Below are 919,838 nucleotides of genomic sequence, written 5' to 3'. Positions count from 1 at the left end.
GTCGGCTGAAGAAAAAATGACGGTGGAAGCTGCGGCGGATAATAACAGGGTTGCCAATCCTGTCGCTGACGCTGGTCGACAGGTTTTTTTTCCGGGGCGCGGTCCATACTCAGGACATGCCTTGTGGGAAATTGCGCAACGATATTTTTCGATTGAGCAATATCGTCCCTGCAACCGTCTACAGTAGGACAGTAGGACAGTAGGATCAGCGCACTTCATGGCGCTGCGGCTGACTATAAGAAGAGGGGGTGTTCATATTGTGTATCGGCAAACCCTACGGCGATACCTCGCTTACGCGGGCCAGAGCCTCCAATCACTTGGCAGATGAAAATTTAGCCGCCGGTCTCGCGGCACTTTTTGGCCCTCGCGCTAGTCTTAGCGTGGATCGCGGTGACGGACGTCACTTCACCTGTCTACGCTATCCTTGTGCGAGACTCACGCAGGAATCCAGCGCAATATGAATGTCCTGATCGTTGATGACGAACCCCTAGCCCGCGAGCGCCTGAGCCGAATGGTTGGCGAACTCGAGGGATACAATGTCCTGGAGCCCAGCGCCACGAACGGCGAAGAGGCGTTAGCGCTGATCGACAGTCACAAGCCGGATATCGTGTTGCTCGATATCGGCATGCCAGGCCTTGATGGCCTGCAAGTGGCTGCCCGGTTGTGCGAACGCGAAACCCCGCCCGCCGTGGTGTTTTGCACCGGGCCCGATGAATTTGCCGTGGAAGCCCTGCAGGCCAGCGCCGTGGGCTATCTGGTGAAGCCTGTGCGAACTGAACATTTACATGATGCTTTGAAGAAAGCCGAGCGGCCGAATCGCGTCCAGCTCGCTGCCCTGACCCGTCCCGCCGCCGAAAGCGGCAGCGGCCCGCGCAGCCATATCAGTGCCCGAACACGTAAAGGCATTGAGCTGATTCCGTTGGGTCAGGTGGTCTACTTCATTGCTGACCACAAATACGTGACCTTGCGCCATGAGGGCGGCGAAGTGCTGCTGGATGAGCCGCTCAAGGCCCTGGAAGATGAATTCGGCGACCGTTTCGTGCGCATCCACCGCAACGCTCTTGTCGCTCGCGAACGCATCGAACGCTTGCAGCGCACGCCTTTGGGGCATTTTCAGCTGTTCCTCAAAGGCCTCAATGGCGATGCCTTGATCGTCAGCCGTCGCCACGTGGCCGGTGTGCGCAAAATGATGCAACAGCTTTAATTCGCTGATCACAGGCGAACTTCACTCCCGTTTTCTGGACGTCTGAGGCCAGGGAGGCCACGCAGTGTCTGATACAAGTCAAAGTGGATTTGGCTGAGCTGTTATTATCCGCCGTATCTATTCAGTACGGATTGATCCATGTCCTCTCGCGAAATCCGCATCGCCACCCGCAAAAGTGCTCTCGCCCTGTGGCAGGCCGAATACGTCAAGACCCGTCTGGAACAGGCCCATCCGGGTTTGCTCGTGACGCTGGTGCCCATGGTCAGTCGTGGTGACAAGCTGCTCGACTCGCCCCTGTCGAAAATCGGTGGCAAAGGCCTGTTCGTCAAGGAGCTCGAAACCGCGCTGCTGGAAAACGAAGCCGACATCGCCGTGCACTCAATGAAAGACGTGCCGATGGATTTTCCTGAAGGCCTCGGTCTGTACTGCATCTGCGAGCGCGAAGACCCGCGCGATGCCTTCGTTTCCAATACCTACGCCAGCCTGGATGCGTTGCCGCAAGGCAGCATCGTCGGCACGTCCAGCCTGCGCCGTCAGGCTCAGTTGCTGACCCGTCGTCCGGACCTCGAAATCCGCTTCCTGCGCGGCAACGTCAATACGCGTTTGTCCAAGCTCGATGCCGGTGAATACGATGCCATCATCCTCGCGGCCGCCGGCCTGATTCGCCTGGGCTTCGAAGAACGCATCACCTCGGCAATCAGCGTCGACGACAGCCTGCCGGCTGGTGGCCAAGGCGCAGTCGGCATCGAATGCCGCAGCGTTGACAGCGAAATTCACGCGTTGCTGGCGCCGTTACATCACCAGGACACCGCCACCCGCGTGACCGCCGAACGTTCGCTCAACAAGCACCTGAATGGCGGCTGCCAAGTGCCGATCGCCTGTTACGCCGTGCTTGAAGGCGAGCAGATCTGGTTGCGCGGTCTGGTGGGCGATCCGAGCGGCGGCCTGCTGCTCAGCGCCGAGGCTCGCGCGCCACGTGGCGATGCAGAAACCCTGGGCGTGCAAGTGGCCGAAGACCTTCTGAGCCAGGGCGCCGACGACATTCTGAAGGCGGTCTATGGCGAGGCAGGTCACGAGTGACGGGCTGGCGCCTGCTGCTGACGCGCCCTGCGGATGAGTCGGCGGCGCTGACCAGCGTTTTGTCGCAAGTGGGGATTTTCAGCAGCAGCTTGCCGCTTCTGGAGATCGAGCCGATTCCTGTCTCTGACACAATGCGCGAGGTGATTCAGGGGCTGGATCGTTACTGTGCGGTGATCGTGGTCAGTAAACCGGCCGCCAGAATCGGTGTCGACCTGCTCAATCAGTATTGGCCACAGCCACCGTCCCCTCGCTGGTTCAGCGTGGGTGCGGCGACTGCGCAGATCCTCTCGGATAACGGGCTGAAAGTGAATTTCCCCGCCGAGGGCGATGACAGTGAAGCCTTGCTTGAACTTCCCTCGTTGCGCGAGGCGGTTGCCCGACCCGATCCGCGGGTACTGATCCTGCGCGGGGAGGGCGGGCGCGAGTTGCTGGCTGAGCGTTTGCGTGAGCTTGGTGCTAGTGTCGAGTATCTGGAGTTGTACCGTCGCGGCCTGCCTCAATACCCGTCGACGGCGCTGCCTGAGCGGATCGAAGCGGAACGCTTGAACGGGCTGGTGGTCAGCAGTGGACAGGGTTTTGAGCACCTGCGCCAATTGGCGGGCGATGCCTGGCCTGCTCTTGCGCAGTTGCCGTTGTTTGTTCCAAGCCCCAGGGTCGCTGAGCTGGCACGTGCCGCCGGGGCCCAAACAGTTGTGGATTGTCGCGGCGCCAGTGCCGCGGCTTTGCTGACGGCGTTACGGGAGCATCCCGAACCCGTTCTCTAATGCAAAGGATGGATACGTGAGCGAAACAGCCTTGCCAAAAGAAGACGTGCTGCCGGCGCTTGAAGCGCCGGTCGAAACTCCACCTGCTGCTGAAGTGCAGCGCAGAGGTAACGGGCTGGCAATCGTCGCGCTGCTGCTGGGCGCCGCCGGTGTTGCCGTAGGCGGTTGGGGTGTCTGGCAGGTGCGTCACCTGCAAGCCAACAACCAGCAGCAGTTGAGCCAGGTCCAGGCGTTGAACGATCAGGCGCAAAGTCTGAAGCTTAACGAACAGCGCCTGAGCGCGCGCCTTGAACAGATGCCTGCCGCCGAAGAACTGGACGCTCGCAGCCGTCTGGTGACGCAGTTGCAAGGCGATCAACAACGCTTGAATCAGCGTCTGGAAACTGTCCTCGGCGCGAGCCGCAAAGACTGGCGCCTGGCTGAAGCCGAGCACTTGTTGCGTCTGGCCAGCCTGCGCCTTTCTGCATTGCAGGACATCAGCAGCGCCCAGGCCCTGGTGCAGGGCGCCGATGAGATTCTGCGTGAACAGAACGACCCGGGTTCCTTTGCCGCTCGCGAGCAAGTTGCCAAAACCCTGGTGGCGCTGCGCAGCACTGAACAGCCGGATCGCACCGGGTTGTTCCTGCGACTGGGCGCATTGCGCGATCAGGTCATCAACCTCACCGAACTGGCGCCCGAGTACAAAGACCGTGGCGAATCGCTGTTGGGCCTGACGGCCGACGGTGACGGTGCCAGTCGTTGGGCGCAGTGGTGGGACCAGATTTCGCGCTACATCCGCATCGACTTCAATGCAGACAAGAATGTGCGCCCATTGCTGGCCGGGCAGAGCCTGAGTCAGGTGCGTCTGGCGCTGAGCCTGGCACTGGAGCAAGCGCAATGGGCCGCGCTCAATGGTCAGGCGGCGGTTTATACCCAGGCGCTGGCGGAGGCGCGAGATGTACTGACGGGCAACTTCAACCCGGACAACCCTCAGAGCAAAGTCATGCTTGAGCAGGTGGGCGAGTTGAGCAAGCAGCCGGTGACGGTGGTCACGCCGGACCTGACTGGTACATTGAGTGCGGTTCAGGGGTATCTGGAACGGCGTAACGTCAACGCCGAAGACTCGATCAAACCGATGGCAAAACCGGCCGCGAACACTGCGCAGGAGGCCACGCCATGAAACGCCTCTATGTGATCGTTTTCCTGGTCATCGCCGCGGCCGCTGCACTGGGCCTGGCGATTGCCGAGCATTCCGGTTACGTGTTGATCGCCTACAAGACCTTCCGTTATGAAGCGAGTCTGTGGGCCACTTTGGCGCTGGTCGCGCTGCTCTGGCTGGTGTTCTGGGGCATCAAGGCGTTGGTGGAACTGGTGACGACCTCCAGTGGCGTGGTCAATCCATGGTCGCGACGCAATCGCAGTCGTCGGGTGCAAGTGGCGATCGAGCACGGTCAGCTGGATCTGGCGGAAGGTCGCTGGGCCAGTGCGCAGCGACATCTGCATCGCGCTGCCGAAGCCGAACGCCAGCCGCTGCTCTACTACCTCGGTGCTGCCCGCGCCGCCAATGAACAAGGTCACTACGAGGAATGCGACAACTTGCTGGAGCGCGCCCTCGAACGCCAGCCCCGGGCCGAGTTGGCGATTGCCTTGAGTCACGCCCAATTGCAGAACGACCGTGGCGACACGGAAGGTGCCTTGGTGACGCTGCAAGCCATGCACGAGCGTCATCCTCATAACGTCCAGACCTTGCGCCAGTTGCAGCGTCTGCATCAGCAGCGCGGCGACTGGTCGGCGGTGATTCGACTGTTGCCGGAGCTGCGCAAGGATAAAGTCTTGCCGCCCGCCGAACTGGCTGATCTGGAACGCCGGGCGTGGGGTGAAAACCTTTCGCTGGCGGCGCATCAGGAAGCGGATGGCACGGTCGGTTTGCAGTCGCTCAATCGCGCCTGGCAACAACTCACCTCGGCTCAGCGCCAGGAGCCTCAGCTGGTGCTGGCCTATGCCGAGCAGTTGCGGCAACTGGGTGCGCAGGTCGAAGCGGAAGAGGTTTTGCGCACGGCGCTCAAGCGCAAGTACGACAGTCATCTGGCGCGTCTGTACGGATTGGTCCGCGGTAGCGATCCGGCTCGTCAGCTGCAAACGGCCGAGGGTTGGCTCAAGGATCATCCGGCCGACCCGAGCCTTCTGCTGACACTGGGCCGTCTGTGCCTGCAAAGCAGCCTGTGGGGCAAGGCGCGGGACTATCTGGAAAGCAGCTTGCGAGTGCAGCGCAATCCGGAAGCCTGTGCAGAACTGGCGCGGTTGCTCGCGCAACTCGGTGACACAGAGCGCAGCAACCAGTTGTTCCAGGAAGGTCTGGGGCTGCTGGACGAGCGCCTGTTGGCGGCACCACTCCCAGCGCCCGTTTACGCCTGACGCGTCCCTCTGTAGCAGCTGGCGCAGCCTGCGTCCGGCTGCGTAGCAGTCGTAAAACGGGCGCCTCGGTTTCATCAGGCAAATTGCGTTTAAATTTATGACGACTGCTGCACAGCCGGACGCAGGCTACGCGGGCGGCTACAGGGGCGGGAGCCCTTCTTGGGCGCGATCCGGTCGGCCTAGATTCGATGAATGTTCAGCTTTGTAATTCCTGATCGGCTTTGTCCTACGGCGGACTACATCAAATCCTCTCGGCGCTGTCGGGAATTCCCTACGCTTTTGGTGAAGTGTCCGTGCCGGCCTGCCTTGAAAGGCTGGCGCGCTTTCCTCTACCGTAACCGCCTGTCTCTACTGTTACGGATAAGCCATGTTTTTGGCCTGCTCACGCTCCTTGTTTTTCATGGCTTTTATTGCAGGTGCCCTGGCCTTGGGCGTTTCCTATTACCTGGAATATGCAGTCGGCCTAAAGCCTTGCGGGTTATGCCTTTTGCAGCGAGTCTGCCTGGCGTTGTTTACCGGAGTCTGCCTGACGGCTTCGGTGCATGGCGCTGGCCGCTTCGGGACTTTTCTTTATTGGTTGCTCGGCCTGTCATGCAGTCTCGCGGGTCTGGTCACAGCGTGGCGGCAGGTCTTGCTGCAAAGCGATCCGGCGCATCAGCTATCGACCTGCTCAACCCCTGCGCAGGCTTTGTACGAAAACTTGCCCTGGTTGTGTCAGGTGACGCGGATGTTCAAAGGGGACGAAGACTGTGCCGAAATTTCCTGGACGCTGTTCGACTTGAGCATGCCGGAATGGAGTCTGCTGCTCTTCGTGGCGCTGACAACTCTGGGGGTTTATCAGCTGCTGCGCGTTGTCTGGCTGGCCTGCGAGCGACCGCTCAGCGGCGTGTCGTCGCACCGGGGGCTGGCGAGTGATTAAACACTTGTATGAACTTTATCTCCTGCGTACCTTGAAGCCATTGTCGCGCGGGCATAATCTGGCCCGCACGTGTCATTGGAATTATGTTGCTCGATGACGCTCTGCCTGGCCGATTCTTGATTTTCAAGTCTGCGACAGGTGTAGGGCAGCATGACCCACAAGGGAAGAGAGATCACCATGCTCGAAAGTTGTCAGAATGCTCAGGAACGTTGGGGTGGAGTGCATCTGCTGATCGATCGCTGGTTGCAGGAGCGTCACGAACTGGTTCGGGCCTATGATGATCTCGGCGCCAAGCCTGAGTCTCTGGGCGAGAACCGCAAGCCGTTGCAGGAATTCTGCGGCGTGCTGGTCGATTACGTGTCTGCGGGGCACTTCGAGATCTACGAACAGCTGACCGGTGAAGCCAAGGCGTTTGGCGATACTCGCGGGCTGGAGCTGGCCGAGACGATTTACCCACGCATCGACGTCATCACCGAGAAGCTGCTGGCGTTCAACGACCTGTGTGATGCAGGCAAGTGCGTCGCGGAGAAATTCAAGGAGCTGGGCGGGCTGTTACACGAACGCTTCGAACTGGAAGACTGCCTGATCGAAGTGCTGCACACGGCTCATAAGGAAGAGGATTCGGTTCAGGCCTGAACCTCTGTGGCAGTACTAAAAAACGGTGCGCTCTGCGCGCCGTTTTTCGTTTGCGGTTTTCAGCTCGTGGCGCCGCGCAATTCGACCTCGAACACCAGCGGTGTGAACGGTGCGATCAGGTCGCCGGCACCGTCCGCGCCATAGGCTTGAGAAGACGGAATCACCAGACGCCATTTCGCCCCGACCGGCATGTTTTGCAATGCGCTGCGCCATCCGCTGATCACGCTATCGAGACTGAACCACTGCGGCTTGCTGTTCTGATCGAACACGGTGCCGTCGGGAAGGCGTCCGACATATAAAACTTCGACCTTGCCATTAGGGCCAGCCTTGGCGCCCGTACCCGGAGCCAACTCGGTCAGCAAAATCCCATCCGCCAATTCACGTACACCGGGTTTGGCTTTTTCCTCGGTGAGAAAACGCTGCTCTTTTTCCAGCGCGACTTCACTTTGCGGGAGTGCGGGTTGCTCGGCGACCCGGGCTTCGTGCTCGGCCAGAATTTGTTCGATCTGCTCGTCTTTCAATGCCAGCGGCTTGCCTTGATAGGCTTGTTGCAGACCTTCTAGCAATGCCTGGAGTTGCAGATCCGGCACCTCCAGACGCAAGCGCTCACCCAGGCTCGCACCCAGGCTGTAAGCAAGATCGTGAGCCTCATTTGGGGTGGTTTTTTCGGCGGCCTGGACCACGGAAAAACACACACACAACGATAAAAAAAAGTAGCGCGACATGGGCACACTCCGATCTGAGATGCGGTGGATTATGCCAGTGTGAATGCGCTCAAAGGTGAACTGGTTTTGCACCAGCGCAGAAGAATTTCAATCTGTTGCAACGCAGCGCTTTCGATACTGTCAACATGCCCTAGCGGCGGTGTCATCAGAGGTCTAGTATGAGCCGCACCCACGTCAGCCAGGAGGTAAACCATGTCGGCCACCAAGAAGCCTGTAAATACCCCGTTGCACTTACTCCAACAACTCTCGGGCAGCCTGCTCGAGCATCTGGAAAACGCTTGTTCGCAAGCCTTGGCTGATGCTGAAAAACTGCTCGCCAAACTGGAAAAACAGCGCGGGAAAGCGCAGGAAAAATTGCACAAGTCCCGTACCAAATTGCAGGACGCTGCCGCAGCCGGAAAAGCCAAGGCGCAAACCAAAGCGAAGGGTGCAGTGAAAGAACTTGAGGACTTGCTCGATGCCCTCAAGGATCGTCAATCCGAAACGCGCAGCTACATTCTGCAACTCAAGCGCGACGCTCAAGAAAGCCTGAAACTGGCCCAGGGTGTCGGTCGTGTACAAGAGGCTGTCGGCAAGGCGTTGTCCCTGCGTTCGGCCAAGCCTGCTGCGGCTCCAGCCAAGAAAGCCGCCGCTAAACCGGCTGCTGCAAAAGCACCGGCCAAGCCTGCTGCCAAGGCGCCGGTGAAAGCCGCCGCCAAGCCTGTCGCAAAACCTGCGGCGAAAAAACCGGTTGCTGCCAGCGCTGCAAAACCGGCTGCTAAAACGACGGCTGCCAAACCTGCCGCCAAGCCAGTTGCTGCAAAAACAACTGCCGCTAAACCTGCTGCAAGAACTGCTGCTGCGAAACCGGCTGTGGCGAAAACCGCAGCGGCAAAACCAACTGCAAAATCGACAGCAAAACCGGCTGCAAAAACTGCCGCTGCCAAACCTGCTGCCAAGGCTGCCGCAAAACCTGTCGCGGCTAAAACCGCTGCAGCCAAGCCTGCCGCAAAACCAGCGGCAAAACCTGCAGCAAAAGCTGCGGCAAAACCGGCTGCGAAACCCGCTGTTAAAGCTGCAGCCAAACCCGCTGCCAAAACTGCTGCAGCGAAACCGGCAGCCAAACCTGCTGCGGCTAAACCTGCCGCTGCTGCCAAACCGGCCACCGCCAAACCCGCTGCCAAGCCAGCGGCGGCGAAGCCAGCTGCAAAACCAGCAGTGAAAAAACCTGTTGCCGCCAAGCCGGCCGCCGCGCCAGTTGCCAAGCCGACCCCCGCGCCAGTTGCCAAGCCAGCTAACCCGGCTCCGGCAGCGACGTCTGCTTTAGCAGCAGCCACCTCGACAGCTACGCCAGCGCCATCGCCGGCCGCCGCATCGATCGCAGCAACCACCCCAACCAGCGCTTCCTAAGTGCCGGTTGCCGCGACGCGCAGCTGATGCAGCGCGTCGCGGTCCAGGTGGGCGGCGCCCGCCGCCACACCTTTCAGCCAGGCCGTTAGATCGGTCGCCTCACACTGCGGCCAACTCTGCGCCGATCGCTCCAGACGCAATAACAGATGTCGCTCGGCTTCCAGTTCCAGTGTCTTCACTTGTTCGCGCAACGTATTCAGCTCGGCATCCTTAGTCGCGACGGTTTTCCATTGCGTGCGCAATGCTCGCAGCGGTCGCACGACATCGGCGTCCCAGGGCTCGGCTACGTCGCGAAGCAGCTGCAACCGTTGTTCATTGCAGGTGACGCCTCGGTCTCCCAGCCATATCCCACAGAGCAGCAAGCACACGTTCACACCCGCTGACTGCAACGTCAGGCACGCGTCTTCAACGCCGGGACGCGCGTAGGTGGTAAGGGAAAAGCTCCACAGGTCAGAGGACATAGTGCTACTCGCGCCAGTTGCGAGCGAAGCTGGTAGACTCCGCCGCCATTATGATTCGACTTCAGAACCTGACTTTACAGCGTGGCCCTCAACGTCTGCTAGAAGACGCTGAGCTGACCCTGCACGCCGGCCACAAAGCCGGCCTCATCGGTGCCAACGGCGCCGGCAAATCGAGCCTGTTCGCCTTGATCCGGGGCGAACTGCACCCGGACTCGGGTGACTGCTTCCTGCCGGCCGACTGGCGCATCGCCCACATGCGCCAGGAAATCGAGACGCTCGAACGCCTGGCGGTCGACTACGTGCTCGATGGTGACCTGCGCCTGCGTGAGGTGCAACGCGACCTCGCCGCGGCCGAAGCCTCCCATGACGGCGCGGCCCAGGCCCGCCTGCACTCGGAACTCGACAGCGCCGACGGTTACACCGCCGACGCCCGGGCCCGCAAGCTGCTGGCAGGCCTTGGTTTCACCAACGAGCAGATGGATCGTCCAGTAGGAGATTTCTCTGGTGGTTGGAGGATGCGTCTGAACCTGGCGCAGGCATTGATGTGCCCTTCGGACCTGTTGCTGCTCGACGAGCCGACCAACCACTTGGACCTCGACGCCATCATCTGGCTCGAAGAATGGCTCAAAAGCTATCCCGGCACCTTGCTGCTGATTTCCCACGACCGGGACTTCCTCGATGCTGTGGTCGATCACGTGGCCCACGTCGATCAGCGCAAGATCACCCTCTACCGCGGTGGTTACAGCGCCTTCGAACGCGCCCGTGCCGAACGCCTGGCCCAGCAACAGCAGGCCTACGAGAAGCAGCAGGCGCAACGTGCGCACATGGAAAGCTACATCGCTCGATTCAAGGCCCAGGCCACCAAGGCTCGTCAGGCCCAGAGCCGGATCAAGGCGCTGGAGCGAATGGAAGAGTTGTCCGCCGCCCACGTCGATTCGCCGTTCGACTTCGTCTTCCGCGAATCGCAGAAAATCTCCAGCCCGTTGATCGATCTGTCCGATGCTCGCCTGGGTTATGGCGACAAAGCCGTGCTGGAGAAGGTCAAGCTGCAACTGACCCCCGGCGCGCGGATCGGTTTGCTCGGCCCGAACGGCGCCGGTAAATCGACCCTGATCAAAAACCTCGCTGGCGAACTCTCGCCGCTGGCCGGTCGCCTGACCCGTGGCGAGAACACCGTCGTGGGCTACTTCGCCCAGCATCAGCTGGATTCCCTCGATGCCAAGGCCAGCCCGTTGCTGCATTTGCAACGCCTGGCGCCGACCGAGCGCGAGCAGACCCTGCGCGACTTCCTCGGGGGTTTCGACTTCCGTGGCGCGCGGATCGATGAGCCGGTGCTGAATTTCTCCGGCGGCGAAAAGGCCCGCCTGGCCCTGGCGTTGATCGCTTGGGACCGGCCGAACCTGTTGCTGCTCGACGAACCGACCAACCACCTGGACCTGGAAATGCGCCTGGCGCTGACCATGGCCCTGCAGGAATTCAGTGGCGCAGTGCTGGTGGTCTCTCACGATCGTCATCTGCTCAAAAGCACCACCGACAATTTCTATCTGGTGGCGGACGGCAAGGTCGAGGAGTTCGACGGCGACCTGGAAGACTACGCTCGTTGGCTGGTCGACTACCGTCAGCGCAATGCCCCGGTCAGCAACACCCCGGTCAATCCGGACAAGACCGACAAAAAGGCCCAGCGCCAGGCCGCTGCTGCGTTGCGTCAGCAACTGGCGCCGCACAAACGTGAGGCTGACAAGCTCGAAGCCGAGTTGGGCAAGCTGCACGAGAAACTGGCAAAGATCGATACCAGCCTCGGCGACAGCGATATTTACGAGCCGGCGCGCAAGAACGATTTACGTGATCTGCTGGCTGAACAGGCCAAGCTGAAGGTGCGTGAAGCCGAACTCGAAGAAGCCTGGATGGAAGCCCTGGAATTGCTTGAAAGCATGCAGGCGGAGCTGGAGGCGTTGTCCTGATGGAAGCCTTCAAGCTGCCGCTGCCGGCGGGGTGGGGCGAGCCGATCTGGTTCGCCGCGCAAATCCTGCTGATTCTGTTGGCCGGTTACTTCGCCCAACGTTTCGTCGCTAAATGCCTGACGCGCCTGGGCGAGCGCTACCCGTTTCCACCGCAGTTGCTGATGCCGCTGCGCGGCGGTTTGCGCTGGCTGATCATGGGCAGTGCGCTGATTTTCGTGCTGGAACGCCTCGGGGTCTCGGCCACCGTACTCTGGACCGCGTTATCCGGGTTTGTGGCGGTGGCGGCGGTGGCGTTCTTCGCCATGTGGAGCGTGCTCTCCAACCTGCTCTGCGCGATCTTGATCTTCACCGTCGGCCCATTCCGCATCGGTGACGTCGTCGAGCTGGTGGACACCACCGACAAGCCCGGCGTTAAAGGTCGGGTGGTGGCGATCAATCTGCTTTACACCACGCTGATCGAAGCGGAAGAACTCGGGACGGGTAGCGCGATGGTGCAAGTGCCCAACAGTCTGTTCTTCCAGCGCTCGGTTCGGCGCTGGCGTGGTACTGATATGTTCCCTTCGAGCGGGTTTGAAAAGTAAGTCTTCTCTAGCCTGACACACTGCCTTCGTCGGAACGCCGCCCGGAGCAAGCCCGCTCCCACACTCGACCGAGTTCTTACAGAAGAAACGCGGTTTAATGTGGGAGCGGGCTTGCTCGCGAAAGGGCCCTAAAGCCGTAAACGCTGATCGGCGGCGGCAACACCCCTCAAAAATCGGTAGTCATCCGCCCAAAGCCGCATTAGCTTAGACGTTTGTCACGAGTCTGAGTCGAGGTGTGCAATGGAGCTTCAAACATGGCTGGCGTTTTTTGCCGCCTGCTGGGTGATCAGCCTGTCTCCCGGTGCCGGCGCCATTGCGTCGATGTCCAGCGGTCTGCAATACGGTTTCTGGCGTGGTTACTGGAACGCCTTGGGCCTGCAATTGGGCCTGGCGGTGCAGATCGCGATTGTCGGCGCGGGTGTGGGTGCAATTCTCACGGCATCGGCCACGGCGTTCTACGCGATCAAATGGTTCGGCGTGGCGTACCTGGTTTACCTCGCGATCAAGCAATGGCGCGCGCTACCCAGCGACATGAGCGACGACGCGGCCGTGCGTCAGATCGGCAAGCCGCTGGCCCTGGTGTTCCGCGGGTTCCTGGTGAACATCAGCAACCCCAAGGCTTTGGTGTTCATGCTGGCGGTGTTGCCGCAGTTCATTGATCCACACGCGCCGCTGCTGGTCCAGTACCTGATCATCGGCGTGACCATGGTCTGCGTAGACCTGATCGTCATGGCCGGTTACACCGGGTTGGCATCGAAGGTGTTGCGCCTGTTGCGCACGCCCAAGCAGCAAAAACGCATGAACCGGACCTTTGCGGGGCTGTTCATCGGTGCTGCGGCGTTTATGGCGACGCTGCGCAAAGCTGCTGTGTAAAAACTGTCAGGCACAAAAAAGGCGACCTTTGCAGGTCGCCTTTTTCGTTCCAGGGGTCAGCGCAGAATGACCGGCGCAGTATCCGGCGGCAGGTCGTTGCGTGGCTCAGGTTGCCCTGATGGTATGTAACTGCCATCGCCGAGCTGTTCGCTCAACTGGTGCGCCACGTCCTCGCCCAACGACCTCGACACTTCCCGTACCACCCGTGGCCGGTTCAGCGAGACGTGGATATCCCGATCATTCACCAGTTTGGTGTCCTGGGCTTCGCCCATGGCCGTAAACGCCGAGGTGATCTCATAGGTCTTGGTGTTGATCAGGCTGAAATCCGCCACCAGCGTCATTGCCAGCACCGCCGAGTAGCTGTCGGTATTGGCCAGCTCATTCATGTCCTGGGTGAAGTCGATGTCCGACAGCGTGCCAAACAGCACATAGTCGGCGCCTTTGAAGTGGCCGGCTTTGATGCGTTTGATCACGTCGTACACATCGCTTTTTACACTGGCGGTGTAAGGCGTGCCCTGAATCAACTGGAACATCCCGGTCTTGAGCATCTGGCCTTTGATGTCACCACTGAAGCGACGGATTTCGGTCTGCTCCAGGTAGCTGTTCTGCGTGGTGTACTCGTCATAACTGGACGAGCCACTGGCGCCGTAATAATCCTGCTGATGATTGTCCCGAGCTGCGATCACATGGACGTATTGATCCACGCTGGCCTCGTAGGCGAGGTCGGTGACAGCGATTTTCGGGGCCGCCTGCACGCCAACGGCGCAGGCCAGGGCCATGATGCCAATCCATGCACGCATTGCTTAGCGCTCCGTGGTCTTGCGGATTTCTTTTTCGTCCATCCACTCGGCCAGCCCGCTTTCGACATCGACCAACTGCAGACTGAATTTGTAGAAGACGTCCTTGTAATCGTTGCTGCGCTTGACGATGGAGCTGATCGAACCTTCCAGGCGGTAACGGGCGGCGATCATGTTGCCGGTCTTGGCCACCGTGCTCTTCTTGTACAGACCGCTCTGGTTTTGCAGCTTGAGGTGGTCAACCTGGCTTTGCATATCCGTGTTGTCGCTGGCAAAGCGCGCGGTGCCGGAACGCATCAGCTGGGTCTTGATCGACGTGGTGATCTCCCGGGTGTCGATGTATTCGCTGGTCTTATTCATCACGTCGTACACCTGAACCACCGGCCGGCCTTTCAAAACGCCGGACTGGGCGAGGGAGCGGGTCATGCTTTCCGCGATCATCTGCAGGTCGGTCGAGCCGAACTCGTTGGTCACCAGTTCCACGGCTTTCGGGTCGCCATAACTGATGTTGCCACTGCCCAGCACCGGCGAGCGATTTTCGGCGCAGCCACCGATCAGCAGCGCGGCCAGGGTCAGGAACGTAACGCGTGCAAACATGGGCAAAGTCTCAAGGGGTCGGTTCACGGCGTATTGATCTCCAGGCGGAAATCCACGGCTTGGGGCACGGGCGCGATGGCCGGCAGAAAACGGGTCTGCTCGGCATACAGGGTCAGGCTTTTCCAGGTGTCCGCTTCGGCCACGGGAAAGCCTTCCGGTCCGAGCCAAAGATAGCGGTAATAGAGCGTTCGGTTGTGGGTGTCGGTGTTGCTCAACTGGGCGTTGACGGTCAGGAAGCCGTTTTCCCTGGCCATGCGCATCGGGCCGATGGCCACGTTTTCGATCGGTCCGGTGGCCATGACTTTGCTCGCGGCACTGCCCGGTTCAGGCGGCGGTGGCGGGGTGGCGCAACCGGCCAACAAGGCCAGCGCGACAACGGCGAAGCATTTCAATCCCATGAAAATCTCCGTTCAGGGTTGGGCAGGGCTGATTGCAGCCTGCGGTGCGGGAAGGGTGTCGAGCTGCAGGGCGACATCGGCGGCGAACCGACGGTCACCCACGGCGCGCAGGCTGAAGGCTTGATGTGTCTGATCCAGCTTGAACCTGACTGGTGCTGCGTCCGGCGCGTTGGGCAGCGTCAGTTGGTGCACGCCTTTCTTGAGCCGCAGGCGGGCGACCAGCGTCTTGTCCGGCAACGTACGCCAGCCGCGGGTGTCGGCATCCTCGCGTTGAAGCTGCTGCAGGAGCGTTTCCTCAAGCTTCTCGGGTCTGTGTTTTTTCAGATAGGCCAGGTATTCGACATTGGACCGGGCGCGATGCAGCGTGCGCTGGATGATGCCCGGCATGTCATCACGCAAGGTGCGCCGCGACATATCGCCAAAGCTGTTGAGCAACGTCAGTTTCTGTTTTTTGCCGTCGACCATGACGAAGTCCACCGGTGGCGTGGAGGTGTCGGGGACGAGGATCGGGAACGACATGTTGGTGATGTAGGTTTCACCTTCGACGTCCACCGAAATCGGCACGCGCACCGAACTGCGGGCCGGCGCCAGACCGGTTTGCACGATCAGCAGAACGTCGACTTCGCCGGCCTTCAGCGGAGATTTGGCCAGGTTGCGCAGTGCTTGTTCGAGCAGCGGCGTATTGGGGCGCAGCTCGATGGCCTGGCGATAGCCCGGCGCGGCGAGGTCTTTCTCGTTCAACGACTCATAAATGAAACCGGCGAGGTAATGGCTGAACGCACTCTGGTAGCTGTTCTTTAACGCGATCACTTCGGGGGCGTCGAGGGTCGCTACCGGGTAGCCCTGAAGGTCCTGGAATTTCATCGCGGCCCCTTCTTCCTTCGCCTGGTTTTCCAGTTCCAGGTATTGCTTGTCACGCTTGTCGGCAATGGTTGCTTCGCGCTCGTGGGTTTTCTTGATCATGACGCGCGCCAGTTCCGTTTCGGAGCCGGAGAGCAGCATCAGGGCCATTTGCGTGGTCAGGGCGACTCTCTCGAAATCATAGCCATCGTATAAGCGCACCTTGTCGTTGGCGCTGTAACTGTTGAACTCGGTGAATTTCTTGAAGGGGACGAACAGGGGCGAATTGTCCCACCCTTCGATCAACCGGTCGGCGTAGTCCCACTGTTGATAACTGTCGGGGAAATTGCCAGTGAGGCGCAGCAATTCGCCTTTTTCGAAGTGGTAAAGCAGGTCGCCCGGGGGAATGGGGTTGTTGCGGTCGAGTACGGCAACCGCACCATCGAGCTGCCCGGCCTTGAAATAATCGAGTGTTTCGCCCAGCTCAGCGTTGTAGTCACGCATCGTGGGACAGCCGCTCAGTAGCAGGCATGCACTGAGGACAAATATGAAGCGCAGGCGGGTGGCCATTTGCTGTGTGTCTTCCTTGAAAATAAGCCGCCATGAGGCGGCAATTTATAGACTTGGATGATGGCACTTTGTTCCTGTACTCCAGCGGCCGTCGCAGACAAAGCTTGAGTGAACGTCACTGGAAGTGAACAATGTGTTACTTCGTATTTCCAATTGAGATTCATTCATGACTGCCCCGTCCCGTTTCCTGGCCTGGCTGGTGTTGCCGCTATTTGTCTTGTGCAGTTTCAATCTGCTGGCTGACACCGTGGAAGGCGCGCCGCAGGCCCTGCATTTGCTCGATTACATCGGCGCGGATTACCCGCAGACGGTGCAAGCGGGTAAGGTCATCGACGAGTCCGAATACCGCGAGCAGCTGGAGTTCATCAAGGTCTTGCAAGGCTTGATCGCCGCGTTGCCGGCCAAACCTGAAAAACCCGGGCTGGAGCAGGGCGTCAGCACGCTGCGCAGCGCCATCGCTGCCCGTCAGGACGGCGCGGACGTGGCCCGTCAGGCCCGGCAACTTGGTGCGAAACTGGCCGTGACCTATGAAGTCAGCCAGGCGCCGATCATTACCCCGGACCCAACCCGTGGTGCGCCGCTGTACGCCCAGCATTGCTCGGTCTGCCACGGCGATAGGGGGGCTGGCGATGGCCCGGCGGGTGTCGGCCTTACGCCGCCGCCAGCCAACCTGCGTGACACGGTGCGCCTGGATCACCTGAGCCTCTACGCGATCTACAGCACCTTGGGCCTGGGCGTCGAGGGTACGGACATGCCGGCCTTCGCCGATCAGCTGGATGATCGCCAGCGTTGGGACTTGGCGACCTATATCGCCAGCTTCAGTGCCGACCCGGCCGCAGCCAAATCCGAAAAAACCTACAACATCGCCGATCTCGCGCGTCAGACGCCGGCCGAAGTACAAGCTGCCGACGGCCCGCAAGCCGCCGTGACGTTCCGTGCGCAGCGGGCGCAACCGCCGCAGGTCAAGCGTGGGCCGGCGCAGTTGCTCGACTACACCGCTGCCACCCTGGACAAAAGCATCGCGGCCTACCGTGCCGGCGATCACGATCAAGCCTACGACTTGTCGGTAGCGGCCTATCTGGAAGGCTTCGAACTGGTCGAGAGTTCGCTGGACAACGTCGACGCTAACGTGCGCAAGGACACAGAAAAATCCCTGATGGCATACCGTCAGTCGTTGCAGGACGGTTTACCGGTGGCCCAAGCCCAGGAACGTCTGGACGCAGCCAAAGCCAAGCTGAAGGAGTCCGCCGGGTTGCTGGGCAGCGATGGCTTGAGCTGGTCCCTGAGCTACATCTCAGGTTTGCTGATTTTGCTGCGTGAAGGCCTGGAAGCGATTCTGGTGCTGGCAGCGATCCTGGCGTTCCTGCGCAACACCGGCCAGCAGTCGGCAGTGCGCAGTGTCAACGTTGGTTGGGGCCTGGCGTTGCTGGCGGGGCTGGCAACCTGGGCGCTGGCGGCATACGTGATCGATGTCAGCGGTTCGCAGCGCGAGCTGCTGGAAGGTGCGACGGCGTTGTTCGCCGCCGTGATGGTGCTTTGGCTCGGTGTGTGGATGCACGACCGCCGGCATGCGGCGGCGTGGCAGGATTACATCAAGAGCAGCCTGGTGGGCGGCGGGGGACGCTTCGGCTTTGCGACCCTGGCGTTTTTCTCGGTGTATCGCGAGCTGTTTGAAGTGATCCTGTTCTACGAGACCCTGTGGCTGCAGGCGGGTCCTGCGGGGCATAACGCGGTGCTGGCCGGTGGTGCGACGGCGCTGGTGTTGCTGGTCGGGCTGGCTTGGGTGATCCTGCGCGGCTCGCAGAAACTGCCGCTGTCGTTGTTCTTCAGCATCAATGCCGGACTGCTGTGCGCGCTGTCTGTGGTGTTCGCGGGGCATGGCGTGAAGGCGTTGCAGGAAGCCGGGATCTTCGGCACGCGGCCGGTGCCGTTCTTTGATTTCGACTGGCTGGGGATTCACGCGGATGCGTATTCGTTGAGTGCTCAGGCGGTGGCGATCATTGCGATTATCGTGCTGTATGGCCGTAGCTGGATGGCTGAGAAGCGGCGGGTGCAGGTTACTTAAGCGCATTCGCTGCGCTCACATTCGCGGGCAAGCCACGCTCCCACATGGACGATGTGTATCCTGTGGGAGCGGCGGTGCGACGATTCGACTTGCCCGCGATGCTTTTAAAAGAGGAAAACACGATGCGTGTCTGGATCGATGCCGACGCCTGCCCACGGGCTGCCAAGGATCTGGTGGTGAAGTTCGCCCTCAAGCGTCAGTTCGAAGTGGTGCTGGTGGCCGGACAGCCGCAGATCAAACCGGGGCTGGCCCTGGTGAAGCTGATCGTGGTACCCAGCGGTCCGGATGCGGCCGACGATTACCTTGTGGAGCACGCCGTGCCAGGCGAACTGGTGATTTGCAGCGACGTACCGCTGGCCGATCGGCTGGTGAAAAAGGGCGTCGCCGCGCTGGACCCACGGGGCAAGGAGTTTGATGCGCAGAACATGGGCGATCGGCTGGCGGTGCGTAACCTGTTTACCGATCTGCGTGAACAGGGCCAGATGAGCGGCGGGCCGGCGCCGTTTGGTGAGCGCGAGAAGCAAGCGTTTGCCAATGCGCTGGACCGGATACTGACCCGGCTTTCCCGCAAAGCCTGAGCACTGCGACGGACCCTGTGGGAGCGGGCTTGCTCGCGAAGGCGGTGTATCAGTCGATATCAATGCTGAATGACACACCGCCTTCGCGAGCAAGCCCGCTCCCACATTTGAATCGGGTCAGGCGTCGTTTTCGTGGGTCAGTTCCAGTACTCGGTCGACCAGTTTGTTGATGCCTGACGCCGCTTCGCTGATCGATTGCGCCAGCATATAAGCCGGGGTGCACACCAGTTTGCGGGCTTTGTCTTCGACGATGTCGCTCACCCCGCAATCCTGGTGAGTGGCGCCCATCTTGTTCATGGCAGCAGCAGTATCGGCGTCGTTGCCGATGGTGCAGGTCACGCCCGGGCCATAGATTTTCGCCGCCAGTGCCGGCGAAATGCAGATCAACCCTACCGGTTTGCCCGCTTCGGCAAACGCTTCGGTCAACGCCAGGACGTCCGGTTGAACGGTGCAACCGGCGCCTTCGATGGCGAAGTTCGACAGGTTCTTGGCCGCGCCGAAACCGCCGGGCACAATCAGCGCGTCGAAGTCTTCGACGCTGGCCTCACGAATATCCTTGATGTTGCCCCGGGCGATCCGCGCCGATTCCACCAGTACATTGCGCGACTCGGGCATTTCGTCGCCGGTCAGGTGATTGATCACATGCAATTGCGAGATATTGGGGGCAAAGCACTGCACCTCGGCGCCACGCTGGTCCAGGCGCAGCAAGGTAATCACGCTTTCGTGGATCTCGGCACCGTCATACACGCCGCAGCCGGAAAGGATCACTGCAATTTTTTTGCTCATGGGTTTTTCTCCAGATTCATGGCGTTAAATGTCCACTAATTTGTCACTCGTTGCCATAGGGTTAATTCGCGGCTACACCTAGCATCTGTCCTCAAGATTCCGATCAGGGCGCGTCAATGGACTTCATTCTGTATGCGGTGCCGTTTTTCTTTGTACTGATTGCCGTCGAGCTGCTGGCGGACCGTTGGCGCGGGGTAAGCAATTATCGCGTGGCGGACGCGATTAACAGCATCAGCACCGGCGTGTTGTCGACCACAACCGGCCTGTTGACCAAAGGCGTCGGCCTGGTCACGTATGCGTTTGCCCTCAAGCATCTGGCGCTGTTCGAACTCTCGCCTGACAGCGTCTGGGTCTGGGTGTTTGCCTTCGTCCTCTACGACTTCTGCTACTACTGGCTGCATCGCATGGGCCACGAGCGCAATATCCTCTGGGCCGCGCACTCGGTGCATCACCAGAGTGAGGACTACAACCTGTCCACGGCCCTGCGCCAGACCAGTACCGGCTTCCTGCTGAGCTGGATTTTCTACCTGCCGATGGCGGTGCTCGGCGTGCCGCTGCTGGTGTTCATCAGCGTCGCCGCACTGAACCTGCTGTATCAATTCTGGGTGCATACCCGGCACATTCCCAAGCTCGGCTGGTTCGAGTGGTTTTTTGTCACACCGTCCAATCATCGGGCTCACCACGCACAGAACGCTCTCTACATGGATCGCAACTACGGCGGGGTGTTCATTATTTGGGACCGTCTATTCGGCTCGTTCCAGGAAGAGGACGACAACGAACCGGTGATTTTCGGCGTGACCACGCCGTTGGCGAGCTGGAATCCGTTGTGGGCGAACGTGCAGTTCTACGCGCAACTCTGGGATGACGCGCGGCGGGCGGAAAGCAAATGGGACAAGCTGCGGATCTGGTTCATGCGCACCGGTTGGCGGCCAGCGGATGTGGCGGCCAGGTACCCGATGAACAAGCCGGACCTGAGCCAGTTCCGCAAATTCGAGGTGCCGTTGGACGGGCGTCAGCAGCTGTATGTGGCGCTGCAGTTCTGCGTCTACATTGCGCTGGGCAGCTACTTGATGAACCTGGAATCGAGTTTGCCCACCGCAGCGTTGGTGTTGGGCTGGGGCGCGGTGGCATTGGGCTTGTTTACGCTGGGCATGGCCCTGGAGAATCGCCCGCAGGCAGTGAAGCTGGAGCTGATGCGGCTGGCATCGAATGTGCCGCTGGTGTGGCTGGCGCCGGTGGTCGGGCTGTGGCCGGCCGGCGCGGTGGGCTGGATCGGCCTGCTCAGCTACAGCCTGCTCAGCGGGATCGGTCTCTACTGTTGCAGGGACCGTTTCACTCGATTGGCGTCTTAGTCTCGGCGGCCTTGGCCAGCTCGGCTTGCTCGTCGGCGTAGATCTTCTTCGCCAGACGGGCATTCTTGAAGCGCCGGCGCAGCCACAAGCCCAGGCCCAGCACCAGCAGGGCGCCGAGCACCCATAGCTCGTACTTCTTGACGCTGCCCAGCATGCCCTCGAGCACCGCGCCGAAGTGATACGCCGCCGCAGCCAGTGCGGCCGCCCAGATCGCTGCACCAATCCCGTTCAGCAGCAGATAACGTCCCGGCGGATAACCCGACAGGCCGATCGCCACCGGCATGACCGTGCGCAATCCATAGACGAAGCGGAAGCTCAGCACCCAGATGTCCGGGTGCTTGCGGATGTGTTCCAGCGCCCGATCACCCATCATTTGCCAGCGTGGTTTGCGCGCGAGCAATTTGCGGCCGTGTTTGCGCCCGAGGAAGTACCACAGCTGATCGCCGGCATAACTGCCGCAAAACGCCACGATCGTGACGATCTTGATGTCCATGTATCCGCGGAACGCGAGGAAGCCTGCGAGCACCAGGATGGTTTCGCCTTCGAAGAACGTGCCGAGAAAGAGGGCGAAGTAGCCGAATTCCTGAAGAAATTGTTGGAGCATTGTCTGGATGCTGGCGAAATGAACGCGCAGCCTAACCCTTCGGGCACATTCATGAAAGTGTCCAAATGTGTCTCGACGTGAACATTTCCTACAAGGACAATGGAATGCGGCTAGAGGGGGCGTTCTCAATTAGTTTCCCCGCCGCGCCGGGTCTGCTGTTGTGCAGGGCAAGGCGCGAGAAGCGAGGTTTGGTCATTCCAAATAAGCTTCGAGTAACGCAGCCCTGCACAACAGCAGGCCCGGCCCTTCGGGTTGTGCCTTAAAGCGGGCCATGCTGCGTTGCAGGCCTTGGAAAGGGAACAACCATTCCCAGCGGCCTGCGCCTTGCCTGGCCCGCTTTAAGGCGACAACGCGGTGGGGAAACTAATTGAGAACGCCCCCTTGACGCAGGGATGCACATAACTGTCATACGTTGGTCATAATGGCCGCTTATAACTGTCACGCTCGCCCCCAGCGCGGGCTCAGGAGTCTGCCGTGAGCTTTACCCCCGCCAACCGTTTGTTTCCTGCAACCCGCCTGCGTCGCAACCGCCGTGATGATTTCTCGCGTCGGCTGGTCCGTGAAAACGTGCTGACCGTCGATGATCTGATCCTGCCGGTGTTCGTGCTGGACGGTGAAAACCGTCGCGAAGCGGTGGCGTCGATGCCGGGCGTCGAGCGGCTGACCATCGATCTGTTGCTCGAAGAAGCGGCCAAGTGGGTCGAGCTGGGCATTCCAGCACTGGCGCTGTTCCCGGTGACGCCGCCAGAGCTCAAGTCCCTGGACGCCGCCGAAGCCTGGAACCCGAACGGCATTGCCCAGCGCGCCACTCGCGCGCTGCGTGCGCAGTTCCCGGAGCTGGGGGTGATCACCGACGTCGCGCTCGACCCGTTTACCACCCACGGTCAGGATGGCATCCTCGACGAAGAAGGCTACGTGCAGAACGACATTACCGTCGACGCACTGGTCAAGCAGGCCCTGTCCCACGCCGAAGCCGGCGCTCAGGTGGTGGCCCCGTCGGACATGATGGACGGTCGCATCCAGGCGATCCGCGAAGCGCTGGAACTGGCCGATCACGTCAACGTACGGATCATGGCCTACTCGGCGAAGTACGCGAGCGCCTATTACGGCCCGTTCCGCGACGCGGTGGGTTCGGCGCTGAACCTGGGCAAGGCCAACAAGGCCTCCTATCAGATGGACCCGGCCAACAGCAACGAAGCCCTGCACGAAGTGGCGGCGGACTTGTCAGAAGGCGCGGACATGGTCATGGTCAAGCCAGGCATGCCGTATCTGGACATCCTTTACCGGGTCAAAGAAGAATTTAAAGTGCCGACCTTTGTTTATCAGGTCAGCGGTGAATACGCCATGCACATGGCGGCCATCCAGAATGGCTGGTTGAGTGAAGGGGTTATCCTTGAATCCCTGACCGCTTTTAAACGTGCAGGGGCCGATGGCATCCTGACTTACTTTGCCGTGCGTGCCGCTCAATTGTTACGAGAGCAGAAATAGCCCTCCCAGGAACATTCCATGAATACCGAAGGACTCACTGAAGTTGCCGTAAAAGAAGCTCAACCGGTGGTCGAGCAAATCGCCGAGACCCCGCCGGAGCTGGAGCCTGCTCCACCCGCGGCGGTGACCGAACCCGCAACAGCGGCGCCGGCGATTGCCATACCCGGCCTGGATGACAGCAGCCTGTACATCCATCGCGAGCTATCGCAACTGCAGTTCAACATCCGCGTGCTGGAGCAGGCGCTGGATGAGTCCTACCCGTTGCTGGAGCGGCTGAAGTTTCTGCTGATCTTCTCCAGCAACCTGGACGAGTTCTTCGAGATCCGCGTCGCCGGGCTGAAGAAGCAGATCACCTTCGCCCGTGAACAGGCCGGCGCTGATGGCCTGCAACCGCATCAGGCCCTGGCCCGCATCAGCGAGCTGGTGCACGGTCACGTTGACCGCCAGTACGCGATCCTCAATGACATTCTGTTGCCGGAACTGGAAAAACATCAGGTCCGCTTCATCCGCCGGCGTCACTGGACCACCAAGATCAAGACCTGGGTGCGCCGCTATTTCCGTGACGAGATCGCGCCGATCATCACCCCGATCGGCCTCGACCCGACGCACCCGTTCCCGTTGCTGGTGAACAAGAGCCTGAACTTTATCGTCGAGCTCGAAGGCATCGACGCCTTCGGACGCGATTCCGGTCTGGCAATCATCCCGGCGCCACGGCTGTTGCCGCGCGTCATCAAGTTGCCGGAAGAAGTCGGCGGCGCGGGCGACAACTATGTGTTCCTGTCGTCGATGATCCACGCGCACGCCGATGACCTGTTCCAGGGCATGAAGGTCAAGGGCTGCTACCAGTTCCGCCTGACCCGAAACGCCGACCTCGCGGTCGATACCGAAGACGTGGAAGACCTGGCCCGCGCCCTGCGCGGCGAGCTGTTCTCCCGTCGCTACGGTGACGCGGTGCGTCTGGAAGTGGCCGACACGTGCCCTAAACACCTGTCCGACTACCTGCTCAAGCAGTTCAACCTGCACGAGACCGAGTTGTATCAAGTCAACGGTCCGGTCAACCTGACTCGCCTGTTCAGCATCACCGGCCTGGACAGTCAGCGCGCCCTGCAATACATGCCGTTCACCCCGCAGATCCCGAAACTGCTGCAGAACAGCGAGAACATCTTCAGCGTGATCAGCAAGCAGGACATTCTGCTGCTGCACCCGTTCGAGTCGTTTACGCCGGTGGTCGACCTGCTGCGTCAGGCCGCGAAGGACCCGCATGTATTGGCGGTCCGCCAGACCCTGTACCGCTCCGGCGCGAACTCGGAAATCGTCGATGCGCTGGTGGATGCGGCGCGTAACGGCAAAGAGGTCACTGCGGTGATCGAGTTGCGTGCGCGGTTTGATGAAGAGTCCAACCTGCAACTGGCCAGCCGTCTGCAAGCGGCCGGTGCGGTGGTGATTTACGGTGTGGTCGGTTTCAAGACCCACGCCAAGATGATGCTGATTCTGCGTCGCGAGGCCGGCGAGATCGTGCGTTACGCGCATTTGGGTACCGGCAACTACCACGCGGCGAACGCCCGTCTGTACACCGACTACAGCTTGCTGACCTCCGATGACGCCTTGTGCGAAGACGTTGGCAAACTGTTCAGCCAGCTGATCGGCATGGGCAAGACCCTGCGCATGAAGAAGCTGCTGCACGCGCCGTTCACGTTGAAGAAGGGCATGCTCGATATGATTGCCCGCGAAACTCAATTCGCCCTCGACGGCAAACCGGCGCACATCATCGCCAAGTTCAACTCGCTGACCGATCCGAAGATCATCCGCGCGCTGTACAAGGCCAGTCAGTCCGGGGTGCGTATCGATCTGGTGGTACGCGGCATGTGCTGCCTGCGTCCAGGCATTGCCGGGGTTTCGCACAACATCCACGTGCGCTCTATCATTGGCCGTTTCCTGGAACACACCCGGGTCTTCTACTTCCTCAATGGCGGCGAAGAGCAGATGTTCCTGTCCAGCGCCGACTGGATGGAGCGCAACCTCGACAAGCGCGTCGAGACTTGCTTCCCGGTGGAGGGCAAGAAGCTGATCATGCGGGTCAAGAAAGAGCTGGAGCTTTATCTGACCGATAACACCCACAGCTGGAGCCTGCAGGCGGACGGTCGCTACATCCGCAACACCCCGACCGGCAACCAAAACCCGCGCAGTGCGCAAGCGACGTTGCTGGAGCGTTTGGGCAGCCCGATCCTGACCGTCCGATAACACCACAAAAACCCTGTGGGAGCGGGCTTGCTCGCGAAAGCGGTGTGCCATTCAACATCAATGTTGACTGACAGGGCCCCTTCGCGAGCAAGCCCGCTCCCACAGTAGGGGTGTATCGCCTGCTGAATTGCGGGCACAAAAAAGGCCTTCCGAAGAAGGCCTTTTTCAATTTCAGGTTTAGCGGACGTTCAGGGTAAAGCTAACCCGGGTCAGCCATTCCGCTTCCAGGGCGAAGTCGGCCTGGGTCAGCTGGTTTTCGTCCAGCCAGTTTTCCGGGAACAACACGTCGAGGCTGTCGCGCTTGGCGTGCAAGACGACCTGCGGCATTTCCTGGGTGCCACGGATGTGATGGAACAGGATCGCAAAGCGCAACAGCACGCACAGGCGAATCAGCTTGATGCCGTCATCGCCAAAATCGGCAAAGCGGTCCCGGGGAATATTGCGACGGTGACCACGCACCAGTAGCGCGAGCATCAGTTGGTCTTCGCGGGAGAACCCGGCCAGGTCCGAGTGCTCGATCAGGTAGGCGCCGTGCTTGTGATACTGATAGTGAGCGATGTCCAGGCCTACTTCATGGACCTTGGCCGCCCAGCCGAGCAGTTCGCGCCAGACGCCGTCATCCAGGTCCCAGTCCTTGGCCACTTGATCGAAGGCGTGCAGGGCTTTGCGTTCGACCCGCGCCGCTTGTTCCAGATCGACGTGATAGCGCTCCATCAGCGAGCTGAGGGTGCGCTCACGGACGTCCTCGTGATGATGACGCCCCAGCAGGTCATAGAGCACGCCTTCACGCAGGGCGCCTTCACAGTGGTCCATGCGTTGCAATTCGAGGGCGTCGAAGATCGCTTCGAGAATCGCCAGACCCGCAGGGAAGATCGCACGGCGGTCGGGCTTGATGCCTTCGAAGTCGATTTTCTCGACATCGCCCAGCTTGATCAGTTTGCGCTTGAGCCAGGCCAGGCCTTCGGCATTGACCTCGCCGGTGCCATGACCGCCGGCTTTCAGCGCCAGGCCGATAGCGCGGATGGTGCCCGAGGAGCCGATCGCTTCATCCCAGGTCAGGCGGTGCAGGGCGTGTTCGATGCTCATGATCTCCAGCCGTGCCGCCGTGTACGCCTGGGCGTAGCGGGCCGGGGTGATCTTGCCGTCCTTGAAATAACGCTGGGTGTAGCTGACGCAACCCATTTGCAGGCTTTCGCGCAGCAACGGTTCGAAGCGCTGGCCGATGATGAATTCGGTACTGCCGCCGCCGATGTCGGCCACCAGGCGTTTGCCCGGGGTGTCGGCGAGGGTGTGGGACACGCCGAGGTAGATCAGCCGCGCTTCTTCACGACCGGAGATGACTTCCACCGAGTGGCCGAGGATTTCTTCGGCGCGGCGGATGAATTCGCCGCGGTTGCGGGCTTCACGCAGGGCGTTGGTGCCGACGATCCGCACGGCGCCAGGGGGCATACCGTTGATCAGTTGGGCAAAACGCTTCAGGCAATCGAGCCCGCGCTGCATCGATTCTTCGTTGAGCTGGCGGTCTTCGTCGATGCCGGCGGCCAGTTGCACCTTCTCCCCGAGACGTTCGAGAATACGGATTTCGCCGTTCTGGGCCTTGGCCACGACCATGTGAAAGCTGTTGGAGCCCAGGTCGATTGCGGCGATCAAGGACAGATTCTTGGCTTGGGATTGCGGCATGGTCATGGGGTCTCGGTCGATAACCTCGACATCGTGCCACGATCAAACGCTGACGCCAACGCGCAGGAGTTGTGGAAGGCTGCGATCTTTTGGCGCGGGGACATTTGCAGTGCTGCTGATGGCCTCTTCGCGAGCAAGCCCGCTCCCACAGTTGATCGCGTTCTGGCTGAGGAACTCGGTTAATTGTGGGAGCGGGCTTGCTCGCGAAGGCGGCATCGCTGGTTCCAGAGATCTTTCAGACCGCCGCTTCCACCGTCCCGATGAAATTCGCCAGCTCCGCCGTCTGCGGATTCGCAAACAAAACCTTCGGATCCCCCACCTCATGCACCTTGCCCTGATGCATGAACACCAACTTATCCCCAACCTCACGGGCAAAGCGCATTTCATGAGTGACCATGATCAGCGTCATCCCTTCCTTGGCCAACTGCCGAACCACGCTCAGCACCTCATTGACCAATTCCGGATCCAGCGCCGAGGTGATCTCGTCGCACAGCAAGACTTTGGGCGACATCGCCAAAGCCCGGGCAATCGCCACTCGCTGTTGCTGCCCGCCCGACAATCGATCCGGGAAGGCATCAAACTTTTCCCCCAGCCCGACCCGTTCCAGCATCTCCCGAGCCAGCTCGACCGCTTTGGCCTTCGGGACTTTCTGCACCACTTGCGGCGCGAGCATCACGTTTTCGCCGACCGTCAGGTGCGGGAACAGGTTGAACTGCTGAAACACCATCCCTACTTTTTGCCGCAGGCTGCGCAAGTCGGCGCGGGCGGCATCGAGGTATTCGCCATCGACTTCGATCACGCCGTCGTTGATCGATTCCAGGCCATTGAGGGTGCGCAGCAAGGTGGATTTGCCCGAACCGCTGCGGCCGATGATCGCCACGACCTGGCCTTCCTCGACGCTCAGGTCGATGCCTTTGAGTACATGGTGGTCGCCGTAATATTTATGCAGGGCGGAAATTCTAAGCAGAGGCATGCAGTCTCCTTTCCAGGTAGCGCGCACTGAGGGACAAGGGGTAGCAGAGCAGGAAATAACCGAGGGCCACGAGGCCGTAGACCATGAAGGGTTCGAAGGTCGCGTTGGCGAGCATGCCGCCGGTCTTGGTCAGTTCGGTGAAGCCGATGATCGAGGTCACGGCGGTGCCTTTGACCACTTGCACCGAGAAACCCACGGTGGGCGCCACGGCGATCCGCAGCGCTTGCGGCAGGATCACGTAGCGCAATTGCTCCAGCGGATTGAGCGCCAGGCTCGACGAGGCTTCCCACTGACCATTGGGAATTGAATCGACACAGCCGCGCCAGATCTCCGCCAGATAGGCGCTGGTGAACAGCGTCAGGGCCAGTGCCGCCGCCATCCATGGCGAAATCTCCACGCCGGCCAGCGCCACGCCGAAGAACACCAGGAACAGCTGCATCAGCAGGGGCGTGCCCTGGAACAGCTCGATGTAGGTGCGGGCAACGTTGCGCGGCAGGGGCTTTTTCGAGATGCGCATGACCATGATCAGCAAACCGATCAGCCCGCCACCGATAAATGCCACCAGTGACAGCGCCAGCGTCCATTGCAGGCCGGTGAGCAGGTTGCGCACGACATCCCAGAAGGTGAAATCGCTCATTGGCTGCTCCTTGCAATGAATCGACGACCGATCCAGTTCAGCAACTGACGGATCAACAGTGCCATGCACAGGTACAGCAGCGTGGTCAGGGCATAGGTTTCAAAGGCGCGGAAGTTGCGCGACTGAATGAAGTTGGCGGCAAAGCTCAATTCCTCGGTGGCGATCTGCGAGCAGACTGCCGAGCCGAGCATGACGATGATGATCTGGCTGCTCAGTGCCGGCCAGACCTTGCCCAGCGCTGGCAGCAGGATCACGTGGCGGAACGCTTCGAACCGGCTCATCGCCAAAGCCGCCGCCGCTTCCAGCTGTCCTCGGGGAATCGCCTGGATGCCGGCGCGGATGATTTCGGTCGAGTAGGCGCCGAGGTTGATCACCATCGCCAGCACCGCTGCCTGCCATTCGGAAATCTGCACGCCCAGCGACGGCAACCCGAAGAAGATGAAAAACAGCTGCACCAGGAACGGCGTATTGCGGATCAACTCGACGTAGACCCCGAAGATCACTGAGAACGGGCGAATGTTCCATGCCCGCACCAGCGCCCCGACAATGCCCAGTCCCACCCCGAGCACCGCACCGATGGCGGTCAGCTCAAGGGTGAACAATGCGCCGCGCAGCAGCAGGTCGGTGTTTTGTACCACCGGCAGGAAGTCGAACTGATAGGCCATATCAAGTCTCTCGGGCGACGATCAGAGATCGGCCGGCAACGGCTCTTTCAGCCAGGTCTGGGAGTTCTTTTCCAGCGCGCCGTCGGTCTTGGCGGTGGCGAGGATCTGATTGACCTTGCCCAGCAGCGCCGGCTCGTTCTTGTTCACGCCGACGTAGACCGGCGAATCCTTGAGTTTCACTTTCAGCGCGGGCACGCGTTTCGGGTTTTTCTCGCTGATCGCCACCATCACCACGTTGCCGCTGGCGATCAGGTCGACTTGCCCGGCGAGGTACGCGGCGATGGTCGAGTTGTTGTCTTCGAAGCGTTTGATGGTCACGCCTTCGGGAGCGACTTTGGTCAGCTCGATGTCTTCGATGGCGCCCCGGGTGACGCTGACGGTTTTGCCCTTGAGGTCGTCCAGGCCTTTGATATCGGCGTCGGGCGGGCCGAACACAGCGAGGTAGAACGGCGCGTAGGCGCTGGAGAAATCGATGACTTTCTCGCGCTCGGGGTTCTTGCCCAGGCTGGAGATCACCAGATCGACCTTGCCGGTGGTCAGGAACGGGATGCGGTTGGTGCTGTTGACCGGCGTTAGCTCAAGCTTGACCTTGAGCTGGTCGGCCAGCAGCTTGGCGGTGTCGATATCGAGGCCGCGAGGTTTCATGTCCGGGCCGACCGAGCCGAACGGCGGGAAGTCCTGAGGCACCGCCACCTTGAGGACGCCGCGTTTGACCACATCCTCCAGGCCGTCGGCGTGAGCGGGCGCCTGGCTCAGCATCAGGCTGGCAAACAGGGCGGTGAGAAGGGCGCTGTAACGCAGGGTCATGGCAAATCTCCGGATCGGCGAGAAGTGATTTCTGCGGATCGACAGAGCATGGGCCATGCCAAGAAGTGGTTTTGGGTGTCCCAGGCCACGGTTTTGCTGGATTCGTTCGGTCTTACTGGTCTGAACAGTGCAAGGGCGTTTCGCACCCTCATAGCGCATCCGTGAAACGTGCCGAACTCCCATGGGGCACGACTTGCCGGGCGCTGCGAATAGCTTTACAACTAGCCGCTCATTGTCCTGGTTCGTCTGAAAAACCATGAATTCGATCTCTCGAGCCGTACCTGAAGTGGCGCTGCAAGCCATCCGTAAACTGATCGCCGAGCAGGGTTTCGCACCGGGCGATGCCTTGCCTTCGCAGCGGGATCTGGCGGTGCAATTGGGAGTCAGCCGCGCGTCGCTGCGTGAGGCGCTGTCGTCATTGAGTGCGTTGGGCGTGATCAGCATCCAGCCGGGCAAGGGCGTGTTTGTGCAGTCGCCGGTCGATTTGCCGCGTGGCGATGGGGCGCTGAGCTGGCCATTCGCGGCCCAGGCATCGCCGTTGGATATTTTCCAGTTGCGCTATGCCCTGGAAGGGTTTGCCGCCGGCTTGGCCGCGGTGACCCTGAGCACGCACGAGCTCGATACGCTGGAAGACAACGTGGCCGCCATGCGCAACGAATTGAAGGTCGGTGACTTCGAAGCGGCGGCGCGACTGGATTTCGATTTTCACCGACGCATCCTGCTGGCCAGCGGCAATCAGGCGATGCTGAGCATCCTCACCGCCAGCGCCGACATTTTTCTGGAGAGCCAGAAGCTACCGTTCATCCGGGCCGAACGCGCCATGGAAACCTGGCAGGAACACCGAAAAATCCTCCGCGCGCTGGCCCGGCGCTCGTCCGGCGCGGCGCAGAAGGCCATGCAGGAGCATGTGCGCAATGCAGCCCTGCGCACCGGAATTGCCTTCGTCGCTCCCGCCACCCCGTGACTTGAGCTATACCCAAAGTCATGCGGCACCATAGCGAGACTCAATCAACTGCACCTTCCTGAACGAGGGAAGGGCGGCTATGATGGGCCACGTTTTTTTGCTTACAACCTGGAGACTTCCATGAGCAGCGATCTTATCAAACACGTCACCGACGCTAGCTTCGAGGCCGACGTACTCAAGGCCGAAGGCGCTGTACTGGTCGACTACTGGGCTGAATGGTGCGGCCCTTGCAAAATGATCGCTCCTGTCCTGGACGAAATTGCTGAAACCTACAAAGGCAAACTGACCGTTGCCAAGCTGAACATCGACGAGAACCAGGAAACCCCGGCCAAGCATGGCGTGCGTGGTATCCCGACTCTGATGCTGTTCAAGAACGGCAACGTTGAGGCGACCAAGGTCGGCGCACTGTCGAAGTCGCAACTGGCTGCCTTCCTCGACGCCAACATCTAAGCGTTGTTATAAAGCGTCATGAAAAGGCCCCGCATATTGCGGGGCCTTTTCGTTATTGAGGGCTAGACGCTCCGAAACTCAGGTGGTACATTCGGCCCCGCACTGGTTTCTCCACTGCCCCCTGCTAGCCGTCGCCGACGCACTCCTTTTCGAATAAGTACGCGATCCTGTCGCCTTCTCTGCGGCGCGGCCTCATTAAGCCAAAAGCTTAATTTCCCCCCCTCCATAAATGATTACGTCATTCCTATATGAATCTGACTGAACTCAAGCAAAAGCCGATTACCGAACTGCTCGAATTGGCCGAACAGATGGGCATAGAAAATATGGCCCGTTCGCGCAAGCAGGACGTGATTTTCTCCCTGCTCAAAAAGCACGCTAAAAGCGGCGAGGAAATCTCCGGTGATGGCGTGCTGGAGATTCTCCAGGACGGCTTCGGCTTTCTCCGCTCTGCTGACGCTTCCTATCTCGCCGGCCCTGACGATATCTACGTCTCGCCGAGCCAGATCCGTCGCTTCAACTTGCGCACCGGTGACACTATCGTTGGCAAGATCCGCCCTCCCAAGGAAGGCGAGCGTTATTTCGCGCTGCTCAAGGTCGACACGATCAACTACGATCGTCCCGAGAACGCGAAAAACAAGATTCTCTTCGAGAACCTGACCCCGCTGTTCCCGACCGTGCGCATGAAGATGGAAGCCGGCAACGGTTCCACCGAAGACTTGACCGGTCGAGTCATCGACCTGTGCGCCCCGATCGGCAAAGGCCAGCGCGGTCTGATCGTTGCACCGCCGAAAGCCGGTAAAACGATCATGCTGCAGAACATCGCAGCCAACATCGCTCGTAACAACCCTGAAGTTCATCTGATCGTATTGCTGATCGACGAACGTCCGGAAGAAGTGACCGAAATGCAGCGCACCGTGCGCGGCGAAGTGGTTGCCTCGACGTTCGACGAGCCGCCAACCCGCCACGTGCAGGTTGCCGAAATGGTGATCGAGAAGGCCAAGCGCCTGGTCGAACACAAGAAGGACGTGGTGATCCTGCTCGACTCCATCACCCGTCTGGCTCGCGCCTACAACACCGTGATCCCGAGCTCCGGCAAAGTGCTCACCGGTGGTGTCGATGCCCACGCCCTGGAGAAACCGAAACGTTTCTTCGGCGCCGCACGGAACATCGAGGAAGGCGGTTCGCTGACCATCATCGCCACCGCGCTGGTTGAAACCGGCTCGAAGATGGACGAAGTGATCTACGAAGAATTCAAAGGCACCGGCAACATGGAACTGCCTCTGGACCGTCGTATCGCTGAAAAACGCGTCTTCCCGGCCATCAACATCAACCGTTCCGGCACCCGCCGCGAAGAGTTGCTGACGGCCGACGACGAGTTGCAGCGTATGTGGATCCTGCGCAAGCTGCTGCACCCGATGGACGAAATCGCTGCCATCGAGTTCCTGGTCGACAAACTGAAAACGACCAAGACCAACGACGAGTTCTTCTTGTCGATGAAGCGTAAGTAAGACGGTTTTCAAACCGCAAAAAATGGCGTCCTTCGGGACGCCATTTTTTTTGCAAGAAAAATGGAAGGTTTGTGATTAACTCCGGTCAGTTAGAAAACAAAAAACAATCAACTGACTGGCCTTACTGTTTATGAGCACGCTTGCTTATCGAAGGGACATCGACGGCTTACGCGCAATCGCCGTGATTGCCGTGGTGCTGTTCCATTTTGGTGTTCCAGGGTTTACCGGCGGATTCGTCGGCGTGGACATCTTCTTTGTGATTTCCGGTTTCCTGATCACCTCGATCATCTGGAACCAGCGTCAGGCCGGGCGCTTCAGCTTTGTCGATTTCTGGGCCCGTCGTGCCCGGCGAATTCTCCCCGCGCTATTTTCGATGTTCGTTGCTGTGCTGGCGGTGGGCTGGTTCCTGCTGGCGCCCAAGGACTATGAAGAACTGGGGCGCTCGGTGCGTTACCAGGTGATGTTCGTTTCCAACATCCTGTTCATGCGTCAGGACGGCTACTTCGACGTTGCTTCGGATCTCAAGCCGTTGCTGCATACGTGGTCGCTGGCGGTTGAAGAGCAGTTCTATATTGTCTTCCCGCTGTTGCTGACGCTGTTGTCGAGTCGTCTCAAGCATTGGCGTCTGGCGCTGTTCGCGGTGTTGCTGGTGTCCTTCGGGCTCAGTGTCTGGGCCGTTGCGCATCACCCTGAAAAAGCGTTTTTCCTGCTGCCGATGCGTGCCTGGGAGCTGTTGGCCGGCGCGATGCTGGCGGTTGCGCCCAGAGGCCAATGGCGCCTGACCACCGCTGGCGCTCAAGTGGTCAGCCTGACCGGGTTCGGGATGATTCTGCTGGCGATTGTGGGCTACGACAGAGGCACGGCATTCCCCGGTGCCGCAGCGTTGCTGCCGACCCTGGGCGTGGTTGCGCTGATCTGGGCCAACGGCCACCGGCAGACCCTGGTCGGCGGATTGCTGGCCAGTCGCGTTCTGGTCGGGCTCGGGCTGATTTCCTACTCCTGGTACCTGTGGCATTGGCCGGTGTTTGTCTTCGCCAGCTACGCCAGTGTCGAGGAGCCCGGTCCGTTTGATATTGCCGGCTTGATTCTGCTCACCCTGGTGCTGGGTTACTTGTCGTGGAAATTCGTCGAGACGCCGTTCCGTGAACGACGGCTGTTGGCGGGGCGTCGGCAGATTCTGTTGGCGGCGGGTGTCGGTGTGCTGGTGTTGGGTCTGGCCGGTCAAGCGCTGCGCTGGACCGATGGCTTGCCCTCGCGCCTGTCCGATCAAGCGTTGCAGTACGCCAAGGCGAAGGAGTGGCGACCGGAACTGATGCGCTGCCTGGCTGACGACAAGACCCCTGACGACAAACTTTTCTGTCGCTACGGGGCGCCAGCGAAAGCGTCTCGGGTGCTGGTCTGGGGCGATAGTCACGCCACCGCGCTGATCCCGGTGTTCGATGAGGGAGCGCAAAAACATGGCATCAGCGTGATTCTCACCAGCTCTGCGGGCTGCATCCCGGTGAAAGGGCTCGAGCACGATCAACGGTGCGTCCGCTTCAATCGCCGGGTCGAGCAGGCCTTGAAGCCGCAAGCGGTGGGCGACGTGGTGCTGGTCGCGCGCTGGAGCCTGTATCTCTATGGCGATGCGAAAGGCGATCTCGGGCATGCCCTGAAAAATTCCCAGGGTCGTTATGACCGGGCCAATGCCGAGCAGCAACTCGCCGAAAGATTACAGGCGACCGTCCGGCAGTTGCGAAGTGGCGGGCATCGTGTCTGGCTGATCAAGGAGGCGCCGCTGCAACCGTTCAGCCCGCCTTACCGCCTCAGCCGCCTGGCCATGTTGCATCGTCCGACCGAGGACGTCGGCCTGGCAGTGGCTGAGCACTTCAAGCGTCAGGCGTTCATCAGCCAACTGTTCGCGCAAATAGCGGCCGCCAACCCGGGCGTGAACGTGGTCGATCCGGCGCCGTTGCTGTGTGATCAAGCGGGCCTGTGCCGCGCCGAGCTCGACGGCCACTCGCTGTACACCGACGATAATCACCTGTCGGAGGTTGGTGCGCGCGTGATCGCGCCGGTGCTTGAGCCGCTGTTCAACCGCTTGCAAGCCCGGACGACACTGGGCAATGGCAACGCAAATGCGGCCAGGTAAGCAGCGATAAGCTGCCAGCGGACGGCATAGCAGGTAGGATGTACGCCTATTTTAGGGGTGCCATCGTCAATGAAATTCAAGGATCTTCGGGATTTCGTGCAGCAGCTTGAGCAGCGCGGAGAGTTGAAACGCATCCAGATCCCCGTCTCTCCAGTGCTGGAGATGACCGAAGTCTGTGATCGCACGCTGCGGGCAAAAGGCCCGGCGCTGTTGTTCGAAAACCCGACCGGCTACGACATTCCGGTGCTCGGCAACCTGTTCGGCACCCCCGAGCGGGTCGCCATGGGCATGGGCGCCGAGGCGGTCAGCGAACTGCGCGAGATCGGCAAGCTGCTGGCCTTCCTCAAAGAACCTGAGCCGCCGAAGGGCCTGAAGGACGCGTGGTCCAAGCTGCCGATCTTCCGCAAGATCATTGCGATGGCGCCGAAAGTCGTCAAGGACGCGGTGTGCCAGGAAGTGGTCATCGAAGGCGACGATGTCGACCTGGCGATGCTGCCGGTACAGACCTGCTGGCCGGGCGACGTCGGTCCGCTGATCACCTGGGGCCTGACCGTCACCAAAGGTCCGAACAAGGACCGCCAGAACCTCGGCATCTACCGCCAGCAAGTCATTGGCCGCAACAAAGTCATCATGCGCTGGCTGAGTCACCGTGGCGGCGCACTGGATTATCGTGAGTGGTGCGAGAAGCATCCCGGCCAGCCGTTCCCGGTCTCCGTGGCCTTGGGCGCTGACCCGGCGACCATTCTCGGCGCCGTCACGCCGGTGCCGGACAGCCTTTCTGAATACGCTTTCGCCGGTCTGCTGCGCGGCAACCGCACCGAATTGGTGAAATGCCGCGGCAACGACCTGCAAGTGCCGGCCACCGCCGAGATCATCCTTGAAGGCGTGATCCATCCGGGCGAAATGGCCGATGAGGGCCCGTACGGCGACCACACCGGTTACTACAACGAAGTCGACAGCTTCCCGGTGTTCACCGTCGAGCGCATCACCCACCGGATCAAACCGATCTACCACAGCACCTACACCGGCCGTCCGCCGGATGAGCCGGCGATTCTCGGCGTGGCGCTGAACGAAGTGTTCGTGCCGATCCTGCAAAAGCAGTTCCCGGAAATCACCGACTTCTACCTGCCGCCGGAAGGCTGCTCGTACCGCATGGCCATCGTGACCATGAAGAAGTCGTATCCGGGCCATGCCAAGCGGGTAATGCTCGGTGTCTGGTCGTTTTTGCGACAGTTCATGTACACCAAGTTCGTTATCGTCACTGACGACGATATCAATGCGCGGGACTGGAATGACGTGATCTGGGCCATCACCACGCGCATGGACCCCAAGCGCGACACGGTGATGATCGACAACACGCCGATCGACTACCTCGACTTCGCCTCGCCGGTCTCAGGCTTAGGCTCGAAGATGGGGCTCGATGCCACGCATAAATGGCCGGGCGAAACCACTCGCGAGTGGGGCCGGGTGATCGTCAAGGACGACGCCGTAACCCAGCGGATCGATGCCATCTGGAATCAGTTAGGAATAGATTGATGCGTGTAACTTTGCAGCCCTCCGGAGCGGTGCTACAGATTCTGCCCGGCGAGCGGATTCTCGATGGCGCGCGGCGCCTGGGCTATGAATGCCCGCAAAGCTGCCGCAATGGCAATTGCCACGTGTGCGCGGCGTTGCTGGTGGAAGGTCGGGTCGAACAGGCCGGGCATGTGCGCGACCATGGCGAGTTCTACACTTGCATAGCAGAGCCGCTGGAAGACTGCATCGTGCTGTGGGATGGCGTGCTCGCGCTGGGAGAACTGCCGGTGCGCAGCTTGTCGTGTCAGGTCATTGAATGCAGGGACGTGGGCGGCGATACCTTTCGCGTGCATCTGCGAGCGCCGGCCGGCAAGCCGCCGCGTTATCACGCCGGCCAGTATTTGATGATCGAGCGTGAGAACGGCGAGAAATCGGCCTTCTCCCTGGCCTCGGCACCCCATGCCGGGCGAGATCTGGAAATCCATGTGCTGGCGCGCGAAAGCAGTGCGCAGAACTTGATCAAACAACTGCAACGCAACCCGCTGGTGCGGGTCGAGATGCCGTTCGGCGATACCCATCTGGCCGAATTGCCGGACGGTCCGCTGGTGCTGATCGCCGCTGGCACCGGCATGGGCCAGATCCACAGTCTGATCGAACATTGCCGGGCTGCGGGCTTCAAACACCCGGTGCATCTGTATTGGGGCGTGCGTCGGCCAGAAGACTTTTATGAAATCGAGCATTGGGACGAATGGCTGAAACTGCCGAATCTGTTCCTGCATAAGGTCGTCAGCGATCAATGCGGCTGGCAAGGGCGTTGCGGGATGCTGCACGAGGCGGTGTGTGAGGATTTCCCTGCTCTGAAATCCTTGCATGTATATGCCAGCGGCTCTCCGGCCATGGTGTACGGCACGCTGGATGCGTTGGTTGAAGCGGGGATGGATGCGCATCAGATGCGTGCTGACGTGTTTGCGTACGCGCCGCGCTCTTGAGCCGCGATCTTGATCCACGATCTTGATCCAAGGTCTTAAGCGTTATAACTTCCCATATAGCCGATCGGTATTTATACATTTACATAAATACCGGTAGGTTATATCCAACAAGGCAATTATTTAAGAACTGTGCCATGGCACTTAAATTGCCTTAAAACATATGTGCCTTATTGTTACAGCGGTGCGTTCTATTAAGTAATTCTTCACTCGCGGGGAGCTGAACGCTATTCGCCATGAGCGCCATTGAATCTTCATTCTTGAATCTGGCTTACCCTCCGCGGCTCGATCTGGGGCCGCAGCTTACGCACGAACAATTGCTCAGCTCGATGCAGTCGACCATGGCGCGTCACAAGGGCGGGCCGGTCTGGTTGTTCGCCTATGGTTCGCTGATCTGGCGTCCTGAATGCGCGGCGGTGGAGCGAATGCGCGGTCGAGTGCATGGCTACCATCGCGGCTTGTACCTGTGGTCCCACGAACATCGCGGCACGCCGGAAGTCCCTGGTCTGGTCTTTGGCCTGGATCGCGGCGGTTCTTGCAGCGGCTTCGCCTATCGTTTGCCCGAAGAGCAACTGGAAGCCTCGCTTTATGCGCTTTGGCAGCGCGAAATGCCGTTCCCGTCCTATCGCCCGCACTGGCTCAACTGCCGTCTCGAAGACGGAAGCCAGGTTCAGGCATTGGGATTTGTATTGGAGCGGCACTTGCCCAGCTATGCGGGCAACTTGCCGGATCACGTGCTGAGCCACGTGTTCGAAAACGCTTGCGGGCGTTACGGCACCACTCGCGATTATGTCGAGCAGACCGCCAACGCCCTGCGTAGCCACGCCATGCCAGACCGGAATCTGGAGGCGCGGCTCAAGCGCTGCCAATCAAAAGCCGATCAGGCGATTGCTTCGCGGCTCTGACTGGCGACTTGCTTGTGCCACAGCGTCGGCGCAAGGAAGGCCATCGCCAGCAGGCACGCGCCGATCAGTAGTACAAAACCGCCATCCCAGCCAAAGTGGTCCACGGTGTAGCCCATCGCTGCGCTGGCCGCGACCGAACCACCCAGATACCCGAACAGACCCGTGAAACCCGCTGCCGTACCGGCGGCTTTTTTCGGCGCCAGTTCCAGCGCTTGCAGGCCGATCAGCATCACCGGACCGTAGATCAGGAACCCGATCGAGATCAGCGCGATCATGTCGACAGTCGGGTTGCCGGCCGGGTTGAGCCAATAGACCAGCGTCGCCACGGTCACCAACGCCATGAACACCATGCCGGTCAGGCCGCGGTTACCACGGAAGATCTTGTCCGACATCCAGCCGCACAACAGTGTCCCGGGAATACCTGCCCACTCGTAGAGGAAATACGCCCACGACGTTTTGTCCACGCTGAAGCCTTTGGCTTCCTTGAGGTAGGTCGGTGCCCAGTCCAGCACGCCGTAGCGCAGCAGGTAGACAAAGACGTTGGCCATGGCGATGTACCAGAGCATTTTGTTGCGCAGTACGTATTTGACGAAGATTTCCTTGGCGCTGAATTCTTCTTCGTGGCTGGCGTCGTAGCCTTCCGGGTAGTCGTTCTTGTACTTCTCGATCGGCGGCAGGCCAACCGATTGCGGTGTGTCACGCATGGTGACGAAGGCAAACACCGCCACCGCCATGGCAACGGCCGCCGGCACATAGAACGCTGCGTGCCAGTCATTGAACAAGCCCATGCCCAGCAGGAACAGCGGGCCGATCAGGCCGCCGCCGACGTTATGCGCGACGTTCCACAGGGACACTACGCCGCCGCGTTCCTTTTGCGACCACCAGTGGACCATGGTCCGTCCACTTGGCGGCCAACCCATGCCCTGGGCCCAGCCGTTGATAAACAGCAGGATGAACATGATGGTCACGCTGGACGTCGCCCAAGGCGCAAATCCGAAAATGAACATCACGCCGGCCGATACCAGCAGGCCGAATGGCAGGAAGAAGCGCGGGTTGGAGCGGTCGGAAACAATGCCCATCAGGAACTTGGACAAGCCGTAGGCGATGGCAATCGCCGACAAGGCCAGGCCCAGCTCGCCGCGGGTATAGCCCTCTTCGATCAGGTAGGGCATGGCCAGGGAGAAGTTTTTGCGCAGCAGGTAATAACCTGCGTAGCCAATGAAGATACCGGCGAAGATCTGCCAGCGAAGGCGTCGGTAGGTATTGTCGATTTTTTCTTCAGGCAATGGAGCCTGATGTGCGGCAGGACGAAAGAAAGCAAACATTCAAGAGCTCCAGATTTCTTGTTTTGACTGCGGATGCGAATGTTACAGTTTCGTTACCGAAAATAGCACCGGTTCGCATCGACCAAACAGCGGAAATGTGGGAGATCGCGTGTTCCTTTATGAACATGTCGCACAGGTATAAGTGAAGGACGTTGTGGGAAACGTCTCGGGCGGCCGTTGATGACGCATTTCGATCTGCAGTAGGGCGGGGGTTTCGGAAGATATCCGGAAGTTGCTCTAGCCTCCGACAATGAAAAAGCGGCCTGGATTATCCAGGCCGCTTTTTTTCAGGCTCAGCGAACCTGAACCACCACCTTCCCGACTGCCTTGCGCTGGCCAAGATCATTAATCGCCTGCGCCGCATTGCTCAGCGGATACACCTGCGACACCAGCGGCTTCAGCTTGCCCTCGGCAAACCAGCCAAACAATTGCTGGAAGTTTGCCGCGTTGTCCTGCGGCTGACGTTGGGCAAACGAACCCCAGAAAACACCAACCACTGCCGCCCCCTTGAGCAGCGCCAGGTTCACCGGCAATTCCGGAATCCGTCCGCTGGCGAAACCCACCACCAGCAGCCGACCATTCCAGGCGATGGCGCGGACGGCCTGATCGAACAGGTCACCGCCGACCGGGTCGTAGATCACGTCGGCGCCTTGGCCGTCGGTCAGGCGTTTGATTTCGTCCTTGAGGCTGGTTTCGCTGTAGTTGATCAACTCGTCGGCGCCGGCCGCCTTGGCCACCGCGAGTTTTTCAGCGCTGCTGGCGGCGGCGATCACGCGGGCGCCCATGGCTTTGCCGATTTCTACGGCGGCCAGGCCGACACCCCCGGAAGCGCCGAGCACCAGCAGGGTTTCACCCGGTTGCAGGTTGGCACGTTGCTTGAGTGCGTGCATCGATGTGCCGTAGGTCATGCTGAAAGCAGCGGCGGTATTGAAGTCCATCGATGGCGGGATCGGCAACACGTTGTAGCCCGGCACGGCGACTTGTTCGGCGAAGCTGCCCCAGCCGGTCAGGGCCATGACCCGGTCACCGACCTTGAGGTGGCTGACCTTTTCACCCACTGCGCTGACCACGCCAGCCGCTTCGCCGCCCGGGGAAAACGGGAAGGGCGGCTTGAACTGGTATTTGCCCTCGATGATCAGCGTGTCCGGGAAATTCACCCCGGCGGCATGCACATCCAGCAGGATTTCATTCTTCTTCGCGACAGGACTGGCGACGTCTTCCAGCACCAGCGATTCGGCAGGGCCGAAGGCTTTGCACAGCACGGCTTTCATCAGGGCTATTCCTTTGAGAGTGATGGCCGATAAGTGTAGGTGTGTGAGTCGATGGGTCAACGAGCATGCCCGACCCTGATAGCCAGCCATAAGCTTGTGCTTGAGCGGCGGGTCGTTATGCTAGGCCGCAAACCGGATAAGGAGCGAATTGTGAAAGCGTGGATCATGTTGTTGCTGGCCCTCTCTCTGCCCGTGGCAGCGATGGCCGAAGAAGCCAAAGAAGGTGAAGCTCCGAAGGTCAATTACATCACCCTGAGTCCGCCGTTCGTGGGCAACTACGGGCTGGACGGTACGCCGAAGCTCAAGGTCTACAAGGCCGATGTGGCCTTGCGGGTGACCGGTGAAGAGGCGACCAAAGCGGTGAAGGCCAACGAGCCGTTGATCCGCAATCAACTGGTGGCGTTGTTTGCGCAGCAGACGACCGAAGCCATGAGCAACGTTGAAGCCAAGGAAAAGCTGCGTCAGGAAGCCTTGAAGCAGACTCAGCAAGTGATGAACGATGAGACCGGCAAGCCGGTGGTTGAGGATTTGTTGTTCAACAACCTCATCATTCAATAAGTCATTCGCTGTCCGGGCTGACGTCTTCGCGAGCAAGCCCGCTCCCACATTAGATCTCCAGTGGTTGAAAATTTTGCATTCGGCACAGGACCAAATGTGGGAGCGGGCTTGCTCGCGAAGGCATTTCTGCAGTCGCTACAGGCTCAAACCCGTAACGCAATCACCGCCGCCCACTGCTCAGCGGTTACCGGCATCACCGACAGTCGTGAGCCCTTCTGCACCAACGGCATTTCCGCCAACGCCGTCTGCTGCTTCAAATAATCCAGCTTCAACACCTTCGCAAACGTCTCGACATGCGCAACATCAATCGCGCTCCAGGCGTTTTTCTCTGCCGTGGCCTTTGGATCGTAGTAATGACTTTCAGGCTCCAGCGCCGTCGGGTCCGGATAAGCCGCTTCAACAATCTTTCCGATCCCGGCAATCCCGGGCTCGGGGCAGCTGGAGTGATAGAAGAAAAACTCGTCGCCCACCGCCATCGCCCGCAAAAAGTTACGCGCCTGATAGTTGCGAACCCCGTCCCAGCGCGCTTTGCCAAGCTTCGCAAGGTCTTTGATCGAGAGTTCGTCGGGCTCGGATTTCATTAGCCAGTAGGCCATGGTTTTTGCTCCTTGCGAGGTGAGTGGGCAAGTTGTCGGGCAATTTTATGACAAACCGACAGTCGGTTGACGCCAGCGTTTGCGTGTCAGTTCACGTTGCCGCAAAATGCCGGCCTTCTAAGCTTGACGCTGCTGCACGGCCTACACCTACAACGGAAACCGCTGCTGTCATCGTGTTGATGTGCCTTTGGGGGGCAATCGATGAAACGCAAACCGGATTTACTATGGATTTTGGTTATTTTGTTCGGCCTCGGCGTCGTGACCACCGGCTATGCCCAAAGCCTGTGGAACAACAAGACCGACGCGCCGATCGAAATCGCGCAGCAACAACAGCCGTCGGCCTTCAAGCGCTGAGCCTGTCTTTCGGACGCCGCTGATTCGGGTGGCGTCTAACCTGCGAAATACCACGCCTTGTCGGTCACCGTTCCTTGCAACGGCACATCCCAGCTCGCCTGCGCCAATCGTTCTACCTTCTGACATTCATGGGCCAGCCCCAGCAGCGTCGGCTTGCGCCAGTTTTTTCTGCGCGCCAGGTAGGCGAGGCTTCGATCGTAGAAGCCACCGCCCATTCCCAGGCGGCCGCCAACGTCGTCAAACCCCACCAGTGGCAACAGCACCAGGTCCAGCGCCCAGACTTTGCGTTGGCGAGCGAGGTTGTGCCGGGGTTCGAGAATACGAAAGCGGTTGGGCTTGAGCTTTTCACCAGGACGAATCCGCTGGAACACCATTTTGGTTCGCGGCCAGGCACTGAGCACCGGTAGGTAAGTCGCCTTGCCCCGACGTTGCGCAGCGCGCAGCAGCACGCGCGGGTCGATTTCGCCGTCGGTGGGCAGATAAAGAGAGATGTGTTTTGCGCGACGAAACAGCGGGTGCTGGGCCAATTGTTTGTACAGCCCGCGAGCAGCCTGGCGCTGCTGACTCGGTGTCAGTGCGCGGCGGGCCTTGCGCAGCATGCGTCGAAGTTGCGGGCGGGGCAGCAGCGCAGGTTCGGTCATGGATTCAGGCTTCGACAGGACGGATACATAAAGCGTACCCGTAAAAAAGCCGATGCCGGTATTTAAACCGGCATCGGACTGGAATCAGGCTCCCCGGATGTACCGCTGTCGACTTAGCCCTTGAACCCGAAAGTTCAAGGTGGAAGATGCAGTAGGCTTTAAGGCTTTCCGTCTAGCGGACATGCACACCAGCCCAACGTGCAACCTCCAGGGTATAGCAAATCGGCTCAGGGACATCGCCAACTGGCAAGCACCCCAGGGAGTGTTGCGAGTATACCCCAAGCGATTTCACGTTTCAGCCCTTGGTGACGTCCGGATCGGTGGCGAGCACCAGATCGACGCGATCCAGCAGGTCGCGAACCTGCTCGCGAGTCGAGCCGCTGGCCTGCACATCCGGGCGTTCTTCCTTGTGCAGAAGATCGTGGGTGATGTTCAGCGCGGCCATCACGGCGATACGGTCGGCACCGATGACTTTGCCGCTGCTGCGAATTTCGCGCATCTTGCCGTCCAGGTAACGGGCGGCGCTCACCAGATTGCTGCGCTCTTCCTGGGGGCAAATGATCGAATACTCTTTATCGAGAATCTGCACGGTAACGCTATTGCTTGAACTCATGAGTCTTGCTCCAGGGCCTTGAGGCGCGAAATCATTGATTCGACCTTACGCCGGGCGATTTCGTTCTTTTCAATGAGGTGAGCGCGTTCCTCGCGCCAGGTTTTTTCCTGAGCTAATAGGAGTCCGTTTTGACTCTTAAGTTGCTCGACCCGATCAATTAGCAGTTCGAGTCTGGCCATCAGTGCTTGCAGGTCGGTGTCTTCCATTGTGTCCACTGAATAGTCTGATGGGTGGTAACGGGCGGACAGCCTTTAATAGTCTTGGCGAGTCTGTCGATGTAGGATACAAGGCCTTCATTCTAGACATAGCGCCGTCTGGCGCCTAGCTGCCCATGCCCATTCAGAATTCTCCGTACCAAGCCTTCGCCACACTGCTGACTTCCAGCGGTCATAACGTCTCGCCTGCCGAACTGCATGGCCTGCTGCTCGGCCGCAGTTGCGCCGGTGCCGGTTTCAATGCAGAAGAATGGCTGATCGATGCCGCCGAGCTGCTCGAAACCGAGCCACAGGACAATGTCCGCAATGCCCTGATCGGCCTGCAAGAGATGGTCAAAGGCGAACTCACCGGCGACGACGTGACCGTCGTTCTGCTGCTGCCAACCGATGACGAACCGCTGGCTGACCGTGCCGCTGCACTGGGCCAATGGTGCCAGGGCTTCCTCAGCGGTTTCGGCCTGAACTGCCGTGACAGCAGCATGCTGAGCACTGAAGCCACCGAAGTGTTGCAGGATCTGGCCGCCATTTCCCAGGTGCAAGACGCCCTGGAAGAGTCCGAAGACGGCGAAAGCGACTACATGGAAGTGATGGAATACCTGCGCGTTGCGCCGCTGCTGCTGTTCTCCGAAACCAAAAAAGCAGATGCACCGGCTGCAGCCAAGCCGTCGTTGCATTAATCGCGAGCCAGGGAAAGCCATCTGCCCATGATTCATATCCCGAAATCGGAATACGGCCGTCGCCGCAAGGCCCTGATGGCGCAGATGGAACCCAACAGCATCGCCATTCTGCCCGCCGCCGCGGTGGCCATTCGCAACCGTGACGTCGAGCACGTCTACCGTCAGGACAGCGACTTCCAGTACCTCAGCGGCTTCCCCGAGCCTCAGGCCGTCATCGTGCTGATGCCCGGCCGCGAACATGGCGAATACATTCTGTTCTGCCGTGAACGCAATGCCGAACGCGAGTTGTGGGACGGCCTGCGCGCCGGCCAGGAAGGCGCGATCCGCGACTTCGGCGCCGACGACGCGTTTCCCATCACCGACATCGACGACATTCTGCCGGGCCTTATCGAAGGGCGCGACCGGGTGTATTCGGCCATGGGCAGCAACCCGGAATTTGACCGGCACCTGATGGAGTGGATCAACGTGATCCGCTCTAAAGCGCACCTCGGCGCCCAGCCGCCGAACGAATACGTTGCCCTGGATCATCTGCTTCACGACATGCGCCTGTATAAATCGGCGGCAGAAGTGAAGGTGATGCGCGAAGCCGCACGGATTTCCGCCCAGGCGCATATCCGGGCGATGCAGGCCAGCCGGGCCGGGCTGCATGAGTTCAGCCTTGAAGCCGAACTTGATTACGAGTTCCGCAAGGGCGGGGCGAAGATGCCGGCCTACGGCTCGATCGTCGCCGCGGGGCGCAACAGCTGCATCCTGCATTACCAGCAGAATGACGCGGTGCTCAAGGATGGCGACCTGGTGCTGATCGACGCCGGTTGCGAGATCGACTGCTACGCCAGCGACATCACCCGCACCTGGCCGGTCAACGGCAAGTATTCAGCGGAGCAGAAAGCGATTTACGAGCTGGTGCTGGCGTCGCAAGAAGCCGCATTCGCCGAAATCGCCCCGAACAAACACTGGAATCAGGCGCACGAAGCCACGGTCCGGGTGATTACCACCGGGCTGGTGAAATTGGGCCTGTTGCAGGGCGACGTCGACGAGTTGATCGCGAGCGAAGCCTATAAGGCGTTTTACATGCACCGCGCCGGCCATTGGCTGGGCATGGATGTGCATGACGTCGGCGAGTACAAGGTCGGCGGCGAGTGGCGCGTGCTGGAAGTCGGCATGGCGCTGACCGTGGAGCCGGGTATTTATATTGCCCCGGACAACCAGAATGTAGCGAAGAAATGGCGCGGCATTGGCGTACGCATCGAGGACGACGTGGTGGTCACCAAAACCGGTTGTGAAATCCTGACCCAAGGCGTACCGAAAACGGTCGCCGAAATCGAGGCCTTGATGGCCGCCGCGCGGGCACAAGCCGCATGAGTCGAGTCAATCTGGCAATTATCGGTGGTGGTCTGGTCGGCGCCAGCCTGGCGTTGGCGTTGCAGGCCGGGGCCAAGGCCCGTGGCTGGAAGATCGTGCTGATCGAACCCTTTGCCCCCGGCCACACCTATCAACCGAGCTACGACGCCCGTTCTTCGGCGCTGTCTTACGGTGCCAAGCAGATTTATCAACGGTTGGGCGTGTGGCAGGAAATTTCCCGCCGCGCCGAGCCGATCAAACAGATTCATGTCTCCGACCGTGGGCGTTTCTCCACGGCACGATTGTCAGCGATGGAAGAGGGCGTTCCAGCGCTGGGTTATGTGGTGGAAAACGCCTGGCTCGGCCAATGCCTCTGGCAGGGACTGGACAAGGATGTTGTCACCTGGCGTTGCCCGGCGGAAGTCACGCGCATGGAGCCGTTGACCGATGGCTATCGCCTGACCCTCAACGATGAAACCCTTCTGGAATGTGACCTTGCGGTGCTTGCTGATGGCGGCCGTTCGGGCCTGCGCGAGCAACTGGGGATCGGCATCAAAAAGCGTCCGTACAACCAGAGCGCGCTGATCGCCAACATCACGCCGAGCGAAGCGCACAACGGCATGGCCTTTGAGCGCTTCACCGATGACGGCCCGATGGCGTTGTTGCCATTGCCGGAAAACCGTTGCGCACTGGTCTGGACCCGATTGGGCATGGACGCGCAACGGTTGGCGGCCCTCGATGAAAAGAGCTTCCTCAGCGAGTTGCAGGGCGTGTTCGGTTATCGCCTTGGCACTTTGAAACAGGTGGGCGCGCGGCATCTTTATCCGTTGACGCTGATCGAAGCCGAAGAGCAGGTGCGTCCGCATCTGGCGATCCTTGGCAACGCCGCCCACAGCCTGCACCCGATTGCCGGTCAGGGCTTCAACCTCTCGCTGCGTGATGCTCAGGCTCTGGCCGATGCGCTGCTGGCGAGCGAAACATCCCCCGGCGACTTCGCGACCTTGCAGGCCTATCGCGAGCGTCAGCGCATGGATCAGAACCTGACCGTGGGCTTCTCCGATCAGGTGACCCGTTTGTTCGGCAGCACCCAGCCTTTGGTTTCGTTTGGCCGCAATATAGGCCTGCTCGGCCTCGATCTGCTGCCACCGGCCAAACGCTGGTTTGCCCGACAGGCCATGGGACTGGGCACGCGTCCTGATGCTTAAGTGGCTGATTGGCACGTTCGGCAAAGCGCGGTTGATGCGTTGGTTTATGTCCTTCTATCCGCCATACCTGGGCGCCGGGGTTCGGGTGCGGCACATCAGCGATGACTTCCGGGACATTCAAGTGTCCATGGGCTTGAGCTGGTACAACCGCAATTATGTCGGCACGCAGTTTGGCGGCAGTCTGTATTCGATGGTCGATCCGTTTTTCATGTTGATGCTGATGGAAAACCTCGGGCGTCAATACATCGTCTGGGACAAGGCCGCTGACATCGATTTCATCGCGCCGGGCAAAGGCCCGGTGTTCGCCCGTTTCAGCATCGACGAGACCTTGCTTGACGAGATCCGCCGGCAGACGGCGGACGGCGAAAAATACCTGCCGCAGTTGCAGGTCGATATTCATGACGGCGCCGGCAACCTGGTGGCGCGGGTCGGAAAAACCCTTTACGTGCGGCTCAAGCCGCAAGCGAGACAGGCTTAAAGCATGGAAATGCGCGCAGATCTGCTGATTGTCGGGGCTGGAATGGTCGGTAGCGCCCTGGCGCTGGCGTTGCAGGACAGCGGGCTGGAAGTCCTGCTGCTGGACGGCAGCCCGATGAGCGTCAAGCCCTTCGACGAACAGTCGCCGTTCGAACCGCGAGTGAGCGCCTTGTCGACGGCCAGCCATCGGATTCTCGAACGCCTCGGTGTCTGGGACGGTATCGCCCGCCGGCGCAGCAGCCCGTATACCGACATGCACGTCTGGGACGGCAGCGGCACCGGGCAAATTCATTTTTCGGCAACCAGTGTGCACGCCGAAGTGCTCGGCCATATCGTCGAGAATCGCGTGGTTCAGGATGCCTTGCTGGATCGTCTGCACGATTGCGACCTAGGGATGCTGGCCAATGCGCGCCTGGAGCAGATGCGCCGCTCCGGCGATGACTGGCTGCTGACCCTGGCCGATGGCCGCACCTTGCGTGCGCCGTTGGTGATTGCGGCGGATGGCGCCAATTCGGCGGTTCGGCGCCTGACCGGTGTGGCAACGCGGGAGTGGGATTATCTGCACCACGCGATCGTCACCAGCGTGCGCAGTGCCAAACCTCATCAAATGACGGCTTGGCAGCGTTTTACCGATAACGGTCCGCTGGCGTTTCTGCCGTTGGAACGAGATGGTCAGCAGGATTGGTGTTCGATTGTCTGGTCGACCACCCCAAGTGAAGCCGAACGGCTGATGGCGCTGGACGACGCCGGTTTCTGTCTCGAACTGGAACGTGCCTTTGAAGGCCGGCTCGGCACGGTGCTCAGCGCCGACCCGCGTGTGTGCGTGCCACTGCGTCAACGGCATGCCAAGCGCTATGTGGCGGAAGGCCTGGCGCTGATCGGTGATGCGGCCCACACCATTCACCCGCTGGCCGGGCAGGGGGTGAACCTCGGGTTCCTCGATGCCGCCGTGCTGGCCGAAGTGCTGCTGCAAGCGGCGGAGCGCGGTGAGCGGTTGGCGGATGTGAAAGTGCTCAGTCGTTACGAGCGTCGGCGCATGCCGCACAACCTGGCGTTGATGGCGGCGATGGAAGGCTTCGAGCGTCTGTTCCAGGCTGATCCGTTGCCGGTTCGCTGGTTGCGTAATACCGGGTTGAAGATCGTCGACCAGATGCCCGAGGCCAAGGCGTTGTTCGTGCGGGAAGCGCTGGGGTTGATCGGGGATTTGCCGGCACTCGCCAAGGCCTGAGATTTTCTTCGCGGCTGAAGGCCTCTTCGCGGGCAAGCCCGCTCCCACAGGTATGGTGGTGTACATGCATATGTGTGAACACCGGAGATCCTTGTGGGAGCGGGCTTGCCCGCGAAGGGGCCGGAACATCCACCACATTTCTCAAGTGGTGCAACATCTGGTAACTCCTCCACCAACTGATCGATTGAGATGGTAAATGTGAGTCCTTATCATTTGCCCTCACTTTTCCCAATCGAGAGACCGCTCCCATGTTGGCACCGAAGCGTCTACTGACCGCACTCGCCCTGACCCTGATCGGCAGCACCGTTGCCCAGGCCGCCGACGAGGTGGTGGTTTACTCCTCGCGTATCGACGAGCTGATCAAACCGGTCTTCGATGCCTACACTGCGAAAACCGGTGTGCAGGTGAAGTTCATCACCGACAAGGAAGCACCGTTGATGCAGCGGATCAAGGCTGAGGGCGAGAACGCCACCGCCGACCTGCTGCTGACCGTCGATGCCGGCAACCTCTGGCAGGCCGAGCAGATGGGCATCCTGCAACCGTTCACCTCCAAGGTGATCGACGCCAACATCCCGCTGCAATACCGCTCCTCCGCACACGCCTGGACGGGCCTGAGCCTGCGGGCGCGGACCATCGCCTACTCCACCGCTCGGGTGAAGCCGGGCGAGCTGACCACTTACGAAGGGCTGGCCGATAAAAACTGGGAAGGTCGCCTGTGCCTGCGCACGGCGAAGAAGGTTTACAACCAGTCCCTGACGGCCACCATGATCGAAGTACACGGTGCCGACAAAACCGAGAAGATCCTCAAGGGCTGGGTGAATAACCTGTCCACCGATGTGTTCTCCGATGACATCGCGGTGCTGGAAGCGATCAACGCGGGCCAATGCGATGTGGGCATCGTCAACACTTACTACTACGGTCGCCTGCACAAGCAAAAACCTGACCTGGCGGTGAAGCTGTTCTGGCCGAACCAGGGTGATCGTGGCGTCCACGTCAACCTGTCGGGCATCGGCCTGACCAAGCATGCACCGCACCCGGAAGCGGCCAAGGCCTTGGTTGAATGGATGACCACCGCTGAAGCGCAGAAGATCTTCGCCGACGTGAACCAGGAGTTCCCGGCCAACCCTGCCGTTCAGCCGTCTGCGGAAGTGGCGAGTTGGGGCAAGTTTGTGGCGGATACGTTGCCGGTTGAGATTGCTGGCAAGCGCCAGGCTGAAGCGATCCGGATGATGGATCGGGCGGGCTGGAACTGACCTTCACTGTAGTTTCGGGGGCGGCTACCTGTGGCGAGGGAGCTTGCTCCCGCTGGGTTGCGAAGCAACCCAAATGTCTAACACCGCTTGTTCAAGATGATCTGATAACCTCCTGCGGCTGCTTCGCACCCGAGCGGGAGCAAGCTCCCTCGCCACAGATTGGAGCTGACTGCGGACCTGCGTAGGCTCCCCTATTTACTAGAGAACTTCCTTGGCCCACCCCGCCCAACGCCGCTGGTACCCCTTGGTCTTCGCCATCGCTGCGCTGGTCCTGCTGCCGCTGAGCGTGCTGTTTCTCTCCTGGCAAACCATCGATCACCAAATCTGGTCCCACCTCTGGGACACCCAGATGCCGCGCCTGCTGGGCAACACGCTGACGCTGGTACTCGGCGTCGGTTTCGGCGTCACGCTCCTTGGCGTCAGCCTTGCCTGGCTGACCAGCCTCTGCGAATTCCCCGGGCGACGCTGGCTGGACTGGGCGCTGATGCTGCCTTTTGCGATTCCGGCTTATGTGCTGGCCTTCGTCTTCGTCGGCCTGCTGGATTTCGCCGGCCCCGTGCAAACCCTGCTGCGCGAATGGTTCGGCAGCGGGCTGCGATTACCGCGAGTGCGCTCCACCGGCGGCGTGATCCTGGTTCTGGTGCTGGTGTTCTATCCCTACGTTTACCTGCTGGCGCGCACTGCGTTCCTGGCTCAGGGCAAAGGCTTGATGGAAGCGGCGCGTGTGCTGGGTCAATCGCCGTGGCAGGCATTCTGGCGCGTTGCCTTGCCCATGGCGCGGCCGGCCATTGGTGCCGGCGTGGCGTTGGCGCTGATGGAAACCCTGGCGGACTTCGGTGCGGTGTCGGTGTTCAACTTCGACACGTTCACCACGGCCATCTACAAAACCTGGTACGGATTCTTCAGCCTCTCCACCGCCGCACAACTGGCCAGCCTGTTGCTGCTGGTGGTGATGGTCGTGTTGTATGGCGAACGTCGTGCGCGCGGGGCCAACCGTACGAGCAATGAGCGACCCCGGGTCAAGGCGCTGTACAACCTTCGGGGTTTCAAGGCGTTGGCGGCCATGAGTTGGTGTGGCCTGGTGTTCGCCTGCGCCTTCGTCATTCCGATGCTGCAACTGGTGGTGTGGTTCTGGCAGCGAGGACGCTTCGACCTGGATGAACGTTACGCCGGGCTGATCGTCCACACCCTGTACCTGGGCGGTATGGCGGCGCTGATCACCGTCGGCGTTGCCCTGGTGCTGGCATTTGCCCGGCGACTGGCGCCGACCCGGGCGATCCGCTCCGGTGTCAGCCTGGCCAATCTCGGCTACGCCTTGCCGGGTTCGGTGCTGGCGGTGTCGATCATGCTGGCATTCAGTTATCTGGATCGCGAGCTGGTCATCCCGGTGTCGGGATGGCTCGGCGGCGCTGGCAAGCCATTGCTGCTGGGCAGTCTGTCGGCGTTATTGCTGGCCTATCTGGTGCGTTTCATCGCGGTGGCTTACGGGCCGCTGGAAAGCAGCCTGGCGCGAATACGGCCATCTTTGCCCGAAGCGGCACGTAGCCTTGGCGTCAGTGGGCCACGACTGTTTTTCAAAGTGTATCTGCCGTTATTGCTGCCCGGCACGTTGAGCGCTGCGTTGCTGGTGTTCGTCGATGTACTCAAGGAAATGCCCGCGACCCTGCTAATGCGCCCGTTTGGCTGGGACACGCTGGCGGTGCGGATCTTTGAAATGACCAGCGAAGGCGAGTGGGCGAGGGCCTCGTTGCCAGCCTTGACCCTGGTTTTGGTCGGACTATTACCGGTCATCGGATTGATTCGACGTTCGGCGCATCGAAACGCCTAGGTGTCAGTCCTACACCTTGAGGCTACAATGCGCGGCATTCGGTGCGGTCCGTCCTACGGACTCAGTAGCTGACATCGGCTGAAAGCCTTCTATTTCAAGGCTTTCGCCCGTAAAGCACTTGCCCGCACCTTCGCCACGCCCGGAAGGAGAAACCCATGGGACAGCGTACGCCTCTGTATGACCTTCATCTCGCCCTCGGCGCGAAGATGGTCGATTTTGGCGGTTGGGATATGCCTTTGCATTACGGCTCGCAGGTCGAGGAACACCATCAGGTGCGCCGCGATTGCGGGGTTTTCGATGTATCCCACATGACCGTGATCGATGTCAGCGGCCCTCAGGCGAAAGCCTGGCTCCAGCATTTGCTGGCCAATGACGTCGAGCGCCTGCACAGCCCCGGCCGTGCCTTGTACAGCACCATGCTCAACGAGCGCGGCGGCATCGTCGACGACATGATCGTCTACCGTCTCGAGGACGGTTATCGGCTGGTGGTCAACGCTTCCACCCGCAATCAGGATCTTGCCTGGATGCAGGCTCATATCGATGGTTTCGATGTAAAGCTCAACGAGCGCTCCGAACTGGCGATGCTGGCGATTCAAGGCCCCCATGCCCGGCACAAGATTTCCGAATTGGTCACCCAGTCCCGCGGCAACCTGATCCAGATGCTCAAGCCTTTTGAAGGCCAGCCTGACGGCGACTGGTTCATCGCGCGCACCGGTTATACCGGTGAAGACGGTCTGGAAATTGTTCTACCGGCCAATCAGGCCCCCGGGTTTTTCAACGACCTGGTGGGCGCGGGCATTTCCCCCATTGGTCTGGGCGCCCGAGATACCTTGCGTGTCGAAGCCGGCATGAACCTGTACGGTCAGGATATTCATCAAGACGTTTCACCACTGGCCTCGAACATGGCCTGGAGCATCGCCTGGGAACCGGCGACTCGCCAGTTCATCGGTCGCAGCGCCCTGGAAGCCGAGCGGGCGGGTGGCGTACAGCACAAACTGGTCGGTCTGGTCCTTGAGGAACGTGGGGTTTTGCGCGCTCATCAAGTAGTCCGTATCGCCAATGTTGGCGAAGGAGAGATCACCAGTGGTAGTTTCTCTCCTACGCTTAGCAAGTCGATAGCACTGGCGCGCGTGCCGATGGCAACTGCCGACCGCGCAGAAGTGGAAATCCGTGGCAAGTGGTACCCGGTCCGAGTGGTCAAACCGACCTTCGTACGCCATGGCAAAACCTTGATCTAACCTTTTTGGCGGGCAACGACCGCTGACAATTCTCTTGAGGACACAGAACATGAGCGATATTCCTGCCGACCTGCGTTTTGCCGAAAGTCACGAATGGGCCCGCCTGGAAGCCGATGGCACCGTCACCGTGGGCATCAGCGATCACGCTCAGGAAGCCTTGGGCGATGTGGTGTTCGTTGAGCTGACCGAAGTCGGAAAAGTCTTCGCTGCCGGTGATCAATCCGGTGTGGTTGAGTCGGTTAAAGCCGCATCCGACATCTACTCCCCGGTTTCCGGTGAAGTGATCGCGATCAACGAAGACCTGGGTGCTACGCCTGAGTCGCTCAACACCGACCCATATGGCGCGTGGATCTTCAAACTGAAGCCTAGCGACAAGGCTGAGCTGGACAAGCTGCTCGATGCAGCCGGCTACAAGGCCGCCATCGGCGAGTAAGCTTTAAGCGTCATCCCAAAGCCCCGACTTGTCGGGGCTTTTTCATTCTCAAGATCAAAAGGATCGCAGCCTCGTTTCACTCGACAGCTGCTACAGGGGATCGCATTCGGATGTAGCAGCTGTCGAGTGAAACGAGGCTGCGATCTTTTGATCGTCAGAGGCACAGCGACATCGGCTGCTATGCTGGTTTGACCGTGTTGCATCGACGTTGAGCGCCAGTCAAGAGAGAGCCCGTCATGTCCCAGTTGCCGTCCTTGAGCCAGTTACGCGACCCCAATGCCTTTCTTCGCCGCCACCTCGGGCCCGATGCCGCCGAGCAACAGGCGATGCTCGACAGCCTCGGCCTCGGCAGCCGGGTCGAGCTGATCGAACAAACGGTGCCACCGGGAATCCGCCTGAACCGGCCGCTCGATTTACCGCCCGCTCTAGACGAAGAAGCCGCGCTGGCCAAGTTGCGCGGGTACGCCGAGCAGAACCAGGTCTGGACCAGCCTGATCGGCATGGGCTACCACGGCACCCTCACACCCACCGTCATTCTGCGCAACGTGCTGGAAAATCCCGGTTGGTACACCGCCTACACGCCTTATCAACCGGAGATCGCCCAAGGCCGGCTCGAAGCGCTGCTGAATTTCCAGCAATTGACCATCGACCTCACGGGCCTGGAACTGGCGAACGCCTCGCTGCTCGATGAAGCCACGGCGGCGGCGGAAGCCATGGCGCTGGCCAAGCGGGTCGCCAAGTCCAGAAGCAATCTGTTCTTCGTCGATGAAAATTGCCATCCACAAACCATCTCCGTGGTGCAAACCCGAGCCGAAGGCTTCGGTTTCGAGCTGATCATCGACGCTGTGGATAACTTGAAACAGCACCAGGTGTTTGGCGCGCTGCTGCAATACCCCGACACCCACGGCGAGATCCGCGATCTTCGGCCATTGATCGATCATCTACATGCCCAGCAGGCGCTGGCCTGTGTCGCGACGGATCTGTTGAGCCTGTTGTTGCTGACCCCGCCGGGGGAATTGGGTGCCGACGTGGTGTTCGGCTCGTCCCAGCGGTTTGGCGTGCCCATGGGTTACGGCGGGCCGCACGCGGCATTTTTTGCCAGCCGCGATGAGTACAAACGGGCGATTCCCGGGCGGATCATCGGCGTCTCGAAAGATGCTCGCGGCAACACCGCGTTGCGCATGGCCTTGCAAACCCGCGAACAACATATCCGCCGGGAGAAGGCCAACTCGAACATCTGCACCGCCCAGGTGTTGCTGGCCAACATCGCCAGTTTCTATGCGGTCTACCACGGTCCGGAAGGGTTGAAGCAGATTGCCCTGCGTGTCCATCGGCTGACTTGCATCCTCGCCGCCGGCCTTGAGCGCCACGGCATCACCCGCCTCAACAAACACTTTTTCGACACGCTGACGCTGGAGGTCGGTGGCACACAGACGGCAATCATCGAAAGTGCCCAGGCTGCACGGATCAATTTGCGCATTCTCGGGCGCGGGCAGTTGGGACTGAGCCTCGACGAAACCTCTGACGAAACCACGGTGGCGAAACTGTTCGATGTGTTCCTCGGTTCCGATCACGGGCTGAACGTCGACGAGCTGGACGCGGAAGTGCTGTCTGCCGGGATTCCAGCAGGACTGCTGCGCACCTCGCCTTATCTGCGTCATCCGGTGTTCAGCGCCCACCACAGCGAAACCGAGATGCTGCGCTACCTCAAGCAACTGGAAAACAAAGATCTGGCGTTGAACCAGTCAATGATTCCTCTGGGTTCCTGCACCATGAAACTCAATGCCACCAGCGAGATGATCCCCATCACCTGGCCCCAGTTCGCCCACCTGCACCCGTTTGTGCCGAAAGAGCAGGCAGTGGGCTATTCGCTGATGATCGAGGAGTTGGAGCGCTGGCTCTGCGCGATCACCGGTTTCGACGCGATCTGCATGCAACCCAACTCCGGCGCGCAAGGTGAGTACGCCGGGCTACTGGCAATCCGCAAATACCATGAGAGCCGTCATGAAGGGGCGCGAGACATCTGCCTGATTCCTTCCTCGGCCCACGGCACCAACCCGGCCTCGGCGCAGATGGCCGGGATGCGCGTGGTGATCGTCGAGTGCGACGAGGCGGGCAACGTCGATCTGGATGACCTCAAAGACAAGGCTGCGGAGGCGGGCGACAAACTCGCCTGCCTGATGGCGACGTATCCGTCGACTCACGGCGTGTATGAGGAAGGCATCAGCGAAATCTGTGAAGTTATCCACAGCCACGGCGGCCAGGTGTACATGGATGGCGCCAACCTCAACGCGCAAGTCGGATTGGCGCGGCCGGCGGACATTGGCGCCGACGTGTCCCACATGAACCTGCACAAAACCTTCTGCATTCCTCATGGCGGCGGCGGGCCCGGCATGGGCCCGATTGGCGTGCGCGCGCACTTGGCGCCGTTCGTCGCCAATCACCCGGTGGTGCCGATTGAAGGACCGCTGCCGCAGAACGGCGCGGTCAGCGCGGCGCCTTGGGGCAGCGCGAGCATTTTGCCGATCAGCTGGATGTACATCGCCATGATGGGGCCGCAGTTGGCGGACGCCAGCGAGGTGGCGATCCTCGCTGCGAATTACCTGGCGCAGCATTTGTCCGGGGCGTTCCCGGTGCTCTACACCGGGCGCAACGAGCGGGTAGCGCACGAATGCATCCTGGATTTGCGGCCGCTGAAGGCGCTGACCGGGATCAGCGAAGAGGACGTGGCCAAGCGCCTGATGGATTACGGTTTCCATGCGCCGACCATGTCGTTCCCCGTGCCGGGGACACTGATGGTCGAACCGACCGAGAGTGAGTCAAAGGCTGAGCTGGACCGGTTTATCAGCGCGATGCTGAGCATTCGCGCGGAAATCACCGAGGTGCAGAACGGTAACTGGCCGGCCGAAGACAACCCGCTGAAGCGAGCGCCGCATACCCTGGCCGATATCACCGGGGTTTGGGAGCGGCCTTACAGCATCGAGCAAGCGGTAACGCCGGATGCGCACACCAAGGCGCACAAGTATTGGCCGGTGGTGAATCGGGTGGATAACGTGTACGGCGACCGCAACTTGTTTTGCGCCTGTGTCCCGGTCGACGATTACCGCTGATCTCCAAGGCAACACAACCCCCCTGTGGGAGCGGCGGTGCGACGATTCGACTTGCTCGCGAATGCGGTAGATCAGTCGACATTATCATTGACTGTTACACCGCATTCGCGAGCAAGCCCGCTCCCACATTAGATTTGTGTAGAGGCAAAAAAATGCCGCTCATGTGAGCGGCATTTTTATTCAGCTGGGAAGCTTATTCCGAAGCCACGGCATTCTTCGCCAGGATCGCGTTCGCCAGTTCCATGTCCGTCGCCTGCAGGCCCGGATTGTCGGCGCGGACTTTCTGCATTGCCGCTTCCAGATAAGGACCGCGGATGCCGCCGTCGCTGGCGACGAAGCTGCCGGCATCGTCCTGCGCGGCAACGATCAGCTTGTGATCCTTGAAGGTCAGGTAGGTCGAACCGGTGGTGGCACCGGACGAAATGACGTTACGCCAAAAGCTATCGGCCATCGCCGAACCGACTGGAAGGGACAACAGGGCGATGGTAGCGACAGCAAGTTTGAGACGCATGATGGGTGACTCCACTGATTAACTACGGGGTTGGATCGCCATTTCCCCGATCCAGTTCCGTGATGGCCGCGCCTACTTTTGTTCGCTCTGCGGCGTTACTCGCAATACCTCCTCGATCGTCGTCAAGCCCGCGGCCACTTTCTGCGCCCCCGATAATCGCAAACTGCGCATGCCTTCCTTGAACGCCTGACGCCGCACCGCCAGCAAATCGGTGTCGGGATTGATCAGTGCTTTGACACCGTCAGTCAGTTGCATGATTTCGTACACCCCGGCGCGGCCGCGGTAGCCGGTGTCGCGACACTCCAGGCAACCGATGGCGCGCTGGGCATTGCCGGGCAACGGCGCCTGCCAGGGTTTGGTCAGGGTTTGCCAGTCTTCTTCACTCAACGTCAGCGGTGCCTTGCAGTGCGGACACAAAGTGCGGACCAGGCGCTGGGCCATGACGCCGAGTACCGTGGCTTTTATCAGGTAATGCGGCACGCCGAGTTCCAGCAGGCGGCTGATGGCGCTCGGCGCATCGTTGGTGTGTAAGGTCGAGAGTACCAAGTGGCCAGTGAGGGCGGCCTGGATCGCCATTTCCGCAGTTTCGAGATCGCGGATCTCGCCGATCATGATGATGTCCGGGTCCTGCCGCATCAGCGCGCGCACGCCAGCGGCGAAAGTCAGGTCGATGTTGTGCTGCACCTGCATCTGGTTGAACGCCGGTTCGACCATCTCGATCGGGTCTTCGATGGTGCAGAGGTTGACCTCCGGCGTCGCCAGTTTCTTGAGCGTGGTGTACAGCGTGGTGGTTTTCCCCGAACCCGTGGGCCCGGTGACCAGAATGATGCCGTTGGGCTGGCTCGTCATGTCCTGCCAGCGGCGCAGGTCTTCGGCGGAGAAACCCAACTGATCGAAATCTTTGAGCAGCACTTCCGGGTCGAAAATTCGCATGACCATTTTTTCGCCGAACGCCGTCGGCAAGGTCGACAGCCGCAACTCGACTTCGCCGCCGTCCGGGGTCTTGGTTTTCACCCGACCGTCCTGGGGTTTGCGCTTTTCCGCGACGTTCATCCGGCCGAGGCTTTTCAAGCGGCTGACGATCGCCATGGTCACTTGCGGCGGGAATTGATAGACGTTGTGCAACACGCCGTCGATGCGGAAACGCACCGTGCCTTGCTCGCGCCGGGGTTCGATGTGGATATCACTGGCGCGCTGCTGGAACGCGTACTGGAACAGCCAGTCGACGATGTTGACGATGTGCGCGTCGTTGGCGTCCGGTTCCTGATCACTGGCGCCAAGGTTGAGCAGTTGTTCGAAATTACCCAGGGTGTTGGTTTGCTGATCGGCATTGGTCGCCCCGCTGACTGATTTGGCCAGGCGGAAAAACTCGACGCTGAAGCGCTGGATGTCCACCGGGTTGGCGACTACGCGTTTGATCGGCAGCTTCAACACGTGGGTCAGGTCAGCTTCCCAGCCGTTGACGTAAGGCTGGGCGCTGGCCACGGTCACCGCGTCGCGGTCGATGGACACCGCCAGGATTCTGTGGCGCTGGGCGAAGGCGTAGGACATCAGCGGCGTAATCGCCGCGACGTTGATCTTCAGCGGGTCGATGCGCAAGTACGGCTGGCCGGCCTGTTGTGACAGCCACAGGGTCAGGCTTTCCAGGTCGAGGTGTTTGCCCGGACGGCTGAGGTCGTCCAGGTGCTGGCTGGCGATGAACTCCAGGGGATGCATCTGGCCATTGGCGGCATGCCGGCGGCGGGCATTGAGCGCGTGTTCGGCCGAGTCCTGGCTGATAAAGCCCTGGGCGACCAGTTCACGCAGCAAATCATTGAGATCCAGCCAGCGGTCCTGAATGGCAAGTTGAACGGACATGCGGGCTCCTCATGAACAACAGTTCGCAAAGGATAGTCGCGGACCCGCCGACCGTTGGGCCACTACCCGACGAAGCCGTGTCGAGGTTTGTCAGCCTGCCGCCTGAGCCGGTGCATCCCGCATGGAATCAGCCGCTTGCAGCTCGACCGAACACACGCTGATCAGGTTACGTAATTTTTCCGCAATCACTTCGGCTCGATGCCAGCTCAGCCCGTCCATGACGATGTCGATCGACATCAGATCATCCGTCCGCTGCGCGATGACTTGTTGCGGCGTCAAAAACTGTAAAGCGAAAAAGTTGAGGGCCCGGCACAGCAGGTCCGGCTCGGCTTCGGCCTGCAGTTGGTAATGAACGCGGCAATGAGCGTTGCCGGCGTTCCAGACATCGGCGCGGGTAGGCGAGGTGGTCACGGCTTCCAGGTGCGGCATGGTCGGTCTCCAAATCAGTGGAGGAATTTTTACATTCGCTGCGGGGCATTTCTTATCTATGATTGGCCATATTTGTTATTTTTCGAATTGCTTGATTCGATTGTCTTTCAATAACGGGTTTGTTTATGCACAGCGAGCTGGATGGCTACGACCGCAAGATTCTTGCGTTGCTGCAGGAAGACGCTTCGCTCTCCAGCGCGCAGATCGCCGAGCAGGTGGGGCTTTCGCAGTCGCCGTGCTGGCGGCGGATTCAGCGGATGAAGGAGGAGGGGATCATTCGGGGGCAGGTGACGTTGCTTGACCGGAAGAAGATCGGCCTTAACACGCAGATCTTTGCCGAGATCAAACTCAATGCGCACGGGCGTTCGAACTTCACCGAGTTCACCGAGGCGATTCGCGGCTTTCCCGAAGTGCTGGAGTGTTATGTACTGATGGGGTCGGTGGATTTCTTGTTGCGGATCGTCACGGCGGACATTGAGGCGTATGAGCGGTTTTTCTTTGAAAAGCTGTCGATGGTGACGGGGATTCAGGAAGTTAACTCGATTGTGGCGTTGTCGGAGATCAAGTCCACCACCAGTTTGCCGGTCTGAAATTTTGTGGTGAATGTGCTGGCTTATTCGCGAGCAAGCCCGCTCCCACATTTGGTTTTCTGTCGTACACATATTTTGTGTTCGCTGAAGATCAAATGTGGGAGCTGGCTTGCTCGCGAAGGCGTCATTACATACGCAGCAGCATTTTCCAGGCACGATTCTGATAAACCGCAATCGCCTGCTGCTTGCGCGCGTCCAGCGATTCATCGGTGATCGGTTCGTTAGCCAGTTGCGCCAGTTGCTTCAGCTCACCGTAAAGGCGATCCATTTCCGGGATGTCCAGCACGCCACGGGCATGGTGCAGCCAGGCCTGGATGCGTTCGATGCGCGGCAGTTGCTCGGCCAGATCTTCCGGCTGTTGCTGGTAACGCTGCAATTGCAGGGACGTCGCTTCTTCACCCAGCAGGCGCGGCAACCAGCTGCCCAATTGCGCAGCGCCCTGGCGATTGCCACGGACGTTGCGATCAGCCGCCCAGGTGCGGGCCAGCAACCAGCGCGAAGTGTTCAGCGAGAACAGGCCCCAACGTGGGTCTTCCAGTTCTTCGAGGAACTGCTCCGGCGCAGCTTTGCGCACGTCTTCGTCGTCGATACCGGCTTGCACCAGTGGACGCCAGTCTTCGAGCAAGGCATCCAGTGCGACGCGCAGATCGTGCGTCGACTGACGCGGTGCGGCCTGGCCCAGGCTGCTGAGCAAGGCGCGCAATTCAGCGAGGTTCTCGACCCAGTCCTGCAACAGGCGCCAGTGGCCGTTGAAACGATACTGCTCGGCCAGACGCTGGCTGCTGCTCAGCAAATGCCAGCTCAGCGCGGCGAACGCATCATCCAGCGGTGTTTCGGCGGTGATTTGCGGGGCCGGCAGGCTCAACGAATAGCTGTTGGCGTCGTACAAGCGATAACCACGCTCGGCCTTGCTGATGTCACACGGCATCAGGGCCAAGGTCGCGGCCAGTTCAGCGGCCAACTCCAGCAGGGCAGCCGGCTCGCCTTCGCGCAGTTCCAGTTCCAGCTCGCAGATTTCTTCTTTCTGCTTGTCGACTACCACGTGGCCCAGGTCCAGCGCAGCTTCGATGACCACTTTGGTCTTGCCACGGCCCCAGGCGATTTCAGCGCGTTCGCGAACGAAATCGGTGGTGAAAATCGGTTTCAGGGTTTTCTTGTCCAGATCGGCCAATTCTTCTGGCCAGCATTCGCCGTCGAGTTTCTTCACGTCGAGCTTGGCTTTGGGCAGGTTCCAATCGTACTCGTTACGCTCGGACAGACCGGCGACACTCTGGCCACGGGTCTTGAGGGTTTGAATGACTTCTTCGCCATCCTTGCGCAGGCGCAGGGCAACCTTGGCGCGGGCCAGGTCGCGCTCTGGCGTGTCGAAGTATTGGTTCATCAACTCACGGCGTTCCCAGCCACTTTTGTTACGTTTTTTCAGGAGCGGGTGCTCGCGCAGGGCAGCGAGGGTTTCTCGGCTGACGCGGAGTTTGATTTCGGTTTCTTTCTGCATGGCCGGAAAATCCAGGATCGGGAGCGCAGCCGGGGGGAATGTGTGGCTGCCAAGGTCGTGCAGTGTACAGCACTGGTAAAACCTACGCGTCGCGGCGGTTTATTCCTGTCGCCAGATGGTTCTATGATGGTCTTCAATTCGCGAGTGGGAGTCAGCGATGCCTTTGCCGTCCATGAAAGATCAGTTCGCTGCGCTGATTGCCGCGCCGTCGGTCAGCTGTACTCAGCCCAGCCTTGATCAATCCAATCGTCCGGTCATCGACTTGCTGGCGACGTGGCTCGGTGACCTGGGTTTTGCCTGCGACATCCAGCAGGTCAGCCCCGGCAAATTCAACTTGCTCGCCAGTTTCGGTTCCGGCCCCGGCGGCCTGGTGCTGGCCGGGCATAGCGACACGGTGCCGTTCGATGGTGCGTTGTGGCAGACCGATCCGTTGAAGCTGACCGAAGTTGATGGCCGTTGGGTGGGCCTGGGCAGTTGCGACATGAAAGGCTTTTTCGCCCTGGCCATCGAAGCGGTGATTCCTTTGCTGAGTCAGCCGTTCAAGCAACCGCTGCTGATCCTCGCCACCTGCGATGAAGAAAGCTCGATGTCCGGAGCTCGCGCCCTGGCCGAAGCCGGCCGTCCGTTGGGGCGTGCGGCAGTGATTGGCGAGCCGACCGGCCTCAAGCCGATCCGCATGCACAAAGGCATCATGATGGAGCGCATCGACATCCTCGGGCAGAGCGGCCATTCCTCGGACCCGCGCCTGGGCCACAGCGCCCTCGAAGCCATGCACGATGCCATCGGCGAACTGCGTGGTCTGCGCCTGTTGTGGCAGCGTGAATTCCGTAATCCCCAGTTTGGTGTACCGACGCCGACGATGAATTTCGGCTGCATCCATGGCGGCGACAACCCCAACCGCATCTGCGGCCAATGTTCGCTGGAATTCGACCTGCGGCCATTGCCGGGCATGGACCCTGAAGCGCTGCGTTCGGCCATTCTGCAGAGGCTCAACCCGATTGCCGAACGCCATCAGGTGAAGATCAGCTACGCGCCGCTGTTTCCTGAAGTGCCGCCGTTCGAGCAAGACGAGGACGCCGAATTGGTCCGGGTGGCTGAAAAGCTGACCGGGCATCTTGCCGAAGCAGTAGCGTTCGGCACCGAAGCGCCTTATCTTCAGCGTCTTGGCTGCGAAACACTGGTGCTGGGCCCGGGCGATATCGCCTGCGCGCACCAACCGGGGGAATACCTCGAAATGTCACGTTTGCAGCCTACCGTGCATCTATTACGGCAATTGATTGAACATTACTGCCTGACACCGGCCAAAACGCCCATGTCAGAAAGTTGAGTACCATCCTGTGGGAGCGGGCTTGCTCGCGAATGCGGTGTGTCAGTCGAAGTTTGGGTGTCTGACACGACGCCTTCGCGAGCAAGCCCGCTCCCACAGGGGCTGTGTCATGGCTGACAAGACTTGTAAATTGTCAGTGTCCCAACCCGTATTCATGAGGAGAGCGCGCGTGTCGCCAAGCCTGTTCCGACGATAACCATCAGCCCGCTGTGCGTTTTCAGTTTCGCCCATTTTTTGGCTGCTATTTATTACAGGCCCAGGTTCATGCCCGAATACGTTAATTGGCTTCGTCACGCTTCGCCTTACATCAACGCCCACCGCGATTGCACCTTTGTCGTCATGCTGCCTGGCGACGGCGTTGAGCATCCGAACTTCGGCAACATCGTCCATGACCTGGTGCTGTTGCACAGCCTCGGTGTGCGCCTGGTGCTGGTTCACGGCTCCCGTCCGCAAATCGAAACCCGCCTCGCTGCGCGCGGCCTGACCCCGCATTACCATCACGGGATGCGCATCACTGATGCGGCAACCCTTGAATGTGTGATCGATGCGGTCGGCCAGCTGCGCATCGCCATCGAAGCGCGATTGTCCATGGACATGGCCTCATCGCCAATGCAGGGCTCGCGCCTGCGGGTGGCGGGCGGCAACCTGGTGACGGCGCGGCCGATCGGCGTGCTGGAAGGCGTCGACTATCACCACACCGGCGAAGTGCGTCGGGTTGACCGCAAGGGCATCAACCGTCTGCTGGACGAGCGCTCCATCGTGCTGCTGTCGCCGTTGGGCTACTCGCCAACCGGTGAGATCTTCAACCTCGCATGCGAAGACGTCGCCACGCGCGCGGCCATCGACCTGGGTGCGGACAAACTGCTGCTGTTCGGCGCGGACCTGGGCCTGATCGATGAAAACGGTCGGCTGGTTCGCGAGCTGCGTCCGCAACAAGTCCCGGCGCATTTGCAGCGACTGGGCAGCAACTATCAGGCGGAGCTACTGGATGCGGCGGCTGAAGCGTGCCGTGGTGGCGTGGCGCGCAGCCATATCGTCAGCTACGCCGAAGACGGCGCGCTGCTGACGGAACTGTTCACCCGTGACGGTGGCGGTACGCTGGTGGCCCAGGAGCAATTCGAGATTGTGCGCGAGGCGGCCATCGAAGATGTCGGCGGTTTGCTGGACCTGATCAGCCCGCTGGAAGAGCAGGGGATTCTGGTGCGTCGTTCCCGCGAGGTGCTGGAGCGCGAGATCGAGCAGTTCAGCGTGGTTGAACGCGAAGGCATGATTATCGCCTGTGCGGCGTTGTATCAGATCGCCGATTCGGACGCCGGGGAGCTGGCGTGTCTGGCGGTGAACCCGGAGTACCGCCATGGTGGTCGCGGTGATGAACTGCTGGAGCGCATTGAAACCCGCGCTCGGGCCCAGGGCCTGAAAACCTTGTTCGTGCTGACGACCCGGACCGCTCACTGGTTCCGTGAGCGTGGGTTCGTGCCGAGCAGCGTTGAACGGCTGCCGTCGGCGCGGGCATCGCTGTACAACTATCAGCGTAATTCGAAGATCTTCGAAAAAACCCTCTGACCTGATCATTCCCACGCTCCGCGTGGGAATGCCTCTACGGACGCTCCGCGTTCGGTCTTGATGGGACGCGGAGCGTCCCGGGCTGCATTCCCACGCAGAGCGTGGGAACGATCATTAAGGGTGGCGGTGTTACTCGGTGACGAACTTCGCGCTGACGTATGGCGAATAATCCGGCAGCACCGTCTCTACCTTCCCTTGCTCCTTCAAGAACTTCGCCGTCTCGCCAATCGCCTTGGCCGTGCCGCCGTCCAGCAGCGCGGTGGTCTGTTGGGCCTTGGCATCCGGGAACGCTGAGCCGGCCAGCAACTCCGGCACATCAGCCGCATTGGCACCGGTCAATTTAGCGATTTTCTGCACCGGCACCGAATCAGCGGTCCAGCTGTCTTTATGCGCCGCATAGTCGGCGAACGAGTCCAGGGTCACCTTGGCGAATTTGGCCACAACGTCCGGGTGCTTCTCGGCGTAATCCTTGCGCGCCACCCACACCTCGAACGTCGGCGCGCCCCACTGGCCCACTTGTGCAGCGTCGGTCAAGGTCTTGCCGGTCTTGCGTATTTCCCCCAGCGCCGGCGACCAGACAAACGCACCGTCAATGTCGCCACGCTTCCAGGCGGCAGCAATTTCTGCCGGTTGCAGGTTCACCACTTTGACTTTCGAGGCGTCCAGGCCCCAGTGCTTCAGCGCACCGAGCAGACTGTAATGGGAGGTCGAAACGAACGGAGTGGCGATGGTCTTGCCGATCAGATCTTCCGGTTTATCGATGCCGCTGCCGTTGCGCACCACCAGCGCCTCGGCGGCGTTGATCTGTGCGGAAACAATGAACGCCACAATCGGCAGATTGCGCGAAGCGGCCGCCGCCAGTGGGCTTGAGCCGAGGTTGCCGATCTGCACGTCGCCGGAAGCAATGGCGGTCACCACTTCCGGGCCGCTATTGAAACGACGCCAGTCAATTTTCTGGCCAATGGTTTTCTCGTACAGTCCATCTGCCTGGGGGACTTTGCTGGGGTCGATGCCGGTTTGATAACCGACCGTAAGGTTCGCCGCGTGAGCGCTGAAAGAAAATAATACCGATACACAAACTGTAACAAATGGTCTGGATAGTGCGCGTTTGGTCGTCATGGCGTCGCCTTTCGGTAGGGGATTGTTTCCGATTTGCGTCAACGCTAATCGATCTAAAAAAAGGCTAACAAATACCTTTTAGGAATTAGCTTATGAGGCGACCGCTCTGGCGCGGGACGATGAGCGTATTCCTCAAAGGTATGAAAAAAGAGCTGACCAAATCTTTTTGGGTTTATGACGAACTCATGACCCCGCAAGGACCAAAAAACCGGGGATTAGACCATGGTCGTAGACACACATAGTTACGATTGACTTGTGGGTCACGGTCTGGCGCTAATCGCGCATCTTAGGATCTGGGGCATTGACTCCGGGCCAGGAATACAAGAATTAGAATCGAGAGGAGTGAAGCAATGAACAAGTCGACCTTGGCCTTGGCCGTGGCTGTAGGGGTTTTGGCGCAGCAGGCAGGCGCCGCCGGTTTCATCGAAGACAGCAAGGCTTCCGTTAGTTCGCGTACCTATTATTTCGACGCCGACAACCGTGAAGGTGCCAAGACTCCTGCTAACCGGCAGCGAGAGACTGCTGAGGGGCTGAAGTTCGATTACCGGTCGGGCTTCACTCAAGGTGTCGTAGGTTTCGGTTTCGACGCCCAGGCAATGGTCGGTATCCATCTGGACGGTGGCAAGGGCCATCACCCGGACAATAACTCCTTCAACCCTAGCGATTCCGATGGTTCGGCAGAGAGTTCATGGAGCCGTGTGGCGGGCAACGTCAAGGCACGATTCTCGAAGACAGAGGCCCACTACGGTGGCGCTCTGCAACCCAACATGCCGATCCTGATTGCGAACGACAGCCGCGTTCTGCCACAAACCTTTGAAGGTGGCACCATCACCTCGAAGGAAATCGACAACTTCACCTTTAACGTAGGTCAGTTGGAGCACGCGACAGGTCGGGCATCCTCCAACAGCACTGGCCTGGCCGTGGCGGGTGGCACAGAGGACAGTAACCAGTTCCGCTACGCCGGTGCAGATTGGGCGGTCACCAAAGAGCTGACGCTGCAGTACTACTACGCGAACCTGGAAAACTACTACAAGCAGAACTTCCTCGGCCTGGTGCACGTCTACCCGATCGCTCCCAACCAGTCGTTCAAGACCGATCTTCGTTACTTCGACAGCAGCTCCGACGGCAAGAACGGCGACGCCGGCTACCAGTTCAACAACAACAGCGGCTACGCCAAGGAAAGGGGCGTGGTCGATAACAAGACCTGGAGCGCCACATTCACCTATACCCTGGGTGGCAGCGCGTTTCTGCTCGGGCATCAGCGTGTCAGCGATGACGGCGGTTTCGTTTTCCTGAACCAGGGCAACGTGGTTGACGGTAGAGGGCGAAACGAAGGTGCTGGCGGCGCCAGCTTCTACTCGTTCACCGACGCCACGGTCGGCAGCTTTATCCGTGCCGGTGAAAATACCTCGTATGGCCAGTATTCCTATGACTTCGCTTCGTTGGGTGTGCCAGGCTTGAAAGCTTCGGCTGCTTACCTATATGGCCAGGACATCAAGGCCACCAACGGTGTGGGCAAGGACCTGAACGAGCGGGAAACCGACCTGCGTGTGGATTATGTGATTCAAACGGGTCCGCTTAAAGGGTTTGGCACGACGCTGCGTCACGGTATGTATCGCGGCAACACCAGCACCCTTGATCAGGATCAGACCCGTCTGATCTTCAACTACACCTACAGCTTCATGTAACAAATGTCGTCAGAAAAAGCCTTGCCGGTCGGCAAGGCTTTTTTTTGTTTCTGTATATTCCAAAAACAACACTAATACGCATTTATTATTCTTTTTAGTTTTTTTTACGAGCGCCTAAAGTAGGCCCCGTCCGGTACTCATCACAAGATCCGGCGCTAAGCAAAATAATCACCGTTGGAAGAACAGGTTCAGGAATCGGATTTGTAGCCGATACCTCGGATCTGCGCTGCGCAGGCATATTCCGAAAGGCTATGAAAAAGAATGACAAAATTCTTTTTGGCTTTATGAAGATGTATCCTGCGCGGCCAAAACGACCGGGCTAGAGAGTTCGGCAAAAATTGCGCGTCTTAGGATCCAGGGCATTCGACCCAGGACCAGGAACACAAGTATTAGAAACGATAGGAGCGAAACAAATGAACAAGTCCACCTTGACCCTGGCTGTGGCCGTAGGGGTTTTGGCGCAGCAGGCAAGCGCCGCCGGTTTCATCGAAGACAGCAAGGCCACTCTGGGTCTGCGTAACTTCTACATCAACACCGATAACCGTGATGGTCCGGGCGCGAACAAGAACGAAGAATGGGGCCAAGGCTTCGATCTGCGCTTCATTTCCGGTTACACCCAAGGCACTGTTGGTTTCGGCGTTGATGCGATCGGCCTGCTGGGCGTGCGTCTGGATTCGGGCGGCGGCACCAACGGTGCAGCGAACGGCGCGGCTTATGGCGGCACTGTGTTCCCAAGCAAGTCGAACGGCGAAGCGGTTGATAACTTCTCCAGCCTGGGCCTGACTGCTAAAGCCAAGATCTCCCAGACTGAATTAAAGCTGGGTACTCTGCAGCCGAAAAACCCGGTGATCGTCACCAACGACGGTCGTCTGCTGCCGCAGACCTGGCAGGGTGGCCAGATCACTTCCGGCGAGATCAAGGACCTGACTCTGGTCGGTGGTCAGATCGAGCACGTGAAAGGTCGTAACTCCAGCAACAATGAGCAACTGTCGATCGGTGGTGCAAACCCGCGTATCGCCAACAGCAACAAGTTCATCTACGCCGGCGGTGACTACAAAATCACCAAGGACCTGACTGCCCAGTACTACTACGGCAACCTGGAAGACTTCTACAAGCAGCACTTCCTGGGTCTGGTTCACAACTGGGCTATCGGCCCGGGCGTTCTGAAATCTGACCTGCGTTATTTCAACAGCTCGGATGACGGTGCCAACTCCAACACCGCCGCTTACTTCAGCAACGGTAACTACAGCGGCGTGCCAAGCGGTAAAGGCCAGGTCGACAACAATCTGTACAGCGGCCTGTTCCTGTACACCGTTGCCGGTCACACCTTCGGTGGCGGTTATCAGGTCAGCAATGGCAGCAGCGACTTCCCTTGGCTGAACCAGGGCGACGGTTCGTCGAACTACACCATCACCGACATGCAAATCCAGAAGTTCGGCCGTGCCGGCGAGCGCACCTGGCAAGCACGCTACTCGTTCGACTTCGCCAAAGTCGGCGTTCCAGGCCTGACGGCGGGCATGGTTTACCTGCGTGGTGATGATATCGATACCGTTGGCGCCCGTGGTGCACGAGCAGCTAACAACGCTTCCGAGTGGGAGCGCGACCTGACTGTCGGTTACGTCGTACCGGAAGGCCCGTTGAAGAACGTTGGTTTCATGTGGAAGAACGCTACCTGGCGCACCAACATCCCGGGCGTTCGCTCCCAGGACGAAAACCGCCTGATCCTCAGCTACTCGATCCCGCTGTTGTAATAGCGCTCGCGTAACCGAAGAAAAAAAGCCCCGCCCGGCATCTCGCCGGGCGGGGCTTTTGCGTTTTCAAGGCGAGGTCACCCCCGTAATCCCGCCTCATAAACGCCCCTCTTTGCAGCAACTCAAGGCCTTCTCGAACCTTGTCGGTGATGTTCGTCGTGATGCGCACGCAGGTCCAGTGAACAGATATTTAATATTCATTTACGATCTAAACAAATCGATATTTATTCTTTTTAATCCAAAAGGAACGCAGGCACAGTTGAGCTCAACCAGCACTCACCAGGAGCAGCACCATGAGCCTCAGACTGGGCGATATCGCCCCCGACTTCGAACAGGATTCCAGCGCCGGCACCCTCCGTTTCCACGAATGGCTGGGCGATAGCTGGGGCGTGCTGTTTTCCCATCCGGCGGACTTCACCCCGGTGTGCACCACCGAACTGGGATTCACCGCAAAGCTCAAGGATGAATTCGCCAACCGCGGTGTGAAAGCCATCGCCCTGTCCGTGGACCCGGTGGACTCGCACCACAAGTGGATCGAGGACATCAACGAAACCCAGAACGCGGTCGTCAATTTCCCGATCCTGGCGGATGCCGATCGCAAAGTGTCGGACCTCTACGACCTGATCCACCCGAACGCCAACGACACCCTGACCGTGCGCTCGCTGTTCGTGATCGACCCGAACAAAAAGGTGCGGCTGACTATCACTTATCCGGCGAGTACCGGGCGCAATTTCCACGAGATCCTGCGGGTGATCGACTCGCTGCAACTCACCGACAACTACAAAGTGGCCACCCCGGCCAACTGGCAGGACGGTGATGAAGTGGTGATCGTGCCGTCGCTCAAGGACGAAGACGAAATCAAGAAACGCTTTCCCAAGGGCTATCGCGCGGTGAAGCCGTACCTGCGTCTGACGCCACAACCGAATCGTTGAATATCGATCGTTCCCATGCTCCGCGTGGGAACGCCGCTCGTGACGCTCCGCGTCACTTTGGACGCGGAGCGTCCATGGATGCATTCCCACGCAGAGCGTGGGAACGATCAGCAGGGGATTTCGGGCCGTTTATACGGCCCATTTTTTGGCCTGGACCAAGCTGTCTCGCATAGATCTATAACGCATAACGAAATGAATAAATATGATTTATGGATATAACAATCACCTGTTAAGGTCACTTCCATCAAAGCGAGATCGCAAACCGCGAATCGCGAACACCGCTCAAGGAATCGTCTGAATGCGGGTCGTCTCACTCGGTGGCAGTCCCAGCCAACGCTCCCGTTCCGGGGTGCTGCTGGAGCGCTCTCAACGCTGGTTGCAAGCGCAAGGTGTGGAAGTGGTGAGTTACCAGGTGCGGGACTTCCCGGCCGAAGACTTGCTGCATGCACGCTTCGACAGCCCGAAGGTAAAAGACCTGCTGCAACAGATTGAAAACGCCGACGGCCTGCTGATCGCCACCCCGGTTTACAAGGCGTCGTTCTCTGGCGCGCTGAAAACCGTGCTGGACCTGCTGCCCGAGCGTGCGCTGGACCACAAGGTGGTTTTGCCCATGGCCACCGGCGGCAGTATAGCGCACATGCTGGCAGTGGATTACGCGCTCAAGCCGGTGCTGTCGGCGCTGAAGGCCCAAGAGATGTTGCACGGGATTTTCGCGGTAGACAGCCAGATCGCTTACGGCGAAGGCAGCGTCCAGGCGCAGTTGGCGCCGGAGTTGGAGCAACGACTGAATGAATCGCTGGAATTGTTTTTCAGTGCCATGGCGCGACGGCCCAAGCCGCTCGATCCGAACCTGTTGAATGAACGTTTGTTGAGTGCTCGCTGGAGCATTTGAGCCCGCACTCAAGCCACCCCTGAATTTGCTTCACTCCACCTTACTCAGCCGCCAACGGCCAAGCAGGTGCAGCCAAAACCCAACTGCAAAAAGGAGAGCGCCATGCGCACTGTCATTTTGCGTCGTGGTCTGGTCGCTCTGTTTGCAGCGGCTGTCACCTTCGGCGCCATTACTCAAGCTCAAGCCGAGACCCTTCGTATCGGTTATCAGAAGTACGGCACTTTGGTGCTGCTCAAAGCCAAAGGCACGCTTGAAAAACGCCTCGCCGCCCAAGGCGTGGACGTGAAATGGACTGAATTCCCCGGAGGCCCGCAGCTGCTTGAAGGCTTGAACGTCGGCTCCATCGATTTCGGTGTCACCGGCGAAACGCCGCCGGTTTTCGCCCAGGCTGCCGGCGCCGACCTGCTTTACGTCGCCTACGAACCGCCAGCGCCCCAAGGCGAAGCGATCCTGGTGCCGAAGGACTCGCCGATCAAGTCGGTGCAGGACCTCAAGGGCAAGAAAGTCGTCCTGAACAAAGGCTCCAACGTCCACTATTTGCTGGTCCGCGCACTGGAAGACGCCGGCCTCAAATACGCCGACATCCAGACTGTTTTCCTGCCACCGGCCGATGCCCGCGCCGCATTCGAACGTGGCAGCGTCGACGCCTGGGTCATCTGGGACCCGTACCAGGCTGCCGCTGAACAGCAACTGCAAGCGCGCACCCTGCGCGATGGCCGGGGCATCGTCGACAACCATCAGTTCTACCTGGCAACCAAGCCCTACGCACAGAAAAACCCTGAGGTGATCAAGACCCTCGTGGAAGAAGTGCGCGCGGTCGGCGAATGGGCCAAAGCCAACCCTGAAGACGTGACTCAGCAGGTTTCGCCTCTGATCGGCTTGCCGGCGGACATCACCCTGACCTCGATGAAACGCCAAGGCTACGGTGCGCTGTTCCTGACCCCGGAAGTGGTCGCAGCCCAACAGAAAATCGCCGACAGCTTCTACCAGCTCAAGCTGATCCCGAAGCAGTTGAGCATCACAGACGTGATCTGGACGCCACCGGCAGCCGTTGCCAACGCGCAGTAATCCGATTCCCCAAGGAGACCACTCCATGAGCCTCAATATTTTCTGGTTCCTGCCTACCCACGGCGACGGCCATTACCTTGGCACCGCCGAAGGCGCTCGCGCCGTCGACCACGGTTACCTGCAACAAATCGCCCAAGCGGCGGATCGTCTGGGCTTCGGCGGAGTTTTGATTCCCACCGGCCGTTCGTGCGAAGACTCGTGGCTGGTGGCGGCGTCGCTGATCCCGGTGACTCAGCGGTTGAAATTCCTTGTTGCCCTGCGCCCCGGGATCATTTCCCCGACGGTGGCCGCGCGTCAGGCGGCTACCCTGGATCGTCTGTCCGGCGGTCGTGCGTTATTCAACCTGGTGACCGGCGGTGATCCGGAAGAATTGGCCGGCGACGGTTTGTTCCTGACCCACGAAGAACGCTATCAGGCTTCGGTGGAATTCACGCGCATCTGGCGCCGCGTGCTGGAAGGCGAAACCGTTGATTACGACGGTCAGCACATCAGCGTGAAGGGCGCCAAGTTGCTCTATCCGCCGATCCAGCAACCGCGTCCGCCGCTGTACTTCGGCGGCTCGTCGGAAGCGGCGCAAGACCTCGCGGCCGAGCAAGTGGAAATGGTCCTGACCTGGGGTGAACCACCGGCCGCCGTTGCCGAAAAGATTGAACAAGTGCGTGCCAAAGCCGCGAAGCTCGGCCGCACGGTGCGCTTCGGGATTCGCCTGCATGTGATCGTTCGTGAAACCAACGCCGAAGCGTGGCAAGCGGCGGATCGGCTGATCTCCCACCTCGACGACGAAACCATCGCCCGCGCCCAGGCTTCTCTGGCACGTTTCGATTCGGTCGGCCAGCAACGCATGGCCGCGCTGCATGGCGGCAGTCGCGACAACCTGGAAGTCAGCCCCAACCTGTGGGCCGGTGTCGGCCTGGTGCGTGGCGGTGCCGGTACGGCGCTGGTGGGCGATGGCCCAACCGTGGCTGCCCGCGTGAAGGAATACGCGGACCTGGGCATCGACACCTTCATCTTCTCCGGTTATCCACACCTGGAAGAGTCGTACCGGGTCGCCGAGTTGCTGTTCCCGCACCTCGACATCGAACGTCCGCAGCTGCCCCAAGGCGCCAACTACGTCAGCCCGTTCGGTGAGATGGTCGCCAACGACATTCTTCCCAAAGCCGCGTCCCAGAGCTGAGGCGAGCCATGAAGAGAGTTATCCACAACCTCGCGCCGTGGGCGTTGCCGGTGTTGCTGCTGGCGGTGTGGCAGTTGTCGGTGTCGGCGGGCTGGTTGTCGACCCGGATTCTGCCGGCGCCAATCGCCGTCATCGAGGCCGGCGTAAGCCTGGTGCGCAGCGGCGAAATCTGGACGCACCTGGCAATCAGCGGCTGGCGTGCCGCGCTGGGTTTCACCATCGGCGGCAGCATCGGTCTGGTTCTGGGCTTCATCACCGGCCTGTCGAAATGGGGCGAACGCCTGCTCGACAGTTCGGTGCAGATGATCCGCAACGTGCCGCATCTGGCGCTGATTCCGCTGGTGATCCTGTGGTTCGGCATCGATGAGTCGGCGAAGATTTTCCTGGTGGCGTTGGGCACGTTGTTCCCGATCTACCTGAACACCTATCACGGCATCCGTAACGTCGATCCGGCGTTGGTGGAGATGTCGCGCAGTTATGGCTTGTCCGGTTTCAGCCTGTTCCGTCAGGTAATTCTGCCGGGCGCGCTGCCATCGATTCTGGTCGGCGTGCGCTTCGCGCTGGGCTTTATGTGGTTGACGCTGATCGTCGCTGAAACCATTTCCGCGAGCTCCGGGATTGGCTACCTGGCCATGAATGCCCGGGAGTTTTTGCAGACTGACGTGGTGGTGCTGGCGATTCTTCTGTACGCCGTGCTCGGCAAACTCGCCGACCTCGCGGCCCGTGGACTTGAACGTGTGTGGCTGCGCTGGCATCCGGCGTATCAGGTTGCCAAAGGAGGTGCCGCATGACCGCTCAACAACCTCCACGCCTGCTGCGCGGAATTCCGCTGGTGGTGCGCAAACTGCAAAAGACCTTTGGTTCTCGGCAGGTGTTGCGTGAGATCGATCTGCACATTCCGGCGGGTCAGTTTGTCGCCGTGGTCGGTCGCAGTGGCTGTGGCAAGAGTACCTTGCTGCGGTTGCTCGCCGGCCTCGACAAACCCACCGGCGGTGAGTTGCTCGCTGGCTCCGCGCCGCTGAGCGATGCGCGGGAAGACACCCGATTGATGTTCCAGGAAGCGCGTTTGCTGCCGTGGAAAAAGGTCATCGACAACGTCGGTCTCGGGCTCAAGGGCAACTGGCGGCCGCAAGCGCTGGAAGCGTTGGAGTCGGTCGGTCTGGCGGATCGCGCCAATGAGTGGCCAGCGGCGCTGTCCGGTGGCCAGAAGCAACGGGTGGCCCTGGCCCGTGCGCTGATCCATCAACCACGCTTGCTCTTGCTCGACGAACCCTTGGGTGCGCTGGACGCCTTGACCCGAATTGAAATGCAGCAACTGATCGAACGGCTCTGGCAGAAGCACGGCTTCACCGTGTTGCTGGTGACCCACGACGTCAGTGAAGCGGTGGCGATTGCCGATCGGGTGATCCTGATCGAAGAGGGCGAAGTCGGCCTCGACCTGCACGTTGAGCTTCCACGCCCTCGGGCCCGTGGCTCCCATCGGCTGGCGGCGCTGGAAACCGAAGTACTCAATCGAGTACTCGCACTGCCCGGCCAACCGCCGGAACCGGAACCTGTTTCACCCTTGCCTACGCAGTTGCGTTGGGCTCAATAACTCAAGCCTTATCCAACGACAGGAATCAACATCATGACTATCAAGGCCATCAACGTTCGTAACCAGTTCAAAGGCTCGATCAAGGAAATCGTATTGGGCGACGTGCTGTCGGAAATCGACGTTCAGACCGCTTCCGGCATCGTTACTTCGGTGATTACCACCCGCTCGGTGAAAGAGCTGGAACTGGTGGTCGGCAGCGAAGTGATCGCGTTTGTGAAATCCACCGAGGTGTCGATCGCCAAGTTGTAAGGGCGTGCACTGCGCACAACCCCGGAGGGTGTGAACCCTGATCGTTCCCACGCGGAGCGTGGGAACGATCAGAGAGATCAGGCTGGAATAGCGCGCTTCGGTAGGTAAGGCGGCAAATACAGCCCCAGATACGCATCAAACACCCGCATCCCTTCTTCAGCCATGCGCGGCGTGATCTGCCCATGCTGCTGCACCGAACGCGCATACACCCGATCCCCCAGCTCCATCGCCAACGCAAACACATCGACATCGGTCGGCAACTTCGGCAGTTCGAAGTGATGATCGAACAGCTTGTGCATCAAGTCGCCCAACTCGATGTCGTGCTGGCGGTCGGCCTGGGTGACTTCGGTCAGGCCATGCTGGGCGAGGATCAGTTGCCGGGCGGCAGCATCTTCGCCGTAGATGTCGAGCATGCGCTGCTCCACGATTCGCGACAGGTCGCGCCAGTCGCTGAGGGCGTGGTGGTCGATGGGTGCTTGCAGACAGGCGCGGAACGCGGCGTGGACGTCGGCCGTCAGGGCTTCGAGCAGGGCCGGGACGCTGGCAAAGAAATGGTAGACGGAGGAGGGCGGGATCTCCGCGCGCTCGGCGACGCTGTAGATCGACAGACTGGCCACGCCTTCGGCAGCCAGCAGCGTGCGGGCGGCATCGAGTATCGAATCGATCCGGGCCTGGCTGCGGGCGCGGGGTTTGCGAATAGTGGCGGTGCGCGTCATTGGAGTCCTCCTGCGGGGCAGGGGGCATTGTACGAGCAGGCATCTGTGTTGTCTGCCAGGACGCCATCGCTAGCAGGCTAGCTCCCACAGGGATTTCCGGTGTACACAGAATTTATGTTCACTGGAGATCAACTGTGGGAGCTAGCCTGCTAGCGATCCGCCGCAGGCGGCCATAAAAAAACGCCGAAGGCCTTATCAGCCTGCGGCGTTTGTTTTTACTGCAACCACTTACACGGTATGCAGGTACCAGTTGTACTCAAGGTCGGAGATGGAGTGTTCAAACTCCTCCAGCTCGCTTTCCTTACAAGCCACGAAGATATCGATGTATTTCGGATCGATGTACTTGGCCATGACTTCGCTGTCGTCCAGCTCGCGCAGTGCATCGCGCAGGTTGTTCGGCAGGCTTTGCTCGTTCTGCTCGTAGGAGTTGCCTTCCACGGGCGCGCCCGGCTCGATCTTGTTGGTCAGGCCGTGATGCACGCCCGCCAGCACCGAAGCCATCAACAGATACGGGTTGGCGTCGGCGCCGGCCACGCGGTGTTCGATGCGCACGGCATCGGCGGCACCGGTTGGAACGCGGATCGCCACGGTACGGTTGTCCAGACCCCAGCACGGTGAATTCGGCACGTAGAACTGTGCGCCGAAACGACGGTAGGAGTTGACGTTCGGGCAGAGGAAAGCCATCTGCGCCGGTAGGGTCTCGAGCACACCGCCGATCGCGTGACGCAGTGCGGCGTTCTGCTCGGGATCCTCGCTGGCAAAAATGTTTTTGCCTTCTTTATCAAGAATCGAAATGTGCACGTGCAGACCGTTGCCCGCCTGGCCCGGGTAAGGCTTGGCCATGAAGGTGGTGTCCATCTCATGGTCGTAGGCGATGTTCTTGATCAGACGCTTGAGCAGGACCGCGTAGTCGCAGGCCTTGATCGGGTCGGCCACGTGGTGCAGGTTCACTTCGAACTGCGCCGGGGCACTTTCCTTGACGATTGCATCGGCAGGGATGCCTTGCTCCTTCGCACCTTCCAGAATGTCCTGGAGGCAGTCGACGTATTCGTCGAGGTCGTCGATCAGGTACACCTGAGTCGAATGCGGGCGTTTGCCGGACACCGGCGAGCGTGGCGGTTGCGGACGACCGTTCACGTTCTCCTGGTCGATCAGGTAGAACTCCAGTTCGAATGCAGCGCAGATGGTCAGGCCCATTTCATCGAACTTGCGCACGACATTGGCCAGCACTTCCCGCGGGTCGGCAAAGAACGGCTGACCTTCGAGTTCGTGCATGGTCATCAGCAGTTGCGCAGTAGGGCGCTTCTGCCAGGGTTCATTGCACAGGGTGTCTGGGATTGGATAGCAGATTCGGTCAGCATCGCCGATGTCCAGGCCCAGACCGGTGCTTTCGACCGTCGAGCCATTGATATCCAGAGCAAATAGAGAGGCCGGCAGGTTGATGCCTTTCTCGTAAACCTTGTGGAGACTGGTGCGTTCAATGCGCTTGCCGCGCACCACACCATTCATATCCGCAATCAGAAGGTCAACGTACAGAACCTCAGGATGTTCCTTAAGGAACGCGTTCGCTTCGTTAAGCTGAACGGCACGCGGGGGTACCGACATGATGCAACACCTTTGTTGTTAAAAATATCAATCATTGATCTCTTCGGGTTTCAGTCAACCCGAACGGCCTGCCGAAGTCAAGCGAGGCCTTTTTTGCCCTAAAAAAGCGCTCGTAGGGCTTTTTTGAGGCAGTTTGGGGCGTTTTTATGCCTTTGAGCGCTTTAGCGCCCGCAGGCTTGAGCGGGCCGTGTTGTATTTTTTACGGGGGTGTTGTGTAAAAAAATGAACAAGGCTAAGCTCGATTCAAACCCATAACAGCAATAATACCGGGGTGCTTCATGTCTCGCCTGCCGTTAATCGGCGTCGCCATCTGCTCAAGGCAGATCGGTCTGCATGCTTATCACATCAGTGGCGATCGTTGCGTTCACGCCAAGGCAAGCGTTGCCAAAGGCGTGGCGTCGACTCTTACTTTCCCGGCGAACCTGCTGTCCCCGTCCGATATTCTGGACGGTCTGCACGACATTCTCTTTACTGGCTTTCTTTCCAATATAGAACCGTTTCACCCTGGCAGCCCGATCAGCGCGTCGGCTTCTGCTCATGATTCTGCACGTTCCACTACGCTCTCGCTGACCCACGCCATTACCCGTGTGGGTACTTGCGCGCGGCCATTGCAGTGGCAATCTGTATCACGCGACGCCCATGCGTCAAACAACGCCTGACTTATAAGAGTCAGGAAACTCAGCCTAAGAGGCATTTATGAGTCACAACCTCGACCAGCTCACCGATTGGTTGAAAGACCACAAGATCACAGAAGTCGAATGCATGATCGCCGACTTGACCGGGATCACCCGGGGCAAGATTTCGCCGACCAACAAGTTCATCGCCGAAAAAGGCATGCGCCTGCCCGAGAGCGTTCTGTTGCAGACCGTGACCGGCGACTATGTCGAAGACGACATCTATTACGAACTGCTCGACCCGGCCGACATCGACATGATCTGCCGCCCCGACCAGAACGCGGTTTACGTAGTGCCGTGGTCCATCGAGCCGACCGCCCAGGTGATCCACGACACCTACGACAAGCAGGGCAACCCGATCGAGCTGTCGCCGCGTAACGTGCTCAAGAAGGTCCTGAAACTCTATGCCGACAAAGGCTGGCAGCCGATCGTGGCGCCGGAAATGGAGTTTTACCTGACCAAGCGCAGTGACGACCCGGACTACCCGCTGCAACCGCCGATCGGCCGTTCCGGGCGCCCGGAAACCGGTCGTCAGTCGTTCTCCATTGAAGCGGCGAACGAATTCGATCCGCTGTTCGAGGACGTTTATGACTGGTGTGAATTGCAGGAACTGGACCTCGACACGCTGATCCACGAGGACGGCACGGCGCAGATGGAAATCAACTTCCGTCACGGCGATGCCCTGTCTCTGGCCGACCAGATCCTGATCTTCAAACGCACCATGCGCGAAGCCGCGCTCAAGCACGACGTGGCCGCCACCTTCATGGCCAAGCCCATGACCGGTGAGCCGGGCAGCGCGATGCACTTGCACCAGAGCATCATTGACATCGAAACCGGCAAGAACGTCTTCTCCAATGAAGACGGGACCATGAGCCAACTGTTCCTGCACCACATCGGTGGCTTGCAGAAGCTGATCCCCGAGTTGTTGCCGCTGTTCGCGCCGAACGTCAACTCGTTCCGCCGCTTCCTGCCCGACACCTCGGCGCCGGTGAACGTGGAGTGGGGCGAAGAGAACCGCACCGTGGGCCTGCGGGTTCCGGATGCCGGGCCGCAAAACCGTCGGGTAGAGAACCGCCTGCCGGGCGCCGACGCCAACCCGTACCTGGCGATTGCCGCGAGCCTGCTCTGCGGTTACATCGGCATGGTCGAAGGCTTGAACCCGAGTGCGCCGGTGGTGGGTCGTGGCTACGAACGCCGCAACCTGCGCCTGCCGCTGACCATCGAAGACGCGCTGGAACGCATGGAAAACAGCGCGACCATCGAGAAATACCTGGGCAAGAAATTCATCACTGGCTACGTCGCGGTCAAGCGGGCCGAGCATGAAAACTTCAAGCGCGTGATCAGTTCGTGGGAGCGGGAATTCCTGCTCTTCGCCGTCTGACGCGCCGGGCGCGACGGCACTTGGTCGCGCCCTCACTGAAATCTTAGGAGAATTCGCATGACCAGAAACAACCCGCAAACCCGTGAATGGCAAACCCTGAGCAACGATCACCACCTGGCCCCGTTCAGCGACTTCAAGCAGCTGAAAGAGAAAGGCCCGCGGATCATCACCAACGCCAAGGGCGTTTACCTCTGGGACAGCGAAGGCAACAAGATCCTCGACGGCATGGCCGGCCTGTGGTGCGTCGCGATCGGCTACGGTCGCGATGAACTGGCCGATGCCGCCAGCAAACAGATGCGCGAACTGCCTTACTACAACCTGTTCTTCCAGACCGCTCACCCGCCGGTGCTGGAACTGGCCAAGGCCATCGCCGACATCGCGCCTGAAGGCATGAATCACGTGTTCTTCACCGGTTCCGGCTCCGAAGGCAACGACACCATGCTGCGTATGGTCCGCCACTATTGGGCGATCAAGGGCCAGCCGAAGAAGAAAGTCATCATCAGTCGCAAGAACGGCTATCACGGTTCCACCGTGGCCGGCGCGAGCCTGGGTGGCATGACCTACATGCACGAACAGGGCGACTTGCCGATCCCGGGCATCGTCCACATCGCCCAGCCGTACTGGTTTGCTGAAGGCGGCGACATGACACCGGAAGAGTTCGGTGTGTGGGCGGCCAATCAGCTGGAAGAAAAGATTCTGGAAATCGGCGTGGACAACGTCGGTGCCTTTATTGCCGAGCCGATCCAGGGCGCCGGCGGCGTGATCATTCCGCCAGAGACCTACTGGCCGCGCATCAAGGAAATCCTCGCCAAGTACGACATCCTGTTCGTGGCGGACGAAGTGATCTGTGGTTTCGGCCGCACCGGTGAGTGGTTCGGTACCGATTTCTACGACCTCAAGCCCGACATGATGACCATCGCCAAAGGCCTGACCTCTGGCTACATCCCGATGGGTGGGCTGATCGTGCGTGACGAAGTGGTTGCGGTGCTCAACGAAGGCGGCGACTTCAACCACGGTTTCACTTATTCAGGGCACCCGGTGGCCGCTGCGGTGGCGCTGGAAAACATCCGCATCCTGCGCGAAGAGAAAATTATCGAGCGCGTTCATGCGGAAACGGCACCGTATTTGCAGAAACGCTTGCGGGAACTGAGCGATCACCCGTTGGTGGGGGAAGTGCGCGGTGTAGGTCTGTTGGGGGCTATCGAACTGGTTCAGGACAAGGCCACTCGCAAGCGTTACGAGGGCAAGGGCGTTGGCATGATCTGCCGCACGTTCTGCTTCGACAACGGCCTGATCATGCGCGCCGTGGGGGACACCATGATCATTGCTCCGCCGCTGGTGATTACCAAGGCTGAAATCGATGAGCTGGTAACCAAGGCACGCAAGTGCCTGGACCTGACCCTGAGTGCGTTGCAGGGCTAAGTGCTAGGCTCTGGGCGGGAGTCATGAAACTTTCGCTCAGAGCAGTTCCAAGGGTGGCCTTTCCTTGAAAGACCGCCCCGGATCTTGCCAGACTAGCCGCGGTTCCAGTTGTCCAGGTTCGGCCACTGAACAAAGTGGTTCTAAAAAGAAAAATTTGGAGCATTACGCATGAAGGCATTAGGAAAAAAGCTTGCTGGCAAGACTCTCCTCGCCATGTCCCTGATGGGCATGATGGCGGGTGCGGTACAGGCGGACGACAAGGTGTTGCACGTCTATAACTGGTCCGACTACATCGCTCCGGACACCATCAAGAAGTTCGAAACCGAGTCCGGCATCAAAGTCGTCTACGACGTCTTCGACAGTAACGAAACCCTGGAAGCCAAGTTGCTGGCAGGCAAGTCCGGCTACGACATCGTCGTGCCGTCGAACAACTTCCTGGCCAAGCAGATCAAGGCCGGCGTTTACCAGAAGCTGGACAAGTCCAAGCTGCCTAACTGGAAAAACCTGAACACTGACCTGCTCAAGGCGGTGTCGGTGAGCGACCCGGGCAACGAACATGCTTTCCCGTACATGTGGGGTTCGATTGGCATCGGCTTCAACGCCGAGAAGGTCAAGGCTGCACTGGGTGCCGATGCACCAACCAATTCCTGGGACCTGCTGTTCAAACCTGAAAACGCCGCCAAGTTGAAGTCGTGCGGTATCAGTTTCCTCGATTCGCCAACCGAGATGATTCCGGTGGCGTTGCACTACCTGGGCTATCCAACCGACAGCCAGGACAAAAAACAACTGGCCGAAGCTGAAGCACTGTTCCTGAAGATTCGTCCTTCGGTGGGCTACTTCCACTCGTCCAAGTACATCTCCGACCTGGCCAACGGCAACATCTGCGTGGCCGTGGGTTACTCGGGTGACATCTACCAGGCCAAGTCCCGCGCGGCTGAAGCCGGTGACAAGGTGAAAGTCAGCTACAACATTCCGAAAGAAGGTGCCGGTAGCTTCTACGACATGGTCGCCATCCCTAAAGATGCCGAAAACGTCGAAGGCGCCTACAAGTTCATGACCTTCCTGCAGAAGCCGGAAATCATGGCTGAAATCACCAACGCCGTACGCTTCCCGAACGGTAACGCGGCTGCCACCGCATTGGTTGATAAAGACATCACCAGCGATCCAGGCATCTACCCGCCGGCTGACGTGCTGGCCAAGCTATACGCAATTGCCGACTTGCCGGCCGCGACCCAGCGGATCATGACCCGCAGCTGGACCAAGATCAAATCCGGTAAATAAGTAAAACCCTGTAGCAGCTGCCGAAGGCTGCGTTGAGGTCCGAAGGACCTCCGCTTTTTCAACAGCACAACTGCTGCGCAGTTGAACGCAGCCTGCGGCAGCTGCTACAGATCTTCATAAAGTTTGCTGGAACGGTTTTTCGAGGGTAAGTTGCGCGCCGGTTTTGTTGCTGGGCAGCCATGACTGTCATGTAACCCGGGGCAACTTGGGCCCAACTAATTTTAGAGGACCTCCACTTGCCTATTTTTTCTCTGTTGCGCAATGCCATGCTGGTCGGCGCCGGGCTGACACTCGCTGTCAGTGTCCAGGCGGCCGGCACTGTGCATATTTATAACTGGTCGGACTACATCGGTGCGACCACCCTGGCCGACTTCAAGAAAGAGACCGGCATCAAACCGATCTACGACGTCTTCGACTCCAACGAAACCCTGGAAGGCAAGTTGCTGGCCGGGCGTACCGGTTACGACGTGGTCGTGCCGTCGAACCACTTTCTCGGCAAGCAGATCAAGGCAGGCGCTTTCCAGAAGCTCGACAAGAAGCTGCTGACCAACTATTCCAACCTCGATCCGGTGCTGCTCAAGCGTCTTGAGCAAAACGATCCGGGTAACCAGTACGCCGTGCCGTACCTGTGGGGCACCAACGGCATCGGTTACAACGTCGACAAGATCAAGGCTGTGCTGGGCGTCGACAAGATCGATTCCTGGGCTGTGGTATTCGAACCGGAGAACATCAAGAAGCTGCACAGTTGCGGCGTGGCGTTCCTCGATTCCGCCGACGAAATGATGCCCACCGTCCTCAACTACATGGGCCTCAACGCCAACAGCACCAACCCCGAAGATTACAAAAAGGCCGAAGCCAAGTTGCTGGCGGTGCGCCCTTACGTGACGTACTTCCACTCCTCCAAATACATCGCCGACCTCGCCAACGGCGACATCTGCATCGCCATCGGTTTCTCCGGCGACATGTTCCAGGCCAAGGCCCGCGCGGAAGAAGCCGGCAAGGGCATGAACATCGCCTACTCGATTCCGAAAGAGGGCGGCGCGCTCTGGTTCGACATGCTGGCGATCCCCAAGGATGCGGCCAACGTCAAAGAGGCCCACGCCTTCATCAACTATTTGTTGAAACCCGAGGTGATCGCACAAGTCAGTGATTCCGTTGGCTATGCGAACCCCAACCCTGGCTCGGACAAGTTGATGGAACAGTCCATCCGCACCGACGAGTCGGTTTATCCACCGCAAGCCGTCCTCGACAAGACTTACGTGTCCATCGAGTTACCACCAAACATTCAACGTTTGATGACCCGCAGCTGGACCAAGGTCAAGTCGGGTAAATAGCGACAAGGCTCAAACTATCCAAGGTTCGCCCGCCTCGGGCGTTCTGCAAATTTTGTTGGGAGTTTCGTAAATGGCAGTTGCCTCCGGCGCCTATAAGAAAGCCCTCGAGGGCGACCAGACACCTAAACAGGTGTTGGTCAAAATCGACCGGGTCACGAAGAAGTTCGACGAGACGATTGCCGTGGACGACGTGTCCCTGGAAATCAAGAAAGGCGAGATTTTCGCCCTGCTCGGCGGTTCGGGATCGGGCAAATCCACGTTGCTGCGCATGCTCGCAGGCTTCGAACGGCCCACGGAGGGGCGCATTTTCCTCGATGGCGTAGACATCACTGACATGCCGCCGTACGAGCGGCCGATCAACATGATGTTCCAGTCCTACGCCTTGTTCCCGCACATGACCGTGGCGCAGAACATCGCCTTCGGCCTCAAGCAGGACAAAATCCCTGCCGCTGAAGTCGATGCCCGTGTGGCAGACATGCTCAAGCTGGTGCAGATGACGCAGTTCGCCAAGCGCAAGCCGCATCAGTTGTCCGGTGGCCAGCGTCAGCGTGTGGCCTTGGCGCGTTCCCTGGCCAAGCGGCCGAAGCTGTTGCTGCTCGACGAACCGATGGGTGCGCTGGACAAGAAACTGCGCTCGCAAATGCAGCTGGAGCTGGTCGAGATCATCGAGCGCGTCGGCGTAACCTGCGTCATGGTGACCCACGACCAGGAAGAAGCCATGACCATGGCCGAGCGCATCGCGATCATGCACCTGGGCTGGATCGCCCAGATCGGCAGCCCGATCGACATCTACGAAACCCCGACCAGCCGGCTGGTCTGCGAGTTCATCGGCAACGTCAACATCTTCGACGGTGAAGTGATCGACGACGCCGAAGGCCACGCGACCATTACCTGCAAGGACCTGGATCGCCAGATCTACGTCGGTCACGGCATTAGCACTTCGGTGCAGGACAAATCCGTGACCTACGCGATCCGTCCGGAAAAACTGCTGGTGACGCCGACCATGCCGACCTGCGAATACAACTGGTCCAGCGGCAAGGTGCACGACATCGCTTATCTGGGCGGGCACTCGGTGTTCTACGTCGAATTGCCGAGCGGCAAGATCGTGCAGTCGTTCGTGGCTAACGCCGAACGTCGTGGCCAGCGCCCAACCTGGGGTGACCAGGTTTACGTGTACTGGGAAGACGACAGCGGCGTGGTACTTCGCTCATGAACATGCGCAAATTCAAACGCCGCCTCAATCGAATAATTCCCGGTGGCCGCCAACTGGTCATCGGGGTTCCGTTCATCTGGCTGTTCCTGTTCTTCATGTTGCCGTTCTTCATCGTCCTGAAGATCAGTTTCGCCGAAGCCGATGTGGCCATTCCGCCCTACACCGAGATCTACAGCTTCATCGACCAGAAGCTCCAGGTGCTGTTGAACCTGGGCAACTACGCGATGCTGGCCGGCGACGAGTTGTACATCGCCGCCTACCTTGGCTCGCTGAAGATGGCGCTGATCAGCACCGTCCTCTGTCTGCTGATCGGCTACCCGATGGCCTACGCCATTGCCAGTGCCCGTAAAGAGATGCAAACGGTGCTGGTGCTGCTGATCATGATGCCGACCTGGACCGCGATCTTGATCCGCGTGTATGCGTGGATGGGCATCCTCAGCAACAACGGTCTGCTCAACGGTTTCTTGATGACCATGGGCTGGATCGACGAGCCGCTGCAGATCCTCAACACCAACCTCGCCGTGTATATCGGTGTGGTTTATTCGTACCTGCCGTTCATGATTCTGCCGCTCTACGCCAACCTGGTGAAGCACGACAACAGTCTACTGGAAGCCGCATCCGACCTGGGTTCGAGCACCTTCAACAGCTTCTGGAAGATCACTATCCCGCTGTCCAAGAACGGCATCGTCGCCGGTTGCATGCTGGTGTTCATTCCGGTGGTGGGCGAGTTCGTGATCCCGGAACTGCTCGGCGGTCCGGAAACCCTGATGATCGGTAAAGTGCTCTGGCAAGAATTCTTCAACAACCGCGACTGGCCGGTGGCGTCTGCCTTGGCAGTGGTGATGTTGCTGATCCTGATTGTGCCAATCATCCTGTTCAACCGCAGTCAGGCCAAGGAAATGGAGGGTAAAGAATGAAGCGCTTCCGTTTCTCGAGTTTCATGCTGATCGCGGGCTTGCTGTTTATCTACGCGCCGATGCTGATCCTGGTGATCTACTCGTTCAACGCTTCCAAGCTGGTGACGGTGTGGGGCGGCTGGTCGATCAAGTGGTACGTCGGCTTGATGGACAACACGCAACTGATGGGCTCGGTGGTGCGCTCGCTGGAAATCGCCTGCTACACGGCGGTGGCGGCGGTGGCACTGGGTACGTTGGCGGCGTTCGTGCTGACCCGTATCGCCCACTTCAAGGGTCGCACGCTGTTCGGTGGCCTGGTCACCGCGCCGCTGGTGATGCCCGAAGTGATCACCGGTCTGTCGCTGTTGCTGTTGTTCGTGGCCATGGCGCAGATGATCGGTTGGCCACAGGAACGCGGCATCGTCACCATCTGGATCGCCCACACAACGTTCTGTGCGGCGTATGTGGCGGTGGTGGTGTCGGCGCGGTTGCGTGAGCTGGACCTGTCCATCGAAGAGGCGGCCATGGACCTCGGTGCGCGGCCGTGGAAGGTGTTCTTCCTGATCACCATCCCGATGATCGCGCCATCGCTGGGGGCCGGCGGCATGATGTCCTTCGCCTTGTCCCTGGATGACCTGGTGTTGGCGAGCTTCGTGTCGGGCCCGGGTTCCACGACCCTGCCGATGGAAGTGTTCTCGGCGGTGCGTCTGGGGGTTAAACCCGAGATCAACGCCGTGGCCAGCCTGATTCTGCTGGCGGTATCGCTGATGACCTTCCTGGTCTGGTTCTTCAGCCGCCGGGCCGAAGAAGCGCGCAAGCGTGCGATCCAGCAGGCGATCGAGGAAAGTGCTGCCGACTCCTGGAAACAACCGGACGTGCGTCGCGCGCAGCAGGCGCCGGAAGCGGCTTAAACCTCGTCTGATCGTTCCCACGCTCTGCGTGGGAATGCCTCAACGGACGCTCCGCGTTCGGCTCTGGATGGGACGCGGAGCGTCCCGGGATGCATTCCCACGCGGAGCGTGGGAACGATCAGTTCAGGAAACCCAAGGGGATTTGCGGATGATCTCGACAAAGTTCATCGGCTTGAACCCCGGCTCGCTGTCCACCAGCACATCCGCGTTCACTGTGCCGAACGTGGTGTCCGGTTTGTGTTTGAAGCCATTGGCGAACGCACACAGGATGCATTCCTTGAAACCCTCGCCCCGTGGATGCGCATGCACTACCGCTTCGCGCTGCACAGTGGGGAATGCGGCGTAGTCGATGCCCAGCACATCCATTTCCACACCGGCCGTGACCAGCGCCACGTTAGGCCGCAAGTGTTGCGGCACGCCCGGCGTAGTGTGCAGGGCAATCGACAGCCACACCTGCTCGATATCGCCATCCGACAAACCATACGGCTTGAGGAACGCCTTGGCGGCGTTGGCGCTATCGACTTCGAAACGCTCGTCGTCGGTGCGATGACCTTCCACCAGGCCCAGGTCATGGAACATGGCACCGACGTAAAGCATTTCCGGATCGTAGGCCAACTGCTTGCGTTCACCGCTCAGGGCGCCGAACAGAAACACCCGGCGCGAGTGGTGGTAAAGCAGGTCGGACTCGGCGTCGCGAATGAATTCAGTGGTGGCCCTGGCCAACGCGCTGTCGGGGATTTTGATACCGGCAATGATGCTGCTCATGGTGCTTTCCTCGTGGGGAACGCCGTGGCGGCGCTGATGGAACAAGTCTGTTCCCGTCTCCCAGACCGGACAATCGATCCATGGCTGCGATCCCGGCCAATGAGCATGCATATCGCGCCAACCTCGCTTGTTGCGCCCGTATTGGCTAAGTTTGAATCCGGGTTGCACGCATGCCCTGTAGCAGCTGCCGAGCCCGCGAGGCTGCGTTCGGCTGCGAAGCAGTCGTGAAATCAGGCACCTCGGTCTTCCATATAAACCGCGTGCGCAGGGTTTACGACTGCTTCGCAGCCGAACGCAGCCTCGCAGGCTCGGCAGCTGCTACAAGTCGAGTTATGGCTAACCATTGAGAGCGTTCCTGCCATGAGTAAAACCGTTGCCATCGTGGTGTTCGCAGGCGTCCAGTCGCTGGACGTCACCGGTCCCATGGATGTGTTTTCCGAAGCCAATCGTTTCCTCGAGCCGCATGACCATTACCGGTTGGAGGTCATCGGTGTCGAGCGCGGGATGATGCCGTGTTCCAACGGTTTGTCGCTCAATGCCCATCGGCATTTCAGTGAAGCGCTGGACGCTTATGACTTGCTGCTGGTGGCCGGCGGGCCACAGTTGCCGTTCCTGGATTTCGGCGCGGTGTTCGATGCCTGGTTGCGCAATGCTTGCGCTCGGGCGCAGCGGTTTGGCTCGATCTGCAACGGCGCGTTCATGCTGGCCCGGGCCGGATTGCTTGAGGGGCGGACAGTCACTACCCACTGGGGTGATGCAGCGGCGCTGGCCACGTTGTGCCCGTCAACCCAGGTTGAAGCCGATCGCCTCTACGTTCAGGACGGCGAGCTCTTCACCTCGGCCGGGGTGACGGCGGGGATCGATCTGTCGCTGTACTTGCTGGCGCAGGACCACGGACCGGAAGTGGCGTTGAGCGTGGCCAAGCGCCTGGTGGTGTTCACCCAGCGCTCGGGCGGGCAATCGCAGTTCAGCCCGTTCCTCACGCCCCACGCCGAGCCGACGTCGGCGGTGGCGCTGGTGCAGCTCTACGTCCTGGCCAACCTTACCGGCGACTTGACCATCGCCGATCTGGCGAACGCGGCCAACATGAGTGCGCGCAACTTTTCCCGGGTGTTCGCCAAGGAAGCGAAAATCACCCCGGCGGAATTCGTCGAGCGGGCGCGGGTGGATGCGGCGCGGGTGCTGCTTGAAAGCACTCATTCGCCGCTCAAGACCGTGGCGTATCAGTGCGGGTTTCGCGATGCCCAGCACATGCGCACGGTGTTCAATCGCAGGCTGGGGGTGACGCCGCAGCAGTTCAGGCTGAATTTTGCGGCGATGGTTTGAGCCATGAATATGCGTTGTTCTTGCGGGCCTCATCGCTAGCAGGCTAGCTCCCACAATGGATCTGCATGCACAGGACCACTGTGGGAGCTAGCCTGCTAGCGATGAGGCCAGTCCAGCCAGTACAAATCTACTGAGCACTGCGCGCCGGCAACAGCTTCAGCGTACTGCGCGTATTGGCCGTGACTTCTTCGTCATTGAAATGCGCCTCGTAGTAAATCCCTTCGACATACGCCTCAGCCTGGTCGTCGTAGTGGTTGTTAAACGGCACGCCGCTCTGGCCGACCGGGTTGATGGTCAGGCTGTGGGCCGGGTCGGCAAAGTCCACCAGACGCCGGGTCGACGGGCCATACGTCACCGGCCACGGCGCCGGGCCGATCTTGGCCGAGAGGTTGTTCGGCACTTCATGGGTGCCGGGCGCCGCGAACGGGCCGACGTTGAAGATCCGGTCCAGCGGCTTCTGCATGCCCAATGGATGACCATGGGTCAGGGTATGCGCCTTGCCCCACTGCCATTGCTCGAAGTCAGCGCCAAGGGTGGTCTTGAGATGGGCGATGCTCGCTTGCCAGGCCACCTTGACCGTGTCGGCGCGGGTTTCCTTGCCGAGGGTGTTGCGGTTGTCCCACCACGGCGAGTCGGCGGTCGCAGTCAGCCGTGGTAGCGCAGCGTCGATCACGCGAGTCGAAAGCAGGGTTTCGAAAAAGTCATTGCCCAGCTCATCGTGCATCGTCGCGTCGGCCAGGTTGAACAGGAACTGGTTGAACAGCGTCGCGCTGGTGGAATCCAGCGGGTAATCGCCTTTCCATTGCGCCAATTGCTCGACCAGTTTCAGTTCGGCGGGATCGCTCACCACTTCACGCAACACTGGCAACAGCGGCGCCAACAGACGCGGGCCGTAGGCGGTGGTGGTGCCCAGTTGCAGCTTCTGGTTGGCCTCGTTGTCCCATTTCACGTTCTTGTCGCTGAGCTGGCGATTGAGTTGCTGGCCGCGATCGGCGAGGTTGTAGTAACCGGGAATCTCCATACCGGTCGGCGACACCGGCTGGAAGTTGGCCGAGACGATGTAGCCGCGGGCCGGGTTCTCTTCCTGCGGGTTGGCGCTGAACGGGTAGAAACCTTCCTTGTCCGCCTGATTGCTGCTGCCGTCGAGGATGAATCCGGGTTTCACCCCGGCCGCGCGTTTGGGCAGCAGCGCGGAGGCCCACCAGCCGATGTCACCCTTGGCGTTGGCGTACACGATATTCAAGCCCGGCGCCTGAACCTTGGCCGCTGCGGCGCGAGCCTTGGCCAAGGTATCAGCGCGGTTGAGCTGGTAGAAACCGTCGAGGATCGGGTTCGGCGTTTCAAGGAACGCCCACCACATGGCCACCGGCGTCTTGCCGGCGGCCGTGCCGAGTGCATCGTTGATGATCGGGCCGTGGGGCGACTGGCGCAGCGTCAGCGTGACCGGCGCCTGGCCTTTCACCGCGATCTGTTGCTCGGTGTTGACCATGTCCACCCATTTGCCGCGATACCAGACCTGGTTCGGGTTGTCCGGGTTGACCTTCTCGGCGATCAGGTCGAGGTCGTCGTTCTGGAACATCGTCAGGCTCCAGCCGAAATCCAGGTTGTGACCGAGAAAGGCAAACGGCACGAGCGCCTGATGGTGGCCGTAGAGCTCGAAGCCCGGTGCCGACAGTTGCGCCTCGTACCACACCGACGGCACCGAGAAGCGAATGTGCGGGTCACCGGCCAGCAGCGGCTTGGTGCTTTTGCTGCGGTTGCCGGCAATCACCCAGGCATTGCTGCCTTCGAATTGCGGCAGGCCGTTGTCGGCCAAGGCCTGTTCGCTCAGGCGGGCGAGGGCGTTCAGGTCTTTCCAGTCACCGGCGGCGAGGGCGGCGCCGGGCGTTGAGCGCGATTTGGCCAACACGCCTTTGGGCTGCCAGTCGAGTTCGAAAACGTTTAGATACTCGGGGCCCAACTGGTCGCGCACAAACGTCAGTAACGGTTCGGTGCGAAACGCGGCGGCAAAACTGTAGGCCATGTAACCGGCGACGCTGATGGTGTCTTCGGCGGTGAAAGGGCGCTTGTGGATCCCCAGCACGTCGAACTCCATGGGCGCCGCGTGAGTGTCCTGATATTGATTGATGCCATCCAGATAAGCTTCCAGCGCCTTCCACGCCGGAGACTGACGATCCAGCGCGGCCACGTAGCTCTCGGCGCGTTCACGGATGCGCAGGCTGCGGAACAGTTTGTCGGTGTCGATCAGTTTCGGGCCGAGGATCTCTGCCAGCTCACCCCGGGCGAGGCGGCGCATGGCTTCCATCTGGAACAAGCGGTCCTGGGCCTGCACATAGCCGAGGGTGCGGTAGAGGTCGGTTTCGTTCTCGGCGCGGATGTGCGGCACGCCGCGCTCGTCGTAACGCACGGTCACCGAGCCCTGAAGATGCTGCAACTCCACCTGGCCCTGGCGCGTCGGCTGCTTGATGTACACGTACCCGCCGACCCCGATGACGAGCGTGACGATCAGCAATACAAGTACGGTCAGGACGCGTTTCATGGTGACTCCTTGTTCTTCGGGATTGCCGCCCGTGCGGGCTGCAAACATGTAGCACAGACCTCCTGTGCCGGGCATCGCGGTCCTGGAAAAGTCAGGATTGCCTTACTTCACTTCCTCCGGCCAAGGGCAGTAGCAACCGACCGCCAGTGTATGGGTAGCGCTCACCGCGCGACCTTCGCTGAGTGCTTGCAGGATGGGCTCGATAAAGCTGTTGTTCGAATTGCAGGTCAGGCCTTCGCTGTACGGGCCGAAATACGCCAGTTTGCCGCTGCGGTCCCAGATCGCCACCGCCGGGCTGGCGGGGATCTGTTCGGAGCCCGGGAGCACGGTGATGGTTTTCAGGCTGCTCAAAGTGCTGGGCAACTGACCGTGGCTGCCGGGTTTTTGAACCGCGTAAAACTCCACGCCCTGCGGTACGTAGTGCTCGACCAGTTCGGTCAGGTGTTGTTGATTGCCGACATTGCACGGGCAGGCCGGGTCCCAGAAATGCACCAGGCGAATAGCGCCGGGGCCGGCGAGGTCGTCGGGCAGGCGCAGCGGGTCGCCGGAAAACAGCGCGGTGTGCGAGCTGAAGGCGCGCAGGTAGCGCCCCTGAAACCAGTCATAGGCCGCCCACAAGACGCCGGCACACACGAGGGCGAGCAGGCTGGCGAGCAGTGTGGTGCGGTAGGCCGGACGCATGGGTTTCAATCCTCGAAGGTCGGCTAGCTTGCCATGCTTGCCGCGACAGATGAATATCGCAGGCCCATAAAGTCTGTTTAGCGCTCTGGAATAGCTCATGTCTGCCACTTTCGACCCCGATCATTTGCGTGCCAGCCTGCGGCCACTGGCCGAGTGGCAGCCGCTTTCGTCAGAGGCGCTGGCTTATCAGCGGTTCTACGGTCTGGATTATTCGGGGCGAGCGCAGCGCAGCGGGTTGGGGCGATTCGAGGTAGATGGCTATCAAGTGGTCAGCCAGGTCTGGTGGCCCGAGCGGGCGAAGGCGACGCTGTTTCTGTTCCACGGCTTCTACGACCACACCGGTCTTTACCGGCATGTCATCGAGTGGGCGCTGGATCAGGGCTTTGCAGTGATTGCCTGCGACTTGCCGGGGCATGGTCTGTCCAGCGGCGAGCGAGCGAGCATCAAGGACTTTGTCGAGTATCAACACACACTGGAAGGGCTGCTTGCCGAAGCGCAGGCCCTTGATTTGCCGCAGCCGTGGCACCTGTGCGGGCAGAGCACAGGTGGGGCGATCGTGATCGATCATGTGCTCAACCAGGGCACGAACAGTCCGGCCCAAGGCGAGGTGATTCTGTTGTCACCGCTGGTTCGGCCGCGCGCCTGGGGTTGGTCGCAGCTCAGTTATTACCTGCTCAAGCCCTTCGTGAAAGGCATCGCCCGGCGCTTCAGCGAGAACTCCAACGACCCTGACTTCTTGCCGTTCCTGCAAGCCGATCCGCTGCAGCCACTGCGACTGCCAACGGCGTGGGTGGGTGCGTTGGCGCGGTGGATCAAGCGCATCGAGGCCGCGCCGAACAGCCCGCGAAGACCGCTGATTGTGCAGGGACAGGCGGACATGACGGTGGATTGGGCGCATAACCTTGAGGTGCTGAAGGCCAAGTTCGATCGGCCGCTGGTGCTGATGCTGCCGGAGGCGCGGCATCACTTGGCGAATGAGACGGTGGTGCTGCGAGATGAGTATTTCGGGTTTTTGACGAAACAGATTAAAGGCCGGAATCTTTAGCGACCGTTAGGGCCACTTCGTCGGACCGCCGCCCGGAGCAAGCCCGCTCCCACAGTTGAAATGCATTTCATTGTGGGAGCGGGCTTGCTCGCGAATGCGATGTTTGAGGCGCCGAAGATTACTGGCTGAGATTCGCCGGATTCTGCCCCACCGCCAACCCCGCCCGAATCGCCGCCAGCGCCGCCTGGTAATACGCCTTGCCCTCGGTGGACTCGGCAAAGGTCGCGAACTCTTCCAGTTCTTCATCCGACAAGTCGCGATAGACATACAACAGCGTGTTGTTCAGATCCGCCCCGATCTGATCCATCAACCGCTGGCGCTGACCGTTCAACATCCCCTGAGCCTGACCACCACCGAGCAACCCCGGGATCATCGAACTCAGGCTGTCAGCCGCGACGCCGGCAATCGCCAGACTGACTTCCGCGCCAGCCTCGCGAGCGGGCAGGGCCTGGGCCAGGTGACCGATGATCAACAGGCGGCTGTCGCTGGCTTGAATTTTCGGCAGCCCCTTGGCGTTTTTCGCCAGCTGATCGCGACGGGTCGCCAGCAATTCGGCGGCGACGATTTTCTTGCCCAGGGGCGATTGAAAGAAGGTCAGTGCGGGTTTCGGATCGCTGAGGCTTTTGCGCAACTGCGCTTCGGCGCGCTGGTCCACGGCCTGGGGGGCGAAACGTTGATTGCTGTTGTTCACCAAGGCTTGGAACACCGCCGGTGGCAGGCTGTTCTGGTAGCGCTGCTGGGCGGCGGAGAGGGCGTCGTTAAAATGCGCGCGCTGATCTGGCCAACCGGCGACCTTGTACAACTGGTCGTGGCCGTCTGCCCAAGCGGGCAACACACAGAGCATCAGCAATGAAAAAAGCAAACGGCGCATAGGGACTCCTGTCAGCAGGCGACTATTCTCCGTGCGGCTTCCGTACTTGTCGAGAATTCGTATCAGTAATCCGACAAATCCTCCGCCGCGCGGCTCTGTCGGATTTGCAGGCACAGGCATACTATGCGCGCCATGCAAATATCCTCTGATCACCCGCTGCTGTTACGTATCGTCGACGACCTGGCCGAGCGCGGCTGGTCGCAGCAGAATATTTTCCTGCCTCTGGGTCTGACCCGGGAACTGGCGGCTGAGTGCCATAAACGTGCAGCCGAGGGCGAACTGGCCCCGGCGGCCGTGGGGCGCGGGCCGACGTCGGAGATTCGCGAGGGGATTCGCGGCGACCACATCCAGTGGCTCGAGCCCGGCCAGGCAGTGGCGTGCGACAGTTATCTGGGCTTGATGGACAGCCTGCGCGAGGCAATGAATCGCGGGCTCTTCCTGGGCCTGGAAGATTTCGAAAGCCATTTCGCCCTTTACCCACCCGGTGCGTTTTACCTCAAGCATGTCGATCGTTTTCGCGATGACGACCGGCGCATGGTCTCGGCGGTGATCTACCTCAATGACGCCTGGCTGCCCGAGCACGGCGGTCAGTTGCGCATGTACCTGAAGGACGGCGTCGAACACGATGTGGTGCCCACCGGCGGATGCCTGGTGGTGTTCCTGTCGGGCGAAGTGCCCCACGAAGTCCTGCCCGCGACCCGGGATCGCCTGTCGTTGACGGGCTGGTTCCGGCGTCGCGGTAACGAGCCGTTCTGATCATGCAGAAAATTCTGGTCAGCCGCTGCCTGCTGGGTCACCGCGTGCGTTACGACGGCGGGGCGAGCGGGCCGTTCGATCAGCTGCAACAGTGGCTCGATGAAGGTCGGGTCGTGCCGTTGTGCCCGGAAGTGGCCGGTGGTTTGCCGACCCCCAGGGCCGCGGCGGAAATTCCGGGCGGGCAGGGTGGTGAAGTGCTGGATGGCCACGCCGCTGTCATCACCACCGAGGGCGAGGACGTCAGTGCGCAGTTTCTGTCGGGGGCTTATCAGGCGCTGGAGTTGGTGCGAGAGCATGGCATCCGGATTGCGGTGCTCAAGGCCAACAGCCCGTCGTGCGGGAATGTGCTGACGTATGACGGGAGCTTCAGCGGCGTGAAGGTCAGTGGCGAAGGGGTGACGGCAGCGTTGCTCAAGCGCAATGGGGTTAAGGTTTTTAGTGAACTGGAGTTGGCCGAAGCGGCGGCAGCCTTGGCAACCCTGACCTAACACCCTATACAAAACGAATGTGGGAGCGGGCTTGCTCGCGAATGCGGTGTGTCGGTTGATAGAGATGTCGACTGATACACCGCATTCGCGAGCAAGCCCGCTCCCACAGGGTTATTCGTCAACTTGGGATCAAGGCTTGGGCGCCACACTGGTGTCCGCCTTGAACCACTTCCGCTCCAGCGCCTCCAGTCGCCCGTCCTCCTTTATCCGCTTCAGCGCACTCTCCAGGCTGGCGTGAAATGCCGGATTACCCTTCTGAAACGGAATCGCCAGGTCCACAGCCGGGGCGGCTTTCGGCTTTTCTTCTGTCAGCGACTGCACCAGCAGGATTGAACGCGGCTCTTCTTCTTTCTGCGCGATCAATTGCGCATTGGTGTGAATGTAAGGTTCGGTGAAGTCGAAACGATCCTTCAGTTCCGGGGTCATTGCTATGTGGTTGATGGCGATGTCGTATTTGCCGGTTTCAACACCGGGCAACAGATCGGTGGAGTCTGTAACGACAAAGTCGGCGCGCACATCCAGTTCGTTGGCCAGCATTTGCCCCAACTCGACTTCGAAGCCAGTGAGTTTGCCGTCGTCCTTGAAATTGAAGGGCGGTGTATTAGCCTCGATAGCAATGCGCAGTTCGCCACGATCGAAGACATCGTCAATCAGTTCGGCATGAGCCAAAGGGCTCAAAAGGGGTAGCAGGCAGATCAGGCCAGGCAAAAAGCGCATGGTCACTCCTTTGAATTCATTATTGCGATGCGCTGGTTCAGGCTCGCTTTGCTATGGTTGTCGAGATCCTTCGACAACGAATGGCCGTGAAGTTGTCTCGGCCACGCGGATTTTACGGAAAAACTGGAGAAGAGAATGAAAACGTTTATGTCACGTGCTGCGTTGACTGGCCTGCTGATGGGCGTTTCAGTGCTGGCCAGTGCGGCTACACCGGCCCCCAAGGGCGCTGAAGTGTCCATCGTTTCTCCTGAAGATGGTGGGACTGTTCCGCAGACTTTCAAAATCAAATTCGCTGTGGAGAACGTTGCGTTGGCGCCAGCGGGCGATACCACCAAGAATACTGGCCACCACCATTTGCTGGTCGATGCCAAGGAGGTAGTTGCAGCAGGGGAAGTCATCCCGGCAGATGCCAATCACGTTCATTTTGGCAAGGCGCAGACAGAAACCGAGCTGACGCTGACACCAGGCAAGCACACCTTGCAGTTGGAGTTGGGCGACATGAACCATATGGCCTTCGATCCACCGATCGTCTCCGAGAAGATCACCGTCAACGTTAAGTAACCTGCTCGGAATAAAGAACCGCGCCCATGAAAAAGGAGACCCCAAGGTCTCCTTTTTTTGTCGCTCAAGTCACTGTCAGAACAACACGCGGCAACGAATGGTGCCGTTGATGTGCTGCAGCTTCTCCTGGGCAATTTCCGAGTAATCGGCGTCGACGTCGATCACGACGTAGCCGACTTTCTCGTTGGTCTGCAGGAACTGACCGGAAATGTTGATGCCGTTTTCGGCGAAGACCTTGTTGATCTCGCTCATCACACCCGGAATGTTCTCGTGGATGTGCAGCAGGCGGTGCTTGCCAGGGTGAGCCGGCAGGGCTACTTCCGGGAAGTTCACGGACGATACCGAGGTACCGTTGTCGCTGTACTTGACCAGTTTCTCTGCCACTTCCAGACCGATGTTGGCTTGCGCTTCAGCGGTGGAGCCGCCGATGTGCGGGGTCAGGATCACGTTGTCCAGGCCACGCAGCGGGCTTTCGAACTCTTCGTCGTTGGAGCGAGGCTCCACCGGGAACACGTCGATGGCCGCACCGATCAGGTGCTTGTCCTTGATCGCGTCCGCCAGGGCTTGCAGTTCAACGACCGTGCCGCGCGCTGCGTTGATCAGGATGCCGCCCTTCTTGATGGCGCGGATTTCCTTCTCGCCGATCATCCACTGGGTTGCCGCGGTTTCCGGAACGTGCAGGGTGACGATGTCGGACATTCCCAGCAGATCGTGCAGGTTGCCGACCTGGGTTGCGTTGCCCAGTGGCAGCTTGGTGACGGTGTCGTAGAAGTACACCTGCATCCCTAAGCCTTCAGCCAGGACCGACAGTTGAGTACCGATCGAGCCGTAGCCGACGATACCCAGCTTCTTGCCGCGGATCTCGAAAGAGTTGGCCGCGCTCTTGATCCAGCCGCCACGGTGGCAGGAAGCGTTCTTCTCGGGGATGCCACGCAGCAACAGGATCGCTTCGGCCAGCACCAGCTCGGCAACGGAGCGAGTGTTGGAGTACGGTGCGTTGAACACCGCAATGCCGCGTTCGCGAGCCGCGTTCAGGTCGACCTGGTTGGTGCCGATGCAGAAACAACCTACAGCAACAAGCTTCTTCGCGTGATCGAAGATCTCTTCGGTCAGTTGGGTGCGCGAACGAATGCCGATGAAGTGCGCATCAGCGATCTTTTCCTTCAGCTGGGCTTCCGGCAGAGAACCGGTGAGGTACTCGATGCTGGTGTAGCCCGCCGACTTGAGAACGTCGACAGCCGATTGGTGGACGCCTTCGAGAAGAAGGAACTTGATCTTGCTCTTATCGAGAGAAGTCTTGCTCATCTGCGTAAACCTGTATCCCGGAGAAAAATGGCAGGAAATGGTCAACAGACGCTGACCCCGACGGCAAGAAAGCCGTCGCCACAGAATAGCCGTTGGGCACTACCCTGCGGGGTCGGTATGCTAGCATACGCACCCCGCTAAACACTCATTCCTGCGACGTGAAGCGTTCTCAGGATGACCATGAATTGTTCGAGAGTTCTGTCGATGACCAATCCTGCCCTGATTGATGAGCTGAAGACCCTGGTTGAGCCTGGCAAGGTGCTGACCGACGCCGACTCCCTGAATGCTTACGGCAAGGATTGGACCAAGCATTTCGCCCCGGCCCCGACGGCCATCGTGTTCCCCAAGACCACCGAGCAGGTCCAGGCCATCGTCCGTTGGGCCAATGAGCACAAAATTGCGCTGGTGCCGTCCGGCGGTCGTACCGGGCTGTCCGCCGCTGCCGTGGCCGCCAATGGCGAAGTGGTTGTGTCGTTCGACTACATGAACCAGATTCTCGACGTGAACCTCACCGATCGCACGGCTGTGTGCCAGCCAGGCGTGGTCACCGAGCATTTGCAGAACGTCGCCGAAGAAAAAGGCCTGTACTACCCGGTGGACTTCGCTTCGGCAGGTTCCAGCCAGATTGGCGGCAATATCGGCACCAATGCCGGCGGAATCAAGGTGATTCGCTACGGCATGACCCGCAACTGGGTGGCGGGCATGAAAGTCGTCACCGGCAAGGGCGATTTGCTGGAGCTGAACCGCGACCTGATCAAGAACGCCACTGGCTATGACCTGCGCCAATTGTTCATCGGCGCCGAAGGCACCCTCGGATTTGTGGTCGAAGCGACCATGCGTCTGGACCGTGCCCCGAAAAACCTCACCGCGATGGTCCTCGGCACCGCCGATTTCGACTCGATCATGCCGGTGCTGCACGCGTTCCAGAGCAAACTCGACCTGACGGCCTTTGAATTCTTCTCCGACAAAGCCCTGGCCAAGGTCATGGCTCGCGGCGACGTGCCGGCGGCGTTTGAAACCGATTGCCCGTTCTACGCGTTGCTGGAATTCGAAGCGACCACTGAAGAAGTGGCCAACCACGCCCTGGAAACCTTCGAACACTGCGTCGAGCAGGGCTGGGTGCTGGACGGCGTGATGAGCCAGAGCGAATCCCAGTTGCAGAACCTGTGGAAGCTGCGCGAATACATCTCCGAAACCATTTCCCACTGGACACCGTACAAGAACGACATTTCGGTCACTGTGTCGAAAGTCCCGGCGTTCCTGAAGGAAATCGACGCGATCGTCGGCGAACACTACCCGGACTTCGAAATCGTCTGGTTCGGCCACATCGGCGACGGCAACCTGCACTTGAACATCCTCAAGCCGGAAAACCTGAGCAAGGACGAGTTCTTCGCCAAGTGCGCGACCGTCAACAAGTGGGTGTTCGAAACCGTCGAGAAGTACAACGGCTCGATTTCCGCCGAACACGGCGTGGGCATGACCAAGCGCGATTACTTGACCTACAGCAGATCAAAGGTTGAGATCGAGTACATGAAAGCGGTTAAAGCGGTGTTCGACCCGAACGGCATCATGAACCCGGGCAAGATCTTCGCTGTTTGAATCAACGGAACAGGAGTCGGTAATGAGCTATCAGCACCAGTATGTCGACGGTACGCGTATTCATTTCCCGCTGGGGAAAGTAGTGTGCATCGGCCGTAACTACGCCGAACACGCCAAGGAGCTGGACAACCCGGTGCCTACAGAACCGTTGCTGTTCATCAAGCCGGGCAGTTGCGTGGTGCCGCTGGAAGGCGGTTTCAGCATTCCGACCGAGCGCGGTTCGGTGCATTACGAAGCGGAAATTGCGGTGTTGATCGGCAAGCCTCTGTCGACCAAGCCAAGCCGTGAAGAAGTGCTGGATGCGATCTCCGGTTTCGCCCCGGCCCTGGACCTGACGCTGCGCGACAAGCAGGCCGAGCTGAAATCCAAGGGCTTGCCGTGGGAAATCGCCAAGTCCTTCGACGGTGCTGCGGTGATTGCTCCGTTCGTGTCCGGCAGCACCTTTGCCGACCTGACCGACATCGGCATTCGCCTGACCATCAATGGCGAAGTGCGCCAGGATGGCAACAGCAGCGCGATGCTCAACCCGATCGTGCCGATGATCCAGTACATGGCCGGCTGCTTCTCGCTGCAGGCCGGTGACGTGATCCTGACCGGCACGCCGGTGGGCGTTGGCCCGCTGAATGTCGGTGATGAACTGGTGATCGAACTGCCGGGCGCCAGCAGCTTCACCAGCAGCGTCCGCTAGTCCAAGCCAACTGATCGTTCCCACGCTCTGCGTGGGAATGCATCCCGTGACGCTCCGCGTCACATCCCGAAGCGGACGCGGAGCGTCCATTGCGGCATTCCCACGCAGAGCGTGGGAACGATCACTGTGTAGGGCAATCCCGCCATTTCCCGTTTTTTTCACATCTAGTCTGGATAATTCCGCGGATTCTGGCGTCTGAGCCGGTCCCAATTGTGCTATTACCCGTAGCCTGAATTTCTGGAACGCATCCTGAATGGCCACCCGACCGCTGCCCACAGTCAAAACTGCCCGCCGCTCGCGCTTCGTCATGCGTTGGTATTCCTGGCTTTTGCTAGTGGCGGCCGCCGCTTATGGCCTTGCCTTTGCGATGCATTGGGATGATCGCGGTGTGCTCTGGCTGCATGAACGTTTTGAAAGCCCGGCCGAGCGTCAGGAAAGTATCTGGCTGCCGGATTACCGCGCGGTGATCGACGCCAAGCTGCTGCCGGGCATGGAGAAGGATGAAGCGTCGGACCTGGCCTACGACCCGCAAACCAAAACCCTGTTTTCGGTCATGGGCAAGAACCCGTTTCTCGTTGAGCTGACTTTGCAGGGCGACGTCCTGCGCAAAATGCCGCTGGTGGGCTGGAGCAACCCGGAAGGACTGACCGTGATGGGCAACGGCCTGCTGGCCATCGTCGATGAGCGGGAGCACATGCTCTCCATCGTCAAGGTCGATGCCGACACTCGCGAACTGAACATCGCCAACTTCCCGAAATACGACCTCGGCCCTTCGAAAGACCAGAACAAGGCCTTCGAAGCGATTGTCTATGACCCGCGCAATCAGCAAATCCTCCTGGGTGAGGAGCGTCCGCCGGCGCTGTTCAGCTGGAAAAGCGACGGCAGCCAGAGCCTCAAGGGTGACAAACAGAAACTCGCCAATGACGAACTGGACATCCGCAACCTGTCGGGGCTGGCCATCGACCCGCGCACGGGTCACACGCTGGTGCTGTCCGCCGATTCCCACTTGTTGCTGGAACTGGACGAGAAGGGCGAGCAGGTCAGCTTCATGACCTTGCTGGGCGGCTTCAACGGCTTGAAGAAGACCATTCCCCGTGCCGAAGGCGTGACCATGGACGATGCGGGCACGCTGTACATGGTGAGTGAGCCGAACCTGTTCTACCGTTTCGAAAAGCAGAAATAGGCGCCCCGAATACAGCGGTTGTGGTCAAAGGCAACTGGCCATTAAGCTTGAATTCATACAGGCGTGATATTTCATCCGCCTGTTTCTGTTTCCGAGCTCGCCTTAATGCGCCGACTTGCCCGTCCCAAACCCCTTATTTTGATCCTGACAGTGATTGCCTTGGTCGTGCTGGTTGCGATCGGCCAATACATGCGTCTGTTCGAGCGCGCCTGGTTCAACCTGCATACTCTCTGGCAACCGCTGAGCAGCGAGTCCATCGGCCTGGATCAATACCGGGTAGAGATCGAGGCCCGAGTCATTGACGGGCTGAACGACGATGTGTCGGCGCTGACCTTCGATCCGGTGCGCAAAAGCCTGTTCACCGTCACCAACAAAAACGCCGAGCTGATCGAACTGTCGCTCGACGGACGGATCATTCGACGCATTTCGCTGGTCGGCTTCGGTGATCCTGAGGCGGTGGAGTTCATCAGCGCCGACACTTATGTGATCACCGATGAGCGCGAGCAACGGCTGATCAAGATTCATCTGGAAAAGGACACCAAATTCCTCGACGCGGCAGACGCCGAACAGATGACCCTCGGCGTGCACATGAGCGGCAACAAGGGGTTCGAAGGACTGGCGTACGATTCGGTGGGCAAGCGCCTGTTTGTCGCCAAGGAACGCGACCCGATGCTGATCTACGAAGTGCAGGGCTTCCCGCATTACAACCCGGAGAAATCCTACGCGGTGCACGTGGTCAACAACCCCAAGCGCGATGCAGGGATGTTTGTGCGAGACCTGTCGAGCCTGCAATACGACGAGCGCAGCGGCCATCTGCTGGCGCTGTCGGATGAGTCGCGGTTGATTCTGGAACTGGATGTGGACGGGCGACCGCTGAGCACCATGTCATTGAGCAAGGGGCGTCAGGGATTGCAGAAGACTGTCCCGCAAGCGGAAGGCATCGCCATGGATGACGATGGCACGATGTACCTCGTCAGCGAACCCAACTTGTTCTACGTCTTCAAGAAACCACCGCAGAACTAACCAACACCGCAAAACCAATGTGGGAGCGAGCCTGCTCGCGATGAGGCCATAACATCCAACATTTATGTTGACTGTTACACCGCCATCGCGAGCAGGCTCGCTCCCACAGGTTTTGTGTATGTCTTACTTGGTGCGCAGGGTTTTCACGCCTTCGCTGGTACCCAACAACAGCAAATCCGCCGGACGTGCCGCGAACAAGCCATTGGTGACCACGCCAACAATCGCGTTGATCTGCGTTTCCAGCTCCACCGGGTTGGTGATCTGCATGTTGAACACGTCGAGGATGATGTTGCCGTTGTCGGTCAGCACGCCTTCACGGTACACCGGGTCGCCGCCCAGCTTCACCAGCTCGCGAGCCACGTGGCTGCGGGCCATCGGGATCACTTCGACCGGCAGCGGGAAAGCGCCAAGTACCGGCACCAGTTTGCTGCCATCAGCGATGCAGATGAAGGTCTTGGCCACGGCCGCGACAATCTTCTCGCGGGTCAGGGCCGCGCCACCGCCCTTGATCAGATTCAGGTGCTCGTCACTTTCATCGGCGCCGTCGACGTAGAACTCCAGGTCGCTGACGGTGTTCAGCTCATACACCGGAATGCCGTGGCCCTTGAGGCGGGCGGCGGTGGCTTCGGAACTGGCGACTGCGCCATCGAACGCGCCTTTGTGCTTGGCCAGGGCGTCGATGAAGCAGTTGGCGGTGGAGCCGGTGCCGACACCAACGACGCTCTTGTCGTCGAGTTTCGGGAGGATGAAGTCGACGGCGGCCTGAGCCACTGCCTGTTTGAGTTGATCCTGGGTCATGCGGGCTCCGAAGCGGGCAAGGGGAAACGGAAAGGCCGGCATTATAGCTTCATGCGGGTCTAAAACCTCTGTATTCGTGTGGTCGTCCGCCCGAAAGCCGGGTTAGACTCCTTGGCCCTGCCCAACCCGCTCAGTGATGCTTTCCGATGCTCGAACAGTACGTCAAAAAGATCCTCACCTCGCGCGTTTATGACGTTGCCGTAGAAACCCCATTGCAGACGGCCCGCCAGCTCTCCGAGCGGCTGGGCAACTCCATTTGGCTCAAGCGTGAAGACTTGCAGCCGGTGTTCTCGTTCAAGATTCGCGGCGCCTACAACAAGCTGACCCAGTTGAGCGATGAAGAACGCGCTCGCGGCGTAGTCACCGCGTCGGCGGGCAACCACGCGCAGGGCCTGGCCCTGGCGGCGAAAGTGCTGGGCGTGAAAGCCACCATCGTGATGCCCAAGACCACCCCGGAAATCAAGGTCGAAGGCGTGCGTTCGCGCGGTGGCAAAGTGGTGCTGCACGGGGATTCGTTCCCGGAAGCCCTGGCCTACTCGCTGAAACTGGTCGACGAAAAAGGCTACGTCTACATTCACCCCTATGACGATCCGCACACCATTGCCGGGCAGGGCACGGTGGCGATGGAGATTCTGCGCCAGCACCCGGGGCGTCTGGATGCGATTTTCGTCCCGGTGGGCGGCGGCGGGCTGATCGCCGGGATCGCGGCGTACGTGAAATACCTGCGCCCGGAAATCAAGATCATCGGCGTCGAGCCGGACGATTCCAACTGTCTGCAAGCGGCCATGGCGGCCGGCGAGCGCGTGGTGCTGCCGACCGTGGGCCTGTTCGCCGATGGCGTCGCGGTGGCGCAAATCGGTCAGCACACCTTCGACATCTGCAAAGACTACGTCGATGAAGTGATTACCGTCAGCACCGACGAGATCTGCGCGGCGATCAAGGATATCTACGACGATACCCGCTCGATCACCGAACCTGCTGGCGCCTTGGGCGTGGCCGGGATCAAGAAATACGTCGAACAAAATGGCGTGACAGGGCACACCTTTGTGGCCATCGACTCTGGCGCCAACGTCAACTTCGACCGCTTGCGCCACGTTGCCGAGCGCGCCGAACTGGGCGAGGGTCGCGAGGCGATCATCGCCGTGACCATCCCCGAGAAACCGGGCAGCTTCAAGGCGTTCTGCGAAGCCATCGGCAAGCGCCAGATCACCGAATTCAACTACCGCTACAACACCGGCAGCGAAGCGCACATCTTCGTCGGCGTGCAGACGCATCCGGAAACCGACCCGCGCAGTGCGCTGATTGCCAGCCTGGGCGAACAAGGTTTCCCGGTGCTGGACCTGACTGATAACGAGCTGGCCAAGTTGCACATTCGCCACATGGTGGGCGGTCGTGCGGCCCACGTGGTCGACGAAGTGATTCTGCGCTTTGAATTCCCTGAGCGTCCGGGCGCGCTGTTCAACTTCCTCAACAAACTCGGTGGGCGCTGGAACATCTCGATGTTCCATTACCGCAACCACGGCGCGGCGGATGGTCGTGTGGTCGCGGGGCTGCAAGTGCCTCACGACGAGCGACATCTGGTTCCTGCGGCGCTTGAGGAAATCGGTTACCCGTACTGGGACGAAAGCGACAACCCGGCCTATCAGCTGTTTCTTGGCTGAGCGGCTACGATGATGGCCACGCCATAAGGAAATTGAACAATGGAAACGTTAACCGCCCTGAAGATGGCGCACACCGCGGCGACGGCAATATTGTTGGGCTGTGCACTGGGCCTGGGGATATGGGTTTGGCAAACGCGGCGTAATGGCGATGCGACTGCTGCGGCACGCACGCTACAGCGGCCACGGGTGTTTGTCTGGCTGTTGATGGGCCTGGCGCTGCTGAGCATGCCGTTTACTGGGTGGTGGATGGTGCATCTGGTGGGCTGGCCGCTGGGGCAGACCTGGTTGCTGGCGTCGAGTGTGCTTTACACCGTGGCGGCGTTGGGGTGGTTTTGGTTGCTGGTGCGGCTTAACAAGTTGCGCACTGCGCCAGGAGGCAGCGGCAAGTTCACCTTCGCTCTCGCATTGTTCAGCTTCGTTTGTTTTGTCGCGATTGCGGGATTGATGGGCGCCAAGCCGGTTTAGCGCAGAATCTGTAGCAGCTGCCGAGGTACGAGGCTGCGATGGGCTGCGAAGCGGCCCCCTGGGCGGTCCTGCGGACCGCAACGCAGCCTCGTACCTCGGCAGCTGCTACAGGCGATATCAGTCACGCAACGACATTACCGGCCAGCCACGCTTCTCGGCTTCGGCGCGTAAGTTAGGATCTGGATCGACCGCCACAGCGTGAGTCACCTGCTCCAGCAGCGGCAAATCGTTCATCGAGTCGCTATAGAAGTAACTGTCTTCCAGCGAATACCCGGTCTCTTCCAGCCAGCGATTCAACCGCGTGACCTTGCCCTCACGGAAGCAAGGAACATCGGTGCTGCGCCCGGTATAACGCCCATCGACCATCTCGCATTCAGTGGCGATCAGGGTTTCAACACCCAGACGCTGGGCAATCGGCCCGGTAACGAAGCGGTTGGTCGCTGTGATAATCACCAGTTTGTCGCCGGCTTCACGGTGCTTGGCCAGCAACTCAATAGCCTTGGGCAGCACGATCGGCTCAATGCAATCGCGCATGTAATCCAGGTGCCATTGATCCAGCGTGGCCATCTCGGTGCGGCCGAGGACTTCCAGGCAGAAGTTCAAGTAGGCATCGTTATCCAGCTTGCCGGCCAGGTAGTCCTGGTAAAACTCGTCGTTGCGTGCCTTGTAGGCGACGGCGTCGAGGAAGCCGCGTTCGCACAGGTAATCGCCCCAGGCGTGGTCGCTGTCACCGCCCAAGAGCGTGTTGTCCAAGTCGAATAAAGCCAGCCGCATTGCAGTTACTCGCTGAAAAGTCTGTAGAAAGGCGTCCAGAATACGGACTTTTCACAAGAGTGCACATAAGGTAGGTCGGCTCGTTGCTGCCTTCACAACCTTTGTGGAACAATGCGGCGACATGCGTTTGCGAGGTTGTTGCCGTGATCGACCCCGATGGTTTCCGCCCCAATGTCGGGATCATTCTCACGAATGATGCCGGACAGGTGCTATGGGCTCGCCGTATCAATCAAGATGCCTGGCAGTTTCCACAGGGAGGGATCAACCCCCAGGAGACGCCGGAAGACGCCTTGTATCGCGAGTTGAACGAAGAAGTGGGTCTTGAGCGCGAAGATGTTGAAATTCTCGCCTGCACCCGGGGCTGGTTGCGCTATCGTTTGCCGCAACGTCTGGTCAGGACGCACAGCCAACCGCTGTGCATCGGCCAGAAACAGAAATGGTTTCTCCTGCGCCTGATCTCCAACGAGCAGCGGGTGCGGATGGATTTGACCGGTAAACCGGAGTTCGATGGCTGGCGCTGGGTCAGTTATTGGTATCCGTTGGGCCAGGTGGTGACATTCAAGCGCGAGGTGTATCGACGCGCTCTCAAAGAGCTTGCCCCGCGCCTTTTAACGCGCGACTGACGACGGAGTTCGACCCCGAGCCATGCTCAATACGCTGCGCAAGATCGTCCAGGAAGTTAACTCCGCCAAGGATCTCAAGGCGGCGTTGGGGATTATTGTGTTGCGCGTCAAAGAGGCCATGGGCAGCCAGGTCTGCTCGGTCTACCTGCTTGACCCCGAGACCAACCGCTTCGTGCTGATGGCGACCGAGGGCTTGAACAAGCGCTCGATCGGCAAAGTCAGCATGGCACCCAACGAAGGTCTGGTCGGCCTGGTCGGCACGCGCGAAGAACCCCTGAACCTCGAAAACGCCGCGGATCACCCGCGCTATCGCTACTTCGCCGAGACCGGTGAAGAACGCTACGCCTCCTTCCTCGGGGCGCCGATCATTCACCACCGCCGCGTCGTCGGCGTGTTGGTCATTCAGCAAAAAGAACGCCGCCAGTTCGATGAAGGAGAAGAAGCCTTCCTCGTGACCATGAGCGCGCAGCTCGCCGGTGTTATCGCCCACGCCGAAGCCACCGGTTCGATCCGTGGCCTGGGCCGTCAGGGCAAAGGCATCCAGGAGGCCAAGTTCGTCGGCGTGCCGGGTTCGCCGGGTGCGGCGGTCGGGACCGCGGTGGTCATGCTGCCGCCGGCCGATCTGGACGTGGTACCCGACAAGACCATCACCGACATCGAAGCCGAGCTCGGGCTGTTCAAGACCGCCATTGAAGGCGTACGCGCCGACATGCGCGCGTTGTCCGCCAAACTGGCCTCGCAGCTGCGCCCCGAAGAGCGGGCCTTGTTCGACGTCTACTTGATGATGCTCGCCGACGAAGCGCTGGGCAGCGAAGTGACTACGGTGATCAAGACCGGCCAGTGGGCCCAGGGCGCGTTGCGCCAGGTGGTCACTGAGCACGTCAACCGTTTCGAATTGATGGACGACGCCTACTTGCGTGAGCGCGCCTCGGACGTCAAGGACCTTGGTCGCCGCTTGCTCGCCTACTTGCAGGAAGAGCGTCAGCAGAACCTGGTCTACCCGGAAAAAACCATTCTGGTCAGCGAAGAACTGACGCCGGCGATGCTCGGCGAGGTGCCGGAAGGCACGCTGGTCGGTCTGGTCTCGGTCCTCGGTTCAGGAAACTCCCACGTCGCGATCCTTGCCCGGGCGATGGGCATCCCGACGGTGATGGGCCTGGTCGACCTGCCTTATGCCAAGGTCGACGGCATCGAATTGATCGTCGACGGTAATCGCGGCGAGGTCTACACCAACCCCAGCGACGTGCTGCGCAAGCAGTTCGCCGAAGTGGTGGAAGAAGAGAAACAACTGGCGCTCGGTCTCGACTCCCTGCGCGACTTGCCGTGCGTAACCCTCGATGGCCATCGCATGCCGCTGTGGGTCAACACCGGCCTGTTAGCGGACGTAGCGCGGGCGCAGAAGCGCGGTGCCGAAGGCGTCGGCCTGTACCGCACCGAAGTGCCGTTCATGATCAACCAGAGGTTCCCGAGCGAAAAGGAGCAACTGGCGATCTACCGCGAGCAGCTCGCCGCGTTCCACCCGCAACCGGTGACCATGCGCAGTCTGGACATCGGTGGCGACAAGTCGCTGTCGTACTTCCCGATCAAGGAAGACAACCCGTTCCTCGGCTGGCGCGGCATTCGCGTCACTCTCGACCACCCGGAAATCTTCCTGGTGCAGACCCGCGCGATGCTCAAGGCCAGCGAAGGCCTGAACAACCTGCGGATTCTGCTGCCGATGATCTCCGGCACCCATGAACTCGAAGAAGCCCTGCACTTGATTCACCGGGCCTGGGGTGAAGTCCGCGACGAAGGCTGCGATGTGCCTATGCCGCCGATCGGCGTGATGATCGAGATTCCGGCAGCGGTTTATCAGACCAAGGAGCTGGCGCGGCAAGTGGACTTCCTGTCGGTCGGCTCCAACGACCTGACCCAGTACCTGTTGGCAGTGGATCGAAACAACCCGCGGGTAGCCGACCTCTACGACTACCTGCACCCGGCGGTGCTGCAAGCCCTGCAGAGTGTGGTGCGTGACGCTCACGCCGAAGGCAAGCCAGTCAGTATCTGCGGCGAGATGGCCGGTGACCCGGCGGCGGCGGTGCTGTTGATGGCGATGGGCTTCGACAGCCTGTCGATGAACGCCACCAACCTGCCGAAAGTGAAGTGGATGCTGCGTCAGGTCAACCTCAGCATGGCCAAGGAATTGCTGGCCGAACTGATGACCATCGACAACCCGCAAGTTATCCACAGCTCGCTGCAACTGGCGCTGAAGAACCTTGGGCTGGCGAAGATGGTCAATCCGGCTGTGGTCAAGGCTCTTTAAAAGGCTGATGGCCCCTTCGCGAGCAAGCCCGCTCCCACAGAAATTAGGTCGGTCACTGATTTTGTGAGCAACACCTGACCCTGTGGGAGCGGGCTTGCCCGCGATGGGGCCAGTGCATTCATCACAAAATCAAAGTCTGATCTCCACTTCCCCCAAATGCCCCCCATACGGCCCGAAACTCCGTTCGACCATATGCCGCGTGCCGTCCGCCTGAACAATCAACGCCGTACTCGCCCGCGTCCCGTACGTGGGGCTGGCAATAAACACGCTCGACAACAACGTCTCGGTCGCCAACCCCACCCCGGTATCCGGCAATTCAGCAAACGGTACGGTCTGCGGATCATTCAGCAACGCCAGTAATGCCTCTGGCTGGGGATCCTCCAGCGCTTCCTCCAACGCCGCCCGCGCCTTGAGCAGCTTCGGCCACGGCGTATCCAGCCCGGCATTCGACACCCCATAAACCCCGGGTGGCAGCATCACCGCCTCAGACTCCCGCGCATTGAAGTGCCACAGTTCGTTGGCATTACCGATCAGCAGATTAAACCCGGCATATTCCAGCGAACGTCCGACAACGTCGTTCAAGTAGTCATCAATCAGCCTATTGCCTAAAAGAAAACCCGCCACCAGCTCACCTCGGGATTTTCGCGATGGCGACTGGTTCGGATCACGAATATTGGTCAGCGCAGCGAAGCGCCCATTAGCCCCGATTCCGAGCCAGGTGCCGCCGGCTTCCAGGTCGCGACCGGCATAAACCTGAGGCGCTTCGGGCCATTGCGCCAAGGGCAGGCTGGGGCGGGCATAAAATTCGTCGCGGTTGGCCGCCACGATCAGCGGCTGGGCATGACCCGGGCGCCAGGCAAAGACAATCAGGCACATAAGGTGGTCCTTGTGTGTTTTTTGCCCACTCTACGCAGTCGTCGCCTGTCGTTCCATTGCCATCCGCAGTGGAGCCTGAGGCCACGCATCCGTTACCATGCCGCTCCGGTTTTGGCTAAGCATTGGGATCGTCCATGGAATTTCTGCTCTATCTGGCGCTGGGCGCCTGTGCAGGCGTGCTGGCCGGGCTGTTCGGGGTCGGCGGCGGGATCATCATCGTCCCGGTGCTGGTGTTCAGTTTCACCTTGCAGGGCTTCGACGCTTCGATCCTGACCCACCTGGCGGTCGGCACATCCCTGGCCACGATCATCTTTACGTCGGTCAATGCGGTCCGCGAACATCACCGTCGCGGCGCGGTGCGATGGCCGATATTTGTCTGGATGACCGTGGGCATTTTGATGGGCGCCGGTTTCGGTGCGCTGACGGCCGAAGCGATCTCCGGCCCGAACCTGCAGAAAATCATCGGTGTGTTTGCGCTGATCATCGCCGTGCAACTGGCGCTGGACGTCAAACCCAAGGCCAGCCGAACGGTGCCCGGCAAACTCGGTCTCACCGTGGCCGGCAGCGTGATTGGCTGGGCCTCGGCGATTTTTGGCATTGGCGGCGGCTCGTTGACCGTGCCGTTCCTGACCTGGCGCAGCGTGCCGATGCAGCAAGCCGTGGCTACTTCGTCGGCGTGCGGTCTGCCCATCGCCTTGGCCAGTGCATTAAGTTTCATGATTCTGGGCTGGCACGATCCGCTGCTGCCGGCCCATAGTCTCGGTTTTATTTATTTGCCGGCGCTGCTGGGGATTGCCCTGACCAGCATGTTTTTCGCCCGTCTCGGTGCGCGACTGGCCCACAGGCTGTCGCCGAAGTTGCTGAAAAGGCTGTTTGCCGCTTTGCTGTTCTGCGTAGGCCTGAGCTTCCTGCTCTAGCTCGCAATGCTGGCTTAATCCTGAGGTGACAGCGTCGCCCGGGAATTCTGGTTTCAATTTAACAAGGAGTCGCAATGCTGCCTTACCCGCAGATCGACCCGGTGGCCCTGGCCATCGGTCCGCTGAAAATCCACTGGTACGGTCTGATGTACCTGATCGGCATCGGCGGCGCCTGGCTGTTGGCATCGCGCCGGCTCAACCGCTTCGACCCGACCTGGACCAAGGAGAAACTTTCCGACATGGTCTTCTGGATGTCGATGGGCGTTATCGTCGGCGGGCGCCTGGGCTATGTGCTGTTCTACGATCTGCACGCTTACCTGGCCAACCCGACGCTGATTTTCGAAGTGTGGAAGGGCGGCATGTCGTTCCACGGCGGCTTCATCGGCGTGATGCTGGCAGCGTTGTGGTTCGGCAAGAAGAACAACAAGTCGTTCTTCCAGCTGATGGATTTTGTCGCGCCAATGGTGCCGATCGGCCTGGGTGCCGGGCGCATCGGCAACTTCATCAACGCCGAGTTGTGGGGCAAGGCGACCGACGTGCCGTGGGCCATGATCTTCCCGCCGTTCAGCGATCCGGCGCAGTTGCCGCGTCACCCGTCGCAGCTGTATCAGTTCGCCCTGGAAGGCGTGGCGCTGTTCGCCATTCTCTGGTTGTTCTCGCGCAAGCCGCGGCCGACCATGGCCGTGTCCGGGATGTTCGCGCTGTTCTACGGCATCTTCCGTTTCATTGTGGAATTCGTCCGCGTACCGGATGCGCAACTGGGCTATCTGGCCTGGAACTGGCTGACCATGGGCCAGGTACTGTGCGTACCGATGATCGTCGGCGGGTTGTTCCTGATCTGGCTGGCGTATCGCCGCGCCCCGGCGACACCAGCGGCCGCCGTATAAATTCGAATCCCGGGGTGACGACCCCGGGTTCAAGGACACAGGTAACTCATGAAGCAATATCTCGAACTGGTCTCCCACGTCATCAAGAACGGCACCAAACAGGCGAATCGCACCGGCGTGAACACCATCAGCTTTCCGGGCGCGATGCTGCGTTATGACCTGAAAGAAGGTTTCCCGGCGATCACCACGCGCAAGATGGCCTTCAAGTCAGCCATCGGCGAGATGTGTGGTTTTCTGCGCGGGGTGAACAACGCCGCCGAATTCCGTGCGCTGGGCTGCAAGGTCTGGGACCAGAACGCCAACGAAAACGCGCAGTGGCTGGCCAACCCGTTCCGCCAGGGCGAAGACGACCTCGGTGAGATCTACGGCGTGCAATGGCGCAAGTGGCCGGCGTACAAGCAGATCCCGGTCAGCAACAAAGCCGCCATCGAACAGACTCTGAGCCAGGGTTATCGTCAGATCGCTGAAGGCGAGGAAGACGGTCAGGCCTATGTGGTGCTGTACAAGGCAATCGACCAGATCCGCCAGTGCGTCGACACCATCATCAAAGACCCGGGCAGCCGCCGCATCCTGTTCCACGGCTGGAACGTGGCGCAGCTCGATGAAATGGCCTTGCCGCCGTGCCATCTGCTGTACCAGTTCCATCCGAATGTCGAGACCAAAGAGATTTCTCTGACCCTCTACATCCGCTCCAACGACCTGGGCCTGGGCACGCCGTTCAACCTCACCGAAGGCGCTGCGCTGCTGAGCCTGATCGGCCGACTCACCGGCTACACGCCGCGCTGGTTCACCTATTTCATCGGTGATGCCCACGTCTACGAAAACCACCTGGACATGCTGAATGAACAGCTCAAGCGCGAGCCGTTTCCGATGCCGAAACTGGTGATCAGCGACCGTGTGCCGGAGTTTGCCAAGACCGGTGAGTATCAGCCGGAATGGCTGGAGTTGATCGAGCCGAGCGATTTCTCGCTTGAGGGTTATCAGCACCACGCGCCGATGACCGCGCCGATGGCGGTCTGATGTAGCACGCAATATCCCTGTGGGAGCTAGCCTGCTAGCGATAGCGACGGCACATCCAACAATGATGTGACGGAAAAACCGCTATCGCTAGCAGGCTAGCTCCCACATTGGGTCTTGGGGTGTTCTTAATGGCCGTGACTGCGACCAACATGAGAAGGCTCGACCTCCGTCGCCACAACCCCGCCACTCACTTCCAACCGCTGCAAAATCCCGCACTGGTCAATCTCCGGCCCCTCGCCACAGCGTTGGCGCAGGTCGAGCAGTTGCGTCTGCAACGCCATCAGCCCGTCAATCCGCGCTTTCACGTGATGAATGTGCTCGTCGATCAGTGCATTCACACTTTCACACTGATCCTGAGGGCTGTCGCGCAGGGCCAGCAGGCTGCGGATTTCCTCCAGGGTCATGTCGAGTGTTCGGCAGTTGCGGATAAAGGTCAGGCGTTCGGCTTGGGCCTGGGTGTAGACGCGGTAGTTGCCGTCACTGCGGGCCGGCTCAGGCAGCAGGTTTTCGCGCTCGTAGTAGCGGATGGTTTCCACGGCGCAATCGGTAATTTTCGCCAGTTCTCCGATCTTCATGACCCAATCTCCAAATAGGTGCTTGACCCTATAGTGGCTACAGGGTCTTTACTTGGCAACAGGCACCTTCATGGACGCAACCCAATGAGCGATTCCCTTCACACCCACAAACCCGAGGCTGATCACGATCACGATCACGATCACGATCACAGCCACAAGCTGCAGCCTGTGCCCCAGCATGACAATGAAAGCCATGACCATGGCGGGCATGGCGATTCCTGCTGTTCATCCAAAGCGGCAGCGCCTTCGCTGATCAAGTTGAGCGACAAGCCGACCGACGGCGCACGGCTGAGCAGTTTCCGCATCGACGCCATGGATTGCCCGACCGAGCAGACGCTGATCCAGAACAAACTGGGCAAGCTGGCGGGTGTGCAGCAACTGGAATTCAACCTGATCAATCGGGTATTGGGCGTGACCCATGACCTGCCGAGCACTGCGCCGATCATCGAGGCGATCAAGTCCCTGGGCATGGTGGCCGAACCGATGGAGCAGGGCAGCGAAGCGCCAGCGCCGATCCCCGAGAAAAAGCACTGGTGGCCCCTGGCGCTGTCCGGCGTGGGTGCGCTGGCTGCAGAAGTGATCCACTTCACCAACGCCGCACCGACGTGGGTGGTGGCAATCATCGCGCTGGTTTCGATCCTCAGTGGCGGCCTCACCACGTACAAGAAAGGCTGGATCGCGCTCAAGAACCTCAACCTGAACATCAACGCCTTGATGAGCATCGCGGTAACCGGCGCGATCCTGATCGGCCAATGGCCGGAAGCGGCGATGGTGATGTTCCTGTTCACCGTGGCCGAGTTGATCGAAGCCAAGTCGCTGGACCGGGCGCGCAACGCTATTGGCGGCCTGATGCAGATGACACCGGAACAGGCGACGGTGCAGCAAGCCGACGGCAGTTGGGTCGAGCAAGACGTCAAAACCATTGACCTCGGCGCGCGAGTGCGTGTGCGTCCCGGAGAGCGGATTGGCCTGGACGGCGAAGTGGTGTCGGGCAGTTCGACCATCGATCAGGCGCCGATCACCGGCGAAAGCCTGCCGATCGAGAAGACTGTGGGCGATAAAGTCTTTGCCGGCACCATCAACCAGGCGGGCTCGCTGGAATACACCGTGACCGCCGCAGCCAATAACTCGACCCTGGCGCGGATCATCCACGCCGTGGAACAGGCCCAGGGCGCACGGGCACCGACCCAGCGCTTCGTCGATCAGTTTTCGAAAATCTATACCCCGGCGGTGTTCATCTTTGCCCTGGCGGTGGCAGTGATTCCACCTTTGTTCATGGGCGCGCTGTGGTTCGACTGGATTTACCGGGCGCTGGTGTTGCTGGTAGTCGCCTGCCCATGTGCGCTAGTGATTTCCACCCCGGTGACCATCGTCAGCGGCCTCGCGGCAGCGGCGCGCAAAGGCATCCTGGTGAAGGGCGGCGTTTATCTGGAGGGTGGTTACAAACTCGATTACCTGGCCCTGGACAAGACCGGCACGATCACCCACGGCAAACCGGTGCAGACTGATTATTTGTCGCTTGATCCAACCGCTGACGCAACCGCCCCGGCGATTGCGGCAGCGCTGGCCGGTCGCTCGGATCACCCGGTGTCGTTGGCCATCGCCAACGCGGCTGTGGATAAACAATTCGCGCCGCTCGTTGTGGATAGCTTCGAGGCGCTGGCCGGTCGCGGCGTACGCGGCGAAATCAACGGTCAGGTTTACCATTTGGGTAATCACCGTTTGGTGGAAGAACTGAACCTGTGCTCGCCAGCGCTGGAGGAGAAGCTGTTTGCCCTGGAGAAACAGGGCAAGTCTGTGGTGTTGTTGCTCGACAAGTCCGGCCCGTTGGCACTGTTCGCCGTGGCCGACACTGTGAAAGAGTCCAGTCGCGAAGCGATCCAGCAACTGCACGATCTGGGCATCAAAACCTTGATGCTGACCGGCGACAACGTCCACACCGCCCAGGCGATTGCCGCGCAAGTCGGCATCGACGAGGCCAAGGGCGACCTGCTGCCGACCGACAAGCTGCAAGCCATCGAGGCACTTTATGCACAGGGCCATCGCGTCGGCATGGTCGGCGACGGCATCAACGATGCGCCGGCGCTGGCCCGGGCCGAGATCGGTTTCGCCATGGCGGCCGCCGGCACCGATACCGCCATCGAGACCGCCGATGTCGCCCTGATGGACGACGATCTGCGCAAGATCCCCGCGTTCATCCGCCTGTCGCGGCGGACGTCGAGCATCCTCAAACAGAACATCGCCCTCGCTTTGGTCATCAAGGCGATCTTTCTTGGGGTAACCTTCGCCGGGATCGCCACCATGTGGATGGCAGTGTTCGCCGACATGGGCGTGAGCCTGTTGGTGGTGTTCAACGGTTTGCGCCTGCTGCGTAAATAAACGATGAGGGACGAGTGTGCTGAGTGCCGAGCTGAAGGCGTTTTACATGGTGGCCCGTTTAGGCAGCATTACCCTGGCGGCGAAAAAGCTCGGCCTGAGTCAGCCCACGGTGACCACGCAGATCCGCCATCTGGAAAGCCAGTACTCGGTTGAACTGTTCTACCGTGGCGGCCGCCGCCTCAGCGTCAGTGATGAAGGTGCGCGGTTGCTGCCGATGGTCAAGGCGCTGTTGCAGCAGGAAGCGGACATCGAGTTTTTCCTGCGCAACAGCGGCCAGGTCCAGGGCACGTTGCGCATCGCCGCCACCGCGCCGTATTACATCCTCGATCTGGTAAAGACCTTCCGCGAGCGCCTGCCGCAGGTGGAAGTGTCGGTGGAGATCGGCAACTCCCAGCAGGTGCTGGAGGCGCTGGAGGATTACCGGGTCGACGTCGCGGCGTCCTCGCAGTTGCTCGACGATGCGCGACTGATTCGCCGGGTACTCGGCAGCGATCCGCTGGTGCTGGCGGTGCATCGCAATCATCCGCTGGCGGTTCACGACCATGTGCCGCTCAGTGCGTTGGCCGGGCATACGTTGTTGATGCGTGAGTCGGGCTCGACCACTCGGAGATTGACCGAAGAGTTGCTGGCCAGCGCCGGGGTGAGTTTCGGGCCGCTGCTGGAGATTGGCAGCCGTGAATCAATTCGTGAGGCGGTGCTGCGCAACATCGGCATCAGCATCATTGCCCGGCAGGAAGTGCCGCATGACCCGCAACTGCGCGTGCTGACCATCGAGAATGCGCCGCAGATTCCCGAGTATCTGTACTGCCTCAAGGAACGCAAAGGCGCGCGGCTGCCGGCGGCGTTTCTGGGGTTGGCGCAGGAAATGGCTCCCGCGTAACGATCGTTCCCACGCTCCGCGTGGGAATGCCTCAACGGACGCTCCGCGTTCGGCTCTTGATGGGACGCGGAGCGTCCCGGGCTGCATTCCCACGCGGAGCGTGGGAACGATCGGCGGTGAACCCAAATCCCTGAATACCACTATCAGCCGTTTTTGCCTCACTGCCACATGACGTACGCATTACATCCCTAGGATGGCTCTCATCTGCTTGATGAGGCCCGTCCATGAACCACTCGAACGCAACTGCCCTGACCAACCCCGGCGCCCCGATGAAAGTGCGCGGCGTGCAGAAACGCTTTGGCGCCTTCACCGCGCTGGATAACGTTTCCCTCGACGTCGCCGCCGGTGAACTGGTGTGTCTGCTGGGCCCGTCGGGCTGTGGCAAAACCACCTTGCTGCGTTGCATCGCCGGCCTGGAGAAACAAGACAGCGGCAAGTTGTACCTCGGCGATCGCGACGTTTCCCACCTGGCACCCCAGGCGCGGGACTACGGCATTCTCTTCCAGTCCTACGCGCTGTTCCCCAATCTCACCGTCGAAGCGAACATTGCCTATGGCCTCGCCGGCAGCGGTCGCGATGAAGTGCGCAAACGCGTGGGTCAGATGCTGGAACTGGTCGGCCTGATCGGCAGCGAGAAAAAGTACCCCGGCCAATTGTCCGGCGGCCAACAGCAACGTGTCGCACTGGCCCGCGCATTGGCGCCGGCGCCGTCCTTGTTGCTGCTGGACGAACCGATGTCGGCCCTCGACGCCCGGGTTCGCGAGCATCTGTGCACCGAACTGCGTCAACTGCAACGCAACCTCGGTGTGACCACGCTGATGGTCACGCACAATCAGGACGAAGCCATGCTGATGGCGGACCGCATCGCCGTGATGAACAACGGCAAGGTCGAGCAGTACGCCACGCCGCAGGAAATCTACGACCGCCCGGCCACACCGTTTGTGGCGGAGTTTGTCGGCCAGGGCAACTGGCTGCCGTTCAACCGCAGCAGCGACAGCCACGCCCAGGTCGGCGGGATGAGCATGCGCCTGGCGGATGGCAGCGCAAAAACCACGTCGGGCCGTTTGTTCTGCCGCCCGGAAGCGATCAACGTCAACCCTCCGGTGCATGAAGAAAACCTGTTTCCGGCCAAGGTCCGCGAAATTACTTTCCTCGGCAACCGCTGCCGCATGAGCTTCGAACTCGATCAACTGCCCGGTCATGCGCTGCTGGCCGAACTGGCACCGGAGGCCATGCCGCGTCTTGGCGCGCAGCAAATCATGGTCGCCTTGCCACCGCGCAGCCTGCAGGTGTTTGCCTGATGAGCGCGAACATCGCGCTGCCGATACCGCACAAGCAGGTTCGGCAGACCTCCCGTGCCGAGATCGGCGACCGGGTGTTCGTGGTCGGCGGCAAAGTCCTTTTACTGGTACTGCTCGGCGTCGCGGTGTTGATGCCGTTGCTGGCGATCTTTTGGCGCGGCTTCAGTTCCGAGACCGGGCAGGGCGGTGGTCTGGTCGCGGCTCGCGAACTGGTCACCAGTGCGAATTTTCACTGGTTGCTCGGTAACAGCCTGAAAGTTTCCCTCAGCGTCGCGGCGATTGTCGTACCGCTGGCCTACCTGTTTGCCTACGCGCTGCAACGCACATTGATTCCGGGCAAAGGCATCTGGCGTGGGATGTCGCTGTTGCCGCTGATGGCGCCGTCGATGTTGCCGGGTATTGCGCTGGTTTATCTGTTCGGCAATCAGGGCATGTTGCGTGGATTGCTCTCGGACAATATCTACGGCTTCTGGGGCATCGTCCTGGGCGAGGTCATCTACACCTTCCCACACGCGTTGATGATTTTGCTGTCGGCGCTTTCCCTGGCAGATGCGCGACTCTTCGATGCTGCCTCCAGCATGGGCGCCAGTCCGGCAAAAGCTTTCCGCAGCATCACTTGGCCGGCGACCCGTCAGGCAGTGTTCGCGGCATTCTGTCTGGTCTTCACCCTGACCATCACCGACTTCGGCGTGCCTGTGGTGGTCGGTGGCGACTATCAAGTGCTGGCGCTGGAAGCCTACAAAGCGGTGGTCGGCCAGCAACAATTCGGCCGTGGCGCGTTGATCGGCATGGTCCTGCTGCTGCCGGCGCTGTTCAGCTTCGGTGTCGATGCCTGGTTGCGTCGGCGTCATGGCGATTCCATGAGCGGCCGGGCGCAGGTGTTTCAACCGGCGCCGTCGAAGTTGCGGGACGGCTGCTACCTGGCGATTGTGTTGCTGATCTGCGCGGTGTTGCTGCTGGTGTTCGGCATGGCGGTGTTCTCCTCACTGGTGAAATTCTGGCCATATAACCTGTCGCTGTCGCTCAACCACTACCAGTTCAACGACACGGCGGGCGGCGGCTGGCTGGCCTATGGCAACAGCGTGAAGATGGCCTTGTGCACGGCGTTGATCGGCAGCGTGCTGATCTTCACCGGCGCCTACCTGATGGAAAAAACCAAGGGCCAGCGCGGACTGAACCTGACGTTGCGCATGCTCAGTTTCGTACCGATGGCGGTGCCGGGTCTGGTGCTGGGCCTGGGTTATGTCTTTTTCTTCAACCTGACCGGCAACCCGCTGCATGTGCTCTACGGGACCATGACCCTGCTGGTGGTCTGCACCATTGCTCACTACTTGACCACCGCGCAAATGACCGCGACCACGGCGCTGCGCCAGCTCGACGCTGAGTTCGAAGCCGCCGCGTTGTCGCTCAAGGCGCCGCTGTATCGGCACTACCTGCGGGTCACCGTGCCCATCTGCCTGCCGGCGCTGCTGGACATCGTGCGCTACCTGTTCGTCTCGGCCATGACCACCGTCTCGGCGGCGATCTTCCTCTACAGCCCCGACACCATCCTTGCGGCGGTGGCGGTGTTGAACATGGATGACGCCGGCAACGTCGGCGGCGCGGCGGCGATGTCGACTTTGATTCTGTTCACCTCGGCGGGCGTGTCCCTGCTGCTGGCCTGGGCCTCGCGCGGTTTGCTGCGCCGCTCCCAGGCCTGGCGGCAGACCGCGCCTGGCCACTGATTCACACCCTCAACTCACAAGACAGGAAACCGATCATGTTCAAGCCTATGGCCCTGGCCGCTGCTGTGCTCGCTACTTTCAGCCTGAACGCCTTCGCGGCGCAAACCGAGTTGACGGTGTACACCGCCCTCGAAGCCGAGCAACTGAAGACCTATAAAGAAGCTTTCGAAAAAGCCAACCCGGACATCGAGATCAAGTGGGTGCGCGATTCCACCGGGATCATCACGGCGAAACTGCTGGCCGAAAAAGCCCGCCCGCAGGCTGACGCAGTCTGGGGCCTGGCGGCTTCGAGCCTGGCGATCCTCGATCAGCAAGGCATGCTGCAAAGCTACGCGCCGAAAGACCTGGGCAAGATCGGCGGCAACTACCGCGACGCCGCCAACCCGCCCGCCTGGGTCGGCATGGACGTCTGGGCTGCGACCATTTGCTTCAACACTGTCGAAGCCGAAAAGCAGGGTTTGACCAAACCGGTGAGCTGGCAAGACCTGACCAAGCCTGAGTACAAAGGCAAGATCGTGATGCCCAACCCGGCCTCGTCCGGCACCGGTTTCCTCGACGTCAGCGCCTGGCTGCAAACCTTCGGGGAGAAGCAGGGCTGGCAGTACATGGACGACCTGCACCAGAACATCGGCCAGTACGTTCACTCCGGTTCCAAGCCTTGCAAACTGGCAGCGGCGGGTGAGTTCCCGATCGGTATTTCCTTTGAATACCCGGCCGTTCAGTTGAAGCGCCAGGGCGCGCCGCTGGACATCATCCTGCCGAAGGAAGGCCTGGGCTGGGAGATCGAAGCGACGGCTGTGATCAAGGGCACACCGCACGAAGAGGCGGCGAAGAAACTGGCTGACTTCTCGGCCAGCCCGGCGGCGATGGAGCTTTATAAAGAGAACTTCGCGGTGCTCGCTCAACCGGGTATTGCCAAGCCGCAGACCGAATTGCCGGCGGATTATGAGCAGCGCTTGATCAAGAACGACTTTGCCTGGGCGTCGAAGAATCGCGACGAAATCCTGACCGAGTGGCGCAAGCGCTACGACGGCAAGTCCGAGAAAGTGGCTGCCAAGTAACTGATACCGATCGTTCCCACGCTCTGCGTGGGAATGAATCCCGTGACGCTCTGCGTCACAGTGGACGCGGAGCGTCCATGGCTGCATTCCCACGCGGAGCGTGGGAACGATCATTGGGGAAACTTCATGACACACCACAACGACGTGCTGATCGTCGGTGCCGGCATCCTCGGCCTGTCCCACGCCTACGCCGCCGCCAGACGCGGTCTCAAGGTAACGGTTTTCGAACGCAGCGAAACGCCCTTGGGCGCCTCGGTCCGCAACTTCGGTCAGGCCCTGGTCACCGGCCAACCACCGGGCCCGATGCTTGAACTGGCCAAAGCCAGCCGCGAGATCTGGGGCCAATGGGCGCAACTGGCCGGCCTGCAACTCAAGCGCAACGGCTCATACTTGTTCGCCCGCACCGAAGCCGAAGAACACCTGCTGGAAGCCTTCTGCGCCGGCCGCGCCGTGGAGCACGGTTACCGCGTCGACCTCCTGCGCGGCGCTGCATTACGCGATCTGTACGGCGGCCAGTTCCGCCATCACCGCGCTGCGTTGCACGGCATGGACGATCAGCAACTGTATTCCCGCGAGGCGATTCCGGCGTTGATCGACTACCTGCGCCGCGACCTCGGCGTCGAGTTTCACTTCTCCACCTTGGTGCGCGACATCGAACCGGGTCGCCTGCACAGCACCACCGGCACTTTCAGCGCCGAGCAGATCATCGTCTGTTCCGGCCACGACTATCAGACCTTGCTGGCCGAGTCGATTGCCGCACTCAACCCGCAAATCTGCCGGCTGCAAATGCTCCGCGCCCGACCGCAAATCAACCTCAACCTGCAACACGCATTGCTCACCGGTTTGAGTTGCGTGCACTACGGCGCCTTCGCCGATCTACCGGAAGCGGCGGCGGTGCAGGCGCAGATTCTGCGCGAGGAACCGCACCTGCATGAAAACGGCATCCACCTGCTGATCAGCCCGACGCCTTATGGCGAATTGATCATCGGCGACTCCCACCATTACGGCCGCGATCCGTCGCCGTTCAATGCCGAGCAAGTGGACAACTGGATGATCGAACTCGCTGAACAAACCCTGGGTTGCAAAGTGCAAGTGGTCGAGCGCTGGCAGGGTGTCTATGGTTCACGGGGGCCTGGGCCGTTCTCGTTCTTGCGGCCGATGCCGGGTGTGAGCGTGGCGCTGATGCACACCGGGGTTGGCATGAGTATCGGACCGGCGATGGCAGAACGTAATGTCACTCAAGTATTGGGGGAAGATTGATGGCGCGTCATGAGCAAGTGATTGCCGAGGTGTTCGGTTTGTATGAGCGCTTTGGCGACAGCGATTACATCGGCGAGCCGGTGTCGCAGATCGAACACATGTCCCAGGCAGCCGAGCTGGCCATGGCAGAGGGCTTCGATGATGAAGTGGTGCTGGCCGCATTCTTCCACGACATCGGGCATATCTGCGGCGAGAGCGCGCAGAACATGGGTGGCTTCGGCGTGATCAGCCACGAGCGATTGGGCGCCGATTACCTGCGTCGTGCAGGTTTCAGCGAGCGCATGGCGCGGCTGGTGGAATACCACGTTCCGGCCAAGCGTTACCTGACGCTCAAAGAGCCCGGGTACTACGAGCGCTTGAGCGAAGCCAGCCGCCGGACCCTGGAGTATCAGGGCGGGGTGATGACGCCTGTCGAGGCTGAAGCCTTCGAACAGGACCCGTTGTGCGAAGTCAGTTTGCGCATGCGGCAGTGGGATGAGTTGGCGAAGGAAATGTGGGTGCCGGTGATTGATCTTGGCGTTTTGAAGGAGAAGGCGTTGCGGCTGTTGGCTGCGTAACGCCTTGAAACCGAGGCGCTGCCATCGCGAGCAAGCTCGCTCCCACAGGTTCCGTAGTGACTACAGAACTTGTGTTCACCACAAATCCTGTGGGAGCGGGCTTGCCCGCGATGGGGCCGGCCCAAACACCCAGTTTTAAAGCTGCTGTGCCAACGCCTCTATCTGCTCTTGTCGCTCCGCCTGACTCAACTTGGGATGAGGATTCAACGACGACCACTGCGGATGCGCCCGAGCCTTGTTCAGGGCTTCGGGTAGTTTGCCTTCGCGCCAGGTCTTGTCCTGAGGTGTAGCCACCTGGATGCTGTCCATCGCCGCATGCCCTCGCACGTTCAACGCTTGCAGCAACTGCCGCTGACGTAGGGCCAACAACCGCAACACGCTGTCGTCGACCGTCAATTCTCGCTGACCTCTGATCTTGCCCATCAGCCGGTTGCCATAACTGCGCGCGGTTTGCAGGGCGCCGCCGGCAATCGCGCCGGCCAGTGCCGCCGCGCCGAGGGTCAGGCCGCCCACCAGCAAGTCGACCCCGGCACCGGCGGCTGCACCGGCCGCGATGCCACCGCCGACACGCACGCCCAATTGCTTGAGGGTTTCCGGGTTGAACAAATCATCGCCCCAACGGCCATCGAGCAGCGGCAGATCACTGGCCGCCGCGTCCTGTGGGCGAAAGGCGTAGAGCTTGAGCAAGCCTTCCACGCAGCGCTGTTCCCGTTGGCGAACGGCTTTGCGCAGTTCGCTGATGGCTTGTTGTTCCTGCTCAGCATCGCTGACCACGCTGCGCCGGCACGCGGCGCAATCGATCAGCAATTCGGCAATCAGCCGCGCCGCACTTTGCTGACGGGCCAGGCGCTGGGCCTGCTGATCGGCGATCAGGCGCTCCAGTTGTTCGCGGGAGTTCTCCAGCAGCAAGGCGAGGCTTTCATAAAGTCGGCGTTCGCCATCCTCGGGCGGCGCGACGCTGTCGAAACGCACCAGGGCATGCAAGCCCAGACGTGCCAGGGCTTCACGCCAATCCGGTTCGCGGTGGTTGGCGCTGCTGACGAAATTCAGCACCGGCAGCAGCGGTTTGCCGCAACTGGCCAACACTTCCAGTTCGTCGCGGTACTTGGCCAGCACCGGCTCACGGGCGTCGATCACATAGAGGCCGGCGTCCGAGGCGAGCAATTGCCGCAGCACTTTGGCTTCCTGTTCAAAGCGCTGCCGGGCTTCGCTGCCCTCCAGGAATCGTGCAAGCCGTGCCGGGCCGTCGAGGCGTTCGCCGGGGCGTTCCAGGCGTTCGAGGTAGTCGAGCAGGGCGATGGCGTCTTCAAGGCCCGGCGTGTCGTAGAGATCGAGCAAGGGCTCGCCGTCCACCGACAACCGCGCGCCTTCGACGTGGCGGGTGGTGCTGGGGCGATGGGACACTTCACCGAATCCGACATCCCGGGTGAGCGTGCGCAGCAACGACGTTTTGCCGACGTTGGTGTGGCCGACCACGGCCAGCTTCAAGGGCGCTTTCCAGGTGTTAGTCATGACCGGTCTCCAGCCAGTTCACGGGCACGCAGTCGGCGAACGGCAGGTCCAGCTGTTGCAGCGCCACATGCCAGTCACCCAAGCGTTCGGCGTCCAGTGCTTCGCCGGGCGGCGCTTGCAGCAACCAGACACGGGTGGCGGCGGCATTGCGCGCCAGTTCGGCGATGAGTGCCAGGCTGCCACGGTCGGGTGAGCGTCGTGGATCGCAGGCAATCGCCAAGCGGGCCGGGGGAAAACGACTCAGCTGTTCGAGCAGTTTGTTGCGCGACTCGCGGCTGTCGAGAATGCCGGCGTTGTTCACGGTTTTCGGCAGTAGTGGCGGCCACGGGCGTTGATTGTCCAGCTCGATGGCCACCAGCAGCGCGCCGTCGCTTTGCTGTTCACTGACACCACTTTCCACACGATGAAGTTGCGCAGGCGCGGCATCGCTGATGCCGAGGCGTTCGCTGGTGGGCATCAGGCGTTCGCGCAACTGGGCATAACCGGGCAGGTTCAGATCCAGGCGCAACGCGGCTTGGCCGGATGTCCAGCGCCACCGGCAGAACAGCACCAGCAATAGACGCGGCAACACGCCGTAGACCAGCAACACGCCGACCAGCCATGCCGCCCAGGCTTGGCGGGCGCTTTCGATGTTGAGCGCGGCATCGCCACTGGCGCGGATCATCTCCACGCTGGGCACACTGAACCCGAGCAAGGCCGGCAGGGCTCCGAGGGCCTGGGTCATGGCGACGAAGGTGTCGCCGCGCAGAATGGTGGTTTCCCAGACGAAGCCGTAGCGCCGGGTCGCCATCAACGTCAGCAAGATCGCCAGGGCGCTGAGCATCGCCAGCAACCACAAGCCATTGACCAGCACGCCGATCGCCCAGCGATTGAGTTTGCGTCGTTGCAATAACAGCAGCAGGGCCGGCGCCAGTTGCGCGGCTTTGGCATCGCGCGCGAGTTTTTCGCTGAGCCACAGCCACAAGCGTCCAAGGCTGGCGCCGTGTTCACCGGCAAACACCAGGCCCAACGCCCAGCTCAACAGCAGAATCAGATTGAGCCCAAGCAGACTGCCTAAGGCCCAGAACACATTCACCGGGGTCTGGCCGTCACCCAGCGCGGCAAACGCCAGGCCAGCACCGCTGACGATCGCCAGCACCGCCATCACGATCAGCGCCAGTCGCGCGCCTTGCAGCCAATGTTTGAGCGCTTCGGCCAAGCCGTCGCGTTCGGCCAGCCACACCGCCCGGCGCTGAATCCGCGTCGGCAGGTCGCCGCCGGCGCTGCGGGCCAGTCGGTTGGCTTCCAGATCCTCCAGGGGCCCGGCGTGTTCTTCACGCAGGCGCACCGTCTCGGTCAGCCAGAGGTTTTGCAGTGGAGTCAGTCCAGTCACACGCCATCCCGTCGCTCAATTGAGCTGTGAGCATAACCGCTGTGGCGCTTATCGGGGTACGGGAGGCTCTGGTATCCTCGCCTGCATGACTAAATCACTCCCCCTCAGCCTGATCGCAGCCCTCGGTGAAAACCGTGTGATCGGCGTCGACAACAGCATGCCCTGGCACTTGCCGGGGGACTTCAAATACTTCAAGGCCACCACGCTGGGCAAGCCGATCATCATGGGTCGCAAGACCTGGGATTCCCTCGGTCGTCCGCTGCCCGGCCGGTTGAACATCGTGGTCAGTCGCCAGGCGGATCTGGTGCTGGAAGGCGCGGAAGTTTATCCGTCGCTAGAGGTCGCCGTGATTCGCGCGCAGGAATGGGCGAACGAGCAGGGCGTCGATGAGGTGATGTTGATTGGCGGGGCGCAGTTGTATGCGCAAGGGATGGCGCAGGCGGATCGGTTGTATTTGACGCGCGTGGCGTTGAGTCCGGAGGGGGATGCGTGGTTTCCGGAGTTTGATTTGAAAGCGTGGAAGTTGGTGTCGAACATCGAGAATCCGGCGGTGGATGATAAGCCAGCGTACAACTTCGAGGTTTGGGAAAAAGCTTAAAAGCATCGCCAGCAGGCTGGCTCCCACAGTGGGTTTGAGGTGACACACCGGTTGTGTGTACACCCCAATTCCCTGTGGGAGCCAGCCTGCTGGCGATGCGGCCCGCTCAGTCGCTGAACGACTTAAGCGTGAACCAACTCCCATGCTCATCCGCACCCAGCAATTCTTTATCCGTCTGCTGCATCATCTGGCTGGTAATCGCCCCGGCCGTGATCGAACCACTGACGTTCAACGCCGTGCGGCCCATATCAATCAGCGGCTCGACCGAAATCAGCAACGCCACCAATGACACCGGCAAACCCATCGCCGGCAGCACGATCAGCGCAGCAAACGTCGCGCCACCGCCCACGCCCGCCACGCCGGCCGAACTCAAGGTCACAATCGCTACCAGCGTCGCGATCCACAGCGGGTCCAGCGGGTTGATGCCCACGGTGGGCGCGACCATCACCGCTAACATCGCCGGGTACAGACCGGCACAGCCGTTCTGGCCAATGGTCGCGCCGAACGAAGCGGCGAAACTGGCGATGGACTGCGGGATACCCAGACGGCTGGTCTGCGCTTCGATGCTCAGGGGAATCGTCGCCGCGCTCGAACGGCTGGTGAACGCAAACGTCAGTACCGGCCAGATCTTGCGGAAGAACCGAAGCGGGTTGATTCCGGCCGCCGACACCAGCAGGCCATGGACCACAAACATCAGGCCCAGGCCGATGTAGGAAACCACCACGAAACTGCCGAGCTTGATGATGTCTTGCAGGTTGGAGCCGGCGACCACCTTGGTCATCAGCGCCAATACGCCGTACGGGGTCAGCTTCATCACCAGACGCACCAGGCGCATCACCCAGGCTTGCAGGGTGTCGATGGCGTTGATCACTTTCTGACCTTTCGGGGCGTCATCCTTGAGCAGTTGCAGCGCCGCGACACCCAAGAATGCGGCGAAGATCACCACGCTGATGATCGAAGTCGGCTTGGCGCGAGCAAGGTCGGCGAACGGGTTTTGCGGAATGAACGACAGCAGTAATTGCGGCACATTCAGGTCAGCGACCTTGCCTGCATAGTCGTTCTGAATGGTTTGCAGGCGAGCCATTTCCTGCGTGCCGGCCACCAGCCCTTCGGCGGTCAGGCCGAACAGGTTGGTCAGGCCGATGCCGACCAGCGCCGCGATGGCGGTGGTGAACAGCAGCGTGCCGATGGTCAGGAAGCTGATCTTGCCCAGCGACGAAGCGTTGTGCAGACGGGCCACGGCGCTGAGGATCGAGGCGAACACCAGCGGGATGACGATCATTTGCAGCAACTGCACGTAACCGTTGCCCACCAGATCGAACCAGCCGATCGAGGCTTTCAGCACCGGGTTGCCGGCACCGTAAATCGTGTGCAGCGCCACACCGAACACCACGCCCATCACCAACGCGAGCAGGACTTTTTTAGCTAAGCTCCACGTCGTATGACGGGTTTGCGCCAGGCCGAAGAGCAGGGCGAGGAATACCAGCAGATTGAGGATCAGCGGCAGATTCATGTGAACTCCAAGAGAGACTTGTGCCAGCCACCTTCCGGGGCAGCTGCGAACCGGCAAGCCTAACAGCTTGAAAACTAATGAATTAATATCAAAAAAGTCTGTTAGCTGTCGTTTTTGGAATAAGAGGGTGTCGGTGTCGGGGATGCAGCTGACGCGGAAGGGACGCGGGCGGTCGCAGGCAGATGGGGGCTGTCACACTAATTTGATAGCGTCGATATCTTTGAATCAGGGAGAAATGAAGATGAAGTTCGCACCAAAATTTCTGGTTGCCGCACTCTGTCTTGGCCTCGCCGGCCAGGTACTCGCCACGGATTTGAAGCACTGGCCCGCCGATCAGGCCAAGGCACTGGACGCAATGATTGCGGCCAACGCCAACAAAGGTAACTACGCGGTGTTCGACATGGACAACACCAGTTACCGCTACGACCTCGAAGAGTCGTTGTTGCCGTACATGGAAAACAAGGGCCTGATCACCCGCGAGAAACTCGACCCCTCCCTGAAGCTGATTCCGTTCAAGGACACCGCCGACCATAAGGAAAGCCTGTTCAGCTACTACTATCGCCTCTGCGAACTCGACGACATGGTTTGCTATCCATGGGTCGCGCAAGTGTTCTCCGGTTTCACCCTCCAGGAACTCAAAGGCTACGTCGATGAGCTGATGGCTTCGGGCAAACCGGTGCCGGCCACTTATTACGAAGGCGACGTGGTGAAGAACCTCGACGTCAATCCGCCGAAAATCTTCACCGGACAGAAAGAGCTCTACAACAAGTTGATGGAGAACGGCATCGAGGTCTACGTGATGACCGCTGCCTCCGAAGAGCTGGTGCGCATGGTCGCTTCCGATCCGAAGTACGGCTACAACGTCAAACCGCAAAACGTCATTGGTGTGAGCCTGTTGCTCAAGGACCCGAAGTCGGGCGAGTTGACCACGGCACGCAAGCAAATCACCGCGGGCAAGTATGACGAGAAGGCCAACCTCGGCCTCGAACTGACTCCGTACCTTTGGACCCCGGCGACCTGGATGGCGGGTAAACAAGCGGCGATCCTGACCTACATCGATGAATGGAAAAAACCGGTGCTGGTAGGCGGCGATACCCCGACCAGCGACGGTTTCATGCTGTTCCACAGCGTCGACGTGGCCAAGGGTGGCATCCACTTGTGGGTCAACCGCAAGGACAAATACATGACCCAGATTAACGGCATGATGGCCAAGCACGCGGCGGCACAGGCCAAAGAAGGGTTGCCGGTGACGGCGGACAAGAACTGGGTGATCGTCAAGCCTGAAGAGATTCAGTAACCCATCCGAGATGTTCCAACAAAGGCTTGAGCTGAACCCCAGACTTTTGTGAACACCGAAGTTCCAATGTGGGAGCGGGCTTGCTCGCGAAAGCGGTGTGTCATTCAACATCAATGGTGAATGTGATTCCCTCTTCGCGAGCAAGCCCGCTCCCACATTTAATCGAGCTCAACCCCAAAAAAATACCCCGCACTTGGCGAGGTATTTTTTGTTCGACGGTTACGCCTTACAGCCCGTCGAGCATCGCCTTGTTACGCACTGCACCCTTGTCGGCGCTGGTGGCCAGCAGGGCGTAGGCCTTCAGTGCGGTGGTCACTTTACGTGGACGTTTCTCAACCGGTTTCCAGCCTTTCTGATCCTGCTCGGCACGGCGCCCGGCCATTTCTTCGTCGCTGATCAACAGGTTGATCGAGCGGTTCGGAATGTCGATCAGCACTTTGTCGCCGTCCTGCACCAGACCAATCGCGCCACCGGCTGCAGCTTCTGGCGAAGCGTGGCCGATGGACAGGCCCGAGGTACCGCCGGAGAAGCGACCATCGGTGAGCAGGGCGCAGGCTTTGCCCAGGCCTTTGGATTTCAGGTACGACGTCGGGTAGAGCATTTCCTGCATGCCCGGGCCGCCTTTCGGGCCTTCGTAACGGATGATCACGATGTCACCGGCCTTCACTTCGTCAGCGAGGATGCCGCGTACGGCACTGTCCTGGCTTTCGAAGATCTTCGCGTTGCCTTCAAACACGTGGATCGACTCGTCGACGCCCGCGGTTTTCACCACACAGCCATCCAACGCGATGTTGCCGTAGAGAACGGCCAGGCCGCCTTCTTTCGAATAAGCGTGCTCGACACTGCGGATGCAGCCGTTCTCACGGTCATCGTCCAGGGTTTCATAGCGGGTCGACTGGCTGAACGCGGTTTGCGTCGGGATGCCCGCAGGACCGGCCTTGAAGAAGTGATGCACGGCTTCGTCGTCGGTCTGGGTGATGTCCCACTTGGCGATGCCTTCGGCCAGGGTCTTGCTGTGCACGGTTGGCAGGTCGGTGTGCAGCAGACCGCCACGGGCCAGCGAACCGAGGATGCTGAAAATACCGCCGGCACGGTGCACGTCTTCCATGTGGTACTTCTGGATGTTCGGCGCGACTTTGCACAGTTGTGGCACGTGGCGGGAGAGGCGGTCGATGTCGCGCAGGTCGAAATCGATCTCGGCTTCCTGGGCGGCGGCCAGCAAGTGCAGGATGGTGTTGGTGGAACCGCCCATGGCGATGTCCAGGGTCATGGCGTTTTCGAAGGCCTTGAAGTTGGCAATGTTGCGCGGCAATACCGATTCGTCGTTCTCGCCGTAGTAACGCTTGCACAACTCGACGATGGTGCGGCCAGCCTGCAGGAACAGCTGTTCGCGATCGCTGTGAGTGGCCAGGGTCGAACCGTTGCCCGGCAAGGCCAAGCCCAACGCTTCGACAAGGCAGTTCATCGAGTTGGCGGTGAACATGCCGGAGCACGAGCCGCACGTCGGGCAGGCACTGCGCTCGTACTCAGCGACTTTCTCGTCAGAAGCGCTGGAGTCGGCGGCAATGACCATGGCGTCGACGAGGTCGAGACCGTGGCTGGCCAGTTTGGTCTTGCCGGCTTCCATCGGGCCGCCGGAGACGAAGATCACCGGGATGTTCAGGCGCAGGGACGCCATCAGCATGCCAGGGGTGATCTTGTCGCAGTTGGAAATGCAGACGATGGCGTCGGCGCAGTGGGCGTTGACCATGTACTCGACGGAGTCGGCGATGATCTCGCGGCTCGGCAGCGAATAGAGCATGCCGTCGTGACCCATGGCGATGCCGTCATCCACGGCAATGGTGTTGAATTCTTTCGCTACACCGCCGGCGCGTTCGATCTCGCGGGCGACCAGCTGGCCGAGGTCCTTGAGATGGACGTGGCCCGGTACGAATTGGGTGAAGGAGTTGGCAATGGCGATGATCGGCTTTTTGAAGTCGTCATCTTTCATCCCCGTGGCGCGCCACAGTGCGCGGGCGCCGGCCATGTTGCGGCCATGGGTGGATGTTTTCGAGCGGTAATCAGGCATGAAGCACTCCGGGCGGCTAATCAGGTATCAAAAGGGAAGTGAGCTTCTATTGACGTCTGGAACACCCAGAAATGGCCGTGTGTCCGGAAGTTGCCGATAACTTTGCGGGATCGCCGCGCGCTTCAGCTTGAGCTCATAAACCCGCCGGGGGATGACTGGCGATGAATGCCGCGATTCTACACGGCTGGCGTCAGGAGGGAATGCCGGGAAGCGTTGATCCAGCACTGACACAACGTGCGGGATGACGACTGGCAGGTTTCAGCCCGGGGTCAGCGCCAGATGCCGTCGTGTAATCAATACATTCAAGCCAAGACCCGTGGCACTCAAGGTCAGGAAACACAGGGCCAGCGCCGTGGTCAGGTCTTCGGAGGCGAGGTTGATCACCACGCTGATCACGCCGCCGCACATGAAAATCAACACGCCGCCGACCGAGGTCGAGGTTCCGGCATTCTGTGGGTAGAGACTCATGGCTTTGGAGTTGGCGATGGGTCTGGCGATGGTGGTGCCTGCCGTACAAATCAGCATGGGTATCAGCACCGCCGCCGCAGAGAGCCCAAACTGTTTCGCCAACCACAGCATGACCAGCCCTGACAAAGCGATCAGCCCCAGGCCAATGACTATCTGCGTGTTGGCCTGCAGGCGCCGATGCAGGGCGCTGGCGACAATCCCGCCAAACACATAGGCCACGCCATACAGCAGCAACGCCCAGGCAAATTCGTACGGTGAAAGCGCCAGCCGCTCCATGAAAATGATTGGTGAAGTGACAATGAACGAGAAATGGCAGGCGAAGGCCAAGGCTGAAATCAACCAATAACCCATGAAGCGAAGATCCGAGCATACCCGCCAGTAGGCACTGAAAAACCGCTCATGTGTCGGGGTATGCAGGCGCGGATTTTCCCTGAGCAGGAATAAGGCTTTAAGCCAGACAATGACAGCCAGGGTGATAAATACATAAAAGCTGCCCTGCCAGCCTAGCTGCAATTGCAACCATGTCCCCAGCAGCGGCGAAATCGAAATGAACACTCCGCCACCGGTCACCATCCAGATTCTGATCCGCTCCTGTTCCTTGCCGACGAACAGATCCTGAACCAGTGCCTGTGACAGGACGAAGGATCCGCAACCCACGGCCTGGATCACCCGAAAGAACAGAAACCAGCTGTATTCGCTCGACGCCACGCACCCCGTGGCACCGATCACCGAGATTGCGATACCGGCCAGCAGCAGCTTCTTGCGCCCCCACAAGTCTGACAGCGGTCCGACCAGCACCACGGACAACGCCAGGCCGATGGCGAACAGGCTGACGGACAGGGCGATGTCGGACGGCGAGGTCCGAAAGTAGTCGGAAAGATCGGGAAAGGACGGAAGCACCACATCCAGGGGAAAGACGCCAAGCAATGTCATGGTCATCAACAGAATGACCACGGCCCGATGTTTTTCGACACGCGGAACATGTTTTCCTTCATTCATCGAGAAGCCCTGCCCTGTAGAAAAGTTGTCGATTGGCAGGCAGGTCGAAGAAGCCCGCTTTTTTCATGGCGTTCAACGTGGCACCAGCACCCGACCGGGCGCGCAGGCGCTGCGCTTGCGGGCCGGTCAGATCACCAAGGATTTGCGCGACTGACGTTTCACCCAGGCCGGCGCTGCGCAGGCTTTCGCCAAGCCAGCGTTCATCGACTTCGAAGAAAATCAGCAGGATTTCCAGGAGCGACCTGGCGGTAAACGTGCGTTGGCCGCAGCTCAGTTGCAGCCACAGATAATGGAACACTTCGCAAAAGTAGCGACTGTGCCGTGCCTCGTCGGCAAGGTGATCCCTGAGCATTTCCTGAACGCTGCTCACCAATATGTCGCGGCAAACGTCGAGCAGTTCCTTGGCGATAATCGTTTCCGAGACGAAGCCGACGAGAAACCACGCCAGGGCTTTGTGCTTGTCCGGTGTGCGATCGAGCAGGGCATTCAGCCGGGCTATCCGTTGGGGCATGACCGGACGATCAGTCATGCCGTAAATCTCGGCAATCTGCTCGGAGAGGGTATTGGAGAACAGTGCGTGATAAGCCTCATCGGTGTAGAGCTGCAGCGCGGCCGTTTTCATCCGCGGGGGGATGGAAATGCCCAATTCGTTATGGACGATAGTCTCCACGGATCGGTTGACGATGCGGTGTTCGAGCAGGGTGGTGTAGTCAAGGAAATACACCAGATGATTGGCGCACAGGCGTTGAATGATCGAGCTGCCTGCCGCTTCGACCGCCGGGTGCTTCAGGTAAGGCAAGAAGGCCGGTGGAAACCAGTGGCGGGTTTCCAGTTGCCGTTTCAGGTCCGAGGGCAATTGATAACTATGTTCGCTGATGCGCACCGAGGCGCGGGTATTCCAGTCTCCAAGGGTAAAGCGATTGGCCCATGAGGCGGGGTAGGACGCAGGGTCGTTGAAGCGCTCGGTCATTGTTCCTGCTCCCGATCGCTCAGCAGCGCTTTCAACTCCTTGCACATCACTTGCCCGTCGCTCTGGCCGCAGCCGACAAAAAACAACGGTTGCTCTGCGCTGTCCTCCAGTCCCAACAGCGCTTCGGCCCGATCATCCGTCAAGGCACCGGTCAGCCAGGTGTTCAATCCCAGCGAAGTGGCCGCCAGTTGAAAGGTCTGAGAAATGTGGCCGGCTTCGACGTAGGCCATTCGGTAGGCCCGTGAGTGTTCATATTTCCACCACAGCTTGTCGAATCGACTGGTGATGAACAGGCCTGCGGGCAGGTTATTGATGAAATGTTGCCCGCACATCAGTTGCCCCAAAGGCTCACCCGGCAGCGGATTAACGAAGCTCAGCGCATGACCGGAGGGGTGGTAGGCGTAGACGCCGGGTTGCAGGTCGCTGATGTTTTGCGCCAGGAGAAAGCCTTCGCAGGCATTTAGTCCGCCACCGGACGGGCTGCTTCGTCGTGCGCCGAGGCCTTCGACGATGCTTTCGTCGATGTCGTTTCCGCGCTCATGCAGATAGCCGAGGGACAGGTACAGCAATGTACTCACGGCTTCGAGGGAAACCGCTTCACCTGTAAACGTGCGGCAGGTTTTGCGATTGACCAAGGCATTTGCCAGGGAGCCTTCCGGCAGGCAGGAAGGTTTTGGCAGAGCTATCAGCTTGCCTCCCAGGCGCTCCGAGCGCCTGGCTTTCGGCGAGGGTGTACTCAGCACGTCGGTGCAATGATCAAGGTATTGTTTTGACCATTCATTAATATTTTGCGGAATATGTTCGCAAGGGATGTTCTTGGTGCCGATATGAAATATCTTCGATAGTTCATCCCATCCCCATTCAATAGTATCCGCTGTTGCTGTTGTCAGTATTCCGGCGCCAAGCAGTTGCGTGTCAATTGTATTGCGGTTGTTGAACTTCTCGGGGTTGTCGATTAGTTCGGCCAGTCGTGTGGAATACTTCAGGTTCAATTCAAATTGCTTGTGGTTCTTGTAATCCCAGACTATTTGTCCGGGCGTACGAGGAAGTATGAATAAATGAGGGCTGATCTGCATGATGGGTGTTTCGCTCTGGGCAATGCCATAGAAAACGCTGGGTAGCCGGCACTCCCCAGCGTCTCATTTACTTAGCGGGCTTTAGGGGCAACCAGAAAAGCCAGGTTGGCGATGCTGTTAGCTTCCAGAGTAATTGCTTTCATTTGGAACTCCTTGTAATTGAAAGTGAGTGTCACTTCGTTGTGACACTTTCAATCATAGAGTGTAATCAGCGCTTATCAAGGCGATATTGGGTAGGAATCTTCTAGTAATTTTGTCGGAACGATCTTGAGTGCGAACAAGTTTTGTCAGTCGTATTCTTTAAAATGCAAAATACGGAGAAACGTCCTGCAAGTTCATGCGAACGCAAGTGTAGGAAATTAGAGGGGCTTCAATAACAGATAATAAAACGGGGAGCCGGCTGGCTCCCCGTCAAACCGGCATAATCAGCTGTTTGGCAGCAACCGGCAGGTGATGCTCTTGATGTAGCGGGTTTCGGCGATGGCCGGGTGAACCGGGTGATCCGGGCCCTGACCACCGCGCTCTAGCATCTGGATGTTGCGATCCAGGTGACGGGCGCTGGTCAGCAGGATGTTCTGCAGATCGTCTTCCGGCAGGTGCATCGAGCACGACGCGCTGACCAGGATGCCGTCCTTGCTGAGCAGGCGCATGGCTTGCTCGTTCAGGCGACGGTAGGCGCCTTCACCGTTCTTCATGTCTTTCTTGCGTTTGATGAAGGCGGGCGGATCGGCAACGATCACGTCGAAGCGTTCTTCGCTGGCTTTCAGCTCTTTGAGGGCTTCGAACACGTCGCCTTCGATGCAGGTCATTTTTTCGGCGACGCCGTTCAGGGCGGCGTTGCGCTCGACGCCGTCGAGGGCGAAGGCCGACGCGTCGACGCAGAATACTTCACTGGCGCCGAAGGCAGCGGCTTGCACGCCCCAGCCGCCGATGTAGCTGTACAGATCCAGCACGCGTTTGCCTTTGGCATAAGGGGCCAGGCGCGCGCGGTTCATGCGGTGGTCGTAGAACCAGCCGGTTTTCTGACCCTGGATGACCGGGGCTTCGAATTTCACGCCGTTCTCTTCCAGCGCGACCCATTCCGGCACCAGGCCGAACACCGTTTCGACGTAGCGGTTGAGGCCTTCTGCATCGCGGGCAGCGGAGTCATTCTTGAACAGAATGCCGCTTGGCTTGAGTACTTGGGTCAGTGCGGCAATCACGTCTTCTTTATGGGCTTCCATGGTCGCCGAAGCGATCTGCACCACCAGGATGTCGCCGAAACGGTCGACCACCAGGCCTGGCAGCAGGTCGGAGTCGCCGTAGACCAGGCGATAGAACGGCTTGTCGAACAGGCGATCACGCAGGGACAACGCAACGTTCAGGCGATGGACCAGCAGCGACTTGTCCAGCGGCAACTTGATGTCGCGCGACAGCAGGCGGGCGCAGATCAGGTTGTTCGGGCTCATGGCCACGATGCCCAGGGTCTTGCCGCCGGCGGCTTCGAGGATCGCCTGGTCGCCAGCTTGGAAACCGTGCAAAGGGGTCGCCGCTACATCGATTTCGTTGCTGTAGACCCACAAGTGGCCGTTTCGCAGGCGACGGTCGGCGTTGGCTTTGAGGCGCAGGCTAGGCAGGGACATGACGTCGCTCCGGAAAAAAGAGCGGGAGTATAGCGTGTTGAGTGTGGTGGCGGACCGGGAGGGCGATGAAACGCTGATGGCCCTTTCGCGAGCAAGCCCGCTCCCACAGGGGAATGCATTCCAAATGTGGGAGCGGGCTTGCTCGCGAAGGCGGTTTCGAATGCACCGCCGAATATGAAAGTTCCGGCGATATGCCCATCGGCCTGTCGGATCCAACTTTATAAAGGTTAGAATCGCCCCCTGGCCCAGAGTGTGTACTTATGTCCCAAGAGCTGACTTCCGAACAGATTCAACAGTCCCTGCAAGGCATCAGCGTGCCTGCCCAGCCGCAAATCATGGTGGATTTGCAGATGGAGCAGTACATGCCTGACCCGGACCTGGAAGTGATCGCGAAGTTGATCTCTCAAGACCCGGGGCTCTCTGGCGCCTTGCTGAAAATCGTCAATTCGCCGTATTACGGCTTGAGTAACAAGATTGCCTCGATCCAGCGTGCGGTAAACCTGCTGGGCAGTCGTTCGATCATCAACCTGATCAATGCGCAGTCGATCAAGGGCGAGATGAACGACGACACCATCGTCACCCTGAACCGTTTCTGGGATACGGCTCAGGACGTGGCGATGACTTGCCTGACGCTGGCCAAGCGCATCGGCGCACAAGCGGGTGATGAAGCCTACGCGCTGGGGCTGTTCCACGACTGCGGCGTGCCGCTGATGCTGCAGCGTTTCCCCAATTACATGACCGTCCTGGAAGAGGCCTACGCCAACGCCAGCGCCGAATGCCGGGTGGTCGACACCGAGAACCGGGTGTTCAACACCAACCACGCGGTGGTCGGTTATTACACGGCCAAGTCCTGGCGCCTGCCGGAGCATGTGACCGCCGCGATCGCCAATCACCACAATGCCCTGGCGATCTTCAGCGACGAGTCTTCGCGCAATGCCCAGCTCAAGAACCTGCTCGCGATCCTGAAAATGGCCGAGCATATTTGTGCGTCCTACCGGGTGCTGGGTAATCAGACCGAAGACCACGAATGGAACAGCATCGGGCATCTGGTGCTCGATTATGTCGGCCTCTCGGACTACGACTTCGAGATCCTCAAGCAAACGATCCGCGACCTCGGCGCTCACCGCTGAGAGCACCGGACAGTCTGATTCGAGTACGCCATGCCTGAACTGCCAGAAGTCGAAACCACCCGCCGCGGGATTGCGCCGCACCTGGAAGGCCAGCGCGTCAGCCGGGTGATCGTGCGTGACCGCCGCTTGCGCTGGCCGATTCCTGAAGACCTCGATGTACGACTGTCCGGCCAACGCATCGTGCTGGTGGAGCGGCGGGCCAAGTACCTGTTGATCAATGCTGAAGTGGGCACGCTGATCAGCCATTTGGGCATGTCGGGCAATCTGCGGCTGGTGGAAGTCGGTATGCCGGCGGCCAAGCACGAGCATGTGGACATCGAACTCGAATCCGGCCTGGCCTTGCGTTATACCGACCCCCGCCGGTTCGGCGCGATGCTCTGGAGCCTCGACCCGCTCAACCACGAACTTCTGATCCGCTTGGGGCCAGAGCCGTTGACCGACCTGTTTGATGGCGATCGCTTGTTCCAGCAGTCTCGCGGACGCTCCATGGCGGTCAAGCCGTTCATCATGGACAACGCGGTGGTGGTCGGCGTCGGCAATATCTATGCGACCGAAGCCCTGTTCGCCGCCGGTATCGACCCGCGTCGCGAGGCCAAGAGCATCTCCCGGGCGCGCTACTTGAAGCTGGCGATCGAGATCAAACGCATTTTGGCCGCCGCCATCGAGCGTGGCGGCACCACGCTGCGGGACTTTATCGGCGGCGACGGTCAGCCGGGTTATTTCCAGCAGGAATTGTTCGTCTACGGACGTGGCAGTCAACCGTGCAAGGTCTGTGGCACCGAGCTGCGGGACGTGAAACTGGGGCAGCGCGCCAGCGTCTTTTGCCCTCGCTGCCAGAGCTGATACGTCCTACGGTCTATAGTCAGTGTTCTCACTGCCTAGCCGAAGGACCGTGCCATGAATTCGTTTCGAACCCTTGTTGTTGCGCTGTTGCTGAGCGTCGGTGCGCCAGCGTTGGCGGCAAGCAGCGGCAGCGGCGACCCGCGCTACACCATCCAGAATCCCCCGGCCTACGCCATGCTCGGCGACTTGCTGATCGCCCGACCCTTGCTGGTTGTAGCGACGGTGATCGGTGCCGGGGCGTTTGTGGTGTCGTTGCCGTTTACCGCGCTGGGTGGCGGCATTGGCGATGCGGGTCAGGCGCTGGTGGTTGATCCGGCGAAAGCCGCGTTTGTGCGGTGTCTGGGGTGTATCGGGGAGGGGTTTGAGCAGCGGGAGTGATGAAAGTCTGACTTCTTTAGCGTGGCTGATGGCATGGTGAAGACAGTTGCTCCCACATTTGACCGTATTCCACTGAATGAACACGTTGAATGTGGGAGCGGCGGTGCGACGATTCGACTTGCTCGCGAAGAGGCCCGAGTAAGCGCTACAAAATGCCTGCCTCAAGCCTTCCCGGTAATAACCCGATACTTCGCCATCAACTGCTCTTCCGTCTCCGGATGCGCTTCATCCAGCGGAATGCAATCCACCGGGCACACTTGCTGGCACTGAGGTTCGTCGTAGTGGCCGACACACTGCGTGCACAGGTTCGGGTCGATCACGTAGATCTCTTCGCCCTGGGAAATGGCGGCGTTCGGGCACTCGGGTTCGCAGACGTCGCAGTTGATGCAATCGTCGGTGATGATCAGGGACATGCTAACTCCAGCCAGGGCGGAAGGCCCGGGCGCAATAAACCAATGCGCGCAATTGTGCCGCATTGGCGCCCGCAGTGCACGCGGGCGCCGCTTGAGCGGTCGTTACTTCTTGAAGCGCTCGGTAAGGGCGTCCGCCACCACAGGGTGGACGAACTTGGTGATATCGCCGCCCAACGCTGCGATTTCACGGACCAGCGTCGAAGAAATGAACGAATAACGCTCGGACGGTGTAAGAAACAGACTCTCCACATCCGGCGCCAGTTGACGGTTCATGTTGGCCAACTGGAATTCGTATTCGAAGTCCGACACCGCGCGCAAACCACGCAAGAACACGTTGGCGTTCTTCTCTTTGGCGAAGTGCGCGAGCAGCGTCGAGAAGCCGACGACTTCCACGTTCGGCAGATGTTTAGTGACCTCGCGGGCCAGCGCCACACGTTGTTCCAGGGGAAACAACGGGTTTTTCTTCGGGCTGGCAGCGACGGCGATGATCACATGATCGAACAGGCGCGCGGCGCGTTCGACCAAGTCGCCATGGCCCTTGGTAATAGGGTCGAAGGTACCTGGGTACAACACTCGGTTCATCGCGTCGTCCTGGCGGGAGTCCGTTGGGGAGTCGGATGGTATCGCAGCCTTCCCGGTCGGCCAAGTCGCCTTTTGGGTAAGAAAGCACTATAGACGATGGGAATATTCGCTCTTTTCACGGGTTTTTCAAACGTTCGACGAGGGAAGTCGCCAGTTGCGCGGTCAACCCGTACACCGACAATTGCGGGTTTGCGCCAATGCTGGTGGGGAACAGCGAGCCATCGTGGATCGACAGATTGCTGATCTGGTGATGCCGGCCGAGGCTGTCGGTCACGGCGTTTTTCGGGTCCTCGCCCATGGCACAACCGCCCATCACATGAGCGCTGCCCAGGCGAGTGCGAAACAACTCAAGGCTCAAGCCGTCGATCAACGTGCGCGCTTCGGCCAGGGTTTTCACATAGCGCGCGTCGGCGTGCAGCGGCATCACCGCGTTGGCGCCACCGGCGAACTGGATCTCGGCCATGCTGTGGAAGGCTCGGCGCAGGCCATCCCAGGCATAGGGTGAAACCTGATAGTCGAGCACCGGCGTGTTGTCACCGCGTAACTCGACACTGCCGCCCGTGCTATCCGGGTGGAAACCGTCGCGCAACAACGCAAGCATTGCGTGGGTGTGGGGCAGGTTTTCCATGTGCCCGGCGTTTTCCTGGCCAAAACCACCGAGCAAGGTGCTGGCCAGCGCCGGGTGCAGCGGCGGCACTTCGAGTTTGTAGGACATCTTGCCGGTGGTGCCGTCCTGCCATTGGAAATGGTCGGAATAGATCGACTGCGGTGCGCCGTAGAACGGGTTGATCACCTCGTCGAACAGCCCGGCGGACATGTTCACCAGGTGCAGGAACGTGCGCTTGCCCAGCCGGTTGTGCGGATCGGGCGCGTCCGAGCGCAGGAGCAGCGCCGGACTGTTGATCCCGCCGCCCGCCAGCACGTAATGCCGCGCCTTGACCGTAATCGTGCGCCCGGTTGGCGCGACGCAACGGTTGTCCATCGCCACGCATTGCAGGCCTGTAACCTTGTCGTCCTTGATCGAGAGCTTTTCGGCGCGGGCCAGATACAGCAGCTCGCCACCTTTTTCCAGGGTTGCGGGAATGGTCGTGACCATCATCGATTGCTTGGCATTGGTCGGACAGCCCATGCCGCAATAGCCAAGGTTCCAGCAACCGCGCACATTGCGCGGAATCACATGCCAGCTGTAGCCAAGTTTTTCGCAGCCTTTGCGGATCACGTCGTTGTTGGCGTTGGGCGGCACCCTCCAGGGCGCGACGCCCAGGCGTTGTTCCATTTTTTCGAACCACGGCGCCATGTCGGCCGGGCTGTGGCCTTTGACGTCGTGCTCCTTGGCCCAATGTTCGAGCGTCGGGTCGGGAGTACGAAAACTGGATGTCCAGTTGATCAGCGTGGTGCCGCCCACCGCGCGGCCCTGGAGGATGGTGATCGCGCCGTCCTTGCTCATGCGACCGATGCCTTCCTGATAAAGGCTGGTGTAGGCCTGGTCTTCGAGCATCTTGAAGTCGCTGCTGGTCTTGAGCGGACCTTCTTCGATCAGCAGCACCTTGTAGCCAGCGGCGCTGAGGATTTCGGCGGTGGTTCCGCCGCCTGCGCCGCTGCCGATGATCGCCACGTCCGCTTCGAGGGTCAGGTCCTGGGTCAGTTGCGAGCCGTTGTAGGTTTTCCAGCCACGGGCCATGCCTTCGCGGAACGGGTCGGGTACGGGCATCTTCGGGTTCTCTTCTTATTTTGAAGTTCATAAGTGAGGCGGCTGACGCTTTCGCGAGCAAGCCCGCTCCCACACTGGTTTTGGGTTGTTCACAAAAGGGTGGTCCACCTCAAATTCTGTGGGAGCGGGCTTGCTCGCGAAGGGGGCGACTCGGTTTCAGACCGTAGGCGGCCCGGGATACCCGCAATGCACCCACGATTCCGCCCGGCTGTACCAGGCCATCATCACCAGTTGCAGCAACGAGCTATGCCCCATGCGTAGCAGGCTCAACGAGCTGTTTTCCCAACGATAGAGAAAATGCCGGATCTCATCGGCGCTGGCGTTTTCCCAGCTGCCCCAGATCCCGGTCAGCGGCCCGCGGGTCACCGCCATCCCCAGCACGTCGAACAATTGCTGAGTCAGCTTGAGCATTTCCGGCGACAGGTGATTCAGGTCGTTATCCAAAGTTTTAAGCGTGCCTTCGACGGCTGCCGGCATTTTCTCGACGGCCACGGCATCTTCGAGCATCACCGGCACCAATGCCCGCAAAAACAGCAGATCCCCGCTGCGCAGAATTGCAAAACCGTTGGCCGGGATGCTCGATGAGCAACCGCTGAGGCTCGCGCCCAATCCGGCCGTGGCCAGGAAAGCACTCGCGCCGAGGCTGAATTTGAGCAGGCCGCGCCGTGACAGCGCGGGTGTAGCGGACAGGCTTGGGCTCATTATTGTTATTACCCGACGGTGTGATCGTTAGCGGATAAACAGCTTCTGGATCAGTTTCTGAATGGACTTTCCGTACGGCGGATAAATCAGTTTCGCCGCGTTGAAACGTTGCTTGATCAACACGCCTTTGGCCTTGCTGAAAGTCAGGAAGCCTTCATGGCCGTGGTAATGGCCCATGCCCGAAGCGCCGATGCCACCGAACGGCATATCGTCCTGCGCCACGTGCAGCAGGGTGTCGTTGAGGCAAACGCCGCCGGAATGGGTTTCGTGGAGGACGCGGTTCTGTTCGCGCTTGTCGTAGCCGAAGTAGTACAGCGCCAGCGGACGAGGTCGTTGATTGATGTAGGCAAACGCCTGATCAAGATCCTTGTACGGAACGATCGGCAGCAGCGGGCCGAAGATTTCGTCCTGCATTACGGTCATGTCGTCACTGACGTTGAGCAGCACGCTATGACCCATGCGCCGGCCCTGGCCCTGATCGAACAGCGGAATCAGCAGCGCGCCCTTGCTGGTGGCGTCGCTGACGTAGCCGTTGAGCCGTGCCAATTGCCGGTCATTGATGATGGCGGTGTAGTCCGGGTTGTCGGCCAGTGTCGGATAAAACCCTCGAACCGCTTGGCGATAGGCTTCGACGAACGCGCCGACGCGGTCTTCCGGCACCAGCACGTAGTCCGGGGCCACGCAGGTTTGTCCGGCATTGAGGGTCTTGCCGAAGGCGATACGTTCGGCGGCGTCCTTGAGCGGCACGTCGAGGGACACGATGGCGGGGGATTTGCCGCCCAGCTCAAGGGTCACCGGAGTCAGGTTCTCGGCCGCCGCACGCATCACGTGTTTGCCGATGCTGGTGGCGCCGGTGAACAGCAGGTGATCGAAACGCAGTCGGGAGAACGCGACACCGATATCGGCTTCACCGAGCACCACGCAGACCAGGTCTTGCGGGAAGATCCGGCCCAGCAACTCCTTGAGCAGCAAACCGGTGGCGGGGGTCGACTCACTGAGTTTAAGCATCACCCGATTGCCCGCCGACAACGCACCCACCAACGGCCCGATGGCCAGGTAAAGCGGGTAGTTCCAGGGCACGATCACGCCGACCACGCCCAACGGTTGGTAAACAACCTTGGCCGAAGCCGGCTGAAACGCGATGCCGACCTTGCGCCGCGAAGCTTTCATCCAGCCTTTGAGGTGCTGACTGGCGTAATGAATGCCGTGCAGGCTGGGCATCAGCTCGGCGAGCAAGGTTTCATCGGCGCTGCGGTGGCTGAAGTCCTGGCTGATTGCATCGATCAAGGCCTGGCGTTCATTGCTCAGCAGATCCCGCAGGGCCTTGAGCCATTGTTGACGCTGGGCGGCCGGCGGCATCGGGTTGGCTGCATACGCCGCACGCTGCGCATCAAACAGGGCCTGGAGCTCGTCCAGAGGCTGTTGCAGGTTCTGCAGGTACGCGATGTCGGCGGTCATGATCGGCTCCGGTTTTTGTTGTAATGAGGCACTTTTTAGAGTCTATGCTCTATAAAGTCAAATGACATCCTGGTGCAGCAGTGTTTTATCCACTCGCCGATAGGTCGTAAGATGCCCGCCAACGCACTCTGAATTAAAGCTCAAGCCATGGCCCCTCGGATCAAAACCAGCGAGCGCATCGTGCAGAACAGCCTGGAGCTGTTTAATCAACAGGGCGAGCGCAGCATCAGCACCAACCACATTGCTGCCCACATGGAGATTTCTCCGGGCAACCTGTACTACCACTTCCCCAACAAGCAGGCGATCATCGCCGTATTGTTCAGTGAGTACGAAAGCCTGGTAGACAGCTTCCTGCGCCCGCCCCAGGGCCGCGCGTCCACGGTGGAAGACAAGCGCTTCTACCTTCAGGAACTGCTGGCGGCCATGTGGCGCTACCGGTTTTTGCATCGTGATCTTGAGCATTTGCTCGACAGCGATCCCGAACTGGCCGCCCGTTACCGGCGTTTCTCCCAGCGCTGCCTGATCCATGGCACCCACATCTACGCCGCCTTCGTCGACGCCGGCATCCTGCAAATGGACAAGGTCCAGATTGAATCCCTGACGCTCAATGCGTGGATTATCCTGACGTCCTGGGTGCGTTTTCTGTGCACCACGCGGGAAAACTCCAATCACCTGAGTGAGCAGGCGATTAAACGTGGGGTGTATCAGGTGCTGGTGCTTGAGGCCGGTTTCGTCACGGACCAGTCTCGTGACGCGGTCAACGCACTGTACGAAGAGTTTTACGTGCCACTGGCCCAAGCGCTGGAAGAAGTGCAGTAGGATTCAAGACCGACTTAATCGCAGGAGCCCGTTATGCCCATTGCGCAACTGATCAGCCCGCAAGCGTTGGACCTGAAAAAGGAGCAGCCTGGGCTGGTGATTCTGGATTGTCGTTTTGCCCTCGAAGACCCTGACTACGGCCAGCGCAGCTATGCCGAAGGGCATATTGCCGGGGCGAGCTTTGCCGACCTTGAACGTGATTTGAGCGGGGCAGTGGTCAAGGGCGTGACCGGACGCCATCCGCTGCCTGAACCTGAAGATTTGATCGAGCGTCTGCAAGCCTGGGGCATCAACGCCGACAACGAAGTGGTTTTGTACGATGACGGTCCCGGTGCCTACGCGGCGCGGGCCTGGTGGTTGCTGGCCTGGCTGGGCAAGCGTGACGGCGTGTTCATTCTCGATGGCGGGCTCAAGGCCTGGCACGCGGCCGGACTGCCGCTGAGTCTGGACAGGTGCGACATCAAGCGCGGCACCTTCACCGGGACGCCGGACAATGCGCTGATCTTGAGCGCCGAACAGCTCCAACAACGTCTCGGCCAGCCCGCGCTGACCTTGCTCGACGCCCGCGCCTTGCCACGCTTCAAGGGTGAAGTCGAACCGATCGACCCGATTGCCGGGCACATTCCCGGTGCGCAATGTGCGGCCTTCACCGAGAACCTGGGCAGCGACGGGCGCTTCCTGCCGGCTGAGCAGCTCAAACAGCGCTTTGCCGAAAAACTCGGCGATCGTGCACCGACCGATTTGGTGGCGTATTGCGGATCTGGCGTCACGGCTTGCCATAACCTGTTCGCACTGTGCCTCGCGGGTTATCCGTTGGGCTCGTTGTATGCCGGGTCATGGAGCGAGTGGATCAACGATCCTGCGCACGGCATCGCCATCGGGGAGTAATCCCCAATCTAAATGTGGGAGCGGGCTTGCTCGCGAAAGCGGTGGGTCAGTCGACATCAATGTTCAATGACCCACCGCTTTCGCGAGCAAGCCCGCTCCCACAGGAGATCGCCGTTGTTATCAGGAATTATGTAACTGCCGGGCACTGCGATACGCCCCCGGCCCAACCCCGTAAACCTGCTTGAACTGCCGACTCAGATGACTCTGATCGGCAAATCCCAGCTGCATCGCAACCTCCAGCGGCAAACAACCGTTCTGTAACAGCGCCCGTGCCTGGGCGATGCGTTGTTGCATCAACCAAGTGTGCGGTGGCATGCCCGTGGCACGGCGAAAGACCCGGGCGAAGTGGAACGGCGACAGGTTGACCGCTGCCGCCAGTTCTTCCAGCGAGGGCGGCGCGGCCAATTGCGCTTGCAGCACGTCCTTGGCCAGCGTCACCGCCCGATGCTCCTTGCCGGGTTTGCCGGCGATCGGCACGGCCGCATGTCGTTGCAGCAGCAACAGCATCATCTCGCGCCAGACCGTCTGCTGTTGCAGGGCCGTGGACGGACTTTCCAGCAAGCGATGCAATTGGCAGAAACCCTTCACCAGGTCCGGATCGCGATACAGCGTTGCGCCAAAACCCGGCAGGTTATTGGTTGGCAGCTCCAGCTCGTCCAGCAGCGAGAGAATCTGCCCGCTGTCCGGGTAAAACGCCCGGTACAACCAACCGTCCTCCGTGCCTTTATGGCCGGTGTGCAGTTCATCGGGGTTGATCAACACCAGCGTGCCGCTACCGGCCAGGTGTTCGGCGCCGCGATAGCGATAACGCTGGGCGCCGGCCATGATCATGCCGATCACATAACCGTCATGCACGTGGGGTGCAAAGCGGTGTTCGATGTAGCGCGCAGACAATAACTCGACGCCGGCCAACGGCGCCGTTTGCCAGAAACGGATCGACTCGCCTTGGTCGGCGTCCATGGTTTACCCGCGACCCACGGCGCTCAGCCACTGCGGAATACGGCGTTCCAGGTAGTAACCCGGTTGCCGGAACGAGCCATCGACAAAACCGACATGCCCACCCTTGGCTTGCAGCTCGAATTGAGTGGTGGCGGACAATTCCGACGCTTGCGGCAGGCTATGGAGGAACACGAAGGGATCGTCGGCCGCCTGGATGATCAGGGTTGGCGTTCGGATCTCGCCAAGGAAATACCTGCTCGACGCGCGGCGATAGTAATCCTCGGCATCGACAAAACCATTGAGCGGCGCCGTGACCCGGCCATCGAAATCCCAGAACGTGCGCATGTTCTCCAGCGAGCCCAGCGCCGCCAATGCCGCTAGTCCATCCTCGCGCCCGTCATGCTGGAACTGGCGCTGCTTGTTCTTGATGTAGGCGACCATCTCGCGCATGAAATGCGCCTGATACACCTTCGAGAAACCCTGGCCGATGCGATCGGCGCAATGATCGAGACGAAAGGGCACCGACACCGCCACTGCGCCTGATACGCCGCTGTCACTGCCGGTTTCGCCCAAATGCTTGAGCAATATATTGCCGCCCAGGGAATAGCCGACCGCGTACAGCGGGGCGAGAGGGCGCTTGGACCGCAGGTGTTTGATGGCTTCGGCCAGGTCTTCACTGGCGCCGGAGTGGTAGCTGCGTGGCAACAGATTCGGCTCGCCCGAGCAGCCGCGCCAGTTCAACGCGACGCTGGCCCAACCTTGGGCAGCGAACGCCTTCTGCACCCCGGCCACGTAAGGCGAATTCGAAGAGCCGGTCAGCCCGTGCAACACCAGCACCAACGGCGCATCGGCGGTGTGCGGGCCGTGCCAGTCCATGTCGAGAAAGTCGCCATCCTCAAGCCACAAGCGTTCACGCTCGCGTTCGATGTGCGTGGTTTTGCGCCACAGCGGTCCCCACAAGGTTTGCAGGTGCGGGTTGCCGAGGCCGAAGGCGGGGGTGAAACGTTCTGACGGAAAGGACACGATTGCTCTCGATGCAGCGGTGCGCAACCGGTGCGCACCTTTTCAGGCCGGTCGGTTAACCGGCGATCTCTGCCATACGTTGCCACAACGCGTAATACACCCGCCCGGATTTCTGCTCCCGGTGCAGGCGCCAGTTGCCTGGCAAGCCAAGGCTCGACGGCGCGTTTTCGCTTTCAGTGTAGATCCAGGCCTCGTTGGCCAGCCACTGACGCTCTTCAAGCAGGGTGCAGACGGTCGGCAGCAGGTCCTGATTGAACGGCGGGTCGAGGAACACCAGGTCGTAGGCGGTCGCGGTCTGGGTTTCCAGGTAGCGCAGGGCATCGGCGGTCTGGATCTGGCCGGTGGTGCAACGCAGTGTGCCCAGATGCTCCTTGATGCTGGCGACCGCGATGTTGCTGGCGTCCAGCGCCTGACCCATCGCCGCGCCACGGGACAAGGCCTCGAGGAACAACGCGCCGCTACCGGCGAACGGATCAAATACCTTGGCCCCGGCAACGTACGGCGCGAGCCAGTTGAACAGGGTCTCACGCACCCGGTCCGGGGTCGGGCGCAGGCCCGGGGCGTCCGGGAAGCTCAGCTTCCGGCTGCCCCATTCGCCGCCGATGATGCGCAGTTGGTTCACGCCGTTGTGTACGTTGTGAACGGGTTTTTTAGGACGAGTGGCCATTAATGCTCCGGAACCCCGAGCGGCTGCTCGGCAGGTTTATCAGTTGGGGCCGGTAACGGCTTTTGCGGCACGGTCGGACCAGCGCTGACGATGACCATTTTGTCCGTGCTCAAGTGTTTGTTCAGTGCGGCTTTGACCTGCTCGACGGTCAGGCTCTGGGACTCACGCATGAAGTCGTTCAAATAGCTCAGCGGCAGGTTGTAGAAGCCCATGGCACCGAGCTGGCCGACGATATCGGCGTTGCTGGCCGTGGACAACGGGAAGCTGCCGGCCAGTTCACGCTTGGCGTCGTCGAGTTCTTTCTGGGTCGGGCCGGTTTTAAGGTAGTCGGCGAGGACGTCCTGCACCAGTTTCAGCGTGCCTTCGCTCATCTCTGCGCGGGTTTGCAGGTTGATCATGAACGGGCCGCGCGCCTGCATCGGGGTGAAGCCCGAATAGACGCCATACGCCAGGCCACGCTTCTCGCGCACTTCGCTCATCAAGCGGGTGCCGAAACCACCGCCGCCGAGGATCTGGTTGCCCAAGGACAGTGCCGCGTAGTCCGGATCGTCACGGTCGATGCCCAGTTGCGCGAGCATCAGGTTGGTTTGCTTGGACGGGAACTCGATGTGGCCGATGCTTGCTTTCGGCTCAACCGGTGGCTGTATTTTCGGCAAGGCCGGGCCTTTTGGCAGCGCGCTGGAGATTTGCGCGGCAATCGCCTCGGCTTCGGCGCGGGACAAGTCGCCCACCAGTGCAATCACCACGTTGCCGGCGGCGTAGGCTTTCTCGTGGAAGGCCTTGAGTTGCGCCACGGTAATCGCCGGAACGGTTTTCGCCGTGCCGTCACTGGAGTGCGCGTACGGGTGATCGCCGTACAGGCGGTTCATCAGCTCCAGGCTCGCCAGTTTGCCGGGGTTCTGCTTCTGGTATTCGAAACCGGCAAGCATCTGGTTCTTGATGCGCGCAAAGGAATCGGCCGGGAAGGTCGGTTTACCGACGACTTCAGAGAACAGCTTCAACGCGGGCTCACGCTTGTCTGCGGCGCTGAGGCTGCGCAGGGAAGTCAGTGCCATGTCCTTGAACGCGCCGTTGCCAAAGTCTGCGCCCAGGCCTTCGAAGCCCTGAGCGATGGCGCCGACATCTTTACCGGCCACACCTTCGTTGAGCATGGCGTTGGTCAACAGGGCGAGACCGGGCGCGTTGCCGTCCTGGCTGCTGCCGGCGGCGAAGATCAGGCGCAGGTCGAACATCGGCAGTTCGCGGGCTTCGACGAACATCACTTTGGCGCCTTCGGCGGTGTTCCAGGTCTGTACGTCGAGCGAACGGTGGCTCGGTGCCTTGCCGTCGAGTTCGGTCAGCGATTGCAGCTTCTGGCTGGCCTTGGCCTTGTCGAGGGCTTCGCTGGCCTTGGAATCATCGCTTTTCGACAGATAAAACGCAGCGGAGCCGATCAGTACGGCTGCGATCAGGCCGATCAGGGCCAGACGGGTTTTTTTACGCTCACTCATGAGTCGTCTCCAGTGGCAGTACATGGGCGACGCTGAGACGTTCGCGGGTGAAATACAGCTTGGCGGCTTTCTGGATATCTTCCGGTGTCACGCTTTCCAGGTCGGCGAGTTCGGTGTCCATGAGTTTCCAGGACAGACCGACGGTTTCCAGTTGGCCGATGGAGGTGGCCTGGCTGGTGATCGAATCACGCTCGTAGACCAGGCCGGCGATGACCTGGGCGCGGACGCGTTCCAATTCTTCGGCGGACGGCGCCGTGGTTTTCAGCTGTTCGAGCAGCTTCCACAGGCCGGCTTCAGTCTGGGCCATGGTTTTCTTTTTCTGGATGTTCGGCGTGGCCGACAAGGTGAACAGGCTGTCGCCCCGGGTGTAGGCGTCGTAACTCGACGAACCGCCGGACACCAGTTCTTCGCCGCGTTCCAGTTGCGTCGGGATGCGTCCGCTGTAGCCGCCGTCGAGCAGGGCCGAGATGAGGCGCAAGGCGTTCACCGAACGTTTGTCTTCGGCGGTGGCGATGCTCGGCACGTTGAAGCCCAGCATCAGGCTCGGCAATTGGGTCTGCACGTGCAGGGTGATCTGGCGCTCGCCGGGTTCGGCCAGTTCCAGCGGGATTTTCGCCGGCGGCACATCACGCTTGGCGATCGGGCCGAAATAACGCTGGGCCAGGGTCTTGACCTCGTCCGGGGTCACGTCGCCGACCACCACCAGCGTGGCGTTGTTCGGCACGTACCAGGATTGGTACCAGTGGCGCAGCTCTTCGACTTTCATGCGGTCCAGGTCAGCCATCCAGCCGATGGTCGGCGTGTGGTAACCGCTGGCCGGGTAGGCCATGGCCTTGAAGCGTTCGTAGGCCTTGGACATCGGCTTGTCGTCGGTGCGCAGGCGACGTTCTTCCTTGATGACTTCGATCTCGCGGGCGAACTCGTCGGCTGGCAGGCGCAGGCTGGCCATGCGGTCGGCTTCCAGTTCGAAGGCCACGCCGAGGCGATCGCGGGCCAGCACCTGGTAATACGCCGTGAAGTCATCGCTGGTGAAAGCGTTCTCTTCGGCACCGAGGTCGCGCAGGATCAGCGACGCTTCACCGGGGCCGACTTTCTCGCTGCCCTTGAACATCATGTGTTCAAGGGCGTGGGACAAACCGGTCTGGCCCGGCGTCTCGTAACTTGAGCCGACCTTGTACCAGACTTGGGAAACCACCACTGGCGCGCGATGGTCTTCGCGCACAACGACCTTCAGGCCGTTATCCAGAGTGAATTCGTGGGTGGGTTGTGGATCGGCAGCCAGGGCCGAGAGGGGCAGACAAACTGTGCTGAGCAGCAGGCCTGCAGCGCGGCGGGCTAAAGCATTCATTCGTTTTTAAACCTTTGGGACTGCCCGCTAGGTCTTAGCGTCGGCGGGCGAGAGGGTGCTAGGATACTGGTCCGTTTTACTGGCGGCCACGCCTATCAGGCCTTTGATCGGCCGGAAGGTTGCATGGGTTACCTGCGGAAGCTTTGAGTTTGTCAGCTAAACTCTGCGTTTTCGCCGACGATGCCGTTCCAGTCCTTCGTATTAGTCAACCTTTGAGGTGCAGTTTGCACCTCGACAAAATGTTGCGCGTGAACAAGCTGGGTCAATCGCAGTCTGTTCTGCATCGAATATTTATTTGCCGGGGCGCCCTTTGGCGCGTCGCTACCGTGAGATAGCCGTCCTCCATGTTTGGTTCCAACGACGACAAGAAGACCCCAGCTGCGGCTGGCGAGAAGAAAAGCCTGTTCGGATGGCTGCGCAAAAAGCCGCAGGAACCCGTCGTCGAACAGCCACAACCACTGCCTGAGCCACCACCTGCGCCAGTAATAGAAGAAGCGCCGGCGCCGGTTGTCCTGCCGATGGCCGAGCCGGTGCTGCAACCGGTCGCTGAGGCTGCCCCCGAAATCATTGCCGAGCAGCCGCTGGCCCCCGCGCCAGAGCCTTGGCTGACGCTGCCGGTAGCGGAAGAGCCGGTGGCCTTGGTCGAAGATGAGCTGGCGCCGCATGTGACGCCGCCGATTCCTGCGCCGACTGCCTTTGCACCTGAGCCTGTTCAGGCACCGGTTATCGAGCCTGTCGTTGCGCCGGTCGTCGTGGCCGAGCCTGAGCCGGTTGTTCCAGAGCCGGTGATTCCTGCGTTCGTCGCGCCTGTGGTTGAAGCGCCTGCGCCTGCTCCCGTGGTTATCCCGGTTGTCGCCGCGCCTGCAGTTCCCGTTGAAGTCCCGGCCGAGCCGGCGCGCACCGAAGAAACCAAAGCCGGTTTCTTCGCCCGCCTCAAGCAAGGCCTGTCCAAGACCAGCGCCAGCATCGGCGAAGGCATGGCTAGCCTGTTCCTCGGCAAGAAAATTATCGATGACGAGCTGCTCGAAGACATCGAAACCCGTCTGTTGACCGCCGACGTTGGCGTTGAAGCGACTTCGGTGATCATTCAGCGCCTGACCCAAAAGGTCGCGCGCAAAGAGCTGGCCGATGCCGACGCGCTGTACAAATCCCTGCAGGCTGAACTCGCCGCGATGCTCAAGCCTGTCGAGCAGCCGCTGAAAATCACCTCGCAGAACAAGCCCTTCGTGATTCTGGTGGTCGGCGTCAATGGCGCCGGCAAGACCACCACCATCGGCAAACTGGCGAAGAAACTGCAACTGGAAGGCAAGAAAGTCATGCTGGCGGCCGGCGATACCTTCCGCGCCGCCGCCGTCGAGCAATTGCAGGTCTGGGGTGAGCGCAACAAGATCCCGGTCATCGCCCAGCACACCGGCGCCGACTCGGCTTCGGTTATCTTCGACGCCGTGCAAGCCGCCAAGGCCCGTGGCATTGACGTGCTGATCGCCGACACCGCCGGTCGCCTGCACACCAAAGACAACTTGATGGAAGAGTTGAAGAAGGTTCGCCGGGTCATCAGCAAGCTCGACGCCGACGCGCCGCACGAAGTGTTGCTGGTGCTCGACGCCGGTACTGGCCAGAACGCTATCAACCAGGCCAAGCAATTCAACCAGACCGTCGAACTGACCGGCCTGGCGCTGACCAAGCTCGACGGCACCGCCAAGGGCGGGGTGATTTTCGCCCTGGCCAAGCAATTCGGTTTGCCGATTCGCTACATCGGCGTGGGTGAAGGCATCGATGACTTGCGTACTTTTGAAGCAGAACCCTTTGTCCAGGCACTGTTTGCCGAGCGGGAGCGTTCATGATTCGTTTCGAACAGGTCGGTAAACGCTACCCGAACGGTCACGTCGGCTTGCATGAGCTGAGCTTTCGAGTCCGTCGGGGCGAATTCTTGTTTGTGACCGGCCATTCCGGCGCCGGTAAAAGCACCTTGTTGCGGCTGCTGCTGGCGATGGAACGTCCGACCACCGGCAAATTGCTGTTGGCCGGCCAGGACCTCGCCACCATCAGCAATGCGCAGATTCCTTATCTGCGCCGGCAGATCGGTGTGGTGTTCCAGAATCACCAGTTGCTGTTCGATCGCACCGTGTTCAATAACGTGGCGCTGCCTCTGCAGATCCTCGGTCTGTCGAAGGCCGAGATCGTCAAACGTGTGGATTCGGCGCTTGAGCGTGTGGCGCTGTCGGATAAAACCGATCTGTACCCCGGCGACTTGTCCACCGGTCAGCAACAGCGCGTCGGCATCGCTCGCGCCATCGTCCACCGTCCAGCCTTGCTGCTGGCGGACGAACCGACTGGTAACCTCGATCCGCGTCTGGCGGCCGAGATCATGGGCGTGTTCGAGGACATCAACCGTCTGGGCACCAGCGTGCTGATCGCCAGTCACGACCTGGCGCTGATCGCCCGCATGCGTCATCGCATGCTGACGCTGCAACGCGGCCGATTGATCGGCGACGGGGAGGCGGGCGTATGAGTGCGACACGCAGCCCCAAGGTTTCCGAGCGTGTGGCCCCGAAAGCCGCCGATCCGCAACCGCAGAAGAAAAAACGCGACGATGACGACGGCCCGGATTTCGCCACGCTGTTCCGCGCCTGGGTTGAAAGCCATCGCGCCAGCTTGCTGGACAGCCTTCGTCGGTTAGGTAAGCAGCCGATTGGCAGCTTTTTCACCTGCATGGTGATGGCGGTTGCCCTGAGCTTGCCGATGGGCCTGTCACTTTTGCTAAGCAACGTCGAGCGTCTCGGCGGTTCCTGGCAGCGAGCGGCGCAGATTTCCCTGTACCTGCAACTCGAGGCCAGCCCTGCTGAAGGCGAGTCGTTGCGCGAGCAGATTAAAGGCATGCCCGGTGTGGCTGATGCGGAGTATGTCGGTCGTGATCAGGCGCTGGAGGAGTTCCAGCAACAGTCAGGTCTGGGCGAGGCGCTCAAGGAGCTGCCGGAAAACCCGCTGCCAGGCGTGGTGCTGGTGACCCCGAACGAGGTCGACAAGCCCGCGCTTGAAGCATTACGACAAAAACTTTCCGAGATGCCGAAGGTACAACAGGCGCAACTTGATCTAGTCTGGGTCGAGCGTCTGGCAGCGATCCTCAAGCTGGGTGACCGTTTTGTCTTCGGTCTGACTGTGCTTCTGGTTTCTGCATTACTTTTGGTGATAGGCAATACCATTCGTCTTCATATTGAAAACCGCCGCACAGAGATAGAAGTGATTAAACTCGTCGGCGGCACGGACAGCTATGTGCGCAGGCCCTTTCTGTATATGGGCGCGCTGTATGGCTTCGGTGCGGGGATACTTTCCTGGGGTGTTTTGGCGTTTGGCCTTGATTGGCTGAACGACGCGGTAGTCGGGCTGGCCGGTTTGTACGGCAGTGATTTCGCGCTGGCCGGAGTGCCAGTAGCCGACGGTCTGTCTCTCTTGCTTGGCGCGGTGCTGTTGGGGTATATCGGTGCATGGATTGCAGTCGCACGCCACCTGAGGGAGCTTGCGCCTAAGTAGTATCATTTTGCTCGTATTGACCTTTCAGCGTTTATGGGAACTTGTCTTTCGGTTTCCGGTCAATTTTCGCAGTGCTGAACTGCACGAGTTATGTAAGTCGGAGGTTTTTTCGTATGACCAATTCTTTGCAACCTGCATATGCTCTGGTCCCGGGTGCGAACCTGGAGGCCTATGTGCACACCGTGAACAGCATTCCATTGCTGACTCCGGAGCAGGAGCGCGAACTGGCCGAGAGTCTCTATTATGAGCAGGATTTGGGGGCGGCTCGGCAGATGGTGCTCGCCCACCTGCGTTTTGTTGTACATATCGCCCGTAGCTATTCCGGTTACGGCCTGGCTCAGGCTGACCTGATCCAGGAAGGCAACGTCGGCCTGATGAAGGCCGTGAAGCGCTTCAACCCGGAAATGGGTGTACGTCTGGTTTCGTTCGCGGTGCACTGGATCAAGGCGGAAATTCACGAGTTCATCCTGCGCAACTGGCGCATTGTGAAAGTCGCGACCACCAAGGCCCAGCGCAAGCTGTTCTTCAACCTGCGCAGCCAGAAGAAACGCCTGGCGTGGCTGAACAACGAGGAAGTCCACCGTGTGGCGGAAAGCCTCGGTGTAGAGCCTCGGGAAGTGCGTGAGATGGAAAGTCGCCTGACCGGCCATGACATGGCCTTCGACCCGGCCGCAGAAGCGGACGACGACAGTGCTTTCCAATCGCCGGCCAACTATCTGGAAGACCACCGGTACGACCCGGCCCGTCAACTGGAAGATGCCGACTGGAGCGACAACTCCAACCACAACCTGCACGAAGCGCTGGAAGTGCTGGACGACCGCAGCCGTGACATCCTTTACCAGCGCTGGCTGGCAGAAGAGAAAGCCACGCTGCACGACCTGGCGCAGAAGTACAACGTGTCGGCCGAGCGTATTCGTCAGCTCGAGAAGAGCGCGATGAACAAGCTCAAGTTGTCGATCGCGGCCTAACGCAGCGAACAGCCAATAAAAAACGCCCCGATCATTGATCGGGGCGTTTTTGTTTGTGCCCATTTATTCTGCTTCACCCTCACCCCCTGTGGGAGCGAGCTTGCTCGCGAATACGGTCTTTCATTCAACATTGATGTCGACTGACACGACGCCTTCGCGAGCAAGCCCGCTCCCACAAGGGATTTGCGGCGTTATTGAGCCCAAGGCGCCCGGCGTGAATCGTTGATGCCAACCAGATAGCTATCGCCGCCCAACTGACTCATCTGCTGCCGGATCCACCCCGCCCGGCGCGCAACATAGTTAGTCGGATGGCTGGCACTCCAAACCCGCGGGTTTGGCAATACGGCGGCCAGCAGACTCGATTGCTGGCGACTCAAACCTTTAGCACTCACACCGAAATGATGCCGGGCCGCCGCTTCAGCGCCAAACACCCCGTCATCCCACTCGACGCTGTTCAGATAAACCTCAAGAATCCGCTGCTTGGGCCAAAGCACCTCGATCAGCCCGGTAAACCAAGCCTCCAGGCCTTTACGCAGCCAGCTGCGCCCGGACCACAAAAACAGATTCTTCGAGACTTGCTGGCTCAAGGTGCTGGCACCGCGAATCGAACCGCCGAGTTCGTTATGGGCCAATGCCTTCTGGATCGCCCCAAAGTCAAAACCCCAATGCTCCGGGAATTTTTGATCCTCGCCCGCGATCACCGCGACTTTCAGGTCGTCAGAGAGTTCATCCCAGGGCTTCCAGGTGCGTTGCAGGTCAATCGGCTCGCCGTCGAACCAGGATTCGACCTTGCGCTCGACCATCAGCGCCGTTCCCGGTGGCGGCACCACGCGAAAAATCAGCACCAGCAATACGCTGCCGCCCGCGAACCAGAGCAGGGCTTTCGTGAATCGTCGCAAAAATATACGCAGCATAGAGATGGCTTGGCCGAACCCGTTGAGCGGGCCATTATACAGACCCTGTTGATCGAGTCTGACTGGAGTTCTTCATGCTGCGTGGCTTTCTGATGCTGGCCGCTTTCTTCGGCTTCACTGGCGTTGCCCTTGGCGCATTCGCCGCCCACGGCCTGAAAAACCGCCTGACCGCCGAGTACCTGGCGATTTTTCATACCGGTGTCACTTATCAACTGGTGCACACCCTGGCGCTGCTGGGCGTGGCGCTGCTGACCTCGCAAATTCCGGGGCGCCTGATCACATGGGCCGGTGCCTCGTTTGCCATCGGCATCCTGCTGTTTTCCGGCAGTCTGTACCTGCTGACCCTGACCGGCGTCAGCAAGCTCGGAATCGTCACACCCTTTGGCGGCCTGGCATTCCTGGTCGGCTGGTTCTGCCTGGGGCTCGCCGCCTGGCGGTTGAGCTGACCGGACGGTCCATTTCATGACGAATGGCTTGGGTCGCCAAGACTGATCGGGCTAGAATGCCAGCCCCTAAAAATGATGGCGGCATTCGGCATGCGCATTCAGTTGAACGGCGAATCCCTTGAACTGCCCGACGGTGAAACCGTTGCGGCCCTGCTGACCCGTCTGGAACTGACCGGACGCCGGGTGGCGGTCGAACTCAACCTGGATATCGTCCCGCGCAGCCAGCACGCAGATACCACGCTGAACGACGGCGACAATGTCGAAGTGGTACACGCCATCGGCGGTGGCTAGTCGCCCGGCCCGCAAGGGCACAGAATTCTGCAAGAACCTCACCCCTACAGAGGATTTCCCATGAGCATCGTTCGTAGCGACAAGCCCTTCGTCCTGGCCGGTCGTACTTACCAGTCGCGTTTGCTGGTAGGCACCGGCAAATACCGCGACATGGAAGAAACCCGCCTGGCCATCGAAGCCTCGGGTGCCGAGATCGTCACCTTCGCCGTGCGCCGCACCAACCTCGGGCAGAACCCGGGCGAACCGAACCTGCTCGAAGTCCTGTCGCCGGATCGCTACACCTTCCTGCCAAACACTGCCGGTTGCTTCGACGCGACCGAGGCTGTGCGCACCTGCCGTCTGGCCCGTGAGCTGCTCGGCGGCCACAACCTGGTGAAGCTGGAAGTGCTGGCGGACCAGAAAACCCTGTTCCCCAACGTGATCGAAACCCTCAAGGCCGCCGAAGTGCTGGTCAAGGAAGGCTTCGACGTGATGGTCTACACCAGCGACGACCCGATCATTGCCCGTCAACTGGCGGAAATCGGCGTTATCGCGGTGATGCCGCTGGCCGGTCTGATCGGTACGGGCCTGGGGATCTGCAACCCGTACAACCTGCAGATCATCCTCGAAGAAGCCAAGATTCCCGTGCTGGTGGATGCCGGTGTCGGTACCGCGTCCGACGCTACCATTGCCATGGAGCTGGGTTGCGAAGCGGTGCTGATGAACTCGGCCATCGCCCACGCCCAGCAGCCGATCATGATGGCTGAGGCCATGAAACACGCCATCGTCGCGGGCCGTCTGGCCTACCTCGCCGGCCGCATGCCGAAAAAACTCTATGCCAGCGCCTCTTCGCCGCTGGATGGTCTGATCAAGTAAGAGCCATTGATGACTGAATCAAACGACACGCCAATCCAGACGGAAGAAGGCGACGAGCGCCAACACCGCCGCATCAAGAGTTTCGTGATGCGCGCCGGGCGCATGACCGAAGGCCAGCAAAAAGGCCTGGAACAGGGCACGCCGCTGTTCGTGCTGCCATTGGCCGACGCGCCGGTGGACTTCGACCAAGTGTTCGGTCGCTCCGCGCCGCGCTCGCTGGAAATCGGTTTCGGCATGGGCCATTCGCTGCTGGAAATGGCCGCGGCCTCGCCGGAGCAGGATTTCATTGGCGTGGAAGTGCACCGTCCGGGTGTCGGCGCGCTGCTCAACGGCGTGCTGACACAGGGGCTGACCAACCTGCGGGTCTACGATTGCGACGCGATCGAAGTGCTCAACCGTTGCGTGGCCGACAACAGCCTCGATCGCCTGATGCTGTTTTTCCCGGACCCATGGCACAAGAGCCGTCACCACAAGCGCCGTATCGTTCAGGCGTCGTTCGCCGAGCTGGTGCGCAGCAAGTTGAAAGTCGGCGGCATCCTGCACATGGCCACCGACTGGGAACCGTACGCCGAGTACATGCTGGAAGTGATGAACGTCGCCCCGGGATATCGCAACCTGGCCGAAGACGGTAAATGCGTTCCGCGCCCGACCGAACGCCCGATCACCAAGTTCGAACTCCGTGGCGAACGTCTTGGGCATGGCGTGTGGGACCTGAAGTTCGAAAAACAGTCCTGACCCCTACGCAACACCCCATGTGGGAGCGGGCTTGCTCGCGAAGGCGGTGTATCAGTCGACATTAATATCGACTGATACACCGCCTTCGCGAGCAAGTCCGCTCCCACAGTTGTTTTGTGTGTTATTCGAGATCAGCGGCGGTCCGCGACCACGCCGATCAACACCAGCACCACCAACAGCACTGGCGCCAGGCTGTAGTTGTTGAACTGGCTCAGGCCTTTGATGATCCATGGCGTGGCGTAGATCAGTGCCACGCCGCTCCCGATCATGCACACCAGCGCGAGCAACGGCACGCGCAAGGCGCCGGCGATGCTGCCCAGGCGTTGGTCGACCCAGCCTTTGATGTCGGCGCCGAACAGCACCAGCAGGCAGCCCACCAGCGCCAGAGAGATTTCCGACAGGTTGCTGCGGCTCCAGCGGGATACGGTGGCGAGCAGGTCGAGTATCAAATCCATTCGTTTTCCCCTAAGGCTGAAATCAGCTCAGAAATGTTTGCAGCAAGTCATTGAGAAACAGCTGTCCGCGATCGGTTGCCGCCAGACGTGACGGTTCGACCTGCAACAGGCCGCTTTGTTCGGCTTCCCGGCGGCCTTCGGCGAGGCTTTCCAGGCTCAGCCCGGTGCGTTCCGGGTAAAGGTGCGACTCGACGCCCTCGGTCAGGCGCAAGGCATTCATCAGGAACTCGAACGGCAGTTCTTCGTTGGTCAGCGCTTTCTCGCCGGCCTTGAAGCTTTTCGCCGGGTTCAGGTAATCCTTCGGCAGGCGAGTCTTCCAGGTGCGCACGATGCGCCCGTCCGGATGGCTGAGCTTGCCGTGGGCGCCGGCGCCGATGCCGATGAAGTCGCCGAAGCTCCAGTAATTGAGGTTATGCCGCGCCGGGCGACCGGGCTGGGCATAGGCCGAGACTTCGTATTGCGCGTAACCGTGTTCGGCGAGCAGCGCCTGGCCGGCTTCCTGAATGTCCCACAACGTGTCGTCTTCCGGAAGCACAGGCGGCTGGTTCCAGAACACCGTGTTCGGCTCCAGCGTCAGCTGATACCAGGACAGATGGGTCGGCTTCAGGGCGATGGCCTGGCGCAGGTCGCTCAGCGCATCGTCCAGCGACTGATCCGGCAAGCCGTGCATCAAGTCCAGGTTGAAGTTATCGAACCCGGCCTGGCGCGCCATGCCGGCGGCTCGCACCGCTTCGTCGCCGTTGTGAATACGCCCCAGCGCCTTGAGTTTCGCTTCCTGAAAACTCTGAATGCCGATCGACAGGCGATTGATCCCCAGCGCTCGGTAGGCGACGAATTTTTCCTGCTCGAAGGTCCCCGGATTGGCTTCCAGGGTGATTTCGATGTCGCAGGCAAACGGAATGCGCTGCTCGACGCCTTTGAGCAAACGGCCCAAGGCTTCGGCGCTGAACAGGCTCGGCGTGCCGCCACCAAAGAAAATCGAGCTCAGCTCACGGCCGTAGACCGCATGCAGGTCCTGGTCGAGGTCGGCCAGCAACGCGTCGACGTACTCCTCTTCCGGCAGCACCGGGCTGGCGGTGTGGGAGTTGAAGTCGCAATAAGGGCATTTGCGCACACACCACGGGATGTGGATGTACAGCGCCAGGGGCGGCAGCACGGGGAGTGCGGCCCGAGGCGATTGTGCGGCACCGCCGAAGATCAGCGGTGACGCGGATGATTCAAGGGTCATATCAGGCCTAAACGCTGGCGCAGCAGATCCATTGCACGAGCGCGGTGGCTGATGAGGTTTTTCTCGCTCGGGCTTAGCTCGGCGCTGGAGCAATCGCGCGAGGGCACCCAAAACAGCGGGTCGTAGCCAAACCCGTGTTCACCGCTGGCGGCGTGGAGGATGCGTCCGTGCCACAAACCTTCGCAGAGAATCGGCAACGGATCGTCGGCGTGACGCACCAGTGCCAATACGCATACGAACTGCGCGCCGCGTTCGGCTTCCGGCACGCCTTTCATAGCGTCGAGCAGCTTGGCGTTGTTCGCCGCATCGCCCTGACCGTCGGCATAACGGGCCGAGTAGATGCCCGGCGCACCACCAAGGAAATCCACCGCCAGTCCGGAATCGTCGGCCAGCGCCGGCAGGCCGGAGATGCGCGCGGCATTGCGGGCCTTGAGGATGGCGTTCTCGACGAACGACAGGCCGGTTTCTTCAGGCTCGACGTTGCTGAACTCGCCGATCGAGCGCAGTTGCACCGACTCGCCGAGCATGGCCTGGAGTTCCTTGAGTTTGCCGGCGTTGTGGCTGGCCAGCACGAGTTGCGTGAAGTTGATCATTCGCCGGGGAAAAGCTCTTGGTTGAAATTGATGGTGTTGGTTTTATCGCCGTTCTGCACCTTGATCTCGAAGGTGCGGACTTCCTGCTGATCGACCGGGAAGTGGGCGATGTAGTAGATCGCGCCTTGCTCGGTGATCTGTTTGAATTTCAGCGGCACGCTTTGGCTGGTCAGGTCTTTGACCGTTCCACTGACTTGAGCCATCAGCGGTTTGCCTTCCTTGATCACCGAAACGTTGATCACGCCTTGGTTCTTGCTGCGGGTGAGCTCCGCGGCTTTAGCGATATCCGGTGTCAGGAAGGTGGAGTTGAAGGTGTTGTAGTGCACCGTCACATCGCCAAAGGTTTCCTTGCGCTCGCCTTTGATGACGTCGGCGGCCATGGCGGTGACGCTCAGGCAGGCAGTAAGTACAAACAGCGCTAGACGACCCATGTTCGTTCTCCTTGGAATGTCGTGGTCAGACCGCAATCTTGTGATCCTGCAGCCCTGGGCTGCTGACGCGGTAAATACCGATTTCACCTAATAGATTAGGCCATAGCTTACTGGCCCACCCGTGGCGGTGCTGTTGATCCACGGCTAGCCGATCAATGACCTTGGCTTCACGTTCGCGACACAACGCTTCAAAGTCTTCGAAGGTGCAAAAGTGGATGTTCGGCGTGTTGTACCAGGTGTACGGCAGAAAATCGGACACCGGCATCCGGCCCTTGCTCGCCAGGTACCAGCGGCAGCGCCAGTGACCGAAGTTGGGGAAGGTGATGATGCACTGGCGACCGACCCGCAGCATTTCGTCGAGGATTCTGTCCGGGTAGTGCACGGCTTGCAGCGCCTGGGTCATGACCACGACGTCGAAGCTGTTGCTGGCAAAGTTGCCCAGGCCCTTGTCCAGGTCCTGTTCAATCACGTTAATGCCCTTGGCCACGCATTCGGCGATGTTGTCCGGGTCGTTTTCCAGGCCATAGCCGGTCACTTGCTTGTTATCGCGCAGCCAGGTCAGCAGCTCGCCGTCACCGCAGCCGAGGTCGAGCACGCGGCTGCCGGCGGGGATCCATTCCTGGATGATTTCCAGATCAGCTCTCATGGCTTTCTCACAACGTAATGCGGTTCATGTAATTGCTGAAGGCCTGCAAGTAGCGCGGGATCGGAATCAGGAAGGCGTCGTGGCCTTGCGGAGCGTCGATCTCGAGGTAGCAGACGTCTTTCTTGGCCGCCATCAGCGCGTCCACCAGTTCCCGCGAGCGGGCAGGGGAGAAGCGCCAGTCGGTGGTGAACGACATCACGCAGAACTTTGCCTGGGCATTGGCGAAGGTCTTCGCCAGGTCATCGTCGAAGTTGGCTGCCGGATCGAAGTAGTCCAGCGCCTTGGTCATCAGCAAATAAGTGTTGGCATCGAAGCGCCCGGAGAACTCTTCGCCCTGATAACGCAAGTAGCTTTCGACCTGGAACTCGACGCTGTGGAAGTCGTAGTTGAGTTTTTCGCTCTTCAGCCCCCGGCCGAACTTCTCACCCATCGAGTCATCCGACAGGTACGTGATGTGCCCGACCATCCGCGCGAGCATCAAGCCGCGCTTGGGGATCACGCCCGCTTCCTGGAAGGATCCGCCGTGAAATTCCGGGTCAGTGAGGATTGCCTGGCGCGCCACTTCGTTGAAGGCGATGTTCTGCGCCGACAGCTTGGGGGCCGAGGCGATGGCCAGGCAGTGGCGAATGCGATCGGGGTAGGTGATGCTCCACTGCATCGCCTGCATGCCACCGAGGCTGCCACCGATCACGGCCGCCCATTGGCGGATGCCGAGCAGGTCGGCCAGGCGCGCCTGGCTGTGCACCCAGTCTTCCACGGTCAATACGGGGAAGTCGGCGCCGAAGGGCTTGCCGGTCTCCGGGTTGACGCTGCTCGGGCCGGTGGAGCCGTTGCAACCGCCGAGGTTGTTCAGACTGACCACGAAGAATCTGTTGGTGTCGATCGGTTTGCCGGGGCCGATGCAACTGTCCCACCAACCGGGCTTGCGGTCGTCGGGGCTGTGGAAGCCGGCAGCGTGATGGTGACCGGACAAGGCGTGGCAGATCAACACGGCGTTGCTCGCCGTGGCGTTCAGCGTGCCGTAGGTTTCGTAAATGAGGTCATAAGCTGGGAGCGAACGGCCGCAGGCCAGGGCCAGGGGTTCACTGAAGTGCGCCACTTGCGGCGTCACCAGACCAACAGAATCGGCGGGAAAGGCAGTTGGCATCGACCCTGCTCTCGTTGAAATGAGGCGTAAGTCTAAAGACCGCTGCCCCTAGCAGCAAGCGACTACCCATGATCGTTCCCACGTCGAGGCGTCGAACCGTCTGCGTGGGAATGCCTCAATGGACGCTCTGCGTCCGCTTTGGCGGGGACGCGGAGCGTCCCGGGCTGCATTCCCACGCAGAGCGTGGGAACGATCAACGCAATACCAACCCAGGCAAATCCGGCAGCTTTTTCGGCGAACAGATCCGCACTCGTTTTTGCCGATTCAACTCACCGCTGATCAAACTCACCTGACTCTTGGACACCCCAAACGCCTTGGCCAGGAACGCCATCAGATGCGCGTTGGCCTTGCCTTCAACCGGCGGCGCCGTCAGGCGGATCTTCAGCCGGTCGCCGTGCAGCCCGCAGAAATCATCGCTGCGGGCCGCCGGTTGCAGGTGACATTCCAGAATCAGGTCGTCACCGTCCCAGCGAAAGTAGCTCATCAGATCAGGCCGAGCAGACCCTGCGGCATCAGGGCGAAGTTCGCAAGGCGCGGGATCAGCCAGCTTTGCAGCAACTGGATCACGATAAACGCGAAGATCGGCGAGATGTCGAGGCCGCCCAGGTTCGGAATGATTCGACGGAACGGGGCGAGTACCGGTTCAGTGATCTGCGCGACCAGTTCGGCGCCCGGATTGTGGCTGCCCGGTGCGACCCAGGACAGAATCACGCTGATGATCATCGCCCAGAAAATAATATTCAAAAACAGCGAGAAGAGCGCGATCAGGGCCCACGGCACCAGGAACAGCCAGTCGACCATGAAGCCTTTGAGCAACAGGATCACTGCAATCAGCAGCATCTGAATGATCAGCGCCAATACCAGTGACGACATGTCCAGCCCGAACATGCTCGGGATGACCCGGCGCAGCGGCTTGAGCAACGGTTGAGTGGCTTTCACGATGAACTGGCAGAGCGGGTTATAAAAGTTCGCCCGAACCAGTTGCAGGATGAAGCGCATCAATACGATCAGCAGGTACAGGCTGCCCAGGGTTTTGATGATGAAAATGGCAGCGTCATTGAGTCCAAGCATCATTGATTCCTTTGTAAGAGCTGATTAGCGGCCAAGTTGCTCAGCCATCTCGGCCGAGCGGTGCGCAGCGGCGCCGAGTGCTTTTTCCACCAGCGCTTCGAAGCCGCCGGCCTGGAACGATTTGATTGCAGCTTCCGTGGTGCCCGCAGGCGAGGTCACGCGGCGACGCAATTCTGCGGCGTCGACATCGCTGGCCACGGCCATGTGCGCGGCGCCCAACGCGGTTTGCACCGTCAATTGGGCGGCGATGTCCGCAGGCAGGCCAAGCTTCACGCCAGCAGCGGTCATGGCTTCGATCAACAAGAAGAAGTACGCCGGGCCCGAGCCGGAAACGGCGGTGACCGCGTCCAGTTGCTGCTCTTCGTTCAGCCACAGGGCAATCCCGACCGCCGACAACAGCTCTTCAGCTTGCTGGCGTTGCTCAGCATTTACCTCGGTCGTGGCGAACAAACCGCTCACGCCCTGACGCAGCAGCGCCGGGGTGTTGGGCATGCAGCGTACGATCGGCTGAGCGCCGAGCCAGTTGTTCATGCTGGCGCAGGTGATGCCGGCCGCAATCGAGACCACCAGTTGATTCGGCTTCAGGCTTGGGCGAATCGCTTCGCACACGGCTTTCATCGCCTGGGGTTTGACCGCCAGCACGACAACGTCTGCCTCTTGAATGGCATCGGCGTTGTCGGCGAAAACTTCAATGCCGTGTTCGGCCTGCACCTTGGCACGGGTTTCGGCGCCCGGATCGCTGGCGCGGATCTGTGCGGCGTCCAGACCTTTGGCGCGCAGACCGCCGATCAGGCTGGCGGCCATGTTTCCGGCACCGATAAAGGCAATACGAGTCTTGCTCATGTCAGGTCCTTATAGAGAGGTGCGTCAGCCATGTTTCATGGCTGACTGTAGTCGCGGGCGCCAAACAGGGCTGTTCCGATACGGACCCAGGTGGCGCCCATGGCGATGGCCGACTCGAGGTCGTGGCTCATGCCCATGGAAAGTGTGTCGAGCGGCAGGTTCAGGCTGGCTTGCAGGCTTTGCACGGCAGCAAAAGCGACGTCCTGGGCGGCGCGATCTTCAGTCGGCTCAGGGATCGCCATCAACCCGCGCAGCTTGATGCGCGGCAATTCGCTGATGGCCTTGGCCAAGGCCGGCAGGTCGGCCGGGGTGCAGCCGGATTTGCTGGCTTCACCGCTGACGTTGACCTGGATGCAGATGTTCAAGGGAGGCAGATCGGCAGGGCGTTGTTCGGACAGGCGTTGTGCGATTTTCAAGCGATCCACGGAATGCACCCAGGCGAAGTGCTCGGCGATAGCGCGAGTCTTGTTCGATTGAATGGGGCCGATGAAGTGCCAGATCAAGGGCAGGTCGGCCAATTCGAGTTGTTTGCTCAGGGCTTCCTGCAGATAGTTTTCGCCAAAGTCACACAGGCCGGCGGCATAGGCTTCGCGCAACGCCTCGGCGGGCTTGGTCTTGCTCACGGCGAGCAGTTGAACACTGTGCTCGTCGCGGTGAGCAGCCTGGGTCGCTGCCTGGATACGCGAACTAACCTGGAGAATGTTGTCTGCTATCGTGGACATCAAGAGGCGCCGGCGGTTTGAAGGTTGGCGGCATTCTACTGGAATTGAGGAGCGCTATGGATATCACTGAGCTGCTGGCTTTCAGCGCTAAACAGGGCGCGTCCGACCTGCACCTGTCAGCCGGCCTGCCCCCGATGATTCGCGTTGACGGTGATGTGCGGCGCATCAACCTGCCGGCCCTGGACCACAAACAGGTGCATGAGCTGATCTACGACATCATGAACGACACCCAGCGGGTGGACTTCGAGAAACACCTGGAAACTGATTTTTCCTTTGAGGTGCCCGGAGTCGCGCGGTTCCGGGTCAATGCCTTCAACCAGAATCGGGGTGCAGGCGCGGTGTTCCGGACCATTCCGTCGAAGGTCCTGAGCATGGACGACCTCGGCATGGGCGAGGTGTTTCGCAAGATCACCGAGGCCCCGCGCGGCCTGGTGCTGGTGACGGGCCCTACCGGTTCCGGCAAGTCCACCACCCTGGCGGCGATGATCGATTACCTGAATAACCATCGCCATCACCACATCCTCACCATCGAAGACCCGATCGAGTTCGTCCACGAATCGCGCAAATGCCTGATTAACCAGCGCGAAGTCCATCGCGATACCCGCAGCTTCGCCACGGCCCTGCGCTCGGCGCTGCGGGAAGACCCGGACGTGATTCTGGTGGGGGAGATGCGCGATCTGGAGACCATCCGCCTGGCGCTGACCGCCGCCGAAACCGGTCACCTGGTGTTCGGCACGCTGCACACGACGTCAGCGGCGAAGACCATCGACCGGGTAGTGGATGTGTTTCCGGGGGACGAGAAATCGATGGTGCGTTCGATGCTGTCCGAGTCGTTGCTGGCGGTGGTGTCGCAGACATTGATCAAGAAGATCGGCGGCGGGCGCATTGCGGCACACGAAATCATGCTCGGCACGTCGGCGATCCGTAACCTGATCCGCGAAGACAAGGTGGCACAGATGTACTCGTCGATTCAGACCGGGGGCAACCTGGGGATGCAGACGCTGGATATGTGCTTGAAGGATTTGGTGACCAAGGGCTTGATCAGCCGGGAGCATGCGCGGGAGAAAGCGCGGTCACCGGATAATTTCTGAGACTGTGGAATGCGGGGCTTGTTGTTGATCGTTCCCACGCTCTGCGTGGGAATGCCTCAATGGACGCTCCGCGTCCGCTTCGGCAGGGACGCGGAGCGTCCCGGGCTGCATTCCCACGCAGAGCGTGGGAACGATCAAATCAATCAGCGCTGAACAACCTGAAGGGTGTTCTTCTCTTTCGGCAGAACCCGCTTGGCAACCACGTAGTGGCTTTCCCAGTACGGTTTCTTCAGGGTGTCGATGGTCACCGACTTGCCACGACGCGGTGCGTGGATAAAGCGGTCGTTGCCCAGGTAGATGGCGACGTGGTTGACCCGACGGCTCTTGATGTTGAAGAAAATCAGGTCGCCCGGCTTCAAATCCTTGCGATCGACTTTCTCGCCATGACCGCTGGCCATGGCATTGGACGTGCGTGGCAGGTCGAACGTGGCGTCGTTGAACGCGTATTTCACCAGGCCGCTGCAATCGAACCCTTTACTTGGGCTGCTGCCGCCCCAACGGTAAGGTGTACCGAGGACGTTGACGGCGCGACTCAGTACGTTGCTGCTTTCCTTGGTCGCCATCGGCGGAACAAGGCTGCTTTTACTGACCAGCTGTGGAGCACGTTTTTCGGATTTCTTGTTTTTGCTCGAAGGAGCAGAAACATGGGATTTTTGGGTGTAACCATTAACGTTTGGAAGACGTTGCTCACGATTGGTGGCGTGGGCGGCCAGTGGCATCAAAAGGCAAATGGTTAGCCATGTCTTGAAAAATGGACGCATTAGGCAAGGCTCATATAAGTTAGCGCGCAACTTTATAACAGAGTTTTTTGCCCTTCCGAGGCCGTTGGTCGATTCAACTTGGGGTCAACGGAACCAAATAAGCGGCAAATGGACGCAATTGTCGGACAGAAGTCAGGTGGTATAAGGCTTTGACGGAAACGACGTTAGCATGTGCCATACGTCGGCAACCTGTAAAAAAGTCACAAAGAATTCAAGAATATTTATCTATCGTGTGAATCGAGGTCCTTCATGAACACCTATCACCAGGCCGGATCGCAGCAAGATACGCACAGCAAAATGATCGGCTATCTGCTGTGGATTTTTGGTTTTACCGGGGCTCACCGCTTCTATTACGGCAAGCCGGTGACCGGGACGATCTGGTTTTTCACGTTTGGATTATTGGGTATCGGCTGGCTGATCGACGTGTTTCTGATCCCGGCCATGGACCGTGAAGCGGACCTGCGTTTTACCGCCGGGCCCATCGAGTACAACGTGGCGTGGATTCTGCTGACGTTTCTTGGGGTATTCGGCGTGCACCGGATGTATCAGGGGAAGTGGATCAGCGGATTACTGTACCTGGTGACGGGCGGGTTGTTCTTTCTGGGGGTGTTGTATGACTTCTGGACGCTGAATGATCAGGTTTCTGTGCGCAATGCCCAGAACAGAGGCACTTTCCAGTAAGTTGTGATGATCGTTCCCACGCTCTGCGTGGGAATGCCTCACCGGACGCTCCGCGTCCGCTCTTGGGACGCAAAGCGTCCCTGGCTGCGTTCCCACGCAGAGCGTGGGAACGATCAGATTGCGCTTAAGCCTGGTGGCTAATCCGGCCATCCACCAGGGTGTAACGCACGACACCCGGCAAGCTATGCCCAATAAACGGGCAGTTCTCACCCTTGGACAGCCAGGTCTCACCGGCCACGGTCGAAGCCGCCGGATCAAACAGCACGATGTCCGCCGGCCCACCTACCGCCAGCTTGCCCGCTGGCAAACGCAACGCCTCGGCAGGTCCGGTGCTGAGTCGCGCCAACAACGTCGGCAGATCCAGCAACCCATCCTCCACCAGCGTCATCGCCAACGGCAGCAACAGTTCAACACTGCTGATGCCCGGCTCGGTGGCGCCAAACGGCGCCAGTTTGGCGTCCCGCTCGTGCGGCTGGTGATGGCTGGAGATGGCCGAGACGACGCCCGACTTCACTGCGGCACGCAAGCCATCGCGGTCAGCGCGGGTGCGCAGCGGCGGCTGGACGTGATAGAGGCTGCTGAAGTCGATCAGCGCTTCGTCGGTCAGGATCAGCTGATACAGCGCGACATCGGCGGTCACCGGCAAGCCACGAGCCTGGGCCTGAGCGATCAGGGCCACACCGCGCGCGCTGGTGAGCTGGCTGAAGTGCGCACGCACACCGCTTTGCTCGACCAGCAGCAGGTCCCGGGCCAGGGCCACGGTTTCAGCGGTTTCCGGAATGCCCGGCAAGCCGAGGAAGCTCGCGGTCGGGCCTTCGTGGGCCAGGCCACCTTCGGCCAGGTCGTGGTCCTGAGAGTTGAAAATCACTGTCAGGTCGAAAGTCGCCGCGTATTCCAGCGCCCGGCACAGCGTGCGGGTGTTGCGGAAACTGTCCAGGCCGTTGCCGAAAGCCACGCAACCGGCATCGCGCAAGGCGACCAGTTCGGCCAGCTGTTCGCCTTCCAGGCCTTTGCTCAGGGCGCCGATCGGGAAGACTTTGGTGTTGCCGGCCTCGCGGGCACGGTCGAGGATCAGTTCGGCCACGGCCGAGGTGTCCAGCACCGGTCTGGTTTTCGGCGGGCAGCACAGGCTGGTCACGCCACCGGCGGCGGCGGCGCGGGTTTCACTGATGATCGAGCCTTTGCGGCTGTAACCCGGCTCACGCAGGGCGACGTTCAGGTCAACCAGGCCGGGGGCGGCCACCAGGCCTTTGGCGTCAAGGGTGTCGACGGGCACAAAACCAGCCGGCGCGGCGCCAAGGGCGACGATCTTGCAGGCTTCAATATGAATGTCGGTGACTTTATCCAGGCCAGTGGCTGGATCGATGACGCGGGCGCCGAGAATGCTGAGCTTCACTGGGCGTTCTCCTGCTCAAATTGACGTTGCGCAGTCTGCCCGCTCATGGCCATGGACAACACAGCCATACGAATCGCGATGCCGTAGGTGACCTGATTGAGGATCACCGAGTGCGGACCGTCGGCCACTGCCGACTCAATCTCCACCCCACGGTTGATCGGCCCCGGGTGCATGACGATGCAATCCGGCTTGGCCCCGGCCAGGCGCGCGGTGGTCAGGCCGAACAGGCGATAGAACTCGCCTTCGCTCGGCAGCAGGCCACCAGTCATGCGCTCGCGTTGCAGGCGCAACATGATCACCACGTCGACGTCTTTCAGGCCTTCGGTCATGTCGGTGTAAACCTTCACGCCGTATTGCTCGATGCCGATCGGCAGCAGGGTTTTCGGTGCAATGACGCGGATGTCCGGGCAGCCGAGGGTTTTCAGCGCGAGCATGTTCGAGCGCGCCACCCGCGAATGCAGGATGTCGCCGACGATGGCCACCGAGAGGTTCTCGAAGCCGCCCTTGTGCCGACGGATCGTCAGCATGTCGAGCATGCCTTGGGTCGGGTGGGCGTGACGGCCGTCGCCGCCGTTGATGATCGCCACTTGCGGGCAGACATGTTCGGCGATGAAGTGCGCCGCGCCGGAATCACCGTGACGCACGACGAACATGTCGGCAGCCATGGCTTCCAGGTTGCGCAGGGTGTCGAGCAGGGTTTCGCCCTTGCTCGCCGACGATGTCGACACGTTCAGCGTGATCACGTCGGCCGACAGGCGCTGGGCCGCCAGTTCGAACGTGGTGCGGGTGCGGGTGGAGTTTTCGAAGAACACATTGCACACGGTCTTGCCGCGCAGCAACGGGACTTTCTTCACCGCCCGGGCGCCGACTTCGAGGAACGAGTCGGCGGTGTCGAGGATTTCCGTCAGCAACTCGCGGCGCAAACCGTCGAGCGAGAGGAAGTGTCGCAGCTGGCCCTGATCATTGAGCTGCAGCGGGCGCTTGGTTTCTAGAGGCGTCATCGCGAGGGGGACTCTCAATAGGGCGAATTAAAGGGCGAGGTCTTGCAGTTCTAGCTTGAGCTCCGGGCCGGACAGCTTCACGCGCTCGTGGCCAGCCAGTTCCAGCGTCGCGCCGACCACGTTCGGGCGGATCGGCAGCTCACCGGCGTCCAGGTCCAGCAGGCACACCAGCGTCACGCTGGCCGGGCGGCCGTAGTCGAACAATTCATTCATGGCGGCGCGGATGGTCCGACCGCTCATCAGCACGTCATCGATCAGCACCAGGTGCTGGCCTTCGATTTCGAACGGCAGGGCGGACGGGCGCACTTGCGGGTGCAGGCCGTTCTGGCTGAAGTCGTCACGGTAGAAGGACACGTCCAGGGTGCCAAGGGGCGAATCGCTGCCCAGTTCTTCGAGCAACGCCTGGGCGACCCAGACACCGCCGGTACGAATGCCGATGTAACGCGGTTCGCTGATGCCGCGGTGTTCCAGGTGTGCCTTGAGACTGATCGCCATCTGGCTGATCAGTTCGGCGGGATTGGGCAGGCTCATGGTTGCTCCTTCTTGGGCCCGAGCCCTGCCTTTGAGTAAGGCTGCGGGGTTTGGCTCGGGTTGTAGCTAAGAGAGACGCCGTGACGGCTCTTCAGGATTCGAACAGTGCGGTGTTTTCGTCGAGCCAGCCTTGCAGCAGCAGGGCGGCGGCGATGGCATCGACCGGGTTGTCTCGGTAGCTGCCTTTTTGTCCGCCACGATCACGCCGTTCACCCTTGGCTTCGAAGGTGGTCAGGCGTTCATCGTGGGTATAGAAGGGCAGGTTGTAGCGGCCATTCAGGCGGCGGGCGAATTTCTCCGCGCGCAGGCACATGTCGCTCGGCGTGCCGTCCATGTTCAGCGGCAGGCCGACGACTACAGCGTCGGGCTTCCACTCTTTAATGAGGGCTTCGACCTGGTTCCAGTCGGGAACACCGTTTTGCGCTTTCAAGGTACACAGTTCGCGGGCCTGGCCGGTAATCACCTGGCCGACCGCAACGCCGATCTGTTTGGTGCCGTAGTCGAAACCCAGAATCAGTCGCAGGGCCATCAGGCGTGGCCCGCCTGGCTGGTCAGCAGGCTGAGATTAACCCCAAGGTGCTTGGCCGCCGCGTCCAGGCGCAGCTCGCTGCTGGTGTTGAATAGAATGTCGGCGTCGAACGGACAGGTCAGCCAGGCGTTCTGCGCCAGTTCGGCTTCGAGCTGCCCGGCTTCCCAGCCGGCGTATCCAAGGGCGATCACGCTTTTCGCCGGGCCGACGCCGTCAGCGATGGCGAACAGCACATCCTGGGAGGTGGACAACGAAAGGTCGCCTTCCAGATCAACGGTCGCCTGAAACGTCTTGCCTGAGGGGTGCAGGACAAAGCCGCGATCGGTCTGCACCGGGCCGCCGATAAAGATCGGTACATGCTGGCAGAGCACGGGCGGTTCGATGTCGGGGCGCAATTGCTCGAGGATATCGGCCAGATTCAGGTCTTGCGGCCGGTTGACCACCAGCCCCATGGCACCATTGGCCGTGTGCTCGACGATGTAGGTCAAGGTGTGCGCAAAGTTCGGGTCGGCCATGTGAGGCATGGCGATCAGGAAGTGATGCTTGAGGTAGCTGGGGCTGACGTTCTTCATGAGCGCTAGTGTGGCGTTGGAGGGGCGAACTGACAAGCTGGGGATGCGCAGGAAAATGCTGTCGCACGCCCCTGTAGCAGCTGGCGAAGCCTGCGTCCGACTGCGAAGCAGTCGTAAATCGCCATACGTCATTTATTCAGGATGACCGTGTTTTGCGGGTTTGCGAGGACTGCGTCCTCGAACGCAGGCTTCGCCAGCTGCTACAGAGAGCATGCCGTCCGTTAATTACTGGAGAGCTTGTCCCCGCGGGCAAACTTCCAGGTGCGGATGATTTCCAGTCGGTCAATGTCCGACAAATCCCCGGTAAACGGTGAAAACGGTGCCGCCAGCCGCACAATCCGCTGTGCCGCCTGATCCAGCAGCGGTTGCCCGGAGGATTCCAATACCAGCACTTCATACAGCGAGCCGTCGCGGTTGATCGAGACCATCAGGCGCAAATTGCCGTAGATCTGCTTGCGTCGCGCTTCGTCGGGGTAATTCAGGTTGCCGATGCGCTCGACCTTCTTGCGCCATTCGTCCTTATACCAGGCGCCCTTGTCTTTCATGGTCGAAGCAGCGCTCAGGCGGTGGATGCGCGGGCGCTTGGCGTACAGCTGTTGTTCGTTGGCCAGTTCCGCTTCCAGGCTGGCGATGTCGCTGGACAGCTGCTCGGTGTCAAACGTCGGCGCCGCCACGGCAGGTTTGGTGAGTGGCTTGACCTCTTCGTTCTTGGCCGGGGCTTTTTTCGGCTTCGGCGCAACGGTGGTCACGGCAGCCTTGGGCGCGGCTTCAGGCACTTGCGGCTTGGCGGCCGGCGGTGGCGTGACTTTCTGTACCTTGTTGTCCTGGAACGGCGCGACCTCGGTGGTCTTGGGAATTGCCTTTTTATCCAAGGTGCCGCTGCCTTCCTGATTTTCCTGGGCAAGGAAATCAGCTTTCGCAGGCTTCTTTTCGCTTTTGAAGGTGGCGAGGGTGATTTCCAGGGTTTTGCTGATCTGCTGGGGCTCGACCATCGTAAAACCGACGCCCAGCAGCAAGGCGAGGTGAATCAACGCCGCGAGAAACAGGGTAAATCCGAGGCGATCGGCCGGGCGCACGCCACGGTGGGCGAGTTCAGCGGGCAGATCGGACGGGAGCGTCATGACAAAAAAACCAACATCGCGTTTTTCACAGGCCGCGGATGATAACGCAATGTTGGTCGTCTCTTGGCTGTTCTATATCAACGAGCCTTGAGCTTCTGATCGATGGCATCCATCAGCATCCCGCCAATGTCGGTGCCGAACGCATTATCAATCTCGCGAATGCAGGTCGGGCTGGTGACGTTGATTTCCGTCAGGTGTTCGCCGATCACGTCCAGACCTACAAACAGCAGGCCTTTCTCACGCAGGGTCGGGCCGACCTGGGCGGCGATCCAGCGATCCTTGTCGCTCAGCGGACGGGCTTCGCCACGGCCACCGGCCGCGAGGTTGCCACGGGTTTCGCCGGCTGCCGGGATCCGCGCCAGGCAGTAATCCACCGGCTCGCCGTCGATCATCAGGATGCGTTTGTCGCCGTCCTTGATCGCCGGCAGGTAGGCCTGGCCCATGATCTGCTGGGTGCCCAGCGCGGTCAGGGTTTCCAGAATCACCGACAGGTTCGGATCGCCCGCGCGATGACGGAAGATCGAGGTGCCGCCCATGCCGTCCAGCGGCTTGAGGATCACGTCGCCGTGTTTGGCGGCGAATTCACGCAGCACGTCGGCGCGGCGGCTGACCACGGTCGGCGGCGTGCACTGCGGGAACAGCGTGGCGAACAGCTTTTCGTTGCAGTCACGCAGGCTTTGCGGCTTGTTGACCACCAGCACGCCCGCGCGCTCGGCTTGTTCCAGCAGGTACGTGGAGTAGACGAATTCCATGTCGAACGGCGGATCCTTGCGCATCAGGATCACGTCCAGATCGCTCAGCAGTGCGTCGGTCTCTGCTTCCAGTTCAAACCATTTTTCCGGGTTGGCGAAGACTTTCAGCGGACGCATCCGCGCACGGGCTTCGCCTTCGCCCTGATACAAATCGCGCTGTTCCATATAGAACAGTTCCCAGCCGCGCTTCTGTGCGGCCAGCAGCATGGCCAGCGAGCTATCCTTTTTATAGGAGATGCTGGCAATAGGATCCATGACAATCCCGACGCGAACGCTCATGGGTTTTTCCTCGAATTTGGGGGCCGGAGCGGCTTTGAAAAAGTGGCGTCAGAGTGGCGCTGAGTGTGTTCCCGGTCAAGGAAAAACCACTGCACCCGTCGCCCGATAGATTGGTTTTAGAGACTGTGCTAAAAAGGCTGCCATATCGTTCCGGCCCTTAAACATCAAGGGTTTCGAGCCTCCGGTTATCGGAAATGGACAATTTGATTCGCAAAGGCGACGGCAGAGCATTTATGGACCAGCATTCCAGCGCCTTGAAGGTCATGGTGATCGATGATTCGAAGACGATTCGTCGCACCGCCGAAACGCTGTTGAAGAACGTGGGTTGCGAAGTCATCACGGCCATTGACGGTTTCGATGCCCTGGCCAAGATTGCCGACAATCACCCCGGCATCATCTTTGTCGACATCATGATGCCGCGCCTGGATGGCTATCAGACCTGCGCGCTGATCAAGAACCACAGTGCGTTCAAGTCCACGCCAGTGATTATGCTGTCGTCCAAGGACGGGCTGTTCGACAAGGCCAAGGGGCGCATCGTCGGCTCCGACCAGTTTTTGACCAAGCCTTTCAGCAAGGAAGAACTGCTGAACGCGATCCAGGCCCATGTTCCGGGCTTCGCCGCCGTTTTGCCGCAGTAGGACACGCACAGTGACGCTCGGCCAGCGGGCCCGGCGTCGACAAGAATGGGGAAGACCATGGCACGTATTCTGATCGTCGATGACTCGCCGACCGAAATGTACAAACTGACCGGCATGCTGGAAAAGCACGGTCATGAAGTGTTGAAAGCCGAAAACGGCGCCGACGGCGTGGCCCTGGCCCGCCAGGAAAAACCTGACGCCGTGCTGATGGACATCGTCATGCCCGGCCTCAACGGTTTCCAGGCGACCCGCCAGTTGACCAAAGACCCGGAAACCGGGCACATCCCGGTGATCATCATCACCACCAAGGATCAGGAAACCGACAAGGTCTGGGGCACGCGCCAGGGCGCCAGGGATTACCTGACCAAACCGGTCGACGAAGACACCCTGATCAAAACCCTGAACAACGTGCTGGCCGGTTGATCGTGCGGCCATGACCGAGTCGCTGACGGCTTTCGAACTGCTGCTGCAGATCGACCAGCGCTGTCGCCTGCTGGCGGCGGATCTGCCGTCCCAGCCGACCCGCCAGGATCGCTGGAGCGGCATCGGTTTTCGCTTGGGCGAGCACTGGTACGTCGCGCCCATGGGCGAAGTCAGCGAGGTCTTGCACGAACCGCGTTTCACCCAGTTGCCAGGGGTCAAACCCTGGGTCAAGGGCGTGGCCAACCTGCGCGGGCGCTTGCTGCCTATCATGGATTTGTGCAGCTTCTTCGGTCATGAACAGTCGACCCTGCGCAAACAGCGGCGGGTGTTGGTGGTGGAACACGGTGAAGTGTTTGCCGGGTTGATGGTCGATGAAGTCTTCGGTTTGCAGCACTTTGCCCAGGACAGTCTGGAACCGGTGGTGATGGCCGATCTGCACGGGCCGATTGCAGCGTTCGTCCAGGGCCGGTTTCAGCGTGAGCAGAGCTGGCAAATATTCAGCCCGTTTACGTTGGCGCAGTCGCAAAGCTTTATGCATGTAGCGCTGTAAACGCGGACCCCTTGTGGGAGCGGGCTTGCTCGCGAATGCGGTGTGTCAGTCGACATCAATGCTCAATGATCCATCGCATTCGCGAGCAAGCCCGCTCCCACAGGGAAGCTTCGGCAAGGTACACAGGCGTGGTTAACAGGCGAGGACCGATGATAAAAACAAAAACAGGCAAGCCAGAAGGATCGCGCAGCCGCTCGCAGATCATCGTGCTGTTCATCGCGCTGATCATCTTCATCATGCTGCTGTTCGCCAACTTCGCTTACCTCAACACTCAAGCCACGTACGACAAACAGTACATCGGCCACGCCGGCGAGTTGCGCGTGCTGTCCCAGCGTATCGCCAAGAACGCCACCGAAGCCGCTGCCGGTAAAGCGGCGGCGTTCAAGCTGCTGAGCGACGCACGCAACGACTTCGCCCAGCGCTGGGGTTACCTGAAGAAGGGCGACCCGGCCACCGGCCTGCCGCCGGCGCCGTCTACCGTGCGCCCGGAAATGCGTGCCGTGCAGCTCGACTGGGAACGCCTGCTGAAAAACACCGACGCGATTCTCTCCAGTGAGCAGACCGTATTGTCGCTGCATCAGGTCGCCGCGACGCTGGCCGAAACCGTGCCGCAGTTGCAGGTCGAATACGAAAAAGTCGTCGAGATCCTCTTGCAGCGTGGTGCTCCTGCCGGTCAGGTCGCCATGGCCCAGCGTCAGTCGTTGCTGGCCGAGCGCATTTTGGGCGCGGTCAACACCGTGTTGTCCGGCGACGAAAACTCGCAACAGGCCGCCGATGCGTTCGGTCGTGACGCCGCGCGGTTTGGTCAGGTGCTCAATGGCATGCTCCAGGGCAATGCGTCGCTGCGAGTCAGCCAGGTCGAAGACCGCGATGCGCGCGCCCGGTTGATCGAGATTTCCGAGCTGTTCGAATTCGTCTCCGGCTCTGTGGATGAAATCCTCGAAACCTCGCCGGAGCTGTTCAAGGTTCGCGAATCGGCGAGCAACATTTTCACCCTGTCGCAAACCCTGCTCGACGAAGCCTCGCACCTGGCCACCGGTTTCGAAAACCTGGCCGGCGGGCGCGACACCGACACCATCGGCGGCTACGTGCTGGGCCTGCTGGCGCTGATGTCGATCATCCTTATCGGCCTGGTGATGGTGCGCGAAACCAATCGCCAGCTGCGCGAAACCGCCGAGAAGAACGAGCGCAACCAGAACGCGATCATGCGCCTGCTCGACGAGATCGAAGACCTCGCTGACGGCGACCTGACCGTGACCGCTTCGGTAACCGAAGACTTCACCGGGACCATCGCCGACTCGATCAACTATTCCGTCGACCAACTGCGCGACCTGGTGGCGACCATCAACCTCACCGCCGGCCAAGTCGCCGCCGCCGTGCAGGAAACCCAAGCCACCGCCATGCACCTGGCCCAGGCTTCGGAGCATCAGGCGCAACAGATCAGCGAAGCCTCCACCGCGATCAACGACATGGCCCAGTCTATCGACCAGGTGTCGGCCAACGCGGCCGAGTCCTCGGCGGTGGCCGAGCGTTCGGTGGAAATTGCCAACAAGGGCAACGAGGTGGTGCACAACACCATCCACGGCATGGACAACATTCGCGAGCAGATTCAGGACACCGCCAAGCGGATCAAACGACTGGGCGAGTCCTCTCAGGAAATCGGCGACATTGTCAGCTTGATCGATGACATTGCCGACCAGACAAACATCCTCGCGCTTAACGCGGCCATCCAGGCCTCGATGGCCGGTGACGCCGGGCGCGGTTTTGCGGTGGTGGCCGACGAGGTACAGCGACTGGCCGAGCGCTCGTCCGCCGCTACCCGGCAGATCGAAACGCTGGTGCGGGCGATCCAGACCGACACCAACGAAGCGGTGATTTCCATGGAGCAGACCACCACCGAAGTGGTGCGCGGCGCGCGTCTGGCGCAGGATGCCGGAGTGGCCCTGGAAGAAATCGAAGGCGTATCGAAGACCCTGGCAGCGCTGATCCAGAGCATTTCCAACGCCGCGCAGCAGCAGACGTCTTCGGCCGGTCAGATTTCCCTGACGATGAACGTGATCCAGCAGATCACCACGCAGACTTCGTCAGGCTCCACCGCCACCGCCGAGAGCATCGGCAACCTGGCGAAAATGGCCAGCCAGCTGCGGCGCTCGGTGTCCGGTTTCACCTTGCCGGCGGCCAAGGCGCAGGCTGCGGATAAAGTGTGAATCGCCGGCAGGCGTTCGGGTATTTTTGAGTAGAGCAGTGATTTGGAGTGGTTATGGGTGATCGGCACGACTATGTGGCCCTCGAATGGGTCAAAGGCGAGATTGCCGAAACGCTGAAAGTGGCTCATCAAGCAATCGAAACCCTGCTCGATGACCCTCAGGCGACGCACGCCCTGAGCGATTGCCTGGCGTGCATCCATCAGGTTCACGGCAGTTTGCAGATGGTCGAATTCTACGGCGCGGCCCTGCTCGCCGAAGAAATGGAACACCTGGTCGCTGCCTTGCAGCAGGATCGCGTCAGTCATCGCGACGAGGCGCTTCACCTGTTGCTGCAAGCCCTCGGGCAACTGCCGATCTACCTCGACCGGGTACAAGGCGCGCGCCGTGACCTACCCTTGGTGGTGCTGCCGTTGATCAACGACTTGCGCAGTGCCCGGGGCGACAGTCTGTTGTCGGAAACCAGCCTGTTCAGCCCGCCATTGCTCGACCTGCCGGCACTGGACCAAGAGTCGCTGGCCCTGCTTGAACCGGCGGATTTCCCCAATGTGCTGCGCAAGTTGCGGCAGATGCTGCAGATGGCTTTGGTCGGATTGCTGCGTGAGCAGGATGACGACACTAACCTGGGTTATCTGACCAAGGTTTTTTCACGTTTGGAAGGGCTGTGCGGAAACGCGCCCTTGAGCCCGTTGTGGCAAGTCGCCTCGGCGTTGGTCGAAGGCATGCGCGGGGACTCGATCGCCAATAGCCCGGCGCTGCGCAGCCTGTTCAAGGACGCCGACAAAGAACTCAAACGCCTGCTCGAACAGGGCATACGCGGCATCAATCAGCCGGCACCGCCGGAGTTGCTCAAGAGTTTGCTGTTCTATATTGCCAAGGCCGAACATCCCACCGGGCAGATGCTGACCATGAAAGATCGTTACTCACTGGACGACGCGCTGCCCGACAGCGCAATGGTCGACGAAGAACGTGCCCGCCTGGCCGGTCCGGACCGTGACGCGATGCGCTCGGTGCTCGCCGCGCTCTGCGAAGAGCTGGTGCGGGTCAAGGAACGCCTCGATCTGTTCGTGCGCAGCGACCGCCAGCACACCTCGGACCTTGAAACCTTGTTGGCGCCGTTGCGGCAAATCGCCGACACTCTGGCGGTGCTGGGTTTCGGCCAGCCGCGCAAAGTCATCATCGATCAACTGGCGGTGGTGCTGAGCCTCGCCCAGGGTCAGCGTGAACCCAACGACGCCATTCTCATGGACGTCGCCGGGGCTTTGCTCTACGTCGAAGCGACGCTGGCCGGCATGGTCGGCACCGTTGAGCCGGAGAGCCAGGAAGAAAGTCACCTGCCAACCACCGACCTGACGCAGATCCACCAGATCGTGATCAAGGAAGCGCGCATCTGCCTGCAACAGGCCAAGGACATGATCGTCGACTACATCGACGCCGACTGGGACCGCCAGCATTTGCAGGCATTGCCGGCGTTGCTGACCCAGGTGCGCGGCGCGCTGTCGATGATTCCGTTGAGCCGTGCGGCAAGCCTGATCGAAACCTGCAACCACTTCATTCGCGAGCATCTGCTGCTCGATCCGGGCCAGCCCGGCTGGCAGGAACTGGACAACCTGGCTGACGTCATCACCAGCATCGAGTATTACCTGGAGCGTCTCAGCGACGACCCCGAGGCACCGGGCGAACAATTGCTCGACGTGGCGGAAAAAAGCCTGGCCTCACTCGGGTTTTTCCCCAGCGAACAACAAGTGCCGATGCTTGAAGACGTACTCAGCCCGAGTGAAGCCCAGGTGATGCAGGACCTGCAAGAGCTCGATGATCCCGATACCGTCCAGTCGCTGGCCGATGTCTTGGCCAGCCCGGTGTCTTCGGTCAATCCGCCAGCCCTGACCACCCCGGGCAGCCTGTTGCCACCGCCCGCCGGCGAAGAACCGGTGGACGATGAGCTGCGGGAAGTCTTCCTCGAAGAAACCGATGAGGTCCTGGACATCCTCCGGGAATACTTGCCGCGCTGGACGGCCAATCCGGACGATAAAGCCGCGTTGAGTGAACTGCGCCGGGCGTTCCACACCTTGAAAGGCAGTGGCCGGATGGTCCGTGCGCTGGTGCTGGGCGAGCTGGCGTGGGCCGTGGAAAACCTGCTCAACCGCGTGCTGGAACACAGCGTTGCGCCTGGAGCGGCAGTGCAACAATTGCTCCGCGATGCAATGGACCTGCTGCCGGAGCTGGTGGCCGAATTTGCCGCCAATGCCCAGCGTCAATGCAACCAGGTCGATCAACTGGCCGCTCGCGCCCATGCCCTCGCCAAGGGCGATTTACCGGCCAGCGATGAAGACACCCAGGACGTCGCGGCCCTCGATCCGCTGTTGCTGGAGATCTTTCGCAAGGAAGCCGAGACCCATCTCGCCAGCCTCAACCGCTTCCTCGACCAAGCCGCCGAGCATGTGCCGCTGCAGGCTAGCGATGAGTTGCAGCGCGCATTGCACACCTTGAAGGGCAGCGCCTCGATGGCCGGCGTGTTGCCGATCGCCGAGCTGGCGACGCCGCTGGATCAACTCGCCCGCGAATACAAGGCACACCTGATCGCCCTCGACCTCGACGAAGTCGAATTGCTGCTGGAAGCCGAAGGTCTGTTCCGTCTCGGGCTGCGGCAACTCAAGGATGATCCGCTGGCCGAGATACCGGATGCTGATTCGCTGATCGAGCGCACCAAGGCGCTGCTCGCCGAGCGTCTGGACGCCTTGTTGAAAGCGCCGAACACCGCGCTGCGGATCAAGCGTGATCCGCAGCTGATCAACAACTTCCTGGCCCAGGGCATGGACATCCTGCTGGACGCCGAAAGCTTGTTGCAGCGCTGGCAGCAACACCCCGGCGAGCGTCAGGAACTCAGCGCCTTGCTGGATGAATTGACCACCTTGGGCGAAGGCGCGCACCTCGCCGATCTGCACCCGGTGGATGAACTCTGCGAAGCGTTGCTCGACCTGTACGGCGCGGTGGAAGAAAGCAGCCTGGCGGTCAGCGACCGTTTTTTCCATGAGGCGCAAGGTGCCCACGAAGCGCTGATCAACATGCTCGACGAATTGGCCGCCGGCCAGGAAGTCAGCCCGCAACCGGAACGCATCCGGGCCTTGCGCGGCTTGCTCGATGAAAGCCTGGATCCGTCGTCCATGGGCCTGATTCGCAGCGATGGCAGCCGCACCCTGAGCATCCGGGAACTGGGCAGCGCCACCGCGGAACTGGAACAGACTGCGACCCGGGTCGAGCTCGATGACGAGATCGTTTCGATCTTCCTCGAAGAAGCGGTGGATATCCTCGAGAGTGCCGGCCAGGCCTTGCAGCGCTGGCTGAGCGACCCGGAAAACGCCGCGCCGCTGTCGTCCTTGCAGCGGGATTTGCACACCCTCAAGGGTGGCGCGCGGATGGCCGAGGTCGAGCCGGTCGGTGACCTGGCCCATGAATTGGAAAGTCTTTATGAAGGTTTGGTGGACCGCCGTTACAGCCACAGTGAAACCCTGGCGCAGCTGCTGCAACAGAGCCATGACCGCCTCGCGGTGCTGCTTGAACAGCTGCAAAACCAGCACGCGCTGGGTGCCCCGAATGAGCTGATCGAGGCGATTCGCGAATTCCGTCAAGGCAACGCCAACACCGCCGAAGTGGCGGAACCCGCCCCGGCCAATGACTCGCCGGGGCATGACCCCGAGCTGCTGGACATCTTCCTTGAGGAAGGTTTCGACATCATCGAAAACTCCGGCGCGGCCCTTGTGCGCTGGCAAGCCGAGCCGTCGAACCGTCAGGAAGTGGAAACCCTGTTGCGCGACTTGCACACGCTCAAGGGCGGCGCGCGGATGGTGGAAATTTCACCCATTGGCGACCTCGCCCATGAGCTGGAATTTCTCTACGAAGGCTTGTCCGCAGGCGTGCTGCAACCGACGCCGGCGCTGTTCGCGCTGCTGCAAAGCAGTCACGACCGACTGGCACAAATGCTCGATGCCACCCGCGCCGGTCAACCCTTGCCGCCCGCCGATCGGTTGATCGACTCGATCAAGAACTTCAGTCATCCCGCCGTTATCGATACGCCAGTGGTGCTGCCTGCCGCACCGAAACCCGACACGCCCGCGCCGCAAGCCGAAGCGGGCGCCGACATGGTCAAGGTCTCGGCAGAACTGCTCGACGATCTGGTCAACCTGGCCGGTGAAACCTCAATCTTCCGTGGTCGTATCGAGCAACAGGTCAACGATGCACGGGTTGCCCTGAGCGAAATGGAAACCACCATCGAGCGCATGCGCGATCAGTTGCGCCGACTCGACACCGAAACCCAGGGCAGGATTCTCAGCCGCCAGCAAGTCGATGCAGAACGTCTTGGCTACGAAGAATTCGATCCGCTGGAAATGGACCGTCACTCGCAGTTGCAGCAATTGTCGCGGGCGCTGTTCGAATCCGCGTCCGACCTGCTCGACCTCAAGGAAACCCTCGACCGCCGCAATCAGGACGCGGAAAACCTGCTGCAACAGCAGGGCCGCATCAACACCGAATTGCAGGAAGGCCTGATGCGTACGCGCATGGTGCCTTTCGAGCGAATGCTGCCGCGGCTGAAACGCATCGTGCGGCAGGTCTCTGGTGAGCTGGGCAAAGACGTCGAGTTCATTGTCGGCAACGCCGAAGGCGAGATGGATCGCAACGTTCTTGAACGCATGGCGGCACCGCTGGAGCACATGCTGCGCAACGCCGTGGACCACGGTCTGGAAGCGGCCGAGGTGCGCATCGCGGCCGGCAAACCGGCTCAGGGCCGGATCACCCTCGACCTGTCTCGCGAGGGCGGCGACATCATTTTCGACATCCGCGACGACGGCGCGGGCGTGCCGCTGGACGCGGTACGGCGCAAGGCGATCAAGCGCGGCTTGCTGGCGCCGGACGCCGATATCAGCGACCGCGACGTGCTGCAATTCATCCTGCAACCAGGGTTCTCCACCGCCGAGAAAATCACCCAGATCTCCGGGCGTGGTGTGGGCATGGACGTGGTTCACGAAGAAGTGCGGCAGCTCGGCGGCACCATGGTCATCGACTCGACACCGGGGCAGGGCGTGCATTTCCGGATTCGCCTGCCGTTCACCGTGTCGGTCAACCGCGCGCTGATGGTGCAATGCCTGGAGGATCAATACGCGATCCCGCTGAACACCATCGACGGCATCGTTCGCGTGTTGCCCAACGAACTTGAAGGGCATTACCGGCTCGATCCGCCGACCTATGAATACGCCGGGCAGCGTTACGAACTGTGCTACCTCGGCGAGCTGCTGAAAACCAGCACCCGTCCGAAACTGCTGGGCCAGAGCCTGCCGCTGCCGGTATTGCTGGTGCAATGCAACGAGCGGCACATCGCCGTGCAGGTTGACTCCATGGCCGGTACGCGCGAGATCGTGGTCAAAAGCCTCGGCCCGCAGTTTGCGGCGGTGCAGGGGTTGTCCGGGGCGACGATTCTGGGCGATGGCCGAGTGGTGCTGATTCTTGATTTGCTCGCACCGATCCGCGCCATGCAGGCCCGTGTGCCGCAACAACCGGCGACACAAGACGTTGAGGTCGAGCCGCATAAACCGCTGCTGGTGTTGGTGGTCGACGATTCGGTGACCGTGCGCAAGGTCACCAGCCGTCTGCTGGAACGTCACGGCATGAACGTGCTGACCGCCAAGGACGGGGTCGACGCCATGCTGCTGCTTGAAGAACACATGCCCGACGTGATGCTGCTGGACATCGAAATGCCGCGCATGGACGGCTTCGAAGTAGCGACCCAAGTGCGCAGCGACGAACGTTTGCAGCACTTGCCGATCATCATGATCACTTCCCGCACCGGCCAGAAACACCGCGACCGTGCGATGGCCATCGGCGTCAACGACTACCTCGGCAAGCCGTATCAGGAATCGGTGCTGCTCGACAGCATCGCCCTGTGGAGCAAAACCCATGCTTGAGCACCGCACCAGCAATCTCACCGGGCTGCTGTTGCCGTTGGCTGACCGTAACCTGATTCTGCCCAACGTGGCGGTGGCGGAGTTGATCGACTATCAACCGGGGGCGTTCGATCTGGATACGCCACCGTGGTATCTGGGGTTGGTGAAGTGGCGGGACCGGCAGATTCCGTTACTGAGTTTCGAGTCGGCGTGCGGCCAGAAAATCGTCATCGGCGAGCGGGCGCGAATCGTGATTCTCAATGCCCTCGGTGGGCGCCCGGAGTTGAAGTTTATCGCGCTGTTGGTGCAGGGGATCCCACGGTCGTACAAGCTGGATAGTCAGTTGAGTTACGTCGATGTGCCGTTGTGTCCGCTGGAACAGGCGGCGGTGCAGGTGGGGGAGCAAGTGGCGAAGGTCCCGGATCTGTTGGCGCTGGAGGAGTTGCTTGTTACAGCAGGGTTAGCCCACTGATCGTTCCCACGCTCCGCGTGGGAATGCCTCTTCGGACGCTCCGCGTTCGGCTGTTGAAGGGACGCAGAGCGTCCCGTGCTGCATTCCCACGCAGAGCGTGGGAACGATCATGAATTCACCTCAAACCTGACGGCTAAACCTTGGCCTGAGCCCGCAGCTGCATCTGCAACGCCTCGTTATGATCCAGCGCCCGCTCCACCAACAACTGCACACCATCGGCCATTCGACTGAGCGCCAGGGCTACCGACCGGCGTGATCCTTCAACATCGTCCGCCAGATCGGCCGCAATGGCGCTGATGGACAGCAAATCTTCAGAGGCATTGGCCAAAAGGGCTTCGGTATCGATGTCGGGGGAGACGGTGAAGAGGGGGTGTTTGCGGCGCTTGCTTGGTTTTTCGTGGGCGGGTGGGAAGTAATGGGCGAAGGCGCGGTCAGCGGCTTCCTTGAGTTTTTCGGCTTCGATAGATTCTTGGGAATCGGTGCCAGTGTTTTCTGCTGGGTTGTTCGTTACCTTGGACATAAAGAGTTTCCGATTACAGGTTGGAGTTGGTGCATTCGTAATGAATGGCGCTTTTTCTCCGTCTTTTCGGGGGTTCCAGACCCGGTCGCTGAATTCGCAGCGACCCGTAAACGATAAAGATCAACGCAAAACACCACCAGTCAGCGGCTTCCGTCATTGCTGTAGGCCGCGACGCCGGACTGCGTAGCCTCTCACCGTTCCTGCGGACAAACTTTTAAACACAAACCCAACGCTAGGCTGGCGAAGGTTGAAGATTCCCAAAATGGGACTGATCGGTCCTTTTTTGGGACTGATGATCATTCCCACGCTCCGCGTGGGAATGCAGCCCGGGACGCTCCGCGTCCCATTCGGGAGCTGGAACGCGGAGCGTCCCTTGAGGCATTCCCACGCAGAGCGTGGGAACGATCGGGGCGGTGTTCGATCGTTACGGTGACCGTAACGATCCGTCTCTCTGCTTGATTGATGCCTCCACCCCAACACTCCTAAGGTGACTCCCACGACAGCGAACCCGTGGAGTGGTCATGACAACAACAATATCCCCCGACTCGCGATGGACGCGGCGGCGCAGCGAAAAGCAGCGGCGTCTCGAGCTTGTGCGAGGTCTGGCCGACGGTGTGGTGCTGCCCACCGACAACATCGTTGCTGCGCTGGAGGCCTTGATTCTGCCCGGCGACCGCGTGGTGCTGGAGGGCAATAACCAAAAGCAGGCGGATTTCCTCTCCCGCTCCCTGGCCAAGGCCGATCCTGCCAAGCTGCATGATCTGCACATGATCATGCCCAGCGTCGGACGCTCCGAGCACCTGGACCTGTTTGAACGCGGCATCGCCCGCAAACTCGACTTCTCCTTCGCCGGCACCCAAAGCCTTCGCATCAGCCAGCTGCTGGAAGACGGCCTGCTGGAAATCGGCGCGATCCACACCTACATCGAGCTCTATGCGCGACTGGTGGTCGACCTGATTCCCAACGTCGTGCTCTCGGCCGGTTTCATGGCCGACCGCGCCGGCAACATCTATACCGGCCCGAGCACCGAAGACACCCCCGCGTTGATCGAACCGGCCGCGTTCAGCGACGGCATCGTCATCGTCCAGGTCAATCAACTGGTGGACGATGTCAGCGACCTGCCGCGCGTGGACATCCCCGCGTCCTGGGTCGATTTCGTGGTGGTGGCCGACAAGCCGTTCTACATCGAACCCCTGTTCACTCGCGACCCACGGCACATCAAGCCAGTACACGTGCTGATGGCGATGATGGCGATCCGCGGGATCTACGAAAAACACAACGTCCAGTCCCTGAACCACGGCATCGGTTTCAACACCGCCGCCATCGAACTGATCCTGCCGACCTACGGCGAATCACTTGGCCTCAAAGGCAAGATCTGCCGCAACTGGACACTCAACCCGCACCCGACCTTGATCCCGGCCATCGAAAGCGGCTGGGTCGAAAGCGTGCATTGTTTCGGCACCGAACTGGGGATGGAAAACTACATCGCCGCTCGGCCGGACGTGTTCTTCACCGGGCGCGACGGCTCCCTGCGTTCCAACCGGATGTTCTGCCAACTGGCCGGGCAATACGCGGTGGACCTGTTTATCGGCGCGACTTTGCAAGTCGATGGCGACGGCCATTCTTCCACCGTAACGCGTGGGCGCCTGGCCGGTTTCGGCGGCGCGCCCAACATGGGCCACGACCCGCGCGGTCGTCGTCATAGTTCACCGGCCTGGCTCGACATGCGTCACGACGATGCGCCCGAAGCCTTGCTCGAACGCGGCAAAAAACTCGTGGTGCAAATGGTCGAGACCTTCCAGGAGGGCGGCAAACCGACCTTCGTCGAAACCCTCGATGCGATCGAAGTGGCGAAAAAAAGCGGCATGCCACTTGCGCCGATCATGGTCTACGGCGACGACGTCACCCACCTGCTGACCGAAGAAGGCATCGCCTATTTGTACAAGGCGCGTTCGCTGGAAGAACGCCAGGCGATGATCGCCGCCGTGGCCGGGGTGACCGCCATCGGCCTGCGCCACAACCCGAAAGACACCGCGCGCATGCGCCGCGAAGGCCTGATCGCCTTGCCCGAAGACCTCGGCATCCGCCGCACCGACGCCACCCGCGAATTGCTCGCCGCCAAAAGCGTGGCCGATCTGGTCGAGTGGTCCGGTGGCCTCTACAACCCACCCGCCAAGTTCAGGAGCTGGTAATGCACGCATTCAACCTGCAACCGAAAACGCTGTCTCTGGCTGAACGGCTGGCGGACCTGGCCGTGGACGCGCTGATCGACGAAGCGGACCTGTCGCCGAAACCGGCGCTGGTCGACCGTCGTGGCAATGGAGCTCACACCGATTTACACCTTGGGCTGATGCACGCCTCGGCACTGTCCCTGTGGCCGGCGTTCAAGGAAATGGCGGAAGCCGCCAGCGAGTACGGCGAAGTCTGCTTGCCGCTGCGCGAAGCCGTCGGGCGTATTGGGCGGGAAGGGGAGCAAGCGATGCTCGCCACCACCGGCGGCGTGAACACTCATCGCGGGGCGATCTGGGCCTTGGGGCTTTTGGTCACTGCCGCCGCGCTGGAACCTGAATCCAGCACCGCAAGCGCGGTCACTTTGCGCGCCGCACGCCTCGCTTTACTCGACGACCGCTACGCACCACGTCCATTCAGCCATGGCGCTCAAGTCGCCCAAAGATACGGCGTGCGCGGTGCCCGTGAAGAAGCCCAACTTGGCTTTCCTTCAGTGCTGCAACGCGCGTTGCCGCAACTCAAACGCAGCCGCGCCGTTGGCCATGGCGAGCAGAACGCCCGGCTCGATGCCTTGCTGGCGATCATGACCAATCTTGTCGACACCTGCGTGCTCTACCGCGCGGGCGAACACGGTCTTAACGCCATGCAACTCGGTGCCCAGGCCGTACTCGATGCGGGCGGCAGTGCCAGCCTCGCCGGTCGCCGCCGTTTGCACGAGCTGGACGAACACTTAATCGCATTGAATGCGTCGCCCGGTGGTGCAGCGGATTTACTCGCCGCCTGCCTGTTTATCGACCGCATCGAGTCCGGAGCTTGCTGATGGAAACCTTATCCTTTGAATTCCCCGCCGGGCAGCCGCCACGGGGGCGCACGCTGGTGGGCTGTGTCGGCTCGGGCGATCTGGAAGTGCTGATCGAACCGGGTCAGGCCGGCAAACTGACGATCAAGGTGCAGACCTCGGTCAATGGCGCGGAACAACGCTGGCAGCATCTGTTTGCCCGGATGTTCGACGGCCAGACACCGCCGGCGATGGCCATCGATATCCATGATTTCGGCGCGACACCCGGCGTGGTGCGCTTGCGTCTGGAACAGGGTTTTGAGGAGATCGGCCATGACTGATCTCCTGCACAAACATAGCTTCGTCGAGCTCGGCGCCCGGCAACGGGCGAAGGCCTTGCTCGACGCCGGCACCTTCCGTGAATTGCTCGACCCGTTTCAACGCGTCATGTCGCCGTGGCTGTCGCGCCAGGGTGTGGTGCCGCAAGCCGACGACGGCGTGGTGATCGCCAAGGGCAGCATCGGTGGTTTGCCGGTGGTCATTGCCGCCATCGAAGGCGCGTTTCAGGGCGGCAGCCTCGGAGAAGTCGGCGGGGCGAAAATGGCCGGTGCGCTGGAACTGGCCGCCGAAGATAACCGCAATGGCATTCCAACCCGCGCCGTGTTGCTGCTGGAAACCGGCGGCGTGCGATTGCAGGAAGCCAACCTTGGGCTGGCGGCGATTGCCGATATTCATGCGGCGATTGTCGATCTGCGCCAATACCAACCGGTCGTTGGTGTCGTCGCCGGCAGCGTGGGTTGCTTTGGCGGGATGTCAATTGCCGCCGGGTTGTGCAGCTATTTGCTGGTGACTCAGGAAGCGCGGCTTGGCCTCAATGGTCCGCAAGTGATCGAGCAGGAAGCGGGGCTTGAGGAATACGACTCCCGCGATCGTCCTTTCATCTGGAGCCTGACCGGTGGCGAGCAGCGTTTCGCCAGTGGTTTGGTGGACCGTTATGTCGCCGATGATGTGGCGCAGATTCAGCAGCAGGTCGGCGAATTGCTCAAGCAAGGTTTGCCGGACCAGCAGCGCAGCCGTCAGGCCGAATTGTTCCTGCAACGGCTGGCCTGTCTGGACGCCGAGCCGCAAATTGAACCGTCAGTGGTTCGCGATTTGTATCAAGGAGAGCGCTCATGAGTACCTATTCCCTGAGAGGCTTGAACTGGTTCAGCGCCTTGAGTGCAGGCGCGATACCGGTCGATGGTTTGCCCGATTCATTGAAGGTGGCCGACGGTGTGTTGGGTGATCAGCCTGTTCGCTTTATCGCCGTGGTAGCCGATCCCGACAACCGCTTCGTCCGGGCCCGCAATGGCGAGGTCGGTTTGCTGGAAGGCTGGTGTCTGGCCAAGGCTGTGGATGAAGTCATCGCAGCTGATTTGGATAAGTTGCACAAGCGCGCCTTGATCGCCATCGTTGATGTGCCGAGTCAGGCTTATGGTCGGCGCGAAGAAGCGCTCGGCATTCATCAGGCCCTCGCCGGCGCGGCGGACAGTTATGCCCGTGCCCGGTTGGCTGGTCATGCGGTGATCGGTTTGCTGGTGGGCAAGGCGATGTCCGGGGCGTTTCTGGCGCACGGGTATCAGGCCAATCGCTTGATTGCCCTGCGTGACCCCGGCGTCATGGTGCACGCGATGGGCAAGGCGTCGGCAGCGCGAGTGACCTTGCGCAGTGTCGAGGAACTTGAAGCACTGGCCGCCAGCGTGCCGCCGATGGCCTATGACATCGACAGCTACGGGAGCCTTGGATTGCTCTGGGAAACCTTGTCAGTGGAACAGATCGAGCAGCCGACGGCGGCGGATTTGGCACGGGTGACTGAATGCCTGAACCAGGCGATTGGCGATGTTGCCGCCAACGGTCGCGACCTGAGCAGCCGCTTGGGCGCGACCAACCGCGCGGCATCGAGCAAGGTTCGCCAACTGCTGAGAGCACAGTGGTGAATACCTTTCTGGCCCACGACTTGCTCTGGGGCATGACTCCGGAGCAACTGCCGGTGGACGCGCCTGCATGGGTGATCGATTCGATCAGCGCTGGTCAGCCGGTGGTGGTTCGGCGTGCATTGAGTGCGCCGGATTACGTCGCTGTCGGGGTGCGTGGGCGCTTGCGCGAGCAGCGTTATGCGGCCTCGATGGCGATCAATGCGATTTCGCGTCGGGTGCGGCCGGAAGCGCTTTGTCATGTGTCTATCGACCGGGATTTGCCGGCACTGCAGGCCCTCGACCAACTGCGGCCGCTGCTCGATGGTTGTGGTTGGGTGTGGGGTGTCAGCGGCAGCGCCGGGTTCGAGTTGGCCAGTGGTGTTCAGGCCTTGCACGAGGGCAGTGATCTCGACTTGATCCTGCGCACGCCGAAACCGCTGGGCCGTGCCCAGGCGCGGGAGCTGGTGAGTTTTTTTGATGCGGCTGTCTGTCAGGTGGACATGCAGTTGCAAACACCTTTCGGCGCCGTCGCCCTGCGCGAATGGGCCGGTCCTGCCCGCCGGGTTTTGCTGAAAAACGCCCGTGCAGCCTGCCTGGTCATTGATCCGTGGGAGCAAGCAGCGTGAGCAGTTTGCTGGTGTTCCCCGGCCAGGGCGCGCAGCAGCCGGGCATGCTCCATCGTTTGCCTCACGAAACGGTGATCGAGGCAAGTGAAGTGCTGAGCGAAGACACTTTGCTGCTGGATTCTGCCGAGGCGTTGAAGTCGACGAGGGCAGTTCAGCTTTGTCTGCTGATTGCCGGTGTCGCCGCTTCACGCCAGTTATCAATGACACCGGATTACGTCGCCGGTCTCTCCATCGGCGCCTACCCGGCAGCGGTGGTGGCTGGCGCCTTGAGCTTCAGCGATGCGCTGCATTTGGTCAGCCTGCGCGGCGATTTGATGCAGCGAGCTTATCCACAGGGCTACGGCATGACGGCGATCATCGGTCTCGATTTGTCCACAGTGGAAGGTTTGCTGGCGCAGGTTCATAGCGCCGATACGCCGGTTTATCTGGCCAATATCAATGCTGATAATCAGGTGGTCATCGCTGGCAGCGATGCAGCAATGAAAACCGTCGCAGAGCTGGCGCGAGTTCGCGGTGCAGGCTTGGCCAAACGTCTGGCCGTCAGCGTGCCGTCCCATTGCCCGTTGCTGGAAGCACCGGCGAAAACCCTGGCCGAAGCCTTCGCCAATGTGCAACTGAAAACCCCGACAGTGGGCTACCTGAGCGGCAGCCGCGCCCGGCCAGTCATCAGCATTGAAGCCTTGCGCGACGACCTGGCCTTCAACATGTGCCGCGTGGTGGATTGGCGCGGCACCGTGCAAAGCGCTTACGAGCGTGGCGTGCGTCTACAGATCGAACTGCCGCCCGGTGCGGTGCTGACCGGGCTGGCGCGCCGGGTGTTCGAGCAAGGCACCGTGATTGCTTTCGACGGCGCTCGACTCGACACCTTGCAGGCGCTGTTGCGTGAGGAGGGAAGCCGCCAACCCTAGACCACCGACTCAGGCCTTCGAACAACAAAAACAACATTCGACGATGCACTTTGAGGACAACAACAATGATTATTTACGGTGTGGCGCTGTTGGCGATTTGTACGCTGGCAGGGGTGATCCTGGGAGACATGCTCGGCGTTTTGCTGGGGGTGAAATCCAACGTGGGCGGGGTCGGGATCGCGATGATCCTGTTGATCTGCGCACGGTTGTGGATGCACAGGCACGGCGGCATGACCAAGGATTGCGAGATGGGCGTCGGCTTCTGGGGCGCGATGTACATTCCGGTGGTGGTCGCAATGGCTGCGCAACAGAACGTCGTCACCGCTCTGCATGGCGGCCCGGTGGCGGTGCTGGCGGCGATTGGTTCGGTGGTGATCTGCGGCTGCACGATTGCGCTGATCAGCCGCACTCACAAAGGCGAACCGTTGCCTGATGAACCGGTGGAATTAACTCCGGTCGGCACGCCAGCAGGAGGTCGCTGATATGTGGGATCTCATCGAGAAAGGCCTGGAACATAACGGCTTGGTCACAGCGTTCGCATTCGTTGGCGTGATCATGTGGGTGTCGGTGGTGCTGTCCAAACGCCTGACGTTCGGACGGATTCATGGCTCGGCGATTGCCATTGTCATCGGGCTTGTCCTGGCCTGGGTCGGCGGCACCATGACCGGCGGGCAAAAAGGTTTGGCGGACCTGACTCTGTTCTCGGGTATAGGGTTGATGGGCGGCGCGATGCTGCGGGACTTTGCGATTGTTGCCACGGCGTTCGAAGTGCAGGCCACCGAAGCGAAAAAGGCCGGGTTGATTGGCGTGATTGCGCTGCTGCTGGGCACGATCCTGCCGTTCATTGTCGGCGCGAGCATGGCCTGGGTATTCGGTTATCGCGATGCGATCAGCGTGACCACCATTGGCGCGGGCGCCGTGACGTACATCGTCGGGCCGGTGACCGGTGCGGCGATTGGCGCGAGTTCGGACGTGGTGGCGTTGTCGATTGCCACCGGGTTGATCAAGGCGATTTTCGTGATGGTCGGCACGCCGATGGCCGCGCGCTGGATGGGCCTGGATAACCCGCGCTCGGCGATGGTTTTTGGCGGATTGGCCGGCACTGTGAGCGGTGTAACGGCTGGGTTGGCGGCGACGGATCGGCGGTTGGTGCCTTATGGGGCGTTGACGGCGACGTTCCACACCGGGCTTGGGTGCTTGCTTGGGCCTTCGTTGTTGTACTTCATTGTTCGCGGAATTGTGGGCTGACTGATCGTTCCCACGCTCTGCGTGGGAATGCAGCCCGGGACGCTCCGCGTCCCAAAGCGGACGCAGAGCGTCCATTGATTCATTCCCACGCAGAGCGTGGGAACGATCATTGGGTGGCATTGCGGTTGGCATACATCCGACACTCCGCCAACAACGCCAACAAATTCGGATCGCGCTCCTTGGCCTTCAAAAACACCACGCCGATGTGCTGCTGCAACCGATACTTTTCCTGCAACGGGATCAGCTTCACTCGATTCTCATACACCGCCGCAATCCGCCCCGGCAGCAATGCATAACCCACCCCCGAGCTGACCATGCTCAGCAGGGTGAAGATGTCGTTGACCTGCATCGCCACCTTCGGCTCGAACCCCGCCTGCTTGAACACCCGGTTACCGTCCTGGTGCGTGGCAAACCCCTGGGTCAGGGTGATGAAGGTTTCGTCGCGCACTTCGGCCAGGTCAACTTCCGCCCGTTGGGCGAACTTCGAATCCGCCGGCGTGGCCAGGAAGATGTCGTCGGAAAAGAGTGGAATCTGCTCGCAGTCCGGGTCGTTGACGCTGTCGTCCAGGGACACCAGGATCGCGTCGACTTCCATGTTCTTGAGCTTGTACAACAAGTCGAAATTCGAGCCGAGGATCAGGTCGATGTTGAGCTCGCTGCGGCGGATCTTCAGGCCCATGATCAGCTGCGGCACGGTCTTCACCGTCAGCGAATACAACGAGCCGAGCTTGAAGCGTTCAGCCGAGAACCCGGCCGCTTCGCGGGTCAGGCGCACGGTTTCGACCACGTCCTGAATCAGTTTCTGTGCGCGTTCTTCCAGCACGTAAGCGCTTTCCAGCGGTGTCAGGTTGCGGCCTTCGTGTTTGAACAGCGGGCAGCGCAGGGCGCTTTCCAGGGAGTGAATCGCCCGGTGCACGCTGACGTTGCTGGTCTGCAACTCGGCGGCGGCCCGGGCCAGGTTGCCGGTGCGCATGAAGGCGAGGAACACCTCAAGTTTCTTCAGGGTCAACTCTTCGTCGATCAGCATGGCGTGGACTCTTATTCGAATGGCTCGATTGTGCACGTATGAGGGGAATTGTGATCTGAAACATTGCGCTTTTAATCTCAAGGCCTGAGCCTTGCGCGATGTTGTAACGAATTTTGAGGTGGGTAATACATGTATCACGGGGAAAGATTGAACGCCTGGACGCATCTGGTCGGGGCGGTGGCGGCGACGGTCGGGGTGGTGTGGATGCTGGTGATTGCCAGCATGGACGGCAGCCCGTGGAAGATTGTCAGCGTGGCGATCTACGGCTTCACCTTGATGGTGCTTTACAGCGCATCGACCGTTTACCACAGCGTGCGCGGGCGCAAGAAAGCGATCATGCAGAAGGTCGATCACTTTTCGATCTACCTGCTGATTGCCGGCAGTTACACGCCGTTTTGCCTGGTGACCCTGCGCGGGCCGTGGGGCTGGACTCTGTTCGGGATTGTCTGGGGGCTGGCGCTGATCGGCATCCTGCAAGAGATCAAGCCGCGCTCTGAAGCGCGGATTCTGTCGATCGTGATTTATGCAGTGATGGGCTGGATTGTGCTGGTAGCGGTCAAGCCATTGCTCGCGGCGCTGGGCAGTACGGGGTTTGCCTGGCTGGCGTCGGGCGGGGTGTTGTACACCGTGGGGATTGTCTTTTTTGCCCTGGATCATCGGTTGCGGCATGCGCACGGGATCTGGCATTTGTTCGTGATTGCGGGGAGTGTGCTGCACTTTGTCGCGATTTTGTTTTATGTCCTTTAAACCGCGTCGCGGCCAATCGCTAGCAGGCTAGCTCCCACAGGAGATCTCCAGTGAATATGAAACGGGTGAACACCCAAAATTCATTGTGGGAGCTAGCCTGCTAGCGATGGCGGCCTAGAAGTCACCCCAAAGCTGCTGGGCCACCGCCAGTGCAACCACCGGCGCGGTCTCTGTCCGCAACACCCGAGGCCCGAGGCGAGCAGCATGAAAACCGGCACTCTTGGCCTGATCAACCTCAGCATCCGACAACCCACCCTCAGGGCCGATCAAGAACGCCAACGTCCCAGGCTTGGCATGACTCACCAACGGCTCAGCCACCGGATGCAGCACCAATTTCAATTGCGCCTCGGTCTGCTTCAACCAGTCCGCCAACAACAGCGGTGGATGAATCACCGGCACCCGTGAACGCCCGCATTGCTCGCACGCGCTGATCGCCACCTGGCGCCAATGCATCAGGCGTTTGTCGGCGCGCTCGTCCTTCAGGCGGACTTCGCAGCGGTCGCTGAAAATCGGGGTGATTTCGGTGACGCCCAGTTCGGTGGCTTTCTGAATCGCCCAATCCATGCGCTCGCCACGGGACAAGCCCTGGCCGAGATGGATCGCCAGCGTCGATTCGATTTGCCCGGCGAAGCTTTCATCGATCTGCACGACGACGCGCTTCTTGCCGACCTCCACCAGTGTGGCGCGAAACTCATGGCCCGAGCCGTCGAACAGTTGCAGCGCGTCACCCTCGGCCATGCGCAGCACGCGGCTGATGTAATGGGCCTGGGCTTCGGGCAATTCGTGTTGGCCGATGCTCAGGGGGGCGTCGATGAAGAAGCGGGACAGTCTCATGCTGGGTCTCTACTGAATTTGATCGTTCCCACGCTCTGCGTGGGGATGCCTCATCGGACGCTCCGCGTCCGCTTTTTGGGACGCAGAGCGTCCCTGGCTGCATTCCCACTCGGACGGTTCGACGCCTCGACGTGGGAACGAGCGTTAATCAATCAGCCCGGATCGCGGAAGCCGGGGTGGAAGTCTTTCGGCACCGACACGCTGACGCCATCACGGGTCGCAATGTCGATGCCTTCACTGGCCACTTCAGCCAGGAAGTCGATCTGCTCCGGCGTAATCACGTACGGCGGCAGGAAATACACCACGCTGCCCAACGGTCGAAGTAAAGCACCACGCTCCAACGCATGCTGGAACACCTTCAAACCGCGACGCTCCTGCCACGGGTAAGCTTCTTTGGTCGCCTTGTCCTTGACCATCTCGATGGCCAGCACCATGCCGGTCTGGCGCACTTCCGAGACGTTCGGGTGATCGACGAGGTGCGCGGTGGCGGAGGCCATGCGCTGAGCCAGTGCCTTGTTGTTCTCGATGACGTTGTCTTCTTCGAAGATATCCAGCGTCGCCAAGGCCGCTGCGCACGCCAGCGGATTGCCGGTGTAGCTGTGCGAATGCAGGAAGGCGCGCAGGGTCGGGTAGTCGTCGTAGAACGCGCTGTAGACGTCTTCGGTCGTCACGCAGGCCGCCAGCGGCAGGTAGCCGCCGGTCAGGGCCTTGGACAGGCAGAGGAAGTCCGGGCGGATGCCGGCCTGTTCACAAGCGAACATCGTCCCGGTGCGGCCGAAGCCGACGGCAATTTCGTCGTGGATCAGGTGCACGCCATAACGGTCGCAGGCTTCGCGCAGCAATTTGAGGTACACCGGGTGATACATGCGCATGCCGCCCGCGCCCTGGATCAGCGGCTCGACGATCACTGCCGCGACGGTGTCGTGGTTCTCGGCCAGGGTCTGTTCCATGGCGGCGAACATGTTGCGCGAGTGCTCTTCCCAGCTCATGCCTTCGGGACGCAGGTAACAATCAGGGCTCGGCACCTTGATGGTGTCCAGCAGCAATGCCTTGTAGGTTTCGGTAAACAGCGGCACGTCACCCACCGACATCGCCGCCATGGTTTCGCCGTGGTAGCTATTGGTCAGGGTGACGAAGCGCTTCTTGTTCGGCTGGCCGCGGTTGAGCCAGTAGTGAAAGCTCATTTTCAACGCGACTTCGATGCAGGACGAACCGTTATCGGCGTAAAAGCAGCGGGTCAGGCCTTCCGGCGTCATCTTCACGAGGCGCTCGGACAACTCGATCACCGGCTGATGGCTGAAGCCGGCGAGGATCACGTGCTCCAGCTGATCGACCTGATCCTTGATGCGCTGGTTGATCCGCGGGTTGGCGTGGCCAAACACGTTGACCCACCAGGAGCTGACGGCGTCGAGGTAGCGTTTGCCTTCGAAGTCTTCCAGCCAAACGCCTTCACCGCGTTTGATCGGGATCAGCGGCAGCTGTTCGTGGTCTTTCATCTGGGTGCAGGGATGCCACAACACCGCGAGATCGCGTTGCATCCACTGGTTATTCAGGCCCATGTTCAGTCTCCTCGAGGCGGCTCGCTGGTTTCGCGGGCAAACAATCGCGCAAGCCTATGCAATGCATCGCACGGGGACAACCCATTGTGTCGATTGAGCTACTTTGTATAGGTGGATAGACGTCGCTGGCGGCCTTTTGATGGCTGACGTATTCTTCGCGGTTCTTTGAGTCGTCTGACTCGCAAAACCGCTATTTCCTCGTGTATTTCCGGAGTTCGCTGAATGTCTGCTGGTTGGCTGCGCGCCTGTGCGCTGGTGATGTTGGGGCTGTTCAGCGTGTCTGCGCTGGCCAAGGATAAAACGGCGATCGTGATCGGCGGCGGGCTCTCGGGCCTGACTGCCGCTTATGAACTGCAGAACAAAGGCTGGCAGGTGACCCTGCTGGAAGCCAAGCCGAACCTGGGCGGTCGCTCCGGCATGGCCACCAGCGAGTGGATCGGCAACGACAAGACCCAGCCGGTGCTGAACAAATACGTATCGACCTTCAAGCTGAGCACTACGCCAGCCCCTGAATTCGTGCGGACTCCGAGCTACTTGATCGATGGCGTGTATTACACCGCTGCCGACCTGGCTACCAAGGAACCGGCCACCGCCGAAGCGCTCAAGCGCTTCGAAAAAACGGTCGATGATCTGGCGCGTTCGATCGAAGATCCACAGAACCCTGCGGCCAACAGTACGCTGCATGCTCTGGATCAGATCAACGTCTCCAACTGGCTCGACCGTCTGAGCTTGCCTGCCACTGCACGTCAGTTGGTGAACCAGCAGATTCGTACCCGCTATGACGAACCTTCGCGCCTGTCGCTGCTGTATTTCGCACAGCAGAGCCGTGTCTACCGTGGCGTTTCCGACCGTGACTTGCGCGCTTCGCGCCTGCTCGGCGGTAGCCCGGTGCTGGCCCAGGCCTTCGTCAAACAGCTGAAAACCATCAAGACCAGTTCCCCGGTGTCGTCCATCACCCAGGACAAGGACGGCGTGACCGTCAAAGTCGGCAGCGTTGGCTATCAGGCTGACTACGTCGTGGTAGCGGTGCCGTTGCGTGCACTGAACAAAATCGTGATGACCCCGTCGCTGGATGCCCAGCACATGGGCGCCATCAAAGGCACCAACTACGGCTGGCGTGACCAGATCATGCTGAAGTTCAAGACGCCGGTGTGGGAAAGCAAGGCGCGCATGTCTGGCGAGATCTACAGCAACACCGGCCTGGGCATGTTGTGGGTCGAGCCGGCGCTGAAGGGCGGCGCCAACGTGGTGATCAACCTGTCCGGCGACAACGCGCGCGTGATGCAGGCGTTCGGCGACAAGCAGATGGCCGACCAGGTACTGATTCGTCTGCACGCGTTTTATCCACAGGCGCGCGGTTCGTTCACCGGTTATGAAATCCGCCGCTACAGCACCGACCCGTCGATGGGCGGCGCTTACCTGGCCTTCGGCCCGGGCCAGATCAGCAAGTACTGGCGCCTGTGGGAACGTCCGCTGCAACGTGTAGCGTTCGCTGGCGAACACACCGACACTTTGTACCCGGGCACGCTGGAAGGCGCATTGCGCACCGGTCAGCGCGCGGCCAGTCAGGTTGAAGACCTGGCGGCGGGCAAATCGTTTGAGCCTGTGAAGGTTGTTCCGGCAGCGACCGCTGTAGCAGCGGGTGCGGTGGCGGCGAAAAAAGGTAACTTCTTCACCAACCTGTTTGGTGGTTCGGATGACAAGCCGGAACCGGTCAAGGCGCCAGAGCCAGTGGCTCCGGTCGCTCCGACACCGGCCCCAACGCCGGCACCGACTCCAGCCCCTGCACCGGTTGAAGCGCCGAAGCCAGTGGTTCCGGCGAAAGCCGAGCCGGCCAAGAAAGCCCCGGTGAAAAAGCCTGCTGCCAAGACCGAAGCCAAAAAGGCTCCGGCCAAGGCACCGGCGAAGAAAGCTGAACCGGCGAAAAAAGCAGCGGCCAAACCCGCAACGACTCCGGCAACGGAAACCAAAGCGCAGTAAGCTTTTGGCAGTCAAAGAAGCGCGGCAGAAATGCCGCGTTTTTTTTTGCCTGAAGGAAACCCATCACAAGAATCGAATAAATCTGGTGGCGCAGGTGTTCCTTGGTTGCGCTTCATTTTTTCTTACATATTGGTCTTTAATCTTTCCTTAACTGATCTATTTCAGACTCTTGATCGTATTTCTCGATATTTCAAAGCGAAATTTTCCGCTTTAATTCGATAGATAACTCGATAGTCTTGGTCGCAGTTCTCACAGGATTTGGGCAATGCAGCTACGTAACTCTTCTTCCCGCTACGGTTGGGTCAGCATCTTCATGCACTGGGGCGTGGCGCTGGTGGTCGTTGGTTTGTTTGCGCTGGGCTTGTGGATGGTCGGTCTCGACTACTACAGCACCTGGCGCAAAGACGCGCCGGAATTGCACAAGAGCATTGGCCTGGTGTTGTTGGCCGTCATGGTCCTGCGGGTGTTGTGGCGTGTTGTCAGCCCGCCACCGCCGACACTGGAAACGTATAGCCGCATGACGCGTCTTGGCGCCAGGTTCGGTCATTCGTTCCTGTACCTCAGTCTGTTTGCTGTGATGATTGCCGGATACCTGATTTCCACCGCAGACGGTGTCGGGATTTCGGTGTTTGGCCTGTTTGAAGTTCCTGCACTGGTTTCCGGACTACCGGACCAGGCAGACACCGCCGGTGTGATTCATCTGTATCTGGCGTGGGCGCTGGTAATTTTTTCCGGTCTCCATGCGTTGGCAGCATTGAAGCACCACTTTATCGATCGTGATGCGACCCTCACTCGAATGCTGGGCCGCAAAGCCTGAAGTTCAACCTCGACTCCAAAGGAATAGAAAGCATGTTGAAAAAAACACTCGCTGCTCTGGCAATCGGTTCGGCTCTGCTGTCCGCCAACGTGATGGCGGCTGACTACGTCGTCGACAAGGAAGGCCAGCACGCCTTCGTTGACTTCAAGATCAGCCACCTGGGCTACAGCTACATCACCGGTACCTTCAAGGACATCGACGGCACGTTCAGCTTCGATGCTGCCAAGCCTGAAGACAGCAAGATCGAGTTCAACGTGAACACCGCCAGCGTGTTCACCAACCATGCCGAACGCGACAAGCACATCGCCAGCAAAGACTTCCTGAACGGGTCCAAAGCCAAGTTCGTCTCCACCAGCGTCAAATCCACCGGCAAAAACGCCGCTGGCAAAGACACTGCCGACGTGACCGGCGACCTGACCATCCTTGGCGTGACCAAGCCAGTGGTGGTCAAGGCCACTTTCCTGGGCGAAGGCAAGGATCCATGGGGCGGCTACCGTGCTGGCTTCGAAGGCACCACCAGCATCAAGCGTTCCGACTTCGGCAAGCAGAAAGACCTGGGCCCAGCGTCCGATGCGGTCGAGCTGTACGTTTCGTTTGAAGGTGTGAAAGCGAAGTAATTTTCGCGCCTGACACAAAAACGCCCCCGGCCTCACGGTCGGGGGCGTTTTTTGTTGCCGGACATAAACTTCAGTCACGCCACAAATCCCCTGTGGGAGCGGCGGTGCGACGACTCGACTTGCTCGCGAATGCGGTTGAACATTCAACATTGATGTCGACTGTCCTGCCGCCTTCGCGAGCAAGCCCGCTCCCACACTGGTTTTGCGTCAGGCATAAAAAAATGCCCCGGATCGTGAGATCAGGGGCATTTTTCATTGCAGCGTCAAATCAGCGATTGCGAGTCAGCAACGCTGGCTTCTCACCACGTGGACGGCCAGGCAGTTGATCCAGTTGCTCAGGCGTCGGGAACCGATCGGTTTTCGACTCTTTATGGATGATCTTCGGTGCCGGGCCGCGCGGGTTCTGTACGGCAGGTTCCGAACGCGGCTGGTCGTCGGTGCGGGCCGGGCGACGGTTGCGCGACTCTTCGCGACGGGCCTGACCGTCACGTGGAGCGCCATTGCGTGGACCGCTGCGCTTGGCCGGCGGCGTGCCGGTGGTCGCGCCATCACTGCTGCGCGGACCGCTTTGGCGACCCTGAGGCTTGCCGCCGGTGCGTGGAGCACCTGCGCCAGCGCCTGCTGCCGAACCTTGTGCCGGAGCACTAGGACGGCGGCCACGGCCTTGAGCCGGTTTGGCTTGAGGCACGTAGTCGACGCGGTTACCGAAGTTATCGATATCGTCGTCCAGGAACTCATCCGGAGCACGATCAGCCGCAGCCGCGCGTGGTGCCGGGCGCTGTTGCTCGCGAGCCGGGGTGCCTTCGCGTGGCTTGTGTTCACGGGCCGGGCGATCGCCACGGGCAGTGGCTGCAGGTTTTTCCTTGCCGCCCTTGTCCTTGCCTTTGTCTTTACGACCGCCGCCACCGCCGGTGCCGTTCGGGCCGTCGCCGCGCGGGCCACGTGGGTTGCGCGGGTTACGCACATCCGGACGCTCGCGGACTTCCGGTTTCTCGGCTTCTACAGCACTGGAGTCGAAGCCCATCAGGTTGCCGTCGGCAATCTTCTGCTTGGTCATGCGCTCGATGCTTTTCAGCAGCTTTTCTTCGTCCGGAGCGACCAGCGAGATCGCCTCACCCGAACGACCGGCACGGCCGGTACGGCCGATACGGTGAACGTAATCTTCGTCGACGTTCGGCAGCTCGAAGTTGACCACGTGTGGCAACTGGTCGATGTCGAGGCCGCGAGCGGCGATGTCGGTGGCGACGAGGATGCGCACTTCACCGGCCTTGAAGTCGGCCAGGGCTTTGGTGCGCGCGTTCTGGCTCTTGTTGCCGTGGATCGCGACGGCGCTGAGGCCGTGTTTGTCCAGGTACTCGGCCAGACGGTTGGCGCCGTGCTTGGTACGGGTGAACACCAGGACCTGTTCCCAGGCGCCAGCGGTGATCAAGTGCGCCAGCAACGAACGCTTGTGGTTGGCTGGCAGGCGGAAGACGCGTTGCTCGATGCGCTCGACCGTGGTGTTCGGCGGCGTGACTTCGATGCGTTCCGGGTTGTGCAGCAGCTTGCCGGCAAGGTCGGTGATGTCTTTGGAGAACGTCGCCGAGAACAGCAGGTTCTGGCGTTTGCTCGGCAGACGAGCCAGGACTTTCTTCACGTCATGGACGAAGCCCATGTCGAGCATGCGGTCGGCTTCGTCCAGCACGAGGATTTCCACGTGGGACAGATCGACGCTGCCTTGGCCGGCGAGGTCGAGCAGGCGGCCAGGGCAGGCCACCAGCACGTCAACACCACGGGACATGGCCTGAACCTGCGGGTTCATGCCGACGCCGCCGAAGATGCAGGCGCTGACGAACTTCAGGTCACGGGCATAGACCTTGAAGCTCTCGTGGACCTGGGCCGCGAGTTCGCGGGTAGGGGTCAGGACCAGTACGCGCGGTTGGCGCGGGCCGTGACGCTGGGATTTGTCCGGGTGACCGCCCGGAAACAACCGCTCCAGAATCGGAAGGGCGAAGCCGCCGGTTTTACCAGTACCTGTCTGAGCCGCAACCATCAGGTCGCGACCTTGCAACACGGCGGGAATAGCCCGCTGTTGCACCGGAGTAGGCTCGGTATAGCCCGCTGCCTCGATGGCGCGGACTAAAGCCTCGGAGAGACCGAGGGAAGCAAAGGACATGAGTAATCCTGTTTTAGTTAGGGCTTGGCCCAATGGGAGTCTTGCCTGGCGCGAATGGCGTTTAAGAGGAACGCAATCCCGTCCGGTCCTGCTGGGCCTTGAAAGCTCGTCTGGAGCGCTCGCGCGGGCTGAAAAGCTGCGCTGTAGCGGATCGAGATGCCTTGAACAAGTCCGAGCGTCCGGGCGTGAGCCTGGCGGGAACGCCGGAGTATAACAGAGCAATCACTGCGCGCCGCTTTCCTGCTGCTCAACGGTTTTTACCGTGGCCGTGGTGGCCGTGGTGGCTTGCCCTCCGGTGCCGGGACCCGCGCCATAACGGGCGCTCAGCTCAGCGTAGGCGGGCTCGCGCTTGAAACGCTTGAGCTCGGCACCGAAGCGCTGCACCAGCAAATCCATGCCGGCGTTGCGGCGTACCGCCAAAAACTGGCTCTGATGGCTGATGACAGTCGGGTTTTCAGTGATCTTGTCGCGGATGTCCAATTCGTCGAGCAAATGCTGGCCGACCCGGCGATCGGTGATCAGCAGGTCGATCCGCCCGCGAACCAGTTTGCCGAAGTTGGCTTCATGGGTCGGCGCCGGCTCCCGGGTGAACTGGGTCGATTCGCTGAAATCCTTGCTGTAGAGATAGCCCGGCGAGGTGCCGATGGTCAGGCCTTTGAGGTCGTCCAGGGTGCGGAAGGGATGGGGGCGCTCGTTGGCGTAGAACATCACGAACTCGACTTCCGACAGCGGTTCGCTGGGATAGAGCAAGGTGGCGTCGCGTTCATCGCTGTGAAAGATGTCCAGCGCGCCATCCGCCTGGCCCGTTTCGAGCATCGACAGGCAACGTTTCCACGGCAGGAACTGCCAGTCCACTTCTATCCCCAGGCGTTTGAAGACGATGTCCGTGGTTTCGTAATCCAGGCCCAAGGCTTTGCCGCTTTCCTCATAGACATAAGGTGCCCACGGCTCGGTGACAATGCGCAGCTTCTCGCCCCGGGCAGCGAAGCTCAGGCAAGAGAAAAGAAACACGGTGAGTAACTGTGCGATCAGAGGCATGACTTGAGATTACGACGAGAAGTCACAAAGAGCCAGAAACCGGATCCACAAGCTCTATCTCCGTGTGTTGCTGCACAATAAAAGTGCGCTGAATGCAAAAGATCGCAGCCTCGTTTCACTCGACAGCTGCTACAGGGAAATGAGCACTCTGTAGCAGCTGTCGAGTGAAGCGAGGCTGCGATCTCTTGATCTTGCTCTTAGCGCGGCAGCTTCAAATTGTTCCACACCGCCAGGCTCGCTTCGGCCTGATTCAGTGTGTAGAAATGCAGCCCCGGTGCGCCACCTTGCAGCAGGCGATCGCACATTTCGGTGATGACTTGTTCCCCAAAGCCTTGAATGCTCTGGGTATCGTCGCCGTAGGCTTCCAGTTGCTTGCGGATCCAGCGCGGGATTTCTGCACCGCAAGCGTCGGAGAAGCGCGCGAGCTTGCTGTAGTTGGTGATCGGCATGATCCCCGGCACGATCGGGATGTTCACGCCCATCGCCCGCACACGCTCGACGAAGTAGAAATAGCTGTCGGCGTTGAAAAAGTACTGGGTGATCGCACTGTTGGCGCCAGCGTTAGCCTTGCGCACGAAGTTGTTCAGATCGTCTTCGAAATTGCGCGCTTGAGGATGCATCTCCGGATAAGCGGCGACTTCGATGTGGAAATGATCACCGGTTTCTTCACGAATGAATTCAACCAGGTCGTTGGCGTGGCGCATTTCGCCGCTGGCCATGCCCATGCCCGAAGGCAGGTCACCGCGCAGGGCAACGATACGCTTGATGCCGGCAGCCTTGTATTGCGCCAGCAGGCCGCGCAAGTCGTCCTTGCTGTCGCCCACGCAGGACAGATGCGGTGCGGCCGGGACTTTGACTTCGCTTTCGAGCTGCAACACGGTATTGAGCGTGCGATCACGGGTCGAACCGCCAGCGCCGTAGGTGCAGGAGAAGAAATCGGGGTTGTACGTGGCCAGCTGACGGGCAGTGGCGATCAGCTTTTCATGCCCAGCGTCGGTCTTCGTAGGGAAGAACTCGAAGCTGTAGCGACGGTCTTGGGACATGGGAATACCCTTGAAAACGCGTAAGCCAGAGGCTTGCACATCCCATGAGAGGGCGGGCTTTTGTGGGAGCGGTGCTTGCCCGCGATGGCATCACCTCGGTGTAACTGAAACACCGAGGCGCCTGCATCGCAGGCAAGCCAGCTCCCACAAAAAGCCCGCTCCCACAAGGGAGAGCAGGCTGCAGGTCGATCAGTAGCGGTAAGCGTGCGGCTTGAACGGGCCTTCGACGGTCACGCCGATGTAGTCGGCCTGGGTCTTGGTCAGTTGAGTCACAACACCGCCGAAACCGCGGACCATTTCCAGGGCCACTTCTTCGTCGAGTTTCTTCGGCAGTACTTCAACCGTCAGGCGCTCGGCTTTCTGGGCTGGCGACAGGTCGGCGTACTTCTGGCCGAACAGGAAGATCTGCGCCAGAACCTGGTTGGCGAACGAACCGTCCATGATGCGGCTTGGGTGGCCAGTGGCGTTACCCAGGTTAACCAGACGGCCTTCGGCCAGCAGGATCAGGTAGTCGTCGTTCTGGGCATCGAATGCGCCAGCGCCGGTACGGTGAATTTTGTGAACCTGTGGCTTCACTTCTTCCCATGCCCAGTTCTTGCGCATGAAAGCGGTGTCGATTTCGTTGTCGAAGTGGCCGATGTTGCAGACAACAGCGCGCTTCTTCAGGGCTTTGAGCATGTTCGCGTCGCAAACATTGACGTTGCCGGTGGTGGTCACGATCAGGTCGATCTTGCCCAGCAGCGCTTTGTCGATGCTCGCTTCGGTGCCGTCGTTGATGCCGTCGATGAACGGCGAAACCAGCTCGTAGCCGTCCATGCAGGCTTGCATGGCGCAGATCGGGTCGACTTCGGAGACTTTAACGATCATGCCTTCCTGACGCAGGGACTGAGCGGAGCCCTTGCCCACATCACCGTAACCGATGACCAGCGCTTGCTTGCCGGACAGCAGGTGGTCGGTACCGCGCTTGATTGCATCGTTCAGGCTGTGACGGCAGCCGTACTTGTTGTCGTTCTTGCTCTTGGTCACCGAGTCGTTGACGTTGATGGCCGGGATTTTCAGCTCGCCCTTGGCCAGCATGTCCAGCAGGCGGTGAACGCCGGTGGTGGTTTCTTCGGTGACGCCGTGGACGCGGTCCAGGATCGCCGGGTATTTCTTGTGCAGCAGCTCGGTCAGGTCGCCGCCGTCATCGAGGATCATGTTGGCATCCCAAGGCGCGCCATCTTTGAGGATGGTTTGCTCAAGGCACCACTCGTACTCTTCTTCGGTCTCGCCTTTCCAGGCGTAAACCGCGATGCCGGCAGCAGCGATAGCAGCAGCGGCCTGGTCCTGAGTCGAGAAAATGTTGCAGGACGACCAACGCACTTCGGCACCCAGGGCAACCAGGGTTTCGATCAGCACGGCAGTCTGAATGGTCATGTGGATGCAGCCGAGGATCTTCGCGCCTTTGAGCGGCTGCTCACCGGCGTATTTGCGGCGCAGACCCATCAGGGCTGGCATTTCGGATTCGGCGATGATGGTTTCGCGACGACCCCAGGCAGCCAGGGACATGTCGGCCACTTTGTAATCGGTAAAATCTGCAGGCGTGATAACAGCGCTCATGATGAGCCTCCATTCGTAATGTATGCGAATGGGCGCCGTTGTGCGTTTAGTGTCCGACCGATCATGGCCAGTCAACGCCCCATCCGAGCCTGACAGGTCGAACCTGCTGCAGCGCCCCTCGGACAGGTGGCGGGAAAACGGTATCAATCGAAGATGACCGTTTTGAAACGGTGGCGATTATAGCGGGCTATTCTTATCTTCCAAAGCGTTTCTGTCAGTCAATGTCCGAACGGTAATCGAGACCATAGTCGATGCTCAATAGAGCTCTAGGCCGGGCTCTGCCATGATGCCCCCCATCATTCGGCAAGACGCTCAGGAGTGAATATGAATTTCCACACCCGCAAATGGGTAAAACCCGAAGACCTCAACCCCAACGGCACGCTGTTCGGCGGCAGCCTGTTGCGCTGGCTAGACGAAGAAGCGGCGATCTACGCCATCGTCCAGTTGGGCAATCAGCGTGTGGTCACCAAGTACATTTCCGAAATCAACTTTGTCAGCGCCTCGCGCCAGGGCGACATCATCGAACTGGGCATCACGGCCACCGAGTTCGGTCGCACCTCGATCACCCTGAAGTGCGAAGTGCGCAACAAGATCACCCGCAAAAGCATCCTGACGGTCGACAAGATTGTTTTCGTCAATCTGGGTGAAGACGGCTTGCCCGCGCCACATGGCCAGACCGAGATCAAGTACGTCAAAGACCAGTTCAAGGATGACGTCGCCAGCGAGTGAGATCGGCGGCGCGCCCTTCGCGAGCAAGCCCGCTCCCACATTAGATCTGCAGCGGACGCAGTTTCTGTGAACGACTTAGTTTAAGTGTGGGAGCGGGCTTGCTCGCGAAGACGGTCTACCGGTCAGCGATGATTTGGCGGACCACTGAACAGCTCCGAACCGCGCGTGTCGTACCTACATGACACACCACCGGTTCCGGAGCTTTATGGACGCCAAGAAAGAAGGCAAGACCCCAAACCTGTCGCCGGAAGAACGGCACGAGGTCGACAAGAACCAGCCACCGCGCGCCGCGGTGCTGCACGAAATCATCCGCACCCAGGGCGATATGGAGCTCGAGCGCAGCGTCGCTGCCTTGTGGTGGTCGGCCCTGGCCGCCGGCCTGACCATGGGCCTGTCGCTGATGGCCATGGGGCTGCTCAATTCCCGACTGCCGGACGGTGAAGGCTTCAAGGTGATCGCCAGTTTCGGCTACTGCGCAGGTTTTCTCGCGGTGATCCTCGCCCGTCAGCAGTTGTTCACCGAGAACACCCTGACGGCTGTGCTGCCGATCATGACCAAACCCACGCTGAACAATTTCGGGCGGTTGCTGCGCCTGTGGTCGGTGGTGCTGGTGGGCAACCTCTGCGGCACGTTGCTGGTGGCCTACGTGATGCTGCATCTGCCGATTTTCGACAGCAAGACCGATCTGGCTTTCCTCGATATCGGGCGCAAGATCATGGAGAACGACGCCAGCCAGATGTTCGCCAAAGGCATCGTCTCAGGCTGGATGATCGCCACCATGGTCTGGATGATCCCGTCCATGGAGAGCGCCAAGATGTGGATCATCATCCTCATCACCTACCTGATGGCGTTGGGGGATTTCACCCACATCGTGGTCGGTTCGGCGGAGGTCTCGTACCTGGTCTTTGCCGGCCAGTTGCCGTGGAAGGATTTCTGGCTGGTGTTCGCCGGGCCGACGCTGGCGGGGAACATCATCGGTGGCAGCTTCATCTTCGCGCTGATCAGCCATGCGCAGATCCGCAGCGAGAGCGGACCGCCGAAGAAGACGGCGGATCAGGGCCAGGCGCCCGATCCGCAGAAGAGCAAAAAATAATCAGTGATGCTCGGCCTGTGCCGCTGGCACAGGCTCATCCCGGGTCACGTGCTTGACCAGTCTGCCGATGCTCAAACCCTGCAACAGGATCGACGACAGCACCACGATGTAGGTGATGCTCAGCAGCAAGTCACGCTCCGGACCCAGCGGCAAGGCCAGGGCCAGTGCTACCGAAACACCGCCGCGCAAACCACCCCAGGTCAGAATCCGGATCGTCCCGCGCGGGACGGTGCGCCAGCGACGCAGCAACACAATGGCAGGCGCGACCGTCAGCAGGCGCGACAGCAAAATCGCCAAGGCCAGCAAGCTCGCGGCCAGCACGTGCAGCCAGTTGAATGGCAGCAGCAACAGCTCCATGCCAATCAGGGCGAACAACAGGGCGTTGAGCATGTCGTCGAGCAGTTCCCAGAAACCGTCCAGGTACTTGCGCGTCATGTCGTTCATCGCCAGGTTGCGGCCGAGGTTGCCGATGATCAGACCGGCAACCACCATCGCGATCGGTGCGGAAACGTGCAGCTCCGACGCCATGGCCGAGCCGCCGATCACCAGCGCAGGGTGAGCATGACTTCGATCTGGTGTTGCTCGATGCTCTTGATCATCAAGTACACCAAGTAACCGATCAGTCCTCCAAACAGCACGCCGCCAATCGCTTCGTGGGCGAACAGCATGGCCGTGGCGCCGACGGTCGGGGTTTCGCCGAGTTGCGCGATGCCCAGCAACACGGTGAACACCACTACGGCTGTGCCGTCGTTGAACAGCGACTCGCCGACGATGGTGGTTTTCAGAGGCTTGGACGCATTGGCGGTCCGCAGCACGCCGAGGACCGCGATCGGGTCGGTGGGGGAAATCAGTGCGCCGAACAGCAGGCAATAGAGGAAGCTCACGTGCCAGCCGAACAGGGCAAAAATGTAATAGGCGAGGCTGCCGATTACCGCGGTCGCGATCAATACGCCGAACGTCGCCAGTAAACCGATGGGCCAGCGATAGCTGCGCAAATCATTCAAGTTGACGTGCAGGGCGCCGGCGAACAGCAGGAAGGACAGCATCCAGTTCATCAGCAGATCACCGAAGTCGATCTGGCCGATCAGCTGTTGCACACGTTCTTCGAGACCGGGGTAGCCGATGAAACTCAAGCCTTGCAGCAGCAGGGAAAACATCAGCGCGGTGACCATGACGCCGATGGTCGGGGGCAGGCCGATGAAGCGGAAGTTCACGTAGGTGAGGAGTGTGGTGAGGCAGATAAAGGCAGCGACAAGTTCGAGCATCCGGGGTCCTTGGATGGAGAGGTAGGGGAACGGGAGTTCAGTGTTGGGCAGTTACACCGCGTCAACTTCTTCGCGAGCAAGCCCGCTCCCACAGGGATCTGTGAACGACGCAAATCCAATGTGGGAGCGGGCTTGCTCGCGAATGCGTTTTCATGGGCGACACAGCCATTCAGCCGGACACATTGACCGCAGCCACCCCGCGACGTTGCAGATAGATGTAGAACAGCGCAGTCAGCACTGTCAGGCCACTGACCAGCGCCCCGGTCCACGGCAGGTCCGCCAGATCGGCACCGCTGGCAACCACCAACCCGCCGATCCACGCCCCCGCCGCATTACCGAGGTTGAAGGCGCTCTGGTTCAGCGTCGAACCGAGGTTCGGGGCTTCATGAGCCTGATCGATGATCAGCAGTTGCAGGATCGGGCACAGGGCAAACGCGAAAATCCCCCACAGCACCAGGGTGATCGCCGCCGGAATCACCGAGTGACTGGTCTGGCTAAAGGCAGCCAACACCACCGCTACTGCCAGCGCCATGCCGACCAATGAAGGCAGCAATCGGCTGTCCGCCAGGCGACCGCCGAGCATGCTGCCCGCCGTCAATCCCACGCCAAACAACAGCAGCATGATCGTCACGCCATGCGGGCTGACACCGGTGATGTCCTGCAGGATCGGTGCGATGTAGGTGAACACGCTGAACAGGCTGGTCGACGCCAGCACGCTCATGCCCAACGCCAGCAACACATTGACCTTGCCCAGCACTTTGAACTCGCTGGCGAGGTTGGCCTTGTCCATTGCGATGTCCTTTGGCAGCCAGGCCCACTGCGCGATCGCTGCAATGACACCGATCACGGAGACCGCCCAGAATGTCGAACGCCAGCCGGCGTATTGCCCGAGCGCGGTGCCCAATGGCACGCCGAGCACATTGGCCAACGTCAGGCCGGTGAACATCATGGCGATGGCCTGTGCCCGTTTGTTCGGGGCAACCAAACCTGCCGCGACCACCGAGCCGATACCGAAGAACGCACCGTGGCACAGCGCGGTGACCACTCGCGCGGCCATCAATGTGGCGTAGTTCGGTGCCAATGCGCACAGCACGTTGCCGAGGATGAACATTAGCGTCATGCCCAGCAGCGTGGCTTTGCGCGGCATGTTGGCGGTGCCGATCGCGAGGATCGGCGCGCCGAACACCACGCCCAGGGCGTAGCCGGTGATCAGCAGGCCGGCGTGGGGAATGCTCACGGCGAGGTCGCGGGCGACGTCGGGCAGCAAGCCCATGATGACGAATTCAGTGGTGCCGATGCCGAACGCGGCAACAGCGAGGGCAAGCAAGGCGAGTGGCATGCGCAAGGTCTCTGTCGGTAGTCTTGACGCTGTGATCAGGCATACGCATGCCGATGACCGTTCTCGAAGAGAGCGGGCAGGGGCAGAAATTATTGGAATTGGTCTGTGCGCAACTGAGTGCGGCGTGGTCGCTTGCAGTATAAACAGCTGCTGACCTATGGCGAATCAATTATCCAGCTGAACTCCGTAGCAGCTGTCGAGTGAAACGAGGCTGCGATCTTTTGATCTTGATTTTCCAGGATCAAAAGATCGCAGCCTCGTTTCACTCGACAGCTCCTACAGAGGTCGGGACAAAATAAGGAGTATGCCGTGCTTGCAACGGCTCTGGTGTTGGTGGCGGCGCTGTTGCACGCGGCGTGGAATACCCTGATCAAGTTCAGCGCCGAACGGTTGCTGGTGGTGGCGTGCATGGACAGCGTTGCGATGCTGTTTGTCGCCCTGATGCTGCCGTTCGTGGCGCTGCCACCGATTGAAATCTGGCCTTGGATTCTGGCGTCGGCGGCGTTCGAATTGCTCTATCGCTATCTGCTGATCCAGGCCTATCGGGTCGGCGACCTCGGTTTGGTCTATCCGCTGATGCGTGGACTGTCGCCGCTGGTGGTGCTGGCACTGACGCTGATATTCGCCGGGGAAGTGCTGACGAATCAGCAAATCTTCGGAATCCTGTTGATCCCGTTTGGCATGCTGTGCCTGCTCTGGCAGGGCGGCGGCGGGGCGCGTCTGCCGTGGTCGATGTTGCCGGTGGTGGCGCTGATCGGCCTGTGCATCGGCTGCTACACCTTCATCGATGGTCAGGCGTTGCGGCGCTGGTCGCACCCTCTGGATTATCTGGTCTGGGTCACGCTGCTCAGCGCCTGGCCGTTCCCGTTGCTGGCGCTGGTGCGCAAGCGCCCGGCGTTCATGCTGTTCTGGCGTGAACAGTGGCGACTGGGGCTGGCAGTCGGGTTCTGCGTGTTGTTCAGCTACGCTCTGGTGCTGTGGGCCATGCAGCTGGGGTCGATTGCGGAAGCGGCGGCGTTGCGCGAGATCAGCGTGATCCTGGTGGTGCTGTTCGGCATGCGCTACCTGAAAGAACCTTTCGGCAGGCCAAGGCTCATAGCCTGTGGGCTGGTGCTGGTCGGTATTTTGGTGATGAAGTTCTGACGGGTACTCAACATTCTAAAACTAAAGAAAGGACTGCTTTATGACGGTTGCTCTGTGGTGCATTTTGATTGCGATCTGCCTGCCCTATGTATGTATTGGCATCGCCAAGGCCGTTGGCGGGTACAGGCTGGCTGACAACCATGACCCCCGGGACTTTCTCGAGTCGCTGAATGGTTTGGGTCGACGCGCACTTGCGGCGCAACTGAACAGTTTTGAAGTGACCCCGGCGTTTGCGGCGGCGGTGATCGTTGCGCATCTGGCGGGTAATGCCGAGCTGGTGACGATCAATGTGCTGTCGGTTCTGTTTATCACCAGCCGGTTGCTCTACATCATTTGCTACCTGGCGGACTGGCATATTTTGCGGTCGTTGGTGTGGTTTGTGGGGATGGGGTTGATTGTCAGTTTCTTTGTGGTTTCTGTCTGAAAGTTCTTCGGTGATTGTGCCGACCTCTTCGCGAGCAAGCCCGCTCCCACATTTGATCTTCAGTGCACATCTGATTTGTATGTGACCTGGATTAAATGTGGGAGCGGGCTTGCTCGCGAAGGCGATGCATCAGCCACCATAGAACTCAAGGATTTGTCTTCACCGCATCGGCAACTTGAGGCACTTGCGGCAACGCCGCGCCTTTAGGCCACAGCATCCAGATCTGCCCTTGCTGTTTCATGTCGCCGGCCAATTGCCCGGCGGCCTCGCCGGTGCCCCAGAACAGATCCGCACGCACTTCGCCAGCAATCGCACCGCCGGTGTCTTGCGCCGCCACGGGCCGTACCAGTGAGGTGCCGTCCGGTTTAGTGGTGGATAACCACAACAGACTGCCCAGCGGAATCACCTTGCGATCCACTGCCGCGCTGTAACCGGCCGTCAGCGGAACGTTCAGCGAGCCGCGAGGCCCTTCGTTGCTGTCCGGATTACGAGTGAAGAACACATAACTCGGGTTGCTGCCCAGCAGTTCCGGAATACGCGACGGATTGGCCTTGGCCCACGTGCTGATGGCACCCATGGTCACGTCTTCTTTCTTCAGCTCGCCTTGCTCCACCAGCCAGCGCCCGATCGGCCGGTACGGATGGCCATTCTGGTCGGCATACGCGATGCGCAGTTGGCGGCCGTCGTCGAGCTGGATGCGCCCTGAACCCTGGATTTGCAGGAATTGCAGGTTCATCGGATCGGTCAGCCAGGCAACCACTGGCGCCTTGACCCCTTTGGTCTCAATCGTTGCTGCATCGTCGTAAGGCTTGAGTACGCGACCTTCGAGGCGTCCGCGCAGACGTTTGCCTTTGAGTTCCGGGTAGATGCTGTCGAGGGAGACGATGATCATGTCCTCGGGCACGCCGTACACCGGAATGTTCGCCGCTTCGGTCTGGGTCAGGCTGCCGGGGTAGACCGGTTCGTAATAGCCGGTGATCAATCCGTTGGGATTGTCATTGGCGGCGCGCAGACCGTAGACATCGAGGTTCTGCTTGAGGAAGCTGCGAATGTCATTGGCAGTTTGCGGCACATTGGCCGAAGCCGCGCAGGTCGAACCCCAGACGGGGTCGGCCTTGAGTCGGGTGCAGGCGCTGCGCCACGAACCAAAACCGGCGACCAGATCGTTGTCGGACACGGCCGGCAGTGATTCCCAAGTGGCGCTGGAGTAGGTCGCCAGCGCGTGGGTTTTAGGGGTGTTTTTATCGCCGCCGGTGCAGCCAGCGAGCACGGCCACCATTGGAAGAGTCCACGCGAGGTGGTGACGCCATGCCTTGAAACGGCTGTTCATGGAGTAATTCCTTTGCCGGTTGCCTGAGTGCTCCATGCGCTCAAACAACCCGTATTGATAATAGGGCTATTGGTCTTTGCCGATGACGCGAGGATACTGGCCGCCGTTTCCCGTGACCTGAAGCCACCATGACTCTTAAAAGACTTTCTGTTGTATTGCTGGCCTGCCTGAGCTTGTCTGCCTGCGGTGGTGTCGATCCGAATTCGCCGTTGGGCCAACGCAAGGCGATCTTCAAACAGATGCTCAAGACCGGCGAAGACCTGGGCGGCATGTTGCGTGGTCGTATCCCGTTCGACGGTCCGAAATTCGAGGCGGGCGCCGTGAAACTCGACACCTTGTCCCGTGAGCCGTGGAAACACTTTCCGCAGGTGCGTGAAGAAGATCACACCAGCGCCAAGGACAATGTGTGGCAGCAGCAGACACGCTTCCAGGAAATGGCCCGCACCCTTGAAACCGCCACCGGTGAATTGGTGATTGCCAGCAAGGTTCAGCCTTACAAGGCCAGTAACCTTGGGCCGGCGGTGCAGAAAGTAGAAGATGCGTGCAGTGCCTGCCATAAAGAGTTTCGGGATCATTGATTCTCGGTGTTCTGGCTGGCGCTTTCGCGAGCAAGCCCGCTCCCACAGGGGAATGCATTCCAAATGTGGGAGCGGGCTTGCTCGCGAAGGCAGTCTGAAGATCGACGCAGCAATCTGAGCGTTACCTCTTTTTATTTATCCAGCTCATCGAGCGCGTCCTGCAATTCCTTGCGGGACTCGGCGAGTTTGTCTTTGCGTTTGTTGATCTTCTCCGGATCGCCTTTCTTCATGGCCTTGTCCAGGTCGGCCTGACGCTTGCTGACTTCATGCTTGGCGTCGAGCACCTTGTTTTCCCGTTCCTTCTTCAGCGAGGCATCGGTGCAATGGGCGGTGACTTCGCTCAGGGCGGTTTCGAGGCCGGCCTGCTGTTCGGCGTTACCGTGGGATTTGGCCAGTTCGATCTGATTGATGATGCCCTGTTTCTTCGCGGCGCAGCCGGTCAGCTCAGGGGCTTCTTCGGCGGCCATCAGGGGAGCGGCCATCACGCTGCAAAGGGTCAGCAAGGCGAGCGGTGAAAGAAATTTCATAAAAGCTCCATGTGCAAAGACAATCGAGTCGATGTGGCGATGGGCGTTTGAGCCCGTCGGCACCTTTGGGTTCCCGGGCTGCCGGATGTCTCGGCGTTTAAAAGCCGTCAATCCCGGCCATACGTAATGTTTGACTCAGTGCCAGGACGTGCGGGTCGCGGAAAAAGGCGTTTAATTGCGCCGCGCGTCCCGGGCCAATACCGGCTTCTGCCTGCCATTGTTCGGTGTTTCGATCCGCCAGTTCCTGCCATGAATCGGCAAGCAGTGCCTGGCCGGTGGGTGGCAACCCCAAGGCTTTGAGCCAGCGAGCGAACGGACGTTGCCGGGCGCTGTTGAAGCTGTTTAAAAGGCGAGCCGCGCTGCGTTCGCCGAAGCCATCAATGTTAGCAAGCTCTTGAGCATCGAGGGTCAACCAATCCAGCAGGCTGTTGAGGCGGCCTGTTTCGAAAAGTTTCTCCCAGGTGCCAGGGCCGAGATGAGGCAAAGCGAGTCCCTGCTTGCTGCTGAGCCAGGCCAGGCGTGCGAGGAATTGGCTCTCGCAGCCTGATGTCGGTTGCCAGCAACTCAATTGATGAAAGTCTGCTGCCGATGGCACGGTCAATTCAGTGCGTTCGGTGCTGCGCAGCACGACGCCATCGAGCCTTGGAATGGTCAGGCCCGCCAGGCTGATGGACACTTGATCCCCGGGGCGGATATCCAGTTCCTCCCAACGTCGCAGGGAGCTGACGCTCACACGCTTGATCTGTCGGTCATCGAGCTTCACTGGCGTGAGCTCCAGCACGGGTGTAATTCGGCCCGTCCGCCCGATCTTGAAGTGGACCTTGCGCACTTCGGCCAGTGCCTGGGCGAAGGGATACTTCCACGCGACGCTCCAGAACGGCGGTCGCGCCTGCCAGCGTTCGGCGGGTGGACGCTGACTTTGCCGCAGAACGACACCGTCACTGGCGAAGGGCAAGGGCGTGCGATACCAGTGATCGCGCCATCGTTGCGCATCGACGAATCCCTTGATCGGCTGACTGTAAGGCGCCGTGCTCGGAAAACCCATTTCATCGAGCGCCGCCACGCGGTCCGGCAAGCTTGCCGGACCTTGCGGCCAATCCCAGACAAACAACCCGATACCACCGGCCTGTTCGGCACTCAGCTCTTTGCGCGCCATCAGCCCGGCCACCGTGGAGCGGGCGTTGAGGCTGCCTGCCTTGGCTTGCACATGGTCGGTCAGGCGCCAATAGAGTTCGCCTTGCACCAGTAGATTCAAGGGTTGCGGCAGTTGTCGGGGGATGGCGGGGATCAGTCGCGCCGAAGCGGTCCAGTCCTGGCCATTCAAGCCGTCACCCCGACTGATCGCCTGATGCAGCAAGCCGTTGCGATAGATCAACGTCACGGCGGCGCCGTCGACCTTGGGTTGTATCCAGATGTCATTGCGCTCGCGTAGCCAATGCTCAACCGCCTGACCATCGCGCAGTTTTTCCAGGCCCGTGTGGGCGATGGGGTGGGTAATCTTGCCGCCCGCCGTGCGCAAGGGGTCGGGCGCCAGACTCAAATCAAAACATTCACGCCATTCGCTTAATCGTGTGCGGGACTGGTCATAGATTTCGTCGGCGATCAGTGAGCGTCCGTTGCGGTGGTAGTTGTCGTCCCAGAAATCGATCTGTTTTTGCAGGGCCGTGATTTCGTCCAGGGCACGGGCGGGGGACCAGTCGGGGCAATTGTCGGCATTTGAGTTCAGGCAAAACAGGGTCAGTAACAAAGCGGAAAACAGGCGCAGAAGCATCGTGAGCGTCCTTGCTCAGAGGTGATGCTTTCAAGGTTAGTCAGCTTTAGGGCGTCGGCAGCGAGGATGTTTTTCGGTGTGTTTCAAGACAAAAGAACGCAGCCTCGTTTCACTCGACAGCTGCTACAGGAATCTCTGTAGCTGCGTTCTATCGAATTGCGCGCAATAAAAAGCCCCGCACGGCGAACCGTGCGGGGCTTTTGGTACCGCCAGGAAAGTCTTACAGGCCGGCTGCAGTACGCAGGTCGTCGGCGCGGTCGGTCTTTTCCCAGGTGAAGGTGGTGAAAGTGTCTTCGCCCACAGTCTTGGTCGCCGGGGTGCGACCGAAGTGGCCGTACGCAGCGGTTTCCTGGTACATCGGGTGCAGCAGGTCGAGCATGGTGGTGATCGCGTATGGACGCAGGTCGAAAATTTCGCGAACCAGTTTGACGATCTTGTCGTCGCTGATTTTGCCGGTGCCGAAGGTGTTCAACGAGATCGAAGTCGGCTGGGCAACACCGATCGCGTAGGAAACCTGGATCTCGCAACGCTCGGCCAGGCCGGCAGCAACGATGTTCTTGGCCACGTAACGACCGGCGTAGGCCGCCGAACGGTCAACCTTCGATGGATCTTTACCGGAGAACGCGCCGCCGCCGTGACGGGCCATGCCGCCGTAGCTGTCGACGATGATCTTGCGACCGGTCAGGCCGCAGTCGCCAACCGGGCCGCCGATGATGAACTGGCCAGTCGGGTTGATGTGGAACTGGGTGTCTTTGGTCAGCAGTTCGGCAGGCAGCACGTGCTTGACGATCAGCTCCATCACGCCTTCGCGCAGGTCTTTGTACGATACTTCAGGGTTGTGCTGGGTCGACAGAACAACGGCGTCGATACCGACAACCTTGCCGCCTTCGTAACGGCAAGTCACTTGCGACTTGGCGTCCGGGCGCAGCCAAGGCAGCAGGCCGGATTTACGGGCTTCGGCCTGGCGCTGCACCAGCTGGTGCGAGAAGGTGATCGGTGCTGGCATCAGCACGTCGGTTTCGTTGCTGGCGTAGCCGAACATCAGGCCCTGGTCGCCGGCGCCCTGATCTTCAGGCTTGGCGCGGTCGACACCCTGGTTGATGTCAGGGGACTGCTTGCCGATGATGTTCATCACGCCGCAAGTGGCACCGTCAAAGCCGACATCGGAGCTGTTGTAGCCGATGTCCAGAATGACGTTACGCACGATTTCTTCCAGGTCGACCCAAGCCGACGTGGTGACTTCACCTGCAATGATTGCCACGCCGGTTTTGACCAGCGTCTCGCACGCCACACGGGCGAACTTGTCTTCAGCAATGATGGCGTCCAGCACCGCATCGGAAATCTGGTCGGCGATTTTGTCCGGATGCCCTTCGGACACGGACTCGGAGGTGAAGAGGGAGTATTCGCTCATCTCGATTTTTTCCTGAATTTACCGATGGTGAGTGTCGCCAGCCGGTCGCTGAAAATGGCGGACCTGGATCTGGAAACCATTACGTAAGCCTACATAGAGGCTTTCCCCGGGAACGAGTCCCGCAGCGGTGGCCCAACGGGCCAAATCGTCCTGTTCAAACCCCAACCACAGATCACCGCAGGCCTCCCTGGCCCAACTCTGGTTGTGGCTACATAACTCTGTCACGAGCAGGCTACCGCCCGGTTGCAGCAAGTCGGCCATGTGCTTGAGCGCTTCGGCCGGCGCGGCGAAATGGTGAAGCACCATATTCAGCACAACGCAATCGGCCTTGAGGCTGACGCCATTCAATGCATCGGCCAGTTGCAGGCTGACGTTAGCCAGCGTTTCACGTTCGCAGACCTGACGCGCCAGATCGAGCATCGCCGGGCTGTTGTCCAGCGCCGTGACCTGGGTGAAACGGCGCGCCAGTTCCGGCAGGAACTCACCGTCGCCGGGGCCGACTTCGATGGCCGTCGCGCCGTCACCGAAACTCAACTTGTCGAGCAACGCCACCACGCTTTCGCGGTATTGCGGCAGGCCGGCGATCAAGTCTTGCTGGGCGCGAAACTTCTCCGCGACCCGTGAGAAAAAGTCCTGGCTGGCCGCCGCTCGTTGCCCATGGACCTGAGCGATCCGCGACTGCACATCAGCCGGCAGGGTCAGGTTGTCCACTTCTTCCAGCAGCGCAGCGTGCAGCTTGCCGCCCAGCAGATCGGTGTGGGGCAGGGCGCGACGGTAGAAAATCGCGTTGCCTTCACGGCGAGTCGCCACCAGGTCGGCCTGGGCCAATACCTTGAGGTGGTGACTCATGCCGGACTGACCCATCCCGAAGATCTGCGCCAGTTCCAGTACACCAAACGAATCGTTGGCCAGCGCGCGCAATACATTCAGCCGCAGAGGATCGCCGCCGGCCTTGCACAAGGCCGCCAGCTCATCGCAATCGTCATGTCGAATGGAAGGCACGCGTAAATTCATAAGGCCAGCAGTCTAGTGACGGGCAGAAATCATCGCAAGGGCAATATCAAAAAGTTTTGATATTGGTCGATAGATGGCACTTCCAGACGTTAGGTTCAGTCAACAAACGAACTGCAGAAAGGTTTCATCAGTCGAAACCGCTGTTAACAATTGGAAAAACGCCTCCAGATGACTATCTGTCATTGCCCCGAGGCGGGTGGGTGAGGGAAAATGCTCGCCTTTTTTCCGTTTCGTTTTATTCAAACCCTAGGAGATCAGCGATGCCCAGCCGTCGTGAGCGTGCCAACGCCATTCGTGCCCTCAGCATGGATGCCGTGCAAAAAGCCAACAGCGGCCATCCCGGTGCCCCGATGGGTATGGCGGATATCGCCGAAGTACTTTGGCGTGACTACCTGAAGCACAACCCGAGCAATCCATCGTTCGCCGACCGTGACCGCTTCGTGCTGTCCAACGGTCACGGCTCGATGTTGATCTACTCGCTGCTGCACCTGACCGGCTATGACCTGTCGATCGATGACCTGAAAAGCTTCCGCCAACTGCACAGCCGTACCCCGGGTCACCCGGAATTCGGCTACACCCCAGGCGTTGAAACCACCACCGGTCCACTGGGCCAAGGCCTGGCCAACGCCGTAGGTTTCGCCCTGGCTGAAAAAGTCCTGGCGGCGCAGTTCAACCGTCCTGGCCACAACGTTGTCGATCACCATACCTATGTGTTTCTGGGTGATGGCTGCATGATGGAAGGCATTTCCCACGAAGTCGGCTCCCTGGCCGGTACTTTGGGCCTGGGCAAACTGATCGCCTTCTACGACGACAACGGCATCTCCATCGATGGCGAAGTCGAAGGCTGGTTCACCGACGACACGCCTAAGCGTTTCGAAGCCTACAACTGGCAGGTGATCCGCAACGTCGACGGTCACGATCCGGAAGAGATCAAGACCGCCATCGAGACCGCGCGCAAAAGCGATCAGCCAACCCTGATCTGCTGCAAGACCACCATCGGTTTCGGTTCGCCGAACAAGCAAGGTAAAGAAGACTGCCACGGCGCCCCGTTGGGTGACGCGGAAATCGCTCTGACCCGCGCTGCACTGAAATGGAACCACGGTCCGTTCGAAATCCCGGCTGACATCTACGCCGAGTGGGACGCCAAGGAAGCCGGCCGCGCGGCCGAAGCCGAGTGGGATCAGCGTTTCGCTGCCTACTCCGCTGCTTTCCCAGAGCTGGCCAACGAACTGGTCCGTCGTCTGGGCGGCGATCTGCCGGAAGACTTCGCCGAAAAAGCCTCGGCTTATATTGCTGAAGTCGCGGCCAAAGGCGAAACCATCGCCAGCCGTAAAGCCAGCCAGAACGCACTGAATGCCTACGGCCCGCTGTTGCCTGAACTGCTGGGCGGCTCCGCTGACCTGGCCGGTTCCAACCTGACCCTGTGGAAAGGTTGCAAAGGTGTTTCGGCTGAAGACGCCAGCGGCAACTACATGTACTACGGCGTTCGTGAATTCGGCATGAGCGCGATCATGAACGGCGTGGCTTTGCATGGCGGTCTGGTGCCTTACGGCGCGACTTTCCTGATGTTCATGGAATACGCCCGCAACGCGGTGCGCATGGCCTCGCTGATGAAGAAGCGCGTGGTGTTCGTCTACACCCACGACTCCATCGGCCTGGGCGAAGACGGCCCGACTCACCAGCCGATCGAGCAACTGACCAGCCTGCGCAGCACGCCGAACCTCGACACCTGGCGTCCAGCCGATGCCGTTGAATCGGCGGTTTGCTGGAAAGAAGCCATCGAACGAAAGGACGGCCCTTCGGCGCTGATCTTCTCGCGTCAGAACCTGCAGCATCAGGAACGCAGCGCACTGCAGATCGCCGACATTGCCCGTGGCGGTTACGTGTTGAAGGACTGCGAAGGCGAGCCTGAGCTGATCCTGATCTCCACCGGTTCGGAAGTTGGCCTGGCGGTTCAGGCTTACGACAAGCTGACCGAGCAAGGTCGTAAAGTGCGCGTTGTTTCGATGCCTTGCACCAGCGTGTTCGATGCTCAGGACGCCGGCTACAAGCAAGCAGTTTTGCCGTTGCAGGTCAGCGCCCGTATCGCTATCGAAGCCGCTCACGCGGACTTTTGGTACAAATACGTGGGCCTGGAAGGCCGCGTGATCGGCATGACCACCTTCGGCGAGTCGGCGCCTGCGCCAGCCTTGTTCGAAGAGTTCGGCTTCACCCTGGAAAACATCCTGGGTCAGGCTGAAGAGTTGCTGGAAGACTAAAGCACTACGCGGTGGTTTATGACCACCGCGCTCCCTTGTAGGAGCTGTCGAGTGAAACGAGGCTGCGATCTTTTGATCTTGCTTTCAAAAAGATCAAGATCAAAAGATCGCAGCCTCGTTTCACTCGACAGCTCCTACAGGGAAGTGTGTTGTTAAAGAGAATTCGTCTGCCTGCGTCTATCGAGAACCCCATGCCTCAACCGCGTCCTTACAAAGTTGCACTCAACGGCTACGGCCGGATTGGTCGTTGCGTCTTGCGTGCGTTGTTCGAGCGAGGCTCGACGGCTGGGTTTGAAATTGTCGCGATCAACGATCTGGCTGACATGGCCAGCATCGAATACCTGACACGCTTCGACTCCACTCACGGGCGTTTTCCCGGTGAAGTGAAGGTCGACGGCGATTGTCTGCATATTAATGGCGACTGCGTGAAGGTCCTGCGCAGTGCCACCCCCGAAGGCATCGATTGGGCGTCCCTGGGCGTCGATCTGGTGCTGGAGTGCTCCGGCGCTTATCACACGCGTGCCGATGGCCAGCGGTTCCTCGACGCCGGCGCGCCACGGGTGCTGTTTTCCCAGCCGATGGCCAGCGAGGCGGATGTCGACGCCACCATCGTCTACGGCGTGAACCAGGATTGCCTGACCGGCGACGAGTTGCTGGTGTCCAACGCGTCCTGTACCACCAACTGCGGCGTGCCGCTGTTGCGCCTGCTGGATCAGGCCATTGGTCTGGAATACGTGTCGATCACCACCATCCACTCGGCAATGAACGATCAACCGGTCATCGACGCCTATCATCACGAGGACCTGCGCCGCACGCGTTCGGCGTTCCAGTCGGTGATTCCGGTGTCCACTGGTCTGGCGCGTGGCATCGAACGCCTGCTGCCGGAACTTGCCGGGCGAATTCAGGCCAAAGCCGTGCGGGTGCCGACGGTTAACGTGTCTTGCCTCGACATTACGATGCAGACCGTCAGCGACACCGACGCCACCGAGGTCAACCGGATTCTGCGCGAGGCTGCCACCAGCGGCCCGCTCAAAGGTCTTCTGGCCTACACCGAATTACCCCATGCAAGCTGTGATTTCAATCATGACCCACATTCGGCCATCGTCGATGCCAGTCAGACCCGAGTTTCCGGCCCACGGCTGGTGAACATCTTGGCCTGGTTCGACAACGAATGGGGTTTTGCCAACCGAATGCTGGACGTTGCAGAGCATTATCTGCAAACAGCAGCCTCTCCAAAACAGTAGGAAATGCGACCCATGACCGTGTTGAAGATGACCGACCTCGATCTGCAAGGTAAGCGCGTACTGATCCGCGAAGACCTCAACGTCCCGGTCAAGGACGGTGTTGTCACCAGCGATGCGCGTATCCTGGCTTCGCTGCCGACCATCAAGCTGGCCCTGGAAAAAGGCGCGGCCGTGATGGTCTGCTCGCACCTTGGCCGTCCGACCGAAGGCGAGTTCTCGGCCGAGAACAGCCTCAAGCCTGTCGCTGACTACCTGAGCAAGGCCTTGGGCCGCGAAGTGCCGCTGGTCGCCGATTACCTGGGCGGCGTTGACGTCAAGGCCGGCGACATCGTGCTGTTCGAAAACGTGCGCTTCAACAAAGGCGAGAAAAAGAACGCTGACGAACTGGCCCAGCAATACGCCGCCCTGTGCGATGTATTTGTGATGGACGCCTTCGGCACCGCTCACCGTGCCGAGGGCTCGACCCACGGCGTGGCCAAGTTCGCCAAAGTCGCTGCCGCTGGCCCGCTGCTGGCCGCTGAACTGGATGCACTGGGCAAAGCCCTCGGCGCCCCGGCTCAGCCGATGGCTGCCATCGTTGCCGGCTCCAAGGTGTCGACCAAACTCGACGTACTGAACAGCCTGAGCCAGATCTGCAACCAGCTGATCGTCGGCGGCGGCATTGCCAACACCTTCCTGGCCGCTGCCGGTCACCCGGTCGGCAAGTCCCTGTACGAACCGGACCTGCTGGACACCGCTCGTGAAATCGCCGCCAAAGTCAGCGTGCCACTGCCGGTCGACGTCGTGGTTGCCAAGGAATTCGCTGAAAGCGCGACCGCTACCGTCAAGCTGATCGCTGATGTGGCCGCAGACGACATGATTCTGGACATCGGCCCACAGACCGCGGCGAATTTTGCCGAGTTGCTGAAATCGTCCAAGACCATCTTGTGGAACGGCCCGGTCGGCGTGTTCGAGTTCGACCAGTTCGGTAACGGCACCAAAGTCCTGGCCCAGGCCATCGCGGACAGCTCGGCATTCTCGATCGCGGGCGGCGGCGACACCCTGGCCGCCATCGATAAATATGGCGTTGCCGATCAGATCTCCTACATTTCTACCGGCGGCGGTGCATTCCTCGAATTCGTCGAAGGCAAGGTTCTGCCGGCCGTTGAAGTCCTGGAAAGCCGGGCCAAGGCCTGAGGTCGTTCATTTGACCGCGCAAAGGAGTGTTCTCATGGTCAAGCCGTTAGCGCTGTTGATCGCTGCGGGTATGCTGGTGGCTTGCGGGAGTAACCCGAAAGCCAAGCCGGAGCCTGCGCCGCAGTCGGTGGAAAAAGGCTGCTATCAGGCCGACTGGCAAGCGGAAACCAACCCGGTGATCAACAAGCGTTCCGGGCCTGATGGCCTGGAGAAATACGAGACCCAGACACCGGCCAAGGAACATGGTTGCCCTTGACGGGTCAGACACTTTACTCAAGGCTGGCCGCGTGCGCCGTCAGTCGAGGAACATGGATGAAAGGTTTTATCGCCGTTACGGCGTTGGCATTGCTGGCAGGTTGCTCGAATTTCAACCTGTTCACGCCTGCCGAATCCACGGACAACTGGACTACCTGGACCTGCGACAGCCAGGCCAAAGTACTCTGGCGCTACACCGACGACAGCCGCAAGGAAGTCGACGTGCGCCTCGGCGGGGCCGATCAGGTCTACCGTTTGAAGCTTGAACCGGGCGCCGAAGGTTCGCTGTACAGCAACGACATGCTGGCGTTTCACGTAAAAGGTGAGGAAGGCCTGGTTTACTGGGTCGCCACCAATGATTTGATTGGCCGCGGTTGTAAGGCGCAGTAATTGAAACACCACGGACCTAATGTGGGAGCAGATCCAAATGTGGGAGCGGGCTTGCTCGCGAAAGCGGTGGTTCAGTTTGCATAAATGTTGAATGTGAAACCGCATTCGCGAGCAAGTCGGATCGCCGCACCGCCGCTCCCACAGGGATCTGTGTAGGTTCTCAGGATTTTGTAATACCGAATTCGCAGCCCGGGCCAACCCCCGATCTGCAATAACTTGAATAGCCGCCGCCGCTACGGCAGGCTGGCACGATTAACGACCCAAACCGGGAGACACACACACAATGGCACTTATCAGCATGCGCCAGATGCTGGACCACGCAGCCGAGTTCGGCTACGGCGTTCCAGCCTTCAACGTCAACAACCTTGAGCAGATGCGCGCCATCATGGAAGCCGCTGACAAGACTGACTCCCCGGTGATCGTCCAGGCTTCGGCCGGTGCTCGCAAATACGCCGGCGCACCGTTCCTGCGTCACCTGATCCTGGCGGCAATCGAAGAATTCCCGCACATCCCGGTGTGCATGCACCAGGACCACGGCACCAGCCCTGACGTCTGCCAGCGCTCCATCCAACTGGGCTTCAGCTCGGTCATGATGGACGGCTCCCTGGGCGAAGACGGCAAGACCCCGACCGACTACGATTACAACATCCGCGTTACCCAACAAACCGTCGCCCTGGCTCACGCCTGCGGCGTCTCGGTAGAAGGCGAGCTGGGCTGCCTGGGTTCGCTGGAAACCGGCATGGCCGGTGAAGAAGACGGCATCGGCGCCGAAGGCGTTCTGGACCACAGCCAAATGCTGACCGACCCGGAAGAAGCCGCTGACTTCGTCAAACGCACTCAGGTTGATGCCCTGGCCATCGCCATCGGCACCAGCCACGGCGCGTACAAGTTCACCAAGCCGCCTACCGGCGACGTGCTGGCCATCGACCGCATCAAAGAAATCCACAAACGCATTCCGAACACCCACCTGGTGATGCACGGTTCGTCTTCGGTTCCGCAAGACTGGCTGGCGATCATCAACCAGTACGGCGGCGACATCAAAGAAACCTATGGCGTGCCGGTTGAAGAGATTGTGGAAGGCATCAAGCATGGTGTGCGTAAGGTCAATATTGATACTGACCTGCGTTTGGCTTCGACGGGTGCGATGCGTCGGTTGATGGCTACCAACCCTAGCGAGTTTGATCCGCGTAAGTTCTTTGGTGCGACTGTGACGGCGATGCGTGATGTTTGTATTGCTCGTTATGAAGCGTTTGGTACTGCGGGGAATGCTTCGAAGATCAAGCCGATCTCGTTGGAAGCGATGTATCAGCGTTACTTGAAGGGTGAGTTGAACGCTAAGGTTAACTAAGACTTCAGCGTTTGAGTTGCATAAAAAACCCGCCGAGAGGCGGGTTTTTTGGTGGGGTAAATAAATCTGTCGCCTTTAGTGCTATTTGCGGTTTCTACCTCCACCAGGCTCTCTTGTCCCATAGAACTGGGTCATGCCTGTTTTGGAAGAGCTTACAGGGTAGCTCGACTTTATAGTGCGATGGTTAACATTCTTAACGCTTCCATCAGAAATCTTGATAATAAGAATGCCTAGCTGTTCCTCAATGGATACTATCGCTCCCTGTAACGTTGTGCCATCCTCGAGTTCGAAGTTGACTAATTCCCCGGGGCTAAATTCAGATATTTCTTTAATGGTCATTTTAAGTATTCCATTACAAGTTAATAAGGCTGGTAGCGGAAAGAAGACGGAATTATTTCCACTGTTTCACTGTTTCCTATTGCGTGGAGAAGGATAGGTGGTGAGTCTTGTATAGGTACCTGTAATAGTCGACAGTTTTTAATACTTTTTTGCGATAGTGAAAGTAGCTAACTGGAAGAAGAGAAAGAAAGGGGGCGGATTTAATCGCCCCCCCTCTTCAAAGGATTACCCGTCAATAATTAAAAGGTAATTAAAAGGTAATTAAAAGGGGACACCCATTAGCCGGTCTCAAATCAAGGCTAATGGGTGTCCCCCTTTGTCACCCTTTGTCAAAGGCCTCTTTGAAAGGCCTCTTTGAATAACTCATCCTTGTTGGCCTTTGTCTGAGTAGGCTACGGTCAGATTTAATAATTGAAACCATTGTGAGAATGTCTGGCCGTTATCACCGCTCGTGCGTATGGCAAGGCTATGCAGATCACCCGGTAAGCCATTTATTGTAAAAGCAAAATCCCCATTTCTGGTAAAGACTCTTGCGTACTCCCCACCTCTACCCGTCTCATGTAGATATACAGTGGTTTGCCTTTCGGTGCTTCCTGTGACGGTATATTCGCCGTCAGCATAATTACCTGTACGGCTCATATCTATTGAGATTGTCATGCGCGTGCTCTCCCTGCGTTTTTTGGGGTGCCTTGATGAGGGTAGGTTGAAGGATGAGTGCGGTCACCTGTAAGAGTTGACAGTTGTTAATATTGTTTTGTTATAAGAAAACAAACTTTACTGGCGAGTGAAATTAACGGTACGAATAAAAAACCCGCATAAATGCGGGTTTCTATCGCCTGAAAATTGACTATTGGGCTTTATTCGTATCGAACCCACGCTGCTCAATCACCCCAAACACATCGGCAATGTCTTGCACCATGATCCGGGCAATGTTGGTAACGGTGTTGATGTCGTTCTCCGCATAGTCCGGTAGGTTGGTGCAGACCATCAGATTCAAATATTTGAGAACGGCATTGAGGCGTTCGCTGACGCAGTTGTGGAGTTCGCGTAGCGGGGCGTCGCTGTCGATGAGCACGACGGGGTAGTCGGTGGCGAGTTGGGACATGGGTATGAAGCGGCGGGGCGGATTGTTCATTGTCATAAGTAAATCTTCCTCGAATCTGAAAGGAGAGCTACTCGTGTCATTAGGGCTGCGAAACCCTGTCACCGACTGCTGTCAGCGACGGGGCGAACTATAAGCGGCGACTTTGATGGCTGCAACCGGGGTGTAGGACCGTAGCGCGGTCATTGTGGCGAGGGAGCTTGCTCCCGTTCGGCGGCGCAGCCGTCATGAATTGGGCGCTTGGGTGTGTCTGTAGGAATGAGGTGGCAGGGTTTGGGGATGCTTCGCATCCCAACGGGGGTAAACCCCCTCGCCACAATGGGAGGCGTCCTACGGATTTTGTGGGCGCGGTATTTCGTAGCAGCTGTCGAGCTTGCGAGGCTGCGTTCGGCTGCGCAGCAGTCGTAAATCAGGCAACGCATTTATTCAGGTAGACCGGCTTCATCGGGCTTGCGAGGACTTTGTCCTCGGACGCAGCCTCGCGTTGCTCGGCAGCTGCTACAGGATTTACGGTGTTCTTGGAGAGTGGGACGCGGAGCGTCCCGGGATGCGTTACCACGCGGACGGTTCGACGCCTCGACGTGGGAACGATCGGAGCGGGGGATTACTTATCGTGATCAATATCCAGCTTGCTGAACGTCACTTTCCCGCCTTCGCTGGTGTACCCGGTGTGGTCCTGCACATATACCCCGGCCTTGAAATACAGCGGCTTGTCGCGCCAGGTCGCGCTGATATCGGTGTCCCATTGGTAACCCGCCGCACTGATGCCCAGCGCGCCGCCCGGACTCAGGTGAATGAGGTAGGAAAACTCCCGGTCAAGTTTCACCCCGGTGGCGATGGTGATGACCCGACCTTCGCCGTCATCCGGGCGCATGCGCACCTTGGCGACGATGTTGCCCGACTGCGTACTGGTCTTGTACTGATACTCGAGTTTCACCATGGGTTTCTGGCTTTCATAGGCGTGGATCTGGCCGATGACGATTTTGCCTGAACTGGGTACCTGGTTGACCGCGAGGGTGGCGCGCAGGGAGTTATCGGCGTCCGGGTAGAGCCAGTTTTTCAGGGTGCCATTGCTGTAGGTTTCGCGAAGTTCGGTGCGGGGGTATTTTGCATTTTCAGTTTTGGAGCCGGTAACCGGTGACCAGAAAAACAGGGTGCCGGTGTCGGAGTGGAAGTATTGATCCTTGAAGCCTTTCACCAGTTTGGGGGTGTCAACGGTGTACGGCGGATTACCAACGGGAACACTCAGGTTCCAGGTTGCGAGATCGATCATAGTCAAAAGCTTCCACAAATTTTTTACTGCACGCGCGTGCCAGAAGCTCTGGCACGCGCCTTGGGGGCAATCCTTATAAGCGCAGAAGTTCAATTTGTTAATGCGTAAATGACAAACGGATGGCGTCAAAATCCTGTTAAAAGGCCATCTTTCCCGGTTTCAGGGGGCTGTAGAAGCGACCGTTAGTCGGCAAATGTACGTGATGGTTAAATGATGGCGCACTCGCAGCTTCTGCTTTTGTGGATCCCGGTCTAGAGTGAAGGCTCAGTATTTGTCCGGTTTTCACGAGAAACCGGCCTGACGCCCCGAATAAGAGAAGCAGCATGGAATGCGCGCAACCCACGCCAGCTGAAGGCAGCTCGATCCTTTTAATCGTCGATGATTACCCTGAAAACCTGATCAGCATGCGCGCGTTGCTCCAGCGCCAGGATTGGCAGGTGATTACCGCGGCTTCCGGCTTTGAAGCCCTCAGTCTTTTACTCGAGCACGACGTCGACCTGGTGCTGCTGGATGTGCAGATGCCGGGCATGGACGGTTTTGAAGTGGCGCGCCTGATGCGCGGCAGTCAGCGAACCGCGCTCACCCCGATTATTTTCCTCACCGCCAACGAGCAGTCCCAGGACGCCGTGATCAAGGGCTATGCCAGCGGTGCGGTGGATTACCTGTTCAAGCCGTTCGACCCGCAAATTCTCAAGCCAAAAGTGCAGGCTCTGCTCGAGCATCAGCGCAATCGCCGTGCGTTGCAGCGCCTGAGCCGCGATCTGGAGGTCGCTCGCGCGTTTAATGCCTCGGTGCTGGACAACGCCGCCGAAGGCATTCTGGTGGTGGGTGAGGACGGTCTGATCCGCTTTGCCAACCCGGCGATGTCGCGACTGCTCAATGCCACGGTGCAGGACCTGCAAGGCAGGGAGTTTCTGGACTTCCTGCAAAAGCCGCATATCCCGGTCTGGGCGGATTCTGACCTTTACACCGGTTACAAACGCGGCGAAACCCTGCGCCTGCACGACGCACTGCTGCGAACGGCGCCCGGCCAACAAGTGCCGGTGGCGCTGTCTTGCGCGCCATTGCCCAGCGAACAGCATGCGATGGTGGTGACGGTGCTGGACATGTCGGTGGTGCGCCATCTGCATCAGCAACTGGAATTTCAGGCGGTGACGGATCCGCTGACCGGGTTGCTCAACCGCCGTGGTTTCTACCAGACGGTTGAAAATCTGCTGCTGCGCGGCGAACGGTCCGACAGCGCCTGGGTGTTGTTGTATCTGGACCTCGATGGCTTCAAGCGCGTCAACGACTCCCTCGGTCACGATGCCGGCGACCGGGTGCTGCGCTGGGTGTCCGAGCAATTGAAAGCCTGCCTGCGGCCCTTCGACATTCTGGCGCGCATGGGCGGCGACGAGTTCACGGCGCTGCTGGATCTGGAATTCCCGGAACAAGCGGCGAAGATTGCCGAGAAGCTCATTGAGCGGGTGTCGATCTGTCAGCAGATTGATGGTCTGGATATCGCGTTGGGCGCCAGCATTGGCATCGCCACTTACCCGGATTGCGGTTCGAATCTCGATGGTTTACTGCGTGCATCGGACATTGCCATGTACGAAGCGAAACGTGCCGGCCGGCAGCAATACCGTTTTTACGATCACGACATGAATGGACGGGCACGCTCGCGGCTGATGCTCGAAGAAAGCGTGCGCGCCGCCATTGAGAACCGTGATTTCAACCTCGTGTATCAGCCGCAGGTGGCGATCAACAGCGGGCAGATTCGTGGCTTTGAGGCGCTGTTGCGCTGGCAGCACCCGAGTGTCGGCGACGTACCGCCGGGGCTGTTTTTGCCATTGCTGGAAGAGGCGCGGCTGATCAGTCGGCTGGGCAGCTGGATTTACCACCGTGGGGCCGGCCAGCGCAAAGCCTGGGAAACCTTGTTTGCCGAGGATCTGGTGCTGGGCGTCAGTTTGAGCAGCACTCAGTTCGGCATGCCTAATCTGGTCACTGAATTGCGCCAGGTGCTGGAACGTCACGGTTTGCAGCCGCGTCATCTGGAAGTCGAAGTGACGGAAGAAGCGTTGATGCAAAACCCCGAAGAAACCCGCAAGACACTGCGCCTGCTACGCAATCTCGGGGTGCGGGTCGCGCTGGATGACTTCGGCTCCGGGCCTTGCTCACTGGCGCATCTGCGTGACCTGGAGCTGGACACGCTCAAGCTCGATCGGCATCTGATCGCCCGATTGCCGGAGTCCGAACGGGATGCGGCGCTGGTGCGCAATGTGATCGACCTGTGCAGGCAATACGGGATGCTGGTGATTGCCGAAGGGGTTGAAACCGTTGCGCAATATGAATGGCTGCAAGCCAATGGTTGCCAGTATGTGCAAGGTTTTCTGGTGGGGCGGCCGATGATGGCCGAGGACGCCGGCGACTTTGTGGCGCCGTTTGACTGGAGCGCGTTGAGCCGCTGAATTCGCTACACTGGCCACCTTTCCCGTGATTGTGTTGCCGCCCCCGATGACCGCGTTGAAATACCTCCAGGCCTATCCCGCTGCGTTGCAAGACCAGGTCCGCCAGTTGATCGTCGAAGATCGGCTGGGCGACTACCTGAGCCAGCGCTACCCGGAAAAACACGCGCTGCAGAGCGACAAGGCGCTGTACACCTACGCGCTGGACCTCAAGCAGGAATACCTGCGCAATGCGCCGGCCATCGACAAGGTGCTGTTCGACAACCGCCTCGACCTGACCCATCGTGCCCTCGGTTTGCACACGACGATCTCGCGGGTGCAGGGCGGCAAGCTCAAGTCCAAGAAGGAAATCCGCGTGGCCTCGTTGTTCAAGGAAGCGCCTTCCGGGTTTCTGAAAATGATCGTGGTGCATGAGCTGGCGCACTTTAAGGAATCGGATCACAACAAGGCGTTCTACAAACTCTGCGAACACATGTTGCCGGGGTATCACCAAGTGGAGTTTGATCTGCGGGTGTACCTGACGTGGCGGGATATGCAATAAAAATAACAAGGAGTGCACAGGTGGATGTGAGCAAGACCAAGACCAGTTTCTACCGCCGTTTGTACGTGGCGTATCTCATCGACAGTGGGCTGGCCAGCAGCGTCCCGGCCCTGACCGAAATGACCGGCATGCCCCGGCGCACAGCGCAGGACACAATTGCGGCGCTGGCGGACCTGGACATTATTTGCGAGTTCGAACAGGAAGAGGGCGCACGTAACCATGCGGGGCGCTATCGGATTCGCGAGTGGGGGGCGATTGATCGGGGGTGGATCGAGCGCAATTTGCGGCAGATTAAAGCGGTTCTGGAATATCCCTAGTTCTCGCCTCTGATCGTTCCCACGCTCCGCGTGGGAATGCAGCCCGGGACGCTTCGCGTCCCAATAGCGGACGCAGAGCGTCCATTGAGGCATTCCCACGCAGAGCGTGGGAACGATCATTACGGGCGACGCATCCCGATATGCGGAATGTCATCCTCCAGAAACTCCTCGCCCGCCACCACAAACCCGTACCGCCCGTAATATCCCTGCAAATGCGATTGTGCCGAGAGATAAATCGGCATTTCCGGCCAATGCTTCTCCGCCTGCTTCAACGCCTGGGCCATCAATTCATGCCCAAGCCCGGTGCCACGGGCGCCAGTTGCAATGATCACCCGCCCGATCACCACGTCGCCGCCCTGCGTTTCCGGGTCGAGCAGGCGCAGATAGGCCACCAGCCGATCCCCGTCCCACGCCATCAAATGGCAGGTGTCACCTTCCAGATCCTGGCCATCGACATCCTGATAAGCGCATTTCTGTTCGACGACGAACACTTCCGCGCGCAACTGCAGAATGGCGTACAGCTGCTCTTTCCCCAGATCGCTGTGGTGTTTGCAGACCCAATCAATTGTCATCTTCACTTTCCTTGAGCAACGTCGTTCAGATACTAAGCGTCCTGGCGATATATGTCTTTATGGCGGAGAAATCTGTGACAAAGGCCAAAATGCCATCATTCATTTCGCGCGGCGTTGTCTTCTTTGTGTAATCTGCGATGAAGCGCTGTGCAGTGGCTCCAATGAGCTAATGTTGAGTACCTGGCTGGTCGGTACATGAGTCTTGGAGTTTTGACTGAAAAACACGCCGGGCAACGCGCCCGCTAAGGATTTCTGGCATGCCGCGATTGCATCGAGCTTGTGCTTTGATCGTGCTGCTGTTGCTGACACAGAGTTCGGCAGCAGAAAAGCTGCGTCTGGTTGCCGACGCCTGGCCGCCGTTTACAGACGCCACGTTGGTCAATGGCGGTCTGGCCACGGACATCGTCAGCACCGCACTGGCTCGGGCCGGGTACGCCAGTGATTTCGAACAGGTTCCGTGGGCGCGAGCGTTGCTCGGTGTCGGCGAAGGCCGTTATGACGTGCTGGTCAACGCCTGGTACACCGATGATCGCACCAAACTGGGCCAGTTCTCCGGGGAATACCTGATCAATCGCGTGCGCTTTCTCAAGCGCAAGGACGCGCCCATCGAGTTCAGCAATCTGCAGCAACTGCACACCTATCCGATTGCGGTGGTGCGCGGTTATGCCTATTCGTCGGAATTTGACGAAGACGTGTCGCTGCAGAAAGTCCCTGTGCATAACTTCGCCATGGCCGTGCGCATGGTCGCGGCGGACCGGGTCAAGTTGACGCTGGAAGACGAATACGTCGCCCGTTATTACCTGGCTCGGGAATCTTCCACGGTGCGCAATTCAGTGGAGTTCCTGCCCAAACCGCTGAGCGAGAACAGCCTGCACATCCTGGTCAGCCTGAAGAATCCACAGCATGAGCAAATCGTCGCCAGTTTCGATCGCGAGATTGCGGAGATGAAGGCTGATGGGAGTTATGAGCGGTTGATGAAGCAGCATGGGATGTAGAGTCGAAGATTTGTGGTGCGGCTGATGGCCCCATCGCGGGCAAGCCCGGCTCCCACAGGTGGGCGCAAATCCTGTGGGAGCCGGGCTTGCCCGCGATGACGTCAGACCAGTCACCACAGATTCTCAGGCCTCGCTGGTGTCCTTGATGAGATGCGCCGCCAGCGTCCGCAACGGCCCCAACTGCCGGCAAATCAACGCCAACTGCGTCTGCACCAGCCGCTGTCCCTCATCGATCTCGTCCGGCATCTGCTCCAACTGATTGGCCAGCGCCTCTTCCGCATCGCTTTGAATCGCAATCGGCTGTTTGCTCGCCAACCCTTGGGCGATCTCGTCGATGCTGGCGGCGAGGCTCACGCCCGCGCCGTCAATCAAATGCTCGCGCACATCCGCCGGTAACTGGGTTTCACGGTGCGCCCCCAATCCTGACAAGTAGCTGAGCAAGGTGTGCGACAACACCAGGAAGCGAAACCCGACATCCGCCTCCTTACGGAAATGCCCCGGCTCCATGAGCATGTTGGCCAGCGTCGTCGACAATGCCGCGTCAGCGTTGTGCGCGTTGCGTCGGGCCAGGCGATAGGCCAGGTCGTCGCTCTTGCCGGCGGCGTATTGCTGCATGATCTGGCGCAGGTAAATGCTGTTGCAGGTCAGGGTGTTGGCCAGCACCTTGTTCAGGCGTCTGCCTTGCCAGTCGGGCAGGAACAGGAACACCGCCAGCCCGGCGATCAGGCTGCCGAGCAAGGTATCGAACAGTCGCGGCAGGAATAGCCCATAACCATCCCCGACCTGATTGAAGCAGAACAGCACCATCAGGGTGATCGCGGCGGTGGCCAGGGTGTAGCGAGTGGTGCGGTTGATAAAGAACACCACCCCGGCGGCAATCGCGAAGCACGACTGGACCAGCGGATTGGGGAACAGATCGAACAGCGCCCACGCCACCGTCAGGCCAATCGCGGTGCCGATGATCCGTTGCCCGAGTTTGCGCCGGGTGGCGCCGTAGTTCGGCTGGCAGACGAAGAGCGTGGTGAGGATGATCCAGTAACCCTGGGACGGGTGAATCAAATGCACCATGCCGTAGCCGATGCTCAGCGCCAGGGGCAGGCGCAGTGCATGACGGAACAGCAGCGAGGTCGGCGTCAGCTGCGTGCGCAAGCGAATCCACACATCCTTGAGGTTGCGCGGCGAGCGGTCGAGCAGACTGCTGTCGGTGGCGTCGGCCAGGGCGTCGGGGTTGCTGGCGTCGCTGAGCAAGCGGTCGAGGGTGCCGAGGTTGGCTGCCAGCGCCCGCAAGGAACGCAGCAAGCCGCGCCAGGCTGGGTTGCTCTGTGTGCGCAGGTGTTCGATGGAGGCGTGCAGGTCGCTCAACGCTTCGGCGAAGCTGGCGTCATAGATGAACGGCTGACGCATCTGGATCGACTCGGCCAGCGCCCGGCAGGCTTTGCCTTGTTGACGCAGCAGGCGCTGACAGCGGAACAGCACGTCGCTGTGGAAGAACGCCTCGGCCAGCGCGTTGTAAGGGTAGTGCGAAGAGCTGGCGCGCTCGTGGATGTCCTGGGCGAGGAAGTACAGCTTGAGGTAACGGCTGACCTTCGAGCCCGGGCGACCGTTGCCGACCCGGTGCAGGATGATTTCCTTGGCGGCATTGAGAGCCGCCACCACGCGACCATTTTGCTGGGCCAGTTCCAGGCGGCGCGCTTCAACGTCCATCTGCCGGATCGGCTCGAACAGCGAGGCTTTGAGTTTCAGGTAATAACCCAATTCACGGAATAACCGCGCCAGGCTCTGCTGCACCGGCTGGTTGGAAAACATCGCCTGCCACAGCACCGAGAGCAAGCCATACCAGGCGGCGCCGGCCACCAGCAACACCGGTTCGTGCCAGAAATCAGTGACCGCGCCGCCGCGCTGGTCCACACCGATCATGGTGTAGACCGACAGAATCAACGTCGCCGAGGCAATCGCTCCATAGCGTTCGCCGAGGGCGCCGAGCATGGTCAGGCCGAAACTGGCCAACGCGAGGGCGATGATGAAAATGATGGGGTAGGGGAAGAGCAATTCGACGGAAAGCGCGGCGACGCTGAAGCACACCAGCGTCACGGCCAGCGCGTTGAGGCGGCCCTGCCAACTGTCATCGGTCTCGGCCAGGGCGCTGGCGATAATCCCCAGGAACAACGGGATCAGCAGCCCCATTTCATCCTGATACCAACAGACGGCCATGCTGCCGGTCAGGGCGATGAACACCCGCACGCTGTAGCTGAATTTATCCAGCGCCCAAAGACGGCGCAGAGACTGACGAAATGAGGTCGATGACATGAAGTGCGAAGGCCTTCCGAGGCAATGCCGCTAAATTGAGCCAGTAATGACGCCGACGCAATGGCGTCGATCACATCTGACAGCAAAATCTGTTCCTTTAACGACCACCACATCACCTATGTGGGAGCGGGCTTGCTCGCGAAGAGGCCATTACATTCAACATCTCAGTTGACTGTGACACCGCTTTCGCGAGCAAGCCCGCTCCCACAATGGACCTGCGTCGATCACTATTTTGTGGTCAACCAAAAAACCTGTAGGAGCGAGCCTGCTCGCGATGAGGCCGGAACATTCAACATTGATGTTGTCTGTCAGACCGCAATCGCGAGCAGGCTCACTCCTACATGGGTGGTGCAGGGTCAGACGTATTGCGCGGCGGCGTAACCCGAGGCCCAGGCCCATTGGAAGTTGAAGCCGCCCAGGTGGCCGGTGACGTCGAGCACTTCGCCGATGAAGTACAGGCCCGGGCTTTTCAGCGATTCCATGGTCTTGGACGACACCTCGTTGGTATCGACGCCGCCCAATGTCACTTCAGCGGTGCGATAGCCTTCAGTGCCCGCAGGCACCACTTTCCAGCTCGCCAGTTTTTCGCCGATGTCGGCAATTTCTGCGTGGGTGTACTGCTTCATCGGTTTGGAGACGAACCAGTTGTCCGCCAGCAGGTTGGCCATCTTCTTGGTGAAGATTTCCCCCAGCAGGGTTTTCAACTCGCTGTTCGGGCGTTCGGCTTGCTGCTGTTGCAGCCAGGTCGGCACGTCGTGGTCCGGCATCAGGTTGATCTCAACCGTGTCGCCGGATTCCCAGAACGAGGAAATCTGCAAAATCGCCGGACCGCTGAGACCGCGGTGGGTGAAGAGGATGTTCTCGCGAAAGCTCTGGTCGTTGCAGCTCACCAGGCAATCCACCGAGGTGCCGGACAGCTCGGTGCACAGTTCCTTGAGCTGATCGGTGATGGTGAACGGCACCAGGCCAGCGCGGGTCGGCAACAGTTCGTGGCCGAATTGCCTGGCAACCTGATAACCGAAACCGGTCGCACCCAGAGTCGGGATCGACAGGCCGCCGGTGGCGATCACCAAGGATTCACAGGTGATCTGGCCCAGCGTGGTGTCCAGCAAGTAACCGCTTTCCAGCTTTTCGATGGTCTGGATCGAGGTGTCCAGGTGCAAGCTCACGCCAACCTGATCGCACTCATTGAGCAGCATCTCGAGGATGTCGCTGGATTTGTTATCGCAGAACAACTGGCCGAGTTTCTTCTCGTGGTACGGCACGCCGTGCTTGGCGACCATGCCGATGAAATCCCACTGGGTGTAGCGCGCCAGTGCGGATTTGCAGAAATGTTCGTTCTGCGAGAGGAAATTGCCCGGTTCGGTGTACATGTTGGTGAAATTGCAGCGGCCACCGCCCGACATCAGGATTTTCTTGCCAGCCTTGTTCGCATGGTCGAGCAGCATCACTTTGCGCCCACGCCCGGCGGCGGTCAGCGCACACATCAACCCTGCGGCGCCAGCGCCAATGATCACGACTTCGGTAGAGCGCAAAACGGTGTCCTCACACAAGAGCTGATCTGGAATGCAATCAAATGTGGGAGCTGGCCTGCCGGCGATGGCATCGAATCGGTTTACCAGTCAGACCGAGTCGATGCCATCGCTGGCAGGCCAGCTCCCACAGGGGTCGCGGCGTTCTTAAAGGATACGAACGCGCAGCGAACGACCTTTGATCTTGCCGTCGTTCAGGCGCTGCAAGGCTTGCTTGGCGATCCCGCGTTCCACAGCCACATACGCCTGGAAGTCGAAAATGGCGATCTTGCCGACCTGAGCGCCCGGAATACCGGCATCGCCGGTCAGTGCGCCGAGAATGTCACCCGGGCGAACCTTGTCTTTACGGCCAGCGCCGATGACCAGCGTGCTCATCACCGGCAGCAGCGGTGCGCCGCCCTGGGACTTGAGGTTGTCCAGCTGATCCCAGCTCAACGGCGAATTCTGCAGTTGCTCGATGGCTTGGGCGCGGTGGGCTTCGGACGGTGCGACCAGGCTGATCGCGATGCCTTTCTCGCCAGCGCGACCGGTACGGCCGACACGGTGGATGTGGATTTCCGAGTCACGGGCCAGTTCGACGTTGATCACCATGTCCAGCGCATCGATGTCCAGACCGCGAGCGGCGACGTCGGTGGCAACGAGTACCGAAGTACTGCGGTTGGCGAACATGGCCAGTACCTGGTCACGGTCACGCTGTTCCAGATCGCCGTGCAGGCCGACAGCGGAGATGCCTTTGGAGGTCAGGTGATCGACGGTTTCCTGAACTTGCTGCTTGGTGAAGCAGAAGGCCACGCAGGAGGCCGGACGATGATGCGCGAGGACTTTGACCACGGCGTCCATGCGCTCTTCCGGGGAAATTTCGTAGAAACGCTGCTCGATCTGCGTGTCGTCATGGAACGCCTCGGCCTTCACGATCTGAGGGTTGCGCATGAACTTCGCGGCCAACTGCTTGATGCCCGTCGGGTACGTGGCGGAGAACAGCAGGGTCTGGCGACGCTCCGGGCACTGGGCGATGATTTCTTCGATGGAATCGTAGAAACCCATGTCGAGCATGCGGTCGGCTTCGTCGAGGATCAGCGTGTTCAGGCCGTGGAGCACCAGCGAACCTTTGCGCAAATGTTGCTGCAGGCGGCCCGGGGTGCCGACGATGATGTGCGCGCCGTGCTCCAGAGAGCCGATCTGTGGGCCGAAGGACACGCCGCCGCACAGGGTCAGGATCTTGATGTTGTCCTCGGCGCGGGCCAGACGACGGAGTTCCTTGGCGACCTGGTCGGCCAGCTCACGCGTCGGGCAGATGACCAGCGCCTGGCAACCGAAGAAGCGCGGATTGATCGGGTTCAGCAGGCCGATACCGAAGGCCGCGGTCTTGCCGCTGCCGGTCTTGGCCTGGGCGATCAGGTCCATCCCCTTGAGGATCACCGGCAAGCTTTGCGCCTGGATCGGCGTCATCTGGGCATAACCGAGGGAGTCGAGGTTAGCCAGCATGGCGGCGGACAGCGGCAAAGTATTAAAAGCGGTGGCGATGGTGGTCACGGGACTGGCCTGCAAAACAAAATGTCGCGCAGTGTATCAGTCCCGCGCGCTCCACCTGCAACTTCTGGACGAGTAGCCGTAGCAGCTGTCGAGGCACGAGGCTGCGTTGGGCTGCGAAGCGGCCCCCGAGGGCGGTCCTGCGGACACGCAACGCAGCCTCGTGCCTCGGCAGCTGCTACAAGTCAGTGCTCTATATCGTGCTCGCGGCTGACCGTCCGTCGACCATCCTTCGGTGAAAGCTGCGAGAAGATCGTCGCGGCCAGCATTGCCATGATTCCGACCGTCACAAATGTCAGCTGGAACGCGCCCAGCACCGTGTCCACACCATCATTTCCGATCTCTGCGGTAAAGCCGCCAAGCAGCGCGCCAGCGCAGGCAACGCCAAGGCTCAGGGACAATTGCGCAACCACCGACAGCAGGCTGTTGCCGCTGCTGGCGCTGGCGTCGTCGAGGTCGATCAGGGTCACGGTGTTCATTGCAGTGAACTGCAAGGAGTTGATCGCGCCGAGAATTGCCAGCATCCCCAGCAGCAGCCAGTACGGCGTCTGTTCGCTGACCAGGCCCATGCTCGCCAGCATCAGCCCCAGCGCCAGGGTGTTGCCGGTGAGGACGATGCGATAGCCCAGGCGTTCAATCAGCGGCCGTGCCACCGATTTGGCAACCATCGCCGCAGCCGCCAGCGGCAACATGCTCATCCCGGCCTGGGACGGTGAGTAACCCAACGCCACTTGAAGCAGCAATGGCACGAGGAACGGCAAGGCGCCGCTGCCCAGGCGGGCGAACAGGTTGCCGAGAATGCCCACGGCAAACGTCCGGGTCTTGAACAGCGACGGCGCGAACAGCGGATTATCGATGTGTCCGGCGCGTAACCAATACGCCGCCAGACACGCCATGCCACCGAACAGCAACAACATCACGCGCAAGTGCGGCAGGTGCAGTTCGCCGAGGCCTTCCATGGCGACGGTGATCAGCACCATCGCCGCACCAAACAGCAAAAAGCCGAGGCTGTCGAAACGCGTGCGTTCGCTGCCACGCAGGTCGGGGATGAACCTCCACACGGCGTAGCAACCGACAGCGCCCACCGGCAGGTTGATCAGGAATATCCAGTGCCAGGTCAGGTATTCGACCATCCAGCCGCCCATGGTCGGGCCGATCAATGGGCCAAGCAGACCGGGTATGGTAATGAAGCCCATGATCCGCACCAGCTCCGAGCGCGGGTAGGCGCGCAGCACCACCAATCGCCCGACCGGCAGCATCAGCGCGCCGCCCAGGCCCTGAATCACCCGGGCGCCGATCAGCATGCTCAGGGTGCTCGACAACGCACAGAGTAGCGAGCCGAGGCTGAAGAGAAGGATGGCGCCGAAGAAGATTTTCTTGGTGCCGAAACGGTCGGCGATCCAGCCCGAGGCGGGGATCAGCAGCGCGACGGTGAGCATGTAGGCAATGATCACGCCCTGCATGCGCAGCGGATCTTCGGCGAGATCTCGGGCCATGGCGGGCAGGGCGGTGTTGAGGATGGTCCCGTCGAGGGATTGCATGAAGAACGCGATGGCGACGACCCACGGCACCCAGCGGGCGGTGACAGCGTCGAGAGGCGGGCGGTTGGGCATGGGACCTCTTGTTAGTGTGAAATGACACGATCTGCAGAACGATGAAACCCTGTAGCAGCTGTCGAGGCACGAGGCTGCGTTGGGCTACGAAGTAGCCCCCGAGGGCGGTCCTGCGGACACGCAACGCAGCCTCGTGCCTCGGCAGCTGCTACGGGGTGTTTACAGCGTTAACGTGAGTCGGCTGACGAGCGCTCCCGGCAACAACGCCGAGGCAGTCGCCCGCTGACTGTAGGTGCTGGCCGACAACATCAGCTCGCGCTCCTCGGTCAACGCTTCGAGCTGCGAACCGAGCAAACTATAGGCACTGTCATCAAACCGCATCGTACTCACCGGCGCCTGAATCTCGCCGTTCTCGACCCAGAACGTCGCAAACCGCGTCATGCCGGTCAGGCGTGCCGCCGGTTGGTCCGAGTAGTTCAGGTACCAGAGGTTGCTGATGTACAAACCCGTGCCCAGTTGCTTGAGAATCTCTGCGTCAGGCAACGTACCGGCTGCCATGTTCACTGCGCTCGGCATTTCACCGCCGCCGGCGCCGTTGGCGGTCAGGCCATATTCGGCCGCACTGCGTGAACTGACCATCTGCGCGCCCGCCTTGCCATTGACGATCAAGCCAAGATCGCTGCGCGGATAACCTTCGCCGGAGAATGCCGGGCTCAACGAGCCGCTGACTTTTTCATCGACCGACACCAGCGGGCTGAACGAACTGTCGCCTGCATAAAGCTTCTGCAGCGGACTGTGTTTGCTGGCAATCGACTGCGCCGAGAAACCGCCCCAGCCCAGCATGTCCATGAATTCTCCCAAGGCAGCCGGCGCCAGGTAGGCGCGGTACTGACCCGGCGCCAGGGTGCGTTGCGGTCTGCCCAGGAACGCCAACTGCTCGCGGGCCTGCGCAAAGCGTTTGGCAAACCCTTCGCTGTTCCAGTCGTGCCCGGCGTAGCTGGCCTTCACCGCTTGGCCATTGTCGTGGAACAGACTGAAATCGAAATTGAAACTGTTGGCCTGATGCCAGCCGAACGCGCCCGAGGAACTGGCGAAACCGCGGCTGATCGGCCCGGCGGCGTAGAAGCCGACCAGGTCCAGCCCTTCGGCCGCCTGGGTGATTTCAGCGACCACTTGCTCGGTGTCCGGCAGCGGATGCGCCTGCACGTTCTTGCTCTGCCAGCCATTGTGGTTGAGCAGCAGGTAAGGATCTTGCGGCAGCAGCGGCAAGGTTTCGCGCAGTTGTTGCAGACCTTCGGCCAGACGCTGAACGTCGACTTCCGCATCACCGGAAAGGGTAATGTTCAGGTCGGCATGCCGGCCATCGTTGATCAGTTTGAAACCGACGCTCGCCTGCTGCACCTGACCGGCCTGACGCACCTTGGCGTGGTTGAAACGCACGAAGGCCGAGGACTCGGCAGCGTAGCTGAGGGTGAACTGCTCCGGCTCGCGAATCGCATCGCGCAGCCAGTTGACCAAAGCCTTGAACGACTCGGCCTGAGTGTTTGAAGTGTTCATCAGGCGTCTCCCCCAAATACATCCACGTTGCTGAACACGCAGGCCGGCGAGGCATGGCCGACGCGGATCACCTGATTCGGTTCGCCCTTGCCGCAGTTCGGCGTGCCGAGGACCTTGACGGTGTTCGCATCGCCGACGGCGCTGAGGCTCTTCCAGAAGTGCGCGGAAATCGCCCGGTAGTTCGGGTTTTTCACCACACCTTTGAGTTCGCCGTTTTCGATCAACTGCGCCCATTCGCAACCGAACTGGAACTTGTTGCGCGCATCGTCGATGGACCACGAGCGGTTGGTCGACATCATGATGCCGTGCTCGATGTTGCCGATCAGTTGTTCCAGGGGTTGATCGCCGGGCTCAATGTTCAGGTTGGCCATGCGGTCGATCGGCGGACGGTTCCAGCCACAGGCGCGGCTGTTGGCGACGCCGTCCATGCCGGCCCGGAATTGCGACAGCGCGCCGCCCAGTGGGCGCAGCAGCAGGCCTTCTTTAATCAGGAATTGCTTGCTCGCAGCGGTGCCGTCGTCGTCATGGCCGTAGCTGGCGAGCTGCTCGGGAATATCGGGATCGAAGGTTACGTTGAGCAGTTTCGAGCCGTATTGCAGGCTGCCAAAGTCTTCTGCCTTGACGAAACTGGTGCCGGCGTAATTGCGCTCATCGCCCAGGATGCGGTCCAGCTCCAGCGGGTGACCGATGGATTCGTGGATCTGCAGCATCATCTGGTCGGGCATCAGCAGCAGGTCGCGAGGACCTTGCGGGGTGTTCGGCGCCAACAGCAATTGCAGCGCCTGGTCGGCGACTTTCGGCCCGGCACCGACCAGGCCACAGCGACTGATCACATCAAAGCCACCCTGCTGGCCGAAGTTCTCGCGGCCGAGGGTGCGGGTCTGGCTGTCGCTGCCGTCGTAGGCGGTGACTTCCAGGCTCGGGTAGACGAACCGCTGGGCCTGACGCAGTTCGGCGCCAGCGCTGCTGAGGTAGATTTGCTCGACGTTGGTGATGCCGATGCTCACCTGCCAGTTCACCAGTCGCTCGTCCTTGGGCACGGACGCGGATTCGGCGCCGAGCAGTTGGTAGCAATCGCTCAGGGACGGGAAGGGCTGGTCGAGGTTCGGCGAAAAGTAGTCGGCACGGTCGCTGGAGACGGCTTGTTCGCGCAGGTCGAGCAAGGCGTGGGGCTTGAGTCGGCGGGCTTGTTGCTCGGCGCGCTCAAGGGCCGCTTGCAGGCCTTGTTGCGACAGGTCGTTGGTCGCGGCGTAGGCTTCGACGCCGTTGACGCGCACGGTCAGCATCGCGCCTTCGTCACGGCTCAGGCTTGGAGGTTCAGCGACATTCTTGCGCACCGACAGGTACTGGCCGGACTCGCGCACGTAACGCAGCGAAAAGAATTCAGCGCCCGTGCGCAAGGCAGCGAAGCGCTGCTTGAGCTGGGGGTGGAAATCGAACATTCGGGAACCTCCTTGGTCTGGAGTGGCGGTGTAGCGGTGTAGCGATGTTGCGAAGGGGGGGTGAAACGTTTGCGTGGCGCTAGATTAGGCCTGCGTGGGGGGTAGGATCAAGGGCGGAGCGGTGTAGGAAGGAATTACCCAGGTGTGCCAGGTTTAGATGAGTTGGCTGGTCGTGCCCCTTCGCGAGCAAGCCCGCTCCCACATTTGATCTTGGGTGTTCACAAAATCTGTGTTCACTGAAGATCTTCTGTGGGAGCGGGCTTGCTCGCGAAGGCAGCACCGCGGTGTTACGCCTTACTGAGCAGTCAGGCTCACATCCCGCAACGGCTTGCCCCGCACCGGCGCATCGCCGGCCACGAAGTAATCAGCCGTGCTACGCGGCAGCGGCTGGCGACCACGGATCTTGTCGGCGATTTTCTCGGCGATCATGATCGTTGGCGCGTTCAGGTTGCCGGTGGTGATGATCGGCATGATCGAGGCATCGACCACGCGCAGGGCTTGCATGCCGTGCACACGACCTTCGCCATCGACCACGGCCATGTCGTCGGTGCCCATCTTGCAAGAGCAGGACGGGTGGAACGCGGTTTCGGCGTGTTCGCGGATGAACTTGTCGAGCTGCTCATCGGTTTGCACGTCGATGCCCGGGCTGATTTCGCGGCCACGGAAAGCATCCAGTGCAGGCTGTTGCATGATTTCGCGGGTCAGGCGGATGCCATCGCGAAATTCTTGCCAGTCCTGCTCGGTGGCCATGTAGTTGAACAGGATGCTCGGGTACTCGCGCGGATCCTTGGACTTGGCCTGGATGCGACCACGGCTCGGCGAACGCATGGAACCCATGTGCGCCTGGAAGCCGTGCTCTTTCACGCCGTTGCTGCCGTTGTAGTTAATGGCAACTGGGAGGAAGTGGTACTGGATGTTCGGCCAATCGAATTCTTCGCGGGTACGGATGAAACCGCCGGCTTCGAACTGGTTGCTGGCGCCGATGCCGGTGCCGTTGAACAGCCACTCGGCACCGATGGCTGGCTGGTTGTACCAGAGCAGCGACGGGTACAGCGAGACCGGTTGGGTGCAAGCGTATTGCAGGTACAACTCAAGGTGGTCCTGCAGGTTTTCGCCGACGCCTGGCAGGTCATGGACCACCGGGATGTCGAGCTTGTTCAGCAGTTCGGCCGGGCCGACGCCGGAGCGTTGCAGAATCTGCGGCGAAGCGATGGCGCCGGAGCACAGCAGCACTTCTTTGCGGGCACGGGCTTCAACGCGCTCTTCAGCGGCGCCGATCAGGTAACGCACGCCAACGGCACGCTTGCCTTCGAACAGGATCTTGTCGGTCAGGGCGTGGGTGACGATGGTCAGGGTCGAGCGCTTCTTGGCCGTGTCCAGGTAACCGCGAGCGGTGCTGGCGCGACGGCCGTTCGGCGTCACGGTGCGGTCCATCGGGCCGAAGCCTTCTTGCTGGTAACCGTTCAAGTCTTCGGTACGCGGGTAACCGGCTTGCACGCCTGCTTCAACCATCGCGTGGAACAGCGGGTTGTTGCCGGCTTTCGGCGTGGTCACGCTGACCGGACCGTCGCCACCGTGGTAGTCGTTCGGGCCGATGTCGCGGGTTTCGGCCTTGCGGAAATACGGCAGGCAGTTCAGGTAATCCCAGTCTTCCAGACCTGGCAGCTTGGCCCAGTTGTCATAGTCCATCGCGTTGCCGCGGATGTAGCACATGCCGTTGATCAGCGAAGAACCACCCAGGCCTTTGCCGCGACCGCATTCCATCCGGCGACCGTCCATGTGTGGCTCTGGATCGGTTTCGTAGGCCCAGTTGTAGCGACGACCCTGCAGTGGGAACGCCAAAGCGGCCGGCATTTGCGTGCGGAAGTCCAGACGGTAGTCCGGGCCGCCTGCTTCGAGCAGCAGGACGGTGACGCCTTCGTCTTCAGTCAGACGGGTCGCCAGGGTGTTACCGGCCGAGCCGGCACCGATGATGATGTAATCGAATTCTTGGGACATTAAATGCACCCTCTTTGAAGTTGGTCAGGTCACCTGTAGCAGCTGCCGAGGCACGAGGCTGCGTTGGGTCGCGCAGCGACCCTCTGAGGGCGGTCCTGCGGACGCGCAACGCAGCCTCGTACCTCGGCAGCTGCTACAGGGTTTTCAGCCGGGGCTTAGAAAACCGAGGCGTAATCGCCCAGTTCGACCTGTACCGATTTGATGCGTGTGAAGTTGTTCAGCGAGCTGATGCCGTTCTCACGGCCCACGCCCGACTGCTTGTAGCCGCCGACCGGCATCTTTGCGTCGGACTCGCCCCAGGCGTTGATCCAGCAGATACCGGCTTCCAGTTGATGAATCACGCGGTGGGCGCGGTTCAGGTCCTTGGTGACGATACCGGCGGCCAGGCCGAAGTCGGTGTCGTTGGCGCGACGAATCACTTCTTCTTCGGTGTCGTACGTCAGGATCGCCATCACCGGGCCAAAGATTTCTTCGCGAACGATGGTCATCTCGTCGGTGCAGTCGGTGAACACGGTCGGTGCCACGAACGCGCCTTTGGCGAAGTCGCCTTCGGTCAGACGGCTGCCGCCGCACAGAACGCGAGCGCCTTCTTCCTTACCTTTGGCGATGTAACCCAGCACGCTTTCCATGTGGGCGAAGCTGACCAGCGGGCCGAAATTGGTGTTCTCGTCTTCCGGGTTGCCGATGCGGATGCGCGCAACGCGCTCAGCGATCTTGGCTTCGAAAGCCGCTTTCAGGTGAGTCGGTACGAACACGCGAGTACCGTTGGTGCAGACCTGACCAGAGCTGTAGAAGTTGGCCATCATCGCGGTGTCGGCGGCGCGATCGAGGTCGGCGTCGTCGAAGATGATCAGCGGGGATTTGCCGCCCAGTTCCATGGTCACGTCTTTCAGCGACGAAGCGGAAGCGCTGGCCATGACCTTCTTGCCGGTGTCGGTGCCGCCGGTGAAGGAGATTTTTTCGATGCGTGGGTGCTCGGTCAGCCAGGTGCCGACTTCACGGCCGCTGCCGGTCAGGACGTTGAACACGCCGGCTGGCAGGCCTGCTTCTGTGTAGATTTCGGCCAGTTTCAGCGTGGTCAGGGAAGTGACTTCGCTTGGCTTGAAGATCATCGCGTTACCGGCTGCCAGGGCAGGGGCGGATTTCCACAGGGCGATCTGGATCGGGTAGTTCCACGCGCCGATACCGGCCACGACGCCCAGCGGCTCGCGACGGGTGTAAACGAACGACGTGGTGCGCAGCGGGATCTGCTCGCCTTCGATGGCGGGCACCAGGCCTGCGTAGTATTCCAGCACGTCAGCACCGGTAACGATGTCGACATACTTGGTTTCGGAGAACGACTTGCCGGTGTCCAGGGTTTCCAAAGCGGCCAGTTCATCGTTGCGCTCGCGCAGGATGTCCACGGCACGACGCAGGATGCGCGAACGCTCCATGGCGGTCATCGCGGCCCAGATTTTCTGGCCCTTTTCGGCGCTGACGACAGCGCGCTCGACGTCTGACTGGGTCGCACGTTGTACTTTTGCGAGGACTTCACCGTTAGCCGGGTTGATGGCTTCGAAAGTGGCGTCGCTGCTGGCGTCGGAGTAACCGCCATCGATGTAGAGTTTTTGCAGTTCGAAACGGGCCATAAAGTCCTCGCAAGTGCATAAGTGGTTGGCGTAGGCCACTGCGGTGAAGCCATATAGGTGTGGCAACACCGATCAGTAGCAGTTCAGGGGTTGAGCGGTTATGTGTGCTCTAACTCACCTGCTTGGCCAATTGAAAATCCATGTATTCGTAAGCGATCTGGTGCGCTTGCTCAGTGTCGAAAGCATCTCCCGACAGCGCGCCGCGCAACCACAAACCGTCAATGAGGGCTGCCAGGCCCCGGGCTGCACTGCGCGCGTCATCGAGCGGCAATACGCGGCGGAACTGGCAGCACAGGTTGGAATACAGACGGTGATCGTTAATCCGCTGCAACCGGTGCAAAGACGGGTGGTGCATGCTGGTGGCCCAGAAGGCCAGCCAGGTTTTCATTGCCGGGCCATTGACCTGGCTGGCGTCAAAGTTGCCTTCGATGATCACCTGGAGGTGCGCCCGCGGGCTGCTGTCCTCCAGCGCCTGACGGCGCGCGGTGACGTTCTCGCTCAGGACGCTCATCAGGTACTGCGCCGTGGCAGCAATCAGGCCGTTCTTGTCCTGAAAATAGTGACTGATGATGCCATTCGAGACACCGGCCAAACGGGCGATCAGCGCAATGCTGGCGTCCCCCATTCCGACCTGATCGACGGCCTGCAATGTGGCTTCGATCAATTGCTGGCGGCGGATGGGTTGCATACCGACCTTGGGCATCTTGCACATCTCCTTAGGCCTTCCGGTGGACGTCAAACGTCTATCGGATTGAGGGCCAGTCTATTTTGTTTTGATTGAACGTTCAATCAACAAAGAATAAGATCTGCGACAAATCGTCGCTGCCTACAGGTTTTTCCTACGTGTAGTGGGCGGAAAAACGACATCCGAAATCGCTCGAAACCCACGCGCACTGGCGCTCCCGGGCTTCGGGCTTTTTTCGGGGTGTCTTTATATCACCCGTCGGTCGGCTGCCAACTAACCGATTAGTCGGGTACCGCGTTGCCTTGTGTTCTTCTCTCGCACTGCCTGGAGCATCTGTGCCATGAGTTCTGCCTCTCTAATAAAGACCCCACCCGAGAAGGTGACGGTCAACGGTTGGGTGTTCTACACCTCTACCGCGTTGATTCTGTTGTTGACCGCCATTCTGATCATCGCCCCGCAAGAGGCCGGCAGATTGCTCGGCATCGCCCAGGCCTGGTTGTCCCGCAGCTTCGGCTGGTACTACATGGTGGTGATTGCCGCCTATCTGGTATTCGTCGTTGGCCTGGCGTTTTCGTCCTACGGCAAACTCAAGCTGGGCAGCAAGGACGACACCCCGGACTTCAGCTACGGCGCCTGGGCGGGGATGCTGTTCTCGTCGGGCATCGGCATATCGCTGTTGTATTTCGGTGCTTCCGAACCGCTGGACCACTACTTCAATCCGCCGGAAGGCGTGGCCGGCAGCAACCTTGCCGCACGTCAGGCGGTACAACTGACGTTCCTGCACTGGGGCCTGCACGGCTGGGCGATCTACGCCTTGGTCGGTTTGGCCGTTGCTTACTTCGCCTACCGTCATAACCAACCGCTGGCGTTGCGTTCGGCGCTGTACCCGCTGGTTGGCGAGCGTTGGGTCAAGGGCGCAGCCGGTCACGCGGTGGACGGCTTCGGCATGTTCGTGACCCTGCTGGGTCTGGTGACGAACCTGGGGATCGGTTCGCTGCAAGTGTCGTCGGGCCTTGAAAACCTGTTCGGCATGGAGCACAACAACACCAACCTGCTGATCGTGATCATCGTGATGAGCACCGTGGCGACCATCGCGGCTGTGTCCGGCGTGGAAAACGGTATTCGCCGTCTGTCCAACCTGAACATCGTGCTGTTCAGCGGCTTGCTGATTTTCGTGCTGCTGTTCGGTCCGACCCTGCACTTGCTCAACGGCTTCGTGCAGAACATCGGTGACTACCTCAACGGTATCGTGCTGAAAACCTTCGACCTCTATGTGTACGAAGGCAGTGGCGAGAAGAGCGAGCGCTGGATGGGCCTGTGGACCTTGTTCTACTGGGCCTGGTGGATTTCCTGGGCCCCATTCGTCGGCATGTTTATCGCGCGTATTTCCCGTGGTCGCACGGTGCGTGAACTGGTGGCCGGCGTGCTGCTGATCCCGTTGGGCTTCACCTTGGCGTGGCTGTCGATCTTCGGTAACTCGGCCCTGGACCTGGTGATGAACCATGGGGCGGTGGAGCTCGGGAAGACGGCGCTTGAACAGCCGTCGATGGCGATTTACCAACTGCTTGAGCATTACCCGGCGTCGAAGATTGTGATCGGCGTGTCGATTTTCGTCGGTTTCGTGCTGTTCCTGACCCCGGCGGATTCCGGCGCGGTGATGATGGCCAACCTTTCGTGCAAGGGCGGCAATGTCGACGAAGATGCGCCGCACTGGCTGCGGATCTTCTGGTCGGCGGTGATCACGCTGGTGACCATCGGCCTGCTGTTCGCCGGTAACTTCGAAGCCATGCAAACCATGGTGGTGCTGGCCGGTCTGCCGTTCTCGGTGGTGCTGGTGTTCTTCATGTTCGGCTTGCACAAGGCCATGCGCCAGGACGTGCAGATCGAACAGGAGCAAGCGGAACTCGCGGCCCGCGGTCGTCGTGGTTTCAGCGAGCGTCTGACGCAGCTGGACCTGCAACCGAACCAGTCGATCGTTCAGCGTTTCATGGACAAGCAAGTCAGCCCGGCGCTGGAAGAGGCAGCGGTGCAATTGCGCGGTCAAGGCCTGGAAGTGCAAACGTTGCTGGGTAAATCCAAGCGTTGCATGGGCGTGCGAATCGAGATGGAAGAGGGCAACCCTTTTGTCTACGAAGTGAGCCTGGATGGCTACCTGGCGGCGGCGAGCGACACGGTCTCGGCTGAAAGCGCTGATGAACCGCGTGCACGCTACTACCGCGCCGAGGTGTACCTGCACAACGGCAGCCAGGATTACGACTTGATGGGCTTCACTCAGGATCAGATCACCCGTGACGTGCTCGATCAGTTTGAAAGCCATCGGCAGCTCCTTGGCCGGGTTTATAGCTGAGTAATCAAGGACGCGTTGTTTCGGTCTGAAGCACCGCGTCGGCTTCATCGCCAGCAGGCTGGCTCCCACAAGAGAATGCATTCCAATGTGGGAGCCAGCCTGCTGGCGATGGGGGCTTCAACTTCAACACTGCATCACCCGATATCCCATAAACAAAAACGCCGCGATCCTCTCGCGGCGTTTTTGTATCTGCTGCCTTACCCCAGGTTCTTGCCGAGCAGCGCGTGGTACAGCTCGCTGTCACCCAGAATCCCGACAACTTTGTTGTTGTCGTGCAGCACCAGTTTGTTGCCCGTCTGATATCGAATCTGCAGCGCATCGCGCATGCCGATATTCGAGTCCACCAGCGTCGGTCGACGACCCAAGCCTTCAACCGCTTGCCCTGGAATCCAGTTCTGCAGGTCCAGGCTCGCACCGTTCTGGCGGGCGCCTTTGATGGTATTGCCTTCGGCCAGGTCCAGCCACGAATCGCCACCCGGATCGAGGCACACCGAACCGTTGATGCGTTTGCAGTTGTCCAGCGTGCGCATCAGGCTGCGACCGCACAGAACGTTCAGCGGATTGGTGTGCGCGACGAAAGTCCGCACGTAATCGTCCGCCGGGTTCAACACGATCTCTTCAGGCTTGCTGTACTGGACGATCCGACCGTCTTTCATGATCGCGATACGGCTGCCCAGCTTCAGGGCTTCATCGAGGTCGTGGCTCACGAACACGATGGTTTTGTTCAGCTTGCTTTGCAGTTCCAGCAGTTCGTCTTGCAGGCCTTGGCGGATCAGCGGGTCGAGTGCCGAGAACGGTTCGTCCATCAACAGGATGTCGGCGTCCATCGCCAGCGCACGGGCCAGGCCCACACGTTGCTGCATACCGCCGGAGAGTTCGTCAGGCTTCTTGTTGCGCCACTGGGTCAGGCCCACCAGCTCAAGCTTGTCGTCCACCAGCTTGCGCCGTTCCTTTTCCGGGCGACCCTGCATTTCCAGACCGAAACTGATGTTCTCGCGCACTGTCAGCCAAGGCATCAGGGCGAATTTCTGGAACACCATCGCGATACGCTTGGTGCGCATCATTTTCAGTTCTGCCGGGGTGCAGGACGCGATATCGATCTGCTTGCCTTCGTGCTCGACGAACAGCTTGCCGCGGCTGACGGTGTTGAGGCCGTTGATGCAGCGCAGCAGGCTTGATTTACCGGAGCCGGACAGGCCCATCAATACGCAGATTTCACCTTTTTCGACGTCCAGGCTGGCTTTTTCAACGCCCACAATCTGCCCGGTCTTTTTCAGGATCTGGTCACGGGTCATGCCCTGGTCGAGAAGCTTGAGCGCTTCACGCGGGTCTTTGGAAAAGATTACGTCGACGTCTTCGAAGCGAATAATGCTCATGCGTCACCCCCTACTTTAGCGTCGGGTTGTTTGCAGATACGGTCGAGCATGATCGCCAGCAATACGATCGCCAGGCCGGCTTCGAAGCCTAGGGCGATATCAGCAGTGTTCAGTGCGTTGACCACGGGTTTGCCCAGACCGTCGGCGCCCACCAGTGCCGCGATCACCACCATCGACAGCGACAGCATGATGCACTGGGTGATACCGGCCGCGATGCTTGGCATGGCGTAGGGCAGTTCGATGCGTGCGAGCAGTTGACGGCGTGAGCAGCCGAAGGCTTTGCCGGCGTCCATCAATTCTGCGGGTACATCGCGGATACCCAGGTAGGTCAGGCGGATAGGCGCGGCAATCGCGAACACTACCGTGGAGATCAGGCCCGGGACCACACCCAGACCGAAGAGGGTCAGGGTAGGAATGAGGTACACGAAAGTCGGCACGGTCTGCATCAGATCGAGCACCGGCCGCATCAGTGTGTAGAACATCGGTTTGTGCGCGGCGACGATGCCCAACGGCACGCCGATGACCACGCAGACCAGGGTCGCGAAGAGCACCTGGGCGAGGGTTTCCATGGTTTCCTGCCAGTACCCCAGATTGAGGATCAGCAGGAAGGAGGCAATGACGAAAACAGTCAGCCCCCACTTTCGTTGAATGAAGTGTGCCAGTAGAGCGATGAGGCCGATCAATGCCAGCGGGTTGAACCAGGTCAGCGCGAAAGTCACGCCGTGGATCATCGTTTCCAGTGACACGGCGATGGCGTCGAAGGTGTTGGCGCCGTGTTGCGTCAACCATTCAACGAAGCCCGCGATGTACTGGCCTAGAGGTATTTTCTGATCAATCAGCATGGTAGTGAACGTCCGCATGCAAGGAAATAAACAGCCCGGGCGAGCGAACTCGCCCGGCGTAAGCGATTACTGCGCGAGCTTGGCTTTCACGGCCTCCAGGCCTGGTTTACCGTCAATGGTGGTCACGCCAGCGAGCCAGGTATCGAGGACCTGTGGATTCTTTTTCAGCCAGGCCTTGGCGGCCGCGTCAGGCTTCATTTTGTCGTCCAGGACGTTGCCCATCAGCGTGCTTTCCATGTCGAGGGTGAACACCAGGTTTTTCAGCAACTGACCCACGTTGCTGCATTCCTGCGCATAGCCCTTGCGGGTGTTGGTGAAGATGGTCGCCTGACCGAAGTTCGGGCCGAAAAAGTCGTCGCCGCCTGTCAGGTACTTCATCTTGAAACGAGTGTTCATTGGGTGCGGTTCCCAGCCCAGGAACACCACGGCGGTGTTGCGGCGCTGGGCGCGATCGACTTGCGAGAGCATGCCTGCCTCGCTGGACTCGACCACCTTGAAGCCGGCGTCTTTCAAGCCGAAGGCGTTCTTGTCGATCATGCTCTGGATCAGGCGGTTGCCGTCGTTGCCTGGTTCGATGCCGTAGATTTTGCCGTCGAGTTCTTTCTTGAACTTGGCGATGTCGGCGAAATCCTTCAGACCCTTGTTATACAACTCTTCGGGCACGGCGAGTGTGTATTTTGCGTTTTCCAGGTTGGCGCGCAGGGTCTCCACGGTGCCGGCATCGCGGTAGGCCTTGATGTCGTTTTCCATGGTCGGCATCCAGTTACCCAGGAACACATCCATGTTCTTGCCGTCGGCCAGGGACTTGTAGGTCACCGGAACGGAAATCATCGTGGTTTTGGTTTTGTAGCCCAGGGCATCGAGAACGACGCTGGTGGTGGCGGTGGTGACAGTAATGTCAGTCCAGCCGACATCGGAGAAGTTTACGGTGCTGCACTGAGCGGGTTCTGCAGCTTGAGCCAGTAACGGCAGACTCAGCATGGCGGCCAACAACAACGACGGGGAACCTTTCATGGATGGACTCCTTGGTGTTTTTTTTGGCAGTGTTCCGACTGGACCACCGCACTTATAGGTTGCGGTTGGATGGCGTTTTGGAGACAGCTCTACCACGGCGCCTTGCAATCGAGTCGATACGATCATGTACCAGTGAAAATCTGACGCCTACAGGGTGCGTCGTAACCAGTACAGGGATGGTCGCATCCAGTGTCGGTGACGTCGTTTACAGCTTTTTTCAGCCCCCTTTACCCCTCTGATCCGCAAAAAAACGGCGAAAACGCAGCGTAAAACGCCCGCGGCGTTGGTGAGCATGAGTGCGTCGGTGTGAGACGTCGAACGACACGGCAAAAGCCTGATGATGCGGCCATCTCGGCGGATTGCAGCTTGAGCGTAGCAGCTCCGTCACTGGGCGCTTTTGCGCCTGGAGTTGGCACATCCAGGAGTTCGGCAGTAATGGCTATCAGCGTTTTCGACCTGTTCAAAATCGGCATCGGTCCTTCCAGTTCGCACACCGTGGGACCCATGCGGGCCGCCGCGCTGTTCGTGCAAGGTTTGCGTGAACAGGGTCTTTTGGAACAAGTGCGGCGCGTCGAAGTTCAGCTTTATGGGTCGCTGTCGGCCACCGGCATCGGTCACGGCAGCGACAACGCGGTGATCATGGGGCTGATGGGCGAGTGGCCGGACGCAATCGATCCGTCGCAAATCGGCATTCGTATTGAAACCTTGCGCGAGACCCACACGCTGTTGCTCGACGGTCGCCTGTCGGTGCCGTTTATCTGGGCTCGCGACATGCGCCTGATCGACGAAAACCTGCCCTTCCACCCCAACGCCATGACCCTGGTTGCCGAAGGCGATAACGGCGAGCTGCATCGCGACACCTACTATTCCATCGGCGGCGGTTTTGTCGTGGACGAAGCGCAGGCTTCCAGCGGCGTGGTCGATCTGGATCGCACCGTGTTGCCATACGACTTCTCCAGCGCCGTCGAACTGCTCAGCCTCTGCAAGCAGCACAACTTGCGCGTCGCCGAACTGATGATGGCCAACGAGAAGGTCTGGCGCAGCGAAGAAGAAATCCGCAGTGGCCTGATGAAACTCTGGCGCGCCATGCAGGATTGCGTCGAACAGGGCCTCAAGCACGAAGGCATCCTGCCCGGCGGACTGAATGTGCGCCGCCGCGCGGCCAAGTTGCACCGCAGCTTGCAGGAATTGGGTAAGCCCAACGTCATCGGCTCGACCTTGAGCGCCATGGAGTGGGTCAACCTGTTCGCCCTGGCGGTCAACGAAGAGAACGCTGCCGGCGGGCGCATGGTAACGGCACCGACCAACGGCGCGGCGGGGATTATTCCGGCGGTGTTGCACTACTTTATGAAGTTCAGTGAAGTGGTGACGGACGCCAATGTCGTCGACTATTTCCTCAGCGCCGCAGCGGTGGGGATTCTGTGCAAGAAGAACGCTTCGATTTCCGGTGCGGAAGTGGGTTGTCAGGGGGAAGTCGGTTCGGCCTGCGCCATGGCGGCGGCGGGACTGGCGGAGATTCTTGGCGCGACTCCGGAGCAGTTGTGCAACGCGGCGGAAATCGGTCTGGAACACAACCTCGGCCTGACCTGCGACCCGGTGGGCGGACTGGTGCAAGTGCCGTGTATCGAGCGCAATGCGATTGCCGCGGTGAAAGCGATCAACGCGGCGCAGATGGCGTTGCGCGGGGATGGTCAGCACTTTATCTCGCTGGATCGCGTCATCCGCACGATGCGTGATACCGGCGCGGACATGCATGACAAATATAAAGAGACATCGCGGGGCGGGTTGGCGGTTAGCGCCGTCGAGTGCTGAGTCAGTAGCACCGAGTTGCCTGCTTCGCGAGCAAGCCCGCTCCCACATTAGATCTCCAGTGTGCATGGATTTGTGTTCGGCAGAGATTAAGTGTGGGAGCGGGCTTGCTCGCGAAGGCGTCAGACCAGTCAAAACTGCGCGCTAAGTGAACACAGAATCTCGAACCCGCCACCTTTTAGCGCGTCGCTTACAGATAAGCGGCTTCTCCCAAATCCGGGATCCAGGTTGGCCATTACCGCCTGTCACCTGTGCTTGCGGTGACACTCTCCATCAGGTCGCCGTAGCCCTGTTCCCACAAGTGCTACCGATTTGCTCAAGCCCTACAGGGCAGAGCACCTCCAGTCGATAATGGCACTTATAACCCCCACTCTCGACGTGGCTTATATAGACACGCCGCGACGTCGTTTTCAGGAGTTATTGAATGGCCATTCAACTTTAGGCATGGCAATTGCTCTGTCATTACAAAGCCCGTCTCCCACGCGAGAACGATGGCAATAACAAGAGCCTCCGCCTGAGGCCATCACCCGCTTTGTGTGAGGAGATACCGCGATGACGACGTTCAACTCCGGGGCCCAACCCCAGAACCGTGCGCCTCAATCCATCGGCTTTCTGCTGCTGGACAATTTCACGCTTATTTCTCTGGCCTCCGCAGTCGAACCCCTGCGCATGGCCAACCAATTGTCCGGTCGCGAGCTGTATCGCTGGACCACACTCACCGTCGATGGCGGTCAGGTCTGGGCCAGTGATGGCCTGCAGATCACCCCCGATTGCTCCATGCACAAAGCCCCGCCTCTGGACACCATCATTGTCTGCGGCGGCATCGGCATTCAGCGTACGGTCACCCGCGAACACGTGTCGTGGCTGCAAAGCCAGGCGCGCCAGTCCCGTCGTCTGGGCGCGGTCTGCACCGGCAGCTGGGCCCTGGCCTGCGCCGGCCTGCTGGACGGTTTTGATTGCAGCGTGCACTGGGAATGCCTGGCCTCGATGCAGGAAGCGTTTCCGCGTGTGGCCATGAGCACACGCCTGTTCACCCTCGACCGTAACCGTTTCACCAGTTCCGGCGGCACCGCGCCGCTGGACATGATGCTGCACCTGATCAGCCGCGATCACGGCCGTGAACTGTCCGCCGCGATCTCGGAGATGTTTGTCTACGAGCGCATCCGCAACGAGCAAGATCACCAGCGCGTGCCGCTCAAGCACATGCTCGGCACCAACCAGCCGAAGTTGCAGGAAATCGTTGCGCTGATGGAGGCCAACCTGGAAGAGCCGATCGACCTCGACGAACTGGCGGTGTATGTCGCTGTTTCCCGTCGTCAGCTGGAGCGGCTGTTCCAGAAATACCTGCATTGCTCGCCGTCGCGTTACTACCTCAAACTGCGCCTGATCCGTGCCCGGCAGTTGCTCAAGCAAACGCCGATGTCGATCATCGAAGTGGCATCGGTGTGCGGCTTCGTGTCCACGCCGCACTTCTCCAAGTGCTACCGCGAATACTTCGGCATTCCACCGCGTGACGAACGCGTAGGCTCCAACACCACACAACAGGTGGCGATGATGCCGCTGCCGCAAGCACTGGTGCTGTCGCCGCTGTCCGGGCCGTTGTCGGCGTTGAGTCAGGCGCGCAATGAGTCGACATTTGCCAGCGTAAGGCTCTAAACCGAGGCGCTCCCTTCGTCGGATCGCCGCCCGGAGCAAGCCCGCTCCCACATTCGACCGCGCTCCCCTGAGAGAACTCGGTTAAATGTGGGAGCGGGCTTGCTCCGGGCGGCGCTCCTACGAAGGCGTCTTGTCAGGCGCTACGGCTCTGCTGATACTCCGCCAACGCAGGCAGCAACTGCTTGTCGATGGCCTGGCGCACGGCCGGCAGGATGGTCGCGCTGCTGGTGTACATCTGCTTGACCATGGTCCGCAGTTCCATTGCCCTTTCGTTGTTCAAACCCCGTACCGCGCATTCGCAGGCCTGCTCGGCGGTTGCGCCAGGGGGCACTGCAAATCCCAATGCCTTGAGCTGGCCCAACAGGTCTTCCTGGTCAATCAAATCGGCGTACATCATGACGCAATCCTTCTTCAGGGAACGGTGTCGTGGCTCGATTCTCGTAGGGGCGGTTGGCGTCGGCAAGGACGATTTGTCGCAATGGCCGCGATACCTATGAACAGGTCGTTTTCGGCTAACTTGCCAGACGTGAGAGTGGGCACACTGGATTCAGCTGGCTTCACGAAGGTTTGGTCACCCTCGCGCAACGGCTCCTCAACAGTACCCTCCTCAGCTCCGATCTTGTCACGGCTTGATCGGGGTTTTTTTTGCCTCTGAATCAGGAAGTCGTGAGGTGCATGGACTGACGCTTCCGCGAGCAAGCCCGCTCCCACAGTTGACCGCGTTCTTCTGGTAGAACTCGGTCAACTGTAGGAGCGGGCTTGCTCGCGAAGAACGATGACGCGGTCTAGCGTTGCAAAACGAGAATCCGCGACAACAATTCATCCCGGTCGACATAACAACCCTGGAAATGCCGGGCACCGCTGGCAGGGTCGAAAGTGTTGCGGGCATGAAGGGTGCGGCGGTTGTCGAAGCACCACAACTCACCGGGATTGAGTCGCGTCATCACCCGAAACCGCGCTTCGCGGGTCATCGCAATAAACCGGCGATACGCGCGGTAGAGCTTGGGCATGTCCTCGATCGACGCATCAAACGGCCCGCGCAGAAAGTTCGCCATGCGAATTTCCGAGACCTGCCCTAATGCATCCAGGGCGATGATCGGCGCCAGACAGCGGTAGTCGCTGTGACGGTCCTTGTTGCGAAACTCCACGGGGATTTCACACAGGGCCTTGAACGACTCGGGATCTTCCTCGCGCAACGCTTGAGCGATGGCAAAGCCGTCGACGAAAATACTCTCGCCACCGGCCGCGTCATTGACCAGGCAATGCAGGAATTGCAGCCCCGGTTGCAACTCCCGGGTCGGCAAATCGCTGTGCAGCGGCAGGTTGAAAGCGGTATAGGCATTGCTGTCGGCATCGGCCTTGGATTGCACGTTGAACAGCACGCCGAAATTGCTCTCGCGGATGAAGGAAATCCGCTGGGCAATCAGCTTCAGCGAACCGGGCTCGGTGGGCACACCACGCACTTGCGTCAGGCCGGTATCGCGCACCGCCAGCAGCCATTGCAGCAAAGCATCGTTGTCGTTCATTAGCGCCTGGTATTCGAATACCGGCAGCTGCAAGTCGCTTTTCCACAGTTTGGATTTTGGCTTGCCGGCCCGGCGTTCGGCGCGGGATTCATCGTCATAGGCGTGAGCCCGCAGCCAGCCCGGATCGAAACGGCTGAGATGGCCGTCCTGCCATGCGACGCTGAGACAACCTTCGGCATCGAGGTTTGCCGCTGTCGGCGTCAGGTCCTCGGCGACATCGACGATTTCCAGCACTTGCTCACGGGTCACGGTGTAGACGCATTGCGGGCACGGGCAGTTGTCGCGAAGCCATTGATGGTGAAACGGGCTGACCCGGCCGTCAGCCCACGTCACTTGAATTCGATCCGCCAGGGTTTCCACGGCGGTCAACGCGCTGATCAACGGGTAGGTACGGAAGTCGGCAAAAGCGGCGGTGTTCAATGGCGATCTCCTTGTTATTTTTTAGGGGGTAATGCGATCACTCGGCCAATGTAGGCGGGGGTAGGCAGGTCGGTTTGCTCGGCGACGATGGCTTGCAGCTTGCTCAAGGTGTCTTCGCTGAACGGTGCGGATCGCGGCCCGGCGAGGTCCACGTGCAGGAGCATTTGCTCGTTGCCCGCCAGCTCCTTGTCGTCGCCGACCAGATGCAGGCTGTGATAGAGGTGCAGGCGTTTGCTGTCGTGGCCGATGACCTGGGTGCGCACCTCGACGTCGGCGTCGAGCTTCACTTCGTGCAGGTAATTGAGGTGCAGTTCGAGGGTGAACAGCGAATTGCCGCTGGCTTCGCGGTTGTTGCTGTCCATGCCCAGGCGGTCCATCAGCGCGTCGGTGGCGTAGCTGAAAATCAGCAGGTAAAAGGCATCGCGCAGGTGGCCGTTGTAATCGACCCAGTCGGGGATTATTCGGGTTTGGTAGGTGGTGAGGGTGGGCATGGTTGTGGTTCCGATGTTGGTGGTGACTGGGCTGCCGTCTTCGCGAGCAAGCCCGCTCCCACAGGTGACCGCGTTCCAATGTGGGAGCGGGCTTGCTCGCGAAGGGGCAGGCCCTGCTGACTCGTTACTCGCTGAACGCCATCCCATGCTTCTCTTTGGTGGTCTTCACCGCTTCGAGCACCGCCAGCAGGCAATCATCACGATAGCGCTCCAGTGCGGAAATGCTGTGTTTGCCCAGTTGATCACTGGTCCCGTCCACCACATCATCAATCAACTTGTCGGTCAGTTCCGGCGCAGGCAGGTACGTCCATGGCAACTGCAACGCCGGGCCGAACTGCGCCATGAAGTGCCGCATCCCCGCATCGCCACCCGCCAGGGTGTAGGTCAGGAACGTGCCCATGAACGACCAGCGCAACCCCGCGCCAAAACGGATCGCATCGTCGATCTCGCCGGTGGTCGCCACACCGTCGTTGACCAGGTGCAGCGCCTCACGCCACAGCGCTTCGAGCAAGCGGTCGGCGATAAAACCGGGCACTTCCTTGCGCACATGCAGCGGACGCATGCCCAAGGATTCGTAGACTTTCATTGCCGCTTGAACAGCTTCAGGCGCGGTGTTTTTGCCCCCGACCACTTCCACCAGCGGCAGCAGGTAAACCGGGTTGAACGGGTGCCCGACCACGCAGCGTTCCGGGTGCGTCGAGCTCTCGTAAAACTCGCTCGGCAACAGGCCCGAAGTGCTAGACCCGATCAAGGCATTGGGCTTGGCCGCCGCGCTGATTTTGCTGTGCAATTCCAGTTTCAGATCAAGGCGTTCCGGGGCGCTTTCCTGAATGAAATCCGCGTCGCGAACGCACTCTTCAATCGTCGCGACAAAACGCAACCGATCCTGCGAGGCGCCAGGCGCCAGGCCTTGTTTCTCCAACGCACCCCAGGCATTGGCGACGCGTTTGCGCAGCGCGGCTTCGGCGCCGGGCGCCGGGTCCCAGGCGACAACGTCGAGGCCATGGGCGAGGGCGCGAGACACCCAGCCGCTGCCGATGACACCGCTGCCCAGAGCGGCGAAGGTTTTGATTTCGGTGATAAAGCTCATGGCGACGTCCTAAAAGAATTCGGTGACCTAATGTGGGAGCGGGCTTGCTCGCGAAGAGGCCGGTACATCCGACAGATCTCTTGCGTCAGAACCCCCGCTTTCGTCGGAACGCCGCCCGGAGCAAGCCCGCTCCCACAGGTGAGGTGTGATCAGCAATTAACCGCGCTTGGTCAGGCCCATTTTTGCCCGGCCTTCCGCCGGGGTCAGAACACGGGCGCCGAGGCGGCTGAGGATTTCCGAGGCGCGTTCGACCAGTTGGCCGTTGGTCGCCAGTACGCCCTTGTCCAGCCAGATGTTGTCTTCCAGGCCGACCCGCACGTTGCCGCCGAGCAGCACCGCTTGCGCCGCCATCGGCATTTGCATGCGACCAATCCCGAACCCGGCCCAGACCGCATTGGCTGGCAAGTTATCGACCATGGCTTTCATGGTGGTGGTATCGGCCGGTGCGCCCCACGGGATGCCCAGGCACAGCTGGAATAGCGGGTCGTCGAGTAGGCCTTCCTTGATCAGCTGTTTGGCGAACCACAGGTGACCGGTGTCGAAGATTTCCAGCTCGGCCTTCACGCCCAGCTCTTGAATGCGTTTGGCGCCAGCGCGCAGCTGCGCCGGGGTGGACACGTAAATGGTGTCGCCGTCGCCGAAGTTCAGGGTGCCGCAATCGAGGGTGCAGATTTCCGGCAGCAGTTCTTCAACGTGAGCCAGGCGGGTCAGCGGGCCGACCAGATCGGTGTTCGGGCCGAACTCCATCGGGTTCTCGCCAGCGCCGATTTCCAGGTCCCCACCCATGCCAGCGGTGAGGTTGACGATGATGTCGACGTCGGCCTCGCGGATGCGCTCCATCACTTCGCGGTACAGCGCCACGTCACGGCTGAATTTGCCGGTTTCCGGGTTGCGAACATGGCAGTGAACAACCGTGGCGCCGGCCTTGGCGGCTTCCACGGCAGCGGCGGCGATTTGTTTCGGGGTGACCGGCACGTGTGGGCTCTTGCTGGTCGTGTCGCCAGCACCGGTAAGTGCGCAGGTGATGATGACGTCGTGGTTCATGAGGCGGGTTCCTTGCAGGCGTGATGATTCCGTTCGCAGCCCGGTCGGGCTGCGAGTCGGTGGTTCAATCGGGGTTTATTTGCTGGTCAGTTTCAAATTGTCAGCGGCCGGTTTGCCATCGAAGGTGGTCACACCTTCGAGCCAGCGTTGCTTGTCTTGCGGGTGATCTTTGAGCCATTGTTTGGCCGATTCGAAAGCGTCCTTGTGATCGAGCAGCGGCTGCATCATCCGGCTCTCGTCTTCGGCGGTGTAGGTCAGGTTGCTCAGCAATTTGCCGATGTTCGGGCATTGTTGCGCGTAGTTCGGCGAAGTAACGGTCCAGACCGTGGCCATGCCTTCATTCGGGCCCAAGGCATCTTCACTGCCGGTGAGGTAGGTCATCTGCACGTTGACGTTCATTGGGTGTGGCGCCCAGCCGAAGAACACCACGGCCTCTTTGCGGCGCACGGCGCGATCCACCGCCGCGAGCATGCCGGCCTCGCTGGATTCGACCAGCTGGAATTTGCCGAGACCGAATTGATTCTTGGCGATCATCGCCTTGATCTGGGTGTTGGCGCCCGAGCCTGGCTCGATGCCGTAGATCTTGCCGCCCAGTTCTTTTTCAAAGTTGGCGATGTCGGCGAAGGTTTTCAGGCCCTTGTCGGCGAGGTAAGTCGGTACGGCGAGGGTGGCGCGGGCGTCCTTGAGGCTAGGCGCTTCAAGCACCTTGACCTGATTGGCCGCGACAAACGGGGTGATAGTCTGGGTCATCAGCGGGTTCCAGTAGCCCAGGAACAAGTCCAGGCGCTGGTCGCGGATCCCGGCGAAGATGATTTGCTGGGAAGCGCTGGTTTGTTTGGTGTTGTAGCCGAGGCCATCGAGCAGGACCTGGGTCATGGCGCTGGTGGCGATCACGTCGGTCCAGTTCACTACACCCATGCGCACGTTCTGGCATGAGGCAGGTTCGGCGGCCATGACGCTGGCGCTCAGGAAAGCGGTACCGCTGAGTGCAAGAACACAGCTGCTGATCAGTCGTTTCATCTCAGGTTTCCTCGGCAGTTCGTTATTGTGGGTCCGGGCGTCTTCGTGCGCCGGTGATGCCAAGTTACGCAGCTTGAGGCCCGTCAAAGCGCACTGCGGCGACCAGCTCTTGCACTGCAGCGACCTGTGCTCTTGAATGCCGCTCGCAAGTGGCGTATCAACATCACACGCTAGCCGCCAACCGAGTGCGCTCCATGTCCCAGGATTTCTACTTCATGTTGATGCCGGGTTTCTCGGCCATCGGTTTTATCTCGGCGATCGAGCCGTTGCGGGTCGCCAATCGCTTTCGCGGCGAGTTGTATCGCTGGCACGTGCTGAGCGCTGACGGCGGGGCAGTGCTGGCCAGCAACGGCATGTCGGTCAACGCCGATGCGGCGCTGGAGCCGTTGAAAAAAGGTGCAACCCTGTTGGTGGTCGCCGGTTTCGAACCCCTGAAGTTCGCCACGCCCGCGCTTGAACACTGGCTGCGCCGCCTGGACAACGAGGGCGTGACCCTCGGCGCCATCGACACTGGCAGCTTCGTCCTCGCTGAAGCCGGTCTGCTCGACGGCCATCGCCTGACCCTGCACTGGGAAGCCATTGACGCCTTCAAAGAGTCCTATCCACAGCTCAGCGTCACCCAGGAGCTGTTCGAGATCGACCGTCGGCGCATCACCTCCGCCGGCGGCACCGCATCCATCGACCTGATGCTCGACCTCATCGCTCAGGCCCATGGCCCGGAACTGGCGATCCAGGTCAGCGAACAATTCGTACTCGGCCGCATCCGCCCGCGCAAAGACCACCAGCGCATGGAAGTGGCCACGCGGTATGGCATCAGCAACAAGAAGTTGGTGCATGTGATTGGGGAGATGGAACAGCACAGCGAGCCACCGCTGAGCACGCTGGAACTGGCGGAATCGATCAAGGTGACCAGGCGGCAGTTAGAGCGCCTGTTTCGGCTGCATTTGAACGACACGCCGAGCAATTTCTACCTGCGGTTAAGGCTGGAGAAGGCGCGGCAGTTGCTGCGACAGACGGACATGAGCGTGCTGGAAGTGAGCATTGCGTGCGGGTTTGAATCGCCGTCGTATTTCACGCGTAGTTATCGGGCGCGGTTTGAGCGGTGTCCTCGGGAAGATCGGCGTACCGCACAGGCATAAGCATCGAAAACCTGTGGGAGCGGGCTTGCTCGCGAATGCGGTGGATCAGACGACATCAATGTTGACTGATCCACCGCATTCGCGAGCAAGCCCGCTCCCACAGGGGAATTGCGTTTGGCTTACTTCTTCATCAGGGCAGAACACGCCGCCTTGTAAGCCTCATGCTGATACTTGTTCAGCGTCTCCGGCAGTGCAAAGTCAAACTTCTTGTTCTGCGCATTAATCGTCTGCGGTGACAGCAACGTCACCTCGCAACTCTCCAGCAACTGAAAAACGCCCTCGATCTTGAACGTGGTCGGCCCACCGGCAAATTCACCTTTCTTGCTGCGCTTCTTGATCGCGATCCGGTCGACGGAATTCTCACGCACAAACGACGCCACCTGAGCGGCAAACACTTTGACGTTCGCGGCTTCGTCGTCATCGTCGAGGGCGATTTTCTTGGTGGCCAGGGCGACGTGGCCAAGCGCCTGACCGTCGAGAGAAGCCACGGCGATGATCGCTTCACTGCCTTTGATTTCAATGCCGCAGATTTTCATTTCGATCCCTTTCACAAATGGTGGTGTGCAGCCTACAGCTCAAGTTGATTGGCCGTGATGCCAAACGCCGCGGCAATTTTCTCGCGGGTGGCCTTGCGAGGCTTCGCGACCGTCTCTTGCTGGGCAAAAGCAGGTTGAGAAATGCCCATGCGTTTGGCCACTTCGTCCTGTGTAAGGTTCAAGTGTTCGCGCCAGGCCTGAACAGGAAACGCTCCATCGACGATGCGGCTGACAACTTCGTGGGGGATCAAATCATTCTCCATATTTATGTTTTTACTCCTGCCCGATCGACTCCAAAAACTCCGACCGCTCATCACTCATCCGCGCCACGCAATCATTCTGCGCAATGGTGAACGCCTTGCTACCACTGGTCGCCGGAAACGCCTCAACCGCGCAATCCGCATCTCGTGTCTTCAACCACTGCTGTTGCGCGGCCTTGAGCTTGGCGGTGATGTCGGCCAGTTGCGCCTGATTCTTGCCGTAGGCCGTTTGCATGCGCTCGTTCAGGCTTTGATAGTTGTCTTTAAGTAAGTCTTCAGCGGTGGTTCGACTGTAGGCGGAGCATTCCAGGGTCTGGACGTCGTTTTCGACCTTGTCGCAGGGGTTGTCGTCAGCCTCTTCCGCCGCGTGTACGCCGGTCGCTATCAGTGCCAAAGCCAGGAAGATCGTTCTCATTGCGACGCAGCCCCTATTTTTCAGTGCCTATTCGGTTATGCAGCGAATTCTGGCCCAAGCAGCGGCCCTTGAACAGGTGGGCGATTGCGTCCATCAACGACCCTTTGTCGCGGATTGACGCTTTCGGCAAACCCCCTGTCGTTTTTGCACCCGGCTGCCCCCTCCCTCAGGCATATGCTGGCCCCAAAGCGCCGGCACACGATTCGGCGCATGAATCGCTAATAGGGGACAGCCTGATGAGCCCAGCCGAATTGCACGCCGACAGCATCGTTATCGACGGGCTGATTATTGCCAAGTGGAACCGTGAGCTGTTCGAAGACATGCGCAAAGGCGGTCTGACCGCAGCCAACTGCACCGTGTCGGTGTGGGAGGGCTTCCAGGCCACCGTCAACAACATCGCCGCCAGCCAGAAGCTGATCCGCGAGAACAGCGACCTGGTGATTCCGGTTCGCACCACCGCCGATATCCGCAAAGCCAAGGAGCAGGGCAAGACTGGCATCCTGTTCGGGTTCCAGAATGCTCACGCTTTTGAGGATCAGATCGGCTACGTCGAGGTCTTCAAGCAGCTGGGCGTTGGTATCGTGCAGATGTGCTACAACACCCAGAACCTGGTAGGCACCGGTTGCTATGAGCGTGATGGCGGCCTGTCGGGTTTCGGTCGTGAAATCGTCGCCGAGATGAACCGCGTCGGCGTCATGTGCGACCTGTCCCACGTCGGTTCGAAGACTTCCGAAGAAGTCATCCTCGAATCCAAGAAGCCGGTGTGCTACTCCCACTGCCTGCCGTCGGGTCTGAAAATCCACCCGCGCAACAAATCCGATGAAGAACTGAAGTTCATCGCCGATCACGGCGGTTTCGTCGGCGTGACCATGTTCGCGCCGTTCCTGGCCAAGGGCATCGATTCGACCATCGACGATTACGCCGAAGCCATCGAATACACCATGAACATCGTCGGCGAAGACGCCATCGGCATCGGCACCGACTTCACCCAGGGCCATGGCCAGGACTTCTTCGAATACCTGACCCATGACAAGGGCTACGCCCGCCGTCTGACCAGCTTCGGCAAGATCATCAACCCGCTGGGCATCCGCACCGTCGGCGAGTTCCCGAACCTGACCGAAACCCTGCTCAAGCGCGGCCACTCCGAGCGCGTGGTCCGCAAGATCATGGGCGAGAACTGGGTCAACGTTCTCAAGGACGTCTGGGGCGAATAAAACCCCTTTAAAGCAACGATTTCTGTAGCAGCTGCCGAGGCACGAGGCTGCGTTGCGGTCCGCAGGACCGCCCTCGGGGGCCGCTTCGCAGCCCAACGCAGCCTCGCAGGCTCGACAGCTGCTACGGCCACCTATCGCCTCAACATAATGAATTCCGGAGTTTTAACCATGGCCAAGATCGCCCCGCAATTGCCAATCGAAGTCGACAGCGAAACCGGTGTCTGGACCTCCGACGCCCTGCCGATGCTGTACGTACCGCGCCATTTCTTCGTCAACAACCACATGGGCATCGAGGAAGTGTTGGGCGCCGACGCCTACGCCGAGATTCTCTACAAGGCCGGCTACAAATCCGCCTGGCACTGGTGTGAAAAAGAAGCTGAATGCCACGGCCTGGAAGGTGTTGCGGTGTTTGAGCACTACATGAAGCGCCTGTCGCAACGCGGCTGGGGCCTGTTCAAGATCCAGGACATCGACCTCGACAAAGGCACCGCCAGCGTCAAGCTCGAACACTCGGCGTTCGTCTACGTGTACGGCAAGGTCGGGCGCAAGGTCGACTACATGTTCACGGGCTGGTTTGCCGGTGCCATGGACCAGATTCTGCAGGCCCGCGGCAGCAAGATCCGCACCGTTGCCGAACAAGTCTACGGTGGCTCCGAAGAAGGCCACGACGACGGTTTGTTCACCGTCAAGCCGTTGTAAGTCGAGGAACCCGCCATGGCTTTCGAAGCAATGTTCCAGCCGATCCAGATCGGCAAACTGACCATCCGCAACCGCGTGCTCAGCACCGCGCACGCCGAGGTCTACGCGACCGACGGCGGCATGACCACCGACCGGTACGTCAAGTATTACGAAGAGAAAGCCAAGGGCGGGATCGGCCTGGCGATTTGCGGCGGTTCCTCCAGCGTGGCCATCGACAGCCCGCAAGGCTGGTGGAAGTCGGTCAACCTGGCCGATGACCGGATCATTCCGCACTTCCAGAACCTGGCCGATGCCATGCACAAGCATGGTGCCAAGATCATGATCCAGATTACCCACATGGGCCGTCGTTCCCGCTGGGACGGCGAGCATTGGCCAACCCTGCTGTCGCCGTCGGGCATCCGTGAACCGGTGCACCGTGCGACCTGCAAAACCATCGAGCCGGAAGAAATCTGGCGGGTGATCGGCAACTACGCCAGCGCCGCAGCGCGGGCCAAGGCCGGTGGCCTGGACGGCGTCGAACTGTCCGCCGTGCACCAGCACATGATCGACCAGTTCTGGAGCCCGCGCGTCAACAAGCGTACCGACGAATGGGGCGGCAGCTTCGAAAACCGCATGCGTTTCGGCCTGGAAGTGATCAAGGCTGTGCGGGCCGAAGTGGGCCCGGATTTCTGCGTCGGCATTCGTCTGTGCGGCGACGAATTCCACCCGGACGGCTTGTCCCACGAGGACATGAAGCAGATCGCCAAGTATTACGACGACACCGGCATGATCGACTTCATTGGCGTGGTCGGTTCGGGCTGCGACACCCACAACACCCTGGCCAACGTGATTCCGAACATGAGTTATCCACCGGAGCCGTTCCTGCACCTGGCGGCCGGTATCAAGGAAGTGGTGAAGGCCCCGGTGCTGCACGCGCAGAACATCAAGGACCCGAACCAGGCGACCCGTATTCTGGAAGGCGGTTACGTGGACATGGTCGGCATGACCCGCGCCCACATCGCTGACCCGCACCTGATCGCCAAGATCAAGATGGGCCAGGTCGACCAGATCAAGCAATGCGTCGGCGCCAACTACTGCATCGACCGTCAGTATCAAGGTCTGGACGTGCTGTGCATCCAGAACGCCGCAACTTCCCGTGAATACATGGGCGTGCCGCACATCATCGAGAAATCGACCGGTGTGAAGCGCAAGGTTGTCGTCGTCGGTGCCGGTCCTGCCGGGATGGAAGCGGCTCGCGTATCGGCCGAACGTGGCCACGACGTGACCCTGTTCGAGAAAAAAGAATTCATCGGCGGGCAGATCACTACCGCTTCGAAAGCTCCACAGCGTGACCAGATCGCCGGTATCACGCGCTGGTTCCAGCTGGAACTGGCGCGTCTGAAAGTGGACCTGCGCCTGGGCGTGGCGGCGGACGCGGCAACCATTCTCGACCTGCGTCCGGACGTGGTGGTGCTCGCCGTCGGCGGTCATCCATTCCTGGAGCAGAACGAGCACTGGGGCGCGGCTGAAGGCCTGGTGGTCAGCAGCTGGGACATTCTCGATGGCAAGGTCGCACCGGGCAAGAACGTGCTGGTCTACGACACCATTTGTGAATTCACCGGGATGTCGACCGCCGACTTCCTCGCCGACAAGGGCAGCCAGGTCGAGATCGTCACCGACGACATCAAACCGGGCGTAGCCATCGGCGGTACGTCGTTCCCGACGTACTACCGCAGCATGTACCCGAAAGAAGTGATCATGACCGGCGACATGATGCTGGAGAAGGTCTACCGCGAAGGCGACAAGCTGGTGGCGGTGCTGGAAAACGAATACACCGGCGCCAAAGAGGAGCGGGTGGTGGACCAGGTCGTCGTCGAAAACGGCGTGCGTCCGGACGAAGAAATCTACTACGCCATGAAGGAAGGCTCGCGCAACAAAGGCCAGATGGACATCGAAGCCCTGTTCGCGATCAAGCCGCAACCTTCTTTGAGCCAGGCGGGCGACGGCTACTTGCTGTTCCGCATCGGCGACTGCGTGGCGCAGCGCAACACCCACGCGGCGATCTATGACGCGCTGCGGTTGTGCAAGGATTTCTAAGCCACGAACTGATCGTTCCCACGCTCCGCGTGGGAATGCCTCAATGGACGCTCTGCGTCCGCTGTTGGGACGCAGAGCGTCCCGGGCTGCATTCCCACGCGGAGCGTGGGAACGATCATTGACCCTGCGGTCTTTGGGAGCTCCACCATGTTGAACACCCTTCTTCCAATCCTGTTGTTCGCTGCCCTGGGCCTCGCTGTCCTCGGCGCGTTGCGGCGGGTGGCTATGTGGCGCCGAGGCCGGGCGTCGAAAGTCGACCTGATCGGCGGCCTGTTCGCCATGCCCAAGCGCTACATGGTCGATTTGCACCATGTCGTGGCGCGGGACAAATACATCGCCAATACCCACGTGGCCACGGCCGGTGGCGCGGTGGCGTCGGTCGTGCTGGCGATTCTGGTTCACGGTTTTGGCCTGCATAACCGCATTCTCGGTTACGCGCTGTTGTTGATGACGGTGGTGATGTTCGTCGGTGCGATCTTTGTGTACCTGCGTCGTCGCAACCCGCCGGCTCGCCTGTCCAAAGGGCCGTGGATGCGCCTGCCGAAAAGCCTGCTGGCGTTCTCCGCGAGTTTCTTCCTGTTGACCCTGCCGGTCGCCGGCATCCTTCCGGAAAACTTCGGCGGTTGGGTGGTGGCTGCGATCCTCGGCGTCGGCGTGCTGTGGGGCGTCTCGGAATTGTTCTTCGGCATGACCTGGGGCGGGCCAATGAAGCACGCCTTCGCCGGTGCTTTGCACCTGGCCTGGCACCGTCGCGCCGAGCGCTTTGGTGACGGCCGTTCCACCGGTTTGAAGCCGCTGGACCTGAACGACCCGACCGCGCCACTGGGCGTGGAAAAGCCCAAGGATTTCACCTGGAACCAGCTGCTCGGCTTCGACGCTTGCGTGCAGTGCGGTAAATGCGAAGCCGCGTGCCCGGCATTCGCCGCCGGCCAGCCGCTGAACCCGAAAAAACTGATTCAAGACATGGTAGTCGGCCTGGCCGGTGGCACCGACGCCAAGTTCGCTGGCAGCCCGTATCCGGGCAAAGCCATCGGCGAACACGCCGGCAATCCGCATCAACCAATCGTTAACGGGCTGGTCGACGCCGAAACCCTGTGGTCTTGCACCACCTGCCGTGCCTGCGTCGAGGAGTGCCCGATGATGATCGAGCACGTCGATGCCATCGTCGACATGCGCCGCCATCTGACTCTGGAAAAAGGCGCGACCCCGAACAAGGGCGCCGAAGTCCTGGAAAACCTGATCGCCACCGACAACCCGGGCGGTTTCGCCCCGGGCGGGCGGATGAACTGGGCGGCGGACTTGAACCTCAACCTGCTCAGCGAGAAGAAGTCTGTCGACGTGCTGTTCTGGGTCGGCGACGGTGCTTTCGACATGCGCAACCAGCGCACCCTGCGTGCCTTCGTCAAAGTGCTGAAAGCGGCCAAGGTCGACTTCGCGGTACTCGGCCTTGAAGAGCGTGACAGCGGTGACGTGGCCCGACGCCTGGGTGACGAAGCCACCTTCCAGCTGTTGGCTAAACGCAACATCCAGACCCTGGCCAAATACAGCTTCAACCGCATAGTCACCTGCGACCCGCACAGCTTCCATGTGCTGAAAAACGAGTACGGCGCCTTCGACGGCAACTACCTCGTGCAGCACCACAGTACCTATATGGCGGAAATCATCGGCGCTGGCGCCCTGAACCTCGGCCAGCACAAAGGCAGCAGCGTGACCTATCACGATCCGTGCTACCTCGGCCGCTACAACGGCGAATACGAGGCGCCGCGTGAAGTGCTGCGTGCCCTGGGAATCGAAGTGAAAGAGATGCAACGCTCCGGTTTCCGTTCGCGCTGCTGCGGCGGTGGCGGCGGTGCGCCGATCACCGACATTCCGGGCAAGCAACGGATTCCCGACATGCGCATGGAAGACATCCGCGAAACCGGCGCCGAACTGGTGGCCGTGGGTTGCCCACAGTGCACCGCGATGCTTGAAGGTGTGGTCGAACCGCGACCGCTGATCAAGGACATCGCCGAACTGGTGGCCGACGCATTGCTTGAAGACGCAGCGCCAAGCAAACCGTCAACACCGGCCCAACGTGAACCTGCGGAGGCCCACTGATGAGCGACATTATCCGCCGCGACCCCCGCGCCGAATGGATTGCCCGCAACCGCCTGCACCCGTTGCACGCGGCCATGCAACCGGCGCAACACAGCTGGATGGGCCCGAACGGCGTCATCCGCAAGAACCTGCATGGCATCGGTTTTATCGGCCCCAACGGCATCAAGCGCATCGACCGCAGCGGCGCTCAACAGGGCGGGGCGACCAAACGCTCGGCCACCGTTGAAGTCCAGTTGCCGCTGCATCAAGTGCCTGCACCGGCGTTCTACATCAGCGTGGTGCCGGACATGGTCGGCGGCCGCTTGAGCAGCCACGACCGCGACTTGCTGGGCCTGGCCCACCAGTTGGCCGGCAACGACGGCGCGGTATTGGCCGTGGTCTTCGGCGAACACAAGGAAAACGCCTTCGCCACCGCAGGCGTCGATCGCTTGCTGGTGCTGGATGGCGACGAATTCAGCGGTTATGCACCGGAACAACGGGTCCAGGGTCTGCGGGCTGTGGATAACCAGTTCAGCCCGCGTCACTGGCTGCTGCCAGACAGCCGCAGTGGCGGTGGTGAATTGGGTCGACGCTTTGCCGCCGCATTGGGCGAACGCCCGGCCACGCGGGTCTGGCAGGTCAAGGATCAGGAATGCATCGGCCGTGCCGGCGCTGGGTTGCAGGACCTTGCGCGCCCGGTTGCCCGCTTGATTCTGGCCGCCGTCGAATGCGCCGAGCCGGTCAGCGAAACCCGTCACGAAGCCTTGCCGGTGGAGTTATCCACAGCCGTGGCGCGCAGCTTGTCGCGTATTGAAGATTTGGGTGCTGTAGCGGTGGACCCGGCGGCGATTCCGATGGCCGAAGCCGAGTTCATCTTCTCCGGCGGCAACGGAGTCAAGGACTGGGGACTTTTCCACAGGACCGCCGAAGCGCTGGGCGCCACTGAAGGCGCGTCCCGGGTGGCGGTGGACGATGGCTTCATGGCCCGCGACCGCCAGGTCGGTGCGTCTGGTACGTGGGTCACCGCACGGGTTTACGTGGCGGTGGGGATTTCCGGGGCGATCCAGCACCTGCAAGGCATCGGTGCCTGCGACAAGGTGGTGGCGATCAACCTCGACCCTGGCTGCGACATGATCAAACGGGCCGACTTGTCGGTGATCGGCGAGAGTGCCGAGATTCTTCAAGCCTTGATCGCGGCGGTAGAGGCTTACCGCAACGAAGCCAAGCGCGATGCGGCTTAAGGAAAGGAAAGGGTTATGAGCACGAAAATCATCAGCCTGGTGTCCATCGGCGCCCATCCGACCTCCGGCCGGCCACGTCGTGCGGAACAGGATGCGCGGGCGGTGGAATTGGGTCTGCAACTGGCTGGGGATAACTTGCAAGTGCTGCATGCCGGTGATGTTGCGGAACCGGCGCTGCGCGCTTATCTGGGCATGGGCCTGGAACAACTGCATGTGCTCGAACAACCGGAAGGCGCCGATGCCTTGCCGGCATTGACCGCGTATCTGCGCGACGCCGGGGCGCAAGTGGTGCTGACCGGCAGCCAGGCGGAAACCGGTGAGGGCTCGGGCATGTTGCCGTTCCTGCTGGCGGAAAGCCTCGGCTGGCCGCTGGTGGTCGGGCTGGCTCAGGTGGAATCCATCGACGGCAGTTCGGCGCTGGTGCTGCAAGCGTTGCCCCGTGGTCAGCGTCGGCGGTTGAAGGTGCGGCTGCCATTTCTCGCCACGGTGGATAACGCCGCGCCGAAGCCTCGACAGAGCGCCTATGGCCCGGCGCGGCGTGGTGTATTGCAGGCCGATGAAGTCGAAGTGGTTGACGATGAATTGCTGGCAGTCGCCACCCTGCAACCGGCCAAGCCACGGCCTAAACGCTTGAAGGTGATCAAGGCCAAGAGCGGCGCGGACCGGATGAAAGCCGCGACGGCCAAGGCCAGTGGCGGGGGTGGTCAGGTACTCAAAGGCGTGACTGCGCAAGCAGGCGCCGAGGCGATCCTCAAATTACTGATCGAAGAAGGCGTTGTCCGCTAACTCAATTTCACCACTGTTCACTGTGGGAGCGGGCTTGCTCGCGAAGGCGTCGTGTCAGGCAATATTAATGTCGCTGACACACCCTCTTCGCGAGCAAGCCCGCTCCCACAGGTTGCTCGTGTCACCGATATTTATGGGGAAAAAATGGCCGTTGAATTCCGTTCGGCAGTGCGCGCCGATGCGCGGGAGATTGCGCGTCTGTTTCAAATCACCTCGGAGGGGGCTGCCGATTACATCTGGAGCCAACTGGCCCGGCCCGGTCAGGACCTGCTGGACGTCGGCGCCATTCGTTACGCCCGCGACGACGTGGATTTCTCCTGGCAGAACTGCCTGATTGCCGAGGCCGATGGCAACGTCATCGGCATGATGCACAGCTACGTGATGCGTCACGACCCACTGGCAGAGCCGACGACCGATCCGGTCCTGGCGCCCTACGCAAAGATGGAAATCCCCGACACCCTCTACATCTCCAGCCTGGCGCTGCACGAGGGCTGGCGTAACCTGGGCCTGGGCAAGCAATTCCTCGCCTACGCTTACGACCGTGCCAGCCAGCTTGGGCTCAATGGCCTGAGCCTGATCGATTACGCCGCCAACACCGGTGCTCGCCGCTTTTACGAGCGCCATGGCTTTCGTATCGTCGACACCTGCCAGATCACGCCCCATCCGATGATTCGGGTCACGGGAGAGGCCTACCTGATGTATCGGCCCTAGTGAGCTACATTTCTCTATGAGCGGCCCAGCGTGGCAGCAGCGCTAATTCATACAACGCGTTTTCAACAATGGGTTGAACATGAGCGCGGTCAGTCGGCGTGAGACATGTCTGATCTGTGCCGTGATGGTGCTGCTGGTGATGTCGAGGTTCTCATTGGCTGAGACCAGCAAAGAACCTGATTTTTACCAATGGCTGGCGTCGGAACCGGGACGAAAAGCCTCACTGGCGCAGATGAAGCAGCAGTGCGACAAGGTGTTGGCTGCTGATGAACACCTCAATTGTTCAGTGACCGTGCTTGCCCGAATCTTCGAGGTCAAAGCCGCCAACCAGCTTCCCGATTACTATCTGGCGACCAAGCGTCGTCATGCCCGGGCCATCGCCAACGACCCGGAACTCAACGTGTTGTTTTCCATGTTTGGGAACAAGTCGATCGCGACTCTGCGCACGGTCGGCGATTTTTCCGTGGAAAAAACCAGGCGCCGCGAGGTACTCGCGATTCACCCTTACCCCACTGACGATTACGTGGCTGACGAAGTGCTGCCTTATATCGATGTCGAAGCGGCCAACGGTTTCTCGTCACGCTTCATTCTGGACACCGGCGCCCCGCAAACCCGGGTCAACGCCGGCACCGCGAAGCTGATGGGGATCAAGTTGTTAACCGACTCTCACTATGGCTACAGCACGTTTTACGGTGAGCGCGACCTGTCGGCCAAACTCGGGATCCTCAAGTCGTTGAAGGTCGGCACAAGCGAGTTCAGCAATGTACTGGTGTTTGTCAGTGACCGGGACAACTTGCTGGGTCTGGACCTGATCGGCAAGCTGGGGCGCTTGAAACTCACGAAGAAAACCCTGGAGCTTAACGCCCGACCTCCCACCCGATGTGATTCACCGGTCACCTATACGCGCATGGACATCAATCAACGATTGACCATTGCCGCACGGCTGGATCGTCGGGCAACCCTGGGGATTATCGACACCGGCAACGTGGATTACCTGACGTCCGCCGCGCCGGGCAGCGCTCCTGTTCACGTCGCCGCCAGGCCCCACTACCAAACCTTCCAGGGCGAGTTGAATCTGTCAGGCCATACCGCGCCGGTCACTTATAAACACTACCCGAGCTTCACGATTCCGCCGTCGTTATTGGCGGGGCGCTACGTGCCTTCGATCTTGTTCGGGTGGCGCGCATTCGATGACTATGAGCTCCATCTGGACATCGACTCCGGTTTATCGTGTTTCAACAGGCGTTGAGCGGTTTTACCCACAATCCCTGTTAGCGCTTCTGTGGATAACATGTTCGCCCTTCGCTACACCCCATACAAAACAAGCCCTGCAACCCTTCGTACAAAAAACAACCAGTCTAACTAGCGGTTTTTCCACGCTTTTTCCTGAGGATAACTTTTTACGCCCGCCAATACTTGCCCCCAATCTCTGTTAGCGCATCTGTGGATAAGATGTTCGCTGTCCTCTACAGGCTATGTAAACCGGGCTTATCCGGTGGGTGATTAAAAAACGATCAAATCACTGTCTTAGTACGGAAAATTACCGGAAAACCTTGATTTACCGTGGTTTGCGCGGGTTTTCCACAGATTGATGAAAGTTGCCCCCAAAGTCTGTTGGCGCTTCTGTGGATAAGGTGTTCGCCATCTGCTGCAAGCCACGTGGAGCGTGCTCTGCAAGCTGTAGATCAAAAAACAACCAATCACTGTTCAAAACCCTGCTTCTGGATAAGTCACGGTTTTTATTCACTTTATGCGGAGAAATTTTCCAGCAGATCCACACTTGTCCCCATTAGCTGTGGGTGGAGGTGTGGATAACTTGTTCGCCAAACCCTGCAAGCCACGTCCCATATAGGCTGGAATGGAATAGATCAGATTTCATACAGTTCTAAGCCGCTGGCTTGACTTCGATCGGTCGCCTGTCTTCACTCACAGGGCATAAGGACAGCCGTCATTTATCCACATCTGGTTCAGGGAGAACGCGTGATGGCTGGCTAGCCACATCGCTCGCCCCCCGTTTTCCACGCAACCTGTGTGCCCTTCCCGGCGGCCTTGTTGCGCAAACGCATTCACCGGCACACCGCCAATCAGCGCGCTCGCCTATAGCGCCTGACCTTTTCCCGTACCGCCCGCACGCTGCTCTCGGCGCCACGCAAACAAGTGGCGCCGCCCACCCTCGGAATCACCGCCAACGAATTCCGTATGGCATTGCCAGCGAATTGGACGGGCACACTCGGGTGTCGTGGTCGGAAACCAAAAAATGCGCGAGATGAGGCATAGCCGGATCGGGTGTTGAATGGATATGTGAAGGTGCGGTTGGTGGGTGAGAACATTGAAGAGACGTTCATTGGGGAGGACGGCAGTGTGCGGTGGTCTTTCCGTTGAATGGAGGCGTGGGAAATGCTTTGGCGGTGCTGTGGATCAGTACTTCTGGCACAGAAGCGCAGCAACCGCTGAAGTTATCGCCAATTTCCCTGAAAGTAAAAAGATTAACTCCTTATGAGTCTATAAAGGCACATTGACAGCTCAGCACTCCGGGACTTTAATAACATTTGCAAAAAAAAGCACTGGAAGGATGCCCACTGCGTACTCGCAATTCTCAAGGAGACAGAGAATGAAAACTTACCGCATGACCTTCGTTTGCATACCGCGCTTTAACCGATATTCCCTGCCGCTGGCTTGAAACAATAAGTGCCGTCAAGCAGACGGTAAGTTTCAATTATTGTTATCGAAATAATATCGACTCCGTTCTTTAACTGCGCGCTGCCTGTGTGCGGTTTGTCAGCGAGGTCTGCCTGCCCGGCTGCGGTAGAAACGAGCGGCACCAACTTATTAACAATATGGAGCATTGTCATGAGTGTTATCGAAACCCACGTAGAGCGTCTGGCCTTCATTTCCAATCTTGATATTCCGGAATCGACCGGTGTCAGTGTCCGTGAGAAGTCTGCAGTTGTTCGCGCAAATGCTGATGAAAATGGCGCGGCGGTTGTGAAAGGAAGCGTTGTTTCTTTTGTCTCCGGACTCACTCCTCAAGCCAGGGATGACGTACAAAACAGCACGTTGTTGATGCAGCTGGCCGCCGACAAAAAGTTTGATCCTGATAAGCAAAAAGAAGATTGGTTCAAGTATTACACCGACGGCCTGGCGAATCTCGGCTGGGGGCGAGTGGCGACCGCTTACTCGGATTTTCAACCAACTAATACAAATGTCACGATGGATCAGGTCGTCCTGGAAATCCTTGCTCAGGTCGTTGCTCCGGAGTCGGCTCTTTATCTGGTGGTGTCGCAAACCTTCAATGCATTGAAGACAAACCCTAATAATCAAGGGGCGCTCAAACTTTTCGATAACAGCAGCACCAAAAGCGGCACGGGTACCTTCCAGATCCTGCCGGTTGCTCAGGACACTGGCGGCAACGTCATCATGGTGCTGACCTGCGTCAACGCGACCACTACCGTGCAATCCGGGAGCTTCCTGTTTTGGCACTGGAGCACATCATCTTCCCGGATGTATCGGGCTGCACAACAGATCGTTCTGAACGAGTCGGTATATAAGCAGGTTCGCCAGGCGGTTATCGATAAGCTCGGTGATAACGCCAAGAACTTTGTCAAAGACCTGGACATTTAATTGACCTGATAGCAGCCCGGCACTCAACGCCGGGCATGCTTACTTTGGTTTGTCATAATTCAAGGATGATTCGCCATGAATTCACCTGCCGCCGAAACTTATGTTGTTTCAGGTAATTTAATATCCGCCACGTCTTCGGTCACGGATCATACTGTCGTCGAAGATGTTGTCAATTCCAATCTGTTGTGCCAGTTGGCCGCGGATAAGAAGTTGACTTCGCGTTTTATTGATCCTGCAGAGTGGTTGGATTTTTATCGGAATTCGCTGGGGAAGGTGTTCTGGCAGATTACCAACTCCAATACCGTCAGTTATCCTGTGCCCGCACTTGTCCATTCACTGACAGTGATGAAAGTATTGGAGGCAACATTTTTCAAGACGCTGGATCGAGCGTTAATAAACAGTATTGAAGAAAGTATTGGTCTCTGGATTGATTTGCCTGAAGCCAGTGCGCCGTCGCTTTTGTTTAATGCCAAGACTCATATCGAATTGGATCCTGAACAAAAAGATCATCCGATACCGCAACCGGTATCCGTGGTCAATTTGCAGATCAGCATCATCCATGGCGGTAGCCGACTGTCGGTCTGCAGTGTTTATTTCAAGACTTCCGAGCTGGTTGCGTCGGATGTCTTTAATCAGAAGTTCGCAGTCAAGGCCTTGTTAGGGAATGTCAGTGTCAGTTCGTTCAAGGCCGAATTAATAGAATCAAACTATGCGGGTATTCGGCAGCAAATCATTGATAAGTTGGGCGATAAAAATATTCGGGAAAATATCATGCTGATTCCAGCCAATCTTGTTCCTCCTGAAGTTCAGACAAACACCAGCAGTCGCCAGGTTGTCGACAGCATGGATATCTGAATCGGTCGCAACGAAAAAAGGGCGCATGCGCCCTTTTTCACTGACTACTGATGAGGGGAGTCGAGGCGCTTTAGCCCTGTACCGGAACGCCTTTGAGGTAAGGCGCAGGTTCGGCCCCCAGGTTGTTCAGCAAACGCTCGCTGTACCAATCCACAAAGTTCACCACGCCAAACTCATAGGTCTTGGAATAAGGCCCTGGCTGGTAAGCCGTTGAGTTAATCCCGCGCTGGTTCTCTTCCGCCAGGCGACGGTCCTGGTCGTTGGTGGCGTCCCAGACCTGACGCATGCGCTCCACGTCGTAGTCCACGCCTTCGACCGCATCCTTGTGGACGATCCACTTGGTAGTGACCATGGTTTCCTGCGCGCTGATCGGCCACACCGTGAAGACGATGATGTGGTCGCCCATGCAGTGGTTCCACGAGTGCGGCAGGTGCAGGATGCGCATCGAGCCCAGGTCCGGGTTCTTGATGCGGCCCATGAGTTTGGCGCAGCCTTGCTTGCCGTCCAGAGTCATCGACACGGTGCCCTTGAGCAGCGGCATGCGCACGATGCGGTTACGCAGGCCGAAGCTGGCGTGAGCATAAGGAATCTTCTCGGCTTCCCAGGCAGCGGCGGAGGCGGCGACGTGGTCCTTGAAGGCCTGGTCGGCACGCGGGTCAGTGACGTCGTCCCATTCCAGCAGGGTTTTCAACAGTTCCGGGTGCGACGCGTTGCAGTGGTAGCACTCGCGGTTGTTTTCCAGCACCAGTTTCCAGTTGGCCTTTTCCATCAAGGTGGTGGTAATCGCCACCTTGGTGTTCTCCATGTCGTACGGTTCCATGTAATGGTTCAGCGTCGACAGGAAGTCATCAATGGCCGGCGGGTTCTCCGAGAGGCTGATGAAGATGTAGCCGCCAGCGGTCTTCACGTTCACCGGTTTGAGGCCGTATTCCTTCATGTCGAAGTCGGCGCCCATTTCGGTGCCGGCGAACAGCAGGCGACCGTCCAGCTCGTAGGTCCACTGGTGGTAGTGGCAGACCAGCTTGGCGACTTTGCCTTTTTCGCTGGTGCACAGCCGTGAACCACGGTGACGGCAAACGTTGTGGAACGCATGGATCACGCCTTCGGCACCGCGAATCACGATGATCGGATTCTTGCCGACTTGCAGGGTCAGGTAGTTGCCCTTGGTCGGGATTTCGCAAGCCATGCCGGCGATCAACCACTCTTTCTGGAAGATTTCCTGCATGTCGATATCAAACAGCCGCTCGTCAGAGTAAAACGGCTGCGGCAGCGAGAAAGTACGCTCGCGCTCTTGCAGCATCTGCGCGGTGGCCTTGCGTGCGGGTTCCAGCGGATCGCCCAGGCTGATTTTTGCGGTGACGTCCATCGATTTGATCCTCAAGGCCTTTCTGTGAGGCCGGCGAAAGTGGCTATGTGGCCGGTGTAGCGGGTTTGGGCGGGCAGGTCCGGCGCATGAAGTCCTGATCCTGCGTTGCCGCTCCTCCCCATAGCGAGCTATGAGTCGTCGCGGCGCCTTGGCTCAGAACTTCATGCATCCGAACCTGCTCCACCCAACCCCGCTACACCGGCCACCGGTTTGCTACGCAAGGTGTAAAGATTGTGTCTTGGTATGGAGCGAGTGTGGGGCCGGCGTTGGCCGGAACCTTATCCATGGGCGACATGGCCCAATCTGTTCCCGACGCGCAACCCCCGGTAGTTGGGGGCTGGTCGCGATAAGTATGTGAATGTCGCAGATAGGTAAATGGGTGGCTCGCGCTATACGCAGAATCGCCAACATAAGGCCGACCATCGGCGGTGGAGAACAGCATGTCCAACAGCTTCCTGAATCCGGTAACCACCCAGACCTGGGCCAACGGTCGACACATCGTCCGTTGCGTCAAAGTCATCCAGGAAACCTGGGATGTGCGCACCTTCTGCTTTATGGCCGACCAGCCGATTCTGTTCTTCTTCAAACCGGGGCAGTTCGTCACCCTGGAGCTGGAAATCGAAGGCGTGCCGATCATGCGCTCCTACACCATTTCCAGCTCGCCGTCGGTGCCGTACAGCTTTTCGGTAACGATCAAGCGCGTGCCGGGCGGCAAGGTGTCGAACTGGCTGCACGACACGTTGCATGAAGGTCAGGAGCTGGCGGTGCACGGGCCGGTCGGGCTGTTCAACGCCATGGACTTCACCGCGCCGAAGGTGTTGTACCTCAGCGGCGGCGTCGGCATTACGCCGGTCATGTCCATGGCCCGCTGGTTCTATGACACCAACGGCAACGTCGATATGGTGTTTATCCACAGCGCCCGCTCGCCCAAAGACATCATTTACCACCGCGAGCTGGAACACATGGCGTCGCGGATCGATAACTTCAGCCTGCACCTGATCTGCGAGAAGCATGGTCTGGGCGAGCCGTGGGCCGGTTATCGCGGTTACCTGAACCACAAGATGCTCGAACTGATGGCGCCGGACTTCCTCGAGCGCGAAGTGTTCTGCTGCGGCCCGACGCCGTACATGAATGCGGTCAAGCGCATGCTGGAAGCGGTCGGCTTCGACATGTCGCGTTATCACGAAGAATCGTTCGGTGCCACGCCGCCGGAAGCCCGTGCCGACGCGGTGGAACAGGCCGAAATTGCTGCGGACGCGCCGGAAGTCGATCTGGCGGACCTGCATCAAGTCGAATTTATCTCCTCCGGCAAGAGCATTCGCGTGGCCCCGGGTGAAACCGTGCATGCGGCGGCGGCCAAGCTCGGTCTGCTGATTCCCAAGGCCTGCGGCATGGGCATTTGCGGCACGTGCAAGGTACTGAAGCTGGGGGGCGAGGTCGAAATGGACCACAACGGCGGGATTACCGAGGAAGACGAAGCCGAGGGCTACATCCTGTCGTGCTGCAGCGTGCCGAAGGGCGACGTGCGGATCGAGTTCTAATACACGCCCAATAACCCTGTAGGAGCTGTCGAGTGAAACGAGGCTGCGATCTTTTGATCTTGCTTTTAAAAAGATCAAGATCAAAAGATCGCAGCCTCGTTTCACTCGGCAGCTCCTACAAGGTTGTGGATATCTCAATCGATAAACAGATCTGGCATCAGCTTGTCGTCGGTGCCGGGCTCAAAGCGGTAATGATCGAATTCGGTCACGCCGTGCTCCCGCAAAATTTCCTCATCAATCAGCAACCGCCCGGTGATGCTGCGACCGCTGCTGTCCAGAATCACATGTGCGGCATCCGCCATGATCGCGGGCGTGCGCGCATGTTTGAACGACTCTCGTGACCCCAGCTGAAACTCGATGGCAGCGGTGGCAATCATCGTCTGCGGCCACAGCGAGTTGACGCTGATACCGTAACTGGCAAATTCCTCGCTCATGCCTACTGTCAGCATGCTCATGCCGTATTTGGTCACGGTGTAAGGGCTGTACTGGGCGAACCATTTGCTCGCCAGATTCAGCGGCGGCGACAAGTTGAGGATGTGGCCGCTGCTCTTCTTCAAGTAGGGCAGGGCGGCCTGACTGCACAACAACACGGCGCGGGTGTTGATCTGGTGCATCAGGTCGAAGCGCTTGAGCTCGATGTGTTGCACCCCGGTCAACTTGATCGCCCCGGCATTGTTGATCAGCGCATCGATACCACCGAAATGTTCGTTGGCCTGGGCCAGTGCGTCACGCACCGCGACTTCATCGCGTACATCCACCTGTAACGCCAGCGCCTTACCGCCCGCGGCTTCAACTTCCTGCGCCACGCTGAAAATCGTTCCCGGCAATTTGGGGTGGGGCGCGGCGCTTTTCGCGGCAATCACAATATTGGCCCCGTCCCGCGCGGCCCGCAGTGCGATCTCGCGACCAATTCCGCGGCTGGCGCCGGTGATGAACAGGGTTTTGCCTTGTAATGACATGCGTACGCTCCTGATTATTGTTGTCTGAGCGGATAGAAGCGGCTCGCCAATCAATGTAGACCAACTTGTCTCCAGTGATCGTTCCCACGCTCCGCGTGGGAATGCAGCCCGTGACGCTCCGCGTCACAACGGTGCCCGGCATTGCATGTGCGATGAGGTAGGAACGCGGAGCGTCCCGAGAGGCATTCCCACGCGGAGCATGGGAACGATCAGGTGGCGGGAGCTTCTGGAGCCTTAATACCACCGCTGAATCTCGATCAGGCCGTCCATCCCTGCATAGTTCCTCGCACTGGAATATCGCCATTGCTCCGGCAAATCCAATACCCACGCTTCACCGGGTTGTAGTGGATGTAATCCAGCTTTTGGCGCATCACCGTTTCGCTGAACACCATCTCTGCGTGTGAACCTTCCTGCCACAGTTGATAAACCCGATCTTGCTTGTGCGCACGTTTGCTGAAACGTAGGCGCTGCAACGCGCGCTCGGCTCCTTTGCTTTGCAGGTCGTCGATGATTTGTCGGGCGGTGAAAGATTTGAATTGGCTAAGGCATTTGCTCAAGTCTGGAGCCTGGGCAACAAAGTGCAGATGGTTCTCCAGGACGACATAGCCGTACAGCTTCAGGTTTTGATGGGTTTGCTGATAGCGCCAGCAATTGAGCAGATGATCGACGATGTAGGGGCGGATAAACAGTGGAAGCCATTCCGTGACCGTGCAGGTCAGGAAGTGCGGTTTGTCGGGTTCAGTGATGGTGTAGCGGCTGCGGCCCATGGATGCATTCCTTTGCGCGGGAATGGCTAGGGTGAGCGCCTTGGTGTGATGGGTCTAGCAGACAGCGACGCGGAGCGAGTGGGAAATTGCGACACACCCGTAATGATCGTTCCCACGCTCTGCGTGGGAATGCAGCCCGTGACGCTCTGCGTCACAACGGTGTCCGGCTCTGCGCAGGTGGTGAGGCAGGAACGCGGAGCGTCCCAAGAGGCATTCCCACGCAGAGCGTGGGAACGATCATGTGCAAAATCAGTGGGACATGACTTCGCGGATATCCGCTGCCAGTTCCCGGACACGTTCTTCTTCGGTGTCCCACGAGCACATGAAGCGTGCGCCGCCGTTGCCGATGAAGGTGTAGAAACGCCAGCCCTTGGCGGTCAGTGCGGCGATGGCCGGTTCCGAGAGTTGCAGGAACACGCCGTTGGCCTGGACCGGGAACATCAGTTCCACGCCTGGAATGTCGCTCACCAGCTCAGCGAGCAGCTGCGCGCAATGGTTGGCGTGGCGGGCGTATTTGAGCCAGGCGTCGTTTTCCAGGATCCCGACCCAGGGGGCTGAGAGGAAGCGCATCTTGGACGCGAGCTGCCCGGCCTGTTTGCAGCGGTAATCGAAGTCTTCAGCCAGCTTATGGTTGAAGAACAGAATCGCCTCACCCACCGCCATGCCGTTTTTGGTGCCGCCGAAGCACAGCACGTCGACGCCAGCCTTCCAGGTAAGGTCGGCCGGGGAGCAGCCGAGGAATGCGCAGGCGTTGGAGAAACGCGCGCCGTCCATGTGCAGGTTCAGGCCCAGCTCTTTGCAGGTGGCGCTGATGGCGCGGATTTCTTCCGGGGTGTAGACGCTGCCGACTTCGGTAGCCTGGGTCAGGGTCACGACGCGGGGTTTCGGGTAGTGGATGTCCTGGCGCTTGAGGGCGACTTCGCGGATCGATTCCGGGGTTAGCTTGCCGTTTTCGGTGCGGGCAATCAGCAGCTTGGAACCGTTGGAGAAGAATTCCGGCGCGCCGCATTCGTCGGTTTCGACGTGGGCAGTTTCCGAGCAGATCACGCTGTGGTAACTCTGGCACAGCGACGACAGGGCCAGCGAGTTGGCGGCGGTGCCGTTGAAGGCGAAGAACACTTCGCAGTCGGTTTCGAACAGTTTGCGGAAATCATCGGACGCGCGAGCGGTCCATTCATCGTCGCCGTAAGCGCGCTGGTGGCCGTGGTTGGCCTGTTCCATGGCAGCCCAGGCTTCAGGGCAGATACCGGAATAGTTGTCGCTGGCGAATTGTTGGCTCTTATCGGTCATGGCCCTGCTTTCCGTGGTCGAGACGCTTATGGTGAAGCGACCCGTGGTCAATGATGGTGCGCACTTTACCGAAGATCATCCGGGGAGCACACGGGATGCGTCTGACAGAACAATACAAAGACGACGGGCAATTATGCACATGACGCAACGGGATGGGGCACTGGATCTGCTCAAGTGGCTGGCGCTATTGAGCATGGTGCTCGATCACCTGCGATATATCGGTTATTCCGTCGATCTGCTGTATGTGCCAGGGCGACTGGCGTTTCCGTGGTTCTGCCTGGCGATGGCGGCAAATGTTTTGCGGGCGCGGGAAATAACAAATCAATGGCGCTATTTGGGCTGGTTGCTGCTGTTCAGCGCCATCAGCGAAGTCCCGTATCGCCTGTTCATACCTGATCCCGACACGTTGAACGTAATGCCTACGCTGGCGCTGGGGTTGCTGGTGGCGCGTGGCTGGCAGGACAGGACGCAGCAATCGCGACTGCTCGCGGTCGGCGCGCTGGTGCTGGCGGCGCTGTTCCCGCAGTGGCTGATGTTCGGTTTTTTCGGCGTGCTGCTGCCGCTGGCGATGTTGCTGGTGATCAAACGGCCCTGGTATTACAGCCTGTTGCCGGGGTTGGTGTGCCTGGCGGCGAATCAATGGGAAGTTCTGTTTTACTCCGCGCGGTTCGGTAATGGAGCGGCCATTCTTGGCATTGCCGCTTGTCTGATTGCGCCATTGCTGGGGCTGGTCTTGTTGCGACATGCCAAGCATCTGAAGCCGCCGCCGATGCGGCGTTGGGCGTATGCCCTGTATCCGCTGCATTTTCTGCTGTTGCTCGCAGTGCGACAGATCATCACCTAACCCCTGTGGGAGCGGGCTTGCTCGCGAATGCGGTGTGTCATTCAGCATAGTTGTCGACTGGCGCACCGCATTCGCGAGCAAGCCCGCTCCCACAAGGGGTCTCTGTCGATTTAAGGAGTGTGTTCGGCATGCCATTTCCCGCCATGTCGTAAACGCACCTTTGCGTGGCGTCCGTAGGCATTTGGCCTGTCTGCGCCGGTCATACCATCGCATCAAAGGGCACTGTCGAAACACCGGTGCCTTACCGAGACGAATGGCGCATAGATGCCGCTGGGAGAGACGCGATGTTCAGCAAGCAAGACCAGATCCAGGGTTACGACGATGCACTGCTGGCGGCGATGAATGCCGAGGAGCAACGCCAGGAAGATCACATCGAGCTGATCGCGTCCGAGAACTACACCAGCAAACGCGTCATGGAAGCGCAAGGCAGCGGCCTGACCAACAAATACGCTGAAGGTTATCCGGGCAAGCGCTACTACGGTGGCTGCGAGCACGTCGACAAGGTTGAAGCCCTGGCCATCGAACGCGCCAAGCAACTGTTCGGCGCCGATTACGCCAACGTGCAGCCGCACTCCGGCTCCTCGGCCAACAGCGCCGTTTACCTGGCCCTGCTGCAAGCCGGCGACACCATTCTCGGCATGAGCCTGGCCCACGGTGGTCACTTGACCCACGGCGCCAAAGTGTCGTCCTCGGGCAAGCTGTACAACGCCGTGCAGTACGGCATCGACACCAAGACCGGGCTGATCGACTACGACGAAGTCGAGCGTCTGGCCGTCGAGTGCAAGCCGAAGATGATCGTTGCCGGCTTCTCGGCTTACTCCAAGACCCTAGACTTCCCACGCTTCCGTCAGATCGCCGACAAGGTCGGTGCGCTGCTGTTCGTCGACATGGCTCACGTCGCCGGTCTGGTCGCTGCCGGCCTGTACCCGAACCCGCTGCCGTATGCCGATGTGGTTACCACCACCACCCACAAGACCCTGCGCGGTCCGCGTGGCGGCCTGATCCTGTGCAAGGCCAACGAAGAAATCGAGAAGAAGCTCAACGCCGCCGTGTTCCCGGGTGCCCAGGGCGGCCCGCTGATGCACGTGATCGCGGGTAAAGCGGTGTGCTTCAAGGAAGCGCTGGAGCCGGGTTTCAAGGCCTACCAACAACAAGTGATCGACAACGCCCAGGCCATGGCCGGCGTGTTTATCAAACGCGGCTACGATGTAGTGTCCGGCGGCACCGATAACCACCTGTTCCTGGTCAGCCTGATCCGTCAGGGCCTCACCGGCAAAGAGGCGGATGCAGCACTCGGTCGCTCCCACATCACTGTGAACAAGAACGCTGTCCCGAACGATCCACAGTCGCCGTTCGTCACCTCCGGCCTGCGCATCGGCACCCCGGCGGTGACCACTCGCGGCTTTAAGGTCAGCCAGTGCGTCACGCTGGCCGGCTGGATCTGCGACATCCTCGACAACCTCGGCGATGCCGATGTCGAGGCGAATGTCGCGCAGCAAGTGTCGGCACTGTGCGCGGACTTCCCGGTTTATCGCTGAGCGCGGTTTTGGAGTAAATGACTATGCAACGCTACTCGGGCTTCGGCCTCTTCAAACACTCCCTCAGCCATCACGAAAACTGGCAGAAAATGTGGCGCACGCCGACCCCTAAGAAGGTCTATGACGTGGTCATCGTCGGCGGTGGCGGGCATGGTCTGGCGACCGCCTATTACCTGGCCAAGGAACACGGCATCACCAACGTGGCCGTGGTCGAAAAAGGCTGGCTGGGCGGCGGTAACACCGCGCGCAACACCACCATCGTTCGCTCCAACTACCTGTGGGACGAGTCGGCGCACCTGTACGAACACGCGATGAAATTGTGGGAAGGCCTGTCCCAGGACCTGAACTACAACGTGATGTTCTCCCAACGCGGCGTTTACAACCTGTGCCACACGCTTCAAGACATTCGTGATTCCGAGCGTCGGGTCAGCGCCAACCGCCTCAACGGTGTGGACGGTGAACTGCTCGATGCCAAGCAAGTGGCCGACGAGATTCCGTACCTCGACTGCTCGAAGAACACCCGCTATCCGGTGATGGGCGCTACCGTCCAGCGTCGCGGCGGCGTGGCCCGTCACGATGCCGTGGCCTGGGGCTTTGCCCGTGCCGCTGACGCCTTGGGCGTGGACCTGATTCAACAGACCGAAGTGATCGGCTTCCGCAAGGAAAACGGCGTGTGCATCGGTGTCGAAACCAACAAAGGCTTCATCGGCGCCAAACGCGTTGGTGTCGTGACCGCCGGTAACTCCGGGCATATGGCCAAGCTGGCCGGTTTCCGTCTGCCGATCGAATCCCACCCGCTGCAAGCGCTGGTGTCCGAGCCGATCAAGCCGATTATCGACAGCGTGATCATGTCCAACGCCGTACACGGTTACATCAGCCAGTCCGACAAGGGCGACCTGGTGATCGGCGCCGGTATCGACGGCTACAACGGCTACGGCCAGCGTGGTTCGTACCCGGTGATCGAGCACACCATCCAGGCCATCGTCGAGATGTTCCCGGTGTTGTCCCGCGTGCGCATGAACCGGCAGTGGGGCGGCATCGTCGACACCACGCCGGATGCGTGCCCGATCATTTCGAAAACACCGGTACCGAACATGTTCTTCAACTGCGGTTGGGGCACCGGTGGCTTCAAGGCCACACCTGGCTCGGGCAACGTGTTTGCTGCGAGCCTGGCCAAGGGTGAAATGCACCCATTGGCTGCACCTTTCTCAATTGACCGTTTCCACAACGGTGCGTTGATCGATGAACACGGCGCTGCTGCGGTTGCCCACTAACAGGAGAAATCCCCATGTTGCATATCTTCTGTCCTCACTGCGGCGAGCTGCGCTCTGAAGAGGAATTCCACGCATCCGGCCAGGCGCACATCCCGCGTCCACTGGATCCGAACAGCTGCACCGACGAGGAGTGGGGCGACTACATGTTCTTCCGCGATAACCCTCGCGGCCTGCACCACGAGCTGTGGGATCACGTCGCCGGTTGCCGTCAGTATTTCAACGCCACCCGTGACACCGTGACTTACGAGATTCTCGAAACCTACAAGATCGGCGCCAAGCCGCAGTTCACCGACAAGACCGATAGCCCGAAAGCGGCCACGACGGCTCTGGGAGAGAAGGTATGAGCCAGATCAATCGCCTGTCCAACGGTGGACGGATCGACCGTAACAAAGTGCTGAGCTTTACCTTCAACGGCCAGGTCTACAAAGGCTTTGAAGGTGATTCGCTGGCCGCTGCCCTGCTGGCCAACGGTGTCGACATCATCGGTCGCAGCTTCAAGTATTCCCGTCCACGCGGCATCTTTGCTGCGGGCGCCGAAGAGCCGAACGCCGTGCTGCAGATCGGCGCGACCGAAGCCACGCAGATCCCGAACGTACGCGCCACCCAACAAGCGTTGTACCAAGGCCTGGTCGCCACCAGCACCAACGGCTGGCCGAGCGTGAACAACGACATGATGGGGATTCTCGGCAAGGTCGGCGGCAAGCTGATGCCGCCGGGCTTCTACTACAAAACCTTCATGTACCCGCAATCGTTCTGGATGACTTACGAGAAGTACATTCGTAAGGCCGCAGGTCTTGGCCGTTCGCCGACCGAGAACGATCCGGACACCTACGACTACATGAACCAGCACTGCGACGTGCTGATCGTCGGCGGTGGCCCTGCTGGCCTGGCCGCTGCATTGGCAGCAGCGCGCAGCGGTGCTCGCGTGATCCTCGCCGATGAGCAGGAAGAGTTCGGCGGCAGCCTGCTCGACTCCCGCGAAAGCCTCGACGGCAAGCCAGCGGCCGAGTGGGTCGCCAGTGTTATCGCCGAATTGAAAGACACTCCGGACGTGCTGCTGTTGCCGCGCGCCACGGTCAACGGTTACCACGACCATAACTTCCTGACCATTCACGAGCGCCTGACCGATCACCTCGGCGACCGCGCACCGATTGGCCAGGTGCGTCAGCGTATCCACCGGGTTCGCGCCAAGCGTGTGGTCCTGGCGACCGGCGCTCACGAGCGTCCACTGGTCTACGGCAACAACGACGTGCCGGGCAACATGCTCGCCGGCGCTGTGTCGACTTATGTGCGTCGTTACGGCGTGGCACCGGGCAAAAAACTGGTGCTGTCGACCAACAACGATCACGCCTACCGCGTTGCACTGGATTGGCTCGACGCCAGCCTGCAAGTCGTCGCCATTGCCGACGCCCGCAGCAATCCGCGCGGTGCGCTGGTTGAAGAAGCACGCGCCAAAGGCATCCGTATCCTGACCGGCAGCGCCGTGATCGAGGCCCGTGGCAGCAAGCACGTGACCGCCGCTCGCGTCGCCGCGATCGACGTCAAAGCACACGCCGTGACCAGCCCTGGCGAGTGGCTCGATTGCGATTTGATCGCCAGCTCCGGCGGTTACAGCCCGGTGGTTCACTTGGCTTCGCACTTGGGCGGCAAGCCGACCTGGCGTGAAGACATCCTCGGTTTCGTACCGGGCGAAGCACCGCAGAAACGCGTGTGCGTCGGTGGCATCAACGGCGTCTATGGCCTCGGCGATTCGTTGGCCGAAGGTTTTGAAGGCGGTGCTCGCGCAGCCAGCGAAGCCGGTTTCAGTGTGGTTGAAGGCACGCTGCCGAAAGCCCTGAGCCGTCTCGAAGAGCCAACCCTGGCGCTGTTCCAGGTGCCGCACGAAAAAGGCACCGCGCGCGGGCCTAAGCAATTTGTCGACCTGCAAAACGACGTCACTTCCGCCGCCATCGAACTGGCGACCCGCGAAGGCTTCGAGTCGGTCGAACACGTCAAACGCTACACCGCACTGGGCTTCGGCACCGACCAGGGCAAGCTCGGCAACGTCAACGGCCTGGCCATTGCCGCCCGTTCGCTGAACGTGACCATCCCGCAGATGGGCACCACCATGTTCCGTCCGAACTACACGCCGGTGACTTTCGGCGCCGTGGCCGGCCGTCACTGTGGGCACATCTTCGAGCCTGTGCGTCACACCGCGCTGCATCACTGGCACGTAAAAAATGGCGCCGAGTTTGAAGACGTCGGTCAGTGGAAGCGTCCTTGGTACTTCCCGAAAAACGGCGAAGACATCCACACCGCCGTCAAACGCGAATGCAAAGCCGTGCGCGACAGCGTTGGCCTGCTGGACGCCTCGACGCTCGGCAAGATCGACATTCAAGGCCCGGATGCGCGTGAGTTCCTCAACCGCATCTACACCAACGCCTGGACCAAGCTCGATGTGGGCAAGGCCCGTTATGGCCTGATGTGCAAAGAAGACGGCATGGTGTTCGACGACGGCGTCACCGCCTGTCTCGCCGACAACCACTTCGTGATGACCACCACCACCGGCGGCGCGGCACGCGTGCTGCAATGGCTGGAAATCTACTCCCAGACCGAATGGCCAGAGCTGAAGGTGTACTTCACGTCCGTGACGGATCACTGGGCAACCATGACCCTGTCCGGGCCGAACAGCCGCAAGCTGCTCAGCGAAGTCACCGACATCGACCTGACCAACGAAGCGTTCCCGTTCATGACCTGGAAAGAAGGCCTGGTCGGCGGTGTGCCGGCGCGGGTGTTCCGGATTTCGTTTACTGGTGAACTGTCGTACGAAGTCAACGTGCAAGCCGACTACGCCATGGGCGTTCTCGAGAAGATCGTCGAGGCTGGCAAGCAGTACAACCTGACCCCGTACGGCACCGAAACCATGCACATTCTGCGGGCCGAGAAGGGCTTCATCATCGTCGGTCAGGACACCGATGGCTCGATGAACCCGGACGACCTGAATATGGGCTGGTGTGTCGGTCGCACCAAACCGTTCTCGTGGATCGGCCAGCGTGGCATGAACCGTGAAGACTGTTTGCGTGATCAGCGCAAACAACTGGTGGGCCTGAAGCCGATCGATCCGACCAAATGGCTGCCGGAAGGTGCGCAACTGGTGTTCAACACCAAGCAGACGATCCCGATGACGATGGTCGGTCACGTCACCTCCAGCTACCTGCACAACTCCCTCGGCTATTCGTTTGCGATGGGTGTGGTGAAGGGCGGCTTGAAGCGCATCGGTGAGCGCGTGTTCGCACCGCTGGCGGATGGCAGCGTGATCGAGGCGGAAATCGTTTCTTCGGTGTTCTTCGATCCGAAAGGTGATCGCCAGAACGTGTAAGTCGATCGTTCCCACGCTCTGCGTGGGAATGCATCCCGGGACGCTCCGCGTCCCAAGAGCGGACGCAGAGCGTCCATGGCGGCATTCCCACGCAGAGCGTGGGAACGATCAACAAAAGAAAGGTGCTTTATGACCGCAGCCAATGTTTACCAACAACGCCCAACCACTGGGGCCAAGGCCGAGTCGTCGCTGCATCACGCCGACCTGCCAAGTCTTGTGGGCAAGGGCCGCAAAAGCGCCGGCGTGATCGTGCGTGAGAAAAAACTCCTCGGCCACCTGACCATTCGTGGCGATGGCCATGATGCTGCGTTTGCTGCCGGCGTGCACAAAGCCCTCGGCATCGAATTGCCGGGCGCGCTGACTGTCGTCGTCAAAGGCGAAATCAGTCTGCAATGGATGGGGCCGGATGAATGGCTGCTGATCGTGCCGACCGGTGAAGAATTCGCCGCCGAGCAAAAACTGCGCGAAGCGCTGGGCGATCTGCACATCGCGATCACCAACGTCAGCGGCGGCCAGCAGCTCCTCGAATTGAGCGGCCCGAACGTGCGCCAGGTGCTGATGAAATCCACCAGCTACGACGTGCACCCCAACAGCTTCCCGGTGGGCAAGGCTGTGGGCACCGTGTTTGCCAAGTCGCAACTGGTGATTCGCCATACCGCCGAAGACACCTGGGAGCTGCTGATCCGTCGCAGTTTCTCGGATTACTGGTGGTTGTGGTTGCAGGATGCGGCTGCCGAATACGGGCTTAGCGTCCAGGCGTAACACGGATGATCGTTCCCACGCTCTGCGTGGGAATGCATCCCGGGACGCTCTGCGTCCCAAGAGCGGACGCCGAGCGTCCATGGCGGCATTCCCACGCAGAGCGTGGGAACGATCAACAGGAGTCACCGCACTATGAGCCGCGCCCCAGACACATGGATTCTGACCGCCGACTGCCCAAGCGTCCTCGGCACCGTGGACGCGGTGACCCGCTTTCTGTTCGAGCAGGGCTGCTACGTCACCGAGCACCATTCCTTCGATGATCGGCTCTCGGGCCGTTTCTTCATTCGCGTGGAATTCCGTCAGCCCGACGGCTTCGACGAACAAGCCTTCCGCGCAGGCTTGGAAGAGCGTGGCCAAGCCTTCGGCATGATCTTCGAACTGACCGAGCCGAACTACCGGCCAAAAGTGGTGATCATGGTTTCCAAGGCCGATCACTGCCTCAACGATTTGCTCTACCGCCAGCGCATCGGCCAATTGTCGATGGACGTGGCCGCCGTGGTCTCCAACCACCCCGACCTGAAACCGTTGGCCGACTGGCACCAGATTCCCTACTACCACTTCCCGCTCGACCCGAATGACAAGCCGTCGCAAGAGCGTCAGGTGTTGCAGGTGATCGAGGAGTCCGGCGCCGAACTGGTGATTCTTGCCCGTTACATGCAAGTGCTGTCGCCGGAGCTATGCCGCAAACTCGACGGCAAGGCGATCAACATCCATCACTCCCTGCTGCCGGGTTTCAAAGGCGCCAAGCCTTATCACCAGGCCTACAACAAGGGCGTGAAACTGGTTGGCGCGACGGCGCACTACATCAACAACGACCTGGACGAAGGCCCGATCATCGCTCAGGGCGTAGAGGTGGTGGATCACAGTCATTACCCGGAAGACCTGATCGCCAAGGGGCGGGATATTGAAGGGCTGACGTTGGCCCGGGCGGTGGGATACCACATTGAACGACGGGTTTTCCTCAACGCGAATAGAACAGTCGTTCTTTAGATCGCCATCGCTAGCAGGCTAGCTCCCACAGGGTTTTGGGGTGTTCACAAATCCTGTGCTCACCCGAATCACTGTGGGAGCTAGCCTGCTAGCGATGAGGCCATTACAAGCAAAACATAAACAGCATCTGTACCCGAGCAATCAACGCGCCGCCGATCCATGGCGACGCGACCGCTACATAAAAACAACAGCGAGGTGAAAGCATGTCTGGCAATCGTGGTGTGGTGTATCTCGGCAATGGCAAAGTCGAAATACAGAAAATCGACTATCCGAAAATGCAGGACCCGCGCGGCAGGAAGATTAACCATGCTGTCATCCTGCGCGTGGTTTCCACCAACATCTGTGGTTCCGACCAGCACATGGTGCGCGGTCGTACCACCGCCCAGACCGGCCTGGTATTGGGTCACGAAATCACCGGTGAAGTGATCGAGAAGGGCAGCGACGTCGAGAACCTGCAGATTGGCGATCTGGTTTCAGTTCCGTTCAACGTGGCTTGCGGGCGCTGCCGTTCCTGCAAGGAAATGCACACCGGCGTTTGCCTGAGTGTTAACCCGGCGCGTCCGGGCGGTGCTTACGGTTACGTCGACATGGGCGACTGGACCGGCGGCCAGGCCGAATACGCGATGGTGCCGTACGCCGACTTCAACCTGCTGAAACTGCCTGATCGCGACCGCGCGATGGAAAAAATCCGCGACCTGACCTGCCTCTCCGACATCCTGCCCACCGGCTACCATGGCGCAGTCACCGCCGGCGTTGGCCCAGGCAGCACCGTGTACATCGCAGGTGCCGGCCCGGTCGGCCTGGCCGCTGCTGCTTCCGCTCGACTGCTGGGCGCGGCGGTGGTGATCATCGGCGACGTCAACACCGTTCGCCTGGCACACGCCAAGGCTCAGGGTTTCGAAATCGCCGACCTGTCCCTGGACACCCCGTTGCACGAACAAATCGCTGCACTGCTAGGCGAGCCAGAAGTGGATTGCGCCGTCGACGCCGTAGGCTTCGAAGCGCGCGGCCACGGCCATGACGGCGTGAAACACGAGGCTCCGGCCACCGTGCTCAACTCGCTGATGGGCGTAGTGCGGGTTGCCGGCAAAATCGGTATTCCGGGCCTGTACGTGACCGAAGATCCAGGTGCCGTCGATGCCGCCGCAAAAATGGGCAGCCTGAGCATCCGCTTCGGTCTGGGCTGGGCCAAATCCCACAGCTTCCACACCGGCCAGACGCCAGTGATGAAGTACAACCGCCAGCTGATGCAGGCGATCATGTGGGACCGTATCCACATTGCCGACATCGTGGGTGTGGAAGTCATCAGCCTGGATGACGCGCCACGTGGTTATGGCGAGTTTGATGCGGGCGTGCCGAAGAAGTTTGTGATTGATCCGCACAAACTGTTCAGCGCGGCGTAAGCTTTCACGAAATGCAAAACGGCGACCCGAGGGTCGCCGTTTTTGTTTATGTTTTACATCAACCCTATGGCGAGGGAGCTTGCTCCCGTTGAGCTGCGAAGCGGCTCCAAACGTTGCGATTTCGATCTTCAAGACACAACGTGTCTGACAGTTTCGCGACAGCTTGGCCGCCAAACGGGAGCAAGCTCCCTCGCCACAGGTGCGTGAACGGGGTAAAAATGCGGCAGCAAGGAACAATGCCCAGCAAACCCCGGTCAAACCGGCAGTTTTCCCGTACGCTCACGGGCGGTTTTCATGGCGCAAGAGGATGTCTGGATGAAGATTTCACGCGGTTTTGCACTGGCTTCGCTGATGACCCTCGCGGCCAGCCCGGTCTTCGCCGGTTTCAGCCTGGAAGATGTGACCAAAGCGGCCTCGAGCATGCAGGGCGGGAATGCGGCCGCAGCGGCTGCGCCAACTTCAGAAACGGCGGATTTGCTGAGCGCGCTAAGCCAGTTGAGCGTAACGCCACAACAAGCCGTTGGCGGAACAGGAGCGATGCTGGGGCTGGCAAAAAATCAATTGAGCTCGACCGATTACTCGGAACTGGCCAAAAGTGTTCCGGGGATCGACAAGTTGTCCGGCGGCGGTGAGTTGGGTGCCCTCGCGGGCTTGCTCGGGTCTTCCGGCAAGGCGGCGGGTCTGGACAATGCCCTGGGCGCCGTAAAGAACACCAACGATCTGAACAATGCTTTCAGCGCGCTGGGCATGGACAGCGGCATGATTGGCCAGTTTGCCCCGGTGCTTTTGCAATACCTCGGTCAGCAGGGCGTTGGCGGTTCGCTGCTGGAAAGCCTGGGCGGGATCTGGGGCGCTGGCACCGGTAGTTGATTCAGCGGCGTTCGGCGCGCAAGGCGTCGATGCGTTGATCCTTCTCGATCCAGAGCTGGTTGACCCAAGTCTGGATCGTTTCGCGAAACACCGGATCGTTCTCGTAATCGCCCTGCCACAGCGCCGGGTCGAGTTCGCGGGTCTTGATGTCGATGATGACCCTCGGCACGTTGCCGCTGATCAAGTCCCAAAACCCCGGAATCTGCTGCTGCGGATACACCAACGTCACATCGAGAACGGCGTCCAGCTGTTCGCCCATCGCCGCCAGCACAAACGCCACACCGCCAGCCTTGGGCTTGAGCAGGTGAATGAACGGTGACTGCTGCTGAGTGCTTTTCGCCGTGGTGTAGCGGGTGCCTTCCAGGTAATTGACCACGGTCACCGGCTGACGCTTGTACAACTCGCACGCCGCTTTGGTGATTTCCAGATCCTTGCCGGCCAGCTCGGGGTGTTTCGCCAGGAATGCCTTGGTGGAGCGCTTCATGAACGGATAGTCCAAGGCCCACCATGCCAGGCCCAGGAACGGCACCCAGATCAGTTCTTTCTTGAGGAAGAACTTGAAGAACGGCGTGCGGCGGTTCAGCGTCTGGATCAACGCCGGGATATCGACCCAGGATTGATGGTTGCTGATCACCAGATACGACGTGTCGAGGCGCAGATCATCGCCGCCGCGGATGTCCCATTGGGTGGGGATGCACAGGCGGAAGATCAGCTTGTCGATTTCGGCCCAGGTTTCGGCGATCCACATGACTGCCGATGAGGCATCGTCGCGAAAACGGCCGGGCAGGATCAGTTTGAGCAGGGCAAACACCATCAGCGGCCCGAACAGGACCAGGGTGTTGAGCAACAGCAGCAGGGTAACGAAACAGCCGGTGAGCAGGCGGCGCATAAGTCACTCTTGAAAGCCTTTGGGCGCGCCATGATAAGCAGCTTCGGGCGACAGGCCAAATCGGTGGTGACGAATGTTTCACCTTTTCGGCGGTATGCTTGAGCGAATTTGAACCTGTCAGCATTTGTGTGACCGATCCGGCCTCTTCGCGGGCAAGCCCGCTCCCACAGTGATTAGGGTGTACACAAGGTTTGTGAGCGACACGAAATCCTGTGGGAGCGTGCGGTGCGGCGATCCGACTTGCCCGCGATGCGATTTCAAGAACGAACGAATTGCTCACTGACGGTCTAAAATTCCGCTGCCCACTCCTTATGGATGCCCATTACGTGAAATCCCTCCTTGCACTGCTTTCCCTCGTGGCCCTGCCGGTCCTGGCCGCTGAGCCGACGCTGTACGGGCGTTACGAATACATTGCGCTGCCGGAAATCGGCGGCGAAGTCCTTAAAGCCAAAATGGACACCGGCGCTCTGACGGCGTCGCTGTCGGCCAAGGACATCGAAACCTTCACCCGCGACGGCGACGAGTGGGTGCGTTTCCGCCTCGCCACCAAAGACGCGAGCAACAAGGTCTATGAACACAAGGTCGCGCGGATCAGCAAGATCAAAACCCGCTCCGAAGAAGATGATGATGACAAGGAAGCCATCGAGCCCACCAAGCGTCCGGTGGTCGATCTGGAACTGTGCCTGGGCAACGTCAAACGCACCGTCGAGGTCAACCTCACCGACCGCAGCAGCTTCAATTACCCGCTGCTGATCGGTGCCAAAGCCTTGCGTGAATTCGGCGCAGCGGTGAACCCGGCGCGGCGTTTCACCGCCGACAAACCCGACTGCTGATTGACGGAATGTGAGGCTTGGGGCACCGTTCGCCCACTTAACTGCCGGGCTCGGATGCCATGCCTCATATCCTGATAGTCGAAGACGAAGCGGCGATTGCCGACACCCTGATATTCGCGTTACAGGGCGAGGGGTTCACCACCACTTGGCTGAGCCTCGGCGCGGCTGCGCTGGAGCATCAGCGCCAGACCCCGGCCGACCTGATCATTCTCGACATTGGCCTGCCGGACATCAGCGGCTTCGAGACCTGCAAGCAACTGCGGCGTTTCAGCGAAGTGCCGGTGATCTTCCTCAGCGCCCGTGATGCGGAAATCGACCGCGTGGTGGGCCTGGAAATCGGCGCCGACGACTACGTGGTCAAGCCGTTCAGCCCCCGGGAAGTCGCGGCGCGGGTCCGGGCGATTCTCAAGCGCATGGCGCCACGACCGGTGACTGACGTCTCAACGCCGTTGTTTCGGATTGACAGCGAACGGGTGCAGATCAGCTATCGCAATCAGCCATTGAGCCTCACTCGCCACGAATTCCGCCTGCTGCAATGCCTGCTGGAACAACCTGAACGGGTCTTCAGTCGCGAGCAATTGCTCGATGCGCTGGGGGTCGCCGCCGATGCCGGTTACGAGCGCAGCATCGACAGCCACATCAAAAGCGTGCGCGCCAAACTGCGTCTGGTGAAGTCCGACGCCGAGCCAATCCAGACCCATCGCGGCCTCGGCTACAGCTACAGCCCGGGGCTCAGCTGATGCCGTTGGGGATCCGCATTTTTCTGGTCTACGTGCTGTTCATCGGCCTGACCGGTTACTTCGTGCTCAACACCGTGATGGAAGAAATCCGCCCCGGCGTGCGTCAGTCCACCGAAGAAACCCTGGTGGATACGGCAAACCTGATGGCCGAGATCCTGCGCGACGACTTCAAGGCCGGCACCCTCAACCAGAACCGCTGGCCCGAACTGCTCAAGGCCTATGGCGAACGGCAGCCGAAGGCGAGCATCTGGGGCTTGCCGAAGAACCAGGTCAACCACCGCATCTACGTCACCGACGCCAAAGGCACCGTGGTGCTGGACTCCAGTGGCGCAGCGGTGGGGCGGGATTACTCACGCTGGAACGACGTCTACCTGACGTTGCGCGGTGAATACGGCGCGCGTTCCACCCGCAGCGATCCAAACGATGCCAACTCCTCGGTGATGCACGTCGGCGCGCCGATTCGCGACAACGGCCGGATCATCGGCGTGGTCACCGTGGCCAAGCCCAACAGTTCGTTGCAGCCTTACGTGGATCGCACCGAACGTCGATTGCTCGCCTATGGCGCGGGGCTGATCGGCCTGGGCCTGCTGTTCGGCGCGCTGTTGTCGTGGTGGTTGAGCGCGGCGCTGCGACGGTTGACGGCTTATGCGCAGGCGGTGAGTGAAGGCCGGCGCGTCGAGGTGCCGCATTACCGTGGCGGAGAGCTGGAGCAGCTGGCGACGGCGGTGGAACAGATGCGAACTCAGCTGGAAGGCAAAGCCTACGTCGAACGTTATGTGCACACGTTGACCCATGAATTGAAGAGCCCGCTGGCGGCGATTCGGGGTGCGGCGGAACTGCTGCAAGGTGACATGCCGTTGGCTCAGCAGCAGCGTTTCGTCAGCAACATCGACAGCGAAAGTGTGCGCATGCAGCAGTTGATTGAGCGGCTGCTGAACCTGGCCCAGGTTGAACAGCGCCAAGGTCTGGAAGAGCGGGTGGCGGTGCCATTGGCAGGTTTGGTGGATGAGTTGCTCAACGCCCAGGCCGCGCGGATCGAAGGCAAGAAGTTGCGGGTGGAACAGCGGATTGCGCCGGACATGAACCTGCATGGCGAGCCGTTTCTGTTGCGTCAGGCGTTGGGGAATCTGCTGGAGAATGCGTTGGATTTCACACCTGCCAAAGGTGTGCTGCGGTTCAGTGCCGAGCGTGTCGGGGAGCAAATCGAGTTTAGGTTGTTCAATCAGGCTGAGTCGATTCCTGACTATGCGCTGCCGCGTTTGAGTGAGCGTTTCTACTCGTTGCCGCGTCCGGACAGTGGGCGCAAGAGCACCGGGTTGGGGCTTAACTTTGTGGAAGAGGTGGTCAAGTTGCATGGTGGGTCATTGAGCATTGGCAATGTCGAAGGCGGTGTGGAAGTCGTATTGCGCCTGGCTTAGGACCTAGTCGCAGCATTCGCGAGCAAGCCCGCTCCCACATTTGACCGCGATCCCCTGTGGGAGCGGCGGTGCGGCGATCCGACTTGCTTGCGAAGGGGCCGACCCAGTCTTCACAAATCTCCATATTCCCCTCATAAATCCCCCACACACCGACTCCAGACTCTCCCCATCCAAACAGGGAGAGTCCCATGAACCGCAGCCTGACCATAAAACTCGGGGCCATTGCCCTTCTGATTCTGTTATTGCTCATTCCGTTGCTGATGATCAACGGCGTCATCCAGGACCGCCAGCAACTGCGCGACGGTGTGCTCGAAGACATTGCCCGCAGTTCCAGCTACAGCCAGCAATTGAGCGGACCGCTGATGGTGGTGCCGTACCGCAAAGTGGTGCGCACCTGGAAGCTCAACGAGAAAACCAACGAGCGCTACCAGGAAGTCGGTGAAGAACGCGGGCGTCTGTATTTCCTCCCTGAACGCTTCGAACTCGACGGCCAGGTGCAGACCGAACTGCGCTCCCGTGGCATTTATGAGGCGCGGCTGTTTCACGCCGACAACCGCATCAGCGGGCATTTCTCGGTCCCGGCGCAACTGGGCATCAAGGAAAACTTCGCCGACTACCAGTTCGACCAGCCGTTTCTGGCCGTCGGTATCAGTGACATTCGCGGTATCGAAAACGCCCTGAAACTCGAACTCAATGACCAGCGCCTGGACTTTGTTCCGGGTACTCAGGTGGGCTGGTTAGGCGAAGGTGTTCATGTGACGTTGCCGGCGCTGGATGTGAAGCAAGCCACGGAATTGACCTTTGGTTTCGACCTGCGGCTGCAAGGCACCGGTCAGTTGCAGATCCTTCCGGTGGGCAAGACCAGCAAAGTGTCGCTGAGCGCCAACTGGCCGCACCCAAGCTTCATCGGCAACTACCTGCCGGCCCAGCGTGAAGTCACCGATCAGGGTTTTACCGCCAACTGGCAGACCTCGTTTTTCTCCACCAACCTGCAAGAAGCGCTGAGCAGTTGCGTGTCCGGTGGTGGTTGCGAGGCGTACAACGGCCGCAGCTTTGGCGTGAGCTTCATCGATCCGGTGGACCAGTACCTGAAGAGCGATCGGGCAATTAAATATGCGCTGCTGTTCATCGTGTTGACCTTCGCTGGGTTCTTCCTCTTTGAAGTGCTGAAAAGCCTCGCGGTGCACCCGGTGCAATACGCGTTGGTGGGCGTGGCGCTGGCGTTCTTCTACCTGTTGCTGCTGTCGCTGTCGGAACACATCGGTTTTGCCCTGGCCTATCTGTTGTCGGCGGGCGGCTGTGTGTTGTTGATCGGCTTCTATGTCTGCCATGTGCTGCGCAGCGTGCGTCACGGCTTGAGCTTTTCAGCGGGGTTGGCAGCGCTGTATGGCTTGCTCTACGGCTTGTTGAGTGCCGAGGATTACGCGCTGTTGATGGGCTCGCTGTTGCTGTTCGGCTTGCTCGGCGTGTTCATGGTGCTGACCCGCAAGCTGGATTGGTACGGGATCGGGCCGAAACCGGCCAAGCCGCTGGAATTTGATATCGGAGCGGTGGAATGAGCCGGTCGTTGGGGTTGCGTGAGGATCAGCGGGAAGGGCAAGTGTTGGCGACGCTGGTTCATGGGCTGTTTCCGATGGATCCGGTGTGGTGCCATCGCGAGCAGGCTCGCTCCCACAAGGGATCTCCAGTGAACACAAAATTGGTGCACACCAAAGCTCAACTGTGGGAGCGAGCCTGCTCGCGATGAGGCCGCAACCGTCAGCGAAGATTCAAACCTTCGGCATCGTCGCCACCATCGAAGGCCGCTGACTCACCTCGAAATACCAGGCCGCCAGCTGCGGATTCGCCTCGCGCCATCCCAGATCCTGATGGCGCAAGTCGACGTAACCCAGCGCACACGCCACGCTGATCGCCGCCACATCAAAATGGCTGGTCAGCTCGGCAATCGCATCCTTCTCCAACAGTGCCAGCGCACGACGAATCTTGTCGCGCTGGCCGTCGAGCCATTCGTCCCAATGCTTCTCGGGGGCGCGCAGGGCCACTTCATAACGAACCATCACCGAAGCGTCCATGATCCCGTCGGCCAGGGAGGCCAGGGTCAAACGGCGCCAGCGGGCCGAGCCTTCGCGGGGGATCAGCGGGTTGCCGACGTGTTGATGATCGAGGTAATCGAGGATCACCCGGCTGTCATGGATGACGTTGCCGTCGGCCAGGCGCAGGGCCGGGATCTTGCCCAGCGGGTTGTCGTCGTTGAGCGCCTGATCCGGGTTCACCGGCGTGAGCACGCAGTCTTGCAACGCCACGCGGTCGGTCTGACCGGTTTCGTGCAACAACACCATGACTTTGCGAACGAAGGGCGATAACGAATTGTGGAACAGGGTCATGCTGGGGGCGGACATGGCAGCATCTCGGTAGGGGGCAGTGCTGGGCAGCATAGCGCGTTGATCCGGGAGCTCAAGCGGATGGAGGTCAAACCCCAAGCGCCTGCCCTCATGTGACGCCAATGACTTGTAGCAGCTGCCGAGCAGCGCGAGGCTGCGTTCGGCTGCGTAGCGGCCGCAGCCCGACAGACGCGGAGTGCCTGACACATCAATACAGCAGGATTTGCGGCCGCTGCGCAGCCGAACGCAGCCTCGCGTTGCTCGGCAGCTGCTACAGGATCCTTCAGTGAGTTCAGATCAGCGGCGTTGCAGCAGGCCGCGCAGGGCAAGGACAGCGGGGACGCCCAAGCCCAGCCAGCTCAAGGCGTCCCACACGCCATCTCCCAGCAACGCAGCGAACAGCCCCGCTGCGCTGAGCAGGGCGATCACGGTAGGCGTGCCGAAGACCTTCCAGAAGTTCGACTGTCGCGGCCTCATGCCTGAGCCTCCGCTTGTTCGAGCAAAGGTTTCGCTGCCTTGCGCCGCACCACCCACAGATAAACACCGCTGCCCAGCACGACGATGGTCAGCACATCCAGAGTTGCCCAGAGGATTTTCATTGGCATGCCGCCGTAATCACCGAAGTGCAGGGGCTGCGACAGGCCCATGGCGTCCATGTACCACGGTCGTTCGGCCACAGCCGTGACGTGCAGAGTACTGGCGTCGATCAACACCGGGGTCAGCAAGTGCGAAGTCAGGTGGGTGCTGCCCTTCATGAACACCGCGTAATGGTGTTCGCTGGAAAACCGTGAGCCGGGGAAGGCGATGAAATCGGGTTGCATGCCCGGCGCGACGTCCTTGGCGATGTCGAGCAAACGGGTCGCCGGCGCCAACTGCGTCAGCGGTGGTGCGTCGCGATACGGCGCGATCATCGTGCTCAAGGCATCGTTACGCCACGCGGCAATCAGCAGGTCGGCGCAGGCACTGATCACGCCGGTGACACCGACCACCAGCGCCCAGGTCAGGGTGACCACGCCGATCAGGTTATGCAGGTCAAGCCAGCGCAGGCGAGTGGATTTGTCCTGGCGCACGGTGGCGAATTTCAAGCGGCGCATGAACGGCAGGTACAGCACCGTCCCGGAAACAATGGCCGCGACAAACATCAGCCCCATGAACGCCAGCAGCAACTTGCCCGGCAGTCCGGCGAACATGTCCACGTGCAGGCGCAGCATCACCATCATGAAACCGCCGTTGGCTGACGGCATTTCCAGCGCTTCGCCGGTACGGGCATCGAGCATGAAGGTGTGCGACGAGTTGGGTTCGGTACCGGCGGTGGCCGCCATGATGGCGATCGCCGCGTTGGGCTCTTCCTCGTCAAATCCAAAATACTGCATGACTTCGCCGGGGCGATGCTTTTCTGCCGCCTGCACCAACTGTTGCAAATTCAGTTGCGGGGTGTCCGCCGGCATTTGCTTCAACTCGGCGGCATCGCCCAGCAGATGGTCGATCTCGTGGTGAAAGATCAACGGCAGGCCGGTCAGCGCCAGCATCAGCAGGAACACCGTGCAGATCAGGCTGGTCCAGGTGTGGACGAACGACCAGCGGCGAATTGTTTTACTTTTCATTTCGTGGCCCTTAGAAATACCAAAGCCGTCCTCGAAGGACGGCTTGGGTCTTGGAGCGTTTCAGCTCAGGCAATTACCACTTGTACGTTGCACTGGCGACGACGCTGCGCTGGTCGCCGTAGTAGCAGTAGAAACTGTCACAGGTGGAAATGTAATCCTTGTCCAGCAGGTTAGTGGCGTTAAGCGCCAGTGACGCGCCTTTGAGGCTGTTGTCCAGACGGCCGAGGTCGTAATGGATCGCCGCGTCGAACACGGTATAGGCATCGGCCTTGCCCAGCCAGGTATTGCCCTGATCGCCGTAGGTGTTGCCGGTGTAGCGAGCGCCGGCGCCAATGCCAAAACCGTCCAGCACGCCGGCGTGCCAAGTGTAATCAGCCCACAGCGAAGCTTGTTGGTTAGGCATCAGTTGCAGGCGATTGCCCTTGAAGTCGCCTTTCTGCACTTCGGACTTGGCCAGGGTGTAGGCGGCGATGATTTTCAGGTTTTCGGTGACGTCGGACACCGCTTCCAGCTCCAGGCCCTTGACCTTCACTTCGCCGGTCTGGCTGGTGATTGGTGTCGCGCCGACAGTGGTGGTGACCGAGACATTTTTCTGGGTCAGGTCATACACCGCCGCACTGAGCAGGGTGTTGCTGCCCGGTGGCTGGTACTTGATGCCCAGTTCCCACTGCTTGCCTTCGGTCGGCTTGAACGATTCGGTGGTCGAGGCTGATGCGCCAGTGGTCGGCTGGAAGGATTCGGCGTACGACAGGTACGGCACAAAGCCCGAGTCGAACACATAGCTGATCGCCGCGTTGCCGCTGAAGGCCTTGTCGCGCTCGGTGTTGGTGGCGTCGCCCTTGTTGAAGAACTCGGTGCTGGTGTGGACCCAATCCTCACGTCCGCCGGCGGTCAGGCGCCATTGGTCGAGAGCCATTTGATCCTGCACGTACAGGCCGGTCTGGTAGGTCTTCTGGTTGTAGTCGTAGAACGCGGTGGAGCGCGGCGGACGAACGATCGGCTGGCCATAGATCGGGTTGTTGACGTTGGTGGTCAGCCCGTCGCCGAAAATCGAGGTGTAGTTGGTGTTGCTGCGCTGGTGATCGAGACCCAGCAGCAGGGTGTGACGGACATCGCCGGTGGCGAAGTCGGCCTGGAAGTTGTTATCCACGGCAAACTGGCTGATGTCTTCATCGACGATGGTGCTGGTGCGCCCGACATTGCCCTCGTTATCCACCTGGGTGAACGGATACGAGCCGACAGTGAGGCCCTGGAACGACAGATCGGATTTGGTGTAACGCAGGTTCTGCTTGAACTGCCAGACGTCGTTCAAGCGATGTTCGAATGCATAACCCAGCGCGTAGTAGGTGCGGTCGTAGTATTCCCAGTCCGGGTCGCCGAGGTTCTTGTGATGGGACACCTTGCCGAACGGCATGTCGATCTTGGTGCCTTGCACCGGCAGGAACTGGCTGGTGATGCCGGTATCGTCGCGGGTGAATTGCGTGAGCAAGGTGAACTTGGTGTCTTCGTTGATGTTCCAGGTCAGGCTCGGCGCAATGTTGTAGCGCTTGTTGTCGACGTGGTCGATCTGCGTGCCGCTGTCGCGCACCACGCCGCTCAGGCTGTAGAGGAACTGGCCTTCGTCATCGATCTTGCCGGTGCTGGCGAAGTTGATCTGGCGCTGATTGTCGCTGCCGTACTGCAGCTGGATCTCATGGCTGTCTTCGGCGGTTGGACGGCGGCTGACCATGTCCAGCAGGCCGCCCGGCGGGGTCTGGCCGTAGACCGACGACGCCGGGCCACGCAGCAGGGCGAGGCGATCGAGGTTCCAGGTTTCCTGTTTCGGGTTGGCGTACGTGCCTTTTGGCAGCGGCAGGCCATCGAGGAACTGGGTCGGTTCGAAACCGCGTACGCGCAGCCAGTCGGCGCGGGTGTCGCTGCCGTAGCTGCTGGCGACGATGCCGGGCATGTAGCGCACGGCGTCATCGAGGTTCTGCACATTGCGATCTTCCATTTGCTGGCGGGTCGCGACCGAAATCGAGCGCGGCGCTTCGACCAGCGCGGTGTCGGTCTTGGTGCCGGCGGCGGTGCGCGTGGCGACGTAGCCTTCCACCGGGCCCCAGGCGCTTTCAGTATTTTCGACACCGATGACGGCGGTTTCCGGCAGGGCCAGCGTGCCCTCGGGAATGGCGACCAGGCTGTAGGTGCCGGCGCTGCTCTCTTCCAGTTGCAGACCGGAGCCGCGCAAGGCTTCACGCAGGGCGCCAGTGGCGTCGAATTGCCCTTTGACCGGGGCCGAGGTTTTACCGGCAGCCAGGGACGGATTCAACGACAGCGCGAGGCCTGCCTGGCTGGCGATCTGGTTCAGGGTGCTGGCCAATGGCGCGGCAGGCAGGTTGTAGGCGCGAACGCTGGACGCCTGTTCGGCGGCAATCAGCTGAGTGCTGGCCAGCGGGGCGCAAAGGGCAATGGCAACTGCCAGCAAGCTGGGGCGCAACAAGGTGTCTAGCGAACGGGACATACAGAGGCTCCTGAATGGAAATATTTCTCAATTGCCTAGGTGCCGAACGAAAATCCAAAAGTGATAGGGCTGGATGAAAATAATTTCGATTCAGTAAGTGGTGGGGCTGATTCGAGAGGTGTGCTGAGATGATCGTTCCCACGCTCTGCGTGGGAATGCCTCATTGGACGCTCTGCGTCCGCTTCGGCATGTGACGCGGAGCGTCACGGGCTGCATTCCCACGCGGAGCGGGGGAACGATCATCTCAGGGTTTGGTTTCAGCCTTCGCCACCGTCACCCACCACGGCGTGTGCTGTTCGATCTGCACCGGCAGGGTCGGCAGCAGCGCACTCAGGGCCTTGTCGGTGTCGTGCAGCGGGAAGCTGCCGGTGATCCGCAGGTCAGCAACCTCCGGCGCAACGCCCAAATGCCCGCGTCGATAACGGCCGAGTTCGTGCACCAGGTCTTCCAGTCGTGCGTTGTCCACCACCAGCATGCCGCGGGTCCAGGCATCGGCGCCGAGGTTCAGCGCGACGATTGGGCCCAGCCCATTGCTGCGCATCAGCACTTGCTGGCCTTCACGCAGGATCTGTTCTTCAGGACTCGACTGCGGATGGGCGGCAACAGCGGATTGCAACACGCTCAGTCGCGTGCCGTCGTCCTCGCGTTTGACCAGGAACCGCGTGCCCAGCGCGCGCAGGCTGCCTTCACGGGTTTCGACAATAAACGGCCGGGTATCGCCGTGACCGGTTTCGACGAGAATCTCGCCTTCCTGAAGGATGATCAGCCGCTGCTTCTCATCGAAGCGTACGTCCACGGCGCTGTGGGTGTTGAGGTTAATCAGCGTGCCGTCGGTCAGGCGCAGGGTGCGCTGCTCGCCGGTGGCGGTGCGCTGGTCGGCCAGCCAATAGTCGATGGGCAGATAACGATCACCGGCGAACAGCGCCAGCCCGATCACCGCGACGATGCTGGCCAGGCCACTGCCAAGCTTGCGTACCCGCCGGCGAATGCTTTCGCGCGACTGCAGTAACGCCGTGCGCGCCGGGCCGCTGGCGACGCTGAAACGCTGGTCGAGCATGCCCAACTGGCGCCACGCCCGAGCGTGTTCCTCGTGGGCGGCGTGCCATTTGGCGAACTCTTCGCGCTCCACCGGGTTGCCGGAATCCAGGGACAATTGCCAGGCAATGGCGGCGTCCAGCACCTGGGCCGACACCGGTTTGGAGCTGACCGGGTTCATATCGGCTCACCGTATAGCGCGATGTAGCACTGGCGAATACCTTGGGCCAGGTACTGACGAACCCGAGGCACCGACACGCCCAGACGCTCCGCGATTTGCGCATGGCCGAGACCGTCGAGACGGTTATAGAGAAACGCTGCACGGGCCTTGCTTGAAAGCTTGCCGAGCAGGCGGTCGATGTTTTTCAGGTCTTCGAGGATCAGTTGTTGTTCTTCCACCGACGGTTGTTCGCCTTCGGGGATCAGCATCAACTCGGTGAGGTAGGCCTGTTCCAGTGCGGCGCGACGGAAATAGTCGAACAGCAGACCCTTGGCGATCGCCACCAGAAACGCCCGCGGTTCGCGCGGCTCTTTCAGCTCATCACGGCCCAGCAAACGCACGAAGGTGTCCTGGCTCAGGTCTTCGGCCCGTTGCGGACAGGCTACATTGCGTCGCAGCCAAGCCAATAGCCAACCGCGATGGTCGCGATACAACGCACCAACGAGCTCACTTTGGGGGCTTTGGACTGACGACACGCAGCATCACCGATTGGGAAGTGTTAACTAACGAGAATTGTTCGCGATTGTGGCAGAGGCGGGGGAGGTAAGCAATTGGCCACTGGTCAGGTGGGGATAGGATCTATGTAGGAGCTGTCGAGTGAAACGAGGCTGCGATCTTTTGACTTTGTTTCTTATAAAAGCAAGATCAAAAGATCGCAGCCTCGTTTCACTCGACAGCTCCTACAGGGGATTGCGAGGCTGTTAGAAGGACGGCGCCCGCTGTCTGCGTTTCCACTGGCTCACCCGCTGTTGCAGGTTCAACGGGCTATGAATCTGCTGCTGCCGCGCCCGGCTGAACAAAATCAACGCCAGTTCCGCCGTAGCCAACGCATCAGCGCTGGCGTTGTGCCGTTCGAAAACCTCGAGCTTGAACCAGTCGATCCACTCATCCAGCCCGGCATCGCGAATATGTGCCTGCGGACAGAGCAGCGGTGCGATGTCCGCCACATCCAGAAACGGATGCTGCAACTTGTAGCCCAAATGGTCCTTCAACGAGCGTCCGAGCATGTGTTGATCGAACGGCGCATGAAACGCCAGCACCGGACTGTCACCTACGAACTCCATGAAATCGAGCAGTGCCAGTCCCGGATCGCTGCCGGCGGCAATCGCACTCGGCCCCAGGCCATGGATCAACACGCTGGGGCCCACCTTCATATCGACGCATTGCAGCGTGCGTTCGAACTGCTGGCTGAAATCAATCGCGCCGTCCTCGATCACCACCGCGCCGATGGACAACACCCGGTCCTTGTTCAGGTTCAGGCCGGTGGTTTCCAGATCGAGCACCACCCAGCGCTGTTCACGCAGGCTGCATTCGCTCAGCTCGGCCGCCGAGGGCAAGCGTTGCAGGCGTTGCTGGAGTTCGCCGGTGAGGCTTGGACCTGCCGGGCGCAGCCATGAAAACAGGCTCATAGCTGATACCGCAGGGCCAGGCTGCTTTGCAGGCGTTGGGCCTGGCGCAGGGATTCACGCAGGATCCTGCGGTCCAGGTGATTGAGACTTTCCGGATCGACCCGGTTGGAGTAGGGCAAGTTCTCCCGGGTCTGTAGCTGATGTTGCTGCATGCGGGTTTGCTGGATGAAGTGATACGCCTCTTCATACGCAGCACCGTCCAGCCGTTCAATGACCTCTTTGGCCACCAGTTCACGAAAGCGCTCCAGGGTATTGTTGGACTCGATGCCATGGGCCAGGGCCAGCAATCGAGCGCCGTCGACGAAAGGCGTCAAGCCCTGGACCTTTAGATCAAGCGTGGCTTTCTCGCCATTTTTGCGCGCCAGCACAAACTCCCGGATACGTCCTACGGGCGGACGGTTGCGCAAGGCGTTCTCGGCCATCATCCGCTGGAACAGCCGGTTGTCGTTCACCTGATCGAGAATGCCCTGACGCAGCTGATCGCAGCCTTGCTCGTCGCCCCAGACCACGCGCAGGTCGAAATAAATGCTCGAACCCAGCAGGTTTTCCGGCGTCGCCTCGCGAATAAACGCCGCAAAACGCCGCGCCCATTCGGCCCGGGACAAACACAGTTCGGGGTTGCCGGCCATGATGTTGCCCTTGCACAGCGTGAAGCCGCAGAGCGCCAGGCTCTGGTTGATCTGCTGGGCAATCGGCAGCAATCGGCCGCGAATTTCGGCGGCATGGGCCGCGTCCCGGGCCTCGAACAGAATGCCGTTGTCCTGATCGGTGTGCAGCGTCTGTTCGCGGCGGCCTTCGCTACCGAAGCACAGCCAGCTGAAGGGAATACCGGGTTCACCTTTCTCGGCGAGGGTCAGTTCGATCACCCGGCAAACGGTGTGATCGTTGAGCAACGTGATGATGTGGGTGATCTGGGTCGAGGAGGCACCGTGCGCCAGCATGCGCTCGACCAATTGGCCGATTTCGCCGCGAATCGCCACCAGGTTTTCCAGTTTCTGCGCGCTGCGAATGGTCCGCGCCAGGTGCACCAGGTCGACCCGTTGCAGCGAAAACAGATCCCGTTCGGACACCACGCCGCACAGACGATGGTCTTTCACCAGGCAGACGTGAGCGATGTGGCGCTCGGTCATGGCGATCGCCGCATCGAAAGCGCTGTGGTCCGGCGACAGGAAAAACGGCGCCTGGGTCATGTGGCGTTTGATCGCTTCGTTGAAGTCGTCAGTGCCGTCGGCCACCACATGGCGCAGGTCGCGCAGGGTGAAAATGCCCAGTGGGGATTTTTGTTCGTCGACGATCACGATGCTGCCGACCTGCTGCTCATGCATCAGGGTCACAGCTTCACGCAATGGCGTGGCGGGGCTGCAGGTCACGGGATGGCGCATGGCCAACTCGCCCAGCCGTGTATTCAGCGAGTATTGGGTACCGAGGGTTTCCACGGCTTTTTGCTGGACTTGCTGATTGACCTGATCCAGCAAGCTGCTGACACCGCGTAGGGCAAAGTCGCGAAACGTGGTGGAAAGTGCGAACAACTTGATGAACGCCAGCTTGTTCAGCTGTAGGCAAAAGGTGTCTTCGGCCGCCAGATGTTCGGTACGGGTCGCGCGCTCACCCAACAGCGCGGCGAGGGGAAAACACTCGCCGGTGGTGATTTCGAAGGTGGTTTCGGTGCCGCCCTTGGCCGTATGCGGGCGTTCCCCCACGACCCGACCTTGCTTGACGATGTAGAAATGCTCAACCGGCCCATCGGCAGGTTTGATGATGCTTTCGCCTGGGGCATAGAAACGCATCTGGCATTGTTCAACCAGGTACGCCAGGTGCGCGTGTTCCATTTGATTGAAGGGCGGGAAGCGCTGAAGAAATTGCAAAGTGCCCTGGATGTTCTGCAACACCGCGGTTTTCCCTGCCTGGGTGAAGGCGTCCGCTTTACTCATAACCATGACCGCAGTCTTTTTTTGAATTGTTGTTGTCGGATGACTCAGCCATGGTCGGCCCCTACAGGCAGGGTGCCCATTGGACGTAAGTCTAGGTCGGGCGTTACAGGCGTCGGAAGTTAGGAAATGTCTGACGCAAATGCAGGAAAAACCTCCTACATTGGCTATAGGAAAAGTTTCCGACGAAGTGCACATTGAAGGTCTGCTTAGCGATGTCTGACGGAAGTGCTAGGGGATTGAATTGAAAACGTAGAGAAAGCCATGTCCGACCACGATATTTTGAGTGACGCCGAGCGCGAGGCGCTGAGTGCCGTCATGCTGGAACCTGACCTGCCACCGCAGCGGGTGCTGATCGTTGATGACGATAAAGACGCGCGGGAGCTGTTGTCAGAGATTCTTGCATTGGACGGTATTCGTTGTATGACCGCCGCCAGTGGCGAAACTGCACTCAAAATGGTGATCGAGAAACCAACGATTGGCCTGGTGATTACCGATTTGCGAATGGGGCACATCGATGGCCTGGACCTGATCCGCCAAGTGCGCGAGTCGGTAAGGGCGGCGATGCCGTTCATCATCGTTTCCGGCGATGCCGACGTGAAAGATGCAATCGCTGCGATGCATCTAAGCGTGGTCGACTTCCTGCTCAAACCTGTCGATACCGGCAAGCTGTTGGAGCTGGTAAAACATGAGTTGGGAATAATGGATGAGCAACCACCGATTTGAAACAAAAAGGCCCTGATCTTTCGATCAGGGCCTTTTTTTGTCCGGCGTCAGCGCTCAGTTACAGGCCATTGGCAGCCTTGAACTCGCGGCGACGACGGTGCAGGACCGGCTCGGTGTAGCCGTTCGGCTGCTTGGTGCCTTCAACCACCAGTTCGACCGCCGCCTGGAAGGCAATGTTGCTGTCGAAGTTCGGTGCCAGCGGACGGTACAACGAGTCGTTGGCGTTTTGACGGTCAACCACCGGCGCCATGCGCTTGAGGCTTTCCATCACTTGCTCTTCGGTGACGATGCCATGACGCAGCCAGTTGGCGATGTGCTGGCTGGAAATACGCAGCGTCGCACGGTCTTCCATCAGGCCGATGTCATTGATATCCAGCACCTTCGAGCAACCCACGCCCTGGTCGATCCAGCGCACCACGTAACCGAGAATGCCCTGGGCGTTGTTGTCCAGTTCGTTCTTGATCTGTTCCGCGGTCCAGCTCGGATTCACGGCCAGCGGGATGCTCAGGATGTCGTCCACTGAAGCGCGCGCACGTTTGGCCAGTTCGGCCTGACGGGCGAACACGTCGACCTTGTGGTAGTGCAGCGCGTGCAACGCGGCGGCAGTCGGCGATGGAACCCAGGCGGTGTTGGCACCGGCCAGCGGGTGGGCGACTTTCTGTTCGAGCATCGCTGCCATCAGGTCCGGCATCGCCCACATGCCTTTACCGATCTGGGCGCGACCTTGCAGGCCGGTACTCAGACCGATATCGACGTTCCAGTTCTCGTAGGCGCCGATCCACTTCTCGGCCTTCATGTCGGCCTTGCGCACCATCGGACCGGCTTCCATGGAGGTGTGAATTTCATCGCCGGTGCGGTCGAGGAAACCGGTGTTGATGAACACCACACGCTCGCTGGCCGCCTTGATGCAAGCCTTGAGGTTGACCGTGGTGCGGCGCTCCTCGTCCATGATCCCGACCTTCAGCGTGTTGCGCGGCAGACCGAGGACTTCTTCGATACGACCGAACAGCTCGTTGGTGAACGCGGCTTCTTCAGGACCGTGCATCTTCGGCTTAACGATGTAGACCGAACCGGTGCGGCTGTTCTTGCGCGAGCTGTTGCCGTTGAGGCTGTGGATCGCCGCCAGGCTGGTGATCAGGCCGTCGAGAATGCCTTCCGGCACTTCGTTGCCTTGACTGTCGAGAATCGCATCGATGGTCATCAGGTGACCGACGTTGCGCACGAACAACAACGAACGGCCGTGCAGGCTCAGTTCCTTGCCATCAACACCGTTGTAGGTGCGGTCGGCGTTCATGGTGCGGGTAAACGTCTGACCGCCCTTGGAGACTTCTTCCGACAGGTCGCCCTTCATCAGGCCGAGCCAGTTGCGGTAGATCACCACTTTGTCATCAGCATCAACGGCGGCGACGGAGTCTTCGCAGTCCATGATGGTGGTCAGCGCGGCTTCCATCAGGATGTCTTTGATGCCGGCAGCGTCGGTCTGGCCGACCGGGGTGCTGGCGTCGACCTGGACTTCGAAATGCAGGCCGTTGTTTTTCAGCAGGATCGCGGTCGGTGCAGCAGCATCGCCATGGACGCCGATCAGCTGTGCATCGTCACGCAGGCCAGTGTTGCTGCCGCCTTTAAGGGCGACCACCAGTTTGCCGTCAACGATCTTGTAGCCGGTGGAGTCGACGTGAGTGCCGGCCGCCAATGGCGCGGCTTCGTCGAGGAAGGCGCGGGCGAAGGCAATCACCTTGTCGCCGCGAATCTTGTTGTAGCCTTTGCCTTTTTCCGCGCCGTCAGCTTCGCTGATGGCGTCGGTGCCGTAGAGCGCGTCGTACAACGAACCCCAACGGGCGTTCGAGGCGTTGAGCGCGAAGCGGGCATTCATCACCGGCACCACGAGTTGTGGACCGGCCATGCGGGCGATTTCGTCATCGACGTTTTGCGTCGTTGCCTGGAAATCGGCCGCTTCTGGCAGCAGATAACCGATGTCTTGCAAGAAGGCCTTATAAGCCACGGCGTCGTGCGTCTGACCGGCACGGGATTGGTGCCAGCCATCGATACGAGCCTGGAAATCATCGCGTTTGGCGAGTAGGGCTTTGTTCTTCGGCGCCAGGTCATGAATGACCTTGTCGGCACCGGCCCAGAACTTGTCGGCGGTGAGACCGGTTCCGGGAATGGCTTCGTTGTTCACGAAGTCGAACAGGACTTTGGCGACCTGCAGGCCACCGACTTGAACGTGTTCAGTCATTGCTTGCCTCACTCTGCTCAGCTATTTCGCTTTTCAGCTCTTCAAATTAACAATCAAGCCTCTGGCTATTTAAACCACAAACCCCCTCCACCAGTACATGCCATTTCGGGCGGCTGGAATGGAACCGATCAACGGCGTTGAGGCCTTGCTGATAGGGCTTTCAGGGCTGTGGCTGTGCCGGTGGCAGACATCGATCCAACGTTATGTAGTGCGCGCTGCGGCATACTACATGATGAATTGCGCTTGTGAAAATTAGACTAATTACGTCGTTCTGCGACCCCATGACGCATTGCAGTCACGTCGGGGATGGGGATGTTCTCAAAAAAGTATGAGATTGTTCCAGCTAAATATAAGAAGTTGTACACGATTTGTTTTTTGGCAGGTTTATCGGCGGTGCTGCATTCGCGGGCAAGCCCACTCCCACAAGGTCGTGCGCAATCCCTGTGGGAGCGGGCTTGCCCGCGAAGGCGTCAGTCGATTCAACGCAGAAACATCCCTTGCCTATACTTCTTTTTCAATAACAAAAGAGGGCTGCGCCATGGACCACCTCGTACTCACTGTTTTCGCTCCGGACAAGCCAGGGCAGGTCGAGCGCATTGCCCAATGCATTGCCGAGCATGGCGGCAACTGGCTGGAAAGCCGCATGTCGCGCATGGCCGGGCAGTTCGCGGGGATTCTTCGGGTGGGCGTGCCGGCCGAGGCCTACGATGAGCTGGTCGATGCCCTGAAGGCGTTGTCCGCGCACGGTATTCGCGTGTTGATCGCCGAAAGCGGCATCGAGCAATCCTGCACCTGGAAACCGATTGCCATGGAATTGGTGGGCAATGACCGCCCGGGGATTGTCCGTGACATCACTCGCCTGCTGAGTGAACAAGGGGTGAACCTGGAGCGATTGGTGACCGAAGTGCGTCCGGCGCCGATGAGCAGCGAGCCGCTGTTTCACGCCGAAGCCATTCTGGCAGTGCCGCTTACCTTGTCTCTGGACGTGCTGCAGTCACGGCTGGAAACCCTGGCCGACGATCTGATGGTGGAATTGGTGCTGCGCAGCGAACCCTGACAGGGTTATCCAAGTTATACGTGCACCTGCCTGTGGATAACCTGTAGAGACAGCCCGCCAGCCCACGCCGGCTGGGCTTCTTCAGGATCTGATCAAAAAACCATCAGTTTCAACAAGTTGCACACAAACAGCGGGGATCACGCTGTGGATAACCTTGGGAAAGATCAATGCAGGCCACGAAATACGTGGCCTGCAGGGGTTTGTGCGTTTTTTGATCAGCTGCGGCGGCGCAGACTTATCCACGCGTCAACGCTGTAAACCGCGAGGCCCGCCCAGATAAAAATGAACGCGACCAGCGTGCTCGAAGACAAGTGCTCGCCAAACAGCAGCACGGCTTGCAACAGCACCAGTGTCGGCGCCAGGTACTGGAGAAATCCCAAGGTGGTGTAGGGCAAATGCCGTGCGGCGGCGTTGAAACACACCAGCGGCACCAGCGTCACCGGTCCGGCCGCTACAAGCCACCAGGCTTCGGAGGTGGTCCAGAACTCAGGCTGAGCACTCATGGCCGTCTGATTGAACAGCAGCCAGGCAATGGCAATCGGCACCAGCATCCATGTTTCCACTACAAGACCGGGCAGCGCCTTGACCGGTGCTTGCTTGCGGATCAGGCCGTAGAAACCGAACGTCAGCGCCAGCACCAGCGACACCCACGGCAGACTGCCGACCTGCCACACCTGTTGCGCCACGCCGACCGCCGCCAGCCCCACCGCGATCCACTGCATGCGTCGCAGCCGTTCGCCGAGAATCAACATCCCCAGCAGCACGTTGATCAATGGGTTGATGTAATAACCAAGGCTGGCCTCGAGCATGCGTCCATTGTTCACCGACCAGACGTAGGTCAGCCAGTTGGCCGCAATCAGCGTGCCGCTCAGGGCCAGAATCGCCAGCCGGCGCGGGTTCTCCCGCAGTTCGCGCCACCAGCCGGGATGCTTCCATACCATCAGCAGCAAGGCGCCGAATAACGCGGACCAGAGCACGCGGTGGATGATGATCTCCACGGCGGGCACGTTGGCGATGGCTTTGAAGTAGAGCGGGAAAAGTCCCCAGATGATGTAGGCACTCAGGCCCAGGATGTACCCGCGACGCGGGTTGGCAGCTTGCATGCAGAATCCTTGCTTAGGCAGCTAACAAAGGAAGGGATTGTAAGGAGATTTGTAGAAATGGTCGCGGACCAATGTGGGAGCGGGCTTGCTCGCGAAGACGGTGCAACATTCAACATTGATGTCGACTGCCAGGCCGCCTTCGCGAGCAAGCCCGCTCCCACATGGAATCTGTGTTGTCAGAAAAGCTTCAGGGGTTCTTCATTGAGCGCGGCCAGTTGCTCACGCAACGCCAACACCTGATCACCCCAATACCGTTCACTGCCAAACCACGGGAAACTGTGCGGGAACGCCGGGTCGTCCCAACGGCGGGCGAGCCAGGCGCTGTAGTGCATCAGGCGCAAGGCGCGCAGCGGTTCGATCAGCGCCAGTTCCCGCGGGTCGAAGTCGTGGAATTCGTTGTAGCCGTCCATCAATTCGGACAGCTGACCGAGGCATTCCTGGCGATCGCCCGCCAGCATCATCCAGATGTCCTGCACCGCCGGGCCCATGCGACAGTCGTCGAGGTCAACGATGTGGAACATCTCGTCGCGGCACATCATGTTGCCGGGGTGACAATCTCCGTGCATGCGGATGTTCTGGTGTGGCGTCGCCTTGTAGACCTCTTCTACGCGCTTGAGCAGGTCGCGGGCCACGGACTCGTAGGCCGGCAGCAAGCTTTTGGGCACGAAGTTGCCTTCAAGCAAAGTGGTCAGCGAATCGTGACCGAAATTTTTCACGCCCAGCGCTTCGCGATGTTCGAACGGTTTTGTAGCGCCGACCGCGTGCAGACGGCCGAGCAATTGGCCGAGGCGATACAACTGATCGAGATTGCCCGGCTCCGGCGCACGGCCGCCACGGCGAGGAAACAGAGTGAAACGAAAACCGGCGTGTTCGTGCAGGCTGGCGCCGTTGTGAATCATCGGCGCGACCACGGGGACGTCGCACTCGGCGAGCTCGAAGGTGAACTGGTGTTCTTCGAGAATTGCTTCGTTGGTCCAGCGCTGCGGACGGTAGAACTTGGCGATCAGTGGCTCGGAGTCTTCGATGCCGACCTGGTAGACGCGGTTCTCGTAGCTGTTGAGCGCCAGAATGCGCGCGTCGCTGAGAAAGCCGATGCTTTCGACGGCATCGAGCACGAGGTCTGGGGTGAGGGTTGCAAACGGGTGGGCCATGCTGACTCCTGCGCGCAGCAGGCTGCCGCGTCCGGCCAAGCATGGTAGCGCAGACGGGCTGTCTTTAGTGTTAAGGCTTGAGATGAGTGGTGTTGCCATCGCTAGCAGGCTAGCTCCCACACTGGATCTGCGACACACCGCAAATCCCCTGTGGGAGCTAGCCTGCTAGCGATGAGGCCCGATCAGGCGCCGACGATCCCGCCATCTTCCCGGGAAATCGCCATCACCGAAGACCGCGGTTTGCCATTCGGCAGATGCTCAGGGAACGTCGAGCCACCGTTCTCCCCCGGATGCTGAATCCCGACAAACAGCGTCTTCTGATCCGGCGAAAAGCTGATCCCCGTGACCTCGCAACCCACCGGCCCGACCATGAAGCGGCGAATCTCCCCGCTCACCGGATCGGCACACAGCATCTGGTTGTTGCCCATGCCCGCGAAGTCGCCCGCGTTGCTCGAATCGCCATCGGTGAGAATCCACAACCGCCCGGCCTTGTCGAAGCCCAAGCCATCCGGGCTGTTGAACATGTTCTGCGGCGTGATGTTCGACGAGCCACCCTTCGGCGTGCCGGCGTGGACGCCCGGGTTACCGGCGACCACAAACAGATCCCAGGCAAAGCTTTTCGAGCCGTGATCATCACGGTCGGTGCGCCAGCGCAGAATCTGCCCGTAGACGTTCTTCTCCCGCGGGTTCGGTCCGCCCACGGGTTGGCCGTCTTCGCCGCGTTTGGCGTTGTTGGTCAGCGTGCAATAAACCTGGCCATCCTTGGGGCTGACGACGATCCATTCCGGACGGTCCATGCGCGTGGCCTTGACCACGCTGGCCGCCAAGCGTGCGTGAATCAGCACTTCGGCCTGATCGGCAAAACCGCTGCTGGCGTCGATGCCGTTTTTACCGTGGCTCAGTTCGATCCATTCGCCTTGGCCTTTGGGGTGATCGGCGTTGCTGTCGCCTGCATCGAAGCGCGCCACGTACAAGGTGCCGTGGTCCAGCAGGTCGCGGTTGGCCTTGGGGTTTTTGTGATTGATCTTGTCGCGGCTGACGAATTTGTAGATGAATTCGCCGCGTTCATCGTCGCCCATGTACACCACGGCGTGACCGTCTTTGGTTTCGGCCAGGGCAGCGTTTTCATGTTTGAAACGGCCGAGGGCCGTGCGCTTGACCGGCGTCGATTGCGGATCGAACGGGTCGATTTCCACAACCCAGCCGTGACGGTTGAGCTCGTTCGGATTCTTCGCCAGGTCGAAGCGCTCATCGTGTTGATGCCAGTTGATCTCTTTGCTGGTCGCCACTGCGCCGTAGCGCTTTTGCGCAGCATCGAACTTCTGCTCGGCATTACTGCTGCCGAAGCAGTCGGTGAAGTTCTCTTCGCAGGTCAGATAAGTGCCCCACGGCGTTTTACCATTGGCGCAGTTTTGGAAGGTGCCGAGGACATGCTTGCCCTGCGGGTCCGCGCTGGTTTTCACCAAGGCGTGACCGGCGGCCGGGCCGCTGAGGCTGATCGGCGCGTTGCCGTGAATGCGGCGGTTGTAGCGAGAGCCCTGGACGAATTGCCACTGACCGTTCTTGCGCTGCACTTCGATCACTGACACGCCTTCGCAAGCCAGGGCCTTGTGTACGTCATCGGCCGATTGCGGCATGCCGCCGTGCGGGTAGAGGTAGCGATAGTTGGTGTATTCGTTGTTGATCGCCATCAGCGCCCGGTCTTTTTCACCGGGAAATTCGAACAGGCTCATGCCGTCGTTGTTGTCGCCGAACTGGACTTCCTGCTGCGCGGCGGTGCCGTTGCCAGTCGGGTCGAACGCCGGGCCGTTTTTCTGCAACGGCTGGCCCCAGCTGATCAGCACCGAGGATTTGTAGCCCGGCGGCAGCGTGATGGCGTCGCTGGTGGCGGCGGGGATGCTGTCAAAACCCAACAGTTTGCTGGAGCCTGCGCTGACACTTGCGGCCAGCACGCTGCGGCTCAGCAGGTTGCCACCGAGGAACATGGCCGCACCGCAGAGGGCGCCGGCGCTGATGAAGCCACGACGGCTGAGGCCGACCATTTTCTCGAGGTCGGTGGACTGGTTTTCTTCTAATAGGCTCACATCGGGCTCCCTGCTGGTTTTGCAGACACCTTAAAGAGCGTCGATGAAGCTTTTGTTTCAGAGCGGAGTGCCGAGCAAAACGTTGGAGGGCGCGAACTGCACCCGCACCGGTTTGTCAGCGGCAAGACCCAGGGTTCGCAAGTGCAGCGGCTCGGCCAATGCGCAGAGGGTCTGACCGTTGGGAAGGCCGATGCGCACTTCGCTGGGGCCGTCTTCGGCGTCGAGAATGGCTTCGATGATGCCCATGAGGCCGTTGTTGCCGGGTGTTGCTTGTTGGTCGATGCCCAGCAACTCCAGCCAACCGGCCTTGATCAGGGCCACGACTTCGGTGCCGGTTTCCAGTTCCAGGCGCAGGGTGCTGTCGTGAGTGATTTGCGCATCGAGGGTCAAGCCTTCGGCCAGCTCAAGACGGACTCGATCGTTGTGCCCCTGGCTGTCGATCGCCACGACCTTGCCGTGCAATTGATTGCGCGCGCTGGTTCTGAGCATCAACCGACCGAGCAGGTCCAGGTCGCTGGCATCTTCGGCGGCTTCCAGCACCTGGGCCTGCAAGGCTTGCAGTTTTTGATACAGGCGCAGGACGCGCTCACCTTCGCTGGACAGTTTGGCGCCACCGCCGCCCTTGCCGCCTACGCTGCGTTCCACCAGCGGTTTCTGCGCGAGGTTGTTCAGCTCGTCGATGGCGTCCCACGCTGCCTTGTAACTCAGGCCCGCGCTCTTCGCGGCGCGGGTGATCGAGCCCTGTTCGGCGATGTGTTGCAGCAAGGCGATGCGTTGCGGGCGACGGACAATGTGCTGGGACAACAAGGTGGGCAAGGACATGGCGAGAGGCTTTGGGCTGTGGCGATGGAGAGGACGTTGGCCGCTGGGAGCCTGGGAGTCAAGCCAGGCCACAATTCATGTGGGAGCGGGTTTGCTCGCGAAGGCGTCAGTTCAGTCGACATCGATGCTAAATGCCAAGCAGCCTTCGCGAGCAAGTCGGATCGCCGCACCGCCGCTCCCACAGGGTTTGTGTGTGGGATTAAGTCAGGCTGCGTCGCCGGGCTTGGGCGTGCGGGCCAGGCAGTAAACGTCGACCCGCCCGGCGCCAGCGTCCATCAAAAGGCGAGCCAGGGCCTGTGCGGTGGCGCCAGTGGTCAGCACATCGTCCACTATCGCGAGGTGCCGGCCCTTGATGGCTGCTCCGGGCACCAGGGCAAAGGCATTGCGCAGGTTCTTCCTGCGCGCGTCGGCATTCAGGTCCTGCTGCGCGCTGGTGTCTTGAATCCTCAGCAGCAGTTTTTCATCGCAAGGAATGTCGAGGCTGTCGCTGAGCCAGCGCGCAAGCATTGCGGCCTGGTTGAAACCGCGTTGGCGCAGGCGTTTGGCGGCCAGCGGAACCGGGACCAGAGCGTCGGGCCGATCAAGGTCCTCATCGAAGCGATGTTGCAGGAACTGCGCAAGAAGTTCGCCGAGCAGGCGGCCAAACGGCCACTTGGCGCTGTGCTTGAAGCGCGTGACTAACGTGTCCACGGGAAAACTGTAGGTCCAGGGCGCGGTGACCCGTTCGAAAGACGGCGGCAGCTTTAAACATGGGCCACACGTCAGGCCCGCCGCAGGCAAGGGCAGGGCGCAGCTCTGGCAGTGATCGCCCAGCCAGGGCAGGTCAGTTTCGCAGGCCATGCAGAGGGGGCTGGCTTCCTCGGTGGCTTCGCTACAGAGCAGGCAGTGTTGGTTATTGTTTAACCAGTTGTAAACCGGTCCTACGTATCGTGGTTGACAGCGCATCGCTCTTCCTTAAATATGCCGAACATCCGTGTCGCGTCTGTGGGTATTCCGTTCCCCAGCCGCTTGCCAAGCATAATCAAGGAAACGCCCATGAGCGCCAGCACCTCTGCAACCCTGCGTCATGACTGGTCTTTGGCCGAAGTCAAAGCACTCTTCGTTCAGCCATTCAACGACCTGTTGTTCCAGGCGCAAACGGTGCATCGCGCGCATTTCGACGCCAACCGCGTCCAGGTTTCCACCCTGCTCTCGATTAAAACCGGCGCGTGCCCGGAAGATTGCAAATATTGTCCGCAGTCCGGTCACTACAACACCGGCCTGGAAAAAGAAAAACTGATGGAAGTGCAGAAGGTCCTCGAAGAGGCCGCTCGCGCCAAGGCCATCGGTTCGACCCGTTTCTGCATGGGCGCGGCGTGGAAACACCCGTCGGCCAAAGACATGCCGTACGTACTGCAGATGGTCAAAGGCGTGAAAGCCATGGGCCTGGAAACCTGCATGACCCTGGGTCGCCTGGATCAGGATCAGACCGAAGCACTGGCCAACGCTGGCCTCGACTACTACAACCACAACCTCGATACCTCGCCGGAATTCTACGGCAGCATCATCACCACCCGTACTTACAGCGAGCGCCTGCAAACCCTGGCCTACGTGCGTGATTCGGGGATGAAGATCTGCTCCGGCGGCATCCTCGGCATGGGCGAGTCCCTCGATGACCGCGCCAATCTGCTGATCCAGCTGGCCAACCTGCCGGAGCATCCGGAATCGGTGCCGATCAACATGCTGGTGAAAGTCGCCGGTACGCCGCTGGAAAATGCCGAAGACATCGACCCGTTCGACTTCATCCGCATGCTCGCCGTCGCGCGCATCCTGATGCCGCAATCCCACGTGCGCCTGTCCGCCGGCCGCGAAGCGATGAACGAGCAAATGCAGGCCCTGGCGTTCTTCGCCGGCGCCAACTCGATTTTCTACGGCGACAAGCTGCTGACCACCGCCAACCCGCAGGCCGACAAGGACATGCAACTGTTCTCGCGCCTGGGCATCCTGCCGGAAGCGCGTGAAGAACACGCGGACGAGGTGCATCAGGCGGCGATCGAGCAGGCACTGGTTGAGCAGAAGAGCAGCGAGCAGTTTTATAACGCTGCTGTTTGACCCGACACAAATCCAATGTGGGAGCGGGCTTGCTCGCGAATGCGGAGTTTCAGTCACCATCCCTGTTGGATGTGACGGCCCCTTCGCGAGCAAGCCCGCTCTCACATTGGGATTGGGTGCATACCCATATTGATCTTCGAGGCCTGCATGTCTTTTGATCTCGCCGCACGCCTTGCTGCCCGTCGTGCCGAAAACCTCTACCGCCAGCGCCCGCTGCTCGAAAGCCCTCAAGGCCCGGACGTGGTGGTCGACGGTCAGCCGTTGCTGGCGTTCTGCAACAACGACTACCTGGGCCTGGCCAATCACCCGCAAGTGATCGAAGCCTGGCGCGCCGGTGCTGCCCGTTGGGGTGTCGGTGGCGGGGCGTCGCACCTGGTCATCGGTCACAGCACGCCACACCATGAGCTGGAGGAAGCGTTGGCCGACCTGACGGGTCGCCCGCGTGCGTTGTTGTTCACCACCGGTTACATGGCCAACCTCGGCGCGGTCACCGCGTTGATCGGGCAAGGCGATACGGTGCTGGAAGATCGCCTCAATCACGCGTCGTTGCTGGATGCCGGGTTGTTGTCTGGCGCGCGCTTCAATCGTTATCTGCACAACGACGCGGCCAGTCTGGCCAAGCGTCTGGAGAAGGCGACCGGTAATACACTGGTGGTCACCGACGGCGTGTTCAGCATGGACGGCGATATCGCCGACTTGCCGGCGCTGGCCCGCGAAGCCAAGGCCAAAGGCGCGTGGCTGATGGTCGATGACGCCCATGGCTTCGGTCCGCTGGGCGCCAATGGCGGCGGTATCGTCGAGCATTTCGGCCTGAGCCAGGAAGACGTGCCGGTACTGGTCGGCACCCTCGGCAAGGCGTTCGGTACGGCTGGTGCTTTTGTGGCCGGCAGCGAAGAGTTGATCGAAAGCCTGATTCAGTTTGCCCGCCCCTACATTTACACCACCAGCCAACCGCCGGCGTTGGCCTGCGCGACGCTGAAAAGCCTCGAGCTGCTGCGCACTGAACATTGGCGTCGCGAGCATCTGAACCTCTTGATCCGCCAGTTCCGCCACGGCGCTGAGCAAATCGGCCTGGAGTTGATGGACAGCTTCACGCCGATCCAGCCCATCATGATCGGCGATGCCGGGCGTGCGGTGCGACTGTCGCAGATGCTGCGCGAGCGAGGGCTGATGGTCACGGCGATTCGTCCACCGACCGTGCCCGCCGGCAGCGCCCGTCTGCGCGTGACCCTGACCGCCGCCCACAGCGAGGCGCAGGTGCAGCTATTGTTGAATGGACTGGCCGATTGTTTCCAACAACTTGGACCGGAGCCCAGCCATGCGTGATCGACTGATTCTGCTGCCCGGTTGGGGCCTCGGAATTTCACCGCTGGAACCTTTGGCAGCTGCGTTGCAGGGGCTGGATGAGCATCTGCGGGTCGAGATCGAGCCGTTGCCGGAACTGCAATCGAGCGATCTTGAAGAATGGCTCGATGAGCTGGATTCGACGATCCCGCAAGACGCCTGGCTCGGTGGCTGGTCCCTCGGCGGCATGTTGGCGTCTGAGCTGGCGGCGCGTCGGGGTGATCGTTGCTGCGGCTTGCTGACCCTGGCGAGCAATCCTTCTTTTGTCGCCCATGAGCAATGGCCGAGCGCGATGCCCGGCGAAACCTTCGATGCGTTTCTGGCCGGTTGCAAGGCTGACCCGCGGATGACGTTGAAGCGCTTTTCACTCCTTTGCGCCCAAGGCTCGGAAGATCCTCGCGGGCTGTCGCGGTTATTGCTCGGTGGGGCGCCGCATACTTCTGACGCAGTGCTGATGAGCGGACTGGAAGTGCTTGCCCAACTGGATACCCGTCTGGCGTTGCAGGCATTTCGTGGCCCACAACTGCATTTGTTCGCCGGCCTCGACGGCCTGGTCCCGGCCGAAGCGGCCGGAGACCTTCTGGCCTTGCTTCCGGATGTAGAAATCGGCCTGATCGAACAGGCCAGCCACGCGTTTCTTCTGGAAGACCCCCACGGTGTGGCGGGGGCGATCCAGGCCTTTTTGCACGAGTCTGGTGATGACTGATTTATCCCTTCCCAATTTGCCCGGCGGTTTGCCCGACAAGCGCCAGGTAGCGGCCTCCTTTTCCCGCGCGGCGGCGAGCTACGACAGCGTGGCTGAACTGCAGCGCGATGTCGGTAGACAGTTGTTGAGCCGTTTGCCGGATGATTTTGTGCCGTGTGTCTGGCTGGATCTGGGTTGCGGCACCGGGCATTTCAGCCGGGCATTGGGCGAGCGCTTTCCTGCAGGTCACGGACTGGCAATGGACATCGCCGAAGGTATGCTCAATCACGCCCGGCCATTGGGGGGCGCCACCCATTTCATCGCCGGGGATGCTGAGCGTTTGCCGCTGCAGGATTCGACCTGTGATCTGATCTTCTCCAGCCTGGCGGTGCAGTGGTGCGCGGATTTCGAATCGGTGCTCAGTGAAGCGTATCGGGCCCTGAAACCGGGTGGGATTTTCGCGTTTGCTAGTCTCTGTGTAGGGACGTTGTTTGAGTTGCGTGACAGCTGGCGTCAGGTGGATGGCATGGTGCACGTCAATCGCTTCCGCGAGTTGGGTGTTTATCAGCATTTGTGCGCGTCCAGTGGCTTGAAGGTGGTCAGCCTGCAAACCCGTGCGCATGTGTTGCATTACCCGGACGTACGCAGCCTGACGCATGAACTCAAAGCGCTGGGCGCGCACAATTTGAACCCCGGTCGGCCGGGTGGTTTGACCGGTCGCGCGCGGATCCTCGGCTTGATCGAGGCTTATGAGCAGTTTCGTCAGGCCGAAGGATTGCCAGCGACTTATCAGGTGGTCTACGCCGTGTTGGAGAAACCCGTATGAGCGCTGCCTATTTCATCACCGGCACGGACACAGATGTCGGCAAGACCACCATTGCTGCAGGCTTGTTGCATGCCGCGCGGTCGGCGGGCATGAGCACGGCGGCGGGCAAGCCAGTCGCTTCCGGCTGTGATGTGACACCCAAGGGTTTGCGCAATTCCGATGCGCTGGCGCTGCTCGCCGAATGCTCGGTGCCGTTGACTTATGCCCAGGTCAACCCGGTGGCGTTCGAACCGCCGATCGCACCGCACCTGGCGGCACGGGAGGCGGGCGTGGCGCTGACGGTGCAATCCCTGTTGACGCCGATGCTCGAGATTCTCGACATGCAGGCGGATTTCACCTTGATCGAAGGCGCCGGCGGCTGGCGCGTGCCGTTGGCGGATCAGGACAATCTGTCGGATCTGGCGATGGCGCTGGGCCTGCCGGTGATTCTAGTGGTCGGGGTGCGGTTGGGTTGCATCAATCATGCGCTGCTGACCGCCGAGGCGATTGCTCAGGATGGTTTGCAGCTGGCGGGTTGGGTGGCCAATATCATCGATCCGAAGACCTCGCGCCTGGAAGAGAACCTTGCGACCCTCGCCGAGCGGATTCCCGCGCCTTGTCTTGGAAGAGTGCCGAAACTCAAATCGGTGACTGCAGAAGCGGTGGCGGAACATCTGCAACTGGATCTGCTGGATTGAGATTTTGCCTATGACAAGGCACTGTGCCATTAGTGTTTTTGTCGGGCCTTTTGCCATCAGGTCTGTTTCAATGGCCGCCATTGATCCTTTGCAGGGCGAGTTCTCCCTATGGAAATCTCAGGAAACACCGCTTTTTATGCCGGTCTGAGCACTATTCAGACAGGGCAGAACCGTGTCGATCTGGCTTCCAGCCAGATCGCCAGCAGCACCATTGAGCGCTCGGTGACCAGCCAGTCTTCCGAGGTTCAGGTCGATCGCCTGCGTTCGGTAGACCGCAGTCAGCAATCGGACCTGGCCAGCAGCATGGTCGAGATGGCCCAAGGCAAGTTTCAGGTCGAGGCCGGTGCCAAAGTCGCCAAAGCTTCCGATGAAATGCTGGGAACGTTGATTGATACCTTCGCTTGATCCCTCGCTGAATCCGCATTACCAAAACGCCGCGATTATTCGCGGCGTTTTCGTATGTAAGTCCTTCTCCCTCAACTAATCTTTCCTGCATGGCCTGTTGCGTTGTCAACGTCGGCAGCGCGGCTGTGTGTCTGGCATTTGCGCGCGTGATGACGAACGGCAAAAGATCGGCGCTTGACAAGATTTGGTCGTAAACGTATGTTTCAAACAACTGTTTGACCGTCACAACAAATCAACACGGTCGTTCATTCCCGGTTACATCAGCAGAGGTTTATCGCTATGCCTGACTACAAGGCCCCCTTGCGTGATATTCGCTTCGTTCGTGACGAACTGCTCGGTTACGAAGCGCACTATCAGAGCCTTCCGGCTTGTGCAGACGCAACTCCAGACATGGTTGACGCCATTCTCGAAGAAGGCGCCAAGTTTTGTGAGCAGGTATTGGCTCCGCTGAACCGCGTGGGTGACACCGAAGGCTGCACCTGGAGCGAGTCCGGCGTTAAAACCCCGACTGGCTTCAAAGAAGCCTACAAGCAATTCGTTGAAGGCGGCTGGCCAAGCCTGGCCCACGACGTAGAGCACGGCGGCCAAGGCCTGCCGGAGTCCCTGGGTCTGGCGGTCAGCGAAATGGTTGGCGAAGCCAACTGGTCGTGGGGCATGTACCCAGGCCTGTCGCACGGCGCGATGAACACCATTTCCGAGCACGGCACGCCTGAGCAGCAAGAGGCTTACCTGACCAAACTGGTGTCCGGCGAATGGACCGGCACCATGTGCCTGACCGAACCGCACTGCGGCACCGACCTGGGCATGCTGCGCACCAAGGCCGAACCTCAGGCCGACGGTTCCTACAAAGTCTCCGGCACCAAGATCTTCATCTCGGCCGGTGAACACGACATGGCCGACAACATCGTCCACATCGTGCTGGCACGTCTGCCGGATGCACCGGCCGGCACCAAAGGTATTTCGCTGTTCATCGTTCCCAAGTTCATGCCGAACGCTGACGGTTCGATCGGCGCTCGCAACGCTGTGACCTGTGGTTCCCTGGAACACAAAATGGGCATCCACGGTAACGCCACCTGCGTGATGAACTTCGACGCGGCCACCGGTTTCCTGATCGGCCCGGCAAACAAAGGCTTGAACTGCATGTTCACCTTTATGAACACCGCACGTCTGGGTACTGCGCTGCAAGGTCTGGCCCACGCCGAGATCGGCTTCCAGGGCGGCCTGAAATACGCTCGCGATCGTCTGCAAATGCGTTCACTGACTGGCCCGAAAGCGCCGGAAAAAGCCGCTGACCCGATCATCGTTCACCCTGACGTACGTCGCATGCTGTTGACCATGAAAGCGTTCGCCGAAGGCAACCGCGCGATGGTTTACTTCACCGCCAAGCAAGTCGACGTCGTCAAATATGGCGTAGACGAAGAAGAGAAGAAGAAGGCCGACGCACTCCTGGCTTTCATGACCCCAATCGCCAAAGCCTTCATGACTGAAGTCGGCTTCGAATCCGCTAACCACGGCGTGCAAATCTACGGCGGCCACGGCTTCATCGCCGAGTGGGGCATGGAGCAGAACGTTCGCGACAGCCGCATTTCGATGCTGTACGAAGGCACCACCGGTATCCAGGCACTCGACCTGCTGGGCCGTAAAGTGCTGATGACCCAAGGCGAAGCTCTGAAAAGCTTCACCAAGATCGTGCACAAGTTCTGCCAGACCAACGAAGGCAACGAAGCGGTCAAAGAGTTCGTCGAGCCATTGGCTGCGCTGAACAAGGAATGGGGCGAGCTGACCATGAAGGTCGGTATGGCTGCCATGAAGGACCGCGAAGAAGTCGGCGCTGCGTCGGTGGACTACCTGATGTATTCCGGTTACGCCTGCCTGGCCTACTTCTGGGCTGACATGGCCCGCCTGGCTGCCGAAAAATTGGCTGCGGGCACTTCCGAAGAGGCGTTCTACACCGCCAAGCTGCAGACGGCGCGCTTCTACTTCCAGCGCATCCTGCCGCGTACCCGCACTCACGTTGCAACCATGCTGTCGGGTGCCAACAACTTGATGGACATGAAAGAAGAGAACTTCGCGCTGGGCTACTAAGCCTTAACGCCGTTCTTCACAAAGCCGCTATCCCTTTGGGGGTAGCGGCTTTTTTGTTCTTGGGAAAAGTGAAAGCAGTCGCCTGCGATCGTTGATGGGAGCCAGGCACTGCCCGTCCGGTCTGCGGCCACTGATGCACCCACTAAAAAAACCTGACAATTGACTCAGTAAGTCGACATTTCTGCCGTTACAGTAGGTGGGCACAATGCCATCTATTGTCATGACGGTCGGAGCTTTACCCTTGCCGCGTTCTTCCGCTGTACGTTTCAGCCATTTCCTACCGTCGTTACTGCTTTTACTTGCGGGGCTTGCGGCCGCCTACATCAAGGAACTTAACGTCTTCTTCACCTCGCTGTTCAACGTGCTGCCAACCCTGGTGCTGTTGCTCGGCGGTGCGTACTGCGCGGTTTACCGACGTCAGCGCGAGCTGTTTCTGATGGTGACGGTGTACATCGCCTACTTTCTGCTCGATACCCAGACCGACTATTACCGTGACAACGGCAAGGTCCGTGATGACGCGGCGGTGGTTTTCCATCTGTGTTGCCTGTTGCTGCCGCTGTTGTTCGGCGTGTTCGCTGCGTGGCAGGAACGCACGCACTTGTTTCAAGACATGGTGGCGCGTTTCGCGGTGTTGCTGGCCGTCGGCAGTGTTGCGCTGGGGCTGGAGCAAAGTTATCCCCAGGCCTTGCTGATGTGGCTGTCGGAAATCCGCTGGCCAGCGCTGCACGGCGCCTGGATGAGCCTGATCCAGCTGTCCTATCCCGTATTCATCGCCTCGTTCCTGCTGCTGAGCTGGCAATACTGGCGTAACCCGAGACCCTTGCACGCCGCACAACTGGTGGGTTTGCTCGGGTTGTTCTGGGCGCTGCCGAAAACCTTCATCCTGCCGTTTACCCTGAACATCATGTGCAGTCAGGTGATGTTGATGATTGCCGCAGCGGTTGCCCACGAAGCCTATCAAATGGCGTTCCGCGACGAACTCACCGGTCTGCCGGGGCGTCGCGCCTTGAACGAGCGGATGCAACGCCTGGGGCGTAATTACGTGCTGGCCATGAGCGACGTCGATCACTTCAAGAAATTCAACGACACCCACGGTCACGATGTGGGTGACCAGGTGCTGCGACTGGTCGCCAGCAAGCTGTCGAAAATCGGCGGAGGCGGTAGGGCGTATCGCTACGGCGGGGAGGAATTTGCCTTGGTGTTCGCGGGCAAGACCCTCGAAGAGTGCATGCCGCACCTGGAAGTCATTCGCGAGTCCATCGCGACGTACAACATTCAATTGCGCAATCAGGACGCCCGTCCGCAGGACGACCAGCAAGGTCGCCAGCGTCGCGCGGGGCCGGGCGCTTCAAGTGTGTCGGTCACCGTGAGCATCGGTGTCGCCGAACGCGTGGAACAACGAACCCCCGAAAAAGTGCTCAAATCCGCTGACGAAGCGCTCTACAGCGCCAAGGGCGCCGGGCGAAATTGTGTGGTGGCCTTCGGTCAGACTCGCCGTGGCGCGGTGCGCATGGACGCCGCTGCGGGTTGAGTGATGATGGCGCATTCAGCGTCTGGACTGTGATTGTGAGGCAGGGTGGGCGGCAGTAGGTTTGAGGGATCTGCTGACGGAGAAACGACCATGCCCGAGTACAAAGCCCCTCTGCGCGATATGCGCTTTCTGATCGACCACGTCTTCGACTTTCACACCAACTACGCCGCGCTGGGTGCCACCGACGCCAGCCCGGACATGGTCAATGCGATCCTCGAAGAAGGCGCGAAGTTTTGCGAGAACGTTCTGGCACCGTTGAATCGCAGCGGCGACGAAGAAGGCTGCCATTTCGACAATGGCGTGGTGACAACGCCTACAGGCTTCAAGCAAGCCTTCGCACAATATGTGGAAGGCGGCTGGCACGGTCTGGCGGCTGATCCGGCGTACGGTGGCCAGGGTTTGCCCAGTTCCCTGGGCCTGGTCATCAGTGAAATGGTCGGCTCCAGCAATACGTCCTGGGGCATGTACCCCGGCCTGACTCACGGCGCGATGTCGGCCATCCACGCCCACGGCACCGAAGCGCAGAAGAACACCTACCTGAGCAAACTGACGGCTGGCCAATGGACCGGCACCATGTGCCTGACCGAGGCTCATTGCGGCACGGACCTGGGCATCATCAAAACCCGCGCCGTGCCTTCAGCTGATGGCAGCTACGCGATTTCCGGCAGCAAGATCTTCATCTCGGCCGGCGAACACGACATGAGCGACAACATCATTCATCTGGTGTTGGCGAAACTGCCGGATGCCCCGGCAGGCACCCGCGGTATTTCCCTGTTCATCGTTCCCAAGTTCCTACCCGATACCCAGGGTGAAGCCGGCGAACGCAACGGCGTTTCCTGCGGCTCGATCGAACACAAAATGGGCATCAAGGCCTCGGCGACCTGCGTGCTGAACTTCGACGAGGCCAAGGGCTTTTTGATCGGCGAGCCGAACAAGGGCCTGAACTGCATGTTCACCATGATGAACCACGCGCGGCTCGGCACCGGCATGCAGGGTTTGTGTCTGGGTGAGGCAAGCTTCCAGGGGGCAATCAAGTACGCCAACGATCGCCTGCAAATGCGTTCGCTCACCGGCCCGAAAGCACCGGATAAAGCCGCCGACCCGATCATCGTTCATCCTGACGTGCGCCGGATGTTGCTGACCATGAAAGCCTTCAACGAAGGCAACCGCGCGCTGACCTATTTCACCGCGCAGCTGCTGGACACGGCGCATCTGAGCCCGGATGAAACGGCGCGCCAGGACGCCGAAGACCTGCTGGCGTTCCTGACGCCAATCTGCAAAGCCTTCATGACCGATACCGGTCTGGAAGTCACCAACCTCGGGATGCAGGTGTTTGGCGGTCATGGATTCATTCGCGAATGGGGCATGGAGCAGCTGGTTCGCGACTGCCGCATCGCGCCAATCTACGAAGGCACCAATGGCATTCAGGCGCTGGATTTGCTCGGGCGCAAAGTGCTGGGCAGCCAGGGCAAACTGCTGCGAGGCTTCACCAAAATCGTCCACAAGTTCTGCGCGGCGAACGCCGAACATCCACAACTGGCCAGCTATGTGACGCAACTCAATGGCCTGAATCAGCAGTGGGGCGAGTTGACTACAAAGGTTGGCATGGCCGCGATGAAGAATCCGGACGAGGTGGGTGCGGCGTCCGTGGATTACCTGATGTACAGCGGTTACATCATCCTCGGCTATCTGTGGTTGCGCATGGCGCTGGTGGCTCAGACGCAGCTCGACGCAGGCAGCGGCGATGCGGATTACTGCCAGGGCAAACTCGCAACCAGCGAGTTTTACTTCAAGCGATTGTTGCCGCGCACCGCCGCTCATCGCGCGGCTATAGAGGCCGGAAGTGATTGCCTGATGAAGCTGCCGGCGGAGTTGTTTGCGCTTTAGACTGATAAACCAGTGACAAAGGAGCCCGCGCATTTGCGGGCTTTTTTATGACTGAATAGTCGATGACTAAAAATTACAAACCAGTCATGGGCTGACCCTATGTGTCGCAAAAGTTGTTGGGTTACACTCGGACCCAACGAAAACACCATCCCTACGAATTACCTGTTTAGATCTGCGAGGTTTGCCATGGCTGACTACAAAGCGCCCCTGCGCGATATGCGCTTCGTCCTCAATGAAGTTTTCGAGGTCGCCAAACTCTGGGCCGAGCTGCCGGCGCTGGCCGAGACTGTCGATGCGGAAACGGTCGAAGCCATTCTCGAAGAAGCCGGCAAAGTCACCAGCAAAAGCATCGCGCCCCTGAGCCGTGCGGCGGACGAAGAAGGTTGCCATTGGGCGGACGGTGCCGTCACCACGCCGGCAGGTTTCCCACAGGCTTATCAGACTTATGCCGAAGGCGGTTGGGTCGGTGTCGGTGGCGATCCGACCTACGGCGGCATGGGCATGCCCAAGGCTGTTTCGGCGCAAGTCGAAGAAATGGTCAACTCCGCCAGCCTGTCATTCGGTCTGTACCCGATGTTGACCGCCGGCGCCTGCCTGTCGATCAACGCCCATGCCAGCGAAGAACTGAAAGCCGCGTACCTGCCGAACATGTACGCCGGGGTCTGGGCCGGTTCCATGTGCCTGACCGAGCCACATGCCGGCACCGACCTGGGGATCATCCGCACCAAGGCCGAGCCTCAGGCCGACGGTTCCTACAAGGTCAGCGGCACCAAGATCTTCATCACCGGCGGCGAACACGACCTGACCGAGAACATCATCCACCTGGTGCTGGCCAAACTGCCGGACGCACCGGCGGGGCCGAAAGGCATTTCGCTGTTCCTGGTGCCGAAGTTCATGGTCAATGCCGATGGCAGCCTGGGCGCACGCAACCCGGCCAATTGTGGTTCGATCGAACACAAAATGGGCATCCAGGCCTCCGCGACCTGCGTGATGAACTTCGACGAAGCCGTGGGTTACCTGGTCGGCGAGCCGAACAAAGGCCTGGCGGCGATGTTCACCATGATGAACTACGAGCGTCTGGGCGTGGGTATTCAGGGCCTGGCCACCGGCGAGCGTTCGTACCAGAACGCCGTCGAATACGCCCGCGACCGCCTGCAAAGCCGTTCGCCGACCGGCGCGCAGAACAAGGACAAGGTCGCTGACCCGATCATCGTCCACCCGGACGTGCGTCGCATGCTGCTGACCATGAAAGCCTCGAACGAAGGCGGCCGTGCGTTCTCCACTTACGTGGCCATGCAACTGGACACCGCCAAGTTCAGCGAAGACGCGACCACCCGCAAGCGTGCGGAAGATCTGGTGGCACTGCTGACGCCGGTGGCCAAGGCGTTCCTCACCGACCTCGGTCTGGAAACCACCGTTCACGGTCAGCAGATTTTCGGCGGCCACGGTTACATCCGTGAGTGGGGCCAGGAGCAACTGGTTCGCGACGTGCGCATCACCCAGATCTACGAAGGCACCAACGGCATTCAGGCGCTGGACCTGGTAGGACGCAAGATCGTCGGTACCGGCGGAGCGTTCTACAACCTGTTTGCCGACGAGATCCGTCACTTCACCGCGACCGCCAGCGCCGACCTGGCTGAGTTCACCAAGCCGCTGAACGATGCCGTCACCACCCTCGACGAACTGACCTCGTGGTTGCTGGACCGGGCGAAAAACAACCCGAACGAAATCGGCGCGGCCTCGGTCGAGTACCTGCAAGCATTCGGTTACGTGGCGTATGCGTACATGTGGGCGTTGATGGCCAAGGCGGCCTTCGGCAAAGAAGCGCAGGACGATTTCTACGCGAGCAAATTGGGCACGGCGCGCTTCTATTTCGCACGTCTGCTGCCGCGTATTCACTCGTTGAGTGCGTCGGTGAAGGCGGGCAGCGAGTCGCTGTTCCTGCTGGACGCTGCACAGTTCTGACGAAGTCGCGTCATGTAAGCATTCTCTTACATGACGTGCTGCTGTTTTCCCATAGGCGAGGATTGGATCCAGAGCTAATCTACTTCACATGGACGTCGCGCAGGAAGCGCAAAGCAACAACACGGACACGTAGGATTCTGCCAGGACGGCGGAGTGAAATGGATGTCAGGGAAACAGTCTGCAAAGCCCCGCTTCGGCGGGGTTTTCTTTTGCCTCGAGAAAAGCATTCAGCTCAGACGGTCGAGCTGTTCAAGCGGTCATCCGGCCTGTTCATCACTTCTTCCAACAGCGTGCGTAACAAGGCCAGCGAGGCTTGTTGCCGTTGTACATCCCGGCACACCAACCCGACTTTCAGCGGCACTCGCGGCTCGGTCAGCGGTTTCCAAAGCAGCTCGTTGTTGCCGAGCGCCTTTTGTGAGCGTCCGGGCAGGACGGTGGCCAGCCGGGTGTGGGGCAGACTGTCGAGAATCCCCGCCATGTTGTTCAGTTCCGCCTGCACCTGCGGACGCCGTCCCAGATTGGCCAGTTGTGTCTGCCAGATCTGCCGTACCTGGAATTCTTCACCCAGTAACAGCATGGGTAACTCGGCGGCCTGGCTGATCGAGACTTTCTTGAATTCGCGCAGCGGGTGATCCGCCGGGATGACCAAGGTCAGTTCATCTTCGTACAGCATGACGCCATGCAAACCCGGCTGACGGGGTGGCAGGTAGCTGATGCCGATGTCGAGGGAACCATTGAGCAGCCGTCGCTCGATTTCCAGCCCCGTCAGTTCATAGATCTGCACCACCAGATGCGGCTGCGCCTTGCGCACGCGTTCGAGCATCTGCGGCACCAGACTGGTGTGGACCGTCTGCAACACGCCAATCGCCAAGGTGCGTAAAGCCTGGCCCTTGAAGTTGCCCAACGCCTCGCGTGCCCGCTGCAGGCCATCGAGCAAGGGCAGGGCGTGGTTGTACAAAGTGTGGGCGGCCAGGGTGGGTAGCAGGCGCTTGCTGCTGCGTTCGAACAGGCTCACATCGAGGTTCCGTTCGAGCTGGCGGATCTGCTGCGACAGTGCCGGTTGGGAGATCGACAGTCGCTCGGCCGCCCGGCCCACGTGGCCTTCTTCGTAGACCGCGACGAAATAACGCAGTTGCTTGAAATCCATAAGATGCGCTTATCGAAAATGCTGGTAATTCGAAATGGCTCAACGCCGTGCCTGAGCCTAGTCTAACCGCATTCACAAGGCTTACAGGGCCAGAGCGCACGATGAATACCGTTTACGTCGAGGGTGTTTACATAGGCAAGGCAAAAAACCTCAAGCGAGGTTTGACCCGATGAATTTGTTCAGCTTGCGTCGCAAATCTCCAAGTCTCGATGACTTGGTCGCAGACACCCTTCAGTCGTCCAGAAGCGACAACCTTTCCAGCGAGTGCCTGATGCCCAGTGTCGAGCGGCCGAAACAGACTTTCGTCCGAGGCCAAGGCTCATGGTTGTGGGACAGCGATGACCGCGCTTACCTGGATTTCTCACAGGGTGGCGGCGCCAACAGCCTCGGCCACAGCCCTTCGGTGCTGGTCAACGCGATCTCGGAACAGGCTCGGTTACTGATCAATCCGGGTTTTGCTCTGCATAACCGCGCAATGCTCAACCTTGCCGAACGGCTCTGCACCCGCACCGGCAGTGATCAGGCTTACCTGCTCAACAGTGGCACCGAAGCCTGTGAGGCAGCGATTCAACTGGCACGTAAATGGGGCCGACGATATCGCGGCGGGGCCTCACGGATCATCGTTGCGAGTAACGGCTGCCATGGTCGTAGTCCCGGAACGATTCCAGCGTCGGACTTTCACCACGTCGCCTTCAATGATCTTGCGGCGATGCACGCGTCGGTCGATGCCCGGACCGTGGCAATCCTGCTCGAACCGATCCAGAACAAAGCCGGGGTGATTCCGGCCACCGAGTCTTACCTCAAAGGTGTCGAGCATATGTGTCGAGACCTGGGCATTCTGTTGGTTCTTGACGAAGTGCAAACCGGCATCGGTCGCTGCGGCACCTTGCTTGCCGAACAGTCCTTTGGCGTTCGAGCCGATATCGTTGTCCTCGGCAAAGGGCTTGGCGGCGGCGTGCCACTGGCCGCGGTATTGGCGCGAGGCAAGGCTTGCTGCTTCGAGGTGGGCGAACTGAGCGGAACTCATCATGGCAATGCCCTGATGACGGCCGCCGGTCTTGCCGTACTCAACACGATCCAGGACAAAGGTTTTCTCGATCACGTGGGCGAAACCGGTCAGCACCTGCACGAAGGCCTGAGCCGGTTGTCCCATCGCTACGGTCACGGCGAACTGCGCGGGCAAGGGCTGCTCTGGGGACTGACACTGTCCGACGATTCGGCTGATGCCGTAGTCAAATCAGCGCTGTACGAAGGCTTGTTGCTCGACGCCCCGCAACCCCATTGCCTGCGCTTTACCCCGGCCCTCACCGTCAGCAAAGCCAACATCGACGAAATGCTTCTGCGCTTGTCCCGCGCCTTTTCCCGTGTACGCACCGCGCAGTTGCAGTGCCGTAAAGGGATTGCGGTCTGATCAGACTTTTCCTGCACGAATTCAAGAACCGTCTCGCGGTAATAACGCATCGCCCCACGTTGGATCTTTTCGCGTGGGGCGTTTTTTTTGCCTGCGATTCATTGGGTTCCGGTATTCGGCCAGGTTCCTAATGAACCCTGACGAACGGCGCAGGTCGATTAGCTGTAGGGCTTTCACGAGTCCACTTCAAATCAGGAGCTGCCCCATGGATTTCATTCGCATCATCATTGCCATTCTGTTGCCACCACTGGGTGTGTTTCTGCAAGTCGGTTTCGCCGGCGCGTTCTGGCTGAATATCCTGCTGACGTTGTGCGGTTACATTCCGGGGATCGTGCATGCGGTGTACATCATCGCCAAGCGCTGAGTTCTGCGGCGTCAGAAAGATCGCTTTCGCGGGCAAGCCCGCTCCCACAGGTACGGTGTTATTCCTGTAGGAGCGAGCGGGCGGCGATCCGACTTGCCCGCGAAAGGCGCGACGCGGTTTCAGCTTGCGAGTTCGATCACCCGCCGATAAAACAACCACTCCTGCTCCAGCGCATGGGCCTGGTTGCCGGCCTTGCGAAAGCCATGGCGTTCGTCCGCGTAGTAATGCGCGTCAACCAGAATGCCGTTGTCCTGTAGCGCCTTGACCATGTCCCGGGTCTGTTGCGGCACCACCACGGCGTCCAGTTCACCCTGAAAGAAAATCACCGGGACACTGATGTTGCCTGCATGCAGCAACGGTGTGCGTGCGGCGTAGCGTTCGGCGTCTTGCAGCGGATCACCAATCAGCCAATCCAGATAATCGCCTTCGAATTTGTGTGTCGCCCGGCCCAGTGCAACGGGATCGCTGACACCGTAAAGGCTGGCGCCAGCGCGGAAGACGTTGTGAAAGGCCAGTGCACAAAGGGTGGTGTAGCCGCCGGCACTGCCACCGCGAATAAACGCCTTGTTGCCGTCGATCAATCCTCGTTCGGCAAGATGAGCGACTACGGCGCAGGCATCCTCGACATCCACCTCTCCCCAACTCAAATGCAATGCCTGGCGATATGTCCGGCCGTAGCCGCTGCTGCCTCGGTAGTTAAGGTCGGCCACGGCGAAACCGCGTTGTGCCCAGTACTGAATACGTGGATCCAGCATCGGATAGCAGGCTGATGTCGGGCCGCCGTGGATGAACACCACCAGCGGCGGTTTCGCCTCGCCGGTCATTGCCGGATAGTAGAAGCCGTGGGCCTCACCCGTACCGCTGGGATATCGCAGGGTTTGCGGAACGCTGATCTGCTCGGCGGGTAGCGGTGCAATCCCGCCAGCCAATACCTTGACCTGTCGTGTATCGCGGTCGATGGCAATGACCGCCGACGAACTGACCGGCGATGCCGCGATGCAGTAAATGAATTGCTCATCAAGTGCGAGGTGGCGAAAACGGCTGTAATCACTGGTGAAATCTTCCACGGTGTCACCGCAAATTCCCAGTTTGCCAAACCCGCCTTCGGTCCAGCTGGCCAGGTAGCGGCCTGCGCCCAGCGGTAACCAAGTGCTGCCACCCAATTGCCACGGCGCCGGCCCGTGATCTGCGGCGGCACTCGGCAACGGGCTCAGGCCCTCCGCGGACTCCACCCAAGGCTGCCAGTAGCCGGCGCGATCCGTCAGGCAAAACAGACGGCCGCCGCTGTCGAAACGTGGTTGCTGCAGTGACTCCCGCACACCTTCGCCTGCCACACAACGCGGTTGAGCAAAGCTTCCATTGTCCTGGCGTTCGGCAACCATCAGGCGAGTCGCGGTCCAGGGCTGATCCGGGCGGCTCCATTCGATCCACGCCAATCGTTGCGCGTCAGGGCTCAACGTCGGCGCGGCATAGAAATCGGCGCCTTCCGCCAACAGATGAAGCTTGCCGTCAGCCACATCGATGGCAACCAGACGATGTCGGTCGCGGTTCTCTTCAACCGCGAGCACTTGGCCATTGGCAAACTGCAGATCGCCGTAGCGGCATTCCCCTGAGGTCAGCACCTCAGGCGTCTCGCCCGCCAGAGATTGCCGATAGAGTTGTTGGTCCGCCTCGTTGACGAAAATAATCCCGTCATCGGTCAGACAAAACGCACCACCGCCATATTCGTACACCCGACTGCGCACGCTGAAGCCTGCCGGCGTCAGGCAATGGGCCTGGTCGTCGCGCCAATGCCAGATCCTGCAGGCGGCATCTTCAGGTCGATATTCGTTCCAGAACAGGCCATGTTTGCCGACCAGCAACTCGGCGAAGTCGATACCGGCCGCGACGGCCCGTGAGGCGCTGAAGGGTTCAGCTTTTGGCGATGAGGCGTGAATTTCGTTCATTGCGAAAGGCCAGTTGTTCAATGGTCTGGGTCGCGTGCTCGGCTTCTTCGCGGGCCTTGAGAATCACGCCATGATGTTCCGACTTGCTGCACACCGGGTCGGCATTGCTCGCGTCACCCGTGAGCATGAACGCCTGGCAGCGACAGCCGCCGAAGTCTTTTTCTTTCTCGTCGCAGGAGCGGCACGGCTCAGGCATCCAGTCGTAACCGCGAAAACGGTTGAAGCCGAACGAGTCGTACCAAATGTGCTGCATGCTGTGGTCGCGCACGTTGGGAAATTGCACCGGCATCTGTCGGGCACCGTGACAGGGCAGTGCGGTTCCGTCCGGCGTGACTGTCAGAAAAATACTGCCCCAGCCGTTCATGCAGGCTTTCGGGCGTTCTTCGTAGTAGTCCGGCGTGACGAAGATCAGCTTGCACGGATGTCCTTCGGCTGCAAGTTTTGCGCGGTATTCGTTGGTGATGCGTTCGGCGCGGACCAGTTGTTCCTGGGTCGGCAACAGGCCAACACGATTGAGCTGCGCCCAACCGTAAAACTGGCACGTCGCGAGTTCGACGAAGTCGGCCTCAAGGGCGATGCACAGCTCGATAATGCGGTCGATCTTGTCGATGTTGTGCCGGTGGGTCACGAAATTCAGCACCATCGGATAGCCGTGGGCTTTCACCGCGCGAGCCATTTCCAGCTTCTGCGCAAAGGCCTTTTTCGAACCGGCCAACAAGTTATTCACTTGCTCGTCGCTGGCCTGAAAACTGATCTGGATGTGGTCCAGACCGGCCTTCTTGAAATCGGTGATTTTCTGCTCGGTGAGGCCTATGCCGGAGGTGATCAGGTTGGTATAAAAACCCAACTTGCGCGCCTCGGTGATCAGCTCGGCGAGGTCCTGGCGCACCAGCGGTTCACCACCGGAAAAGCCCAATTGAGCAGCGCCCATCTCCCGCGCTTCGCGGAACACCTTGATCCACTGTTCGGTGCTCAGTTCTTTGCCTTGCTCGGCAAAGTCCAGCGGATTGGAGCAGTACGGGCATTGCAGCGGGCAGCGATACGTCAACTCGGCCAGCAGCCACAGCGGCAGGCCGATGTCGGGTTTGGGCGGTAACTCGCCTGACGCGGAATCAGGCAAGTTCGATCCAGTGCTGAGCACGGGCAACCTCCATGAACTGCTCGATGTCGTCAGCAAGCTCGGGAACGCCGGGGAACTGCGCGTCCAGTTCGGCGATGATCGTTGCGACATCGCGTTGGCCGTCGATCAAACCGCCGATCAGCGCGGCACTTTCATTGAGTTTGATCATGCCTTCCGGGTAGAGCAGCACATGGCCTTTCTGCGCTGGTTCGTACTGGTAGCGGTAGCCCTGACGCCAAGTGGGGGTTTTGCTGCGATCGAAACTCATAAGGTGATTCCTTTATGCCAGACCCGCTTGTCGGTCACGCTGTGATACGGCGGGCGGTTCAATTCGTAGGCCATGCTCATGGCATCGAGCATGCTCCAAAGGATGTCCAGTTTGAACTGGAGAATTTCCAGCATGCGCTCCTGGCCGACTCGCGTCGTGTAGTGCTGCAACGTGATGGCCAGACCGTGCTCGACATCCCGGCGTGCCTGGCCGAGGCGGGTGCGGAAATACTCATAACCGTTCGGATCGATCCACGGGTAATGCTGCGGCCAGCTGTCCAGGCGCGATTGGTGGATCTGCGGCGCGAACAACTCGGTCAGCGAGCTGCTGGCGGCTTCCTGCCAACTGGCCCGGCGGGCGAAGTTGACATAGGCGTCCACGGCGAAACGTACGCCGGGCAATACCAGTTCCTGCGAGCGCAGTTGATCCGGATCGAGGCCAACCGCTTGGCCCAGACGTAGCCAGGCTTCGATGCCGCCGTCTTCGCCGGGGGCGCCGTCGTGATCGAGCAGGCGCTGAATCCACTCGCGACGGATCTCGCGGTCCGGGCAGTTGGCGAGGATGGCGGCGTCCTTCAGGGGGATGTTCACCTGATAGTAGAAGCGATTGGCGACCCAACCCTGGATCTGCTCGCGGGTCGCCCGGCCCTCATACATCGCCACGTGATACGGGTGATAGATGTGGTAATAGGCGCCTTTGGCGCGCAGGGCGGCTTCGAATTCCGTGGGGGACATTGGGGTGTCAGTCATTGCGGTTCTCCGGGTACGACCGGTGGATTCTGTGGTGTCTGGACCGGCCTCATCGCCAGCAGGCTGGCTCCCACAGTTGATCGCATTCCCCTGTGGGAGCCAGCCTGCTGGCGATAGACCGCGCAGCGGTCTCAGCTTCTTACAACACAATACTCATGCCGTCATAAGCCACTTCAACCTTGCGCCGGGCCAAGTCAGCCCGCTCCGGCGAATCCTCATCAAGAATCGGGTTGGTGTTGTTGATGTGGATAAGCACCTTGCGCTGCTTGGGCAACTGTTCCAGCACTTCGAGCATACCGCCGGGGCCATTTTGCGCCAGATGGCCCATCTCTCGGCCGGTGCGCGTGCCGACGCCGCGGCGCTGCATTTCATCGTCATCCCACATCGTGCCGTCCACCAGCAGGCAATCGCTGCCGGCCATGATGTCCAGCAGCGGCGCATCGACTTTGCCCAGGCCCGGCGCATAGAACAGCTTGCCACCGGTGTTCAGGTCTTCGACGATCAGGCCGATGTTGTCGCCCGGGTGCGGGTCGAAGCGGTGTGGCGAGTAGGGCGGCGCGGCGCTGCGCAGGGGCAGCGGGGTGAAGCGCAGGCTCGGGCAGGCCGGGATGGTGAAGCTGCGGTCGAGTTCGATGCGATTCCAGGTCAACCCACCGTTCCAGTGGGTGAGCATTTTGAACAACGGAAAACCGGTGCTCAGGTCTTCGTGGACCATGTCGGTGCACCAGACCTGATGCGGGCAACCTTCGCGCAGGCTGAGCAGGCCGGTGGTGTGGTCGATCTGGCTGTCCATCAGGATGATCGCGCTGATCCCGGTATCGCGCAGGGCGCGGCCCGGTTGCATTGGGGTGTAACTCTGGAGTTGGGCACGAATGTCCGGCGAGGCGTTGCACAGGACCCAGTTCACGCCGTCATCGGAAATGGCGATGGACGACTGGGTGCGCGCCTTGGCGTTCAGGCTGCCGTTGCGAAAGCCTGCGCAGTTCACGCAGTTGCAGTTCCACTGAGGGAAACCGCCGCCGGCGGCGGAACCTAGAATCTGGACAAACATGGGCGCTCCATCATTTCAACGCTGAAAATAAAAACGCCCCGGTAAACCGAGGCGTTGCACATCATGACAACGGCAGACCTTAGCGGCTTGCGAAGTACATGGTGACTTCAAAGCCGATACGCAGGTCGGTGTAAGCAGGTTTGGACCAGGACATGGAAGCGCTCCTTCAGGTGATAAGACAGTTGAGGTCTATACATATAGTCCACCTCCAGCCGGAGATGTTCAGATAGTTAGGTGGCTATGTTACTCAAAATTACAGAGCGATTGGCCGCGAATCTTTGAGAAAGCTAATTGCAGCGTCGGTAATGATCATTTTGCCGCTTGCCAAGGCGCTTTGGCGCAAGCCCCGCTGGCCAGACAGCGCCAGCCACCTTCGGCTTGATTCAGTTGTCGGGCGGCGGCGTTCAACGCGACGCGATCGATCATCAGGATCGCTTCAGGCAAACGCTCCAGATAATCCGACAAGTGGCCGGCCAGTTTGCCCTGCCAGAGCAGTTCGGCTGCCTGAGCGTGGGGTAGTGCGGTGCTGTGGAATTGATCGGCCAGGGCCTGGCGCTGGGCGATGAAGGTTGCGTCATCGATGCCTTCGATCATTGCCGGCATTTCGCTCAAGAAGCGTTCCATGTGTTCGAGCAGATCCTGCGGGGCAACGCTCGGTGATTGAACGCCGAACAGCAGCCCGGTCTGCCCATGAATCTGATGAAGACCGCTGAACACGGCGTAACCCAATTGCAGCTCTACCCGCAGGCGCTGATAAAACGGCGTCTGGCCCAAGTGGGCAAGCAAGCGCCAGGCGGCTTCGTCTGCGATGTCCCCCGTGGCCGTCGGACAAAACAGCAACAGCGCGTGTTCGCTGGAGCCAGTATCGATAGCCCTCCAGAGATGCAGCGAGTTTATCGAGGTGGGCGGCGACGGCTGATCGTCCGCAACACCGGGCACGCGACTCAGTGCCAGGCCCATCGCCGCTTGCGTCTGTGCCGACAGGCCAGTTGCCAGACCAAGCCAGCGCGCATTCGCCCACAGCTGCTGCACGTCATCGGTGTCGGCGGTGCGCTCAAGGCAATGCTCGGGCAGCGCCTTCAGCAGTTGTCTGATCGGCATCAACGGCACGCTTATCGGCTCTTCCTGTGTGAGACCGGCGTCGGGTTTTGTCAGCTCTTTCAGCGCATGTTCGAGGACGGTCGGCATCGGCTCCTGCAGGCCTGTCATCTTCAGCAGCCATTCATTGCCCGATGCACTGAAGGAAAAGTCGACGCCCGCCTGACGGGCATCTTCGCGCAAGGCTTGCAGGCGATTTTCCAGGCTCGACTGAAGGTGGGGATGAGGTTTGGCCAGCAGTCGCCAGCGCAGATAAATCGCACCTTCATCCGTGTTGTCCGGCAACGCCTGGCTGAACTGCATCGGCGAGTTTTCGCGACGGCTGCGCGAGCGATCCTGGGCAAACGTCCGCAGGCCACGGTGTTTGCTGGTCTGGCCGCGAATCAGTCCGGCATTGGCCGCTGGCGCTTCAACCCGTAAGAACGGATTCGGTGTCGGCAATTGCCAATCGCCGGTGAAGTTATCCACAGCGCCGATTTTCTTCAGGATGTCTTTGAGCGCTACGACGCCTTGTTCCGATAAACCGTATTCAAGCTGTTCACTGTCCAGCCGCGCCAGTTGCAGCGCGCCGCTGACTTGTTGCTGACGGTCGAGCAGGGCGGCGTACTCTTTGCGCAATTCGGTCCAGTTTTGGTGAGAGGCGAAAAAGCCCAGCCAATCCACCAGTCGCTCGCGGATCGCGTTCCTCGGTTGAGACGTGGTGAATTCAATGTGCAGCAACGCTTGCCCGGCGAACTGATACAGCGGCGCGGCTTTCAGGCTGTCCGCCAGCCCTTGCTCGCGCAATGCAGCCAGCAGACCGCCAGGTTTCGCGGCGTTTAGCCAATGACACATGAACGCTAATGCTTCGCGGGATGAGTCGGGCAGCGCTTCAAATGCGAACAGTAGATCGAGCCGACGCTCGCCAGCCTGTTGATAACTGTTGTCGGAAGAATCCATCAGCGGTGCAGGCGTTTGTTGCGCGACCTTTTCCCCTACGGCGATCGAATCGCCAAAGCGCTGAGCCATTGCTCTCAACTCATCCAGACTTTGTGGACCGGCCAGGCTCAACGTTATCTGCCCGGTCTGATAAAACTGCTGATGGAAATCCTTCAACGCCTGCTGAAACTCCGGCTGCGGCACCGGCAGGCTGTACCGGTTGCCCGCATGAAATGCCCGAAGCGGGTGAGCGGCCGAAAGCCCATCGAACAACCTGAACTGCTGCTGGGCCGTGGCATCTCGGGACCAGGCGACAAATTCAGCGTGCAGCACTTCCCGTTCCCGCCGCTGATCGTCCGGATTCATACGCGGATGAGCGAGCATGTCTGACAGACGCTCCAGCCCACCGCCAAACGCCTGAGGCGGCAGTTCGAAAAAGAAGTCGGTCGTGCGTTCACTGGTGCGCGCATTAACCTGGCCGCCATGACCTTGCACGTAGGCCATCAGCCCTTGCCCTGTGGGGAAACGCTCCGTACCCAGAAACAGCAAATGCTCAAGAAAATGCGCGAGGCCGGGCCATGCCAGCGGCACGTCGTGACTGCCCGCGAAAACCCGCAACGCCGCAGCGCAGCGCTTCAAATCGGGAGCATGGCGCAGCGTCACCCGCAGGCCGTTGGCCAGGGTTTCAGTGTGGGGGCGAGGGTGATTCAGCGCAGGCATGAGCACTTCCAGAACAGAGAAGCGCTAATGCTAGCGGATAACGATGGATCAGCGCTTGTTAAGGTCGCCGTAAAGCTCTGGGCGGCGATCGATCAAGTAACGGTTGGCGGCGCGTGAGTCGACCATCAACTGACGATCCAGCTCGCCGACAATCAGCGCTTCATCCAGGCCAGCCTGGGCGATGCGGCTGCCATCCGGCGCGGCGATGCTGCTCTGGCCGCAGTAATTGATCTCGCCTTCATGCCCGCAGTAGTTGGCGTAAGCCACATAACACTGGTTTTCGAAGGCACGGGCGCGGACGGTGACGTCGGCGACGAAGTCGAAGGGAATCATGTTCGCCGTTGGCACCAGGATCAGCTCGGCGCCGGCCAGGGCCAGGCGTCGGGCGTTTTCCGGGAATTCCAGGTCGTAGCAGATCAAAAAGCCGAGTTTCCAGCCATTGAGTTCCACCAGCGGAAAGTCATTCTGCCCGGCGCTGAACATCGAGTGATCGAGGTCGCCGAACAGGTGAGTCTTGCGGTAGTTGCACAGGCGCTCGCCGTTGGCGTCGATCAGCTGCACGGCGTTGTAGATCTGCCCGTCCTCGGTGCGCTCGGGATAGCCATACAAAATGGCGATCCCGGCCGTCTTGGCGATGCGCGCGATCTGCTGCGCCGATTCACCGTTGTGTACCTCCGCCAGCACGCTGACGGCATCGATGCCGATGTTGTAGCCGGTCAGGAACATCTCCGGCAGCACCAGCAAGTCTGCGCCTTTGGCCTCCAGCGCCAATTGATGCAGGCGTTGCAGGTTGCCGGCGACATCCAGGGGCAGCGGCGGACATTGGTAAAGGGCTACGCGCATTTAGGACTCCTCTTACTCGGGCAGGGCGATCGGACCGATCTCGTTGAACACATCACCTGGACCCGGGTTCTCGGCGTGAGTTTCACCGCCGAAGTGTTTCATGATGCCCCACACCGCGTTGAGCGAGGTCTGCACCGCGCCTTCGACCCACGCCGGCGTCCACGAAACGTCGTCGCCGGCGATGAAAATCCCGCGTTGCTCGGCCGGCATGTCGTCCTGCATGAAGTGCGCGTACATGCGCTGGTTATAGCGGTAGTGGCCGGGCAGGGCGCCCTTGAACGCACCGAGGAAATGCGGGTCGGCTTCCCACGACACGGTGATCGGATCGCCGATGATCCGCGCGGCGATGTCGACTTTCGGGTAGATCTTTTTCAACGCGTTCAACGCCAGTTCTACGCGTTTTTCCACGGGGTGCGGCAGCATTTTCAGCGCGTCGCTCATCCACGAGTACGACAGGCAAATTACCCCCGGCTTGTCGTCGCCGTTGTCGAACAGATAAGTGCCGCGAGTCAGACGATCGGTGAGGGTCATGCTCATCAGGTCGCGGCCGGTTTCCGGATCCTTGTCCTTCCAGAATGGCCGGTCGACCATCACGAAGGTTTTCGACGATTGCATGTAGCGCGTACGGTCGAGGGCCATCCACATCTTTTGCGAGAACAGGGTTTCGTCGCATTCGATCTGAGTGGTCAGCAGCCAGCTTTGGCAGGTGGTCAGCACCGCCGCGTATTCGCGGGTGTCGCCGTTGTTATCGGTGACCGCAAAACGGCCGTCCGCGGCGTGAGCGATTTTCTTGACCCCGGAGCGCGGCGCGCCTCTGTGCAGCGACTTGAGGCTGGTGCCTTCGGGCCAGTGCACGCAACGTTCCGGCACATGGCGCCAGATGCCTTGGGGCACTTGTTCAACGCCGCCGACGACCAGATGTTGGTGATCGTCGCAGTTGGTCATCACGACGCGGAAGATTTCCAGCATCGAGTTCGGGAAGTCCGAGTCCCAGCCGCCCGTGCCGAAACCAACCTGGCCGAACACTTCGCGGTGATGGAACGAGAGCTTGGCGAAGGCTTCGGAGGTGGCGACAAAGTCATAGAAGGTGCGGTCGTCCCACAGCGGAACCAACGTGTTCCAGAGCTCTTTGAGACGCGGCACATCGCGGTCGCGGATCGCTTGCTGGATATCGGAGAACTGCGAGCCGGCCTCCAGCGCATCCGCCCACGCGTCAGCCACTTCCTGGAACAGTGCAGGAAGATCCGCCAGTTTCTGTGCGTAATGGGTTTTGCCTTCCAGGTCGATCACGGTGCTGCCAGAGGCCGGCGTCAGCGGATTGGGAAAAGGTTTGGTTTCGAGACCGAGCTTGTCGACGTAGTGGTAAAACGCTGTGGACGACACCGGGAAGCGCATGCCGCCCAGTTCGGCGACGATGCCATCGGTCCCGTTGAACGCCTGGGAGCGCAGGCGGCCACCCATTTTCGAGGCTTCGTAGACGACGGGTTTGAGGCCCAGTTTCATCAACTCGTAAGCCGCCACCAGACCGGCGATACCCGCGCCGACAATCGCCACTTCGGCGCCATGATTGTGCGCCGGAATGCTGCCCAGGCCGGCCGGGTGTTCGATCCAGTCGTCAAAGCCGAAAGGAAAGTCCGGGCCAAAAATGGTGACTGGTTTTTTACCGTCTGCAGGATGGCGATTGTTCTTGTTCATGACTGACCTTACTGGCGACCCGACGCGGAATGCGCATCTGAGTATAGGAAAAGATGGCAGCCATTCTAGAGAGCGTAGAACACGTTAATAAGACGCAATGTGTCGTCGTTTTGCTAGATTTTTGATCAGAGTGACGATGCGAGACTACACACTGTCCATGTGGGAGCGGGCTTGCCCGCGAAGAGGTCCACCCAGACACCGCGTTACTTGCGGACAACACTCAAACCGGCTGCCCCCGATCAATCTTGCTGCTCAAGATGATCGACGTCGTCGTTTTCTCCACCCCATCCACACTGCCAATCTGATCCAGCAACTGATCCAGCTGCTCCGGCGATTCCGTGCGCAGCCACGCCACATAATCAAATTCGCCACTCACCGCACACAACTGCTGCACCTGGGCCATGGCGCTCAGTCGGCGCAACACTTCCTTGCCCGACCGTGGTTGCACCGTAATCCCGACATACGCCTGCAATCCGCCGTCCACCACCCGTTGACCCAGACGCACGCCGTAACCGGTAATGACTTTGGCCTTCTCCAGCCGCGCCAGACGTGAAGTCACCGTGGTCCGTGCGATCCCCAATTGGCGAGCAAGCATGGCCACGCTCTCGCGGGCATTGAGCTGCAAGGCCGCGATCAGTTGGCGGTCGATTTCGTCAAGAACGGGCGGGCGGGTGTCAGGCAAGGGTCGTCTCCAGCAACACAAATCAGTGGGTTGGCATGTTACAGCACGGCTGGCACAGCGGAGGTCTGAGAACGTCAGATGGCGCGCGGAAGACAGGATGGACACCAGCCGTCAGTCATAGTCGAATGAGAAATCGAAGGATGCGAGGTGATAAAAATGACGAAGAACATGCCTCCCGCTGTCCGGGATCACGCAGTGCAGATTGCCCATCACGAAATGGGGCACTACGTCGTTGCCCGAGCCTTGGGGTTTGAAACGGGTGATGTGAGCCTGACAGTGACCATGGACTTGAGGCATCAAGCGGGCGCTTCCATTACCTTGGCGCGTTCAATTACGACGATTGAGGCGATGAAGGAGCATCTGCAAGCCCGGATCATGGTGCTCTTTGCGGGCGCCATGGCGCAGTCATTGGCTTCAAAGCGTTCGCCCGGCAAACGCGTCGATAAGCCGAAAGCGGCCGCCATCCTGAGGGGTGAGCTTGGGGCGGAACAGGACTACGCAAAAATAAGGGAATTACGGCACTTGCTGCGCAACATCACCTACCCCGATACGGATCCGGCTTCGCCTGAACGCGTAACGGCCGAGCTGAAAGAGATCACGGATTGCCTGTGGGGCCGGACTCAAACAATCGTGGAGGCATTGGCCGATACGATTACCGGATTGGGTGAGGCGTTGGTAGATGGCATGGGTATCGTGGAGCAATGGGGCAGGGCGGCGGATACGTATGAGGGGGTGTTGACGGGGGAGGTGCTTGAGCGGATGGGGTTGGTGCAGGGGATTCCGGCGTTGAGTGCCAGGGATCATTAAGCCCGACCTCTTTGCCGGGCTTAATAGCAGCATTCAGGCTGGAGCGCATGCTTTGGCTTGATTGTGCCATTCGCCTTCAAACTCCAGATGAAGTTTGTAGAGGTCGTGGTCCAATTTGTTGATGGTATTGATAGCCGCCATCAGATTCGCTTCGCCAGTTTTGGCTTCAAGATAAAGGCCACGTAAATACCGGTCGTTCACCATTGGGATTTTGTCCGTTTTTTCCCAGATCGCTACAGCCTGACTCGTCAAACCGATGATCTCGGCGAGATGTTCCTGAGACAGCCCAAGCTCTTTTCTCAGATATCTGAACTCAGCCCCTGTCAGCACTGAAGGCTTCTTAGCGATGGCCTTGCCGATTACGTCGCGTAGGCCCTTAACATCCGTGATGGCGACAGACTCACCATATGCGGTCTGTTTCACCACGAAGCCATTGCTAAGCCATACGTTCGGTAGGCCGCTTTCCACGCAGTGGTACATAAAATCCCCCTTTTCTTTTTGGCGCTCGACTTTAGGTCGCTGGCGAGTCGAGGTGAACTGGATTTGGGTAATTCAGATGCTTCTGACGGAAAAATCGCTTGGAAAACCTGAACGCCAGAAACGAAAAAGCCGCGCATTTGCGCGGCGCGGGATAAGCGGGAATCCGTCAAGGTAAGGGCGGTACAGATCTACAAAAAACCTCTAGCAGGTGCCCCTCAGCGATGGGTCCCCGTAAAACGGGGCGCCCATCAGGAATCACTCGTTGCTATTCCTCGGATTCCGTCGCAGTCCGAGCGGGTCGCGGTGTCAGCACCTTCACCACATCATCAATCACCGCCTTACCCATCGCTGTCAGATAGTGCGCAGCCCAGGCGTGTCGGTCGGTGTCTCTTGCGTAGGCTGCGTCCTCGGCAAATGATTTGGCAAGGAACAGCAGATCGGAGGCTTGTGACAAGGCTTCAACGATGGGGACGCCGGCACGGACGTTGAACAACGCTTGGTCCGGGCAGTAGATGAGTGGGGTGAAACCGATGGTTTTCAGGTCAGACGGTGCGGACGGATTTGCTTTGCTCATTGTTTCGCTCCTTAAAACGAGGAGCTGCCGCATTCGTTACCACACGAATGGGTGGCAGCTGTACGCAGGGTGGTAAACCGGGAAAGCAAAGAAACCGGCAGACCCGAAGGTCTCCCACGCACAGCCGCCATAACGCAGGATTACAGGCGTAAAAACGCATGAAATCGTGATGGGAGCACTGTTGCACTTTGCCTAGCCGGGTTACCACACCCGATCACTGCATTTGCAGCGACGTCCGGAGAGTATCCCGTCGAAGAGAACGCCAACAAGGCGGCAAAGTGCCCAAAGGCACCCATTACGCAATTCTCGGAGTTTGCCTACAACCTTGGCGGACGTCATCCGATAATCCGACAATCTCAGCCATTAAAGCCTGAGCGTCAGGTACGAACCACCAAACCGGGCAGCCGCCCAGATTGCTGGGCAAGATGGGGTTTATGCTGCTGTGCAGCAAGGTCTACATATGGCAACCGAGCTCTACCAAACGCTAGGGGCAGAAACGAAAAAAGACGCCATAGGCGTCTTCTTCGATTTGGTAAAGCAGATCCGGACACCACTTACGAACCGCCTTGCGCGGTTACGGCTTTCGCCGTTGGGAAGCGCTCAATCTCATCCGGTCAGTCGCTTCGACAACACTGTGCACGTCAATCATTGAATCTAAAGAAAGCCGCACATCAGCGCGGCTTTCTTGTTTGGTGGGCCCACACGGACTTGAACCGTGGACCAAAGGATTATGAGTCCTCTGCTCTAACCAACTGAGCTATAGGCCCTCAGTAGGCCGCGGATTATAACGATGGTTTCTCGGCTGTGCTATCCGAAAAATCCGATACGGCTATACGAAGAAACGTCGCGGCGAATTCGTCGGGGGGAAGGGGCAGGCTGACGATGTAGCCCTGGATCTGTTCACAGCCTTCTTCAGCCAGGAATTGTTGCTGCGCCAGGGTCTCGACGCCCTCGGCAATAATGGTGAACTGCATGCTGCGACCCAGCGCGATAATGGCACGGACAATCGCCGCATCGTGGGGATCGTCAGGCAGGCCGCGGACGAAGGACTGGTCGATCTTGAGGATGTCCAGCGGCAGGCGCTTGAGGTAGCTCAGGGACGAGTAGCCCGTACCGAAGTCATCGATCGCCAATTGCACGCCCAGGTGTTTGAGTTGGTGCAGCACCGCCAGCGCTTCTTCGGCCTGGCTCATAATGAAGTTTTCGGTAATTTCCAGTTGCAGAAAATCGGGTCTGAGGCCGTTGTCCTTGAGCAACTGTTCGATCCGCCCCAGCAGATTCGGCTGACGCAATTGGGCCCCTGCAAGGTTGACCGACAACGGCCCCAGGCTTTCGTAGAGTTGATTCCACTCAAACATCTGCCGGCAGGCGGTCTCCAGCACCCAGTCGCCGATTTGCAGAATCATGCCGTTTTCTTCTGCCAGGGGAATGAAGTGTTCCGGCGGCACCGCACCGAAGGTCGGGTGATGCCAGCGAATGAGCGCTTCGGCGCCGACCAGTCGGTGGTCGGCGAGACTGATTTTCGGTTGGTAGTAGAGAAACAACTCATTGCGCTCGATGGCGCGCCGCAGTTCATGTTCCAGCGCCACGCGTTCGCTGGCCTGGGCCGTGAGGTCGCGGGTGTAGCTTTCCACCCGGTTGCGGCCCTTGGCCTTGGAGCGATACATCGCAGCATCGGCGTTCTTGACCAGTGTGGCGACGTCGCAGCCGTCCTTGGGATACAGGCTGGTGCCGATGCTGGCGCTGATGAAAAACTCGTGCTCGCCGGCCTGGAAGGGGGCGGCGAAGCAATTGAGCAGCTTGGTGGCAATGTTGTCGGCATCGCTGGATTGTTGCAGGCCGGGCAGCAGGATGATGAATTCGTCACCGCCCAGGCGCGCAACGGTATCGATATCGCGCAGCTGCTCTTTGAGGCGTACGGCAATGCCTTTGAGCAGCAGGTCACCGACCGGGTGGCCAAGGCTGTCGTTGATGTGTTTGAAGCGGTCCAGGTCGAGGAACAGCACCGCGCCCTGACCACCGTTTTCCTGTTGGGTGTTGAGTGCGGTCAGCAGTCGACTTTCGAACAGTGTGCGGTTGGGCAGGCCGGTCAGCGGGTCGTGGTGCGCCTGGTAGTCGAGCTTGGCCTGCGCATGCTTGAGGCTGGAAATGTCGGCGAACACCGCCACGAAGTGGGTAACAAATTTTTCCCGGTTGCGCACGGCGCTGATGGTCAGCCAGCTCGGATAGAGCTCGCCATTCTTGCGTCGATTGGAAATCTCGCCTTGCCAATGACCTTCATCGGTCAGTTGATGCCACATCGCGGCATAGAACGCGCTGTCGTGGAGGCCCGAGGCGAGCAGGCGAGGGGTGTGGCCCAGTGCTTCGCTCTCGCTGTAACCGGTGATCTCGGTGAACGCTCGGTTGACCGCGCTGATGTGCTGTTGGGTGTCGGTGATCAACACGCCCTCGGCGGTGCTCTCGAACACCGTGGCGGCCTGTTGCAGTTTCTCCTGCATCAGGTGCCGCTCGGTAATGTCCCGGGCAATGGTCAGCATGCAGTCTTCGTCGCCGATGGGCAGCGGACGGCTGGACACCTCACAGAGGCGGATCTGCCCGTCACTGCGGCGGATATGGCAGCTGAAGTCACGAACGAAGCCATCCCGGTGCAGCAAATCGAGCATTTGCTTACGTTCGTTGAGGTTGACCCATATCCCCAGTTCCAGGGCTGAACGATCCACAGACATTGCGCTGTTGAAGCCGGTGATGCGGCTGAAACCCTCGTTGACCTCCAGCAGCAACCCGTCGCTCTGCCGAGACAGCAGCAAACCGTCCGGAGAGGCGTGGAAGGCCTTGGCGAATTTTTCTTCGGAGGTTTGCAGTTGTTGCTGGGTTTCCTTGAGCTGACTGATATCGCGCACCACGACGACCAAAGCAGGGGTCGTATCGAGATCGAAGGGCTCGGCGGAAATCAGGCCGGTAAACACCTGGCCATTGTTGCGGCGAAAGGGCATCTCCAGGTTGCGGATGCTGCCGGCCTGCAAGCGCTGCAGCAAACCCGGACCCACGCCGGGGATACCCCAGATGTTCAGGTCGGTGGCGGTCTGGCCAATGACGTCTTCGGCCTTGAGTCCAATTTGCTCTTCGAACGCCTTGTTGACTTCCATCAGGCAGCCGTCGGAAAGCCGCGCAATCACCAGGATGTCCGGGCATTGCTGAAACACGGAGGCAAATTTTTGCTCGGACAGGCTCAGCGCCTCTTCCGTGCGCTTGGCGTCGCTGATGTCGATCATCAAGCCGCGCATCACCGGCTCATGACCGTGCTCGATCAGGCTGACGATATCGCGTACCCACAGACAGCGGCCGTCGGCGGTGATGACCCGGTAATCGACGCTGTGATCGCGCCCGGCCAGCACTTCGTGATCGCAGAAAGTCTGGGCCCGGGTCAGGTCCGCAGGGTGAATGATGTTGCGCCAGAAGCCTGGAATCAGCCAGTGGGACAGGGGATAGCCAAGGAGTTCTTCGGCATGCGGTGACACATAGCTGTAGGTGAAATCGCTGATCCGCGCTTCCCAGGCAATCGCGGAAAGGCTCTCCACCAGCCCGCGGTAATGGTATTCGCTGCTGCGTAGCTCTTGTTCCAGATCGACCCGCCGGGCAATTTCCGAACTGAGTCGGCGGTTAATCCGGATGACCACTGCCAGCATGATCATCAGAAACAGCAGCCCGGGCAGACCGTAAACCAGCAAATCCGACCAAAAGGTTCGATGGTCCAGGACGTTACCGATCCAGTGTTCCTGAATGGCACTGATTTCACTTGAGGACATGTCCGCCAGGACTTTGTCGAGGATGCCGACCAGCACCTTGTTGTTGGGGGGCACGGCCATCGCCAGTTGATAGCGATAGGGCGTTTCACCGCTGACATACAAGCCGTCTAGCTTGAGCTGACGCAGGCTCCAGACGCTGGAAGCGAGATCGCCCACCACTGCGTCCACCTCATCGGTGGCCAGCGCCTGCAAGGCCGAACTGACATTGGGCATCGCCACCAGATTCAGGTCGGGATGGTGCGTGCGCAGCAGCTCGTGGGGCGCATAGTTTTCCACCACCGCGATCTTCAGCCCGTAGAGGTCGTCGAGCTTGCGCGGCTGGGGGCCGCCGACATGGGCGAGGATGACAATCGGAAAGTCCAGATAGGGGCGAGTGAACGACAGGTACGACTGGCGCTCCGGGGTCGACATGATGCCCGGCAGGACGTCCAGCTTGCCTTGCTTGGCCTGCTCCAGAACTTCGGTCCAGCTGATCGGTTCGATAGGCGTCAGTTTGACGGCCAGCCGTTGACGGATCACGTTGATGTAGTCCGCCGCCAGGCCCTGATAACGGCCCTGGTCGTCACGAAATTCGAACGGCGGCCAGGACGCGTCGACACCCAGGCGCAAGTCCGGGTGAGCCGCCAGCCAGCTACGTTCTTCGTCGGTCAGAGTCAGCGCGCCAGCCGTTGCGGTCCAGGTCATCAGCGACAGCAAAAAAAGCACGGTCGGCAGTCTGGGCATAACGGTCTCGTTATGGCTCGGGGGAATGTTTCGAGTGTAGACGGGCAATTCGGCGGGGGGGAAGTACGGGGGATTTTATCTGTAGAAAGCAAAACCCCCGGCCTGGGCCGGGGGTTCTGTGATCACTCGTCGAGGAAGGAGCGCAGATGCTCGCTTCTCGTCGGGTGGCGCAGCTTGCGCAGCGCCTTGGCTTCGATCTGACGAATCCGTTCACGGGTCACGTCGAACTGCTTACCAACCTCCTCGAGGGTGTGGTCGGTATTCATGTCGATACCGAAGCGCATGCGCAGAACCTTGGCTTCACGGGCAGTGAGGCCGGACAGAACTTCGCGAGTCGCTTCTTTAAGACTCTCAACGGTTGCTACATCGATTGGCGACTGCATGGTCGAATCTTCGATGAAGTCACCCAGATGGGAGTCTTCGTCATCACCGATCGGGGTTTCCATGGAGATCGGCTCTTTAGCGATCTTCAATACCTTGCGGATCTTGTCCTCAGGCATTTCCATGCGTTCGCCCAGCTCTTCCGGGGTCGGTTCGCGACCCATCTCCTGCAACATCTGCCGGGAAATACGGTTGAGCTTGTTGATCGTCTCGATCATGTGCACCGGAATACGGATGGTGCGGGCCTGGTCGGCGATCGAGCGAGTGATCGCCTGACGGATCCACCAGGTGGCATAAGTCGAGAATTTGTAGCCGCGGCGGTATTCGAACTTGTCTACCGCTTTCATCAAACCGATGTTGCCTTCCTGGATCAGATCGAGGAATTGCAAGCCACGGTTGGTGTACTTCTTGGCGATGGAGATCACCAGACGCAAGTTCGCTTCAACCATCTCTTTCTTCGCGCGGCGGGCCTTGGCCTCACCGATCGACATGCGACGGTTGATGTCCTTGATCTCGGCGATCGTCAAACCGGTTTCGGTTTCCAGCGCGGTCAGCTTTTGCTGGCAACGAACGATGTCCGGTTGCAGGCGACCAATGGCTTCAGCGTATTTGCTTTTGCCTTTGGCCAGTGCATCGGTCCAGCTTTCGTCAACTTCGTTGCCCGGGAACTGGCGCAGGAAGTCGGCACGCGGCATGCGGGCATCACGAACGCAAAGTTGCATGATCGCGCGCTCTTGCTGACGCAGACGATCCAGGGCACTGCGAACACGCTCGACCAGGCCTTCGAATTGCTTCGGAACCAGTTTGATCGGCATGAACAGCTCAGCCAGCAGCACCAGCTCGGCAATTGCCAGCTTGTTGCCACGACCGTGCTTTTTCAGCGCCTTGCGGGTGACTTCCATCTGATCGGAGACAGCGCCAAAACGCTGAGCTGCGATGACCGGATCCGGACCGCTTTCGGCTTCTTCTTCGTCATCAGCCGTCGCTTCGGCGTCATCGTCGTCGGTATCGTCTTCCGCTTTCACGGCTTTCGGATCGACAGGCGGCGGCACTTCTGCAGCAGGCGGCGCAATGCCGTCGTCCGGGTCGATATAACCGCTCAGGACGTCGGACAGGCGGCCACCTTCGGTGGTGACGCGAGTGTACTCGGACAGAATGTGGTCAACCGTGCCAGGGAAGTGCGCGATTGCGCCCATCACTTCACGGATACCCTCTTCAATACGCTTGGCGATTTCAATTTCGCCTTCACGTGTGAGGAGCTCTACCGTACCCATTTCACGCATGTACATGCGCACTGGGTCGGTGGTGCGACCAATGTCGGTCTCGACCGCTGCCAACGCTGCTGCTGCCTCTTCGGCCGCGGCTTCGTCGGTATCGGCGTCGGCCAGCATAAGGGAATCCTTATCTGGCGCAACCTCGAATACGTTGATCCCCATGTCATTGATCATGCGGATGATGTCTTCCACCTGTTCCGGATCTGAAATATCCTCCGGCAGGTGGTCGTTGACCTCCGCGTAAGTCAGGTAACCCTGCTCACGACCAAGTGTGATCAACTCTTTGATACGAGACTGCTGTTGCGCTTTTCCGGACATAACACCCTATCCACTGAAGGTCTTGGCGGGCAAAAAACAAGCCGAGGATTATACCTGAGCTATGACCTCACGCGCCAGTTGAGGTCGGGGTTGATACAGCCATATTGCGTTTTAATAGGTCGCGCATCTGATTTGCGATCTGATTTGCTTCCTCCGCGGTCAGTCCTGGCTGCCTTGCTTTTCTGATTAGTGCTTCCAGGCTATCGGTGTGTTGAGAGGCTGATAACCTAGTAATGGTGTCTAAAAACTGTTGTTCAAGGTTGTCACCCGCAATCAGCCACTCCTTTTCCGCCAACGCCTTGAGCAAGCGCCCCTGTTCGGTCCCGTGCCACCGGGCCATTAACTGAATTGAGTTTAGCTTAGGATTTTTTTGCACGGCCTCGATCAGAGCGACCAGCAGCTGAGCGTAGGTATTGCTCTCATTGGCGAAGTGGTTGGCGGTTTCTACCTTGCCAGCCAGATCCGGGTGATGGATGAGTGTGCGCAGTGCAATCAGGGTCGGGGCTTCCACGGCAATCGGTGTACGTGGGGCGCTCGGTTGATCGCGGTCGCCGCCACGCTTGCCATTCTTGTCCCAGGGTTTCTTGTCCCACTTTTTGCCGCCGGCGCCGGGTTTCTTCGGCGTCCACTCCTGCTGCGGCACGTACATCTCTTGTGCTTGCGGCTGATGGTAGTCGCTGTAGTCCGGCATGGCGTCGTAATCGACGCCCGGGTCGTACGCCGGTGGCGCATCCTGCGGAGCGCTCTGCACCAGCTGGCTCACGGCTTCACCACTAAGGCCTGTGATTTCGGTCAGGCGTTGACGCATCAGGATGCGCAGGTTCGCGCCCGGTACCTTGTCGATCAGCGGCGCGGCGAGGGTGGCCATGTGGGCCTTGCCTTCGAGCGAACGCGGGTCCGATTCCTCGGTCAGTTGCTGAAAGAAATAATCTGCCAGTGGTTGGGCGTGCTGGTTGATTCGCGCGCGGAAGGCATCAGTGCCTTCGGAGCGGACCAGGGTGTCCGGGTCTTCGCCTTCGGGCAGGAACAGAAAGCGTGCGCGTCGCCCGTCTTGCAGGCAGGGCAGGGTAGCTTCCAGCGCGCGCCACGCGGCGTTGCGGCCCGCCTGGTCGCCGTCGAAGCAGAACAGCACGTTGGGCACGACGCGAAACAGCCGCTTCATGTGCTCTTCGCTGGTGGCGGTGCCCAGGGTCGCGACGGCATTGCGCAAGCCTTGCTGGGCGAGGGCGATGACGTCCATGTAGCCTTCTACGACGATGATTTCGTCAAGGTTGCGGTTGTTCTTGCGGGCTTCATAAAGGCCGTAGAGTTCCTGGCCCTTATGGAACACCGGGGTTTCCGGTGAGTTCAGGTATTTCGGCTTGTCATCGCCCAATACCCGGCCACCGAAAGCGATGATGCGCCCGCGACTGTCGCGGATCGGGAACATCACGCGATCGCGGAAGCGGTCATAGCGTTTACCGGTTTCGGCGTTCTCGATCAGGAGGCCGGCATCGACCATGGCTTTCTGTTGCAGGGTGTCGCTGCTCAAGTGTTTGAACAGATTGTCCCAGCCGGGAGGGGCGAAGCCGAGGCCGAAGTCCCGGGCGATTTCGCCGGTCAGCCCGCGACCTTTCAAGTAATCCACAGCGGCTTTGCGCGATGGATGACTTTTCAGGGCTTGCCGGTAAAAATCGGCGGCCGCAGTCAGCAGCGGGTACAGCGGCGAATCGGTCGGTTGCCGCGGTTTGTGCGGCCGGCCGCTTTCTTCGCGGGGGATTTCCATGCCGGCGGCTTTGGCCAGTTCTTCGACAGCCTGGACGAAATCCAGGTTGTCGTGGTCCATCATGAAGCCGAGGGCGTTGCCGCCAGCGCCGCAGCCGAAGCAGTAATAGAACTGTTTGTCGGGGCTGACGCTGAAGGACGGGGTTTTCTCTTTATGAAAAGGGCAGCAGGCGGTGTAGTTCTTGCCGGCCTTTTTCATTTGCAGGCGCGAGCTGACCACATCGACGATGTCGGTGCGGTTCAGAAGGTCGTCAATGAAGCTCTGGGGAATTAGCCCGGCCATGGCGTTCTCGTCATCTGCGCTTGAATGGACCCAAAACAATGAGCGGCCGAACGCGGGTCGTTGTTTGAGGCGCGCAAAATGTGCGGCTCGACCGGTGTCGTCTGCGTAATCGCTGTCGGGAAGTGTATCTGCCGAAAATCCACTGACGTTAGTACCAATCAGTATTCGACTATTTGAAAGTGTTGCGCTGAAATCCGCTGCGGCCAGTCGAGGGCCCCGGATAGCTCATAAGCGGGCACGCAAGAAGGTGCCTTGGGCTGATCGTCGTGAGAGGAATCAGTGGGTGTGCTCGTCAGTAGCCTTGGAAGGCTCGTCAGAAAAGACGTGCACCGCTGGCAAAAGAGCCAGGTCTGACGCTGTGAAGCAGGTTTGTCTCGGTCGCGTCTGCGGCCTTTGACGGTGAAGCATCAAGCGTTTTCCGCAAATGCCATTAGCCCGGCTGAGGGCCGGGCTTGGCAGAAGCTTGCTACGAACGTCTGTGTATTAGTACAGACGAACGGCGCGGCGCTGTTCGCGCTGAACTTTCTTCGCGTGACGCTTAACAGCGGCTGCTGCTTTGCGCTTACGCTCGGAAGTAGGCTTCTCGTAGAATTCGCGGCTACGAACTTCAGCCAGTACACCGGCTTTTTCGCAGGAGCGCTTGAAACGACGCAGAGCTACGTCGAAGGGTTCGTTCTCTTTTACTTTGACGGCTGGCATCCAGAGCTACCTTCATTCATTACCGGGGTCAACATCCTCGCGGCAAAAGAGCACTTGAAGACGTCGGTTTTTAAGGGTTGCGGATGTTAACTCCTCATCGACCGGAATGCAAAGCCTCTGATCGAAAACCGCTAGTCGGGGCATCCCATGGCGACTATTATGCGCGCCTTCGAATTCAGCCTAAACAAGGCGCAAACCCATGCTAGTACTGGGATTAGAAACCTCCTGCGACGAAACCGGTGTCGCATTATACGACAGTGAACGCGGCCTGCTGGCCGACGCGCTGTTCAGCCAGATCGACCTGCACCGCGCCTATGGCGGTGTGGTGCCGGAGCTGGCCTCGCGCGACCACGTCAAACGCATGCTGCCCTTGATTCGTCAGGTGTTGGCCGAAGCTGACTGCGTGCCGACCGAGATCGATGCCATCGCTTATACCGCGGGTCCCGGCCTGGTCGGTGCCTTGCTGGTGGGCGCCTCCTGCGCTCAGGCGCTGGCCTTCGCCTGGGGTATTCCGGCGCTGGGTGTGCACCACATGGAGGGTCACTTGCTGGCGCCCATGTTGGAGGCGCAACCACCGGAATTCCCGTTCGTCGCTTTGTTGGTGTCGGGCGGTCATACGCAGCTGGTTCAGGTCGACGGAATCGGTCAATACACGCTCTTGGGCGAGACCCTTGACGATGCCGCCGGTGAAGCGTTCGACAAGACCGCGAAGATGATGGGCCTCAATTATCCGGGCGGTCCGGAAATCGCCAAGCTGGCAGAGCGGGGCGTTGCAGGACGTTTCACCTTTCCGCGTCCGATGTGCGACCGCCCGGGCCTGGCGTTCAGTTTCAGTGGCTTGAAAACCTTCGCCCTGAACACCTGGCAGCAGAGCGTCAGCGCCGGGGACGACAGCGAACAAGCCCGTTGCGACATCTCGCTGGCGTTCCAGCAGGCCGTGGTGGAGACTTTGACCATCAAGTGCAAGCGAGCATTGAAACAGGCGGGCATGAAGCGTCTGGTGATTGCAGGGGGCGTCAGCGCCAACAAGGCGCTGCGCACTTCCCTGGAAAAAATGCTCGGCGACATGAAAGGCGATGTGTTTTATGCCCGTCCGGAGTTCTGCACCGACAATGGCGCGATGATCGCGTTTGCCGGTTGCCAGCGTTTGCAGGCCGGTCAGCACGAAAGCCTGGCGATCAGCGTGCAGGCGCGCTGGCCGATGGAGCAGTTGTCGGCGCTGTGATGAGTGATGCTCACGTACGGTATTTAAAAATGCCGTTCGCGCCCGGCAAACAGGTCGCGTAGATTGCCGCGATGACGCCAGACGATCAACCCCGTGAGTGCGCTCATGGGTAGCAGTGCCGCCGGTTCTTGCCACGCCAGCAGTGGCAGGGTCAGCGGTGTGGCGATCAGCGCGGCGAGTGAGCTGGTGCGGGTCAGGTAGAACGTCAGCAGCCAGGCGCAGACCGCCAGCAGTGCGGCGGGCGGATACAGTCCCAGCAGCATGCCGGCCGCGGTGGCGACGCCCTTGCCGCCGCGAAAGCGGAAGTACAGCGGGAACAGGTGACCGATCACGGCACAAACGCCGATCCAGGCCTGTTCTTGCAGTGAAAGGCCTGCAACACCGGCGATCAGTACCGGCAGCAGGCCTTTGCAGAGGTCACCGATCAAGGTCAGGATGGCGAGTTTTTTGCCGGCCAGGCGCAACATGTTGGTAGCGCCGGCATTACCCGAGCCACTCATTCGCGGATCGGGGTTACCGGTCAGGCGGCTGAGCAAAATGGCGAAGGACAGAGAGCCGAGCAGGTAGGCGAGTGTCGCCAATAACCAAAACATGCTAACTATTCCGGGCGAGGACGCCCTGATTCTAACGGCGCATTGCGCCCTTGTCGTGCAGCGGAGAAAAGTGCTTGGACAGAGTGTTTATCGAGGGCCTGGAAGTCGACACCGTGATTGGTGCCTACGACTGGGAACGAGGCATCCGACAGTGCCTGCGACTTGATCTGAGCTTCGCCTGGGATAATCGCCCGGCCGCTGCCGGGGATGACCTGACCCTGGCGCTCGACTACGCGAGCGTTTCGTCGCGCATCCAGGCCTTTGCCGAGCAGGCGCAGTTCCAGCTGGTCGAGACCTTTGCCGAGCGTCTGGTCGAAGTGTTGATGAGCGAATTTAACATCACCTGGATGCGCCTCAAGCTGACCAAGCCAGGCGCCGTCCCGGCGGCCACCGGCGGTGTGGGCGTGGAGATCGAGCGCGGATGTCGCTGACTCAGGTGTATCTCGGGCTCGGTAGCAATATCGAGCGCGAAACCCATTTGCAGGCCGGGCTTGAAGCCTTGGCGGGTTTCCTGGTGGATATCCGTTGCTCGGCGGTGTTCGAAAGCCAGCCAGTTGGGATCAAGAGCGGGCCGTTCTTCAATTTCGTGGTCTCGGCCTACACCGATCTGCCACTGATGGAGCTGGACCGTCGATTGAAATTCATCGAAGCAGACAATGGCCGTTACGCGCCGGACCGCAAGGGTTTGCCGCTGGATATTGACGTGCTGCTGTTCGGCGATCTGGTGGGCAATTTCGATGGATTGATCTTGCCGCGGGCAGAGATTCTGAAAAACGCTTTTGTGCTGTGGCCGTTGTCGCTGATTGCGCCGGAGCGTGTGCATCCCGGCGTAGGCAAAAGCTTTGCGACGTTGTGGCGTGAGGCGCAGATTGATCAAGTGTTGGCGCCGGTGGCGTTCGAGTGGCGCGGTGAGCAGCTGACGCCTTCGAATTTGTTGTGAGGCGGATGTCGCCTTCGCGGGCAAGCCCGCTCCCATACTGGGATGTGTGAACACCAGACATCCGATGTGGGAGCCGTGCTTGCTCCGGGCGGCGATCCGACGAAGCTTTTCAGGCAGACGCCGCCTCTTTGTAAGCCTTCAGCGCCTTGAGCCGTTCACGCTTGATCGCGTCCCCCAACTCCGGCCCTTTAAATCCCTTCTCCAGCAACGGCTGGACCGCCACGCTCCGGGTCGCAGTCGCCGCCCCGCGCAAATAATCCGCCTGTGGGTAACTTCTCTGCTCGAGCCCTTTGCGGCCGCGCGCGTCCATCTCGCACGCCGCAATGAACTCTTCAAACCGCTGCGGTCGACGATAAACGTCAAAGCTCTGCAGCAACTCCAGTAAAGTCGAGGGTTTCAGTTCCAAAGCGCGGTGGCCATGGGTGTGATACTGGCCCACCAGCAATGCCAGTTCCTGGCAATCCTTCGGTGCCTTGAAGCGTTCATTGACCGCTTTTATCAGCTTCAGGCCCGTGTGTTCGTGGGCGATGTGGCGTGGCCACTCTTCCTCGGGCGTCAATCCTTTCCCTAGGTCATGCAGCAGGCACGCCCACCGCACGGTCAGCGGTTGTTTATGCAACGCCGCTTGCTCGAGCACGCTCAAGGTGTGCACGCCCGTGTCGATTTCCGGATGATGGGCTTCCGGCTGTGGCACGCCGAACAGGGCATCGATTTCCGGCATCAGGACCTTGAGCGCGGCACATTCGCGCAGCACTTCGATGAACACCTGTGGCTGATCTTCCATCAGTGCGCGGGAAATTTCCTTCCAGCTGCGTTCGGCAGTCAACGCCTCCAGTTCGCCTGAGTCGCTGAGTTGCCGCATGAGGTCCATTGTTTCAGTCGCGACAGTGAAACCCATTCCGGCATACCGGGCAGCGAAGCGGGCAACGCGCAGGACACGGAGCGGATCTTCGGCGAACGCGTGGGAAACGTGACGAAGTACTCGGGCTTCAAGGTCGCGCTGGCCGTGGTAAGGATCGGTCAGGTTCTGCTGATCGTCTTCGGCCATGGCGTTGATCGTCAGGTCGCGACGGATCAAGTCTTCTTCGAGGGTGACTTCAGGGCTGGCATGAAAGGTGAACCCGCCGTAACCGCGTCCGCTTTTGCGTTCGGTACGAGCGAGGGCGTATTCCTCACCGCTCTTGGGGTGAAGAAATACCGGGAAGTCAGCACCTACCGGGCGAAAGCCCTTGGCGAGCATTTCCTCGGTGGTAGCACCGACCACGACCCAGTCGATGTCGGTGACAGGCTTGCCCAGCAGGCGATCGCGTACCGCACCGCCGACTTTATAAATCCGCATAAAAAACCTCCGTTAGCTCGACAGAATAACCTTTGCGTCGAACTTCCGGAGGCACAAACTAGATCAAAGATGGATGACGGCCAAGTCGAGTCGGCCGTAATCCCCCTCGCTGTGTTCGCTTCTGGGCGGAACATGGTGAACTTTCATAACCTGGTCGCCTTGCAGCGTTTCCAGATGGATGTCGAAGCCCCACAGCCGATGCAGGTGCTTGAGCACTTCCTCGGTGGACTCGCCCAGCGGTTTGCGGTCGTGCTGCTGGTGACGCAAGGTCAGGGAGCGGTCGCCGCGCCGGTCGATGCTGTAGATCTGAATATTGGGCTCGCGATTGCCGAGGTTGTACTGCGCGGCCAAGGTTTCGCGAATGATGCGATAGCCACCTTCGTCGTGGATTGCCGGGACCAGCAGATCGTCCTTTTGGTCGTCATCGAGAATGCTGAACAGCTTGAGGTCGCGGATCACTTGGGGTGACAGGTACTGCAAGATAAAGCTCTCATCCTTGAAGCTGCTCATGGCGAACTTGATGCTCGACAGCCAGTCAGTGCCGGCAATCTCAGGGAACCAGCGGTAGTCCTCTTCGGTCGGTTTTTCACACATGCGACGGATGTCCCGGTACATGGCGAACCCCAAGGTGTAGGGGTTGATGCCGTTGTAGTAGGGGCTGTCGAAGCCGGGTTGGTAGACCACGCTGGTGTGGGACGTCAGAAATTCCATCATGAAGCCGTCGGTGACGAGGCCTTCGTCATACAGGTCGTTCATCAGTGTGTAGTGCCAGAACGTGGCCCAGCCTTCGTTCATCACCTGGGTCTGGCGTTGCGGGTAGAAATACTGGGCGATCTTGCGCACGATCCGCACGATTTCCCGTTGCCAGGGTTCCAGCAGCGGGGCGTGTTTTTCGATGAAGTACAGGATATTTTCCTGAGGTTCCGCGGGAAAGCGTGCGTTGTCCTTGTCGCTGTACTTGTCCGCGCCTTTTGGAATGGTCCGCCACAGATCGTTGATTTGCTTCTGCAAGTGTTCTTCCCGATCCTTCTGCCGACGGCGTTCTTCTTCAGCCGATATCGGGTAGGGGCGTTTGTAGCGATCGACCCCGTAATTCATCAGTGCGTGGCAGGAATCCAGCAGATCCTCGACCGCGTCGATGCCATGGCGTTCTTCGCATTGCATGATGTACTGCTTGGCGAAGACCAGGTAATCGATGATCGAACTGGCATCGGTCCAGGTGCGGAACAGGTAATTGCCCTTGAAGAAGCTGTTGTGTCCGTAACAGGCGTGCGCGACCACCAAGGCCTGCATGCAGATGGTGTTTTCTTCCATCAGGTAGGCGATGCACGGGTCCGAGTTGATCACGATCTCGTAGGCCAGCCCCATCTGCCCGCGGCTGTAGGACTTCTCGGTACTGAGGAAGTGTTTGCCGTAGGACCAATGGTGATAACCCAGCGGCATGCCGACGGAGGCGTAGGCGTCCATCATCTGCTCGGCTGTAATTACTTCGATCTGGTTGGGGTAGGTATCCAGGGCATAACGAGCCGCTAGGCGACTGATTTCCTTGTCGTAGGCCTGGATCAGCTCGAACGTCCATTCGGAGCCGGTGGAAATGGGTTGGCGCTTCTGCTCTTTGGCGGTCATGTCACTAACCTGCGCTGGAAGAGTTCACGGAAGACCGGATAGATATCTCCGGCCGAGACCAGTTGCTGTTGGGCAAAAGTGTCAGAGAAGGCTTCGGCAATGCGTTCGTATTCGAACCACAGAGCCTGGTGTTCGCGCGGGGTGATCTCAACGTAAGTGTAGTACTGCACGAACGGCATGATCTGGTTGATCAGAATGTCGCGGCAGATCGGCGAGTCGTCGTTCCAGTTGTCACCGTCGGAGGCCTGTGCCGCGTAGATGTTCCACTCATTGCTCGGATAACGCTCGGCCATGATCTCCTGCATGAGTTTCAAGGCACTGGAGACGATGGTGCCGCCGGTTTCCCGGGAGTAGAAGAACTCTTCCTCATCCACTTCGCGGGCGCTGGTGTGGTGGCGGATGAACACGACGTCGATCTTGTCGTAGTTACGCTTGAGAAACAGGTACAGCAGGATGAAGAAGCGCTTGGCGATGTCCTTTGTCGCCTGGGTCATGGAGCCGGACACGTCCATCAGGCAGAACATCACCGCTTTGGAGCTTGGGTTCGGCTGCTTGATGAGCAGGTTGTACTTAAGGTCAAAGGTGTCGAGAAAGGGAACTCGATGGATGCGCGCACTGAGTTTTTCGATTTCCGCCTCGATTTCCTGGATATCGCCGAAGTTATCCGGTTCATCCCGCTTGAGTCGCAGCAGTTCTTCTTTGGCTTCGCGCAATTTTGCCCGGCTGCTGCCAGACAGGGCGATTCGCCGGGCATGGGCCGAGCGCAGGGTGCGGATGATGTTGATTCGCGACGGGTTGCCTTCGTTACTGATGCCCGCGCGCACGGTCTTGAAGGTGTCGGTGCCGGTCAGGTTGCGCTTGACCAGGTTTGGCAGTTCGAGGTCCTCGAACATGAACTCGAGAAACTCCTCCTGGGTGATCTGGAAGACAAACTCGTCCATCCCTTCGCCCGAGTTACCTGCTTTGCCCGGGCCTCGGCCGCCGCCACCGCCGGGCGGACGGGCGATGTGTTCGCCACTGGTGAATTCCTTGTTGCCGGGGTGCACAACCGTCTGCTTGCCACCGCGTCCGTGGTGAAGCACCGGCTCGTCGATGTCGCGGCCGGGGATGCTGATCTGTTCGCCGTGTTCCATATCGGTAATGGAACGCCGACTGACCGCCTCTTCGACGGCCTTTTTGATGTGATCACGATAACGCCGCAGAAACCGCTGGCGGTTCACCGTGCTCTTGTTCTTGCCATTGAGACGTCGGTCGATCACATAGCTCATGACTGCTCCTTAGAAGCTGTCCTGAAAGGGGCGAGCGGTTATGCAGCATCGACTTGTGCCAAGGGATGTTCACGCTCCCCCAAGCGCTTTTGGACGCTGACTGAACCTCGCTACCGTCTTTCGAACACCTTCCAAAGGTCTGTGTAACAGAAAATGCGTACACAGGCCTCTGGCTGACGACAACCGGTCTGACCGGCAGCGGGTTACTGTGATTTTCTGACCCGCAGGTACCACTCGGACAGCAGTCGTACCTGTTTGTCGGTGTAGCCCCGCTCGACCATCCGTGTGACGAAGTCGTTGTGTTTCTGCTGATCCTCTTTGCTGGCCTTGGCATTGAAGCTGATGACCGGCAGGAGGTCCTCGGTGTTGGAGAACATTTTCTTCTCGATGACCACCCGCAGTTTCTCGTAGCTGAGCCAGGTCGGGTTCTTGCCATTGTTGTTGGCCCGGGCGCGCAGTACGAAGTTGACGATTTCGTTGCGGAAATCCTTCGGATTGCTGATGCCGGCCGGTTTTTCGATTTTTTCCAGTTCTTCGTTCAGCGCTACGCGATTGAGGATCTCGCCGGTTTCCGGATCGCGGTATTCCTGGTCCTGGATCCAGAAGTCCGCATAAAGCACATAGCGATCGAAGATGTTCTGGCCATACTCGCTGTAAGACTCGAGGTAGGCGGTCTGAATCTCCTTGCCGATGAATTCGATATAACGCGGTGCCAGATATTCCTTGAGGAAGCGCAGGTACCGCTCACGGGTCTCGGCCTGGAATTGTTCCTGTTCGATCTGTTGTTCCAGCACGTAGAGCAAGTGCACCGGATTGGCGGCGATTTCGTGCGGGTCAAAGTTGAAGACCTTGGACAGGATCTTGAACGCAAACCGGGTCGACAGGCCGTTCATGCCTTCGTCGACACCGGCGTTGTCGCGGTATTCCTGGATCGACTTGGCTTTCGGGTCGGTGTCCTTGAGGTTCTCGCCGTCATACACACGCATCTTGGAATAGATGTTGGAGTTTTCCGGCTCCTTGAGGCGTGAGAGCACGGTGAACTGGGCAAGCATTTTCAAGGTGTCGGGTGCGCAATGAGCCTTGGCCAGGGAGCTGTTGAACAGAAGCTTGTCGTAGATCTTCACTTCGTCGCTGACCCGCAGGCAGTACGGCACTTTGACGATATAGATCCGGTCGATGAAGGCTTCGTTGTTCTTGTTGTTGCGGAAGGTGTGCCATTCCGATTCGTTGGAGTGAGCCAGCAGGATCCCGGTAAACGGAATTGCCCCGAGGCCTTCGGTACTGTTGTAGTTGCCTTCCTGAGTGGCGGTCAGCAATGGGTGCAGCACCTTGATCGGTGCCTTGAACATTTCGACGAATTCCATCAGGCCCTGGTTGGCCCGGCACAGCGCGCCCGAATAGCTGTAGGCGTCGGCGTCGTTCTGTGGGTATTCCTCCAGTTTGCGGATATCGACCTTGCCCACCAGCGCCGAAATGTCCTGGTTGTTTTCATCGCCCGGTTCGGTCTTGGCCACCGCGATCTGATTGAGGATCGACGGATAGAGTTTCACTACACGGAACTGGCTGATGTCACCGCCGAACTCGGCCAGGCGCTTGGTGGCCCATGGCGACATGATGGTATTGAGGTAGCGCCGCGGAATGCCGAAGTCTTCTTCGAGGATCGCGCCATCTTCAGTGGCGTTGAACAGACCCAGCGGCGACTCGAATACCGGCGAGCCTTTGATCGCGTAGAAGGGCACTTTCTCGATCAGTTGTTTGAGCTTCTCGGCCAGGGACGATTTACCGCCACCGACAGGGCCGAGCAGATAAAGGATTTGTTTCTTCTCTTCCAGGCCCTGAGCGGCATGGCGGAAATACGACACGATCTGGTCAATGCATTCTTCCATCCCATGGAAGTCTTCAAAGGCCGGATAGCGGCGGATCACCTTGTTGGAGAAGATTCGCGACAGTCTCGAGTTGGTCGAGGTGTCGAGCAGCTCCGGTTCTCCGATGGCCAGCAATAGTCGCTCGGCGGCGGAGGCGTAGGCGCTGCGGTCCTGTTTGCACAGCTCAAGATACTCTTGCAGCGAGAGTTCTTCCTGGCGTGTGGACTCGAAGCGTTGTTGGAAGTGGCTAAAGATACTCATGACGTCACCTCGCTCGATACGTGGAGCCGACGCCGGATCATTCAGTCGATGCTGGCAGCAACCGGATATGCAGTCGCTGTTTACCCCCCAGAACTCTTTCGGAGCTGACTCCCCCGAAAGCTACTCCCGATGACCCGCGCGCCGGTGTACCGGCTCTCCCCTGTTTTGGATGGCCTGCGCTTAAGGATAGTTGGGAATTCGCGAGGTAAAGGGTCGATACGTAATTAGTTGTGGCAGACCGTTCGTCTGCCACCGCGCGAGCCCGCGGGGGCCGGGGCTTGCACGTTACAAAAAAATTATTCGGAGGTGCCTTGCGCCGTTTCCGCAGGATAAGTCGTGCGCCACAGCTCAAAACCGCCATCCATGCTGTACACGTCGGAAAAGCCCTGGCTGATCAGGTACGCGGCGGCGCCCTGGCTGGAGTTACCGTGGTAGCAGACCACCACGGTCGGTGCGTCCAGATCGGCCGCCTGAATAAAGGCATGCAGGGAATGATTGTCCAGATGCTTCGAGCCGCTGATGTGCAGCGCGGCATAGGTAGCTGGATCTCGGACATCAACCACCACTGCGCCTTTTTCGCGCAGGGCTTGTGCCTGTTCTGGGGGGATGCGTTTGAATTCGCTCATGGCGGGCTCCTGTGGCTCGGCTGAAAGCGCAGTCTAGCGCGGGGCGCTGGCTGACGTTTGTTCGGTAATAGGGGGGACGACTGGCGGTAAGGTGTGGCCATGTTCGTCGCATTTGCACAGCAGGCGTTCACCGGTGTCGACGTTCATCAGGGTCATGGAGCCGCCCCAGACACATCCTGTGTCGAGCGCAAAGACGCCTGGCTCGTCACACTGGCCTTCGAGCGCCGCCCAGTGGCCGAAGATGATCTTCAGACCCTTGGTCTTGCGATCCTTGTGCTTGAACCACGGCGCGTAACCCGGTGGCGCGGTGTCGATGCCTTCCTTGCCCTTGAGGTCCAGTTTGCCCTCGCCGGTACAGAAACGCATGCGGGTGAAGTAGTTGGTGATCACGCGCAGGCGGGTCACGCCTTTGAGGTCGTTATCCCATTTCACCGGTTCGTTGCCGTACATGCCGTCAAGGTAGGCCGGGAAGCGGTTGTCGTCGCGCAGGGCTTCTTCGACTTCTGCCGCGCATTTCAAGGCTTTGCGCAGCGACCACTGTGGCGGGATGCCGGCGTGGACCAGGGCGATGTTGCGCTGTTCGTCGTAGTGCATGAGCTTTTGCTGACGCATCCACTCCAGCAGTTCCGGGCAATCGGGTGCGTCAAGAATCTCGCGCAGGGTGTCGGCTTTCTTCAGGCGTTCGATGTTCTGCCCGGCCGCCAGCAAGTGCAGGTCATGGTTGCCGAGCACGCACACCAGCGATTCGCGAATGCTATAGAGGAAGCGCAAGGTTGCCAGCGACTGCGGGCCACGGTTGACCAGATCGCCTACCAGCCACAGACGATCCTTTGCAGGGTCGAAAGCGACTTGTTTGAGCAGGCATTGCAGCGGCTCAAGGCAGCCTTGAAGGTCGCCGACGGCGTACGTTGCCATCAGTGCAGGGCTCCGGGCACCGCCAGGCGGAAGGGAGCTATGACGGCGTCAAAATGTTTGCCATCGTTGGCGACCATCTCATAAGTGCCTTGCATCGTGCCGACCTTGGTGGTCATGACGGTGCCGCTGCTGTAAGTGTGGTTTTCACCGGCCAGGATCAATGGCTGCAAGCCCACGACACCTGCACCCTTGACCTCCTCGACATGCCCGTCACCATCGGTGATCACCCAGTGCCGCGACAGCAGTTTGGCCGGCAGCTCGCCATTGTTGTGCACGGTAATGGTGTAGGCGAAGGCAAAGCGGTTGTGCTCGGGTTGCGATTGTTCTGCCAGATAGCGGGTGACGACGCTGACGTCGACCTGATAACGAGGATCGGACATGCAAGAGGCCTTAAAAACGAAGCGGGGCGCGGGGCGTAGCTGATTGAACTCAGTCTAGGCCAAGTATCGGGTAGTAAACCAGACATGGGCGCTGGTGTCCTACCCGATCACGCTCGTCGCCTGTCAGTCGACGGCGGGGGATGGCAGGACTTGTTCGCTGAGCTTGTCGGCCAGGCGCACGAAGGCGGCAAGGTCGAGCTGCTCTGGACGCAGGCTGCCGTCGACACCGGCTGCGGTGATTTCGTCGTTGCTCAGCAGCAACTTAAGAGTGTTGCGCAAAGTCTTGCGGCGCTGGTTGAAGGCTTCGCGCACCACACGTTCCAGCAGCTTGTGATCCTTGGCCGGGTGCGGCAGCACCGCGTGTGGCACCAGGCGCACGATGGCCGAATCGACTTTCGGAGGCGGATTGAACGCGCCCGGGCCCACGTTGAACAGATGCTCAACCCGGCAGTGATACTGAACCATGATTGACAGGCGACCCCAGTCACCGCCGCCAGGACCTGCCGCCATGCGCTCGACGACTTCCTTTTGCAGCATGAAGTGCATGTCGCGTATCAGGCTGGCGTTATGCAGCAAGTGAAAGATCAGCGGCGTAGAGATGTTGTACGGCAGGTTGCCTACAACCCGAAGGCTGCCGGGTGCTGCGTTCAGGCTGTTGAAGTCGAACTTCAGTGCGTCACCCTGATGCAGGTTGAAGTTGCTCTTGCCGGCGAACTGCTGATTGAGGATCGGGATCAGGTCTTTGTCCAGCTCCACCACGTCCAGCTGAGCGCCACTGCCCAGTAGGCCTTGGGTCAAGGCACCCTGGCCCGGGCCGATTTCCAGCAGGCGGTCTTCGGGCTTGGCGTGGATGGAGCGCAGGATGCGGTCGATAACGCCAGCATCGTGCAGAAAGTTCTGGCCGAAGCGCTTGCGCGCCCGGTGTTGGTAATGCTCGGTCATAAACGGGTCTCGGCCATCTGGTAGGCGGTTTCCAGGGCGACTTGCAGGCTGCCGGTGTCGATGTTGCCGCCGCCGGCCAGATCCAGGGCAGTGCCATGGTCGACCGAGGTGCGGATGATCGGCAAGCCCAGGGTCACGTTGACTGCCGCGCCGAAGCCTTTGTATTTCAGCACGGGCAGGCCCTGGTCGTGGTACATCGCCAGCACCGCGTCGCAGTGCTCCAGATATTTGGGGGTAAACAGAGTGTCGGCGGGCAGGGGACCACGAAGGTCCATGCCCTCACCGCGCAGGCGCTCTAATGTAGGTTCGATGATGTCGATTTCTTCATGGCCCAGGTGTCCGCCTTCACCGGCATGCGGGTTGAGCCCGCAAACCAGGATGCGTGGCTGGGCGATGCCGAACTTTTGTTGCAGGTCTGCGTGCAGAATACGTGTGACCCGTTCCAGACGCTCCGGCGTGATCGCGTCGGCAATCTCCCGAAGGGGCAGGTGGGTGGTGACCAGTGCCACGCGCAAGCCGCGGGTGGCGAGCATCATCACCACTTGCGCGGTTTGAGTCAGGTCAGCGAGAAATTCGGTGTGTCCGGAGAAGGCAATCCCGGATTCATTGATCACGCCCTTGTGCACAGGGGCGGTGATCATGCCGGCGAAATGCCCGTCAAGGCAGCCTTGGCCCGCACGGGTCAGGGTTTCCAGGACGAAAGCGGCATTGGCCTTGTCCAGTTGCCCGGCAGTGACCGGTGCATTGAGCGGGGTATCCCAGACATACAGGCTGTTGGCAGGTGCCGGAACATCCGGCCAGCTGTCCGGCGTTACCGGCAGCAGATCGACCACCACGCCCAGCTGCGCGGCCCGCTCGAGGAGCAGGTCGCGGCTGGTAATGGCAATCAGGGGGTGTGGCTGGGCTTGCGAGGCGAGCAGCAGGCACAGGTCGGGACCTATGCCGGCCGGTTCGCCGGGTGTCAGCGCGAAACGCTTGGGTTTCACTGCGCTGCCTGGTCTGCACCAGGGAGTTTGATCTCTACGTACGCCTCGTCACGGATCTGACGCAGCCAGGTTTGCAGCTCTTCGTCGTATTTGCGGTTACGCAGGACGGTCATCGCTTGCTGCTCACGGGCCTGGGTAGTGCTGTCGGTGGCGCGACGGCCAAGGACTTCCAGAACGTGCCAGCCATATTGGGTCTGGAACGGCTTGGACAGCTGACCTTGTGGGGTCTTGGCCATCACTTCACGGAACTCAGGCACCAATGCATTCGGATCGATCCAGTTCAGGTCGCCACCGTTGAGGGCGGAACCCGGATCTTCCGAGAAGCTTTTCGCCAGTTCGCCGAAATCTTCGCCCGCTTCGATCCGGGTATAGAGCGACTCAGCCAAAGCCTTGGTTTTCGCTTCGTCACGGATCGGACTAGGCTTGACCAGGATATGGCGCACGTGCACTTCGTCACGCGTCTGGGTCTCGCCGCCACGCTTGTCGAGGATCTTCAGGATGATGAAGCCGCCCGGCGTGCGCATTGGCTGGGTAATATCGCCAACGGTCATGGTGCTCAGCATGCGATCGAACGGAGGTGGCAATTGAGCGGCTTTACGCCAGCCCATGTCGCCGCCTTCCAGTGCGGTTTCGCTGGCGGATTTGGCAATTGCCAATTGACCGAAGTCAGCGCCTTGCTTGAGTTGCTGGTAAACGGCATCAGCCTGTTTGGCAGCATTCTGAATCGCATCGGAGTTGGCGCTTTCCGGTGTAGGAATCAGGATGTTGGCCAGACGGAACTCTTCGGACAATTGCATCTTGCCAAGGTCGGAAGCCAGGAAGTTCTTCACTTCCTGCTCGGAAACCTGAATACGTTCGGCTACACGACGCTGACGCACACGGCTGATGATCATTTCGCGACGAATCTGCTCCCGGGCGTCCTCGTAAGAGAGGCCGTCGCGAGTCAGGGCTGCGCGGAATTGATCAATCGACATGTTATTGCGCTGGGCAATGGTGCCCACAGCCTGGTTCAGTTCTTCATCGGTAATGCGGATGCCGGAACGCTCGCCGATCTGCAGTTGCAGGTTCTCGACGATCAGGCGCTCAAGCACCTGCTGATCCAGCACGCCGGCCGGCGGCACCGCTGAGCCGCGCTTGGCGATGGTTTGCTGAACTTCATGAACGCGCTGGTCCAATTGGCTCTGCATGACCACGTCGTTGTCGACAATGGCCACCACTTTATCGATGGACTGTACCGCGGCGTTCGCTGCGGTACCCAGGAACAGCGCGCCCAGCACTAGCGGGCGCAGACAATCAGAAAGCTTGGTCTTCACGTTCACGATAACCTTGGATGCCTTTGTCGAGGAAGCTCTCTACTTTGGCGCCAGTGAGGCCGCCGAGTCCCTTCAGAACAATTTGTAGGAAGATGCCGTGGTCGCCTTTTTCGTTTTCAGGGGCGTTCTGACTGAATTCATCATACGAAACCCAGTAACGGTTGATCAGGCGCAGTTTCCAGCAGCAGTTGTCGTACTCGAAACCACCGAAGGCTTCCAGGGTACGGTTGCGGTTGTAGTCATACTGCCAGCGACTGATAGCGTTCCATTGCGGCACGATCGGCCAGATCACCGAGAAGTCGTGCTGTTGGATCTTGTAGTAGTCCTTCACATAGCCAGGTTGGCCAGGGGTGCCGTAGTCACCGCCGAATTGCCACTTACCGGTGTTCTGATTGTAGATAACCTGGTCGTTACGATAGCGATAGCCGGCGTTGATGACCTTGTTCGGGTTGTCTTCAGGCTGGTAGTGGAACATCGCGCTACCCGAGCGAGGGCTGCGGCTGTCCGGGTCCCAGTTGTAGTCAGCGGTGGTGCTCCAATCGTTGTTCCAGCGATACACGTATTCCAGTGCGTACGGCGAAACATTGGCTTGAGCGTCGGCGCGGTCTCTTGGATTGATACCCGGCAACTGAACTTCCCGGTCCTTGAAGTACATGGCCTGGCCTACGCTGATGCGTTGACGTTCGAAACCGCTGTCTTCGATCCAGCGGTTAGTGATGCCCAACGACAGTTTGTTCTCGTCACCGATACGGTCGGAGCCAGAGAATCGGTTGTCACGGAACAGCGATGCGTAGCTGAATGTGTATTCGCTGGTATCGAACGCCGGAATATCTTCCTGGTTCTCCTCCGGGACGTAGAGGTAGAACAGGCGTGGTTCAAGGGTCTGGCGGTAGTTCTTGCCGAACCATTGGGTGTCGCGATCGAAGTACAGGCCGCTGTCGATGCTGGCGATTGGAACGCCACGGTTCTGGCTGCTGCTGAAATTGCCATTGAAATTTCTTGTTCCGGCTGCAGCTGCAGCTTGATCCTGTGTCGCGATCTGGTTCTTGCCAATACTGTCCAGATCCAGCTGGTACTGGGTGTACTGATACTTGAGCTGCGGCTTCAGGAAGCCGTAGGTCCAATCCAGCGGAAGGCTGACAGCTGGCGCCAGGTTGAGGCGATCGCCAGTGGCTCGCGCAAGACCTTGAATGTTAGTGTCAAGGCGCGGACTTACTGTGCCGTCTTCATTGGTAAAGTTGCCGTTTTTCAGGTCGCGATCAAACCGCACGATTTCAGTGTTGTAACTGAAATCCAGTCCGCCCGGGTGATACGGCAACGCACCATCAAAGGTGATTTGCGGCAGACGATTATACGGTGTGAGGTTGGCAACAGTCGCCAGCTGATAAGCCTGGGCGTTGATGCGAGCAGTGTAGTTGTCGCCACGATAGCTGACAGAACCCTGCTGGTTAACGTAGTCAGCGCTTTTCACGCCGATCTGGTCAGTCTGCAGATCCTGGAAGTAATACGGATCGCTGATCTTGGTGTAGTCGACTTGCGTCAGTACCCGCGAATCCAGACCACCCTTGTGCTGCCAGTTATACATGTAGCGGTTTTTCTGGTAGTCGGTCTGCCCGCTGCGTTCGGTGTCCTCGTCGTTGAGGTACGCAGCACCGAGCTGACCTTCGCTGGACTTGGTCAGATAGCGGAATTCGCCTTCCATCAGCAAGCCATGCTTGCTCATGTAACGCGGATACAACGTGGCGTCGTAGTTCGGCGCCAGGTTGAAGTAGTACGGTGTGACCAGCATGAAGCCGGTATCGCTGCCGGTGCCAATAGTCGGCGGCAGGAAGCCGGACTGGCGACGGTCATCGATCGGGAAATAGATGTACGGCGTGTACAGGACAGGAATGTCCTTGACCCGCAGTGTCACGTTGGTTGCGGTACCGAAGCCGGTCGCCGGGTTCAAGGTGATGTTGTTGCCCTTGAGCTGCCAGGCGTTGCTGTTCGGTTCGCACGTGGTGTACGTACCATCCTTGAGGCGGATGATCGCGTTTTCGGCACGTTTGGCGTACAGCGCGTTACCGCGGATACGGGATTTGTGCATCACGTATTCGGCGTTATCGACCTTGGCTTCACCGGTATCGAGTTGCACGTCGGCGTGGTCGCCCACGATCAGCGCGCCGTTGTCGCGAATGCGCACGTTACCGCTCAGTTCACCACGGCTTTCGGCCTGGTAAAGATTCGCTTCGTCGGCTTCGACCTGCATGCTGCCCTGGCGCATGACGACGTCACCGGCCAGGGTCGCGACTTGCTCTTCCTGCTTATAGCGGGAGGCTTTGGCGCCGATAAAGGTCGGGGCGTCACTTTTATCCGTCTTGTCATTCATGCCAGGACGAATCGGTTCGATATAGGAACCAGAGCAGTAAGGACCGGTCTCGGCCAGTTGCGCCGCCGTGAGGTTCTCGCGCGGAACCCAGTCGAGGTGACTGTAGTCTGCACTACGCGACTTCAGGCCGCGGCCTTTGGACTCGGTAACCAGCACAGGCTTGGCGCCGGTGTCTTCGCTGGTGCCACTCTCGGTCGCAGGTTCGCCGGTGGCGGAAACTGCGCTGCCTTCATGGACAGGACGCGGTGGCAATGCCGCCGCTGGCGCTTTTGGCGCACAGTCCCAGGCACCCGAAGCAGAGACTGAGCAGTCATACTGTTCCGCGGCGACCACGAATGAGGTGGCTAGGGGTTGCAGGGCCAGCAGACTGCCGGTAACCAACAACGGAAATTTTTTACGAAACGCGGGGGATTTCAATGCCATCTTATTAGTCCGGGCTTCCTGCGTGCCATCTGCCCGCGGTGTGGGCCGCACGCCTCTCGATGGTCTGAAAAAGATGCTGGATAATAAAGCATGACCCGCTTGACGGCTAGCGCCGTCGGAGACCCTTGCAATGCCTGACCAAGATGTACGTTTGCAACACCTGAAAGTTTGGCTCGATGAGCAGTTGGCAACCCTCTTTGCAGAACAGGGATGGGGAGCCGTACCCCCGGCCACATTGACCGCGGCCAGTAGTGACGCGAGTTTTCGACGCTATTTCCGTTGGGAAGGCGAAGGCCGCAGTTTCGTCGTGATGGACGCGCCGCCGCCCCAGGAAAACTGCAAACCCTTTGTGGATATCGCTTTTTTGCTGGCGAAATCCGGAATAAATGTGCCGAAAATTTATGCCGAAGACCTCGAGCGCGGTTTTCTTTTGCTCAATGACCTGGGCAACAAGACTTATCTGGACGTAATCAATGGCGAAAACGCCGACGATTTGTTCAAGGATGCCTTGCAAGCGTTGCTGGCTTTTCAGCAATTGCCGATGGTCGCGCCGTTGCCAAGTTATGACGTGGCATTGCTGCGCCGTGAACTGGAACTGTTCCCCGAGTGGTACGTGAAACGCGAGTTGGGCATCGAGTTCGATTCGGCGCAGAAAATGCTCTGGGAGAACGTAACCGAGCTGCTGATCGACAGCGCCCTGGCCCAGCCCAAAGTGCTGGTGCATCGCGATTACATGCCACGCAACCTGATGCTCAGCGAGCCGAACCCTGGCGTGCTGGATTTCCAGGACGCAGTCTATGGCCCGGTAACCTATGACGTGACCTGCCTGTTCAAGGACGCGTTTCTCAGTTGGCCCGAGGAGCGTGTACGCGCCTGGCTGGAAGATTACTGGCAGCAAGCGGGTGCGCTCGGCATTCCCGTGCAGCCTGATTTTGAAGACTTCCTGCGAGCCAGCGACTTGATGGGCGTGCAGCGTCACCTGAAAGTGATCGGCATCTTCGCCCGCATCTGCCATCGCGATGGCAAACCGCGCTACCTGGCTGATGTGCCGCGCTTCTTTACTTATATAGACGCGGTGATCGCCCGCCGTCCTGAACTGGCCGAGCTGGATGTGTTGCTGCTGAGTCTGCGTGCTGGAGCCTCTGCATGAAGGCAATGATTCTGGCGGCAGGCAAAGGCGAGCGCATGCGCCCGTTGACCCTGACCACACCCAAACCGCTGGTTCGTGCCGGCGGCGTGCCCCTGATCGAGTACCACTTGAAAGCCCTGGCGGTCGCCGGGTTTACCGAGATCGTGATCAATCACGCCTGGCTCGGTCAGCAGATCGAAAGTTACCTGGGTGACGGCTCGCAATTCGGCTTGCGTATTCAGTATTCGCCGGAAGGTGAGCCTCTGGAAACCGGTGGCGGGATTTTCCGTGCGTTGCCGTTGCTCGGCGATGACGCGTTCCTGGTGGTCAACGGTGACATCTGGACCGACTACGACTTCAGCGTGCTGCATCAACCCATCGCCGGGTTGGCGCACCTGGTGCTGGCGGATAACCCGCCCCATCACCCGACCGGTGATTTTACGCTGGTCGACGGGCAGGTGCGCGACGGTCAGGCGGACACTGCGACCCTGACTTACAGCGGTATTGCCGTGCTGCATCCGCAACTGTTCGACGGTTGCTCGGCCGGCGCCTTCAAACTGGCACCGCTGCTGCGCAAAGCCATGGCTGATGGACAGGTCACCGGCGAACGCCTGAACGGGCACTGGGTGGATGTCGGTACGCATGAACGCCTGGCTGAAGTTGAAACCCTGATAGAAGCGAGACACTGAAATGCTGTGGCCAGGGACTCTGATTGGAGCCGGAGCAGGCTTTGCCATAGCCAGCATTCCGGGGGCCATGCTCGGCGCTTTGTTGGGACAGGCGCTGGATAGGCGTTTGCACCTGCAGAGCTGGGGGCATTTGCGGGAAAAACTCGGCGGTCGTCCGATGCTGCGCAACGATGAACTGTTGTTCGTGTTGCTGGGACGGTTGGCCAAGAGCGATGGGCGAGTGGTGGATGGCCACATCCAGCAGGCCCGCCAGGAAATGCGTTCGCTGGAAATGACCGAACCGGCGCAGCGTCGTGCCATTGCCGCGTTCAATCGCGGCAAGTCAGGCAATGACCGTTTGCGCGGGTATCTGCGGCGTTTGAGTACTCAGCCTCATGCGGCGGAAGGTGTATTGCGCGCCTGCTGGCGGATGGTCTGGGCCGATGGGCGTGCGGGGAACAATGAGCGCGAACTGCTGGCTCAGTGGGGCAAGTGGCTGGGCTGGACGCCGCAACAGGTACTGGCATTGGCGGCCGACTACGATCAGCACAAGCGTCCGCAGGTCAGCAGCACCCTGACGTATCAGGATGCCTTGCGGCTCTTGGGGGTGTCGGCGACCAGCGAACCGGCGCAGATCAAGCGTGCCTATCGACGCCTGCTCAGTCGCCATCACCCGGACAAGATTGCCGGCAGCGGTGCGACGGCGTTGCAGGTGCGTGAGGCGACTGACAAGACTCGCGAGTTGCATACGGCTTACACGTTGATTCGTGAAAGGCGGGATTTTCGGTAGGGTTTGTGTCACCAGTAAAAAAGCCTTCGCGAGCAAGCCCGCTCCCACATTAAATCTTCAGTAGGCACAGAATCTGTGTGCGACGAAGATCAAATGTGGGAGCGGGCTTGCTCGCGAATGGGGCGATGCGGTCTGTCAGTCCGCCGCACTCTGCGGATTCAACCACCCACGCACCCGGCGCACCAGTTGCTCTTGCTCGGCCTTGGCATTGCCGGGCAGCGCCTTGAGCGATACCTGGCTGAACGCCGAAGACTTCAAGCGCTTGCTGGCCTGCATCCGGGCCAGCGCTGCGTTGCGATCCAGCGACTTGTCCATATAGAAGATGTCCGCCGTCGGCAGCTTCAGTGTCGGCGTCAATTCGACCAGCTCGGGTTTCGCCGCAGCCGGTGTCTGTGCCGCGACCATCACAAACTTCTCCACTTGCGACGGCTGCTTTTCGCTCAGATAACGCGCGGCCCAGTAAGCGCCGGTGCCATGACCCAACACCACGATGCTGCGAGCACTTTGCTGTTCGGCATAGGCAATGGCCGCATCAATGCGAGCAAAGATGCGCTCGGCATTGGCCTTGGCTTGCTCCTCGGTGGTTTCGGCGATGGCTTTGTCGGCAACTTCCGCTTCACCACCGGCCGCTTGCTCGATGGGGGCTGCCGTGGTCGAGTCCTTGCTGCCGGTTTCCGGTGCCTTGAGCGTTGGTGGCATTTCCACGACGCGTGGCGCAATGGCATCGCTTTGCACGTCCGGCAAGGTGATACTCAGGCTGCTCCACTTCGCGTCAGGCAATTTGTTACGTAACGGGCCGATTGCTTGCGGCCAGTCAACGGTTTCGCCGGCGCCCGGGATGATAATCACCGCGCCTTTGGGCTCGGCGGTATTGGCCGGCTTCCACAAAGCCAGAAAGGTGTCGGTGCCGGCTTGCAGTTGTTGCTGTTCCTGCGCAGGGATTTGTCGCTCAAGTGCTGTCGCTTCTTCCTGACTACGCTCAAGCAGTGGCTGGCGTTCGACCGGTTTCTCTTCTGCGGGTTTTTCCGCGGCAGGTGCCGGGTCGGCCGCCTCAACGGAAAAGGCACAAGGCAGGATCAGCGACAGGCACAATGCTGGCAGTGCCAGGCGGTAGACAGGGGGCATCGGATATTCCAGGCCAGAAGTTATTCCGGCAGCCTAATGGGTTGGTCAGTATTTGTCAGTGTGTGAGACTTCGATGATGCGTTTTCGCTGCCTGTGGGTTATCGGCTGTTTGTGGTTTCCCTTGATGAGTTGGGCGGCTTCCGCGCCACCGGCGCACGTCGCGCCCTTGTCGCCCCAGCAACAACAATGGCTGGCCGCGCATGGCGAATTGCGCGTGGGGCTGGTGTTGCAGGCGCCTTACGCGCAATACGATCGCCGCTTGCAGCGCTTGTCCGGGGTCAACGTCGAGTTGATGAAATGGCTGGCCAAGGCCCTCAAGGTCGAACTGAGCTGGCGTAATTTCCCCGACCTCGCGCAACTGGAGGCCGCCGCGCGCGAGGGTGAAATCGACATCGCCCCCGGGCTGACCCAAACCCCCGCTGGCCTGCGGTTCTGGCAATTCTCCGACCCCTACATGCGGGTTCCACAACTGGTGGTCAGCGACCAGAAAAGCACCGGTGTCGTGGAACTTGAAAAACTCGACAGCCAAACCCGCGTCGCTGTGCGCATGCCCAGTGCGACGGCCGATTATCTACGCAGCAACTATCCCCATCTGAACCTGCAAGGCGTCCCGATCGAACGCCAGGCTTTGCAGCTGTTGCTGAGCCAGCAGGCCGGTTATGCCGTGGTCGATGAAGCGCAGCTGGGACGTTTGTCCGTGGAGCCTGAGTTCTCCGGGCTGGTCGTGGTGGGCGACATCGGCCTGCCGCAATTGCTGCGAGTCGCCACGCGGCGGGACCAGCCTGAATTGGCCGGCATCGTCGAGAGCGCACTGCGGTCGATCCCGGCCAAGGACCTGGAACAACTGCACAACCAATGGCTGCAACCCAAGTACCCGCGCCTGACCGAGTCCCCGGGCTTCTGGCAAAACCTCTGCCTGCTGATGGCGGTGTTGATGCTGAGCAGCATGGCGATCGTGTTCTGGCAGCGCCGTCAGCAGCACAGTCTGGAGCAACGTCTATTGGCAGCGCGCGAGGACATAGCCCTGCGCGAGGCCAGTGAAGAGGCGTTGCGCCTGACGCAGTTTTCCATCGATCAAAGCACCGTCGGCATCCTTTGGGTCAACTGGGACAGCCACGTGCGCTACGCCAACCGCGCGGCGGAAACCATGCTCGGTTATCCGCCCGGTGCAATCATTGATCGGCCGCTGATCGACTTCGAGCCGGGCCTGCACATGGACCGCTGGCTGAACCTGTGGAAGCGCGCCCGGGCCAGCGAAGAAGGGCCGCAAAGTTTCGAAACCAACTGCGTGCGAGCCGATGGCAGCACCCTGCCGACCGATGTCTCGTTGAGCTTCATGCGCTTTCGCGGAGGTGAATACCTGGTGGTCTACCTCAACGACGTCACCGAACGTCGTCGCGCCCTGGCGGCGTTGCAGGAAAGCGAGGCACGGTTGCAGGGGATTGCCGCCAACGTCCCGGGATTGGTCTTTCGCCTGGAACGGGCGCCGGTGACCGGGCAGATCGACTTTGCCTACATCAGTGAAGGCAGCGAAAGTCTGGTGGGCTACTCGCCGGCGACCCTGGCCCATCGCGACAAAGGCCTGCGCAGCCTGGTGCATCCGGACGACAAGGCCAGTTATCACCAGACCCAGGACCATGCGCTGGATACGGACAGTGACTGGTCATGGCAGGGGCGGATTCTCACACGTTCGGGCGAACAACGCTGGGCCGAGATCAAGGCCATTACCCGACGGCTTGAAGACGGCGCCTATGTCTGGGACGGGATTGTCTGGGACATCAGCGAGAGCAAGCGCATTGAACTGGAACTGGCCAGCTCCCGCGAGCAACTGCGTGAGTTGTCCGCTCACCTGGAGAGCGTGCGGGAAGAGGAAAAAGCGCGCATCGCCCGGGAAGTTCACGACGAGTTGGGCCAGATGTTGACCGTGCTCAAACTGGAAACCTCCATGTGCGAATTGGCCTACGCCCAGCTCGACCCGGGTCTGAATGAGCGCTTGAACAGCATGAAACGCCTGATCGCGCAGCTGTTCCAACTGGTGCGCGATGTGGCGACGGCGCTGCGACCGCCGATTCTCGATGCCGGGATCGCCTCGGCCATCGAGTGGCAGGCCCGGCGTTTCGAGGCGCGCACGCAAATTCCGTGTCTGGTGCAGGTGCCGGAAAATCTGCCGGTGCTCAGTGATGCCAAGGCGATTGGGCTGTTTCGGATCCTTCAGGAAGCGCTGACCAATGTCATGCGCCATGCCCAGGCGCATACTGTTGAACTGACACTGGCCCTGGAAGGCGACGAGTTGTGTCTGACCGTCAGCGATGATGGCGTAGGATTTGTTCCGGCCACGGGCAGGGCGACTTCCTTCGGGGTGGTCGGCATGCGCGAGCGGGTGCTGATCATGGGCGGGCAGTTGTCGCTTGAGAGTGAACCGGGTGAAGGCACGACCCTGAGCGTGCGAGTGCCGCTGGATGAGGAGAAGTAAGTGATCCGTGTACTGGTAGCCGAAGACCACACCATTGTCCGTGAAGGCATCAAGCAGTTGATCGGCTTGGCCAAGGACTTGCTGGTGGTAGGGGAGGCGAGTAATGGCGAGCAGTTGCTCGAAACCCTGCGGCATGTGCCCTGCGAAGTGGTGTTGCTGGACATTTCCATGCCGGGCGTCAACGGCCTGGAAGCGATTCCGCGGATTCGTGCGCTGAACAATCCGCCGGCCATCCTGGTGCTGTCGATGCATGACGAAGCGCAAATGGCCGCGCGGGCATTGAAGGTGGGCGCGGCGGGTTACGCGACCAAGGACAGCGATCCGGCACTGCTGCTGACGGCGATTCGCAAGGTCGCGGCGGGTGGGCGTTACATCGACCCGGACCTGGCCGACCGCATGGTCTTCGAAGTCGGCCTGACCGATTCGCGGCCGTTGCATTCATTGCTGTCTGAGCGCGAATTCTCGGTATTCGAACGCCTGGCCCAGGGCGCCAACGTCAACGACATCGCGCAGCAACTGGCCCTGAGCAGCAAAACCATCAGCACCCACAAGGCGCGGCTGATGCAGAAACTCAACATCACCTCCCTGGCGGAGCTGGTGAAGTACGCCATGGAGCACAAACTCCTCTAAGCCCCACCACCGTCCACTGTGGGAGCGGGCTTGCTCGCGAAAGCGGTGTTTCAGGCAATATTGATGTCGACTGACACGGCCACTTCGCGAGCAAGCCCGCTCCCACAGGGATCACGTCGTCATGTCCATTTGCGACATCCTGAAAAGCTGCTTTTACCAGTTCTTGCGGCTTGTAGCTTCAAGCTAGCCGCTTCCCCTATCCAATCCCGCCATCCGTGTAGGGCAATCCCTACCCCCAACCTTCCATCCCGCTGAGGCGATTCTCTCCTGCGCCCCGATTTGCGCGGTCACCAGCGTCCACTAGGCTTAGTCCACAGCAGTCATCAACAAAAAAGGTGTGGGTATGAGCCAGGTCGATTCAAACGCAGGGGCCAGTGACATTCTGGTCAGCTTTCGTGGAGTGCAAAAAAGCTACGACGGCGAGAACCTGATCGTCAAAGACCTCAACCTGGAGATTCGCAAAGGCGAGTTCCTCACCTTGCTCGGGCCGTCCGGCTCCGGCAAGACCACCAGCCTGATGATGCTCGCCGGTTTCGAAACACCGACCGCCGGCGAAATCCAGCTGGCCGGACGCTCCATCAACAACGTGCCTCCGCACAAACGCGACATCGGCATGGTGTTCCAGAACTACGCGTTGTTCCCGCACATGACCGTCGCCGAGAACCTGGCGTTCCCGCTGACCGTACGCGGCTTGAACAAGAGCGACGTCAGCGACAAGGTCAAAAAAGTCCTGAGCATGGTTCAGCTCGACGCCTTCGCCCAGCGCTATCCGGCGCAACTGTCCGGCGGTCAGCAACAGCGTGTGGCCCTGGCCCGCGCATTGGTGTTCGAACCGCAACTGGTGCTGATGGACGAACCCCTCGGCGCACTGGACAAACAACTGCGCGAACACATGCAGATGGAAATCAAACACCTGCACCAGCGCCTCGGCGTGACCGTGGTCTACGTGACTCACGACCAGGGCGAAGCCCTGACCATGTCCGACCGTGTGGCAGTGTTCCACCAAGGCGAGATCCAGCAGATCGCCGCGCCGCGCACTCTCTATGAAGAGCCGAAAAACACCTTCGTTGCCAATTTCATCGGCGAAAACAACCGCCTCAACGGCCGCTTGCACAGCCAGACCGGCGACCGCTGCATCGTGGAACTCGGTCGCGGTGAAAAGGTTGAAGCCCTGGCAGTCAATGTCGGCAAGACCGGCGAGCCGGTCACGCTGTCGATTCGTCCGGAGCGCGTGAGCCTCAATGGCTCCAGCGAGTCCTGTGTCAACCGCTTCTCAGGGCGGGTGGCGGAATTCATCTACCTGGGCGACCACGTCCGGGTTCGCCTGGAAGTCTGCGGCAAGACCGATTTTTTTGTGAAACAACCGATTGCCGAGCTCGATCCCGCGCTGGCCGTCGGCGACGTAGTACCGCTTGGCTGGCAGGTCGAACACGTTCGCGCGCTCGACCCACTTCTAGAGGCGCATTGATCGCCCCCTGCATCAACAACACCAACCCTGCACGTGGAGAGAACAATAAATGTTGAGATCCCTGAAATTCACCGCTTTGGTCATGGGCATGATCGGTGCGGCACACGCGATGGCGGCGGGCCCGGACCTGACCGTGGTGTCCTTTGGCGGGGCGAACAAGGCAGCGCAGGTCAAAGCCTTCTACGCACCGTGGGAAGCGGCAGGCAACGGCAAGATCGTGGCGGGCGAATACAACGGTGAGATGGCCAAGGTCAAAGCCATGGTCGACACCAAGAGCGTGTCCTGGGACCTGGTGGAAGTTGAATCGCCAGAACTGTCTCGCGGTTGCGACGAAGACATGTTCGAGCAACTCGATCCTGCGCTGTTCGGCAAATCCGAAGATTACGTCAAGGGCGCTATCCAGCCTTGCGGCGTAGGTTTCTTCGTGTGGTCGACCGTGTTGGCCTACAACGCCGACAAACTGGCCTCTGCACCGACCAGCTGGGTGGATTTCTGGGACACCAAGAAATTCCCGGGCAAGCGCGGCCTGCGCAAAGGCGCCAAGTACACCCTGGAATTCGCACTGATGGCCGACGGCGTTGCGCCGAAAGACGTCTACAAAGTGCTGGCCGGCAAGGACGGTCAGGACCGCGCGTTCAAAAAACTCGATGAGCTGAAACCAAGCATTCAGTGGTGGGAAGCCGGCGCACAACCGCCGCAATACCTCGCCTCCGGTGACGTGGTCATGAGCTCGGCCTACAACGGCCGGATCGCCGCCGTGCAGAAAGAAAGCAACCTGAAAGTCGTGTGGAACGGCGGCATCTACGACTTCGACGCCTGGGCTATTCCGAAAGGTCTGGACGCCAAGCGCGCCGAAGCGGCGAAGAAATTCATCGCGTTCTCGGTGGCTCCGCAGCAGCAGAAGACCTACTCGGAAAACATCGCTTACGGCCCGGCCAACATTCAGGCCGTTCCGTTGCTGGCCAAGGATGTCCTGAAAGACATGCCGACCACCCCGGAAAACATCGCCAACCAGGTGCAGATCGACGTCAGTTTCTGGGCTGACAACGGCGAGCAACTGGAACAGCGCTTCAATTCCTGGGCTGCGAAGTAACTAGAGGGTTCGCCCTGCTTGATCGTTCCCACGCTCCGCGTGGGAATGCCGCCGGGGACGCTACGCGTCCCTTGTGACGCAGAGCGTCACTGGATGCATTCCCACGCAGAGCGCAGGAACGATCAGTACAAAAAGTTCGAGGCGGTGTTTGCCGTCTCTGTAACGATCAAAGATTTCCGGAGTACGCCATGGCCACCGCCATTCCCCTGAACGCGGGCACTGACCCCACCTTGAAGCAGCGGCTCAAGCACGCCGAGCGGATCAACCGCTGGAAAGCACAAGCCTTGATCGCGCCCCTGGTGCTGTTTCTGTTGCTGGTGTTTCTGGTGCCGATCGTGGCGCTGCTCTACAAAAGCGTGGGTAACCCGGAAGTGGTCGGCGGCATGCCACGCACTGTGGCGGCCATCGCCAGTTGGGACGGTCGAGGCCTGCCCGCTGAACCCGTCTACAAAGCGGCCAGCGAAGACCTCGCTGAAGCCCGCAAGAATCAGACCCTGGGCGACCTGTCCAAGCGCTTGAACATGGAGCTGGCCGGCTACCGCAGCCTGCTGACCAAAACCGCCCGCGCCTTGCCGTTCGCCACCGAACCGGCCTCCTATAAAGAAGCACTGGAAGGCCTCGACGAACGCTGGGGCGACCCGGCCTACTGGCAAGCGGTGCGCCGCAACACCAGTAGCATCACGCCGTATTACTTGCTGGCGGCGGTCGATCACCGCATCGACGACCTCGGCGAAATCGCCCCGGCCACCCCCGACCAGGCGATCTACCTCGACATCTTTGCCCGTACCTTCTGGATGGGCCTGATCATCACCGTGATCTGCCTGGTGCTGGCTTATCCGCTGGCTTACTTGCTGGCGAACCTGCCGTCACGCCAAAGCAACCTGCTGATGATTCTGGTGCTGCTGCCGTTCTGGACCTCGATCCTGGTGCGAGTCGCCGCGTGGATCGTGTTGCTGCAATCGGGTGGGCTGATCAACAGCGGCCTGATGGCGATGGGCATCATTGATAAACCGCTGGAGTTGGTGTTCAACCGCACCGGGGTTTACATCTCCATGGTGCACATCCTGCTGCCGTTCATGATCCTGCCGATCTACAGCGTGATGAAAGGCATTTCGCCGACCTACATGCGCGCCGCGATTTCCCTCGGCTGCCACCCGTTCGCCAGTTTCTGGCGGGTGTACTTCCCGCAGACCTATGCCGGTGTCGGCGCCGGTTGCCTGTTGGTGTTCATCCTCGCTATCGGCTATTACATCACCCCGGCGTTGCTGGGCAGCCCGAACGATCAGATGGTCAGCTACTTCGTCGCCTTCTACACCAACACCAGCATCAACTGGGGCATGGCGACCGCACTCGGTGGGCTGCTGCTGTTGGCGACCGTGGTGCTTTATCTGATTTACAGCTGGCTGGTGGGCGCCAGTCGCCTGCGCCTGAGCTAAGGGGAGAATGAAATGCTGAGTCCTTATATGTCGCCCATCGAGCGGGTGTGGTTCTACAGCTTGCGGATTCTCTGCGGCTTGATTCTGTTGTTCCTGATTCTGCCGGTGCTGGTGATCATTCCGCTGTCGTTCAACTCGGGAAGTTTCCTGGTGTATCCGCTGCAAGGCTTCTCGCTGCACTGGTATCAGGACTTCTTCGCCTCGGCGGAATGGATGCGTGCGCTGAAGAACAGCATCATCGTTGCCCCGGCGGCGACGGTGCTGGCAATGATCTTCGGGACGCTGGCGGCGATCGGCCTGACGCGGGGCGACTTCCCGGGCAAGGCGCTGGTGATGGCGCTGGTGATTTCGCCGATGGTGGTGCCAGTGGTGATCATCGGTGTGGCGAGCTACCTGTTCTTTGCGCCACTGGGGCTGGGCAACAGCTTCTTCTCGCTGATCGTGGTGCATGCGGTGTTGGGCGTGCCGTTTGTGATCATTACCGTGTCGGCGACCTTGCAGGGGTTCAACCATAACCTGGTGCGTGCCGCTGCCAGTCTGGGGGCTTCGCCGCTGACGGCGTTCCGCCGGGTGACGTTGCCGCTGATTGCGCCGGGTGTGATCTCCGGTGCGCTGTTTGCCTTCGCGACGTCGTTCGATGAAGTGGTGGTGACGCTGTTCCTCGCCGGCCCCGAGCAAGCGACCTTGCCACGGCAGATGTTCAGCGGTATCCGCGAAAACCTCAGCCCGACCATTGCTGCCGCTGCGACGCTGCTGATCGCCTTCTCGGTGATCCTGTTGCTGACCCTGGAATGGTTGCGTGGCCGCAGCGAAAAACTGCGCACCGCCCAGGTCTGACCGCACGCGGTCAAACTGTGGGAGCGGGCTTGCTCGCGAAAGCGGTCTTTGACTCACATTGATGCTGGATGTGCTGACGCTTTCGCGAGCAAGCCCGCTCCCACAGTGGTTTTGTGCGATGTTCGAGATATCTGTTCATTCACAACCTGAATAGCAGACAAACCCTAATCCCCAGCTACTATTGTGCCCAGCTCCCCTACTTATAAGAGGCTGCGCACGATGAGTCTTTCCTCTTTCAAAATCGCTCACAAACTGATCACCGGCGCAGGTGCCATCGAGCAACTGGCCGCCGAACTCACCCGCCTGGATGTCGACAACCCGCTGATCGTCACCGACGCTGCACTGGTCAAGTCCGGTACGGTCGAGCTGGCGCTGGCGCAGTTGGGCGATCGGACCTACGAGATTTTCGACCGTGTGCTGCCAGACCCGGAAATCGCCATCGTCGAAGACTGCATGCGGGTTTACCGCGAGGGCGGGCACGACGGTCTGATTGGCCTCGGCGGCGGCAGTGCCATCGACATTGCCAAAAGCGTCGCGGCCTACGCCGGTTACCACGGCGCACTGGAGGATTTGTTCGGCGTCGATCAGGTGCCACGCAAAGGCCCGCCGCTGATTGCCATCCCGACCACGGCCGGCACCGGTTCGGAGGTGACCAACGTCGCCATCCTCTCCGACAAGGTCGCGCAACTGAAGAAGGGCATTGTCAGCGACTATCTATTGCCGGACGTGGCGCTGGTCAGTCCGCAGATGACCCTGACCTGCCCGCGCAGTGTCACCGCCGCCAGTGGCGTCGACGCGCTGGTGCATGCCATCGAATCCTATCTGTCGCTGAACGCCTCGCCGATCACCGATGCCCTAGCCATCGGCGCCATCAAGCTGATCGCCAACGCACTGCCCAAGGCCTACGCCAACCCGTCCAACCTGCAAGCCCGCGAAGACATGGCCACCGCCAGCCTGATGGCCGGCATGGCCTTCGGAAATGCCGGGGTCGGCGCGGTGCATGCGCTGGCGTATCCGCTGGGCGGGCGTTTCAACATTGCCCACGGCGTCAGCAATGCCTTGCTGCTGCCGTATGTCATGACCTGGAACAAGATGGCCTGCGTCGAGCGCATGCAGGATATTGCCGAAGCCATGGGGGTGAAGACCGCGCACCTGAGCGCCAATGAAGCGGCGGACAAAGCCGTGGAGGCAATGACCGCGTTGTGCGCGGCGGTAGAGATCCCGCCAGGTCTGCACAGTTTCGGTGTTCCGGAGGACGCCATCCCGGCCATGGCCGTGGAAGCCGCGGGGATCGAGCGCCTGATGCGCAACAATCCACGCAAATTGAGCGCCATCGATATCGAGAAGATCTACCGAGCGGCGTTCTAGAGCCTGCGGCCACTTATTGATCGAAGGCAGGCCCAATCATCGCGGTCACAGTGCGCGCGTCAAAGCATGAGGTATACAATGCGCGCCATCGTGATTCTGCTCAAAAAAGGTGCGTCATGCAGCCCTTCGTCATTGCTCCGTCGATTCTCTCCGCCGACTTCGCCCGCCTGGGTGAAGAAGTGGACAACGTCCTGGCCGCCGGCGCCGACTTCGTGCACTTCGATGTCATGGACAACCACTACGTGCCGAACCTGACCATCGGCCCGATGGTCTGCGCCGCACTGCGCAAGTACGGCGTGACCGCGCCGATTGACGCGCACCTGATGGTCAGCCCGGTGGACCGCATCGTCGGCGACTTCATCGAGGCCGGCGCGACTTACATCACGTTCCACCCGGAAGCCACACAGCACGTCGACCGTTCCTTGCAACTGATCCGCGAGGGCGGTTGCAAGTCGGGCCTGGTGTTCAACCCGGCGACACCGCTGGACGTGCTCAAGTACGTGATGGACAAGGTCGACATGATCTTGCTGATGAGCGTCAACCCGGGTTTCGGCGGGCAGAAGTTCATCCCCGGCACCCTCGACAAGCTGCGCGAAGCGCGTGCGCTGATCGATGCCTCCGGTCGTGACATCCGCCTGGAAATCGACGGCGGCGTCAACGTGAACAACATTCGTGAAATCGCTGCGGCTGGCGCCGACACCTTCGTCGCCGGCTCGGCGATCTTCAATGCACCGAACTACCAAGAGGTGATTGAAAAGATGCGTTCCGAACTGGCGTTGGCCCGTCCATGAGTGGCTTTGAGCAGCTGTTCCCGGGGCGTCTGCCACGGCTGGTGATGTTCGATCTGGATGGCACGCTGATCGATTCGGTCCCCGACCTCGCCCTGGCTGTGGATAACATGCTGCTCAAACTTGGGCGTCAACCGGCCGGCCTCGAGTCGGTGCGCGAGTGGGTCGGCAATGGCGCGCCGGTACTGGTTCGCCGTGCGCTGGCCGGTGGCATCGACCATTCGACGGTCGACGACGGTGAAGCCGAGGGCGCCCTGGAGATTTTCATGGAGGCTTACAGCGAGAGCCATGATCTGACCGTGGTCTATCCCGGCGTGCGTGACACCCTGAAATGGCTGCACAAGCAGGGTGTCGAGATGGCGCTGATCACCAACAAGCCGGAGCGCTTCGTCGCGCCGCTGCTGGATCAGATGAAAATCGGCCGTTACTTCAAGTGGATCATCGGCGGCGACACCCTGCCGCAGAAGAAGCCTGACCCGGCCGCGCTGTTTTTCGTGATGAAAATGGCCAACATCCCGGCCTCGCAATCGCTGTTTGTCGGCGATTCGCGCAGCGACGTGCTGGCGGCGAAAGCGGCGGGGGTCAAGTGCGTCGCCCTCAGCTACGGCTACAACCATGGCCGGCCGATTTCCGAAGAGTCGCCGGCGCTGGTGATCGACGATCTGCGCAAGCTAATTCCCGGTTGCCTGGATCCAGCCGCTGAGATAACGTTGCCCGACGTTGCTCAATCCCCTTCTGGAAACGCCATCGTGGTGGTCACTCGCAAACTCTGGATGAAAGTCATCAAGGCCCTGGCCCGCTGGCGTTGGCGCGCCTGACTCGATTCTGGCCGGCTTTCCGGCGCGTTTGCATACCTGACTGTTAGCACCTCAAGCCTCGAGGCTACCCCATGATCCGCGAAGAATTCCTGCGTTTGGCCGCTGCCGGCTATAACCGTATCCCGTTGGCCTGCGAAACCCTGGCCGACTTTGATACGCCGCTGTCGATCTACCTGAAACTGGCCGATGAGCCGAACTCCTACCTGCTGGAATCGGTGCAGGGCGGGGAGAAGTGGGGCCGTTATTCGATCATCGGCCTGCCGTGCCGCACCGTGCTGCGGGTTCACGATCACCATGTGAGCGTGACGCATGATGGCGTCGAGATCGAAAGCCTTGAAGCCGAAGATCCGCTGGCCTTCGTTGAAGAATTCAAAGCCCGTTACAACGTGCCGACCATCCCTGGCCTGCCACGCTTCAATGGCGGTTTGGTGGGTTACTTCGGTTACGACTGCGTACGCTATGTGGAGAAACGTCTGGGCAAGTGCCCGAACCCGGATCCGCTGGGCGTGCCGGACATTCTGCTGATGGTGTCCGATGCGGTGGTGGTGTTCGACAACCTCGCCGGCAAGATGCACGCCATCGTGCTGGCCGATCCATCGCAAGCAGATGCTTTCGAACAAGGTCAGGCACGCCTGGAAGAGCTGCTGGAAAAACTCCGTCAGCCGATCACCCCGCGCCGCGGCCTGGATTTCAGCAAGCAACAGTCGGCTGATCCGGTATTCCGTTCGAGCTTCACCCAGGACGACTACGAAAAAGCCGTCGACACCATCAAGGAATACATCCTGGCCGGTGACTGCATGCAGGTCGTGCCGTCCCAGCGCATGTCGATCGACTTCAAGGCTGCACCGATCGATCTGTACCGGGCGCTGCGTTGCTTTAATCCGACGCCTTATATGTACTTCTTCAACTTCGGCGACTTCCACGTCGTCGGCAGTTCGCCGGAAGTGCTGGTGCGGGTCGAAGACAACTTGATCACCGTGCGCCCGATTGCCGGCACCCGTCCGCGCGGGGCCAACGAAGAAGCCGATCTGGCGCTGGAAAAAGACTTGCTGTCGGACGACAAGGAAATCGCCGAGCACTTGATGCTGATCGACTTGGGCCGTAACGACACCGGTCGGGTGTCGGAGATCGGTTCGGTGAAACTTACCGAGAAGATGGTCATCGAGCGTTATTCCAACGTGATGCACATCGTGTCCAACGTCACGGGCCAATTGAAGGCCGGGCTGACGGCAATGGACGCACTGCGGGCGATCCTGCCGGCGGGTACCTTGTCCGGCGCGCCGAAGATTCGCGCGATGGAAATCATCGACGAACTGGAGCCGGTCAAGCGTGGTGTCTACGGCGGTGCGGTCGGTTACTTCGCCTGGAACGGCAACATGGACACCGCGATTGCGATCCGCACCGCAGTGATCAAGAACGGCGAACTGCACGTGCAGGCCGGTGGCGGCATCGTCGCCGACTCGGTGCCAGCGCTTGAATGGGAAGAAACCCTGAACAAGCGCCGCGCGATGTTCCGCGCCGTGGCCCTGGCCGAACAAACCCCGGACGCTTGAGTTCTATGGCGAGAACCTGCTCCCACTGACTTGCTCTATACCTGTGGGAGCGGCGGTGCGACGATTCGACTTGCTCGCGAAGAGGCCCTGTCAGTCGACATCAATGTTGAATGAGACACCGCCTTCGCGAGCAAGTCGAATCGTCGCACCGCCGCTCCCACAGGGACTGCATCAGCATAAAAAAACGCGGCGCCTGTGAGGGCGCCGCGTTTTTTGTTGCTACGATTTAGAAGTCCAACGCAACCCCAACGTTGATGCCCTGCTGGGTAAAGTCATCATCCTTGCGAATGTCGTAGCTTGCGCGCAATGCCAGATCCTTGGTGAGGTTGTGGCTCACGCCCAGATTCAAGCGGTTCAGGTGGGATTGTGGGGTGTAGCCGGCCAGGGAGTAACTGTTGTTCGGCAGGCTGTTGAGGTGCATGGTCACATCCTGGGTATCGTCGTTGTACTCGCGCTCGTGGGCCAGTTCGCCAAACACTTGAGTTTGTGAAGTGATCTGGTACTTGCCCTGGATGCCGAGGCCAAGACGCCGGGAGATGCGCGATTGGTCGTCGAATGTCAGCGCGGTGGAATCGGCGCCATTCTCCGAATAACCGTCGACCTCAATCTTGGCGAAGTCGGCGCTCACGAACGGCGACAGGTGCCACGGGCTGCTGGCCTCTGGCGCGATGTCGTACCCCACACGACCACTGAAAGCCACCAGGTAGCCGTCGGTGTCGCCTTTCTCCCCACGTTCGTTGACGCCCAACTGGAATTTACGCTTGAGGCTGTCGTAGTCCAGATGCCCAGCCGTCACTGCCGCGTCACCCCACCAGCGGTTTTGCTGATACTGGGCGAACGCCGTGCCCATGTAAGTGTTGAGCTTGTAATCCGAGTCGTGATCGCCTGCTTCGAGCTTCTGGTTGTAGAAACCCGCCGCCAGACCCACGCGCCATGCGTCATTGAGCCGGTAGCTGCCGCCGATGTTCAGGTTGGCGCCATTGCCGTCAGCACTGGCGCCACTGCGCTGGCTATCGAAATCCTGGTGCTGGCCGCCGCCGGCGACAATCGCGCGCCATTGGCCGACGCCTTGCCAGTTTTCCCAATCGGCCAGCCACTGGTTGCGTAACTCATCCTGATGAGAGCGCAAAGTACCCTGGGCCATTTGTGGCAACAGGGTGGCTTCCCACGGCGCGGCCAGCAGTGAGTAAGCGTAATCGGCAATCAGGCGTTGCCCTGCTTCGGTCGGGTGCACCGAGTCGTTATAGATAAGTTTGGTCGGGTCCGGCGTCGCACTGTTGATGCCGTAACGGGCGTTTTCGGTACAGCTGCTGCCGCTGAAGCAGGTGGCGCTCAGGTTCTGATCGGTGGCCAGGCCGAACTGCCCCGGGTTGGCAAACGTCTCCTTGAGCAGAACCGGAATGTTCAACGGGATCACGTTGGCATTGACGTTCTGCAACTGGCTCACCAGTTCAGTGTTGAACTGGGTGCTGAGTTGGGAGGTGAACGCTTGCAATGGTGTGCCGTTGAAGGCCGGCGTAAAGCCGATGTCCGGCAACAGCCAGACCATGATGTAGCGGGCACCGGCCTGTTGCAGGGTTTGCACGCTGCTGACCAGGCGATCGGCGGCGGCGCTGGCCTGTGGCAGGCTGGTTACGCGACCTTGCAGGAAGTCATTACCACCGCCCGACAGGTAATACAGCGCGTTCGGGTCAGCGCGGAAGTTGTTCGACGGCAGGTAACCCGCCCGGGTGCGATCGCCCGTGGCGGAGGTGCCGGTGATCGAATCGAGAATCTGGTCGGTGCGATAACCGCCGACGGCCCAGTTGTTGCCATCGGGCTGGCCATTGTTGGCGCGTACCGCAGAAGAGGACGAGGCTGTCTGATCCGCCGAGAAGCCCAGTTTTCCACCCAGGATCTGTGTGGAGTTGAGTGAGCGGACTTCGCCGCTGCCATCCAGGTAAACCGGCCCCGTCCGGTTGGTAAAACGCTGGGTCGAACCGGCTGGCCCGCCCGTGTCGGCAAAGGTCCCTGCATCGTTGAGACTGTCGCCGAAGACGACGAAGTTGGAGTAAGGATTAGGCGCGGCGATCGCCTGGGCGCAGACCATGGCGAGCAAGCATCCTGCGAGCGGTACAAACAACGTCTGTTTGATCATGAGCAAGTCCGTTTATTTATTGTTGTAGTGAACGAAACGACAGTACCAAAAACTTCCGGCCTTTTGCCATCGGTCGCGAACCCTTCAATTGTTTCGCGGCCAGTCGCGCCGGCCATATTGCACGCTCTGCCCAGCTAAGTTACTGTGCCAAGACGTATGAATGAGACCTTCCCCGTGTTGATCATCAGCAAACTTCTGGATCAAGTCATCAAGGCACACGCCCGCTGGCGTTGGCGCGCCTGAATTCTTCTGCCGGCCCCGCCGGACCTGTACCGCTTTGCCTTCTTCACCCGTATGACATACCGCTTTGCTGGCGCACCCGGCGACTGACAAAGCGCAGGACACTGCGGGTAATCATTCGAAGGCTGTCTTAAAAGTCAGTGAATTCAAGAGGTTCCAAACGCCATGTTGCTGATGATCGATAACTACGACTCTTTTACCTACAACGTTGTGCAGTACCTCGGTGAGCTCGGCTCCCAGGTCAAAGTCGTGCGCAACGATGAACTTACCGTTGCCGAAATCGAAGCGCTCAACCCTGAGCGCATCGTCGTGTCCCCCGGTCCTTGCACCCCGACCGAAGCCGGTGTGTCGATTGACGTGATCAAGCATTTCGCCGGCAAACTGCCGATTCTTGGCGTCTGCCTCGGCCACCAGTCCATCGGCCAGGCCTTTGGCGGTGATGTAGTCCGCGCCCGGCAAGTCATGCACGGTAAGACTAGCCCGGTATTCCACGAGGACAAGGGTGTATTCGCAGGCCTGAATCGTCCGTTGACGGTGACGCGCTATCACTCGTTGATCGTCAAGCGTGAAACCCTGCCGGATTGCCTGGAGCTGACCGCGTGGACCCAGCTCGAGGACGGTTCGGTCGACGAAATCATGGGCCTGCGCCACAAGACATTGAACATCGAGGGTGTGCAGTTCCACCCCGAGTCTATTCTTACCGAGCAGGGCCACGAGCTGTTCGCTAACTTCCTCAAACAAACCGGCGGCACGCGCTAAGGACTTTTCATGAATATCAAGACAGCCCTGAGCCGTATCGTCGACCACCTCGACCTCAGCACCGATGAGATGCGCGATGTGATGCGCGAAATCATGACCGGGCAATGCTCGGATGCGCAGATCGGCGCGTTCATGATGGCCATGCGCATGAAGAGCGAAAGCATCGACGAGATCGTCGGCGCGGTGTCGGTCATGCGCGAGCTGGCGGACAAGGTCGAACTCAAGACCCTCGACGGCGTGGTCGATGTGGTCGGCACCGGCGGTGATGGTGCGAATATTTTCAACGTCTCGACCGCGTCATCCTTCGTGGTGGCGGCAGCCGGTTGCACCGTGGCCAAGCACGGTAACCGTGCGGTGTCGGGCAAGAGCGGCAGCGCTGACTTGCTGGAAGCAGCCGGTATCTACCTGAACCTGACGCCGGTCCAGGTGGCGCGTTGCATCGACAACGTCGGCATCGGTTTCATGTTTGCCCAGACCCATCACCGTGCCATGAAGTACGCCGCTGGTCCGCGCAAGGACCTTGGCCTGCGCACCCTGTTCAACATGCTCGGCCCGCTTACGAATCCGGCCGGCGTGAAACATCAGGTGGTGGGCGTGTTCAGCCAGGCGTTGTGCCGGCCATTGGCCGAAGTCTTGCAGCGTCTGGGCAGCAAGCACGTGTTGGTGGTGCACTCGAAGGATGGCTTGGACGAGTTCAGCCTGGCGGCGCCAACCTTTGTCGCAGAACTGAAGAATGACCAGATCACCGAATATTGGGTCGAGCCAGAAGACCTGGGCATGAAGAGTCAGAGCCTGCACGGCCTGGCAGTGGAAAGTCCGGCTGCGTCCCTTGAGCTGATTCGAGATGCCTTGGGCAAGCGCAAGACCGAGAGTGGTCAGAAAGCCGCCGAGATGATCGTGCTCAATGCCGGTGCGGCGCTGTACGCCGCTGACCTGGCCACCAGTTTGAAAGAAGGCGTTGCCCTGGCGCACGATGCGCTGCACACAGGCCTCGCTCGGGAAAAACTTGAGGAGTTGGGTGCATTTACCGCGGTATTCAAAGTGGAGAATGAGGGATGAGTGTACCGACGGTTCTGGAAAACATTCTGGCCCGCAAAGTCCAGGAAGTTGCCGAGCGTAGCGCCCGTGTGACTCTGGCGGAGCTGGAAAGTCTGGCCAAGGCGGCCGATGCACCCCGTGGTTTCGCCAAGGCACTGATTGCTCAGGCCAAGCTGAAACAGCCGGCCGTCATTGCCGAAATCAAGAAAGCCTCGCCGAGCAAAGGCGTGATTCGCGAGCACTTCGTTCCTGCCGACATCGCCAAGAGCTACGAGAAGGGCGGCGCGACGTGCTTGTCGGTACTGACCGATATCGATTATTTCCAGGGCGCTGATGCGTATCTGCAGCAGGCGAGGGCGGCGTGCAGCCTGCCGGTGATCCGCAAGGACTTCATGATCGATCCGTACCAGATCATCGAAGCCCGTGCCTTGGGCGCTGACTGCGTGCTGTTGATCGTCTCCGCACTGGATGACGTGAAAATGGCCGAGCTGGCGGCCGTGGCCAAAAGCGTCGGCCTCGATGTGCTGGTGGAAGTCCACGATGGCGACGAGCTGGAGCGGGCCTTGAAAACCCTCGACACGCCGTTGGTTGGCGTGAACAACCGCAACCTGCACACCTTCGACGTCAGTCTCGAAACCACACTCGATCTGTTGCCACGCATCCCGCGTGATCGGCTGGTGATTACTGAAAGCGGTATTCTCAACCGGGCCGATGTGGAACTGATGGAGATCAGCGACGTGTACGCGTTCCTGGTGGGCGAGGCGTTCATGCGCGCCGAAAGCCCGGGCACTGAATTGCAGCGCCTGTTCTTTCCTGAACGCGGCGGCCCGGTCAGCGGTTCTACGCTCGACTGAGTCCGGTCAGACAAACCGGTGCGCCCCCTTCGCGAGCAAGCCCGCTCCCACATCTGGATTGCGTACATAGATCCAATTGTGGGAGCGGGCTTGCCCGCGAAGAGGCCCTAAAATCCCCAAAAGATCTCATGCCTTTCGGAGTAGTCCATGACCCAGCCGACCAGTCTGACCGTCGAAGCCGGCCTACAAGCCGAGCAAGATCTGTTGGCTCATGTCTGCACCGGCGATTCGGATTTCGGCCTGCTGTTCTGGCAGCCCAATGATCGGGCATTGGTCATGCCCCGACGCTTGAACCGTCTGCCCGGCTTCGAAGCTGCATGTGAAGTATCAGCCGCCGCCGGCTGGCCAGTGCTTTTACGTGAAACCGGCGGTGAGCCCGTGCCGCAATCGGCCTCCACCATCAACATCGCCCTTGTCTACGCACCCCCGCGCAGCGAAGGCGATCAAAACCGCATCGAAACCGCGTATCGCCGTCTCTGCGATCCGATCTGTCAGTTACTCGATGAGCTGGGCGGTGTTTCGTCTTTGGGCGAAGTCGACGGTGCATTTTGCGATGGCCGTTTCAACGTCAACCTCGACGGCCGCAAGATGGTCGGCACCGCTCAGCGCTGGCGTCAGAGCAAGGGGGGGCAACGTCCGGTGGGCTTGGTGCACGGAGCCTTGTTGCTGGATAACGAGCGTGAATCGATGGTCGCCGCGGTCAATCGCTTTAACGAAGCGTGCGGTCTTGAGCAGCGGGTGCGCGCTGAAAGCCACATTGCCTTGCATGAGAAGTTTGCCGCACCTGATGCATTTGGGCGGCTTGATGCGCTTTATCGCCAGTTGCTGGCAGATATGCTCGGGGCTTGAGCTCTCGAGCTCAGCGCGTACCGAAGACCACCATGGTCTTGCCCTTGACGTCCACCAGGTTGCGTTCTTCCAGATCCTTGAGCACGCGACCGACCATCTCCCGTGAACAACCGACAATTCGCCCGATTTCCTGACGGGTCACTTTGATTTGCATGCCGTCCGGGTGGGTCATGGCGTCCGGCTGCTTGCACAGTTCCAGCAGGCAGCGGGCGACGCGACCGGTGACGTCAAAGAAGGCCAGGTCACCGACCTTGCGTGTGGTGTTGCGCAAGCGCTGTGCGATTTGTCCGCTGAGCACGTAAAGAATGTCTGGATCCTGCTGGGACAACTCGCGGAATTTGGCGTAGCTGATTTCCGCCACTTCACACTCGATCTTCGCGCGCACCCAGGCGCTGCGTTCCTGCTCAAGCCCCGCTTGTTCAAACAGCCCCAACTCACCGAAAAAGTCCCCGGAGTTCAGGTAGGCGATGATCATTTCGCGCCCGTCGTCATCCTCGATCAGGATCGTGACTGAGCCCTTGATGATGAAGAACAGCGTGTCCGAGCGATCACCGGCGCAAATGATATTGCTCTTGGCCGCATAACGACGGCGCTGACAGTGCATCAACAGCTTGTCGAGGTTCTTGATTTTGGGGGTAGGGGCAATAGCAACCATGGTTGTATCCCGAAAAGACTTCACGGTGTGTTTGGTTTTTTATGAGTCGATGACGACGGATGCTGCAAAGCTGGCTAAGCGCCAGCGAATTGGCGCCAGCTTAACAGACACTTCTCGCAATATTCGAGAAATTACCTACAGTTCGGAAGGTTATGCCCTACAAATGCAGGGCGCTGCCAATCCGGGGCCCTGTGCTAAGCTGGCGACCCTTTTTTATGCAGTGGAGTCTGGCGATGAAGGCACGCATCCAATGGGCTGGTGAAGCCATGTTCCTCGGTGAATCCGGCAGCGGTCACGTCGTGGTCATGGACGGTCCGCCCGATGCAGGCGGTCGCAACCTGGGTGTCCGGCCAATGGAAATGCTCCTGCTGGGTGTCGGCGGTTGCAGCAACTTCGACGTGGTCAGCATCCTCAAGAAGTCCCGTCAGGCCGTCGAAAGCTGTGAAGCCTTCCTCGAAGCCGAACGGGCGACCGAAGATCCGAAAGTCTTCACCAAGATCCACATGCACTTCGTGGTCAAGGGCCGCGGGCTGAAAGAAGCGCAGGTCAAACGGGCTATCGAGCTGTCCGCCGAGAAGTATTGCTCGGCGTCGATCATGCTCGGCGCGGCTGGCGTAGTGATTACCCACGACTACGAGATCATCGAACTCGGTTGAATCGACATTCAACTATCATAAAAGCAGTGCAGACTCTGGCGATCCCAAGCTGACGTCTGCATAATGCGCCACTTTTTTCAGGGTAGTGGCCCGTCATCGACAGGCTGCGAACCCGAACAGATAACCAAAATCGCCATCGCGAAGAGGTGTTAACCGTCCTACGCAGCTGCGTTGTTCGCATCTGACGGGCATGCTTGATCACGCGGCCCGGGCCGCAATACATAGAGAGTTTTTAACGGTGAAAAGCAAACTCAAGCTCCACGGGTTCAATAACCTGACAAAGACCTTGAGCTTCAACATCTATGACATCTGCTACGCGGAAACCCCGCAAGACCAACAGGCTTACGTCGAGTACATCAATAAAGAGTACAACGCGAAGCGCCTGACGCAGATCCTCACGGAAGTTGTCGATATCATTGGTGCCAACATCCTGAACATTGCCAGTCAGGACTATGAACCCCAGGGCGCCAGCGTCACGATTCTGATCTCTGAAGAGCCGGTAACCCCGACCGACAGCCAGATCGAAGAGTCGCCGGGCCCGTTGCCCGAGATTATCCTGGCCCACCTCGACAAGAGCCACATCACGGTGCACACCTACCCGGAAATCCATCCGGACGATGGCATTGCGACCTTCCGTGTGGACATTGACGTGTCGACCTGTGGCGTCATTTCACCGCTTAAGGCGCTCAATTTCCTGATTCACCAGTTCGATTCGGACATCGTGACCGTGGATTATCGCGTGCGCGGTTTCACCCGTGACGTGGAAGGCAACAAGCACTTCATCGATCACGAGATAAACTCGATTCAGAACTACCTCTCCGACGACACCCGCGACGCGTACCAGATGACCGACGTGAACGTGTATCAGGAAAACCTGTTCCACACCAAGATGCTGCTGAAGAACTTCGAACTGGACAACTACCTGTTCGGCGACGCCACCAACAGCCTGTCTTCCGAGCAGCGAGCTCAGGTGTCCGACCGTGTAAAACACGAAATGCTGGAAATCTTCTACGCGCGCAACATGCCTAACTAAGATTTTCGAGCACAAAAAAAGGCGACTCCCTTACGGCAGTCGCCTTTTTTATTGCGGGCATAAAACCCTGTGGGAGCGGGCTTGCTCGCGAAAGCGGAGTATCAGTCGACATCAATATTGAATGACGGACCGCCTTCGCGAGCAAGCCCGCTCCCACAGGTCAGATCCGGTAAGTACTCTTGGTCATCACCTTGGCCATCAAACTCATCCCGAACTTCACCGGCGCCGGAAAGCGAAAACCACCCGCCTCCAGTGCACTTTCAGCGTGATGTTCTTCATCGATGCGCATCTGCTCAAGAATCGCCCGGGATTTCTCATCCTCGACCGGCAGTTGTTCCAGATGTTCATTCAAGTGCTTGCACACCTGATCCTCGGTCGCCGCAACGAACCCCAGGCTGACCTTGTCGCTGATCAATCCGGCCACTGCGCCAATCCCGAACGACATGCCGTAGAACAGCGGGTTGAGGATGCTGGTGTGGCTGCCCAGTTGTTTGATGCGTTGCTCGCACCAGACCAGGTGATCGATTTCTTCTTCGGCAGCATGTTCCATGGCGGCGCGTACATGCGGCAGCTTGGCAGTCAGGGCTTGACCCTGATACAGCGCCTGGGCGCAGACTTCACCGGTATGGTTGATGCGCATCAAACCGGCAACGTGGCGGGTGTCTTCGTCACTCAATTGCGCATCTGGCCGCACGATGGCGGGCGACGGACGGTATGGCTGGCCACTGAAAGGCAGCAACGTCCGCATCGCGGCATCGGCTTGCAGCAGAAGACGGTCAATCGGCGAGTAGTGACGCTGGGTAGTCATGCTGACCTCCGGGAAGAATCTCGGCGGCCAGTTTAACCCAATCGGCCGGGGGAAGGTTTGCGCTGGGTCATTGCGACGCAGGCAGAATTGCAGGAGCCGGCTTGCTGGCGATGGCGTCCGAGAGATCACTTTCGACATCGTGAATCGCCATCGCCAGCAAGCCGGCTCCTACGGAAGTTGGATCAGCCCGGCGGCCAGTGCATCTGGCGCTGACCGAGCACATGCATATGAATGTGATAGACCGTCTGCCCACCTTCTTCATTGCAGTTCATGACAACGCGGAAGCCTTTTTCGCAGCCCAACTCCAGGGCGAGGCGCTGGGCAGTGAACAAAATGTGCCCGGCCAATGCCTTGTCGTCCTCGGTGAGGTCGTTAAGGGTGCGCACCGCTTTTTTCGGAATGACCAGAAAATGCACCGGTGCCTGTGGGGCGATGTCGTGGAAGGCCAGTACCTGGTCGTCCTCGTAAATGATCTTTGCCGGAATTTCCCGGTTGATGATCTTGGTGAACAGAGTATCCACAGCTGTTTTCTCCGTTGTTTGGACTGGCCTGAGTGTACTCATGGGTTATCCCCGAGCCCAGCCTTTTACCTTGAGGCCTTTTCAGCGCGGGCAGTAGGCCTTGTTGACCATGCCAGCGATTGTCCGGTTCAGCCAGCGAGAGCCTAGCCGCGGCAGAAAGGCACGCCAGCGGTTCCCTCGACCCGGAATAATGATCGCGCGATTTTTCTCCAGCGCCCGCACGGTATACAGCGCGACTTCTTCAGGACTCATCAGCAGGTTGCTGTCAGTCAGCTTGGCGGAGTCCAGCTGCGCCGTGCGGAAGAACCCGGTGCGTGTCGGGCCGGGGCAGAGTACCGAGACCTTGACTGCGCACTTCTTCAGTTCGACGCGTAACCCTTCGGAAAAATGCAGGACATAGGCTTTGCTGGCGTAATACGTGCTCATCCACGGACCGGGATGGAATGCCGCCATTGAAGCGACGTTCAGAATTTGTCCGCCACCCTGCAAGGCCATGCTGTTGCCGATCGCATGACACAAGCGGGTGAGGGCCAGGATGTTCACTTCGATCAGGTCCTGCTCGGTCATCCAGTCCTGGGCCAGAAAAGGCCCGCAGGTGCCGATGCCGGCACAGTTGACCAGTAAATCGATTTGCCGGTCACCTTCTTCCAGTTCCAGCAGGAACCCGGACAGCCGTAACGGCTCGCCGAGGTCGCAGGCGCGGAACAAGACTTCCACGCCAAACCGTTGGGTCAGTTCGATTGCAATGCTTTCCAGCTGATCACGCTGTCGGGCCACCAGAATCAAGCTGCGGCCCCGGCGGGCCAGCGCTTCGGCCATCGCCAGGCCGATGCCGCTGGAAGCGCCGGTGATCAGAGCGTAACGGGTCATGCAGTTCTCCATCGCAACAGCTCCGCGCCGGCGACGCGGGTGTCACGGGCGGGGAGCGCTGTTCATTCTTTCGCAGAGTCTACAGGGGCCGGGGCTTATTCGGCTTCTTCGTCTGCGGAATCCGCTGCTTGCTCCGCCTCTTGCGCCGGCTCGACTTCAACTTCTTCGGTAATCACCGAGCTGCTGTCGTAGCTGGTTTCAGCCGCGGTTTCATATTCTTCCTGGATTGCGGTCAGGCCTCCGGCCAGTGCGCCAATAAAGACGATGGCAATCAACACGACCCACAGCGAAGACAGCACTTTGACCGCAGTAGTGTTAGGCGGAGGCGGCGCGCCGTATTGATTGGGAATGTTGGTGCCCGGAGCGATCATGATCACAAACGGGAAGAAGCTGCCCACGAACGGCACCAGGTTCAGCAGCCAGAGCCAGCCGGACCAGCCGATGTCATGCAGACGCTGAACGCTGATCTGAATGCTGACGACCGCCATGGCAATGAACAGGATGAACGCCACCAGGCCGCCAAGAATCAGGCCTGCGGTCGAATCGGCGCTGATGATGGCAAAGGCGAAAATGGCCAATACCGAACCGACGGCCAGCGTGACCAGCGTCAGGGACATCGTCCAGGCCAGATAACGCAAACGACCGATGCGGCCTTCGACGCTGAATGGCTTGAGTGGAGCGTACGCGGGCAAGCTTTCGCCGACGGTGGCCCGGGGCGGTGCGTAAGGGGATGCGGGGTCGGCAAATACCGGTTGGCTGCTGACAGGCCTGTGTTCGTGGGCGTCGGCCAGGTTCAGCTCTATGGCGGGTTCGTTTTCGATGCGAGCATCGATGCCGGTTTTCGTCAGCGCCTGAAGGTAGGTTTGCGCGTCGACCTGCGACAGGCCTTGTTTGAGCGTGACCGTCTTGCCCGTAAACAGTCGTTCGACGGCAGCGACTTCGCTTTTGTATAGCTCGGCCAGCTTCTGTTTGGCGCTGGTGACGTCAACGCCTGGCAGCAGAGCGCCGTCGAACACGATCTTGAAACGGTTGTCGCTCATTGCGAGGCATCCTTGTCGCGAGTTTTGAATGAGGAGATGTTACAGGCGTGGAGTGTAAAGCCAGCCGGGGCGGGCTGGCCAAACTTTCATCTCAGCGCGGCCAGCGTTTAGGCAGCTGTGCAGCCAGTTCCAGTGCCTTGCGGTATTCCGCGTCCAGCCGGGCGACCAATTGATCGACGCTCGGCAAATCATCGATTTCGCCGACACCCTGGCCCGCGGACCACACGGTTTTCCAGGCTTTGGCTTCATCGCTGATCGGCTTGAGTTTGGAGCCGAAGTCGACCTCGCCCTTGCCTTGTAACGCAGCCATGTCGAAGCCGGCAGCCTCCAGGCTTTGGCGCATGAAACTCGCCGGTACGCCTGATACCGCTGGCGTATGGATGATGTCTGCGGCTCTGGACGTCAGCAACATCTCTTTGTAGGCATCAGGCGCGTGACTTTCCGTGGTGCCGATAAATCGTGTACCGAAGTAAGCCAGATCCGCGCCGAGCAATTGCGCAGCAAGAATCTCGTGGCCATGGTTAAGGCAGCCTGCCAGTAGCAAAGTTTTGTCGAAGAACTGGCGAATCTCGGCAATCAGCGAGAACGGGCTCCAGGTACCGGCGTGTCCACCGGCGCCTGCTGCCACAGCGATCAAACCGTCCACGCCGGCCTCGGCGGCTTTCTCGGCATGGCGACGCGTCGTCACGTCATGAAACACAAGGCCGCCGTAACTGTGGACCGCATCGACCAGTTCTTTCACGGCGCCGAGGCTGGTGATTACGATCGGCACTTTATGCTCGACGCAGATCGCTAGGTCCGCTTGCAGTCGCGGGTTGCTGTTGTGGACGATCAGGTTCACCGCGTAAGGCGCCGGGTTCTCCAGTGTCGCCAAGCCTGCTTCGATCTCTTCCAGCCAGGCCTTGAAGCCGCTGCTCTCACGCTGATTCAGCGCGGGAAAGCTGCCGACCACGCCATTACGGCAGCAGGCGAGCACCAATTGCGGATTGGAAATCAGGAACATCGGCGCTGCCACCACGGGCAGGCGCAAACGTTGTTCGAGCAAAGCGGGCAGCGACATTGGAAGTACCCCGGTGAGTTGTGCTTATTAGAACGGCCGAACGACGACCAGAATTACGATAGCCAGCAATATCAGAACCGGCACCTCATTGAACCAGCGATAAAAGACATGGCTGCGGGTGTTTTCGCCACGGGCAAAACGTTTCACCTGTGCGCCGCACATGTGGTGGTAGCCGATCAGGAGTACCACCAGCGTCAGCTTGGCGTGAATCCAGCCACCCTGGCTGAAGATGCTTGGGTTAAGCCAGATCAGCGCGATACCGAAAATCAGCGTGGCGATCATCGCCGGTCCCATGATGCCGCGGTACAGCTTGCGCTCCATGAGGCTGAAGCGCTCCTTGCTGACGGTGTCCTCGCTTTGGGCGTGATAAACGAACAGCCGGGGCAGGTAAAACAGGCCGGCAAACCAGCAGACCATGCTGACGATGTGAAAAGCTTTGAGCCATAGATAAAGCATTTTTTAGTTATTCCCAGGTTCACGGTAGGCTGGATAGTAGAGGCTTGAGCCGCCGCACGTCACCTTGCCGGTTGTCGCAGGACGATACGGGCCCTATTATCGACGGCTTTCCAGTGGGTTCGTTGAGGGCAGGTTTATGGTCAAGGTCGGAATCGTCGGCGGCACGGGTTACACCGGTGTCGAACTGCTGCGTCTGTTGGCACAGCATCCGCAAGCTGAAGTGGTCGTGATCACTTCCCGATCCGAGGCCGGTCTGGCCGTGGCTGACATGTACCCGAACCTGCGAGGCCACTACGACGGCCTGGCTTTCAGCGTTCCGGACATCAAGACTCTGGGCGCCTGCGATGTAGTGTTCTTCGCCACGCCTCACGGTGTTGCCCATGCGTTGGCCGGCGAACTGCTGGCGGCCGGGACCAAGGTCATCGACCTGTCGGCAGACTTCCGTCTGCAAGACCCTGTCGAGTGGGCCAAGTGGTACGGCCAGCCGCACGGTGCGCCGGAACTGCTGGAGGAAGCGGTCTACGGTTTGCCGGAAGTCAATCGTGAGCAGATCAAGGACGCTAGCCTGATCGCCGTGCCGGGTTGCTATCCAACCGCTACGCAACTGGGTTTCCTGCCGTTGCTCGAAGCCGGGCTGGCCGACACCACGCGTTTGATCGCTGACTGCAAGTCCGGTGTCAGCGGTGCCGGCCGTGGGGCTTCAGTCGGCTCGCTGTACTCCGAGACGTCGGAAAGCATGAAAGCCTACTCCGTCAAAGGTCACCGTCACTTGCCGGAAATCCGCCAGGGTCTGCGTCGTGCAGCGGGCAAGGACGTCGGTCTGACCTTCGTTCCGCACCTCACGCCAATGATTCGCGGCATTCACTCGACGCTGTACGCGACCGTCGTGGATCGCTCGGTGGATCTGCAGGCGTTGTTTGAAAAGCGCTACGCCAACGAACCGTTCGTCGATGTGATGCCAGCGGGCAGCCACCCGGAAACCCGCAGCGTGCGCGGTGCCAACGTCTGCCGTATCGCCGTGCATCGTCCGCAGGACGGTGATCTGGTGGTGGTCCTGTCGGTGATCGATAACCTGGTCAAAGGCGCGTCGGGTCAGGCGGTGCAGAACCTGAACATTCTGTTCGGGCTGGATGAGCGTCTGGGCCTGTCCCACGCCGGCATGCTGCCGTAACGCTTTATCCCGCTCAGCAAAAAGGCCCGTCTGACGGGCCTTTTTGCATTTCGAACCGGCAATCGGGTTTATTGATATACCGTAACAATAGTTGACCGATTTTCTAGGAGAAGCGGATAATGCGCGTCATCACGCATTATGGCGGCGTAACGCCGGGAGATAGTCAGCATGAGCGTCGAATCCTTCACCCCCACCGCTTTGCAATTCACCCACGGTGCCGCGCACAAGGTGAAGAGCCTGGTCGATGAAGAGGGGAATGATCGCTTGAAGCTGCGCGTATTCGTTACGGGCGGCGGTTGTTCAGGTTTTCAGTACGGCTTCACCTTCGATGAAGAAGTGGCCGATGACGACACCATCGTCGAGCGCGAAGGTGTGAGTCTGGTCGTAGACCCGATGAGCTTCCAGTACCTGGCCGGTGCCGAGGTGGATTATCAGGAAGGTCTGGAAGGTTCGCGTTTCGTGATCAAGAATCCGAACGCCAGCACTACGTGTGGATGCGGCTCTTCGTTTTCGATCTGATCGCGCTTCACCGCATTATCAAGCGCCGCATGGCTTCAGGGCTTTGCGGCGTTTTGTTGTGTGGGATTTGATGGATAGTCAGGCCGGGTAGATGGCGCCGAGTACTCGCAAACCGCGGGCGCCGGTGACGCTCGGGCGATTCGCGGCAATGCCTTCCAGGCAGCAATGGGCCAGCCAGGCGAATGCCATGGCTTCGACCCAGTCCGGGTCGACACCGTACGCGGCAGTGCTGCTGACAGTCGCGTTCGGCAGGAGGTTGGCCAAGCGCTTCATCAGTGTGGCGTTGTGCGCGCCGCCACCGCAGACCAGCAATTCCTGAGTGTCCGATTGGGCTTGCAGCAGTGACTCGACGATGGTCAGTGCGGTGAGCTCAAGCAGGGTTGCTTGCACGTTTTCAGCGGCGAAGGTCGGCAGCTTCGAGAGGTGCTGTGTCAGCCATGGCAGGTTGAACACTTCGCGGCCGGTACTTTTTGGGCCCTTGGTCACGAAAAACGGATCACTCAGCAATTCATTCAGCAGAATCGGTTCAACCTTGCCGCTGGCCGCCCATTGGCCGTCGCGATCAAAGTTGTCGCCGCGTTGCTGGTGAATCCAGGCATCCAGCAGAACGTTGCCCGGGCCGCAGTCGAAGCCGGCGACAGGCTTGCCGGGTTCGATCAGGCTGAGGTTGCTGAATCCGCCAACATTCAATACCGCACGATGACCGGCACGTTCATCGAACAACGCTTCGTGAAAGGCTGGAACCAGCGGCGCACCTTGCCCGCCGGCGGCCACGTCACGGCTGCGGAAGTCGCTGACCACGGTGATGCCGGTCAGCTCGGTAAGCAGGGCTGGGTTGCCGATCTGCACCGTGAAGCCGCGCGCCGGTTCATGGCGAATGGTCTGGCCATGGCTGCCAATCGCGCGAATGTCTTCGGGTTTCAGGTTGTGTTGTTGGAGGAGGGTGTTAATGCCCTGAGCGGCCAGTATCACCCAGTTCTGCTGGGCGATGGCGGAGCGGGCAATCTCGTCCGGGCCGCTGGCGCACAAGCCAAGCAGCTCGGCGCGCAGGGAGTCAGGCATGGGGGTGTAGTGCGTGGCAATCAGGTTGATCGCCGGGTTCAACTCGATCAGTGCGATGTCCAGGCCATCGAGGCTGGTCCCGGACATCACACCTATATAGAACGTCATGAGTTAGCGCTTCGAAGCCAGCATCGTGGCTTTCTCTTGATCCATGCGGGCCATCAACGGCTGACTCTGCGCGAGGAACCGTGCGCGTTCCCCTTTGGAGATTGGGTCGGCCATCGCGACCTTCTGGCCCAGTGGGTCGACGTGCACGCCATTGACCTGGAACTCATAGTGCAAGTGCGGGCCGGTTGAGAGCCCGGTGGTGCCGATATAACCAATCACCTGGCCTTGCTTGACGCTGCCACCAGTCTTGATGCCTTTGGCAAAACCTTGCATGTGCCCGTACAGCGTGCGGTAGGTGTTGCCATGCTGAATGATCACGGTGTTGCCATAGCCGCCACGGCGACCGGCCAACAGCACTTTGCCGTCACCGGCCGCTTTGATCGGGGTGCCTCGTGGTGCTGCGTAATCGACGCCTTTGTGGGCGCGGATCTTGTTCAGGATCGGGTGTTTGCGGCCCATGGAGAATTTCGAGCTGATGCGGGCGAAGTCTACCGGCGTGCGGATAAACGCCTTGCGCATGCTGTTGCCGTCGGCGGTGTAGTAGCTGCTGTTGCCTTGTTTGTTGGTGTAACGCACGGCGGTGTAGGTCTTGCCGCGGTTGGTGAAGCGTGCGGAAAGGATCGGGCCGTTGCCAACCGCCTTGCCGTTGACGACTTTCTGCTCGTAGATCACATCGAACTCGTCGCCCTGACGAATATCCTGAGCGAAGTCGACGTCGTAGCCAAATACGCTGGCCATGTCCATGGTCAGACTGTGGGACAGGCCGGCGCGCGCGGCAGACTGGGACAGCGAGCTGTTGATCACGCCATGAACGTAGGCGGAGCGCACGGTTGGCTTGGCGGTAATGCGGTTGAACGTGTAACCCTTGTCATTCTTGGTCAGGGTGATGCTTTCGACGTCGCTGACCTTGCTGTGCAAGTTGCTCAGCTGGCCATCGGGGGTCAGTTCGAATTCGAGTTTCTGGCCGTGTTTGAGCTGGCTGAATTGCTTGGCCTGCTTGTCGCTGGCCAATACTTCGTGCACCGAAGTGGAGGGGAGACCGACTTTCTCAAACAGCGTGGATAGCGTATCGCCTTTGGAAACGATCACTTCCCTGTGGTTTGGCGCCTTCTTTTCTTCGGCGGCAGGTGTCGGCGCAGGTGCTGGTACGGCCTGGGCGGTTTCCTGAGGTTCTTCGGCGCTGTTTTCGATCTGCGCGAAAGGGGAGGCTGCGGGCTCATTTGTGGCTTGAACGGCTTCAGCAGCGTCTTGATCTTGTGTCAGTTGTTCAGCAGGGCTTTCCAGTTCAAGACTCAGCGTTGTCTTTTTGGCCTCTACATCACTGGAAGGGAATACCAGAAGCGCCAGGCTCAGAAGAGCGGCGATACCACTTGCTGCGAGCAGGTGGGTCTTCGGGTAAAGCGGTGGCGCTTTAGACGATTCTTTGGTCATAGGTAATTTTTGACTTTGAAAAAGATGAATTGGAAAAGATGAATGACATGATGAAGATGAAATAACTGTATAAAATATAACCAAATCATCTCTGAAGCAAGTCCGTGGTCACTCTGCCAGCGGATTGGCGTCATTGCGCCGGCCAAACTTTGTATTTGACGCGTGATCTTGTATGGTTGGTTCCCTTTGAATTCGAGCCTTGCGGGTCTGTTATGAAGTCGGTTGAAGAGCAGCTAGCGCTGATTAAACGTGGTGCGGAAGAATTGTTGGTCGAGTCCGAGCTGATTGAAAAGCTCAAGCGTGGCCAGCCGCTGCGTATTAAGGCAGGCTTCGATCCGACTGCGCCGGATTTGCACCTGGGTCATACCGTGCTTATTAATAAGCTGCGTCAGTTCCAGGAGCTGGGGCATCAGGTCATCTTCCTTATAGGTGACTTCACCGGGATGATCGGTGATCCGAGTGGAAAGAGCGCGACGCGTCCTCCGCTCACCCGTGAGCAGGTTCTCGAGAATGCCGAGACCTACAAGACTCAAGTCTTCAAGATTCTTGATCCGGCCAAGACGGAAGTAGCGTTCAACTCCACCTGGATGGATCAGATGGGGCCGGCGGACTTCATTCGTCTGACTTCGCAGTACACCGTGGCGCGCATGCTTGAGCGCGACGACTTCGATAAGCGCTACACCACCAACCAACCAATTGCTATTCACGAGTTCCTCTATCCGTTGGTTCAAGGGTATGACTCGGTTGCCTTGCGCGCTGATGTCGAGCTGGGTGGTACCGATCAGAAGTTCAACCTGCTGATGGGGCGTGAGCTGCAGCGTGGTTATGGTCAAGAGGCTCAATGCATTCTGACAATGCCGCTGCTCGAGGGTCTGGATGGCGTGAAGAAGATGTCCAAGTCTCTGGGCAACTACGTCGGTATCCAGGAAGCACCGGGTGTCATGTACGGCAAGCTGGTCTCTATTCCGGATGCGCTGATGTGGCGCTACTTCGAGTTGCTCAGCTTCCGCTCCATGGATGAGATCAACGCATTCCGTGCCGATGTCGAGGCGGGTGCGAATCCGCGTGATATCAAGATCAAGCTGGCCGAAGAAATCGTTGCGCGTTTCCATGGTGAGGAGGCTGCGGCCAATGCTCACCGTGCGGCGGGTAACCGTATGAAGGATGGCGAGTTGCCGGACGATTTGCCAGAGATCGAGCTGACTGCTACTGAAGACATGCCGATTGCTGCTGTCCTTAATAAGGCGGGGTTGGTGAAGAACTCGGCGGTGGCGCGTGATCTGCTGAATTCCGGCGGTGTACGTATAGATGGTGAGGTTGTCGACCGCACCTTTATATACGTACTGGGCGCGACCCATGTTTGTCAGGCTGGAAAGAAGGCATTTGCGCGTATTACGCTCAAATCCGAATAAAGCTAAAATTAGGGGTTGACGGCAGATTCTGGAAGTCTATAATTCGCCCCACTTCCGGCGCAGTCGAAACGGAAAACTCCTTGGTAAACAAAGAGTTACGCAGTTTTCGACAGCGAGTTGCTTCAGATCATCGAAGCCCAGAAGGAGTTGATCAAGCGAGGTTGTTTGGCTTGATTGACGGTTCGATCTTCTCGGTCGAAAGCGGAGAAAAAGAGGTGTTGACAGCAGCGAGTAACGCTGTAGAATTCGCCTCCCGCTAACGAGAGATCGAAAGCGCAAGTGGTTGAAGTTGCAAAGGAAACTTTGAAAACTTCTGAAAATAACCGCTTGACAGCAACAGAGGCTGCTGTAGAATGCGCGCCTCGGTTGAGACGAAAGATCTTAACCAACCGCTCTTTAACAACTGAATCAAGCAATTCGTGTGGGTGCTTGTGGAGTCAGACTGATAGTCAACAAGATTATCAGCATCACAAGTTACTCCGCGAGAAATCAAAGATGTAACCAACGATTGCTGAGCCAAGTTTAGGGTTTCTTAAAAACCCAAAGATGTTTGAACTGAAGAGTTTGATCATGGCTCAGATTGAACGCTGGCGGCAGGCCTAACACATGCAAGTCGAGCGGCAGCACGGGTACTTGTACCTGGTGGCGAGCGGCGGACGGGTGAGTAATGCCTAGGAATCTGCCTGGTAGTGGGGGATAACGCTCGGAAACGGACGCTAATACCGCATACGTCCTACGGGAGAAAGCAGGGGACCTTCGGGCCTTGCGCTATCAGATGAGCCTAGGTCGGATTAGCTAGTTGGTGAGGTAATGGCTCACCAAGGCGACGATCCGTAACTGGTCTGAGAGGATGATCAGTCACACTGGAACTGAGACACGGTCCAGACTCCTACGGGAGGCAGCAGTGGGGAATATTGGACAATGGGCGAAAGCCTGATCCAGCCATGCCGCGTGTGTGAAGAAGGTCTTCGGATTGTAAAGCACTTTAAGTTGGGAGGAAGGGCATTTACCTAATACGTAAGTGTTTTGACGTTACCGACAGAATAAGCACCGGCTAACTCTGTGCCAGCAGCCGCGGTAATACAGAGGGTGCAAGCGTTAATCGGAATTACTGGGCGTAAAGCGCGCGTAGGTGGTTTGTTAAGTTGGATGTGAAATCCCCGGGCTCAACCTGGGAACTGCATTCAAAACTGACAAGCTAGAGTATGGTAGAGGGTGGTGGAATTTCCTGTGTAGCGGTGAAATGCGTAGATATAGGAAGGAACACCAGTGGCGAAGGCGACCACCTGGACTGATACTGACACTGAGGTGCGAAAGCGTGGGGAGCAAACAGGATTAGATACCCTGGTAGTCCACGCCGTAAACGATGTCAACTAGCCGTTGGGAGCCTTGAGCTCTTAGTGGCGCAGCTAACGCATTAAGTTGACCGCCTGGGGAGTACGGCCGCAAGGTTAAAACTCAAATGAATTGACGGGGGCCCGCACAAGCGGTGGAGCATGTGGTTTAATTCGAAGCAACGCGAAGAACCTTACCAGGCCTTGACATCCAATGAACTTTCCAGAGATGGATTGGTGCCTTCGGGAACATTGAGACAGGTGCTGCATGGCTGTCGTCAGCTCGTGTCGTGAGATGTTGGGTTAAGTCCCGTAACGAGCGCAACCCTTGTCCTTAGTTACCAGCACGTAATGGTGGGCACTCTAAGGAGACTGCCGGTGACAAACCGGAGGAAGGTGGGGATGACGTCAAGTCATCATGGCCCTTACGGCCTGGGCTACACACGTGCTACAATGGTCGGTACAGAGGGTTGCCAAGCCGCGAGGTGGAGCTAATCCCAGAAAACCGATCGTAGTCCGGATCGCAGTCTGCAACTCGACTGCGTGAAGTCGGAATCGCTAGTAATCGCGAATCAGAATGTCGCGGTGAATACGTTCCCGGGCCTTGTACACACCGCCCGTCACACCATGGGAGTGGGTTGCACCAGAAGTAGCTAGTCTAACCTTCGGGAGGACGGTTACCACGGTGTGATTCATGACTGGGGTGAAGTCGTAACAAGGTAGCCGTAGGGGAACCTGCGGCTGGATCACCTCCTTAATCGACGACATCAGCTGCTCCATAAGTTCCCACACGAATTGCTTGATTCATTGAAGAAGACGATAAGAAGCAGCCCGAAATTGGGTCTGTAGCTCAGTTGGTTAGAGCGCACCCCTGATAAGGGTGAGGTCGGCAGTTCGAATCTGCCCAGACCCACCAATTTTGTGTGGGAACCTGTAGAAATACGGGGCCATAGCTCAGCTGGGAGAGCGCCTGCCTTGCACGCAGGAGGTCAACGGTTCGATCCCGTTTGGCTCCACCACTACTGCTTCTGTTTGTTGAAAGCTTAGAAATGAGCATTCCATTGTGATGATGGTGAATGTTGATTTCTAGTCTTTGGATTAGATCGTTCTTTAAAAATTTGGGTATGTGATAGAAAGATAGACTGAACGTTACTTTCACTGGTAACGGATCAGGCTAAGGTAAAATTTGTGAGTTGCTCTTAATTGAGCAGCATCGAATTTTCGGCGAATGTCGTCTTCACAGTATAACCAGATTGCTTGGGGTTATATGGTCAAGTGAAGAAGCGCATACGGTGGATGCCTTGGCAGTCAGAGGCGATGAAAGACGTGGTAGCCTGCGAAAAGCTTCGGGGAGTCGGCAAACAGACTTTGATCCGGAGATGTCTGAATGGGGGAACCCAGCCATCATAAGATGGTTATCTTAAGCTGAATACATAGGCTTAAGAGGCGAACCAGGGGAACTGAAACATCTAAGTACCCTGAGGAAAAGAAATCAACCGAGATTCCCTTAGTAGTGGCGAGCGAACGGGGACTAGCCCTTAAGTGGCTTTGAGATTAGCGGAACGCTCTGGAAAGTGCGGCCATAGTGGGTGATAGCCCTGTACGCGAAAATCTCTTAGTCATGAAATCGAGTAGGACGGAGCACGAGAAACTTTGTCTGAATATGGGGGGACCATCCTCCAAGGCTAAATACTACTGACTGACCGATAGTGAACTAGTACCGTGAGGGAAAGGCGAAAAGAACCCCGGAGAGGGGAGTGAAATAGATCCTGAAACCGTATGCGTACAAGCAGTGGGAGCCCACTTTGTTGGGTGACTGCGTACCTTTTGTATAATGGGTCAGCGACTTATTTTCAGTGGCGAGCTTAACCGAATAGGGGAGGCGTAGCGAAAGCGAGTCTTAATAGGGCGTCTAGTCGCTGGGAATAGACCCGAAACCGGGCGATCTATCCATGGGCAGGTTGAAGGTTGGGTAACACTAACTGGAGGACCGAACCGACTACCGTTGAAAAGTTAGCGGATGACCTGTGGATCGGAGTGAAAGGCTAATCAAGCTCGGAGATAGCTGGTTCTCCTCGAAAGCTATTTAGGTAGCGCCTCATGTATCACTGTAGGGGGTAGAGCACTGTTTCGGCTAGGGGGTCATCCCGACTTACCAAACCGATGCAAACTCCGAATACCTACAAGTGCCGAGCATGGGAGACACACGGCGGGTGCTAACGTCCGTCGTGAAAAGGGAAACAACCCAGACCGTCAGCTAAGGTCCCAAAGTTATGGTTAAGTGGGAAACGATGTGGGAAGGCTTAGACAGCTAGGAGGTTGGCTTAGAAGCAGCCACCCTTTAAAGAAAGCGTAATAGCTCACTAGTCGAGTCGGCCTGCGCGGAAGATGTAACGGGGCTCAAACCATACACCGAAGCTACGGGTATCACTTAGGTGATGCGGTAGAGGAGCGTTCTGTAAGCCTGTGAAGGTGAGTTGAGAAGCTTGCTGGAGGTATCAGAAGTGCGAATGCTGACATGAGTAACGACAATGGGTGTGAAAAACACCCACGCCGAAAGACCAAGGTTTCCTGCGCAACGTTAATCGACGCAGGGTTAGTCGGTCCCTAAGGCGAGGCTGAAAAGCGTAGTCGATGGAAAACAGGTTAATATTCCTGTACTTCTGGTTATTGCGATGGAGGGACGGAGAAGGCTAGGCCAGCTTGGCGTTGGTTGTCCAAGTTTAAGGTGGTAGGCTGGAATCTTAGGTAAATCCGGGATTCTAAGGCCGAGAGCTGATGACGAGTGTTCTTTTAGAACACGAAGTGGTTGATGCCATGCTTCCAAGAAAAGCTTCTAAGCTTCAGGTAACCAGGAACCGTACCCCAAACCGACACAGGTGGTTGGGTAGAGAATACCAAGGCGCTTGAGAGAACTCGGGTGAAGGAACTAGGCAAAATGGCACCGTAACTTCGGGAGAAGGTGCGCCGGTGAGGGTGAAGCATTTACTGCGTAAGCCCATGCCGGTCGAAGATACCAGGCCGCTGCGACTGTTTATTAAAAACACAGCACTCTGCAAACACGAAAGTGGACGTATAGGGTGTGACGCCTGCCCGGTGCCGGAAGGTTAATTGATGGGGTTAGCTAACGCGAAGCTCTTGATCGAAGCCCCGGTAAACGGCGGCCGTAACTATAACGGTCCTAAGGTAGCGAAATTCCTTGTCGGGTAAGTTCCGACCTGCACGAATGGCGTAACGATGGCGGCGCTGTCTCCACCCGAGACTCAGTGAAATTGAAATCGCTGTGAAGATGCAGTGTATCCGCGGCTAGACGGAAAGACCCCGTGAACCTTTACTATAGCTTTGCACTGGACTTTGAATTTGCTTGTGTAGGATAGGTGGGAGGCTTTGAAGCGTGGACGCCAGTTCGCGTGGAGCCAACCTTGAAATACCACCCTGGCAACTTTGAGGTTCTAACTCAGGTCCGTTATCCGGATCGAGGACAGTGTATGGTGGGTAGTTTGACTGGGGCGGTCTCCTCCTAAAGAGTAACGGAGGAGTACGAAGGTGCGCTCAGACCGGTCGGAAATCGGTCGTAGAGTATAAAGGCAAAAGCGCGCTTGACTGCGAGACAGACACGTCGAGCAGGTACGAAAGTAGGTCTTAGTGATCCGGTGGTTCTGTATGGAAGGGCCATCGCTCAACGGATAAAAGGTACTCCGGGGATAACAGGCTGATACCGCCCAAGAGTTCATATCGACGGCGGTGTTTGGCACCTCGATGTCGGCTCATCACATCCTGGGGCTGAAGCCGGTCCCAAGGGTATGGCTGTTCGCCATTTAAAGTGGTACGCGAGCTGGGTTTAGAACGTCGTGAGACAGTTCGGTCCCTATCTGCCGTGGACGTTTGAGATTTGAGAGGGGCTGCTCCTAGTACGAGAGGACCGGAGTGGACGAACCTCTGGTGTTCCGGTTGTCACGCCAGTGGCATTGCCGGGTAGCTATGTTCGGAATAGATAACCGCTGAAAGCATCTAAGCGGGAAACTAGCCTCAAGATGAGATCTCACTGGGACCTTGAGTCCCCTGAAGGGCCGTCGAAGACTACGACGTTGATAGGTTGGGTGTGTAAGCGCTGTGAGGCGTTGAGCTAACCAATACTAATTGCCCGTGAGGCTTGACCATATAACACCCAAGCAATTTGCTGACCTGAAAAGGCACCAGATTGCGGTGTGTGAAGACGAAACGAACCGAAAGTTCGAGACACTCACAAAACACCTGACTATCACATACCCATTCGCTGGAGCGTGATCTCGCAAGAGAACACGACCTGGCTACCGAATTTCTTGACGACCATAGAGCATTGGAACCACCTGATCCCATCCCGAACTCAGCAGTGAAACGATGCATCGCCGATGGTAGTGTGGGGTTTCCCCATGTGAGAGTAGGTCATCGTCAAGATTAAATTCCGAAACCCCAATTGCGAAAGCAGTTGGGGTTTTGTTTTACCTGCAGGAAAGTCTAGCTCTCCGGGTTTCTATGCAATGGCTCGGGGCATGGCTATCATGCGGGCCTCATTGTGAGGCGAGACTTGCATGCTGACGTTGTTAAAGCTTCTTAAGGATGGCAAGTTCCATTCGGGTCAGGCCCTGGGCATCGCCTTGGGTATCAGTCGTAGTGCGGTATGGAAGCAGCTACAGCATTTAGAAGCTGAGCTCGGCTTGTCTATCCATAAGGTGCGCGGTCGTGGCTATCAATTGGCTGCGCCTTTGACGCTGCTTGATCCTGGCGACATAAAAGAACAGGCGCCCCCGTGTGACTGGCCTATTCTGCTCTTCCACTCGATTGACTCCACTAATGCTGAAGCCTTGCGTGCAATTGAGCGTGGCCAGGCTGCGCCATTCCTGGTGCTCTCCGAGCGGCAGACTGCGGGGCGTGGCCGACGTGGACGAAATTGGGCCAGTCCTTTCGCGGAAAATATCTATTACAGCCTCGTATTGCGCATCGAAGGTGGAATGCGTCAGCTCGAAGGGCTGAGTCTTGTGGTCGGGCTTGCTGTCATGCAGGCTTTGAGAGATCTGGGCATACCGACCGCGGGCTTGAAGTGGCCCAATGACGTTTTGGTTGGCCAGAAAAAGATTGCGGGGATATTGCTCGAGCTGGTGGGTGATCCTGCTGATGTGTGTCACGTGGTGCTAGGTGTTGGAATTAATGTGAACATGCAGGTGACGGAAGAGATTGATCAGCAATGGACATCCATGCGGCTGGAGTCGGGCAGGGTGTTTGATCGCAATCAACTCGTCGCGCAATTAGGGTTGATGCTTCAGAAGTACCTGGCTCGCCATCAGACCGATGGATTTTCCGCTATCCAGCAGGAATGGGAGCAGAACCATCTTTGGCAAGGGCGCGCAGTCTCGTTGATTGCTGGAGTCAGCCGGATAGATGGTGAGGTGTTGGGTATCGACAGTCAGGGTGCCTTGCGCTTGAAGGTAGATGGTGTGGAAAAAGTCTTTAGTGGTGGTGAGCTCAGCCTGAGGTTGCGTGATGATTCTTGAGCTCGACTGCGGAAACAGCTTCATAAAGTGGCGCGTACTCCAGGCGGATGCCAAGCGGGTGTTTGGTGAGGGCGTGGTGGATTCGGATCTCGCATTGGTGGAAAGCCTCAGTGGGCTTGAAGGGATGGTCCTTAAGCAGTGCCGGTTGGTCAGTGTCAGAACGACTGAAGAGACGGGTGCGTTGACTTCTCTGCTGATGCAAGCGTTCTCAGTGTCCGCGATCTGCGCTGCGCCGGCGCGCGAAATGGCTGGTGTTCGAAATGGGTACGAGGAGTTCGAGCGGTTAGGACTTGATCGCTGGCTCGCTATGCTCGGTGGCTTTCACTTGGCCGCAGGGGCGTGCCTGGTGCTTGATTTCGGAACTGCAGTGACTGCTGATTTCATTGCGAGAGATGGAGATCATCTTGGCGGGTTTATCTGTCCAGGGATGCCTTTGATGCGCAACCAGTTACGAACCCATACCCGCAAGATTCGCTACGGCGATATTGCTGCTGAGCGCGCCCTGGAAAGCTTTGCACCTGGCCGCACAACGGTCGAGGCGGTTGAGCGAGGATGTTCGCTTATGTTGAGGGGCTTCGTCCTGACTCAGCTGGAAATGGCGCGTAGCTATTGGGGGGAAGATTTTGCTGTATTCCTAACTGGAGGTGATGCAGCGCTCGTCTCTGAAATCGTGCCCGATGCCAGGCTGGTTCCAGACCTGGTGTTTGTAGGTCTGGCGATGGCATGTCCTTTGTCTTGAGGTTTTTATGCGTTGGTTGTTCCTTTTGCTGCTTGTGCTCAATGTCTTCTATTACATCTGGCATCAACAAGAGGCGCCGCTGCGTGCGAAAGATGTAACACCCTTGAGTTTGTATCGAGGATCGCAGCAGGACATCCGCTTGTTGAGCGAGGCGCCTGATACGACTCGCGAGAAAGAAAAGTCCGCAGTGACGGGCAGTGGGTGTCTCTATTTGGGTGGTTTCGCTCGTCAAGAGACCGCCCAGGCCGTTGAGCGGAGATTGGGTGGGATGGATATCAAGTTTCAATCCCTGCCAAGAGACTCTTCTGATTCTGCAGGCTACTGGGTCCGTGTAGCGCCCGAAAGCCGGCGTTTAGTGGATGATCTTCAACTGCTAAACCTTTCCAAAGATTTCAATGAGTTAAAACATAAAATAATGCCGTGCGAGGGGGTTGCGCCTGCGGAATAGTTTGCATAGAATGGCGCCCGCTTCGCAGTGAAGACCTTTAACGGTTAACAGTGCAAAGCGGTGTCAATGCAGCTAACCTCAGGTTTTTAATGAGAAAATGCTTGACAGAAGGTCGGCATGATATAGAATGCCGGCTCGCTTAGGAGGGGTTCCCGAGCGGCCAAAGGGATCAGACTGTAAATCTGACGTCTACGACTTCGAAGGTTCGAATCCTTCCCCCTCCACCATTTTTAGCGAGAGCTGCAAGCTCCGCGGGTATAGTTTAGTGGTAGAACCTCAGCCTTCCAAGCTGATGATGCGGGTTCGATTCCCGCTACCCGCTCCAAGTTTGCAGATCCTGCAAAGTGTTACGCTCTTGTAGCTCAGTTGGTAGAGCACACCCTTGGTAAGGGTGAGGTCAGCGGTTCAAATCCGCTCAAGAGCTCCATATAACAAGGCAGATATGAAAATATCTGCCTTTGTTTTAATGGTTGCGGTCGCGTCTTGTCGTTTTTTGCGGAGTGATCGTGCGGTTGGCTTTGGTGTGCAGTCAAGGCTGTCGAGTAAATTGTTGTAATGTCTTTTTCGGGTCGGCATAATGGTCGGCCTGATTTTGTTTTAGGTCAGTAGCTCAATTGGCAGAGCGACGGTCTCCAAAACCGTAGGTTGGGGGTTCGATTCCCTCCTGACCTGCCAGATTCACTTGGTGTGTCTGGCTTTCTTTTCACAGGATCTTCATAGATGACTCCTAAAGCTGAAGTTCAAGGCTCTCGCTTCGATCTGCTCAAGTGGCTTGTAGTAGTCGCCTTGGTGGTTGTTGGCGTTGTTGGCAATCAGTATTACTCAGCATCGCCGATCCTGTATCGCGTACTTGCATTGCTCGCCATTGCTGCTGTAGCTGCCTTTGTAGGCCTGCAGACAGTCAAGGGCAAGTCTTTCTTCGTACTGGTTAAGGAAGCTCGCACCGAAATTCGTAAAGTCGTATGGCCAACTCGCCAAGAAACCACGCAGACCACGCTGATTGTTGTGGCTGTTGTCCTGGTTATGGCGTTGCTGTTGTGGGGGCTAGATTCCCTGCTCGGCTGGCTTGTTTCCTTGATTGTCGGCTAAGGGTGTCCCGTGGCTAAGCGTTGGTACGTTGTGCATGCTTACTCCGGTTACGAGAAGCATGTCATGCGCTCGTTAGTAGAGCGCGTAAAGCTGGCTGGCATGGAAGATGGCTTTGGCGAAATTCTGGTTCCCACTGAAGAAGTGGTTGAAATGCGTAATGGCCAGAAACGCAAAAGCGAGCGCAAGTTCTTCCCAGGTTATGTGCTGGTTCAGATGGACATGAACGAGGGTACTTGGCACTTGGTCAAGGATACTCCTCGGGTGATGGGTTTCATCGGCGGTACCGCTGATAAGCCTGCGCCGATCACAGATAAAGAGGCAGAAGCGATTCTGCGTCGTGTTGCTGATGGTAGCGACAAGCCGAAGCCGAAGACGTTGTTCGAGCCGGGTGAGTCGGTACGTGTCAATGACGGTCCGTTTGCCGATTTTACTGGCACGGTCGAAGAAGTTAACTACGAAAAGAGCCGGATCCAAGTGGCAGTGCTCATTTTCGGTCGCTCTACTCCGGTAGAGTTAGAGTTCAGTCAGGTCGAAAAGGTCTAGCTGAGCAAGCATCCCAACCCCGCAGCCCTAGGCTGTGGGGTTTTGTCGTCACTGGGATAAACGCGCAAGTAACCGGGGAGCCTTTCGAGGCGTTCGAACCCGTAATTGGAGTGCCTCATGGCCAAGAAGATTACCGCTTACATCAAGCTGCAAGTGAAGGCCGCTCAGGCTAACCCAAGCCCACCTGTTGGTCCTGCTTTGGGTCAGCACGGCGTGAACATCATGGAATTCTGCAAGGCTTTCAACGCCCGTACTCAGGGTATTGAGCCAGGTCTGCCGACTCCAGTGATCATCACTGTCTACAGCGACCGTAGCTTCACTTTCGAAACCAAATCCACCCCTGCTTCGGTTCTGCTGAAGAAGGCTGCTGGTCTGACTAGCGGTTCCGCTCGTCCGAACACCGTTAAGGTTGGCACCGTGACCCGTGCTCAGCTGGAAGAAATCGCGAAAACCAAAAACGCGGATCTGACTGCAGCTGATATGGACGCAGCCGTGCGTACTATCGCCGGTTCTGCTCGTAGCATGGGCCTTAACGTGGAGGGTGTGTAATGGCTAAGTTGACCAAGCGTCAAAAGGCTATCGCCGGCAAAATCGAAGCGGGCAAGTCCTACAACTTTGTAGACGCTGCTGCTCTGCTGGCTGAGCTGTCGACTGTCAAGTTCAGCGAGTCGTTCGACGTTGCTGTTAACCTGGGTGTTGACCCGCGTAAATCTGACCAGGTTGTTCGTAGCGCTACTGTGCTGCCACACGGCACTGGCAAGACCGTTCGCGTAGCTGTGTTCACCCAGGGTCCAGCTGCTGAGGCCGCTTTGGCTGCCGGCGCTGACCGTGTAGGTATGGACGATCTGGCTGCCGAAATGAAAGGCGGCGACCTGAACTATGACGTAGTTATCGCATCCCCGGATGCCATGCGCGTTGTTGGTCAGTTGGGTCAGATTCTGGGCCCGCGCGGCCTGATGCCTAACCCTAAAGTCGGCACTGTAACTCCAGACGTAGCTACCGCGGTTAAAAACGCCAAGGCTGGTCAGGTTCGTTATCGCACCGACAAAAACGGCATCATTCACACCTCCGTTGGCAAAGTCGGCTTTGATGCCGTCAAGCTGAAGGAAAACGTTGAAGCCCTGATCGCTGATCTGAAGCGTATCAAGCCAGCTTCCTCGAAAGGTATTTACGTCAAGCGCGTTACCCTGAGCACCACCATGGGTCCAGGTCTGGTCATCGACCAAGGCTCGCTCGACGCGTAAGACAAAGGTTGGCGCAAGCGATTGCGCCAATTGAAAGATTGGGGTCCCTGCCTGGCGGGGGCTATCCAAGACCGTAGGCGGCGCAAGTCTTAAACCTCAAGCCTACGCAGATGGTGCTCCCGGTTCCTTACCGAATCAGACACCAAAACGACATCTGGCCTCGGTTGGATGAAACGGTAACAAGCAGGAGTTTTTCCCGTGGCAATTAAACTTGAAGACAAGAAGGCCATCGTCGCTGAAGTCAACAAGGCTGCCCAAGTTGCTCTGTCCGCTGTCGTGGCTGATGCCCGTGGCGTAACAGTAGGCGCTATGACCGGACTCCGTAAAGAGGCTCGTGAAGCTGGTGTTTACGTACGTGTTGTACGTAACACCCTGCTCAAGCGCGCCGTTGCTGGCACTCAATATGACGTGCTCAACGACGTGTTCACTGGCCCGACCTTGATTGCATTCTCCAAAGAACATCCGGGCGCTGCTGCCCGTATCTTCAAAGAGTTCGCAAAAGGTCAGGATAAGTTCGAGATCAAGGCAGCTGCGTTCGAGGGCAAGTTCCTCGCGGCTAATCAGATCGACGTACTGGCAAGCCTGCCGACCCGTGACGAAGCAATTTCTCAGCTGATGAGCGTGATTCAAGGCGCAACCAGCAAATTGGCTCGTACTCTGGCGGCTCTTCGCGACCAGAAAGAAGCAGCTGCAGCCTAAGGCTGAGCGACTCCTTTCAGCGTTTATTGTTTATTTCGATGGCCGCGTAGGCTGTCACCCCAATACAGGAATTTATAGTCATGTCTCTGACTAACGACCAAATCATCGAAGCAATCGGCGAAAAATCCGTTCTGGAAATCGTTGAGCTGATCAAGGCTATGGAAGAGAAGTTCGGCGTTTCCGCTGCTGCTGCTTCCGCTGGTCCAGCTGCTGTCGCTGCTGTTGTTGAAGAACAAACTGAATTCAACGTCATGCTGCTGGAAGCTGGCGAGAAGAAAGTTAACGTGATCAAAGCAGTACGTGAACTGACCGGTCTGGGCTTGAAAGAAGCCAAGGCTGTAGTTGACGGCGCTCCTGGCATGGTTCTGGAAGCTGTTTCGAAAGACGCAGCTGACAAAGCCAAAGCCACTCTGGAAGAAGCAGGCGCTAAAGTCGAGCTGAAGTAAGCATCGACTTTGCTCCTCCAGCCCGAGCGTTAAGCGAAAGGCTGATGGCTGGTGGCTCTTGCCACCGGCCTTTTTCCGTTATTGGCAGCCGACTGGGTCGGTGCTGGTAACGAGCTGTAACCACCCGATGCGGTGGCGCAAACCATGGGGTTTGCACGATTTTCTGGCTGCTCCCGTCGGGAGGGGCCAAACAAGCAGGTGACCAAGCTGGGGAACGCTGATGGCTTACTCATATACTGAGAAAAAACGTATCCGCAAGGACTTTAGCAAGTTGCCGGACGTCATGGATGTGCCGTACCTCCTGGCCATCCAGCTGGATTCGTATCGTGAATTCTTGCAAGCGGGAGCGACTAAAGATCAGTTCCGCGACGTGGGCCTGCATGCGGCCTTCAAATCCGTTTTCCCGATCATCAGCTACTCCGGCAATGCTGCGCTGGAGTACGTCGGTTATCGCCTGGGCGAACCGGCATTTGATGTCAAAGAATGCGTATTGCGCGGTGTAACTTACGCCGTACCTTTGCGGGTAAAAGTGCGCCTGATCATTTTCGACAAAGAATCGTCGAACAAAGCGATCAAGGACATTAAAGAGCAAGAAGTCTACATGGGTGAAATCCCCCTGATGACTGAGAACGGTACCTTCGTAATCAACGGTACCGAGCGTGTAATCGTTTCCCAGCTGCACCGTTCTCCGGGCGTGTTCTTCGACCACGATCGTGGCAAGACGCACAGCTCCGGTAAACTGCTGTACTCCGCGCGCATCATTCCTTACCGCGGTTCGTGGCTGGACTTCGAGTTCGACCCGAAAGACTGCGTGTTCGTGCGTATCGACCGTCGTCGCAAGCTGCCTGCATCGGTACTGCTGCGCGCGCTCGGCTATACCACTGAAGAAGTGCTCGACGCGTTCTACACCACCAACGTTTTCCATCTGAGCGGCGAAACTCTCAGTCTGGAACTGATTGCTTCGCGTCTGCGTGGTGAAATTGCTGTTCTGGATATTCAGGACGAGAAGGGCAAGGTCATCGTTGAGGCTGGTCGTCGTATTACTGCGCGCCACATCAACCAGATCGAAAAAGCCGGTCTCAAGACCTTGGAAGTGCCACTGGACTACGTCCTGGGTCGCACTACCGCCAAAGCCATCGTGCATCCGGCAACCGGCGAAATCCTGGCAGAGTGCAACACCGAGCTGAACACCGAGATCCTGGGCAAAATTGCCAAGGCTCAGGTTGTTCGCATCGAAACTCTGTACACCAACGATATCGACTGCGGTCCGTTCGTCTCCGACACACTGAAGATCGACTCCACCAGCAACCAATTGGAAGCGCTGGTCGAGATCTATCGCATGATGCGTCCAGGCGAGCCGCCAACCAAAGACGCTGCCGAGACTCTGTTCAACAACCTGTTCTTCAGCCCTGAGCGCTATGACCTGTCTGCGGTCGGCCGGATGAAGTTCAACCGTCGTATCGGTCGTACCGAGATCGAAGGTTCGGGCGTGCTGTGCAAAGAAGACATCGTCGCGGTACTGAAGACCCTGGTCGACATCCGTAACGGTAAAGGCATCGTCGATGACATCGACCACCTGGGTAACCGTCGTGTTCGCTGCGTAGGCGAAATGGCCGAGAACCAGTTCCGCGTTGGCCTGGTGCGTGTTGAGCGTGCGGTCAAAGAGCGTCTGTCGATGGCTGAAAGCGAAGGCCTGATGCCGCAAGACCTGATCAACGCCAAGCCAGTGGCTGCGGCGGTGAAAGAGTTCTTCGGTTCCAGCCAGCTTTCCCAGTTCATGGACCAGAACAACCCGCTGTCCGAGATCACCCACAAGCGTCGTGTCTCTGCACTCGGCCCTGGCGGTTTGACTCGTGAGCGTGCTGGCTTTGAAGTTCGTGACGTACACCCGACTCACTACGGTCGTGTATGCCCGATTGAAACGCCGGAAGGTCCGAACATCGGTCTGATCAACTCCCTGGCTGCCTATGCGCGCACTAACCAGTACGGCTTCCTCGAGAGCCCGTACCGTGTGGTGAAAGACGCTCTGGTCACCGACGAGATCGTGTTCCTGTCCGCCATCGAAGAAGCTGATCACGTGATCGCTCAGGCTTCGGCCACGATGAACGACAAGAAAGTCCTGATCGACGAGCTGGTAGCTGTTCGTCACTTGAACGAGTTCACCGTCAAGGCGCCGGAAGACGTCACCTTGATGGACGTATCGCCGAAGCAGGTAGTTTCGGTTGCTGCGTCGCTGATCCCGTTCCTCGAGCACGACGACGCCAACCGTGCGTTGATGGGTTCGAACATGCAGCGTCAAGCTGTACCAACCCTGCGCGCTGACAAGCCGCTGGTCGGTACCGGCATGGAGCGTAACGTAGCTCGTGACTCCGGCGTTTGCGTCGTGGCTCGTCGTGGCGGCGTTATCGATTCCGTCGACGCCAGCCGTATCGTGGTTCGTGTTGCTGATGACGAAGTTGAAACCGGCGAAGCTGGTGTCGACATCTACAACCTGACCAAGTACACCCGCTCCAACCAGAACACCTGCATCAACCAGCGTCCGCTGGTGCGTAAAGGTGATCGGGTTCAGCGCAGCGACATCATGGCCGATGGTCCGTCCACCGACATGGGTGAACTGGCTCTGGGTCAGAACATGCGCATCGCGTTCATGGCATGGAACGGCTTCAACTTCGAAGACTCCATCTGCCTGTCCGAGCGTGTTGTTCAGGAAGACCGTTTCACCACGATCCACATCCAGGAACTGACCTGTGTGGCGCGTGACACCAAGCTTGGGCCTGAAGAGATCACTGCAGACATTCCGAACGTGGGTGAAGCTGCACTGAACAAACTGGACGAAGCCGGTATCGTTTACGTAGGTGCCGAAGTAGGCGCAGGCGACATCCTGGTTGGCAAGGTCACTCCGAAAGGCGAGACCCAGCTGACTCCGGAAGAAAAACTGCTGCGTGCGATCTTCGGTGAAAAAGCCAGCGACGTTAAAGACACCTCCCTGCGCGTGCCTACCGGCACCAAGGGTACTGTCATCGACGTACAGGTCTTCACCCGCGACGGCGTTGAGCGTGATGCTCGTGCACTGTCCATCGAGAAGACTCAGCTCGACGAGATCCGCAAGGATCTGAACGAAGAGTTCCGTATTGTTGAAGGCGCCACTTTCGAACGTCTGCGTTCCGCTCTGGTCGGCCACAAAGCCGAAGGCGGCGCCGGCCTGAAGAAAGGTCAGGACATCACCGACGAAGTTCTCGACGGTCTTGAGCATGGTCAGTGGTTCAAACTGCGCATGGCTGAAGATGCTCTGAACGAGCAGCTCGAGAAGGCTCAGGCCTACATCGTTGATCGCCGCCGTCTGCTGGACGACAAGTTCGAAGACAAGAAGCGCAAACTGCAGCAGGGCGATGACCTGGCTCCAGGCGTGCTGAAAATCGTCAAGGTTTACCTGGCAATCCGTCGCCGCATCCAGCCGGGCGACAAGATGGCCGGTCGTCACGGTAACAAAGGTGTGGTCTCCGTGATCATGCCGGTTGAAGACATGCCGCACGATGCCAATGGCACCCCGGTCGACGTCGTCCTCAACCCGTTGGGCGTACCTTCGCGTATGAACGTTGGTCAGATCCTTGAAACCCACCTCGGCCTCGCGGCCAAAGGTCTGGGCGAGAAGATCAACCGGATGATCGAAGAGCAGCGCAAAGTCGCCGAGCTTCGTAAATTCCTTGACGAGATCTACAACCAGATCGGCGGTCGTAACGAAGATCTGGATAGCTTCTCCGACCAGGAAATCCTGGATCTGGCAAAGAACCTGCGTGGCGGCGTTCCAATGGCCACTCCAGTGTTCGACGGTGCCAAGGAAAGCGAAATCAAGGCCATGCTGAAACTGGCAGACCTGCCAGAAAGCGGCCAGATGCAGCTGACCGACGGCCGTACCGGCAACAAGTTCGAGCGCCCGGTTACTGTTGGCTACATGTACATGCTGAAGCTGAACCACTTGGTAGACGACAAGATGCACGCTCGTTCTACCGGTTCGTACAGCCTGGTTACCCAGCAGCCGCTGGGTGGTAAGGCGCAGTTCGGTGGTCAGCGTTTCGGGGAGATGGAGGTCTGGGCACTGGAAGCATACGGTGCCGCTTACACTCTGCAAGAAATGCTCACAGTGAAGTCGGACGATGTGAACGGCCGTACCAAGATGTACAAAAACATCGTGGATGGCGATCACCGTATGGAGCCGGGCATGCCCGAGTCTTTCAACGTGTTGATCAAGGAAATTCGTTCCCTCGGCATCGATATCGATCTGGAAACCGAATAACACGTGACGCGAATCGAGAGCGGGGCAGGATTGCCCGCTCTCTGCTCCGCCAGGAGGAAAGGCCTTGAAAGACCTACTGAATTTGCTGAAAAACCAGGGTCAAGTCGAAGAGTTCGACGCCATCCGTATTGGATTGGCATCGCCTGAGATGATCCGTTCGTGGTCGTTCGGTGAAGTTAAAAAGCCGGAAACCATCAACTACCGTACGTTCAAACCTGAGCGTGACGGCCTGTTCTGCGCCAAGATCTTTGGCCCGGTAAAGGATTACGAGTGCCTGTGCGGTAAGTACAAGCGCTTGAAGCACCGTGGTGTGATCTGCGAGAAGTGCGGCGTTGAAGTCGCGCTGGCTAAAGTTCGTCGTGAGCGCATGGCGCACATCGAACTGGCCTCGCCAGTTGCCCACATCTGGTTCCTGAAATCGCTGCCGTCGCGTATCGGCTTGCTGATGGACATGACCCTGCGTGATATCGAACGCGTTCTCTACTTCGAGAGCTATGTCGTTATCGATCCAGGCATGACCACCCTTGAAAAAGGTCAGCTGCTCAACGACGAGCAGTACTTCGAAGCGCTGGAAGAGTTCGGCGACGATTTCGATGCCCGCATGGGTGCCGAAGCTGTTCGTGAACTGCTGCACGCTATCGATCTGGAACACGAGATTGGCCGTCTGCGTGAAGAAATTCCGCAAACCAACTCCGAAACCAAGATCAAGAAGCTGTCCAAGCGTCTGAAGTTGATGGAAGCCTTCCAGGGTTCCGGCAACCTTCCAGAATGGATGGTGCTGACCGTTCTGCCGGTTCTGCCGCCAGATCTGCGTCCACTGGTCCCGCTGGATGGCGGTCGCTTCGCGACTTCCGACCTCAACGATCTGTATCGTCGAGTGATCAACCGTAACAACCGCTTGAAGCGCCTGCTTGATCTGTCCGCTCCGGACATCATCGTGCGCAACGAAAAGCGTATGTTGCAGGAAGCCGTCGATGCACTGCTCGACAACGGTCGTCGTGGCCGCGCTATCACCGGTTCCAACAAGCGTCCTCTGAAATCCCTGGCTGACATGATCAAGGGTAAGCAAGGTCGTTTCCGTCAGAACTTGCTCGGTAAGCGTGTTGACTACTCCGGTCGTTCGGTAATTACCGTAGGTCCGACCCTGCGTCTGCACCAGTGCGGTCTGCCGAAGAAAATGGCTCTCGAGCTGTTCAAGCCGTTCATTTTCGGCAAGCTGGAAATGCGTGGTCTCGCGACCACCATCAAAGCTGCCAAGAAGATGGTCGAGCGCGAGCTGCCAGAGGTTTGGGACGTTCTCGCTGAAGTGATCCGTGAACACCCGGTTCTCCTCAACCGTGCGCCGACCCTTCACCGTCTGGGTATCCAGGCGTTTGAGCCGGTACTGATCGAAGGCAAGGCTATCCAGCTGCACCCGTTGGTCTGTGCTGCGTACAACGCCGACTTCGACGGCGACCAAATGGCCGTGCACGTACCGCTGACACTGGAAGCCCAGTTGGAAGCGCGTGCGTTGATGATGTCGACCAACAACATTCTGTCGCCAGCCAACGGTGAGCCAATCATCGTTCCGTCGCAGGACGTTGTATTGGGTCTGTACTACATGACTCGTGAAGCGATCAACGCCAAAGGCGAAGGTCGTGTGTTCGCGGATCTGCAAGAAGTTGACCGTGTGTTCCGTGCCGGCGAAGCCGCATTGCACGCCAAGGTCAAAGTGCGGATCAACGAAACCGTTAACGATCGTGATGGCGGCAGTGTCAAGAACACTCGTATCGTCGACACCACTGTCGGCCGTGCGCTCTTGTTCCAGGTTGTTCCACCTGGCCTGTCGTACGACGTCGTCAACCAGCCGATGAAGAAAAAGGCGATCTCCAAGCTGATCAACCAGTGCTACCGCGTGGTTGGTTTGAAAGAGACCGTGATCTTCGCTGACCAGTTGATGTACACCGGTTTTGCCTATTCGACCATTTCCGGCGTTTCCATCGGTGTTAACGACTTCGTTATCCCGGATGAAAAAGCCCGCATCATCAATGCTGCTACTGATGAAGTGAAAGAGATCGAAAGTCAGTACGCTTCCGGCCTGGTAACCCAGGGCGAGAAGTACAACAAAGTGATCGACCTTTGGTCCAAGGCGAACGACGAAGTTTCCAAGGCGATGATGGCCAACCTCTCGAAAGAGAAAGTCATCGATCGTCATGGCGTCGAAGTCGACCAGGAGTCTTTCAACTCGATGTACATGATGGCCGACTCGGGCGCACGGGGTTCTGCTGCGCAGATCCGTCAGCTCGCCGGTATGCGTGGCCTGATGGCCAAGCCGGACGGTTCCATCATTGAAACGCCGATTACTGCGAACTTCCGTGAAGGTTTGAGCGTACTCCAGTACTTCATCTCCACTCACGGTGCTCGTAAAGGTTTGGCGGATACCGCGTTGAAAACTGCGAACTCCGGTTACCTGACTCGTCGTCTGGTAGACGTGGCGCAGGATCTGGTGGTGACCGAGATCGATTGCGGCACCGAACATGGCCTGGTAATGACTCCGCACATTGAAGGCGGTGACGTTGTTGAGCCGTTGGGTGAGCGCGTATTGGGCCGTGTCATTGCCCGTGACGTGTTCAAGCCAGGTACCGAAGAAATCATCGTTCCTGCCGGTACGCTGGTAGACGAGAAGTGGGTCGAGTTCATCGAGCTGAACAGCATCGACGAAGTGATCGTGCGTTCGCCGATCAGCTGCGAAACCCGCTACGGCATTTGCGCCAAGTGCTACGGCCGTGACTTGGCTCGTGGTCATCAGGTGAACATCGGTGAAGCGGTCGGCGTTATCGCTGCCCAGTCCATCGGTGAGCCGGGTACCCAGCTGACCATGCGTACGTTCCACATCGGTGGTGCGGCAAGCCGGACCTCCGCAGCCGACAGCGTTCAGGTGAAGAATGGCGGTACCGTCCGTCTGCATAACCTGAAACACGTTGAGCGAGTGGATGGTTGCCTGGTTGCAGTATCCCGTTCCGGTGAGCTGGCAATCGCTGATGACTTCGGTCGTGAGCGCGAGCGTTACAAGCTGCCGTACGGTGCTGTGATTTCGGTTAAAGAAGGTGACAAGGTCGACGCTGGCGCAATCGTGGCCAAGTGGGATCCGCACACTCACCCAATCGTTACCGAAATGAAAGGTACCGTGACCTACGTGGGCATGGAAGAAGGCATCACGATCAAGCGTCAGACTGACGAATTGACCGGTATGACCAACATTGAAGTACTCGATGCCAAAGACCGTCCAGCTGCCGGTAAAGATATCCGTCCTGCTGTGAAGATGGTTGATGACAACGGCAAGGATCTGTTGCTGCCAGGCACTGACGTTATCGCTCAGTACTTCCTGCCTGCCAACGCCCTGGTCGGTGTAGCGGATGGTGCGAAAATCGCGATCGGTGATGTTATCGCTCGTATTCCACAAGAGACTTCGAAGACCCGTGACATCACCGGTGGTCTGCCGCGTGTTGCCGACTTGTTCGAAGCCCGTCGTCCGAAAGAAGCCTCGATTCTGGCTGAAGTCAGCGGCACCATCGCGTTCGGTAAAGAGACCAAAGGCAAGCGCCGTCTGGTTATCACTCCGAACGACGGTACTGATCCGTACGAAGAGCTGATTCCGAAGTGGCGTCACCTGAACGTCTTCGAAGGCGAACAGGTAAACCGCGGCGAAGTTATCTCCGACGGCCCGAGCGATCCACACGACATCCTGCGTCTGCTGGGTGTAAGTGCGCTGGCCAAGTACATCGTGAACGAGATCCAGGACGTTTATCGTCTGCAAGGCGTGAAGATCAACGACAAGCACATCGAGACCATCCTGCGTCAGATGCTGCGTAAAGTTGAAATCGCTGAATCCGGTGACTCGACTTTCATCAAGGGCGACCAGATGGAGTTGACTCACGTTCTGGTAGAGAACGAGCGTCTGGCTGGCGACGAGAAATTCGTTTCCAAGTTCACTCGCGTGCTGTTGGGTATCACCAAGGCGTCGTTGTCCACCGAATCGTTCATCTCGGCGGCTTCCTTCCAGGAAACCACTCGCGTATTGACCGAAGCGGCGGTAACCGGCAAGCGTGATTACCTGCGCGGCCTGAAAGAAAACGTGGTCGTGGGTCGTCTGATCCCGGCAGGTACCGGTCTGGCTTATCACAGCGAGCGCAAACGCCGCCGTGATGCTGACAAACCGTTGCGCGTAAGCGCCAGTGAAGTGGAAGCTGCACTGACCGAAGCGCTGAACTCGAGCGGTAACTGAGTTCTGCGATAAATGAGCGTAAGGCCCTGATCGTTCCGTTCATCGAATCAAGACAATTTGTCGAGGTTGGATAAACGGGAAGGTCGGGGCCTTGCCTTGACTGGGGGCAAGATCCTCTTTAGACTCTTGTACCCCTAAATTTGGCGGGAATTCGTTCCTGCCATTTTGCTTTTCTTGCAAGACAATAGCGTCGCAAGACAACAGTGGAGCTAGTAGATGGCAACTATCAACCAGCTGGTACGTCAGCCGCGTAAGCGTATCGTCGAGAAATCCGACGTGCCTGCGCTGCAGAACTGCCCGCAACGTCGTGGCGTATGCACCCGTGTGTATACCACTACGCCGAAAAAACCTAACTCGGCACTGCGTAAAGTATGCCGTGTGCGTCTGACCAACGGTTTCGAGGTTTCCTCGTACATCGGCGGTGAAGGCCACAACCTGCAAGAGCACAGCGTCGTACTGATCCGTGGCGGCCGTGTAAAAGACTTGCCAGGTGTTCGTTACCACACCGTTCGCGGCTCTTTGGATACTTCCGGCGTTAAAGGTCGTAACCAGGGTCGTTCGAAGTACGGTACCAAGAAGCCTAAGTAGTAGCGGCTTTTTGTAAAACTGATTTTCTATTTTTCTGAGTCGATAAGAGTAAGGTCGGAGGCGTCCCGAAAGGGCACCGATTCCGAGCGAACCTGAAGACCGTTTGAGGGCTTATCCATGCCAAGAAGACGCGTAGCAGCCAAGCGCGAAGTGCTTGACGATCCAAAATACGGCAGCCAGATCCTGGCCAAGTTCATGAACCACGTGATGGAAAGCGGCAAGAAAGCCGTTGCCGAGCGTATCGTTTATGGCGCGCTGGAAAAGGTTAAAGAACGCAAGAACAGCGATCCCCTGGAAATCTTCGAGAAAGCTCTCGACGCCATCGCTCCGCTGGTCGAAGTAAAGTCGCGCCGTGTAGGCGGTGCTACTTACCAGGTTCCGGTCGAAGTTCGTCCGTCCCGTCGTAACGCTCTGGCAATGCGCTGGTTGGTAGACTTCGCCCGTAAGCGCGGCGAGAAGTCTATGGCTCTGCGTTTGGCTGGCGAACTGTTGGACGCCGCTGAAGGTAAAGGTGCTGCAGTTAAGAAGCGTGAAGACGTGCACCGTATGGCTGAAGCCAACAAGGCTTTCTCGCACTACCGCTTCTAATTTTAGCGTCACTAATTTTGCGAGGGCTTTATGGCTCGTACAACACCGATTAACCGCTACCGTAACATTGGTATCGTTGCTCACGTGGATGCTGGTAAAACCACCACCACCGAGCGCGTCCTTTTTTACACTGGCAAAAGTCACAAAATGGGCGAGGTGCATGACGGCGCCGCGACCACAGACTGGATGGTTCAGGAGCAGGAGCGTGGTATTACCATTACTTCTGCTGCCATTACCGCCTTCTGGCAGGGTTCCGAGAAGCAGCACAAGGACCAATACCGCTTCAACGTCATCGACACCCCGGGCCACGTTGACTTCACTATTGAAGTTGAACGTTCCCTGCGTGTTCTCGACGGCGCGGTCGTTGTGTTCTGCGGCACCTCGGGTGTTGAGCCTCAGTCGGAAACCGTATGGCGTCAAGCCAACAAATACGGCGTTCCACGTCTTGTTTACGTAAACAAGATGGACCGTGCTGGTGCGAACTTCCTGCGCGTGATCGGTCAGATCAAGCAGCGTCTGGGTCACACCCCGGTTCCAATCCAGTTGGCTATCGGTTCCGAAGACAACTTCCAGGGTCAGATCGACCTGATGTCCATGGAAGCTGTTTACTGGAACGACGCTGACAAAGGCATGGTTCCAGTTCGCAAGCCTATCCCTGCTGAACTGCAGGAATTGGCTGACGAGTGGCGCGGCAACATGGTTGAGGCTGCGGCCGAAGCCAGCGAAGAGCTGATGAACAAGTACCTCGAAGGTGAAGAACTCACCAACGCGGAAATCAAGGCCGCTCTGCGTCAGCGTACTATCGCTGGTGAGATCGTTCTGGCTGTTTGCGGTTCTTCCTTCAAGAACAAGGGTGTTCCCCTGGTTCTCGACGCCGTTATCGATTACCTGCCTGCGCCTGTTGATATTCCTGCCATCAAGGGTACTGACCCGGATGACGAGACTATCGATCTGGAGCGTCATGCAGACGACAACGAACCGTTCTCCGCTCTGGCTTTCAAAATTGCCACCGACCCATTCGTGGGTACCTTGACCTTTGTTCGAGTTTACTCGGGCGTGTTGGCCTCCGGCGACGGCGTGATCAACTCGGTTAAAGGCAAGAAAGAGCGCGTGGGTCGTATGGTGCAAATGCACGCAAACGCCCGTGAAGAAATCAAGGAAGTACGCGCTGGTGACATCGCGGCCTTGATCGGCATGAAGGACGTCACCACAGGTGAAACTTTGTGCAACGCTGACAAGCCAATCATCCTGGTTCGCATGGACTTCCCGGAGCCGGTTATCTCGGTTGCCGTAGAGCCTAAGACCAAGGATGACCAGGAAAAAATGGGTATCGCTCTGGGCAAACTTGCTCAGGAAGACCCGTCTTTCCGCGTCAAGACTGATGAAGAGACTGGTCAAACGATCATCTCCGGCATGGGCGAGTTGCACTTGGACATCCTGGTTGACCGGATGCGCCGCGAGTTCAACGTCGAAGCCAACATCGGTAAGCCTCAAGTTTCGTACCGTGAGCGCATCACGAAGAGTTGCGAAATCGAAGGCAAGTTCGTTCGTCAGTCCGGCGGTCGTGGCCAGTTCGGTCATTGCTGGATTCGTTTTGCTCCTGCTGACGAAGGTCAGGAAGGTCTGCAATTCCTGAACGAAGTAGTGGGTGGTGTGGTTCCTAAGGAATACATCCCGGCTATCCAGAAGGGTATCGAAGAGCAGATGAAGAACGGCGTTGTTGCCGGCTATCCGCTGATCGGCCTGAAGGCTACCGTGTTTGATGGTTCCTACCATGACGTCGACTCCAACGAGATGGCGTTTAAGGTGGCTGCTTCCATGGCGACCAAGCAACTGGCCCAGAAGGGCGGTGGTGAGTTGCTCGAGCCGATCATGGCGGTAGAGGTTGTTACACCTGAAGACTATATGGGTGACGTGATGGGCGACCTTAACCGTCGTCGCGGCATGATCCTGGGTATGGAAGACACGGTCTCCGGCAAAGTAATTCGTGCCGAAGTTCCGCTGGGCGAGATGTTCGGTTATGCAACTGACGTCCGTTCCATGTCCCAAGGTCGCGCAAGCTACTCTATGGAATTCAAAAAATACAATACGGCTCCGTCGCACATCGTCGAAACCGTTACCAAAAAACAAGGCTGATTCAGCCCCTTTAGGCTAGGAGTTAATTGTCGTGGCTAAAGAAAAATTTGACCGTACCCTCCCGCACGTCAACGTTGGCACCATCGGTCACGTCGACCACGGTAAAACCACGCTGACCGCTGCTCTGACTCGCGTCTGCTCCGAAGTTTTCGGTTCGGCCGTTGTTGCTTTCGACAAGATCGACAGCGCTCCGGAAGAAAAGGCTCGTGGTATCACCATCAACACTGCGCACGTTGAATACAACTCGCTGATCCGTCACTACGCTCACGTTGACTGCCCAGGTCACGCTGACTATGTGAAGAACATGATCACCGGTGCTGCTCAGATGGACGGCGCTATCCTGGTTTGCTCGGCCGCTGATGGTCCGATGCCACAAACCCGTGAGCACATCCTGCTGTCCCGTCAGGTTGGCGTTCCGTACATCGTTGTCTTCCTGAACAAGGCTGACATGGTTGACGACGCTGAGCTGCTGGAACTGGTTGAGATGGAAGTGCGCGATCTGCTGAGCACTTACGACTTCCCAGGCGACGACACCCCGATCATCATCGGTTCCGCTCTGATGGCTCTGAACGGCCAAGACGACAACGAAATGGGCACCACTGCCGTTCGTAAACTGGTTGAGACTCTGGACAGCTACATCCCAGATCCAGTCCGTGTTATCGACAAGCCGTTCCTGATGCCAATCGAAGACGTATTCTCGATCTCCGGTCGCGGTACTGTTGTAACTGGTCGTATCGAGCGCGGTATCGTCAAGGTTCAGGATCCACTGGAAATCGTTGGTCTGCGTGACACTACCGTCACCACCTGCACCGGTGTTGAAATGTTCCGTAAGCTGCTCGACGAAGGTCGTGCTGGCGAGAACTGCGGCGTTCTGCTGCGTGGTACCAAGCGTGACGACGTTGAGCGTGGCCAGGTTCTGGTTAAGCCGGGTTCGGTTAAGCCGCACACCAAGTTCGAAGCTGAAGTCTACGTTCTGAGCAAAGAAGAAGGCGGTCGTCACACTCCGTTCTTCAAAGGCTACCGTCCACAGTTCTACTTCCGTACTACTGACGTGACTGGTAACTGCGAACTGCCGGAAGGCGTTGAAATGGTAATGCCGGGCGACAACATCAAAATGGTTGTCACCCTGATCAAGACCATCGCAATGGAAGACGGTCTGCGTTTCGCTATCCGTGAAGGCGGTCGTACCGTCGGCGCTGGCGTCGTAGCCAAAATCATCGAGTAAGCTCTTTTTGAGTAAGCTTTGATGAATTGAAAAAGCCCCCGCTTAGCGGGGGCTTTTTTATTGGGTTGACACCTATATGGGGCGTCTATAGAATTGCGCCTCCTTTTAACGGGCGTATTGCGCTCGGTGGGAATAGCAGCCGGAGTCTGAAATCCAATGCAAAATCAGCAAATCCGTATCAGGTTGAAGGCTTTTGACCATCGCCTGATCGACCAATCCACCCAGGAAATCGTGGAAACCGCGAAACGTACTGGTGCTCAAGTGCGTGGTCCAATTCCACTGCCTACCCGTAAAGAGCGGTTCACCGTTCTGGTCTCCCCGCACGTCAACAAAGACGCGCGTGACCAGTACGAGATCCGTACTCATAAGCGCGTTCTGGACATCGTCCAGCCAACGGATAAAACCGTTGATGCTCTTATGAAGCTTGATCTTGCGGCCGGTGTGGAAGTACAGATCAGCCTCGGCTAAGACTCGGTCTTAGTCGTGTAACGCTCTGAAATGGGCGGCCATAGCGGGTGAAAGCCCCGTACACTCATGAGGTTTACAACATGACTATTGGTGTAGTCGGTCGTAAATGCGGTATGACCCGTATTTTCACCGAAGAAGGTGTCTCCATTCCGGTCACGGTCATTGAGATCGAGCCGAATCGCGTCACCCAGTTCAAAACTGAAGAGACCGATGGCTATCGTGCAGTGCAAGTCACTGTAGGCGAGCGTCGTGCTTCGCGTGTTACAGCTGCTCAAGCTGGCCACTTCGCTAAAGCGAACGTTGCCGCTGGTCGTACCGTAATGGAATTCCGTCTTGAAGAAGGCGAGTACCAGGCCGGCGATCTGATCAACGCTGAAATCTTCGCCGCTGGTCAACTGGTTGATGTAACCGGTCAGTCCAAGGGTAAAGGCTTCCAGGGTACGATCAAGCGTTGGAACTTCCGCGGGCAAGATAATACCCACGGTAACTCCGTGTCCCACCGCGTTCCAGGCTCTATCGGCCAGTGCCAGACTCCTGGTCGTGTATTCAAGGGCAAAAAAATGTCCGGTCATATGGGCGCTGAGCGCGTGACCGTGCAGTCCCTCGAAGTAGTGCGCGTGGACGCTGAACGCAATCTGTTGTTGGTCAAGGGCGCTGTTCCTGGCGCTACTGGCGGCAACTTGGTTGTACGTCCAGCAGCCAAGGCTCGCGGTTAAGGGGAAGCTGACATGCAATTAAATGTAAATGACGCTCAAGCGATCGAAGTTTCCGAACTGACATTTGGCGGCGAATTCAACGAGACGCTGGTTCACCAAGCAGTCGTGGCCTACATGGCCGGCGGCCGTCAAGGTAGCAAGCAGCAAAAGACCCGTTCCGACGTTCGTGGTGGCGGTAAGCGCCCATGGCGTCAGAAAGGTACTGGCCGTGCTCGTGCCGGTACTATCCGTAGCCCAATCTGGCGTGGCGGCGGTACCACTTTCGCAGCTCGTCCTCAGGATCACACCCAGAAGCTGAACAAGAAGATGTATCGCGCAGCAATGCGTTCCATCCTTGCTGAGCTGGTGCGTACTGATCGTCTGGTTGTGGTTCAGGACTTCGCTGTTGATGCACCGAAGACCAAAGATCTGCTGAACAAACTGACCGGCATGGGCCTGACTGACGTCTTGATCGTGTCTGAAGTAGTTGATCAGAACCTGTACCTGGCTGCTCGTAACCTGCCACACGTTGATGTACGTGACGTGCAAGGTTCCGATCCAGTTAGTCTGATCGCATACGACAAGGTGTTGATCACCGTGTCGGCCGTGAAGAAATTCGAGGAGCTGCTGGGATGAACCAGGAACGCGTATTTAAAGTTCTGCTTGGCCCGCACGTTTCCGAGAAGGCTACGGTTCTGGCTGACAAGAAAGGCCAGTTCGTTTTCAAGGTTGCAACTGACGCAACCAAGCTGGAAATCAAGAAGGCCGTCGAAAGCCTGTTCAGCGTGAAAGTAGAGCGTGTTACTACCCTGAATGTTCTGGGTAAGAGCAAGCGCACTGCTCGCGGTCTGGGCAAGCGTAATGACTGGAAGAAGGCAGTTATCTCCCTTCAACCAGGCCAAGATCTCGATTTCAGCAGCAGTGCTGAGTAAGGAAGGGGTGCATCATGGCAATCGTTAAATGCAAACCGACTTCCCCTGGCCGCCGTTTTGTGGTCAAGGTGGTCAACCAGGAGCTGCATAAAGGCGCTCCTCACGCACCGCTGCTCGAGAAAAAATCGAAGACTGGTGGTCGTAACAACAATGGTCGCATTACCACTCGTCACATCGGTGGTGGCCATAAGCAGCATTATCGTCTGGTCGATTTCCGTCGCAATGACAAAGATGGCATCTCTGCCACTGTCGAGCGTATCGAATACGATCCAAACCGTACTGCTCACATCGCTCTGCTGCTGTACGCAGATGGCGAGCGTCGCTACATCATCGCCCCTAAAGGCGTGAGTGCTGGTGACCAGCTGATCGCAGGTGCCTTGGCGCCGATCAAGCCGGGCAACGCTCTGCAACTGCGTAACATTCCAGTTGGTAGCACCGTACACGGCATCGAATTGAAGCCAGGTAAAGGCGCGCAGATCGCTCGTTCCGCTGGTGCTTCGGCTCAGCTGATCGCTCGTGAAGGTGTCTACGTGACCCTGCGTCTGCGTTCTGGTGAGATGCGTAAAGTGCTGGCTGAATGCCGCGCGACCTTGGGCGAAGTCTCGAACTCCGAGCACAGCCTGCGTTCGCTGGGTAAAGCTGGTGCCAAACGCTGGCGTGGCGTTCGCCCAACCGTTCGTGGTGTTGCCATGAACCCGGTTGACCACCCACATGGTGGTGGTGAAGGTCGTACCTCTGGTGGTCGTCATCCGGTATCGCCATGGGGCTTCCCGACTAAGGGCGCGAAGACTCGTGGTAATAAGCGTACCGACAAAATGATCGTCCGTCGTCGCAAGTAAATAGAGGGATACGACAGTGCCACGTTCTCTGAAAAAAGGTCCTTTTATTGATCTTCACCTACTGAAGAAGATCGAAGTGGCGGCGGAAAAGAACGATCGCAAACCAGTTAAAACCTGGTCGCGTCGTTCGATGATCCTGCCACAAATGGTCGGTCTGACCATCGCAGTTCATAACGGTCGTCAACATGTTCCAGTTCTCGTGAACGAAGACATGGTCGGCCACAAACTAGGCGAGTTTGCCGGTACCCGCACATATCGTGGGCACGTGGCAGACAAGAAAGCCAAGCGTTAAGGGGTAAGGAACGATGGAAGTAGCCGCTAAGTTGTCGGGCGCTCGAATCTCCGCCCAGAAAGCCCGCTTGGTCGCCGACCAGATCCGCGGGAAGAAGGTGGGCGAAGCGCTCAACCTGTTGGCTTTCAGCAGTAAGAAAGCCGCCGAGATCATGAAGAAAGTGCTGGAGTCGGCCGTAGCCAACGCCGAGCATAACGAAGGCGCAGACGTTGATGACCTCAAAGTCAGCACCGTTTTCGTCAACGAAGGGCGTTCGCTGAAGCGAATCATGCCACGTGCCAAAGGCCGTGCTGATCGCATCGTCAAGCGGTCTTGCCATATCACTGTCAAGGTTGCTGACAAGTAACGGAGTCGAAGAGATGGGTCAGAAAGTACATCCCATTGGCATTCGCCTGGGAATCGTCAAGGAACACACCTCCGTCTGGTACGCAGACGGTCGGACTTATGCGGACTATTTGTTCGCTGATCTGAAGGTGCGTGAGTATCTCCAAGACAAACTAAAAAGCGCGTCCGTAAGCCGTATCGATATCCATCGTCCGGCTCAAACTGCACGTATCACCATCCACACCGCTCGTCCAGGTATCGTTATCGGGAAGAAAGGTGAAGATGTTGAGAAACTGCGTCAGGACCTGACCAAACAAATGGGTGTGCCTGTGCACATCAATATCGAAGAAATCCGCAAGCCGGAACTCGACGGTATGTTGGTTGCGCAGAGCGTAGCTCAGCAGCTGGAGCGTCGCGTAATGTTCCGTCGCGCTATGAAGCGCGCTGTACAGAACGCCATGCGCATTGGTGCCAAAGGCATCAAAATCCAAGTGAGCGGTCGTCTCGGCGGTGCTGAAATCGCACGTACTGAATGGTATCGCGAAGGTCGTGTGCCACTGCACACCCTGCGTGCCGACATCGACTATGCCAACTACGAAGCTCACACCACTTACGGTGTGATCGGTGTAAAGGTTTGGATCTTCAAAGGCGAAGTAATTGGTGGTCGCCAAGAAGAACTGAAACCACAAGCACCAGCGCCTCGTAAAAAAGCTGCTAAGTAAGGGGTACGCCAAATGTTGCAACCAAAGCGTACGAAGTTCCGCAAGCAGATGACAGGCCACAACCGTGGTCTGGCTCAGCGCGGTAGCAAAGTCAGCTTCGGCGAGTTCGCGCTGAAGTCTGTAGCTCGTGGTCGTCTCACCGCTCGTCAGATCGAGTCAGCGCGTCGTGCTCTGACCCGTCACGTTAAACGTGGCGGCAAGATCTGGATCCGTGTATTCCCGGACAAGCCTATTTCCAAAAAGCCTCTCGAAGTTCGGATGGGTAAAGGTAAGGGTAGTGTGGAGTACTGGGTTGCCCAGATTCAGCCAGGCAAAGTCCTGTATGAAATCGAGGGTGTTTCTGAAGAGCTGGCGCGTGAGGCTTTTGCCCTGGCTGCTGCAAAGCTGCCGCTCGCCACCGCCTTTGTTAAACGGACGGTGATGTGATGAAAGCGAATGAACTTCGTGAAAAATCCGCACAGCAGCTGAACGAGCAACTGCTCGGCTTGCTGCGCGACCAGTTCAATCTGCGTATGCAGAAAGCAACTGGCCAGTTGGGGCAGTCTCATCTGCTCTCGCAAGTTAAGCGTGACATCGCTCGCGTGAAGACTGTGCTCAACCAGCAGGCAGGTAAGTAATCATGGCTGAAGCCGAAAAAACTGTCCGTACGCTGACTGGCCGTGTTGTCAGCGACAAGATGGACAAAACCATCACCGTTCTGATCGAGCGTCGCGTTAAGCACCCGATCTACGGTAAATACGTTAAGCGTTCGACTAAGCTGCACGCGCACGACGAAACCAATCAGTGCCACATCGGCGACAAAGTCACTATTCGTGAAACTCGTCCTTTGGCCAAGACCAAGTCTTGGGCGCTGGTTGATGTTCTCGAACGCGCTGTGGAAGTCTAAGGACTAGGGGTCGGAGAAATTATATGATTCAGACTCAATCCATGCTCGATGTGGCCGATAACAGCGGCGCTCGCCGTGTTATGTGCATCAAGGTGCTGGGTGGCTCCCATCGTCGTTACGCTGGTATCGGTGACATCATCAAAGTTACCGTGAAGGAAGCAATTCCTCGCGGTAAAGTGAAAAAAGGCCAAGTGATGACTGCTGTTGTAGTCCGCACTCGTCACGGCGTACGTCGTGCTGATGGCTCCATTATCCGCTTTGATGGCAACGCTGCTGTTCTTCTGAACAACAAGCAAGAGCCGATCGGCACCCGTATCTTTGGGCCAGTGACCCGTGAACTTCGTACTGAGAAGTTCATGAAGATCGTCTCGCTCGCCCCAGAAGTGCTGTAAGGAGATCCGACATGCAAAAGATTCGTCGTGACGACGAGATCATCGTGATCGCCGGCAAAGACAAAGGTAAGCGCGGTAAGGTGCTTAAGGTTCTCGCTAATAACCGTCTGGTTATTGGCGGTCTGAACCTGGTTAAGCGTCATACCAAGCCTAACCCGATGTCGGGCGTACAAGGCGGTATCGTCGAAAAAGAAGCTCCACTGGACGCTTCTAACGTAGCCATTTTCAACGGCGAAACCAACAAGGCTGATCGCGTTGGTTTCAAAGTAGAAGACGGCAAGAAAATTCGTGTCTTCAAGTCGACCCAAAAAGCGGTTGATGCTTGAACACTGCTAGGTAGATGAGACCATGGCACGACTAAAAGAGATTTACTGGAAAGAAATCGCACCGAAGCTTAAGGAAGAACTTAAGCTTTCGAACGTGATGGAAGTTCCACGCGTTACAAAAATCACCCTGAACATGGGTCTGGGCGAAGCGGTCGGTGACAAGAAAGTCATCGAGCACGCTGTTGCCGACCTGGAAAAGATCACCGGTCAGAAAGTCGTTGTGACTTACGCTCGGAAATCCATCGCTGGCTTTAAAGTCCGTGAAGGTTGGCCGATCGGCGTCAAAGTGACTCTGCGCCGTGAGCGTATGTACGAATTCCTGGATCGTCTGCTGTCGATCTCCCTGCCTCGGGTTCGCGACTTCCGCGGCCTGAATGCCAAGTCCTTCGATGGTCGTGGTAATTACAGCATGGGCGTTAAAGAGCAGATCATCTTCCCGGAAATCGACTACGACAAGATCGATGCTCTCCGCGGTCTGGACATTACCCTGACCACCACTGCCAAGAACGATGATGAAGGTCGCGCTCTGCTGCGTGCTTTCAAATTCCCGTTCCGCAACTGATTGGAGTAGGAAAATGGCCAAGATGAGCATGAAAAACCGCGAGCTGAAGCGTCAGCTCACGGTTGCCAAGTACGCCAAAAAGCGTGCAGCACTGAAAGCAATCATCGTTGATCTGAACGCAAGTCCAGAAGCGCGTTGGGAAGCTACAGTAGCTCTGCAGAAGCAGCCACGTGACGCAAGCGCTTCGCGCATGCGTAACCGCTGCCGCCTGACCGGTCGTCCACACGGCGTTTACCGCAAGTTCGGCCTCGGCCGTAACAAACTGCGTGAAGCTGCAATGCGTGGTGACGTACCTGGTCTGGTTAAAGCCAGCTGGTAAGCACTATCAAAGTCTCGACGGTCGGAATCGCAAGATCCTGACCGCCGGTGACCTTGAACTTGAATCAAGCCCCTTTTGGGGCTTGATTCATTTGTGGGGTGTGTCTAGAATACCCGGCTCGCCTGAGCCCGTGCTTTTTTCGCATGGATGTCCTCGGCGACAAGTAGTAGCCGCAAGGCTAATTTTTTTGTATTAGGAGCGTCTAGCCCATGAGTATGCAGGACCCGTTAGCGGACATGCTAACTCGAATCCGTAATGCCCAGATGGCTGAAAAGTCCGTCGTAAGCATGCCATCTTCTACTTTGAAGGTAGCTGTTGCCAAAGTCCTGAAGGACGAAGGTTACATTGCGGGTTATCAGATCAGCAGCGAAATCAAACCACTGCTGTCCATCGAGCTGAAGTACTTCGAAGGCCGTCCGGTCATCGAAGAAGTGAAGCGCGTTAGCCGTCCAGGCCTGCGTCAGTACAAGTCCGTCGATGATCTGCCAAAAGTTCGTGGCGGTCTCGGTGTGTCTATCGTCTCCACCAACAAAGGTGTGATGACGGATCGTGCTGCGCGCGCTGCCGGTGTCGGCGGCGAAGTTCTTTGCACTGTGTTCTAAGGGGGGATAAGCATGTCACGCGTCGCTAAGAACCCCGTTAAGCTGCCAGCCGGTGTCGAAGTAAAATTCGCAGGCCAACAGCTTTCGGTGAAGGGTGCCAAGGGCACTCTCGAACTGAACATCCATTCGTCCGTTGAGATCGTTGAAGAAGCTGGTGAGCTGCGTTTCGCTGCTCGCAATGGCGATCAACAAACTCGCGCAATGGCTGGTACCACTCGTGCGTTGGTAAACAACATGGTCCAAGGCGTAAGCCAAGGCTTCGAGCGTAAGCTCCAGCTGGTCGGTGTTGGTTACAAAGCGCAAGCAAAAGGCACAGTGCTGAACCTGGCTCTTGGCTTCTCGCACCCAGTGGATTATGAACTGCCGGAAGGCATCACCGCTGAGACTCCTAGCCAGACCGATATCCTGATCAAGGGCATCGATAAGCAGCTGGTAGGTCAAGTGGCCGCCGAGATCCGCGACTTCCGTCCACCAGAGCCGTACAAAGGCAAAGGTGTGCGCTACGCGGACGAAGTCGTCCGTCGTAAAGAAGCCAAGAAGAAGTAGGGCATAGCAAATGACCGACAAAAAAGTTACTCGACTGCGTCGCGCTCGCAAAGCACGCCTGAAAATGCACGAACTCGAAGTCGTGCGTCTCTGCGTGTTCCGCTCGTCGCAGCACATCTACGCCCAGGTCATTTCGGCCGACGGCAACAAAGTCCTGGCATCTGCCTCGACTTTGGATAAAGAACTGCGTGATGGCGCCACTGGCAACATCGACGCGGCCACTAAGGTTGGCCAGCTGGTCGCTACGCGTGCTAAAGCCGCTGGCGTCTCGCAGGTGGCTTTCGACCGCTCTGGCTTCAAGTACCATGGCCGCGTCAAGGCGCTGGCTGATGCTGCTCGTGAAGCTGGGCTGGAGTTCTAAGTTATGTCAAATAACGACCAAAAGCGCGACGAAGGCTACATTGAGAAGCTGGTTCAAGTTAACCGCGTAGCCAAAACCGTTAAAGGCGGCCGTATCTTCACTTTCACCGCGTTGACCGTGGTTGGTGATGGTAAAGGGCGTGTTGGCTTCGGCCGTGGCAAGTCACGTGAAGTGCCTGCTGCGATCCAGAAGGCAATGGAAGCTGCTCGTCGCAACATGATCCAAGTTGATCTGAACGGCACCACTCTGCAGTACGCAATGAAGTCCGGTCACGGCGCTTCGAAGGTGTACATGCAGCCTGCTTCTGAAGGTACCGGTATCATCGCTGGCGGCGCTATGCGTGCTGTCCTCGAAGTTGCTGGCGTTCAGAACGTTCTGGCCAAGTGCTACGGCTCGACTAACCCGGTAAACGTGGTTCACGCCACTTTCAAAGGTTTGAAAGCTATGCAGTCTCCTGAATCCATTGCCGCCAAGCGTGGCAAAAGCGTCAAGGAGATCTTCTGATCATGGCTACCGTTAAAGTTACGCTGATCAAAAGCATGACCGGCCGCATCCCTAACCACAAACTGTGCGTTAAGGGTCTGGGTCTGCGTCGCATCGGTCACACTGTAGAAGTACTTGATACTCCCGAGAATCGCGGGATGATCAACAAGGCTTACTACATGCTGCGTGTCGAGGGTTAATCGATGAAACTCAATGATCTGAGTCCAGCGCCGGGTTCCCGTCGCGAAAAGCATCGTCCGGGCCGTGGTATCGGTAGTGGTTTGGGCAAGACCGGTGGCCGTGGCCACAAAGGTCAGTCCTCCCGCTCCGGTGGCACCATTGCTCCAGGCTTTGAAGGCGGTCAACAGCCGCTGCATCGTCGCCTGCCGAAGTTCGGTTTCGTTTCCCTGAAAGCCATGGATCGCGCAGAAGTGCGTCTGTCCGAGCTGGCTAAAGTGGAAGGCGACATCGTCACCGTGCAGTCCCTGAAAGATGCCAACGTGATCAACGTCAACGTTCAGCGTGTGAAAATCATGCTGTCCGGCGAAGTTACTCGCGCTGTTACCATCGGAAAGGGAATCGGCGCCACCAAAGGTGCGCGTGCGGCTATCGAAGCAGCTGGCGGCAAGTTCGAGGAATAAATGGCTAAGCAAGGTGCTCTCTCTGCGCTCGGCAAAGGCGGTATGTCTGAACTCTGGGCTCGTCTGCGTTTTCTGTTCCTGGCGATTATCGTCTACCGAATAGGCGCACACATCCCGGTTCCAGGTATCAACCCGGACCGACTCGCGGACCTGTTTCGACAGAATGAGGGGACCATTCTTAGCTTGTTCAACATGTTTTCCGGCGGTGCGCTGGAGCGGATGAGCATCTTTGCACTGGGGATCATGCCGTACATCTCGGCATCGATCATCATGCAACTGATGACAGCCGTCAGCCCGCAGCTGGAACAGTTGAAGAAGGAAGGTGAAGCTGGGCGTCGCAAGATTGCTCAGTACACCCGCTACGGCACTGTCGTCCTCGCTCTTGTTCAGGCAATTGGCATGTCCATTGGTCTGGCAGGGCAGGGCGTTGCGTTCACTGGTGACTTTGGCTTCCATTTCGTCGCGGTATCCACGTTTGTGGCTGGTGCGATGTTCATGATGTGGCTGGGTGAGCAGATTACTGAGCGTGGTGTTGGCAACGGTATCTCGATGTTGATTTTCGCAGGTATCGTCGCCGGTCTTCCGAGAGCGATCGGGCAGTCTTTCGAGTCTGCGCGTCAGGGTGATATCAACATTTTCGCCCTGGTTGCCATCGGTTTGCTGGCAGTAGCGATTATCGGTTTCGTGGTGTTCATTGAGCGTGGTCAGCGTCGTATTGCTGTTCATTACGCCAAGCGTCAGCAGGGCCGTAAGGTCTTTGCTGCGCAGACTAGCCACTTGCCGTTGAAGGTGAACATGGCCGGTGTTATTCCGGCCATTTTCGCGAGCAGCATTTTGCTGTTCCCGGCTTCGTTGGGTACCTGGTTTGGTCAGTCTGAAGGTATGGGCTGGCTGCAGGACATCTCGCAGTCGATCGCTCCTGGTCAGCCGTTGAATATTCTGCTGTTTAGTGCAGGGATTATTTTCTTCTGCTTCTTCTATACGGCGTTGATGTTCAATCCGAAAGACGTAGCGGAAAACCTGAAGAAGTCCGGTGCCTTTATTCCGGGCATCCGTCCAGGTGAGCAGTCTGCGCGCTACATTGATGGCGTTCTGACTCGTTTGACCCTGTTCGGTGCTCTATATATGACGGCCGTATGCCTGTTGCCCCAGTTCCTGGTGGTTGCAGCAAACGTTCCGTTCTACCTTGGCGGGACCTCGTTGCTGATCGTCGTCGTGGTTGTGATGGACTTCATGTCCCAAGTACAATCGCACCTCGTTTCGCACCAGTACGAATCCCTGATGAAGAAAGCCAACCTGAAGGGTTACGGCAGCGGCATGTTGCGCTGAGTACCCATAAGGTTCGAGGAGTTGGTGATGAAAGTTCGTGCATCGGTGAAAAAGCTGTGCCGTAACTGCAAGATTATTCGCCGCGAAGGTGTTGTTCGAGTAATTTGCAGCGCGGAACCGCGTCACAAACAGCGCCAAGGCTGAGTGTGATTGTGCTTCAAGCCCGGTAGCTAGTGCGCTACCGGGTTGATTATTTGTTATTACAGCGATATTATCTCGCGCCCTATTTCTTGGCTTCCGGGGCGTAGGTAGCTGTCAATTGGAGTCCCACTGAATGGCCCGTATTGCAGGCGTTAACATTCCAGATAACAAGCATACTGTTATCTCGCTGACCTACATCTATGGTGTTGGTCGCACTACTGCACAGAAGATCTGTGCAGTGACTGGGGTAAACCCAGCCGCAAAGATCAAGGATCTGAGCGACGAGCAGATTGAACAGCTGCGTGGCGAAGTGGCGAAGTTCACCACTGAAGGTGACCTGCGTCGCGAAATCAACATGAAAATCAAGCGTTTGATGGACCTCGGTTGCTATCGCGGTCTGCGTCATCGTCGTGGTCTTCCAGTGCGCGGTCAGCGTACCAAGACTAACGCGCGTACCCGTAAAGGTCCGCGTAAGCCGATCCGCAAGTAATCGCCCCAGCGAATCGACAGGAAATTAATCATGGCTAAACCTGCTGCTCGTCCTCGTAAAAAAGTTAAAAAGACAGTGGTTGATGGCATTGCCCACATCCATGCATCTTTTAACAACACAATCGTGACCATCACCGACCGTCAAGGCAACGCTCTTTCCTGGGCTACCTCTGGTGGTTCGGGTTTCCGCGGTTCCCGCAAGTCCACCCCGTTTGCTGCTCAAGTAGCTGCTGAACGTGCTGGTCAAGCTGCGCTGGAATACGGTCTGAAAAACCTCGACGTTAACGTCAAAGGTCCAGGCCCAGGTCGTGAATCTGCAGTCCGCGCTTTGAACGGCTGTGGCTACAAGATCGCCAGCATCACCGACGTGACGCCAATCCCGCACAACGGGTGCCGTCCGCCGAAGAAGCGCCGCGTGTAATCCAGGAGATTGTAAAGAATGGCTCGTTACATTGGTCCAAAATGCAAACTCGCTCGTCGCGAAGGCACCGATCTCTTTCTGAAGAGCGGCGTGCGCGCGATCGAATCGAAGTGCAACATCGAAGCAGCACCTGGTATCCACGGCCAACGCCGCGGTCGCCAGTCCGATTACGGCACCCAACTGCGTGAAAAGCAGAAGGTCCGTCGTATCTACGGCGTTCTCGAGCGTCAATTCAGCGGCTACTACAAAGAAGCTGCTGGCAAGAAAGGTGCAACCGGTGAAAACCTGCTGCAACTGCTCGAATGCCGTCTGGACAACGTTGTATACCGTATGGGTTTTGGCTCTACTCGTGCCGAATCCCGTCAGCTGGTATCGCACAAATCCGTCAGCGTTAACGGTCAGACCGTAAACGTACCGTCCTACCAGGTTCGTGCTGGTGACGTGGTCGCGATTCGCGAGAAAGCAAAGAACCAACTTCGCATTGTCCAAGCTCTCGATCTGTGTGCCCAACGTGGCCGCGTAGAATGGGTAGAAGTAGACACTGAGAAGAAGTCGGGCGTTTTCAAGAACGTTCCTGCTCGCAGTGATCTGTCCGCCGACATCAACGAAAGCCTGATTGTCGAGCTCTACTCCAAGTAAGGGCTAGAAAATAGGTGCATCCATGCAGATTTCGGTAAATGAGTTCCTGACACCCCGCCATATTGATGTGCAGGTTGTCAGTCCAACCCGCGCCAAGATCACTCTCGAGCCTCTCGAGCGTGGTTTCGGCCACACCCTGGGCAACGCGCTGCGACGCATCCTGTTGTCCTCAATGCCCGGCTGTGCAGTAGTCGAGGCCGAGATTGACGGTGTGCTCCATGAGTACAGCGCCATCGAAGGCGTACAGGAAGACGTAATTGAAATCCTGTTGAACCTTAAAGGTCTGGCTATCAAGCTGCACGGTCGTGACGAAGTTACGCTGACCTTGTCGAAGAAGGGTTCGGGGGTGGTTACCGCTGCCGATATTCAGCTGGATCATGATGTCGAGATCGTTAACCCCGATCACGTAATCGCTAACCTGGCGTCTAACGGCGCCCTGAACATGAAGCTCACCGTAGCTCGTGGTCGTGGTTATGAACCGGCAGACTCGCGTCAGAGCGATGAAGACGAAAGTCGCAGCATCGGTCGCTTGCAGCTTGACTCTTCGTTCAGCCCGGTTCGCCGTATCGCATACGTGGTGGAAAACGCCCGTGTCGAGCAGCGTACTAACCTGGACAAGCTGGTTATTGATCTGGAAACCAACGGTACCCTGGATCCTGAAGAGGCTATCCGCCGTGCTGCAACCATTCTGCAACAGCAGTTGGCTGCGTTCGTCGACCTCAAAGGTGACAGTGAGCCAGTGGTTGTTGAGCAGGAAGACGAGATCGATCCGATCCTGCTTCGCCCGGTTGACGATCTGGAACTGACTGTACGTTCGGCTAACTGCCTTAAGGCGGAAAACATCTACTACATCGGTGACCTGATTCAGCGTACCGAAGTAGAGCTGTTGAAGACTCCGAACCTTGGCAAGAAATCCTTGACTGAAATCAAGGACGTTCTGGCCTCCCGCGGTCTGTCCCTCGGCATGCGCCTCGACAACTGGCCGCCTGCAAGTCTTAAGAAGGACGACAAGGCGACTGCCTGATCGTCGTAATCACCGAACGTTGTGTTTGGTAAGGAATGAACCATGCGTCATCGTAAAAGTGGTCGTCACCTGAGCCGCACTAGCTCGCACCGCAAGGCCATGTTTCAAAACATGGCAGTGTCGCTGTTCGAGCACGAGCTGATCAAAACTACACTGCCGAAAGCTAAAGAACTGCGTCGCGTTGCTGAGCCGCTGATCACTTTGGCCAAGACAGACAGCCTGGCTAACCGCCGTCTGGCTTTCGACCGTACTCGTTCGAAAGCTATCGTTGGTAAGCTCTTCAACGACCTGGGCAAGCGTTACGCTACCCGTGAGGGTGGCTACCTGCGCATCCTCAAGTGCGGTTTCCGCACTGGCGACAACGCGCCTATGGCGTACGTCGAGTTGGTTGATCGTCCTGCCGGTGGTGAAGCTGTATCCGCTGAGTAAGACGTCAGTCTGAAACGAAAAACCGGGCCTAGTGCCCGGTTTTTTGTGCGCGCTCGAAAAGCATCTCCGTTGATGCATAGTTAGAAACGTAATTAGTAATTTTCTATCGATAGACGCAAGTTAATGAATTTGTAGCTGTAACGTTCGTGATCAATACTCCCTCTCAGCCGATAGCCGGCAGTTAAAGACTGACAGAGGAAGAGATCGCATGAGCCAGAATAAAACGCTGACCACCGCCAGTGGCGCGCCTGTCGCCGACAACCAGAATTCCCGTTCCGCCGGCCCTCGTGGCCCGCTGCTGCTCGACGACTTCCACCTGATCGAGAAGCTTGCCCACTTCAACCGTGAGAACATCCCTGAGCGTCGTGTGCACGCCAAAGGCTCGGGTGCTTACGGCACGTTTACCGTGACTCGTGACATCACCGAGTACACCAGCGCCAAACTGTTTGAATCGGTCGGCAAGCAAACCCCGACGTTCCTGCGGTTTTCCACTGTTGGCGGCGAACGTGGTTCGGCCGATACCGAGCGCGATCCACGCGGCTTTGCCCTGAAGTTCTACACCGAAGAAGGTAACTGGGACATCGTCGGCAACAACACGCCGGTGTTTTTCATCCGTGATCCGCTGAAATTCCCGGACTTTATCCATACCCAGAAGCGTCTGCCGCAAAGCAATCTGAAGAGCGCGCAGATGATGTGGGACTTCTGGTCGCACTCGCCTGAGGCGCTGCACCAAGTCACCATTCTGTTCTCCGACCGCGGTATTCCTGACGGCTATCGTCACATGCACGGCTTCGGCAGCCACACCTACAGCCTGATCAGCGCCAGTGGCGAGCGGCACTGGGTGAAATGGCACTACAAGACCCAGCAAGGGATCAAGAACCTGGCGCCTGCAGATGCAGCACGTCTGGCCGGTACCGATCCGGATTACGCACAACGTGACCTGTTCGGGGCAATTGAGCGCGGTGACTTCCCGAAATGGCGTGTGTGCATCCAGATCATGACCGAGGCCCAGGCCGCAGCGCACTACGAGAACCCGTTCGACGTAACCAAAACCTGGTCGCAGAAAGAGTTTCCGCTGATCGAAGTGGGCGAGCTGGAGCTCAACCGCAATCCGCAGAACTACTTCGCTGAAGTCGAGCAGGCAGCGTTCGGTCCGAGCAACATGGTCCCGGGTGTTGGTCTTTCGCCGGATCGCATGCTCCAGGGGCGCGTGTTCGCTTACGCCGACGCTCACCGCTACCGCATTGGCACCAACCATCAACAACTGCCGGTGAACGCGCCTCGCAGCCCGGTGAACAGCTACCAGCGTGATGGTTCGATGGCGTTCGGCAGCAATGGTGGTGCGACACCTAACTATGAACCGAACAGCTATGTCGATTCGCCTAAACAAGCGCCGCGCTACGCTGAACCGCCTTTGGCATTGAGCGGCGTCGCTGATCGTTACGATCATCGCGAGGACACCGACTACTACAGTCACGCCGGTGCGCTGTTCCGACTCATGAGTGACGAGCAGAAAACGTTGTTGGTGAATAACATCTCCGGTGCGATGGCCGGTGTTTCCAGTGATGTGGTTGATCGCCAGTTGCAGCATTTCTTCAAGGCCGACCCGGCGTATGGAGAAGCAATCGCAAAGGCACTCAACGTACAGCTTAACGAAGTCTAAACGAGAAGCAGAACCGCCCTCATTTGGGCGGTTTTTGCGTTATTTAAACCACTTTTCTCAGAATATCTTCGCTTTTATCGCGTAAACGGAGTGACCAAACAGTCGCCTTGGTTCAAACTACAGACTTTCAAGCAGGGAGATGTAGGGCGATGCAAGGCCACCCAGACGTAATCGATTACCTCAACACGTTGCTGACCGGCGAACTGGCCGCGCGTGACCAATATTTCGTTCACTCGCGGATGTATGAGGACTGGGGATTCACCAAGCTCTACGAACGAATCAACCACGAGATGGAAGAAGAAGCCGGGCACGCCGATGCCCTGATGCGCCGTATCCTGATGCTGGAAGGCACGCCGCGCATGCGTCCGGACGATCTCGATGTCGGCACTACTGTGCCTGACATGCTCGCCGCCGACCTGCGCCTGGAATACAAAGTCCGCGCCGCACTCTGCAAGGGTATCCAGCTCTGCGAGCAGCACAAGGACTATGTCAGCCGCGAGATGCTGCGGGTTCAATTGCATGACACCGAAGAAGACCACACCTACTGGCTTGAAAAGCAGATGGGTCTGATCAAGTTGATCGGCCTCGAGAACTACCTGCAATCCCACGCCTGATTGCTCCCGAAACAAAAAAGCCCCTGTCACCGATAAAGTGACAGGGGCTTTTTCATGGACCCGAATCAGTCCCTGTCGCGAGCCAGTAGCGGCTTGAGGTAGAAGCCAGTGTGGGACTGCTTCATCTCGGACACTTCTTCCGGCGTACCGACGGCAATGATCTGTCCGCCCTTGGAGCCGCCTTCCGGCCCCAGGTCCACCAGCCAGTCGGCCGTCTTGATTACATCCAGGTTGTGCTCGATCACCACCACGGTGTTGCCGTGATCGCGCAGTCGATGCAGGACGTCGAGCAGTTGCTGAATATCCGCGAAGTGCAGGCCGGTGGTCGGCTCGTCGAGGATGTACAACGTCTTGCCGGTATCGCGCTTGGACAGCTCGCGGGACAGTTTCACCCGCTGGGCTTCACCCCCCGACAGCGTCGTCGCCGATTGCCCCAGCTTGATGTAGGACAGGCCCACATCCATCAACGTCTGAAGCTTGCGCGCCAGTGCCGGAACCGCGTCGAAGAACACCCGCGCTTCCTCGATGGTCATCTCGAGGGTTTCGTGAATGCTCTTGCCCTTGTACTTGATCTCAAGGGTTTCGCGGTTGTAGCGCTTGCTCTTGCAGACGTCGCACGGGACATAGATGTCTGGCAGGAAGTGCATTTCCACCTTGATCAGGCCATCGCCCTGGCACGCTTCGCAGCGTCCGCCCTTCACGTTGAAGGAGAAGCGGCCCGGGCCGTAACCACGAGAACGGGACTCCGGCACGCCGGCGAACAACTCACGAATCGGCGTGAACAGCCCGGTGTAGGTCGCCGGGTTTGAGCGCGGCGTACGACCGATCGGGCTCTGGTCGATATCGACGACCTTATCCAGATGCTCCAGGCCCTTGATGCTGTCGTGAGCGGCCGCCTCAAGCGTCGTTGCGCCGTTGAGTGCCGTAGCGCTCAAGGGAAACAGCGTGTTGTTGATCAGCGTCGACTTGCCCGAGCCGGACACACCGGTCACACACGTCAACAGGCCAATCGGAATGTCCAGGTCGACATTGCGCAGGTTGTTGCCGCGAGCGCCCTTGAGGGACAGCGACAATTTCTTGTTGCGCGGTGTGCGTTTCGCTGGAACCGCAATCTTCACCCGGCCCGACAGGTACTTGCCGGTCAACGAGTCAGGATGAGCCATGACCTCGGCCGGCGTACCTTCGGCGACGATATGCCCACCGTGGACACCCGCGCCCGGCCCGATATCCACCACGTAATCGGCCAGGCGAATGGCATCTTCGTCGTGCTCGACCACGATCACCGTGTTACCGATGTCGCGCAGGTGCTTGAGCGTACCGAGCAATCGGTCGTTGTCTCGCTGGTGCAGACCGATCGACGGTTCATCGAGGATGTACAGAACGCCCACCAGGCCGGCGCCAATCTGACTGGCCAAGCGAATCCGTTGAGCTTCACCGCCCGACAATGTGTCGGCACTGCGATCCAGCGATAGATAGTCGAGGCCCACGTTGACCAGGAACTGCAATCGTTCGCGAATTTCCTTGAGAATCTTGTCGGCAATTTCGCCGCGGCGCCCGGTGAGCTTCAGCACACCGAAATACTCACAAGCATCGCCAATTGGCAGATTGGTCACCGCCGGCAGTGTCTTCTCACCCACCCAAACGTGCCGCGCCTCACGACGCAAGCGCGTGCCACGGCAATCCGGGCAAGGCTGGGTGCTGAGGAATTTGGCCAGCTCTTCACGCACCGAAGCCGACTCGGTTTCGCGGTAGCGGCGTTCGAGGTTCGGCACGATGCCTTCGAACGGGTGCGAGCGTTTGACGATATCGCCGCGGTCGTTCAGGTATTTGAAGTCGACGTTCTGCGAGCCGCTGCCGTGCAGGATGTATTTCTGCTGATCGGCCGGCAGGTCGTTGAATGGCACTTCGAGGCTGAACTTGTAGTGTGAGGCCAGCGACCCGAGCATCTGGAAGTAATAGACGTTACGCCTGTCCCATCCGCGAATCGCGCCCTCGGCCAGCGTCAGCTCGCCGTTCACCAGACGCTTGATGTCAAAGAACTGCTTCACGCCCAGACCATCGCACGTCGGGCAAGCGCCGGCCGGGTTGTTGAAGGAGAACAGCTTGGGTTCCAGCTCGCTGATCGCATGGCCGCAGATCGGGCAGGCGAAGCGCGCGGAGAAGATGATTTCTTCGCCGGGTTCGTCGTCCATCGGTGCGACCAGGGCAATGCCGTCCGCCAGCTTCAGCGCGGTCTCGAACGACTCGGCCAGGCGCTGTTGCAGATCGGCGCGGACCTTGAAGCGGTCGACCACCACATCGATCGAGTGCTTCTTCTGTTTATCCAGCTTCGGCAACTCGTCCAGTTCGCAGAGCCGGCCATTGACCCGGGCCCGGACAAAACCCTGGGCGCGCAGTTCTTCGAAGACCGACAGGTGTTCGCCTTTGCGCTCGCGAATCACCGGGGCCAGCAGCATCAGTTTGCTGCCCTCTGGCTGGGCGAGGACCAGGTCGACCATCTGGCTGACGGTCTGCGCTTCCAGCGGAATGTCGTGATCCGGGCAGCGAGGAATACCAACGCGTGCATAAAGCAGGCGCAGGTAGTCGTAGATTTCGGTGATGGTGCCGACGGTCGAGCGCGGGTTATGCGAGGTCGACTTCTGTTCGATGGAAATGGCTGGCGACAAGCCTTCGATGGTGTCGACGTCAGGTTTTTCCATCATCGACAAAAACTGCCGGGCATAGGCCGACAGCGATTCGACGTAGCGGCGCTGGCCTTCGGCGTACAGCGTGTCGAACGCCAGGGACGATTTGCCGGATCCGGACAGGCCGGTGATGACGATCAGCTTGTCCCGTGGCAGGGTCAGGTCGATGTTCTTCAGGTTGTGGGTTCGGGCCCCACGAATCAGGATCTTGTCCAAAGTGGCCTCGCTTGGCGGGCGTCGAAAACGTAGGAGTATACGGCCAAATACTGGATGGATGCACACTATCAAACGAGCGGATTTGTGTCTTACATGAAGAGTCTGTCAGCGGAGCGCGTCAAAGCGTCGCGATATACCCCGTCAATCGATGGGACTGGTAGAATCGCCGCCGGTTCACATGAGGTTTTTCCATGCACGATCCCCACAGCGAACGCATGAGTGGCAGTGAGACACGCGCAGCAAGCGGTCTGGCCCTGGTGTTCGCCTTCCGTATGCTGGGCATGTTCATGGTGTTGCCGGTTCTGGCGACCTATGGGATGGATCTGGCAGGAGCGACCCCGGCCCTCATCGGGCTGGCGATTGGCGCTTATGGCCTGACCCAGGCGATCTTTCAGATTCCATTCGGCTTCATCTCCGACCGCATAGGCCGTCGTCCGGTGATTTACCTGGGGCTGATCATCTTCGCCCTCGGCAGCGTGCTGGCGGCCAATGCCGATTCGATCTGGGGCGTTATCGCCGGACGCATCCTGCAAGGCGCCGGGGCGATTTCCGCCGCGGTGATGGCGCTGTTGTCAGACCTGACCCGCGAACAGCATCGGACCAAAGCGATGGCCATGATCGGTATGACGATTGGTCTGTCGTTCGCTGTCGCCATGGTCGTAGGGCCGTTGCTGACCCGAGCCTTCGGCCTGTCCGGGTTGTTCCTCGCCACGGGCGGCATGGCGCTGTTCGGCATCGTGATCGTGATGTTCATGGTGCCGCGCTCCACCGGCCCGTTGCAGCACCGTGAGTCCGGCGTCGCGCGTTCGGCACTGATCCCGACGCTCAAGCACCCGGACCTGTTGCGCCTGGACCTGGGCATTTTTGTGTTGCACGCGATGTTGATGTCGAGCTTCGTTGCCTTGCCCCTGGCCCTGGTCGAAAAAGCCGGGCTGCCCAAAGAGCAGCACTGGTGGGTCTACCTGACCGCGCTGCTGATCTCCTTCTTCGCCATGATCCCGTTCATTATCTACGGCGAGAAGAAACGCAAAATGAAACGAGTTTTATTGGGCGCGGTGCTGACGCTGATGCTCACTGAGCTATTCTTCTGGCAGTTCGGCGATAGCCTGCGGGCTCTGGTGATCGGGACAGTGGTGTTTTTTACCGCGTTCAACTTGCTGGAAGCTTCGTTGCCATCGCTGATCAGCAAGGTTTCACCGGCAGGCGGCAAGGGCACGGCGATGGGGGTTTATTCCACCAGCCAGTTCCTCGGTTCGGCGCTGGGCGGGATCCTCGGCGGTTGGCTTTTCCAGCATGGCGGTTTGTCGGTTGTATTCCTCGGATGCGCCGGCCTGGCTGCCCTCTGGCTGGTCTTTGCTGTTACCATGCGCGAACCACCTTATGTCACGAGCCTGCGCTTGCCGTTGTCGCCCGAGGCGATCCGCGAAGCGGGTCTGGTTGAGCGCCTGAAGGCCGTCGTAGGGGTAACAGATGCGGTAGTCGTTGCTGATGAAGCGGCGATTTACATCAAATTGGACACAGAACTATTGGATCGCACCACCCTTGAGCGCCTGGTGAACAACCCGGCCGGGGCAGCGTGCGTAGCCTAGGAGAACGTTATGGCCCGTGGGGTTAACAAAGTCATATTGGTCGGCACTTGCGGCCAGGATCCCGAAGTTCGCTACTTGCCTAACGGTAACGCCGTGACCAACCTGAGTCTGGCGACCAGCGAACAGTGGACCGACAAGCAAACCGGTCAGAAGGTCGAAAAGACCGAATGGCACCGTGTTTCGATGTTCGGCAAGGTGGCGGAGATCGCCGGCGAATACCTGCGTAAAGGTTCGCAGGTCTACATCGAAGGCAAGCTGCAGACCCGCGAGTGGGAAAAAGACGGTATCAAGCGTTACACCACTGAAATCGTGGTCGACATGCAAGGCACCATGCAACTGCTCGGCGGCCGTCCACAACAGGGCGACCAACAAGGCGGGGGCAATAACTACCAGCAGTCCGCCCCGGCTCCACGCCAGCAGGCTCCGCGTCCGCAGCAGTCGGCAGCACCGCAACAGCGTTCGGCTCCGGCTCCACAGCAGGCCGCTCCGCAGCCGGCTCCGGATTTCGACAGCTTTGATGACGATATCCCGTTCTGACCGCAGCTTTTTCAGAACCGTAAACAAAAAAAGCGAAGCCATATGGCTTCGCTTTTTTGTGGGCGCTGTTTAACGGGATAAAGCGGTCACGTTGGCCCGTGCCGTGTGCAATTTTTTGTAGCTATCGATCAGGCGCAGGTGCCTGTCGAGCCCCTCCAGTTTCATGCTGGTCGGCGTCAAACCATGGAAGCGCACGCTGCCATCCACCGAGCCGATCGCAGCGTCCGTGCGCTCGTTGCCAAACATCCGACGGAAGTTGGCCTCGTAGTCTTCGAGTTCCAGGTCTTCGTCCAGCTTCATCTCCAGCACCACATTGACGGCCTGGTAGAACAAGCCGCGCTCAACCGTGTTGTCGTTGTACTGCAGGAACATTTCCACCGCCTCTTTCGCCTCTTCATATTGCTGCAAGGCGAGATAGATCAGCAGCTTCAACTCCAGGATCGTCAGCTGCCCCCAGGCTGTATTGTCGTCAAATTCGATACCGATCAAAGAGGTGATGTCGGTGTAGTCGTCCAGCTCGCTTTCCACCAGACGCTCAACCAGCCCTTGCAGCTCCTCTTTGTCCAGACGATGCAGGTTCAGGATATCGGCGCGGAAGAACAGCGCTTTGTTGGTGTTGTCCCAGATCAGATCGTCTGCGGGATAGATTTCCGAATAGTCCGGCACCAGGATGCGGCAGGCCGTCGCGCCGATATGCTCGTAGACCGCCATGTACACTTCTTTGCCCATACCTTTGAGGATGCCGAACAAGGTCGCGGCTTCGTCGGCATTCGAGTTTTCACCCTGGCCGGAGAAGTCCCACTCCACGAATTCGTAATCCGACTTCGAGCTGAAGAAACGCCACGACACCACGCCGCTGGAGTCGATGAAGTGCTCGACGAAGTTATTCGGCTCGGTCACCGCATGCCCTTCAAACGTCGGTTGCGGCAAGTCGTTGAGGCCTTCGAAGCTGCGGCCCTGGAGCAATTCGGTGAGGCTGCGTTCCAGCGCCACTTCCAGGCTCGGGTGCGCGCCGAACGAGGCAAACACACCGCCGGTACGTGGGTTCATCAGCGTGACGCACATTACCGGGAATTCACCGCCCAGGGACGCATCCTTCACCAACACGGGGAAGCCTTGCTCTTCCAGCGCCTGAATACCGGCCAGTATCCCGGGGTACTTAGCGAGCACATCGGCCGGCACGTCCGGCAGGGCAAATTCACCTTCGATGATTTCGCGTTTGACCGCGCGCTCGAAGATTTCCGACAGGCACTGCACCTGGGCTTCGGCCAGCGTGTTACCGGCACTCATGCCGTTGCTCAGGAACAGGTTTTCAATCAGGTTGGACGGGAAATACACCACCTCGCCGTCCGACTGGCGAACGAATGGTAGCGAGCAGATGCCGCGTTCTTCATTGCCCGAGTTGGTATCGATCAGATGGGAACCGCGCAGCTCACCGTCGCGGTTGTAAATCTTCAGGCAGTACGCGTCGAGAATTTCCGCTGGCAGTTCATCTTTACGACCAGGCTTGAACCAGCGTTCGTCCGGGTAGTGCACAAACGCTGCGTTGGCGATGTCTTCGCCCCAGAACTGGTCGTTGTAGAAGAAGTTGCAGTTGAGTCGCTCGATAAACTCGCCCAACGCCGACGCCAGCGCGCTTTCCTTGGTCGAACCCTTGCCGTTGGTAAAACACATCGGCGAGTGCGCATCGCGGATATGCAGCGACCAGACGTTGGGCACGATATTGCGCCACGAGGCGATTTCGATCTTCATGCCCAGGTCCGCCAAAATGGCCGACATGTTGGCGATGGTTTGTTCGAGCGGCAGATCCTTGCCAGCAATATAAGTGCTCGCCTCTGAACTGGACGCCGGCATCAGCAACGCCTGGGCATCGGCGTCGAGGTTGTCCACCTCTTCGATCACAAACTCAGGCCCGGCTTGCACCACTTTTTTCACGGTGCAACGGTCGATGGAACGCAGGATGCCCTGGCGGTCCTTGTCGGAAATGTCCGCCGGCAACTCGACCTGGATCTTGAAAATCTGGTTGTAACGGTTTTCCGGGTCAACAATGTTGTTCTGCGACAGCCGGATGTTATCCGTGGGGATATTGCGGGTGCTGCAGTACAACTTCACAAAGTACGCGGCGCACAACGCCGACGACGCCAGGAAGTAGTCGAACGGGCCCGGTGCCGAGCCATCGCCCTTGTAGCGGATAGGTTGATCGGCCACCACCGTGAAGTCATCGAACTTGGCTTCAAGTCGAAGGTTGTCGAGAAAGTTGACCTTGATTTCCATGGGGGATTACCAGAATAACGGCTAGACGATTGGCCGCCATTATCCGGCATTTCAGCCGTAAGTCTTGCCGGTGTCTTGCAATATGTCCCCAACGGGCCTTTTTTAGCGGTCAGTCGAGGATCAGATGCGGCAAGAACCGACTCGAATCCTTGGTGATCAGGCTGTTGTCCTCTCGCACACCGATCCCCGCCGCTTGATCGCCGATCACCCAGGAACCAATCAGCGTGTAGCTGTCGCCAAAACGCGGAAGCGGCGCGAACTCCTGAAGGATGAATGGGGCATCGGTGTAGGGCCCGTCCTCTTTCACGATCAAACCGTCCGCGGTTTGCAGCTCGATATTTGCACCTTCCCGCGAGAAGAACGGCTTGCGCACCCAGCCCTTAGGCACGGCTTTGCCCGGATCGGTATCCACGTGGGCGGCGAGCAAGTTCGGGTGACCTTTGTTGAATTCCCACAACAGCGGCAGGATGCCTTTGTTGGAGATGATGGATTTCCACGCCGGCTCGAAAAACTGCGTATCACTCTGGGCAATCGCTGCGCCAAAGGGCTCGTGGAAGATGAACTCCCAGGCGTGCAGCTTGAACAGGTGAGGAATCCAGCGATCTTCGAGGTCGACGAAACGTCCGTCACTGGTCAGGCCGATGTCTTCGATATCGATGTGGCGTGATTCGATGCCGACCTTTTCCGCCACCAGCCGCAGGTAATCGGTGGTGCCCTTGTCTTCGACCGAGTCTTTCATCGAGGCGAAGTAGAAAGGCTGCTTGAGCTGCAATTGAGCGAAGGCCTGATGCAGTTTGGTGTCGATGCTGTTGAACTGGTCGGCATGCTTGGGCAGCACACCACGTTCGATGCATTGCTCCAGCCAGCCCCACTGAAACGCCGCCGCCTCGTACAGGCTGGTCGGCGTGTCGTAGTTGAGTTCCAGCAACTTGGCGGGGCCGGTGCCGTTGTAGGAGAAGTCCATGCGCCCGTACAGGTGCGGGTGACCTTCGAGCCATGAGGTGCGGACCATGTCGAAGAATGGCGCGGGAATGCTCAGGCGCTCCAGCAGCTCCTCGCTCTGCACCACGCGGGCCACCAGGTCCATGCACATCTCATGGATCTCGGTGGTCGGGTCTTCGAGATCGTTCTCAATCTGCTTGAGCGAAAACTGGTAATACGCGCTCTCGTCCCAGTAAGGTTCGTTGTCGATGGTGTGGAACAGAAAGCCGAGACTCTCGGCCGTCTGTTTCCAGTCAGGACGTTCTGCGCAGTGGATTTTTTTCATGGCCCGGTTTCCTTAACTGCTCGATCCGCCGCCGCCCCAGCCACTGCGTGCGCTGGCCTTGCTGCCGAAGCCGCCACGGGAGGTGGACGAGGCAACGGAAACCGGCTTGCTGGAAGAAGAACGGACCGAGTCGGCGTAGTTGCTGCTGCCGTACCGCGCCTGATTGGACTTGTTAAACGTCGAACCTTTGGAAATCCGCTGGCTGAGCGTCGAGTTCGAGTAGCTGCCGCGATCATCGCGATAGCGGTACACCGGCTCGGAGTAGTAGCTGTTGCGGTTGCTGCTCAGCATGTTGCCGATCAACAGGCCAGTCAGCAGGCTGCTGGTGGAGAAGCCCGAGCCGCCCGTGTTCGCCGTTTCCGAGGCGGGTAATTGCGCTTTGGCCGCGTCCACCTGGGATTGCGTCACCTGGCCATCGGCGGTCAGTTCGAAACCGCCGAGCTTGGGGATGAACTTGCCGGCGGAATCCTGCTGGCACCAGTCGGCGACAAAGTCGGCATCGCAATCGGCCTGGCTGTCGTACACCGGCGCAATGCGACGATGCTCGGCCATGGCCGTCATGTAGGCGTCCGAGCAGACGTCCACCGGAAGCTTTTCATCGGCGCACTGCTGAACGGACTGGAAGTTGTACTTCTTCTGCACCGCGTAGGTTTTTTCCGTCGGCCCGCAGCCTGATATCGCCATGGCGACCGACGCTGCCAGCGAAAGCTGAACGTACTTGCTTCGTTTCATCGGGAGCTCCGTGCGCAATCAGTTCGGGGTAGGGGTCATGCAGGCGGCGTTCAACATGCCAACGCTGATGGCCACGGCCGCGACATAGACACCCGCCGCGATTTCGCCTTTCTTGATCCGTTCAGAAGTGCCTTTCAACACCAGGCTGGTCACCAGGAACGCCAGCAGTTGCACGACTGCTGCGATCAGCGACCAGACGACGAAGTCGAGCAGGCTGATCGAGTAGGCAATCACATTGCTGGCCGGAATCGCGAAACCGATGAGGGCGCCGCCCAGAGCGATTGCGGCGGCGACGTTGCCCGAGCGGATCAGTTCAAACTCCTTGTGCGGGGTGATGCGGGTGTAGATGAACTGAAACAGCGCGAACAGCACCGCGGCGCCGATGATGTACGCGACAAACCCGAACACGGCGGCTTTGTTCAGGGAGATGGAGAGTGCTTCTAGCATGGACTGCTTCCTTTTTAGAACGTATTCAGGTCGGTTGTGTACAGCGAGATGCCCAGCGACGTGCTCAAGCTGATGGTGCCTTCGGCGTCTTCTTCGACGGAAAACAGCAGGAACTCCCGGCGATCAGTCAGGCCGGTTTCGCGGGCGTACAGCATCGATCGGTGCTCGATGCCGTAGGACTCTTCCGGATTTTTCAGCTGCTCGCTCAGTGCCACCAATTCGGTCTGGCCATTCTCGGTGCCCCATTCGCGGGTGTATTCGACGCCGTTATGGGTGTAGGTCGGCAGCCCGATCAGGCTTTGCGGACCGGCCAGTCGACGCAGCTCGGCTTCACTGCTGATGGTGATGTAACTGAGGTAGTTGAACAGGATCACCGACTCGACCTGACCGGCAATTTCGCCGGTGGTGTGCACCTGCAGCCAGTAGTCTTCGTCGTTCATGTAATAGCGCGACAACCAGGTCGACTGCCCGAGATCGACCGTGCCGTTGCTCCAGATCTGTTGGGAACCCGGGATGGTCACCGTGGTGTTGCCGTCGAGCAACAATCTCAGGGAGGTGTCGAACATTACGCCTTTGCCCAATCCCAGGCCCAGTGGGCCGGTGGCTGGCGGAGGGGTTTCGTTGGCAGTCCATTTCGACTCTGGCGTCGCGTTCGGGGCCTCAAGCCCCATCAACTGTTTAAACCATCCCATTGGAGATTTCCTTGAGGCGAGTGGAGGCGATGTAGAAGAGTTCGCCGCCCTCAACGCGCGTGGCGCTGGGCGGGTTGATCGACGGTTGTTGCGCACCTTTGGCGCGATAGCCGATGAGCGTGGCGTTGTGGTGTTCTTTCATGCGCGAGTACAGATCGCCGAACGTGGCTTCGAAGGCCTCGGGCAGTTTCATCAGGTATTGGGTGGCGCCTTGGCCCACGCACAGCAGTTCATTGATGACCACTGATGAGCCCGGATCCTGAGAGGCACGCACCAGCATCTCGATGGCCATGCTTGAGGTGCATTCCAGACTCGGCGCATAGGCGCTGGCGAGCGCCGCAACTTCACTGTCATTGAAATGGGCGACCACATGCCCGACAGGCTTCAGTTGATTGACCGCCAGCACGGTGGCCAGGGTCAGGTCGTCTGAATGGGTTCGCACCAGGACGCGTTCGGCACCCGGAACGCCGGCGCGCAGCAACAACGCCACGGAAGACAGGCTTTCACCTTTGATGAAGGTCGCTTTGCCCGGCATCGGGTTTTCTTCGAGGGTGCAATCGCAAATGACGATCAGGTTGTCGTTCGAGGTTTCGTCCTGAAGCAACAATTCAATGACCCGTTCACTGGACGCGCCTTCCCAGCCGATGAGAACCGTATGGCCGATCTTGCCGGTGAAATCGCCTTTGCCCTTCATGCCTTTTCTCCATGCATCGATGACGCTGCTGGTGGTTTTGCCGATGGCTGCCGTCAGCAGCGCAATGCCCCCGAGCATGACCCAGGTGGCCACGAAAATCCGTCCCGCCGCAGTCTGTGGCGCAAGATCGCCATAGCCGACGGTGAGTGTGGTGGTCAGATAGAAGTAAGTAAACGTGGCGGGGGCGGTGAGGTGTTGTTCGCCCAGAAGTACCAGGCCCATGTAAGCCGTGACCAAGTGCACGCCCAAGGCGATTACCAGACCTGCCCAGCCAAAGCGGTGGAAGAGGGACGAGGCGTACAGGCGCAACAAAAGGAAAATCGACATTTTGTCCCTGACTCCGTGGGTACTTGTTCCTGGCGATGTCATCGCCGCGGCGTCTGAATGCGCAAGTGCGTTCAACCGGCGGCATTAAACCTGCTGCGCGGCGCCGAGAAAAGTACCTTGGCTGCAATAAATCCGGCGAGCGCCCCAAACAGATGGCCTTCGAAGGAAACACCCTGGCGAGGCAGGAAGCCAAAAATCAGGCCGCCGTAGAGCAGGGCCACGACGCCAGCCGTTATCAGGTTGCCCCAGCTGCGGTGAAACCAGGCACGGGACAAGAGGTACGCCCATAACCCGAATACCCAGCCGCTGGCGCCGATGTGTACGCCTGCAAAGCCGAACAGCCAGACCAGTGCACCGCCCAGCAGAATAATGATCGCGCTGACCGCAATGAACCGGTTGAGTCCTTCGATGATGACCAGTGTGCCCAATATCAAAAAGGCAATCAGGTTCGCGCTCAGGTGCGCAAAGGAAGCGTGCAGGAAAGGCGAGGTGAGGATGCCGAGCAGACCGTGCACGGTTCTCGGGATCAGGCCGAAGGCCATGAGGCTGTAGCCGGTCGCGACATTGAACACTTGCAGCGCGACCATGAAGAGCGCCAGGCCTGCGATTGTCTTGAAACCCTTCAGGGCATCCATCCTTGACCTCGATTCACTGAAAACTGAAGCGCAACCCATTGTGGGAGCGAGCCTGCATGCGAAAAGGGAGTGTCAGTCGACATCAATGTTGTCTGACAAACCGCAATCGCTAGCAGGCTAGCTCCCACAGGTTATGCGTTCGACTCGAGAGTCGATTATTCGGCCGATTTTTTCTTCAGGCGTTCCAGGATCGCATTGGCGCTGCCTTCGTTCGGCGTGATGCCGGCGTCGCGCAGTTTGCGTTCCAGGTCAGTACCGGTCGATGCATCGGCCAGTTGGTCCTGAGCTTCCAGTTCAGCCGCGCGTTGCTGCTGCTTGGCCTGCAGGCGGTTCAATGTACCGACGGCGGTTTCCAGCTTGCCGTTGGCGCCGCCACTGGCAATCGAAGCGCTGACCTGGGCTTTCTGTACACTTTCGCGGGCCTTGGCCATGTCGACTTGCTGGCGCAGGCTCTTGATGCGGTTTTCGGCCTTGGTGATGTCTTTGCGCATGTTTTCAGCGTAACCGCCGAATTCGGTGGCCTGCTTCTGTTCGACGTCCAGTTCGTTGGTCAGGGTCGAAATGGCTTCGGCCACTTCCAGGGCGAGGTCTTCACGGTTGGCCTGAATCGCGGCCAGGGCCTTGGATTCCAGGTCCTTGATCTTGGCGTTGTATTCGCTGACGCGATCAGCCGACAGTTTGTGCTTGGCCATGATGGTGACCAGCTCACGCTTGGCGTTGGCCAGGGCGCTGTCCGCATCGCGGATTTCCTGGTCGAGGATGCGCAGGGCCTGTTGGTCGACGATCGATTCGCCAACTTCAGTGGCACCGCCACGCAGCGCGGTGAACAATTTGCTCCAGATGGACTGAGTCATTGGATATTTCCTGTTACCGAATAATTAATTGAAGAAACGTTCGAAGGCTTCGCTGGCGCGCTGGACGTTGTCGACGAGGGTTTTCACCTCGGTCACGATGTTCGTCAGGCTGGAGTCGGAGCTCAGGGCGCCGAACATGTTGTAGACAATCTGCCCGTTCGGCATGGACTCGATCCCGATCGAGGACAGCGGGAACATCTCCCGGCTGCGCAGCACGGCATCATTGAAGGCCGGCACGTCTGTGATCGACTCGACGTCGACCAGCACGGTATCGACGATGATCTGGTCGCCCACCACTGCGATGTAAATCGGCAAGCCACCGAAATCGTTCATTTCCAGCTTGATGCTGGACTCGGAGCCTTGAACGAGAGAAAGCGTGATGTCGTTCGAAACCACTTCGTCCAGGGCCTGAAGGGCGCTGAAGAGGCGATCAATGTTCCAGTTTGTACCTGCGCTCATGTAATTCTCCGACATGAATGAGCCAGCCAGAATCGGTTGGCGAAGCTGTTTCTCCATCTGCTTGAGCAGGCTTCGGTTTTCGGGAAGCACCCAAGTCTCGTGTTTCACATAACCGGCGGCACCCAGGCCCGCACGCATCTGCTTCATGTAAAAGCTCGACGGTTTTTTCGCGGACGGTTTCGCGCGCTCTCCCTTGCGGCTTGCTGGATCGGTATCGGGCCCGGTTGAAGGGCTCGATGGAGAGCTGCTTTTCATGGGGCTGACCTCGTTGTGAAAAACTCACGCGTGGGAAACACTACAGGCAATTTTTGCCACTCTCAATAGCTCACGCGTGAGATTTTTTGTATTACTTTTTCCGACCCACGAAAAAGGCCCGAAGCGCGTAAACGCGGCGGGCCCTTTTCGGAAGTTGATCAATACGTTAGGAGGTTAGCGGCTGGCCGCCAGGAATTCGTCAGTGGAAATCACGCTCGCATAGGCGAAACCCAAGGCCGACATGAAGGCGGCGTGAACGTGGGCGGCGGGCACTGTGACGCCATTGAATTCCAGGTCGCGCGAGGCACAGGCGTCGTGGATCACGGTGACGGTGTAGCCGAAATCAGCCGCGGCGCGAGTGATGCCATCGACGCACATGTGGCTCATGCTGCCGACGACCACCAGTTCCTTGATGCCTTGCTCGTCGAGGATCGATTTGAGTTCGGTTTCACGGAACGAGTTGACGAAGTGCTTGAGCACCACCGGCTCATCGGCGCGGTTCAGGACTTTGGGGTGCAGCTTCGCGCCTTCCGAACCCGGGGTGAAGAACGGGGCTTCTTCGGAGGTGAATTCGTGACGGATGTGCACCACCGAATCACCCGCATCGCGAAAGGCTTTGAGCAAACGGACGGCGTTGTCGGCGGCAGCATCGGCACCGACCAGCGGCCACTTGCCTTGAGGGAAGTAGTCGTTTTGGATATCGACTACGATGAGTGCTTGCTTGGCCATGGCTTTTTCCTCGAAATGTGTGTGTTGGGTGTGGAACGAAGTATTGGCTCTGGCAGGCCGACCGGGGATTGGCCGCACCGACAATAGAAAGGGGAAAACTGACAATGGATGCACAAAGGGCAATCGCCGAACTCGGCGTGCTGATTTACCCCGGTGCGCAGATGGCGGCGGTACACGGGTTGACCGACCTGTTCTGTGTGGCCAACCGGATTGCCGCGGAACATCAGTCTGCGCAGTTGCCGCTGTTGCGGGTCAGCCATTGGCAGGTGGATGGCGATCAGGCGCCCGAGCGGGTCTACGACAGTCATCCGGGCCCCGACCGCGCCTTGGTGGCAGTGTTGATTCCGCCGTCGATTGCCGGATTTTCCGAAGGTCAGGCACCGCAGGCGCTGATCAACTGGATGCGTCAGCAACACGCGCAGGGTGCGACCCTCGGTGGCGTCTGCGTCGGCTCGATTCTGTTAGCCGAAAGTGGCCTGCTCGATGGCCGCAGTGCTACGACTCACTGGACCTCGGCCAAAACCTTTGCCGAGCGATATCCGGCGATCAAGCTCAAGGCCGATACGCCCATCGTCGACGACGGCGACTTGATCACCACCGCCGGGCTGATGGCCTGGTCCGAGCTGGGCCTGCGCCTGGTAGACCGTCTGCTCGGCCCGAGCATCGCCACCGGCACCGCGCGTTTCCTGGTGGTGGAACACAGCGACAGCGCGAGTGAATGCGGCAGCAACTTTTCACCGATTCTCAGCCATGGCGACGCGTCGATTCTCAAGGTTCAGCATTGGCTGCAAAGCACCGGCGCGACCGATGTGTCGCTGACGGCGATGGCCGAGCGGGCAGGGCTGGAAGAACGCACGTTCCTGCGCCGCTTCCGCGCGGCGACCGGGTTGAAACCCACCGAGTATTGCCAGCACCTACGGGTCGGCAAGGCTCGGGAAATGCTCGAGTTCACCAACGGCACCATCGATCATATCGCGTGGACCGTGGGTTATCAGGACCCGGGGGCGTTCCGGGCGATGTTCAAGAAAATCACCGGGCTGGCGCCGAGCGATTACCGCACCCGATTTGGCGTGTAGCCCTCTGCTGCAACCCGATCGACGTAACCCACCAACCCCCTGTGGGAGCGGGCTTGCTCGCGAATGCGGCGTGTCAGTCGACATTGACGCTGACTGATACACCGCATTCGCGAGCAAGCCCGCTCCCACATTAGATCCGTGTCAGTCGTGCAAAATGCAGGAGTTAGAACTCTCGTCGTGCAGAATAAAACAGGCTTAGTGCTATCACCTTCGAAGCAACTGCCTGATTCGGAAGTCGTTTCTAACCAACCCTCAATGGCTTGATCTCTGCACCCCATCAACTACATTCATCAAACGCAGATTGAAGGGGGACGCATGACCCCAACAAACCGCAAGAAACTGGTGGTCGCCCACTCGGTCCGCCCCGAGGCGCCCCAGCACGAAATCGAGACCAATCGCGCGCTGGCCCGCTGGCTGGCGCAAATCCTGGGTCTCAAGTTCGGCGGCAGTTACGACCCCGAACTTCATAACGGCCGGGATCTTTATCTGTTGCCGACCCAAACCCTGGTCGGCGTCGCTGCCGCCCAGGCATTGGGCATCAAGGGGCCTGACGATTTGTGGGGTGGTTACGTCGACCACGATTTCATCTGCACCAAAGCCATCAGCCACGGGTTGCGCAATAAAAATGCGCACGCCCCGGAAGGCTGGTCTGCGCTGTTTTCCCAACGGGTGCGCAACGTCGTGCTCGATGGCCTCAGCGTGTTCTCGTTCGACGATGCGCGGCCAGCGGCGGAGCATTTGCTCGACGCCGGCCCTATTCGCATCAAGCCGATTCATGCCTGCGCCGGACGTGGTCAGGAAGTGATCAAAGGCCTCGACCAGTTCGACGCCGTTCTGGCTCGCACCGATGCCAAGGCACTGTTTGGCGAAGGTGTGGTGCTTGAACAGGATCTCGACAACGTGATCACCCACAGCGTCGGCCAGAGCTTTATCGGCGGCAGGGTGCTGAGCTATTGCGGTGATCAATACTTGACCGAAGACGGTCAGGGCGAGCAGGTTTATGGAGGGTCCAATCTGCTGGTGGTGCAGGGGTACTACGAAGATTTGCTGGAACTGGACCTGCCTGACGATGTGCGCCTGGCGATCCAGCAAGCGCAAGTGTTCGACAGCGCGGCGGACGAGGCCTATCCCGGTTTCTACGCCTCGCGTCGCAACTATGACATCGCCCAAGGCCTGGACAGTAACGGCCAGCAGCGCAGCGGCGTGCTCGAACAGTCCTGGCGCATGGGCGGTGCCAGCAGTGCCGAAGTGGCGGCGTTGCAGAGCTTCGTCAACGACCCGGCGATGCGTGCGATTCGCGTGTCTTCGGTAGAAACCTACATCGATCAACCGCTGCCGGCGGACGCCATCGAGGTGTACCGCGGGCCGGCGGAAAACAGTGACTTTCTTCTCAAGTACGTAACGGTCAAATCCTATGACGGCTAGAAGCGAAACCATTCAGATCGACATCGACGATGAACAGATGAGCGGGACATTTCTGAGCCCCAAATCGAAAGTCCCCGGCGTGTTGTTTGTGCACGGTTGGGGTGGCAGCCAGGAACGGGACCTGGAACGGGCCAAAGGCATCGCCGGCCTGGGATGTGTGTGCCTGACGTTCGACTTGCGCGGGCACACCGGCGGCACCGGCATCCCGCTCACTCGCGTCACCCGTGAAGACAACCTGCGCGACCTGCTGGCGGCATACGACCGCTTGCTCGCTCACCCGGCGCTCGACACTTCCGCCATTGCGGTGGTCGGCACCAGTTACGGCGGTTATCTGGCCTCGATTCTGACTTCGTTGCGCCCGGTACGCTGGCTGGCGCTGCGGGTGCCGGCGCTGTATCGCGACGATGAATGGCACACGCCCAAACGTGAACTGGACAAGGCGGATTTGCGCGATTACCGCAACACGCTGGTGCGCGCCGACAGCAATCGCGCACTGCATGCCTGCTCGCAATTCACCGGGGATGTGCTGCTCGTGGAGTCCGAGACCGACGACTTCGTGCCTCACGCCACGATCATGAGCTACCGCGCCGCGTGCCAGCAGACGCATTCGCTGACGCACCGGATTATCGACGGCGCCGATCACGCGTTGAGCGAGCCGGTTTCGCAACAGGCGTATACGTCGATTCTGGTGGACTGGATTACCGAGATGGTCGTGGGTGAGCGGTTGAGCATTATTCAATCAAAATGAGCGGTGGTCTTGCGGACGCCTTCGCGGGCAAGCCCGCTCCCACAGGTTCAGCGGGGTCACGCAAATAGCGTTAGCACCGGAGAACCCTGTGGGAGCGGGCTTGCTCGCGAAGGCGTCATCCGCCTCACCAAAAATCTCATGAAGGTTTCTTGGCAATCCGCAGCGACTTGGCCTTGGCCTCCACGACTAAATACATCACCAACGTAATCAGCAACGGCAAGATAAAATAGATCGCCCGATACGCCAGCAACCCCGCCACCAGGCTTCCTCGCGAAGCCTCATGCTGCAACAACGCCACAAACACCGCCTCCAACACCCCAAGCCCCGCAGGAATGTGAGTAATCACCCCGGCAATCGCGCTGATCAGCAACACGCCCAGCACCAACGGATAATCCAGCTTGTTCGGCAACAACGTGAAAATCACCGCCGCCATCAGCGACCAGTTGAGCGCCCCGAGGGCCAGTTGCAGCACCGCCATGCGCAGCGACGGCAGGTTGATTTCCACTCCGCGTATCGACCATTCCCGACGCTTGGAGAACTGGCACGCCGCCAGATACCCCGCGCTCACCAGCAACAGCAGCACGCCCACACCTTGCAACGCATCGCTGCTCAACTTCCAGCCCGGCGGCATTCTCACCAGTCCGCTGCTGAACACCGCGCCCGCAATCACCATGTAGCCAAACCAGTTGGTCGCCAGGCTCAGCCCGAGGATTTTGGCGATGTTGCTTTTGCTCACCCCGAGTCGTGAATACAGGCGATAACGCATGGCAATTCCGCCGACCCAGGCGCTCAGGTTGAGGTTGAAGGCGTAGCTGATGATTCCCACGGGCAAGATCTGTTTCCAGGTCAGGTCCTGCCGGATGTAGGTGCGGCCGATCAGGTCGAAGCAGGCGTACACCAGAAAACTCACCAGCGTCAGGCCGGACGCAATGATCAGCGTGCGCACTTTGAAATTGGCCAGGGTGTGGAACACTTCATCCCATTCGATGCGCTGGGCAAGCATCGTCAACAGCACGATCAGCGCCAGGAAAAACAGCATCGTCAGCGGTTTTTTCCAGCGGCTCCAGCGTGTTTTCTTTTCCGGGACAGGTGTTGCGCTGTCATCGTGAGGTGCCGGTTGAGCTTCAACGCGGTCCATGGTGGTCGCTCCCGGCTGCATGAGTGAAGGGTTTCAGACGAGGTTTATGCGCCGGCAGCCAACCGGCCCATGCCGGGAAATGGCGCAGGAAGTGAAACACCAGGAAGCCGACGGTCATGTGCCAGATCCGTCCGCGCGGTGACTTGTCCGCTGACATGGCTTTGCAATGGTTATTGCTCAGCACTTCGAGCCGTTCGAACAGGTCTTGGTTGAAGGCTCGGTCGCGGATCAACACATTGGCTTCCAGGTTCATGGACAGGCTCAACGGGTCAAGATTGCTCGAGCCGACGGTGCTCCAGTCCTCATCCACCAGCGCGACTTTGCCGTGCAGCGGGCGTTCGCAGTATTCGTAGATCTGCACGCCGGACTTGAGCAGATAGTCGTAGGTCATGCGCGCGGCCAGTTTGGCCACCAGCATGTCCGGTTGCCCCTGCAGGATCAGACGCACGTCCACGCCACGGCGAGCTGCGTTACGGATCTCGCGCAGCAAGCGGTAACCCGGAAAGAAGTAGGCATTGGCGATCACCACACGGCGCTGGGCACTGCGCAGCACCTGGCGGTAAACCTCTTCGATATCCGTGCGATGGTCGCCGTTGTCGCGGAACACTAGGCGAACCTGGCCGTCGTGGTCGCTGAACGCCAGTTCCGAGCGCCGCTGCCGACGGCGTTGCCACCAGTATTTGGCGCGACCCGGGCGGCCACTTTGCAGCAGCGCGAAATGATGAATGTCCGCCACTGCGGGGCCTTGTACTTCAACCGAGTAATCCTGCTTGGCCTCGGGGCCGAAGTCGGCCAGATGATCGGCGGAAAAGTTGATCCCGCCGATGAACGCAATCGTGCCGTCCACCACCACAATCTTGCGGTGCAGGCGGCGGAACCAGTTGGTGCGGATACCCAGATGCTTGGGTGCCGGATCAAATATTTGCAGGCGCACGCCGGCTTCGCTCAACGCATTGAGATACCCGGTCGTCAACTCGCCACAGCCAAATCCATCGAGGCTGGCCGTGACCCGTACGCCGCGCTGTGCGGCCTCGATCAGCACTTGCTGCAGCTCATTGCCGACCTTGTCCTCGAACACAATGAAGGTTTCCAGGAGGATTTCAGTCTTGGCCTGACGCATGGCCTCGAACACCCGCGGGAAATAGGCTTCGCCGTTTTCCAGCATTTCCACGAGGTTGTTGCCCTGCCAGCCGTATTCAACGTCCACCACGCCGGGTTCACGGACCGGTGGGGTGGTCGGTACGTGTTCAACGGTGGCTTTTTCCATCGGGGCGCTGCTCATAGCTCGATCTCCACCGATAGCGGTGCGTGGTCGGAAAGGTGTGACCAGGGCCGCGCCGCCAGCACTTGCGGACGGCTGGCCTTGAGGTTGCGCACGTAGATGCGGTCCAGTCGTAGCGCCGGCATCCGCGCCGGAAAACTGCGCGCCGGTTTGCCGTGGTGTTCGGCGAACACCTCGCGCAGACCGCAGGGCTTGAGCAACGCATCGGCGCGCTGGCGCCAATCGTTGAAGTCACCGGCGATAATCACCGGGGCGTCGTCCGGAAGTTCTTCGAGGCGTCGTGCCAGCAACTTCAGTTGTTCCGTTCGGTGGGACTCACGCAACCCCAGATGTACGCAAATCGCGTGCACTTCCCGGCCATCGCCCGGCAGGCGCAGCACGCAATGCAGGATGCCGCGGTTCTCGTGGCCGCTGATCGAAACGTCGAGGTTGTCATGGCGAATAATCTGAAATTTCGACAGCAGCGCATTGCCGTGATCACCCGCCGGGTACACCGCGTTGCGGCCATAGGCAAACTGCGGCCAAAGGGAGTCGGCGAGGAACTCATACTGCGGCATCGTCGGCCAGTTGCTGTAGCGCTGGGGATGATGCTCGTGGGTGCCGTGGACTTCCTGCAAAAACACCACATCAGCGGACACGCTGCGCACCGCTTCGCGCAGTTCCGGCAGGATGAAGCGCCGATTGAGCGCGGTGAAACCCTTGTGGGTATTGACCGTCAGCACGGTGAAACGGCGCACGGCGGTGATGATGGGTTGCTGCTCGTCGGTGGTGCCGACCGGTTCGGAAATGCTCATGGCAATACCCCTTCGGCAACAGGTTCGCCGGGGGCGGTAGCGAGGTCCTTGTCGAGATGGAAGTGCTCAAGCAGGCGTCGCGCATCGAAGGGCGCGCGGATTTTGATGTCGTTGTCGAAATAGCAGAACACTTCCCGGGACTTGCGCGCTTTCGGCTTCTGTCGAGGTGCGATCAGTTGCGGATCCGCCGGTTGCCGGCCGTGGTTCCAGGCGTCGATCCGCTCGCCCCAGCGTTCCAGCGCCTCGGGGGTGTAGCCGCTGGCGTAGAGTTCTTCGGCGCCGTGCAGGCGCAGGTAAACGAAATCACTGGTGACGTCTTCGCGGTACGGCCATTTTCCGGCGGTGTCGGCGATGACCAGGGCAACGTTGTAGCGCTTGAGCAGGCGCACGAACGCCGGATCAACGAAGGTCTCGTTTCTGATTTCAACGGCGTGACGCAGCGGCTTTTTCTTGTACGCCTTCAGGCTGGCGGGGCCGTGCAGGTGTGAATCGTGCTGGCGGGCGAGGGCGGCTGCTTGTTGGGTGTCGTGGGGCAATTGCTCGAGGAAACTCTCGAACAGCTCGACGTCAAATTTGAAATTGGGCGGGAACTGCCAGAGGATCGGGCCGAGTTTTTCTTTGAGCTCCAGGATCCCGGAGGCAAAGAAGTTCGCCAGCGGTTTATGAATGTCCCGCAGACGTCTGATGTGGGTAATGAACCGTGGGGCTTTAACGCTGAACACGAAGTCCGCCGGGGTTTCGGCGTACCACTGGGCATAACGTTCAGGCCGTTGCAGGGCGTAAAACGATCCATTGATTTCGATGCTGTTGACCGCCCGTGACGCAAATTGCAATTCGCGCTTCTGGGTCAGCCCCTTCGGGTAGAAACCTCCCCGCCAGGGTGTGTAGCGCCAGCCTGAAATACCAATGTGAATCGCCGCCATGTCGCCTCCCGTCTAATGGTCCTCGGTTGCCCCTGTCTTTTGATGACCGTGGGATAACCGAGAAAGTTTCGACGGGAGTACGGACGGTGCACAGCTTGAATAGACGCACGGACCTGTAGGAGCCGGCTTGCTGGCGATAGCGATGGCACATTCAACATCTATGTGACTGACACACCGCTATCGCCAGCAAGCCGGCTCCTACAAGGGGGATTCAGTGTGTGGCGACGATACGGGTTGAGCTCTCGGCATACGCAGGGCCGAGGCGGTCAAGACGCCCACTCCACGCCGTCAGCACCAGCGCAACCAACACCACCAACCCGCCAATCCACGCCGTGTGGATCAGACCCATATGAGCAACGATCAGACCACCACCCCACGCGCCACCGGCGATGCCTAGGTTGAAGGCCGCGATGTTCAGCCCCGACGCCACGTCCACCGCCTGCGGCGTGTGATGCTCGGCCTGGCGCACCACATACACCTGCAGCCCTGGCACGTTGCCGAATGCGACCGCGCCCCAGACCAGCACGGTGGCCAGCGCCAGCCATGGGTTGCCGGCGGTAAAGGTCAGCACGAACAGCACGGCAGCGAGCAGGGCGAAGATGATTTTCAGCGCGCTGATCGGGCCGCGTTTGTCCGCCAGTTTGCCGCCCCAGATATTGCCGACGGCCACCGAGATGCCGTAGACCAGCAACACCAGGCTAACGGTGCCGGCGCTGAAGCCGGAAATGTCCTGAAGAATCGGCGCCAGGAAGGTGAAGGCGATGAACGAGCCGCCGTAACCGACCGCGGTCATGGCGTACACCAGCAGCAGGCGCGGTTGCTTGAGTACCTGCAATTGCTGCAGCAACGAAGCGGGTTTGCTGTGGGCGATGTTCTTCGGCACGTAAAGCAGGCTGCCGATAAAGGCGATCACACCCAATGCGGATACGGCGAGAAAAGTTTCACGCCAGCCAAAATGCTGACCGATAAACGTCCCCAAGGGCACGCCGGTGACCAGCGCTACGGTCAGGCCGGTAAACATGATCGCAATCGCGCTGGCGGCTTTTTCCTTCGGCACCAGGCTGGTGGCGATGGTCGAGCCAATCGAGAAAAACACCCCGTGGGCGAGACCGGTGACGATCCGCGCGAGGATCAGCGATTCATAACTTGGGGCTTGCCACGCCAGCAGGTTGCCGAGGGTGAACAGCACCATCAGCGACAACAGCAGCAATTTGCGCGGGACTTTGCCGGTGAGGGCGGTCAGCACCGGGGCGCCGATGGCAACGCCCAAGGCATAGAGGCTGACCAACAGGCCGGCGGACGGCAGGCTGACACCGAGGTCGGCGCCGATGGTGGGTAACAGGCCAACGATGACGAACTCGGTCGTCCCGATGGCGAAGGCGCTGAGGGTCAGCGCGAGCAAGGCAATGGGCATGACTGCAACTCCGGTGTGTTTGATTGATGGAGCGCAGTGTCGGGGTTTGGGTTGTGCGGAAAAATAGAAGGGTGGGCATTTGATATTTGCCTTGTGCGCAAAGATCGTCCTGCTTGGTGAAGATCGTTCCCACGCTCTGCGTGGGAATGCCTCATCGGACGCTCCGCGTCCGCTCTTGGGACGCAGAGCGTCCCTGGCTGCATTCCCACGCGGAGCGTGGGAACGATCAGACAGGGGGATGTGTTGGCTGTTATCTCGCGGGCAAAACCGAACTTGCCCGCCATTTGCCGATCAGTTCCTTACAGACCCTTCCCAAGGAGCTTCCCGTTTTGCTCAAGTTCAAGACCGCGATACTACTGGGGGCGTTGCTGTTTCTGGGCAGCAACGAGCTGGAAGCCGCCGCGTTGCCGGGTGTTCCCGCCGCTGCCGAGGAGCCCGCTGCGCCGGAACCGTTGGTCCAGGGCGGCCTGCTCGGGGCCATCAGTTCCAGCATCGACGACGTTCAGGACAAGCTCGACCTCAACGAAGACCTGGTCGACGCCTGGCGCCTGCGGGCCGATCGGGCGGCGGATGAAGTGGACAAACTGGTCAATCGACCCTCGAGCCGTTCAGGCTGGAGCGTGATCGGTGACTTCCTGATGTTATCCGGGATCTGGCTCGGCACCTTTGCCTTGCTCACCGTGCTCGGCGGGATCCTCGCCAAACGCTTGAACCAGGGCCGCTGGCTGCGCACCCGCCAACGCAGTCAGGATTTGCTCAATTATGTGTTGCCCTACACGCTGCCGGCCTTGATCTGTCTGCCGTTGACCCTCTACGTCAGCCATTTCCTGCCGGCCTCGGTGGGCCGCGCGCTGGCGTTGTGTTTTGCCTACGCCACCAGCAGCGGGATTTTCTCGACCTCGATACTGCTCTGCGTGATCGTCATGTTCAACACCGGCCACAAGCGCACGGCGGTGCAGATCATCCGCGATTTCTGCCCACGGCCGCTGTTCCTGATCGGCTTCCTCGCTGCGCTCAGCGATGCGCTGACCAGCCCGCAAATCGCCCGGCAACTGGGCGGCAACATCACCAGCAGCGCTGCAGTGCTGACCGGTTTTTTCGTCTCGATCATTTTCGGATTATTGGTGATTCGCCTAAGGCGCCCGGTGGCGCATCTGATCCGTAACCGGCCGCTGGCCCAGCGCCTCAAACAGCCGTCACTGCAAGAATCCCTGCGGATCTTTTCCGGGCTCTGGTACTGGCCGATTCTGCTGATGGTGATGGTCTCGGCGATCAACTTGCTCGGCGTCGGCGATGACAATCAGAAAGCCCTGCGCTGTGCGTTGTTCACCACCATCCTGCTGATCGCCACGGTGTTTCTCAGCACGATTTTCCAGCACATGTTCAAGTCGCGTCAGGTCACCGCGATCCAGCACAGCAGCGCCTACAAGGAGCGCTTCCTCAGTCTGCTGCATGCGTTGCTGCGGATTGTCATGGCCGTGGCGTTCATCGAAATCCTTGGGCGGATCTGGGGCGTGTCGCTGTTCGAATTCGCCGAGAAAAACTCGGTAGGGCGGGCGATCAGTGAGTCGTTGAGTAGCATGGGGCTGATCTTTCTGGTGACCTGGTTGCTGTGGGTCGTGCTGGATACGGCAATCCAGGAAGCGCTGAAACCGCCGCTCAACAAACGCACGACGCAGCCCAGCACGCGGGTCAAAACCATCCTGCCGCTGCTGCGCAACGCGATCAAAATCATCCTCGTGGTGATCTGCGCGATCACCACCATGGCCAACCTCGGGATAAACGTTGCGCCGTTGCTGGCCGGTGCCGGGGTGGTCGGCCTGGCCATCGGTTTCGGTTCGCAGCAACTGGTGCAGGACGTGATCACCGGACTGTTCATCATCATCGAAGACACCCTGTCGATCGGCGACTGGGTGGTGCTCGACTCCGGCCACGCCGGCACGGTCGAGGGCCTGACCATCCGCACCTTGCGCCTGCGTGACGGCAAGGGTTTCGTGCACTCGGTGCCGTTCGGCCAGATCAAGGCTGTGACCAACCAATCGCGGCAGTTCGCTTACGCGTTTTTCTCGGTGCAGTTCACCTACGACACCGATGTCGACAAGGCCATCGAGTTGATCCGTGAGGCGGGGGACTCGATCCGTGAGGACGCATTTCTCAAGTACAACCTGCAAGGGCCGCTGGACGTGTTCGGCGTCGACAAAATGGACCTCAACGGAGTAGTGCTGACGGCGCAGTTTCGCACGGTGTCGGGGGGGCAATATGCGGTGAGCCGGGCGTTTAACCAGCGCTTGAAGAAGCTTGTGGATAACAGCCCGTGGGTGCATTTCGCGCAGACTTATCCACAGCAGGTTTTGATGCCGAGGCAGGCGATGGCAGATGATGGGCCGGTGGCCGAAAATTCGCCGGTGATGCTGCCGGATCAGCCTCGTACCCAATGATTTTGTATTGGTGCTGATGGCCTCTTCGCGAGCAAGTCGAATCGTCGCACCACCGCTCCCACAGGGGATCTGCTGTGTATACACATTTTGTGACCAACACAGTTCAAATGTGGGAGCGGCGGTGCGACGATTCGACTTGCTCGCGAAGAGGCCCGCCCACACACCATCAATGCCGGGTCAGTTTGTTGTGCAACTCGGACGCCAATTGCTGATCCAGCTCCACCCAGTAAACCTGCTTGCCGGCAATCTCGGCCGCCGCTGGCAACCCATCCCGATACACCAACCGATTGCTTGCCAACGCCGGCACCTTCGCGCCGGGCAATAACGTCCCCGCAAGGTTCAGCGGATCAACCCCGCACACCGCAATCAGACTCCCGCCATGCGGTCGGCGCCGCACTTCACGCAGCAGCGGAATTGCCTCCGGCAACGCAAACTGCTCCCCGGCCAACCCACTGACAAACCGCCCGCCGCGAATCTCCCCCCGTGCCTCCAGACGATGGAAGGTGCGCAGCAATTCCCGCCAGCTCGGCAGCCAATCCGCCTCCCGCTCCAGCAAGCGCCAGAACACCACGCCGTAGCGCCGAAGCAAGGTCATGGCGATGTGTTCCAGGGTGTCGCTCGGCGTCGGCGCCGGCCGTTTGTTATCCACAACCGGCGCGGCGGGACCCCGTCGCAGCAAGGCCCAGCGACCGGCATCATCCATCCCGCCGACAAACGCCCCACGCCCGCGTCGGCTGCTGCGATTCTGCCGTTTGCTGGCCGGTGTGATCAGCGCTCGCAGGCCGGCGAAACTGTCGGCGTTTACCAGCCCGGCGCCGACCAGTTCCTGCAAGGCAATTTCCAGCTCGGCGCGCAGCAGATGCGCCTCGTGAATCAACTCATCGAAAAACAGCGCGCCGTGTTGGCTGAGCGCTTCGTAAACCTTCTGCGTCTTGGGCGACAGTTCGCTGACCGGGGTCTGTTCGGTCAGGCTGCTCCACAACCCGACCTGACTGCGCGGCAGCAACAGAATCGGCGTGCTGCGCAGCGCCGTGCCGGCGCTTCTGTTGCGCGCAGTCAGGCGAGTCCACACCAGTTTGCCGCTGCGGCACAGGTCGTCCAGCCAACTCGCCGAATAGCCTTTGATCCGCATCGGCAGAATGTCGCTGTCCCAGGCTGAAGCCGCGGCGGGGTAGCCTTCGAACTGCGCGAGGATGGAGGGCAACACCGCGTTGCCTTGGCCTTGAGTCGCGGCGGACAGATGCTGCCAGTCGAACAGAAACCGCATGAAATCCTGCAACGCCACCGGCTCGATCTCACGCCGCAGACGCTTGACCGTGTAGCGGTGAATCCGCGCCAACAGATGCCGTTCGCACCATTCATCCTCGCTGGCGCCAGGGGTGAATTGACCGCGCAGCACATAACCTTCGCGCTCCAGTTGCGCCAGGGTTTGGGTGACTTCAATGGCCGGCAATCCCAAGGGTTCAGCAATCGCTTTTAACGGCAGTGGACCAAACGCACTGAGCCGCGCGCGAATCACTTCCAGCACTGCTTCATCCGGCTCCCAGACTTCATCGAATCCCGTTAGCGCCTCGATTGGTGGCAGCAACATCGCCTGTGGATAAATAGCCCGCAGGCAGGTCAATCGCTCCAGCGCCAGCCACAGCGATTGCCCGGCATTGATCTGCAAACGGCTGGCGCGGCCGCTTTCAGCGAGGGCGTTCAGCCAGTCCAGCCAATGCGCATTGGCCTGCGCCTCGGCTTCGGAGATGCCCGCCAGGCTCATCAAGGCCTCGTGCATTTCATCGACGCTTGTGGGGGCTGGCCAGGCTTCGTCGCGCACCGCTTGAATCGCTTCGGCGTCCAGCGCACCCAAATCGTCAGTGGACTGCGGATCGGTCCAGCGCCGGTTGAGCACCGCTTGCGTGCGGCGCTCTTCCAGTGGTGCATCGTCGAGAAAGGTGTAGGGGCGGGCGCTGAGAATTTCAGCTGCCAGTGGCGAGGGCGCCGGCAAATCGCGGCTGATCAGTCGGACGTCGCCGCTTTCCATGCGCCGCAACAACGCCAGCCAGCCTTCGCAGTCCATGGCCTCGTGCAAGCAATCATCGAGGGTCTGTTCCACCAACGGATGCTCGGGCACTTCACGTTCGCCGGCGAGGTTTTCCACGCAGGCGATCTGATCGGGGAACACACTGGCGATCAGGTCTTCGCTTTTCATCCGCTGGATCTGCGGCGCGACTTTGCGCCCACCGGTGTAACGCGGCAACGCGAGCGCCACCCCGGCATTCCAGCGCCAGCGCACGCCGAACAGCGGCGCATCGAGTATCGCCTGGATCAGCAGGTGCTCCGCCGAGTTGCTGTGCACGTAGCGCCAGACGTCGTCGAGTTCGAAGCTGTGGCTGGTGGACAGCGACAGCACGATCGCGTCTTCGCTGGCGGCGGCCTGCAATTCGAAGTTGAAGGTGCGGCAGAAACGCTTGCGCAGGGCCAGGCCCCAGGCGCGGTTGATACGACTGCCGAACGGCGTGTGGATAATCAGTTGCGTGCCGCCGGACTCATCGAAAAACCGCTCCATCAGCAGCGTGTCTTGTGACGGCAGGGCGCCGAGCGTCAGGCGCGCCCTGGCCAGGTAATCCATCAGTTGCTCGGCGCTGGCCAGGTTCAGGCCGAGGGTGTCGGTCAGCCAGTCGATGGCCGGCTGCAAGTTGCCCGGTGTGGCGCCGAGCAATTCGTCGAGCTGCGCTTGCAGGCGCGCCACGGCGAATGACAATTCTGCGCTGCGCCCAGGCGCTTCACCGAGCCAGAACGGAATGGTCGGCGGCTGGCCCTGAGCGTCTTCGACCCGGACCTTGCCGGTTTCGACGCGCAGGATTCGATACGACGTATTGCCCAACTGGAAGATATCCCCGGCGATGCTTTCCACCGCAAAGTCTTCGTTGACGCTGCCGATGTTCAGCCCTTGAGGTTCGAGCAGCACGCTGTAATCGGCGTTGTCCGGAATCGTTCCGCCGCTGGTCACGGCTGTCAGTTTGCTGCCCCGACGACCGCGCAATGTGCGGGTCACGGCGTCGCGGTGCAGGTAAGCGCTGCGGATGCCCTGCCGACCGTTGTAGCCCTCGGCGAGCATGTGCAGCAGCGCCTGGAAATGTTTATCGTCGAGTTCGGCGTAGGGCGAGGCTTTGCGGAACATTTCCAGCAAGGCCTGCTCTTGCCATTCCTGGCAGCTGACTTCGGCGATGATCTGCTGCGCCAACACGTCCAGCGGCGCCTTGGGAATCTGCAAGGTGTCGAGTTCGCCACGGCGCACGCAGTCGAGCAGGGCGGTGCATTCGATCAAGTCATCGCGGGTGGTGGCGAACAAACGGCCCTTGGGCGTGCCGCCGACCTGGTGCCCGGAGCGGCCGACCCGTTGCAGAAACCCGGCAATCGAGCGCGGCGAGGCGATCTGGCACACCAGGTCGACGTCGCCAATGTCGATCCCCAGCTCCAGCGAGGCCGTGGCGATCAGCACTTGCAGGTCGCCGCGCTTGAGCCGCTGTTCCGCGTCGAGGCGAAACTCCTTGGCCAGGCTGCCGTGGTGCGCGGCGACGGCCTCTTTGCCAAGACGCTCGCTCAAATGCCGGCTCAGGCGCTCGGCCAGGCGCCGGGTGTTGACGAAAACCAGGGTAGTGCGGTGTTCGCGGGCGAGGGCGGCGAGCCGGTCGTAGACCAGTTCCCAGACATCGTTGGCCATCACCGCCGACAACGGCACTGGCGGCACTTCGATGTCTAGATCCCGCGGACGGGCGTGGCCGATGTCGATGATTTCGCACTCGCGATCACGACCAACCAGAAAGCGCGAGACCGCTTCGATGGGTTTTTGCGTGGCGGACAGGCCGATGCGCATCAGCGAGGCGGCGCACAGCGCCTGCAATCGTTCGAGGCTCAGCGCCAAATGGCTGCCGCGTTTGCTGGCGGCGATGGCGTGGATTTCGTCGACGATCACCGTGCGCGTGGTGCCGAGCATCTGCCGGCCGGAGTCGGAGCCGAGCAGCACATAAAGGGATTCCGGGGTGGTCACCAGAATGTGCGGCGCATTTCGACGCATGGCCGAGCGCTCTTTTTGCGGCGTATCGCCGGTGCGCACGGCGGTGTTGATCTGCAATTGGGGCAGGCCCATGGCGCGCAATTGCTCGGTGATGCCGGCCAGCGGGGTTTGCAGGTTGATCTGGATGTCGTTGGACAGGGCTTTCAGTGGTGAGACGTAGACCACCAGGGTTTCGTCGGGCAGATGGCCGCCGTTGTCCAGACCCCGGTGGACCAGATCGTCGATGACCGCAAGGAATGCCGTGAGGGTTTTGCCGGACCCGGTGGGCGCGGCGATCAGTGTCGAGCGGTGCTGGCGGATCAACGGCCACGCCAGGGCCTGGGCGGCGGTGACCGTCGGGAACGTGTTGCTGAACCAGGCGCTGACGGCGGGGTGGAAGCCTGCCAGGGCCGCGTCCGTGGGGATGGGCAGATTCATGGGGTAATTTATGCGGGTGGGGGACTGAAGATGCAAGTACCGCTCAAGACCTTCAGTGTTTCCAAGGGCCTCATCGCGAGCCTGCTCGCTCCCACATTGGATTTGTGTGCGCCGCAGCCCCCCTGTGGGAGCGAGCCTGCTCGCGATTGGGCCAGGACAGGCACCACAAATCCCCGGGATCTACACTTTACGGATGACGGTTGCGCACTAAACCCGCAAAATGCAACGATTCCGGCAACTAACAACGACATCGCCCGTGGGCGCTGTCGATAAAGCCATCGTTCCAATCAGACTGGGCCTGCTGACTCTATGCGAATGCGCCTTATGTTACTGGGCGGCGGAAATGCCCTTGGGCAGGCGCTGATTCGCCTCGGTGCGGAGGAAGACATCGGTTTCCTCGCCCCCCGCCCACCGCAAGACGGCTGGGATGCCGCGAGCCTGACGCAACTGCTCGACGACACCCGCCCGGACGCGCTGATCAATCTCGCCTACTACTTCGACTGGTTTCAGGCGGAGACGGTCAGCGAGCAGCGTCTGGCCGGGCAGGAACGGGCGATCGAGCGTCTGGCCGAACTGTGCCAGCACCACAACATCGTTCTGCTGCAACCTTCGAGCTATCGCGTGTTTGACGGCTCCCGGGCGACCGCTTACAGCGAAAAAGACGAACCGGTACCGCTGGGCTTGCGCGGTCAGGCCTTGTGGCGGATCGAACAAAGCGTGCGCGCCACTTGCCCGCAACATGTGCTGCTGCGCTTCGGTTGGCTGCTCGATGACAGCCCCGACGGCACCCTCGGGCGTTTCCTCGATCGCGCCGAACACCCTGAAGAGCTGCTGATGGCCGACGACCGCCGGGGCAACCCGACACCGGTCGACGACGCGGCGCGGGTGATCATTTCGGTGCTCAAGCAACTTGATTGCGCGGCGCCGCTGTGGGGCACTTATCATTACGCCGGGCATGAGGCGACGACGCCGCTGGCGCTGGGTCAGGCGATCCTGACCGAAGCACGCAGCCTGCATCCGCTGGCCATCGAAGCGCCGACCGCCCAGGCTCACGCCGCGCGCCCGGACGCCGCCGAAGAGCCGCAACACGCGGTGCTGGCCTGCAAGAAAATTCTGCACACGTTCGGGATCAAGCCCCGCGCCTGGCGCGCGGCACTCCCAGGCTTACTGGATAGGTTCTATCGCCATGGCTGACGGCCCTGTTTTAATCACCGGCGGTGCCGGTTTCATCGGTTCGCACCTGACCGATGCCTTGCTCGCCAAGGGGCATTCGGTGCGTATTCTCGATGACCTGTCCACCGGCAAGCGCAGCAACTTGCCGCTGGATAACCCCAAGGTCGAACTCATCGTAGGTGACGTCGCCGACGCTGCGTTGGTGGCCCAGGCCATGCTCGGTTGCAGTGCTGTGGCGCACCTGGCGGCGGTGGCTTCGGTGCAGGCCTCGGTAGACGATCCGGTGAAGACCCACCGAAGCAATTTCATCGGCTCGCTGAATGTCTGCGAAGCCATGCGCCAGGCCGGCGTCAAGCGAGTGCTGTACGCCTCCAGTGCGGCGGTCTACGGCAACAATGGTGAAGGCGAATCGATCGACGAAGATACGCCCAAAGCACCGTTGACGCCGTATGCGTCGGACAAGTTGGCCAGCGAGTATTACTTCGATTTCTACCGTCGCCAGCATGCGCTGGAGCCGGTGATTTTCCGCTTTTTCAACATCTTCGGTCCGCGTCAGGATCCGTCCTCGCCGTACTCCGGCGTGATCAGTATTTTCAGCGAACGCGCGCAGAAAGGCCTGCCGATCACCGTGTTTGGCGATGGCGAGCAGACGCGCGATTTCGTGTACGTCGAGGACCTGGTGGGCTTGCTGGTGCAAGCCATCGAGCAACCGCAGGTTGAAGTCGGCGCGGTCAACGTCGGCTGGAACCAGGCGACCTCCCTCAAGCAAATGCTTGAAGCGCTGTCGGCGGTGGTCGGTCAATTGCCACCGGTGAGTTACGGCCCGGCACGTTCCGGTGACATCCGCCACTCGCGAGCGAATAACCGGCGGTTGCTGGAGCGCTTTACTTACCCGGAGCAGACACCGATGAGTGTTGGCTTGGCGCGGTTGTTGGGACGCTGAGGTTCACCCAGTCATGAAAAAGGCGCCTTTCGAGGCGCCTTTTTTGCTTTTGGATTTTTGTTGTCTGGGCGGACGTCTTCGCGAGCAAGCCCGCTCCCACATTTGATCTGTGCATGACACACATCCACTGTGGGAGCGGGCTTGCTCCGGGCGGCGTTCCGACGAAGGGGCCTTAGAATTTGTAGCCCAGGCCAACCATGTAGATGAACGGATCAACATCCACATTCACCTTGGCCCGGGTGCCCGGCGCAACGGCGTTGTTCTCAACGGTTGCGCGGGTATCGATGTCGATGTAGCGCACTTGGGCGTTGATCATCACGGTGTCGGTCAGCATGTAGTCGGCACCGACCTGGAACGCCATGCCCCAGGAGTTTTTTGCCTTGAAGTTGCTGAAGCCGTTGGCCTGCGCTTCGCTGCCGACGTGCTCGTCGTAGATCCAGGTGTAGTTGATGCCGGCGCCGACATACGGCTGGAACGCGGACTTCCCGTCCAGCGGGTAGTACACAACGCTCAAGGTCGGCGGCAGGTGCTTCAGGGTACCGAGTTTGCCGTTGGCTGCACCCAGAGCGGTGCCTTTGAGCTTCACGTCATGTTCGAACGGCGAGGCGGCGAGCAGCTCGATCCCCCAGTGGCTGTCGATCATGTAAGCGAAGTTCAGGCCCAACTGCGTGTCGCTGCTCATGGTGGCCTTGCCACCCAGATCGGCGCCGGCCAGTGGGCCTTGATCGACCTTGACGCTGGAGCTGTCGGCTTTCGGGTTGACGGTGATTGCACCGGCACGAACGATGATGTCGCCGGCATCGTGGGCGTAGGCGAGCGGGGCTGCAAACGCGAGGGCGAGCAGCGAAGCGCAGAGCGCGGACTTGTGCATGGGGGCTCCAAAGGACGTTAAAAATGTTCGATGTCCAATGGTACGGAGGCGTCTGATACGGTCTTTTGATGCAGCTCAATGAAACAGTGATGGGCTGTTTTTTGTGGTGCGGCTGATTGCCTCTTCGCGAGCAAGCCCGCTCCCACAAGGATCACCTAAAACCTGTGGGAGCGGGCAAGCCCGCGATGGCGATTGATCAAACAACACAGAACTGCCGGATTCACTCCGGCAGTTCATACACATAAATCTTGTCCGCCTCCATCTGATACCCCGCATCCGCCAACTCGCTGCTCGACGCTTTCACCTGCAACGCCCCCTCGATCCAGTACGGCTGATACAGCTCATCGAGCTTCACGCCCACTTCGCTTTTCACATGCACGATCTGGTTCGACGGCGGTGGCGGCACATGGATGCACGCGCCGAAATACGGCACCAGCAAAAACTCCGTGGCGCGGCCTTCCTCGCTTACTTCCAGCGGCACGATGTAGCCCGGCAAACGAATGTTCTGCCCGTCGAGGCTTTTCACCACCGGCGCATTGGGCATGTCCTGCTTGGCGGCGGGCGCTGATTCCAGCGCGCTGCTCATCTGCGACAGGTCGTGCAGCGGGGTCATGTTCGGCACTTCCGGTGCGGCGTCCGGCGGGATCATTTCCGACCAGGTCAGTTCTTTCGGCTCGGCCGCCCACAGCGGCAGGGCGACCAGCATCAACAGCGCAAGCAGAGCGCGGGGCATTATTAACGTCCTCATAGTCGGATCGACAGGCCATCGGCCAAAGATTGGCGATACGCGCGCCACGCCGGCACGCTGCCCATCAGTAACGCGGCGATCAGGATGCCACCGAGCAGCGTCCATTCATATTCACTGGGCCAGGCGAGTGGCAGGTACAAGCCGTAATTGGCTTGCACATAACCTTGGGCCAGGGCGATGCCCACGTACAAAAGCCCCAACCCGGCGATTACGCCGGACAACGCCAGGGCAAACGCCTCCAGCACCAGCAACGTCGCGATGTGCCACGGCCGGGCACCCACCGAGCGCAGAATCGCCATCTCGCGCCGACGTTCATTCAGGCTGGTGAGGATCGCCGTGAGCATGCCGATCAAACCGGTCAGCACCACGAACAGCGAGACCACGAACAAGGCTTTTTCCGCCGTGCTCATCAAACTCCACAACTCCTGCAGCGCCACGCCGGGCAGGATCGCCAGCATTGGCTCGCCACGGAATTCGTTGATCTCGCGCTGCACGGCGAAGGTTGAAATCTTGCTGTTGAGGCCAAGCATGAACGCGGTGATCGCTTGCGGCGTCAGGTCCATGTTGCGCGCCTGATCGGCGCTGATCCTGCCTTTGCCCTGGGCCGGCACACCGTTGTGCCAGTCGACGTGAATCGCTTCCATGCCACCAAGGCTGATGTGCAACGTGCGGTCCACCGGGGTGCCGGTGCGTTTGAGAATGCCGACCACGGTGAACGGTTTGTCGTCATGTTTGACCAGGCTGATCACTGCCACGCCATGGGCCAACACCAGTTTATCTCCGAGTTTGTAGTGCAGCGCCTCCGCCACTTCGGCGCCGAGCACCACTTCGAATGGATCGGTGGCGAAGGTGCGGCCATCGGCCAATTCCAGGTGTTGCTGATGACCGTACTGGTAATGCTCGAAGTACGCCTCTGTGGTGCCCATCACGCGGTAACCACGATGGGAATCGCCGAGGGACATCGGGATCGCCCACTTCACTTTCGGGTTGTTGGCGAAGTGCTCGAAGCTGTCCCAACGGATGTTATTTGTGGCGTTGCCGATGCGGAACACCGAGTACAGCAACAGGTTCACCGAACCGGAGCGTGCGCCGACGATCAGGTCGGTGCCGCTGATGGTGCTGGCGAAGCTGGCCTTGGCTTCGGTGCGCACCCGTTCCACCGCCAACAGCAGGCAGACCGACAGGGCAATGGCGAACGCGGTGAGGATCGCGGTGAAGCGGCGGTTAGCCAGACTGGCCATGGCTAGACGAAATAAATACATCTCAAACCTCGAACGGAGTGGCGGCGCGATTGAGTTCGGCCAGCGACAAGTGGCGATCGAACAATGGCGCGAGGCTTTGGTCGTGGCTGACAAACAACAGGCTTGAGCCGGCTTCGCGGCATTCGGCGAAAAGCAGGCGAATGAAGTTTTCGCGCGCGTCGTAGTCCAGGGCCGAGGTCGGTTCGTCAGCGATTACCAGCTCCGGCTGACCGATCAACGCGCGCGCGGCGGCGACCCGTTGCTGCTGACCAATGGACAGCGAGTCGGCGCGGCGACTGAGGATGCTTTCATCCTTCAAACCCAAATGTGCGAGGAGGGTGGCCGCGGCCTGGTCGACGCTGCCGTGACGTTGTTTCGCCCGTTCGGCCCTCAGTTTGGAAAAGTGGCAGGGCAATTCGACGTTCTCGCGCACCGAGAGAAACGGCAGCAAGTTGAACTGCTGGAAGATGTAGCCTGTGTGGTCGACGCGAAAGCGGTCACGCGCGCCGGCGCCGAGTTCGGTCAGCTCCTGGCCCAGCAGGCGAATGCTGCCGCGATCCGGCTTCTGCACACCGCCCAGCAGGCCGAGCAGGGTGGTCTTGCCACTGCCGCTGGGGCCTTTGAGGAACAGGGTTTCCCCGGGCATCAGGCGAAACGCCGGGATGTCCAGCAGTGGCGGGTGACCGGGCCAGCTGAAGCCCAGGTCGGACAGTTCGATGAGTGCTTGGGTCATGTGAAACCGGTCAGGTTGATAGGTGAACCCTTGTGGGAGCGGGCTTGCTCGCGAAAACGGTGGGTCAGGCAACATTTCTGTTGAATGTTACGACCCCTTCGCGAGCAAGCCCGCTCCCACATTTGGATTTCAGTGCATTCAGAATTTGAGGGCGGCAGCCTTGGCCGTCACTTCAACCCCTTGCTGGCCGCTCGGGCTGATCAGTTGTACCTGAATCTTCTGGGTGGCCGGGAAGGTGTTGAAGATGTTCGCCAGGTCCAGGTTTTTCAGTGCACCCGGGGCCGAGCAGGTGAGTTGGTAGTGCGCGTGGATTTCGCTGTGGTCGTGGTGATGTTCGTCTTTGGCATCTTCGTCATCAGCGTCTGGCTTATCACCGAACAGCGGGCTCTCCAGTTCCTGGGTCGCCACAACGCAACCGGCGGCTTTCGGCAGGTTGAACAGTACCAGTGGCTTTTCGAGCTGCGCACGAGCAGCGGCGACCTTGGCTTTGTCGGCGTCAGTGGTGGCGACGTGTTCGAAACCCACCAGGTTCATCGCCGGGCTTTCCAGTTCCAGCTCCAGGGTCTGACCGTCCAGCGCCGCGTTCAGGCGACCGACGCCATGTTCGTGGGCGCTCAGGCTGCCGTGTTCATGATCGTGGTCGTGATCATGTTCTTCAGCGGCGTGGGCGACGGCCAGCGGCAACAGGGCAAACGGCAGAGCGAGAAGCAGACGGCGCATGGCGGGTCTCCGAAAGTAAAATGAAGAGTTTGTTATGTAATCTTATAACGAAAGTGCGAGGAGTTTGACCGCCTGCTTGGCGTTGCGCAAGTCACATGGGAGCATGCAAGTCAGAAATGTGCAGGAGCAGACCTATGTTGCGAATTCGCGGAAGCATCGGCGACTGGCCGGTGGATTTGACGTTGGAGATGGATGACAGCGATTGGGCACGGCTCGGCGCACAGTTGCAGGTGGTCACACCTGAGGCCAGTGCGGCCCCGGCGAGGCCGATGAATCAGGATGATGCGCTGTGGCAGATCGCCAAGGACTTGCTGCGCAAGGCCGGGCAATTGAGCGGGCCGGATTTGCTGGAGCAGCTGGAAGGATTGACCGGCAGCGCGGCGTCGGGCAAACGCCTGCTGGTGCGCTTGCGCCACAGCGCTGATGTGAAGGTGACGAGCGGCGGGGATACGCCGCTTTACAGCTGGATCGAGTAGACCGCAAAAGATCGCAGCCTCGTTTCACTCGACAGCTCCTACAAGGGATCTCGGTTTCCTGTAGGAGCTGTCGAGTGAAACGAGGCTGCGATCTTTTGATCTTTTAATAAAGAGCAGCAAACAACTTGCGGCGGTAGGTGGTCACCAGCGGGTGATCATTGCCCAGCAGTTCGAACACTTGCAGCAAGGTCTTGTGCGGCAAGCCTTCGCTGTAGCTGCGATTGCGCACGAACAGTTTCAGCAAGGCATCCAGCGCGGCGTCGTACTGCTGACGGGCCAGTTGCTGGATCGCCAGTTGATACACCGCTTCATCGTCTTGCGGGTTTTTCGCCAGGCGCGCTTTCAGGTCTGCGGCGTCCGGCAAATCCTTGGCCTGGCCCAAGAACTGGATCTGCGCCTTGGCGCCGGCCAGCGCAGCCTTGTACTCATCGCTTTTCACCGCATCGAGCACGGTTTGCGCTTCGCCCAGTTCGCCCCGTTCAGTCAGGCAGCGGGCGTAGAGGATCAAGGCGCCGGCGTTGGTGTTGTCTTCGCCCAGCAGCACTTTGAGCGCGGCTTCGGCGTCGGCAAAACGACTGTCATCGAACAGGGCCTGAGCCTGTTCGAACGGATCAGCCGCTGCGGGTGGCGGCATTTGTACGTGAGGTTCAAGCATCGCGCGGACTGCGGATTCCGGTTGCGCACCGGCAAAACCATCCACCGGCTGACCGTCTTTGAACAACACCACCGTCGGCAGGCTGCGTATGCCGAAACGGGCGACGATGTCCTGTTCGAGATCGCAGTTGACCTTGGCCAGCAGCAACTCGCCCTGATAACTCTCGGCGATGGTCTGCAGCATCGGCATCAGCACTTTGCAGGGCGCACACCATTCGGCCCAGAAATCCACCAGCACCGGTTTGTGGAAAGAGTTCTCGATCACCGACTGGTCGAAATCGGCAGTCGTGGCGTCGAAGATGTACGGCGTTTCCTGACTCATGGGGGATCTCTTGGAAGCGTGAATGAGGCAACTATACGGCTTGACGGGGGGCGGCCGGAAGCGGGTCGGTGGTTGAGAGGTGTGTTGCCTGATCAGGCGCCTTCGCGGGCAAGCCCGCTCCCACAGTGTTCGGTGTTGTTCACAAGGATTACATTCACAGAAGATCCCTGTGGGAGCGGAGGTGCGACGATTCGACTTGCTCTCGAAGCTTTAAGCGCGCCGCGCGTGGTACAGGCTCACATGCCGAAACTCTTCAGGCTCGGCCAGATCCGGCAACGTCATCGCTTCCAGCATCTCGATGCGTTGATAGAGCGGATGCCTGAAATCCCTCACCCGCGAATCCGCCACCAACGCCTCCCGGCCCCGGCTCAAAAACTCATCAAGCAGCGGCAGATTCGCCCGGTCGTAGAGCACGTCCGCCACCAGAATCAGATCAAACCGATCTGCCTCGGCGAAAAAGTCCGACGAGTAGCTCAGCTCCACGTCATTGAGTTCAGCGTTCGCCCGGCACGCGGCAATTGCCAGCGGGTCGAGGTCACAGGCCACCACTTCCAGCGCCCCGGCCTTGACTGCCGCAATCCCGGCCACGCCCGAGCCGGCGCCAAAATCCAGCACCCGCTTGCCTTTGACCCATTCCGGGAATTCGGCGAGGTAGCGGGCCATCGCCAGGCCGCTGGCCCAGCAGAAACTCCAGTACGGCGGCTCATGCAGAATCCGCCGGGTTTCTTCCGGGCTGAAGGCACGGTCCATGTTGTCGCCGTCGATCAGCCAGAGTTTCAGCTCGGTATCGGGTAACGGGACAGGCACCAGCTGCGCATCACCAAGCAGTTCACCCAACGCCTGTTGCAGGTCGAGCGGTGCAATCATGGCGCTTTGACGAATTGCAGCTGACCCAGTGTTTGCGTCGTTGGCTGGCTAATGACCTGTGACGGCAGATGCAAAATCAACTGGCCAGACTGGCTGGCACGGCCCCGCAGTTCAACGCGCACGCCGGCCGGGAACGATTCCGGGTTGAAACGCAGGTGAAACGGCAGAATCTGATTGGTGCCGATCAGGCTGGAACTGGCGAGCAATTGTTGCGGGCGGTCCTGGGCATCGATCACCAGCAGCGCCAGTTCGACTTCAGCACCGGCCGGCACGCCTTGCAGGGTGCCGCTCAGTTCACGCTGATACGCGGGCAGCGGGCCGAGGTTGGCCGACTCCTTGGCTTTTTTCTGCGCCGCCTGCGGGGCGGGCCCTGGCGTCGGCGGCTGGGGCTTGGGCGCATCGCTGCTGCAGGCCACCAGCAGGCTGAAAAGACTGAGCAAGACGAGCGGTCTTAGGGACATTTGTGGCTCCAGCAAGGTGAAATCCATGAATCAGGCATATAGCCCGTCTGTATACCGTAAACCCTATGGCTTGTCTTGCCACGGGGATGCGCTACCATGGCCCTCCCTTTTTTTGTTGCCTGCCACCATGCACTGTCCCTTCTGCGGTGCCAACGACACCAAGGTCATCGACTCGCGTCTGGTCGCCGAGGGCGAACAGGTGCGCCGCCGGCGTGAATGCCTGGCCTGCGGCGAGCGTTTCACAACGTTCGAGACGGCCGAACTGGTGTTGCCGCGCCTGATCAAAACCGACGGTAGCCGTCAGCCCTTCGACGAAGAAAAACTTCGCGCCGGCATGCAGCGTGCGCTGGAGAAGCGCCCTGTGAGTGTCGAGCGCCTCGAATCGTCGCTGGTGCACATCAAACACAAACTGCGCGCCACCGGCGAGCGCGAGGTCAAATCCCTCGTGGTCGGTGAACTGGTGATGGCCGAGCTGCAAAAGCTCGATGAAGTCGCCTACATTCGTTTCGCCTCCGTGTATCGGCGCTTCCAGGACCTCAACGAGTTCCGCGAAGAGATCGATCGCCTGGCCCGAGAGCCGGTGAAAGAATGACCACCTCCACAGAACTTGCCATCCTCGACGCCCATTACATGGCCCGCGCCCTGGAACTGGCGCGCAAAGGTCATTACACGACGCACCCCAACCCCCGGGTTGGCTGCGTGATCGTGCGTGACGGGCAAATTGTCGGCGAAGGCTGGCACGTGCGCACCGGCGAACCCCACGCCGAAGTCCACGCCCTGCGCGCCGCCGGCGATAAGGCTCGAGGCGCCACCGCTTATGTGACCCTTGAACCTTGCAGTCACCACGGACGGACGCCGCCTTGTGCGGATGCGCTGGTACATGCGGGTGTGGCTCGAGTAGTCGCGGCGATGCAAGACCCGAACCCGTCGGTTGCCGGTCGTGGCATGCAGCGCCTGGCTCAGGCCGGCATCGCTACCGAAAGCGGCGTGCTGGAAGGCGAGGCGCGCAAGCTCAATGAAGGCTTTCTCAAGCGCATGGAACACGGCTTGCCGTTCGTGCGGGTCAAGCTGGCCATGAGCCTGGACGGTCGCACGGCGATGGAAAGCGGCGAAAGCCAATGGATTACCGGTCCGGCGGCGCGTTCGGCGGTGCAACGCCTGCGCGCCCAAGCCAGCGTGGTGCTGACCGGCGCCGACACGGTGCTGGCAGACAACGCCCGATTGACCGTGCGTGCCGATGAATTGGGCCTGGACGCCGAGCAAACGGCCCTGGCCATGAGCCGTCCGCCGCTGCGCGTGCTGATCGACGGTCGTTTGCGCGTGCCGCTGGATGCTCCGTTCTTCAAGGCTGGGCCTGCGTTGGTCGCCACCTGCATGGCGATCGAAGAGCAATACGCCAACGGTCCGGAATGCCTGATCGTGGCCGGCGACGATGGCTTGGTCGACCTGCGCAAGTTGCTGGTCGAACTGGCCAATCGTGGGGTCAACGAAGTGTTGGTCGAAGCCGGGCCGCGTCTTGCCGGGGCTTTTGCCCAGCAAGGTCTGGTGGATGAGTTCCAGATTTTCATCGCCGGCAAGTTCCTCGGCTCCTCGGCTCGCCCATTACTGGACTGGCCGCTCGAGCAAATGAAAGACGCGCCCGAGCTCAAAATCATCGAAATTCGCGCAGTTGGCGATGACTGGCGAGTCATCGCCATTCCTGCGCCGGCGGCGAGCGTATAATTCCCGGCCTGCGCCACGCGACGGCTTTGTTCTCGAGGAGGACTCCATGTTTACCGGCATCATCGAATCCATCGGCAGTATTCGTGCATTGACCCCAAAAGGCGGAGATGTGCGGGTCCACGTAGAAACCGGCAAGCTCGATTTGAGCGACGTCAAACTGGGCGACAGCATCGCGGTCAACGGCGTATGCCTGACCGCCGTTGAATTGCCAGGCAATGGCTTTGCCGCGGACGTCAGTCGCGAAACCCTCGACTGCACCGCGATGAATGACCTGAAAAGCGGCAGCCCGGTGAACCTGGAAAAAGCCCTGACCCCGACCACTCGCCTCGGCGGGCATCTGGTCAGCGGTCACGTCGATGGCGTGGGCGAAGTGGTTGCCCGTACCGAAAACGCCCGTGCCGTGGAATTCCGCATCCGTGCGCCGAAGGACCTGGCCAAGTACATCGCCCATAAAGGCTCGATCACCGTCGACGGCACCAGCCTGACCGTGAACGCGGTCGATGGCGCCGAGTTCATGCTGACGATCATTCCGCACACCCTGAGCGAAACCATCATGGCGTCGTACCAGCCTGGCCGCCGGGTGAACCTCGAAGTTGACTTGCTGGCACGTTATCTGGAGCGCCTGCTGTTAGGCGATAAGGCCGCAGAGCCGACTTCCAGTAACATCACCGAAAGCTTTCTGGCCGCCAACGGCTACCTCAAATCCTGACTCAAGGGGGTGCCTTGTGGCGCTCAATAGCATCGAAGAACTGGTTGAAGACATCCGCCAAGGCAAGATGGTCATCCTCATGGATGACGAAGACCGCGAGAACGAAGGCGACCTGATCATGGCCGCCGAGTGCTGCAAGGCCGAACACATCAACTTCATGGCCAAGCACGCTCGTGGCCTGATCTGCATGCCGATGAGCCGCGAGCGCTGCGAACTGCTCAAGCTGCCTTTGATGGCGCCGCGCAACGGTTCCGGCTTCGGCACCAAGTTCACCGTGTCCATCGAAGCGGCCGAGGGCGTGACCACCGGCATCTCCGCTGCCGACCGCGCGCGCACTGTGCAAGCGGCCGCGGCGAAAGACGCCAAGGCTGAAGACATCGTCAGCCCTGGCCACATCTTCCCGCTGATGGCCCAGGCCGGCGGCACCCTGGCGCGCGCTGGCCACACCGAAGCGGCGTGCGACCTGGCGCGCATGGCCGGTTTCGAGCCAAGCGGCGTGATCTGCGAAGTGATGAACGACGACGGCACCATGTCCCGTCGCACCGAACTCGAAGCTTTCGCGGCCGAACACAACATCAAGATCGGCACCATCGCCGACCTGATTCACTACCGGATGATCCACGAACGTACCGTTCAGCGGATTGCCGAGCAGCCTTTGGACAGCGAACTGGGCCAGTTCAATCTGGTGACCTATCGTGATTCCGTGGAAGGCGACGTGCACATGGCCCTGACCCTGGGCACCGTGTGCGCTGAAGAACCGACCCTGGTTCGCGTGCACAACATGGACCCGCTGCGCGACCTGCTGATGGTCAAGCAACCGGGCCGCTGGAGCCTGCGCGCCGCCATGGCCGCGGTGGCCGAGGCCGGCAGCGGCGTGGTGCTGTTGCTCGGTCACCCGCTCGATGGCGACGTGTTGCTGGCGCACATCCGTGAAACCGCGGACCAGACCGCCGTGAAAAAACCGACCACCTACAGCATCGTCGGTGCCGGTTCGCAGATCCTTCGGGATCTGGGCGTGCGCAAAATGCGCCTGATGTCGGCGCCAATGAAATTTAATGCGATATCCGGTTTCGATCTGGAAGTTGTAGAATACGTGCCCTCCGAATAATGACTGGTTGTTTCCAGTCCTTGATTCGCGGCTAACACATCACCGAGGGACGCGTAGAAAACGCGTCCCGGCTCTTTAAGAGATCTAACGAATGACCCTGAAGACCATCGAAGGTACCTTCATCGCCCCTAAAGGCCGCTACGCTTTAGTAGTGGGCCGTTTCAACAGCTTCGTCGTTGAAAGCCTGGTCAGCGGTGCAGTTGATGCCCTGGTTCGCCACGGCGTAAGCGAAAGCGATATCACCATCATCCGCGCGCCTGGCGCCTTCGAAATCCCGCTGGTTGCGCAGAAAGTCGCTCAGAAGGGCGAATACGCGGCAATCATCGCCCTGGGCGCGGTCATTCGTGGCGGTACTCCGCACTTCGAATACGTGGCGGGCGAATGCACCAAGGGCCTGGCCCAGGTGTCCATGGAGTTCGGCGTTCCGGTCGCTTTCGGCGTCCTGACCGTTGATTCCATCGAGCAAGCTATCGAACGTTCCGGCACCAAGGCCGGTAACAAAGGTGCCGAAGCTGCCCTGTCCGCTCTGGAAATGGTCAGCCTGCTGGCGCAGTTGGAGGCCAAGTGATTAGCGACGAAAGCGATCGTTTCAACCCGCGCGAACCGCGTCCAACGGACGCCGGCAAGCCTTCGAAAAGTGAAAAGCGCCGCGCTGCCCGTCAGTTGGCGACTCAAGCGTTGTATCAGCGCCACATGGCCAGTACTTCGCTGAACGAAATCGAAGCGCAGTTTCGCGTCGACAACGATTTCACCTTCGCCGATGCCAGCTACTTCCACGACATCCTGCACGGTGTCCCGGCCAGTCTGACCGAGATCGACACTGCGTTGGCGCCGTGCCTGGACCTGACCATCGAAGAGCTGGATCCGGTTGAACTGTGCGTACTGCGCCTGTCCACCTGGGAACTGCTCAAGCGCGTCGACGTGCCGTACCGGGTTGTGATCAACGAAGGGATCGAACTGGCGAAAGTCTACGGTTCCACCGACGGCCACAAATTCGTCAACGGTGTACTCGACAAGCTGGCCCCGCGTCTGCGTGAAGCTGAAGTGAAGGCGTTCAAGCGCTAATCGGCGCTTGAATACTTTTTCTCAGCCATGGGCGAGTTTGAGCTGATCCGCAATTTCTTCGCCGCCGCGCCTTGTGCGCAAGGCGGCGAAGGCGTTGCTCTCGGGATCGGCGATGACTGCGCCTTGCTGGCGGTTCCCCCCGGGGAACAGTTGGCCATTTCCACCGACACGCTGGTTGCCGGCGTGCATTTCGCAGATCCTTGCGACCCGTTTCTGCTCGGTCAGCGTTCGCTGGCTGTGGCCGTCAGCGATCTGGCTGCCATGGGCGCCACCCCTGTTGCCTTTACCCTTGCCCTGACCTTGCCGACGGTGACCGCCGATTGGCTGGATGCCTACGCCCGTGGTTTGAACCTCATGGCCCAGAGTTGCGGTGTGGCCCTGGTGGGCGGTGATACCACGCGGGGGCCGCTGAGCCTGACCATGACCGTGTTCGGTCGAGTGCCGGCCGGCAAGGCGTTGACCCGCAGGGGTGCGCAACCCGGCGATTTGCTCTGCGTTGGCGGTGAGTTGGGCAATGCGGCGGGGGCCTTGCCGCTGGTGCTGGGTCAGCGCACGGCTGAAGCCGCCATCGCCGATCCATTGCTGGCCCATTACTGGTCGCCGCAGCCGCAACTGGCGTTGGGTCAGGCACTGCGTGGCAAAGCCACCTCGGCACTGGATATCTCCGACGGCCTGCTCGCTGACTGCGGGCATATCGCCCTGGCGTCGAATGTCGGCATTCAGGTTGAACGCGACCGCTTACCGCTGTCGAACGCTTTAGTCGCCTTCCTCGGCCAATCGGGCGCTGAAGACGCGGCCCTGAGTGGTGGCGACGATTACGTACTGGCCTTCACCCTGCCGTCCGTCGAGTTGCCCGCGTTGCTGGCCGCCGGCTGGCCGATCCATGTGGTCGGACGTGTGGTGGCAGGGCAGGGCGTTGTGCTGCTGGACGCCGCTGGGCTAGACATCACCCCGCAAACCCGGGGCTATCAACATTTTCGGGAGACACCGTGACAGATCATCCCAAACAGGTCCCGGCGGAATTCGTACCGCCTTCGGTCTGGCGCAATCCCTGGCACTTCCTGGCGTTCGGCTTCGGTTCGGGCACCTTGCCAAAGGCACCGGGCACCTGGGGTTCGTTAGTTGCGCTACCCTTTATTCCGTTGTGGCAGATGCTGCCCGACTGGGGTTACTGGCTGATGCTCGGCATCACCATGCTGTTCGGCTTCTGGCTGTGCGGCAAGGTCGCCGACGATCTGCGGGTGCACGACCACGAAGGCATCGTCTGGGACGAAATGGTCGGGATGTGGATCACTCTGTGGCTGGTGCCGGAAGGCTGGTACTGGTTGCTGGCGGGGTTCGTGGTGTTCCGCTTCTTCGACATTCTCAAGCCCTGGCCGATTCACTGGATCGACCGGCATGTGCACGGTGGCGTCGGGATCATGCTCGATGACGTATTGGCAGGTGTGTTTGCGTGGTTGGCGATGCAAGGGCTGGTATGGATTTTCGCCTGACGGGCGAGACAGGGGATTCAGGATGGCTCGGCGCTGGTTGGCTGTGATGGTGTTCGCCATGTTTTGCTCGTTCGCTCAGGCGGGCGATGCCGCGACGACACCCTCCGTGATCCACCTGGCCAGCGAAGACTGGGAAGACTACACCGCCGCTGACGGTCATGGCCTGGGTTGGGATGTGCTGCGGGAAGTGTTCGAGCCAGCCGGTGTCAAACTGGACATCCGCACCGAGCCTTATACGCGCTCCGTGGGCCTGGCCCAGCGCCGCGAAGTGGACGCCTGTGTCGGCTCCTACCGTGACGAGAGCAGCGATCTGCTTTACCCACGCTGGAATTTCGATACCGATCACATCTATGCCCTGGGGCTGGCGAGCAACCCTGCGCCGACCCCGGAGACCCTGGGCAACTATCGACTGGCCTGGGTCCGCGGCTACGACTATCAGGATTACCTGCCCAACGTACGGCGCTATAACGAAGTCATTCGGCGCACCGGTATTTTGTCGATGCTGACCCGCAACCGCGCCGACTACTACATCGACGCGCTGACGGAAGTCGACTATGTCCTCAAGTGGGCCAAGGATCCGTCGCAGTTTCGTCGCACTCATATTGCGGAATTGCCGCTGTACCTGTGCTTTGCCGATACGCCCAGGGCCCGTATTTTGATGGCGTTGTTCGATGAGCGTATGGAGTTGCTGGTGAAAAGCGGCCGGTTGAAACCGATCTTCGAACGCTGGAAACAACCCTATCCGTTTGGCCCGAACTGAACACAGGTCCTGTAGCAGCTGGCGAAGCCTGCGTTCGGCGGCGAAGCCGTCGTAAATTCAGGCGCCAAGGTGTATCCGGCTGACCGAGTCGTCAGGTTTCACGACGGCTTCGCCGCCGAACGCAGGCTTCGCCAGCTGCTACAGAGTGCGCGCAGGCCGGGCCTCAGGCGCTTGAGATCTAACTTTTTGATCGTTATGCCCCATAATTCAGCCTAAGCGTCTGCAGGAACCTGCTGTTACAATGCCGCCTCTGCGAATCTCCAGTACTTATTGATCAGGAGCACACCGGTGCCTGTCGTTTTTGTCGCCGCTTCCAAGCTGCCAACGCCTTTTGCGCAATTCACCATGCACGGCTTTCTCGATGAAGAAAACGGACGCGAGCACGTGGTGCTGAGCCTGGGTGAGTTCGCCGACGGTGCCCCGGTACTCGGCCGGTTGCACTCCGAATGCCTGACCGGCGATGCCTTGTTCAGCCAGCGTTGCGACTGCGGCTCGCAACTTGAGGCCGCCTTGCAGGCCATCGCCCGTGAAGGCCGTGGCGTGCTGCTTTACCTGCGCCAGGAAGGCCGTGGCATTGGCCTGCTGAACAAGATCCGCGCCTATGAGTTGCAGGATGGCGGTGCAGACACCGTTGAAGCCAACGAACGCCTGGGCTTTGCCGCCGACCAGCGTGACTACGCCATGTGCCTGCCGATGCTGGAACACCTGGGCGTGAAATCCCTGCGCCTGATGACCAACAATCCGCGCAAGGTCAAAGCCTTGACCGACATGGGCATCGTGGTCGCTGAGCGCGTGCCGCTGCACACCGGCCATAACCCGCACAACAAACTCTATCTGGCCACCAAGGCCAGCAAGCTCGACCACATGATGGGCAACGAGCATCAGGGCGAGGCAGACCGGGCGTGACGCGCGGACAAGTGCGGCGGCGATTGTCCTTCAACTGGTGGCAATACCTGGCCTTGGCCCTGCTGCCGCTGTTCGTGATCAATGGCGTGTTCGGCCAGGGCGAGGCGATTTTGCCGGTGCTGGCGATGCCATTGTTCATCGCTGGTGTCGCCTCGATGTTTGTCAGCCTGAAGTTTTTTGGCGGCTACAAACACGCACTGATCGCCACCCAGAAAGCCCTCGATACCCCTGAAGAACCCGCCGCCTGGATCACCCTGGCTGCCAAGCGCCGCACCGCGTTCCTGGTCGCTGGCCTGCCGGCATGGATCGGTGCGTTAGCGGTGTTCGTCGGCCTCGAAGCGGTGCCGTTGGTGCTGCTGGCGCTGTCGACCACGGTGTTGTTTTACCTCTACCGTATCCCGCGTCAGCTCGCCTGATGTTCCGCGGATGGCTGGCGGTGATGCTGCTGGCCGGTAGCGGCATGGCTTCTGCTGTCGAGCGTATTGTCAGCCTCGCGCCGTCGCTCTCTGAAATCGTTGTCGAGCTGGATTCGTCGGACCTTCTGGTCGGCGTGCTGGATGCCGGTGAGCGTCCTGCCGAACTCAAAGGGCTTCCCTCGGTTGGCCGCTATGGCCAGTTGGACATGGAGCAACTGCTCAGCCTCCAACCCGATTTGCTGCTGCTCTGGCCTGGCAGCGTTGGTCCGGCTCAGCGTGAGCAACTCCAGCGAATGAACATCCCCACGTATGTCGCTGAACCTCACAGTCTCGAACAGCTGACCGCGCAGATCGAAGCGATCGCCACGCAACTCGGTCGGCCTGAGCGTGGCGTTTCATTGGCCGCGCAATTACGCCAGCGACTGGATGCACTGCGTCAGCGTTATCGTCGGGATGAACCGTTGCGGGTGTTCTATCAGGTCTGGGATCGACCGCTGTACACCGTTGGCGGCGGGCAGATCATCAGTGATGCGCTGGCGGTGTGCGGGGCGCGGAATGTGTTTGCCGACCTGACATTGCCGGCGCCGCAGGTCAGCGTCGAAGCCGTGTTGCAGCGTAATCCGGAGGTGATTCTGGCCAGTGACCAGGCGCAGCTGGAGGCGTGGAAAGCCTGGCCGCAGGTGGCGGCGGTGGCGCAAGGGCGGTTGTTGTTGGTGACGGACAAGGGGCTGGAACGGCCGAGTGGGCAGATGATCGAAGCGACGGGCAAGCTGTGCCAGGTGATTGCGCCCGATCGCTAAGACCGAGGTGCCTGCTTCGCGAGCAAGTCGAATCGTCGCACCGCCGCTCCCACATTGGATCTGTGAGCGACACAAACCAATGTGGGAGCGGCGGTGCGACGATTCGACTTGCTCGCGAAGAGGCCAGCTCAGTCCCCCCTAATTCTGGATCAGATTTCCGGGGTCCAGGTCACCCCAAACATCCACGCCCGACCTTCCTCGCGATACCCATACTGACTGCCGTCATGGCTGTACAGCGCCCGGCTGTACCCCTTGTCCAACAGGTTATCGACCTTCAGCTCAAGCTTGATCTCGCGATTCAATTCCCAGCTGCTACGCAACCCCAGCAACGCATACCCGCCCAACGGCTGCAGATTGTTCTCATCGTCATAGCTGCTGCTCACCGCCTGCCAACTGGCGCCGAGGCCGAGCTGGTCGAACTGTCGATCCAGGTCCAGGCTCAAGGTCCGCCGCGCCCGACGCGCCAGGGTGTGACCGCTGTCGCGATCCCGTGGGTCGATGATCGCCACGCCGAGGTTGCTCTGCCAGCCAAACAGTTCCTGTTTCAATGCCGCTTCGAATCCGTTGATGCGTGCCGAGGCGACGTTCTGTGGCCGTGAGTTGCTGCCGAAAATAATCGCGTCTTCAAGGTCGGTGCGGTAAAGCGACGCTTCGAGGCGACTGGCCTCGGTCAACTGGCTGCGCCATTGCAGCTCGTAGCTTTTCGAGGTTTCAGGCTTCAGGTCGGGATTGCTGAAATCCGGGTAGTACAGATCATTGAAGGTCGGTGCGCGAAAGCCTTCGCTGTAAGTCAGCAGCACGTCGTTGTCCGGGTTCAACGGCAGGGTGAACGTGCCGCTCCAGCTGTTCTGGCCACCGAACTGCTGGTTCTGGTCCCGGCGTAAACCCAGTTCCGTGGAGAAGCTGTCCGCCTGGTAGCGATGCTGGATAAATGCCGCGCGGTTCCAGCGGCTGTCCTCGTCGAACGGTGTGCTGCTGTTGATCCGGTCTTCGTACCAGTCGCCACCGACAATCAAGCTGTTGCGCTCATTAAGCGTCAGGTCGTTCTGCCAGTTCACCGAATCACGGTACGTATTGAACACACTGCGTTCATCGCTGAGCTTGTCCAGGGTATTCTCACGGTTTTCGCTGTGACCGAATTCGACGCGGGTTTTCCAGAGGTCGTTGACCCGGGCATCGACATAGCTACTGATGCTGCTCACGGCAAAGTCGCTGTAAGGCTGCTGCTGGAGCGATTCGAAGGTCGTCGTGTCGAAGCGCCCGAACGGATTGTCGAACTCGCTTTTGCCACGGTTATCCAGCACGTTGGCGCCGATTTCGATGTCATCGGTGAGGGCGTGGCTCAGGCTCAGACTTATCGATTTATTGCGGTACTCATCGTGATCGCCATCGCTGGGATACGACTCGTGGGTACGATTGATCCCGGTGGTTTCATCGAGGCTGGCGCCGAGGTTGAAACGGGTTTTCTCATCGCCGCCGGATAATCCAAGGCTGCGCTCCCACGTCTGGTTGCTACCGAAGCCGACGTGCAGACGCGGTTGCAGGCCTTGTTCGACGCCGCGTCGGGTGAAAATCTGGATAACGCCGCCAATCGCATCACTGCCATAAATCACCGAACGGGAGCCGCGCAGCACTTCCACGCGCTCGACCTGTTCGATGTTGATGTGTTGCAGGTTGCTGTCACCGGAGGTTGAGTTGCCGATGCGTTGACCGTCCACCAGCACCAGGCTCTGCGCCGACTTGGTCCCGCGAATGTAGATCCCCGGAAGACTGCCACGCCCGCCGGTTTGCCCTACTTGCACGCCGGGTACCCGACTCAGCAAGTCCGTGACGCTGCTCGGTTGCAGGCGGTCGATGTCTTCGCGGGTGAACACGGTGCTGGCGGCGCTGCTGTCGTTGCGTGCTTCGACCTGACGGTTGGCGCTGATCAGCACTTCGGGGAGTTTCAGGGCTTGATCGCGCTCGAACGTGTCAGCCAGGAGTTGACCGGCCGGCAGCAGAGTCAGCGTCAGGGCGAGGGGGGAGAGTTTCATCGGCAGGTCACTGGCACTTTAGGGTTAACACAAATCAAATGTGGGAGCGGGCTTGCTCGCGAATGCGGTAGGTCAGTCAACATTAATACCGACTGATCCACCGCATTCGCGAGCAAGCCCGCTCCCACAAGGGGTTTTGCATAAGTCTGAGGTTTAGATGCTCAGCAATTGCAGACGCTCGCGAATCGAAGCTTCGATCCCGGCCTCATCCAGCCCACACTCGGCCAGCATCTGCGCAGGCTTCGCATGCTCGACGTAACTGTCCGGCAAGCCCAGGTGCAGCATCGACTTGAGGATGTTTTCACGGGCCAGGAATTCGCTGACCGCGCCACCGGCACCGCCCATGATCGCGTTCTCTTCGATGGTCACCAGCAATTCGTGGCTGCCCGCCATTTCGCGAACCAGTTCCTCATCCAGCGGCTTGACGAAACGCATGTCGACCACGGTCGCATCCAGCTTCTCGGCGACTTTCAGCGCCTCGGCCAGTTGCACGCCGAACACCAGCAGGGCGACTTTGCTGCCCTGGCGACGAACCACGCCTTTACCGATTTCGATCGGTTGCAGGTCTTTTTCGATGGTCGCGTTCGGGCCGGAGCCACGCGGGTAACGCACCGCCGCCGGACCGTTGAACAAGTGACCGGTGGTGAGCATCTTGCGCAGTTCGTTTTCGTCGCTCGGGGTCATCACCAGCATGCCGGGGATGCAACGCAGGAACGACAGGTCGAAACTGCCTGCATGCGTCGGGCCGTCTTCACCCACCAGACCTGCGCGGTCGATGGCGAACAGCACGTCGAGGTTTTGCACCGCGACGTCATGAATCAGTTGGTCGTAACCGCGTTGCAGGAAGGTCGAGTAGATCGCCACCACCGGCTTCGCGCCTTCGCAGGCCATGCCGGCGGCGAGGGTCACCGCGTGTTGTTCGGCAATCGCCACGTCGAAGTAGCGCAGCGGGAAGCGTTCGCTGAACGCCACCAGGTCGGAGCCTTCTTTCATCGCCGGAGTGATGCCTACGAGGCGCGGATCAGACGCGGCCATGTCGCACAGCCATTCGCCGAACACGCCGGAATACTTCGGTCCGCCGGCTTTCTTCGGCGCAGCGGCCGGCGCATCAACGGGTTCAAGTTTGGTGATGGCGTGGTAACCGATCGGGTCGACTTCCGCCGGGGCGAAGCCTTTGCCTTTCTTGGTGACGACGTGCAGGAACTGCGGGCCTTTGAGATCGCGCATGTTGCGCAGGGTAGCGATCAGGGTCGGCAGGTCGTGGCCATCGATCGGGCCGATGTAGTTCCAGCCCAGTTCTTCAAACAGCGTGCCGGGAACCAGCATGCCTTTTGCGTATTCTTCGGTACGACGGGCGATTTCCCATGCGCCGGGCAGGCGCGACAGGACCTTTTTGCTGCCTTCACGCATGCTCGCGTAGGTGCGGCTGGAAAGGATCTTCGCCAGGTAATTCGACAGCCCGCCAACGTTGCGCGAGATCGACATGTCGTTGTCGTTGAGGATCACCAGCATGTTGGCGTTGACTTCCGGCGCATGGTTCAGCGCCTCGAAGGCCATGCCGGCGGTCAGTGCGCCGTCGCCGATCACGGCGATCGCCTTGCGATCACTGTTCTGCAGGCGGGCGGCAATCGCCATGCCCAGCGCTGCGCTGATCGAGGTGCTGGAGTGGCCGACGCCAAAGGTGTCGTACTCGCTCTCGGAACGACGCGGGAAGGCGGCGACGCCGTCCTTCTGGCGCAGGGTGCCCATGCGCTCGCGACGGCCGGTGAGGATTTTGTGCGGATAGGCCTGATGACCCACGTCCCACACCAGCCGGTCGTCCGGGGTGTCGAAGACGTAATGCAACGCGATGGTCAGCTCGATGACGCCCAGGCCGGCACCGAAATGCCCGCCGGTCTGTCCGACCGTGTAGAGCAATTCCAGGCGCAACTCATCGGCCAGGGTTTCCAGCTCGGCTTCGCCTAACCGGCGCAGGCCGTCCGGCGTGTTGGCACGGTCGAGCAGGGGCGTGGTCGGGCGCTTGCGGGGAATCTCATGAAACGTCGTGGGCATCAGGCGAATCGTTATAGGTATAAAAGATGCGGCAGTTTACCTGATGCATCGCCCCCTGCCCACGCGTTGGTTTTAACTTGGCGGATACGCCGTCAGCTGCGCCGTTCGACGATGTAGCGGGCCAGATCGCGCAACGGCTCGGCAGCCGCGTCAAACGGTCGCAGCGCGTGCAGGGCCTGATCGCGCAGTTCCAGGGCATAAGCCTTTGCCGCGTCGAGGCCGAGCAGGGCCGGGTAGGTTGGCTTGTCACGAGCGATGTCGGCGCCCTGGCGTTTGCCGAGGGTTTCGGTGTCACTTTCGACGTCGAGAATGTCGTCCTGGACCTGGAACGCCAGGCCGATGGCCTGTGCATAAGTCTTTAAGGACTTGAGTTCGTCTTTCTCGGCACGACCACTGGCCAGGGCGCCGAGTTTGACGCTGACTTCGATCAGCGCACCGGTTTTGTGCCGGTGCATGGTTTCGAGGGCTTTTTGATCGAGCTTCAGGCCGACCGAACCGAGGTCGATGGCTTGACCGCCGACCATACCGGCCGGGCCTGCCGCCAACGCCAGGGCGCTGACCATCTGCAGGCGAATCTCTGCGTCCGAGGTGCTCAGACGCGGGTCGAGCAGGGCGCTGAACGCCAGGCTCTGCAAGCCGTCACCGGCCAGGATCGCGCAGGCTTCATCGAATTTCTTGTGCGTGGTCGGCTGGCCGCGACGCAGATCGTCATCGTCCATGGCCGGCAAATCGTCGTGCACCAGGGAATAAGCGTGAATCAGCTCCACCGCGCAGGCTGCGCCGTTGGCTTGCTCAGCCTTGCCACCGAGCGCTTCGCACGCCGCATAGGCCAGCAGCGGACGCACCCGTTTGCCGCCATTCATCACGCTGTAGCGCATGGCTTCGTACAACCGCGTGAGCTCAGGGCTCGGCGCATTGAACAGGGTTTCCAGTGCAGCATTGACGCGAGCCTGGCTGGTCGCGGAATACGCCGCAATCATTCCGGCTGATCCGCGTCGAAGGGTTCCTCGGCCAACTCGCCATCACGCTCGAGCAGTACTTGAACCTTTTGCTCGGCCTGGGCCAGCGCCGCCTGGCAATCGCGGGTCAGACCGATGCCTTGCTCGAAAGCCGTCAGCGAGTCTTCCAGCGACAATTCGCCGTTCTCCAGACGCTCCACCAGCGTTTGCAGGTCAGCGAGAGACTGTTCGAAATCCAGTGCAGCTTTTTTGCGGGCCATGGCGGCTATTTCCGGTTGACGTTAAACCGGCGCGACACTAGCAGACATGGGGGTTATGGGCAAATGAGGGCAGCATTTCTGCCACTGGTTTCAGCCTCGCCACATTCTGTGTAGCAGCTGGCGAAGCCTGCGTTCGGCTGCGAAGCAGTCGTAAAACCAGAACCCACGGTCTATCAGGCATACGGCGCAATCAGGATTGACGACTGCTTCGCAGCCGAACGCAGGCTTCGCCAGCTGCTACAGATCGCATTACGGCTAAGTTAAGCGTTTATTCGGCTCATTTCGTGAGCCGAATAAACTCGCTATTCGGCTCACGGGCTCAAATGTGCGTGATTCCTACCGCAAATGTAGATGTATCCGATTGTTAAAAAACCGCCAAATGGCTAACCTTCGCGCCTTCTACGACCCATTAGTCACGGGTCTTTCTGACGAAACACAGTTTTTGGATCTGTAACGCGCCGAGGATCGGGCGCAAGGTTTCGTTATGCATGGCAGGAGGCGTCACATGCGTTCATTTCTTCTAGTGCTGATGGCGTTGGTCTGGGCGGTCGCTGCCTGGGCCGAGCCGACGGCTGAGCTGTCGGAACCGGTCGGCGGCTGGCGTTACAACGGCCTGCTGGACCGCAGTGAATACCCTCAAGTCGCCTATCCGACGCCGCCCATCGACCGGGGCGTGCAGCGCAATCGCACGATGATCCAGGGCCAGCTCAAGGCCATCGGCACGCAACGCGGGCCGCATACGCTGGCGGTCAACGGCAATCCGCTGAATCTGTACACCGACGATGAGGGACGTTTCGCCCGGCCGTATGCGTTCGGTGCGGGCTCCAACAGCGTCGAAGTGCGCAGTGCCGAAGGCAAATCCCTCAAACGCGTTCAATTCTATGAAGCCAACAACCTGCGCACCCCGGCGCGGATTCGCGTGGTGCTGGGCTGGGACGATCCGAAAGCCGAGCTCGATCTGCACATCGTTACTCCCGACGGTCAGCATGCATTCTGGGCTCGTCCGGCGATGAGCAACGGCGGCGGGCTCGACCCGGACGGCGTCGATGGCCCGGGCCCGGAAATGTTCACCATGACCGCGCCGATGCATGGCACCTATCTGGTTTACGTTAACTATTGGGGCAACTTCGGCAGCGGCGGCTATAACTTCGATGAGACCAGCAACCAGAATGAGGTGATCACCTCGCAGATCAACCTGGTGCTGAACGAAAACACCGTCGACGAAAAACGCGAGACTTTCATCGTGCCCCTGCGCGCGATCGGTGACCTGCTGCTGGTCAAGACTTTCAACTATTAAGCATCCCGCTCCACGGATGACATCGGGTTTTGTGAACATGAGTGATAACACTGTTTCTCCGGCCGCCGAAACGCCTGCAGCCAAAACTCCTCGCCGCTGGCCGGCCGTGCTGATCGGGCTATGCCTGGTGGCCGGCGTTGCGGCCGGTTTTGGCTGGTTCATGCACAAACCCAAGGCGCCAGCGGCAGAATTGGCCAGCGACAAACTGGGCATGAGCCGCCCGGACGGTCTGCTCGAAACCCATTCCCTGAGCCAGTTGCCCAAGGACTTGCTGGCGGTGCCGTTCCTCAAGGAAACCCTGACCGAAGATTTCGTCTTCTATTACGAAGCGCATGCCGATCGCCTTGGTTTGATCGGCAGCCTGCGGCGGATCATTTACGAGCATGACCTGAAGTTGCAGGACAGCCTGATCGAGCAACTCTTCGATCAACCGGCGGATGTGGCGCTGTGGCGCGGGGCGGATGGTCGCCTGAAAGACTTTCTGTTGGTGATGGATCGCGGCGGCCTGGCCAAGGTGCTGGAGCCGCTGGCCAAGGTCGCGCTGGATGATACGCAGCTGACACAACTCGGTGACATCAAGGTCGTCGGCGATACGGTGCCGCTGTATCAGCTCACCTACAACAACAGCAAAGCGCTGCTGTTTGCCTCTCATGGCGACAAGCTGGTGGTGCTGTCCAATCCTTCGAAACTGTACGACAACAGCAATGGCCCCATCGGTGAGCCTGGGATGGTTTCGACTCAATCGCTGGAAGCGTTGCTCGGCGGTCAGAAACTCTTCCCTGAAGCCTTCGGCCTGCCACCGCGCGCGCCGGAAGTGAAACAACGCCTGTCGGTCAATTCCAGCGTCCTGGCCATGGGTTACCAGCGTTTCATCCCGAACTTCGCCGGCCTGCGCTTCGATATGGACGACAAGGGCTGGCACAGCTTCCTCGCCATGGACGAACTGGACAACCAGCCGGACTTCGATTTCAAACCGATCTGGCAGGCCATGCCCATGGGCGCCAGCGCCTGCGTGGCCTTGCCGCTCGCCGCTGAACAACAGAAACCGCTGCTGGTGAAACTGGGCGCTGACGAAACCGTCGCCCAGTCCCTGACCGAACACATGGCCGGTGCTGCCGGGCTGTGCTGGTACGCCGATTCGCGGCTGTACACGCCGTTGCTGGTGGCCAGCCTGAACGATGATGACAGCGCCAAACTCGACGGTGACCTGGGCACTCTGTTCGGTTCGATGGTCGGTGCCTACGAAGCCAACGTTGAAGAACACGCGTTCCCGGTGGTCGAGAAACAGGAAGGCCAAAGTCATCAGTGGCAGCGCCAGGTCAGCTCAAACTTCGGTCCTTACAAGGCCAAGGATGCCGAGAACCCGGACGCGATCACCGGCAAGGCGTTCATGAAGGTCAGCCTGGCGCGTCACGGTTCGACCCTGCTGTTCTCCCTCGACGACAAACTCGTGGACAAGGCCCTCGGCACTCTCGACAAACGCTTCCCGCCAATGGCCGACGTGGTGCCGAAAGACCTGCTGATGCCGGTCTACTTCGGCCCGGAATCCATGGCGCAACTGATGCAGCAGGAAACTCTCGACAGCCTGCCGCAGGACATGGAACCGGTGTTCTACAACGCCGCGCAAACCTACCTGATCCCGAAATTGCGCAAGCTCGGCGGTTACGGCAAATACGCCCTGACCTTGCCCGAAGGCAGCGAGCCTGACGGCCATTGGCAGTGGCTGCCGCTGGAATGGAAAGCCCTGTGACCTCACTCATCCGAGGCCTCGGCCTGCTGGCGATGTTGCTGGGCAGTCGCGCATTTGCCAGTGAAGCCGCAGCGCTGGATCCGCAGCAATCCCAGGTGTTCCGCGCCTGGTTCGTGCGCATCGCCCAGGAACAACTGACCCAAGGCCCGAGCCCACGCTGGTATCAGCAGGATTGCGCCGGGCTGGTGCGTTTCGCCGCCAACGAAGCGCTGAAAGTCCACGACGATAAATGGCTGCGCAGCAATGGCCTTTCCAACCGTTACCTGCCGCCCGAGTTGCAATTGAGCGAAGCCCAACGGGGCCTCGCCCAGCAATGGCAGCAGGGCGGCGGCAAGGTCGGGCCTTACGTCAACGCGATCAAACTGATTCAGTTCAACAGCCATCTGGTGAGCCGCGACGTGTCGCAGGCGCGGCCTGGCGACCTGATGTTTTTCGATCAGGGCGACGACCAGCACCTGATGATCTGGATGGGCCGCTACATCGCCTATCACACCGGCACCACTACCCCCACTGACAACGGCATGCGTTCCGCGAGCCTGCAGCAACTCATGACATGGAAGGACACCCGATGGATACCCGACGCAGCCAACCCCAACTTCATCGGCGTCTATCGACTGAACTTTCTCTCCCAATGATCGGTGCCCGCATGTTGCGTTTTCTGCCTTTGCTGTTGGTCCTGGTGCTGCCGTTTTCAGCGGTCAACGCCGAAGACACCGTCGAGCCGAGCGGCTACACGCCGGTGGCCGGTGAAAGCTTTTTCCTGCTGGCCGACAGCAGTTTCGCCAGCGACGAACAGGCGATGGTTCGCCTCGAAGCACCGGGCCGCGACTATCGCCGGTTCCGCATGGAGCCTTACGGTGGCGCGGACATCCGGGTGTATCGCATCGACAAACCGCTGGATTTCCTCAAGCGCCAGAAGAACCTGCACCGCGTGGTCAGCGACGGCCAGTTCAAGGGCGAAGGATTGTCGAACACCCTCGCGTACCTGTGGGACAACTGGTACCGCAAATCCCGTCGTGTGATGCAGCGGGCGTTCTCCTACGAATCGCGTAAGCAAGTCACCGAGGAAGTACCGGAACTGAAGATGGGCACCGCGATGGTCGCGCCAACGCCCTATGACGCCCAGCCGCAATTCGCGCTGATTCCGGGCTTGCCGGTGGTCAGCCAATTCCGTTATCCGCTGTGGCAAGCCAAACCGATCCAGCCGCCGGAAGGCGTGAACCTGGCCGGATCTTCCAGCGAATTCGTCAGTGTCGCGCCGGGTAACGTTTACATCCCGTTGGGCAACCTGAAACCGGGCCTGTATCTGGTGGAAGCGCTGATCGGCAAGTACCGTGCGACCACCATGGTTTTCGTCTCCAACACCGTGGCCGTGAGCAAGATTGCCGGTGATGAATTGCTGGTGTGGGCCGCGCGCAAACACGAAGGCAGTTCGGTGCCGAAGGTGAATGTGCTATGGACCGATGGCCTCGGCGTGATGAGCAGTGGCGCTACTGATACCGATGGTTTGCTGCGCTTGAAACACGTCAGCCCTGAGCGTTCGTTCGTGATCGGCGAGGACGAAGAGGGTGGGGTGTTTGTCTCCGAGAACTTCTATTACGACAGCGAAATCTACGACACCAAACTCTATGCCTTCACCGACCGGCCGCTGTATCGGCCGGGGGATTGGGTGTCGCTGAAAATCGTCGGTCGCGAGTTCAAGAACGCGCGCGATTCGGTGTTGCCAACCGCGGCAGACGTCAACGTGACCGTGCTCGATGCCACCGGCACTGCGCTGCAATCGTTGGCGCTGAAACTCGATTCAAAAGCGGGCACCCAAGGCCGTTTCCAGTTGCCGGACAACGCCGTGGCGGGTGGTTATGAACTGCGTTTCAGCTACAAGGATCAGGCCTACAGCAGCGCTTTCCGCGTGGCCGAATACATCAAGCCGCACTTCGAAATCTCGCTGAATCTGGCCAAGCAGGATTACCGCACCGGTGAACCGGTGAAGGGCAATCTGGTGCTGCTGTACCCGGACGGCAAGCCGGTGGCCGATGCCAAGTTGACCCTGAGCCTGCGCGCCCAGCAACTGTCGATGGTCGACAACGAGCTGCAATACCTCGGGCAATTCCCGGTGGAACTGACCAGCACCGAACTCACCACCGATTCGAAGGGCAACGCGACCCTCGACCTGCCGGCCGCCGAGAAACCGAGCCGCTACATGCTCACCGTGTTTGCCAGCGATGGCGCGGCGTATCGGGTCAAGACAACCAAGGAAATCCTCATCGACCGAGGCGCCGCGAGTTTCCGTTTGAGCGCGCCGCAGCGCTTCAGCGCAGTGGGCGACAAAGTTGCGTTCAGCTACGCCAACGAAGGCGGCAGCGAGGAGAGCAAAGCGGTCACGCCGGGCAGCTACAGCTGGGTGCGTCTGGAAGACCAGAGCTCCGGCGAGGGCAAACTCGCCGCAACGGATAAGGGCTTCACGTTGGCCTTCGACCGTCCAGGCACCTACAACCTGACGTTGAAGGATGACCACGGTCGAGTCGTCGGCGCCAGCGGACATTCGGTCACTGGCGATGGCGTCAAAGCGGTGCCCGGCACCGTAGAAATCGTCCTCGACAAACCCGAGTACAAAGCGGGCGATGAAGCCCTGGCGTTGATCACGTTCCCGGAACCGATCAGCGATGCCTTGTTGTCGCTGGAGCGCGACAAGGTCGAGTCCACGGCGCTGCTGTCGAAGGGCGGCGACTGGCTGAAGATGGAAAAACTCAGCGACACCCAATACCGAGCGCGGATTCCGGTGAAGGACAATTTTGCGCCGAACCTGACGTTCTCCGTTCTGTACACCAAGGGCGGTCAGTACAGCTTCCAGAACGCCGGCATCAAGGTAATTGCGCCGCAAATCGATGTGGCCATCGCCACCGATAAAGAGGCGTATCAGCCGGGCGATACCGTATCGGTCGACTTGACCACGCAATTCGCTGGCAAGCCGATCCCCGCGCACCTGACCGTCAGCGTGGTCGACGAAATGGTCTACGCGCTGCAACCGGAAGTCGCGCCGACCATCGACCAGTTCTTCTACCACCCGCGCCGTAACAACGTGCGCACCAGCGCCAGTCTGTCGTTTATCAGCTACGACGTTGCGCTGCCGGGCAGCCCCGGGGCACCGGGCAAAGCCAACCGCAGCGAACGCGGCGTGAAAGTGCTGGAACGGCCGCGTCGCGAAGACGTCGACACCGCCGCGTGGGAACCTGAGTTGATCACCGACGCCAACGGCAAAATCCGCTTCACCTTCAAAATGCCGGACTCGCTGACCCGCTGGCGCATCACTGCGCGGGCCATCGCCGATGACGGTCAGGTCGGGCAGAAGAAGCAATTCGTGCGCTCGGAGAAACCGCTGTACCTGAAGTGGAGCGGCCCGACCAAGTTCCGCAATGGCGACAAACCGGACCTCGGTGTGTTCGCTTTCAGCCAGGCCGAAAAACCGGTCAAGGCTGAACTGGTCATCCATTACGGCGGCACCGAGCAGCGCGTGCCGGTAACGCTCAACAACGGCATCAACTACATCGCGCTGCCGGCGTTCGCGCTGGCCTCGGGTGAGTGGACCGCCGAGCTGGTGCAGGACGGCAAAACCGCTGACGCCCTGGCCGTGCACCTGACCGCGACCGGCGAAGGCTGGCAGGTCACGCAAAGCCAAAGCCTGGACGTGGCCAGCGGCGACACGCCGCTGACCTTGCCGGCAGACGCCAGCGATATTCGCCTGCGTCTGGATGACAGTCCGCAAGCGCTGTTCCGTTCGGCGCTCGATGATTTACTGAGCTATCCGTACGGCGGCGTTGAACAAACCGCTAGCCGATTGCTGCCGCTGAGCATCGCGTATCCGACCTTGTCGTCGAACCCGCAAATCCGCGATCGCTTGCGCCTGATCATGCAAAACAGCCGTCTGCGCCTGGTGCAAATGGCCGGGCCTTCCGCGAGTTTCACCTGGTGGGGCATGGACGGTGAGCCGGACGCGTTCCTCACGGCCTACGCCTATTACGCCGACTGGCACGCCAGCAAAGCGCTGGAACTGAGCCTGCCGCCGGAGCATTGGCAGCGGGTGCTGGAGGTCTATTCGAAGCAGGCGAAAAACACGCCGTTGTTGCAGCGAGCGCTGATTCTGTCGTTCGCCAAGCAGATGCAATTGCCGGTCAACACGTTGCTCAGTGGGTTGATGGATGATCTGGCGAAAGCAGGTGAGGGGAATGCCGCGAACCTGATGGAGGACGGTGAAGAAAGCCTTGTCATGAACGATCCGGATTCGGCGCTTGGATTGGCGGCGGCGCGTACGTTGACCGCTTCTTTGGCGAAGCAATCGAAGGTGAATCCACCGGATGCTTTCAACCGCCAACTGCCCGATGCGCAACAGCGTCTGGCCGTCAGTTCTCAGCCTTTTGCCGAAGCCTTGAACCTGTCGCTGCAAACCTTCGATCAGGCTCACGCGCAAGCGTTGTTACAACGTTTGCTGCCGCAGCAATCGACCCTGGAACGCGCGTTGGCGCTGACCTGGTTGCAACGCAGCATCGAGCAGGCGTCGCCGACGATTGCACTGGCTCCGGGTGAAGGCTGGAAGAAAGAATACGGTGCTACCGGCGAGATGTATTGGACGTGGCAGGGTGCCTCGCCGGTGCCGGCGGTGTTGTCGCTGACCGGGACACAGGAACGTCCGTTGCGGGCTTCGTTGAGCTTCCAGACCAAGCAACCGCCGATTGATCCGATGGCCGTGACCATCACCCGTCGCCTGTCTCGATTGGTGCCGGGTGACGAAGCGTTCCAATTCAAGCTTGAAGCGGTGGGCAACAAACCGTTGTCCAGTGACGCGCTGTATCTGGACGAAGTGATCATCACCAGCAAAGCCGCCACGCCGTTGCGCTACGGCATGATCGAAGTGCCGCTGCCGCCGGGTGCTGATGTCGAGCGCACCACGTGGGGCATCAAGTTGATGGGTAAGGCTGGCACCGAACCGACGGCGCTGGAGAAGGCCCGTTTCGAACCGGGTCAGATGGCTTACGCGATTCCGGTCGATGCCCTGAGCGGCGAACTGCGCCTGCGCCACTTGGTGCGCTTCTCGCAGAAAGGCCAGTTCAACCTGCCGCCGGTGCGCTTCACTCAGGTCTACGCGCCACAACATCGGGCCCAGGAACAAAAACCGGCCCTCGGCCAGGTCACGGTCAACTGACATGACCCGACTGCTGGTCTGGTGGCTGCTGTGTTTGATTCCTGCGCTGGCGACAGCGCAGGAGGAACCGTTGCGACTGGGCTTCAAGGGTGAATTGATTTCGCTGAACCGGACTCAGGTGATTTCCCGCGAGCCGTTGCCTGCTGATGTGCAGGCACCGTTGGGCAGTTTGTGGAAGTTGTTTGTGTACGGCTGGCTGGTGGATACCGGCGCTCGTGAGCCGGCGTATGAATGTCGCGGGCAGTCGAAAGAGGAAGTTTATTGCTGCACGGCGGGCGGCAAGATTGACCGTGATCAGGCGTTGGTGAAGTCGTGCGGTTTGTACTTTGAGCCTGCGCGATTGGGTATTACCGATGCTGGCTGGCGGGAATACTGGCAGGCTCGGCAGGCGCCGGAATGGTTGCAGAACTTGCCCTCGTTGCAGCCTTCGACGCGAGTGTCGGTGGCGGAATTGCTGAAGGTACTGGCCGTGATGCCGGCGCAGGATTTGGCGCGGCGGGTGTTGCTCGATGTAGTGCTCAATGCGGCTGACGGCAATGTCGTCGGCGAACTCGGTGGCCGACTGCGGGTGAAAACCTGGAGCTGGTTGGGCGATCAGGATCCGTCGTCGCGCCAGGGCGGGTTTGCCGGTTGGATGGCGGATGGCACGCCGATCTGGGCGGGTGGGCGCGGGACCAGCCAGATGGTGCTTCGTCATTACGGTGCGGTGTTGGCTTCGGTGTTGCCGGTGGATTGGCCCGCGGACGCAGGACGATGTGTCGAGGTCGGTCTGTTTTCCCGTTATCCGATCGGGCGTGTTCTTGCGGGGGATCGGGTTGTTTCTTCCGGGCCTTTGCAGGGCGACTATCGTGTTGAATTCGCCAACGGCAATCAGCTGGATATCCACAGTGATGGTGAGCTGTTTCTGGTGGGCGAAAAACTGGTCGCCCGTCTGGACCGCGAAGAGTACGTCGCCCGCGTCCTGCAACGAGAAGCCAAACCCGAACCGGCTGAAGCAGCCAAAGCACTGGCCGTCGCCATCCGCACCTACCTGCTGCAAAACGCCACCCGCCACGGTGATTGCCTGAGCATCGACGACAGCAGCAGCCGCCAACGCGTCGCCCCACGCCCGGCCACCGCCGAATCACGTCACATCGCTGCCTGGACCAGCGACCTGGTCCTCGCCGGCAGCGCTGTCACCTATCACTCCGACCAGCCCGGCCCGGACAAACTCTCCTGGCAGCACGCCGTCGAACAAGCCAACGCCGGCCAGCGCTTCGACGCCATCCTGCTCCACGCTTACCCACGCGCCAGCCTCAGCCGCTGGGACAACCCCGTCGCCTCCTGCGAGGCACTGCCCGCCGCGCAAGACTGGCTACAAAAGCAACGCCGCGGCTGGCGTCCGCAGTTGGAAGGCGAAGTCGGCTACAACGAAATCAGCACCTTCGCCGTCTGCCGTCTTGCATTCGGCCGCCCCTATGTCGACCGCGAACGCCAGCGCATCTACGTGCGCGGCGTGCTGTCGCTACAGGACCGCCTCGACCTGACCCACGAATACCTGCACCTGGCCTTCGAAGCACACCCCAACGGCCAGGATGAAACCTACATCGAAGGGCTCGCCCGTCACCTCTTGCTGGAATAGGCCATGAAACTCCGTTATCCACAGGTCTTCCTGTTCCTTTGTTCGTTTTGCGTATTGCCGACCGTGTTTGCGGCTGAGAGCGTCGTGAAACTCGATACGCCCGTTGGCGGCTGGCGCATCGGCGCGGCCGAGGGAGAGGGTGAAAACTTTCGGCAGACCGTTAACTACCCGGCCTCATCGGTGAATACGCCCGTGGGTCAGGCCAACACTGCGCGTATTACCGGTCAGATCAAAGCCGCGCCCAAGTCCGGTGAGCCGGGACGGTTGATCGTCAACGGCGTCAGCATGCCGCTGAAGATCGATCCGGCTGGGCGCTTTGACCGACCGTTCTCGTTTCCCAATGGCAGTAATAGCGTCGAAGTTCGCAGCCCGGATGGGCAGCAACGGCATCGCACGCAGTTTCTCAATGCCAGTGGCGGTGCGACTCCGGCGAAGTTGCGGGTGCTGCTGGCCTGGGACAGCGATGGTACGGATCTGGATTTGCACCTCATCACGCCTGACGGTGCGCATATCTGGTATGGCGATCGGGTTGTGGCCAATGGCGCGGCGCTGGATGTCGACGTGACGACGGGGTATGGCCCGGAGATATTTGCCATGCCGGCGCCGATCAAGGGGCAGTATCTGGTGTATGTGAATTACTTCGGCGGTGGGTATCGGAGTGATGAGGAAGGGCAGGAGGAGGCGGTTCAGCCGCTGACGACGGCACAGGTGACGGTGATTACGGAGGAAGGGACGCCGAATGAGAAGATGGAGACTTTTCTGGTGCCGATGCGGGCGGTGGGGGAGTTGACGTTGGTTAAGGGGTTTAGTTATCCGTGAGGCTCAGAGACAGCGGCCGTAACAATTGTGCAAGCACCTCATGCACAATTTTGGGTCCGGCTGTCAGCACCGCTGACTCTGTTAGGAAGCTTTTCGACAGACATTAAAAAGCCGGCTTGTGGCCGGCTTCTCGGGGACTGGCTTGGTTCATTTTTGGTAAACCGCGCCAGCCTTCAAAACGTACACCCGGATCTTGCGTCCGGCTGTGGGACTCGGCGAGAAAATCATCTGCCTTGTCGGTGCGATCAGCGCCGCGGGGCGGGGTGATGCGCAAATGTGGGGCGCAGCATACTGATTTTTTTCGGGGATTCCCAGTGTGGTGTGCAGGATAGAGCGATTGCGATGACCTGTAGCAGCTGGCGAAGCCTGCGTTCGGCTGCGCAGCGGTCGTGAATCCTGTATTCGCGGTGTGCCTGAAACACCGCGGTGAATGGTTTCACGACTGCTGCGCAGCCGAACGCAGGCTCCGCCAGCTGCTACAAAGGGTTGTGCGTTTACAAAAACGGCACCGACGGCCGCCGTTTGTTCAACGTCGACCACCAGAACACCCACCCCAACACCCTGATGTTCTGCTTCTCAATCTGCTCGGCATTGAAGATCTCATCCGGGTGTTCGGCTTTGTTGTAACTGCGCAATCGCAGGGAATTGCCCGGAATCCGGTGCAGGTATTTGATGCGCAGCATCCCATCGTGTTCGATCGCGTAGATTTCTCCATCAATCACCTTGGTCAGCCCACGGTCGATGGCGAGTGTGGAGCCGTCCTCGATCCTTGCTCCCATGCCGTTGCCGATCATGTGGACGCAGAACACATCCGTGTATTTGATTTCCAGGGAGTCGAGGTGACTTTTGGGCAGGCGGATGAATTGGCCGGGGTCTTCGACGACGTGAGTTTTGAAGGAGCCCGGGGCGATGGGTATTTCCTTGTAGAGGGGCAGTTCGACGTCGGTGGGTTCGACCACCGTGTAGATGCCGCGAATGGCCTGGGCGTCGAAGGTGTTGCCGGCTTCGTCGAGCAGGCGCAGGTGTTTGGAGTCTTGTGGGCCTTCGCCGGTTTTGAGCCAGTCGCTGTTTACCGAGAGTAGTCTGGAGACCTCTTCCATGCGGTAGGCGGGCACACCGCGGGTGTACCAGTTATGGATATTTTGCGGCTCCGTGTCGAAGAAAGCGGCAAAACCTGTCGTCGTTATTTTCGCTTTTTCGAGGAGCGCTTTAAACCGTGGGCCGCTAGTGTTCTTTTTCATAAACACGAGTCTACGGGCGCAGGGCGGGGCTTTGAATAAACGAACCGTTCAAATTTCGAGGGAAATTTACGACCGGATGTAAGACGTATTTGGAACAAATTAAACAAGAAAAAACGTAGCGTTCGCGGAATAAACGCGCCGTTTAAAAGGCCCTTGATAAACGCCCACAAAAAACCCCGGATCAACCGGGGTTTTTTTCAAGTCGTCACAGGCGCGAGGCCAGTGGCGTCTCAGCCTTTGTAGGCAGCAGCCGACTTGGTGATCGCATCGCGAGCGGCATCTGCGCCGGCCCAGCCTTCGATCTTCACCCATTTGCCTTTTTCGAGATCTTTATAGTTCGCGAAGAAGTGTTCGATCTGCTGGATCAGCAGCGGTGGCAGGTCGGTGTATTCCTTCACGTCGACGTACAGCTGGGAAAGCTTGTCGTGTGGGACTGCGATGACTTTGGCATCGCCGCCGCCGTCGTCGGTCATGTTCAGGATGCCAACTGGACGAGCGCGGATCACCGAACCTGGCGCAACCGGGTAAGGGGTCACGACCAGCACGTCGAGGGGGTCACCGTCGTCGGCCAGGGTGTTCGGGATGTAACCGTAGTTGGCCGGGTAGAACATCGGGGTGGCCATGAAACGGTCAACGAACAGGCAATCGCTGTCTTTGTCGATTTCGTATTTGATCGGCGCGTGGTTGGCCGGAATCTCGATCGCGACGTAGATGTCGTTCGGCAGGTCTTTGCCAGCCGGAATCTTGCTGTAGCTCATTGGGCGGTGCCCCCGTTAGTTGACCAAAAACACTTGGCCGGATTGACCAAAAAGTGGCGGCGATTATAGGCATATTCCGCCGTCGATGCTACGTGCCAAGGGTCGTAGAGACCTTAGTCGTGTGCCTGATAGACCGGGTTCTCGGCCAGAAGTTGCCGCAGCCGGGCCAGTGGATCCTGACGGTAAAACAGCTTCAGCTGCTCATAGACCTGAGGATACGCCTCGTGCAACAAATCCGGGGCGCTGAAGAAATATTCGCTGGTGACGGCGAAGAACTCGGCGGGGTTTTCCGCGGCATAGGGATCGATGGCTGTTTCGGCGTCTGGATTGTGGTCAAGGTGCTTATTCAGGTCGTCGTAGGCGTGTTGCATGACCTTTGCCCATTCGCTGACCCGCATGTCGGGGTGCAGCGGTGGCAAGCCGTTGGCGTCGCCATTAAGCATGTCGAGTTTGTGCGCGAGTTCGTGGATCACCAGGTTGTAGCCTTCCCAGCCGCCGCTGGCCATGACGCCCGGCCAGGCGAGGATGATAGGGCCTTGTTGCCAGGCTTCGCCGCTGTGTTCTCCGTCCCACTCGTGCTCAACGCCGCTGGCATCGCGATGGCGTTGGGGGCTGAGGAAGTCATCGGGATAGAGGACGATTTCGTGGAAACCCTGATACCAGTTCAGATCGCCCAGGTGCAGCAGTGGCAATTGCGCTTGAGCGGCAAGCAGCAGGCGTTGCTCCTGATGGAGTTCGACGCCGGGCAGGGCGGTCAGGTGTTTATCTTCCAGGAACAGCACGCAGGCTTCGCGCAGCCATTGGTCTTCGGCGGCGCTGATGCCATCAAGAAAGCTCAAGTGATGGCGCACCCGTTGCCACAAGTCGTCGGCAATCGGGTGTCTGGCCAGGATGCGCCGGCGACGCCAGGCGCTCAGGGACCACATCGCGAGTCAGCGCGATTGGGCTTTGGACGCGGCGTTGCCGAAGCGGCTGCGGACCACGCCGATGATCATCGGCACCAGCGACAGCAGGATGATGCCCACCACCAGCAGCGACAAATTGGACTTGATGAACGGTACGTTGCCGAAGAAATAACCCAGGGTTACCAGGCCGCCGACCCACAGAATGGTGCCGAGGACACTGAAGGCAAAGAAACGTGGATAAGGCATTTTGGCTACGCCGGCGACGAACGGTGCAAACGTGCGGATGATCGGCAGGAAGCGCGCCAGGGTCACGGTCTTGCCACCGTGCTTGTCATAGAAGTCGTGGGTTTGCTGCAGGTAGTCGCGGCGGAAGATTTTCGAGTTCGGGTTGCTGAACAAACGTTCGCCTGCGGTTCGACCGACGACGTAGTTGGTGCTATCACCGAGGATCGCCGCCAGCATCAACAGGCCGCCCAGCAATACCGGATCCATGCCGCCGCCGGCCGCTACGGCACCCGCGATGAACAGCAGGGAGTCGCCCGGCAGGAATGGCATCACCACCAGACCGGTTTCGCAGAAGATCACCAGAAACAGGATGGCGTAGATCCATGGCCCGTAGTTGTTCACCAGCAAGTCGAGGTAAACATCGAGATGCAAGATAAGGTCGATCGGGTTGAAATCCATGGAGAGGCACCTGTGGTGACGGCCAGACTCTGCGGGCCTGTGCGGATGACTTCGCGAAAGCCTACAGACGAGTGTAGTTTTTCTTACAAGCCGAAAAGGCCGGCATTATACGGGCTGAGGGGTGAAGCGCGCGTCGAGATTGTAGCGGGGGATGTCTATGGTGCGGCCGGAAGTCTGGTGACAATAAATAACCCTTCTGTGATGAGGGCGCACGATCCCTCATCACAGAGGCCGGCAAGCATCAGAGCTCGTCGCTGATCGGCAACACGTAGTTCTTGAACTCGGTATCTTCCTTGAACCCGATGGACTCATAGGTTTTCTGCGCGATTTCGTTGTCGCTGCTGGTGGATACGCGCATGCGCACGGCATTGGTTTCTTTGGCCATTTTTTTTGCGGTGCGCATCAGGTTGTCTGCGACCAACTGACGGCGGGCGTCTTCGGCGACATAGATGTCGTTGAGGATCCACACGCGTTTGAGCGATAGCGACGAAAAGCTCGGGTACAACTGACAGAAACCCATCAGTTTGTCGTCGGAATCGGCCAGCGCCAGGTAAATCACCGATTCCTTGCGTCGCAGGCGTTTCTCAAGGAACGCCCGGGACGAGTCCGGATACGCCAGGGAGCCATAAAACTCGCGATATTTGACGAACAACGGGGTCAGCAGGTCCAGGTGTTCGAGGGTCGCTTGAATAATCCGCATCGATAGGTCTCGTCTTCAAGTGGCTGTCTTCACGTGCTCTGACGGCGAACGGTTCTTCACTCGGGCAGCCGTGCATCGATCCTGCCTGAAACCGGAACAGAAACGCAATGCGGAAACGGTTCAGGTATTCGGCGGGCTCAGTAGGAAATTGCCTTTCATGTCTGCACCCTCGTCCGACTCCAGCGTCTGAACCTGGGCTTCGTCCTTCAGATTGACTCCCGACAACTGGCGCCGGCAAGCCTCGCGCATCAAGTACAGCAAGCGGTGTGCCGCCATGCCGTAGCTCAGGCCCTCGAGCCGGACATTGGAGATGCAGTTACGGTAGGCGTCCGTCAGCCCGACCTTTGGATTGTAGGTGAAATATAACCCCAGGCTGTCCGGCGAACTGAGGCCCGGGCGCTCGCCGATCAGGATCACCACCATTTTTGCGCCGAGCAATTCGCCAATCTCGTCGGCTACCGCCACCCGGCCTTGCTCCACCAGCACCACCGGTGAAACGGACCAGCCTTCGGCCTCTATCTGCTCTTGCATCCGTGCAAGAAACGGCAAGGTATGGCGATGAACGGCCAGCGCCGACAAGCCATCGGCGACCACGATCACCAGATCCACACCGCCAGGTTTGGCCCGCGCGTACTCGCGCAGGGTCTGCGCCGACTCATCACTCAGCTTTCGCCCCAGATCAGGCCGTTGCAAATAACTGTCCCGGTTCGTGGCGGCGCTGTGCAGCAACAAACTCTCGCGCCCGACCTCGGCCAGTTGCGAGCTCAGCCCGGCATGGTCGAACGGTAAATGCACGGCATCCCGGGCTTGAGCGTGGGCGAACTGGAAATCCAGTTGCGCGCTGGTCGGCATGCTGGTGCCGGTGCGGCCCAAGGCGATCCGCGCCGGGGTCAGGCGACGCAGCTCCAGCAACGGATTCTCTGGATCAACAGGAGGTTTATCCATTTCAACACTCATCCCAGTTGCGCCATTGCTTGGCGGAAGGCTGGCGGCAGGCTGTCGCCGAAGTGAATCTTGCCGTCCGCCTGGGTCAGGATGCCCATTTTTGCCAGCCATTGTTCGTACTCCGGCGCCGGTTTCAGGCCCAGGGTCTGGCGGGCGTAAAGGGCGTCGTGGAACGAGGTGGTCTGGTAGTTGAGCATGATGTCATCGGAGCCCGGGATGCCCATGATGAAGTTGATCCCGGCCACGCCCAGCAGGGTCAGCAGGGTGTCCATGTCGTCCTGGTCGGCTTCGGCGTGGTTGGTGTAACAGATGTCGCAGCCCATCGGCACGCCCAAAAGCTTGCCGCAGAAGTGATCTTCGAGGCCGGCGCGGATGATCTGTTTACCGTTGTAGAGGTATTCCGGACCGATAAATCCTACGACGGTGTTCACCAGGAACGGTTTGAAATGGCGCGCCACAGCGTAGGCGCGGGTTTCGCAGGTCTGTTGATCGATGCCGTGGTGGGCGTTGGCTGACAGGGCGCTGCCCTGGCCGGTCTCGAAATACATCAGGTTCTGGCCCAGCGTGCCGCGATTCAGGCTCAGGCCGGCGTCATAACCTTCCTGCAGGACATTCAGGTTGATGCCGAAACTGGCGTTGGCCGCTTCGGTGCCGGCGATTGACTGGAACACCAGATCCAGCGGCACACCGCGATTGATCGCCTCGATGGACGTGGTGACGTGGGTTAAAACGCAAGCCTGTGTAGGAATTTCGTAGCGCTGGATGATCGCATCGAGCATTTCCAGCATGGCGCAGATCGACGCGATGCTGTCCGTGGCCGGATTGATGCCGATCATCGCGTCGCCGTTACCGTAGAGCAGGCCGTCGAGAATGCTCGCCGCGATACCGGCCGGTTCATCGGTGGGGTGGTTGGGTTGCAAGCGTGTGGATAACCGCCCGCGCAAACCCATGGTGCCGCGGAACTTCGTGACCACGCGGATCTTTTGCGCCACCAGCACCAGGTCCTGCACGCGCATGATCTTCGACACGGCGGCGACCATTTCTGGAGTCAGGCCGGGCGCCAGGGCGCGCAGGCTCTGTTCGTCGGCTGCATCGCTGAGCAGCCAGTCGCGGAAACCGCCGACGGTGAGGTGGCTGACGACCGCGAAGGCGTGTTTGTCGTGAGTGTCGATGATCAGACGGGTGACTTCATCGGTCTCGTAGGGAATCAGTACTTCCTGGAGGAAGTGAGGGAGCGGGATGTTCGCCAGGGCCATTTGCGCGGCCACACGCTCGCCGTCGTTGAGGGCTGCAACGCCAGCCAGAAAGTCTCCGGAGCGCGCCGGACTTGCCTTGGCCATGACGTCCTTGAGGCTCGCGAAGCGGTAGGTCTGGGCGCCGACCGTGTGAGCAAAACTTGCCATACAGATTCTCCGTGACGGCGCAGACAGGGTCTGCGCCGTGATTTCTGGCCGTTAGTGCAGGGCTTTTTCAGCGTTCTGAATGGCCGCGAATTCTTCCTCGGGCGTGCCTGCTACCAAGTGATGCCGACTGTAGAAAGCAAAGTAAGCAATTAACACTCCATAGATGATCGCAGCGCCAATCACCACGCGTGGGTCTACCAGAAAACCCGCTACCACGGCGATACAAGCCAGCACCAACGCTACACCGGAGGTGAAGATACCGCCCGGCGTGCGATAGGGCCGATCCATTTTGGGGCGTCGAATGCGCAGTGTGATGTGCGCCGCCATCATCAGGACGTAGGAAATGGTCGCACCGAACACCGCTACCAGAATCAGCAAGTCGCCCTGACCGGTCAGCGACAAGCCGAATCCGATGATGCCGGGAATAATCAGGGCCAGTACGGGGGCTTTGCTCTTGTTGGTTTCTGACAGTTTGCGCGGCAGGTAGCCGGCGCGGGACAGCGCGAAGATCTGCCGCGAGTAGGCGTAGATGATCGAGAAGAAACTGGCAATCAACCCGGCCAGGCCTACCAAATTGACGAAGTGGCCCATCCATGTCGAGCCGCCGTAGGCCTTGCTCAATGCTTCGACCAACGGATTACCTGAGGTCAGCAGTGCATTGGCGCCCGCACCACCCGGGCCGATGACCAGAATCAGCAGGGCAAAGCTCACCAGCACCAGCATGGCGCCGATCAATCCGCGGGGCAGGTCGCGTTTCGGGTTTTTGGTTTCTTCTGCTGCCAACGGCACGCCTTCGACGGCGAGGAAGAACCAGATCGCGTAGGGAATTGCCGCCCACACACCGAAGTAGCCGAAGGGCAGGAAGCTGCTGGCGCCCTTGGCGTCCGTCACCGGGATGTCGAGCAGATTGGCGACGTTGAAGTGCGGCACCATCGCCACCAGGAACACGCCCAGTGCCAAGGCGGCGACGGCGGTGATGACGAACATCAGTTTCAGGGCTTCGCCGACCCCGAAAATGTGGATGGCGATAAAGATGATGTAGAACGTCAGGTAAATCATCCAGCCACCGATACCGAACAGTGACTCGCAATAGGCGCCGATAAACACCGCGATCGCCGCCGGGGCGATGGCGTACTCAATCAGGATCGCGGTCCCGGTCAGAAACCCGCCCCACGGCCCGAATGCGCTACGGGCAAAGCCGTAGCCACCACCCGCGGTAGGGATCATTGACGACAGTTCCGCCAAGGAAAAGCACATGCACAGGTACATGGTCGCCATCAGCAATGTGGCGAGAAACATGCCGCCCCAGCCACCCTGGGCCAGGCCGAAGTTCCAACCCGCGTAATCGCCGGAGATGACGTAGGCCACGCCAAGACCCACCAGCAGGACCCAGCCTGCTGCACCTTTTTTCAGTTCCCGTTGCTGGAAATAGTCGGAGCCGACTTTTTCAAAGTCGACCGAGGAGGTAGCCGGCTGCACGCTGGCTTGATCGCTAGGCATAGGGGTTCACCTGTTCTTATTGTTTTTGACCGGCGTGGTTGCCGGATTGGCGCGAAGGACCGATGTGCAGGCAAGTTCACTCCCACAAGGAGAGTGGCTTGCCTGCGACAGGCGGTTTAGAAGAAGCCCAACGGATTGATGTCGTAGCTCACCAGCAGGTTTTTGGTCTGCTGATAGTGGTCGAGCATCACTTTGTGGGTTTCACGACCGACGCCGGACTTCTTGTAACCGCCGAACGCGGCATGCGCCGGGTACAGGTGGTAGCAGTTGGTCCACACACGACCGGCCTTGATGGCGCGGCCCATGCGGTAGGCGCGGTTGATGTCGCGGGTCCAGAGGCCGGCACCCAGGCCGAACTCGGTGTCGTTGGCGATGGCCAGGGCTTCGGCTTCGTCCTTGAAGGTGGTGATGCTCACCACCGGGCCAAAGATTTCTTCCTGGAACACGCGCATTTTGTTGGTGCCCTTGAGCAGGGTCGGCTGGATGTAATACCCGGTCGCCAGGTTGCCCTCGAGTTTTTCCACCTTGCCGCCGGTCAGCAGCTCGGCGCCTTCGCCCTTGGCGATTTCCAGGTACGAAAGGATTTTGTCGAATTGCTGCTCGGACGCCTGGGCGCCGACCATGGTGTCGGTGTCCAGCGGGTCGCCACGTTTGATCGACAGCACTTTTTTCATCACGACTTTCATGAAGTCGTCGTAGATCGACTCTTGCACCAGTGCGCGAGACGGGCAGGTGCAGACTTCGCCCTGGTTGAAGAACGCCAGCACCAGGCCTTCGGCGGCTTTTTCGATGAAGGTTTCTTCAGCCTGCATGATGTCGGCGAAGAAGATGTTCGGCGACTTGCCACCCAGCTCCACGGTGGACGGAATGATATTTTCGGCGGCGCATTTCATGATGTGCGAGCCGACCGGGGTCGAGCCGGTGAAGGCGATCTTGGCGATGCGTTTGCTGGTGGCCAGGGCTTCGCCGGCTTCTTTGCCGAAACCTTGCACAACGTTGAGTACGCCGGGCGGCAGCAGGTCGCCGATCAGTTCCATGAGCACGGTAATGCCCAGCGGCGTTTGTTCGGCCGGTTTGAGGACCACGCAGTTACCGGCGGCGAGGGCCGGAGCAAGTTTCCAGGCGGCCATCAGGATCGGGAAGTTCCACGGGATGATCTGCCCGACCACGCCCAGCGGTTCGTGGATGTGATAAGCCACGGTGTTGCCATCGATCTCGGCGGCGCTGCCTTCCTGGGCGCGGATGCAACCGGCAAAGTAGCGGAAATGGTCGGCAGCCAGCGGGATGTCGGCGTTGAGGGTTTCACGCACGGCTTTGCCGTTGTCCCAGGATTCGGTGATCGCCAGGACTTCCAGGTTCTGTTCGATGCGGTCGGCGATTTTCAGCAGCACCAGTGAGCGAGCCTGAGCGGACGTGGCGCCCCAGGCATCGGCAGCGGCGTGGGCAGCGTCCAGGGCTTTGTCGATGTCTTCGGCCGTGGAGCGCGGGAATTCGGCAATCGGTTGGCCATTCACTGGCGAGGTATTGGTGAAGTACTGACCTTTGACAGGCGCGATGAACTCGCCGCCGATGTAGTTACCGTATTTGCTCTTGAACGAAACGATAGCGCCTTCAGTACCGGGGTGAGCGTAACGCATGGTGATTTCTCCTTGGCTTTTGTATTTATGAGAGAGGCGCATGTGCGCTTGCTATAAGCGTAGAGCAAAGGTCGGGCCACTGCCCTGCGGGTCAGGCAAATCAAGGCCTTGCGTGGTTTTTGTCGGACCGGCGGATCGTGGCTGTGACGCTTTCGGTACAGTGCTCGTGACAGTTTGTACCGCTTGTGGCACAACCTGTGACTGCTCGGTCTTGCCAGCATTGCAATGCGGGCTAGGCTGGAGGATGCTCGGCTTCGTGTGAATGCATCGCTCTTGTAGCAGCTGCCGAAGGCTGCGTTCGAGGGCGAAGCACTCGCCTCGGTTTGAGCAACAAATCCGAGACTCAGGTTTTACGACTGCTTCGCAGCCGGACGCAGCCTTCGGCAGCTGCTACACGGAAGCGGACCGGACTCTGCGCAGAGAATAATAAGAAATGCACGACAACCATTTGAGTCGCCATGCCCAGCAAGTCTTGACCGTCACCCAGGGCAAATCTCACCTGCACGGTCCAGGCAGCGATCCGTCGATTGCCCGTTCCTGGCTGCGCTGTCTTGAGGACTATCACCTTGACCCGGCCCTGACGATGGCGCCGACGGTGCTGGAACATGGTCGCGTACTCGAAAGCCGCGAACGCTTGCAGCAGGTGCTGCACATCGCCGGCAATGAAATGACCAGCCTTCACCAGCAACTCTCCGGCGCCGGCCACGCGGTGCTGCTGACCGACGCCCGCGGGGTGATCCTCAACTGCGTCACCGCGCCTGCCGAACGGAAAATCTTCGAGCGCGCAGGCCTGTGGCTCGGCGCAGACTGGAGCGAAGCCTGCGAAGGCACCAATGGCATCGGTACCTGCCTGGTGGAGCGCCAGTCGCTGACCATTCACCAGGACGAACATTTTCGCGGCCGCCACACGGGGCTGACGTGTTCGGCGAGCCCCGTATTCGATCCGCATGGCGAACTGCTGGCGGTGCTCGACGTGTCCTCGGCGCGTCACGAGGTCTCCCGGCAGAGCCAATTTCACACCATGGCCCTGGTCAATCTTTCGGCGAAGATGATCGAGAGCTGCTATTTCCTGCGCTACTTCGACAATCAATGGCTGCTGCGTTTTCATCTGCAGGCTGAGTCCGTCGGGCTGTTCAGCGAAGGGTTGCTGGCGTTCGACGGGGAAGGGCGGATCAGCGCGGTGAACCAGAGTGCGCTGAACCTGCTGGGACATATTCGCGGCGGATTGTTGGGCAAGCCGGTCGAGGCGTTTTTTGATTGCTCGCTGGACGATTTGCTCGGCCGCGCCAGTGTCAACGCCAGCGCCAGTTGGCCCTTGCGCACCCGTGACGGACGGTGTCTGTTTGCTTTGTTGCGCGGGCAGCCGCGCAGCATTCCGGTGCCGGTGGTGCCAAGCCCGGTGATTGCCGAGCGTCCTCGTCTGTCGGGCATCTGTCTGGGCGACATCGTGTTGCAGGAAGATTTCCGCAAATCCTTGAGAGTCTTCGAGCGAGACGTGCCGCTGTTGATCAATGGCGAAACCGGCTCCGGCAAAGAGGCCTTCGCCAAAGCTGTGCATCAGGCCAGCCAGCGGGCCGAGAAAGCCTTCGTCGCCCTGAACTGTGCGGCGATCCCCGAAAGCCTGATCGAGAGCGAATTGTTTGGTTATCGCGGCGGCAGCTTCACCGGTGCGCGCAAGGAAGGCATGCGCGGCAAGTTGCAACAGGCGGATGGCGGCACGCTGTTTCTCGATGAAATCGGCGACATGCCCCTGGCTTTGCAAACCCGGCTATTAAGGGTGCTGGAAGATCGTCAGGTGGTGCCGATTGGCGGCGAGCCGGAGGCGGTCAATGTGCGGATCATCAGTGCCACTCACCGTAATTTGCTGGAGCGGGTGCAGGACGGCAGCTTCCGTGAAGATTTGTATTACCGGCTCAATGGGCTGGAGGTTGCGTTGCCGGCGTTACGTGATCGCAGTGACAAATCTCAGTTGCTCGATTTCCTGCTGGCTGAAGAGGCGGGCGGGGAAACCGTACTGATCGACGAGCCAGCACGGCAGGCTCTGCTCGGGTTTGCGTGGCCGGGGAATGTGCGGCAGTTGCGCAACGTACTGCGTACCTTGGCGGCGTTGTGTGACGGCGGGCGGATCGGGCTGGAGGATTTGCCGGCGATGATTCGCCAGGTTCGACCGGTGCCAGTCTTGATCGTTGAAGAGCCATCCGAATATCCGCTGGACGATGCAGAGCGGTTGGCGTTGCTCAATGCGCTGGAGCAGACGCGCTGGCACATGACTCATACCGCTGAACACCTCGGTGTAAGCCGTAACACCCTCTACAGAAAACTGCGTAAACACGGCATCGCCCGGTAAACCGCGTCGCGGCCAATCGCGGGCAAGCCCGCGCCCACATGACTTGCGGTGTGAACACCATTGTCCGAGCGCCGCTGGACCTTGTGGGAGCGGGCTTGCCCGCGATTGGCGTCAGTGAGACCGAAACACAAGGTGCGATTTTCCCCTCCCTACGCTAACCTGCGGCCATGTTTTACGAGGTCGACTATGCACATTCATATTCTTGGTATCTGCGGCACTTTCATGGGTTCGATGGCGGTTCTGGCCAAAGAGCTGGGCCATCACGTGACGGGCTCCGATGCCAACGTCTATCCGCCGATGAGCACTCAGCTTGAAGCGCAGGGCATTGAGTTGACCCAAGGCTACGATCCCGCCCAACTCGATCCGGCGCCGGACCTGGTGGTGGTCGGTAACGCCATGTCCCGCGGCAACCCGGCCGTCGAGTATGTGCTCAACAAAGGCCTGCCTTACGTCTCCGGCCCGCAATGGCTGGCCGACCACGTGCTGCAAGGTCGCTGGGTCCTGGCCGTCGCCGGCACCCATGGCAAAACCACCACCAGCAGCATGCTCGCCTGGGTCCTGGAACACGCGGGCATGAGCCCGGGTTTCCTGATCGGCGGCGTGCCGCAGAATTTCTCGGTGTCGGCGCGTCTGGGCGGCACACCGTTCTTCGTCATCGAAGCCGACGAATACGACAGCGCTTTCTTCGACAAGCGCTCCAAGTTCGTCCACTACCGCCCGCGCACGGCGATCCTGAACAACCTGGAATACGATCACGCCGACATCTTCCCCGATCTGCCCGCCATCGAGCGCCAGTTTCACCATTTGGTGCGGACCATCCCGAGCGAAGGCCTGGTAATCCACCCGACCACCGAGCCGGCATTGCAGCGCGTCATCGAGATGGGCTGCTGGACGCCGGTGCAAACCACCGGTGCCGGCGGTCAATGGCAGGTCAAACTGCTCAGCGAAGACGGCTCGAAGTTCGAAGTGATGTTCGAAGGCGTCGCCCAAGGCGTGGTCGATTGGGACATGACCGGCCAGCACAACGTGGCTAACGCCCTGGCCACATTGGCGGCGGCTCGCCATGTTGGCGTGGTGCCTGCCATGGGCATCGCCGCGTTGAGCGCGTTCAAAAGCGTGAAACGCCGGATGGAGAAAGTCGCCGAAGTTCGCGGCATCACCATCTACGACGACTTCGCTCACCACCCGACGGCGATTGCGACGACCCTCGACGGCCTGCGCAAACGCATCGGTGATGCGCCGTTGATTGCGATCATCGAGCCGCGTTCCAATTCCATGAAGCTCGGCGCTCACCGCGACGGCTTGCCGGAAAGCGTGGTCGATGCCGATCAGGTGATCTGGTACGCACCTGCCAACCTTGGCTGGGACCTGGGCGCGACCGCCGCGTTGTGCACCGTGCCGTCGATTGTCAGCGATTCGCTGGAAGGCATTATCGAGCGCGTGAAGAGCCAGGCCCAGCCCGGCACTCACGTGGTGATCATGAGCAACGGCGGCTTCGGCGGCCTGCACGGCAAACTCGCCGAGGCGCTGCAATGAACAACGTCCCGGAACGCATCACCCTCGCGATGACCGGCGCTTCGGGCGCCCAGTACGGTTTACGCCTGCTCGACTGCCTGATCCGCGAAGACCGCGAAGTGCACTTCCTGATCTCCAAGGCTGCGCAACTGGTGATGGCCACCGAGACAGACGTCACGCTGCCGGCCAAACCGCAGACGATGCAGGCTTTCCTCACTGAATACACCGGCGCGGCCGCCGGGCAAATCAAGGTGTACGGCAAGGAAGACTGGATGTCGCCAGTGGCCTCGGGCTCCGGTGCGCCCGCGGCGATGGTGGTCGTTCCTTGCTCCACTGGAACCTTGTCCGCCATCGCGACCGGTGCCTGCAACAACCTGATCGAACGGGCTGCCGATGTGACGTTGAAAGAGCGTCGCCAGCTGATTCTGGTGCCGCGTGAGGCGCCGTATTCGAGCATTCATCTGGAGCACATGCTCAAGTTGTCGAACATGGGCGTGACGATTTTGCCGGCTTCGCCAGGCTTCTATCACCAGCCGCAGACCATCGATGACTTGATCGACTTTGTCGTGGCGCGGATTCTCAACCTGTTGAACATTCCGCAAGACATGCTGCCGCGTTGGGGTGAACACCATTTGAGCAGCGATGAATAAGCTGCTGATTATGCTGCTGGCGCTGCAACTGACAGGCTGCGCCACGGCGCGCACGCTGGACGCCGCCAAGCCTGGGGCGCCCGTGGTGTATTCGGGGACGCGTCTGGATTTGTATGCCTTGAATGGTGGGTGCTGCGCCATGGATCGGTTTGGCGCCGAAGCGCCGAGTTATCCTGGTGTTGACCTGCCGGCCAGCGCGCTGCTCGACACGCTGTTGTTGCCGTTGTCGTTGCTGACGGTGATCGGGGTGGGTTTTCAGGCGACTGGCGGGTTGTAGCGTTCGACTTTGAGTCTGTGTCGCGCCCTTCGTCGGATCGCCGCCCGGAGCAAGCCCGCTCCCACATTTGACCGAGTGATACGAGCGAACACGGTCAAATGTGGGAGCGGGCTTGCTCCGGGCGGCGATCCGACGAAGGCGTCTCTTCAGACGCCACAGGTTTATTTGCCTAACTTGCGCAACTCATCCGACTCGACAATCCGCACCCCATCCTGTTCTTCCAGTGCCAGCCGCCACATCGCGCGGGCCAGTTGGCAGGCTTCGATGCCGCGGTATTTGCCAGGAATCAACCGGGATAACGGCCCGACGAATTGCTCGGCCATGCGCGGTTCGAGTCGCTCGCCCAGCAACACTGAAGGTCGGCAAATGGTCAGCTGCGGCCAGTCCTGCGCGCGCAATGCATACTCCATTTCGCCTTTGACCCGGTTGTAGAAAACTGAAGATCTGCGATCAGCCCCCAAGGCACTGATCACGATCAAATGCCGTGCGCCCATCTCCCGCGCGCGTTTGGCGAACGCCACCACCATGTCCAGATCCACCGCGCGAAAGGCCTGCTCCGAGCCGGCCTGTTTGATGGTTGTGCCGAGGCAGCAGTAAGCGATGTCGACGCGACCGTTCAGTTGCGGCAAAAACACCGCCGGGTCGCCGACCGGGTTTTCCAGGTGGGGATGCTCGGCCAGCGGCCGGCGTGAGGGGGCCAGTACCCTTGAAATCGTTGGCTCATTGAGCAGGCGATCGAGCAGATGTTCACCGGTTAACCCGGTGGCTCCGGCAAGCAATACATGCTGAGGCGTCAAGTACATAGTGTTTCTCCCTTGATACTGTTCAGCTTAGTTGCTCTTTGCATCCTTGTTGCTGATAGAGACACTTTGTAGTGCTTTTCGTGCCTGCTGCTTGCGTAACAGCTGCCAGTGAGAGAGAACGGTTTTCGGCGCCCAGATCTGCGGTTCAGAGGCTTCGAAGCCATCCGCCAGCTCACGCTCCGCCACCGTGGCCTTGGCCAGCTTGAAGGCTTGCTCCAGGTCGTCGGTCTGGTTCAGCGCCTGGGCGAACAGCGCGTCGCCGAAGTAGGTGAAGTTGGCTTCTTCCGAGCAACCGAAGGACACCCGGTCAGCGCGCGAGGCGGTCATGATCAGCGTGCGTTCATCCTTGAGCGCGGGGATGAAGCCGCCGGAATAGCAGGACGAAATCACAATGATCTTGTCGCGATTCTTCAGGGGCGCGAGGACGGCGGCGAGTTCGTCGGCCGGCAGGTCGGCCAGCTCCATGCGCGGCTGATCGAGCACCAGTTCATGCTCGCTGCTGCCATGGCTGGTCAGGTAGATGAAGATCAAGTCTTCCGGGCCGCTGCGTTCGGCCAGGGTCATCGCGGCGCGGCGCAGGTTTTCCCTGGTGGCCATCGGTCGGTCGACGAGGTGGTCGCGATGGTTCACCAGGCGAATCTGGCCGAAGGCGCCGAAGCGGCTGGTGAGCATGTTGCTGACGTAATCGGATTCACGCAGGAACACACTCTGCTTGCCGTCGCCGCCCAGGGTCAGGGTGTACAGCTCGACCACTGGGGTCGAGGCCGGTACGCTCGACAGGGCTTCATCGAGTAAGCGGCCCTGGGCCAGCAAGCCGAGCTCCAGGGTGTCGGGTAGCAACTTGCCATCGGCGTCGCGAACACGCTGGCCGTTGATCCACGTACCGCTTTGCACCGTGCCGTCGGTGAGCACCAGGGTGCCGCGCCCCGAGTAGCTGTCACTGTCGAACTGGCCGATATAGAAGCTGCCGTCGGGCAGGTTCAATCGACCTTGACCGGTAAAGCGCCAGTCACTGAACTGGCCGATGTAATGGCTGCCATCAGCACCGATCAACTCGCCTTTGCCGTTCAGCGAACCTTCCTTGAACTGGCCCAGCCAGACATCGCCGTCGGCGTTCTCGTAGCGGCCTTTGCCATGCAGTTGATTGTTCTTGAAGCCACCGACATAGATGTCGCCGTCGGCGCTGTTGAAGGTCCCGTTGCCTTCCAGTTGACCGTCCTTGAAGTGCCCGGTGAACTGATTGCCACTGCCATCGCCACGCTGGCCTTCGCCGTTGGGTTTGCCGTGGGCGAACTGGCCCTGATAGGAGCTGCCGTCATCGAGTTCGAGACGACCGAACCCTGAATATTGATCGGCCTTGAATTCACCGCGATAGGTCATCGCGTTTTCTTTGAGGGTACCTTCACCGTCACGGCGACCGAGTTTGAATCCGCCGGTGTAGCTGCTGCCGGGGGTGGTCAGCGTGCCCTGGCCGTCGAACAAGCCTTGATTGAATTGTCCGCGATAGACCTCGCCGTTGCTGCCATGCCATTCGCCCTGGCCATGCCATTGCCCTTTGTCGAACTCGCCGGCGTACCAACTGCCGTTCGGATAGTCGATGCGGCCCTGGCCTTGCAGCAAGCCGTTGACCAGATCACCGCGATAACGCCCGCCGTCCGGCAAGCGGGCATCGGGGGGCAGCAGCGATTCGCCATCGCCGCAAGCGGTGAGCAACAGGGTCAAGGCGAGGAGGGCAAGTGAGCGCATAGCGGGATCCGGGCAATTATGCGACGGAGTATGCCGCAGCTATGTGTCGCATTTATAGAGACACGGCAGAGACACAGCGCGAAACAGCGTGAGCTGTTTCGCAATCAGGCATGTATCAGACGAAACAGAGGGACAGCGGCTCAGCGATATACGCCGGTTTGTCCGACCCTTCGATTTCAAGCGTGGCGGTGGCTTTGAGCAGCCATTGGCCGGGTTTCTTCTCGATGACTTCGTTCATGTCGACCTTTAGCCGAACCCTGGAGTTGACCTTCACGGGCTGGATGAAGCGCACGCTGTCCAGGCCATAGTTGACCACCATCTTCGCCCCTTGAGGGAGGATCAGGATGTCTTCCATCAGTTTCGGGATCAGCGACAGCGACAGGAATCCGTGGGCAATGGTGCTGCCAAATGGCGTTTGCGCGGCTTTGACCGGGTCGACGTGGATGAACTGATAATCACCTGTGGCTTCGGCGAACAGGTTGATGCGCTCCTGATCGATGGTGAGCCATTCGGAACGTCCGAGTTCCTTGCCGACATAATCTTTGAGCTCTGCAACGGGAACATAGGGCATTGAGACTCTCCTTGGGTTTCATCGGATTTATAGTTTTTCGAGTGGGGGGATTTGACCTCCCTGTGAACCACTTTAGATCAACATGGCAAATTGCTCCGGTCAACCGACCATGCTTTTGGCGAATGCCGATCCATAGCGTTGACGTGCTTATAATGCCCGGCCCCTTTTTGGTGGGGAGTGCGTGCGGGAGATGCTGGATGTTGTTACGTGGCCTGACCTGGCTGGTGCTGTTCCAATTGCTGGGCACAGCCATCAACCATTTGTTTTTGCCGGTACTGCCCGGGCCGATTGTCGGCCTGCTGCTGTTGCTGGTGTACCTGATTTCACGCGGGCAAGTCGGCGAGCCGTTGAACCTCGCGGCCAGCAGCCTGCTGCGTTATTTGCCGTTGCTGCTGGTGCCTCCGGCCGTGGGCGTGATGGTTTACGCCAAGGACATTGCCGCGGACTTCTGGGCCATCGTCGGCGCGCTGGTGTTGTCGCTGGTGCTGTCCATGGCGTTTGCCGGGGTGCTGATGCAGCGCATGGTCAAGCGTCATGCCCATCGCGGAGATCGCCAATGAGCCTCGATTGGCACGGCGCACTGGACTCGGTGATCCATCATCCGTTGTTCGGCATCGGCATTACGCTGGGCGCTTATCAACTGGTGCTGGCGGCCTTCGAGAAAACCCGCTGGATCTTTCTGCAACCGGTGCTGGTTTCCATGCTGTTGGTGATCGGCGTACTGACGGTGTGTGGCATCACCTTTATCGAATACCGCAAGAGCACCGAGATCCTCAGCATCCTGCTCGGGCCTGCGACCGTCGCACTGGCGGTCCCGCTGTACCTCAATCTGCGACGGATTCGGCAGTTGTTCTGGCCGATATTTACTACGCTGGTGGTAGGCGGCGTGGTTGCCACGGGCATGGGCGTGTTGCTGGGCTGGTGGTTTGGCGCCGAGCACATGATCCTGATGACCATGGCGCCGAAGTCGGTGACGTCGCCGATTGCCATGCTGGTGGCTGAGCAGATAGGTGGTGTCGCGGCGCTGGCGGCGGTGTTCGTGTTGATCACCGGCGTGATCGGTGCGATCTTCGGCCCGAGCCTGTTGACCCGGCTGGGTGTTCACAGCCCTGAAGCCCGGGGCATGGCGCTGGGCATGACCGCCCATGCGGTCGGGACCTCGGTGGCCTTGCAGGAAAGTGAAGAATGCGGCGCCTTCGCGGCGCTGGCGATGAGTCTGATGGGCGTGGCCACGGCGGTGTTCCTGCCGTTGGCGGTGTCGATGGTGGTGTAAGGAAATGTCTATGAGCTTGCCGCTTTTTCCGTTGAACACGGTGCTGTTCCCTGGTTGCATCCTCGACCTGCAAATATTCGAGGCGCGCTACCTGGACATGATCGGCCGCTGCATGAAACAGGGCGGCGGCTTCGGCGTGGTGTGCATTCTCGACGGCGAAGAAGTCGGCATCGCCCCGGCTGGCTATGCGCTGGTGGGGTGTGAAGCGCTGATCACCGATTTCAAACAGCAGGACAATGGCCTGCTGGGCATTCGCGTGCAGGGCGGGCGGCGTTTTCATGTATTGCGCACCGAGGTGCAGCGCGATCAATTGACCGTCGCCGAGGTCGAGTGGCTGGAAGACGAGCCCGAGCAACCGCTGCAGGACGAGGATGCCGACCTGGTTGCGCTGCTCAAGGCGTTGGCCGAACACCCGATGGTCGAAGCGTTGAACATGGGCACTGAAGCAACCGGGCAGCAGTCCCTGGCCAATCAGCTGGCGTACCTGCTGCCCTTTGCCGAACTGGACAAGATCGACCTGTTGCAACTCGATGATCCCCAGCAGCGACTGGATGCGATTCAGGCACTGCTGGATGAGTTGCAGGGTGAGTTGTTTGCCTAGTTGTACTTTGTATTAAGTTGTCTGGTTCGCCACTATTGTCTTCGCATGATTCCGTCAGTAGTTTCCAGTTATTCGCATGACGCGGATTAACTTTTAACTATAAGGATGTAGTCATGACAGTTTATGAAGATGAGTGGGCGTTCTGGGATGATATTGTCGGGCGCTATATCTTGAAGCACGCTGGCACCGAATCCAATACGGCGAACATTATTGAGGCGGCGGCTTATTATGCCGACTCAATGGTTGTCGCGCGACGTAAACGCAAGCGCGTGAAACTTCCAGGTGGAGGCACTGCCGATGTTTCAGACGCCTCCATGGCGCAGTGAGCGGTTATTAAACACTCGGCGAAAAACCGCGTCCTGCGTGTATCGCTGGAAAAAACAAGAATTGAGTGAAAGCACTTGAGGTGATTCATGTCTCTGGAAAATCGAAGCAATGCATTTACCGCTAATCTTTATGTCGACGGGACGCCGGTGGTGCTCAACCAGCAACGCCTGAAACTGCGGCTGCGTGACCCGCGAATCACCAGGCGCGAGCGCCTGGATGTGGAAGTGGCGTTGGCGAGTCACGACAGTGCAAGTGTTCTGACGCTGGCCGATCATGAGGATGACAAACCCTTGTTGTTAAAGTTTGTCCCCCGGGCTGACAAATATGAAATTGTGGCTGTTATCCGAGGTGCTTATGAGGGTGGGCGTTTAAAAGTTAATGCCGGGTCCCATCATTTATACATCAGCAACGATTCGCAAAGCTCTGAATTTTCAATCCGCACGCATGGGGCGGAGCGGGCAGGTTTTCATGATCTCGATGGCGGCCCAGTATATGTTCAGCTTGTGAGTGAGCTTAACGGTCGTTCGTTATATCTTGCTGCTGATAGAGGGAAGGTGCATTTTAAAAATGTAGACCCTAACGCCACCAAGCATGATGCGTTCAATAATGATCCTGTCAATTTCGTGATCAAGATTATTGATAAGCCGGGTCAGGAGCGCAAGTGAATGTATGCCATCAGTCCTGGCGACTGATGGCATCTGTTTCTGGCGGCGTAGTTAATACGCATACCTCAACATCGCATGCGGCAGATGCCGCAACGCAAAGAACCCAAACAGCGCCACCAGCGCCGGCAACACCAGCCACCAGACCTTGGGCGGCATGGCGTTGAGCGGCGTCTGACGCTGGCTCAGCCACAAACTCGCCGCACAGACGCACGCCGCCAGCATCGCGCCGGCCAGTACATCCGTCGGCCAGTGCGCGCCCAGGTACACCCGCGACAGCGCAATCGCCAGCGCCGGCAAACAACCCAGCAGCAACCAGGTCAGGCGCATCCGTGGTGGCTGACCGCGACCGGCCAGTACGGCAAGCGTCAGGAACAGCGCGAAGGCGCCCGAGGCGTGGCCGCTGGGCATGCTATAGCTGGTCAGCGGATCGCTCAGTACTTCCGGGCGCACGCGGGCGAAAAACTGTTTGGTGAAGGTGTTGCCGAGGGCGGTGAAGAGCAGGGTGCCACCGGCGAAAATAGCCTGGCGCCACTGCCGGGTGAGCAGCAGCAAGCCGGTGAGCAGGGCGCTGAACAGCAGCATGTTGCGGAACTCGCCGATCAGCGTGAAGGTGACAGCCACTTCATCGAGCATCGGGCTGCGGTGTTCCTGCACCAGGGTCATCACGCCTTGATCGAGCGCGGTCAGGTGCGGGTAGCCGATAAACAGCCCTGCCAGAATCAACAAGCCGAGGCTGGCTATATAGGCGGTGGCGTGGCGATGGCGGCGCAGGCTGCTGGTCACACTCAAGCCGATCATTAGCGCAATGCTGCCGGCGACGATCCCTGCTTCAGGCCAGAAACCTTCGGGCAATGGCAAGCGAATCGCCGCGCCCGTGGCCCAGCCGGGCAGCAAGTAAGCGATGCTCCAGCCCGCGGCGGCCAGCAAGCTGACGGCGGCGAAACGCGGGAACGGCATGTCGAACATCCCGGCGACCATTGGCAGCATCGGGCGCAGCGGGCCGATAAATCGTCCGACCAGCAGGCTGGCGATGCCGTAGCGCTGGAAATATGCCTCGGCACCGGCGATCCATTCCGGGTGATGGCGCAACCCTGGCAGACGCCGGATGTTCTGGTGGAAATGTCGACCGATGAAGTACGAAACGATATCGCCCAGCACGCCGGCGACGAACCCCAGCAACAGCGTTTCACTCAATGACAGCGCGCCGCTGCCGGCCAATACCGCCACGGCGAACAGCAACACCGTGCCGGGCACGATCAACCCGGCAATCGCCAGGCATTCCACGAATGCCACGATGAACACCGCTGCGGCCAGCCATTGCGGGTTTGCCGCCAGCCAACCGGTCACGCTATCGAGCCATGGGCCCATAAAAACAACTCCCTCTGATGTTCAATTGGTCCCTTGGGACGAACGCAATCTCAAAACACTACAAGTTCCTTGTGGGAGTGGGCTTGCTCGCGAAGGCGGCCTACCAGTCAATATTGATGTCGCCTGATACTCCGCTTTCGCGAGCAAGCCCGCTCCCACAGGGATTTCCTTCTACCTCTAGTCCGGGTACATCTCAGGTCAGCAAAAAATAATCGCGACCTTCGACCTGCCCCCGTCGCAGCGGGTTCCGCGTGCAATATGGCGCGTATGCAGCATCGACGAAGCGGTACATCAAATGCTCATCGCGTCCATGGGGAATGCCCAAGCGCGTGGTTTGAATGATGTGAGCCGGCGCCGGGCCGACGTCTTCGACCAGCAACACCTCATGGTCAAAACGTTTGGCATCCCAGACCGGCACCTTCAAGCCCAGCGACTTGCAAAGCAACGTTTGCCCGGCGCAAAGCTTTTGCGACGGGCGAGGACGGCCCTGGGCGTCGGGATTGTTTAGCAGCATCTGCGCCAGACTCGCCGGCCCGCTCAACTCATCGACCCATGGATAAGCGGATTTGATCAGCACCGCGTTGCCCGGCCCCTGGGCGCTGAAGTTAAGGGAATCACCGCCGCGGGCGTAATACATATAAATGTGCCCGCCATCCAGAAACAAAGCCTTACGCTTTTCTGTGTAACCAAGGGACGCATGGCTGCCTTTTTCTTCGCAGTAGTAGGCCTCGGTCTCAATAATCCGGGCGCTGAGCCACAGGTCGCCGACCCGATGACGGATGACCTTGCCGAGTAAATCCCGGGCCAGGGTTTGTGCGTCGCGGTCGAAAAACGCGTCCGCAAGCCCCGTGGGCAGGCGTGCAGCGGACGTTCGAACAGTCAGGTTGGACATGATGAACGGTGTTTATCAAGGCTGATTGAGTCGTGATGATAACAATTTGCAGCTTAATCCCGGCTGAACGTCGGCTAATTGCCCTCCATTTCGACCATCCGCCCGTCACCGCTGTTAGTCCCGGGACGCGACAGCTATAATCTGCCGCTTTACTCTTTACCAAGACCTTAGCAAAGACCACCACAGACAATGACTGAGTCCGTTCTCGACTATATGACCCGCCTGGGTCGCGCCGCCCGCGAGGCTTCTCGCGTCATTGGCCGTGCCAGCACTGCGCAGAAAAACCGCGCGTTGCAGGCGGCTGCCAATGCGCTGGACGCTGCACGCGCCGAGCTGACGGCGGCCAATGAGCTGGATTTGGCCGCAGGTCGCGCCATTGGTCTTGAGCCGGCATTGCTTGAGCGTCTGGCACTGACCCCGGAACGCATCGACGGCATGATCGTCGGTTTGCGTCAGGTCGCGGCACTGCCTGACCCCGTCGGCGCGATTCGCGACATGAGCTTCCGGCCGTCGGGCATTCAGGTCGGCAAGATGCGCGTGCCGTTGGGCGTGATCGGGATCATCTACGAATCCCGGCCGAACGTGACCATCGATGCCGCGAGCCTGTGCCTGAAGTCCGGCAACGCGACCATCCTGCGTGGCGGTTCCGAGGCAATCAATTCCAATCGCGCCATCGCTGCCTGCATTCAACGTGGTCTGGCCGAGGCAGAATTGCCCGCCGCCGTGGTGCAGGTGGTCGAAACCACTGACCGTGCCGCCGTTGGCGCCCTGATCACCATGCCTGAGTACGTCGATGTCATCGTGCCCCGTGGCGGCCGTGGCTTGATCGAGCGCGTCAGCCGCGATGCCCGGGTGCCGGTGATCAAACACCTGGACGGCATCTGCCACGTCTACGTCAGCGCCAACGCCGATCTGCCGAAAGCCCGGCGCATCGCCTTCAATGCCAAGACTTATCGTTATGGCATCTGTGGCGCGATGGAAACGCTGCTGGTAGATCAAACCGTTGCCAAGGATTTCCTGCCGTCGATGGCGGCACAGTTCCGCGAGAAAGGCGTCGAACTGCGCGGATGCGAGCGCACCCGGGCGATCATCGAGGCTGTCTTGGCCACGGAAGAAGACTGGAACACCGAATACCTGGCGCCGATTCTCTCGATCCGCGTCGTCGACGGGCTGGACCAGGCCATCGAACACATCAATCAGTACGGCTCGCATCACACCGACTCGATCGTCAGCGAAAACCTCGCCGACACGCGGCGTTTTGTAGCGGAAGTCGATTCATCGTCGGTGATGATCAATACGCCAACCTGCTTCGCCGATGGCTTCGAATACGGATTGGGTGCCGAGATTGGCATTTCTACTGATAAGCTGCACGCCCGCGGCCCGGTGGGCCTCGAAGGTCTGACCTGCGAGAAGTACATCGTGGTCGGTGATGGCCAGTTACGCGGCCAGGCGTCGGTCTGACTTGGGCGACCTCAAAGCGTCAGCCCCGCAAATCGCCAGCGAGCCTGCGCCTCGACGTATTGGCGTATTGGGCGGGACGTTCGACCCGGTGCACATCGGCCATTTGCGCGGTGCACTGGAAGTCGCCGAATCGCTGGCGCTCGACGAGTTACGCCTGACACCCAGTGCCAGGCCGCCACATCGCGGTACGCCGCAGGTGTCGGCGAAGGACCGTCTGGCGATGGTCGAGTGCGCGGTGGCCGGTGTGGCGCCGCTGGTGGTGGACGCCCGCGAATTGCAGCGGGACAAACCGTCCTACACCATCGACACCCTGGAACTGATGCGCGCCGAACTGGCCGCCTCTGACCAGGTTTTTCTACTTTTGGGCTGGGACGCATTTTGCGGCCTGCCCACTTGGCACCGCTGGGAAGAGTTGCTCCAGCATTGCCACATCCTGGTGCTGCAACGCCCGGATGCCGACAGCGAACCGCCGGATGCCTTGCGCAATCTATTGGCGGCACGCTCGGTGAGCGACCCGCTGGCCCTCAAAGGGCCGAGCGGACAGATTGCATTCGTCTGGCAGACGCCGCTCGCGGTATCCGCCACCCAGATCCGTCAACTGCTGGCCAGCGGTAAGTCGGTACGTTTCCTGGTGCCCGACGCGGTCCTGGCCTACATCGATGCGCACGGACTCTACCGTGCGTCGAACTGAAAAAGGGAGCGCTTCAAAACACGTGAACGCGTGTACCGAAGCGCCCGAACATACGAGCAAAACGAGTTTTATATGACGAACAAAGACGTAACTAAAGTAAAGCGCAAAGGCACGTTCAAGAGCGCCCCGCTGCCTGAGCCGGTTCTCAGCACCGAGCCCCTGAAGGGTGATGAGCTGGTCAAGGTTGCCGTAGCCGCCCTGGAAGACGTCAAGGGCCAGGACATCCAGGTGATCGACGTTCGTGAAAAGCAGAGCATCACTGACTACATGATCATCGCCACCGGTACCTCCAACCGCCAGATCGGCGCGATGCTGGACAAGGTCCGCGAAGCCGTCAAAGCCCTGGGCGTCAAGCCACTGGGTGAAGAAGGCAAGGGCGACAGCGACTGGGTGCTGCTGGATATGGATGACGTCATCGTGCACATGATGACGGCTTCGGCTCGTCAGTTTTACGACCTCGAGCGCCTGTGGTCCGGTGCGGAACAGAGCCGTGCTCTGAACGCGGCTCACCACAGCCCGGAAAACACCCATGAGCACTTCGTCAAGCTCAACAAAGACCAGCAATAAGGGCCCGCTGTGCGACTGCGACTGATCGCCGTCGGTTCACGCATGCCCAAGTGGGTGGAAGAAGGCTGGCATGAATATGCCAAGCGTCTTCCGTCCGAGCTGGCGCTGGAACTGGTGGAAATACCGCTCAATACCCGTGGCAAGAACGCCGACGTGGCACGCTTCATCCGTCAGGAAGGCGAAGCCATGCTGGCCAAGGTCGGGCCGAATGAGCGTGTTGTCACCCTCGAAGTCCACGGCAAGCCCTGGAGTACCGAGCAGTTGGCGGTCGAACTCGATCGCTGGCGGCTGGACTCGCGCACGGTGAATTTCATGGTCGGCGGCCCCGAAGGGCTGGCGCCGGAAGTCTGTGCGCGGGCCGATCAGCGCTGGTCGTTGTCGCCGTTGACGTTGCCGCACCCGCTGGTGCGGATTCTGATCGGCGAACAGCTGTATCGTGCCTGGACAGTCTTGTCCGGCCACCCTTACCACAAGTAGTTCTGCCCTCATGCCCCAGCCGATCCGCATCAAGGACCACGAAAAAGACGCCCGTCTGGTGCGTGGCCGCGTCGTGTTCGGGGCCATTGCGGTGGTGTTGCTGATCTGTGTGCTGATCGCGCGGCTGTATTTCCTCCAGGTAATCCAGTACGAGTACCACTCGACCCTGTCGGAAAACAACCGCGTCCATGTGCAACCGATTCCCCCGACCCGCGGGCTGATTTTCGACCGCAATGGCGTGGTGGTGGCCGATAACCGGCCCAGCTTCAGCCTGAGCATGACCCGCGAACGGTCCGGCGACTGGCAGCAAGTGCTCGACGTGATCGTCGAAGTGCTGGAACTGACGCCCGAAGATCGGGTGATCTTCGAGAAGCGCATGCGTCAGGGGCGTCGGCCGTTCGAGCCGGTGCCGATCCTGTTCGAGCTGACTGAAGAGCAGATTGCCCGCATCGCGGTGAATCAGTTCCGTCTGCCGGGGGTGGAAGTAGTCGCGCAGTTGGTGCGTCACTACCCGCAGGGCCCGCACTTTGCGCACTCGGTGGGTTACATGGGGCGGATCAACGAGAAAGAGCTGAAGTCCCTCGATCCGGTCAATTACAGCGGCACCCATCACATCGGCAAAACCGGCATCGAGCGGTTCTACGAGCCCGAACTGCACGGCCAGGTGGGTTACGAAGAAGTTGAAACCAACGCTCGGGGCCGCGTCTTGCGCGTGCTCAAGCGTACCGATCCGATTCCCGGCAAGGACATTGTCCTGAGCCTGGACATCAAATTGCAGGAAGCTGCCGAAGCGGCACTCGGCGGTCGTCGTGGTGCGGTGGTGGCGCTGGACCCGAAAACCGGCGAAGTGCTGGCGATGGTCAGTGCGCCGAGTTTCGACCCGAACCTGTTCGTCACCGGCATCGGCTTCAAGGCCTATGCCGAGCTGCGCGATTCCATCGACCGGCCACTGTTCAACCGCGTGCTGCGCGGCCTGTACCCGCCGGGCTCGACCATCAAACCGGCGGTGGCAATTGCTGGCCTGGATGCTGGCGTTGTGACCGCGTCGAGTCGGGTGTATGACCCAGGCTATTACCAGTTGCCCAACTACGATCACAAATACCGTAACTGGAACCGTACCGGTGACGGCTACGTCGATCTCGACACGGCGATCATGCGGTCCAACGACACCTACTTCTACGACCTGGCCCACAAGCTGGGAATCGATCGCTTGTCGGCGTACATGACCAAGTTCGGCATCGGCCAGAAGGTCTCGCTGGACATGTTCGAAGAGTCACCGGGGCTGATGCCGACACGGGAATGGAAGCGTGCAACCCGACGTCAGGCCTGGTACCCGGGAGAAACACTGATTCTGGGGATCGGTCAGGGCTACATGCAGTCCACGCCGCTGCAACTGGCCCAGGCCACTGCGCTGGTCGCGAACAAGGGTGTCTGGAACCGTCCGCACCTGGCCAAGACCGTCGAAGGCGAGCGGCCCAAGGATGAAAACCCGATTCCGGACATCGTACTGCGCGACCCGTCCGACTGGACCAAGGTCAACCACGGCATGCAGCAGGTGATGCACGGTGCCCGGGGTACGGCACGCAAAGCGGCGATCGGTGCGCAATACCGCATCGCGGGCAAAAGTGGTACGGCCCAGGTGGTCGCGATCAAGCAGGGCGAGAAGTACGACCGCTCCAAGGTTCAGGAACGCCACCGCGACCACGCCTTGTTCGTCGGCTTTGCGCCAGCCGACAACCCGCAAATCGTGGTGTCGGTGATGGTCGAGAACGGCGAGTCCGGATCCGGCGTCGCCGCGCCCGTGGTGCGTCAGATCATGGACGCCTGGCTTCTGGACCAAGACGGTCGGTTGAAGGCCGAATACGCCAGCCCTATCAGTGCGGAGGCTACGGCCCGTGAAGAGTAATTTCGATCGCATCCTCTCCAGCGAGGATGTGATGCGTCGCCGCGCGACGCTGTTGCAACGCATGCACATTGACGGCCCGTTGCTGATCCTGCTGCTGACCCTCGCCGCTGGCAGCCTGTTCGTGCTGTATTCGGCCAGTGGCAAGAGCTGGGACCTGCTGGCCAAGCAAGCCACTTCGTTCGGCATCGGCCTGGTGTCGATGATCGTCATCGCCCAGTTCGAGCCGCGTTTCATGGCCCGCTGGGTGCCGGTCGGTTATGTGATCGGCGTGCTGTTGCTGGTGGTGGTGGACGTCATGGGTCACAACGCCATGGGTGCCACGCGCTGGATCAACATTCCGGGGGTGATCCGCTTCCAGCCTTCGGAGTTCATGAAGATCCTGATGCCGGCGACCATCGCCTGGTACTTGTCCAAGCGCACGTTGCCGCCGCAGCTCAAGCATGTGGGCGTCAGTCTGTTCCTGATTGGCTTGCCCTTTATCCTGATCGTGCGTCAGCCGGACCTCGGCACCTCGCTGCTGATCCTCGCGGGTGGCGCATTTGTTTTGTTCATGGGTGGCCTGCGCTGGCGCTGGATTCTCACCGTGTTGGCCGCGGCAGTACCGGTGGCCGTGGCAATGTGGTTTTTCATCATGCACGACTACCAGAAGCAGCGAATCCTGACGTTCCTTGACCCGGAGAGCGACCCGCTCGGCACCGGCTGGAACATCATTCAGTCGAAAGCCGCCATCGGTTCCGGCGGCGTATTCGGCAAAGGCTGGCTGCTCGGCACCCAGTCGCACCTGGACTTCCTGCCGGAAAGCCACACTGACTTCATTATTGCTGTGATGGGTGAGGAATTCGGCCTGGTCGGCATCTGCGCGCTGCTGTTGATTTACTTATTGTTGATCGGTCGCGGGCTGGTGATTACCGCCCAGGCCCAGACATTGTTCGGCAAATTGCTCGCGGGCGCCCTGACCATGACGTTTTTTGTTTACGTTTTCGTCAACATCGGTATGGTCAGTGGCCTGTTGCCGGTTGTGGGGGTGCCGTTGCCGTTCATTAGCTACGGAGGAACTTCGCTGGTAACGCTGCTGTCAGCGTTTGGGGTTTTGATGTCGATCCATACCCATCGTAAGTGGATCGCACAGGTTTGAATAAGGTGAAGATGTCAATGCAAGTAATGCGTGGCTGGGCGACTCGATACGCGCCATGGGTCGCCCTGGTAAGCATCCTTGGTACCGCGCAGCAAGCGTGGGCCGGCGATTACGAAGGCTCACCCCAGGTGGCCGAATTCGTCGGTGAAATGACCCGCGACTACGGTTTTGCCGGTGAACAGCTGATGGGCGTGTTCCGCGAAGCCGAGCGCAAGCAGTCGATTCTGGACGCGATCTCGAAGCCTGCCGAACGGGTCAAGCAGTGGAATGAATACCGCCCGATGTTCATCACCGACGCGCGCATCGCCCGTGGTGTGGACTTCTGGCGTCAGCACGAGGCAGTACTGGCCCGTGCCGAGCAGGAATATGGTGTGCCAGCGCAGGTGATTGTCTCGATCATCGGCGTTGAGACCTTTTTCGGCCGCAATACCGGCAATTTCCGGGTGATCGACGCCTTGTCGACCCTGGGTTTCGACTATCCTCCCCGTGCCGAATTCTTCCGCAAGGAATTACGTGAGTTCCTGTTGCTGGCCCGTGAGGAACAGGTCGATCCGCTGACCCTCAAAGGCTCCTACGCCGGGGCAATGGGTTTGCCGCAGTTCATGCCGAGCAGTTTTCGCGCGTATGCGGTGGACTTCGACGGTGACGGCCACATTAATATCTGGACCAACCCGGACGATGCCATTGGCAGCGTCGCCAGTTATTTCAAGCGTCACGGCTGGGTCGCCGGCGAGCCGGTGGTCAGCCGCGCCGATGTGCGTGGTCAGCAGGTAGACGAAGGTTTGACGACGGGCATCGAGCCGACTAAAACGGTCGGGGAGTTGCGAGCCCTGGGCTGGTCGAGTCATGATGCGCTGCGCGATGATATGCCGGTCACGGCTTTCCGCCTGGAAGGTGACAAAGGCCCCGAATACTGGATGGGCCTGAAGAATTTTTACGCAATCACGCGTTATAACCGCAGCGTGATGTACGCCATGGCGGTACATCAACTGTCTGAACAGCTGGTACAAGCACGGGGCGTCAAGTAATGCGGGCATTGCCTATGAATAAACCCCTGAAGCTGATGGCTTTCGCCGCGTTGGCGATGCTGGTCGCCAGTTGTTCGACCAGCCGCGCGCCGGCTCAGAAATCTTCATCCACCGCCGTGCGTTCTACGCCGGGGCTGGACATCAACCGTGCGCACAAAGATGGCGCGCCGTGGTGGGATGTCGACGTATCGCGCATCCCGGATGCCACGCCGACCCTGCACTCCGGTCCTTATAAAGCCAACCCGTACACTGTGTTGGGCAAGACCTACTTTCCGCTGCAAGAATCCAAGACCTATGTCGCCTCGGGCACGGCGTCCTGGTACGGCACCAAATTCCACGGTCAGAACACCGCCAATGGCGAGGTGTATGACCTGTACGGCATGAGTGCCGCTCACAAGACTTTGCCACTGCCAAGTTACGTTCGGGTGACCAACCTGGACAACAACAAGAGCGTGATCCTGCGGGTCAACGATCGCGGGCCGTTCTACTCGGACCGCATCATCGACTTGTCCTATGCCGCCGCGAAAAAGCTCGGTTATGCCGAAACCGGTACGGCGCGGGTCAAGGTTGAAGGCATCGATCCGCAGCAGTGGTGGGCACAAAAGGGCCGTCCGGCGCCTTTGATGCTCAACGAGCCGCAAGTAGCGCAAAATGCCGCGCCGACGATTACCGCTTCGGCCGGCACCGTCGAGCAATGGACGCCACCGCCGCAGCAACACGCGGCGGCCGTAGTGCCCGTGCAGATTGATGCAAAAAAAAACGCTTCTGTACCAGCCTCTGGCCAGTATCTGCAGGTGGGCGCGTTCGCCAACCCGGACGCTGCAGAACTCCTGAGATCGAAGCTCAGCGGGATGGTGAGCGCTCCGGTGTTCATCAGCTCGATCGTGCGTAATCAACAGACCTTGCACCGGGTGCGCCTGGGGCCGATCGGCTCGCCGGGTGAAATCCAGCAAGTGCAGAACAGTGTGCGCCTGGCCAATCTCGGTTCGCCGAGCGTGGTCACCGCCGAGTAATACGTAGTACTTGATTGACGGTTCGCTTGCGTTTTGGGGGGTGGACCTGGTTGTTGGCTCGTTGAAGAACAAAAGCCCGGCAAGGGTTCTGAGTGAACGACTGAACACGCGACAGCTCGTAGGGTTTGTTTGCAAACTCGCCGAGCGGCGATCAGGCAAGGCAAAAACAGGTGAGGAAGCGGAGTGTAGGGGACCTACATGAGCATTCCGAGTCTGTTTTTAACGCAGCATGATCGTCGCGCAGGCAGTTTGCGGACAAAGCCTGAAGGCTGTCTGATTAGTTTTGCCTTTTGGCAGTTTCCATTAGCGATTTCGAGAGACGGATGAACATCACCACCTTTGCCAAACGCCTGTGTCTGCTAGTCCCGCTGCTCCTCCCGCCTGCCGCGTTCGCGGTCGAGATGATGCCGTCGCCACCACAACTGGCCGCTAAATCCTACGTACTCATGGACGCCAGCAGCGGCAACGTGCTGGTCGAGAACAATGGTGACCAGCGTCTGCCGCCGGCCAGCCTGACCAAGCTGATGACCGCGTACATCGCGACCCTGGAAATCCGTCGTGGCCAGATCGGTGAAAACGATCCGGTGACCGTCAGCGAAAACGCCTGGCGTACCGGCGGTTCGCGGATGTTCATCAAGGTCGGCTCGCAGGTGACTGTCAGCGACCTGCTGCACGGCATCATCATTCAGTCGGGTAACGACGCCAGTGTTGCGCTCTCCGAGCACATCGCCGGCAGCGAAGACGCATTCGCCGACATGATGAACAAAACCGTGGCCGACCTGGGCATGACCAACAGCCACTTCATGAACCCGACCGGTCTGCCGAACCCTGAGCATTACTCGTCGGCTCACGACATGGCCGTGCTGGCTCGCGCGATCATCCACGAAGACCCGGCTCACTATGCGATCTACTCGCAGAAAGAGTTCTTCTGGAACGGCATCAAGCAACCTAACCGCAACCTGCTGCTGTGGCGCGACAAGACCGTCGACGGTCTGAAAACCGGTCACACTGACGAGGCCGGCTACTGCATGGTGTCTTCGGCTGTCCGTGACGGCATGCGCCTGATCGCGGTGGTGTTCGGCACCAACAGCGAAGTGGCTCGTGCTTCCGAAACCCAGAAGCTGCTGACCTACGGTTTCCGCTTCTTCGAAACCCAGACCTTCTATCAGAAAGGCGCCGAGCTGGCTCAGGCCCCTGTCTGGAAAGGCAGCACTAATCAAGTCAAGGCCGGCCTGGCTCAAGACCTGACCATGACCCTGCCAAAAGGCCAGCTGAAAAAGCTCGCCGCGAGCATGACCATGAACCCGCAACTGGTTGCGCCAATCGCCAAGGGCGACGTGATCGGTAAAGTCGAAGTGAAACTGGACGACAAGGTGGTGCACAGCGCCGACCTGATCGCCCTGGACGCTGTCGAGGAGGGTGGTATCTTCCGCCGCATGTGGGATAGCATCCGTCTATTCTTCTACGGCTTGTTCAACTGAATTAGTGTGGACTTGCATGGCCCCGCTCCAATCCGGAGCGGGGCCATGTCCGTTGCCACGGCTTACGAGGCCGTTACGCCATGACAGATACTGAAGTAAAGGCGCCAAAGATCGAATTCCCCTGCGCGGATTACCCCATCAAGGTGATCGGCGATACCGGTGTGGGTTTCAAGGACAAGATCATTGCGATCCTTGAGAAACACGCGACCGTTGACCACAAGACCCTGGCCGAGCGCCAGAGCACCAACGGCAAGTACACCACCATCCAGTTGCACATCATCGCCACCGGTCAAGAACAGCTGTACGACATCAACAGCGAGTTGCGGGCTACCGGTTTCGTGCACATGGTGCTGTGATGCCGGGCACGCTGGGCTTTCGCGAGCTCGGCCAGATGGCTTACGAGCCGGTCTGGCATGCCATGCAGCGCTTCACCAACGAACGTGGCAGTGATGCCGCGGACGAGATCTGGCTGGTCGAACACCCGCCGGTGTTCACCCAGGGCCAGGCCGGCAAGGCAGAGCACTTGCTGCTGCCGGGGGATATCCCGGTGGTGCAGGTCGATCGCGGTGGTCAGGTGACTTACCATGGCCCCGGCCAGTTGGTGGCCTACCTGTTGCTCGACGTTCGCAAGCTCGGTTTCGGTGTGCGTGACCTGGTCACCCGCATGGAACACTGCCTGATCGAACTGCTGGCCAGCTACGGCGTGACCGCAGCGGCCAAGCCTGATGCGCCGGGTGTCTACGTCAACGGGGCGAAAATCGCGTCCCTGGGGCTGCGGATCCGCCACGGTTGCTCCTTCCATGGCCTGGCCCTGAACGTGGACATGAACCTGGAACCGTTTCGACGGATTAATCCCTGCGGCTACGCCGGGCTGGCGATGACCCAGCTGAGCGATCACGCAGGATCGATTGAATTTGCCGAGGTAAGTGCCCGGCTGCGCGCGCAGCTCGTCAAACACCTCGACTATGCTGAGCAGACGACCCTAACGGGCGGAATCGACTGATATGACTACTGATGCAGTGCAAACCATGATCCCGACGCTCGATGTTACCGAGCGTCCGGCCCCGCGTGCCAAGGTTGAAGCCGGCGTCAAGCTGCGCGGCGCCGAGAAGGTTGCACGCATCCCGGTGAAGATCATTCCGACCACCGAACTGCCCAAGAAACCCGACTGGATCCGCGTGCGCATCCCGGTTTCCCCGGAAGTCGACCGCATCAAGGCCCTGCTGCGCAAACACAAGCTGCACAGCGTGTGCGAAGAGGCGTCCTGCCCGAACCTCGGCGAGTGCTTCTCCGGCGGCACCGCGACTTTCATGATCATGGGCGACATCTGCACCCGTCGCTGCCCGTTCTGCGACGTCGGTCACGGTCGTCCGAAGCCACTGGACGTCAACGAGCCGGAAAGCCTGGCCATCGCCATCGCCGACCTGAAACTCAAGTACGTGGTGATCACCTCGGTTGACCGCGACGACCTGCGTGACGGCGGTGCCCAGCACTTTGCCGACTGCATCCGCGAGATCCGCAAGCTGTCGCCGAACGTGCAGCTCGAAACCCTGGTCCCGGATTACCGTGGCCGCATGGACGTCGCGCTGGAAATCACCGCGGCCGAGCCACCAGATGTGTTCAACCACAACCTGGAAACCGTACCGCGCCTGTACAAGGCTGCGCGTCCGGGTTCGGACTACCAGTGGTCGCTGACCTTGCTGCAACGCTTCAAGCAGATGATGCCGCACATTCCGACCAAGTCCGGCCTGATGCTGGGTCTGGGTGAAACTGACGAAGAAGTCATCGAAGTCATGAAGCGCATGCGCGAACACGACATCGACATGCTGACCCTGGGTCAATACCTGCAACCGTCGCGCAGCCACTTGCCGGTCCAGCGTTTCGTGCACCCCGACGTGTTCGCCTGGTTCGCCGAGGAAGGTTACAAGATGGGCTTCAAGAACGTCGCTTCCGGCCCGCTGGTACGTTCCTCGTATCACGCCGACGAGCAGGCGAAGCTGGTTAAAGCTGAACTGATCTCGTCCTTGTAACAAAACGCCCGCAAGGTTTTTCAGCCTTGCGGGCGTTTTTGTTGGCCGTGCCTACGGTCGCTACCGTCTTTTCCTGCAACCTGCGGGGCGATTGATCCTCTTCTGTTTGTCCCCGTTCCTGACTACTGTGTGCTGAAGCTTTTCGCGCAGGGAGATTCATGGATGACCGTTCGACCCACTCACACGCTGTTTCCTCACTCACCCGTGCCGGCCTTGCCTTCGCAAGGGTTGATCGGCGTCATTGCACCCGCCGGTCCCGCCGGGCTGGACACCGATAAAGCCGTCGCCTGGATGCGTGCTCGCGGCTATGCGTTGCGGGTGTTTCCCGGGGTGTACGAGCAGGATGGTTACCTGGCCGGCAGCGACGACGTGCGGCTCAATGACTTGCACGCGGCGTTCGCCGACACTGAAGTCGATGCGATCATCTGCCTGCGTGGCGGTTACGGTACGCCGCGGTTGCTCGATCGCATCGATTTCGAGTTGCTGCAAAACAACGCCAAGCCGTTCATCGGCTACAGCGACATCACGGCGCTGCACGTCGCGATTAGCCGCTACGCCGGTTTTGTAACCTTTCACGGTCCGCTGCTCAATGCCGATTTGCTGGGCGAGAAGCAAAAGCCGACCGAGTCTTCGTTTTTCAACATGCTCAGAGGGCAGGTGAAGGCGGGTAGTGTGCTTTCGCACCCGGTTGCCTGGCCGCTGACCACAATCGAGCCTGGCATTGCTCACGGGCGTTTGCTGGGGGGCAATCTGTCGATGATTGCCGCGACCATGGGCACGCCGTATGAGATGGAGGCTGAAGGCGTCATTCTTTTTATCGAGGACATCAACGAACCGCTGTATCGCATCGACCGCTTGCTCACTCATCTGCGTCTGGCTGGCACGCTGGGCAAGTTGCGCGGAGTTCTGGTGGGCGATGTGGCGGGGGTTGATGCGATTGCCCTAGAGCGATTGCTCAAGCAGACGTTCGAGCCGTTGCGGATTCCGGTGCTGGCCGGGTGGCGCAGCGGGCATTGCGATCCGAACCTGACGTTGCCGATGGGCGCGTTGGTTCGACTGGATGCGGGGAAGAAGGAATTGGTGTTGGAGCAGGATGTTGTAATCAAGCGGTAGGTATTCGTCGCCTGGTAGTCCGCCTTCGCGAGCAAGCCCGCTCCCACAGGTGACCGAGTTCTCTCATGGGAATACGGTCGAATGTGGGAGCGGGCTTGCTCGCGAAGGCGGCATCCGCCATACGGCTGACTAGCGATTACGCAAGCCTTCAAGCAGCTTGTGCGTCGGATAACCATCTGCAGGCCAGCCAAACGACTGCTGTGCACTACGGATCGCTTTGCGAGTATTGGCACCGATAATCCCGTCGGCAGTGCCCGCATCGTAGTTCTGCGCGCTCAGCAGGCTTTGCAGTTCGATCCGCTCGGTGCGGCTCAACGGCAAGTCATCTTTTGGCCAGGTGCCGTTGATCAAGCCGCCACCATTGAATCGCTCGGACAACAGGCTCACCGCCAACGCATAAGACGACGAGTTGTTGTACTTGAGGATCGCACGGAAGTTGTCGAGCACCAGGAACGCCGGGCCACGATAACCGGCCGGCAGCAGCAGGGCGGCGGACAGGTGTTCGGAACCCGCTGGAACCTGGGCGCCATTGGCCAGCGAGACACCTAACTGTTGCCATTCAGCGACGCTCTTGCGAATCGTGCCGTCCGCCAGAACGTAGTTGAAGCTACCCGGCAACTGCACTTCGAAGCCCCATGGCTGGCCTCTCTGCCAGCCGGAGCTTTGCAGGTAGTGCGCGGTCGAGGCCAGAGCATCGGCGGGGCTGTTCCAGATGTCGCGGCGGCCGTCACCGTCGAAGTCCACGGCGTGGGTGTTGTAGGTGGTCGGGATAAACTGGGTTTGGCCCATGGCGCCGGCCCAGGAGCCGAGCATTTTTTCTGGCTCGATGTCGCCTTGCTGCAGGATCTGCAGGGCGGCGATCAATTGCGCATGAGCAAAGCCCGGACGCCGGCCTTCGTAGGCCAGGGTCGCCAGGGAGTTGATCACGGACTTGCTGCCCTGGAACTGACCGAAATTACTCTCCATGCCCCACACCGACACCAAGGCCTGGCGATCGACGCCGTAGCGCTGCTCGATGCTTTGCAGGATGTCGGCGTATTGGCTGACCAGCGCCTGACCCTTGCGTACCCGCAGTGGCGACAGGGCGCCATCGAGGTATTCCCACACCGGGCGGGAAAACTCGGGCTGGCTGCGATCGGCGCGGATCACGCTGTTGTCCAGACTGACATTGGCGAAGGCGCGGTCGAACAGATCGGCGCGGATGCCGGCGGCCAAGGCGTCTTTGCGGAAACCTGCCTGCCATTCGGCGAAGGTCTGGGTGGGCTGGATATCGAGGTTTTCACCGGTCGGCACCACGGGCGGAATGACCGCAGGGGCTGTCGCGACGGGAAGGGTCTGAAGCGGCTGGGCGTCGGCGGCGGTTGGTTTTTCCGCGCAGGCGACAAGCAAAATGAGGCTGGAGGCAGCGATCAGTTGGCGCAGGGGCCAACGACGGGAAATACAAAGGGGCATGCACAGGTCCAGGGAATACGAATCAGGTGCAGACCTTAACATGTTGAGCGATGGCTTGCCTTTCAGGCCGCCAGAAAGTAAGAAGCCTCCCAGCTATTAGACTGGAAGGCTTCGCGGCGGTAGCTGCCTTTGCCCTTGCCGGCTCGCTCCTGACGGCTGCGGAACAGTGGCTGGGCGATGATGGATTTGGCCTTGTTGGGGCCATGCTTCGATGGCTTTTTGCTCATGATCGGATCTCTCGATTGAGTGGGGTTTTGCGGGGGAAATAATCTGCCGAAGTCGGGGTTCTGTCTATAGGGCAAATGGATGTGTTTTGTGTAGGAAAGCAGAATCAAAAGATCGCAGCCTCGTTTCACTCGACAGCTCCTACAAGGGGATGCATTCCACTGTAGGAGCTGTCGAGTGAAACGAGGCTGCGATCTTTTGATCTTACTCAGCAGGCAACGACAATCTCTGGCCAGCCATCAACAACGACAACCGACTCAAACTCATCCACGGCGACCCGGCAGCCTGCCCCTTGATCTGCGCATCAATGCGCTGCGCTTCCAGCAACAACTGCGCCCAGCGTTGCGCCGGGTAGCGTTGCAGGGCTTTGCTCATCAGCGGTTTGCGCTTGTCCCAGACCGGCGGTCGGGCCTGGCTGAAGGCTTTGTCCAGTGGCACACCCTGGCTGTACTGCAGCGAAAGGTTGGCCAGCAGACGCAGCTCCCGGGCCAATGCCCAGAGAATCACGGGTGGTTCGACGCCTTCACCACGTAACCCTTCGAGGATGCGCAGGGCATGGGCGGCTTCGCCATTGAGAATCGCGTCGGTCAGGCCAAAAACATCGAAGCGCGCACTGTCGGCCACCGCCGCTTGCACGGTTTCGACGGTGATCTGGCCACCTTCGGCCATCAGCTTGAGCTTTTCGATTTCCTGGGCGGCGGCCAACAGGTTGCCCTCGACCCGCGCGGCGATCAGTTCCACGGCGTCCTGGCTGGCAGAAAGCCCGGCCTGGGACAACCGTTGACGAATCCAGCTCGGCAACTGGTTGGCATCCACCGGCCAGATCTGCACGAACTGCGTCTGCTGTCCTTCGACCAGCGCCTTGCCCCACTTGGTTTTCTGCGCACTGCCATCCAGCTTGGGCAGACTGATCAACAGCACCGTGTCTTCGGCCGGGCGCGAGCAGTATTCGATGAACGCGGCGGCACCTTTGTCACCGGGTTTGCCGGACGGCAAACGCAGCTCCAGCAGGCGCTTTTCGGCAAACAACGACATGCTCGCGCCGGCTTGCAGCAACGTCCCCCAGTCGAAACTGGCGTCGGCGGCGAAGACCTGGCGTTCGTCGAAGCCCTGTTGGCGAGCGGCGGCACGGATGGCGTCGGCGGCTTCCTGACACAGCAGCGGGTCATCGCCACTGATGATGTAGACAGGCGCGAGGGTGCCTTGCAGGTGCTTGGCGAGTTGGGCTGGGGCGAGTTTCATAAGAGAGGGCGAACGGGGCGCCTGGGCGCCCCGTAAGTCTTATTGCTGCGGGATTTCGATGGGCGACTGACGCGGGGTTTCCGCTTCAGCTTTCTGCGCTGCGTCCAGTGCCTGGGCTTCGGCTTTTTCCTTGGCGTCGGCGTTCTGTTGCAGTTGCTCCAACTGAGTCGGAGAGATCTGTGACAGACGCAGCATCATGCGTTGAACCAGCTCGCGACGGCTCTCTACGCGAGCAGTAGCGGCTTCCTGGTCGGACCCCACCAGGTTGTTGCCGTCGTGGATAAAGATCTTCTGCACTTGGAGCTTGTCGCTCAGCAATGGCACGCCTCGCGCACCAAGGATGTCGAAGTTCAGCACGGTAGTCACCTGATACTCGCCAGTGCGGCCGGCACCGGCGTAGCTGAGGATGCGCTGGTTTTCCTGCTCATCGGTCAGCACCAGTTTGTACGGCGCGCCGGTGTAAACCTTGACGCCGCTGCTTTGCAGCACCTGACGCAATTGCGTCACGGTTTCGCCGTAGGCGTTGCGGGCGCTCAGATCGAGCTCCTTGATCGCCAGTTCATTGGTGCCGGTGCCGCGCAGCTGGAAACCGCAGGCGCTCAACAGGACCGCAAGGCCCATCACCAGCAAATTGCGTTTGATCATCTTGTTGCTCCCCTTGAAACCATGTGGGCCGACCGTGCGGCCCGAAAGGTTTTACTCGGCGCCAGGCTCACCTGGCACCTGATCCAATTTTAGCTGGCGACGATATTGACCAGTTTCCCGGGCACTACAATCACTTTACGAATAGTCAGGCCGTCGACGAAGCGCAGCACGTTCTCGTTGACGCGGGCAGCGGCTTCGACTTCTTCGCGAGTCGCGGTGGCCGGCATGTCGATCTGGCCGCGCAGCTTGCCGTTGACCTGGATGACCAGTGTCAGGCTGTCCTGCACCAGCGCGGTTTCGTCCACCACCGGCCAGACGGCGTCGATCACCGGGTCTGCGTGACCCAGTCGATGCCACAGCTCGTGACTGATGTGCGGAGTGATCGGAGCCAGCAGCAACGTCACGGCTTCCAGGCCTTCGTGAACCAGTGCGCGATCCTGTTCGGTGCCTTGCGCGGCTTTTTCCAGCACGTTCATCAGCGTCATCACCTGGGCGATGGCGGTGTTGAATTTGTGGTTCTGGCCGACGTCGTGGCTGGCCTGCTTGATGGCCAGGTGGATCGAACGGCGAATGGCTTTCTGCTCGTCGTTCAGGCTGGCGACGCCCAGTTTGCCCGGCAAGCCTTGAGTGACGTGGGCTTGAGCCAGACGCCAGACGCGCTTGAGGAAACGGTGCGAGCCTTCGACGCCGGAATCGGACCATTCCGCGCTCATGTCAGGTGGCGAGGCGAACATCATGAACAGGCGGCAGGTGTCTGCGCCGAACTGGTCGATCATCGACTGCGGGTCGACGCCGTTGTTCTTCGACTTGGCCATCTTCTCGGTGCCGCCGATTTCCACCGGCAGGCCGTCCGCGATCAGCTTGGCGCTGATGACCTTGGCCTTGCTGTCGCGTTCGAGTTCGACGTCCGCCGGGTTGAACCAGGTGTAAGCACCGTTGGCTTCACGACGATAGTAAGTCTCGGCGATCACCATGCCCTGGGTCAGCAGGTTCTTGAACGGCTCGTTGGAGCTCACCAGGCCTTCGTCGCGCATCAGCTTGTGGAAGAAGCGCGCGTAGAGCAGGTGAAGAATCGCGTGTTCGATACCGCCGATGTATTGATCAACCGGTAACCAGTGGTCAGCCGCGGATTTTTCCACCAGGCCGCCTTCATAGTGCGGCGAGGCGTAGCGAGCGTAGTACCAGGATGACTCCACGAAGGTGTCCATGGTGTCGGTTTCACGCTTGGCCGGTGCGCCGCATTTCGGGCAAGCGCACTCGTAGAACTCAGGCATGCGTGCCAATGGCGAACCGGCGCCGTCCGGCACCACGTCTTCCGGCAGTACGACAGGCAGTTGATCTTCCGGGACCGGCACATCACCGCAGGTGGTGCAATGAATGATCGGGATCGGGCAGCCCCAGTAGCGCTGGCGGCTGATGCCCCAGTCGCGCAGGCGGAACTGGGTGCGCGAGGCACCGAGGTTTTTCTTGATCAGCGCGACTTCAATGGCGTCGAATGCACCAGCGAAGTCCAGTCCGTCGAATTCGCCGGAGTTGATCAGTGTGCCGTGTTCGCCGTAAGCGTCCTGCCACGGAGCCGGGTTGGTGTCACCTGCACTTGTGCGCACCACGGATTTGATCGGCAGGTTGTACTTGGTGGCGAACTCGAAATCACGTTCGTCGTGAGCCGGAACCGCCATCACCGCGCCATCGCCGTAGTGCATCAGCACATAGTTGGCGACCCACACCGGGAGTTTCTCACCGGTCAGCGGGTGCTCGACGAACAGCGAGGTCGGCAGGCCTTTTTTCTCTTGGGTGGCGACGTCGGCTTCGGCAACGCTGCCGCCCTTGCATTCAGCGATGAACGCTTGCAGCTCAGGGCTGTGCTGCGCGGCCAGGGTGGCCAGCGGGTGTTCGGCGGCCACGGCAACGTAGGTCGCGCCCATCAGGGTGTCCGGACGGGTGGTGAATACTTTCAGCGCGCCGGCTTCGCCGATGGAGTCGACGTTGTAGGGGAACTGCACTTCCATGCCGCGGGATTTGCCGATCCAGTTGCGCTGCATGGTCTTGACCTGTTCAGGCCAGCCAGTCAGTTCGTCGAGGCTCTCCAGCAGCTCATCCGCGTAGGCGGTGATCTTGAAGTAGTACATCGGGATTTCGCGCTTTTCGATCAGCGCGCCGGAACGCCAGCCGCGGCCGTCGATCACTTGTTCGTTGGCCAGGACGGTCTGGTCGACCGGGTCCCAGTTCACGGTGCCGCTTTTCTTGTAGATCACGCCTTTTTCGAACAGGCGAGTGAACAGCCATTGTTCCCAGCGGTAGTAATCAGGCTTGCAGGTGGTCACTTCGCGGGACCAGTCAACCGCCAGGCCCAGGCTGCGCAGCTGGGTTTTCATGTAGGCGATGTTTTCGTAGGTCCACTTGGCGGGCGCTACGTTGTTCTTCATCGCGGCGTTTTCCGCCGGCATGCCGAAGGCGTCCCAACCCATGGGTTGCAGGACGTTCTTGCCTTGCATGCGCTGGTAGCGGGAGATCACGTCGCCGATGGTGTAGTTGCGCACGTGCCCCATGTGTAGCTTGCCGCTGGGGTAAGGGAACATCGACAGGCAGTAGAAAGTCTCCTTGCCTGGCTGTTCACTGACTTCAAAGGACTTTTGCTCGTCCCAGAACGACTGGGCGGCGGCTTCGATTTCACGGGGCTGATATTGTTCGTGCATGGCTACTTTTGAACTGAATAGGGGTGGCCTAATCCTCTTCAATGCAACGCTGGACGGTGACGACGCCAAATCGGCGTTTCGGGGCCCACGCGAGCTGGAAGTGGAGTTACAGGAAGCGCCGTAGCATACATGACCGCACTCTACCGAGGGAAACCCTGATTGCTGCCGCGCGTCTTGCGAAAACCGCCGCGAGGGCCGTTGGTCGCGGCATCCAGCCGGTTTGTTCATGGAAGCTAAGCTCTAAATGGGGAGCGAGTCTTATCTTCAATGAGGTGAGGGATGGTTGAGTCACAGCAAAAAGTCACGAAACCGGTGCTGTATGAAAGACTGATCGATCGTCTGGGGATGGCCCTGGACGCTGCAAAAACCGCTGACCGGCTACGCGATGAGCGTCCCTTGGAGCTTGAACTGCGTGGGTTGAGCCCCGCAGAGTTTGAACTGGTCAAAGCCTATCTGGATCGCAGTGAACGTGAGACGCACGGATGTTTGTCCGCAGCAGTGAAGCAACTCGACGCACCACGTTCGGCCAAGATCATCTGGCTCAAGGACAAGGCATCAGGCAGGGAATCGGAAAAGGTCCGGTCTCTGCAATTCAAATAACGCTGCAAGCCATGACACATGGTTTTTTAAAGCATAGTCCTTCCGTATTTGTTGTCGCATGGCGTCAACCCACTTAGGCTTCGGGCATCTTATGGAGATGCTCGATGCCTTTTCGCTATTTCGTGAAACAACTTCTATTGCCGCCCGGCATTCTGTTGCTGTTGCTGATGCTCGCGTGGTGGTTGCGCCGCTCAAGGCCGAGGCTTGCGGCGGTGTGCTTCGCCTTGGGTTTCGGCGGCTTCCTGTTAATGAGTTTGCCGGTGGTGGTGCAGTGGGGCGCCAAGGCCCTGGAAAGTGAGCCGCCACTGGCGCGGGAGGAATGGGCCACCCTGGCTCAGCGCGCGGATGCGATTGTGCTGCTGGGCTCCGGGCGTGAGCGTGGCGATATTGCCTGGGGGGCTGATCAGCCGACCGGCATAGGTCTGGAGCGTGAACGTTACGCTGCACGCCTGGCCAAGGCTTCCGGGTTGCCCGTTCTCACCAGCGGCGGCCTGCATTACGGTACGCCGCCCTCTGAAGCGAAGCTGATGGCGGATTCGTTGCTCGATGATTTTGGCGTGACCGTGCGTTGGCAGGAAGGGCGCAGCCGCACGACGTGGGAGAACGCGCAGTTCAGCGCCGAGGTGTTGTTGCCGCAGGGCATCAAGCGCGTGGTGGTAGTGACTCATGCCTCGCATATGCCGCGATCGGTCTGGAGCTTTGAGCAGGCAGGATTTGAAGTGGTGCCGGCGCCGGTGGGGTTTCTAGGCGTGGACAATGCCCGGCCGCTGGGCGGCTGGATGCCGGAATTCAAATCCATCTGGCAGAGCGGACAGTTGTTGAATGAGGCGGTGGGGCAGATCGGTTACTCGATGTTTTACCGAGGTGATTGATCATTCCCACGCTCCTGCGTGGGAATGCATCCCGTGACGCTCTGCGTCACAGCGTCAACAGCGGAACGCGGAGCGTCCCTGGCGGCATTCCCACGCAGAGCGTGGGAACGAGCATCAGACCGTTTTGGCCATCCGGTTCGCCACCAGTGCCCAGCCAAACAACAACACACAAACGATGATCAACGGCCACGAACGCCATTCCAGGTAAGGCGTCAGGTTATGCATCGGCACGACTTCGCCATACAAAATGCCGCGTTCGAACTGCGGAATCTGCACCGTGATCTGCCCGAACGGGTTGATCAGGCCGGTTACGCCGTTGTTGGTGGCGCGGATCATCCAGCGGCCTGCCTCAAGCGCTCGCATCTGCGCCATCTGCAAATGTTGCAGCGGGCCGATGGAGGTGCCGAACCAGGTGTCGTTGCTGATGGTCAGCAGTAAATCGCTGCGAGCCGCCAGGCTGGCAGCAAATTCCGGGTAGACCACTTCGTAGCAGATGAACGGCGCAATCTGATAACCCTTGGCTTGCAACATGGCCTGGTCAGCCGGGCCACGGGCAAAGTCAGACATCGGCAGGTCGAAAAATGCGATCAGCCCGCGCAGCACGTCCTGCAACGGAACGTATTCGCCAAACGGCACCAGCTTCTGCTTGAGATAGGTGCCATCGCCTTCACCAAGCACGGTAATGCCGTTGAAAAAGCGCTTTTCATGCCGGACTTCCTGGCGGATCGGTACGCCGGTAATCAGCGCAGATTTACGCTCTGAGGCGAAATTCCCCATCATGTTCAGGTAGCCCTCGGCGGACTCCTTGAGCACCGGGACGGCCGTTTCCGGCCAGATCAGTAAGTCGACTGGTTTGGAGCTGAAGCTCATGTCGCGGTACAGCGCCAGCTGCGCGTTGAGCTGCGCCGGGTCCCACTTCATGCTTTGTTCGATATTGCCCTGAATGGCGGCGACGCTCAGCGCCGGGCCCGCCGGGCTGGTCCATGCGTGTTCTTTCAACGCCATGCCAGCCACCCAAGGGCCGGCCAGCAGCAACACGCCCGCGGCGATGAAACCTTTACGGCCCGTGCGCACCAGACGCATTGCGTTGTAGATCAGCGCAGCCGTCAGGGCCAGGATGAAGGAAATCAGCCACATCCCGCCAACCGGTGCGAGCCCGGCCAGCGGGCCGTCGAGCTGACTGTAACCGGAGTAGAGCCACGGGAAACCGGTGAGAAACCAGCCGCGAAATGCTTCCTGGCCGACCCATAGCGCTGCAAATGCCAAGGCATCCGCCAGTGGTGCTTCGTTACGACGCAGCCAGCGTGCCCAGATCCAGGCGGGCAGGGCGAAGAACCAGGCAATCGCCGCCGTGAAGATCAGCATCAGGAAACCGGCCAGTAGCACCGAAGCCCCGCCGAAGTGGTGGATGCTGTAATAGATCCAGCTGGTGCCGGCGCCAAACAGGCCGAAACCGAAACACCATCCACGGCCCAGGGCCTGACGGGGGCTCAGTTCGCGCAAACCGGCATAGAAGAAACCGACCGCCAACAACGCCAACGGCCAGATATCGAACGGCGCCAGGGCCAGGGTGGTGAGTGCACCGGCCGCCACGGCCAGCAGGTTACCGGGCCAGCCGGGGCGGGTTATCCAGCGCATTTCTATCCTTAGTGTTTACCGAGCAATAGGCGTCAGGCGAAGCAAGTGAATCCGACGGCTGTCGGCGTTCAGGATGCGGAAGCGATAAGGGCCGATTTCAGTGATTTCGTTGCGTTTTGGCAAGTGCCCGAATGCACTCATCACCAGACCGCCCACGGTGTCGAATTCGTCGTTGGAGAATTCGCTGTCGAAGAACTCGTTGAAGTTCTCGATCGGCGTCAGAGCCTTGATCAGGAAGTCACCGCTTGGAAGAGGCTTGATGTAGCTGTCTTCTTCGACGTCGTGTTCGTCTTCGATGTCGCCGACGATCTGTTCCAGCACGTCTTCGATGGTCACCAGACCCGCCACGCCGCCGTATTCGTCGATGACGATGGCCATGTGGTTGTGGTTGGCGCGAAATTCACGCAACAGCACGTTCAGGCGCTTGGACTCGGGCACGAAGGTGGCCGGGCGCAGCAGATCCTTGATGTTGAAGCTGTCGCCATTTTCCTTGAGGATCAATGGCAGCAAGTCCTTGGCCAGCAACACGCCCATCACGTCATCGTGGCTTTCGCCGATGACCGGGTAGCGGGAGTGGGCCGAGTCGACCACGGCAGGCAAAAACTCGCGCGGTGTCTGGGTCGCCTTGATGCTGATCATCTGCGAGCGCGGGACCATGATGTCCCGTACTTGCAGGTCAGCGACCTGGATGGCGCCTTCGACGATGGCCAGCGCTTCGCTGTCCAGCAACTTGTTTTGGTGTGCGTCGCGCAGCAGCTCCAGCAGCTCCTGGCGGTTCTTCGGCTCGTGGGCAAAAGCCTGGGTGAGCTTACCCAGCCAAGACTTTTGCCCGTTGCTCGATCGATCTTCGCTCATAGCGATTACTCTGAATCCTTTGTTGTCACGGTAGGGGTTGCGTCTGTTTCGTCGTCTGCATAAGGGTCGGGATAGCCCAACTCGGCAAGCAACGTTCGTTCCAGTGCTTCCATTTCTTCGGCTTCGTCGTCATCTATATGGTCGTAACCCAGCAGATGCAAGCAGCCGTGAATCACCAGATGCGCCCAATGGGCCTTTAGTTCCTTGCCTTGCTCGGCGGCTTCGCGCTCGACCACTGCCACGCAGATCACCAGATCGCCCAGCAGCGGGATGTCGAGAAACTCGTCAGGCACATCGGCAGGAAACGACAAGACGTTGGTGGCGTAATCCTTCTGCCGCCAAGTGTGGTTCAGCTCGCGGGCCTCTTCTTCATCGACCAGGCGAATGGTCATTTCAGAGTCGGCGGTGCGCTGGCGCAGGGCCAGTTCACACCATTGGCGGAACTCGGCTTCGCTGGGGGCAGGCGCTTGGGTAGCCAGTTGCAGATCAAGCTCAAGCATCGCGGCGACTGTCCTTTGGCGTTTCGTCTGCCACGCGATTTTCGAAGCGCTCGTAGGCTTCGACGATGCGTTGCACCAGTGGATGGCGCACAACGTCCTTGGATTCGAAATGGGTGAAGCTGATGCCCGGTACGTCTTTGAGTACTTCAATCACATGGTGCAGCCCGGATTTGGTGCCTTTGGGCAGGTCGACCTGGGTGATGTCACCGGTGATGACGGCCGTGGAGCCGAAGCCGATCCGGGTCAGGAACATCTTCATCTGTTCGACGGTGGTGTTCTGGCTTTCGTCGAGGATGATGAAACTGTTGTTGAGCGTGCGACCGCGCATGTAGGCCAGTGGCGCAACTTCAATGACCTGGCGCTCGATCAGTTTGGCGACGTGTTCGAAGCCAAGCATCTCGTAGAGTGCGTCGTAGAGCGGGCGCAGGTACGGGTCGATCTTTTGCGAAAGGTCGCCCGGCAGGAAGCCGAGCTTTTCGCCCGCTTCAACCGCCGGACGGACCAGCAGAATGCGGCGAATCTGCTCGCGTTCCAGCGCGTCTACCGCGCAGGCAACGGCCAGATAGGTCTTGCCGGTTCCGGCCGGGCCGATGCCAAAATTGATGTCGTTACCGAGGATTTCCTTCACATAGCGCAGCTGATTCAAGCCGCGAGGGCGAATCATGCCTTTTTTGGTGCGCAGGGCGACGGAGGGTTCGGACGGGGAGACGTTGTCCAGCTCTTCGACGGCCGATTCCTGCAGGAACAGGTGAACCATGTCCGGCGACAGCTCGGTACCCTTGGTTTCCCGGTACAGGCGGCGCAGGAGGTTTTCCGCGGAGGTGGTGTGTTTTGGATCGCCGATCAGCTCGAACTGGTTTCCGCGGTTGCGGATCTCGATGGTCAGGCGCTGTTCGATCAAGCGCAGATGCTCGTCGAACTGCCCGCACAGATTGGCGAAGCGACGGGCCTCAAAGGGCTCGAGGATAAAACGATGTGGTTCTATGGGTGCGTTCAAGGTCGTATTTAGCCGCCCTGGGGCAATTAAGATGAAATCAAGGATAACGCCAGTGGGCTGGGTGCGAAAGCTCTTATACAGACCAATCTGAATCGGGCGTCTGGCACGGTCTCTGTGGGAGCGGGCTTGCTCGCGAAGGGGTCATTACATTCACCATCTGTGTTGAATGTCAGTCCGCCTTCCCGAGCAAGCCCGCTCCCACATTGATCTGCTGCGGTTATTGAATCAGCGAGCCCCGCAGCGAGTGCGGCTGTGCGGCATCGATGTGCACATCGGCGAACTGGCCGATCAAGGTCGGATTGTCGCAGCGGAAGTTGACGATCCGGTTATTCTCGGTCCGGCCTTGCAGCTCGCCGGGGTCCTTTTTCGAATAATCGGTGACCAGAATCCGCTGGATCGACCCGACCATTTGTCGGCTGATCTCGAAACCTTGCTGGTTCAAGCGATGTTGCAGCGCGTTAAGGCGTTCCTTTTTCAACTCTTCCGGCGTTTCATCGGCCAGATCGGCGGCCGGAGTGCCCGGGCGCTGGCTATAGACGAACGAGTAGGAGAAGTCGAAACCGACGTCTTCGATCAGCTTCATGGTCTGTTCGAAGTCTTTCTCGGTCTCGCCCGGGAAGCCGACGATGAAGTCCGAGCTGATGCAGATCCCCGGCACGGCGGCGCGCAGTTTGCGCAGTTTGGATTTGTATTCCAGCGCGGTGTGGTTGCGTTTCATCGCCGAGAGAATGCGGTCCGAACCCGATTGCACCGGCAAGTGCAGGTGTTTCACCAGTTCCGGCACATCGGCGTGGGCCTGGATCAGGCTGTCGGAGAATTCCAGCGGATGCGAGGTGGTGTAGCGAATCCGGTCGATGCCATCGACGGCGGCCACCACGCGGATCAACTCGGCGAGATCGGCCAGGCGCCCGTCGTGGGTGGTCCCGCGATAGCCGTTGACGTTCTGACCCAGCAACGTCACTTCGCGCACGCCGTGTTCGGCCAGGTGCATGATCTCGGCAATCACGTCATCAAACGGCCGGCTGACCTCTTCGCCGCGGGTATAAGGCACCACGCAGAATGTGCAGTACTTGCTGCAGCCTTCCATGACCGACACATAAGCGCTCGGGCCGTCGATGCGCGGCTCGGGCAAATGGTCGAATTTTTCGATTTCCGGGAACGAGACGTCGACTTGCGGCAGCTTGGTGGCGCGTGCGGCGTCGATCATCTCCGGCAGTCGGTGCAGGGTTTGCGGGCCGAAGACCACGTCAACGTACGGGGCGCGATCGCGGATGGCGGCGCCTTCCTGGCTGGCCACGCAACCGCCGACGGCGATCACCATGTCCGGGTTGGCCAGTTTCAGTTCACGCCAGCGGCCGAGCTGGGAATACACCCGGTCCTGGGCGCGTTCGCGGATGGAGCAGGTGTTGAGCAGGATCACGTCGGCGTCTTCAGCGCGAGCGGTGACTTCCAGGGCCTGATGTTCACCCAGCAGATCGACCATGCGCGAGCTGTCGTACTCGTTCATCTGGCAACCGTGGGTTTCGATGTAAAGCTTCTTGGCCATGGATACAGTCATCACGTGATTCAAAGAACCGCGCATTATAGGGAACATGTCCCCAGGTTCCTACCGCTGTGCGTCCGGCGGCTATGCTATAGTTCGCGCCCTCATTTTTATCCCCCGATGTGTTGCCCGCCCACCATGACCAAACGTGAAGCCCCAATCTACAAGGTGATTTTCCTCAACCAGGGCCAGGTGTACGAAATGTATGCCAAGCAGATCTATCAAAGTGATCTGTGGGGCTTTTTGGAAGTGGAAGAGTTCGTCTTTGGCGAGCGCACGCAAGTCGTCGTCGATCCGAGCGAAGAGAAGTTGAAAGCTCAGTTCGAGGGCGTGGTGCGCAGTTTCGTGCCGATGCATTCGATTGTGCGTATCGACGAAGTGGAACGCCTGGGCACACCGAAAATCAGCGAAGCCCGCGGCGCGGTCGGCAATGTCATGCCGTTTCCGATGCCGATGCCTGAGAAGTAAGCTTCAAGACCGAGTTGTCCCCATTCGCGAGCATGCCCGCTCCCACAGTAGACCGAGTCCTTATGTTGGAACGCGGTTAAATGTGGGAGCGGGCTTGCTCGCGAAGGGGCCAGTCGAAACAAAGCAGGAATCAGGGAAGAGGCGAAAACGGCGTACGCCCATCGGCGCTCTGCAATTCCATCAGATATTTACGGAAGATTTGCCCCAGCACCTGGGTGGCGACTTCCAGATCTTCGCGCGGCATCTTCTCGGCGACTTCATCTGCCGTATCCAACGCATCTTCAGCGCCATTGACCGCGGCCATTTTCAGCACGATATACGCCTGAACGTTATTGGCCGGCACGCCTTCGCCGTGGAAGAACATGGTGCCGAGTTTGAATTGCGCCTGGGCGTGACCTTGCAGCGAGGCCTTTTCGAAGTAGCCCAGGGCTATCTTGAGGTCGCGCGGGGTGTTTTTGCCGTCGTAGTAGAACTCACCCAACTCGTATTGCGCTTGCGCATCCCCTTCATCCGACGCTTTCTGGCAGGCGGCGAGCGCTTGCGTCAGGTCTTGCGGCTGAGTATTGAGGGTGCAGCGACCCATCGCTGGGATTAACAACGAGTTGCCGCCTGCTTGTGCGAGCGCGAGCAGGGGCTGAAGGAGCAACAGGCAGCCCAGTGAAAGGGCGCGGCCGGTGCGGTTCATGGGAATCGACTTACCTCTGAAGGGCGCGCGGACCCATCGAGGGGATCCAATAAGCGCGCATTATGAAATAAGCAGGGCCAACCTTACAAAGTCTTTACTCGTTTTTCTGCTGCGCGGGGAATATATCGCCCCATTTGCGGAGGATTATTAGCAGAAGCACAGGAATAAGGGGGGAAATCCAGGTAAAAGCTGACGCTGGCAATCGCCAACGTCAGCGGGCACAACGTTATTTCAGTGCGGCGAATGCACGTTCGGCGGCATCCAGCGTCAGTTTCAACTCTGTTTCGCCATGAGCGATCGAGGTGAAGCCGGCTTCGAAAGCGCTTGGCGCCAGGTACACGCCGCCTTCGAGCATCAAGTGGAAGAAACGACCGAACAGCTTGGCGTCGCTGGCCATCACGTCATCGAAGGTCACGATGTCATCGGCACCGCTGAAGTACAGGCCAAACATACCGCCGGCCTGCGTGGTCACGAACGGAATGCCCGCGGCATCGGCGCGCTGTTGCAGGCCATCGAGCAGGCGGCTGGTGTAGTCGCTCAGCTCGTCGTGGAAACCGGGGCGGCTGATCAGACGCAACGTGGTCAGGCCCGCAGCCATCGCCAGCGGGTTGCCCGATAAGGTGCCAGCCTGATACACCGGGCCCAGTGGCGCGATGTGCGACATGATTTCGCGCTTGCCGCCGAAGCAGCCGACCGGCATGCCACCACCGATGATCTTGCCGAAAGTGCTCAGGTCCGGCGTCACGCCGAAGTGCGCTTGGGCGCCGCCGAGGGCAACACGGAAACCGGTCATCACTTCGTCGAAAATCAGCACCACGCCGTGCTTGTCGCACAGGGTCCGCAGGCCTTCGAGGAAACCTGGCGCCGGCGGAACGCAGTTCATGTTGCCGGCCACCGGCTCGACGATGATGCAGGCCACGTCGTGGCCGACGTCGGCGAGCATGGCTTCGACCGCGTCGATGTCGTTGAACGGCAGAGTCAGGGTGTGCTTGGCAAAGTCCGCCGGCACGCCGGCCGAGCTCGGCACGCCTTGGGTCAGGGCGCCGGAACCGGCCTTGACCAGCAGGCTGTCGGAGTGACCGTGGTAGCAGCCTTCGAACTTGATGATGTTGTCGCGACCGGTGAAACCACGGGCCAGGCGGATGGCGCTCATGGTTGCTTCGGTGCCGGAGCTGACCATGCGCACCATTTCCATCGACGGCACGATCGAGCAGACCAGGTCGGCCATCTCGGTTTCCATCGCGGTCGGGGCGCCGTAGGACAAGCCGTGTTCCAGCTGTTTACGCACTGCGTCCAGCACATCCGGATGGCTGTGCCCGAGAATCATCGGGCCCCAGGAGCCGACGTAATCCACATAACGCTTGTCGTCTTCGTCAGTGACGTAGGCGCCTTCCGCGTGTTTGAAAAACAACGGCGTGCCGCCCACGCTTTTGAATGCGCGAACAGGCGAGTTCACGCCACCGGGGATGTGTTTCTGGGCATTGGCAAACAGGGTTTCGGAACGAGACATGATCGGGCTCTCAAATCAGATTTTCAGTAATTCATTAAAGGCGCGGGCACGGCGCGTCACTTCAGCGGTGCTGTCGGCACCAAACAGACCATGCACCACCGCCAGCAAGTCGACCCCGTGGGCCACCAGCGGCGCGGCATTGTCCAGGGTGATGCCGCCAATCGCACAGATCGGCAGGTGCAGTTTGCTGCGGGCCTGGTCGAGCAGTTCAAGACTGCACGTCGGTACGCCGGGTTTGGTATTGGAATTGAAGAAGCGACCGAAGGCGACATAGCTCGCGCCTTCCTTGGCCGCTTGTTCGGCGAGTTCGAGTTGCGCGTGGCAGGTTGAACCAATGATCGCCTTGGAGCCGAGCAGGGCGCGGGTCGGAGACAACGGGCCATCGGTCTGGCCCAGGTGTACGCCAACGTTTAAGCGAGCGGCCAGCTCGGCGTCGTCGTTGATGATCAGCTGAGTCTTGTAGCGGTCGCATAGATCGCGCAGGGCTTCGGCCTCTCGCAAACGCCGGGCCTCGTCGCTGCTCTTGTCGCGGTATTGCAGCAGGGTGACGCCGCCTTCCAGCGCCGCCTCCACGTACGAGAGAAATTTACCGGCCAGCAACTGGCTGTCGGTAATGGCGTACAGGCCACGTAGTTTCATCGGACAAGCCTCACCGCAGTGCGAATAGAAAGTTACGAACAGAAATCCAGCGGCAGGCGACGCGGCACGAACTGGCCTTTGCCCAACTGCTCTGCATCACGCAAGGTACGCCAAGTGTAGTTAAGCGCGGTCTGCACGGCGCTGGCGAGATGTTCACCTTGGGCCAGACGACCGGCGAGGGCGCTGGCCAAGGTGCAACCGGAGCCGTGATAACTGCCAGGCAGGCGTTGGCAGGTAAAGGTTTCGCGGTGACCGTCGCGGCTGTACAGGCGATTGTGGATTTCGTGTTCGTCGCCATGACCGCCGGTGATCAGCAGGTGTTTGACGAACGGCAGGAGTTTTTCAGCGCACTCGTCCGCGGTGCCTTCCGGCAGTTCGGCGAGGATGCGGGCTTCGGGAAGGTTAGGGGTGGCGATGATGGACAGGGGCAACAGGCGTTCGCGCATGGCGTAGCCGACTTCATCCTTGCCCAGGCGTCCGCCGCCACCAGCGCGCAGCACCGGGTCGCAGACCACCGGCAAGTGCGGGTGCGCCGAGAGCAGTTCGACGACAGTGTCGACCATCTCCAGGGAACCGAGCATGCCCAGTTTCACGGCAGCGACTTCGGAGTCGTTGAGCACGGCGTTGGCCTGGGCCAGCACCCACTCGCGGTCGAGCACGCGAAAGTCAGTGACGTTGACCGTGTCTTGCACGGTCAGGGCGGTGACGGCCGGGGCCGCATGACAACCCTGGGCGAGCAGGGCTTCGATATCTGCCTGCAAGCCGGCGCCACCACTTGGGTCGTGGCCGGAGAGACAGAGGACAACGGGGCGAGAGCTGTAGATATTCATGGTGCGCGAGCTTACCACCAGACGACCGACGAGTCATGAGACGGACTTGTAGCAGCTGGCGCAGCCTGCGTTCGGCTGCGGAGCAGTCGTGTAATCAGGCAGTGCGGTATGTCCGGTGATCCGTGTATGCCGGTTTTACGACTGCTTCGCAGCCGGACGCAGGCTGCGCCAGCTGCTACAGGAATGGGTGAAGCGGCCGATGCATTGTTACAAGCTGACCGTATAAATCGATCCGCCCCAATACTGCCGCTGGAACGCCCGTACTAGAGCCTTTGCAGGAAAAATTTCAATGGTGCTCAATGGCCATCAACGGCTATGCTAGAGTGGATCCAAACCAATAACATGTAATACCGGTTTTACGTCTACTCAAAGGGAATGAGGGGCTTCCTGAGATAACCGGACAGGCCACGCTGGGGCTTAAATGCGCTATTTGCTGATATTGCTGTTGTGCTTGCCCCTCATGGCGAGCGCCGTCGAATTCGATGAATTCACTCAGAGCCTTCCCTTGGGCCGGGCCCTGCAGGTGTACGAAGACGCGGGCGGTCAAGCGACCATCGCCGATGTTCGTGCGCAAGCCGCTGCCGGTAACTTCAAGCCCCATGATAAAGCCACCCTCAACGCCGGTTATTCACGTTCGGCGTTCTGGCTGAAAATCGATCTGCATTACCGTCCGAGCAACCCGGCGGCGCAACGGACCTGGCTGCTCGAACTGGCCTATCCGCCCCTCGATCACCTCGATCTCTACTTGCCCGATGCTGGCGGTGATTTTCGATTGGCCCGGCAAACAGGTGATGCGTTGCCGTTCGCCAGTCGCGAACTGCGCCAGAACAACTACCTGTTCGATCTGAATTTCACGCCAGACCAGGCGCAAACCGTGTACCTGCGCCTGCAAAGCCAAGGGTCTATCCAGGCGCCGGTGACCTTGTGGTCGAGCACCGCTTACCTCGAAGAACAGCCGGTCCGCCTTTATGTGCTGGGGCTGATCTACGGCGTGTTGTTGGGGATGCTGGTCTACAACCTGTTCATCTACCTCAGCGTGCGCGACACCAGCTACCTCTATTACATTTTCTACATCGCTTCATTCGGCCTGTATCAGCTGTCGGTAAACGGCGCAGCCGTGGAATATTTCTGGCCGGACAATCCGTGGTGGGCCAACGCCGCGACGCCGTTCTTCATCGGTTGCGCAGGACTGTTCGGCAGCCAGTTCGCCCGTAGCTTCTTGCAGACGGCCAGCTACGGTCGCTGGCTCGACCGTTTATTGTTGGCGCTAATTGCGTTCAGTGCGGTGGTGATCGGGTTGTCATTGATGGCCAGCTATGCCCTGGCCTTGCGTCTGGCGACAGCCTTGGCGCTGGTTTTCACCGTGGTGATTTTCATCGCCGGTTTGTGCGCCTGGCTGCGAGGCCTGCGGGTGGCGCGGTATTTCATCATCGCCTGGTCGGCCTTCCTGCTCGGCGGCATCGTCAACACCATGATGGTGTTGGGTTACCTGCCGAACGTGTTCCTGACCATGTATTCCAGCCAGATCGGTTCGGCCATCGAAGTGGCGTTGCTGTCCCTGGCCCTGGCCGACCGCATCAACGCCATGCGCGAGCAGCAGGCGCAGACACTGTTCGATGCCGGTCAGAAGCTCGAAGTGCTGAACCAGCAACTGGCCCACAGTAACAAGCTCAAGGACGAATTCCTCGCCACCCTGACCCACGAATTGCGCACGCCCATGAACGGTGTGATCGGTTCGCTTGAATTGATGCAGACCGTCGAGATGGACCCGGAACTGGAGCAATACCAGCAAACCGCCGCCGGATCTGCGCGGGACATGATGCGCATGGTCAACGGCATCCTGACCCTCACCGAGTTGCAGGCCGGCAAGCTCAAGGTCAGCCCGGCAACGTTCAGTCTGCGCGGCGTGGTCGAGACCTTGCGCGCGCAGTTCGAGGGCAATGCTTCAAGCAAGTCGCTGGACTTCAAAGTCGAAGTTGCGCCCGGCCTGCCGGATCGCTTGAGCGGTGACAGCGCCAAGCTGGCGCAATGCCTCGAATGCCTGCTGGACAACGCCATCAAGTTCACCCGGGTCGGCGGGCTGGCCCTGCGCGTGACGGGCAAACCGGTGGAAAACGGTCGGGTGTCGTTGTCGTTTGCGGTGATCGACACCGGCATCGGCTTCACCGATCTGGGCGAGGCGACGATGTATCAGCGCTTCTTCCAGCTCGACGGTTCCATGACCCGCGAATACGGTGGACTGGGGGTTGGCCTGGCGATCTGTCGGCAACTGGTCGAATTGCTCGGCGGGCGCCTGACCCATCGATCCGAGCCAGGCAGTGGTAGCCGCTTCCAGTTGGACGTCGAGTTCGAACTGCCCGTGGTCGAGCGGCCGGCAGTGCCCTTGATGACCGGCGCGTTTGCGCGCCTTCGATTGCCCCAGGACTGCACGGTGCTGCTGGTGGATGACAACAGCATCAATCAATTGGTGATGCGTGGCATGTTGCTCAAGCTCGGGTTCCGGGTACGCGCTACCGACGGCGCAGCCGCCGCGCTTGATCTCTTGCAGAGAGAAACCTTCGACGCGGTGCTGCTCGATTGTCAGTCGCAGCCGCAGGGTGGCAGCTCCCTTTGCTGCCAGATCCGCGCCTTGCCGGGCTGCGCCGAATTGCCAGTGTTCGTGATTGCAGCGAGTGCCGATCGGGAGCGCTGCCCTACCGGCGCCTTGATCGACTACCTGAGCAAGCCGGTGAAATTCGAGGATTTGCAAGCGGCGCTGTATCGGCGGGTACTGTGTTCGGGGCAAGGCGAAAGCGCCGACATTTAGGCGGGTATGACACTTTGTTCGGTCAGGGGGCGGTGCTTAACTGAACGCCTGGCTGACCAAAGGAGCCCCGTCATGAACCTGCATCAGTTCGCTGAAACCCACGAAGTCACCAACCAGCCACCGTCGCTGGACGGCACCAACCTCTACCGCATCGACCTGCCCTTGCAGGAGTGGTCGCGGCGTTTTGGTGCCGGTTGGGCCGAGTCGCGGATCGACGCGTATGGCGCACTGGCCGGCGGGCCGCTGATGGAAGCAGGGTTCCTGGCCAATCAGAACAAACCGGTGTTCGTCAGCCATGACCGTTATGGCCATCGCATCGACCTGGTGGAATTTCACCCGGCCTATCACGAGTTGATGCGCACGGCGGTCGAACACGGTCTGACCTCGTTGCCCTGGGCGGATCCGCAACCCGGTGCTCATGTGGCTCGTGCGTCCATGACCTATCTGCACAGCCAGGCCGAAGCCGGAAGTGGGTGCCCCTTGACCATGACCTTCGCCAGCGTCCCGGCGATGCGTTTGCAACCGGATCTGGCCAGGCAGTGGCTGCCGAAAATCCTCTCGACCGAATACGACCCGCGCAATGTCGGCATGGCCCATAAGGCCGGGGTCACCATCGGCATGGCGATGACCGAGAAACAGGGCGGTACCGACGTGCGGGCCAATACCACCAAGGCGTACCCGGTTGGTGCGAGCGGCCCGGGCCAGGCCTATGAGTTGGTGGGGCACAAGTGGTTCTGTTCCGCGCCAATGTGCGATGCCTTCCTTACGCTGGCGCAGACCGACAAGGGTTTGACCTGTTTCCTGCTGCCGCGCCATCGCCCGGACGACACGCGCAACCAGTTCTACATCCAGCGGCTGAAGAACAAACTCGGCAATTGCTCCAATGCCTCCAGCGAGGTGGAGTTCCGCGGGGCGCTGGCGTGGATGGTCGGCGAAGAAGGGCGCGGCGTTCCGACCATCATTGAAATGGTTGCCATGACTCGCTTCGATTGCATGGTCGGTTCAAGCGCCTTGATGCGTCAGGCGCTGACCCAGGCCAGCCATCACTGCGCACACCGTATGGTCGGCGGCAAGTTGCTCAGCGAACAGCCGTTGATGCAGAACGTACTGGCCGATCTGGCGTTGGAAAGCGAAGCGGCTCTGGCCTTGAGTCTGCGAATGGGCAAGGCGCTGGATCATCTGGATGACAGCCATGAAGCCAAATTCGCCCGGCTGGTGACGGCGGTGGGCAAGTACTGGATCTGCAAGCGCGCGCCGGCAATGATCAATGAAGCCGCCGAATGCATGGGCGGTGCGGGCTATGTCGAGGAAAGCATCCTGCCGCGCCTGTACCGTGAGGCGCCGGTCAATTCGACGTGGGAAGGTTCCGGCAACGTGCAATGCCTGGACGTGCTGCGAGCGTTGTCGAAGGAACCGGGCGTGCTTGATGTGTTGTTCAGTGAGTTGGGTGATGGTCATGGCGATAAACGCTTGGCCGCGCACATCGGCCAGTTGCAGGCGGCGTTCAAGGACACCGGCGACATTCAATACCGCGCGCGACAGCTCACCGAAGACATCGCGCTGGGGCTTCAGGCCAGGCTGTTGGTGGAGGCCGGCAACTCGGCGGTCAGCGACGCATTCATCGCCAGCCGCCTTGGCTCGGCCGGTCGGGTGTATGGCGCGTTGCCGCGTGGGCTGGAGGTGGAAGCGATTGTCGCCCGGTCCACGCCTCAAGAGTTTTGACCACGGCTTCGTGAACGACACTGAGCACATGTGGGAGCGGGCTTGCTCGCGAAGGCGGACTGTCAGCCAGCAAATCTGTTGAATGTTGAACCGCTTTCGCGAGCAAGCCCGCTCCCACAATGGATCTGCGCTGGACTTGGCATTTGTGTAACAACCGCTGTTCCCGTGAAGCGATGATGCAGGCAAGATGAAGCTCTGCAAGTCAGAACACAGGATGCTGATCGTGACCGAAGCTTTTATTGTCGTTCAAACCGCCGAGCAAGCCGTGGACCGGCTTGCGCTTTTGCACAATCGTGCAACCACCGCGCTGAACCAGGCGCTCAAGCGTTATCTCAAGGACCGAGTTGAACCGGACGCCGAACAGCGTGCGATGTTTCGTTATCCCGAACTGCGTCTGACTTACCACTGCCAGGGCGAAGTCCCGCAGACCACGCGCGCCTATGCCAAGGTTCAGTTGCCGGGAACCTACAGCGTCACCGTCACCCATCCGGCGGCTTTCCGTAAATACCTGCTGGAGCAACTCGTGCCGTTGATGCACGACTTCACCGTGACTGTGGAAGTCGGCATCAGCCAGCAAAACATTCCTTATCCATACGTGGTCGAGCAGGGCGATGAGCTGGCCGGTTCCGGCGTCACCGCTGCCGTGCTGGCGCGGGTGTTCCCGAGTACAGACCTGTCGGCCGCGACCGACGGCATTGCCGATGGTCTGTACGATTGGGAAAACACCGATCCGCTGCCACTGGCGCTGTTCGATGCCGCGCGAGTGGACTTCTCGCTGCGCCGTCTGGTGCATTACACCGGCAGCGACTGGCGTCATGTGCAGCCGTGGATTCTGTTGACCAACTACCACCGCTATGTCGACCAGTTCATCGTCCATGGCCTGGAACAGTTGCGCAGCGACCCGCGTTTCGTTCGCATGGTGTTGCCGGGCAACGTGATCATCGAAAAGAGCATGGACCACGGTGAGGCCTCGGCCATTGCTGCTGGTGTGGTTTGGCACCGCTATCAAATGCCGGCCTATCACCTGATCGCAACCGATGGCCATGGTGTGACCCTGGTGAACATCGGCGTCGGCCCGTCCAACGCCAAGAACATCACCGACCACTTGGCCGTGCTGCGTCCTCATTGCTGGCTGATGATCGGCCACTGCGGCGGCTTGCGTCAGTCGCAGACCATTGGCGACTACGTGCTGGCTCACGCCTACATGCGTCGCGACGGGATTCTCGACCGGGTTGTGCCGCCGAACATTCCAATCCCGGCCCTGGCCGAAGTGCAGATGGCCTTGCAGCAAGCAGCGGCCAACATCACCGGCGAGAAGGGCGACGAGCTGAAGAAACGCCTGCGCACCGGCACCGTGTTGACCTACGACGACCGTAACTGGGAATTGCGCTGGGCTCAGGAACGTCCGCTGATCAACCTGTCTCGCGCCGTAGCGGTGGACATGGAAAGCGGCACCATTGCGGCCCAGGGTTACCGCTTGCGGGTGCCGTACGGCACGTTGCTCTGCGTTTCGGACAAACCGCTGCACAGCGAAATAAAGCTGCCGGGTTCGGCCAACGCCTTCTACGAACGTGCGGTCAGCCAGCACTTGAAGATCGGCATCGAGGCGGTGGATCTGTTGCGCACCGAACTCAACTCGCTGCACTCGCGCAAACTGCGCAGCTTCGACGAGCCGCCGTTCCGCTAACGGTTTGTCATGGTCATTTGGCGGTCGGGGCACTAGCATTAGCAGCCCTGACCGTTAGATGTTCCTTTTCCCATGTCTCGTCCTCCACGTCCCGTTTCTCGCCGCCCTGGCCCGAACAACCCGCCATCAGCCCCGCGCCGTGTCGCCAAAGCGCCACCGGCCGAGCCGAAGCTGATCCTGTTCAACAAACCGTTCGACGTGCTGACGCAGTTCAGCGACGAAGGAGGGCGGGCGACGCTTAAGGATTACATCGAGATTCCGGGGATTTACCCGGCAGGACGGCTGGACCGTGACAGTGAAGGTTTGCTGCTGCTGACCAACGATGGCCAGCTTCAAGCGCGAATCGCCGACCCGAAACACAAATTGGCCAAGACTTACTGGGTGCAAGTGGAGGGCGAACCGAGCGCTGAACAGTTGCAGCGTTTGCGTGACGGCGTCGAACTCAACGACGGCATGACCCTGCCGGCCGAAGCGCGGCAACTGGATGAGCCTGAGCTGTGGCCTCGCAATCCGCCGGTGCGCTTTCGCAAAAGCGTGCCGACCAGTTGGCTGGAATTGGTGATTCGCGAGGGGCGCAACCGTCAGGTACGGCGCATGACGGCGGCAGTCGGCTTGCCGACGTTGCGGCTGGTGCGGGTGAGGATTGGCGACTGGACGATCGAAGGGCTCGATCAGGGCCAGTGGAAGGAAGTGCCGGCGCGCTTATAACGCGCCGGATTCGATCAGGCCGATCACCACGCTTTTGATCACGAACGCGGCCACACCCAGCCCCAGTACGGAGAACAGAATGATCGAGCCAAAGCGTCCGGCTTTGGATTTCTTCGCCAGGTCCCAGACGATGAAACCCATGAAAATGATCAGAATGCTGACCAGTCCGGTCATCATCCACTCTTCGAATACGGCAGGATCCATTGAATTTCTCCAGCGCGGGTGGGGATAAAAGGCGCTGGAGTATACGGCATGGAGGAGTGGTGGAAGATTGACCTGCGGCAGTGTGTCGCAGCTATTCGTCGCCTGTGCCGGCCCCTTCGCGGGCAAGCCCGCTCCCACAGGTTTTGTGTCGGTCACACTATTGCGATCAACACTAAACCTTGTGGGAGCGGGCTTCCCCGCGAAGGCGTCCTCAGCTACGCAAATGAGTCAACGGCAACTCAGTACTGTTCAACACCTGATTCAACACAAAACTCGAACGAACGCTGGTCACCCCTTCAATCCGGGTCAAGTGCCCGAGCAGCAGCTTTTGATAGTGATCCATGTCTGGCACGACGACTTTAAGCTGATAATCCGCATCCATCCCCGTGACCAAACTGCATTCCAGCACCTGAGGCAACGTGCGAATCGCGGCTTCAAAGTTCTCGAAACGCTCCGGCGTATGTCGGTCCATGCCGATCAGCACGTAGGCAGTGAGGCTCAAACCGAGCATCTTGCGATCCAGCAGCGCCACCTGGCGAGTGATGTAGCCGTCGTCTTCCAGTTGCTTGACCCGGCGCGAGCAAGGCGAAGGCGACAGGCCGATGCGTTCGGCCAGCTCCTGGTTAGAGATGCGCGCGTCACGCTGCAATTCCGCCAAAATGCTCAAGTCGTATCGGTCGAGTTTGCTCATCAATCAGGCCTTTGTCATAACTATTGCGGCAGATTATCTATCCAGGGTTAAAAATTGCGCAAGTGATGTTTAATTGAGCAATCTTCGCAATCCTCTGCCGACGCCTGCGGCGTATTCTTATCGCCAGAATCACTGCTCGGACAAACAGTCCACAGCCGCTCGCCGAATCAAGCCAGCGGCGGCCGCCACCCCCACCGGGGATGTGCCGGCCCCCGAGCTACACACTGTCCAGAAGACGGCGTGAGGTGAGCCGACGTCATAAGCGTCGAGCACGGACGAAGTTCTCAAAGGGAGGCCGACGGGTCTCCCTTTTCTTTTGCCTGGAATTTGTAGGCAGCCCTCAATAAATAAGTTGCGCGACTGATAACCTGTTGCAGAACCGCCCTGTACTTTCCCAGTCTTACGTACAGGCTCTAACCCGCAGTGAGGAAAAGCATGAAGTCGCGCATCTGGCGTTTGGCCGGTGTTGGTTTGCTGTGTGTAAGTGTCACTGCGCAATCGCTGGCCGATGATCAGCAAAACCGTGGCCCCGAAGGCGGACAACGTGGATCGGACGGCCATCAGGGCAACAATCAGGGGCATGGCGGCAATAATCAGCCGCGCCCGCAGAACAACGACATCATTCGTGGCGACAACAGCCGCCAGTTCGAGCACAACGGCCAGAATCAGAACAACCAGAATCAGAACAACGGCCAGTGGCAGAACCGTCAGCAGCCCAACTACAACAATCCTGTTCGCCCACCGCCGCCACCGCCGCAGCTACCGGCCAATGACCTGCCGATCCAGGGGCGGCCCGACACCGTGCGCCAGACCCAGGAGCCGCAGCGTGGTTATTATCAGGACGTTCCGCGACGCAACGATTACAACCAGCACTGGCAGAACAACGGTTCGCGTCCCGATGATCGCCGTTGGGCCGGTCGCCCGGACGGGCACGGTAATGGCTGGGGCCCCGGCCCGCAGTATCGCCCGGGTCATGTGATCGACCGCTTCCCGGACCGTGACTACCGCGTGCCTTATGGCGGTCGGGATTATTTCTATTCCGGCGGCTACTGGTATCGCCCGCAAGGCCCGCGTTATGTGGTGGTTCAACCGCCGCGCGGGATTCGGGTCAGCTACTTGCCTGACTACGCACGGGAGGTGTGGATCGGCGGGGCGCTGCTGTTCCTGGCGGCGGGTTCGTATTACGCCTATCAGGAAAACACTCAGGACTACGTGGTGGTCGAGCCGCCGATGCAGTCGCAACCGCAACCGGTCAGCAACAGTTACGACGTGGAGGCCTATCCGGCTAACGGCCAGTCGCCGGAGCAGGTCAACCAGGACGGTTACGAGTGCTATCAATATGCGGTGCAGCAGAGTGGCTTCAATCCTCGGACGGCCACTTACCAGCCAGACCCTTCGGTGGTGCAAGCTTACCGACAGGCCCAGGGCAATTGCCTGAGCAGTCGCGGTTATCAGGTTTCCTTCTGAGTCCTTGCCGCCAGTACCACTTCCTGCGGGTCGGCGTGCACCAGCACTTCGGCTCGCGGGTAGGCGGCGTGAATCGCGTCAGCGGCCTGATCGCTGATGCCGTGGGCGACTGACAGGGTCAGATCCCCTGGCAATTCCAGATGCAATTGCACGAACCATTGATTGCCGGAAATTCGCGTGCGCAGGTCATGCGCGCCCAACACCCCCGGAACGCCGCAGGCCAGTTCGAGCATGTGCTGGCTGACATCCGGCGGCAGCTCCTCATCCATCAGCACCGTAAAGCTTTCCCGGGCGATCTGAATTGCGCTCCAGAAAATGTACGCAGCGATTCCCAGCCCGAACCAAGGGTCGACCTGATGCCATCCCAGCCCGGCCAACACCAGCGCCAGCAGAATGCTGCCATTGAGCAGCATGTCCGAGCGGTAATGCAGGGAGTCGGCGCGCACCGCGTTGGAACCGGTGGCCTTGACCACCCGATGTTGCAACATCAACAGAGCCAGGGTCAGCACCAGGGAGAACACAATCACCCCAATGCTGATCCACGGCGCGCCCACCGGTTCCGGATGTTTCAGCCGCTCGATCGCCTGCAAGGCAATCAGCACCGCACTGCCGCCGATGAACAACGCTTGCGCCATGCCCGCCAGCGACTCGGCCTTGCCATGCCCGTAACGGTGATCGTCATCGGCCGGGCGCAAGGCGTAATGCACCGCCAGCAAGTTGAGCAGCGAGGTAACGCCGTCGAGTGTCGAATCGGTCAACCCGGCGAGCATGCTCACCGAACCGCTCAACCACCAGGCGATGGCTTTGGCGACGATCAGCGTACACGCCACCGCCACCGAGGCGCGGGTCGCCAGCCGCAGCAGGCGGGCGTGTTCGGAGCTGGAGATCATAGGTGCGGCTATTCCTTTACATGCACGGGTTACGCGGCAGGTTGCAGGCCGAACATGGCCAGTTGCTGGGCGCTGCCCTTGTGTTGAATCAGGCGAGGGTCGTCCAGCGGAAAGCTGCGGCCCAGCTCGGTTTCGAGAATGGTCTGCAACTTGTGGTTATCGACTTTGCCATCGGCGCCGATTGCTTCCTTGAGTTTTTCCGGAGCCACCTGCGCGGTGTGGCCAGGCTCGAAATAGATCGCGCCAGTGGCGAAGTCCACGGCAAACGCGATCAGGCCGGGAATGATGTAGAACAGCAGACCCACGGCATCCAGCGCCGCAATGGCCGGGTCGATCTTGCCGTCAATCTGCCCACGGCGATCGGGGTAGAAAATCGATCCGCAAGCGGTCACCTGGGTGAGCAGGGTGGCGACCAAAACACCGCCAATCAGGCGAAAGGGAACACGCATAGGAAATCTCCTGAGTCATTTGGTAAACGAAGGGGCGTCTATATGAATTAGGACCGTGATTAACGCCAAGCAGTTCGCCGTTATACTCGTCGCTCTGTTTTGGAGCCAGCATGATTTCTCTGCCGATTGATGAAGTTTTACCCGCCCTGCGTGAAGCCTTGGCGACACGCCTCGACGATGTACACGGCGTGCACTGAGTCTAAGCTTTGGTAACGCAATTATTGAACAGTAACATTTGGCCTGTTACTGTGCATTAAATGTGTTATCAGGCGGCAAGATGAAGACCACCAGGCAAGAGATTCAAGACTACTTCGAATCGATTTTCGGGATTAAACCCGAGATCAAGCGCTGGGGGAAAACCAAAGGTTTACCGTTTTATCTCCTGGACGAATACGCCTTCGACATCGTGACGCTCTACGACCAGCAATGCCTCGTATTGCTTGCTAACGAGCCTTTCGAAAACGTTGCGACGATCCGCAAGCACATCGAAGTTCTGCAAAAAATGGTGGGTCACCCGATACTTTATGCAACCGGCGCACTTAAATCATATGAAAGAAAACGCCTCATCGGGTCTGGGGTTCAGTTTGTAGTGCCCGGCAATCAACTCTTCGCTCCACAGCTTGGAATGGATCTGCGTGAGTTTTTTCGCAGCAGGCAAGTTGATAAACAAATCATGGGGCCGGCGAGCCAGGCATTGCTTATCGCGGCTATCAGCCGAGGGTGGGATAAGGGCTTTTCCTTTCGAGGCGCAGACCTGATGGGAGGGGAGGCGTACTCGAAAATGACAATGTCGAGAGCGATGAAAGAATTTCAATCGTTCGGATTGATAGAGCCGGCCTCGAATGACAAACCGCCTCGCTGGCGCTTTGTTGCGACGCCAGAAGTCATCTGGGAAAAAGCCCTTCCAGCGTTGCAAAACCCGGTGAAACGGGTGACGTATTCTGATTGGTCCCCTTTGGTGCAGAGAGCGGCTGGTCTGTCTGCGCTCAGCAAAGCTTCCATGCTCGGGGAGCCCCCGCTACCGATCATCGCGTTTTCCAAAGAAGAGTGGGACCTGGAGGTCAGGGGGGGCGGCCGCAAAGAAGTCGGTCGATTTGATGATCCCGTTTTTGAGGTCGAAATATGGAGTTACTCTCCCGACCACATTCTTGGCAAAACCTGTGTTCCAGTGTCGAGCGAAAGTGTGGACCCTCTGTCTCTCTACCTCAGCTTAAAGGACGACGCAGACGACAGAGTCCAGATCAGCCTCGATGAAATGATGGAGAAGGTAGAGTGGTAAAAGGACTGGATACCTTTCGCGGAGCCTTCGCCGGCTATGTGGATCGTTATGTACTCATCGGCGGCGTTGCAGCCAGCCTGACACTCGAAGACGCAGGCATCACGTTCCGGGCAACCCGGGATCTGGATATCGTCCTGATCATTGAAGCCTTGGATGACGTGTTCGGAAGTGAATTCTGGGCGTTCGTAAAGCGCGGCGGTTACACGGAGCGTTACGAACTTGATGGGCCGACAAGGCGCTACAGATTCGGCAACCCCACTGATGACAGCTACCCCGTTCTTCTAGAGTTATTCTCACGGGCTCCCGAAGGTTTATCGCTGCCGGAAGGTGCTCATCTGACCCCTGTCCCTGTAGACGGTGAGATGTCCGATCTGTCTGCAATTTTGCTCGACGAGGCTTATTACACGTTCATAGTCGAGGGGCGCAACGACGCAGCGGACCTTTCCTATATCGGTGTCGATCGACTGATCCCGCTTAAAGCACAGGCATGGACCAACCTCAGCCGCCCGGAGTGCGCAGAGCCAAATGCTAGCCGCAAAAGCAGTAAACACCTGAAGGATATTGTTGTTTTGTCCCGTCTTCTTTCTGCGGATTCAGAGTTTGATCTGCCCGAAAGCATCGCAGAGGATTTGCGGCAGTTTCTGGATGTCATGCCCTCACTGGAGGTGGACATGAAAGCCATGGGGCTTCGTGGAGTTACTATGGCTGGAGTCGCGGAACGCGTACGGACAGCGTTCAAAATCTAGATTATGAACGCCCGGTTACAGTGGGCTGTAAGCTTCACCGTTATACTTCCCGGCTTGTCTGGGAGCCAGCATGATTTCTCTACCGATTGATGAAGTTTTACCCGCCCTGCGTGAAGCCTTGGCGACACGCCACGAAGCCGTGCTCGAAGCACCGCCCGGCGCCGGTAAAACCACCCGTGTTCCGCTGGCCTTGCTCAACGAGCCGTGGTTGGCCGGGCAAACCATTCTGATGCTTGAACCGCGCCGTTTGGCGGCGCGGGCAGCGGCGGAGCGTCTGGCCAGTGAGCAGGGGGAGAAGGTCGGTGAGACTGTCGGCTATCGCATTCGTCTCGACAGCAAAGTCGGCCCCAAGACCCGTATCGAAGTGGTCACCGAAGGCATCCTTACACGCCGCTTGCAGGATGACCCGGCACTCGAAGGCGTTGGCCTGCTGATCTTCGACGAATTCCATGAGCGCAGCCTCGATGCTGATCTGGCATTGGCCCTGAGCCTGAATGGCCGGGAGCTGTTTCGCGACGATCAACCACTGAAAATCCTTTTGATGTCTGCAACCCTGGAGGGCGAACGCCTGGCCGGGCTGCTCGACGACGCGCCGATCCTGCGCAGTGAAGGTCGCATGTACCCGGTGGCGATGCGCTGGGGCCGGCCGTTCCAGCCAGGTGAGTTCATCGAGCCGCGTCTGGTGCAGACGATTCTTGAAGCCTTGAATGATGAAGCCGGCAGCGTGCTGGTGTTCCTGCCGGGACAGGCGGAAATCCGGCGCGTGCATCAGCAATTGGCTGATGCGCTAGGCGAGAACACGCAGGTGTTGCTCTGCCCGTTGCACGGTGAACTGGACCTCGCCGCTCAACGCGCGGCAATCGATCCGGCCCCGGCGGGCAAGCGCAAAGTGGTGCTGGCGACCAACATCGCCGAAACCAGCCTGACCATCGACGGCGTGCGCGTGGTGATCGATGCCGGGCTGGCGCGGGTGCCGCGTTTCGATCCCGGCAGCGGCATGACCCGGCTCGACACCCAGCGTATTTCCAAAGCCAGCGCCACGCAACGCGCCGGCCGGGCAGGGCGCCTTGAGCCGGGCGTGTGTTATCGGTTGTGGTCGCAGGATCAGCACGAGCAACTGGCAGCCTATGCCAGCGCAGAAATCCTCTCGGCCGATCTCGCCGGTCTGGCCTTGCAGCTAGGGCGCTGGGGCGTGACACCGACGCAATTGGTGTGGCTCGACGTACCGCCCGCCGCCGCTTATGCACAGGCTCAGGATCTGCTTGATCGTCTGGGCGCATTGGACGGCGAAGCGCTGACTCGTCACGGTCAGGCCATGGCTGAACTGCCGGCGCATCCGCGCATCGCGCATTTGTTGTTACGCGGCCAGGCGCTCGGTTTGGCCGACATGGCTTGCGATGTCGCGGCATTGCTCGGCGAGCGGGACATCTTGCGTGGCGCTGGGGCGGATCTGCATAGCCGATTGGTCTTGTTGTCTGGCGAAGAACGCGCTGCTCGCGGTGCTCAGGGCGGCGTGCAGCGCGCCCGGCAACTGGCGCGGCAGTATCGCGGTTACCTGCGCGGCAAAGCGTCGGAGCCGGTGAGCGATCCGGATCATCCGCGCTGGCTCGGTGCGTTGCTCGCGTTGGCCTACCCCGACCGCGTCGCCCAACAACGTCGGTCCGGTGGCGCGGAATATCGTCTGGCCAACGGCCGAGCGGCGTTGTTCGCTGACGCGGACAGTTTGATGAAGCAAGCGTGGTTGGTGATTGCAGATCTGGGCAGTCGTCAGGGCCAGCGTGAGGAACGGATTTATCTGGCGGCGGATTTCGATCCGGCGTTGTTCGATTCGGTGCTGGCCGAGCAAGTGCGCGTGGTCGATCAACTGGATTGGGATGAACGCGAAGGTGTGTTGCGCGCCGAGCGTCAGCGCAAGGTCGGTGAATTGATCCTCAGCCGTGAACCGCTGACCGGACTTGATGAAACCGCTCGCAGCCAGGCGCTGGTGAATCTGGTTCGGCGCAAGGGGCTGGAGCTGTTGCCGTGGACCCCGGAGCTGCGTCAGTGGCAGGCGCGGGTGGCGTTGTTGCGCCAATTGGACCTTGCCGGCAAGAGCGAGAGTGAGTGGCCGGATGTCAGCGACGCCGCGTTGCTCAAAAACCTCGAACACTGGTTGATGCCGTATCTGGGCAAAGTCTCGCGGCTCAGTCATTTCGCCAACCTCGACCTGTCGAGCATCGTCCACAACCTGCTGCCCTGGCCGCTGCCGCAACGGCTGGACGAGCAGGCACCGCATCATCTGAGCGTGCCATCGGGTTCATCGATTCGACTGGATTACAGCGAGCAGCCACCGATTCTGGCGGTGCGGTTGCAGGAGTTGTTTGGCCTCGCCGAAACCCCGCGCATCGCCGGGGGCCGGCAAGTGGTGAAGCTGCATCTGCTGTCCCCGGCGCGGCGGCCGGTGCAGGTGACCCAGGATCTGGCAAACTTTTGGCGCAGCACGTATGCCGAGGTGAAGAAGGATTTGAAGGGGCGGTATCCGAAGCATTACTGGCCGGATGATCCGTTGGTGGCTGAGGCTACGGCGCGGATCAAACCGCGTAAAAGTTGAAGATCAAAAGAACGCAGCCTCGTTTCACTCGACAGCTGCTACAAGGGATACGAGGCACATGTAGCAGCTGTCGAGTGAAACGAGGCTGCGTTCTTTTGACGTTGATGTTCAAGAGGCAGCTTTCGCGGTCAATTGCGCCCGGCAGTAGTCAGCAAACAACTGCGCCGGTTTGGTCAGTTGCCCACGCTTCAACCACGCCGCCACCAACCCGGATCCGGTGACGTCTTCGACAATATCCACGCACACCACTTTCTTGCCGTCATAGGTGCATTCCGAATGCGGCCGCGTCACCAGGATCGAAAAGCCGAACCCTTGCCCGACCATCCCCCGGACCATCTCGATCGACGGTGAGCTGAAGGCAATGTTCGGCGACAGGCCCAATTCTTCGAACAGGCTGACGAAGTAGGTCCGGCTCGGTTGCACGTCCAGCAGAATCATCGGCTCCAGGCACAGATCGCGCAGCGACACTTGCTTGAGCTGGGCGAAGCGATGGTCCGCCGGCAGCAACGCGTAAGGTCGCTGCGCTGGCATCAGCGGTTCGGTCTGAATGGTGGCGTCGAGTTCGTGTTCGTAGAGAATCGCCAAGTCGAAGGTGCCCGAGGTCAGGCCTTGCACCAGCTCTTGCTGTTCGCCGTCGCGGATGCGGATTTTTACCCCCGGGTACAGCGCCGAGAACCCGGCAATCAACTGCGGCAGGTACAGCGGAGCGACCGTTTCGAAGCAGCCGATATCGATTTGCCCGGCCACCACGTCGTTATCGGCCAGGGCGTTCTGTTCGAACTCCTTTGCCATGCGCAGCAGTTCCTGGGCCTTGCGATAGAAGCGTGCACCGCTCGGTGTCAGGGACACGCCTTGGGCGTGATGACGGATCAGCAGCTGCACGCCGAAGCTGTCTTCCAGGCCTTTAATCGCGGTGGAGATCGCCGGCTGGGCGATGTACAGCTTGCGCGAAGCCTCGGCGACGCTGCCGCATTCGACGGTGGTGATGAAGTACTTCAATTGACGCAGGTTGTAGGCAGCCACGGCAAACCTCGGGGTGGATGGACTCGACATCCAGGCAATTTTTGCGCCGACTGCATCCGTTCTGACGACGGTGTTGTTGTGTTTGAACAATAACCACATCCCGCGCAACCGGGGAGATTGGCTGCCCAGTTTTTTCATGGTCTGCGAAGACATTTTTACTATTTTTACTGGACTCGGGCCTGGGCCACCATCCAAAACACAAGAAAAGCCCATGGAGCATCTGAACGTGTTCGAGCTTGCATACTGGCAAAACAAAGCCGCCACGCTGCGGTTTCCCGATCTGGCCGTGATCGACGGCCAACCCCGTTCGGCGCAGTCGGGGCAGACCTTCACTGCGATCAACCCCGCGACTGGCCAGCGCCTGGCTGACGTGACCGCTTGCGGAACTGAAGAGGTGGACGCGGCAGTACGCAATGCGCGGCAAGTATTCGAGGCCGGCACCTGGTCGGCGCATTCGCCGAGCGAGCGCAAGCAAGTGTTGCTGCGCCTGGCTGATCTGATCATGACTCACCGCGAAGAATTGGCGCTGCTCGACTCGCTGAGCATGGGCAAACCAGTGATGGACGCCTACAACATCGACGTCCCGGGCGCCACCGGGGTGTTCCGCTGGTACGCCGAAAGCCTCGACAAACTCTACGACCAGATCGCCCCCAGCGCGCAAAACGTGCTGGCGACCATCACCCGCGAAGCGCTGGGCGTAGTTGCTGCCGTGGTGCCATGGAATTTCCCGCTGGACATGGCCGCGTGGAAACTCGCACCAGCCTTGGCTGCAGGCAATTCGGTGATCCTCAAACCCGCCGAGCAATCACCGTTCTCCGCGTTACGTCTGGCCGAACTGGCGCTGGAAGCCGGCCTGCCGCCCGGCGTGCTGAACGTGCTGCCGGGCCTCGGCGAGCAGACCGGCAAAGCCCTCGGTTTGCACCCTGACGTCGATTGCCTGGTGTTCACCGGTTCCACTGAAGTCGGTAAATATTTCATGCAGTACTCGGCGCAATCGAACCTGAAACAGGTGTGGCTGGAGTGCGGCGGCAAGAGCGCCAATCTGGTGTTCGCTGATTGCCAGGACCTGGACCTGGCTGCCGAGAAAGCCGCGTTTGGCATCTTCTTCAATCAGGGCGAAGTCTGCTCGGCCAACTCTCGGTTGCTGGTGCAGCGTTCGATTCATGATGAGTTCGTCGAGCGCCTCAAAGTGCAGGCCGAGCGCTGGTTGCCGGGTGATCCGCTGGACCCGTCGAGCAGCGCCGGGGCGATTGTCGACAGCCGCCAGACCGCGCGGATCATGAAGTTCATTCAGCAGGCCGAACGCCTTGGTGCGACCAAGGAGTGCGGTGGTAGGCAATCGATTTTCAACGGTTCCGACAACTTCATTCAGCCGACGATTTTTACCGGCGTGAGCCCGGACATGCCGCTGTTTCGCGATGAAGTGTTCGGCCCGGTGCTGGCGGTCACTGCGTTCGACGACGAGGCCCATGCCTTGCAACTGGCCAACGACAGCGTCTACGGATTGGCGGCCTCGCTGTGGACCGACGACCTCAACCGCGCCCACCGTGTGGCGCGGCAATTGCGAGCGGGCACGGTGTCGGTCAACTGTGTCGATGCGCTCGACGTGACCGTGCCTTTCGGTGGCGGCAAACAGTCCGGTTTCGGCCGCGACTTGTCGCTGCATTCATTCGATAAATACACCCAGTTGAAAACCACCTGGTTTCAGCTGCGCTCATGACAGCCGCTCATAACAAAACGGAGAACTGGCGATGACCACACCACGTGAAACCCGCGACTACCAGGCCGCCGACGCTGCGCACCACATCCACGCATTCGTCGATCAAAAAGCGCTCAACGATGAAGGACCGCGGGTGATGGTCCGCGGCGAGCGCCTGCACCTGTGGGACAACGATGGGCGCCGTTACCTCGACGGCATGTCCGGGTTGTGGTGCACCAACCTCGGTTACGGCCGCAAGGACCTGGCCGCAGCGGCGACCCGGCAACTTGAGCAGTTGCCGTACTACAACATGTTTTTCCACACCACCCACCCGCAGGTGATCGAACTCTCGGAGCTGCTGTTCAGCCTGTTGCCGGGGCACTACAGCCACGCGATCTACACCAACTCCGGCTCCGAAGCCAACGAGGTGCTGATCCGTACCGTACGGCGTTACTGGACGATCCTCGGCAAGCCCGAGAAGAAAATCATGATCGGTCGCTGGAACGGTTATCACGGCTCGACGCTGGCAGCGACGGCGCTCGGCGGCATGAAATTCATGCATGAAATGGGCGGCATGCTCCCCGACATCGAACACATTGATGAACCGTACTTTTTTGCCCACGAGGGCAACCTGACCCCGGCCGAGTTCGGCCTGCGGGCCGCGCAGCAACTGGAAGCGAAGATTCTCGAACTGGGCGCGGACAAGGTCGCCGGGTTTATCGCCGAACCGTTCCAGGGCGCGGGCGGGATGATCTTCCCACCAGAAAGTTACTGGCCGGAGATTCAGCGGATCTGCCGCCAGTACGACGTACTGTTGTGTGCCGATGAAGTGATCGGTGGCTTCGGTCGTACCGGCGAATGGTTCGCTCACGAGCACTTCGGTTTCGAGCCGGACACGTTGTCGATCGCCAAGGGGCTGACCTCCGGTTACATCCCTATGGGCGGGCTGATCCTGTCGAAGAAAATGTCTCAGGTGCTGGTGGAACAGGGCGGCGTATTTGCCCACGGCCTGACGTATTCCGGGCACCCGGTGGCAGCGGCGGTGGCCATCGCCAACCTCAAGGCGTTGCGCGATGAAGGGGTGGTGACGCGGGTCAAGGATGACATCGGGCCGTACTTGCAACAGTGCTTGCGCGAGGTGTTCGGCAATCACCCGTTGGTGGGGGACATTCAGGGTGTCGGCATGGTGGCGGCGCTGCAGTTGGCGGAGGACAGGACCAGCCGTAAGCGGTTTGCCAATGAGAACGACATTGCCTGGCGTTGCCGCACGATTGGCTTTGAGGAGGGGGTGATTATTCGCTCGACGCTGGGGCGGATGATCATGGCGCCGGCGTTGATTGCCAGTCGGGAGGAGGTTGATGAGCTTGTTGGCAAAACCTTGAAGGCAGTCGATCGAACGGCTCTGGAATACGGCAGACTTTAATCTTGTAGCGCTCTTTCAGGCCTCTTCGCGAGCAAGCCCGCTCCCACATTTGATCGGTGTCGTACACAATTTTTGTGACCGACCTAGATCCACTGTGGGAGCGGGCTTGCTCGCGAATGCTATGGCCGATTCAACACGCATTTCATGTTTTGCACCCACCCCGTGCACACCCGCCAACCCCGCCCTTTTACGGCGCACGCTACCCAGTTTTTTCATCACTCCCAACGACATATTTCCTGATTTTCCTATTCCTGCCCCTGGTCCAACATCGACTTCGCCAGTCAGCCAATCGCTGACCACCGAAAGGTCCCTCAGAGACCACCGGTGGCAACTGCTCCAAGGCCACTGGCCGTACTGCCCATGACAAAACTAAATCAACAGCTTTGGGAGTGCTCCATGATCAAGTCCTTGCTTATCCGCGTCGCTCATCCACTGGCGGTCACCGCCATCGCCGCCACGGTCGCCACCAGCGCCCAGGCCGGTACCCTGTCCATCGGCCATACCACGTGGGTCGGCTACGGCACCCTCTATCTCGCCCGGGACCTTGGCTACTTCAAGGAAGGCGGTTTGACCGTCGAATTGCCCGTCGTCGAGGAAGCCTCGATGTACATGGCTGCGCAAGCGTCTGGCGAGTTGTCGGGCTCGGCGTCGACCATCGACGAAGTGCTCAAGTACCGTCCGCAATTCTGTTTCAAGGCCGTAGCGGCACTCGATGACAGCCATGGTGGCGACGGTGTTCTGGTGGGCAAGGACATCAAGAGTCTGCAAGAGCTGAAAGGCAAAGCGGTGGCGGTGAACGAAGGGTCGACTTCGCAGTTCTGGCTGTCATACCTGCTGAAAAAACACGGCATGAGCATGAGTGACATCACTGTGCAGAACATGACGGCTGACGACGCCGCCACCGCGTTCATCGCCGGTCGTGTGCCGGCCGCCGTGACCTGGGAGCCGCACCTGTCGATGGTTCGCAACAAGCAGCAAGGCAAAGTGTTGATCGACAGCAGCAGCACGCCGGGGGTGATTGTCGATGTGGTGGCGCTCAATTGCACGGTCATCGAGAAGCAGCCGGAAGACGTCAAGGCCTTGGTCGCCGGTCTCTACAAAGCCGTGCAGTACACCAAGGACCATCCAGAGGAAGCCTACAAAATCATGGCCAAAGGCGTCGGCGGCTACCTTGCCGATCCGAAGGAACTGGCCGCCGCCGCGCAAGGCGTGCGCTTCTACGATCAGGCCATGAGCGAAAAACTCCTGGGCTCGCCGGGCAAGCCGGGCGACAGCGAACCGCTGATCAAACTGGCCAACGAAACCGCCAGCGAATTGCAGGGCAAACCCTACAACGTCAGCAATGACGACCTGATCGACAACCGCTTCGTCAGCCCGCTCTAGGAGGTTTGCATGTTCAAGCGCAATTCATGGCTGAGCCGCTGCATCACGCCCAAGACCGGCCTGCCGGTGCAGGTGATCTGGAGCGCGAGCGGACTGGCCTGGGTGTTGTTGATCGGCCTGTGGGCCGGGTTGTCTTACGGTGGCGTGGTGCCAGGCATGTTCCTGCCGACACCGGGCGCGGTGGCCGAAGCCGCTGTGCGCCTGAGCCGCGACGGCACCCTCGGTTTGCACGTGTGGGCCAGTCTCGAAGTGGTGATGGTGGGTTTCATCGTCTCGTCGCTGGTGGCGGTGCCGCTGGGGTTGCTGATGGGCAGCTTTCGCATCGTCCAGGCCTTCCTTGAACCGATGGTGAATTTCATCCGTTATTTGCCAGTGACCTCGTTCGTGCCGCTGTTCATTCTGTGGATCGGCATCGGTCTGGAGCAGCGGGTGTCGGTGATCATCTTCGGCGTGTTTTTCCAGCAGCTGGTGATGATCGCGGACGTGTCCAAGGGCATTTCCAAGGACCTGATCAACGCGTCGTACACCTTGGGCTCGACCCGCCGCGATGCGGTGCTGCACGTGATCGCCCCGGCGTCGTTGCCGGGTGTGCTCGACACACTGCGCGTGACCATGGGTTGGGCATGGACCTATCTGGTGGTCGCCGAGCTGGTCGCCGCTTCCAGTGGCCTGGGTTACTTGAGCCTTAAAGCCATGCGTGGCTTTCAAGTGGATGTGATTTTCCTGGCCATCGCGATTATCGGCCTGCTGGGCCTGGTCACCGATCAACTGTTCCGTTTTCTCCGTCTGAGGATTGCCGCATGGGCTCAGTAAGCGCCGTCAACCCGCGTTTCGTCACACCCACGGCCGCCCCGGTGCAGGCCGCACCACGGCTGCAAGTGGACAAGGTCAGCCTGCGCTATCAGAAACCTGACGGCGGGATGTTCACCGCGTTGGAGCAGGTGTCGTTCGAAGTGCCGGATCAACAGTTCGCCGTGCTGGTCGGGCCGTCGGGCTGCGGCAAGTCAAGTTTGCTGTACCTCACGGCGGGCCTGAATGAGCCCACGGAAGGCGAGATCTACGTCGGTGGCCAGCAAGTGCAAGGGCCTGGCGCGGATCGCGGCATGGTATTCCAAAGCTATACGTTGTTCCCGTGGCTGACCGTGCGCCAGAACGTCGAGTTCGGCCTCAAGCGGCGTGGCATGGCGGCCGCACAGCGCAAGGAAATCGTCGACTATTACGTCAATGAAGTGGGCCTCACCGGGTTCGCCGACAACTACGCCAAGCAGCTGTCCGGCGGCATGATGCAGCGGGTGGCGATCGCCCGGGCGTTGGCCAACGACCCGCAGATCCTGTTGATGGACGAGCCATTCGGCGCGCTCGACAGCCAGACGCGCCTGCAAATGCAGCAGCTGTTGTTACGGGTCTGGGGCAACAGCAAGAAGACTGTGCTGTTCGTGACTCACGATATCGACGAGGCGGTTTTGCTCGGCGATCGGGTCTACGTGATGGGCGCCAGGCCAGGGCGGATCAAGCAGATTCTTGATGTGCCGATCGAACGCCCACGGACCCTGGACATGGTCATGGAGCGCTCGTTTATCGACATGAAGCGCAGGATTTTTGGGCTGTTGCATGACGACTTGGAGGAGGTGCATTGACCTTGCACATATCCCTGTGGGAGCGGGCTTGCTCGCGAAAGCGGTGGATCAGCAGCATTGACTTAGCCTGACACGACGCCTTCGCGAGCAAGCCCGCTCCCACAGGTTTTGTGTTGGTCGTTAGGGCGCCGCAGGCAGGAGAAACCGCGCAATCACCGGCAAATGATCGGAGATCCGCAAGGTATCGTCCTGCCTCACCATGGCCTCGACCCGTTTGATCCGCGGGCTGTAGAAGAGGTAATCAACCGTCCGGTCCGGGCCGTTCAAGCCTGGATCGTTCGGGTAGTGGGTCAGCCACCGCGCCCGATCGGCACCGCTGGCTTCGTTGTTGGTCGGGATCATCGGGTATTTGTCCCACAGCACATGCAAGGCACTGTCGACGGAGTAGGGCGTGCGTTGTTCGTCGGGCAGGCGTCGATACTGACCCAGCGGCAACAGGTTGAAGTCGCCGCCGATCAACCACGGGGTGCCACGGCTTTCAAACTTGTCGAGCACCTTGGCCACGGCGGTCACCTGCGCTTGCAGGGTTTCGTCGGGCTGGATGACGCGGTCCAGATGGGTATTGAGCACGGCAATCTGCCCGCCGTCGCTCAATGGCAGGTAAGTCACCAGCAAGGCGTTTTTCGGTTTGAATTGACGGCTGATGATGTTGGCCGGCGCAACCGGCAGTTGCAGGCGTTCGGCGTGCTTGATCTGGAAACGGCTGAGGGTTGCCAGTTGCCGGCCGACGCTGCCGAAGATGCGCGGCTCAGGCACGAAATCGGCTTTCCAGTCGAAGGCATGAGCGCTGCACGGATAAAGGTCGGCGAGCCGTTCCTGGAGCAATTTGAACTGGTTCTGGTAATCGCTGGCCTTGGCGCCGTCATCGAGTTCCTGCAACAGCACAACGTCCGGCTGCTCGTCGCGAATCACCCGCGCCACTTCATCGAGGCTGAAGGCCATGTCTTCGGGGGTGGGGCTTTCGTCATCGCCTTCGGCCTGGTCATTCCAGAACACGTAGCGTTTACCCGCCAAATATTGAACGTTCCAGGTCATCACTTTCAGCGCCTGGCCGGGTACCAGAGTGGGTGCCTGAGTGCTGCAACTGACCGGCAAGGCTTCCTTGGCTCCGGGGCGCCAGGTCAGGTTGTAGATCAGCAAGGCAATCAGGCCTGCCGCGATCAGCAGGCCCAGCAGGGTGTAGCGCAGTAGACGGGTCATGGCTCGGCTTATAGCGTTACAAAAGATGAGCCCGAGCATAAACGGCATGCCCATCAATAAGCCATACCACATGACCCTGTAGCAGCTGGCGCAGCCTGCATTCGGCTGCGTAGCAGTCGTAAACCCTCAGCATGCGGTCTACCTGAAACACCGCAGAGCCTGATTTTACGACTGCTGCGCAGCCGAACGCAGGCTTCGCCAGCTGCTACAAGGGATCGTGTCGTGCTTCAAAGAGGTCGATCAATCTTTTCAGGCGCATCGGCAATCAGCATGAACAACCGGAACAACACCACGCTGGTGAACAGTTGCAAAAAGCTGTGCGCGCTGTCGATCAGCAGCGAAATCACCGGGTTCTGCGGCTCCGGGTAAATCGCGAGGGTTGCGCCCTTGAGCACCCACAACGGGCCCATCACGCAAAGGATGCACACCAGGATGCGCAGGAAATGGCCGCGGGTCAGGCGCAGGCTTTCCTTCATCGCCGCCAACGGGGCCAGGCCGCGCAGCACCAGCAAGTACTCGCCAAACGCCAGGGTCACCATCAGCCAGATGCCCGGCAGGAAATACAGCGACAGGCCGATCAGGATCAGCAAGGTGTTGAGGGCGGTGAGCAGGGCGAAGCGCGGCCACAGGTAGGCTGACCTCGACAGCAATTCGCGGGTGCTCGGCGATTCGCCACGGCTGCGGGCATCGAGAAACAGGATCAGCGCGGCGGTGTACAGCGGATAGACCAGCAAGCCGACCATCACGCTGATACCGGGAAAGCTGTCCGGCTCGGTGGAGCGATCAACCACTTGTTGCAGCAGCGCTTCGAAGATCACCAGCGGCAGGCACAACCGCACAATCTGGCCCAGATTGCGCTTGAAGAAATACAGAGAGTCACGCAGCACATCGAACGAATTCATCAGTCGGTATCGCAGGTTGAAAGCAGTGGCCCACTTTAACCGATGAAGCCCTTTGGGGCGCAAACGTAAACGTTCGGTAAAGGTCATTGAAACATCCTGTATCAGCCCCATTACTGGAGAGCACCTTATCCACAGTGGATGAGGGCGACGATATTGCCGGCAATCTACGAGGTCGCCATGAACAGCGAAGAACAAACCCTGATCGATGGACTGTTTTCCCGGCTGCAACAGGCCGAAACGGATTCAGCCCCGCGCGACGCCCAGGCCGAGGCGCGGATCAAGGAGCATCTGACTCGCCAACCTGCGGCAGGTTATTTCATGACCCAGGCGATTCTGGTTCAAGAGGCTGCCCTCAAAAGCCTCGACGCACAGAACAAACAACTCGCTCAGCAAGTCCAGCAATTGCAGGCCGAGCTGCAATCGGCCAAGACTCAGACGGCGGCGCCCGCCAGCGGTGGTTTCCTGTCGAGCATCTTTGGTGGTGGTTCTCGTGATCCGCAGCCCGCACCAACGCAAAACGTGTCGTCCTCCAATGGCGGATGGCGTGAGCCGGGGCGGCCGTCGTTCAATTCGCAGCCACCGCAACAAAACTTCGGTGCCGCACCGCCTCAACAAAACTACGCACAACCACAACAACCGATTGGCAGCGGCTTCCTTGGCGGCGCGCTGAAAACCGCAGCCGGCGTGGCCGGGGGCGTGATGCTGGCGCAAGGCATCAGCAGCCTGTTCCAGCACAATCAGCAGCCGGAAGTGGTGGAGGTCATCAAGGAAGAGCCGGCCCAAGTCAATGATCAGAGCGACAGCGGCAACGGCTGGGGCGACGACCAGCGCGTGGCGGACAACAACGCCAACGATCAGGGCGGCTTCACCGACGCCGACTACAGCGATGACAGTTCATCGTCCTTTGGCGGCGACGACGATTCCTTCGTCTGACCCAACGTTACAGGTGTAACACCGAACCCGTGGCGAGGGAGCTTGCTCCCGTTGGGCTGCGTAGCAGTCCTTTTTTTGGGGGCCGCTTCGCGACCCATCGGGAGCAAGCTCCCTCGCCACAGGTTGCCATTCGTCCGTGGCTTCAAGATGCTTCGGGCCGATTATTCGCGGAACAATCCTTCAGGCTGGCATACTGGGCCACTTTTCGGGCCTGGTGCCTGACCCAGCCTGCGCGCAACTGCGCCAACGAGGATGCACGGTGAAAAAAATCGCAGTGTTCGCCGATGTCCAGAACCTCTATTACACCGTGCGTCAGGCCTATGGTTGCCACTTCAACTATGCCGCGCTGTGGGCTGATATCAGCAAACAGGGCGAGATCGTCGAGGCCTATGCCTACGCGATCGATCGCGGCGACAGCAAGCAGCAGCAATTCCAGCAGATCCTGCGCAACCTTGGCTTCATCGTGAAGCTCAAGCCCTACATCCAGCGCAGCGACGGCTCGGCCAAGGGAGACTGGGACGTGGGCATCACCCTCGACATCATGGATGCCGCCGATCATGTCGACGAAGTGGTGCTGGCTTCCGGTGACGGTGACTTCGACATGCTGCTGGAGCGCATCATCACCAAGCACGGCGTGCAAGCCGTGGCCTACGGCGTGCCGGGCCTGACGGCTAACTCGCTGATCCGCGCCGCCAGCCGCTACGTGCCGATCGAAGGCGCGTTGCTGCTCAAGAATTGATTTTTACGGAGTTGAAACAGGTTTGGAACGCATAGCAGTCATCGACTTTGAAACCACCGGGATCTCACCAAGCAGCAGCTGCCGGGCCACGGAAATTGCCGTGGTGATCCTTGAACAGGGGCGCATCGTCGAGCGTTACCAGAGCCTGATGAACGCCGGCGTACGCGTCCCGGCCTTCATCGAACAACTCACCGGCATCAGCAACGCCATGCTGCGCACCGCGCCATCGGCCGAGCAGGTGATGAACGAGGTCAACGAATTCGTCGGCATTACGCCGCTGCTGGCGCATAACGCCGCGTTCGACCAGAAGTTCTGGGACTTCGAACTCGGCCGCATCAAACGCACCCGCTTGCAGAACTTCGCCTGCTCGCTGCTCCTCGCCCGCCGCCTGATGCCCGCCGCGCCGAACCACAAACTCGGCACCCTCACCACCTTCGCCAGCCTGCCCAACACCGGCAAGGCTCACCGGGCCATGGCGGATGCGGAGATGGCGGCCAACCTGACGGGGCATCTGCTTCAGGAACTGCAGCAGAAGCACGGGTTGCGCGAGTTGTCCCATGACCTGCTGGTCAGCCTGCAGAAAGTGCCGGCGGCGAAGATCAACGAGCATCTCAAGCGCCATCGCGGGTTCTAAAAACATCGCCAATCCCCTGTATCTGATCGTTCCCACGCTCCGCGTGGGAATGCCTCACCGGACGCTCTGCGTCCGCTCTTGGGACGCGGAGCGTCCCGGGCTGCATTCCCACGCAGAGCGTGGGAACGATCTAATCAAGCCTTTCCTTCCAATTGCCCCAACGGCACGCGCTTCTCGATGGCGCTCGACAGCACAATCGAGGTCTTGCTGAACCCGAACTTGGCAATGCGATTGATCAACTCTTCGAGCTCCGGCATCGAGCCCACCGCCGCCTGCATGATCACGCACGGATCACCCGTCACCCGGTGGCATTCCGTCAGTTGTGGGATTTTGATCAGGTCGTCGTAGGCCTTCTGGTTGCCATGCTGGTTCAGGCGCAGTTCGATCACGCACTGGATCGGCAACCCAAGCTTGGCCATGTCCACTTTCGCCTGATAACCGGTAATCACCCCGCAGGCTTCGAGTTTGGCCACGCGCTCGGCCACGGCCGGGGCGGACAGGTTGACCTTGCGCGCCAGGTCGGCGTAGGACGCACGACCGTTTTCCAGCAGCGCGCTGAGGAGCATGCGGTCGTACTTATCCATGGTAGTATTCCTGAAAAATGACTGACTTACGAAAACACGGTTTATAGCGCCGATCTCCGTGTTTTGAAAAGTGTACTGGCGCTATAAACAGGTTTTGTAACTTATTTTACGCCGCTGGCCTTTCTAGAATAGCTGTTCACATTGTCTTGTCATCGAGCTGCCCATGCGCCGTTTCCCGTTACCGTTGATCGCCGCTTTCTTCGCCCTGTACGTGATCTGGGGTTCGACCTACCTGGTGATCCGCATCGGCGTGGAGTACTGGCCGCCGTTGCTGCTCGCCGGCATCCGCTTCGTGATCGCCGGGACCTTGATGTATGCGTTTCTGCGTTGGCGCGGGGCGCCGGCACCGACCTGGGCGCAGTGGAAAGCCGCCGGGATCATCGGGATCTTGCTGCTGACGTGTGGTAACGGCGCGGTCAGTGTGGCTGAACACACGGGCGTCGCTTCGGGTGTGGCTGCGTTGGCGGTGGCGACGGTGCCGTTGTTTACCTTGCTCTGCGGCTATTTCTGGGGCGCGCGTAATACTCGTCTCGAATGGGCCGGGATTGTGCTCGGGCTGATCGGCATCGCCATGCTCAACCTCGGCTCCAACCTGCAATCGAGCCCGCTGGGCGCCGCATTGCTGATATTCGCGGCGGCTTCCTGGGCCTTCGGTTCGGTCTGGAGCAAACACTTGCCGTTGCCCCAGGGCGCCATGGCCAGCGCCGTGGAAATGCTGGTGGGCGGCGTGGCGTTGTTGATCGGCAGCGCCGTGAGTGGCGAGCACCTGGAGAGCCTGCCGCCGATGGAAGGCTGGGCAGCCTTGGCCTACCTGACTGTCTTCGGTTCGATCATCGCTTTCAACGCCTACATGTACCTGTTGAAAAACGTGCGTCCGGCGGCGGCGACCAGTTATGCCTACGTCAACCCGGCGGTGGCGGTGTTGTTGGGGATCGTGTTCGTCGGCGAAACCATCGGCATCGAAGAAGCGCTGGCGATGCTGGTGATCATCAGCGCCGTGGTGCTGATCGGTTTGCCGCAGTGGCGACGTGCGCCGGTTCGACCGGCTGCCGTGGTGCAGACAGAATCGAGCGTGAATTAGGGTAAACTGCGCGCCATTGCACACTCGTTTTGCACAACCGCGCTGAATTTTCCTACGGTAATCCCATGACTTTCGCCACCCTTGGCCTGATCGAACCCTTGCTGCGCTCTCTCGAGACGCTCGGCTACCAGACCCCGACGCCGGTTCAGGCGCAAGCCATTCCGGCGGTGCTGGCCGGTCGCGACCTGATGGCCGCCGCCCAGACCGGCACCGGCAAGACCGCCGGTTTCGCGCTGCCGCTGCTGCAGTTGCTGGCCATGGAAGGGCCGAAAGTTGCCTCTAACTCGGTACGCGCCCTGATCCTGGTGCCGACCCGCGAACTGGCCGAACAGGTTCACGAAGCCGTGCGTCAGTACGCCGAGAACCTGCCGTTGAGCACTTACGCAGTGTACGGCGGCGTCAGCATCAACCCGCAAATGATGAAGCTGCGCAAAGGTGTCGATGTGCTGGTGGCGACCCCGGGTCGTTTGCTCGACCTGTATCGCCAGAAGGCCCTCAAGTTCAATCAGCTGCAAACCCTGATTCTTGATGAAGCCGACCGCATGCTCGATCTGGGTTTTTCCGAGGAGCTGGGGAATATTTACCGCGTGCTGCCGAAGCAACGTCAGACGCTGTTGTTCTCCGCGACCTTCTCCGACGCCATCCGTTTGCTGGCCGGGCAAATGCTTAACGATCCGCTGAGCATTGAAGTCAGCCCGCGCAACGTGGCTGCCAGCACCGTTAAGCAATGGGTTGTGGTGGTGGACAAGAAGCGCAAGCCAGAGCTGTTCATTCACCTGCTGCGCAAGGGCAAGTGGAAGCAGGTGCTGGTGTTCGCCAAGACTCGCAATGGCGTGGACGCGCTGGTGGAAAAACTCCAAGGTCTGGGCGTCAACGCCGACGGCATCCACGGTGACAAACCGCAGGCGACCCGTCAGCGTGCGCTGGACCGGTTCAAGGCCAGTGAAGTGCAGATTCTTGTGGCCACCGACGTTGCGGCCCGTGGTCTGGATATCGAAGATTTGCCATTGGTGGTCAACTTCGACCTGCCGATCGTGGCAGAGGACTACATCCACCGGATCGGTCGTACCGGTCGTGCGGGTGCCACCGGGCAGGCCATTTCACTGGTGTGCGCCGATGAAGTGAATTTGCTGTCGGCCATCGAGACATTGACCCGTCAGACGTTGCCTCGGCAGATGGAGCATGACTTCGAACCTGAGCATCGGGTGCCGGATACCGATGCCAGCGGTCAGGTGGTGAAGAAGCCGAAAAAACCGAAGAAGCCGAAGACGTCCGGTGGCGGTAAGCGCAACCTGGGTAAGTGGGTTGAGAGCGGGGATAATTCGGCGCCTGAGCCTTCGATCAAGCCAGTGCGCAAGGTGCCAGTGTTTAATACCGGGCCCCGTAAGCGTAAGCCTTGATCTCGTAACGATCGTTCCCACGCTCCGCGTGGGAATGCAGCCCGGGACGCTCCGCGTCCCTTCAAAGCCGAACGCGGAGCGTCCGAAGAGGCATCCCCACGCAGAGCGTGGGAACGATCAAATCGTCCAACTTTTCGGGGTCAGTCCAGAGCGTGGGAATGATCAGTCAACGATCAGTGTCGCTGTTTCAACCACTCCACCATCCCCATCCCCGCCGCGCGCCCACTGGCGAAACACGCGGTCAGCAGATAGCCGCCGGTCGGCGCTTCCCAATCCAGCATTTCCCCCGCGCAAAACACGCCAGGCAGTTGCTTGAGCATCAAACGTTCATCCATCGACTCAAACTTCACGCCACCGGCGCTGCTGATGGCCTCATCCAGTGGGCGGGCTTTCACCAGCGTCAGCGGCAACGCCTTGATCGCCTTGGCCAGCAACGCCGGATCAGCGAAACATTCAGCCGGCGTGAGTTCGCGCAGCAACGCGGCTTTCACACCATCAATCCCAAGCTGACTGTGCAGGTGTTTGGACATGGAACGCGACCCGCGCGGTTTGCTCAGCGCAGCCTGAACTTTATCCACAGGCCGGCCCGGCAACAGGTCGAGATGAATGATTGCTGAACCGTGCTGGTTGATGGCTTCGCGGATCGGTGCCGAGAGGGCGTAGATCAAACTGCCTTCAATCCCGGTCGAGGTGATCACGCATTCGCCCAAGCGCGGCACGTCGTCATTGAGGCCGATGGCGATGTTTTTCAGCGGTGCGCCGGCGAATTTGCTGACCATCAAGTCGCTCCAGGCCTGCACCTCGAAGCCGCAATTGCTCGGTTGCAACGGCATCAGTCCTACGCCGCGCTGTTCCAGTGGCAGCATCCACGCGCCGTCCGAACCGAGGCGTGACCAACTGCCACCGCCGAGGGCGAGCAAGGTTGCGTCAGGCTTGACGATTTTTTCGCCCTCGGGGCTGTCGATGCGCAATCCACCGTTGTCTTCCCAGCCGAGCCAGCGGTGGCGGGTGTGGATAACGACGCCAGCGTCTCGCAGGCGTTTGAGCCAGGCACGCAACAGGGGCGCAGCTTTCATGTCGGTCGGAAACACCCGGCCGGAGCTGCCGATAAAGGTTTCGATGCCCAGGTCATGAATCCATTGGCACAACGCATCCGCGCCGAATGAGCGAAGCAGCGGCGCAATCTGCGGCGCGCGCTCGGCGTAACGCGAGAGGAACGCCGGGTAGGCTTCGGAATGGGTGATGTTCATGCCGCCGACACCGGCCAGCAGGAATTTTCGCCCCACTGATGGCATGCCGTCGTACAGGTCGACTTTGATTCCGGCCTGGCTCAACACTTCGGCCGCCATCAGACCGGCGGGGCCGCCGCCGATGATGGCGACGTGTGGGAAGGGGGAAGTACTGGCGTTGGTCATGGGAAGCGCTACGGTATGCCGGAATGAAGCCAGGCATTCTATCAGCACAGATCCTTGTGGGAGCGGGCTTGCTCGCGAAGGCGGTGTGTCAGTCCATGAAGATGTCGACTGGTCTACCACATTCGCGAGCAAGCCCGCTCCCACATTTGATCTTCAGTGTTTTCAGAGGTGATCAAAAAACAACCACCGCTTTTCAGGCTATATGTGGCATGGCCTGCAGACCCTTTCACTCAGGTTATCCACAAGCAGTTCCACAGGCATTGTGGGTAAAGGCTCACGCCTCAATGACAACCTGATGACTGCCAGACCCGCTGCGCGCTGTGATGCAGGATGCCGTGGCGGCGAGCCAGGGCCTTGCGGTCCTTGCTGTAACCGCCGCCAATCACCCCGACTACCGGGATATCCCGCCCCAGGCAATGACGCATCACGCTTTCATCGCGAGCGGCGACGCCTTCGTCTGTCAGCTTCAGGTAACCGAGTGCGTCGTCCTTATGCACATCGACGCCGGCGTCATACAACACCAGGTCCGGTTGGTAGAGCGGCAGCAAATAATTCAGCGCATCGTCCACCACCTTCAGGTAATCGGCATCGCCCATGCCTTTGGGCAACGGGATGTCCCAGTCGCTTTCGGCCTTGCGTGCAGGAAAATTCTTTTCGCAATGCAGGGAAACGGTTATCGCGTCCGGGGTGTTGTGCAGTATTCGTGCAGTCCCGTCGCCCTGGTGGACGTCGCAATCGAAGATCAGCACCCGATTCACACGGCCGCTTTCCAGCAGAAAATGGCTGATCACCGCCAGGTCATTGAAGATGCAGAAACCCGCCGGATAGTCGTAATGCGCGTGATGGGTGCCACCGGCGAGATGACAGGCCAGCCCGTGTTGCAGCGCCTGTTCCGCCGCCAGCAACGAACCGCCGACCGCCCGCACCGTACGCCGGGCCAGCGCTTCGCTCCAGGGCAGGCCGAGACGCCGCTGGTCTTCGCGGGACAACTCGCCGCTCATGTAGCGTTCGATATAGGCAGCGTCATGGGCGAGGGCAAGAATCTCCGGGGGACAAAGTTCCGGGCGCAGCAGGTCGGCGTCCCGGGTCAGGCCGCTGTCCACCAGGTGATCGCGCAGCAGGCGAAACTTGTCCATTGGGAAGCGGTGATCCGCCGGGAATTCGGGGCTGTAGTCTTCGTGGTAGATCAGCGGCAGCGGCATGACGAATTCAGTCAGGAATGAGTGAAGGATCCTACCAGCGTTGTAGACTTGAGGCATGGAAAGGGGGGGGGACACGATGGAGCCGATACTGGAACTCGAGAGCGCGCGACTGTTGTTGCGGCAGTGGCGCGATGAGGATTTGCCGGAGTTTGCGGCGATGTGCGCCGATCCACAGGTCATGCGTTATTTTCCGGCGCCGTTGAGCCGCCTGGAAAGTGCGTCGCTGATCGGACGGATTCGCGGGCATTTTGCCGAGCATGGCTTCGGCCTCTGGGCGCTGGAGCGCAAGGACACCGGAGCATTCATCGGTTTCACCGGACTCGGTGTGGTCGGTTTCGATGCGCCGTTCACCCCGGCGACCGAAATCGGCTGGCGCCTGGCGCGCGAGCATTGGGGGCTGGGTTATGCCAGTGAAGCGGCGTGGACCGCTCTGCGCTGCGGGTTTGACCGGATGCCGCTGAAAGAAGTCGTGTCCTTCACCACCGAAACCAACATGCCGTCGCAGAAAGTCATGCAGGCAATCGGCATGCACCATGATTCAGCCGATGATTTTGAACATCCCAGGCTCGCGGCCGATCATCCCCTGCGTCACCATGTGTTGTATCGCATCACCCGTGAACAATGGCTGCAAACCTTGCATGGATAAGCAGGCACGGACGTTTACAATGGCGCCCATGGGCCCTGGCCATTAACTAAATCGACCGCCGCAGCCAAGACTGCGCGGCATGCTTTGTGTGAGGAGAGTCTGAATGAGCCAAGTGTTGGATGATCTGGTCGACTTGCTGACCCTGGAACCGATCGAAGAAAACCTGTTCCGTGGCCGCAGTCAGGACCTGGGTTTTCGTCAGTTGTTCGGCGGTCAGGTGATCGGTCAGTCCTTGTCGGCGGCCAGTCAGACGGTCGAGGAAACGCGCCATGTGCACTCGATGCACGGCTATTTCCTGCGCCCGGGCGACTCGGCGTTGCCTGTGGTGTATCAGGTTGACCGGGTGCGTGATGGCGGCAGTTTCAGCACGCGTCGAGTGACGGCGATCCAGAAGGGCAACCCGATCTTCACCTGCAGCGCCTCGTTCCAGTACGACGAAAAAGGTTTCGAGCACCAGGCCCAGATGCCAATCGTGGTCGGCCCGGAAAACCTGCCCTCGGAACTGGAGCTCACCCAACAGCGTGCGCACCTGATTCCCGAGCACATGCGCGAAAAATTTCTGTGCCCCAAACCGATCGAATTCCGACCGATCACCGAGAAAGATCCCTACAACCCGCAACCTTCAGATCCGGTCAAGTACGTCTGGTTTCGCGCCGACGGTGCCTTGGCGGACTCTCCGGCGCTGCACAAATACCTGCTGGCCTACGCCTCAGACTTCGGTCTGCTGACCACCTCGATGCAGCCCCATGGCAAATCGGTCTGGCAGAAAGACATGCAGGTCGCCAGCCTCGATCACGCGCTGTGGTTCCATGCGGATCTGCGCGCCGATGACTGGTTGCTGTACGCGATGGACAGCCCATGGGCCGGCAATTCTCGCGGCTTCACCCGTGGCAGCGTGTTCAACCGTGCCGGGCAACTGGTGGCGTCGGTCACGCAGGAAGGCTTGATCCGTCACCGCAAGGATTGGGCATGAGCCTGGCCGAGGTGCGGCACTGGGTGTTCGACATGGACGGCACCCTGACGGTGGCCGTGCATGACTTCGCGGCGATTCGCGTGGCCTTGGCGATCCCGGCTGAAGACGACATCCTGACCCACCTCGCCGCGCTGCCGGCCGATGAAGCGGCCGCCAAACATGCGTGGCTTCTGGAGCACGAACGTGACCTGGCGCTGGGTTCGACAGCCGCGCCGGGCGCGGTGGAACTGGTGCGTGAGTTGGCCGGGCGCGGTTATCGCCTGGGCATTCTGACGCGCAATGCCCGGGAGCTGGCGCATGTGACACTGGAGGCGATCGGCCTGGCGGACTGCTTTGCCGTGGAGGATGTGTTGGGGCGTGATGAAGCGCCGCCAAAGCCGCATCCCGGTGGTTTGCTGAAACTGGCCGAGGCCTGGAACGTGCCGGCGAGCGAGATGGTGATGGTCGGGGATTACCGGTTTGATCTGGATTGCGGTCGAGCGGCGGGGGCGCGGACGGTGTTAGTGAATTTGCCGGATAACCCTTGGCCGGAGCTGACGGATTGGCATGCGGCGGATTGCCTGGTGTTGCGGGAAATGTTGTCTGCTTGAGGGCCTCATCGCGGCATCGGTATCTACACATCTCTAAAGTCTTCGGCTGGCCACCCAGCCGATGGCTTCTTTAGCAAAACCCGCCAGTTCCTGGGGAGTGTATTGCTCCAGCGTCTCGCACATGGCCAACAGCATGTACAAACCGGCCAGCACCGCAGAAGCCGTTACCGGCTGCGAGCGCTTCATCTGCCGACCGGACAGACGGACCAAAAAGTCCCGTGTTTGCTCAGCAAACTCACCCTCTGCCCGCATCAGACGCCAACTAACTGCACACGCCTGACTAGCGATCAGCAGCCGTTTGAACACGGCTTCACCGCTCTCTTGCTGCCAGTTTTCTAGCTGATGCCCACCCCCTTTAAGCAGTTTGAAGTAGGACTCGATACGCCAGCGCCAGTAATACCAGAGCGCCAATCGTTCACCCGCGACCTCTTGTTCAAGGTTGCTCAGCAAATACCATTCGGCCAGCAAATGACCGTCCGCCCCCGTGATTCGGCTAACGATCAACCGCGCCGGTAATGGCTCTCCAGATTTATGCCGCGTCTTGCGCTCGGTTCTGTCTTTGAGAAACGGCTGAGCTTTGCGAGTCAGTACGACCGAGGTTTCCCCGATCCATTGAATCGCGGGCTTGCCTTTGTATTCAACCTTGCGGGTTTCTTTGTAAATGAGCCCCTTGCCGATCTGGCTTAGCGGCTGAGATTGGCCTTCATAACTCGCTGTAGAGCCCGCTTTTACGCGTAACAGCCAGTTCCAGTTCTCAGCTTGCCACTGCCTCATGTGAGCCACAGAGTCAGCTTCTCGATCCACAATATGGACCAGAGGCTTGGCAAATTTTTGCTGCTCCAACCAAGCAATACGAGCGGTTAGCTCATCCAGATGTTTTTCAGGGGCCAGCACTTCTTCGGTTCGCGTGCTGAGCACGCCGTCCCTGGTCGCTAGATTCTGAGCAGGAGTACAGATCGGTGCACCGTCACGATCCGTGACTAGCAGACTGCTTTGCAGCTCGTAACCGATGTCGCCCCGGTGGGTCATTTGCAGGCGATCAGCCTTGCTGTGGTGGTGCATGTAATTGAGCCGAGACCAGTCATGCATGACCAAGGCATAGTCATCACAGTCGTCCCGACAGCCTTCGTGGGCCAACGCCAGCAGCGGTTTAACCAGATCAACGGGCCTGACTCGGTCATTGCTCAAAAATCGCCAAAGGGCTTGCGTCTGTGCAAAAGCCTTGTCGCTTCGCGGCAAGGCTTTCATCCCGGCGGCCAGCGCCGGTAATCCATTACTGTGTCCCATGACTAACTCGTCGTATCGTTTTGCCAGTCGGGCATCTAGCCCGGTCATTTGATATCCATGCCGTCCTTTTATAGACCAGGATCGGGAGATGTGTAGATACCGATGCTCATCGCGGGCAAGCCCGCTCCCACAGGGGATCTCCATCGAATACCAATCTAGTGTTCACTGAAGACCCAATGTGGGAGCGGGCTTGCCCGCGAAGACGTCAGATCAGGCAACACAGAACTCACTGACCAAACAACACCTTCTGCCCCTCCGGCGACGTCAACATCCCATCCCCGTTATGCCCGACCCCAGGCACTTCAACCAGCCGCTGATTGACCCCTTTCGGGTTGCGACGCAGCAGGTAATTGAAAAAATTCCGCCCGCGAACCAGACGATAAGCACCTTGCGCTTCGGCCTCACAACTTTTATCCAGCGCCGGATGCTGCGGGTCGGTGTCTTGCTGCCCAAGCAGATAAGTCACGTCCCGTTTGACGTAACTGCCTTCAAGTTGCTGTGCCGTTTGCCCACTGGCATAAACGGGTAGATCCGTCAGCCCGTACTTCCAGCGATTGAACCCGGCACACGCCGCATGGTTGAACGCCACCGGCCGCTGCTCGTTGAAGTACGCATAGGACGAAGGGTTGGCGACGACGTAGCGAAGCTTCACGCCGGCGGCCGTCAGGGCCGGTTGCTCTCGCGCCAGTAGCGCATAGCGCTGGACCACCTGGCCGCCGCCGGAGTGCCCGGCGATGACGATTTGCTTCACGTCCGGAAACTGCCGACGGTCGCTGACTCGCTCGATGATCTGGTCGAGGGCTGCAAAGGAACTCAGCGCAAAAGGAGCGGTGGATAAACCGCCCGCCATCCAGTCATTGCCCTGCCAGCGCAACACTGTGCCTGCGACCGGATGCAGCGCGATGTCGGTTTCGTTGAGAAATTGCGGGGCGATCACCAGGGTGCTTGCGCTTTGCCCGGCCAGTTCCGCTGCATGCTCGGCACTTTGGCGATAGGTTTCAGCGTTGCGTAGCCGACCATGAATGATGATCAGCACGCGTTCGATTTTCGCTGGCGCCGGGCCAAGGCTCACCGCCATCTCGCCTTCTTTCAACAACAATCGCCCGGGGCTGAGTTCCTTGACGCCATGTTCCGCAGCCTGGGTGCTTGCGCACGTGAACAACACAATCAACAACCAATTTTTCATTTACAGGTTTTTCGCCGCAAAGGTATCGCACTGGCCCACCTGGCCTTGCGCAAATCCGGTTTTAAACCAGCGCACCCTTTGCGCCGATGTGCCATGGGTAAACGAGTCCGGTACCACGCGGCCCTGACCTTTCTGCTGCAAACGGTCATCGCCGATGGCGTTGGCCGCGTTCAAGGCTTCTTCGATGTCACCCGGTTCCAGCCAGTTCAGACGCTGCTGCGCGTTGTTGGCCCAGACACCGGCCAGGCAATCGGCCTGCAACTCCTGGCGTACCAATAAGCCACCATCACCTTCCATCTGCCGGCCTTGCTGGCGGGCTGCCTGAATTTTCGCAGAAACACCAAGCAGCGTCTGAACATGATGTCCGACTTCGTGAGCGATCACGTAGGCCTGGGCGAAGTCACCCGCGGCGGAAAAGCGTTGCGACATTTCCTGGAAAAACGCCATGTCCAGGTAAACCTTCTGGTCGGCCGGGCAATAGAACGGCCCGGTCGCCGATGTTGCCAAGCCGCACGCCGAGTTCACCCGGTTGCTGAACAGCACCAGCGTCGGGTTTTTATACTGCCGACCGGCCTGTTGGAAAATCTGGCCCCAGGTGTCCTCGGTATCGCCGAGGATCGAACGCACGAATTCGGCGCCTTCGTCATTGGCCGGCGGCGCCTTGCGGCTCTGGTTGGTGGCCGGGGCCGATTGTTCGGTCATTTGCCCGGTCAGTTCGCCGAGGATTTGCATCGGATCCTGGCCGGTGAGCCAGCCGATCCCCACAATCAGGACGATCGCGGTCAGGCTCAGGCCTTTGCCGCCACCGAAACGCATCCCGCCGCCACCGCCGCCGACACTATCACCACGGGCATCGACCACGTTGTCGCTGCGTCGGCCTTTTTTCCATAGCATGTGGGAATCCTCTGATTGTCCGTGGTGATGAGTGTTGCTGGTGTGTAGGGGCGGCGCCAGTCCGGCTGTCCGGCTTTTTCGCGCAGGCCGGTAGTCTTGCAGACTGTAGGAACATGGATCACCCATCGAATTCCGTCAGAGGGTAGGTATTTATCGAACAGGCAAGTCGCTGCGTCTATCGAGTATCGGGTTCCAGATTTCGCATTACACGGTTCATCTTCTAGAATCAGGCAAATTGTATGTGGAACCTCCCATGGCCGGCAGTCAGATCGAACGTGTCTTCAGCGTGCTCGAAAGCCTCACCAGTGAACCTCGCGGTCTGCCGATGCAGATGCTCGCGGAGCAACTGGACATTCCTAAAAGCGCAACCCACCGTCTGCTCGCGGAGCTGATTCGGCTGGGTTATGTGCGGCAGAATCCGGAGAACCTGCGGTATCACTTATCCACCAAACTGGTGGCGATGGGGTTTCGTTACCTGTCGGGCAGTGGCGCCGATATCGTTCAGCCTGTGCTGGATCGTCTGGCCCAGGAAACCGCGGAGCTGGTGCGTCTTGGGGTGATTGAGGGCGAGCGGCAGGTCTGGATCGCCAAATCCCAGGGGGCTCGTTCCGGCCTGCGTTATGACCCGGAAATGGGCCGCGATGCGCCGTTGTTTTATACCGCGTCGGGCCATGCGTGGCTGGCGTGCATGAGCGATGCCGAGGCGTTGTCGCTGGTGGAACGCCAGGGAGGCGAGCGGCCAAAAGACCTCGGGCCGAATGCACCGCGTTCCAATATTGAGTTGCTGGAGCGTCTGCGTATGGCGCGGGAGCAGGGCTACGCCTGGGTGGAGGAAAGTTCGGCGGTGGGCACCTCGGCGATTGCGGCGGTGGTGCGGCATCCGAGCGGGGGGCGGGTGATTGGCGTGCTGAGCATCGCCGGGCCAAGTGCACGGATGCCGGGGGCGCGGTTGCATGAGTTGGCGCCAGTGTTGTTGAGGTATACCGAAGAACTGGCGGCGGCGAGTCTGGCGTCGGAGTTGTTCAGTTAACCCTGGTCCGCCACCAGCCTATTGTGGGAGCGGGCTTGCTCGCGAAAGCGGTGGGTCAGTGAAGGTAGTTTTGTCTGACACGCCGCTTTCGCGAGCAAGTCGAGTCGTCGCACCGCCGCTCCCACATTTTTGATTTATGGTGGCTGCGAAACCGTGCGGTGTTCGAACACTTTCGGCCTATGCTTGTGTTGGAATCTGGAACCAGGTTCTAAATTATTGGAACTCGCCGCCAGCGACACGTTTCACTTCGCAAGGGATACCCATGACAGCAAGCACCCCGCTCTCCGGCGTAAACCAACCCTTCAAAGGGATTTTGCTGATCGTCGTCGCTACCTTCCTGTTTTCCAGTCATGACGCCTTTTCGAAATACCTCTCGGGGTTCTATCCGATCGTGATGGTGGTCTGGGCCCGCTATGTGGTTCACACCTTGTTGATGGCCGGGATTTTTCTGCCGCAATCCGGACTGCGGGTCCTACGAACCAAACGGCCGATGCTGCAGTTGGTGAGGGCGCTGTGCCTGTTGGGCACCAGTCTGTTTTTTACCACCGGCTTACAGTACATCCCGTTGGCCGAAGCCACGGCGGTCAACTTTCTTGCCCCGGTCCTGGTGACCGCGCTGTCGGTGCCGCTGCTGGGTGAGCGTGTCACCAGAGGCCAATGGATCGCAGTGATTTGCGGATTTATCGGCGTGTTGATCATCGTTCATCCCGGTGGGGATCTGTTCACGCCAGCGGTACTGCTGCCGCTCTGTTCAGCGCTGTTTTTCTGCTTCTATCAGCTGCTCACTCGCAAGCTCAGCAACATCGACAGTCCGACCACCAGCAACTTTTTTGCCGGCCTGTGCAACACCCTGGTGATGAGCGCGCTGGTGCCGTTCTTCTGGCAAGTGCCGAGCGTTGGGCATGGCTTCATGATGGTGGCGCTGGGCGCGTGCGGAATGACGGCGCACTTGTTTCTGACCCAGGCATTCCGCTACGCCGCTCCTGCGCTGTTGGCGCCGTTCGGCTATTGCCAGATTGTCTTCGCCGGTTTGCTGGGCTGGCTGCTGTTCTCCCACACACCGACCCTGACCACGGTGATCGGGATCGCGGTGATTTGCTGCAGCGGGTTGGCGGCGGCGTGGCAGCAGAGTCGTCGCTAGGAAAAACAAAAAAGGCAGGCCTGGAATCAGGCCTGCCGAGGGAGGGAATTTTATTCGGTAACGGTAGGAATCTTGCGCGGCGCCATGAAGTACATCCAGATCAGCGCGATGAAGTACATCGCCGGAATCATGGTGAAGAGCACGGTGTAGTTGTTGTTGGTGATGGTCAGGATGTGGCCGACCAACTGGGTCATGAACATCCCGCCGATGGCTGCGCACATGCCGCCGAAGCCGAACACCGTACTCATCATGTGTTTAGGCGTGTAGTCCATCACCAGGCTCCAGATGTTCGCGGTCCAGGCCTGGTGCGCGCCGATGGCCAGGGAGATGGCGAACACCGCGACCCACAGACTGCTCGAACCCGCTGCCATGATCACGCCGACGATGCAGCAAGCGAACAGGAACATGGACAACAGTCGCGCCTTGATCGGGTTCATGCCGCGGCCGATCATGAACGAAGAGAGTATCCCGCCGCCGACGCTGCCGAAGTCAGCGGTCAGGTAGATGATGATCAGCGGGATCCCCATCTGGGTCACGTTGATCCCCAGGTTGTATTGCTGATTGAGAAACGGCGGTAGCCAGTACAGATAGAACCAGAACACCGGCGCGGTCATGGAGTAGGCGAGGGCGAAAGCCCAGGTGCCACGCATGCGCAGGATTTTCGAGAACGGCACGCGAGTTTGTTCCGGCTCGACTTCCTTCTGGATGTAGTCCAGTTCCGATTGTTTGACGCTCGGATGCTCTTCCGGGTTGTAATACTTCAAACCCCAGAACAGCAACCAGATCCCGCCCAGTGACGCCATGCACAGGAAAGCGGCTTGCCAGCCCCACACGTGCAGGATCAGCGGCAGCAACATTGGCGTGAACATTGCGCCGACGTTGGTGCCGGCATTGAAGATGCCGGTGGCCACGGCGCGTTCGCCGGCCGGGAACCACAACCGCGTGGTTTTCACGCAGGCCGGGTAGTTGGCGGCTTCGGTCAATCCGAGAATGAACCGGCAAACCATGAAGCCGACCGCCGAAGTGGCCAGGCCGTGGGCGCCGGTCGCCAGGCTCCAGAGCAGCACCGCGCAGAAGAACACGCGCTTCACGCCGACCCGATCGATCAACCGGCCTTGCAGCACGAAACCGATGGCGTAGCCGACCTGGAACCAGAAGTTGATGTTGGCGTAGTCCATCGCCGTCCAGCTCATTTCCTTGGCGAGGATGGGCTGCATGACGCCCAGTGCGGCGCGGTCGATGTAGTTGAGCGTGGTGGCGAAAAACACCAGCGCCAGCATGCCCCAACGGGTTTTGCCGACCGCCATGGCGCCGCGAATCTTGTCGCCAATGCCGCCAGAGGCAGGAGTCATGGAGGAACGCTCCACGGGAGAACTTTGAGAAGGAGTCATGTAGGCCACCGATTATTTTTATGTGGTGTTCTGGTTCTTTGGTTACCGAGACCGATGTGTGCGACCGGACTCAATGTGTCGTCGATGTTGGGCAGTGGACGAAAAATCGTCAATTCGCCAAAGGGCATTGTGTTCGATAATCGCACGCAAAACTAACCGGGTAGTACACTTTGAATTGCTCATTAAACAAGCTCGCCCAATAATTCGCTCACTCTTTTAAAAGCGGCGCAAATTCCCTGTAGCCGAAGCCTCCACCGGGAGTCGAAACATGCAGCGTTCCATTGCCACCGTGTCCTTGAGCGGTACCCTGCCGGAAAAACTCGAAGCCATTGCCGCCGCCGGTTTCGACGGGGTGGAGATTTTCGAGAACGACCTTCTCTACTACGACGGTAGCCCACGGGAAATCAAACAGATGTGCGCCGATCTCGGGATCGCGATCACGCTGTTTCAACCGTTCCGCGACTTCGAAGGTTGCCGCCGCGACCGGCTGCCGCGCAATCTGGAACGGGCCGAGCGCAAGTTCGACTTGATGCAGGAACTGGGCACCGACCTGGTGCTGGTGTGCAGCAACGCCTCTGCCGATTCCACCGGTGATGAACAAATTTTAGTCGACGATTTGCGCCTGCTGGCCGAACACGCTGGCGCACGCGGGCTGCGGATCGGCTATGAAGCACTGGCCTGGGGCCGGCATGTGAACACCTGGCAACAGGTGTGGAACATCGTGCGTCAGGCCGATCATCCAAGCCTCGGCGTGTTGCTGGACAGCTTTCACACGCTGTCGCTCAAGGGTGACCCGAGCGCGATCGCCGAGATTCCCGGGGACAAGATCTTCTTCGTACAAATGGCCGACGCGCCGATCCTGGCGATGGACGTGCTGGAATGGAGTCGGCATTTCCGCTGCTTCCCGGGCCAGGGCGAATTCGATTTGCCGGGTTTCCTGGCACCGATCATCAAGAGTGGCTACACCGGGCCGCTGTCGCTGGAAATCTTCAACGACGGTTTCCGCGCCGCCCCGCCTCGGACCAATGCCGCCGACGGTTTGCGTTCGTTGCTGTACCTGGAAGAGAAAACCCGCCAGCGTCTGGCGCAGGAAGCGACACCGCCGACCACTCCCGACATTCTGTTCGAGACGCCCAAGGCCAGCGAATACAACGGCATCGAGTTTCTCGAATTCGCTGTGGACGAGAGCCTGGGCGCCAAGCTCGCCCATTGGCTGGAGCGACTGGGTTTCGTCAAGGCCGGGCAACATCGGTCCAAGAGCGTCAGCCTGTTGCGCCAGGGCGATATCAACCTGATCCTCAATTTCGAACCTTACTCGTTCGCCCACAGTTTTTTCGAAGCCCATGGGCCTTCGCTGTGTGCAACCGCTGTGCGGGTTAAGGACAGCGCCAGTGCGCTGGCCCGGGCCGTGGCCTACAAAGGTCAACCGTATCGCGGATTGGTCGGCCCCAATGAACTTGAGCTGGCCGCCGTGCGCGCACCGGATGGCAGCCTGATCTATCTGGTGGACCAGGACGCCGATGTCTACGGCACCGACTTCAATCTGCAACCGGCCACGGTGACCGGTGGCGGCCTCAAACGCATCGACCACATGGCGATGGCGCTGCCGGCCGACAGCCTCGACAGTTGGGTGCTGTTCTACAAGAGCCTGCTGGATTTTGAAGCCGATGACGAAGTGGTGTTGCCCGATCCGTACGGTCTGGTGAAAAGTCGAGCGTTGCGCAGCCGTGATAGTTCGATCCGCTTGCCGCTGAACATTTCCGAGAACCGCAACACCGCGATCTCACACGCGCTGTCGAGTTATCGCGGCTCCGGCGTGCATCACATCGCGTTTGACTGCGATGACATCTTTGCCGAAGTCAGTCGTGCCAAGGAGGCGGGCGTGCCGCTGCTGGACATCCCGCTCAATTACTACGATGACCTCGCTGCCCGGTTCGACTTCGACGATGAATTCCTCAGTGAGCTGGCGTATTTCAACGTGCTTTATGACCGTGATGCCCAGGGCGGTGAGCTGTTCCACGTTTATACCGAGCCGTTCGAAGGGCGGTTCTTCTTTGAAATCATCCAGCGCAAAAATGGCTACGCCGGCTACGGCGCGGCCAACGTCGCGGTGCGCCTGGCGGCCATGGCCAAATCCCGAAGCGGTGCCGTACGTCAGGCAAAGTTGTAGGAAAATCGTAAACTCGGCGACAAACCGCTGCCGCGCGGCTTCCTTCACTGTGCGGCGCGGCCCATAATCGCCAGCCTGTGCAGTGATGGCCGTGAGCCCGCAATGACGATAACTTCAGAACTCTCCGCAGCGCCCGCCGAACCCATCGCCGGGCCGCGCAAGAGTCGCAAGAACAACCCGGAAAAGACCCGCGAGAACATCCTTCAAGAGGCGATTGTCGAGTTCGTCCAGCAGGGGCTTTCCGGTGCTCGCGTCGACGCAATCGCCGAGCGTATTCACACCTCCAAACGCATGATCTATTACTACTTCGGCAGTAAGGAACAGCTCTACGTCGAGGTGCTGGAGAAACTCTACGGCGACATCCGCAACACGGAAAACCACCTGCACCTGGCCGAACTGGCACCGGTGGAGGCGATCCGGCGGCTGGTGGAGTTCACTTTCGATCACCATGATCGCAACGTCGATTTCGTGCGCATCGTCAGCATCGAGAACATCCACAACGCCGAATACGTGAAGCGCTCCGACGCGATCAAGGCGATGAACAACACCATCCTCGATTCACTGGGCGTGATTTTGCGTCGCGGGGCCGAAGAGGGCGTGTTCCGTTCAGGGCTTGAGCCGCTGGATGTGCATCTGCTGATCAGCTCGTTCTGCTTTTATCGCGTGTCGAACCGCCACACCTTCGGTGAGATCTTCCAGATCGACTTGCCGGACGAAGGCATCAAGCAGCGTCATCGGGAGATGATCTGCGAGTCGGTTTTGCGGTATCTGCAGGCCTGACACTTAAAAGATCGCAGCCTCGTTTCACTCGACAGCTCCTACAGGGGATTTGTATTCATCCTGTAGGAGCTGTCGAGTGAAACGAGGCTGCGATCTTTTGATTTTTTAATCATTCATGCTCTGAAAATGCGCCAACATGCGCGGCACATCCGGCACCACGCCGCTGAACAACTCAAACGCCTTCACCGCCTGAAACACCGCCATGTTGCCGCCATCCAGCGTCCGGCAACCCAGGGCGCGGGCGTTGCGCAGCAGTTCGGTTTCCAGCGGAAAATAAACAATCTCCGCCACCCACAATTCACTACGCAGCAACTCCACCGGCACTGGCATGCCCGGCAGTTTTTTCATGCCCATCGGCGTGGTGTTCACCAACCCATTCGCCTGGCCCAACGTGCTCTGTAAATCATGCCCCGCCACGGCCCGTCCAGCGCCGAAGTGTTCATTGAGGTTGTCCGCCAGCGCCTGTACACGGCTGATCTCCACATCAAAAATGCTCAGCAGCTGTACGCCTTCGCTCAACAGCGCGTGGGCCACCGCCGCACCGGCGCCGCCAGCGCCCATCTGGACCACAAGCTCACGGGCAACGTCCTTCAATCCCCGGCGAAAACCTTCGGCAAATCCCAAGCAATCGGTGTTGTGGCCGATGCGCTTGCCATCCTTTAGCACCACCGTGTTCACCGCCCCGATGCCGCGAGCTTCCGGCGACAATTCGTCGAGCAGCGGGATGATCGCCTGCTTGCATGGGAAGGTGACGTTCAAACCGGTGAAGTTCATGCGTTCGGCGGCCATCAGCAGGTCGGGCAGGGCGCTGCTGTCGAGTTTCAACTGATCGAGGTCGATCAAGCGATAGAGATAACGCAGACCCTGGGCATCGCCTTCGTGTTCATGCAGCGCCGGGGTACGGGATGCCTGGATGCCGGCGCCGATCAGCCCGGCCAATACCGCGTTGTTCTGAGTCACGGCGTTCACCCCTTCAAGCGTTGGCTGAAATAATCCAGCGCCAGGCGATAACCGTGGCTGCCGAAACCGGCCATCACCGCAGTGGCAATGGCTGAAACGAAAGAGTGATGCCGGAAGGTTTCGCGGGCGTGAACGTTGGACAGGTGGACTTCGACGACCGGCAATTCGCTGGCGATCAAGGCATCGCGGATCGCCACTGAGGTGTGTGTCCATGCCGCCGGGTTAATGACGATCCCGGCGCAACGGCCACGGGCCGCGTGAATCCAGTCGAGCAGTTCGCCTTCGTGATTGGTCTGGCGAAATTCCACTGCCAGGCCGAATTCTTCGGCGGCGCGTCCGCACAGCGCCGAGATGTCGGCCAGGGTTTCGTGACCGTACGTCGCGGGTTCGCGAGTGCCGAGCAGGTTCAGATTCGGGCCGTTGAGCACCAGAACGATAGGGGACATCAAAGTCTCTCCACATATTATTTTTGGAATGGGCTGTGGCGTTCAGCCTGTGGAGATAAATTGTACTAGCTGGTTAGTTCGGTCAATTGAAGAGCGCTTTCAGTGAGGTTTTGTGTGCGGTGATCGGACAGTCCTGGCGATTATCGCGGCAGATGTTCAACCAGGAAATCGATGAATGCCCGCAGTCTCAGCGGCATATGACGACTCTGTGGATAGAGCAGGGTGAACGGCCGGGAGCGTCCGCCGAAAGGCTTGAGCACTTCTACCAACGAGCCATCGGCCAGTTCGTTTTCGACAATAAAACGGTAAGTCTGAAACAACCCCGCACCGTGTTTGGCCAAGGTCACGCCGCCGAGCACATCGTCAGAACAACTGAAGCTGCCCTCGGCAAGAATCTCCCGTGGTGCACCGTTGTCGTTGAAGAGCCAGGCAATGCGCCGGCCGCTGCTGGGCAGTTCGTACTGAATGCATTCGTGCTGCGCGAGGTCGTCCAGGCTTTGTGGGACTCCCGCGCGTTTCAGGTACTCGGGACTGGCAATCATCACCAACTCGGCGTCCTCAAGGTGCCGGGCAATGAGACCGGAATCCGGAATCGCCCGCACGCGGATCGCCATGTCATAGCCTTCGCCGACGAAATCGATGTTGCGATTGCTGATGTGCGACTCGACTTTCACGTCTGGGAAGCGTGCCCGAAATGCCGGCAACAACGGCAAGATCCGGTGGTGCGCATACGTTGTGGGAATACTGATGCGCAGCGTGCCGGACGGTTGCTGTTGCTGGCCCATAACCTCGCGCTGAGCCTCGACCAACTGCGCCAGCGCCTGACGACATTCCTCGTAATAGCGACGACCACTGTCGGTGAGCTTGACGCTGCGGGTAGTGCGCGCAAACAGACGCACGCCCAGACGCTCTTCCATGCGCGACACCGATCGACTAACGGCGGCCGGTGTTACGCCGGCCACCAAGGCAGCTGCCGTAAAGCTGCCCGCCTCGGCCGCGAGGCAAAACAGTTCGATACTGCCCAGCTGAAGATCGTCGAATACTCGCTGCATGATTGATGACACCACGGATCAAATGAGGGACTGCGCCACTGTAGATGAAATCGCCGCAGCAGTGCTTTACTTGACCGGCGTCTCATTTGATAACCGGACAGGAGCAGCATCATGCCTTTCGTCAGCGTTCGCATCACCCGTGACGGCGTCACCCGGGAGCAGAAAGCCCAGGTCATTGCGGAAATCACCGACACCCTGAAACGCGTCCTCGGCAAACCGCCGGAACTGACCCACATCGTGATCGAGGAAGTCGATACCGATAACTGGGGGTATGCGGGCATCACTACCACCGAGTATCGAAAGCAGCCGAAGTGAATTTTCATCGCGACAAAAAAAAGCCGTCATATGACGGCTTTTTTGTAGCTGCAACTGACATTCAACGACGCGTCAACAACACCCCGGATTCCATGTGGTGCGTCCACGGAAACTGGTCGAACATCGCGCACTGAGTGATGCGATGGGTGTCGTGCAACTGGGCGATGTTGGCCGCCAGGGTTTCCGGGTTGCAGGAGATGTAGAGGATGTTGTCGAAGCGCCGGGTCAGTTCGCAGGTGTCCGGGTCCATGCCGGCGCGAGGCGGGTCGACGAAGACGCTACCGAACGCGTAGCTCTTCAGGTCGATGCCGTGCAGGCGACGGAACGGGCGAACTTCGTTCAGGGCTTCGGTTAGTTCTTCGGCGGACAAACGCACCAGGGTAACGTTATCCACAGCGTTTTCGCTGAGGTTGCTCAGTGCGGCGTTAACCGAAGTCTTGCTGATTTCGGTGGCCAGCACTTTGCGCACGCGAGTCGCCAGCGGCAGGGTGAAGTTGCCGTTGCCGCAATACAGTTCCAGCAAATCGTCCGAGCGATCACCGAGGGCGTCGTAAGCCCAGTTCAGCATTTTCTGGTTCACGGTGCCGTTGGGCTGGGTGAAGGCGCCTTCGGGCTGGCGATAGCTGAACGTGCGACCACCGACGTCCAGTTTCTCGACCACGTAATCCTGGCCAATCACTTCGCGTTTGCCTTTCGAGCGACCGATAACACTGACGTTCAGGTCGACGGCCAGCTTCGACGCCGCCGTGTGCCAGTGTTCGTCCAGCGGGCGGTGATAGCACAGGGTGATCATCGCATCGCCGGCCAGGGTGGTCAGGAACTCCACCTGAAACAGCTTGTGGCTCAGCGCCGCACTGGCTTTCCATGCTGCCTTGAGCTGCGGCATCAGCTCATTGATGCGCAGGCTGGCAATCGGGAACTCTTCGATCAGGATCGGCGTGCGTTTGTCTTCCTGGGAAAACATCGCGTAATGACGATCGCCGCCTTCGCGCCACAGGCGGAATTCGGCACGCAGGCGGAAATTTTTCAGCGGCGAGTCAAACACCGCAGGTTCCGGTGCATCGAACGGGGCCAGCAGGTCGCGCAGACGCGTGACCTTTTCTTCGAGCTGAACGGCGTAGGCCTGGGAATCAAAAGTCATGCGTTGAACCAACCCAACTTGATCACGAACAGAATCGACAGAATCACCAGCGCGGGGTTCAGCTCACGACCGCGGCCGGACAGCAACTTGATCGCGGTCCAGGAGATGAAACCGAAGGCGATGCCGTTGGCGATGGAATACGTGAAAGGCATGGCCAGCGCGGTGACCACGACCGGTGCGGCAACGGTGATGTCATCCCAGTCTATTTCGGCCAGGCCGGATGTCATCAACACCGCGACGAACAGCAGTGCCGGTGCAGTAGCGAACGCCGGGACGCTGGCGGCCAGTGGCGAGAAGAACAGCGCCAGCAGGAACAAGATCGCCACGACAACAGCGGTCAGACCTGTGCGGCCACCGGCACTCACGCCGGCGGCGGATTCGATATAGCTGGTGGTGGTCGAGGTGCCCAGCAGCGAACCGGCCATGGCCGCGGTGCTGTCGGCGATCAGGGCGCGGCCCATTTTCGGCATGTGGCCGTCCTTGCCCATCAGGCCAGCGCGTTTGGCGACGCCGATCAGGGTGCCGGAGTTGTCGAACAGGTCGACGAACAGGAAGGCGAAGATCACGCTGACCAGACCGATGTCCAGTGCACCTTTGATGTCCAGTTGCAGGAAGGTCGGCGCCAACGATGGCGGCATCGACATCACGCCGCCGAACGGGGTGAAGCCCAATGCGATGGACGCGATGGTCACGACCAGAATGCCGATCAGCACCGCGCCGCGTATGGCGAGCGCTTCGAGGGCGACGATCAGGGCGAAGCCAAGGGTGGCGAGGATCGGAGCGGGTTGTTTCAGGTCACCGAGGCCAACCATGGTCGCCGGGTTGCTGACCACGATGCCCGCGTTGTGCAGGGCGATCAGCGCCAGGAACAGGCCGATACCGGCGGCAATCGCCGAGCGCAGCGGCAGCGGGATGCTGTTGATGATCCATTCGCGGATGCGGAAGATCGACAGCAGGAAGAACAGCACCGCCGAGATGAACACCGCCCCCAGCGCCACTTGCCAGGTGTGGCCCATGTGCAGGACCACGGTGTAGGTGAAGAAGGCGTTCAGGCCCATGCCCGGTGCGAGCGCGATCGGGTAGTTGGCGATCAGGCCCATTACGGTGGAGCCGATCGCTGCCGCCAGACAGGTCGCGACAAACACCGCGCCTTTGTCCATGCCGGTCTCGCCGAGGATGCTCGGGTTGACGAACAGAATGTAGGCCATGGCCAAGAAGGTCGTGACGCCCGCCAGAATCTCGGTCCGCACGTTGGTGTTGTGTGCCTTGAGTTGAAACAGCCTTTCCAGCATGTCTGCTCCCCGTGGCGCGCCCGGCGCCGTGAATGTATCGACCTCAACAGCAAAGCACAGACCGTTGAAGGCGCCTGGTAATTTTCTGCGGGTCGGAAAAAGCCGCGCATCATACCAGCAGCGTGGGGCTGTGGCTGCTTATGGCTGCGATCGTCGCCGATGTTTTGCCGTAAAGCGAACTGAGCCATACTGCGCGCTGGTTTTGGGGGGCGTTATGGATTGCATTAAAAAGTGTGGGGTTGCGGTTATTGGCGTCGCGATGGCGTTGTTGCTGGGGGCGCAAACTGCCTCGGCCGCGATGGCGCCGCCGTTGAGTCAGTTGAAAGTGGTCAAGGTTGAATCGCCATCCTGCGGGTTTGAAGATATTGCCGAAGGGCAGGAGCAGACGCGCTGCGACCACAGTGGACCGAACATCAAGGTGTACGTCCTAGAGGTCGGCTACGGTCGCAAGGCATATGTTGCCTTGGATGGTTTCGACGTGAATGGCACCCGGACGCCGGTTTGTGCTTTTGATAACGGCAATCTCACCGAATGCACTGTCGGGAGAAAAACCATCGGTTATCTTTATGTCCTGGACCTGGCAGGCAAACAGAACGGCACCTTCACCTTCAGCAACACCTCGATCAACGCGCCGGGCAACACGATGTCGACCCAGCTTTACATCAAGTAACGGCTGCACTCGAACAAGGGTCAGGAAAGCTGGCTACGCTTTAAAGATCATTCTGTGGACCGCACCCATGACCTTTAGAGCTTTGATTACCCTCGCAGAGGGCATCGATGACCTGCAAACTGTCACCCTGATCGATGTGCTGCGCCGCGCCAAGGTTGAAGTGGTGGTGGCGAGCATCGAGGGCCGGCGCATGATCACCTGTGCCCGTGGTTCCCGCTTGACCGCCGACGCGATGCTGGTGGATTTGCTGGCCCAGCCGTTCGACCTGATCGCTCTGCCCGGCGGAGAGGTCGGATCACAACACCTCGCCGCGCATCAACCCTTGCAACAATTGGTCAAGGACCAGGCCGCCGCGGGGCGTCTGTTCGCAGGCATCGGTGAATCTCCAGCGCTGGCGCTGCAAGCCTTTGGCGTCTTGCGTCAGCGGCGAATGACCTGCCTGCCATCGGCCAGCCATCAACTGTCGGGTTGTAATTTTGTCGATAAGCCGGTGGTGGTCGACGGCAATTGCATCACTGCCCAAGGCTCGGGAGCTGCTCTGGAGTTTGCCCTGACGCTGGTGGAGCAACTCTGCGGTAAAGCCACGCGAACTGCCGTGGCGGCGGAGTTGGTGGTTTGAAAAATGTCAGGCGTGACTGGCAATGGGTTGGATAATCGGTTGCTCACGATGCTCCGCTTGCCAGAGATCGTAGTCGGTCTGGACACCTAACCACATGCGCGCCTTGCCAATACCGGCGCGCTCGAGACGCACCGCCAAATCCGGACTGATTGGCGCGTGGCCATGCAGTACACGCGAAAGATGCGGACGAGCGAATCCCAGGTGACGTGCCAGCTCTGTGACACTGATGCCTAGCTCGGGCAATACATCCATCAGAAGCGTTTCGCCAGGGTGCGGCGGGTTGTGCATGGGCATGTCCTGCCTCCTGTCAGTGGTAGTCCAGATAGTCGACCAGTTCGATATCCGATCCGATAAAACGAAAAATAACTCGCCAGTTCCCCGAAACGCTCAATGACCAATATTCGGCCAACTCACCTCGGAGTGGGTGCAGCCGCCATCCCGGCAAGTCGAGATCGCCAGGCAGCTCTGCGCGGTCCATGAACTGGAGCATCCGAGCCAGACGCTTTGCATGGTCTGCGCGAATCCCACGAGTCGAACCGGTTTCATAGAAGCCGCGAAGGCCTTTGTGTTGAAATGATTTGATCATGGGTCGAGTGTAAGGCGATACATTACACTTTATGCACTATCCATGTACTGCACCTTGTCGGCGAATATGTGCATCGACCTGTTTTTCAGCCATTTTCACGCCCATCAATTCTCTTGAACGCTCATCCCACCCCGAAGTCGTACCCCTTATGACGGCGGTTTGCCAAAACGCCGCGAACGTACGACCAACCGTGAGGTGTTTATGAGTGCGACCACTCCCGAGGCGGCGCAGCCGTCCTTCGTCCGTCATCCGGCACGCCTGACGCTCAACGGTCAGGAGCGACAGCTCGACGTCTTGCCCTGGACCACGTTGCTGGATCTGCTGCGTGAGCAGTTGGACCTGATCGGCACAAAAAAAGGCTGCGATCACGGACAGTGCGGCGCCTGCACGGTGTTGCTTAACGGCAAGCGGGTGAACGCCTGCCTGACGCTGGCGGTGATGTGTAACGGGGCGGAGCTGATCACCATTGAGGGGTTGGCGACTGGCGACGAATTGCACCCCATGCAGCAAGCCTTCATCAAGCACGATGCCTTTCAGTGCGGCTATTGCACACCGGGGCAGATCTGCTCGGCGGTCGGCCTGGTCAATGAAGGGCGGGCGCAAACCACCGCAGACATTCAAGAACTGATGAGCGGCAACCTCTGCCGTTGCGGTGCCTACAATAATATTCGCGACGCCATCAAAGAAGTGCTTCCCGCCTGCCGCCAACCTGAGCAGGGGGGCGGCCAATGAATCCTTTCCACTACAGCAAACCCGATTCGGTACAAGCCGCCGTACATCTCGCCGGCCCGGCATCGCATTTCATCGCCGGCGGTACGAACCTGCTGGATTTGATGAAGGAAAATGTCACCCGCCCAGAACACTTGATCGACATTACCGGGCTGCCCTTGCGCGATGTCACTGAAACGGCCCAAGGGACGCTGATGATCGGTGCACTGGTCAGCAATGCCGAACTGGCGTGGCACCCGTTGATCGAACAGCGCTACCCGCTGTTGTCCCAGGCGATTCTGGCCGGCGCGTCACCACAATTGCGCAACATGGCCAGCACCGGCGGCAACCTGCTGCAACGCACGCGCTGCTATTACTTCTATGACGCCGGCGTGCCATGCAACAAGCGGGAACCCGGCAGCGGTTGTCCGGCGCGGGACGGGCTGAACCGGATTCATGCGATTTTCGGCGCCAGTGAATCGTGCGTCGCTACCCACCCCTCAGACATGTGCGTGGCCTTGGCCGCACTGGAGGTCGTGGTTCACGTGCAAGGCCCCAGCGGTGCGCGGACCATCGAGTTCGCTGATTTCCACCGTCTGCCGGGCGATGCTCCCGAACGTGACAACCAGCTCGCCAACGATGAACTGATCACCGCTGTCGAATTACCCGCCACCGGTTTTGCCGAACACAGCCATTACCTGAAAATTCGTGATCGCGCGTCATATGCCTTTGCATTGGTTTCGGTCGCAGCAGCGCTCGATTTGTCCGGACCGATCATTCGAAAGGCGCGATTGGCCCTTGGCGGCGTGGCGCATAAACCCTGGCGCGACAGGGCCGTGGAAGACTGGCTGGTTGGCAAAGAAGTCAGCCGCGAAACCTTCATCGCCGCCGCCGATGCATTGCTGCAAAAAGCCGAACCGCTTGAACACAACGCTTTCAAAGTGAAACTGGCGCGCCGGGCGATCGTCCGCGCACTGAGCGATGCCGCGCAGGGAGGGCAAGCCCGATGAACACTTACACTCAACCCATGGGGCAGCCGCTTGACCGGGTTGACGGCCAGCTCAAAGTGACGGGACAGGCGCGCTACGCCGGCGAGTTTCCCGAGGACGGCCTGCTTCAAGGCAGTGTTGTTTCCAGCACCATCGCTTGCGGACGGGTGATTCGTATTGATGCATCGAAGGCCTTGGCGTTGCCCGGGGTCGTAGCGGTGATCGATCACAGTAACCGCCCGAAGATCGCCAGCTACGACAAAGACTATGACGACGCCGACTCGGCCGAAGGCTCACCGTTCCGGCCTTTGTATAACGATCGGGTCCTGTACAGCGGGCAACCGCTGGCACTGGTTGTTGCGGACAACCTTGAGCTGGCGCGCCATGCCGGTTCATTGATCAAGATTGAATACGAAACCGACGCCCATCAGACCGATCTGCTATGCCTGCAAGGCGAAGCCCATCCGGCACCCGCCGAACTGCCCAAGCCGCGTGGGAACTTTCAGGCTGAGTTCGCCGGCGCGGCCATGAGCCTGGACCTGAACTACAGCACCCCGATCGAGCATCACAATCCAATGGAGCCGCACGCCAGCACGGTGCTCTATCAGGCCGACGGCAGCTTGCACGTCCATGACAAGACCCAGGGCCCGCAGAACTGTCAGTCGTATGTGCAAAAGGTGTTCGGGCTTGAGAAAGAGCAGGTCAGAATTTTCGCGGCGTATGTCGGCGGCGCATTCGGTTCGGGCCTGCGTCCGCAGTATCAACTGCCTTTGGCAGTCATGGCGGCGCTGCAACTCAAGCGCTCGGTGCGCGTGACATTGACGCGCCAGCAGATGTTCACCTTCGGCTATCGCCCCCGCACCCTGCAGCGTTTGCAATTAGGCGCTGCGGCAAACGGCCGTCTGCTCGCCGTCGCTCACACCGCCATTGGCCAGACTTCGCGGTTCGAGGATTTCACCGAGCATGTGGTGGAGTGGAGCGGCATGCTCTATCACTGCGACAACGTGCAATTGGCCTACAAACTGGTGCCGCTGGATGTGTTCACGCCGCTCGACATGCGAGCGCCGGGCGCGGCGTTGGGGCTGATTGGCCTTGAATGCGCGATGGACGAACTGGCCTGTGCGTTGGCAATCGATCCGGTGCAGTTGCGTTTGATCAACTACGCGGAGCGCAATGAGAACGAAGACAAACCCTATTCCAGCAAAGAGTTGCGCGAATGCTATGCCCAGGGTGCCAAACGTTTTGGCTGGGAAAAACGCGATCCCGAACCGCGCAGCATGTGCCAGGGACGACAGTTGGTGGGTTGGGGCATGGCCGGTGGCGTCTGGGAGGCGATGCAGCAGAAGGCCAGCGCCAAGGCGTCGCTCGATCACAACGGCAAGCTGACCGTCAGTAGCGCCACCACCGACATCGGCACCGGCACCTACACGGTCATGACGCAAATAGCCGCCCAGGCGTCAGGCGTTTCTGTAGAGGATGTCACTTTTGTCCTCGGCGACTCTTCATTGCCGACTGCGCCGTTGCAGGGCGGATCATTCACCGTGTCATCAGTCGGCACTGCCGTTCAGCAGGCCTGTGAGGCATTAAAGGAAAAATTACTCGCCGTGGCGCGGCAGACTTCGCCTGCGTTCGCAGGCGTGACCGCTGAACAAGCCGTTTTTGAAGACGGACATCTTTCGTTTGGTGAGGCGCGATTAAAACTGGCCGACCTTGCTCGGGACTGTGGTGAAGAAACGATCGAGGCCCAGGTCGACGCCGAACCGGACAAGAAGCGCGAAGCCTACGCCACCGCCACCCATTCAGCGGTGTTTGTCGAAGTGCTGGTGGACGAGGACCTGGGCACGGTGAAGGTTAACCGTGTCGTCAGTGCGATTGCGGCCGGGCGCGTAGTCAATCCGAAAATGGCTCGCAGCCAGATTCTCGGCGGCGTGGTGTGGGGCATCGGCATGGCCTTGCACGAGGAGACGCAAACCGACCATGCCCTGGGCCGTCACATGAACCACAGCCTGGCCGAATACCACATCCCGGTTAACGCTGACATCGGCGACATTGATGTGATTTTTGTCGAAGAACACGACGAGATCGTCAACGCTCTCGGCTCCAAGGGCGTTGGCGAAATCGGTATCGTCGGGGTCGCAGCGGCAGTGGCCAACGCCATCTACCACGCCACCGGCAAGCGGGTGCGGGACTTCCCCATCACCCTCGACAAGCTGCTTTAGACCCTGACTTCGTCCACCGGCACATGCATGCGGTCGCGGTTTGCCAGGGTCGGGAACAGTTTGATCCACGCCCCAGTCACCACCAGCGTGCCAATCCCACCCATAACCACCGCCGGCACGGTGCCGAACCAATGGGCGGTGACGCCGGATTCGAATTCGCCCAACTGGTTCGAGGCACCGATGAACAAACCGTTCACGGCGCTGACCCGGCCGCGCATTTCGTCCGGTGTTTCCAGTTGTACGAAGGAGGCGCGGATCACCATGCTGATCATGTCAGCCGCGCCCAACACCACCAGCACGGCCAGGGAAAACCAGAACGAGGTCGAGAGGCCGAACGCGATGGTCGCAACGCCGAACACGCCGACGGCCGTGAACATCACCCGCCCGACTTTGCGCTCCACGGCAAATCGCGCCAGGTACAGCGACATCAGCAGCGCACCGACTGCCGGGGCTGAACGCAACAGGCCCAGGCCCCATGGGCCGGTCAATAGGATGTCCTTGGCGAACACCGGCAGCAGCGCCGTCGCACCGCCGAGCAATACCGCAAACAGGTCCAGGGAAATCGCCCCGAGAATGTCCGGACGACTGCGAATGAAGCGGATGCCCGCGAGCAGCGAGTCGAGGGTCGCCTTGCCCTTGTTCAGTGGTGTCTGCCGGGCGGGCAGGTTGAGCATCAACAGGCAGGCAATGATGTAGAGAATCACCGTCGGGCCATACACCCAGACACTGCCGAAGGCATAGAGCAAACCGCCCAGGGCCGGGGCGACGATGGTGGCCGATTGCTGGGCCGACTGCGCGGCGGCAACGGCGCGGGGGAATAGCGCGCTGGGCACGATGCTCGGCAGCAGAGCCTGGGTGGTCGGCATCTCGAAGGAGCGCGCGGCGCCGAGCAGGAACGCGAGAATGAAGATCATCTCCCGGGTGACATGGTCGGTCGCACTGCCGATGGCCAGGGACAAGGCGATCAACGCTTGCAGGGACTGACAGATCGCCGCGACCTTGCGCCGGTCATAGCGGTCTGCGACATGCCCCGTGTGCAGCATGAACAGCACCCGCGGGGCAAACTCCACCAGCCCCACCAAACCCAGGTCGAGCACATTGCCGGTCAGTTGATACAGATTCCAGCCGATGGCCACGGTGAGCATCTGAAAACCGCTGGCGGTAAACACCCGAGCCAACCAGAACGCGATAAAAGGACGGTGATGACGTAACAGCAGGGGCGCTTGGCTGGGCATCTGAGAGCAGGTCTTGAGCGATCGGAGGGTCGAGATTATCACCAACCTGTAACCAGAAGTTGCAGGTTTGGAAAATTTAGTTAGCTAGACACCGATCTCCAAAAGCACAGAAATCTCCCGGTGGGAGCGGGCTTGCTCGCGAAGACGTCGGCACATTCACCATAAGGTGACCGACATATCGCTTTCGCGAGCAAGCCCGCTCCCACAGGGAATGTGTTGCGACTGATTGCCAGAGCGATGAGGCAACCTGTCACGCGTCAAAAGACCACACCGTCCATCGTCAAAAATCGGACTACTCTTTCAACCATTGCTTGATCCAGATCAAGACCCTTGTGGAAATGATCCGGCGGCCAGATGGCCAGACTCCCTACGTTGTGATGTTTGTAAAAAAAGAACGAATGCAAATTCGCCACACTCCATATCCGTGGGGGCAGTGGGTGCAGGCCGCAAGCCTTCAGCCGGTATTACCTGACAGAGGAAAACTTATGTTCGGTTTGGAGGCGCTTGATCTCGCCCGAATTCAGTTCGCGTTCACCATCTCGTTCCACATCCTGTTCCCGGCCATCACCATTGGCCTGGCGAGTTACCTGGCGGTGCTCGAAGGTCTGTGGCTGAAGACGAACAACGACACTTACCGCGATCTGTACCATTTCTGGTCGAAGATCTTTGCCGTCAACTTCGGCATGGGTGTGGTATCCGGGTTGGTCATGGCCTATCAGTTCGGCACCAACTGGAGCCGCTTCTCGGACTTCGCCGGTTCCGTGACCGGGCCGTTGCTGACGTACGAGGTCCTGACCGCGTTCTTCCTTGAGGCCGGTTTCCTCGGCGTCATGCTGTTCGGCTGGAACAAGGTCGGGCGCAATCTGCACTTCTTTGCCACGGTCATGGTCGCCATCGGTACGCTGATCTCGACCTTCTGGATTCTCGCCTCCAATAGCTGGATGCAAACCCCGCAAGGGTTCGAAATCATCAACGGCCAGGTCATTCCAACCGACTGGTTTGCAGTGATTTTCAACCCGTCATTCCCCTACCGTCTGATGCACATGGCAACGGCCGCGTTCGTCGCGACGGCTTTCTTCGTTGGCTCTTCGGCGGCCTGGCACTTGCTGCGCGGCAAGGACAACCCGGCGATCCGCACCATGCTCTCGATGGCCATGTGGATGGCCTTGATCGTGGCGCCGATTCAGGCCGTCATCGGTGACTTCCACGGGCTCAATACGCTCAAGCATCAACCGGCGAAAATCGCCGCAATCGAAGGTCACTGGGAAAACCACGGCGATGAGCCGACCCCGCTGATCCTGTTCGGCTGGCCGGACATGAAAGAAGAACGGACCAAATTCGCGGTGGAAATCCCGTACCTGGGCAGCCTGATCCTGACTCACTCCCTGGACAAGCAAGTACCTGCGCTCAAGGATTTCCCGCCTGAAGACCGGCCAAATTCAACCATCGTTTTCTGGTCGTTCCGGATCATGGTGGGCCTGGGCATGCTGATGATCTTCACCGGTCTGTGGAGCCTGTGGCTGCGCAAAAGCGACAAGCTGTACACCTCGCGACCGTTCCTCTACCTGGCGTTGTGGATGGGCCCGTCCGGCCTGATCGCGATCCTCGCCGGTTGGTTCACCACTGAAATCGGCCGTCAGCCGTGGGTGGTCTATGGCCTGATGCGCACGGCGGACGCGTCCTCCAATCACAGCTTCATGCAGATGAGCATTACGCTGATCCTGTTCGTGGTGGTGTATTTCGCGCTGTTCGGCGCCGGTCTGGGCTACATGATGCGCCTGGTGCGCAAAGGGCCGAAGATCGACGAAGGCAAGGAAACCAACGACGGTGGCCCTGGCCAGAAACGTACGCCGGCCCGTCCGCTTTCCGCCGCCGACGACGATGGTTCGGACGCTGACCACAGCCCCAGCCTGACCAAGGAGATTTGAGTCATGGGTATTGATCTTCCGCTGATCTGGGCCGTGATCATCATCTTCGGCATCATGATGTACGTGGTCATGGACGGCTTCGACCTGGGGATCGGGATTCTCTTCCCGTTCATCCCGGGTAAGACCGACCGTGACGTGATGATGAACACCGTCGCCCCCGTCTGGGATGGCAACGAAACCTGGCTGGTACTGGGCGGCGCGGCGTTGTTCGGCGCGTTCCCGCTGGCCTATTCGGTGGTGCTCTCGGCGCTGTACCTGCCGCTGATTTTCATGCTCATCGGGCTGATTTTCCGTGGCGTGGCGTTCGAGTTCCGCTTCAAGGCCAAGGACGACAAGCGTCACCTGTGGGACAAGGCATTCATCGGTGGTTCGATTGCCGCCACCTTCTTCCAGGGGGTGGCGCTGGGTGCATTCATCGACGGATTGCCGGTGGTCAATCGCCAGTTTGCCGGGGGTTCACTGGACTGGCTGACGCCGTTCACAATGTTCTGCGGCCTCGCGTTGGTGGTGGCTTATGCGCTGCTGGGTTGCACCTGGCTGATCATGAAGACCGAAGGCAAGTTGCAGGAGCAGATGCACAATCTGGCACGGCCATTGGCGTTCGTGGTGTTGGCGGTGATCGGTATCGTCAGTATCTGGACCCCGCTGGCTCATGCTGAAATCGCCGCTCGCTGGTTCACACTGCCGAATCTTTTCTGGTTCCTGCCGGTGCCGATCCTGGTGTTGGTGACCATGTACGGTCTGATTCGAGCCGTGGCCCGCAATGCGAACTACACGCCGTTCCTGCTGACCCTGGTGCTGATTTTCCTTGGCTACAGCGGCCTTGGCATCAGCCTGTGGCCCAACATCGTGCCGCCGTCGATCTCGATCTGGGACGCCGCTGCACCGCCGCAAAGCCAGGGCTTCATGCTGGTCGGTACGCTGTTCATCATCCCGTTCATCCTGGGTTACACCTTCTGGAGCTACTACGTATTCCGCGGCAAGGTGACCCACGAAGACGGTTATCACTAGAAAATACGACAACGGCGCCAGGGCTTATTCCTGTGCCGTTTCAGAGGAGGTCACGATGATGGCTGGCAAACATTCCCTGGAGGAAATCAAGGCCGCAGAGAAGAAACCGCTTTGGCAGCGCCTTGGTTGGTTGGCCTTGATCTGGGTCGGTAGCGTGGGGGCCCTGTTTATCGTGGCGAGCCTGATGCGCATGTTCATGAACGCCGCAGGTCTGTCCACGCATTGAAACACTCGACATTCCCATCCCGTTGCCTTGCGGCACGGATTCAAACCCTTCTGTCATGGCGGGTTTTTTTTACCTGCGATTATTTGCGGGCTTTGAGAATGACGAACTTCGGCGTAGCCGCTACTTGTTCAACACCACGGAACAGCCGCGCGAGCTTGCTGTGGTAACCCAGGTGGCGGTTGCCGACGATGTACAGCGCGCCGCCAACCACCAGGGCTTCGCGCGCCTGCTGGAACATCCGCCAGGCGAGAAAATCGCCGACGACCTGTTGCTGGTGAAACGGTGGATTGCACAGCACCACGTCCAGCGATTGCGCTTCTTGCCCGGCCAGGCCATCGCCAGCGCGCACGATCACCTCACGATCCCCCAGCGCAGCGCGCCAGTTTTCGGTGGCCGATTGCATCGCCATGAACGACTCGTCCACCAGCGTGTACTGGGCGTCAGGGTTTTGCAGGGCGCTGGCGATTGCCAGTACGCCGTTACCGCAACCGAGGTCGGCGACGCGTGCTGTGCCGAGGTTCTGCGGCAAGTGTGGAAGGAAGGCTCGTGTGCCGATATCCAGCCCCTCGCGGCAGAACACATTGGCGTGGTTCAGCAGTTCGATTGCCGGAGTGTCGAGTAGATAGCGGGAAGGGTAGGGGGACACGGCGGCGGGTTTGGCTTCAGGTGTTGCGATCAGCAGCCGGGCTTTTTTCACCGCCAACGAGGCTTGCACCGGGCCGATGTAGCGCTCCAGCAGATCACCGGCGGCGCGAGGCAAATGCTTGACCATCGCTGCAGCAATCACCTGGGCGCCTGGAGCCAGTTGGCTTTGCAGGCGAATCAGTTGCTCTTCCAGCAAGGCCAGGGTTTTCGGCACGCGGATCAATACACGGTCGAACGGCCCCACGAAGGCTTGATTGGCCGGTACGCTAGGTACGGCATCGAAGGCCTGGCCGTTGCGGATCAGGTTCTTTTCCAGGCCCTGGAAGGCCAGGAACGAGTCGCCACTGCTGGTCACCCGGACGTTTCCCGCCAGGCTCGCGGCCAAAGCGCCGAAGCTATCGTTGAGTACCAGCACCCGGGTGTCTGCGGCCGGTTGCTGCTCAGCCAGATGATTGAGCAGGTATTCGTCTGCGGCATCAAAAGCTTGCAGCGGTTCATTCTGCTGTTCTGGCTGACGGATCAAATCGAGTTGGGCGAAGGGCGTTTCGAGCAGGGGCATGAGGCGGGGGCTCTGGGTAGTCAACGGGTATGGTGGCCCATGCCTGAAGCGTTGTAGCGGGCGGGCCGTCCGAGTGGACTGCGACGTGGTGTTTCACTCGTCATCACTCTGGAGGAGCCGCAAATGGTACGTTTTTTTCTCTTGGATTACTCGTGGGTTTTTCAGCCTCGGTACTCGGAGGTACTGCTCAGATCATGCAGGCCCTGGCTGCCGCGATGACCGCCGCGATCTTGTTGTTGACGTTCAGTTTTTTGATGCAACTGCTGACATGGAAATTTACAGTACGTTCAGCTAGGTTGAGGATTATGGCGATCTCACAGGCGGTCTTGCCATCAGCCGACAGTCTCAGGATCTCAATTTCGCGCGCAGTTAAATGAGGCGCGCACGATTGCGGCACGCGGTGAGGCAGTTTTTGCGCGACGAGCCCGTGTAAGTGATGGCTGATGAAGAGCACGTATCCCAGGTTTTCATACAGCTCATACGGGGTGATGGGATGACTGCTGCTGGCGACGCTCAATACGCTGTGAAGCCCTTTGTCGTCATGCAGCGGTTGCGACAAGCCATATTCCAGGCCTTGTTTTTTCTGCGTCTTCCACAGCAGTGGGGTCTTCGAGTAGACCTTTTCTTCCCAGAGAATAGGCAGGGAAGACTGATTGCAGTGAGCCAGTATTGGATCTATTTCTCTGAAGCGGTTTTGTTCATATGCCACGTTCCAGTCGATTGGGTAGTTGTTGAGATTGACGTTTTCATAGTGCGGGCCTCGCGGGGGTGATGTTATTGAGAAGGCGCAGAAATTAAAGCCCAGGTCTTGTACGAGGCCTAGTGACATCTTGTATGCAGACTCAACATCCCTCGCGTTAGATATCTCTCTTAATTGTGACTCCATCCACATTTCCATCGATGTAACTCCATGCGGGTATCTTGGGGGCGCGGATTGGATCCGAAATCCAGCACGCCACGAGTGTAGGACTATTCCTACGCATGTGTCGTAATTTTTTCGCTCTTGAAAAGACTGAAAAATAACTAACCAGTTCTTAGCGCCGAACGAACAGGTTGCATGAGGCACACCATGCAATTATCCAGACTTGTTTTGTACCTTCTGGTTAATGTAAGGCGCCTTCCAATTTCAAACGCAGTCATCACGGCAAAATAAGGCATTGTCTAAAGCCACTACAAATCAGCGGTGTTTACATCGACTGCTTTGCGGGACACTGGGTCATCTGTTGAATGGAGTTCCCCATGACCGCCAGTGCCGAAAAATTCACTCGCCAGACCCTGACAGACGTTCAGCCGTTGACCCCCAACCTGTTCACGTTGCGGGCTACCAGAGATGTCGGCTTTCGTTTTCGCGCTGGACAATTCGCCCGGCTGGGCGTGACCAAAGCCGACGGCAGCACCGTGTGGCGCGCCTATTCAATGGTCTCCTCGCCCCATGACGAGTTTCTCGAGTTTTTTTCCATCGTCGTGCCGGGCGGGGAGTTCACCAGTGAACTGAGTCGGCTGGAGGTCGGCGATACGCTGCTGGTCGACCGTCAGGCGTTTGGTTACCTGACGCTGGATCGTTTCGTCGATGGCCGTGATCTCTGGCTGCTATCCACCGGCACGGGCGTGGCGCCGTTTCTATCGATCCTGCAGGACTTCGAGGTGTGGGAAAAATTCGAGCGGATCATCCTCGTCTACAGCGTACGCGAGGCCCGTGAGCTGGCGTATCAGGAGCTGATTGCAGAGCTGACGCAGCGCGACTATCTGGCCGATTACGCGCACAAGTTGCAGTTCATTGCGACCGTCACGCGCGAGCAGCACCCCGGCGCCCTGAACGGGCGAATCACCACGCTGATCGAAAATGGCGAGCTGGAGCGGGTGGCAGGGGTGGCGCTGACACCCGAGCATTCGCGGGTCATGCTCTGCGGTAACCCTCAAATGATTGATGACACGCGCAAATTGCTAAAACAGCGCGACATGCACTTGAGCCTCAGTCGACGACCCGGCCAGGTGGCAGTGGAAAACTTCTGGTAAAAAAAAACGGCGCCCCGAAGGCGCCGTTTTTATGCATGCACCAGCCTTCAGGGCTGATTGTTCTGGGCTTTGAGCAGATCACGGATCTCGCTCAACAGCTCTTCTTCCTTGGTTGGAACCGGCGGCAGGGTTGGCGCAACGGCCTCTTCGCGTTTCAGGCGGTTGATGGCTTTGACGCCCATGAAGATCGCGAAAGCGACGATGATGAAGTCGATCAGGCTCTGGATGAACTTGCCGTACGCCAGCATCACCGCCGGGACATCCCCGTTGGCTGCCTTGAGCGTAACGGCCAGGTCACTGAAGTCCACCCCACCGATCAGCAGGCCGATTGGCGGCATCACCACGTCGCCGACAAACGATGAAACGATCTTGCCGAACGCGGCGCCGATGATGATACCGACGGCCATGTCGACCACATTACCTTTGACCGCGAAGGCCTTGAACTCACTTATCACGCCCATAGGTTATTTCCTTGTTACAGATGAGGTTGGTGAACGGAGTGTAAATCAGCAACACGCATTTTGCTCGAAACAACCGCTTGCGGGGGGCGCTACCAACGACCTGTTCGCTGGGGAAAAGTTTGCAAAATGCCATCATCGGTTTACCGGTGCCGGCACGAATCTCGATTTTTTTATCTAGCCGATGTGCGGTACTGTCCTTTCTTTGCTTTGTTGGTAAGTGGCCTTTGCTGTGTGGGAAGTAGACAAGATAAAACAATGAATGATGGCTTGAAAGTTGGGTGGTATGAACACCCGATCTGAGATGTATGAACGCTACCCAAGTAAGCGCCTTGAATAACAGGAGTGGCACTTGATTGTTGCTATTGATGCATTGAAGTTAGGGGGAGTTGTACATTGGGCCTTAAATTATAAAAGGCTTGTACAGATTTGATTCTTAATGATGGGCTAACGATCGATATGTCTCTAGGTAAATTTGTACAGTTCCCCATAAATTACTATTCGGTAATAAAAGCCGGCACGAGCTAGTTGCTACCGAAGGTCCGCTGGTAACTTCCCTGCGCTGATGCAACCCAGCTGAGCTATCATCGCGGTTTTTGTCGGGAGTTCAGATGGCCAAGGCCAAGCGCATGTACGGCTGCACCGAGTGCGGCTCAACCTTCCCCAAGTGGGCCGGCCAGTGCGGCGAGTGCGGGGCCTGGAACACGCTGACCGAAACCATGGTCGAGAGCGGCGGTGCCGCACCACCCAGCGGTCGCACCGGTTGGACCGGCCAACAGGCACAGATCAAGACCCTGGCCGAAGTCAGCGTCGAAGAGATTCCGCGCTTCTCCACCGCATCCAGCGAGCTTGATCGAGTGTTGGGTGGCGGCCTGGTGGATGGTTCGGTGGTGCTGATCGGCGGTGATCCGGGCATCGGCAAATCGACCATTCTCCTGCAAACCTTGTGCAACCTCGCCAAAGTCATGCCGGCACTGTACGTCACCGGCGAAGAATCCCAGCAGCAAGTGGCCATGCGCGCCCGCCGTCTCGGTTTGCCTCAGGATCAACTGCGGGTGATGACCGAAACCTGCATCGAAACCATCATTGCCACTGCCCGGGTCGAAAAGCCCAAGGTCATGGTGATCGACTCCATTCAGACGATCTTCACCGAACAATTGCAATCGGCACCGGGTGGCGTGTCGCAGGTTCGGGAAAGTGCGGCGTTGCTGGTGCGTTATGCCAAGCAGAGCGGCACTGCGATTTTCCTGGTCGGCCACGTGACAAAAGAAGGCGCATTGGCCGGGCCGCGCGTGCTGGAGCACATGGTCGATACGGTGCTGTATTTCGAAGGTGAATCCGATGGGCGCCTGCGATTGCTGCGTGCGGTGAAAAACCGTTTCGGTGCCGTCAACGAATTGGGCGTGTTCGGCATGACCGACAAGGGCCTGAAAGAAGTCTCCAACCCGTCAGCGATTTTCCTGACACGTGCACAGGAAGAAGTGCCGGGCAGTGTGGTCATGGCGACGTGGGAAGGGACGCGACCGATGCTGGTGGAAGTCCAGGCACTGGTGGACGACAGCCATTTGGCGAACCCGCGTCGGGTCACGCTGGGCCTGGATCAGAATCGCCTGGCGATGTTGCTGGCGGTGCTGCACCGTCATGGCGGGATCCCGACTCACGATCAGGACGTATTCCTCAACGTGGTCGGCGGGGTGAAGGTGCTGGAAACGGCCTCCGACCTGGCGTTGATGGCGGCGGTGATGTCCAGTTTGCGCAACCGGCCGTTGCCGCATGATTTGCTGGTGTTCGGTGAAGTCGGGCTGTCGGGCGAAGTACGCCCGGTGCCGAGTGGCCAGGAACGCTTGAAGGAAGCGGCCAAGCACGGCTTCAAACGCGCCATCGTGCCCAAGGGCAATGCACCGAAAGAGGCGCCGCCGGGTTTGCAGATTATTGCCGTGACCCGCCTGGAACAGGCCCTTGACGCGTTGTTCGAATAACCTTCCAGAAAGTACACAACCCCCTGTGGGAGCGGGCTTGCTCGCGAAGGTGGACTGACATTCAGTAATGATGTTGTCTGACACACCGCCTTCGCGAGCAAGCCCGCTCCCACATTGGATCAGTGTTGAACCGTCAGATTTCGATCAGGGCGCCCAATTCGCGCTCCAGTTCCTCGGGATCCCCCAGGTTGAATTCAATCAACCGCCGCAAGCGTTCAATCGATTCCAGGCTGATGTGCTTGCAGACAAACCCGAGCTGGCCATGGTCATCGTGGGTCAACATCACATCCATCTTGATCTCGACGTCCTCGGTCAGATGAATATCGACCAGGAAATGCCAATCCGGATTACCCAGCCACGGCTCGGGCTTCTCGATCAACAGGCCCTTGAGTGACAGGTCGATCAGCTTCACCGGCCAGATAAATTCCCCTTGGCCAAGCTCGGTTCGGGCATCGAACGCAATACGTTTGAAGCGGCGGCGATCGGCAGGGTGCTCGCTCATGGCGCAATCCTCGTAAATGTTCGCTGACTATAGACCCGCATCGTCAAAGGCTGCCAGCAAAGTGGTCGCTCAACATATGTCGGGGTATGGCCTTTGCGGCCGTTAGCGCTAAACTCCGAATGGCTGTCTTTCTTGTCCACCCTGGCTGGAATCATAAAATGAAAAATAATAATAGCCTGCTACGCCACCTACCCTGGCTGCTGCTGGCAATCGTAGGCGCCTGCGCCCTTGGTGTCGTGGCGTTGCGCCGAGGTGAGGCGATCAACGCCTTGTGGATTGTGGTCGCGGCCGTGGCCATTTATCTGGTTGCCTACCGCTACTACAGTCTGTTCATCGCCAACAATGTGATGCAACTCGACCCGCGACGGGCCACCCCCGCCGTGCTCAACAATGACGGTCTGGACTACGTACCGACCAACAAACACATCCTTTTTGGTCACCACTTCGCGGCCATCGCCGGCGCGGGTCCGCTGGTCGGTCCGGTATTGGCGGCGCAGATGGGCTATCTGCCCGGCACGCTGTGGCTGATTGCCGGTGTGGTGCTGGCCGGTGCGGTTCAGGACTTCATGGTCCTGTTCATGTCCACCCGCCGCAACGGCCGCTCTCTGGGCGACATGGTCCGTGAAGAAATGGGCCGCATCCCCGGGACCATCGCGCTGTTTGGCTGCTTCCTGATCATGATCATCATCCTCGCGGTGCTGGCGCTGATCGTGGTCAAGGCGTTGGCCGAGAGCCCGTGGGGCATTTTCACGGTGATGGCGACCATCCCGATCGCGATGTTCATGGGCATTTACATGCGCTACATCCGCCCGGGCCGCATCGGTGAAATCTCCGTGGTCGGCGTGTTGCTGCTGCTGGGTTCGATCTGGCTCGGTGGGCAGATTGCTGCTGATCCGGTCTGGGCCAAGGCGTTTACGTTCACTGGCGTGCAGATTACGTGGATGCTGGTCGGTTACGGTTTTGTGGCCGCTTCGTTACCGGTGTGGCTGATTCTGGCGCCGCGTGATTACCTGTCGACCTTCCTGAAAATCGGCACCATCGTGGCGTTGGCGATCGGCATCCTGATCACCATGCCCGAGCTGAAAATGCCGGCGCTGACACAATTCATCGACGGTACCGGGCCGGTGTGGAAGGGCGGTCTGTTCCCGTTCCTGTTCATCACCATCGCCTGTGGCGCGGTCTCCGGTTTCCACGCGCTGATCTCCTCCGGCACCACGCCGAAACTGCTGGATAACGAAGTCAACGCCCGTTACATCGGTTACGGCGGCATGCTGATGGAATCCTTCGTCGCCATCATGGCGATGGTGGCCGCTTCGGTGATCGAGCCAGGCGTGTATTTCGCCATGAACAGTCCGGCGGCCGTCGTCGGCGGTGACGTGGTGGCCGTGGCCCAAACCGTCAGCAGCTGGGGCTTTGCCATTACTCCGGAAGCGCTGCAAGCGGTGGCCAAGGACATTGGTGAAACCACGATCCTGGCCCGTGCCGGTGGTGCGCCGACCCTGGCGGTCGGTATCGCGCAGATCCTGCACAGTGTCCTGCCGGGTGAAAACACCATGGCATTCTGGTACCACTTCGCGATCCTGTTCGAAGCGCTGTTCATCTTGACCGCGGTCGACGCCGGTACTCGTGCCGGACGCTTCATGCTGCAGGATTTGCTCGGTTCCTTCGTGCCGGCACTGAAACGCACCGAATCCTGGACCGCCAACCTGATCGCAACCGCCGGTTGCGTGGCGATGTGGGGCTGGTTGCTGTACCAGGGCGTGATCGATCCACTGGGCGGTATCAACACCTTGTGGCCATTGTTCGGTATCTCCAACCAGATGCTGGCCGGTATCGCACTGATGCTCGGCACCGTTGTGCTGATCAAAATGAAGCGTCAACGTTACGTCTGGGTGACCATGCTGCCAGCCGTCTGGCTGCTGATCTGCACCACCACCGCAGGCTTCATCAAGCTGTTCGACGCCAACCCGGCGATCGGCTTCCTGTCGCTGGCGAAAAAATACAGCGATGCCCTGGCCAACGGTCAGATCCTCGCCCCGGCCAAGGACATCACTCAGATGCAGCACGTGATCTTCAACGCTTACACCAACGCAACGCTCACCGCGCTGTTCCTGTTCGTGGTCTTCAGCATCCTGTTCTATGCGCTCAAGGTCGGTATCTCCGCCTGGGGCACCAAGGAACGTACGGATAAAGAAGCACCGTTCCAGGCGCTGCCGGATGCGTAATCGAGGAATGCACGATGTTCAATGACCTGAGTCGCCTCGGTAAATACCTCGGTCAGGCCGCGCGCCTGATGGTCGGCATGCCCGACTACGACACCTACGTCGAGCATATGCAAACCAAACACCCGGACAAACCGGTGATGACTTACGAGATGTTCTTCAGGGAACGTCAGGAGGCTCGTTACGGTGGCAAGGGTGGGCCGAAGTGCTGTTGACCCGGTTGTCGGGTTAACAGCAATTCCTGTGGGAGCTAGCCTGCTGGCGATGACGGCTGAACATTCAACATCACTGTTGATTGACAGTCCGCCATCGCTAGCAGGCTAGCTCCCACATTTGTTTTTGTGTTGAATTCTCATTTTGTGAAACAGGAGATACCAGTTGTCCTCTCCCATCCCGGTAACGATCCTCAGCGGCTTCCTCGGCGCGGGCAAGACCACGCTGCTGCGCCACCTGCTCAAAGCCGAACACGGCCTGAAAATCGCCGTGATCGAGAACGAATTCAGCGACGCCGGTATCGACACCCTGCTGTTGGGCGACGAACCCGTGCAAGTGATGACGCTGTCCAACGGCTGCGTCTGCTGCACCATCCACACCGACCTGACCAAGGCCTTGTACCTGCTGCTCGAACGCCTGGACAGCGGCGAAATCGCCTTTGACCGGCTGGTGATCGAATGCACCGGCCTGGCCGACCCGGCGCCAGTGGCACAAACCTTTTTCATCGATGAAGAGCTGCGCGAGCGTTACATCCTCGATGGCATCATCACCTTGGTAGACGCGGCCCACGCCGACACTCACCTGACCCAGACCATCGCCCAGGCGCAAATCGGTTTTGCCGACCGCTTGCTGGTGAGCAAGCGTGATCTGGTGGACGAAGCGTCGTTTACCGCGCTGAGCGAACGCCTGACCCGGATCAACCGTCGTGCGCCGATTCGCGTGGTCGAACACGGCAAGATCGACCTGGCCGAGCTGCTCGACGTGCGCGGCTTCAACCTGAATGCCGACCTCGGCGGCATCAGCCTGCGCCCCGTGGGCAAGGCGCCATCCATCGACCGCATTTCCAGCCTGGTGCTGCGCACTGACAAGCCGCTGGATCTCGACAAACTCAGCGAGTTCATGAACGAACTGCTGGAAGATCATGGCAAGCAACTGCTGCGCTACAAAGGTGTGTTGAGCATTCTGGGTGAACCGCGGCGGATGGTGTTTCAGGGGGTGCTGAAGCTTTACGGATTCGACTGGGATACCGAGTGGGCGGACGATGAGGTGCGGGAAAGCGTGATCGTGTTTATTGCTGATGATTTGCCGGAAGAGAAGATTCGTGAGGGGTTTGCGCGGGTGGCTGCGGACTAAAGCCAAAGATTTTCAGTGAATCTTATGCCGTCATCGCGAGCAGGCTCGCTCCCACATTGGAAATGCATTCCCCTGTGGGAGCGAGCCTGCTCGCGATAGCGATCTAACCGGCAACACGATTCAGGCTGGATCTTGATCCTGAGTTCAGCAGTGTTTCCTCAAGGTGGTCCAGATGCTGGCTTAGCAGCGTTTCGGCCATGACTGAATCGCCACGCTCCACTGCTTCCAGAACGCCTTGATGTAACTGCCAACCGCAATTTCCATCCAGGTGGGTATCAAACTGCGCAATCGCCAGCGACGTCAGCGGCACCAGACTGCCGAGAAAATGCGTCAACGGTGCATTCCCCGCCATTTCCGCCAACTGCAAATGAAATTCTCCTGACAGCCGAATCGCCGGGCCCCGCGCGGCACTTCGGCGCTCGCTCTCGATCAGGGCACGCAGGCGGTTCAAGTCCTGCGCACGAGGTTGCCGGCAGGCCAGTCGCACCAACATGGTTTCGGTCAGCCGCCGCGCATGCAGCGTCTGCCGGGTCTGCTCGGCATCAAGTGCGGCAACGCGAGGCCGGTGGTTTGGCCGAAGGACGATGATCTGCTGATGGGACAGTCGCGTCAGCACGCTTCGAACGTCACTGCGTCGAACACTGAACATCTGCGCCAGGCTTTCTTCGGTAAAACGGCTGGACGCAGTGAGGCGCTGTTCGAGAATGGCGTCGAAGAGCCGCGAATAGAGATCGTCCGCCCGCGCTGGAAAGGGCAGGGCAGTGAGTGTCTGCGGTGAAGCGAAGCTATTCATGTCCTGTCTCCAGTTCGAAGCAGTCTTAACTGCCGAGGTTGTCGTCCGGAATATTCAATTCGATGCCCATCCGCTTGCCCTCTCGAAGGATGTGCCGGCGCATTTCGGCACTGGCCTGGGCGCTGTTTTTACTGCGGATCGCGCGCACCACGGCTTCGTTCTCTTCGAGACGTTCAGCCAAATGCTCGGGGGAGTTGCGCAGCACTTCGGCGCTTTGCTTGAGGGCATTGCTGGTCTGCTGCACCACGCTCTGGAAAATCGGGTTCGAGGTCAGCGTGAACAGCTCTTCGTGGAAGGCGATGTAGGCATTGACCCCGGCCTCGCTGTCGTTGGCCTCCAGCGCTTCGCGCATGTCCATCAGGGTCAGGCGCAGTTGCCCGACTTCCTTGCTGCTGATCGATTGCGCGACCAGGCCGACGATGAACGGCTCGAGGGTGTAGCGCAGTTGCAGCACGTCTTCCAGGCTGGCGCCGGCCATCGCGCTGTCGTGGCTTTGGCTGTCGCTGAGACTTGCGTCCAGCACCACCACGCCTTTGCCGGGCATCGAGCGCACCAGGCCAAGGGTTTCCAGCACGATCACTGCTTCACGCAGGCTCGGGCGGCTGATGCCCAGTTGTTCGGCCAGTTCACGTTGCCCCGGCAGCATTTCGCCGGAGCGCCACTGACCACGGGCCAAAGCGGCCCGGAGTTTTTCTACGACTGAGTTCACAACGGTCGACGAGGTAATCACTGTTCGCTCCATGAGCATCCAAAACGGTTGATGACCGTGCCTGCCCGCCGGCAGGCACGGCGTTTATTCAGAATTCCTGCTGATGCGCCGGGGCGACGGGTTTTCTGGGCTGGAAGGTATAACCCACCTGGCCAGAAAGCACTTTGTTCGCCCGTTGAATATCGATGTCCTTTTCCCAGCGGGCGATGGCCACGGTGGCGACGCAGTTGCCAATCAGGTTGGTCAACGCTCGGCCGATGCCCATGAACCAGTCCACCGCCAGCACCAATACCAGTCCGACCACCGGAATCGCCGGGATCGCCGTCAGTGTCGCCGCCAGAATCACCAACGCCGAGCCGGGAATCCCGTGGGCGCCTTTGGAGGTGATCAGCGAGACCAACAGAATCGTCAGCAGGTCGGTCATGGCCAGCGGCGTGCCGGTGGCGTTGGCGATGAAGACGATGGCGAGGGTCAGGTAGATCGAGAAACCGTCGAGGTTGAACGAGTAACCCGTAGGAATCACCAACCCGACCGTCGAACTGCCGATGCCCAGATGCTCAAGCTTGCGCATGATCTGTGGCAGCACGGCATCGGATGAGGCGGTGCCCATGACGATCAGCAGTTCTTCGCGCAGGTACTTGAGCAATGGCAACATCTTCAGGCCCGAAAGGCGCATCACCAGGCCGAGAATCAATGTCACAAACGCCACGCAGGTCAGGTAAAACAGGCCGACGAGGCTGCCCAAGTGCTGCAGCGAATCCAGGCCATATTTGCTGGTGGTGAAAGCGATGGCGCCGAACACGCCAATCGGCGCCAGGCGCACGATCATGCCCATGATGCGGAAGATCACGTGGCTCAGCTCATTGATCAGTCGGGAAATACCCGATGCGGCTTCACCCACCAGGTTCAGTGCACTGCCGAACAGGACCGAAAACAGCAGGACTTGCAGAATATTGTTCTCCGCGAAGGCGCCGATGACCGAGGTCGGGATCAGGTTCATCAGGAACTGGGAGGTGGTTTGCATGTGCTGACCGCGCTGGGCGATGTCGCCCATGTCGGCAGCGGAAAGCTGATCCAGATGAATGTTCGCGCCGCTGCCGATGCCGGTGGTGAACGCGAACACCAGACCGATCACCAGGGCGATGGTGGTCAGGATCTCGAAGTAGATCACCGATTTCAGGCCGATGCGGCCGACCTTCTTCAGGTCGCCGGCACCGCTGATGCCGCTGACCACCACGCAGAACACGATCAGGCCGATGAGCATCTTGATCAGTTTGATGAAACCGTCGCCGAGCGGTTTGAGCTGGGCAGAGTATTCAGGAAGGGTCAGCCCGCAGACGATGCCGAGCACCAGTCCGAGAACCACTTGGAGGAAGATTGAACGCGAGCACCATCTGAGCATGGGAGGAATCCTGGTCGGTGTCCTGGCTGCCGTGCGCTTGAGGGGGCGCATCAGATTCAGGACTTAATTATTGTGGTCTTACCGGTATGTCCAGTGCAGGCGCAGTCTAGGCGTTGTTTTTGGGTGATCGCAAGCGGAAATTGAGCAATTGGCATGACCGGTCTTACCAGTTGGGCGCAATGGCCCGACCTTGAGCCTTTTCGCACTTCGAAAAAAATGCGGACGAAAAAAAACCGGCCATCACGTGGCCGGTTTTTCATTGCTGCGGTTCAGCGGTGCAATTAAGCGCCGTACACCGGCAGTTTCTTGCAGATGGCCTTGACCTTCTCACGAACGGCGTCGATCACCGCTTCGTTGTTCAGGTCAGCCAGGATGTCGCAGATCCAGCCGGCCAGTTCTTTGCACTCTGCTTCCTTGAAGCCGCGAGTGGTCACAGCCGGAGTGCCGAAGCGCAGGCCGGAAGTGACGAACGGGGAGCGTGGATCGTTTGGCACGGAGTTCTTGTTCACGGTGATGAACGCTTTGCCCAGAGCGGCGTCGGCGTCTTTACCGGAGATTTCCTGCTTGATCAGCGACAGCAGGAACAGGTGGTTTTCAGTACCGCCGGACACCACGTCAAAACCGCGCTCGATGAACACGCTGGCCATGGCCTGGGCGTTTTTCACCACTTGTTGCTGGTAGGTCTTGAACTCAGGCTGCAGCGCTTCCTTGAAGCAGATCGCTTTGGCGGCGATCACGTGCTCCAGCGGGCCACCCTGGGCGCCCGGGAACACGGCGGAGTTCAGCTTCTTCTCGATGTCGGCGTTGGCGCGAGCCAGGATCAAACCGCCACGTGGACCGCGCAGGGTCTTGTGCGTGGTGGTGGTCACGACGTCAGCGAACGGCACCGGGTTCGGGTAGACGCCAGCGGCGACCAGACCGGCCACGTGGGCCATGTCGACGAACAGGTAGGCGCCAACCTTGTCAGCGATTTCGCGGAAACGCGGGAAGTCGAGGATCTGCGAGTAGGCAGAGAAACCGGCCACGATCATTTTCGGTTTGTGCTCAACGGCCAGGCGCTCGACTTCGTCGTAGTCGATCAGGCCATTGGCGTCGATGCCGTACTGAACGGCGTTGTACAGCTTGCCGGAGGAGGAAACGCTGGCGCCGTGGGTCAGGTGACCGCCGTGGGCCAGGCTCATGCCCAGGATGGTGTCGCCCGCTTGCAGCAGAGCCAGGTAAACGGCGCTGTTGGCTTGCGAACCGGCGTGCGGCTGAACGTTGGCGTAATCGGCGCCGAACAGTTCTTTGGCGCGGTCGATGGCCAACTGCTCAACCACGTCGACGAACTCGCAACCACCGTAGTAGCGCTTGCCCGGATAACCTTCGGCGTACTTGTTGGTCAGTACCGAGCCTTGAGCTTCCATCACCGCAGGGCTGGTGTAGTTTTCCGAAGCGATCAGCTCGATGTGTTCTTCCTGGCGCTGAGCTTCTTGCTCCATGGCGGCAAAAAGATCGGCGTCGTACTTGGCAATAGTCAAATCACGGCTGAACATGGCGGTCCTCAAGGATCGGGGCAGAAAAGGGGGGCATTCTAACCCAATGGGTTTTAGATGGCATATGAAAGGACATCATGTCGCAGACAAGTGGCGTTCATGCTGGGATCAGCGGTGATTGTGCCGGCCCAATCGCCAGCAGGCTGGCTCCCACAGTAATCGCGATAGCTGCAAATTCCCTGACCGGCATAAATTCTTGTGGGAGCCAGCCTGCTGGCGATGGCCTCTCCACAAAATTTCAGTCGAACATGAACAACGCATCATTGCTGAACTGCGCTTCAAACCGGCTCGCCGGCATCGGCCGCCCGAACAGATACCCCTGAACCTCATCGCAACCATGCTCACGCAGGAAATCGAGCTGCTCATGGGTTTCCACACCTTCGGCGATCACCGCCAGGTTCAGGCTATGGGCCATGGCGATGATCGCCCGGGCAATCTGCGCATCCTGTTCGCCCGACGGCAGACCATCAACAAAGGTGCGGTCGATCTTCAGCACGTCGATCGGGAATTGCTTGAGGTAGTTGAGCGATGAATAACCGGTGCCAAAGTCATCGACCGCAATGCTCAGGCCGAGGTTTTTCAGCCCGGCGAGGATCTGCATCGCTTCACTGACTTCACGCATCAGGATACTTTCGGTCAGCTCCAGCTCAAGGCACGCCGGCGGCAGGCCGGTTTCGCGCAGGATCGTGGCGATCCGCGTGCCCAGCTGGCCGTCGGAGAACTGCCGGGCCGAGATGTTCACCGACACCTTCGGCACCCGCACCTTGGCCTGGTGCCAGGTCTTGAGCTGACGGCAGGCTTCGCTGATCACCCAGTCGCCGACATCCACCACCAGCCCGAGCTCTTCGAGCACCGGAATGAAATCCCCCGGCGGCACCAGGCCGCGACGTGGATGACGCCAGCGCAGCAGCGCTTCGGCGCCGGTCAGGCGTTTGCCGTCGCCACTGAACTGCGGCTGGTAGTACAGAACGAATTCGTTCTGCTCCAGGGCATGGCGCAAGTCGCTTTCCAGTTCCAGGCGCTCCAGGGCGCTGGCGTTCATGTCCGCCTGATAGAACTGGAAGTTGTTCTTGCCGCGCTCCTTGGCGTGATACATCGCGGTGTCGGCGTTTTTCATCAGCTGACTGAGCTCGTTGCCATCCTGCGGACTCAGGGCGATGCCGATACTGGCGGTGACAAAGAACTCGCGGCCTTCCAGCACGAACGGTTTCACCAGGCTGGCGAGGATCTGCTCGGCCACATGAATCGCCCGGTTCAAGGCGATTTCACGGTTGACCCGCGGTTGCAGGAGCAAGGTGAACTCATCGCCGCCCATGCGCGCCACGGTGTCGTCGTCATCGACGCAACCGAGCAGGCGCGTGGCCATTTCCTTGAGCATGCGGTCGCCGGCGGCGTGGCCGAGGGAGTCGTTGATCGGCTTGAAACGGTCGAGGTCGAGGAACATCAACACCACCCAGGACTTCTGCCGCTCGGCAGATTGCAACGCGGTGTGCAGACGGTCCTGGAACAGCGTGCGGTTGGGCAGGTGGGTCAGGGCGTCGTAGTAGGCGAGGCGGTGAATTCGCTGCTCGCTGGCCTTGCGCTCGCTGATGTCGCTGAAGAAGCACACGTAACTGGCCAGATCACCTTCGTCATCGAGCACGGCCGTGATGCCGACCCAGGCCGGGTAATGCTCGCCGTTGCGCCGCTTGAGCCAGACTTCGCCTTCCCAGGTGCTGTTTTGATGCAGTTGCTTGAGCACATAACGCAGGTGGGCTTCCTGCTGCTCGTCGACGGTCAGCATGTTTGGCAACTGGTCCAGCACTTGCTCCACGGCATAACCGCTGACGCGACTGAAGGCTTCGTTGGCCTGGACGATGTAGCCGGCCGGGTCGGTGATCAGGATCGCCGACGTTGAATGCTCGAATACCGTGGCCGCCATGCGCAGGTCTTTCTCGGCCCGGCGTTGCTGGCTGATGTCGCGACCGACGCCCAGCACGCCTTCGAAGGCGCCGTGTTCGTCCCAGACCAGCACCAGCCGCAGTTCGATCGGGATCTTGCGCCCATCGGCCCGCAGGCAATCGAACAGGAACAGTTGGGTCTGCACCTGACTGCGCAGCAGCGCCAGTTGCTCGGGTTTATCCAGCGCTTTGCTGACCCGGTCCATCAGGCTGTAAATGCCGGTCAGTTGTTGCGGGTTGGCGATGGTCGACTGCCAGCCGTTCTGGAAGATCCACTCGGCGTCGTAGCCCAGTACGGCATGCACCGACGGGCTGACGTAGTTGAGCTTCATTTTGCTGTCGGTGGAGAAAATCACGTCGCTGATGCTTTCGGCGAGCATCCGGTAACGCTGTTCGCTGTCACGCAGGGATTCACTGGCTTCGATCTGATCGGTGATGTCCTTGGCCACGCCGATGATCCGCGTGACTTGATCGTGTTTGTCCCGCGCCAGTGCCTGTTCGCGAATGTCGAAACGCCGCCACTTGCCGTCGCGGTGACGGAAGCGCAGCTGGCATTGCAGCAACTGGGTGTAACCCGCGTGGCGCTGGGTCTGGCGCGAGCGATGGTAGTAATCGGCATCCTCGGGGTGCAGGAGGATTTCCCAGAAGTACTCGCCCATCTGGTGCAGCTCGGTGCGGTTGTAACCGAGGGTCTGGCCCAGGTGGTGGTTGCTGAAAATCATCCGCTGGCTGATCACGTCCTGCACGTACAAGTGATCCGGTACGGTGCGCACCACATCGGACCAGAACCCTTCACGTTCCAGCAGCGACAGCTCGATGAGTTTGCGGCTGGTGATGTCGGTGATGCTCAGGATCACCGCTTTATAGTCGGCGTGATCTTCTGGCAGGCGCAGCACCAGCCACAGGTGCTGGTCGCGGCCATTGGCGTCCTGGAGCTTGATTTCCAGCTCGAGCTGTCTTTGCTGGTTGAGCACCGTTTCGAGCACTTGATGGCCGATGGCGGTGCCGTCCAGCGGGCAGCCGTCAATCAACAGTTTCCAGGCCTGGGCGCAGGAATTGACGTTGAGCAGTTGCAGGGCGACCTGGTTGACCTCGGTAATGCGCAGTTCCTGGAGCAGTTGCTGGCGTTGCTCCGGTATGTCGAGCCAGGCCTTGAGTTGTTCGCCGTTGTGCACGTGGGCCTTGTCGAAGAAGCTCTTGAGCCCGGAGACGTCCAGTACGCAAAGGGCAACGCCAGTGCCTTCGAAAATATCGTGATAGCGCCGGCGGCCTTCGTGCAGCTGGTGTTGACGGCGGCGAATGTTCAGCAATGCGATGAATGGCAGCAGGGAGAAGGCCAGGCCCAACAGGCATTTGCCAATGAACGCTGGCAGCAGTTGTTCAAGCACTTGCTGGCGATCGAACAGCCCGCGCATTTGCCAGTCGCTGCTGCTCAGGGGCACGGTCAGTACGCTGTTGGCCATATCGTCCGGGGACATCACGCTTGATTTGACCGAAGGCGACGCTTCATCGCGGCTGATGATCTGGTGATTGACCCGGTTTTCCACCAGCCACAACGGGCGGATGCCGGCTTCGTTTTGTTTGGTCAGTGACGAGAAAAAAGTCGGTGTCAGGCGCAGGGCCCAGTAGCCGCGGCTGCTGCCGCTGGCCTGATGCAGCAGCAGGTGCACCACTGAACCGTCGTCGGCATTACTGAAATAATGGGCCTGGGCGCGGCTGCGCCGGACCAGATCGCTCAGGTAATCGGCGTCCTGGCTATCGGCGGCGCTGTCGCTGAGGACTTTGCCGGAAGGACTGAGCAACGCCAGGCTGCGCAGTTCAGGCAGCGACTGTTGCAACTTGCGCAGTAACGCCTGCTGTTCGTCGGCACTTTGCGGTTGTTCGACGATCGGTAGCAGGTTCAGCGCGATCTGGGCGTTGAGCGCCATGTTCAGGCTGACTTGTGCGGCCAGGTCGGCGGTGTAGTCGATGGTGTATTGCCGCTGGTGTTTCTGGGTTTCGCGAAGCTGATCCAGCAGCTGCCAGAACAGCAGTGCGAGCAGTAACAGCACGAGCGTCGCCAACGCACCCTTCAAGGATCCGCGCAGGGGCGAGCCAGTCGCAAGATTGGGTGCGCTCACGGACGAAGGCGGAGTGACATTAGACAAACTGTAATCCTGCGGTTTGGCTGGACTGGCGCGACGTGCACTATAAGCCGGACGCCCGAAGGGCGGCTAGCATGCCTTGAGTTGTGGCTAAGTGCCAGCCCCTCACGGCTGGACTGCCATCTGTCATTAAGGTAGCTTTACCGGTTACGTGGGGGCGTTCCAGCTCCTAGAATCAGACTTTTTCAGCGCGCACGCAGGGCCTATATCAAGCGGACGACGCGCACAGTCTGGCCGGGCTTCGCCTGCGCTCCAATCATTCATCTGTCACTGACCCAAGGTTCTCCATGGCTCAATACGTATTCACCATGCATCGGCTGGGCAAAGTTGTTCCGCCGAAGCGGGAAATCCTGAAAAACATTTCTCTGTCGTTCTTCCCCGGCGCCAAGATCGGCGTGCTCGGCCTCAACGGTTCGGGTAAGTCCACGCTGCTGAAAATCATGGCGGGCGTCGACACCGAGTTCGAGGGCGAAGCCCGTCCGATGCCGGAGCTGAACATCGGTTACCTGCCGCAAGAGCCAATCCTCGACCCGAGCAAGACCGTACGTGAAGTGGTCGAGGAAGCGGTCAGCGTGATCAAGAACGCCCAGGCGCGCCTGGACGAGGTCTACGCCGCTTACGCTGATGAAGATGCCGACTTCGACAAACTGGCCGCCGAACAGGCCAAGCTCGAAGCCATCCTGCAAGCCAGCGATGGCCACAACCTGGATCGTCAGCTGGAAGTCGCTGCCGATGCGCTGCGTCTGCCGGCCTGGGATGCCAAGGTCGAATTCCTCTCCGGTGGTGAGAAGCGTCGCGTAGCCCTGTGCCGCCTGCTGCTGTCCGCCCCCGACATGCTGCTGCTCGACGAACCCACCAACCACCTGGACGCTGATTCCGTCGCCTGGCTGGAGCACTTCCTGCACGATTTCCCGGGCACCGTGGTCGCGATCACGCACGACCGGTACTTCCTGGACAACGTTGCGGGCTGGATTCTGGAACTCGACCGCGGCGCCGGTATCCCGTACGAGGGCAACTATTCGGGTTGGCTTGAAGCCAAGTCCGATCGTCTGGCGGCTGAATCCAAGTCGCAGTCGGCTCACGAAAAAGCCATGAAGGAAGAACTGGAGTGGGTGCGCAAAGGCGCCAAGGCCCGCCAGTCCAAATCCAAGGCGCGTCTGCAACGCTTCGAAGAAATGCAATCGCAGGAATTCCAGAAGCGCAGCGAAACCAACGAGATCTACATCCCGGCCGGTCCGCGCCTGGGTGACAAGGTCATCGAGTTCAAGAACGTTTCCAAAGGCTATGGCGATCGCGTGTTGATCGACAACCTGTCGTTCTCCATGCCCAAAGGCGCCATCGTTGGTGTGATCGGCGGTAACGGTGCCGGTAAATCGACCCTGTTCCGCATGCTGATGGGCAAGGAACAACCGGATTCGGGCAGCATCGAAGTCGGCGAGACCGTGCAACTGGCCTGCGTTGACCAGAGCCGCGAAGACCTGGACGGCAGCAAGACTGTGTTCCAGCAAATCTCCGACGGTTCCGATCAGATCCGCATCGGCAGCTACGAGATTCCGTCGCGTACCTACGTCGGTCGCTTCAACTTCAAGGGTGGCGATCAGCAGAAGTTCGTCAAGGACCTGTCCGGTGGTGAGCGCGGTCGCTTGCACCTGGCACTGACCCTGAAAGAGGGCGGCAACGTCCTGCTGCTCGACGAACCGTCCAACGACCTCGACGTTGAAACCCTGCGTTCCCTGGAAGAAGCCCTGCTGGACTTCCCGGGCGCCGCCATTGTGATCTCTCACGATCGGTGGTTCCTTGACCGCGTCGCGACTCATATCCTGGCGTACGAAGACGACTCGCAAGCGGTGTTCTTCGAAGGTAACTACACCGAGTACGAAGCCGATCGCAAGAAACGCCTGGGCGAAGCGGCTTCCCAGCCGCACCGTGTACGGCACAAAAAACTGGCCTGATATCGGGTTGGTTACATGAAAAAACGGAGCCTTCGGGGCTCCGTTTTTTTATGGGCTTCAGTTACATCGCAGCGCGTCATCGCTAGCAGGCTAGCTCCCACAGGGGTTATGTGATCGACACAAATCCAGTGTGGGAGCTAGCCTGCTAGCGATGGCGGCCTAAAGATCACCCAATCTCTATATGCAGAACCTCAATCACCAAATCCCCCACCGGCCGCTTCCACACCACTTCATCCCCGACCTGCGCGCCCAGCAATGCCCGCCCCAGCGGCGAGCCCCAGTTGATCAGCCCGCTCGCAGCCTCCGCTTGATCCTCGCCCACCAACTGCACGCGTTGTTCGTTGCCATGCTCATCGGCAAAGGTCACCCACGCGCCGATCTGCACCTTATCGGTCGAAGAGGCCGGTACAACCAGCTGAGCGCTTTGCAGGCGTTGATTGAAATACCGCCAGTCGCGCTCAAGGTCGGCCTGGCGCTGTTTGTCCGCCAGTTCACCCTGTGCATTCTGTTCATTGATCAGGTTTTGCACCTCGACGACTTTAGCCTGAAGCTGCGCAAGACCGGCGGGCGTTACGTAATTGGGCTGCGCGCTGACCTGCCGTTCGACTGGCTGATCGGCTTGCGCGGCGGCGTTATCTTCATTGACGAAGGCGCGACTCATGGTTTTCTCCCGTTATAGGGTTTGGGCCATGGTTGCAGGCTTTTAGTTTCGACGGATGTCTGTCAGCGACTCATTGCGAGCGATAGGCACGGGCGGCGTCCTGGTCCTTCTGTTGCTGCCAGGCTTTGTCCCGGTCGTCCCAATGATGGCTGCGATAGTCTTCCCGATCTTCATTTTCGCGCATGGCCTGGCACTGGCGAAAACCATCGCTCCAGCCTTCGGCGTACTGTTTGTCCTTGAGGTAACGCGGGACGTTCTTGCGAAATTCCCCGGTAATTGCCCCGGCCGCTTGCCGGCCGCTGCTGCAACCGTCATCGAAACCATCGGCGAACGCCGGTGGATAACCCTTGGCGATCAAATCTTCGTGGGTGGTCTGGCAACCCGCGATCAACATCAACAAACCCAACACACCTGCGTAACGCCACATCCTGGACTCCCGGGCCGTTGGACGGCCATAGGTGAAGTCTAGGAGTGGAATCGTGAGGGGGATGTGAAAGGCCTGTGATTAATCCGTTGGCCAATATAAATCCCCTGTGTGCGAGCTTGCTCGCGATTGCGGTGGATCAGTCGACCTCATCTGCGACTGTTACACCGCTATCGCGAGCAAGCTCGCTCCCACAGGGATGGTGGTGTGGCCGATCAGTAGTGATACCACTTCACCTCAAGCATCACTTCGTTCTCGGGCGAGGCGAGGTGGCTGAATTCGCGCTGGGCGCTCAGGCGCAGTCCCAGGTTGCGCGACACTTCCCACTGCTGGTTCAGGCTCACGCTGCGGCGCACTTCGCCATTGGTGAAGAAATCGCCCTTGGCTTCCAGGCTGAAGTTGCCCAGCGGGTTTTTCCACAGCACACCGCTATTGAAACCTGCGGCTGGCGCGATAAAGCCCGCAAAGTCGTTGTTGTGTTCGACGCGCACGGTGCCCAGTGCAAAACCGAGCATGTCTTCGCCCAGTTGCCAGGTGCCGCCGCCACCGCCATTGACGTGGCTCACCAACGTTTCATCGTCATGCTTGCCCGGCACCCGTTCCAGGCCGCCCGTGACTTGCCACGACAATGGCTGCAACAGCTCATTGCGCGGCGTCAGGGAACGAATGGTCGCCAGGTCCAGTTGCTGCAACTGCCACTCATTGCCTTCGTACTGGCGCAGTTTCATCTGCAGGATTTCGATCTGCGCGCCCAGCGGAAAGCTCTCGGCGTTATCGTTGAGGTCGTGATAGGCCATGCGCAGGCCATATTCGCCGAAGGCCTTGTCGCCGCGGGTGCCGATACCGGCCTGCCAGGTGCGGGATTCGTGACCGTCCTCGGGCAATCCGGGTCGTGGGATGTCCAGCTCCGGCGCCGGGTTCTGATTGATCGCCCGCAGCAGTTCGAAACTGCGCTGCGCCCGCTCTGGATCGCGCTCCTGCCCGTTGGCGCGGTAACGCTCAAGTCGATAGGCCGCGTCGATGATCAATGCCTGACTCGCGCGGGGTTGGGCTTTGAACGCAGGCGTCTGCAATTGCTTCTGGTCGGCGCTGACTTTCAGCACCCACTCCTGCTCTTCGTCAGTCAATGGCTCGGCGCGGCTCAGCAGTTCCCGTTCACGAGACGGACGATACTGAATGGATTCCACCAGCCCGGCTTCCTTCACCGCTTTGACGGTGTCGGTGGGAATCGCGGTTAGCGGGAACTGTTCGGTCAGGCGCAGGCTCGGTCGTGCCACTTGCAGCAGCTCGAGCAGGCGGTACGAGCAGTTTTCGTCAAAGAAGAAATAGTCGAACTGGATCTGCTTCAGTTCCCAGACGTGCTCGACCATGCGCTCGGTTTCTGCCTGGGTCAGGTTCAGCCGGTATTCCCACAGGTCCCGGTTCTCGAGGCTGCGGTATTCCGAGAGTTTTTCCTGATACGGCACCAGTGCAAATAGTCCCGGATAGCCGCCCATCAAGCCTTTCCAGGCGTAGAGAATGCTGTTGTCCGAGCCTTCGATGTACGCGCCGAAGTTGATCGCGTAACTGAGCAATGCGGTGTGATCGCTCTGAACGTCAGCCTGGTCGATACGCAACAAAGTATGGCCGAACATCGACGACGGGCTGTTCAGATAGGCCGCCGGGAAAATCATCACCGCGCTGTGGGGTGAGACATCCTTGAACCATTGTTTGAATTCGCTGCAATCGAGGGTCGGCAGATCGATCAGGTTGAGCTGCGCCTTCAACCAGCGGGTGCGGGCCGGATAGACGCATTGCGCATGCTTTTCGCCTGAACTGGCCGGAGCGTAAATCGCCTGCACGGTGGCTGCCAGTTCGCGGTCGGGGTGTTCGTTGCCGTCCGGTGCGAGAAAGAACTTCTTGTCGCTGACATAGCTGCGCCAGCCGCCCAGCTTGGCGGTTTCGTAGTGGCCCAGGGAAATCCAGAAGGGGTCGTTGGCCAGTTGCTGCAAACGTTGATTGTCGATATGTGGCGCGGCGGACAGCGGGGCGCAGACACAGAGCGCCAGCCAGGCAAGGCGTTTGAGCATAGTGGGCAACTTAGAATTCGAGAATAAAGACCCAAAGCGGGGCAAGGTCCAAAAAACAAAACCCGCTCCCCCGAAAAGGAGCGGGCAGGGTCGAGCTTAAGCTTGAGTCGCGTACTTGGCCAGACGTGGATCGTTCTTCAAAACGGCCAGGGTGTTGGTATGCACGTCGTCAGCGGTCACGTCAGCCTTGCTGAAGATCTGCTGGAAGTGCTGGTGAGTCACAGCGGCGAAGTGCGCACGGTCTTCCGGCGCCACGCCCAGTACCACAGCGTAGGTAGTCAGCGCTTCGCCGTTACCTTTGGCCATGTCTTCGGACAGCTCGTTCATCATGCCATTCATGGCAAACCAGGATTTGCCGCCATAAGTCAGCGACGCATTAGTCGAGCAACCGTTGGTACCAGAAGTCATACCGAACGTTGCGTTACCGGAAGTGCCGTTGGTGGTGGATGCCAGGAAGTGAGCCGGGGTGCCACGCTGACCTTCGAACAGCATGTTGCCCCAACCGCAATCCGGGCCGCCTGGCGCTTGCGCCATGGCGTTGATGGATACAGCGGTGAAGAGAGTACCGAGAAGAATCCGTTTCATAGCTATGTTCTCTTTATGTGCATACCAATGGACAAGGGGTCTGGCCCAATCCGGCGCCAGTGGGCCAGTTATTAATCCAGCCGCGCAGTTTGGAGTTTAGGCACGTTCCCGTGGTTCCGTGATTTTTTGCAAAACATTCGTTGAAATCGTTGATTTGCGCCCGGCCGGCCTGGAGATGACGGTTTGTCTATGCTTTGGCTGGAGGCGCGCCTTGCAAGTGAGGTATGGGCAGCGCCAGAATGCCGCTATCTGCCCCGCCTGATGTAAGGAAGCCCGATGCCTGATCCTGTTGCTGCCAGCTTGCGTCTAGCGCCTGAAGCGCTGACCCGTCCGTTTTCCGCTGAACAGTTCAGCTTCTCTACCACCAATGATCTGGAGCCCTTCCGCGGTGTGCTTGGCCAGGAACGTGCTGTCGAAGCCTTGCAGTTCGGCGTGGCCATGCCGCGCCCCGGTTACAACGTATTTGTCATGGGTGAGCCCGGCACCGGCCGGTTTTCGTTCGTCAAACGCTACCTCAAAGCCGAAGGCAAGCGCCTGCAGACCCCGGCGGACTGGGTCTACGTCAACAATTTCGATGAGCCTCGCGAGCCGCGCGCGCTGGAGTTGCCATCAGGCACCGCCGGCGCCTTCATCGGTGACATCAACGGGTTGATCGACAACCTGTTGGCGACCTTTCCTGCGGTGTTCGAACACCCGTCCTACCAGCAGAAGAAAAGCGCCATCGACCGCGCCTTCAACCAGCGCTACGACAAGGCGCTGGACGTGATCGAGCGCCTGGCGCTGGAGAAGGAAGTCGCCCTGTACCGCGACGCCAGCAACATCGCGTTCACGCCGATGGCCGAGGGCAAAGCCCTGGACGAAGCGGAATTCGCTCAATTGCCGGAAGCCGATCGCGAGCGTTTCCACGACGATATTTCCGGTCTGGAAGAGCGACTGAACGAAGAACTCGCCAGCCTGCCGCAATGGAAGCGCGAGTCGAGCAATCAACTGCGCCACCTCAACGAAGAAACCATCACCCTGGCCTTGCAGCCGTTGCTGTCGCCGTTGTCGGAGAAATACGCCGAGAACGCGGCCGTGTGCGGTTACCTGCAAGCCATGCAGGTCTATCTGCTCAAGACTGTGGTCGAGCAACTGGTGGACGACAGCAAGACCGACGCCATCGCCCGCAAGCTGCTGGAAGAGCAATACGCCCCAAGCCTGGTGGTCGGTCATTCGGCCAGCGGCGGTGCGCCAGTGGTCTTCGAGCCGCACCCTACTTACGAAAACCTGTTTGGCCGCATTGAATACAGCACTGATCAGGGTGCGCTCTACACCACGTATCGGCAGCTGCGCCCCGGTGCGCTGCACCGCGCCAACGGCGGTTTCCTGATCCTTGAAGCGGAAAAAATGCTCAGCGAGCCGTTCGTGTGGGATGCGCTCAAGCGCGCCTTGCAATCGCGCAAGCTGAAAATGGAGTCGCCGCTGGGTGAACTGGGCCGTCTGGCCACGGTGACCCTGACGCCGCAACACATTCCGTTGCAGGTCAAAGTCGTCATCATCGGTGCGCGTCAGCTGTATTACACGCTGCAAGACCTCGATCCGGACTTCCAGGAGATGTTCCGCGTCCTGGTGGACTTCGACGAAGACATCCCGATGGTCGACGAGAGCCTGGAGCAGTTCGCCCAGTTGCTCAAAACCCGCACCTCGGAAGAAGGCATGGCGCCGCTGACCGCTGATGCCGTGGCGCGTCTGGCAACGTACAGCGCGCGCCTGGCCGAACATCAGGGGCGGTTGTCGGCGCGCATCGGCGATCTGTTCCAGCTGGTCAGCGAGGCGGACTTCATCCGTCACCTGGCGGGTGACGAGATGACCGATGCCGGGCATATCGAACGGGCGCTCAAGGCCAAGGCCACCCGCACCGGGCGTGTCTCGGCGCGGATTCTCGATGACATGCTGGCCGGGATCATCCTGATCGACACGGACGGTGCCGCCGTCGGCAAGTGCAACGGGCTGACCGTGCTCGAAGTCGGCGACTCGGCGTTTGGTGTGCCGGCGCGGATTTCCGCCACGGTCTACCCGGGCGGCAGCGGCATCGTCGACATCGAGCGCGAGGTCAACCTCGGGCAGCCGATTCACTCCAAGGGCGTGATGATCCTCACCGGGTATCTGGGCAGTCGTTACGCTCAGGAATTCCCGCTGGCGATTTCCGCGAGCATCGCGCTGGAGCAATCCTACGGTTACGTCGATGGCGACAGTGCGTCGTTGGGCGAGGCGTGTACGCTGATCTCGGCGCTGTCGAAAACGCCGCTCAAGCAGTGCTTTGCGATCACCGGCTCGATCAACCAGTTTGGTGAAGTGCAGGCGGTGGGCGGGGTCAACGAGAAAATCGAAGGTTTCTTCCGGCTCTGCGAAGCCCGCGGGCTGACCGGTGAGCAGGGGGCGATCATTCCGCAGGCCAACGTGGCTACGTTGATGCTTGACGAGAAAGTCTTGTCGGCGGTGCGGGCGGGGCAGTTCCATGTCTACGCCGTGCGCCAGGCTGACGAGGCGTTGAGCCTGTTGGTCGGTGAGCCGGCCGGTGCGCCGGATGCCGATGGCCAGTTCCCTGAAGGCAGCGTTAACGCACGGGTGGTGGAGCGCCTGCGCGTGATCGCGGAAATGATCAGCGAAGAAGACCTCAAGGAAGCCGAGAAAGAAGCGGCGCTGGAAGCGCTGGTCGAAGCCAAACCGGCCTGACGGTGATGATCGTTCCCACGCTCTGCGTGGGAATGCCTCCGGTGACGCTCTGCGTCACGCTTTCAGGGACGCGGAGCTTCCCGGGCTGCATTCCCACGCAGAGCGTGGGGAACGATCAGTGCCATCACTCTGGCGTCAATATTCACACAATGACCATTCGGCGCCTTCTGGTTCTACCTGACGTGCTAGTCAGACTTTTCTTCTATTCTCAGCTCAAGGATATCGACAGTAATCACTGGATCGAGACAGCCTTCTCTTGGGGGCTGAATACCGGATCTACCGAGGGTCGCCGCCATGTCGCGCAACCTCTGCCTCACCCGTCAATGCCTGGGCCTTGTGACCCGTATCGAATGTGCCATCCGCCCGTTGGCGGGGGATACGGGCATGTGGACCTTGCTTTTTGCCGCCGGAATGGCCGGCGAACAACCTTCCGCCATCAAGGCGCAGGGTCCGTTCCATGGCCCCTTTGTGGCTGAATCCATCCTCGATACGATTGTTGAAAGCCTGACGCTGCATGGCTACGAGCTGGCCGATGACCCACAGATCTGGTGCCTGCACCTGCAAGCCCAGCTGCGGGAAATCAACGGCGGTCGTTGCCGCAACCTCGGCGGCTGATTTTCAGCCCGGGCACTGACTCCGCCTATTGATCCAGTTGAGTCAGATCCGCCTTGGCCAGTTTGACCTCGAAACCATACTGGATCGTGGTGAGGTCGGTTCGCTGATAACTTTCCAGGCGCGTTGGCTGGCCATAGAAGTAATGCACGGCAAATAACGCCGGGCCTTCTGCGCTCGCGTCGTGAGTGACGGAAAGAATTTCCTTCAGATAGTTTCCAGAGTCGTCCTTGGCGAAAAATCGCCAGTCCTGGGCAGGAAACAGCTTCAAATCAACCACCAACGCATTGCCTTTGAGTTCCAGTCCTTTCGGTAGCGAATGGGCGTCGAGCGACTGTTTGGACACCGTCGCGAGGAACATCGGCATGGAGCCCACTGCGTAGGCCGGCGTTTCTGGAAACAGGTTCAGGTCGTAGGTGATGGCGCCACGCAGCGGGTCGATCTCATAGGCCTCTGGTGGCAGTTCGATCGGCTCATCGCGTTTGCCGCTGCCATTTTCTGTGAAGAAAGTGACCGGGCTATTGCCAGGGTTGAACGATGTACCGAGCAGCTCATCATTGAAGCTTTTGGGGTGGTTGAACTCTATGCGCGCGGCGCTGGGGTCCTCCACCGATTGACTGACGATGATGCGTTTCTTCAGTTGTTCCTCGCTCAATGTCGCGCCCTTGAGCCAGTTCTGGGCCTGATCGTCATACACCACCACTGGCAAGGTCAGTGGCTGGATGGTTTTTTCCGTGGTGTGCGAATCGAAGCGACGCACCGGCAGGTTCAGATCCTTGCGCGTTACTGTGGCGGCCGAGAAGTCCAGCACGCTGACCTCAACGGTTTCGACCGGTCCGTTGAAATACACTTTGCTGTAATGATTCTTCTGCTGTGCCTCGAAGGCGCTCTGTTCTTCATTGATCTGTTTTGCGAACGTCTCGCTCCAGGCCTTCTGCTGCTGAATTTTCGCCAGTTGTTTTTGATAGAAGGCAATTTGCGCGGCGGTTTCATTGATCGAACCCGAGCGCGAAAGGAATTGCCCGGTGGTGTCCCTCGCCTGAACGATCAGCGGGTTCAACGGTGTTTCGCTGACCTCCGGGGCCAGGGGCGCGCTGTTGTTGAATTCGATTTCGGCGTAGTTGTTGCCCAGTTTCAGCAAGGTGACGCTGAGGTTGTCGTTGGTGCGGGTCTGGCCAACGTCTTTCTTGGTCAAGTCGAAGGTGTAGAGCTTGCGCGGGGCGACGACCTCGACCTTGCCTTGCAGGCTTACCGGTTGGGGCTGGTGCTTGTTGTCGACGTCCAGGCCGTCGATGAACGGATAGGTCACCGTCAGATCATCCGGGTTAGTCACGTTGGAACTCGAGGGACTTAGCTGAATGCCGGGATCGGTTTCCGACCATTCCGGCTGGAACGCGATGACGCGCTTGTTGCTCAGGGTCACCGATTGCCATTCCAGGCCATGGGGAAAGAGAAACGCGGCCGGAATGTTGAAATTGAAGGGGAACACCGGTTGCAGATCGGTCAGGTAGTCGGAGCTGGAATCCTTGTGCAGCACAAACAGACCGTCGATGTAGGTATCGACCAGCGCCTGTGGCGTGGGGTAGTGCTTGAGCACGGCAAGGGCGTCTTCGCCGTATTCGGTTTCCACGGGTTTGCTGTCGAGCTTGAGTTGCGCACGCTCGAGCAGCAACAGCGAACCGCCAAGTTCGGCAACGGCATCCTTGAGCTTCGGGTCCTCAATCGCATCCAGAGACTTCTCGAACTGCGCGGTCTTTTCCTCGAGGCTGGTCTGGCGCTTCTCATCGCTGGGCGAGCAGCCGCTCAGCAGCAGCGCCAGGCAAATGCCGGCACTCGTTATTGGCAATCGCAGATCCATTTCCAGTCTTCCTGTCCGATGTCGCTGAGCTGTCAATAGTCTGGACACTAGCAGAAAAACTTTGTGACACACGCGCAGGTTGCGGATTTCCCGACGGTTTCTGGGTGTAACGGGGGGCTGTTATACTCGCGGCCATTTCCAGCCCACGTGTGAGATTCAATGGAACGCTTTATCGAAAATGCAATGTATGCCTCTCGCTGGCTGCTGGCGCCGATCTACTTCGGTCTGTCCCTTGGGCTACTGGCGCTGGCGTTGAAATTCTTCCAGGAAGTTTTCCACGTCATTCCCAACGTATTCTCGATGGCCGAGTCGGACCTGATCCTGGTGTTGCTGTCGCTGATCGATATGGCGCTGGTGGGTGGTTTGCTGGTGATGGTGATGATTTCCGGTTACGAGAACTTCGTTTCCCAACTGGACATCGACGACAGCAAGGAAAAGCTCAACTGGCTGGGCACCATGGATTCGTCTTCGCTGAAGATGAAAGTGGCGGCCTCCATCGTGGCGATCTCGTCGATCCACCTGCTGCGGGTTTTTATGGACGCCAAGAACGTCGATCCCGAGCATTTGAAGTGGTACGTGATCATTCACATGACGTTCGTGGTGTCGGCGTTTGCCATGGGCTACCTGGACAAACTCACCAAGCACTGATCCTGCCAGGAACGCTCCCTGTGGCGAGGGAGCTTGCTCCCGTTGGGCTGCGAAGCGGCCCTGCTTTACCTCCAGTTGTTTCCCTTGCAGTGTTGACGACTGCTGCGCAGCCGAGCGCGAGCAAGCTCGCTCGCCACAGGTTCTTCGTCAAAACAGACAGGCGGTGTCGTTTGTCGCTTGTACTTTGATGCATCAAGGCATATGCCTGTAAGTGTCTTGGCTCGACACTGTAAGAGGTGCCTTCATGAACTTCGTTGAGTTGCGTGCGTATGCCATCGCCGGGAAAATCGATGAGCTGAACCTGATCTCCATGGAAGGTGGAATCTACCTGTTGGAGGCGCGCATGCATGGTGCGGCGTATCCCTTGAGTGATGCTCGCGGAGAGATGTTTCACCTGCGTTCGGTCGAACATGCGCGCGAAGTGCTGCATGACTTCCCCTCCCTGTCGTTCAATCTTGTCCACACGTCGGTTCATGACGAGATGTGCGGGCTGGGCTCCGGTGGAGAGGAAAGCCTGAAAGTACCGATTGCCTTCCGTTCTGCCTGGCACCACTGACACCTCTCATCAGCGCAACGACATCTGTGCTAGTCTGCTGGCCCTTTTGGTTCCGGGCGCTCCGGGATGCGCTGTGCACGCACGGCAAGTTCCAGGGCCGTCCGCACAGCGGAGCAGTGTCATGTCCGAAGTAAATCTGTCCACCGACGAAACCCGCGTCAGCTACGGTATTGGCCGTCAGCTGGGCGACCAACTGCGCGACAACCCGCCACCGGGCGTTAGCCTGGACGCGATCCTGGCTGGCCTGACCGACGCGTTCGCCGGTAAGCCTAGCCGTGTGGGTCAGGAAGAAATGTCCGCCAGCTTCAAGGTGATCCGCGAAATCATGCAAGCCGAAGCCGCTGCAAAAGCTGAAGCGGCCGCTGGCGAAGGTCTGGCCTTCCTGGCTGAAAACGCCAAGCGTGATGGCATCACCACCCTGGCTTCCGGCCTGCAATTCGAAGTGCTGACTCAAGGTGAAGGCGCCAAGCCAACCCGTGAAGATCAAGTGCGCACTCACTACCACGGCACCCTGATCGACGGCACTGTGTTCGACAGCTCCTACGATCGTGGTCAGCCTGCAGAATTCCCGGTCGGCGGCGTGATCGCTGGCTGGACCGAAGCCCTGCAACTGATGAATGCCGGTAGCAAATGGCGTCTGTACGTGCCGAGCGAACTGGCTTACGGCGCTCAAGGCGTTGGCAGCATTCCGCCGCACAGCGTTCTGGTGTTCGACGTCGAGCTGCTCGACGTTCTGTAAGCCTGACTACCTTGTAGGAGCCGGCTTGCTGGCGATAACATCACCGCAGTGTTCCTGAAACACCGAGGTGGCTGCATCGCCAGCAAGCCGGCTCCTACAAGGTTTGCGTTTCTCATACTTCGATCTTATGGTTCAGATCGCTCGTCGGGCGCAACGCCCGGGCGTAGCAGAACAGAAACAGATTGCGCACCAGTTCCTTGAGCACCACCGGCTCGCTGGAACTCAAGCCGTTGACGTCCAGGTCACCCTGATCCTGCAGCTCGTTCAAGGCTTCTTCTTCAAGTACGGCGCACACTTCCCCGGTTTCCCGATGCAGAATCCTGAGGTAGGGGTGAGGGCGGTCTAGCCAGGCGTCGATCAAATAAGTCATGGGTCTCATCTCCATTGATGGGTTTCAATGAGAATAATTCTTATTCGTCAAATAGCAAGGAACTATTGGCGATTTGTGATTTATTCCAGGTAAAGATTGCGTAAGGTCAAAACGGCTGGCGTTTGGCTATTGCGAGGAAATGCTGGGGAAAAACGGGGAGGGTGAAGCGCCATCCCACGCAGGGCGCGGGATGGAAGACAGCAGATTCAGACTTTTCTGACGAACTCGGATTTGAGCTTCATCGGGCCGATGCCGTCGATCTTGCAGTCGATGTCGTGATCGCCATCGCACAGGCGGATGTTCTTCACCTTTGTGCCGACCTTGACCACCAGCGACGTGCCTTTGACCTTCAGGTCCTTGATCACGGTGATGGTATCGCCATCCTGCAGGACGTTGCCGACCGAATCCTTTTTCACGCTGTCATCGGACGCCGCTTCGGCTTCGCCGCTGGCGGACCACTCGTGGGCGCACTCGGGACAGATCAACTGCGCGCCGTCTTCATAGGTGTATTCGGAATTGCATTTTGGGCAGGGTGGCAACGTGCTCACTAAAGCTCCTTGGATTCAGGACCGCTAAAAAGCGCACATTGTATAGGGTTTTAGGCGGGAGAGGGGTGTACGACCTGTAGGAGCCGGCTTGCTGGCGATGTATACGCTCGGTGTGTCAGGAGCACCGAGGTGATGCAATCGCCAGCAAGCCGGCTCCTACAAGGGTGGATCAGTGCGTGCGGGCTACTGCAAACTCACTCAGTTCAACCAGTGCATCGCGGTATTCGCTGGCTGGCAGCGCATCGAGGCATTTGATCGCACGGGCCACGTAATCACGGGCCAGATTTGCGGTGTAATCCAGCGAACCGGACGCTTCCACGGCCTCGCGGATGCTTTCCAGATCTTCGATGCCGCCTTTCTGGATCGCCTTGCGCACCAAGGCAGCCTGCTCCGGCGTGCCTTCACGCATGGTGTAGATCAACGGCAGGGTCGGCTTGCCTTCGGCCAGATCGTCACCGACGTTCTTGCCCAGGGTCTCTGCGTCACCTTTGTAGTCCAGCAGGTCGTCGACCAGTTGGAAGGCTACACCGAGGTGGTCGCCAAACGTACGCAGGGCTTCGGCCTGTTCCGGCGTCGCTTCGCACAGGGCCGCCGCACTGTGGGTCGAAGCTTCGAAGAGCATCGCGGTCTTGCCGCGGATGACTTCCATGTAGGTTTCTTCGGTGGTGCTGGCGTCACGGACCTTGGACAGCTGCAGCACTTCGCCTTCGGCGATGATGCGCGTGGCTTGCGAAAGGATTTTCATCACCGGCATGGAGCCCAGTTCGACCATCATTTCGAAAGAACGCGAGTACAGGAAGTCGCCCACCAGTACGCTTGGCGCATTGCCCCACATGGCGTTGGCAGTCGAGCGGCCACGGCGCATGCCGGACATGTCCACCACGTCGTCGTGCAGCAGGGTGGCGGTGTGCAGGAACTCAATGGTTGCGGCCAGCAGGCGCAGGTCATCGCCTTCGCGACCCAGAGCCTTGCCACACAGCAACACTAATAGAGGACGCAGGCGTTTACCGCCAGCCGAGGTAATGTAATCGCCGATTTTCGATACCAGCGGCACTCGGGAAGTCAGCTGCTTCTTGATGATGCCGTCGACGGCGCTAAAATCGTCCGCCACCGCGCGGTAGAAAGCTTGGGGTTGCATCAGCGACAGTTGCTCCAGAAGGGTTGCGCGGCATGCTAGGACCCACGTCGGCGGGTGTCAAGGCACGATGGACGGCCTCTTGCATCGCCCCGGCAGCTTGCGTACAATCGCGCACCCTGAACTTCCTGGGCAGCACCTGCCTTACGCAATTGCAAACAGGCCTTCCAGCCTTATGCAGCCATGCCAGCCAATACCTCTTCTTATAAAGAGCTGGGTGAGCAGGATTATCGGAGAAATACCATGTCGTACGCAGTAATTGTTACTGGTGGCAAGCAATACAAGGTCGCCCCAGGTGAATACCTGAAGATCGAAAAACTGGAAATCGCTACCGGCGAATCCGTTACTTTTGATCGCGTTCTGTTGGTCGCCAATGGCGATGACGTGAACATCGGCGCTCCAGTTGTTGCCGGCGCTACCGTTGTGGCTGAAGTGATCTCCCAAGGTCGTCACGATAAAGTCCGCATCATCAAGTTCCGTCGTCGTAAGCACCACATGAAGCGTATGGGCCACCGCCAGTGGTACACCGAGATCAAAATCACCGGTATTCAGGCTTAATTTCAGCCTAATTCCTCACTAGGAGAATTGACTCATGGCACACAAAAAAGCTGGTGGTAGTACCCGTAACGGTCGCGACTCAGAAGCCAAACGCCTTGGCGTGAAGATGTATGGCGGCCAGGTTATCATTCCGGGCAACATCATCGTGCGTCAGCGCGGCACCCAATTCCACGCCGGTTACGGTGTTGGCATGGGTAAAGATCACACTCTGTTCGCTAAAATCGACGGCGTGATCAAGTTCGAAGTAAAAGGCGCTTTCAACCGCCGTTACGTGAGCATTGTCCCGAAGACTGAAGTCGTCGCGGCATAATTACGTAGTTGCTGGAAAAGCCCTGTCTCGCGACGGGGCTTTTTCGTTTGTGGGGTGAGTCTCTTGCAAAGCTGTTTGTGATGGGCTCCAGCGCTGTATTTGCGGTCGTTGATTGAGGTCGCTGCGCTCATTTTTGCAAGAGTCTTATGTCTGGATTTTTTCGGCTCGTCCGTATGACGAGAGGCGTTTTGTTATGAAGTTTGTTGATGAAGTATCGATTCGAGTAAAGGCCGGTGACGGCGGCAACGGTTGCATGAGCTTCCGTCGCGAGAAATTTATTGAGAACGGCGGCCCGAACGGCGGTGATGGTGGTGATGGCGGCTCGGTCTACATGGTCGCCGACGAAAACCTCAACACCCTGGTGGACTACCGTTACACCCGGCACTTCGATGCCGAGCGCGGTTCCAACGGCGGCAGCACCGACTGCACCGGCAAGAAAGGTGAAGAGCTGGTATTGCGTGTTCCGGTCGGCACCACCGTTATCGATTCCGCGACTCAGGAAGTGATCGGCGACCTGACCAAGGCTGGTCAGAAGCTGCTCGTAGCTCATGGCGGCTGGCACGGTCTGGGTAACACCCGTTTCAAATCCAGTACCAACCGTGCTCCACGCCAGACCACTCCGGGTAAACCGGGTGAAGCGCGTGATCTCAAGCTGGAAATGAAAGTGTTGGCTGACGTCGGCCTGCTGGGCTTGCCGAACGCCGGTAAAAGTACCTTCATTCGCTCGGTATCGGCCGCCAAGCCGAAAGTCGCCGACTACCCGTTCACCACGCTGGTGCCGAACCTGGGTGTGGTCAGCGTCGATCGCTGGAAGAGCTTCGTGGTCGCGGACATTCCGGGCCTGATCGAAGGCGCTTCCGATGGCGCGGGCCTGGGGATTCGCTTCCTCAAGCACTTGTCGCGTACTCGTTTGCTGCTGCACCTCGTCGACATGGCGCCGCTGGATGATGCCAGTGCCCCGGATGCCGCTGAAGTGATCGTCAGCGAGCTGACCAAGTTCAGCCCGTCCCTGGCTGAGCGTGATCGCTGGCTGGTGCTGAACAAATGCGACCAGATCCTTGAGGAAGAGCACGATGCTCGCGTCAAGGAGATCGTCGATCGCCTGGAATGGACCGGTCCGGTCTACGTGATTTCGGCTATCTCGAAGCTGGGTACCGAGCGTCTGTGTCACGACATCATGCGCTACATGGAAGATCGCGCAGACCGTCTGGCAAACGACCCGGTCTACAAAGAAGAGTTGGCCGAGCTCGATCAGCGCATCGAAGACGAAGCCCGTGCCCAGTTGCAGGCCCTGGATGACCAGCGTGCCCTGCGTCGCAGCGGCGTGAAGTCGGTCCATGACATCGGCGACGATGATTGGGATGAAGAAGATGTGGATGACGAAGACGGTCCGGAAATCATTTACGTGCGTGACTGATTCGTTGCAGTAAACTTAAGCGCCGCTCAATCGAGCGGCGTTTTAGTATCTGGAAATCGATAGTTGGTCACGAATAACCACGAATAACGTTACGGGCAGTGCCAGGTCGCGCTGTCCTCAAGCTAAGGTTGAAGATGATGCGGAGCAAGGTGACAGGTGCGCAGCGTTGGGTCGTGAAGATCGGCAGCGCTTTGCTGACGGCGGACGGCAAGGGCCTGGATCGCGCGGCAATGGGTGTCTGGGTCGAGCAGATGGTGGCTTTGCATGAGGCCGGCGTCGAACTGGTGCTGGTGTCCTCCGGGGCGGTAGCGGCGGGGATGAGCCGTTTGGGCTGGAGCGTACGACCCAGTGCGATGCACGAACTGCAGGCCGCTGCCGCCATCGGTCAGATGGGCCTGGTGCAGGCTTGGGAATCAAGCTTTGCCGAGCATGGCCGGCATACCGCGCAGATTCTTCTGACTCACGACGACTTGTCTGACCGCAAGCGCTACCTGAACGCCCGCAGCACCTTGCGTGCGCTGGTCGAGCTGAAAGTGATCCCGGTGATCAACGAAAACGACACCGTGGTCACTGACGAGATCCGGTTCGGCGACAACGACACCCTGGCGGCGCTGGTGGCCAACCTGGTCGAGGCTGACTTGCTGGTGATCCTGACTGATCGCGACGGCATGTTCGACGCCGATCCGCGCAACAACCCCGATGCAAACCTGATTTACGAAGCGCGCGCCGATGATCCGGCGCTGGATGCAGTGGCTGGCGGTACCGGTGGTGCATTGGGTCGTGGCGGCATGCAGACCAAATTGCGCGCTGCGCGTCTGGCAGCGCGTTCCGGTGCGCACACCATCATCGTCGGCGGGCGCATCGAGCGCGTGCTGGATCGTCTGAAGGCGGGCGAGCGCATCGGCACCCTGTTGTCGCCGGAGCGCGGCATGCTGGCGGCGCGCAAGCAATGGCTGGCCGGCCACCTGCAAACCCGCGGCACGCTGGTGCTGGACGCGGGCGCAGTGACGGCGCTGTCTCAGGGCAACAAAAGTCTGCTGCCGGTTGGTGTCAAGCTGGTTCAGGGCAGTTTCCGTCGTGGTGAGATGGTGGTGTGCGTGGCGCCGGATGGTCGTGAGATCGCTCGCGGCCTGGCCAACTACAGCGCGCTGGAAGCACAAAAAATCATCGGTCAGTCGTCTGAGGCGATTGTCGGTCTGTTGGGTTACATGGCGGAACCGGAGTTGGTTCACCGCGATAACCTGATTCTGGTCTGAAGGAATATTTGAATGCGTGTGGCAAAAGGATTGTTGGGTCTGTTGTTGGCAATGCCGCTACTGGCCTCGGCCGAGGAGATTGGCCAGGTATCGACGGTGTTCAAGTTTGTCGGCCCGAACGACCGTATCGTCGTCGAGGCATTTGATGATCCGAAGGTCGAGGGCGTGACCTGCTACCTGTCGCGAGCCAAGACCGGCGGCGTGAAGGGGGGCTTGGGCTTGGCGGAGGACCGCGCTGAAGCGTCTATCGCGTGCCGTCAGGTCGGCCCTATCAACTTCAAGGGAGAGCTGAAAGACGGTGACGAGGTGTTCAAGGAGCGCACGTCGCTGGTGTTCAAGACCATGCAGGTGGTGCGCTTCCTCGACAAGAAGCGCAATACGCTGGTGTACCTGGTCTATAGCGATCGTGTGATCGAAGGCAGTCCGCAGAATGCGGTGACGGCCATCCCGATCCTGCCGTGGGCGAGCGCCCAGTAATCTGACGCAAATCGAAATGTGGGAGCGGGCTTGCTCGCGAAGGCGGTGTAACAGTCAGCGATGATGTTGAATGTTGTGGCCTCTTCGCGAGCAAGTCGAAACGTCGCACCGCCGCTCCCACATTTTTTTTTGCGACGTTTGTTAAATCGCAGGCAATAAAAAACCGACCCTGGGGTCGGTTTTTCAACAAGCTTATCGCTTATGCGGCAACAGCAAGGTTCAGAGCCTTGACGTGACCGTTCAGGCGGCTCTTATGACGAGCTGCCTTGTTCTTGTGGATGATGCCTTTATCGGCCATGCGGTCGATAACTGGCACAGCCAGAACGTAAGCTGCTTGAGCTTTTTCAGCGTCTTTTGCGTCGATGGCCTTAACTACATTCTTGATGTAGGTACGAACCATGGAACGCAGGCTGGCGTTGTGGCTGCGACGCTTCTCAGCCTGTTTTGCACGTTTTTTGGCGGAAGGTGTGTTGGCCACCGTCGAGCTCCTCGAAAGACTTTTTAGGAAATAGCAAACAAAATAGGCCGCGAATCATGCCGATGAGTTGATGTCTTGTCAAGGGCGGTTGAGACGTTCCGCTAAGTGGTAGGTATAAAGAGGCGGGATATTTATTTCCGGCGCTTGACCTGTAAACTCGCGAGCTTTGGCTCTGTGCTGCTGCGGCGCGGAGTATCGCATAAGTAGGCGCTTTGTTCGCCTGCTGTTTATCGACAGGCACAAACTCTTTCAATGAATCTGCTCAAATCGTTGGCCGCCGTCAGCTCTATCACGATGCTTTCCCGGGTTCTGGGGTTTGTCCGTGACACCCTCATCGCGCGCACATTTGGTGCCGGGATGGCGACTGACGCCTTCTTTATCGCCTTTAAACTGCCCAATCTGTTGCGACGAATCTTCGCCGAGGGGGCTTTTTCCCAGGCATTCGTGCCGATTCTTGCCGAATATAAAAGCCAGAAGGGCGAAGAGGCGACGCGAACCTTCATTGCTTACGTTTCCGGCCTGCTGACGCTGGTGCTGGCCCTGGTCACCGCGCTGGGCATATTCGCCGCGCCGTGGGTCATCTGGGCCACAGCGCCGGGTTTCACCGACACCCCGGAAAAATTCGAGCTGACCTCAAATCTGTTGCGGGTGACCTTTCCTTATATATTGCTGATCTCCCTGTCTTCATTGGCCGGCGCGATCCTCAATACGTACAACCGATTTTCGGTGCCGGCCTTCGTACCGACCCTGCTCAACGTCAGCATGATCGTCTTTTCGGTGTTCCTGACGCCGTACTTCGATCCTCCCGTCATGGCCTTGGGCTGGGCGGTGTTGGTGGGTGGCTTGGCGCAGTTGCTCTATCAGCTGCCGCACCTGAAAAAGATCGGCATGCTGGTGCTGCCACGCCTGAATCTGCGTGACAGCGGCGTCTGGCGGGTGATGAAGCAGATGCTGCCGGCGATTCTCGGTGTGTCCGTGAGCCAGATTTCTTTGATCATTAACACCATTTTTGCTTCGTTCCTGGTCGCCGGCTCCGTGTCGTGGATGTATTACGCCGACCGTTTGATGGAGTTGCCATCCGGCGTGCTGGGCGTGGCGTTGGGCACGATTCTGCTGCCAACCCTGGCCAAGACCTACGCCAGCAAGGATCGCCAGGAATACTCGCGCATCCTCGATTGGGGCCTGCGCCTGTGCTTCGTGCTGGTGCTGCCGTGTTCGCTGGCGCTGGGGATTCTGGCCGAGCCGCTGACGGTTTCGCTGTTCCAGTACGGGCAATTCAGCGCGTTTGATGCGTCCATGACCCAACGGGCGCTGATCGCCTATTCGGTCGGGTTGCTCGGGATTATCGTGATCAAAGTGCTGGCTCCGGGCTTTTATGCGCAACAAAACATCCGCACCCCGGTAAAAATCGCGATTTTCACGCTGATCGTTACCCAGTTGTTCAACCTGGTGCTGATCGGTCCACTGGCTCATGCCGGTCTGGCTCTGGCCATCAGCGTCGGTGCCTGCATCAATGCCGGGCTATTGTTCTATCAACTGCGCAAGCAACAGATGTATCAGCCGCAACCGGGTTGGGCCAAGTTCGGCGCCAAGCTTGTGATTGCGGTGTTGGTGATGTCTGCTGTGCTGCTGGCCGGGATGCATTTCATGCCGGCCTGGGATCAGGGGCATATGCTGGAGCGGTTCCTGCGCCTGGGCGCGTTGGTCGCTGCCGGCGTGGTCACTTATTTCGGCATGCTGCTGTTGATGGGCTTTCGTTTGCGCGACTTCAATCGCAAGGCGCTGAGCTGAGGCTTCGGCCTCGATAAACATGGGCGAACCGGCAGTTTTGTCGGCTCGATTACTTTGGGATACGGTGTTGCCTGTCGTCGGCCGCCGGGTGTGGTTATAATCGACCACTTTATGAGCAAGAAGCGCGTTATGCAGCTGGTTCGAGGCCTCCACAACCTGCGCCCCCAGCATCGGGGCTGTGTCGCCACTATTGGCAACTTTGACGGTGTTCACCGTGGCCACCAGGCTATCCTGGCGAGGCTGCGTGAGCGCGCTATCGAGTTGGGCGTGCCCAGCTGTGTGGTGATTTTCGAGCCGCAGCCGCGAGAATTTTTCGCCCCGGACACGGCCCCGGCCCGTCTGGCCCGGCTGCGGGACAAACTGCAGCTGCTGGCCGACGAAGGTGTCGACCGGGTCCTGTGCCTGGCCTTCAATCACCGTCTGAGCAAGCTCAGTGCCAGCGAGTTCGTCGATACCATTCTGGTCGACGGCCTCGGCGTCCAGCACCTGGAGGTCGGTGACGACTTCCGGTTCGGCTGTGACCGGGTAGGGGATTTCGATTTCCTGCAACAGGCCGGCATCGTTCAGGGTTTTACCGTCGAAGCGGCGCAAACCGTCGAGCTGGACGGCATTCGGGTCAGCAGCACCCAAGTGCGTAATGCCTTGGCCGCTGCCGATTTTGCCCTGGCCGAGCGGCTGCTCGGTCGTCCGTTCCAGATCACCGGGCGGGTCCTGCATGGCCAGAAGCTGGCGCGCCAACTGGGTACGCCAACCGCCAACATTCAACTCAAGCGTCGACGTGTGCCGCTGACCGGGGTTTACCTGGTCAACGTCGACATCGACGGCAAGACCTGGCCAGGCGTCGCCAATATCGGCGTGCGGCCAACGGTTCAAGGGGATGGCAAAGCCCACCTCGAAGTGCACCTTTTAGATTTTGCCGGCGATCTGTATGACCGGCGTTTGACGGTGGTTTTCCACCACAAGCTGCGTGAAGAGCAGCGTTTCGCCTCTCTGGAGGCGCTTAAGACGGCGATCAATGCGGATGTTGCCGCCGCCCGTGCCCTGTCGCACCTAGCGCCAATCGCTAATGAAGAGCCTTAAATGACCGACTATAAAGCCACGCTAAACCTTCCGGACACCGCCTTCCCAATGAAGGCCGGCCTGCCTCAGCGCGAACCGCAGATTCTGCAGCGCTGGGACAGCATTGGCCTGTACGGTAAGTTGCGCGAGATTGGCAAGGATCGTCCGAAGTTCGTCCTGCACGACGGTCCTCCGTACGCCAACGGCACGATTCACATCGGTCATGCGCTGAACAAGATTCTCAAGGACATGATCATCCGCTCGAAAACCCTGTCGGGTTTCGACGCGCCTTATGTTCCGGGCTGGGACTGCCACGGTCTGCCGATCGAGCATAAAGTCGAAGTGACCCACGGCAAAAACCTGGGCGCGGACAAGACCCGCGAACTGTGCCGTGCCTACGCCACCGAGCAGATCGAAGGCCAGAAATCCGAATTCATCCGTCTGGGCGTGTTGGGCGACTTCGCCAACCCGTACAAGACCATGGACTTCAAGAACGAAGCCGGTGAAATCCGCGCTTTGGCCGAAATCGTCAAGGGCGGTTTTGTGTTCAAGGGCCTCAAGCCGGTGAACTGGTGCTTTGACTGCGGTTCGGCCCTGGCTGAAGCGGAAGTCGAGTACGAGAACAAAAAGTCCTCGACCATCGACGTAGCCTTCCCGATTGCCGACGAAGCCAAACTGGCTGCCGCTTTCGGTCTGGCGTCCCTGGCCAAACCTGCTTCGATCGTGATCTGGACCACCACCCCGTGGACCATCCCGGCCAACCAGGCGCTGAACGTTCACCCGGAATTCAACTACGCCCTGGTCGATGTCGGCGACAAACTGCTGGTGTTGGCTGAAGAGCTGGTCGAGTCGTGCCTGGCCCGTTACAGCCTGGAAGGTTCGGTCATCGCGACCACCACCGGTAAAGAACTGGAGCTGATCAACTTCCGTCACCCGTTCTACGATCGCCTGTCGCCGGTTTACCTGGCCGACTACGTTGAACTGGGCGCTGGCACCGGCGTGGTTCACTCCGCTCCGGCCTACGGCGTGGACGACTTCGTGACCTGCAAGAAATACGGCATGGTCAACGACGACATCCTCAATCCGGTACAGAGCAACGGCGTTTATGTAACGTCGCTGGAGTTCTTCGGCGGCCAGTTCATCTGGAAGGCCAACCCGGCCATCGTCGACAAGCTGACTGAAGTCGGTGCGCTGCTGCACACCACCATCATCGAACACAGCTACATGCACTGCTGGCGTCACAAGACCCCGCTGATCTACCGCGCCACCGCGCAGTGGTTCATCGGCATGGACAAAGAGCCTGTCAGCGGCGACACCCTGCGCAAGCGCGCGCTCAAAGCCATCGAAGAAACTCAGTTCGTTCCGGCCTGGGGCCAGGCACGCCTGCACTCGATGATCGCCAACCGTCCGGACTGGTGCATCTCCCGTCAGCGCAACTGGGGCGTGCCGATCCCGTTCTTTCTGAACAAGGAAAGCGGCGAGCTGCACCCACGTACCGCCGAGCTGATGGAAGAAGTCGCCAAGCGCGTCGAAGTCGAAGGCATCGAAGCCTGGTTCAAGATGGACGCGGCCGAGCTGCTGGGTGACGAAGCGCCGCTGTACGACAAGATCAGCGACACCCTGGACGTCTGGTTCGATTCGGGTACCACGCACTGGCACGTCCTGCGCGGTTCGCACCCGATGGGCCACGAGGCCGGTCCTCGCGCCGACCTGTACCTGGAAGGTTCCGACCAACACCGTGGCTGGTTCCACTCGTCGCTGCTGACCGGTTGCGCCATCGACAACCACGCCCCGTACCGCGAACTGCTGACCCACGGCTTCACCGTCGACGAGTCCGGCCGCAAGATGTCGAAATCCCTGGGCAACGTCATCGCGCCGCAAAAGGTCAACGACACCCTGGGCGCCGATATCATGCGTCTATGGGTGGCTTCCACCGATTACTCGGGTGAAATGGCAGTTTCCGAGCAGATCCTGCAACGCAGTGCGGACGCCTACCGGCGTATCCGTAACACCGCGCGCTTCCTGCTCTCCAACCTGACCGGTTTCAACCCGGCCACCGACATCCTGCCGGCCGAAGAAATGCTCGCGCTGGACCGTTGGGCCGTGGACCGCACACTGCTGCTGCAACGCGAGTTGCAAGAGCACTACGGCGAATACCGCTTCTGGAACGTCTACTCCAAGATTCACAATTTCTGCGTGCAGGAGCTGGGCGGTTTCTACCTCGACATCATCAAGGACCGTCAGTACACCACTGGCGCCAACAGCAAGGCCCGCCGTTCGGCGCAAACCGCGCTGTACCACATCTCCGAAGCGCTGGTGCGCTGGATCGCGCCGATCCTCGCCTTCACCGCCGACGAACTGTGGGAATACCTGCCGGGCGAGCGTAACGAATCGGTGATGCTCAACACCTGGTACGAAGGCCTGACCGAACTGCCGGACAACGTCGAACTGGGCCGCGCCTACTGGGAGCGGATCATGGCGGTGAAGGTCGCGGTCAACAAGGAAATGGAAATCCAGCGCGCGGCCAAGGCTGTCGGTGGCAACCTGCAAGCCGAAGTGACGCTGTTCGCCGAAGACGCGCTGAGTGCCGACCTGGCCCAGCTGAGCAACGAACTGCGCTTCGTACTGATCACCTCGACCGCCAGCGTGGCGCCTTTTGTTCAGGCGCCAGCGGACGCGGTAGTCACCGAAGTCAGCGGCCTGAAGCTGAAAATCGTCAAGTCGGCCTTCGCCAAGTGCGCCCGTTGCTGGCACTGCCGTGAAGACGTCGGCGTGAACCCGGAGCATCCGGAAATCTGCGGTCGTTGCGTTGACAACATCAGCGGCGCTGGCGAGGTTCGTCACTATGCCTAATGCCGTTGGCCGTTTCGGACGGTTGAGCTGGCTCTGGTTGAGTTTGCTGGTTCTGGTCATCGACCAGGCCAGCAAGTTCTACTTCGAAAACAAGCTCGAAATGTTCCAGCAGATCGTGATCATTCCCGATCTGTTCAGTTGGACCCTGGCCTATAACACCGGCGCTGCTTTCAGTTTCCTGGCTGACAGCTCCGGCTGGCAGCGCTGGCTGTTTGCCCTGATCGCCATTGCGGTGAGTGTGGTGCTGGTGGTCTGGCTCAAGCGTCTGGGGCGCAACGAAACCTGGCTGGCCGTCGCGTTGGCGCTGGTACTGGGCGGGGCCCTGGGCAATCTCTATGACCGCATCGCCCTGGGCCATGTGATCGACTTCATTTTGGTGCATTGGCAGAACCGCTGGTATTTCCCGGCGTTCAACTTCGCCGACAGTGCGATTACCGTCGGTGCCGTGATGCTTGCGCTGGATATGTTCAAAAGCAAGAAAACCGGAGAAACCGTTCATGACTGAACAGGTATTGGCTGAGCAACGCATTCGCCAGAACACGGAAGTCACCTTGCACTTTGCATTGCGCCTGGAGAACGGCGATACCGTCGACAGCACCTTCGACAAAGCCCCGGCGACCTTCAAGGTCGGCGATGGCAACCTGTTACCAGGTTTCGAAGCGGCGCTGTTCGGCTTCAAGGCGGGCGACAAGCGCACGCTGACGATTCAACCGGAAAACGCGTTCGGCCAGCCGAACCCGCAAAACGTGCAGATCATCCCGCGCTCGCAGTTCAAGGACATGGACCTGTCGCCGGGCTTGCTGGTGATCTTCAACGATGCGGCCAATACTGAGCTGCCTGGCGTTGTGAAAGAATTCGATGACGAGCAAGTGACCATCGACTTCAACCACCCGCTGGCCGGCAAGACATTGACCTTTGACGTCGAGATCATCAGCGTCAAATCGCTGTAACTGACCGAATGCGGTCTAATTGTGGGAGCGGGCTTGCTCGCGAAAGCGTAGTGTCAGTCAACATCAATGTTGAATGTGTTGGACTCTTCGCGAGCAAGTCGGATCGCCGCACCGCCGCTCCCGCATTAAGATTTTCACTGTTTTCGAACCCGGTGTTCGTATGACAGGTGGCACTACTATTTCTTGCGCGCAAGACACGAGGCACAGCATGCAAATCAAACTCGCCAACCCCCGTGGCTTCTGCGCCGGTGTGGACCGGGCGATCGAAATCGTCAATCGCGCCCTGGAAGTCTTCGGTCCGCCGATCTATGTGCGCCATGAAGTGGTCCACAACAAATTCGTCGTCGAAGACCTGCGCGCTCGCGGGGCGATCTTCGTCGAAGAACTGGATCAGGTGCCGGACGACGTCATCGTGATCTTCAGTGCCCACGGCGTTTCCCAGGCTGTGCGTACCGAAGCCGCTGGCCGGGGCCTGAAAGTGTTCGACGCAACCTGCCCGCTGGTCACCAAGGTGCACATCGAAGTTGCGCGCTACAGCCGCGACGGCCGCGAATGCATCCTCATCGGCCACGCCGGTCACCCGGAAGTCGAAGGCACCATGGGCCAGTACGATGGCAGCAATGGTGGTGCGATCTATCTGGTTGAGGACGAGAAAGACGTTGCCTCGTTGCAGGTGGTCAATCCCGAAAAACTGGCGTTCGTGACTCAGACCACCCTGTCCATGGACGACACCAGTCGCGTGATCGACGCCCTGCGTGCACGCTTCCCGGCGATCGGTGGTCCGCGCAAGGACGACATCTGCTACGCCACGCAAAACCGTCAGGACGCCGTGAAGCAACTGGCCGACGAATGCGACGTGGTATTGGTGGTCGGCAGCCCGAACAGCTCCAACTCCAACCGCTTGCGTGAACTCGCCGAACGCATGGCCACCCCGGCTTATCTGATCGACGGCGCCGAAGACCTGCAAAAGAGCTGGTTCGACGGTGTCGAGCGTATCGGCATCACCGCTGGCGCCTCTGCGCCGGAAGTGCTGGTGCGTGGCGTGATCCAGCAGTTGCAGGCCTGGGGTGCTACCGGCGCCGATGAATTGGCCGGTCGCGAGGAGAACATCACGTTCTCCATGCCTAAAGAGTTGCGCGTGCGCTCGCTGCTTTAACTTTTTTCCCTCCCGGACACAGCGCCTGCTCGGCCTTATCGCTGCGCAGACTGACGCGACCGGTCGCGGCCAGCACCACCTGGAGCTGGGTGACCGGTTCGCGGGCTGCGCAAATGTGCAGCGTTCCCGCTTGAAAGGCCCGGCCAGGCATCTGTGGTTCGCCAATACGGCTGAATCGTACGTATCGCTTGACCGGCCAGTTGCCGACAATCGGCACCCGAGCGCCACTCACGCGTTCAATCAGCAGCGGATTGCTGCTGTCCTCCGGCCCTTTGCCGCTGATATCCAGAATGATTCGCCAGCCCTGACCCCAGTCGTCGTTGATGCCATGTATGACGATGGTCTGATTACGCGCGAGTGCTTCGCTTCTCGCGCTACGAATACCACTGGCAAGAGACTTCGCCGCCTCCTCGCGATGATTCGATTCCGTAAGTGCCGCAAACGCCGGACTGACCAACAGCAGAACAATCCCGGCGATTGTCAGTCCCATGAGCAGTTCGATCAGGCTGAAGCCTTGCTGATGCATGTCATCTCCCTCCGTGGAGTGCTGCGGCCCGCGCAATCCGTGCGCGAGTAATGGCAAATCAACCGTACGCCGGTCGGTCGAATGTTCTAGCGTGTAGAAGCAGGTATAGCCGACGGCAACGGAGGGCACCGATGGATCATCGTACAAAAGGTTTCACGCTGATCGAGCTGCTGGTCTCGCTCGCGGTATTTTTGATCCTGATCACCTTGGCTGTACCGGCGTTTACCCGGTCGGTGCAAGGCACCAAGGCCGACACCGAAATCAGCGACCTGCAACGCGGACTCAATTTCGCACGACTTGAAGCCATCGACCGGGGCGTCGCCACCCGGCTTCGTCCGACGGCGGGTGGCAGCGTCTGGACCGGTGAGTTGGCGGTCTATGACGGTACTGGCAATCTGGCCAATATATTGCGGGTTGTTCCAGCGATGAGCAGTGGGGCGACACTGACGCTACCCTTGGGAGTGACTGCCATCGATTTCAACAATCTGGGCGGTTTGTCGGCACCGTCCACACCCGTGGTGATCAGCTATGTTTTGGGGGCGCAAAGCAGGACGCTGAATGTGTGTTTGAACGGAAGAATTCTACTGGGTGGAAATTGCGGATGAGGGAACGGAGCAAACATGCACAGGAGGGCATGACGCTGATCGAAGTGCTGGTCGCGTTGGTGATTCTGACCGTGGGGCTGCTGGGCGCGGCGGCGATTCAGCTCAATGCGCTGAAGTACACCGACAGCTCGCGGATGACCAGCCAGGCGAGTTTTATCGCCTACGACATGATGGACCGTATTCGCGCCAACTCCGGCGCCGACTACACCGTGACGCCACCGACATCGGGCAATCTGAACGTTGCCCGCGATCAGGACCTCTACGATTTCACCACCAGCATCGTCAATTTCGGCGGTGCGACGGCCACTGGCAGCGTTACGCTGACCCAGCGCGTATACACCATCACCATTACCTGGGATGACTCGCGTGCCGCCAATACCGCCAATTCACGCCGTAGCTTAGTCTTGACCAGTCGTGCCGCTGTCGACCCGGTGGCAACGCCATGAGGCGGTCCAGCAGGGGGTTCGGGCTGATCGAGTTGTTGATTGCCCTCGCGTTGAGCCTGATTGTGGTGCTGGGCGTGGTGCAGGTTTTCATCGCCGCCAAGAACACCTATGTCAGCCAGAACACCGCCGCCGCCATGCAGGAAGATGCGCGTTTCGTGCTGAGCAAAATGATTCAGGAAATCCGCATGGTCGGTATGTTTGGCTGCCTGGGAACGATCACTGACTCGAGCACTGCCGGCGACTTCAGCGCCGGGCAGATAACGCCCATCAGTTGGGACAACGCCAACCTCAAGTTGACGCTGGTGACCGCTGATGTCGGAAGCAGTGGCGGGGTGCCGGCCTGGACGGTGATCTCCGACTGTCGGAACACGGCGACGGCCTACACGGGGGCGCGGGTACCGGCTTCAGGGTTTCTGGCGTTTCCGATCCGCCGCCTGATCTACAGCTACAGCAACAACAAAATCATGTTGGGCTCTGGCACGGGCACGCCGGCCCAGTTTGTGCTGATCGATAACGTCAGTGCCTTCAGCGTGAGTTTCGGCCTCGCCAATTCTGCCACTGACGTAGCTGCTTCCAGCTACAGCCCTAACCCGTCCGACCCTGCACGAATTCGCAGCGTCCGCCTGAGCCTGACCCTCACCGACCCGAACAACCGGGTGCGCAATCAAACCTTCAATGTGGTTGCTGCCTTGCGCAACAGGTTGCCATGAGGAAGGCCACCATGACTTTTCACGCCCAGCGCGGGATGGCGCTGCTGGTCAGCCTGGTGTTTCTGCTGTTGCTGACGTTGATCGGCCTTTCATCCATGCAAAACGCCACCTTGCAGGAAAAAATGGCCGGCAGCGTGAGCTTGCGCAACCAGTCGTTCCAGCGCGCCGAAGCGTCGTTACGCGTAGGAGAAAGCGCGGTGCAACTGGACAGCTATTCATTGCCGGTCTGCAGCCAGTGCGCACCACCGTCGGACGCGTCGACGATCACCGCCGCCGGCGCCAGTTCCACCTCTGGGGTGACGTGGATTGCCTCCGGCAGCGGTTTTTACGGGGTGCAGAATATCGGCACCACAGTCAATGCCGTCAATGTGCCGAGCAACACCTCGGCGACGCTTTACCGGGTGACCGCCGTCGGCATCGCAGGCAACTCGCGCAGCGTCGTGGAGAGTGTTTATGCGAAGTACTGAAAGGCGCCGTGGCGTGTGGCGGCTGTTTTGCGGCGCGGTACTGGGGCTTTATCTGTCGGCTCCGGCCTACGCTTTCACGCCCTCGGACTCTCCGCTGTTAAGCGCCGCAGCCGTCGCTCCGAACGTCATGCTGCTGATCGACGACTCGGGGAGCATGAACAACATCATTTGGGCGCCGGGTTTCGATCCGACTGTCAGCCGCGCGCAAATTGCGAACTGCAATTCAAACGGCTCATGTTTGAACGGACAGAACCTGGACATGGACGATACCAATATCGCCTTATCGAGCCTTAACCGCGGCAACTGCTCCAACAACGGCAACTGGTACGGTTTTTATCGGGGGTTTTTGGGATTGTCATCGATATGCCTGAAGCTACCCGACCCTGTGGGTAATGAAAACACGCGTTATACGGCTAACTATCTGTCTTATCTGGTGAGCCTGGCCAATGGTTCGAACAGGGATTTCACCACTGGCACTGGTGCCATCCCCAACGATTACCGCATGAACGTAGCGAAGGATGTTTCTACGAATCTGGTGACCAGTAATCGCGAGCTGCGTATCGGGCTTGCGACATTCAACCCGCCCACGGGCAGTAATTCCGGTCCTGGCGGGTTTATTCCCCGCGCTGTCAGTGATCTATCTGCTGGCGGGAGCATCACTCAGGGGCAGGCGCAAACCAACTTCAACAACCTGATTTCATCGATCGATGGTTTGAGTGCAATCGCCAATACCCCGTTGGCGGAAACCTACTACGAGATCACGCGGTACATGCGCGGCATGGCGCCGTACTACAACTCGACGCCAACCACTTACACCAGTCCGATTCAGTATCGTTGTCAGAAAAACTATGGCGTCGTGATCACCGATGGCTTACCGACCTATGACCGGACTTTTCCGACTACCGATCCACTGGGCGGTACACGCTTGCCCAACTGGGATGGCGTAAATAACGATGGTGACAACCTGAACGGTGACGGAGAAGGCGACACGCTGTATCTGGACGACATTGCCAAGTTTTCCTTCGACATCGACATGCGCTCCACTGGTAACGATCTGGCAGGAAAAAGCTGGAACGCTGCGGATTTTCCCAAGCAGAACATGAACACTTACACCGTGGGTTTTACCGCAGCGAATCAGATGTTGTCGGACGCGGCTAGCTACGGGCAGGGCAAGTACTACCAGGCGACCGACAGCGCGGGGCTCAACAATGCATTGTCCTCGGCCCTGAGCGACATCACCTCCAAGGCCGGTTCCGGTGGCAGCGGTGTCACCAGCGGCACCACCCTGGCCAGCAATTCAAGTTACTTCCAGACCAGTTATGACCCGAAGGACTGGCGCGGCACGATCAAATCCTTTGGCTTCACCTCGGCGGGCATCGTGAACACCGCCGCAGCGCTGTGGACCACTGACACCACCATCGTTCCCGGTGCCACAGCGCCGACTTACCAGTCCTGGAACACCCTGACCAACGCGGCGGTCACCCTGGCTTATGCCAGTTTTTCCCCCGCACAGCAGGCCTCTCTCAGCCAAGGCCTGCCGACCGGCATCACCGGCAGCGATCTGGTGGAGTGGAGCAAGGGCACCAACAAAGCCGGGCTCAAGGTGCGTAGCGTGCTGCTCGGCGACATCATCAATTCACCCCTCGTACTGGCGTCACCCACGGACAAAACCGCCTCTGATCTGACGGGCGACACCACCTACAGCACCTACCTGACCACCAAGGCCGCCACCATGAGTACCAGTCTGGTGGTGAACGCCAACGACGGGTTCGTGAATGTCATCAACTCAGCCAATGGCACCCGGCGTTATGCCTACATGCCTTCCAGTGTGTTGCCATCGCTGCGCTACATCGCCGATTTAACCTACATCAACGGTGTGAGCCACAAGTTTCTGGTCGACGGTCAGGTCGGGGTGTTCGATGCCCAGTTCGGCAGCGCCTGGAAAACCCTGGCCATTGGCGGAACCGGGGCCGGCGGCAGGACTTTTTATGCGTTGCAGCTGTTCGATGCATCGGCGGGTAACGTGTTCAAGGCGCTGTGGGAATTCAGTGCGCCGGCCACTCCGAACACCGCGAACGTTTTCAATGATCTGGGTTATGCCTACGCACGACCGGAAGTGGCACGCTTGGCCGACGGTCGCTGGGCTGCGTTCATTTCCAACGGCTATGGCAGCAACTCCGGGGTGGCAGCGTTGTACGTGGTGGACGTGCGTGACGGCTCGTTGATCAGGAAAATAGTGGTCGACAGCACCGATACCACTAATGGCCTGTCGTCGGTGAAGCTCAGGGTCAACTCGCAGAATGTGGTGCAGGCCGCCTATGGTGGCGACTTGAAAGGGCGGTTATGGAAGTTTGATTTGAGCGCTACCGCCCCTGATAGCTGGGGCCTGGCGTTTGCCGGCAAGCCGCTGTTTACCACGGCGGGTGGCGCCACCCAGCCGATTACCGTGCAGCCGCTGCTGGCGGACAATTCACTGGGCGGCAAGGAAGTATTCTTCGGCACCGGAAAATTCAACGAGACTGCCGACAAGACCAACAAGGATTTGCAGGCGTTCTATGCCGTGTGGGATGCGGAAGGCGGGGCGGGTCAGATCACCGTGGCCAGTTTGCAGGCGCAAGCGGTGACCGGTGTGTTCTCGGGCAGCACCGGGCAATTCATCACCACCAGCCAGAACGACGTGATCTATCCGGGGGAGAAGGGCTGGTACTTGCCGCTGGTGTACAACAGCGTGCTGACGGGGGAGCGGGTGATCAATCAGGCCAATCTGGTGCTGGGGCGGATCGTCTTTACCACGGCGAGTGTGGACACCACTGACCCGTGCGCCAGCTTCGGTACGGGCAAACTGGTCGAACTGGATGCGTTCAGCGGTAAGATGCTCAACTACGCGGTGCTCGACACCAACAACGATGGGACGGTCGACACCAAGGATACGGTGTCCAGTGGCGTGATTTTCACCGGTGGCATCCCGACCCTGAACGCCATCGTCAACGGCGCGACCCGCAAGATCGTGAACGATTCCAGTGGCGGCATCAGCACCCTGGTGGAAAAATCCGGCGGCGGCAGCCGTCGCATCATGTGGCGACAAATACAGTAAGTGAGAGTTTAGGAATGCGCAGATCCAACCGAGGTTTCACCCTGATCGAAATCATGATCGTGATTGCGATCATCGGGATCGTCATAACCATTGCCGCTCCAAACCTCACGGAGTACGTGAAAAAGGGCCGCCGCACGGAAGTGGCCGGGCTGCTCTCCGAGCAGGCGCAGATCCTTGAGCGGTTCTACTCGAAGAACAATGTCTACACCGCTGCCACCGGACTGAGTGCCGGCAACGACTTCTACACCATCACCCCGACCCTGACCGATCAAACCTTTTTGCTGACGGCAACGCGCAAGACCGGCGCTGCAATGGCGACCGACAAGTGTGGGGATTTCACCCTCACCAATACGGGTGTCAGAAGCATGGTCAATGCGACGTCCGGGCTTGCCACCAAAGATTGCTGGGGGCGCTGAGTTTCTTTTTCGGGCGCCTTTTTGCGCCCTCTGTCTATTTATCGGTTGGATCAGAACATGAGCAGGCAACAGCAAGTGGTGATTGTCGGCGGCGGCGTGATCGGGCTGCTGACGGCGTTCAATCTCGCGTCCGAAGTGCAAAGTGTCGTGTTGCTGGATCGGTCGAGCGTCGGTCAGGAGTCGTCATGGGCCGGTGGCGGGATTGTTTCGCCGCTCTATCCGTGGCGCTACAGTCCGGCAGTTACCGCACTGGCGCATTGGTCCCAGGATTTTTATCCACAGCTCGGTGAGCGACTGTTCGCCGCGACCGGGGTTGATCCTGAAGTGCACACCACCGGCTTGTATTGGCTGGATCTGGATGACGAGGCCGAGGCGCTGGCCTGGGCCGAGCGTGAAAACCGTCCGTTGCGGGCTGTGGATATCTCGGCGGCACATGATGCCGTACCGGTTTTGGGTGCCGGGTTTTCCCGGGCGATCTATATGGCCGATGTGGCCAACGTGCGTAATCCGCGTCTGGTTAAATCCCTCAAGGCCGCATTGCTGGCGTTGCCGAACGTGACGATTCGTGAGCAGTGCGAAGTCAGCGGGTTTATTCGTGAAGGCGACAGGGTCGTCGGCGTACAGACTTCGGCGGGCCCGGTTCTTGGTGATCAGGTAGTCCTGACGGCTGGCGCCTGGAGTGGCGACTTGCTCAAGAGTCTGGGCCTTGAATTGCCGGTCGAGCCGGTCAAAGGGCAGATGATTTTGTACAAGTGCGCGGCGGACTTCTTGCCGAGCATGGTGCTGGCCAAGGGGCGTTACGCGATTCCCCGGCGCGACGGGCACATTCTGATTGGCAGTACGCTGGAGCATGAAGGCTACGACAAGACGCCGACCGACTCAGCGCTGGAGAGTCTGAAGGCATCGGCGGTGGAATTGATCCCTGCGCTGGCGGATGCCGAAGTCGTGGGGCATTGGGCCGGATTGCGCCCGGGTTCGCCGGAGGGGATTCCTTATATTGGCCGAGTGCCGGGGTTCGACGGGCTTTGGCTCAATTGCGGGCATTACCGTAATGGGCTGGTGCTGGCGCCGGCGTCGTGTCAGTTGTTTGTGGATGTGATGCTGGGGAGGGCGCCGATTATTGATCCGGCTCCCTATGCTCCCGAGGGTCGGATCTAGTCGCAGAATCTTCAGCGCCTGTCAGATTGCCTTCGCGAGCAAGCCCGCTCCCACATTTAGACCGTGTCTGTCTGGGCAACCCGGTCAACTGTGGGAGCGGGCTTGCTCGCGAAGGGGCCCTCAATCCAGGCCGAGCTTCTTGAGCCGATAACGCATCGATCTGAACGAAAGATTCAACCGCTGAGCCGCCGCCGTGCGGTTCCAGCGTGTTTCCTCCAATGCCTGCAGGATCAGTTTGCGCTCGACGTTTTCCAGATAGTCTTCCAGGTTGTCGATCTGCGTCAGGTCCGCCACGCCGTTCTCTGCTGTGCAGTTGCCTTCGGCCAGTCGCAGGTCGCTGGCTTCGATCTGTTTGTTCTCACACAGGGTGTAAGCCCGCTCCAGCACGTTCTCCAGCTCCCGCACGTTGCCTGGGAAGCGGTAACTTTTCAGTGCGTCGAGAGCGAGTGGGTGGAGCTTTGCGGCGGGCTGGCCGCTGCCGGCCGCCAGACGCTTGAGCACATGACTGGCCAGTGGTTCGATGTCGTCGCGGCGCTCGCGCAAGGGGGGAACTCGTAGCTCGATCACGTTCAACCGATAGTACAAATCCTGGCGAAAGCGTTCGGCGCTGACTTCGGCGTCGAGGTCTTTGTGCGTGGCGCAAAGGATGCGCACGTCGACCACCACTTCTTGCTGCCCGCCGACGCTGCGAATGGCTTTCTCCTGAATGGCCCTGAGCAATTTGACCTGCATCGCCAAGGGCAAGTCAGCCACTTCGTCGAGAAACAGCGTGCCGCCGTGGGCTGCCTGAAACAGCCCGGGTTTGTCTTCGATGGCGCCGCTGAAACTGCCTTTGCGATGACCGAAGAATTCACTTTCCATCAATTCCGACGGAATCGCCCCGCAGTTGACCGGGACGAACGGTTGAGCGGCCCGTGGGCCCTGCTCGTGAATCAGCCGGGCGACCAATTCCTTGCCGCTGCCGGATTCACCGCTGATGTACACAGGCGCCTGGCTGCGGGCGAGTTTGTCGATTTGTTTGCGCAGGTTGCGCATGGGCAGTGAATCGCCCAGCAACCGGCGATCGATGGCGGTACTGGCGCCGCCCGCAGCCGTCAAGCGCAGGGCGCTGGTAACCAGTTCGCGCAGGCGCGTCAGGTCGACCGGTTTGGTCAGGAAGTCGAAGGCTCCGGCCTTGAGGGCGTTGATCGCCGTTTCGAGGCTGCCGTAGGCGGTAATCATCGCCACCGGCACCTGTGGATAACGCTGCTGGATGTACTGCACCAGCTCAAGGCCAGTGCCATCGGGCAGGCGCATGTCGGTCAGGCACAGGTCAAATGTCTCCCGCGTCAACAAGGCCTTGGCTTCGCCAAGGTTACGGGCACTGTAGGTATCGAGTTTCATCCGTCCCAGGGTGATTTCCAGGAGTTCGCGGATATCCGGTTCGTCGTCGACGATCAGGACTATTGGCCGTGGGCTCATGTTCAACTTTGTTTCCGTCCGTGAGCAAAAGTGATGCGAAAGCAGCCGCCGCCTTGGCGTGGATTGAAGTCTAGGCGGGCCTGGTTGCTTTCGCACAGCTCACGGGACAGATAAAGCCCCAGGCCTGTGCCCTGGCTACTGGTGGTGAAGAAGGGTTCGAACAAATGCGTCTGTTGGTCCGGCGCCACACCGGGGCCGTTGTCCCGGACTTCGAGCGTCGGCAACTGGCTGCTTGGCTCGACAAACAACTCGAGCCAGACCTGCGCCAGATCGTGATTCAGCGCGCTGTGGCGCCAGGCATTGCGCAACAGATTGTCGAGAATCTGGGCCAGCTGATTCGGGTCCATCAAGGTTTTGAAGTCGCCCTGGCCGATACGCAGGTGAATCAATTGGCGATCGGTTGCCCCTTCACGGGTTTCGACGACGAAGTGCTCCAGCCACGGCTTCAGATCGAGCCTTTGCGGCACGGTTTGCTGACGGCGGGACAGTTGCAGGACGTTTTCGATAACCCGATTCATTCGCTGAGAGTGGTCTTGGATAATCTGCGTCAGACGCCGATCCGCGCCGTTCAGTTCCTCGGATTCCTGCAATAGCTGCGCGGCATGACTAATGGCGCCCAGTGGATTGCGGATTTCATGGGCGATACCGGCAGTCAGGCGACCCAGTGCGGCGAGTTTCAGTTGCTGCGCTTGTTGAGCGATCTGGGCGAGGTCCTCGAGAAACACCAGGGTCTGGTGATTCGGGCTTTGGTCCAGGGCGATGAAGCTGGGTTGCAGTTCCAGGCCATTGCTGGTGGTTTTCAGGCTTTGCGGGCGCAACGTCGGGTTGTTGAACCACAGTTGCAGGCGTTCGACCAAGGCCGGCGAAAAATCGTCGATCAATTGGCCGTCGAGGGTTTTCTGCCCCAGCAAGCTCAAGGCGCTGTGATTGGCCAGTTGGACCCGCCGCTGATCGTCCAGCACCAGAATGCCTGTGCGCATGCGTTGCAGGATCAACGCGTTGAGCGCTTCCAGGCCAACCACTTCACTGGCTCGCTGCTGGGCGAGGTGTTCACTGACTTCCAGCCGCCTGATCAAACCTTGCACCAGCAATGCCGCGGCAAAACACAGCGCGCCGAGGGTGCCGGCTTGCAGATACTCGCTGGGACTGATGGGATGGCTGAAGCTCAGGAGGAAACTGAAACCGACAATGCCAATGGCCGCAACCGCCGCGATCAACAGGCCGATACGCCCGCGCAACAGGGTGTTGCCGATGGCCACGGACACGATGAGCAAGTTGCCGATGGCGCTGGCCACGCCGCCGGCGGCATAAAACAGGCCGCACAGCAGCAGGACATCGACCAGGGCGAGGCTGAAAAGCTGGGCCGGCCGTCGGGTGTTTTCCCAAAAGACCACCAGCAAGATGTTCAGCACCAGGTACAACCAGCTGCCACTGCGCAGCAGGTCGTCTTTGGCGAAGGCCAGCAGCTGGTTGTCCATGTTGCTGGAGATCAACAGCACCAGAGTGATGCCGACGCTTAAACGGTAGAGATGATAAAGGCGCAGCAGTCGCTGGGCCTGTTTGCCGCCGGGACTGGTCGTCTCAGCGATCACTGGAGCCCGGGCCTTGCTCAAGGTGAGCCTGGCTGCAATACCACTGTTGTTGAAGGCTCAGCGCGCGGTCGCGGGGCAGGTGAACGCCACAATGCGCGCAGCGGACCATGGGCGCCGCATCCAGCTCGGCTGAGGATCTGGGCGCGGAAGTCGAAGCCTTGAATTTGCGCCAGAACCATACCGCAGCGGCAATCAGGGCGATCCAGAACAGTAAACGAAGCATGGTGAGCAGCTTTATTGGCTAATGATCAGGCAGTTTAGCCAAGGACCCGACCCGCGCACAGCGCAATAAAAAAGGGAGACTCAAGAGTCTCCCTTTTTGCACAACCCGGTGTGTCAGTCGAACACGCCGAAGGTCATGTAGCTGAACCACGAGCGGTCTTCGTTGTTGCCTAGCGCTTCGTGTTCCTCTTCTTCGATCACGTCGCCATCTGCATCTTTAGGCTTGAGATCGTTCGGAATTGCGTCCTTGGCATCCTGGAACTGCTTCTGCACGTCCTGGTTGGCGCGGGTTTCGCCCGGCGGCAGCGGCGGACGGGATTCGATCAGGCCCAAAGTGGCCTTGCTCAGCCACGAACGGTTGTCGGCTTCGTCGACCGAAGGCTTGAACTGACCGTCCACCAGGGTTGGGTGGTTCGGGTAGTTGAGCTTCAGGGTTTCGAGGCTAGTGGCTGCCAGGTCGTCCAGGTGCAGACGCTGGTAGGCTTCGGTCATCACCGCCAGGCCGTCACCGACCGAAGGGGTTTCCTGGAAGTTTTCCACCACATAACGGCCACGGTTCGCGGCGGCGACATAAGCCTGACGGGTCAGGTAGTAGTCGGCAACGTGAATCTCGTAGGCCGCCAGCAGGTTGCGCAGGTAGATCATGCGCTGCTTGGCGTCCGGCGAGTAGCGGCTGTTCGGGAAGCGGCTGGTCAGCTGGGCGAACTCGTTGTACGAGTCGCGAGCGGCACCCGGGTCACGCTTGGTCATGTCCAGCGGCAGGAAGCGCGACAGCAGGCCGACGTCCTGGTCGAAGGAGGTCAGACCCTTGAGGTAATACGCATAATCCACGTTCGGATGCTGTGGGTGCAAACGAATGAAACGCTCTGCAGCAGACTTGGCAGCCTCAGGCTCGGCGTTTTTGTAGTTGGCGTAGATCAGCTCGAGTTGAGCCTGATCGGCGTAGCGCCCGAACGGATAACGCGACTCCAGCGCCTTCAGCTTGGCTGTGGCGGCGGTGTAGCTATTGTTGTCCAGGTCAGTCTGAGCCTGCTGGTACAGCTCGACTTCGCTAAGGTTTTCGTCTACGACTTCCTTCGATGAGCAAGCAGCGGTCAATGCGAGGATGGCGATCAGCAGCAGGTGTTTCACTTGCATGGCGGCTTGCGTCCCTATGACGGCCGCTGTCTTGGGCGGGGCCGTCCTGTTATGATGAGCGCCCCGTTGAATAGCCTCGGGGCAAAAGACGCCGTATTTAACCACAAGCGCGCAGCCGAAACCAAAGGCTGTGCCGACGCCTAGTCTGAGCATGTCCGATAAAATTGAACTTCGCGCAGAGGTGCCGTCCGAATTGGGCGGCCAACGCCTCGATCAAGTCGCCGCACAATTATTCGCTGAGCACTCGCGCTCGCGCCTTTCCGCCTGGATCAAAGACGGCCGCCTGACTGTGGATGGGGCGGTTATCCGCCCGCGAGACATCGTTCATGGTGGCGCCATTCTTGAGCTGACTGCCGAGCAGGAAGCTCAGGGCGAATGGATCGCTCAAGACATCGAGCTGGACATCGTCTATGAAGACGACGACATCCTGGTGATCAACAAACCTGCGGGCCTGGTGGTGCATCCTGCCGCCGGTCACGCCGATGGCACCTTGCTCAACGCCTTGCTGCACCACGTGCCGGACATTATCAATGTGCCCCGCGCCGGTATCGTGCATCGCCTCGACAAGGACACCACCGGTCTGATGGTGGTGGCCAAGACCATTCAGGCGCAGACACAGCTTGTCACGCAATTGCAGAGCCGCAGCGTAAGCCGGATCTACGAATGCATCGTGATCGGTGTGGTGACTGCCGGCGGCAAGATCAACGCGCCGATCGGTCGTCACGGCCAGCAACGCCAGCGCATGGCCGTGATGGAAGGTGGCAAGCAAGCCGTCAGCCATTACCGCGTGCTCGAGCGTTTCCGCTCCCACACTCACGTGCGGGTGAAGCTGGAAACCGGTCGTACTCACCAGATTCGTGTGCACATGGCCCACATCAACTACCCGCTGGTCGGAGATCCTGCCTACGGCGGTCGTTTCCGCATTCCGCCGGCAGCCAGTGTGACCATGGTCGAATCGTTGAAGGCGTTCCCGCGTCAGGCCCTGCATGCGCGGTTCCTAGAGCTGGATCACCCGACCACCGGTAAACGCATGAGTTGGGAGTCGCCACTGCCGGACGACTTCGTCTGGTTGCTGACCCTGCTCAAGCAAGACCGTGAGGCGTTCATCGGATGAGTGACTGGCTGATTCCCGACTGGCCTGCGCCTGCCGGGGTGAAAGCCTGTGTGACCACCCGTGCGGGCGGCGTCAGTCTGGCGCCGTTCGACAGCCTCAATCTCGGCGATCACGTCGACGACAGCCCCGAAGCTGTTGCCGAAAACCGCCAGCGCCTTACCGATCATTTCTCTATTCAGCCGGCCTGGTTAAAGCAGGTTCACGGCATTGTCGTGGCCCACTCGGACCCAGGCATCACGGCCACCGCCGACGCCAGCTGGACTGCCACGCCCGGAATCGCCTGCACGGCGATGACAGCCGATTGTCTGCCCGCATTGTTTTGCGACCGTGCCGGCACTCGCGTAGCAGCGGCCCATGCCGGTTGGCGTGGATTGGCCGCGGGTGTACTGGAAGCCACCCTCGACAGTCTGGCCGTGCCAGCGGAAGACGTGCTGGTCTGGCTCGGTCCGGCCATTGGCCCGCAAGCGTTTGAAGTCGGCCCGGAAGTGCGCGAGACCTTCGTCCAGCAACTGCCCGAAGCGGCCAAGGCCTTTGTGCCCAGTCAAAATGCTGGCAAATTCATGGCCGACATCTACGAGCTGGCGCGTTTGCGTCTGGCAGTACGCGGTGTCACCGCTGTCTATGGCGGCGGCTTCTGCACCGTGACCGATCCTCGCTTCTTTTCTTACCGCCGCAGTCCTCAAACGGGCCGGTTTGCCTCCCTGATCTGGCTCGAACGCTAGACTTGCCTGACCTGCATCAACGTCACGACGCTTGAAACTCCCAGAATCGACCACATCTAGTGAGGTATCTGGCAGGTTTCTTCATTCAGGATGTTTTATCGGTCCGACCTGCTCAAAAGGAAGGTGACCCATGCGTATAGATCGTTTAACCAGCAAATTGCAGTTAGCTCTATCCGACGCCCAATCGCTGGCCGTCGGCCTCGACCATCCCGGCATCGAGCCGGCGCACTTGATGCAAGCCATGCTTGAACAGCAGGGTGGTTCGATCAAACCCCTGTTGATGCAGGTCGGTTTTGACGTCAACAGCCTGCGTAAAGAGCTGACCAAAGAGCTCGACCAGCTCCCGAAAATCCAGAACCCGACCGGCGACGTGAACATGTCGCAGGACTTGGCGCGCCTGCTCAACCAGGCCGATCGCCTGGCCCAGCAGAAGGGCGACCAGTTCATCTCCAGTGAGCTGGTATTGCTCGCGGCAATGGACGAGAACAGCAAGCTCGGCAAGTTGCTGCTCGGCCAGGGCGTGAGCAAAAAAGCTCTGGAAAACGCGATCAACAACCTGCGTGGCGGCGAAGCAGTCAACGACGCCAACCACGAAGAGTCGCGCCAGGCGCTGGATAAGTACACCGTCGACCTGACCAAGCGTGCCGAAGAAGGCAAGCTCGATCCGGTGATCGGCCGTGACGACGAAATTCGCCGGACCATTCAGGTGCTGCAACGCCGCACCAAGAACAACCCGGTGCTGATTGGTGAACCTGGCGTGGGTAAAACCGCCATCGCCGAAGGTCTGGCCCAGCGCATCATCAACGGTGAAGTGCCTGATGGCCTGAAAGGCAAACGCCTGTTGTCCCTGGACATGGGGTCGCTGATTGCCGGTGCCAAGTACCGTGGCGAGTTCGAAGAGCGCCTCAAATCCTTGCTCAATGAGCTGTCCAAGCAAGAAGGGCAGATCATTCTGTTCATCGACGAACTGCACACCATGGTCGGCGCCGGTAAAGGCGAAGGCTCGATGGACGCGGGCAACATGCTCAAGCCTGCATTGGCTCGCGGTGAGCTGCACTGCGTCGGCGCGACCACGCTCAACGAGTACCGCCAATATATAGAGAAGGACGCGGCCCTCGAACGACGCTTCCAGAAAGTCCTGGTGGACGAGCCGAGCGAAGAAGACACCATCGCGATTCTGCGTGGCCTCAAAGAGCGTTATGAGGTTCACCACAAGGTGGCGATCACCGACGGCGCCATCATCGCCGCGGCCAAGCTCAGCCATCGCTACATAACGGACCGACAATTGCCGGATAAGGCCATCGACCTGATCGACGAAGCGGCCAGCCGTATCCGAATGGAGATCGACTCCAAGCCGGAAGTACTCGATCGTTTGGAGCGCCGTCTGATTCAGCTGAAGGTGGAATCCCAGGCGCTGAAAAAAGAAAGCGACGAAGCGGCGATCAAGCGCCTGGAAAAACTCCAGGAGGAAATCGTTCGCCTTGAGCGTGAATATTCGGACCTCGAAGAAATCTGGAACTCGGAAAAAGCCGAAGTCCAGGGTTCTGCGCAGATCCAGCAGAAAATCGAACAGTCCCGTCAGGAGCTGGAAGCCGCACGCCGTAAAGGCGATCTGAACCGCATGGCCGAGCTGCAATACGGGGTCATCCCGGACCTGGAACGCAGCCTGCAAATGGTCGATCAGCACGGCAAAAGCGAGAACCAGTTACTGCGCAGCAAGGTGACTGAGGAAGAAATCGCCGAAGTCGTTTCGAAGTGGACCGGCATTCCGGTGTCGAAAATGCTCGAAGGCGAGCGCGACAAACTGATGAAGATGGAAAGCCTGTTGCACCAGCGCGTGATCGGTCAGGACGAAGCAGTGATTGCCGTTTCCAACGCGGTGCGGCGTTCCCGGGCAGGGTTGTCCGACCCGAATCGCCCGAGCGGTTCGTTCATGTTCCTCGGCCCGACCGGTGTCGGTAAAACCGAGCTGTGCAAGGCGCTGGCCGAGTTCCTCTTTGATACCGAAGAGGCGATGGTGCGGATCGACATGTCCGAGTTCATGGAGAAACATTCCGTGGCCCGACTGATTGGTGCGCCACCGGGCTACGTGGGCTATGAAGAGGGCGGTTACCTGACTGAGGCGGTGCGTCGCAAGCCTTACTCGGTGATTCTCCTGGACGAGGTCGAGAAGGCCCACCCGGATGTGTTCAACATCTTGCTGCAAGTGCTGGAAGATGGACGCCTGACCGACAGTCATGGCCGCACGGTGGATTTCAAGAACACCGTGATCGTCATGACCTCCAACCTGGGCTCGGTGCAAATCCAGGAACTGGTCGGTGATCGCGAGGCGCAACGTGCGGCGGTGATGGATGCGATTTCCACCCACTTCCGGCCGGAGTTCATCAACCGGGTCGACGAAGTGGTGATCTTCGAGCCATTGGCGCGGGATCAGATCGCGGGCATTACCGAGATCCAGTTGGGTCGTCTGCGCAGTCGTCTGACCGAGCGCGAGCTGAAACTGGAGCTGAGTCCAGAGGCCATGGACAAGCTGATCGCGGTGGGTTACGACCCGGTGTACGGCGCGCGGCCGCTCAAACGGGCGATTCAGCGCTGGATCGAGAACCCGCTGGCGCAGCTGATTTTGTCGGGGCGATTCATGCCCGGCGACACCGCTGTCGGCACGGTGGAAAACGACGAAATCGTATTTGCCTGATCCGTTACGGCAGTGAAATAAACAAGGCCTCGCATCGCGAGGCCTTTTTTTCGTCAGGTTGTTGAACTGAAAGGAAAAGGCTTGTAAAGTGCGCCCCGCAGTAAGTCACCCGCAAGGGTTTCTGCTCCCCAAGCAGGAATCTGAAATAAGTTGCAAATCATTAACTTGAATGCAATTTAAGGGGTTGACAGAGGTGCTTAAGATTGTAGAATAGCGCGCCTCAGACACACGAACGCAGCGATGCGAACGAGTCGAAGAGAGTGCAACATAGCGTCAAACGTTGTAATTGAAATATGTAGTTCCGTGATAGCTCAGTCGGTAGAGCAAATGACTGTTAATCATTGGGTCCCAGGTTCGAGTCCTGGTCACGGAGCCAATTTCAAGCCGGGGTATAGCGCAGTCCGGTAGCGCGCCTGCTTTGGGAGCAGGATGTCAGGAGTTCGAATCCCCTTACCCCGACCATTTTTGGGTCGTTAGCTCAGTTGGTAGAGCAGTTGGCTTTTAACCAATTGGTCGTAGGTTCGAATCCCACACGACCCACCATTTTTGAAACCAGTTAACGCTGGGATCAGATCTTAAGATCAGACGCCAAAAGCTCTGTTCGCAGAAGGCGCCTTTTAAAGGTGCCTTTTTTTTACCGGGGTATAGCGCAGTCCGGTAGCGCGCCTGCTTTGGGAGCAGGATGTCAGGAGTTCGAATCCCCTTACCCCGACCATATTAAAAATCCTCGTATCGAAAGATACGGGGATTTTTTTTGTCTTCGATTTTTCTCTTCAAGAAAAAACACTTCAGTCATCGTACAACTTGCCGATAACGAGGCGACGGGGTAATGCCGAAACAACGCCCCTAATCCAGGCCATTACAACAATAGGGCGTTCGTTATGTTGCTTCGTCAGTTGAATATCGCACCTCGGGCCGCCTTGGGGTTTGCCCTGATCGCCGTGTTGGTCGCCTTGCTCGGGGTTTTCGCACTGGGGCAGATGTCGAGCATTCGCGACAGCGAAGTAGCGGTGGAGAAACAATGGCTGCCGAGTATCCGCGGCGGTGACGAGATCCGCGAGATCATGTTGCGCATCCGCACCATCTCCCTGCGCATGGCCCTCGATCAGGACCCCAAGAACATTTCTGTCTATCGCGGCCAGATGGACACCCGCGACAAAGAGCTGAGCGAAAAGATCGCGGCCTATGACAAGTTGGTCACCACCGTAGAAGGCAAGGCGCTGTATGACCAGTTCAAAACCACCTTCGCGGCATATCGTGCCGGCATTGCTCAATCGTTCTCACTGGCGGAGCAAGGACGTCGTGACGAACTTACAAAGCTGCTGTTGATAGACATGAAAACCGTGGTCGATGGCTCCGGTAAACAGCTCAATGACCTGGCCGAACTGTTCGCCAGACAGGTCGCCGCCGAGAGCGAGAAATCCGAAGCGCATTACGAAACATCGCGAATGATCGTCAGCCTGTTCATCGCCCTCGCAGCCTTGGCCACCGTTGGCCTGGCCATGCTGCTGACCCGCAGCATCGTCAAACCCCTGGGCGAAGCCTTGCACGCCGCAGAAAACGTAGCACGAGGCGATCTGACTCGCCCTATCGAAACCCATGGCAATGACGAAGTGAGCCGCTTGCTCAAGGCCCTCGCGACCATGCAACAGAACCTGCGGGAAACCTTGCAAGGTATCAGCGGCTCGGCGGCGCAACTGGCCACGGCAGCTGACGAGTTGAACGCCGTCACCCTCGACGGCACGCAGAACCTGCAACAACAGAACAACGAAATTGAACAAGCCGCCACCGCCGTCACTGAAATGACCACCGCCGTGGAGGAGGTCGCGCGCAACGCCGTGTCGACCTCCGACGCCACGCGCCAGTCCAGTGAGTCCGCACACGCTGGCCAGGAACGCGTCAGCGAAACGGTGACCGCCATCGGCGCACTCGCCAGCGATGTGCAGATTACCGGCGGGTTGGTGCAGTCCCTGGCCAACCAGTCGCAGGACATCGGCAAGGTGCTGGATGTGATTCGGGCGATTGCCGAGCAAACCAATCTGCTGGCGCTCAACGCCGCCATCGAAGCGGCGCGGGCCGGAGAAAGCGGTCGAGGGTTTGCGGTGGTGGCCGACGAAGTACGGGCGCTGGCGTATCGCACCCAGCAATCGACCCAGGAAATCGAGCAGATGGTCCAGGGCATGCGCAGTGGCTCAACTCTGGCGCTGGAGTCCATGCAAGCCAGCTCGACCCGTGCGGCCACCACGCTGGCCCTGGCCGAGCGTGCAGGCGAGGCGTTGCAGACCATCACTGAGTCGGTGCATCAGATTCACGAACGTAACCTGGTCATCGCCAGTGCTGCTGAAGAACAGGCGCAAGTGGCGCGGGAAGTCGATCGCAACCTGGTGAACATCCGCGATTTGTCGGTGCGCTCCGCTGCCGGCGCGGATCAGACCAGCACTTCGAGCCATGAGCTTTCGCAGCTGGCCAATTCGTTGCAAACCATGGTGCAGCGCTTCCAGGTGTAAATCCGCGAGATGAAAAAAAACCGCGCTTCCCGAAGGAACGCGCGGTTTTGTTCTTTGAAGCTTAGGCGCCGTCTTGATCTTTCAAGTGCTCGAACAGACCTTTTGGCATTTTCTTGCCGTTGGCTTCGAAGTTGGCTTTCACGTTGTCGTAAGCCTCTTGCTCGTCGATGAAACCGTCATGGTTGGTGTCGATCTTGTCGAAGTTGGACTTCGGCGCGACTTTCTGGAATTCGGCGCGGGAGACCTTGCCGTCGCCATCCGTATCGGTCTTCGCCATAGACGCATCGCCACACTTGCCTTCGCCACACTTGCCCTCAGGGGTTTTCACCACTTGTTCAGCCGACGCCAGAAGGTAGCCCTGGGTCAACGGCTGTGCAGCGAATACGGAACCGGACAACATCATGCCGCCGGCCAGAACAGCGCCGAGCAGACCAATAGTGTTTTTGGTAGTACGGGACATTTCAATACTCCTGGGTTGCACGACACAACCGTTCGATAAAGGACGCCACGTGAGTGCGGCGATAACCGTAGCGGGCGAGTTGCCTTGCTCGGATGTGGCCATTTAAAGGGCAGGGTGTATCGCTACTGTGTCGCGCAAGGGGGGAGTTTGTAAGCGAAGGGGGGAATTCGTGGCGGGAGATACAGTGAGACACATCTTCAGGTTGATAGAGAGCAAATGTGGGAGCGGGCTTGCTCGCGAAGAGGGAGTGTCAGTCGACATAATTGTTGTCTGAACCACCGATTTCGCGAGCAAGCCCGCTCCCACACTAAACCGAGTTAGTGCAGTTTGAGTCGCGGCTCAGTCCCGCGCCCGATCTTGCTGCCCAACATCAACATCGCCGTGCGAAACGCGCCATACAGCGCCATCTGGTGCATGCGATACAGCGACACGTAAAACATCCGCGCCAGCCAGCCCTCGAGCATCACGCTCCCGGTAAGGTTGCCCATCAAGTTACCCACAGCTGAAAAACGCGACAGCGAAATCAGCGAGCCGTAATCGGTGTACTTGTATTCTGGCAACGCCTTGCCTTCGATCCGCAGTTTCAGCGATTTGGCCAGTAACGAAGCCTGCTGATGCGCGGCCTGGGCGCGCGGCGGTACGTTGCGGTCGGTGCCCGGTTGCGGACAGGCCGCGCAGTCACCGAAGGCGAAGATGTTCTCGTCGCGGGTGGTTTGCAGGGTTGGCAGCACTTGCAGCTGGTTGATGCGATTGGTTTCCAGGCCATCGATGTCCTTGAGGAAACCCGGTGCACGAATGCCGGCGGCCCAGACTTTCAGGCTGGCGTTGATCACTTTGCCGTCGGCGGTGATCAGGCTGTCGGCGGTTACTTCGCTGACCGCGGCATTGGTCATGACGTTGACCCCGAGTTTTTCCAGAGTTTTATGCACAGGCCCGCCGATGCGTTCCGGCAGGGCTGGCAGCACCCGTGGGCCGGCTTCGATCAGGGTGATGTGCATGTTTTCCGGTTTGATTCGATCCAGGCCATAGGCCGCCAGCTCGTGCGCGGCGTTGTGCAGCTCAGCGGCCAACTCGACCCCGGTGGCACCCGCGCCAACGATGGCGACACTGATCTGCTCGACCTTGTCGGTCTGTCCGGCATGGGCGCGCAGGTAGTGATTGAGCAATTGCTGATGGAAACGCTCAGCCTGTTTGCGCGTGTCGAGGAACAGGCAATGCTGCGCCGCGCCTTGAGTGCCGAAATCGTTGGTGGTGCTGCCGACGGCAATCACCAGCGAGTCGTAAGCCACTTCACGCGCCGGGACCAGTTCCAGGCCGGCTTCGTCATAGGTGGCGGCCAGCTGGATTTTCTTCTGCGTGCGATCGAGCCCGCTCATGCGCCCCAGCTGGAACTCGAAGTGGTTCCATTTCGCCTGGGCAACATAGTTGAGTTCGTCTTCGGAAGAGTTCAGCGACCCGGCCGCCACTTCGTGCAGCAACGGCTTCCAGATGTGGGTCAGGTTCGCGTCGACCAGCATCACACTGGCCGTGCCACGTTTGCCCAGAGTCTTACCCAGACGGGTAGCCAACTCCAGACCGCCGGCGCCGCCGCCAACGATGACAATACGATGAGTCATAGGGATATCTCGCAAGGCTAAAAGAAATCGGTGCAATTACCCGAGCGAGCGCGATGCAGCTCATAGCGTCAGGTAACTGATAAAGCGGCTCAACAGGCCTAAACCAATGGTCACTGCCAACACCACCACCAGGAGCATCCACGGCCGAAAAGGCCGGCGCTCGACTCGGTGCTGGGACAGGTGCAGGTACTCTTCGACATGTTTCTGGTCGTCTGGGTTCAGGCGGCTGGTCATTTTGGGCCTCGTCAGGTAGACGTTGCTGAAGGTGTAGAAGCTACAGGCTGATTCAACGAACGTTGAACGGAGCATAGCCGCTGGCTGGAACAGGCTCGACGCTCACCGTGTCGTCCAGGCGAATGATTCCACCTTGTAACACCCGGGCGGTGATTCCGCCATGTCCGCGAACCGCTTGAAACGTCCCGGGGCCGAGGTTGTTCTGCAGGCGTGCGCACGGCTGGCACCAGCCGGTGGTTTCGAAAATCGCCTGGCCGATGCGGAAGCGCCGACCCTTGAGGCTGAACAGGTTGATACCGCTGATAACGAGGTTGCGCCGCAAATCATCAGGCAATATCGGCTTATCGTCCGGGCGGCCCATCAGCGAACTGATTACCGCCAAGTGTTCCCACTGAATCAACGTCACCTGCCGCGCGTTACGCACACCGGGGCGGGCTCGATCGCCGGTCAGGCCGGCTTCAAGTCGTGCTTCTACGGCATCCAGTTCGATCATCGGCACATGAGGTTCCGGGCGCACGCCGATCCAGCGCACGCGGCCGGTTTGCGGTACTTCGGCGATTAACTCCTGCAAAGGGCTCACAGGCTGATCCCGACGTCAAAAACGATGCTGCGACCCAGGTTGTTGCGCAGGAAATCCGGCGCGTCCGGGTGGGCGAACAGCACCCGTGCGAACGTCGGGCCGACCAGCGACAGCGAACGCCAGCCCTGACGCAAGTATTCGGTCGGTGGCGGGAAATGGCTGTTGAGGTCCAGCACCTCACGCTTGAGGCTGGCGAACGCGATGATGTCGAGTTCCCCCAGGTCCATGCCGCGTTCTTTGTAGTTGTGCGCTTTTTTACGCAAGGTCGGCGCCAGTCTCAGCAGAAACTCGTTGGCCGGAATGCGCCGGGGCTTGGCCTCGCGACGCACGAGCTGGCTCAGGGAAAACGCACTGCGCCGGCGTTGCAGCTCATCGCGCCATTCGTCGTTGAGGCGCCGGCCTTCGTCGAGGACGAAGAACACCTCGAAACTGGCGTCACGAAACAGCACGTCCGGCGGCTCCCCGGCGGGGGCGAACTCGTCGGCGCGATAGGGAATGTTCAGGCCTTGCAGCAGGCGTTGGCAGACCCAACGCTCACGCTCCCATTTGCGGGCATTGGACAAGAACGCGTTGGCTTGCTCGGCCGCGATGGTCAGCAGGCGTAAATAATCTGAGTCATCCATAGGCCCAAGCTTAGCGTTCAAATGCGATCGCAAAGAAGTCAGTTTATCGGAGAAGGTCAGATCTGCCGGATCTGCGGCGCGCCAAGCCCGCGCCAATTCTCATCCCGCGCCCGGTTCAGGGCAACGCACAAAACGGATAGCGATCTGCGCAAAGCGGATATTGCGCCGTGCCTGGCGCCTCTACCCTCGGCTGTACGGACGTTCGCCGCGTTACCGACGCTCTAAAAAAACAACAACAAGAGATAAATGCCATGCGCAAGATTGACGTACATGAGGTTATCGACAACGCACGATTCAACCGCTTTCACTGGATGGTGCTGTTCTGGTGTGCCCTGATCATCATCTTCGACGGTTACGATTTGGTGATCTACGGCGTGGTGCTGCCGATGCTGATGAAAGAGTGGGGGCTCAGTCCCCTGCAAGCGGGCGCACTGGGCAGTTACGCACTGTTCGGGATGATGTTTGGCGCGCTGTTCTTCGGTCCGCTGTCGGACAAGATCGGCCGCAAAAAAGCCATCACGATCTGCGTAATGCTCTTCAGCGGTTTTACCGTGCTCAACGGTTTTGCCCGTAACCCCACCGAGTTTGGCATTTGCCGGTTCATCGCTGGCCTGGGCATCGGCGGGGTGATGCCCAACGTCGTGGCGCTGATGAACGAGTACGCACCGAAGAAAATCCGCAGCACGCTGGTGGCGATCATGTTTAGCGGCTACTCGGTGGGCGGCATGCTCTCGGCGGGACTCGGGATCGTGCTGATCCCGAGTTTTGGCTGGCAATCGGTGTTTTACGTAGCGGTGCTGCCGTTGCTGTTGTTGCCGTTGATCATGTACTTCCTGCCCGAGTCGGTGGGTTTCATGCTGCGTCAGGGCCGCAATGCAGAGGCGCGCAACATTCTGGAACGGATTGATCCGGCTTACGTCGCCCACGCCAGCGATCTGTTGCACATGAGCGAAGTGAAGGGCACCGGCACCCCGGTCCTGCAATTGTTCCGCGAGGGTCGCGCGCTGCGCACGCTGATGCTGTGGCTGGCGTTCTTCTGCTGTCTGCTGATGGTCTACGCACTGAGTTCCTGGCTGCCAAAATTGATGGCCAACGCCGGTTACAGCCTGGGATCGAGTCTGTCGTTCCTGCTGGTGCTCAACTTCGGTGCCATTTTCGGCGCGGTTGGCGGCGGTGTGCTGGGGGACAAACTCAACCTGCCGCGGGTGTTGGCGGTGTTCTTCGCCGTGGCGGCCGTGTCGATCACCTTGCTGGGTTTCAACAGCCCGACGCCAGTGTTGTACCTGCTGATCGCCATTGCCGGCGCCACCACCATTGGCTCGCAGATTCTGTTGTACGCCTGCGCCGCGCAGTTCTACTCCATGACCATTCGCTCCACCGGTCTGGGTTGGGCGTCGGGTATCGGACGCAACGGCGCCATCGTCGGACCCTTGCTGGGCGGTGCGTTACTCGGGATCAGCCTGCCGCTGCAACTGAACTTCATGGCCTTTGCCTTGCCGGGTGCGGTGGCCGCGATTGCCATGACCGTGTTCGCCATCAGCAGCCGGCGCAGTGCCCGACAACCGTTACCGGGTTTGCACGGGTCGCCTGACGGGGCTGTCGGCGAGGCTTCATGAAAAGGTTATTCCAGGACTTTTCCCTGTCAGCGGCCGTCGCCGGTTTCATCGCCACGGTGATTTCCTACGCCGGGCCGTTGGTGATCATCTTTCAGGCGGCCGAGGCGGCGCATCTCTCGCGGGAGGTGTTGTCGTCCTGGGTCTGGGCGATTTCGATCGGCAGCGCCGTGCTTGGCATCGGTCTGAGCCTGCGTTACCGCGTGCCGGTGATCATCGCGTGGTCGGCGCCGGGCTCGGCGTTGCTGGTGGCGTTGTTGCCGGGGATCTCCATGCCGGAAGCGGTGGGCGCCTATCTGGTCAGCAGTCTGATTATTTTCCTGGTCGGGGTGTCGGGTGCCTTTGACCGGATCATTGGCAAACTGCCCGCTGCGATTGCGGCGGCGATGCTGGCGGGGATTCTGTTCAGCTTCGGCACCGGGTTGTTCGTGTCGCTGCAGGGCAAACCGTTGCTGGTGCTGGCGATGTTTGCCACGTACCTGATCTGCAAACGGCTGATGCCCCGTTATGCGGTGGTGATGGTGTTGCTGATGGGTTGCTCGATGGCTTTTCTCGGAGGTGATTTGCACAGCGAAGCCTTGGTGATCGGTTTGGCCACGCCGGTGTGGATAACGCCCGTGTTCAGCCTGAGCGCGACGCTGAATATCGCCTTGCCCCTGGTGATGGTGGCACTGACCGGCCAGTTTGTGCCCGGCATGACGGTGCTGCGCGCCAGTGGTTACGCCACGCCGGCCGGCCCGATCATCGCCAGCAGTGCGTTGGGCACAGCGCTGCTGGCACCGTTCGGTTGTCACGGGCTGAATCTGGCGGCAATCACCGCAGCGATTTGTACCGGGCGCGAGGCCCATGAAGATCCCGGCAAACGCTATGTGGCCGGGGTTGTCGGCGGGCTGTGTTACCTGGTGCTGGGGATCTTCGGCGCCACCCTGGTTTCACTGTTTTCGGCGTTCCCCAAGGAATTGATCGCGGCCCTGGCCGGGTTGGCGCTGTTCGCTGCGATTGCCGGGGCGTTGGCCGGCGCGATGGCCGTACCGAGTGATCGCGAAGCCGCGCTTGTGACCTTTCTGACCACCGCGTCGGGCATGTCGTTGCTGGGTTTGTCCGCCGCTTTTTGGGGGCTGATTTTCGGCATGGTCACGCATGTGTTGTTAAACGCCCGCCGTCCCGTTTCCCGCCGCGAATCCGCTGCGGCTGAAGCACTTCAACCTGTCGATCAATAAAAATAAGAGAAGAAACGATGAAACAGATTTTTCCAACAACCGGATCAGCGTTGTCCATGGCTGTCGTCTCGAATTTCTCCGCCGGTGCGATGGCGGCCGAGGGCGGCTTCATCGAAGACACCACGGCGACCTTGCAAGCGCGCAATTACTACTTCAGCCGGGACTTTTCCGACATCGTCGGGGCGAACAATCAGTCGAAGGCTGAAGAGTGGGCACAGGGCTTCATCCTCAACGTCAAATCCGGTTATACCCAGGGGCCCGTCGGTTTTGGTGTCGATGTCATTGGCCTGCTCGGCCTCAAACTCGACAGCAGCCCGGACCGGGTCAATACCGGATTGCTGCCGGTGCGGGATGACGGTCGTGCCGCGAATGATTACAGCCGTCTGGAAGGCGCGTTGAAGGTACGTTTCTCCAAGACCGAACTGAAGGTGGGTGAACTGCAACCCAATCTGCCGGTGCTGGCCTTCAGTGATATCCGTTTGCTGCCGCCCAGCTATCAGGGCGCAAGCATCAGCTCGAACGAGATCAATGGCCTGACGGTGCAAGGGGGGCATTTGAATTCGACCAGCCTGCGCAACGAGGCTGGCGACGAAAAAATGCAAGCCATGCTCGGCCATGTGCCGCAGCGACAGGTCAGCAGTGATGGCTTCAACTTTGCTGGCGCCGATTACGCCTTCAACGATAAACGCAGCTCGGTCAGCGCCTGGTTCGGGCAACTGGAAGATATCTACAACCAGCGCTTTATCGGCCTCAAGCACAGCCAGCCGATGGGCAACTGGACCCTGGGCGCCAACCTTGGCTATTACGATTCGCGCGAAGACGGCAAGAAGCTACTGGGCAATATCGACAACCAGGCGTTCTTCTCCCTGCTGTCGGCCAAGCGCGGTGGCCACACGTTCTATCTCGGCTATCAGGGGATGTTCGGCGACAGCGCCTTCCCGCGAGTCTTTGCCAACATCTCACCGCTGGGCAACGAGGTGCCGACCTACGAGTTTGCCTACACCGACGAGCGCTCCTGGCAGGCACGTTACGACTACGATTTCGCGGCGCTCGGCGTGCCGGGGCTGACCAGCACCGTGCGCTATATCAGCGGCAACAATGTCGATACCGGCCAAGGGTTCGAGGGCAAGGACCGCGAGCGTGATCTCGATCTCGGCTATGTGTTGCAGAGCGGCAGCCTCAAAGGCCTCGGGATTCGCGTGCGCAACGTGATGGCGCGCTCCAATTACCGCAGCGATATCGATGAGAACCGTCTGATCCTCAGCTATACGTGGACGCTGCTATGAGACGCCGATCACAAGCTGCTGACGCAGTTACCCATCACATGATACGTCACGCGATGAGTCTCGCCCTGATGATCGATGTAGACCATGGTCGCTGGCACGACGTCGCAGGCGGTGGCGGTGTCTGTCACTGAAACCACTTCGGCGATGTCCAGCGGCTGTGCCGGGTTGTAACGGGTGGCCGCTGGTTCGTTGCCGGCGGCCATGGCCGAGGTGGCGACAACGGTCAGAAACAGGCTGATCAGGTTTTTCATTGTTTCGTGCTCCGTGTTGATTCCGATACCTGAATTCTAGTCGTTGCCCGCGACCGATAAAGGGGCATGCGCCTGATGCAGCCTTACATGAAACGTAACAGTCACCGCCCCTGGAGGGCCTATGGATTTGCTCAATAACTTGCGGGTGTTCGTCCGCGTGGTGGACTGCGCCAGTTTTACCGCCGCCGCCGATGCGCTGGACCTGTCGACCGCGCAAGTGTCGCGACTGGTGGCGGATCTGGAGCAGCATGTGCAAGCACGCTTGCTGCAACGCACCACCCGGCGATTGAGCCTGACCGAGGCCGGTGAACGCTTCCTGCTGCGCAGTCGGCAAATACTCGAATCAATGGAGGAGGCGACGGCAGAGGCACGCGGCGCCCATCTCAAACCGAGTGGACGGCTGCGGGTGCACAGCATGAACGGGCTGGGTGTGCTGATCACGCCGTTGATCGCCCGTTACAGCGAGCTTTACCCTGATGTGGTGTTCGAGCTGACCCTGTCGCAGCGCAATCCCGATCCACTGGAAGACGGGCACGATGTGGTGATTTCGATTGCCCATGAACTGGCCGATTCGCAATTGGTCGCCCAGACCATCGGGCAGATTTACAGCGTGCCCTGCGCTTCCCCGCAATACCTGCAACGGCGGGGTGTGCCGCACACACCGATGGCGCTGAATGATCATCAGTGCCTGCGCATGCTCGACCCGTTGTACAGCGATGAATGGGTGTTCCAGGACGAAGAGGGCGAGCATGCCGTCAGCCCGGCCAAGACCTTTCAGTGCAACGTCGCCGAGTCGATGGTCAAGGCGTCGGAGGCTGGCATGGGGATCAGCCTGATTCCGTTCTACACCGCAACGCGACCCTTGAGCGATGGCACCTTGTTGCGCCTGCTGCCGGCCTGGCGTCCCCGTGAACGCAATGTGTATGCGCTGTACCCGTCGCGGCGTTTTCTCGATGCCAAGGTCAGGACCTGGGTGGACTTCCTCAAGGCTGAATTGCCCAGGCTATTCGCTGAACACGAGGCGGTGATGAACGATCCACGGCATTGGGCCTGACGGCCCGGAACGACTCATCCCGTTTACGTCATCCCCAGCCAGTTCGGCAGGACCAGAGAAATCCACGGTACGTAGGTAATCAATATCAGGAACAGCAACAGGATAATCAGCCAAGGCATGGCTGCACGGATGGTGGCGGTCAGCGACATCCCGGTCACCGCCGAGGTGACGAACAGATTCAGCCCCACGGGCGGGGTAATCAGGCCGATCTCCAGGTTCACCACCATGATGATGCCCAGGTGGATCGGGTCGATCCCCAACTGCATGGCGATCGGAAACAGGATTGGCGCCAGGATCAGGATGATTGCCGAGGGTTCCATGAACGCCCCCGCCACCAACAACACGATGTTCACCACGAGCAGGAATGTCACCGGCGTCAGGCCCGCCCCGATGACCCAGGCGGTGATTTGTTGGGGTAATTGCTCGGTGGTCAATACATGTGCGAAGAGCATGGCATTGGCGATGATAAACATCAGCATGATGCTCAGCTTGGCGGATTCGAGCAGCACCTTCGGCGTTTCACGGAATGTCATGTCCTTGTAGACGAACAGCGCAACGAATGCCGAGTACACCGCCGCCACTGCCGCCGCCTCGGTCGGGGTGAACATCCCGGAGTAGATGCCGCCCAGGATGATCACCATGAGCAACAGGCCCCAGATGGCCTTGCGTGCTGCCGTCAACCATTCACGGACAGTCGCCCGCGGCATGGCGGGCAGGTTTTTCCTGACGGCGACGATGTAGATGGCAATCATCAAGAAAGTACCCAGCAACAGGCCCGGCACCACGCCGGCCATGAACAGCTTGCCGACCGAGGTTTCGGTTGCCGCGGCATACACCACCATCACGATGGACGGAGGGATGAGAATGCCCAACGTGCCGGCGTTGCACACAATACCGGCACCGAACGCCTGTGGATAACCGGAGCGGACCATGCCCGCGATGGCGATGGAGCCCACGGCGGCTACTGTGGCGGGGCTTGAGCCGGACAGCGCAGCGAACAGCATGCACGCCAATACCGCCGCGATGGCCAGGCCGCCGCGAATATGACCGACGCAAGCGTTGGCAAAATCGATCAAGCGCCGTGCCACACCGCCCGTGGTCATGAAGGCGCCGGCCAGCAAAAAGAACGGGATCGCCAACAACGTGTAGTGCTCGGACGTCTCGAACAACTTGATGGCCAGTGAACGCACGGAGTCAGGGCTGAAAAGGATGATCGTCAGCGAACCGGCCAAGCCAAGGGAAATGGCGATCGGTACGCCGATAAACATCAGTACGAACAGAGCAACAAAGAGGAAAAGAATGGTCATTTCTTGTCGTCCTCATGCTCGGTCAGTTTCAACACATCCGCGGCCTCATCGGCCAGGCCCAGGCCCGTTTGGCGGTTTTGCACGATGCGCACCAGAATTTCGGCAAAACGGATGAATACCAAGGCAAAGCCCACGGGCACGATCAGCCCGATGTGCCATTGCTTGATGCCGTAATGGCCGAGGTCTTCGGCGCCGATTTCGGCGATGAACAAGGTTTGAATCCATTCGAAACTGGCGACGCCGAGCAGGCCTGCATAGGCCAGGCTGCAAAGGCAGGCAATGATGCCGATGATTCGCTGGGCCGGTTTGCTGGCCAGTTTCACCAAGGCATCGACACCGATATGCCCGGCCGTTCGCACCCCATAGGACAAGCCAAAAAAGATCAGCCAGGCAAACAGGGCTTTGGTCAGCGAAATGCTCCACGTCATCGCCTGGGCCATCCCCATGACGCTGTCGCCAATCGCGAATAACGGTTCACTGGCGCTCGGCCAAGCGTCGGCAAAGCTGTAGAAAACGCTATAGAGGTTGTTCAGGATGACGTAAACGAACGTCACCAGCGTCATCGCCGCCAGCAGGAAAACAATGAAGCCTTCTTCAAAGTGGTCCCAGATGCGCCGCAAGGCATTCATGAGTGGCATCTCCTGATCGAGTGACGACTATGAAACAGGGGCCGCCTTCCCGGGCAGTCCCCTTGGCAGCCCCCCTGGCAGACTACTGAGCCTGGTTTGAGGCGTCGGCGGCCTTGATCAGGTCGACACCGATAGCACCTTCGAACTTCGTCCAGACCGGCTTCATTGCTTCGCGCCACTTGCCACGTTGTTCCGGGGTCAGCGTGATGATTTCGGTGGTTTTGGCGTCGATGATGCGCTGTTTGTCATCCTGGTTCAGTTTCTCTGCCTTTTGGTTCACCTGGGTGGTGACCTCGACGATGATTTTGTCCAGTTCGGCTTTCACATCCGGCGGCAGACCAGTCCAGAACTTGGTGTTGGTGATCAACATGTAATCCAGCAAGCCATGGTCGGACTCGGTAATGAACTTTTGCACTTCGTACATTTTCTGGCTGTAGATGTTCGAGTAAGGGTTTTCCGCGCCATTGACGACACCGGTCTGCAAGCTCTGGTACACCTCGGCGAAGCTCAACTTGCGCGGGTTGGCTTTTACTGCCTTGAATTGCTCTTCGAGCACGGCCGAGGCCTGCACACGGAATTTCAAGCCGCGGGCATCGCCCGGTTCACGCAGCGCCTTGTTGGCGGACAGCTGCTTCATGCCGTTATGCCAATAGGCAAGTCCGGTGATGTTTTTGCTTTCCATGGACTTGAGAAGTTCCTGGCCTTCATGGCTTCGCTGGAAGCGGTCAACTGCCGAGATGTCGTTGAACAGGAAGGGCAAATCAAATAGCTGTAACTTGGGTGTGTATTGTTCGAATTTGGCCAGCGACGGCGCAATCATCTGCACATCGCCTAACAGCAGCGCCTCCATTTCCTTGCCATCGCCAAACAGCGCAGAGTTCGGATAAACCTCTACCTTGACCTTGCCCGCCAGACGTTCTTCAACCAGCGTCTTGAACAGCAGGGCGCCTTGGCCTTTGGGCGTCTGTTCGGCGACGACATGTGAAAACTTGATAATGATTGGATCAGCTGCCAGCGCGAGGTTCGTCACGCCCAGCGCGAGTGTGCAGGCAACTGCGTTCCACAATGACTTGAGCATTCAGATGTTCCCCTTGTTGTTATTACGTGCAGTTGATGTCTGAACTGCATCTGCACGATGGACAAAAGGAGTCTAGGCAATAAATCACCATTGGTCGTCGGGACGGGTATTTGCGAGCGATATGGGCAGTCAGAACCGCCGGTGTAGACTGAGGGAGGTCAGGAGGGGAGCAGCGTGAAATATAGAACAGTGTTATCGCCCGATCTTGCGCTTACAGGGGCCCAGGGGCTGGAGAAGGTTCACCCATGATCGGCGCCGAGTTACTGTCGCCTGAAACCCTCGTTGCGGGCTGGTTGATCTATGTTCCGGTGCTGATCTGGGCCGTTGCCCGAGCACCGTGGGTCGAATTGTTCAGCGACAGGCGCCGCCAGCATCTGTTGTTCGGCACGGTGTTCGCGTTGTTCATGCTGTGGCTGGTGCGTCGCGACTTTGATACGGGCGTGTCCTACCACTTCATCGGCATGACCGCGGTGACGCTGTTGCTTGACTGGCCACTGGCGATTGTCGGCGGGTTGGTCGCACAAGCGGGCTTAGTGCTGCTCGGGCGCCAGGATCTGCTGGCGATGGGGGTCAACGGCGCGCTGTTTATTCTGCTGCCGGTGCTGGTCACCGAATGCTGCGCGATCCTGGTGGAGCGAGCGCAGCCGCGTAATCCCTTCGTGTATATCTTCGTTTCCGGTTTTTCCGCCGCAGCGCTTTCGGCGTTGTTGTGCCTGGTGTTGGCGCTGACGTTGCTGTGGTATGACGAGCTTTTTGCCATGCCTTATTGGCTCGAGGATTTTGTCGGTTATCTGTGGCTGATCATTTTTCCGGAGGCGTTCATCAACGGCATGGTGGTCAGTGCGCTGGTGGTGTTCTGCCCCGAATGGCTGGAGACCTTCAATCGCACACGCTACCTTTCGGCACCCTGGAAAGACGACGATCCCAACTCTTGATCCACGTCAAATGCAAAAGCCGCTCACGAATCCATGCTCCGCAAAACCTTCAGGAGCATCGAAATGAGTGTCTACGAATGGGCAAGGCAGGAGTTGCGTCAGAGTCTGGATGGCGCGCAGGAAGTCGGATTTGATCCGGGGTTGAGCTTGCGCGCCTTGCTCAGCGCCGTGGTGCAGCAGAGCAAGGCCGTGCGCAGTGCCGAAGACCTGGCCGACGAGTTGCGTTTTCTTGCGGAAAACCTCGATGAAGGCCAGGACTACGGCTTTATGCGGCCCTGAGAGTCAGTGGCGCGGTTCGAAGTCTTCGCTGAACAGGTCGTCTTCGGCATCCGGGCTGACCGGAATCTTGTGTTCTTCCGACGCCCAGGCGCCCAGGTCGATCAGTTTGCACCGGTCCGAACAGAACGGCCGGAATTTGCTCTCCGGGCTAAATTCAACGGGGGCGCCGCAAGTTGGGCATTCGACGGTTGGGATCTGGCTCATGACTGGCCTCCACGCAAAGTAAGGTAAAAGTGATGCAGGCGTTCGACCTCGCTGTGCAGCCAGGCGAGGTCGCGGTCGTTAACCACCACATCGTCGGCGTGGCTCACGCGGTCCTGGCGGCTGGATTGCGCCTTGAGGATCGCCTGGACCTGTTGCTCGCTGGTCTGGTCACGCTGCAAGGTGCGTTCGATCTGTAGCTGTTCCGGGGCATCGATCACCAGGACCCGTTGGGTCATGGCGTACTGCCCGGACTCGATCAGCAACGGCGAAACCAGAATCGCGTAAGGCGATTGTGCCTTGGCCAGGTGATCGGTGATTTCCTTGGCGATCAGCGGATGCAGCAACGCTTCGAGCCAGCGGCGTTCCTCTGGCACTTCGAAGATCAGCTTGCGCAGCGCTGCGCGATCCAGTTGCCCGTCGGCTTGCAACACGCCGGGGCCGAAATGTTCGGCGATTTGCGCCAGCGCCGGGCGACCCGGTTCCACCACCCAGCGCGCCGCATGATCGGCGTCCACCACGTGTACACCGAGGTCGATGAAGTGCTGGGCCGCCGCGCTTTTGCCGCTGCCGATGCCGCCGGTCAGGCCGAGAATCCAGGGTTTTTCCACAGGGGTATTCATTTCAAACCGACAAACTGCCAATAGAAGCCGGTTATTTGACCACCCCAGAGCAAGGCAATCCAGCCGGCAATTGCCAGAAAGGGTCCGAAGGGGATCGGTGTCGAGTTATCTGCATTGCGCAGGCGCAGCAAAATCACGCCGATAATCGCCCCCACGAGTGATGACAGGAGGAGGGTCAGGGGCAATATCTGCCAGCCGCCCCAAGCGCCGATCATGGCCAGCAGCTTGAAATCGCCGTGACCGATGCCGTCCTTGCCGGTGAGCAGCTTGAACAACCAGAACACCGTCCACAACGTCATGTAACCGGCCACCGCGCCCCACAACGCCTCATGCAATGACACGAACAACCCAAAGCTGTTGACGATCAACCCCAGCCACAGCAGCGGCAGCACCAGCACATCCGGCAGCAGTTGGTGCTCGGCGTCGATCAGGCTCATGGCCAGCAAGCCCCAGGTCAGCACCAGCACCATGCAGGCCTGCCAGCCGAAACCGAAATGCCAGGCGATAAACGCCGAGAGCAGACCACAGGCCAGTTCGGTCAGCGGATAACGCTTGCTGATCGGCGCCGCGCAGATCGAGCATCGACCCCGTAAAAACAGATAACTGAGCAGCGGAATGTTTTCCCAGGCGCGGATTCGATGGTCGCAATGCGGGCATTGCGAATGAGGCAGCATCAGGTTGTACGCAGGGCCTGGCACCTCGGGCGGCACGCCCAACACTTCGTGGGCTTGCAGCCGCCATTCACGGTGGAGCATTTTCGGCAGGCGCCAGACCACCACGTTGAGAAAGCTGCCGATCAGCAGGCCGACCGCCAGGGCGATGACCACGAAGACCAGTGGGTAGAGGGTCAGGATGTCGTTCAAGGGCATGTCAGATCGCTGAGCCGAGTTGGAAGATGGGCAGGTACATCGCAACCACCAGGCCTCCGACAATAACACCCAGCACCACCATGATGAACGGCTCCATCAGGCTGGTGAGATTGTCGACCATATTGTCCACTTCATCCTCGTAGAAGCTCGCGACCTTATCGAGCATGTCGTCCAGTGCACCGGATTCTTCGCCAATGGCAGTCAGTTGAATCGCCATGCTGGGAAAGATGCCGGAGGTGCGCATGGAAAAATTCAGCTGCATGCCGGTCGACACGTCTTGCTTGATGCGCAGCACCGCACGCTTGAACACGATGTTGCCGGTCGCGCCAGCCACCGACTCCAGGGCTTCGACCAACGGCACGCCAGCGGCGAACGTGGTCGACAGGGTGCGGGCGTAACGGGCCACGGCAGACTTGTACATCAACGTGCCGATCAGCGGCAGTTTCAGCAGCCAGGTGTCCATCCGGTCCCGAAAGCCCTGGGATGTTTTAAACGCGTGGCGCACACCGAAGATGGCGGCGATCAACACGCCGAGCATCATCCACCACCAGTCCTGCATGAACTCGGACAAGCCGATGACCATCACCGTGAAGGCCGGCAATTCGGCGCCAAAGCCCTTGAACACCGACTCGAACTGCGGCACCACCTTGACCAGCAGAATCCCGGTGACAATGATCGCCACGAAGACCACGGCCAGCGGGTAGGTCATGGCTTTCTTGATCTTGGCTTTCAGGCTTTCGCTCTTTTCCTTGTAGGTCGCCACCCTTTCCAGCAGGGTGTCCAGCGCGCCGGCCTGTTCACCAGCATCGACGAGGTTGCAGTACAGCTCATCGAAATACTGCGGTTTTTTGCGCAAGGACGCGGCGAAGCTGTTACCCGCCGCGACTTCCTGTTTCACCTCGTCCACCAGTTTGCGCATGGCCGGGTTGTCAAAGCCTTCGCCGATAATGTCGAACGACTGCAGCAGCGGTACACCGGCTTTCATCATGGTCGCCATCTGCCGGGTAAACAGGGCGATTTCCTGGGCCTTGATGCGTTTGCCGAAGCTGAAAATCGAAGCGGATTTCTTGCGTACCCTGCCGGGGTTGATCCCCTGCTTGCGCAACTGAGCCTTGATCAACGCCGGGTTGAGGCCGCTCAACTCGCCGGTCATTTTGGAGCCTTTGCGGTCCGTGCCTTCCCAGGCGTAGACGCTGATTTTTGCTGCTTTGACCGCCATGTTCAGTCCTTGGTGACCCGGTTGATTTCTTCAAGGCTGGTGACGCCTTGCATGGCCTTGATCAAGCCCGAGGTGCGCAAGTCGTTGAAACCGTCCTTGCGCATCTGGATGTCGATTTCCAGTGAATTGCCTTCGGCCATGATCAGCCGTTGCAGGTCCGGTGTGTTCTTCACCACTTCATAAATCCCCACTCGCCCTTTGTAGCCGCCGTTGCACTGATCGCAACCGACCGGCTCATAGATCGTGAACGAGCCGATGCGTTCCTCGGGGAAGCCTTCCTTGAGCAACGCTTCGCGGGGAATCTCGATGGGTTTCTTGCAGTGGTTGCACAACTTGCGCGCCAGCCGCTGGGCAATGATCAGGGTGACCGACGTCGCGATGTTGAAGCCCTGGATGCCCATGTTGTGCAAGCGGGTCAGGGTTTCTGCGGCGCTGTTGGTGTGCAGGGTGGATAGCACCATGTGCCCGGTCTGGGCGGCTTTGATGGCGATCTCGGCGGTTTCGAGGTCACGGATTTCACCGACCATGATCACGTCCGGGTCCTGACGCAGGAACGAGCGCAGCGCCTGGGCGAAATCCAGCCCTTGCTTGGGATTGACGTTGACCTGGTTGATGCCTTCCATGTTGATCTCCACCGGGTCTTCGGCGGTGGAAATGTTGATGTCCACGGTGTTGAGGATATTCAGCCCGGTGTAGAGCGACACGGTCTTGCCCGAACCGGTTGGCCCGGTGACCAGGATCATGCCCTGTGGCTGCTTCAGCGCGGCCATGTACAAGGCTTTCTGTTCAGGTTCGTAGCCGAGAGCGTCGATGCCCATTTGCGCGCTGGACGGGTCGAGGATCCGGATCACCACTTTCTCGCCCCACAGGGTCGGCAGGGTGTTGACCCGGAAGTCGATGGATTTGGTCTTGGACAGGCGCATCTTGATCCGCCCGTCCTGGGGTTTGCGCCGCTCGGAGATGTCGAGGCTGGCCATGACTTTCAGCCGCGCCGCGATGCGGTTGGCCAGTTGGCTCGGTGGCTTGGCGACTTCGCGCAGCATGCCGTCGGTGCGCATCCGCACCCGGTAGGTTTTTTCGTAGGGCTCGAAATGCAGGTCGGACGAACCGCTCTTGATCGCATCGAGCAACATCTTGTGGACGAAGCGCACCACCGGCGCGTCATCGGCGTCCTGGCCCGGGATGGAGTCCTTTTTATTGTCATCGACCGACTCGATGTCCAGCCCGTCAAGGTCAACATCAGCCATGTCTTCCAGGCCGGTGGATTGGCTGTCGAAGAATTTATCGATGGCATCGCCGAGTTTATCGTCCTCCACCAGAATGGCTTCGGTGTTCAGCCCGGTACTGAACTGGATGTCATTGATGGCTTGATGATTGGTCGGGTCGGAAACCCCCACGAACAGCTTGTTGCCACGACGCCAGAGGGGCAGGGCATGGTGCTGACGGATCAGTTTCTCGCTGACCAGCCCTCGGGGTTGGGTTTCTTTATCCAGGCAACTGAGGTCAAGCAGCGGCATGCCGAAATGCTCCGAGGCAATCTCGGCGACCTGTCGGCTCTTCACCAGTCTGTTCTGCACCAGATAACTGACCAGGGAAATTTTGCTGCGTTGAGCTTGCTGATACGCCTGTTGCGCGCTTTGGTCAGTGAGCAGTTCGGCCAGGACCAATTGCTTGGCCAGACCGCTAAGGGCGATGTCATTCATTGGGATACCGGACGCAGACAGTTCATGACTTATAGCCTAGTCAAGGAGCTGAGCCAAACCAGCGGCCGTCAGGTGACAAATAGTGTCAGATAGTGCGGATCCTGGGGGTAGGAAAGGTCCATACCTTGGCTTTGTGCCCCGAAAACAGGGAGCGCAGCGCTTGGCACGGGCTGTGCTGAAGCTCATTCAGATCATGAGATTTCGACTCATGCATGGAGCCTGTCTATGAATACTCAAAAAGGTTTTACCCTGATCGAACTGTTGATCGTGGTGGCGATCATCGGGATTCTGGCGACGTTTGCGTTGCCGGCTTACTCGAAGTATCAAGCGCGCGCCAAGGTGACGGCCGGCCTGGCAGAGATCACGGCGTTGAAAGTCCCGTTTGAAGACCTTATGAACTCCGGCACCAATCCGGATCTGACAAAAGTGGGCGGAACCGCGACGACCTCCAATTGCACGACCACGGCAGCGGGTGTCGCGACTGACGGCACCGGCACCATCGGTTGCACGATTCTCAATGCTCCAGGTCCGGTCCTGAGCAAAACAATTACTCTGACGCGCTCCCTGACTGGCTGGACATGCGCCACCACCGTCGCTCAGGAATACGCGCCTAAAGGCTGCACAGGCGTCTGATACTCACGTTACAAATACCCCGCCTTTCACGAGGCGGGGTATTTTTTTGTCCGCAGTTCGCAGGGTCATGAATGTTTAGAGAAACTTTCGACAATTCATGGCCTTAGGCCCACGGTAAAACCCGCAACTTGCATGTAGATAAATTCAAAGTCATGCATTTTGCATGATTTCGAAAATTGGTCTATTTGATAACACATTGTTTTATAAGGGTTTTTCATCTGTCTCAAAGTTGGCACAGCGTTCGCAATATACCCAGTAACCCTGCTGACAAGACACGCAGCAGACTTTCTAGAAAAACAGGAGTTACTCGTATGAAGAAGTTCGCTATCGCTGCCGCTGCTGCTACCGCGCTGACCCTGACCATGGCCAACGCTGCATTCGCTCAAACCCAGGCGACCCCGGCTCCAATGGTTCTGGCTGCCGGTGAAGTCACCGAAGCAAAAGCAGATGTCTCCGATACCTGGATCACCACCAAAGTCAAAGCAGATCTGGTTACCGAGAAAGGCATTCCTGGCACTGACATCAAAGTTGAAACCAACAAAGGTGTTGTTTCCCTGTCTTCCACCACTGCCGTGACTGAATCCCAGAAAGACGTCGCAGTGGCTATCGCCAAGAAAATCAAAGGCGTTAAAGACGTATCCGCTGCCGGCCTGAAAGCCGAGTAAGGCAAGACTTCTCGCCTGGACTGGGAGAAGGCGCGACAGGCGGGCCGAGCAATACGCCTGTCGCTTCTGGAGAGTTCATGCGAAAGGCCACAAGGATGTGGTCATTACAGGCCTCCGACATTCGTGTCGGGGGCCTGTTCTATTGTGGGCGCACCCAAAAACAATGTGGGAGCGGCGGTGCGGCGATCCGACTTGCTCGCGAAGGCGGTGTGTCATTCAGCATTGATGTTGGCTGACACACCGCTTTCGCGAGCAAGTCGGATCGCCGCACCGCCGCTCCCACATTTTCCTGTGCCCACTTTGGATTTGTGGGTTCAGTTACCGCGTTTGCTGGTGATCTGTCTCAGCCGATTACCTTCGAACCGCAGATACTGGTACATCCCGCCGTTGGGCCCGTAGGTCCATTCCTCGACCTGAAACTCTTCCCGTCGATTGGCACTGCGCTTGTAGCCCAGCAGATCGCGGCTGACCGGTTCGCCGCACTTCTGCAGCACTTCGCTGGAGCGATCGCCGACGCTGACCAATTGACTGCCGCAGCGCAGGGTATCGGCCGCCGAAGCCTGACTGGTCGCGAGTGCCAGGCTCAGGCTGATCAGCAATCGTCTGATCATCACTCGGCATCCAGGTGCATTGGCGTTACCACCCGACCGTCACTTTCCGCCTCGCCCAATTGGGCGTCGATGAAGTAGACACGTTCATCGGCCATCTGCGCCTTGTCCACCAGGTAATCCTTGATGCTGCTGGCGCGTTCCTGACCGAGCTGGCGCAGCAGCACATCGCTGGAACTCCAGAACTTGATCACGTCTGCGCGCATTTTTGCGGTGCGTTCTTCCTTGCCCAGATCCTTCCATTCGGCGGGTGGCTGGTTCTTCAGGCGCGTGCGGTAGATCCCTTCCAGCAGCGGACCTTTTTCGCCGTCCGGCACTTGCAGCAATGAAGCCTGGGCCGGGACCTTGTCACCGCGCCGCTGGAGCATTTTGTAGTAGTTGTACTGGTACTCGCGCTCAAGCCGTTGCTCGGCAATCAGCGGGCCGTCGCTACTGGCCGCAGCGGTGCCTTCGATTTCCAGGCGCAGGGCCGGACGCTCCTTGAGGGCCTGGGACAGTTTGACCAACGAACCCTCGGCGTCTTTGCTCAGCTCGCTGGAACCCGGTGCAAACGAGACGGTGCCCAAATCTTGCGAACCACCGCCACTCACCAGCCCGCCAATCATTTTGAACGGGGCGGCCGCGGCCTTGACGATCAGGTTGCGCAGGGTCTGCCAGACAATCGGCATGACGCTGAACTGCGGGTTATTCAGGTCGCCGGTCACCGGCAGCTCGATGGAAATCTTGCCGTCGACGTCCTTGAGCAACGCAATCGCCAGTTTCAGCGGCAGGCTGACAGCGTCCGGACTGTCGACTTTCTCACCCAGTTGCAACTGCTCGACCACCACTTTGTTTTCGGCCTTGAGCTGGCCCTTGACGATGATGTAATGCAGGTCGAGATTGAGCCGGCCCTTGCGAATCCGGTAACCGGCGAACTTGCCGGAGTAGGGCGTCAGCGTGGTCAGTTCCACGCGTTTGAAACTGGTGGCGATGTCGAGGCTGGCCATCGGGTCGAACGGGTTGACCGAACCCTTGATGGTCACGGGCGCGTAGCGGTCTACCTTGCCTTTGATATCGACTGTGGCCGGTTTTGCCTGGCGGCTGTCGATGGTGCCGATCTGCCCGTTGAGCTGTTGCACGGCCGTGGCGAAGTTCGGGGTCAGGCTGAAGTCGGCGAAGTTCGCCGAACCGTCATTGATGGCAACGCCGCCAACGTGGATGCCCAGCGGTTTTTCCTTGCTGGCGGGTTTGCCTTGGGCTGGCTTGGCAACCCCGGTGTCGGCCGGTTGCGGGATCAGCAGGTCATCGATGTTGGTGGTGCGGTCATCGTTGATCATGAAGCGCACGTAAGGCTGGAACAGGTTGACCTTGTTGATCGACAGGCTGTCGCCGTGTTGATAGTTCAGGCCTTCGAGCACCAGTTGCTGCCACTTGAGGAAGTCGCGAGTCTTGAGGGTGTCGAGGGTATGCAATTGATCGACCTGCGCTTTGCCAGTGACGCTGAACGCTAAGGGCTCGGTGCTTTTCAGGTCGACCGCCAGATCACTGCCGAGCATGCCGCTGCGCAGTTCCAGGCGAATGAACGGGTTGATGTAGGACTGGGCGACACGCAGGTCGATGTCCTTGGTCTGCACGTTCAGTTTGGCGCTGACCGGTGCCAGATTGACCACGCCGTCGGCCATGAGCTTGCCCTGCTTGCCCACGCCGGTGTCGAGCTTGAGGTTGAAGGGCGAGCCGTTGAGGCTGTCGAAATTCTGCAGGTCGAGGTTCAGCGGGCCAACGTCCAATGCGACGGCGGGTTGCGCTTTGCGATCGGCCAGATGAACCTGGTAATCACGCAGTTGCACGTCTTTGAGCAGCACTTGCCAGGGTTTGTTTGGCGGGACGGGTTCAGCTTTCGGTGAGTCGGCGGCCGCCGGGGTGCTGGTTGGTTCGGCATCAGCCTTCACGGCTGCCTTGGACGGTTGGCTGGCGAACAGCTTTTGCCAGTCGAGTTGCCCATCGGCTTCGATAGCGGCCCAGGTTTCGAGTTTCTGGCTGCGGATCTTGCCGACCACCACTTGCTGCTTGGCCAGGTCCACGGTAGTTTCGCTGACGTCCAGACGTGCAAGCTTTGCCAGTGGACGACCGTCCGGTGCGTTGACGGCGAATGGCGCGATGCTGACCGCGACATTGCTCAGCAGCAGTTCGGTTTCCTTGGATAAGTTAAGTTTGTAGTCGGTGCTGAGGTTGATGACGCCGTCTTTGAGCACCAGTGGCAACGCGTCACGCACATACGGCCAAAAGGCTTTCATCTTGCCGTCGGTGATCTTCAGCTTACCTTCGGAGGCAATCGGGATCAGGCTGAAGTTACCGGTCCAGTCGATCTGTCCACCTGCCGGGCCGATGGCCACCAACGTCATGTCGGCACTGTCTTCGGGCAGGGTGCTGAGGTTCTTCAGTTCGAAATCCAGCTTGTCGTAGAGGAATTCAATGGGTTCGCTGGGGCGCGCATCGAGAAAGTGCACATTACCGCCCGCCAGTTTGATCCGCTCGATACGCAACGGAAACGGCTTGGCGTCCGGGTCGACCGGGGTCGGTTCACTGGCGGGGATTTTGAACAGGCCCAGCAGATTGAGTTTGCCGTCCTTGCCAAACAGGATTTCGGTCTTGGGTTTGTCGATTTCGATATCGGACAGGTGCAGCGCCTTGGTCCACAGGCTGTCGAGCTGCAAGTTGGCGTACAGGCGTTCAAAACCGACCTGTTCCTTGCCCGGTTCGCCGACGACCAGGTCCCAGAGGGTCACTTCCAGGCTGAAAGGGTTGAGTTCGATGCGGGAAATCGTGGCGGGCATCGTCGCGTAATTGGCCAATTGCTGGTTGGCAATCCGCAGCGCGATGCCCGGTAAAATCAGAAACCCCAGCAGGCTGTAAAGGGCCAGAGCAGTCAACAATGCGCCAATAGCGCGAATCAATCCTTTGGGCATGTGCGGCTTCATCTGTCTGAATCGGAGTGCGTTGGAGTATGGCACGCGAATCCGGTTCCGAAGTGATCGCACTGTTCTGCTTTTTCAGAAAACAGCGTAGGAAAGTTCCTGCGTGATCAGAGTTGCAGAATCAGCGTTTTCAGCGGCGGCTGTTGATCCACCGACGGGAAATCGCCGCCCGGTTTCATCACGGTCCACTCACGCACCGGACGCCCGGCCTTCTGCGCGCAACGCAAAACCTGTTCGCGCCAATCGTCCATGCTGACCTTTGCCAGGTTGTTGCAGCAGATCAGCACGCCGTTGTCGGCGGTGGTCAGCAGTGCAGGTTTTAGCAGGCTCTGGTAGTCGCGCAGCAGGTCGACCGTGCCAAACGCGCTCTTGGCCCAGGCCGGTGGATCGAGCAGCACCAGGTCGTACTGACGCTGTTCAAGACGTGGGTAACTCGGCAGTTTCTGCCCGCGCCGTTGGCTGATCGGCAGCCCCGCGAGTTGGCGGATGGCCGGGAAGTAATCGGACTGGATGAACTCCATCGCTGGCAGCTGCGGATTGAGCAGACCGTTCTCACGGCCGACCGCCAGATTGCCCTCGGCGAAATCCAGGTTGCACACCTCGCTTGCCCCACCGGCGGCGGCACTCAGGCCGACACCACAGGTGTAGGCGAACAGGTTGAGTACGCTTTTGTTTTTGCTGTGCTCTTTGACCCAGCCGCGGGTGTTACGCAGGTCGAGGAACAGCAGCGGATCCTGGCCGGCATGACGCCCGCGAACCCGGTAGTTCAGGCCCCATTCGTGGCCGATCAAGTCTTGCAGGGCGGCCTCGTCGGCGCGGTAGACGGTGTCTTCGCGGTCGATGCGCGAGTTGCCCCGGGAGCGGTCGTTGTAGACCAGCAGCGTTTCGAGGCTCAGGTGTTGATTGATGGTCTCGTGCAGTTGCAGCAGGGCGTCCCGCTCCAGCGCCTGGTGGAAGCTTTGCACCAGCAATTGCGGGCCATAGCGGTCGATGGTCAGGCCACCGGCGCCTTCCTGGCTGCCGTGGAACAGGCGATAGCAATCGGTGCCTTGCTGATGCAGCTCGGTGAGCAGGTCCTGGCGATGATCGAGGGCGGCGCGCAGCGCCTGATTCAAGGAAGACATGCTGGGCGCCTTGCAGGAGGGAATTTGGCGCGGGAGTTTAACACTGTGGCGAGGGAGCTTGCTCCCGCTGGGCTGCGAAGCGGCCCCAAAATCTCAGCCTTGTCGGATTATTTTGCGAGCGCTTCGCACTCGAGCGGGAGCAAGCTCCCTCGCCACGAGTTTTTTCGGTGTACGGTGCGAAGCGTCAGGTCAGTAACCCCATCCGCCGCTTGGCCCGCTGTACCGAGCCATTGCGCATTGCCCAGCGCAACATTGGCGCACTGCGCTTGACGCTGGCGCGGATCAGTTGGCGTTGCAACGGGTTCTGATTGACGCCGAGCATGTCGCTGGCCCAGTCCGGCAGCAAATCGATCCCGGCCTGCATCATCAAGCCGCCAAACGGCTTGGCCATGCGACTGGGGGCGGGTGCATTCAACAACAATCGCAGCACCTCGCGACTGCGGTGGTCGCACAGCAATTGCGGGCGGATTCGTCCAAGGTAATCGGCGATTTCCTTGCGGTTGCGCGGCACATCGCGGGCGCCCAAGCGTTCCGCTACCAGCGCGATTTCGCCGTAGTAACGGTCCTGATCAATCAATGAAAGGTGCGGATTGCGATAACGCAGATGCGCGGCGAGGAAGTTGCTGACCTCGGCCACGTGCACCCAGGTCAGCAAGTCGGGATCGCTGGCGGCGTAAGGCCGGCCGTCTGGTGCAATGCCGACCACTTGCAGGTGAATGGTGCGAACCTTCTCGATCAGCCAGTCGGCGTCCTTGCGCGAACCGAACGTCGTCCCGGAGATGAACTGACTGGTGCGGCGCAATCGGCCGATCATGTCTTCGCGAAAATTCGAATGATCCCAAACCCCGGCCAGGGCCAGTGGATGTAGCGCTTGCAGCATCAGCGCGCTGATGCCGCCGATGAGCATGCTGCTGAAATCACCGTGGACTTGCCAACTCACCGAATCGGGACCGAACAGGCCGGGATCGCCCTTGGGATTTTCCAGGTCGAGTTTGCCCAGGGACAGACCGGTCAGGCTCATGAGCTGGCTTTCGATGCGGGTACGGATGAATTCCATGGCAACTCAGTGGCGAAAATAAAACGCGGCCATTACTGACCGCGCAGGGCTTATTGGTTCAGGCGTCTATCGACCAACTCCTGGACCACACTCGGGTCGGCCAGGGTCGAAGTGTCACCGAGGCTGTCCAGTTCGTTACAGGCGATCTTGCGCAGGATGCGCCGCATGATCTTGCCTGAACGGGTTTTCGGCAAGGCCGGCGCCCACTGGATCAAGTCCGGTTTGGCGAAGCTGCCGATTTCCTTGCTGACGTGGGCCAGCAATTCTTTCTTCAGTTCGTCATTGGCCTCGGTGCCGTTCATGGGCGTGACGAAGGCATAGATGCCCTGGCCCTTGAGGTCGTGGGGATAACCGACCACGGCGGCCTCGGCGATGCTGTCGTGCAGCACCAGGGCGCTTTCCACTTCGGCGGTGCCGATGCGGTGCCCGGAGACGTTGATCACGTCGTCGATGCGCCCGGTGATCCAGTAATCGCCATCTTCGTCGCGCCGCGCGCCGTCGCCGGTGAAGTAGTAGCCGGGGTAGGGCTTGAAGTAGGTGTCGACCATGCGTTGCGGGTCGCCATAGACGCTGCGGATCTGTGCCGGCCAGCTGGATTTGATCGCCAGCACGCCGCTGCCGGCGCCTTGGATTTCCTTGCCTGTTTCATCCAGCAACACCGGTTGCACGCCGAACATCGGTTGGGTGGCGCAGCCCGGTTTGATCCGTTGCGCGCTGACCAGCGGGCTGAGCATGATGCCGCCGGTTTCGGTCTGCCACCAAGTGTCGACGATCGGGCAACGCTGCTCGCCGACCACGTTGAAGTACCAATCCCACGCTTCCGGGTTGATCGGCTCGCCGACGCTGCCGAGTAGCCTGAGGCTCGCGCGCGACGTTTCCTTCAACGGTTCCGGACCTTCACGCATCAGCGAGCGCAGCGCAGTCGGGGCGGTGTAGAAAATGTTGACGTGGTGTTTGTCGATCACCTGCCAGAAGCGCGAGCTGCTCGGGTAGCTCGGCACGCCTTCGAAGATCAGCGTGGTCGCGCCGTTGGCCAGCGGGCCGTAGACGATGTAACTGTGGCCGGTGACCCAGCCGACGTCGGCGGTGCACCAGAAGACTTCGCCATCGCGATAGTCGAGCACGTACTTGAAGGTCATTGCCGCTTGCAGCAGATAGCCGCCAGTGGTGTGCAGCACGCCTTTGGGTTTGCCGGTGCTGCCGGAGGTGTAGAGGATGAACAGCGGGTCTTCGGCGTCCATCGGTTCCGGCGGGCAATCGTCGCTGACGTCGCGCAGCGCCTGGTGATACCAGAGGTCGCGACCTTCAACCCAGTCCACTTGGCCTTGGGTGCGCTCGACGACGATGACGGTGCTGACGTTCGGACAGCTTTGCAGCGCCTGGTCGACTTTCTGTTTGAGCGGTACGAATTTGCCACCGCGCACGCCTTCGTCGGCGGTGATCACCGTGCGGCAGTCGGCGTCGAGAATCCGGTCGCGCACCGAGTCTGGAGAGAAGCCACCGAACACCACCGAATGCACCGCGCCAATCCGCGTGCAGGCAAGCATGGCGTAGGCCGCTTCGGGAATCATCGGCATATAGATGCACACGCGGTCGCCCTTTTTCACGCCACGGCTTTTGAGCACGTTGGCCAGGCGACAGACGTTGTGATGGAGCTTTTTGTAGGTGATCTGCGCGGATTCGGCGGGGTCATCGCCTTCCCAGAGGATGGCGATCTGATCGCCGCGCTTTTCCAGATGACGGTCGATGCAGTTGTAACTGACGTTCAGTTTGCCACCGGCAAACCAGCTGGCCTCGCCGGTTTTCAGGTTATAGCGCTGGACGGAGTCCCACGGCGTGCTCCAGTCGAGAAAGCGGGTGGCCTGCTCAGCCCAGAACTCACTGGGGTGTTCGATGGATTGGCGGTAGAGGCGGTGGTAGTCGTCTTGACTTAGGTTTGCAGCCCGGCGGACGGCATCGGCTTTGGGGAATGTGCTGATATCGAACATGACGGTTCCTTATTCTTGTTTTGCGACAAGATCTAAAGATGCGCCGAGTAGCGAAAGGGTTCAAGCCAGACACAAAAACCAATGTGGGAGCGGGCTTGCTCGCGAATGCGGTGTGCCAGTCAACACTTAAGCTGAATGACACAGCGCATTCGCGAGCAAGCCCGCTCCCACAGGGAATTGTTGTTGCCCACAGAATGTGTGCTTCACAAATTCTGTGGGCGGGGCGTCAGATCAACCGCGGTGACGGCCGCGGAAGTAGTTGATCAGGCCTTGGGTGGAAGCATCGTCAGCCGGGGTTTCTTCGCTGCCAACCAGACGGTTGTAGACGCCTTTGCCCAGCTCTTTACCCAGTTCCACGCCCCACTGGTCGAAGGCATTGATGCCCCAGACCACGCTTTGCACGAAGACTTTGTGTTCGTACATCGCCACCAGCGCACCGAGACGGCGAGGGCTGATGCGCTCGACCACAATGGTGTTGCTCGGACGGTTGCCCGGGATCACCTTGTGCGGTGCGAGTTTATGCACCTCTTCTTCGCTCATGCCTTTGTCGCGCAGTTCGGCTTCGGCTTCCGGCAGTGTCTTGCCGAGCATCAACGCCTGGCTCTGCGACAGGCAGTTGGCGTACAGCCACTGGTGGTGGTCGGAGACCGGGTTGAAGCTGACAATCGGCACGATGAAATCGGCCGGAATCAGTTGGCTGCCCTGGTGCAGCAATTGGTGATACGCGTGCTGACCGTTGCAACCCACGCCACCCCAGATCACCGGACCGGTATCGGTGGACACTGGTGTACCGTCCTGGCGCACGCTCTTGCCGTTGGATTCCATGTCCAGCTGTTGCAAGTGCTTGGTGATGTTACGCAGGTAGTGGTCGTACGGCAGGATCGCGTGGCTTTGCGCGCCCCAGAAGTTGCCGTACCAGACGCCGAGCAACGCCAGCAGCACCGGCATGTTCTGCTCGAATGGCGCGCTCTGGAAGTGCTGGTCCATGGTGTAGGCACCGGACAGCAGTTCTTTGAAGTTGGACATGCCGATGGCCAGCGCAATTGGCAGACCGATGGCCGACCACAGCGAGTAACGGCCGCCGACCCAGTCCCACATCGGGAAGATGTTTTCTTCGCGGATACCGAACGCCACGGCCGCCGCGTTGTTGCTGGAAACGGCGATGAAGTGACGATACAACTCGGCTTCCGAACCACCCTGAGCCAGGTACCAGGCGCGAGCGGCCTGAGCGTTTTTCAGGGTTTCGAGAGTGTTAAAGGATTTCGACGAAACGATGAACAGCGTGGTCTCGGCGCGCAGCTTCATGGTCAGCTCGTGGAACTCACTGCCATCGATGTTCGCCAGGTAATGGCAGCGCACGCCTTTCTGGGCGTAGGACAGCAGCGCTTCAGAGACCAGCTCAGGGCCGAGGAACGAGCCACCGATGCCGATGTTCACCACGTCCGTGATCGGCTTTTCGGTGTAACCACGCCACAGACCGTCGTGGATACGGCCGACGAGATCGGTGATCTGGTTCAGCACTTTGTGCACTTCAGGCATCACGTTGACGCCGTTCACCGACAGCTTGTCGCCGACCGGGCGGCGCAGGGCGGTGTGCAGGGCAGGACGACCTTCCGACGAGTTGACGATTTCGCCGTCGAACAGCGATTTGATCGCACCCTTGAGGTCGACTTCATTGGCCAGGCCCACCAGCAGATTGCGGGTCTCGGCGTTGATCAGGTTCTTCGAGTAATCGAGAAACAGGCCGCAGCTGCTGAGGGTGAATTGAGTAAAGCGCTGCGGATCGGCATTGAAGGCCTCGCGCATGCTGAAATCCTGCATGGCTTGGCGGTGGTCATTCAACGCTTGCCAGGCGGGCAGAGCGGTAACGTCATGAGGAGTGCGGTAGTACGCCATCGCTGCGGGTTTCCTTTTTACTTGAACGGCTTTTTTGAACACTGAAAATCCCGGCGCGCCATGGGTAGGCGTCCGGTCAACTGCGTCGACACGATTTCAATGACACAGGGCGAATACAGTAAACCTCGCGCTGCGATCTGTCTTGACTTTGTCTAACACGTTCCCGGTACTTTTTTATACACAAAGCAGGGAACGGTTCGACAAACGGGAGGGGCGTCAGTTCGATCAGGCGACCTGAACCGGAATGGCATTGCTGGTGTGGCTCAGCTCATTGCCCGGCGCCATGTAGAGCATGCGTGGCTTGAAGTTGAGCAACTCGGCTTCGCTGTAATGCGCGTAGGCACAGATGATCACCCGGTCACCGACCTTGGCCTTGTGCGCAGCGGCGCCGTTGACCGAGATCATGCGCGAGCCTTCTTCGCCACGAATCGCGTAGGTGGTGAAGCGTTCGCCGTTGTCGACGTTATAAATCTGGATCTGTTCGTATTCACGGATACCGGACAAGTCCAGCCATTCGCCGTCAATGGCGCAAGAACCTTCGTAATCGAGAACTGCGTGAGTGACTTCGGCGCGATGCAGCTTGGCTTTGAGCATGATGGCGTGCATGAGTGGTTTCCCAGGTCGGAATCGAACGGCGGGCAGTTTGCCCGAAGGCTTCAGAGGCAGCAATACAGTCTGGAGACGACACAGATCCCCCTGTGGGAGCGGGCTTGCTCGCGAATGCGGTGTGTCATTCAGCATTGCTGTGACTGACACAACGCATTCGCGAGCAAGCCCGCTCCCACAGGGGGTATTGCGGTGTTCAGGCGGGAGCGTCGAGGTTCAGGTGCAAGTTGTCGATCAACCGCGTGGTACCGAGGAACGCCGCCACCAGAATCACCAGGTCCCGATCCTCGGGAGTCGCCGGGCGCAAGGTTTGCGCGTGACGAATTTCCAGGTAATCGGGGCGCAATCCCGCTGCTTCGAGCTGCTTGATCTGTGCGTCGATCAACGCCGGGAAATCCCGGTCGCCCTGTTTGATCGCCTCGGCAATCAGGCTCAAGCCGCGATACACCACCGGCGCAACAGCCCGTTGCTCTTCGCTGAGGAAACCATTGCGCGACGACAGCGCCAGGCCATCGGCCGCACGCACGGTCGGTTCGCCAATGATCTGCACCGGCATGTTCAGGTCATGAACCAGGGATTTGATCACCGCCAGTTGCTGGAAGTCTTTCTGGCCGAAGATCGCCAGGTCCGGCTGGACCATGTTGAACAGCTTGCAGACCACCGTCGCCACGCCTTCGAAATGCCCGGGACGGCTGGCGCCGCACAGACCTTCGGAGAGTTGCGGGACGCTGACACGGGTCTGGCCGGCCATGCCGTCGGGGTACATTTCTTCTACGGTCGGCGCGAACAGCAAGTGGCAACCGGCCTGGAGCAGTTTCTCCTGGTCAGCCGCCAGGGTCCGTGGGTACTTGTCGAGGTCTTCGCCAGCGCCGAATTGCAGCGGGTTGACGAAAATGCTCGCGACCACGAAATCCACCCGTTGGGTCGCTTTGGTGATCAGCGCGACATGACCGCTGTGCAGGTTGCCCATGGTCGGCACGAAGCCGATGCGCTTGCCTTCGCTGCGCGCGCGGGCCACGGCGGCCCGCAGTTCGCGTACGGTTTTTACGGTGTTCATGCAGAGAATCCGTGTTCGATCCCAGGGAATGAGGCTGCTTTGACTTCAGTGACGTAGGCACTCAGTGCAGCGTGAATGCTGGTCTGGCCGTTCATGAAGTTCTTTACGAATTTTGGCACGCGGCCGGTAATCGACAGGCCCAGCATATCGTGCAGGACCAGGACCTGGCCGTCGGTGCTACTGCCGGCACCGATGCCGATCACCGGAATACCCACTGCCTGAGTGATTTCCTGGGCCAGTTCGCTCGGTACGCACTCAAGCAACAGCATGGCTGCTCCGGCCTGCTCCAGGGCGATGGCGTCGGCGCGCATTTGCCGCGCCTGGTTCTCACTGCGGCCCTGGACCTTGTAACCGCCCAGAATGTTGACCGACTGCGGCGTCAGGCCCATGTGCGCGCACACCGGGATACCCCGTTCGGCCAGCAGACGGATCGAGTCGGCGAGCCACAAGGCCCCTTCAACCTTGACCATGTGCGCACCGGCTTGCATCAACAGGGCGCTGTTGCTCATGGCTTGTTCGGTGGTGGCGTAGGCCATGAACGGCAGGTCGGCGAGGATCAGCGCATCGGCGTTGCCGCGTTTGACGGCTGCCACGTGGTACGCCATTTCCGCAGTGGTCACCGGCAGGGTGCTGTCGTGACCCTGCAAAACCATGCCGAGGGAGTCGCCCACCAGCAGCACTTCGACGCCGGCCTGATTGCAGGCGTGGGCGAAGGTCGCGTCATAGCAGGTCAGCATGGTGATTTTTTCACCTTTTTGCTTGAGACCTTGCAGGGTGGTCAGGGTGATGGCTGGCATGAAAAGTTCCTCATTCAGGCGCTGTGGAAACTACTGCGAGTAACGCGCGTGATTCTTCGTTAAATACAGGCGCACGGTCTGTTGTCGTGCTTTTAAGGCCTGGATTGCGCCCTTCAATGCCGTGTTGGCGGCAGCGGGACGCCTATAGTCGTGAGGAGAACTCGGGAAGTCAATTGCATGTGTTACCGCATTGTTACGTGGTCGGTGTTACCGGGGTAACTGATGCGTTTCAGCAGCTGCAATCCTGTGTCTGACACAAAAACCAGTGTGGGAGCGGGCTTGCTCGCGAATGCGGTGTGTCATTCAACATTGATGGTGGCTGACACACCGCATTCGCGAGCAAGCCCGCTCCCACAGGGGGTTGGTGTCAATTTTGGGGGCGGCGTTCCAGGCCGACGAACGGGCACTCTGCGAGTAATGCTTTCAGGCTGCGGCCATCTGCCAGAAGCAGATCCGCAGGCGCCAACTCCGCCAACGGATACAGAACGAACGCCCGCTCCTGCATGTGGTAGTGCGGCACCTTGAGCCTGGGTTCGTCGATCAGCCGGTCGCCAAACAGCAGGATGTCGAGGTCCAGCGTGCGCGGCCCCCAGCGCTCAAGACGCTCGCGGCCCTGTCCGTTTTCGATGGCTTGCAGCGCATCAAGCAGGTCCAGCGGTGTGAACGTGCTGTCGAGGGCGGCGACTGCGTTGGTGTAACGCGGTTGGCCGGGCAGGAGCGAGTCGCTCTGATAAAACCCGGACACACCGACCAGTTCGGTCTGCGGCAACTGCGCGAGCGCCTCGATGGCGCTGCGCAATTGTTCGGCGGGGTCAGCCAGATTGCTGCCCATGCCGATGTAGATGCGTTCCATGGATTACTCGCCCGTGGCACTCGGTGCGCCGGCCGCGCGTTTGCGCTTGGCGCCACCGCTGCGACGACGTTTGCGTGGCGCGCCGGTGCCTTCATCCTTGCCGCTGAGGTCGCGGATCATGTCCCGACGTTCGCTGTCGTTGGCGTCCTGATAGTCGGTCCACCATTCGCCCAGGCCATCGGTCTCCTCGCCAGCGCTTTCGCGCAGCAGCAGGAAGTCGTAACCGGCGCGGAACCGCGGGTTGTCCAGCAACAGGTCGGCACGCTTTCCGCTGCGGCGTGGAAGACGCTCCTGCATGTCCCAGATCTCGCGGATCGGCATGGTGAAACGTTTTGGAATCGCGATCCGCTGGCACTGTTCGGCAATCAGCTCGTGAGCCGCTTCCTGCATCGCCGGAATCGGCGGCATGCCACGTTCTTGCAGACGCAGTACGCGAGCCGGCAGGGCAGGCCACAGCAGGGCTGCGAACAGGAATGCCGGGGTCACCGGTTTGTTCTGCTTGATGCGCAGGTCGGTATTGATCAACGCTTCGCTGATCAAAGTGTGGGTATACGTCGGGTTGTATTCCAGCGCCTCGGCACTGGCCGGGAACAGCGGATCGAACAACTGCAGGTCGACCAGCATCTCGAAGGTGTCCGCGGCATGGCCGGAGAGGAACAGCTTGAGCACTTCTTCGAACAGGCGGGCTGACGGAATCTCACGCAACATCGGCGCCAGGTCGCGGATCGGCTGGGCGCTGTGTTTTTCGATACCGAAATTCAGCTTGGCGGCGAAACGCACGGCCCGCAGCATCCGCACCGGATCTTCCTGGTAGCGTTGCTTCGGATCGCCGATCAGGCGGATCAGGTGATTGCGGATGTCGTGTACGCCATTGGCGTAATCGAGAATGCGCTCGCTGACCGGGTCGTAATACAGGGCGTTGATGGTGAAGTCGCGGCGTTGCGCGTCTTCTTCCAGCGTACCGTAGACGTTGTCGCGCAGGATGCGCCCGCTTTCGTTACGGGAAGACTGGTTGCTGTCTTCTTCCTCGTCGTTTTGCGGGTGATTGGCGCGGAAGGTCGCGACTTCGATGATTTCGCGGCCAAAGTGGATATGCACCAGTTTGAAGCGGCGACCGATGATCCGCGCGTTGCGGAATTCGGCACGAACCTGTTCAGGGGTGGCGCTGGTGGCGACGTCGAAATCCTTGGGCGTGATGCCCAGGAGCATGTCACGCACACAGCCGCCAACCAGATAAGCCTGGTAGCCAGCGTTCTGCAGGCGTTCGACGATGTTCACCGCATAACGGCTGAATTGGCCCTTTTGCAGCGAATGCTGGCCGCTGTTGAGCACTTCAGGCGTACTGCGAATGTGTTGCGTATGACGCTTGGGAGAACGGAATGACTGGAACAACTTCTTCAGCATGGGATGCACTGTTTGAAGGAATGTTCGGCCATAACGAAGAATGACCGCATGATGGGCGGGGATTCTAGCATTTAGTCGGGGGATGGTGTAGGAAGCTGCGCAAGCACTTGAAGGGCATGTCCGGAAGGTACCGCTGTAGCAGCTGTCGAGCAGCGCGAGGCAGCGTTCGGCGGCGAAGCCGTCGTAAACCAGAGATTGCGGTGTGTCAGAAGAAACCGGCTGTCTGTATTGCGGCTGCTACGCAACCGAACGCAGCCTCGCGTTGCTCGACAGCTGCTACAGGGGCTCAAACGCCAGAAACTACAAGGGGAGCCGAAGCTCCCCAAGAAAGTAGTTGCATGCTCTATTTTTATTGTTGATTCGGGCTTTTTGTTTTTGTTAGGTGCCCTCGCCATGAAGCTTTTCCTTCATGACCCTCCCAATCGGGAGCCAAGAGCAAACGGATTGCTTTGGTCGCTGTGTTGCAGTGATCTTGCGATCCAACCAGTTCAGGCACTGTCTTAGGACAGTTTTTTATTATTCTCGGCCTGGTCGTGGGGCAAGCCCCAAATACAACGCCTCTCCAAAAGAATCAGTTAGCTGCGCCTCTCGCCGTCTTGTTTTTATTGTGCGTGAGTCGATTCGTCTTATTTTTATTGTCTTGTGCATTGCTTGTTATTGTTCTTGTACTGAACATATAGCAGGGTGCGTGCCAACTTTTGCGAGGCCTAGTAAAACAAGGGGTTAGGCTGGCAGATGGGGTTTTTGAAGGCAAAAAAAACCGGGGCTTCGTTACCGTAAGCCCCGGCTTCTGTTACGTGAAAAGACTGAGGTAACAGTTTTTTCACAAAGTCACGTGTTACCCGCACACCTGACAGGTGACGTTCAGCTCTCGCTGGCCACCCCGGTCTTGCGTCGCGGAATACCCAGGCGCTGACGACGTTCCCACAGGCATTTGCGGCTCACCCCGAGTTTGCGGGCCAGTTCGGTTTCCGTCATGTGGTCCTGATGCTCAAGCACGAAGTGCTGGAAGTAGTCTTCCAGCGACAGGTCTTCGGTCGGCTCATGATTGTTATTGCTGGCACCGTTGCCCTGTTGCGGGGGCAGGCCGATGAAGTCGTCGTCTTCCAGATCGCTCAGTTCGATGTCGATCCCCAGCAGCTCGGCGGAAATCTCCGGGCTCTCGCACAGGATGACGGCGCGCTCTACTGCGTTTTCCAGTTCACGAACGTTACCCGGCCAGGAGTAATGACGAATCGCCTGTTCGGCATCCGCCGCAAACTTCAGATCGGTGCGGTTGACCCGCGCGCTCTGCCGCGCCAGGAAGGCATTGGCGATCTCGTTGACGTCGGCACCGCGTTCGCGCAGGGCCGGCAATTTCAGCGCGATCACGTGGAGGCGGTAATACAAGTCTTCACGGAACTGGCCGATCTTCGCCAGGCTCTTGAGGTCCCGGTGAGTCGCGGCGATCAGGCGCACATCGACTTTCTGTGACTGGACCGAACCGACCCGACGAATCTCGCCTTCCTGCAACACGCGCAGCAAGCGGGCCTGGGCTTCCAGTGGCAGTTCGCCGATTTCGTCGAGGAACAGGGTGCCGCCATCCGCCGCTTCCACCAGACCGGCTCGCCCGGCGCTGGCGCCAGTGAACGCGCCTTTTTCGTGGCCGAACAGTTCGGACTCGATCAGGCTTTCCGGAATGGCTGCGCAGTTCACCGAAATCATCGGTGCCTTGGCGCGTCTGGACAGGTTGTGCAGGGCGCGCGCCACCAGTTCTTTACCGGTTCCGGATTCGCCCTGGATCAGGACATTGGAATCGGTCGGCGCGACTTTGCGGATCTTGCTGTACAAATCCTGCATCGGCGGGCACGAGCCGATGATGCCGATTTCGCCGTTGCTGTTATCGACACCCGGTTTCGCTGCGCCATTGCCGGCTTTGCCGGTGACCGGTTCGCCGCTGGCTGGCAGCGATTGGCGGTCACGCAAGATGCGGGCAACGGCCTGGAGCATTTCGTCGTGATCGAAAGGCTTGGCGATGTAATCGACCGCGCCCATCTTCATCGAGTCGACGGCCGAACGCAGGCTGGCGTAGCTGGTCATGATCAGCACCGGAGTGCCCTGGCCGAGCTTGATCAACTCGGTGCCCGGAGCGCCCGGCAGACGCAGGTCGCTGACGATCAGGTCGAACGTGGGAATGGTGAAGCGTTCTTGTGCTTCCTGCACTGAACCGGCTTCGCTGACCTGGTACTGGTTACGTTCCAGCAGGCGGCGCAAGGCGGAGCGGATAATTGTTTCGTCTTCGACGATCAAAATGTGCGGCATTGATTCGATACTCTCGACGGTCTCAGTTCACAGCGGACGTCGCTTCGACATGACGCGGCAAGGTCACCCGGATACGGGTGCCGCGTTGGCTTTGTACATCAGCCGGGCTGTCGATGGTGATTTGTCCATAATGCTCTTCAACGATGGAATAGACCAGTGCAAGGCCCAGACCGGTGCCTTCGCCAGGATCCTTGGTGGTGAAGAAAGGTTCGAACAATCTGTCCATGATGTTCTTCGGAATACCGCTGCCTTCGTCTTCCACGATCAGATCGACCGTGTGTTCGCCGGCTTCGCTTTTGACCCGCACCGCACTCCCGGGAGGCGAGGCGTCACGGGCGTTTGAGAGCAGGTTGATCAGTACCTGGGCGAGGCGTTGCGGATCGCCTTCGACCCAGTGATCGGGATCGCACAGGTTATAGAACTGCACTTCGAAATTGCGTCGGTTCAGGGCTAGCAAACCGATGGCATCCTGAGCCACTTCGGCCAGACAGACGGGCTCGTCGCTGTGCTGATGGCTGCCGGCGTGAGCGAAACTCATCAGCGACTGAACAATGCGTGACACGCGTTTGGTCTGCTCCAGGATCTGCCCACTGATTTCCTTCAGCTCGCCATCGTCTTCACGCTCTTCGCGCAGATTCTGCGCCAGGCAAGCAATGCCGGTGATCGGGTTGCCGATTTCATGGGCGACGCCGGCGGCGAGTCGGCCGATGCTGGCCAGGCGCTCGGAGTGCACCAGTTTGTCTTCGAGCATCTGGGTTTCGGTAAGGTCTTCCACCAGCAACACCAATCCACTGTTACCCGGCGCGAGCGGTTCATCGATCGCCGCTTTGTGCAGATTCAGCCAGCGGGTCTGGCCATCAAGGGCCAGGTGCTGCTTGTGCAAATGCTCGTCCGGCAGATTGATGAAGCCTTGCAGCAGTTCTTTCCACGGATCGGCAATGGTGCTCAAGCGCGAACCGACCACACGCTGCGCGGCAATCCCGGTCAGCTCCTCCATGGCTTTGTTCCACATGAGGATTTCCTGATCCTTGGCCAGCGAGCAAACGCCCATTGGCAATTCCTGCAAGGTCTGGCGGTGATAGCGGCGCAGGGCATCGAGTTCGGCGGCAAGGCCGGTGAGGCGCGAGTGGTAGTCCTCGAGGCGGCTTTCGATGAAGTGGATGTCTTCGGTGACGTAGTTTTCGCCGCCGGCCTTATACGGCAGGAAGGTCTCGACCATGTCCTGAGCCACGCTTGGCCCCATCAGGCCGGAGAGGTTGGCTTCGATTCGGTCGCGCAAGCGGCGCAAGGCATAAGGCCGGCGCTCGTCGAACGGTAGATAGAGATCGCGCAAGGCTTGCTCGACTTCTTTCTGCGCAGCTTTGGCGCCTAACGGCTTGGCCAGTTGTGTGGCGAATTCCTGGGGCGAGGCAGCGTGCAATTCCCGGCGTTGCGGTCGGCGCACGTTGTCCACGGCGCAGGCTTCGGCGGCGCTGGCCTCTTCGGGGCTGGCGTTGGTGAACAGCGAGATCAGGGTGAACATCAGCACGTTGGCGGCCAGGGACGCGATCGCGGCCATGTGCCAACTGGTGTCGTCCAGCACGTAGATCATGTTCAGCAGCGGAATGTAAAAGCCCTGCAGATTGCCGACCAGCGGCAACAGCATGGTCACCAGCCACACCAGAATCCCCGCCAGCAAACCCGCGATGAAGCCGCGACGGTTGGCGGTCGGCCAATACAGTACCGACAACACACCAGGCAGGAATTGCAGTGTGGCCACAAACGCGACGATGCCGAGGTTGGCCAGGTCTTGTTCGGCGCCCAGCAACAGGTAGAAGCCGTAACCGGCCATGATGATCGCAACGATCAGCGCGCGGCGGGTCCACTTCAGCCAACGATAGATGTTCCCTTCGGCCGGCGGTTGATAGAGCGGCAGCACCAAATGGTTCAGCGCCATCCCGGACAGCGCCAGGGTGGTGACGATGATCAGCCCGCTGGCGGCCGACAATCCGCCAATATAGGCGAGTAGCGCCAGCGCTTTGCTGTTGGCGGCGATACCGATGCCGAGCGTGAAGTATTCCGGATTGGTTGTGGCGCCAAGTTTCAGGCCGGCCCAGAGAATCAGCGGAACCGCCAGGCTCATCAGCAGCAGGAACAGCGGCAATCCCCAACTGGCGCTGACCAGCGAGCGCGGGTTGAGGTTCTCGGTAAAGGTCATGTGGTACATGTGCGGCATCACGATCGCCGAGGCGAAGAACACCAGCAGCAGCGTGCGCCACGGGCCTTCCTGCAACGGCGTGTGCAAGGCGGCGAGGGCGGTCTGGTTTTGCAGCAGCCACAGTTCCAGCTGTTGCGGGCCATCGAACACGCCATAAAGGGCATACAGGCCGACACCGCCAATGGCGATCAGCTTGATCACCGACTCAAACGCAATCGCGAATACCAGACCTTCATGTTTCTCGCGGGTGGCGATGTGGCGCGAGCCGAAGAAGATCGTGAACAGCGTAATCAGTGCGCAGAAACTCAGGGCCACGCGGTGCTGCACGGGCTCGCGGGTGAGGATGCCGATGGAGTCGGCGACCGCCTGAATCTGCAACGCCAGCAATGGCAGCACGCCGATCAGCATGAAAATCGTGGTCAGTGCGCCGGCCCAGGTACTGCGGAAACGGAAGGCGAACAGGTCGGCGAGCGACGATAGCTGATACGTGCGGGTAATTTTCAGGATCGGGTACAGCAACACCGGCGCCAGCAAAAACGCCCCGGAAACCCCGAGGTAACTGGACAGGAAGCCGTAGCCGTACTGATAGGCCAGGCCCACCGTGCCGTAAAACGCCCAGGCGCTGGCATACACACCCAGCGACAGGGTGTAGGTCAACGGGTGGCGAATGATCGCCCGGGGGATCATGCCTCGTTCGCTGATCCAGGCGACGCCGAACAGCACCGCCAGGTACGCGGCGCTGATCAGGATCATCTGGGTCAGGCTAAAGCTCATCGGCATCTTTTTGGCTCTGCAGGATGAAGGTCACGACGATCAGAATCAGCCAGAGCAGATAAGGGCGATACCAGGCGCCAGTGGCGTCGATCCACCAATCCATGATGGCCGGGGAGAACAGATAAATCCCCACTACCAAAAGCAGGACCAAGCGATAGATGTACATCCCGGCCTCTCTTTTTTATGCGCGTGCCCGAAAACGTGCGGCGATGGTAACGGATGGGCGCGCCACTGCAAGTGTGATCACTGTAGTTGTGCTTCGGGCAGGGTGAGTGTGCGCGGGATTAATAACGCATCCCAGTGGGCGATGCCCCAATCCAGCACTTCCCTTGGTGTCGCATAGGCCAGTTCCTTGCCCGGGTTTTGCCCCAGTGCGCGCAACGCACGCAGTAACAAAGGCGTGGCCTGATCTTCGGTCAGCGGCGGCGAGCGGTAGGATTTGCCCAGTTTGTTGCCATCGGGCTGGGTAATCAGCGGGATGTGCAGATAGCGCGGTTGCCGCAGGCCCAGCAGTTCTTGCAGGTAGAGCTGGCGCGGCGTGGAGTCCAGCAGGTCAGCGCCCCGGACGATGTCGGTGATGCCTTGCCAGGCATCGTCCAGCACCACCGCCAGTTGATAGGCGTAGAGCCCGTCGCGGCGGCGGATCACGAAATCGCCGACTTCCCGGCCCAGATGCTGGCGGAACTCGCCTTGCACGCGGTCGATGAAGTGGTAGTCCAGCTCGGGCACACGCAGTCGAATCGCCGCGTCTTCAGTGCCGTGGCCGGCATTTCGGCACAGGCCCGGGTAAATGCCGTGGTACGGCTCCAATTGTTTGCGCGAGCAGGTGCAGGCGTAAGCGAAGCCGTGATTGAACAGGCGATTGAGGACTTCGGCGTACGCCTCGTGCCGGTCGCTCTGGCGGACCATTTCGCCGTCCCACTCGAAACCGTAGCTTTCCAGGGCTTTCAAGATGGCGGCCTGAGCGCCGGGCTCTTCCCGTGGCGGATCGAGGTCTTCCATGCGCATCAGCCAGCGGCCACCCACCGTACGCGCGTCAAGGTACGAGGCCAGCGCGGCGACCAGCGAACCGAAATGCAGATGGCCACTGGGCGTGGGGGCGAAGCGTCCGATGTAGGCGGGGGAGGCGATGGCGGTCATGGGGCAAGTTTACTTTGTCTGGTCATGCGCAGTCCCTGTGGGAGCGGGCTTGCTCGCGAAGGGGCCATGAGCTTCAACATTTATGTTGTCTGACCCACCGCTTTCGTGAGCAAGCCCGCTCCCACAGGTTTACGGCTGTGGCAAATATCAGAAACAAAAACGGAGCGTTCGCACGCTCCGTTGTTCGTTCAAGGCGAGATTACTTGCCGACTTGCTTTTCCTTGATTTCCGCCAGGGTCTTGCAGTCAACGCACATGTCGGCGGTAGGGCGGGCTTCCAGTCGCTTGACGCCGATCTCGACGCCGCAGGACTCGCACCAGCCATATTCTTCGTCTTCGATCAGCTGCAGCGTCTTGTCGATCTTTTTGATCAACTTGCGCTCGCGATCGCGGGCACGCAGCTCAAGGCTGAACTCTTCTTCCTGGCTGGCACGGTCTGCCGGGTCAGGGAAGTTGGCCGCTTCGTCTTTCATGTGATCAACCGTACGGTCGACTTCCTGCATCAAGTCCTGTTTCCACTTATTCAGGATCTTGGTGAAGTGAGCGCGCATGGGCTTGCCCATGTACTCCTCGCCCTTTACTTCTTTGTAGGGTTCGAAGCCGCTGATCGACGTGTTTTGCTGCTTTGCTTGGGTGGGCATGAAATGGACCGCCTCTACTCTTGTAATCCATTGCGCAGGATTGCTCCATCACCGACACCTGCCGGCCCTGCGGCTGCAAGCGGGCGAACTTACCAGATCAAATCGGGCCGCGCTACTCCCGGATGTCGAGGTAGTGGCCCAAGGGGCTTGCAAATGATTGCAAAGCCTTGTCTGGCGGCGTTGGAGGCCTGATCAATTATTGATTTTAGTCAAACCTGGGGTACACGCTTGAGTCGTTTGTGGCCAGGGATATAACGGCTCTGACCGCTTTAGGTTCTCGCTCGTTCCGGCGCTTGGGTAGAATCGATTCTTTTCTCCGTTGTAAGGAAGGCTAATGGCTCAGTCCTACAGTGCCCGCAGTCGCGCGATCGAACCTTTCCATGTCATGGCGCTGCTGGCGCGGGCCAATGAATTGCAGGCTGCGGGTCACGATGTGATCCACCTGGAAATCGGCGAGCCGGACTTCACCACCGCCGAGCCGATCATTCAGGCCGGCCAGGCGGCACTGACGGCGGGAAAAACCCGTTACACCGCTGCGCGCGGAATCCCCGAGTTGCGCGAAGCGATCTCGAATTTCTATCAACAGCGTTACAGTTTGAACATTGATCCGCAGCGAATCCTCATCACGCCTGGCGGTTCCGGTGCGCTGTTGCTGGCCAGCGCTTTGCTGGTCGACCCGGGCAAACACTGGCTGCTGGCGGACCCGGGTTACCCGTGCAATCGGCATTTCCTGCGTTTGGTCGAAGGCGCTGCGCAACTGGTGCCGGTCGGCCCGGATGTGCGTTATCAGCTGACGCCGGATCTGGTGGCGCGCCATTGGGATCAAGACAGCGTCGGCGCCTTGGTGGCCTCGCCCGCCAACCCGACCGGGACCATCCTGACCCGCGACGAGCTGGCCGGCTTGTCGGCGGCGATCAAGGAGCGCCACGGTCATCTGGTGGTGGACGAGATCTACCATGGCCTGACTTACGGCACCGATGCTGCCAGTGTCCTGGAAGTCGATGACAGCGCCTTCGTCCTCAATAGTTTTTCCAAGTATTTCGGCATGACCGGATGGCGTCTTGGCTGGCTGGTTGCGCCTGAAGCGGCGGTCGGCGAGCTGGAAAAACTCGCGCAGAACCTCTATATCAGCGCCCCGAGCATGGCCCAGCACGCCGCACTGGCCTGCTTCGAACCGGCCACGATCAGCATTCTGGAAGAGCGTCGCGCCGAATTCGGACGTCGTCGGGATTTCCTGTTGCCAGCGCTTCGAGAACTGGGCTTCGGCATCGCCGTCGAGCCGGAAGGTGCGTTCTACTTGTACGCCGATATTAGCAAGTTCGGCGGCGATGCCTTCGCGTTCTGCCGACATTTCCTCGAAACCGAACACGTGGCAATTACCCCGGGCCTGGACTTCGGGCGCTATCAGGCCGGACATCACGTGCGTTTTGCGTACACCCAAAGCCTGCCGCGCCTGGAGGAAGCGGTCGAGCGGATCGCTCGTGGATTGCGGAGCTGGCAAGGCTGATGCGTTTTCATCCTCCCCTCGAAGAAGGTCGCCTGATCCGCCGCTACAAGCGTTTTCTCGCCGATATCGAAACCGTTGGCGGCGAGTTGCTGACAATTCACTGCCCCAACACTGGCTCGATGCTCAACTGCCAAGTAGAAGGCGGGCAAGTCTGGTTCAGTCGCTCCAACGACCCAAAACGCAAATTGCCCGGCACTTGGGAAATCGGTGAAACACCTCAAGGCCGGCAGTTTTGCGTGAACACCGGGCGCGCCAACGGATTGATCGAAGAGGCGTTGCGGGCGGGTGTGATTACCGAACTGAACGGCTTTACCGAGTTGAAACGTGAAGTGGCCTACGGGCAGGAAAGCAGCCGCATCGATTTTCGTCTCGATTACCCGGCCGGGCCGGCGTATGTGGAAGTCAAAAGCGTGACCCTGGGCTTCGACGGTTCATCGGTGGCGGCGTTTCCCGACGCGGTGACGCAGCGGGGAGCCAAGCATTTACGGGAACTGGCCCATCTGGCTCGGGACGGGATTCGCGCGGTGCAGTTGTATTGCGTCAACCTGACCGGCATTGAAGCGGTGCGTCCCGCGGAGGAGATCGATTCGGCCTACGCGGCGGCCTTGCGTGAGGCGGTGGCGTGCGGCGTCGAGGTGCTGGCTTATGGCGTGCGCTTGACCCACGAAGAAATGGTGGTTGATCGACGACTGGAAGTGCTGCTGAAAGGCTAAAGGCCGATCCAGATACCTTCTTCATCTTCGCGGCTGGCAACGGTGGTCAGGGATTGCCCGGCGCACGGGCCGGCGACGCATTCACCGTCTTCGATCAGGAACAGTGCGCCGTGGGTGGCGCACTGGATCAGGCTGTTGCTAGGGTCGAGAAACTGGTCGGGTTTCCATTCCAGCCCAACGCCCCGGTGCGGGCAGCGATTGATGTAGACATACACCTGGCCGCCCCGGCGCACGGCGAAGAGTTTCTGGCCGTCGACGTCGAAACCACGACTGCTGTTGTCAGCCAATTCGGCTCCTGTGCACAGCAACTTCATGTCTATCCTCATTCTGCAGCTCGTGACCGGATATGTCCGAGCTTGACGTTCAAATGCAAACAATTATCAAATGGCCGCTTCGCCCTTCGCCCTTCGCCCTTCGCCCTTCGCCCTTCGGGTGCAGGTGCCGGATGCCGAGGATACTTGGCCTGTCATCTCGATGCCTGGGAAAACTTAAAAGGAAGCTGTTTATGCGCCTGAGTACCCGCGTTGCTGCGCTGTGTGTCGGACTATTCGTCAGCCATCACGCCGCAGCGGCCGAGTTGCCACAGCGTTGGGTCAGTGCCGGCGGCGCCCTGTCGGAGTGGGTGAGCGCGCTGGGCGGCGAGTCGAAACTGGTCGGTGTCGATACCACCAGTCAGCATCCGGAGTCGTTGAAGGCGCTGCCGAGCATTGGCTATCAGCGGCAACTGTCGGCGGAGGGCATCTTGAGCTTACGCCCGCAGATTCTGATCGGCACCGAGGAAATGGGGCCGCCGCCGGTACTTTCGCAGGTTCGCAGTGCTGGCGTGCAGGTCGAGCTGTTCTCGGCCCAGCCCGATCTGCCGACGTTGCAGGGCAATCTGGCGCATCTAGGCAAGTTGCTCGGGGCTGAAGATAAAGCCGTGCAATTGCTCCAGACCTATCAGCTGCAACTGGACCAGCAAAAGGTCCGCGTCACTCGCGCGCAGTTGAAGGAAAAATCGCCGGGCGTGCTGTTGTTGCTCGGCCATGCGGGCGGCAAACCGCTCATCGCCGGCAAGGACACCGCCGCCGATTGGTTAATCCAACAGGCCGGTGGTCACAATCTGGCAACGCATACCGGCTACAAACCCTTTTCTGTTGAGTCGCTGGTCAGTCTGGACCCGGACGTGCTGGTGTTTGCGGACCGAGCGCTGACCGGCGATGCCGCGCGTGCGGCATTGTTCAAGGAAAACCCGATACTGTCCTCGACCCGTGCAGCCAGGGAAGGACGCGTCATGGAGCTCGATCCGACCTTGTTGGTGGGTGGATTGGGGCCACGATTGCCGGATGCGTTGAAAACGCTGTCTAACGGTTTCTACCCCGGCACTGCGGCCCAATGACCATTCTGGTTAGGCCCCGAGCCTTGTTTATTGGTTTGAGCCTGCTGTGTTTGCTGGCGATCTGGTTGTCATTGGCGCTGGGGCCGGTGAGCCTGCCGTTATTCGATACCTTGCGTGCGGCGTTGCGCATGATCGGCGTGCCTATTGCGCCCGATGGACTGGAACAGGCCGAACTGATCCTCGGGCAAATCCGTCTGCCTCGAACCTTGTTGGGCCTGGCGGTGGGTGGCGTGCTGGCATTGTCCGGCGTGGCGATGCAGGGATTGTTTCGAAACCCGCTGGCGGATCCGGGGTTGGTCGGTGTGTCGAGCGGTGCAGCGTTGGGCGCCGCTATCGCGATTGTCGGTGGTTCGGTGTTTGGCGGTCTGCCTGAATCGTTCGGACCTTATTTATTGTCGGTGTGCGCATTTCTCGGCGGGTTGGGTGTGACGGCGCTGGTGTATCGGCTGGGTCGGCGCAATGGGCAGACCAATGTCGCAACCATGCTGCTGGCCGGTATTGCGTTGACTGCGCTGGCAGGTTCGGCGGTAGGACTTTTCACCTATCTGGCCGACGACGCGACCTTGCGCACGCTGACATTCTGGAACCTGGGTAGCCTCAACGGCGCCAGTTATTCGCGGCTGTGGCCGTTGCTGTTGGTGAGCGCCGGTGTGGCACTCTGGTTGCCGCGTCGGGCCAAGGCGTTGAACGCGTTGTTGCTGGGCGAATCGGAGGCCGGTCACCTGGGCATCGACGTCGAAGGGCTCAAGCGCGAACTGGTGTTCTGCACGGCGCTGGGGGTTGGCGCGGCAGTGGCGGCGGCGGGGATGATCGGGTTTGTCGGTCTGGTGGTGCCGCATCTGGTGCGACTGCTGGCCGGTCCTGATCATCGAGTGTTGTTGCCGGCCTCGGTGCTGGCGGGTGCCAGTCTTCTGCTGTTTGCCGATCTGGTGGCGCGGCTTGCCCTGGCGCCGGCGGAATTGCCGATCGGGATTGTCACGGCCTTCATCGGTGCGCCGTTCTTTCTGTATTTACTGCTCAGAGGACGTGCCTGATGTTGCGAACCCAGAGCCTGCAAATCCGTCGAGGCACAAAGATCGTTCTGACGGACATCACACTTGAACTCAAGCCGGGCGAAGTCCTCGGCGTGTTGGGCCCCAACGGTGCTGGCAAAAGCACCTTGCTCGGCGCCTTGTGTGGCGAGTTGAAGGCTGACCACGGCAGTGTCTGGCTCGATGATCGCGAGTTGAGTCATTGGACCGGCGCGCAGCGAGCCCAGCGACTGGCGGTGTTGCCGCAGGTGTCGACCCTGGACTTCGCCTTTCGTGTCGAAGAAGTGGTCGGTATGGGCCGTTTGCCTTACCAGAGCGGGCGGGTGCGGGATGACGAGATCGTTGCCGCCGCCCTGCACGCTGCCGATGCGGGACACCTGAGTGGTCGCAGCTATCTGGCCTTGTCCGGTGGCGAGCGTCAGCGGGTGCATTTGGCGCGGGTGCTGACGCAACTCTGGCCGGGCGAAGCGGGGCAGACGCTGTTGCTCGATGAACCGACGTCGATGCTCGATCCGCTGCACCAGCACACCACGCTGCAAGCGGTGCGCGAGTTCGCCGATCACGGCGCGGCGGTGCTGGTGATCCTGCATGATCTGAACCTGGCGGCGCGCTATTGTGATCGCCTGCTATTGCTTGAAGGTGGGCGGCCGGTGGCGCTTGATACGCCCGAGCAGGTATTGCGTCCGGAACCTCTCAAAGCCGTATTCGGGCTGGAGGTTTTGGTGCAGCAGCACCCGGAACGTGGGCATCCGCTGATCATCGCCCGCTGAATATTTCATCGAGGTGAGAACATGCGTGTGATTGTGTTGTTGGCGCTGCTGGTCCTGAGTGGCTGCCAGCACCTCTCGAACCCGCCGCCGGTCACCGGTGAGATTCGTGATCTGCGCAGCGGTCAGGTCCTGACGCCCGCAGAACTGACTGTACGGCTGGCGAAACCTTCGCGTCTGATCGTCGGCGAGCAGCATGACAATCCTGATCACCATCATCTGCAATTGTGGTTGTTGCGGGCGCTGGGCGAACGTCGACCCCAGGGCAGCCTGCTGCTGGAAATGCTCACGCCGGATCAACAACCGCGCATCGATGACGTGCGCCGTGCCTCGACGCTGCCCGCAGATTTGCCCGGCGCGTTCAACTGGCAGTCGGGCTGGGACTGGAATCTTTACGGACCGATCGTGCGCTTTGTCCTGACCCAACCCTACCCGCTGCTGGCGGCCAACCTGGACACTCTTGAAGTCCGTACCGTTTATGGCAAACCGCCGACATTAAGCGGTTCGCGTTCCAATACCTCGTCGATCAAGGATGAGTTGCTGGCGCAGATCAACGACTCCCATTGCGGCCTGCTGCCCAAATCGCAGATGCCGGCGATGCTGGCGGTCCAGCAGCAACGTGATCGACGGATGGCCGAGCGTTTGCTCTCGGCTCCATTGCCTTCGCTGCTGTTTGCTGGCGCCTATCACGCGCGCAAGGATGTTGGTGTGCCGATCCACGTGCTTGATCTTGGCGAGCCTGAAGCACCAACGGTTTTGATGCTGGCGGAGCAGGGCGGCGAGGTCACGTCGGCCATGGCTGATTACGTCTGGTACACACCCGCGACACCGGCTCAGGATTACTGCGCGCAAATGCGTAAGCAGTTCGGGAAGTAAACGGGCGACTTTTCCACAGGCAAAAAAAGACCCGACAAGAGTCGGGTCAAATAACCGTGATTAGCCTGATGAGGAGATATCTGAGAGTCCGAACCAAGGGCTTTTCAAATATCGACCAGTCTCGCGACCAGTTGTGATAATCATAGCGATTCTCATTACCAAGTCAACCGCTGTTTTTTGATTTCTTTGCAATCCCCTGTTATCTGGCACAAAAGCCCCGTATTTATTGCGCTTCAGGTGGTTTTCCTGAGGCGGAATCTGTCTGTTCAATTTTTGTGGCGGGACGAGATGGCTTCCAGTTGCTTGTTCAAGGCTTCTTTGCGATCGGCTGGAATGTCGTTCCAGTGCACGTCCATCAACGCGCCTTCAATCGCATACAACAACACCTTGGACGCCCGGAATCCGCGCGTACGCACGGCCCGATAAGCATCCACCGCTCCCAGGCGGCGCAAGTCCGACGCGCTGTGGATGCCCACGGCATGCAGCCACTGCGCCGACGTCTTGCCAAGATTCTTCAGGTGTTGCAGTTCATCATTCATCAAGCCTCCTTGCGACGGCCGAACGGTGCGTGGGCGAGCCTCTCAGGAGTGTAGTCATCAGTAGGAAAAGCGTGATTGTTTGGTCGGTTTCGACGCAAAAGCTTCTAAGAGGAGGGCGCCAGGCGCTGAAGAAATTTGCGCATGCAGATGATGTGGGCAACGCAAACCAGGGTGGGAGCGGCGATGCGGCGATCCGACTTGCTCGCGAAAGCGGCTTCACATTCAACAGCTATGTCGACTGAAACTGCGTCTTCGCGAGCAAGTCGGATCGCCGCACCGCCGCACCGCCGCACCGCCGCTCCCACAGGGGGCGTGTCGTGTCAGGGGGGCAGAACGTCGTTTTTAGCGGGTGCGATAACGCAGGCGAGTACCGAAATTCATCGACATCAGAATCTCGTCAGCACTCAGCTCTGGCGGAAAGTAGGCGCCGGAGATCTGTGCGTGAGCCAGGCTCGCGCCTTCCAGGCATGCGTTGCGAAAGTCGATACCGCGCAAATCGGCGGAGCGGAAATAGGCATCGGTAAAGTCGACACCCTCGGCGTTCAGCTCACGCAGATCCAGGCCACGAAAATCGCCGCCGACCATGTCGACAGAGGCATGACCGGCACGTTCGGCATTGAAGCCGGCGATGTCGTCTTTGTGCAGCAAGGCATAAAGCGGGGTGTCGAGAAGTTTCGGCTGGCTCATGTCGCATCACCTGATGGTTTTATGACGCCAGTATAGTGCCACCATTTGACCGCCGTGAAGCCGGCGAAGGCTCCACGGCTGAAATAGTTTTTTACAGGCCTGGCATGCGCTGACGAATCTGCGCAACGACGGTGTCGAGCGTGCCGCTTTCATTGGTCTGGACGCGTTTGCTGCACAGAATCTCTGCTGGCGTCAGCGCTTCACGGGTTGCTTGCTGGGCGGCGATAACGGCGAGGTTGGCGTCGGACGGATCCTTTTTGTCTGCCTGACGTAACGCCAGCCAGCTCTCGATGACCGCTTGTGGCGCGTTGCAGTCAAGGATCAGGAACGGTGCGCCGGTGGCCTCGGCGATTTTCGCCGCGCCGTCGCGCTGGTCTCGCTTGAGGTACGTCGCATCGATGACCACCGGGAAACCGGCGCGCAGGATGACCGCGGCAATCTCATGCAGACGGCTGTAAGTGGCGGCGCTGGCGTCGGCACTATAAATGCCGGCCTGCGGGTCATTCGCTACGGTTTGCTCGCCGAACAGACGCTTGCGCTCCACATCCGAACGCAGGCGAATGGCGCCCAGCGCTTCCACCAGACGCATGGCCACGTGGCTCTTGCCGACGGCAGAAACGCCGTGGGTAATCGCCATGAAACGCGAAGGAATGGTGCTGTAGCTTTCCGCCAGGTTGGCGTAGTTGCGGTACTGGCGCAGGGTGGTGGCGCGTTGCACCGGGTCGGCTTCGGCCGGCATGCTGAACAGGCTGACCTTGGCGCGAACCAGAGCGCGGTAGGCTTTATAGAAGTTCAGCAGTTCAAGACCCTGATAGTCACCGGTCAATTCCAGGTACTGGCTGACGAAACGACGTGCCAGGCTTTTCAGGCCACGGTCTTCCAGGTCCATTGCGAGGAAACCGGTGTCGGCGTAAACGTCGGTGAAGCGGAACGGTTCGTTGAACTCGATGCAGTCGAAGATCACGACCTTGCCGTCGATGACGGTGGCGTTGCCCAGGTGGATATCGCCGTGGCATTCGCGGATGAAGCCTTCAGCCTTGCGCTGGACAAACAGCGGCTTAAGGCGTTCGAAGCTGCTTTCGGCCCAGGCTTGCAACGCATCAAGTTGCAGCAGATCGGCCTTGTCGCTGAGGAACGGGCGGATCTGTTCGAAGTTCTGGCGTACCGGCGCCATTACGCTGTCGGGCGTACCGGCTTCGTGTTCGCCAGGCACTTTCGGTGCTGTGAGGTGGAATTGGGCGATCTGCGCAGCCATTTCGTCGATGTGGGCGGTGGTCAATTCGCCATTGGCTTGCAGGGTGCTGAGCAACTGGCTTTGAGGGAACTGACGCATTTTCAGCGCGAAATCGACCACCGGACCTTCGCCGCCCAGCTGCGGTGCTTCCTCGCTGCCGGTGATCGACAACACTTCCAGATACAAATCGTCGGTAAGGCGCTGGTTGAGGCGCAGCTCTTCGCCGCAGAAATGCTCACGAGCGTCGAGGCTGGTGAAATCGAGGAAGCCGAAATTCACGGGCTTCTTCACTTTATAGGCAAAGGGGCCTGTGAGGATGACCCAGGAAATATGGGTCTCGATGACCTGGAACCCGTCGACAGGATGCGGGTAGAGGGCCGGGTTTTGCAGGGCGGCGATCAGGGACTGGCTCACAGGCGATCCTTCAAAGACTGGGAAAAATTCAAGGCCGCCATTATGGCTGCAAGTCCGCCTGACGCAAACCTCGGAGGGCTCCTGTTGAGTATGAATAAAGTGCGTATAATCCGCCGCCATGACTCGTACTCGATCCCCCCGTACCCCCAAAAAACCACCTTCCAAGGGCTTGAGCCCCTGGCTGGGCTGGGCCCTTAAACTCAGTCTGGTCGGCCTCGTGGTGCTCGCCGGGTTCGCGGTTTACCTCGACGCCGTGGTCCAGGAGAAGTTCTCCGGCAAGCGCTGGACCATTCCGGCCAAGGTGTATGCGCGCCCGCTTGAGCTGTTCACCGGCCAAAAGCTGAGCAAGGAAGACTTCCTGACCGAACTCGACGCCTTGGGCTATCGCCGCGAAGCCGTGAGCAATGGCCCCGGCGCTGCGGCGGTCAACGGAAACACCGTCGACTTGAATACCCGTGGTTTCCAGTTCTATGAAGGCCTGGAGAACGCCCAGCCGGTGCGCGTGCGCTTCTCCGGCGACTATGTGGCCGAACTTTCGGCGACCAACGGTTCGAAGCTTTCGGTCGTGCGGCTTGAGCCGCTGCTGATCGGCGGGATCTACCCGAAAAACCTCGAAGATCGCATTCTGATCAAGATCGATCAGGTCCCGCCGTACCTGCTGGAAACCCTGACGGCCGTTGAAGACCGGGATTTCTATAGCCACTGGGGCGTGTCGCCCAAGTCGATTGCCCGCGCCGTGTGGGTCAATACCTCGGGCGGCAAGATGACCCAGGGCGGCAGTACGCTGACCCAGCAGTTGGTGAAGAATTTCTACCTGACCAGCGAACGCAGCCTGACCCGTAAACTCACCGAAGCCATGATGGCGATGCTGCTTGAGCTGCATTACGACAAACGGGAAATTCTTGAGGCGTACCTCAATGAGGTGTTCGTCGGTCAGGATGGTCAACGCGCGGTGCACGGTTTTGGCCTGGCCAGTCAGTTCTTCTTCGGTCAGCCATTGTCCGAGCTGAAACTGCATCAAGTCGCAATGCTGGTGGGGATGGTCAAGGGGCCGTCTTATTACAATCCGCGTCGCAACCCGGAGCGAGCGCTGGAACGACGCAATTTGGTGCTCGATGTGCTTGAGCAGCAAGGCGTCGCCACCGCTGAACAGGTCGCCGCCGCGAAGAAAATGCCACTGGGTGTGACGACGCGCGGCAAGCTGGCGGACAGTTCTTTCCCGGGCTTCCTCGACCTGGTTAAACGTCAGTTGCGCGAAGACTACCGCGACGAAGACTTGACCGAAGAAGGCCTGCGGATCTTCACTAGTTTCGACCCGATCTTGCAGATGAAAGCCGAAGCATCGGTTAATGACACCTTTAAACGCCTGGCCGGGCGCAAGGGTTCCGATGAAGTTGAAGCGGCGATGGTCGTGACCAACCCGGAAACCGGTGAAGTCCAGGCCATGATCGGCAGCCGTCAGGCCAGTTTCGCCGGCTTCAACCGTGCGCTGGATGCGGTGCGGCCGATCGGCTCGTTGATCAAGCCTGCGGTGTATCTGACGGCCCTTGAGAAACCGAGCCAGTACACGCTGACCAGTTGGCTGTCGGACGAATCCTTCTCGATCAAAGGCGCGGACGGTCAGGTCTGGAAACCCCAGAACTACGATCGTCGTTCCCACGGTACGGTGTTCCTGTACCAGGGCCTGGCCCATTCCTACAACCTGTCGACGGCGCGTCTCGGGTTGGCGGTGGGTGTACCGAATGTCCTGAAGACACTGGCGCGCCTGGGGGTCAGTCGCGAGTTCCCTGCGTTCCCTTCGATGCTGCTGGGGGCCGGTGGCCTGACGCCGATCGAAGTGGCGACCATGTACCAGACGCTGGCCAACGGTGGTTTCAATACGCCGATGCGCGGGATTCGTAGCGTACTGACCGCCGAAGGCGAGCCGCTCAAGCGTTATCCGTTCCAGATCGAGCAGCGTTTCGACCCGGCCTCCATCTACCTGATCCAGAGCGCCATGCAGCGGGTCATGCGTGAAGGGACCGGCAGTTCGGTTTATAACGTGCTGCCGAAAACCCTGACCCTGGCGGGTAAAACCGGTACCAGTAACGACTCGCGTGACAGCTGGTTCGCCGGTTTCAGCCAGGATTTACTGGCGGTGGTCTGGCTGGGGCGCGATGACAACGGCAAGACGCCGTTCACCGGTGCCACCGGCGCATTGCAGGTCTGGACCAGTTTCATGCGCAAGGCCGATCCGCTGCCGCTGGACATGCCACAGCCGGATAATGTTGTTCAGGCCTGGGTCGATTCACGGACCGGGCAAGGTTCCGAAGGCAGCTGCCCAGGTGCCGTGCAGATGCCGTATATTCGCGGCAGCGAACCGCCTCCCGGCGCTGCTTGCGGTGGCGAAAGCCCTGCATCCGGCGAAACGGTGATGGATTGGGTCAAGGGCTGGATGAATTAAGCAAAGAGGGTTTCAAGTGAACAAGTGGTTGATTCCAGCGGTTACCGCCGTGGCTTTGCTCAGCGGTTGCTCCTCCGTACAACGTGGTTCGATCCCGGTTGTGGATTCCGGCAGCGCTGTCTCCAACAGTGAGCGAGTGTCGGCCAATGGCGGTTTCCGTCAGACGACGTCCAAACGCCCTGTGCAAGCCCAGACTCAGGCGATTCCACAAGGTGACACCGGTGTCGTCGTGATGGTCCCGGGTGGCGGCGCAGTGGCGTCGGCCCCGATCAGCACCAGCCCGATTACGCCTGGCCCGATTACCCCAGGCCCGATCGACACCTCGCCGGTGCAGTCGGCACCGGTCAATCAGGGCAGCTACAGCATGCCGTCGACGCCGAGCGGAATTCCTTCGGCGAGCTCCGGTGGCTTGTCTGCCGATGAGCAACTGGACGGTCCGGTGCTGGCATTGTTGACCACGGCTCAGCAGCAACAGGCCGGCGGCGACCTCAACGGTGCGTCCTCCAGTCTCGAGCGCGCCCAGCGTGTTGCACCGCGTGAACCGCAAGTGCTTTATCGACTGGCTCAGGTACGCATGGCCCAAGGCGATGCACCCCAGGCTGAACAGTTCGCTCGTCGTGGCCTGACGTTCGCCAATGGTCGTCCGGCGCTTCAGGCCAGCCTGTGGGAATTGATCGCCCAGGCGCGTGAGAAGCAGGGTGATTCCTCAGGTGCTGCACTGGCCCGTCAGAAGGCCAAGGTTTCGCTGTGATGGACGCACGCTTCCCGAAGATTGCCGAACAATTGCTGTTGATCGAGCGTGAGTTGCGGGTTCAGGGCTGGTGGGACGACGTTTCGCCATCCGCTGAAGCGTTATCCAGCATCGAACCGTTTTCGGTGGATACGCTGGATTTCGAGCAGTGGCTGCAATGGATCTTCCTGCCGCGGATGAAGATCATCCTCGAACAGGACCTGCCGCTGCCCAACGCGTCGGGGATCCAGGAGATGGCCGAAATGGTCTTCGCCGCCCGCAATGTCCAGGGCAAGGATCGCTATCTGCAGGTCCTGCTCAAAGAGTTCGATCTGTTGATCACCGCCTCTCGCTGACTCCGATCCGTTGTAGCAGCTGTCGAGTGAAACGAGGCTGCGATCTTTTGACTTTGCTTTAAAAAATCAAAAGATCGCAGCCTCGTTTCACTCGACAGCTGCTACAAGTCCCTATTGGCAGTTATCCGCAATCTGTTTCCGCGCTTCGGTTGTGCGCTCCTGACGTTGTTCGTCGGTCAGGCGGCGCAGTTCACCGTCGACATCCTCCCGCAATCGCGGATTGTTCTGTAGTTGGGCCAGATTCGTTCGCGCCTGCTCGCAGAATACCTTTAGCTGGGCTTGCTGCTCGGCGACCTGCTTTTTCACTGTTTTGTCGATGGTCTGCTGATCGCCAATCGCCGTGCTGCGCGCTGGTGCAACGGGTTTGCCGGCAGGTGGGGAGGGGATCACCACCGTAGTGGCCTCCTGGCCTTGCGGCGGTTGCGCGTCAAAGTGGGTCACGCCTTGGGCGTCGACCCATTTATAGATCTGACCGCCCATACACAAAGGGCTGACCAGCAGACTGACCATCAAGAACGTTCGCATGCCATTTCCTTGCCAGAGTTGCGCAATTGAAGCTAACACAGTTGCGGTTTAGCGGTTTTTTCTTGCTTTCTCATGTGCTTACTTCAATAAAGCACATAGACGGCTTGACTTGCAGGGGACGAAACAGAAGAATCCAAAGTCCGCTGTAGAGGGACTGCCAGAAGCAGGCCCACTCAGCAGATCATGAGGCGCACATCCGCGCCGACCTGTTACACCCGCAACGCGTTACCTCGCGCTGGGTGGGAAAGGCCCGCAACACTTGGGACGATCCCAATACTTGCTCAGTCAGTGCTGACGTAGTCGGCGACCACCGTCGCTCATGCTCTGCTGAGAAGTAAACCTATTAAGACCCGTCCTCTGTTATGTGGGCGGTATTCTGGCGTTTTAGAGGTGAACAACGTGGAGCTTTTATCTGGCGGTGAGATGCTCGTCCGCTTTTTGCGTGACGAAGGCGTTAAATATATCTATGGGTACCCGGGTGGTGCCGCATTGCATATCTATGACGCGCTGTTCAAAGAACCAGCCGTTCAACATATTCTCGTTCGTCATGAGCAGGCTGCCACTCACATGGCTGACGGCTATGCGCGTGCCACTGGCAAGGCCGGCGTCGTACTGGTGACCTCCGGTCCCGGCGCGACCAACGTCATTACCGGTATTGCCACTGCGTACATGGACTCGATCCCGATGGTGATCCTGACCGCCCAGGTGGCTAGCACCATGGTCGGTACCGATGCCTTCCAGGAAACCGACATGATCGGTATCTCCCGGCCGATCGTGAAACACAGTTTCATGATCAAGCATGCTTCGGAAATCCCGGAGATCATGAAAAAGGCGTTCTACCTGGCGCAATCCGGTCGTCCTGGTCCTGTCGTTGTCGACATTCCGAAAGACATGACCAACCCGGCCGAGAAGTTCGAATACATCTTCCCGAAAAAAGCCAAGCTGCGTTCCTACAGCCCGGCGGTTCGTGGCCACTCGGGCCAGATCCGCAAGGCAGTGGAAATGCTGTTGGCGGCCAAGCGGCCGATCATCTATGCCGGCGGCGGCGTCATTCTGGGCAACGGCTCCGCGCCGTTGACCGAACTGGCGCAACTGCTGAACGTGCCAGTCACCAATACCTTGATGGGCCTCGGCGCCTATCCGGGCGGCGACCGTCAGTTCCTCGGCATGCTCGGTATGCACGGTAGCTACACCGCCAACCTGGCGATGCACCATGCGGACGTGATCATGGCAGTGGGCGCGCGTTTCGATGACCGTGTTATCAACGGTGCATCGAAGTTCTGCCCAAGCGCCAAGATCATCCACATCGATATCGACCCGGCTTCGATCTCCAAAACCATCAAGGCCGACGTTCCAATCGTAGGTCCGGTGGAAAGCGTATTGACCGAAATGGTCGCTACCTTCAAGGAAATCGGCGAGTCCCCTAACAAGGACTCGGTCGCCGCCTGGTGGAAGCAGGTTGAAGAGTGGCGCGGTGATCGCGACATGTTCCCTTACAACAAAGGGGACGGCAGCATCATCAAGCCGCAGACCGTTATCGAAACCCTGCACGAAGTGACGAAGGGCGATGCCTACATTGCTTCCGACGTAGGTCAGCACCAGATGTTCGCGGCGCAGTACTACCGCTTCAACAAGCCTAATCGCTGGATCAACTCCGGCGGCCTGGGCACGATGGGCTTCGGTTTCCCGGCAGCAATGGGCGTGAAACTGAGCTTCCCGGAAGCGGACGTGGCTTGCGTGACGGGTGAAGGCAGCATCCAGATGAACATCCAGGAGCTGTCCACTTGCCTGCAGCATGACTTGCCGGTGAAGATCATCCTGCTCAACAACGGCGTGCTCGGCATGGTCCGTCAGTGGCAGGACATGAGCTACGGCGCGCGTCACTCGCACTCCTACATGGAATCGTTGCCGGACTTCGTCAAGTTGGCCGAAGCCTACGGTCACGTCGGCATGCGCATCACGGACTTGAAGGATTTGAAGCCGATGATGGAGCAGGCATTCGCGATGAAGGATCGTCTGGTGTTCATCGACATCAAGGTCGACGCTGGCGAACACGTCTACCCGATGCAGATCAAAGACGGCTCCATGCGTGATATGTGGCTGAGCAAGACGGAGCGTACTTAATCATGCGACATATTATTTCCCTGCTTCTGGAAAACGAACCCGGCGCTCTGTCTCGTGTAGTCGGCCTGTTCTCACAGCGCAACTACAACATTGAAAGCCTGACCGTGGCCCCAACCGAGGACCCGACCTTGTCGCGTCTGACGCTGACCACTGTCGGCCACGATGAAATCATCGAGCAGATCACCAAGAACCTGAACAAGCTGATCGAAGTGGTCAAACTGGTCGACCTGTCGGAGAGTGCTCACATCGAGCGCGAACTGATGCTGGTCAAGGTCAAGGCCACCGGCGCCCAGCGCGCCGAGATCAAGCGCACCACCGATATTTACCGTGGGCAGATCGTCGATGTCAGCGCGAGCGTGTATACCGTTCAACTGACCGGTACCAGCGACAAGCTCGACAGCTTCATTCAGTCCATTGGCACCGCCTCGATCCTGGAAACCGTCCGAAGCGGCGTCACCGGTATCGCTCGCGGCGACAAAGTACTCAGCATCTAAACCAAATTAGCGAACGGCCTGAACGGCCTGGATATATAGGGGAATTTCATGAAAGTTTATTACGAAAAAGACTGCGACCTGTCGATCATCCAGGGCAAGAAAGTTGCCATCATCGGTTACGGCTCCCAGGGCCACGCTCAAGCGTGCAACCTGAAAGACTCCGGCGTTGACGTTACTGTCGGTCTGCGTAAAGGTTCGGCCACTGTTGCCAAAGCCGAAGCCCACGGCCTGAAAGTGACCGACGTTGCTTCCGCTGTTGCGGCTGCCGACCTGGTCATGATCCTGACCCCGGACGAGTTCCAGTCTGCTCTGTACAAGAACGAAATCGAGCCGAACATCAAGAAAGGCGCCACCCTGGCCTTCTCCCACGGCTTCGCGATCCACTACAACCAGGTTGTTCCGCGCGCTGACCTCGACGTGATCATGATCGCGCCGAAAGCACCGGGCCACACCGTGCGTTCCGAATTCGTCAAAGGCGGCGGTATCCCTGACCTGATCGCTATCTATCAGGATGCCTCGGGCAACGCCAAGAACGTTGCACTGTCCTACGCCGCCGGCGTTGGTGGCGGTCGTACCGGCATCATCGAAACCACCTTCAAGGACGAGACTGAAACCGACCTGTTCGGCGAACAAGCCGTTCTGTGCGGCGGTACCGTTGAGCTGGTCAAAGCCGGTTTCGAAACGCTGGTTGAAGCTGGCTACGCGCCGGAAATGGCCTACTTCGAATGCCTGCACGAACTGAAACTGATCGTTGACCTCATGTACGAAGGCGGTATCGCCAACATGAACTACTCGATCTCCAACAACGCTGAATACGGCGAGTACGTGACCGGCCCGGAAGTGATCAACGCCGAGTCCCGTCAGGCTATGCGCAACGCCCTGAAACGTATTCAGGACGGTGAATACGCCAAAATGTTCATCAGCGAAGGCGCAACCGGCTACCCTTCGATGACCGCCAAGCGTCGCAACAACGCCGCTCACGGTATCGAAATCATCGGCGAGCAACTGCGCTCCATGATGCCGTGGATCGGTGCCAACAAGATCGTCGACAAAGCTAAAAACTGAGTCGCGCACTTGTACGAAAAACGCGGCTTAGGCCGCGTTTTTTCGTTTGGGTGGTCGGTTCTGGTATAAAGCTGCATCGTTTGCGGCCGAACCGTCGTCCCAGACACCTGTCGAAACTTTCCACCCCGTTGCAAGGTATTGTCCATGAGCGAACGTCCCGAAGAGCCAAACAAGGCTTCTGACGCCGAAAGCCTGCTGCCCATCGATGAGCACATCGAGGAAGGGCATGACGCTGAAGGCCGTAAAGTCCGGCATCGTGGTATCTATCTTCTGCCGAATCTGTTCACCACTGCGAACCTGTTCGCAGGGTTTTATTCCATCATCAGCTCGATGAGCGCCCAGAGTGCCTTGAGTGCCGGTGATTCGATTGGCGCGAGCAAGTATTTCGCGTTTGCCGCGATCGCGATTTTCGTCGCCATGGTGCTCGACGGCCTTGATGGTCGCGTTGCCCGTATGACCAACACCCAGAGTGCCTTCGGCGCCGAGTACGACTCGTTGTCGGACATGGTCGCCTTTGGCGTTGCGCCGGCATTGCTGGCGTTTGGTTGGGCCTTGGGTGATATGGGCAAGGTCGGCTGGATGGTTGCCTTCATCTATGTCGCGGGGGCGGCGTTGCGTCTGGCGCGCTTCAATACTCAAGTAGGCACCGCGGACAAACGCTACTTCATCGGTCTGGCCAGCCCGGCTGCCGCGGGTGTGGTGGCGGGGATTGTCTGGGCGTTCAGCGATTACGGCATTCAGGGGTCGAAGATGTCGTTCCTGGTTGCGCTGATGGTTGCAGCCGCCGGCATGCTGATGGTCAGCAACATCAAGTACAACAGCTTTAAGGAGCTGGACTTGAAGGGGCGAGTACCCTTTGTCGCGATCCTCGCCGTCGTGCTGGTGTTTGCCGTGGTCTTCAGTGATCCACCACGCATTCTGCTGCTGGTTTTCCTCGCTTACGCGGCGTCTGGTCCGGTGCAATACCTGTTGCATCTTCGTCGGCACAAAAACGCCGAGTGATGTAATTTCCCTCATACTCCGCAGTCTATTGGTGCATCTGTCCTCCAATGCTGCGGAGTTGCCATGCTGATCAAAGTCTCCAACGCGTCTGACTGCCATGAGTCGGACGTCACGCCTGAATCCTTTTATCTTTCTCGACGCAATCTATTGGGTGCAGCCGCTGCCGGTCTGGCTGTGAGCAGTCTGCCGCGTTGGGCCAGTGCTGACGAAGCCGCTCGTTATGCGGATGTCGAGCCTGGCAAGGCACCTTCCTGGTTTGCCGAAAAGCTTCCTTCTACCAAGTGGGGTGCAGTCAACGTCAAGGATGAGGCGATCACGCCATTCAAGGATGCGACCCACTACAACAACTTCTATGAGTTCGGCACTGATAAAGGCGACCCTGCTGCCAATGCCGGTTCGTTGAAGACTGAGCCTTGGACCGTAGTAGTAGACGGGGAGGTGGGTAAGCCGGGGCGGTATGCGCTGGAAGACTTCATGAAGCCTTATCAATTGGAAGAGCGGATCTATCGTCTTCGCTGTGTTGAGGCCTGGTCGATGGTCATTCCCTGGATCGGTTTTCCTCTCTCGGCTTTGCTGAAGGAGGTCGAGCCGACGTCGAAGGCTAAATTCATCCGCTTCGAGACGCTGCAAGATCCCAAGAGCATGCCTGGGCAGCGATCCGGTTTTGCCTTGATCGAGTGGCCCTATGTAGAAGGCTTGCGCCTGGATGAGGCGATGAATCCATTGGCGATTCTTGCGGTGGGCATGTATGGGCGCGAACTGCCGAATCAAAACGGGGCGCCGCTGCGGTTGGTGGTGCCCTGGAAGTATGGCTTCAAGAGCGTCAAATCCATCGTGCGGATCAGTCTGGTCAGCGAACAGCCGAAAACCACCTGGCAGAGCATTGCCTCGGATGAGTACGGCTTCTACGCGAACGTAAACCCCACCGTCGATCACCCGCGCTGGACCCAGGCGCGGGAGCGTCGGTTGCCGAGCGGGCTGTTCAAGCCCAATGTTCGGGATACGCAGATGTTCAACGGCTACTCGGATGAGGTCGCTTCTCTCTATACAGGGCTCGATTTGCGGAAGAACTACTGATGCGTTATGCGTTTTGGCGAGTGGGCGTCTTTATAGCGGCGGCAATCTGGCCGCTGCTTTGGTTGTATCAGGCCTGGCAGGATGTGCTGGGTCCCGACCCGGGCAAGGTGTTGGTTGACCGGCTCGGGTTGGGGACACTTGTCCTGCTATTAATAACGTTAAGCATGACGCCTCTGCAGAAACTCACGGGTTGGGCGGGGTGGATTGCTGTACGCCGGCAACTGGGGTTGTGGTGTTTCGCCTATGTGGTTCTGCATTTGAGTGGCTACACGGCGTTCATTCTTGGTTTTGACTGGTCGCAGCTGGGTGTCGAGTTGCGCAAGCGGCCGTACATTATTGTCGGGACGTTGGGTTTTCTCTGTTTGTTGGCGTTGGCGGTGACTTCCAATCGTTATAGTCAACGGCGCTTGGGTGTTCGTTGGAAGAAGCTGCATCGGCTGGTTTATGTGATTCTCGTGCTCGGATTGCTGCATATGCTTTGGATTGTTAGAGCTGATCTGAAGGAATGGTCTATCTATGCCTCAATAGGTGCGCTGCTATTAGTGCTGCGCATACCCCCGATTGCTCGTCGAATCCCGCGTTTAATAGCTAAAAAGGCCCCTTCTGCAAGAAAAGCGTAATTAGGGGTTGACGGCAGATTCTGGAAGTCTATAATTCGCCCCACTTCCGGCGCAGTCGAAATGGAAAACTCCTTGAATAAACAAAGAGTTACGCAGTTTTCGACAGCGAGTTGCTTCAGGTCATCGAAGTCCAGAAGGAGTTGATCAAGCGAGGTTGTTTGGCTTGATTGACGGTTCGATCTTCTCGGTCGAAAGCGGAGAAAAAGAGGTGTTGACAGCAGCGAGTAACGCTGTAGAATTCGCCTCCCGCTAACGAGAGATCGAAAGCGCAAGTGGTTGAAGTTGCAAAGGAAACTTTGAAAACTTCTGAAAATAACCGCTTGACAGCAATAGAGGCTGCTGTAGAATGCGCGCCTCGGTTGAGACGAAAGATCTTAACCAACCGCTCTTTAACAACTGAATCAAGCAATTCGTGTGGGTGCTTGTGGAGTCAGACTGATAGTCAACAAGATTATCAGCATCACAAGTTACTCCGCGAGAAATCAAAGATGTAACCAACGATTGCTGAGCCAAGTTTAGGGTTTCTTAAAAACCCAAAGATGTTTGAACTGAAGAGTTTGATCATGGCTCAGATTGAACGCTGGCGGCAGGCCTAACACATGCAAGTCGAGCGGCAGCACGGGTACTTGTACCTGGTGGCGAGCGGCGGACGGGTGAGTAATGCCTAGGAATCTGCCTGGTAGTGGGGGATAACGCTCGGAAACGGACGCTAATACCGCATACGTCCTACGGGAGAAAGCAGGGGACCTTCGGGCCTTGCGCTATCAGATGAGCCTAGGTCGGATTAGCTAGTTGGTGAGGTAATGGCTCACCAAGGCGACGATCCGTAACTGGTCTGAGAGGATGATCAGTCACACTGGAACTGAGACACGGTCCAGACTCCTACGGGAGGCAGCAGTGGGGAATATTGGACAATGGGCGAAAGCCTGATCCAGCCATGCCGCGTGTGTGAAGAAGGTCTTCGGATTGTAAAGCACTTTAAGTTGGGAGGAAGGGCATTTACCTAATACGTAAGTGTTTTGACGTTACCGACAGAATAAGCACCGGCTAACTCTGTGCCAGCAGCCGCGGTAATACAGAGGGTGCAAGCGTTAATCGGAATTACTGGGCGTAAAGCGCGCGTAGGTGGTTTGTTAAGTTGGATGTGAAATCCCCGGGCTCAACCTGGGAACTGCATTCAAAACTGACAAGCTAGAGTATGGTAGAGGGTGGTGGAATTTCCTGTGTAGCGGTGAAATGCGTAGATATAGGAAGGAACACCAGTGGCGAAGGCGACCACCTGGACTGATACTGACACTGAGGTGCGAAAGCGTGGGGAGCAAACAGGATTAGATACCCTGGTAGTCCACGCCGTAAACGATGTCAACTAGCCGTTGGGAGCCTTGAGCTCTTAGTGGCGCAGCTAACGCATTAAGTTGACCGCCTGGGGAGTACGGCCGCAAGGTTAAAACTCAAATGAATTGACGGGGGCCCGCACAAGCGGTGGAGCATGTGGTTTAATTCGAAGCAACGCGAAGAACCTTACCAGGCCTTGACATCCAATGAACTTTCCAGAGATGGATTGGTGCCTTCGGGAGCATTGAGACAGGTGCTGCATGGCTGTCGTCAGCTCGTGTCGTGAGATGTTGGGTTAAGTCCCGTAACGAGCGCAACCCTTGTCCTTAGTTACCAGCACGTAATGGTGGGCACTCTAAGGAGACTGCCGGTGACAAACCGGAGGAAGGTGGGGATGACGTCAAGTCATCATGGCCCTTACGGCCTGGGCTACACACGTGCTACAATGGTCGGTACAGAGGGTTGCCAAGCCGCGAGGTGGAGCTAATCCCAGAAAACCGATCGTAGTCCGGATCGCAGTCTGCAACTCGACTGCGTGAAGTCGGAATCGCTAGTAATCGCGAATCAGAATGTCGCGGTGAATACGTTCCCGGGCCTTGTACACACCGCCCGTCACACCATGGGAGTGGGTTGCACCAGAAGTAGCTAGTCTAACCTTCGGGAGGACGGTTACCACGGTGTGATTCATGACTGGGGTGAAGTCGTAACAAGGTAGCCGTAGGGGAACCTGCGGCTGGATCACCTCCTTAATCGACGACATCAGCTGCTCCATAAGTTCCCACACGAATTGCTTGATTCATTGAAGAAGACGATAAGAAGCAGCCCGAAATTGGGTCTGTAGCTCAGTTGGTTAGAGCGCACCCCTGATAAGGGTGAGGTCGGCAGTTCGAATCTGCCCAGACCCACCAATTTTGTGTGGGAACCTGTAGAAATACGGGGCCATAGCTCAGCTGGGAGAGCGCCTGCCTTGCACGCAGGAGGTCAACGGTTCGATCCCGTTTGGCTCCACCACTACTGCTTCTGTTTGTTGAAAGCTTAGAAATGAGCATTCCATTGTGATGATGGTGAATGTTGATTTCTAGTCTTTGGATTAGATCGTTCTTTAAAAATTTGGGTATGTGATAGAAAGATAGACTGAACGTTACTTTCACTGGTAACGGATCAGGCTAAGGTAAAATTTGTGAGTTGCTCTTAATTGAGCAGCATCGAATTTTCGGCGAATGTCGTCTTCACAGTATAACCAGATTGCTTGGGGTTATATGGTCAAGTGAAGAAGCGCATACGGTGGATGCCTTGGCAGTCAGAGGCGATGAAAGACGTGGTAGCCTGCGAAAAGCTTCGGGGAGTCGGCAAACAGACTTTGATCCGGAGATGTCTGAATGGGGGAACCCAGCCATCATAAGATGGTTATCTTAAGCTGAATACATAGGCTTAAGAGGCGAACCAGGGGAACTGAAACATCTAAGTACCCTGAGGAAAAGAAATCAACCGAGATTCCCTTAGTAGTGGCGAGCGAACGGGGACTAGCCCTTAAGTGGCTTTGAGATTAGCGGAACGCTCTGGAAAGTGCGGCCATAGTGGGTGATAGCCCTGTACGCGAAAATCTCTTAGTCATGAAATCGAGTAGGACGGAGCACGAGAAACTTTGTCTGAATATGGGGGGACCATCCTCCAAGGCTAAATACTACTGACTGACCGATAGTGAACTAGTACCGTGAGGGAAAGGCGAAAAGAACCCCGGAGAGGGGAGTGAAATAGATCCTGAAACCGTATGCGTACAAGCAGTGGGAGCCCACTTTGTTGGGTGACTGCGTACCTTTTGTATAATGGGTCAGCGACTTATTTTCAGTGGCGAGCTTAACCGAATAGGGGAGGCGTAGCGAAAGCGAGTCTTAATAGGGCGTCTAGTCGCTGGGAATAGACCCGAAACCGGGCGATCTATCCATGGGCAGGTTGAAGGTTGGGTAACACTAACTGGAGGACCGAACCGACTACCGTTGAAAAGTTAGCGGATGACCTGTGGATCGGAGTGAAAGGCTAATCAAGCTCGGAGATAGCTGGTTCTCCTCGAAAGCTATTTAGGTAGCGCCTCATGTATCACTGTAGGGGGTAGAGCACTGTTTCGGCTAGGGGGTCATCCCGACTTACCAAACCGATGCAAACTCCGAATACCTACAAGTGCCGAGCATGGGAGACACACGGCGGGTGCTAACGTCCGTCGTGAAAAGGGAAACAACCCAGACCGTCAGCTAAGGTCCCAAAGTTATGGTTAAGTGGGAAACGATGTGGGAAGGCTTAGACAGCTAGGAGGTTGGCTTAGAAGCAGCCACCCTTTAAAGAAAGCGTAATAGCTCACTAGTCGAGTCGGCCTGCGCGGAAGATGTAACGGGGCTCAAACCATACACCGAAGCTACGGGTATCACTTAGGTGATGCGGTAGAGGAGCGTTCTGTAAGCCTGTGAAGGTGAGTTGAGAAGCTTGCTGGAGGTATCAGAAGTGCGAATGCTGACATGAGTAACGACAATGGGTGTGAAAAACACCCACGCCGAAAGACCAAGGTTTCCTGCGCAACGTTAATCGACGCAGGGTTAGTCGGTCCCTAAGGCGAGGCTGAAAAGCGTAGTCGATGGAAAACAGGTTAATATTCCTGTACTTCTGGTTATTGCGATGGAGGGACGGAGAAGGCTAGGCCAGCTTGGCGTTGGTTGTCCAAGTTTAAGGTGGTAGGCTGGAATCTTAGGTAAATCCGGGATTCTAAGGCCGAGAGCTGATGACGAGTGTTCTTTTAGAACACGAAGTGGTTGATGCCATGCTTCCAAGAAAAGCTTCTAAGCTTCAGGTAACCAGGAACCGTACCCCAAACCGACACAGGTGGTTGGGTAGAGAATACCAAGGCGCTTGAGAGAACTCGGGTGAAGGAACTAGGCAAAATGGCACCGTAACTTCGGGAGAAGGTGCGCCGGTGAGGGTGAAGCATTTACTGCGTAAGCCCATGCCGGTCGAAGATACCAGGCCGCTGCGACTGTTTATTAAAAACACAGCACTCTGCAAACACGAAAGTGGACGTATAGGGTGTGACGCCTGCCCGGTGCCGGAAGGTTAATTGATGGGGTTAGCTAACGCGAAGCTCTTGATCGAAGCCCCGGTAAACGGCGGCCGTAACTATAACGGTCCTAAGGTAGCGAAATTCCTTGTCGGGTAAGTTCCGACCTGCACGAATGGCGTAACGATGGCGGCGCTGTCTCCACCCGAGACTCAGTGAAATTGAAATCGCTGTGAAGATGCAGTGTATCCGCGGCTAGACGGAAAGACCCCGTGAACCTTTACTATAGCTTTGCACTGGACTTTGAATTTGCTTGTGTAGGATAGGTGGGAGGCTTTGAAGCGTGGACGCCAGTTCGCGTGGAGCCAACCTTGAAATACCACCCTGGCAACTTTGAGGTTCTAACTCAGGTCCGTTATCCGGATCGAGGACAGTGTATGGTGGGTAGTTTGACTGGGGCGGTCTCCTCCTAAAGAGTAACGGAGGAGTACGAAGGTGCGCTCAGACCGGTCGGAAATCGGTCGTAGAGTATAAAGGCAAAAGCGCGCTTGACTGCGAGACAGACACGTCGAGCAGGTACGAAAGTAGGTCTTAGTGATCCGGTGGTTCTGTATGGAAGGGCCATCGCTCAACGGATAAAAGGTACTCCGGGGATAACAGGCTGATACCGCCCAAGAGTTCATATCGACGGCGGTGTTTGGCACCTCGATGTCGGCTCATCACATCCTGGGGCTGAAGCCGGTCCCAAGGGTATGGCTGTTCGCCATTTAAAGTGGTACGCGAGCTGGGTTTAGAACGTCGTGAGACAGTTCGGTCCCTATCTGCCGTGGACGTTTGAGATTTGAGAGGGGCTGCTCCTAGTACGAGAGGACCGGAGTGGACGAACCTCTGGTGTTCCGGTTGTCACGCCAGTGGCATTGCCGGGTAGCTATGTTCGGAATAGATAACCGCTGAAAGCATCTAAGCGGGAAACTAGCCTCAAGATGAGATCTCACTGGGACCTTGAGTCCCCTGAAGGGCCGTCGAAGACTACGACGTTGATAGGTTGGGTGTGTAAGCGCTGTGAGGCGTTGAGCTAACCAATACTAATTGCCCGTGAGGCTTGACCATATAACACCCAAGCAATTTGTGACTCGAAAGAGGCCAGATTGCGGTGTGTGAAGACGAAACGAACCGAAAGTTCGAGACACTCACAAAACACCTGACTATCACATACCCATTCGCTGGAGCGTGATCTCGCAAGAGAGAACGACCTGGCTACCGAATTTCTTGACGACCATAGAGCATTGGAACCACCTGATCCCATCCCGAACTCAGCAGTGAAACGATGCATCGCCGATGGTAGTGTGGGGTTTCCCCATGTGAGAGTAGGTCATCGTCAAGATTAAATTCCGAAACCCCAATTGCGAAAGCAGTTGGGGTTTTGTTTTGTCCGCAGGAAAGTATTCCTCCAGCTACAACACAAATTTGCACAGTTATTTTCGACTCATGACACTAGAATAGGTCCAACTTTTTCGGAGTCAGAGCCCTTATGTCAGATCCGGTTGACGCCCCCGGGCTGTCAGAATTACCGCTGGACGACTTGGTGGCGTGCCATGAGTGTGACTTGCTGATGCGCAAGCCCAAACTCGCCCATGGCGAGAAAGCCTTATGCCCACGCTGCGGTTACGAGCTCTACGCACATCGCCATAACGTGGTGCAGCGCAGTCTCGCGTTGGTCATCGCCGCTCTGTTGTTGTACATCCCGGCGAACTTTTTACCCATCATGCAACTCAATCTACTCGGGCAATCGTCGCAAGACACTGTCTGGACTGGCGTTGTCGGTCTGTTCGATACCGGCATGCAAGGCGTCTCGGTGATTGTGTTTCTGTGCAGCATGGGAATTCCGCTGCTCAAGCTGCTCTGCCAGTTAGCTGTACTGCTGAGCATTCGTTTTAATATCGGACGCAGTTACGGCTTGCTGCTCTACCGCATTTATCACCATCTACGTGACTGGGGGATGCTTGAGGTTTACCTCATGGGCGTACTGGTGGCGATCGTCAAACTGGCAGATATGGCAGCCATCACCGTAGGCCTTGGTTTGGCGTGTTTCATCAGTTTGTTGTTGGTTCAGGTCTGGCTTGAGGTTGTGATGTCACCTCATCAGATCTGGCAGGCTTTGTCAGGAGAGGATGCCCATGCGGGCGATTGATGCAGGCATTCTGATTTGCACCGAATGCCATGAATTGAACAAACAGGAAGCCGACACCGACGAGCAGACCTGCACCCGTTGCGGTGCGCTGGTGCACGCCCGTCGTCCGAACAGTCTGGTGCGTACCTGGGCGCTGCTGATAACCGGCGCGATTCTCTATATTCCGGCCAACGTGCTACCGATCATGACCGTCAGCTCATTAGGGCAGGGCGATCCCAGTACGATCATGTCCGGTGTCATCCAGCTGGTTCAGCACGGCATGATTCCTATCGCCGCCGTGGTTTTTATCGCCAGTATTCTGGTACCCACGTTCAAACTGGTGGGCATCGCGCTGCTGCTGTTTTCAGTACAACGCCGCCAGCCACTCTCGGCACGCCAGCGAATCTGGATGTACCGCTTTATCGAATTCATTGGCCGCTGGTCGATGCTGGACATCTTTGTAATCGCCATCCTGGTGGCGGTCGTGAATTTTGGACGGCTTGCCAGCGTCGAAGCCAATCTTGGCGCCATCGCCTTCGCCAGCGTGGTGATTCTGACGATGCTTGCCGCAGTTACTTTCGATCCCCGACTGATTTGGGATAACACGGAGTCGGACGACGACCATGACTGATTTGCCTACAGCTAAAACCCGACCGGCCTCGAACTGGTCTGCCATCTGGGTATTGCCCTTGATCGCCTTGATCATCGGCGGCTGGCTCGGCTGGCGTGCCTACAGCGAAACCGGCATCGAGATCCAGGTGCGTTTCGAAAGCGGTGAAGGCATTCAGGCCAACAAGACTGAAGTCGTCTATAAGGGCATGTCGGTCGGCAAGGTGAAAACCCTCAAGCTCGATGATGAAGGCAGCTCCAAAGGGGTGATCGCCACCGTCGAGATGAACAAGGACGTGGAGCAATACCTCAAGACCAGCACCCGTTTCTGGCTGGTCAAACCGAGCGTGACCCTGGCTGGTATCACCGGGCTGGAAACACTGGTGTCTGGCAACTACGTGGCCATCAGCCCCGGCGAAGGCGAGCCGACGCGCAAGTTCAAGGCCCTGGCCGAAGAGCCCCCGCTGTCAGACTCCCAACCCGGTCTGCACCTCACCATCAAGGCTGATCGTCTCGGTTCACTGAACCGTGGCAGCCCGGTGTTCTACAAGCAAATCAAAGTCGGACAGGTCAAAAGCTACTTGCTGTCGGAAGACCAAAGCACTGTAGAGCTCAAAGTCTTCATCGAGCCCACCTACGCCAATCTGGTGCGCAAACACACGCGTTTCTGGAACGCCAGCGGCATCAGCATCGACGCCAACCTGTCCGGCGTGAAAGTGCGCAGCGAATCGCTCGCCAGCATCGTCGCCGGCGGTATCGCGTTCGCCACACCGGAGAATCGCAAAGACAGTCCACCCACCGATCCAAGCCTGCCATTCCGTCTCTACGAGGACTTCGATGCCGCTGCTGCCGGTATTCGGGTCAAGGTCAAACTCAGCGATTTTGAAGGCCTGCAGGCCGGCCGTACACCGGTTATGTACAAAGGCATCCAGGTCGGCAACCTGAAAGCGCTGAAGGTCGATCCGGACCTGAATGCCGCCACAGCCGAATTGACCCTTGATCCACTGGCTGAAGATTACCTGGTCGAAGGCACTCAGTTCTGGGTGGTCAAACCGTCGATCTCCCTCGCGGGCATTACCGGACTGGAAGCCTTGGTAAAAGGTAACTACATCGCCGTGCGACCGGGTGACAAAGGGGCCGCGCCGCAGCGCGAGTTCGTGGCCAGGCCCAAGGCGCCACCGCTGGATCTACGTTCGCCCGGCCTGCACCTGGTGTTGTTCACCGAAAACCTGGGTTCGCTGGAGGTCGGCAGTCCGATTCTCTACAAGCAGGTCAAGGTCGGTTCTGTCCAGAGCTATCAGTTCTCCAAGAAGAAGAAACAACTGGTGATCGGTGTCCACATCGAGAAGGAATACGAAGGCCTGGTCAATGCGTCGACACGCTTCTGGAACGCCAGCGGCATCACGCTCACAGGCGGATTGACCGGCGGAATCCAGGTCAAAAGTGAATCGCTGCAAAGCCTGATGGCCGGCGGTATCGCTTTCGAAACCCCGCAAGCCAAAGCGCCGTTGCAGAAGCGAATTCCACGTTTCCGTTTGTTCGCCAACCATGAGGAGGCCAATCAGAAAGGCACCGTGGTCACGATCAAGGTCGATCGCGCCGATGGTTTGCGCAGCGGCACCCCCGTGAGATTCAAAGGCCTGGACGTCGGCAAGATTGAAGACGTCGACCTCAGTGATGACCTGCAATCGGTGATGCTCACCGCACGAATCACCGAAGTGCCGGAGCGCATTGCCCGGGTCGGCAGTCAGTTCTGGGTGGTCAAGCCTGAGCTGGGACTGATCAAGACTTCTAACCTGGAAACATTGGTCACCGGCCAATACATTGAAGTGCAGCCCGCGCCGAAGAACCTCGGCCCGCAGAAGAACTTCGTCGCCCTGGCCACTCCACCGGAATCGGCCAAACAGGAAGCCGGTTTGAGTCTGGTCCTGAGCGCCGCTCGCCGTGGTTCGTTGAAAACCGGCGTGCCGGTGACGTACCGCGAGGTCACCGTGGGCAAAGTGACGGGCTATGAGTTGGGCCAGACCGCTGACCGTGTGTTGGTGCACATTCTGATCGAGCCGAAGTACGCGCCATTGGTGCGCAGCGGCACGCGTTTCTGGAATACCAGCGGTTTTGGTTTCGACTACGGCTTGTTCAAAGGCGCGACGGTAAGAACTGAATCCCTGGAAACGCTGATTCAAGGCGGCATCGCCTTCGCCACCCCGGACGGCGATCGCATGGGCAGCCCGGCGCGGCCTGAGCAGACATTCCCGCTGTTCGACAAGTTTGAGGATGAGTGGCTGACCTGGGCGCCGAAGATTTCACTCGGCAAGTAGTCTATCGGCGTCAGGGATGACGCCTTCGCGGGCAAGCCCGCTCCCGCAGGGATTCATGGTGTTGCATAAACTGCATTAACACCGCAAATCCTGTGGGAGCGGGCTTGCTCCGGGCGGCGATCCGACGAAGAGGCCCTGAAGGCCACTACAAATCCCCCGCCATGAAAAAAGGCCGCGATCCATTGGATCGCGGCCTTTTTTATTACCTTCAATCAAGCATCAAACCGCATCCAGCTCCGGCTCATCCGCTTCAACGTTAACCACAGCTTTCACCTCATCATGCCGGCGGATGTACTTCCAGTCGGCCTCATCGATGTAGATCCCGTTCGGTCCGCTGCCACCTTCCAAGTCAATCGCCACACTGGCGCAGACCTGCGGCTTCACACTCGCCAGGATCGGCACGAAGCCCAGTTGCAGGCTGGTTTCCAGCAATGCTGCCTGGTTCTTTTCGTCGATGTCCGCCGCCTCGTCGAGGTAGTACGGCAGACGCACGCGACCGGCCTGGTCGCGGTCCATCAAGTGCAGCAACAAGTACATGTTGGTCAGCGCCTTGATGGTCATCGTGGTGCCGTTGGACGCCGCGCCGTCGATGTCGGTATGGATCACCGGTTGGCCGTTGACCTTGGTGATCTCGAACGCCAACTCGAACAAGTCCTTGAGACCGAGCTGGTTGTGGTTCGCTGCCACCAGACGCGCCAGATACTCCTTGGCTTCTTCGTTCTTGTTGTCCTGATCAGCGCTTTGGCTCAGGTCGAACACCGAAAGGGTTTCGCCTTCTTCGTACTGACCGGCGCTGTGAATGATCTGGTCGATGTGCTTGAGCGCTTCCTTGTTCGGCGCGAGCACGATGCGGAAGCTCTGCAGGTTGGAGACCTGACGCTTGTTGATCTCGCGGTTGAACAGCGCCAGTTGATGCTCAAGGCTGTCGTAGTCGCTGCGGATGTTGCGCAGGGTCCGGGCGATGTCGGTGACCGCAGCACGACGCGCCTTGCCAAGGGTCAGGGCCTCGTCGGTGCGGTGCGCATACGCGTTGATCAGCAGTTGCAGGCGACGCTCCATATCGTCTTCGCTGTCGAACTTGGCCACACCTTTGAGGCGCACCTGAGCGTACAGCGCTTCGATCTGACCATCGCTGCGCTGCAAGCCCTGCCAGCTATCCTGATAGTCGTTGAGCAGCGGCAAGAGGTTGTCCATGGAATCGTCGATCGGGTCCATGAACGGCGTGCCGAACGGCATGTCAGCCGGCAGCAACTGACGACGGCGTAGGGCATCGTCGAGGGTGCGTTGCTTGGCTTCCATGTCGCCGATCTGCCGGCCAACCAGTTGCAGCTTGGCCGACAGTTGCTGGACGCGCTCGGTGAAGGCGTCGCTGGAACGCTTCAATTCTTCCTGAGCCGCTTCCATTTGCGCCAATTGCTCAAGCTTGTCGTCTTCCTCGGCGCTCAGGGTTTGCGCGCGACGGAAATCTTCCAGGGCTTTCTGCGCATCCAGTACTTGCTGATACAGCGCTTCGGTCTGGGTCTTGCTCGCGGCGCGGTCGGCGACCACGGCCGCTTGGGTTTTCAGTTGCTTGAGTTCTTTTTCCAGACGCTCTTTCTGATCGCGCAATGCGGCACGGTCAGCCAGGGCTTGCAGCGCTGGGGGCTCGATGTGCGAGATGTCGATGGACAGGCCCGGCACGTCGAAACGCTCACCTTTGAAGCCATCGAGGATCAGCTCCAAAGATTTGACCCACTTGCCGTCCTCGTCCAGCGTAATGCCGTGCTCACCCAGCGGCAGGCTGAACAGCGCACTGTTGAACAGACGCATCAGACGCTCGACGTCCTGTTGCGAGAACTCCTCGCGCAGACGGGCGTAGCTGTTGTTGTCGGCATGATCGAGTTGCTGCTTCACCGACTTCAGACGTTTTTCCAGATCCCGCAAGCGCTCTTCCAGATCTTCGGCAGAGAACTGCCGCGACTGGGCCAGCGCACCGGCTAGCTCATCGTGCGCGTCCTTGGCCGCGAGCAGTTGTTGCTCCAGCACTTTGACGTCTGTGACCAAAGCGAAGCGATGCTTAAGCACCGACAACTCGCCCAGCCAGCGCTGGATGCCAGTGATTTCCCGCTCCAGACGCATCAGCTCCTGAGTGCCGCCGCGCTGATCGTTTTGCAACGCGTCCTGCTCGTTGCGGTAGTGCTCGGCCTGAATCGTCAGCTCTTCCTTGCGCGCACTGGCGTAGTCCGACCAGGTGCCAAGCAACGAATCGAGCAGCGGCGAGCTCCGGTGCAGTTTGCCGCGCAGGATATTGCGCTGGGTCACGCCTGCTGCGAGGGCTTCAACCAACGGGCCGGCGGTGACCAGCGAGTTGTAGTCCTGCTCCATGCGTCGTACATCGCGGAACGCTTCTTCGCACGCGGCGATGTAATCGACGCTGCCGGAACGCAGGCTGTGTTCGAAGGCGTCGAGGAACAGCTGCTTGAGCTTGGCCGCAGTGATTTCGCGCATGTGCAGCAGGTTGATGAACAGCGCGCGGAAGGTCTTCAGGCTCTGCTCGCTGGTGGAGCGCAGCGGAATCAGCGTCAGGTCCAGCGGGATCGAGGTGTGACCACCGACCAGCAAACGGCGCAGTTCATCCGGCTTGAGTTCGTAGGCTTTCAGGCCTTCGCGCTCAAGGTTGGTGAACAGCTCTTTCTGGCGCAGGCAGGTGTCGTTTTTCTGGTAATGCGCCAGATCCAGTTTGCCGGCGTAGGCAAAGAACTGGTGACCGAAGCCACCGCCCGGGCCGCGACCGACCACGCCGATCACGTGCGGACCGTGGGGCAGCGAGACTTCGACCAGGATGTAGCTGGTGTCCGAGGCGAAGTAGAAACGTCGGGATTGTTCCAGGCTGTACTTGCCGAAACTCATGTCCGACATGCGCGCCAGAATCGGGAACTGCAACGCGTTGATCGACGCGGATTTACCGAGGTTGTTCGCGCCGTAAACCGACAACGGTTCTTCCAGCGGAAACAGGCCGAGGCTGTAACCGGCGGTGTTCAAAAGGGCAAAGCGGCGAATGCCGTAGCGTTCCTTGCTCATGCGTCGGTCTCCTGTTCTTCGGCAATGGCGCGGGCCATGGCGTCTTCTTCGCTCTCTACCTCAAATTCTCTGAGATCCAGCGGGTCATCGGTTTGCAGCAGCTTTTCATCGCTGTCGTCATCGATCAGTACCGGAACCGGCAGCGGCAAGACGCTGTGCAGGCTGGCTGCCAGATCGCGGTCCTGCTGAACAGACAGGCAGACATCAAGGAAACGATGCATCGGCGGCAGGAAACGGTAGATGCCGTTTTCTTCGCCGGCAAAACCGAGCTGAGTCATGCGGCGCATGATTTTTTCTTCGAGTTCTTCGACGGTCTGTACTTCGGCCTGGATGAACAGGTCGCGGTACTTTTCCAGCAACGACGGCAATTCATCGCGGCCGAGGCTGCCACCGTCGAGCACGGCGACCGGGTCGCGGCCCTGGTCGGCCAGATGCTCAACGAGGATGAAGGTGAACAGCGCCAGGCGTTGCGCAGTCTTATTCACCGCCGCTGCAGCGAGGTCCGGCACAAAGTAATAGAAACCACGGGTGTCGCAGACCAACTCATAGCCCAGCGCCCTGAACAGCGTGCGGTACTGGTCCTGGAAGTTCGACAGTTGCGCGTACAGCTCCGGGTCGCGGCGGCTGACGTGGTAACCCTTGAACAGCTCGCGAAAGATCGGCGCGAGTTGGGACAGTTCGGATAGATCAAGATGCATGTGAGTTGCTCGCAGAATCCTCGGCGGCGCTGTCGCGGGCCGAGAGCAGGGCGAAGGAGCGCAGGCTGACCTGGTGCTCATGAGTGTGGTAATCGCGGCGTTCCAGACGCTCGCGCTTGAAGCGTTTTTCCCGCGACAGTCGCGAGAACCAGTAAAGCAATTCGTCGGTCGCGCCGTCCGGTTCCTGCTCCAGCAACCAGGTCATCAGGTCCGGCATCGGCAAGGCGTCTTCGCAGCGTTCGAGCATTTCGCGAACAGTGCGTGGCGCACGCGGTGGTTCGCCTTTCTGGGTTTTGTGGGCCTTGGGAAAACGCGCCGGTTTTGGTTCGAAACGGGCCAGCGCGTACACATAGGCTTCGACCTGACTGGCGCTGCCGAGGAAGGTGCTTTGCGGGCGTGTGAACATCGGCATCGCCGCTTGCGGCACCGCATCGATGCCTTTGCGACGGATGGCCGACAAGGCCAGCGCCGCGCCACGGGTCACGGCGTTGTGACGGCGGGCTTCTTCACGCAGCGGCAGCAGCAATTCACGGGCGTGACGCAGGGTCAACTGGGCGCTGGTCTGCATTTCGAGGATGCGCGCGTGGGTACGTAGCAGCATGTCGTCGTCGACCAGATGGCCAAGGCGCTGCTGCTCGGTGAGCATTTTCAGCAAAACGTTCTCGACCTTGCGCACGCCTTGTTCGAAGGCGCCGTCGGCGTTCACCAGCTGAATCATCGGCTCGACGTATTCGTCCCAGGTCGCCAGCACTTCGGCGTAACGCTGGCGCAGCGGGATTTGCCGGTCGCTGGTCTTGGCGCGTTCGGCGACGGCCACCAGGGCCTGTTCGTCGTTGGCGAGTTTCTTCAGAACGTCGCGTACGCGCATGTCGAGCAGGCGCAATTGACGCGCAAGATCGTGGCCGTCGCGGATGTCGAAGGCGTCCTGGATGTAACCGGCCAGGCGTTCGAGATGGCGCAAATAGGCTTCGATTTCCAGGCACAGGCCCAGACGGTGCTCACGGCGCAGGTAAGCGAGGAAGTCGTGGATCTGCGCGTTGAGCTCGAAACGGTTCGGGCTTTTCGCCACGGGAACCAGAATGTCGAGGCGGATCCAAACGTCCAGCAGGCTGGTGATGTCCTGCGGCGTACTGTCCAGTTGCTGGGCGGCCAACTGTGAACGCAGTTCGTTGAGGCTCAAGGTGCCCTGGTCGAAGTGCTCGCACAGTGGCTCCAGAAGTGCCCAGTGTTCAGCGAGGGCGCGCAAGACGCGCTTGGGTTCGATCATCGGAATGGCCGGCTGGTTGGCGATTAAAAGCCGCGATTGTACTGCATCGGGACCGATGCGATTCACTCTCGGGACGGGCTGTAGTTGTTTCTAAGGGAAAGAGTATCGATCAAGCGCGGGCGATCTTGAGCGAAGGGCGGTAGAATCAGCACACTTTAGTTATCCACAAGTGGCCGACCTTTGCTAATCGAGTCCCGTCGCCGCGCCTATTTGACCGCCATGCAGGTGGTCAACTGGCTGCCGCGCACCGAATTGCCCTTTGCCGCGCCCTCGCGTCCCGAGTTGCTGGAGATCCCGGAGCCGCTGATCGTCGCGCCTGTGGTGCCGGTCTCTGCGCCAGCGCCTGCCGCCAACGCCGCCGCTGCGCCGGTAGTGACGCCGACGGAGCGGGTCAAGATCGAAGTGCCGCGGCCCTCGTTGGCCAGCACGCGCACGAACGCCAAGGTCGAAGAAGAGACCGCGCCGATCGTGGTCAAGGCGCCGGTCGTGCCGCCACCGCGTTTTTCCCTGCAATTGCTGCGCGCCGGTCGTTGCTTGCTGCTGGTCGAGTTACCCACAGGCGAAACGTTCCAGACCCGCGACCCCGCCTATCTATTGCTCAAGGACATGCTGCGGGCCGCCGGTCTGCCGGACAGCCCGCAGATCATCGGCGAACCGGTACGCTGGCCGCTGCTGGCCCGGGGCACCATGGATCAGGGCCCCGAGGCCGCTCGGGATTTCGTGCAAGGTTTCCTTTCGGCCCGACTGGAAGACGCTCCGTGCGTCTGCGTCTGGCTGATCGGCTTGCCGGCCGTGCGTTTTGCCGGTGAGGCGAATGCCGAATCCTTCAACCGCGAACTCCAGGTCGAAGGCCTGGGCTCGGTCTGGGCCCTGCCGGGCCTGGAATTATTAATGGAAGAGCCACAGCGTAAGGCTGATGTCTGGCAAGCCATGCGTCGGCTGATGGCGCGCTGGAAAGAATCGAATGAGTGACGCTGTATCGTTTCGCCCGATGACCGAGGCGGACCTGGACGCTGTACTGAAAATCGAATACGCGGCGTATAGCCATCCCTGGACCCGCGGGATTTTTCTGGATGGGCTGGGCAAGTACCAGATCTGGCTGATGTTCGAAGGGCAGCAGCAGGTCGGTCATGGTGTGGTGCAGATCATTCTTGATGAAGCGCACCTGCTGAACATCACCGTAAAACCGGAGAATCAGGGCCGTGGGCTGGGTTTGACGCTGCTGGAGCATTTGATGTCCCGGGCGTATGACGCCAAGGCGCGGGAGTGTTTCCTGGAAGTGCGCGACAGTAATCGTGGCGCGTTTCGGTTGTATGAGCGGTATGGGTTTAACGAGATCGGGCGGCGTCGGGACTACTACCCGGCGGTTGGCGGGCGTGAAGATGCCGTGGTCATGGCCTGCACTCTCGTCGATTGAGAGATTTTAAGAGCTTCGTCGGAACGCCGCCCGGAGCAAGCCCGCTCCCACAGTGGATCTGCGTCAAACTCAAATGTTGTGTTCGACATAAATCTACTGTGGGAGCGGGCTTGCTCGCGAAGGCGGCCTTACAGGCGCTAGAGATTCAACGATTACCATCCATCGGATCCCGCCGCGCCAATTCCTCCTCATCCAGCCCATTACCCCCGCCAATATCGTCTTCATCGACAATACTCAGATCCCAATCCGCCTGATCGCCTTCACCGGCTTCGTGAGCATCCCGCGCGCCGTCTTCACGAATCAACGTTTCCGGACTCATGTCATCGTCGGTAGACTCATGGTCGTCGGTCGAAGCGCCTGTCATGCCTGCTTCCCGCACACGTTCCCGAGGCATCAGGCGCTCGCGCTCGGTTTCCGGCAGTTCGTCGCCGATTTTTGCGCTGGGCTCTTCCTCGTCGAAATCCAGTTCATGCATCGAACCCATGCGGTCTTCGTTGTCATCGATGGGCTCGGGTTGCACCGCATCGTACGGACGTCGTGAATCAGTCATGGCAATTCCTCATACTGTGGGCCTTACTAGGGTGGACCCACTGAACTCCTGAGAATTCCACCGGCCAAACTTGCATCAAGCGCGTGACCCCGACGGGCGGTTGTCTGTCAAACCAGCGCATCATTCTTGAGGCTTTACAGCATGAACGAATTACAAGATCTGATTGATAACAACGAACGCTGGGCTGAAGCGATCAAACAGGAAGATCCGGACTTCTTCTCCAAGCTGGCCCGCCAACAGACGCCGGAATACTTGTGGATTGGCTGTTCCGACGCCCGGGTGCCTGCCAACGAGATTGTCGGCATGCTGCCCGGCGACCTGTTCGTCCACCGTAACGTGGCCAACGTGGTGCTGCACACCGACCTCAATTGCCTGTCGGTGATTCAGTACGCGGTCGATGTGCTCAAGGTCAAACACATCCTCGTCACGGGCCACTACGGTTGCGGCGGTGTACGCGCTTCGATGCAGGATCGCCAGCTGGGCCTGATCGACGGCTGGCTGCGCTCGATTCGTGACCTCTATTACGAAAAGCGCGAAGAACTGGCCGAGTTGCCGACCGAAGAAGAACGGGTCGACCGTCTCTGCGAGCTCAACGTGATCCAGCAAGTGGCTAACGTCGGCCACACCAGCATTGTGCAAAATGCCTGGCATCGCGGGCAGAACCTGTCGATCCACGGTTGCATCTATGGCATCAAGGACGGTCGCTGGAAAAGCCTGAACACGACGATCAGCGGTTTTGAGCAATTGCCTCCGCAGTACCGACTGCGTCCGGTCGAGACGCTGTAAAGCCGTTCAACAGAGGCTGCGCCGACGCCAGTGGTGGTAAAACAACTGGCCGTCGGCGTTTGGCGATTCGTCGTAGCCGCAGATCCAGCCTCGACAATCCGGGGACCCGCACTGACAGGCGAACTGGCACAGCAGTTTGTCTTCGGTAGCGGCGTAATCCATCGTCAGATTGTCGCCTTTGCGGATGTCCTTCAGTGCCCACAACCACAGTTCGCTCATGTCGAAAAAGACGTTGGGGTCGCAGGAGTGCCGCAGCAGTCCGCTGAAGCGTGGGTCGTAAACGTGGATGCCAGGCGCCAGTTGCCGGGTATGCCGATGGCGATAAGGCAGGAGATGCCCCGACACGCGGCAGAGTCGGCTGATCCGTGGGAAATCGCGCAGAGCCGCAACGGCCACCGCCGATCCATCGGCGTTGTAGAGGATTTCGAAATCGCTCCGGGAGGGAAATCCAAGGCTCAGTGGAAGCTCCGGGAATGGATAGATTCCATCGGGAGGTTGCGCAACGGTCCCGTGCGGGGGATGAGGTTTCATAACGATCCTTGTCGGCAGCGCGTTGCGACTTCCAAAGCTGACGATCCTGTCAGCCCTGCAACACAGGGGGTTACCTCAAGATCTCGCAAATGAAACGAGGGGTCTACTGTCAGAACTGACAGGGGATAAGTGCGCTTTTGCACGTCAGCCATCGCTGACGCACAAAAGTGCAGGACAACTACAGCGCTGGCACAGGAATCGCCGTGGCAGTCGCCGGGGCTTGCAGCTGTTTGAGCTGGGACTGGATCGGCGTGGACGCGCACTTGGCTACGGCTTGTTCCGGTGTCAGGTTGCGGATCGAGGTGTAGAACAGCTCGCAGGTTTTTTCTTTCTGCGTCACTTGCCACGTCTGCGTGCAGCTTTTCAGCTGAACGGTAGGGTCGGTCCCGGGTTTGCTGCCCATGCCGGCCTGCCAGCAGGCGGCACTCAAGTCCTGGCCCATGACTTTCAGGCCCGCAGCGTCGGCTTGGGCCTGAGCGTCGTCGCCGGTGTAGCTTTCCGGGTTGGCGGCGTACCAGATGTAGCTCGGGTGGTTGGAACCCAGCACCGGCACTTTCAATCCCGCGCTCGGGCTGATCGTGGCCAGACCCAGCACATTGACGGTCGGCCCGTATTGCTGCTTGATCCAGTTACGCACCGGCGCGCCGAACGCGACCATCGGCAACGCGGCACCGCGGGCGTTCTGGCTGACTTCCTTGACCATGGTGGTCTGGTAGTCCTGGAAGTAGCCGTAGACGCCTTCCAGATCCTTGCCTGCACTGGCCGGCGCCGCAATCGGCGCGATATCGATGATGGTCTGGTAGCCCGGTGTCTGATCGGCGGGGATACCGTTGTCCGTCAGCAGCGTGGCCCAGCGATCCGTGGTGGCGGACCGCAGGTAATCCTGGGCCTGCGTCAGGGAGTAGTCCGGCGGGAAATGCAGCAGTTCAACGCTCTTGCGGTTTTCCAGGGCCATGCCCAGTGGCAGGAACAGACTCCAGCTGTAAGCCCATTTTCCATCAATGTTGAGTTTTTTGGCACCGGTGTAGGCCAGATCACCGGCGTTGAGCAGCGCTGCCAACGGCTTTTCATAGCCCTTTGGTACGCCGCTGATGTCGGCGTAAAGCTGATCGTTATCGGTTTTGACCCGTACTTTCGCGGTGCTGTAGCCGTCGCGCTGCACGCTTTGGGTCAGGTAGTGCTCGACAGTCTGCTCAAGCGTCCAGTTACGGAAACAGATTACGTTGCAGTTGTTGGGGTACGCGAACAGCCGCGTGACGCGTTCGGTGCTACCCAGTTTCAGATCGACATTGGCGTGGGCGGCGGCGCTCAGGGTGAGAGCCGCGAGGGTAAGTCCTGTCAGTTTGAACATGCTCAGATCCTTTTCAGCGTGGGACCGCGTTGATCGCGGGCGATAGTTACTTAAGCAGATCGGCCGGCAATCGCTCACCTGAACATCAAATGAGTCAGGTGATACTCCGGGAAATACATCCGGCACACGAAGATGACGCCGACCATCACCAGCAAAAACACCAGCTGCAACGGACTGAAGTGCGCCCAATGCAGCGCCGTCAGCCATGGACGCCGAGCAACGAGCTCAGGGTCGAGCTGACCGATACGGCGCTTGTGCACGAGACCGATCAGCATGAAACCGACATAAGTCGCCATGCCCGGCCAACCCAACACAAACCCGAACAGCAGCGTGAGGACGGCTTGCGGAACACCGTGTCGCATCACCAGCCAGCGGGTATCGGGGTTCCAGTGGCGGGGGACCAGGCCTTCGGTCAGCCACATATCCTGGACAATGAAATGCGCGGAGTACGGCACCCACCAGCTCATGGCGGATCGGAAGAGCCAGACCGGAACGCAAGCGAATACCAACGGGATGAATATCATCGGGATGCTGATGCTGAAGCCCTTGGATTTGTACTCGGTCGGGAAATAAAACAAAAACAGCGCCAGTGCGATACCCGCCCAGACACGCACCCAGCTTTCATCGGTGACGGGGCGCGGCAGGAAACGTCGCCAGTGGAAAACATCGGCGTGGGGCAACCGCAAGCGCAATTCCGGATAACGCCACTTAAGGGTGTGCGCGAGGTCATGACAAGCCTGCCATTCTTTTTGGCCAAAGCCGTCGATCATTTTCTTCTGCTGCCGGGGCTTCATCGGGTTCATCAGCAAATGCGCGGCCTGAACGTCAGCGGCCCAGGTCCGGCTGTCTTGCGCCTTGGCCCGCAGGCTTTCGTAGAAACTTTCCTGGTTGCAGCGCTCGATCAGTGCTTCCCAGAGCGATGCCGGTTCCGGATGAATGCCTTTTTTATCGTCCCAGCCAAACACCTGCCCGACGCGGTCGAACAGCGGCAGGCTCCATTGGGTGTCGTTGAACAGTTGCAGGAGGATTCGCTGCCACTCCTGGCGTCGATCGAACACCTGCAGCCAGGGTTGTGCGGTGTAATTTTTGAGTTGGGTAAGAAATTCCCGCTCTTCGTCGCCTTCGAGTAATTCCTGCAACGACTGCCGATAATCCTGCAGAAGTCCGCTGGCCAGCGCGTCTCGTTGCCAGTCGGTCATTTCGACGTGTTGCCAGGGCGCGAGCCAATCGAGGTGTTGGACCGCCCAGGCGGCAATCGAATTGCGCAGGCCCGGGTGATCGAAGCACAGCGCCAGCAACAACCGCTCAAACGCCTGGGCACAGTGCTGTTGTTGCGCCTGCGCCCAGCGCTCGGACAGGTTTTGCGCCGAGAGCCCGTCGAGCAATGCGCGCGCTATCAGTTCGTCCCGTGCTGTAACCGGTTCTTGCAGAAGCTCAGGATTGGAGGGTGCAAGGTTCAGTGAGCGAAGAGGAGGCGGACTTTCAATGCTCAGCGGATGCAGTTCGAGCACATCGGACCACGCCTGAAGGTTGGCGTGATTCGGCGGTTCGACGACGTCGGCTTCAGGTTCTTCTGCGGCGTATTCGGCCCGCCATTGCGCAACATCCAGCGCTCGCTCATAGGCTTCGCGCAAACGCTGAAAGCCTTCCGGATCTTCATCAGGCCGGAAGGTTTTCAGCAGTCGGGCATAGCTTCGCTTGATGGTGCGCGCGTCGGCATCTTCGGGCAGTTCAAGTACAGACCAGCAATCCATGTGGCCGCTCCTTACTGCCAGAGGCCGTTGTCCAGCGTGCCCAGTTGCCGGGTCAGTTCGCTGCGCGCTTCACGGATCCGGCGATCGTCCTGGGAATCAAGCACGTGCTGAAACTGTTTGGCCCAATGACCGATCTGCTCACGCATCTGCCCCAGGCTTTCCTGATAGAGACGCTCAAGACGTGCGGTCAACACCGTGTTGACCTGCTGATCGCGCGGATGAATCTTCAACAGCGCCAGGCCCTCGAGTCGCTGCTGAATCTCCTCGGGTGTAAGCACGCCGGGATTGTTTTCGATGACCAGTGAATGCTTGTCGCCCGTCAGCGGAATGACCACCTGAGCTTCGAGCAAACCGTTGTTGTCGTAGGTGAAGCGCACGTCGAGGGCGACTTCGCCGGCCTTGCGTTTCGGCACTTTGATGTCCAGTTCGCCCAGCGCGACGTTGTCTTTGACCAGGCGGCTTTCGCCCTGAAAGATCTTCAGCAGCACGTGCTCCTGATTGTCTTGCAGGGTGTATACGGTTTTCACTCGGCTCACCGGCACGATGCTGTTGCGCTCAATGATCGGCAGGTAGTGACCGCTTTCGTATTGCTGGCCGATCTGGGTCGAAGTCTCGATGCCCAAGGTGTAGGAGCAGACGTCCGTCAGCACCACTTCTTCCAGGGCTGCGGAGCGAGCTTTCAACGCCGCTTGAATGGCCGCACCGTGGGCCACGACTTCGTCCGGATCGAGACTGATCGAAGGGAAGCGCCCAAACAGGCCGGCCGCCAGTTTGCGAACCAGTGGCATGCGCGTCGTACCGCCCACCAGCAGGATTTCATCGAGATCACTGACCCGAATCCGCGCATCTCTGAGGGCCCGCTCAATCGGTGTGCGCAGGCGTTCGAGCAACGGCGTATAGAGCGTGGCCAATTGTTGTTGGGTGATGGTTTGCGTCCATTGCTGGCCGTCGACCCGCAGGCTGAATTCGGCGCTGCCGTCCTGGCCCAGGGCTTTGCGCACGCGCTCGGCCTCGCGACGCAACGGCTGGATGATGCTGGTGCGGTCAGGAAAGTTGTCGGTGTTGCGATGGTGTTCGACAAAGTGCTCAAGCAGCACGCTGTCGAAATCTTCGCCGCCCAGGAAATTGTCGCCGGCGCTGGCGCGTACTTCCATGACCCCGTCGAAGAGCTCCAGGATCGACACGTCGAAGGTACCGCCACCGAGGTCGAAAACCAGGAAAGAGGTTTCCTTGCCCCGTTGATGCAGCCCATAGGCCAGGGCTGCCGCGGTCGGCTCGTTGATCAGTTTTTCAACCTTCAGACCCGCCAGTTCACCGGCAATGCGCGTGGCCTTGCGCTGGGCATCGCTGAAGTAGGCCGGTACGCTGATCACCGCTTCATGCACGGTTTCACCGAAGGCCCGTTCGACATCTTCCTTCAGGCTTTTGAGCACCAGCGCCGAAAGCTCCTCGGGGCGGAATGACCTGTCTCCCAGACGCACTTCCGTGGCGCTGCCCATGTGTCGCTTGAACAGCGAAGCGGTCTGGCGCGGATGGGTGTGCAAACGCTCGCGGGCGGCCTGGCCCACCAATACGCGGCCCTGATCATCGAGACCGACCACGCTTGGGGTGAGGAACTGACCCAAGGCATTGGGCACCAACTCGCTGGTCTCCCCACGCCAAACGGCAACGAGGCTGTTGGTGGTCCCCAGGTCAATCCCTACGATCATTGCGATGAACTCCCTTTCCGGCCTGCAAAAAGTTGAAACAGATAATATTCGCGCAAGGATATTACCGGAGCAGCGGGGCGGTAAAGGAAAGTAGTGGCACAGAGCTATTATTTGCGACGAGGCGCAGTTTGGCCCTTAGGCATAGGACAACTGTTTTGAATACAACCGGGTTTTAATGTGGGAGCGGGCTTGCTCGCGAAAGCGGTGTATCAGTCACTAATGATGTGACTGTCACACCGCTTTCGCGAGCAAGCCCGCTCCCACAGTAGTTTTGTGGTGATTGTCAGGTTGGGATTAAGGCATCACCGGCGGCGTATACGTCAGCGTCGTCCCTAACGCCCACAGCAGAAACAGCACCAGCGGCGTGTGCACCAGCAGTTGCACGAACGAAAAGCCGATCAGATCCCGCGCCTTCAACCCGAGCACGCCCAGCAGCGGCAGCATGTAGAACGGGTTGATCAGGTTCGGCAGGGCTTCCGCCGCGTTGTAGATCTGTACGGCCCAACCCAGGTGGTAGTTCAGGTCGGTGGCCACTTGCATGACGTACGGCGCTTCGATGATCCACTTGCCACCGCCGGACGGGATGAAGAATCCGAGAATCGCCGAGTACACGCCCATCAGCAGCGCATAGGTGTCGTGGGACGCAATGCTGACGAAGAAGGTCGAGATGTGGTGGGCCAGGGTTTGCGCGTCAGTGCCTTTGACCGTGGTCATCAGCGCGGCGATCGAGCCGTACAGTGGAAACTGGATCAGCACGCCGGTGGTGGTCGGCACGGCTCGGGCCACGGCATCGAGGAAGCTGCGCGGACGCCAGTGCAGCAGCGCGCCGAGCATGATGAACAGGAAGTTGTAAGTGTTCAGGCCCGAGATCGCGCTGATCGCCGGTTTGGTCGAAAACTCGTGGAACAGCCATCCCGCCGCCAGCAGCACCAGCAGGATCGTCAGCAGCGGACTGTGTTCCAGCCATTCGCCGGGACGGGTGCGCGGTTGCAGCGGTGGCAGGTTGAAGCTGGGGTCGATGCCGCAGGCTTCGGCATCGCGGGCTGTTTTCGGCCCCGGCGCGGTGGCGTAGGCAATGATCAGCGAGATTACTATCAGGGCCAGCAACATGACGCCGGATTGCCAGAGAAAGATCGTTTGAGTGAACGGAATGACACCGGTGATCGAAAGAATCGACGGCGGCAGGCTGGCCGGGTTCGCCTGCAATTGCGCGGCGGACGACGACAGGCCCAAGGCCCACACGGCGCCAAGGCCCAGATAGGCCGCAGCACCGGCGGCGCGGTAGTCCATTTTCAGATCAGTGCGGCGGGCGAGGGCACGCACCAGCAGACCGCCGAATACCAGCGACAAGCCCCAGTTCAGCAGTGACGCAACCATGGAAATCAACGCGACCCAGGCCACGGCCGAACGCCCGTTTTTCGGGATCCGGGCCAGGCGGTCGATGAGTTTCACCGCGGGCGGGGAGCTGGCGACCACATAACCGCCGATCACCACGAACGCCATCTGCATGGTGAACGGGATCAGGCTCCAGAAACCGTCACCAAACGCCATCGCCGCATCGGTGGGTTTGGCGCCCATGAACAGGGTGGCCACTGTGACGATGATCACCGCCAACGCAGCAAATACCCAGGAGTCGGGGAACCAGCGTTCGGCAAAACTTGAACAGCGCAGGGCAAAGCGGGCGGAGCGGGTATCTTCGATATCAGCGGCCACGGGAGTACCTCGAATTTTTATGTTTATTGTGGTCTTTGGGGCGGCAAAGGCCCGTCTGGACAGGTGCCAACAGTAAATCAATCAGTCATATTTTGTGACGAAGATTAACCGGCCTGAGACTTTGGTCTAACGGGTTGTCCGTGGGCGCATTTGCGTAGACCATGGGCGCCTTGGTTTTTTGCCCGTGCCAGAGTTCTTTTCATGACTGCCAACACCGATTCGCGCCCGGCGCCGTTCAGCCGCTCGGACTACAAGACCCTTGGCCTGGCGGCCCTTGGCGGCGCGCTGGAAATCTACGACTTCATCATTTTTGTATTTTTCGCGCTGACCCTCAGCCAGCTGTTCTTCCCGCCGGACATGCCCGAGTGGCTGCGCTTGCTGCAAAGCTTCGGGATCTTCGTGACGGGTTATCTGGCGCGTCCATTGGGCGGCATTCTGATGGCGCATTTCGCCGACCGGCTGGGGCGCAAGAAGGTCTTCAGTCTGAGCATCCTGATGATGGCGCTGCCGTGCCTGCTGATCGGGATCATGCCGACCTACGCCCAGATCGGCTATTTCGCCCCGCTTTTGCTGTTGGCCCTGCGAGTTTTGCAAGGCGCGGCGGTCGGCGGTGAAGTGCCGAGTGCCTGGGTGTTCGTCGCCGAGCACGCGCCAGCCGGGCATCGCGGTTATGCCCTGGGTTTCCTGCAGGCCGGGCTGACCTTTGGCTACCTGATCGGCGCCCTGACGGCGACCTTCCTGGCGCAGGCGTTTACCCCGGCGGAAATCCTCGATTACGCCTGGCGTTATCCGTTCCTGCTGGGCGGCGTGTTCGGGGTGATCGGCGTCTGGCTACGCCGTTGGCTCAGCGAAACTCCGGTGTTCATGGCCATGCAAGCCCAGCGCGATGCCACCGTCGAGCTGCCGTTGCGCACCGTGTTGCGTGAACATCGTCTGGCGATATTGCCGGCGATGATCCTCACCTGCGTGCTGACATCGGCGGTGGTGGTGTTCGTCGTCATCACCCCGACCATGATGCAGAAAACCTTCGGCATGACCGCCAGCCATACTTTTGCCTTGAGTGCCCTGGGCATTGTGTTCCTGAATATCGGCTGCGTACTCGCCGGGCTGCTGGTCGATCGCATTGGTGCCTGGCGCACGGTCATGCTTTATAGCCTGCTGCTGCCGCTGGGTATCGGCGTGCTTTATACGTGCCTGATCATCGGCGGTAGCTGGATCGGCTTGGCGTACGCGATTGCCGGTCTCGGTTGCGGGGTGGTCGGCGCGGTGCCGTCGGTGATGGTCAGCCTGTTTCCGGCGCGGATTCGCGTCTCGGGGATTTCCTTCACCTACAACATTGCCTACGCGGCATGGGCAAGCATCACACCGCTGTTGCTGATCGGTCTGATGCCGTGGAGCCCGTGGATTTGCGTGATCTTCAGCGCGGTAATGGGCGCGATCGGCGTGAGCAGCGCGGCGTATTTCGGTGCACGGATGCCACGGGTTGAACATTGTCCGGCCGCCGGCACGGCATGAATGAAAGACCTGGCAGGCGTGCCGCAACTATTTTTGTAGGACAACCCTGAAACACACTTCAGAAAACATCCGCAAGGCCGATGGTTAGGCTGCATGCCGCCTTCTATCCCTGTCCATCGGTGCTTTCCATGTTCAACAAACGCTTGAAGCAGGAGCTGTCGGCTCTTCGCGAAGAACTCTCCAGCCTTCAGCAAGTGAAGGAAAGTCTGGAAAGCGAGATGCTGGTCCTGACCCTCGATCCTGAAGGGCGGATTCAATCGGTCAACCAGAACTTCCTCGGCGAGATGCTCTACAAGAGCAGCGACCTGATGGGCCGGCACATCGAAGACATCGTCCCGGTTCATGTGAAATCGGACGAATTCCATCACCGCTTCAAGGCTGCGCTGACCCGTGGCGAGCACTTTGCCGGCGCCGTGCGTTTGCTGCGTGGTAATGGCCAGGAAGCCTGGCTGCGCTCTATCGCGCAACCGGTGCGGTCTTCGGATGGTCGGATCAAGCACTTCTCGATTTACTCCAGCGACCTGACCCGCACCATCGAGGCGTCCCGCGAGCATGAGAACCTGATCGGCGCCCTGGTGCGTTCGACGGCGGTCATCGAGTTTGATCTCAATGGCAACGTGCTGGCGGCCAACGAGCGCTTCCTCAGCGGCATGGGTTGCAGCCTGGCGCAGATCAAAGGCAAGCATCACCGTACATTCTGCGAACCCGAGGAATACAACAGCGCGGAATATCAGAATTTCTGGCGCCGCCTGAACGCCGGCGAGTTCGTGGCTGGCCGGTTCAAGCGTGTGGACAGCCACGGTCGTGTGGTCTGGCTGGAGGCGTCCTATAACCCGGTGGTCGACGCCAACAACACACTCTACAAAGTGGTGAAATTTGCCACGGTGATTACCGATCAAGTCAATCAAGAGCAGGCGGTCGCCGAAGCGGCCAACATCGCCTACAGCACCTCCCAGCAAACCGATCAAAGCGCCCAGCGCGGTACCGCCGTGGTGACTCAGGCCGTGGACGTGATGCGTGACCTCGCCCGGCACATGCAGACCGCCGGCGAAGGCATCGAAGCGCTGAACGAGCAATCGCTGGTGATTGGCACCATCGTCAAAACCATCAGCGGCATTGCCGAACAGACCAACCTGCTGGCGCTTAACGCGGCGATTGAAGCGGCGCGCGCCGGTGAGCAGGGCCGGGGTTTTGCCGTGGTCGCGGACGAAGTCCGGCAACTGGCTTCGCGCACCAGCCAGGCCACCGATGAAATCGTTGGCGTGGTGCGCCAGAACCAGGACATGGCGCGCAATGCCGTGGCCCTGATGACCGACGGTCAGCTTCAGGCTGAACAAGGCCTGGCACTGGCGGCGGAGGCGGGCACGGTGATCGTCGAGATCCAGGACGGCGCGCAGAAAGTGGTGAACGCGGTCGGGCAGTTTGCCAATCAACTGGCGACTTGATCACTGACCTCCTGGTGGAAATCGCTACAATCGGCGTTTTCCCCAGGAGCAGCCCTCATGAGCGTTTCTCACCGCCGTCCGGTTCCCTTGTCCAAGGCTTATCGCCTGCTCAATCACGGGCCGACCGTGCTGGTCAGTGCGGCCCATGACGGCCAGCGCAACATCATGGCCGCCGCGTGGGCCATGCCGCTGGACTTCGACCCGCCGAAAATCGCCGTGGTGCTGGACAAGTCCACCTGGACCCGACAACTGCTGGAAGCGTCGGGAACCTTCGTGTTGAACGTTCCCTGCGCGGCCCAGGCCGATATCGCCCAGACCGTTGGCTCGACGTCGGGCCTGGAACTGACTCAGGGCCAGGGTATGGACAAGTTTCAGGTGTATGGCCTGCAGACGTTCAACGGTGAGTTGATCGGCGCACCGATGCTTGAAGGTTGCGTCGCATGGCTGGAGTGCCGACTCCTGCCGGAGCCCAGCAATCATCAGCAGTACGACCTGTTCGTGGCCGAGGTGATTGCCGCCCAGGCCGATGAGCGCGTCTTCAGTGAGGGCCGTTGGCACTTTGAAGGGCACGATGCACTGCGCACCTTGCACCACGTGGCGGGCGGGCATTTCCTGACGATCGGCGACCCGGTTGACGGCAAGACCTTGCAGCCGTAAACCGGCAGCCTTTCAGACCCAGACGTCATTCTGCGCCGTGCGTTCGCCGCCCTCGCTGCCCGTGTTCAGCACACCCTTGGGCTCGATCAGCAGCAGTTTCACTTCATGCACGGCAGAGGGTTTGTGCTCGACACCCTTTGGTACCACGTACATTTCGCCTGCGTTTATCAGAACGTGGCCATCGCGAAAGTCGATGCGCAACTGCCCTTCGAGCACGATGAAGGTTTCGTCGGTATCCAAGTGATCGTGCCAAATGAAATCCCCCAGCAGTTTCACCACTTTGAACTGGTAGTCGTTCATCTCGGCGATGACCCGAGGGCTCCAGTGCGAGTCGATCCGGGCAATTTTTTCAGCGAAGTTCAGGCTTTGGTAGGCGTTCATGAAACGAGCTCTCGTGGTTGATTGTGAATCCACGATAACCAGCACAACAGCAGGCTTCTTGTACGATTGTGCGTGGCTCAGCCGCTGTGCATTTTCATCCAGCGGGCGGGTGACAGGCCGTAGGTCTTGCTGAATTGCCGGGTCATGTGGCTCTGATCGGTGAAGCCGGCGATCAGCGCGGCACTGACCAGAGACTGGCCCTGGATCAGCAGTGCGCGGACCAGGTCCAGGCGGCGCATGGTCAGGTATCGATACGGGCTGGTGCCGAACAACAGGCGAAAATCACGCGAAAGGCTCCAGCGATCCCGGCCGCTGTGTTGCGCCAGTTCTTCCAGGGTCACGGTGCGATCCAGGGCGCTGTGGATAAACTCCCGCGCACGTTCTGCCGCCACGTAGTCGAAACTCTGGCGTTTGCCGCGCGTGCCGGAGACGCTGCTCAAGGCGTGTGCCAGATCGAACAGTGCGTCCTGTTCTTCCAATGGATCGAGCGGGCAATCCAGGCTTCTCAGCAGCACGTCGGTGGCGGCGAACAGGCGTGGGTCATTCGATAATCCGGTCTTGATGAACGGCAGCGGTTGCCCGCCGAGTATCTGCTGGATCAGCGCCGGCTCGATGTACATCATTCGGTATTTGAAACCGGCTTCGGTGCCGGCCTCGCCATCGTGGACTTCGTCAGGATGCAGCACCAGCGTCCCGCCCGGCAGACTGTGGCGCCAGCCGCCGCGGTACTGAAAACTCTGCACGCCGGCCAGAGTCCGGCCGATCGCATAGGAGTCATGGCGGTGAAGGTCATAGCCGTGGCCGGCAAAAAACGCCTCGAAACGCTGAACCCTGCCCACGTCGGGCGCGCGGTGGAACCAATCGATGGGAGGTGTGTGCCTGGCCATGGTGTCGTTGTCTTGAACTCAATAGGGAACACGTTAACCCAGGGACCGGCCACCTGTCTGCTGGCCGACAAAAGCCCTTGGGCTTGTGGAAAACCGCCTACAAATGTAGCAAGGTATCGAGCATTCTTTGCAGCCTGAAAGCGCGTCGTGCGCGGCTACGTATGATCGTTCGTCGAGGTGTCTGGTATGAGCAAACTGCGGGTAGGGATTATTTTTGGTGGTCGTTCGGCAGAGCACGAAGTGTCGCTACAGTCGGCGAAAAACATTGTCGATGCGCTGGATCGGTCGCGCTTCGAACCAGTGCTGATCGGTATCGACAAGCAAGGCCATTGGCACCTCAACGACCCCTCGAACTTCCTGCTCAATCAGGAAAACCCGGCCCTGATCGCCCTCAACCAGTCCAACCGGGAACTGGCCGTGGTGCCGGGCAAAACCAGTCAGCAATTGGTGGAAACCTCCAGTCAGGAACTGCTGGGTCACGTCGATGTGATCTTCCCTATCGTGCACGGCACGCTGGGTGAAGATGGTTGCCTGCAAGGCTTGCTGCGCATGGCGGATTTGCCCTTTGTCGGCTCCGACGTGCTCGGTTCGGCGGTGTGCATGGACAAGGACATCAGCAAGCGACTGCTGCGTGACGCCGGGATTGCGGTCACACCGTTCGTGACGTTGACCCGCGCCAGCGCCGCGCGTACCGGGTTCGCCGAGGTCCAGGACAAACTCGGCCTGCCGCTGTTCGTAAAACCGGCGAACCAGGGCTCGTCCGTGGGCGTCAGCAAGGTCAACGACGAAATTGAGTACACGGCGGCAGTGGAGCTGGCCCTGGGTTTCGATGAAAAAGTATTGATCGAATCCGCCGTCAGCGGCCGCGAGATCGAGTGCGCCGTACTCGGTAACGAGGATGCCATCGCCAGCGGTTGTGGCGAGATTGTGGTGCGCAGTGGCTTCTATTCCTACGACAGCAAATACATCGACGCTCAAGCGGCAGAGGTCGTGGTGCCGGCCAACATCAGCCGCGAAGCCAGCGAGCGCATCCGTGCCTTGGCGGTCGAGGCGTTTCAAGTGCTGGGCTGCTCCGGGTTGGCGCGGGTCGATGTGTTCCTGACCGACAGCGGCGAAGTGCTGATCAACGAAATCAACTCGTTGCCCGGCTTCACCCGCATCAGCATGTACCCCAAACTCTGGCAAGCCACAGGCATGACGTACAGCGAGCTGGTCAGCCGCTTGATCGACCTGGCGCTGGAGAAGCACAAGGCACGGCAAGCGCTGAAGATCACTCGCTGAGCGGCGCGCGACTTTTCAATCAAGGATTTATGGATGAACGATTCAACGGTGTACCTGTTTTCCTACGGCACCTTGCAGGACAAAGCCGTGCAACTGGCCAATTTCGGGCGCGAGCTGACCGGTAGTGCCGATGCGATGCTGGGTTACGAGCAGTCCTGGGTGGAAATCACCGCCCCTGCGGTGTTGGCCACCAGCGGCAAGACCCACCATCCGATACTTCGTCCAGGCAGCGGCAGCAGCGCGCCGATTCCGGGGATGGTGTTCCAGATTACGCGCGAGGAACTGGCGGCCGCCGACAGCTATGAAGTAGCGGATTACAAGCGTGTCAGCGTGGTCCTTCAATCCGGGATTGAAGCGTGGGTGTATGTGAGCGCTTAGTTGCGCAACACGCCGTAGTCCCGAATGGCATCTATGAAAAAGGGCCTACCTCCCGGTAAGCCCTTGCTCATTCACTCGTAGGACTCAATCCCCCAACGCCGCCCCCTCACGCCGTGGATCGGCCCCACCCGCCAACGAAGCCTTCCCCTGCGCATCCTTCACCCGAACAATCGCCTGGGTACCGCTGGTCATGTCGATCTCGTTCACGCTGTGCCCTTTGTCCTTCAACGCCTGAATCAACCCGGCGCTGAACTGGTCCTCTTCCAGTTCCGTCGGGCCGTTGCGGCTGCCGAAGTTAGGCAGGTTGATGGCTGCTTGCGGATCGAGGTTCCAGTCGAGCAGGCCGATGGTAGATTTGGCGACGTATTCGATGATCTGCGAGCCGCCGGGCGAACCGAGGGTGGCGAGGAATTCGCCGTTCTGGCGATCAAAGATCAATGTCGGCGCCATGGACGAGCGGGGGCGTTTACCGGGTTCGACACGGTTGGCGACTTTCTGTCCGTTTTCTTCGGGGATGAACGAGAAGTCGGTCATCTGGTTGTTGAGCAGGAAGCCTTGCACCATCACGTGCGAACCGAACGCGGATTCGACGGTGGTGGTCATCGACACCGCGCCCCCTTCGTCATCGACCGCCACCACTTGCGAGGTGGAGATGCGCATCGGCGAGCGGTCTGGCGCGTAGGCAACCTTGATGCCCGGCGGGTTGCCGGGTTTGGCCGTGCCCATGCTGCGATCGCCAATCAAGGCGGCGCGGCTGGCCAGATACATCGGGTCGACCAAGCCTTTGACAGGGACGGGTACGAAGTCGGCGTCGGCCAGATAGAGGGCACGGTCGGCATAGGCCAGGCGCTCGGCTTCGGAGATCAGGTGCACGGCTTCTGGCGTCGGTTCGGTGCCGGCAGGTTTGTCCGTCTTGAGCGGTTTCATTGAGGCCAAGGCAAAGCGCGGATCGCGAGCCTCCAGCGCCTGGAGTGTGCCGAGGATCTGCGCCACGGCGATCCCGCCCGACGACGGCGGCGGCATGCCGCAGACCTGCCAGCGTTTATAGTCGGTGCACAGCGGCGCGCGCTCCTTGGCCTTGTAGCCTTGGAGGTCGTTCAAAGACAGGCTGCCGGGGTTGGCGTGGCCCTGAACCTTGGCGACGATTTCTTGCGCAACCGGCCCTTTGTACAGCGCATCGGGACCTTCTTTGGCGATGCGTTTGTACACTGCGGCCAGTGCCGGGTTTTTCAGTTGAGTACCGGCTGCTTTCGGGCTGCCATCAGTATTCATGAAATACGCCACCATGTCCGGCGAGCGGCGCATGGAAGAGTCTGAAGCGATCAGTTGATGCAGACGCGGCGAGATGGCAAAGCCTTGCTCCGCGAGTTTGATGGCCGGTTCGAACAGCTGCGCCCACGGCAGGCGACCGTGTTTTTGGTGAGCCAGCTCAAGCGCCCGCAACACACCGGGCGTTCCCACTGAACGACCACCAATCTGCGCCTGGGTGAAGGCCATCGGTTTGCCGTCGGCCTGTAGGAAAAGCTTCTCCGTGGCGCCGGCCGGTGCGGTTTCGCGACCGTCGTACGTGCGCACGTTCTTGCCATCCCACAACACGATCAACGCGCCGCCGCCGATGCCTGAGGATTGGGGTTCCACCAGCGTCAGCACCGCTTGCATGGCAATCGCGGCATCAATTGCCGAGCCGCCCTGACGCAGCATCTCCCGGCCGGCTTCGGCCGCCAGAGGGTTGGCCGCTGCGGCCATGTGCTTCGAGGCGTATTGGGTTTTCAGGTCGGTGCGATAACCCGAGGCGACTTCCGGCGCGATTGGCAATGTCGAAGTCGGCGGAGCGCTGCAGGCAGCGAGGGTCAGCGCGGTGGCGATCAGCGAAAGGGCTGACAGGCGATAGCGGCTCAAATGGAAGGCTGAGAACACGTGGGGGCACTCCGTCCGTTGGAAAAGATCAGGGGACTTTATCGGCCGACCGGGCGAGGTGCAAACCACGGACTACAGCAAGGACGCTTTTGTCCTTCATCAGGCGAAGGATTTTCTGTAGGGTCGAGGGCATAAGACGAGTCAGAAGATCAACAAGAGGCAGGCATGCAGACCGAGTTTCCCACGCAGCCGAGTTATCGCACTCAACGTGAGCAATTCCTCGCGGCAGCGACCGCCGCCGGAGCGACATTGACCGAGTATCCGCACCCACTCAAAGGACCGTTCGGCGAGCCCTTGAGCACCGATGTGGCGGTATTGGGCGATCCGGCTGCCAAGCGACTGCTGATCGCCTTGAGCGGCACCCATGGCGTCGAAGGTTTCTATGGCTCGGGATGCCAGACCAAGTGGATGCAGGAGGTGGGCAAACGTTCACTGCCGGCCGATGTCGCGGTGGTGATGATCCACCTGATTAATCCCTGGGGCACCGCGTGGCTGCGCCGGGTCAACGAAGACAACATCGACCTGAACCGCAATCACCTGAACTTCGAACGTCCGCTGCCGGACAATCAAGCCTACGCAGCACTGCATGACATCTATTCCTTCGCCGAGTTGCGAGGCCCCGAGCGTGATCGCGCCGATGCCTTGCTCGACGGGCAGATTCGCGAACACGGCTGGCCGGCGGTGATGTCGATTGTCGAGGGCGGCCAGCACAGTCATCCCGATGGCCTGTTTTATGGCGGGCTGGCGCCGAACTGGTCGAACCGCACGTTGCACCAAATCTTGCAAAAACATATTTCCCACGCAGAGGTCGCAATGTGTTTCGACCTGCACACGGGCGCTGGCGAATACGGGCATCCGATGTTGCTGACCATCACCGAGGCTGCTTATCCCGCGCTGCCCCATGCGCAGGCCATCTACGGCCCGTGGCTCTACACGTTGCTGACCGGTGCCGACACCTTGAGCGAAACCGGTGTGGCGGCCACCGCTACGGGCTACACCTCGCAAGCGCTGATCAATGCGCTGCCGCAGGTAAAACTGATGCCGTTCGTGATCGAGTGCGGGACGTATCCGGGGCCGGACGTTCATCGTTATTTGCGCGATGATCATTGGCTGCACCTTCACGGCAATCCGAGTGATGGGGTAGGGCGTGAAATCAAACTGAATCTGCTGGAGCAGTTTTATCCCGCCGACAGCGACTGGCAGGCGATGGTCTGGCTGCGGACCTGGCAGATTTGGGAGCGGGCGTTAGCGGCGTTGCCGACGATTCATTCTTGATGTGCTGTTGAGAGGCACTTTTTTCGAGGCATAAAAAAACGGCCTACCTTTCGGTAAGCCGTTTTTAGTACTTGGTGGCTACACAGGGACTTGAACCCCGGACCCCAGCATTATGAATGCTATGCTCTAACCAACTGAGCTATGTAGCCAAGTGGCGCGCATTATTCACCGGTAATGCAGATGCGTCAAGCGTAAATCTAAAATATTTCTCTACGCTTTCAACCGCTTATCCACCTGAACCGAAAATCCGGACCGGAGGAGGGCGTCAACTGAGCTGAAATCTCCCGGTATTGGCACTCAAGGCCTTGCTGCCCTGGCTCAAGGTGTCCGCCGCCAGGTTCACCGCCCGCGCGCCTTCGAGCAATCTCACCGCGGCCTGATCGACCTGCTGAATGTTGCCGCTCACTTCATCAGCGGTGCTGGCCTGTTCCTCAACTGCCGTGGCGATTTGTGCCAGGGTGTCGGTCACGCCTTGCACCGCGAGGGCAATTTCGCCCAGGCGTTCGCCCAGGCCGGTGACCGACTGGGCATCACTTTGCGCCTGGCTACAGGCCGCTTCCATCAGGCTGACCGCTTCATTCACGGTGCTGCGCAGGCTGTCCACAGTGCCGGCGATTTGCGCCGTGGAAGACTGCGTGCGTTGCGAGAGGCTGCGCACTTCATCCGCCACCACCGCAAAACCACGGCCTTGTTCGCCAGCGCGAGCCGCTTCGATCGCCGCGTTGAGCGCCAACAGGTTGGTCTGCTCGGCGACGCCGCGAATAGTGTCGACCACCAATTGAATCTGCTGCCCCTGTTCGCTGACCCGGCCCAGTGCCGCTGCCGTGTCGTTCAAGCGCTGGTTGAGCTGCTGAATGCTCGCCGTGGTGCGCTGGCTGTCGCGGCTGCTGTCGGCCGCAATGCGTTGGGTGTGTTGAGCACTGCCAGAGGCCTGTTCACAACTCTGGGCGACACCTTGCGAGGTGGCCGCCAATTGCGTGGCCGCAGCAGCGATCTGGCTGATCTGCAACTGCTGCGCTTCAACTTCCCCGAGGGCGCCGCTGGAGTGGTGATTGAGGGTGCGTACCGCATTGCTCACCTGCAAGGTTTCGTGATCGACCCCCAGCAAGCTGTTGCGCAGTTGCACCACCGCGACATTCAGCGCGGTGCTGATGGCCGCCAGTTCGTCGCGCCCCTGCACCGGCACTTGCAGGCTGAGGTTGCCGTCGCGCAACGCTTCGGCCAACAAGGTGATGCCGCTGGCGCTGCGACGGATCGAAGCCTGCAAGCAGATGAACAGGTACAACGCGGCCAGCAGCAGGCAGCCAAAGATCGTCGCCACCAGAATGAACTGGCGAATGGCTGAGCCGTGGTAGTAATCCAGACGCTGATCCAGCGAAACCAAGGACTGCTGGCGCAGCGAGGCGAGGTCGGTAAGCAGGCTGTCGAGGCTGCGTTCGAACTCTTCCGGCTTGAGCTTGATGCTGCCGCCGAAAACCCCGTCATCGAGGACTTTCAGTTCGGCATCCAGATGCTTGAGGCTGTCGTGGTATTGCCCGGCCCAGTTTTGCAAGGCGCTCGGCAGGCGTGCTTCCAGGAGGGTGGCGGTTTTCACAAGCTGTTCCCGGGCATCACCGATACGGCTGCGCAAGTCGCGCAATTGCAGTCGGCTTTGCAGAGTGAACTGCCCGGACACCACCGATGCCTGACCGACACTGGCCAGGCGGCCGACCCGTTCAATCAGGTCCGGCGCGTGTTGCGTCGAGATTTGCGTCAGCAAGTAGGTTTCCAGCCACGGCGCGAGCGTCAGGCGATTGTCCATGGCGATCTGCTCGCGCAAGGCTTGCAGCGCACTCAAGGCGTTGGTGAAACGGTCGTAGCCATCCGGCCACCAGCCGACGCTGCTCAGGCTTTTCGAGTCGAGGCCGTTCAGCGCGGTTTGCAAGGCCTGGTAACGGACCAGGGTTTCGCCCTCGGCGCCTTCGGTTTTCAGTGCATTGCCCAGGTCCGTGGTGGCCTGGGCGACGGCAGGTTGAACCGCATCGAACGCGGCCATAGCGGCAAGGGTCGCAGGCGTTGGCTGGCGATTGGTTTCAGTCGCACGCCAGCGCGCCGCGCGGTCACGTTGGGCGGCGAGCAGGTTATCGAGCGCATCCAGGGCGAGCAGTTGACGAACGCCGGCACGTTCGCCGGAGATCAGATTCAGTTTGGCGCGATAGTCCTGACCGATCATCAACAGGCTGCCCGCCAGCGGCAGGATAAACAGCAGAAACAACAGCTGAAATTTGCGTGCGAAGCCAAAACGCCCCAGCAATCCGATCCCCGGTGATAAAAAAGCCTGCATGCCCCATGACTCCTCTGGACACCACGCACCAATGGCGTGCGTCGAGGTCGTTGCGACCGCGACTTGTGCCCCTTTAAAAGGCCTCGAAAGTTCACCCTTGTCAGCTCTGTAGGCCGACTCTGTGGCGAAACTTCCCATTCTCGGTCCCCTTTGTAAGGGGCCGCGTTGAAGCGGATTAACAAGGCAAGATTCAGACCATGGCGTTGCGCTATCACCTTCTCGGCGATGAATGTCGAGGTCGTTAGCAGGCTAAGGGGATGGCGCTGCTGCACTGAAAAATGGCACATTGACGCACCTGCCCGTGTGCACCCATCCGCTGTACGGAAATTCTCATGGCTATTACGAACGCTCAGACCGGCGCGACGTCGGCACCCGCGACTCCACAAAGCAGTCCTCTGGTCATGCGCATCATCGGCGCGGTGGCGCTGGCGCATTTGATCAACGATTTGATCCAGTCGGTGCTGCCGTCGATTTATCCGATGCTCAAGGCCAACTACGGCCTGACGTTTACCCAGGTTGGATTGATCACTTTGACCTTTCAGCTGACCGCTTCGCTGTTGCAGCCATGGGTCGGTTACCACACCGATCGCCATCCCAAACCCTGGCTGCTGCCGGCGGGAACGGTCTGCACGCTGATCGGTATTTTGATGATGTCGGTGGTTGGCAGCTTCCCGATGATTCTGCTGGCGGCGGGGTTGATCGGCATCGGCTCCTCGACCTTTCACCCGGAAGCCTCTCGTGTGGCGCGGCTGGCCTCGGGCGGGCGATTCGGCCTGGCGCAATCGACCTTTCAGGTGGGCGGTAATGCCGGCTCAGCCTTTGGCCCGTTGCTGGCGGCGGCGATCATCATTCCTTTCGGCCAGGGCCATGTGGCGTGGTTTGGCTTGTTCGCCGTGTTTGCGCTGTTCGTGCTCTATCGGATCAGCCGCTGGTACGCCAATCACTTGAACCTGTTCAAGCTCAAGCAAGGTCAGGCCGCCACGCACGGCCTGTCGAAACGCCGGGTTATCAGTGCCCTGGTAGTGCTCGGGCTGCTGGTGTTTTCCAAGTATTTCTACATGGCGAGCTTCACCAGCTACTTCACCTTCTTCCTGATCGAGAAGTTCGACCTGTCGGTTGCGAGTTCGCAACTGCATCTGTTCCTGTTTCTGGGCGCCGTGGCGGCGGGGACGTTCTTTGGTGGGCCGATTGGCGACAAGATTGGCCGTAAGGCGGTGATCTGGTTCTCGATCCTTGGTGTTGCGCCGTTCACCTTGATCCTGCCGCATGTTGATCTGTTCTGGACCAGCATTCTCAGCGTGGTGATTGGCTTCATCCTGGCGTCGGCGTTCTCGGCCATCGTGGTTTACGCCCAGGAACTGGTGCCTGGGAATGTCGGGATGATTGCCGGGGTGTTCTTTGGGTTGATGTTTGGTTTTGGCGGGATTGGCGCGGCGTTGCTGGGTCATCTGGCGGACATTCACGGGATCGAATACGTGTACTTCCTGTGCTCGTTCTTGCCGTTGTTTGGGGTGTTGGCGATCTTCCTGCCAAGAACCAAAAAGCCCTGACCCCACACAATTCCCCTGTGCGAGCTTGCTCGCGAAAGCGGAGTGTCAGTCAACATCATCGCTGAATGTTAAACCGCTTTCGCGAGCAAGCCCGCTCCCACATTGGTTCGGTGGTGTAGCGGATAGATATTTCAGGCACAAAAAAGCCGCGTATCAAACGCGGCTTTTTTGGACGTGTGTGTCTTACACGTTGAAGCGGAAGTGCATCACGTCGCCGTCTTTCACGATGTAATCCTTACCTTCCAGACGCCATTTGCCGGCTTCTTTGGTGCCGGCTTCGCCCTTGTACTGGATGAAGTCGTCATACGCGATGACTTCGGCGCGGATGAAGCCTTTCTCGAAGTCGGTGTGGATCACACCGGCGGCTTGTGGCGCGGTAGCACCGACGCGGACGGTCCAGGCGCGGACTTCTTCGACACCGGCGGTGAAGTAGGTCTGCAGGTGCAGCATTTCGTAGCCGGCGCGGATCACGCGATTCAGGCCAGGTTCTTCCAGGCCCAGGGCTTCGAGGAACATGTCTTTCTCTTCGCCGTCTTCGAGCTCGGCGATTTCGGCTTCGATCTTGTTGCAGACCGGAACCACCATGGCGCCTTCTTCTTCGGCGATCGCCTTGACGATGTCCAGCAGCGGGTTGTTCTCGAAACCGTCTTCAGCGACGTTGGCGATGTACATGACCGGTTTGGTGGTCAGCAGGTGGAAACCACGAATCACCGCTTTATCGTCGGCACCCATGGTCTTCATCAGGGTGCGCGCAGGCTTGCCGAGGGTGAAGTGAGCGATCAATTGCTCCAGCAGGCCTTTCTGGACCACGGCGTCCTTGTCACCACCCTTGGCGTTACGCGCGACTTTCTGCAGTTGCTTCTCGCAGCTGTCGAGGTCGGCGAAAATCAGTTCCAGGTCGATGATTTCGATGTCGCGTTTCGGGTCGACGCTGTTGGAGACGTGAATCACGTTCTCGTCTTCGAAGCAGCGGACCACGTGGGCGATGGCATCGGTCTCGCGGATGTTGGCGAGGAATTTGTTGCCCAGGCCTTCACCTTTCGAGGCTCCGGCTACCAAGCCCGCAATGTCGACGAATTCCATGGTGGTCGGCAGGATGCGCTTTGGATTGACGATGGCCGCCAGGGCTTCCAGGCGCGAATCCGGCATTGGGACGATGCCAGTGTTTGGCTCGATGGTGCAGAAGGGGAAGTTCTCGGCCGCGATCCCGGATTTGGTCAGGGCGTTGAACAGGGTGGACTTGCCGACGTTAGGCAGACCGACGATGCCGCAATTGAATCCCATGGTGTTTCCCCTCGGATTAGAGTCAGGCCTTCTGGCTGTGCAGGTTTTTCATCGCGCGGTTCCATTCACCGGCGAGGATATCCGGCAGCACGCCGAGGGCAAAGTCGATGCTGGCATCGAGTTTTTCCTGTTCGGCGCGTGGCGCACGACCCAGGACGAAATTTGAAACCATACTGGCAACGCCCGGGTGGCCAATGCCAAGCCGCAAGCGGTGAAAGGTGTTCTGATTGCCCAGTTGCGCAATGATGTCGCGCAACCCGTTATGACCGCCGTGGCCGCCGCCCTGTTTGAGTTTGGCAACGCCCGGTGGCAGGTCGAGTTCGTCATGCGCCACGAGGATTTCTTCAGGCTTGATGCGGAAGAATCCGGCGAGTGCCGCGACGGCCTGGCCGCTGCGGTTCATGTACGTGGTGGGAATCAGCAGGCGAACATCCTGACCCTGGTGCGAATAGCGCCCGGTCAGGCCGAAATATTTGCGATCCGCCACTAGGTTTACACCCTGTGCGTTCGCGATGCGCTCAACAAAAAGGGCCCCTGCGTTATGCCGGGTCTGTTCGTATTCAGCGCCTGGATTTCCCAGGCCAACGATCAGTTTGATGGCAGTCACGATAGGGGCCCTTCCTTGGAGTGGTGGATAACATCGCCGCAATCAGTCAGTGCGGCGAAAGTGGACGACAAGTGCTCATTTACCATTATGTAAACTCCGCGTTCTCGCCCGCTTTCTCGCTACGTTCCAGTCCGCGATGTTACTTGATCACTCCGGCATGACAGAGTGAATTACTCTGCTGCGCCTTCTTCAGTAGCTTCTGGAGCAACACGTGGAGCGTGGACGTTGGCAACAGCCTTGTCATCGCCGTGTGCCAGAGCAACAAACTCAACGCCTTTAGGGGCTTTGAGGTCGGACAGGTGAATGATCGAACCGATTTCGGCGTTAGCCAGGTCGACTTCGATGAACTCAGGCAGGTCTTTCGGCAGGCAGGTCACTTCGATTTCCGAAACAACGTGCGAAACTTCGCCGCCTTTCTTGATCGGAGCTTCTTCACCAACAAAGTGTACAGGCACGATAGCGGTCAGTTTCTGGCCAGCTACAACGCGTACGAAGTCGGCGTGCAGCACGTGGCCTTTGGCCGGGTGACGCTGCAGGGCTTTGATGATTACGTTTTGCTTGGTGCCGCCAACGTTCAGCTCGATGATGTGGCTGTAAGCCGCTTCGTTTTCGAGCAGTTTGGCAACTTCTTTAGCCAGCATGCTGATGGATTCAGGGGCTTTTTCGCCACCGTAAACTACAGCTGGTACCAGGCTTGCGAGACGACGCAGGCGGCGGCTCGCACCTTTCCCCAGGTCGGAACGCACTTCAGCATTCAGAGTAAAATCGTTCATGTTGTATCTCCAAAATAACCACATTCGCCCCAGCGGTTGCGACCAGCGCTAAAGGCGATATGGGCAAAAAAGCCCCGCCCCGACAGGAATGCCGGGGCGGGGCGCTTTTCGTCAACGAGACAGTCGAGAAGGGCAGGGCCCTTAACGGAACATCGCGCTGATCGATTCTTCGTTGCTGATGCGGCGGACCGCCTCGGCAACTACCGGCGCGATATCCAGTTGACGGATACGCGAACAGGCTTGAGCAGCAGCGGACAACGGGATGGTGTTAGTCACCACCAGTTCGTCCAGCATTGAATTTTCAATGTTTTCGATCGCCCGACCGGACAGCACAGGGTGTGTGCAGTAGGCGAAAACCTTGGCAGCGCCATGCTCTTTCAAAGCCTTCGCCGCGTGGCACAGAGTGCCGGCGGTATCGACCATGTCATCGACCAGAATACAGGTACGCCCTTCGACATCACCGATGATATGCATCACTTCAGAGTGATTGGCTTTCTCACGGCGTTTGTCGATGATCCCGAGATCCACGCCCAAGGATTTGGCAACAGCACGTGCACGCACGACGCCGCCAATATCCGGGGACACGATCATCAGGTTTTCGAAGCGCTGATCTTCAATGTCATCCACCAGAACCGGGGAGCCGTAGATGTTATCTACCGGAATATCGAAGAAACCCTGGATCTGGTCAGCATGCAGATCAACCGTGAGAACACGGTCGATGCCGACTACGGTAAGCATGTCAGCAACGACTTTCGCGCTGATAGCCACACGTGCGGAACGCGGACGGCGATCCTGACGGGCATAACCAAAGTAAGGAATAACAGCAGTGATACGAGTAGCCGAGGAGCGGCGGAAGGCATCAGCCATCACTACCAGTTCCATCAGGTTATCGTTGGTCGGAGCGCAAGTCGGCTGAATAATGAAGACATCTTTACCGCGGACGTTTTCATTGATCTCGGCAGTAATTTCGCCGTCGGAGAACTTACCGACAGAGATGTCACCGAGAGGGATATGCAGCTGACGTACAACACGCCGAGCCAGATCGGGGTTAGCGTTCCCCGTAAAGACCATCATCTTGGACACGCGCAGTACCTAGAGGCTGAGGGTAACCTGGATGAGTATAGAAAATGGCAGGGGCGGCTGGATTCGAACCAACGCATGGCAGGATCAAAACCTGCTGCCTTACCGCTTGGCGACGCCCCTGTATCTGTTGCAACGATTACCCAGTAATCGGTTCCTTTAGAGCAGACTTTGCAGCTTGCGATGCAACATCGAAACGTTGCTTCCTTTTGCTACAAACCCTGTAAGGGTCTCTGTAAGAAGGGCCGAGACTTTATCAGCTTCAGCTTTGCTTGGGAAGCCCCCAAACACACAACTTCCAGTTCCGGTGAGTTTTGCTTCGGTAAATTTACCTAACAAATTCAATGCGTTACGTACATCTGGATAACGCCTTGCTACCACCGGTAAGCAGTCATTTCGACTGTTTCCCTTGGGAACGGGGCGCACTTTAATGGGAGAAGAGTTACGTGTCAACAACGGATCTGAAAAAATTTCTGCTGTACTTACAGAGACTTGCGGCACCAGCACGACATACCACGGTTCTTCGGGGTCTACAGGGGTGAGTTTCTCCCCCACGCCTTCGGCAAAAGCGGCGTGGCCACGCACGAAAACCGGGACGTCGGCGCCCAGTGTCAGGCCCAGCGCAGCCAGGCGATCCTCATCCCAATCCAGTTGCCAGAGATGATTGAGGCCCAGCAAAGTCGTCGCGGCATTTGAACTGCCGCCACCGATCCCACCGCCGATGGGCAGAATTTTTTCGATCCAGATGTCGATGCCGAGCGAACAACCGGATTGCTCCTGAAGTTTTTTCGCGGCTTTGACGATCAGGTTGCTGTCGTGAGGAACCCCGTCGAATTCGGTGTGCAGTTGAATCACGCCGTCGTCGCGCACGGCGAAGGTGATTTCATCGCCGTAATCGAGAAACTGAAAAATTGTCTGCAACTCGTGGTAACCGTCTTCACGGCGACCGAGGATGTGCAGCATCAAATTGAGTTTGGCCGGGGAGGGCAGCGTCAAGCGCGCAGCAGTCATGTTCACTGCCCCAGTTTGCGTGGTTGCCATTCCTTGATCACCAGCGTGACATCAAGGTCGGTGCCGTGCAGTTTGATCCGCTCGGGCAGCCAATAGCCGTTTTGCTCGGCGTAACTGAGGTATTCCACTTTCCATCCATCCTGCTCGAGATTGGACAGGCGACTGTCGGCACCCAGGGTCAGGCGACTTTTGCTGTCCGGTGCCGGAAGCCCGCGAACCCACCAGGCCAGGTTGGACACTGGTAATTTCCAGCCGAGCTGTTCTTCGACCAGCGCTTCCGGTGTCGTGGCGTCATAGCGCCCCTGGTTGGCCACTTCCAGCGAGACTTTGCCCGGGCGACCGGTCAGGCGAGCTGCGCCGCGACCCAGCGGGCCGGAAAGGCGGATGTCGTAGTAATCCTGTCGCTGCAGCCAGTACAGCGTGCCGCTGCCCGAATCTTTTGGCGCACGGATGCCGATCTTGCCGTTGATCTGCCAGCCATCGAGGCCGGTCAGCTGTTGTTTGTAATCGCGCCATTGCGCCGGGTTGCCCTGGCCCTGGACCGATTCACGGGCGCCGAAGCCCGCGCAACCGGCAAGCAGGGCGATGAAGCTGAAAACAATAAGGTGGCGCAAAAACATAATCTTAAAGAGTCTCTGATCCGGTCAGGCGCTTGATGGTGCTGCGCAGGATGGGGCTGTCGGGTTGTTCCTTGAGGAACTTGCTCCAGATTTGCCTGGCTTCGCGTTGCTTGCCATTGGCCCACAGGACTTCGCCCAGGTGAGCGGCAACTTCCTGATCGGGAAAACGCTCCAGGGCCTGACGCAGGTAGCGCTCGGCCTCATCGAGGTTGCCCAGGCGGAAGTGCACCCAGCCGAGGCTGTCGAGGACCGCCGGGTCTTCCGGGTTGATCTGGTGCGCTTGTTCGATCAGGGTCTTGGCTTCGGCATAACGCGTCGTACGGTCGGACAGGGTGTAGCCGAGGGCGTTCAACGCCATCGCATTGTCCGGGTCTCGCTTGATGATCAGGCGCAGGTCTTTTTCCATCTGCGCCAGGTCATTGCGTTTTTCCGCCTGCATGGCCCGGGTGTAAAGCAGGTTCAGATCGTCCGGGTACTTTTGCAGTGCGGTTTGCAGAACCTGCCAGGCCTTGTCGGGCTGCTTGTTGGCAGACAAGGTCTCGGCTTCGATCAGGTACAACTGGATCGCGTAATCGGGTTGCTCATCGCGTTCGGTAGCCAGACGTCTTTGGGCTTCGGCGGTCTTGCCGTTGTTGATCAGAATGTCGGTCTGGCGCAGTTGCGCAGGCAGGTAATCATTGCCGGGGCCGACTTGGGCGTACTCGATCAGCGCGCCTTGTGGATCGTTGCGCTCTTCAGCGATACGACCGAGGTTCAGGTGCGCCGAATCGACGTGGCTTTCCCGGGCAATCAAGTCTTCCAGGTAACCCTTGGCCTCGTCCCAGGCCTTGGCTTCCAGGCACACCAGCGCCAGGGAGTAACGCAGTTCGTCGTCTTCCGGGTATTGCTGAACCAGGCTGGAGAACTCGACTTTGGCGTCGTCCATGCGGTCCTGTTCAACCAGCATGCGTGCATAAGTCAGGCGCAGGCGTTTGTCGTCCGGGTATTTCTTGATGCTTTTTTGCAGCAGCGGCAAGGCTTCGTCGCCACGGTTGAGCCCTTGCAACAGGCGCGCGCGCAGCAGGATCGGGGCAATTTCGCCGTCGTCCGGTGGATTGTCCTCCAGCAGGGTCAGCGCGCCTTTGGTGTCACCGTCCTGTTGCAGCAGCAAGGCCTTGCCGAAAATCAGTTGGCTGTTGTTCGGGTGGCGCAGCAATAAACGGTCAAAACTTTTCATCAAACCGTTGCGCGTGTCCTGGTCGGTATCGGCCGCGGACAGGGCAAGGAAATCGAAATGCGTGTCGCCCTTGCCGAGCAGGACTTTCTCCATATAGACCATGGAGTCGTCATAGCGCCCGGCGCGCGCCAGTTGCACGGCAGCCGCGCGTTGCGCCTCGAGGTCGTCCGGAGCGTTTTTCGCCCAGATCAAAGCGGTATCCAGCGCAGCCTGATCGGCGCCCAGGTACTCGGCGATTCGGAAGGCCCGCTCGGAGATGCCCGGATCCTGGGTATTGATCGCCTGGGTCACGTAGTTGTCCAGGGCAATGTCGAAACGATTGCGCTGGCCAGCGAGTTCGGCGCTCAACAGGCTGAAGACGGTTTCTTCGCTGAATGAGCTGTAAACCTTGGGCTTTTCAGGGGCCGGAGTGCTGTCTTCGACCGGCGGCGTACCGTCCGACGAAACGGGTGCCAACACCTGGCAGCCGCTGAGGAAGACAAAAGCGAGGAGCAACGCGGAAGATCTATTCATATAGAGAGAGGACGACTAACCTGCGGTCGGATCATCATGACACAAGCCTTCGGCCAAACATAACCGAGTCTCGATGGATGCCTTTATAGAGGCAGGTCATTGGGACAATAGTCAGCGGTAGTTGTTCTGGCTCTGTCGAAGTAGGACAATTGCCGGCTTCACGTCACCATCAGCGACCTTGAATGGCCTTCCTTGCACTCGGTATCAACCACAAGACTGCGTCAGTAGACGTCCGCGAGCGCGTGGCCTTTACCCCTGAGCAGCTGGTGGAGGCCTTGCAGCAGCTCTGCCGACTCACCGACAGCCGCGAAGCTGCGATCCTCTCCACCTGCAATCGCAGTGAACTGTATATAGAACAGGATCACCTTTCGGCTGACATCGTGTTGCGCTGGCTGGCTGATTATCATCATTTAAGCCTCGAAGAGCTGCGCGCGAGCGCTTATGTGCACGAAGATGATGCGGCAGTTCGTCACATGATGCGGGTCGCCTCCGGGCTCGACTCGCTGGTGCTGGGCGAACCGCAGATTCTCGGCCAGATGAAATCGGCCTACGCCGTGGCCCGTGAGGCCGGCACCATCGGTCCGTTGCTCGGGCGTTTGTTTCAGGCGACGTTCAATGCCGCCAAGCAAGTGCGCACCGACACGGCCATCGGCGAGAACCCGGTGTCCGTGGCGTTTGCCGCGGTCAGCCTGGCGAAACAGATTTTCAGTGACTTGCAACGCAGCCAGGCCTTGCTGATCGGCGCTGGCGAGACCATCACCCTGGTCGCCCGCCACCTGCATGAACTGGGTGTGAAGCGCATCGTGGTCGCAAACCGGACCCTGGAACGCGCGAGCATCCTGGCCGAACAGTTTGGCGCCCATGCCGTTTTGCTCTCGGACATCCCGGCCGAGCTGGTGCGCAGCGACATTGTCATCAGCTCCACCGCCAGCCAGTTGCCGATTCTCGGCAAGGGCGCCGTGGAAAGCGCCTTGAAACTGCGCAAGCACAAACCGATCTTCATGGTAGACATCGCTGTACCACGCGATATCGAGCCTGAAGTCGGCGAGTTGGACGACGTTTACCTGTATAGCGTCGACGATCTCCACGAAGTGGTCGCCGAGAACCTCAAGAGTCGCCAGGGCGCTGCCCAAGCGGCGGAAGAGATGGTCTCGGTCGGCGCCGAAGATTTCATGGTCCGCCTGCGCGAACTGGCGGCGGTGGATGTACTCAAGGCCTATCGCCAACAAAGCGAGCGCATGCGCGACGAAGAATTGCAGAAGGCCCAGCGCATGCTGGCCAACGGCAGCAGCGCCGAAGACGTGCTGGTGCAACTGGCGCGCGGCCTGACCAACAAACTCCTGCACGCCCCGAGCGTTCAGTTGAAAAAGCTTTCTGCCGAAGGCCGCCTCGATGCGCTGGCCATGGCTCAGGAACTCTTTGCCCTGAATGAGGGCTCATCGGATAGCTTTTCGGATAAGAAACCGCAATGAAAGCGTCACTGCTCAATAAGCTGGACATCCTCCAGGACCGTTTCGAGGAATTGACCGCCTTGCTCGGCGATGGCGAAGTCATTTCCGATCAGGCCAAATTCCGCGCTTATTCCAAGGAATACGCGGAAGTCGAACCGATTGTCTCCACCTATAAACAGCTGCTCAAAGTGCAAGGTGACCTCGAAGGCGCCCAGGCACTGCTCAAGGACAGCGACCCGGACATGCGCGAAATGGCCGTGGAAGAAGTTCGCGAAGCCAAAGAGCAACTGATCGACATCGAAGCCAGCCTGCAACGCATGCTGCTGCCTAAGGACCCGAACGACGGGCGCAACGTGTTTCTCGAAATTCGTGCCGGCACCGGTGGTGACGAGGCGGCGATTTTTTCCGGCGACCTGTTTCGCATGTATTCGCGTTATGCCGAGCGGCGTGGCTGGCGGGTGGAAATCCTCTCCGAGAACATCGGCGAGCATGGCGGCTATAAAGAAGTCATCGCCCGGGTTGAAGGCGAAAACGTCTACGGCAAACTGAAGTTCGAATCCGGCGCGCACCGCGTGCAACGGGTTCCGGCCACCGAATCCCAGGGTCGCATCCATACCTCGGCCTGCACCGTGGCCGTGTTACCCGAGCCGGATGAACAGGAAACGATCGAAATCAACCCGGCGGATTTGCGGGTCGATACGTATCGTTCCTCCGGTGCCGGTGGCCAGCACGTCAACAAGACCGACTCGGCGATCCGCATCACGCACTTGCCGTCCGGCATTGTCGTGGAGTGCCAGGAAGAACGTTCCCAGCACAAGAACCGCGCCCGGGCGATGTCATGGCTGTCGGCCAAACTCAACGATCAGCAGACCAGCGCCGCCGCGAACGCCATCGCCAGCGAGCGTAAGTTGCTGGTCGGATCGGGTGATCGCTCCGAGCGCATTCGTACCTACAACTTTGCCCAGGGCCGGGTGACCGATCACCGGGTCAACCTGACGCTGTATTCCCTCGACGAAATCCTTGCGGGTGGCGTTGAAGCGGTGATCGAACCGTTACTGGCCGAGTTCCAGGCCGATCAATTGGCAGCGATAGGTGAGTAAATGACGATCATTGCCAGTTTGTTGCGCGCCGCCGATTTGCCCGACTCGCCCACGGCGCGCCTGGATGCCGAATTGTTGCTGGCCGCTGCCTTGGGCAAGTCCCGCAGCTTTCTGCACACCTGGCCGGAACGCATTGTGCCGAGCGAAGCGGCGCTGAAATTTGCCGAGTACCTGCAACGTCGTCGTGGCGGTGAGCCGGTGGCTTACATTCTGGGGCAGCAAGGGTTCTGGAAGCTTGATCTGGAAGTCGCGCCGCACACGCTGATCCCACGCCCGGACACCGAATTACTGGTGGAAGCCGCGCTGGAGTTGTTGCCGGCCACACCGGCCAACGTGCTCGACCTCGGTACCGGCAGCGGCGCTATTGCGTTGGCCCTGGCCAGCGAGCGTCCGGCGTGGAATGTGACTGCCGTGGATCGCGTACTCGAAGCCGTGGCGTTGGCCGAGCGCAATCGCCAGCGCCTGCACTTGAACAACGCCACGGTGCTGAGCAGCCATTGGTTCAGCGCCCTGGACGGTCAGCGTTTTCAACTGATCATCAGCAATCCGCCTTACATCGCCTCCGCCGATCCGCATCTGGTGGAAGGCGATGTGCGCTTCGAACCGGCCAGCGCCCTGGTGGCTGGCGTCGACGGGCTCGACGATCTGCGTCTGATCGTCGCTCAGGCGCCGGATTATCTGGAGGCGGGTGGCTGGCTGATGCTCGAACACGGTTACGATCAAGCCAATGCAGTACGCGATTTGCTGCTGACCCGCGGCTTTGAGCAAGTCCACAGCCGCACCGATCTGGGCGGTCACGAACGTATCAGCCTGGGGCGCCTGCCGTGCTGAATGATCAGGAATTGTTGCGCTATAGCCGGCAGATTCTGTTGCAACACGTCGACATCGACGGCCAGTTGCGACTGAAGGAAAGCCGCGTGTTGATCGTCGGCCTCGGCGGTCTCGGCTCACCGGTTGCGCTTTATCTGGCAGCGGCCGGTGTCGGCGAGCTGCACCTGGCAGACTTCGACACCGTCGACCTGACCAACCTGCAACGCCAGATCGTTCACGACACCGACAGCGTTGGCCTGAGCAAGGTCGATTCAGCAATCCGCCGTTTGAGCGCAATCAATCCCGAGATCCAGTTGATCGCCCATCGCACCGCGCTGGACGAAGATTCCCTGGCCGCCGCCGTGGCTGCGGTGGATTTGGTGCTGGACTGCTCCGACAATTTTTCCACCCGCGAAGCGGTCAATGCCGCGTGCGTTGTTACCGGCAAACCGCTGGTCAGCGGCGCGGCGATTCGCCTTGAAGGGCAACTGTCGGTGTTCGACCCGCGTCGCCCGGAAAGCCCGTGCTATCACTGTTTATACGGTCACGGCAGCGAAGCCGAATTGACCTGCAGCGAAGCCGGCGTCGTCGGTCCACTGGTTGGGTTGGTCGGCAGCCTCCAGGCGCTGGAAGCCCTGAAACTGCTGGTGGGTTTTGGTGAGCCGCTGGTGGGGCGCCTGTTGTTGATCGATGCCTTGGGCTCGCGCTTTCGTGAATTGCGGGTCAAGCGTGATCCGGGCTGTAGCGTCTGTGGTTCGAAACATGCGTGAAGCGCCGATCGGCGTGTTCGACTCCGGCGTCGGTGGGCTTTCGGTGTTGGCCGAGATCCAGCGCTTGTTGCCCAACGAGTCTCTGCTGTACGTCGCCGATTGCGGCAACATTCCCTACGGTGAGAAAACCCCGGCATTCATCCAGCAGCGTTGCAGCGTGATGGCCGAATTTTTCCAGCAGCAGGGCGCCAAGGCCTTGGTGCTGGCCTGTAACACGGCGACCGTCGCTGGCGTTGCAGACTTGCGACGCGATTATCCCGAGTGGCCCATCGTCGGCATGGAACCCGCCGTCAAACCGGCCGCTGCCGCCACCCGCAGTGGGGTGGTCGGCGTACTCGCCACCACCGGCACGTTGCAGAGCGCCAAGTTTGCCGCTTTGCTCGATCGATTCGCCACCGATGTCCGCGTTATCACTCAGCCGTGCCCCGGCCTGGTGGAGCTGATTGAAAACGGCGATCTGCACAGCGAAGCATTGCGTCATTTACTGGCCGGGTATGTCGGCCCGCTGCTCGGCGCCGGGTGCGACACAATAATTCTCGGCTGCACGCATTATCCCTTCCTAAAGCCTTTGCTTAAGCAGATGATCCCGGATGACATCAGCTTGATCGACACGGGCGCCGCTGTCGCGCGGCAACTTCAGCGCCTGTTGGCCGAGCGTGAATTGCTCGCCGAGGGGCCTGCCCGTGCTGCGCAGTTCTGGACGAGTGCCGATCCGGAGCATTTCAGAAATATCTTGCCGATCCTGTGGAATACCGCTGGCGTTGTGCAAAGCTTCAAGGGGTAAACAAAAATCCTGGGGCAAACGAATAATTGGGGTGAACTTCTGATTAAACGTCGACTTCTATAGCGGTGAGCAACAAAAAAAACCTTACGAAATCGTTCGGAAAAGGATGTTTCTAATGAAGCGACTATTCTGCTTGGCCGCGATTGCGGCCGCACTGTTGGGGCAAAGTTTTACCGCGCAGGCGGCCGGCGTGGAGTTCGCGGTCGGCCAGACCAGCGAGTCGACCATGACCTATCGATTGGGCATGCAATTCGATTGGGACAAGAGCTGGCTGCAGAGTGATTTTGGTCGTTTGACCGGTTACTGGAGCGGCGCCTACACCTACTGGGAGGGTGACGAGGCCTCCAGCAACCACAGCCTGTCGTTCTCGCCGGTGCTGGTTTACGAATTTTCCGGCCAGACCGTCAAGCCCTACGTGGAATTGGGCGTTGGCGTCGCGGTGTTCGCCAATACTGAAGTCGAAAACAATCAACTCGGCAGTGCCTTTCAGTTCGAAGACCGGTTCGGCTTCGGCCTGCGCTTTGCGGGCGGGCATGAAGTCGGGATTCGTGCGACGCACTATTCCAATGCCGGGCTCAGTAGCCCGAACAACGGTGTAGAAAGCTACGCGCTGCACTACACGATGCCGCTCTAAGACTCGATGCTATAAATGTGGGAGCGGGCTTGCTCGCGAAAGCGGTTTAACATTCAACGCTGATGTTGACTGATAGTCCGCTTTCGCGAGCAAGCCCGCTCCCACATTAGATCTTCGTTAGTCTGAATTCAGCGATACACCGTGGTAATCCCCTGGCGTTCATCGATGCATTCCGGTGCGCCCATCTCGAATTCACGGCAGATCAGCGGGCGCTTTTCGTAGATGGTGCACATCATGCTGTTGCGATCCAGCGCAGCGCACCAGCCGTCATCCAGACGCAGCATGACTTCCCCGCCCCAATCATCGGTATCGATAAAACGTTCGGGCACGCCCGTGTCGGTGATCAGCATGACTTCGAGCTGGCAGCAGCAGGCTGCGCAGGTCGAGCACGTGACGGCCGGCTCGGCGATTTGCGTGTGAGGAATGGTTTTCATGGCGCGCAGTGTAAGGCAGTGGGCCGGTGCTGTGTGAAAGGCCTGACGGACGCTTAGTTGCGAGTGTCCGCCGCCAGCCGTTGCGCCATGAAATGCAGCGCGGGAAACAGCACGGCCCACAGCAGCCCGAGGCCCACCAGCGTGGGCACCTGACCATAAGGAAACTGCACGTCCGCCAGTTTCCCGCCCGCGAAATACGACAGCGGTCCACCCACCGCGCCCAGCAGGCTGCCAAGCCACCAAGGATTCGCGGTCCATTGCAGGCAATGGCGCAAGGTCGTTGCCAGTAACGCCCACAACAGCATCAGCCACAGCGGAATCAAGGGCGTGACGTCGGTGAAGTCGAACACCCCCAGCCAACGCAATGAACTGTCGACGGTGGTGCCCAGCAGCACAACACTGAGGATCAGTCGGCCTTCATCCGCCCAGCGACTTATCCACAGCAGATGAATCACCAGCGCCGCCAGCGCCACTAATAACCACAGGCTGTTGCCGCCCGCCACGCAGGCAAACCAGCCGAGCTGAAACAACGCGGCATTGGCCACTCGCTCAAGCATCGAAGCGGCCCAGCAGCGGCGCGGGCATCGCCGACGGTTTGGCCAGCAGCAACTGCGCGGTGCCGATAGTGCGCTCCAGGAATCCCCCTTCGCAGTAGCACAGATAGAATTCCCACAACCGCAGGAAATAATCGTCGTAGCCCAACTCGCTCAAGCGCCCTTGGGCCCGGCGAAAATTCTCATGCCACAGGCGCAGGGTTCGGGCGTAGTGCAGGCCGAAATCCTCCATGTGCAGCAAATTCATGTCGGTGTCGCGGCTGATGACTTCCAGCATCTTCTGCACACAGGGCAGGGCGCCGCCGGGGAAGATGTAACGCTGAATGAAATCGACGCTGCCCTTGGCCTGTTCGTAGCGCTGTTCGCGGATGGTGATCGCCTGCAACAGCATCAAGCCGTTACTTTTGAGCAACTGCGCGCATTGCTTGAAATAGACCGGCAGGAAGCGATGACCAACCGCTTCGATCATTTCGATCGACACCAGCTTGTCGTACTGCCCGGTGAGGTCGCGGTAATCCTTGAGCAGCAGCGTGACCTGGTCTTGCAGGCCGAGGGCTTCGATGCGTTGCGCAGTAAAGGCGTACTGTTCTTTTGAAAGCGTGGTGGTGGTGACCTTGCAGCCGTAATGCTGCGCCGCGTAAAGCGCCATGCTGCCCCAGCCGGTGCCGATTTCCAGCAAGTGATCACTGGGCTTCAGTGCCAGTTTCTGGCAGATCCGCTCCAGCTTGTTCAACTGCGCCTGTTCCAGGCTGTCTTCGTCCGTCAGGAACTGCGCGGCGGAATACATCATGGTGGGATCGAGAAATTGTTCGAACAGGTCGTTGCCCAGGTCGTAGTGGGCGGCGATGTTTTTCTGCGAGCCCTTGCGCGTATTGCGATTGAGCCAGTGCAGCCCCTGGACGAAGGGCCGGCCGAGTTTCGCCAGGCCGCCTTCCAGCGCATCCAGCACCTCAAGGTTGCTGACGAATACGCGGACCACCGCGGTCAGGTCCGGCGAACTCCAATAACCATGGATGTACGCTTCGCCAGCGCCGATCGACCCATTGCCCGCCACCAGTCCCCATGCCGCCGCGTCGAGAATATCGATCTCACCGATCAATGGACTGCCTGCGGTGCCGAAGACGTGCCGTTCACCGTTTTCGATGACTACCAGTTGTCCATGCTTGAGGTGCGTCAGTTGCCGCAGCACGCCACGGCGCAGCAACGAGCCGGTCAGGCCGTTGGTGCTGAGCAGATTGAATTTGGCCGAGGCACTAGAGGATTTCATGACGGCGATCCTTGGGAGGCACCATGGCGGTCTGGAAGCTGCCATCGGCAGCCTGATGAGCAAAGATCGGTGCGCGTTTGAGCAGCAGGCGCAGGGCCTGCCAATAGATCGCCAGGCAGGTTTTCGCCGTCATCCACGGGAAGCGCCGCAAGTAACGGTGCAGGCTGGCGCGATTCAGTACTTCGCGTTTGAGGTTGAGCGTGGCGTCGAACAATTTCAGTTCGCCTTGCCAGTCCGCCATGTGCACGCCGAGCTTTTTTGCGGCGGGGCTGAAGCTCATGCGGTATTCCAGATCGGGTGGCAAAAACGGCGAGACGTGGAACGCCTTTGCCACCGCGAAATGTTGATGGAAATCGCCCAGATTCACTGGGGCCCTGGCCGGCAACACATAGTGATATCGCTCGCGCCACGGGGTGTTGGTGACTTCGCAAACGATCGCCGCCAGTTGCCCGTCAGCCTCATGGCAATAGAAAAAACTCACCGGGTTGAACGACAGGCCCCAACTGCGTGCCTGGGTCAGCAGGCAAACCGAACCTTGCGGTGCATGGCCAATGGCCTGGCTGACCAGTTGGCGCACCGCATCAACCAGGCGCGTGCCGTTGCCGGTATAGGTCTTGAGATAATCGCTCTCGCGAAACGAGAACGGTGCGAAGCGACTGCTGCCCGAGAGCGGCGACAAACCGAGCACGGCGTCCTGTTCGTCGAGGTCCAGGTACAACAGGCCGATCCGGTACCGGAAGGCATGAGGCTTTGGGGCGAACCGCCGATGGGCGATCCAGCCGCTGTAGAGGGCGCTGTTCACAACACTTCGCCAAACGAGCGGGCAACGCGCAATGCGCTGACCACGCCGTCTTCATGGAAACCGTTGGCCCAATAGGCGCCGCAATAGTAAGAATGCTGCGCGCCGTCCAATTCTTCCCAGCGGTTTTGCGCGGCGACGGCTGCCAGGCTGAATTGCGGATGGGCGTAGGTGTATTTGCCGAGCACTTTGCTCGGGCTGATGCCCGCGCTCTGGTTGAGGCTGACGCAGAACGTGGTGTCGCTGTGGATGCCTTGCAGGATGTTCATGTCATAGGTGACGGCGGTCTGTGTGTGACCCGGGCCACCGAGGCGATAATTCCAGCTGGCCCAGGCCAGTTTTCGTGTGGGCAGCAGGTGTGTGTCGGTGTGCAGTACCACTTCGTTGTCGGCGTAGGGCAGGGCGCTGAGGATCGAGTGTTCGGCATCACTGGGCCTGGCCAACAGCTTCAGGGCCTGATCGCTGTGGCAGGCCAACACCACTTTGTCGAATCGCTCGCGGCCGGCGGCGCTGTGGATAAAAACGCCTTCCTCATCGCGCTCGACTCGGGTCACTGGGCAGCCGAGACGAATCTTGTCTTTGAATGTTGCCGTCAATGGCTCGATGTAAGCCCTTGAGCCCCCTTCGATCACCCGCCATTGCGGGCGATTGCTGACGGACAGCAGGCCATGATTCTTGAAAAACCTGACAAAAAATTGCAGCGGGAAACCGAGCATGTCGGCCATGGACATCGACCAGATCGCGGCGCCCATCGGCACGATGTAATGGAGGATGAAGCGCTCGCCATAGCGGCCGTTTTTCAGATAATCGTCCAGCGTGGTGTCGGCGGCGATCCGACCTTCGGCGAGGTCGCGCTGCGCTTCTTTGTTGAAGCGCAGAATGTCTCGCAACATGCCCCAGAACCCCGGCGACAACAGGTTGCGGCGTTGGGCGAACAGGCTGTTGAAGGTGTTGCCGTTGTACTCAAGCCCGGTGTCCGGGTCCATCACCGAAAAGCTCATTTGCGTCGGTTTGAATGCGACACCGATCTGGCCCAGCAGGCGAATGAAATTCGGGTAAGTCCAGTCATTGAACACAATGAAACCGGTGTCCACGGCGTAGCGCTGGCCATCGACAGTCACGTCCACGGTGTGGGTGTGACCGCCGATCCGGTCGCTGGCCTCGAACAGGGTGATCTCATGCCTGCGATTGAGCAGGTAGGCGCTGGTCAGCCCCGAGATCCCGCTGCCGATAATGGCGATGTTCATGGCACATCCCGGATCGGCGGACTGCTGCGCACCATGCGTTTGCCAATCGCCAGTTTCACGCAGTTGGGCATTTTCGACAGGGGCCAGAGAGCCGCCATGAACAATCCCGGAAAGGCGATCTCCAGTGGACGGCGCTTGAGTTTGGCGAAAATGTGCCGTGCGGCTTTGGCCACGGGCCAACTGAGCGGCATAGGGAAATCGTTTTTCGCGGTCAGCGGGGTCTCGACAAACCCAGGGCTGACCACCGTGACTTCGATGCCTTCCGGCGCAAGGTCAATGCGCAGGGATTCGAACAGGTAACGCAGCCCGGCCTTCGACGCGCCATAGGCTTCGGCCCGTGGCAGGGGCAGGTAGGTCACCGAACTGGCGACGCCCACCAGATGCGGCGCAGTGCCCTTGCGCAGCAGGGGCAAGGCCGCCTCGATGCAATAGGCGCTCGCGAGCAGATTGGTGCGCACCACGTGCTCGACGATCGACGCATCGAACTGCTGGACGTCGACGTATTCGCAGGTGCCGGCATTGAGGATGACCGTGTCCAGAGAGCCCCAGGCATGCGCAATGTGTTCACCGATTTCGCGCACCGTCTGACTGTCAGTCAGGTCGCCAGGCACGACCAGCACTTGCCCGGGATAACGCAGGGACAAGACTTTCAGCACCGCTTTGGAGCGCGAACTCACGGCCAGGTGAGCGCCGGTTTTCAGTATTTCTTCGGCCAGCGAAGCGCCAATGCCACTGCTGGCGCCCGTCAACCAGTATCGCCGTGGAGGTGTAAGGCTCATCCCATTCTCCTTTTCAGCCAGGCAATCGCCCGACCCAATACGGGTAAGTGTTCATAAAGCAGTGCCCCGGCATCGAAGTAATCCCGGTGGCGGTAAACCTTGTCGCGCCAAAGCAGATGCGAGCAGCCGTCAACGTGAATCAACTGGCCGCCGCTCAGGCGCGGATGGCGGTAACTCATGACCCAGCGCAGATACCCTTCGCCTTCACCGGTCTGATCGAAGCCGCGAAAATCGAAACGCAGCTCGGTGACGTTGGCGTAGAGCTCGGCGAAGTAGCTGCGCAACTGTCCGAGCCCTTGCACGTCGTGCAGCGGATCGGTGAAGTGCACGTCTTCGGTGTAGAGCTCACTCAGGCGTTGCAGATTGTCTTTGTCCAACTGCGCGAACTGCCGGGCAAAATGCCGCAGGAAATCACTCATAGGCACCCCCTGCGCTCTGTCGCGATGGCAGGTTCTTGAACGCCGCCAAGGCTCGTTGGCGACTGGTACTTAGATTGACGATTGGCGATGGATAATCCGCAACCCCGAACAAGCCGCCGACATTCGCCGGGTTGTGCACTTCTTTCTTGTTCAGCCCGGCCAGTTCCGGCAGCCAGTGCTTGATGAACACGCCTTCGGCGTCGAATTTTTCCGACTGACTCAGCGGGTTGAAGATGCGGAAATAGGGGGCTGAATCAGTGCCGGTGGAAGCACTCCACTGCCAGCCGCCGTTGTTCGCCGCCAGGTCGCCGTCGATCAAGTGGCGCATGAAAAAGCGTTCGCCTTCGCGCCAGTCGATCAGCAGGTTCTTGGTCAGGAACATCGCCACCACCATGCGCAAGCGGTTGTGCATCCAGCCGGTTTCGAGCAATTGGCGCATGGCCGCGTCGATGATCGGCAGGCCGGTACGGGCTTGCTGCCAGGCCAGCAGTTCTTCCGGGGCGTCGCGCCAGGCCAGGGCTTCGGTTTCCGGGCGGAAGGCGCGATGACGCGAAACCCGTGGGTAGCCCACCAGAACGTGTTTGTAGAACTCGCGCCACAGCAACTCGTTGATCCAGGTGACCGCACCCACCTTGCCGCTTTCGAACTCGCCTTGATTACTTTGCAGGGCGGCGTGCAAACACTGCCGCGGGGAAATCACCCCGGCGGCGAGATAGGCCGAGAGCTGGCTGGTGCCGGGTTTGGCCGGGAAGTCGCGCTCGTTCTTGTAGTAGTCGATTTGTGCATCGGCGAAAGTGTAGAGGCGGCGGCGGGCTTCGGCCTCACCGGCTGGCCAGAGCTTGCGCAAGTTGTCGCTGGGCGTTTCGAAACCTTCCACGCTCGACGGAATATCGTCACTGCTGATGTTCAATGGATCCTGGACGGCCGGTGCAGCAACCCGTCCAGGAAGAGAGCGGTGCAGGCGTTCGTAGCAGACCTTTCGGAACTGGCTGAAGACCTGGAAGTAAGTGCCGGTCTTGGTCAGCACGGTGCCGGGTTTGAACAACAATTGATCGAGGTAGCTTAAGAAATCGATGCCATGGGCCTTCAGCGTTTCGGCCACCGCCGTATCGCGACGGCTTTCATGAATGCCGTATTCCTCGTTGACGTGCACTGCGCCAATCTTCAATTGCTGACACAGCTCAAGCAGAACGTTCGGCGCCTCATCCCAGCGAGGGGCCTGGCGGATCAGCAGGGGAATGTTCAGTTCGCCCAGCGCGCGGCTCAGCTGCCCCAGGTTGCGCAGCCAGAAATCCACTTTGCACGGCGCATCGTCGTGTTCCAGCCATTGCTCCGGGCTCGACAGATAGACAGCCACCGTCGGGCCGCGCGCTGCGGCGGCCGAGAGGGCGGTATTGTCATGGAGGCGCAAGTCGCTGCGCAGCCAGATCAATTGCAGGTTGGTGTTCGCACGATTCATTAAATAAGCCCACGCTTAACCAGTTCCTGGTGAGCCGACAGCGGGTCTTCGGCCAGGAACAAATCAACTGTTTCGGAAGTTTTTGCGGACAGCTCGGCGTGGTGAATGCATACCGTTGGTCCGGCAATTATTTTTGGGCAACTGACACCATTCAAAAGTTTCGGCAGCTGCGAAAGATTCATGGCTTTGCTGGAATACAGCAGTACGCCGCGGGCCTGCAGGTGATCGACCGCCAGCGCGAGTTCGCCCGCCGGCAGCGGCCAGTCGAAGACTTCCACCGGGCAATCGGCGCTGCTGATCAGCCACGCGGTCAGCCACAGGCAGGGTTCCAGTGGCAGGTCTGAATGATTGATCAACAGCAGCGGGGCGGTCCGTAACTGACGATTGTTATGGTAGATGCGTGCGCCGAATTTGCTGCGCAGCCAGGAATAGAAAAATACCCGCTCCATCTGCGCGCCGAACTGGCCCTGCCAGCGTTGCTCCAGTTCCGCCAGCAACGGCATCAGCAGTTGTTCGCACAAGGTGCGCGGCGGATACAGCGCCATGGCTTGGTTGACGGTGTCATCAAGCGTGCGTTCATTCAGTTGGGTCACCGCTTGCAGCAACGTCTGGCCCAGCACCTGCCAATCATTTTCGACGGTTTCGGCAAAGGCCTGCGGCGTGTCGAGCAGTTGCTTGACCTGGCTGACGGCCACGCCACGATTGAGCCAAGTGAGGATCGCCAGGATCCGTTGCACGTGTTCGGCTGAAAACAGGCGATGCCCCTTGGGCGTGCGCTGGGGCACGATCAGCCCGTAACGTCGTTCCCAGGCTCGCAGGGTCACGGCGTTCACGCCGGTCTGGCGCGCCACTTCGCGAATCGGCAACCAGCCTTCGTCCAGGGCTTTCTTGAAGTCATCGCCGAGGTCTTCCCGGGCGCTGGTGTCGAGTGGGCTTTTCATTAGATTGCGTTTCGCAGACTGAGGTTTTCCGGGTGCGGCTGAAGGTAAACCTGCTGCGCGATATACGGATCCGGATGTTGGCGGAAGTAATGTTTGAGCAATGTCAGTGGCACCACCAGCGGCACGATGCCGTGCCGGTATTGGCCGATGACGTGCTGCATTTCCTGTTTGTCTTCGGGACTGATGACTTGTTTGAGGTAACCACTGATGTGTTGCAGGACATTGGTGTGGGTGCGGCGCGTGGCGCATTTTTTCAATGCCGACATCAACTCGCTGAAATAGCGCGGGCCGATGTCGGCGGGATCGGACTGGCCCATGTTGCCCAGCAGGTTACCCAGGGTTTTGTACTGCATCGGGTTGTGGGCCATCAGCAGGTATTTGTAGCGCGAGTGGAAGTCCGTGAGGCCGCGCCGGGTCAAGCCTTCTTGCAGCAACTGCTGCCAGGCGCTGTAGGCGAACACGCGGGTGAGGAAGTTTTCGCGCAGCACCGGGTCGTTGAGGCGGCCATCTTCTTCCACCGGCAAATCCGGATGCAGGGCGCAGAAGGCCTGGGCGAAGATGCCGCGACCACCACCGTCCACCGGCGACCCGTTGGTGTGGTAGACCTTGACCCGGTCGAGGCCGCAGGAAGGGGATTTCTGCATGAAGATATAGCCGCAGATATCGTCCAGTTCCGCGGCCATTTTCTGACCGTACTCGGCGAGCGGCCGGGTGACGTTGATCTCGGGGTGGACGGTGCCGACCGCCTCGGGATGTTCGGGATTGCCGATCAGGCGGATCGGTTCGCGAGGAATACCCAGGCCGATGGCGACTTCCGGACACACCGGGACGAACTCGAAATACTCAGTGAGGGTTCGGCGGCACAGCCGTGATTCCTTGTGCCCGCCGTTGAAACGCACTTCGGCCCCCATCAAGCAGGCGCTGATGGCGATTTTCGGTTGGGTCGCTGGCTGTACGCGCATCGGAGCACCTCGAATCCAGACATGTACAGAGTCGCGGCTCTGTACAACTTTGTCTTCATCATAGATTCAAAGGTGTACAAGTCAATTTTTTTGTATAAGTTTTTGAGAGGAGTGCAATGCTCATGTGGGAGCGGGCTTGCTCGCTCCCACAGGGATCTACTTCCAGCCCAGTATCCAGTCGTCGTTTTTTTTCAGAGCCTGCCAGGCTAAACGCTCACTGCGCTGGGTCAACACCGCCTGCAACTCGACGTCCAGCACCGTGCCTTCCTCATCACGGAACAGCTCGGTTACCAGAAAATGTTTTTCGCGGTTTTGCGGGTGGGCTGCTGTCCATTTCGACAGCAGCAATTTACTCGGGTTAATGCGATTCACTGCAAGTGCTCATGTAACCGTCGTGCAGCTTCCTGGCCACTGAGCCAGGCACCTTCGACACGCCCGGACAAGCACCAGTCGCCACACACATACAGGCCCAGATCGGCATCGGCCAGGGCGCCCCATTCGTGACTGCTGGCGGGACGCGCGTAAAGCCAGCGGTGCGCGAGGCTGAAAGTCGGGGCCGGCATGGCGCTGTGCAACAGCTCGGCAAAGGCGCCATGCAGTTGCTCGATCACTGCCTCCTTGGGCAGGTCGATGTGTTGCCGGCTCCAGGCGCTGGTCGCATGCAGCACCCAGGTGTCGAGGGTGTTGTCGCGCCCGGGTTTGCTGCGGTTGCGCGCCAGCCAGTCGAGCGGGCTGTCCTGCACGAAGCAACCTTCCATGGGGGTGTCCAGCGGTGTATCGAACGCCAGCGCGACTGCCCAGGTCGGTTCCATTTTTACCCCGGCGGCGGCCCCGGCGAGTTTCGGCGCGGAGGCCAGCAGTGCTGTGGCTTGAGGCGCCGGCGTGGCAATCACCACATGACTGAACGGACCATGGGTGAACCCTTCGGCGTCTTGCAGATGCCAGTGTTCTTCACCGCGATACACCTCGGTGATCCGACAGGCGAAATGCACTTCCAGATCTCCGAGCAGACCGCGTGTGATGGCGCTCATACGTGGCGTACCGACCCAGCGTGTCTGTTCGTCCGGCGACAGGTTGAGCTGGCCGCCGTGGAAGGTGTAGAGCTGCGGCGTCCATTCGGCGACCCAGCCCTGGGTTTGCCAACGCTGGACCTCGGTGACGAAGCGACGGTCGCGGGCGGTGAAATACTGAGCGCCCATGTCCAGGGCACCCGCATCGCTGCGCTTGCTCGACATGCGTCCGCCACTGCCGCGGCTTTTATCGAAAAGTTGAACGACATGCCCTGTATCTGTCAGGGCTTGCGCGGCTGAGAGCCCGGCGATGCCGGTGCCGATGATTGCGATAGGTACAGTCATAGGGGCCTCGTTTACCTTTCTGTACAGACTACGCCGTGGTTGAAACCTGTACAATATTGTTTTTTGGTATAACTTTTAGCGTTCTCGATCTGACAGCTTGGCCTATTGTTAAACACAGACACTGCCCGATATCAAAGATCCCTGCTTATAAAAATAGACTAGTGATCAGGGTAAAACGCCACGCGAGGAAGAAGTCATGCACATATTGCTGACCGGCGGTACTGGTTTGATAGGACGTCAACTCTGCCGACACTGGTTGAGCCAGGGACATCGCCTGACCGTCTTGAGCCGCACGCCGGAAAAAGTAGCAAAAATTTGCGGCGCTCAGGTTCGCGGCATCGCGTTGTTCGAAGACCTCGGGCAAGAGCCGGTGGACGCGATTATCAACCTGGCGGGTGCGCCCATTGCCGACCGGCCATGGACCTCCAGGCGCAAGGCCTTGCTCTGGAGCAGTCGCATCACCCTGACCGAGACCCTGTTGGCCTGGCTCGAAACCCGTGAGCAGAAACCGCAGGTATTGATCTCGGGATCCGCCATCGGCTGGTACGGCGACAGTGGCGAACGGGAGCTGACGGAAGCATCTCCACCGTCCATCGATGATTTCGCCAGTCAGTTGTGCATTGCCTGGGAGGAAACCGCCCAGCGCGCCGAGGCCTTGGGTATTCGGGTGGTGCTGATTCGAACCGGCCTGGTGCTGTCCGCCGAGGGCGGCTTTTTGTCGCGACTGTTACTGCCGTTCAAACTGGGGCTGGGCGGGCCTCTGGGCAGTGGTCGGCAGTGGATGCCGTGGATTCATATCAACGATCAAATCGCCCTGATTGATTTTCTTCTGCATCGCAACGACGCCAGCGGTCCCTATAATGCCTGCGCGCCTAAACCGGTGCGCAACAACGAGTTCGCCAAGACATTGGCCAGCGTGCTGCACCGCCCGGCGTTCATGCCGATGCCGGCCCTGGCTCTGAAAGTGTGCCTGGGCGAGTTGTCCCTGCTGTTGCTGGGCGGCCAGAAGGCCGTACCGGTGCGCCTGCTGGAAGCGGGTTTCACTTTCCAGTTCACTGATTTGCGCGCGGCCCTGGACGACCTGTCCAGCCGCCTTTGAAATAGGACGTTGCATGACCGATCACGCATTGCTTCTGGTCAACCTGGGTTCACCTGCCTCCACGTCGGTGGCGGATGTGCGCAGCTACCTCAATCAATTTCTGATGGACCCGTACGTGATCGACCTGCCATGGCCGGTGCGACGCTTGCTGGTGTCGCTGATTCTGATCAAGCGTCCAGAGCAATCGGCCCACGCCTACGCGTCGATCTGGTGGAAGGAGGGCTCGCCGCTGGTGGTGCTCAGCCGTCGCTTGCAACAAGCCATGACTACGCAATGGACCCACGGGCCGGTTGAGCTGGCAATGCGTTACGGCGAACCGTCTATTGAGACGAAGCTGGTTGAGCTGGCGGCTCAGGGCCACAAAAAAGTGACCCTCGCGCCGCTTTATCCACAGTTCGCCGACAGCACCGTGACCACGGTGATCGAGGAAGCCAAGCGGGTGGTGCGCGAGAAGCAGCTCGACCTGCAGTTTTCGATTCTCCAGCCGTTCTACGATCAACCGGAATACCTTGATGCATTAGTCGCCAGCGCGAAGCCTTATTTGCAGCAGGATTACGATCACTTGTTGCTGAGCTTCCACGGCTTGCCGGAACGCCACCTGACCAAGCTCGATCCGACGGGCAAGCATTGCTTCAAGAATGAGGATTGCTGCAAGAACGCTTCTCCCGCGGTGTTGGCCACCTGTTATCGCGCGCAATGCCTGCGCACCGCGGCGCAGTTCGCCAAGCGCATGGGCTTGCCGGACGGCAAATGGTCGGTCTCGTTTCAGTCGCGTCTGGGCCGGGCGAAATGGATCGAACCCTACACCGAGGCGCGCCTCGATGAATTGGCCGGAATGGGCGTGAAAAAGGTGCTGGTGATGTGCCCGGCGTTCGTGGCCGATTGCATCGAGACGCTTGAGGAAATCGGTGATCGCGGGAAGGAATTGTTCCGCGAGGCGGGGGGAGAGGAGCTGGTGCTGGTGCCGTGCCTCAACGATGATCCGCAGTGGGCGCGGGCGTTGAATACCTTGTGTGAACGAGCACCGTTGGCCCTCTGATGATCGTTCCCACGCTCTGCGTGGGAATGCCTCTAGGGACGCTCCGCGTCCAGTGACGCGGAGCGTCACGGGCTGCATTCCCACGCAGAGCGTGGGAACGATCATTGAGTCGTCTGTTACAACAACGGCTCATCCGCCTTCTTGTGCTTCCAGCTGTCATTGCCCGGCAGCAGCAGATTCAGCCCGATCGCCACCACCGCGCACAGCGCGATGCCTTTGAGGCCGAAGTCGTCCGGGCCAGTCCCGGTGCCGACCAGCACACCGCCAATCCCGAACACCAGCGTCACCGAGACAATCACCAGGTTGCGCGCCTCGCCCAGGTCGATCTTGTGGCGAATCAGCGTGTTCATCCCCACCGCAGCGATCGAACCGAACAACAGGCACAGAATCCCGCCCATCACCGGCACCGGAATGCTTTGCAGCAGCGCGCCGAACTTGCCGACGAACGCCAGGCTGATGGCAAAGATCGCCGCCCAGGTCATGATTTTCGGGTTGTAGTTCTTGGTCAGCATCACCGCGCCCGTCACTTCGGCGTACGTGGTGTTAGGCGGACCGCCGAACAGGCCGGCTGCGGTGGTGGCAATGCCATCGCCGAGCAGGGTGCGGTGCAGGCCGGGCTTCTTCAGGTAATCGCGGCCGGTCACGCTGCCGACGGCAATCACGCCGCCGATATGCTCGATGGCTGGCGCCAGAGCCACTGGAACGATGAACAGAATCGCCTGCCAGTTGAACTCCGGGGCGGTGAAGTGCGGAATCGCAAACCACGGTGCGGCGGCAATCTTCGCGGTGTCGACCACGTCGAAATAGAACGCCATGGCAAAACCCACCAGCACGCCGGAAATGATCGGCACCAGGCGGAAAATGCCTTTACCGAACACCGCGACGATCAGGGTGGTCAGCAGCGCGGGCATCGAGATCAGCATGGCGGTCTGGTAAGGAATCAGCTCGGTGCCGTCGCCAGCCTTGCCCATCGCCATGTTGGCGGCGATCGGCGCCATGGCCAGGCCGATCGAAATGATCACCGGACCAATCACCACAGGTGGCAGCAGGCGGTCGATGAAACCGGTGCCTTTTATCTTCACGGCAAGGCCGAGGAAGGTGTAGACGAAACCGGCCGCCATCACGCCGCCCATGGTCGCCGCGAGGCCGAACTGGCCCTTGGCGAGAATGATCGGGGTGATGAAGGCAAAGCTCGACGCGAGGAACACCGGCACCTGACGCCCAGTGACAATCTGGAACAGAATCGTCCCCAGACCTGCGGTGAACAGCGCCACGTTCGGGTCGAGGCCGGTAATCAGCGGCATCAACACCAGGGCGCCGAAGGCCACGAACAGCATCTGTGCGCCAGACAGAACCGTGCGCCAGAGCGGATCGTTGAACTCTTGTTGCATGCTCAAGCGTCCTTCTGCTTGGTACCGAAGATCTTGTCACCGGCATCGCCCAGGCCTGGGATGATGTAACCGTGTTCGTTGAGTTTTTCGTCAATGGAGGCGGTGTAGATCATCACGTCCGGGTGCGCTTTGCCTACAGCGGCAATGCCTTCCGGCGCGGCAACCAGCACCATGGCGCGGATGTCGCGGCAACCGGCCTTTTTCAGCAGGTCGATGGTGGCGACCATGGAGCTGCCGGTGGCGAGCATCGGGTCGATGATCATCGCCAGGCGCTCGTTGATTTCCGGAACCAGTTTTTCCAGGTAAGTGTGAGCCTGCAGGGTCTGTTCGTTGCGGGCCACGCCGACGGCGCTGACTTTGGCGCCCGGGATCAGGCTCAGCACGCCTTCGAGCATGCCGATACCGGCGCGCAGGATCGGCACCACGGTGATTTTCTTGCCGGCGATTTTCTCGACCGACACGGTGCCGCACCAGCCTTCGATGTCGTAGGTTTCCAGCGGCAGGTCTTTGGTGGCTTCATAGGTCAGCAGCGCGCCGACTTCCTGAGCGAGCTCACGGAAATTCTTCGTGCTAATGTCGGCGCGGCGCATAAGGCCGAGTTTATGACGGATCAGCGGATGGCGGATCTCGAGGATGGGCATGGGAAAGGCTCCGGCGGCGGGCAAAAAAACCGGCCTAGATTAATCTATCCGAGGGTGTTGTCCTATAGACATACAGTACGTTAGTCCACAAACGCTTGATCTGGCCGTGCGGGATGCGTACCTTTGCCCGCTTTTCCTGATTCCGTCACCCCTTGGAGAGCGCCATGTCCGCTGATCTCGAGCATATCCGTCAAATCATGCGAGAGGCTGACTGCCTGTACACCGAAGCTGAAGTCGAGGCGGCCATCGCCCGCGTCGGTGCACACATCAACGAACAACTGGCTGACACTAACCCGGTGGTGTTCTGTGTGATGAACGGCGGGCTGATTTTCGCCGGCAAGTTGCTTACCCATCTGCAATTCCCGCTGGAAGCGTCCTACCTGCACGCCACCCGTTATCGCAACGAAACCAGCGGCGGCGACCTGTTCTGGAAAGCCAAGCCGGAAGTCTCGTTCATCGACCGTGACGTGCTGATCATCGACGACATCCTCGACGAAGGTCACACCCTGGGCGCGATCATCGACTTCTGCAAACACGCTGGCGCGCGCAAAGTGCACACCGCCGTGCTGATCGACAAGGACCACGACCGCAAGGCTCGCCCGGACCTGAAAGCCGATTTCGTCGGTTTGCCGTGCATCGACCGTTACATCTTCGGTTACGGCATGGACTACAAAGGCTACTGGCGTAACGCCAACGGGATTTTTGCTGTTAAAGGAATGTAATCATTGGCCACGCCGAGCTTTCTTGATCAAACGCTGTTCACCGAATTGGCCGAGAAAGCGGCGGCCAATCCGCGCGGGCGCCAGCATCACAACTTTCATCAGATGGAAGAGCCGTGCCATCGCATGGCCGTGGGTTTGCAGCCGAGTACGTACATTCCCCCTCATCGGCACCTGAGTGATGACAAGGCGGAAACGCTGTTGGTGCTGCGGGGGCGTCTCGGGCTGTTGATTTTTGATGAGTCCGGAGGCGTCATCCACACGCGGGTTCTGCAAGCCGCTGGCGAATCGGTGGGCGTCGATCTTCCTCCCGGTGTGTTCCATGGCCTGGTCGTGCTGGAAGCCGACAGTCTGATGTTCGAATGCAAGGCCGGGCCTTATCGCCCGGTCGGTGAAGGCGAGCTTGCGACCTGGGCACCACGTGAAGGCGAGCCGGGTGTGGCCGAGTATCAGGCCTGGATGCGCGCGCAGTTCGATTGATCTCCAGCCCGCCCCAGATTTCTGTAGCAGCCGGACGCAGGCTGCGCCAGCTGCTACAGTGCCCAGCTTCGCCTTCGGAGCCTGTCATGAGCCTTTTGATCCGCAGCTGCGCCGCCTTGTTGCTGACCCTCAGCCTGCCTCTGTCGGCTGCTCCGGTGCCGATGCACGCGCAATTCCTGCCGCCCGATGACCTGACGCTGCGTGACGCAGAGCCCGAGCAGCAACAACTGTTGCAGGTCACCGAGTATTCGGTGGTGGTCGGCAGCCAGCGTCAGTCCAATCAGCAGCCGATTCCGGTCACGTCGCCGGTGATGATCCGCCTCAAGGGCAAATCCTTGAACAAGGGCGCGACCGTCAACCAGGTGCTGGTCAATTTCGACGGCGAAAGCAAAAGCCTGAAAAAGCCGATCTATGACGAAAAAAGCAAAACCCTGACGCTGTTTTACCCGATGGCGCAGTACCGGGTGGTTATCGATTTGCTGCGCAATGACACGGTGTATTGCCAGTTCCTCAGCTACGCCAACGGCCATGTCTGGGCCGATCTGCACACTGGGGCTGTTCGTCCGCGTTGAGCCTTGTGCCCGGGCAGGGGTAAACTGCCCGCCCCGTGAAATGTCTGCGAGCTGGAGTCGGCAATGCGTAAAGATAAGAAACAAGTGATTGGTGACGAGATCGGCGATGAGCAGATCAAGTTGTTTCTCGATTTCGAGCCGGTCGACGCCACTTCGCCGTCCCTGCACAAACTGATCAAGGCCTACCGTGGCCTGCGCATCGATGACTTCGAGCGTTTCCTGACGTTCTTCGTCGAAGCCGGTCTGGACCTGGATGGCAAGGATGAGCACGGCAATGACTTCGTCGCCCTGATCAAGGATCAGCGCAATGCGGCCGAGTACATCGAGTTGATCGCCAAGGCGCGCGGTTAACTTCAGGCATATCGGTTGTTGCCCTGACTTGGTTGGTGTTTGTACTGGCCCCTTCGCGAGCAAGCCCGCTCCCACATTGGATTCGTATCGATCACAAAATTGTGATTCAACTCGATCAACTGTGGGAGCGGGCTTGCTCGCGAAGTCGGTGTAACTGACACCGAAGATCTCAGGGCCATCTGTTTCAGCGGCCATAAAAAACGCCCCGCTCTCACTGAGAACGGGGCGTTTTTCATGGGACCGAATCAAGCGTAGCTTTCGGTCTCGTTACTGGCTTCAACCAGTTCCAGGGCGACGTTGTTGTGCGCATTGATCTTGCGATACAGCGCAGCGTCGGTTTCCAGAACCTTCTCCCGAGCCGGGAAGATTTCCGCCAGTTTGGCAGCCCACTCACCGGATGCTTTGTTCGGGAAGCATTTTTCGATCAGCTCAAGCATGATCGAAACAGTCACCGAAGCGCCTGGGGACGCGCCGAGCAGGGCGGCAAGGGAACCGTCCTTGGCCGCGACCAGTTCGGTACCAAACTGCAGAACGCCGCCCTTTTTCGGGTCTTTCTTGATGATCTGCACCCGTTGGCCGGCCACTTCCAGGCGCCAGTCTTCGGCTTTCGCTTCAGGGTAGAAGCGACGCAGGGAGTCCAGACGCTGCTCCATCGACTGCATCACTTCGCTGACCAGGTACTTGGTCAGGTCCATGTTGTTTTTGGCCACGGCCAGCATCGGGCCGATGTTGCCGGCGCGAACCGACATCGGCAGGTCCATGAAGGAACCGTGCTTGAGGAACTTCGTGGTGAAACCGGCATACGGTCCGAACAGCAGGGACTTCTTGCCATCGACCACGCGGGTGTCCAGGTGCGGCACGGACATCGGTGGCGAACCTACCGCTGCCTGGCTGTAGACCTTGGCCTGGTGATGCTTGACCACTTCCGGGTTGTCGCAACGCAGCCACTGGCCACTGATCGGGAAGCCGCCGAAGCCTTTGCTTTCTTCGATGCCCGACGCCTGCAACAGCGGCAGTGCCGCGCCGCCCGCGCCGAGGAACACGAATTTGGCGTCGACTTCACGGGAGTTACCGCTGTTGACGTCCTTGATGCTGACGGTCCAGCCGCTGCCGTTACGCTTGAGGCCGGTCACGCGCTTGCAATACTTGACCTGGGAATCGGGTGCGCTGGTCAGGTGCTTGAGCAGTTGATTGGTCAGGGCACCGAAGTTGACGTCGGTGCCGTTCATCACGCGGGTGGCCGCGATGACTTCGTCAGCCGGGCGGCCCGGCATCATCAATGGCATCCACTCGGCCATGGTGGCCTTGTCTTCGGTGTATTCCATGTCCGAGAAGGCGTGGTGCTTGCTCAGGGTCTTGAAGCGTTCCTTGAGGAAGGAAACTCCATCGTCGCCCTGCACGAAGCTCAGGTGCGGCACCGGACTGATGAACGTCTTGCACGAGCCGAAGGTGCCTTTTTTGGTCAGGTAGGACCAGAACTGCTTCGACACTTCAAACTGAGTGTTGATGTGCACGGCTTTCTTGATGTCGACGTTGCCGTCGGCGGCCTGCGGTGTGTAGTTGAGCTCACACAGCCCGGCGTGACCGGTACCGGCGTTGTTCCACGGGTTCGAACTCTCCGCGGCACCGGAATCCATCAGCTCGACGACTTCCAGCTTGATCGCGGGGTCGAGCTCTTTGAGCAGTACGGCAAGGGTGGCACTCATGATGCCGGCCCCAACCAGTACTACGTCGACTGCTTCGTTATGCGCCATTTAACGCGTCTCCAAAATCTGCAGCACCAAATTGTCGGCATGGCTGCCAGGCGTTCAGGGGCGTGTCAGTGATGCCCCAGGTACCCATGGCAGTATCGCCATGTCCGAATCTTCGCAATTTTTCGCAACTTCGACGGATGCATGCGGCCGGGCCTAAAGAGTTACATGAACTCATCTCAGCGCGCGGCTGGCAATTCGACTTATGGTCGAGACATCCGTTTGTGCAACCAAATCCGTAGCGGACAGGCTTCAGGCTCCGGTGTTCGAGGAGTACTCGGTCCTGTGTCGTTGGGCTGTTTCAGACGCTAATGGTGCATGTTCAGACGCAAAACTATTCATTTGCTCGCCACACTCTTGTGAAGTTGTGAAAACCCGTTTTTTTCACGCTCTTTTGAAGACGTGAACCTCAAAAAAGGGCTGTCCCAGCCTGGCACCGTGCCCGGATGGATTGCCGCCATGGGGTACATGACAGGCAAAACGGGCAAACAGCTCAGTAACCGAGCGTAATGACAGCTCTGCAGATTCGCGAAAAGTGGGGTTTTTGCTCAAGGAACAGCAAGCGCGCCAGCTTCACTCGATCTGTGTGGGCGGCTCTCTGTGGGCGGTGCGGGGTGCCAATACCGAAGCATTGACGATGCTGCGAGGCCCGATCAGGAGACGTCCTTATAATCGGGGGGAGATTGTATCTAAGAAACGCAGGGAAATGGACGTGTTTAATGACTTTTATTAGGCGTCTGGTCAGGTGGTCAACAGATGTTGCACCCGTGCACGTGGCCGGCGCTGGCTGACACGGGCGCTAGGCGGCAGCGGATGGTGCAGCCAGTTGAGGCGGATTTCTTCGATTTCGACCCAGCCATCGCCCATCGGCTGGAGGCTGCACTGCTTGAACGCCTGGCAGTGGCCATTGCGGTCGAGCAGGGCGAAGCTGCGGTGCAGCGGGCGTGGCGCGAACAGTGAGATGAGATAACGCATGGCGAAGTACCTTGTGGGTGACCTGCCGAGAAGGTTGCCAGCGAGCCGTGACATGAACGTGTAAGGGCGATGACAGATGTGTGACAGGAACCGCTTTCCCATGGGTTTGTCAGACATTTCAGTATTCATTGCGAGACGCTAGTTAGCGACGATGGCCCACCGCTATACTGCGGGCCTGTTTGTGCCTGATTCTGGAGAGAAGAGCATGTTGCAACGCCTGTTGTTCGGTTTGATCACTGTGACCAGTTTGACCCTCGTCGGCTGCGCCCACAGCCCGCAACAACTGAACCCTGAACCCAAGCTGACCACTCAGCTGGCGCCGGTCGGCCGTGGTCAGCCTGTGGTGGTGCGTGTGGTGGACGGTCGTCCGTCGCCAACCCTGGGCACCCGTGGTGGCTTGTACCCTGAGACCAGCGCAATCACCGTGCAGGGCGCGCAGATCCTGCCGAAGTTGCAGGCGCAGGCCGAGGCGGCCGTGCGGCTGCTGGGCTTTACCCCAACGTCGAATGCGCTGAATGCACCACAGTTGACGGTGACCCTGGCCGAGCTGAAGTACCAGTCGCCCAAAGAAGGCATGTACGTGACCGAGGCGACCATTGGCGCGACGTTCCGCTCTGATGTGCAGAATGCCAACCGCCGTTACAGTGGCCGTTACGGTGCGTCCCTGGATCAGCGCTTCGGGATGGCGCCGAATCAGGAAACCAACACCAAGCTGGTCAGTGATGTGTTGAGCGATGCGCTGACGCGTCTGTTCAAGGACCCGACGATTGGTCAGATTCTCAGCGAATAACCTTTCGCGAGATTCAAAAAAGCCCGGTGCCAGCAATGGCCCCGGGCTTTTTCATGCCTGTTGATTTTCGTGAGTTCCACCCGAACAAATGTGGGAGCGGGCTTGCTCGCGAAAGCGGTGTGTCAGACGACGTAAATGTTGAATGTCACACCGCTTTCGCGAGCAAGCCCGCTCCCACAAGGGGGGCAATGGTGTCAGGCCGCTTGCGAGTAAAAATCCAGCACACTCACGCCCGTCAGCAAATCCGTCTCCGGCAAATCCGCATGTTGATGCCCGCCCAACGCGCAATACACCAGCCAGTGGCGGTCCTGTACGTTAAAGGCGAGGCTGCCTACGAGGATTTGTTGTTCGTCGCTCTGGGCGATGAGATAGAGGCGGTCCTGGTTTTCGGCGTGCAGCATGACGGTTTCCGTGTCGGTTTCGAGGGGCGACAGACTGGCCTACTCAGATGACGGCGCCGTGACACAGGGCAGCATTTGGTCAGATGTTTCGTTATTTGTCGGAAAGGCGGGGCAGGTGGGAAGCCTTTCGGTAGAATCCGCGCCGCAGTCGTCGGTTCGGCGTCTTGCCACACCTGTTTTGCCGAGGTCCGTGATGTCGTTGCATTTGATTTCGCTGTTCACCCACCATCCCGCCAAGTTGATCAACCTGCTGGCCCTGCTGTTGGCCTTCCCGGGCGGCTGGCTGCTGCATGCCACTCGCCGCCGTGAACAACGCGCCATGGCGAGCCTGGTCGCCCAGCGTCAAAGCCGTCCGAGCGAAGAGCCCACGCTGGATTGGGCGACCTTGCGCATGAACCGGTTTTTCTACCGTTTCGGTTTCGCGTGCCTGGGGCTGGCGTTGCTGGTGTCGTGGATCAGCACCCGCGTCTGAATCGCTGAAAGCAAAAGATCGCAGCCTCGTTGCACTCGACAGCTCCTACAGTAAATGGGGTTCACCCTGTAGGAGCTGTCGAGTGCAACGAGGCTGCGATCTTTTGATCTTGCTTTAAAGCGCCAGTCCCGCCTTGACCCGGTACTGATTGCGTACCGGCGTCGCATATTGCAGCACCATGAACGGGCGATGTTCCTCGGGGCAAGCCTCCAGGCGACGCTGCCATTCTTCCTGGGCCTTGGCCAGTTCGTCTGCCGCAAACACCTCGGCAGCCTTCGGCACCAGCAGTTGCGGATCGGCGTCTTTCCATTGGGCGTAGGCCAGGTAGTGCACCGGGAACAACCGGTAGCCGCCGAGGATCTGCCGGTCCATTTCGATCGCCAATTGCTTGGTGTCGTCGAACAGTTCGGTGATCGGCGCGGCGAAGTTCACATGCACCCGGCCCTTATAGCCGGTGATGCCCTTGGCGATGCTGACGTCGTCTTCACCCGGCACTTTGGTGTAGCTGCCGGTGGTGGCGCGGATGAACAGCTCGCGGGCCTTGGCCTGGTCGCACGGGTCGTATTCGTAGCTGATCGACACAGGACTGACATTCAGTGAGCGGATGACTTCGCCGAACGGCTCGTCCTTGCGGCTCATGTGGAACATCTTCAGGATCGCCGACTCGGTGCGGTCGTCGCCGTCCTTGGCCCGGCCTTCGGCCTGGGCGATCCAGATGGACGCGCAATCATTGCGGATCGAGTGGTTGATGTAGGCCGACAGCAGCTGATACGCCGCCATCTTCTCGCGACGCCCGGTGATCGAGCGGTGCACGATGAAGCTCTTGTTCAGGCGCATCAGGTCGCTGACGAAGGGCTTTTGCAGCAGGTTGTCGCCGATCGCGATGCGCGGGGTCGGCAAGCCGGCGTGGTACACGGCATAGTTGACGAAGGCCGGGTCCATCACAATGTCGCGGTGGTTGGCGATGAACAGATAGGCGCTGCCGGACTTGAACTGTTCGACGCCGGTGTACGTCACCCCGTCCGTGGCTCGCTCGATGGTGTGGTCGACATACATCTCGACTTTGTCCTGCAGCGTGGCCACCGACGTGACGCCGGCGAACTCACGGCGCAGCCGATGAGCTATAAGAGGTTTGAGCGCCCAGCCGAAAGCACCGGCAAAGCGCGGGAAGCGGAAGTGGATGAGGATGTCTAGAAACGCCTTGTCGCCGAGCAGCCTGTCCAGCACCGCTGGGACTTCACTGTCGTCGTACGGTCGGATGGCATCGAATTCGCCCATCATGCTCTCTTGTTAGAAACGGCTAGGGTAAGTAAAGGTTTTGCTCGAAAACCAACGGGGCACGGTCTGAAAAGTTAGCCAGACAAAAATAGCCCTGCAAATAGACCGGCGATTATACGCACAAGTCACCTGGGAGACCGCGATGCTGGAAACTGCGCAGTATGAATGTCCGTATTGTGGTGAAGAGGTTGAGACCACCGTGGATCTGTCCGGGGGCGATCAGACCTATATCGAGGACTGTCAGGTGTGCTGTCGGCCGATAACGTTTGTGTTGCAGGTTGACGGACAGGAGTGGCATCTCGAAGTGTTCAGCGAAAATGAGTGAGGGGCGTCTATGCAGCGAATCTACGAACCGGAAAACCTGATGGAAGGTGAATTGCTGCAAGGCATGCTGGCCAGCGAGGGCATCGAGGCGCATCTGGTGGGGCGCGATTTGCTTGGCGGGACCGGCGAATTGCCGGTCTATGGCCTGCTGGGCTTGTCGGTGGATAACGACCAGGCCGAATACGCCCGCGAACTGATCACCGCGTACAATGCCGCGCTGCCACTGCCCGGTGATGAACCGGACAGTTTTCCCGGCACGCTGGTCTGTTAGGCTGGCGTTCGTTTTATTGAGAGTCGTGTTGCCCCATGTGTGGACGTTATGCCCTGTTTCGCTGGAACCCCGCCTTCGCGGCCCTGCCTGGCTTCCCCGCCGATCAGCAGGCCCAGTGGAATATTTCCCCCAACGATTCGGTGCTGATGCTGCGTGCAGGCGTTGACGCTCAGCGTGAGCTGGCTCGAGCGCGCTGGGGTTTGACGCCGCCGTGGCTGACTGATCTTTCCCGCACCCCGGCCCATGCCCGGGCCGAAACCGTTGCCGAACAACCGATGTTTCGCCAGGCCCTGCGCGAACGCCGTTGCCTGCTGCCGGCCAACGGTTTTTACGAATGGCGCGGCACGACTCGCAAGCGGCCGTATTGGCTGACGCCGGGGGAAGGCTCGACCTTGTTTTTTGCGGCGATCTGGGAAGCGTATCCGGTACAGGAGCAGGTGTGGCTGAGCACGGCGGTGATCACCCAGCCGGCGGCGAGTCAGCGTCGGCCGTTGATTCTGGATGCGGCGGGGCAGGAAGCGTGGCTGAATCCTGAAACGCCATTGCATGCGTTGCAGGCGTTGCTGGCCAGTGAACCTGCTGCATTGCGCGAGCGGGTGTTGGCGAATCTGGTGAATGATCCGAAGCTGAATGGGCCGGAGTGTCTTACCCCCGGCTGATTGGGTGTCTCTGCCGGCCCCATCGCTAGCAGGCTAGCTCCCACATTGGATCTGTGCTGTACACAAATTGTGTGTTCACTAAGGATCAACTGTGGGAGCTGGCCTGCTAGCGATGGGGCCTTTGGATCAGACCTTGAACTGATTGATCAACCGCCGCTGCTGTTCCGCCAATTTGGTCAGGTCCGCACTCGCCGCACTCGATTCATCCGCCCCGCCAGCCACTTCATTGGCCACTTGCCCAATGTTGATCACGTTCCTGTTGATGTCGTCAGCCACCGCACTCTGTTCCTCGGCCGCGCTGGCAATCTGCGTGTTCATGTCATTGATCACCGACACCGCCTGAGTAATCGTCTCCAGCGCTTCAGCCGCTTTCGCCGCATGCTGCACGCTCTCATCCGTACGGTTCTGGCTGTCCTCCATCACCCGCACCACATCGCGGGTGCCTTGTTGCAACTGCTGAATCATGGTCTGGATTTCTTCCGTGGCCTTCTGGGTTTTCTGCGCCAGGTTGCGCACCTCATCGGCCACCACTGCAAAGCCCCGACCCTGTTCGCCAGCGCGCGCCGCTTCGATGGCTGCGTTCAAGGCCAGCAAATTGGTTTGTTCAGCGATCCCGCGAATGGCGGTCAGGATCGCGTTGATGTTCTCGCTGTCCTTGGCCAGGGTTTGCACCACGCCCACAGCCTTGCCGATTTCCACGGCCAGCACGCCAATCGAGTTCGACGTATCGCGTACGATCTGCATGCCCTGGGCCGCTGCCTGATCGGCATGGCTGGCGGCTTGCGCCGCCTGGGTCGCGTTGCGCGCCACGTCCTGCGCGGTGGCGGTCATTTCATGCACCGCGGTGGCCACTTGATCGATCTCGGCCATTTGTTTCTGCACGCCGATGTTGGTGCGGATGGCGATGTCAGCGGTGTGTTCCGACGAGTCGCTGACGCTCTGCACCGAGGTCACCACCTGGGTGATCATCGCCTGCAACTTGGCCAGGAAGGTGTTGAAGCCTTTGGCGATCGAGCCCAGTTCATCGGCGCGGTCGCTGGTCAGGCGGCGCGTCAGGTCGCCTTCGCCTTTGGCAATATCGTCGAGCATCGCCACCATCTGCTTGAGTGGGCGGGCAATGCCGTGGCCCACCAGCCAAATCACCAGCAAACCGATGCCGGCGATCAACAAGCCGACCATGGCCATGCCGAAGGTGTCGGATTTGCGTTGAGCGTCCAGGTCGGCCTGAAGTTTTTGCAAGTCGGCCATCACTGCGTTCAACGGCAGTTGCAGCATTAAGGTCCAGCGCGCATCGGTCTGGCCGATACCGAACGGCAAGTACAACTCGATCCGGCCCTGAGCCTTGTCGATGGTGTAGGTCACTTCGCCGCGCTTGAGGTTGGCCATGTTGGCGATTTGTTTACTGTCGAGGATGTCGCTGACCTTCTCACCGAATTTGCTCGGGTCCTTGGTGTAGGCAACGATCCGGCCATTGCCGCCGATCAGCGCCATTTCCCCAGCGCCGCTGTACAGTTTCTGATTCGCGCCCAGCAACATTTCCTGGATGAAGTTCACCGACAAGTCAGCGCCGACGATGCCCTGGAACGCGCCGTTGAGCATGATCGGTTCAATAAAGGAGGCGAGCATGACGATCTTGTCGCCGACCTTGTAGGGCGCCGGATCGATCACGCAGGACTTTTTGGTTTCTTTCGAGCACAGGTAGTACTCGCTGGCGCGAACCCCGGTGGACAAGGTTTTCTGGTCATCAACGTCCACCAGTTTGTCCAGGCCCAGGGTGCCATCCTCGTTGCGGAACCACCACGGCAGGAAGCGCCCGTTGCTGGCGTCGATGCCGACCACCTTGGTGTCGACGTAGGCGGCGTCGTTGTGATCGAGGGCGTCTTTTTCCCAGCCTATATAGGTGCCGAGAATTTTCGGGTTCCTGGCCACGTTTTCCTTGATCAGGCTGATTAGCTGCTCACGGCTCAGGCTCAGTTGCGGCTGGCTATCGGCGCCCGGTGTGCCGATCAGCGCGTTGACTCGCACCAGACCGCCGGCGATCAGCAGCGGCGCTTCGAGTTCGCGCTGGATCTGGCTGACCTGGGTTTGCGCCAGGGAGGTCAGGCGCTGCTCGATGACTTGCTCGAATTGCGCCTGGGTCCGCTCCTGGACCATGTCTTGCGTCCGGGCGCCGGAAAACAGTGCGTACAGCACCAGCGCGGCGACTACGCTAAGAACGATGGCGCCGGCGAGGGCGGCCACGGAAAACTGGATCGACTTGAATTTCATGGGTGCTCCGCACGCAAGAGGACGTCTGCGGTGGTGTATCGGCAGGCGCCCGGAGGGCCATGAGTGGGGTTGGGTAAAATGGCTGTTTTGGAGTGTTGGATGTCGCAAATGAATCATTGCGGAGCCGTTGTCGGCCGTGGCGGGCGTCGGTATGTGAATTTTTTCCTACGGCCATGAGAGCTTTGGCTGAAATAGGCGTCTACTCATCTGCGTAACTGGCGTCGATACATTCCCGCCCAGGATACGCGCCATGTTTCCAGGGAGTTTTTGATGAACAAGACATTGGTTGTGTGTGCGCTGAGCGCAGGTTTGCTGCTTGCCGGTTGTCAGTCGGTCAATACCACCAGCGGTGGCGCCGTGGGCGTCGAGCGCAAGCAGTACATGTTCAGCATGTTGTCCACCGACGAAGTCAACCAGATGTACGCCCAGTCTTATCAAAAGACTGTCGGAGAGGCGAACACCAAAGGTGTGCTGGACAAGACCAGTAACGACGCCAAACGCGTGCAGGCGATCGCCGACCGGCTGATTGCCCAGGCGCCGGTTTTCCGTCCGGATTCGGCCCAGTGGAAATGGGAAGTCAACCTGATCAAGAGCGACGAGCTCAACGCCAACTGCGGGCCTGGCGGCAAGATCATTTTCTACACGGGGCTGATCGACAAACTGCAACTCACCGACGATGAAATCGCCGCGATCATGGGCCATGAAATCGCCCACGCCCTGCGCGAACATGGTCGTGAAGCAATGTCCAAGGCGTACGGCGTCGAGATGGCCAAGCAGGGTGCAGGTGCGTTGCTCGGTCTGGGTCAGGACAGCCTGGCCCTGGCGGACACCGTGGCGAAATACGGCATGACCTTGCCCAATAGCCGTGGCAATGAAAACGAGGCGGACTTGATTGGCCTGGAGTTGGCGGCCCGCGCCGGTTACAACCCGAACGCGGCGATCACGTTGTGGAACAAGATGAGCAAAGCCTCGGAAGGCGCGCCTCCGGAGTTCTTGAGTACTCACCCGGCGTCGTCCAGCCGGATTGCTTCGTTGCAGGCGGCGATTCCGAAGGTGATGCCGTTTTACGAGAAAGCGCCGAAATCCTGATGGATAGGTGTTGATGCCGCTGACGCCTTCGCGAGCAAGCCCGCTCCCACAGTGGACTTCCATTGTTTGCAAATCTTGCGACCACTGGAGATCAGCTGTGGGAGCGGGCTTGCTCGCGAAGAACGATTACGCGGTGCTACTGATTAACCCCGTCAAACCCAGCCGCTGCTCTGCATCGCCTTGTACACCGCCACAATCGCCAGGATAAGGAACGCCGACGCCGCCAGGCGACGGATCAGGGTGAGTGGCAATTTATCCGCCGCAAAGTTACCCGCCAGCACCACCGGCACGTTGGCAATCAACATCCCGACGGTGGTGCCGATGATCACCAGCCACAGTTCCGGGTATTGCGCGGCGAGCATCACGGTAGCGACTTGAGTCTTGTCGCCCATTTCGGCGAGGAAAAACGCAATCAGCGTAGTCAGGAATGGCCCGAACTTGCGGGCGGTGCTGGCTTCATCGTCATCCATTTTGTCCGGCACCAGGGTCCACAGTGCGGTCGCGGCGAAGCTCGCGGCGAGGATCCAGTGCAACACCGCATCCGAGAAGAAACTCCCGAACCAGGCACCTACCGCGCCGGCTGCCGCGTGGTTGGCCAGGGTCGCGGCGACGATGCCGGCGATGATCGGCCAGGGTTTGCGAAAGCGGGCAGCGAGAATGAGCGCGAGCAGTTGCGTCTTGTCGCCGATTTCGGCCAAGGCAACGATTGCGGTGGGAACGAGCAGAGAGTCCAGCATCAGGGGTTTTCCTAAGGGGCGGGTCGACACGGCTATGACACGTACAGCCTTCCCGCCCCGGGTAAGGTGTTCGTGTCATAGGTCTTGTCAAACCCTGCGATCCGTCTGATGCGGACGCTTGGGTCGCATACGCCATGGTCTGTTGACCAAGTATGTTGACGTATGCCGGACGAGCATGGCGCTCGTGGGAGACTACTCCCCTAGGACGGAGCGGATTCTGCCTAGGCAAATCCGATTGGGCAAGCAGAAAGTTTTATCCGCGCTTGGCCCGGTAAATCCTGAATCCCTGGCCTTCAGCCTTGATCGCGCACACGCCAAGGTGCTCTTCGATCAGCGGTTGATACTTCAGGAAGCTGTTGGCAACCAAGCGAAGTTCGCCGCCGTTTTTCAGATGTTTGGCTGCTTTTCGCAGCAAGTTCTCGGTGGCGAAGTAATCGGTATGGACGCCGACATGGAACGGTGGATTGCTCAGAATCGCACTCAAACCCATCGGTGCCGCATCGATGCCGTCACCGGTAATCACGTCAGCTTCCAGGCCGTTGGCCGCCAGGGTCAGGCGACTGCTGGCAGCGGCGAATGCGTCGACGTCGAGCAAAGTGACTTGATTGTGTGGATAACGACGTTTCACAGCAGCGCCCAACACACCCGCTCCACAACCGAAGTCGAGCAGGTGGCCGCTAGGCAACTTGTCCAAATGCTCCAGCAACAACGCGCTGCCGCGATCCAGGCGACCGTGACTGAACACGCCCGGCAGGCTGATGACTTTCAGCGGACCTTCGGCCAGCGGCAACTCATAAGTCTGGGCCAGGCTTTCCAGCGATTTGGCTTCTGGCGCGTTGGCCACGGTGACCAGCCAGAGCTGGCAATGCCGCGCGCTGTCGAGCTTGCGTGGCTTGCCGAACGGGTTCAGTTGCTTGGCCGCGCCTTCGATGCCGCTGCGTTTTTCACCCACCAGGTACAACTCGCGACCGGCCAGGCGCGAGGCGAGGGCGTTGAGGATGTAGTCGGTCAGGTCCTTGGACTTGGGCAAAAACACCACCCCCGTCTCGAACTCGCGCTCGGGGGCGTTCACGCCAAAATGGCTGCGCTCGGTAAAGCGCGCATCCAGCGCCGCTTGATCGCCGGCGTGCCAGCACCAGCCGTGGGCATCGGGCAGACGGCCCAGCAAGTCGTCGGCGGGCAAACCGGCCAACAGCACCGAACCCTGGAATAACTCGGCCTGACGAAGCAGTACTTCACTGCGCGGATCCATAACTGCTCCTGTGAAAAAAAGTGCCGCAGTCTATCAACTGACGACCCGCAGCGCTTTACCGCTGAAGTAGCCCTGCGCGTTTTCGGTCAACTGACCGACGATCCGCTGCCTCGCCTCGCGACTGCCCCAGGCGTTGTGTGGCGTGACGATCAGCCGTGGGATGTCGTGGGCCAGTAAGGGATTGCCGGCAGTCGGTGGCTCGACGCTTAGCACATCGGTGGCCGCGCCGCCAAGATGACCGTTGCGCAACGCATCGGCCAGCGCCTGCTCATCGATCAAACCACCGCGCGCGGTGTTGACCACGAACGCGCCGGGTTTCATCGAGGCCAGTTCGCGGGCGCCGATGAAGTGGCGGGTGTGTTCGTTGAGTGGGCAATGCAAGGTGAGGGCGTCGATTTGTGGCAGCAGTTCATCCAGCGGCAAGCGATCCGGCCGGGCAGGGCGCCCCGGAATTTGCCCCAGCAGCACGCGCATGCCGAACGCTTCGGCCAGCCGCGCCACCGCACCACCCAGTTCGCCATGGCCGAGCAGGCCGAGGGTTTTGCCTTCCAGTTCGACGATCGGGTAATCCAGCAGGCAGAACTGTTTCGCTTGCTGCCAGCGGCCTTCACCGACGGCTTTCTGATAATCGGCCAGGCGCGTGGCCAGGTTGAGCAGCAACATGATCGTGTGCTGAGCCACCGACGGCGTGCCGTAACCCTGGCAATTGCAGACCGTGATGCCGTGGGCGCGAGCGGCCGCCAGGTCGACGTTATTGGTGCCGGTAGCGGTGATCAGAATCAGTTTCAGCTCCGGGCTGGCGGCGATGGCGGCGGCATCGATCAGGATCTTGTTGCTGATGGCCACGGTGGCGCCCTTGAGGCGTTCGATCACCTGGTCCGGCGTGGTCTGTGCAAACAGTTGCAAATCGTCAAAGCAGGCGCGCAACGGGCTGAGGTCGAGATCGCCCAGGTCCAGGGACGGGTGGTCGAGGAAAACGGCGCGGCGAGAGTTCGTCATCAACTGTACCTTTTGTGCAGTGAACTGAAGGCGTAATCTGCCGAGCCTACCAGATGAAACAAATGGTTACCCATTGCCAGGCTGGACGCTGAACCTGTGGGAGCGGGCTTGCTCGCGAAGAGGGCGTGTCAGTCGACATCTTTGTTGTCTGTCACGCCGCCTTCGCGAGCAAGCCCGCTCCCACAGGAGGGCGTTAACCTTGTGATTCCAATCAGACTGATCCGCCCAGAGGAGCCCCCATGTACTGGACAGAGTTCTTGACCGTTGCCCTGATTCACTTGCTCGCCGTCGCCAGCCCCGGCCCGGATTTCGCCGTGGTGGTGCGTGAGAGCGTGACTCACGGCCGTCGCGCCGGGACCTGGACCGCGCTGGGCGTCGGCACAGCGATTTTCCTGCACGTAGGCTATTCGCTGCTCGGCATCGGCCTGATCGTGTCGCAGTCCATCGTGCTGTTCAACGCCTTGAAATGGGCGGCTGCCGCTTATCTGCTGTACATCGGCTACAAAGCCCTGCGCGCACAACCGGCGAAAGTGGTCGGCGACGATCTGCACAAAGAGGCCGGCGAGCGCACGTCTCGCGGCGCCTTCACCTCGGGTTTCGTGACTAACGGCCTGAACCCGAAAGCCACGCTGTTCTTCCTGTCGCTGTTCACCGTGGTAATCAATCCGCACACGCCGCTGTCGGTACAGGCTGGCTACGGGCTCTATCTCGCGGCGGCGACGGCCGTGTGGTTCTGCCTGGTGGCGCGGCTGTTCAGCCAACAGCGCGTGCGCGCCGGTTTCGCTCGCATGGGCCATTGGTTCGACCGGACCATGGGCGTGGTGCTGATCGCCATCGGCGTGAAACTCGCCTTCACCGAGATGCATTGATCGCGCAGAACGATTTCCCGCAAATGCTGGCGCAAAGCTAGCATTTGTACGGCTCTGCAAATCATTCCTTTGGCTGATTTGGCCGGCGTATAAGGGTTCTAGAGTGGTTACCTCTAAAAGCCAACACCGTGCAGTCAGAAAAGGGATTCTTATGTTGCAGACTCGCGTTATCCCCCCAGCCGAAGGCGCTTACCAGTATCCGCTGCTGATCAAACGGCTGCTGATGTCCGGCGCTCGTTACGAGAAAACCCGCGAGATCATTTACCGTGACCAGTTGCGCTACAGCTATCCGACCCTGATCGAGCGGGTTGCGCGGCTGGCCAACGTGCTCACGGAAGCCGGGGTCAAGGCCGGCGATACCGTGGCGGTGATGGACTGGGATAGCCATCGGTACCTGGAATGCATGTTCGCCATCCCGATGATCGGTGCGGTGATTCACACCATCAACGTGCGCCTGTCTCCGGAACAGATTCTCTACACCATGAACCACGCCGAGGACCGCTTCGTGCTGGTCAACAGCGAGTTCGTCGGGTTGTACCAGGCGATTGCCGGGCACCTGACCACGGTGGAGAAAACCCTTCTGTTGACTGATCTGCCGGAAAAAACGGCTGATTTGCCGAACCTGATCGGCGAGTACGAGCAATTGCTGGCGGCCGCGAGCACGCAATACGACTTCCCGGATTTCGACGAGAACTCGGTCGCGACCACGTTCTACACCACGGGCACCACCGGCAACCCTAAAGGCGTGTACTTCACCCATCGGCAACTGGTGCTGCACACCATGGGCGTGTCGACCATCATGGGCGCCATCGACAGCGTGCGTTTGCTAGGCACCAACGACGTGTACATGCCGATCACCCCGATGTTCCACGTGCATGCCTGGGGCTTGCCGTATGTGGCGACCATGCTCGGGCTCAAGCAGGTTTACCCCGGCCGCTACGACCCGGAATACCTGGTGGAGTTGTGGCGCAAGGAGAAGGTCACCTTTTCCCACTGCGTGCCGACCATCCTGCAAATGGTCCTCAACGCCAAGGCGGCGCAAGGCACCGATTTCGGCGGCTGGAAAATCGTCATCGGCGGCAGTGCGCTGAACCGTGCGCTGTACGAAGCGGCCAAGGCCAAGGGCATTCAGTTGACCGCCGCTTACGGCATGTCGGAAACCGGGCCATTGGTATCGTGTGCTCACCTCAACGATGAGCTGATGGCCGGCACCGAAGACGAACGCACCACGTATCGCATCAAGGCTGGCGTACCGGGGCCTTTGGTGGAGGCGGCGATCGTCGACACCGACGGCAACTTCCTGCCCGCCGATGGCGAGACTCAGGGCGAACTGGTGCTGCGTGCGCCGTGGCTCACTGAGGGCTATTTCAACGAACCGCAGAAGGGCGCCGAGCTCTGGGCCGGGGGCTGGCTGCACACCGGCGACGTGGCGACGCTGGACAGCATGGGCGTGATCGACATTCGCGACCGGATCAAAGACGTGATCAAGACCGGCGGTGAGTGGATCTCGTCCCTGGACCTTGAAGATCTGATCAGTCGCCACGTGGCGGTACGCGAAGTAGCAGTTGTGGGCATTGCCGATCCGCAGTGGGGCGAGCGCCCGTTTGCACTGCTGGTGATCCGCGAAGGGCATGAGATCGGGGCTAAGGAGCTCAAGGAACACCTCAAGCCATTCGTGGAATTGGGCCACCTGAGCAAGTGGGCGATCCCGAGCCAGATCGCCCTTGTTACTGAAATTCCCAAGACCAGTGTCGGCAAGCTCGACAAGAAGCGCATCCGCCTCGACATCACTGAATGGCAGGCCAACAACAGCACCTTCCTCTCGACGCTTTAAGCGCCTTCTGGCGTGCCTGAAAAGGCACGCCAGCCCCACCAAGCAAGCGCTTGGCTTGTGAAATCCGAATTTTCAGCCATCCTTGCCGTGCCGACATGTGTCGGACTGGCGAAAGGACTGTTCCAGAGTGGCCGGCAGCTGCAAATCACACTTTAGAGGGATCAAGCTCTACTACCTGCTGGCTATAGTCCGCTCAAGGATTTTTAAGAACGGAGCACACGCACAAAACGGGGCGATGCAATTTTGGAGTGACTTCGGGACGCCTTGGCTCCCCGTCACCCACTACGTTTTTAGAAGTGCTAACTGCCATAACAATAATGCACATGGAGTAGCGTCGATGACATCAGTAAACAAGTTCTGGCGCCGGGCGAAATTGCCCCTGGCGGTCAGTCTCGCCTCTTCGCTCGCCGGGCCTGCATTCGGCGTCAGTTTCAACGTTGGTGAAATCGAAGGTCAGTTCGATTCTTCCCTCTCGATCGGTTCCAGCTGGTCTACCGAGAGCGCCAACAAGAACCTCATCGGCGTGAACAACGGTGGCCGTGGCTTGTCCCAGACCTCCGATGACGGTCACTTGAACTTCGAGAGCGGTAAAACCTTCTCGAAGATCTTCAAGGGCATCCATGACCTTGAATTGAAATATGGCGACACCGGCGTTTTCGTCCGTGGCAAATACTGGTACGACTTTGAACTGAAGGACGAAAGCCGTCCGTTCAAGGACATCAGCGACAGCAACCGCAAGGAAGGCGCCAAGTCCGCCGGCGGTCAGATCCTCGACGCCTTCGTCTACCACAACTACTCCGTTGCCGATCAGCCGGGTTCCGTGCGACTGGGCAAGCAGGTCGTGAGCTGGGGTGAAAGTACTTTCATCGGCGGCGGCATCAACTCGATTAACCCGATCGACGTGTCTGCGTTCCGTCGTCCGGGTGCCGAGATCAAGGAAGGCCTGATCCCGGTCAACATGTTCTATGTGTCCCAGAGCCTGACCGAAAACCTGTCGGCCGAAGCGTTCTATCAGCTGGAATGGGACCAGACCGTTGTCGATAACTGCGGCACGTTCTTCTCGCAGCCAGACATCGTTGCCGACGGTTGCGACACCAACTTGCGCGTGCTGAACAAGCGTTCGCAGATTCCAGCCGTTGCGCTGGGGCCATTGGCCGCCAACGGCGTTGATGTCAACCAGGAAGGCGTCCTGGTCCGTCGCGGTCCGGACCGTGATGCACGAGACAGCGGCCAGTGGGGCGCGTCCCTCAAGTACATGTTCGAGCCGCTGGACACCGAGTTCGGTGCCTACTTCATGAACTACCACAGCCGTGCGCCGATCTTCAGCGCCACGGGTGCGCCGCAGTCGGTCTATAACACCGCTGCTGCACTGCCAGGTCCGTTCGCCGCACTCGCACCGTTGCTGGTGGCGGGTAACTCGAAATACTTCATCGAATACCCGGAAGACATTCGCCTCTACGGCCTGAGCTTCTCCACCACCCTGCCTACCGGTACGGCGTGGAGCGGTGAACTGAGCTACCGTCCGAACGCGCCGGTGCAGCTCAACTCCACCGACATTCTGTTCGCCGGTGTACGTCCTTTGGGCGGCGCTCTGGGTAACGCTTCGCTGCTCTCTGCCCCCCCGGGTCAAGACCTGCACGGCTATCGTCGCAAGGAAATCACCCAGTTCCAGACCACCCTGACGCACTTCTTTGACCAAGTCATGGGCGCGAGCCGTCTGACCCTGGTGGGCGAAGTGGGCGTGACTCACGTCGGCGGCCTGGAAAGCACCTCCGACGTCCGTTATGGCCGCGATCCGGTCTACGGCCCGGGTGAATTGCCAGCCACTGGCACGGTGAATACGTGCGTGGCACTCAACACCAGCACCATCAACGGTGCCGGCCCGGGTACTCCGACCAACAACCGCAGCCGCAACTGCAACGACGAAGGTTTCACCACGTCCACTTCGTGGGGTTATCGCGGTCGGGCCATCTGGGAATACAACGACGTGTTCGCCGGTGTGAACCTCAAGCCGAACGTGGCCTGGTCCCACGACGTCAGCGGTTACTCGCCTGGCCCTGGCGGCAACTTCGAGGAAGGTCGCAAAGCAGTGAGCCTGGGCGTCGATGCCGAGTACCAGAACACCTACACCGCGAGCCTGGCCTACACCAACTTCTTTGATGGCAAGTACACCACCGTCGATGACCGCGACTTCGTTGCGCTCAGCTTCGGCGTGAACTTCTAAGCACTGTTTTTTCAGGACGAACACACATATGAAAATAACAAAGAGTCTGTTCCACGCCGGTGTTCTGGGGCTTTCGCTGCTGGCGACCAGCGTCATGGCAGCCGTGCCTGCCGCCGAAGCGGACAAACTGGGCAAGAGCCTGACGCCGATGGGCGCCGAGATGGCGGGCAACGCCGACGGTTCGATCCCGGCCTGGAAACCGATGGCGAAAAACGCCGGCACCGTCGACGGCAAAGGCTTCCTGTCTGACCCGTTCGCCAGTGAAAAACCGCTGTTCACCATCACTGCGCAGAACGTCGACCAGTACAAGGACAAACTCGCTCCGGGCCAGTACGCGATGTTCAAGCGCTACCCGGAAACCTTCAAAATGCCGGTTTACCCGTCCCATCGCGGCGCGACCGTGCCGGATGCCGTGTTTGCCTCGATCAAGAAAAACGCCACCAGCACCAACCTGGTGTCCGGCGGCAACGGTCTGGAGAACTTCGAAACCGCCGTACCGTTCCCGATTCCGAAGACCGGCGTTGAAGTCATCTGGAACCACATCACCCGCTATCGTGGTGGCAGTGTGACCCGCCTGGTAACCCAGGCCACGCCGCAGCCGAACGGCTCGTACAGCCTGGTGTACTTCCAGGACCAGTTCGTGTTCCGCGACAAGATGAAGGACTACGATCCGGCGAACCCGGGCAACATCCTGTTCTACTTCAAGCAGAAAGTGACTGCGCCGGCACGTCTGGCCGGTGGTGTGCTGCTGGTGCACGAAACCCTCGACCAAGTGAAAGAACCACGCTCGGCGTGGGTCTACAACGCCGGTCAGCGTCGTGTACGTCGCGCACCACAAGTGTCCTATGACGGGCCGGGTACCGCAGCCGATGGCCTGCGTACCTCCGACAACCTGGACATGTACAACGGCGCGCCGGATCGCTACGACTGGAAACTCGAAGGCAAGAAAGAGATGTACATCGCCTCCGACAGCTACAAGCTCGACTCGCCGCAACTCAAGTACGACGACATCATCAAGGCCGGTCACATCAACCAGGACCTGGCTCGCTACGAGCTGCGCCGGGTCTGGCATGTGGTTGCCACCCTGAAGGAAGGTCAGCGTCACATCTACGCCAAGCGTGACTTCTACATCGACGAAGACACCTGGCAAGCGGCGGTGATCGACCACTACGACGGTCGTAACCAACTGTGGCGTGTGGCGGAAGCTCACTCCCAGAACTACTACAACGTTCAAGTGCCTTGGTACACCCTGGAAACCTTGTACGACCTGCAATCGGGCCGTTACCTGGCGCTGGGCATGAAGAACGAAGAGAAGTCGGCGTATGACTTCGGCTTCACTGCGACCACCAGCGATTTCACACCCGCTGCGCTGCGTCAGGACGGGGTTCGTTAACCTGCACTGAACAGAGGCCGCATCCTCGAAAAACGCCCCGACTGGTTCGGGGCGTTTTTTTTGCCGTTCGCTGTAGCAGCTGTCGAGCCTGCGAGGCTGCGTTCGGCTGCGCAGCAGTCGCTAAACCGCAATCCTCGGTCTTCCTGAAATAGGTAGTCGCCTGACTTCACGACTGCTGCGCCCGAGCCGAACGCAGCCTCGCAGGCTCGACAGCTGCTACGAGACCTGTGTGGTTGTCGGGTTTGGCCGACACCTTTGCATGTATTCTTTTTGTAGCCATTTGTAGCAATAACCTTCATTCCCTCTTCGTTTACCGATAGTCTGCGGACATCTGCAACGCCGCCATCCGCAATTCAAACAAGAGCCGGCCATGACTGATCTGTCCCCACTCCCGGGCCCTGCAAGCGTTGCCGTCGCGGCACTGGACGGGCGCTTTTTTCGGCCCCCGTTGCCCGACGGCCATGTGCTGCGGCCTCGTCTGTGCGAGCGCCTGAGTGCCGGTCTCGGTGGCAGGCTGTTGCTGGTCAGCGCACCCGCCGGGTTCGGCAAGAGTTCATTGGCGGTGGAGTTCTGCCAGGGGCTGCCGGCCCATTGGCACAGTCTGTGGCTAGGGTTGAGTTCTCGGGACAGCGATCCGGGGCGTTTCCTCGAGCGCTTGCTCGAAGGTCTTCAGGATTACTTCCCGACGCTCGGCAGCCAGGCCCTGGGCCTGCTGAAAATGCGCCAGCGTCATCAGCCCTTCGCCTTCGAAGAATGGCTGGACGGTTTACTTGATGAGCTGGCCATCCACCTTTCGCCGATGACGCCTTTGCTGCTGGTGCTGGATGACTATCATCTGGCCCAGGGTCCGGTGCTCGATCGCTGCCTGCAATTTTTCCTCAATCATTTACCCGATGGCTTGCTGGTCATGGTGACCAGTCGCCAGCGTCCGGACTGGCACCTGGCGCGCTTGCGCCTGTCGCGGCAACTGCTCGAGTTGCATGAGCAGGACCTTCGGCTGACCCACGATGAAGCCCTCACGTTGCTCGATCGGCACAGCAGTTCATTGCGTGGCGAGGCACTGGAAAACCTGATCCAGCGCAGCGAAGGCTGGGTCGCCGGTCTGCGTTTTTGGTTGCTGGCGGCGTCCGAGGCAGGCACCGACGGTGCGTTGCCACAGTCATTGCATGGCGGGGAAGGGCTGATTCGCGACTACTTGCTCGAAGAAGTCATCGATTGCCTGCCTGCCGAAGTGCAGTCATTCCTGTACGACACCGCGCCTCAGGAGCGTTTTTGCAGCGAGCTTTGCGACGCGGTTCGCGAAGCCCATGACAGTGCCGAAATCCTGCGTTTTCTCCAGGCGCACCAAGTGTTCCTGGTGCCGCTGGATGAACACGGCCACTGGTATCGCTATCACCACCTGTTTTCTGACCTGTTGCGGACCCGGCCCACCAGTCAGTCGATCGTGCCGGCCGCCAGCCTGCATCTGCGCGCCTGTCGCTGGTTCAATGCACAAGGGCTGCTCGACGAGGCGGTAGAGCAGGCGTTGCGCGCGGGGCATCTGGACGTTGCGGCGAACCTGGTGCAAAACCTCTCTGAAGAGCAACTGCTCGCCGAACAAAACGTCGGCATGCTGCTGCGCTGGAAAATGGACTTGCCCGACAGCCTGCTGATCAGCACGCCGCGGCTGATCGTGCTCTACAGCTGGGCGTTGGGGCTGGCCTGTCAGTTGGACGCTGCGGAGGAACTGGCGGCCCACTTGAGTCGCTTCCTGCCAGCCCCGTCGGCCACGGCGCAGAAGTCCATGCTGGCGCAATGGTTGGCCCTGAGTGGCATCATCGCCCGGGGACGAGGCCATCGCGCACTCACGCAACTTTACTGCACCGAAGCACTGGAGAGCCTGCCGGCCAAGCGCTACGGGCAACGGCTGATGTGTCTGTCGACCTTGTCCAACCTGGCGATCGCCGACGGCGACCTGTGGCGTGCCCGCAGTTTGAACCGCGAATCGCTGGAATTGGCACAACGGGTCGGCAATCCGTTGTTCGAAGCGCTTGCCCATTACGATCGCGCGCGTGTGCTGCAAGCGCGGGGGGAAATCCTGCGCTCGTTGCAGGAAGTCCGTCAGGGCTTGCAACGTCTGCAAGGGTTATCCCCGCAACGGCTTTACGCCGTGCGTGCACGCCTGACTTTGTACGAGGGTTTTTTGCTGGCCGTGCGCTTGCAGCCACAAGCCGCGCGGGCCCGTTTACAGGCCGGACTGAGTGAAGCTCGAGCCTGTCGGGATATCAGCGTATTGATCGGCCACTGCGTGATCGCCCGGCTTGAGGGCAGCAGCGGCGAGTTCGCCAAGGCTTTCGCCGAACTCGCCGAAGCTGAACGCCTGATGCACATCTGGGACGTGCCGCCGATTTACTACCTGGCGATGATCACCCTGGTCAAATGCGAACTCTGGCTGGCCCAGGGGCGTACCGATCTGGCCGAGGCCTGGCTGGCACGACTGGGCCAGACCTACAACGGCGACCATGCGGCAGCGCCGCCGGAATTTCATCCACAATTGCCACTGCATATCGAATTGCAGCAAGCCTTGCTGGAGGTGATCCAGGGGCAACCGATGCTGGCCGAGGGGCGTTTGAACGCGCTGCTTGAGCATGGCCAGAAATCGGGACGGCAAATGCTCAGCGTGATGGCGCTGACTCAGAAAATCACCCTGTTGCTGGCGGTCGGCCGTGAGCCCGAGGCCCGCAAGGCGCTGGTTCAGGCGCTGGAAGCGGCCAACGGCGGCGTCCTGCAACCATTCGACGCGTTGCTGACCGAACACCCGGACTGGCTGCGCGGGCAGCTGCAACTCTGTGCCCCGACGGTGATTTCGCAGAACCTCGCCGAAAAACTTCCGGTCATGAACGCTCGCCCGGCACTGGAGGCATCCCCTGGCGCGGAACAGCTCAGCGCCCGTGAGCTGGCCGTCCTGCACCTAATCGCCCAAGGTTGCTCGAACCAGGAAATCAGCGATCAGCTGTTCATCTCGCTGCACACGGTCAAGACCCACGCCAGCCATATCAACAGCAAACTTGGGGTTGAGCGGCGCACACAGGCGGTGGCGCGAGCTAAAGAGTTGGGCGTGCTGCGGTAGCGCATTTTCAAGATCTGCAGGGCCACAAAAAGACTTGATACGGTTTTGTGCCAAAATTGCCCATCCCTGTTTTCCGAGCATGCCCCGATGTCCCAGCAGCCCACCCTGATTCGCGAAACCTTCCCCGTCGGCCCGTTGCAGTGCAATTGCACCATCATCGGCGACCCGATCACCAGAAAAGCCATCGTGGTCGACCCGGGCGGCAACCACGAATTGATCCTCGCGCGCCTTGATGCCTTGGGCTTGAAGGTGGTCAGCATCATCCATACCCATGCACACCTGGATCACTTCCTGGCTTCCGGTCAGTTGAAGGAAAAAACCGGCGCCACTCTGCATCTGCATAAAGACGATCAATTCCTCTGGGACAATCTGGAGATGCAGTGCCAGATGTTCGGTGTGCCTTACACGCCGGTGCCGTCGCCGGACCGCTGGTTGGCCGACGATGAAGAACTGGCCTGTGGTTGTGGCGTGGCGTTGCACACGCCGGGTCATACGCCGGGTTCCATGAGCTTTTGGTTTGCCGAGGCCAAGCTGCTGATTGCCGGTGACACCCTTTTCCGTCGCGGGGTAGGGCGTACGGATTTGTGGGGTGGCGATCAGGCGACGATAGTGAGATCGATCAAGCAGCGGCTGTATACGCTCGACGAAGAAGCGACGGTCGTGACCGGGCATGGTCCGGACACGCGCCTGGGCGATGAAATGCGCGAGAACCCGTTTGTGCGGGCTTAAATGTAACCGACGGAATTTTCGTCGGCCAAAATGATCCAACACCCGCAAAGGTCCAATGCCTTTGTCCGTTGCACCCCAGAATGCAAAACGTAGGAGCTCTTCATGTTCACCAAGCAGCGTTTGATTATTGTCGCTACGGCTGTGGCCTTGCTGTCTGGCTGCGCCTCGCCTAACCCTTACGACAATCAGGGCCAGGCCGACGGTGGCTCCACGGGCATGAGCAAAACCGCTAAATACGGTGGCCTCGGCGCTCTGGCTGGCGCCTTGGCTGGTGCCGCCATCGGTCACGATAACCGTGGCAAGGGCGCGCTGATCGGCGCGGCCGTCGTGGGTGCTTCCGCTGCGGGTTACGGCTACTACGCCGACCAGCAAGAGAAGAAGCTGCGGGCAAGCATGGCCAACACTGGTGTCGAGGTGCAGCGTCAGGGTGACCAGATCAAGCTGATCATGCCGGGCAACATCACGTTCGCTACCGATTCGGCGAATATCGCGTCCAGCTTCTATCAGCCGCTGAACAATCTGGCCGGCTCGCTCAAGGAGTTCAGCCAGAACCAGATCGAAATCGTCGGCTACACCGACAGCACGGGGGCTCGTCAGCACAACATGGACCTGTCCCAGCGTCGTGCGCAGAGCGTGGCGACTTACTTGACGTCGCAAGGCGTGAGCGGTGCGAACCTGTCGGCTCGCGGTGCCGGGCCGGATAACCCGATTGCCAGCAACGGCGACGTCAATGGCCGGGCGCAGAACCGTCGGGTCGAGGTCAACCTGAAGGCGATTCCGGGTCAGCAGTATGGTGCTCAGCAACAGCCGGGTACGGTTCAGCAGTACCCATAATCGTCTGATTGAACCCCAGACGTAAAAAAGCCCGCCCGATCCTCAGCAGATCGGGCGGGTTTTTTTGTGTCGCCGGTTCTGGCCCCTTCGCGAGCAAGCCCGCTCCCACAGTGTTCTGTGTCCATCACAACAATGTGGCAAAGCACAAATCCCTTGTGGGAGCGGGCTTGCTCGGGTAGAAACCGGAGACATCCTTTACGTTTTAAACCGGAGACATCGTTTACAGGTATGAAATACGGTCAGGAGGTGCCTGACCATGCCCTGGAATCGAGAGTCCCCAATGGATCAGAGAGTGAAACTCGTAGGCGACTGGATGTCCGGCGCCTACTCCAAATGTGAGCTGGCACGGCATTACGGTGTCAGCCGGCCCACTTTGGACAAGTGGTTGGCTCGCTATGCTGAATGTGGCATCGACGGGCTCAAAGAGCTGTCCAGACGTCCGCACCACAGCCCCCATCAAATCAGTGAGCATGTCCTTGAGTTGTTGATCGCTTATAAGCGCGAGCATCCGAGTTGGGGGCCTGAGAAGTTGGTTCACAATCTAAAAAAAGCGCACGCAGAGCTGTCTTGGCCGGCGCTGAGCACCGCTGGCGAATGGCTCAAGCGTGCAGGTCTGGTGCAAAAGCGACGATTCCTTAATCGCCCACCGACGGGCCCTATTCCGTTACGCGAAGCCACGGAGCCCAATCAAACATGGGCGGCGGATTTCAAAGGCGACTTCGCCCTGCAATCAGGTCAGCGCTGCTTTCCCTTGACGATCTCCGATCATGTCAGCCGATTCCTGTTGCTTTGTCGGGCGCAAAGCAGTGTGGCTGGGGCGCGTGAAGGATTTGACTGGGCCTTTCGAGAGTATGGGTTGCCCAATGTCATTCGCACGGATAACGGCTCACCCTTTGCCTCGACCGGCGTGTCGCGCATCTCCAGTTTGGCGGCCTGGTTCATACGCTTGGGCATCTATCCTGAGCGTATCCAGCCCGGACGTCCTGACCAGAATGGCCGCCATGAACGAATGCACCGAACCCTCAAGGCTGCGCTGCTTAAGACACCTGAACATAACTTGGTACAGCAGCAGTTGGCGTTTGAACGGTTTCGCCACGAATACAACTACGAGCGCCCTCACAAGGCACTGGCAATGAAGGTTCCAGCGGATGTTTACGTGCCATCCAGCCGCCTCTACGACGGACATGTGCCGGAGGTGAATTACCCTTCACAGTTGCTGGTCAGGAAAGTCCGGCAAAACGGCTCAATGAAGTGGAAAGGCAGAATGGTATTTGTCAGCGAATCGCTGGTGGGTGAGGCACTGGGGCTGAAGGAGGTGGAAGATGAAGTCTGGGAAGTGTATTTGTGCGATTACCTTTTAGGTCGTTTGAAAAGCGGTGAAAACCGCCTTTCAAACTCACAAAAACGTAAAGGATGTCCCCGGTCTCGATTGTAAAGGATGTATCCGTTTCTACATCGCGAAGGGGCCAGAACAGGCGATGAAAACTTCAAAATTAAAAAAGCCCCCGGACAATTACTCATCCGGGGGCTTTTTCATGTCGCGCGAAACCTGATTACTTCTTCAGGCCGTAATGTTCATCGAGCATGCCCGGCGCGTTCGGGGCTTTAGGGGCGTAATCGCGAGGCGGCTCCTGATTGCGCGGTGGCGTCAGGCGTTCCCGTGGAGCCTGCGCCGCATCGGCGTGCAGGGCGGCCAGCAAGCGTTGACGGGTCTGCTCGTCCAGGGCCAGGCGGTTGGCGCCCTCGGCGAGGTGATCCTGCACTTCCTGATAGCTGGCAGTCAGCTTCTTGACCAGTGTTGCAGTGCTGTTGAAGTGGGTGACCACCTCGTTCTGATAACTGTCGAAACGTTCCTGAACGTCATCCAGCTGACGTTGCGTGCTGCTAGGCGCAGCATTCGGCACCAGGCGAGCGATCAGGAAACCAATGGCGACACCCACAACCAGGGCAAGAGTCGGCAACAACCAAACTAAGAGCGAGTGTTCCACGAGTCCTTCCTCTATAAACGGCTTTGCTTTACGTTAACGGCTCGAACCTGCGCTGTATACCGCGATTCACTCGCAATAGATTGGCACAGACAATTTGCTAGACGAGTCGACCCGATTCGAGGTCACGGAGTTCCTTCCTTGCTTATGCGCGAAACCCCTGTAGTGATTGATGGCCCGGTCGGCCAACTGGAAGCCCTTTACCTTGATAGCGAGCAGCCCCGCGGCCTGGCGCTGATCTGCCATCCGAACCCGGTTCAGGGCGGCACCATGCTCAATAAAGTGGTCTCGACCTTGCAGCGCACGGCGCGCGATGCCGGGTTGATCACTTTGCGTTTCAACTACCGTGGCGTCGGTGCCAGCGAAGGCTCGCACGATATGGGCACTGGCGAAGTCGACGACGCCCAGACCGTTGCCGAATGGCTGCGGGCCAAGCACCCGGACTTGCCGCTGACCTTGTTCGGATTCTCCTTCGGCGGTTTTGTTGCAGCAAGTCTCGGCGGACGCCTGGAAGCCAAGGGCGAACAGCTCAAGCATTTGTTCATGGTGGCACCAGCCGTCATGCGCCTGGGCGATCAGGATCAACTGCCGCAGCACGGCGAATTGACCCTGATCCAGCCGGAAACCGATGAAGTGATCGATCCACAACTCGTTTACGAGTGGTCCGACAAGCTCGAACGTCCCCATGAGCTGCTGAAAGTGGCAGAATGCGGACACTTTTTTCATGGCAAGCTGACTGATCTCAAGGATCTGATCTTGCCGCGCCTATCGAATTGATTGCAGTCTGACAAGCGATTACCCATGACGACTCGTACCCGTATCCTCACCGGCATCACCACTACCGGCACGCCGCACCTGGGCAACTACGCCGGTGCCATCCGCCCGGCGATCCTGGCCAGCCGTGACAGCAATGCCGATTCGTTCTACTTCCTGGCCGACTACCACGCCCTGATCAAATGCGATGACCCGCTGCGCATCCAGCGCTCGCGTCTGGAAATCGCCGCGACCTGGCTGGCCGGTGGCCTGGATGTGGACCGCGTGACTTTTTATCGCCAGTCCGACATCCCGGAAATCCCCGAGCTGACCTGGCTGCTGACCTGCGTCGCCGCCAAAGGCCTGCTCAACCGCGCTCACGCCTATAAGGCATCGGTGGACAAGAACGTCGAAACCGGCGAAGACCCGGATGCCGGCATCACCATGGGCTTGTACAGCTACCCGGTGCTGATGGCTGCCGACATTCTGATGTTCAACGCTCACAAGGTGCCGGTCGGTCGTGACCAGATCCAGCACGTGGAAATGGCCCGTGACATCGGCCAGCGCTTCAACCATCTGTTCGGTCAGGGCAAAGAATTCTTCACCATGCCCGAGGCGCTGATCGAAGAAAGCGTCGCGACGTTGCCAGGCCTCGACGGTCGCAAGATGTCGAAGAGCTACGACAACACCATTCCGTTGTTCAGCAGCGCCAAGGAAATGAAGGACGCGATCTCGCGGATCGTCACTGACTCCCGCGCGCCGGGCGAAGCCAAGGATCCGGACAACTCGCACCTGTTCACCTTGTTCCAGGCGTTCGCCACGCCGGCACAGTCCGACGAATTCCGCAGCGAATTGTTGCAAGGTCTGGGTTGGGGTGAGGCAAAGAATCGTCTGTTCCAGTTGCTGGACAGCGAGCTGGGCGAATCCCGCGAGCGTTATCACCAACTGATCGAGCGCCCGGCCGACCTGGAAGACATCCTGCAGATCGGCGCCAAAAAGGCCCGTTCGGTCGCCACGCCGTTCCTCCACGAACTGCGTGAAGCGGTCGGCTTGCGTTCTTTCGTCGCTCAGACCCAAGTCGCTGCAACGACCAAGAAGAAAGCCGCGAAAGCCGCGCGTTTTGTCAGCTTTCGCGAAGAAGACAGCAGTTTCCGCTTCCGTCTGCTGGCGGCCGATGGCGAGCAACTGCTGCTGTCGCGCAACTTCGCCGACGGCAAAACCGCAGGCCAGGTGACCAAGCAACTGCAATCGGGCCAGCCATTGGATGTGCGCAGTGAAGACCGCAGCTTCAGCGTCTGGCTGGAAGGCGAATGCGTGGGCGACAGCCCAACTTTTGCTGATAACGCCTCTCGCGACGTGGCCATCGACGCCCTGCGGGTTGCGATGACGCCGGTTCAGGAATAAATCAACGGCTCGGTCCGACCAAGGGCCGATTGCCATTCCCACGGGCCGTCGCTACAGTGACGGCCCGTTTTTGTTGCCTTGCTAACGAATTATGACGCCCCTAGAACGATATCAAGCTGATCTGAAACGCCCGGAATTCTTCCATGACGCCTCGCAGGAAACTGCGGTGCGCCATTTGCAGCGCCTGTACGACGATCTGGTCGCGGCGTCGAACAACAAGCCGGGCCTGCTCGGCAAACTGTTTGGCAAGAAAGAACAGGCACCGGTCAAGGGTCTGTATTTCTGGGGCGGCGTGGGCCGTGGCAAGACTTACCTGGTCGACACCTTCTTCGAAGCGCTGCCGTTCAAGGAAAAGGTCCGCACTCACTTCCACCGCTTCATGAAGCGCGTGCACGAAGAAATGAAGACCCTCGGTGGCGAGAAGAACCCGCTGACCATCATCGCCAAGCGCTTCTCCGACGAAGCCCGGGTGATCTGTTTCGATGAGTTCTTCGTGTCCGACATTACCGACGCGATGATCCTCGGCACGCTGATGGAAGAACTGTTCAAGAACGGCGTGACCCTGGTCGCGACTTCGAACATCGTGCCGGACGGTCTGTACAAGGACGGCCTGCAGCGTGCGCGCTTCTTGCCGGCGATTGCGCTGATCAAGCAGAACACTGACATCGTCAACGTCGACAGCGGCGTCGATTATCGTCTGCGTCACCTTGAGCAAGCCGAGCTGTTCCACTTCCCGCTGGACGAAGCCGCGCATGAAAGCCTGCGCAAGAGCTTCCGCGCCCTGACCCCGGAATGCACGGCTGCCATCGAGAATGACGTGCTGATGATCGAGAATCGTGAGATTCGCGCGCTGCGTACCTGCGATGACGTGGCCTGGTTCGACTTCCGCGAACTGTGCGACGGCCCGCGTAGCCAGAACGATTACATCGAACTGGGCAAGATCTTCCACGCCGTGTTGCTCAGCGGTGTCGAGCAGATGAGCGTCACCACCGACGACATCGCCCGACGCTTTATCAACATGGTCGACGAGTTCTACGACCGTAACGTCAAGCTGATCATCTCGGCTGAAGTCGAGCTCAAAGACCTCTACACCGGCGGTCGTTTGAACTTCGAGTTCCAGCGCACGCTTAGCCGTCTGCTGGAAATGCAGTCGCACGAATTTTTGTCCCGGGCGCATAAGCCGTAGGACTATTCGGAAAATGAAAAAGGGCCTGCAAATGCAGGCCCTTTTTTTATGCCCAAATCTTCTCATTCACCACATACCATGTGGGAGCGGGCTTGCTCGCGAAAGCGGTCTGTCAGTCGACGACAATGTTGAATGTCAGTCCGTATTCGCGAGCAAGCCCGCTCCCACATTGGATTTGTGTCCTGCCCTTAAGCAGCTTGCTGAAACTGCTGCCGATACTGGTTCGGCGACAACTCGGTGTGCTGGCGGAACAGCCGCGCGAAGAAGCTCGCATCGTCGTAGCCGACTTCATAACTGATGGTCTTGATGCTCTTGCGGCTACCCGACAACAAACCCTTGGCCGTCTCGATGCGCAAGCGTTGCAGGTAATGCAGCGGCTTGTCACCGGTGGCAGTCTGAAAGCGGCGCATGAAGTTGCGGATGCTCATGCCGTGTTCGCGGGCGACGTCTTCGAAGCGGAATTTGTCGGCGAAGTGTTCTTCGAGCCAGTGCTGGATCTGCAGGATGATCACGTCCTGGTGCAACTTCTGGCCGCCGAATCCGATGCGTCCTGGTGAGTAGCTACGCTGCACTTCGTAGAGAATGTCTCGCGCCACCGCTTGCGATACGTTGGCGCCGCAGAAGCGTTCGATCAGGTAGATGTAAAGATCACACGCCGACGTCGTGCCGCCTGCGCAGTACAGGTTGTCGGCGTCGGTCAGGTGCTTGTCCTGATTGAGCTGAACCTGTGGGAAGCGTTCGGCAAAGGCATTGAAGAAGCGCCAGTACGTGGTCGCTTCCTTGCCATTGAGCAGACCGGCTTCGGCGAGCCAGAACACCCCGGTCGCCTCGCCGCAAAGCACCGCGCCGCGAGCGTGTTGCTGACGCAGCCACGGCAGCACCTGTGGATAACGTTGGCACAGCGTATCGAAATCGTCCCAGAAGGCCGGGAGGATGATGACGTCGGCATTTTCGAGGCCGCCGTCCACCGGCATGATCACATCGCTGAAGCTGTTCACCGGTTTGCCGTCGGGGCTGACCAGCCGGGTTTCGAACGCCGGAGTCAGGCCCTGACCCAGTTGTTTGCCATAACGCAGGCTGGCCAGGTGGAAGAAATCCTTGGCTTGCATGAGGGTGGAAGCGAAAACCCGGTCGATAGCCAGGATGCTGACGCGCCGCAAGGGCGTGGAGACTTGGTTAGACATAATTCAACTTTATTCTTATAGGGGAAAGTGGTCACCAGACGGCTGGATCGTCTTATTTTTTGTCTGATGTGTCCAGTGTCCTGTATCGGATGCGAGGCTTAGTCTCTGAAGGTCAACTCCTTCCAACAATTAACGACAGGTGCCGCATGATCCCCAGAACCTTGTTCAGTTCCGAGCACGAATTGTTTCGCGACAGCGTGCGAACGTTCCTCGAAAAAGAGGCCGTGCCGTTTCATGGGCAATGGGAGAAACAAGGCTACATCGACCGTAAACTCTGGAACAAGGCAGGGGAGGCGGGGATGCTCTGTTCGCATCTGCCGGAGGAATACGGCGGGCTGGGGGCGGACTTTCTCTACAGCGCAGTGGTGATCGAAGAGGTGGGGCGACTGGGTCTCACCGGGATCGGTTTTTCTCTGCATTCGGACATTGTGGCGCCGTACATCCTGCATTACGGCAGTGAAGCGCTGAAGCATAAATACCTGCCGAAACTGGTGTCCGGCGAGATGGTAACGGCCATTGCCATGACCGAGCCGGGTGCCGGTTCTGACCTGCAAGGGGTGAAAACCACCGCCGTGCTGGATGGCGACGAGTACGTGATCAACGGGTCCAAGACGTTCATCACCAACGGCTATCTGGCTGATCTGGTGATTGTCGTGGCCAAGACGGATCCGAAGGCGGGCGCGAAGGGCACCAGCCTGTTTCTGGTCGAGGCCAACACCCCGGGTTTCGACAAGGGTAAGCGCCTGGAAAAAGTCGGCATGAAGGCGCAGGACACTTCGGAGCTGTTCTTCCAGGACGTACGGGTACCGAAGGAAAACCTGCTGGGGCAGGCGGGCATGGGCTTCGCTTACCTGATGCAGGAATTGCCTCAGGAGCGCCTCACTGTGGCCATCGGCGGACTGGCTTCGGCTGAAGCTGCGTTGAAATGGACGCTGGATTACACCCGTGAGCGCAAGGCGTTCGGCAAGGCGATTGCCGACTTCCAGAACACGCGCTTCAAGCTGGCGGAGATGGCCACTGAAATCCAGATCGGCCGGGTCTTCGTTGATCGCTGCCTGGAGTTGCACCTGCAAGGCAAGCTGGATGTGCCGACGGCAGCGATGGCCAAGTACTGGGGCACCGACCTGCAATGCAAGGTACTCGACGAATGCGTGCAGCTGCATGGCGGTTACGGGTTCATGTGGGAGTACCCGATCGCCCGGGCGTGGGCGGATGCGCGGGTGCAGCGGATTTATGCGGGGACCAATGAAATCATGAAGGAGATTATTGCGCGGTCGCTTTGATTTTGCGGTGACTGGACTGACGCCTTCGCGAGCAAGCCCGCTCCCACAGGGGAATGCGTTCCAAATGTGGGAGCGGGCTTGCTCGCGAAGGCTTTTTTATCGGGCGCTCAAGGAGCCGGGTTCGGGTGATCCTTGTGAATCGCCTCAATCCCCTCCAGCACTTCGTCGGAAAGTATCAGCTCGAAGCTGGCGAGGTTGCTCTCCAACTGCTCCATGGTTGTGGCACCGATGATATTGCTGGTCACGAACGGCTGCTGGGTGACAAACGCCAGCGCCATCTGTGCCGGGTCCAGGCCGTGTTCACGAGCCAGCGCCACGTAACGGCTGCATGCGGCTTCCGACTGTGGGTTGAAATAGCGGCTGAAGCGGCTGTAGAGGCTCAGGCGACCTTTCGGCGGACGCGCACCACCTTCGTACTTGCCCGACAGGAAACCGAACGCCAGCGGCGAATAGGCGAGCAGGCCGCATTGTTCGCGGATGGCGATTTCCGCCAGGCCGACTTCGAAGCTGCGGTTGAGCAGGTTGTACGGATTCTGAATCGAAACGGCGCGCGGCCAGCCACGGGCTTCGGCCAGGGCGAGGAAGCGCATGGTGCCCCACGGTGTTTCGTTGGACAGGCCGATGTGGCGAATCTTGCCGGCCTTGACCTGCTCGTCCAACGCTTCGAGGGTGTCTTCCAGTGGCGTCAGATTGGCCTCGGTCTGGTGTTTGTAGCCCAGCTGACCGAAGAAATTGGTGCTGCGTTCCGGCCAGTGCAGTTGATAGAGGTCGATGTAGTCGGTTTGCAGGCGCTTGAGGCTGGCGTCCACGGCTTCGGTGATGTGCTGGCGGTTGTGCCGCAGGTTTTTATCGCGGATGTAATCGATGGTGTTGCCGGGGCCGGCGATCTTGCTGGCCAGGATCCAGTCGGCGCGATCACCGCGGCTTTTGAAGTAATTGCCGATGTAGCGTTCGGTGGTGGCGTAGGTTTCGGCCTTGGGCGGCACCGGGTACATTTCGGCGGTGTCGATGAAATTGATCCCGGCGCCCTTGGCCCGTTCGATCTGGGCGAAGGCTTCAGCTTCAGTGTTTTGCTCGCCCCAGGTCATGGTTCCGAGGCAGAGGGCACTCACGTTCAGATTGGTTCGGCCTAGCTGGCGATAGTCCATCGGGTGCTCCTTGGGCAAAACAATCATAAAAGCAGGTTGAAATATTTTTCGCAATCTGCATAATTGCGCACCTCTTTCTGCAGTGGAAGTGATGCGCCGCCGCCGAAGAATCTTGCCGTTGAACGGACGCGCCGACCCGAGCCCCCGAAAGCGTCTGTATCCGGCTGCCTTTGACTTGTCAAAGTACGCACTATTCAGTAAGATCCGCCGTCTAATTTACAGGGCGGCCCCTGAGGCTATAAAGAATGAAAACTTTTACTGCTAAACCGGAAACAGTACAGCGCGACTGGTTTGTCGTCGACGCTGCAGGTCAGACCCTGGGTCGTCTGGCCACCGAAATCGCGAGCCGTCTGCGTGGCAAGCATAAAGCTGAGTACACTCCTCACGTTGACACCGGCGATTACATCGTCGTTATCAATGCCGAGCAGATTCGTGTAACCGGTGCTAAAACCACCGACAAAATCTACTACTCCCACTCCGGTTTCCCGGGCGGCATCAAGTCGATCAACTTTGAAAAGCTGATCGCTAAAGCCCCTGAGCGCGTGATCGAGACCGCGGTCAAAGGCATGCTGCCTAAGAACCCACTGGGTCGCGACATGTATCGTAAGCTGAAAGTCTATGCGGGCGCTGTACACCCTCATACTGCTCAGCAGCCCCAAGAACTGAAGTTTTAACGGAATAGTTCATTATGTCGGCGACTCAAAATTACGGCACTGGCCGTCGCAAGACCGCAACCGCACGCGTTTTCCTGCGTCCGGGTACTGGTAACATCTCCATCAACAACCGTTCGCTGGATAATTTCTTCGGCCGCGAAACTGCCCGCATGGTAGTTCGTCAGCCGCTGGAATTGACTGAGACTGTCGAGAAGTTCGACATCTACGTCACCGTGATCGGCGGTGGTGTAAGTGGTCAAGCTGGCGCAATCCGCCACGGTATCACTCGCGCACTGATGCAGTACGACGAAACCCTGCGTGGCGCTCTGCGCAAAGCTGGCTTCGTTACTCGCGATGCTCGTGAAGTTGAACGTAAGAAAGTTGGTCTGCGTAAAGCGCGTAAGCGTCCGCAGTACTCGAAGCGTTAATTCGCTTTCGCGTTCAAAAAGAACGCCCAGTTTCCTCGCGAAGCTGGGCGTTTTTTTATGGGCGCGATTTATCAAAGAATTGCGCTGTGACAACTTGCCACAGCCGCAGAGCCCCTATACTGCAAGGCTTGGCAGTGGAGCCCCTCGGTAATTACCTTGTCAGAATTGGGGCTTTTCATTACCATTCGGCAAAATTTTTATAAGTACACAGATTTACTTAGTAGACGCCTGATTTAACAGGCCACAAAGCTGATGGGAGAGGACTGAATGAGCAATGACGGCGTGAATGCAGGCCGGCGTCGCTTCTTGGTAGCAGCCACATCCGTGGTGGGTGCTGCAGGAGCGGTGGGGGCTGCGGTCCCGTTCGTGGGGTCATGGTTTCCCAGTGCCAAGGCGAAAGCCGCAGGTGCACCGGTGAAAGTGAATGTCAGCAAAATCGAGCCAGGCCAGCAGATGATTGCTGAGTGGCGCGGTCAGCCGGTGTTCATTGTCCGCCGTACCGAGGAAATCCTGGGGAATCTGAAAAAGATCGAGGGCCAGCTATCTGACCCGACCTCCAAGAACTCGACACAACCGACCTATGTCGACCCGGAAACGCGTTCGATCAAGCCAGAAGTTCTGCTGCTGATCGGTATCTGCACGCACCTGGGTTGCTCGCCGACCTTCCGCCCAGAAGTGGCACCTGCGGATCTGGGCAAGGACTGGGTAGGTGGTTATTTCTGCCCATGCCACGGTTCCCACTACGATCTGGCTGGCCGCGTCTACAAGTCGCAACCTGCGCCTTTGAACCTGCCAGTGCCCCCGCATTCCTATGAAACCGATGACATCATTATCATTGGCGTCGATACGGAGAAAGCGTGATGAGCAAGTTCATGGATTGGGTTGATGCGCGCTTTCCCGCCACCAAAATGTGGGAAGACCATCTCAGCAAGTACTACGCCCCGAAGAACTTCAACTTCTTCTATTTCTTTGGCTCCCTGGCACTGCTCGTTCTGGTCAACCAGATCGTTACCGGTGTCTGGCTGACCATGAGCTACACCCCGTCGGCGGAAGAAGCGTTTGCTTCCGTCGAATACATCATGCGCGACGTCGAGTACGGCTCGATCCTGCGTATGTTGCACGCGGTCGGCGCTTCGATGTTCTTCATCGTGGTTTATCTGCACATGTTCCGTGGCTTGCTCTACGGTTCGTACCAGAAGCCGCGCGAGCTGGTGTGGGTCTTCGGCATGCTGATCTACCTGGCGCTGATGGCTGAAGCCTTCATGGGTTACCTGCTGCCGTGGGGCCAGATGTCCTACTGGGGTGCCCAGGTGATCATCTCGCTGTTCGGTGCGATCCCGGTCATCGGCAACGACCTGACCCAGTGGATTCGTGGTGACTACCTGATTTCCGGGATTACCCTCAACCGCTTCTTTGCGCTGCACGTTGTGGCCCTGCCGATCGTGATTCTCGGTCTGGTGGTGCTGCACGTCCTGGCGTTGCACGAAGTCGGCTCGAACAACCCGGACGGCGTCGACATCAAGAAACACAAAGACGAAAACGGCGTACCGCTGGACGGCATTGCCTTCCACCCGTACTACACCGTGAAAGATATCGTCGGCGTGGTGGTGTTCCTGTTCATCTTCTGCTCGATCGTGTTCTTCTTCCCGGAAATGGGCGGCTACTTCCTAGAGAAGCCGAACTTTGAAGTGGCGAACGCCTTCAAGACGCCAGAACACATTGCTCCGGTCTGGTACTTCACGCCGTTCTACGCGATTTTGCGGGCGGTTCCGGACAAGCTCCTGGGCGTTATCGCCATGGGTGCGGCCATCGCGGTGCTGTTCGTCCTGCCATGGCTGGACCGCAGCCCGGTCAAGTCGATGCGCTACAAAGGCTGGCTGAGCAAAATCTGGCTGGTGGTGTTCTGCGTTTCGTTCGTGATCCTCGGCATTCTGGGTGTTCTGGCCCCGACGCCAGGCCGTACGTTGCTGTCGCAGGTCTGTACCTTCCTGTACTTCGCCTACTTCATTCTGATGCCGTTCTACACCAGGCTCGAGAAGACCAAACCGGTTCCGGAAAGGGTGACTGGCTGATGAAAAAGCTATTTGCTGTACTGATTCTTGCTGCCATGCCTGTCCTGTCCTTCGCGGCCGAACACGGTGGTCCCGAGCTGGAAAAAGTCGACATCGACGTTTCTGACAAAGCGGCCATGCAGGACGGCGCGCGTACGTTCGCCAACTACTGCATGGGCTGCCACAGCGCCAAGTTCCAGCGCTACGAGCGTGTTGCCGATGACCTGGGCATCCCGCATGACCTGATGCTCTCGAAGCTGGTGTTCACCGGCGCCAAGATTGGCGACCACATGAACATCGGCATGCAGCCGGCAGACGCCAAGACCTGGTTCGGTGCGGCACCGCCCGACCTGACCCTGGTCGCTCGCGTTCGTGGTACTGACTGGCTCTACGGTTACCTGCGTTCGTTCTATGAAGACCCGTCGCGTCCCTGGGGCGTGAACAACAAGGTCTTCCCGAACGTCGGGATGCCTAACGTTCTGGTCGGCCTGCAGGGTCGTCAGGTGGTAGGCTGCAAACAAATTCAAATCGTCGAAGACGGCAAGAAGCAATACGATCCGCTGACCGGTACGGCTCTGACTCATGAGGCGTGTGACCAGCTGACCGTGTTGCCGAAGACCGGCACGCTGAACGCAGAGCAGTTCGACGAGAAGGTCAAGAATCTGGTGACCTTCCTGGCCTATTCGGCCAACCCGGTGAAGCTGCAGCATCAGCGCATCGGTACCTATGTGTTGCTGTACCTGGCGTTCTTCTTCGTATTCGCTTACTTGCTCAAGCGTGAATACTGGAAAGACGTCCATTGATAAAGCTGTAAGCAATTGCTGTTAATCGCACGCGCCCAGGGGCGTCTCTGAAGGTGTAACGAGTCTGGTGATCCAGACGTTACGGGAGGCGTCCTCTGGGCGTGTGCGTTTTTCCGTTTCCGATAATTTCAACAAGCGAGGAGGACCGCCATGGGCGTGACCAATCGGTTGGCCTGTTACTCCGACCCCGCCGACCACTATTCCCACCGAGTGCGCATCGTACTTGCAGAGAAGGGTGTCAGCGCAGAGATCATTTACGTGGAAGCTGGTCGCCAGCCGCCTAAACTGATTGAAGTGAACCCTTACGGAAGTCTGCCCACCCTGGTCGATCGTGACCTGGCGTTGTGGGAGTCGACCGTGGTGATGGAATATCTGGATGAGCGTTACCCGCACCCGCCCTTGCTGCCGGTTTATCCTGTGGCGCGTGCCAATAGCCGTCTGCTGATTCATCGTATTCAGCGTGACTGGTGTGGTCTGGTGGATCTGATCCTGGATTCGAAGACCAAGGAAGCCGCCCGCGTCGTGGCTCGCAAAGAGTTGCGTGAAAGCCTGACTGGCGTGTCGCCGCTGTTCGCCGACAAGCCGTTTTTCCTCAGTGAGGAACAAAGTCTGGTGGATTGCTGCCTATTGCCAATACTCTGGCGTTTGCCGATTTTGGGTATTGAACTGCCGCGGCCTGCCAAGCCGCTGCTTGATTACATGGAGCGCTCGTTTGCGCGTGAGGCTTTCCAGGCGAGTCTGTCTGGTGTCGAACGCGATATGCGCTAAGGCTTAAGGAGCCGCTATGAACTCCAGTCGACCTTATCTGGTCCGCGCGCTCTACGAGTGGATTGTGGATAACGATTGCACCCCGCACATGCTGGTCAATTCCGAGTATCCGTCGGTGCAGGTGCCTCAGGGTTTTGCCAGTGACGGACAGATTGTCCTGAACGTATCACCGGCTGCCGTGCGTCATCTGCACATGGATAACGAAGCGGTCAGCTTCGAAGGGCGCTTCGGTGGCGTGCCACACACCCTGTACGTGCCTATCGCATCGATCCTGGGTATTTACGCCCGGGAGAATGGCCAGGGCATGGTGTTTGATCTGGAATCGCCTATGGAAGACGAGGAAGAGATCGAGCCGGATGATGATATTCCGCCACCCGACAGCGAACCGCCGCGTCCCAGCGGTCGACCCAGTTTGAAAGTGGTGAAATAAAAAAAGGCGATCCGCAAGGATCGCCTTTTTTGTGCGCGCAATCCATGTGGGAGCGGGCTTGCTCGCGAAAGCGGAGTGTCAGTCAACATCATCGTTGAATGTTAATTCGTCTTCGCGAGCAAGCCCGCTCCCACAAAGGACGTCAGTCGATATATTCGAACAACTTCACAATCTTCTGCACGCCGGAAACACTCTGCACCAGATTGGTAGCCTGCGCCGCTTCCTGCTTGGTCAGCAGACCCAGCAAATAAACGATGCCGTTCTCGGTGACGACCTTGATGCGCGAGCCCGGGATGTTCGGGTCGGTGAGCATCTGGGTCTTGATCTTGGAAGTCAGCCAAGTGTCGTTCTGACGGGCAAGGAAGCCGGAAGGCGGCAGCACTTGCAGTTCGTTATGCACCTTCTTCACGCGCTGGACCGCGGCGGCGGCCTGTTCGGCCTTGGCCTTGAGGTCGGCAGTCGGTGTTTGTCCGGCGAGCAGCACGACACCGTTGAAGCTGGTTACGACGATGTGTGAGTCATTGTCCAGGGCAGGATCGGCCTTGGCGACGTTCACGCCGACCTTGGTGTCGATCAGGGAGTCGTCGATCTTGCTGCCGAAGGTGCGCGTACCGCGGTCATCTTCAATCGGCGCTTCACGGCTGGCGTTCACCACCGATGTGCAGCCGCTGATGCCGAGGCACAGGGTCAAGGCCAGAAGGCCTAGGCGATTAGGGGTCATTCTTCACTCCCGAACAGTTGGCTGTCGATCAAATCGCAAAGGCAATGGATCGCCAGCAGGTGGACTTCCTGAATACGTGCGGTGACGTTGGCCGGTACGCGAATCTCGACGTCCTCAGGCAATAGCAGCGACGCCATGCCGCCGCCATCGCGACCGGTCAATGCTACGACAATCATTTCGCGATCATGTGCGGCCTGGATCGCTTGAATTATGTTCGCCGAGTTGCCGCTGGTGGAAATCGCCAGCAATACGTCACCCGGCTGACCGAGGGCGCGGATCTGTTTGGAGAAGATTTCGTTGTAGCTGTAATCGTTGGCGATCGAGGTGATCGTCGAGCTGTCGGTGGTCAGCGCAATGGCTGGCAGGCTCGGACGTTCGCGCTCGAAGCGGTTGAGCAGCTCGGACGAAAAGTGCTGGGCGTCACCGGCAGAGCCGCCGTTGCCGCAGGAAAGCATTTTGCCCTCGTTGAGCAGGGCGTTGACCATCACCTGGCTGGCTTGCTCGATGTGCGGTGCAAGTACGTCCATCGCCATTTGCTTGGTATCGATACTGGCCTGAAAAAGCTGGCGAATTCGGGATTGCATGTCCATCTGTGTGACCTTAATTAGCGCGGCTACTCGGCACATGAATGTGCAGCCCGCAAAGCAAAGAGCAAAAGTGTTGGGTAAAGGTGTCCGCTTCGGGGCGCGCGCGATCAGCTGTCGAAGGCATTCTGCAACCAGTTCAACTGATCGAGGTTGCTGTCGATGGCAACCACGTCGAAGCGGCAGGGGGAATTGGCCCAACGCGACTCGCGCTGAAGAAAATACTGCGCGGCGAAAATCAGTTTCTGCCGTTTGCGCCCATCGATGCTATCGAGCGCTCCACCCCATTGGGTGTTTTTTCTGTAGCGGACTTCAACGAATACTACTGTATCGCCATCAAGCATGACCAGATCAAGCTCGCCGCGTTTGCACAACCAGTTCTGCGCCAGCAGGCGCAGACCCTGTTGTTGAAGATGCTCGAGCGCATGGCGCTCGGCATCTTTACCGCTTTGCTGGCGTGACCTGTCAGGCATCAGCGCGGGGTGTCCGGCAGGCGTTGAACCTGACCGCTGACGAACTGTGCCCACGGCAACTGGCGCACCACACGCTGGTTCTGGGTCATGCCCAGGCTGCCCGACTGGCCTTCAATGCGACTGTCCGGCAGTGCCTTGAGTTGCCCCAGTCGCGGCGCCAGGCGATACGCATCCACGCCCATTGCGTACAGGCGGCCGAGGCTGCCGGCAGCTTGTGGCCATTGTGCGGTGACCTGTTTGCGCAGTGGGTCATTGGCGTCCAGCAACCACGGGGTTTCGCAGAAGCGGATGCCGTTCATGTCGTTGTACTGGTTCACGTCGCCGCTGGCGCTGAACACGTGGGACGTGGCGTAGACTGGCACGTCACCCGCGTACTGGAAATTCAGGGTCGGTTTGATCTGCTGGGCCTGTTGCGGCGTCGCGGCCAGGAAGATGAACTCGATGTCCTGACGGCGCGATGGTTGGGCTGCTACCTGCGAACCAACGGTGCTTTGCAGGCTCTTGGCGCGACCTTCGCTCTGACGCAGCTGGAACATGTCGGCAATCTGTTGGGCCAGTTGCACCGGTTGGTCAACGCGTTCGGTCGCAACGATGCTGCCGCCGTTGGCTTGCCAGTCCTGGCTGAAGGCTCGCATCACGCGATCGCCCCATTCGCCTTTCGGCACCATGATGGCGGCGCGATGCAGGCCGTCGGCGCGAGCGCGACGAGACACTTCACGCGCTTCATCTTCAGCGGCCAGACCAAACTGGAACAGCTGAGCCGGACCTTGTTCGCCTTCGCTGTAGTTCAGCGCCAGGGTGGTGATCGGCAGTTGCGGGCGAGTGCTGAGCTGTTTGACCAGTGGTTTTTCCAGCGGGCCGACCACCAGTTGCACGCCGTCGGCCTGCGCCTTGCGGTAGAACTCGTCCAGGGAGGTCAGTTTCGAGCTGTCATAGAACTCGATGGCTGGCGGCTTCTGCCCGGCTTGTTGAGCCTGGTAGTGAGCGGCCATGAAACCCTCGCGCAGTGCTTTGCCGACCGAGGCCAGCGGGCCGTCTTGCGGCAGCAGCAGGGCGATCTTGCTCAGGGGCTGGCTGGCCAGTTCCTTGAGCTTGGTCAGTGGCAGCGGCAACTGAATGGCGGCCGGGTGCTTGGGGTTCTGGGCGCGCCAGGTGTCGATCGCGGCTTGCTGCTGTTCCAGGGTGCCGGCGGTTTTCACGGCCAGTGCCAGCGCCATCCAGCCGCCGAGGTCGTCGGTGGTGGTGGGTTGCAGTTGATCGGTTGGCAGCGAAGCGATCAGGGTCCAGATCGCTTCGTGGTTTTTAGCGGCCGCTTCACCTTCGAGCATTGGCGCAATGAAGATGCGCTCCCTTGCAGCTGCCAGTGTCTGGCCATCGGCCTCAAGGGCGCGAGCATGGACGGTGCCGGTGCGAACCTGTTGCTCGACCGGCAATTCGCTCAGGCGTTGCAGGCTCGGATGGCTCAAGGCAGTCAACGCCGCCTTGGGCTGATTGCGCGCCATGGCCAGTTCAGCCGCCAGGGTGCTGGCGAAGACTTGTTGGCCGGGCTTGAGTTGTTCCACCGGCACCTGTTGCAGGATTTGCGCGGACTGGCCGGCATTGCCCTGACGATAGGCCAGGTCGGCCGCGCTCAGGCGCAGCAGCGCGGCTTTTTCCGGGTCCTTGCTTTGAGTGGCCTGTTCGAGCAGTTGCTCGATACTGGCGTCCGGGGTCCGTGGGAGTTCGCCAAGGCTGGAAGAGGGCGAGCTGGCGCAAGCCGCCAGCAAGGCAGCGAGGCAGAGGGCAGTGAACAGCCGCAGGCAAGCGATCATGTAGTGTTCCTGATACTCGATCAAATTAGCGTGGAATTGTACCCAAGCACTGGCCGGGGCGCGATGTTACTGGCGTGAATCGATCAATTTAGCTCGTACAAATGTTGCAGCGCTGCACAAACGCCTGAAAAACCCGAGGAGGGCGGGGCGATCGCAAGCGCCGCTACGCGCTACAATGGCGCCTTTTACCGATCATGAGGTGTGCGCTTTGACTGCTCCAGGTGCTTTGAATTCCGCTGCTGGCTCGCTTTATGTGGTGGCGACGCCCATCGGCAACCTGGACGACATCAGTGCGCGTGCGCTGAAAATCCTGCGCGACGTCGCGTTGATCGCCGCCGAAGACACCCGTCACTCCCAGCGCTTGATGCAGCATTTCGGCATTCCGACGCCGCTGGCAGCCTGCCATGAGCACAATGAGCGAGATGAAGGTAGCCGCTTTATAACGCGATTGCTGGCGGGCGATGATGTGGCGCTGATCTCCGATGCTGGCACGCCGCTGATTTCCGATCCGGGTTATCACCTGGTACGTCAGGCCCGTGCCGCCGGGATCAATGTGGTGCCGGTCCCGGGCGCCTGCGCATTGATCGCGGCGTTGTCGGCGGCGGGCCTGCCGTCGGACCGTTTTATTTTCGAAGGCTTCCTGCCCGCCAAGGCTGTGGGTCGCCGCGCTCGTCTTGAGCTGGTCAAGGAAGAGCCGCGCACGCTGATTTTCTATGAGGCGCCGCATCGCATCCTTGAGTGCCTGCAGGACATGGAGCTGGTATTCGGCCCCGAGCGTCCGGCGTTGCTGGCCCGTGAAATCACCAAAACTTTCGAAACCCTTAAAGGTTTGCCACTGGCTGAGTTGCGTGAGTTCGTCGAGTCGGACAGCAATCAGCAGCGCGGCGAGTGCGTGGTGTTGGTAGCTGGCTGGTCGGTTCCTGAGTCCGAGGATGCGGTCAGCAGCGAAGCCATGCGCATCCTTAACCTGTTGCTCGAAGAGATGCCGCTCAAGCGTGCGGCGGCATTGACGGCGCAAATTACCGGTGAGCGCAAGAATGTGCTCTATCAGGTTGCACTGGATAAACAGAAGGGCGAGTAAAAACCCGACGCACAGGAGCAGCGAAAGGTGTTTAGCGCTTGTTCTTAGGCCGCTCTGCCGTTAACCTTCGCGGCGGAGAGTCGATCGGACAGTCGCTGCCCTCTATGAAAATTAGGGGGGGGAGGAAAGTCCGGGCTCCATAGGGCGAAGTGCCAGGTAATGCCTGGGAGGCGTGAGCCTACGGAAAGTGCCACAGAAAATAACCGCCTAAGCGCTTCGGCGCCGGTAAGGGTGAAAAGGTGCGGTAAGAGCGCACCGCACGTCTGGCAACAGTTCGTGGCTAGGTAAACCCCACTTGGAGCAAGACCAAATAGGGTCCCAAGGCGTGGCCCGCGCTGGGACCGGGTAGGTTGCTAAAGATGTCCAGTGATGGCCATCGTAGACGAATGACTGTTCAAGACAGAACCCGGCTTACAGATCGACTCTCCACCTTTTTTCTCCCCCCTGCTTTAATCATTGAGCAGGGCGCTGGTAGTAGCATTTTCCCTCCTTCCAGAATCGTTGCCAGAACACTTTCGTAATACCGAAAAAATCTTACTCTTAACAAATTACTTTAACTTTCGAACGCAGCCTTCTGTGCTGATTCAAGTTATCGGGCAAATTCATCCGTCAGATTGTCGTTACCCCTCCTTTTACCCTCCTAAATCTCAGTTCTGTAAGGCTTTTCCTTTAAACCGCGCCTTGACGGTGCGGTGGCCGCATTCCTATAGTGTGCGCAAGTGGCGGAAAGTGGCATGAAGTGGGTTTTTTGAGCGTAAAACGCTAATATTTGGAGAAACGCTGACGTGTTTCGCGGAGCTAACGCTATCAGTCTCGACGCAAAGGGCCGTCTCGCCATGCCGAGCCGGTACCGTGACGAGCTCGTTTCGCGTAGTTCCGGTCAGCTGATCGTCACAATTGATGCCGTTGATCCGTGTTTGTGTGTTTACCCCCTCGATGAGTGGGAAATTATCGAAACCAAACTGCGCGCACTGCCTTCGCTTCGCGAAGAGAACCGCCGCCTGCAACGTTTACTGATTGGTAATGCCGTCGACCTCGAGCTCGATGGCAGTGGTCGTTTTCTGGTTCCACCGCGTCTTCGTGAATATGCCAAGTTGGATAAGCGCGCGATGTTGGTAGGCCAACTGAACAAGTTCCAATTGTGGGACGAGGATGCCTGGGATGCGGTTTCTGCCGCTGACCTGGCTGCTATTCAACAACCGGGCGCCATGCCTGATGAACTGCGTGATTTGATCCTGTGACTATTGATAGCGGCTTTAACCACATCACCGTACTGCTTGACGAAGCCGTGGAGGCTCTCGCCGTACGTCCTGATGGCTGCTATCTGGACGGTACGTTCGGGCGCGGCGGGCACAGTCGGTTGATCCTGAGCCAGCTCGGTCCCGACGGTCGGGTCCTCGGATTCGACAAAGATCCTCAAGCGATTGCCACCGGGCAAACGCTAGCGGCCGAAGACGGCCGCTTTGTCGTTGTGCAACGCAGCTTTGCCGAGCTCGGTTCGGAAGTGGCCGAACGCGGCCTGCACGGCAAGGTCAGCGGCGTTTTGCTCGATCTGGGCGTGTCTTCGCCACAGCTCGACGACCCTGAGCGCGGCTTCAGTTTCCTCAATGATGGCCCGCTGGACATGCGCATGGACCCGTCGCGCGGGATCAGCGCCGCCGAATTCGTCAACACCGCACCGGTTGAAGAAATCGCCCGCGTATTCAAGGAATACGGCGAAGAGCGTTTCTCCGGCCGCATGGCCCGTGCCGTGGCCGAGCGCCGCGACATCAAGCCGTTCGAGCGCACGGCCGACCTGGCTGAAGTCCTGAAAGTCGCCAACCCTGCATGGGAAAAGGGCAAGAACCCTGCCACTCGTGCGTTCCAGGGCCTGCGTATTCACGTCAACAACGAACTGGGCGATCTGGAAGCCGGCCTCGAAGCCGCACTGGACTGCCTGGAAATCGGCGGCCGCCTGGTCGTCATCAGCTTCCACTCGCTGGAAGACCGCATCGTCAAACTGTTCATGCGCAAACTGGTAAAAGGCGAAGCCGACAACCTGCCGCGCAACCTGCCGGTCCGTCACGTCGCTTTCGAACCGATCATCAAAATCCATGGCAAAGCGCAGTCCGCCTCCGAGGCCGAACTCAAAGCCAACCCACGCTCCCGTAGCGCCGTCATGCGCGTCGCGGAGAAGTTGCGGTGAGCAAGCTTTTCGCCAAGCCACTGCCCGGCGGCAGCTTTTTCATGCTGCTGCTGTTTCTGGCTGTGCTTGTGTCGGCCATCGGCGTGTCGTACAGCGCTCACTGGAACCGTCAGTTGCTGAACTCGCTGTATGCCGAGTTGAGCGTGCGCGACAAGGCGCAGGCGGAGTGGGGCCGGTTGATTCTGGAGCAGAGCACCTGGACCGCGCACAGCCGTATCGAAGTCCTGGCCACCGAGCAACTGAAGATGCGCATTCCCGGCGCCGCTGAAGTGCAGATGGTGGCGCCATGATGAAACTCGAAGGCGCACTGTTCCCATGGCGTTTCCGTCTGGTGCTGGGCTTGCTCGGCGTCATGGTCGCGGCTATTTGCTGGCGGATCATCGACCTGCAAGTCGTCGACCGTGCCTTCCTTAAAGGCCAGGGCGATGCGCGCAGCGTTCGCCACATTCCGATTCCGGCTCACCGTGGTCTGATCACCGACCGTAACGGCGAGCCTTTGGCCGTGAGTACGCCGGTCACCACGCTGTGGGCGAACGCCAAGGAAATGCAGCTGGCCAAAGAAAAATGGCCAGCACTGGCCGCGGCTCTGGGCCAAGACCCTAAAGCCCTGGCTGAACGCCTCGAAGCCCAGGCCAATAAAGAATTCATCTACCTGGTGCGCGGACTGACCCCCGAGCAGGGCCAGTCTGTGCTCGACCTGAAAGTGCCGGGCGTCTACGGCATCGAAGAATTTCGGCGCTTCTACCCGGCGGGTGAAGTGACCGCGCACATGGTCGGCTTTACTGACATTGATGACCACGGTCGTGAAGGGGTCGAACTGGCCTACGACGAATGGCTGGCCGGGGTCGCCGGCAAGCGACAGGTCATCAAGGATCGGCGTGGCCGACTTATCAAGGATGTCCAGGTCACCAAAAACGCCAAGGCCGGCAAGCCCTTGGCGTTGTCCATTGACTTGCGCCTGCAATATCTGGCCAACCGCGAGCTGCGCAACGCGATCATCGAGAACGGCGCCAAGGCCGGCAGCCTGGTGATCATGGACGTGAAGACCGGCGAGATCCTCGCCATGGTCAACCAGCCGACCTACAACCCGAACAACCGTCGCAACCTGCAGCCGGCGATGATGCGCAACCGCGCCATGATCGACGTGTTCGAACCGGGTTCGACCATGAAAGCCATTTCCATGAGTGCCGCGATCGAAACCGGGCGCTGGAAACCGAGCGACACTGTCGAGGTGTACCCGGGCACTTTGCAGATTGGTAAGTACACCATCAAGGACGTCTCCAAGTCCGAAGGCCCGGTACTTGATCTGACCGGCATCCTGATCAATTCCAGTAACGTCGGTATGAGTAAGGTCGCGTTCGATATCGGCGGCGAAACCATCTTCCGTCTCGCGCAAAAAGTCGGCCTCGGCCAGGACACGGGTCTCGGCTTCCCGGGCGAGCGCGTCGGCAACCTGCCGAACTACCGCGAATGGCGCAAGGCTGAAACCGCCACGCTGTCCTACGGCTACGGTATTTCCGTCACCGCGATTCAGCTGGTTCACGCTTTCTCGGCCTTGGCCAACAACGGTCGCCTCGCGCCGCTGACCCTGATCAAGACCGACAAGGCGCCGCAAACCACTCAAGTGCTGCCGGAAGCTGTCGCGAAAACCATGCAGACCATGCTGCAACAAGTGATCGAGGCCCCGCGCGGTGTGTTCCGTGCGCAAGTGCCGGCGTATCACGTGGCCGGCAAGTCGGGTACCGCGCGTAAAACGTCGGTCGGCACCAAAGGCTACGCCGAGAATTCCTACCGCTCGCTGTTCGCCGGTTTCGGCCCGATGAGCGATCCGCGTTACGCGATTGTGGTGGTGATCGATGAACCGACCAAGGCCGGTTACTTCGGTGGTCTGGTCTCGGCTCCGGTGTTCAGCAAAGTGATGTCGGGGACGCTGCGCCTGATGAACATCACCCCGGATAACCTGCCACCGACACAAACCGCTAACGCCACACCGGTCGTTCCACTGAAAGCCAATGGAGGGCGCGGCTAATGTCTTTGAGCCTGAACAAGATTTTCGCCCACGCCGGTCGCGATCTGTTGATCCGCGAACTGACCCTGGACAGCCGCAACGTGCGGGCTGGCGATTTGTTTCTTGCCGTTCCTGGCGGCAAGTTCGACGGGCGCGCGCACATCGCCGATGCCTTGCAGCGCGGCGCTGCTGCCGTGGCTTATGAAGTCCAAGGCGCTACCGTATTGCCGATCACTGACGTGCCGCTGATTCCGGTCAAAGGCCTGGCGGCGCAGCTGTCGGACATCGCCGGTCGCTTTTATGGCGACCCGAGCCGGCACCTGAACCTGGTCGGCGTAACCGGCACCAATGGCAAAACCAGCGTCACGCAGTTGGTTGCGCAGGCCCTGGACTTGCTTGGCCAACATTGCGGCATCGTTGGCACCCTGGGCACCGGTTTCTACGGCGCGCTGGAAAGCGGCCTGCACACCACACCGAACCCGATCGCCGTGCAAGCGACCCTGGCTGACCTGAAAAAGGCCGGTGCCAAGGCTGTTGCCATGGAAGTGTCTTCCCACGGTCTGGATCAAGGCCGCGTGACTGCGCTGGCGTTCGATGTGGCGGTGATGACCAATCTGTCCCGCGACCACCTGGATTACCACGGCACCATGCAGGCCTACGGTGAAGCCAAGGCCAAGCTGTTTGCCTGGAACGATCTGAAGTGCCGGGTGATCAATCTCGACGACGAGTTCGGCCGCCAACTGGCTGCGGACAAACGTGAGTCGCGCTTGATCACCTATAGCCTGGAAGATACCAGCGCCTACCTTTATTGCCGTGACGCGCAATTCGACGACGAAGGCGTGCGCGCCACGTTGGTCACGCCCCAGGGCGAACACCATTTGCGCAGCACCTTGCTCGGTCGCTTCAACCTGAGCAACGTATTGGCTGCAGTCGGCGCCTTGCTCGGCCTGGACTACGCGCTGGACGAAATCCTCAAGGTCCTGCCGAAACTCGAAGGCCCGGCCGGTCGCATGCAGCGTCTTGGCGGCGGCACCCAGCCACTGGTGGTGGTCGATTACGCCCACACCCCGGATGCGCTGGAAAAAGTATTGATGGCCCTGCGTCCTCACGCCAAAGGCCGCTTGCTGTGCCTGTTCGGCTGCGGCGGTGACCGTGATCGCGGCAAGCGTCCGCTGATGGCGGAAGTGGTCGAACGTCTGGCCGACGGCGTGCTGGTGACCGATGACAATCCGCGTACCGAAGACCCGGCAGTCATTTTCGATGACATCCGCGCCGGCTTCACCGCTGTGGATAAAGTCACTTTCGTCGCAGGCCGTGGCCAGGCGATTGCCCAGTTGATCGCCAGTGCTTCGGCGGATGACGTGATTGTCCTGGCCGGTAAAGGTCACGAGGACTATCAGGAAATCAACGGCCAGCGTCACGCTTTCTCCGATCTGGTCGAGGCCGATCACGCCTTGACCGCGTGGGAGGTGGCTCATGCTTAAAGCCTTGAAACTGAGCGAGCTGACCGGCGCACTGAATGCACAATTGATCGCGGCCGATGCCACGTTCGATGGCGTCAGCATCGACAGCCGCGCAATCAAACCCGGCCAACTGTTTATTGCCCTGACCGGTCCGCGTTTCGACGGTCATGACTATTTGAACGACGTGGCCAGTAAAGGCGCCGTGGCTGCGTTGGTCGAGCGTGAAGTCGCCGACAGCGCACTGCCGCAATTGCTGGTCAAAGATACCCGTGAGGCTTTGGGCCAGCTGGGTGCGATAAACCGTGCAGCGTTTACCAACCCTGTCGCGGCGATCACCGGTTCCAGCGGTAAAACCACGGTCAAGGAAATGCTCGCCAGCATCCTGCGCACGCGTGGTCCGGTGCTGGCGACCCGTGGCAACCTGAACAACGACCTGGGCGTGCCGCTGACTTTGCTCGAACTCGCGCAGGAACACACCGCCGCGGTGATCGAGCTCGGGGCTTCGCGTCTGGGCGAAATTGCCTACACCGTGGGTATGACCAAGCCGCACGTGGCCGTGCTCAACAACGCCGGGACCGCCCACGTCGGCGAGTTCGGCGGGCAGGAAAAAATCGTTGAAGCCAAGGGCGAGATCATTGAAGGGCTGGATGCCGATGGCGTCGCCGTGCTCAACCTTGACGACAAGGCGTTCGACATCTGGAAGACCCGTGCAGCCGGTCGCAAGGTCCTGACGTTCGCCTCGAGCAATGTCAGCGCCGATTTCTACGCCAGCGATCTGGATCGCGATGCGCGCGGTTGCCCGGCTTTCAACCTGCACAGTCCTGAAGGTGTGGAACGGGTTCAACTGAACCTGCTCGGCACCCATAACGTCGCCAATGCCATGGCCGCCGCCGCTGCCGCGCATGCCTTGGGCGTGTCGCTGTTCGGCATCGCCACCGGCCTTGGCGCCGTGCAACCGGTCAAGGGTCGTACCGTCGCGCAACTGGCCACTAATGGCATGCGCGTGATCGATGACACTTACAACGCGAACCCCACCTCCATGTGCGCCGCCGTTGATATACTCGCCGGCTTTTCCGGCCGCACCGTTCTGGTGCTCGGAGATATCGGCGAACTGGGCGATTGGGCAGAGCAGGGGCACCGCGATGTGGGCGAGTACGCCCGCGGCAAGGTTTCCGCGCTGTACGCTGTCGGGCCACTGATGGCTCACGCCGTGAACGCTTTCGGTCCCCAGGCCTTTCACTTCAGCACTCAGGCTGAGCTGATCAAGGCCCTGGGCGCCGAGCAAGACACCAACACCACCATTTTGATCAAGGGCTCGCGCAGCGCTGCGATGGAAAACATCGTCGCCGCTTTGTGCGGGTCCAGCCTGGAGAAACATTAATGCTGCTGCTGCTAGCGGAGTATCTGCAACAGTTCTACAAAGGCTTCGCGGTCTTTCAGTACCTGACCCTGCGCGGGATCCTCGGTGTGCTGACCGCGCTGGTTTTGTCGCTGTGCTATGGCCCGTGGATGATCCGCACTTTGCAGAACCGTCAGATCGGTCAATCCGTTCGCAACGACGGTCCACAATCGCACCTGTCCAAGTCGGGCACCCCGACCATGGGCGGCGCACTGATTCTGTCGTCCATCGGTGTCAGTACCTTGCTGTGGGCTGACCTGAGCAACCGTTATGTCTGGACCGTGTTGCTGGTGACGTTGCTGTTCGGCGCTATCGGCTGGGTCGACGACTATCGCAAGGTGATCGAGAAGAACTCCAAAGGCCTGCCGAGCCGCTGGAAGTATTTCTGGCAGTCGGTGTTTGGCCTCGGCGCGGCGATCTTCCTTTATATGACCGCTGCGACGCCGGTGGAAACCACCCTGATCCTGCCGATGCTCAAGGACTACAGCATTCCGATGGGCATCGGCTTCGTGGTCCTGACGTACTTCGTGATCGTCGGTTCGAGCAACGCGGTCAACCTGACGGATGGCCTCGACGGTCTGGCAATCATGCCAACCGTGATGGTCGGCGGCGGTCTGGGAATCTTCTGCTACCTGTCCGGTAACGTGAAATTCGCCGAATACCTGCTGATCCCTTACGTACCGGGCGCCGGTGAGTTGATCGTGTTCTGCGGTGCCTTGATCGGTGCGGGCCTGGGCTTTCTCTGGTTCAACACCTATCCGGCGCAAGTCTTCATGGGCGACGTCGGCGCACTGGCGCTGGGCGCGGCCCTGGGCACCATCGCGGTGATCGTCCGTCAGGAAATCGTCCTGTTCATCATGGGCGGCGTGTTCGTGATGGAAACCCTGTCCGTGGTCATCCAGGTTGCTTCTTTCAAGCTGACCGGTCGCCGCGTATTCCGCATGGCGCCGATTCACCACCACTTTGAACTCAAGGGCTGGCCTGAGCCGCGCGTGATCGTCCGTTTCTGGATCATCACCGTGATTCTCGTACTGGTCGGCCTTGCCACCCTGAAGCTGAGGTAGAACGAGTGTCTCTGATCGCTTCTGACCACTTCCGCATCGTTGTCGGCCTCGGCAAGAGCGGCATGTCCCTGGTTCGCTTCCTGGCGAACCGGGGCACGTCGTTTGCCGTGGCCGATACGCGGGAAAATCCACCGGAACTGGCCACGCTCAAGCGTGACTATCCGCACGTGGAAGTGCGTTGTGGCGAGCTGGACGTCGAATTCCTGTGCCGTGCCGACGAGCTCTACGTGAGCCCCGGCCTGGCGCTGGCGACCCCGGCCCTGCAGGCTGCTGCGTCTCGTGGCGTGAAATTGTCCGGCGACATCGAGCTGTTCGCGCGTAACGCGAAGGCGCCGATTGTCGCCATCAGTGGTTCTAACGCAAAAAGCACCGTCACCACCCTGGTCGGCGAGATGGCTGTGGCGGCGGGCAAGCGTGTCGCAGTCGGTGGCAACCTCGGTACGCCGGCGCTGGATCTGCTCGACGACGACGTCGAGTTGTACGTGATGGAACTGTCGAGCTTCCAGCTCGAAACCACCGATCAGCTCAACGCCGAAGTGGCAACCGTGCTCAACGTCAGTGAAGACCACATGGACCGCTACAGCGGCCTGCCGGCCTATCACCTGGCCAAGCACCGGATCTTCCGTGGGGCGAAGCAGTTTGTGGTCAACCGTCAGGATGCCTTGAGCCGTCCGCTGATGGGCGAGGGCCAGCCGTGCTGGACCTTCGGTTTGAGCAAACCCGATTTCAAGGCCTTTGGTATCCGCGAAGAAGACGGCGAGAAATTCCTCGCGTTCGAATTCCAGAACCTGATGCCGGTGCGGGAGTTGAAAATTCGTGGCGCCCACAACCAGTCCAACGCCTTGGCGGCCTTGGCGCTGGGTCACGCCGTCGGCCTGCCGTTCGACGCCATGCTCTCGAGCCTGCGTACCTTCGCTGGCCTCGAGCATCGTTGCCAATGGGTCCGGGACCTGGATGGCGTGGGCTACTACAACGATTCCAAAGCCACCAACGTCGGCGCCGCACTGGCGGCCATCGAAGGACTGGGCGCGGACATCGACGGCAAGGTCGTACTGATCGCCGGAGGCGATGGCAAGGGTGCCGAATTCAATGATCTGCGTGATCCGGTGGCGGCCAACTGCCGCGCCGTGATCCTGATGGGCCGCGACTCCGACAAGATCGGTGAGGCCATCGGCGATGCCGTGCCGCTGATCCGCGCCGCTTCGCTGGTCGAAGCCGTTGAGCAATGCCGCGCCGCTGCGCAACCGGGCGACGTTGTGCTGTTGTCGCCAGCCTGCGCCAGTTTCGACATGTTCAAGAATTACGAAGACCGTGGTCATCAGTTCGTCCGCGCCGTGGAGGAACTGGCATGAGCCTGCTCAATATCATCAAGCCCTATCCGTCGCCGATCATCACCGGGCGCGGCATCGACCTCGACTTCCCGATGCTCGCCGGTTGCCTGGCCTTGATCGGCCTCGGGCTGGTGATGATCGCCTCGGCTTCGACCGAAGTAGCGGCCGTGCAGTCGGGCAGTGCCCTGTACTACATGATTCGCCACTTGATCTACATCGTGCTGGGCCTGGGCGCCTGCATCGTCACCATGATGATTCCGATCGCCACCTGGCAACGCCTGGGCTGGCTGATGCTGATTGGTGCGTTCGGTTTGCTGGTGATGGTGATCATCCCGGGGATCGGCCGTGAAGTGAACGGTTCGATGCGCTGGATCGGCTTCAGTTTCTTCAACGTCCAGCCGTCCGAGATCGCCAAGGTGTTCGTGGTGATCTACCTCGCCGGTTATCTGGTGCGTCGCCAGAAAGAAGTGCGCGAAAGCTGGATGGGCTTTTTCAAGCCGTTCATCGTGCTGCTGCCCATGGCCGGTCTGTTGCTGATGGAGCCGGACTTCGGCGCCACCGTTGTCATGATGGGCGCTGCGGCAGCGATGCTGTTCCTCGGCGGGGTCGGGCTGTTCCGTTTTTCCTTGATGGTGGTCCTGGCGGTCGGGGCGGTGGTGCTGTTGATTCAAGTGCAGCCGTATCGAATGGCGCGTCTGACCAACTTTGCCGATCCGTGGGCCGACCAGTTCGGCGCCGGCTATCAGTTGTCCCAGGCATTGATCGCATTCGGTCGCGGCGAATGGCTGGGCGTTGGCCTGGGCAACAGCGTGCAGAAACAGTTCTACCTGCCGGAAGCCCACACCGACTTCGTGTTCTCGGTCCTGGCCGAAGAACTGGGGGCCATAGGCTCCTTGTGCACGGTCGCGCTGTTTGTCTTCGTGTGTGTGCGTGGCATGTACATCGGCTATTGGGCCGAAAAGGCCAAGCAATTCTTTGCCGCCTATATCGCGTACGGCCTGTCGTTCCTGTGGATCGGCCAGTTCCTGATCAACATCGGGGTGAACGTCGGCCTGCTGCCGACCAAAGGCCTGACCCTGCCGTTCCTCAGTTATGGCGGCAGTTCGCTGGTGATCTGCGGTGCCTGTCTCGGTTTGTTATTGCGCATCGAGTGGGAGAGTCGAACCCACCTGGGCAGCGAAGAGATGGAGTTCCATGAGAGCGACTTCGCCGAGGAGCCGACCCATGGGCGCTAACGTCTTGATCATGGCGGGCGGTACCGGTGGCCACGTGTTCCCGGCGCTGGCCTGTGCTCGCGAATTCCAGGCCCGGGGTTATACCGTGCACTGGCTCGGAACACCGCGCGGGATCGAGAACGACCTGGTGCCGATGGCCGGGATCGAGCTGCATCGGATCAATGCCAGCGGGTTGCGCGGCAAGGGCAAATTGTCCCTGCTCAAGGCCCCGTTCATGTTGCTCAAATCCGTCTGGCAGGCGCGGACGATCATTCGTCAGCTGCAGCCGGTGTGTGTGGTCGGCTTCGGTGGTTATGTGACCGGCCCTGGTGGCGTTGCAGCCAAACTGGCCGGTGTGCCGGTGATCGTTCATGAGCAGAACGCCGTGGCCGGTACCGCCAATCGGTTGCTGGTGCCGTTGGCCGCCCGAGTCTGTGAAGCGTTCCCCGACACCTTTACCCTGTCGGACAGCCGTCGGACCACCGGTAACCCGGTGCGCACCGAGCTGTTCCTCGAAACACAGCGCCCCGCCCTGGCGGGACGCAAGGCGCGTTTGCTGATCCTGGGCGGAAGCCTGGGCGCAGAGCCGTTGAACAAATTGCTGCCTGAAGCCCTGTCGCAAGTCGCCCCCGACCTGCGCCCGGAAGTGTTTCATCAGGCCGGCAAAAACCATGATGAAGTGACTGCAGAGCGCTATCGCGCGGCTGGCGTCGAGGCGCAAGTGCAGCCTTTCATCAAAGACATGGCCCAAGCCTATGGCTGGGCCGACCTGGTGGTGTGCCGCGCAGGCGCATTGACCATCAGTGAACTGGCTGCCGCCGGTCTGCCCTCGATGCTGGTGCCTTTGCCCCACGCAATCGACGATCACCAGACCCGCAACGCCGATTATTTGGCCCGTGAAGGCGCTGCCTTCCTGATGCCGCAAAGAACGACTGGCGCAGCGGATCTTGCCGCGCGCCTGACAGAGGTCCTGATGCAACCACAACGACTCAACGACATGGCCACTGCGGCACGCCGCCTGGCCAAACCCGATGCAACCCGTAACGTGGTCGATACCTGTCTGGAGGTGGCCCATGGTTGAGAAACAGAAAGCCATGCCGCAACCGGAAATGCGCCGCATCCGTCGCATCCACTTCGTCGGCATCGGCGGCGTGGGCATGTGCGGCATCGCCGAAGTGTTGCTGAACCTGGGCTACGAAGTGTCCGGTTCCGACCTGAAAGCATCGCCGGTGACCGAGCGTCTCGAATCCTTTGGCGCGCAGATCTTTATCGGCCACCGTGCCGAGAACGCCGCTGCCGCCGACGTGCTGGTGGTGTCGAGCGCCGTCAACACTTCCAACCCGGAAGTCGCCACCGCGCTGGAACGACGTATTCCGGTGGTACCACGCGCCGAAATGCTAGCTGAGCTGATGCGCTATCGCCACGGCATCGCCGTCGCCGGTACGCACGGCAAAACCACCACCACCAGCCTGATCGCTTCGGTGTTCGCGGCCGGTGGCCTGGACCCGACGTTCGTCATCGGTGGTCGTCTGAATGCCGCGGGCACCAATGCCCAGCTCGGCACCAGCCGTTACCTGATCGCCGAAGCGGATGAAAGCGACGCCAGCTTCCTGCACTTGCAGCCGCTGGTGGCCGTGGTCACCAATATAGACGCCGACCACATGGCGACCTACGACGGTGACTTCAACAAACTGAAGAAAACCTTCGTCGAGTTCCTCCACAACCTGCCGTTCTACGGTCTGGCGGTGGTGTGCCTGGACGATCCGGTGGTGCGTGAAATCCTGCCGCTGGTGAAACGCCCGACGGTCACCTATGGCTTCGGTGATGACTGCGACGTGCGCGCCATCAATGTGCGCCAGCAGGGCATGCAGACCTTCTTCACCGTGCTGCGTCCGGATCGCGAGCCGCTGGATGTCTCGGTGAACATGCCGGGCAACCACAACGTATTGAACGCGCTGGCAACCATCTGCATCGCCACCGACGAGGGCGTCAGCGATGAAGCCATCGTCCAGGGTCTGTCCGGGTTCCAGGGTGTCGGCCGACGCTTCCAGGTCTACGGCGAACTGCCGGTAGACGGCGGCAACGTGATGCTGGTCGACGACTACGGTCACCACCCGACTGAAGTCGCAGCCGTGATCCAGGCCGTACGCGGTGGCTGGCCGGAGCGCCGTCTGGTGATGGTGTACCAGCCGCACCGTTACAGCCGCACCCGCGACCTGTACGACGATTTCGTCAATGTACTGGCCGATGCCAACGTCTTGCTGCTGATGGAAGTCTACCCGGCCGGTGAAGAACCGATCCCGGGCGCCGACAGCCGCAAGCTGTGCAACAGCATTCGTCAGCGCGGTCAACTCGACCCGATCTACATCGAGCGTGGCGTCGATCTCGCGCCGCTGGTCAAGCCGCTGCTGCGTGCCGGCGACATCCTGCTGTGCCAGGGCGCCGGTGATATCGGTGGTCTCGCTCCGAAACTGTTGGCCAGTCCGCTATTCGCGGGTGCTGTTGCCGCGCCGACTGTGGGGAAGTTGAAATGACTGCTGCCTACGCCAACCTCGTCTCCACTGTCGCGCCGAAAGACTTCGGCCGCGTCGCCGTGCTGTTCGGCGGCAAGAGTGCCGAGCGTGAAGTGTCCCTGAAGTCGGGCAACGCTGTGCTCGACGCGCTGCTGAGCGCCGGTGTGGACGCGTTCGGCCTCGATGTGGGCGATGACCTTCTGCAGCGTTTGCTGAACGAAAAGATCGACCGCGCCTTCGTCATCCTCCACGGTCGTGGCGGTGAAGACGGCAGCATGCAGGGCCTGCTCGAATGCCTGGGCATTCCGTACACCGGCAGCGGCATTCTGGCGTCGGCACTGGCCATGGACAAGCTGCGGACCAAGCAGGTCTGGCACAGCCTCGGCATTCCGACGCCACGTCACGCGGTACTGAGCTCCGAGGCTGATTGTATTTCGGCAGCGATGGAACTGGGCTTCCCTTTGATCGTCAAACCGGCCCATGAAGGTTCAAGTATCGGGATGGCCAAAGTGACCTCCGCGTCGGAATTGATCGACGCCTGGAAAGCGGCCAGTACCTACGATTCGCAAGTGTTGGTCGAGCAATGGATTCAAGGTCCGGAGTTCACCATCGCCACCCTGCGTGACCAGGTGTTGCCACCGATTGCCCTGGGCACCACGCACAGCTTCTACGACTACGACGCCAAGTACGTGGCTTCCGATACCCAGTACCGGATTCCGTGTGGCCTGGACAGCAACAAAGAAAAAGAACTGATGGACCTCACGGCGAAAGCCTGTGAGGCGCTGGGTATCGCCGGTTGGGGCAGGGCAGACGTGATGCAGGACGCCGACGGGCAGTTCTGGTTCCTGGAAGTCAACACCGCACCGGGCATGACCGACCACAGCCTGGTGCCGATGGCGGCCCGTGCTGCCGGTCTGGATTTCCAGCAACTGGTTCTGGCGATTCTGGCCGCAAGCATTGAGCCACGAGGTTAAGACCATGCAAGGCGCACAGCTGAGACATCAGCCCCCTCCAGCACCCGGCCGCAAGCCGGTGCCTCGGGGTGCCAGCCGAATGGTGGCCAAAGAGCCGATGTCTGCGCGCCTGCCGAAAGCCAATTTCGGCTTTCTGAAAAGCCTGTTCTGGCCGGTGCTGTTGGTGGCGCTGGGGTTCGGTACTTACGAAGGCGCACAGCGTTTGCTGCCGTACGCCGACCGGCCGATCAGCAAAATCGCGGTGCAGGGCGACTTGAGTTACATCAGCCAGCAAGCGGTGCAGCAGCGGATTGCCCCGTATGTGGCGTCGAGCTTCTTCACCATCGACCTGGAGAGCATGCGCACCGAGCTTGAAACGATGCCATGGATTGCCCACGCCGAAGTGCGCAGGGTGTGGCCGGATCAAGTGGTGATCCGCCTGGAAGAACAACTGCCGGTGGCCCGTTGGGGCGATGAATCGCTGTTGAACAACCAGGGCCAGGCGTTCACCCCGCGTGAGCTGGCGAACTATGAACACTTGCCACAGCTGTTCGGCCCACAACGGGCACAACAGCAAGTGATGCAGCAATACCAGGTGCTGAGCCAGATGCTCAGGCCGATGGGCTTCTCGATTGCACGCCTGGAGTTGCGTGAACGAGGCAGCTGGTTCCTGACCACCGGTGCCGGCAGCGCGGGCCCGGGGATCGAACTGCTGCTGGGACGCGGCAAGCTGGTGGAAAAGATGCGCCGCTTCATTGCCATCTACGACAAGACGCTTAAAGAACAGATTACGAACATTGCGCGCATCGATCTGCGCTACGCCAACGGCCTTGCTGTTGGCTGGCGGGAACCTGTAGCGCCCACGACAGCCCAACCCGCTGTCGCGAAGAATTAAGAAGAGGCAGGACCCATGGCAAACGTGCAAAGCGGCAAAATGATCGTCGGTCTCGATATCGGCACCTCCAAGGTGGTGGCGCTGGTCGGCGAGGTCTCGGACGACGGCACGCTGGAAATCGTCGGGATCGGCACTCATCCGTCCCGTGGCCTGAAGAAAGGCGTGGTGGTGAACATCGAGTCCACCGTGCAATCGATCCAGCGCGCAATCGAAGAAGCGCAGCTGATGGCCGGTTGCCGGATCCACTCGGCGTTCGTCGGCGTGGCGGGCAATCACATCCGCAGCCTGAACTCCCACGGCATCGTGGCGATTCGTGATCGCGAAGTCAGCTCCGCCGACCTTGAGCGCGTCCTCGACGCCGCCCAGGCCGTGGCGATTCCGGCTGACCAGCGCGTGCTGCACACCTTGCCGCAGGATTACGTGATCGATAACCAGGAAGGCGTTCGTGAGCCGCTGGGCATGTCGGGCGTCCGTCTGGAAGCCAAGGTTCATGTGGTGACCTGCGCCGTCAACGCTGCACAGAACATTGAGAAATGCGTGCGTCGCTGCGGCCTGGAAATCGACGACATCATTCTCGAGCAACTGGCTTCGGCCTATTCGGTCCTGACCGACGACGAAAAAGAGCTGGGCGTGTGCCTGGTGGACATCGGCGGCGGCACCACCGACATCGCGATCTTCACCGAAGGCGCGATCCGTCACACCGCGGTGATCCCGATTGCGGGCGATCAGGTGACCAACGACATCGCCATGGCGTTGCGCACCCCGACCCAGTACGCCGAAGAAATCAAGATTCGCTACGCCTGCGCCCTGGCCAAGCTGGCCGGTGCCGGTGAAACCATCAAGGTGCCAAGCGTTGGCGACCGTCCACCGCGCGAGCTGTCCCGCCAGGCCCTGGCCGAAGTGGTCGAGCCGCGCTACGACGAGCTGTTCACGCTGATCCAGGCCGAACTGCGTCGCAGCGGCTACGAAGACCTGATCCCGGCCGGCATCGTGCTGACCGGCGGTACCTCGAAAATGGAAGGCGCGGTCGAACTGGCCGAAGAGATCTTCCACATGCCGGTCCGCCTGGGCGTGCCCCATGGCGTCAAGGGCCTGGACGACGTGGTACGCAACCCGATTTATTCCACTGGCGTTGGCCTGTTGATGTACGGCCTGCAGAAGCAGTCCGACGGGATTTCGTTCTCGGGCATCAGCAGCCGCGACAGCTACAGCAATGAAGAACCGAAAGTCGCCTTGCTCGATCGCTTCAAGAGCTGGGTACAAGGCAATTTCTAAAGATTTACCGCAGCACCGTTGTAGATACAGGCAGTAGGCGAAAAAACTAGAGAAATGAAAGGAGAGGGAAAATGTTCGAACTCGTAGACAACATCCCCGCAAGCCCGGTAATCAAAGTTATCGGTGTTGGCGGAGGCGGCGGCAACGCTGTCAACCACATGGTCAAGAGCAACATTGAAGGCGTTGAATTCATCTGCGCCAACACTGATGCCCAGGCGCTGAAATCCATCGGCGCGCGGACCATCCTGCAACTGGGTACCGGTGTGACCAAAGGTCTGGGCGCCGGCGCCAACCCTGAAGTAGGTCGTCAGGCCGCTCTCGAAGACCGTGAGCGCATTGCCGAAGTCCTGCAGGGCACCAATATGGTGTTCATCACCACAGGCATGGGCGGTGGTACCGGTACCGGTGCTGCGCCAATCATTGCTGAAGTGGCCAAGGAAATGGGAATTCTCACCGTTGCGGTGGTGACTCGTCCGTTCCCGTTCGAAGGCCGCAAGCGCATGCAGATCGCCGACGAAGGTATCCGTCTGCTGTCTGAAAGCGTCGACTCGTTGATCACCATTCCCAACGAGAAGCTGCTGACCATCCTTGGCAAGGACGCAAGCCTGCTGTCCGCATTCGCCAAGGCCGACGACGTACTGGCGGGTGCCGTTCGCGGTATCTCCGATATCATCAAGCGTCCGGGCATGATCAACGTCGACTTTGCCGACGTACGGACCGTGATGAGCGAAATGGGCATGGCGATGATGGGCACTGGCTGCGCCAGCGGTCCGAACCGTGCACGTGAGGCCACCGAAGCGGCCATTCGCAACCCGTTGCTGGAAGACGTGAACCTGCAAGGTGCACGCGGCATCCTGGTGAACATCACCGCCGGTCCTGACCTGTCCCTGGGTGAGTACTCCGACGTGGGTAGCATCATCGAAGCCTTCGCTTCCGAGCACGCGATGGTCAAGGTCGGTACCGTTATCGATCCGGACATGCGCGACGAGCTGCACGTGACTGTGGTTGCTACCGGTCTGGGCGCGAAAATCGAGAAGCCTGTGAAGGTTATCGACAACACCATGCACACTTCCGTGGCTTCCCAGCCTCAGCAGCAGGTGTCCGCTCGTCAGGAAGCTCCTGCCGTGAACTACCGTGATCTGGACCGTCCGACCGTCATGCGCAACCAGGCTCAGGCCGGTGCTGCGACTGCCGCGAAGATGAATCCGCAAGATGATCTGGATTACCTGGACATCCCGGCATTCCTGCGTCGTCAGGCTGATTGATGGAATGTATCAGGGCTATGAAGGTGATTGGTGTTCAGCAAAGGTCTGGTCTGCTATTATCGCCAGCCTTTGTTGATACCAGTTCGCAATTTGCGCTGAAGCGGCCCAAGCCATGATTAAACAACGCACACTGAAAAATATTATCCGTGCTACAGGTGTAGGCCTGCACTCCGGGGAAAAGGTTTACCTGACCCTCAAGCCTGCACCTATCGACACCGGCATTGTGTTTGTTCGTGCCGACCTCGATCCGGTCGTGCAGATTCCTGCCCGCGCGGAAAACGTTGGTGAAACCACGATGTCGACCACATTGGTCAGTGGTGACACCAAAGTGGATACGGTGGAGCACTTGCTCTCGGCCATGGCTGGCCTGGGCATCGATAACGCCTACGTCGAGCTCTCCGCGTCTGAAGTCCCGATCATGGATGGTAGCGCTGGACCCTTCGTATTTCTGATTCAGTCGGCGGGCCTGGAAGAACAGGACGCCGCCAAGAAGTTCATCCGGATCCTGCGGGAAGTGACAGTGGAAGACGGCGACAAGCGCGCCACTTTCGTCCCTTTCGAAGGTTTCAAAGTGAGCTTCGAGATCGATTTCGATCACCCGGTTTTCCGTGACCGCACACAAAGTGCAAGCGTGGATTTTTCCAGCACTTCGTTCGTAAAAGAAGTCAGCCGCGCCCGTACCTTTGGTTTCATGAGTGACATCGAGTACCTGCGCAAGCACAACCTCGCACTCGGCGGCAGCGTTGAAAACGCTATTGTGGTCGACGCGGATGGTGTACTGAACGAAGACGGCCTTCGCTATGAAGACGAATTCGTGAAGCACAAGATCCTCGATGCAATTGGTGACCTCTACCTGCTGGGCAATAGCCTGATTGGTGAGTTCAAGGGCTTCAAGTCCGGACATGCATTGAACAACCAGCTGCTGCGCAAGTTGATTGAGCAGACAGATGCTTGGGAAGTCGTGACTTTCGAAGACGCCAGCACTGCACCGATCTCTTACATGCGTCCCGTTGCGGCCGTGTAAGTAAAAAAACCTCTCTAGTTTTTAAAGGCTGCCTTCGGGTGGCCTTTTTTTATGCCGATCGTTCCCACGTCGAGGCGTCGAACCGTCTGCGTGGGAATGCAGCCCGGGACGCTCCGCGTCCCATTCAGAGCCGAACGCAGAGCGTCCGTTGAGGCATTCCCACGCAGAGCGTGGGAACGATCAAACTGAGTCCCCCTGTGGGAGCGGGCTTGCTCGCGAAGAGGCCAGCCCTGACACCACAAAAACGTCAGGTAGAAGCAACCACCCGATTCCGCCCACCTTCCTTCGCCTGATACAGCGCCTTGTCCGCCGCAAACAGCAAACTCTCCAGGCTGATATCAGTCGCCGTCGTCCAAGTGCTGATCCCGATACTGACAGTCATCGGCGACTCGGCACCCTCAACCATCGGCAACTGCTCAACCGCCTTGCGGATGTTTTCGGCAAGCTGCCGCGCACCTGCGCTATCGGTTTCCGCCAGGATCACCGAAAACTCTTCGCCGCCGTAACGGGCAGCCAGGTCCGCCGGTCGTCTGACGTGGGCGGTGATGACGTTGGCCAACGAACGCAGCGCTTCGTCGCCGGCCTGATGGCCATGGAGGTCGTTGAACGCCTTGAAATGGTCAGCATCGACCATCAGCACCGACAACGGCATGCCGGAACGCTGGGCGCGGAACCATTCGTGGCGCAGGGCTTGATCCAGCGTTCGGCGGTTGGCCAGCCCCGTCAACGCATCGGTGGCGGCCAGTTGCGCCAGCTCGTGTTCGGCGTGGTGACGCCTGCGTAATTCCCGGCGGAGCAACCACGTCAGCCACAGCAGGCTCACGCACAAGGCAACGGTTGCAGAGCTGACCACTACAGCGGTGCGCTTCCAGGCCGAAAAGACTTCATCACTGGACAGCGCAACGATGACGATCAACGGCAAATTTCCGACCTTGGAGAAGGTATACAGGCGCTTGTCGCGGTATCGATCGGACATGCTGGTGAAGCTGCCGTTGCCTTCTTTGACGATGCGCTGGAAATTGGGGCGGTTACTGAAATCCTTGCCAATCAGCTCTTCGGCCAGGCGGGGTTGCTGGGCCAGGAGAATCCCGTTCTTGCTGATCAGATTGACTGTGCTGTCGCGGCCGATGCTCAAGCTGTTGAACAACTGATCGAAGTAACTCAACCGCATGGCGGCTTCCGCGACCCCCAGAAACTCACCCTGGGAGCCGCTCACCCGTCGACTGAAACTGATACGCCAATCCTGTTCGGGCAACCTGGCTCTGAAGGGGGGGCTGATGAACATCCCCGGGTCCGGGTTGTTCACGTGAGACTGAAAGTATTCGCGGTCGGCGAAGTTGCCTTGCCTGGGTTCCACCGACGCCGAGTCGGCGATCACGTCGCCCTTGTTGTCGAGCAACAAAATGTTGCCCTTGTACGGCGCGGCAGTGGCACGGTCGAAATAGGCCATATGGCGAATGGCTGGAGAAACGCTCTTGAGATCTTCTCGCTGGGAGGCGGCGATCAACCCCAGCAGGGAAATATCATAGAGTTCGACATTGCGCAGCACGTCGGCGTCGATCAATTGCACGATATTGTTGGCGGCACGAGCGGCGGACAATTCGGCGTTGGCGCGCTCACGTATCAGCAGGAAGGTCACGATGCTGAGTATCGCAATCACCAACAGCACACTGCCGAGAACCAGAAGTCGCTCCGATCGTGTCGAGACGATCGGGTCTTGAGATTTCACACTGCTCACACTCATGGTTCTGACTTCTGCAAATAAGGCGTTATGAAAGTTTTTTACAAGAATCGGGCAGAGTCCCAGAAACCGGTTGCGTCCAGAGCGCTTGTATAAATGCCGGATAAAAAAAAGGCCAGCAAAACATGCTGGCCTTTTGCTTAATAAAGCTTAGAAGACATTCAGTGGGTAGTCGACGATCACCCGGTATTCATCGGTATCCTGATCCAGCGCGCCGTAGCCATTGCCGCCACGGTTGGTGGCCCATTGCAGGCGAACCGCCAGGTCCTTGGCCTTGCCGCCCTGGACCACGTACTTCAAATCAATGTCGCGTTCCCAGTGGCTGGCGTTTTTGCCGTCGGCGCTGTACCACGAGGCGTAACCACGGCTGTCCGGATCAACTTTGGTCAGGTCCAGTTCGCCCCTGGAGTAGGACAACGCCGACGTCAGGCCGGGGAGGCCGAGGCCGGCAAAGTCGTAGGCGTACTTGAGTTTCCACGAGCGCTCGTTCGGGCCGTTGAAGTCCGAATACTGCTGGGAGTTGTCGAGGAAGACGCTGTCACCTTGGCTGATGTAGTCGAATGGGGTGTTGCCGTTGACCCGCTGATACGCCGCGGTAACGCTGTGATTGCCCACGCCAACGGTGAAATGCAGGCTGTACGTGTCGTTGTCGATGTTGCCCAGCAGCGCATCGCCGGTGTCCTGCGTGTGATAGAAGTGCAGGCCCGGGTTGAGGCTGACCAGATCGTTCAGCGCGTAGGTGTAATCCAGGTCGTAGTAATACTGGTTCCAGATGTCCTTGAGCTCGGAAGCGTAGAGACTGCTGGTCAGTCCCGGCAAGCCGCTCCAGGCCACGCCGGCCCAATTCAGGTGCTGACTGTCGTCGCCGTCTGCCAGGCTGCCGTAGGAGGTGCCGATGCGGGTGTGACCGCTCTGGTTGTACGGTTTGGTGAAGCTCGCCTGGCCACCTTCGATCAGGAAGCCGTCGAAGCTGTGGTTGGTCAGGCTGACGCCACGAAAGGTCTGCGGCAGCATGCGGGTCTCGCCACCGGCAATCACCGGGTTGGCGAGGAACAGGTCGCCGGCCTTCAGTTCGGTATCAAAGGCGCGCATTTTCAGCGTGCCACCCGCCGTCGAGAACGACCCCGGCGCTTTGCCATTGCCATCGCTGATCGGCAGGATGCTCGAGCCATCCGTGCCGCCACCGCCGTCGAGCTTGAGCCCGAGCATGGCGTGGGCATCAACGCCGAACCCGACGGTGCCTTGGGTGAAACCCGATTCAAAGATACCCAGGAAACCCTGGCCCCATTCGATGTTGTCGTCCGCCTGCTGCAGACGGTTACGGTTCATGTAGTAGTTGCGGGCATTGAGGTTGAGGCTCGAACCTTCCACAAAACCTTCGTGGCTGGATTCGTCGGCAGCGTGGGCGGCGGCGGGTATCGTTGCAGCGATTGCAATGAACAGCGGGGTGAAGCGGAGAGGGAAACGCACTTGCGGTAAAGCTCCTTGGGTCAACCAGGCACTTCATGTTCTTGAAGTGCAAAATGTTTCTTGTTAGTGAAGACGAATCGGACGGCGTTTAAACCACAACGAAAAAAAGCCGCTGATAGCAGCGGCTTTGAAGACAACTTTTCAAAGGAAAGAGCCAATGAAAAGTGTCGAGGGAAAAGAAGCGAATACGCGGGATCAGCTGTCTTTCTCAACCTGTGGCCGGGTGGCAGAGGTGGACGCTTGAGGGGTTTGCGCAGCGTCCTGAGCCTTGGCCGTCATTTCGCTCTGATATTCTTCATACGCAGAGGCGCGCGCTACATTTTGCGCGACGAAGGCCGGCGATTCTTCAGCCATGGCGAACGGAGACAGGAACAAAGAGGACAAAACGAAAGCGCTGGCAATACCCATAGTGTTGGACATCTTTAAAACCTTCTTGCTTGGCAAGTGCTGTTTGGTGCGGCAACGATAAGGGGGATTGGAGAGGGGAAAAAGAGCGGATTCTTGAAAGGACTGTTGCGCTTAAAGCAACAGTAGCCAGGGCGACGCAATACATGTAGCAGCTGTCGAGCAGCGCGAGGCTGCGTTCGGTGCGGGCCGCGGTCGGACGAAGCCGTCGTGAAATCAGGCGATGCGGTCTGTCAGATAGACCGCGTATTCAGGGTTTACGACTGCTTCGCAGCCGAACGCAGCCTCGCGCTGCTCGGCAACTGCTACAGGGACCGCGTGCAGTCCAAATGCCGGGTTGGGTCAGACGGGGAGATGGATGCCAAAGGTGTTCATGCCGTGATCACTGCGCACAAACACATCCCCGCCATGCATCAACGCAATCGCCTTGACGATCGCCAGACCCAACCCATGGTTGTTCCCACTGTTGCTGCGCGACGCATCCACCCGATAAAAGCGCTCGAACAACCGCGGCAAATGCTCGGTGGCAATCGGCGATCCAGGGTTCGCCACCCCGATGCTGACCTGATGCTCCTCAACCTCGATCCGCACCTCGATCACTTGCCCAGGCCCGGTGTGCTGCACCGCATTGCTCAGCAAATTGATCAACGCCCGGCGCAGATGAGCGATCTCGATCCGCACCTGCGCATCACCGCTGACCTGCACCTGAACCTGCGCGTCTTCAAGAATGAAATCCAGATATTCCAGGGTCGTGGCCACTTCATCGGCCAGCGAGGTGGAGGTCAGTTTGGTCGCCTTGCTGCCCTGATCCGCACTGGCAAGAAACAGCATGTCATTGATGATCGAACGCAGCCGTTCCAGCTCTTCAAGGTTCGATTGCAACACTTCGAAGTAGTGTTCCGCCGAGCGTCCGCGGGTCAGCGCGACCTGGGTCTGGCCGATCAGGTTGGTCAGGGGCGAGCGCAGTTCGTGGGCGACGTCGGCGTTGAACGACTCAAGACGCGAATAGGCCTGCTCGACCCGCTCCAGTGTCGAGTTGAACGAATTGACGAACTGATTGAGCTCCGGCGGTAAAGGCGATAGGCGCAAGCGCCCGGAACGCAACGGCGGCGCCAGGCGCTGGGCCTCTTGAGACAACTTGATCAACGGCTTGAGGCCAATCCGTGCCACCCAATACCCCAGCGCCGACGCCAGCAGCACACCGACAATTGCCAGGCTGATCAGCGCGATCAGCAGATGATGCTGGGTCTGGAAAAACGTCTCGGTGTCGATGCCGATCATGAACCGCAGCGGCGGACGCTGGTCCTTGGCCGGGAACTGGCTGACCAGCACTTTCAGCGGATAAGGCTGGTCCGGCAACGTCATGTCGCGCATCCCCAGCGGCCCTTCGGCAAAGGCGCGGATCTGCGGCGTCAGGTTGCCGTATTCGTAGTGCGGATCGCCGCTGATGATCCAGAAACTGATGCGCTTGTCTTCTTCGCCCAGCAGCTTGAGCTTGTTGTTGATCTTCACCCAATGCTCGGGCGTGCCATAACGCCCGACCGTGGATTCGAGCACGCTGTAGCGCGCGTCCAACTCAGCCTCAGGCAACAAACCCAGCCCCTTATCGACCTGCTGGTACAAGGCCCAGCCGATCAACAGAAACACCAAAAGCGCCACCAGCGTAAACATCCCGCTAAGGCGCAGAGCAATCGAATTACTGGACACCGCGGCTCTCCAGCACATAACCCATGCCCCGGATCGTGTGCAGCAGTTTTTCGTCGAAAGGCCCGTCGAGCTTGGCCCGCAGGCGTTTGATCGCGACTTCGACGACGTTGGCGTCGCTGTCGAAATTGATGTCCCAGACCATTTCGGCGATGGCAGTTTTCGAGAGGATTTCACCTTGCCGACGAGCCAATACGCTCAGTAGCGAGAACTCCTTGGCGGTCAGGTCCAGACGGGTGCCGGCGCGGGTGGCTTTGCGGCTGATCAAATCGATCCACAGGTCGGCGATGCTCACTTGCACCGGCTCATGACCGCCGCTGCGCCGGGTCAACGCTTGCAGGCGCGCCACCAGTTCGAGGAAGGAGAACGGTTTGCCGAGGTAATCGTCGGCACCATCGCGCAGGCCTTTGATGCGGTCTTCGACACGCTCGCGGGCGGTGAGCATGATCACCGGGGTTTGCTTGCGCGCACGCAATGCGCGCAATACGCCGAAGCCATCAAGCCCCGGCAGCATCACGTCGAGGACGATCACCGCGTAGTCGCTTTCCAGCGCCATGTGCAGGCCTTCGACGCCGTCGCGCGCGAGGTCCACGGTGTAACCCTGTTCCGTCAGGCCGCGGTGCAGATAATCCGCGGTTTTTTCTTCGTCTTCGATAATCAGAACGCGCATGACCCCGCCTCAGTCTGTGGTTGCCAGCGCCGGCATCGGTGCGGGTTTGGGCTTATGGAACAGCCGCTCCAGCCACAAGTATATGACCGGAGTGGTGAACAGCGTCAGCGCCTGGCTCACCAGCAAGCCACCAACGACCGCGATCCCCAGTGGCTGGCGCAGTTCGGCGCCGGTGCCGTAACCGAGCATCAGCGGCAGCGCGCCGAGCAGGGCGGCGAGGGTGGTCATGATGATTGGCCGAAACCGTGTGATACAGGCCTGGTAAATTGCCTCTTCCGGCGGCAGGCCGCCCTTGCGTTGGGCTTCAAGGGCGAAGTCGATCATCAGGATGCCGTTTTTCTTCACGATCCCGATCAGCAACACCAGCCCGATCAGCGCCATGATTGAAAAATCCTGGCCGCATATCCACAGCATGATCACCGCCCCGAGCCCCGCCGACGGCAGGGTCGAGATGATGGTCAGCGGATGCACGAAGCTCTCGTAGAGCACGCCGAGAATGATGTACACCGCCACCAGCGCCGCCAGGATCAGCCATGGTTGGCTGGCCAGCGAACTCTGGAACGCTTGCGCCGCGCCCTGGAAGTTGCCGCTCATGGCCGCCGGCATGCCGATCTCGGCCTTGGCCTGGTTGAGCATGATCACCGCATCGCCCAACGCCACGCCGGGCGCCAGGTTGAACGACAAGTTGGCGGCCGGGAACATGCCGTCATGGGCGATGGACAGCGGGCCGACGGTCGGCGCGTCGAATTTCGCCAGCGCCGACAGCGGCACCATTTCCCCGCTCAGGGGCGAGCGCAGGTAGAAATAGTTGAGGCTTTCGGCCTTGCCGCGTTGTTTGGTGTCCAGTTCCAGAATCACGTTGTACTGGTTGATCTGGGTCTGGAACTCATTGATCTGCCGCTGGCCGAAAGCGTCGTACAGCGCTTCATCGACATCGCTGGCGGTGAGGCCGAAACGCGCGGCGGCGCTGCGGTCGATGCTGATGTGGGTGATGCTGCCGCCCAGCTGCAGGTCGTTGGAAATGTCACGGAACGCCGGGTTACTGCGCAGTTTTTCCGTGAGGCGCTGGGTCCAGGTGCTGAGGGTCGCGCCGTCGTTGCTCTTGAGCACGTATTGGTACTGCGCGCGGCTCGGGCCAGAGCTGAGGTTGATGTCCTGGCCGGCGCGCAGGTAGAGGACGATGCCCGGGACTTTCATCAGTTGCGGACGGATCCGGTCGATGAACTGGCTGGCCGAGACGTCGCGGTCTCCGCGTTTTTTCAGGGAAATCCAGAAGCGGCCGTTGGCGATGGTCTGGTTACTGCCCGACACGCCCACCGAATGGGAAAACGCCGCAACTGCGGGATCCGCGGCGACGATTTCGGCCATCGCCAAGTGTTTTTTCACCATGTCGCCGTAGGAAATGTCGGCAGCGGCTTCGGTGGTGCCGAGGACAAAACCGGTGTCCTGCACCGGGAAGAACCCCTTGGGGATAAAGATGTAACCGGCAATCGCCAGGCCCAGCGACACGCAGAACACACCGATCATCAATTTCTGATGGTCGAGGGCGCGGCGCAGCAGTTTTTCGTAGCCGGCCAGCAAGCGTTCGCCGAACGTGGGTTTGCTGTGGGCGTGGTGCACCGGCGCGCGCATGAACAGCGCGGCCAGGGTTGGCGCCAATGTCAGCGAGACCACCACCGAAATCATGATCGTCGAGGTGGCGGTCAGGGCGAACTCCTTGAACAGCCGCCCGACCACGCCACCCATGAACAGCAGCGGAATGAATGCCGCCACCAGCGAGAAACTGATCGAGACCACGGTAAAACCGATCTCGCCGGCGCCTTTGATCGCCGCTTCGCGCATGCCGTCGCCGGCCTCGAGGTGACGGTGAATGTTCTCCACCACCACAATCGCATCGTCGACCACAAACCCCACGGCCACCACGATCGCCACCAGCGTCAGGTTGTTCAGGCTGAAGCCCATGATGTACATCAAGGCGAAACTGGCGACCAGTGAAACACCCAGCACGGCGGACACGATCAGGGTCGCCGACCACTGGCGCAGGAACAACGCCATCACCGCCACCACCAGCATGATCGCGATCAGCAGGGTGATTTCCACCTCATGCAGCGAGGCGCGGATGGTCTGGGTGCGGTCGACCAGCACCTTGACCTGAACCGAGGCCGGCAGCATCGCTTCGAGGCCGGGCAGGGCGGCTTGAATACGGTCCACGGTTGCGACGATGTTGGCGCCCGGTTGCCGGGATATCACCAGGTTCACCCCCGGTTTATCACCGGCCCAGGCTTGCACGTAGGCATCTTCCGAACCGTTGACGACTTTGGCGACATCCTTGAGGTGAACCGGAGCACCGTCCTTGTAGGAAACGATGAGCTGGCTGTATTCGTCCGGGTGGAACAACTGGTCGTTGGTCGACAACGTCGAAATGCTCGACTCACCGTACAACGCACCTTTGGCCAGGTTGAGGCTGGTGTTCTGGATGGCCAGGCGAATATCCGCCAGCGTCAGGCCAATAGCAGCGAGTTTGTCGGCCGAGGCCTGAACGCGGATCGCCGGACGTTGCTGACCGGTGATGTTGATCTGGCCTACGCCGTCGATCTGACTAATCTGACGCGAGAGCAGGGTTTCCACCAGGTCGCTGAGTTCGGGACCGGGCATCAAGGTTGAGTTGATGCTGAGAATCAGCACCGGGCTATCGGCCGGGTTGACCTTGCGCCACGTCGGCAGGTTCGGCATGTCCTTGGGCAGTTTGCCGGCGGCGGTGTTGATCGCGGCCTGCACTTCCTGGGCGGCGGTGTCGATGCTTTTGTCGAGGGTGAACTGCAGGGTCAGGTTGGTCGAGCCGAGGGCGCTGCTCGAGGTCATCTGGGTCACGCCGGGGATGGCGCTGAATTGCACTTCAAGCGGCGTGGCCACCGAGGAAGCCATGGTCTCGGGGCTGGCGCCGGGCAATTGCGCGGCGACCTGAATGGTGGGGAATTCGGCTTCCGGCAACGGCGCAATCGGCAGGCGCGGGAAGGCGATGACGCCGAGCAATACCAGAGCAAAGGTCAGCAGGATCGTCGCTACAGGATGATCGATGCACCACGCCGAAACCCCACCGTGGGTCTTCATGGCTTCGACTCCGATTGCACCACTTGCGGCGGTTCGGTCAGCACCTGCACGGTCGAGCCGGGTTTGAGCCGCGATTGGCCGTCGCTGACCAGCACATCGCCCGGTTTCACGCCTTTGATGATGTCCTGGCCGCTGCCTTGGTGGACCATTTGTACGGTGACGGTTTCGACTTTGTCGCCGTTGACCCGGTACACGAAATGTTGATCGAGACCACGCTGTACGACGGTGGGCGGGACCACCAGCGCATCTTTATCCAGTGCTGTCTGAATTTTTACCGTTACCAGCAGGCCCGGCCAGAGTTTCTGCCCTGCGTTATTGAATTCTGCCTTGGCGCGGATGGTCCCGGTGTTAGCGTTGATCTGGTTGTCGATCAAGGTCAGGTGCCCTTCGCCCAGCAGGTTGCCGGTTTCACCGTCGGTGTCGGCGCCGATGTAGGCTTTCACTTGCGCCCGTTGCGGGTCGCCGATCAGGCCTTGCAGGGTCGGCAGCATTTGCTGCGGCAGGGAGAACTCGACGGCGATCGGGTCGATCTGGGTCACGGTGAACAGGCCTTGGGCGTCGGTCATGCGCAGGAAGTTGCCTTCGTCGACTGTGCGAATGCCGACGCGGCCGGTGACCGGGGAGCGAATCTGTGTGTAGGAAAGCTGCACCTGAGCGGCATCGATTGACGCCTGATTGCCTTGGGCGGTGGCTTTGAGTTGATTGACCAGGGCTTGTTGCTGGTCGTAGGTCTGTTTGGATACGCCGTCGTCGACGCTCAGCAGTTTGTATCGCTTGAGGTTGACCAGGGCGACTTGCAGTTGCGCCTGGCTTTCGCCCAATTGGGCCCGGGCCTGGTCGAGGCTGGCGCGGATCGAGCGGTCGTCGATGGTGGCGAGCAGGTCGCCTTTGTTCACCAGTTGGCCTTCTTTGACCAGGATTTTGGTGAGGATGCCGTCGATTTGCGGGCGGACCACTACGCTGTGCAGGGACAGGACCGAGCCGATGCCGCTGACGTAGCGGGGGACGTCTTTTTCGGTGACGCTGACGACTCGGACCGGGATTGCTGTGGGCGCGGCGAGTTTGGCGGTGGCGGGTTTGGTGGCGTACCACGCGCCTCCCGCTGCCAGGGCAATCAGCAGACCTGCGATCAAGGCGGTTTTTTTCTGAATTCGCATGCGAGTGGGGCGCCGGGCTGGGTGGTCGGGAGTCGGGTCTGGTTTGTACCTTCCTTTATAAACCTGTTCGGCCGTCAGGAAGGTGACTGCTAACTGACGGCGCTGTCAGTTTGGGGCTTTAGTCTGTGATGTTTTTGACCTTGGCGGCCTGACAGCCGACCAGTCTCCCCCAGATGTACACCATCCAACTGTGGGAGCGGGCTTGCTCGCGAAGGCGGCCTGACAGCCGACCTATCTCTTTGAGGTGTACATATCCATTTCTGCGGTAACGGCCGCTTAGGGTTTCGCCCTTACGGCGAGTCCCTTTTGGCAAACGCCCCAAAAGGAACCAAAAGGTCTCGCCCCAAGCGTCCGGCCCCTCGCTTAGGCTCGGCGTTCCTTCGCTCCGGTATCCATCCGGGGACACTGCCCTCCGGTTGGCTTCGCTGCACCTACATGCAGCGTGTTCGACTGCGTCGAACGGCGCTGCGCGCCACTCCCCGGATGAACACCTCCACTCAGCCTCCCGAAAGGGGCGGGTGGATCAAGATCAAGAGCTGCAGGCGAGCTAACGCTCGGCCTGTTGAGTGGTGAGAAGCGAATGGTGTACGCCGATCCCTTGTAGGAGCGAGCCTGCTCGCGATGGCGGCCTGATAGCCGACCAATATCTTACGGATGTACAAAATTCCCCTGTTGATCGTTCCCACGCTCCGCGTGGGAATGCCGCCAGGGACGCTCCGCGTTCCATTTTTGTGTTGAACGATGTGTAAAAAAACACAGCGTTTTCCCACGCATTTTTCAGGTTGCCGGGTAGGAAGCGTGTTCTCTAACCTTTGGCTGTCGCTGAAAACTCAGCGACCGGGAGTGAGATTCCGGCTGAACAATTGGAAACCAGCGCAAGGCCCCCCATAATTGCCGCCAGCTTATCCGCTGCCTGCAAGTTTTTTATGGCGGCTGTGTGCGGGCAGACTTCGGTCTGGCCGGGTTCCTTTTGCCGGTAATCTCACACCGCACATAGCTGCCACCTCTGCTCCGAGTGAGATCGGAAATTGATGGCTCCAACATCAAAAGGAAATTTGCATGGATAAGTTAATCCCCGATCCACCCATTGACACCACCACTCCCAGCGACGAGGTCACTCCGACCGAAGCGCTCATCAAAGACCGAGAAGCCATAAAACGCGCCCTCGATTATTACCTCGATCCACCCGAGCAATACGCCGCAAAACCCCGTCGCCCCAGCACCATGTTTATGGTGGCTCCCGATATTGATTCAGAAAGTCTGTTGGCGCATGCCTGTGAGTCTTTGGCGTCGGCGAGTGTGATGAGCAGTGATTTTGCGACGAGTCTGGAGGGGCCGCAGCGCCACACGGTGATGGCGATTCAGCAGGTCATCATGCTGGCGGAGTTGGCGGTGAATCGGGTGTTGGACAGGTTGGAGCTTCCGGCTTAGGGAATGTCCGGTCAGGTCGACCGAGTCATCGTTCATCGCGGGCAAGCCCGCTCCCACAGGTACAGCGGTGTCCTTGTGGGAGCGGGCTTGCCCGCGATGACGTCTGTTCAGTCAACACAAAACCCGACGGACTCGCTTGCGGCGTGAAGCTTGCGGCTCTGGACACAGGTATACTGCCGCCTTTCGCGGCTCGCTGACCGGGCCCGACTCTTTTGCATCACCCGGAGCTTTCATGACTTCCCCGACACAACCGCCGGTTGCCGACGCTTTGAGCGACGACCAGGCAGATCTGCCAGACAGCGTCGACTCCAGCGCAGACAGCGAAGCCAAAGCCGCGATCCCTGCGTTCAAGTTCCCGTTCAAACCGGGTGATCTGGCCGCAGCGAAGAACGCCAGCCAGCCTTGGTACAAGAATGGCGCGAAGAATGGCCATACCAAGACGCCGGGGGCTGCGCCTCCTGGTACTCGTCGTTCGATGGGCAAACGCTGATCGTCGGACAGCTTGTCGCTCGGTAATTGTTCCTTCAGTCATTGGGACGGTTCCCACAAGGATCAGCGATTTGTCCTCTGGGAAACCCGGTAGCCGCTCATCAAGAATTCATGCCCGATGAATCCTTGATGAAGGCCTCCCAATGTCTGTGCTTAAACCCCTTTCTCTGCTGTCACTGATGGCTCTGGTAACCGGCTGCGCAACCCCTGCAGTCAATCCGCAGATCCGTTTCGGGGTCGAAGCCCTCGTTCCACCGTTCGAGAGCCGTAACGACAAAGGTGAGCTGGTTGGATTGAACATAGAGTTGGGCAATGCACTGTGTGCAGAACTCAATTCCCGTTGTGTCTGGGTCGATCAGGATTACGCCACCAACCTTCAGGCCCTTGAAACCAGGCGTTTCGACGTGATCATGCCGATGACGGCTACGCCGGCGCGTCGCGAGCGGGTGGATTTCACCGATAATCTTTATCCCTTGAGCAGTCGCCTGGTGGCGCGGAAAGGCGCAACGTTGCAACCGGATGTGCAATCGCTCAATGGCAAGCGTGTCGGCGTCCTGGCAGGCACCAGCCGTGAGGCGTTCGCCAAGGCGCGCTGGGCGGAAGCGGGCGTAACGGTGCGCAGTTTTCAGTTCAACGACCAGTTGATTGCCAGTCTGCGGGCCGGCGAAATAGATGCGACCCTGCAGGACTCCATCGAAATCACCCAGGCGTTATTGAGCCTGCCGCAAGGGCAGATGTTCGATTTTGCCGGTCCCGCCCTCAACGATCCGATGTTGGGCAATGGAGTCGCCATGGCTGTGCGCAAAAGCGACACTGCACTGCGCGATAACCTGAACGCAGCGCTTGAGCGTCTTAAGCAAAATGGCCAGTACCAGGCGATTACCCAACGTTACCTGCCACCGGCTGCACCGGCCTCGCCACGCTACTTCCCTAATGAAGAAGGCCTGGCATTTTCCGATGCGGTACAGCTCGGCAATACCGTTTACTTCTCCGGTGTGATCGGTCTGGGAGCGGATGGTGAGTTGGTTAAGGGCGGCATCCGGGCACAGACGGCGCAGGCCATGGAGAATTTGAGTACCGCAGTGCAGCGTCAGGGTTTGTCGCTGACTCAGGTGGCGAAATGCACGGTTATCCTTGCCGATATCAAGGATTTCGCTGCCATGAATGCCGTATATCGCAGTTATTTCCCGGCGGACCGCTTACCCGCTCGCACGACATTTGCCGGCAAGCTGGTCGCTGACGCGAAGGTTGAAGTGGAATGCCTGGCAATGGCGGCCAACTAACCGTTCAAGATCGAGCCACTGCGCGATGCGATTGCGCAGTGGCAACACCGGCATTTCAAGCCCCCCGCAACGATATAAACGCATAGTTCACCGGCGCTTCAGTCGCCACTTGCGCCCCGGCTGCCTGCATTTGCCCGGCGATATCGTCGCCCGACACATGAAATTGCCAGTCACTGCCTGAGCCTGCCAGTGTCTGCCCGACCACTTGATCGATAACCGTGGCAAACGCGTTCATATCCGGCAGGTAAGCCGTGAACCCATCCCCCTTCAACGCTGTAGTCCGAATCCCCAACAGCCCGCAAATCGTATCCTTTGCCTGAATGTCATCGCGATCCGCCTGACGTGAGCGCTGGATCAACCCTGCCAGTTCCTGATCCACCAGCTCACCACCGATGATCAAGTCCGGGCCCTGTTCCCACGACTCCGGCGGGCACTCCTTCACCGCCGTGTTCAGCGCAATGTGCGGATTGATTTCCATCGGGTAGATACGGCACACCAGCGGGCGGCGTTCGTAGATGCGGCAGAGGTTGTCTTCGTCAAGATTCCGGCAGGGGCCGACGTTGTAGGCGGCGAAGGTGATCGCCACGTAGGCCTCGGACGTGCCGCTTCGAACCATCACTGAACGGCGTTCGGCGTGTTCGCGTTGCTGCGTTGGCAGGCCCAGGCCGTTGCCCAGGAAACCTTCCACCAACACAATCACTTGACCGCCGTCGGCCGCCCACATGCGGGCTTCGGCCAGGGTCAGGGGCACGTGGTGGTCGTTGCAGCATTTGCCGCAACCTACGCAGGAAAAAGTCGTATTCATTGAACGGCCGGTCGCTTCCGAAGGCATGAAACGGCGCCAGAAAGACACCGCGAAGGTGCGCTTCGAAGCAAGTTATGCGCCAGTCACTGGGCTTTGGCGGTGGGGCGGATGGCGTCCCATTCGGTCACGTAGGCGGTTTTGGTCTTTTTGTTATAGAGGCACAACTCGGTGCCTGGCTGGCCTTTCATGTGTTTTTGCGGGTATTGGCCTTGCAACAGGAGCGCGGTGTAGCCGACGCGGTCATCGAATTGTGCGGCGTTGCCGACGGGTTTGGCGTTTTTCAGGCCGCTGGCTTTGGTGCAGCTGGCGAGTACGGCTTTGTCGTAGGCGGCCCAGGCGTCGGGGCTGGAGGCGTGGGCCTGGGTGGCGAGGGCGGTGAGGCAGAAAAAGGTCAGGGTGGCGGCTTTCATGGTTCAGGCATCCTTGGGCAGTGAGTTGGCCGAGGAGGGAGTATGCCTGATGGTTTGACGGTGAATGTGTCGGCCTCTTCGCGAGCAAGCCCGCTCCCACATTCGACCGAGTCATGCCTGGGAATGCGATCAAATGTGGGAGCGGGCTTGCTCCGGGCGGCGTTCCGACGAAGGCGGTGTATCAGACTGGAACCGGCTCCTTGCGGACCACATACATCCCGGCACTTTCATACAACCGCTGTGCCCGAAGGTTGTCTTCCACTACCTTCAAATCCACAAAACCTTCCCGGCGATCCTGAAACACCTTGAATGCGTGCAGCAGCAACGCACGACCCAATCCAAGGCCTTTAGCCCGAGAATGCACCACCAGGTTCTTGATGTACGCGCTGGTCCAGCACTGGCATACACCCACGATGCCTTCGGCATCCAGTGCAATAAAACACAGGCTCGGGTCGTATTCCGGATCGGTCTCAAAGCGCTGTTGCCAGACATCCAGTGCCGGCACACGACCGCCACCTTCCTGATAACCCAGCTCCATCAAACGATGAACATCTTCAGCCAGTTCGGGTCGGTATTGGACGAGGTCTATCCCTTGAGGCCAAGTGATCGCGGGCACAACCTCAGCGAGGTTGCGCCGCATCAAGAAGCAGAATCGCTCGGCCAAGACTCAGTGACCTTGTTCGGCGACGGCCTTGGCCGCCTCGATCAGGCATCGGGTCAGTTCCGGCGAGGAGAACTTGGTTAGCACCGCGTTGGCCCCGGCCAGGCGCGCTTTCTCGCTGTTCATCGCGCTGTCCAGGGACGTGTGCAGCAGCACATAAAGGTGCGAGAAGTCCGGCGTCTCGCGCAGGGTGCGGGTAAAGGCGTAGCCGTCCATCTCCGACATTTCGATGTCCGAGACGATCAGGTTGATCTGTTGCGCGGTGCCTTGCAGGTCCAGCAGGCAGTCGATGGCTTCCTTGGCGCTGCGGGCGGTGTGGCATTGCAGGCCGAGGTTGCGCAGGGTGTGTACCGATTGCTGCAGCGCGACCTGACTGTCATCGACCACCAGAATCCGCGCGTTACCCAGCACTTCGGCGTCTTCCATGCTCAGTTCGGTCGGGGCCGTTTCGATCTGCGCCGGGGCGATGCCGTGAATGACCTTTTCGATATCCAGCACTTGCACCAGCGTGCCGTCGACCGAGGTCACGCCGGTGATGTACGAGCGCACGCCGCCTGAACCGAAGGGCGGCGGGCGGATGTCGGTGGTCAGGCAGTGGACGATTTTGCTCACGGCCTGAACGTGCAGGCCCTGCTTGGAGCGGCTGACGTCGGTGACGATCAGGCAGCCACCGTTCGGGTCTTCCAGCGGCCGCTCGCCGATGGCGCGGCTGAGGTCGATCACCGACAGCGAGGCGCCGCGCAGTGTGGCTATGCCTTTGACGTGGGGGTGCGACTCCGGCAGCTTGGTCAGCGGCGGGCAGGGGATGATTTCGCTGACTTTCAGCAGGTTGATTGCCATCAGCTTGCCGCTGCGCAAGGTAAACAGCAGAAGCGAAAGTGAGTCTGCGCGGGCTTTGGTGGTGGACATAAAAACCTTCTGTGGAAAAAGGTGATGGGCGAAGAAAAAGTCGCCAAAAGCTATTGATGCCGGGTTATCGACTTGTTGGGGGCAGGCTTTAGGGGCATTCCGTCGCCATGTCGGTGAACGCGGTCCCTGTAGCAGCTGCCGAAGGCTGCGTTCTGCTGCGCAGCAGTCGTAAATCCTGAATCCCTGGTACGTCAGACACAACGCGGTGAATGGTTTGGCGAGGACTTCGTCTTCGGACGTCCGAACGCGGCCCGAGCCTTCGGCAGCTGCTACAGGGGTTGCGTTATTTCATGCCCAGTCGCTTGGCCATCCGCCCGAGATTCGCCCGGTCCAGGCCTAGTTCACGGGCCGCGCTCGCCCAGTTGTCGTGATGCCGTTCCAGGCAAGCGCTGATCAATTGTCGCTGATAATTTTCGGTCGCCTCCCGTAAATCCCCTGACACCAGCGCCGCCGGGGCCGCAGTCGGTTGCTCGGTGGCGGCGATTTCAACGCTGCCACTGGGCAAATCCAGATCCGCCGCACTCAAACTGAGAATCTTCGGCCGTTCCTTGCAGTTACCCAGCGCCTTCAACGCGCTGCGACCAATCAAATGCTCCAGCTCCCGCACATTCCCCGGCCAACCATACGCCAGCAATGCCGTCTGTGCGTCGCTGTTCAAGCGCAGGCTGTTAAGGCCCATCCGCGAGCGGTTCTGTTCCAGGAAGTAACCGCTGAGCAGCAACACATCCCGCCCGCGATCACGCAGAGCCGGCACCAGCAGCGGGTAAACACTCAGGCGATGATAGAAGTCGGCGCGGTAGCGGCCGCTGCGCACTTCTTCGGCCAGGTCGCGGTTGGTCGCGGCGATGAGGCGCACGTCTACCTGATGTTCTTTATCCGACCCCAGGCGCTGCAACTGACCGCTTTGCAGCACCCGCAACAACTTGGCTTGCACGGTCAGCGACAGTTCGCCGACTTCATCGAGAAACAGCGTGCCGCCATTGGCCAGTTCGAACTTGCCGCGCCGATCGTTCATGGCGCCAGTGAAGGCGCCGCGCACATGACCGAACAATTCGCTTTCCACCAGCGTGTCCGGCAGGGCGGCGCAGTTGAGGCTGATGATCGGCTTATCCGCCCGGGGGGATGCCGCGTGAATCGCCTGCGCCACCAGTTCCTTGCCGACCCCGGTTTCACCAGTGATCAGCACGGTCAGGTCGCTGCCGCCCACCAGGTTGATCTCTTCCACCAAGCGTTTGTGCGCTTTGCTCTGGCCGATCATCTCGCGGTTCTGCTGGCCGCTGGCCTGACGGTAGACCTCGGCGCGCTGATGTTCGTCTTCGGCGCGATTGGCCAGGCGTTCGATGCGCTCGGCGGCGTTGACGGTGGCTGCCGCGAGGCTGGCGAAGGCCTGCAGGGCGTCCAGTTCGATGGGTTCGAATTGTTCCGGGTCGAGGGCGTCGAGGGTCAGCAAACCCCACGGACGTTCGTCGATAAACAACGGGCAGCCCATGCAGTCGTGGACTTCCAGATGATCGTCGAGGCCGTCGACCAGTCCGTCGTAAGGGTCGGGCAAGTCGCTGTCGGCGGCGAACCGCGTCGGGCCGTGGCTGCTGAGCAACGCTTCGAAGCGCGGGTGTTCGCTGACTTTGAAGCGTCGGCCGAGGGTGTCGGTGCTCAACCCGTCGACGGCCAGCGGCACCAGCCATTCGCCGTCAAGGCGCAGGAGGGCGGCGGCATCGCAAGGGAGCAGGGCGCGCATGGCTTCGAGCAGGCGTCGATAGCGCTCGCCTTCGGGCAGTTCGCGGGACAGGTCGGAGACCAGCGGCAGTAGGGCAGTGAGCAATGATTTTGCAGTCATAGTGACTCCGTGTAGTCGGTATGACTATAAGTCAGTTTGTGTCGATATGACTACTCTGTTTATAAGTTGTTGATTTTTAATGTTTAAATTGTTGGCATGGAAAGTGATATGCATAGGGCAATCAGATAGTAATCAAAGTAGCCCAGGAGTCACTTTATGCTTAGCGTTCAAGACCGTGCCATCGTCAAATCCACCGTGCCGCTGTTGGAAAGCGGTGGCGAAGCGCTGATCACTCACTTTTACCGCATGATGCTCTCCGAGTACCCGGAAGTCCGCCCGCTGTTCAACCAGGCCCACCAGGCCAGCGGTGACCAGCCACGCGCTTTGGCCAACGGCGTTTTGATGTATGCGCGCCACATCGATCAGCTCGACCAGTTGGGCGATCTGGTGGCCAAAATCATCAACAAACACGTGGCCCTGCAGATCCTTCCGGAACACTACCCGATTGTCGGCGCTTGCCTGCTGCGCGCCATCTCCGAAGTACTGGGCGAAGAAATCGCCACCCCTGAAGTGATGAGCGCCTGGGGCGCGGCCTACGGTCAATTGGCGGAGATCCTGATCGGTGCCGAAACCAGCATCTACGATCAAAAGGAGCAGGCACCGGGCGGCTGGCGCGGGGCGCGGGAATTCATCGTTGCGGCCAAGGTCGAGGAAAGCGCGGAAATTACCTCGTTCTACTTCGAACCTGCTGACAAAGGCGCGATTCTGGCGGCTGAGCCGGGCCAGTACATCGGTATGAAACTGATCCTCGACGGCGAAGAAATCCGCCGTAACTACTCGCTATCGGCCTTGGCGAACAAGGGCCAGTATCGCATCAGCGTCAAGCGTGAAACCGGTGGCCGCGCGTCTAACCACTTGCACGATCAGCTGCATGTCGGCTCGAGCATTCAGCTGTTCCCGCCATCGGGCGAGTTCACCCTGACCGCCAGTGACAAACCGCTGGTGCTGATCAGCGGCGGCGTCGGCATTACCCCGACGCTGGCGATGCTGGAGGCGGCATTGGCGACCGAGCGGCCGGTGCACTTTATCCACTGCGCACGCAACGGCAGCGTTCACGCCTTCCGTGACTGGATCGATGGCTTGGCCGAGCGTCACCCGCAACTCAAGCGTTTCTATTGCTACGCCGAAGATGACGGCGTGAGCCCGAAGGCGGACAAGGTCGGGTTGTTGAGTCAGGAACAGCTGGGCGAATGGTTGCCCGCGCAGCGTGATGTGGATGCTTACTTCCTGGGGCCGAAAGGGTTCATGGCGGCGATCAAGCGTCACCTCAAGGCCTTGGGTGTGCCGGAGAAGCAAAGCCGTTACGAGTTCTTCGGGCCGGCTTCGGCGTTGGAATAAGCAATGCGGCGGCTCGGGAGACCGAGTCGCCTTCTTCGCGAGCAAGCCCGCTCCCACATAGGATTTGCGTACGTCGCGGTCAAGTGTGGGAGCGGGCTTGCTCGCGAATGGCCGCACCACGGTCTTACTTCCTAAAAATCCTTCGAAAGTTAATCCCTCCTTAACCGCTTTATCGTCTATTCCCCGATCATCACCGGTACTCGCCGGGCTCTCAAAGGTTGGAGCCTGCGTGTAGACTTCCGGGCAATCGATCTTTACAAGGGAAACGCGATGAGCGAGGAAACGATGCGGTTGGGACGTGAACGGCGCTATCTGGTGTTACTGGGCTTCATCTGCCTGGCGCTGATCGGCGGCGCGCTGTACATGCAGATTGTGCTGGGCGAAGCACCGTGCCCGTTGTGCATCCTGCAACGTTATGCGCTGTTGCTGATTGCGCTGTTTGCCTTCATTGGCGCGGCGATGCGCACCCGTCGCAGCATCACGGTGCTGGAAACCCTGGTGGTGATTTGCGCACTGGCCGGCGTCGCGGTGGCCGGGCATCACGTCTACACGCAGTTTTATCCTGCGGTCAGCTGTGGCATTGATGTGCTGCAACCGATCGTGGATGGCCTGCCGCTGGCGAAGATCTTCCCCCTGGGCTTCCAGGTCGATGGCTTCTGCTCCACGCCGTACCCGCCGATCCTCGGTTTGTCGCTGGCGCAGTGGGCGCTGGTGGCGTTCGTGCTGATCGTGGTGCTGGTGCCGCTGCTCACTTCACGTAACCGCAAAGCGCTGCGCTGAGGCTATTCGCCGTACCGTTGAGTGAAACCTGAAACGCCCCGGCCTTCGTTGAGAAGGCCGGGGCGTTTTGCATTTCAGTCCACAGGTAAAAGACCTTGATGCCCGACAAGAATGGCTGCGACACATGTGCGACATGTTGTCACAGCGGGACTGTCGCAAGGCATTTCACGGGGCTGGATCGGTGCATAGCCAGGCAACGAAATTGGTCTAGTCAGGCGATCGGCGTTTTAAAGGCCATAGCGCGCAAGCAGGCAGTTTTAACAGGGCCTGGCGAATCGCCAGAGCCCTTGTCTCATAGGGGCTAGGGCATCGTCGAAGTGTCTGCACAAGCACTGATAGCTGTCTGAACTGCGTTCGGTAGACCTACAAATTTTGGTGTTTTTGTTGAGAATGAATTTCGATAAGATGCCGCACTTTTGCAAAAACCGTGAATGATTGTTGCTGGAATGGATAAAAATTATTTCGGGATGAGACATGGTTTATGAATCGTTACGTATCTACAATCGCCCGCACTGAATTCCGGCACTGCTCACCTTGAGCAGGAAAACGGGGCGTCGGGGGGCTTGAACGCTTCATGCGACTCCCAGGTGTCGGAGCCTTCCAACTATCCGCACCAAATGGAATTGGTCTGTAACAAGGCCTTTGACCACGAATTCGAATAAGAACTTACCGCTAGCCCAGGATTTGTCGAACAGCGTCTGACGCGCGACGGGCAGCCCTTATTCAATCCAAGAAAAATGCCAACCCTTGGCAGGGTGAAGTGTTGGCGATCAAAACCCAACTGCATTGCGCAAGCTGCTTTAGAGGTCGTGAGATGAGTAAAAACAGGTACCCCAGACTACTAGGCTTATTGCCGCTGCTCGGCACGTTGTTGCTGTCAGGCTGCAACATGACCTTGCTCGATCCCAAGGGCCAGGTTGGCCTGGATGAGCGAAACCTGATCATCACCGCAACGCTGCTGATGCTTCTGGTCGTGGTACCGGTCATCGTCATGACCTTCCTGTTCGCCTGGAAATACCGCGCGTCCAACCAGGATGCCGTCTACACACCGAAGTGGTCGCACTCCACCAAGATCGAAATCGCCGTGTGGACGATCCCGGTACTGATCATCATTGCCCTGGGTTACATCACCTACAAGTCGACCCACGCGCTGGATCCTTACAAGCCGCTGGAATCCGACGTCAAGCCAATCACCATTGAAGTGGTCGCGCTGGACTGGAAGTGGATGTTCATCTATCCGGAGCAAGGCATCGCCACCGTCAACAAGATCGTGTTCCCGGCGCACACGCCGATCAACTTCAAGGTGACGTCGGACTCCGTGATGAACTCGTTCTTCATCCCGGCCCTGGGCGGCCAGATCTACGCGATGGCCGGCATGCAGACCAAACTGCACCTGATCGCCAACCAGAACGCTGAAATGGACGGTATCTCCGCCAACTACAGCGGCGCTGGTTTCACTGGCATGAAATTCAAGGCTGTCGCCACTTCCCAGGAAGATTTCGACGCCTGGGTAAGTGAAGTCAAAAAGGCACCTAAACAGCTTGAAGAAGCTGAATACGCAGCCCTTTCCAAGCCGAGCCAGAACAACCCAGTCGAGCTCTACTCCTCGGTCACTCCGAACCTGTTCCAGATCATCGTCGACAAGTACGAAGGCATGAAACCGGGTCCGAAGGTCAAGCACGAGAAGAAAGAGAAAGAAGTGGCCGCTACGCAAGGAATGGACATGAACTCGCATTCAGCTGCCGGGGCAGAGGAGTAAACGATGTTTGGTAAATTAAGTTGGGAAGCGGTCCCGTTCCACGAACCGATCGTGATGATAACCATCGCCATGATCGCGCTCGGCGGTCTGGCGCTGTTCGCTGCAATCACTTATTTCAAGAAGTGGACCTACCTGTGGACCGAGTGGCTGACCTCGGTTGACCACAAGAAAATCGGCGTGATGTACATCATCGTCGCCATGGTCATGCTGCTGCGCGGTTTTGCAGACGCCATCATGATGCGTACCCAGCTGGCCATGGCCACCGAGGGTTCGCCTGGCTACCTGCCACCTGAACACTATGACCAGATCTTCACCGCTCACGGTGTGATCATGATCATCTTCATGGCGATGCCATTCTTCACCGGCCTGATGAACCTTGCAGTGCCGCTGCAGATCGGCGCGCGTGACGTTGCCTACCCGTTCCTGAACTCCCTGAGCTTCTGGTTGCTGGTGTCCGGCGTGGTGCTGATCAACCTGTCCCTGGGCGTCGGCGAATTCGCCAAGACCGGTTGGGTTGCCTATCCGCCGCTGTCGGGTCTGCAATACAGCCCTGGCGTGGGGATGGATTACTACATCTGGGCGCTACAGCTATCCGGGTTGGGTACGACGCTGACGGGGGTCAACTTCCTGGCCACCGTGCTGAAAATGCGTACGCCTGGCATGAAGCTGATGGACATGCCGATCTTCACCTGGACCTGCACCTGGGCCAACGTCCTGATCGTGGCTTCGTTCCCGATCCTGACCGCTACCCTGGCACTGCTGACGCTTGACCGTTACATGGATTTCCACATTTTCACCAATGAACTTGGTGGCAATCCGATGATGTACGTCAACCTGTTCTGGGCCTGGGGTCACCCCGAGGTGTACATCCTGATTCTGCCGGCATTCGGGATCTTCTCCGAAGTCATCTCGACCTTCACCGGCAAGCGTCTGTTCGGCCACCACTCGATGGTCTACGCATCGGGTGCGATCTCGATCCTGGGCTTCATGGTCTGGCTGCACCACTTCTTCACCATGGGTTCGGGTGCCAGCGTCAACGCCTTCTTCGGTCTGGCGACGATGCTGATTTCGATCCCGACGGGGGTGAAGCTATTCAACTGGCTGTTCACCATTTACCAGGGCCGTCTGCGTTTCACCAGCCAGGTTCTGTGGACCCTGGGCTTCATGGTGACCTTCGCCATCGGCGGCATGACCGGCGTATTGCTGGCCATCCCGGGTGCTGACTTCGTCTTGCACAACAGCCTGTTCGTGATCGCTCACTTCCACAACGTGATCATCGGCGGCGCGGTATTTGGTTACATCGCAGGCTTTGCCTTCTATTTCCCGAAAGCGTTCGGCTTCAAGCTGCACGAAGGTTGGGGCAAGGCAGCGTTCTGGTTCTGGATCTCGGGCTTCTTCGTCGCGTTCATGCCGCTCTATGCACTGGGCTTCATGGGCATGACCCGTCGTCTGAACGCCACCACCAACCCTGAGTGGGTGCCGTACCTGTACGTCGCCATGTTCGGTGCGGTGATGATCGCTGTGGGTATCGCTTGCCAGCTGATCCAGCTCTACGTGAGCGTGCGTGATCGCAACAAGCCAGAAAACATGTGCGAACACGGCGACCCGTGGAATGCCCACACGCTGGAATGGTCGACCTCGTCGCCACCACCGTTCTACAACTTCGCTGTGCTGCCAAAAGCGGAAACCATCGACCCGTTCACCGAAGCCAAGGAAAACGGTACCGCGTACCAGGCTCCGGCCAAGTACGAACCGATCCACATGCCAAACAACACCGCGACCGGTGTGGTCATGGGCGCTCTGTTGACCGTGTTCGGTTTCGCGATGATCTGGCACATCTGGTGGCTGGCCATCGTTGGCCTGGTTGGCACCGTGGTCTATTTCGTGATCCACGCTGCACGTGATGACCAAGGCTACATGGTGCCGGTCGAGACAATCGAACGCATCGAAGCCGAGCAGCACAAGCGTCTGGTAGCGGCCGGGAAAGTCCCAGCCACCGCCACCCGTGTTGAAACCTCGTTGGAACAGGCTTAAACCATGTCGAACTTAGTGACCAATGCTGGACACACCCATGTCGATGGACATGGGCACGATGACCATCACCACGACTCGGGCGAGATGACCGTATTCGGTTTCTGGCTCTACCTGATGACCGACTGCATCCTGTTTGCGTCGATCTTCGCGGTCTACGCGGTACTGGTTAACAACGTAGCGGGTGGCCCGTCGGGCCACGACATCTTCGAACTGCCCTACGTACTGGGCGAAACCGCTCTGCTGCTGTTCAGTTCGATCACCTACGGCTTCGCCATGCTGGCGTTGTTCAAGGGCAAGAAGAATCAGGTCCTGGGCTGGCTGGCCATGACCTTCCTGTTCGGTGCCGGCTTCATCGGCATGGAGATCAACGAGTTCCACGTGCTGATCTCCGAGGGCTACGGTCCTAGCCGCAGCGGCTTCCTGTCCGGGTTCTTCACCCTGGTCGGCACCCACGGCCTGCACGTGACCAGTGGTCTGATCTGGATGGCGATCATGATGTATCAGGTGCAGAAAAACGGCCTGACGGCGACCAACAAGACCCGTCTGAGCTGCCTGAGCCTGTTCTGGCACTTCCTGGACGTGGTGTGGATCTGCGTATTCACCGTTGTTTATCTGATGGGGACTATGTAAATGGCTAACGCTCATTCCCACGATAGCCACGACGCCGGCCACGGCAGCGTCAAGTCTTACGCTATCGGTTTCATTCTGTCGGTGATCCTGACCGTCATTCCTTTCGGCCTGGTGATGTACCCATCGCTGCCGAAGTCGCTGACTCTGTGGATCGTACTGGCTTTCGCCGTTATCCAGGTGCTGGTGCACCTGGTGTACTTCCTCCACCTGGACCGTTCCGCCGCGCAGCGTAACAACGTGATTGCGTTTGTTTTCGCCGCGATCGTGATTGTCCTGCTGGTTGGCCTGTCGCTGTGGATCATGTTCAGCATCCACACCAACATGATGGCGAAGTGAGGTAAGTCCGAATGTCCTTAAAGCACTTTATCCAAATCACCAAACCGGGGATCATTTTCGGTAACGTGCTTTCAGTGGCAGGCGGATTTTTCCTGGCCTCGAAAGGGCATGTCGATCTGGCCATTTTCCTGGCAGCAATGATCGGCACCTCCCTGGTAGTGGCTTCCGGTTGCGTGTTCAACAACTGCATCGACCGCGACATCGACTTGAAGATGGAACGCACCAAGAATCGCGTGCTGGTCCAGGGCCTGATCTCCCTGAAACTCGCGGCGATTTTCGCGACCGTCCTCGGTGTTGCCGGCGTTGCGTTGTTGTACAAAGTGGCGAACCCGTTGGCCGCGGTGTTCGCGGTGATCGGTTTCGTCATCTACGTTGGCTTCTACAGCCTGTACCTCAAGCGCAAGTCGGTTCACGGCACGCTGGTGGGCAGTCTGTCGGGCGCCATGCCGCCAGTGATCGGTTACGTCGCTGTGACCAACAGCTTCGACATGGCCGCACTGACGTTGCTGGTGATGTTCAGCCTGTGGCAGATGCCGCATTCCTACGCCATCGCGATCTTCCGCTTCAACGATTACCTGGCCGCATCGATTCCGGTGTTGCCAGTGAAGCGCGGGATTCAAGTGGCCAAGAAGCACATCCTGCTCTACATCCTGGCGTTCCTCGTGGCGACCTTGATGCTGACCTTCAGCGGCTACGCCGGCATGAGCTACCTCGCCGTCGCCGCGGCCATGGGCATGTACTGGTTGTACATGGCCTGGACCGGCTACAAGGCAGTGGATGACACGGTCTGGGCACGCAAGCTGTTCGTGTTCTCGATCTTCACCATTACCGCGTTGAGCGTGATGATGTCCCTGGACTTCAAAGTGCCGAGCGAGTTGTTGCTGACGTACGCGCCTTAAGCGTCGGATGCTGTAAAGAAAAGCCCCGCCTTCGAGAGAAGTGCGGGGCTTTTTATTGCATGCTTGCTGGTGGATCGTGTCGCCCCTTTCGCGAGCAAGCCCGCTCCCACAAGGATTGGGGCTGCCGCCAGTTGTGTGATCGACGCCGAACCCCTGTGGGAGCGGGCTTGCTCGCGAAGGCCGCACCGCGGTGAATCAGGAAAACTCAGCGATCAAGCAACCTAAAGAACCGCTCGCGCACCTGCGGGCTATCGCTATGCGCGACATTGAAGCGCAGGAAGCTGCTGGCATCGGCTGCTTTGCTCAATAGTGTGCCCGGGGCAAGGACGAAGTCGTTTTCCAGGCCTTTGCTGGCCAGCGTTTCGGCGTGCAGGCCTTCGGGCAATCGTGTCCAGATGAACAGCCCTTCACCCGGTATCGACGAAACCGAGCATCCAGCCTCTACCAGCCATCTCGTCACGCGACTGCTCGATTCATACAGGCGATCAACCGTGCGCCGGATGTGTTTGGCGTAGCTGCCGTTACTGAGCATGGTGCAGGTGATCTGCTCCGCCAGTTCCGAGGTCACACCGCCGCAGGCCATCTTCAAATTGATCAGCCGCGCGGCCAGTTGCGGGGATAACGCGGTATAGCTGACCCGGCTGTTGGCGGTCAGGGTCTTGGAGAAGCCGGACACGTAACTGACATTGTCCAGACCACTCGCCGCCAGGCGCGGGGTGCGCCGTTGCTGGATGTCGCCGTACAAGTCATCTTCAAGGATGTGCACGCCATAACGGTGGCTCAGCTCCAGCAATCGATAAACCTGGGCTGCGGAGAACGAGTGCCCGGTCGGGTTGTGCAGCGTGCTGTTGGTCATGTACAGCACGGGGCGATGGGCGATCAGCAATTGCTCGAACGCTTCCAGATCCAGACCGTCGCAACCGCGGGCGATGGTGATGACCTTGGCGCCGTGCAATGCCAGGTTGGTGTGCATGTTGAAGTAACACGGATCGTCGAGCAGCACGGTGTCGCCGGGTTTTATCAACAGGCGCATCAGCAGGTCGATGGCCTGCACGGTGTTGGCGGTGGTGATGATCTGCTCGACCGGCACCTCGATACCGACGGTCGACAGCTTCACGCGCAACGCCTCGCGCAGCGGGAGGTAACCACCGACCTCACCGTATTCGCCCATGCGCAGCGCGGTCGCGCGAAGGGTGCTGCGCACGGCTTTGAGCAATTCGTCAGCGGGCAACCACGAGGCGGGCAGAAACCCGCAGCCGGGGCGCAGCGCGCCGTTGTTCAGCAGCAAGGCGCGGCGGACCCGGCTGAGTGTGTCTTGGGGTTGCAGATCCGGGCCCGCTGTATTTTGGGGCTGGATGCTTGGGCGATGAATGTAATGCCCCGAGCCCTGGCGAGAGACCACCAACCCCTTGGCCCGCAGTCGGTCGAGGGCGTCGACCACCGTGGATTTACCCACGTTCATCAACTCGGAGAGTTCGCGAATCGGCGGCAACTTGGCCCCGTTAGGCAAGCCGCCCTGGCTGATTGCCACAGACAACTGATCGACGATCTGCTGTACCAGCGGCACTCCTGGCTGGAACTCGATGGCGGCGATGACGGCGCGCTGCATTTTACTGGTCTCCCTGGCAGTAAAGTTTGTTGGATCTTATACGAAGTTGCCCTGATCAAGACACGTATCTCTCTCTACCATCACCTTCGCGTGTGCATGATTGATTAAGAGGGTTCGATTAATGAGTAATCAAATGAGTCGCGACGAACGCTTCCTCGCGATGGCAAAAGAACTCGGCTTTGATATCTACGACGAGAACTCTGCCGGCGGGCGTTACGCGCCGGTGATCCGGCACGATGATGAACTGTATGTCAGCGGGCTGGTGCCGCGGATGAACGGCAAAATCCAGTACCCCGGCCGGGTGGGACTGGAACTCAACCTGGCCGATGCCCAAGAGGCTGCCGGTATCAGCGCGATCCGTGGACTTGCACTGATCCGTGAGGCGATCGGTTCATTGGATAACGTCAAGGCACTGCTGCGCATCACGGTCTATGTGAAATCCACGTTCGACTTTGTGGACCTCAGCGAGGTAGCCAACGGCGCGTCGGACGTCTTTACGCATGTGTTGGGTGAGGCCGGGAAGCACACCCGAACGACCGTCGGTGTTTACCAGCTGCCGAAAAACGCGCCGATTGAAGTGGATATGATCGCGGCCCTGCATCCGTCAGCGCGGTAAATCTTCCGACAATAAAAAGCCCCGCGCTTCAATGGCGGGGCTTTCAGGTCGATCGTGTTACTGCGCGGCGATGCTGTAGCCGTCGAACGCGGTTTGCTGCTGAAGTGCGGTGATGATGTTCTTGCGGTTAACGGCCTGCTCGGCCCCGGTGTTGTCCAGGAATGTTTCGTTTTCAATCGCCGCGTCTTCACCTTCACCGACGAAAGTGAAACCGAGGAACTCCAACGCTTTGCGATCCACGTTCAGGCTCGAACGTGGCGTGCGCAGCGGCAGCGTGACGCTTATGCCGTCCTTGCTGATGGTGAACACTTCGAGGTCTTTCTTGGCGCGAGCAACTTTGCTCTTGCCGCTGCTCGGGTTGCTGATGGCCTGGTGAGTCTGGTTAAGCACCTTCAAGGCCAGGCCATAGACGATTTCCTGAAACGCCGAGTCGTCCTTGAAGCTGGACAGAATACGGCTGATCGGAAACTTGCTGCTCAGGTCTTCCAGCGCGGCAATGTCGGACGCTTCGGCGTCTTTCAGTTGTTTGAGCTCGCCCATCAATTCATAGGCTTTATCGTCGTCGAAGCTGTCGTGAGCCTGGCGAATCGCGGCGCGCAGCTCGCGGATCTGGTCGCTTTCCCGGGTGGATTGAAAAGCGTCCAGGACCATCTCGCTGATGGTCTTGGCCTGTGGCACATGCTGTGAAAGATTGATGGAGTTTTCGTATTCCGCTTTGGACGACAAGGTGACTACGGATTCAGCGGTATTGGAATCGGACATTGAAATTTCACTACTTCTTTTAACTTGGGTTTAGGCGAGAAAGCGCGGGGCCTTTTCAGGCCGCCTAATCTATTGGACCTGACCTGAGTTGTCACGGATGAACAGGCGGTTGGTCATCATTTTTGGCGGGGAAGTGTCATTCGCTGAAGCTCCAGCGCATTGGCCGTCGCCGCGCCACTGGCGGTATTGTCGAAGATGCACCAGGTGGGGACGCCGTCGGTTTGGGTTTGTATCTTTTGAGCCAGGTGTTCAAGCCATGGCATCTCGTAGCTTGAGTAGTAGATTCGCGGTGACCCGTGCAATCGGTAGTAGCGGATACCCGACCAGGCACTGGGTACGTCACCTTCGGGCAGCGGCGAAGGATCGGCTGCCACTTGACCGATTCGATGCTCAATCAGTAGCGCCTGCGCCTCAGGTGTTTGCCAGCTGACATGCCTGGGTTCAAGCACTGCAAATCCTTCGTATCGCTCACGGAGTGTGGATAAGAAGGTTTGGGTTGTTTGTCTTTCAAAGGACAACGAAGGGGGGAGCTGGATAAGTAGACAACCAAGCTTCTGACCCAGATGGGAGCATTGCTCGATAAAGTCATCGATCAACTTCGCGCAATCCTGAAAACGAGCTTCGTGGGTGATTTGCCTGGGGACTTTCACTGAAAACCGAAAACCCTCCGGCACACTCTCGGCCCATCGTGCATAGGTCACCGGGCGGTGAGGACGGTAGAAGGAGCTGTTGATTTCCACGCACGTCAACTGTGCCGTATACCGTTGCAGGTGTGTGCCCGCGGCGGGAAATACCTTCCAATGTTCACGGGGCAGGCTCCATCCGGCGCAGCCGATATACAGGGGCGTAGTGGCAATCATCAGCGTTTTTCGCCTCAGCCTCAGGTTCAAAGCTGTGACCGCTGAAACCTCGCTATTTCCCCATCGAATTCAGGTTCATGGATCGAACGGCCCATTTTTCTGCCGTTTGTTCATCCACCGGCAAGGAAAAACGGAAGGTCGCGCCACGACCCGGAACGTCGATCAACTGGATCTCGCGACCGTGCAATTGCAGGATCCGATGCACGATCCGCAGCCCCAGTCCGCCATCGCGCCGGGCACCGCCAATGTTGAACGGACGCAGGAACAAACCTTCGCGCAACTCGGGCGCGATGCCGGGGCCGGTGTCGCTGACGGTGACTTCGATAAAGGGTCCCTGTGGGCGCAGGCTCAGTTCGATTTCTCCACCTTGAGGCGTATCACGCAGGGCATTGTCGAACAGGTTGGTCAATACGCGCTCGATCAGACCCAGATCGGCGCAGGCGGCCGAAACATTGGGCGCGAAGGTGGCCTTGAGTTCGATCTGTCGTGCTTCGGCCGTGAGTTCGAATTTCTGGAAGATGTCCTGCACTAGATCTGTCAGGGAGAAACGCTCCAGCACCGGTTGCACGAAACCGTGTTCCAGCCGCACCAGTTCCAGCAGCGATTGCGCCAGGCCACCCACTTTGCGGCTTTGATCCAGAGCGATGCCCAGGTAACGACGGCGGTCGGCGGGGGACAGCGTGGCGTCTTTGAGCGACAGGGTTTCCAGATATCCGTGCAGCGAGGCCAGCGGTGTGCGCAGGTCGTGGGAGATGTTCGCCACCAGTTCGCGGCGTTCCTGGTCCTGGCGAGTCAGCGAGCGCCATTGTTCGCTGAGGCGGGCTTGCATCTGGCGGAAAGCGGCGTCGAGTACGGCTATTTCATCGTGGCTTGACGCTTTTTCCACCGGGTCCGAGATGGGCGATGTGGAGGGGACGCCGTCGATGTCGAACTGGCTGACTCTTTCGGTCAATCGACGCAACGGTCGGGTGATCAGGGCAAATGCGGTGAGGCCGGCGATCAGGCACAACAACGCCACCAGACCGATGGACAGCAGCGCGGTATCGAGCGCGGCGCTGGTGGCACCGCGTTCGGCGAAGCGGTCGTGTTCTTCACTGAGCAACACGACATAGAGGTAACCCTGCGGTTTGCCGTTGACCTTTAACGGCGCGGCGCTGAACACCTTGCGTCCGTCGACGCTGCGCGGGTCGTCACCGAGAATCGGCAGCGTGTCGCCTTTGAGCAAACGCTGGATGGGTGCCAGATCAATCCGCTCCCGGCGGATCCGGCCTTCGGGGGCGGCGCTGCCGACAATGTGCCCCTCGGTGTTGAGCAGATAGACCTCGACACTGGGGTTGACCAGCATGAGTTTGCTGAACAGTTCGCGCACGGCATTGGGCATCAGGCCGTTGGTGTCCATCAGTACGGTGTCGCGGGCGATGTGTTGGGCGAGATCGCGCGACAGCCCTTGAACCACTTCCAGTTCGTGCATCTTGTTGGAGCGCACTTGCATCCAGGCCGAGGTGCCACAGCACACCAGCAACAGAACGGCGAACACCAGCGACAGGCGCTGTGTCAGGGTCAGCCTCATGGCTGCTCCTCCCTGGCCGCGAATTTATAGCCGCGCCCCCACACCGTGAGGATGCGCACGGGTTGCGCCGGATCGGCCTCGATCTTGGCCCGCAGGCGGTTGATATGGGTGTTGACCGTGTGTTCGTAGCCTTCGTGGCTGTAGCCCCAGACCGCGTTGAGCAGGTCCATCCGCGAGAACACCTTGCCAGGCTGGCGGACGAAGAAATACAGCAGGTCGAACTCGCGTGGAGTCAGGTCCAGGCGACGACCGTCGAGAGAGACGTCGCGGGTGATCGGGTCGATGGACAGGCCGTTTGTGATCAGGCTGCCAGCGTCCATTTTCAGGTTACGGGCCATGGCGTCGACTCGTCGCAGCAGGGCTTTGACCCGGGCGACCAGTTCCAGCATGGAAAAAGGCTTGGCCAGGTAATCGTCGGCACCGAGCTCCAGCCCCAGGATCCGGTGCATTTCACTGGAGCGGGCGCTGGTGATGATGATCGGTGTGTAGCGGGCCATGGCCCGCGCCCGACGGCAGATTTCCAGGCCGTCGACGCCGGGCAGCATCAGGTCGAGGATCAGTGCGTCCCAGCTTCCTTGCTGCAGCAGTCGCATGCCTTCATCACCGTCGGCGCAGTGCACCACCTCGAACTGCTCATCACGCAGATGCAGGCAGATAAGGTCAGCGATGTGCAGGTCGTCCTCGACCACCAGGACACGTTTGGTCTGTTCCATAAAGCTCAATCCTTTGTAGCGCAATGGGCACATTGTGCGGGTTTTCCTCGGGCCGAGTTATCACGAATTGTTTAACTGTCCGTGAGGATTTGGCGATCAACCCAAGCCTAGGCTGTGTTCCCTATCAGGCATCTGGAATTTTGGAGAAGGCCATGTTTTCACGGCGACAGTTTCTTGTAGCGAGCGGCGGGCTGGGCGCTGCAGCCCTGGTGGTCGGTGTGTTGCCAAAATTTGCCGCACGTACTGCGCTGGTCAGCGACGCCAGTGCGTCGGCGGTGTTCGAGGTCACTCACACCGATAGCGAATGGCGCGCCAGGCTCAGCGCCGAGCAATACGAAATCCTGCGGGAAGAGGGCACCGAGCGGGCCTACAGCAGCCCGCTGAACAACGAGCATCGCGAGGGTGTTTTTGCCTGTGCCGGTTGTGCCTTGCCGCTGTTCTCTTCCGACACGAAGTTCGATAGCCGCACCGGTTGGCCCAGCTTCTGGGCACCGCTGGACAAGGCGGTAGCGACTCGCCAGGACCGATCCTTCGGCGTGCTGCGCGAAGAAGTCCACTGCCGACGCTGTGGTGGTCATCTGGGCCATGTCTTCGACGACGGGCCCAAGCCCACCGGCCTGCGTTACTGCATGAACGGTCTGGCGATGACCTTCGAGCCCCAGGCGGCGTGACCCATGGGCACTTCCTTTCACTCATTTAATGCAGGTCGATGCTATGTGGCTTCTGGTTCTCGCTTATCTCGGTGGTGTGCTGACGATTGTCAGCCCATGCATTCTGCCGGTATTGCCCTTTGTCTTCGCTCGCACCGGGCAGCCGTTTATGAAAAGTGGCTTGCCGCTGCTGGCGGGGATGGCGCTGACCTTCGCGCTCGTCGCCTCGTTGGCAGCGGTGGGCGGCGGCTGGGTGGTGCAAGTCAATCAGTACGGTCGCTGGCTCGCGTTGCTGTTCGTGGCACTGTTCGGGCTGACGCTGCTGCTGCCTCGATTGGCCGAGCGCCTGACACGTCCACTGGTGGCGGCCGGCAGCCGACTGTCGGAAGCCGCGGGCGCCGATGCTCGTCCGCGTCCCGGCGCTTCGTTCCTGATCGGCGTCGCCACGGGTCTGCTCTGGGCACCGTGTGCAGGGCCGATTCTCGGATTGTTGCTGACCGGCGCGGCGCTGCAAGGGGCAAGCATCGCCACCACGTTGCTGTTGCTGGCCTACGCCGCGGGTGCCGCCACTTCTCTCGCCGTGGCGTTGTTGCTGGGCGGTAAAGTCTTTGCGGCGATGAAGCGCTCGATCGGTGCCGGTGAATGGGTGCGCCGAGGTTTGGGCGCAGCGATGTTGGCCGGTGTCGCGGCCATTGCCCTTGGGCTGGACACCGGGATTCTGGCGCGGGTGTCGACAGCTTCCACCGGCGGCATCGAGCAGGCCTTGGTGGGTCGATTGGCCGGTAAGTCACCGAACAACAGCGCAGCGATGATGGCCGCTGGCGGGGCAATGAAAATGGCGGCGAAAGCGCCGGGCGCATTGCCGATCGAAGGTAACCTTCCTCCGCTGGACGGCGCCGTGCAGTGGCTCAATTCACCTCCTCTGACCGCGCAAGCATTAAAGGGCAAAGTCGTGCTGGTGGATTTCTGGACTTACTCCTGCATCAACTGCCTGCGCACCTTGCCGTATGTGAAAGCCTGGGCCGAGAAGTACCGCGATCAGGGCCTGGTGGTGATCGGTGTGCATGCGCCTGAATTCGCCTTCGAACGTGATGTGGGCAATGTCACCAAAGCCATGAAAGACCTGGGCATCAATTACCCGGTGGCGATCGATAACGACTACAAGATCTGGCGTGCTTTCAACAATGAATACTGGCCGGCTCATTATTTTGCCGACGCGCAGGGGCGCATTCGTTATCACCACTTTGGTGAAGGCGAGTACGCCGAATCGGAACGCGTCATCCAGCAGCTGCTGCGTGAAGCGGGCGCCCCAAGGGTCGCCGACGGGCTGATCAAAGCCGACGCCACCGGGGTTCAGCTCGCCCCTGACATGAATGAAGTCCAGTCGCCGGAAACCTATGTCGGCTACCAGCGGGCGGAGCACTTCGTACCGGCAACCGGTCTGGTGCCAGACAAGGTGTCGGCGTACAGCACGCCAGCGCAATTGGCACTCAACGATTGGGGCCTGGACGGTCAATGGAACGTCGGTTCTGAACGCGCGACCTCAAGTGCGCCGGCCAGCCGCATCGTCTATCGCTTCCACGCTCGCGATTTGCACCTGGTACTGGGCCCCGGCGCAGACGGCAAACCGGTGCGCTTCAAGGTGCTGATCGACGGAAAAGCCCCCGGAGATGCCCACGGGACCGACGTGGCGCCGGATGGCAGCGGCAGTGTCACCGAGCAACGGCTGTACCAATTGGTGCGCCAGAACGGTGGCGTGACGGACCGGACCTTCAGCATCGAGTTTCTCGATCCGGGTGTATCGGCGTATGCCTTTACGTTCGGTTGATAGCCCTATCATTTGTTCAGGAGTCAGACTCATGAAGATCCCAGTTACCTGGCGCCGCACCTTGTTGGGTTTGGCGGCAGCCGGCGTCATCGGTCAATGCTCGGCGTTCTCTTTCGGGGCCGCCGAAGAGGGGGTCATTATCCCGCCGCCGGCCCTGGATGAAACCACCCAGGCCCACAGTGAAACCGCGGTCTTCGCCGGCGGTTGCTTCTGGGGCGTCCAAGGGGTGTTCCAGCACGTCAAAGGCGTGACAAAAGCCGTCTCCGGTTACGCTGGCGGTGAAGCGAACACCGCCCAATATGAGCGCGTCAGCGATGGCGATACCGGTCACGCCGAATCAGTCGAAGTCACTTTCGATCCGTCGCAGGTCAGTTACGGCACCTTGCTGCAAATCTATTTCTCAGTGGCGCACAATCCCACCGAGTTGAACCGCCAGGGACCCGACAGCGGCACGCAGTATCGGTCGGCGATCTTCCCAGCGAACACTGAACAGCAGCGCGTCGCCCAGGCCTACATTGCCCAGCTCGACGCCGCCCGTTCGTTCAACAAACCCATTGTGACCAAGCTGGAAACCTACAACGGTTTCTACCCGGCGGAGGAGGAACATCAGGACTTTCTGACCGAGCACCCGACGTATCCGTACATCGTGATCAACGACCTGCCGAAAGTGGCTGCGCTCAAGCAGCTGTACCCGGATCGGTATCAGGAGAAACCGGTGCTGGTGAAGTCGGGGATGTGAAGGGCGTTTTGGCTATCGACTGCGCGGGCGCTCCATCGCGATGGTTGAAGGTTCAAAGCCCAGGTGCGAGAAGAAATCCGAGGCACCTTCACGGCCTGCGCGCAAAACCCAGGTGATGTCGGTGTTCTCGCCCATGACATGCTCGACCAGTGCCCGACCAACGCCTTCACGTCGATGCTGCCCGGACACGACAACCATCGACAGATAGCCGTTGGACAGTCCGTCGGTGATACCACGGGCAAATCCGACGATGTGGGCGTCTTTCACGGCAAGCGCTGTGCGTTGGGAGTTGGCGATCAACTGTGCAAAATATTCAGTTGATCCCAGGCGGTGAGCCCATCCGTTCTGCTCAAGAAACAGCCGCACGGATTCCACTTCCGAGGGCAGTACATCGCGGACATCCAGGACGGCGCTCACCCGGAAATCACATTCTTGCCCGCGACTTTTGACCGATACAGCGCCTGATCGGCCCTGGCCAGGAGCCCGGTCTGCTGCTCTTCTTCAAAGCGCTGGACCACGCCAAAGCTCATGGTCACTTGAAACTCTCCCACACGCGGAAGGTTCGACAGACCATGGCGGATTTGCTCGGCGAAGGATCTGGCGTCGGCCAACGACGTATTGGGCAGGATCATGATGAACTCGTCGCCGCCCCAGCGCGCCAACAGGTCGCCGTAGCGAACGCAGCGTTTCACGCTCTTGACGACCTGCACCAATGCCGCATCGCCCAGGGCATGGCCATAGTGATCGTTGATGTTCTTGAAGTCGTCGATGTCCATGGCAATCAGTGACAGCGGCTGCCGAAAGCGTTGGGCACGGTCGCATTCCTGGGGCAGGGTTTTTTCCAGGCGATAGCGATTGGCGATCGATGTCAGCGCATCGGTTTCCGCCAGTTTGCGGTTTTCTTCAAGTTGAATTTGCAGCTGCTGATTGACCCGCGACAATTCCCGGGTGCGTTCTTCGACGATGGCTTCCAGGGATTGATTGCGCCGTTCCATCTCCTCGAAGAGACGTTTCTTGTCTTCGATACTGCGGTGCGCGCCGACCATTCGCGCGACCGATCCGTCGGCATTGCGTGCCAGCACGTAGCCACGATCTTCGATCCAGATGTAACTGCCGTCCTGCTTGCGGCAGCGATACTCGGCTTGGTAGCCCGGCGCGCGTTGATTCAGGTAATCATCAAAGACCGTCATCACCCGCGGGTAGTCGTCGGGGTGAATCACGTTTTCCCAGGTAAACACGGTGTTGTCCAGGGAGTGGGCGGCGTAGCCGAGCATTTCGTACCACCCGGGATTGCGGTAGACGAACCCGGTGTTGGCGTTCCAGTCCCATATGCCGTCACTGACCAGTTCCAGAATGGTGTGCAACATGTCCTCGTTCAAATCCGACACATTGAATTTCAACGGCTCGATATTTGATGCTTCACCCATCACCGCTCTCCCTGCACTGATATCAAAGTGACCCGTCAGTCGGGGAGATTAGTGCATGGTGTATTGCTCCGGCTAGTGCTTGGCCCACAACTGCATGGCGAAGTCGACGAAGCGACGTAATTTCGGCAAGCGGTAGCGATCCTGGGCGTACACCAAGTGCATTGGCCGGCTCGGCAATTGATAGTTCTGCATCAACGCCACCAGTTGTCCGTTCAGCAAATCCTGCTCGACCAGCGCATCGGGCAACATCACGATACCCATCCCGGTTCGAGCCGCCTGATGCAGCCCGGCCGAACTGTTGATCAGCATCGGGCCTTTGACGGCCACCATGACTTCGCCTTCCGGCCCGCTCAGGCGCCACTGTTTTTCCACGGATTGCCAGTCATCGCCGACCGGGTAGGCGAAGGACAAGCAGTCGTGATGTTGCAGGTCTTCGGGTTTTTCCGGTGTGCCCCGGCGCGCCAGATAGTCCTTTGAGGCGCACATGGTCAGCGTGTAGTCGATGAGCGGGCGGGCGATCAGGTTGGACGGTTCGATTGCGCCCAAACGAAACGCCACGTCGAGACCGTTTTCGAGAAGATCGGGTCGCCCGTTGGTGAGCACCACGTCCAGTTTGACTTGCGGGTAACGCAGGGTGAACTCGCTGAGCGCCGGCGCAAGCTTTTCAGTGCCGAAGGTCAGCGGTGCCGTGATGCGCAAGGTCCCGCTCGGCGTGTCCTGGCTCTGTTCGGCCAGGCGTTCGGAATCGGCCACCAATCCCAGTACCTCCAGACAGCGCTGGTAATAAGCGGAGCCAAATTCCGTCAGTCGCTGGCGTCGTGTCGTCCGGTTCAACAAGCGCACACCCAAACGTTGTTCCAGCGCGCGAAGGTGATTGCCGACCATGGTCGTGGACATTTCGCACTGCTGCGCGGCCGCAGTCATGCTGCCGGCTTCTACCACTCTGACGTAAACCGTCATTGCCTGGAACAGATCCATTATCAAGCTCAGCTTTAAGATGATTGAAGTGTTACAGCATTTATCCAGCTCAGGTGGCTAACCATACTGCAAAAACACCGACAATTGATGGAGCTTGATGTCATGAACGCCGCCTGCCTGATGACCACTTACCAACCTCTGGCCCTGAGTTTCAGCAAGGGCCTGGGCACGTGACTTTGGGATCAGGCGGGTCGTGAGTACCTGGATGCGGTGGCAGGTGTGGCGGTGACCAATGTCGGCCACTCTCATCCCAAAATCGTGTCGGCGATCAGCGAGCAGGCCGGGCTGCTGTTGCACACCTCCAATCTCTACAGCATCGACTGGCAACAGCGGTTGGCGCAGAAACTGACGAAGCTGTCGGGCATGGAGCGGGCGTTCTTCAACAACTCCGGTGCCGAAGCCAATGAAACCGCGCTGAAACTTGCGCGACTTTACGGCTGGCACAAAGGCGTCGAACGGCCGTTGGTGGTGGTCATGGAAAATGCCTTCCACGGCCGGACGTTGGGCACCTTATCCGCTAGCGACGGTCCGGCCGTACGCCTGGGATTCAACGAGTTGCCCGGCGACTTCGTCAAAGTGCCCTTCGGCGACCTCAACGCCCTGGAAAAGGTGCAGCAAGCTCATGGCCCGCGCATTGTGGCGATTCTGATGGAACCGATTCAGGGCGAAAGCGGCGTCCAGTTAGCGTCCGCCGGTTACCTGAAAGCCGTGCGCGAACGGTGCAACCGGCGCGGCTGGCTGATGATGCTCGACGAAATCCAGACCGGCATCGGTCGTACCGGCCAGTGGTTCGCCTTTCAGCACGAAGGCATCGTCCCGGACGTCATGACCCTGGCCAAGGGACTGGGCAACGGCATCCCCATCGGTGCCTGTCTGGCCCGGGGCAAAGCCGCCGAGCTGTTCACCCCTGGCAGTCATGGCAGCACCTTCGGCGGCAATCCGCTGGCGTGCCGTGTCGGCTGCACAGTGCTGGACATCATCGAAGAACAAGGCTTGCTGGAAAACGCCAGACTGCAGGGCGAACGCCTGCTGGCCAGACTGCGCGCCGAACTGGCAGACAACCCGAACGTCCTGGCGATTCGAGGCCAAGGCTTGATAATCGGCATCGAACTCAAACAGCCGATCCGCGACCTGACCCTGATCGCCGCCCGGGATCACGGCTTGCTGATCAACGTGACACGGGGCAAGACCATTCGCCTGCTGCCACCGCTGACGATTGATGAGCGGGAAGTGGAGATGATTGTCAGAGGGGTTTGTCGGGCGTTAATCACGGCCTAGTAGAAGGATCGTTCCCACGCTCTGCGTGGGAATGCCTCAATGGACGCTCTGCGTCCGCTTCTGGGACGCGGAGCGTCCCGGGCTGCATTCCCACGCAGAGCGTGGGAATGATCTTGCTCGGGGTAATGGTTGTTGCGACCTCAACAGCCTGGCAAACAAACCCGCTCCCCCAAATTTTCCACCAACCGAACCAGATACCCATCCGGATCTTGCACCAGAAATTCCCGTTGCCCGACTTCCACCGCATCGGCGCGATACCAGACATCGGCGCAGGGACGAAACAGCGGCCATTCAGCAGCCGCCAATCGCTTGAGTATCGGTTCGACAAGATCAACAGTGATTTGAAAGTTGATGCCCCGACCAAACGGCGCTTCCAATGCCCCGGTCATCCACTGGCCTTCGTCCGGCGCGTATTGCTCCAGCATGATCTGCACGCCGTTTTTATCGAGGTAGGCGAAACCCGCTTCCGGACGCTCGTAGGCGATCTCGAAACCAATTAGCGAGGTCCAGAAATGCAGGCTTTTCTTGATGTCAGTGACCATCAGTTCGGGCACCAACTTGCTCCGTGCAAACATACAAATCCTTGTTAAACGCTGTGAGATGAGTCGGGAAGGTTGTTCACGAAGGCCGTGATGTCACTTTGATCCATGAGTTTGATTTTTGAACCGCTGAACCCTCC

General features: G+C 59.6%; 842 protein-coding genes, 15 tRNA genes, 6 rRNA genes, 2 other RNA genes, 9 pseudogenes and 2 riboswitches (1 of these 876 only partly in view). Of the genes and pseudogenes, 489 read left to right on the top strand and 385 right to left on the bottom strand.

What is annotated here, in order from left to right:
- The first annotated feature begins 457 nt into the window (after positions 1-457).
- The 7 genes from ACA072_RS28085 (at position 458) to rsd (ending at position 6,997) form a co-directional block, all read left to right on the top strand.
- On the top strand, positions 458-1,204 hold the full coding sequence (locus tag ACA072_RS28085) for a LytR/AlgR family response regulator transcription factor (RefSeq protein WP_109635818.1): 747 nt from the start codon (positions 458-460) through the stop codon (positions 1,202-1,204).
- Positions 1,205-1,342: 138 nt separating this feature from the next.
- Positions 1,343-2,284 (top strand): hydroxymethylbilane synthase, encoded by a 942-nt coding sequence (hemC, locus tag ACA072_RS28080; RefSeq protein WP_497621998.1) that lies wholly within the window; start codon positions 1,343-1,345, stop codon positions 2,282-2,284.
- On the top strand, positions 2,281-3,048 hold the full coding sequence (locus ACA072_RS28075) for a uroporphyrinogen-III synthase (protein WP_497621996.1): 768 nt from the start codon (positions 2,281-2,283) through the stop codon (positions 3,046-3,048). The genes hemC and ACA072_RS28075 overlap by 4 nt, the downstream gene beginning before the upstream one ends.
- Positions 3,049-3,064: 16 nt before the next feature.
- The gene (locus tag ACA072_RS28070) at positions 3,065-4,207 is read left to right on the top strand and encodes a uroporphyrinogen-III C-methyltransferase (RefSeq protein ID WP_497621994.1); all 1,143 of its coding nucleotides are present in this window, start codon (positions 3,065-3,067) and stop codon (positions 4,205-4,207) included.
- The gene (locus tag ACA072_RS28065) at positions 4,204-5,442 is read left to right on the top strand and encodes a heme biosynthesis protein HemY (protein ID WP_497621992.1); all 1,239 of its coding nucleotides are present in this window, start codon (positions 4,204-4,206) and stop codon (positions 5,440-5,442) included. The genes ACA072_RS28070 and ACA072_RS28065 overlap by 4 nt, the downstream gene beginning before the upstream one ends.
- Before the next feature lie 367 nt (positions 5,443-5,809).
- Positions 5,810-6,361, top strand: a complete 552-nt coding sequence (locus tag ACA072_RS28060; RefSeq protein ID WP_497621990.1) for a disulfide bond formation protein B — start codon at positions 5,810-5,812, stop codon at positions 6,359-6,361.
- Positions 6,362-6,538: 177 nt separating this feature from the next.
- Positions 6,539-6,997, top strand: coding sequence for a sigma D regulator (rsd, locus tag ACA072_RS28055; RefSeq protein WP_461982645.1), 459 nt, complete (start codon positions 6,539-6,541; stop codon positions 6,995-6,997).
- 59 nt (positions 6,998-7,056) lie between these two features.
- Here rsd and ACA072_RS28050 read toward each other — a convergent pair whose 3' ends face one another.
- Entirely contained in the window at positions 7,057-7,722 is a 666-nt protein-coding gene (locus tag ACA072_RS28050) for an FKBP-type peptidyl-prolyl cis-trans isomerase (protein WP_497621987.1), read from the bottom strand.
- 192 nt (positions 7,723-7,914) lie between these two features.
- Here ACA072_RS28050 and ACA072_RS28045 point away from each other — a divergent pair, with 192 nt between their 5' ends.
- Positions 7,915-9,111: an AlgP family protein gene (locus ACA072_RS28045; protein WP_497621985.1), complete on the top strand. Its 1,197-nt coding sequence runs from the start codon at positions 7,915-7,917 to the stop codon at positions 9,109-9,111.
- Here the strand turns inward: ACA072_RS28045 and ACA072_RS28040 are convergent.
- Positions 9,108-9,572, bottom strand: coding sequence for a TIGR02444 family protein (locus ACA072_RS28040; RefSeq protein WP_497621983.1), 465 nt, complete (start codon positions 9,570-9,572; stop codon positions 9,108-9,110). The two genes, ACA072_RS28045 and ACA072_RS28040, sit on opposite strands and share 4 nt — an antisense overlap.
- A gap of 50 nt (positions 9,573-9,622) precedes the next feature.
- On the opposite strand from ACA072_RS28040, the gene ACA072_RS28035 reads away from it, so the two are divergent.
- The 3 genes from ACA072_RS28035 to rhtB all read left to right on the top strand — a co-directional run bounded on the left by ACA072_RS28035 (position 9,623) and on the right by rhtB (position 12,987).
- A complete protein-coding gene (locus ACA072_RS28035; RefSeq protein ID WP_497621981.1) occupies positions 9,623-11,533 on the top strand; it encodes an ATP-binding cassette domain-containing protein in 1,911 nt (636 codons plus the stop codon).
- Positions 11,533-12,114: a mechanosensitive ion channel domain-containing protein gene (locus tag ACA072_RS28030; protein WP_497621979.1), complete on the top strand. Its 582-nt coding sequence runs from the start codon at positions 11,533-11,535 to the stop codon at positions 12,112-12,114. Before ACA072_RS28035 ends, ACA072_RS28030 begins: the two co-directional genes overlap by 1 nt.
- Positions 12,115-12,354: 240 nt before the next feature.
- Positions 12,355-12,987, top strand: a complete 633-nt coding sequence (rhtB, locus tag ACA072_RS28025; protein ID WP_497621977.1) for a homoserine/homoserine lactone efflux protein — start codon at positions 12,355-12,357, stop codon at positions 12,985-12,987.
- A 56-nt stretch (positions 12,988-13,043) separates the two neighbouring features.
- Here the strand turns inward: rhtB and ACA072_RS28020 are convergent, their stop codons facing one another.
- The 4 genes from ACA072_RS28020 to ACA072_RS28005 are packed head-to-tail and all read right to left on the bottom strand — an operon-like array spanning position 13,044 to position 16,189.
- Positions 13,044-13,787 (bottom strand): penicillin-binding protein activator LpoB, encoded by a 744-nt coding sequence (locus ACA072_RS28020; RefSeq protein ID WP_497621975.1) that lies wholly within the window; start codon positions 13,785-13,787, stop codon positions 13,044-13,046.
- Positions 13,788-13,790: 3 nt separating this feature from the next.
- A complete protein-coding gene (gene lpoB / locus ACA072_RS28015) occupies positions 13,791-14,381 on the bottom strand; it encodes a penicillin-binding protein activator LpoB (protein WP_497621974.1) in 591 nt (196 codons plus the stop codon).
- 23 nt (positions 14,382-14,404) lie between these two features.
- Entirely contained in the window at positions 14,405-14,779 is a 375-nt protein-coding gene (locus ACA072_RS28010; RefSeq protein ID WP_497621972.1) for a YcfL family putative periplasmic lipoprotein, read from the bottom strand.
- A 12-nt stretch (positions 14,780-14,791) separates the two neighbouring features.
- A complete protein-coding gene (locus tag ACA072_RS28005; RefSeq protein ID WP_497621970.1) occupies positions 14,792-16,189 on the bottom strand; it encodes a COG3014 family protein in 1,398 nt (465 codons plus the stop codon).
- Between the two features lie 166 nt (positions 16,190-16,355).
- Here ACA072_RS28005 and ACA072_RS28000 point away from each other — a divergent pair, with 166 nt between their 5' ends.
- A complete protein-coding gene (locus ACA072_RS28000; protein ID WP_497621968.1) occupies positions 16,356-18,254 on the top strand; it encodes an FTR1 family protein in 1,899 nt (632 codons plus the stop codon).
- 122 nt (positions 18,255-18,376) lie between these two features.
- Positions 18,377-18,832, top strand: a complete 456-nt coding sequence (locus ACA072_RS27995) for a YaiI/YqxD family protein (protein ID WP_150632076.1) — start codon at positions 18,377-18,379, stop codon at positions 18,830-18,832.
- A 117-nt stretch (positions 18,833-18,949) separates the two neighbouring features.
- Here ACA072_RS27995 and elbB read toward each other — a convergent pair whose 3' ends face one another.
- Complete coding sequence (elbB, locus tag ACA072_RS27990; protein WP_497621965.1) at positions 18,950-19,618, bottom strand: isoprenoid biosynthesis glyoxalase ElbB; 669 nt, start codon at positions 19,616-19,618, stop codon at positions 18,950-18,952.
- A 116-nt stretch (positions 19,619-19,734) separates the two neighbouring features.
- On the opposite strand from elbB, the gene ACA072_RS27985 reads away from it, so the two are divergent.
- Positions 19,735-20,970, top strand: a complete 1,236-nt coding sequence (locus tag ACA072_RS27985) for a sterol desaturase family protein (RefSeq protein WP_497621964.1) — start codon at positions 19,735-19,737, stop codon at positions 20,968-20,970.
- On the opposite strand, the gene ACA072_RS27980 is transcribed toward ACA072_RS27985, so the two are convergent.
- On the bottom strand, positions 20,951-21,574 hold the full coding sequence (locus tag ACA072_RS27980; RefSeq protein WP_109635785.1) for a DedA family protein: 624 nt from the start codon (positions 21,572-21,574) through the stop codon (positions 20,951-20,953). The two genes, ACA072_RS27985 and ACA072_RS27980, sit on opposite strands and share 20 nt — an antisense overlap.
- Before the next feature lie 474 nt (positions 21,575-22,048).
- Between ACA072_RS27980 and hemB the strand changes: the two genes are divergently transcribed.
- Positions 22,049-23,062, top strand: a complete 1,014-nt coding sequence (gene hemB, locus ACA072_RS27975; RefSeq protein WP_008150323.1) for a porphobilinogen synthase — start codon at positions 22,049-22,051, stop codon at positions 23,060-23,062.
- Between the two features lie 18 nt (positions 23,063-23,080).
- Entirely contained in the window at positions 23,081-25,303 is a 2,223-nt protein-coding gene (gene ppk1, locus ACA072_RS27970; RefSeq protein WP_497331787.1) for a polyphosphate kinase 1, read from the top strand.
- A 177-nt stretch (positions 25,304-25,480) separates the two neighbouring features.
- Here the strand turns inward: ppk1 and ppx are convergent, their stop codons facing one another.
- The 5 genes from ppx to ACA072_RS27945 form a co-directional block, all read right to left on the bottom strand.
- The gene (gene ppx, locus ACA072_RS27965) at positions 25,481-26,983 is read right to left on the bottom strand and encodes an exopolyphosphatase (RefSeq protein ID WP_497625050.1); all 1,503 of its coding nucleotides are present in this window, start codon (positions 26,981-26,983) and stop codon (positions 25,481-25,483) included.
- A gap of 235 nt (positions 26,984-27,218) precedes the next feature.
- Positions 27,219-27,956, bottom strand: a complete 738-nt coding sequence (locus ACA072_RS27960) for an amino acid ABC transporter ATP-binding protein (protein WP_497331785.1) — start codon at positions 27,954-27,956, stop codon at positions 27,219-27,221.
- Positions 27,943-28,593: an amino acid ABC transporter permease gene (locus ACA072_RS27955; protein WP_497621961.1), complete on the bottom strand. Its 651-nt coding sequence runs from the start codon at positions 28,591-28,593 to the stop codon at positions 27,943-27,945. The genes ACA072_RS27960 and ACA072_RS27955 overlap by 14 nt, the downstream gene beginning before the upstream one ends.
- Positions 28,590-29,258, bottom strand: a complete 669-nt coding sequence (locus ACA072_RS27950; RefSeq protein WP_497621959.1) for an amino acid ABC transporter permease — start codon at positions 29,256-29,258, stop codon at positions 28,590-28,592. Before ACA072_RS27950 ends, ACA072_RS27955 begins: the two co-directional genes overlap by 4 nt.
- A gap of 21 nt (positions 29,259-29,279) precedes the next feature.
- Positions 29,280-30,065: a transporter substrate-binding domain-containing protein gene (locus ACA072_RS27945; protein ID WP_109635774.1), complete on the bottom strand. Its 786-nt coding sequence runs from the start codon at positions 30,063-30,065 to the stop codon at positions 29,280-29,282.
- A 256-nt stretch (positions 30,066-30,321) separates the two neighbouring features.
- Here ACA072_RS27945 and ACA072_RS27940 point away from each other — a divergent pair, with 256 nt between their 5' ends.
- From ACA072_RS27940 to ACA072_RS27910, 7 genes are all read left to right on the top strand, one after another.
- Positions 30,322-31,029: a FadR/GntR family transcriptional regulator gene (locus ACA072_RS27940; RefSeq protein WP_497621957.1), complete on the top strand. Its 708-nt coding sequence runs from the start codon at positions 30,322-30,324 to the stop codon at positions 31,027-31,029.
- 120 nt (positions 31,030-31,149) lie between these two features.
- On the top strand, positions 31,150-31,479 hold the full coding sequence (trxA, locus tag ACA072_RS27935) for a thioredoxin TrxA (protein WP_016783018.1): 330 nt from the start codon (positions 31,150-31,152) through the stop codon (positions 31,477-31,479).
- A gap of 248 nt (positions 31,480-31,727) precedes the next feature.
- Complete coding sequence (rho, locus tag ACA072_RS27930) at positions 31,728-32,987, top strand: transcription termination factor Rho (protein ID WP_007942421.1); 1,260 nt, start codon at positions 31,728-31,730, stop codon at positions 32,985-32,987.
- A gap of 130 nt (positions 32,988-33,117) precedes the next feature.
- Positions 33,118-35,118, top strand: coding sequence for an acyltransferase family protein (locus ACA072_RS27925; protein ID WP_497621954.1), 2,001 nt, complete (start codon positions 33,118-33,120; stop codon positions 35,116-35,118).
- A gap of 69 nt (positions 35,119-35,187) precedes the next feature.
- Positions 35,188-36,654, top strand: a complete 1,467-nt coding sequence (gene ubiD / locus ACA072_RS27920) for a 4-hydroxy-3-polyprenylbenzoate decarboxylase (RefSeq protein ID WP_007942423.1) — start codon at positions 35,188-35,190, stop codon at positions 36,652-36,654.
- The gene (locus ACA072_RS27915) at positions 36,654-37,622 is read left to right on the top strand and encodes a CDP-6-deoxy-delta-3,4-glucoseen reductase (protein WP_497621952.1); all 969 of its coding nucleotides are present in this window, start codon (positions 36,654-36,656) and stop codon (positions 37,620-37,622) included. The genes ubiD and ACA072_RS27915 overlap by 1 nt, the downstream gene beginning before the upstream one ends.
- Positions 37,623-37,855: 233 nt before the next feature.
- Positions 37,856-38,524, top strand: coding sequence for a gamma-glutamylcyclotransferase (locus ACA072_RS27910; protein ID WP_497621951.1), 669 nt, complete (start codon positions 37,856-37,858; stop codon positions 38,522-38,524).
- Here ACA072_RS27910 and glpT read toward each other — a convergent pair.
- Entirely contained in the window at positions 38,500-39,849 is a 1,350-nt protein-coding gene (gene glpT, locus ACA072_RS27905; protein ID WP_497621950.1) for a glycerol-3-phosphate transporter, read from the bottom strand. The two genes, ACA072_RS27910 and glpT, sit on opposite strands and share 25 nt — an antisense overlap.
- A 293-nt stretch (positions 39,850-40,142) precedes the next feature.
- Entirely contained in the window at positions 40,143-41,120 is a 978-nt protein-coding gene (locus ACA072_RS27900; RefSeq protein WP_497621948.1) for an NADPH:quinone oxidoreductase family protein, read from the bottom strand.
- A gap of 150 nt (positions 41,121-41,270) precedes the next feature.
- On the opposite strand from ACA072_RS27900, the gene ACA072_RS27895 reads away from it, so the two are divergent.
- Entirely contained in the window at positions 41,271-41,678 is a 408-nt protein-coding gene (locus ACA072_RS27895; protein ID WP_208670949.1) for a flagellar basal body-associated protein FliL, read from the top strand.
- 143 nt (positions 41,679-41,821) lie between these two features.
- On the opposite strand, the gene ACA072_RS27890 is transcribed toward ACA072_RS27895, so the two are convergent.
- Entirely contained in the window at positions 41,822-42,274 is a 453-nt protein-coding gene (locus ACA072_RS27890) for an EVE domain-containing protein (protein WP_497621947.1), read from the bottom strand.
- 201 nt (positions 42,275-42,475) lie between these two features.
- Between ACA072_RS27890 and ACA072_RS27885 the strand changes: the two genes are divergently transcribed.
- Positions 42,476-42,628, top strand: coding sequence for a hypothetical protein (locus tag ACA072_RS27885; RefSeq protein ID WP_007942433.1), 153 nt, complete (start codon positions 42,476-42,478; stop codon positions 42,626-42,628).
- Between the two features lie 35 nt (positions 42,629-42,663).
- On the opposite strand, the gene ACA072_RS27880 is transcribed toward ACA072_RS27885, so the two are convergent.
- From ACA072_RS27880 to ACA072_RS27865, 4 genes are all read right to left on the bottom strand, one after another.
- Positions 42,664-43,269 (bottom strand): 5-formyltetrahydrofolate cyclo-ligase, encoded by a 606-nt coding sequence (locus tag ACA072_RS27880; protein ID WP_282479567.1) that lies wholly within the window; start codon positions 43,267-43,269, stop codon positions 42,664-42,666.
- Between the two features lie 86 nt (positions 43,270-43,355).
- A non-coding RNA gene (gene ssrS / locus ACA072_RS27875) (6S RNA) lies at positions 43,356-43,534 on the bottom strand.
- 30 nt (positions 43,535-43,564) lie between these two features.
- Positions 43,565-43,882, bottom strand: coding sequence for a cell division protein ZapA (locus tag ACA072_RS27870; protein ID WP_007942435.1), 318 nt, complete (start codon positions 43,880-43,882; stop codon positions 43,565-43,567).
- Positions 43,879-44,088 (bottom strand): TIGR02449 family protein, encoded by a 210-nt coding sequence (locus ACA072_RS27865; protein ID WP_003177365.1) that lies wholly within the window; start codon positions 44,086-44,088, stop codon positions 43,879-43,881. The genes ACA072_RS27870 and ACA072_RS27865 overlap by 4 nt, the downstream gene beginning before the upstream one ends.
- A 125-nt stretch (positions 44,089-44,213) precedes the next feature.
- On the opposite strand from ACA072_RS27865, the gene ACA072_RS27860 reads away from it, so the two are divergent.
- The 10 genes from ACA072_RS27860 (at position 44,214) to gcvP (ending at position 56,887) form a co-directional block, all read left to right on the top strand.
- Positions 44,214-44,774 (top strand): YecA/YgfB family protein, encoded by a 561-nt coding sequence (locus ACA072_RS27860; RefSeq protein WP_497621944.1) that lies wholly within the window; start codon positions 44,214-44,216, stop codon positions 44,772-44,774.
- Between the two features lie 27 nt (positions 44,775-44,801).
- Positions 44,802-46,136 carry a Xaa-Pro aminopeptidase gene (gene pepP, locus ACA072_RS27855; protein ID WP_497621943.1) on the top strand — a complete coding sequence of 445 codons (1,335 nt, stop codon included), beginning with the start codon at positions 44,802-44,804 and terminating at the stop codon, positions 46,134-46,136.
- Positions 46,133-47,320: a 2-octaprenyl-6-methoxyphenyl hydroxylase gene (ubiH, locus tag ACA072_RS27850; protein ID WP_497621941.1), complete on the top strand. Its 1,188-nt coding sequence runs from the start codon at positions 46,133-46,135 to the stop codon at positions 47,318-47,320. The genes pepP and ubiH overlap by 4 nt, the downstream gene beginning before the upstream one ends.
- Positions 47,313-47,798 carry a DUF4442 domain-containing protein gene (locus ACA072_RS27845; protein WP_497621939.1) on the top strand — a complete coding sequence of 162 codons (486 nt, stop codon included), beginning with the start codon at positions 47,313-47,315 and terminating at the stop codon, positions 47,796-47,798. Before ubiH ends, ACA072_RS27845 begins: the two co-directional genes overlap by 8 nt.
- A 9-nt stretch (positions 47,799-47,807) precedes the next feature.
- Entirely contained in the window at positions 47,808-49,025 is a 1,218-nt protein-coding gene (locus ACA072_RS27840; protein WP_497625049.1) for a 2-octaprenyl-3-methyl-6-methoxy-1,4-benzoquinol hydroxylase, read from the top strand.
- Positions 49,026-49,273: 248 nt separating this feature from the next.
- Complete coding sequence (locus tag ACA072_RS27835) at positions 49,274-50,278, top strand: extracellular solute-binding protein (protein WP_497621937.1); 1,005 nt, start codon at positions 49,274-49,276, stop codon at positions 50,276-50,278.
- 211 nt (positions 50,279-50,489) lie between these two features.
- Positions 50,490-52,106: an ABC transporter permease gene (locus ACA072_RS27830; protein WP_497621935.1), complete on the top strand. Its 1,617-nt coding sequence runs from the start codon at positions 50,490-50,492 to the stop codon at positions 52,104-52,106.
- 155 nt (positions 52,107-52,261) lie between these two features.
- Entirely contained in the window at positions 52,262-53,344 is a 1,083-nt protein-coding gene (gcvT, locus tag ACA072_RS27825; protein ID WP_497621933.1) for a glycine cleavage system aminomethyltransferase GcvT, read from the top strand.
- Positions 53,345-53,393: 49 nt separating this feature from the next.
- Positions 53,394-53,777 (top strand): glycine cleavage system protein GcvH, encoded by a 384-nt coding sequence (gene gcvH / locus ACA072_RS27820; protein WP_497621931.1) that lies wholly within the window; start codon positions 53,394-53,396, stop codon positions 53,775-53,777.
- A gap of 236 nt (positions 53,778-54,013) precedes the next feature.
- Positions 54,014-56,887 (top strand): aminomethyl-transferring glycine dehydrogenase, encoded by a 2,874-nt coding sequence (gcvP, locus tag ACA072_RS27815; protein ID WP_497621929.1) that lies wholly within the window; start codon positions 54,014-54,016, stop codon positions 56,885-56,887.
- 193 nt (positions 56,888-57,080) lie between these two features.
- Here gcvP and ACA072_RS27810 read toward each other — a convergent pair whose 3' ends face one another.
- The 3 genes from ACA072_RS27810 to ACA072_RS27800 all read right to left on the bottom strand — a co-directional run bounded on the left by ACA072_RS27810 (position 57,081) and on the right by ACA072_RS27800 (position 59,684).
- A complete protein-coding gene (locus ACA072_RS27810) occupies positions 57,081-57,401 on the bottom strand; it encodes a DUF2388 domain-containing protein (RefSeq protein WP_169857239.1) in 321 nt (106 codons plus the stop codon).
- 69 nt (positions 57,402-57,470) lie between these two features.
- Complete coding sequence (gene tfpB, locus ACA072_RS27805) at positions 57,471-59,255, bottom strand: type IV pilus assembly ATPase TfpB (protein ID WP_497621927.1); 1,785 nt, start codon at positions 59,253-59,255, stop codon at positions 57,471-57,473.
- A gap of 90 nt (positions 59,256-59,345) precedes the next feature.
- Entirely contained in the window at positions 59,346-59,684 is a 339-nt protein-coding gene (locus tag ACA072_RS27800; RefSeq protein ID WP_497621925.1) for an ACT-like domain-containing protein, read from the bottom strand.
- A 125-nt stretch (positions 59,685-59,809) separates the two neighbouring features.
- Between ACA072_RS27800 and ACA072_RS27795 the strand changes: the two genes are divergently transcribed.
- Positions 59,810-60,274 (top strand): Lrp/AsnC family transcriptional regulator, encoded by a 465-nt coding sequence (locus ACA072_RS27795; protein WP_497621923.1) that lies wholly within the window; start codon positions 59,810-59,812, stop codon positions 60,272-60,274.
- Positions 60,275-60,401: 127 nt separating this feature from the next.
- Here the strand turns inward: ACA072_RS27795 and ACA072_RS27790 are convergent, their stop codons facing one another.
- The gene (locus ACA072_RS27790; RefSeq protein ID WP_497621921.1) at positions 60,402-61,769 is read right to left on the bottom strand and encodes a CYTH domain-containing protein; all 1,368 of its coding nucleotides are present in this window, start codon (positions 61,767-61,769) and stop codon (positions 60,402-60,404) included.
- A gap of 157 nt (positions 61,770-61,926) precedes the next feature.
- On the opposite strand from ACA072_RS27790, the gene argE reads away from it, so the two are divergent.
- Positions 61,927-63,096: an acetylornithine deacetylase gene (gene argE, locus ACA072_RS27785; RefSeq protein ID WP_497621919.1), complete on the top strand. Its 1,170-nt coding sequence runs from the start codon at positions 61,927-61,929 to the stop codon at positions 63,094-63,096.
- 264 nt (positions 63,097-63,360) lie between these two features.
- Positions 63,361-64,659 (top strand): amino-acid N-acetyltransferase, encoded by a 1,299-nt coding sequence (argA, locus tag ACA072_RS27780; RefSeq protein ID WP_403107619.1) that lies wholly within the window; start codon positions 63,361-63,363, stop codon positions 64,657-64,659.
- 129 nt (positions 64,660-64,788) lie between these two features.
- On the opposite strand, the gene tauA is transcribed toward argA, so the two are convergent.
- A complete protein-coding gene (tauA, locus tag ACA072_RS27775; protein WP_497621917.1) occupies positions 64,789-65,778 on the bottom strand; it encodes a taurine ABC transporter substrate-binding protein in 990 nt (329 codons plus the stop codon).
- Between the two features lie 350 nt (positions 65,779-66,128).
- Between tauA and ACA072_RS27770 the strand changes: the two genes are divergently transcribed.
- The 9 genes from ACA072_RS27770 to ACA072_RS27730 all read left to right on the top strand — a co-directional run bounded on the left by ACA072_RS27770 (position 66,129) and on the right by ACA072_RS27730 (position 75,126).
- Entirely contained in the window at positions 66,129-67,466 is a 1,338-nt protein-coding gene (locus tag ACA072_RS27770) for an OprD family outer membrane porin (RefSeq protein WP_497621915.1), read from the top strand.
- Positions 67,467-67,879: 413 nt separating this feature from the next.
- Entirely contained in the window at positions 67,880-69,217 is a 1,338-nt protein-coding gene (locus ACA072_RS27765) for an OprD family porin (RefSeq protein ID WP_497621913.1), read from the top strand.
- 293 nt (positions 69,218-69,510) lie between these two features.
- A complete protein-coding gene (locus ACA072_RS27760; RefSeq protein WP_497621911.1) occupies positions 69,511-70,149 on the top strand; it encodes a peroxiredoxin in 639 nt (212 codons plus the stop codon).
- A gap of 298 nt (positions 70,150-70,447) precedes the next feature.
- Complete coding sequence (gene ssuE, locus ACA072_RS27755) at positions 70,448-71,041, top strand: NADPH-dependent FMN reductase (protein WP_497621909.1); 594 nt, start codon at positions 70,448-70,450, stop codon at positions 71,039-71,041.
- Between the two features lie 102 nt (positions 71,042-71,143).
- Complete coding sequence (locus tag ACA072_RS27750) at positions 71,144-72,109, top strand: sulfonate ABC transporter substrate-binding protein (RefSeq protein WP_497621908.1); 966 nt, start codon at positions 71,144-71,146, stop codon at positions 72,107-72,109.
- A gap of 25 nt (positions 72,110-72,134) precedes the next feature.
- Positions 72,135-73,283: an FMNH2-dependent alkanesulfonate monooxygenase gene (gene ssuD / locus ACA072_RS27745; RefSeq protein WP_461956205.1), complete on the top strand. Its 1,149-nt coding sequence runs from the start codon at positions 72,135-72,137 to the stop codon at positions 73,281-73,283.
- A gap of 8 nt (positions 73,284-73,291) precedes the next feature.
- A complete protein-coding gene (gene ssuC / locus ACA072_RS27740; protein ID WP_497621907.1) occupies positions 73,292-74,074 on the top strand; it encodes an aliphatic sulfonate ABC transporter permease SsuC in 783 nt (260 codons plus the stop codon).
- Positions 74,071-74,877 (top strand): aliphatic sulfonates ABC transporter ATP-binding protein, encoded by an 807-nt coding sequence (gene ssuB / locus ACA072_RS27735; protein ID WP_461977662.1) that lies wholly within the window; start codon positions 74,071-74,073, stop codon positions 74,875-74,877. The genes ssuC and ssuB overlap by 4 nt, the downstream gene beginning before the upstream one ends.
- A 33-nt stretch (positions 74,878-74,910) precedes the next feature.
- Positions 74,911-75,126 carry a TOBE domain-containing protein gene (locus ACA072_RS27730; protein WP_003229256.1) on the top strand — a complete coding sequence of 72 codons (216 nt, stop codon included), beginning with the start codon at positions 74,911-74,913 and terminating at the stop codon, positions 75,124-75,126.
- Between the two features lie 77 nt (positions 75,127-75,203).
- Here the strand turns inward: ACA072_RS27730 and ACA072_RS27725 are convergent, their stop codons facing one another.
- Both ACA072_RS27725 and ACA072_RS27720 read right to left on the bottom strand, forming a co-directional pair.
- Positions 75,204-75,842 carry a TetR/AcrR family transcriptional regulator gene (locus ACA072_RS27725; RefSeq protein WP_497621906.1) on the bottom strand — a complete coding sequence of 213 codons (639 nt, stop codon included), beginning with the start codon at positions 75,840-75,842 and terminating at the stop codon, positions 75,204-75,206.
- 228 nt (positions 75,843-76,070) lie between these two features.
- Positions 76,071-77,447 (bottom strand): glutamine synthetase family protein, encoded by a 1,377-nt coding sequence (locus ACA072_RS27720; RefSeq protein WP_109635714.1) that lies wholly within the window; start codon positions 77,445-77,447, stop codon positions 76,071-76,073.
- A gap of 278 nt (positions 77,448-77,725) precedes the next feature.
- Between ACA072_RS27720 and ACA072_RS27715 the strand changes: the two genes are divergently transcribed.
- The 8 genes from ACA072_RS27715 to ACA072_RS27680 all read left to right on the top strand — a co-directional run bounded on the left by ACA072_RS27715 (position 77,726) and on the right by ACA072_RS27680 (position 86,559).
- A complete protein-coding gene (locus tag ACA072_RS27715; protein ID WP_497621905.1) occupies positions 77,726-78,106 on the top strand; it encodes a gamma-glutamyl-gamma-aminobutyrate hydrolase family protein in 381 nt (126 codons plus the stop codon).
- Positions 78,107-78,143: 37 nt separating this feature from the next.
- Positions 78,144-79,502 (top strand): glutamine synthetase family protein, encoded by a 1,359-nt coding sequence (locus tag ACA072_RS27710; RefSeq protein WP_497621902.1) that lies wholly within the window; start codon positions 78,144-78,146, stop codon positions 79,500-79,502.
- A 57-nt stretch (positions 79,503-79,559) separates the two neighbouring features.
- Complete coding sequence (locus ACA072_RS27705; RefSeq protein WP_497621900.1) at positions 79,560-80,924, top strand: aspartate aminotransferase family protein; 1,365 nt, start codon at positions 79,560-79,562, stop codon at positions 80,922-80,924.
- A gap of 168 nt (positions 80,925-81,092) precedes the next feature.
- Positions 81,093-82,205 carry a polyamine ABC transporter substrate-binding protein gene (locus ACA072_RS27700; protein ID WP_497621898.1) on the top strand — a complete coding sequence of 371 codons (1,113 nt, stop codon included), beginning with the start codon at positions 81,093-81,095 and terminating at the stop codon, positions 82,203-82,205.
- Between the two features lie 236 nt (positions 82,206-82,441).
- The gene (locus tag ACA072_RS27695; protein WP_497621896.1) at positions 82,442-83,539 is read left to right on the top strand and encodes a polyamine ABC transporter substrate-binding protein; all 1,098 of its coding nucleotides are present in this window, start codon (positions 82,442-82,444) and stop codon (positions 83,537-83,539) included.
- Between the two features lie 70 nt (positions 83,540-83,609).
- Entirely contained in the window at positions 83,610-84,752 is a 1,143-nt protein-coding gene (locus tag ACA072_RS27690) for an ABC transporter ATP-binding protein (RefSeq protein ID WP_497621894.1), read from the top strand.
- Between the two features lie 35 nt (positions 84,753-84,787).
- A complete protein-coding gene (locus ACA072_RS27685) occupies positions 84,788-85,669 on the top strand; it encodes an ABC transporter permease subunit (RefSeq protein ID WP_178082364.1) in 882 nt (293 codons plus the stop codon).
- Positions 85,666-86,559, top strand: a complete 894-nt coding sequence (locus ACA072_RS27680) for an ABC transporter permease subunit (protein WP_497621892.1) — start codon at positions 85,666-85,668, stop codon at positions 86,557-86,559. The genes ACA072_RS27685 and ACA072_RS27680 overlap by 4 nt, the downstream gene beginning before the upstream one ends.
- Positions 86,560-86,682: 123 nt before the next feature.
- Here ACA072_RS27680 and ACA072_RS27675 read toward each other — a convergent pair whose 3' ends face one another.
- Positions 86,683-87,324, bottom strand: a complete 642-nt coding sequence (locus ACA072_RS27675; protein ID WP_497621891.1) for an HD domain-containing protein — start codon at positions 87,322-87,324, stop codon at positions 86,683-86,685.
- A gap of 360 nt (positions 87,325-87,684) precedes the next feature.
- Here ACA072_RS27675 and ACA072_RS27670 point away from each other — a divergent pair, with 360 nt between their 5' ends.
- On the top strand, positions 87,685-88,650 hold the full coding sequence (locus tag ACA072_RS27670; RefSeq protein WP_497621889.1) for a GlxA family transcriptional regulator: 966 nt from the start codon (positions 87,685-87,687) through the stop codon (positions 88,648-88,650).
- Positions 88,651-88,777: 127 nt separating this feature from the next.
- On the opposite strand, the gene ACA072_RS27665 is transcribed toward ACA072_RS27670, so the two are convergent.
- Both ACA072_RS27665 and ACA072_RS27660 read right to left on the bottom strand, forming a co-directional pair.
- Positions 88,778-91,189: a penicillin acylase family protein gene (locus tag ACA072_RS27665; protein WP_497621886.1), complete on the bottom strand. Its 2,412-nt coding sequence runs from the start codon at positions 91,187-91,189 to the stop codon at positions 88,778-88,780.
- A 102-nt stretch (positions 91,190-91,291) separates the two neighbouring features.
- Positions 91,292-91,870: a DUF6436 domain-containing protein gene (locus ACA072_RS27660; RefSeq protein WP_497621884.1), complete on the bottom strand. Its 579-nt coding sequence runs from the start codon at positions 91,868-91,870 to the stop codon at positions 91,292-91,294.
- Between the two features lie 97 nt (positions 91,871-91,967).
- Here ACA072_RS27660 and bipL point away from each other — a divergent pair, with 97 nt between their 5' ends.
- Complete coding sequence (gene bipL, locus ACA072_RS27655; protein ID WP_497621882.1) at positions 91,968-92,915, top strand: phospholipase BipL; 948 nt, start codon at positions 91,968-91,970, stop codon at positions 92,913-92,915.
- Positions 92,916-93,033: 118 nt separating this feature from the next.
- Here the strand turns inward: bipL and ACA072_RS27650 are convergent, their stop codons facing one another.
- Positions 93,034-93,786 (bottom strand): DUF2059 domain-containing protein, encoded by a 753-nt coding sequence (locus tag ACA072_RS27650; RefSeq protein WP_497621880.1) that lies wholly within the window; start codon positions 93,784-93,786, stop codon positions 93,034-93,036.
- 123 nt (positions 93,787-93,909) lie between these two features.
- On the opposite strand from ACA072_RS27650, the gene ACA072_RS27645 reads away from it, so the two are divergent.
- Both ACA072_RS27645 and ACA072_RS27640 read left to right on the top strand, forming a co-directional pair.
- Positions 93,910-94,542: a 2OG-Fe(II) oxygenase gene (locus ACA072_RS27645; protein ID WP_497621879.1), complete on the top strand. Its 633-nt coding sequence runs from the start codon at positions 93,910-93,912 to the stop codon at positions 94,540-94,542.
- Between the two features lie 2 nt (positions 94,543-94,544).
- The gene (locus tag ACA072_RS27640; protein WP_497621877.1) at positions 94,545-95,030 is read left to right on the top strand and encodes a 2-thiouracil desulfurase family protein; all 486 of its coding nucleotides are present in this window, start codon (positions 94,545-94,547) and stop codon (positions 95,028-95,030) included.
- Positions 95,031-95,159: 129 nt separating this feature from the next.
- Here ACA072_RS27640 and ACA072_RS27635 read toward each other — a convergent pair whose 3' ends face one another.
- The gene (locus tag ACA072_RS27635; RefSeq protein WP_497621875.1) at positions 95,160-95,747 is read right to left on the bottom strand and encodes a transporter substrate-binding domain-containing protein; all 588 of its coding nucleotides are present in this window, start codon (positions 95,745-95,747) and stop codon (positions 95,160-95,162) included.
- A 135-nt stretch (positions 95,748-95,882) separates the two neighbouring features.
- Between ACA072_RS27635 and ACA072_RS27630 the strand changes: the two genes are divergently transcribed.
- Positions 95,883-96,308, top strand: coding sequence for a DUF4399 domain-containing protein (locus ACA072_RS27630; protein ID WP_497621873.1), 426 nt, complete (start codon positions 95,883-95,885; stop codon positions 96,306-96,308).
- Positions 96,309-96,383: 75 nt separating this feature from the next.
- On the opposite strand, the gene serA is transcribed toward ACA072_RS27630, so the two are convergent.
- Positions 96,384-97,613 (bottom strand): phosphoglycerate dehydrogenase, encoded by a 1,230-nt coding sequence (gene serA, locus ACA072_RS27625; protein WP_427636369.1) that lies wholly within the window; start codon positions 97,611-97,613, stop codon positions 96,384-96,386.
- A gap of 204 nt (positions 97,614-97,817) precedes the next feature.
- Between serA and ACA072_RS27620 the strand changes: the two genes are divergently transcribed.
- The 4 genes from ACA072_RS27620 (at position 97,818) to ACA072_RS27605 (ending at position 102,106) form a co-directional block, all read left to right on the top strand.
- On the top strand, positions 97,818-99,212 hold the full coding sequence (locus ACA072_RS27620) for a D-2-hydroxyglutarate dehydrogenase (RefSeq protein WP_497621871.1): 1,395 nt from the start codon (positions 97,818-97,820) through the stop codon (positions 99,210-99,212).
- Positions 99,213-99,234: 22 nt separating this feature from the next.
- Complete coding sequence (locus ACA072_RS27615; protein WP_497621869.1) at positions 99,235-99,900, top strand: fumarylacetoacetate hydrolase family protein; 666 nt, start codon at positions 99,235-99,237, stop codon at positions 99,898-99,900.
- Positions 99,901-100,153: 253 nt separating this feature from the next.
- Positions 100,154-101,083, top strand: a complete 930-nt coding sequence (locus ACA072_RS27610; protein ID WP_497621867.1) for an SdiA-regulated domain-containing protein — start codon at positions 100,154-100,156, stop codon at positions 101,081-101,083.
- Between the two features lie 105 nt (positions 101,084-101,188).
- Positions 101,189-102,106 (top strand): SdiA-regulated domain-containing protein, encoded by a 918-nt coding sequence (locus tag ACA072_RS27605; protein WP_497621866.1) that lies wholly within the window; start codon positions 101,189-101,191, stop codon positions 102,104-102,106.
- A gap of 123 nt (positions 102,107-102,229) precedes the next feature.
- On the opposite strand, the gene rpiA is transcribed toward ACA072_RS27605, so the two are convergent.
- On the bottom strand, positions 102,230-102,904 hold the full coding sequence (rpiA, locus tag ACA072_RS27600) for a ribose-5-phosphate isomerase RpiA (protein ID WP_497621865.1): 675 nt from the start codon (positions 102,902-102,904) through the stop codon (positions 102,230-102,232).
- A gap of 146 nt (positions 102,905-103,050) precedes the next feature.
- On the opposite strand from rpiA, the gene ilvA reads away from it, so the two are divergent.
- Positions 103,051-104,565 carry a threonine ammonia-lyase, biosynthetic gene (ilvA, locus tag ACA072_RS27595; protein ID WP_497621864.1) on the top strand — a complete coding sequence of 505 codons (1,515 nt, stop codon included), beginning with the start codon at positions 103,051-103,053 and terminating at the stop codon, positions 104,563-104,565.
- A gap of 39 nt (positions 104,566-104,604) precedes the next feature.
- The gene (locus ACA072_RS27590) at positions 104,605-105,030 is read left to right on the top strand and encodes a DUF2269 domain-containing protein (RefSeq protein ID WP_497621862.1); all 426 of its coding nucleotides are present in this window, start codon (positions 104,605-104,607) and stop codon (positions 105,028-105,030) included.
- A gap of 117 nt (positions 105,031-105,147) precedes the next feature.
- Here the strand turns inward: ACA072_RS27590 and ACA072_RS27585 are convergent, their stop codons facing one another.
- Positions 105,148-105,804, bottom strand: coding sequence for a histidinol-phosphatase (locus ACA072_RS27585; protein ID WP_497449350.1), 657 nt, complete (start codon positions 105,802-105,804; stop codon positions 105,148-105,150).
- A 143-nt stretch (positions 105,805-105,947) separates the two neighbouring features.
- Here ACA072_RS27585 and ACA072_RS27580 point away from each other — a divergent pair, with 143 nt between their 5' ends.
- Both ACA072_RS27580 and ptsP read left to right on the top strand, forming a co-directional pair.
- On the top strand, positions 105,948-106,427 hold the full coding sequence (locus ACA072_RS27580) for an RNA pyrophosphohydrolase (protein ID WP_007945562.1): 480 nt from the start codon (positions 105,948-105,950) through the stop codon (positions 106,425-106,427).
- 22 nt (positions 106,428-106,449) lie between these two features.
- The gene (gene ptsP, locus ACA072_RS27575) at positions 106,450-108,729 is read left to right on the top strand and encodes a phosphoenolpyruvate--protein phosphotransferase (RefSeq protein ID WP_497621859.1); all 2,280 of its coding nucleotides are present in this window, start codon (positions 106,450-106,452) and stop codon (positions 108,727-108,729) included.
- Between the two features lie 129 nt (positions 108,730-108,858).
- Here ptsP and ACA072_RS27570 read toward each other — a convergent pair whose 3' ends face one another.
- A complete protein-coding gene (locus tag ACA072_RS27570) occupies positions 108,859-109,605 on the bottom strand; it encodes an NRDE family protein (protein WP_497621857.1) in 747 nt (248 codons plus the stop codon).
- 134 nt (positions 109,606-109,739) lie between these two features.
- Between ACA072_RS27570 and ACA072_RS27565 the strand changes: the two genes are divergently transcribed.
- The 3 genes from ACA072_RS27565 to ACA072_RS27555 all read left to right on the top strand — a co-directional run bounded on the left by ACA072_RS27565 (position 109,740) and on the right by ACA072_RS27555 (position 112,429).
- Entirely contained in the window at positions 109,740-110,522 is a 783-nt protein-coding gene (locus tag ACA072_RS27565) for a sulfite exporter TauE/SafE family protein (protein ID WP_497621856.1), read from the top strand.
- Between the two features lie 74 nt (positions 110,523-110,596).
- A complete protein-coding gene (lgt, locus tag ACA072_RS27560) occupies positions 110,597-111,409 on the top strand; it encodes a prolipoprotein diacylglyceryl transferase (RefSeq protein WP_497621854.1) in 813 nt (270 codons plus the stop codon).
- A gap of 48 nt (positions 111,410-111,457) precedes the next feature.
- On the top strand, positions 111,458-112,429 hold the full coding sequence (locus ACA072_RS27555; protein WP_497621852.1) for a thymidylate synthase: 972 nt from the start codon (positions 111,458-111,460) through the stop codon (positions 112,427-112,429).
- A gap of 125 nt (positions 112,430-112,554) precedes the next feature.
- On the opposite strand, the gene cadR is transcribed toward ACA072_RS27555, so the two are convergent.
- Positions 112,555-113,004: a Cd(II)/Pb(II)-responsive transcriptional regulator gene (gene cadR / locus ACA072_RS27550; RefSeq protein ID WP_497621851.1), complete on the bottom strand. Its 450-nt coding sequence runs from the start codon at positions 113,002-113,004 to the stop codon at positions 112,555-112,557.
- Positions 113,005-113,088: 84 nt separating this feature from the next.
- On the opposite strand from cadR, the gene ACA072_RS27545 reads away from it, so the two are divergent.
- The 7 genes from ACA072_RS27545 (at position 113,089) to ACA072_RS27515 (ending at position 122,166) form a co-directional block, all read left to right on the top strand.
- Positions 113,089-115,383, top strand: a complete 2,295-nt coding sequence (locus tag ACA072_RS27545) for a heavy metal translocating P-type ATPase (protein ID WP_497621849.1) — start codon at positions 113,089-113,091, stop codon at positions 115,381-115,383.
- 16 nt (positions 115,384-115,399) lie between these two features.
- A complete protein-coding gene (locus tag ACA072_RS27540) occupies positions 115,400-116,263 on the top strand; it encodes a LysR family transcriptional regulator (protein WP_123361013.1) in 864 nt (287 codons plus the stop codon).
- 224 nt (positions 116,264-116,487) lie between these two features.
- Positions 116,488-117,564, top strand: a complete 1,077-nt coding sequence (locus tag ACA072_RS27535; RefSeq protein ID WP_497621847.1) for a putative 2-aminoethylphosphonate ABC transporter ATP-binding protein — start codon at positions 116,488-116,490, stop codon at positions 117,562-117,564.
- Entirely contained in the window at positions 117,564-119,288 is a 1,725-nt protein-coding gene (locus tag ACA072_RS27530) for a putative 2-aminoethylphosphonate ABC transporter permease subunit (protein WP_497621845.1), read from the top strand. Before ACA072_RS27535 ends, ACA072_RS27530 begins: the two co-directional genes overlap by 1 nt.
- 35 nt (positions 119,289-119,323) lie before the next feature.
- Positions 119,324-120,349, top strand: coding sequence for a putative 2-aminoethylphosphonate ABC transporter substrate-binding protein (locus ACA072_RS27525; RefSeq protein ID WP_497621843.1), 1,026 nt, complete (start codon positions 119,324-119,326; stop codon positions 120,347-120,349).
- Between the two features lie 126 nt (positions 120,350-120,475).
- Positions 120,476-121,609, top strand: coding sequence for a TIGR03364 family FAD-dependent oxidoreductase (locus ACA072_RS27520; RefSeq protein WP_497621841.1), 1,134 nt, complete (start codon positions 120,476-120,478; stop codon positions 121,607-121,609).
- Positions 121,609-122,166, top strand: a complete 558-nt coding sequence (locus ACA072_RS27515) for a phosphonate degradation HD-domain oxygenase (protein WP_497621839.1) — start codon at positions 121,609-121,611, stop codon at positions 122,164-122,166. Before ACA072_RS27520 ends, ACA072_RS27515 begins: the two co-directional genes overlap by 1 nt.
- A gap of 135 nt (positions 122,167-122,301) precedes the next feature.
- On the opposite strand, the gene ACA072_RS27510 is transcribed toward ACA072_RS27515, so the two are convergent.
- Positions 122,302-123,678, bottom strand: a complete 1,377-nt coding sequence (locus ACA072_RS27510) for a GTPase/DUF3482 domain-containing protein (protein WP_497621837.1) — start codon at positions 123,676-123,678, stop codon at positions 122,302-122,304.
- A complete protein-coding gene (locus ACA072_RS27505) occupies positions 123,671-125,050 on the bottom strand; it encodes a DUF2868 domain-containing protein (protein ID WP_497621835.1) in 1,380 nt (459 codons plus the stop codon). The genes ACA072_RS27510 and ACA072_RS27505 overlap by 8 nt, the downstream gene beginning before the upstream one ends.
- Positions 125,051-125,135: 85 nt before the next feature.
- On the opposite strand from ACA072_RS27505, the gene ACA072_RS27500 reads away from it, so the two are divergent.
- Positions 125,136-125,648: a dihydrofolate reductase gene (locus ACA072_RS27500; RefSeq protein ID WP_497621833.1), complete on the top strand. Its 513-nt coding sequence runs from the start codon at positions 125,136-125,138 to the stop codon at positions 125,646-125,648.
- 106 nt (positions 125,649-125,754) lie between these two features.
- Here ACA072_RS27500 and ACA072_RS27495 read toward each other — a convergent pair whose 3' ends face one another.
- Positions 125,755-127,161, bottom strand: coding sequence for an L-cystine transporter (locus ACA072_RS27495; RefSeq protein WP_497621832.1), 1,407 nt, complete (start codon positions 127,159-127,161; stop codon positions 125,755-125,757).
- 241 nt (positions 127,162-127,402) lie between these two features.
- Here ACA072_RS27495 and ACA072_RS27490 point away from each other — a divergent pair, with 241 nt between their 5' ends.
- On the top strand, positions 127,403-128,458 hold the full coding sequence (locus ACA072_RS27490) for an HAD family hydrolase (RefSeq protein ID WP_497621830.1): 1,056 nt from the start codon (positions 127,403-127,405) through the stop codon (positions 128,456-128,458).
- Positions 128,459-128,684: 226 nt separating this feature from the next.
- Here ACA072_RS27490 and ilvD read toward each other — a convergent pair whose 3' ends face one another.
- From ilvD to ACA072_RS27465, 5 genes are all read right to left on the bottom strand, one after another.
- Positions 128,685-130,526 carry a dihydroxy-acid dehydratase gene (gene ilvD, locus ACA072_RS27485; protein WP_497449332.1) on the bottom strand — a complete coding sequence of 614 codons (1,842 nt, stop codon included), beginning with the start codon at positions 130,524-130,526 and terminating at the stop codon, positions 128,685-128,687.
- A gap of 258 nt (positions 130,527-130,784) precedes the next feature.
- Entirely contained in the window at positions 130,785-131,993 is a 1,209-nt protein-coding gene (locus tag ACA072_RS27480; RefSeq protein WP_497621828.1) for a multidrug effflux MFS transporter, read from the bottom strand.
- Positions 131,986-132,963, bottom strand: a complete 978-nt coding sequence (locus tag ACA072_RS27475) for a diiron oxygenase (protein ID WP_497621826.1) — start codon at positions 132,961-132,963, stop codon at positions 131,986-131,988. Before ACA072_RS27475 ends, ACA072_RS27480 begins: the two co-directional genes overlap by 8 nt.
- Positions 132,960-134,039 carry a SagB family peptide dehydrogenase gene (locus tag ACA072_RS27470; protein ID WP_497621823.1) on the bottom strand — a complete coding sequence of 360 codons (1,080 nt, stop codon included), beginning with the start codon at positions 134,037-134,039 and terminating at the stop codon, positions 132,960-132,962. The genes ACA072_RS27475 and ACA072_RS27470 overlap by 4 nt, the downstream gene beginning before the upstream one ends.
- Before the next feature lie 425 nt (positions 134,040-134,464).
- A complete protein-coding gene (locus tag ACA072_RS27465) occupies positions 134,465-135,661 on the bottom strand; it encodes a class I SAM-dependent rRNA methyltransferase (RefSeq protein WP_071490392.1) in 1,197 nt (398 codons plus the stop codon).
- Positions 135,662-135,975: 314 nt separating this feature from the next.
- Between ACA072_RS27465 and ACA072_RS27460 the strand changes: the two genes are divergently transcribed.
- From ACA072_RS27460 to ACA072_RS27450, 3 genes are read left to right on the top strand one after another with little or no spacing between them, the layout of a single operon-like run.
- Positions 135,976-136,791 (top strand): HDOD domain-containing protein, encoded by an 816-nt coding sequence (locus tag ACA072_RS27460; RefSeq protein ID WP_497625048.1) that lies wholly within the window; start codon positions 135,976-135,978, stop codon positions 136,789-136,791.
- A 30-nt stretch (positions 136,792-136,821) separates the two neighbouring features.
- Positions 136,822-137,634 carry a bifunctional DNA-formamidopyrimidine glycosylase/DNA-(apurinic or apyrimidinic site) lyase gene (mutM, locus tag ACA072_RS27455; RefSeq protein WP_497621822.1) on the top strand — a complete coding sequence of 271 codons (813 nt, stop codon included), beginning with the start codon at positions 136,822-136,824 and terminating at the stop codon, positions 137,632-137,634.
- A gap of 54 nt (positions 137,635-137,688) precedes the next feature.
- Positions 137,689-138,012 carry a multidrug transporter gene (locus ACA072_RS27450; protein WP_010466790.1) on the top strand — a complete coding sequence of 108 codons (324 nt, stop codon included), beginning with the start codon at positions 137,689-137,691 and terminating at the stop codon, positions 138,010-138,012.
- A 161-nt stretch (positions 138,013-138,173) separates the two neighbouring features.
- Here the strand turns inward: ACA072_RS27450 and ACA072_RS27445 are convergent, their stop codons facing one another.
- The 5 genes from ACA072_RS27445 to ACA072_RS27425 all read right to left on the bottom strand — a co-directional run bounded on the left by ACA072_RS27445 (position 138,174) and on the right by ACA072_RS27425 (position 142,878).
- Positions 138,174-138,425 (bottom strand): YfhL family 4Fe-4S dicluster ferredoxin, encoded by a 252-nt coding sequence (locus tag ACA072_RS27445; protein WP_048722619.1) that lies wholly within the window; start codon positions 138,423-138,425, stop codon positions 138,174-138,176.
- A gap of 102 nt (positions 138,426-138,527) precedes the next feature.
- A complete protein-coding gene (gene coaD, locus ACA072_RS27440; protein WP_131061099.1) occupies positions 138,528-139,007 on the bottom strand; it encodes a pantetheine-phosphate adenylyltransferase in 480 nt (159 codons plus the stop codon).
- Between the two features lie 115 nt (positions 139,008-139,122).
- On the bottom strand, positions 139,123-140,718 hold the full coding sequence (locus ACA072_RS27435) for a GMC family oxidoreductase (protein ID WP_497621819.1): 1,596 nt from the start codon (positions 140,716-140,718) through the stop codon (positions 139,123-139,125).
- Between the two features lie 156 nt (positions 140,719-140,874).
- Positions 140,875-141,420 (bottom strand): twin-arginine translocation pathway signal protein, encoded by a 546-nt coding sequence (locus ACA072_RS27430; protein ID WP_497621817.1) that lies wholly within the window; start codon positions 141,418-141,420, stop codon positions 140,875-140,877.
- A gap of 27 nt (positions 141,421-141,447) precedes the next feature.
- A complete protein-coding gene (locus ACA072_RS27425; protein ID WP_497621815.1) occupies positions 141,448-142,878 on the bottom strand; it encodes a coniferyl aldehyde dehydrogenase in 1,431 nt (476 codons plus the stop codon).
- A gap of 147 nt (positions 142,879-143,025) precedes the next feature.
- On the opposite strand from ACA072_RS27425, the gene ACA072_RS27420 reads away from it, so the two are divergent.
- Together ACA072_RS27420 and ACA072_RS27415 are read left to right on the top strand one after the other, a co-directional pair.
- Complete coding sequence (locus ACA072_RS27420; RefSeq protein ID WP_109635625.1) at positions 143,026-143,697, top strand: TetR/AcrR family transcriptional regulator; 672 nt, start codon at positions 143,026-143,028, stop codon at positions 143,695-143,697.
- A gap of 33 nt (positions 143,698-143,730) precedes the next feature.
- Positions 143,731-144,585: a sulfurtransferase gene (locus tag ACA072_RS27415; protein ID WP_497621812.1), complete on the top strand. Its 855-nt coding sequence runs from the start codon at positions 143,731-143,733 to the stop codon at positions 144,583-144,585.
- A gap of 120 nt (positions 144,586-144,705) precedes the next feature.
- Here the strand turns inward: ACA072_RS27415 and ACA072_RS27410 are convergent, their stop codons facing one another.
- The 5 genes from ACA072_RS27410 to ACA072_RS27390 are packed head-to-tail and all read right to left on the bottom strand — an operon-like array spanning position 144,706 to position 150,052.
- Entirely contained in the window at positions 144,706-145,545 is an 840-nt protein-coding gene (locus tag ACA072_RS27410; RefSeq protein ID WP_497621810.1) for an AraC family transcriptional regulator, read from the bottom strand.
- 3 nt (positions 145,546-145,548) lie between these two features.
- Positions 145,549-146,547, bottom strand: a complete 999-nt coding sequence (locus ACA072_RS27405) for a hydrolase (RefSeq protein ID WP_497621808.1) — start codon at positions 146,545-146,547, stop codon at positions 145,549-145,551.
- Positions 146,548-146,602: 55 nt separating this feature from the next.
- Entirely contained in the window at positions 146,603-147,214 is a 612-nt protein-coding gene (rsmD, locus tag ACA072_RS27400; RefSeq protein ID WP_109635619.1) for a 16S rRNA (guanine(966)-N(2))-methyltransferase RsmD, read from the bottom strand.
- Entirely contained in the window at positions 147,214-148,704 is a 1,491-nt protein-coding gene (locus ACA072_RS27395) for a M16 family metallopeptidase (protein ID WP_497621806.1), read from the bottom strand. The genes rsmD and ACA072_RS27395 overlap by 1 nt, the downstream gene beginning before the upstream one ends.
- Positions 148,697-150,052 (bottom strand): M16 family metallopeptidase, encoded by a 1,356-nt coding sequence (locus tag ACA072_RS27390; RefSeq protein WP_403102288.1) that lies wholly within the window; start codon positions 150,050-150,052, stop codon positions 148,697-148,699. Before ACA072_RS27390 ends, ACA072_RS27395 begins: the two co-directional genes overlap by 8 nt.
- A 344-nt stretch (positions 150,053-150,396) precedes the next feature.
- On the opposite strand from ACA072_RS27390, the gene ftsY reads away from it, so the two are divergent.
- The 4 genes from ftsY to rpoH all read left to right on the top strand — a co-directional run bounded on the left by ftsY (position 150,397) and on the right by rpoH (position 154,551).
- Entirely contained in the window at positions 150,397-151,896 is a 1,500-nt protein-coding gene (ftsY, locus tag ACA072_RS27385) for a signal recognition particle-docking protein FtsY (protein WP_497621804.1), read from the top strand.
- Positions 151,893-152,564: a cell division ATP-binding protein FtsE gene (gene ftsE / locus ACA072_RS27380; protein WP_010466809.1), complete on the top strand. Its 672-nt coding sequence runs from the start codon at positions 151,893-151,895 to the stop codon at positions 152,562-152,564. Before ftsY ends, ftsE begins: the two co-directional genes overlap by 4 nt.
- On the top strand, positions 152,561-153,583 hold the full coding sequence (ftsX, locus tag ACA072_RS27375; RefSeq protein WP_497621802.1) for a permease-like cell division protein FtsX: 1,023 nt from the start codon (positions 152,561-152,563) through the stop codon (positions 153,581-153,583). Before ftsE ends, ftsX begins: the two co-directional genes overlap by 4 nt.
- 113 nt (positions 153,584-153,696) lie before the next feature.
- Positions 153,697-154,551: an RNA polymerase sigma factor RpoH gene (rpoH, locus tag ACA072_RS27370; RefSeq protein WP_007897890.1), complete on the top strand. Its 855-nt coding sequence runs from the start codon at positions 153,697-153,699 to the stop codon at positions 154,549-154,551.
- A gap of 191 nt (positions 154,552-154,742) precedes the next feature.
- Here rpoH and mtgA read toward each other — a convergent pair whose 3' ends face one another.
- Positions 154,743-155,465 (bottom strand): monofunctional biosynthetic peptidoglycan transglycosylase, encoded by a 723-nt coding sequence (gene mtgA / locus ACA072_RS27365; RefSeq protein WP_497621800.1) that lies wholly within the window; start codon positions 155,463-155,465, stop codon positions 154,743-154,745.
- Between the two features lie 74 nt (positions 155,466-155,539).
- On the opposite strand from mtgA, the gene ACA072_RS27360 reads away from it, so the two are divergent.
- The 4 genes from ACA072_RS27360 to trmB all read left to right on the top strand — a co-directional run bounded on the left by ACA072_RS27360 (position 155,540) and on the right by trmB (position 157,792).
- Positions 155,540-155,911, top strand: coding sequence for a DUF423 domain-containing protein (locus tag ACA072_RS27360; RefSeq protein WP_497621798.1), 372 nt, complete (start codon positions 155,540-155,542; stop codon positions 155,909-155,911).
- Between the two features lie 90 nt (positions 155,912-156,001).
- A complete protein-coding gene (thiS, locus tag ACA072_RS27355; protein WP_165557463.1) occupies positions 156,002-156,202 on the top strand; it encodes a sulfur carrier protein ThiS in 201 nt (66 codons plus the stop codon).
- A 60-nt stretch (positions 156,203-156,262) separates the two neighbouring features.
- Positions 156,263-157,057 (top strand): thiazole synthase, encoded by a 795-nt coding sequence (locus tag ACA072_RS27350; protein ID WP_008068101.1) that lies wholly within the window; start codon positions 156,263-156,265, stop codon positions 157,055-157,057.
- A gap of 9 nt (positions 157,058-157,066) precedes the next feature.
- Positions 157,067-157,792, top strand: a complete 726-nt coding sequence (gene trmB / locus ACA072_RS27345) for a tRNA (guanosine(46)-N7)-methyltransferase TrmB (protein ID WP_497621796.1) — start codon at positions 157,067-157,069, stop codon at positions 157,790-157,792.
- A 131-nt stretch (positions 157,793-157,923) separates the two neighbouring features.
- Here trmB and ACA072_RS27340 read toward each other — a convergent pair whose 3' ends face one another.
- From ACA072_RS27340 to ACA072_RS27295, 10 genes are all read right to left on the bottom strand, one after another.
- Positions 157,924-158,247: a DUF3392 domain-containing protein gene (locus ACA072_RS27340; RefSeq protein WP_131061120.1), complete on the bottom strand. Its 324-nt coding sequence runs from the start codon at positions 158,245-158,247 to the stop codon at positions 157,924-157,926.
- Positions 158,248-158,269: 22 nt separating this feature from the next.
- Positions 158,270-159,475, bottom strand: coding sequence for a radical SAM family heme chaperone HemW (gene hemW, locus ACA072_RS27335; RefSeq protein WP_497621794.1), 1,206 nt, complete (start codon positions 159,473-159,475; stop codon positions 158,270-158,272).
- The gene (rdgB, locus tag ACA072_RS27330; RefSeq protein WP_497621792.1) at positions 159,472-160,068 is read right to left on the bottom strand and encodes an RdgB/HAM1 family non-canonical purine NTP pyrophosphatase; all 597 of its coding nucleotides are present in this window, start codon (positions 160,066-160,068) and stop codon (positions 159,472-159,474) included. The genes hemW and rdgB overlap by 4 nt, the downstream gene beginning before the upstream one ends.
- The gene (locus tag ACA072_RS27325; protein WP_497621790.1) at positions 160,065-160,499 is read right to left on the bottom strand and encodes a DUF4426 domain-containing protein; all 435 of its coding nucleotides are present in this window, start codon (positions 160,497-160,499) and stop codon (positions 160,065-160,067) included. The genes rdgB and ACA072_RS27325 overlap by 4 nt, the downstream gene beginning before the upstream one ends.
- A 25-nt stretch (positions 160,500-160,524) precedes the next feature.
- A complete protein-coding gene (gene metW, locus ACA072_RS27320) occupies positions 160,525-161,145 on the bottom strand; it encodes a methionine biosynthesis protein MetW (protein WP_497621788.1) in 621 nt (206 codons plus the stop codon).
- A 7-nt stretch (positions 161,146-161,152) separates the two neighbouring features.
- Positions 161,153-162,292 carry a homoserine O-succinyltransferase MetX gene (metX, locus tag ACA072_RS27315; protein WP_497621786.1) on the bottom strand — a complete coding sequence of 380 codons (1,140 nt, stop codon included), beginning with the start codon at positions 162,290-162,292 and terminating at the stop codon, positions 161,153-161,155.
- Between the two features lie 193 nt (positions 162,293-162,485).
- The gene (locus tag ACA072_RS27310; RefSeq protein WP_497621784.1) at positions 162,486-162,776 is read right to left on the bottom strand and encodes a DUF167 domain-containing protein; all 291 of its coding nucleotides are present in this window, start codon (positions 162,774-162,776) and stop codon (positions 162,486-162,488) included.
- Entirely contained in the window at positions 162,776-163,363 is a 588-nt protein-coding gene (locus tag ACA072_RS27305; protein WP_497621783.1) for a YggT family protein, read from the bottom strand. Before ACA072_RS27305 ends, ACA072_RS27310 begins: the two co-directional genes overlap by 1 nt.
- 24 nt (positions 163,364-163,387) lie before the next feature.
- Entirely contained in the window at positions 163,388-164,206 is an 819-nt protein-coding gene (proC, locus tag ACA072_RS27300; protein WP_497621781.1) for a pyrroline-5-carboxylate reductase, read from the bottom strand.
- A 35-nt stretch (positions 164,207-164,241) separates the two neighbouring features.
- Positions 164,242-164,928 carry a YggS family pyridoxal phosphate-dependent enzyme gene (locus tag ACA072_RS27295; protein WP_497621780.1) on the bottom strand — a complete coding sequence of 229 codons (687 nt, stop codon included), beginning with the start codon at positions 164,926-164,928 and terminating at the stop codon, positions 164,242-164,244.
- Between the two features lie 56 nt (positions 164,929-164,984).
- Here ACA072_RS27295 and ACA072_RS27290 point away from each other — a divergent pair, with 56 nt between their 5' ends.
- Positions 164,985-166,019 carry a type IV pilus twitching motility protein PilT gene (locus ACA072_RS27290; protein WP_109635591.1) on the top strand — a complete coding sequence of 345 codons (1,035 nt, stop codon included), beginning with the start codon at positions 164,985-164,987 and terminating at the stop codon, positions 166,017-166,019.
- A 143-nt stretch (positions 166,020-166,162) separates the two neighbouring features.
- On the opposite strand, the gene ACA072_RS27285 is transcribed toward ACA072_RS27290, so the two are convergent.
- Positions 166,163-166,780, bottom strand: a complete 618-nt coding sequence (locus ACA072_RS27285) for a C40 family peptidase (protein WP_461956131.1) — start codon at positions 166,778-166,780, stop codon at positions 166,163-166,165.
- A gap of 249 nt (positions 166,781-167,029) precedes the next feature.
- Here ACA072_RS27285 and ACA072_RS27280 point away from each other — a divergent pair, with 249 nt between their 5' ends.
- A complete protein-coding gene (locus tag ACA072_RS27280) occupies positions 167,030-167,461 on the top strand; it encodes an NINE protein (RefSeq protein WP_497621777.1) in 432 nt (143 codons plus the stop codon).
- 124 nt (positions 167,462-167,585) lie between these two features.
- On the opposite strand, the gene ACA072_RS27275 is transcribed toward ACA072_RS27280, so the two are convergent.
- The 7 genes from ACA072_RS27275 to gshB all read right to left on the bottom strand — a co-directional run bounded on the left by ACA072_RS27275 (position 167,586) and on the right by gshB (position 173,642).
- Entirely contained in the window at positions 167,586-168,857 is a 1,272-nt protein-coding gene (locus ACA072_RS27275) for a dihydroorotase (protein ID WP_497621775.1), read from the bottom strand.
- Positions 168,854-169,858 (bottom strand): aspartate carbamoyltransferase catalytic subunit, encoded by a 1,005-nt coding sequence (locus ACA072_RS27270; RefSeq protein ID WP_007897943.1) that lies wholly within the window; start codon positions 169,856-169,858, stop codon positions 168,854-168,856. Before ACA072_RS27270 ends, ACA072_RS27275 begins: the two co-directional genes overlap by 4 nt.
- Before the next feature lie 27 nt (positions 169,859-169,885).
- On the bottom strand, positions 169,886-170,389 hold the full coding sequence (gene pyrR / locus ACA072_RS27265) for a bifunctional pyr operon transcriptional regulator/uracil phosphoribosyltransferase PyrR (RefSeq protein ID WP_497621773.1): 504 nt from the start codon (positions 170,387-170,389) through the stop codon (positions 169,886-169,888).
- A 91-nt stretch (positions 170,390-170,480) separates the two neighbouring features.
- Positions 170,481-170,918, bottom strand: coding sequence for a Holliday junction resolvase RuvX (gene ruvX, locus ACA072_RS27260; protein ID WP_003195067.1), 438 nt, complete (start codon positions 170,916-170,918; stop codon positions 170,481-170,483).
- Positions 170,918-171,490, bottom strand: coding sequence for a YqgE/AlgH family protein (locus tag ACA072_RS27255; RefSeq protein WP_077747229.1), 573 nt, complete (start codon positions 171,488-171,490; stop codon positions 170,918-170,920). The genes ruvX and ACA072_RS27255 overlap by 1 nt, the downstream gene beginning before the upstream one ends.
- A gap of 221 nt (positions 171,491-171,711) precedes the next feature.
- On the bottom strand, positions 171,712-172,611 hold the full coding sequence (locus ACA072_RS27250; RefSeq protein WP_497621772.1) for a TonB family protein: 900 nt from the start codon (positions 172,609-172,611) through the stop codon (positions 171,712-171,714).
- 77 nt (positions 172,612-172,688) lie between these two features.
- Positions 172,689-173,642: a glutathione synthase gene (gshB, locus tag ACA072_RS27245; protein ID WP_438658925.1), complete on the bottom strand. Its 954-nt coding sequence runs from the start codon at positions 173,640-173,642 to the stop codon at positions 172,689-172,691.
- 233 nt (positions 173,643-173,875) lie between these two features.
- Here gshB and pilG point away from each other — a divergent pair, with 233 nt between their 5' ends.
- The 6 genes from pilG to ACA072_RS27215 all read left to right on the top strand — a co-directional run bounded on the left by pilG (position 173,876) and on the right by ACA072_RS27215 (position 183,865).
- Positions 173,876-174,280 (top strand): twitching motility response regulator PilG, encoded by a 405-nt coding sequence (pilG, locus tag ACA072_RS27240; RefSeq protein ID WP_219095115.1) that lies wholly within the window; start codon positions 173,876-173,878, stop codon positions 174,278-174,280.
- Positions 174,281-174,337: 57 nt separating this feature from the next.
- The gene (gene pilH / locus ACA072_RS27235; RefSeq protein WP_007987790.1) at positions 174,338-174,703 is read left to right on the top strand and encodes a twitching motility response regulator PilH; all 366 of its coding nucleotides are present in this window, start codon (positions 174,338-174,340) and stop codon (positions 174,701-174,703) included.
- Positions 174,704-174,713: 10 nt separating this feature from the next.
- The gene (locus tag ACA072_RS27230) at positions 174,714-175,253 is read left to right on the top strand and encodes a chemotaxis protein CheW (protein WP_497621770.1); all 540 of its coding nucleotides are present in this window, start codon (positions 174,714-174,716) and stop codon (positions 175,251-175,253) included.
- A 149-nt stretch (positions 175,254-175,402) separates the two neighbouring features.
- Positions 175,403-177,460 (top strand): methyl-accepting chemotaxis protein, encoded by a 2,058-nt coding sequence (locus ACA072_RS27225; protein WP_497621768.1) that lies wholly within the window; start codon positions 175,403-175,405, stop codon positions 177,458-177,460.
- A gap of 53 nt (positions 177,461-177,513) precedes the next feature.
- Positions 177,514-183,414: an Hpt domain-containing protein gene (locus ACA072_RS27220; RefSeq protein ID WP_497621766.1), complete on the top strand. Its 5,901-nt coding sequence runs from the start codon at positions 177,514-177,516 to the stop codon at positions 183,412-183,414.
- Positions 183,407-183,865, top strand: a complete 459-nt coding sequence (locus ACA072_RS27215; protein ID WP_497621765.1) for a chemotaxis protein CheW — start codon at positions 183,407-183,409, stop codon at positions 183,863-183,865. The genes ACA072_RS27220 and ACA072_RS27215 overlap by 8 nt, the downstream gene beginning before the upstream one ends.
- Positions 183,866-183,998: 133 nt before the next feature.
- Here ACA072_RS27215 and ACA072_RS27210 read toward each other — a convergent pair whose 3' ends face one another.
- Positions 183,999-184,385, bottom strand: a complete 387-nt coding sequence (locus ACA072_RS27210) for a DUF6124 family protein (protein WP_497621763.1) — start codon at positions 184,383-184,385, stop codon at positions 183,999-184,001.
- A 521-nt stretch (positions 184,386-184,906) separates the two neighbouring features.
- Between ACA072_RS27210 and mdcA the strand changes: the two genes are divergently transcribed.
- The 9 genes from mdcA to madM all read left to right on the top strand — a co-directional run bounded on the left by mdcA (position 184,907) and on the right by madM (position 192,129).
- Positions 184,907-186,577, top strand: coding sequence for a malonate decarboxylase subunit alpha (gene mdcA / locus ACA072_RS27205; RefSeq protein WP_497621762.1), 1,671 nt, complete (start codon positions 184,907-184,909; stop codon positions 186,575-186,577).
- A complete protein-coding gene (locus tag ACA072_RS27200) occupies positions 186,577-187,434 on the top strand; it encodes a triphosphoribosyl-dephospho-CoA synthase (protein ID WP_497621760.1) in 858 nt (285 codons plus the stop codon). Before mdcA ends, ACA072_RS27200 begins: the two co-directional genes overlap by 1 nt.
- A complete protein-coding gene (locus tag ACA072_RS27195) occupies positions 187,434-187,733 on the top strand; it encodes a malonate decarboxylase subunit delta (protein WP_008026217.1) in 300 nt (99 codons plus the stop codon). Before ACA072_RS27200 ends, ACA072_RS27195 begins: the two co-directional genes overlap by 1 nt.
- Positions 187,726-188,568: a biotin-independent malonate decarboxylase subunit beta gene (locus ACA072_RS27190; protein WP_497621758.1), complete on the top strand. Its 843-nt coding sequence runs from the start codon at positions 187,726-187,728 to the stop codon at positions 188,566-188,568. Before ACA072_RS27195 ends, ACA072_RS27190 begins: the two co-directional genes overlap by 8 nt.
- Entirely contained in the window at positions 188,565-189,368 is an 804-nt protein-coding gene (gene mdcE / locus ACA072_RS27185) for a biotin-independent malonate decarboxylase subunit gamma (RefSeq protein ID WP_497621756.1), read from the top strand. The genes ACA072_RS27190 and mdcE overlap by 4 nt, the downstream gene beginning before the upstream one ends.
- Positions 189,362-189,973, top strand: coding sequence for a malonate decarboxylase holo-ACP synthase (locus ACA072_RS27180; protein ID WP_497621754.1), 612 nt, complete (start codon positions 189,362-189,364; stop codon positions 189,971-189,973). The genes mdcE and ACA072_RS27180 overlap by 7 nt, the downstream gene beginning before the upstream one ends.
- Positions 189,970-190,881, top strand: a complete 912-nt coding sequence (gene mdcH / locus ACA072_RS27175) for a malonate decarboxylase subunit epsilon (RefSeq protein ID WP_497621752.1) — start codon at positions 189,970-189,972, stop codon at positions 190,879-190,881. The genes ACA072_RS27180 and mdcH overlap by 4 nt, the downstream gene beginning before the upstream one ends.
- A gap of 65 nt (positions 190,882-190,946) precedes the next feature.
- Positions 190,947-191,363 carry a malonate transporter subunit MadL gene (gene madL / locus ACA072_RS27170; RefSeq protein ID WP_497621750.1) on the top strand — a complete coding sequence of 139 codons (417 nt, stop codon included), beginning with the start codon at positions 190,947-190,949 and terminating at the stop codon, positions 191,361-191,363.
- Between the two features lies 1 nt (position 191,364).
- Complete coding sequence (gene madM, locus ACA072_RS27165; RefSeq protein WP_497621748.1) at positions 191,365-192,129, top strand: malonate transporter subunit MadM; 765 nt, start codon at positions 191,365-191,367, stop codon at positions 192,127-192,129.
- A gap of 106 nt (positions 192,130-192,235) precedes the next feature.
- On the opposite strand, the gene ACA072_RS27160 is transcribed toward madM, so the two are convergent.
- Positions 192,236-193,156, bottom strand: coding sequence for a LysR family transcriptional regulator (locus ACA072_RS27160; RefSeq protein WP_497621746.1), 921 nt, complete (start codon positions 193,154-193,156; stop codon positions 192,236-192,238).
- Between the two features lie 129 nt (positions 193,157-193,285).
- Here ACA072_RS27160 and trhA point away from each other — a divergent pair, with 129 nt between their 5' ends.
- Positions 193,286-193,903, top strand: coding sequence for a PAQR family membrane homeostasis protein TrhA (trhA, locus tag ACA072_RS27155; protein WP_497621744.1), 618 nt, complete (start codon positions 193,286-193,288; stop codon positions 193,901-193,903).
- 114 nt (positions 193,904-194,017) lie between these two features.
- Here trhA and ACA072_RS27150 read toward each other — a convergent pair whose 3' ends face one another.
- A complete protein-coding gene (locus tag ACA072_RS27150) occupies positions 194,018-194,737 on the bottom strand; it encodes a 16S rRNA (uracil(1498)-N(3))-methyltransferase (RefSeq protein ID WP_497621742.1) in 720 nt (239 codons plus the stop codon).
- 152 nt (positions 194,738-194,889) lie between these two features.
- Positions 194,890-196,296, bottom strand: a complete 1,407-nt coding sequence (locus ACA072_RS27145) for an adenosylmethionine--8-amino-7-oxononanoate transaminase (protein WP_497621741.1) — start codon at positions 196,294-196,296, stop codon at positions 194,890-194,892.
- 222 nt (positions 196,297-196,518) lie between these two features.
- Here ACA072_RS27145 and ACA072_RS27140 point away from each other — a divergent pair, with 222 nt between their 5' ends.
- From ACA072_RS27140 to ACA072_RS27130, 3 genes are all read left to right on the top strand, one after another.
- Entirely contained in the window at positions 196,519-198,276 is a 1,758-nt protein-coding gene (locus ACA072_RS27140) for a flavin monoamine oxidase family protein (protein WP_497621739.1), read from the top strand.
- Positions 198,277-198,541: 265 nt separating this feature from the next.
- Complete coding sequence (locus tag ACA072_RS27135; protein WP_497621738.1) at positions 198,542-199,093, top strand: cytochrome b; 552 nt, start codon at positions 198,542-198,544, stop codon at positions 199,091-199,093.
- Positions 199,094-199,125: 32 nt separating this feature from the next.
- Complete coding sequence (locus ACA072_RS27130) at positions 199,126-199,710, top strand: YceI family protein (RefSeq protein ID WP_109635537.1); 585 nt, start codon at positions 199,126-199,128, stop codon at positions 199,708-199,710.
- Between the two features lie 268 nt (positions 199,711-199,978).
- Here ACA072_RS27130 and rhlE2 read toward each other — a convergent pair whose 3' ends face one another.
- From rhlE2 to ahcY, 4 genes are all read right to left on the bottom strand, one after another.
- A complete protein-coding gene (gene rhlE2, locus ACA072_RS27125; RefSeq protein ID WP_497621735.1) occupies positions 199,979-201,865 on the bottom strand; it encodes an RNA helicase RhlE2 in 1,887 nt (628 codons plus the stop codon).
- A gap of 222 nt (positions 201,866-202,087) precedes the next feature.
- Positions 202,088-202,903 carry a substrate-binding periplasmic protein gene (locus ACA072_RS27120; RefSeq protein WP_497621734.1) on the bottom strand — a complete coding sequence of 272 codons (816 nt, stop codon included), beginning with the start codon at positions 202,901-202,903 and terminating at the stop codon, positions 202,088-202,090.
- Positions 202,904-203,100: 197 nt separating this feature from the next.
- The gene (gene metF, locus ACA072_RS27115; RefSeq protein WP_497621733.1) at positions 203,101-203,946 is read right to left on the bottom strand and encodes a methylenetetrahydrofolate reductase [NAD(P)H]; all 846 of its coding nucleotides are present in this window, start codon (positions 203,944-203,946) and stop codon (positions 203,101-203,103) included.
- 189 nt (positions 203,947-204,135) lie between these two features.
- On the bottom strand, positions 204,136-205,545 hold the full coding sequence (ahcY, locus tag ACA072_RS27110) for an adenosylhomocysteinase (protein WP_462029669.1): 1,410 nt from the start codon (positions 205,543-205,545) through the stop codon (positions 204,136-204,138).
- Between the two features lie 23 nt (positions 205,546-205,568).
- A riboswitch (S-adenosyl-L-homocysteine riboswitch) is annotated at positions 205,569-205,671 on the bottom strand.
- Positions 205,672-205,869: 198 nt separating this feature from the next.
- Here ahcY and ACA072_RS27105 point away from each other — a divergent pair.
- The gene (locus ACA072_RS27105) at positions 205,870-206,274 is read left to right on the top strand and encodes an acyl-CoA thioesterase (RefSeq protein ID WP_010466921.1); all 405 of its coding nucleotides are present in this window, start codon (positions 205,870-205,872) and stop codon (positions 206,272-206,274) included.
- A gap of 205 nt (positions 206,275-206,479) precedes the next feature.
- Positions 206,480-207,367 (top strand): formate/nitrite transporter family protein, encoded by an 888-nt coding sequence (locus ACA072_RS27100; protein WP_497621731.1) that lies wholly within the window; start codon positions 206,480-206,482, stop codon positions 207,365-207,367.
- On the opposite strand, the pseudogene ACA072_RS27095 reads toward ACA072_RS27100, so the two are convergent.
- Both ACA072_RS27095 and ACA072_RS27090 read right to left on the bottom strand, forming a co-directional pair.
- Positions 207,368-208,632: pseudogene (locus ACA072_RS27095) on the bottom strand (cation:proton antiporter).
- A 169-nt stretch (positions 208,633-208,801) separates the two neighbouring features.
- Positions 208,802-209,971 (bottom strand): MFS transporter, encoded by a 1,170-nt coding sequence (locus tag ACA072_RS27090; RefSeq protein ID WP_497621730.1) that lies wholly within the window; start codon positions 209,969-209,971, stop codon positions 208,802-208,804.
- 309 nt (positions 209,972-210,280) lie between these two features.
- Between ACA072_RS27090 and ACA072_RS27085 the strand changes: the two genes are divergently transcribed.
- Positions 210,281-211,114 (top strand): EamA family transporter, encoded by an 834-nt coding sequence (locus ACA072_RS27085; RefSeq protein WP_497621728.1) that lies wholly within the window; start codon positions 210,281-210,283, stop codon positions 211,112-211,114.
- Positions 211,115-211,154: 40 nt separating this feature from the next.
- Complete coding sequence (locus ACA072_RS27080; RefSeq protein ID WP_497621726.1) at positions 211,155-211,538, top strand: MAPEG family protein; 384 nt, start codon at positions 211,155-211,157, stop codon at positions 211,536-211,538.
- A 145-nt stretch (positions 211,539-211,683) separates the two neighbouring features.
- On the opposite strand, the gene mltA is transcribed toward ACA072_RS27080, so the two are convergent.
- A complete protein-coding gene (gene mltA, locus ACA072_RS27075) occupies positions 211,684-212,868 on the bottom strand; it encodes a murein transglycosylase A (RefSeq protein ID WP_497621724.1) in 1,185 nt (394 codons plus the stop codon).
- 128 nt (positions 212,869-212,996) lie between these two features.
- On the opposite strand from mltA, the gene ACA072_RS27070 reads away from it, so the two are divergent.
- Complete coding sequence (locus ACA072_RS27070; RefSeq protein ID WP_497621722.1) at positions 212,997-213,446, top strand: c-type cytochrome; 450 nt, start codon at positions 212,997-212,999, stop codon at positions 213,444-213,446.
- A 131-nt stretch (positions 213,447-213,577) separates the two neighbouring features.
- Here the strand turns inward: ACA072_RS27070 and ACA072_RS27065 are convergent, their stop codons facing one another.
- The 4 genes from ACA072_RS27065 to ACA072_RS27050 all read right to left on the bottom strand — a co-directional run bounded on the left by ACA072_RS27065 (position 213,578) and on the right by ACA072_RS27050 (position 218,169).
- Positions 213,578-213,973 (bottom strand): DUF1090 domain-containing protein, encoded by a 396-nt coding sequence (locus ACA072_RS27065; protein ID WP_109635517.1) that lies wholly within the window; start codon positions 213,971-213,973, stop codon positions 213,578-213,580.
- Between the two features lie 97 nt (positions 213,974-214,070).
- A complete protein-coding gene (gene ligB, locus ACA072_RS27060) occupies positions 214,071-215,744 on the bottom strand; it encodes an NAD-dependent DNA ligase LigB (RefSeq protein ID WP_497621720.1) in 1,674 nt (557 codons plus the stop codon).
- A 220-nt stretch (positions 215,745-215,964) separates the two neighbouring features.
- Positions 215,965-217,155: a methionine adenosyltransferase gene (metK, locus tag ACA072_RS27055; RefSeq protein WP_010466931.1), complete on the bottom strand. Its 1,191-nt coding sequence runs from the start codon at positions 217,153-217,155 to the stop codon at positions 215,965-215,967.
- A gap of 18 nt (positions 217,156-217,173) precedes the next feature.
- Positions 217,174-218,169 carry an ArsR/SmtB family transcription factor gene (locus tag ACA072_RS27050; RefSeq protein ID WP_497621718.1) on the bottom strand — a complete coding sequence of 332 codons (996 nt, stop codon included), beginning with the start codon at positions 218,167-218,169 and terminating at the stop codon, positions 217,174-217,176.
- A 260-nt stretch (positions 218,170-218,429) separates the two neighbouring features.
- Here ACA072_RS27050 and tkt point away from each other — a divergent pair, with 260 nt between their 5' ends.
- The 6 genes from tkt (at position 218,430) to fba (ending at position 224,840) form a co-directional block, all read left to right on the top strand.
- Complete coding sequence (gene tkt, locus ACA072_RS27045; RefSeq protein WP_438658960.1) at positions 218,430-220,427, top strand: transketolase; 1,998 nt, start codon at positions 218,430-218,432, stop codon at positions 220,425-220,427.
- A gap of 191 nt (positions 220,428-220,618) precedes the next feature.
- Complete coding sequence (gene epd / locus ACA072_RS27040) at positions 220,619-221,671, top strand: erythrose-4-phosphate dehydrogenase (protein ID WP_497449266.1); 1,053 nt, start codon at positions 220,619-220,621, stop codon at positions 221,669-221,671.
- Positions 221,672-221,683: 12 nt separating this feature from the next.
- On the top strand, positions 221,684-222,847 hold the full coding sequence (locus tag ACA072_RS27035; RefSeq protein WP_497621715.1) for a phosphoglycerate kinase: 1,164 nt from the start codon (positions 221,684-221,686) through the stop codon (positions 222,845-222,847).
- Positions 222,848-222,881: 34 nt separating this feature from the next.
- Positions 222,882-223,103 (top strand): hypothetical protein, encoded by a 222-nt coding sequence (locus tag ACA072_RS27030; protein WP_010466937.1) that lies wholly within the window; start codon positions 222,882-222,884, stop codon positions 223,101-223,103.
- A 56-nt stretch (positions 223,104-223,159) separates the two neighbouring features.
- Positions 223,160-223,492, top strand: coding sequence for an MliC family protein (locus ACA072_RS27025; protein WP_497621713.1), 333 nt, complete (start codon positions 223,160-223,162; stop codon positions 223,490-223,492).
- Between the two features lie 283 nt (positions 223,493-223,775).
- Positions 223,776-224,840, top strand: a complete 1,065-nt coding sequence (gene fba / locus ACA072_RS27020) for a class II fructose-bisphosphate aldolase (protein ID WP_046045276.1) — start codon at positions 223,776-223,778, stop codon at positions 224,838-224,840.
- A gap of 81 nt (positions 224,841-224,921) precedes the next feature.
- Here fba and ACA072_RS27015 read toward each other — a convergent pair whose 3' ends face one another.
- From ACA072_RS27015 to ACA072_RS27005, 3 genes are all read right to left on the bottom strand, one after another.
- On the bottom strand, positions 224,922-225,179 hold the full coding sequence (locus tag ACA072_RS27015) for a hypothetical protein (protein ID WP_497621711.1): 258 nt from the start codon (positions 225,177-225,179) through the stop codon (positions 224,922-224,924).
- A gap of 847 nt (positions 225,180-226,026) precedes the next feature.
- On the bottom strand, positions 226,027-226,320 hold the full coding sequence (locus ACA072_RS27010; protein ID WP_497621710.1) for a fructose-bisphosphate aldolase: 294 nt from the start codon (positions 226,318-226,320) through the stop codon (positions 226,027-226,029).
- A 565-nt stretch (positions 226,321-226,885) separates the two neighbouring features.
- The gene (locus ACA072_RS27005; RefSeq protein WP_497621708.1) at positions 226,886-227,554 is read right to left on the bottom strand and encodes a polysaccharide lyase family 7 protein; all 669 of its coding nucleotides are present in this window, start codon (positions 227,552-227,554) and stop codon (positions 226,886-226,888) included.
- A gap of 323 nt (positions 227,555-227,877) precedes the next feature.
- On the opposite strand from ACA072_RS27005, the gene ACA072_RS27000 reads away from it, so the two are divergent.
- Genes ACA072_RS27000 through ACA072_RS26990 form a run of 3 tightly spaced genes read left to right on the top strand, consistent with a single transcriptional unit; the run spans position 227,878 to position 230,856 of the window.
- Complete coding sequence (locus tag ACA072_RS27000; protein ID WP_497621707.1) at positions 227,878-230,001, top strand: putative bifunctional diguanylate cyclase/phosphodiesterase; 2,124 nt, start codon at positions 227,878-227,880, stop codon at positions 229,999-230,001.
- A gap of 46 nt (positions 230,002-230,047) precedes the next feature.
- Complete coding sequence (locus ACA072_RS26995) at positions 230,048-230,539, top strand: M48 metallopeptidase family protein (RefSeq protein ID WP_497621705.1); 492 nt, start codon at positions 230,048-230,050, stop codon at positions 230,537-230,539.
- Positions 230,540-230,559: 20 nt separating this feature from the next.
- Positions 230,560-230,856, top strand: a complete 297-nt coding sequence (locus ACA072_RS26990) for a winged helix-turn-helix domain-containing protein (protein ID WP_497621703.1) — start codon at positions 230,560-230,562, stop codon at positions 230,854-230,856.
- Between the two features lie 119 nt (positions 230,857-230,975).
- Here ACA072_RS26990 and ACA072_RS26985 read toward each other — a convergent pair whose 3' ends face one another.
- On the bottom strand, positions 230,976-231,428 hold the full coding sequence (locus ACA072_RS26985) for a GNAT family N-acetyltransferase (protein WP_497621701.1): 453 nt from the start codon (positions 231,426-231,428) through the stop codon (positions 230,976-230,978).
- A gap of 257 nt (positions 231,429-231,685) precedes the next feature.
- Between ACA072_RS26985 and ACA072_RS26980 the strand changes: the two genes are divergently transcribed.
- Positions 231,686-232,423, top strand: a complete 738-nt coding sequence (locus tag ACA072_RS26980; protein WP_497621699.1) for a substrate-binding periplasmic protein — start codon at positions 231,686-231,688, stop codon at positions 232,421-232,423.
- 123 nt (positions 232,424-232,546) lie between these two features.
- Here the strand turns inward: ACA072_RS26980 and yccS are convergent, their stop codons facing one another.
- From yccS to betI, 9 genes are all read right to left on the bottom strand, one after another.
- Positions 232,547-234,730 (bottom strand): YccS family putative transporter, encoded by a 2,184-nt coding sequence (gene yccS, locus ACA072_RS26975; protein WP_497621698.1) that lies wholly within the window; start codon positions 234,728-234,730, stop codon positions 232,547-232,549.
- Positions 234,731-235,086: 356 nt separating this feature from the next.
- The gene (locus ACA072_RS26970; protein ID WP_497621696.1) at positions 235,087-236,265 is read right to left on the bottom strand and encodes a BaiN/RdsA family NAD(P)/FAD-dependent oxidoreductase; all 1,179 of its coding nucleotides are present in this window, start codon (positions 236,263-236,265) and stop codon (positions 235,087-235,089) included.
- Between the two features lie 144 nt (positions 236,266-236,409).
- The gene (gene dbpA, locus ACA072_RS26965; RefSeq protein WP_129440455.1) at positions 236,410-237,795 is read right to left on the bottom strand and encodes an ATP-dependent RNA helicase DbpA; all 1,386 of its coding nucleotides are present in this window, start codon (positions 237,793-237,795) and stop codon (positions 236,410-236,412) included.
- Positions 237,796-237,977: 182 nt separating this feature from the next.
- Positions 237,978-239,405 (bottom strand): multidrug transporter subunit MdtD, encoded by a 1,428-nt coding sequence (gene mdtD, locus ACA072_RS26960; protein ID WP_497621694.1) that lies wholly within the window; start codon positions 239,403-239,405, stop codon positions 237,978-237,980.
- 159 nt (positions 239,406-239,564) lie between these two features.
- On the bottom strand, positions 239,565-240,902 hold the full coding sequence (locus ACA072_RS26955) for a TldD/PmbA family protein (protein ID WP_497621692.1): 1,338 nt from the start codon (positions 240,900-240,902) through the stop codon (positions 239,565-239,567).
- On the bottom strand, positions 240,902-242,344 hold the full coding sequence (locus ACA072_RS26950) for a TldD/PmbA family protein (protein WP_497621690.1): 1,443 nt from the start codon (positions 242,342-242,344) through the stop codon (positions 240,902-240,904). The genes ACA072_RS26955 and ACA072_RS26950 overlap by 1 nt, the downstream gene beginning before the upstream one ends.
- Positions 242,345-242,638: 294 nt before the next feature.
- Positions 242,639-244,342: a choline dehydrogenase gene (betA, locus tag ACA072_RS26945; RefSeq protein WP_497621688.1), complete on the bottom strand. Its 1,704-nt coding sequence runs from the start codon at positions 244,340-244,342 to the stop codon at positions 242,639-242,641.
- 155 nt (positions 244,343-244,497) lie between these two features.
- Positions 244,498-245,970 carry a betaine-aldehyde dehydrogenase gene (gene betB / locus ACA072_RS26940; protein WP_497621686.1) on the bottom strand — a complete coding sequence of 491 codons (1,473 nt, stop codon included), beginning with the start codon at positions 245,968-245,970 and terminating at the stop codon, positions 244,498-244,500.
- A 109-nt stretch (positions 245,971-246,079) separates the two neighbouring features.
- Positions 246,080-246,673 (bottom strand): transcriptional regulator BetI, encoded by a 594-nt coding sequence (gene betI, locus ACA072_RS26935; protein WP_008151939.1) that lies wholly within the window; start codon positions 246,671-246,673, stop codon positions 246,080-246,082.
- A 379-nt stretch (positions 246,674-247,052) separates the two neighbouring features.
- Here betI and ACA072_RS26930 point away from each other — a divergent pair, with 379 nt between their 5' ends.
- The gene (locus tag ACA072_RS26930) at positions 247,053-249,002 is read left to right on the top strand and encodes a BCCT family transporter (protein ID WP_497625047.1); all 1,950 of its coding nucleotides are present in this window, start codon (positions 247,053-247,055) and stop codon (positions 249,000-249,002) included.
- 197 nt (positions 249,003-249,199) lie between these two features.
- Here ACA072_RS26930 and choV read toward each other — a convergent pair whose 3' ends face one another.
- From choV to ACA072_RS26915, 3 genes are all read right to left on the bottom strand, one after another.
- Entirely contained in the window at positions 249,200-250,378 is a 1,179-nt protein-coding gene (gene choV, locus ACA072_RS26925; protein ID WP_131060629.1) for a choline ABC transporter ATP-binding protein, read from the bottom strand.
- The gene (gene choW / locus ACA072_RS26920) at positions 250,375-251,220 is read right to left on the bottom strand and encodes a choline ABC transporter permease subunit (RefSeq protein ID WP_109635476.1); all 846 of its coding nucleotides are present in this window, start codon (positions 251,218-251,220) and stop codon (positions 250,375-250,377) included. Before choW ends, choV begins: the two co-directional genes overlap by 4 nt.
- Before the next feature lie 66 nt (positions 251,221-251,286).
- On the bottom strand, positions 251,287-252,234 hold the full coding sequence (locus ACA072_RS26915; protein ID WP_095127145.1) for a choline ABC transporter substrate-binding protein: 948 nt from the start codon (positions 252,232-252,234) through the stop codon (positions 251,287-251,289).
- Positions 252,235-252,669: 435 nt separating this feature from the next.
- Here ACA072_RS26915 and ACA072_RS26910 point away from each other — a divergent pair, with 435 nt between their 5' ends.
- Together ACA072_RS26910 and gbdR are read left to right on the top strand one after the other, a co-directional pair.
- On the top strand, positions 252,670-254,046 hold the full coding sequence (locus ACA072_RS26910; RefSeq protein ID WP_497621682.1) for an L-serine ammonia-lyase: 1,377 nt from the start codon (positions 252,670-252,672) through the stop codon (positions 254,044-254,046).
- 549 nt (positions 254,047-254,595) lie between these two features.
- A complete protein-coding gene (gene gbdR / locus ACA072_RS26905) occupies positions 254,596-255,699 on the top strand; it encodes a choline metabolism transcriptional regulator GbdR (RefSeq protein WP_109635472.1) in 1,104 nt (367 codons plus the stop codon).
- A 133-nt stretch (positions 255,700-255,832) separates the two neighbouring features.
- Here gbdR and ACA072_RS26900 read toward each other — a convergent pair whose 3' ends face one another.
- The 6 genes from ACA072_RS26900 to choX all read right to left on the bottom strand — a co-directional run bounded on the left by ACA072_RS26900 (position 255,833) and on the right by choX (position 261,290).
- Positions 255,833-256,096 (bottom strand): hypothetical protein, encoded by a 264-nt coding sequence (locus tag ACA072_RS26900; RefSeq protein WP_401354025.1) that lies wholly within the window; start codon positions 256,094-256,096, stop codon positions 255,833-255,835.
- A gap of 388 nt (positions 256,097-256,484) precedes the next feature.
- Positions 256,485-257,645 (bottom strand): gamma-butyrobetaine dioxygenase, encoded by a 1,161-nt coding sequence (locus ACA072_RS26895; RefSeq protein ID WP_497621680.1) that lies wholly within the window; start codon positions 257,643-257,645, stop codon positions 256,485-256,487.
- A 14-nt stretch (positions 257,646-257,659) separates the two neighbouring features.
- Positions 257,660-258,136 (bottom strand): thioesterase family protein, encoded by a 477-nt coding sequence (locus ACA072_RS26890; protein WP_497621679.1) that lies wholly within the window; start codon positions 258,134-258,136, stop codon positions 257,660-257,662.
- A 124-nt stretch (positions 258,137-258,260) separates the two neighbouring features.
- The gene (locus ACA072_RS26885) at positions 258,261-259,226 is read right to left on the bottom strand and encodes an L-carnitine dehydrogenase (protein WP_429511716.1); all 966 of its coding nucleotides are present in this window, start codon (positions 259,224-259,226) and stop codon (positions 258,261-258,263) included.
- 156 nt (positions 259,227-259,382) lie between these two features.
- The gene (gene cdhC / locus ACA072_RS26880; protein WP_017341199.1) at positions 259,383-260,270 is read right to left on the bottom strand and encodes a 3-dehydrocarnitine:acetyl-CoA trimethylamine transferase CdhC; all 888 of its coding nucleotides are present in this window, start codon (positions 260,268-260,270) and stop codon (positions 259,383-259,385) included.
- Between the two features lie 75 nt (positions 260,271-260,345).
- The gene (gene choX / locus ACA072_RS26875) at positions 260,346-261,290 is read right to left on the bottom strand and encodes a choline ABC transporter substrate-binding protein (RefSeq protein WP_497621677.1); all 945 of its coding nucleotides are present in this window, start codon (positions 261,288-261,290) and stop codon (positions 260,346-260,348) included.
- Between the two features lie 194 nt (positions 261,291-261,484).
- Here choX and ACA072_RS26870 point away from each other — a divergent pair, with 194 nt between their 5' ends.
- A complete protein-coding gene (locus ACA072_RS26870) occupies positions 261,485-262,429 on the top strand; it encodes a GlxA family transcriptional regulator (RefSeq protein WP_497621675.1) in 945 nt (314 codons plus the stop codon).
- 119 nt (positions 262,430-262,548) lie between these two features.
- Here ACA072_RS26870 and ACA072_RS26865 read toward each other — a convergent pair whose 3' ends face one another.
- The 3 genes and pseudogenes from ACA072_RS26865 to ACA072_RS26855 form a co-directional block, all read right to left on the bottom strand.
- Positions 262,549-262,965 (bottom strand): DUF3010 family protein, encoded by a 417-nt coding sequence (locus ACA072_RS26865; protein WP_497621673.1) that lies wholly within the window; start codon positions 262,963-262,965, stop codon positions 262,549-262,551.
- A 32-nt stretch (positions 262,966-262,997) separates the two neighbouring features.
- A pseudogene (locus tag ACA072_RS26860) lies at positions 262,998-263,228 on the bottom strand (helix-turn-helix domain-containing protein); the annotation flags it as partial.
- Positions 263,229-263,238: 10 nt separating this feature from the next.
- Positions 263,239-263,640, bottom strand: coding sequence for a lysozyme inhibitor LprI family protein (locus ACA072_RS26855; RefSeq protein WP_131060644.1), 402 nt, complete (start codon positions 263,638-263,640; stop codon positions 263,239-263,241).
- A 236-nt stretch (positions 263,641-263,876) separates the two neighbouring features.
- Here ACA072_RS26855 and ACA072_RS26850 point away from each other — a divergent pair, with 236 nt between their 5' ends.
- The 11 genes and pseudogenes from ACA072_RS26850 (at position 263,877) to ACA072_RS26800 (ending at position 276,919) form a co-directional block, all read left to right on the top strand.
- Positions 263,877-264,854, top strand: a complete 978-nt coding sequence (locus tag ACA072_RS26850; RefSeq protein WP_008033250.1) for a dipeptidase — start codon at positions 263,877-263,879, stop codon at positions 264,852-264,854.
- Positions 264,855-265,022: 168 nt separating this feature from the next.
- Positions 265,023-265,553: a DUF5943 domain-containing protein gene (locus ACA072_RS26845; protein WP_008033249.1), complete on the top strand. Its 531-nt coding sequence runs from the start codon at positions 265,023-265,025 to the stop codon at positions 265,551-265,553.
- A 15-nt stretch (positions 265,554-265,568) separates the two neighbouring features.
- On the top strand, positions 265,569-267,629 hold the full coding sequence (gene dgcA / locus ACA072_RS26840) for a dimethylglycine demethylation protein DgcA (RefSeq protein ID WP_008151900.1): 2,061 nt from the start codon (positions 265,569-265,571) through the stop codon (positions 267,627-267,629).
- A gap of 147 nt (positions 267,630-267,776) precedes the next feature.
- Positions 267,777-269,726, top strand: a complete 1,950-nt coding sequence (gene dgcB, locus ACA072_RS26835) for a dimethylglycine demethylation protein DgcB (protein WP_497621671.1) — start codon at positions 267,777-267,779, stop codon at positions 269,724-269,726.
- Positions 269,726-270,946, top strand: a complete 1,221-nt coding sequence (gene etfA, locus ACA072_RS26830) for an electron transfer flavoprotein subunit alpha (protein ID WP_497621669.1) — start codon at positions 269,726-269,728, stop codon at positions 270,944-270,946. The genes dgcB and etfA overlap by 1 nt, the downstream gene beginning before the upstream one ends.
- A gap of 15 nt (positions 270,947-270,961) precedes the next feature.
- Positions 270,962-271,732 carry an electron transfer flavoprotein subunit beta gene (etfB, locus tag ACA072_RS26825; protein ID WP_047534320.1) on the top strand — a complete coding sequence of 257 codons (771 nt, stop codon included), beginning with the start codon at positions 270,962-270,964 and terminating at the stop codon, positions 271,730-271,732.
- 144 nt (positions 271,733-271,876) lie between these two features.
- Positions 271,877-272,443 (top strand): GNAT family N-acetyltransferase, encoded by a 567-nt coding sequence (locus tag ACA072_RS26820; RefSeq protein ID WP_497621667.1) that lies wholly within the window; start codon positions 271,877-271,879, stop codon positions 272,441-272,443.
- Between the two features lie 79 nt (positions 272,444-272,522).
- Complete coding sequence (locus ACA072_RS26815; RefSeq protein WP_497621665.1) at positions 272,523-273,692, top strand: retropepsin-like aspartic protease; 1,170 nt, start codon at positions 272,523-272,525, stop codon at positions 273,690-273,692.
- 940 nt (positions 273,693-274,632) lie between these two features.
- Positions 274,633-274,825: pseudogene (locus tag ACA072_RS26810) on the top strand (metallophosphoesterase); the annotation flags it as partial.
- A 468-nt stretch (positions 274,826-275,293) separates the two neighbouring features.
- A complete protein-coding gene (locus tag ACA072_RS26805) occupies positions 275,294-276,064 on the top strand; it encodes a hypothetical protein (protein ID WP_497621663.1) in 771 nt (256 codons plus the stop codon).
- 75 nt (positions 276,065-276,139) lie between these two features.
- Entirely contained in the window at positions 276,140-276,919 is a 780-nt protein-coding gene (locus ACA072_RS26800) for a hypothetical protein (RefSeq protein ID WP_497621661.1), read from the top strand.
- Positions 276,920-276,989: 70 nt separating this feature from the next.
- Here ACA072_RS26800 and gbca read toward each other — a convergent pair whose 3' ends face one another.
- Complete coding sequence (gbca, locus tag ACA072_RS26795) at positions 276,990-278,285, bottom strand: glycine betaine monooxygenase oxygenase subunit (RefSeq protein ID WP_046045311.1); 1,296 nt, start codon at positions 278,283-278,285, stop codon at positions 276,990-276,992.
- Between the two features lie 440 nt (positions 278,286-278,725).
- Between gbca and gbcB the strand changes: the two genes are divergently transcribed.
- Positions 278,726-279,826 (top strand): glycine betaine monooxygenase reductase subunit, encoded by a 1,101-nt coding sequence (gene gbcB / locus ACA072_RS26790; protein ID WP_497621659.1) that lies wholly within the window; start codon positions 278,726-278,728, stop codon positions 279,824-279,826.
- A gap of 134 nt (positions 279,827-279,960) precedes the next feature.
- Here the strand turns inward: gbcB and ACA072_RS26785 are convergent, their stop codons facing one another.
- From ACA072_RS26785 to ACA072_RS26775, 3 genes and pseudogenes are all read right to left on the bottom strand, one after another.
- On the bottom strand, positions 279,961-280,785 hold the full coding sequence (locus ACA072_RS26785; protein WP_497621657.1) for an SDR family oxidoreductase: 825 nt from the start codon (positions 280,783-280,785) through the stop codon (positions 279,961-279,963).
- 234 nt (positions 280,786-281,019) lie between these two features.
- Positions 281,020-281,552: pseudogene (locus tag ACA072_RS26780) on the bottom strand (REP-associated tyrosine transposase).
- Positions 281,553-281,801: 249 nt separating this feature from the next.
- Positions 281,802-282,842: a threonine aldolase family protein gene (locus tag ACA072_RS26775; protein WP_010467030.1), complete on the bottom strand. Its 1,041-nt coding sequence runs from the start codon at positions 282,840-282,842 to the stop codon at positions 281,802-281,804.
- A 133-nt stretch (positions 282,843-282,975) separates the two neighbouring features.
- Here ACA072_RS26775 and ACA072_RS26770 point away from each other — a divergent pair, with 133 nt between their 5' ends.
- From ACA072_RS26770 to ACA072_RS26730, 9 genes are all read left to right on the top strand, one after another.
- Positions 282,976-283,686, top strand: coding sequence for a TraX family protein (locus tag ACA072_RS26770; protein ID WP_497621655.1), 711 nt, complete (start codon positions 282,976-282,978; stop codon positions 283,684-283,686).
- Between the two features lie 284 nt (positions 283,687-283,970).
- The gene (gene glyA / locus ACA072_RS26765) at positions 283,971-285,224 is read left to right on the top strand and encodes a serine hydroxymethyltransferase (RefSeq protein ID WP_497621654.1); all 1,254 of its coding nucleotides are present in this window, start codon (positions 283,971-283,973) and stop codon (positions 285,222-285,224) included.
- 23 nt (positions 285,225-285,247) lie between these two features.
- Positions 285,248-286,498, top strand: a complete 1,251-nt coding sequence (locus ACA072_RS26760) for a sarcosine oxidase subunit beta (RefSeq protein WP_007947735.1) — start codon at positions 285,248-285,250, stop codon at positions 286,496-286,498.
- 14 nt (positions 286,499-286,512) lie between these two features.
- Positions 286,513-286,842, top strand: coding sequence for a sarcosine oxidase subunit delta (locus ACA072_RS26755; RefSeq protein ID WP_274075562.1), 330 nt, complete (start codon positions 286,513-286,515; stop codon positions 286,840-286,842).
- A complete protein-coding gene (locus ACA072_RS26750; protein WP_497621652.1) occupies positions 286,839-289,856 on the top strand; it encodes a sarcosine oxidase subunit alpha in 3,018 nt (1,005 codons plus the stop codon). Before ACA072_RS26755 ends, ACA072_RS26750 begins: the two co-directional genes overlap by 4 nt.
- A gap of 129 nt (positions 289,857-289,985) precedes the next feature.
- The gene (locus ACA072_RS26745) at positions 289,986-290,618 is read left to right on the top strand and encodes a sarcosine oxidase subunit gamma (RefSeq protein WP_497621651.1); all 633 of its coding nucleotides are present in this window, start codon (positions 289,986-289,988) and stop codon (positions 290,616-290,618) included.
- Between the two features lie 132 nt (positions 290,619-290,750).
- Complete coding sequence (gene purU, locus ACA072_RS26740) at positions 290,751-291,608, top strand: formyltetrahydrofolate deformylase (RefSeq protein WP_497621650.1); 858 nt, start codon at positions 290,751-290,753, stop codon at positions 291,606-291,608.
- 203 nt (positions 291,609-291,811) lie between these two features.
- Complete coding sequence (gene fdhA, locus ACA072_RS26735; protein WP_007947729.1) at positions 291,812-293,011, top strand: formaldehyde dehydrogenase, glutathione-independent; 1,200 nt, start codon at positions 291,812-291,814, stop codon at positions 293,009-293,011.
- A 315-nt stretch (positions 293,012-293,326) separates the two neighbouring features.
- Positions 293,327-293,881: a DUF2780 domain-containing protein gene (locus ACA072_RS26730; protein WP_497621649.1), complete on the top strand. Its 555-nt coding sequence runs from the start codon at positions 293,327-293,329 to the stop codon at positions 293,879-293,881.
- Position 293,882: 1 nt separating this feature from the next.
- On the opposite strand, the gene yihG is transcribed toward ACA072_RS26730, so the two are convergent.
- The gene (yihG, locus tag ACA072_RS26725) at positions 293,883-294,770 is read right to left on the bottom strand and encodes a 1-acylglycerol-3-phosphate O-acyltransferase, YihG family (protein WP_497621647.1); all 888 of its coding nucleotides are present in this window, start codon (positions 294,768-294,770) and stop codon (positions 293,883-293,885) included.
- Between the two features lie 326 nt (positions 294,771-295,096).
- Between yihG and rloA2 the strand changes: the two genes are divergently transcribed.
- The 4 genes from rloA2 to creD all read left to right on the top strand — a co-directional run bounded on the left by rloA2 (position 295,097) and on the right by creD (position 299,320).
- Positions 295,097-295,603, top strand: coding sequence for a retropepsin-like aspartic peptidase RloA2 (rloA2, locus tag ACA072_RS26720; protein ID WP_109635414.1), 507 nt, complete (start codon positions 295,097-295,099; stop codon positions 295,601-295,603).
- Positions 295,604-295,662: 59 nt separating this feature from the next.
- The gene (gene creB, locus ACA072_RS26715) at positions 295,663-296,343 is read left to right on the top strand and encodes a two-component system response regulator CreB (protein WP_497621645.1); all 681 of its coding nucleotides are present in this window, start codon (positions 295,663-295,665) and stop codon (positions 296,341-296,343) included.
- Positions 296,343-297,761, top strand: coding sequence for a two-component system sensor histidine kinase CreC (gene creC / locus ACA072_RS26710; protein WP_497621643.1), 1,419 nt, complete (start codon positions 296,343-296,345; stop codon positions 297,759-297,761). Before creB ends, creC begins: the two co-directional genes overlap by 1 nt.
- A gap of 188 nt (positions 297,762-297,949) precedes the next feature.
- Positions 297,950-299,320, top strand: coding sequence for a cell envelope integrity protein CreD (gene creD / locus ACA072_RS26705; RefSeq protein WP_497621641.1), 1,371 nt, complete (start codon positions 297,950-297,952; stop codon positions 299,318-299,320).
- 210 nt (positions 299,321-299,530) lie between these two features.
- On the opposite strand, the gene ACA072_RS26700 is transcribed toward creD, so the two are convergent.
- From ACA072_RS26700 to ACA072_RS26665, 8 genes are all read right to left on the bottom strand, one after another.
- Positions 299,531-300,160 (bottom strand): glutathione S-transferase, encoded by a 630-nt coding sequence (locus ACA072_RS26700; protein ID WP_497621638.1) that lies wholly within the window; start codon positions 300,158-300,160, stop codon positions 299,531-299,533.
- Positions 300,161-300,439: 279 nt separating this feature from the next.
- Positions 300,440-300,619: a hypothetical protein gene (locus tag ACA072_RS26695; protein WP_497621637.1), complete on the bottom strand. Its 180-nt coding sequence runs from the start codon at positions 300,617-300,619 to the stop codon at positions 300,440-300,442.
- Positions 300,616-301,746 (bottom strand): PepSY-associated TM helix domain-containing protein, encoded by a 1,131-nt coding sequence (locus tag ACA072_RS26690; RefSeq protein ID WP_497621636.1) that lies wholly within the window; start codon positions 301,744-301,746, stop codon positions 300,616-300,618. The genes ACA072_RS26695 and ACA072_RS26690 overlap by 4 nt, the downstream gene beginning before the upstream one ends.
- A gap of 73 nt (positions 301,747-301,819) precedes the next feature.
- A complete protein-coding gene (locus ACA072_RS26685) occupies positions 301,820-304,246 on the bottom strand; it encodes a TonB-dependent siderophore receptor (protein ID WP_497621634.1) in 2,427 nt (808 codons plus the stop codon).
- Between the two features lie 244 nt (positions 304,247-304,490).
- Positions 304,491-305,462: a FecR domain-containing protein gene (locus ACA072_RS26680; protein ID WP_497621631.1), complete on the bottom strand. Its 972-nt coding sequence runs from the start codon at positions 305,460-305,462 to the stop codon at positions 304,491-304,493.
- Positions 305,459-305,977: an RNA polymerase sigma factor gene (locus tag ACA072_RS26675; protein WP_497621630.1), complete on the bottom strand. Its 519-nt coding sequence runs from the start codon at positions 305,975-305,977 to the stop codon at positions 305,459-305,461. Before ACA072_RS26675 ends, ACA072_RS26680 begins: the two co-directional genes overlap by 4 nt.
- A gap of 225 nt (positions 305,978-306,202) precedes the next feature.
- Positions 306,203-306,910 carry a 3'-5' exonuclease gene (locus ACA072_RS26670; RefSeq protein ID WP_497621629.1) on the bottom strand — a complete coding sequence of 236 codons (708 nt, stop codon included), beginning with the start codon at positions 306,908-306,910 and terminating at the stop codon, positions 306,203-306,205.
- Positions 306,907-308,847, bottom strand: a complete 1,941-nt coding sequence (locus tag ACA072_RS26665; protein ID WP_497621627.1) for a DUF294 nucleotidyltransferase-like domain-containing protein — start codon at positions 308,845-308,847, stop codon at positions 306,907-306,909. Before ACA072_RS26665 ends, ACA072_RS26670 begins: the two co-directional genes overlap by 4 nt.
- Positions 308,848-309,102: 255 nt before the next feature.
- Between ACA072_RS26665 and ACA072_RS26660 the strand changes: the two genes are divergently transcribed.
- On the top strand, positions 309,103-309,564 hold the full coding sequence (locus ACA072_RS26660) for a response regulator (protein ID WP_497621625.1): 462 nt from the start codon (positions 309,103-309,105) through the stop codon (positions 309,562-309,564).
- 58 nt (positions 309,565-309,622) lie between these two features.
- Here the strand turns inward: ACA072_RS26660 and ACA072_RS26655 are convergent, their stop codons facing one another.
- Complete coding sequence (locus ACA072_RS26655; RefSeq protein ID WP_497621623.1) at positions 309,623-311,800, bottom strand: malate synthase G; 2,178 nt, start codon at positions 311,798-311,800, stop codon at positions 309,623-309,625.
- A 538-nt stretch (positions 311,801-312,338) separates the two neighbouring features.
- Here ACA072_RS26655 and ACA072_RS26650 point away from each other — a divergent pair.
- Positions 312,339-312,857 carry a glycine cleavage system transcriptional repressor gene (locus ACA072_RS26650; protein ID WP_094470306.1) on the top strand — a complete coding sequence of 173 codons (519 nt, stop codon included), beginning with the start codon at positions 312,339-312,341 and terminating at the stop codon, positions 312,855-312,857.
- A gap of 215 nt (positions 312,858-313,072) precedes the next feature.
- On the opposite strand, the gene rarD is transcribed toward ACA072_RS26650, so the two are convergent.
- From rarD to ACA072_RS26625, 5 genes are all read right to left on the bottom strand, one after another.
- The gene (gene rarD / locus ACA072_RS26645; protein WP_497621621.1) at positions 313,073-313,960 is read right to left on the bottom strand and encodes an EamA family transporter RarD; all 888 of its coding nucleotides are present in this window, start codon (positions 313,958-313,960) and stop codon (positions 313,073-313,075) included.
- A gap of 176 nt (positions 313,961-314,136) precedes the next feature.
- Positions 314,137-315,111: a serine/threonine protein kinase gene (locus ACA072_RS26640; protein WP_109635384.1), complete on the bottom strand. Its 975-nt coding sequence runs from the start codon at positions 315,109-315,111 to the stop codon at positions 314,137-314,139.
- A gap of 182 nt (positions 315,112-315,293) precedes the next feature.
- Positions 315,294-317,195 (bottom strand): PhoX family protein, encoded by a 1,902-nt coding sequence (locus tag ACA072_RS26635; RefSeq protein WP_497621618.1) that lies wholly within the window; start codon positions 317,193-317,195, stop codon positions 315,294-315,296.
- A gap of 57 nt (positions 317,196-317,252) precedes the next feature.
- Entirely contained in the window at positions 317,253-318,017 is a 765-nt protein-coding gene (locus ACA072_RS26630; protein WP_497621616.1) for a TOBE domain-containing protein, read from the bottom strand.
- A gap of 204 nt (positions 318,018-318,221) precedes the next feature.
- Entirely contained in the window at positions 318,222-318,962 is a 741-nt protein-coding gene (locus ACA072_RS26625) for a ComFC family protein (RefSeq protein ID WP_497621614.1), read from the bottom strand.
- A gap of 90 nt (positions 318,963-319,052) precedes the next feature.
- On the opposite strand from ACA072_RS26625, the gene bioB reads away from it, so the two are divergent.
- The 10 genes from bioB to ACA072_RS26575 all read left to right on the top strand — a co-directional run bounded on the left by bioB (position 319,053) and on the right by ACA072_RS26575 (position 331,513).
- Entirely contained in the window at positions 319,053-320,108 is a 1,056-nt protein-coding gene (gene bioB / locus ACA072_RS26620) for a biotin synthase BioB (RefSeq protein ID WP_497621613.1), read from the top strand.
- A gap of 147 nt (positions 320,109-320,255) precedes the next feature.
- Entirely contained in the window at positions 320,256-321,434 is a 1,179-nt protein-coding gene (gene bioF, locus ACA072_RS26615) for an 8-amino-7-oxononanoate synthase (protein ID WP_497621611.1), read from the top strand.
- On the top strand, positions 321,427-322,158 hold the full coding sequence (locus ACA072_RS26610) for an alpha/beta fold hydrolase (protein WP_497621609.1): 732 nt from the start codon (positions 321,427-321,429) through the stop codon (positions 322,156-322,158). The genes bioF and ACA072_RS26610 overlap by 8 nt, the downstream gene beginning before the upstream one ends.
- The gene (gene bioC / locus ACA072_RS26605; protein WP_497621607.1) at positions 322,151-322,963 is read left to right on the top strand and encodes a malonyl-ACP O-methyltransferase BioC; all 813 of its coding nucleotides are present in this window, start codon (positions 322,151-322,153) and stop codon (positions 322,961-322,963) included. Before ACA072_RS26610 ends, bioC begins: the two co-directional genes overlap by 8 nt.
- Positions 322,960-323,640, top strand: coding sequence for a dethiobiotin synthase (bioD, locus tag ACA072_RS26600; RefSeq protein ID WP_497621605.1), 681 nt, complete (start codon positions 322,960-322,962; stop codon positions 323,638-323,640). Before bioC ends, bioD begins: the two co-directional genes overlap by 4 nt.
- A gap of 108 nt (positions 323,641-323,748) precedes the next feature.
- The gene (locus ACA072_RS26595) at positions 323,749-324,045 is read left to right on the top strand and encodes a pyrroloquinoline quinone biosynthesis protein PqqE (RefSeq protein WP_497621604.1); all 297 of its coding nucleotides are present in this window, start codon (positions 323,749-323,751) and stop codon (positions 324,043-324,045) included.
- A 279-nt stretch (positions 324,046-324,324) separates the two neighbouring features.
- Complete coding sequence (locus ACA072_RS26590; RefSeq protein WP_497621602.1) at positions 324,325-326,130, top strand: phenylacyl-CoA dehydrogenase; 1,806 nt, start codon at positions 324,325-324,327, stop codon at positions 326,128-326,130.
- A 241-nt stretch (positions 326,131-326,371) separates the two neighbouring features.
- The gene (locus ACA072_RS26585; protein WP_497331402.1) at positions 326,372-327,661 is read left to right on the top strand and encodes a GGDEF domain-containing protein; all 1,290 of its coding nucleotides are present in this window, start codon (positions 326,372-326,374) and stop codon (positions 327,659-327,661) included.
- 90 nt (positions 327,662-327,751) lie between these two features.
- Positions 327,752-329,548 carry an acyl-CoA dehydrogenase C-terminal domain-containing protein gene (locus tag ACA072_RS26580; RefSeq protein ID WP_497621601.1) on the top strand — a complete coding sequence of 599 codons (1,797 nt, stop codon included), beginning with the start codon at positions 327,752-327,754 and terminating at the stop codon, positions 329,546-329,548.
- A 186-nt stretch (positions 329,549-329,734) separates the two neighbouring features.
- Positions 329,735-331,513: an acyl-CoA dehydrogenase C-terminal domain-containing protein gene (locus ACA072_RS26575; RefSeq protein ID WP_497621599.1), complete on the top strand. Its 1,779-nt coding sequence runs from the start codon at positions 329,735-329,737 to the stop codon at positions 331,511-331,513.
- 232 nt (positions 331,514-331,745) lie between these two features.
- Here the strand turns inward: ACA072_RS26575 and ACA072_RS26570 are convergent, their stop codons facing one another.
- Positions 331,746-332,660, bottom strand: coding sequence for a LysR family transcriptional regulator (locus ACA072_RS26570; RefSeq protein WP_497621598.1), 915 nt, complete (start codon positions 332,658-332,660; stop codon positions 331,746-331,748).
- Between the two features lie 169 nt (positions 332,661-332,829).
- On the opposite strand from ACA072_RS26570, the gene ACA072_RS26565 reads away from it, so the two are divergent.
- Both ACA072_RS26565 and ACA072_RS26560 read left to right on the top strand, forming a co-directional pair.
- The gene (locus ACA072_RS26565) at positions 332,830-334,071 is read left to right on the top strand and encodes an aspartate aminotransferase family protein (protein ID WP_497621597.1); all 1,242 of its coding nucleotides are present in this window, start codon (positions 332,830-332,832) and stop codon (positions 334,069-334,071) included.
- Between the two features lie 205 nt (positions 334,072-334,276).
- Complete coding sequence (locus ACA072_RS26560) at positions 334,277-334,435, top strand: YqaE/Pmp3 family membrane protein (protein ID WP_007904205.1); 159 nt, start codon at positions 334,277-334,279, stop codon at positions 334,433-334,435.
- Between the two features lie 119 nt (positions 334,436-334,554).
- On the opposite strand, the gene ACA072_RS26555 is transcribed toward ACA072_RS26560, so the two are convergent.
- The 10 genes from ACA072_RS26555 to ACA072_RS26510 all read right to left on the bottom strand — a co-directional run bounded on the left by ACA072_RS26555 (position 334,555) and on the right by ACA072_RS26510 (position 345,525).
- Positions 334,555-336,381: a S9 family peptidase gene (locus ACA072_RS26555; protein ID WP_497621595.1), complete on the bottom strand. Its 1,827-nt coding sequence runs from the start codon at positions 336,379-336,381 to the stop codon at positions 334,555-334,557.
- Complete coding sequence (gene pqqE, locus ACA072_RS26550) at positions 336,347-337,501, bottom strand: pyrroloquinoline quinone biosynthesis protein PqqE (protein WP_497621593.1); 1,155 nt, start codon at positions 337,499-337,501, stop codon at positions 336,347-336,349. Before pqqE ends, ACA072_RS26555 begins: the two co-directional genes overlap by 35 nt.
- Positions 337,494-337,769 carry a pyrroloquinoline quinone biosynthesis peptide chaperone PqqD gene (pqqD, locus tag ACA072_RS26545; RefSeq protein ID WP_497621591.1) on the bottom strand — a complete coding sequence of 92 codons (276 nt, stop codon included), beginning with the start codon at positions 337,767-337,769 and terminating at the stop codon, positions 337,494-337,496. Before pqqD ends, pqqE begins: the two co-directional genes overlap by 8 nt.
- Positions 337,766-338,518: a pyrroloquinoline-quinone synthase PqqC gene (gene pqqC / locus ACA072_RS26540; RefSeq protein ID WP_497621589.1), complete on the bottom strand. Its 753-nt coding sequence runs from the start codon at positions 338,516-338,518 to the stop codon at positions 337,766-337,768. The genes pqqD and pqqC overlap by 4 nt, the downstream gene beginning before the upstream one ends.
- Before the next feature lie 139 nt (positions 338,519-338,657).
- Positions 338,658-339,569, bottom strand: coding sequence for a pyrroloquinoline quinone biosynthesis protein PqqB (gene pqqB / locus ACA072_RS26535; RefSeq protein ID WP_497621587.1), 912 nt, complete (start codon positions 339,567-339,569; stop codon positions 338,658-338,660).
- A 79-nt stretch (positions 339,570-339,648) separates the two neighbouring features.
- A complete protein-coding gene (gene pqqA / locus ACA072_RS26530) occupies positions 339,649-339,723 on the bottom strand; it encodes a pyrroloquinoline quinone precursor peptide PqqA (RefSeq protein ID WP_009045898.1) in 75 nt (24 codons plus the stop codon).
- 155 nt (positions 339,724-339,878) lie between these two features.
- A complete protein-coding gene (gene pqqF, locus ACA072_RS26525) occupies positions 339,879-342,305 on the bottom strand; it encodes a pyrroloquinoline quinone biosynthesis protein PqqF (protein ID WP_497621586.1) in 2,427 nt (808 codons plus the stop codon).
- Positions 342,306-342,353: 48 nt separating this feature from the next.
- Positions 342,354-343,148: a carbon-nitrogen hydrolase family protein gene (locus tag ACA072_RS26520; RefSeq protein WP_497621584.1), complete on the bottom strand. Its 795-nt coding sequence runs from the start codon at positions 343,146-343,148 to the stop codon at positions 342,354-342,356.
- Positions 343,149-343,160: 12 nt separating this feature from the next.
- A complete protein-coding gene (locus tag ACA072_RS26515) occupies positions 343,161-344,843 on the bottom strand; it encodes a flavin monoamine oxidase family protein (protein WP_497621582.1) in 1,683 nt (560 codons plus the stop codon).
- Between the two features lie 220 nt (positions 344,844-345,063).
- Positions 345,064-345,525, bottom strand: a complete 462-nt coding sequence (locus ACA072_RS26510) for an Lrp/AsnC family transcriptional regulator (RefSeq protein ID WP_427636629.1) — start codon at positions 345,523-345,525, stop codon at positions 345,064-345,066.
- A gap of 156 nt (positions 345,526-345,681) precedes the next feature.
- Between ACA072_RS26510 and ACA072_RS26505 the strand changes: the two genes are divergently transcribed.
- The gene (locus ACA072_RS26505) at positions 345,682-346,332 is read left to right on the top strand and encodes a zinc metalloprotease (RefSeq protein WP_497621580.1); all 651 of its coding nucleotides are present in this window, start codon (positions 345,682-345,684) and stop codon (positions 346,330-346,332) included.
- A 33-nt stretch (positions 346,333-346,365) separates the two neighbouring features.
- Here the strand turns inward: ACA072_RS26505 and ACA072_RS26500 are convergent, their stop codons facing one another.
- From ACA072_RS26500 to rpsU, 7 genes are all read right to left on the bottom strand, one after another.
- On the bottom strand, positions 346,366-346,812 hold the full coding sequence (locus tag ACA072_RS26500) for a helix-turn-helix domain-containing protein (protein WP_497621578.1): 447 nt from the start codon (positions 346,810-346,812) through the stop codon (positions 346,366-346,368).
- A 265-nt stretch (positions 346,813-347,077) separates the two neighbouring features.
- Positions 347,078-347,386 (bottom strand): DUF3077 domain-containing protein, encoded by a 309-nt coding sequence (locus ACA072_RS26495; RefSeq protein WP_497621576.1) that lies wholly within the window; start codon positions 347,384-347,386, stop codon positions 347,078-347,080.
- A gap of 690 nt (positions 347,387-348,076) precedes the next feature.
- A tRNA-Ile gene (locus ACA072_RS26490) sits at positions 348,077-348,153 on the bottom strand.
- A gap of 15 nt (positions 348,154-348,168) precedes the next feature.
- On the bottom strand, positions 348,169-351,915 hold the full coding sequence (locus ACA072_RS26485) for a bifunctional diguanylate cyclase/phosphodiesterase (RefSeq protein ID WP_497621574.1): 3,747 nt from the start codon (positions 351,913-351,915) through the stop codon (positions 348,169-348,171).
- A 122-nt stretch (positions 351,916-352,037) separates the two neighbouring features.
- Positions 352,038-353,888, bottom strand: a complete 1,851-nt coding sequence (rpoD, locus tag ACA072_RS26480) for an RNA polymerase sigma factor RpoD (RefSeq protein ID WP_497621572.1) — start codon at positions 353,886-353,888, stop codon at positions 352,038-352,040.
- 67 nt (positions 353,889-353,955) lie between these two features.
- Positions 353,956-355,935 carry a DNA primase gene (gene dnaG, locus ACA072_RS26475; RefSeq protein ID WP_497621570.1) on the bottom strand — a complete coding sequence of 660 codons (1,980 nt, stop codon included), beginning with the start codon at positions 355,933-355,935 and terminating at the stop codon, positions 353,956-353,958.
- A gap of 483 nt (positions 355,936-356,418) precedes the next feature.
- Positions 356,419-356,634 carry a 30S ribosomal protein S21 gene (rpsU, locus tag ACA072_RS26470; RefSeq protein ID WP_002551877.1) on the bottom strand — a complete coding sequence of 72 codons (216 nt, stop codon included), beginning with the start codon at positions 356,632-356,634 and terminating at the stop codon, positions 356,419-356,421.
- Positions 356,635-356,833: 199 nt separating this feature from the next.
- Here rpsU and tsaD point away from each other — a divergent pair, with 199 nt between their 5' ends.
- Positions 356,834-357,859 carry a tRNA (adenosine(37)-N6)-threonylcarbamoyltransferase complex transferase subunit TsaD gene (gene tsaD / locus ACA072_RS26465; protein WP_497621568.1) on the top strand — a complete coding sequence of 342 codons (1,026 nt, stop codon included), beginning with the start codon at positions 356,834-356,836 and terminating at the stop codon, positions 357,857-357,859.
- Between the two features lie 23 nt (positions 357,860-357,882).
- Here tsaD and plsY read toward each other — a convergent pair whose 3' ends face one another.
- Positions 357,883-358,452 carry a glycerol-3-phosphate 1-O-acyltransferase PlsY gene (gene plsY, locus ACA072_RS26460; RefSeq protein WP_150654008.1) on the bottom strand — a complete coding sequence of 190 codons (570 nt, stop codon included), beginning with the start codon at positions 358,450-358,452 and terminating at the stop codon, positions 357,883-357,885.
- Between the two features lie 74 nt (positions 358,453-358,526).
- Here plsY and folB point away from each other — a divergent pair, with 74 nt between their 5' ends.
- Entirely contained in the window at positions 358,527-358,883 is a 357-nt protein-coding gene (gene folB / locus ACA072_RS26455) for a dihydroneopterin aldolase (RefSeq protein WP_008027044.1), read from the top strand.
- Positions 358,874-359,392: a 2-amino-4-hydroxy-6-hydroxymethyldihydropteridine diphosphokinase gene (gene folK / locus ACA072_RS26450; RefSeq protein ID WP_497621566.1), complete on the top strand. Its 519-nt coding sequence runs from the start codon at positions 358,874-358,876 to the stop codon at positions 359,390-359,392. Before folB ends, folK (ACA072_RS26450) begins: the two co-directional genes overlap by 10 nt.
- Before the next feature lie 109 nt (positions 359,393-359,501).
- Here the strand turns inward: folK (ACA072_RS26450) and ACA072_RS26445 are convergent, their stop codons facing one another.
- The 11 genes from ACA072_RS26445 to ACA072_RS26395 all read right to left on the bottom strand — a co-directional run bounded on the left by ACA072_RS26445 (position 359,502) and on the right by ACA072_RS26395 (position 373,704).
- The gene (locus tag ACA072_RS26445) at positions 359,502-360,731 is read right to left on the bottom strand and encodes a multifunctional CCA addition/repair protein (protein WP_497621564.1); all 1,230 of its coding nucleotides are present in this window, start codon (positions 360,729-360,731) and stop codon (positions 359,502-359,504) included.
- Positions 360,732-360,794: 63 nt separating this feature from the next.
- On the bottom strand, positions 360,795-362,357 hold the full coding sequence (locus tag ACA072_RS26440) for a SpoVR family protein (RefSeq protein ID WP_497621562.1): 1,563 nt from the start codon (positions 362,355-362,357) through the stop codon (positions 360,795-360,797).
- The gene (locus tag ACA072_RS26435) at positions 362,354-363,625 is read right to left on the bottom strand and encodes a YeaH/YhbH family protein (protein ID WP_010467159.1); all 1,272 of its coding nucleotides are present in this window, start codon (positions 363,623-363,625) and stop codon (positions 362,354-362,356) included. The genes ACA072_RS26440 and ACA072_RS26435 overlap by 4 nt, the downstream gene beginning before the upstream one ends.
- 203 nt (positions 363,626-363,828) lie before the next feature.
- Positions 363,829-365,751, bottom strand: coding sequence for a PrkA family serine protein kinase (locus ACA072_RS26430; RefSeq protein WP_010467160.1), 1,923 nt, complete (start codon positions 365,749-365,751; stop codon positions 363,829-363,831).
- A gap of 296 nt (positions 365,752-366,047) precedes the next feature.
- The gene (gene glpE, locus ACA072_RS26425) at positions 366,048-366,377 is read right to left on the bottom strand and encodes a thiosulfate sulfurtransferase GlpE (RefSeq protein ID WP_497621559.1); all 330 of its coding nucleotides are present in this window, start codon (positions 366,375-366,377) and stop codon (positions 366,048-366,050) included.
- A 33-nt stretch (positions 366,378-366,410) separates the two neighbouring features.
- Entirely contained in the window at positions 366,411-367,292 is an 882-nt protein-coding gene (locus ACA072_RS26420; RefSeq protein WP_497621558.1) for a symmetrical bis(5'-nucleosyl)-tetraphosphatase, read from the bottom strand.
- Positions 367,292-367,672, bottom strand: a complete 381-nt coding sequence (apaG, locus tag ACA072_RS26415; protein WP_497621556.1) for a Co2+/Mg2+ efflux facilitator ApaG/CorD — start codon at positions 367,670-367,672, stop codon at positions 367,292-367,294. Before apaG ends, ACA072_RS26420 begins: the two co-directional genes overlap by 1 nt.
- A 123-nt stretch (positions 367,673-367,795) precedes the next feature.
- Complete coding sequence (rsmA, locus tag ACA072_RS26410) at positions 367,796-368,614, bottom strand: 16S rRNA (adenine(1518)-N(6)/adenine(1519)-N(6))-dimethyltransferase RsmA (protein WP_497331323.1); 819 nt, start codon at positions 368,612-368,614, stop codon at positions 367,796-367,798.
- Positions 368,611-369,600 carry a 4-hydroxythreonine-4-phosphate dehydrogenase PdxA gene (pdxA, locus tag ACA072_RS26405; protein WP_497621554.1) on the bottom strand — a complete coding sequence of 330 codons (990 nt, stop codon included), beginning with the start codon at positions 369,598-369,600 and terminating at the stop codon, positions 368,611-368,613. Before pdxA ends, rsmA begins: the two co-directional genes overlap by 4 nt.
- A complete protein-coding gene (surA, locus tag ACA072_RS26400; protein ID WP_497621552.1) occupies positions 369,597-370,913 on the bottom strand; it encodes a peptidylprolyl isomerase SurA in 1,317 nt (438 codons plus the stop codon). Before surA ends, pdxA begins: the two co-directional genes overlap by 4 nt.
- Positions 370,894-373,704 (bottom strand): LPS-assembly protein LptD, encoded by a 2,811-nt coding sequence (locus ACA072_RS26395; RefSeq protein ID WP_497621550.1) that lies wholly within the window; start codon positions 373,702-373,704, stop codon positions 370,894-370,896. Before ACA072_RS26395 ends, surA begins: the two co-directional genes overlap by 20 nt.
- A 130-nt stretch (positions 373,705-373,834) precedes the next feature.
- Between ACA072_RS26395 and ACA072_RS26390 the strand changes: the two genes are divergently transcribed.
- From ACA072_RS26390 to ACA072_RS26380, 3 genes are read left to right on the top strand one after another with little or no spacing between them, the layout of a single operon-like run.
- Positions 373,835-374,854, top strand: coding sequence for an aminoglycoside phosphotransferase family protein (locus tag ACA072_RS26390; protein ID WP_497621548.1), 1,020 nt, complete (start codon positions 373,835-373,837; stop codon positions 374,852-374,854).
- Positions 374,851-375,522: an N-acetylmuramate alpha-1-phosphate uridylyltransferase MurU gene (gene murU, locus ACA072_RS26385; protein ID WP_497621546.1), complete on the top strand. Its 672-nt coding sequence runs from the start codon at positions 374,851-374,853 to the stop codon at positions 375,520-375,522. Before ACA072_RS26390 ends, murU begins: the two co-directional genes overlap by 4 nt.
- Before the next feature lies 1 nt (position 375,523).
- Positions 375,524-376,291: a TerB family tellurite resistance protein gene (locus ACA072_RS26380; RefSeq protein WP_497621544.1), complete on the top strand. Its 768-nt coding sequence runs from the start codon at positions 375,524-375,526 to the stop codon at positions 376,289-376,291.
- A gap of 135 nt (positions 376,292-376,426) precedes the next feature.
- Here ACA072_RS26380 and ACA072_RS26375 read toward each other — a convergent pair whose 3' ends face one another.
- Positions 376,427-377,416, bottom strand: a complete 990-nt coding sequence (locus tag ACA072_RS26375) for an alpha/beta hydrolase family protein (protein ID WP_497621542.1) — start codon at positions 377,414-377,416, stop codon at positions 376,427-376,429.
- A 73-nt stretch (positions 377,417-377,489) separates the two neighbouring features.
- On the opposite strand from ACA072_RS26375, the gene ACA072_RS26370 reads away from it, so the two are divergent.
- The 10 genes from ACA072_RS26370 to trpE all read left to right on the top strand — a co-directional run bounded on the left by ACA072_RS26370 (position 377,490) and on the right by trpE (position 389,880).
- Positions 377,490-379,889: a PAS domain-containing sensor histidine kinase gene (locus ACA072_RS26370; protein ID WP_497621540.1), complete on the top strand. Its 2,400-nt coding sequence runs from the start codon at positions 377,490-377,492 to the stop codon at positions 379,887-379,889.
- Positions 379,890-380,519, top strand: a complete 630-nt coding sequence (locus ACA072_RS26365) for a response regulator (protein WP_003210977.1) — start codon at positions 379,890-379,892, stop codon at positions 380,517-380,519. It abuts the gene before it with no gap.
- Positions 380,520-380,862: 343 nt separating this feature from the next.
- The gene (locus ACA072_RS26360; protein WP_438658468.1) at positions 380,863-381,987 is read left to right on the top strand and encodes an ABC transporter ATP-binding protein; all 1,125 of its coding nucleotides are present in this window, start codon (positions 380,863-380,865) and stop codon (positions 381,985-381,987) included.
- Between the two features lie 49 nt (positions 381,988-382,036).
- A complete protein-coding gene (locus tag ACA072_RS26355; protein WP_010467181.1) occupies positions 382,037-383,080 on the top strand; it encodes an ABC transporter substrate-binding protein in 1,044 nt (347 codons plus the stop codon).
- Between the two features lie 188 nt (positions 383,081-383,268).
- Positions 383,269-384,516 (top strand): ABC transporter permease, encoded by a 1,248-nt coding sequence (locus ACA072_RS26350; RefSeq protein WP_282381944.1) that lies wholly within the window; start codon positions 383,269-383,271, stop codon positions 384,514-384,516.
- Positions 384,517-384,528: 12 nt separating this feature from the next.
- The gene (locus tag ACA072_RS26345; RefSeq protein WP_064119279.1) at positions 384,529-385,353 is read left to right on the top strand and encodes an ABC transporter permease; all 825 of its coding nucleotides are present in this window, start codon (positions 384,529-384,531) and stop codon (positions 385,351-385,353) included.
- Positions 385,354-385,572: 219 nt separating this feature from the next.
- Complete coding sequence (locus tag ACA072_RS26340) at positions 385,573-386,721, top strand: iron-containing alcohol dehydrogenase (protein ID WP_497621537.1); 1,149 nt, start codon at positions 385,573-385,575, stop codon at positions 386,719-386,721.
- A gap of 116 nt (positions 386,722-386,837) precedes the next feature.
- Positions 386,838-387,512: a ribulose-phosphate 3-epimerase gene (gene rpe, locus ACA072_RS26335; RefSeq protein WP_008035979.1), complete on the top strand. Its 675-nt coding sequence runs from the start codon at positions 386,838-386,840 to the stop codon at positions 387,510-387,512.
- Complete coding sequence (locus ACA072_RS26330) at positions 387,509-388,327, top strand: phosphoglycolate phosphatase (protein ID WP_438658473.1); 819 nt, start codon at positions 387,509-387,511, stop codon at positions 388,325-388,327. The genes rpe and ACA072_RS26330 overlap by 4 nt, the downstream gene beginning before the upstream one ends.
- Before the next feature lie 71 nt (positions 388,328-388,398).
- Positions 388,399-389,880: an anthranilate synthase component I gene (gene trpE, locus ACA072_RS26325; protein ID WP_497621534.1), complete on the top strand. Its 1,482-nt coding sequence runs from the start codon at positions 388,399-388,401 to the stop codon at positions 389,878-389,880.
- Positions 389,881-390,106: 226 nt separating this feature from the next.
- On the opposite strand, the gene estP is transcribed toward trpE, so the two are convergent.
- Entirely contained in the window at positions 390,107-392,017 is a 1,911-nt protein-coding gene (estP, locus tag ACA072_RS26320; RefSeq protein WP_497621532.1) for an esterase EstP, read from the bottom strand.
- 405 nt (positions 392,018-392,422) lie between these two features.
- Here estP and ACA072_RS26315 point away from each other — a divergent pair, with 405 nt between their 5' ends.
- The 4 genes from ACA072_RS26315 to ACA072_RS26300 all read left to right on the top strand — a co-directional run bounded on the left by ACA072_RS26315 (position 392,423) and on the right by ACA072_RS26300 (position 395,757).
- Positions 392,423-393,016, top strand: a complete 594-nt coding sequence (locus ACA072_RS26315) for an aminodeoxychorismate/anthranilate synthase component II (protein WP_462029796.1) — start codon at positions 392,423-392,425, stop codon at positions 393,014-393,016.
- 9 nt (positions 393,017-393,025) lie between these two features.
- Positions 393,026-394,075, top strand: coding sequence for an anthranilate phosphoribosyltransferase (gene trpD, locus ACA072_RS26310; protein WP_461955965.1), 1,050 nt, complete (start codon positions 393,026-393,028; stop codon positions 394,073-394,075).
- Entirely contained in the window at positions 394,072-394,908 is an 837-nt protein-coding gene (trpC, locus tag ACA072_RS26305; protein ID WP_497621530.1) for an indole-3-glycerol phosphate synthase TrpC, read from the top strand. The genes trpD and trpC overlap by 4 nt, the downstream gene beginning before the upstream one ends.
- 147 nt (positions 394,909-395,055) lie before the next feature.
- Positions 395,056-395,757 carry a lipoate--protein ligase family protein gene (locus tag ACA072_RS26300; protein WP_497621528.1) on the top strand — a complete coding sequence of 234 codons (702 nt, stop codon included), beginning with the start codon at positions 395,056-395,058 and terminating at the stop codon, positions 395,755-395,757.
- Between the two features lie 10 nt (positions 395,758-395,767).
- Here ACA072_RS26300 and crp read toward each other — a convergent pair whose 3' ends face one another.
- On the bottom strand, positions 395,768-396,412 hold the full coding sequence (gene crp / locus ACA072_RS26295; RefSeq protein ID WP_201116036.1) for a cAMP-activated global transcriptional regulator CRP: 645 nt from the start codon (positions 396,410-396,412) through the stop codon (positions 395,768-395,770).
- Here crp and ACA072_RS26290 point away from each other — a divergent pair.
- From ACA072_RS26290 to speD, 3 genes are all read left to right on the top strand, one after another.
- Entirely contained in the window at positions 396,411-396,674 is a 264-nt protein-coding gene (locus tag ACA072_RS26290) for a hypothetical protein (RefSeq protein ID WP_497621526.1), read from the top strand. The genes crp and ACA072_RS26290 overlap by 2 nt on opposite strands.
- Complete coding sequence (locus ACA072_RS26285; protein ID WP_030130026.1) at positions 396,646-397,068, top strand: OsmC family protein; 423 nt, start codon at positions 396,646-396,648, stop codon at positions 397,066-397,068. Before ACA072_RS26290 ends, ACA072_RS26285 begins: the two co-directional genes overlap by 29 nt.
- Before the next feature lie 238 nt (positions 397,069-397,306).
- Positions 397,307-398,101 (top strand): adenosylmethionine decarboxylase, encoded by a 795-nt coding sequence (gene speD / locus ACA072_RS26280; RefSeq protein WP_497621524.1) that lies wholly within the window; start codon positions 397,307-397,309, stop codon positions 398,099-398,101.
- A gap of 160 nt (positions 398,102-398,261) precedes the next feature.
- Here the strand turns inward: speD and coq7 are convergent, their stop codons facing one another.
- The 6 genes from coq7 to hemJ form a co-directional block, all read right to left on the bottom strand.
- Positions 398,262-398,909 (bottom strand): 2-polyprenyl-3-methyl-6-methoxy-1,4-benzoquinone monooxygenase, encoded by a 648-nt coding sequence (gene coq7, locus ACA072_RS26275; RefSeq protein ID WP_497621522.1) that lies wholly within the window; start codon positions 398,907-398,909, stop codon positions 398,262-398,264.
- 182 nt (positions 398,910-399,091) lie between these two features.
- The gene (locus ACA072_RS26270; protein ID WP_053162884.1) at positions 399,092-399,430 is read right to left on the bottom strand and encodes a histidine triad nucleotide-binding protein; all 339 of its coding nucleotides are present in this window, start codon (positions 399,428-399,430) and stop codon (positions 399,092-399,094) included.
- Between the two features lie 81 nt (positions 399,431-399,511).
- Positions 399,512-400,300 (bottom strand): SDR family NAD(P)-dependent oxidoreductase, encoded by a 789-nt coding sequence (locus ACA072_RS26265; protein WP_497621520.1) that lies wholly within the window; start codon positions 400,298-400,300, stop codon positions 399,512-399,514.
- Between the two features lie 95 nt (positions 400,301-400,395).
- On the bottom strand, positions 400,396-401,340 hold the full coding sequence (locus tag ACA072_RS26260) for a DUF805 domain-containing protein (protein ID WP_497621518.1): 945 nt from the start codon (positions 401,338-401,340) through the stop codon (positions 400,396-400,398).
- Between the two features lie 91 nt (positions 401,341-401,431).
- Positions 401,432-402,400: an NAD(P)H-dependent flavin oxidoreductase gene (locus ACA072_RS26255; protein ID WP_497621516.1), complete on the bottom strand. Its 969-nt coding sequence runs from the start codon at positions 402,398-402,400 to the stop codon at positions 401,432-401,434.
- Positions 402,401-402,427: 27 nt separating this feature from the next.
- Positions 402,428-402,856, bottom strand: coding sequence for a protoporphyrinogen oxidase HemJ (hemJ, locus tag ACA072_RS26250; RefSeq protein WP_497621514.1), 429 nt, complete (start codon positions 402,854-402,856; stop codon positions 402,428-402,430).
- Between the two features lie 136 nt (positions 402,857-402,992).
- On the opposite strand from hemJ, the gene argC reads away from it, so the two are divergent.
- Both argC and erpA read left to right on the top strand, forming a co-directional pair.
- On the top strand, positions 402,993-404,027 hold the full coding sequence (gene argC, locus ACA072_RS26245) for an N-acetyl-gamma-glutamyl-phosphate reductase (RefSeq protein ID WP_497621512.1): 1,035 nt from the start codon (positions 402,993-402,995) through the stop codon (positions 404,025-404,027).
- Between the two features lie 168 nt (positions 404,028-404,195).
- Positions 404,196-404,546: an iron-sulfur cluster insertion protein ErpA gene (gene erpA / locus ACA072_RS26240; RefSeq protein ID WP_007947969.1), complete on the top strand. Its 351-nt coding sequence runs from the start codon at positions 404,196-404,198 to the stop codon at positions 404,544-404,546.
- 78 nt (positions 404,547-404,624) lie between these two features.
- Here the strand turns inward: erpA and ACA072_RS26235 are convergent, their stop codons facing one another.
- Both ACA072_RS26235 and ACA072_RS26230 read right to left on the bottom strand, forming a co-directional pair.
- Complete coding sequence (locus tag ACA072_RS26235) at positions 404,625-405,716, bottom strand: anhydro-N-acetylmuramic acid kinase (RefSeq protein WP_497621510.1); 1,092 nt, start codon at positions 405,714-405,716, stop codon at positions 404,625-404,627.
- A gap of 3 nt (positions 405,717-405,719) precedes the next feature.
- On the bottom strand, positions 405,720-407,147 hold the full coding sequence (locus ACA072_RS26230; protein WP_497621507.1) for a peptidoglycan DD-metalloendopeptidase family protein: 1,428 nt from the start codon (positions 407,145-407,147) through the stop codon (positions 405,720-405,722).
- 212 nt (positions 407,148-407,359) lie between these two features.
- Between ACA072_RS26230 and tyrS the strand changes: the two genes are divergently transcribed.
- From tyrS to bfr, 55 genes are all read left to right on the top strand, one after another.
- Positions 407,360-408,559 (top strand): tyrosine--tRNA ligase, encoded by a 1,200-nt coding sequence (tyrS, locus tag ACA072_RS26225; RefSeq protein ID WP_010467228.1) that lies wholly within the window; start codon positions 407,360-407,362, stop codon positions 408,557-408,559.
- Between the two features lie 552 nt (positions 408,560-409,111).
- Positions 409,112-410,650, top strand: a 16S ribosomal RNA gene (locus ACA072_RS26220).
- An 82-nt stretch (positions 410,651-410,732) separates the two neighbouring features.
- A tRNA-Ile gene (locus tag ACA072_RS26215) sits at positions 410,733-410,809 on the top strand.
- A 27-nt stretch (positions 410,810-410,836) separates the two neighbouring features.
- Positions 410,837-410,912: transfer RNA gene (locus ACA072_RS26210), tRNA-Ala, on the top strand.
- 250 nt (positions 410,913-411,162) lie between these two features.
- A 23S ribosomal RNA gene (locus ACA072_RS26205) occupies positions 411,163-414,054 on the top strand.
- 160 nt (positions 414,055-414,214) lie between these two features.
- Positions 414,215-414,330 (top strand): 5S ribosomal RNA (gene rrf, locus ACA072_RS26200).
- Together the 16S, 23S and 5S rRNA genes with 2 tRNA genes alongside form the textbook arrangement of a ribosomal RNA operon.
- Positions 414,331-414,464: 134 nt before the next feature.
- The gene (gene birA / locus ACA072_RS26195; RefSeq protein WP_497621505.1) at positions 414,465-415,424 is read left to right on the top strand and encodes a bifunctional biotin--[acetyl-CoA-carboxylase] ligase/biotin operon repressor BirA; all 960 of its coding nucleotides are present in this window, start codon (positions 414,465-414,467) and stop codon (positions 415,422-415,424) included.
- Positions 415,414-416,163 (top strand): pantothenate kinase, encoded by a 750-nt coding sequence (locus ACA072_RS26190; RefSeq protein ID WP_497621503.1) that lies wholly within the window; start codon positions 415,414-415,416, stop codon positions 416,161-416,163. Before birA ends, ACA072_RS26190 begins: the two co-directional genes overlap by 11 nt.
- Before the next feature lie 7 nt (positions 416,164-416,170).
- Positions 416,171-416,611 carry a hypothetical protein gene (locus ACA072_RS26185; RefSeq protein WP_497621501.1) on the top strand — a complete coding sequence of 147 codons (441 nt, stop codon included), beginning with the start codon at positions 416,171-416,173 and terminating at the stop codon, positions 416,609-416,611.
- Positions 416,612-416,753: 142 nt separating this feature from the next.
- Positions 416,754-416,838: transfer RNA gene (locus ACA072_RS26180), tRNA-Tyr, on the top strand.
- 24 nt (positions 416,839-416,862) lie between these two features.
- Positions 416,863-416,936, top strand: a tRNA-Gly gene (locus tag ACA072_RS26175).
- A 26-nt stretch (positions 416,937-416,962) separates the two neighbouring features.
- A tRNA-Thr gene (locus tag ACA072_RS26170) sits at positions 416,963-417,038 on the top strand.
- Between the two features lie 172 nt (positions 417,039-417,210).
- Positions 417,211-417,286: transfer RNA gene (locus tag ACA072_RS26165), tRNA-Trp, on the top strand.
- Positions 417,287-417,331: 45 nt separating this feature from the next.
- The gene (gene secE / locus ACA072_RS26160; protein ID WP_090179217.1) at positions 417,332-417,700 is read left to right on the top strand and encodes a preprotein translocase subunit SecE; all 369 of its coding nucleotides are present in this window, start codon (positions 417,332-417,334) and stop codon (positions 417,698-417,700) included.
- A gap of 9 nt (positions 417,701-417,709) precedes the next feature.
- The gene (gene nusG, locus ACA072_RS26155) at positions 417,710-418,243 is read left to right on the top strand and encodes a transcription termination/antitermination protein NusG (protein ID WP_007896622.1); all 534 of its coding nucleotides are present in this window, start codon (positions 417,710-417,712) and stop codon (positions 418,241-418,243) included.
- A gap of 117 nt (positions 418,244-418,360) precedes the next feature.
- Positions 418,361-418,792, top strand: coding sequence for a 50S ribosomal protein L11 (rplK, locus tag ACA072_RS26150; RefSeq protein WP_003210097.1), 432 nt, complete (start codon positions 418,361-418,363; stop codon positions 418,790-418,792).
- Positions 418,792-419,487: a 50S ribosomal protein L1 gene (gene rplA, locus ACA072_RS26145; protein ID WP_007896626.1), complete on the top strand. Its 696-nt coding sequence runs from the start codon at positions 418,792-418,794 to the stop codon at positions 419,485-419,487. The genes rplK and rplA overlap by 1 nt, the downstream gene beginning before the upstream one ends.
- A gap of 198 nt (positions 419,488-419,685) precedes the next feature.
- The gene (gene rplJ / locus ACA072_RS26140; protein WP_010467255.1) at positions 419,686-420,186 is read left to right on the top strand and encodes a 50S ribosomal protein L10; all 501 of its coding nucleotides are present in this window, start codon (positions 419,686-419,688) and stop codon (positions 420,184-420,186) included.
- A gap of 80 nt (positions 420,187-420,266) precedes the next feature.
- Positions 420,267-420,632, top strand: coding sequence for a 50S ribosomal protein L7/L12 (gene rplL / locus ACA072_RS26135; RefSeq protein WP_010467258.1), 366 nt, complete (start codon positions 420,267-420,269; stop codon positions 420,630-420,632).
- Positions 420,633-420,852: 220 nt separating this feature from the next.
- Entirely contained in the window at positions 420,853-424,926 is a 4,074-nt protein-coding gene (gene rpoB, locus ACA072_RS26130; protein WP_497621497.1) for a DNA-directed RNA polymerase subunit beta, read from the top strand.
- 64 nt (positions 424,927-424,990) lie between these two features.
- Positions 424,991-429,190, top strand: coding sequence for a DNA-directed RNA polymerase subunit beta' (gene rpoC / locus ACA072_RS26125; protein WP_008145492.1), 4,200 nt, complete (start codon positions 424,991-424,993; stop codon positions 429,188-429,190).
- A gap of 216 nt (positions 429,191-429,406) precedes the next feature.
- The gene (gene rpsL / locus ACA072_RS26120; RefSeq protein WP_002555494.1) at positions 429,407-429,778 is read left to right on the top strand and encodes a 30S ribosomal protein S12; all 372 of its coding nucleotides are present in this window, start codon (positions 429,407-429,409) and stop codon (positions 429,776-429,778) included.
- Positions 429,779-429,895: 117 nt separating this feature from the next.
- Complete coding sequence (gene rpsG / locus ACA072_RS26115) at positions 429,896-430,366, top strand: 30S ribosomal protein S7 (RefSeq protein ID WP_002555493.1); 471 nt, start codon at positions 429,896-429,898, stop codon at positions 430,364-430,366.
- Between the two features lie 30 nt (positions 430,367-430,396).
- On the top strand, positions 430,397-432,502 hold the full coding sequence (gene fusA / locus ACA072_RS26110; protein WP_438662389.1) for an elongation factor G: 2,106 nt from the start codon (positions 430,397-430,399) through the stop codon (positions 432,500-432,502).
- Positions 432,503-432,533: 31 nt separating this feature from the next.
- Complete coding sequence (gene tuf / locus ACA072_RS26105; protein ID WP_007896660.1) at positions 432,534-433,727, top strand: elongation factor Tu; 1,194 nt, start codon at positions 432,534-432,536, stop codon at positions 433,725-433,727.
- Between the two features lie 156 nt (positions 433,728-433,883).
- Positions 433,884-434,195 carry a 30S ribosomal protein S10 gene (gene rpsJ / locus ACA072_RS26100; protein ID WP_003186070.1) on the top strand — a complete coding sequence of 104 codons (312 nt, stop codon included), beginning with the start codon at positions 433,884-433,886 and terminating at the stop codon, positions 434,193-434,195.
- A gap of 80 nt (positions 434,196-434,275) precedes the next feature.
- On the top strand, positions 434,276-434,911 hold the full coding sequence (rplC, locus tag ACA072_RS26095; protein ID WP_003186059.1) for a 50S ribosomal protein L3: 636 nt from the start codon (positions 434,276-434,278) through the stop codon (positions 434,909-434,911).
- Positions 434,912-434,923: 12 nt separating this feature from the next.
- Positions 434,924-435,526, top strand: a complete 603-nt coding sequence (gene rplD / locus ACA072_RS26090; protein WP_007896707.1) for a 50S ribosomal protein L4 — start codon at positions 434,924-434,926, stop codon at positions 435,524-435,526.
- On the top strand, positions 435,523-435,822 hold the full coding sequence (gene rplW / locus ACA072_RS26085; RefSeq protein WP_002555488.1) for a 50S ribosomal protein L23: 300 nt from the start codon (positions 435,523-435,525) through the stop codon (positions 435,820-435,822). Before rplD ends, rplW begins: the two co-directional genes overlap by 4 nt.
- Before the next feature lie 14 nt (positions 435,823-435,836).
- Positions 435,837-436,661, top strand: a complete 825-nt coding sequence (rplB, locus tag ACA072_RS26080) for a 50S ribosomal protein L2 (RefSeq protein WP_003176423.1) — start codon at positions 435,837-435,839, stop codon at positions 436,659-436,661.
- Between the two features lie 16 nt (positions 436,662-436,677).
- Positions 436,678-436,953, top strand: a complete 276-nt coding sequence (rpsS, locus tag ACA072_RS26075; RefSeq protein WP_002555486.1) for a 30S ribosomal protein S19 — start codon at positions 436,678-436,680, stop codon at positions 436,951-436,953.
- Positions 436,954-436,966: 13 nt separating this feature from the next.
- Positions 436,967-437,299, top strand: coding sequence for a 50S ribosomal protein L22 (gene rplV, locus ACA072_RS26070; RefSeq protein WP_003103908.1), 333 nt, complete (start codon positions 436,967-436,969; stop codon positions 437,297-437,299).
- A 13-nt stretch (positions 437,300-437,312) separates the two neighbouring features.
- Positions 437,313-437,999: a 30S ribosomal protein S3 gene (gene rpsC, locus ACA072_RS26065; protein ID WP_003176422.1), complete on the top strand. Its 687-nt coding sequence runs from the start codon at positions 437,313-437,315 to the stop codon at positions 437,997-437,999.
- Between the two features lie 12 nt (positions 438,000-438,011).
- Positions 438,012-438,425: a 50S ribosomal protein L16 gene (gene rplP, locus ACA072_RS26060; protein ID WP_007896757.1), complete on the top strand. Its 414-nt coding sequence runs from the start codon at positions 438,012-438,014 to the stop codon at positions 438,423-438,425.
- Positions 438,425-438,616 (top strand): 50S ribosomal protein L29, encoded by a 192-nt coding sequence (gene rpmC / locus ACA072_RS26055; protein ID WP_002555481.1) that lies wholly within the window; start codon positions 438,425-438,427, stop codon positions 438,614-438,616. Before rplP ends, rpmC begins: the two co-directional genes overlap by 1 nt.
- Positions 438,617-438,618: 2 nt before the next feature.
- A complete protein-coding gene (rpsQ, locus tag ACA072_RS26050) occupies positions 438,619-438,885 on the top strand; it encodes a 30S ribosomal protein S17 (RefSeq protein ID WP_003176419.1) in 267 nt (88 codons plus the stop codon).
- Between the two features lie 23 nt (positions 438,886-438,908).
- Positions 438,909-439,277, top strand: a complete 369-nt coding sequence (gene rplN, locus ACA072_RS26045; RefSeq protein WP_002555479.1) for a 50S ribosomal protein L14 — start codon at positions 438,909-438,911, stop codon at positions 439,275-439,277.
- A gap of 11 nt (positions 439,278-439,288) precedes the next feature.
- Positions 439,289-439,603, top strand: coding sequence for a 50S ribosomal protein L24 (gene rplX / locus ACA072_RS26040; RefSeq protein WP_003176416.1), 315 nt, complete (start codon positions 439,289-439,291; stop codon positions 439,601-439,603).
- 22 nt (positions 439,604-439,625) lie between these two features.
- Positions 439,626-440,165 carry a 50S ribosomal protein L5 gene (gene rplE / locus ACA072_RS26035; protein WP_003176415.1) on the top strand — a complete coding sequence of 180 codons (540 nt, stop codon included), beginning with the start codon at positions 439,626-439,628 and terminating at the stop codon, positions 440,163-440,165.
- A 13-nt stretch (positions 440,166-440,178) separates the two neighbouring features.
- Positions 440,179-440,484 (top strand): 30S ribosomal protein S14, encoded by a 306-nt coding sequence (gene rpsN / locus ACA072_RS26030; protein WP_003176414.1) that lies wholly within the window; start codon positions 440,179-440,181, stop codon positions 440,482-440,484.
- A gap of 209 nt (positions 440,485-440,693) precedes the next feature.
- Positions 440,694-441,086, top strand: a complete 393-nt coding sequence (gene rpsH, locus ACA072_RS26025; protein WP_003186040.1) for a 30S ribosomal protein S8 — start codon at positions 440,694-440,696, stop codon at positions 441,084-441,086.
- A gap of 12 nt (positions 441,087-441,098) precedes the next feature.
- A complete protein-coding gene (rplF, locus tag ACA072_RS26020) occupies positions 441,099-441,632 on the top strand; it encodes a 50S ribosomal protein L6 (RefSeq protein WP_003176412.1) in 534 nt (177 codons plus the stop codon).
- A gap of 10 nt (positions 441,633-441,642) precedes the next feature.
- Positions 441,643-441,993: a 50S ribosomal protein L18 gene (gene rplR, locus ACA072_RS26015; protein WP_003186037.1), complete on the top strand. Its 351-nt coding sequence runs from the start codon at positions 441,643-441,645 to the stop codon at positions 441,991-441,993.
- A gap of 3 nt (positions 441,994-441,996) precedes the next feature.
- The gene (rpsE, locus tag ACA072_RS26010; RefSeq protein WP_007943782.1) at positions 441,997-442,497 is read left to right on the top strand and encodes a 30S ribosomal protein S5; all 501 of its coding nucleotides are present in this window, start codon (positions 441,997-441,999) and stop codon (positions 442,495-442,497) included.
- A gap of 2 nt (positions 442,498-442,499) precedes the next feature.
- Positions 442,500-442,676 carry a 50S ribosomal protein L30 gene (gene rpmD, locus ACA072_RS26005; RefSeq protein ID WP_003186033.1) on the top strand — a complete coding sequence of 59 codons (177 nt, stop codon included), beginning with the start codon at positions 442,500-442,502 and terminating at the stop codon, positions 442,674-442,676.
- A 3-nt stretch (positions 442,677-442,679) separates the two neighbouring features.
- Complete coding sequence (rplO, locus tag ACA072_RS26000) at positions 442,680-443,117, top strand: 50S ribosomal protein L15 (RefSeq protein ID WP_007896782.1); 438 nt, start codon at positions 442,680-442,682, stop codon at positions 443,115-443,117.
- On the top strand, positions 443,118-444,446 hold the full coding sequence (gene secY, locus ACA072_RS25995) for a preprotein translocase subunit SecY (protein WP_007896784.1): 1,329 nt from the start codon (positions 443,118-443,120) through the stop codon (positions 444,444-444,446).
- Positions 444,447-444,473: 27 nt separating this feature from the next.
- On the top strand, positions 444,474-444,590 hold the full coding sequence (gene rpmJ, locus ACA072_RS25990) for a 50S ribosomal protein L36 (RefSeq protein WP_002555468.1): 117 nt from the start codon (positions 444,474-444,476) through the stop codon (positions 444,588-444,590).
- Between the two features lie 130 nt (positions 444,591-444,720).
- Positions 444,721-445,077 carry a 30S ribosomal protein S13 gene (gene rpsM, locus ACA072_RS25985; RefSeq protein ID WP_003186020.1) on the top strand — a complete coding sequence of 119 codons (357 nt, stop codon included), beginning with the start codon at positions 444,721-444,723 and terminating at the stop codon, positions 445,075-445,077.
- Between the two features lie 30 nt (positions 445,078-445,107).
- The gene (gene rpsK / locus ACA072_RS25980) at positions 445,108-445,497 is read left to right on the top strand and encodes a 30S ribosomal protein S11 (protein ID WP_002555466.1); all 390 of its coding nucleotides are present in this window, start codon (positions 445,108-445,110) and stop codon (positions 445,495-445,497) included.
- A gap of 18 nt (positions 445,498-445,515) precedes the next feature.
- Positions 445,516-446,136, top strand: a complete 621-nt coding sequence (gene rpsD, locus ACA072_RS25975) for a 30S ribosomal protein S4 (protein WP_003210056.1) — start codon at positions 445,516-445,518, stop codon at positions 446,134-446,136.
- A gap of 22 nt (positions 446,137-446,158) precedes the next feature.
- The gene (locus tag ACA072_RS25970; protein WP_003186012.1) at positions 446,159-447,160 is read left to right on the top strand and encodes a DNA-directed RNA polymerase subunit alpha; all 1,002 of its coding nucleotides are present in this window, start codon (positions 446,159-446,161) and stop codon (positions 447,158-447,160) included.
- Positions 447,161-447,202: 42 nt separating this feature from the next.
- Positions 447,203-447,589, top strand: coding sequence for a 50S ribosomal protein L17 (gene rplQ / locus ACA072_RS25965; protein WP_008145500.1), 387 nt, complete (start codon positions 447,203-447,205; stop codon positions 447,587-447,589).
- A 208-nt stretch (positions 447,590-447,797) separates the two neighbouring features.
- Positions 447,798-449,252: a catalase gene (locus ACA072_RS25960; RefSeq protein ID WP_497621485.1), complete on the top strand. Its 1,455-nt coding sequence runs from the start codon at positions 447,798-447,800 to the stop codon at positions 449,250-449,252.
- A 149-nt stretch (positions 449,253-449,401) separates the two neighbouring features.
- Positions 449,402-449,866, top strand: a complete 465-nt coding sequence (gene bfr, locus ACA072_RS25955) for a bacterioferritin (protein ID WP_131062041.1) — start codon at positions 449,402-449,404, stop codon at positions 449,864-449,866.
- 65 nt (positions 449,867-449,931) lie between these two features.
- On the opposite strand, the gene uvrA is transcribed toward bfr, so the two are convergent.
- Positions 449,932-452,766 (bottom strand): excinuclease ABC subunit UvrA, encoded by a 2,835-nt coding sequence (gene uvrA, locus ACA072_RS25950; RefSeq protein WP_461955946.1) that lies wholly within the window; start codon positions 452,764-452,766, stop codon positions 449,932-449,934.
- Between the two features lie 191 nt (positions 452,767-452,957).
- Here uvrA and ACA072_RS25945 point away from each other — a divergent pair, with 191 nt between their 5' ends.
- Together ACA072_RS25945 and ACA072_RS25940 are read left to right on the top strand one after the other, a co-directional pair.
- On the top strand, positions 452,958-454,355 hold the full coding sequence (locus ACA072_RS25945) for an MFS transporter (RefSeq protein ID WP_403107551.1): 1,398 nt from the start codon (positions 452,958-452,960) through the stop codon (positions 454,353-454,355).
- A gap of 9 nt (positions 454,356-454,364) precedes the next feature.
- Positions 454,365-454,892, top strand: a complete 528-nt coding sequence (locus ACA072_RS25940) for a single-stranded DNA-binding protein (protein WP_497621484.1) — start codon at positions 454,365-454,367, stop codon at positions 454,890-454,892.
- Between the two features lie 69 nt (positions 454,893-454,961).
- Here the strand turns inward: ACA072_RS25940 and ACA072_RS25935 are convergent, their stop codons facing one another.
- The 10 genes from ACA072_RS25935 to ACA072_RS25890 form a co-directional block, all read right to left on the bottom strand.
- Positions 454,962-457,166, bottom strand: coding sequence for an OsmC domain/YcaO domain-containing protein (locus ACA072_RS25935; RefSeq protein ID WP_497621483.1), 2,205 nt, complete (start codon positions 457,164-457,166; stop codon positions 454,962-454,964).
- A gap of 109 nt (positions 457,167-457,275) precedes the next feature.
- A complete protein-coding gene (locus ACA072_RS25930) occupies positions 457,276-458,433 on the bottom strand; it encodes a glutathionylspermidine synthase family protein (protein ID WP_497621481.1) in 1,158 nt (385 codons plus the stop codon).
- Positions 458,434-458,445: 12 nt separating this feature from the next.
- Positions 458,446-459,165 carry a DUF1190 domain-containing protein gene (locus tag ACA072_RS25925; protein ID WP_497621479.1) on the bottom strand — a complete coding sequence of 240 codons (720 nt, stop codon included), beginning with the start codon at positions 459,163-459,165 and terminating at the stop codon, positions 458,446-458,448.
- A gap of 18 nt (positions 459,166-459,183) precedes the next feature.
- Positions 459,184-459,612: a DUF350 domain-containing protein gene (locus ACA072_RS25920; RefSeq protein ID WP_438662381.1), complete on the bottom strand. Its 429-nt coding sequence runs from the start codon at positions 459,610-459,612 to the stop codon at positions 459,184-459,186.
- Positions 459,613-459,626: 14 nt separating this feature from the next.
- Positions 459,627-460,304, bottom strand: coding sequence for a DUF2491 family protein (locus ACA072_RS25915; protein ID WP_109635244.1), 678 nt, complete (start codon positions 460,302-460,304; stop codon positions 459,627-459,629).
- The gene (locus ACA072_RS25910) at positions 460,291-461,325 is read right to left on the bottom strand and encodes an ion channel (RefSeq protein ID WP_497621478.1); all 1,035 of its coding nucleotides are present in this window, start codon (positions 461,323-461,325) and stop codon (positions 460,291-460,293) included. The genes ACA072_RS25915 and ACA072_RS25910 overlap by 14 nt, the downstream gene beginning before the upstream one ends.
- Before the next feature lie 71 nt (positions 461,326-461,396).
- Positions 461,397-461,960, bottom strand: a complete 564-nt coding sequence (locus ACA072_RS25905) for a rhomboid family intramembrane serine protease (protein ID WP_497621477.1) — start codon at positions 461,958-461,960, stop codon at positions 461,397-461,399.
- 155 nt (positions 461,961-462,115) lie between these two features.
- Positions 462,116-462,814, bottom strand: a complete 699-nt coding sequence (locus ACA072_RS25900; protein WP_109635239.1) for a PspA/IM30 family protein — start codon at positions 462,812-462,814, stop codon at positions 462,116-462,118.
- A 24-nt stretch (positions 462,815-462,838) separates the two neighbouring features.
- Positions 462,839-463,420, bottom strand: a complete 582-nt coding sequence (locus ACA072_RS25895) for a YjfI family protein (protein WP_497621475.1) — start codon at positions 463,418-463,420, stop codon at positions 462,839-462,841.
- Between the two features lie 282 nt (positions 463,421-463,702).
- On the bottom strand, positions 463,703-464,257 hold the full coding sequence (locus ACA072_RS25890; protein ID WP_497331251.1) for a cysteine hydrolase family protein: 555 nt from the start codon (positions 464,255-464,257) through the stop codon (positions 463,703-463,705).
- Between the two features lie 104 nt (positions 464,258-464,361).
- On the opposite strand from ACA072_RS25890, the gene ACA072_RS25885 reads away from it, so the two are divergent.
- The 3 genes from ACA072_RS25885 (at position 464,362) to ACA072_RS25875 (ending at position 467,506) form a co-directional block, all read left to right on the top strand.
- Positions 464,362-465,333 (top strand): GlxA family transcriptional regulator, encoded by a 972-nt coding sequence (locus ACA072_RS25885; RefSeq protein ID WP_497621473.1) that lies wholly within the window; start codon positions 464,362-464,364, stop codon positions 465,331-465,333.
- Positions 465,334-465,648: 315 nt separating this feature from the next.
- Entirely contained in the window at positions 465,649-466,758 is a 1,110-nt protein-coding gene (locus tag ACA072_RS25880; protein WP_497621471.1) for a DUF3182 family protein, read from the top strand.
- Positions 466,748-467,506, top strand: a complete 759-nt coding sequence (locus ACA072_RS25875; protein ID WP_109635233.1) for an alpha/beta hydrolase family protein — start codon at positions 466,748-466,750, stop codon at positions 467,504-467,506. Before ACA072_RS25880 ends, ACA072_RS25875 begins: the two co-directional genes overlap by 11 nt.
- A 136-nt stretch (positions 467,507-467,642) precedes the next feature.
- On the opposite strand, the gene ACA072_RS25870 is transcribed toward ACA072_RS25875, so the two are convergent.
- The 5 genes from ACA072_RS25870 to ACA072_RS25850 form a co-directional block, all read right to left on the bottom strand.
- The gene (locus ACA072_RS25870) at positions 467,643-468,644 is read right to left on the bottom strand and encodes a lysylphosphatidylglycerol synthase domain-containing protein (protein WP_497621469.1); all 1,002 of its coding nucleotides are present in this window, start codon (positions 468,642-468,644) and stop codon (positions 467,643-467,645) included.
- Entirely contained in the window at positions 468,631-469,926 is a 1,296-nt protein-coding gene (gene clsB, locus ACA072_RS25865) for a cardiolipin synthase ClsB (RefSeq protein ID WP_497621468.1), read from the bottom strand. Before clsB ends, ACA072_RS25870 begins: the two co-directional genes overlap by 14 nt.
- Complete coding sequence (locus tag ACA072_RS25860) at positions 469,923-470,720, bottom strand: endonuclease/exonuclease/phosphatase family protein (RefSeq protein ID WP_497621467.1); 798 nt, start codon at positions 470,718-470,720, stop codon at positions 469,923-469,925. The genes clsB and ACA072_RS25860 overlap by 4 nt, the downstream gene beginning before the upstream one ends.
- Positions 470,717-471,643: a DUF72 domain-containing protein gene (locus ACA072_RS25855; RefSeq protein WP_497621466.1), complete on the bottom strand. Its 927-nt coding sequence runs from the start codon at positions 471,641-471,643 to the stop codon at positions 470,717-470,719. The genes ACA072_RS25860 and ACA072_RS25855 overlap by 4 nt, the downstream gene beginning before the upstream one ends.
- A gap of 211 nt (positions 471,644-471,854) precedes the next feature.
- Complete coding sequence (locus ACA072_RS25850) at positions 471,855-473,057, bottom strand: MFS transporter (protein WP_497621465.1); 1,203 nt, start codon at positions 473,055-473,057, stop codon at positions 471,855-471,857.
- A gap of 329 nt (positions 473,058-473,386) precedes the next feature.
- Between ACA072_RS25850 and ACA072_RS25845 the strand changes: the two genes are divergently transcribed.
- Entirely contained in the window at positions 473,387-475,495 is a 2,109-nt protein-coding gene (locus tag ACA072_RS25845) for a mechanosensitive ion channel family protein (RefSeq protein WP_497621464.1), read from the top strand.
- Positions 475,496-475,661: 166 nt separating this feature from the next.
- Here the strand turns inward: ACA072_RS25845 and ACA072_RS25840 are convergent, their stop codons facing one another.
- On the bottom strand, positions 475,662-479,978 hold the full coding sequence (locus ACA072_RS25840; RefSeq protein WP_497621463.1) for an Lhr family helicase: 4,317 nt from the start codon (positions 479,976-479,978) through the stop codon (positions 475,662-475,664).
- Between the two features lie 309 nt (positions 479,979-480,287).
- Here ACA072_RS25840 and ACA072_RS25835 point away from each other — a divergent pair, with 309 nt between their 5' ends.
- A complete protein-coding gene (locus ACA072_RS25835) occupies positions 480,288-481,172 on the top strand; it encodes a sugar nucleotide-binding protein (RefSeq protein ID WP_497449104.1) in 885 nt (294 codons plus the stop codon).
- Entirely contained in the window at positions 481,165-482,094 is a 930-nt protein-coding gene (gene pgnE, locus ACA072_RS25830) for a UDP-N-acetylglucosamine epimerase PgnE (RefSeq protein ID WP_497621460.1), read from the top strand. Before ACA072_RS25835 ends, pgnE begins: the two co-directional genes overlap by 8 nt.
- 172 nt (positions 482,095-482,266) lie before the next feature.
- Here the strand turns inward: pgnE and ACA072_RS25825 are convergent, their stop codons facing one another.
- The 5 genes from ACA072_RS25825 to ACA072_RS25805 all read right to left on the bottom strand — a co-directional run bounded on the left by ACA072_RS25825 (position 482,267) and on the right by ACA072_RS25805 (position 486,407).
- Positions 482,267-482,965 carry an OmpW/AlkL family protein gene (locus ACA072_RS25825; protein ID WP_497621458.1) on the bottom strand — a complete coding sequence of 233 codons (699 nt, stop codon included), beginning with the start codon at positions 482,963-482,965 and terminating at the stop codon, positions 482,267-482,269.
- A gap of 220 nt (positions 482,966-483,185) precedes the next feature.
- On the bottom strand, positions 483,186-483,698 hold the full coding sequence (locus ACA072_RS25820) for a DUF3299 domain-containing protein (RefSeq protein ID WP_497621456.1): 513 nt from the start codon (positions 483,696-483,698) through the stop codon (positions 483,186-483,188).
- A gap of 11 nt (positions 483,699-483,709) precedes the next feature.
- The gene (locus ACA072_RS25815; protein ID WP_497621454.1) at positions 483,710-484,975 is read right to left on the bottom strand and encodes an ABC transporter permease; all 1,266 of its coding nucleotides are present in this window, start codon (positions 484,973-484,975) and stop codon (positions 483,710-483,712) included.
- A 1-nt stretch (position 484,976) separates the two neighbouring features.
- Positions 484,977-485,687: an ABC transporter ATP-binding protein gene (locus ACA072_RS25810; protein WP_497621452.1), complete on the bottom strand. Its 711-nt coding sequence runs from the start codon at positions 485,685-485,687 to the stop codon at positions 484,977-484,979.
- A gap of 138 nt (positions 485,688-485,825) precedes the next feature.
- Positions 485,826-486,407 (bottom strand): DUF2796 domain-containing protein, encoded by a 582-nt coding sequence (locus ACA072_RS25805; RefSeq protein WP_497621450.1) that lies wholly within the window; start codon positions 486,405-486,407, stop codon positions 485,826-485,828.
- Positions 486,408-486,541: 134 nt separating this feature from the next.
- On the opposite strand from ACA072_RS25805, the gene ACA072_RS25800 reads away from it, so the two are divergent.
- The gene (locus tag ACA072_RS25800) at positions 486,542-486,883 is read left to right on the top strand and encodes a hypothetical protein (protein ID WP_497621447.1); all 342 of its coding nucleotides are present in this window, start codon (positions 486,542-486,544) and stop codon (positions 486,881-486,883) included.
- A gap of 103 nt (positions 486,884-486,986) precedes the next feature.
- Here ACA072_RS25800 and trxA (ACA072_RS25795) read toward each other — a convergent pair whose 3' ends face one another.
- From trxA (ACA072_RS25795) to ACA072_RS25785, 3 genes are all read right to left on the bottom strand, one after another.
- Positions 486,987-487,859, bottom strand: a complete 873-nt coding sequence (gene trxA / locus ACA072_RS25795; protein WP_497621444.1) for a thioredoxin — start codon at positions 487,857-487,859, stop codon at positions 486,987-486,989.
- Positions 487,860-488,069: 210 nt separating this feature from the next.
- Positions 488,070-488,726 (bottom strand): class I SAM-dependent methyltransferase, encoded by a 657-nt coding sequence (locus tag ACA072_RS25790; protein WP_497621442.1) that lies wholly within the window; start codon positions 488,724-488,726, stop codon positions 488,070-488,072.
- Positions 488,723-489,187, bottom strand: coding sequence for a hypothetical protein (locus tag ACA072_RS25785; RefSeq protein WP_497621440.1), 465 nt, complete (start codon positions 489,185-489,187; stop codon positions 488,723-488,725). The genes ACA072_RS25790 and ACA072_RS25785 overlap by 4 nt, the downstream gene beginning before the upstream one ends.
- Positions 489,188-489,314: 127 nt before the next feature.
- Between ACA072_RS25785 and nrdR the strand changes: the two genes are divergently transcribed.
- From nrdR to ACA072_RS25725, 12 genes are all read left to right on the top strand, one after another.
- A complete protein-coding gene (gene nrdR / locus ACA072_RS25780) occupies positions 489,315-489,779 on the top strand; it encodes a transcriptional regulator NrdR (protein ID WP_003228656.1) in 465 nt (154 codons plus the stop codon).
- Positions 489,776-490,909, top strand: a complete 1,134-nt coding sequence (gene ribD / locus ACA072_RS25775; RefSeq protein ID WP_497621437.1) for a bifunctional diaminohydroxyphosphoribosylaminopyrimidine deaminase/5-amino-6-(5-phosphoribosylamino)uracil reductase RibD — start codon at positions 489,776-489,778, stop codon at positions 490,907-490,909. The genes nrdR and ribD overlap by 4 nt, the downstream gene beginning before the upstream one ends.
- A gap of 46 nt (positions 490,910-490,955) precedes the next feature.
- Positions 490,956-491,618, top strand: coding sequence for a riboflavin synthase (locus ACA072_RS25770; protein ID WP_497621435.1), 663 nt, complete (start codon positions 490,956-490,958; stop codon positions 491,616-491,618).
- A gap of 16 nt (positions 491,619-491,634) precedes the next feature.
- Positions 491,635-492,726 carry a bifunctional 3,4-dihydroxy-2-butanone-4-phosphate synthase/GTP cyclohydrolase II gene (ribBA, locus tag ACA072_RS25765; protein WP_109635198.1) on the top strand — a complete coding sequence of 364 codons (1,092 nt, stop codon included), beginning with the start codon at positions 491,635-491,637 and terminating at the stop codon, positions 492,724-492,726.
- Positions 492,727-492,817: 91 nt separating this feature from the next.
- On the top strand, positions 492,818-493,294 hold the full coding sequence (gene ribH / locus ACA072_RS25760; protein ID WP_003185938.1) for a 6,7-dimethyl-8-ribityllumazine synthase: 477 nt from the start codon (positions 492,818-492,820) through the stop codon (positions 493,292-493,294).
- Positions 493,291-493,791 (top strand): transcription antitermination factor NusB, encoded by a 501-nt coding sequence (gene nusB, locus ACA072_RS25755; RefSeq protein ID WP_034153728.1) that lies wholly within the window; start codon positions 493,291-493,293, stop codon positions 493,789-493,791. The genes ribH and nusB overlap by 4 nt, the downstream gene beginning before the upstream one ends.
- A gap of 27 nt (positions 493,792-493,818) precedes the next feature.
- Complete coding sequence (gene thiL, locus ACA072_RS25750; RefSeq protein ID WP_497621432.1) at positions 493,819-494,784, top strand: thiamine-phosphate kinase; 966 nt, start codon at positions 493,819-493,821, stop codon at positions 494,782-494,784.
- Positions 494,781-495,284 carry a phosphatidylglycerophosphatase A family protein gene (locus tag ACA072_RS25745; RefSeq protein ID WP_131062001.1) on the top strand — a complete coding sequence of 168 codons (504 nt, stop codon included), beginning with the start codon at positions 494,781-494,783 and terminating at the stop codon, positions 495,282-495,284. Before thiL ends, ACA072_RS25745 begins: the two co-directional genes overlap by 4 nt.
- Before the next feature lie 22 nt (positions 495,285-495,306).
- Positions 495,307-496,044 (top strand): substrate-binding periplasmic protein, encoded by a 738-nt coding sequence (locus ACA072_RS25740; RefSeq protein WP_497621430.1) that lies wholly within the window; start codon positions 495,307-495,309, stop codon positions 496,042-496,044.
- A gap of 288 nt (positions 496,045-496,332) precedes the next feature.
- A complete protein-coding gene (gene ribA, locus ACA072_RS25735; RefSeq protein ID WP_027924335.1) occupies positions 496,333-496,950 on the top strand; it encodes a GTP cyclohydrolase II in 618 nt (205 codons plus the stop codon).
- Positions 496,947-497,366 (top strand): MFS transporter, encoded by a 420-nt coding sequence (locus ACA072_RS25730; RefSeq protein WP_497621428.1) that lies wholly within the window; start codon positions 496,947-496,949, stop codon positions 497,364-497,366. The genes ribA and ACA072_RS25730 overlap by 4 nt, the downstream gene beginning before the upstream one ends.
- The gene (locus ACA072_RS25725; protein ID WP_497621426.1) at positions 497,366-498,166 is read left to right on the top strand and encodes a cobalamin-binding protein; all 801 of its coding nucleotides are present in this window, start codon (positions 497,366-497,368) and stop codon (positions 498,164-498,166) included. The genes ACA072_RS25730 and ACA072_RS25725 overlap by 1 nt, the downstream gene beginning before the upstream one ends.
- A 149-nt stretch (positions 498,167-498,315) precedes the next feature.
- Here the strand turns inward: ACA072_RS25725 and ACA072_RS25720 are convergent, their stop codons facing one another.
- From ACA072_RS25720 to ACA072_RS25705, 4 genes are all read right to left on the bottom strand, one after another.
- Positions 498,316-500,199: a TonB-dependent receptor domain-containing protein gene (locus ACA072_RS25720; protein WP_497621424.1), complete on the bottom strand. Its 1,884-nt coding sequence runs from the start codon at positions 500,197-500,199 to the stop codon at positions 498,316-498,318.
- A gap of 153 nt (positions 500,200-500,352) precedes the next feature.
- Entirely contained in the window at positions 500,353-502,251 is a 1,899-nt protein-coding gene (gene dxs / locus ACA072_RS25715) for a 1-deoxy-D-xylulose-5-phosphate synthase (protein ID WP_497621422.1), read from the bottom strand.
- 92 nt (positions 502,252-502,343) lie between these two features.
- Entirely contained in the window at positions 502,344-503,231 is an 888-nt protein-coding gene (gene ispA / locus ACA072_RS25710; RefSeq protein ID WP_497621420.1) for a (2E,6E)-farnesyl diphosphate synthase, read from the bottom strand.
- A complete protein-coding gene (locus tag ACA072_RS25705; RefSeq protein ID WP_007894317.1) occupies positions 503,228-503,470 on the bottom strand; it encodes an exodeoxyribonuclease VII small subunit in 243 nt (80 codons plus the stop codon). Before ACA072_RS25705 ends, ispA begins: the two co-directional genes overlap by 4 nt.
- Before the next feature lie 505 nt (positions 503,471-503,975).
- Here ACA072_RS25705 and ACA072_RS25700 point away from each other — a divergent pair.
- Genes ACA072_RS25700 through ACA072_RS25675 form a run of 6 tightly spaced genes read left to right on the top strand, consistent with a single transcriptional unit; the run spans position 503,976 to position 514,154 of the window.
- On the top strand, positions 503,976-504,767 hold the full coding sequence (locus ACA072_RS25700; RefSeq protein WP_497621419.1) for a YfaP family protein: 792 nt from the start codon (positions 503,976-503,978) through the stop codon (positions 504,765-504,767).
- Between the two features lie 37 nt (positions 504,768-504,804).
- Positions 504,805-506,517, top strand: coding sequence for a DUF2138 domain-containing protein (locus ACA072_RS25695; RefSeq protein WP_497621417.1), 1,713 nt, complete (start codon positions 504,805-504,807; stop codon positions 506,515-506,517).
- Positions 506,502-507,152 (top strand): DUF1175 domain-containing protein, encoded by a 651-nt coding sequence (locus ACA072_RS25690; RefSeq protein WP_497621415.1) that lies wholly within the window; start codon positions 506,502-506,504, stop codon positions 507,150-507,152. Before ACA072_RS25695 ends, ACA072_RS25690 begins: the two co-directional genes overlap by 16 nt.
- Positions 507,149-511,714, top strand: coding sequence for an alpha-2-macroglobulin family protein (locus tag ACA072_RS25685; RefSeq protein WP_497625046.1), 4,566 nt, complete (start codon positions 507,149-507,151; stop codon positions 511,712-511,714). The genes ACA072_RS25690 and ACA072_RS25685 overlap by 4 nt, the downstream gene beginning before the upstream one ends.
- A gap of 1 nt (position 511,715) precedes the next feature.
- Positions 511,716-513,335, top strand: a complete 1,620-nt coding sequence (locus ACA072_RS25680) for a DUF2300 domain-containing protein (protein WP_497621413.1) — start codon at positions 511,716-511,718, stop codon at positions 513,333-513,335.
- Positions 513,336-513,338: 3 nt separating this feature from the next.
- Positions 513,339-514,154, top strand: coding sequence for a YfaP family protein (locus tag ACA072_RS25675; protein ID WP_497621412.1), 816 nt, complete (start codon positions 513,339-513,341; stop codon positions 514,152-514,154).
- Between the two features lie 494 nt (positions 514,155-514,648).
- Here ACA072_RS25675 and ACA072_RS25670 read toward each other — a convergent pair whose 3' ends face one another.
- The 9 genes from ACA072_RS25670 to exaC form a co-directional block, all read right to left on the bottom strand.
- Positions 514,649-515,395, bottom strand: coding sequence for a S24 family peptidase (locus ACA072_RS25670; RefSeq protein ID WP_497621410.1), 747 nt, complete (start codon positions 515,393-515,395; stop codon positions 514,649-514,651).
- Positions 515,396-515,625: 230 nt separating this feature from the next.
- Entirely contained in the window at positions 515,626-516,153 is a 528-nt protein-coding gene (gene ppa, locus ACA072_RS25665) for an inorganic diphosphatase (RefSeq protein WP_461977072.1), read from the bottom strand.
- A gap of 113 nt (positions 516,154-516,266) precedes the next feature.
- On the bottom strand, positions 516,267-517,079 hold the full coding sequence (locus tag ACA072_RS25660; protein WP_497621408.1) for a M90 family metallopeptidase: 813 nt from the start codon (positions 517,077-517,079) through the stop codon (positions 516,267-516,269).
- Between the two features lie 6 nt (positions 517,080-517,085).
- Positions 517,086-517,742: a DedA family protein gene (locus ACA072_RS25655; protein ID WP_438661325.1), complete on the bottom strand. Its 657-nt coding sequence runs from the start codon at positions 517,740-517,742 to the stop codon at positions 517,086-517,088.
- A 241-nt stretch (positions 517,743-517,983) separates the two neighbouring features.
- Positions 517,984-518,442: a GNAT family N-acetyltransferase gene (locus ACA072_RS25650; RefSeq protein WP_438661326.1), complete on the bottom strand. Its 459-nt coding sequence runs from the start codon at positions 518,440-518,442 to the stop codon at positions 517,984-517,986.
- 120 nt (positions 518,443-518,562) lie between these two features.
- Entirely contained in the window at positions 518,563-519,387 is an 825-nt protein-coding gene (gene eutC / locus ACA072_RS25645; protein ID WP_497621406.1) for an ethanolamine ammonia-lyase subunit EutC, read from the bottom strand.
- Between the two features lie 8 nt (positions 519,388-519,395).
- Positions 519,396-520,790, bottom strand: coding sequence for an ethanolamine ammonia-lyase subunit EutB (locus ACA072_RS25640; RefSeq protein ID WP_497621404.1), 1,395 nt, complete (start codon positions 520,788-520,790; stop codon positions 519,396-519,398).
- Between the two features lie 51 nt (positions 520,791-520,841).
- Entirely contained in the window at positions 520,842-522,290 is a 1,449-nt protein-coding gene (eat, locus tag ACA072_RS25635; RefSeq protein ID WP_497621402.1) for an ethanolamine permease, read from the bottom strand.
- A gap of 116 nt (positions 522,291-522,406) precedes the next feature.
- Positions 522,407-523,927 carry an acetaldehyde dehydrogenase ExaC gene (gene exaC / locus ACA072_RS25630; protein ID WP_497621400.1) on the bottom strand — a complete coding sequence of 507 codons (1,521 nt, stop codon included), beginning with the start codon at positions 523,925-523,927 and terminating at the stop codon, positions 522,407-522,409.
- 433 nt (positions 523,928-524,360) lie between these two features.
- On the opposite strand from exaC, the gene ACA072_RS25625 reads away from it, so the two are divergent.
- From ACA072_RS25625 to ACA072_RS25610, 4 genes are all read left to right on the top strand, one after another.
- A complete protein-coding gene (locus ACA072_RS25625; protein ID WP_497621398.1) occupies positions 524,361-526,274 on the top strand; it encodes a sigma-54-dependent Fis family transcriptional regulator in 1,914 nt (637 codons plus the stop codon).
- A gap of 186 nt (positions 526,275-526,460) precedes the next feature.
- Positions 526,461-527,810, top strand: coding sequence for a UDP-N-acetylmuramate:L-alanyl-gamma-D-glutamyl-meso-diaminopimelate ligase (gene mpl / locus ACA072_RS25620; protein WP_109635158.1), 1,350 nt, complete (start codon positions 526,461-526,463; stop codon positions 527,808-527,810).
- The gene (gene ubiX, locus ACA072_RS25615) at positions 527,807-528,439 is read left to right on the top strand and encodes a flavin prenyltransferase UbiX (RefSeq protein WP_497621396.1); all 633 of its coding nucleotides are present in this window, start codon (positions 527,807-527,809) and stop codon (positions 528,437-528,439) included. Before mpl ends, ubiX begins: the two co-directional genes overlap by 4 nt.
- Positions 528,432-528,716 (top strand): YceK/YidQ family lipoprotein, encoded by a 285-nt coding sequence (locus ACA072_RS25610; RefSeq protein WP_497621394.1) that lies wholly within the window; start codon positions 528,432-528,434, stop codon positions 528,714-528,716. The genes ubiX and ACA072_RS25610 overlap by 8 nt, the downstream gene beginning before the upstream one ends.
- 161 nt (positions 528,717-528,877) lie before the next feature.
- Here the strand turns inward: ACA072_RS25610 and ACA072_RS25605 are convergent, their stop codons facing one another.
- The 3 genes from ACA072_RS25605 to ACA072_RS25595 all read right to left on the bottom strand — a co-directional run bounded on the left by ACA072_RS25605 (position 528,878) and on the right by ACA072_RS25595 (position 531,836).
- A complete protein-coding gene (locus tag ACA072_RS25605; RefSeq protein WP_497621392.1) occupies positions 528,878-529,519 on the bottom strand; it encodes an oxidoreductase in 642 nt (213 codons plus the stop codon).
- A 27-nt stretch (positions 529,520-529,546) separates the two neighbouring features.
- The gene (locus tag ACA072_RS25600) at positions 529,547-531,265 is read right to left on the bottom strand and encodes a C13 family peptidase (RefSeq protein WP_497621391.1); all 1,719 of its coding nucleotides are present in this window, start codon (positions 531,263-531,265) and stop codon (positions 529,547-529,549) included.
- Positions 531,266-531,380: 115 nt separating this feature from the next.
- Positions 531,381-531,836: a MaoC family dehydratase gene (locus tag ACA072_RS25595; RefSeq protein ID WP_010467353.1), complete on the bottom strand. Its 456-nt coding sequence runs from the start codon at positions 531,834-531,836 to the stop codon at positions 531,381-531,383.
- Positions 531,837-532,033: 197 nt separating this feature from the next.
- Here ACA072_RS25595 and ACA072_RS25590 point away from each other — a divergent pair, with 197 nt between their 5' ends.
- The 5 genes from ACA072_RS25590 to ACA072_RS25570 all read left to right on the top strand — a co-directional run bounded on the left by ACA072_RS25590 (position 532,034) and on the right by ACA072_RS25570 (position 534,702).
- Entirely contained in the window at positions 532,034-532,396 is a 363-nt protein-coding gene (locus ACA072_RS25590; protein ID WP_131063030.1) for a CidA/LrgA family protein, read from the top strand.
- Positions 532,393-533,109, top strand: coding sequence for an LrgB family protein (locus tag ACA072_RS25585; protein ID WP_497621388.1), 717 nt, complete (start codon positions 532,393-532,395; stop codon positions 533,107-533,109). Before ACA072_RS25590 ends, ACA072_RS25585 begins: the two co-directional genes overlap by 4 nt.
- Before the next feature lie 10 nt (positions 533,110-533,119).
- Complete coding sequence (locus ACA072_RS25580) at positions 533,120-533,710, top strand: LON peptidase substrate-binding domain-containing protein (protein WP_007998442.1); 591 nt, start codon at positions 533,120-533,122, stop codon at positions 533,708-533,710.
- A gap of 113 nt (positions 533,711-533,823) precedes the next feature.
- Positions 533,824-534,036 carry a hypothetical protein gene (locus ACA072_RS25575; RefSeq protein ID WP_497621386.1) on the top strand — a complete coding sequence of 71 codons (213 nt, stop codon included), beginning with the start codon at positions 533,824-533,826 and terminating at the stop codon, positions 534,034-534,036.
- Between the two features lie 87 nt (positions 534,037-534,123).
- A complete protein-coding gene (locus ACA072_RS25570) occupies positions 534,124-534,702 on the top strand; it encodes a hypothetical protein (RefSeq protein ID WP_497621384.1) in 579 nt (192 codons plus the stop codon).
- Between the two features lie 51 nt (positions 534,703-534,753).
- Here the strand turns inward: ACA072_RS25570 and ACA072_RS25565 are convergent, their stop codons facing one another.
- Both ACA072_RS25565 and ACA072_RS25560 read right to left on the bottom strand, forming a co-directional pair.
- Positions 534,754-536,070, bottom strand: coding sequence for a bifunctional DedA family/phosphatase PAP2 family protein (locus tag ACA072_RS25565; RefSeq protein WP_497621381.1), 1,317 nt, complete (start codon positions 536,068-536,070; stop codon positions 534,754-534,756).
- A 193-nt stretch (positions 536,071-536,263) separates the two neighbouring features.
- Complete coding sequence (locus ACA072_RS25560) at positions 536,264-536,962, bottom strand: DNA-3-methyladenine glycosylase (protein WP_497621379.1); 699 nt, start codon at positions 536,960-536,962, stop codon at positions 536,264-536,266.
- A gap of 189 nt (positions 536,963-537,151) precedes the next feature.
- On the opposite strand from ACA072_RS25560, the gene ACA072_RS25555 reads away from it, so the two are divergent.
- The 13 genes from ACA072_RS25555 to ACA072_RS25495 all read left to right on the top strand — a co-directional run bounded on the left by ACA072_RS25555 (position 537,152) and on the right by ACA072_RS25495 (position 549,864).
- The gene (locus ACA072_RS25555) at positions 537,152-538,423 is read left to right on the top strand and encodes a glutamate-5-semialdehyde dehydrogenase (RefSeq protein WP_497621377.1); all 1,272 of its coding nucleotides are present in this window, start codon (positions 537,152-537,154) and stop codon (positions 538,421-538,423) included.
- 1 nt (position 538,424) lies between these two features.
- Positions 538,425-539,114, top strand: coding sequence for a nicotinate-nucleotide adenylyltransferase (gene nadD, locus ACA072_RS25550; protein ID WP_497621375.1), 690 nt, complete (start codon positions 538,425-538,427; stop codon positions 539,112-539,114).
- Positions 539,115-539,186: 72 nt separating this feature from the next.
- On the top strand, positions 539,187-539,681 hold the full coding sequence (rsfS, locus tag ACA072_RS25545; protein WP_497621373.1) for a ribosome silencing factor: 495 nt from the start codon (positions 539,187-539,189) through the stop codon (positions 539,679-539,681).
- 9 nt (positions 539,682-539,690) lie between these two features.
- Positions 539,691-540,158 (top strand): 23S rRNA (pseudouridine(1915)-N(3))-methyltransferase RlmH, encoded by a 468-nt coding sequence (gene rlmH, locus ACA072_RS25540; protein ID WP_007937439.1) that lies wholly within the window; start codon positions 539,691-539,693, stop codon positions 540,156-540,158.
- 10 nt (positions 540,159-540,168) lie between these two features.
- A complete protein-coding gene (gene mrdA, locus ACA072_RS25535; protein WP_497621372.1) occupies positions 540,169-542,064 on the top strand; it encodes a penicillin-binding protein 2 in 1,896 nt (631 codons plus the stop codon).
- 31 nt (positions 542,065-542,095) lie between these two features.
- The gene (gene rodA / locus ACA072_RS25530; protein ID WP_497625045.1) at positions 542,096-543,199 is read left to right on the top strand and encodes a rod shape-determining protein RodA; all 1,104 of its coding nucleotides are present in this window, start codon (positions 542,096-542,098) and stop codon (positions 543,197-543,199) included.
- A gap of 17 nt (positions 543,200-543,216) precedes the next feature.
- Positions 543,217-544,227, top strand: a complete 1,011-nt coding sequence (mltB, locus tag ACA072_RS25525) for a lytic murein transglycosylase B (RefSeq protein WP_497621370.1) — start codon at positions 543,217-543,219, stop codon at positions 544,225-544,227.
- Positions 544,227-545,240 (top strand): septal ring lytic transglycosylase RlpA family protein, encoded by a 1,014-nt coding sequence (locus ACA072_RS25520; RefSeq protein WP_497621368.1) that lies wholly within the window; start codon positions 544,227-544,229, stop codon positions 545,238-545,240. Before mltB ends, ACA072_RS25520 begins: the two co-directional genes overlap by 1 nt.
- 323 nt (positions 545,241-545,563) lie before the next feature.
- The gene (locus tag ACA072_RS25515) at positions 545,564-546,721 is read left to right on the top strand and encodes a D-alanyl-D-alanine carboxypeptidase family protein (protein ID WP_497621366.1); all 1,158 of its coding nucleotides are present in this window, start codon (positions 545,564-545,566) and stop codon (positions 546,719-546,721) included.
- A gap of 80 nt (positions 546,722-546,801) precedes the next feature.
- Positions 546,802-547,077 carry a DUF493 domain-containing protein gene (locus tag ACA072_RS25510; protein WP_008152827.1) on the top strand — a complete coding sequence of 92 codons (276 nt, stop codon included), beginning with the start codon at positions 546,802-546,804 and terminating at the stop codon, positions 547,075-547,077.
- Positions 547,077-547,724: a lipoyl(octanoyl) transferase LipB gene (lipB, locus tag ACA072_RS25505; RefSeq protein WP_461955857.1), complete on the top strand. Its 648-nt coding sequence runs from the start codon at positions 547,077-547,079 to the stop codon at positions 547,722-547,724. Before ACA072_RS25510 ends, lipB begins: the two co-directional genes overlap by 1 nt.
- Position 547,725: 1 nt before the next feature.
- Complete coding sequence (gene lipA, locus ACA072_RS25500; RefSeq protein WP_109635129.1) at positions 547,726-548,751, top strand: lipoyl synthase; 1,026 nt, start codon at positions 547,726-547,728, stop codon at positions 548,749-548,751.
- Between the two features lie 162 nt (positions 548,752-548,913).
- On the top strand, positions 548,914-549,864 hold the full coding sequence (locus ACA072_RS25495) for a S66 peptidase family protein (RefSeq protein ID WP_497621363.1): 951 nt from the start codon (positions 548,914-548,916) through the stop codon (positions 549,862-549,864).
- A 129-nt stretch (positions 549,865-549,993) separates the two neighbouring features.
- On the opposite strand, the gene ACA072_RS25490 is transcribed toward ACA072_RS25495, so the two are convergent.
- The 5 genes from ACA072_RS25490 to leuS form a co-directional block, all read right to left on the bottom strand.
- Positions 549,994-551,316 carry a lytic murein transglycosylase gene (locus ACA072_RS25490; RefSeq protein ID WP_497621361.1) on the bottom strand — a complete coding sequence of 441 codons (1,323 nt, stop codon included), beginning with the start codon at positions 551,314-551,316 and terminating at the stop codon, positions 549,994-549,996.
- Positions 551,317-551,378: 62 nt separating this feature from the next.
- Positions 551,379-551,543: an alternative ribosome rescue factor ArfA gene (arfA, locus tag ACA072_RS25485; protein WP_003176285.1), complete on the bottom strand. Its 165-nt coding sequence runs from the start codon at positions 551,541-551,543 to the stop codon at positions 551,379-551,381.
- 202 nt (positions 551,544-551,745) lie between these two features.
- Entirely contained in the window at positions 551,746-552,783 is a 1,038-nt protein-coding gene (gene holA, locus ACA072_RS25480) for a DNA polymerase III subunit delta (protein WP_403102606.1), read from the bottom strand.
- Between the two features lie 39 nt (positions 552,784-552,822).
- Positions 552,823-553,428 (bottom strand): LPS-assembly lipoprotein LptE, encoded by a 606-nt coding sequence (locus tag ACA072_RS25475; protein ID WP_497331149.1) that lies wholly within the window; start codon positions 553,426-553,428, stop codon positions 552,823-552,825.
- Positions 553,429-553,517: 89 nt separating this feature from the next.
- Positions 553,518-556,124, bottom strand: a complete 2,607-nt coding sequence (gene leuS, locus ACA072_RS25470; protein ID WP_497621357.1) for a leucine--tRNA ligase — start codon at positions 556,122-556,124, stop codon at positions 553,518-553,520.
- Between the two features lie 279 nt (positions 556,125-556,403).
- Between leuS and ACA072_RS25465 the strand changes: the two genes are divergently transcribed.
- A complete protein-coding gene (locus ACA072_RS25465) occupies positions 556,404-556,724 on the top strand; it encodes a hypothetical protein (RefSeq protein ID WP_497621355.1) in 321 nt (106 codons plus the stop codon).
- A 104-nt stretch (positions 556,725-556,828) separates the two neighbouring features.
- Positions 556,829-557,596 carry a YdcF family protein gene (locus ACA072_RS25460; RefSeq protein ID WP_497621354.1) on the top strand — a complete coding sequence of 256 codons (768 nt, stop codon included), beginning with the start codon at positions 556,829-556,831 and terminating at the stop codon, positions 557,594-557,596.
- A 114-nt stretch (positions 557,597-557,710) separates the two neighbouring features.
- Here ACA072_RS25460 and lnt read toward each other — a convergent pair whose 3' ends face one another.
- The 5 genes from lnt to miaB form a co-directional block, all read right to left on the bottom strand.
- Positions 557,711-559,234, bottom strand: a complete 1,524-nt coding sequence (gene lnt, locus ACA072_RS25455) for an apolipoprotein N-acyltransferase (protein ID WP_497621352.1) — start codon at positions 559,232-559,234, stop codon at positions 557,711-557,713.
- A 15-nt stretch (positions 559,235-559,249) separates the two neighbouring features.
- Positions 559,250-560,089 (bottom strand): CorC family transporter, encoded by an 840-nt coding sequence (locus ACA072_RS25450; RefSeq protein WP_109635113.1) that lies wholly within the window; start codon positions 560,087-560,089, stop codon positions 559,250-559,252.
- Positions 560,090-560,094: 5 nt separating this feature from the next.
- The gene (gene ybeY / locus ACA072_RS25445) at positions 560,095-560,589 is read right to left on the bottom strand and encodes an rRNA maturation RNase YbeY (protein ID WP_497621350.1); all 495 of its coding nucleotides are present in this window, start codon (positions 560,587-560,589) and stop codon (positions 560,095-560,097) included.
- A complete protein-coding gene (locus tag ACA072_RS25440) occupies positions 560,582-561,586 on the bottom strand; it encodes a PhoH family protein (protein ID WP_497449033.1) in 1,005 nt (334 codons plus the stop codon). Before ACA072_RS25440 ends, ybeY begins: the two co-directional genes overlap by 8 nt.
- Before the next feature lie 217 nt (positions 561,587-561,803).
- Positions 561,804-563,132, bottom strand: coding sequence for a tRNA (N6-isopentenyl adenosine(37)-C2)-methylthiotransferase MiaB (miaB, locus tag ACA072_RS25435; protein WP_497621348.1), 1,329 nt, complete (start codon positions 563,130-563,132; stop codon positions 561,804-561,806).
- 135 nt (positions 563,133-563,267) lie between these two features.
- On the opposite strand from miaB, the gene ACA072_RS25430 reads away from it, so the two are divergent.
- Complete coding sequence (locus ACA072_RS25430; protein ID WP_007894425.1) at positions 563,268-563,597, top strand: DUF1820 family protein; 330 nt, start codon at positions 563,268-563,270, stop codon at positions 563,595-563,597.
- A gap of 130 nt (positions 563,598-563,727) precedes the next feature.
- Here ACA072_RS25430 and ACA072_RS25425 read toward each other — a convergent pair whose 3' ends face one another.
- From ACA072_RS25425 to ACA072_RS25410, 4 genes are all read right to left on the bottom strand, one after another.
- Positions 563,728-564,282, bottom strand: a complete 555-nt coding sequence (locus ACA072_RS25425; RefSeq protein ID WP_461955846.1) for a tetratricopeptide repeat protein — start codon at positions 564,280-564,282, stop codon at positions 563,728-563,730.
- A gap of 226 nt (positions 564,283-564,508) precedes the next feature.
- A complete protein-coding gene (hemL, locus tag ACA072_RS25420; RefSeq protein WP_497621346.1) occupies positions 564,509-565,792 on the bottom strand; it encodes a glutamate-1-semialdehyde 2,1-aminomutase in 1,284 nt (427 codons plus the stop codon).
- A 15-nt stretch (positions 565,793-565,807) separates the two neighbouring features.
- Positions 565,808-566,431 (bottom strand): thiamine phosphate synthase, encoded by a 624-nt coding sequence (gene thiE / locus ACA072_RS25415; protein ID WP_497621344.1) that lies wholly within the window; start codon positions 566,429-566,431, stop codon positions 565,808-565,810.
- A gap of 32 nt (positions 566,432-566,463) precedes the next feature.
- Complete coding sequence (locus ACA072_RS25410; RefSeq protein WP_219096044.1) at positions 566,464-567,261, bottom strand: hydroxymethylpyrimidine/phosphomethylpyrimidine kinase; 798 nt, start codon at positions 567,259-567,261, stop codon at positions 566,464-566,466.
- A gap of 421 nt (positions 567,262-567,682) precedes the next feature.
- Here ACA072_RS25410 and ACA072_RS25405 point away from each other — a divergent pair, with 421 nt between their 5' ends.
- The 4 genes from ACA072_RS25405 to ACA072_RS25390 all read left to right on the top strand — a co-directional run bounded on the left by ACA072_RS25405 (position 567,683) and on the right by ACA072_RS25390 (position 574,184).
- On the top strand, positions 567,683-570,067 hold the full coding sequence (locus ACA072_RS25405) for a hybrid sensor histidine kinase/response regulator (RefSeq protein ID WP_497621341.1): 2,385 nt from the start codon (positions 567,683-567,685) through the stop codon (positions 570,065-570,067).
- 72 nt (positions 570,068-570,139) lie between these two features.
- Positions 570,140-571,789 (top strand): acyl-CoA dehydrogenase family protein, encoded by a 1,650-nt coding sequence (locus ACA072_RS25400; protein WP_497621340.1) that lies wholly within the window; start codon positions 570,140-570,142, stop codon positions 571,787-571,789.
- A 187-nt stretch (positions 571,790-571,976) separates the two neighbouring features.
- On the top strand, positions 571,977-573,476 hold the full coding sequence (gene amn / locus ACA072_RS25395; protein ID WP_461955841.1) for an AMP nucleosidase: 1,500 nt from the start codon (positions 571,977-571,979) through the stop codon (positions 573,474-573,476).
- A 72-nt stretch (positions 573,477-573,548) separates the two neighbouring features.
- Positions 573,549-574,184: a pseudouridine synthase gene (locus tag ACA072_RS25390; RefSeq protein ID WP_497621338.1), complete on the top strand. Its 636-nt coding sequence runs from the start codon at positions 573,549-573,551 to the stop codon at positions 574,182-574,184.
- Here the strand turns inward: ACA072_RS25390 and ACA072_RS25385 are convergent.
- Together ACA072_RS25385 and ACA072_RS25380 are read right to left on the bottom strand one after the other, a co-directional pair.
- Complete coding sequence (locus ACA072_RS25385) at positions 574,179-574,388, bottom strand: DUF2788 domain-containing protein (RefSeq protein WP_438661370.1); 210 nt, start codon at positions 574,386-574,388, stop codon at positions 574,179-574,181. The two genes, ACA072_RS25390 and ACA072_RS25385, sit on opposite strands and share 6 nt — an antisense overlap.
- A gap of 211 nt (positions 574,389-574,599) precedes the next feature.
- Entirely contained in the window at positions 574,600-575,079 is a 480-nt protein-coding gene (locus ACA072_RS25380; RefSeq protein WP_007894448.1) for an Lrp/AsnC family transcriptional regulator, read from the bottom strand.
- Positions 575,080-575,514: 435 nt separating this feature from the next.
- Here ACA072_RS25380 and ACA072_RS25375 point away from each other — a divergent pair, with 435 nt between their 5' ends.
- A complete protein-coding gene (locus ACA072_RS25375; protein ID WP_497621335.1) occupies positions 575,515-576,546 on the top strand; it encodes a DUF6515 family protein in 1,032 nt (343 codons plus the stop codon).
- On the opposite strand, the gene ACA072_RS25370 is transcribed toward ACA072_RS25375, so the two are convergent.
- Together ACA072_RS25370 and pmcY are read right to left on the bottom strand one after the other, a co-directional pair.
- A complete protein-coding gene (locus tag ACA072_RS25370; protein WP_497621334.1) occupies positions 576,531-577,436 on the bottom strand; it encodes a cation diffusion facilitator family transporter in 906 nt (301 codons plus the stop codon). The genes ACA072_RS25375 and ACA072_RS25370 overlap by 16 nt on opposite strands.
- A gap of 29 nt (positions 577,437-577,465) precedes the next feature.
- Positions 577,466-577,885: a periplasmic Zn2+ metallochaperone PmcY gene (pmcY, locus tag ACA072_RS25365; RefSeq protein WP_259156072.1), complete on the bottom strand. Its 420-nt coding sequence runs from the start codon at positions 577,883-577,885 to the stop codon at positions 577,466-577,468.
- A gap of 110 nt (positions 577,886-577,995) precedes the next feature.
- Here pmcY and ACA072_RS25360 point away from each other — a divergent pair.
- The 4 genes and pseudogenes from ACA072_RS25360 to hrpB form a co-directional block, all read left to right on the top strand.
- Positions 577,996-578,067: pseudogene (locus ACA072_RS25360) on the top strand (DEAD/DEAH box helicase); the annotation flags it as partial.
- A gap of 95 nt (positions 578,068-578,162) precedes the next feature.
- Positions 578,163-579,164: a hypothetical protein gene (locus tag ACA072_RS25355; protein WP_497621333.1), complete on the top strand. Its 1,002-nt coding sequence runs from the start codon at positions 578,163-578,165 to the stop codon at positions 579,162-579,164.
- Positions 579,158-579,910: a hypothetical protein gene (locus ACA072_RS25350; RefSeq protein WP_497621331.1), complete on the top strand. Its 753-nt coding sequence runs from the start codon at positions 579,158-579,160 to the stop codon at positions 579,908-579,910. Before ACA072_RS25355 ends, ACA072_RS25350 begins: the two co-directional genes overlap by 7 nt.
- Before the next feature lie 70 nt (positions 579,911-579,980).
- A complete protein-coding gene (gene hrpB / locus ACA072_RS25345) occupies positions 579,981-582,500 on the top strand; it encodes an ATP-dependent helicase HrpB (RefSeq protein WP_497621330.1) in 2,520 nt (839 codons plus the stop codon).
- A 108-nt stretch (positions 582,501-582,608) separates the two neighbouring features.
- Here the strand turns inward: hrpB and ACA072_RS25340 are convergent, their stop codons facing one another.
- The gene (locus tag ACA072_RS25340) at positions 582,609-583,523 is read right to left on the bottom strand and encodes a LysR substrate-binding domain-containing protein (protein WP_497625044.1); all 915 of its coding nucleotides are present in this window, start codon (positions 583,521-583,523) and stop codon (positions 582,609-582,611) included.
- A 226-nt stretch (positions 583,524-583,749) separates the two neighbouring features.
- Here ACA072_RS25340 and ACA072_RS25335 point away from each other — a divergent pair, with 226 nt between their 5' ends.
- The 5 genes from ACA072_RS25335 (at position 583,750) to ACA072_RS25315 (ending at position 589,665) form a co-directional block, all read left to right on the top strand.
- Positions 583,750-585,243 (top strand): aldehyde dehydrogenase, encoded by a 1,494-nt coding sequence (locus ACA072_RS25335; RefSeq protein WP_497621329.1) that lies wholly within the window; start codon positions 583,750-583,752, stop codon positions 585,241-585,243.
- 31 nt (positions 585,244-585,274) lie between these two features.
- A complete protein-coding gene (locus ACA072_RS25330) occupies positions 585,275-586,645 on the top strand; it encodes an aspartate aminotransferase family protein (protein ID WP_497621327.1) in 1,371 nt (456 codons plus the stop codon).
- A gap of 396 nt (positions 586,646-587,041) precedes the next feature.
- A complete protein-coding gene (locus ACA072_RS25325) occupies positions 587,042-588,028 on the top strand; it encodes an ABC transporter substrate-binding protein (RefSeq protein WP_497621325.1) in 987 nt (328 codons plus the stop codon).
- A gap of 9 nt (positions 588,029-588,037) precedes the next feature.
- Entirely contained in the window at positions 588,038-588,841 is an 804-nt protein-coding gene (locus tag ACA072_RS25320) for an ABC transporter permease (protein ID WP_010467403.1), read from the top strand.
- On the top strand, positions 588,829-589,665 hold the full coding sequence (locus ACA072_RS25315; RefSeq protein ID WP_497621323.1) for an ABC transporter ATP-binding protein: 837 nt from the start codon (positions 588,829-588,831) through the stop codon (positions 589,663-589,665). The genes ACA072_RS25320 and ACA072_RS25315 overlap by 13 nt, the downstream gene beginning before the upstream one ends.
- A gap of 120 nt (positions 589,666-589,785) precedes the next feature.
- On the opposite strand, the gene ACA072_RS25310 is transcribed toward ACA072_RS25315, so the two are convergent.
- On the bottom strand, positions 589,786-590,865 hold the full coding sequence (locus ACA072_RS25310; RefSeq protein WP_497621322.1) for an endonuclease/exonuclease/phosphatase family protein: 1,080 nt from the start codon (positions 590,863-590,865) through the stop codon (positions 589,786-589,788).
- Between the two features lie 227 nt (positions 590,866-591,092).
- On the bottom strand, positions 591,093-591,767 hold the full coding sequence (locus ACA072_RS25305) for a YciC family protein (protein ID WP_497621320.1): 675 nt from the start codon (positions 591,765-591,767) through the stop codon (positions 591,093-591,095).
- A gap of 177 nt (positions 591,768-591,944) precedes the next feature.
- Here ACA072_RS25305 and ACA072_RS25300 point away from each other — a divergent pair, with 177 nt between their 5' ends.
- The 3 genes from ACA072_RS25300 to ACA072_RS25290 all read left to right on the top strand — a co-directional run bounded on the left by ACA072_RS25300 (position 591,945) and on the right by ACA072_RS25290 (position 594,073).
- Positions 591,945-592,700, top strand: a complete 756-nt coding sequence (locus ACA072_RS25300) for a DUF2076 domain-containing protein (RefSeq protein WP_497621318.1) — start codon at positions 591,945-591,947, stop codon at positions 592,698-592,700.
- A 259-nt stretch (positions 592,701-592,959) separates the two neighbouring features.
- A complete protein-coding gene (locus tag ACA072_RS25295; protein WP_010467410.1) occupies positions 592,960-593,439 on the top strand; it encodes a LabA-like NYN domain-containing protein in 480 nt (159 codons plus the stop codon).
- Between the two features lie 22 nt (positions 593,440-593,461).
- Positions 593,462-594,073 (top strand): 3'-5' exonuclease, encoded by a 612-nt coding sequence (locus ACA072_RS25290; RefSeq protein ID WP_497331102.1) that lies wholly within the window; start codon positions 593,462-593,464, stop codon positions 594,071-594,073.
- 134 nt (positions 594,074-594,207) lie between these two features.
- Here the strand turns inward: ACA072_RS25290 and ACA072_RS25285 are convergent, their stop codons facing one another.
- A complete protein-coding gene (locus ACA072_RS25285) occupies positions 594,208-594,657 on the bottom strand; it encodes an Lrp/AsnC family transcriptional regulator (RefSeq protein WP_095130704.1) in 450 nt (149 codons plus the stop codon).
- Between the two features lie 157 nt (positions 594,658-594,814).
- Between ACA072_RS25285 and yedA the strand changes: the two genes are divergently transcribed.
- Both yedA and rhlE1 read left to right on the top strand, forming a co-directional pair.
- Positions 594,815-595,738 (top strand): drug/metabolite exporter YedA, encoded by a 924-nt coding sequence (yedA, locus tag ACA072_RS25280; RefSeq protein ID WP_497625043.1) that lies wholly within the window; start codon positions 594,815-594,817, stop codon positions 595,736-595,738.
- Positions 595,739-595,803: 65 nt separating this feature from the next.
- A complete protein-coding gene (rhlE1, locus tag ACA072_RS25275) occupies positions 595,804-597,138 on the top strand; it encodes an RNA helicase RhlE1 (protein ID WP_497621315.1) in 1,335 nt (444 codons plus the stop codon).
- A 173-nt stretch (positions 597,139-597,311) separates the two neighbouring features.
- On the opposite strand, the gene ACA072_RS25270 is transcribed toward rhlE1, so the two are convergent.
- Complete coding sequence (locus ACA072_RS25270; RefSeq protein ID WP_497621313.1) at positions 597,312-598,553, bottom strand: TIGR03862 family flavoprotein; 1,242 nt, start codon at positions 598,551-598,553, stop codon at positions 597,312-597,314.
- Between the two features lie 281 nt (positions 598,554-598,834).
- Positions 598,835-599,755 (bottom strand): histone deacetylase family protein, encoded by a 921-nt coding sequence (locus ACA072_RS25265; protein WP_131061828.1) that lies wholly within the window; start codon positions 599,753-599,755, stop codon positions 598,835-598,837.
- A gap of 76 nt (positions 599,756-599,831) precedes the next feature.
- Here ACA072_RS25265 and ACA072_RS25260 point away from each other — a divergent pair, with 76 nt between their 5' ends.
- The 3 genes from ACA072_RS25260 (at position 599,832) to ACA072_RS25250 (ending at position 601,964) form a co-directional block, all read left to right on the top strand.
- Positions 599,832-600,401 (top strand): GNAT family N-acetyltransferase, encoded by a 570-nt coding sequence (locus ACA072_RS25260; RefSeq protein ID WP_497621310.1) that lies wholly within the window; start codon positions 599,832-599,834, stop codon positions 600,399-600,401.
- 103 nt (positions 600,402-600,504) lie between these two features.
- Entirely contained in the window at positions 600,505-601,374 is an 870-nt protein-coding gene (gene tesB / locus ACA072_RS25255) for an acyl-CoA thioesterase II (RefSeq protein WP_497621308.1), read from the top strand.
- Positions 601,371-601,964 (top strand): HAD family hydrolase, encoded by a 594-nt coding sequence (locus ACA072_RS25250; RefSeq protein WP_497621306.1) that lies wholly within the window; start codon positions 601,371-601,373, stop codon positions 601,962-601,964. The genes tesB and ACA072_RS25250 overlap by 4 nt, the downstream gene beginning before the upstream one ends.
- A 33-nt stretch (positions 601,965-601,997) precedes the next feature.
- On the opposite strand, the gene ACA072_RS25245 is transcribed toward ACA072_RS25250, so the two are convergent.
- From ACA072_RS25245 to ypfJ, 3 genes are all read right to left on the bottom strand, one after another.
- Positions 601,998-603,299 (bottom strand): transposase, encoded by a 1,302-nt coding sequence (locus ACA072_RS25245; RefSeq protein WP_497618676.1) that lies wholly within the window; start codon positions 603,297-603,299, stop codon positions 601,998-602,000.
- A 178-nt stretch (positions 603,300-603,477) separates the two neighbouring features.
- The gene (locus tag ACA072_RS25240) at positions 603,478-604,437 is read right to left on the bottom strand and encodes an alpha/beta fold hydrolase (RefSeq protein WP_497621303.1); all 960 of its coding nucleotides are present in this window, start codon (positions 604,435-604,437) and stop codon (positions 603,478-603,480) included.
- Positions 604,438-605,331, bottom strand: a complete 894-nt coding sequence (ypfJ, locus tag ACA072_RS25235) for a KPN_02809 family neutral zinc metallopeptidase (RefSeq protein WP_497621302.1) — start codon at positions 605,329-605,331, stop codon at positions 604,438-604,440. It abuts the gene before it with no gap.
- A gap of 253 nt (positions 605,332-605,584) precedes the next feature.
- Between ypfJ and ACA072_RS25230 the strand changes: the two genes are divergently transcribed.
- Positions 605,585-606,361, top strand: coding sequence for an IclR family transcriptional regulator (locus ACA072_RS25230; protein WP_497621300.1), 777 nt, complete (start codon positions 605,585-605,587; stop codon positions 606,359-606,361).
- Between the two features lie 262 nt (positions 606,362-606,623).
- The gene (locus ACA072_RS25225) at positions 606,624-607,502 is read left to right on the top strand and encodes a DMT family transporter (RefSeq protein ID WP_462025285.1); all 879 of its coding nucleotides are present in this window, start codon (positions 606,624-606,626) and stop codon (positions 607,500-607,502) included.
- A gap of 50 nt (positions 607,503-607,552) precedes the next feature.
- Here the strand turns inward: ACA072_RS25225 and ACA072_RS25220 are convergent, their stop codons facing one another.
- Positions 607,553-608,854 (bottom strand): MFS transporter, encoded by a 1,302-nt coding sequence (locus ACA072_RS25220; RefSeq protein WP_497621298.1) that lies wholly within the window; start codon positions 608,852-608,854, stop codon positions 607,553-607,555.
- Positions 608,855-609,161: 307 nt separating this feature from the next.
- Between ACA072_RS25220 and quiC the strand changes: the two genes are divergently transcribed.
- Entirely contained in the window at positions 609,162-611,063 is a 1,902-nt protein-coding gene (gene quiC / locus ACA072_RS25215; RefSeq protein ID WP_497621296.1) for a 3-dehydroshikimate dehydratase QuiC, read from the top strand.
- Between the two features lie 102 nt (positions 611,064-611,165).
- The gene (locus ACA072_RS25210) at positions 611,166-611,843 is read left to right on the top strand and encodes a TetR/AcrR family transcriptional regulator (RefSeq protein ID WP_497621294.1); all 678 of its coding nucleotides are present in this window, start codon (positions 611,166-611,168) and stop codon (positions 611,841-611,843) included.
- 105 nt (positions 611,844-611,948) lie between these two features.
- On the opposite strand, the gene ACA072_RS25205 is transcribed toward ACA072_RS25210, so the two are convergent.
- The 3 genes from ACA072_RS25205 to ACA072_RS25195 all read right to left on the bottom strand — a co-directional run bounded on the left by ACA072_RS25205 (position 611,949) and on the right by ACA072_RS25195 (position 614,301).
- Positions 611,949-612,803: a shikimate dehydrogenase gene (locus ACA072_RS25205; RefSeq protein ID WP_497621291.1), complete on the bottom strand. Its 855-nt coding sequence runs from the start codon at positions 612,801-612,803 to the stop codon at positions 611,949-611,951.
- Positions 612,804-612,808: 5 nt separating this feature from the next.
- A complete protein-coding gene (aroQ, locus tag ACA072_RS25200; RefSeq protein ID WP_497621289.1) occupies positions 612,809-613,249 on the bottom strand; it encodes a type II 3-dehydroquinate dehydratase in 441 nt (146 codons plus the stop codon).
- A gap of 140 nt (positions 613,250-613,389) precedes the next feature.
- The gene (locus ACA072_RS25195; RefSeq protein ID WP_497621288.1) at positions 613,390-614,301 is read right to left on the bottom strand and encodes a LysR family transcriptional regulator; all 912 of its coding nucleotides are present in this window, start codon (positions 614,299-614,301) and stop codon (positions 613,390-613,392) included.
- Between the two features lie 111 nt (positions 614,302-614,412).
- Between ACA072_RS25195 and ACA072_RS25190 the strand changes: the two genes are divergently transcribed.
- Positions 614,413-614,616, top strand: coding sequence for a tautomerase family protein (locus tag ACA072_RS25190; RefSeq protein WP_438658142.1), 204 nt, complete (start codon positions 614,413-614,415; stop codon positions 614,614-614,616).
- Between the two features lie 61 nt (positions 614,617-614,677).
- Here ACA072_RS25190 and trmA read toward each other — a convergent pair whose 3' ends face one another.
- Both trmA and ACA072_RS25180 read right to left on the bottom strand, forming a co-directional pair.
- Positions 614,678-615,757 carry a tRNA (uridine(54)-C5)-methyltransferase TrmA gene (gene trmA / locus ACA072_RS25185; protein WP_497621285.1) on the bottom strand — a complete coding sequence of 360 codons (1,080 nt, stop codon included), beginning with the start codon at positions 615,755-615,757 and terminating at the stop codon, positions 614,678-614,680.
- Complete coding sequence (locus tag ACA072_RS25180) at positions 615,754-617,049, bottom strand: NCS2 family permease (protein WP_497621284.1); 1,296 nt, start codon at positions 617,047-617,049, stop codon at positions 615,754-615,756. The genes trmA and ACA072_RS25180 overlap by 4 nt, the downstream gene beginning before the upstream one ends.
- Positions 617,050-617,263: 214 nt before the next feature.
- Between ACA072_RS25180 and ACA072_RS25175 the strand changes: the two genes are divergently transcribed.
- Positions 617,264-617,719 (top strand): DUF4879 domain-containing protein, encoded by a 456-nt coding sequence (locus tag ACA072_RS25175; RefSeq protein WP_497621282.1) that lies wholly within the window; start codon positions 617,264-617,266, stop codon positions 617,717-617,719.
- A gap of 67 nt (positions 617,720-617,786) precedes the next feature.
- Positions 617,787-618,338: a DJ-1 family glyoxalase III gene (locus ACA072_RS25170; protein WP_497621280.1), complete on the top strand. Its 552-nt coding sequence runs from the start codon at positions 617,787-617,789 to the stop codon at positions 618,336-618,338.
- 6 nt (positions 618,339-618,344) lie between these two features.
- Here ACA072_RS25170 and ACA072_RS25165 read toward each other — a convergent pair whose 3' ends face one another.
- Both ACA072_RS25165 and ACA072_RS25160 read right to left on the bottom strand, forming a co-directional pair.
- A complete protein-coding gene (locus ACA072_RS25165; RefSeq protein ID WP_497621278.1) occupies positions 618,345-618,632 on the bottom strand; it encodes a HigA family addiction module antitoxin in 288 nt (95 codons plus the stop codon).
- A 13-nt stretch (positions 618,633-618,645) separates the two neighbouring features.
- The gene (locus ACA072_RS25160; protein WP_497621277.1) at positions 618,646-618,924 is read right to left on the bottom strand and encodes a type II toxin-antitoxin system RelE/ParE family toxin; all 279 of its coding nucleotides are present in this window, start codon (positions 618,922-618,924) and stop codon (positions 618,646-618,648) included.
- 201 nt (positions 618,925-619,125) lie between these two features.
- Here ACA072_RS25160 and ACA072_RS25155 point away from each other — a divergent pair, with 201 nt between their 5' ends.
- Genes ACA072_RS25155 through ACA072_RS25145 form a run of 3 tightly spaced genes read left to right on the top strand, consistent with a single transcriptional unit; the run spans position 619,126 to position 622,840 of the window.
- Positions 619,126-619,656, top strand: a complete 531-nt coding sequence (locus ACA072_RS25155; RefSeq protein WP_497621275.1) for a (2Fe-2S)-binding protein — start codon at positions 619,126-619,128, stop codon at positions 619,654-619,656.
- Positions 619,653-620,642, top strand: a complete 990-nt coding sequence (locus tag ACA072_RS25150; RefSeq protein WP_497621273.1) for an FAD binding domain-containing protein — start codon at positions 619,653-619,655, stop codon at positions 620,640-620,642. Before ACA072_RS25155 ends, ACA072_RS25150 begins: the two co-directional genes overlap by 4 nt.
- Entirely contained in the window at positions 620,639-622,840 is a 2,202-nt protein-coding gene (locus ACA072_RS25145) for a xanthine dehydrogenase family protein molybdopterin-binding subunit (RefSeq protein WP_497621272.1), read from the top strand. The genes ACA072_RS25150 and ACA072_RS25145 overlap by 4 nt, the downstream gene beginning before the upstream one ends.
- Here the strand turns inward: ACA072_RS25145 and ACA072_RS25140 are convergent.
- A complete protein-coding gene (locus tag ACA072_RS25140; RefSeq protein WP_497621271.1) occupies positions 622,837-624,075 on the bottom strand; it encodes an MFS transporter in 1,239 nt (412 codons plus the stop codon). The genes ACA072_RS25145 and ACA072_RS25140 overlap by 4 nt on opposite strands.
- Before the next feature lie 485 nt (positions 624,076-624,560).
- Between ACA072_RS25140 and ACA072_RS25135 the strand changes: the two genes are divergently transcribed.
- Genes ACA072_RS25135 through ACA072_RS25125 form a run of 3 tightly spaced genes read left to right on the top strand, consistent with a single transcriptional unit; the run spans position 624,561 to position 627,240 of the window.
- Positions 624,561-626,003, top strand: coding sequence for a cytochrome ubiquinol oxidase subunit I (locus ACA072_RS25135; RefSeq protein WP_497621269.1), 1,443 nt, complete (start codon positions 624,561-624,563; stop codon positions 626,001-626,003).
- A gap of 3 nt (positions 626,004-626,006) precedes the next feature.
- Positions 626,007-627,014, top strand: a complete 1,008-nt coding sequence (gene cydB / locus ACA072_RS25130) for a cytochrome d ubiquinol oxidase subunit II (RefSeq protein WP_497621267.1) — start codon at positions 626,007-626,009, stop codon at positions 627,012-627,014.
- Between the two features lie 58 nt (positions 627,015-627,072).
- The gene (locus tag ACA072_RS25125) at positions 627,073-627,240 is read left to right on the top strand and encodes a DUF2474 domain-containing protein (protein ID WP_010467474.1); all 168 of its coding nucleotides are present in this window, start codon (positions 627,073-627,075) and stop codon (positions 627,238-627,240) included.
- Positions 627,241-627,319: 79 nt separating this feature from the next.
- Here the strand turns inward: ACA072_RS25125 and ACA072_RS25120 are convergent, their stop codons facing one another.
- Complete coding sequence (locus ACA072_RS25120; RefSeq protein WP_497621265.1) at positions 627,320-628,444, bottom strand: methyltransferase; 1,125 nt, start codon at positions 628,442-628,444, stop codon at positions 627,320-627,322.
- 187 nt (positions 628,445-628,631) lie between these two features.
- The gene (locus ACA072_RS25115; protein WP_497621263.1) at positions 628,632-629,342 is read right to left on the bottom strand and encodes a LuxR family transcriptional regulator; all 711 of its coding nucleotides are present in this window, start codon (positions 629,340-629,342) and stop codon (positions 628,632-628,634) included.
- 341 nt (positions 629,343-629,683) lie between these two features.
- Here ACA072_RS25115 and ACA072_RS25110 point away from each other — a divergent pair, with 341 nt between their 5' ends.
- Positions 629,684-630,460 carry a ferredoxin--NADP reductase gene (locus ACA072_RS25110; protein WP_497621262.1) on the top strand — a complete coding sequence of 259 codons (777 nt, stop codon included), beginning with the start codon at positions 629,684-629,686 and terminating at the stop codon, positions 630,458-630,460.
- 47 nt (positions 630,461-630,507) lie between these two features.
- Here the strand turns inward: ACA072_RS25110 and mscL are convergent, their stop codons facing one another.
- Positions 630,508-630,921: a large-conductance mechanosensitive channel protein MscL gene (gene mscL, locus ACA072_RS25105; RefSeq protein ID WP_497621260.1), complete on the bottom strand. Its 414-nt coding sequence runs from the start codon at positions 630,919-630,921 to the stop codon at positions 630,508-630,510.
- A gap of 608 nt (positions 630,922-631,529) precedes the next feature.
- Between mscL and radA the strand changes: the two genes are divergently transcribed.
- Positions 631,530-632,897, top strand: coding sequence for a DNA repair protein RadA (gene radA / locus ACA072_RS25100; RefSeq protein ID WP_109635008.1), 1,368 nt, complete (start codon positions 631,530-631,532; stop codon positions 632,895-632,897).
- A 133-nt stretch (positions 632,898-633,030) separates the two neighbouring features.
- Here the strand turns inward: radA and ACA072_RS25095 are convergent, their stop codons facing one another.
- Complete coding sequence (locus tag ACA072_RS25095) at positions 633,031-633,399, bottom strand: PilZ domain-containing protein (RefSeq protein WP_497621259.1); 369 nt, start codon at positions 633,397-633,399, stop codon at positions 633,031-633,033.
- Between the two features lie 158 nt (positions 633,400-633,557).
- Here ACA072_RS25095 and ACA072_RS25090 point away from each other — a divergent pair, with 158 nt between their 5' ends.
- From ACA072_RS25090 to yjiA, 3 genes are all read left to right on the top strand, one after another.
- Complete coding sequence (locus ACA072_RS25090; protein ID WP_497621258.1) at positions 633,558-635,624, top strand: carbon starvation CstA family protein; 2,067 nt, start codon at positions 633,558-633,560, stop codon at positions 635,622-635,624.
- A 14-nt stretch (positions 635,625-635,638) separates the two neighbouring features.
- Positions 635,639-635,836: a YbdD/YjiX family protein gene (locus tag ACA072_RS25085; RefSeq protein WP_461999897.1), complete on the top strand. Its 198-nt coding sequence runs from the start codon at positions 635,639-635,641 to the stop codon at positions 635,834-635,836.
- A gap of 163 nt (positions 635,837-635,999) precedes the next feature.
- The gene (gene yjiA / locus ACA072_RS25080; protein ID WP_497621257.1) at positions 636,000-636,968 is read left to right on the top strand and encodes a GTPase; all 969 of its coding nucleotides are present in this window, start codon (positions 636,000-636,002) and stop codon (positions 636,966-636,968) included.
- A 103-nt stretch (positions 636,969-637,071) separates the two neighbouring features.
- Here the strand turns inward: yjiA and ACA072_RS25075 are convergent, their stop codons facing one another.
- The 5 genes from ACA072_RS25075 to ACA072_RS25055 form a co-directional block, all read right to left on the bottom strand.
- Positions 637,072-637,761: a GntR family transcriptional regulator gene (locus ACA072_RS25075; RefSeq protein WP_497621256.1), complete on the bottom strand. Its 690-nt coding sequence runs from the start codon at positions 637,759-637,761 to the stop codon at positions 637,072-637,074.
- Positions 637,762-637,786: 25 nt separating this feature from the next.
- On the bottom strand, positions 637,787-638,491 hold the full coding sequence (locus tag ACA072_RS25070; RefSeq protein WP_497621254.1) for a FadR/GntR family transcriptional regulator: 705 nt from the start codon (positions 638,489-638,491) through the stop codon (positions 637,787-637,789).
- 67 nt (positions 638,492-638,558) lie between these two features.
- Positions 638,559-639,872 (bottom strand): C4-dicarboxylate transporter DctA, encoded by a 1,314-nt coding sequence (locus ACA072_RS25065; RefSeq protein WP_497621252.1) that lies wholly within the window; start codon positions 639,870-639,872, stop codon positions 638,559-638,561.
- 281 nt (positions 639,873-640,153) lie between these two features.
- Positions 640,154-641,407 carry a serine hydroxymethyltransferase gene (gene glyA / locus ACA072_RS25060; RefSeq protein WP_109634995.1) on the bottom strand — a complete coding sequence of 418 codons (1,254 nt, stop codon included), beginning with the start codon at positions 641,405-641,407 and terminating at the stop codon, positions 640,154-640,156.
- 238 nt (positions 641,408-641,645) lie between these two features.
- Positions 641,646-645,494 carry a bifunctional diguanylate cyclase/phosphodiesterase gene (locus ACA072_RS25055; RefSeq protein ID WP_497621250.1) on the bottom strand — a complete coding sequence of 1,283 codons (3,849 nt, stop codon included), beginning with the start codon at positions 645,492-645,494 and terminating at the stop codon, positions 641,646-641,648.
- Positions 645,495-645,778: 284 nt separating this feature from the next.
- Between ACA072_RS25055 and ettA the strand changes: the two genes are divergently transcribed.
- Entirely contained in the window at positions 645,779-647,443 is a 1,665-nt protein-coding gene (gene ettA / locus ACA072_RS25050) for an energy-dependent translational throttle protein EttA (RefSeq protein WP_497621249.1), read from the top strand.
- 166 nt (positions 647,444-647,609) lie between these two features.
- Here ettA and ACA072_RS25045 read toward each other — a convergent pair whose 3' ends face one another.
- The 4 genes from ACA072_RS25045 to ACA072_RS25030 form a co-directional block, all read right to left on the bottom strand.
- Positions 647,610-648,104, bottom strand: a complete 495-nt coding sequence (locus tag ACA072_RS25045; RefSeq protein WP_497621248.1) for a GreA/GreB family elongation factor — start codon at positions 648,102-648,104, stop codon at positions 647,610-647,612.
- A 70-nt stretch (positions 648,105-648,174) separates the two neighbouring features.
- Positions 648,175-648,531: a hypothetical protein gene (locus ACA072_RS25040; protein WP_497621246.1), complete on the bottom strand. Its 357-nt coding sequence runs from the start codon at positions 648,529-648,531 to the stop codon at positions 648,175-648,177.
- Positions 648,532-648,743: 212 nt separating this feature from the next.
- Positions 648,744-650,597: an Lnb N-terminal periplasmic domain-containing protein gene (locus ACA072_RS25035; RefSeq protein ID WP_497621244.1), complete on the bottom strand. Its 1,854-nt coding sequence runs from the start codon at positions 650,595-650,597 to the stop codon at positions 648,744-648,746.
- Between the two features lie 96 nt (positions 650,598-650,693).
- A complete protein-coding gene (locus tag ACA072_RS25030; protein ID WP_010467516.1) occupies positions 650,694-651,182 on the bottom strand; it encodes a DUF3015 domain-containing protein in 489 nt (162 codons plus the stop codon).
- A gap of 276 nt (positions 651,183-651,458) precedes the next feature.
- Between ACA072_RS25030 and ACA072_RS25025 the strand changes: the two genes are divergently transcribed.
- Complete coding sequence (locus ACA072_RS25025) at positions 651,459-653,897, top strand: Lon protease family protein (RefSeq protein WP_497331012.1); 2,439 nt, start codon at positions 651,459-651,461, stop codon at positions 653,895-653,897.
- 294 nt (positions 653,898-654,191) lie between these two features.
- A pseudogene (locus tag ACA072_RS25020) lies at positions 654,192-654,531 on the top strand (PA4575 family protein).
- A gap of 6 nt (positions 654,532-654,537) precedes the next feature.
- Here the strand turns inward: ACA072_RS25020 and ACA072_RS25015 are convergent.
- Positions 654,538-656,367: a hypothetical protein gene (locus ACA072_RS25015; RefSeq protein ID WP_497621241.1), complete on the bottom strand. Its 1,830-nt coding sequence runs from the start codon at positions 656,365-656,367 to the stop codon at positions 654,538-654,540.
- A gap of 159 nt (positions 656,368-656,526) precedes the next feature.
- Between ACA072_RS25015 and ACA072_RS25010 the strand changes: the two genes are divergently transcribed.
- The 3 genes from ACA072_RS25010 (at position 656,527) to bamJ (ending at position 658,310) form a co-directional block, all read left to right on the top strand.
- Positions 656,527-657,015 (top strand): TIGR00645 family protein, encoded by a 489-nt coding sequence (locus ACA072_RS25010; RefSeq protein WP_030129464.1) that lies wholly within the window; start codon positions 656,527-656,529, stop codon positions 657,013-657,015.
- A 244-nt stretch (positions 657,016-657,259) separates the two neighbouring features.
- Positions 657,260-657,571: a DUF6482 family protein gene (locus tag ACA072_RS25005; protein WP_497621239.1), complete on the top strand. Its 312-nt coding sequence runs from the start codon at positions 657,260-657,262 to the stop codon at positions 657,569-657,571.
- Positions 657,572-657,692: 121 nt separating this feature from the next.
- A complete protein-coding gene (gene bamJ / locus ACA072_RS25000; protein ID WP_109634978.1) occupies positions 657,693-658,310 on the top strand; it encodes a BamJ family beta-barrel-assembly machinery protein in 618 nt (205 codons plus the stop codon).
- Positions 658,311-658,422: 112 nt separating this feature from the next.
- On the opposite strand, the gene ACA072_RS24995 is transcribed toward bamJ, so the two are convergent.
- The 3 genes from ACA072_RS24995 to ACA072_RS24985 form a co-directional block, all read right to left on the bottom strand.
- Complete coding sequence (locus ACA072_RS24995) at positions 658,423-658,680, bottom strand: PA4570 family protein (protein ID WP_084319505.1); 258 nt, start codon at positions 658,678-658,680, stop codon at positions 658,423-658,425.
- Positions 658,681-658,886: 206 nt separating this feature from the next.
- Entirely contained in the window at positions 658,887-659,228 is a 342-nt protein-coding gene (locus ACA072_RS24990) for a zinc ribbon domain-containing protein YjdM (protein ID WP_497621237.1), read from the bottom strand.
- A 169-nt stretch (positions 659,229-659,397) separates the two neighbouring features.
- A complete protein-coding gene (locus tag ACA072_RS24985; RefSeq protein WP_461976900.1) occupies positions 659,398-660,366 on the bottom strand; it encodes a polyprenyl synthetase family protein in 969 nt (322 codons plus the stop codon).
- Between the two features lie 240 nt (positions 660,367-660,606).
- Between ACA072_RS24985 and rplU the strand changes: the two genes are divergently transcribed.
- The 5 genes from rplU (at position 660,607) to ACA072_RS24960 (ending at position 664,381) form a co-directional block, all read left to right on the top strand.
- On the top strand, positions 660,607-660,921 hold the full coding sequence (gene rplU, locus ACA072_RS24980) for a 50S ribosomal protein L21 (RefSeq protein ID WP_003176051.1): 315 nt from the start codon (positions 660,607-660,609) through the stop codon (positions 660,919-660,921).
- A 34-nt stretch (positions 660,922-660,955) separates the two neighbouring features.
- Positions 660,956-661,231 carry a 50S ribosomal protein L27 gene (gene rpmA, locus ACA072_RS24975; protein ID WP_003215862.1) on the top strand — a complete coding sequence of 92 codons (276 nt, stop codon included), beginning with the start codon at positions 660,956-660,958 and terminating at the stop codon, positions 661,229-661,231.
- A gap of 193 nt (positions 661,232-661,424) precedes the next feature.
- Positions 661,425-662,648 (top strand): Obg family GTPase CgtA, encoded by a 1,224-nt coding sequence (gene cgtA, locus ACA072_RS24970; RefSeq protein ID WP_427637399.1) that lies wholly within the window; start codon positions 661,425-661,427, stop codon positions 662,646-662,648.
- 137 nt (positions 662,649-662,785) lie between these two features.
- Positions 662,786-663,904: a glutamate 5-kinase gene (gene proB, locus ACA072_RS24965; protein ID WP_109634973.1), complete on the top strand. Its 1,119-nt coding sequence runs from the start codon at positions 662,786-662,788 to the stop codon at positions 663,902-663,904.
- 12 nt (positions 663,905-663,916) lie between these two features.
- Entirely contained in the window at positions 663,917-664,381 is a 465-nt protein-coding gene (locus ACA072_RS24960; protein WP_497621234.1) for a CreA family protein, read from the top strand.
- A gap of 199 nt (positions 664,382-664,580) precedes the next feature.
- Here ACA072_RS24960 and rpsT read toward each other — a convergent pair whose 3' ends face one another.
- Positions 664,581-664,859, bottom strand: a complete 279-nt coding sequence (gene rpsT / locus ACA072_RS24955; protein WP_008154937.1) for a 30S ribosomal protein S20 — start codon at positions 664,857-664,859, stop codon at positions 664,581-664,583.
- A gap of 252 nt (positions 664,860-665,111) precedes the next feature.
- On the opposite strand from rpsT, the gene murJ reads away from it, so the two are divergent.
- From murJ to ispH, 6 genes are all read left to right on the top strand, one after another.
- On the top strand, positions 665,112-666,650 hold the full coding sequence (murJ, locus tag ACA072_RS24950; protein ID WP_497621232.1) for a murein biosynthesis integral membrane protein MurJ: 1,539 nt from the start codon (positions 665,112-665,114) through the stop codon (positions 666,648-666,650).
- Between the two features lie 129 nt (positions 666,651-666,779).
- Entirely contained in the window at positions 666,780-667,730 is a 951-nt protein-coding gene (gene ribF / locus ACA072_RS24945; RefSeq protein WP_109634967.1) for a bifunctional riboflavin kinase/FAD synthetase, read from the top strand.
- A complete protein-coding gene (gene ileS, locus ACA072_RS24940; RefSeq protein ID WP_497621229.1) occupies positions 667,731-670,562 on the top strand; it encodes an isoleucine--tRNA ligase in 2,832 nt (943 codons plus the stop codon). It abuts the gene before it with no gap.
- The gene (gene lspA / locus ACA072_RS24935; protein ID WP_497621227.1) at positions 670,555-671,067 is read left to right on the top strand and encodes a signal peptidase II; all 513 of its coding nucleotides are present in this window, start codon (positions 670,555-670,557) and stop codon (positions 671,065-671,067) included. The genes ileS and lspA overlap by 8 nt, the downstream gene beginning before the upstream one ends.
- Before the next feature lie 7 nt (positions 671,068-671,074).
- Positions 671,075-671,512 carry an FKBP-type peptidyl-prolyl cis-trans isomerase gene (fkpB, locus tag ACA072_RS24930; protein ID WP_178082362.1) on the top strand — a complete coding sequence of 146 codons (438 nt, stop codon included), beginning with the start codon at positions 671,075-671,077 and terminating at the stop codon, positions 671,510-671,512.
- Between the two features lie 208 nt (positions 671,513-671,720).
- The gene (ispH, locus tag ACA072_RS24925; protein ID WP_461955777.1) at positions 671,721-672,668 is read left to right on the top strand and encodes a 4-hydroxy-3-methylbut-2-enyl diphosphate reductase; all 948 of its coding nucleotides are present in this window, start codon (positions 671,721-671,723) and stop codon (positions 672,666-672,668) included.
- On the opposite strand, the gene ACA072_RS24920 is transcribed toward ispH, so the two are convergent.
- Positions 672,637-673,194 carry a GspH/FimT family pseudopilin gene (locus ACA072_RS24920; protein WP_497621226.1) on the bottom strand — a complete coding sequence of 186 codons (558 nt, stop codon included), beginning with the start codon at positions 673,192-673,194 and terminating at the stop codon, positions 672,637-672,639. The genes ispH and ACA072_RS24920 overlap by 32 nt on opposite strands.
- Before the next feature lie 131 nt (positions 673,195-673,325).
- Here ACA072_RS24920 and ACA072_RS24915 point away from each other — a divergent pair, with 131 nt between their 5' ends.
- Genes ACA072_RS24915 through thiO form a run of 7 tightly spaced genes read left to right on the top strand, consistent with a single transcriptional unit; the run spans position 673,326 to position 680,090 of the window.
- Positions 673,326-673,799, top strand: a complete 474-nt coding sequence (locus tag ACA072_RS24915; protein ID WP_497621224.1) for a GspH/FimT family pseudopilin — start codon at positions 673,326-673,328, stop codon at positions 673,797-673,799.
- Positions 673,796-674,245, top strand: coding sequence for a type IV pilus modification protein PilV (pilV, locus tag ACA072_RS24910; protein WP_497621222.1), 450 nt, complete (start codon positions 673,796-673,798; stop codon positions 674,243-674,245). Before ACA072_RS24915 ends, pilV begins: the two co-directional genes overlap by 4 nt.
- Positions 674,242-674,955, top strand: coding sequence for a PilW family protein (locus tag ACA072_RS24905; protein WP_497621220.1), 714 nt, complete (start codon positions 674,242-674,244; stop codon positions 674,953-674,955). Before pilV ends, ACA072_RS24905 begins: the two co-directional genes overlap by 4 nt.
- Complete coding sequence (locus tag ACA072_RS24900) at positions 674,952-675,422, top strand: pilus assembly PilX family protein (RefSeq protein ID WP_497621218.1); 471 nt, start codon at positions 674,952-674,954, stop codon at positions 675,420-675,422. The genes ACA072_RS24905 and ACA072_RS24900 overlap by 4 nt, the downstream gene beginning before the upstream one ends.
- Positions 675,409-678,516: a pilus assembly protein gene (locus ACA072_RS24895; protein ID WP_497621216.1), complete on the top strand. Its 3,108-nt coding sequence runs from the start codon at positions 675,409-675,411 to the stop codon at positions 678,514-678,516. The genes ACA072_RS24900 and ACA072_RS24895 overlap by 14 nt, the downstream gene beginning before the upstream one ends.
- Before the next feature lie 14 nt (positions 678,517-678,530).
- A complete protein-coding gene (locus tag ACA072_RS24890) occupies positions 678,531-678,932 on the top strand; it encodes a type IV pilin protein (RefSeq protein ID WP_497621214.1) in 402 nt (133 codons plus the stop codon).
- 57 nt (positions 678,933-678,989) lie between these two features.
- The gene (gene thiO, locus ACA072_RS24885; RefSeq protein WP_497621212.1) at positions 678,990-680,090 is read left to right on the top strand and encodes a glycine oxidase ThiO; all 1,101 of its coding nucleotides are present in this window, start codon (positions 678,990-678,992) and stop codon (positions 680,088-680,090) included.
- 120 nt (positions 680,091-680,210) lie between these two features.
- Here the strand turns inward: thiO and ACA072_RS24880 are convergent, their stop codons facing one another.
- From ACA072_RS24880 to ACA072_RS24865, 4 genes are all read right to left on the bottom strand, one after another.
- The gene (locus ACA072_RS24880) at positions 680,211-681,551 is read right to left on the bottom strand and encodes a sigma-54-dependent transcriptional regulator (protein ID WP_497621210.1); all 1,341 of its coding nucleotides are present in this window, start codon (positions 681,549-681,551) and stop codon (positions 680,211-680,213) included.
- Between the two features lie 2 nt (positions 681,552-681,553).
- Positions 681,554-683,143, bottom strand: coding sequence for a sensor histidine kinase (locus ACA072_RS24875; protein WP_497621208.1), 1,590 nt, complete (start codon positions 683,141-683,143; stop codon positions 681,554-681,556).
- Positions 683,133-683,366, bottom strand: a complete 234-nt coding sequence (locus ACA072_RS24870; RefSeq protein ID WP_403107870.1) for a PP0621 family protein — start codon at positions 683,364-683,366, stop codon at positions 683,133-683,135. The genes ACA072_RS24875 and ACA072_RS24870 overlap by 11 nt, the downstream gene beginning before the upstream one ends.
- A gap of 113 nt (positions 683,367-683,479) precedes the next feature.
- Positions 683,480-684,502: an outer membrane protein assembly factor BamD gene (locus tag ACA072_RS24865; RefSeq protein ID WP_497621206.1), complete on the bottom strand. Its 1,023-nt coding sequence runs from the start codon at positions 684,500-684,502 to the stop codon at positions 683,480-683,482.
- Positions 684,503-684,653: 151 nt separating this feature from the next.
- Here ACA072_RS24865 and rluD point away from each other — a divergent pair, with 151 nt between their 5' ends.
- The 8 genes from rluD to ACA072_RS24825 all read left to right on the top strand — a co-directional run bounded on the left by rluD (position 684,654) and on the right by ACA072_RS24825 (position 691,540).
- Entirely contained in the window at positions 684,654-685,616 is a 963-nt protein-coding gene (gene rluD, locus ACA072_RS24860) for a 23S rRNA pseudouridine(1911/1915/1917) synthase RluD (RefSeq protein WP_007942311.1), read from the top strand.
- Positions 685,613-686,338: a peptidoglycan editing factor PgeF gene (pgeF, locus tag ACA072_RS24855; protein ID WP_497621204.1), complete on the top strand. Its 726-nt coding sequence runs from the start codon at positions 685,613-685,615 to the stop codon at positions 686,336-686,338. Before rluD ends, pgeF begins: the two co-directional genes overlap by 4 nt.
- Before the next feature lie 130 nt (positions 686,339-686,468).
- Positions 686,469-689,033 carry an ATP-dependent chaperone ClpB gene (gene clpB / locus ACA072_RS24850; protein WP_461955766.1) on the top strand — a complete coding sequence of 855 codons (2,565 nt, stop codon included), beginning with the start codon at positions 686,469-686,471 and terminating at the stop codon, positions 689,031-689,033.
- 300 nt (positions 689,034-689,333) lie between these two features.
- A tRNA-Asn gene (locus ACA072_RS24845) sits at positions 689,334-689,409 on the top strand.
- Positions 689,410-689,418: 9 nt separating this feature from the next.
- Positions 689,419-689,495, top strand: a tRNA-Pro gene (locus ACA072_RS24840).
- Positions 689,496-689,500: 5 nt separating this feature from the next.
- Positions 689,501-689,576: transfer RNA gene (locus ACA072_RS24835), tRNA-Lys, on the top strand.
- Between the two features lie 95 nt (positions 689,577-689,671).
- Positions 689,672-689,748: transfer RNA gene (locus ACA072_RS24830), tRNA-Pro, on the top strand.
- A gap of 166 nt (positions 689,749-689,914) precedes the next feature.
- Positions 689,915-691,540: a methyl-accepting chemotaxis protein gene (locus ACA072_RS24825; protein ID WP_497621203.1), complete on the top strand. Its 1,626-nt coding sequence runs from the start codon at positions 689,915-689,917 to the stop codon at positions 691,538-691,540.
- Positions 691,541-691,601: 61 nt separating this feature from the next.
- Here the strand turns inward: ACA072_RS24825 and ACA072_RS24820 are convergent, their stop codons facing one another.
- From ACA072_RS24820 to ACA072_RS24800, 5 genes are all read right to left on the bottom strand, one after another.
- On the bottom strand, positions 691,602-692,000 hold the full coding sequence (locus tag ACA072_RS24820) for an HvfA family oxazolone/thioamide-modified RiPP metallophore (protein ID WP_010467563.1): 399 nt from the start codon (positions 691,998-692,000) through the stop codon (positions 691,602-691,604).
- A gap of 317 nt (positions 692,001-692,317) precedes the next feature.
- The gene (locus ACA072_RS24815) at positions 692,318-693,616 is read right to left on the bottom strand and encodes an NAD(P)/FAD-dependent oxidoreductase (RefSeq protein ID WP_497621202.1); all 1,299 of its coding nucleotides are present in this window, start codon (positions 693,614-693,616) and stop codon (positions 692,318-692,320) included.
- A 60-nt stretch (positions 693,617-693,676) separates the two neighbouring features.
- Positions 693,677-693,850: a DUF3094 domain-containing protein gene (locus tag ACA072_RS24810; protein WP_008028730.1), complete on the bottom strand. Its 174-nt coding sequence runs from the start codon at positions 693,848-693,850 to the stop codon at positions 693,677-693,679.
- A 52-nt stretch (positions 693,851-693,902) separates the two neighbouring features.
- A complete protein-coding gene (locus ACA072_RS24805; protein ID WP_497621201.1) occupies positions 693,903-694,430 on the bottom strand; it encodes an MOSC domain-containing protein in 528 nt (175 codons plus the stop codon).
- Positions 694,427-695,053: a DUF1780 domain-containing protein gene (locus ACA072_RS24800; RefSeq protein ID WP_109634930.1), complete on the bottom strand. Its 627-nt coding sequence runs from the start codon at positions 695,051-695,053 to the stop codon at positions 694,427-694,429. The genes ACA072_RS24805 and ACA072_RS24800 overlap by 4 nt, the downstream gene beginning before the upstream one ends.
- 251 nt (positions 695,054-695,304) lie before the next feature.
- On the opposite strand from ACA072_RS24800, the gene ACA072_RS24795 reads away from it, so the two are divergent.
- Genes ACA072_RS24795 through ACA072_RS24785 form a run of 3 tightly spaced genes read left to right on the top strand, consistent with a single transcriptional unit; the run spans position 695,305 to position 699,172 of the window.
- A complete protein-coding gene (locus ACA072_RS24795; RefSeq protein ID WP_497621200.1) occupies positions 695,305-696,669 on the top strand; it encodes an aromatic acid/H+ symport family MFS transporter in 1,365 nt (454 codons plus the stop codon).
- Positions 696,666-697,886, top strand: coding sequence for a benzoate/H(+) symporter BenE family transporter (locus tag ACA072_RS24790; protein ID WP_497621198.1), 1,221 nt, complete (start codon positions 696,666-696,668; stop codon positions 697,884-697,886). Before ACA072_RS24795 ends, ACA072_RS24790 begins: the two co-directional genes overlap by 4 nt.
- Before the next feature lie 17 nt (positions 697,887-697,903).
- Positions 697,904-699,172, top strand: a complete 1,269-nt coding sequence (locus ACA072_RS24785; RefSeq protein WP_497621196.1) for an OprD family porin — start codon at positions 697,904-697,906, stop codon at positions 699,170-699,172.
- A gap of 8 nt (positions 699,173-699,180) precedes the next feature.
- On the opposite strand, the gene ACA072_RS24780 is transcribed toward ACA072_RS24785, so the two are convergent.
- The gene (locus ACA072_RS24780) at positions 699,181-699,423 is read right to left on the bottom strand and encodes a DUF2790 domain-containing protein (protein WP_497621194.1); all 243 of its coding nucleotides are present in this window, start codon (positions 699,421-699,423) and stop codon (positions 699,181-699,183) included.
- A 121-nt stretch (positions 699,424-699,544) separates the two neighbouring features.
- Here ACA072_RS24780 and ACA072_RS24775 point away from each other — a divergent pair, with 121 nt between their 5' ends.
- A complete protein-coding gene (locus ACA072_RS24775) occupies positions 699,545-700,477 on the top strand; it encodes a LysR family transcriptional regulator (RefSeq protein WP_497621192.1) in 933 nt (310 codons plus the stop codon).
- A gap of 23 nt (positions 700,478-700,500) precedes the next feature.
- Here the strand turns inward: ACA072_RS24775 and dctM are convergent, their stop codons facing one another.
- The 3 genes from dctM to ACA072_RS24760 form a co-directional block, all read right to left on the bottom strand.
- Entirely contained in the window at positions 700,501-701,784 is a 1,284-nt protein-coding gene (gene dctM / locus ACA072_RS24770) for a C4-dicarboxylate TRAP transporter large permease protein DctM (protein ID WP_497448936.1), read from the bottom strand.
- The gene (locus ACA072_RS24765; protein WP_497621190.1) at positions 701,781-702,413 is read right to left on the bottom strand and encodes a TRAP transporter small permease; all 633 of its coding nucleotides are present in this window, start codon (positions 702,411-702,413) and stop codon (positions 701,781-701,783) included. The genes dctM and ACA072_RS24765 overlap by 4 nt, the downstream gene beginning before the upstream one ends.
- Before the next feature lie 82 nt (positions 702,414-702,495).
- Positions 702,496-703,491, bottom strand: coding sequence for a TRAP transporter substrate-binding protein (locus ACA072_RS24760; protein WP_497621188.1), 996 nt, complete (start codon positions 703,489-703,491; stop codon positions 702,496-702,498).
- Positions 703,492-703,736: 245 nt separating this feature from the next.
- Here ACA072_RS24760 and ACA072_RS24755 point away from each other — a divergent pair, with 245 nt between their 5' ends.
- Both ACA072_RS24755 and ACA072_RS24750 read left to right on the top strand, forming a co-directional pair.
- Complete coding sequence (locus ACA072_RS24755) at positions 703,737-704,426, top strand: energy-coupling factor ABC transporter permease (RefSeq protein ID WP_497621187.1); 690 nt, start codon at positions 703,737-703,739, stop codon at positions 704,424-704,426.
- Between the two features lie 63 nt (positions 704,427-704,489).
- On the top strand, positions 704,490-704,705 hold the full coding sequence (locus ACA072_RS24750) for a hypothetical protein (protein ID WP_131061760.1): 216 nt from the start codon (positions 704,490-704,492) through the stop codon (positions 704,703-704,705).
- Between the two features lie 3 nt (positions 704,706-704,708).
- Here ACA072_RS24750 and yacG read toward each other — a convergent pair whose 3' ends face one another.
- From yacG to pilB, 5 genes are read right to left on the bottom strand one after another with little or no spacing between them, the layout of a single operon-like run.
- Positions 704,709-704,909: a DNA gyrase inhibitor YacG gene (gene yacG / locus ACA072_RS24745; protein WP_462025349.1), complete on the bottom strand. Its 201-nt coding sequence runs from the start codon at positions 704,907-704,909 to the stop codon at positions 704,709-704,711.
- The gene (gene coaE, locus ACA072_RS24740) at positions 704,906-705,529 is read right to left on the bottom strand and encodes a dephospho-CoA kinase (protein WP_497621186.1); all 624 of its coding nucleotides are present in this window, start codon (positions 705,527-705,529) and stop codon (positions 704,906-704,908) included. The genes yacG and coaE overlap by 4 nt, the downstream gene beginning before the upstream one ends.
- Entirely contained in the window at positions 705,526-706,398 is an 873-nt protein-coding gene (locus ACA072_RS24735) for a prepilin peptidase (protein ID WP_497621185.1), read from the bottom strand. The genes coaE and ACA072_RS24735 overlap by 4 nt, the downstream gene beginning before the upstream one ends.
- Before the next feature lies 1 nt (position 706,399).
- Complete coding sequence (locus ACA072_RS24730; protein ID WP_497621184.1) at positions 706,400-707,617, bottom strand: type II secretion system F family protein; 1,218 nt, start codon at positions 707,615-707,617, stop codon at positions 706,400-706,402.
- Positions 707,618-707,619: 2 nt separating this feature from the next.
- Positions 707,620-709,320 carry a type IV-A pilus assembly ATPase PilB gene (gene pilB / locus ACA072_RS24725; RefSeq protein WP_497621183.1) on the bottom strand — a complete coding sequence of 567 codons (1,701 nt, stop codon included), beginning with the start codon at positions 709,318-709,320 and terminating at the stop codon, positions 707,620-707,622.
- Between the two features lie 225 nt (positions 709,321-709,545).
- Here pilB and ACA072_RS24720 point away from each other — a divergent pair, with 225 nt between their 5' ends.
- On the top strand, positions 709,546-709,953 hold the full coding sequence (locus ACA072_RS24720; RefSeq protein ID WP_010467585.1) for a pilin: 408 nt from the start codon (positions 709,546-709,548) through the stop codon (positions 709,951-709,953).
- Between the two features lie 311 nt (positions 709,954-710,264).
- Positions 710,265-710,618 carry a BON domain-containing protein gene (locus ACA072_RS24715; RefSeq protein ID WP_497621182.1) on the top strand — a complete coding sequence of 118 codons (354 nt, stop codon included), beginning with the start codon at positions 710,265-710,267 and terminating at the stop codon, positions 710,616-710,618.
- 314 nt (positions 710,619-710,932) lie between these two features.
- Here ACA072_RS24715 and ACA072_RS24710 read toward each other — a convergent pair whose 3' ends face one another.
- The 16 genes from ACA072_RS24710 to dksA all read right to left on the bottom strand — a co-directional run bounded on the left by ACA072_RS24710 (position 710,933) and on the right by dksA (position 732,014).
- The gene (locus ACA072_RS24710) at positions 710,933-711,229 is read right to left on the bottom strand and encodes a DUF2845 domain-containing protein (protein ID WP_497621180.1); all 297 of its coding nucleotides are present in this window, start codon (positions 711,227-711,229) and stop codon (positions 710,933-710,935) included.
- Positions 711,229-714,171 carry a DUF748 domain-containing protein gene (locus ACA072_RS24705; protein ID WP_497621178.1) on the bottom strand — a complete coding sequence of 981 codons (2,943 nt, stop codon included), beginning with the start codon at positions 714,169-714,171 and terminating at the stop codon, positions 711,229-711,231. The genes ACA072_RS24710 and ACA072_RS24705 overlap by 1 nt, the downstream gene beginning before the upstream one ends.
- A 116-nt stretch (positions 714,172-714,287) precedes the next feature.
- Positions 714,288-715,304 carry a class I SAM-dependent rRNA methyltransferase gene (locus ACA072_RS24700; protein WP_497621177.1) on the bottom strand — a complete coding sequence of 339 codons (1,017 nt, stop codon included), beginning with the start codon at positions 715,302-715,304 and terminating at the stop codon, positions 714,288-714,290.
- 184 nt (positions 715,305-715,488) lie between these two features.
- The gene (locus ACA072_RS24695; protein WP_497621176.1) at positions 715,489-716,361 is read right to left on the bottom strand and encodes an oxygenase MpaB family protein; all 873 of its coding nucleotides are present in this window, start codon (positions 716,359-716,361) and stop codon (positions 715,489-715,491) included.
- A gap of 50 nt (positions 716,362-716,411) precedes the next feature.
- The gene (gene acs, locus ACA072_RS24690; protein ID WP_497621175.1) at positions 716,412-718,349 is read right to left on the bottom strand and encodes an acetate--CoA ligase; all 1,938 of its coding nucleotides are present in this window, start codon (positions 718,347-718,349) and stop codon (positions 716,412-716,414) included.
- A gap of 231 nt (positions 718,350-718,580) precedes the next feature.
- Positions 718,581-720,245, bottom strand: a complete 1,665-nt coding sequence (gene pgi, locus ACA072_RS24685; RefSeq protein WP_497621173.1) for a glucose-6-phosphate isomerase — start codon at positions 720,243-720,245, stop codon at positions 718,581-718,583.
- A gap of 225 nt (positions 720,246-720,470) precedes the next feature.
- Positions 720,471-720,851, bottom strand: a complete 381-nt coding sequence (gene panD, locus ACA072_RS24680) for an aspartate 1-decarboxylase (RefSeq protein WP_003228271.1) — start codon at positions 720,849-720,851, stop codon at positions 720,471-720,473.
- 196 nt (positions 720,852-721,047) lie between these two features.
- Positions 721,048-721,908, bottom strand: a complete 861-nt coding sequence (panC, locus tag ACA072_RS24675; protein WP_497621171.1) for a pantoate--beta-alanine ligase — start codon at positions 721,906-721,908, stop codon at positions 721,048-721,050.
- Positions 721,905-722,705: a 3-methyl-2-oxobutanoate hydroxymethyltransferase gene (gene panB / locus ACA072_RS24670; protein ID WP_497621169.1), complete on the bottom strand. Its 801-nt coding sequence runs from the start codon at positions 722,703-722,705 to the stop codon at positions 721,905-721,907. Before panB ends, panC begins: the two co-directional genes overlap by 4 nt.
- Before the next feature lie 367 nt (positions 722,706-723,072).
- Positions 723,073-723,558: a 2-amino-4-hydroxy-6-hydroxymethyldihydropteridine diphosphokinase gene (folK, locus tag ACA072_RS24665; protein WP_497621167.1), complete on the bottom strand. Its 486-nt coding sequence runs from the start codon at positions 723,556-723,558 to the stop codon at positions 723,073-723,075.
- Between the two features lie 3 nt (positions 723,559-723,561).
- Positions 723,562-724,962 (bottom strand): polynucleotide adenylyltransferase PcnB, encoded by a 1,401-nt coding sequence (locus ACA072_RS24660; RefSeq protein WP_497621165.1) that lies wholly within the window; start codon positions 724,960-724,962, stop codon positions 723,562-723,564.
- A gap of 864 nt (positions 724,963-725,826) precedes the next feature.
- Positions 725,827-727,263, bottom strand: a complete 1,437-nt coding sequence (locus ACA072_RS24655) for a sigma-54-dependent transcriptional regulator (RefSeq protein WP_109634889.1) — start codon at positions 727,261-727,263, stop codon at positions 725,827-725,829.
- 22 nt (positions 727,264-727,285) lie between these two features.
- Complete coding sequence (locus ACA072_RS24650) at positions 727,286-730,240, bottom strand: sensor histidine kinase (RefSeq protein WP_162556248.1); 2,955 nt, start codon at positions 730,238-730,240, stop codon at positions 727,286-727,288.
- Positions 730,224-730,400 carry a hypothetical protein gene (locus ACA072_RS24645; RefSeq protein ID WP_003176118.1) on the bottom strand — a complete coding sequence of 59 codons (177 nt, stop codon included), beginning with the start codon at positions 730,398-730,400 and terminating at the stop codon, positions 730,224-730,226. The genes ACA072_RS24650 and ACA072_RS24645 overlap by 17 nt, the downstream gene beginning before the upstream one ends.
- 77 nt (positions 730,401-730,477) lie before the next feature.
- Positions 730,478-731,374, bottom strand: a complete 897-nt coding sequence (gene gluQRS / locus ACA072_RS24640) for a tRNA glutamyl-Q(34) synthetase GluQRS (protein WP_497621164.1) — start codon at positions 731,372-731,374, stop codon at positions 730,478-730,480.
- Between the two features lie 199 nt (positions 731,375-731,573).
- Positions 731,574-732,014: an RNA polymerase-binding protein DksA gene (gene dksA / locus ACA072_RS24635; protein WP_109634884.1), complete on the bottom strand. Its 441-nt coding sequence runs from the start codon at positions 732,012-732,014 to the stop codon at positions 731,574-731,576.
- A gap of 334 nt (positions 732,015-732,348) precedes the next feature.
- On the opposite strand from dksA, the gene ACA072_RS24630 reads away from it, so the two are divergent.
- Positions 732,349-733,521: a pyridoxal phosphate-dependent aminotransferase gene (locus tag ACA072_RS24630; protein ID WP_438657618.1), complete on the top strand. Its 1,173-nt coding sequence runs from the start codon at positions 732,349-732,351 to the stop codon at positions 733,519-733,521.
- Positions 733,521-734,234: a DNA/RNA nuclease SfsA gene (sfsA, locus tag ACA072_RS24625; RefSeq protein WP_497621163.1), complete on the top strand. Its 714-nt coding sequence runs from the start codon at positions 733,521-733,523 to the stop codon at positions 734,232-734,234. Before ACA072_RS24630 ends, sfsA begins: the two co-directional genes overlap by 1 nt.
- On the opposite strand, the gene ACA072_RS24620 is transcribed toward sfsA, so the two are convergent.
- Positions 734,231-734,548, bottom strand: a complete 318-nt coding sequence (locus tag ACA072_RS24620) for a Rieske (2Fe-2S) protein (RefSeq protein WP_497621161.1) — start codon at positions 734,546-734,548, stop codon at positions 734,231-734,233. The genes sfsA and ACA072_RS24620 overlap by 4 nt on opposite strands.
- 191 nt (positions 734,549-734,739) lie before the next feature.
- On the opposite strand from ACA072_RS24620, the gene ACA072_RS24615 reads away from it, so the two are divergent.
- Genes ACA072_RS24615 through ACA072_RS24600 form a run of 4 tightly spaced genes read left to right on the top strand, consistent with a single transcriptional unit; the run spans position 734,740 to position 738,286 of the window.
- On the top strand, positions 734,740-735,612 hold the full coding sequence (locus ACA072_RS24615) for a heme/hemin ABC transporter substrate-binding protein (protein ID WP_497621160.1): 873 nt from the start codon (positions 734,740-734,742) through the stop codon (positions 735,610-735,612).
- A gap of 50 nt (positions 735,613-735,662) precedes the next feature.
- Complete coding sequence (locus ACA072_RS24610; RefSeq protein WP_178082361.1) at positions 735,663-736,646, top strand: FecCD family ABC transporter permease; 984 nt, start codon at positions 735,663-735,665, stop codon at positions 736,644-736,646.
- Entirely contained in the window at positions 736,646-737,413 is a 768-nt protein-coding gene (locus ACA072_RS24605; protein ID WP_497621158.1) for a heme ABC transporter ATP-binding protein, read from the top strand. Before ACA072_RS24610 ends, ACA072_RS24605 begins: the two co-directional genes overlap by 1 nt.
- A gap of 21 nt (positions 737,414-737,434) precedes the next feature.
- Complete coding sequence (locus ACA072_RS24600) at positions 737,435-738,286, top strand: ChaN family lipoprotein (RefSeq protein WP_497621156.1); 852 nt, start codon at positions 737,435-737,437, stop codon at positions 738,284-738,286.
- A 266-nt stretch (positions 738,287-738,552) separates the two neighbouring features.
- Here the strand turns inward: ACA072_RS24600 and ACA072_RS24595 are convergent, their stop codons facing one another.
- From ACA072_RS24595 to ACA072_RS24585, 3 genes are all read right to left on the bottom strand, one after another.
- Positions 738,553-738,825 (bottom strand): TfoX/Sxy family protein, encoded by a 273-nt coding sequence (locus ACA072_RS24595; RefSeq protein ID WP_010467623.1) that lies wholly within the window; start codon positions 738,823-738,825, stop codon positions 738,553-738,555.
- Between the two features lie 342 nt (positions 738,826-739,167).
- Positions 739,168-739,512, bottom strand: a complete 345-nt coding sequence (locus ACA072_RS24590) for a pentapeptide repeat-containing protein (RefSeq protein WP_461955731.1) — start codon at positions 739,510-739,512, stop codon at positions 739,168-739,170.
- 91 nt (positions 739,513-739,603) lie between these two features.
- Positions 739,604-741,160 carry a bifunctional aminoglycoside phosphotransferase/ATP-binding protein gene (locus tag ACA072_RS24585; protein ID WP_497621155.1) on the bottom strand — a complete coding sequence of 519 codons (1,557 nt, stop codon included), beginning with the start codon at positions 741,158-741,160 and terminating at the stop codon, positions 739,604-739,606.
- Between the two features lie 118 nt (positions 741,161-741,278).
- Between ACA072_RS24585 and mrcB the strand changes: the two genes are divergently transcribed.
- The 3 genes from mrcB to ACA072_RS24570 are packed head-to-tail and all read left to right on the top strand — an operon-like array spanning position 741,279 to position 744,689.
- Positions 741,279-743,603: a penicillin-binding protein 1B gene (gene mrcB, locus ACA072_RS24580; RefSeq protein WP_462025374.1), complete on the top strand. Its 2,325-nt coding sequence runs from the start codon at positions 741,279-741,281 to the stop codon at positions 743,601-743,603.
- A 16-nt stretch (positions 743,604-743,619) separates the two neighbouring features.
- Entirely contained in the window at positions 743,620-744,354 is a 735-nt protein-coding gene (locus ACA072_RS24575; RefSeq protein WP_497621153.1) for a tetratricopeptide repeat protein, read from the top strand.
- On the top strand, positions 744,354-744,689 hold the full coding sequence (locus tag ACA072_RS24570; protein WP_497621152.1) for a YqcC family protein: 336 nt from the start codon (positions 744,354-744,356) through the stop codon (positions 744,687-744,689). Before ACA072_RS24575 ends, ACA072_RS24570 begins: the two co-directional genes overlap by 1 nt.
- 111 nt (positions 744,690-744,800) lie before the next feature.
- On the opposite strand, the gene ACA072_RS24565 is transcribed toward ACA072_RS24570, so the two are convergent.
- Positions 744,801-745,214: a DUF4124 domain-containing protein gene (locus ACA072_RS24565; RefSeq protein ID WP_497621151.1), complete on the bottom strand. Its 414-nt coding sequence runs from the start codon at positions 745,212-745,214 to the stop codon at positions 744,801-744,803.
- 399 nt (positions 745,215-745,613) lie between these two features.
- Between ACA072_RS24565 and ACA072_RS24560 the strand changes: the two genes are divergently transcribed.
- The 14 genes from ACA072_RS24560 to ACA072_RS24495 all read left to right on the top strand — a co-directional run bounded on the left by ACA072_RS24560 (position 745,614) and on the right by ACA072_RS24495 (position 761,071).
- Positions 745,614-747,338, top strand: coding sequence for an acetolactate synthase 3 large subunit (locus ACA072_RS24560; protein ID WP_497621150.1), 1,725 nt, complete (start codon positions 745,614-745,616; stop codon positions 747,336-747,338).
- A gap of 2 nt (positions 747,339-747,340) precedes the next feature.
- Entirely contained in the window at positions 747,341-747,832 is a 492-nt protein-coding gene (gene ilvN / locus ACA072_RS24555) for an acetolactate synthase small subunit (RefSeq protein WP_003205610.1), read from the top strand.
- A gap of 48 nt (positions 747,833-747,880) precedes the next feature.
- Entirely contained in the window at positions 747,881-748,897 is a 1,017-nt protein-coding gene (gene ilvC, locus ACA072_RS24550; RefSeq protein ID WP_007948647.1) for a ketol-acid reductoisomerase, read from the top strand.
- 144 nt (positions 748,898-749,041) lie between these two features.
- The gene (pssA, locus tag ACA072_RS24545) at positions 749,042-749,899 is read left to right on the top strand and encodes a CDP-diacylglycerol--serine O-phosphatidyltransferase (protein ID WP_010467638.1); all 858 of its coding nucleotides are present in this window, start codon (positions 749,042-749,044) and stop codon (positions 749,897-749,899) included.
- Positions 749,900-749,962: 63 nt separating this feature from the next.
- Positions 749,963-750,976: a protein-methionine-sulfoxide reductase catalytic subunit MsrP gene (gene msrP, locus ACA072_RS24540; RefSeq protein WP_497621149.1), complete on the top strand. Its 1,014-nt coding sequence runs from the start codon at positions 749,963-749,965 to the stop codon at positions 750,974-750,976.
- Positions 750,976-751,596 (top strand): protein-methionine-sulfoxide reductase heme-binding subunit MsrQ, encoded by a 621-nt coding sequence (msrQ, locus tag ACA072_RS24535; RefSeq protein ID WP_497621147.1) that lies wholly within the window; start codon positions 750,976-750,978, stop codon positions 751,594-751,596. The genes msrP and msrQ overlap by 1 nt, the downstream gene beginning before the upstream one ends.
- Before the next feature lie 545 nt (positions 751,597-752,141).
- Positions 752,142-753,680: ribosomal RNA gene (locus ACA072_RS24530) — 16S ribosomal RNA — on the top strand.
- Positions 753,681-753,762: 82 nt separating this feature from the next.
- Positions 753,763-753,839 (top strand) — tRNA-Ile (locus tag ACA072_RS24525).
- Positions 753,840-753,866: 27 nt separating this feature from the next.
- Positions 753,867-753,942: transfer RNA gene (locus ACA072_RS24520), tRNA-Ala, on the top strand.
- A gap of 250 nt (positions 753,943-754,192) precedes the next feature.
- Positions 754,193-757,084 (top strand): 23S ribosomal RNA (locus ACA072_RS24515).
- Positions 757,085-757,242: 158 nt separating this feature from the next.
- Positions 757,243-757,358 (top strand): 5S ribosomal RNA (gene rrf, locus ACA072_RS24510).
- Positions 757,359-757,505: 147 nt separating this feature from the next.
- A complete protein-coding gene (locus ACA072_RS24505) occupies positions 757,506-758,165 on the top strand; it encodes a paraquat-inducible protein A (protein WP_497621145.1) in 660 nt (219 codons plus the stop codon).
- Positions 758,152-758,775: a paraquat-inducible protein A gene (locus ACA072_RS24500; RefSeq protein ID WP_109634854.1), complete on the top strand. Its 624-nt coding sequence runs from the start codon at positions 758,152-758,154 to the stop codon at positions 758,773-758,775. Before ACA072_RS24505 ends, ACA072_RS24500 begins: the two co-directional genes overlap by 14 nt.
- On the top strand, positions 758,768-761,071 hold the full coding sequence (locus ACA072_RS24495) for a PqiB family protein (RefSeq protein ID WP_497621143.1): 2,304 nt from the start codon (positions 758,768-758,770) through the stop codon (positions 761,069-761,071). Before ACA072_RS24500 ends, ACA072_RS24495 begins: the two co-directional genes overlap by 8 nt.
- Positions 761,072-761,290: 219 nt before the next feature.
- Here ACA072_RS24495 and mksF read toward each other — a convergent pair whose 3' ends face one another.
- Genes mksF through mksB form a run of 3 tightly spaced genes read right to left on the bottom strand, consistent with a single transcriptional unit; the run spans position 761,291 to position 766,096 of the window.
- The gene (gene mksF, locus ACA072_RS24490) at positions 761,291-764,131 is read right to left on the bottom strand and encodes an Mks condensin complex protein MksF (protein ID WP_497621141.1); all 2,841 of its coding nucleotides are present in this window, start codon (positions 764,129-764,131) and stop codon (positions 761,291-761,293) included.
- Positions 764,128-764,829, bottom strand: a complete 702-nt coding sequence (gene mksE / locus ACA072_RS24485) for an Mks condensin complex protein MksE (RefSeq protein WP_497621139.1) — start codon at positions 764,827-764,829, stop codon at positions 764,128-764,130. The genes mksF and mksE overlap by 4 nt, the downstream gene beginning before the upstream one ends.
- Positions 764,819-766,096, bottom strand: coding sequence for an Mks condensin complex protein MksB (gene mksB / locus ACA072_RS24480; protein ID WP_497621138.1), 1,278 nt, complete (start codon positions 766,094-766,096; stop codon positions 764,819-764,821). Before mksB ends, mksE begins: the two co-directional genes overlap by 11 nt.
- 219 nt (positions 766,097-766,315) lie before the next feature.
- On the opposite strand from mksB, the gene ACA072_RS24475 reads away from it, so the two are divergent.
- Together ACA072_RS24475 and rimI are read left to right on the top strand one after the other, a co-directional pair.
- Positions 766,316-767,068, top strand: coding sequence for an energy transducer TonB (locus ACA072_RS24475; protein ID WP_497625042.1), 753 nt, complete (start codon positions 766,316-766,318; stop codon positions 767,066-767,068).
- Positions 767,061-767,513 carry a ribosomal protein S18-alanine N-acetyltransferase gene (gene rimI, locus ACA072_RS24470; RefSeq protein ID WP_201120507.1) on the top strand — a complete coding sequence of 151 codons (453 nt, stop codon included), beginning with the start codon at positions 767,061-767,063 and terminating at the stop codon, positions 767,511-767,513. Before ACA072_RS24475 ends, rimI begins: the two co-directional genes overlap by 8 nt.
- Before the next feature lie 145 nt (positions 767,514-767,658).
- Here the strand turns inward: rimI and ACA072_RS24465 are convergent, their stop codons facing one another.
- On the bottom strand, positions 767,659-768,063 hold the full coding sequence (locus ACA072_RS24465; RefSeq protein ID WP_497621137.1) for a serine kinase/phosphatase: 405 nt from the start codon (positions 768,061-768,063) through the stop codon (positions 767,659-767,661).
- A gap of 141 nt (positions 768,064-768,204) precedes the next feature.
- On the opposite strand from ACA072_RS24465, the gene can reads away from it, so the two are divergent.
- Positions 768,205-768,849, top strand: coding sequence for a carbonate dehydratase (gene can, locus ACA072_RS24460; protein ID WP_131063236.1), 645 nt, complete (start codon positions 768,205-768,207; stop codon positions 768,847-768,849).
- A gap of 6 nt (positions 768,850-768,855) precedes the next feature.
- Here can and ACA072_RS24455 read toward each other — a convergent pair whose 3' ends face one another.
- From ACA072_RS24455 to ACA072_RS24435, 5 genes are all read right to left on the bottom strand, one after another.
- Positions 768,856-769,380, bottom strand: coding sequence for an SET domain-containing protein-lysine N-methyltransferase (locus ACA072_RS24455; RefSeq protein ID WP_497621136.1), 525 nt, complete (start codon positions 769,378-769,380; stop codon positions 768,856-768,858).
- 178 nt (positions 769,381-769,558) lie between these two features.
- Positions 769,559-770,731, bottom strand: coding sequence for a hypothetical protein (locus ACA072_RS24450; RefSeq protein WP_497621135.1), 1,173 nt, complete (start codon positions 770,729-770,731; stop codon positions 769,559-769,561).
- Positions 770,732-770,805: 74 nt separating this feature from the next.
- On the bottom strand, positions 770,806-772,485 hold the full coding sequence (locus tag ACA072_RS24445; RefSeq protein WP_497621133.1) for a J domain-containing protein: 1,680 nt from the start codon (positions 772,483-772,485) through the stop codon (positions 770,806-770,808).
- Between the two features lie 11 nt (positions 772,486-772,496).
- Positions 772,497-774,194, bottom strand: coding sequence for a molecular chaperone HscC (locus ACA072_RS24440; protein ID WP_497621131.1), 1,698 nt, complete (start codon positions 774,192-774,194; stop codon positions 772,497-772,499).
- 294 nt (positions 774,195-774,488) lie between these two features.
- Positions 774,489-775,907, bottom strand: a complete 1,419-nt coding sequence (locus tag ACA072_RS24435) for a short-chain fatty acid transporter (protein ID WP_109634832.1) — start codon at positions 775,905-775,907, stop codon at positions 774,489-774,491.
- 201 nt (positions 775,908-776,108) lie between these two features.
- On the opposite strand from ACA072_RS24435, the gene ACA072_RS24430 reads away from it, so the two are divergent.
- From ACA072_RS24430 to ACA072_RS24415, 4 genes and pseudogenes are all read left to right on the top strand, one after another.
- On the top strand, positions 776,109-777,422 hold the full coding sequence (locus ACA072_RS24430; protein WP_497621129.1) for an MFS transporter: 1,314 nt from the start codon (positions 776,109-776,111) through the stop codon (positions 777,420-777,422).
- Between the two features lie 80 nt (positions 777,423-777,502).
- Positions 777,503-778,327 (top strand): annotated as a pseudogene (locus tag ACA072_RS24425) (PAS domain-containing protein); the annotation flags it as partial.
- Positions 778,307-778,867 (top strand): methyl-accepting chemotaxis protein, encoded by a 561-nt coding sequence (locus ACA072_RS24420; protein ID WP_438657686.1) that lies wholly within the window; start codon positions 778,307-778,309, stop codon positions 778,865-778,867. The pseudogene ACA072_RS24425 and the gene ACA072_RS24420, both read left to right, overlap by 21 nt.
- Positions 778,868-778,924: 57 nt before the next feature.
- Entirely contained in the window at positions 778,925-779,524 is a 600-nt protein-coding gene (locus ACA072_RS24415) for a flavin reductase family protein (protein ID WP_497621127.1), read from the top strand.
- 12 nt (positions 779,525-779,536) lie between these two features.
- Here ACA072_RS24415 and ACA072_RS24410 read toward each other — a convergent pair whose 3' ends face one another.
- Positions 779,537-779,905, bottom strand: a complete 369-nt coding sequence (locus tag ACA072_RS24410) for a cupin domain-containing protein (RefSeq protein ID WP_497621125.1) — start codon at positions 779,903-779,905, stop codon at positions 779,537-779,539.
- A gap of 77 nt (positions 779,906-779,982) precedes the next feature.
- Positions 779,983-780,792, bottom strand: coding sequence for an AraC family transcriptional regulator (locus tag ACA072_RS24405; protein ID WP_497621124.1), 810 nt, complete (start codon positions 780,790-780,792; stop codon positions 779,983-779,985).
- A gap of 186 nt (positions 780,793-780,978) precedes the next feature.
- On the opposite strand from ACA072_RS24405, the gene ddlA reads away from it, so the two are divergent.
- Complete coding sequence (ddlA, locus tag ACA072_RS24400) at positions 780,979-782,073, top strand: D-alanine--D-alanine ligase (RefSeq protein ID WP_497621123.1); 1,095 nt, start codon at positions 780,979-780,981, stop codon at positions 782,071-782,073.
- A gap of 33 nt (positions 782,074-782,106) precedes the next feature.
- Positions 782,107-782,451, top strand: coding sequence for a gamma-glutamylcyclotransferase family protein (locus ACA072_RS24395; protein ID WP_497621121.1), 345 nt, complete (start codon positions 782,107-782,109; stop codon positions 782,449-782,451).
- Between the two features lie 84 nt (positions 782,452-782,535).
- On the opposite strand, the gene ggt is transcribed toward ACA072_RS24395, so the two are convergent.
- A complete protein-coding gene (ggt, locus tag ACA072_RS24390; protein ID WP_497621119.1) occupies positions 782,536-784,368 on the bottom strand; it encodes a gamma-glutamyltransferase in 1,833 nt (610 codons plus the stop codon).
- Between the two features lie 165 nt (positions 784,369-784,533).
- Between ggt and ACA072_RS24385 the strand changes: the two genes are divergently transcribed.
- Positions 784,534-785,643: a DUF2817 domain-containing protein gene (locus ACA072_RS24385; protein ID WP_497621118.1), complete on the top strand. Its 1,110-nt coding sequence runs from the start codon at positions 784,534-784,536 to the stop codon at positions 785,641-785,643.
- 72 nt (positions 785,644-785,715) lie between these two features.
- Here ACA072_RS24385 and ACA072_RS24380 read toward each other — a convergent pair.
- Positions 785,716-785,792, bottom strand: a tRNA-Met gene (locus ACA072_RS24380).
- A gap of 116 nt (positions 785,793-785,908) precedes the next feature.
- The gene (locus tag ACA072_RS24375) at positions 785,909-787,966 is read right to left on the bottom strand and encodes a methyl-accepting chemotaxis protein (protein WP_497621116.1); all 2,058 of its coding nucleotides are present in this window, start codon (positions 787,964-787,966) and stop codon (positions 785,909-785,911) included.
- A 332-nt stretch (positions 787,967-788,298) separates the two neighbouring features.
- Between ACA072_RS24375 and ACA072_RS24370 the strand changes: the two genes are divergently transcribed.
- Entirely contained in the window at positions 788,299-789,516 is a 1,218-nt protein-coding gene (locus ACA072_RS24370) for an MFS transporter (RefSeq protein WP_497621114.1), read from the top strand.
- Between the two features lie 183 nt (positions 789,517-789,699).
- On the opposite strand, the gene ychF is transcribed toward ACA072_RS24370, so the two are convergent.
- The 8 genes from ychF to ACA072_RS24330 all read right to left on the bottom strand — a co-directional run bounded on the left by ychF (position 789,700) and on the right by ACA072_RS24330 (position 796,620).
- The gene (gene ychF / locus ACA072_RS24365; RefSeq protein WP_046053455.1) at positions 789,700-790,800 is read right to left on the bottom strand and encodes a redox-regulated ATPase YchF; all 1,101 of its coding nucleotides are present in this window, start codon (positions 790,798-790,800) and stop codon (positions 789,700-789,702) included.
- Positions 790,801-790,822: 22 nt separating this feature from the next.
- Entirely contained in the window at positions 790,823-791,407 is a 585-nt protein-coding gene (gene pth / locus ACA072_RS24360; protein ID WP_046030136.1) for an aminoacyl-tRNA hydrolase, read from the bottom strand.
- A 170-nt stretch (positions 791,408-791,577) separates the two neighbouring features.
- Entirely contained in the window at positions 791,578-792,180 is a 603-nt protein-coding gene (locus ACA072_RS24355; RefSeq protein ID WP_131059496.1) for a 50S ribosomal protein L25/general stress protein Ctc, read from the bottom strand.
- Positions 792,181-792,321: 141 nt separating this feature from the next.
- Entirely contained in the window at positions 792,322-793,263 is a 942-nt protein-coding gene (locus ACA072_RS24350; RefSeq protein WP_003208392.1) for a ribose-phosphate pyrophosphokinase, read from the bottom strand.
- 45 nt (positions 793,264-793,308) lie between these two features.
- Positions 793,309-793,383: transfer RNA gene (locus ACA072_RS24345), tRNA-Gln, on the bottom strand.
- A gap of 36 nt (positions 793,384-793,419) precedes the next feature.
- Positions 793,420-794,271: a 4-(cytidine 5'-diphospho)-2-C-methyl-D-erythritol kinase gene (gene ispE / locus ACA072_RS24340; RefSeq protein WP_497625041.1), complete on the bottom strand. Its 852-nt coding sequence runs from the start codon at positions 794,269-794,271 to the stop codon at positions 793,420-793,422.
- A gap of 2 nt (positions 794,272-794,273) precedes the next feature.
- Complete coding sequence (gene lolB / locus ACA072_RS24335; protein ID WP_497621111.1) at positions 794,274-794,891, bottom strand: lipoprotein insertase outer membrane protein LolB; 618 nt, start codon at positions 794,889-794,891, stop codon at positions 794,274-794,276.
- A 4-nt stretch (positions 794,892-794,895) separates the two neighbouring features.
- Complete coding sequence (locus tag ACA072_RS24330) at positions 794,896-796,620, bottom strand: tetratricopeptide repeat protein (RefSeq protein ID WP_497621110.1); 1,725 nt, start codon at positions 796,618-796,620, stop codon at positions 794,896-794,898.
- A 182-nt stretch (positions 796,621-796,802) separates the two neighbouring features.
- Here ACA072_RS24330 and hemA point away from each other — a divergent pair, with 182 nt between their 5' ends.
- The 6 genes from hemA to ACA072_RS24300 all read left to right on the top strand — a co-directional run bounded on the left by hemA (position 796,803) and on the right by ACA072_RS24300 (position 802,169).
- Positions 796,803-798,092 (top strand): glutamyl-tRNA reductase, encoded by a 1,290-nt coding sequence (gene hemA, locus ACA072_RS24325; protein ID WP_462028676.1) that lies wholly within the window; start codon positions 796,803-796,805, stop codon positions 798,090-798,092.
- Positions 798,089-799,171: a peptide chain release factor 1 gene (gene prfA, locus ACA072_RS24320; RefSeq protein ID WP_497621108.1), complete on the top strand. Its 1,083-nt coding sequence runs from the start codon at positions 798,089-798,091 to the stop codon at positions 799,169-799,171. The genes hemA and prfA overlap by 4 nt, the downstream gene beginning before the upstream one ends.
- A complete protein-coding gene (gene prmC / locus ACA072_RS24315) occupies positions 799,172-800,002 on the top strand; it encodes a peptide chain release factor N(5)-glutamine methyltransferase (protein ID WP_497621106.1) in 831 nt (276 codons plus the stop codon). It abuts the gene before it with no gap.
- On the top strand, positions 799,996-800,751 hold the full coding sequence (locus ACA072_RS24310; protein ID WP_497621104.1) for a molybdopterin-synthase adenylyltransferase MoeB: 756 nt from the start codon (positions 799,996-799,998) through the stop codon (positions 800,749-800,751). The genes prmC and ACA072_RS24310 overlap by 7 nt, the downstream gene beginning before the upstream one ends.
- Positions 800,744-801,535 (top strand): glutamate racemase, encoded by a 792-nt coding sequence (murI, locus tag ACA072_RS24305; RefSeq protein ID WP_497313677.1) that lies wholly within the window; start codon positions 800,744-800,746, stop codon positions 801,533-801,535. Before ACA072_RS24310 ends, murI begins: the two co-directional genes overlap by 8 nt.
- A gap of 115 nt (positions 801,536-801,650) precedes the next feature.
- Positions 801,651-802,169 carry an acyloxyacyl hydrolase gene (locus ACA072_RS24300; RefSeq protein WP_497621103.1) on the top strand — a complete coding sequence of 173 codons (519 nt, stop codon included), beginning with the start codon at positions 801,651-801,653 and terminating at the stop codon, positions 802,167-802,169.
- Between the two features lie 128 nt (positions 802,170-802,297).
- Here the strand turns inward: ACA072_RS24300 and ACA072_RS24295 are convergent, their stop codons facing one another.
- The 12 genes from ACA072_RS24295 to ACA072_RS24240 all read right to left on the bottom strand — a co-directional run bounded on the left by ACA072_RS24295 (position 802,298) and on the right by ACA072_RS24240 (position 812,385).
- Positions 802,298-802,603, bottom strand: coding sequence for a YkgJ family cysteine cluster protein (locus ACA072_RS24295; RefSeq protein ID WP_497621101.1), 306 nt, complete (start codon positions 802,601-802,603; stop codon positions 802,298-802,300).
- Between the two features lie 53 nt (positions 802,604-802,656).
- On the bottom strand, positions 802,657-803,160 hold the full coding sequence (locus ACA072_RS24290; protein ID WP_497621099.1) for a DUF2878 domain-containing protein: 504 nt from the start codon (positions 803,158-803,160) through the stop codon (positions 802,657-802,659).
- Entirely contained in the window at positions 803,153-804,424 is a 1,272-nt protein-coding gene (locus tag ACA072_RS24285) for a class I SAM-dependent methyltransferase (RefSeq protein WP_497621097.1), read from the bottom strand. The genes ACA072_RS24290 and ACA072_RS24285 overlap by 8 nt, the downstream gene beginning before the upstream one ends.
- The gene (locus ACA072_RS24280) at positions 804,411-805,226 is read right to left on the bottom strand and encodes a DUF1365 domain-containing protein (RefSeq protein WP_497621095.1); all 816 of its coding nucleotides are present in this window, start codon (positions 805,224-805,226) and stop codon (positions 804,411-804,413) included. The genes ACA072_RS24285 and ACA072_RS24280 overlap by 14 nt, the downstream gene beginning before the upstream one ends.
- Complete coding sequence (locus tag ACA072_RS24275; RefSeq protein WP_497621093.1) at positions 805,223-806,470, bottom strand: NAD(P)/FAD-dependent oxidoreductase; 1,248 nt, start codon at positions 806,468-806,470, stop codon at positions 805,223-805,225. Before ACA072_RS24275 ends, ACA072_RS24280 begins: the two co-directional genes overlap by 4 nt.
- The gene (locus ACA072_RS24270) at positions 806,467-807,249 is read right to left on the bottom strand and encodes an SDR family NAD(P)-dependent oxidoreductase (protein WP_497621092.1); all 783 of its coding nucleotides are present in this window, start codon (positions 807,247-807,249) and stop codon (positions 806,467-806,469) included. The genes ACA072_RS24275 and ACA072_RS24270 overlap by 4 nt, the downstream gene beginning before the upstream one ends.
- Positions 807,246-807,668: a nuclear transport factor 2 family protein gene (locus ACA072_RS24265; RefSeq protein ID WP_497621090.1), complete on the bottom strand. Its 423-nt coding sequence runs from the start codon at positions 807,666-807,668 to the stop codon at positions 807,246-807,248. Before ACA072_RS24265 ends, ACA072_RS24270 begins: the two co-directional genes overlap by 4 nt.
- Complete coding sequence (gene phrB, locus ACA072_RS24260) at positions 807,661-809,106, bottom strand: deoxyribodipyrimidine photo-lyase (protein ID WP_497625040.1); 1,446 nt, start codon at positions 809,104-809,106, stop codon at positions 807,661-807,663. Before phrB ends, ACA072_RS24265 begins: the two co-directional genes overlap by 8 nt.
- 20 nt (positions 809,107-809,126) lie before the next feature.
- Positions 809,127-810,068 (bottom strand): MerR family transcriptional regulator, encoded by a 942-nt coding sequence (locus ACA072_RS24255; protein ID WP_497621088.1) that lies wholly within the window; start codon positions 810,066-810,068, stop codon positions 809,127-809,129.
- Positions 810,068-811,030, bottom strand: a complete 963-nt coding sequence (locus tag ACA072_RS24250) for a YbgA family protein (RefSeq protein ID WP_497621087.1) — start codon at positions 811,028-811,030, stop codon at positions 810,068-810,070. Before ACA072_RS24250 ends, ACA072_RS24255 begins: the two co-directional genes overlap by 1 nt.
- 156 nt (positions 811,031-811,186) lie before the next feature.
- Positions 811,187-811,402, bottom strand: a complete 216-nt coding sequence (locus tag ACA072_RS24245; protein WP_497621086.1) for a TIGR02450 family Trp-rich protein — start codon at positions 811,400-811,402, stop codon at positions 811,187-811,189.
- The gene (locus ACA072_RS24240; RefSeq protein ID WP_497621084.1) at positions 811,399-812,385 is read right to left on the bottom strand and encodes an NAD(P)/FAD-dependent oxidoreductase; all 987 of its coding nucleotides are present in this window, start codon (positions 812,383-812,385) and stop codon (positions 811,399-811,401) included. The genes ACA072_RS24245 and ACA072_RS24240 overlap by 4 nt, the downstream gene beginning before the upstream one ends.
- A gap of 196 nt (positions 812,386-812,581) precedes the next feature.
- Between ACA072_RS24240 and ACA072_RS24235 the strand changes: the two genes are divergently transcribed.
- Both ACA072_RS24235 and hemH read left to right on the top strand, forming a co-directional pair.
- Positions 812,582-813,484, top strand: coding sequence for a TIGR01777 family oxidoreductase (locus ACA072_RS24235; RefSeq protein ID WP_497621082.1), 903 nt, complete (start codon positions 812,582-812,584; stop codon positions 813,482-813,484).
- A 13-nt stretch (positions 813,485-813,497) separates the two neighbouring features.
- Positions 813,498-814,523: a ferrochelatase gene (gene hemH / locus ACA072_RS24230; protein ID WP_497621081.1), complete on the top strand. Its 1,026-nt coding sequence runs from the start codon at positions 813,498-813,500 to the stop codon at positions 814,521-814,523.
- Positions 814,524-814,639: 116 nt separating this feature from the next.
- On the opposite strand, the gene ACA072_RS24225 is transcribed toward hemH, so the two are convergent.
- Both ACA072_RS24225 and upp read right to left on the bottom strand, forming a co-directional pair.
- Entirely contained in the window at positions 814,640-815,914 is a 1,275-nt protein-coding gene (locus ACA072_RS24225; RefSeq protein WP_497621079.1) for a uracil-xanthine permease family protein, read from the bottom strand.
- Positions 815,915-815,916: 2 nt separating this feature from the next.
- Positions 815,917-816,555, bottom strand: a complete 639-nt coding sequence (gene upp / locus ACA072_RS24220) for a uracil phosphoribosyltransferase (RefSeq protein WP_010458234.1) — start codon at positions 816,553-816,555, stop codon at positions 815,917-815,919.
- 164 nt (positions 816,556-816,719) lie between these two features.
- On the opposite strand from upp, the gene ACA072_RS24215 reads away from it, so the two are divergent.
- The 4 genes from ACA072_RS24215 to ACA072_RS24200 all read left to right on the top strand — a co-directional run bounded on the left by ACA072_RS24215 (position 816,720) and on the right by ACA072_RS24200 (position 818,677).
- Complete coding sequence (locus ACA072_RS24215; RefSeq protein WP_109634772.1) at positions 816,720-817,277, top strand: hypoxanthine-guanine phosphoribosyltransferase; 558 nt, start codon at positions 816,720-816,722, stop codon at positions 817,275-817,277.
- 3 nt (positions 817,278-817,280) lie between these two features.
- Positions 817,281-817,754 (top strand): WbuC family cupin fold metalloprotein, encoded by a 474-nt coding sequence (locus ACA072_RS24210; RefSeq protein WP_497621077.1) that lies wholly within the window; start codon positions 817,281-817,283, stop codon positions 817,752-817,754.
- Positions 817,755-817,840: 86 nt separating this feature from the next.
- The gene (locus ACA072_RS24205; RefSeq protein WP_497621075.1) at positions 817,841-818,326 is read left to right on the top strand and encodes a hypothetical protein; all 486 of its coding nucleotides are present in this window, start codon (positions 817,841-817,843) and stop codon (positions 818,324-818,326) included.
- A 63-nt stretch (positions 818,327-818,389) separates the two neighbouring features.
- Positions 818,390-818,677: a PA4642 family protein gene (locus tag ACA072_RS24200; RefSeq protein WP_090180157.1), complete on the top strand. Its 288-nt coding sequence runs from the start codon at positions 818,390-818,392 to the stop codon at positions 818,675-818,677.
- Between the two features lie 245 nt (positions 818,678-818,922).
- Here the strand turns inward: ACA072_RS24200 and mqo are convergent, their stop codons facing one another.
- Positions 818,923-820,431, bottom strand: a complete 1,509-nt coding sequence (gene mqo, locus ACA072_RS24195) for a malate dehydrogenase (quinone) (RefSeq protein WP_497621072.1) — start codon at positions 820,429-820,431, stop codon at positions 818,923-818,925.
- A 738-nt stretch (positions 820,432-821,169) separates the two neighbouring features.
- Positions 821,170-821,403 carry a hypothetical protein gene (locus ACA072_RS24190; protein WP_010458219.1) on the bottom strand — a complete coding sequence of 78 codons (234 nt, stop codon included), beginning with the start codon at positions 821,401-821,403 and terminating at the stop codon, positions 821,170-821,172.
- A 205-nt stretch (positions 821,404-821,608) separates the two neighbouring features.
- Here ACA072_RS24190 and ACA072_RS24185 point away from each other — a divergent pair, with 205 nt between their 5' ends.
- The gene (locus ACA072_RS24185) at positions 821,609-822,193 is read left to right on the top strand and encodes a YajG family lipoprotein (protein WP_109634763.1); all 585 of its coding nucleotides are present in this window, start codon (positions 821,609-821,611) and stop codon (positions 822,191-822,193) included.
- 194 nt (positions 822,194-822,387) lie between these two features.
- Here ACA072_RS24185 and ACA072_RS24180 read toward each other — a convergent pair whose 3' ends face one another.
- Complete coding sequence (locus ACA072_RS24180; protein WP_497621070.1) at positions 822,388-822,594, bottom strand: hypothetical protein; 207 nt, start codon at positions 822,592-822,594, stop codon at positions 822,388-822,390.
- A 193-nt stretch (positions 822,595-822,787) separates the two neighbouring features.
- On the opposite strand from ACA072_RS24180, the gene ACA072_RS24175 reads away from it, so the two are divergent.
- On the top strand, positions 822,788-823,066 hold the full coding sequence (locus ACA072_RS24175) for a hypothetical protein (RefSeq protein ID WP_403107200.1): 279 nt from the start codon (positions 822,788-822,790) through the stop codon (positions 823,064-823,066).
- Between the two features lie 114 nt (positions 823,067-823,180).
- On the opposite strand, the gene ACA072_RS24170 is transcribed toward ACA072_RS24175, so the two are convergent.
- Complete coding sequence (locus ACA072_RS24170) at positions 823,181-824,347, bottom strand: 1-acyl-sn-glycerol-3-phosphate acyltransferase (RefSeq protein ID WP_497621068.1); 1,167 nt, start codon at positions 824,345-824,347, stop codon at positions 823,181-823,183.
- A gap of 139 nt (positions 824,348-824,486) precedes the next feature.
- Between ACA072_RS24170 and ACA072_RS24165 the strand changes: the two genes are divergently transcribed.
- Genes ACA072_RS24165 through ACA072_RS24155 form a run of 3 tightly spaced genes read left to right on the top strand, consistent with a single transcriptional unit; the run spans position 824,487 to position 825,598 of the window.
- On the top strand, positions 824,487-824,669 hold the full coding sequence (locus tag ACA072_RS24165; protein ID WP_497448858.1) for a CPXCG motif-containing cysteine-rich protein: 183 nt from the start codon (positions 824,487-824,489) through the stop codon (positions 824,667-824,669).
- A 9-nt stretch (positions 824,670-824,678) separates the two neighbouring features.
- Positions 824,679-824,939 carry a putative signal transducing protein gene (locus tag ACA072_RS24160; protein ID WP_131059464.1) on the top strand — a complete coding sequence of 87 codons (261 nt, stop codon included), beginning with the start codon at positions 824,679-824,681 and terminating at the stop codon, positions 824,937-824,939.
- Positions 824,940-824,974: 35 nt separating this feature from the next.
- The gene (locus ACA072_RS24155; protein WP_497621066.1) at positions 824,975-825,598 is read left to right on the top strand and encodes an SOS response-associated peptidase; all 624 of its coding nucleotides are present in this window, start codon (positions 824,975-824,977) and stop codon (positions 825,596-825,598) included.
- A 126-nt stretch (positions 825,599-825,724) separates the two neighbouring features.
- On the opposite strand, the gene ACA072_RS24150 is transcribed toward ACA072_RS24155, so the two are convergent.
- Positions 825,725-826,468 carry a methyl-accepting chemotaxis protein gene (locus tag ACA072_RS24150; protein WP_371916308.1) on the bottom strand — a complete coding sequence of 248 codons (744 nt, stop codon included), beginning with the start codon at positions 826,466-826,468 and terminating at the stop codon, positions 825,725-825,727.
- A 111-nt stretch (positions 826,469-826,579) separates the two neighbouring features.
- Positions 826,580-826,777, bottom strand: a pseudogene (locus tag ACA072_RS24145) (HAMP domain-containing protein); the annotation flags it as partial.
- 1,359 nt (positions 826,778-828,136) lie between these two features.
- Between ACA072_RS24145 and ACA072_RS24140 the strand changes: the two are divergent.
- Entirely contained in the window at positions 828,137-828,955 is an 819-nt protein-coding gene (locus ACA072_RS24140) for a M48 family metallopeptidase (RefSeq protein ID WP_497621065.1), read from the top strand.
- A 152-nt stretch (positions 828,956-829,107) separates the two neighbouring features.
- Here ACA072_RS24140 and ACA072_RS24135 read toward each other — a convergent pair whose 3' ends face one another.
- From ACA072_RS24135 to ACA072_RS24125, 3 genes are all read right to left on the bottom strand, one after another.
- Positions 829,108-829,692, bottom strand: coding sequence for a TMEM165/GDT1 family protein (locus tag ACA072_RS24135; protein WP_497621064.1), 585 nt, complete (start codon positions 829,690-829,692; stop codon positions 829,108-829,110).
- Positions 829,693-829,781: 89 nt separating this feature from the next.
- Positions 829,782-829,906, bottom strand: a riboswitch (yybP-ykoY riboswitch).
- A 39-nt stretch (positions 829,907-829,945) separates the two neighbouring features.
- Positions 829,946-830,944, bottom strand: a complete 999-nt coding sequence (locus tag ACA072_RS24130) for a methyltransferase (protein ID WP_497621063.1) — start codon at positions 830,942-830,944, stop codon at positions 829,946-829,948.
- A 33-nt stretch (positions 830,945-830,977) separates the two neighbouring features.
- Complete coding sequence (locus ACA072_RS24125; protein WP_497621061.1) at positions 830,978-831,943, bottom strand: 2-hydroxyacid dehydrogenase; 966 nt, start codon at positions 831,941-831,943, stop codon at positions 830,978-830,980.
- Between the two features lie 239 nt (positions 831,944-832,182).
- Here ACA072_RS24125 and ACA072_RS24120 point away from each other — a divergent pair, with 239 nt between their 5' ends.
- From ACA072_RS24120 to ACA072_RS24085, 8 genes are all read left to right on the top strand, one after another.
- Positions 832,183-832,812, top strand: a complete 630-nt coding sequence (locus tag ACA072_RS24120; protein WP_497621060.1) for a LysE family translocator — start codon at positions 832,183-832,185, stop codon at positions 832,810-832,812.
- Between the two features lie 151 nt (positions 832,813-832,963).
- A complete protein-coding gene (locus ACA072_RS24115) occupies positions 832,964-834,646 on the top strand; it encodes a fatty acid--CoA ligase (protein ID WP_497621059.1) in 1,683 nt (560 codons plus the stop codon).
- 337 nt (positions 834,647-834,983) lie between these two features.
- Complete coding sequence (locus tag ACA072_RS24110; protein ID WP_497621058.1) at positions 834,984-836,870, top strand: DUF1302 domain-containing protein; 1,887 nt, start codon at positions 834,984-834,986, stop codon at positions 836,868-836,870.
- A 28-nt stretch (positions 836,871-836,898) separates the two neighbouring features.
- A complete protein-coding gene (locus ACA072_RS24105) occupies positions 836,899-838,263 on the top strand; it encodes a DUF1329 domain-containing protein (RefSeq protein ID WP_109634739.1) in 1,365 nt (454 codons plus the stop codon).
- A 370-nt stretch (positions 838,264-838,633) separates the two neighbouring features.
- Positions 838,634-841,372 (top strand): winged helix-turn-helix domain-containing protein, encoded by a 2,739-nt coding sequence (locus tag ACA072_RS24100; protein ID WP_497621057.1) that lies wholly within the window; start codon positions 838,634-838,636, stop codon positions 841,370-841,372.
- Between the two features lie 87 nt (positions 841,373-841,459).
- Positions 841,460-842,101 (top strand): MBL fold metallo-hydrolase, encoded by a 642-nt coding sequence (locus ACA072_RS24095; protein ID WP_497621056.1) that lies wholly within the window; start codon positions 841,460-841,462, stop codon positions 842,099-842,101.
- Between the two features lie 102 nt (positions 842,102-842,203).
- Complete coding sequence (locus ACA072_RS24090) at positions 842,204-842,935, top strand: YiaD family glycine zipper/OmpA-like lipoprotein (protein ID WP_497621055.1); 732 nt, start codon at positions 842,204-842,206, stop codon at positions 842,933-842,935.
- A 256-nt stretch (positions 842,936-843,191) separates the two neighbouring features.
- Complete coding sequence (locus ACA072_RS24085; protein ID WP_497621054.1) at positions 843,192-844,370, top strand: integrase core domain-containing protein; 1,179 nt, start codon at positions 843,192-843,194, stop codon at positions 844,368-844,370.
- A 118-nt stretch (positions 844,371-844,488) separates the two neighbouring features.
- Here the strand turns inward: ACA072_RS24085 and ACA072_RS24080 are convergent, their stop codons facing one another.
- On the bottom strand, positions 844,489-844,923 hold the full coding sequence (locus ACA072_RS24080; RefSeq protein ID WP_497621053.1) for a Z-ring associated ZapG family protein: 435 nt from the start codon (positions 844,921-844,923) through the stop codon (positions 844,489-844,491).
- 144 nt (positions 844,924-845,067) lie between these two features.
- On the opposite strand from ACA072_RS24080, the gene ACA072_RS24075 reads away from it, so the two are divergent.
- The 3 genes from ACA072_RS24075 (at position 845,068) to zapE (ending at position 848,263) form a co-directional block, all read left to right on the top strand.
- Positions 845,068-845,697 carry an alpha/beta hydrolase gene (locus ACA072_RS24075; protein WP_497621052.1) on the top strand — a complete coding sequence of 210 codons (630 nt, stop codon included), beginning with the start codon at positions 845,068-845,070 and terminating at the stop codon, positions 845,695-845,697.
- 24 nt (positions 845,698-845,721) lie between these two features.
- Positions 845,722-847,077, top strand: coding sequence for a tryptophan--tRNA ligase (locus ACA072_RS24070; protein ID WP_497621050.1), 1,356 nt, complete (start codon positions 845,722-845,724; stop codon positions 847,075-847,077).
- Positions 847,078-847,168: 91 nt separating this feature from the next.
- Complete coding sequence (zapE, locus tag ACA072_RS24065) at positions 847,169-848,263, top strand: cell division protein ZapE (RefSeq protein WP_131059449.1); 1,095 nt, start codon at positions 847,169-847,171, stop codon at positions 848,261-848,263.
- 188 nt (positions 848,264-848,451) lie between these two features.
- Here the strand turns inward: zapE and ACA072_RS24060 are convergent, their stop codons facing one another.
- Positions 848,452-849,348 (bottom strand): GlxA family transcriptional regulator, encoded by an 897-nt coding sequence (locus ACA072_RS24060; protein ID WP_178082360.1) that lies wholly within the window; start codon positions 849,346-849,348, stop codon positions 848,452-848,454.
- A 245-nt stretch (positions 849,349-849,593) separates the two neighbouring features.
- Here ACA072_RS24060 and ACA072_RS24055 point away from each other — a divergent pair, with 245 nt between their 5' ends.
- Entirely contained in the window at positions 849,594-850,730 is a 1,137-nt protein-coding gene (locus ACA072_RS24055; RefSeq protein WP_461976673.1) for an acyl-CoA dehydrogenase family protein, read from the top strand.
- Positions 850,731-850,837: 107 nt separating this feature from the next.
- On the opposite strand, the gene ACA072_RS24050 is transcribed toward ACA072_RS24055, so the two are convergent.
- Positions 850,838-851,878 (bottom strand): NADP(H)-dependent aldo-keto reductase, encoded by a 1,041-nt coding sequence (locus tag ACA072_RS24050; RefSeq protein WP_497621047.1) that lies wholly within the window; start codon positions 851,876-851,878, stop codon positions 850,838-850,840.
- Between the two features lie 245 nt (positions 851,879-852,123).
- Here ACA072_RS24050 and rplM point away from each other — a divergent pair, with 245 nt between their 5' ends.
- The 7 genes from rplM (at position 852,124) to ACA072_RS24015 (ending at position 857,011) form a co-directional block, all read left to right on the top strand.
- Positions 852,124-852,552 carry a 50S ribosomal protein L13 gene (rplM, locus tag ACA072_RS24045; protein WP_007905295.1) on the top strand — a complete coding sequence of 143 codons (429 nt, stop codon included), beginning with the start codon at positions 852,124-852,126 and terminating at the stop codon, positions 852,550-852,552.
- A 14-nt stretch (positions 852,553-852,566) separates the two neighbouring features.
- Positions 852,567-852,959 (top strand): 30S ribosomal protein S9, encoded by a 393-nt coding sequence (rpsI, locus tag ACA072_RS24040; RefSeq protein WP_002555064.1) that lies wholly within the window; start codon positions 852,567-852,569, stop codon positions 852,957-852,959.
- A gap of 267 nt (positions 852,960-853,226) precedes the next feature.
- On the top strand, positions 853,227-853,820 hold the full coding sequence (gene petA / locus ACA072_RS24035; RefSeq protein WP_497621045.1) for a ubiquinol-cytochrome c reductase iron-sulfur subunit: 594 nt from the start codon (positions 853,227-853,229) through the stop codon (positions 853,818-853,820).
- The gene (locus tag ACA072_RS24030; protein ID WP_083375773.1) at positions 853,820-855,031 is read left to right on the top strand and encodes a cytochrome b; all 1,212 of its coding nucleotides are present in this window, start codon (positions 853,820-853,822) and stop codon (positions 855,029-855,031) included. The genes petA and ACA072_RS24030 overlap by 1 nt, the downstream gene beginning before the upstream one ends.
- Positions 855,031-855,813, top strand: a complete 783-nt coding sequence (locus ACA072_RS24025; protein WP_497330772.1) for a cytochrome c1 — start codon at positions 855,031-855,033, stop codon at positions 855,811-855,813. Before ACA072_RS24030 ends, ACA072_RS24025 begins: the two co-directional genes overlap by 1 nt.
- A gap of 150 nt (positions 855,814-855,963) precedes the next feature.
- Entirely contained in the window at positions 855,964-856,581 is a 618-nt protein-coding gene (locus ACA072_RS24020) for a glutathione S-transferase N-terminal domain-containing protein (protein ID WP_027922678.1), read from the top strand.
- Between the two features lie 16 nt (positions 856,582-856,597).
- A complete protein-coding gene (locus tag ACA072_RS24015) occupies positions 856,598-857,011 on the top strand; it encodes a ClpXP protease specificity-enhancing factor (protein ID WP_008155980.1) in 414 nt (137 codons plus the stop codon).
- Positions 857,012-857,153: 142 nt separating this feature from the next.
- Here the strand turns inward: ACA072_RS24015 and ACA072_RS24010 are convergent, their stop codons facing one another.
- The 4 genes from ACA072_RS24010 to ACA072_RS23995 all read right to left on the bottom strand — a co-directional run bounded on the left by ACA072_RS24010 (position 857,154) and on the right by ACA072_RS23995 (position 860,600).
- Positions 857,154-857,732, bottom strand: a complete 579-nt coding sequence (locus ACA072_RS24010; RefSeq protein ID WP_462028635.1) for a BON domain-containing protein — start codon at positions 857,730-857,732, stop codon at positions 857,154-857,156.
- Positions 857,729-858,322, bottom strand: a complete 594-nt coding sequence (locus ACA072_RS24005; RefSeq protein WP_008025961.1) for a phosphoheptose isomerase — start codon at positions 858,320-858,322, stop codon at positions 857,729-857,731. Before ACA072_RS24005 ends, ACA072_RS24010 begins: the two co-directional genes overlap by 4 nt.
- Before the next feature lie 104 nt (positions 858,323-858,426).
- Positions 858,427-858,789 carry a YraN family protein gene (locus ACA072_RS24000; protein ID WP_007904371.1) on the bottom strand — a complete coding sequence of 121 codons (363 nt, stop codon included), beginning with the start codon at positions 858,787-858,789 and terminating at the stop codon, positions 858,427-858,429.
- Positions 858,789-860,600, bottom strand: a complete 1,812-nt coding sequence (locus ACA072_RS23995) for a penicillin-binding protein activator (RefSeq protein ID WP_497621040.1) — start codon at positions 860,598-860,600, stop codon at positions 858,789-858,791. Before ACA072_RS23995 ends, ACA072_RS24000 begins: the two co-directional genes overlap by 1 nt.
- A 175-nt stretch (positions 860,601-860,775) precedes the next feature.
- Here ACA072_RS23995 and rsmI point away from each other — a divergent pair, with 175 nt between their 5' ends.
- From rsmI to lpxC, 18 genes are all read left to right on the top strand, one after another.
- Positions 860,776-861,681 carry a 16S rRNA (cytidine(1402)-2'-O)-methyltransferase gene (rsmI, locus tag ACA072_RS23990; RefSeq protein WP_497621038.1) on the top strand — a complete coding sequence of 302 codons (906 nt, stop codon included), beginning with the start codon at positions 860,776-860,778 and terminating at the stop codon, positions 861,679-861,681.
- Between the two features lie 76 nt (positions 861,682-861,757).
- Positions 861,758-862,111, top strand: an RNA gene (gene rnpB, locus ACA072_RS23985) — RNase P RNA component class A.
- Positions 862,112-862,466: 355 nt separating this feature from the next.
- Positions 862,467-862,922, top strand: coding sequence for a division/cell wall cluster transcriptional repressor MraZ (gene mraZ, locus ACA072_RS23980; RefSeq protein WP_008147486.1), 456 nt, complete (start codon positions 862,467-862,469; stop codon positions 862,920-862,922).
- A complete protein-coding gene (gene rsmH / locus ACA072_RS23975) occupies positions 862,919-863,866 on the top strand; it encodes a 16S rRNA (cytosine(1402)-N(4))-methyltransferase RsmH (RefSeq protein ID WP_010458133.1) in 948 nt (315 codons plus the stop codon). Before mraZ ends, rsmH begins: the two co-directional genes overlap by 4 nt.
- Positions 863,863-864,156: a cell division protein FtsL gene (gene ftsL, locus ACA072_RS23970; protein ID WP_438657758.1), complete on the top strand. Its 294-nt coding sequence runs from the start codon at positions 863,863-863,865 to the stop codon at positions 864,154-864,156. The genes rsmH and ftsL overlap by 4 nt, the downstream gene beginning before the upstream one ends.
- Positions 864,156-865,895 (top strand): peptidoglycan D,D-transpeptidase FtsI family protein, encoded by a 1,740-nt coding sequence (locus ACA072_RS23965; RefSeq protein WP_497625039.1) that lies wholly within the window; start codon positions 864,156-864,158, stop codon positions 865,893-865,895. The genes ftsL and ACA072_RS23965 overlap by 1 nt, the downstream gene beginning before the upstream one ends.
- Positions 865,895-867,358, top strand: coding sequence for a UDP-N-acetylmuramoyl-L-alanyl-D-glutamate--2,6-diaminopimelate ligase (locus tag ACA072_RS23960; RefSeq protein ID WP_497621036.1), 1,464 nt, complete (start codon positions 865,895-865,897; stop codon positions 867,356-867,358). The genes ACA072_RS23965 and ACA072_RS23960 overlap by 1 nt, the downstream gene beginning before the upstream one ends.
- Entirely contained in the window at positions 867,351-868,718 is a 1,368-nt protein-coding gene (locus ACA072_RS23955; RefSeq protein ID WP_497621034.1) for a UDP-N-acetylmuramoyl-tripeptide--D-alanyl-D-alanine ligase, read from the top strand. Before ACA072_RS23960 ends, ACA072_RS23955 begins: the two co-directional genes overlap by 8 nt.
- Positions 868,718-869,800 carry a phospho-N-acetylmuramoyl-pentapeptide-transferase gene (mraY, locus tag ACA072_RS23950; RefSeq protein WP_497621032.1) on the top strand — a complete coding sequence of 361 codons (1,083 nt, stop codon included), beginning with the start codon at positions 868,718-868,720 and terminating at the stop codon, positions 869,798-869,800. The genes ACA072_RS23955 and mraY overlap by 1 nt, the downstream gene beginning before the upstream one ends.
- 5 nt (positions 869,801-869,805) lie before the next feature.
- The gene (murD, locus tag ACA072_RS23945; RefSeq protein WP_497621030.1) at positions 869,806-871,152 is read left to right on the top strand and encodes a UDP-N-acetylmuramoyl-L-alanine--D-glutamate ligase; all 1,347 of its coding nucleotides are present in this window, start codon (positions 869,806-869,808) and stop codon (positions 871,150-871,152) included.
- Complete coding sequence (ftsW, locus tag ACA072_RS23940; RefSeq protein ID WP_497621028.1) at positions 871,149-872,366, top strand: putative lipid II flippase FtsW; 1,218 nt, start codon at positions 871,149-871,151, stop codon at positions 872,364-872,366. Before murD ends, ftsW begins: the two co-directional genes overlap by 4 nt.
- Positions 872,356-873,426, top strand: coding sequence for an undecaprenyldiphospho-muramoylpentapeptide beta-N-acetylglucosaminyltransferase (gene murG / locus ACA072_RS23935; RefSeq protein ID WP_497621026.1), 1,071 nt, complete (start codon positions 872,356-872,358; stop codon positions 873,424-873,426). The genes ftsW and murG overlap by 11 nt, the downstream gene beginning before the upstream one ends.
- Entirely contained in the window at positions 873,419-874,879 is a 1,461-nt protein-coding gene (murC, locus tag ACA072_RS23930; RefSeq protein ID WP_497621025.1) for a UDP-N-acetylmuramate--L-alanine ligase, read from the top strand. The genes murG and murC overlap by 8 nt, the downstream gene beginning before the upstream one ends.
- The gene (locus ACA072_RS23925; protein WP_497621024.1) at positions 874,876-875,832 is read left to right on the top strand and encodes a D-alanine--D-alanine ligase; all 957 of its coding nucleotides are present in this window, start codon (positions 874,876-874,878) and stop codon (positions 875,830-875,832) included. Before murC ends, ACA072_RS23925 begins: the two co-directional genes overlap by 4 nt.
- A gap of 4 nt (positions 875,833-875,836) precedes the next feature.
- Positions 875,837-876,706 carry a cell division protein FtsQ/DivIB gene (locus tag ACA072_RS23920; protein WP_497621023.1) on the top strand — a complete coding sequence of 290 codons (870 nt, stop codon included), beginning with the start codon at positions 875,837-875,839 and terminating at the stop codon, positions 876,704-876,706.
- Between the two features lie 15 nt (positions 876,707-876,721).
- Positions 876,722-877,981, top strand: a complete 1,260-nt coding sequence (gene ftsA, locus ACA072_RS23915; RefSeq protein WP_033061341.1) for a cell division protein FtsA — start codon at positions 876,722-876,724, stop codon at positions 877,979-877,981.
- A 71-nt stretch (positions 877,982-878,052) separates the two neighbouring features.
- Positions 878,053-879,246: a cell division protein FtsZ gene (ftsZ, locus tag ACA072_RS23910; protein ID WP_266017224.1), complete on the top strand. Its 1,194-nt coding sequence runs from the start codon at positions 878,053-878,055 to the stop codon at positions 879,244-879,246.
- A 112-nt stretch (positions 879,247-879,358) separates the two neighbouring features.
- Positions 879,359-880,270, top strand: a complete 912-nt coding sequence (gene lpxC / locus ACA072_RS23905) for a UDP-3-O-acyl-N-acetylglucosamine deacetylase (RefSeq protein ID WP_095130494.1) — start codon at positions 879,359-879,361, stop codon at positions 880,268-880,270.
- 247 nt (positions 880,271-880,517) lie between these two features.
- Here the strand turns inward: lpxC and ACA072_RS23900 are convergent, their stop codons facing one another.
- The 7 genes from ACA072_RS23900 to ACA072_RS23870 all read right to left on the bottom strand — a co-directional run bounded on the left by ACA072_RS23900 (position 880,518) and on the right by ACA072_RS23870 (position 890,528).
- A complete protein-coding gene (locus tag ACA072_RS23900; protein WP_497621021.1) occupies positions 880,518-882,014 on the bottom strand; it encodes a sensor domain-containing diguanylate cyclase in 1,497 nt (498 codons plus the stop codon).
- A gap of 147 nt (positions 882,015-882,161) precedes the next feature.
- Positions 882,162-883,481 (bottom strand): OprD family porin, encoded by a 1,320-nt coding sequence (locus ACA072_RS23895; RefSeq protein ID WP_497621020.1) that lies wholly within the window; start codon positions 883,479-883,481, stop codon positions 882,162-882,164.
- A 195-nt stretch (positions 883,482-883,676) separates the two neighbouring features.
- Positions 883,677-883,901 (bottom strand): hypothetical protein, encoded by a 225-nt coding sequence (locus ACA072_RS23890; RefSeq protein ID WP_497621019.1) that lies wholly within the window; start codon positions 883,899-883,901, stop codon positions 883,677-883,679.
- 327 nt (positions 883,902-884,228) lie between these two features.
- Positions 884,229-885,593, bottom strand: a complete 1,365-nt coding sequence (locus ACA072_RS23885) for a heavy metal sensor histidine kinase (RefSeq protein WP_497621017.1) — start codon at positions 885,591-885,593, stop codon at positions 884,229-884,231.
- A complete protein-coding gene (locus ACA072_RS23880) occupies positions 885,583-886,260 on the bottom strand; it encodes a heavy metal response regulator transcription factor (protein ID WP_077044915.1) in 678 nt (225 codons plus the stop codon). Before ACA072_RS23880 ends, ACA072_RS23885 begins: the two co-directional genes overlap by 11 nt.
- A 9-nt stretch (positions 886,261-886,269) precedes the next feature.
- Positions 886,270-889,371, bottom strand: coding sequence for a multidrug efflux RND transporter permease subunit (locus tag ACA072_RS23875; RefSeq protein WP_497621015.1), 3,102 nt, complete (start codon positions 889,369-889,371; stop codon positions 886,270-886,272).
- The gene (locus tag ACA072_RS23870) at positions 889,368-890,528 is read right to left on the bottom strand and encodes an efflux RND transporter periplasmic adaptor subunit (protein ID WP_497621013.1); all 1,161 of its coding nucleotides are present in this window, start codon (positions 890,526-890,528) and stop codon (positions 889,368-889,370) included. The genes ACA072_RS23875 and ACA072_RS23870 overlap by 4 nt, the downstream gene beginning before the upstream one ends.
- A gap of 1,059 nt (positions 890,529-891,587) precedes the next feature.
- Between ACA072_RS23870 and ACA072_RS23865 the strand changes: the two genes are divergently transcribed.
- From ACA072_RS23865 to ACA072_RS23855, 3 genes are all read left to right on the top strand, one after another.
- On the top strand, positions 891,588-891,959 hold the full coding sequence (locus ACA072_RS23865) for a DUF6124 family protein (RefSeq protein ID WP_497621011.1): 372 nt from the start codon (positions 891,588-891,590) through the stop codon (positions 891,957-891,959).
- 232 nt (positions 891,960-892,191) lie between these two features.
- A complete protein-coding gene (locus ACA072_RS23860) occupies positions 892,192-892,449 on the top strand; it encodes a hypothetical protein (RefSeq protein WP_028620828.1) in 258 nt (85 codons plus the stop codon).
- A gap of 142 nt (positions 892,450-892,591) precedes the next feature.
- The gene (locus tag ACA072_RS23855; protein ID WP_497621009.1) at positions 892,592-893,731 is read left to right on the top strand and encodes a transporter substrate-binding domain-containing protein; all 1,140 of its coding nucleotides are present in this window, start codon (positions 892,592-892,594) and stop codon (positions 893,729-893,731) included.
- A 55-nt stretch (positions 893,732-893,786) separates the two neighbouring features.
- Here the strand turns inward: ACA072_RS23855 and ACA072_RS23850 are convergent, their stop codons facing one another.
- From ACA072_RS23850 to norR, 5 genes are all read right to left on the bottom strand, one after another.
- The gene (locus ACA072_RS23850; protein ID WP_497621007.1) at positions 893,787-894,536 is read right to left on the bottom strand and encodes a YkgJ family cysteine cluster protein; all 750 of its coding nucleotides are present in this window, start codon (positions 894,534-894,536) and stop codon (positions 893,787-893,789) included.
- A gap of 83 nt (positions 894,537-894,619) precedes the next feature.
- A complete protein-coding gene (locus tag ACA072_RS23845) occupies positions 894,620-894,946 on the bottom strand; it encodes a hypothetical protein (protein ID WP_497621005.1) in 327 nt (108 codons plus the stop codon).
- Between the two features lie 181 nt (positions 894,947-895,127).
- Positions 895,128-895,586, bottom strand: a complete 459-nt coding sequence (locus ACA072_RS23840) for a GNAT family N-acetyltransferase (protein WP_497625038.1) — start codon at positions 895,584-895,586, stop codon at positions 895,128-895,130.
- 27 nt (positions 895,587-895,613) lie between these two features.
- The gene (locus tag ACA072_RS23835; RefSeq protein WP_461955629.1) at positions 895,614-896,516 is read right to left on the bottom strand and encodes a chemotaxis protein CheV; all 903 of its coding nucleotides are present in this window, start codon (positions 896,514-896,516) and stop codon (positions 895,614-895,616) included.
- 283 nt (positions 896,517-896,799) lie between these two features.
- Positions 896,800-898,353, bottom strand: a complete 1,554-nt coding sequence (gene norR, locus ACA072_RS23830; RefSeq protein ID WP_497621003.1) for a nitric oxide reductase transcriptional regulator NorR — start codon at positions 898,351-898,353, stop codon at positions 896,800-896,802.
- A gap of 156 nt (positions 898,354-898,509) precedes the next feature.
- Between norR and hmpA the strand changes: the two genes are divergently transcribed.
- The 7 genes from hmpA to cyoE all read left to right on the top strand — a co-directional run bounded on the left by hmpA (position 898,510) and on the right by cyoE (position 906,129).
- Positions 898,510-899,691, top strand: a complete 1,182-nt coding sequence (hmpA, locus tag ACA072_RS23825) for an NO-inducible flavohemoprotein (protein WP_497621001.1) — start codon at positions 898,510-898,512, stop codon at positions 899,689-899,691.
- A gap of 270 nt (positions 899,692-899,961) precedes the next feature.
- A complete protein-coding gene (locus ACA072_RS23820) occupies positions 899,962-900,471 on the top strand; it encodes a disulfide bond formation protein B (RefSeq protein ID WP_497620999.1) in 510 nt (169 codons plus the stop codon).
- A gap of 814 nt (positions 900,472-901,285) precedes the next feature.
- Positions 901,286-902,230, top strand: a complete 945-nt coding sequence (gene cyoA / locus ACA072_RS23815) for a ubiquinol oxidase subunit II (RefSeq protein ID WP_497620998.1) — start codon at positions 901,286-901,288, stop codon at positions 902,228-902,230.
- 3 nt (positions 902,231-902,233) lie between these two features.
- Entirely contained in the window at positions 902,234-904,264 is a 2,031-nt protein-coding gene (gene cyoB / locus ACA072_RS23810) for a cytochrome o ubiquinol oxidase subunit I (RefSeq protein WP_497448813.1), read from the top strand.
- 3 nt (positions 904,265-904,267) lie between these two features.
- Complete coding sequence (locus ACA072_RS23805; protein ID WP_497620996.1) at positions 904,268-904,894, top strand: cytochrome o ubiquinol oxidase subunit III; 627 nt, start codon at positions 904,268-904,270, stop codon at positions 904,892-904,894.
- Positions 904,895-905,230 carry a cytochrome o ubiquinol oxidase subunit IV gene (cyoD, locus tag ACA072_RS23800; protein ID WP_084320724.1) on the top strand — a complete coding sequence of 112 codons (336 nt, stop codon included), beginning with the start codon at positions 904,895-904,897 and terminating at the stop codon, positions 905,228-905,230.
- An 11-nt stretch (positions 905,231-905,241) separates the two neighbouring features.
- Positions 905,242-906,129: a heme o synthase gene (gene cyoE / locus ACA072_RS23795; RefSeq protein ID WP_497620994.1), complete on the top strand. Its 888-nt coding sequence runs from the start codon at positions 905,242-905,244 to the stop codon at positions 906,127-906,129.
- Positions 906,130-906,334: 205 nt separating this feature from the next.
- On the opposite strand, the gene ACA072_RS23790 is transcribed toward cyoE, so the two are convergent.
- Positions 906,335-907,738 carry an aminotransferase-like domain-containing protein gene (locus tag ACA072_RS23790; protein WP_497620992.1) on the bottom strand — a complete coding sequence of 468 codons (1,404 nt, stop codon included), beginning with the start codon at positions 907,736-907,738 and terminating at the stop codon, positions 906,335-906,337.
- 133 nt (positions 907,739-907,871) lie between these two features.
- On the opposite strand from ACA072_RS23790, the gene ACA072_RS23785 reads away from it, so the two are divergent.
- Complete coding sequence (locus ACA072_RS23785; protein ID WP_497620990.1) at positions 907,872-908,354, top strand: RidA family protein; 483 nt, start codon at positions 907,872-907,874, stop codon at positions 908,352-908,354.
- A 57-nt stretch (positions 908,355-908,411) separates the two neighbouring features.
- Here the strand turns inward: ACA072_RS23785 and ACA072_RS23780 are convergent, their stop codons facing one another.
- From ACA072_RS23780 to ACA072_RS23765, 4 genes are all read right to left on the bottom strand, one after another.
- Positions 908,412-909,116: a hypothetical protein gene (locus ACA072_RS23780; RefSeq protein WP_497620988.1), complete on the bottom strand. Its 705-nt coding sequence runs from the start codon at positions 909,114-909,116 to the stop codon at positions 908,412-908,414.
- Positions 909,117-909,232: 116 nt separating this feature from the next.
- Complete coding sequence (locus ACA072_RS23775) at positions 909,233-909,976, bottom strand: DUF72 domain-containing protein (protein ID WP_497620987.1); 744 nt, start codon at positions 909,974-909,976, stop codon at positions 909,233-909,235.
- 52 nt (positions 909,977-910,028) lie between these two features.
- On the bottom strand, positions 910,029-911,546 hold the full coding sequence (locus ACA072_RS23770; RefSeq protein ID WP_497620985.1) for a sensor histidine kinase: 1,518 nt from the start codon (positions 911,544-911,546) through the stop codon (positions 910,029-910,031).
- Complete coding sequence (locus tag ACA072_RS23765) at positions 911,543-912,259, bottom strand: response regulator transcription factor (protein ID WP_497620983.1); 717 nt, start codon at positions 912,257-912,259, stop codon at positions 911,543-911,545. The genes ACA072_RS23770 and ACA072_RS23765 overlap by 4 nt, the downstream gene beginning before the upstream one ends.
- 152 nt (positions 912,260-912,411) lie before the next feature.
- Here ACA072_RS23765 and msrB point away from each other — a divergent pair, with 152 nt between their 5' ends.
- The 3 genes from msrB to msrA are packed head-to-tail and all read left to right on the top strand — an operon-like array spanning position 912,412 to position 915,476.
- Entirely contained in the window at positions 912,412-912,930 is a 519-nt protein-coding gene (gene msrB / locus ACA072_RS23760) for a peptide-methionine (R)-S-oxide reductase MsrB (RefSeq protein ID WP_497620982.1), read from the top strand.
- A 43-nt stretch (positions 912,931-912,973) separates the two neighbouring features.
- The gene (locus ACA072_RS23755) at positions 912,974-914,737 is read left to right on the top strand and encodes a cytochrome c biogenesis protein DipZ (RefSeq protein ID WP_497620980.1); all 1,764 of its coding nucleotides are present in this window, start codon (positions 912,974-912,976) and stop codon (positions 914,735-914,737) included.
- A gap of 31 nt (positions 914,738-914,768) precedes the next feature.
- Positions 914,769-915,476 carry a peptide-methionine (S)-S-oxide reductase MsrA gene (gene msrA / locus ACA072_RS23750; RefSeq protein ID WP_497620978.1) on the top strand — a complete coding sequence of 236 codons (708 nt, stop codon included), beginning with the start codon at positions 914,769-914,771 and terminating at the stop codon, positions 915,474-915,476.
- Between the two features lie 12 nt (positions 915,477-915,488).
- Here msrA and ACA072_RS23745 read toward each other — a convergent pair whose 3' ends face one another.
- From ACA072_RS23745 to ACA072_RS23735, 3 genes are all read right to left on the bottom strand, one after another.
- Positions 915,489-915,893 (bottom strand): GNAT family N-acetyltransferase, encoded by a 405-nt coding sequence (locus tag ACA072_RS23745; RefSeq protein WP_497620976.1) that lies wholly within the window; start codon positions 915,891-915,893, stop codon positions 915,489-915,491.
- Positions 915,890-916,903, bottom strand: coding sequence for a sensor domain-containing diguanylate cyclase (locus ACA072_RS23740; protein ID WP_497620974.1), 1,014 nt, complete (start codon positions 916,901-916,903; stop codon positions 915,890-915,892). The genes ACA072_RS23745 and ACA072_RS23740 overlap by 4 nt, the downstream gene beginning before the upstream one ends.
- 72 nt (positions 916,904-916,975) lie before the next feature.
- Positions 916,976-917,881 carry a LysR family transcriptional regulator gene (locus ACA072_RS23735; protein WP_497620972.1) on the bottom strand — a complete coding sequence of 302 codons (906 nt, stop codon included), beginning with the start codon at positions 917,879-917,881 and terminating at the stop codon, positions 916,976-916,978.
- Between the two features lie 102 nt (positions 917,882-917,983).
- Here ACA072_RS23735 and ACA072_RS23730 point away from each other — a divergent pair.
- Positions 917,984-919,159 (top strand): annotated as a pseudogene (locus ACA072_RS23730) (aspartate aminotransferase family protein).
- A 140-nt stretch (positions 919,160-919,299) separates the two neighbouring features.
- On the opposite strand, the gene ACA072_RS23725 reads toward ACA072_RS23730, so the two are convergent.
- A complete protein-coding gene (locus ACA072_RS23725; protein WP_497620970.1) occupies positions 919,300-919,734 on the bottom strand; it encodes a bleomycin resistance protein in 435 nt (144 codons plus the stop codon).
- Between the two features lie 11 nt (positions 919,735-919,745).
- On the bottom strand, positions 919,746-919,838 hold the end of the coding sequence (locus tag ACA072_RS23720; protein ID WP_497620968.1) for a P-loop NTPase family protein. 417 nt of this gene lie beyond the right edge of the window; the window shows 93 of its 510 coding nt (coding positions 418-510); its start codon lies off the right edge, out of view; it ends in the stop codon at positions 919,746-919,748.

The organism is Pseudomonas sp. LBUM1656 (assembly GCF_059716065.1).
Note: the sequence above shows the minus strand (reverse complement) of the source record. Positions and strands in the feature narration are given on the sequence as shown.

Coding starts and splice junctions, on each gene's coding strand:
- ligB (WP_497621720.1), bottom strand. CDS start 215,744: ATGCTTCTGCGCCTGTTTTCCGCTTTGTTACTGACCCTGTTTTGCCTG.
- ACA072_RS24715 (WP_497621182.1), top strand. CDS start 710,265: ATGAAGAAGTTCGCTATCGCTGCCGCTGCTGCTACCGCGCTGACCCTG.
- ACA072_RS27985 (WP_497621964.1), top strand. CDS start 19,735: ATGGACTTCATTCTGTATGCGGTGCCGTTTTTCTTTGTACTGATTGCC.
- murG (WP_497621026.1), top strand. CDS start 872,356: ATGGGCGCTAACGTCTTGATCATGGCGGGCGGTACCGGTGGCCACGTG.
- ACA072_RS27835 (WP_497621937.1), top strand. CDS start 49,274: ATGTTGGCACCGAAGCGTCTACTGACCGCACTCGCCCTGACCCTGATC.
- ACA072_RS23880 (WP_077044915.1), bottom strand. CDS start 886,260: ATGCGCGTTCTGATTATCGAAGACGAAGAAAAAACCGCGGATTATCTG.
- betA (WP_497621688.1), bottom strand. CDS start 244,342: ATGTCCCAAGAATTCGATTACATCATCATCGGTGCCGGCTCGGCCGGT.
- serA (WP_427636369.1), bottom strand. CDS start 97,613: ATGAGCAAGACTTCTCTCGATAAGAGCAAGATCAAGTTCCTTCTTCTC.
- hemC (WP_497621998.1), top strand. CDS start 1,343: ATGTCCTCTCGCGAAATCCGCATCGCCACCCGCAAAAGTGCTCTCGCC.
- ACA072_RS25140 (WP_497621271.1), bottom strand. CDS start 624,075: ATGCCCAGCCAAGCGCCCCTGCTGTTACGTCATCACCGTCCTTTTATC.
- ACA072_RS27280 (WP_497621777.1), top strand. CDS start 167,030: ATGAACACCTATCACCAGGCCGGATCGCAGCAAGATACGCACAGCAAA.
- ACA072_RS27530 (WP_497621845.1), top strand. CDS start 117,564: ATGAGCGCGAACATCGCGCTGCCGATACCGCACAAGCAGGTTCGGCAG.
- gcvP (WP_497621929.1), top strand. CDS start 54,014: ATGTCCCAGTTGCCGTCCTTGAGCCAGTTACGCGACCCCAATGCCTTT.
- ACA072_RS24615 (WP_497621160.1), top strand. CDS start 734,740: ATGCGCCTGAGTACCCGCGTTGCTGCGCTGTGTGTCGGACTATTCGTC.
- panC (WP_497621171.1), bottom strand. CDS start 721,908: ATGAACACCGTAAAAACCGTACGCGAACTGCGGGCCGCCGTGGCCCGC.
- choW (WP_109635476.1), bottom strand. CDS start 251,220: ATGCTGATTGATCAGAAAATACCTCTAGGCCAGTACATCGCGGGCTTC.
- ACA072_RS25815 (WP_497621454.1), bottom strand. CDS start 484,975: ATGTATTTATTTCGTCTAGCCATGGCCAGTCTGGCTAACCGCCGCTTC.
- pqqC (WP_497621589.1), bottom strand. CDS start 338,518: ATGACTGACACCCCAATGTCCCCCACGGAATTCGAAGCCGCCCTGCGC.
- rpsE (WP_007943782.1), top strand. CDS start 441,997: ATGTCAAATAACGACCAAAAGCGCGACGAAGGCTACATTGAGAAGCTG.
- rpe (WP_008035979.1), top strand. CDS start 386,838: ATGCAGCCCTTCGTCATTGCTCCGTCGATTCTCTCCGCCGACTTCGCC.
- ACA072_RS24330 (WP_497621110.1), bottom strand. CDS start 796,620: ATGAATAGATCTTCCGCGTTGCTCCTCGCTTTTGTCTTCCTCAGCGGC.
- ACA072_RS25065 (WP_497621252.1), bottom strand. CDS start 639,872: ATGCTCAGATGGTGCTCGCGTTCAATCTTCCTCCAAGTGGTTCTCGGA.
- ilvC (WP_007948647.1), top strand. CDS start 747,881: ATGAAAGTTTATTACGAAAAAGACTGCGACCTGTCGATCATCCAGGGC.
- bfr (WP_131062041.1), top strand. CDS start 449,402: ATGCAAGGCCACCCAGACGTAATCGATTACCTCAACACGTTGCTGACC.
- ACA072_RS27765 (WP_497621913.1), top strand. CDS start 67,880: ATGAACAAGTCCACCTTGACCCTGGCTGTGGCCGTAGGGGTTTTGGCG.
- rhlE2 (WP_497621735.1), bottom strand. CDS start 201,865: ATGTCCTTTGCTTCCCTCGGTCTCTCCGAGGCTTTAGTCCGCGCCATC.
- sfsA (WP_497621163.1), top strand. CDS start 733,521: ATGCGTTTTCATCCTCCCCTCGAAGAAGGTCGCCTGATCCGCCGCTAC.
- ACA072_RS23725 (WP_497620970.1), bottom strand. CDS start 919,734: ATGTTTGCACGGAGCAAGTTGGTGCCCGAACTGATGGTCACTGACATC.
- ACA072_RS27585 (WP_497449350.1), bottom strand. CDS start 105,804: ATGCGGCTGGCTTTATTCGACTTGGACAACACGCTCTTGGGCGGTGAC.
- ACA072_RS27360 (WP_497621798.1), top strand. CDS start 155,540: ATGCTGCGTGGCTTTCTGATGCTGGCCGCTTTCTTCGGCTTCACTGGC.
- ACA072_RS25040 (WP_497621246.1), bottom strand. CDS start 648,531: ATGTGGCGTTACGCAGGTGTGTTGGGTTTGTTGATGTTGATCGCGGGT.
- ACA072_RS25930 (WP_497621481.1), bottom strand. CDS start 458,433: ATGAAAAAAATCCACTGCGCAGAACGTCCTGACTGGAAACAGACGGCC.
- trmA (WP_497621285.1), bottom strand. CDS start 615,757: ATGACTTTTGATTCCCAGGCCTACGCCGTTCAGCTCGAAGAAAAGGTC.
- ACA072_RS26500 (WP_497621578.1), bottom strand. CDS start 346,812: ATGTACCACTGCGTGGAAAGCGGCCTACCGAACGTATGGCTTAGCAAT.
- ACA072_RS24880 (WP_497621210.1), bottom strand. CDS start 681,551: ATGAGCCCACGGCCAATAGTCCTGATCGTCGACGACGAACCGGATATC.
- ACA072_RS23995 (WP_497621040.1), bottom strand. CDS start 860,600: ATGATCGCTTGCCTGCGGCTGTTCACTGCCCTCTGCCTCGCTGCCTTG.
- ACA072_RS26680 (WP_497621631.1), bottom strand. CDS start 305,462: ATGAACCCGGTCAGCTCCAAACCGGTGTCGGCCCAGGTGCTGGACGCC.
- rpmA (WP_003215862.1), top strand. CDS start 660,956: ATGGCACACAAAAAAGCTGGTGGTAGTACCCGTAACGGTCGCGACTCA.
- pilH (WP_007987790.1), top strand. CDS start 174,338: ATGGCACGTATTCTGATCGTCGATGACTCGCCGACCGAAATGTACAAA.
- ACA072_RS27105 (WP_010466921.1), top strand. CDS start 205,870: ATGAATTTCCACACCCGCAAATGGGTAAAACCCGAAGACCTCAACCCC.
- ACA072_RS26900 (WP_401354025.1), bottom strand. CDS start 256,096: ATGATGTACGCCGATTTGATTGACCAGGAAGACCTGTTGGGCCAGCTC.
- ACA072_RS24660 (WP_497621165.1), bottom strand. CDS start 724,962: ATGCTGAAGAAGTTGTTCCAGTCATTCCGTTCTCCCAAGCGTCATACG.
- argA (WP_403107619.1), top strand. CDS start 63,361: ATGCCCGAATACGTTAATTGGCTTCGTCACGCTTCGCCTTACATCAAC.
- ACA072_RS25465 (WP_497621355.1), top strand. CDS start 556,404: ATGGTTGAGTCACAGCAAAAAGTCACGAAACCGGTGCTGTATGAAAGA.
- ACA072_RS26800 (WP_497621661.1), top strand. CDS start 276,140: ATGAATTCACCTGCCGCCGAAACTTATGTTGTTTCAGGTAATTTAATA.
- ACA072_RS24395 (WP_497621121.1), top strand. CDS start 782,107: ATGAACGATTCAACGGTGTACCTGTTTTCCTACGGCACCTTGCAGGAC.
- ACA072_RS25240 (WP_497621303.1), bottom strand. CDS start 604,437: ATGAAAAATTGGTTGTTGATTGTGTTGTTCACGTGCGCAAGCACCCAG.
- rplP (WP_007896757.1), top strand. CDS start 438,012: ATGTTGCAACCAAAGCGTACGAAGTTCCGCAAGCAGATGACAGGCCAC.
- ACA072_RS27225 (WP_497621768.1), top strand. CDS start 175,403: ATGATAAAAACAAAAACAGGCAAGCCAGAAGGATCGCGCAGCCGCTCG.
- ACA072_RS25025 (WP_497331012.1), top strand. CDS start 651,459: ATGCCTGATCCTGTTGCTGCCAGCTTGCGTCTAGCGCCTGAAGCGCTG.
- ACA072_RS24790 (WP_497621198.1), top strand. CDS start 696,666: ATGAAAAGGTTATTCCAGGACTTTTCCCTGTCAGCGGCCGTCGCCGGT.
- ACA072_RS27590 (WP_497621862.1), top strand. CDS start 104,605: ATGGAAACGTTAACCGCCCTGAAGATGGCGCACACCGCGGCGACGGCA.
- ACA072_RS23775 (WP_497620987.1), bottom strand. CDS start 909,976: ATGATTGCCACTACGCCCCTGTATATCGGCTGCGCCGGATGGAGCCTG.
- ACA072_RS25190 (WP_438658142.1), top strand. CDS start 614,413: ATGCCTTTCGTCAGCGTTCGCATCACCCGTGACGGCGTCACCCGGGAG.
- ACA072_RS25210 (WP_497621294.1), top strand. CDS start 611,166: ATGACGATAACTTCAGAACTCTCCGCAGCGCCCGCCGAACCCATCGCC.
- ACA072_RS26300 (WP_497621528.1), top strand. CDS start 395,056: ATGACCCAGCCGACCAGTCTGACCGTCGAAGCCGGCCTACAAGCCGAG.
- ACA072_RS25825 (WP_497621458.1), bottom strand. CDS start 482,965: ATGCACAAGTCCGCGCTCTGCGCTTCGCTGCTCGCCCTCGCGTTTGCA.
- ACA072_RS28045 (WP_497621985.1), top strand. CDS start 7,915: ATGTCGGCCACCAAGAAGCCTGTAAATACCCCGTTGCACTTACTCCAA.
- ACA072_RS26565 (WP_497621597.1), top strand. CDS start 332,830: ATGAATTTGTTCAGCTTGCGTCGCAAATCTCCAAGTCTCGATGACTTG.
- hemH (WP_497621081.1), top strand. CDS start 813,498: ATGACCGATCACGCATTGCTTCTGGTCAACCTGGGTTCACCTGCCTCC.
- ACA072_RS27605 (WP_497621866.1), top strand. CDS start 101,189: ATGCGCCGACTTGCCCGTCCCAAACCCCTTATTTTGATCCTGACAGTG.
- ACA072_RS27340 (WP_131061120.1), bottom strand. CDS start 158,247: ATGGATTTGATACTCGACCTGCTCGCCACCGTATCCCGCTGGAGCCGC.
- pgeF (WP_497621204.1), top strand. CDS start 685,613: ATGAGTGACTGGCTGATTCCCGACTGGCCTGCGCCTGCCGGGGTGAAA.
- murU (WP_497621546.1), top strand. CDS start 374,851: ATGAAGGCAATGATTCTGGCGGCAGGCAAAGGCGAGCGCATGCGCCCG.
- rplU (WP_003176051.1), top strand. CDS start 660,607: ATGTCGTACGCAGTAATTGTTACTGGTGGCAAGCAATACAAGGTCGCC.
- rpmC (WP_002555481.1), top strand. CDS start 438,425: ATGAAAGCGAATGAACTTCGTGAAAAATCCGCACAGCAGCTGAACGAG.
- ACA072_RS25725 (WP_497621426.1), top strand. CDS start 497,366: ATGTTCCGCGGATGGCTGGCGGTGATGCTGCTGGCCGGTAGCGGCATG.
- ACA072_RS26650 (WP_094470306.1), top strand. CDS start 312,339: ATGGACCACCTCGTACTCACTGTTTTCGCTCCGGACAAGCCAGGGCAG.
- ACA072_RS26440 (WP_497621562.1), bottom strand. CDS start 362,357: ATGACCGCCAAAGAGCAGAAGCGCCAACCCATTTCCACCGGCTCCGAA.
- ACA072_RS25315 (WP_497621323.1), top strand. CDS start 588,829: ATGGGCTCAGTAAGCGCCGTCAACCCGCGTTTCGTCACACCCACGGCC.
- hemA (WP_462028676.1), top strand. CDS start 796,803: ATGGCCTTCCTTGCACTCGGTATCAACCACAAGACTGCGTCAGTAGAC.
- ACA072_RS26700 (WP_497621638.1), bottom strand. CDS start 300,160: ATGTCCGCCCCCAGCATGACCCTGTTCCACAATTCGTTATCGCCCTTC.
- ACA072_RS27665 (WP_497621886.1), bottom strand. CDS start 91,189: ATGAAACGCGTCCTGACCGTACTTGTATTGCTGATCGTCACGCTCGTC.
- ACA072_RS26750 (WP_497621652.1), top strand. CDS start 286,839: ATGAGCCAGATCAATCGCCTGTCCAACGGTGGACGGATCGACCGTAAC.
- ACA072_RS24405 (WP_497621124.1), bottom strand. CDS start 780,792: ATGGCCAGGCACACACCTCCCATCGATTGGTTCCACCGCGCGCCCGAC.
- ribD (WP_497621437.1), top strand. CDS start 489,776: ATGACCACCTCCACAGAACTTGCCATCCTCGACGCCCATTACATGGCC.
- ACA072_RS27615 (WP_497621869.1), top strand. CDS start 99,235: ATGAGCTATCAGCACCAGTATGTCGACGGTACGCGTATTCATTTCCCG.
- ACA072_RS24645 (WP_003176118.1), bottom strand. CDS start 730,400: ATGTACATCTATCGCTTGGTCCTGCTTTTGGTAGTGGGGATTTATCTG.
- purU (WP_497621650.1), top strand. CDS start 290,751: ATGAGCCGCGCCCCAGACACATGGATTCTGACCGCCGACTGCCCAAGC.
- msrP (WP_497621149.1), top strand. CDS start 749,963: ATGCTGATCAAAGTCTCCAACGCGTCTGACTGCCATGAGTCGGACGTC.
- ACA072_RS23820 (WP_497620999.1), top strand. CDS start 899,962: ATGAGCGAGGAAACGATGCGGTTGGGACGTGAACGGCGCTATCTGGTG.
- ACA072_RS25910 (WP_497621478.1), bottom strand. CDS start 461,325: ATGTCGATTTTCCTTTTGTTGCGCCTGTACGCCTCGTCCCTCTTCCAC.
- ACA072_RS27215 (WP_497621765.1), top strand. CDS start 183,407: ATGCTTGAGCACCGCACCAGCAATCTCACCGGGCTGCTGTTGCCGTTG.
- ACA072_RS23870 (WP_497621013.1), bottom strand. CDS start 890,528: ATGCGAATTCAGAAAAAAACCGCCTTGATCGCAGGTCTGCTGATTGCC.
- ftsY (WP_497621804.1), top strand. CDS start 150,397: ATGTTTGGTTCCAACGACGACAAGAAGACCCCAGCTGCGGCTGGCGAG.
- ACA072_RS26785 (WP_497621657.1), bottom strand. CDS start 280,785: ATGTCATTACAAGGCAAAACCCTGTTCATCACCGGCGCCAGCCGCGGA.
- ACA072_RS25520 (WP_497621368.1), top strand. CDS start 544,227: ATGCGGGCATTGCCTATGAATAAACCCCTGAAGCTGATGGCTTTCGCC.
- ACA072_RS25265 (WP_131061828.1), bottom strand. CDS start 599,755: ATGCCGCTGCCGCTGATCTACCACGAAGACTACAGCCCCGAATTCCCG.
- ACA072_RS25940 (WP_497621484.1), top strand. CDS start 454,365: ATGGCCCGTGGGGTTAACAAAGTCATATTGGTCGGCACTTGCGGCCAG.
- ACA072_RS26625 (WP_497621614.1), bottom strand. CDS start 318,962: ATGCGCTGTCAACCACGATACGTAGGACCGGTTTACAACTGGTTAAAC.
- ACA072_RS27960 (WP_497331785.1), bottom strand. CDS start 27,956: ATGCCTCTGCTTAGAATTTCCGCCCTGCATAAATATTACGGCGACCAC.
- ACA072_RS23865 (WP_497621011.1), top strand. CDS start 891,588: ATGGATAAGTTAATCCCCGATCCACCCATTGACACCACCACTCCCAGC.
- ACA072_RS27420 (WP_109635625.1), top strand. CDS start 143,026: ATGGCCCCTCGGATCAAAACCAGCGAGCGCATCGTGCAGAACAGCCTG.
- ACA072_RS24165 (WP_497448858.1), top strand. CDS start 824,487: ATGCTGGAAACTGCGCAGTATGAATGTCCGTATTGTGGTGAAGAGGTT.
- ACA072_RS27450 (WP_010466790.1), top strand. CDS start 137,689: ATGAATTCGTTTCGAACCCTTGTTGTTGCGCTGTTGCTGAGCGTCGGT.
- ACA072_RS23860 (WP_028620828.1), top strand. CDS start 892,192: ATGACTTCCCCGACACAACCGCCGGTTGCCGACGCTTTGAGCGACGAC.
- ACA072_RS27690 (WP_497621894.1), top strand. CDS start 83,610: ATGGCAGTTGCCTCCGGCGCCTATAAGAAAGCCCTCGAGGGCGACCAG.
- pilG (WP_219095115.1), top strand. CDS start 173,876: ATGGACCAGCATTCCAGCGCCTTGAAGGTCATGGTGATCGATGATTCG.
- ACA072_RS27445 (WP_048722619.1), bottom strand. CDS start 138,425: ATGTCCCTGATCATCACCGACGATTGCATCAACTGCGACGTCTGCGAA.
- ACA072_RS27410 (WP_497621810.1), bottom strand. CDS start 145,545: ATGGACGCCGACCAAGGCGAGTCGATCCGTTTCTGGCAAACGGCGCCG.
- rimI (WP_201120507.1), top strand. CDS start 767,061: ATGAGTGACGCTGTATCGTTTCGCCCGATGACCGAGGCGGACCTGGAC.
- mltB (WP_497621370.1), top strand. CDS start 543,217: ATGCAAGTAATGCGTGGCTGGGCGACTCGATACGCGCCATGGGTCGCC.
- ACA072_RS25120 (WP_497621265.1), bottom strand. CDS start 628,444: ATGCCCCTGCTCGAAACGCCCTTCGCCCAACTCGATTTGATCCGTCAG.
- ACA072_RS24865 (WP_497621206.1), bottom strand. CDS start 684,502: ATGCAAGTGAAACACCTGCTGCTGATCGCCATCCTCGCATTGACCGCT.
- ACA072_RS27520 (WP_497621841.1), top strand. CDS start 120,476: ATGACACACCACAACGACGTGCTGATCGTCGGTGCCGGCATCCTCGGC.
- ACA072_RS25355 (WP_497621333.1), top strand. CDS start 578,163: ATGAAGACCACCAGGCAAGAGATTCAAGACTACTTCGAATCGATTTTC.
- ACA072_RS27880 (WP_282479567.1), bottom strand. CDS start 43,269: ATGACCGAACCTGCGCTGCTGCCCCGCCCGCAACTTCGACGCATGCTG.
- ACA072_RS26665 (WP_497621627.1), bottom strand. CDS start 308,847: ATGGTTATGAGTAAAGCGGACGCCTTCACCCAGGCAGGGAAAACCGCG.
- apaG (WP_497621556.1), bottom strand. CDS start 367,672: ATGTCCGATCCTCGTTATCAGGTCGACGTCAGCGTCGTCACCCGCTAT.
- ACA072_RS24985 (WP_461976900.1), bottom strand. CDS start 660,366: ATGCAACCCCAAGCTTTCTACCGCGCGGTGGCGGACGATTTTAGCGCC.
- ACA072_RS23855 (WP_497621009.1), top strand. CDS start 892,592: ATGTCTGTGCTTAAACCCCTTTCTCTGCTGTCACTGATGGCTCTGGTA.
- ACA072_RS24075 (WP_497621052.1), top strand. CDS start 845,068: ATGCGCGAAACCCCTGTAGTGATTGATGGCCCGGTCGGCCAACTGGAA.
- gluQRS (WP_497621164.1), bottom strand. CDS start 731,374: ATGACCGCCATCGCCTCCCCCGCCTACATCGGACGCTTCGCCCCCACG.
- dxs (WP_497621422.1), bottom strand. CDS start 502,251: ATGCCCACGACGTTTCATGAGATTCCCCGCAAGCGCCCGACCACGCCC.
- ACA072_RS26420 (WP_497621558.1), bottom strand. CDS start 367,292: ATGGCAACGTACGCCGTCGGCGACCTTCAAGGCTGCCTTGAGCCGCTG.
- rpmD (WP_003186033.1), top strand. CDS start 442,500: ATGGCTACCGTTAAAGTTACGCTGATCAAAAGCATGACCGGCCGCATC.
- metF (WP_497621733.1), bottom strand. CDS start 203,946: ATGTCCCAAGACCGTCGCTACAGCTTCGAGTTCTTCCCTACGAAGACC.
- mksF (WP_497621141.1), bottom strand. CDS start 764,131: ATGAGCAAGGAACGCTACGGCATTCGCCGCTTTGCCCTTTTGAACACC.
- mrdA (WP_497621372.1), top strand. CDS start 540,169: ATGCCCCAGCCGATCCGCATCAAGGACCACGAAAAAGACGCCCGTCTG.
- ACA072_RS25430 (WP_007894425.1), top strand. CDS start 563,268: ATGACCAAACGTGAAGCCCCAATCTACAAGGTGATTTTCCTCAACCAG.
- ACA072_RS24115 (WP_497621059.1), top strand. CDS start 832,964: ATGTTGCAGACTCGCGTTATCCCCCCAGCCGAAGGCGCTTACCAGTAT.
- ACA072_RS25510 (WP_008152827.1), top strand. CDS start 546,802: ATGACAGATACTGAAGTAAAGGCGCCAAAGATCGAATTCCCCTGCGCG.
- pssA (WP_010467638.1), top strand. CDS start 749,042: ATGAGCGAACGTCCCGAAGAGCCAAACAAGGCTTCTGACGCCGAAAGC.
- ddlA (WP_497621123.1), top strand. CDS start 780,979: ATGAGCAAACTGCGGGTAGGGATTATTTTTGGTGGTCGTTCGGCAGAG.
- ACA072_RS25855 (WP_497621466.1), bottom strand. CDS start 471,643: ATGGCGGCGATTCACATTGGTATTTCAGGCTGGCGCTACACACCCTGG.
- ilvN (WP_003205610.1), top strand. CDS start 747,341: ATGCGACATATTATTTCCCTGCTTCTGGAAAACGAACCCGGCGCTCTG.
- tkt (WP_438658960.1), top strand. CDS start 218,430: ATGCCCAGCCGTCGTGAGCGTGCCAACGCCATTCGTGCCCTCAGCATG.
- ACA072_RS23780 (WP_497620988.1), bottom strand. CDS start 909,116: ATGTCCGATTCCAATACCGCTGAATCCGTAGTCACCTTGTCGTCCAAA.
- gcvH (WP_497621931.1), top strand. CDS start 53,394: ATGAGCGATATTCCTGCCGACCTGCGTTTTGCCGAAAGTCACGAATGG.
- ACA072_RS25400 (WP_497621340.1), top strand. CDS start 570,140: ATGAACCTGCATCAGTTCGCTGAAACCCACGAAGTCACCAACCAGCCA.
- rplK (WP_003210097.1), top strand. CDS start 418,361: ATGGCCAAGAAGATTACCGCTTACATCAAGCTGCAAGTGAAGGCCGCT.
- ftsW (WP_497621028.1), top strand. CDS start 871,149: ATGAGCCTGCTCAATATCATCAAGCCCTATCCGTCGCCGATCATCACC.
- ACA072_RS27390 (WP_403102288.1), bottom strand. CDS start 150,052: ATGAATGCTTTAGCCCGCCGCGCTGCAGGCCTGCTGCTCAGCACAGTT.
- rhtB (WP_497621977.1), top strand. CDS start 12,355: ATGGAGCTTCAAACATGGCTGGCGTTTTTTGCCGCCTGCTGGGTGATC.
- rplM (WP_007905295.1), top strand. CDS start 852,124: ATGAAAACTTTTACTGCTAAACCGGAAACAGTACAGCGCGACTGGTTT.
- ACA072_RS27200 (WP_497621760.1), top strand. CDS start 186,577: ATGCACGCATTCAACCTGCAACCGAAAACGCTGTCTCTGGCTGAACGG.
- ACA072_RS26655 (WP_497621623.1), bottom strand. CDS start 311,800: ATGACTGAACACGTTCAAGTCGGTGGCCTGCAGGTCGCCAAAGTCCTG.
- ACA072_RS24650 (WP_162556248.1), bottom strand. CDS start 730,240: ATGCCGATGAGCTTTAGCCTGACCCAGATGATCCTGATCAGCGCCGCG.
- cydB (WP_497621267.1), top strand. CDS start 626,007: ATGGGTATTGATCTTCCGCTGATCTGGGCCGTGATCATCATCTTCGGC.
- eutC (WP_497621406.1), bottom strand. CDS start 519,387: ATGGATAAACCTCCTGTTGATCCAGAGAATCCGTTGCTGGAGCTGCGT.
- ACA072_RS27510 (WP_497621837.1), bottom strand. CDS start 123,678: ATGACTAACACCTGGAAAGCGCCCTTGAAGCTGGCCGTGGTCGGCCAC.
- lipB (WP_461955857.1), top strand. CDS start 547,077: ATGCCGGGCACGCTGGGCTTTCGCGAGCTCGGCCAGATGGCTTACGAG.
- mrcB (WP_462025374.1), top strand. CDS start 741,279: ATGACTCGTACTCGATCCCCCCGTACCCCCAAAAAACCACCTTCCAAG.
- bamJ (WP_109634978.1), top strand. CDS start 657,693: ATGTCCGAAGTAAATCTGTCCACCGACGAAACCCGCGTCAGCTACGGT.
- ACA072_RS23805 (WP_497620996.1), top strand. CDS start 904,268: ATGTCGAACTTAGTGACCAATGCTGGACACACCCATGTCGATGGACAT.
- mraY (WP_497621032.1), top strand. CDS start 868,718: ATGCTGCTGCTGCTAGCGGAGTATCTGCAACAGTTCTACAAAGGCTTC.
- ACA072_RS27750 (WP_497621908.1), top strand. CDS start 71,144: ATGCGCACTGTCATTTTGCGTCGTGGTCTGGTCGCTCTGTTTGCAGCG.
- ACA072_RS24960 (WP_497621234.1), top strand. CDS start 663,917: ATGCGTGTGGCAAAAGGATTGTTGGGTCTGTTGTTGGCAATGCCGCTA.
- ACA072_RS26390 (WP_497621548.1), top strand. CDS start 373,835: ATGCCTGACCAAGATGTACGTTTGCAACACCTGAAAGTTTGGCTCGAT.
- ACA072_RS25885 (WP_497621473.1), top strand. CDS start 464,362: ATGGATGCACAAAGGGCAATCGCCGAACTCGGCGTGCTGATTTACCCC.
- ACA072_RS24630 (WP_438657618.1), top strand. CDS start 732,349: ATGGCTCAGTCCTACAGTGCCCGCAGTCGCGCGATCGAACCTTTCCAT.
- ACA072_RS25700 (WP_497621419.1), top strand. CDS start 503,976: ATGCGTTCATTTCTTCTAGTGCTGATGGCGTTGGTCTGGGCGGTCGCT.
- ACA072_RS27190 (WP_497621758.1), top strand. CDS start 187,726: ATGACTGATCTCCTGCACAAACATAGCTTCGTCGAGCTCGGCGCCCGG.
- eat (WP_497621402.1), bottom strand. CDS start 522,290: ATGCCTAGCGATCAAGCCAGCGTGCAGCCGGCTACCTCCTCGGTCGAC.
- ACA072_RS27925 (WP_497621954.1), top strand. CDS start 33,118: ATGAGCACGCTTGCTTATCGAAGGGACATCGACGGCTTACGCGCAATC.
- lnt (WP_497621352.1), bottom strand. CDS start 559,234: ATGCGCTGGATAACCCGCCCCGGCTGGCCCGGTAACCTGCTGGCCGTG.
- gcvT (WP_497621933.1), top strand. CDS start 52,262: ATGGGACAGCGTACGCCTCTGTATGACCTTCATCTCGCCCTCGGCGCG.
- ACA072_RS25270 (WP_497621313.1), bottom strand. CDS start 598,553: ATGACCAACGCCAGTACTTCCCCCTTCCCACACGTCGCCATCATCGGC.
- ACA072_RS27305 (WP_497621783.1), bottom strand. CDS start 163,363: ATGCTTGGACTCAATGACGCTGCCATTTTCATCATCAAAACCCTGGGC.
- ACA072_RS27495 (WP_497621832.1), bottom strand. CDS start 127,161: ATGAATCTGCCGCTGATCCTCAATCTGCTGGTATTCCTCGCCCTGCTC.
- ACA072_RS24795 (WP_497621200.1), top strand. CDS start 695,305: ATGCGCAAGATTGACGTACATGAGGTTATCGACAACGCACGATTCAAC.
- ACA072_RS24385 (WP_497621118.1), top strand. CDS start 784,534: ATGCAGACCGAGTTTCCCACGCAGCCGAGTTATCGCACTCAACGTGAG.
- ACA072_RS27230 (WP_497621770.1), top strand. CDS start 174,714: ATGACCGAGTCGCTGACGGCTTTCGAACTGCTGCTGCAGATCGACCAG.
- ACA072_RS25110 (WP_497621262.1), top strand. CDS start 629,684: ATGACCGCCAGTGCCGAAAAATTCACTCGCCAGACCCTGACAGACGTT.
- ACA072_RS25260 (WP_497621310.1), top strand. CDS start 599,832: ATGGAGCCGATACTGGAACTCGAGAGCGCGCGACTGTTGTTGCGGCAG.
- ACA072_RS25650 (WP_438661326.1), bottom strand. CDS start 518,442: ATGCGGATTATTCAAGCGACCCTCGAACACCTGGACCTGCTGACCCCG.
- ACA072_RS25495 (WP_497621363.1), top strand. CDS start 548,914: ATGACCGTTCGACCCACTCACACGCTGTTTCCTCACTCACCCGTGCCG.
- ptsP (WP_497621859.1), top strand. CDS start 106,450: ATGCTCAATACGCTGCGCAAGATCGTCCAGGAAGTTAACTCCGCCAAG.
- ilvD (WP_497449332.1), bottom strand. CDS start 130,526: ATGCCTGATTACCGCTCGAAAACATCCACCCATGGCCGCAACATGGCC.
- ACA072_RS27940 (WP_497621957.1), top strand. CDS start 30,322: ATGAATTCGATCTCTCGAGCCGTACCTGAAGTGGCGCTGCAAGCCATC.
- ACA072_RS24285 (WP_497621097.1), bottom strand. CDS start 804,424: ATGAAATCCTCTAGTGCCTCGGCCAAATTCAATCTGCTCAGCACCAAC.
- ubiX (WP_497621396.1), top strand. CDS start 527,807: ATGAACAACGTCCCGGAACGCATCACCCTCGCGATGACCGGCGCTTCG.
- ftsE (WP_010466809.1), top strand. CDS start 151,893: ATGATTCGTTTCGAACAGGTCGGTAAACGCTACCCGAACGGTCACGTC.
- rplE (WP_003176415.1), top strand. CDS start 439,626: ATGGCACGACTAAAAGAGATTTACTGGAAAGAAATCGCACCGAAGCTT.
- ACA072_RS27900 (WP_497621948.1), bottom strand. CDS start 41,120: ATGAAAGCCGTGCTGTGCAAAGCCTTCGGCCCTGCCGAATCGCTGGTG.
- aroQ (WP_497621289.1), bottom strand. CDS start 613,249: ATGTCCCCTATCGTTCTGGTGCTCAACGGCCCGAATCTGAACCTGCTC.
- ispA (WP_497621420.1), bottom strand. CDS start 503,231: ATGATTGCGGCGTATTCCGCGACCAGCCAGGCTCGCGTCAATGCTGCA.
- ACA072_RS23790 (WP_497620992.1), bottom strand. CDS start 907,738: ATGCAGCGCGCCGTCATCGCCGCCATCGAGTTCCAGCCAGGAGTGCCG.
- ppk1 (WP_497331787.1), top strand. CDS start 23,081: ATGAATACCGAAGGACTCACTGAAGTTGCCGTAAAAGAAGCTCAACCG.
- cgtA (WP_427637399.1), top strand. CDS start 661,425: ATGAAGTTTGTTGATGAAGTATCGATTCGAGTAAAGGCCGGTGACGGC.
- metK (WP_010466931.1), bottom strand. CDS start 217,155: ATGAGCGAATACTCCCTCTTCACCTCCGAGTCCGTGTCCGAAGGGCAT.
- rplD (WP_007896707.1), top strand. CDS start 434,924: ATGCAATTAAATGTAAATGACGCTCAAGCGATCGAAGTTTCCGAACTG.
- rpsN (WP_003176414.1), top strand. CDS start 440,179: ATGGCCAAGATGAGCATGAAAAACCGCGAGCTGAAGCGTCAGCTCACG.
- tesB (WP_497621308.1), top strand. CDS start 600,505: ATGAGCCAAGTGTTGGATGATCTGGTCGACTTGCTGACCCTGGAACCG.
- ACA072_RS25695 (WP_497621417.1), top strand. CDS start 504,805: ATGAGTGATAACACTGTTTCTCCGGCCGCCGAAACGCCTGCAGCCAAA.
- ACA072_RS24605 (WP_497621158.1), top strand. CDS start 736,646: ATGTTGCGAACCCAGAGCCTGCAAATCCGTCGAGGCACAAAGATCGTT.
- ACA072_RS24415 (WP_497621127.1), top strand. CDS start 778,925: ATGAGCGTTTCTCACCGCCGTCCGGTTCCCTTGTCCAAGGCTTATCGC.
- ACA072_RS24175 (WP_403107200.1), top strand. CDS start 822,788: ATGTCGTTGCATTTGATTTCGCTGTTCACCCACCATCCCGCCAAGTTG.
- ACA072_RS26695 (WP_497621637.1), bottom strand. CDS start 300,619: ATGAGGCCGCGACAGTCGAACTTCTGGAAGGTCTTCGGCACGCCTACC.
- ribH (WP_003185938.1), top strand. CDS start 492,818: ATGACCCTGAAGACCATCGAAGGTACCTTCATCGCCCCTAAAGGCCGC.
- rplR (WP_003186037.1), top strand. CDS start 441,643: ATGACCGACAAAAAAGTTACTCGACTGCGTCGCGCTCGCAAAGCACGC.
- ACA072_RS27065 (WP_109635517.1), bottom strand. CDS start 213,973: ATGAAATTTCTTTCACCGCTCGCCTTGCTGACCCTTTGCAGCGTGATG.
- elbB (WP_497621965.1), bottom strand. CDS start 19,618: ATGAGCAAAAAAATTGCAGTGATCCTTTCCGGCTGCGGCGTGTATGAC.
- ACA072_RS24105 (WP_109634739.1), top strand. CDS start 836,899: ATGAAAATAACAAAGAGTCTGTTCCACGCCGGTGTTCTGGGGCTTTCG.
- ACA072_RS23850 (WP_497621007.1), bottom strand. CDS start 894,536: ATGAATACGACTTTTTCCTGCGTAGGTTGCGGCAAATGCTGCAACGAC.
- ACA072_RS26340 (WP_497621537.1), top strand. CDS start 385,573: ATGAGTCTTTCCTCTTTCAAAATCGCTCACAAACTGATCACCGGCGCA.
- ACA072_RS24020 (WP_027922678.1), top strand. CDS start 855,964: ATGGGCGTGACCAATCGGTTGGCCTGTTACTCCGACCCCGCCGACCAC.
- ACA072_RS27295 (WP_497621780.1), bottom strand. CDS start 164,928: ATGTCCACGATAGCAGACAACATTCTCCAGGTTAGTTCGCGTATCCAG.
- ilvA (WP_497621864.1), top strand. CDS start 103,051: ATGCTCGAACAGTACGTCAAAAAGATCCTCACCTCGCGCGTTTATGAC.
- ACA072_RS27645 (WP_497621879.1), top strand. CDS start 93,910: ATGCGCGCCATGCAAATATCCTCTGATCACCCGCTGCTGTTACGTATC.
- rsfS (WP_497621373.1), top strand. CDS start 539,187: ATGACGAACAAAGACGTAACTAAAGTAAAGCGCAAAGGCACGTTCAAG.
- trpE (WP_497621534.1), top strand. CDS start 388,399: ATGATCCGCGAAGAATTCCTGCGTTTGGCCGCTGCCGGCTATAACCGT.
- ACA072_RS26670 (WP_497621629.1), bottom strand. CDS start 306,910: ATGAGCCTGTTTTCATGGCTGCGCCCGGCAGGTCCAAGCCTCACCGGC.
- ACA072_RS25560 (WP_497621379.1), bottom strand. CDS start 536,962: ATGTCCAACCTGACTGTTCGAACGTCCGCTGCACGCCTGCCCACGGGG.
- ACA072_RS24735 (WP_497621185.1), bottom strand. CDS start 706,398: ATGCCCTTGAACGACATCCTGACCCTCTACCCACTGGTCTTCGTGGTC.
- arfA (WP_003176285.1), bottom strand. CDS start 551,543: ATGAGCAAAAAGCCATCGAAGCATGGCCCCAACAAGGCCAAATCCATC.
- ACA072_RS25225 (WP_462025285.1), top strand. CDS start 606,624: ATGACAGCAAGCACCCCGCTCTCCGGCGTAAACCAACCCTTCAAAGGG.
- rpoD (WP_497621572.1), bottom strand. CDS start 353,888: ATGTCCGGAAAAGCGCAACAGCAGTCTCGTATCAAAGAGTTGATCACA.
- thiO (WP_497621212.1), top strand. CDS start 678,990: ATGAGCAGGCAACAGCAAGTGGTGATTGTCGGCGGCGGCGTGATCGGG.
- murJ (WP_497621232.1), top strand. CDS start 665,112: ATGAATCTGCTCAAATCGTTGGCCGCCGTCAGCTCTATCACGATGCTT.
- ACA072_RS26345 (WP_064119279.1), top strand. CDS start 384,529: ATGCTGAGTCCTTATATGTCGCCCATCGAGCGGGTGTGGTTCTACAGC.
- ACA072_RS25250 (WP_497621306.1), top strand. CDS start 601,371: ATGAGCCTGGCCGAGGTGCGGCACTGGGTGTTCGACATGGACGGCACC.
- ACA072_RS27770 (WP_497621915.1), top strand. CDS start 66,129: ATGAACAAGTCGACCTTGGCCTTGGCCGTGGCTGTAGGGGTTTTGGCG.
- ACA072_RS25170 (WP_497621280.1), top strand. CDS start 617,787: ATGACCTTTAGAGCTTTGATTACCCTCGCAGAGGGCATCGATGACCTG.
- ACA072_RS25005 (WP_497621239.1), top strand. CDS start 657,260: ATGAACTTCGTTGAGTTGCGTGCGTATGCCATCGCCGGGAAAATCGAT.
- epd (WP_497449266.1), top strand. CDS start 220,619: ATGCCTCAACCGCGTCCTTACAAAGTTGCACTCAACGGCTACGGCCGG.
- choX (WP_497621677.1), bottom strand. CDS start 261,290: ATGAAACGACTGATCAGCAGCTGTGTTCTTGCACTCAGCGGTACCGCT.
- ACA072_RS23765 (WP_497620983.1), bottom strand. CDS start 912,259: ATGGAACAGACCAAACGTGTCCTGGTGGTCGAGGACGACCTGCACATC.
- rarD (WP_497621621.1), bottom strand. CDS start 313,960: ATGCAAGCTGCCAACCCGCGTCGCGGGTACATCCTGGGCCTGAGTGCC.
- ACA072_RS27135 (WP_497621738.1), top strand. CDS start 198,542: ATGCAGCTACGTAACTCTTCTTCCCGCTACGGTTGGGTCAGCATCTTC.
- ACA072_RS28020 (WP_497621975.1), bottom strand. CDS start 13,787: ATGCGTGCATGGATTGGCATCATGGCCCTGGCCTGCGCCGTTGGCGTG.
- ACA072_RS26755 (WP_274075562.1), top strand. CDS start 286,513: ATGTTGCATATCTTCTGTCCTCACTGCGGCGAGCTGCGCTCTGAAGAG.
- rdgB (WP_497621792.1), bottom strand. CDS start 160,068: ATGATCAACTTCACGCAACTCGTGCTGGCCAGCCACAACGCCGGCAAA.
- madL (WP_497621750.1), top strand. CDS start 190,947: ATGATTATTTACGGTGTGGCGCTGTTGGCGATTTGTACGCTGGCAGGG.
- ACA072_RS27325 (WP_497621790.1), bottom strand. CDS start 160,499: ATGGGTCGTCTAGCGCTGTTTGTACTTACTGCCTGCCTGAGCGTCACC.
- rpsJ (WP_003186070.1), top strand. CDS start 433,884: ATGCAAAATCAGCAAATCCGTATCAGGTTGAAGGCTTTTGACCATCGC.
- ACA072_RS24905 (WP_497621220.1), top strand. CDS start 674,242: ATGAGGCGGTCCAGCAGGGGGTTCGGGCTGATCGAGTTGTTGATTGCC.
- ACA072_RS27860 (WP_497621944.1), top strand. CDS start 44,214: ATGCCCATTCAGAATTCTCCGTACCAAGCCTTCGCCACACTGCTGACT.
- gbca (WP_046045311.1), bottom strand. CDS start 278,285: ATGGACGTCACCGCAAAAATCAGCCTGGGCGATCCGCTGGAACCCGCA.
- ACA072_RS25195 (WP_497621288.1), bottom strand. CDS start 614,301: ATGCAGCGAGTATTCGACGATCTTCAGCTGGGCAGTATCGAACTGTTT.
- ACA072_RS26890 (WP_497621679.1), bottom strand. CDS start 258,136: ATGCCCACCCTCACCACCTACCAAACCCGAATAATCCCCGACTGGGTC.
- ACA072_RS27635 (WP_497621875.1), bottom strand. CDS start 95,747: ATGCGCTTTTTGCCTGGCCTGATCTGCCTGCTACCCCTTTTGAGCCCT.
- ACA072_RS25660 (WP_497621408.1), bottom strand. CDS start 517,079: ATGTGGTCCCTGAGCGCCTGGCGTCGCCGGCGCATCCTGGCCAGACAC.
- ACA072_RS25575 (WP_497621386.1), top strand. CDS start 533,824: ATGACAGTTTATGAAGATGAGTGGGCGTTCTGGGATGATATTGTCGGG.
- bipL (WP_497621882.1), top strand. CDS start 91,968: ATGTCTGCCACTTTCGACCCCGATCATTTGCGTGCCAGCCTGCGGCCA.
- ACA072_RS25160 (WP_497621277.1), bottom strand. CDS start 618,924: ATGATCAAATCATTTCAACACAAAGGCCTTCGCGGCTTCTATGAAACC.
- ACA072_RS27290 (WP_109635591.1), top strand. CDS start 164,985: ATGGATATCACTGAGCTGCTGGCTTTCAGCGCTAAACAGGGCGCGTCC.
- ACA072_RS28035 (WP_497621981.1), top strand. CDS start 9,623: ATGATTCGACTTCAGAACCTGACTTTACAGCGTGGCCCTCAACGTCTG.
- ACA072_RS23925 (WP_497621024.1), top strand. CDS start 874,876: ATGACTGCTGCCTACGCCAACCTCGTCTCCACTGTCGCGCCGAAAGAC.
- ACA072_RS25390 (WP_497621338.1), top strand. CDS start 573,549: ATGTCTCGTCCTCCACGTCCCGTTTCTCGCCGCCCTGGCCCGAACAAC.
- ACA072_RS27555 (WP_497621852.1), top strand. CDS start 111,458: ATGAAGCAATATCTCGAACTGGTCTCCCACGTCATCAAGAACGGCACC.
- can (WP_131063236.1), top strand. CDS start 768,205: ATGAACGAATTACAAGATCTGATTGATAACAACGAACGCTGGGCTGAA.
- ACA072_RS26865 (WP_497621673.1), bottom strand. CDS start 262,965: ATGAAAATCTGCGGCATTGAAATCAAAGGCAGTGAAGCGATCATCGCC.
- ACA072_RS24800 (WP_109634930.1), bottom strand. CDS start 695,053: ATGGATGACTCAGATTATTTACGCCTGCTGACCATCGCGGCCGAGCAA.
- cyoD (WP_084320724.1), top strand. CDS start 904,895: ATGGCTAACGCTCATTCCCACGATAGCCACGACGCCGGCCACGGCAGC.
- ACA072_RS25460 (WP_497621354.1), top strand. CDS start 556,829: ATGCCTTTTCGCTATTTCGTGAAACAACTTCTATTGCCGCCCGGCATT.
- pilB (WP_497621183.1), bottom strand. CDS start 709,320: ATGAATGACATCGCCCTTAGCGGTCTGGCCAAGCAATTGGTCCTGGCC.
- ACA072_RS26885 (WP_429511716.1), bottom strand. CDS start 259,226: ATGAGCTTTATCACCGAAATCAAAACCTTCGCCGCTCTGGGCAGCGGT.
- ACA072_RS27050 (WP_497621718.1), bottom strand. CDS start 218,169: ATGAATTTACGCGTGCCTTCCATTCGACATGACGATTGCGATGAGCTG.
- rho (WP_007942421.1), top strand. CDS start 31,728: ATGAATCTGACTGAACTCAAGCAAAAGCCGATTACCGAACTGCTCGAA.
- ACA072_RS25220 (WP_497621298.1), bottom strand. CDS start 608,854: ATGACTCCTGCCTCTGGCGGCATTGGCGACAAGATTCGCGGCGCCATG.
- ACA072_RS25305 (WP_497621320.1), bottom strand. CDS start 591,767: ATGAATTCGTTCGATGTGCTGCGTGACTCTCTGTATTTCTTCAAGCGC.
- ACA072_RS28050 (WP_497621987.1), bottom strand. CDS start 7,722: ATGTCGCGCTACTTTTTTTTATCGTTGTGTGTGTGTTTTTCCGTGGTC.
- ACA072_RS25945 (WP_403107551.1), top strand. CDS start 452,958: ATGCACGATCCCCACAGCGAACGCATGAGTGGCAGTGAGACACGCGCA.
- ACA072_RS24825 (WP_497621203.1), top strand. CDS start 689,915: ATGTTGCTTCGTCAGTTGAATATCGCACCTCGGGCCGCCTTGGGGTTT.
- ACA072_RS24025 (WP_497330772.1), top strand. CDS start 855,031: ATGAAAAAGCTATTTGCTGTACTGATTCTTGCTGCCATGCCTGTCCTG.
- ACA072_RS27705 (WP_497621900.1), top strand. CDS start 79,560: ATGACCAGAAACAACCCGCAAACCCGTGAATGGCAAACCCTGAGCAAC.
- ACA072_RS25115 (WP_497621263.1), bottom strand. CDS start 629,342: ATGGAAATGTGGATGGAGTCACAATTAAGAGAGATATCTAACGCGAGG.
- ACA072_RS25475 (WP_497331149.1), bottom strand. CDS start 553,428: ATGATCAAACGCAATTTGCTGGTGATGGGCCTTGCGGTCCTGTTGAGC.
- ACA072_RS25310 (WP_497621322.1), bottom strand. CDS start 590,865: ATGACCCGTCTACTGCGCTACACCCTGCTGGGCCTGCTGATCGCGGCA.
- ACA072_RS27120 (WP_497621734.1), bottom strand. CDS start 202,903: ATGCCTCTGATCGCACAGTTACTCACCGTGTTTCTTTTCTCTTGCCTG.
- ACA072_RS26570 (WP_497621598.1), bottom strand. CDS start 332,660: ATGGATTTCAAGCAACTGCGTTATTTCGTCGCGGTCTACGAAGAAGGC.
- hemW (WP_497621794.1), bottom strand. CDS start 159,475: ATGACCCTTGAATCATCCGCGTCACCGCTGATCTTCGGCGGTGCCGCA.
- miaB (WP_497621348.1), bottom strand. CDS start 563,132: ATGGCCAAGAAGCTTTACATCGAAACCCACGGTTGCCAGATGAACGAG.
- rplA (WP_007896626.1), top strand. CDS start 418,792: ATGGCTAAGTTGACCAAGCGTCAAAAGGCTATCGCCGGCAAAATCGAA.
- rpsQ (WP_003176419.1), top strand. CDS start 438,619: ATGGCTGAAGCCGAAAAAACTGTCCGTACGCTGACTGGCCGTGTTGTC.
- fusA (WP_438662389.1), top strand. CDS start 430,397: ATGGCTCGTACAACACCGATTAACCGCTACCGTAACATTGGTATCGTT.
- ACA072_RS27500 (WP_497621833.1), top strand. CDS start 125,136: ATGACTAAATCACTCCCCCTCAGCCTGATCGCAGCCCTCGGTGAAAAC.
- radA (WP_109635008.1), top strand. CDS start 631,530: ATGGCCAAGGCCAAGCGCATGTACGGCTGCACCGAGTGCGGCTCAACC.
- ACA072_RS24355 (WP_131059496.1), bottom strand. CDS start 792,180: ATGAACGATTTTACTCTGAATGCTGAAGTGCGTTCCGACCTGGGGAAA.
- ACA072_RS26595 (WP_497621604.1), top strand. CDS start 323,749: ATGGAAATCTCAGGAAACACCGCTTTTTATGCCGGTCTGAGCACTATT.
- ACA072_RS26985 (WP_497621701.1), bottom strand. CDS start 231,428: ATGACAATTGATTGGGTCTGCAAACACCACAGCGATCTGGGGAAAGAG.
- ACA072_RS26355 (WP_010467181.1), top strand. CDS start 382,037: ATGTTGAGATCCCTGAAATTCACCGCTTTGGTCATGGGCATGATCGGT.
- ACA072_RS24015 (WP_008155980.1), top strand. CDS start 856,598: ATGAACTCCAGTCGACCTTATCTGGTCCGCGCGCTCTACGAGTGGATT.
- ACA072_RS26235 (WP_497621510.1), bottom strand. CDS start 405,716: ATGACGTTCTATATAGGTGTGATGTCCGGGACCAGCCTCGATGGCCTG.
- ACA072_RS24495 (WP_497621143.1), top strand. CDS start 758,768: ATGACTGATTTGCCTACAGCTAAAACCCGACCGGCCTCGAACTGGTCT.
- ACA072_RS27945 (WP_109635774.1), bottom strand. CDS start 30,065: ATGACCCTGCGTTACAGCGCCCTTCTCACCGCCCTGTTTGCCAGCCTG.
- ACA072_RS25870 (WP_497621469.1), bottom strand. CDS start 468,644: ATGGACCGCGTTGAAGCTCAACCGGCACCTCACGATGACAGCGCAACA.
- ACA072_RS26660 (WP_497621625.1), top strand. CDS start 309,103: ATGTCCGACCACGATATTTTGAGTGACGCCGAGCGCGAGGCGCTGAGT.
- creC (WP_497621643.1), top strand. CDS start 296,343: ATGCCGTTGGGGATCCGCATTTTTCTGGTCTACGTGCTGTTCATCGGC.
- rsd (WP_461982645.1), top strand. CDS start 6,539: ATGCTCGAAAGTTGTCAGAATGCTCAGGAACGTTGGGGTGGAGTGCAT.
- ACA072_RS24750 (WP_131061760.1), top strand. CDS start 704,490: ATGAGTGTCTACGAATGGGCAAGGCAGGAGTTGCGTCAGAGTCTGGAT.
- mqo (WP_497621072.1), bottom strand. CDS start 820,431: ATGGCGCATAACGAAGCAGTCGACGTAGTACTGGTTGGGGCCGGCATC.
- clpB (WP_461955766.1), top strand. CDS start 686,469: ATGCGTATAGATCGTTTAACCAGCAAATTGCAGTTAGCTCTATCCGAC.
- plsY (WP_150654008.1), bottom strand. CDS start 358,452: ATGTTTTGGTTATTGGCGACACTCGCCTACCTGCTCGGCTCTCTGTCC.
- ACA072_RS25150 (WP_497621273.1), top strand. CDS start 619,653: ATGAATCCTTTCCACTACAGCAAACCCGATTCGGTACAAGCCGCCGTA.
- ACA072_RS26485 (WP_497621574.1), bottom strand. CDS start 351,915: ATGCCCAGACTGCCGACCGTGCTTTTTTTGCTGTCGCTGATGACCTGG.
- ppa (WP_461977072.1), bottom strand. CDS start 516,153: ATGAGCTACAGCAAGATTCCGGCTGGCAAAGACCTGCCGAACGACATC.
- ACA072_RS25640 (WP_497621404.1), bottom strand. CDS start 520,790: ATGGCAAGTTTTGCTCACACGGTCGGCGCCCAGACCTACCGCTTCGCG.
- ACA072_RS26185 (WP_497621501.1), top strand. CDS start 416,171: ATGCGTTGGTTGTTCCTTTTGCTGCTTGTGCTCAATGTCTTCTATTAC.
- ACA072_RS24070 (WP_497621050.1), top strand. CDS start 845,722: ATGACGACTCGTACCCGTATCCTCACCGGCATCACCACTACCGGCACG.
- ssuB (WP_461977662.1), top strand. CDS start 74,071: ATGACCGCTCAACAACCTCCACGCCTGCTGCGCGGAATTCCGCTGGTG.
- ACA072_RS23840 (WP_497625038.1), bottom strand. CDS start 895,586: ATGCGGCGCAACCTCGCTGAGGTTGTGCCCGCGATCACTTGGCCTCAA.
- ACA072_RS24890 (WP_497621214.1), top strand. CDS start 678,531: ATGCGCAGATCCAACCGAGGTTTCACCCTGATCGAAATCATGATCGTG.
- ACA072_RS26610 (WP_497621609.1), top strand. CDS start 321,427: ATGCGTGATCGACTGATTCTGCTGCCCGGTTGGGGCCTCGGAATTTCA.
- ACA072_RS26395 (WP_497621550.1), bottom strand. CDS start 373,704: ATGGCATTGAAATCCCCCGCGTTTCGTAAAAAATTTCCGTTGTTGGTT.
- ACA072_RS25515 (WP_497621366.1), top strand. CDS start 545,564: ATGAACATCACCACCTTTGCCAAACGCCTGTGTCTGCTAGTCCCGCTG.
- cyoE (WP_497620994.1), top strand. CDS start 905,242: ATGTCCTTAAAGCACTTTATCCAAATCACCAAACCGGGGATCATTTTC.
- rpsM (WP_003186020.1), top strand. CDS start 444,721: ATGGCCCGTATTGCAGGCGTTAACATTCCAGATAACAAGCATACTGTT.
- ACA072_RS23955 (WP_497621034.1), top strand. CDS start 867,351: ATGCTTAAAGCCTTGAAACTGAGCGAGCTGACCGGCGCACTGAATGCA.
- betB (WP_497621686.1), bottom strand. CDS start 245,970: ATGGCCCGTTTCGAACTGCAAAAACTCTACATCGATGGCGGTTACTCC.
- ACA072_RS27760 (WP_497621911.1), top strand. CDS start 69,511: ATGAGCCTCAGACTGGGCGATATCGCCCCCGACTTCGAACAGGATTCC.
- ACA072_RS26980 (WP_497621699.1), top strand. CDS start 231,686: ATGCCGCGATTGCATCGAGCTTGTGCTTTGATCGTGCTGCTGTTGCTG.
- ACA072_RS25555 (WP_497621377.1), top strand. CDS start 537,152: ATGACTGAGTCCGTTCTCGACTATATGACCCGCCTGGGTCGCGCCGCC.
- ACA072_RS24810 (WP_008028730.1), bottom strand. CDS start 693,850: ATGACCAGCCGCCTGAACCCAGACGACCAGAAACATGTCGAAGAGTAC.
- ACA072_RS27080 (WP_497621726.1), top strand. CDS start 211,155: ATGACGGTTGCTCTGTGGTGCATTTTGATTGCGATCTGCCTGCCCTAT.
- ACA072_RS23845 (WP_497621005.1), bottom strand. CDS start 894,946: ATGAAAGCCGCCACCCTGACCTTTTTCTGCCTCACCGCCCTCGCCACC.
- ACA072_RS26745 (WP_497621651.1), top strand. CDS start 289,986: ATGACCGCAGCCAATGTTTACCAACAACGCCCAACCACTGGGGCCAAG.
- ACA072_RS24000 (WP_007904371.1), bottom strand. CDS start 858,789: ATGCCTGACAGGTCACGCCAGCAAAGCGGTAAAGATGCCGAGCGCCAT.
- bioD (WP_497621605.1), top strand. CDS start 322,960: ATGAGCGCTGCCTATTTCATCACCGGCACGGACACAGATGTCGGCAAG.
- pqqF (WP_497621586.1), bottom strand. CDS start 342,305: ATGCCTGCGCTGAATCACCCTCGCCCCCACACTGAAACCCTGGCCAAC.
- ACA072_RS26850 (WP_008033250.1), top strand. CDS start 263,877: ATGAGCCCAGCCGAATTGCACGCCGACAGCATCGTTATCGACGGGCTG.
- ACA072_RS27015 (WP_497621711.1), bottom strand. CDS start 225,179: ATGACCATTAAAGAAATATCTGAATTTAGCCCCGGGGAATTAGTCAAC.
- amn (WP_461955841.1), top strand. CDS start 571,977: ATGAAGCTCTGCAAGTCAGAACACAGGATGCTGATCGTGACCGAAGCT.
- ACA072_RS26350 (WP_282381944.1), top strand. CDS start 383,269: ATGGCCACCGCCATTCCCCTGAACGCGGGCACTGACCCCACCTTGAAG.
- bioF (WP_497621611.1), top strand. CDS start 320,256: ATGTCTTTTGATCTCGCCGCACGCCTTGCTGCCCGTCGTGCCGAAAAC.
- ACA072_RS27025 (WP_497621713.1), top strand. CDS start 223,160: ATGAAAGGTTTTATCGCCGTTACGGCGTTGGCATTGCTGGCAGGTTGC.
- ACA072_RS24765 (WP_497621190.1), bottom strand. CDS start 702,413: ATGAATGCCTTGCGGCGCATCTGGGACCACTTTGAAGAAGGCTTCATT.
- ACA072_RS24455 (WP_497621136.1), bottom strand. CDS start 769,380: ATGAAACCTCATCCCCCGCACGGGACCGTTGCGCAACCTCCCGATGGA.
- ACA072_RS26685 (WP_497621634.1), bottom strand. CDS start 304,246: ATGTCCCGTTCGCTAGACACCTTGTTGCGCCCCAGCTTGCTGGCAGTT.
- ACA072_RS25800 (WP_497621447.1), top strand. CDS start 486,542: ATGTTGCGAATTCGCGGAAGCATCGGCGACTGGCCGGTGGATTTGACG.
- ACA072_RS27980 (WP_109635785.1), bottom strand. CDS start 21,574: ATGCTCCAACAATTTCTTCAGGAATTCGGCTACTTCGCCCTCTTTCTC.
- ACA072_RS24705 (WP_497621178.1), bottom strand. CDS start 714,171: ATGCCCAAAGGATTGATTCGCGCTATTGGCGCATTGTTGACTGCTCTG.
- ACA072_RS24410 (WP_497621125.1), bottom strand. CDS start 779,905: ATGAACGCCTACCAAAGCCTGAACTTCGCTGAAAAAATTGCCCGGATC.
- coq7 (WP_497621522.1), bottom strand. CDS start 398,909: ATGACTACCCAGCGTCACTACTCGCCGATTGACCGTCTTCTGCTGCAA.
- ubiD (WP_007942423.1), top strand. CDS start 35,188: ATGAAATTCAAGGATCTTCGGGATTTCGTGCAGCAGCTTGAGCAGCGC.
- ACA072_RS24375 (WP_497621116.1), bottom strand. CDS start 787,966: ATGCAGGCTTTTTTATCACCGGGGATCGGATTGCTGGGGCGTTTTGGC.
- ACA072_RS26730 (WP_497621649.1), top strand. CDS start 293,327: ATGAAGATTTCACGCGGTTTTGCACTGGCTTCGCTGATGACCCTCGCG.
- petA (WP_497621045.1), top strand. CDS start 853,227: ATGAGCAATGACGGCGTGAATGCAGGCCGGCGTCGCTTCTTGGTAGCA.
- ACA072_RS27005 (WP_497621708.1), bottom strand. CDS start 227,554: ATGATCGATCTCGCAACCTGGAACCTGAGTGTTCCCGTTGGTAATCCG.
- ssuC (WP_497621907.1), top strand. CDS start 73,292: ATGAAGAGAGTTATCCACAACCTCGCGCCGTGGGCGTTGCCGGTGTTG.
- ACA072_RS27100 (WP_497621731.1), top strand. CDS start 206,480: ATGGACGCCAAGAAAGAAGGCAAGACCCCAAACCTGTCGCCGGAAGAA.
- ACA072_RS25905 (WP_497621477.1), bottom strand. CDS start 461,960: ATGGATGCCCTGAAGGGTTTCAAGACAATCGCAGGCCTGGCGCTCTTC.
- ACA072_RS28030 (WP_497621979.1), top strand. CDS start 11,533: ATGGAAGCCTTCAAGCTGCCGCTGCCGGCGGGGTGGGGCGAGCCGATC.
- panD (WP_003228271.1), bottom strand. CDS start 720,851: ATGCACGCCATCATGCTCAAAGCCAAGCTGCATCGCGCCGAAGTCACT.
- mksE (WP_497621139.1), bottom strand. CDS start 764,829: ATGCATCTTGATCTATCCGAACTGTCCCAACTCGCGCCGATCTTTCGC.
- ACA072_RS25935 (WP_497621483.1), bottom strand. CDS start 457,166: ATGGAAATCAAGGTCAACTTTCTCGACAACCTTCGACTTGAAGCCAAG.
- ettA (WP_497621249.1), top strand. CDS start 645,779: ATGGCTCAATACGTATTCACCATGCATCGGCTGGGCAAAGTTGTTCCG.
- rpsK (WP_002555466.1), top strand. CDS start 445,108: ATGGCTAAACCTGCTGCTCGTCCTCGTAAAAAAGTTAAAAAGACAGTG.
- lipA (WP_109635129.1), top strand. CDS start 547,726: ATGACTACTGATGCAGTGCAAACCATGATCCCGACGCTCGATGTTACC.
- ACA072_RS25010 (WP_030129464.1), top strand. CDS start 656,527: ATGGAACGCTTTATCGAAAATGCAATGTATGCCTCTCGCTGGCTGCTG.
- ACA072_RS24085 (WP_497621054.1), top strand. CDS start 843,192: ATGCCCTGGAATCGAGAGTCCCCAATGGATCAGAGAGTGAAACTCGTA.
- ACA072_RS27480 (WP_497621828.1), bottom strand. CDS start 131,993: ATGAATGAAGGAAAACATGTTCCGCGTGTCGAAAAACATCGGGCCGTG.
- ACA072_RS25570 (WP_497621384.1), top strand. CDS start 534,124: ATGTCTCTGGAAAATCGAAGCAATGCATTTACCGCTAATCTTTATGTC.
- ACA072_RS27470 (WP_497621823.1), bottom strand. CDS start 134,039: ATGCAGATCAGCCCTCATTTATTCATACTTCCTCGTACGCCCGGACAA.
- gbcB (WP_497621659.1), top strand. CDS start 278,726: ATGTCCAACAGCTTCCTGAATCCGGTAACCACCCAGACCTGGGCCAAC.
- ACA072_RS25030 (WP_010467516.1), bottom strand. CDS start 651,182: ATGAAACGGATTCTTCTCGGTACTCTCTTCACCGCTGTATCCATCAAC.
- ACA072_RS26870 (WP_497621675.1), top strand. CDS start 261,485: ATGTCCCAGGATTTCTACTTCATGTTGATGCCGGGTTTCTCGGCCATC.
- lpxC (WP_095130494.1), top strand. CDS start 879,359: ATGATTAAACAACGCACACTGAAAAATATTATCCGTGCTACAGGTGTA.
- hemL (WP_497621346.1), bottom strand. CDS start 565,792: ATGTCTCGTTCCGAAACCCTGTTTGCCAATGCCCAGAAACACATCCCC.
- ACA072_RS24005 (WP_008025961.1), bottom strand. CDS start 858,322: ATGGACATGCAATCCCGAATTCGCCAGCTTTTTCAGGCCAGTATCGAT.
- leuS (WP_497621357.1), bottom strand. CDS start 556,124: ATGCACGAACAATATCAGCCCCGTGAAATCGAAGCCGCCGCCCAGTCG.
- ACA072_RS26915 (WP_095127145.1), bottom strand. CDS start 252,234: ATGAAAGGTTCCCCGTCGTTGTTGTTGGCCGCCATGCTGAGTCTGCCG.
- mpl (WP_109635158.1), top strand. CDS start 526,461: ATGCACATTCATATTCTTGGTATCTGCGGCACTTTCATGGGTTCGATG.
- ACA072_RS25850 (WP_497621465.1), bottom strand. CDS start 473,057: ATGCCCATTGCCTTGCTCGCGCTGACCCTCAGCGCCTTCGCCATCGGG.
- secY (WP_007896784.1), top strand. CDS start 443,118: ATGGCTAAGCAAGGTGCTCTCTCTGCGCTCGGCAAAGGCGGTATGTCT.
- ACA072_RS25860 (WP_497621467.1), bottom strand. CDS start 470,720: ATGAGCATTTCCGAACCGGTCGGCACCACCGACGAGCAGCAACCCATC.
- ACA072_RS26495 (WP_497621576.1), bottom strand. CDS start 347,386: ATGAGCAAAGCAAATCCGTCCGCACCGTCTGACCTGAAAACCATCGGT.
- ACA072_RS23735 (WP_497620972.1), bottom strand. CDS start 917,881: ATGGATCTGTTCCAGGCAATGACGGTTTACGTCAGAGTGGTAGAAGCC.
- ispE (WP_497625041.1), bottom strand. CDS start 794,271: ATGACTGCTGCGCGCTTGACGCTGCCCTCCCCGGCCAAACTCAATTTG.
- ACA072_RS25045 (WP_497621248.1), bottom strand. CDS start 648,104: ATGAGTCGCGCCTTCGTCAATGAAGATAACGCCGCCGCGCAAGCCGAT.
- rplF (WP_003176412.1), top strand. CDS start 441,099: ATGTCACGCGTCGCTAAGAACCCCGTTAAGCTGCCAGCCGGTGTCGAA.
- holA (WP_403102606.1), bottom strand. CDS start 552,783: ATGAAACTCGCCCCAGCCCAACTCGCCAAGCACCTGCAAGGCACCCTC.
- ACA072_RS27730 (WP_003229256.1), top strand. CDS start 74,911: ATGACTATCAAGGCCATCAACGTTCGTAACCAGTTCAAAGGCTCGATC.
- ACA072_RS24030 (WP_083375773.1), top strand. CDS start 853,820: ATGAGCAAGTTCATGGATTGGGTTGATGCGCGCTTTCCCGCCACCAAA.
- ACA072_RS25820 (WP_497621456.1), bottom strand. CDS start 483,698: ATGCCCCGCGCTCTGCTTGCGCTGTTGATGCTGGTCGCCCTGCCGCTG.
- rplQ (WP_008145500.1), top strand. CDS start 447,203: ATGCGTCATCGTAAAAGTGGTCGTCACCTGAGCCGCACTAGCTCGCAC.
- coaD (WP_131061099.1), bottom strand. CDS start 139,007: ATGAACCGAGTGTTGTACCCAGGTACCTTCGACCCTATTACCAAGGGC.
- ACA072_RS25920 (WP_438662381.1), bottom strand. CDS start 459,612: ATGCTAGAAGCACTCTCCATCTCCCTGAACAAAGCCGCCGTGTTCGGG.
- ybeY (WP_497621350.1), bottom strand. CDS start 560,589: ATGCTTGAGCTTGATCTGCAACTGGCTACCCAAGCGCCTGCCCCCAGC.
- ACA072_RS24205 (WP_497621075.1), top strand. CDS start 817,841: ATGAGCCTTTTGATCCGCAGCTGCGCCGCCTTGTTGCTGACCCTCAGC.
- ACA072_RS25805 (WP_497621450.1), bottom strand. CDS start 486,407: ATGCGCCGTCTGCTTCTCGCTCTGCCGTTTGCCCTGTTGCCGCTGGCC.
- ACA072_RS27195 (WP_008026217.1), top strand. CDS start 187,434: ATGGAAACCTTATCCTTTGAATTCCCCGCCGGGCAGCCGCCACGGGGG.
- ACA072_RS26575 (WP_497621599.1), top strand. CDS start 329,735: ATGGCTGACTACAAAGCGCCCCTGCGCGATATGCGCTTCGTCCTCAAT.
- ACA072_RS25285 (WP_095130704.1), bottom strand. CDS start 594,657: ATGGATAAGTACGACCGCATGCTCCTCAGCGCGCTGCTGGAAAACGGT.
- ACA072_RS27650 (WP_497621880.1), bottom strand. CDS start 93,786: ATGCGCCGTTTGCTTTTTTCATTGCTGATGCTCTGTGTGTTGCCCGCT.
- ACA072_RS25705 (WP_007894317.1), bottom strand. CDS start 503,470: ATGGCCCGCAAAAAAGCTGCACTGGATTTCGAACAGTCTCTCGCTGAC.
- ACA072_RS23960 (WP_497621036.1), top strand. CDS start 865,895: ATGTCTTTGAGCCTGAACAAGATTTTCGCCCACGCCGGTCGCGATCTG.
- ACA072_RS24785 (WP_497621196.1), top strand. CDS start 697,904: ATGAAACAGATTTTTCCAACAACCGGATCAGCGTTGTCCATGGCTGTC.
- ACA072_RS26290 (WP_497621526.1), top strand. CDS start 396,411: ATGGTTGTATCCCGAAAAGACTTCACGGTGTGTTTGGTTTTTTATGAG.
- ACA072_RS25300 (WP_497621318.1), top strand. CDS start 591,945: ATGAACAGCGAAGAACAAACCCTGATCGATGGACTGTTTTCCCGGCTG.
- ACA072_RS25600 (WP_497621391.1), bottom strand. CDS start 531,265: ATGCGCTCACTTGCCCTCCTCGCCTTGACCCTGTTGCTCACCGCTTGC.
- ACA072_RS26690 (WP_497621636.1), bottom strand. CDS start 301,746: ATGAAAAGTAAAACAATTCGCCGCTGGTCGTTCGTCCACACCTGGACC.
- ACA072_RS27885 (WP_007942433.1), top strand. CDS start 42,476: ATGAAACGCAAACCGGATTTACTATGGATTTTGGTTATTTTGTTCGGC.
- ACA072_RS26560 (WP_007904205.1), top strand. CDS start 334,277: ATGGATTTCATTCGCATCATCATTGCCATTCTGTTGCCACCACTGGGT.
- thiL (WP_497621432.1), top strand. CDS start 493,819: ATGGGCGAGTTTGAGCTGATCCGCAATTTCTTCGCCGCCGCGCCTTGT.
- pyrR (WP_497621773.1), bottom strand. CDS start 170,389: ATGAGCCTGCCCAATCCCGCCGAACTGATCAGCCAGATGGCGATCAGT.
- ACA072_RS27250 (WP_497621772.1), bottom strand. CDS start 172,611: ATGACGCTCCCGTCCGATCTGCCCGCTGAACTCGCCCACCGTGGCGTG.
- ACA072_RS23890 (WP_497621019.1), bottom strand. CDS start 883,901: ATGTCCAACACTATGGGTATTGCCAGCGCTTTCGTTTTGTCCTCTTTG.
- ACA072_RS27150 (WP_497621742.1), bottom strand. CDS start 194,737: ATGAGACTGTCCCGCTTCTTCATCGACGCCCCCCTGAGCATCGGCCAA.
- ACA072_RS27430 (WP_497621817.1), bottom strand. CDS start 141,420: ATGAGCCCAAGCCTGTCCGCTACACCCGCGCTGTCACGGCGCGGCCTG.
- ACA072_RS24620 (WP_497621161.1), bottom strand. CDS start 734,548: ATGAAGTTGCTGTGCACAGGAGCCGAATTGGCTGACAACAGCAGTCGT.
- ACA072_RS28000 (WP_497621968.1), top strand. CDS start 16,356: ATGACTGCCCCGTCCCGTTTCCTGGCCTGGCTGGTGTTGCCGCTATTT.
- ACA072_RS24760 (WP_497621188.1), bottom strand. CDS start 703,491: ATGCTCAAGTCATTGTGGAACGCAGTTGCCTGCACACTCGCGCTGGGC.
- ACA072_RS26815 (WP_497621665.1), top strand. CDS start 272,523: ATGAGCGCGGTCAGTCGGCGTGAGACATGTCTGATCTGTGCCGTGATG.
- ACA072_RS27160 (WP_497621746.1), bottom strand. CDS start 193,156: ATGCTGATCGACGAAGAGTTGACCCTGAAGAAACTTGAGGTGTTCCTC.
- nrdR (WP_003228656.1), top strand. CDS start 489,315: ATGCACTGTCCCTTCTGCGGTGCCAACGACACCAAGGTCATCGACTCG.
- ACA072_RS26555 (WP_497621595.1), bottom strand. CDS start 336,381: ATGAACGAAATTCACGCCTCATCGCCAAAAGCTGAACCCTTCAGCGCC.
- ACA072_RS26775 (WP_010467030.1), bottom strand. CDS start 282,842: ATGACCGATAAGAGCCAACAATTCGCCAGCGACAACTATTCCGGTATC.
- ACA072_RS26805 (WP_497621663.1), top strand. CDS start 275,294: ATGAGTGTTATCGAAACCCACGTAGAGCGTCTGGCCTTCATTTCCAAT.
- bioB (WP_497621613.1), top strand. CDS start 319,053: ATGAGCGCCAGCACCTCTGCAACCCTGCGTCATGACTGGTCTTTGGCC.
- fba (WP_046045276.1), top strand. CDS start 223,776: ATGGCACTTATCAGCATGCGCCAGATGCTGGACCACGCAGCCGAGTTC.
- ACA072_RS24010 (WP_462028635.1), bottom strand. CDS start 857,732: ATGACCCCTAATCGCCTAGGCCTTCTGGCCTTGACCCTGTGCCTCGGC.
- ACA072_RS24225 (WP_497621079.1), bottom strand. CDS start 815,914: ATGCAACAAGAGTTCAACGATCCGCTCTGGCGCACGGTTCTGTCTGGC.
- ACA072_RS25490 (WP_497621361.1), bottom strand. CDS start 551,316: ATGCCCCTTTGTATTTCCCGTCGTTGGCCCCTGCGCCAACTGATCGCT.
- ACA072_RS27995 (WP_150632076.1), top strand. CDS start 18,377: ATGCGTGTCTGGATCGATGCCGACGCCTGCCCACGGGCTGCCAAGGAT.
- mdcA (WP_497621762.1), top strand. CDS start 184,907: ATGACAACAACAATATCCCCCGACTCGCGATGGACGCGGCGGCGCAGC.
- mutM (WP_497621822.1), top strand. CDS start 136,822: ATGCCTGAACTGCCAGAAGTCGAAACCACCCGCCGCGGGATTGCGCCG.
- rplO (WP_007896782.1), top strand. CDS start 442,680: ATGAAACTCAATGATCTGAGTCCAGCGCCGGGTTCCCGTCGCGAAAAG.
- ACA072_RS26380 (WP_497621544.1), top strand. CDS start 375,524: ATGCTGTGGCCAGGGACTCTGATTGGAGCCGGAGCAGGCTTTGCCATA.
- ACA072_RS24055 (WP_461976673.1), top strand. CDS start 849,594: ATGATCCCCAGAACCTTGTTCAGTTCCGAGCACGAATTGTTTCGCGAC.
- ACA072_RS24290 (WP_497621099.1), bottom strand. CDS start 803,160: ATGCTTGAGCGAGTGGCCAATGCCGCGTTGTTTCAGCTCGGCTGGTTT.
- ahcY (WP_462029669.1), bottom strand. CDS start 205,545: ATGAGCGCTGTTATCACGCCTGCAGATTTTACCGATTACAAAGTGGCC.
- lolB (WP_497621111.1), bottom strand. CDS start 794,891: ATGTTTTTGCGCCACCTTATTGTTTTCAGCTTCATCGCCCTGCTTGCC.
- ACA072_RS27630 (WP_497621873.1), top strand. CDS start 95,883: ATGAAAACGTTTATGTCACGTGCTGCGTTGACTGGCCTGCTGATGGGC.
- ACA072_RS24370 (WP_497621114.1), top strand. CDS start 788,299: ATGGCTATTACGAACGCTCAGACCGGCGCGACGTCGGCACCCGCGACT.
- ACA072_RS25565 (WP_497621381.1), bottom strand. CDS start 536,070: ATGGGCCCATGGCTCGATAGCGTGACCGGTTGGCTGGCGGCAAACCCG.
- ACA072_RS24995 (WP_084319505.1), bottom strand. CDS start 658,680: ATGACTTATTTGATCGACGCCTGGCTAGACCGCCCTCACCCCTACCTC.
- ACA072_RS27660 (WP_497621884.1), bottom strand. CDS start 91,870: ATGCGTCCGGCCTACCGCACCACACTGCTCGCCAGCCTGCTCGCCCTC.
- rpsH (WP_003186040.1), top strand. CDS start 440,694: ATGAGTATGCAGGACCCGTTAGCGGACATGCTAACTCGAATCCGTAAT.
- trhA (WP_497621744.1), top strand. CDS start 193,286: ATGTATCACGGGGAAAGATTGAACGCCTGGACGCATCTGGTCGGGGCG.
- folK (WP_497621167.1), bottom strand. CDS start 723,558: ATGGAACGCATCTACATCGGCATGGGCAGCAATCTGGCTGACCCCGCC.
- hmpA (WP_497621001.1), top strand. CDS start 898,510: ATGCTTAGCGTTCAAGACCGTGCCATCGTCAAATCCACCGTGCCGCTG.
- cyoB (WP_497448813.1), top strand. CDS start 902,234: ATGTTTGGTAAATTAAGTTGGGAAGCGGTCCCGTTCCACGAACCGATC.
- fdhA (WP_007947729.1), top strand. CDS start 291,812: ATGTCTGGCAATCGTGGTGTGGTGTATCTCGGCAATGGCAAAGTCGAA.
- ACA072_RS27270 (WP_007897943.1), bottom strand. CDS start 169,858: ATGACGCCTCTAGAAACCAAGCGCCCGCTGCAGCTCAATGATCAGGGC.
- ACA072_RS27845 (WP_497621939.1), top strand. CDS start 47,313: ATGCTTAAGTGGCTGATTGGCACGTTCGGCAAAGCGCGGTTGATGCGT.
- erpA (WP_007947969.1), top strand. CDS start 404,196: ATGAGCGTCGAATCCTTCACCCCCACCGCTTTGCAATTCACCCACGGT.
- ACA072_RS24755 (WP_497621187.1), top strand. CDS start 703,737: ATGATCGGCGCCGAGTTACTGTCGCCTGAAACCCTCGTTGCGGGCTGG.
- ACA072_RS26435 (WP_010467159.1), bottom strand. CDS start 363,625: ATGAGCTATGTGATCGACCGACGTCTCAATGGCAAGAACAAGAGCACG.
- ACA072_RS24250 (WP_497621087.1), bottom strand. CDS start 811,030: ATGCGCGTACAGCCAGCGACCCAACCGAAAATCGCCATCAGCGCCTGC.
- rpsI (WP_002555064.1), top strand. CDS start 852,567: ATGTCGGCGACTCAAAATTACGGCACTGGCCGTCGCAAGACCGCAACC.
- etfA (WP_497621669.1), top strand. CDS start 269,726: ATGAGCGACATTATCCGCCGCGACCCCCGCGCCGAATGGATTGCCCGC.
- ACA072_RS25895 (WP_497621475.1), bottom strand. CDS start 463,420: ATGAAGCAGATGCGTGCGGGCCTGGGTGCCGCCGGTTATGTGAAACAC.
- ACA072_RS25380 (WP_007894448.1), bottom strand. CDS start 575,079: ATGAGCAAACTCGACCGATACGACTTGAGCATTTTGGCGGAATTGCAG.
- ACA072_RS27840 (WP_497625049.1), top strand. CDS start 47,808: ATGCGCGCAGATCTGCTGATTGTCGGGGCTGGAATGGTCGGTAGCGCC.
- ACA072_RS27790 (WP_497621921.1), bottom strand. CDS start 61,769: ATGCAGAAAGAAACCGAAATCAAACTCCGCGTCAGCCGAGAAACCCTC.
- ACA072_RS23835 (WP_461955629.1), bottom strand. CDS start 896,516: ATGTCCACCACCAAAGCCCGCGCAGACTCACTTTCGCTTCTGCTGTTT.
- ACA072_RS27570 (WP_497621857.1), bottom strand. CDS start 109,605: ATGTGCCTGATTGTCTTTGCCTGGCGCCCGGGTCATGCCCAGCCGCTG.
- rplC (WP_003186059.1), top strand. CDS start 434,276: ATGACTATTGGTGTAGTCGGTCGTAAATGCGGTATGACCCGTATTTTC.
- ACA072_RS24150 (WP_371916308.1), bottom strand. CDS start 826,468: ATGGCCGAGATCGATCAAGTGGCCACCGCGGTGCATGAAATGACCGCC.
- mdcE (WP_497621756.1), top strand. CDS start 188,565: ATGAGTACCTATTCCCTGAGAGGCTTGAACTGGTTCAGCGCCTTGAGT.
- ACA072_RS24125 (WP_497621061.1), bottom strand. CDS start 831,943: ATGACGAACTCTCGCCGCGCCGTTTTCCTCGACCACCCGTCCCTGGAC.
- tfpB (WP_497621927.1), bottom strand. CDS start 59,255: ATGTCCGTTCAACTTGCCATTCAGGACCGCTGGCTGGATCTCAATGAT.
- dctM (WP_497448936.1), bottom strand. CDS start 701,784: ATGACCATTCTTTTCCTCTTTGTTGCTCTGTTCGTACTGATGTTTATC.
- dgcB (WP_497621671.1), top strand. CDS start 267,777: ATGTTGAACACCCTTCTTCCAATCCTGTTGTTCGCTGCCCTGGGCCTC.
- panB (WP_497621169.1), bottom strand. CDS start 722,705: ATGCCAGCCATCACCCTGACCACCCTGCAAGGTCTCAAGCAAAAAGGT.
- rplN (WP_002555479.1), top strand. CDS start 438,909: ATGATTCAGACTCAATCCATGCTCGATGTGGCCGATAACAGCGGCGCT.
- ssuD (WP_461956205.1), top strand. CDS start 72,135: ATGAGCCTCAATATTTTCTGGTTCCTGCCTACCCACGGCGACGGCCAT.
- ACA072_RS27285 (WP_461956131.1), bottom strand. CDS start 166,780: ATGCGTCCATTTTTCAAGACATGGCTAACCATTTGCCTTTTGATGCCA.
- rplB (WP_003176423.1), top strand. CDS start 435,837: ATGGCAATCGTTAAATGCAAACCGACTTCCCCTGGCCGCCGTTTTGTG.
- ACA072_RS28085 (WP_109635818.1), top strand. CDS start 458: ATGAATGTCCTGATCGTTGATGACGAACCCCTAGCCCGCGAGCGCCTG.
- ACA072_RS24695 (WP_497621176.1), bottom strand. CDS start 716,361: ATGGAATTCATCCGTACCCGCATCGAAAGCCAGCTCATGAGCCTGACC.
- pilV (WP_497621222.1), top strand. CDS start 673,796: ATGAGGGAACGGAGCAAACATGCACAGGAGGGCATGACGCTGATCGAA.
- ruvX (WP_003195067.1), bottom strand. CDS start 170,918: ATGGCCCTGCGACTGATTCTGGGTTTCGACTACGGCACCAAACAGATC.
- rplX (WP_003176416.1), top strand. CDS start 439,289: ATGCAAAAGATTCGTCGTGACGACGAGATCATCGTGATCGCCGGCAAA.
- crp (WP_201116036.1), bottom strand. CDS start 396,412: ATGGTTGCTATTGCCCCTACCCCCAAAATCAAGAACCTCGACAAGCTG.
- hrpB (WP_497621330.1), top strand. CDS start 579,981: ATGATTTCTCTACCGATTGATGAAGTTTTACCCGCCCTGCGTGAAGCC.
- pqqB (WP_497621587.1), bottom strand. CDS start 339,569: ATGTTTGTCCAGATTCTAGGTTCCGCCGCCGGCGGCGGTTTCCCTCAG.
- secE (WP_090179217.1), top strand. CDS start 417,332: ATGACTCCTAAAGCTGAAGTTCAAGGCTCTCGCTTCGATCTGCTCAAG.
- cyoA (WP_497620998.1), top strand. CDS start 901,286: ATGAGTAAAAACAGGTACCCCAGACTACTAGGCTTATTGCCGCTGCTC.
- tyrS (WP_010467228.1), top strand. CDS start 407,360: ATGAAGTCGGTTGAAGAGCAGCTAGCGCTGATTAAACGTGGTGCGGAA.
- glpE (WP_497621559.1), bottom strand. CDS start 366,377: ATGAGCGAATTCAAACGCATCCCCCCAGAACAGGCACAAGCCCTGCGC.
- ACA072_RS25605 (WP_497621392.1), bottom strand. CDS start 529,519: ATGTACTTGACGCCTCAGCATGTATTGCTTGCCGGAGCCACCGGGTTA.
- ACA072_RS24090 (WP_497621055.1), top strand. CDS start 842,204: ATGTTCACCAAGCAGCGTTTGATTATTGTCGCTACGGCTGTGGCCTTG.
- ACA072_RS26760 (WP_007947735.1), top strand. CDS start 285,248: ATGCAACGCTACTCGGGCTTCGGCCTCTTCAAACACTCCCTCAGCCAT.
- ACA072_RS27795 (WP_497621923.1), top strand. CDS start 59,810: ATGCACAGCGAGCTGGATGGCTACGACCGCAAGATTCTTGCGTTGCTG.
- prmC (WP_497621106.1), top strand. CDS start 799,172: ATGACGATCATTGCCAGTTTGTTGCGCGCCGCCGATTTGCCCGACTCG.
- ACA072_RS26950 (WP_497621690.1), bottom strand. CDS start 242,344: ATGTTCGATTTCCACCCCCAGCTCAAGCAGCGCTTCGCTGCCTTGCGC.
- ACA072_RS24815 (WP_497621202.1), bottom strand. CDS start 693,616: ATGACTCATCGTATTGTCATCGTTGGCGGCGGCGCCGGCGGTCTGGAG.
- ftsX (WP_497621802.1), top strand. CDS start 152,561: ATGAGTGCGACACGCAGCCCCAAGGTTTCCGAGCGTGTGGCCCCGAAA.
- gbdR (WP_109635472.1), top strand. CDS start 254,596: ATGACGACGTTCAACTCCGGGGCCCAACCCCAGAACCGTGCGCCTCAA.
- ACA072_RS24120 (WP_497621060.1), top strand. CDS start 832,183: ATGTACTGGACAGAGTTCTTGACCGTTGCCCTGATTCACTTGCTCGCC.
- ACA072_RS25330 (WP_497621327.1), top strand. CDS start 585,275: ATGACCACACCACGTGAAACCCGCGACTACCAGGCCGCCGACGCTGCG.
- ACA072_RS24440 (WP_497621131.1), bottom strand. CDS start 774,194: ATGATCGTAGGGATTGACCTGGGGACCACCAACAGCCTCGTTGCCGTT.
- ACA072_RS24200 (WP_090180157.1), top strand. CDS start 818,390: ATGCGTAAAGATAAGAAACAAGTGATTGGTGACGAGATCGGCGATGAG.
- ACA072_RS28010 (WP_497621972.1), bottom strand. CDS start 14,779: ATGGGATTGAAATGCTTCGCCGTTGTCGCGCTGGCCTTGTTGGCCGGT.
- ACA072_RS25875 (WP_109635233.1), top strand. CDS start 466,748: ATGACGGCTAGAAGCGAAACCATTCAGATCGACATCGACGATGAACAG.
- rsmA (WP_497331323.1), bottom strand. CDS start 368,614: ATGACCGAGCATTACCAACACCGGGCGCGCAAGCGCTTCGGCCAGAAC.
- norR (WP_497621003.1), bottom strand. CDS start 898,353: ATGACTGCAAAATCATTGCTCACTGCCCTACTGCCGCTGGTCTCCGAC.
- ACA072_RS27610 (WP_497621867.1), top strand. CDS start 100,154: ATGGCCACCCGACCGCTGCCCACAGTCAAAACTGCCCGCCGCTCGCGC.
- rpiA (WP_497621865.1), bottom strand. CDS start 102,904: ATGACCCAGGATCAACTCAAACAGGCAGTGGCTCAGGCCGCCGTCGAC.
- ACA072_RS24255 (WP_497621088.1), bottom strand. CDS start 810,068: ATGAAAAGCCCACTCGACACCAGCGCCCGGGAAGACCTCGGCGATGAC.
- ACA072_RS26515 (WP_497621582.1), bottom strand. CDS start 344,843: ATGAACAAGAACAATCGCCATCCTGCAGACGGTAAAAAACCAGTCACC.
- rpsL (WP_002555494.1), top strand. CDS start 429,407: ATGGCAACTATCAACCAGCTGGTACGTCAGCCGCGTAAGCGTATCGTC.
- ACA072_RS25580 (WP_007998442.1), top strand. CDS start 533,120: ATGAGCTTGCCGCTTTTTCCGTTGAACACGGTGCTGTTCCCTGGTTGC.
- proC (WP_497621781.1), bottom strand. CDS start 164,206: ATGAGCAAGACTCGTATTGCCTTTATCGGTGCCGGAAACATGGCCGCC.
- yihG (WP_497621647.1), bottom strand. CDS start 294,770: ATGCGCCGCCTGCTCACCGGCTGTTTCGTTACCCTGCTGCTGTTGCTC.
- ACA072_RS27475 (WP_497621826.1), bottom strand. CDS start 132,963: ATGACCGAGCGCTTCAACGACCCTGCGTCCTACCCCGCCTCATGGGCC.
- creB (WP_497621645.1), top strand. CDS start 295,663: ATGCCTCATATCCTGATAGTCGAAGACGAAGCGGCGATTGCCGACACC.
- msrQ (WP_497621147.1), top strand. CDS start 750,976: ATGCGTTATGCGTTTTGGCGAGTGGGCGTCTTTATAGCGGCGGCAATC.
- ACA072_RS24130 (WP_497621063.1), bottom strand. CDS start 830,944: ATGGATCCGCGCAGTGAAGTACTGCTTCGTCAGGCCGAGTTATTCCAG.
- bioC (WP_497621607.1), top strand. CDS start 322,151: ATGACTGATTTATCCCTTCCCAATTTGCCCGGCGGTTTGCCCGACAAG.
- ACA072_RS26505 (WP_497621580.1), top strand. CDS start 345,682: ATGACGAAGAACATGCCTCCCGCTGTCCGGGATCACGCAGTGCAGATT.
- ribF (WP_109634967.1), top strand. CDS start 666,780: ATGCAGCTGGTTCGAGGCCTCCACAACCTGCGCCCCCAGCATCGGGGC.
- ACA072_RS25675 (WP_497621412.1), top strand. CDS start 513,339: ATGAAACTCCGTTATCCACAGGTCTTCCTGTTCCTTTGTTCGTTTTGC.
- ACA072_RS24300 (WP_497621103.1), top strand. CDS start 801,651: ATGAAGCGACTATTCTGCTTGGCCGCGATTGCGGCCGCACTGTTGGGG.
- ACA072_RS25690 (WP_497621415.1), top strand. CDS start 506,502: ATGGAAAGCCCTGTGACCTCACTCATCCGAGGCCTCGGCCTGCTGGCG.
- ACA072_RS26255 (WP_497621516.1), bottom strand. CDS start 402,400: ATGTCGCTGCCCGCTTTGCTCGAACAACGTTTGCGCCTGCCCGTGGTG.
- cadR (WP_497621851.1), bottom strand. CDS start 113,004: ATGAAGATCGGAGAACTGGCGAAAATTACCGATTGCGCCGTGGAAACC.
- ACA072_RS23965 (WP_497625039.1), top strand. CDS start 864,156: ATGAAACTCGAAGGCGCACTGTTCCCATGGCGTTTCCGTCTGGTGCTG.
- ACA072_RS24655 (WP_109634889.1), bottom strand. CDS start 727,263: ATGCCGCACATTTTGATCGTCGAAGACGAAACAATTATCCGCTCCGCC.
- ACA072_RS25375 (WP_497621335.1), top strand. CDS start 575,515: ATGAAGTCGCGCATCTGGCGTTTGGCCGGTGTTGGTTTGCTGTGTGTA.
- gshB (WP_438658925.1), bottom strand. CDS start 173,642: ATGAGCGTTCGCGTCGGGATTGTCATGGATCCTATTGCCAGCATCTCC.
- trpD (WP_461955965.1), top strand. CDS start 393,026: ATGAATATCAAGACAGCCCTGAGCCGTATCGTCGACCACCTCGACCTC.
- ACA072_RS27525 (WP_497621843.1), top strand. CDS start 119,324: ATGTTCAAGCCTATGGCCCTGGCCGCTGCTGTGCTCGCTACTTTCAGC.
- rpoB (WP_497621497.1), top strand. CDS start 420,853: ATGGCTTACTCATATACTGAGAAAAAACGTATCCGCAAGGACTTTAGC.
- ACA072_RS24505 (WP_497621145.1), top strand. CDS start 757,506: ATGTCAGATCCGGTTGACGCCCCCGGGCTGTCAGAATTACCGCTGGAC.
- ACA072_RS25405 (WP_497621341.1), top strand. CDS start 567,683: ATGCGCTATTTGCTGATATTGCTGTTGTGCTTGCCCCTCATGGCGAGC.
- ACA072_RS25680 (WP_497621413.1), top strand. CDS start 511,716: ATGACCCGACTGCTGGTCTGGTGGCTGCTGTGTTTGATTCCTGCGCTG.
- ACA072_RS26910 (WP_497621682.1), top strand. CDS start 252,670: ATGGCTATCAGCGTTTTCGACCTGTTCAAAATCGGCATCGGTCCTTCC.
- ACA072_RS25625 (WP_497621398.1), top strand. CDS start 524,361: ATGCACGACAACCATTTGAGTCGCCATGCCCAGCAAGTCTTGACCGTC.
- ACA072_RS27675 (WP_497621891.1), bottom strand. CDS start 87,324: ATGAGCAGCATCATTGCCGGTATCAAAATCCCCGACAGCGCGTTGGCC.
- pgi (WP_497621173.1), bottom strand. CDS start 720,245: ATGGCGTACTACCGCACTCCTCATGACGTTACCGCTCTGCCCGCCTGG.
- quiC (WP_497621296.1), top strand. CDS start 609,162: ATGCAGCGTTCCATTGCCACCGTGTCCTTGAGCGGTACCCTGCCGGAA.
- ACA072_RS25790 (WP_497621442.1), bottom strand. CDS start 488,726: ATGATTGCACCGCTCGACCTGCAACAGGCGTTGGGTGAACTGCTTGGT.
- ACA072_RS23770 (WP_497620985.1), bottom strand. CDS start 911,546: ATGAGGCTGACCCTGACACAGCGCCTGTCGCTGGTGTTCGCCGTTCTG.
- ACA072_RS24775 (WP_497621192.1), top strand. CDS start 699,545: ATGGATTTGCTCAATAACTTGCGGGTGTTCGTCCGCGTGGTGGACTGC.
- msrB (WP_497620982.1), top strand. CDS start 912,412: ATGTTTTCACGGCGACAGTTTCTTGTAGCGAGCGGCGGGCTGGGCGCT.
- ACA072_RS24110 (WP_497621058.1), top strand. CDS start 834,984: ATGACATCAGTAAACAAGTTCTGGCGCCGGGCGAAATTGCCCCTGGCG.
- yacG (WP_462025349.1), bottom strand. CDS start 704,909: ATGAGCCAGATCCCAACCGTCGAATGCCCAACTTGCGGCGCCCCCGTT.
- trpC (WP_497621530.1), top strand. CDS start 394,072: ATGAGTGTACCGACGGTTCTGGAAAACATTCTGGCCCGCAAAGTCCAG.
- ACA072_RS25425 (WP_461955846.1), bottom strand. CDS start 564,282: ATGAACCGCACCGGCCGCGCCCTTTCACTGGGCTGCCTGTTGCTCCTT.
- zapE (WP_131059449.1), top strand. CDS start 847,169: ATGACGCCCCTAGAACGATATCAAGCTGATCTGAAACGCCCGGAATTC.
- ispH (WP_461955777.1), top strand. CDS start 671,721: ATGCAAATCAAACTCGCCAACCCCCGTGGCTTCTGCGCCGGTGTGGAC.
- ACA072_RS23875 (WP_497621015.1), bottom strand. CDS start 889,371: ATGAAGACCCACGGTGGGGTTTCGGCGTGGTGCATCGATCATCCTGTA.
- rodA (WP_497625045.1), top strand. CDS start 542,096: ATGCGTCGCCGCGCGACGCTGTTGCAACGCATGCACATTGACGGCCCG.
- etfB (WP_047534320.1), top strand. CDS start 270,962: ATGAGCACGAAAATCATCAGCCTGGTGTCCATCGGCGCCCATCCGACC.
- ACA072_RS27955 (WP_497621961.1), bottom strand. CDS start 28,593: ATGAGCGATTTCACCTTCTGGGATGTCGTGCGCAACCTGCTCACCGGC.
- glpT (WP_497621950.1), bottom strand. CDS start 39,849: ATGTTTGCTTTCTTTCGTCCTGCCGCACATCAGGCTCCATTGCCTGAA.
- ACA072_RS25035 (WP_497621244.1), bottom strand. CDS start 650,597: ATGCTCAAACGCCTTGCCTGGCTGGCGCTCTGTGTCTGCGCCCCGCTG.
- ACA072_RS27255 (WP_077747229.1), bottom strand. CDS start 171,490: ATGAAGAACGTCAGCCCCAGCTACCTCAAGCATCACTTCCTGATCGCC.
- hemJ (WP_497621514.1), bottom strand. CDS start 402,856: ATGCTTTATCTATGGCTCAAAGCTTTTCACATCGTCAGCATGGTCTGC.
- ACA072_RS24700 (WP_497621177.1), bottom strand. CDS start 715,304: ATGTCTTCCTTGAATCAGGCGCTGCGCGCCGCCCTCGATCATCGCCAG.
- ACA072_RS24465 (WP_497621137.1), bottom strand. CDS start 768,063: ATGACTGATTCACGACGTCCGTACGATGCGGTGCAACCCGAGCCCATC.
- ACA072_RS26230 (WP_497621507.1), bottom strand. CDS start 407,147: ATGACCAAAGAATCGTCTAAAGCGCCACCGCTTTACCCGAAGACCCAC.
- ACA072_RS24100 (WP_497621057.1), top strand. CDS start 838,634: ATGACTGATCTGTCCCCACTCCCGGGCCCTGCAAGCGTTGCCGTCGCG.
- mdtD (WP_497621694.1), bottom strand. CDS start 239,405: ATGCCCAACCGCCCGCCTCTCGACGCTGTCACCGCCCGCTGGGTGCCG.
- ACA072_RS24710 (WP_497621180.1), bottom strand. CDS start 711,229: ATGATCAGACGATTGCTGATCAGCCTGAGCCTGGCACTCGCGACCAGT.
- argC (WP_497621512.1), top strand. CDS start 402,993: ATGGTCAAGGTCGGAATCGTCGGCGGCACGGGTTACACCGGTGTCGAA.
- ACA072_RS27395 (WP_497621806.1), bottom strand. CDS start 148,704: ATGAGTGAGCGTAAAAAAACCCGTCTGGCCCTGATCGGCCTGATCGCA.
- ACA072_RS27415 (WP_497621812.1), top strand. CDS start 143,731: ATGCCCATTGCGCAACTGATCAGCCCGCAAGCGTTGGACCTGAAAAAG.
- ACA072_RS25840 (WP_497621463.1), bottom strand. CDS start 479,978: ATGAATCTGCCCATCCCCACGGACGCGGCCCTGGCAGGCTTCCACCCC.
- ACA072_RS27670 (WP_497621889.1), top strand. CDS start 87,685: ATGAGTAAAACCGTTGCCATCGTGGTGTTCGCAGGCGTCCAGTCGCTG.
- metX (WP_497621786.1), bottom strand. CDS start 162,292: ATGCCAACTGCCTTTCCCGCCGATTCTGTTGGTCTGGTGACGCCGCAA.
- ACA072_RS27130 (WP_109635537.1), top strand. CDS start 199,126: ATGTTGAAAAAAACACTCGCTGCTCTGGCAATCGGTTCGGCTCTGCTG.
- ACA072_RS24140 (WP_497621065.1), top strand. CDS start 828,137: ATGAACAAGACATTGGTTGTGTGTGCGCTGAGCGCAGGTTTGCTGCTT.
- ACA072_RS25900 (WP_109635239.1), bottom strand. CDS start 462,814: ATGACTCAGTCCATCTGGAGCAAATTGTTCACCGCGCTGCGTGGCGGT.
- ACA072_RS24270 (WP_497621092.1), bottom strand. CDS start 807,249: ATGAGCCTTACACCTCCACGGCGATACTGGTTGACGGGCGCCAGCAGT.
- ACA072_RS25125 (WP_010467474.1), top strand. CDS start 627,073: ATGGCTGGCAAACATTCCCTGGAGGAAATCAAGGCCGCAGAGAAGAAA.
- ACA072_RS27220 (WP_497621766.1), top strand. CDS start 177,514: ATGGGTGATCGGCACGACTATGTGGCCCTCGAATGGGTCAAAGGCGAG.
- ACA072_RS27915 (WP_497621952.1), top strand. CDS start 36,654: ATGCGTGTAACTTTGCAGCCCTCCGGAGCGGTGCTACAGATTCTGCCC.
- ACA072_RS24190 (WP_010458219.1), bottom strand. CDS start 821,403: ATGCGTTATCTCATCTCACTGTTCGCGCCACGCCCGCTGCACCGCAGC.
- msrA (WP_497620978.1), top strand. CDS start 914,769: ATGAAGATCCCAGTTACCTGGCGCCGCACCTTGTTGGGTTTGGCGGCA.
- ACA072_RS24445 (WP_497621133.1), bottom strand. CDS start 772,485: ATGGATTGCTGGTCTGTACTTGAACTGCCCGAAGATGCCGACGCGCGC.
- ACA072_RS23900 (WP_497621021.1), bottom strand. CDS start 882,014: ATGAGTGTGAGCAGTGTGAAATCTCAAGACCCGATCGTCTCGACACGA.
- rsmI (WP_497621038.1), top strand. CDS start 860,776: ATGGCGCCTTTTACCGATCATGAGGTGTGCGCTTTGACTGCTCCAGGT.
- pepP (WP_497621943.1), top strand. CDS start 44,802: ATGATTCATATCCCGAAATCGGAATACGGCCGTCGCCGCAAGGCCCTG.
- exaC (WP_497621400.1), bottom strand. CDS start 523,927: ATGCGTTACGCTCACCCCGGTACTGAAGGCGCTATCGTTTCGTTCAAG.
- ACA072_RS24095 (WP_497621056.1), top strand. CDS start 841,460: ATGTCCCAGCAGCCCACCCTGATTCGCGAAACCTTCCCCGTCGGCCCG.
- pgnE (WP_497621460.1), top strand. CDS start 481,165: ATGGCTGACGGCCCTGTTTTAATCACCGGCGGTGCCGGTTTCATCGGT.
- ubiH (WP_497621941.1), top strand. CDS start 46,133: ATGAGTCGAGTCAATCTGGCAATTATCGGTGGTGGTCTGGTCGGCGCC.
- rluD (WP_007942311.1), top strand. CDS start 684,654: ATGTCCGATAAAATTGAACTTCGCGCAGAGGTGCCGTCCGAATTGGGC.
- ACA072_RS25145 (WP_497621272.1), top strand. CDS start 620,639: ATGAACACTTACACTCAACCCATGGGGCAGCCGCTTGACCGGGTTGAC.
- ACA072_RS24595 (WP_010467623.1), bottom strand. CDS start 738,825: ATGAATGATGAACTGCAACACCTGAAGAATCTTGGCAAGACGTCGGCG.
- ACA072_RS27465 (WP_071490392.1), bottom strand. CDS start 135,661: ATGTCCCTGCCTAGCCTGCGCCTCAAAGCCAACGCCGACCGTCGCCTG.
- ACA072_RS26590 (WP_497621602.1), top strand. CDS start 324,325: ATGCCTGACTACAAGGCCCCCTTGCGTGATATTCGCTTCGTTCGTGAC.
- ACA072_RS23740 (WP_497620974.1), bottom strand. CDS start 916,903: ATGGGTGAAGCATCAAATATCGAGCCGTTGAAATTCAATGTGTCGGAT.
- ACA072_RS27710 (WP_497621902.1), top strand. CDS start 78,144: ATGAGTCACAACCTCGACCAGCTCACCGATTGGTTGAAAGACCACAAG.
- ACA072_RS25165 (WP_497621278.1), bottom strand. CDS start 618,632: ATGCCCATGCACAACCCGCCGCACCCTGGCGAAACGCTTCTGATGGAT.
- ftsZ (WP_266017224.1), top strand. CDS start 878,053: ATGTTCGAACTCGTAGACAACATCCCCGCAAGCCCGGTAATCAAAGTT.
- ACA072_RS25880 (WP_497621471.1), top strand. CDS start 465,649: ATGACCCCAACAAACCGCAAGAAACTGGTGGTCGCCCACTCGGTCCGC.
- ACA072_RS26265 (WP_497621520.1), bottom strand. CDS start 400,300: ATGACCCGTTACGCTCTGATCACCGGCGCTTCCAGCGGCATCGGCCTG.
- pmcY (WP_259156072.1), bottom strand. CDS start 577,885: ATGCGTGTTCCCTTTCGCCTGATTGGCGGTGTTTTGGTCGCCACCCTG.
- ACA072_RS24160 (WP_131059464.1), top strand. CDS start 824,679: ATGCAGCGAATCTACGAACCGGAAAACCTGATGGAAGGTGAATTGCTG.
- ACA072_RS25095 (WP_497621259.1), bottom strand. CDS start 633,399: ATGAGCGAGCACCCTGCCGATCGCCGCCGCTTCAAACGTATTGCGTTC.
- ACA072_RS27035 (WP_497621715.1), top strand. CDS start 221,684: ATGACCGTGTTGAAGATGACCGACCTCGATCTGCAAGGTAAGCGCGTA.
- murC (WP_497621025.1), top strand. CDS start 873,419: ATGGTTGAGAAACAGAAAGCCATGCCGCAACCGGAAATGCGCCGCATC.
- ACA072_RS27545 (WP_497621849.1), top strand. CDS start 113,089: ATGAGCGATTCCCTTCACACCCACAAACCCGAGGCTGATCACGATCAC.
- ACA072_RS27515 (WP_497621839.1), top strand. CDS start 121,609: ATGGCGCGTCATGAGCAAGTGATTGCCGAGGTGTTCGGTTTGTATGAG.
- ACA072_RS28040 (WP_497621983.1), bottom strand. CDS start 9,572: ATGTCCTCTGACCTGTGGAGCTTTTCCCTTACCACCTACGCGCGTCCC.
- ileS (WP_497621229.1), top strand. CDS start 667,731: ATGACCGACTATAAAGCCACGCTAAACCTTCCGGACACCGCCTTCCCA.
- ppx (WP_497625050.1), bottom strand. CDS start 26,983: ATGCCGCAATCCCAAGCCAAGAATCTGTCCTTGATCGCCGCAATCGAC.
- dgcA (WP_008151900.1), top strand. CDS start 265,569: ATGGCTTTCGAAGCAATGTTCCAGCCGATCCAGATCGGCAAACTGACC.
- ACA072_RS27725 (WP_497621906.1), bottom strand. CDS start 75,842: ATGACGCGCACCGCCACTATTCGCAAACCCCGCGCCCGCAGCCAGGCC.
- rplW (WP_002555488.1), top strand. CDS start 435,523: ATGAACCAGGAACGCGTATTTAAAGTTCTGCTTGGCCCGCACGTTTCC.
- ACA072_RS26370 (WP_497621540.1), top strand. CDS start 377,490: ATGATGCGTTTTCGCTGCCTGTGGGTTATCGGCTGTTTGTGGTTTCCC.
- ACA072_RS25090 (WP_497621258.1), top strand. CDS start 633,558: ATGAAAAATAATAATAGCCTGCTACGCCACCTACCCTGGCTGCTGCTG.
- ACA072_RS25655 (WP_438661325.1), bottom strand. CDS start 517,742: ATGGATTTCAACCCGATCGACCTTATCTTGCATCTCGATGTTTACCTC.
- ACA072_RS27425 (WP_497621815.1), bottom strand. CDS start 142,878: ATGACCGCCGACATCGCGTACCTGCAGAACCTGCAACAGCCTCTGGAC.
- ACA072_RS27310 (WP_497621784.1), bottom strand. CDS start 162,776: ATGAGCTACTTTCGCTGGGACGGTGACGACCTGATTCTGGAATGTCAC.
- ACA072_RS25960 (WP_497621485.1), top strand. CDS start 447,798: ATGAGCCAGAATAAAACGCTGACCACCGCCAGTGGCGCGCCTGTCGCC.
- ACA072_RS23785 (WP_497620990.1), top strand. CDS start 907,872: ATGAGTCGCGACGAACGCTTCCTCGCGATGGCAAAAGAACTCGGCTTT.
- ACA072_RS24295 (WP_497621101.1), bottom strand. CDS start 802,603: ATGAAAACCATTCCTCACACGCAAATCGCCGAGCCGGCCGTCACGTGC.
- ACA072_RS26580 (WP_497621601.1), top strand. CDS start 327,752: ATGCCCGAGTACAAAGCCCCTCTGCGCGATATGCGCTTTCTGATCGAC.
- ACA072_RS25230 (WP_497621300.1), top strand. CDS start 605,585: ATGGCCGGCAGTCAGATCGAACGTGTCTTCAGCGTGCTCGAAAGCCTC.
- ACA072_RS26260 (WP_497621518.1), bottom strand. CDS start 401,340: ATGAGCGACAACCGTTTCAAGATCGTGTTCGACGGCGCTCTGCTGCCA.
- mtgA (WP_497621800.1), bottom strand. CDS start 155,465: ATGCTGCGTATATTTTTGCGACGATTCACGAAAGCCCTGCTCTGGTTC.
- ACA072_RS26285 (WP_030130026.1), top strand. CDS start 396,646: ATGAAGGCACGCATCCAATGGGCTGGTGAAGCCATGTTCCTCGGTGAA.
- creD (WP_497621641.1), top strand. CDS start 297,950: ATGAACCGCAGCCTGACCATAAAACTCGGGGCCATTGCCCTTCTGATT.
- ACA072_RS24730 (WP_497621184.1), bottom strand. CDS start 707,617: ATGGCGGTCAAAGCAGCAAAAATCAGCGTCTACGCCTGGGAAGGCACG.
- rpoH (WP_007897890.1), top strand. CDS start 153,697: ATGACCAATTCTTTGCAACCTGCATATGCTCTGGTCCCGGGTGCGAAC.
- ACA072_RS27700 (WP_497621898.1), top strand. CDS start 81,093: ATGAAGGCATTAGGAAAAAAGCTTGCTGGCAAGACTCTCCTCGCCATG.
- ACA072_RS25740 (WP_497621430.1), top strand. CDS start 495,307: ATGGCTCGGCGCTGGTTGGCTGTGATGGTGTTCGCCATGTTTTGCTCG.
- ACA072_RS25155 (WP_497621275.1), top strand. CDS start 619,126: ATGAGTGCGACCACTCCCGAGGCGGCGCAGCCGTCCTTCGTCCGTCAT.
- ACA072_RS27435 (WP_497621819.1), bottom strand. CDS start 140,718: ATGCCCGTACCCGACCCGTTCCGCGAAGGCATGGCCCGTGGCTGGAAA.
- metW (WP_497621788.1), bottom strand. CDS start 161,145: ATGAGAGCTGATCTGGAAATCATCCAGGAATGGATCCCCGCCGGCAGC.
- ACA072_RS27350 (WP_008068101.1), top strand. CDS start 156,263: ATGAGCATCGTTCGTAGCGACAAGCCCTTCGTCCTGGCCGGTCGTACT.
- ACA072_RS27490 (WP_497621830.1), top strand. CDS start 127,403: ATGAAGTTCGCACCAAAATTTCTGGTTGCCGCACTCTGTCTTGGCCTC.
- tsaD (WP_497621568.1), top strand. CDS start 356,834: ATGCTAGTACTGGGATTAGAAACCTCCTGCGACGAAACCGGTGTCGCA.
- rhlE1 (WP_497621315.1), top strand. CDS start 595,804: ATGACTTTCGCCACCCTTGGCCTGATCGAACCCTTGCTGCGCTCTCTC.
- ACA072_RS26330 (WP_438658473.1), top strand. CDS start 387,509: ATGAGTGGCTTTGAGCAGCTGTTCCCGGGGCGTCTGCCACGGCTGGTG.
- ACA072_RS25720 (WP_497621424.1), bottom strand. CDS start 500,199: ATGAAACTCTCCCCCCTCGCCCTGACGCTGACTCTGCTGCCGGCCGGT.
- ACA072_RS24155 (WP_497621066.1), top strand. CDS start 824,975: ATGTGTGGACGTTATGCCCTGTTTCGCTGGAACCCCGCCTTCGCGGCC.
- ACA072_RS25585 (WP_497621388.1), top strand. CDS start 532,393: ATGAGCCTCGATTGGCACGGCGCACTGGACTCGGTGATCCATCATCCG.
- ACA072_RS27010 (WP_497621710.1), bottom strand. CDS start 226,320: ATGACAATGAACAATCCGCCCCGCCGCTTCATACCCATGTCCCAACTC.
- ACA072_RS25770 (WP_497621435.1), top strand. CDS start 490,956: ATGTTTACCGGCATCATCGAATCCATCGGCAGTATTCGTGCATTGACC.
- choV (WP_131060629.1), bottom strand. CDS start 250,378: ATGAGCATTATTCGCTTCGAAGACGTCGACGTAATCTTTTCCAAAGAC.
- ACA072_RS27030 (WP_010466937.1), top strand. CDS start 222,882: ATGGTCAAGCCGTTAGCGCTGTTGATCGCTGCGGGTATGCTGGTGGCT.
- thiE (WP_497621344.1), bottom strand. CDS start 566,431: ATGAAACTACGTGGCCTGTACGCCATTACCGACAGCCAGTTGCTGGCC.
- ACA072_RS25385 (WP_438661370.1), bottom strand. CDS start 574,388: ATGGATCCTGCCGTATTCGAAGAGTGGATGATGACCGGACTGGTCAGC.
- betI (WP_008151939.1), bottom strand. CDS start 246,673: ATGCCCAAGGTCGGTATGCAACCCATCCGCCGCCAGCAATTGATCGAA.
- ACA072_RS26630 (WP_497621616.1), bottom strand. CDS start 318,017: ATGTCCTTGCCCACCTTGTTGTCCCAGCACATTGTCCGTCGCCCGCAA.
- ACA072_RS25610 (WP_497621394.1), top strand. CDS start 528,432: ATGAATAAGCTGCTGATTATGCTGCTGGCGCTGCAACTGACAGGCTGC.
- rpsC (WP_003176422.1), top strand. CDS start 437,313: ATGGGTCAGAAAGTACATCCCATTGGCATTCGCCTGGGAATCGTCAAG.
- cdhC (WP_017341199.1), bottom strand. CDS start 260,270: ATGAACCACGACGTCATCATCACCTGCGCACTTACCGGTGCTGGCGAC.
- ACA072_RS25925 (WP_497621479.1), bottom strand. CDS start 459,165: ATGAAACGAAGCAAGTACGTTCAGCTTTCGCTGGCAGCGTCGGTCGCC.
- ACA072_RS24780 (WP_497621194.1), bottom strand. CDS start 699,423: ATGAAAAACCTGATCAGCCTGTTTCTGACCGTTGTCGCCACCTCGGCC.
- ACA072_RS25890 (WP_497331251.1), bottom strand. CDS start 464,257: ATGGCCAAGCAAGCACTCATCGTAGTCGATATCCAAAACGACTACTTC.
- ACA072_RS25915 (WP_109635244.1), bottom strand. CDS start 460,304: ATGGGATGGTTTAAACAGTTGATGGGGCTTGAGGCCCCGAACGCGACG.
- folK (WP_497621566.1), top strand. CDS start 358,874: ATGTCGCTGACTCAGGTGTATCTCGGGCTCGGTAGCAATATCGAGCGC.
- rpsU (WP_002551877.1), bottom strand. CDS start 356,634: ATGCCAGCCGTCAAAGTAAAAGAGAACGAACCCTTCGACGTAGCTCTG.
- ACA072_RS24050 (WP_497621047.1), bottom strand. CDS start 851,878: ATGGACTATCGCCAGCTAGGCCGAACCAATCTGAACGTGAGTGCCCTC.
- ACA072_RS26820 (WP_497621667.1), top strand. CDS start 271,877: ATGGCCGTTGAATTCCGTTCGGCAGTGCGCGCCGATGCGCGGGAGATT.
- ACA072_RS25175 (WP_497621282.1), top strand. CDS start 617,264: ATGGATTGCATTAAAAAGTGTGGGGTTGCGGTTATTGGCGTCGCGATG.
- tauA (WP_497621917.1), bottom strand. CDS start 65,778: ATGACGACCAAACGCGCACTATCCAGACCATTTGTTACAGTTTGTGTA.
- ACA072_RS24915 (WP_497621224.1), top strand. CDS start 673,326: ATGGATCATCGTACAAAAGGTTTCACGCTGATCGAGCTGCTGGTCTCG.
- ACA072_RS27715 (WP_497621905.1), top strand. CDS start 77,726: ATGTCTCGCCTGCCGTTAATCGGCGTCGCCATCTGCTCAAGGCAGATC.
- ACA072_RS24570 (WP_497621152.1), top strand. CDS start 744,354: ATGGACGCACGCTTCCCGAAGATTGCCGAACAATTGCTGTTGATCGAG.
- ACA072_RS25595 (WP_010467353.1), bottom strand. CDS start 531,836: ATGCCCTATGTTCCCGTTGCAGAGCTCAAAGATTATGTCGGCAAGGAA.
- ACA072_RS27640 (WP_497621877.1), top strand. CDS start 94,545: ATGCAGAAAATTCTGGTCAGCCGCTGCCTGCTGGGTCACCGCGTGCGT.
- ACA072_RS25450 (WP_109635113.1), bottom strand. CDS start 560,089: ATGAGCGAAGATCGATCGAGCAACGGGCAAAAGTCTTGGCTGGGTAAG.
- ACA072_RS25785 (WP_497621440.1), bottom strand. CDS start 489,187: ATGTCCCTAAGACCGCTCGTCTTGCTCAGTCTTTTCAGCCTGCTGGTG.
- ACA072_RS26360 (WP_438658468.1), top strand. CDS start 380,863: ATGAGCCAGGTCGATTCAAACGCAGGGGCCAGTGACATTCTGGTCAGC.
- pqqD (WP_497621591.1), bottom strand. CDS start 337,769: ATGAGTTTCGATCGCAGCAAAACCCCCACTTGGCGTCAGGGCTACCGC.
- ACA072_RS24590 (WP_461955731.1), bottom strand. CDS start 739,512: ATGAGCCAGCCGAAACTTCTCGACACCCCGCTTTATGCCTTGCTGCAC.
- ACA072_RS24265 (WP_497621090.1), bottom strand. CDS start 807,668: ATGAGTGATTTCCTGCGGCATTTTGCCCGGCAGTTCGCGCAGTTGGAC.
- ACA072_RS24240 (WP_497621084.1), bottom strand. CDS start 812,385: ATGACTGTACCTATCGCAATCATCGGCACCGGCATCGCCGGGCTCTCA.
- ACA072_RS27210 (WP_497621763.1), bottom strand. CDS start 184,385: ATGTCCAAGGTAACGAACAACCCAGCAGAAAACACTGGCACCGATTCC.
- ACA072_RS25320 (WP_010467403.1), top strand. CDS start 588,038: ATGTTCAAGCGCAATTCATGGCTGAGCCGCTGCATCACGCCCAAGACC.
- ACA072_RS25835 (WP_497449104.1), top strand. CDS start 480,288: ATGCGAATGCGCCTTATGTTACTGGGCGGCGGAAATGCCCTTGGGCAG.
- ftsA (WP_033061341.1), top strand. CDS start 876,722: ATGGCAAACGTGCAAAGCGGCAAAATGATCGTCGGTCTCGATATCGGC.
- ACA072_RS27950 (WP_497621959.1), bottom strand. CDS start 29,258: ATGGCCTATCAGTTCGACTTCCTGCCGGTGGTACAAAACACCGACCTG.
- ACA072_RS24600 (WP_497621156.1), top strand. CDS start 737,435: ATGCGTGTGATTGTGTTGTTGGCGCTGCTGGTCCTGAGTGGCTGCCAG.
- ACA072_RS23920 (WP_497621023.1), top strand. CDS start 875,837: ATGCAAGGCGCACAGCTGAGACATCAGCCCCCTCCAGCACCCGGCCGC.
- ACA072_RS25685 (WP_497625046.1), top strand. CDS start 507,149: ATGATCGGTGCCCGCATGTTGCGTTTTCTGCCTTTGCTGTTGGTCCTG.
- ACA072_RS25245 (WP_497618676.1), bottom strand. CDS start 603,299: ATGACCGGGCTAGATGCCCGACTGGCAAAACGATACGACGAGTTAGTC.
- trmB (WP_497621796.1), top strand. CDS start 157,067: ATGACTGAATCAAACGACACGCCAATCCAGACGGAAGAAGGCGACGAG.
- ACA072_RS27565 (WP_497621856.1), top strand. CDS start 109,740: ATGGAATTTCTGCTCTATCTGGCGCTGGGCGCCTGTGCAGGCGTGCTG.
- ACA072_RS25670 (WP_497621410.1), bottom strand. CDS start 515,395: ATGAAAAAGAACACTAGCGGCCCACGGTTTAAAGCGCTCCTCGAAAAA.
- trxA (WP_016783018.1), top strand. CDS start 31,150: ATGAGCAGCGATCTTATCAAACACGTCACCGACGCTAGCTTCGAGGCC.
- glyA (WP_109634995.1), bottom strand. CDS start 641,407: ATGTTCAGCCGTGATTTGACTATTGCCAAGTACGACGCCGATCTTTTT.
- ACA072_RS26845 (WP_008033249.1), top strand. CDS start 265,023: ATGGCCAAGATCGCCCCGCAATTGCCAATCGAAGTCGACAGCGAAACC.
- ACA072_RS24895 (WP_497621216.1), top strand. CDS start 675,409: ATGCGAAGTACTGAAAGGCGCCGTGGCGTGTGGCGGCTGTTTTGCGGC.
- ACA072_RS26640 (WP_109635384.1), bottom strand. CDS start 315,111: ATGGCCCACCCGTTTGCAACCCTCACCCCAGACCTCGTGCTCGATGCC.
- ACA072_RS25015 (WP_497621241.1), bottom strand. CDS start 656,367: ATGGATCTGCGATTGCCAATAACGAGTGCCGGCATTTGCCTGGCGCTG.
- ACA072_RS27680 (WP_497621892.1), top strand. CDS start 85,666: ATGAAGCGCTTCCGTTTCTCGAGTTTCATGCTGATCGCGGGCTTGCTG.
- ACA072_RS28005 (WP_497621970.1), bottom strand. CDS start 16,189: ATGGCCACCCGCCTGCGCTTCATATTTGTCCTCAGTGCATGCCTGCTA.
- dksA (WP_109634884.1), bottom strand. CDS start 732,014: ATGCCCACCCAAGCAAAGCAGCAAAACACGTCGATCAGCGGCTTCGAA.
- ACA072_RS26855 (WP_131060644.1), bottom strand. CDS start 263,640: ATGAGAACGATCTTCCTGGCTTTGGCACTGATAGCGACCGGCGTACAC.
- ACA072_RS26190 (WP_497621503.1), top strand. CDS start 415,414: ATGATTCTTGAGCTCGACTGCGGAAACAGCTTCATAAAGTGGCGCGTA.
- ACA072_RS26995 (WP_497621705.1), top strand. CDS start 230,048: ATGACCGCGTTGAAATACCTCCAGGCCTATCCCGCTGCGTTGCAAGAC.
- mscL (WP_497621260.1), bottom strand. CDS start 630,921: ATGGGCGTGATAAGTGAGTTCAAGGCCTTCGCGGTCAAAGGTAATGTG.
- ACA072_RS27910 (WP_497621951.1), top strand. CDS start 37,856: ATGAGCGCCATTGAATCTTCATTCTTGAATCTGGCTTACCCTCCGCGG.
- ACA072_RS24820 (WP_010467563.1), bottom strand. CDS start 692,000: ATGTCCCGTACTACCAAAAACACTATTGGTCTGCTCGGCGCTGTTCTG.
- ACA072_RS26520 (WP_497621584.1), bottom strand. CDS start 343,148: ATGCGCGTAGCCCTTTACCAATGTCCGCCGCTGCCCCTGGATGTCGCC.
- ACA072_RS27800 (WP_497621925.1), bottom strand. CDS start 59,684: ATGCCGCACCTGGAAGCCGTGACCACCTCGCCTACCCGCGCCGATGTC.
- ACA072_RS24135 (WP_497621064.1), bottom strand. CDS start 829,692: ATGCTGGACTCTCTGCTCGTTCCCACCGCAATCGTTGCCTTGGCCGAA.
- ACA072_RS26445 (WP_497621564.1), bottom strand. CDS start 360,731: ATGCGGATTTATAAAGTCGGCGGTGCGGTACGCGATCGCCTGCTGGGC.
- rplV (WP_003103908.1), top strand. CDS start 436,967: ATGGAAGTAGCCGCTAAGTTGTCGGGCGCTCGAATCTCCGCCCAGAAA.
- ACA072_RS25410 (WP_219096044.1), bottom strand. CDS start 567,261: ATGAATATCTACAGCTCTCGCCCCGTTGTCCTCTGTCTCTCCGGCCAC.
- lspA (WP_497621227.1), top strand. CDS start 670,555: ATGCCTAATGCCGTTGGCCGTTTCGGACGGTTGAGCTGGCTCTGGTTG.
- ACA072_RS27535 (WP_497621847.1), top strand. CDS start 116,488: ATGAACCACTCGAACGCAACTGCCCTGACCAACCCCGGCGCCCCGATG.
- ychF (WP_046053455.1), bottom strand. CDS start 790,800: ATGGGATTCAATTGCGGCATCGTCGGTCTGCCTAACGTCGGCAAGTCC.
- ACA072_RS24900 (WP_497621218.1), top strand. CDS start 674,952: ATGAGGAAGGCCACCATGACTTTTCACGCCCAGCGCGGGATGGCGCTG.
- ypfJ (WP_497621302.1), bottom strand. CDS start 605,331: ATGCTATGGAAAAAAGGCCGACGCAGCGACAACGTGGTCGATGCCCGT.
- ACA072_RS27720 (WP_109635714.1), bottom strand. CDS start 77,447: ATGTCGGTACCCCCGCGTGCCGTTCAGCTTAACGAAGCGAACGCGTTC.
- ACA072_RS25370 (WP_497621334.1), bottom strand. CDS start 577,436: ATGATCTCCAGCTCCGAACACGCCCGCCTGCTGCGGCTGGCGACCCGC.
- murI (WP_497313677.1), top strand. CDS start 800,744: ATGCGTGAAGCGCCGATCGGCGTGTTCGACTCCGGCGTCGGTGGGCTT.
- ACA072_RS24215 (WP_109634772.1), top strand. CDS start 816,720: ATGTCCGCTGATCTCGAGCATATCCGTCAAATCATGCGAGAGGCTGAC.
- ACA072_RS26770 (WP_497621655.1), top strand. CDS start 282,976: ATGCACATGACGCAACGGGATGGGGCACTGGATCTGCTCAAGTGGCTG.
- ACA072_RS27140 (WP_497621739.1), top strand. CDS start 196,519: ATGTCTGCTGGTTGGCTGCGCGCCTGTGCGCTGGTGATGTTGGGGCTG.
- ACA072_RS24920 (WP_497621226.1), bottom strand. CDS start 673,194: ATGCATCAGCAAGGCTTCAGCCTGATCGAACTGCTCATGGGACTGACA.
- coaE (WP_497621186.1), bottom strand. CDS start 705,529: ATGAATACCCCTGTGGAAAAACCCTGGATTCTCGGCCTGACCGGCGGC.
- ACA072_RS26315 (WP_462029796.1), top strand. CDS start 392,423: ATGTTGCTGATGATCGATAACTACGACTCTTTTACCTACAACGTTGTG.
- ACA072_RS24430 (WP_497621129.1), top strand. CDS start 776,109: ATGACTGCCAACACCGATTCGCGCCCGGCGCCGTTCAGCCGCTCGGAC.
- rpsG (WP_002555493.1), top strand. CDS start 429,896: ATGCCAAGAAGACGCGTAGCAGCCAAGCGCGAAGTGCTTGACGATCCA.
- ACA072_RS24180 (WP_497621070.1), bottom strand. CDS start 822,594: ATGCTGCACGCCGAAAACCAGGACCGCCTCTATCTCATCGCCCAGAGC.
- ACA072_RS26955 (WP_497621692.1), bottom strand. CDS start 240,902: ATGAACACTTCAAACACTCAGGCCGAGTCGTTCAAGGCTTTGGTCAAC.
- ACA072_RS24235 (WP_497621082.1), top strand. CDS start 812,582: ATGCACATATTGCTGACCGGCGGTACTGGTTTGATAGGACGTCAACTC.
- ACA072_RS26430 (WP_010467160.1), bottom strand. CDS start 365,751: ATGAGTATCTTTAGCCACTTCCAACAACGCTTCGAGTCCACACGCCAG.
- ACA072_RS27090 (WP_497621730.1), bottom strand. CDS start 209,971: ATGCCACTCGCCTTGCTTGCCCTCGCTGTTGCCGCGTTCGGCATCGGC.
- estP (WP_497621532.1), bottom strand. CDS start 392,017: ATGATCAAACAGACGTTGTTTGTACCGCTCGCAGGATGCTTGCTCGCC.
- ACA072_RS27000 (WP_497621707.1), top strand. CDS start 227,878: ATGGAATGCGCGCAACCCACGCCAGCTGAAGGCAGCTCGATCCTTTTA.
- mksB (WP_497621138.1), bottom strand. CDS start 766,096: ATGATCGAACCCAAGCGCGTCTTGCGCGCCCTCGCTGAACACTGGGCA.
- ACA072_RS24720 (WP_010467585.1), top strand. CDS start 709,546: ATGAATACTCAAAAAGGTTTTACCCTGATCGAACTGTTGATCGTGGTG.
- ACA072_RS25135 (WP_497621269.1), top strand. CDS start 624,561: ATGTTCGGTTTGGAGGCGCTTGATCTCGCCCGAATTCAGTTCGCGTTC.
- ACA072_RS27620 (WP_497621871.1), top strand. CDS start 97,818: ATGACCAATCCTGCCCTGATTGATGAGCTGAAGACCCTGGTTGAGCCT.
- ACA072_RS24170 (WP_497621068.1), bottom strand. CDS start 824,347: ATGATGGGCGAATTCGATGCCATCCGACCGTACGACGACAGTGAAGTC.
- ACA072_RS26375 (WP_497621542.1), bottom strand. CDS start 377,416: ATGCCCCCTGTCTACCGCCTGGCACTGCCAGCATTGTGCCTGTCGCTG.
- ACA072_RS27865 (WP_003177365.1), bottom strand. CDS start 44,088: ATGGAAGACACCGACCTGCAAGCACTGATGGCCAGACTCGAACTGCTA.
- ACA072_RS25590 (WP_131063030.1), top strand. CDS start 532,034: ATGTTGTTACGTGGCCTGACCTGGCTGGTGCTGTTCCAATTGCTGGGC.
- ACA072_RS24870 (WP_403107870.1), bottom strand. CDS start 683,366: ATGCTTCGTTTACTGTTCTGGATCGCCCTGATTGCCGCTGCGGTATGG.
- ACA072_RS24275 (WP_497621093.1), bottom strand. CDS start 806,470: ATGAACATCGCCATTATCGGCAGCGGGATCTCGGGGCTGACCAGCGCC.
- madM (WP_497621748.1), top strand. CDS start 191,365: ATGTGGGATCTCATCGAGAAAGGCCTGGAACATAACGGCTTGGTCACA.
- acs (WP_497621175.1), bottom strand. CDS start 718,349: ATGTTCGATATCAGCACATTCCCCAAAGCCGATGCCGTCCGCCGGGCT.
- argE (WP_497621919.1), top strand. CDS start 61,927: ATGCCTTTGCCGTCCATGAAAGATCAGTTCGCTGCGCTGATTGCCGCG.
- ACA072_RS24185 (WP_109634763.1), top strand. CDS start 821,609: ATGTTGCAACGCCTGTTGTTCGGTTTGATCACTGTGACCAGTTTGACC.
- upp (WP_010458234.1), bottom strand. CDS start 816,555: ATGCCCATCCTCGAGATCCGCCATCCGCTGATCCGTCATAAACTCGGC.
- ACA072_RS24500 (WP_109634854.1), top strand. CDS start 758,152: ATGCGGGCGATTGATGCAGGCATTCTGATTTGCACCGAATGCCATGAA.
- prfA (WP_497621108.1), top strand. CDS start 798,089: ATGAAAGCGTCACTGCTCAATAAGCTGGACATCCTCCAGGACCGTTTC.
- lpoB (WP_497621974.1), bottom strand. CDS start 14,381: ATGTTTGCACGCGTTACGTTCCTGACCCTGGCCGCGCTGCTGATCGGT.
- ACA072_RS24565 (WP_497621151.1), bottom strand. CDS start 745,214: ATGCGAACGTTCTTGATGGTCAGTCTGCTGGTCAGCCCTTTGTGTATG.
- ACA072_RS25325 (WP_497621325.1), top strand. CDS start 587,042: ATGATCAAGTCCTTGCTTATCCGCGTCGCTCATCCACTGGCGGTCACC.
- trxA (WP_497621444.1), bottom strand. CDS start 487,859: ATGAGTCAGGAAACGCCGTACATCTTCGACGCCACGACTGCCGATTTC.
- birA (WP_497621505.1), top strand. CDS start 414,465: ATGCTGACGTTGTTAAAGCTTCTTAAGGATGGCAAGTTCCATTCGGGT.
- thiS (WP_165557463.1), top strand. CDS start 156,002: ATGCGCATTCAGTTGAACGGCGAATCCCTTGAACTGCCCGACGGTGAA.
- glyA (WP_497621654.1), top strand. CDS start 283,971: ATGTTCAGCAAGCAAGACCAGATCCAGGGTTACGACGATGCACTGCTG.
- rpsD (WP_003210056.1), top strand. CDS start 445,516: ATGGCTCGTTACATTGGTCCAAAATGCAAACTCGCTCGTCGCGAAGGC.
- rplL (WP_010467258.1), top strand. CDS start 420,267: ATGTCTCTGACTAACGACCAAATCATCGAAGCAATCGGCGAAAAATCC.
- ACA072_RS25180 (WP_497621284.1), bottom strand. CDS start 617,049: ATGCTGGAAAGGCTGTTTCAACTCAAGGCACACAACACCAACGTGCGG.
- ACA072_RS25075 (WP_497621256.1), bottom strand. CDS start 637,761: ATGAATAGCTTCGCTTCACCGCAGACACTCACTGCCCTGCCCTTTCCA.
- ACA072_RS28060 (WP_497621990.1), top strand. CDS start 5,810: ATGTTTTTGGCCTGCTCACGCTCCTTGTTTTTCATGGCTTTTATTGCA.
- ACA072_RS24475 (WP_497625042.1), top strand. CDS start 766,316: ATGCAGGTGGTCAACTGGCTGCCGCGCACCGAATTGCCCTTTGCCGCG.
- dnaG (WP_497621570.1), bottom strand. CDS start 355,935: ATGGCCGGGCTAATTCCCCAGAGCTTCATTGACGACCTTCTGAACCGC.
- lgt (WP_497621854.1), top strand. CDS start 110,597: ATGCTGCCTTACCCGCAGATCGACCCGGTGGCCCTGGCCATCGGTCCG.
- proB (WP_109634973.1), top strand. CDS start 662,786: ATGCGGAGCAAGGTGACAGGTGCGCAGCGTTGGGTCGTGAAGATCGGC.
- ACA072_RS25085 (WP_461999897.1), top strand. CDS start 635,639: ATGTTCAATGACCTGAGTCGCCTCGGTAAATACCTCGGTCAGGCCGCG.
- ACA072_RS27145 (WP_497621741.1), bottom strand. CDS start 196,296: ATGGGCCTGAATAACCAGTGGATGCAACGCGATCTCGCGGTGTTGTGG.
- yccS (WP_497621698.1), bottom strand. CDS start 234,730: ATGTCATCGACCTCATTTCGTCAGTCTCTGCGCCGTCTTTGGGCGCTG.
- ACA072_RS27870 (WP_007942435.1), bottom strand. CDS start 43,882: ATGAGTTCAAGCAATAGCGTTACCGTGCAGATTCTCGATAAAGAGTAT.
- ACA072_RS27890 (WP_497621947.1), bottom strand. CDS start 42,274: ATGGCCTACTGGCTAATGAAATCCGAGCCCGACGAACTCTCGATCAAA.
- rpmJ (WP_002555468.1), top strand. CDS start 444,474: ATGAAAGTTCGTGCATCGGTGAAAAAGCTGTGCCGTAACTGCAAGATT.
- mltA (WP_497621724.1), bottom strand. CDS start 212,868: ATGAACAGCCGTTTCAAGGCATGGCGTCACCACCTCGCGTGGACTCTT.
- ACA072_RS23755 (WP_497620980.1), top strand. CDS start 912,974: ATGTGGCTTCTGGTTCTCGCTTATCTCGGTGGTGTGCTGACGATTGTC.
- ssuE (WP_497621909.1), top strand. CDS start 70,448: ATGCGGGTCGTCTCACTCGGTGGCAGTCCCAGCCAACGCTCCCGTTCC.
- rsmD (WP_109635619.1), bottom strand. CDS start 147,214: ATGGCCACTCGTCCTAAAAAACCCGTTCACAACGTACACAACGGCGTG.
- clsB (WP_497621468.1), bottom strand. CDS start 469,926: ATGAGCAGCGCCCCGATGGAAAAAGCCACCGTTGAACACGTACCGACC.
- ACA072_RS27070 (WP_497621722.1), top strand. CDS start 212,997: ATGACTCTTAAAAGACTTTCTGTTGTATTGCTGGCCTGCCTGAGCTTG.
- ACA072_RS25970 (WP_003186012.1), top strand. CDS start 446,159: ATGCAGATTTCGGTAAATGAGTTCCTGACACCCCGCCATATTGATGTG.
- ACA072_RS25810 (WP_497621452.1), bottom strand. CDS start 485,687: ATGACCCAAGCACTCATCGAACTGTCCGACCTGGGCTTCAGCTGGCCC.
- ACA072_RS28065 (WP_497621992.1), top strand. CDS start 4,204: ATGAAACGCCTCTATGTGATCGTTTTCCTGGTCATCGCCGCGGCCGCT.
- ACA072_RS24450 (WP_497621135.1), bottom strand. CDS start 770,731: ATGTTCAAACTGACAGGACTTACCCTCGCGGCTCTCACCCTGAGCGCC.